The following is a 922,746-nucleotide window of genomic DNA, read 5'->3' on the forward strand; positions in this document are numbered from 1 at the left end:
TGACCTCAGTGGAGACACCGTCAAACGGCTTGTTGAAGTGCTCGGAAAAATACGAAAGAAAGTGTTCGACGAGCGTGGGAATATCCGCCTGCCTGTCGCGCAATGGCGGCAATGTCACAGGCATGACGTTGAGCCGATAATACAGATCCTCGCGGAACGCGCCCTGCCGGATGGACTCCAGCAGATTGACATTGGTGGCGGCGATGATGCGCACATCTGCCGAGTAGGTCCTGGATTCACCCACCCGTTCGTATTCCTTTTGCTCCAGAAAACGAAGCAGCTTCAATTGAAGCAAAGGAGAAATATCGCCTATTTCATCAAGAAACAGGGTGCCGCCCTGGGCTGCCTGAATACGGCCGACCTTGTCCCGAACGGCACCGGTAAAGGCGCCGCGAACATGACCGAACAGCTCGGACTCCAGCAGACTTTCCGACAGCGCGGAACAGTTGACCTTGATGAGCGGCTTGCCCGCCCTGGAACCGCCATAGTGCAGGGCCTCGGCCACCAGCTCCTTACCGGTACCGGATTCTCCAAGAATCAGAACAATGGAATCCAATGAGGAAAGCTGCTCCAGCAGCTGATACATGTCCTGCATGGCCGAACTGCTGCCAACGATCCCCCTGAACCCCTGCCGTTTTTGCAACTGCTTTTCCAGATCAACGATATGGGAAACGTCGCGAACGATGAGGACCGCCCCGATGTGCTGCTTGTCCTGATCGATGAGCGGTGAACAGTTGACCTCCACCATGCGTGCGCCCATGGCTGGCGTATCCAGCTCGATTTCGTATCCCCGAACCGCCTTGTTCGTCCTGAGGACCTGTTTGAGTACGCCCAGACACGGATTCCCCTCATCACCGACCAGCTCCTGCAGATCAAGGCCCCGCATGCGTCCCTTGTCGTAATCGAACAGCCGGGCGGCGGCACGGTTTGAAGCCATGATGATCAACGAATTATCCACTGTGAGAATGGCGTCCGGGATGGATTTGAAGGTGGCAATGAGGTTAAGTCGGTACTGCTCCTTTTCCATATTAGCCTTGTTAAGAGCCGTCTCCGCGGCCTTGCGCTCTGTCACGTCACGCCCAACGGCCTGAATCTCACTGACCTCCTGCCGCTCATTGAGCACAACCCTATGCGTCCAGTGAATCCAGCGTTCCTCCCCGTCACCACGAACAAGTTGAATCTCCATGTCGTAGACGGCATTCTTTGCTTCAGCCCGGGAGAGCCAACCTCTAAGGTCCCTTTTGTTCTTGGCACTCAGTCCGGCAAAAGAGTCTGTACCCAGAGCGTCATCCGCATCCTGCCCGAAGAATCGCGCATAGGTCTCGTTCACGAAGGTCAGCTTACCCTCAGGGCTATAGCGGTAAATCAGTTCGGTCTGGTCTTCGACCACGGCCCGATAGAGACGAGCGCCTTCGCGCAGCGCTTCCTCAACCACCTGACGCCGCGAAATATCCTGGGCATACATGATCCCCACCTCTCGCCCTGCGTCACTGAAATAGCTCAGGGAGAGCTCCACCGGAAACGATGATCCATCCTTGCGCCTGAAGTATTCGAAAGCGATCCGTTTGACCCCATTGCCAACGGCCTGCATGGTTCTGTCCGGGTAAACGACCAGCTCATACAGGGTCAGGCCCTGCATCTCTTCAAACGCATAGCCCGTGGCTCTGGATGCCGCGCCATTGGCTGTGATCAGCGCCCCGCTCTTTCGATCAATGAGCACGATCGGGTCCTGGGCACCGTCGAAAACACTCCGGTACTGTTTCTCGCTCTCAACCAGCCTGTTCTCGTCCTGTTCAAAGGAGGTCACATCCCGCATTCGAATCACAAAACCAACAAGCTCATCGTCCAGAGGTATGGGTTTAATGCGGACTTCAACATCGCCCATGGCCCGTTTTTCCTGAAACCGAAACGCCTTGCCGTTGGCTCTGACCTTGGCAATGCCCGCGGCATGCGTCTTGACCGATGGTCCCGAAAGAATGGACAAATAGGGCCTGCCGACCAATCGGACATGCTGGCTGTCAATAAAAGGAATAGGGTCGCCACCGGTGTCCATGACGATGGCATCACTGTCCAGCAGGAAGTATCCGCCGTCATCCGCCTCGAAAACGGTTGAAACGACACTGTTTGCACGAGCGATTTCTTTGGCCTGAACAGCCTGGGCAACAAGGAGCCTGCCGACGGCAACACCTTCTGCGGCTATCATTTCAAGTCGATTCCGATCTACGGGCAACTTAATGTAGGTCAGTGCACCGCTCTCCCTGACAGCGTCTACCGGGGCAGCGCAGGATTGCGCCACCACCAGGACAAAGGGGACAGCTTTTCCGTCAAAGGCGAACGTCCCGGAATCCCCGTTGAGCAGCGCTTCTGCCACAAAGACCAGATCCGTCTCCTGCCGGGCAAGAAAAGCCGAAGCCGAAGCCATGCTGGAAGCGGTCTCCACGCGATATCCCTTTGCAGAGAGAATATCCTGGATCACGGTGCGTATTGAATCGTCGCTGTCGACAACAAGAATGGTCGAATTCACCTCAGTTTTCTCCTGTTCCGTTCCATACATCAGTTGGGATATGAAAACCAGCCCCGCATATGGTGACAACCGATTTTACTACCCCTTTTTATCATTTGTGTGTATTGGGAGAAGTATGGGGGATACCTTTCCATTTTATAAGGAGGATATATGTCAACATTTACTGAAGCCGATCTGCCTCTGGATGTTCATCATGGTGAACTGATTTCCCTTGCCGACGGAACAACCGTTCGCTTCGAATCCAATGGGGAAGCCAAGGACATCATGGTCAACGACGGATTCAACGCGGCCTGTACCCTGTTCCCTGGCAACGACTTCACAGTCCAGACCAGCTCCGGCAACTACAAGGTCACCTGTGAATTCGGCGACTCAATGCATATTGAGAAAATCTAAACCCCGGCCGCGTTCGACTCCCAAAGGAGCTGAACGCGGCTCAACGGCACACGGAAGAGCCCTGTAAATAAAATCAGCCCCTTTACTTTTTCAAGCGAACAGGTAAATTAGCCTCGATAATCAAACCTAACCGTTCATACTGTCAGAGGTTTTCAGCTCTACCGACGACACAAAGAGAGAGAGAAAGGGTGAATATGGCCAAAATACTGATTGCCGAAGACGACAAAATCTCGCAACGAGTCGCAGTCAAAATTGTTGAAGAACTCGGACACATAGCCATTGTCAGCCCTCACGGCAAACACGCCTATGAGACCCTCATGTCCAATGACATTGACCTGCTCCTCACCGACATCATGATGCCGGAGATGGACGGCCAACAGCTTATCAAGACCCTTCGTGGCGATCTCAAGTTCATGGATCTGCCCATCATAATCATGTCGGCAGTCGTCGGGATTGGCGAAATATCCAACCTGCTCAAACTCGGCGCGACCCTGTTCACGGCCAAACCTCTCGACCGCAAGGAACTGCACGGCTACATTTCACGTTGCCTGGACGAATCCCCTCCCAATAATAAACACCACTGAGAGCTGCACCACCAAGGACACCATATGCGCGTACTTATTGCTCACAACAATTTTCCAGCTCAGTTCCGCCATATCGCCGAATTCCTCGGACACCGCAAAGATACCCAGGTAGTTTTTGCCACCAAGACTCTGCGTCGAGAGTGGCATATTCCCGGAATTACCAAGGCCGTCTTCACTCCTGCCAAAGCCGATACGGAACAGGTGCATCCACTTGCCCGCACTGTTGATGTCAACATCAGGGACGGCGCAGCCATGATCAAGCTTTGTCAGGAGCTGAAACGACGCGGTTTCATACCGGACGTGATCCTTGGGCACTCCGGCTGGGGGCAAACACTTTTTTTACGCGACGTTTTTCCGGACGCTCCCCTCATCAGCTATTTTGAATGGTACTACAACGCGGATAGCCCTGAGACCCTTTTTGACGGCAAGCCCCGGTCCGACCTTCGTCTTGCCCAGCTCAGAACCCGCAACACCCCGATCCTGCACGATCTCGTCTCCTGCGATATGGGCATCACCCCGACCGCATGGCAACGCGAACAATTTCCGCAGGAGTTCCAATCCAAGATCACTCCCATTCACGACGGCATCAACACCAAATACTTTGCCCCGCTTCCGGACGGCCCGCTGCCCATAAGCGAACTCAATCTGCCCAACACGGACCTGACCGGCGCCAAGGAGCTGGTGACCTACTGCTCGCGGGGGATGGAACCATACCGGGGATTCCCCCAGTTCTACGAATCACTCCCGGCCATCCTTGACGCCAGACCGGACTGCCACGTGCTTATCGTTGGCGAAGACAGGATCTGCTACAGCCCCCATCCACAAGAAGGCCAATGTCAGTCCTATGTGGAACTGATGAAGAGCAAGGTCGATCTGGACGAGAGCCGCGTCCACTTCACCGGCCCGCTGCCCTATGGCAAATACAAGCAGGTCCTGCACGCGTCATCGGCCCACGTGTATCTGACATGGCCCTTTGTGCTTTCCTGGTCCATGCTTGAAGCCATGTCCTGCGGGTGTCTGCTGGTGGCATCCGACACCGAGCCAGTGCGTGAGGTCATCCGCGACAATGAAAACGGCCTGCTCGTGGACTTCCATTCCCCGGAAAACATAGCCGCCACGACAATCGACGCTCTCAAACGCCAGGAAGAACTCACCCCCATCCGACAGAACGCACGGCAAACCATTCTGGACACCTATTGCCTGACCAAATGCCTGCCAGTGCATCTTAATTTTTTGATCCAGGCCGCCACAAACGGCCAGGAAAATTTCGTCAACCTTTAACATTTAATGGAAAGATCAATGAAACCGACTTTGAAGGCACTTCTGGCCCTCACACTTTTTACGCTGCTGACCGTCTCTTCCACGTTGGCAGCCGACCCCGAAAACACGCTGTACCTGGACCTGAAAGACGGGCAGGTGGTCATTGAACTCCGCCCGGATCTGGCCCCCAAACATGTGGCCCGGATTAAGGAACTGGTGCGCATGAATTTTTATGACGGCATCCTGTTCCACCGTGTCATCGACGGATTCATGGCCCAGACCGGTGACCCCACCGGCACAGGCAGAGGCGGTTCCGGCCAGAACCTGCCTGCCGAATTCTCCCAGGAGCCGTTTAATCGCGGCACAGTGGGCATGGCCCGTGCTCAAAGCCCGGACAGCGGAGACTCCCAGTTCTTTATCTGCTTTGCTCCGTCCCATTTTCTGGACGGCCAATACACTGTCTGGGGACAGGTCGTCAGCGGAATGGAGTTCGTGGACAAGATCAAGAAAGGCATCGGCCAGAGCGGCATGGTCAGTAATCCGGACAAGATCATCACCATGCGCGTGGCGGCTGACGTAGAATAACCTCACCATACCCAACAAAAAAAGGCGCACCGTATATGGCGCGCCTTTTTTTTATTGGTCTCGTTGCGTCTAGTTATCCAGATAGATAAAGCGCTTGATTTTCTGGGTAGGGGTTTTCTCGAACGGTTCGACCTGTTCGATAACCCGGATGATTTTGGCGAATGTGGAAACCTGGCTGTTCACCTTCTGCCGGATGTCCTCCAGTATTTCCTGCACCTTGACCCTTACTTCAGACTCGATCAGTTTTTTGGAAGAGAACAACTCATCCAGGGTTTCATAGTTGAGATGGATGCGGGCCACCACTTGTCCGTTGCGCTCGTACACCATGGATTCAAGCACATGGTCACAGGTGTTAATGATGGACTCCACCTCTTCAGGATAGATATTCTCACCACTGGGACCGATGATCACATTCTTGAGCCGTCCCTTGAGGAAAAGGCAGCCATCCACGATCTTGCCGAGATCGCCGGTCTTGAGCCAGCCGTCTTCGGTGAAGGTTTCCGCCGTATCCATGGGAGCCTTGTAATACTCCAGCATGATATTATCACCCTTTGCCAGCACTTCGCCCTCGCCCGTTTCCGGGTCCGGGTTATCTATCTTGATATGCACCCCGGGAATCTCCGGTCCGATACCACGCAAGGTTTGTTTACCCGGCTCGGTTCCGGCCAGAAGCGGAGCAGCTTCGGTCATGCCGTACCCGAGAGCATAGGGGAAATTGGCGTCCGTAAGGAACGATTCCACATCCGGGGCCAAAGGAGCGCCACCGATACACAGACACCGCAGCTCGCCACCAAAGGCCTCGATAAGCTTGGAGCCGGCCACCTGCGAGAGCTTGCGACGGGTCAGCCCGATTTTCATCAGTCCCCGTGTCATGTTCGACGAATTGAGCTTGCGCTTGATCCGATTCTTGTAAATTTTCTCGATGATAAGCGGTACCACATTCATGATAGTGGGCTTGATCTCCTGCATGGCTGGCAGCAACGTCCTCGGAGTCGGCGGTTTCTCAAGGTAATACACGGAACTGCCGCAATGGGTCGGAATAATGACGCCCAGCGAACACTCATAGGTATGTGCCATTGGGAGAACGGAGATGAAACGGTCCGTTTTGAGAACAGGGATGGCCCTGATACCGTTCTTGCAGTTGGACACCAGGTTCTTGTGGGTCAGCACCACGCCCTTGGAGTGCCCGGTTGTGCCGGACGTATACAGGATGGCGGCCACACTTTCCTCGGTCAGCTCAAAGCTCTTGTCACCCTTGCGATCAATGAACTTGCGCGCGGAATCACTGAGTTTATCCACCTGCTTTCTGGCCGTATCGCTGATCTTGTCCACTTTCTCCCGAGCCAGATCGCTGAGCTTTTCACGAGCGGCCTCACTGAACTGCTCCATGCGCCCCTTTGCCGCCTCGCCCAATTGCTCGAAACGGGCCCTGGCATGTTCAAGCGCCTCGGAATAGGGAGTCGCCGAACCTTCCTCGTTCTCAATGGAAAAATCGTTCATGACCATGATGGTCTTGAGCTTGGGAAAGGCGTCGTCATCCCCTTCGACCTTATGAAGGTATCGCTTGGACGAAACAACCAGCCTGGATTCGGAATGGCGCAGGATGTGGTGCACGGCACTGGGATGAAATTCCTGAAGGATGGGAACGACGATGGCGCCCATGGTGGTGATGGCAAAATACGTGATTGCCCAGTTGGGCATGTTCTCACTGATGATGGCAACCTTGTCACCAGGCTTGACGCCCAATCCCTGAAAGACCGTTTGCAGATCACTGACAAGCTTGGCGTATTCCGCATACGTAATCTTTTCACCGCCCACAATGCCAAGGGCAATCCTGTCCGCATGCTTTTCGATGGACGTATCGAAAAGTTCTTTTAACGTAGTGACTTGGTCGCTCACACACCCTCCCAGATGATAACGCACGATAGAAAAGCGCACCCCCCGTGCGCCCGTCAGGAATACCACGTTATAGAAACGGGTCAAGCATGTGATTTCGGAAACAGGTGGTTGGAAAACACCCTCGACCTACGCCACCGAACTCCGCTGATATGCAGGATTATTTCAGGGCTTCTTCCACCGCTGTCACGGCATGAATCCTACAGGTATCCAGTGTGGGGACATCCGTATCTCCCGGTCGAACCAACAAGCCGATCTCGGTGCAGCCGAGGATGACGGCCTGCGCGCCTTGTGCGGCCATGGCATCAAGGATGCGTAGGTATTCCGTGCGGGAACAGCTACACAACTCGCCCTTGCAGAGTTCATCGAAGATTACCCGGTCCACCAGTTTACGGTCCTCGGCTCCGGGCACGATGACTTCAAGCCCCTGCTCCTCCAACCGTTGAGTATAAAAATCGTCTTCCATGGTGAAGATGGTACCGAGCAGACCGACCTTGGCATACCCCTCTGTCCTGGCCACCTGTGCCGTGGCATCGGCGATATGCACCACCGGAACAGACACCGCGTCCGCAATCTGCGGAGCAACCTTGTGCATGGTGTTGGTGCCAATGACGATCATGTCCGCGCCCCCCTGCTCCAGAGTCCGGGCGGCATCGGCCAGATGGGCGGCTACAGCGTCCCAGTCCTCGTCGACCATGAAATCGCGCAACACCTGAAAATCAACACTGAACAGGAGAATCCTGGCTGAATGCAGCCCGCCGAGGCGCTCTTTGACCGCCTGATTCATCACCTGATAATAACCAACAGTGGATTCCCAGCTCATGCCGCCAAGCAAACCGATGGTCTTCATGTCCGCTCCTTACCCAAAGAAATACCGTCCAGCCGCAACCAGCCCCATACCAAGTGCCACAGTGCCAAAGAACGAGCGGATGCGCCAGGCCAGTAAAAAAGCCGGGATGGCTGCCCACAGGAAATAATTCTCCGACGAAAAATTGAAGGCTGCATCCTTGAGCAGCAGAGACGGAAAAAGCATGGCCGACAACACGGCCACCGGCACAAAGGAGAGCCAACGGATGACCGGCTCGGGCAACCGCTTCGAAGCCAACGCCACAAGGGGGAGCATGCGGGGAATATAGGTCACGGCCAGCATGCCGAGGATGGTGAGAAAAATTATTTCCTGGCCCATGTTTCCACTCCTGCACCAAAGGTTGCGCCGACCACGGTGGCGATGATCACACTCCATTGATCGGCCCCGGCCTGCACGAGCGCGATGGAGACGAATCCGGTGAATCCGGCCACAAGAATATGCAGCTTGTTCTTGGTCTGCATGACCAACAGGGCGATGAACATGGCCGGAAGCGCGTAGTCAATGCCCAGTGGCTCCACGTCGGGGATGGATGAACCCGCCATGAACCCTGCAAAGGAAGCCACGGCCCACGAGGCCTGCGCAATATAGTTGATGCCGAAACAGGTGGTCTTGTTCAGGTCGCCACGGGCAAACCGCGTCGAATGAACGGCAAAGGATTCGTCCGTGACCTGATAGGCAAACAGCGCAAGTTCCCACTTTTTCCATGTCTTGAGATTGGGAGCCAGAGACGCGCTCATGAGCAGATGACGCAGATTGACCACAAAGGTGGTGGCAATGATCGAGAGCGGGCTGACACCGACAGCGAACAACGCCACTGCGATAAGCTGGGCCGATCCGGCATAGACCAGAATCGACATGAGCACGGTGTTGAGCATGGAAAGCCCGGCCTGTTGAGCCAGAACGCCATAGGCCGCGCCCACGGGCAGGTACCCCATGACAATGGGCGCAACCTGTTTGAATGCGGACAACATGGGGGAGGCGGCTTCATCGCCTGTGAGCACATTGGAGGTCATGATAGTTTTCTCTTTGAGCGGTAGTCGGGTCATGGCCCGGTTAATCTGATCAATCCATATCTTGCAGTAAAGCGGAAAAACTGTAATCGGTACAGATACAGTTTTCATTTTTTTGAAGCATAACAGTTTTTTCCGAGGAATAGGATGATGGAGACCTACCGCTATCAGACCGTTGAAAAGCACATCATGACCATGATCCGGTCCGGCGCCTTGAGCCTTGGCAGCAAACTGCCGTCACTGCGCGCACTGGCCAACAACCTCGGTGTGTCCATCTCAACGGTGAATCAGGCGTACATGGAGCTTGAACGCAAGGCGATCATCGAATCCCGCCCCCGGTCCGGCTTTTTTGTCTGCCAAAAGTCCACCCGCCTGCCGCGCACCGAGACCGCGCCCACGCCCATGGAACAACCGCGCCCGGTAACCCGCATCGGCCTCATCCAGACCGTGCTGGAGTCCGTGGGTGCCGAAGACAGGGTCGCCCTGGATGTGGTAGCCCCGGGCCAGGATCTTTTCCCGCTCAAGGAGCTGGGTCGCATAACGGCCTCCATGGTCCGCTCCGAACCGGCCCGCGCCATGGGTTATGCCCCCATCCCCGGAGACTCTCGGCTCATCCATCAAATCGCCTACCGATCCATGGAACTGGGCATACCCGTAAGTCAGAACGACCCGCTCATCACTGCCGGGTGCATGGAGGCCCTCTACCTCTCTCTCCGGTCCGTGTGCCGCCGTGGCGATACAGTGCTAATCCAATCCCCCACCTATTATTGTTTCCTGCAACTGTTGGAAACGCTGGGTTTGAGAACAATAGAAGTGCCATCCGACCCTGAACACGGCGTGACCCCCGCCCGTTTGGACCACGCCCTGCGCACCTTTGATGTGGCGGCCTGTGTCCTCGCTCCCAACTTCAACAACCCGGATTCCAGCCTGACGCATGATAATGCCAAACAGGAGATCGTAACCATGCTGGCCGATCGGGATATCCCGCTCATTGAGGACGATGTCTCCACAGACCTCCACTTCGCTCCCAAACGACCGGGAACATACAAGCAGTTCGACAAAAAAGGGCTGGTTCTGCTTTGTTCTTCCTTCTCAAAGAGCATAGCGCCCGGATACCGGGTGGGCTGGATGCTGCCAGGCAGATTCCGGCAGAAAGCGCTTGAGATCAAGGCCACCACCAATGTCTCCACATCGGCTCCGGCACAGATGGCCATTGCCGAATTCCTGCGCCAGGGGCGCATGGAACGTCACCTGAAAAAACTGCGGACCGCCCTTGAGCACCAGATGGACACCATGCAACTCCACCTCGGCCGATTTTTCCCGGAGGGCACCAAGGTCACGCATCCGACCGGCGGCGCCGTGCTCTGGCTGGAGTTGCCCAAAACAGTGGATGCCGTGGAGCTGTTCTTCCAGGCCCGGGCCAAGAATATCGGTATCGCCCCCGGAGCCATCTTCTCCACCCAGGATAAATTCTCCAATTACATCCGGCTGACGTACGGCTCACCGTGGACCGACGAGGTAGAGAAAGGCGTGCGCACACTGGGCACTCTCGCTCATGGACTCTGCTGATCTTTTTGACTTTACCTTAGAGAAAGACAGGCGTAGTTTTCCGCTTCTGAGAGAAACACCATGCCTGAAATCGACCAGAAACAACGGACATACGGATTCATTGCCGCGCTGACAGCCTTTTTCCTGTGGGGGCTTCTGCCCATCTACTGGAAGTCGCTTCTCGTGGTGAACCCTTTTGAGATACTCTGTCACCGCATTGTCTGGTCATTGGCCTTCATCGCCGTTGTCCTGACCTTCATGAAAGGCTGGAGCGCGGCAATCGCGCCCATGAAGTCGGCAAAAAGCCTGGGCATTCTCATCCTGAGCAGTCTCATGATCGGCACCAACTGGCTGCTGTATATCTGGGCTGTGAACACCAACCATGTTCTGGAGACGAGCCTCGGCTATTACATCAACCCGCTGGTCAACGTGCTGCTCGGCTTCCTCTTTTTCAAGGAACGCCTCAAGCCACTGCAACTGGTCGCTATCGGACTGGCCGCTCTCGGTGTGGTCAACTCCGTGATCAGTTACGGCGAGCTGCCCTGGATATCCCTGGTCCTTGCTGTCAGCTTCGGCTTTTACGGGCTGCTGCGCAAGATTGCCGCCGTGGAGTCCCTGCCCGGCCTCTTTTTCGAGACACTGGTCCTCGCTCCCATCGCCCTGGGCTATATTATCAAGCTGCAAATGGAAGGGAGTTCGGCACTCTTCACGGTGTCGCCGCATATCGACTTCCTGCTCATCGGGGCCGGTGCCGCCACATCCATTCCGCTTATCGGCTTCGCCTATGGCGCACGCCGCCTGCAGCTCACCACTCTGGGGTTGCTGCAATACCTCGCGCCAACCATCGCCTTTTGTCTCGGGGTCTTCGTCTATCACGAGCCTTTCTCGGTCAGCCATCTGATCACCTTTGCCCTGATCTGGACAGGACTGGCCGTCTACACGGCCGATTCCCTGTGGACCATGCGCAAACACCGACGCCACACCTCCAGCTGATCCTTGCTCAAACCGCTCCTGCGTCGCATTGACACAACTCAAATCATCGTTTATCGTCGATCAACGATTAATACATCATGGAGCTTCTCATCAATGCACCAGCCAATAAAACCGCTTGACGAAACGTTTCTGGCGGATATCTGCAAGGCCTTATCCCATCCCGCACGCATCCGCATCCTCAAGCACCTCCTGGCTGAGGAAGGATGTATCTGTGGCCGCATCGTGGAGATCATGCCTCTGGCGCAGTCCACAGTCAGCCAGCATCTGAAGATCCTCAAGGAGACCGGACTGGTGCGTGGAGAAGTGGATGGACCGAAGACATGCTATTGCGTTGACCGGAAAAAACTCGCAAAATTCAACGGCCTCATGGAAAACCTGCTGGCCGATACCGATGCACAGGAAGTCGCATGAACGATTTTAAAACCCTCAAGGAACTCAATCTCGAACCACTGGAGATAATGGCTCCGGCCTTTCCTCCAGACCCGGCGGAAGACGACGCACCCTGTTGAGGACCTAAACCTGACCCCCGTGCCGGGGTCCACGAAAAACCCGGATATTCCATGGAGCCGTATGTCGACGGATTCGTTGACACGCCTGTCGGCTTCATTCCCCGCGTCCGCACATCGCTGCTCGCCAGCGACTGGCTCGGTGTGGCCGGAGCCAGGATCGGATTCACCCGCGCCAATTACAAGGTGGTGCCGGGGTTGTATTGCGTGGGCGACCCCACCCCGGACTCCCCTGTACTGGTCACATGCAACTACAAACTGACATTCGACGCGGTCCGTACGGAACTGAGCGATATCGACGCCTGGATTCTGGTGGTCGACACGCGTGGCATCAATGTGTGGTGTGCAGCGGGCAAGAATCTCTTTTCCACCCACGAGATCATCCTGAGCGTCAACGCGGCCCGTCTCGGAGAAGTGGTCGCCCATCGCAACCTCGTGCTGCCTCAACTGGGAGCCACTGGCGTGACCGCACACATGGTCAAAAAAGGATGCGGGTTCAAGGTCGAATACGGCCCGATCCGCGCCGAAGATCTCCCTGCGTATCTCGCCAACGGCAATCAGGCCGATCAGGACATGCGCATGGTGACCTTCCCGCTCAAGGAACGGGCCGTGCTTATCCCGGTGGAAATATTCCTGCTTTGGAAACTGCTGGCCTGGACCATACTGGCGGCCTTCCTGCTCTCCGGCATCGGCCCGGACATCTTCTCGCTGGCAGCAGCCTGGAGCCGGGGCACGGCCGCCATCACCGCCACCCTGTTCGGCATTCTGGCTGGCTGTGCCGTGGTCCCGCTCATGCTGAACCAGCTCCCGTGGCGTCAGTTCTGGCCCAAGGGCGTGCTCACAGGCGCAGTGGCAGGCCTTCTCTGTGTCATGTTCTTCGCAGGCTCACTCGGCTGGCTGGCGTCAATCGCCCTCGCCCTGTGGACCACCGCCGTGTCCTCCTATCTGGCCATGAACTTTACCGGCTCCACCCCATACACCTCACCGTCCGGCGTGGAAGCGGAGATGCGCAAAGGCCTTCCGCTCCAGGCAGGCGCAGCAACCCTGGGGATCATCGGATGGCTTATCGCCCCGTTCATTTGAGGACGCACTCAAGGAATTTGCTATGAAAGATTTCAGATATATAGATAACATCGCAACGCTCAAACTGGACGAAGCAACCTGTATCGGCTGCGGCATGTGTGCCGTGGTCTGCCCTCACCGGATTCTGGAGATGAGAGAAAAGAAGGCGGTCATTCTGGATTTCAACGCCTGCATGGAGTGTGGCGCGTGCGCCAAGAACTGCCCTGTGGAGGCGATTACCGTCACGCCCGGGGTGGGCTGCGCCTCCTACCTCATCTCTGTCTGGCTGTATCAGCTGACCGGCAAGGAGATGGACTCCGGCTGCTGCTAAGCCTTTTTCATCGCGGCCTTCTTCGTGAACGTCGCCCGTGAAGTCTGCACACGTTTGACCACGGCCCGGATTCCTTCCTTGGGCGTGGGGACCAATCCCTTGGGCAGGACCGGCGGTTTCTCCCCGCACGCCTCGTACACCTCGCGCATCTCCCGACAGGTGACACACCGATTGCACGGATACGCCTTTCCGGCCTTGTCATAGATGGGTGTCCGGCAATACCAGCTGGCCTCACGAAACGGTTTGGGCAACATCTGCCAGATTTCTGTCTTGTCCAGATCAATGACCGGATAAATGATGGTCGCCTCGGATTTGCTTGGTTCGATAATGGCGTTGAAAATATTCATGGCCCGCTCACTGCGCTTGAGCAGCATCTCCCCCCCTGTTTTCAGGTCGGTCCGAGTCCGTCCTCTGGCCACATGCACGATATCACGATCCCCGGCACAGATATTGGCGGCCATGAAATTGGCAATATCCATATCCCAGATCATGTCCCGCTTCATGAACGAATAATCATGCAGACAATGGGTGAAGGTAAACGGTCGGAATTTCTTCCCGGCAAACAGCTTCAGCGTTTGGTTCACGGCCTGTTTTTCGGCAGCGGCCCGCTTTTCACGATTGATCAGCTGCATATGATGTACACGTATTGCAAACGCCGCATACGCATCATCTGTGAGCAGCCGATAGAGAACCCCTACCGAGTCCACCCCCCCGGAGTACATGCACAATATTTTCTTTTTCATAATAGTCGGATATCATAATTTTGCGCAAACGGTCCATATCCACGGCTTGCCTCTCCCCGTGCTCTTCACCTATGCTACGCACACCAGTAACCACGGCAATTCCACAGGAGCAAAACCATGTCCGACGTCCCGATCAATGACTCAATTTTCATCATCTGGAGTTCTTCCGACCCCGAGGTCGCAGACAATCTGGCTTTCATGTACGCCCACAATTCTCTCAAAAGACTCTGGTGGGGCCGAGTCAGGCTGATCATCTGGGGGCCGTCCGCGCAACTGACCGCTGAAAACAGTCACATCCAATCAAGAATACGGGAAATGCTGGCAGACGGCGTTGAGGTATGGGCCTGCCGCGCCTGCGCAGAAAACTACGGCGTGGTCGACACACTGGAAACCCTTGGCGTCAACGTGGTCTACATTGGAGATCCAACAACCAAAATGATCAAGGAAGGATGGAAGAGCCTGACCTTTTAATACCCCCCGCCGCATGATATGGCTGAGGCAGTCACCCTTTTAGCAAGGAGAAAGCCATGACAATCGAGACACTGACAACCTTCTTCATGTGGTGTTCCATCATCAACGGCGGACTGCTCCTGTATGCGGTCGTCATCCAAATGGTCGCGCCTGACTTCATCTACACATTCCAAAGACGATTTTTTCCGATCAACCGGGAGACCTACGAAACAGTCTACTATGCCTTTCTCGGCGGCTACAAGCTGCTCTATCTGGTGTTCAACCTCGTCCCCTACATCGCCCTGCGAATCATGGAGTAGCGCTAGCGGACCAAGGGCAACCCGGAACGCTGCCAATCGACTATCCCGTTCTTGAGATGCCAGACGTGCGTAAAACCGAGACCGTCCATTTTACGGAGAGCATTGGAGCTGCGATTACCTGTACGACAATAGATGAAATACCGTTTTTCAGGGTCGAGTTTTTTCAATTCATCAACAAATGTCTTGGAATAAAAATCAATGTTGACAGCCCCTTCCAGATGCCCGTCAACGTACTCCGCAGGCGTGCGGATATCGATGATCTGCACGTCGTGCGCCACGCTCAGATTGGCCTGGGCCTCTTCTGCAGTCAAATTCACGAACCCTTCAGGTTGCGGCGAGCCAAGATTCAGATACAGGAACGCACTGGCAACCAACACAATGACCACGAGTATGAGGTATGGGGTTTTCATGGCCCAACCCTATATGAATGTACGCTTGCTCTTCAACAAAAAAAGCCGCGCCCACATTGTGGACGCGGCCTTGAGAGTCTTTTACGTCGATTAACCGAGCAGCTCGTTGACCTTCTTCATGATGGCAAAGGCATCGCCAACATACAGGACGTCACATTTTCCCTGTGCCCAGCCACAACCGGCGTCGGTGTTGATGGCACGGCGCTCGTTGATGAAACGCCAGCCCACGACGTGGGGTTCTTCACCGTGGCAACAGGTTGAAAGGCCCTTGGCATGTCGGGGTGTCGCACCGGTCTGACCGACCTGATGCATGTGCGTCAGAAAGGAAATCACCGCGCCGCCTTCGCCCGAGATATCCACCAGGGACTTGGATGAACCCAGCGAACTCTTGGTGGCAGACAGGAACCGCAGAATGGAATCCTCGGCCTCGGCCACATGGACCTCGCCATCAGCCTGCTTCTTGGTCCAGCCGGCACCGGTGACCAGAAGAATCTCGGCATCGGGACGAATGGTCTGCTCATCCTCGGACACGCAGATCATGCCCTCGGGGCGGGTACGCACACCGGAGATATCTGCGTCCACGGCAGTCACGTCTGCGCTGCCGGCACCACTGAACGCACCGGCGCAACCGGCATCCAGAGTCAGGACCCAGGGACGCTCGTCACGAGTAAAGGAGCCTTCCATACGCTGGCGATAAAACCACCGCTTGGCAACAGGTTTGCCATCCACGACATTGAGGCCGGACAAATGCGTGTCCACGCGGCCACCCAGACGAATGGCGAGGCCGGGAAGAGCACGGCTGTAGCGAGAAGTGGCCGGAGCCACGACAATCTCGGCGGAGCATGCCTTGGCAATGGCCTCGGCAGCAGCGATATCAGTCGAATACAGTCCTTCATTATACGCAGGACCGGTCACGGCAAAGAAAGTACCGCCACAGGCCGCAATGGAATCAGCGGCAGCAGCCACATCGGCACCGACCAGCCCAACGGCCAACTCAGCGCCCATGCCGTCGGCCAGCGCCTTGGCAGCGGTCAGGGTCTCCAGGGAAACCTTGGCAAGAGTACCGTCACATTCCGTATGTGCAAGAAATAATACTGTCATGTTCGTCTCCCCCTAGCCCTTGATCCATTCAACGATTTCCTGCGCCATCTCATCCACGGAAGCATCTTTGACGATACGGGTCTCGCGGCGTTGCTGCGGGACTTCCACGGAAGCGAAACTCAAGCTGGAACCGGACAGATCTGCGGGCTTGGCCTGCTGCAGGGCAGGCATATTTTTCTGCATGTTCTGCATGCCTATCTGGGGATTGTTCGGAGGCTCGGGCAGTTCTCCAGTGGCCCAGCCCATGACGGCGGGTGCGCCATCCACGACTGATTTCTGGTAAGAGCCGCCTTCCACACGCTCCAGGACTTCAATGGCACCGTCGTCGCCGACAGTGATCTTGTCCACACCCTGGAACTGTTCGGAGACACCCTGCATCTCACCGACCATCTGCATGACCGCGCCGGAGCCACGGGATGCGGACTGCCAGCCGCCAAAGAGCAGCAGCTTGGACTTGTCCAGCCCGGCGATGCCGTCAATGGTGTCGGACAAAACCTTTGCGGTCTCATAGCTGTCCTCAAAACCGGAAGAGGACCCATCGGCCACGACCAGTTGGAACGGGGCTTTCTGGGACACGGCCATCATGACCTGCTGGAGCTTGGCCTTGGGACCGAGGCTGACCAGCCAGACCTGACTTCCGGGATTCTTGGCGGCCAGATCAGCGGCCTCATAGAGTGCGTGACCGGCCCACGGGTCGAGCACGGCAGGCAGCATCATTTCATTTTGCAGGATCGGACCATTGGGACCGTCCTGGGGTGCGAGCGTCTGGAGCGGGTCCGGTACGATGGAACCGCAAACCACGATGTGGAATTCATTGCCCATTCATTATCTCCTTGATGTATTCGACGACACTCGTATTTCTCATGTCGCCAATTCGTTGGGCGTTGCGATATTTCGCCTCGCCCGTTTTCTTCAATCTCTATAAAAGAGCCGGCTTGGTCATATATCAATTCTCGGCAGAATGCAGCCCGCCGGAACCACCTCTGAACTTGACGTTGGTCCGTTCATTGTCGCGGGGGTTGGACTTGCTGCAGTTCCACATGCATGCGCCGCAGTGCACACATTTCTCCCGATCGAAAAGCGGTGTGCCACCCTCGGGATTGGTGTAAATGGCCTGACCGGAACACGCCTCGATACAAACCTTTTCACGACACCCTTTGCAAAAATCAGGATCGGCAAAAGTGACGTGGTCCGCATAGCCGGGATTGGCCTGCACCTTGCCGCCCATGAGCAGCGCGTCCTGATGTGACACCAGCAACGTGCCGTCCAGCGGAATCTCAGGCCAGCCCACGCGGTCCATGAGGGCGTCGTGCAGGCTGACACCGTTCTTGGCACATTCGGTACGGATCTTCTGAATCTCGCCCTCCTGAATGTAGCCTTTGTAATACTCTTCCACAGTGGGAATACGGTCCTGCGGCTTGAGCGCCTTGCCGGGCATATTAATCAATCCCTTGGTCAGGCCGGTCAAGCCCATGCCCATGAAACCGGGGATAACGCCCTTGGTAAACCCATCGCGGGATTTTTCTGCCACCTTGGCCTCTTCCTCCACCCAGGAGGCGCGGCGTTTGGCAACATAGGTCGCTTCAAGATTTTCCTTGGAAAACGCCTTGCCGTCCTTGAGCAATTCCAGCACGGACTCACCGAGCTGCACGCCCGTGGCCCACGCTTCGTCCACACCGGAACCAGTGAGCACGTTGGTGGAACCGGAGCCTTCGCCGATACGGGCAAAGCCATCGCCACACAGGAAAGGCTCGCCGCGCTTGCCGGACTCCTGCAAGGATTTTGCGCCCCAAGAACGCATGGTGCCACCCTGAAGCCGCTTCCACAAATAGGGGTGCATCATCCAGTGCTGCATGTAGCGGTATGCGGTGCGAACCGGGCTGTCGAACCATGACGGCACGAAAATGCCGAGCGAGGCCACATTGCCGGGATACACATAGAGGAAACCGAAAATTTCAGGTTCGGGATAGCCGATGGTGTGGAGCACGGTACCCGGCTCCCAGTCGCAGTCTTCCGGCAGGTCGACCACGCACTTCATACCCACGGCCCATTCGCGCTGATGGTTGCCCTCGGGCAGACCGAGTTCGCGGTCCAGATGCTGGCCCACTGGACCAACAGGACCATCCGCCACAACAGTGAGTGCGGCTTTCATATCCATGCCGGGCATGAAACCGGCACCGGGAGTGCCGTCTTTCTCTACACCCTGATCAACCATGCGCACGCCCTTGACGGCCTCGCCCTCCATGAGCGGTTCGGCAACCGGCGAGCCGGGCCAGATCTGCGCCATGCCGGTGCCCATCAGGTTGCCGCCAACCCACTGGTTGAGCTGGCCGATGGAAAAGATCATGCCGGGGTGTTTTTCGAGAAAAGCGGGGACATAGGGCAGTTCGTAGGCGTCATCCTCCATCCACTTGCCAAGAACGGTATCCGCCAGCTTGAACAGGCCGGGACGACGGCTGGCGCCGACCGGGTCCTTGAGAAACAGGATTTTCTCGTTGGTGACTTCGTGCGCCATGGGAATCTGGGAAAGATCGAGATCAGGGAAGCTGGCCTTGATGGCCCGGCCCTTGGTGACCACACCGGAAACACCAAAACCGATGTCATCGGCCCGCTCATAGCAAATGACCTGCGGGGGCATGCCCGGCATGGCCTTGCTCTCGGCCACAGGAGTGCCGTCCTCATTCATCAGGCCGCGGGTCAAGGTGGTCAGAAAGCCACCGGCAGCCGGTCCGAAACCGACACAGACGATATCGGTTTCCATCTCAGCGCGGGGAGTCTCGTCACTCATTATTGCCTCCGGGGATGGTAATACTCTCGGGAAATATGAAAAACGGGGAAGGAACGCTGTTCCTCCCCCGCATGGAATTGTTAACCAATGGGGTAATCCAGGGCCTCGGGGATCATGACATCCGCCATGGCCTTGCCTGCGCGATCCTTGGCCAGGCGGGAACCGGACATACACATGTCGATGGTCGCCTTGAGTTCGCGGAAACGGATGAGGTCTTCACGGGAACACTTGGACTGATCGCCGAGCGTACCGTCAGGAGCGCATTCGTCATTGGACTTGGACTCCGGCTCGCACTTCTCTGCAATGCCGCCATCCGGGGTCGGGCACATGCACAGGTTGTAACCATAGACCAGTTCGGTACAGATACGGGCCACTTCACCGGCAGCGCGGGCAGCCTGGACATGACACATGTCTTTGTAGAATCCGGTCAGGTCGTCGAGACCTTCGGCCAGCGTCGGAGACATGGGACCTTTCTCAATAAGCTCCATGACATCAGTGGCCAGGAAGTACGGTCCGAGCAGCCAACCCAGCGCATCGGCCATGGGGAAGGTCACGCCCTGCCGCTTGTTGTGATACAGCTTGCGGCCGTCGTCGTCCTTGGCGGTCTGGAGATGGCCGAGCGTCCACTGCCACAGCTCCATGGCCGCAGCGAGGACATAGCCGCCGAGACCGGGCACGTTCTTGCCCGCAGCACGCATCTGGCTGACCCAGTTGTCCATGATGTGCTGGAACACGTCACTGGTCATGGTCATGGTCAGATGACGACGCTGTACCGCTTCGGGGCCTTCATACGTGGCCTCAAGCTGGCAGTCGCTCCACTTCTGCATGAGGAAACCGGGGCAGTCTTCGGTGATGCCGTATCCGCCGACCAAAGCCACGGCTTCGCGCATCTTGTTGGCGCCTTCACCGGTGTTCCAGAGTTTCACGCCCGGATTGAGGACGCCGGCAAGGGCTTCCATGTAGGCGTATTTGGTCAGGGTGTCCGCATCCAGCTCCGCAAAGCGGGCCTGATCGCGCTGGGCTTCAGGGGTGTGCACGAGGTCGATGTATTCGCAGACCTGATCCTTGAGCTTGCGCAGGACGCCCATCTGCTTGCGCACAGAGGTCACGCCTTCTGCTTCGAAATGGGCTTCCTTGGCCTTTTCGATGGGATCGAACTGATCAGCCAGACGGGCAGCGGCAAAGGCCAGGGAGCACCCTGCTTCACCAGAGGCCCAGACATCAATAAGGCGCTGGAGTGCGTCTTCGTTGATCTGGAGTCCCTTGTCAAAACGGGGGGATCCTTCCTTGGCAGCGTCGCCGCCGCGGAAACGATTGCGATGGTATCTGACGACAGGCTCCACGGCCGAGAGCAGCTTGGCAGAGGTCATCAGGCCGACCGGGATACGGGTACGGTGGAAGACCGCGCCGATAATCTCGGAATGATTGTATTTGGGAACAATGACACCGTCGACCACGTCGTATCCGCCAATAATGCGAGAAGCGGGAACCTTGAGGTTCAACACGGGGTCGCGGGTGGAGGAAAGCTGGTGCACCATCTTGAGCGTGGGGGCTCCACGGTCAAACGTGCCTTCGTCGCCTTCTTCAAGGATGATCATGAACGTGCCCTTGATGCGATCGTCATTGGATTCGACGGCAGCAGTCACGAAGTTGGCAAAGTCCATGTTGGTGATGAAACGGCCACGCTTGTCGACCTGGAGCATGGGCTCGTCGCCTTCATTCCAGTCGGCCACGGTGGCCTTGCCGCACAGCACGCCGGTGTCCACGCCGATATACGGCAACGGTTCGGTCAATGCGAAAGCGCCACGCCAGATTTCGCGGTCATCACCGGGCTGGGGCGGCACACATTTGGACATATATTTGTCACGCTGCTCGGTGGTGCCCTTCTCGTGAATGGGTGCCAGCGCCAGGCAGGAAGCCAAAGAACTGGTGGCGGCACCGGCATCAACCCAGGCCAGCTCGAACGCGACCAGAGCCAGTGCGAGATTCTTGGGACCTTCGATAAAACCACCCTGATGGGGGTCCATGAAGAGCGCGGTCAGACCTGACTGGTCAAAAGCGGTCAGGAGTTCGCCTTTCTGCTCAGTCCATTCATGCGTATTGCGAGCGCCTTCGGCCACCAGTTTTGCAACCGTGGACCGGGCTATGGAACGCGCGGACTGGACCGACATCTGAAGGTCGAAACGTTCGGCAAAACGCCACATGATCTGGCGAACGTCATCTCCCGGAAGAGTACGCAGTGTATACATAATTTTTCTTTCCTGAAGTGTTGATTGATGCTGAAATTCATATTGATCAGTAATAGTCGGCGACGATAGGCCATTGTAATAAATGAGTCAAAGTGTTTTTGGGATTTAAACGAGTGTTTGGGCGCGGTTCCAGCACATTGTGTCTGCCATTTTCGGCCTGAAACCAGACACGAAAATCCTCAGCAGACACAACGGCGAGCCACCCCCATCAACTCCCTTTGACTTCATACCCAAATAACTGTAATAAAATAAGATCATCCAAAGGCGGCACTAAAAGAATGGGCTTACCACTGGCAAACATACGCACCATTGCGGCACGCATTCGAGAATTCCCGACACGGTCGGTGTTGAATAACACTCCAACCATCGACGGATTGACTCTGGAATTTATCGACTGGTGTACCCAATCCACCAGGGTGCTTCGCCCAGACGCCGCACCTTTTGCCGAAATAGTCCGCAGCCTTCATGCCATAGCAGACCGCAGTTCCGACATACGCACAGTCCAGCACTGTCTTCACGCCATGGTTCACTCAGGGCGGTTCGGCCGTATTCTCAGTTCCCGGTTCATCACCAGTAAATCGGTCCCTCTGCACAAACTGGACCTCGCTGTCAGCGCATGGCCTGCGCCGGATCGACTCGCACTGGCCCATGAAATGCTGCTGAATTATCCCGGCAATAATGACAGGGAAACCCTGATCTGGCTTGAAAGTCTGCTCCAACCGCTTGTGGCAAGCGATCCTGTAGAACTGGCTCCCTTTGTCGCCTCATTGGGAGAACGGGGTGAACCCCTGGCCTTCCCGGTCAAGCAAGCCCTCACGAACGGGTTGTTCGGCAAATGGGTAAATACGCGCATAGCCAATGGTACCAGCGGGCAGGAGCTTCAGGACCTCTGCCGCATCATCAACGCGCTCGGTGATGCACACTATGCAGAGATTTTGGCCAAATCCATAGAGACCAAACGCATCATACCAAACGCACGGGTTTTGCGGACGATTGCAGCGGTCGGCGAAGCGGGCAACAAGACCATCCTGACCATGCTCCTCAAACAGCTTTCCAACGCATCAAATGGTCTGGCCGGAGCGTGCCTGGATGCCATTATCGCCCAGGGGCACCATCAGGCCGGCAAGTTACTCGCTTCGGTCCGAACAAAGATGCCCGGCCTGAAACAGACAGCGATCGCGCGAAGCCCTCTGCTGGGCGATGTGGGCTATGCCCAGTACATTCGTTCGTTACCAGAAGAAGACAGAATGGACGCCCACCTGGAATCGCTGTCTATCCTCGAATTCATCGCACCGGACTTTACGCGCAACATCAGTCGCCATGACATTTGCAAAAGCAATTCCTCCCGTTCGTTCAAAAAAACGCAGCCCCACGCCGCTGCCGTTGAAAAGCAGAAAGCCACCACACCATCACAGGCCGGACTTCTCTCCCGCATTTTCAAGAATAAACCCAAAACACTGGAAGTCCTACTGCCGAAATTCCGCAACATACGCGACATGGAATTACCCGGTTCCAAGGTCATCGAGGACGATCTGGATGGTCGCGCCTTCGTCAACCTGAACCTGACCGCATCCCTTTTCAGCAAAACGACCTTCCTGCGCACCAAAATCAGTACAAGTACATTGACGGACACACGCTTCAACGACTGCGTCTGCACCGGGACGACATTTTCCGGTGTGGACTTCAGCGGTTCCACTTTTTCCAACATCCAGTTCACGAAATGTACCTTTACCGATTGCACATTCACCGATGCGACCCTGGCTGACAGTTCCTTTGATGAATGCAGACTGCGGGGGTGTTCATTCGGCGACACGGCAGTGCACGCCGTATCCATGAACATGACCGAGTTCACTTTGTCATCTCTGGCTGGATGCGCTTTCCACAACTGCCGTCTGCGCACCACACGATTCACGGCAATTGATTTTTCCTTCGCCGAGTTTGTATGCACCGATTTTCATGGAGTCGAGTTTCTGGAATCCGTGCTCCACGCCATCTACATCCGTGGTTGCACCATGCAAGGCGTTGAATTCCCCAAGAGCACGGTGACCCGCTCTATCGTCAAGAATTCCGACGTCTCCCATCCGCTACTCCTAGCCAACCGCATACGACAAATGACCTTGTTTGCCCGCGATGCCGAGGCCGGTGCTACTCCCAGGACAAAACAGACCGATCCGTTCCAGGCTCAGAAAACGCTGGCAATGTGGTCCCGCGAATTGACGTTCATGCGGCGAGAGCGACGCATGCTCGACAACAACCGCACGCGCCTCGCCCGGGCCATCCAGACCATGGACCGCGATCAGCACATCTTTCTTCGCATTCTCCCCCTCCTGCTGGACACTTCCATATTCGAGCACCGGTTCGGCCTTGAGGAGATCCCTTCATGTCGAGTCTGGGGGTATGAATCCTGTCTGACTCCGCTGGAACTTGCCCGGCGGTACTTCGACGCGCCCCTGCATCGGGATACGAGCCCGGATGTCCGCATTCTGGCGGTCTACGCAATGGGAAGCCTGGGTACCGTGGCACAAACGCCTCAATCAGACATCGACTGCTGGGTCTGCTACGACGGCGACCTGACCATCAATCAGGAAAAAGGCCTCAGACGAAAGCTGGAAGCACTGGGCCTGTGGGCGGAGAGCGAGTTCAGGTTGGAAGCGCACTTCTACCCTATGCGCATGGACGATGTGCGAGACAACCGGTTCCTGTCTGGCGATGAAGAAAGTTCCGGATCGGCCCAGGCTCTGCTCCTCAAGGAGGAATTTTATCGCACGGCCCTCAAGCTGGCCGGGAAAAATATCGCCTGGTGGATCGCTCCGGCAGGGACGAGCAAAAAAGGATATGAGAACTGCATCCATGCTTCCAGGCGATACCCCATGTCCGGTAAACCGCGCCTGGAGGATTTCGGTTATCTCGCCCCGGTGCCACCGGACGAATACTTCGGAGGCTCACTATGGCAGATTGTCAAAGCCATGCGCGCGCCGTTCAAGTCCGTGCTCAAACTCGGCCTGCTTGAGACATATGCCGCACCGGGAGCTTCAGCCCTGTCACTGTGTGACCGCATCAAGAAAAATCTCGTAAGCAACAGGCGAGGAAAGCTCGACACCGACCCGTATACGGCCCTGTTTTCCACCCTGCACACCTATTATCTGCGACGGAAACAGACCAATACGGCGGCCCTGCTCAAGGAATCATTCCGACTCAAGGCCAACCTGTCCGAGATACCGTTTTTCATGAACCTGCCCACACGGGCCGAGGACGACAGTCTCATCTCGGTGCTCTTCGGTTCAGGGTATGTGGAGCCGGATCGCATAACCGGGTCCAACCGGGCATGGCCTTTTGAAAAATCACTGATGATGGGAGCCAGCGTCCGTCAATATATGGTAGACACGTATCAGCGCATCCAATCCGGGCTGTCCACCAAAGGCGCAACCAAGGCACACATCAACTCGGAAGATTTGACCCGCATGGGCAGACGCATTGGCGCGAACTTTTCCAAAAAGAAGCACAAGGTCATGCGAGTGCCATTCATGGATGCCAAGGGGAGTACCTTTCCGATCCTGCATTTCTCCACGGTGAAATCCACGGGCAAGCCCACCATCTGGACCGTCCGCGGCGGCTCATCCATTGAAGCCAAACAGTCTGCCGAGGCCATGCAGATGCTCCACCGGACGCACGACCCGATCCACATCCTCTCCTGGCTTCTTGCCAACCGGATATATCATCCCAAGAGCCTGCTTCAGGCAGACAGGAGCATCGCTCCCATTTCAGTGGCAGACCTGCAAAAAGTCATGGCCACACTCCATGACTTCTTTCCCTTTGAACGCACATTTGAACGGGATATCAATGACGGCCTGAAATCGGAACGGATTACCCGGGCCTTTTTCATTCTCAACCTGACCAGTCCACACGATATCAACCGCATTGAAGAGGCCACCGTCATTTATGCGACCAACTGGGGAGAGATGTTCTGTCGTAGCTTTCAGCGTCCCGGCCAGATGCTTGAAGCCAACGCCACACAATTTCTGACCCAGAAACTGGATCAACCCATCACCGATGCAATAGCATTGGGGCTGTTCATCCCCAGAGGCTCCCAATGCAGAAGGATCAGCCTCGGATAACCCATGATCGCACACACTCCCACACCGCCCTATTATGCAGTCATTTTCACGTCTATGAGAACCATTCATGACGATGGATACAGTGACACCGCCAACCGCATGCTTGAACTCGCATCAACCATGCCCGGATTTCTCGGGGTAGAGTCTGCCCGCAAAGATGTCGGGATCACCGTCTCCTACTGGGACAGCCTGGAGGCCATCCGTGCGTGGAGGCAGCACCCCGACCATATCCACGCCCAAAATGAAGGGCGGGGAAAATGGTATGTATCCTTCACAACGCGCATCTGTCGTGTGGAGGCGGAAAGCTCATTTTTATGCCAATCAGCCAAAAAATAGCCACGATTCCGACAAATTCGATCAAAAAACCTTCATAAACAGCATCTATTCTCGCCCTGCTGTCGACATTACCTCATATATAGTCTATCCCCGCCTCGCGTGCTGATTGAATTTTATTCGCACTAGCCCTATTATTGCGGACTTTTTATCTGCCAAACTACATTTAGTGAAAGGACCCACTATGAGAAGACATATTGTATTCACCCTCTTATGCCTGGCGGCCATGACCTTGCTGGTCGACCCCGCTCTGGCTGCCGACTCGTCCAAAGCAGCGAACAACGCTGCGTCATTCGGCATGCTGACCCTGATTCCACCCATGATTGCCATCATCCTTGCCTTTGCAAGCAAGAACGTTGTCCTTTCGCTCTTTCTCGGAGTCTTCTCCGGCTGTTTCATGCTCGACCTCAAGGGAATAGACATCTACCACGCCTTTATTGCCGGATTCCTGCGCATGTCCACGGAGATTCTCGCCTCCCTGGCCGACACCTGGAATGCCGGTATCGTGCTTCAGGTCCTGGCTATCGGCGGTCTGATTGCGCTGGTCTCAAAAATGGGTGGTGCACAGGCGATTGCCGAAGCCCTGTCCAAATGGGCAAAAACTCCACGCTCCTCGCAGTTCGCCACCTGGCTCATGGGGTTGTTCATTTTCTTCGACGACTACGCCAACTCCCTCACCGTCGGTCCCATCATGCGCCCCGTCACGGACAAACTGCATGTATCCCGCGAAAAACTCGCGTTCATCATTGACGCGACCGCTGCCCCCATTGCAGGTATCGCGCTCATTTCCACCTGGGTCGCCTATGAAGTCGGCCTGATCCGGGACAGCTACCAGGTGATCGGCATACAGGCCAATGCGTATGGCGTGTTTGTCGAGACCATCCCGTTCCGCTTTTACAACATATTCATCCTTGTCTTCATCCTCTTCACCATCTGGTTCATGCGCGAATTCGGCCCCATGCACAAAGCGGAAGTCCGTGCCCGCACGACCGGAAAGGTTATTGGGGATGACGCCGTGCCCATGGCTGCCGAAGAATCCACCAGCCTGAAACCGGCAGCCCACGTTGTCCCATCCGTCTGGTCCGCGATCCTGCCCATCGGCACCTTGATCGTCGCGGCGTTCCTCGGTTTCTATTTCAACGGCTACAGTGCCATTGACGATGAAACGGTACTGGCCGCCATCAACGCGTCCCCACTCAGCTTCACCTCCATGCGCACGTGCTTCGGGGCCTCAGACGCTTCCGTGGTCCTGTTCCAGGCCGCTCTCATCGCCAGCCTGGTTGCCATCTTCATGGCCGTAATCAAGAAAGTCATGCCCATCAAGGATGCCATCGAAACATTTGTCACCGGCGTCAAATCCATGAACATCACAGCGGTCATCCTGCTGTTGGCGTGGTCCCTGTCCGGCATCATGAAAGAGCTCGGGACCGCCACATATCTGGTGTCCATTTTGTCCGACGCACTGCCCGCCTTCCTGCTGCCGACCATCATCTTCATCCTCGGCTCCATCATCTCGTTTGCGACCGGAACATCCTACGGCACCATGGGTATCCTCATGCCGCTGGCCATCCCCCTCTCCTTTGCCATGAACCCGGACCCGAACTTCGTTATCCTCAACGTGGGTTCAGTCCTCACCGGAGCCATCTTCGGTGACCACTGTTCTCCCATCTCGGATACCACCATCCTGTCCTCCATGGGGTCGAGCTGTGACCATATCGAACACGTCCGCACACAGCTCTTCTATGCCGTACCCGTTGCCCTTGTTTCCATCTTCGCCGGATACATTCCGGCAGGACTCGGCATGCCGGTCTATGTGACCCTGCCCATCGGCACGCTGGCTTGTGCCGCGCTGGTCCGCTTCATAGGCAAAAAGGTATAACTCAACTAACAGACACAAAAAAACCGCCCGCCCCAGTATACTGGGGCGGGCGGTTTTTTACATGAAAATTTAGAATCGGTAACAATAGTATTTCAGATCCACATCCATGAGCGGCACGGTGTCCGGCACCTGATCCAGCGTCACCTCCATGAAGCCGCTCTTTTCATAAAAACGATGTGCTGCGTGATAGACATCCACAGTGCCAAGATAGATCTCCCGGACACCCTTGGAACCTGCCCAGTCAAGCAACGTGGCCATGAGCGCTGCGGCAATTCCCCGTTCCTTGCCCCGATACGCCTTTTTCACAAACATCTTTCGCAGGGCGCAGACTCCGCCCCCCACGTCCTTGAGGGCGATGGTGCCAGCCAGCTCGCCATCTACGAAGGCCAACCAGAAACTCCCGGCACCCTGTTGATAGAAATACGGAATGTCACGCAGGTCAGGTTGCTTTTCAGCCGATGTAGCCACACCGAATTCATCAATCTGAATAGTCGTAATCAGATCAATGATCTCACTTGGATCGTGTTGATCGTATGGAACAATACGCATGGATCACACCATGCGCGTGGCGACCCAATCCAGCACCATGGCCGGATTCACGGGCACCTGCGTATTCAGGGCGTTCTGAGCCTCATCAAGAACAAGGCCCAGACGACGCAAAAAGACCGGATCATGCTGTTGAGCCAGCCTGACTGACAAGGGCGTAAGGCCGGACCCGGACAGGGTCTCACGCAACTCGCGCTGCATGCCGAGCACCACCTGCATGGCGAGGTCCTTGTTGACCGCCCCCTTGGTGGACGTCCGCTCGAACCAGCCCCGTTTGGTCTGCCAGAAAGTGACCAGAGCCGTGGTCCATTCGGATATCTCCGGCTCATTCTCCCGCTTGTCGGGCCATGCCAGAGTGACCACCCACGATCGGGACACCAGCGTCTCCAGCAACCGCTCGCGCTGCGGAGCGGCAAGGACAAAGACATTACCCGGCCGCGGCTCCTCAAGAGATTTGAGCAAGGCGTTTGCCGCCTCGGTCATGAACATCTGGGCCTCGGCAAAAATGGTCACACGATACCCGTCACCGTTGGGCGGCTGTCCCCAGGTGCTACGCAACTGGCGCACCGGTTCCACCTTGATCAGCCCTTCACGGCCATCAAAAAAGAGGAGATCGTTGAAGGCAAGATCCATGATCTGCTTGCAGGCCGGACATTGACCGCACGGGCCATGGTGCTTGGCGTGTCCGGACACGCAGTTGAGCCGCATGGCCCAATACAGAGAGAGAGCGACGCGGGATTCCGCATCGCCCCCTTCAATAACAATGGATTGTGGAGGGTCGTGCGCAATGGCATTGAGTCGTTGTACCGCATGCTCCTGCCCTGCCAGGGCGGCCAGCGGATCACCGTTCAATGTCATCGAGCTTCTCCCACTTAAAAGGTCTGTACCCGATCAGGGCCGACAGAGACGATACCGATCTTGACGCCGGTGATCTCTTCGATCCGCTTCAGGTATGCCACAGCGTTGGCAGGGAGTTCATCCCAGCTGCGAGCGGTGGTGATATCTTCATCCCAGCCAGGCATGGTCTCGTAGACCGGCGCGACATAGGCCATGCCGTTCTGCTCCTGCGGCGGGTAAGAGATGGTCTCGCCCTTGTACTCGTATGCGGTACAGAGCTTGATCTCCTTGAGGCCGGAAAGCACGTCGAGCTTGGTGATGGCCAGCTCGGTGGGACCATTGAGACGAGCGGACTCCCTGAGCACAACCAGATCGAGCCAGCCACAGCGACGCTTACGCCCGGTGGTAGCTCCGAATTCATGGCCTTGTGCCTGGAGGTAGTCTCCGTCGGCATCGAAAAGTTCCGTGGCAAACGGGCCGCTGCCCACACGGGTGGTGTACGCCTTGACGATGGCGATGATACGATCCAGCTCGCGAGGAGAACAGCCTGCGCCGGAAGCGGCATTGGCAGTCACCGTATTGGAGGAGGTCACGAACGGATACGTGCCATGATCAATATCCAGATGCGTGCCCTGTGCGCCTTCGAAAAGAACGACGTCGGCTTCCTGAATGGCAGAAGAGACATCGCCGAGGTATTCGACGAGACGTTCCGCAACGGGCAGGATTTCAGCATACACGGCTTCCGCGTCCATGGGCTCTGCGCCATACAGATGCTTGAAGAGAACGTTTTTCTCTTCGAGCGCCTTGGCAATCTTGCTCTTGAGCAGCGCCGGGTCGGTGAAATCACCTGCGCGGATACCGCACCGGTTCATCTTGTCTTCATAACAGGGACCGATGCCGCGACCGGTTGTACCGATCTTTCCGTCATCGGACTTGGACGTCTCGCGGGCCGAGTCCATGAGACGATGATACGGCATGATGATATGCGTCTTCTTGCTGATCATCATGCGTGAAGATGACACGTCGATGCCCTTGGCAGCGAGCTTGTCCAGTTCTTCGCAGAAGACCACGGGGTCCAGAACAACGCCGTTGCCGATAAGACATTTCTTGCCGGGGTGCAGTACACCTGAGGGGATCAGATGCAGGATGCACTGTTCTCCATCAACGACCAGGGTATGCCCTGCATTGTTGCCACCCTGAAAACGGACAATGGCGTCCGACTTTTCAGCCAGCATATCAACAATTTTACCTTTCCCTTCGTCTCCCCACTGGGAACCGAAAACCACTATATTGGACATTTAAAGCTCCTTGAAATGCCGGACAAAAACTCCCGGCGTCAATTACGCGCACAAACGGTTATCTTCCGTAAGTATAAACGGTGACATATGTCAACTTGAGATGAGCACCGATCATTTTGTTTTTTTCGGAGTCAGGGTGAGCAATTTGCCACGACGGTCCGGTTTTTCCGCCACACCGTCCTTGGCGTCCTCTTCACCCTCTTTGCCGTCTGGAACGGATGAAACCTTTTCCGGCACGGTCAGAGCGGCCAGATCGATTTCATGCGGAGCGTCATCTGGCATACGGGATTGCGCCCAATTGTAGTTGAATAACTGATTCTTGAGTCGGATGGACTGGATCAGGTTGAAAACCAGAACAGATTCCTCCCACCGCTTGGTGGGCTCGAAATGGCGAACCTTTTCAGCGTATTTATCCCATAAACTCATAAGAGAGGCTTCATCATAGGCGTTGATCTGTCTCGCCAACTTGAGAAGGGCCTTTTCCAAATAACTTTCTGACATTGATGTTCCTTGATTAATAAAAAAGCACATGCCGGGATTCTTTCCATACCAAACAATTCCACTACCCGCCAACATGAAATCTCACCTCCAAACGCACAAAAAAGGCCGCCCGAATCTTCGAGCGGCCTTGTTCGTGTCAATACAGGCTGGTTAGAACTTTTCGAACTCGTCGTCATCCATATCCATATCAATACTCTGCCCTAACCGCGGGTTCTCCGGCTGCAGCGGAGGTGCCGCAGGCGCGATGGGCTTGGCTGGCGGCCGAGTCACGACCTTTGTCGTGGTAGCGGACATATCGTCAACCTTGAAGAACTGCATGGAACTCTGCAACTGCACGGCCTGAGCTGACAGCTCTTCTGCGGTGGAGGCCACTTCCTCGGATGCAGAGGCATTTTCCTGGATGACCTTTTCCATTTCATGGATGGCCTTGTTGACCTGGGTCCCGCCTTCATTCTGCTCGTTGGTAGCAGCAGAAATCTCCTGCACCAGCTCAGCAGTCTTCTGGATATCCGGAACGATCTTCGACAACAGTTCACCCGCTTCTTCCGCAACCTTGACGCTTGAGGAGGACAGCTCGCTGATTTCGGAAGCGGAGGTACCACTTCGTTCGGCCAGCTTGCGAACCTCGGCTGCCACAACCGCGAATCCCTTGCCGTGTTCGCCGGCACGGGCGGCTTCGATGGCTGCGTTAAGTGCCAACAGGTTGGTCTGACGCGCGATGTCTTCAATGATGGTGATCTTTTCCGCGATCTGCTTCATGGCATCCACGGTCTTGGCCACGGCTTCGCCACCGGACTGGGTGTCAATGGCCGCCTTGTTGGTCATGCTGTTGGTTGTCTGGGCGTTGTCCGCGTTCTGTTCAATAGAGGAAGTCATCTGCTCCATGGAGGCGGAGACTTCTTCTACCGCAGAAGCCTGCTCCGTGGCTCCCTGAGACATCTGGATAGAGGAGGAAGAGAGTTCTTCACTGCCCGCAGCCACCTGCTCGGAGGCCATGCGCACTTCGCCCACGACCTGCTTGAGCGACTGGAGCATGTGGGCCATGGCGGATGTCACCATGCCGACCTCATCCTTGCTCCTGGAGACGATCTTCATACGAAGATCACCTTCCGCCATACGCTCGGCTACGTCGACGACTTCATACATCGGCTTGACCATACGCTCGATGACCCACCAGACTATGCCCATGAGAATGAGCATGGAGACCAGCGTCGGAATGAGAATCTGCCAACGAAGTGAAGCAACCTGAGCTTCTACATCATCTACATAAATACCGCTACCAATGACCCAGTTCCAGGGCTTGAAGAGCTTTACATATGAGACCTTGGGCACGGCCTTGTCACTGCCGGCCTTGGGCCAGGTGTAATGGACAAATCCATCACCCGTCGACTTGGCTACCTTGACGAATTCACGGAAAATATAGACATCGTTATCGTCCTTGAGGTCGGATAGATCCTTCCCGTTGAGTGCCGGCTTTGCGCCGTGAACAACAATGACCTGATGCATATCATTAATCCAGAAATACTCCTGTCCCTTATACCGGAAAACAGCGATTTCCTTCTTGGCCGCATCCTGTGCTTCCTCGACACTCACTGCGCCCGAAGCAGCCTGATCCGCCCAGTATTGGACGACGCTATACGCGACATCAACGACACTTTGGGTAGCGATCTTCTTCTCCTCCAGCAAGGAAGAGGAGACTACAGGTAGGAAGTAGCCTAAAAGTCCACCCAGAACCATCACTATGGCTGCCACAAAGAAACTAAGGATCTTGGTCCGCATCTTCCAATCACTAAATCCCAGTATCCTCATACCTCCCTCCAATGAGTGATATTTTTATTTCACTCGCTCTAATGATAGACACATTTACACAAGGGTGACTTTCATTATTTATAACATATCCCAATTCAACATCTTTTGGGAGTCTTTTCTCATTTTTGTAAAACATTTGATTGAATATATGCATGAACGTAAGCGATATTGCCCGCTATCGTAAGCTGTGCTATGACCGCGACCTCACGAGAACAACAGGGAGTTGAGCATATGAGTGATCTGAAAAAAATGTATACGACACTGCAGCAGGACCCTTTTCCTGCTGACATGAAATTGACCCTGGGCGACCAGGAACTGGTCTTCAAAAAGCGCACCTGGAAAATCGAATGTGAAACCAAGGGGTTGCGTTACGGTGAAAACCCGGACCAACCAGCCGCGCTGTATGAATTGGCCAAAGGCCAGCTTGAAGTGGGTGGCGTCAAGTTCATCGGCGAAGGCCAGGGACTGGTCTCGTCGTTGACCGAGGAACACATGCTCCAGGCGGGCAAACACCCCGGCAAGACCAACCTCACAGACGTTGATAATGCCCTGAATATTTTGCAGTACCTGTCTGCCAAGCCGGCAGCGCTGATCCTGAAGCACAACAACCCCTGCGGCGCGGCATGGACAGAAGAAGGCGTCTCCGAAGCCTTCCGTCGTGCTTTTGAGGCAGACCGGATCGCCGCATTTGGCGGTGCAGTGGTTGTCAACCGCACGCTCGACATGGCTTGTGCGGAACAGATCAGCAAGGTCTACGTCGAAGTCGTGGCAGCCCCTGATTTTGAGGCTGATGCCCTTGCACTCCTCAAGAAGAAAAAGAACCTGCGCATCCTCCAGATTCCCGGCATTGCCGACCTGGAGAGCCTTTCCCAAACCCCGTTCCTAGACATCAAGTCCCTGAGCGACGGCGGCATGGTGCTCCAGTTCTCTTTCCGCAACGCTATCCTGAAAGCCGACGATTTCATCCCGGCCACAGCAGAAAAGGACGGCAACAACTTCGTTGCACGCGCTCCAAGCAAACAGGAAGCAGACGATCTGCTCTTTGCCTGGGCCGTTGAAGCGGGAGTCACCTCCAACTCTGTCCTCTTTGTCCGCGATGGAGTGACCACTGCCACCGGCACCGGTGAACAGGATCGTGTCGGCTGCGTGCTTCTGGCTGTCACCAAGGCCTACATCAAATACGCTGACCTGCTGGCGTCCAAGGAACTGGGCATGTCTCTGTTCGAGCTCAAGCTCGCGGCCATCAAGGATGCGGAAATGAAAGCCAAGCTGGCAGACATTGAAAAGAGGACCGAGGAAGCTCGCGGCGGCCTGCCCGGCTCCGTGGTCGTCTCCGACGGTTTCTTCCCGTTCCGCGACGGCGTGGACCTGTGCATCGACCAGGGCGTGACCGCCATCGCACAGCCCGGAGGCTCCATTCGTGACAACGAAGTGATTACAGCCGTGAACGAGGCCAGCCCGCAGGTTGCCATGGTCTTCACCGGCCAGCGTTCCTTCAAGCACTAGTCAGGCATTCCGATTCCAAACAGACTTCGCCGGACACAGGTTCGGCGAAGCTTTTTGTTGCGAGGAATCAGTTGTCTTGTTTCTTGTTGAACACTATCTTCATGAGCAGGATGGAACACGCAAGAGTGAGCGTAATACTATTGGCGAGAATGATGGCCAGCGACTTGATCCTGATGCCGTAGACAAGCCAAAGACAGAGGCCAAAGGAAAAGAGGCCGTACATCTTTAATGAGATGTCTTTCACGGACTTGGTCTTCCATGTGTGCATGACCTGCGGCACAAACGAAGCGGTCGTACAACAGGCGGCAATGATACCTACGATTTCAATGAGGTCTATCTGCATAGGAATGACATACGCGCCTCCCCTTACACTGGCAAACATTTCATGATACGTACCCGATAATTGATGACACTGATGATAAAGAAGCAATAATGGCGAACATATCTACTCTCGGCACTTCTGTCCGACCCGGCACCGTGGTGGAATTCATGCATGGTGACCAACCCCAGCTTGCCTGGGTACTTGAAGAATTCTCCGGCAAACTCCGGCTGTTGACCATCAACAAACGCGAAATGAAACTTCCGGCCGTCCGGCTGCTCCCCTGGCAGGGACCTGCCGGCTCCCCCGATGTCTCCCGGCAGGACATACAGAATACCCTGAACCAGCATCAGGAGATCCGTGGAGAGATCCAGGCCGGACTTGATGTCATGGAGCTCTGGGACCTGGCGCAGGGGGAAGTGGAAGCCGCACCGCTCAGCTGGTTTGCCGGGCTCCTGTGGGAAGATCCCACCCCGGACCAGATTGCCGCCCTTGGCCGCGCCATGCTTCAGGCCAAAACACATTTCAAGTTCCGCCCTCCGAATTTCGAAGTCTGGTCCGCTGAAAAAGTGGAACTCAAGATGCAACAGAAGACAGAGGAAAAGGCACGCGAAGCCGTGACCTCTGCCGGACAGACCCTGCTCAAGGAGCTGTGGACTGCGTATAGCCAGGGTCGCAAGCCGCAACTGCCCGTCCTTGACGCAGACCTGAAAGCAAACCTGACCCGGATTCTCCGGCGCAAAGTGGGCGATACGTTGGACGAAAGTGAACGCAAGATATGGACGGCCATCTCCAAAGGGTTGCCAGACCTCCAACACCTCGCCCTGCTCCTGGCGCAGACATGGGGAGTCCTGCCCCTGCATCACAACTTCCATCTGGATGAAGCCGACTTTGCCTGGAAAAACGAGTGGTCAGAATCCTTTTCCAATGAAATCAATAAAATAAAAGATGCATTCTCCAATCAAACAGAAGGACCGGAGACAAATGAATTCGTCACAATAGACGCCATCACCACTCGTGACATCGACGACGCATTCCGTATCGTGAGTACAGACTCGGGATACACGCTCTCCATCGCCCTGGCGCGGCCCGACATCCACTGGGAATTCGGTTCTCCGCTGGACAGGGCCGTCATGTACCGCGCCACCAGCCTCTATCTGCCCGAAGGCACCAGCCACATGATGCCGGAAGAATTTGGCACAGGACTCTACAGTCTGATAGGCGGCGAGACTCGCCCGGCCATGATCGCGGACTTCCATCTGGATGAAAACGGCGTCCTCCTCTCGGTCACCCCGCGCATGGCCTGGATCAAGGTGTCGGCCAACATCACCTATGAGGATGCGGACGCTGCCATCAGGGACAAGACCGACGCAGCCATGGTGCTGGCCCATCAACTGGCTGAGAAGCTCATAGACCGCCGCATTGAATCCGGCGCCTGTGTCATCCGCAGACCGGAACCCGTGGTCACCGTTGAGGGCGAAGGTATGCAATCAAAGGTGGAGATCACCCTGAAGACGCCCACCCCCCGCTCCGAACTGGTCATCAGTGAGTTCATGATCCTGGCCAACTCCGGGCTGGCTCAATGGGCCGGAGAGAACGACATCCCGCTTCTGCACCGTACACAGGATATCGCCCTTCCTCAGGAGGCAGCGGGTATCTTCACCGAACCGGCAGACATCCTTCGCTCGGTCAAACTGCTGCTGCCGCCCACCCTTGAGACCAACCCCAAACGCCACGCAGCACTTGGTGTCCCGGCCTATGCGCCCATCACCTCACCGCTCCGGCGTTACACGGATTTCATCAATATGGCGCAAGTCTGTTCCTTTCTCAGCGATGGAACGCCCCGCCTGAACAAAGACGAACTCGATCAGCTCATCGTGCATCTGAATATGCGTATCCAGGCTGTGAGCACCGTCCAACGGTTCCGCCCCCGGTACTGGAAACTCGTCTACCTCGCCAAACAGCGGAAGCGCTATCAATCCGCGGTACTGGTCGAAGAAAACGGTCCCATGGCGGTGTTGGCCATGCCGCATCTCCAGGTGAATGTGCGCGCCCCCAAGAAAATGCTCGGCGACAAGCTCTACCCCGGCCAGCAGTTCCAGATCAATTTTCAACGCGTGGATCCGCTGACCAACGAAATCCGTATTGCTGAGGCCCTGGAGGAATAGCCCTCTTTCCTTATATGAATAAAATAGGTATCATCCCTCGGCACACAGCGTAATTTCAGGAGAAATATATATGTCATTGATAGTCTGGTTCGTACTCGCATACATTCTCGGTTCCATTCCCTTCGGTCTGGTTATTGCCAAAAGCATGTGCGGCCTTGATCCGCGCCTGGATGGCAGCAAAAACACTGGCGCCACCAATGTGGCCCGCCTGTGCGGCACAAAGTACGGTGTAGCCACCCTGGTGCTGGATGTTCTCAAAGGCCTCCTGCCCGTGGCTTTTGCCTCTGCATGGATTGATTCCGACATGGCACTGAGCATGGTCGCACTGGCAGCCATCCTCGGTCACGTCTTCTCCTGCTTCATGCACTTCAAGGGCGGCAAGGCCGTGGCCACCACAGTGGGTGCGTTCCTGGCGCTGGCCACCTGGCCCACCATCATTGCGGCGATCCTCTGCCTCCTGATGGTCTGGCTCACCGGCCATGTGTCCATGGGATCTCTGACACTGGCGCTGGCGCTGCCCGTCTGCATGCTCCTGTCCGGCAATATAGGCTACCTGCCCATGGCCCTCGTCGTCATGGTCATTCTCTTCTGGCGGCACAAGGACAACATCAAACGTCTCGCTCGCGGTGAAGAAAACCCCTGGATCAAAAAGGATTAACCGCCATGACAGGCGATTCTCCCAAGCGATACGCCGTCTACTCCATTCTGGCGTCACTCCTGACACTGGGGTTGAAGTTCGGTGCCTGGGCGATGACCGATTCTGTCGGGCTGCTGTCCGATGCCACCGAATCAGTGGTCAACCTGACAGCCGGAGTACTGGCGCTCATCTCCATCATCATTGCCATGCGCCCGGCCGACCAACATCATGCGTATGGGCACGGCAAGGTTGAATATTTCTCCAGCGGCACAGAGGGCGTCCTCATCATCGTCGCCGCCTTCGGCATCGCGTATGCCTCCATCAACCGTTTCTTTTCACCACAGCCGCTCAGCAACCTCGGGCTGGGCCTGATTCTCGCGCTCCTCTCATCCGTGGTCAATTTCGTCACCGCCAAGGTCATGCTCAACGCGGCCAAACGGTTTGACTCCATCACCCTCGAAGCCGACGCCAAGCACCTGCTCACCGATGTCTGGACTTCAGTGGGACTCGTCGCCGGGCTGGCCATCATCGTCCTGGTGCCGGAGTGGAGTCTCCTTGACCCGATCATTGCCGTGGCCATGGCCGTGAATATTGTTTTTACCGGTCTCGGACTGTTAAAACGATCTGTCAGCGGGCTCATGGACGATGCCCTGCCTGAAGAAGAAGTCAAGATCGTGGCCCGCTCCATCCGGCGTCATCAGGGAGAAAACGCGAGCTTCCACGGATTGCGCACCCGAAAAGCCGGTCAGACACGGTTCATCGACTTCCACCTTCTGGTCCCTGGCACCACTTCCGTGCAGACTTCACACGACCTGTGCGAGGCCATTGAGCATGACATCAAGTGCACGCTCGACAATGCGAAAGTGACCATCCATGTGGAGCCGCTGGAATGCTCCAAATCCTATGACGGGATGAAGGTAGGCGGCGTGTGCGCCGCGTATATCGACACGGAATGTGACGATCAGTAGCCCTGTTTCTCCCAGGGAATACTCGTCAGGATCGCGTCGACAACCGGCGCCAACGTAGGCCGTTTCACCGCCACTGCCGGGATACCCTCCGGGAAAACATTGTGCATGGCATCGCGCCCCTCGGCATCGAGCCTGTCCCACTTGTTGAGTACGAGTACGCCCGGGATGTCGCCCAAATCCATATCATTCAGGATCGTGCGCACAGCCCCCACCTGCTCCTCCACTTCGGGATGGGAGGCGTCACAGACGAGCACCAGTAGATCGGCGGAATCCAACTCTTCCAACGTGGCCCGAAAGGCTTCTTTCAAATCCGGCGGCAGACGGCGAATGAATCCAACCGTGTCGGTAAGGACGACCTCGCGCTCCTGTGGAAAGCGGATACGTCGGCTGGTGGGGTCCAAAGTGGCGAACAGTTTATCCTGAGCCAAGACTTTGGACTGGGTGAGCGTATTGAGCAGCGTGGATTTACCCGCGTTGGTGTAGCCCACCAGCGAGACAATGGGCAACCCGGCCTTGGCCCGACGTTCGCGTGTCTGGGTACGCCGCTTCCTGACCTGCTTGAGTTCGGCTTTCAGCCGCGTCAATCGGTCATTGGCCCGACGGCGATCGATCTCAAGCTTGGTTTCACCGGGACCTCTGCCGCCGATGCCACCCATGAGCCGGGACATGGCCCGGTTCTTTCCGACCAGTCGAGGCAGGGTATATTTGAGCTGGGCCATTTCGACCTGCAACTTGCCTGACTTGCTGGTGGCGTGTTGGGCAAAAATATCAAGAATGAGCTGGGTACGGTCAAGAATCTTGCGCTCGGTCACCTTGGCAAGGTTGCGAATCTGGGTAGGTGACAATTCCTGATCAAAGATGATGACAGAGGCATTGGCCTGCAGCGCGCGGACTTCCAGTTCGGCCAGCTTTCCCTTTCCCATGATGAACTTGGGGTTGTGCTTGCGCACCCGCTGGATCATGGTCCCGACACTCTCCAGCCCGGCCGTGTCCGCCAGTTCGCCCAGCTCCTCCAGGGAAAGTTCCTGCACAGGACGCGGAGTCTTGTCCACACTGACCAGCAACGCGCGGTTTTCATCAGACGAGGTTCCCTGCCCATCCAACTGCCGGTTGAATTCATCCTCCATCGCATCCACGATGGAGCCAAGATCAAGATCAAACCGATCCCAGCGCATGGGCTCAAAGACTTCGTAACTTTTGTCCTCCGGATTGGGAGGCAACAGATGCGCCGCCTGAACGACATCGGGAAATCCGTCGTGCACATTGAGCGCAACCACGGAATCAAGACGCAGGAAGACCATATCCATAAGGTCTTCCTGCGACAAAGATTCGTCGGAAAGGTGTGTGTGAAGAAGACGCAAACCACGCAATCGCCCAGAGGATAGCCGCTTGCGCGGCAGTTCCGGGATATAAATGGAGCGGTTGTCACCAACCAGCACCATATTGACCTTGCCCTGGCGGTCTATGAGTAAACCGAGCTGACGACCGGTCTCGGCGGACAGCTCCGCCATCTCGCGAGCCTGTTCATTGGTGTAACAGTCATCCGTGGGATACTGCCGTTGATACAGACGCGACAGCCGTTTTATCTGGCTCGGCTTCAACCCTTGCAGGTTGCCAATGGGCTTCTGGGCGATGACGTATCCCCTATGCGTCGTTTTCTGACAGGTATTTTGTAATCATGGCATCGTATTCACTGACAAGCTTGAATGTCAGCGCAGCCATTTCCTTACGGAATTCAAGGGAGATGCCGCCCTTCTCCTCAATCTCCTTCTGCACTACGGAGTAGTACTGGGGATCAGGGACCACGCAAATGGAGTGAAAGTTCTTGGCTGTGGCGCGCAGCATGGTCGGGCCACCGATGTCAATCTGCTCCACAGCGGCCTTCAAATCCAGCCCTTTGGCCACGGCATCTGCGAAGTTGTAGAGGTTGACACATATCAGATCGAAAGGCTCGATGCCGAAATCGCGCAGGGTCTCCATGTGTCCCTCGTCATCCTTGTCGGCCAGAATGCCGCCATGAATGTTGGGGTGCAGAGTCTTGACGCGACCACCCAGAATTTCGGGGAAATCGGTGACGTCGGACACGGAGGTGACAGGCAGTCCTGCTTCGGACAGCATTTTCTTGGTGCCACCGGTGGATACCAATTCACAACCATTGTCGATCAGAAATTTACCGAATTCGGCCAGACCGGATTTATCGGTAACGGAAAGAATCGCCTTTTTGACGGGCAACAGGTTCATAACGCACCTCTCTTGATGTTTTGAGAGTTGGTGCCAGATTTAGGGCAGGAAAGCAAGCAACAGAGGCACCTTAACACTGTTAAAAAACGAAATTGCAAAACATGATATACACCGTACTATTTCGACCGGAAAAGGATAAATGAATGAACTGGCGCATTTTCAGAATGATGTACAGCACATATGCAACATTCAACATGAAAGGACCTTCATGCATTCATCCCTGCAAACAGGTTCAAATCAATACAATAAATACGTGTTCCCTGAAAACATATGGCGCACATTCATCTGATACAGCCTCGTGTGCATATGAACAGAGGCACCGTACAGACCGTTCAGCAGAGTGGGAAGAAAAGACATGGGAATAGACAAGACCGCCGCACAGGTTTCCCATGCGAGGATGTGTATATTCAGCAATATACCGGAACAGACGATCCTGCAGGCGTCAAAGACGCACCCACAATTCACGTACCTCGGCAATCATGCGTTATGAACGGCCTGCCGCAATGGCTGGTTTCCCGCCCCGCCCATACTGAACAGGACGGGAAACCAACGGGGAGGGGAGACCGTAGTTTAGGACTGGATCTGCGCGAGCATTTCCTTGGCGGATTCGTTGTCCGGGGACATTTCGAGGATTGTCTCGAGCTGTTCACGGGCCGCGTCTCTTTGATCAAGAACCACGAGACATCCTGCCAGGGAGTAACGCACTTCCTGCTTACCCGGGTCGATTTCGAGGTATCCTTCAAGATACGGGACGATCTCTGCCACACGATCCAGTTCATGGCCGAGCCTGATCAGACTGAACAGGGCAACCATGTTTTCGGGGTTCAGCTTGACCGCTTCGACGAACATGGAAAACGCTGCTTCCTGTTCGCCGTTTTCCATGCGGATAAGCGCTATCCCGGAAAGACTCTTGTCGGTGGGCTCAATGTTGTGAGCTTTTTCATACATGACCATGGCATCGGCCAGATCACCGCGCTGAACAGCGACGGTAGCCAAGCCGAGATACGGGTCGGGGTGGATGCCATTGGAGCTGACGGCTTTCTTGTAATACTCTTCAGCCTTGTCCAGCTCACCCATGAACAGGTAGCACTCACCGAGTTCCTTGTTGATTTCGTAATCCAGATGACCACTCATAATTTTCCCCTCCATTTCTCCTTTACCCGGAGGGCCGGGTGAAAAAGTCTCCTTGGCCACACTTGGCCGACAAAAACCTAGCAATGCCCGTGCCAAACAATCCGGCAATACCACGAAACGCATGGCGGATTACGACACAACATTGTGATATACATAAGTTTTTAAAACACACACTCACTGAATGAACGCCAGACTACCACAACCTGATTTTGGCAATGCGGCATTTTCTGCCTTAACATTACATAAGGTAAATCCGCCTGCCCCCCCTCAAATGCGTCCACACATGGCAAAATGACGCCGGATTGCGTCTCAACATTTTTTATCCTTTATTTACAGAGTATTACACAAATGGAACGGGAGTTGCTAAACTCCATGCGTGTTTGACGGGAATACGACCCTGTCAGCAACAGAAAACAGAGAGATAATGTAGGAGGATCAAGGCATGCGAGGACTTTTTGAACGTCACATCCAATTGACAGGCAAGGTCATGGACCTGCGTCTGCAACGTCAAAATCTCGTCACGGCGAACATCGCCAATGTGAATACTCCTGGTTACAAGGCCCAGAGTCTTGAATTCGAAGAGAAGCTGCAAAGCGCCCTGAACCAGAATGCCCTGGGTAAAATGACCCGCACCGCATCCGACCACATGCCCACGGAATTCAGCACCGCCGGTTTTAAAGGGGATGGCCTGGAGGCATTCAAGGCCCGGGAGATTCATGGACAGGACTCTGTGAACCTGGACAAGGAAATGGCTGAGAATGCGAAAAACACCATGATGTACAACGCGCTCAGCTCGATTATCAAAAAGAATTTTCAAGGCATGACCAAAGTCATTCAGGAAGGGAGTAAATAAATGGACTTCATGACTGCAATGGACATCAGCTCGTCCGGCCTCAAGGCTCAAAGAGCACAGCTCAACGTCATTTCAATGAATATGGCGAATATTCGAACAACCAAGACTGCGGATGGCGGACCATACCAACGCAAGTCAGTATCTTTCGAATCCACGCCGGTGTACTCGCCGTTCGCGCAGGAAATGCACGATCAGCTCAACCGCGACCTTCATGGCGTCAAGGTCCTTGGCGTTACCGCAGACCAACGCCCTTTCAAGCAGGTTTACGAACCGCATCATCCGGATGCAAACGACCTGGGATATGTCACCTACCCCGATATCAACGTTGTCGAGGAAATGACCAACATGATGCAGGCCATGCGCGGCTATGAGGCCAATGTTCAAACCATTCAGGCCGCAAAGCGCATGTTCCAGAAAGCCCTGATGATAGGCAACGGTTAAAAAGGAGAAGAACCATGGTCGTCAAAAGTGTTGCAATAAACGCATACCAGCATGCCCTGAACGCCAACCGTCGAACGGCATTGGAAAAGCAGGTCTCCAACAAGCTGCAAAAGCCTCAGGAAGAGGCCCAGGGATTCACGGAGACACTTCAGCAGTCGCTGAAAGGCGTCAACGACATCCAGACCGAGAAAAAGCATATGATCGAAGAATTCGCATCAGGCAAATCGCAAAACGTCCATGAGCTCATGATCACCATGCAGAAAGCGGGACTGACCATGCAGATGACCGGCGCGGTACGCAGCAAGATCATGCAGTCCTACAAAGAAATAATGCAGATGCAGTTCTAGAGAACTCTGTCAGCCCAGTAATACACACACCTTTCAAGTTGCGGGAGAGAGAAGATGCCTCCGTTCGTCGAAGAATATTGGTCAAAAATCAGTGGACTCTGGTCCGAACGCACCGTGTCACAGCGTATCCTGATCGGTGGCCTGGCTGCTTCGGTCATCATCGCCTTTGCGCTCATGATCTATTGGATGAACAAACCCGATTACCGCGTCCTGATGACCAACCTCTACCCCGAGGACGCCTCGCGGGTCGTGGGCATGCTTCAGGCAGCCAAGGAAGACTACAAGCTGGAAAACGGCGGCAAGACCGTCCTGGTCCCGGCGAACCGTGTCTATGAACTGAGGCTCCAGGTGGCGGGCGAAGGCAACCTACACGGACAGGGTATCGGTTTCGAAATTTTTGACGACATTCAGATCGGCCAGACCGATTTTGTCCAGCACGTCAACTACCAGCGCGCTCTTCAGGGCGAACTGGCTCGCACCATCACGGAATTCCCCATGGTCGTAAAGACGCGCGTGCATTTGGTCATCCCGCAAAAATCCCTTTTCATCGAAGACCAGATCTCCCCGTCAGCTTCCATCGTCCTGCAACTCAAGGATGACGGCAAGCTTGAACCGAATGAGACTCAGGGTATCGTCAATCTCGTTTCCATGGCTGTCGAAGGCCTTGAGCCCGCATCCATCACAGTCACCGACATGAAGGGCCGCCCGCTCTACACCCCGGAAGACGAGAACAACGGTCTTTCCCTGTCAAATGCCCAGCAGCTCCACAAGGCGAGCGTCGAAGCCAAAATCCAGCGTCAGATTCTTGAACTCCTCGGCCCTGCTGTCGGCCCTGACAAGGTCATCGCCCGCGTCAACGCTGATCTCGATTTCAGCCAGCGCACCCTGCGCAACGAAACCTTTGACCCGGACGGCTCGGTTGTCCGATCCGAGACCCGGTCCGAAGAGACAACGGCCGGTGCCGCTTCTCTGGCTGGCGGCGAACCAGACGCCAACTTCCGCGGCGACGGATTTGCAGGCACCCGGACCACCCAGGACTCAACACGGGAATCCCGGACCACCAACTTTGAAATCAACAAGACTGAAGAATCCGTCGTGACCCCGGTTGGGGAGTTGAAACGTCTCACGGTTGCGGTTATCCTGGATGGCACATGGGAAACGAATCCGGACACCGGAGAATCCGTTTACACACCGCGTACGGCTCAGGAAATTGAACGCATAAGAAACCTGATTGAAAACGCCGTGGGGTTTGACTCCACGCGCGGGGACACCATCGAGGTTTCAAACATCTCCTTTGGCGAGCCTGAAATCTATGATGCGGACTCCGTCCTGCGGACCATGCTGGAATACGCTCAGCGTCTGGGCAAGCCGTTCCTCAACGGCATACTGATCTTTCTCTTCCTCATCCTGGTTGTGCGCCCGGTGGTCATGGCTCTTATCAGACCCCGTGTGGCAGAACAGGAGATCGAAGAGATGGCCGGTCTGCCCGGTGCCGAACGACTGGCTCTGGAAGAAGAAGAGATGGACGAAGAGGCTCTGGACGCATCACGACGCTTGGAAAATGCCAAGAACCATGCTGTTCAGTTGTCTGATGAAAATATTGACCAGGCCGTGCAACTGCTCAAGACCTGGCTGACTCAGGAGGCTTAGACCATGGCTGACTTCACCGGACCCCAGAAAACAGCCATCGTGCTCCTCGCTCTTGGCGAGAAGTTTACGGGGGAAGTGTTCAAGCGGATGGAGCGCAATGAGATTGCGGCCGTGTCCAAGGCCATGCTCGAAACCGACTCCGTGCCCAAGGAAGAGGTCCTCGAAGTGCTCAAGGAGTACAACGAAGCCCTTGTCTACGGTGCCGAGCTTCTGGTGGGTGGCCCGGAACAGGTCAAGCGTCTGCTGACCAAGTCTCTGGACGCGGAAACCGCCAAATACATCATGGACTCCCTGGACCTGGACACCGGCCCCACGCCCTTCCAGGAATTGGAGAACGTCAGCCCGCGCATCCTGGCCCAGATCTTGCGGAACGAACACCCGCAGACCCTGGCCCTCATTCTGGGACATCTGCATCCGGATCAGGCAGCCGAACTCATTCAAAACCTGCCCGCCGGCGTCCGCGCCGAAGTACTCATGCGCCTGGCCAAACTGGAAGCCGTTGCCGAAGAGATGCTTATGGAAGTCGACAAGGTTCTGCAGAGCCAGCTCATCGCCATGGGCGGCAAGGAAGGCAAAAAGGTCGGTGGTGTCAACTCCGTTGCTGAAATTCTCAACGCCGTGGACCGCAACACCGAGGAAGAGGTCCTCTCCGAAATCGAAGAGGAATCCACCCAGATGGCCGAGGACATCAGAAACCTCATGTTCGTTTTCGAAGACGTCAAATCCGTTGACGATGTCGCCATTCGCGAACTGCTCAAGGAGGTTTCCAACGAAGACCTCACCGTGGCGCTCAAGGGTGCCTCCGAAGACCTGCGCGACAAATTCTTCAAGAATCTGTCGGAACGTGCGTCTGCAATGATCAAGGAAGACCTGGAGATCATGCCGCCGAAGAAGCTTTCCGAAGTCGAAGCGGCGCAGCAGTCCATCGTCAAGACGGTCCGCCGTCTGGAAGACGAGGGCAAGATTGTCATCAGCAGAGGCGGCAGCGATGTCTTTATCTAGATTCGGTACACGCAACCCCAATCTCACGGGCAAGGTGGTCATGGGTATGACCACACCCGGCCCTGACGAGATGACCATTCAGGAGATTGAAGGCAAGCGCCAGATCATGTGGGACGACGCCACCAATGAGGAATACCTCAACAGGGTCAAGGACAAAGCCAAGGAAGCGGCCAAAGAGATCAAGCTCCTGGCAGAACTGGAAGCTGAAGCACTGAGGGCCACTGCACAACGCGAAGGATACGAAGCAGGATTGGTCCAGGCTCAAGAAGAACTGGATCAGCATGTGCAGGCCCTGACATCCCAGACCGAAGACCTGCTGGCCAAACTGGGAGCATCCGGCTCCTCCATTTTCGAAGCCCGCAGACAGGACATCATCAGTCTCATCCGCCTTGCCGTGGAGAAAACCCTGAAGGTAGAACTGGAAGAAAAACGCATGGCATCTCTGGAAGAGCTCATGCAGGAAGCGTTGGACCGCATTGAATCCCAACGTCAGCTTGACATCCGGTGTCATCCTGCTGACGTGGAGGGGCTGGAGGCGTACCTGTCCACCATTCAGGAGCGCACCCCCTCCCTGCAATACTGGAGCGTCAAAGGGGACGCCAGCATTGAATCCGGCGGCGTGATGGTCGAAGCTGCCGGAGGAAAGGTGGACAACACCATTGATACGCGCTGGAATGGCGTTGAACCTATTTTTGAACAATTGGCCGCCCAGATCACGGCAACTGACGAGGATTAGTCAATGAGCATGGAATCGAGGTTCGGCCTGCTCGAAGAACTGGACCCCTGCCAGACCTTCGGCAAGGTCACCAAGGTCGTCGGCCTCATCGCCGAAGGCCATGGGATCAAGGCTCCGCTCGGCTCCGTGTGTTATCTCATGCCCCCTGGCGGCGATCCCATCCCCGCAGAGGTCGTCGGTTTCAAGGACAGCGCCTGTCTGTTCATGCCCTACTCGGACATGCGCGGCATAGGCCCCGGCTCCCTCATTCAGAACGCGGCTACCCCGCCTCACATGCCTGTTGGACCGGAATTTCTGGGACGTGCCGTGGATGCCTTTGGCGATCCTCTTGACGGCAAGGGCCCCATTCACTCAGAAACATTTGTTCCCCTGCACCGCGAACCGCCGAACCCGCTGGAACGCCCCCGCATCAACGAACCGCTGGATGTCGGCATCCGCTCGGTCAACTCCCTGCTGACCCTTGGCAAAGGCCAGCGCGTAGGCATCATGGCCGGTTCAGGCGTGGGTAAATCCACAACACTCGGCATGATGGCCCGCTATACCAAAGCGGATATCAACGTCATTGCCCTGGTTGGCGAGCGTGGTAGAGAGGTAGTGGAATTCATGGAACGCGACCTCGGCCCCGAGGGAATGAAACGCTCCGTACTGGTGGTGGCCACATCGGACAAAAGCCCGCTCATTCGCATGCGCGCCGCCTATGCGGCAACGGCCATTGCTGAATATTTCCGTGACGAAGGCAAAGACGTCCTGCTCATGATGGACTCTGTCACCCGATTTGCCATGGCAGGTCGCGAGGTCGGTCTGGCTGCAGGCGAACCGCCCACACGCGGTGGGTACACCCCCAGTGTGTTTGCCCACCTGCCACAACTGCTGGAGCGCGCAGGCAAAAACATGAAAGGCTCCATTACCGGCATATACACGGTGCTGGTGGATGGTGATGATTTTACGGAACCCATTGCGGATTCCACCCGTTCCATTCTTGACGGTCACATAGTGCTGACCCGCGAACTGGCCGATCTCGGCCATTATCCGGCCATTGACGTGCTCAAGTCCATAAGCCGTCTTCGTTCCGACATCACGACAAACGAAGCACAAGCCAACGGTCGCAAACTGCTCAGACATATGGCGACATTCAAACGGGTCGAGGACATGGTCAATATCGGCGCCTATCAAAAGGGCGCCAACGCCGAAGTGGACAAGGCCATATCCATGGTCGGCCCCATCAACACGTTCCTGCGCCAGCTTGTGGCCGAACAGGTCACGCTGGACGAAGCGTTTGCAGCAATGAATGCACTTGTTGGAGAGCAGAAAAAAGAACAGCCCAAACAAGCTCAAGCGGCCCCTTCACCAGAGAACATCGGCGTCAGCATGGGTTAGAAGATACCGAGGAACTTGCCTTTGCTCGATCCGCTTTTGCTGCTGGAGCCACTATCATCCAACGCGTCTCCCACACTCTCGACCGCCCCTTTGACGCCGTCAAAGACACTCCCGGCAACATCGAGCACCATTCCGCCTAAGGCTTTGACATACTCGGTAATGGAAACCCAGTAGTACGGATTCTCCAATGTTCCGGTGACATGAATGGGCACCATCACCCCGATGAGATCGTCAGAGTCCTTGCCCCCCTGCCCCTCGGCCTGAGGTACGAGTTTGGCCTTGACCATGTAGTCGATCTCCCGCGTGGGCAGATAGACAGCACCGGCTCCGGTGGCACGCAGCCCTGGCGCCTTGACCTCCAGGTCCCTGTTTCTGACCACCCCTTTGCGGATGACACCGGTACCGGTAATGGCCCCGAACTTCGTGGAATCCGTTTTGGCCGCCTCCACCTTGCCGCCTTCTGACTTACGCTTATGCGTCTGTCGGGCCATTCGGGTGAGGTCGACACCGGGAAACACACCATCAGCCAGATGAAAATCGAATTTTCCATTCGTGTTGGAAAGTATATCGTACACTCGACTCCCAACACTGGAAGCCGCGAGTTTGAAATCAAGCATACCGGCCCGCTTTGAATTGCCGGTCATATCACGGGACAGGCCGCCCACATCGACTTTTTCGATGGTCGCAGTCATCCCGGATCGGGGAGTCGGTCCCTGTGCGTTGACAATGGAAGTACCGCGAATAACCCCGTCGTATGCATCCATGGACACTGATTTGAGACGAACTATGCCATCTTTTGCATCCAGTTTGGCGACAACATTTGTGACGTTCGCCTTGCCGATCGTCAGCTTTGCGACCCTGGCTTCCACGTCAAAGGCCAGGTTGCGGATCACATCAACAGGCAGGATCGTATCATCCTTCTCGCCATTTGCCGCCTTTTTCTTGGAGTTCCGCGTCGTGCCGGCATGTCCTGTCGGCAGATACCGATCAAGATCAAGCGTGCCCACGTCGATACGGGCAAAAACAAATGGCAGCGCCCCGGCCGCTTCTGCCCGCCCCTTGGCCACGATACGCGCATCGTCCGCATTGGCCTCCAGAGCATTCACGGTGAGCACTCCCGACTCATAGGCAAAATCCACCATGCCGTTCAACCGAGTCAATGCCTTGGGATCAGCTGTGGCCGGAAGTTCTTCTCCTAGGGCTGCCAGGGTCTTTTTGGCGTTGAACGGGTCAAGAGTGATGACCCCCGCCATTTTTTCAACACTCTTAGTAATCCCTTGCACAGTGGCGTCAGCGTGCACGGTGACCCCGTAAGAAGAAGCCTTCAGGCCCGAAACCTGGGCACGCTCCTCGTTAAAATTCAAGGTCAGAAATTTGAGATTCACACTCGCCTTCGTCTTTCCGCCAGGAATGACCTCACCCTCGGCATCGACCTTCAGCTTCATATCCATGTGGCTGTATTCGCGATTCTCCATGTCGATGGATGATTTCCCGGACAAGGAAATCGTCCCTTTGACGTTTGGGGCGGGACAGGCAAAAGCAAGATTAACATCCACGGGGAAGAGAGCGCCCTGCCGAACCTTGCCAGTGGAGACAGTGAGGCCGCTCAGCACAAAGGCCGTGTCAGTCATTCTGTCGTCCCACTGAAATCGGGCATCCGTAATGGAAACATCGCCGACCTCAAGGGAGAACGGCTCGATATCAAAGGGATCAGACTCGGAAGAAGTCTCTGGACTGCGACCAACAAGATCAGCCCAGTTGGTTGTCCCGTCTGCTTTGCGCGCCAATTTGAGGTCCAACTCGTCAAGTCGGAGATCTCCAAACTTGACCTTGCCGAACAACAGCGGGAACGTCTGGATAGTAACTCGACCGGAAGCAGTCGTGATCATAGGCTCAGGTCCGAAGCCTTCTGCGTTGCTGAGCGTCAAACCACCCAACTCGACACCAAAGCGTGGAAATACCAGGAGGTTGAGGTCTCCATCAAAAGTCAATGTCCGGCCCGTGGTATGCTCGACAGCCTGCGCGATACGGTCCTTGTATTCATTGAGATCAATGACAGTGACCATGACCACCAGGGCCAGAACGAACAGGAAGGCAAGCCCGCCTGCTCCAATCAAACTCCATTTGGCAACCTTACGCATCAGGATCTCCCATACTGACGATCAGCGATCACTTGGACAACAAGCGCTTAATCGCCAACAGTTCATCACGTACCTCAAGCAGTAATCCCCCCTGCTCACTGGTACGAAGTTTCCGTTTGGCACCGTCAATGGTCAACCCTTCATCATAGAGCAGCCGCTTGATTTCACGCAGCACTTCCATGTTTTCTTCTGTATACAACCGTTGCCCAGCGTCGGTGCGGATGGGATCGATCTCCTCGAATTCATCCTCCCAAAACCGCAGAGTATGCGTTTTCACGCCTATCTCACGGGCCGCCTGGCCAATTTTGTATCGCTTGAAGTCCAATAAATCATCCATCTCAGATATCTAACAAATCAGACGACAGGCTTCAATACGTTTACACGATTTCCACCGGATGGGACAAAAAAAGCCCCGCTCCTGAAGGAACGGGGCTTTTTTCATACATTACGGATAGATCTAAAAATGGATCGGCAGATTCTTTTCAAGGGCTTCAAGGATCTTCTTGTGCTCCTTGTCCACCTGCTTGTCCTTCAAGGTCTTGGTCGGTGAACGATAGGTCAGACGGAAAGAGATATTGCGCTCTTCATCCTGTCCCTCTGGCACAAATTCGGCCACCAGTTCGACAGATTCGAGGATCTTGATATTGGTATCCAGAATGGCTGTACGGATCACATCGGCGGTCAGAGTGGCCGGGCCAATGACCGTGATGTCACGGCGGCTTGACGGGTAGACAGGCAGCGGAGCGAATTCGATCTTGTGATTCTCCACCATGTCGCGCAACTGATCCAGATCAACGTCGGCCAGCCAGGCTGCCTTCTTTGCATAATAAAAATCAGCGATATCTCCCTTGACCTGCCCGATGAAACCGACAGGCGTCTCGTTGACGCTGACCTGCACGCAGGGTTCAAGGTAGGCGTGACCTTCCATCAGTGTGAATTCCGGCTGCTCAAGCTTGAGGGAATCCTCCACCAGATGCTCGATGAGTCCCTTGACGTCCAGATAGTCTGCATCGGCAACGCCCCACGGCCATTCATTGGCGTGACGAGGACCGTGCAACAGCATTGCCAGTCGAGTAAATTCGCGAGTCTCGGTCTCGGACTCCGCATCGGCCACGAACTTCTTGGCCACCTCGAAGATACGGACATGATTGTTGCCCTGTGCGAGGTTGTTCTTGAGCGTGTTGAGCAGTCCCGGAGCCAGATCGGTACGCATGACGTTCTGATCTTCAGACAACGGGTTGGCAATGAAGACGCGCCCTTCTTCCGGCAGATTGAGACGATCGAGATCATCGGAACCGACAAAGCTGTAGTTGATGGCTTCGCTCAAACCGACACCTGCGCCCCAGGTCTTGATGCGCTTGATGAAATCATACTCTGTGCCGGTGCTGACAGTGTCCAGCGACTTGGCAACCTTGGGCAGCACGGCGGGGATGCGGTCCAGTCCGTAGACGCGACCCACTTCCTCGTACAGATCCACTTCACGTTCCAGATCAAGGCGGTGGGAAGGTGTGGCAACGGTCCAGTTCTCCGGGTTGGCGTCATCGACGGTACACCCTTCGAGCGTAAACACTTTCTTGGCAAAATCCGTATCCAGATCCAGACCCAGCAGCGACATGCAGCGAGTGTGACGGTATCCATGGGAGCGATCCTGCCACGGCTGCGGCTCGGTCGAAGTCACGCCGGAGATGATCTTGCCTCCCGAGGTCTCAGCCATGAGCTGAGCCGCGCGGTCCTGACAGAAACGGGTCATCTGCTGGTCCACGCCACGCTCGAAACGGTAGGATGCGTCGGACGGCAACGCCAGACGGCGGGCGGTCTTGCGAACAGTACCCGCTCTGAAAACGGCGGCCTCAAGCAGCACACTGGTGGAGCCTGAATGCATCTCGGAGTTGGCGCCGCCCATGACGCCAGCCAGGGCGACAGGTTTTTTGCCATCCCAGATGAGCAGGTCATTGGCCGTCAGCGTCCGCTCCACATGATCCAGCGTGGTGAACTTCATGCCGTCGGTGGCCGGGGCCACGCGGATAGTGGCATCCTCGATCAGATCAAGGTCAAACGCATGCTGCGGCTGGCCCAGCTCGAACATGACATAGTTGGTCACGTCGACGATATTGGAAATGGGGCGTTGACCGAGTGCGAGCAATTTGAAGCGCATCCAGTCAGGAGATTTCTTTGTTTCCACACCCTTGATGATGCGGGCATGATAGGCCGGGCACAATGCGGGGTCATCAATGATGACCTTGATTTCGTCAGCGCAGTTACCGCCGGACTCAACCAGATTCAACTCCGGCATGGTCAGGGGCAGGTCAAACGCGAGGGCGGTCTCACGGGCAAACCCGAGGATGGAAAGACAATCAGCGCGGTTGGGGGTGATATCAAAATCAAAAACCGTGCGCTCAAGCCCAAGGGCGTCAACCAGTTTGTCACCGACAGCAAAGGACTCATCCAAAACCCAGATGCCTTCGTGGTCGTCCGACAGGCCGAGTTCCCGCTCGGAGCAGATCATGCCGAATGACTTGATCCCGCGGAGCTTGGCCTTCTTGATTTTCATCCCTTCGGGCATGGTCGTTCCGACCGTGGCGACCGGGACTTTCTGCCCCTTGCCCACGTTGGGTGCGCCGCACACGATGGTCAGGGTTTCAGGGCCACCCACATCCACGGTGCAGACCGAGAGCTTTTCGGCCTCGGGGTGCGGCTCGCACTCAACGACATGACCGACCACGATGTCCTTGATCCCCTCGAAAGGATCGTCGATCCCTTCCAGCTCAAGACCCAGCATGGTGAGCTTATCGCCCAGTACCTGGATATCTCCCTCGTAGGGGACGAACTCACGCAACCAATTCAAGCTAACTAACATTGCACTACCGTAAACGGTGAAAAGTTATGAAAAAGCGGTCCGGTCAGAACACACGGAACTGGCCGGACCGCGAGTAATCTTTATGCGAACTGTTCCAGGAATCGGACGTCGTTCTCAAAGAACATGCGCAGGTCACCGATGCCGTATTTCAGCATGGCGATACGTTCGATGCCCACACCAAAGGCAAAGCCGGTGTAAACTTCGGGGTCGTAGCCCACGGACTTGAAAACGTTCGGATCGACCATGCCACAGCCCAGAATCTCGACCCAACCGGTGCCCTTGCAGACACGACAGGTCTTGCCGTCGGTCTCACCTTTACCACCGCACAGGACGCAGGAGATATCGACCTCTGCGCTCGGCTCGGTAAACGGAAAGAAGCTGGGACGGAAGCGGACATCCGTCTTTGCACCGAAGATCTGGCGCACGAAAACGGTCAGGGTGCCGCGCAAATCTCCCATGGAAACCTGCTTATCGACCAGCAATCCCTCAATCTGATGAAACATGGGAGTGTGGGTCAAGTCGGAATCACGGCGATAGACCTTGCCGGGCGCAATGACGGCCACCGGAGGCTGCTGCTTGAGCATGGAACGGATCTGCATGCCCGAGGTATGCGTCCGCAGCACGATGTTCTCCGAAACATACAGGGTGTCCTGCATGTCACGGGCCGGGTGCTCGGGCGGAATATTCAGCGCCTCGAAGTTGTGCCAGTCATTCTCCACTTCCGGTCCGGCTGCGTGCGAAAAGCCAAGGCCTGTCAGCACGTTGCAGACTTCGTCCATAACCAGGGTCACCGGATGCAGAGAGCCTGCCCACGGTTTGCGGCCCGGCATGGAGGGATCGAATTTCGAGAGAGACAGGCTCGTCTCGGCAGCGCCGAGTTCGGCTTCCCAGGCATCAATCAGCGCAGTAATGTGCTGCTTAATCTCGTTGGCCTTCTTGCCGCCAGCGGGCTTGTCCGTATTATCGAGCTTGCCGAGCTGGCCCATGAGCCCCGCGAGCTTGCCCTTGCGACCCAGAAACTCGATGCGGAGTTCTTCCAATTCCTTTAACGAACAAGCCTGGCCCTTGCGAGATTCGCAATCCTGGGCCAGGCTGTCGAGTCCTTCCAGGAAGGACTTCAATTCATTACTCACAATTTAGCTCACTTTGGCTTTTGCGGCCTCTGCGATTTTGGCGAACACGGCAGGATCGCGCACGGCCATATCGGCCAGGACTTTGCGGTTCAGCTCAATGCCGGCCAGCTTAAGTCCATTCATCAAACGGCTGTAAGAAAGGCCGTTGAGGCGAGCGGCTGCGTTGATACGCATGATCCACAATTTGCGGAACTCACGTTTTTTGCGCTTGCGATCACGAAATGCATTACAAAGGGCTTTTTCTACACGCTCACGAGCGGTGCGGTACAAGCGGGAGCCTGCTCCACGGTAACCCTTGGCCATTTTCAGATATTTTTTGTGGCGCCTCTTGGCGGCGACACCGCGTTTAACTCTCATGGTTAAACCTCCATCTTTAACTACCTCCCGGGCCGGACGGACTCCCCCAGCGAGGCAAGATTCTAAATGTTATTGTACATAACGGGCATCTCGTCTGAACCGAACTGACGCTACGTGCGAACCAGGGCCATTCCCTGATTCTCTTTGAACGCGGCCAGCAGGCTTATTCAGGCGGATTGCTAGCCGTTGGGCAACTGACGACGAACAGCCTTCATGTTGGCGGAGTCCACGGTGGTGGACTGGCCCAGGCGACGCTTCCTTTTGGCATTCTTCTTGGTCAGAATGTGCCTCAGGTTTTTGCGGCGGCGCTTGAACTTGCCAGTTGCGGTCTTGGAGAACCGCTTGGCTGCTGCACGGCGAGTTTTAATCTTAGGCATAGTTATCCTCCTAGTAAGGGAACAGGTCCCTTCAGGTGTCTACTTTTTAACGGGAGCAAGCATCATCGTCATCGTCCGTCCTTCAGACATGGGCTTGCTCTCGACTTTTGCGATATCCTGTGTATCCTCCACGACCCTGTCGAGCATTCTCAGCCCGCGGTCCTTATGGACGATCTCACGGCCCCGGAAGAAGATGGTCACCTTGCAGCGATCTCCTCCACCGAGAAATTTAATAATCTTGCTGAGCTTGGTCTGGTAATCGTGCTCATCGGTTTTAGGTCGGAATTTGACTTCCTTGATCTTGATGACGGTCTGTTTCTTCTTCGCTTCCTGCAACTTTTTCTGCTGCTGGTACTTGAATTTACCGTAATCCATGATCTTGCAGACGGGCGGGTCGGCGTTCGGCGCGACCTCAACAAGGTCGAGTCCCTTATCGCGAGCGCGTTCAAGCGCGTCACGGGTTGCCAGGACTCCCAGCTGTTCTCCGTCCTCGTCCACTACCCGCACTTGGGGAATGCGGATTCTCTCGTTGCGCCGGACCTGGTCTTCTCGCCTCTGGTCTCGGTTGTAATTACCCCGAAAAGCTATAGCTCATGCCTCCTGCTTCGAAAGGAGCCTTCGCAGCATCCAAAATCAACTGCGCGGCTTCTTCCAATGAAACCAATCCGGGGTCTTCTCCGTCTCGTGAACGAATATTGACGCACCCGGCTTCCACCTCTGTATCACCGATTACCAACATATACGGGATTTTCTCAACCTGAGCTTCCCGAATCTTGAATCCAAGCTTCTCGTTGCGCGTATCCGCTTCGATACGAATACCTTTTGATGCAAACAACGCCTTGGCTTTCTTTACAAAATCAAGCTGAGCATCTGTCACGTTCAGCAAACGCGCCTGTACTGGAGCCATCCAGACAGGATACGCACCAGCACAATGCTCCGTCAAGACGCCGATGAAGCGTTCGATGGAGCCGAGCATGGCGCGATGGATCATGACGGGCCTGTGCCGTTCACCATCCTCGCCGACATATACTATGTCAAACCGCTCTGGCAAGGTGAAATCCACTTGAATTGTACCGCACTGCCAGGAACGTCCGATGGAATCGCGCAGATGAAAATCGATCTTGGGACCGTAAAAAGCACCGTCGCCTTCGTTGATCTGGTATTCCATGCCGGATTTTTCAAGCGCCTGACGCAGCCCTTCGGTGGCCACATCCCAGTCCTGATCAGAGCCGATGGACTTCTCCGGACGGGTGGACAGCTCCACGTCGAATTCATAGTCGAACAGTGCGTAGATGTCCTGATAAAATTTGATGAGATCGAGAATCTCTTCTTCCACCTGATCAGGGCGGCAGATGAGGTGCGCATCATCCTGTGTGAAGGACCGGACGCGCATGAGACCATGCAACACACCGGACTTCTCGTGACGATGCACCACGCCCAGCTCGAAATATCGCTGGGGCAGATCACGGTAGCTCATGATTTTCCGCTTGTAGATCATCATGTGCGCCAGGCAGTTCATGGGCTTGATGCCGTACGCCTGATCGTCGATCTCCGTGAAGTACATGTTCTCACGATAGTTCTCGTAGTGACCGGACTTCTCCCACATCTCGCGCTTCAGGATGAGCGGTCCCTGAACGAGATCGTATCCCCGCTTCAGGTGCTCCTTGCGCTCGAAGTCTTCGAGAATGGCACGCAGCAGCATGCCGCGAGGATGCCACAGAGACATGCCGGGGCCGACGTCTTCGTTGAAGGAGAACAGGTCAAGCTGCTTGCCGAGCTTGCGGTGATCACGCTTCTTGGCCTCTTCCAGGCGGAACAGGTACTTCTTGAGCGCCTTGGGGTCCTGCCAGGCAGTTCCGTAGATGCGCTGGAGCTGCTTCTTGTTCTCGTCACCGCGCCAGTATGCACCGGCCACGGACAACAGCTTGAACGCCTTGATCATGCCGGTACGGGCCACGTGCGGGCCGCGGCACAGATCAGCGAAGTCGCCGTGCGTGTATATGGAAAATTCATCGCCGCCCAGGTCGTCCATGATCTCGGGCTTGTAGTCTTCACCCTTTTCGGAGAAGAACTGCTTGGCCTCGTCAACGGACATGGTGGTACGGGAAAACTCTTTGTTCGCACCCACGGAGCTGAGCATCTCTTTTTCGATGGCTTCAAGATCTTCGGGCGTGAACGGACGTTCGTAATCGAAGTCGTAGTAAAATCCGTTCTCGATGGAGGGACCGATGGTCACCATGGCGGCCGGGAAAAGCTTCTTCACGGCTTCAGCCATGAGGTGGGCTGCGGAGTGACGGATAACACCCAGCCCCTCTTCGCTATCCGCGAAGACGGGCTCGATGGTAGTACACGTTCCGGAAACGGCAGTAGACAGATCAACAACGGTGTCTCCGCACTTGGCGGCCACGACCTTCTTGAACTGCTTCTTGGACAGGCCCTCGGCAAGGGCATCGGCACACACGGCGCCGTCGGCCAATTCGATCTGCTTTCCAGCAACGTCAACTTGCACTACTCAAACTCCTTATATGCCTGAAAAAATACAGGACCTTTAAAACGATGAAAGGGAGGCCTCTGAGGCCTCCCTTCCGGGGATGTTCTGGTAGGCGCGGAGGGATTTGAACCCACGACCCTTTGCACGTCAAGCAAATGCTCTCCCCCTGAGCTACGCGCCTTCTCGTCGAAGCGAGATGTGTAACTATATGTGGAGCGGTCTGATGTCAAGCGGCATGTGATATTTTTTTCATTTTTTTTCAAAGGTAATAAAGCTTAAATGGAAGCTGTTTGCACCAGAATCGACGGATATAAATGCATACCGCAGGTGAACGGAGAAACTCCCCGTGCTTCAAGCGTCCCCGCCAAGGCTTCTCCCGCCTCGCTCCACCGCCGAAAAAGCCACGCCTCCAGCCCTCCATTCACCACAGAAAAACGCTTACCCAATGGCCGCCAAAGCCTCCGACACCATCGCGCCCACAGTGATGTCATAAACATCGTCACCGCGAAAGGTCCGTATCTCGACGGCATCACCTGTGAGCGTCTCCAGCTTCTCCCGCGCGCCCTCTGCCTTAATCAGGCCGAGCACCCAGGCGGCATAGGCGCGGTTGTAGGCGTCCGGGTCATCCAGCCCGGCTATGAGGAAGCGCTCGCCATGCGCGACCAACTCAGGACGCGCCTCGGCCAAACGAGCCAGCCCCCAGTACACATCGCGACGCAATTCAGGGTGATCGAGAAAATTCCCGTCACAGTCGGCGTCACAGAAAATATATGAGACCAGAATCTTGTGAAACTCCTTGGCGATCTTCGCGTTCAAGGCCATGGCTTCGCCCATGAAATGCGGAATACCCCATCCGAGATTGCCGGACTCCTCGTTCATGAACCACATGAGCGTGCGCATGAGTACACGCGCCTTTTCCATGGAAGCCTCGGCCATGCGGTCCGCAGTCATCCCAAAGACTATGACTGAACGCCACCGCACGGCTTCGTCCTTGTCCAGCCGCAGGTTGAGCAGGGGCGGCACCAGGTCGCCAGGACGATATTCGGTCAGTTCTGCGAGGCGGTCCTGCCAGTTGTCGGCTGCCAGAATCTCACGGAGCTCCTTCTTGGTCTTGCGAAATCGGGACATACGCACTCCTTACAATAAAAAAAGGGGACTGTCACAAGACAGCCCCCTTAATATAAACATATTTTTCAGAGTCGCAAGTAGGAACGAATCCTATTTGTTGTTTTCCTCGACTTCCTTTTTGAACTCTTCAGGCACATCGAAACCGGACTCCTCCGCTTTGGCTATGCATTTGGCCGCATCTACCCAATTTTCGAAATGGGCATCCACGATGGCCTTGTTGTTCCATGCAGGCCCGAAATGGGAGTGCTTTTCAAGGATGACCTTGAGCATCTTGTCCGCTTCCTCGAACTCGCCCATGGCGATGAGCAGCGAAGACATGGTGGCCTGAGCCTGCGCAAACTCCGGGTCCAGCTTCAAGGCTTTTTTCAGCGCCTTGTGCGCCTTGTCCAGATCGCCCTGCTGCATGAGCACGAATCCGATGTTGCCCCAGGGCACAGAGAAGAACGGACGCTGCTGCGTGGCCTGGATGTTGTAGTTCAGACAGGACTCAAGGTCGTCACGCTGCAAGGCGATACCGCCGAGCTGCACGTACCCTTCTGCCATGCGCGGAGAATGCGCCACGGCATCGAGGAACTCACGCTCCGCTTCCTGAAAATCCCGGCGGGACAGATACGCCACACCCAGGTTGTAATGGGTGTTGCCGCAGGTGGGGTTCGCCACCAGCTTGGCTTTGAGATCGGCAATGTAATCATCAATATTGTCGAAGTTTTCCATGGCTATCTATCCCCTTAAGGCTCAATGTTATGTTTCTTGCAATGCTCTGCATACCACAGGCAAAAGTCATAAATAGGACGAATCTTTTCGAAATTCATGACCATCATGACGTTGAATTCATTTACCTGATCAATGTATTCCTGATTGGCGTGCTTGCCCGTCTCCCTGATGAAAAGCTGGCTAAGCTGTGCAGAGGTGTATCCGGTCTTGTCCTGACGGATGTCGATGGGATCGAAGGGAGCCGCGAACGGGTCCCAGTTTTCATACCCCATGCGGTCCACGAACTTGCGACGTCTGGGAGACATCTTGTCGTACATGAACCGCTTGCGGTCTGCGACATCCTTGTCAGAGTATTCTTCGTAATTCAGCGTCTTGGTCATTATTTCTTCCCGCCGCCCAGAACTATGGACTCGCCACAGCTCTCACAGGAGGACTTTGATTCAGTACAGGAAGCGCATGCTGCGGACTTGGGAGCTTCCTCTGCGTCAGGCGCAACAACTTCATGAGCGGGCTCCGCGCCAACGCCCAGTTCTCTTTCAAGATGCTCTTTGGGAATAACCAGTTTGGCCTCGCCGCCCACACCGAGATATTCCTCGTCGTAATCGGTGACAATGGCCATGGACAGGGGCAGCAGCATCTCGCCCAGCTCCTTGAAGCGGGAACCGATGCCTTTCTGCAGGTCGTTGCCGATCCCCAGAAGCTTGTCCAGTACGATATCCATATTCACTGTGGGATATTTCTCCCCGCCCTTGAATCCGGCCTTGTTGCAGGTATGCGCCTCGCCTCCGATGGAGGTAGGCACACCGTACAAACGGCAGGTGATGGGACGGTTCTCGTAAATGGAGCACAGGTCGTTTTCATCCAGCAGGGGACACCGGACACGCGCCCGGGCCACTTCCATGAGGATCTCATTGGTGGGCTGCCCTGCCTGGCTGGCCTTGAAGACCTTGCGCTTGAGCTTGTGAATCTGGCGATCGGCCGCGTCCGCTCTGCTCAGAATCTGGGAGCGTTCCAGACCGGAAAATTTTTCGTTGAACTTGGCATTGATATACATGCCTTCGACCAGAGTCACGTCAAACAGGGCATAACAGCAGTCGGAACAGCCTTTGCCACATTTGACCAGATCACCCATCTCGTTTTCAAATTTTTTGAAAACAGCGTCGACTTCAGCGACTACGGCTTCATAATTTTGGAAATATTCTGTGAAATCAAGCGCCATCTATATTGCTCCTCGTTCGGCCTGGAACAGCTGCCAGACCAAGGGGGTGTTGTTGCTCAGATCAATTAAGTCGTGATTCGAAACCGTCAACCGGTAGGGACGAGAAAAGTCGGCTTATGGAGCCGAGAGGATAAAAAAAGACGCCCGTAGGCGACAGTGATGCCTCTGGAGCATCCGGTAGCGAAAAAAACGGAACGGGAGCGACAAAGAACTGCCGCTCCCGAACCATTTCAGAATAAAGACTAGTTTTCTTCGATGGTGATAGCGTCGGATTCACAAACCTCAACGCAGGATTCACAACCAAGACATTCGTCTTCGTTCACTGCAACAGCTTTGCCGTCCTGCAGTTCGTAAACTTCAACGGGACAAACGTCTACACATTCGCCGTCGCCGGTGCACTTGTCGTTGTCAATAGTAATTGCGTAACCCATTTCTTCCTCCAGAAATAATTTGGGATGCCTGCTCAATGCAAGCCTGTTTTCGTGTGCCGTCCGCCTTAGTGGCCGAGATCCAACACACCTTTTCAATGTACGAATCCGACCGGTAAAGGCCGGGCACGAATTTGCTGATATATTCAAGCCAGCCCTGTGTCAAGACATGAAAACGCTTTTCATATTTTACTTAAATGCAAAGATACCCCAAGAAGGTTGTGGAACATCACGGACTCGTTTACTCTGCGGCTTCTGTCACAAGACTAATCTTATTTCATGAGGATACACATGTTCACCAATGAAGAACTGAAAAAATATGCTGAGACATTATGGTGGGGACTCTCCACCGCCCGGACCAACCCCTACGAACCGGGCGACTATGTTCTGCTGCGTTTTGATACCGACGCGCTGCCTCTGGCCGAAGTCATGTTCGACCTGCTCATTGAAAAAGGGCTCAACCCTGTTCCCAGACAAAACATGACCACGAAAATGGACCTGTCCTTCTACGGCAAAGGGTCCAAGGAACAGCGCACGGATATCCCGGCAGGAGACAAGGAGTTCATCGGCAACCTTAACGGCCTCATCTCACTCATTGCCCCGGCCTCGCTGACACACCTGCAGAACGTTGACCCAAAAAAGATCGGTGAAGCTGCGGTGGCCCGCAAATTCATGCGCGACATAATGGAAAAACGCGAACAGACCGGCGATTTCGGCTGGACCCTGTGCGTCTACCCCACCAAGGCGCTGGCAGAATCCGCAGGGCTTTCCATGAAAGACTTCAAAGAGCAGGTAGTCAAGGCATGCTTTCTGGATGCCGACAACCCGCCGGCAAAATGGGCCGAAATTTTCGACGAAGCCGAAAAGGTCAAGGCATGGCTCAACGGTCTGCCCATCGAGCATGTGCACATCAAATCCGAAAACACCGATCTCATCGTCGTGCCCGGCGAAGAGCGCCGCTGGCTTGGCGTGTCCGGTCACAACATCCCGTCGTTCGAGATTTTCCTTTCGCCGGACTGGCGCGGAACCGAAGGCATCTATTATGCCGACCAGCCGTCCTTCCGCTCCGGCAACTATGTGGAAGGGGTTCGCCTGACCTTTGAAAACGGCATCGCGGTCAAGACCGAGGCCAAGGTCGGCGACGAATTCGTTGCCAAACAACTCACGCTGGACGAAGGCGCCAATCGACTGGGCGAATTCTCCCTCACCGATCGTCGTTTCTCCGAAATCAGCGCGTTCATGGCCAACACCCTCTTTGACGAGAACTTCGGCGGCGATCAGGGCAACTGCCATGTGGCCGTGGGCGCATCGTATGCGGACACCTACGCAGGCGACCAGTCCACACTTGATGCCGAAAAGAAGAAGACCCTCGGTTTCAATGACTCGGCCCTTCACTGGGATCTGGTCAACACCGAACAGAAGACCGTCACCGCCACCCTGAAAGGCGGCGAGGAAGTTGTCATTTATACTGACGGCGAATTCCAATACGAGTAATCCGAACAGCGCATACAGAAGCCGGAGAACACTATGTCCGAACGCAATATATACCTTGAAACAATCCTCCCGGAAGAGGCTGTTTCGCTTGCCAAACACGCCCTGAAGCGGGAGCCGCTCATGGACACCGAGACCCTGCCCACGCACCTGGCTGCCGGGCGGGTCACGGTCGAGCCCATATATGCCCGCTATTCCTCGCCCACCTTCCACGCTGCGGCCATGGACGGCATTGCCGTGCTCTCGGCCTCAACATTTGCGGCCCGCGAAGATCAGCCGCTGGAGCTGAGCCACGGGGATGGTTTTCTGTTCGTGAACACCGGCAACCCACTGCCCGAGGGCATGGACGCGGTCATCATGATCGAAAATGTGGTGCAAAAGGACGAGGTCACTGTTCACATAGATTCTCCGGCGTTTCCCTGGCAGCACGTGCGCCGTATAGGCGAGGATATTGTCGCCACCGAACTGCTCATATCCCAGAACCGCGAGCTGACTCCGGCGGACATCGGCGCCCTGCTCTCAGCGGGTATTTACGAGATCAAGGTACGCGAGAAGGTCAGGGCCACGTTCCTGCCCACCGGCGATGAGGTCATGAATTTTCTGGACAAACCAGAGCCGAAGGCCGGACAGGTCATCGAATCCAACTCACAGGTTTTCAAGGCGTATGCCGATTCATGGGGTATTGAAGCCACATGGGCTGAACCAACCCCTGACGACGAGGACGCATTACGCGCAGCCGTCATGAAAGGGCTTGCAGACGGCAACCACATCGTCATCGTGGGCGCCGGCTCCAGCGCAGGCAGCAAGGACTACTCCAAGAAGGTCTTCAAATCCATCGGCACTGTGCTGGTTCACGGCATTTCCATCATGCCGGGCAAGCCCACACTGGTAGCCATTTCCGATGAGCGGAGCGGCTATCCGGGCCGTCTGCTGGTGGGAGCACCGGGCTATCCGGTCTCCGCCATCATCTGCCACGAAAAAATCCTCGGCCCCATCGCACACTGGCTCATGGGCAAAAGCGTGCCTGACCGCCGAGAGGTCGATATCACCCTGGCCCGCAAGACGCCTTCCAAGCCGGGCATGCGCGAGGCTATTCGCCTGGCAGCCGGTCGCATAGGCGACCGCATCATCGGCGCACCCATGGCGCGTGGGGCAGGCATGATCACGACCATGACCAAGGCACAGGCCGTGACCTTCATCCCCAGAGAATCCGAAGGCGTTGAGCAGGGCGAAACGGTCCGCGCCGAACTGATGGTGCCGGAGAGCGACCTTGATCGTGTCCTGATCCATGTAGGCAGTCACGACAACACGCTGGATTTACTTGCCAACGAACTCATGGGATTGGAAAAGAACCCGCTGCGTCTGGTGTCCAGCCACGCCGGTTCCATGGGGGGACTGACCGCGCTGAAAGCCGGGTCCGCCCTGTTTGCCGGCGCACACCTGTTTGACCCGGAAAGCGGTGATTTCAACTTCCCGTTCATTGACCGGTATCTGCCCAACATGGACGTGACCGTCATCAACCTGGCCATCAGGCATCAGGGATTGATCGTGGCCAAAGGCAACCCGCTGGACATACAGGGCGTGGACGACCTGACCCGTGAAGATGTCCTGTTCATCAACAGGCAACGAGGCGCAGGCACCCGCATTCTCCTTGATCACCACCTGAAACAGGCCGACATCAACCCCCGCGACGTGCAGGGATACGAGAATGAGGAATTCACACACATGGCCGTGGCCGTGAACGTGCTCACCGGGGCCGCTTCGTGTGGACTGGGCATCTATGCCGCAGCACAGGCTCTGGACATCGACTTCGTGCCTTTGGCTCATGAGCGGTATGATCTGGTTATCCCCACAAGTCACTTGCAGGAGGAACGAATCCAGACTCTGCTCGCAACCATCCGCTCGGATGAAGTCAAAACCAAGATCAGCACTCTCGGTGGATATGAAACGGATTTGACCGGTCAGGAGATGAAACCGGGTGTGGGATTGGGATAGGCTGACTACAAAAAGGTAGCCTTTACGCCCTCTTCCTTGAGGCGAACATCCTGCGCCTTGGGGCCGGTCTCTTCATCCACAACGGTAAAGGTAACAAGTTCGCCGGCTTCGAGCGTCTGGAATCCGTCTCGGATGATCTCTGTATAATGGACAAATATGTCCCTACCTTTCTCATCTGAGATGAAACCGAATCCCTTCTGCTCGTTGAACCAGGTCACTTCGCCTTTTTTACGCATTGCTTCCTCCGGATAAAGACAAATCTGGAAAAAGAATACCCGTTGACCGGGGTATTGGCAATGCGTGGAGCGCATTAAAAGTCATGGACCGCATCACACCTTATTCGCCTTGGGGACGCTCGTCTTCAGGGGCCTCGTCTTCGACAGATTCGCCGTCGAATCCTTCGCCCTCAATCTTTTTGGCCTCTTTGCGCTGCTTTTTTTCTTCTTTTTTCTTTTTCTTAGCCAATTCTTTCTGACGCTTTGCAAACTTGTAATTGGGCTTTGCCAATGCAAACTCCTTATTAAACGGTGTCCGTGTCTGAAAAACAGAGACGAAAAAACCCGCCTCTCCCTAAAGAGAGACGGGCACTCATTGCCAGCTTACGCTTTATGGCGAGAACTACCAGCGGGGGCGTTCTACACGGGGCTTAGCTTCGTTGACCTTGATATTGCGACCGCCGAAATCCTTGCCGTCCAGAGCTTCGATAGCTTCCAGAGCTGCGGAATCGTCGTCCATTTCAACAAAACCAAAACCACGGGGGCGGCCGGTTTCGCGATCTTCGATCAATTTGACAGTGGAAACCTGACCGTATGCTTCGAAAGCTGCACGGACTTCGTCTTCAGTAGAGGACCAGGGAAGGTTACCAACGTAAATGTTTTTAGCCATTATAAACTCCTAAAAATGAATGAGAACTGACGCTGTGCGCCAGAGTAAAAATAAAAGAAGCAGTGTACACGATGCGCACACTGCTCCTCGATATACCTGTTTCGTTTCAACCAGCACCGGCCAACATAAGGACCGCGCCCCTTGGGCACCGCTGGTACATTGAAAGGCACCATTTGCTATTTGTCGAAAAAAGTCAAGCCATTTTACGAATAAAAAACCAAATCATTTCAACGTTAATCAGTCTGAATACAAACTACCCCATTACCAGTGCCATTTCATATTCGTCTCGCGTACCGCAGAATCGCTGCCGCCCTTCCTCCAGAACAAGGACCCTATTCACAGCAGCAAACCGGTCCTCTACATGGTGTGTCACCAGAATAATGGGTATGCCCGAATCAGCCAGACTCTGCATGAGTCCCTGCATGAACACACGCGAAGACGCATCCAGCCCGGACAGCGGTTCGTCGAGCAAAAGCAGATCAGGTCCCGGAGCCATGGCCCGGGCCAGAAAGACGCGCCGTTGCTGTCCATAGGACATATGTCGGAGCCTGCGTGTTCCCAGATCGCCCAGACCGACTCGCTCCAACCATTGTGCGGCACCGATCTTTTCCTCGCTGGTGGGTTCATCAAGCATGCCCACAGACCCGCGATACCCGGACATAACCGTCTCTTCGGCCGTGACCTCCCAGCCAAGCTCTCTGGCATAGCTGGCCTGCAAATCAGGAGAGACAACGCCTATGCGCGGCCGGGCGCGATCCATGGTCACGCCGCCCAGCCTCTCGATGACGCCCACGCCGTCATCATCGGCATAAGGGGAGATTTCACTGACAATCAGCTTGAGCAGCGTTGACTTGCCCGCGCCATTATCACCCAGCACAGCCCAGTTTTCCCCAGGCAGCACCTGCCAGTTGATATCGTGCAGAATGCGCACGCCGTCCGTAACCACCGAGACGTGTCGCATCCGTAAAAGATACTCCATCTCCACAGGCGAGGTCGCAGGGATATCACAGGCCACGCGCTCCGGCGCAACGACCGACAACTCTTCCAGCGCCACATCCCGCTGCCCCGACACCGTGATCCGACCGTCCTTCAGCACCACGGCATTTCCAATGCAGTCCGGTATGTCACCGATTCTGTGCGCGGTATGAACCAGCGTGGTCCGATCCCCGGCCTTGTCCAGCAAGGAGAGGACCTCGGCACGGGAGAGAACATCCAGCCCGTCCAACGACTCGTCCAGCAGAAGAATGACAGGATTGGGCACCAACCCGCGAGCCAACAGCACCTTGCGCACCTGCCCGGTGGACATGGTCCCCATCTCGCTCTCGGCCAGATCATGTATTCCGAAAAGCTCGATGACTTCGTCCGCAGCCCGCTCCTGCTCGGCTGAGGGCACATCATAAAGGATAGGCGTGTCAAAGAATCCGGCCAGAATGACATTACGGCCCGATATGTGCGGGGTGTGGAGAAAATAAAAGTCCTGCATGTCTGCCGAAACCAGCCCGATGCGCTGTCGCAGACCAAGCACCGTGCGCTGGGGACCGTTACCGAAATCATAGACTCTCTGCCCTCCGCCGTCGGGCAGAATATCCCCGTGCAGCACCCGAAGGAACGTGGTCTTGCCTGCGCCGTTGCTCCCGGCCAGCGCCACATGCCGACCGGCCTCAAGGGTAAAGGAAAGCGGGCCGAGCAGACGTCTGCCGTCACGGGTTACAGAGACATTGGTAAGTGAAATCAGTGGTTGCATGTCGGCATTGTCTCCTTTCTCCGTCACGCTGGCAACCTCTTTGGGTTGTCAACAACTCCGCTCCGGCCTATGCTTTGTCCATGAGCACACGTGTCGCCATAGCACACATCCTCGAATACGAATCCACGCTGCTGCAACGAGCAACGCAATTGATTCTGGAAGAGTCGGGGCTGACCATCCATCCGGGCCAGACCGTGCTGGTCAAACCGAACCTGGTCAACGGCAGCAACGCCCGTCACTGCACCACTCATCCGCGGGTAGTGCAGGCCGCCTGCACCTGGCTGCTCGACCAAGGCGCCCGCGTGACCGTGGCCGACTCCCCCGCGTTCGGACCGGCCTCCTATGTTGCTCGCGCTTCGGGACTGGCTGACGCTCTTGGCGAGATCGGCCTCAAGGCGCAAAGCCTGAAACGGGCCACGCCGCTCACGCTCTCCCAGGGCGGCACCATCGGCCTGTCACAGGACGCGCTTGAGGCAGATCTCATCCTGAACATCCCCAAACTCAAGGTCCACTGTCAGATGACCATGAGCGGTGCGGTCAAAAACATGTTCGGTTGCGTGGTCGGCTTCCGCAAGGCGCTGGCGCACAACAGACTGGGACATAGCCATGAAGTTTTCCGCTCCATGCTCATGGATGTGTATGCGGCCCTGCCCCACACCCATCATCTCGTTGACGGCATCCACCCCCTGCACAAGGACGGCCCCATCAAAGGCGTTCCCTTTGAACTGGGATGGCTGGCGGCTTCCTCCAACGGCATCGCCATCGACACGGCCGCCTATGCGCTTCTGGGGCTGCGACCGCAACAGGTGCCCCTGTGGGACGAGGCCATGCAGCGAAACCTCATAGGAGCCGACCCGCGCGACCTCCTCTACCCTCTGGAGAAACCGGACCAGTTCGACACCACCGGTTTTGTGCTCTCCCCGGAACGGGAACTCGCCTTCACGCCATCCCGACTCATGACCGGCAGAATTCGCAGCCTACTGAAACATTTCAAAAAATAGTCCTCCCCTTGCGCAATGTCACCTTCAGTTGTATGGAGGGTCATGCTGAGACAGAGGTTCACCATCACCGGCCAAGTGCAGGGCGTCGGGTTCCGACCCTTTGTCTACCGCATCGCCCTGGACAACCACGTCACCGGTTCGGTCAACAACTCCTCGGACGGCGTGATCATCGAAGTGCAGGGCAGCCCTGAACAGGTCGCCTGTTTTTCCGATGACCTCACAGAGAAACTCCCGCCCCTGGCCCATGTGGTCACATTCGAAAGCGCAGAACTCGACCCGGTTGAGGATGAGACCGCATTCATCATCCTCAAATCAACCGGCGGAAAAGGCCATTCCGTACTCATCAGTGCGGACGTAGCCACCTGCGCCGACTGTCTGGCGGACATGAATGATCCGAACAACCGGCGCTACCGGTATCCCTTTACCAACTGCACCAACTGCGGGCCGCGCTACACCATCACCCGATCCATCCCCTATGATCGCCCCCAGACATCCATGGCCGAATTTCCGCTGTGCGATAAGTGTCGGGAGGAATACGAGAACCCATTGGATCGCCGGTTTCACGCCCAGCCCAACGCCTGTCCGATCTGCGGCCCCACAGTCTGGCTCACTGATGAAAACAACGCCACGATCGCACAGAACGACGACGCGCTGAACAGGCTTGCCAGTGATCTGGCCGCAGGAAAGCTGGCCGCAGTCAAAGGCCTCGGCGGGTTCCATCTGGTCTGTGACGCGACATCGGACACGGCCGTGGCCACCCTGCGCGCCCGCAAGCACAGGCCGGACAAGCCGCTGGCGGTCATGGTCCCGGATATGGAGACCGCGCGCCGCCTTGCAGAAATTGGCCTCAAAGAGGAAGAATGGCTGACCGGACTGCACCGACCCATTGTTCTGGCCGCCAAGCACTCGCCGTTCCCGCTGGCCGAGTTGGTCGCCCCTGACACCAACTTCATCGGCCTGATGCTGCCATACACCCCCCTGCATCACGTCCTGCTCAATCATTTCAAGGAGGCCGGTAACAATACGGTCCCTGCGCTGGTCATGACCTCCGGCAACATGAGTTCCGAACCGATCTGCCTGGACAACACCGAGGCTTTCGAACGCCTCGGCGGCATTGCCGACATTTTTCTCTTTCACGACCGGGACATTCTCATCCGCACCGATGATTCGGTCCTGCGCGTGAACAAGACCACGGAAGACCCGATCTTCATGCGCCGGGCACGCGGCTTTGTTCCGGCTCCGGTGTTCATCCCGCACACGGGACCGACCGTGCTCGGCACCGGCCCGGAGCTCAAGGCCACCCTGACGCTCACCAAGGGCGATCAGGCTTTCACCAGCCAGCACATCGGCAACATGTCCAATCTGGAGACCATGTATTTTTACAGGGAAATCCTCACTCACCTTCAGGATATCCTGCAGGTCAGGCCGGAACTCATCGTCCGCGACCTGCACCCGGACTACATGACCAGCACACTGGCAGAGGAGCTGGGCCGGGAGATGGACATTCCGGTGGCGACTCTGCAACACCACTACGCCCACATCCATGCGGTACTGGCCGAAAACAGACACACCGATCCGGTCATAGGTCTGGCTCTGGACGGAACCGGTTACGGCGAGGACGGAACCATCTGGGGCGGAGAATGCCTTCTGGTTGACCCCAAAGGTCTGGAGCACCAACGGCTGGCCCATTTCTCGCGTATCCGACTGCCCGGCGGCGAAGCAGCGGTCAAGGAGCCGTGGCGCATCGCTCAGGCCGCCCTGTGGGAGCTGGGTATCACGGAACCGACCCGCTATGTCTGGCCATGGCTCACGAATTTCGAACGGGAGAGCCACTTCCTGCCCCAATTGCTACACAAAGGCATCAACGCCCCCGCGACCTCCAGTTGCGGCAGGCTCTTTGACGGAGTGGCCGCACTCTGCGGTCTGGCCGAAACCATCTCCTATGAAGGACAGGCGGCCATCCGGCTGGAAAAAGTGCAGGACATGTCCGAAACCGGCGCATACCCCTGTCCGCTCAGGTCCGATGATCCGGTCTCGCTGAACACCCTCTCGCTGGTGGCCGGTGTGTTGGAAGATCTGGAGCACTCCGTGCCGGTGCCTGTCATCGCCCGCCGCTTTCACAACGGCCTGATCGCCGGACTGACGTACATGGCCTATTCCTTTTCCATGGTGCTGGACATTCACCATATCGCCCTGTCCGGCGGGGTCATGCAGAACCTGACCCTGGCAACCGAACTTCCACTGGCCCTCAAGGCCGCAGGTCTGCTACCATTGCTCCACAAGCAGCTCCCGCCCAATGACGGGTGCATCTCCCTGGGCCAGGCGGTCTGGGGACAAAGGAAACTGCAAATCGGAAGCTGAGGAGGATTTCATGCACAGGATGTTCGCACTGCTGACCACGCTCTGCATTGTGCTCGTCGCTGCGGCACCGCTCTCGGCAGCCCCCTGCACCCCGCTGGTCCTCTCCTCCGTCACCATCCGCGAAGAAACCCTGGGATTCACCGTTGACGCCGAGTATCCCGTGCTCTGTGTCCCGGAAGCCAATCGCACCATCCGAGACTGGGTGGGATTCTGCCTTTTTGATTTCAAGAAACTCGACCCCGAACACGACCTGTCGGATTTTCCGCACAAATATTCCCTGCATATGCACTATGCGGTTTGGCCTTCACAAGGTCACAGGTTCGTCTCGGTCAAACTGTCAGTCGCCGTTTACACCGGAGGCGCGCACTCCAACCATTGGCCCAAGACATGGGTTTTCGATCGGGAAAACGGACACGTTATTGAGCTGGGTGACGTGTTCACCGATCTGGAGTCGGGGCTGAACACCGTGTCCCGCCTTGTACGGCCCCCGCTCGTCAGCGCGCTCGGCGACATGTACCTGGAAGACATGCTGCAACCGGGCATTGAACCGATGGAAGACAACTTTCGCAATTTCATTTTCACCGAGGACGGGATGACATTCTTTTTCATGCCCTATCAGGTGGCCCCCTTTGCGGCAGGCGAACAGATCGTGACCATTCCCTATGAAAATATCGACAATCTGTTCAACGCCGAAACCAGACATGCGCTCGGACGTGAATAAATTCAGATTGATCCGCCAGCCTAAAAACGATAAGAATGCGGTAACTATCACCCTATCTCAGGAGCTATCATGGAACTTATCCGCATTATCATTTCCGTTCTCATTCCGCCCATCGGGGCATTCCTCAAAGTGGGCTTGAGCCTCCAGTTTTTCATCAACCTGTTGTTGACCATCTGTGGCTACTTCCCCGGACTGGTCCACGTCATCTGGTTGTTGGCCAGAAAAAAATAATGCCACAAAAAAAGGCCGGGACAAACCCGGCCTTTTTATTACTTCGTGCTGAGACGACTACTACAATGCCTTCAACGCCACTTCCAGCTTGGCGAGATAGGCAGCGAGCATGTCAGGGGTGATGTCCCCCATGTGACCTATGCGGATTATCTGCCGCATGCCTTCCTTTTCGAGCGCCGCGTTGAGCTTCCCGTAACCGGGGTCCATGAGGTACCCTTCCTTGCGCAACGCTTCCTTCACCCCGTTTTTGAGCTGAGCCTGCGTCACCCCTTCAGGGCAAACCACGGTTGTCAGCGTCGGGGAGCGGTACCCTTCGGGAACAAACATATCGAACCCGTCCAGTCCGGCAACCCACTCCTCAACCATACCCCGCATGGCAATATGACGGGCAAACCGGTTTTCTACGCCCTCTTCATTGACAATGTAATCCAACTGCACGGCCATCTGGTTGGCCAACGCACCGTTGGGAGTGGTCAGGGTCTGGTTCTTGCGGGCACAGACAAGCTGACGGGTGATGTCATGGGCATGGCCCTTGTTGGTCACCCAGGCGGCCTTTTCCTCGGCTTCCCTGGACACGAACCCGATACCGAATCCGGCAGGAAGAGCCAGGGATTTCTGGGTAGCGGTCACATAAATGGCCGCCCCTGAATTGGAAAGATCAAGATCAGCCCCGCCATAAATGGACACGCCATCCACCAGAGGCATGCCTCCGTGCTTGCGGATAAGGGCGCAGACCGCTTTCATGTCATTCACGACACCGGTCGACGTTTCGTTGTGAGTGAAGGAAACCACGTCCGGTTTCAACGCTTCAAGTCGGGCCTCCAGCACGGCAAGATCAATGGGCTGACCGTATTCGAACTTGAGGTTCTCCGCATTCTTCCCGTTGGCCACGGCGATTTCATAGTAATGATCCCCGAACGCACCAACCGACACATTGAGCAGCGTCTCGTCCTCGGCCACCAGTGAACGAATGGACGCTTCCATGGCCGATGAACCGGACCCGAGCACCAGAACAGGCTCATAATCGTCACCGGCTCCGGCCAGAATACGCAGATTCTCGCGGATGGGCTTGAACCTGAGTTCGTTTTCGGCATCACGATGACCAAATTCAGGCAACATGGCAGCCTGTTTGACTTCCTCACGAATATACGTGGGGCCGGTAATGAAAAGGGTGAGCTGGGCGAATTCCTGCAAACTCATGGCGAATATCCTCTCTGTATGGCAAAAATATCGAGGGTGAAAATGTCGTCGCTCAATATAACGGGGCCGGGGCAATGTCCAGACTCTGCCACGCCCTCTCCTCGACATAAAATATGAATAGCGATCCGGAGACAAAATATCAATTCAAATACAGCACCATACGACAAATTCAAGAATCATTATGAATACCGCTTCAAGCATGTACAACACTTGCTCATACATACTCAGTCTCTACAAAATGCAATCATAAAATGCAAAACAAACCATGTAGTTATACACTACTGCATTCAAAATAATGTCTATTAATTAGCCAGTCAATCATTTTTTACTGTTATTCTATCACTTTCAACAACATTTTTATGTACATAATTCGTCGTATATGGCAATGTGGCAGCACTTGGGAGAGTTCCTGCTCCCGATACGTGACATAGTGCGAGGTTAGAAGGACCACCACTCACGAGTAGTTGCCTGTGCTCAACCGTCTGAAGAGCATGTGCACCACTCAAACCAGGAGGTTCTGTCGGTATGACGACTGCTCTTCTCGTAATTATTGCTGTCATGTGGATTCCCGTTGCATTGCTCAACATCGGAAAAGGCGAAGCCAAAGGAACCGGCGCGGTTTCTGCTATCGTCGGTACCGTTGTGATTCTGGGAGCCATCCTTCAAGCCGCAGTATTTGGTGATGGCTTCACAGCAGGCCTGCTGTTCGCACACGGTATTCTTTACTGTTGTGTCGGGTACGCTCTGCTTGTCGGCCTTGAAGACCTGCGTTCCGTAGGCAATGTCAGCCTGGCTGTCGCACTTATTTCCGCCATCTATGCCGTGACCTTCTACATCGGCGGCCCGACCATGGCTGATGGTACCCAATTGGTCGCACCGAGCCTCTACCTCGCCATGGCCTGCGTCGGGTACACGGTCCTCACCCTGGAAGTCTGGATGGCTTTCTATGGCAAGCTCGCACCCAGCATTGTGGCCTGGTCCCTGCTTATCTGGGTTCCCATCGGACTGTGGATTCCCGCTTTTGATCTGATGATCGCGGGCAAGCTCCCCTTCTAGTCTTTTCTAAGACATTTACACTTAATACAGGTGCCTTCCGCCGGGGAGGGCACCTGTTTTGCTGTCGTACTCCCTTTTTTCATTCACATGAAATAGCTGTGGTAAACTCCGCCAGATCGACATTCCTTCGCCACTGGTCCATATCCAGCCCTTGCCAACCGGGTAAAAAGCCCTTATTCACTTTCTCTTCACCAAATTCCCTTGGAGTAATAAGACATGGCTCAGCTTGGACCACATATTTCCATTTCCGACGATCAGCTCATCACACGCGCCTTTGGCGTAGTAGACATGGAGCAGTATGCCGATTGGCCTGAAAGCGTGAAATTGCTGGCAGCAAATCTGGCTGCCGAACTTTTCCTCGTTCGTTATAATCCCTTCATCGACCCTGCTCTGGTCAAAAAGTCCGTGGACCGCAGACTGAATATGTCCAAGCCCATGCTGGACAAGGAGTTCGCCCAGATCCTGACCAAGGGCATCGAACTTTTCTGGGAACGGCACAACGCAGAATTGGCCTTCCGCGAATCCATAATCAACAGACTCAAGGCCTTCATGCCCGAGAACGGCATCGGAGACGAACCGCACTGCCGCGTCGAATCCGCCACCGACTCCACGGACCTGCGCATGGAACTGCCCATGCTCGTGCTCTTCCCCGAGAACGAGAAACAGATACAGGACATCGTCAAACTGGCCAACGAAATGCACTTCGGCATCATCCCCCGCGGCGGCGGCACCGGCGCCACCGGTGGCGCGATCCCGGCCGAGACCCGATGCGTCATCCTTTCGCTCTCCCGCTTCAAAAAGATTCTGGGCATCGACGCTGAAAACAGAATCCTCTCCGTGGAATCCGGCGTCATCACTCTGGACGCTATCCAGGCCGCGGCCAAGGAAGGATTGCTCTTCACCGTGGACCCGGCCTCCAAGGCCGCATCGTCCCTGGGAGGCAACATCGCCGAAAACGCCGGTGGTCCCTTCGCCTTTGAATACGGCACCACCATCGACAATATTTTGAGCTACCGAATGGTCCGCCCTGACGGTTCTCTCATTGAGGTTCGCCGCAAGGATCACCCCCGCCACAAGATTTACGATGTCGACGTAGCCATCTTCGAAATATTCGATGAAAATGGCAAACACATCGACTCCGTGACCCTCAACGGCGGCGATATCCGAGGCAAGGACCTTGGCAAGGACGTGTCCAACAAATATCTGGGCGGTCTGCCCGGTGTGCAGAAGGAAGGCACGGACGGCATCATCACCAACGCCCAGTTCATCTGCTATCCTGCGCTGAAACACGCCCGCGTTCTCTGTCTCGAATTCTTCGGCCGCTCCATGCACACGGCCATGCTCGTCATCAAGGACGTCGTCGCCCTGCGCGACACCATTCGCGAAGAAGGCGACTTGGTGAAGATCTCCGCGCTGGAGGAATTCGGCACCAAATACGTGCAGGCCATCGAATATCAGGCCAAGTCAACCCAATATGAAGGCCACCCCATTTCCGTACTCATTCTCCAGCTCGATTCCGATGATCTGGAAGCCCTTGAGGCGGCCTGCCAGACCATCGTGGCCCTGGCCCAACCTTTTGACGGCGTGGATATCTTTGCCGCGAAAGACGAAAAAGAGGCCGAACTCTTCTGGGAAGACCGGCACAAGCTCTCGGCCATTGCCCGCCGTACTTCCGGCTTCAAGATCAACGAGGACATCGTCATTCCCCTGGAAGTCATCCCGGATTTTTCGGACTTTCTGGAGAACCTGAACCTCATCTATCTGGCTAAAATCTACAAGACCTCCCTGGATCAGGTACTCACACTGAAAGGCGTGAACAGCGAGGACCCGGACATCAAGGAAGGCATGAGCCGCATTGCCGCCATCCTTGACGGCACCATGACAGCCAAGGATATTTCCGACTCCGAACAGGAAGTCCAGTGTCGCTATCTCTTCGTGAAGCTGCGCGACACCTATCCCAAGCTCGACCGCGAGATCAAAGCGATCTGGCAGGAGATGCAGCTCAAACGCATCGTCATCGCCAACCACATGCACGCAGGCGACGGCAACTGCCACGTCAATCTGCCGGTCAATTCCAACGACGCGGCCATGCTCGCCTCTGCGCATGAAGCGGCGGAAGTCGTCATGCGCAAGGTCTTGTCCATGGGCGGCGAGGTCTCTGGCGAACATGGCATCGGCATCACCAAGATCGCATTCCTGGGCGAAGACAAGATCAAGGCGCTGGCAGAATACAAGAAGATAATCGACCCGAACAACGTGCTCAACCCTGGCAAGCTTGTCTCCCGGACGCTGCCGAGTACACCGTTCACCTTCTCTTTCAATCGGCTCATCAAAGACCTCGACGCCACGGCGCTCAAGGACAAGGAAGCCCTCATGGGGCTGCTCAAGAATATCCAGACCTGCACCCGCTGCGGCAAATGCAAACAGGTCTGCCCCATGTACCAGCCGGCCTCCGGCCTCATGTATCACCCGCGCAATAAGAACATCGCGCTGGGAGCGCTCATCGAAGGCATCTACTACTCGCAGATACAGACCGGTGAACCCGCCCCCAAACTCATGAACGAGCTGCGCGCGCTCATGGATCACTGCACGGCCTGCGGCAAATGCCAGGCTGCCTGCCCGGTAAAGATCGATTCTGCCGGGTCTGCCCTGTCCATCCGCTCGTTCCTCGATTCCAAGGGCAAGTCGGGCCATCCGGTCAAACAGATCATCCTGCGCAACCTTGCCAAGAATCCGGCAGGAAATCTGCCTGTTACCGCCAAGATACTCTCTGTCGGTCAGTCCATTCAGGACAAGACCGTGGGCATGATACCGGCACGCTGGCTGTCCCGGATCAACTCTCCAATGATCACGAGCCGCACCCCGCATATCGACTTCAGGAATCTGGCCGAGGAACTGCACCTCGACACCGGCTCCGTTTTCAAGCACCCGACCGCTCGTCGCGACGATACCGTGCTCTATTTCCCGGGCTGTGGCGCTTCGCTCTTCTCCCGGTCCATAGGCATGGCCTCGGTCTATCTGTTGCTCAAATCCGGGGTCAACGTCGTCATGCCGGACAAGCACATGTGCTGCGGCTACCCGCTGCTCTCCTCCGGCTGTGAAGAGGCGTACAAGACCAACCGGCACCGCAATATTCAGGACTTCCTCGACCTGCTGGTCAAGACCGGCAAGGCGGGCCTCAAGGCGACCACGCTGCTCACCGCCTGCGGCACCTGCCGCGAATCGCTGGAGAGCTATGATTTCTCGGGCGAACTGGAAGAGCCGCTCAAACAGATGGACGTGGTCCAGTTCCTCATGGAACGACTGCCCAAGACCAGGCGGAACACGCCGGCGCTGTATCACGCGGCCTGTCACACCGAGTGGGTGGACGCTCCCAAGATGAAGGCGCCCGAGATATATCGTGCCACCCTGGCCGAACTCTCTGGCACCCAGGTGGACCTGTCCCCCGGCTGCTGCGGTGAATCCGGCCTTGGAGCCATGACCACCCCTGAAATCTACAACCTGCTCCGCGATCGCAAGCAGCAGCAGTTGGAACAGGACCTCGGCAATGACAAGCGCCGCCCCATCGTGGTCGGCTGCCCGTCCTGCAAGGTCGGAATCAAGCGCTCCATGCTCCAGATGAAACGGTCCAACCGGGTCATCCACACCGTGGAATATCTGGCCGAAGGCATTGGCGGCAGGAAGTGGAAGAAGGATTTGAAGGAACTGCTCAATCAGGTGGAACGCAAAGGCGCGTAGCCAGGGAAGACCAGACATGGATACAGATGGCGTCAAGAAACTGCTCGGCGAGAAGAACAACTTCGCTGCCCTTGTTGGCGTCGAAATCGTAGAGGTCGCTCCGGGAACGGCAACCTGCCGCATGGCTGTTCGAGACGAACTGTTGAACCCGTTCGGCACGGTCAATGCCGGGGCCATCTATACCCTGGCCGAGACCGCCTTTGGGGCCGCCGCCAACAGTCACGGCAACGTGGCTCTGGCCGTGAATCTGTCCATCGCCTATCTCAAACCCGGAAAAAGCGGCACCCTCACCGCCAGGGCGGAGGAGCTGTCTGCCGGAGGTCGAATGGCAACATACGCCGTCAAGGTCTACGACGACGCCGACAAACTCATCGCCGACATCCAGGCCATGGGCTATCGCATGAAGAAGCCGCTGGAGGACGTGTAGGTGCGCGCGCTGGGCATAGACTTCGGGCTGAAACGGGTGGGTCTCTCTGTCAGTGACCGCACCGGGACGCTGGTATCACCGCTCAAAACCATTGAACGGACAACCCGCAACGCCCTCTTTGACGAACTGATCGAAATCATTCACAATGAAGCCATTGAAGCCGTGGTGGTCGGCCTGCCTCTCTCCATGAGCGGCGAGGACACCCTGACCACACGCCAGGCCCGGAATTTCGCCGAAAGCCTGGGCCGGCGAACCGAACTGCCCATCCACATGATGGATGAACGACTGACATCGGCAGAGGCTGAAGAAGAACTCAACGCCACGGACATCCGCGGCAAAAAAAGAAAGATGGCTCTGGACAGTCAGGCCGCCGTCATCATCCTGCGCTCATGGCTCGAAAGCGAACAATCGTAATCTCACTGCTCACGGCAGTACTCCTCGCCGGTCTCGCCGCTGGCGGCTACCTGTGGTACAAGGCGTGGCAGGAAAAACAATTCCTGCTCACCGCCCCTGAAACCCCTGGCAGAGAGGTCGTGTTCCGTGTGGAACCAGGGCAGATTTTCACCACCATTGCCGCCAACCTGAAAAAAGCGGGCGTCATCACCAATACCCGCCGTTTCTATAGACTGGCCGTGCGCACAGGCAAAGGCGCCGCTGTACGGGCCGGAGAATTCATGCTCAATACCGGCTGGTTGCCCGAGCACGTGCTCCATGAGCTGACCACCTCTGCCGGGATCATGAAACGAGCATCCGTCCGCGAGGGACTGACATGGTGGCAAACCGCTGAGATCATCAACCAATCAGGCCTCGGTTCCTATGAAAATTTTGCCAAGGCGGTGGCAGACCCTGAACTTTTGGACAGATTTGGCATCAAGGCCAAGAATGCCGAGGGCTACCTTTTCCCCGAGACCTATCTCCTGACCCCACCCAAGGGGGATCAGTCGGCACACATGGCAGAGATCATGCTCAAGGAATTCTTCAAACATGCCGGACAGGTATGGCCTGATGGACTGCCTGAGTGGGATGAGCTGAACCAGACCGTGATCCTTGCCTCGATCATTGAGAAAGAAACCGGGGACGCTTCGGAGCGACAACGTATATCAGGCGTCTTCCACAACCGCCTCAAAAAGCGGATGCTCATTCAGTCCGACCCGACCATCATATACGGATTGGGCCCGGACTTTGACGGCAACATCCGTAAGCGTCACCTGCAGGACAAAAACAACCCGTACAATACATATGTTATCAGAGGGTTGCCCCCAGGTCCCATCTGTTCCCCCGGACTGGAATCGCTTCTTGCTGCCGTTCACCCCGAAGATCACCAGTACATTTTCTTCGTGGCCAAGGGGGACGGTTCCCACTACTTCAGCAGGACGCTCAGCGAACACAACGACGCGGTAAGAAAATATCAACTCAGGCGTAATCGAGAAACCTATAGGTCGACGCGGCAATAGAAGCTAACACCATTGCGTAACCTTTGATTTTGCTATAGATTATCCATATTCGAGATGCTGAATCGAGGAGAAAGATGCGTCTAACCTTCCGTTATGCCCTATTTATAGGCTTAATAGCCTGTCTTGTTTTTGCCCAGACCTGTCTGGCTCAAAGCACTGTCACGGTTCGCCGTGCCGCCTTTGATATCGGATCTGCCTCCATCAAATGCACTATTGCGGATGTGGACAAACAATCCGGGCGCATCGTCACTGTCCTTGAAACCCTGTCTGAAAAAGTCGATTTTGCCGAAGACATGGACCGTTCCTATGACTCCAACTTGAGCAGTGAAGTCATGGAACAGGGCATTATGGCTCTGGAACGAATGAAAGCCATTGCCATTAAACTGAATGCTCTGGAATATTCGGCCGCCGGTGGGGCCGTGTTCCGCTCTGCCAGAAACGGCAGGGCTTACTGTGTCCAGATCGCAGAGTCGGTCGGCATCCCCTGCCGCATCCTGTCCAAACAGCAGGCTGCCATGCTCAGTTACCATGCCGTCCAGCAGACCATGCAGCAACCGGACAACAATCTGGTGGTTTGGGATATCGGCGCGGAAAGCATGCAGATGACGACCCGCGAACAGACCGGAGACCTCATATTCTACATTGATCCCATGGCATCAATCTCATTCAAGAATGTGATCATCAAATTGATCCAGAAGAAGAATCCGACCACTGTCTCCACCCCCAACCCCATGCTCCCTGATGAAGTTGAAAAGGCCCGGACCTATATCCAGTCGCATGCCGTATTGTCAGTGCCCCAGCAGATCAGCTCGTGCCTGGGCCAACCGGAACAGTATGTAGTCGGGATCGGTGGCGTCCATTTCTATTCCGTCCCCGAAGTGTTGGGCATCAACAACAGCATGTACACCCGCGATCAGGTCGCAGAAGCGCTGCAGGAATGGACCGGAAAGTCGGATGAAGAATTCGAAAGTGAATACGCCAACACTCGTCTGACCAATCTTATTCTGGTGCTCGGATACATGGACGCATTGGGCATAGACGCTGTGCATCCCCTCAAGATCAATCAGGCGGATGGCCTGTTGACCGCTCCCGAATTCTGGTAATCAGCGAACCGCCATTCCAAATCGATCCGACCACGACTCCGAGCCGAAATCTGCCGGAAAATAATAGTACAACGCCCTGTACCGAATCCACTTGCGGTTGATTGGGCCAATGAACCGAGAGTCGTAGCTGGCCTCCCGGTTGTCACCCATGACAAAATATTCGTCTGACAGCAGGGTCTGCTGCGCCATGCTGTTTCTGCCCGGCTGCACATCGCTTTCAGAGTGACGCACATACGGTTCTTCCTGTGGCTGACCATTGATAAACACCACCTGATCCCTGATCTCAATGGTCTCTCCTGGCAGCCCGATAACCCGCTTGATGAAATCCACACCGTCATTTTCAGGAGACTGAAAGACAATGACGTCACCACGCTTGATCGCGCCCTCCGCCCCCAGCGCTTTTGCCAGAAAATGATCGCCCTTCCTCATGGTCGGCACCATCGACTCCGACGCACAGGTGTAGGCCTTGACAAAATAGGTTCTCACTCCCCAGCTTGAGGCCAGTCCCAACGCAAGACTGCACAGCAGAAAAACCGCATACACCAGCGGTCTGTTGCAGGCTTTGAGCGTGTATGCGGATTTTTCCTTTGCCGACCTGAATGCTTCGACAATCACGAAAAGATTGAATCCCGCCAATGCGGAGACACCGATAAGCAGCACAACAAACTGCTCCATGAACGCGAAGACGATGAGACCAAGGACAAACTCGAATAACAGGAAGCCGACACCTCTGCGCCAATGCCCATTATAGACCTGGCCCAGCCCCACGGCGACAAGGGAGAGCAAAGCGGCCAACCATGGCTTGCGAGCTACAGTGCTATCAGTCCGAACCGGTATTCCCTGCATTGTCCCGCCCATGAAAAGCCCTCCAGGCCTATTTATTCGATAATGCGTGCAGTTTCTCGCCGACCTTCAGGCCATGCCCCGTAAACATGGTCACGATGACTTCATCAGTGGCAGCCGACTGGGCATACAACGTCGCTCCGGCCACAATAGCGGCCGAGGTGGGTTCAATGCAATACCCCTTGCGTCCCATTGCCTTGAATGCGGCCAGAATCTCCTCTTCCGACACGGCCAGACAATGGCCGCCGCTTTCACGCAGGGCTTCGAGCATCTGCCCTCCACGCATGGGCTCAGCTATGGCTATCCCTTCTGCAAGCGTGGTTGCCGTTGACACGGCCTCGACCCGATCTGCCCCGTTGACGAACCCGGCGCATACCGGCGCACAATGGGCTGACTGAACCGCCACCAGTTTGGGGAGACGGTCAATGACGCCCAGAGATTTGAGCTCCGAGAATCCGAGATATGCCCCAAGAAGCAACGTTCCATTCCCTGCTGGCAAGATAACTGTGTCCGGCCTTTTCCAGCCGAGCTGCTCCACCACTTCGTAGGCAAAGGTCTTGGTCCCATGAAAGAAAAACGGGTTATACACATGACTGGCGTAGTATGTATCGCTGGCCGCCTCCATGCAGGCGTTGGCCGTATCCTCACGGCTCCCTGGCACCGGAACAAGATCCGCACCGTAGAGTTCGATCTGGCCCAGCTTGCCCGGCGAATTGTCGGCCGGAACGAAAATCCTGCAATGGATGCCAGCCTTGGCCGAATAGGCGGCGACCGCACACCCTGCGTTGCCGGAAGAATCCTCCACGACTTCAGTCACCCTCATGTGGGCGGCCACGGCCATCATGACCGCTGCGCCGCGATCCTTGTACGAACCGGTGGGGGACAGATACTCCTGCTTGACCTGCATCGTGTGTCCCCCGATCTCCACAGGGAGCATGGGAGTAAATCCTTCCCCCAGCGTCAGAGCGGCATCACTGGGCACAGGCAGCGCCTCCCAGTAGCGCCACATGGTGGCCGGGCGATTCCTGATGCTTCCCATATCAAGAGACGGCTTGAAATCAAGATCCAGCAGTCCTCCGCAATCGCAGAGCCAGCGCGGAGCATAGGCATCAAATCGAAGAGAACATTCGCGACAGACAAATTCCGGCATGGCTATCCCTCCACCGCAGCAATACAGTCTATTTCCACCAGAAAACCATAATGCAGCTCACGGGTGGGCACCACGGCCCGGGCGGGCTTGTGCGTACCGAAAAATGTCGCATAGACCGCATTCACCCGCCCCCACAGTTCGATATCGGAGATATAACAGGTACACTTGATGACCCGGTCCCGACCGGAGCCTGCGGCCTTGAGCACTCCCTCAATATTCCTGAGCGCCTGTTCGGTCTGCTCTTCAATCGTTCCGAGCCTTCGCTCACCAGTGGCCGGATCAACAGCCAACATGCCAGAAACATAGATCAGGCCGTTATGAACAATTCCCTGCGAATAATGCCCTGCAGGAGGAGCACACTCGGGCGTGGATATACTTTTCATTAATTACTCCTTGTGATGCATGCGGGACGGGCATGACAGCAAAAACAATCTTAGGCTGCCGGGATATAATCTCTCCCGAGGACATACCCTCGTTCCGCCAGAAACAGCGCGATTTCCTCACGTGCGCCTCGACTGGCGACATAGGGAATGCAAAACGCCTCGCCCGGAGCCGGGATATCATTGCGATCAACCACCTTCACGCCATTGACCACATGACCGATCTTGCGTGGGTCGATATCATAGTATGCCGCGAACTCAATTCCATGAGAGAGTAACATATCTGCACGCTTACGGGTAGTGCGACCTGAACCGAGGATATGCACAACGGAATGATGCGGATTATTGGCCGCAAGCCACCGGACCAGATATTCGGTCTTGATGCGGTAGAAGGCATCCACGTCATAGCGCGGGTGCGTTCGGGACAACCGGGTGGGCGGGTCATTCCAGAGCAACAGCTCCTCATCGACCTTGGCCATGCGCACCCCTGCCTCCAGCCAACGCAGGAGCAGATCGTAATCTTCGGGAAAATCTCCATCGCGGTAGGGACCATACGACTCCACACACTCCCGACGGAACATGATGGACGGGTTGGGCACCGGGAACTCCACGAAACGGTGCAGGTTGATCGCCTCCGGGGTGAGGACCGTGTTGGTCCAGTCCACATAATGGGCATATCCGGCACATTGCGCGCGGCACCCCCCAAAACGGACCCTGCAACCGACCAGCCCCACATCAGGCGTGCTGTCCAGCAACTGCGCCTGTGCGGCCAGACGATCAGGCATCGACTCGTCATCGGCGTCCATGCGGGCGATGTATTGACCGCGAGCAGCCTCAATACCGGCATTGGCAGCGGCAATGACGCCGCCGTGCTCTATGCTGAAAAAACGGATACGGGAATCCCGGCGCGCATACTCGGCCAGAACTCCCGCTGTGTCATCCGTACTGCCGTCATCAACGGCCACCACTTCGAAATCCGTACAGGTTTGCGCGAGCAGACTCGTTAACGCCCTGCCCACGGTCTCCGCGCAATTGTAGCACGGCATGGTCACGGATATCTTTGGAGCGGCCATGATTATGCCGCTGCCTTGGCCTTGCTTTCAGCCACGGCTTTCTTGATGCGACATACCGAGCATATCTCGGCACTGGTGGGTGAACCGCACTCGCTGCACGGGGCAAGCTCGGCTCCTATTTCCTCTTCAAGCCCGGCAAAGGCCGGTTTTCCTTTTTTCAGGAAGCCCTGATAAAATTGGAACTTCTGTCCGGGACTACGATGTTCCAGCTCCCCCCACAACTCCTTGTGATGGGTGAAGCTCGCGCCCGAGGCATAGGGACAGGGATCGGAGTGAATCTCAATACCTTTCAGGAAAGCGTAGTTGGCGGTCTCGAACTCGCTCAGACGAAAGAGCGGTTTGACCTTGCGCACAAACCCTTCGGAAGCGGGCAGAACCGGCCCCTGATCGGACAGATACGCCGTATCCCACCGCAGGGTATTGGCAAAAAGGCGGGCCACTTCGTCATCCAGGTTGTGTCCTGTAGCCAGTGCGTCGTAGCCACCTTCCCTGGCGATACGATTGAAGTGATGACGTTTCATCTTGCCGCACACCGCACAGACCGGACGGTTGACGTGCGCCTTAACGTCCGGGATGGGCAACCCCCACTTCTCCATCTCGAAGACTTCCAGATTGAGGCCGTGAAGGTCACAGAAGTCCTCCACTTTCTTGCGGGCCTTTTCCGATGAATTGGGGATGCCGAGGTCGATATGCAGACCGGTGACATCGTATCCCTGAAGATTCAGCTCGAACATCAGGGCCAGGGAATCCTTGCCGCCGGACAAGGCCACGAGGATACGCTCGTCACGGGTGAACATTTTCTCCCGGCGAATGGCAGTCTCAACCTGTTTGGTGAAAAAGAGCGGGTAACAATCCTTGCAGAAACCGGAGTGGTGACTGGGAAGGGCAACACAGGCCAACGCCTTGCAACGTGTACATTTCATGACAATACCCCCTATCCGGCCGAGGTGACTTTACGGACCATGAGGGTGTCACCATATTTGAGTTTTCGATCTGCGGTAAGCAGTTCGCCATCGCGAACAACGATGGCCATGGTGGACCGGAGCTGCAATTTATTCAGCACGGCAACAACCGAACGCGTGTTGTGCATCTCGATCTGCTCGCCGTCCGGTTCGAGGTTGACGGTAATCATCGATAATTCTCCTTTCCGCAGGCACTATGATGGCCAGCGGGTTGAGCGGACAGTACGCAGGTTGTCCCCCGGTTTCAAGCCCCTTGAACTGAGGGGGGATATATGAAAAAAGTAAGTTTAGACAGGTCTTAAGAGAAAAATAATATAATCTGCATGAAAAAACAAAACCCTGTTGACCCAAAAGAGTAATATCGCGTATGCTCAAGCTAGGGGATAATCCCAAGGAGGATTCCATGAGTCAGACCACTATTCTCGTCGTTGACGATGAAAAACACATTCGTATGCTCTATAGGGAAGAACTTGAAGCTGATGGGTATATTGTAGCCACTTCTGACGGCGAAGAAGATATTCTTGAAGTTGTCAAACGTGAAACACCCACAATAGTCATTCTGGACATCAAACTGGGAGTGAACCGTTCAGGACTGGATCTGCTTCAGGAAATTCGAGCCAAGGATGAGCATATTCCGGTCATTCTCTCCACCGCATACGACTCTTTTCAGCACGATATGAAATCCATCGCCGCAGACTACTATGTCGTCAAATCCGTTGACTTGACGGAACTCAAGGACAAGGTCCGCATGGCGTTGAACAAAGCCGGCACTTAGCAACACTCCATTCTCATACCCCTCTTGGTTTTGTGCCCCCCGTTGTGTGTGACGGGGGGCACCTCGGTTTGGCCCCCCAAAACCCTTGCCGCGTCACCCTTTAACATGGTAGCCGCACCTGATGTTCGATATATCATCATTGGAAATACAACGTTACCTGATCATGGCCCCCGGCCTGCTCATCGCTCTGGTGCTGCATGAAGTGGCCCATGGGTATGTGGCATATCTGCTCGGTGATCCCACGGCCAAATCACTGGGACGACTGACACTCAATCCGCTCAAACACCTGGACCCGCTGGGAACCCTGGCCTTCTTTTTCGTGCATTTCGGCTGGGCCAAACCCGTGCCGGTCAATCCCCGCTACTTCAAGGAGCCACGCAAAGGCATGATGCTGACAGGCATGGCCGGTCCCGCGACCAACTTCGCCCTGGCCGCGCTCTTTGCAGGCTGGTTTCACATTATGCAGAATTTTGGCGTGGACGGTCATTCCCCGCTCTACTCCGTTGCCTTCTACGGTGTGTTCATCAACCTGATCCTCGGCATTTTCAACCTGCTCCCCATTCCTCCACTGGACGGCAGCAACGTTGTGGCGTACTTTCTACCGCCGCAGGTGGCTTTCAAATACATGAGCCTCAGCCGTTACGGCTTCATGATCCTCATCGGCATCATTCTGCTCGGCAATTTCACGAATATCAGTCTGTTCGGAAAAATCATCATGCCCTTCGTCAGCTTCCTGGCGCGCATACTCGGCATGCCCATCTAACTTCAACGCAAAGTCAATTTCATCATGAGCGAAAAACAACGCATTGTTTCCGGCATGCGGCCCACAGGCCCTCTTCATCTTGGTCATTACTTCGGCGTCATCGCCAACTGGCTCAAGCTCCAGGAAGATTACAACTGTTTCTTCTTCGTGGCCGACTGGCACGCCCTGACCAGTGAATACGCCAACCCCACCCAGACCAAAGGATTTGTCCCCGGTCTGGTCAAGGACTGGGTTGCCGCCGGATTGGACCCGGAAAAGTGCAGCATCTTCCAACAATCCATGGTCAAGGAACATGCGGAACTGAGCCTGATCCTGTCCATGTACACGCCTCTGGGCTGGCTGGAACGGTGTCCGACCTACAAGGAACAGCGCACCCAGCTCGTGCAGAAGGAACTGAACACCCATGGCTTCCTCGGCTACCCGGTGCTCATGAGCGCCGATATTCTGATGTACAAGCCCTGCGCAGTCCCTGTGGGCAAGGACCAACTGCCGCACCTGGAGCTGACCCGCGAGATTGCCCGACGCTTCAACCACCTCAATGAGACCGAGCTGTTCCCCGAACCGGCGGACATGCTCACCGAGGAATGCAAGCTGCCCGGCCTCGACGGTCGCAAGATGTCCAAGAGCTATGGCAACTCCATCATGCTGTCCGAACCCATCGAAGAGATCATGCCCAAGGTGCGCAGCATGAAGACCGATGAAAACCGCATGCGCAAATCCGATCCGGGCGATCCCAAGATCTGCAACCTCTTCCCGTACCACAAGCTCTTGACCGATCCGGCCAGACTGCCCGAAATAGAGGCTGGCTGCCGCGACGCATCCTGGGGCTGTGTGGACTGCAAGAAGGTGCTGATGGAATCCCTGGAAAAATTCCTCGTTCCTCTGCACGAACGCCGGGCCGCCTGCACAGACGAACGTGTGCAGGAAATCCTGCACGCAGGAAACACCAAGGCCCGTGCCTTTGCGGAAAAGTCCATGGATGAAGTCCGTAAAACAATCAACTTCGACTTCTAGCTCAAAACCATATATACAGTGACGATTGCCGAAGAACTTCCGGCACCATCTAACATACAGGAGATTTTATGACTGCTCAGAAAGGCAGCACCGTCAAGGTTCACTACACCGGCACACTCAAAGCTGACGGTTCCCAATTCGACTCCAGCGAAGGCCGCGAGCCTCTGGAGTTCAAACTGGGCGAAGGCATGGTCATCGCCGGATTCGAAAAGGCCGTTATCGGCAAATCCGTAGGTGATTCCGTGACTGTGGAGATCCCGCCCGAGGAGGGCTACGGTGACCCCAACGATCAGTTGGTTTTTCAGGTTCGCAAGGAGCAACTGCCCCCCAACGTGGAACTGGAAGCCGGTATCATGCTGGAAATCCGCACCGAGGAGGGCCAGCCTGCCTATGTTCGCGTGACCGAGTTCGATGAGGAAATGGTCACTCTGGACGGCAACCACCCGCTGGCCGGTCAAACCCTTGTGTTTGATATCAAGGTCGTTGAAGTAGCTTAAATAGCTATACATCGATTAATTTATCCCGCCTCTTGCTGCATCGGCGAGAGGCGGGTTTTACTTATTGACGAGACGAGACATGAGCATTTCAGAACGTTGCTGCGGCATTACCCCCTTCCTGGTCATGGAACTCAATGAAAGGGCCGAAGAGATGGAACGCGAGGGTGACTCGGTCATCCGCATGTGCGTGGGCGAACCGGACTTTGATACCCCCAAATGCATCAATCGCGCTTCCTGTGAAGCTCTCGAAAAAGGGCAGACACATTACACCCACTCGCTGGGACTCAAGGAACTGCGTCAGGCTATCGCGGACGATCACAAGGCGCGCTACGACATTGACGTGGACCCGGCCAACATTGCGGTCACCCAGGGAACCAGCCCGGCCATGCTCGCCCTGTTCTCCACCATCCTCGAAGCAGGAGATCAGGTCATCACGTCTGACCCCTGTTATGCCTGCTATGACAACTTCATCACCTTTGCCGGAGCCAAACCGGTCAAGGTACCGGTCAGTGAAGACGACGCCTTCCAGTACCGCGTGTCCGCCATTCGTGAAGCACTGGAAGCCAATGACCGCATCAAGGCCATCCTCATCAACTCCCCGGCCAATCCCACAGGCACCCTGCTCTCGGCAGAACGCATGGACGCCATTGCCAAGCTCGCAGAAGAAAAGGACATCTGGGTTATCTCGGATGAGATTTACCACGGCCTGGTCTACGAAGGGAAAGAGCATTCCATTCTTGAATTCACGGACAAGGCATTCGTACTCAACGGATTTTCCAAACTCTATGCCATGACCGGCTGGCGACTGGGATACATGATCGCCCCGCCCCATTTCATGCGCACACTCCAGAACCTCTGCCAGAACTTCTTCATTTCCGCCAACACCATGGCGCAATGGGGCGGCATCGCGGCCCTCAAGGAATCCGCAGAGGACGTTGAACGCATGAAGACCATCTACAACAAGCGACGCGTCTACATGATCGACCGTCTCAAGAAGATGGGTTTTGCCATGAAGCATGAACCCACCGGCGCATTCTACGTGCTGGTGAACATGCGTCACCTTGCCGAAAAATTCGGCGGCAGCTCATTGAAGCTTGCGTATGACATCCTGGAAAAAGGCAAGGTCGCCCTGACCCCGGGCATTGATTTCGGAGAAGGGGCGGAAGGCTATATCCGCTTCTCCTATGCGACATCAATGGAGCACATCGAGGAAGGCATGAACCGGCTTGAAACCTACCTCGAACAATACGCCTGAACACGTTGAAACGTCTTGTAAAAGCGGGAGCATGGTGACCATGCTCCCGCTTTTTTTATAGCTGCTTCAACGCCTCGACCACCTTGGCTGGTTCAAGTCGTTTCGTATGGTCCACATCTGCAAAGTGACTGGCCACAGAGCCATCTGTTTTGATGATATATGTGGCAGTAACAGGCAGTTTGAACGAATCGTCACCGTATGAGGCCGGAATATCAATGCCGAAGCGGGCATATATCGGGCGTAATTTCTCGGGCAGAACAAAGGCCAAACCAAAGGATTCAGCCACCGTATTCCCCTTGTCAAACAGGATATCAAAGGGCAACGCGTCCTTTTCCGAAACCGACAGGGATTCATCCGGGACTTCCGGCGTTATGGCCACCAATTGTGCGCCGACGGCTTTGATCGCAGGGAGTTCCCGTTGTAGAGCGGCCAGCTCCAGATTGCAGTATGGACACCACCCGCCGCGGTAGAAGCTGAAAACAACCGGCCCGTCCTTGCAATATCCGGCCAATGTCCGCGCCTCTCCCTTATGATTGCGCAGAGTGAAGTCAGGAACCTGTTCCCCATCCTTGAGGGCCTGATCCCCGACACCCATGGCTTTCAGCTCCTGAGTGACTTGTTCCATGGTATTGAGGTCATCCGCAGACACCCTCTGCTTCTTTACTGCTTCGAACTTGGTAATCTGTGTATTAAGATCAGTCATTCAACATTCTCCTGAGCATGAACGTGCATCCGCGCACAGTACAGCATACACTTTTTTAGGAGAGATGAAAGAATGATATTATATTCATATAAGGTGTATCAGAATCGAACACAAAAGACGTGTGGGGCACAACACACAGTGTATTTCAGAGTATGTATTGCACATAATACAATAAACATGACTTATAAAACAGGAAATACGACAGACATACGACTTTCCAGACCAAGAAGCACACTCAAACCATAATATCCAGACCTTTGTATATCCCGCCTCCTGATCCGAGCAACAGCCCACCGCCTTGATACAAGGTGGAGATATCCATATTGGACGCATACCACAGAGACAGTGCCTCCACCTGAAGTGACTGTCCCATTTCACTCGGCGTCAGTCGATTTTCTGCTATATCAGCAAGTTTACCGAGCCTGAACGCTTCGCCGAATGTTTCTATACGGCTGGGGTTTGCGGTGAAATAGGCGTTGATCATGTCTTTGTCTCCATGCTCTCCAGCCACGGAGATACTCCCTGCCGTGTCATACATGAGCCGAAACGGTGCGGTTACTTTGACGCCGAGTTCAGCCAGATCATCACAGACGGCACGATTCCAGTCAGACTGCAATGCCGTATACTGCTCGACAATTTCCCGAAAGGAGACACTGCCAGCCGACCGTGAAGGCACGTTACTCAGAATTGACTGTATGAACTGACGAGTATTCGCATCCTGATTCTCGCCCGATTCATGACGGTTTTTTGACTGGTCAGCACCCAGAGAGAAGTCCACGTCCGACTGCGTGCGGCGGGACTGCTTGTATCCGTACCCTTGTACAGTATGATCAATAGGTTGTGTGGGCATGGCGACCTCCAGGCCATAGACAAAGACTCTCTATCCACACGTCTCCCCAACCCTGATACAGCACAAAACGTACCAGATGCATTGCACGGAACTGGAAACGATTGTATGCTTATATCAAACCGGGATAACCTCGAACGCCAAGGGAGTACCCCATGTCTTGCAAGCCACTGATCATCAAGGATGTCGATGTCTCCAGCATCTCCAACCGCAACAAGAGGCGCGTCGTCGAACTCATCCCTGTAATCATTGATGAATATTATCCTGACTTCATTTTCGAAGATCTGGACATACAGGATATTTTTGCTCTGTCGCTGAACCTTATCCCAGCCGCCTATGCCCAGACCGGTTCCATCATCATTTCCAACCGTATTTCCGACTACGAAATCAACAACAAGATCCGCATAGCCATAGAACGTGTATTGGACAACCCGACACGGGGCGGTAATTGAATTCCTCCCCACAACAACAATAAAAGGCGTGTCCCGATTGTTCGGAACACGCCTTTGTCTTTTTTATTGGGTACGGTATCAGAGTGAGGTATCGCCCTGCTTCCGCGGTTTTTCCATACCAATGACGAACATCAGCAAAGCCGGGATAACAAACACGGTGAACACCGTGGAAAGCGCCAGCCCGCCAAGGACAACCGCGCCCAGCCCTCGATACAACTCGGAACCGGGACCGGGAGCCACGGCCAGCGGCAGCATGCCGAAAACAGACGTGGTTGCGGACATGTAGATCGGTCTGAGGCGCGTCCGGGTCGCCTCAATGACCGCCTCTCTATGCTCCATGCCGTGTTCACGGATGTTCCCCAACGACTGATGGACGATAAGGATGGCGTTGTTCACGACCACGCCGATCAGGATGACAAACCCGAGCATGGTCAGAATATCCAGAGGCTGCTGCGCAATGAAGATATTCTCCAGCCACAATCCGAGGAATCCACCTGCACCGGCCAGCGGCACGGTAAACAGAATGATCAGCGGGTAGATGAAGTTCTCGAACAGCGCGGACATGAGCAGATAGGTGATGATGAGCGCCAGGATGAAGTTCCACTTCAACGCGTCGCGGGTCACGGTCAACTTGTCGGCCGCACCGGACAGGCGCACGGACACCCCTTCCATCAGACCGGTCTTCTGCACGCCGGGTATAAGCTGCTGCTCAATGACTTCCATGGCGCTCTGGAGCGGCATGTCAGTAGGCGGCGTGACCTGCAGGGTGATGGTACGTTTCCGCTCCAAATGGCGAATCTGGGTCACACCGTAGGTGTTTTCCATGTCGGCCAGAGAAGACAACGGCACGGCCCAGCCCTTGGGCGTTGCCACCAGTTGGGAATAAAGTTCCTCTGGAGTGGCCACATCCCTTGTGGACCCTTTGAGTACCAGATCGATTTTCTTTTTACCCTCTTCCTTGAAGTCACCGATGGTGCGACCATCCAGAATGACATCCAAGGCAGTGCCCAGGTCGGAAGAAGTCAGCCCCACGGCCTTGACGCGGTCACGATACGGATGAAACCGGACCTCGGGATAAAGCAGCTCAAGAGACGGAATCGGTCTGATCTGCGCCCCCTGAATGGCCTGGCTGGTCATGCCGAACATGGTCCCGGCGGCCGCCACCAGCTGATCCAGGTTTTCACCGGAGAAATCAACGTTGATGACACGGCCTTCACCCAGTCCCTGTTCAAAGATGGACGCCTGAAGCGACACCCCGAACATGCCGGGAATGGAGTTGAGAACACGCATGAACAGCGGGATCAGTCCGGAAGCATTCTGCTCTTCAGTGGAGATGGCGCCAAACAGGTTGATGGTCGGCGCAGACACGAAGAACATGCTTTCTATGCCGGGGATATCGCCCACACGCTTACCCATATACGGCTCAACCTCGTTAAAGACATGCTTACCGATGTCGAACCGTTCCTGATAGGAGAGTCCCGGCGGCGGGATCAGAATATTGAGCACCAGGTTACGGTTGCCCTGCGGCAGGTACTCCATCTTCGGAAACATGGTCACCACCATGAGCACGGACATCGCTGTCAGGCAGACAATCGTGACCAACCGATTCACCCAGTTGGCAAGGGACAACCGCAGGAGCGCGGTGATACCGTCAGCCATCTTGCCACCAATGGCGGTCAACGGCTTGAGCGCGGCCTTGGCAATGGACAGGCCAGCAGGTTTTCTGGGGCCGTCGGCAGCTTTTCGTTTACCTTGCTTACGCTCGGCAATGCCATAGAACTGATTGGCAAGCATGGGGATAACCAGGACGGACACGAAGAGAGACAGAGCGATGGCACAGGTCACGGCAATGGCGATGTCCTTGAACAACTGCCCGGCCTCCTGTTCCATGAAAACAACAGGCAGGAAGACTGCCACAGTGGTCAGCGTGGAGGCGAGCACTGCCCCCCACACTTCATTGGTTCCGTCATAGGCGGCCCTGAAGGCGGATTTACCCATATGTCGATGTCGGTCCACGTTTTCGAGCACGACAATGGCGTTATCCACCAACATACCCACGGCAAAGGAGATACCTGCCATGGACACGATGTTGAGGGACCGCCCCGCTGCCGCGAACATGATGAACGCGCCGATGATGGACACCGGGATACTGACGGCGACGATAATGGTGGAACTGAATGACTGGAGAAAAACGAACAGCACCACGATGGCCAGAATGGAACCGATGATGATATTGTTCTGCACCAGGTCGATGGCGCCGTTGATATACGGACGCTGATCATACACCCAGTTGAAATGAACGCCTTTTTCAGCCAGAGGACCGGCGTTGAGATCCTCAATAACCTTATGGACTTCATCGGTCATGGCCAGGACGTTGGTTCCCGGCTCCGGCTTGATGCCGACGACCATGCCGGTCTTTCCATTGTAGAGCATGGCGACCGTGGCTTTCTCGTTGCCGCGGGCCACAGTGGCGACATCGCCAAGGGTCACGCGGAACTGGCCGGACGACGAAATCACGACCGACTGAATATCTTCAGGGGTCTTGAACTCGGCTGGCGTACGAATACGGTAATCCCGGCGTCCCACGCCGAGGGTGCCTGCTGAAAGCGACACGTTTTCGCTTTTCAGGACGTCTATGAGTTCGGTGACGGTCAGGTTGTACGAGGCCAGCTTCACGGGATCGACGATGATATGCATCTCGTCTTCCCGCCCACCGCCTACGAACAGATCGGCCACGCCGTTCACGCGCTCGATATATTGTCGGATGTCGTTTTCAAAATAGGTCAGGTATGTGGTGATATCCTGATCGTTTCCCGGCAGCGTCTCCAGAATCAGCCAGATGACTGGAGACGTGGACGCGCCGGTGGCAGAAATGATGGGCCTGTCCACATCATCAGGATATTCAGGTACTTCGTCGAGCTTGTTGGAAACACGCAACAAGGCATTGTCGATCTCGGTACCGATCTCAAACTTCAGGGTCAGCTCCGAACGGGCGTTGTAGTTGGCGCTCTCCATCTGGGTCAGGCCGGGGATGCCCTTGAGCACCTTTTCCTGTTCCTCGACAACATCGCGCTCCATTTCGTAGGGCGTCGCGCCAGACCATGTTGTGGTGACGCTGATGACAGGCTCCGTCACGTTCGGCGAGAGCTGATACGGCAGGCTGAACAGGGCAACCAGGCCGAACATGGCGACCAGGATGACACCCACGAGCACGGCCACGGGTTTTCGTATGGCGGTTCCTATAATATCCATAAAAAACCTCTATTTCTTCTGAACCGGCTGTGCGGCCACAGGTTGATCGGGACGCAACCGCTCGTTCCCCTTGACCACGACGTCCATGCCTTCCTTGAGGACCTTGGACTTTACCCCGGCCTCCATGCCACGATACCCGACGACATAGACGGGCATGGGAGCGGCCTTGCCGTCGATCACGGCCCAGACAACCATCTGTCCGCGTGAGGAAATAATGGCATCACGAGGGACGATCAGCGTCGTGCCTCCCAACCCCTTGGGCAAAACAACGCGGGCTTCCATACCCTCAGCCAGTGAGCCATCGTTCTTCACACGAATCTTGACCGGGAACGTGCGGGTGGCCACATCGCCCTTGGGAATGGCCGCAAAGACCGTACCGGGGATTTCCTTGTCCGCAACCTTGATAGCGACCTTCAAACCGGGCTTGACCACGCCAAAAGCTTCGCGCGGGGCGTTGACCACCACATCGAACTCATCGTCACGGGCCACAACAGCCACGACTGTCCCGGTGGAGACCCACTCACCACGAAAGGCCTTACGCTCGAGCACCACACCGTCAAAGGGAGCACGGATGGTTTTCTTGGACCGCTCAACCTGCAACCGATTGAGAATGGCCTTGGCCGCAATGGTCCGCTTCTCGGCGGACAGGGCAGCCAGGCGCTTGGAATCGTACTCGCCCTCGGCCACGGTGCGGCTCTTGTACAAGGTCGTCGTCCGCTGGTTCTCTCTCTTGGCCAGTTCGTAATCGGCCTGCGCCTGATCCATCAACGCCTTGGCATTGGCAATGGACTGATTCAACAGGTCGAAGGAAAGCTGTACCAGCGGCTGCCCGCTTTTGACGCGCTGACCATCCTGCACGTTCAGGGTCACGAGCTTGCCTTCCACCTCTGCGGCGACATTGGATATCTCAGTAAAATACACCGTGCCGATAAACTCTGTCTGGGGAGCCATATCTCCGCTGGTGACCTTGTCCACCACCACAGGAGATGGCGGACGTTCACCGCCTTTCTGGGCCAGGGCCGGAGTTGCAATCACTGCAAGCAACGCTAAAACACAATAAAAAATGCGAAAACGTATCATAATAAACCCACTGTTTCCTTACAGCTTTTCCACACTTCAGACGAACATGAAAAGCCATGATCATGCAGGCTGTCCCTTGGACAGTCCCACAAAAAGACATCATCCCCTGTAGAGGTGTTACTTACAGACATCCAACTGACAGCCATGCCGATCGCTATCGGCCCGCCCCTTCCCCTCGACAGGCTTCATCCAGGGTCGGCTCCAGAATCTGCCACAGAACACGCTTGCATATTGCCAACTCTTCAGGATCAATTCCCCGAACCAGATTCGAATAATTTTCAAGAATGGTATCAACGGCTGGCTCCACCAGTTCGCGCCCTGCATCAGTGATAAAAATATGTTTGACCCGACGGTCTTCCTTACTTGCCTCGCGCCGGACCAGCCCCCGTTTTTCAAGGGCGACAACCAATCGGCTGACCCCGGTCTTCTCCTGAGACAGGACATTGCACAACCGCCCCTGGCTCAAACCGTCTACCTGGGCCAAGGGGATAAGAACACGGCACTGCTCTACGGTAATGTCCATGCCTTCGTCGATAAACCTGGTGGTCAGTTCATTAATAAAGAGCCTGGAAACTTTCCATGACAGAAAGCCCAGAGCCTCACGCGGATTCAGTTTGTCTACGGACATTCGAAAGTTGTATCTGCAACAAAGTTTTCGGTCAACCCATTTTTCGCCCTGACGGGTTGCATTAATAGGAGGATGGTTATACTGTTCCCGCCATGGAAAGATTCACCGCCGACCTCCACATCCATTCCCGTTTCTCCCGTGCGACGAGTAAGAAACTGACCATCCGGAACCTCGCAGCCTGGGGCCGACTCAAGGGACTCACGGTTTTGGGAACAGGAGACTTCACCCACCCTGAGTGGTTGGCGGAAATAGAAGAACAACTGCAGGATAACGGCAAAGGGTTGTTCACCCTGAAAAACCCCGGCGGCCTGGAAAACGAGATTCCCTCCTTTGACGGAACAATCCCCGGCCGCGTTCGTTTCATGCTCCAAACGGAGATCAGCTCCATTTATAAAAGAGGCGGCAAAGTGCGCAAGGTGCACAACCTTGTCTACATGCCGAATCTCGACGCGGTAAAACGATTCAACGAAAAGCTCGGCCAGGTGGGCAACCTCGCTTCGGATGGCCGCCCCATTCTGGGGCTCGACTCCCGAGACCTCATGGACATGGTGCTTGAATGCCACCCGCAGGCGTTCCTGGTCCCGGCCCATATCTGGACCCCCTGGTTCTCTCTGTTCGGCTCCAAATCCGGCTTTGATTCCATCCGAGAATGTTATGGCGACTATTCTGATGAGATCTTTGCCATGGAAACCGGCCTTTCCTCCGACCCGGAAATGAACTGGACCTGGAGCGAGTTGGACCGCATCAAGCTTATCTCAAACTCCGACGCCCACTCCGGGGAAAAACTGGGGCGCGAAGCCAATCTCTTCAGAGGCGAAATTTCATACGAAGGCATTTACCGGGCTTTGCGCAGCGAAGGGCTGGGCCACAAATTTCTCGGCACGGTGGAATTCTTCCCGGAGGAAGGCAAGTATCACCTTGACGGCCACCGCAAATGCGGCGTTGTACTGGACCCACACGAGACCATTGCCCGCGACGGCATCTGTCCGGTCTGCGGCAAGCCCGTAACCGTGGGCGTCTATAACCGGGTGCTTGAACTGGCCGACCGGCAGGAACCTGTCAAACCAGCCGGTGCCGCCAATTTCGTTTCCATGATTCCGCTCAAGGAGATCCTGTCCGAAGTGGTGGGAGTAGGACCGAACTCCAAGAAAGTAAACACGCTCTACATGAAACTCATCAAGGAATTCGGCAACGAAATGGATATCCTCCAGCGCGTCCCGCCCGAAGACCTGAACAAATACTCCTGTTATCTTGGCGAGGGACTGTCCCGCATGCGCGAAGGACAGGTCATTCGAAAATCCGGCTTTGACGGTGAATTCGGCGTCATCTCGGTTTTTTCGGAAAAAGAACGATCCCAGATCAAGAACGGAGGCACATTGGTGGCCATAGAACGCCCGGAGGCTCGACGGGATATCGGTGAAACAGCCTTGTCCTGCCCAACTTTTTCCAAACCCAAGACTGATGTACACCCCATCACTTACAATGCCGCCCAACGATCGGCCATTGACGCCGGCCCCGGCCCGGTTCTGGTTCTTGCAGGTCCCGGTACAGGTAAAACACAGACGCTCATGGGCCGCATAGATCGGCTCATCGACGAAAGCGTTCCCCCAAAGCGCATCCTGGCCCTGACCTTCACCCGCCGGGCTGCTCAGGAACTGCGTGAACGCATCCGTCAACTGCGCGGAGAAGACGCGGACACGCCGCAGGCCGGGACACTCCACTCCCTCTGCTTCGACTACTGGAAGCATGTCTACTCCGACACGCCGATCGTCCTGCCCGAAGCCGCTGCAAAAAAACTTTTCGCCGAGGTAAATCCCGAATTCGCGGGCAAGAACCTCGATCATTACTGGAACAAATACATCTTGGCACGCGAACAGCTTTCCGGGTTGCCCGACGATCTGGCCGAAGCACACATCAACTACGGCAACCAGAAAAACCACTGGGATCTGGTCGACTACACCGACCTGCTCGAATTCATGCTGGAGCAGTCCGATGCTCCCACGTTCCGCCTGCCCTACACCGATGTACTCGTGGATGAAGTGCAGGACCTCACTCCCCTGCAACTTGCTGCCATCAAAGGCATTGCCAAGAAAGACGGGACGGGCCTGTTCTGCATCGGCGACCCCAAACAGTCCATCTACGGATTCCGGGGTGCGGTTTCGGATGTGGAGAGCCGGCTCAAGGAACTGTGGAGCGACATGCAGCCCATCACCCTGACCGAGAACTACCGGTCCGGGCAGACGATTCTTGACTGTTCAGGCGCATTGTTCCCTGACGCTGACAAGCTCAACGCCAACCTCGACATCAAGGCCACGGTTCACCTCTTTGAGGGGCCGGACGGATTGCGCGAAGCGACCTGGATCAGCGACAAGATCAAAGGCCTCATCGGCGCCACCAGTCACTCCATCTCCGATCAGGAAGGCGGCGGCGAATTGGCACCCGGCGACATCGCCGTGCTGGTCCGTTTCAAGGCGCTCATCCCGGTCATCGAGAAAGCGCTCAAACGCGCTGGCATTCCGGTATCCACCCCTGAACTGGAAGGATTCTGGCAGGAACCCCGCGTGGCGAGCATTCTGAAAGCAGCGGAACAGTTCCTTGGAATGACCCTGGCCGATTCCGAAGACGTGATAAAACTGCCGGACCATATCCTGGCCAAAGGGCCTGTGGGATTGGCCGCCTACCTGAGCGAAACCCCGCCGTTCGATCAATTTTTCTGGGACAGTCGCCAGTTTAAGGAACTGAAAAAGGAATTTGACAACCGCGGCGGCTGGCAAGGACTGGTCAACTGGGTCTCCCTGCAATCGGAACTGGAACTGGTCCGCAAGTCCGTGGAAAAAGTCCAGATCATGACGCTGCATGCAGCCAAGGGCCTGGAGTACGATGCCGTATTCATGCCGGCCTGTGAAGAAGGTATTCTGCCGTTCGCGGGCATGGACCTGCTCACGGCCAAGGTCACGCTGACTCCGGGCCGGGGCCAACGGTTCGCAGAGGAACGCCGACTCATGTATGTCGGCATGACCCGCGCCAAACGGAATCTCTACATCAGCCGCGCGGATTCCCGACAACTCTATGGCAAGACCCTGAACCTGCCCCCGTCCAGATATTTACGGGAGCTGCCCAAATCCCTGCTGACCAAATCCACCCTGGCTGCCAAAAAAGTGACCAAGGAAAAACAGCTCGGTTTTTTTGATTAGGACAGCCGAGCCGTGCCACTCCGGCAATCCGGAGGGGGAGCGTATCGGCAGAGTCCTCTGCCAGTCATGTTTTTGGGAAAAGAAAGCAAGGTGGGCTACAGGATAAACCGATAGATTCCACGTTCGTACATCCGACAAACGTGACGCGCCGCCACCAGATTCACCCCAAACTGACGCAAACGACAGAACACATGAAGCGGATTCAATATATGCTGACACTGTTCTCGAAATGTCCTCATGGCTCTGTCCTTATCTATAGGGTTCATTCCTGACAATATTTTTGCAATAGCCATGCCCGGTAGCAATATGCCAACAATGCCTGACATTTCCAAATCCTCGCCTGATCGCAACAGGGAAAATTCTGCGCAGACTGTCCCCGTTTCCGTCGCTGATGTGCAAAAACGGATGGGCCTGGACTTTCCGTTCACCCTTGCCGCGCCATCCTTTGTGCTTCCAGCCGGTGTAGCGGAGAACAGCCTCTTTCTGGCGCAATATTTCCCGGAAATCGCGCTGCTTTTTTTCGAAGCAGACGCCTGTCTTGCGTATACCGAAGACGACCTGCCCCCTCATCTGTCCGAACTGGACTGCTCGTGGCACGTCCATATGCCGCTGGATTTTGACTGGTCACTGGGGCTGGATGTCATCTGGCGCAAGATTGAGGGGCTTATCGACAAGGCCGCCTTCCTTTCACCCAGAGCCTATGTGCTGCACCCGCCCACTGCACCGGACATGCTCCTGCCACTGGCAGCCAGATTGCGCGACAAGGGTGTGGCTCCGGCCAGCTTTCTGATCGAAAATATCCGAGGCCACAGCTTGACGCCCATTTGGGAGGAAATCCTGGCTGGTGGCTTCTCCACCTGCCTGGATATCGGCCATATTCTCGCGTATAGCCAACAGGACGTGCTGAATTTACCCCATTTATGGGAAACCGTGCGTATGTTGCATGTCTATGGCGAGGAAAAAAAAATGAAGCACTGGCCGCTGTCCCACCTCTCCGAGGAGGGCAAATCAACGTTGCGAACCCTGCTTGAGAATGCGCCTTCAGCCACGGTGACCCTTGAAGTCTTTAACCAAAATGGGCTTTTCGCATCCCTGAATCAACTCGGACAATGGATGTCCGAATGGAGCCATAAAAAATGATCATCCTGGTACTCGGAGGGAACAAGTCAGGCAAATCCGACTTCGCCCTTGATTTATTGGCTGACGCACCCGATCCGGGGGTGTTTATTGCTACAGGAAAGGCAAAAGATCTCGAATTCAGAGAGCAAATACGTCAACACCGCACAAATAGGGCCTCTGAAATTGAGGTAATCGAAGTTTCCGAAGACTTGCCACAGACGCTGAGACAGGATAAATTGCCGTTTCCATCCGTGCTTGTTGATAGCTTGGACTACTGGCTTTTCGCCTGTCGAGAAGCGGGCCAGGAGGCGGAAAAGTTACAAGAATTCATGGAAGTTCTTGAGAATTGGGGTGATGGCACCCTGATACTGGTCTCGTGTGAGACAGGACTTGGACCGCTGCCAGCCGGCAGTGCGGTTCGAGCTTTTGTGCGGAGCCTCGGCGCGCTCAATCAGCGCATCGCAGTTGTCGCTGACCAGGTCTTTCTGGTTGCGGCAGGGCTACCGTTAACCCTGAAACAGGGATAGTTTGTGGCACTTTTTCGACAGTTGGATGAACAGGTCGAGCAACTCCTCGAGCTCTTCAACAAAGACGACAACTGGCTTATAGCAATAAACGCGGACCCGGATGCCCTGGGTTCTGCACTCGCCCTAAGGCGAATGATGGCACGCAAGGTCAACGCCGTAGCAATTGCTCAGATCAATGAAATCAAACGACCGGACAACCTGTCCATGATCCGCTACTGCCGCATACCCACGCAGAAACTCATTCCCAATCTCGCGGCCCAGTACAACAAATTCGCTCTCATCGACTCTCAGCCCCATCACAATCCCGAGTTCAAGCCATTCGATTTTTCCGTAGTCATCGACCATCATCCCATTGCCCCGGACAATCCGGTGGAAGCGGATTTTGTGGACATTCGGCCCAAATACGGCTCTGTCTGCACCATGATGACCGAGTATCTCTACAACATGAAGATTCGCCCGGCAAAACTGCTGGCCACGGCGCTCATGTACGGTATCCGCTGCGACACCCGCACCTTTGAGCGCAAGTTCATTGATGCGGACATGGCCGCCTTCAAATACCTGAGCAAATATTCCGATTCAAAACTCATGAATCGCATCAGTCGCAGCGAGTTCCATCTCGACTGGATGCGCTATTTCTCCCGCGCTTTCTATAATCTGCGCCGCATCGGTCACGGCCTGTTCGCACATTGCGGCAACGTTGAAAACCCGGATATTCTGGTTATTGTCGCTGATTTCTTCACCCGTGTTCACAATGTCCCCTGGGTCGTTGTTTCCGGCACGTCGGACGAGAAGCTCGTCTGCATCCTGCGTGGAGACGGTCTCCGACGCGACATGGGTACCATGGCGCAAAAACTCATGGCCGGACTCGGCTCTGCCGGTGGCCACAAGCAGGCTGCCCGCGCCGAAGTGGAAATCGAAGAGCTCAATGGAGAAGACCCGGAAATCTTCATGCTCAAGCGCCTCGGGCGCATTTCCAAGCGCACCATACGCCGTATCTGACTCCGACAAAGCCAGCCATACAGACTGCTGCATGCTGTGATGAAACCGGCCCATGTGTACGCCAACTACTCTTTGGGCCAGTATTTTTTTGCGATCTGCATGCGCACGAAACAAAACACGTTAACCCATACAGTGAATATGAGTGGACCATGTCATTAAAAGAACGCCTCAATTTCGATACGGAACCTGTCTACCTCATTGACGGTACTGCCCTGCTCTACAGAGCATTCTACGCCCGCGCCGACTTGTCCCGTTCGGACGGTTTTCCGACCAATGCGATCAATACGGTCCTGCGCGTCCTCATGAACCTGCTCAAGGATGAAAACCCCACCCATGTGGCCTTCATGATGGACGGCAAAGGGCCAACGTTCCGCAATGAAAAATATGATCTGTACAAGGCAAATCGTCCGTCCATGCCCGAACCGCTGGCCCAGCAGATCGAACCGGTGCAGGAAGGGGTCAAACTCCTCGGCCTCAAGCTGCTGATCTCGGATGGTGTCGAGGCCGATGACTGCATCTGCGCACTGGCCAATCGTTACAAGAAAGACCGCCCGGTGATCATCATGGCTTCGGACAAGGACCTCAAGCAATGCCTTGACGACAATGTGGTCATGATCAGCCAGCATGGACGAAAGGAAACCATCTATACGCTGGACGGATTCCGTGAAAAAGAAGGCATGGAGCCTGACACGTGGCCGGATTTTCAGGCAATAATCGGTGACTCGGCCGATAACATCCCCGGCATTCCCAAGGTCGGCCCAGTGACCGCACGCAAGATTTTTGCCGAGACCGGCCCCACCCTGGAGGATGTACAAGAGAATTACACCCGCCTGCCGGACAAGCTGCGCGAGAAGATCGAGCCTGAATTGGAAAATATTTTCCTTTACCGCGAACTGACCCGCATGAAGACCGACTGCTGTGATCAGCCAGTGGAGGAATTCATCGTCAAGGATATCAATACCGACAAGTTGAGCGCATTCCTGGACGAATATGAGCTGCGCGGACTTCAGCGTAATATTCCCCGTCCGAAAAAGGCTGACACGCTCCCGGCAGCGGCAGCCACCGCAGCGAAAAGCAAGGCCGGTGGTGACGGCATGCTGTCACTTTTCGGCGACGCCCCGGCAGCAGAGAAGCCCGAGGCTCCCCTTGCCGTTACCGAAGCAGCAACTGCGGACGCCCTGCCCAGCCTGGCAGGTGAAGACGTGGGATTGACCTTTGAAGACGACACGTTTTTTGTCGGCCTGATGGACACGGAGTACCGCTACACCGGTCCCGTGCCCGATCTGGTCCGCGCCCTTGAGAACGCCAGCATCATCGCCACGCCGTCGGTGCAGGAGTTGCTTCGCGCCGACTCATCGTGGAATTATATTCTTTCATCCCAATGGTTTGATCTGAGTCTGGCCGCATACCTGCTGGACCCGGAATCCCGAAACTACACTTGGGCCCGCCTCAAACAGTCCATGTTTCAGGATGGTCGCCCGGAATTTGCCCAGCCCGCCAAAGACCTGCACCCGCACTCCAAAGGACTGGCCGCGCTGGCCTATATGCAGGGCATAAAGAATCAGGTGGAAGGCGCGGAATTGACCAGGCTCATGGTCGAGCTGGAAATCCCGCTCATCCCGGCGCTGGTGGAGATGGAAAAGGCCGGTATCGGTATTGATCTCACGGCATTCCAGGAATTTCTGGGCGATGTCAGCAGCCAGCTTGCCGAATTGACACGAACGATCATTGAACTCGCTGGCGAGGAGTTCAATATCCGCTCCAGCCAACAGTTGGCCGTTGTTCTGTTCGACAGGCTGGATATCAAGGCCGGTGGCAAGACCTCCACCGGGTTGCGCTCCACCGCCAACCAGGTGCTTGAAAAGATTCGCGACAAACACCCCATTGTGGAGGCGGTGCTCCAGTATCGCATGCTGGAAAAACTGCGCTCCACCTACCTTGAACCACTGCCCAAACTGGTGGATGCGGATTCACGGCTGCACACCCATTTCAATCAGCTTTCAACAGCCACGGGCCGCCTTTCCAGCTCGCGACCGAACCTGCAGAATATCCCGATTCGCGGTATACACGGCCCACGAATGCGCGGCTGTTTCTGTGCCGGAGAAGGCAACATGCTGGCCGCAGCAGACTACTCCCAGATCGAACTCAGGGTGCTGGCCCATTTCTCCAAGGACCCGGCTTTGCTGGATGCCTTCCGTAATGATGAAGATATCCACTCTCGCACCGCCGCTCTGCTCAACGACAAGGCCGTGGAAGACGTGACCACCGATGAGCGACGCGGAGCCAAGACCATCAACTTCGGTCTGATCTATGGCATGGGTGTGCAAAAGCTCGCCCGCGAACTCAAGATCAAACAAACCGAAGCCAAAGAATTCACGGAAACCTATTTTGAAAAGATGGCGACCCTCAAGGCCTACTACGAGACCATTGTGGAAGACGCGCAAACGCACGGCTTCGTGACCACTCTTGCCGGACGCCGCCGCCTGCTCCCGGAGCTGCACTCCCGCAACAACCAGCTCGCATCCCAGGCCAAACGCCAGGCCGTGAACACAGTCATTCAAGGCTCGGCAGCCGACATCATTAAAATGGCCATGGTCGCGGCCTACAAGGATCAGGAACTCAAAAAACTCGGCGCACAACTCATCCTGCAAGTACACGATGAACTCATAGTGGAAGCCCCGGCAAAGAACATAGAAGCCGCCGGAGCTCGACTCAAACAGATCATGCAGGACGTAGCCAAGCTGGATGTACCGCTCAAGGTAGATTTAGGAATAGGAAAGAATTGGGCTGAGGCGCATTAAATGAACAGTTAACCGGGAGGGAGCGAGGCGGACGACTGTTCGGGGAGCGGAGCCAGTCCGATCAGATTCCTGCTTGGGAAGGTTGTGCGGCAGCGACGGCTCTTTCTTCGTTTTTCCTTATGCCAAAAGACGTTTCTTTCCCCACAAAAAAGCCCCGATCAACGGGGCGGTGCTCTTAAGCCCATGGAGAAAAAGCCGCGTCCCTTCTAGGGTTGAGACATTCCCATGTACCGCTCTACTATCGCGTCAATGGTCCCATCCCTCTTCATCTGCAAAATAACCGCATCAAACTCCGACAGTCGTTTGGAAATCGCATACTGTTTGCTGATCAGCAGATGAAACGACATCGGGGCAAACGACACATCGGTCTGAACGATATCTTTCGACAACCCCGATTCCTCAATAAAAGACCAGGCGGCGACAGGCCATTCAATGGCGATGTCCCCGCGCTTGTTGGCAAGCATGCGCCACACATTCTTGAGGTATGGGGCGTGGTATGTCCTGATACCATGAGCAACGATATTCTGTTCATTCCAACCGTTGCCGACATACGTAACCACTGTCAAATCCAAATTCTTGATATCCTCCAGACTTTGAATAGCCTTGATTTGTTCAAGCTTGGGATGATCGGCACTGGTGAATATCGTCTGTTTTTTTATATAGAAGGGATGTTCATGAGTGTTGGCATATTGCAAGCGCTCCGGCGTGGGCACCGTAACCATGGCATGCGCCTCGCCGCTACGAACCTGCGCCTGACATCGCCCCCAAGGGAAGCTCTTCCAGTACGATTTCACCCCAATGCGAGACAAGCCCTCTGATACGATCTCATAAAAAAAACCAACCATATTCCCATCAGAATCACGTGAAAAAAACGGCCAGAAATCCGGGTAATCGATAACCAGTATTTTCCCGTCCGCATCAGCAGGCTCTTCCTCTCCTGCCAGGGCAGTATGAATCAACATGCTCGAACTCAGAAAGAGAACGATGATTATATTGGTACACACCACCAAAAGTCTTTGAAAAGCAATATAATTTCCCATCTGATTTTGTTTTAAACACTAAGTTTTAAACAGTCAACAATCTCCCAAGACGAAAAAAAGGCCACCCAAATTGGACGGCCTTTCATAGGCACATGTTTTCTGGTGGCTACGTATCGCCTCCGGCGTCCGGCTTGTCACCCTCTCTCGGGTTGGCCACTCCACTCCGCAACTTCGAGCCAAGCGCCGAACCAGCGCCTTGAATGGCGGTATACAACGCCGGTACCACCAGCACGCCGAGCAGGGTTGCCGCGATCATGCCACCGAACACCGAAGTGCCCAGAGCATGGCGGCTGGCCGAACCGGCCCCGGCTGCCCATACCAGCGGGATAACACCGAGGATAAAGGCGAACGAGGTCATCAGAATCGGCCGGAAACGCAGACTGGCGGCTGCCATGGCCGCTTCCCGCAAGTCCATGCCTTCGTCATGCTTTTCCTTGGCATATTCAACGATCATAATGGCGTTTTTGGCCGCCAGACCGATGAGCATGATCAACCCGATCTGCGCATAGACGTTGTTCTCCAGCCCGCGTATCCACTGCGAGGACATGGCACCAAAGATACCAAGCGGCACACAGAAGATAACCGCGAACGGTGTGGTCCAGCTCTCATACTGCGCTGCTAGAACCAGGAAGACCATGATGATGGCGAGCCCGAAGATCATCCCGGCTTCACCACCGGAGTTCTTCTCCTGATAGGCGATACCTGACCAGTCATAGCCATACCCCTGGGGCAGGCTCTTGCGAGCCAGAGCTTCCAGCGCGGCCATGGCCTGACCGGAGCTGTACCCTTCCGTCGGCGACATGGTTATCTCGACTGTGCGGTAGATATTATACCGCTGGACATATTCCGGCCCGGTAATCCGGTCGGAACGACTCAGTGTGGACAAAGGCACCATCTGATTGTCTGCCGAACGCATGTAGAACTGGTTCAGGTCTTCGATGCGCGTGCGGAACTGGGACTCGGCCTGAGCCATGACGCGATAGGTACGCCCGTACTTGTTGAAGTCATTGATATAATAGCCGCCCAGATAGGTCTGCAACGTCTGGAAGACGTCGTTGACCGGCACACCGAGCTTCTTGGCCTTTTCGCGGTCAATGCTCACATCATACTGAGGAACATGCGCGGAAAAGGTGGTAAACACATTACTGATTTCAGGCAATTTCTTGGCCTCGGCCATGAAGGAAGCGGACACTGCTGCCAACTCCTCAATGGAGCCGCCGGTCTTGTCCTGCAACTCAAACTGAAGGCCGCCTGTGGAACTCAGGCCACGGATGGGCGGCGGACCAAAGCCCACGACAATGGCTTCCTGAATACCCCAGAAAGCTTTCTGTGCCTTGGCCATTATGGCGTTTGACGTCAACTCGGGCGTGGTCCGCTCGGACCAGTCGTCCAGAACCACGAAGAATGCGGAGTTATATGAGGAATATGCACCGGTGAGCAGACTAAACCCGCCGAGGCTGACCAAGCTCCGAACGCCTTCGGCATCCTTGAAGTACGCCTCGACCTTTTTGGCCACTGCGTTGGAACGCTCAAGCGACGCGCCCTCAGGGAGCATGGCATTGACGATGAAGTAGCCCTGATCCTCATCAGGCACAAAGCCGGACGGCAGGATCTTGAACAGCCCCGCACACCCCACAACCACAATGAGCACCACGAGAATGCCCAAGACAGCCCGACGAACCAGTGCGCTCACGGCACTATTGTATCGCTTCGTTACCCATTCAAAGGTCACGTTGAACTTCTCAAAGAACCAGCCAAGCGGTCCACGGATGGGTGTGTACGGTCTGAGCAACAGGGCTGACAATGCCGGAGACAATGTCAGAGCGTTGATCGACGAGATGGCCACGGACACGGACAGCGTCAGCGCGAACTGCTTGTACAACTGACCGGTAATACCGCCCATAAACGCAACAGGAATGAACACGGCGATAAGCACCAGCGTACTGGCGATGACCGGACCGGTGACCTGTTTCATGGCGGCTTTGGTCGCCTCTTTGGGCGAAAGTCCCTCGTCATCGATGAAGCGCTGGGTGGCCTCGACCACAACAATGGCGTCATCGACCACGATGCCGATAGCCAACACCAGTCCGAAAAGAGTCAGGGTGTTGATGGAGAAGTCGAGCAACGGGAAAAGCGCAAACGTACCAATCAGCGAAACCGGTACACAGACCATGGGAATGATGGTCGTGCGCCAGTTCTGCAAAAAGATGAAGACCACTAAAAAGACGAGAACCAATGCCTCGATCAGAGTGACCATAACCTCGTCAATAGAGGAACTGACAAACAACGTTGTGTTGTAGGGGATTTGATATTTGACACCTTCAGGGAAGGACTGCGACAATTCGTCCATGGTCTTGTACACGGCATCAGCCACGTCCAGAGCGTTTGCACCCGGCAACTGATAAATGAGAATGGACGCGGTATCCTGGCCGTTCAGTCGGGCAAAGGTGAAATAGTTCTTGGCCCCCAATTCCACACGGGCCACATCCTGCACCTTGACAGAGCTGCCGTCTTCGTTGGCCTTGACGATTATATTGCCAAATTCCTCCGGTTCCGACAGACGCCCTTTGACTCGCAGGGACATCTGGAATTGCTGATCCTTGGGGGACGGAGGCATGCCGATCTGTCCGGCCGGAGCCTGAACGTTTTGTTCTTTCACGGCGTTGATGACATCAGTCACGGTCAAGCCGTACGCAGTCAGCTTATCCGGATTCAACCAAATGCGCATACCATAATCCTGATCGCCGAACAGGGAGACGTCGCCGACGCCCTGAATACGTTTGAGCGCATCATAGAGATTGATCTTTGCGTAGTTGTTGAGAAACAGCGTATTGTAAGCGGGATTATCCGAGGTCAGGTTGATGATCAGGACGATATCGGGCGACTGTTTGCGAACGCTGACACCGGTGTTCCTAACTTCCTGCGGAAGCTGCGGCGACGCCAGGTTCACGCGGTTCTGCACGTCCACGGTGGCCAGTTCGAGATCACGCCCCAGCTCAAAGGTGACCGTCAGGTTCATGGAACCGTCGTTGGCCGAAATCGAAGACATGTACATCATGTCCTGCGCGCCGTTGACCTGCTCCTCAATGGGAGTGGCCACGGATTCCATGACCGTCTGTGCATCCGCACCGGTATAGGTGGTGCTGACCCGGACCGATGGCGGCGCGATCTCTGGATACTGGGCAATGGGGAGAGCAAAAATGGACAACCCACCCACCAGCAGGATGATGATGGCCATCACCGAAGCAAAAATGGGTCTATCTATGAAAAAGCGGATCATGCCTTACTCCGCCTTGTCTTCAGCCGCTGGTGCGGCAGCCGGTGCTTCAGACTGTCCGTCAGCAGTCATGGGGACCACAATGGGTTTGATCTGCATGCCGGGGCGAACCCTGCGCACACCGTCAACGATGACCAGATCGCCCGCTTTCAATCCTTCTTTAATCACAATCATATTGTTGGTTTCAAAACCGATCTTCACGGGCTGGCTCTTGATGACACCGTCCTCATCGACCACATACAGGGATTTCATGCCCTGTGTATCCATGACGCCCACACTGGGGACAACCACGGCATCCTGACTTTCGGCGATCATCACCCGAATCTTGGCATACTGACCGGGACGGAGAATATTGTCCGGGTTCGCGAAAACCACACGAATACCAAGAGAACCGGTCTGCGGGTCAATGGTCGGATCAATCATATCGAAAGCGCCGGGCTGCTCATATTCACTACCATCGGAAAGAATCATCTTGATGGCTCGCCCTGCTTCCTTTGTTCTCTGATCGCGCACAGCACGGATATAATCTGTTTCACTGACGCTGAAACTGACATAAATGGGATCCTGGGAAGAGATGGTGGCAAGCAGCGTGTTTTCACCTTGTCCCACGAGGTTGCCGACGTCCACCTGTACCCGACTGATAAGGCCGTCGATGGGAGCATAAATTTTGGTATAGCCAAGCTGAATCCTGGCGTTCTCCATCTTGGCCTTACTGTCATTGAGCTGGGCCTGATACGTGGCCCGCTCGGTCTGATGGCTCTCGAACTCATCTCGACTGACAACGCCCTCATCAAAGAGTTTCTTGAAGCGTACGTAGTCCTTTTTCGACTTTGTCAGCAACGCGGAGTTGGATGCGACGACAGCCTGAGCCTGTTTCAAGTCTTCCTGGAACGGTTTGGGGTCAATGACAAAAAGCAGATCGCCTTTCTTGACCTGCCTGCCTTCCTCAAACTTCCGCTCCTGAAGGAACCCGGCTACGCGGGCGCGCACTTCAACAGACTCCTTGGCACTGACCTGGCCCACGAACTCGCCCCATTGAGGCATGTTACGCACTTCGGCCTTGATGACCTTCATGGGCACTGGATCCTGCGATGCCTTGGCCGCTTCTTTCTTTTCTTCACCGGAACAACCCAGTGCGCTTGACAGGACGAGCAACACCAAAGCCAGGAGACCAGCATACCGCAATCCGTTTTTCACCATAACGCGAGACCTTTATTAGAATAAATTTAAACGATTTCCAAATTATGCACTATTTCCAGATATCCTAGACTGAAAGCGAAATTATGTACACTATGATTTTAATAAGTAGGAATCTTTTTTGTCCGGCTGAGCCGTGTATATTGACTCTGTGGCATACAGCCCGTACTGAACGAGCAGTGACAACTGCATAAATCCGTATGGAGCGAACAAATGGCTGATAACACCTGTAAAGAAAATCCCATGCAGGGCATTCCCCTGGATATCAATTTCACGACATTCATATACTCACTTTCCTCCTCAGCCATGGTCGCTCTGGGCGAAGCCGCCGACCCGGGTACAGGACAGGTGGAAGTCCACCCCCAGCTGGCAAAGCACACCATTGATGTGCTCGGCATGCTCAAGGACAAGTTTGACAACGGCCTGGACGACAACGAAAAAAAACTGCTCTGCGACATAGTGTACAATCTACGCATGTCGTATGTGAATAAAATCAAGTAGGTTCATAAACATGTCCCACATAATCAAAGCCGGGCTGGTGGGTGTCACCGGCTACACCGGCATGGAATTGTCCCGGCTCATGACCCACCACTCCTCCATGGAGCTGGTGCGCGTCACCTCTCGCGCCGAAGCAGGCAAGAAGCTTGCCGACATCTATCCGTTCCTCCACCGGCTCCCGCTGGGCGAGCTGGTCATCACCCAGCCGGATCCCGCTGACCTGGCTGCCGAGTGTGATGTGGTCTTCCTGGCAGTACCGCACAAGACCGCCATGGGAATCGCCGCCGCTCTGCTCGCGGAAGGGGTGAAGGTCGTGGACCTGTCCGCCGACTTCCGCATCAATGACAAAACCACGTATGAAGAGTGGTACGATGTAGAGCATACCGAGCCCCAGCTTCTGAGCGAAGCCGTGTACGGCCTGCCGGAGCTGTATCTGGACCAGATCATGGGCGCACGCCTCATCGCCAACCCGGGATGTTACCCGACCTCTTCCATCCTCGGCCTGGCACCGGCCCTGTCCGGCGGATTCATTGCGACCGATGACATCGTCATTGACGCCAAGTCCGGGGCTTCCGGAGCCGGACGCGGAGCCAAAGTGGGCACACTCTTCTGTGAAGTGGCCGACAACTTTCGCGCATACAGCCTGCCGGCGCACCGCCATGCACCCGAAATCGAACAGGAGCTTTCCAAGCTCGGCGGCGCGAACATGACCATTTCATTCAATACGCACCTGCTGCCTATCGACCGTGGCATCCTGTCCACCATCTATACCAAGCTGAATACGAACATGGACCTCGACGCGGTCCACGCAGCTTACACCGAGTTCTACTCCGACAAGCCGTTGGTCCGTGTCCTGCCCAAAGGGCAACTGCCGGAAACCCGGTTTGTGCGTGGCACGGTCTTCTGCGATATCGGCGTGGTGGTCGACCCTCGGACAAACCGGCTGATCATTCTCTCGGCCATCGACAATCTGTGTCGTGGCGCATCTGGCCAGGCGCTCATGAACGCCAACCTGATCTGCGGCCTGGATATCGACGAAGGGCTGCCCATGGCCCCAATGATGCCCTAGACAATCGCCCTCTCCCGACAAAGATCAAGGCCACCAAACTGGTGGCCTTTTCTTTTTCTCAATAATGATTATTATGAAAGACAGTCTCAGAATTCAGACAATCTCAGAATAAACCGTAAATCAATGAGGGTACACAGCATGGAATTCAACGACATTCTCGACAACAGAAGAGCCATAAACTTCTTCGATCCTGAAAGGGACATCTCCGAGAGCACCCTTACAGCCATACTCGAAGACGCTGCCGAATCCCCGTCCAGCTTCAATCTGCAACCCTGGAAGGTCAAGATAATCCGCGACCCCAAACGCAAACAGGTGTTGCGCGCCTTGGCATTTGACCAGCCCAAGGTCACTGAAGCACCGGCAGTCCTGATCATACTCGCCGATCGTGATGGATGGAAAGAAGGCTGCGACACTCTGGAAAAGCATTTTGCCAAGGATCTGCAACCCGAACAACGGGACTGGTTCATCAGTACCACCAAGGCGCTGTACGGCAACAGCGAGGAAGCGAGCCAGGCGTTTGCCAACAAAAACGCAGGCCTGTTCGCCATGTCGATAATGTATGCCGCCACCCATCACGGGTTGCACACGCACCCCATGGACGGGTTCGATCATGAGGGCGTACGCAAGGAGTTCAACATCCCTGACAACTACTGGATTCCCATGCTCATCGCAGTGGGACACATGAAGCCAGGCAATGAAATCCAGCCCAAGGCGTGGCGTCAGTCCATTGAAGAGATTATTCTGGATTAATTTCCACAAGGCCGGTTGAACCCTTTGTTCAACCGGCCTTGTGCCTTTCCATTGACTACCCCAGCTTCAGACCATTGGGCACCTGTCTGTCCGGCACGGCCAGAACAACGCCGTCTGCACCGTAAAACCCGGTGACCAGACACTCCGACTTCACGGGACCGATCTGCTTGGAAGGAAAATTCACGACCCCGATCACCTGCTTACCCGCCAACTCTTCAAGAGCATAGACCTCGGTGATCTGGGCACTGGATTTGCGCACGCCGATTTCATCCCCGAAATCCACCCAGAGTTTGTAGGCCGGTACACGTGCTTCAGGAAATTCCTCGGCCTTCAAAATGGTTCCCACACGCAGTTCCACTTTTTCGAAATCGCCCCATCCTATCGTTTCCATGGATCGCTCCTCCACATTGTTCATCGTATTTTCCGTGCCTGAAGATCATGAGATCATGGCTGATTAGTTGCACTCCGACGTACCACCCGCATTAAGAGCAGTCCAGTGACCTCAGACAGAGAAAAGGGAACCCGAGGGTTCCCTTTTCAACTATGGTAGAGAGAGAGTGGCTTGAAACTACTTTCGGACGGCATATGCCGAACAGTTCCTGAGCAGCGCGACCAGCGCCAGGACACCCAGGACCATAACCAGCACCAGATGGACCCATTCGATAGTCAGAATTGCCATTGGATGCAGGGTCACTCCGGGCAGGTTACGGTAAACCCGCAATCCTCCGCTGACGACCAGACCGGCCACCACGCCAACGCGAGCCATACCGAGCGGTGTCAGAGAGAGCTGCCGGTTCCATCCTTTTATCCAGTTGACGACCACAAGGCCTACCACGAACAACAGCAGGGTTGCCAGCAGGTAGTGGAGCTTGTGCACCAGAAAGAAATCCCCGGTCCATGCAAGGCCCGGAACCATGGTCACATAATATCGCTTGGCCAGGGGCATCTGCATGAACCCGGTCAAGGTCAGGGACGCGACGGCCAGTATGAACAAACGGGAAATCCATGCGGAATACGGTCTAACTTGCATCGTCGCCTCCTTCTTCGGAGCCCGTGGAAAGCCGGGAGGCCAGGCCCAGGAACCCGGCAGCTATACCCGCGATCGGCGCAACCAACGTCGCCGTGGCCAGGTTGGTTTCATCCGCCATGACATCCTTGACCGCATCCATGTGCGGTTTGCCGGGGCCAAGCCCCTTTTTACGACCTTTGTTGGCCTTCTTGCCGACGCCCTTGCCGGAATCCTTGTCAATGACCTGATTGATCATCTCGAATGGAACCGGAGAAACATACAGGGTATTTGTCCCGCCGTTCTCCTCCAACCCGTAGATGAAACCGTCCATCTCGGCTGCAAGGGCCTTGGCCCTGGCCACGATCTCGTGGCGGGGCCCGATGGTCTGCACATCCTCGGGACACACAGCAATACAGGCAGGCAGTTCGCCTTTGTCCAGCAATTGATAGCACCGGTCACATTTGTACATGACGCCGTTGCCAGCGAGCCGGGGCATAAGGTTCAGGTACAGGCCGACCCCGGACTGCCGCTGGGGGATATGCCACGGGCAGACAGCCCGACACTTGGCTCCTCCCATACACAGCGCATCATTGATTTTCGTGATACCGGAAAGCTCCTTGTTGGCAGCGCCGAAAGGACACATGTTCGCACACGGCGGATTCTGACAATGCATACACCGCCGGGGTATATTGATGTCATAGTCCTCACCCTTGTACGTCACTTCGGCGTTCTGCAGGGAGAGCCAGTTGTATGGCGTCAAACGATCATCGACATCCCGCTTGTCCGACCAGTCTTCAGTCTTGGCCCGTTTGGCCGGCAGCATGTCCGGGTACGGCTTGACTGGTTCGGGAAACTTTGACGCATTCGATTCACGACATGCGTTGACGCACTCCCCACAGCCAATACACTTGGAAAGATCCAGCAGAGTCGCCAGTTCGCCTTCGGAAGAAGAAGGCACGCGCTCCTGAGCCGCCATTGCGCCGGTAGGAATGAGCATCCCCGCCCCGCCTACGCCCAACGCTTTCAGGAAACCGCGCCGACTGACAGCACCGACCTGTTTTTTATTCTTTGACATGATGCTTCACAACCTCGCATTGGTTTGTTCCACCATTTTTAAATCATGTTGTTACGACAACCAATATACCCTATAGGGGTATTATTTCTTTTGTCAAGAACCCAACCTCAAAGCAGCCAACCCCAAAAAAGGTATAGAGGGTCTCACTGCACATTTAGGAATAAAATACACCAACTTAATGTAATAACACCACTTTAAGCGTGGAAACCGTGCATACATTTGACAAACAGTGACCAATTGAGCTAGTAATCTCCCTTGAATTGATGAGCCTACTCTCACCAAAATACGATCTGTCGCTTAGGCTGACCTCACTCTGAAGGTCATCGACATCTGGCCCAAACAACCAAATTATATTCGTCATCCCGATCTCTTCGGGTGGCTCGCCTTTTGTTTTTTATTGAGGATTATATTATGAGCAAAGACTACCCTTTCTGCCCCGACAAGACCGCAACACTTACAATCGATGGTAAGTCCATCGAACTGCCTGTCCTCGTAGGCACAGAAAACGAACACGCCATTGATATCACTTCGCTCCGAACTGAAACAGGCTATATTACCTTTGATCCCGGATACGGAAACACAGGTTCCTGCACCAGTGATATCACCTTTGTCGATGGCGAAAACGGTATCCTGCGCTATCGCGGCTATCCTATCGAAGAGCTCGCAGCTCACGGCACTTTCATCGAAACAGCCTACCTGCTGATTTTCGGAGAACTGCCCACCCGTGCCGAACGTCAGGAATTTCGCGGCATCCTTGATGAGCAGGAACTCCTGCACGAAGATCTGCGCCACCACTTCGAAGGCTTCCCGTCCAACGGACACCCCATGGCCATTCTGTCCGCGGTCATCAACGCCCTTGGCTGCTACCATCCGGACCTGCTGGAAATCACCAATAAGGATGAATTCCTCCGCGCCGCGGCCAAGATCATCTCCAAGGTGCGCACCATCGCGGCGTGGTCCTATCGCAAGGCCCAGGGACTGCCTTTCATGTACCCGGACCCCAAGCTTTCATACTGCCGCAACTTCCTGCATATGATGCACTCCATCCCGCACAAGCACTTCGAGCCTACTGACGCACAGGTCCGCGCCCTGACGCTCTTCTTCCTGCTGCATGCCGACCATGAGCAAAACTGCTCCTGCTCCACCGTGCGCATGGTCCAGAGCACGGAAGCCAACCTGTTCGCCTCGGTCTCGGCCGGCATCTGCGCCCTGTGGGGCCGCCTGCACGGCGGAGCCAACGCCGGCGTGGTCCACATGCTTGAAAAAATCAGGGACGGAGAGACCTCCATCCCCGAGTACATCGAGCAGGTCAAACGCAAGGAAGTCAGGCTGATGGGATTTGGTCACCGCATCTACAAATCCTTTGATCCGCGCGCAAAAATACTGCGTGAGGCAGCCCACGACATGCTCAACTCCACAGGATACGATGATCCGCTGCTCGACATCGCCCTGGAGTTGGCCGAAGTGGCCTTGAACGACGAATACTTTACCGAACGCAAGCTCTACCCCAATGTCGACTTCTATTCGGGCATCATTCTGCGCGGGCTGGGTATCCCGGTGAACATGTTCCCGGTGATGTTCGCCATCGGCCGCATGCCCGGCTGGATCGCTCACTGGAACGAAACCAACACGGACGGCGTGACCAAAATTCACCGTCCCCGTCAGATCTACACCGGCAAGAAGCCGAGAAAGTACATCCCCGTGGACACTCGCCTGTAGGCAGCGACACGCACAAAAGCACATGCACGAACGCCCCTCGAAAAGGGGCGTTCGCTTTTACAACCATTTGAAATAGCAGTTTATCTGAACACACTCGTTCAAAACCAAACAACGCCGGGAGTACCATTTTCTGCTTGATACTCCCCGAAGGGAATTGTCCGCGCCCCGCTCTCGTCTGGCGGCAAGGACCGAACGCCCCTCCCTTTAACAACCCAATCGGCTTATACACCAACGCTTTACCTTGAACATGAGTCGGTGTAATGATTGCATCAGGAATTTCACGTTCAAAGGACACTTCACCATGAACACCACCCGGAAGATCAACAAGATCGCCTGTCTGGCTTCGGACACGGACAAAGGCCAGGAAGGGCTTGAGCTCCTGTCCGACCGCTACACTTTCGTCGATATCGAGGAAGCAGACGCTTTGGTAGCGCTGGGTGGTGACGGGTTCATTCTCCAGACCATCCATAACAACACGGACCGCGACCTGCCCATTTACGGCATGAACCGGGGGACCATCGGCTTCCTGCTCAACCAGTTCAACCCGGACAACCTGCTGGAGCGCCTCAACAAGGCCCGAAAGCAAACGCTCAACCCGCTGGTCATGGAGGCAACGACGGTCTGGGGCGAACGCCATACAGCCCTCGCCTTTAACGAAGTAGCCCTGTTGCGCTACTCCCAGCAGTCGGCCAATCTCCGTGTCCTGATCAATGGCAGGGAACGGCTGGACAATCTGGTCTGCGACGGCGTCATGGTCGCCACTCCGGCCGGGAGCACGGCCTACAATCTTTCGGCGCGTGGCCCCATCATACCGCTGGGAGCCAACGTGCTCGCGCTGACACCGGTCTGTCCGTTCCGTCCCCGCCGCTGGAACGGGGCGCTTCTGCCGCACTCGGCAGTTGTGGAGTTCGAGGTCCTTGGCGCGGATTATCGCCCAGTGGGGGCAACGGCTGATTCCTACGAAGTCCGCGACATCAAACATATTCTTGTCAAGGAAGACAAATCCAAATCCGTCTGTGTCCTCTTTGACCCGGACCACTCGCTGGAAGAACGCATTTTCAACGAACAATTCGTCCACTAGAAACGGGCCATTCCCTTGAGGCCATTGTACAATTGACGAATAAAAGTATACTGTGCCTCGATTTCAACCCGAATTTCATATTCCGACCCTCTTTACTATATTACTCATTTGGTCGGAATTCACATCATACATTGTAGGTAAAAATGGAAAACGAAAACCAAACCCCTGAGACAGGGACAGACGAGGCCAAACCGGAGACCCTGTTCCCGGAAATGGCCTTTGAAGACTTGTCCGATGCCATGCGGGCCGCCTGTGATCGCGCAGGCTGGGACAAACTGATGCCCGTACAGCAAAAAGCATTGCCGTATCTTATTCAGGGACAGGACGTCATGGTCCAGGCCCGGACCGGCTCCGGCAAAACCGGCGCATTCGTGCTGCCGCTCATTGAAAAACTCGATGCTTCCCGCCCGGCCTGTCAGGCCCTGATCATGGTCCCCACTCGCGAACTGGCCCAGCAGGTTGCTCAGGAAGCCACCATGCTGTCCGGCAAGGACGGCCTCAAGGTCGTGGCCGTTTATGGTGGCGTGGGCTACAAGGAACAGGTCGATGCCTTCCGCAACGGCGTTCACCTCGTTGTCGGCACCCCCGGGCGTATCCTGGACCACCTCATGCGCCGCAACCTTATCCTCGACGATCTCAAAGTATTGCTCTTTGACGAAGCCGACCGCATGCTCTCCGTCGGTTTCTACCCCGACATGGTGGAAGTAAAACGCTACCTGCCGCGCGATCTCGTGGGCGCGTTCATGTTCTCGGCCACCTTTCCCCCGTCCGTACTCCGGCTGGCGGAAGAATTCATGCACAAGCCTGAATTTTTGAACCTGTCCAGTGATGAAGAAAACATTTCATCCATCGCCCACCAGTTTGTGGAAGTGCAGGCCATGGGCAAGGAACGCAAACTCATCAAATTCATCGAGCTGGAAAACCCGGCATCCGCCATCATTTTCTGCAACACAAAGCGCAACGTTGAATTTACCGCCGCATTGCTCTCCCAGTTCGGGTTCGACGCCGAAGGACTGACGTCTGATCTAACCCAGAAGAAACGCGAAAAACTCATGGCCCAGATCAAGGCCGGCGAGTTGCGCTTCCTGGTTGCCACCGATGTGGCGGCGCGCGGCATCGACATTCCCGATCTCTCTCACGTCTTCATGATGGAGCCGCCGGAAGACCCGGAATCCTACGTGCACCGTGCCGGTCGCACAGGGCGCGCCGGAGCTTCGGGCACGGCCATCACCATGGTGGACGTCATCCAGAAGATGGAGTTGGAGCGTATCGCCTCCCGCTTCAAGATCACCTTTGAAGAAATCAAGGACCCCACTGAGGAAGATGTCACGGCCATTATCGAGGAGCGCCTCACAGCCATCCTTGAAAAACGGTTTCGCAAGCTGACCAATATCCAGAAGGAGCGGGTGTCCCGCTTCCTGCCTCTGGCCAAAAAGTATGCTGAAGATGAAGAAGCCCTGGCTCTGCTGGCCATGCTGCTGGACGACATTTACCAACCGACCCTGCACGGCAAACCGGACGAACCCCAACAAAAACAGGAACCGTCCAGACCAGCCAAACCTAAACAGATGGGTCGGGAACCACGTCAGGCGCCTAGCCGTACTTACCGTGAACGGCAGCCACAACGCAGCCCCAAACGCGAAGAACCGCGTCAGGAAAAACGTGAGCCCAAACGCGAGGAAACTCGGCAGCCACGGCAGGAAGAACGCCCGGCGGACAATAAGCCCCGCGACAACGCGCCCAAGCAGTCTGAAGGGGAGAGCAAGCCCAAGGCAAAAAGGCGCAGGCGACGGAGAAGAAGGAAACCCTCCGGCAGCTAGACCGTGACTAAAAATCTAATCCTCGGCCTGGCAGCAGGCTACCATTACGGTGATGTTCGCCCGTTTCTCGCCTCCCTCGACAGGGTGGCGTTTGCGGGCGATCTTGTGTTGTTTGTGTCCGACACGACCCGTGATCTGGACAAAATCACAGCACATGGCGCGACCATCACCCCGACAGAACGCACCGAGGTCCTGAAAGACATTCCCTATAACGGGCTCCGGTACTTCCTGTATACGGAATGGCTTGCCACATGCGGTCAAACCTACGATCGCATCCTTCTCGCCGATGTGCGCGACGTGATCTTCCAGCGTGAACCATTTTCATATCCCTGGCCGGACGGCATCAGCTGTACCCTTGAAGATGGGAGCGCAACCATAGGAAACTGCCCGCACAACAGTCATTGGGTCCAGGGGCATCTCGGCGACGACATGCTTGCCCGACTCGCAGACAGGCCCATATCCTGCTCCGGCACCACCGTTGCAGACCAGCCAGCCATGCTGGATTATCTTGAAAAGCAGACTGACAGCCTCAGGACATATGTCCCTGCGCACCGTATGGCCGGATATGATCAGGCCATCCACAACATGCTCATCCATACGGGTCGGCTCGACAATATGACTCTTTTCGACAACTCCGGCCCCATTCTCACCCTGGGACAAACCCAGGGTGAACCGGCCCAGGATGCCGAAGGATATATCCTCAACGATGTCGGCGAACAAGCGCACCTGGTACACCAGTATGATCGCAAACCAGCCTTGTTCAACGCCATACGGAAACAATTCGCGCACTGATCCGCTCTTCTTTCACAGGCCGTACACATCACGATAAAGCCCGGAAACACCTGTTCCCGGGCTTACATTTTCATCAGTATACGACCTGGCCCACCGAGTATGGTGCCCGCCGCCTTTCCTACCGCCCTCTAAGGGCAGCAAGAGGGGGCGAAGCCACAACACGAACATGGGTGTCAGCACCTATCGCCCCAGCATTATGCTGTCCATTAAACCTGAAAAAGGCGACAGCGGAACGCAGCAACTCACTCTGTCCAGCCAATTGCTGGCTTGTGGACGACATCTCCTCAGAAACGGACGCATTGGATTGGATGATCCGATCCAGCTGTTGAATCGAATCATTGATCTCTGAAGCGCCACTATTCTGTTCATTGCTCGCAGCAGCGATCTCATCCACAAGTTCAGCCGTCTGCTTGATATCAGGAATGATCTTGTCCAGCATTTCACCGGCTTTTTCCGCTATTGCAACGCTGGAAACAGACAGCTCGCTTATATCCGCCGCCGCATTGCCGCTATGCTCCGCGAGTTTACGCACCTCTGCCGCGACAACGGCGAATCCCTTGCCATGTTCACCGGCTCGTGCGGCTTCAATGGCCGCATTCAAAGCCAGCAGGTTGGTCTGTCGGGCAATATCTTCGATCACGCTGATCCTCTCGGCAATATCCTTCATGGCTTTCACGGTTTCCAAGACGGCAGCGCCACCAATTTCAGCGTCGTTTGCGACCTGTAACGCGATCTTCTGTGTCTGGGTCGCGTTTTCTGCATTCCGACGAATACTGCTCACTATCTGCTCCACACTGGAAGAAACCTCCTCAATATTAGCAGCCTGTGTATTGGCTCCTTCAGCCAACGTCTCAGACGTCACCGAAAGCTCATTGCTTCCTGAAGCCACTTCTTCGGTGGCTTGATTAATGGAGATCATGGTTTCCGCGAGTTTGCCCGTCATCATATTCAGCGCACGCGACATATCGCCCATCTCGTCCACTTTCTGCAGGCTCTTTTCAGGGATGGAAATATCCAGATCGCCTTCCGCGACCTTCTCGAGAATATCCACAGACGATTGTGTTGCCTTAGCAATAAGGCCAACGATAAAGAAAACGACACCGGCAACAGCCAGCAGCATCAACAATGTCCCGACAATTGCCGAATTTCTGATGGAGTCCAACGGACTCATCAACTCTCCGAGAGGCGCGGTGACAGCCACAATCCACCCCGCCTTTTCAGACTCGCCAAAAACCATGGTCTTCCATTGCTTTTGTTCTTCGAAATAGTATTTATATATCCCGTTCCGTTGTTTCAGCATGGCCTGGCCATAGCCGGATTTGCTGATATTGAGATCCATGACAAATTTCTTGTTGGGATGTCCGACAATAATTCCGGTAGAGTCAATGGCAAATGCATATCCATTTTTCCCGATCTTGATCGGAGACAGGATCATGTCATATAAATCATTGATACGAATAACAGCGAACAATACTCCGACGACAGCGCCGTTTGTTGCCCTGATCGGGGCAGAAGCGACAAAGATTGGGCTCCCTGTCGCTTTACTGATAAGTGGTTTTGATCGGCCCAGCTCCCCTCCCATCGCGGTTTTGAAATACCCTCGATCAAAGACATTGAGACTGGCATAGCTTGCAGGGCTGGCAGCCACCACTTGCCCATCCTGTCCCACAAGTGCAAGGGCTTCATACCAGGGAAAGTCATTCAAGGCATTTTCGGTGAAGACTGACACTCTGGCGACTGCTTGCGAATCTCCTTGAACAGCCTGGGCAAACTGTGCGTTACGACTCCAGTTGGACAGGTTGCCCACCATATTGTCGACCCAATCATCAACGGCTCTGACCGCTGCGCTCTGGTCTCGTTCAATTGAATGAATGATTTCATCCTCAATAATTTCGGAAGATTTCAAGTAGCTGAACACCTGTAGTACAGCGACTCCAAGTATAACAATCCCCAGTAATGGAATAATAAGCTGCCCTCTCAACTTTACTTTAAACAAAAGTACTCCCTCCGTTCAGCACGATTTTATCATGCAATCTTTTATAATGAGATCACCATAACTCTGATCGATGATTTAAACTTTTGTTTATAAATTGTACATAATAAACTCATTTCTGTATAATCTTCCTTTGACGCGATAATTTACAGTAAAAATCACCATACAATTATATTTTTACACAATTTTAAACGTTGAAATCGCATTTAATAGCAATTTATTTTGTAGCAATACATCTTATAGAAAAAATCTTTACAAACTAACAACAGTATTAAAAGTTATTATTTTAATCACATACCAAATACAGCATACTCGACCATCATAAGCAATGAGTAGAATACAAGAAATCTTAATTATATAGTTATCACAGCGCGACATACAAACCATTGCTTGCCACGTCGTAACGCCCACTCAATGAGACTCCATAACAGGTCGTAATACTGAACGTTAACACAACCGACTCCAACAACAGATTCTTTCTCTGGGCCACCTTTTCGATTCCGTTGCAAAGGGGCGACAGCAGCAAAAACGCCTCCTCCGATAAGTCACAGCCTCATTTTCTTAACAATTCTTAATATTTTTTATTCTAATTCTGCAGAAGGCTGGCCTGCTGCTTGCTGCCAACAGCGCATGGCTAGAGGCAGGCAATTCTTGCCGCTTTATCAACCTCCAACACAAAGGAGAGTAGTATGAGCATCTCAGCAATCGGCTCAGGGTCTGCTCTGGGACAGATGACAGGGCTATCCAGGAGCGAGAAACCAAGCTCGGATGACATTGCCGCGTCCATTTTCGAAAGGGATGACGCAGACGGTGACGGCCTGCTGAATCTCGATGAAACACCGCTGGATGAAGAGCGCTTCAATTCCATTGATACGGACGGTGACGGGTTCATCACTGCCAAGGAATTGACCGCTGACATTGAAGCAAACATGGCAGAAGGTATGCCTGTGGCACCTCCCGGCGCACAGGAACAGGCTGCGACGGCAACCGGTTCCGGTTCGGCAGACTCCTCCAGCAGCAGTGAAAACGAAGAGGAATACGACACGTATGATCTGAATGAAGATGGTGTTGTGACTCTCGACGAACTGCTTCAGGCATTCCAGAGTGGCGACTCCAGCCTCAAGTCCGTTTTCGAAAGCTTGGGTGATGGCGCCGTGTCCAGCATGACAACCCGCCTCGCCATGGAAGCGTATCAGGCGCAGATGGGCTAGCAGATGATTCGTCCCCGGTTTTCGACGCAATGGCGTCGAGACCGTACTTATCAGAGGGGGCATCTCCCTCAGGGACGAGAGAGATGCAGAGCTTTCACCGTCACATGTCGCTTGACTGCCATACAGCCGAAGGTCCACTTCTTTGGCTGTTTGTCGTTAGTCCCCACAGCCGAGCGCTAGTCCTCGCCCTGCATGCCGTGCATGTTTTCATCCAGCTTTGCCGCCAGATTTGCCAGATCATCCACGGAATGCGCCACAGTCTCCATGGATTCAGCGGTCTCACCGGCTATGAGATTAACCGAATCCACGGCCCGATTGATCTCCTCACTGGCGGAGGACTGTTCTTCGGAAGCAGTGGCAATGCTCTCCACCTGCGAGGCGGTGTCACGAGAACAATCCAGAATTTCCTGCAAGGATTTTCCAGCCTCATCGCACATCTCTGACACCTGCTCAATGCTCTGTACAGTCTCATCCGTGGCTTGAATACTCTTGTCCGAACTTCCCTGAATGGCAGAAATGAATTCAGAAACATTTTTCGTGGCATGCAGGGTCTTTTCCGCCAACTTGCGGATTTCGTCCGCTACAACGGAGAACCCTCTGCCCGCTTCGCCCGCTCTGGCCGCCTCGATGGCTGCGTTCAGGGCCAACAGGTTGGTCTGATCAGCTATGTCCGAGATGACCTGCATAATGGAAGAAATTCCCTGGCTATGCTTCCCCAGCGCGCCCATTTCCTTACGAAGATTTACCGCCTTTGAATTCACTTCATCCATGACCTGGATCATCTCGTTGACAAGACCTGATCCTGAACGAGCGATATCCTGTGTCTGCCGCGCTACCTCTGCCGCGCCTCCCGCATTTTTGGCAACCTCCAGAATCGTCTGGTTCATTTCCATCATCGCGGTCGCCACTTCTTCCACACGATCTCGCTGTTCTTGCATGCCCGTGCTGGAAACTGCGACTTCAGATCGAATTTTGTCGGAGGATCTAGCCACCTGCTCAGATATCTTGCTTGCTTCCTCAACGCCGTTGGCTATTCGCGTATTTTGTTCCGTTATATGGCGTTCTTTCAAAACGACGTTGGTGAAATCCATGATCGTGGTAAAGCCCCCCACAAGCTTACCCTGCAAATCATAAATGGGTGACGCAGCAACAGAAATATATTTGACCGTCCCCTTGCTCCCTGTCACCTCTGTCTTGGCAAAGAGCTTCTTATCCTCTTTCATACACCGCTCTGTCACGGTTTCCCGGTTGTCCCCATAGAAAAACATAGAGAAGTTGCTACCAATAAAGTCCTCAGGAACCCCGTCTTTTTCCAAAAGCTTGAGCGTGCTTTCATTGATCCATTTAATAGTGCCACAGAGTTCAACAACAACCATGGGGGTCATGATATTGTTGATCATGGCCTCACTGATTCCGATTTTGTGAACAAGAGCATCACGCAAACGATCTATTTTATCGGCGAGTTTAGGGTGCAGATTTTTTTTAAGGGATTCTTCTGAAGACGAAAAATCCATTTCAACGAGTTGACCTACCTGCTGCATTGCAGCAACACGTTCTTTATCACATTTGATTTGCTGCAAAAGAACAAAGCCCAGCAACAATACGATCGCCCCGACATGCAAGGCCACTCCAACTACACTACCTGAAAAGTACAAACCACAAGCAAGCAAAAGACCAACAACCACCAATCCTGCCACAATCTGTTTCGTCATCTGTATTTTCTCCTGAATAAACGCAACCCACTCTCATAAAAACATATTGGCAAATAAAAAAGCAAGCATAATCCATGCCTGACACAGAAAATACAGCAATTGGGGGACATTTAGCAATCGTAAAACCTGACCCAACAGTCGATGCGTGTCATATTGACTCACTTTTTGATTCAAAAAATCATCTTTTTTCACTAAAAATAAATTATATTAACATATTATCAATGTGTCATTTATGGACAGCACAAACGGCTTTCGGGTCAAAAAAGGACACTGCGAGGGCGAGCCGTACTCCATGCTCAAAAAAAAGGTGATTTGACGTAATTCTTTTCTCAAAACGATGCCTGAAGCGGTAAATTCGACCTCGCATTTTATGGAGTATTGCCGTTAATTGTATCATTTTTTGCACTTTTTACCGCCATATTGTTTCAGACTGGCATTGTCGCCTCTATTCTGTCATAAGGGCCGCATTGTTAATCAGCCATAGCGCGAAAAGGCTATGACCAGTAGCATTTCACACTGCAAGAACAAGGAGACAGAACAGATGCCTGTCCGACATATTCGCGGCATTTCCCTACGTCAGCTCACGGCATGTGCCGTGTTCGCGCTCGCCATTGCGGGCATGATGATGCTTCCGACACTTTCTTCTGATCACGAAACATGGTTGCCAGGCCCACAAGCCGCTCACGCAGCCACCGCGCCCCAGGAGCCTTTCGATTATGCCATCCTCAAAGGCAAGGCCCGCACTCTGGCTCAACAGCCCTACATCGACCACAAGGCCGACATCCCGAAAGCCGTAAAGGACATGACCTGGGATCAATACCAATCCATTCACTTTAACAACGACCATGCGCTATGGCGCAAAAAGGACTCAAGGTTCAGGGGCACCCTGTTCCACCTCGGCCTGTACTTCACGCAGCCCGTGGCATTTTATGAATTAAACAATGGACTGGCCAAAAGGATCGACTACGATCCCGGACTGTTCAAGTACGGGAAATCCCACATCGACCCGGAGAAGCTCCCGGCGGACCTCGGCTTTGCGGGCTTCCGTCTTCAGTTCAAACCGGACTGGGTCCGAGATGTTGTGGCGTTCCTCGGTGCGAGTTACTTCCGTGCAGTAGGCAAAGAAATGCAGTACGGGCTGTCCGCACGCGGTCTGGCCGTGGACACGGCCCTGCCCCGCCCGGAAGAGTTCCCGATGTTCACGGCGTTCTGGATGGAGCAGCCTAAACCCGGCAGCAATACGGCCACGGTGTACGCGCTTCTGGATTCACCCAGCATTACCGGCGCCTACCGGTTCGACATCACCCCGGGCGACACGCTGACCATGCGTGTCGATGCCGCCCTCTATCCGCGAAAAGCCATAGAGCGCCTTGGCATAGCCCCGCTCACCAGCATGTTCATGGTCGGCGAAAACGACCGCCGCATGGGCTATGATTGGCGTCCTGAAATCCATGACTCAGATGGACTGGCCATGCACACCGGCTCCGGTGAATGGATCTGGCGTCCCCTGAACAACCCCCGCACCTTGCGCTTCAACGCCTACACTGATGAAAACCCGAAGGCGTTCGGCCTGCTCCAACGAGATCAGAACTTCGATCACTATCAGGACGACGGCGTATACTATGACAAGCGCCCCGGTCTGTGGGTGATGCCTCGCGGCAACTGGGGCAAAGGCTCGGTGCAACTGGTGGAAATCCCCACTCTTGATGAAACCTTCGACAACATCGTGGCCTTCTGGAGCCCGGACAAGCCCATCGAACCCGGCCAGGAACTTCTCTACAGCTACGATCTGTTCTGGGGAACGGCCGCGCACGGCCCGAAGCAGCTCGCCCATGTGGCCGACACCTTCACGGGATTGGGCGGCGCTGTCGGCAAGCGGCGCGCACATTTCAGCAAACGTTTTGTTGTCGATTTCACCGGCGGCAAGCTTTCGCGGATAGGTGACGACGCCAGGGTTTCCGCTTCCATCATCACGACCGCAGGCACGATCGAAATGACCAGAATCGAACCGCTCCATTCAAGAAAGGGGTATCGGGTCCGCTTTGATCTCGTCCCGCCGGACACAAGCGAAAATCCCATCAACCTGCGTCTGTTCCTCAAGTCCGGCAAACAGACACTCTCCGAAACCTGGGTCTACCAATGGACTCCGCCTCCGGCAGACCAGCGCCAGCTCCACAACGCTGGCCACCTGCATTAAAAAAGCGGTAAAAAAGAACAAAAGGCACACCGTCATGATGACGGTGTGCCTTCCTGATTTCAACGCTTACAATTTTACCAAGAGACTCCCTCCGAATTATTTTTCGATCTGCGCAGCCACGATCAACCCCATTTGGTTTTCAGCGACCCTTTCACTCCGAACAGCGGTAAATCCATGTCGTGACAGAACGTCTGTAAGCCCTTCTTTTTCTATGACATGTGAAGGATATCCAGACAATCGTGTCATGGCCTCCAACGCGACATGGGACAGCAGATCCTCATACATCTCGTTTTGAGCATAGTGATGGGAAACAAACCAGCCGCCCGGTTTTAATGTCTCGGCGATCCTCTCGATAACACTCGAAAGGTCGTGTTTCATGACATATAATATGTGGGACATGACAACCACATCATATTGCGACTCCGGCAAACGGTCTTCTTTCAGATCAAACTCGATGGTTGAGATGCGCTCGCCAAATCCCAGTTTCTCGCAACGGGACTGGGCCAGAGGCAACACACCAGGCAAATCATAAATCACGCCTTTCATCTCCGGGTTCTGTTCCAAAACACCGAGGGTATACATACCGTGATTGCCCCCGATATCGCACATTGAAGTAAACCCGGTAAAATCGGGGAGTCTTCCAATATAATCCACCACAGCGGAGAGCCCGCCACTCATGGCATTCTGTGCAGTACCTTCAATGGCATCCATGGTACTCCAGTCTCCTTTCATGGACTGGACCTGCGCATCTTTACCCGCGAGCAAGTCAAGGATGGAGTCTTCGACCTTGGTATAAAAACTCGTGATCAAACGCATGCCGTCCGCTTGATACAGCGGGGCCGTGCTCACAAGATACTCGTTTGCCACAGGCGTATTTGCATAAACGCCCTCCGTACGCACCAGCAACCGGGCCGCGACCAGGACATCCAGGACCGGCTCAAGACGATCAGCGACAAGCTCCAGTCTTTTTGCCAGATCAAACGAAGTCATCCCTTTACCAACAAGGAAATCAAATACTTTCAGTTCAATAGCCGCCATGATCACCTTGTTCACAAACGACGCGACAGGGGCCTTGCGTATCGGTTCGAAATCAGTCTCAGGCTTGAAAATAAGCATATACACTCCTTGTGTTTAGCTGCTAAACAGATTGGGTAAAAAATTTTACTTCAAATAATTCCCCATCCATCCGTCCATTTCTTCGCTCAAACTACAGACCACTTGATATGAAGAGTCATCCAGATTCTGTAAAAATGCCATGAACTGCGCATCATGCTTTTGATGAAACTCCATATGCCGGGAATGCGCCACTCTGCCCAGTTCCGTGGCGCTGATAATGACGCGCGCACCGTTGTGCCGATCTTTTTCCTTGGTAAACAACCCTTTCTTGAGCAGTCGCCCGGTCAACTGGGAGACAGCACCCTTGGTCGTCCCCAGCTCCTGGGCAAGCTCCGTAACGCTGAACGGTCCCTGGGTTACAACAGTTGAAACCATGTGGATTTCAGCAGGAAACAAAGGATCACCAACGCCAAAATCAAACGGCATCTTGTCAATACGGGCATATTTTTCAAGAGCACGTCCCAGCGTTTTCAGGACCGGCAACACATCGTCAAATGATCTCATGCGCACTGTTTAGCAGCTAAACAAAATCAAGGTCAACTGTTTTTCATTTTTGACAGCCACTTGTTCGCAACTGCGGTTCCCTGCGATACAAAAGGGATTCCACAAAAAAAAGGCAGAGAAGAACACTTCCCGGCCTTTGCTCCGCAAGATGTACGATTGTCTTACTTCAACTCTCTATCGGCGTATTCAAAGTACTTCCCTTTCTTGACCGTGAATTCATGGTCAAAAAACGGCGATGAAATAAGAAATTCCGCAGACGAACGGTTGCTGGCCGTGGGGATATTATACAGCACGGCCAGACGCAACAGCGCCTTCACGTCGACATCATGCGGTTGAGGCTCCATGGGGTCCCAAAAGAAAAACAGAATATCAACCTCGCCGTCGGCAATGTGGGCACCAAGCTGCTGATCGCCGCCCAACGGTCCTGATTTCAATCTGGTGACATTGACGGGATGCGACGCATCTCCCGATTCCGCAGCGCGTTTTTCGAGCAGTGATTTGACCAGCCGTCCGGTTGTACCGGTAGCGATGAGGTGATGCTGGACCAGCATGCCTCGATTGCAATCGATGAAATCCAACAGCTCATCCTTGCAATTATCGTGAGCCACCACTGCAATATTTCTCGTTGTATCCATCATAACTCCAATCTGAAATGTACTATGCCGGTTACGCCGGACCACACATGAGCCGATTATGTGTCACGCCCGGCGAACACCGATAGCATGCGTCCTTCCATGACGAATGGCAACCCTCATGGTCACACAATACCCTGAGAATCTGCGGCAATGCAATGCAAGGGAAAAGGCTTGTCTGCATACACAGACAAGCCGTTCTTTATCGGGCGGAGGGAGCGGGTACATCCGTCTGTGGCAAAACGGGATCGTCTGGCTTGGAGAACCAGCCACGAGCATGCGTGAGAACATCCTCCAATATCATATACATGGCCGGCACCAGCAGCAACGTGATCGCGGTAGCGAACAGGATACCGAACCCAAGGGAGACTGCCATGGGAATGAGGAACTTGGCTTGACGCGAGGTCTCCAGAATCATGGGAGCCAACCCGCTGAAGGTGGTCAGGGTCGTAAGCAGGATGGGCCGGAACCGGGCGGTTCCCGCTTCCAGCAACGCATCGTGGGCGCACATGCCCTTGCGACGCATGATGTTGGTATAGTCGATGAAGACCAGAGAATCGTTCACCACGACACCGGACAGGGCCACGATGCCAAGCAGACTCATGAGTCCGATAGAGTAGCCCATGAAGACATGCCCCAAAACCGCGCCCACTGCGCCAAAGGGAATGCACGCCATGATGATCAGCGGCTGCACATAGCTCTTGAAGGGAATGGCGAGCAAGCCGTAAATACCCAGCATTGCCAGGAGTAACCCCGATATCATGCTGGCAGTGGACTCACTCATGTCCGCCTGCATGCCCTGCATGGAGCAGGACAGGCCGGGGTACTTCTGAACGAGTTCCGGTATGGCTTCCGACAACACGCTCTGCATGACCTGCGTGGCCTGATCACGGGGCGTCACATCCGCAGTCACGGACAAAACCCGACGACCGTCACAACGCTTGATAACCGTATAGGCGCGGCCTCGCTTGACGTTCACGACATCACGCAACAGGACTTCCTGGTCGCCCGGTGTCATGATCATGAGTTCATCAAGATTATACTCGGAAACACGCTCGTTTTCCGGGCGGCGAACAACCACTTTGACTTCATTGCGCCCACGCTGCTGCCGCAGGACCTCGGTGCCATAATAGGCAGCCCGAACCTGGCTGGCGACATCCTGCGCTGTCAGCCCAAGGCTCAAACCAGCCGGTGTAATGGTGAAATCAAGCTGTTGCTTGCCGGGTGAAAACCCATCGTCCACATCAGACACTCGCGGATAATCGCCCAGTATCTTGGCCAGATCATGCGCCGCAGACTCCAGGGTGGTGACATCGGAATGACTCAACTCGAACTCAAGCGCATCACCGGCACCGGGACCGCCCTTGTCCGAGGCAAAGGAGACGGCTTCCAGACCGGGCACCTCGCCCACTTCCCGTCGCCATTCCTGTACGAATTCATCCGTGGAAATGGGCCGAACATCACTCGGAGTGAGATAGACCTTGATCTTGACCACATGGCTGCCGGAGATATCCCGACCGGCGCCACCGATCTTCGTGTCCACACCTTCAACCAGCATGTCACCGCCATTGGCTTCCATGACCCGTGTGGCCGCCGCCAGAAAATGGTCTCGCACGGCCTTAGTTCTGCTGACGGCAGAGCCGTAGGGCAGCTCGACTTGCGCGTAGGCGTAATCGGACTCCACCTTGGGCATCATGGTAAACCCGAGCCGGCCGCTCAAGACATAGGCACAGGTGAGGGCCAACAGCCCCACTCCGATGGAAATCGTGAGATATCGCCAGGTGACACAGGCATCAAGGATCGGGCGGTACACACGCTGGATAAAGCGGAGCAACCCCTTTGCCACACGCTGCTGATAGTGCGCAACCCAGTCCATGATACGACTCTGCCGCCCTTCTTTCATATGCCCCAGATGGGCAGGCAGCACGAACAGACTCTCCACCAATGAAATGGCGAACACGCTGATGACCACCACGGGGATGGACCAGAACATCTTACCCATGACACCCGGAATGAATAACAGCGGCATAAAGGCCACCACATTGGTGAGCACGCTGAAAATGACGGGCATGGCAATGCTTCGTGCCCCTTCAATGGCCGCCTGGAGTGGCGGCATACCCTGTTCTCGCATGGTGAACACGTTCTCGCCCACCACAATGGCGTCATCAACCACGATACCCAGTGCAATGAGAAAGGCGAACATGGTGATCATGTTGATGCTCACACCCAACAGGGGCAGAATCAGGAAACATCCGAGAAAGGAAATGGGAATACCCATGGCAACCCAGAAGGCGAGCCTGGGGTCGAGGAACAGGGCCAGAAAAATGAATACCAGCGCCAACCCCATGTACCCGTTGCTCAAGAGGAGATCCATGCGCTGACCGTAGACCTCGGACATGTCATTCAAGACCTTGACCGAAACGCTTGAAGGCAACTGTTGCTGGAACGAAGCAAGGGTTTTCTTTACGGAATCAGAGACGGAAATAGGCGTCTGATCTCCAACGCGATAGACATCCACACGAATGGCCGGTTGCCCATTGTATGTGGTGACAATATCATCGTCCTTGAATCCATCGGTAATCGTGGCGATATCTTCGAGCAGCACCTGTGTGCCGTCACTCCCCGTCACAACAGGGATGCGGGCGAAGTCGCGCCCGTAATCACGGCGCTCCTTCATGCGCACGAGAATCTCACCGGACTCCGCCTTGATGCCGCCGCCGGGCATATCAATGGAGGCTTCTTCAAGTATGTCGGCCACACCCTGCAGGGTCAGGTTGTACGTACGCAGTTTTTCCTGTGATATTTCGATGGAAATCTGCAGATCACTGACCTCGCTGAGTTCCGCCTGCGTCACCCCGGAAGCGGCGATGATCTGCGAGCGCAACTGCTCGGCCAGTTCACGCAGAGTCACCCCCGACTCATTGCCCCAGAGCATGATCGAGAGCACCTGACGCTGATGGGAGACCTCGGAAATGACCGGGTCCTCGGCTTCTTCGGGAAAGGAGGTGATCCCGTCCACCTCGGTCTTGATGTCCTGGGTGAGCTTTTGCAGGTCTGCCCCTTCGAGCGCCTCGACAGTGATACTTCCACTTCCTTCGGAGGCAGAAGACGTGACCTCTTTCACCCCGTCCAATCCCTGTACGGCCTGTTCAACAGCGAGAACAATCCCCTGCTCCACCTCTTCCGGGCTTGCGCCGGGATAGGATATGGACACGGAGACCGTGTCTTCCGAGAACTCGGGGAAGACTTCCTGCTTGATCTGAAAAGCGAATATCAGTCCGCCCACCAACAGCAGGACCATCAGAAGGTTGGCGGCAACCGAGTTGCCCGCCATCCACGCTATGGGGCCTTTCGGTGTTCTGTATGATGCAGTACTCATTGAGCACCTCCATTCGTGACTTCACCGACGACTCCCGCCACTCCCTGCGCGCCTTCGGATGCGGACGCAGTGGAAGCCGAACGGAGCTTCATACCCTGTACAGGCGCGGACACTGTCGACGTTACAAGGGTTTCACCATCTGCCAGGCCATCGGCCAGAACGATGACCTCGTTCTCACGCCAGACCGAATTCACGGTACGGATATCCAATGTTCCGTCGCTACCGAGAATCCATACGCTCCCGTTCTCATGATAGGCGGAACGGGGGATGGTATAGACATTGTTCAGGGTGCCACCGTCAATCTGAACCGTGACATAGCTGTCAAGGAGCAACGGTTTGACATCGACACGCCCTTCAAGATTCAAGGGGTCCTTGACCGAGATAATCACGCGAGCCATGCGCCCTTCACTTTCAAGCGACGGCAACAGACGAACGACACGCCCTTCACGAACGGTCTTCCGCGTCCCGCTGCCACTGATGATGCGGGCAACAGATCCTTCCGCCTTGTCATTGACCGGAATGGAAATCCAATCCAGACGATCCACCGGAACCGAAGCCTCAACCCAGAATTCATCCGTGCCGACCAGCGTGGCCAATGTTTCCTGCTCTGACACGGCAGCCCCGACATCCGTGGACTTTGTCTCCACGGTAGAGGCAAACGGAGCGGTGATACGAGTGCGCTTCAAATTCAGTCTGGCCTGTTCAAGCGTGGCCATGGCCGCCTTCAGGTCAGCCTTGGCCTTTTCCAGATGAGGCTTGCGCAGAGCGAGTTCGGAGTCGGCCTCCGTCCCATTGGACGATCCCTTGAGCAGATTCCATTCGCGAGCAGAGACTTTCTGATACCCCTGCTCCAGCTTGAGGTCGTATTCCGCCGTGGTCACGTCGGCCTTGACCTCGCTCAGCGCCAATTCATAGTCCTCGGGATTGATGCGGAGGATTTCTTCGCCTTGAGCAAAGAATCCGCCCGGAACAAAGTTGGGACTGACGGTCTGCACTTCACCGGAGACCCTCGATTCCAACGAGATCTCACGGGCGGCGGTCACCGTACCCATGACCGGAACCCACACCTGATGATCACCCATGGAAATGCGCTGTGTATCCACCGTGGGATGAATGACGGCCTGCGGCCTTTTCCTGGCCTTGGGGGCGGTCGCCACCGTGGCGTATGCCCCTGCTGACGCCAGTATGATGATCACGACCGGCAGTATGATCTTGAAATTGAACAAGGCTCCTGCCCTGGTAAACAGAGTATTCATGTTATCCCTCGTTACTTGTGGGTGTGTCGGATGATGGTGTGTCGGCCACGGGAGGTTCCATGGAATCAGCCCACGTGCCGCCCAGAGCGCGGTGCAATGCCACGCGATACAGGAGCAGGTTGGTTTGCTCTTCGGCCATTGAAATTTCCAGTTCCTGTACGGAGAGCAGGGCGCTCAACACGGGCAGATAATCATCCAGTCCCTGTATATAGCGGCTGATAGCTTCGGACAGGCTGGTACGGGCCGCATCGAGTTGCAGGTTTCGGTCGTCCACATACTTCCTCTGCCACTTCTCCTGAACCAGCGCGTCTTCCACTTCCTTGAACGCGGTGTAGACCGTCTCCTTGTAGACAGACAGCCTCTCGTCAACGACACCACGCGCCTTTTCAACCTCGGCCTCGCGATACCCGCCATCAAATATGGGACCGACAATGGACGCGGCCAGGCCAAGCGCCCAGTTATTGAACACCGTAGCCAATTGGGTACCGGAATACGCACCGGTTCCGGTCAGGCTCAGGGAAGGCAGACGATCGGCCCTGGCGGCAGAGACCAGCCAGTCCGCCGAAGACAGATTCATACCAGCCGCGCGGATGTCCGGTCGGTTGGCGAGCAGATCGGCAGGCAGACCCAGACCAGGGAGTTCGCCCAGTTCGGGAAGCTCGGCGTCGCTGACCTCGATACTTCCTACAGGTTGTCCCATGAGCAGGGCCAGCTCATGCATGAGCAGTTGCTCCTCGGACTCGATGGGGGGCAGCAGCGCGGTCACCTGCGCCAGATTCTGCCGCTGCTGGTACACGTCCAATGCCGTTGATATGGAATTGCGAAATCGCAGTTCGATCAGCTCAAGATACGTCTTGTTGGCCTTGATCTGCTCCTGCACGATGCGCTTTTTCTTGCGCTGTGTCTGAATCTCCAGCCAATGCTCCACGACCTCGCCGGCCACTGTCATGGCAACGGTATGCAGGTCCTCCCGACTGGCAAGATAATCAAGGTCCCCTGAATTGGCATTGGCCTGAATACGGCCCCACAGGTCCACTTCATACCCGGCACTCAATCCGATGGAATGGTTTTCCGTCCGGGTTGTTTTCCTGGCGTCGCCGTCATGCTCCCGTGTGTGGGAGTAGTCGCCAGTCATATCCAGGGTCGGATATTTGTCCGCGCTCGCCTGTGTGGCGGATGCGCCCAGTTGCCGGAGGGTGGACCATGCCTGCTCAATATCGAAATTGGCGGCCAGGGCCTTCTCCACCATGGAATTGAGTTCCGCGTTGCCGAAATCCTTCCACCATTTCCCCGGATCAGGTTCGTCATCCGAATACATGGTAAAGGCGACCGGAAGCGGCGCCATCGGTTCAACCCTCGGTGTGGGTTTGAAGGGGGAGCAGCCACTCATGATGGTAATCAGGCATACCACCGTAACCGCAACCCGCCAGGGGGAATGTATATGAATCGTTTTCACTCTGTGCTCCACTCGTTTTTTGTATGGGTATGGTATAAAGAAAAGATGTCGTGAGAGTGTTTGGGGCATGATAAAAAATGTTATAAAATGTAAAAATCCGGTTGCGAGTCTTTTCTTCTCAACCCTTTTGTGAGTACGAAAACACCATGGAAACAACTGGTCCCATCCTGCTCATAGACGACGATGCGATGCTCCGGGAACTCGTGGTGGAATACCTTGAGGAATACGGCTTTACCGTCCACACCCTGCCCAACGGTCTGAAGGCGGTGGAAACGATACAGTCGATATCTCCCAGCACGGTTATTCTGGATGTCATGATGCCCGGCAAGGACGGCCTGGAAGTCCTCCGCGAAATCCGCACGGTCTCGACCGTTCCCGTGATCATGCTCACGGCCAAGGGCGAAGACACCGACCGCATTGTCGGTCTGGAACTCGGAGCGGACGACTATATGGCAAAGCCCTTTAATCCTCGCGAGTTGCTGGCGCGTATCAAGGCCGTGCTCAGACGATTTGAAACCGCCATGCACGAAGGAACCGGCAAAGCCGATTCCACAACCCTCTCCGCGGGCGGGCTGACCCTCAATATACCCAAACAGACACTGCTGGTGGATGACACCGAACTGGAACTGGCCCCCACTGAATTTCGTCTTCTCAAGGTGCTGATGTCCAACGTGGACAAGGCACTGACGCGCGACAACCTCATGGACTTGGTATGGGACAAGGATTTTTCCGCCTATGACCGCAGCATAGACGTGCACATCAGCAAGCTGCGCTCTCAGCTCAAGCTGTTTGAAAAACACGCCAAGCGGATCAAGACCGTCTGGGGAACCGGCTATATGTTCGTAGGTGAAGCATGAAGATAGGCGGCCTCTATTTTCGCATGCTACTGGCCTTCGTGGTGGTCCAACTGATAGCCATACTCACCATGTTCACCCTGGTCCACATAGGCAAGATTCGCCCGCCGTTCACCCAGAATGCAAAGGAACGGACCTATGCTGCCAAACGTCTGGTCGAGCATGAACTCGCCGGAGCCAAAGCGATCTCCCCCGACCTGAAAAGTACATTGAATTCCATGCTGCAAACGTTCGCCAGCGCTTTTCAGGGAAAGATATGGGTGACGAATCAATACGGAGACATCGTCAGCAGTTCCTTTCAAGGTCCTGTCCCCCTCACCGGGAATGAGACCATCGATGTGCAAGAAAAGACCTCCGATGGGGACACGCTCTACCTGATGGAACGCAACAACCACAAGAACATGTACCTTGTGGGAGCCATCCCGTTTCACAACGACACCCTGACCATCCATGTGCTGCATCAATGGAAGATGCACCGGGAAAAAGTCTGGTTTATGGAAGGGTTGCTGCTCATGTCCTTCATTGCGGCCCTGCTGCTCATCCCTGTCTCGCGAAAACTGGCACGCCCGCTCAATGCTTTGACGGATTCCGCCGAGCAGGTGGCGCGCGGCGATTTTTCCCCACGCGTCAACGTCACCGGATCAGGCGAAATATCCGTGCTCGCCAACGCATTCAATCACATGGCCGAAAATCTGGAAAGAATCGTCCAGGGAAGCCAGGAGCTCACAGCCAACCTTTCCCACGAACTCCGCAGTCCGCTTGCACGTATTCGTATTTCCCAGCAGATAATCATGGAACGGCTGGAATCGGGCAGAACCGACGGCACCCGTAAGCATGTGGAAAAGATGGAACGGGAGATCGACCATATGGATGGTTTGATCGACAAGATTCTCAAGCTCTCCAAGCTCGACATGCAGGAAACACCGCCCCATGACGACGTGGTGACCGTCAAAGACCTGATCGCCAAAACGGTCAACCGCCATCAGCCGCTCATAGATGACAAATCCATGCACGTGGTCCAGTCACACGCGGACGTCCCCCCGCTGCACTGTAACCGAGACAGCCTGCAGATTGCCCTCGACAATGTGCTGGTAAACGCCATCAAGTACAGCGCAGACAAGAGCACCATCACCGTCTCAACCGAGTTCGACGGGGAGGAAACAATCATCCGCGTGACCAATCCGTATCCCCCGCTGTCACCGGAAGAACGCGAGGCGATCTTCATCCCCTTCAAACGACTGGGCTATGACGAGCAGGACGGCAACGGTCTGGGGCTGGCTTTTGCCAAAAAGATCATCACGGAACATGGTGGAAGCATGCATGCAACCAGCCAGAACGACACGTTCTGCATGACCCTGCGCCTCAAGGCCTAGCCATCGACGCAATCTGCTCCAGCAGCCACCGCGTCCACAAGGCGTGCCCTTTGGCCGAGTAGTTGTCTGACAAGGGGTTCATGAAACCGTGGCCATAGGGAACCACATGGCAGGCGGTCTCGGGCAGGTCCTGAAGGACCTCGACCACACCTCCGACATCAAAATGCGCTTCATGACAAGGAAAAATCAATGTTACCGGAATATGAGGAATGCGCTGCATCATTGTGCGGATTGACGAGCCATAAAACCCGATGGCACCGACTGCCGGGCCGACCTTCGCTTCAGTAACCGCTGACCAGACCGCGCCAGCCCCTGCACTGAAACCCACCAGGCATACCGGGCCTGCTGCCCGCTCAAGCGCCTGCGCAACCCGCCGGGCATATTCGCCGTGACCACAGACCTCCTGATACCGGCTATACGCCTCTTCCTCACTGACAAAAGCAGGGTCGCTCCCCGCATACGGATCAATCACAGTGACCGTATGAGAACAGCGCTCCAATACGCGCACCATCTCATCCACGTGTGACGTCCGTCCCCATATCTCCGTAGCAAGAAGAATCTGCATAGCTGTCGGCTCAGACTCGACTCAGTCGAGTAGACGTGAAAGCCCCTAGTTGGAGGGTTGAATCAGGCGCATTCTTTCCGCGGCCCATGCCACGGCCTCGCGCGGTGAGACCCCTTCGTACAGCGTAGCGTTAAGCATGTCACCAATTACTCCCTCGGCTGATATCTGAGTCGCCTGCGGCATGAGCTGTCCATCGGAAAAACAAAAACATTTCAGCGAATCAAATCCCAACAGGATACTCTCCACCCGCTGTCTGGAGTAGTTTTGAAAAACCCCTTGAGGATCTCTGAAAAAGGTTTCGTGCATGGCGATATCTCGAAGCACCGGCATCATCCCGCCCGGGACCATGTGAAGCCACGAAATATAGGCGTCCTTTGTAAACAGAAATTTGACAAAACGCTCGGTCGCTTCTTCCCGCACGGCATCACCGGTTTTCATGAGTCCAAGGGCGTGAAGCACGCCGAAACTCGCCTTTTCCGTTCCTGTAATCGTTGAAACAAAGCCTGTGTTGGACGAAAGCTGATAATCGAAAGGCGCCCCTTTCAGCTCCTTGAAGTGTTCACCTGTCAGGGAGTCCCCGGCAATGGCGGGAATGGCCAGATCATCCATGATGAATGTCGAATAGAACATCATCGCCATTTTTCCCTGAAGATAATAATCCCTTCCCCGCCACGTCTGATGTCCCGGCGGAGTATATCTGGCCAGCTCGTTATAAAACGCCACCGTTTTCACAGTCTGTGGCGAATCGAAAACAACCGTCCCATCCCGTGTCACCTCTTTCACTCCCGCTGAAAGTGCGAGGTGGGTAAAGACCTGCTCGGCATACGCGTCGCCTTTTGTGCCGATCAAAATGCCATAGCGGCCCTGCTGCGGATCATGAAAGGCCCTGGCGGCCTTCAAAATATTTTCCCAGGTATCGGGAGGAGCCAGCCCGCGCTTCTCAAACCAGTCTTTTCGATACCAGATGCCTTGAACCCAGCCATTGAAAGGCACACCGCAATGCTCCCCATCAGCCAGTTGCAGCCGACGCAAGGTCCCGGCATAAAATCTCCCGCTGCCAATGGAATCGATACACTTCTCTGCGCCGGGACAGTTGACCCACCCCTGATTGCTCAGGGCGACAACCAGATTCGACGCACAGCCCACCAAATCCGGACACGAATCCGAGTTTCTGACCCTAGCCAGTTCCTCGGCCATACTGTTTTCTCCGACACCTCGGATTTTGACTATGATGTCAGGATTGAAAATCATGAACACATCGGCAAGGTATCGAACGACCGCCTGTCTGTCCTGACTTGTTTCAGTTGTCCAGAACGTAATGGAGGTAGCCGCAACCGAAGGAATCGGAATGAGCAACACGAGACACACAAGCAGCGTCTTCCAACGGATCAGAGTCTTAGGTTGTGACACGGTTCCCCCTATTTGACATCAAAACTCAACTCCCCACACCAGGCGGTATCCGGTGGAGTCACCGCATAGCTCTGCGCGAGTGTATGATATTTATCGACAAGGGAATCAGCCCCATAGAGGTCCAGCAGGGCAGAAAAAGCATCCACTGCACCGACAAAATTCCGTGCAAGGAACAGGTCCATCGCGCCCTCCCATTCCCGCACCTTATTCATGGATTCAACGTCCACGGCAAAGGGAGCGAAAACACCTGTGGCGCCATGCCGGGTTCCAAGGAGTTCATAGACTCCCATCTCCACCGACGATCCCTTGGGCACGACCTTTCCGGCAAAGCGAAACAGGAACCCTTCTCCAGCCGCCCGCATGGTCGATTCACTGACCAGAATGTCCGTTCCCATGTATTTGTTGAGCCCTTCAAGTCGAGAGGCGAGGTTCACCGCCGCACCCATGGCGGTGTAAGCCATGCGGTCCGATGAACCGATATTGCCGACAACAGCCTCACCGGTGTGTACGCCCATCCGCGTCAGGAACTCAGGCTTCCCATTCTCCCGACGTTTCTGGTTGAAAGCCGTCAACACATCCCTGCACTCCAGCGCTGTCAGGCAGGCATGAAAGGCATGCTCGTCATCAGCCACCGGCGCGTTCCAGAAAACCATGATGGCGTCGCCGATATATTTATCTATGGTCCCGCCATTATCCAGAATGGTCTCTCCCATATCCTTCAAATACTGCGTAATACCACCGGTCACCTGCTCCGGCGTCAACTGCTCCGAAATGGTGGTGAAGTCCTTGATGTCGCTGAACAGGAACGTCATCATCCTGCGGTCGCCACCCAGTGTCGGGACAATCTTGTTGACGATCATCGATTCCACCAGCGGCTTGGGGATATACCGTCCAAAGACATTCAGCGTTTCACGCATGGTCTCCGAGGCCTTGCCCAATTCACGTATTTCAAAAATATGCGAGCGCACCTTGATGGGGGTGTCCAACTTGAAGGCCTTGATCTCTTCAAGACTCTTGGTCAACTCATTCAGAGGACGGCTGATCCGCTTGGAGACGATATAAATAACGGGAAAAAACAAAAAGAGCATACCCAGGGAAACCAGAATTGTCCGCTTGCCAACATCGGCGATAGGACCGGTGAACGAAGACTCGGGGATCGCCATACCTATGAACAGTTCTTTGCCATAGCTTTTGGGAAGCGGTGTCACGGCAACCAGATGCGAGACGCCATCGACCATGAGAGACTTGTTTTGGAGCGATTTGTCGCTGTCTTTCATGAATTGCCGCATAAGCGCAGACAGGACCTTTGACCCGAGTGCGCCGACCTTGTTCCACTGTCCCGGTCGCCCATTATCCACGCCGATGCTGGTAACCAACCGATCCAGCTTCGGGTAGGCATACACATCACCGTTGGCACCGAAAATCATGATCTCGCTATCCTTGCCCACCAATTGCGATTTCAAGAACCGGGACAAATTGGACAAGGACAGATCCACGCCCACGACACCGTGAATCAACCCATCAAACCGACGCGATACGGTTATCCCCGGCTCTCCTGACAGGGAAAAGACATATACGTCACTGAGCGTGGCAATATTCGTTTCATCCGTGGACTTGAACCAGGGCCGGTTTCGCGGATCATATTCCACGTTCAGGGTCGTTGACGACCCTACGGTGACAAACCCCGCATCCAGAAACTTCCTCAACTCGTACCGCTGTCCGTCTGGCCGGTGACCGATGACTTGCGTATACCAGGCGGCTTGGCTCGGGATATTCAGACTTTTCTTCATGTTACCCCTGCCGTGCAAGGACGAGACGAGAAAAAAATCGCCATCTCCGAAACCGGTATAGATTGACGTAACATCTTTGTTTTGCTCAAGGAAATTGAAAAAAACATGTTCCAAAGGATGGGAGTGTATGGTAGCCTTTCTCTCTATGTTCGGAAAACTGACAGCGGTTGAAACCGTCCTGAAAGCCGTATCAAAAAGCACTTTCGTCTTGTCTGCGACCGAGTCCTCGACCTGAGACAGCAATTGATGCGCAGCGATTACGGCAGCATCGGTGTTGCTTTTGTAGCCATACCCGACAAGAATGGTAACGATCACCGACACGAGGATCGTAAAAACCATCAATATGTTCGCGTATAGAGGAAATATTATTTTCATACCGGGTCCCACTGCGTAAGTATGAGTTGAAATTGCGAGCGGGCAGCCTTCCACAACCAGTTGAAACTAAAACAGTATTAGTGCGTTAGCATATTTCACACCTCCAAAACAACCAGTCTTTTAAAAACAATACCATAGATCGCAAAGCCCCCCCTCTGTTCACCTGTTCGCGACCACACCGTCTGCTCAGGTATATTTTGACAAATCAGGGATGGTATCCAACATTGGTACAGACGGTGTTCGGTTTACCTTCCCAACAACTCTGCGTATGGGATGGACCGGCTCACTGGCCCCATTTCTGCACACAAACAGGACAAGAAAACATGGCTACATACAAGACTATCTGCCCATATGACTGCCCGACGACCTGTGGACTGCTGGCTGAGACCAGCGGCCACACAATAACCAAGGTCAAAGGCGACCCGGACGATCCTGTCACCCATGGTCTGATCTGCCACAAGATGCAGCGCTATGAGGAGTCCATTCATTCCCCGGAGCGCATCCTCACCCCCCTGAAACGGGCGGGCGACAAGGGCGCAGGCGCATTCACGCCCATTTCATGGGACGAAGCCGTGGACACGATCGTGACCCGTTGGAACCGGGCATTGGATGAATACGGCCCTGATTCGATCCTGCCGTTCTATTATTCAGGCGTCATGAGTCTCATCCATCGCAACTGCGGCGACGCACTGTTCAACAGAATGGGTGCCTGCTCACTGATAAAGACCCTGTGCGCGTCAGCCAAGGGAGCCGGGTACAAGGCCGTCATGGGCAAGACGGGCTGCCTCGACCCCAGAGAACTCGCTGACAGTGATTTCTACATTGTCTGGGGCAGCAACATGAAAGCCACCCGCCTGCACAGCATGGCGGATATCGTCAAGGCCAGAAAACGCGGCAAGCCCGTGGTACTCATCGAAGCCTGCGCCGCGGACATGGCGTCGTACAGCGATCAGGTCATCCTGGTCACGCCCGGCACGGACGGCGCGCTGGCACTGGCCATGATGCATGTGCTGCTGGAAGAGGGATTGGCCGACACCGATTTTCTGCGCAGAGAGACCGTCGGCTTTGACGATTTCGCGAAAACACTGGATGCGTATACCCCGGACTGGGCCGAAGGGATCACCGGGGTTCCGGCACAGACCATCATCGAGCTGAGCCGACAATACGCGGCCGCCAAAGCCCCAGCCATCATTCTGGGTAGCGGCAACACACGGTACGCCAACGGCGGCATGATCGCCCGACTGCTTACGATCCTATCGACGTTCACCGGAGCGTGGGGACGCCCTGGCGGGGGATTGTGCGGGTGCTCCACGGGAGACGGCCCCTATGTGGACATGGACCGCATCACCCGCCCGGACCTGCGGACCAACACGGCTCGTAAAGTGAACATCAATACCCTCGCCTCAGCCCTGAAAGACGCAGAGGGCGTGACACCGATTCGCTGTCTGCACGTCTATGCCAGCAACCCGGTGGGGTCGGTCGCCGACCAGCAGGGTATACGCCAGGGACTGCTGAACCCCGACCTTTTTACAGTCGTACATGAACGGTTCATGACCGATACGGCACGGTATGCCGACATCATCCTGCCCGCCACATTCTCGGTCGAACAGACAGACTGTTACAACTCCTACGGCTACTGTTCCTTTGGCTCGGCGCACAAAGTCATCCCCGCGCCCGGCGAATGCAAGAGCAACTGGAACATCTTCTGTCTGCTCGCCAAAGCCATGGGGTATGACGACGCCCACTTCGACCGAACCGAAGAGCATCTGCTGGAGGAATTGCTCAGCAACCCCATGTCCGGTCTGCAAGGGATACCGAAAAATCAACGGGAGACACTGAAAAACGGCGGAGTCATCACAACGCCGTTTGCCGATCATACCGACTGGAAAACACCCACCGGCAAGATAGAGATCGTCAACACAGCCCTGACGCCCACCATGCCCTGTTATCAGGAGAACGGAGGTGGCCATTACCCGCTCCGGCTCATCGCAGTCCCCAGCACCGAGACCTTGAATTCCATCTTTCTGGAACGCGACACACTCGTGGAACGGAGGGGCGAGATGACCCTGGCCATACACACGGAGGATGCGGCTCAGCGAGACATCGCGGACGGAGATTCGATCCTCGCATTCAACGACCTTGGCGAAGTCTCCTTCACCGCCCGTGTGACACCACTGGTCGCCAGGGGCGCGGTGGCTGCCGTGGGAGTCTTTGATTCCCGGCAATCGGCAAACGGCAACCTCGTCAACACCCTGCACCGCGAGCAGCTCTCGGATTTGGGCGAAGCCACCACCCTGAATGACCACACGGTGGACATCCGCAAGGCCTGACTCATCGGCTGTGCAGACTGCACACCGCATTAATTCAACCATCATGAGAAAGGCTTGGAAGGAAACACTTCCAAGCCTTTCGTGCTCGTGTTCGATTGAGAGGCTTTTTTCTACAACGACCTAGCGGAAGGCATGCCAGGCCCGGGTCGTGAGACCACGCACCCTGCACAGAAGAAATTCAAAAAGAAATGCGCCCGCAAGAACCACAAAAAAGGCCCAGCAGGCCGTCGGATTATCCATTGCGGACTGCCACAACAGCATCACCAATGCCACAATACAGACGAATCCACCGACCACCATCAGGGGACGGCTACCGCCAATGACAGGAGCCATTTTCGCCCCGGCCAGATTGACCGCGGCAAAGATGAGCAGAAAACCGGCACTGGCGATCATGGCAATGGATTGAAGATCAAGAGTATTGGCCATGCACAGGGACATCGCGCCAACGGTCAGCACTCCTGAAGGCTGGTTCCACACCTTGCGTTCCATGAACTCGGGCAACTCCTTGTCTTTTGCCAGGATCAATCCCAACCGCGCATTGCCATAGATGGTCGCGTTGATGGCGGAGAGTGTCGCGAGCATGGCCGCAATGCCGACAAGGGAAAAACCGAACTGACCGAGCGCGGGGCGAGCCGCCTCTGCCAACACATAGTCCTTTGAAGAAGCGATCAGACTTTCCGGGACCACGCCCACGGTCAGCACTGCCACGAGAATATACAGGGCCACCACAAGGCCTACGGAGACATAGAAGGCACGCGGCAGGTTCACGGTCGGATTACGAATATCCTCGGCCGCATTGGCGATGAGTTCGAACCCTTCATAGGCCACGAAAATGATCATGCCCGCAGGGACGACGGCGGACATGGGCGCCCACGTTGACACGGACAGCCGGGCCGGTTCCACATAGCTGGCACCGGATACGACGACCACAGCCAGCAGCACGAGCTTCACGACCACGATGAGCGTTTCGGATTTGCTGATCAGTTCGGCACCGAGCAGGTTGAGCAGCACGGGCACGATGATCGCCACGCTGACAAGCGCATGGTGCATGAGAGAGGACTGCATGCCGCTCGGCAAAAACGTTTCGGCATAGGACGCGAACGCCGTTGCATACAAAGACAAGGTAACCAGATAACTGAGCCACAGGAGAAAATTGAGTCCACCGGTGAGAGAGTCCAGACCGAACGCCTTGTCCAGAAACACCACCGTCCCGCCCTGGCTGGGAAACGCGACAGACAACTTCGCATAGGAATGGGCCGTCAGCAACGCAATGCACCCGGCAAGAGCAAACGCTATCGGGGTCGCTCCATGTGCCAGGGAAACCGCCTCACCCAACACGGCAAAGATGCCGCCGCCAACCATGCCGCCGATACCGATCGCAACGGCTCCGGGGAGACTTATTGCCCCTTGCGCTTCATCACTCACTCTCCGCTCCTTAGTTCCTTTCATTTCCACTCAAAACCACCCATATCCGTAGACAGGGTGGACGCGTTCACACATTCAGATAAGACGGAGTGTGCCTGTTGTCATCCTTTTACTAGGCTGATCGCTGAAATCGACAGAAACGAATTCTGTAAAAAGGAAGCGGGAAAAAGTGGCTTGGGCATCGAAGATGCCAGCGGCCCAAAGCCGCCTCACCACGGGCACCGTGCAGTGGGCACGGGCAGAGCAAGGGCCTGATTCGCTTCGCTGAGGACATGGGTCTGCATACCCGGCCGCGCATACCGTTTCACATCCCTCCTGACCAGAGAGGAAAAATGCATGGTGTCGTCCTCTGCAAACGGCATGTGGTATATCACCACGTCGCGGGGGCGAAATATCTCATTGATGATCTGCTGCCCCTGTTTGTTATTGTAGAAAATGGGGTTCACGAACGCGACATCCACGGTCACGTCCGTCAAGGCGGCGGCATAATACTCCGCAACATGATCGGCATCCCCGGTAAACAGGAGATTCATCCCTTTCACCGTCAGCAGGAAACAATCATTCCGAATGGTGGCATATTGAGGGCCCATATGGCGCGCGCCAATGGCGGTAACGATCACATCGTCAGCAAGCTCAAACCGTTGTTTTGTTCCCGGCTCCAGGCCCAATGTCCAATAGGGAATGGCGAGTTCTCGGACGCGGTCTAGCAGGAGCGCAAGGTTCGGGGACCCATCCGTTTCACTGGGAAGGAAGAGCCCTTTTACCGGCCTGTTGAGGATATGGCCCAATACATATTGCGGAGTAAAATGGTCAGGGTGTTCGTGCGTGAACAGGAGATAGTCAAGATGGGTAAAAGGGACAATCCCCTGACGCATGCGCTCCATATCGGCTTCGGAGACCCGGCTGAACGGGTGTCCGCCTTCATTATGGATGCCGTCCACGAGCAGCCCAACGCCGTCGCATTCGATACACACGCCGGCGTTGGCAACAAGAGTTATGCTGATATACTCGTTCACGCCTTCCACCCCACCCTGTTTGTCATGCCATCGACTCAAGACGTTCATATTCCTTTTGCGAACAACTGAACCTCGATCAGGATCAGGCATTCAGAGCCGCGAAGCTCTCGGCAGCATGATACGAGCTGCGCACCAGCGGCCCTGCCACGACCTGTTTGAATCCGAGCTTATTCCCGATATCTTCAAGTTTCTTGAAGGTATCCGGGTGGACATACTCAACCACCGGGTGGTGCTTGGGTGAGGGACGCAGATATTGACCAAGGGTCAGCGTCTTACACCCGACCTGCACCAGATCGTCCATGACCTCTATCACCTCGGTCAGGGTCTCGCCCAGGCCGAGCATCAGGCCGGACTTGGTGGTCGTATACTGATCCTGACACTCCATGAATACATTTCTCAGCAATTGCAGAGATTGTTGATACACAGCCCCCGGACGTACTGACGAATAAATGCGGGGAACCGTTTCCAGATTGTGATTGAGGACGTTCGGACGAGCCTTGATGACCTGCTTGAGCGGTTCTTCCTCTCCGCCGAAATCCGGAATAAGGACTTCAACCGTTGCCCCCGGATTTTTACTCTTGATGGCGTGAATGGTCGCGGCAAACTGCCCGGCGCCGCCGTCTGGGAGGTCATCCCGGGTCACGGAAGTGACGACCACATGCTTGAGGCCCAGCTGTTTGGCGGTCAGGCCGACCATGTCCGGCTCATTGAGATCCGGGCGGGCCGGATGCCCATGCGTCACGGCGCAAAACGTACAATTGCGCGTACACACATCCCCGAGGATCATGAATGTGCAGGTTTTATTGGCAAAGCATTCGCCGATATTCGGGCACTGTGCGCTCTCACAGACGGAATGGAGCTGACCTTTGCCGAGCAGCCCACGAATACGGTCCATATCTTGTGCGTTGGGGGCTGGAAGAACCAGCCAATCAGGCTTTTGCAAGGGAAGTCTCCTCTACGAGCTGTTCCAGTTCCACGGGACGCATGGCGATCTGGAAAATGTCTGAAAAATGCCTACGCATCTCACTGCGTACGTCATCAACCTTAATAGGACGTCCAAGAACCCTGGACATGGAGGTGACCCCGTGTGACGCGATGCCGCAGGGCACTATGAAGGAAAAGTGTTCAAGATCAGGACACACATTCAACGCGATACCGTGCATGGTGGTCCATTTGCGAACAGCGATCCCCATGGCCCCGATCTTGGAATCACCGACCCACACGCCCGGATAGTGGGCGTTACGCTCCGCTTCTATGCCGAACGCATGGACAGTCCGAATCATGACCTCTTCCATTTTCCGTGCGTACATCCGGATATCGCGTTGATCCCCCTGCAAGGACAAAATGGGGTAGCAGATGAGCTGACCAGGACCGTGGTAGGTGATGTCTCCCCCCCTGGACGTCTCGTGCACCGTGATGCCGTTCCGCTCCAGAACCTCAGTGTTCGCAAGGAGATTGTGCGTTCCGCCACTCCGGCCGATGGTGATGCACGGCGTATGCTCCAGCAGGATCACGACATCCGGGATTTCCCCTTGGTGTCGTCTCCTGTGCAGCGCTTCCTGCAACTGCGTCATCTCTGTATAATTGCGTCTGGAAAACTCCAGCCACACGCCGTTCGTATCGGGCATAGCGTCTCCGGTTATCATGATCGTCGTTAGGATTTTGGTAGTGTGAGTCTGTCTTTTATGAGCAACATATATGCCAGCGCAAAATAATGTGATACACAGAGAACTATCCTCTTGCCGCAAAAACGGACGGAGCGGATTTCGACGCCTGATGCTGCCGTTTTCACTGATTGCATTTTTTTGTTGACGGCCTATCATTTTTTCGTAAATAGTAACCAATACTAAATCTGACTTCACAATTAGGAGATACCATGAGTGAAAGAACTGGAGTAATTACTTTTCAGGGCAACCCGTTGACCCTGGTCGGTCCTGAGATCAAAGTCGGAGACACTGCCCCCGATTTTGCTGTTGCCGCCAATGACCTGTCCCCGGCCACACTGGCTGATTATGCGGGCAAGGTACTGATTATTGCCGCCGTGCCGTCCCTGGACACCCCGGTCTGCGATATGGAGACCCGCCGCTTCAACACCGAGGCCGCCTCTCTGGGCGATAACGTGAAAATCCTGACCGTGAGCATGGATCTGCCGTTTGCCCAGGCCCGCTGGTGCGGTGCTGCCGGAATCGAAGCCGTGCAAACCCTGTCCGACCATGCCGGAGCCTCTTTCGGTGAGAACTGGGGCACGCTCATCAAAGAGCTGCGCCTGCTGACTCGTGCCGTCTTTGTCGTCGGCAAAGACGGCAAGATCGAATACGTGGAATACCTGAAGGAAATCACCGAAGAGCCGGATTACGATGCCGCTCTCGGGGCAGTCAAAAAACTCATCGGATAGCGACTCTTCAGGAGAGCGCCCTGCTCAAGGGCAACTCCATCCCTGTCGCCGATTCTGTTCACCATCAGCCATGCCGGATCCCCTCGGCATGGCTGATATTGTTTGCCAACCTGAAATACCCGGTCCGGCACGCTGTTTTCTCGGCCACGCCCCCGAGCGCATATACTCTCCCATGCAGATGTGCTACTGCATAGACTCCGTCAACATCCACAAACGCACACCGCCGAGGGCCGACCATGCCGTTACGGGTCATAGAAATTGTTACACCAACCGCTGACAAGGAAGAGGTTGTCAAATCACTTGAAGACCATCGCCCAAAGGAGGGCTACGTTTTCTGGGCAACCCCCATTGCAGATGAAGACGCGCTCGCCTTTCGCATCATCCTCAACGTGCAGGAGTCAGAGGATGTGCTGGACAAACTGGAACACCTCTTTGCGTGGACCGAAAAATACCGGATCGTGGTCTATCCGGCGGAAGCCACCCTGCCTCGCCTGGACCCGCTCACACAAAAAAAGGAAGAGAAGGAAGAGGACACTCCCCCGGACGAGGATAAGAACAACGGGAAAAAAGACCGCATCAGCCGGGAAGAGCTGTACTCCGACATTCTGGATACGACTATTCTTTCAAAAAACTACCTTATCCTGATTCTGCTCTCTTCTATTGTCGCCATAATCGGACTTGAACGAGACAGCGTGGCTATCATCATCGGAGCCATGGTCCTGGCCCCGCTCCTGGGTCCCAATGTCGGATTGGCACTGGCGAGTACTCTGGGCGACTACACACTGGCACGGGAAGCCTCGAAAACACTCGTGATAGGGATCAGTCTCTGCTTTGCCCTTTCCGTTGCCGCCGGATTGGCCTTTGGCATGCCCGCCATGAACAATGAGCTGATGTTGAGAAATTCGATCACCTATTCCGACATGGTCCTGGCCTTCGTCTCCGGCGCGGCTGGCATCGTTTCTTTCACCATGGGGGTCCCGACCTCCCTTGTGGGCGTCATGGTGGCCCTGTCCCTGCTGCCGCCCCTCACGGCGAGCGGCCTGTTCCTCGGAGCAGGGCTGACCTCCGACGCACTGGGAGCCGGACTCCTCTTTCTGGCAAACATCATCTGTCTCAACCTTGCCGGTGTCGTCACCTTCCTGCTGCAGGGCATCCAACCCCTGTCGTGGCGGGAAAAGGAACAGGCCAAAGCCACAACCATCCGGGTCACCCTCCTGTGGAGCACATTGCTCACAGGGCTCATCCTCTTGTTATACTTCAAGATTGTCCTGTAGCTAGGGACAAGAAACAAAAGGCCCTTTCTGACCGACCGCAAAACAGAGGCGTCGGAAACGGCTTGAGTCATCTTAACGGGTAGCTTATGGATTGGATTAATTGCGGTTTCATTATATCTGTTGGTCAAACCAAAGTCGGCGAATATGTCAAATTTATGTGTGATCATAGTTAATTATCGCACTCCTGATGTTACAATAGCCTGCCTCGAATCATTGCTCCTCGCAGGAGAGCATCAGGCATTCTCCGGAAACAACCATGAGCTCAGCATCTGGCTCTGTGACAATGGGTCAAATGACGACTCCGTCTCGCGATTAACAGAATGGGCCAACAGGCGATTAGGGAAAGATGCCTGGCACTGTTTGGACGTAACGTCCGACAAAACCAATGCAGTCAATGGTGAGAGAAAAAAAATGGTCATGGTCCTCAGCGACCGGAATAGGGGATTCTCAGGAGGGAACAATCTGTGCCTGCGTCCCGCCCTTGAAACCAATCACTATGATTACTTTTTACTTGCCAATAGTGACATAGAATTCACGGAAGAAAGCCTCGGCATATTGATGAACGATGCTGCGTCTGATTCCAGTAAGGGGATATGGGGGTGTTCGATCGTCTATGGTGACACCCCCCAGAAAGTCCAGTGTGCTGGAGGATGGAAATATAACCCCCTGTTGACAACAGTGAAACCAGTCCTGGAAGGCACTGAGGTTACACGCCTGGTGGATGCGCCTCCCCAGCAGATGGATTATGTGTATGGCGCTTGCATGCTGGTCCGCTCTGAAGTCTTTCTAACTTGCGGTGTTTTGAATGAGGATCTTTTTCTGTATTATGAAGAGATAGACTTATGCCTGAGAGCTCGGCAAAAAGGATTCGATTTGGGCTGGAGCCGTGGAGCCATAGTTCGGCACGCCCACGCTTACACAACCCAAAAGCTGAAGCAAAGTCTCCGTGAATACCACGAAATGTGGGGAGTTTTGACAATCACGGGGAAGCACTACCCCTACCTGTTACCATGGGTATTACTGATACGGTGCACAGCCAAAACGGTTTTGCTTGCCGGACGCGGACGTTTCGGCCTTATTCCATGGATATACAGGGCAAGTGCTGACTATCTCTGGGGATGCACTGAAAAGGATACAGAACGAGTCAATACGTAAGCACTGCCAACGACTCAATACAAACAAGACCAACAAGTCCACTGACTTCGCGGTAAGAAGGCTGTTGCCCCCTCTCTCGCCTTATTCAAATAATTAGGCAGACTGGACGAAAAGTTTCTTCTTTATTATGAAGAACTTGATTTTACCTGCGGGCCAAGGCGCATGGGCATGCATTCTGGAGAAGACGGGACAACGTGCGGCATCGGGGCGACGCAACCACGGGAACAGTCACAAGTGCACTTCGCACGACCACGAGACTGGCCGTGTTCCATGAATCAGAATCGGTAGTCATGTGCCCACGCATACACCGACCGTTGCTTTTACCTTTGATTCTCGTTTTTCGGAGCTTGTGCAAAATGGCTGCATGGGCTTCAAATGGACAATAGGGCCTCTTGAGGTCAGCCATGAGGGCTTGTTGAACGGATTTTCGAGGAAGGAAAAAGACGGCATGACAATATCCGTGTTTATGGATTTACTGTTATTCAGGACCTTCGCAGGGTTGCGCAATGAAGTGTCCCATTACTACCTGAACTATCTGTGGTGGGTGTTCTCACCGCTTTCCACCATGCTGGTTTTTTATCTCGTCTTTGGCGTATTCCTGAATCAAGGAACCGAGAATTACGTGGGATTTCTGATCTGCGGCATCAGCAGCTGGCAATGGTTCGCCAATACGGTGAACAACTCGGCCAGCAGTATCAACAATGGACGCGGCCTCATGCTTCAGGTCAACATCCCCAAGATATTCTTCCCGGTGGAAGTGCTGCTCATGGACTCCTTCAAGCATGCATTCGTTGTATGTCTGCTGCTGATATTCCTGCTCATCTATCCAACACCGGTCAGCATCACCTGGATCGCCTTGCCGTTGCTCCTGGTCATACAGTTCATAACAAACGCCGCCTTTGCCCTGCTGGTGGCCATGGTGGTGCCGTTTGTGCCCGATCTGCGCTTCGTGGTGCAGACAGTGATTCAATTGGCTTTCTTTGGTTCGGGAGTCTTCTACTCAATCGACGAGGTGGTTCTGCCCAAACATCGAGCCATTATCTATGCGAACCCCATGGCAGGGCTGATCAAGAACTATCGTGACATACTCCTCGACGCACAGTGGCCGGATTGGAATTACCTTTTGTGGGTATTCTTGGGATCCTCGTGCCTGCTGGCCTGCTGCATACTGCTGATAACCCGTCTGAACCATGTCTATCCCAGGATTTGTCAACAGTGAGTAGCGCTATTCTTACATTGGATTCCGTGGATTACCGTTTCCGCGTCAGAAAGAAGGGCTTCAAATTCGTCAATTTTCAAGCTCTTGAAGACATCTGCCTGTCTCTGCACGAAGGAGAAACCCTGGGGGTGATCGGCGACAACGGGGCCGGAAAATCCACTCTGCTCAAAATAATCGCCGGCATCCTCATGCCGACCCGGGGCAAGGTGGTGCATCACCGAGAACTCTCCACATCGCTGCTGTCATTGCAAATCGGTTTCTCGCCACAATTGTCCGGCGTGGATAACGCCATCATGGGAGGGATGCTGGCAGGCTACAGTAGACGCGAGGCCCAGAGTCATCTGGAGGAAATCATCGAATTTTCCGAACTCGGAGAGCGCATTTACGATCCCTTGAAATCGTATTCCAGCGGCATGCAGGCGCGTCTTGGATTTGCCGTAGCCATGACCGTTGGGCCGGACATCCTGCTGGTAGACGAGGTCTTGGGTGTAGGGGACGCGGCCTTCCAGGCCAAGTCCATGGCGCGTATGCAGGAACGGATGATCTCCGGCCAGACCGTGGTCTTCGTATCCCACAGCGTACCGGTAGTGCGGCAGTTGTGTACTCGGGCAGTATGGTTGGACCAGGGCCGGGTTCACTTATCCGGGGATGTGGAAAAAGTACTGGAAGCCTATGTCGCAAAGGGCGGGGGGAATGCAACGAACAGCTGACAACGGGGGACGGGAGAAGTCTCAGGACTCGTCGTTCTCCGAAAACCAACCGAGGTCCGTGTGACTACACGAGGGAAGACGGCCGTGGTGGTGCTCAACTACAATGGCCTCAAGGTCAATGAAGCCTGCCTGAATTCTCTGCGTCAAGAAGGCACCCCTGGGGTGGAGGTGTTGTTCGTGGACAACGACTCCACAGACGGTTCCTTTGAAAAAGCACAACAAGAATATCCGGAATTTGTCCACCAGCAAAACGGAACAAATCTCTTTTTTGCCGGGGGTAACAATAGAGGACTGGAAACAGTTCTGTCCGGGGACACGGAGTTCATCTTCATTCTCAACAACGACACCGTCGTAGAGCCCGGCTGTATCGATCGTCTACAGACTTTCCTGGAGAGACACCCGGAGGTTGGTGCCTGCCAACCGCTGCTGTGCAGCATGGACAACCCTGAAAAAATAGCCTCCGGAGGGTGTCGCCTGGGTGGAGTTGGCAAGGCCTGGGACCACGCCTGCGGGCAGCCGCTGGAAACAGTGGGAGACAAGCCATACCAGGTGCTCGGCGTTACCGGTGGGGCCATGTTGGTGCGGACCTCAGTCCTGCGCTCCGTGGGGCTGTTTGACGAGTCCTTCCAAATGTATTTCGAGGATGTGGACCTGAGTTTGCGCATGCGCAACGCCGGCTGGGAATTGTATTGTGTCCCGACTGCTCGGGTGCTGCACAAGGGGTCGGCCTCCACGGTTGCGCTGGGCATGTGGCGACGCGCCTATTATTGCGAACGCAATTCATACCGGGTGATGCTCAACAACTTTCCCCCCGGACGGCTTGCCATGGGCTACGCTCGGGGAGTGCCCCTGGCCATAGTTGCCTCGGCATATAACATCCTGACCGGCAGATGGCGATATGGCTGGAGTATCCTCAAGGCTGTTTTGCTTGGCGTGTTGGACGGCATCGCCAGTCTGCCGCAAGTATGGCAGCAACGAAAACGCCCCTGCCGATTTGAAGAGCGTGTTGACTGGAAGGTGGGATACCCCCCCTGCCCGACCGAGCCAATGGAAGACACCCGGCCCACCGGACAGTGAGGGACCGTTCCAGAACGAGCCGAACAGGCAAGACTGGACGTGCGAACACTTCGGATCAAGTCCGCAGACGTTTGCCCCCCTTCATCGACATGCATGAGTAGCGGCTTTCGACGCTCGTAAGACAAAATATGCACGCACACTTTCGTCTCGTTGCGTGCCAGACATCTCTGCCGGACACCGTCAGCCAGCTGCGAAGACTTTACATTCCGTGTGTTTGTTGCAAGGATACCATCGACTATAAAATCAAGCTGATGTATATGGATACTTGCCGCCTGATAGAAAAAAAACACCTCACAAGCGCTCGATGACTGCGCATTGCTGCATAGGGAGTAATCATGGAAGCCGCACTACTATTCCCACCCCCATGGGCGCCTTGGGCTCCGCCCTATTCCATCGCGTTGCTTGCGGCGCAGGCAAAGGCCCGTGGACACCGGATCAACGTTTACGATCTCAATATCGACATGTACCGCCACGTGTCCGAGGAAGAACAGATTTATTGGAACGATGCTTATGTGAATAAGTGGGATTCCGAAGAGGCTGTGGCAACCATGTTTGAAAAACATGGGAACTATATCCGAAAATATGCCAAGCGGGTCGCATCGAGCCGAAATGCAATCATTGGAATCAGTGTCTCATCAGCCTCAAGCCTGTTTGCCATGGAAGTAGCTCGGCTCATTAAACATTACGATCCAGGGAAATACATTGTCTTTGGCGGTCCGGATTGCTTCCGGGCCGAAGAGTTCATCGGTATTTTACAGAAATCCGTGGCGGACGCCATCTGTACCGGAGAGGGAGACGTCGCCTGGGGCGAATTGCTCGACATGTTTGCGCGCGCTCCAGAAGCGATTGAATCAGTCAAAGGGTATGTCTTTCGCAAGGGACAGGATTTCGTGGACACGGGCGATCCTGATGTAATCAAAGATTTGGACAGCCTGGAATTGCCGGATTATTCTTTCTTCAAACTGAAGAAATACACAATTGGTGGACGCGCCTGCACAATGACCAGCAGAGGGTGCATCAACAAATGCGCCTATTGCAGTGAATCCCCGAACTTCAAGTTCTACCGAACACGTTCTGCAGAGAATATCGTTTCCGAGCTGCGCATGTTGGTGGACACTTTCCGGTCAAAAAAAAACCCTATCCCTTTCGTCAACTTCAGTGACTCACTGATCAACGGCAATATTCGCGTTCTTGAAGACCTGTGCGAGCGCATCATCGACAGTGGGTTGGATATCCGGTGGGGAGGCATGGCGTTGTTGCGCAAGGAAATGACGCCGCAATTACTCAAACTAATGAAAAAGGCCGGTTTTGTGGAGGTCATGTGGGGACTGGAGTCCGGCAGCCAGAGGGTGCTGGATCTGATGCAAAAGAAACGATTTTCCATTGCCCTTGCGGAAGAGATTATCTCCAATGCCTTTGACTTGGGCATTGATCAGTATGTAAATTTCATTGTCGGCTTTCCTGGGGAGACGGAAAGCATGTTCCTTGAGACCGCAGGGTTCGTGGTGCGGCATGCGCACAAATTCCAGAAAATCGGCTTGCCGATTATGGAAATAAGAAGAAATTCAAAAGTTTATGATTGCCCTGACGATTTTTCAATCCAGGATCCAACCGCGCAATTGGACTGGGTGACCAACGATGGGGTCAATACCTTTGCCCTACGGAAGGAACGCCGGGATTATCTCTCTCTTCTGGTGGAGTCGCGATTGTTCGATCAGGGGCGGTATTAGCGCAACTGCACAAAAACCTGACGCCTTTGCAGCCATGCTAGCATCTGGCGCTAACGGTCGTGGCCCATTTGCCACCATGCAAGGAAACCACCGTCCTCACGCGATGTGTCGAACGGGTCTGGAAAGCTGATCTGCAAATCCTTGCGATCCCGATAGAGTCTGCGCATGGCATTTTCTATTTTTTCCCCGTTGTCAAAGACGCTGTACGCCCACGGACAGCGGCCAAGCTGTTCCTGTCCGTGCCGCTCCAACTGGCGGGCGTACCAATCCCAAAGCTCGTTGACCACGGTGTTGGAGGAGGCATATTTGGCCAACATGGTGGCTCCGGCCCCAGAGTCGTATCCCGTAAAATGATAGAATCGAAGGGGACGTCCATCCACCAGGATGGTACCATCATCGCCCATGGCCACGTCCCGGTGAGCAAGGTTCCAGGTAGCCACGTTATAGTTGGATTTTCTGAGGATATGGAGCTGATCGAAAAAGACCGGAGCATGGTCGCACCACTTCTGATCGGTGAACAATCCTGAGGGGATGTCGTCATAGCAGAAGTGCAGCAGGCGTTCGTTCCACCATTGGATGAAATCCCGACCCTGCCCCGCATTTTTCACCGCAAAGAACCCAAGATTGAAAATGCCGTGTTTCAGGCTGCAAATCTCATTATCGATGATGGCCGGCAACTCTGTTTCGGGACAAAGCTGATGGGGAGTGAGGATGAGGGGGTGTGTATGCAGCAGATCGATCAGGTTATCCATGCTGTTGAATACCGCCGTGTCAGGATCAAGGTAGATCAGGAAATTCGGATTATGCTCCTCCAGAATACGCATCGCGGCCATCCCCTTTGTCGCGGTGCACAGTTCCACCACGCGATGCATGAATGCCCAGGACTGCCAATTTTCAACGCCGAGTTGGTCAAGTGTCAGCAGGGTGTCAAACGGTTCTTTCTCAAGGTCGAAAGGATCAATCGGAGTGTCGGAGAGAACCAGATCGAACTGCCAGTCCGGGTGATGAGCCTTGACGGATTCGGCCAGCACTCTTGCCTTTGGCAGATAGCAGTTATTGACCGAGGTAAAGCAGCGGATAGAGGATGTCATTGGGTAAGCCTCCCTGAGATGGGTATGGAGAAAGACCGGGTCGCCAGGAGGCATGGTCGGTTGTCTCTCAAAAGTCGTTGTCGACAGCCGTCGTAGAAAGCCCAACGCGAGACGTGCGATACAGAGCCTGTGGATTGTTTTCTGTCGGTTGCGTCCATGTATTCAAATAGATGTGGTTGAAGGCCTGCTTATCGAAAGCCTGCCCGGTGTAGGTTACTAGGACTCGGAGCGAGCCTCGTCATCTTTCTCCCTTTGGTCGGACAGCAACAATTCGGGCGTTCGGATAGTGAACTCCATACGCTTGGCGGCACTGTGTTCACGCCGGAAGCTGTCGAGATGAGCGAGCATTGTCTCTTCGTCCGCGAGAAAAGCGAACAACGCCTCCTCCGAATCGAAGACTTTTCCCCACCCCCACCGCTCAACGGCCCGGGCGATATTCCCACTTTGCTTGTGTGTCAGGATAAAGCAGCCTGCGGACACAGCCTCGTACATCACATAGGAAAATGTTTCGGGCCAGGTGGACCAGAGTATGACCATGTCGATGTCATGTTCACGCAGTGCCCTGACCATCGCTTCCGGATCGGCATGGGTGACGTTCACCTCCGCAAAGCGTTCTCGCCCATCCGACTTGCCGTTTCCAAGGTGAAAACAGTTGTAGCGGCTGGAGATGTCCGCATGCCGGTCTATGAAATTGCGCCAAGCCAGCCAGCCCTTCTTGGGCATGGGATAGCCGACATAGGCGATATTGGGCCGAAAGCGCGACTTGGCGACCGTATGGCGATTAGACTCCGTGTCGGGAATGTCGTGCAGGACCACGTGAGGGGTGATAGTGACCTGTTCCCTGTACTCTGGATATTCGGAACACCACAGTTCCTTCGAAGCCTCGGACGGGGTAAGGAAAACCGGCGAGAGATGCTGAAAGAATGTACGGAAACGGGGAAGCTCACGACGACGCAACTCTCCAAAGAGGCAGATAAGACAGGAATTGCTGTCAGGATGCGGAATGTCGCAATACACACGTTCGTTGCGCAAAAGGGTATACTGCGGACAGACCGTGAAAAAATCGTGTAGCCAGAAAATGACCGTGGTTTTGAGCATTGTTGATAATACTTCCACTGCGTCCAGATCCCAGCCGAGAAGATGCTGGATGATGACCCCACGACAATTGGCGCCCTGAATAGCCTTGAGGCCGAGTCCCAGGGAACTGAAATCCTGCGTGCTCATGGTGCCCATGGGTTTGCCGTTGAGATTGACCCCGACGGGCACCTCCTGCCCGGGGGATGAAACCGAGGCCAGGGGCGACAGGGGATACATGTGGAGATAGGCCACGCCCTTGTTGGTAAAGGCATTCTGTTCGTGGAGCATGTGGGCCTGCACTCCCCCGACGCTGACCGTATAGTTGTCGTGGCTGGTGACCACGACGAAATCATTGCCTCGCAATCGTTCACTCAGGCGGGACAGCACGGACTCGACCCCGTCCACCTGTACCTCCGGCTCGGGGGTACCCTGCAGGGGAGACTCGCATGAACCTGTTTCCCCGGTAGACAGGGATTGCGGACGCGGCAAACGCGATTCCGCCCTGCCCCAAAGCAGGTAATGCAGCAGCGGATTAATGCCCTTGCTTTCAACATCTGGATACATGCTTACGTAGAATCGAGGATCAAAGGACTCGCACGGACGGCGCAACTCCTTGTACCCATGCTGCATGAAATGCAGAAGCGGGTCCATTCCATCCCGCTCAACATCAGGATTGTTACGCAGGTAATAATCAGGGTCGAACAAGCCGGAATCCTTGACAAGAGCTGTGTCACGGCGAAGGCGCCAGTGCCGGACCCCCACGGCCCAGGAACTCGCCAGAAAAGAGTCGCCCCACCGCTTGAGCCTGCTCATGAGACTGGGTTTCCTTGACTGCAAGAGGTGCGCGACCAGCCCAGTCAAATCGGCATTGGCCTTGAGCATCCGGTCTTCGAAGGTTGCCTGCCGTTTGGAAACGCCGTCCAGTGCCGCAAGGACAGCAGTATCGCTCCCTTGTACGTCCTCGCGAATCCCTCGAATCTTTTCGCTCAACGCGTGATCCAGAGCGGAGACCCGCTCTCCAAACTCCTGGGAAGACAGACCGATATGATTGATGGTCGAGCAGAGTTCGCGTTGAGCTGAGAGCATGTCTTCCACGTGCTGCCTGTTCTCGTTGAATTCTTCAACTATCTTGCCGTACTGTTCCAGAATGTTGTGTTCCTGATCCGACATACGGAGTTGCCCTCCGGCTTCCGCGGTAACGGCAGAAAGGAGCCAGCGAATATCGAATTCAACGACCCACTGGCCACTGTCCATACCGCAGGATTCGGGCATGGGGATAGCAATATGCGCTTCCGGTGAGGTGGCACAGAACAGATCTCCAAACAAGGTTGGCGCGTAGGTCACTCCGGAGAAACTCGCGTGCTGCGTTATGGCTTCTTCATTCGGTAGTTGGAGAACAGTTTCGGCCCGGCCTTTTCCATCATAAAAACGGACGCGCAGGGAGCGCAGACTGAAGAAGGTCGGCTGTGTACAGGGGTCGATTCGCAGAGTAGGACCGAGCACACCATTGATCTCGGCACGAACCCTTTTTTGGACCGCGCATAACGGATAGGCCCAGGTTTGGGAATTCGTTTCGCTCATGGCATCCGATTCACCGGACCAGTAAAGTTTGACCCGTTCGGACTGTCCACTGAACATGATCCGGGCAATGTCGTCCAGACCATGTATGGCAACCACATCCTTGAATTCATGGATGATGTCCTGCGTTTTGGTGGCGGTATCGGGAACACCTATCACCGCGAACTCTCTGGCAAACTCCATGTCGGCGGTAGCACCTCGCCGGTTGTGATTGTCAGGCGTCCAGTATCGCGGAGAATGAAAAAAGCACTGATAATTCCAAGTATCAAGCAATGATGAAATTCGTTTCGCCTGCTCCAGCGTGTTACTTTCCACATAGATACATGGAGTATGTCGAGCGATGGTCGCCTCCGCCCCGCGCAGGATGTCCATCTCCATGCCCTCGCAATCCACCACCAGAAGTCGGCAGGACGCGATAGCATATGCATCCAACGGTTTGATATTCACTTCCCGGTCCGACGCACTGAAGGAGGAATGGCTGAGTGCTATGGCGCCAAAATTATTGGATGCATTATAGTCAAGCGGCTCAAGATAGGCGACTCCCTCGGCATTACCCAGGCCGACCTTGTGCAGAGTGACGTTGTCAGGAGTATTGTCGGCCACATTCAGGCGTAACAATTCATAAATTTCGGGTTGAGGCTCAAAGGCGAGGACACTGCCCTCCGGCCCCACAGCCTGCGCGTAAGCGATGGTCTGGACACCAATATTGGCACCCGCCAACACCACGCCGTCTCCCTTCTGCAACAATGCGGAACACAACCCGATTTCCTGTTGGGCCCATTCGCCATAGCGGCCCAGGCTGGGGCCGATCACCGTATCCGCGCTAAGGGTTTGAAGCTTGCCCCACCGGGTGGCAACGGCACAAGTGGCCGGTCGTACCGACTCCTCGTCTCCCTTTTTCGCTTTGTTGCTCATGCTAGTACGTTTGCTCATTGTGGGATTGTGCTCTTCGCATATTCTCCGGTATGTACGCCGCGTCATCACTCACAGGCTCGTGTGGAGAGTTTTGCATTTTCAGGGACGATACCCCGTTGCTACGGCGCCCCGGTCAGGACGTGGGCGGGGAGATTTGCTGGTACCTATGGATGGCATGTTCATTGACGCCAGCCACCCGCTTGTTGGTCGCTTGCACACAACAGATACGAAAAAGTCCAGACCAGCGTGGGAATAATGCCGCAAAAAGTGCAAGATTGCCAGACGAAAGTTGATCGCATGTGACGCAACCCCCGATAAAGATGTACAGTCTCCATGGAAACACCAGTTGCGTTTACTGAAAACCATGAGGCCGCCTTCCATTGTACTCACTTATACACAACGTACACCGATGCACTTCGGCCCCCCAGCACGTCTTCCCTTGAATATCGGGCGATCAGCGGCTGTTCTGCTCTATAAAGACAAGGAGCCTTTGGGTAAATCGGCCATCTTCAAAGAACAGATCCCTGATTGTCGTAAAGTGATTTCTCTCCTCCTGAATGTATAAATCTGCACTGTTCCCCGCCTGCTCTGCTGCGGTTTGGTACTCTCTGGCCTGCCGGATAAACTCTGAAGATTCATCAGCCCCGACAGAGACAAGCAGCGGCATGTCGCCTGCCGGAAGCTGAAACAAGGCGCTCTCCCGCAGAATACAATCGTGCGTTAGCCGGAGTGTTGGTTGCAGCCAGGAATAATACAAAGGGGATAGGTCGAATATGCCGCTTATTGGAACACCTGCTCGAATGGCTTCTTTCGACACACGATATTCCCCTTCCCAGTCCGTGGCCGCCAGCATGCCAACCTGTTGAGCACCGGCAGAATGTCTGCAAATAAAGATATTGCCGGAATCGCCATTGAATGTGTGGATATATTCATACACCCACGCAACAGCGGCCCGATTCTGATGCGTTATTATCGGCAGTACGACCGATGGGCAAAGCGAATAATTGGGAATAACGACAGTGAAACCGATAGCCACAAGCCCTTTGGCGACAAGGCTGAAATCGCGGCTGCTCATGCTTTTCCAATATCCGCCGTGAATAAAGATCACGACCGGTGCATCGGCTGATTCGGCGGGGAAAATATCCAGAGTTTCATCAACGTTATGCCCATAAGGGACATCCAGAGTACACTTCAACTCATTTCTGGTTGTCTCGTTTGCGTCAGAGTCAAACGCCATATAGGCATTCAAATCCGAAACCATTGAAACAGCGTTGTATTCCCGATCGATATCTTCAGCATTGGCAAATTCTCTGTAGACATTCATGCAAAAGCCTCTGATTCACCTATTATTTTCGATCCCCTTCAACCGGCGATATTGGTCCCATATCTGCTTTGATCGTGTTCCAAACGACAACCACGGAGGATAGAACGCCGACATGCGCGTTCATACTTTCGAACATGTTCCCTTTGAAGGCCCCGCCGCTCTGGAAGAATGGGCCTTTGTCAACGGCCACACCCTGACCAAAACCCCCGTGTATGCAAACACACGGCTGCCCGACCCGGACGACTTCGACGTCCTGATCGTTCTGGGCGAGCCGAAGAGCGTCCATGACGAGGCCGAACATCCTTGGTGTGCAGTTCATCTGGAAAACACTCTCCGCAGCATGGAACTACTGATGAATAATTGTAACAGCGAGATCGTAGACGCGCCGTTCGTGCAGGATGCGAAACATATGCGATTCCGGGTCAATGAATGCGAACAGCCGCGTCCGCTGCTCGACAACCTGCTGAACAACCACACAAAGGAGTAACCTCTGCGGCATCCCAAACGTGAATAAGGATAAGGCCACTGTGCGATAACGGCTAAGGAGCTGTACGACCATGCAACTCGGACTCTGGGCCGACAGCACCCCCTATGTGGTCACGGTGAATTTCAGTTACGCCGACACGCCGTCTATTTCCACCGCGCCATGTCCGGACACAAGAGGGATTGTATCCGTTTGAACGGTCTGGCCGCTCTTACCGCAGTGGTGGAAAGCGAGCTGATCCGGGATGAAGACGGCTGCGGGCGAGCCACTCTCCTGGAAAATACAGAGGACAAGGCCAGGGACCTATCGGCGGCTATCCGGAAAAGGTCACCATCACCAACAGACTGAAACGAAACGCCCGGTCCTTTTTTTTTCAAATCTTTGCTTTTTATTCACAGAGGAGTATGTTGGCGGCCACTCAAAGCTACTATAATGAATACTATCCTCTTAACAAATATTTCACGTTCAAACGACGAACCAAGGAGGCACCCCCATGGGTATTTGCAAGCAACTGGTAGAAAGCATGCAGGAGCAGGCAGAAGGCCGATTTTTGGAAAACCTGACCATTGGATTGGGATACACTGCCGTATATACTGATGATGGCGGCATCGGGGTTGCCTATACCCCCGACTCGAAAAAGGGAGAATGCTCGGTGCTGCCTCCCAATGAGGATTATGAAGGCAGGCCCGCATCCGAGGTATTGGACCTGCTCCTCTCGGGCAGGGATCTGCACCGGGCCATCGGGTTGGCGCTCATCAATGCCTTAAATCACGCCCAGGCCCAGAAGTTACCGGAAGACAGAGACAACTCGATTATGTTCGACACGCTGGGCATAGACCAAGGAACCAAAGTCGCCATGGTGGGCCACTTTGCTCCCATTGTTGCCCGTCTTCAGGAGAGGGGAGCCCAGGTGGAATTTGTCGACAGGGGCAAAGGATTGGGTGATGAGCTGCAGTTCTCGGAAAGGCTGGACTCCTGGGCTGAGGTCGCCATAGTGACCTCCACCAGCATCATCAATAATACGTTGGATGATCTGCTCACCAGCATGAGCAATGATGTGCGCGTGGCTTTGATGGGGCCTTCCACCCCATTGCTGAAAGCCCCGTTTCAAGAGAACGTACGTCTGCTCGCCGGCACCGTGCCCATGGATTCCGAGGCTACGCTCAGGGCTGTGCGGCAGGCCAAAGGCACGCCAGTAATCCAGAAGTTTTCCAAAAAAACACTTCTCGTACTGTAATACGCTTGTGCGTTTTTCCAGACCTGCCAAAAATGACAAACCATGCGGGAAAATGCCTGGAGATACGCTGTGTTATCAGAGTAGAATCGTTTGTGACCACACGGACTTCAGTCCCCGCACACTCCGGGGCTCGCTGAACCCCGATTTGCGCAGATGCAATTCTCAGGCTCTGCTTGTGACCAAAAAGTCTCTACTTTACACCAGCCCTGCCTTGCAGGGATTTTACCAAGTTTCTGTGAGGTGAATCACCTCACAGAAGAGACACGGCTACAGCGGCTTTTTGAAAGCGATTCGGCGGGAATTAGATGTACTGCCAGACTTTGTCGATTGTTGTTTCCATAACGGCAACAGCGCAAAGATCGCTACAGGCGATTCCAACGACCTCGGCCCGAAGCCTCCCCTCCCCCTGCTTTTTGTTGAAGGCGTCCATTACTGTAATGGCGTCACTGAGGGTGCGAGATTGTGGAGAGCTACCATCATGCGTCCGGGGGTGGTAGCCTATGTAAATTGTTTTACCCTTTTCCTGTTCTCTGTTCATATCCTGCGCTCGTTGATTTATGGTTGTTCTGTATTCGATCCTGTGGCTGGAGTCTGTGCCCCGACCCAAGGGATTGAATTTCAGTGATTTTCCGTAACCTACACGTAGTTGCGCCTACTGCGAAATCCACGTGAAATGGAGAAAATTGTAGACACACTGCCGTTTTGGATACCCCTGCGACATCCACATTCCTCTTGTTACATCCAAACAGATTATGCCTTTCTTGACATAGCTTAATCCGGCAATCAATAGAAAAGGGACTTCCCCCTATGAAAGAAAGGGGAAAGCAACAAAGCATAACCCTGAAATATCAACATGATTCGGAGTCACAGTCCGCACAATGCCACAGACCAAAAGTGTAGACTAACCATAACTATTCTACCGTATATTCCACGAAAAAAGGCTTAGAAGGAAAACCTTCCAAGCCTTTATAATCTTGGTGGAGCTACGCGGAATCGAACCCACGACCTCTTGAATGCCATGCAGGAGGACGATTGTGTAACGATTGAAATACTTTGACTTTTTATTATGAAATCAACAGGAAATCAGTGATGTTGGAGGTGTGTTGAATGCGTTTGGTTGACCGGATGGTTGACCATTTTTTTTTGCACCTGCTCAAATTATCCCTTCGACTTTATAGAAACGTTTGCATTGCAAGAACTAACAAGATATAAGTAGAACAACTTATAACCACTTACAACTCCTTGTCGAAGTCCATGAAGTCCCTTTTAACCAATCCGGGCATAAACACGGCAAACCGAGTTTCATCATTGACCAAAAGAACGGATTTTCTACGAAAGAATCTAAAGATATTGCCATGCCAGCCTTGTAGCCCACGTTTATCAGCGGGCTCTAGGATTTGTGCTGGCTTGATCTCGGCCAAAAGCTTCTGAGTACATCCAATATAAGGCATCTATGATCTCATCTCGTTGGGTGGTGAAGGGTTCCTCACTCTGGTAGCCACAATCGGGCTCAGGATCAACTCAGATAAATTCTCCAGGATGATGTGGTGGGTTATTCATTTAATAGGTATGGTGTACCTCTAATTCCTAACTCCAAACCCGAAATATAATTAGGGAGGTGTCCCCATAATTTCGCAAATCGAGCCTCGACGACAAGGCACTACCTCTTTCTCAAAAAGGTAGTGCCTTGCATGACTCATTACGAGGAGAGTGTTTCAATGGCCTTACCAGCCTGCTGGAGAGAAGAAACCACCCCTCCGGCATCTCCAATGGAGATCGCAGCAGCAAGATTGATTGCTGCAGCGGCAGCTGTCATTATTTCTTTGACGGTCTCCAGGTTTTTCGAAACCTCATTAAGTCTGGAGGTTGCCTTTTTAACCGATGGTACTAATGACCGAATCTCAGTGAATAGCTCAAACACTCCCAATGCTTCAATCCTTCGAGCTTTACGGCGCAGAGAACCAGCCTCGTTTCTCAAATCCTCTACCTCTTGTTCCTGCAAAGAATTCTCATTGTCATCACAAAATTGGTAAATTTTCTCTGCTTGCTCGATCAAGTCAGAAACTATTTTATCGGTGTCGTTGTTGGACATTTTGACCTCCTAAGCGTTTACTTATTCCACGACCTCAAAACTATCCCTTATCGTATATATATCAGTAACCAAAAGCCGAACTTCTGTAACCAGAGTTTCGACATCAAGATTACCACGCCAAGCAAGCTCCATCAGTGCCTCATGTGCGGCGATGATATTATCCATCTTTTGGGAATAACTAGCCAGAATAGCTCTTCGCTCTTTCAATTCTGATGCAAATTGCATCTGCCGTTCTTTTAGGAGCGTTGAAGCAACAACGTCCTTTTGCTTTTTGAGCATGTCATCAAAATAGATACTTGCTTCTTCCTCTTCCCTATCCAACAGTTTCTTATATCCATAGACGCTAACTGACCTTAATTGCATCATGAACTTCCTGATATCTTTTCCATCGTCAGCAAAAACCTTTTCGAGTTCGCTACGACGATAAGTATCGGAGGCCCACTTCATGACGATCTTAGCGGTTTCGTCGATGGCACTGGTAAATCCAGAGCCGAATTTACTATCTAGAGATGTACTCCCCTTCTTATTCAAAAGGCTGTTGAGACTGGATGTGCAATCTTTGATTTCATCATCGAAATTTATGGTCTCATCTTGAGTCAATTGCTGAAGGGCAATACCATAATATATTAGAATAAGGTGCATTTCGGAAAAAACTTTTCCGCTGTTCATCCATAATTGAGCAGTACCCAATTCTTCCTGATAACCTTCGTAGCCCCCCCCCCTTCACTCGGCACAGACATTTTATAGATATACATGACAGTACGATTGGGTGACTCCGAAAAATCCTCTGCAATCAACTGCACTTCGCTTTTAGTGTCAACAATCGCGTCTGCGTATACCTTCACGTTTGGAACTTTGACACATCCAACTATCCCAAGGACCAAAAAAAGCAGTAAAAAAATGCATTTTCCCAATTTCTTCATCGGCATAATTCCTCCTTTGTATGATTCATTTCTACTAATATAGGAATACTCATTATAGTTAGTATTATAAAAAACCATACTCTATAGGCATGTTTTCATGGGATTAGGGAGACAACACACCTATTATCCCAGATCCTGCTTCCATCCCCCCTGACATCATTTGTATATTCTTTTGTATATTCCACGAAAAAAGGCTTAGAAGAAAAACCTTCTAAGCCTTTGAAATCATTGGTGGAGCTGGAGGGAATCGAACCCACGACCTCTTGAATGCCATTCAAGCGCTCTCCCAACTGAGCTACAGCCCCACGCTGTTGGGACCGCCAAATTGCTCAATGATGCGACGATTGTCAATAAAAAAAACGAGCCTGACAGAAAAATAATATCGACTAAGGGTTCCGATTATCAGTAATGATATGTCCGGGATACCCCTCTTTCCCGCTTAAAATGGTGCAGCAGGGACAGTGGAGGGCCTGAAGATCGTTGTTCCGGACACGCTACTTGACGGTATATCCTCTGTTTCACGCCCCTCCCCAAGGCCAGAATGGTCTTCAATTGGACTGGAAGATTCACTCAACAACAACGCTTGGCGGTTGTACACTCTACCCGTTTTTTGTATGGGTATCCTAAGAGAATGAATCGGTCGATTCAGATTGGAGGAGAACACCAATGAAATGCATTCTGAAGTCATCGCTGTTGGTCACAGCGGCTCTCGCCCTTGTGGTCAGTGTGGCCCTGGCAGCGCAGATGCTGAGCATCCAGGTCAGATCCGGGCAGTTGCGGGACAAACCCGGCTATCTGAGCAAAGTCATATCCAAACTTTCCTATGGGGATCGTGTGGAGATGCTCAGCGAAAAGAACGATTGGCGCAAAGTCAAATCCCCCTCGGGTGCGGCCGGCTGGATGCACGTATCCGCGCTGTCCGAACAAGAGATTATCCTCAAGCCCACCAACAAGGATGTCGAAGCGGCAGCTGAGTCCGATGAGTTGGCATTGGCTGGCAAGGGGTTCAACAAACAGGTCGAAGATAAATACAAAAGCGAACAGAAACTGGATTACGCCACGGTGAACCAGATGGAAAAACTCACCGTATCACCGAACACGATCCAGAAATTCATGAAGGATGGCGGGCTTGCAGGAGAGGTCAAATGAAGCGCAGACATTTCCTTGCCTCTCTCGCGACTGTGGCTCCGGCTTTGTTGATTCCCGGCCTCGCACAGGCATTCGGCATCACGCTCGGGGATTTCGAGATTGACACGGATACTGTGGTTGATGCTTTGAAAAGCGGTAAAAAAATTGCGGCCGGGTTCAAGGACATCACCCCGGAACAGGAGTACTACATAGGTCGTTCCGTTTCCGCCTACATCCTGACAAAATACAAACCGCTGAAGCACAATAAAAGTCGGCAATATGTCAATGTCATGGGACAAACCCTGGCCATGGCTTCCGACCTCCCCGAGACCTTTGGCGGGTATCATTTTCTGGTTCTTGATTCAGATGAAATCAATGCATTGTCCGCGCCTGGCGGATTCGTCTTCGTGACCAAAGGCCTGCTGCAGTGCTGTACAACGGAAGACGCCATGGCAGCAGTGCTCGCGCACGAAATCGGCCATGTTCAGCGTCAACACGGCCTTCAGGCCATTCAAAAATCGCGCGTCAGCGACGGTGTGACCACGCTGGCCCTGACTGGTACATCCACCTTTTCAGGCGGCACTCTCAAAGAACTGACAACCACCTTTGACGGGACCATCAAGGACATCACGACCACCATGATCGACAGTGGCTACTCCCGCTCCTTTGAAGAAGAAGCGGACACGGATGCCGTGACCATCATGCAGCGGGTAGGGTACAATCCCAACTACATAGTCGACATGCTGTCCGTCATGAAATCCCGTATCAAACCTGATGGCCGGGGCTTTGCACGCACCCACCCCAGCCCCGATGATCGCATGAAGGTGGTGACTCAGGCCATCGGCCCGTACTGCAAGCCTAAACCGAACATGAACAGAGGAATGCGTTTTCTGCGGATGACCGGAGGAATGTGAGCATGTCCCGAGGGCTTAAGAAGGTAATGGCCGGTCTGATGGCCGGACTTCTGGGCGCGGCCCTGGCCATAGGGGCGCTCTCCCTGAACCTGCTTGAGTCTCTGGAAGCTGTGACCTTTGACCTGCGCGCACGAGTACTTTCCAGGCCGGGGATTTCCACGGACGACATACGCATAATCCTACTGGACCAGAAATCTCTGGATTGGTCCAAGGAGCAATTCGGCCTCGGCTGGCCGTGGCCCAGACAGGCCTATGTTCCACTGGTTGATTTCTGCCGGGAGGCCGGTGTGGCCGCTCTTGCCTTCGATGTGGTCTTCACCGAACCGTCTGTCTACGGTGTAAACGATGATGCGGCCCTGGCCGACGCGTTCAAAAAGATGGGCAGGGTCACCCTGGCTGCCGACTTTGCCCGCAAAGACGGCTCTGCGACCGCATGGCCGGACTACATCCCTGCCCCTTTATTCCCCCTTGCCGGTGACACGACCCTGTACACATCCCCTGTGGCCACCTTTCCGATCCAGGATCTGGCCGTGGGCATTACCGGGGTGGGCAACGTCAACGTCTCACCGGACGCGGACACCATCTATCGACGCATCCCGCTTTTGATCAAATTCGATGACCGCTATGCCCCTTCGCTGCCCCTTTCTGCCGCGCTCATGGCAGAACCCCTGAGTATCACCCTGGCCCCGACATCCGTGACCATCGGTTCCACCCCCATTCCCGTCACCAACAAGGGCGAAGCCATACTCAACTATAGAGGTAAAAATGCGTACAAGGCGTATAGCGCGGCCTCGATCATGGAAAGCGGCATGCGCATGGCCGATGGACAGGAATCCCTTGTTGATCTGAATGATTTCACGGGGAAATACGTTTTCTTCGGCTTCTCGGCCACAGGGCTCTTCGACCTGCGCCCCACTCCGCTCGGCGGCGTCTCTCCCGGTGTCCTGATCAATGCCACAGCTCTGGACAACATGCTCTCAGGCGACTTCATGTATCCCATGGAACTCCGGGTCGACATCCTCACCACCATACTCTTTGCCCTGCTCGCAGGACTCAGCGTCACCCTGTTCCGCAACCTCTGGCTCACCATAGCGGCCTCCGGCGTCACTCTCGCCCTGCCCGTGGGCTTTGCCATGGGCACCTATTACTATGGTATATGGTCCGGCATGGCCGTCCAGCTCGCCAGCTGTTTTACCGCGCTTTTCCTTGCCGGAGCCATCAAATATGCCACCGAAGGTCGCCAGAAGCGATTTATCAAATCCGCATTCAAACAGTATCTCAGCCCCAAGGTCATCGACCAGCTACTCGCAAATCCCGACAAGCTGACACTGGGAGGCGAGCGACGCGAATTGACCATTTTCTTCTCTGATCTCGAAGGGTTCACGTCCATCTCCGAAGGATTGAACCCGGAAGAACTGACCAGCGTACTCAACGATTACCTGACCGCCATGACCAACATTATCCAGAGTACGGGCGGCACGGTGGACAAGTATGAAGGCGACGCCATCATAGCCTTCTGGAATGCTCCAGTGGACCAGCCTGACCATGCATTGCGCGGCGTTTGTGCCGCGTTGGACTGCCAACAGAAACTGGCGGAGATGCGTCCCGAACTTTTCAAAAGGACCGGCAAGTCATTCCACATGCGCATAGGGCTGAACACAGGTCCAGCCGTAGTGGGCAATCTCGGCTCCCACGACCGATTCGACTACACCATGCTCGGCGATTCAGTGAATCTGGCAGCACGACTGGAGTCGGTGAACAAGCAGTTCGCAACCTACACGATGATCTCCAGAGCCACTCTGGAACAATTGCATGGCAAGGTGCCGGTCAGAGAACTCTCGTGTCTCCGGGTTGTCGGTAAGGATCAGGCGGTCGTCGTCTACGAACCCATGACGGAAAAGGACTACGAAGAGAAAAAGGAAGTGCTGCACATCTTCTCACGAGGTCTGGAGCATTTTTATGCCGGCGACTTTGAAAAAGGGAGGGAAACATTTGCCTCTATCGCCGAAAAAGACCCCGCCGCGAGCCGGTATGAAGCTAAGTGTCGGATGCTGGCAAAAAATCCCCCCTCCCTTTGGGACGGTGTCTGGAGCATGACAAGCAAATAGTCTCTCGCTTCTCCCTCTTTCTGTCTCCTGCCGTACCAGCGGTTTTCTACTGGTGGCCAGTCCACCACACAATATACTGACATAATCGAATATTACCCAATTCTAAAAACGCCTTTGCAGACAGCGAATGCGTGTTCAGCAGTGACCTTTCAGGGACACGAAATCACGCCTATCGTCTCGACCACGTACGGGACTCCACTTTTTGTAGTCTTTTTCAGGCGCAAAAAAAGCGAAAATACTTTTTCACTCACGGACAGTTATTTTTAACTCGATAATCCAGATAATTACGATCTGACATCGGTATAAAAAAACTGAGGATAACTTTTCTCTAGAAAAATACTTTTCAACAGTTATTTGTGTAAAACTTTGACTAATCAGATATAAACACTGAAAATCACGGCATTGAATTTCGCAGTCCTCCTCGACACTCCCTGTGCTCTCATTCCCGTTATCCACATACTAACAACCTGGATTAACAACTCTTTTTGCCGTTGACTAAAAACACGTAGATGAATATATTCTAGTGTAAGTTAACGAACTCGTTTTTTATATTGCTTAATATAACCTTTTCTGGAGGACACCATGGCTGACCCAAAGACCCCTACACTGCAAGTATCCCTTCCGGGATCGGGCAAGACAACGACGTATCAACTCGCAGCAGATACGCCTGTCAAGTTCGACTTCGACATAAGTGAGGCCTCTTTTGCAGGCGAAAACGGCAACCTTGTCATCACCCTTGAAGGCGGTGGCACTATTGTTCTTGAAGGATACCAGGATCTCGCCGAGTCTGGTGCCCTTCCCACGTTTGAACTCATGAACGGCGAGCTGGTAGCCGGCGACGTCTATCTCTTTGCTTTTCCCGACACACAGACAGCCGACGATGTTGAAACCGCAGCAGACGGTGCAACAGGCGGTTCCGGTGCAGGCGCATACTCTGACGATGCAGGCTCCCTGGGAGACGGCATTGACGCGTTAGGCGGCCAGGGCGACGCATATGCTCGCACAGCATTCAACACCCTTGACCCCACTGGAGGCAACCAGGCCCCCATTGCCAATGACGACTTCAACGAAGTCACCGAAGAAGGCGATCCGGACTTCAATATGGAAGAGCATGTCCAGTTCGTCGAAGGCGGCGAGTACCAGGGCGGTGAGTACCAGGGCGGTGAGTACCAGGGCGGTGAGAATACACACGAACCCTCTGGAGATTTCTTCCAGACCGACGATGACGGCTCCGGCTTTTTTGTGAATTACCCCAACCCTGAACAGACCAACGAGATCATCGAGGGCAACGTCATCCTGGGTGACGAGAACGGTGGCGTGGCTGACACGGACGTCGACCACAACATCGATCTCCTCAAGATGAGCACCATTGATTACGACGGCGTCGATCACAATGGCGAAAACCCCGGTGCTGAAGTTGTGCCCGAAGGCGGCAGCGTATCTGTTGAAGGCAAGTACGGGACTCTGACCATCAACTCCGATGGTTCATATACATATGAATTGGACCAAGCGCTCGCAGACGAACTGAATGAAGGCGACGTCTTTGATGAGGTCTTCAACTACAACATCGTCGACCCCGAAGGCGCTGTGAGCAACACCGCTCAATTGACTATTTCGGTCTTCGGTTCCAACGACATGCCCGTAGCGGTTGCCGATCACAACGTTACTGCAGTTGAAGTCGGTGACTCCTCAGCCTACGAACTGGCTGCTGATGTTGATGACGCCGAGCTCGGCTCCGTGACCATTCACGGTGGTGAAGGCGCAGTGTTCGCCCAGGGCGGCGAAGGTTATGACTACACCGAAAGCGATTTCACCACTGTCACCGGCAACGTCCTCGCGGGCGATGACATGGGCAGCGGCACGGATTACGATCCCGACTCCGGCGATCAGCCTGACGGCGTTTCCCTGTTTGTCATGGGCGTTTACTCGCATGGCACCTATGATATCGATATCGAAGAGCCCAACGAAGTCGGCGGCGAAGTCGCAGACGGCCAGACATACGACGTGGCCGAAGCCGCTGGCGCAGTTTCCGTCGACGGCCTTTACGGCACACTGACCATCCAGCCTGACGGCAGCTATACTTACGAACTCTATACGCCGGATTCAAACCCGGATCAGTACCCCAATCTCGATGAACTGAATTACGACAACCCCGGTACCGACCAGTTCACCTATGCAATCATGGATGACTCCGGCGCACTGGGCTACAGCTACCAGAATCTGACATTCACGGTAAACGGCGCCAACGACAAGCCCGTTGGCTACGCTGACGAGAATTCCATTGAGGAATTCGGCATCAAGAATGGTGACGGCGAAGGCACCGCCGCAATCGTTTCCGGCAACGTCATCACCGGCGAATCCGCAGGCGACGTGGCTGACGACGATGTGGACAACACCGAGATGTTCGTTCACTCGGTCATTTCCCAGAATGACAGCGGCACCCTGTACACATCTGACGGCGATCCCGACAATGTTGACTCCATGGACATCGAAGGCGAATACGGCACCCTGACCATCCACGCCGACGGTTCTTACGAATACGAACTGCACAACGACGCTGAGAATGTTCAGGCTCTGAACGAAGGCGACAATCCCACTGACGTCTTCACCTACACCCTGACCAACACATATGACGACGGCGTCTTCAGCGAGTCTGCAACCCTGACAATCAACGTCATCGGTTCCAACGACAACCCCGTTGCCGTGGCAGACACTAACGCCTTCACCGAATCCGTTGATGATGAAAGCGCGGCCATTGTGGAAGGCAACGTACTTGCCGGCGACGCCGACACCGGAGCCGGAGCCGACACGGACGTGGACAACGTTCTTGCAGACTTTGAAGTCACCGGCATCCAACAGACCGGTGGCGTGGAGCCCACTGACACCATGGGCTATGATTACGCCTTGCAAGGTCAGTTCGGCACTCTTTATATGAATGTAGATGGTACGTACAAGTACGTGGAAGATGCCAATGCCACAGACTATCTGAATAACGACGACGAGGTCGTCACTGATGTATTCAACTACACCATGACTGATGGTGAAGCGGTACACACAGGTTTCGATACCTCCACCCTGACCATTACCATTACCGGCGCCAATGACGCTCCGGTTGCTCATGCCGATACCAACGCCTTTACCGAATCCGTAAACGACGATCCGGCGGCTTCTGTCAGCGGCAACGTGCTCGCAGGTGACGACGTCACCGGAGCCGGAGCTGACACCGACGTGGACAATGTCCTTGCCGACTTCACCGTTACCGATGTTACCAGCAACAATACTGACAACGAGGCTGAGACCAACACCAACGGCTACGACTACGTCTTGAACGGCCAGTACGGCACGCTGTACCTGAATGCTGACGGCTCCTACGAATACGTGGAAGACCCTGACGCCACCGACCCCCTGAACGTAGGCGATGATCCGGTCACCGACACCTTCACTTACACCATGTCCGACAACCAGGACGGCGACCCCAAGACCGCATCCTCCACGCTGACCATCACCATCGACGGCACCAACGACGCAGCCATCATCACCGGCGACGACGCCGGCAGCATGACCGAAGATATGGATGTGACTGCCGCCGGTTTCCTGACCGACAGCGGACAGCTCTTCGCGTCTGACGTCGACAACACGGACAACCTGTTCCAGGAAGACGAGATTGTCGACGATCAGGGCGGCACGTTCACCATGAACGCTGACGGCACATGGTCGTATGAAATCAGCAACGCCAGCGTCCAGCACCTGGGCGAAATCGACGGCGTGAACGACGGCTTCACCAAGGACTTCACCGTCAAGTCCACCGATGGCACCGAACACACCGTGACCGTGGTGGTCAACGGCGAGAACGATGCCCCCCTGGCTGCGGACTTCACTGTCCAGGGTAACAACTTCGGCGAACCAATCGCCATCGACTTCGACGTGGCCCCCGTGACTGACGTTGAAGACGACTACAGCACAACTGACGACCTCGACACGTCCATACTCATCACCAGCCTGCCCGAAAGCGGCACGCTCTACTACGATGGCGTGGAAGTCACTGATACAGACATCCAGAATGGCACGACGTTCGAGGATCTCGACAACTTCACCTATGTTGGTGACGCTCCTGCAAGCCAGGGCCTTCTGCTTGGTTCCCGCATTGCGGAAGATGCCGGACTGGATACCTGGGGCGAGCGAGTAAACAAGTCCACCCGCGTCATGGAGTTCGACTCTGATGGCGACGGTACTCCCGATACAACTATCACTACCCATATCAACCAGGGAGCCCTCAAGGTCTTCCACGACCAAGCCGGTCACATTGACCACGGGCTTGCCAACAAGGACCACAGCGGCCTTGATGCCGGTGAGACTTTGACCATCGACTTCGGTGGCAAGGATGTCTCCTCTGCCGAAATCGGCTTTGGCGGGTTGGGCGGATACTTTGATGACAACTCTACTCAGGAAGCGTTTGCTACCTGGGAAGCCTATGACGATGGCGTGCTGGTTGCTTCAGGCACGGTCAATAACGAGACCATGACCTGGACCGTTGGCGACAATTCAGGAACCATTGACAACGGAGATGGCGACACCTTCCAGTCCCTGGTTCTCGACCAAAGCATCCTCGATGGCGCAGCCTTTGACCAAATCGTGTTCGGCACCACCGAAGACGATGCAAGAGACTGGAACGCCAACTGGGAACTGCAGTATGTGGATGTCGAGTTTGCTCAGTCGGACTCCTTCACGTACCGCCCTGTTGACAGCGAAGGCCTGGACAACGATGGCGATCCTTATGTGGTCACTATCGATGTGCTGCCCGGCGCACTCAACGAAGATCCGACCGCCGTTCTGGACGCAAAGACTGTCAATGAGCCGAATCTTGACGGCCTCGACTCCTCTGTAAGCGACAACGTACTGTACAATGATATCGATGCCGACAACACTCCCGGCGAAATGTCCGTAACCGAAGTCACCTTCGGCACCACCCATGTCGACTTCGTCAACGACAAGGTTTCCGGCGACGCAGTCATCAATCCCGATGGCACTGCGACCATCACTGGCGTACACGGCAACCTGGTCATCGGCTCCGACGGTGACTACACCTACACGGCCACCGATGAGACACTGCCCGAAGGCGCAACGCCTACCGAAACCTTCACCTACACCATGACTGACGGCGACACCGTGGACAACGACCCCGTTGCCCAGAGTGCTGACCTGGTCATCACCGTGAACGGCATCAACGATGCTCCGACCATCGAGGCCGCAGCTCAGGAAACACCGTTCGTGGAAGCTGGCGATGCAAGCGAACAGGATCTGTACGCAAGAGGCGACGTTGACTTCAATGATGTCGACCTCAACGATGAAATCGACATCTCCTCCGAATACAACGATGACATCAGATGGTCCGGTGGCGAGCTGAACTCTGATATGATTGCAGCACTGACCGGTGGCACCTTCACGGCAACAGCCACTGCCCAAGCCGCCCCTGGTTCCACAAGCTGGACCTACGACGCTCACAACTTGGACCTCGATTTCCTGGCCGAGGGCGAGTCCATTACATTCAGCTATAACATCAAGGCAACCGACAGCGCAGGCGCTACCGATTCCGATACTGTTACTATCACCATAAACGGTTCCAACGACGGTCCGGTTGCCATCGATGATCACTTCGGTGAAGGCGATGACACTGATCCCACCGTGGTGACCGTGCTCACTCAGGACGCTGTCAGCGATGTTCATTCCCTGAACCTTGCCGATCCCGATGGCGACGGGTCAGTGACCTTCTCCGCCTTCACTGGCGATCCGACCGCCGACATGACCACTTGGTCAGAGTCCGAACTCGGTTCTGAAAATCGTGGATCCTTCAGCGCCATCGGCGTTGCAGACAACAACAATCAGGAAGTCGATGGCGACGAGATCCTGCACCTGACCCTTGATAATGGTCCGGCTCAGTCCGTAACATTGACCTTCGAAGCCCTGTTTAACAACGCGAGTGAAACTGAAGGCGCCTTTGTTCAGGCTTACGACAGCGAAGGGAATGCTCTTGGCGATCCCATCTTTGTTCAAGCGACTGCTGACGGCAGACCAACAATCACTCTGGATGTCTTTGAGCAACAGTACGACCAGCCCATCGCTGAAATCGCACTGTACTCCGATGATAATCACCAGACCGACTTCCTCATCCACGGTGTGGAATACGAAACCATGGGCGAAGTGGATTACATCTTCTACGAAGACCAGAACGAAAGTGGGACCAACCCCATCGTCATCGAAGCAGACGACATCCTCGTTAATGACACTGATCCTGAAGGCGACGCTCTGCACATCGCAAGCGTTTCCGCAGTGCCCGGCGGCCACGGCACCCCTGTGCTTGTCACAGACACCAACGGCAATGTTACCGGCGTCCAATTCGACGCAGATCAGGACTTCTATGGCACCGCATCCTTCGAGTACACCGTTTCCGACGGCGACCTCACCGATACTGCGACGATAACTCTGTATATCCACCCGGTGAACGATGCGCCTGTGGCGGCGAATGACGTCAACTCCGGCCTTGAAGACGGCAGCGTCTCCGGTAACGTGATCGACGGCGACGCCAGCCATGTGGGCCAAGATACCGACGTGGACGGCGACAGCCTGTCCGTGACCAAGTTCACAGTTGATGGTACCGAGTACAACGCAGGCCAGACCGCAGAGCTTGACGGCGGCGACCTGGTCATCAACGGCGATGGCTCCTATACCTTCACTCCGGATGCCAACTGGAACGGCGATGTGCCCACCGCGACCTACACGATCACTGATCACAACGGTGGCACCGACTCTGCCGACCTCGACATCACCGTCACCCCGGTAGAAGACCCGACCAACATTACGGCTCATGACAACGGCTCCGTACTTGAAGACAACCCGACTGACCTTGTTGGAGACAACCTGGTCACCACCGGCAACGTGACCTTTGAGGACGCAGACGGCAATGGTGCCATGAGCACCACGCCCACCTGGCTCGGCGGCACGGATGAAGACGGCAACGCCCTCTCCGGTCCGATCGGCAGCTTCACCATGAACGCCGACGGCGAGTGGACCTTCACGGTGGACAACACCTCATCCACGGTCCAAAATCTGGATACCGATGAAAGCATCACTCAGAACTTCCAGGTGACCACTGCCGACGGTAATGATACCGAAACCATCACCGTGACCATCAATGGTGAGGACGACAACGCAGCTCCAGTAGCTGTCCCGGATCTGTATGACAACACTCCCGACAGCGACACCTTCGGCTTCAACGTTGTTACGGAAGGCGGCATCAACGTCTCCACCAACCCGTCGAACTACCTGCTGATCGTTGATACCTCCGGTTCCATGGAGCCCAACAGAATGACGGCGGCCAAGGATGCCCTGAAGGATATGCTTGAAGATCTGCAGGACAGCCTTGCTAAAGGCGTTTCCACCACTGTCGGTATCATCGACTTTGATTCCAATGTGGTCCAGGATACGTTCATTATCACCGGAACGGCTGGCGATGTGGACAGTGGCAGTGTCTCCGCCGGATACACTGACGCAATCGCATTCATCAATACCATGAAAGGATATGGAGTCAATGAAGGCACCAACTATACAGCGGCAATTGATGCCGGTATTGACTGGGTAAATGCTAACCCTGGTAACACACAAGCAGTCTTCATCTCAGACGGCAGCCCGAATGAAGGCGGAGGAGCTTGGAGGAGCGACAGTCAAGCCCTTGGAAATACTGATGGCGTTCATCTGACCGCTGTTGGCATTGACTATGCCAACGACAATCTGGTCATCATTGATGAAGACGATTCCCCGATAACCATCTCATCGGGTCAATTGGGCAGCCTGCTGTCTAATATAGTATCCCAGACTGTGACGCCAAACACCACGGCTTCCGGCAACGTGCTGGATAATGATTACGACACGGACAATGTTGCTCCGGTCGATGCAAACCATGGCCTTGTTGTCACGGAAGTGGCGCTCGGAGAAGATGCCGACACAGGCTTCATTGAACTCTCCGACACTACTGGCGACGACGCGGATACGGCAATCCTCACCGGCCAATACGGTACTCTGACCATTCACACGGATGGTTCCTATGAATACACACCTGACACGGCAGCAGCCGACGCCCTCAACGGCGGCGAGACTGAGACCGAGTCATTCACCTACACGGTCGCTGATAGCAACGGCGCGACTGACACGGCCACGGTCAGCTTCCTGATCAATGGCTCCAATGATGCACCGATTGCGATTGACGATAGCTACACCGGTATTGTTGTAGGCCACACTGATACGGATCTGGTGACAGACAACTTCAACCTCAGTGGAACGCCGACTACATACAGCGGCAATGGTATCTCGATCTCTACGAACAACGGCTATCTCGTCGATATAGATGGTGATTTGGGCGTTCATTGGGGATGGTTCGATCGTGACTCCATCAACAATGGAGACAAGGTCCGCATCGATGTAACTGACTCCCAGGGAACCGACGAAATGCAGATCAAGTTTACGACTGGTCATGATACTCACACCAATGACTATGCTGCATTCGATGGCAACGACGATGCAAAGATCAAGGTTCACTATGTTGGTGGTGGAAAGAAGACCTACAACATAGACTCGGACGATCTGGTAAATGGGACGTATACATTGACAGGAACCGCGAGCAAGAACATCGATTGGGTCGAGGTTGAGGCTCCTGGAGGCAATGACGACTTCACCATTGAATCCGTTACGATTGCAGCTTCAACCGCCACTCTCGACGACCTCGGCCCCAATGTCGCCAACGGCGAAGCCGTTGGCAACCTCCTGGACAACGACTGGGATGTGGACAATGGAGACAGCATCCATGTCACCGACATAGATGGAACAACCGTTGCCGACAATGGCGATACGACCATTGATGGTGACCACGGCACCCTGACTATCGATGCGGACGGTAACTGGTCCTACGACCTCGATGACGACTTGTCGTCTCTGACTTCCAGTACCACCGAGCACTTCGATTACACTGTGACTGACAGTCATGGCGCAACCGACACTGCAAGCCTCGATATCCCGCTCCATGTCGATCCCAACGTGGTTGATACTGCCCACGAAACCGATGTCAACGGCATAACTGAACACCTTATGTCCGGCACCTCCGGAGATGACCTGATCTACATCGCTGATGACGCCACCATGGTCTCACTGGACGATGGCGGTTCTGACACAGTGATCATTGATCCCAACTACATCGGTACCGCTGGCGGCGATGTGACCGTCACCGGATTCGAGGGAGACGACAGCCTGATCCTGAACGACCTTGACTCCATGTCGATCTCCATCCAGCAGAATGGCAGCGACACTGTGCTGACCATTGACGACGGCAACACTGCTACGAGTGACCCAAGTCTGACCATCACGCTGGAAAACTACAGTCTCCAGGGTGTTGAAGCTCATGACCTGCCGGCACATATGGATATCCACGGCGACAGCGAGTCTCTGGGAAGTCTGATTCAGGCAATCATTGATTCCCCTGAATATAACAACTAACAAACACACAACCCCGGACTCGGTCTCAGGACCGAGTCCGGGATATATTTCAAAGCGAGTTTTTAATCTCCTTGCAAAGGAGACCAATATGAATGATAATACAGCTATGACTGATTCCACCATGCTTGGCACATACACCTTGGATGGCCCCGTGCCTGTCGAACCTGAAATCGTCCTGAACAACTGTCAGGACACGGCCTTGCTGGGCCAACTCGTCTCCGTGTTTTCTGGAAACCCGGACATCAGGTTCTTTCTTGTTCAGGATGCAGACACTCTGGACATGAATGCAGATTTTCATTTTCTGAGAGATGGTGGAAACTGGGTTCTGGCCAACAACGACACGTTGGTCGATGTCCTTTTTGACGACGCGAGCTTCAATCCATCTGGGACCGAAGGGACATTCTCCCTGGTTCAGGATGTCAATGGCTCCTATCTCATTGACACGGGTATAGCCGATGCAGCCGCCATACCGCCCAGCGATCAACTCCTGGTTGACCTTGCTGATGACGGCCTGTTTGTGAATGACGAACATGTCCATGCCCACACCGATACCGATGCTGAACCCTTCTTCATTGACCCCTCGGTTCTGCAGCATGGTGAAAGTGAAATCGTTGTCTCCAACTTCCATATCGGAAGCGATGTCCTTGAACTGCCGGACGGCATGTCCATCAAGGACGTCATTGTTGATAATGACCATGACTTCACAGAATTGGTCATTGGCCAGAACGACACCGGCCATGATGATATCGTCGTCAAGCTGCTTGGCATTTCCCAGCCGGACCTCCCCATGCAGGACTATGGCATGAATTCTGAGCATGCGACTGATGACCTCATCAATCACATCATTCATTCCGGGCTGAATATGGATTAAATCTCCCGGGCTTGATCCGAATGAAAAAACACAAAATGAAAACCGCGCTTATGGCGCGGTTTTTTTGTGATTGTTGCAGTAAAACAACCATCTATATTCTGTGACTCAACAGGTTATCGTTCGCTTATGGCATCTTTAACCAGCTGAAATAATAGAATTCACGTCCATTTTCCGCAAAAGCCAAGGTTTCCTGACCTCACAGCGCCGTGCCAAAAAATGCACAAAAAAATAGTAGAATAATTGATTTAATACCACTCGTCTGTATTCTACCTTTAAAATTAATTAGATAGCTCATACAACAGGCAGCATTGAACAGGGGAAAACCCCAAATAAAAAAAGTGTTTTTTAACATCCAGCTGTTGAAAAGTTATACACTTTGCCACAACTAACTAAAACAGACGATAATTAGACCCCCTAGAAACAACTCGTTTACCACGGTCAAGCCATACTTTCCACATCATAAGTTGTCAGTATTATGAACATTTCGTATATTGACGATAAGAGCAATTCTATGTATACAATAGGATATCTCAAGAAGTACGTATTTTGGCATTGCCCATAAACAATTTCTGGAGGATAACACGATGGCTAGCTCCAAAACCCCAATGAAGATATCGCTTCCCGGTGCAGGGAAATCGACATCGTATTCACTGTTGGCAGACACCCCGGTAAAATTTGACTTCGACATTTCCGAAGCCGCTTTTAACGGAGCAAACGGAAACCTGGAAATTGCCATTGAGGGTGGCGGTACTGTCATCCTTGAAAACTATCAGACACTGGCAGAATCCGACTCTCTCCCCACTTTTGTATTGATGGACGGCGCAGAGGTAGCTGGTGACGTGTACCTTTTCGCGTTCTCGGAAGCAGACGCAACAGCCGAAGACCTTGAGACCGCTGCTGATGGCGCTACCGGTGGCTCCGGCGCTGGCGCCTATTCAGACGACGCAGGCACACTGGGCGATGGACTCGACGCCCTGGGTGGACAGGATGACGCATATGCATCCCGACTCCTTGCAGCCTCCCCTGACTCTCTCGGAAATAATCCTCCCGTCGCCAACGATGATTTTGCAGAAGTCACTGAACAAGGCGAGGTTGACCTTCATGTAGACCCGGAAGACAACACTTCCCATCTCTATCGCGTCGAGCCTGTCAGCACCTATTTCAGAGGACAAGGCGGAGAAGGCGGAGAGATGTACGATGGTGGAGAATATCAAGCCCGCCTTTTTGGCCTCCCCACTGGTGATGACTATGAGATCAGCCCTGATGGGGAAAGCGTCATCGTCAACAAGGACGACGCACCGTACATGACAATGTCCGCCGGATCCGCAGCAAACACAGGTAACGAACTCATTACGGACACCTATAACGGCATCGGCGTTGACAACAACAATGCCGCAGGCACCAACGGCGATTACGATCCTGCCATCAACAACAGCGATGTAGAGGAATGGATCGACATCGACTTCGAGGATCCGCAGGGCTACGTCCAGATCGTTCTCGGCGGTTTCAATGAATTCCGTGAAACAACCGACGAAGCCACCATCACGCTGTTCGATGCCGAGGGCAACGAAATCGAGACCGTTCACATGGGTCTGGAAGACGGCAACGTCTTCAGCTACACCCCCTCTGATCCGGGCGCAGGCCTGGTTTCCAGCATCCGCGTCTCTTCCGCAGGGGATGCCGACGACACAACCCCCAACAATTTCTACATTCAGTCCGTGACCTCCACTCCGGTCCCCGAAGGCGTGTTCTTCCCGACCAACGACAACGAAGTCGAAGGTGGCGGATGGATCCTCAACTACCCCGAAGGCGAACACTCCTTCCTGACAGCAGTCAACGCCGAAGGCAGCATCAACCTGCTCGACAACGACTTTGATGTTGACCACGACCACGCACTGTTGCGGATGAACACCATCGACTTTATCGGAGAGGAAACCGTCGGCCTCAACCCTGACGCCACCCTGATCGCCGGAAACGACGAGCCCGCTACCCTGGTCGACCAGACCACCGGCGTGGAGACCGAAGTCATGGGGCAGTACGGCACTCTGTATGTCAATGCACTCGGCGAATACAGATATGTCCTTGACCCAGACTTGGCAGACCATCTTGAAGAAGGACAGGTTGAAACCGAAGTATTCGACTACACCATCGTTGATCCAGAAGGCGCTGTATCCAACGTCGCCTCGCTGACCATTACGGTCTTTGGCACCAACGACTCTCCCGTGGCGCTTGCCGATCAGACCAACGAAGCTATTGAGGTTGGTGATTCCACAGACTACTTCCTCCCGGACGACTATCCCGGGACCAACTTTGATGGCGGTGAGGGAAAGAATACCGAAGGCGGAGAAGGCGGAGAAGGCGGCATGCACGACTACACCCAGATCGTTTCCGCCACCGGCAACGTGCTGCTCAACGACACGGATGTGGACGACCTCGATTATCAGGACTCCGACAACCCGGACACCCCTGATGTGGTTGAAGGCGAATTCTCCTCCCTGTTCGTGGTCGGCGTCTATTCCAACGAAAGCCACGAATACGACTGGCTGCAAGTGAACGAAGGGAACTCCGAAGCGAACTACACATTCCCTCCGGGTGACGACGGACAAATCTGGGACATCGCCCAGGTCGATCCGAAAGCTGAAATGACTATCGCAGGCAAGTATGGTCACCTGACCATCGGTGCTGACGGCGACTACACATACACCCCTGATATCAGCCCGGCCGTCGAAGTCCTGAACTACGACAACCCCGGCGAGGAATCGTTCACCTACGGCATCATGGATGATGGCGGCGCATTCAGCTACGCCACGATCACCTTTACCGTGAACGGCGCCAACGATGCCCCCATCGCCTACTCCAATGAAGCCTCTGTCACAGAGTATGGCAATGTCCACGCCATGGAAGAAATCCCTGAATCCGAGTACGGTGAAGGCACTGCCACCGGCAATGTGATCACTGATGAAAACAACGCAGGCCAGACTGACTATGATGTCGATAATGACGCCGCAGGCATCTTTGTTGAATCCATCTCTCATGATGGCAACACCGTAGCGGTTTACAACTATGATGCGGACGAAACCTTCCAGACCATCGACGGTGACTATGGTACCTTGAAAATCTGGGAAGACGGCCACTACGAATACGAACTGGACAACAGCAACCCTGAGGTCCAGGCCCTTAACGTCGACCTCGAAGGCGGTACTCCGGATACGCTGACCGAGACCTTCACCTATGTGACTACCAATGAGAATCAGGATGGTGTCAATAGCGAGCTCTCCTCTGAGTCCGACAATCCCTCTGTTCTGACTATCACCATCAATGGTACCAATGACGCGCCTGTGGCAATCGGTGACATGGATCACGGCATCATGCTGACCGAAGAATTCACCGAGACCGACGGAGCTTCCTACAGGACCATCGACTTCGGCGACACGACCCCGACCCATGATTACTGGTTGTTTGGCCTTGACTTCGGCGACGGCGACCCGACCTGGTGGGAGGAAGCGGCCAATCAGGGGGTGACCATATCGGCCCGCAACAACAGCGGGCTTGGTGAACACGTGACTCGCTCCCATGGTGGAATTGGAGTCGACACCCATGGTCCCTGGGACAGCTCTCAGGTTGGTTCCGGATCCTGGACTCATTGGACGGGAGGATGGAGTGGACACTGGGAAACCGAAACCTATAGAGAGGAGCTGGTCATTGACTTCGCGGACGGTCGCGGTGAGGTCACCATGAAACTGGGTCATCTTTTCGGCCGGGAGTCCGCGACGCTGACCGCATATGATGCGAACTGGAATGTGGTCGATACAGACACCGCAACCCGTCACAATTCCACGATCACGCTGGACCCGGCGGGCTCAGCAACTATCGCTCATGTCATCCTGACCCCCAATGGGAGGCACTCCGACTTCAACCTGCTGAGCCTCAAGTCTGAAGGGCCCAGCACCCAGGTTCGTGACGTCACCGCAGACGTTGCCAATGTCAGCGGCAATGTCCTGGCGAACGACTCTGATGTCGACGATGTGAACCTGAGCGCAGCCCTGGTGGGAAGCGCTGTAGGCCTCTACGGCTCCTTGGTACTCGATGCCGACGGTGACTACACGTACACTGTAGACGCCGACAAGATCGACAGCCTGCATGACTCCTACGTCGAGACTTTCCAATATGAAGTCGTCGACAGTCATGGCGCAAGCGAGACAGCCACTCTGCACATCCCGTTGCACTACGAGGCTCTCAATGAGGTCACCGGCACCACTGGTCACAACACCCTTACCGGAACCGTAAACGACGACATCATCGACGGCATGGCCGGAAATGACGTCATCAACAGCGGTCAAGGCGACGACGTCCTCATCGGTGGGGCGGGACACGACCAGCTCAACGGTGGCTCAGGAGACGACATGGTGTTCGGAGACGATGGCAACGACATCATCTATGCCAGTTCGGGCGACGACACCGTCACACTGGGCGAAGGCGCAGATATCATTATGATTGATCCCCAGTACATTGACGATGGTGGAGCGACTCTCCATGTCACCGACTTCAACGTGGCTGAGGGGGATTCCCTGCAACTGGCCGGCACCCTCACTTCAGGGACGACGAACGTGGAAGTCACCTCAAACAGCAATGACATCACGCTGACCTTCACCGATCTGAACCACGATGGCACTGCCACGAGCGATGACACCTTGTCGATCATACTGTCCGATGTCAATCCGGCTGCGCAATCCTATAGCGGCACTGTCGAAATCACGAACAGCGACGACATAAACTCGCTGATACAACAGATAATTGATTCACCGGACAACAATTAAAAGCAAGACTATAACAAAGGGCCCGGCATTGCGACCGGGTCCTTGTTATAGTTAAAGCCAAACCTCACCATATGAAAACATATATTTTATACCGTTATCTCAAATTGATAGAATAATTTACTCCGTTCATGACGCACACAGGAAATATCGACCAACCTTCTGTATTCTCACAAAAAACTCTAAAATTGAAAGCTGTCGGTTGAACCCTGAATCTTTTAGATATTTTTCTTTCGACCAGTTGACATATAATTATATATGCGGCTATAAGACTCTATAGTTAATGTGCGTCTATAAGACTCGTAGTTAAAAATCTAAACTTAAATCTGGTGACTAGTATGAAAAAACTTGTTCTCGCTACACTCATTTTTTCTTTAGTTCTTTCGGTGCCAGCCCTTGCTGCAACCGATGGTACTATGTCCCTCAAGGACAGCGTTGTTGCTGCGGTAAAACAGCATCCTCAAATCAAATCTCTGCTCTATAACAGAGACGCGGTTTCCAAAGCTCAACTGTCCGCTCTTGGTCGATTCTTCCCTTCACTTGATCTTGCAGGCGAACTCGGATGGCAGCAATACAGCAACGCCAACAACCGCGCCAACAGGACTGACGATGACACACGTACACCCACGGATGTCAGCGCAACGCTGACGCAAAACGTGTTTGACGGCTTTGATCGCTGGAACGACTACCAGCGTGAGGACGCTCGCATGACTTCCGCTGAAGGTCGTCTGGTCGACAACGTCGAAACCGTCGCCCTGGACGCAATCCGCGCCCATGTGGATGTTGTCCGCAACCGCAGGCTCGTCGCCCTGGCCGGTGAAAACATCACCGCTCACCAGGAACTGCTTGACTCCATTTCTGAACGCGTCGAAGGCGGCGCAGGCAACCGTGCTGATGAGATGCAGGCCAAGGGCCGCGTCGCACGCGCCGAAACCACCCTCGTCAACTACGTCGGCGAACTGCGCACCGCAGAAGCAGAATACACCCGCACTGTCGGCGCTACTCCCGAAGCTCTCGGCGATCCCGAGTACAATCCTGAATACATCCCGGGCACCGTTGAACAGATTCTCGAAACGACTCTCGACAACAATCCAAAAATTCATGTCTACAAAGCTGAAATCGAAGTTGCAGAACGCACCAAGAATCAGCTCATGTCCACCATGTACCCGAATGTCGATGTATACGCTCAGATTCGCCAGCGTGACGATTACGACGGCGTCGATTCCTGGGTCAACGACAAGAAGGTCATGCTGAGTGCCAGCTGGAACGTCTTCAACGGCGGAAGTGACTTCAACGATGTCCGTACCGCTGCTGCCCGTATCCGCGAAGCCAAGTCCAACCTTCAGGACACCACAGATGACCTGATCCGTCAGGTTGCCTCTGCCTGGGCCGAATACGAGTCCAGCATCGGTCAGATCGAGAAGTACCAGGAAGCTCTCCAGTACAGCTTGGAATCCTTGGACATGTACCTCATGCAGTTCAACGTTGGCCAGCGCTCCCTGCTGGACGTCCTTGACGCCACCAACGAAGTGTTCAGCAACAAGGTGCAGCTTGAGACTGCCACCAGCAACCGCAACTTCACTCTGTACAAGTTCCTCGCCCTTGAGGGTGAACTCATGAAGACTCTGGAAGTTGCCTCCAACACATACGAGGAAATTCCCGAAGAAGCTGAGATGGAACCTGCTGCTGCAGAAGCTCAGTAACCACAGTTCATAGCGAGAACATCCAAGGGGCGTGACCAACCGGTCGCGCCCCTTGTTTTAGTGAAAAATCATATACCTCCCGAGAGCACTCGTCACTGACGGAGGAGAACTGTGTGTTTCATATCGTTTACAATGAAGCACAAAAACACTCACTCACAGCTCCCCTTTCCCCCTACGACACCACCATTGCAGCAAGCTGCCTCAGAGACTTCTTGTTGAGCCCCCCCCCCCCGTTCATATGAAGTGCCGGCCAGTCTTGGCATGTATACACGCCCTCACCTTGCCCAACGCACTGGTAGCCGACTGACAATCGTATGCTCCCAATACATCCTCTTTCTTGAATCAGTCTGCTCGTATGAGTCGCAGACTACGCAACCATATATGGGGAAGCAGGATACATAGATACCCAAGAATTACACTGCTCTCCTACAAGCTGAGCAGGAAGTCTGGACTGTGAGAATATTCAGACTTCATGAGAAAGACCATACTGCTGCATAGAAAAAGGCCCCGGCGACATATATCGCCGGGGCCTTTGAAACCAGATGGAGGAAGGATTATTCCTTTGACCCGAGTAACTTTTCGCCAGAAGGCGTCTTGATGACATCGGCCAGGGCCGTAACAACGGTTGAATCGAACTTTGTCGATTCGCTCCCCAGGATATCCAGCGCCTGTCCCGGTTCCTTTGCTCCACGGTACGCCCTGGGGCGAATCATGGCGCAGAACACATTGAGAACCGACAAGATACGGGCGAGCATGATGGTGTCATCACCCTTAAGCTTCTTGGGATAGCCTGTGCCGTCCAGGCGTTCGTTCATCTGATAGATGGCCTTGAGCACGCCTTCAGCAATATCAATATCCTTGAGGATGCGGTAGGCATGTTCGACATGCTCTTCCATGGCTGCCATTTCCTCATCAGTAAGCTTGCCGGGCTTGGTCAGAATCTCATTGGGCACAAACATCTTGCCGATCTGAGACAAATTGGCCGCAGTTTCGATTTCAGCAATATCCATCTCGGACAAATGCATGGCCTTGGCCACTTCAACAGAGAGGCCAGCTAGCAGTTTGGTATGTCCGCCAAGATAAGGGTCAGCCGCTTCAATGGTTGAGCCGAGCGCTTCCATGGCAGACTTGATCAGCCGCTTGTTCTTCTCCTGGGCGGCCACGAATTCGGTGATGTCGCGGTACACTTCCACAACGCCCTGGCAGCCCCCCTCCGCGTCACAATACGGGGATTTCGATATCTGGAATTGATGCCGCTGAGAGCGAAGGAAGATCGGCTCGGAGATTGTCTCCTTGCGATTTTCACGAATGACCACTTCATCAATGGATTCCAGCCTCTTGGCGGTATCGAACCCGAAGACCGCCGCAGTATCCATACCAATAAGGTCTTCCTTGGACCGTCCTGCGGCCGTTGCAAAGGCGTCGTTGACATAGGTGTAGCGCCCCAACGCATCTTTCAATGTAATGAACTCATCAATATTGGCATTGATGGAATTGATAAACCGCTTCTGATCATCAATCTTATTTGCCAATGCCTCGAATTCTGTGGCAATGCGCTGACTCTGTACACCGGTCAAAATCCACCAGGCCAAACCGGCAACAAGGAATGCTGTAAGGATACCCAACCCAGCGACGATATAAACCGTGCGATTAAAATCAACAATGGGTTGCATGGCGGCATCATAATCAATTTCCTGAATCAGCCACCACTTGGGCCCGGATATGCGGACACCCAGCGAGTATACCTGCCGTTCATCGTTTTCGATGGAAGGACGCACACCAAAGTCGATATGTCCATTTTCACCGATTTCAGGTGCGACGGTAACCTCATGAAATCCCTCAGCGGTCCATGGAGTGGCTTCCCTGAAGACGTCCCCGCTCTGTTGCATGAGGCGCGTCTTCTCGCCCTTGGCCGACAGCGCGGTGTTGGCCAAAAGCTCCGTGATTTTACCGGACAACTGACGGGTCATCATCAACACACCCACAGCCCCCTCGGAAGGGATTTCGTCCGTGCCACCAACGGCATCCGGCGGATAGATAGGCACATACACGTCCATCTCCATGCCGCGAACCGTCTTTCGCAGATTCGAATACTGTGGTTTGTTCTGCTTGATTGCCGCCTGCGCCTCTGCAATCTGGCTCTCTTCCATGGGGGGCAGATGACCGTCCGTAGCGATGTACGCTTCGCCCCGCTTGCTCAGGATGCGTGCATTGATGAATCCGGCGTAGGTCGAAAACTCCCGCAGCATATTCTCCATCATGGGTAGCTGTTCGGCCAGGGAGGTATCGTTTTCCTCTCCGCCATCTTCACTATGAAGACTGCCGAACAGGACAGATAAATCCCCATCATAGTCCGCAATCTCAGCAGCATACAATCTAAAGAGATCGGACTTTATGAGCCTGTCTCCATGGTGAGACAAATTTGTGAGGAAGGTACTGATAACCTCAGCACGGCCATGGGTCAGAATCTGAAACCGTTTCTGCTGATTTTCCAGTACTCCGGCTTTCTTGTCGTTGACCGCTTTGTTGGCCAACAGCACAATGCCGATGGATATCACCAGAACAAAAGCCATGACAACGCCGATCTTGACGCCTTGCCCGGCTCCGCCAATGGACGTTGGGACCTCCGACGCGGGTTGTAAATGTTGTTCAGCCATAGTCAATTCTCCATCTGGTTTATGGTGTCGCTCCCCTTCCAGGCAGCGTTCCTTACTTCTTGGCCTTTTTGTATGTGGACTTCTTCTTGGGTGCCACATGCATCCACCTGTACTTCTCGTTCAGGGAATATTGCGGAATATAGTGTCTGTATTTCTTATGAGACAGGATCATGAGCGTCTGGTTGTCAAGGATGTAGACATCATCAGTGGCATACACGGCCAAAATGGCATGACCGATACCGCGAATGGCGTCTTTAACGGCGACTATACGCAACTGATCGCCTGTGAAACCGACCTCTTGAAGCGCATAAAATTTCGCGATGGAGTAATCTTCGCAGTCACCGGATTTTCTGAGAAATTCCCAAGGTGTGGCCCAATACTCGCTGACTCCCCAGTTCGCTTTGTCCAACCGATACGGCCACTTGTTGAAGAATTTGTTGACCGCCTTGAGGATTTCCTTCTCAGGCTTGCCTTTGAGTTGCGCCTTGAGAGAAAACCACCCTTTTTTTGAAGGGTGATTGGCTGTCGCCGCGTCCTTAAAGTAGCCTTTCCACGCCTTCATCTTCTGGACGACACGGGACCACTTGGGCAATTTCTTGGTACCCTTGAACTCCATGGTTCCCAGCAGGCGCACAGGCTTCTGCTTTTCCGCGGCAACACAGACATTTGCCCCGATTCCCAGGCACACAACGACACAGACCGCCATAATTGCGGTCTGTATCATAGAATGTCTGCCCCGGGATTCGGGCATGGAGCCTACCTCTCTCGCAGTGCGTTCTGCTTGGCTTTAAGAATCGGCTTGAGAAGATAGTCCAACACGGACTTTTCGCCGGTCAATACGTCCACACTTGCGGTCATACCGGGTATAATCGGCAGACGCTGACCACGGTAAAGCATGGCATTCTGCTGCGTACGAACCTTGACGATATAGAAGTTTTCCCCTCGCTCATCTTCAATGGTATCAGCGGATATCTGCTCCACAGACCCGACAAGCCCACCGTAAATGGAGAAATCATAGGCCGTCACCTTTACCATCGCCTTTTGCCCCGGATGGAGGAAGGCAATGTCGGAAGGCTTGATCCGCGCTTCAACAAGCAACGTATCATCCAGAGGGACAACCTCCATGATAATTTCACCAGGACGGATAACGCCACCCACGGTATTGATCATGATGTGCTTGACGATACCCCTGACAGGAGAGCGGACGTCGGTACGGGTGACGCGGTCACCGCCGGAGCTCAAATTTTCCATGATGGATTTCAGTTCCAAACGACGCGCATTGATTTCTTCCAATGCCAGACGGCTGACCTCCGCCCTGGCTTGCTCTATCCTTCCGCGCGCTTCCTTGGCCGCCCGTTTGACACGCGGGATACCCAGGGTGAGCGACTCGACATCACCTTTCAATTGGACAACCGTCTGTTCCAACCGGAGATAGTCCAACTCGGAATGAATATGTTTTTCGACCAGAGGCTTGGCGATATTACGCTGCTTTTCAGCCACTTCCAAACTCTGCTTGAGCTGCCGTCTCCTGCCGGCCATCTCGTTCACTTCCTGCTGCCTCTGTTGGTACTGATCCTCAAGCAGGCCGAGTTCGATATCCAGCTTACGCTTTTCAGCGCGGAAAATATTCAACTGATCTGCCACAAGTTGAGGAGATTCCTTCCGAAGCTCTTCATCAAAATCAGGCTCGTTCTTCCCTTCGGCCACAGCCACAAGACGGGCAATGGCGGCCCTGTGCTCAAGCGCCTTACTGTATGCATCCCGGTAATAGCTGGCTGCCTGTTCATTGCTCAGACGGCACAGAATATCATCCTTTTCCACGGTCTGACCTTCACGCACATACAATTCATTCAGGATACCACCTTCAAGGTTCTGAATTTCCTGAATACGCTGGGAAGGAACAACCCGACCAAAACCGCGTGTCACCTCGTCCAAGATGGCGAACTTGGCCCAAACAACGAAAAAGATGAGCAGAACCAAAATGGAGGTGGACATGAGGTAGGCGAACCCACGCCCCTTGCCATACATGGCCTGGTCCACTTCGCTCATGAACAGGAGCGTTTCTCTATCATGTTTATTATTCATCACGACCTCACAGGGAAACCTTGATTTTACCGGACTTGAGTCCATCCAGCACGGCCTGTTTCGGCCCATCCACAACGATCTTTCCCCGATCCATGATCACAAGCCTGTCCACGAGATCAAGCATGGAATGGCGATGGGTGATGACAATAAGGGTTTTGTCCTCAATATATTTTCTGAGCCGTTCCTTAAGTCGGAATTCAGACTGGTTGTCCATGTTGCTGGACGGCTCATCCATAATCAGGATTTCAGGGTCCGGCAAAATGGCACGAGCGATGGTCACTGCCTGGCGTTGCCCGCCTGACAAGGACGTACCGCGCTCGCCGACCATCATCCCGAATCCCGCGGGGTTGTCACGAACGAAATCATTGACCCCGGATATTTCGGCGGCAAAGTTGATGGATTGATCATCCGCCTCCGGCAGACCAAAGGCTATGTTATCCTTGAGTGTCCCATAAAAAAGAAGACTGTCCTGTGAGATATACCCTACCTTTCTTCGCAGATCGGCCACATCCATCTGGCGCAGGTCGATATCTCCAACCTGCACGGAGCCCTGCACGGGCTGGTAGAGACCGACACAGAGCTTGCCCAGCGTCGTCTTGCCCGCTCCGGTCCGCCCGACAATGCCGACCTTCTCACCTGGTTTGAGTTTCAGGTTGACCTCATTCAAGACGGCCTTGTCAGTACCGGGGTAACTGAAAGACACATCGGTCATGGTCAGCGAGGGTTCGATTGCGCCGTAATGGAAGGCTTCCTTGTCATCAGGCCGCTCACTGGGCATGCTCATGAGCATATCCAGCGCATTCAACGCCATACGCGACTGCTGATAACGAGAAAGCAGCCCTGCCACAGCACTCAGGGGAGCCATGGCCCGACCCGAGAGAATGTTGGCGGCGATGAGCCCACCAACGGTCAGCTCGCCTTCGGAAATAAGGAAAACACCGGTGATGACAACGGCCACGGAAACCATCTGCGTGATGAACACCGAGAAGGAAATCGAGATGTTGGCCATGACCTTGGCATGACTGTTTGACTGGGCGGACATGCCGACCACGTTTTCCCATCTCGCCTGGATACGCCCTTCGGCCATGGAGGTCTTGATGGTCTCCAGCCCCTGCACAATCTCGAACAGCAACGCGTTTTTCTGCGTTGTTTCCTTATAATGGTTTTCGATAATGTGCTGGAAGGGAATCTGAAGGAACAGCCCAACGAGTATGACCACCGGTACTGCGACAAAGATTGGATAGGCTATTGGCCCGCCAATAAAATAGATAACAAAAATGAATAGAACGAGGAATGGGAGGTCGATAAGGGCCACCAGAGACGAGGACCCGAAAAATTCCCTGAGCGATTCAAATTCACGGATATTGTTGGCCACTGCGCCCGCTGATTCGGGCATGTGGTCCAGCCGGGCGGACATGAGATGACTCATGATTTTTGAGCCGATGATGACATCCGCATTTCGTCCGGCCACGTCCACAAAGTAGCTTCGCAGATTTTTCAGAAGAAAATCAAACAGATAAGCTATAGCAATACCGATCGCCAACGCCCATAGGGTGTCCATGGCATTATTGGGTATGACCCGGTCATACACGTTCATGACAAAGAGCGGCGAAGCCACAATAATGATATTGGTCATGATGGACGCGCCGATCACATGCTTGTAGATGGGCCAGAACCGTCCGATAACCCCCCAGAACCACCGCTTGGTCTTGAGCAGCTTGAGCTCCGAGGCACGCTTGTCCAGCTTGGACTTACGATGGCAGAAAATAGCGTAGCTGGCGTATTCCTCTTCCAGCTTTTCCAGCGGAATTTCCTTTTCTTCCATTCCATGCCCCGGCAGGATCACCCGCGCCATATCCTTGTCCGTGTCCAAAAGAACACAGGCATTGCCGCCGCGAAGAAGCAGAATGCAGGGCAGGATCAGCCGCGTGATTCCACGAAGATCCTTACGATAGACGGTCCTGGCCGTGATGCCGATACGCTCTGCGGACCGTACGATGGAAGCCGCTGTGACAACGCCATCCTGCTGGGGAATGCCCGCCTTGAGTGTCGCCGAGGAGACCGGCTTGCCGAGCAGACGACTGATAATGGACAGGCAAATGACCAGAGGTGGCTGAAAATCGATATCCTTGGGAGAAAGCCGTTCATCGCTTTCCACTTTGGGGGCCGGCTGCTGAGGCATTTGACCAGGCATGGGCATCTGGCCGGGCTGAGGTTGCCCCGGTTGTGCCTGACCAGGTTGAGGATCATTCGGCCCGGATTGAGGCGGCTTGCTTCCCGGCGAGGACTCCGGCTTCCCGGGCTGCTCACTCTTGAGCGGTATGCCCTGCTTGTTTTGCTCCGCATTCTTCATGGGAGCAACCGGCTTGGTGTCCATTTTTGTCCGTGCACCGCCAAGAGGCGACTTGGTCGTCTTTCGTCCAGGCACAATCGGTGGACGAGCTTTTTCGGAGGAAGATTTGGGCGAAGCGTCCTTTGGCGTAACTTTCGAGCCCGGCTTTTGATCTGAAGACATAGATTTCACTTGTATTATGGGTAGTTCAAGAACTATAGGCCCCTGCAAAAGAGCAGGGGGGCGAGACCTTTTAGTATAGTTTTATACACTTTCCTTTAAAGCCACTTTTGTCAAGGTACAATTGGAACTATCCTTAGCTATCCTAAGATGTTTTGACCCTTGTAACGCAATAATCGATTATCGCTTCAACTCAATCTGAAACCGTCAGAAGGATTTTGCCTAACGCGCTGCCCCCCTTCCAATATCGATGTGCCTCGGCGATATCCCGAAACGAAAAAACCTGCTCGTCAATAAGTACCGCCAAAGCGCCTTCATCCACCAACGCGCTCATGTTGGTCAGCACCTCTCCGTGCAGTTCTCTTCCCTGCCCTGTGATCATGGGCAACAGCATGAACACCACATGCAGCGACAAGCTCCTGGCATGCATCAGACTGAGATCATGCGATGAACGGGTCGCCGTGGAAATCACCTGCCCGCCCAGAGCGGCGGCGGCAAAGGATTGATCAAGCACATTGCCGCCCACAGTATCAAAGATCACATCAAAACCATCTCCCCCCGTGCATTCGGCGACATACTCGGCCACGGCACTTTCGCGATAGTACACAGGCGTACCGCCCAGCGCCTCCACGACCGCGGCCTTGTCCGGCGAAGAAACCGTGGCAAAGACTTCCGCGCCTATATGAACTCCGAGTTGAACGGCCATGTGCCCGACCCCGCCAGCACCACCATGCACCAGGAGCATCTGCCCCCGCCTGATCGCGGCCTTGTCAAACAACCCCAGCCAGGCGGTGAGCACCACCAACGGCAGGGCAGCGGCATCCACAAGGTCCATGGTCTGGGGAGCAGGAGCGATAAGCCACTGATCCGCCACCATGTATTCAGCCAATGCGCCGGGTATTCCCTTGATACCCCCCGCACACCCGAAAACAGGATCGCCCACGCGAAATCGGGTCACGCCAGCGCCCACGGCTTCCACTGTGCCGGAGACATCCATACCGAGCACGGCAGGCAGGTCGGGAGCAAAAGCCAGCTCACCACCCAATTGAGTGATCTTATTGTCAATGGGATTAAAGCTTGATCCGGCGACCTTGATGCGCACCTCTCCCGGCCCTGGGACGGGAAGGACAATATCATGCTCCACAAACTGATATCCGGCTCCATATTCCTCAAGCACCATAGCTCTCATCGTACATACCTCCGTGATACTTTATAGTACCCGCTGGTCAATACAGTGTATAGTCCTGAATATGCCGATGGTGTGAAAATGGGTGGACCAAATCAAGCGGGTGGTCCATCATGCCCCATGGCCAAACAGCAGACACAACACACATTGAAGCAACCGCCGGTTCTCCCCATGACCCGGCAGGAAATGAACACACTGGGCTGGGATGAACTGGATGTCCTCCTCGTTACCGGCGACGGGTATGTGGATCACCCCTCGTTCGGTGCTGCGCTCCTTGGCCGCTGGCTGATACATCATGGCTTCCGCACAGGCGTGGCCGCCCAGCCCGCTTGGGACAAACCCGACGACGTCACACGCATGGGACGTCCCCGGCTGTTTGCCGGAGTCACGGCCGGCTCCCTCGATTCCATGCTTGCCCACTATACCGCATTTCGAAAAAAACGGTCGGACGACGCCTACACTCCCGGCGGCAAGGCCGGTGCCAGACCCAACCGCGCTTCCATGGCATACACCAACGTTGTGCAGCGCGCCTTTCCCGGTCTGCCGGTGATCCTCGGCGGCATCGAATCTTCCCTGAGACGCATCTCCCATTACGATTTCTGGTCTGACGCCGTGCGCCGTTCCATTCTGCTCGACTCCAAGGCCACGGCCATTACCTATGGCATGGCCGAGAACTCCATCGTCACACTGACCCGAACACTGGAGCGCATCCTCAACGAAACCGGCGAAATCAATATCAAGGCACTCAGGCCGCAGTTGGTCCACATCCCGGGCCTGGTCGTTGCCGGAAGCCGAAAAGATCTGCCCGAGGACGCCTCCATTCTGAAACTGCCCTCCCATGAAGCTATTGTCGCCGACCCCAAAAAGCTCATTGAAGCCACTGTTCTGCTGGAACGACAGGTCCATCAAAACAAGGATATGGTCATACAGGAAACCGCAGGCCGTCTGGTCATGATCACGCCGCCCGGTCCGCTACTCGATACCAAGGGACTGGACGAACTCGCAGGCTTGCCCTTTTCCCGATTGCCCCATCCCTCATACACTGAACGCATTCCAGCGGCCAATATGATTCAGACCAGCGTGACGACGCACCGGGGATGTTCCGGCGGCTGTTCTTTCTGCACCCTTGCCCTGCATCAGGGGCGGACCATACGCTCCCGCAGTAAAAAATCGATACTCGGTGAGATCAAGGCCATTACCCAAGTCAACGGATGGACAGGGTCCATCTCGGACGTGGGCGGCCCCAGTGCCAACATGTGGGGTGCCTACTGTGCGGACGACCAGTCCCGTTGCAAAAGGCCGAGCTGTCTGACGCCGCGCATCTGCAAGCACTACCGCGTAACCCAGCGGGATTTCGTAAACCTGCTCCGGGCGGTGCGCGAGGTGCCGTCGGTCAAACATGTGCGTGTGGCCTCGGGCTGGCGCATGGACCTCGGCCTGACAGACATGCAGGCGCTGGCCGGCCTGATTCGCGAGTTTGTGGGCGGTCAGGCCAAGGTCGCCCCCGAACATCAGGTGGACAAGGTGCTTGCCCTCATGCGTAAGCCGGGATTCGATACCTTTGAGAATTTTCTGCAATGCTTTGACCGTGAATCAAAGAAAGCGGGCAAAAAACAGTACGTTATCCCCTATCTCATGTCCGCTTTCCCGGGCTGTACCGAGGAAGACATGCACAGCCTGAGCTCGTGGCTGAAATCACAGGGCTGGAAACCGGAGCAGGTGCAATGCTTCATCCCTCTGCCCGGCACAGCCGCCGCTGCCATGTTTCACGCAGAGACCGACATGCAGGGCAACCCCATTCATGTTGCCAAGACCGATGCCCAACGTCTGCGCCAACACGCCATTCTCATGCCCGACACAGGCCGGCCGCCCAAAGGAAAAAAACAAGGCAGGCCCAAGAAGCACTCCGCCCCTGACAACAGGCCACGCAGACGCCGTAAATAGCGACACGCATCGACAACAATATTGCAGATATGTATATCCATTTTCGTAAAATAACATTTTTGTAATTTTTTGCGTTCCTTTTCGTATCAGACAATCCCGGCAAAGGCTGTATCTATCCCGTTTTTCACAAATGGCATCCTGTTTGCTTATGTCGGGTATGTCTTCTAATGTACATGGACTCAAACTCTCGGCCCTACTAGCCATATGCCAGGCCATCGACAAGGCTATCAACCTTGAATCAGCTTTGGACCGCGTACTCAAAATTCTGTCCGAGCAACTCTCGATGCAGCGGGCCACGGTCACGCTCTACGATCCGGAAACCGGACAACTTTCCATCAACGCCTCCTACGGCCTGACCGCCGAGGAAAAGCAGCGCGGCGTGTATCGACTTGACGAAGGCGTCACTGGGCGCATTTTTCAAACCGGCGAACCGTACTATGTACCCGACATCAACAAGGAACCGTTGTTTCTTGACAAAACAGGCTCCCGTGGAGTCGCTCGTGGGCACATCTCCTTTGTGGGGGTCCCCATCGTCCTGCACGGCGACCCCATCGGCGTACTTAATGTGGACCGCCTCTTCGAAGACGAGATCGAATTTGAAGAGGACATCGATTTCCTGAAAGTCGTGGCCACGCTCATCGGGCAGTTCATCAGCCTCAATGAGAAAATCATGGCCCGCGAGGCCGCACTGAAGCGGGAAAACACCTCGCTCAAATACCAGATTTCAAAAAAATCCAAGGGACCGTACATCGTGGGCCAGAGCTCGGCCATGGTGGAGGTCCAGCGCCAGATGGAGAAGGTGTCTCCCACGCGGGCAACAGTCCTCCTGCTGGGCGAATCAGGAGTGGGTAAAACGCTCATCGCCCGCATCATCCACGAATTGTCCGAGCGTCAGGGCTGCCCCTTCATCAAGGTCAACTGCGCATCCATCCCCGGCAACCTGCTGGAATCAGAGCTGTTCGGCCATGAGAAAGGCGCGTTTACCGGTGCCACCAACACCCGCCCGGGCCGCTTTGAAGAAGCGGACACCGGCACCATTCTTCTGGATGAAATCGGCGAGCTGCCCATGGCGCTCCAGGCCAAGCTGTTGCGCGTGTTGCAGGACAAGGAGCTGGAACGGCTCGGAAGCAACCGCACCCGCACCATCGATGTCCGCATTCTTGCCGCGACCAACCGGGACCTTGGCGATCTGGTGGAACACGGCAAGTTCCGCCTCGATCTCTACTATCGTCTCAACGTCTTTCCGGTTCGGGTTCCACCCCTCCGGGAACGCAAAGAGGACATCACCGGCCTGCTCAATCACTTCCTGCAGAAGATGGCTGACGACTATGGCCGCCACATCCACCTGACATCCACGGCCCTGGACGCCCTGATCCGATACGACTGGCCGGGCAATGTCCGCGAGATGCAGAACCTCATCGAGCGTCTGGTGATCATGTCCGACATGGACCGCATCAGTCTCGAATTCCTGAAATCCTACCTCTCCCCCGGACAGTCGCCTGTTGTTCAGGAGGCCATTCACATGTCAGAGGATACCCCTCGCCACACGTCGCTCAAGGAATTCGAACGCAACGAGGTCATGTCCGCCCTGGAGCGTAGCGGCTGGGTGCAGTACAAGGCTGCGGAGGCCCTCGGCCTCTCTGCCCGCCAGATGGGCTACCGGGTCAAGAAATACGGCCTTGAGTCAATGATAGCGGAAGGCCGTGCCAGACTCAGACGGATGAAAGAGGCACAAATGTAAATTTCGGCATACCTCCACCCCCTTATGGAACACCCCGTCACAACTCCTTGTGGCGGGGTGTTCCATGTTCAGAACGGCCAAAACAATTGGCGTTGAAAGAGCCATCTGTCTGTAATGCCGAATATCCCAAAACAAAAGCCCCGATCTCCATTGGGTGACCGGGGCTTTCTTTCTGATTGTCGATGCAGTTATTCTTCCATATGTGCCGCGAGGAACATCGACTTGGACAACGCATCAAAGAACTGCTGATAAATAACAGGATCCTCAATGGGTTCAATATTATAGGTCGCACTCGCCCGAACAGTGGTCTGCTCGGTCCCTCTCGGCCTTGTGACCACGGTCATCCGAACCCTGTATCCATTCAGCTTGGTGGCAGAGACCGACCCCAGTTCAAAAGAGGCCTTGTCCACGACAAAACCGAGATCCTGCAAAGTGGCAATAACGGTCTGCAGGGTTTGCTTTTTATCATCGGTATCGAAGTACCGGGTCTGCATGGCCCGTTTCTTCAACTGGGATTCTCCGCCGCTATCCAGAATGTTCTTTTGCGCGGTATTACATCCACCCAACATTGTGAGTAAAACGAGGAATATCAGGCTATATTTCTTCATATCTGGTTTGCCTCAAGAAAAAGAGATTTAGAGAGTTTTTCAAAAAACTCCTGATACACTTCCAGATCATTGATCTGTTCCTGCTTGTTGATTTGCCCCAATTTGTTGAAAATCACCCGCTGGAAGGTCACGCGAACAGCAGTCGAACCGGGTGTGTCCTTCACGGAAAGCAGTGTATCAAGGCCGTTTGCGAGAATGTCAGCCGTATCTTCAGCCATGGAACGTGCGATGCGCTCACATGCGTCCTTGGGAAATGTCTCCTGAAGCCCTTCGTAGAGCACCGTGAAGACCTTTGCCCGGACTTCCTCGATCCGTTCAGGGGAAAGATCCGTGTCTTCCGCTTCTCCGCCCTGATGCAACCCGCGCACCACCAGAGAAGCTTTGACCAGTTGGGTCGCGTCCGCCATGTTCACGGCATTGGGGTTGTTCCCCAGACCGCCAAGCAGAGCGAGCAGGAAGACCTGACCGCCATCGGTCGCGTCACGATTTTTAGAAGCAACGACAACACCAAGTTCGGTGGAAGTCTCATCAAGGTTGAAGCCCAGATCCTGCAGCACCGCGTTGGAAGCGAGCAGCACGGCCTCTTCATTGCCGGTCTCAAACTGCCTGGTCTGCATCTGCCTGTTTGCCATTGATTCCGGTGGCAGAAGCAATGCTTCCTTGGGAATCTTGGGAGCACAACCGAACATCAGTGCGGTCAGTGCCAGCACGAGAAATAAACGTTTCACCTATCCCCCCTAGAAACTGGACTGTCTGTAGACGAAGTCGCGAACCAGATTATTTTCGTCAAACTTGATGATGATGGTCAGAGTCCGCTGGGTTGTGCTCGAAGCGCCGGCAGAGCTGCTTGTACTACCGCCACCAGCAGCACCGCCAATGCCGCCAAAGACCAAACCGAGCACGCCCACGCCACCGGATGATTTGGAATACACCCGCTCGGTTGCGACTTTGTCATAGACCCAGGCTTCACGACGCTTGGAATCAGTGGTCACCATATTCGGTGATCCAAGCACACCCACAACATCGGCACTGGACATGCCGACGTGAATCTCTTTCTGCACAGTTCCCACAGTCAGCTTGTCACCACTGTCGTCCCGAACAGCTTCCCTGTGTTTGCTCGCCGATGCACAACCACCTACCATCAGCATCAACACCATCAGAAGCATTGCTCCATATCGCATGTTAACAACCTCTCAAGAATTTTGAATTCCACACAAAAAACAAACATATGCTCATGCTTGCACCTGCATCCCACTATGCCTTTCCGGGCATTTTGTCCATGAATTAATCTTCATCAACGACGTATAAAACATAGCAAAAAAGGCTCCACCTGCACATGCTGGTGGAGCCTCGTGTTTGACAGTAGACGGGGATTTACTCGGTCGGGCCCAGAGTCCGCACCGAAGCGATCTTTTCCCAGTCATAGTAGGTGTTGACGTTCAAGCCGCCCACAAGGCTGGTGACGCGGACGAATTCCTCGCCCAGGAAGAGGGTCGCAGACTCGTAGACTTCACCTTCGTTGACCTGTATTTTGACATCCTTGCGCAGCTTGCGGGACATGGTCCCCTGCACGGGTTTGGAGGCGTACTCGAATACTTTTTCCAATGTCGCTTTGTTCATTCTGTTCTCCTGTTCAAAGTGTTCCAGACTGGGGAGTTATACCAACTCGGGCACATGAAACGGATTGCAGCAGCAATGCCTCTTTGAGCGGCTTAGCCACAGCCCATTCCGCCACCGGTACAGGCGCTGCCGATACCGGTCCGGCGAACTTTCAGGGCATTGATATCGCCACCTTCAAAGACGAATCGCAGCGCATCCTCAATGAACCCGTCGACCACATGGGATTTGATACCGTGTTCTTCAAGCAGCATGCTCGGGGTCTCGCCTACAGCGGCGCAAAGCACGGCCCGGCAATCCTTCAGGACGGCGGCCAGTTCAGACCACCGCTTGGGGCCACAGCCCGCAGTCGGCGCCTTACGCTCTTCGATCAGACGGTACCCGCCGGTCTCGGACTCACCCCAGATCTGGAATGATTTGGCTTCGCCGAGGTGCTGATTGACAAGCAGGCCCTCGCGGGTGGCAACAGCCACATACGGCTGGGCCATTTCCGCTTCCAGAGGCTTCAACTTGGAGCACGCTCTGAGGGTGCCGCACAGGGCGACGGACTGATCATCTCCCAACAGACCGACAGCGTCGGCGCGACAGCGCTTGCAGTGGGTCATCTGTTCGATAAAGCCCTCGGCTTCCTTGCGCAGCGGCAGCACGGTCTCGCGCCCGGGCTCGGGAATTCCGGCAAACGGCGTGTCCGCAGTCGGCTTGAGCGGAATCATGTTCTGGATGTCCGCACCCAACGCGGAGCAGACCTTGGCCACCTCGACGATATGTTCATCATTGATGCCAGGGATAACGATGGAGTTTATTTTTACCGTGATGCCGCGCTCCTTGAGCCCCTTGATGGCCTTGAGCTGACGATCCAGCAGGATTTCTGCGCCCTTTTCACCGCGATACACCACGTTGCCGTCCTTGACCCAGGAGTAGATCTTGGCACCGATGGCCGGATCCACGGCGGAAATGGTGATGGTCACGTGCGACACGCCCAGCTCTGCGATATCGTCCAGATAGGGCAGGATGCCCATGCCGTTACTCGACAGACAGAACAACAGGTGCGGATGACGCTCGTTCAAGAGACGCATGGTCTCAAGCGTTTCAGCCGGATTGGCGAACGGGTCACCGGGACCGGCAATACCGGCCACGGTGATACGCGGCTCCTTTTCCAGGACCTTGTCCATATACTCGGCAGCCTGGAAAGGTTTGAGGACACCACTGGTCACGCCGGGGCGGGACTCGTTCACACAGTCGTATTTACGATTACAGTAGTTGCACTGAATGTTGCACTTGGGTGCCACGGGCAGATGCACGCGGCCGCAAGAGCCTGCAGTTTCCTTATTGAAACAGGGGTGCTTGGTGGTATCCTTAATCATGATAAACTCCTTGTTTGCCTCTGGCGGATGAAGAAAGGGGTTTTCCGCTTCTTCCAGCCCCGCTCCCTTTTCGAACCTTCTATCGTTACACGAAAAGCGAGGTGGCTCTTCTTATGATTTCAACATCTGACTGGTTACAGTTTTGTTGTGTGTTTCTAAATATATCCGTAGCCGATAGAACTATCAGCCTGCTTCTTTTCAATAACGGCGTTGACGATCGTGTCGAACAGATTGAGGGCACCCTTGTAACCGAGATGCAGCACCCGCTGACCACCGAAGCGATCATGGATGGGGAATCCCACACGGATGAGCGGAATGTTCCAGGCCTTGGCGTACCGATATCCCTTGGAGTGACCAATGAGCAGATCGGGACGCAGGGATTCGGCTTCCTCGGAAATGTCGTAAAAATCGACGCCTTCACGCACTTCCGGGGCCATGCGTGCCACGCCGTCGGTGACGGCAGCGATGGCATCTTCCATGCCCCGCTTGCGAGCACCGGAACCGGCCAGGACGACGTCCACACCGATCTCGGACAGGAAAGCACACAATCCGGTGACAAGGTCTTCCTCGCCGTAAACAACCGCACGCTTACCGAACACGTACTTGTGACCGTCCACATAGGCGTCGATCAGTCTGCCGCGTTCAAGCTCATACCGTTTCGGCATGGGGTTGCCGGAGATATCTTCCATGGTTTCAAAGAACCGATCGGATTCACGCAGGCCGATGGGCAGACCGATGCGGTGATTCTTCACGCCAAACGTCTTTTCAAGGGAAGTTCCCCCTGTCTGCGGAGGCAGGCAGCGACCGAACTCAATGGTGCCGCGAGCGCCGGACATTTCCTTGATCTCGGAAACGGGCGTCCCTCCGGAGGGAATCTTCACATAATCTTCCAGGGCCGGACCATCCAGTGTCTCGGAGATATCCGGCAGAATGGTGCCCTCGATGTCGAAATCACGGCAGATGTCATGGAGATGCCGGACATCTTCGCACGAGACCATGTTGGGCAGGATGTTCACCCGACCGGTATCTTCGGCCTTGGACACGCACAGCTGCTCCATGACGGAACGAACCGCGCCATGCCAGCCGTCGATGTGCGTCCCGCTGTAGCTGGGCGTGGAAACCTCCACCAGATCAGGCAGGTCGAGGTCGCCGAATTCGCTCTTGAACTCCTTGAGGTTCATGGGCACGTCGTCACCGATGGTCTCCGTGAGACAGGTGGTGGCGACACCGATGACGGCAGGCTCGTACTTCTTCATGACATTGAGCATGCCCTTCTTGAGGTTCGGGCCACCGCCGTAAATGGCGTTCTTTTCGCCGAGCGCAGAGGACGCGATGTCCACAGGCTCGCGGAAATGGGAAATGATATAGCGGCGCATATAGGTCGCGCAGCCCTGGGAACCGTGCAGGAACGGGATGGCCCCTTCGATACCCCGGAAGGCCAGGGATGCGCCAAGCGGCGTACACAGCTTGCAGGCATTGGTGGTAGAGACGAAATTGGGCTTCACCGTCTTCTTGGTCTTGACCTTACTCATTGACGGCCTCCTTCTTTTCAGCAGCGATACGATTGGCGCGACGCGGCACGAACTGCCACACCGGAGACATGGCCGAGGAGTGGATCTCGCGGGCAAAGTTCAGCATGCCCACGAACCCTTCCAGCGCTTCCTTGCGCTCATGGTTGTGGTCACAGAACCCAACACCGAGCTTGAAGGCAATGGGCCGTTCCTTGACCCCGCCCACAAAGACATCCACATCTTTTTCCTTGATGAAATGGGACAGCTCCAGCGGGTTGGCATCGTCAATAATGACTGTGCCGGGATCAGTGATCTGTTCCAGTTCCGCGTAATCTTCTGCGGTGCCGGTCTGCGAACCGACCATGACGCACTCCATGCCAAGGTGACGGAACGCCTTGACCAGGGAGAATGCCTTGAAGGAGCCGCCGACATACATGGCGACCTTCTTGCCTTCGAGGTCCTTGCGGTAGCGGGCCAGCTCGGGCATGAGCACTTCCAGCTCTTCCTTGACCAGCTTCTGGGTACGCTCGACAATGCCGGGGTCAATATCAGAGAAAAAGTCAGCCACCTTGTACAGGGAGTCGGCCATATCCTCGATGCCGAGGTAGGAAACACGCTCGTAGGGGATGCCGTATTCCTCTTCCATCATCTTGGCCAGATCGAGCGTGGCGCCACTGCACTGGACAAGGTTCAAGGCCGCGCCATGGCACTTGCCAATGTCTGCGACCCGACCATCGCCGGTCACGTTGGCAACAACCTGCACACCCATCTTTTCGAAGTACTCGCGGATGATCCAGATTTCGCCAGCGATGTTGAAATCACCGAAAATATTAATGGAAAGCGGTGAAATACCCTCTGTGGGCAACGTTCCGATAAGCCTGAACATGGCCTTGCATGCGGCCAGATATCCGGCACGCTTGCTGCCCTTGAAGCCCTCGGACATGACCGGCAGGACCGGGATGCCCTTCTTCTCGGTCATCTTGCGACACACGGCTTCCAGGTCGTCACCAATGATGCCGACGATACAGGTGGAATACACGAATGCGGCCTTGGGGCTGTGGCGATCAATGAGTTCGTCCAGCGCGGCTTCGAGCTTCTTTTCTCCACCAAAAATAACGTCGGTTTCCTGAAGGTCGGTGGAAAAGGAAAGTCTATGGAGTTCCGGGCCACTTGAGAGTGCCCCGCGTATATCCAGGGTATAGACCGCACAACCGATGGGGCCGTGCACCAGGTGCAGGGCGTCGGAAATAGGATACAGGACCACGCGGGAGCCGCAGAACACGCATGCCCGCTGGCTGACCGCACCCGCCAGGGATTCACGGTTACAGGCGATGTCGATGGCGCCCTCTCCGCTCCTGTGGATCTGATCCTTTCTTTCTTCAAGTATTGTTGTCTTACTCATTGTTCTTCCCCTAATGAGTTAAATCTTTCAGTCGGTTACAGTCTTATCTCGGACAATCATGCCGGAGTGTCTCCGGCGATACAGGACCTTGATCAGCAGAGCCAGGCACCCTGGTCCCGCCGTCCTTCATGGAAGGCAGTAGATTCCACTTGGACGGCGAGACCGCCATCAGCCATAGAAGTTGTCATATGTCCCAACCACAAGCCGACCACAGTCACGTCGGCAGCTTGAGCGGTCAGGACGCATCCCCGACCAGTGTTCAGCATCAATTCCTGACCACGCTGCAGGTGTGGGTCAGCGATGATTGCGGGATGAATGACCATGGCTTCAGGCATCGGTTACCCTCTCTCTTAGGCAGCCAAATATTCGGCGCAGGCTTCGCCCTCTTCGAGCGCGTCCAGAATTTCATCAATGGCCTCCTCGGAATCCACACCCTTGAACCACCAGTTCTCGGGCTGCACGACCATGATAGGACCGGATTCACACTGCTTGAGGCAGGAGGAAGCCACGACCAGGGCGTCAATGCCGCGGTCCAAAAGTTCTTCTTCGATGTATTGCAGAAAGCCGTCAGTCTGCTTGTGACAAATGCCTTTGGGGTCACCAGCGGCGCGGAAACTCTGACAACAGATGATCATTCTCTCGGGGATAGCCATTTTTCATTCTCCTTCTCTTTCGATTGATTGCAGGTGATCAAACCTATTTTTTACACTTCTTGCCTTTTTTCCCGCCGCCATAGATCGCATCCACAGTGGGTGCGATTTCCCCGTCCGTAATCAGAACGGACATACCTTTGCGGCTCAAAACTTCTCTTGGCTTGTCGCCCGCGCTGGCTGTGAGGATCACGCAGCAGTCATTCAACAGCTTGGCCAGCGTCTCCCAGCGCTTCCCACCGGAACCGGGTTCGGGCGCGTCGCGGGTTTCCAGCAAACAGGCCAAACCATCTTCGCGGGGACCATAAATAAGGATCTTGTGCGCATGGCCCAGGTGGAGATCCACGTCCATGCCCGAGGAACTGACCACGGCCACATTGGGGCGTTCCTTGGTCGGCACCGGCGTGGTGCATATGCTCTCATCACACTTGTCAGGGCGATCAAGGCCGACCAGACCATCTCCGCACTCGGTCCATGCAGGCATCAGCTCGATATGCTGGGCAGCACGGTCACGTACAGTCGCCAGCAGCTCCATGTCAGGAGAACTGTCTTCCTCTTCGGGCCAGTAAGGAACAACGGCCATGATGTCGGCTCCAAGGGTGGCCATGGTCGCGGCGACCTTTTCCACATGTCCGGCATTGATACCGGGGTAGACCGTGGTGTTGACCTTGACCGTGATCCCGGCATTCTTGAATGCCGTCACCGACTTGGCCTGCTCGTTCATGAGCAGCTTGGCCGCCTCGGGCAACGGCATGTTCTTGGTCGCGGGACGAATCCACGCATAAATTTTTTCGGCAATTTCGGGATCCACGGCGTCCACGAGAATCGTGACGTGGGAAAGCCCGAGAGCAGCCAGCTCTTCAGCATGCTCTGCACCGCTCAAACCGAGTGTGGTCAGGCACAGGGAAATATCGGGATGGCTTTCACGGACCATCTTGAGGGTACGCAGGGTTGCCTCGGGCGCAGCCAGCGGATCGCCGGGGCCGGTGATGCCGACGATGGAAATGGGCTTCTCCTGGGCAACGACATGGTTCAGCCAGTTGAGCGCTTCCTCAGGCATGATGGCAGGCTGATTCTTGCCGAGGCCGGCGAACTTGGTGCGAGCATGAGCACGGGGTGCCACGGGCAGGTGCAACCGGCCGACGGTCTGGCGAGAGGTCATCCCGAAACAGGGGTGGGACTGGTAGTGTGTGGTGGTCGGTGCCATGTGATTGCCTTTCTGGGGTTGGAGTAAGCCCGGAGTGGAGGGGGAAGCTCTCCACTCCGGACTGGGTATAATGCTACAGAACAAGCTCAAACGTCTGTTCGGGATCGTCCCTGTCCTTGCGGTCGAGGAACAACGTCAGGATCTTTTCGAGAAGCCTGAGTCCGCCCTTGTAGCCGACTGTCGGGAAGTACTGATGACCCTGCCGATCCAGGATGGGGAAGCCCCAGCGCAGGAACGGGATGTCTTCGTCGCGGGCAATGTACTTGCCGTAGGTATTACCAATAAGCAGATCAACGGATTCGTTCTTGATCCACTGATGCACGTCGAACATGTCGCCCTTGGCCTTGACCTTGACCTCGAAAGGCTGGCCTTCGCACAATTCCTTGATGCGAGCTTCGAACTTCTTGCCCGGGGTGCCGGTGACGACATAGACGGGCTGCATGTCCAGTGAAATCAGGAACTCGGTCATGGAGATGAGCTGATCCGGGTCGCCCCAGATGGCCACACGCTTACCGTAGAAGTACTGGTGCATGTCGGAGATCATATCCACGAGCTGGCCGCGTTCGACAGCAACGGAGTCGGGCACGGACACACCGGCAACGGTGCGCAGAACGTCGACAAAGCGGTCGGTGGCTGCCAGGCCGAACGGCATGTCCAGCACGGTGCAGGGAACCTTGCACTTGGAGTCGAGCCAACGGGCCGCGTCAGCAGAACACCACTCGCCCAGAGCCAGTGTACCGATGGCGTCACCGGAGGCTTTGAGTTCGGGGATGGTCACGCCGCCGTCGGGGAACATCTTGTATTCGCCGGTCAGGGGAGCATCGAGTACGCCGGAGGTATCCGGGAACAAGGTGATATCCACGCCGATCAGACCGGCAATGCGCTTGATCTCGGCCATATCGCAGGGTTCGACCCAACCAGGGATGATGTTGACCTTGCCGTTCTTCTTGCCGGACGGTTCAGCCAACTGGGCCATGGCTTTGACCATGTTGGAGAAACCGGTGACATGGGAGCCGACATAGCTCGGAGTCGGGGCGCCGATGACAGTCTTGCCTTCGGGGATCTTGCCTTCCTTCTGTGCCTTGTCGCGGATCTGGTTCAGGTCGTCACCGATGGTCTCGGACAGGCAGGTGGTGTGCACTGCGATGACGTCCGGTTCGTAAACGGTGAAGATGTTGTTTATGGCCTGTACCAGGTTGGCCTGGCCACCGAACACGGATGCACCCTCGGTAAAGGAGCTGGTGGCAGCGGAGATAGGCTCTTTGTAGTGCCTGGTCAGGGTAGAACGATGGTAGGCGCAGCAACCCTGCGAACCGTGGCTGTGCGGGAGGCATCCCTTGATGCCAAGCGCAGCGTACATGGCCCCAATGGGCTGGCACGTCTTGGCCGGGTTGATCATCAGCGCCTTGCGCTCTTTGACTTCTTTCGGTGTATGTCTGAGTAACATTTTCTTATTCCTTATCTCTTTCAATTTGTTCAAAAACCGAGCTGGCTAAGCGTAAACCGAGGACAGTCTGAATCGTATCTGGCATACGTGAGGGGTTGTGTCCTCGGTACAGCGACGCAGCCAGCGTGGATTTTTCAACACATTGATTATTCCCAAACGAACTTGCCTGTGAGTTCGGGACTCTCCTGCCAAGGAGCCTTCATGTAAGACCACACCTTGGAGTTAACGAGACGGTCGATTTCCTTGTAGAAATTGACTGCGCCCTTGAATCCTGCATAGGGGCCGCCGGAGTCGTAGCTGTGCAGCTGCTTCATGGGCACACCCAGCTTCTGAATGGAGAACTTTTCCTTGATACCGGCGCAGAAGATGTCCGGCTTGAGGAGTTCCACCAATTTCTCGGCTTCGTACTGGTTCAGGTCGTCGATGATGATGGACCCCTTATCCATGTCCGGATTCAGGCCGTCGTAGTGCTTGAACTCGTAACCGGCGTCTTCCAGAGCCTTGATTTCCTCAGGAGTCTTGCGCGGATTGTAAAGTTTCTCGTCGGCTACGACGGTGATCTCTTCAATGTTACGAGAATCGGCATCGACCTTGAGATCGGGAATGACCTGGCGTCCTTCGTAGTCATCACGGTGACCGAACTCGTAACCGGCGGAGATGGTTTTCATTCCCATTTCCTGGAACAGCTCGTTGTAGTGATGAGCGCGGGAGCCGCCGACAAACATCATGGCAGTCTTGCCATTGGTGCGGGTCTTGACGTCTTCGGACACGGCCAGAACTTCGGGCATTTCTTCGGCAATGACGGCTTCGACTCTGTCGATGAGCTTCTTGTCGCCAAAGTATTCAGCGATTTTGCGCAGGGACTTGGCCGTGGCTTCGGCACCAATGAAGTTCACCTTGATCCACGGGATGCCGTACTTGGTCTCAAGCATGTCAGCCACGTAGTTGATGGAACGGTGACACATGACACAGCTCAGATCGGCATGCTGGGCAGAGGCGAACTGATCGTATGAAGAGTTACCGGAGAAGGTGGCGATGTTGGTGATGCCGCACTTCTTGAACACGCGGTCGATTTCGAAACCGTCGCCGCCGATGTTGTATTCGCCGAGCAGGTTGATCTTGTATTCGCCTTCAGGGGCGACTTCATTCTCACCGACGAGGTGGGTGAAGACCTGGTTGTTGGCGATGTGGTGACCAGCGGACTGGGAAACGCCCTTGTATCCTTCACAGGAGAAGGCAAACACGTTGCAATCGCCGAACTGGGCTTTCATCTTCTTGGCAACGGCGTGGATGTCATCACCGATGAGGCCGACGGGACAGGTTGCGAACACCGCGATACCTTTGGGGTGGAAGAGGTCGTAGGCTTCCTGAATGGCAGCTTCGAGCTTCTTTTCGCCACCAAAAATGATGTCCTGATCCTGCATGTCGGTTGAGAAACAGTAAGGCATGTAGTTTTCGCCGTCAGTACCTGCGTCGGTCTGGTTACGACGGGTCAGCCATGCGTAGAAGCTACAGCCGATGGGGCCGTGAACCAGGTTCACGATGTCACGGGTCGGGCCCATGATAACGCCCTTACAACCGGCGTAGGTACAACCACGCATGGTGATGATGCCGGGGATGGTCCGAACGTTAGCCACAATCTCGGGAGCCGGTTCGGCCTCCGTGGCTTCGTTAATCATTATCTGCTTGGCACGCTTCCGGGCTACTTTGGGAGGATACTTCTTGAGAAGCTCTTCCTTGATGTCGGTAGCCGTGAACTGCACCACTTTTTTCGTCTTGGCCATGTATCTGGTCTCCTTACGCGGCGGTTAAGCGATGGCGCTTGCGCCGGTTTCAGAGGTTCTGACGCGAACTGCGTCGCCGATGGGAAGGATAAAAATCTTACCGTCTCCAGGCTTGCCGGTCTGATTGGCTGCGGTGATGGCTTCCACCACTTCTTCAACCAAGTCATCGGGGACCACTGCCGTTACCATGCGCTTGGGATACAACTTGCCTTTCTCTCCCAGGACTGCTGCGGCTTCTTCGTAGCCACTTTCAGCACCTTCGACGAGAGCGGCATTGACGAACCCTTTACCTCGGCCCTGTGCTTCGTGAGCGAAGAAGGCGTCCACGCCGGCTTCAGTCAGAGCAGCCTTGGTCTTGTTCATCATGTTCATGCGCACTACTGCGATGACTTCCTTCATTACGCGGCCTCCTCACTGGCTGCGGCGGTCTCTTGTACGCCGGAACTGATGGTGTAAACATCCTCGACATCAGTGACGAAGATCTTGCCATCGCCGAAAGCACCCTTGGTGCCGGAGCGGGCAGCGTCCATGATGGTTGCGATGACGTAATCTTTGTCTGCTGCGTTCACGACGCTCATGAGCATGGTCTTGGGGATTTCGTCGTAGGTAACCTCACCAATCTTGATGCCGCGCTGCTTACCGCGACCAGCAACAGAATATTTGGTGACAGCAGGAAAACCGTTGTCCATCAGAGCGGCCAGGACTTCATCCGCTTTCTCGGGCCGCACAATCGCTCTTACCATGATCATCATTTTAGCTCTCTCCTATCTTACTTAATTTACTAACTTTTGGTTAACTTAGCTACAGTTCGAAGGGTGTGTGAACCGAGCCGCCAAAGGAATATGCTTCCTCGCGGAGGGCTGGTGCACCGAGGGACCCCATGTGCACCTCCTTCGAATGGTGAGACTTAGACTGCTTCCAGGATGCCGTAATCGAGCAGGAGCTGTTCCAGATCTTCGATTTCGAGCGGGTTGGGGACAACAAACATTTCGTTTTCGTCAATGGCTTTGGCCAGTCCGCGGTATTCGGTGGCCTGCGGTACGGAGCCGTCCCATTCGATAACGGTTTTACGGTTGATCTCTGCGCGCTGAACGTCGTTGTCGCGGGGGACAAAGTAGATCATCTGGGTTCCCAGCTTGGCTGCCAGCTCAGTGATGAGATCAGCTTCACGGTCGGTGTTACGGGAGTTACAGATGAGACCGCCGAGACGGACACCACCGGACTCTGCGTACTTCATGATACCTTTGCAGATGTTGTTGGCTGCATACATGGCCATCATCTCGCCGGAGCAGACGATGTAGATTTCTTCGGCCTTGCCATCACGAATCGGCATGGCGAATCCGCCGCAGACAACGTCACCGAGAACGTCGTAGAAAGAGTAGTCCAGACCTTCGGACTCTTCGTAGGCACCAAGGGATTCCAGCATGTTGATGGAAGTGATGATACCGCGACCTGCACAACCGACTCCCGGTTCCGGGCCACCGGACTCGACGCACCAGGTGCCGCCGTAACCGGGCTTGCGGATATCATCCAGCTCAACGTCTTCACCTTCTTCGCGAAGGGTATCGAGCACGGATTTCTGGGCCAGGCCACCGAGCAGAAGACGGGTGGAGTCAGCCTTGGGGTCACAACCGACCACCATAACTTTACGACCCATTTCAGCCAGACCTGCAACAGTATTCTGTGTGGTGGTGGACTTGCCGATGCCGCCCTTTCCGTAAATAGCTACTTTCCTCATGATTTCTCCTCCATGGTTTTGTGTGCGTTGATGACTCTCCCTATGGCAAGGTGCGTGCCAAACTTTAATCGCTAGTTTTTATTTTATAAAACAAGACACTTACATAAAACTTAAAAATCATTATCACCTGACAATTTGTGTAGGTAACAACAGAATCTACAGACAAAAGTGTTGCAACCTACAAAAATGTAGGTGAAACCACAGGAGCGGCCTAATTGTTTTAATACAATTATTTAAGTATGTTATGTGAAAAACAAATTTTGGCACTGTTCATGCTCAATAGAAAGACAGAACAAGAGACACAACGCACTTGTCATACGAAGGATATAGATCATGCTCATCGACACAACACTCAGAGAAGGCGCACAGCTGTTCGGCGCATATTTCTCCATGGAGGCAAGAACACGGATCGTCACCTCCCTTATTCATATAGGAGTGGATGAAATCGAACTGGGCTGGATAGGCCAGGACGGCCTGGAAGAACTTTTGGCTCAGGTCCGCCCCTATCGTGGCCGGACACAACTTTCCGTGTGGTCACCCTGTCGCGAAGCGGATATCCGCAAGGCCTCCCTGCTCGGGGTCGACCGGGTGAACATCGGCGTCCCCATTTCCGACCTGCATATTGAAAAACGCCTTGGAACCGGCCGTGAGGGGCTTACCGAACGCCTGGCCCGCACCGTTCTCACAGCCGGTTTTCTCGGTATTGAGTACATCTCTGTCGGCCTGGAGGATGTCTCCAGAGCCGACAAGGATTTTGCCCTGAGCGCAGCCAAGCTGGCGCAGGACGTAGGAGCTTCCCGAGTCCGCCTGGCTGACTCATTGGGTATCCTCAACCCGCTGAATACCGCTGAACTGGTCCATTCTTTTGCAAAGGAACTTGATGTGGATCTGGCTGTTCACTGCCACGACGACTTCGGCATGGCCACAGGGAATGCGATCGCAGCCCTGTCCAGTGGTGCTGATTACGCTGATGCTTCCGTGCTGGGCATCGGGGAGCGTTCTGGCATTGCGGCCACAGAAGAAGTCGCGAGTTATCTCACCTTGAAGGAGGAGTCACATGCTTATGAAATTGAAGGCCTTCGAAACCTTTGTGGTTTCGTCTCTCAAGCTGCCGGGGTACCGATTCCCCGTACGAAGTCAATCGCGGGCGAGGATATTTTCGCTTGCGAATCAGGCCTCCACGCCCATGCCCTCAGCAAGTCGCCTGAACTTTTCGAACCGTACAACCCCGACCGCATCGGCGCAGACCGGGTGGTCGCGGTTGGCGGCAAGAGTGGGCGAGCGGCAGTCGTCAACGCCCTCGAAAGCAGCGGTCTTGACCCGAAAGACCAGGACATCCCGACCTTAGTTTCCGCTGTAAGAAAACTCGCCTGGGAGCTGGAACGTCCACTGACATCCCTGGAGTTATCTCGACTCATCAAAAATTAGGAGAGACGCCATGTTTAAGAAATGTTTGTATATTTTCCTTTGGATTTGCGCCATGGCAGGCCCGGCCAACACCACCGGTGTTGACTATGGACAGGGCAACCAGAAGGCTCAAACCAGTGTGGCGGCTTTAAAAATACTGACAGGCAACAACAGCGCACTCCCGGGATTGATTTATGCAACCCCAGTTGCCAGCCGCCCCTTCGGAAACGAATAATGGACACGACGGCTCTGCTGGTCACCGGCAAACTCGCTGGCGTGGTCACGCCGATCCTCCTGCTGCTGTGCATGCCGCTGGCCTACTGGCTGGCCAATACGCACACGGCAGGCAAGCGATACATCGAAGCAGCGTGTAACCTGCCGATGGTCCTGCCACCAACAGTGCTGGGCTTCGGCCTGCTCATGATCATGAGTCCGACCTCACCCATGGGTGCGGCCTGGAAAGAGCTGACAGGCTCTGCCCTGCCTTTCTCGTTCACCGGCTTGATGCTCGGCTCGCTCATTTATTCGCTCCCTTTTGGCGTGCTCCCCATGCGCGCGGCCTTTGAAAAGATCGATCCGGGCATGGTGGAAGCGGCCCGCTCTTCCGGCATGACCCATTTCCAAACCTTCAGGCACGTCATCCTGCCCAACGCCATGGGAGGCGTAACGGCCTCGGCAGCACTCATATTTGCCCATACGGTTGGCGAATTCGGCGTGGCCCTGATGATCGGAGGTTCCATTCCCGGCAAGACCAAAGTCGCCTCCATAGCCATTTTCGAATACACTGAAGCCCTTGAATACGGTCAGGCAGGTCTGCTCTGTTTCGTGCTCATGATCATCAGTTATCTCGCCCTGCTTTTCATCGGGCGGCAGGGAATGCCCATGTGTCGACGCAGTGACTCTCACGTTGATCATCAGTCTCCTATAGCCAACCATTGTCACCAGCCCCGCGCCCTGCGTGAGGTATAGGAAAGATCCCATGAAAAGCATCTCCACTCAATACGGCCCTCTGACTCCCCAGCACACTTCCGACGACCTTCGCCAACGCGAAATCCTGCCGGTTGAGTACTATCCCTCCGGCGCAATCAAATCGATCCCATTGGAAAAGCAGACGATCATTGAAACGCCTGTTGGAACCATTCCGTCCGAGCTGGTTTCCTTCCATGAGAACGGCGTCATCAACCGCATCTTTCCTCTGAACGGCAAGCTTTCCGGTTACTGGAGCCAGGAGGACGAGTTCGAGTTGGCCGAATCCATAACAATCCCAACACCAATTGGGCGGATTACAGCCAAACTGCTCAGCATAAGCTTTCATGAAAATAGTGCCATACGGAGCTTCACCCTCTGGCCTGGCGAAACAGTCTCCACTCCGACCGCCAAAGGCCCCATCGCCACACGGATCGGGGTCAGCTTCACCCCTGAAGGCGTCATCAGCTCTCTTGAACCGGCCAACCCGATATCAGTTCAGACTGTTGCCGGTGAAATCACCGCTTTTGATCCCGACGCCATCGGAGTCAATGGTGACTACAACTCCCTTGGATTCAACACGAACGAAGAGGTCATCCGAGTAACGACCACACTGACCAAGCTGACCGCTATCCACCCGGATGGGCGCACGTCCATATTTACGCCGGAATACCGCGAAAGCTGGTGTGGCGACACGGAAGAGGAAGTCGTGCCTATGATGGTAAGATTTTTAGATGATTCAGTGAAGGTTCAAACCAACCCGGATTTGCCAGCCGTGACCATACCGCGAAAAGGGGCTGCCTTTTTTACCGAACCGTATCTGCCCCAATTGGCGCAGCCGTTCGGTCAGCTCAAATGTTCCGTATAGGAAAAGACCAGAGGCGATCTACTCCAGCCCCTGTTCCATCATGTATTTGAACACGGTCTCCATGAACTTGCCGGAGACCACGTCCGGAAGGGCAAAGGTCGGCATGCCTACACTGGCCATGGACCCGGTGTAGGCAAGCCACATTTCCGAGGAAATCTTGTTCAAGGCAGGGGTGAGCATCTCGCCCCACAAGTCTCCATCCGCGCTTTGGTCCAGACCGAAAGCGCGGCATTGGAGCGGCCGATGCTCAAAAAGGAGGCAGCGCCCATCCTTGAGCAGAGGACAGACCGCACCGGCTTCGGACAGGCAGTATTCGCCACTTTCGTCTGTATCCGTCACTTCACCGTCAACCGCCTTGGCCGCCTTGCGTTCGGCCTGGGCGGTTTCCACGGCCCGCTCAATAACGACAAGCCGTTCTTCACCAGTCAACTCAAGGTTGATACGGTGGGAGATATGCACCGCTTCGGCCAGAGTCAGGCTCACCGGGGTGTGACAGCACTGGTCGTGGTCCTGACCGCAGGCCAAGCCGTCCGCGGCATGCACGTTTTCCTCCACACGGAGAACCAACTCCTGATAATCGTTGAAAAACGGCGATAAATCCACCAACCGCTTGAATTCAAGGGAAGGCTCTCGTACGGTCAACTGACCGGATTGTTTCCCGTATTTGCGAATAGTACGCCATTGAACAAAATTGGCGGGTTTGCTTTTGAGCTTTTTGAGCGCTTTGCCCGCCAACTTGTGGCCGAGACCGCGCCTGAGCAGGTAGGCGTTGAGCACCGTACCGGTGCGGCCAATACCGTGGCGACAGTGAATGAGCACCTTCTTGCCCAGATAAATGGCTTCGTCCAGCCACTCCAGCGTCTTCTCCAGCTCGATAAGGCCAGGGGCCTCCTCATCCTCAAGTGGCAGGTAGTGGACTTCGAATCCGGCGTCCTTTTCTATATCATGCAGATCACAAAATTCACCACACAGATTCAGGATGGCATCGACACCCTGCTCATGAATGGCCTTCAGCTGCGGATGACTCATGGGAGCATGCCCCACGCCAAGCTGATCCGTCACCCAGGTCACCGTATAGGCATACCCCACGTTTGTGTTCTCCTTCTTACCCATCATTGCGCTGCTCCGCTTCAGCAAGGAACTTCTCGACTTCGGCCACCACCTGCTCCTCGCTGTCCATCCGCATGTCCATCATGCGCGTCATGGCCATGAGATACCCAAGACGGACAAGCAGACGCCGGGTATCGTTCTCATTCAAGCGAGCACACTTGGCATCAATCATGTCCCCTCGGGTTTCCGTGGTGAATCCGTAGCCTTCAAGTACGAGTCGGATGAACTCCAACCGGAGCAATCGCTGATCAAAACCGGCCCCGCCACCCTTGAACCGGAAATTGATATAGTTTGCCGCCGGGTCCGGTCCGCAAATAGTATCGATAACCGAAAAATGGTAGCCGAACCGGATCATGAGATGCAGGTAATCCTCTGAAATAAGCCCATAGCTGGCCAACAATTTGGAATCAAAGCTGAAGATACCGCCCGAGACCTTATCGAATTCCTCCCAGTCCATATGAGTCAATTTGTCAGACCACTGCACCCGCTTGTCGGACAGACCGTACCAGAGCGCCCACATGGGCCGACATTTGATGTCCTGCGGCGACACGGTCTTGCCTGTTCCGGCGTTGGGAAAAAACCCTTCTCCAAGATCAAGGATGTACATGACCAGCGGGATGCTCGTCTCAAGACGCTTGGCCGCATGCATGCCCCGCCCCCGCTTGTCCATGACCGAGAACATCTCGTTGACCGACTTTTCATGACAGAAGCGCACCACGTCATGCAGGGACTTGCAGCCCATGGGCGTAAAATCCTCGGATTGAGGATCTGTCAGGTTGAGTTTCACGGCCAACGGCGCGACCTTGGTATACTGCTCGACAACCCGTTGCGATATGCGCTGTCCCTGCCGCGCACGGGTCATGATCGACTCCACGCATCCATCGTACACAGCGCCACCCGTTCCATCCACGGTCACAAGCTGCCCGGCTTCCAGAGGCATATTCAAGTCCCCCACCACCACCGGCACCCCGGACTCCCTGGCAACAGAGGCAAAATGACTGGCCCGGCTTCCGGTACCGGCGATAACGCCATTCATCTTGCTGATAAAGGTCAGCAACGAAGGCTGGAGGCGATTGGTGACGACCACCGCCCCCTCGGGAATCTTGGCGATACGCTCGCCTGACGAGGCAAAATAGATCTCACCACATCCCGCACCGGTAGAGGCCCGCTCCAGACCGTCCATGATCGGCTTGACCATGAGAGGAGGAGGCGCTGTTTCGGCCTCTTCGCGTTCACTTTGCAGTGGGCGACTTTGCAGAATGAACAACTCACCCGTGACGTCCTCGGCCCATTCAATATCCTGTGGCTCGCCAAATGATTTTTCCAGTTGCAGGGCCATCCGACCGAGCTTGACCAGCGTTTCTTCGGAAGGAAGGCCTCCGGTATCCGGGGAACACTCACTGTCGATCTGCGGCACGTCTTCACGAGTCAGGACAGCCTTGTCCGGCGAGATGGACCCATCCACCAGCTCGTGCCCCAGCCCACGCACACCGTAAACGCCGATGGCATTCTCTCCCCGACAGTCCGGGTCGCGGGAGTAGACGACACCTGCGGTCTCGGCATCGACCATGGGAATAACCAGCACGGCCATGGCTGTCTGACTGTCTGTCAGGCCGTTGGAAATACGATAGGCCACGGCACGGGGGCAGTACTTGCCTGACAAAACCCGTTTATACGATTCCAGAACGTCATTGGGCTGCACATTGAGTTCCGAGGCATACTGCCCCGCAAAAGAAATCTCACCATCTTCTGCCAACGCACTTGAACGCACGGCAATAAGGTCATCTCCGTCGATTATTTCACTGACGCCGAACCGAATGCCGCGCGCGATTTCATCGGGCACTTCTCCGGCCATGATCAATTCCTGCATCTCCGCCGTCAAACGAGCCAGCAGGTCCCTGTCGCCCACCACCATCTGACGAAGACGCCTGTCGATCTCTTCTGACAATCCATTGAAATCAATGAAATAATTATAGGCGTTCGCTGTAATGACAAATCCGGGAGGCGTTGGAACCTGCCCCTCGGTCTTGGCCAGCCCGAGGTTGCACGCCTTGCCCCCGGCCAGATGCGGAAAGGAAGCGGCCTCCTCCAACGACAAAATATAGGGCGGCCCGACTTCAGGCTGCTCCAGTTCCATGGCCATACGCACATAGAAATCGATTTTCCGAAAATATTCAGGCAGATCCATGAACTTGGTGGGATTCATCTCCACCAACTGGCCGGCCATGGTGTTCACGGCCTGAGAAAGTCGCTTGGTCATCCACACGGCTCGCTGCTTGTCAGCCAGCTTCTTTCCGTAAAACATCTCCTCAAGATCAGCGATCAATTCCAGAGCAATGGTGTCATGGGCCAACAGGGATTTGAATGCTTCATATTTACGCCGAAGCAAGGTTCCGGGAGCAAAAACCTGATAGGTCCAGTGCTTGAAGAGCTGTGTGAGATACATGTATATTCCTTGGCTAAACCATGAGTTGCGTCGTGTCGGTTATCCCTTTGGCATACTGCGTGCCAATCAGCTGCCCAGCACCTCGGCAACCTTGGTCTCCAGCTCTTCCTTGTTGATGGGCTTCACGCAATACTCCTCGGCACCCAGCCGCAGGGACTCCCTGGCCGTCTCCAGAGTGGGATATCCCGTGAGCATGATCGCTTTCATGTCCGGGTTGATCTTCTTGAGCTCCTCAAGGGCTTCAACCCCTGTCATCTTCTTGAGCTTGATATCCAGAATGGCCAGCTCGACAGCATGCTTCCCGGCATAGGTCAAGGCGTCTTCCTCTTCAGTGAAGTTGGCCACGGAATGCCCCTTGCGCTCAAGAATGCGCTTAACCAGCACGCCAGCATCGGATATATCGTCCAGTACAAGAATATTCGCCATTGTTACTCCTCTATTACTTCGTCCAATTCCTCTGTAGTATCTGAGCCGTGATCCAGGGGGAGTGTGACCTCAAAGATCGTCCCCTGCACCCGCTCTCCTTCAATCTCCGGAAAACCGAAGTCTTCGGGAACAGGACTCTCAACCTGAATCTCACCACCATGGTCCTCAATAATGCCAAACGAAACGGAAAGCCCCAGACCGGTTCCCTGCCCGACGGCTTTGGTCGAATAAAAAGGATCGAAAATCTTTTCCAAAGCATCTTGGGAAATGCCCTCGCCCGAATCCGCAACCCACACCGAGACAATACCTGCGGGCGAGTCCAGACGGGTACGGATGAGAATGGTCCCACCGTTCCCGTTCATGGCGTCGCGGGCATTGGTCAGCAGATTGATCCAGACCTGCTTGAGCTTTTCCGGGTCGCCGTAGATAACCGGGTACCGATCATCCATCTCGGTGAGGATCTCCACCTGATCCATCTCGAATGTATGCCGGACCAGGCTGACCGCTTCGAGCACGGAGTTGTTGAAACACATCTCTCGTTTGGCGGACTCTGTCTGGCGGGAAAACCCGAGCAGATCGGCCACGATCTTCTTGCACACCTTGGTCTGCTTTTCGATGACGATCAGGTCTTCATGAATCTGGGACCCGATCTCCACGTCTTCCTGCAGCAGTTGCGCATAACCGAGGATAATGCCGAGAGGGGTGTTGATTTCATGCGCCACGCCTCCGGCCATGAGCCCGAGAGATTCCATCTTCTGGGCCTGAATAAGCTGATTCTCGTACCCCTTGATATCCGTAATGTCACGGTCCGTGCGGAACAGCCCGACAATGGCCCCTTTCTCATTGAGGACAGGAATGCAGACGACATGGAACCAGCGCTTGACCCCATTGTCCATGATCTCCATCTGGGTATCGAGCCGCCGACCGAATTCCAGTATATCCCGCCCTGCCAAATGCCGTTCTTCGGCTTCGGCTTCGTTGAACAAATCAAAGTCCGTCTTGCCGCTGACCTCGGGCACGCTCAATCCCACGGACTGTGCAAAGCTCTTGTTGCAACCCTGATAGCGCATGGTCACGTCCACCAGTGAGACCCGGTCCGGGGTCACATCCAGAATGGTTCGCATGAGGTGCTGCTGCTCGCGCAGGTTGCCCTCAGCCTCACGCAATTCATCAATATGCATTTTAAGCGACATGGCCATGACATCGAAAGTTTCGGCCAGATCCTGAATCTCGTCACCGGCATTCTCACGGTACACGGAGCACAACCGGCAGGAATCGAGCCGACATTGAAAACTTCCCTCGTTGTCACAATCAGGACACATGGTCCCGGCGATATACCAGCATCGACGTCGTTTCTCGCCGTAAGCCGGGCATTCCGTGGTGGTACAATTCTGCATTTCCCAGCAGTGCACACCGCTCTCAGGCCCGGACTGGGTGTTCAGATTCCCTGTCAGCATCTCCTCTGCATGGGAACGAAGCTTGCCCAACCGGGCCGTAACCCTACGCGCAAAGATGGTTCCAAGGGACGTCGCCAGAATCAATGCACCGGCAAACAACCCGGCCATGAGCGTGATCTGCTGTTGCACCGTGCGCATGATTCGAACCTTGGAAAGGCCGATGCGAATGGTCCCCAACCTGCCGTCGGAGACCATGACCGGTGCGGCAAAATCATATATGCGTCGGGTCTGGTCAGCCAGGAGCTGGATATGCAGGGGCTCTCCCTCTGCAACCGTATTGACAGTCAGGAGGTCAGTGGGAAATCCCTGATGAAAGGTGTGGGTCAACACATGCCCGTTGGTGTCCTGCACAAAGGCATAGACGACGTCGTCCACTTCAACCAGATCGTCCACCATGTTCTTCAACCGCAGGAAATCACGGGCCAGGATGGAGTCAACGGCGCGGGAGGCCAGGCTCTCGGCCAGGGCCGCACCACGCATTTTTGATTCCTCGACCAGAGACCGGGCATTCATGGTGCCGACCATGGGCAACAAAAGCAGCGCCATGACGATCAAAATGGCCGACATGCCGACATTGAGCTTGGTGCGGAACCGCAGTCTTGGGAAGAGTCGCATATGTCCCACCTATTCCCTCAAGCCGAGCTTGTCAGCCAGTTCCCTGACCGGATCGTAATCCGCGTCTTTGGCAGGGATGATGCCCCGTATGCCCGCATTGCTCAAAATCGAATGGTGCGCCTTGTTGGTGTAATCAAGGGCGAACATGGCCTCGGCGATCAATGAAACCACCTTGGGATCAAGCCCCTTGCGCGAGGCATAGACCCAGCCGGGATAGGCGCGGGTTTCCGCCAACACACGGATGGCCCCCTGCGTGATTTTTCCGGCGACAACGTCCAACGTCCCCTTGCGGATGGTGCCGATGTCATAGGCTCCGACCTGAACAGCGAGCACGACCTTTTCCTGTTTGCCGCCAGGGCCGGGGGCAAAATCCACAGCCTTGAAATCTCCACGGGAAATGCCGTGGTCATAGAACAGGCCGAGCGGGAAGAGATACCCGCCTGCCGACCCCGGGTCCACGGCTATCCACCGTTTTCCCTTGCAGTCTTCGATCTTGCGTATGGATGTATTGTCCCGACGACAGATGATCTGTCCCCGAAAGTCAGGCTTGCCGGATGGCTCCACGATACGGGCAAACGCTGCTGCCCCCGCATCGGCCAGTTGCAGGTACACGGACGGGTTGGAATAGGAAATATCGATCTCTCCCCGTGCCACCATCTTGATGTGTTCATCAAAGGTGTCAGGAAAGATCTGCCTGAGCGGCAGACCGGTTGTCTGGCGCAGATATTCGATAAGCTGGCTGTGACGCTCGTATGAGGTCGTATGCGAGTACTGAGGCAGATAAGCGTAGGTGATCGCCTCCACCTGTCTGGGAGCGACCAGGGTATGCCGTTTGCTCAAATCGACCCGAATGGGGTCCTCGTCACCAGAGCACGCGGCCAGTGCCATGAGCAGCCCGACCAGCAGACAGCACACCAGAATTTTGGAACCAGCGACGATCAGCCGCATCTTCACATCTTTCATTGTCCGTACACTTTCCTTATGCCGTCCCTCATTGGCACCCTTTAAAGACAGTACAGTAAAACCTGATTCATTCCAATATGTCATATTCCTTGGCAACACACCCTATTGACAGTATGAATACTCATCGCGCACAACACGCCTCCAAGGAGATACTCAATGTCGACTACATATAAAATTCCCATGAGCAAGGCAGTCCTGACCTTTTTCCTGCTGATAGTGGCTGCTGTTGCGGCCGCAGTGGCCTGGAGCTTCAGGTCCGGGATCATGTGGACAGGCATCTGCCTGATCGCCGTCGCCGCACCGCTGGCCATTTTCTATTGGTACATGCTCTACATCACGCCCAAACGGGCATCCGTCACCGTTGCCGAAGAAGGTATCCTGCTGGCTGCCCCTCCCTTTGCCTCGGCGGTCATTCCCTGGGCATCCGTTGAAAAGGTCTTCCAGGTCGAAATGCGTACCGATGAAGCCTTCAAGATCAGCAAGACAAAGAAATTCATGACATTCGGCGGATATAAATCGGGCGTCGTGCTGGTCAAGGACGGCAAGGAAGCGGTCATTGTCGCCAATCGGTCAGACGTTCTCTGCATCCAGACAGCCGATCGATTCTATCTGCTCGGTCCCTCGGATATGCCGGGCTTCATGGAAGAGGTCGAGAAGCTCCGCCCCTAGACCGCCCTTTCACTTTCTCTATCAAAGAACAAAGCCGCCCCTTGAGGGCGGCTTTTATTGTGTTCGAAGAATCAGGAATTTTCCGGTATCGGAGTTTCGGTTTGCCGCTCTTCCTTTTCCTTGGCCAAATCCATGTAGGTCATCATCTCGTCGCCCGCTTCATTATCCAGCACCCGTTGTCGGATGGTACTGAAGAGCGGCAGCCACGGCTTGGCCACACTAAAGAGGTATCGTGTCAGGATATAGACCGGAATGAAGACGAATGAAGGCCCCACAGCCCCGATAAGCGGAACCATGAAATCCACTTCGCCAAAGCGGTAGTACAACCAGCCGATAGCGAACGGGACTACCCACAAAGAAGAAGCGAACAGCGCGATACGGGAAAAGAAATTTTTGCCAAAGGCGTCGTTGGCGATGGAGTTGCAGGCCTTCCACGCGATCTTGTTCTTGGCGCCGAGTGCCCTGACGGACAGATTGTGATGATCGACCATTTCACGGTTGATCGAAGCGAAATGTTTTTTGTTGGTGAAATAGACAGCGGCCATGCACAGCTCACCGATCACGGTGGTCACCACGCATATCCAGAGAAGACCGATGGCGAACCCTACATATGGATTATCTCCGAAGCGAAACGCCCAGATCATCCAGGGATCGAGAAATTCGTAAATCATGTGGCCGGTCATGGTCTATCCTGTTGTTTTTGTGGAGGCCGCCCACATCGGGCGGCCTCCGTTGTTGTTCTTGATGGCTCGCGACTTAGAAGGGGGGAACCAGGGAGTAACCCAGGAAGCCCTTGGAGGTGTAACGAACACCAACGTACACGGCCAGCGCGATGAAGATGTACTTCAGGACCTTGTCAGGGATGAACTTCGAAGTCTTGGGTCCGATGACGGAACCGATGACGATACCGATAAGTTCAGCGCCGATCAGGCCCCATGCGACCGGAGTCTGCTTGAGCAGCATGTAGGACATGATGGAGTTGCACATGCCGATGAAAACGGCCATGGCGGAGGTACCGGCGACCAGGTACATGGGCAGGCCTGCAACGGATGTCAGGAACGGCACCAGAAGGAAGCCGCCGCCAACACCGAGGAAGGAGGCCAGTGCTGCGATGATGAAACCACCGACAACAGGAATCAGCGGGTTGAAGTTGAATTCAACACCGAAGAAAGTGAATTCACAAGAAGTGGGGGTGAACTTCTGGACCTTGACGCCCATTTCAGCCAAGTCCACGTCGCCGCCTTCCTGCTGCTTCTTGACAGAGCTCTGGAAAGCTGCGGCAGCTTCCTTTGCAGCCTTTTTACCAGCCTGACCTTTGGGGGTGGTCTCATAGGTAAGGTAGCAACCCAGGAACAGGACAAAGAGGCCGAAGTAGCCGAGGTAGGCTTTCAGGTTGATCTTGCCGGCGGTGAGCCAGGGGACCAGCCAGGAACCGGCCACGGAACCGATGGCCAGCGCGATACCCAGAGGCAGCACCAGACGACCTGCCTTATAGTAGTTGAAAGAGGACAGTGCGGCGGAACAACCGACCAACCACTGGTTAGACACACGGATGGAGTCGGTGACGACCTTGTTCATCTGGGAGCCTTTACCAAAGGAGCTGGCGTAATCGCCCAGGCCGTAGATGGTGATGTGACCAACACCGGCCATGATGCCACCAAAGGCACCGACGGTAGAGAAAATCCAACCAACCCAGATCGCCCAGACAAGGCCGATCAGGATGTTGAGCTGCGGACCACCGGGGATTCCCAGATATCCAGGCTCACCAGTGGGTTTGGCTTCGGCAATGGCGTCTGCCAGACGATCGGCCATGGCAGGCTCAGCCATGACACACACGGCAGCCACCAGAGCCAGCATCAGAAGAGTTTTTTTGGAACGTAACACTGTTACCTCCTCCTCAAATTAAGTTAAAAACTGAAAAAATACCTTCACAGCCCCCAAAGCCGAGAAGTCATCACCAATATTTATTCCGGACGAACGAAACTCAGAGCATTCGCCGTACATCCGGTAACACACGCGGGATCAAGCCCGGCTTCCACACGATCAATGCAGAAATCACATTTCATGATCTTGCCGGTAGCTTCATTGAAAACGGGCACTGTCCAGGGACAGGCATCAATACAGGACTTGCAGCCGTCACATTTGTCCAGATCGACCAGCACCATGCCGTCAGCTTCGCGCTGATACATGGCGCCATTGGGACACGCAGGGACACACTCGGGTTTCTTGCAGTGTCTGCAGGTCTGGTATTTGAGCTTGGCCGAAGGCTTGCCGTCCTTGTCGGCGATGGGGCCTTCAGCAATCAGGCTGTTAAGAGACAACCCGATGGGCACTTTATTGCTCACTTTGCAGTGAACCAGGCAGGCATCGCAGGCAATACACCGTTTCTTGTCAAATTTAATTCTGTAAATGGCCATTTTTTCCACCTCTGCAAACTTGGTTTGGGCGCGCAGTTCCTTTGATATTTCACGGTTTGAAGAAAAATATGATTCCGGTCAATACTGCCCCCTTTTGTGACATATTTCCCAATTCATGTCGACACTCACGCGTTTTTTTGGGTAAACTTTAAAAAAAGTTTGTGATCAGTTTCACAAGCAGGGTTTTATTGCGATTGATTGTGCGCCCATTATAGGGTCCATTCTACGTAAAAAAGGTGCGCAGCCCATCCAGAATTTCTTTGTGAGTACCTGTTAAGGTGCCACACCAGGAGGAGATCATGAGTAAGGAATATGTAAACAGTATGTGCGGTATGTGCTCGGTGCGCTGCCCCATCAAGGTCGAAGTGGTTGACGGCAAGGCCGAATATATCCAGGGCGGTGCGCCGCTGAAAGGATCGCTGTGCCCCCGTGGCGCGGCCGGTACGGCCCTGAGCTATGACGACGAGCGTCCACAGTACCCCATGGTCCGCACCGGCAAACGCGGTGAAGGCAAATGGAAACAGGTTTCCTGGGACGAGGCACTGGACTATGTGGCCGATGAACTGACCCGTATTCAGGACACGTACGGCAAGGACTCGGTACTTTTCTCCGATCGCGGCGGCCCGTTCCGCGACTTCTATCGTGCCTTCCTGCGCGGCATCGGCACAGCCAATTACAACAACCACGATTCTGCATGCGCTCGCAACGTGCAGAACGCGGCGCTGTCCGTGTTCGGCTTCGGTCGCAAAGGCGTTTCCTACGACCTGAAAAACGCCAAGCATGTCATCCTGCAGCAGCGCAATCTCTTTGAAGCCATCAATGTGGCCGAGGTAAACAACCTTCTGGCAGGCATGGAAAACGGCTGCAAGCTTTCCGTCATCGACATCCGCGCCAACGTGCCTGCCACCAAGGCTGACAATTTCTATATGATCCGGCCCGGCACGGACTACGCCTTCAATCTCGCTGTTATCAATACCATTATTACAGAGGAGTTGTACGACAAGGACTTCGTGGCCAACTGGGTGGAAGACTTTGACACGCTCAAGGATTTCGTTCAGCAGTACACCCCTGAATGGGCGGCCGAAGAGACCGGCATCAGCGCCGACGCCATCCGCGACTTCTGTCATCAGCTTGCCGAAGCAGCGCCCAGCGTGTTGTGGCACCCAGGCTGGATGACGGCCCGGTACTCCGACTCCTTCTACATGACCCGAACCATCTACATCATCAACGCGCTCATGGGTGCCATTGGTGCAAAAGGTGGCCTGCCCTTCATGAACAAGCCGGGCGATGTCGGTGCCAAGGGCCTCAACTCCTTCATGAACCTCTATCCGAAACCGGAAGGCAAACGCGCCGACGGCATCGGCTGGATGGAAGGCCGCAAGCACTACGACGCCGGCCCCGGTCTGGTAAACCTCGCCTACGAGGCTGCGGTGGAAGAAAATCCGTACCCGGTCAAGGCGTACATCTGTCACCGCCATGACCCGCTCATGGCCTTCCCTGACAAGGACCACGTCCTGAAAATGTGGGAAAGCATCGAACTGCTGGTCGTGCCGACCTTCTCCTGGTCCGACACTGCCTGGAATGCGGACGTGGTGCTGCCCATCTCGCCCTACCTTGAGCGCGAAGACACCATCATGACCAAGAACGGTCCCAAGCCCGCTTTCCAGATCCGCAACCGTGCCATTGATCCGATCTATGACACCAAGGCCATCTGGGAAATCTACGCAGGCCTGGCCAAACGCATGGGCCTCGACAAGCTCGACTACGACAACATCGAAGACATCTGGAAATTCCAGCTCGAAGGCACTGGCGTGTCCCTCGAAGACTTCAAGAAGACCGGCATCGTGTCCCTGGCCTCCGATCCGCTGTACAAGCCGGTCAAGGAAGGTTCTTTCAAGACGCCGTCCGGCAAAGTGCAGATCATCGACGCCAAGCTCGAAGCAGACGGCCTGCCCTCACTCAAGCCCTACGAATCCCCGGAACGTCCGCCCAAGGACAAGTTCCGCATCACCTTCGGTCGTTGCGCCCTGCATACCCAGGGGCACACCGTGAACAACTCCCTGCTCTTTGAGCGCATGCCGGAGAACATTCTCTGGATCAATACAGCCAAAGCAGCGGAGCTGGACATCGCAACCGACGACTATGTCACCGTGGGCAGCAACGGATACGAAGCCAAGATCAAGGCTTTCGTCACCGACTTCGTCCACCCTGAATGCGTGTTCATGATCCACGGCTTCGGCCATACCCTGCCGTGCGAATCCCGCGCCAAGGGAATGGGTGCGGCAGACAACCTGCTCATGCCCAAAGGCATCAAGAAGTGGGACAAGGGCGGCGGCGCCGTTGCCATGCAGGAGCACTTCATCAGCGTCAGCAAAGCATAACAACTCTCTCACCCCCAATATTGAGAAGGCCAGCATCGCCCCCGATGCTGGCCTTCTCTTGTGCTATTTCAGAATGTCCTTAGCCCCCTCCCCCTCTCTCCTTCCCAAACTTGTTGATTGTGCCTTCGGCAAGGGCAAAGGACGGAGTTATGAGATGTGGTGAATATTTGGCTGTGAAAACCGAAAGACTGAGAATACCCGGTGTCCACTTGTAGTTTTGAACTTTCTACCTACGTATCGATTCTCTGCACACGCAAATAGACATCCCGGGCGGGCGTCTCAAAGCCCTTTCGCGATCCGCACACAATGTATTAATCCACTCTACGAATAGCCCCTTTTGTGTTTGTCTTGATAGACACTGCATCATTTTTTGTAGTATGATTACGTATGATAAAAAGAATCATTCTCGCCTGTCTGTTTTTCTTGGTATTCGTTCAGCCACTGGCAGCTCAAAATCATGAATTACTCAAAGTAATTGTGCTCTTTGACCGTCCCCTTTCGCCAGATACGTTTTTATACCGAGTATTGGATCTCGCCTTAAAAAACCAAAGCATTCACTATGACCTAAAAATTGAAGCAATCCAAACCTCACAGCCTCGCAGGGTGGAAATTGTCAGCGCTTCATCAAAAAACTACGTCATCGCTTTAGGGAGTGGGCACAAGCTTGAAGCACAGTTGCAGGCTGTATACGTCCCCATTCAACTCGGCCTTGGTCTTGGACAAAGGATAATTCTCACACGAATGGATCTGGTGGATGAACTTAAAAAAGTCAAAACTCTCGACGATCTATACGGATACGTATTTGGACAAGGATTGGGATGGACAGATGTGAAAATCATGAGGGATGCGAATCTTCAAGTTCTGGCGCTGGCAAAACCTACTAATATCCCGAAAATGATAATGCATGGAAGAGTTGATCTCTACCCTCGCGGTTTGTTCGAAATAGATTTGGAATACGCCCGCTACGCTCCGGACAACCCCGGACTCGTCATTGACGAGCATCTCGTTCTCTCCTATCCGCTTGCATCTTTTTTTTATGTACGTAAAGGAAATGACAAACTGTACAACGCATTAAAAAGTGGACTGGAAAAAGCATATGAGACAGGCCAGTTACAGGATTTAGTCATGACCGATCCAGTCTTAAGCAAAACGCTACGCAACATCCATCTCGACAAGCGGGTCAAGATTGAAATTCCTGTCAACAATGCAAGCGAAAACACACTAAACGCGTTGAAACGATTCCAGTTCATTCCAGAAAAACCGATCGGGCAGCCCGTTCGATAAAGCTCTAAAATAAAAGAGCAGGAAGCACACCGCTTCCTGCTCTTTTTTACTTGTATAACACCTACTTTTGCGGAATCCATTCAGCCAGTTTTTCGTCGAACATGGCCTTGATCTCATCGCGCCGTTCAGGGGTTTCGGCCTCGAAACGGAGCACCAGCACGGGCTGGGTGTTGGAGGCGCGGAGCAGCCCCCACCCGTCCGGGAAGACAGCGCGCACACCGTCAATGTCAATGGCATCGAACTTGGAACTGAAATAGTTCACCGCCTTTTGCACGACCTCGGCCTTCAGAGCCTCGGGACAATCCGCCCGAATCTCTGGAGTTGAATAGGTTGTGGGCCAGCTCTTGAGATGATCGCTCATGGTCTGATCGGATTTGGACACGATCTCCACGATTCTGAGAGCCGCATAGGTAGCGTCATCAAATCCATAGTAACGATCGGCAAAAAACATGTGCCCGGACATTTCGCCCGCAAACTTGGCGTCGATTTCACGCATGCGGGCCTTGATCAGCGAATGACCGGTCTTCCACATGACCGGGTTACCGCCGTGGGCCTTGATGTCCTCATACATGAGATGGGAGCACTTGACCTCGCCGATGATGGAAGCACCGGGGAAATCCTGCAAGATATCACGGGCATAAATAGCCACAAGTTGATCACCAAAGAGCAGCTCTCCCTTTTCCGTGACCACGCCGATACGGTCGCCGTCACCGTCCAGGCCAATACCGAGGTCAGCGTTCTCCTTGAGAACGGCCTCCTGCAAGAGGACCATATTTTTCTCGACAACCGGATCTGGATGATGATTGGGGAAATCGCCATCAGGGTCACAGAAGATACGCACGACTTCGGCCCCGGCCGCTTCCAGCGCATCGGCGGTCAGGTTGCCGCCCACGCCGTTGCCGCCGTCCACCACGACCTTAACAGGCCGGGCAATGGTCACGCCCTCCACCAGTTCCTTGATATACGCATCAAGAACCTCTTCATGCCGGACCGAACCATTTCCTGTGGGAAACGCCCCTTTTTCCATGACATCAAACACGGCCTGCACTTCCTCGGAATGAATGGTGCTGACACCCTGCCACACCTTGAATCCATTATATTCAGAAGGGTTGTGACTGGCGGTGATCATCACTCCAGCGGTCTCGCCAAATTTGGTGACCGCCCAATAAAAGGCCGGGGACGACACCTGCCCCACGGTGATGACATCCACTCCCGTTGAACAGATTCCCTTGGCAAGGGCCTCGGCATACCCGGGAGAAGAGTGACGGGCATCAAATCCAATGACCGCTGTCTTTGATCCATGTTGTTGAAAATAGGCGCCGCAGGCCTGGCCCAGACGCTCTACCCATTCTTCATCAAAATCGACATCTACCAGTCCTCGAATATCATACGTTCTGAATACTTCACGCGAAATAGGCTTCATATAGATTCCTCCCTGCCACATGAACCGGGCAGCTGTGTTTTCCTTTTCGGGCTTGCAGATAGCATCATGAGACAAAAAACAAAAGAATTATCAGATTTCTGCACATCACACAGATTCGACGCGCGATTGTCACACAAAACACATTGACACATCTGCATATGCGTATACATAATTTCTCCATGAAAACACTTGCCGAATGCCTCAAGGCACTATCAGACCCCACACGACTGCGGGTCATACGATTACTGGACCACGGAGAACTGTGCGTCTGTGACCTCATGGCAGGCCTGGATCTGCCCCAATCCAGAGTGTCACGCCATATGTCCTTCCTGAAAAACTCAAACTGGGTCAACAGCCAGCGCAAAGGGAAATGGGTATACTACTCTCTGGCGATCCCCCAGAAGGAAATTCAATCCCTCATACTCCACGTACTGCGACAAAACCTGCCCGCGCTTGACGAAGCCAAGCAGGATTATGCCCGGCTCACCAGTTATCTGGCAACCAAAGAAACCGACTCGTGCACTACCGAGTCGAAGTAAAGGACCCCTTCATGTCTGAATCAACCATCAAACGCCTTTCCTTTCTGGACCGCTACCTGACCCTGTGGATTTTCCTCGCCATGTTCATCGGCGTAGGGAGCGGCTATTTCTTTCCTGACATCAAGCTCGTCATAGACTCCTTCCAGGTCGGCACAACCAATATTCCCATCGCCATCGGCCTCATCCTCATGATGTACCCGCCCCTGGCCAAGGTGAAATATGAGCAGCTCGGTCAGGTCTTCCGCAATTACCGAGTCCTCGCCCTTTCCCTGGTGCAGAATTGGGTCATCGGCCCGGTGCTCATGTTCGGACTGGCCGTCACCTTTCTTTCCGGCCAACACGACTACATGGTCGGCCTGATCCTCATCGGCCTGGCCCGCTGTATCGCCATGGTCATCGTCTGGAACGACCTGGCCAGGGGCGACAGCGAATACTGCGCCGGACTAGTCGCATTCAATTCCATATTTCAGGTGCTGTTCTTTTCGGTATACGCCTATGTCTTCATCACCATACTGCCCGGCTGGTTCGGTCTGGAAGGTGTGGTTGTGGATATCTCCATGGGCCAGATAGCCGAATCCGTGTTCATCTATCTCGGCATCCCGTTCCTGGCAGGCATGGCCTCCCGTTTCATCGGACTCAAAACCAAGGGCAAGGAGTGGTACGAGACTGTCTTCATCCCGAAGATCAGCCCCCTGACACTCGTTTTTCTGCTCTTTACCATCTTCGTCATGTTCTCGCTCAAGGGCGACAAGGTCGTGGCCCTGCCCTTCGACGTCATCCGCATCGCCATCCCGCTGACCATCTACTTCCTGCTCATGTTCCTGGTCTCCTTCTACCTTTCCTGGAAAGCGGATGCCACCTATGAACAGGCGACCACCCTCAGTTTCACGGCGGCGTCAAACAACTTCGAGCTGGCCATCGCCGTTGCCATCGCGGTCTTCGGCATCGACTCCGGCGAAGCGTTCGCGGCTGTCATCGGCCCTCTGGTGGAAGTGCCGGTACTCATCGCCCTGGTCAACGTGGCCGTCTACTTCAAGAAAAAGTACTTCCCCTTTGCCAAGGAAACCGTCAACGGCGTCTGTCATGTCCGCTGCGAAATTTCTGAAGCAAAATAGGAGACTCCACCATGAACATTCTTTTTTTGTGCACAGGCAACTCCTGCCGCAGCCAAATGGCTGAGGGATGGGCCAACCACCTCAAGGCAGCGCACCTGACGGCCTATTCGGCAGGAGTCGAAACCCATGGATTGAATCCATACGCCGTCAAGGTCATGGCCGAGGCCGGTATCGACATATCTGGAAATAGTTCCAAACTTGTCACCGATCTGACAAGCAATGTGGAATTCGACTTTGTTATCACCGTTTGTGGGCACGCCAATGAGAACTGCCCCTATTTTCCGTCCCGATCAAAGGTGGTCCATGTCGGTTTCGACGACCCGCCGTCCCTTGCACAAGGGCTGACTGACGAAGAAGAGATACTGACACTCTACCGACGCGTCAGGGACGAAATCAAAACGTATGTGGAGACGCTCCCGGGAGCCCTGCATGACGCTTGATCAACGCTCAATAAAGGAGCATGGAAATGAAACTGCATATATTCAAATCCATACGACACTGGTCCCCCCTCAGTACATGGACCAGTTGCATCCAGGCCAACGAAGACGGTAACATCCGTTTCTCGTTCTTCGCCTGATTCCAGGCACCACTGTAAAACAACACGGCCCGCGGGAACAATCTCGCGGGCCGTGTTCATTCTATTCCATTTCCATAATAAAGGCCGCCTGCCAGAGCCGCTGTATCACCCCATTCCCATTCCCCATTGACCCATACCCCACAGCTATGACAATGTCTGAAAGAGTAGACAAGTGCCGAGTGATCAATGGTCTGAAGACGGCTTTCCCTGTCTGATCCTCACTTGAAAAATCATGTAACACTGATTGAATCGAGACAGCAGATGAATTATCTAAAGAAATTTTCCCCGATTATTGTCACCGTGCTCATGGCCCTGATCCCGCCCCCGGACGGATTGACCCCAAACGCCTGGTATTTTCTCAGCATATTTGTCGGTGTGGTCGTCGGTCTTATCATTGAACCGGTGCCCGCAGCCCTTGTGGGCTTGTTTGGCGTTGCCCTGGTAGCGGTCCTCGGTCTGGTCGATCCCAACCCGACGGCAAGCCGAAACTGGGCATTGTCAGGATTCTCCAACGGCGTAATCTGGCTCATCTTCGCGGCGTTCATGTTCGCCCTGGGCTATCAGAAAACCGGGCTGGGCAAACGCATCAGCCTGCTGCTGATCAGGTATCTCGGCAAAAGCACACTGGGGCTTGGCTATGCAGTGGCCTTCTCCGACCTCATCCTGGCCCCGTTCATGCCGTCCAACACGGCTCGCTCCGCAGGCACCATCTATCCTGTGGCGAGCAACATACCGCCCATGTTCGACTCCACCCCGGACAACGCACCGCGCAAGATAGGCGCCTACCTTGTCTGGGTCGGCATCGCCTCCACCTGCGTGACCAGCTCCATGTTCCTGACAGCACTGGCGCCGAACCTGCTGGCAGTGGACCTTATCCAGAAATCGTCGAATATATCCATCAGCTGGGGCCACTGGGCCAGCATCATGATACCAGCCATGCTCCCACTTTTTGTGCTTACACCATGGCTCGCCTACGTCATCTATCCTCCAACCCAGAAGACCTCGCCAGAGGCACCGCACTGGGCCGCCGAAGAATTGCGGAAAATGGGCCGCATATCCAGAAAGGAACTGATGATGCTCGGCTATGCTGTCGCGGCTCTCGTCTTCTGGGTTTTCGGCAAGCAGCTTGGCGTGAACAGCACCGTGGCCGCCATTTTCATCCTCGCGCTCATGATACTGACCGATGTCATCAACTGGGAAGACGTCATCACGAACAAGAGCGCGTGGAATGTATTTGTCTGGTTTGCCACGTTGGTCGCCATGGCCAGCGGGTTGAAAAAAACAGGTGTCCTGACCTGGCTCGGCGAGATGGTCGCTATCTACCTGCAGGGAATGCCTCCACTAACCGTGGCCGTCATGCTGGTGGTCATGTTCTTCCTGCTCCACTACTTCTTTGCCAGCACCACGGCGCACACCACGGCATTGCTGCCCCTGTTCATGGCCACCGGCGCATCGCTGCTGCCCGCCGCAATGCTGCCGCAGCTCGCACTGATGCTGGCCGCATCACTGGGACTCATGGGAATCATCACACCCTATGCCACCGGCCCATCCCCCATCTGGTATGGCGCGGGCTTCATCAGCCAGGCCCGTTGGTGGGCGCTCGGTGCCATTTTCGGAGGCCTCTATCTGGCGACAATGATCGGCTTGACCATCTTCGTCATCTAACGGTTATCAGGCCATCGACGATGGCCTATGAACGGACGTCGCGTCATGGCCACCATGTCAACGGTACACAAAAGGACCGTTCTTGTTCCCGGCCTTCTCACTTCGGCCACAGGATGGTCCTTTTCTTATGCCCAAGAGTCGGGTACATGAAAGCGCCAGTCCGGTTGACTCTCTCCCGGAACCGGAGGATCGAGACAGATGCAGAGAGCGCGTTCAACCCATACATGAATACAACTATGCATATCGCCTTCATCAATTCAACTCGCAGTTGGGGCGGGGTCAAGACATGGACCGTGGACTATGCCACGGAACTCGTCGCACGCGACCACGGCGTCACCGTCTTTGCCAGGCAGTCTGAGTTCATTGCCACACTCAAAGACCGGGGCATCGACGCCCGTCAGGCCAACTTCGGTTTTGATTTCAACCCCCTGACAATAGGCCGTTTCATTGCGGCGTTCCTCCGCACGCGACCGGATATAGTCATATGCAATATCAACAAGGACATGAACACAGCCGGGGTGGCGGCCAGACTGTTGGGCATCCCGGTGGTGCAGCGGGTGGGTATGCCCAGGGACATGGAATCCAATTCCAGAGTGACATTTCTCATCAAGCTGCTCAAACCCTGGTTTCTCTGCCCCAGCCATTCCGTGGCCAATGGTGTCCGCACACATCTCCCCTTTGTGCCTGAAGACAGAATCAAGGTCATCCACAACGCCAAAAAGCCGGTTGACGCAATACGCCCGGTTCAATCCGGCCCACTTCAGCTTATCTCCACCAGTCAGGTCAATAAGGACAAACATCACCAGAACGTGCTTGACGCCCTTGAGACGCTCCCTCCCGACTCCTTTCAGTACCATATTGTCGGCACAGGCAAGCTCGTGGAATCGCTTCGCGAACAGCATCGAAAGCTGGAGAAACGAGGAAGCCTTGTCTGGCATGGCTTCACCACGGACGTGCAGGCGCACCTGCGCAACGCCGACGTTTTTCTTCTTCCCTCCAATAGTGAGGGCATGCCCAATGCCCTGCTTGAGGCCATGGCCATGGGGTTGATCCCGGTCTCCAGAGATATTGGGGGCGTCTCTGAAATCTGGCCTGATTCACTGGCTCATCTCATGGTGCCGCCATCCGCGGGGCACGAAGAATTCCGCAATACTATTGACTCGCTCCTCAAGCTGGATAATGATGCGTTGAATGCATTAAAGGGACTCAGCTTGAATGCATGCCGGACCACTTTCAATCTGCCAACCAAAATCGACGAGTTCGAACGCTGGGTCGAGGACAACCTCCTCGGCAGATAACCGGATTGCAGACAAGGAACACAGATGAAACTCGACAAACAACTTCGCCGATTTCTCAACGGTAAAATTTTTTCTTCCGGATGCTACTTCAAACTCGCCGGTGACTTCTCGGAACGCAGTCGTCTGACGTACCTGGTTAATAAGGTCAAAGGGGCCAGAGTACTCCATATCGGCTGCGTGGATCACACGCCCGACAAGGTCAAACGCAAACTCGAACGAGGGGTCTGGCTGCACAAGCTGCTCATGGACAGCGCGAGTCTGTGTGCCGGGGTGGATATCAACGAGGAAGGCGTGAACTTCCTGACCGACGAAATGAAGCTGCCCGACATTTATTGGGGGGACATCCTCACCGACCTCATCCCCGGCATCAACGACAAGGACTGGGACTTCGTCGTGCTCGGAGAAATCCTGGAACACGTGGACGACCCTGTAAGCTTCATGAGAACCCTGCGCGGACGTCCCGGCCTGGAAAACGCCAAGTGTATCATCACCGTGCCCAACGCCTTCCACTACAAGAATTTCAAGAAGGCCCTGAAGCAGTATGAAGATATCAACTCCGATCACCGCTACTGGTTCACACCGTATACCTTATCCAAAGTCCTGGTCATGGCTGGTTGGGAAGTGGAAGATGTGCAGCTTACCCAGGATCGCCCTTTCGGGTTCTTCCCGCCCATCCCGTATTTTTTGCTCAAACGGTACCCCTTACTCCGAAGCAAAGTGGTCGCAATGGCCAAATCCCCTGCCGCTTAAACGCTGGAGGACGCCATGGATTCACCGATCAAGGAGTGTGAAGGGTAACTCAACTTCACCAAACAACTCTGGTGGTTGCACGACTTCTACCGGCATACCACCAGGGTCAGGGAGTTGGGGGAACAAAAGGCCAACGAACGGTTTTTTCGCAAGTACACGCTCATGCTGTTGCGCCCAAAAAAAACAAACGTCCAGGCACGATCGAAGAACTCATGGCCATCTTCAAACATGTCTGGAAGACGTGTTTCTTCGACGACATGTATATAAACCAACCGATCACGTATGAAGGGAATAAGGCGACCTGGATCGCCACAAACAGCCACGTCTTCGACTCCCTCTCCAGCGCAAACATGACCAAGGATTACTCCTGCGGGCAGGCCATCCGCAACGGTGTCATGAAGGCACCCAAGCTCCACAACACCCATTCCATTGAAGAGAGCCTCGTCAACGACGACAATCGATGCGTCATTAAGGTACTCTTTGATCCAGAGAAATAGCACCGTTCACCCCTGCAACAAAACGGCCCGAGAGTAAACACTCTCGGGCCGTTTTCAGTGATCCCAGTCATTCTTTTCCCGATCGGATTGACACTATATACACAGGTGTCTTACTCGGAGTATTGATCATTTTCACAGGTGGTTCATATATCCCATTCGTTTAGCTCCCCTAACTCACACAAGGAGAATGCCATGTTTGCCGTCATCGTAAAAGTGCAGATCAAACCGGAACACAGAGATGAATTCATCGAGGAAATGTTTGCCGACGGGCGAGGCTCAGTAGACAATGAACCTGATTGCCTGCTTTTCAATATAGTTGAAGATGGTGAAGACCCAAACAAACTTCACCTTTACGAAGTGTATAAAGACGCAGAGGCTTTCGAAAAGCATACGACAATGCCGCACTTCACCAAATGGGTTGAAGCCACAAAAGACTGGCTGGCCGCCCCGTTAGATATCTCCACAGGCTCTCATCTCTTCCCGGATGACGCCGTTTGGACAAAACAGGCATAAACAAGACCAAACAAAAACCTCTTCGGGTTCTACCGTATCATGCCACAACCCAAGGCTCAAACCGATCACGGTTTGAGCCTTTTTAGGGACCAAATTAGCTGTTTTCAGACCAATTAAACTTCGTGAATTGTTGAACAAGCGCGTTTTTAGAATACTACCAGTCAGGGGAAATACATCGCGAAATGAAAAAATAAATCAATTATATTATGCTATTACATGAATAAATTTTATTTCATATTTGTGCCAGCTTAAATAACACTTAGTGTTGACGCAGTTTATTACTGGTGCTAGTTTTATGCCCGTCTAAACACAATGACTAGTCCGCATTATACACGTACTCTATAGAGCGTATCAGTGGACTGTATCTGTCCGTTTACCGACATGCTCAAAATGGCATAATGCTCAACTCACACACTGAGCATACCGAGCATTGTTCGCATTGATCCATCTTGGATTATGCCTTTTTAAGCATAATGATAGCAACACTTTAACTGAAATAGACGTATTTTTGTAATTTTAAAGAGACCGAGAATGGAGCAATAGCCACATGAAAACCGTGCGCGTAGAAGAGGCTGTCGGCATGGTCCTGTGTCATGATATGACCAGGATCGTACCTGGCGAAACCAAAAGTCCTGCTTTCAAAAAAGGACACGTTATCGCCGAGGAAGACATCCCCACCTTGTTGGAAATCGGAAAAGAGCATGTCTACGTGCTCCATATGGAAAAAGGGACTGTGCACGAAAACGAGGCTGCACATCGCATAGCCAACGCTGCCGCCGGTCCGGGCATCACGCTCTCGGAAGTCTGTGAAGGCCGTATCAATTTCAAAGCCTCACCCGGTCTCCTCGACATCAATGTGGAAGCCCTCAATCGCATCAACTCCATTGAAGAGGTTGTTCTGGCCACCATGCATACCGGCCAGCAGGTCACTTCTCCCCAGAATGTCGCAGGAACCCGCGTGGTCCCTCTGGTCATCGACGAAAAGAAAATCGAACAGGTCGAAGCCATCTGTGCCGAGTACCCCTATGTGGTCGGCATCCGTGAGTTCAAACACCACAAGGTCGGTGTGGTAACCACGGGCAATGAGGTCTACACAGGCCGCATCAAGGACAAATTCGGTCCGGTTATCAAAAACAAATTTGCCAAGCTGGGGTCCACAGTCATGGACCAGCGGCTGACCTCGGACGACCCGTCCATGACCCGTGATGCCATTCTCGCCTTCATTGCCGAAGGTGCCGAGATGATCGTGGTCACCGGCGGCATGTCCGTGGACCCTGACGATCAGACGCCCACGGCCATCAGGGCCACTGGCGCCGAGGTCATCACCTATGGCTCTCCGACCTTCCCCGGCGTCATGTTCATGATTGCCGTGCTGGACGGAGTCCCCATCTTCGGTCTGCCCGGCTGCGTCATGTACTACCGGGCGTCCATATTTGATCTTGTGGTACCCCGCTTCCTTGCCGGGGAACACGTTACTCGTGAAGACATTGTGGCTATGGGTCACGGCGGTTTCTGCGCAACGTGCGACGTTTGCCGCTATCCCATTTGTCCCTTTGGAAAATAGTGTCCTTAGTAAGTAAGCCGGTGCTCCCCTCGCATTGGCTAGACAGTGAAATCAAAGGAGGAATACTGTCATGTTGAAACTCACACTCATGGTGAATGGCATAGCCAAACAGGTTATCTGCGAAGCAGATGATTCGCTGGCCACAGTGCTGCGCGAAAACCTGGGCCTGACCAGTGTCAAGGTTGGTTGTGGAACTGGTCAGTGCGGTAGCTGCAGTGTCATTATGAATGGCAAGCTGATCCGTTCCTGTTCCATGAAAATGACCCGTGTCAAAGAAGGCGCAGTCATCACCACCCTGGAAGGCATCGGTACCCCGGACAACCTGCACCCCATTCAGATGTCCTGGATTGCCAATGGTGGCGCACAGTGCGGCTTTTGCACACCCGGCTTCATCGTTTCCACCAAGGCTCTGATCGACTCCAACCCGAGCCCCTCCCGTGAAGACGTTCGCAACTGGTTCCAAAAATATCGCAACGCCTGCCGTTGCACCGGCTACAAGCAGTTGGTAGACTCCGTTCAGGATGCAGCCGCTGTCATGCGCGGAGAAAAGACCATGGACGAGCTGGCTTTCCAGATCCCCGAAGATGGTCGTATCTGGGGCACCAAGTACCCCCGCCCCACCGCAATTGCCAAGGTCACAGGTACTCTGGACTTTGGTGCTGACCTCGGTATCAAGATGCCTCAGGGCACCCTGAAACTCGCTCTTGTTCAGGCTGAAGTTTCCCACGCAAAGATTCTTTCCATCGACACAACCGAAGCCGAAGCAATGCCCGGCGTTGAAAAGGTCGTCACCTACAAGGACGTCAAGGGTAAGAACCGCATCACCGGTCTGATCACCTTCCCCACCAACAAGGGTGACGGTTGGGATCGTCCCATCCTGTGTGACGAGAAAGTCTTCCAGTATGGTGACGCTATTGCCATCGTCTGCGCAGACACCGACAAGAACGCCAAGGCCGCTGCCGCCAAGGTCAAAGTCGAACTGGAACGTCTGCCCGAATACATGAGCGCTCAGGCTGCCATGGCTGACGACGCTATCGAAATTCATCCGGGTACTCCCAACGTCTACTACGAGCAGAATGTCGCCAAGGGCGAAGACACCGCTCCGATCTTTGATTCCGCAGATGTCGTTGTCGAAGGTGACTACTTCACCACTCGTCAGCCGCACATGCCCATCGAACCGGACGTAGGTTTCGCTTTCATGGACGAAAACGGCAAGCTGAATATCCACTCCAAGTCCATTGGTCTGCATCTGCACATGTACATGATCGCTCCCGGTCTCGGCATGGAGCCTGAGAACATGATCATGGTGCAGAACCCCACCGGTGGTACCTTCGGTTACAAGTTCTCCCCGACCATGGAAGCCCTCGTCGGCGCAGCCTGCATGGCTACCGGCAAGCCCGTATTCCTGGCTTACGACTACCACCAGCAGCAGACCTACACCGGTAAGCGTTCTCCCCAGAACACCACCGTTCGTCTGGCCGCTGACAAAGACGGCAAGCTGCTCGGTATGGAAACCGACTGGACTGTCGACCACGGTCCCTACTCCGAATTCGGTGACCTCGTGACCCTGCGTGGCGCACAGTTCATCGGTTCCGGTTACACCATCGACAACATCCGCGGCACAGGCCGTACCGTTGCCACCAACCACTGCTGGGGCGCTGCCTTCCGCGGTTACGGTGGTCCTGAAGCCGAATTCCCCTCTGAAGTACTCATGGACGAATTGGCTGAAAAGCTCGGTATGGATCCGCTGGAACTCCGTTACAAGAACGTCTACCGCAAGGGTTCCACAACCCCCACCGGTTGCGATCCTGAAGTATACTCCCTGCCTGAGATGCTCGACAAACTGCGTCCCAAGTACGAAGAAGCCAAAAAGAAAGCCGAAGCTGCTTCCACTGCTGAAGTGAAGCGCGGCGTTGGCCTCGCTCTGGGCGTTTACGGTTCCGGCCTTGACGGCCCGGACACCGCTGAAGCCGATGTGCGTCTGAACGAAGACGGTACTGTCACCGTTCTGACCTGCTGGCACGATCACGGCCAGGGCGCTGACATGGGAACCCTGGGTACTGCCCACGAGGCTCTGCGGCCCCTGAACCTGGCTCCCGAGCAGATCAATCTGATCCTCAATGACACCAGCGTCTGCCCCAACGGCGGCCCCGCTGGCGGCTCCCGTTCTCAGGTTGTCATCGGTAACGCCATCAACAACGGCTGCGAGCAGCTGATGAATGCCATGCGCAAAGACGATGGCTCCTACCGCTCCTACCAGGAAATGGTTGACGGTGGCCTTGAGTTGACATTCCACGGCAAGTGGACCGCTCCGGCCAATGACTGCGACGAAAACGGCCAGGGTTCTCCCTTTGCCTGTTACATGTACGGCGTGTGCATGGCTGAAGTTGCAGTTGAGCTCGCCACCGGTAAAACCACTGTTGAAAAGGTCACCTTTGTCGCAGACATCGGTAAGATCAACAACAAGCTGGTTGTCGATGGCCAGATGTACGGCGGCATCGCCCAGGGTATCGGCCTGGCATTGTCCGAGGACTACGAAGACATCAAGAAGCACTCCACCATGAAGGGTGCAGGCTTCCCGTACATCAAGCAGATCCCGGACGACATGGAGCTGATCTACGTCGAGTCCGAGCGTCCCAACGGCCCTCACGGCGCATCCGGTGTTGGTGAAATCCCGCTGTGCATCCCGCACCCGGCCATCATCAACGCTATCTACAATGCTTGCGGCGTTCGCATCAAAGTGCTGCCCGCACTGCCTGAAAAGGTCCTTGCTGGACTCAAAGGCTAATTAAGCCAAACAACTATACTTGGCGGCCCGGATTCGGTCCGGGCCGCCATTTTACTTTTCGACTACCTGCGGGAGAGTTCCGATGGAACAGGCTGATCTGCGACACTGGGAAAACAAATGTGTGCAGGAAGAAGCGCCTCAGTGCACTGCATCCTGCCCCCTTCATGTTGATGTACGAACGTTTTGTTCGCTCATGGCCCAGCGCCGATGGGACAAAGCATGGACAATTCTTGCCAAGACGCTGCCACTACCAGGCGTACTGGCCCGACTCTGCAATGGACCATGCAAATCCCACTGTGTCCGCAAGGACGCCGGGGGCGCCATCGCCATGGACTCTCTGGAACGTTTCTGTGCGGACAACGCAAAGCCTGTTGCGCCACCTCGTCCGCTCCCCAACCGCAAAAAAACCGTGGCCGTCGTCGGCACCACGCTGACCGGTCTCTGCGCGGCCTGGGAAATGGCTCGCCGCGGTTTCGACGTCACCCTGATCAGCTCTGACATCGCCAATTCACTTGCCTACCTGCCCATAGACTCGCTCCCTGAAGGGACCGTTGAACGGGAACTGGCAAATCTCGAAAAACTCGGTGTTGTCGTCAATGACAAGGAGACCCTTTCTGCAAAGCTCATCACCTCGCTAATTGAAACCTACGACGCGGTCTTTCTGGACAGTGATGCAGCCCCAGCCCTGTCTACCGAATATGGTACACCGGACGATCTGACGTTCGGTACGCAGATAACCGGATTGTTTGTCAGCCCGAAAGGCGAGACCTCCGCCATTCTACAGGCTGCCTGCGGCAGACGCGCAGCCAATTCCATTGAACGCTTCACACAGGGTGTTTCCCTGGTATCCAATCGCGAACTGGAAGGCCCCTACCCCACACGGTTGTTCACCAGCCTGGAAGGCGTGGAAGTACAGGCGCCGCTCATTGACTCCGGCAACTGTACCGAGCTTGAGGCGCGCGATGAAGCCAAACGGTGTATCCAGTGTGAATGCATGGAGTGCGTCAAGCAATGCGAATACCTGAAGCACTTCAAGTCGTATCCCAAAATTTACGCCCGACAGATTTACAACAACGAATCCATCGTCATGGGGACACGTCAGGCCAACAGCATGATCAACTCCTGCATGTTGTGCGGATTGTGTGAAACCATCTGCCCCGAAGACTTTTCCATGGCCGATGTCTGTCTCGCGGCACGCCGAACCCTGGTGGAACAAGGCAACATGCCGCCCTCGGCCCACGACTTCGCCTTGCGCGACATGGCCTTTGCCAATGGCGAGAAATGCACCCTGGTCCGGCATGCCCCCGGTACAGACACCAGCGAATACCTGTTCTTCCCCGGTTGCCAACTGACGGCCTCCGATCCTGACGGCGTGGAACGCGCATATGCGGACCTCCGCGCCCGCATGGACAATGTCGGTCTCTTCCTGCACTGCTGCGGTGCACCGGCCAAATGGTCCGGCAGGGAAACGTTGACCAACTACGTCATGACCGAACTCAGAACCGGGTGGGAATCACTGGGCAAGCCCAAGATCATCGCAGCATGCCCGTCATGCATAAAGGAGCTCCGCGAAGGGTTGCCCGATGCCGAAATCCTCTCCCACTGGTCCATTCTGAGCGCTCTCGGAGTGCCTGAAACCGCCCTCAAGGCAACGGCCACATTTGCCATCAACGACCCCTGTGCCGCCCGGCACGACAAGGTTGTGCAGGACGATGTACGCGCTCTTCTGGACAAACTACAGGTCACGGTTGTGGAGCCTCCACTGACCGGCGAGACCACACAGTGCTGCGGCTATGGTGGCCTGCTTTCCGAAGCCAATCCGCAACTAGCAGACATTGTGACCAGACAACGGGCTGGGACAATGGACGAAGACATTGTCACCTACTGTGTCATGTGCCGCGACATGATGGCCAAAACCGGCAAGGGAGCCATACATATTTACGACCTCCTCTACCCGGAAACGGGCAATCGGGCAGACCGTGCCGCCCCGGGCTACTCCGCCCGTCGCGAAAACCGGGTCCACCTCAAGGAGGCACTCCTCTCCGGCGTCTGGCAGGATGCGGATGACATACCAGCCTTGCCCCATGAATCCGTTGTGGTTCAGTACACCGACAAAGCCGCCGCCATCATGGAGGAACGACGCATCCTGCACACCGACGTGCAAAAGGTCCTCTACGCAGCATCGCAGTCAGGCAAGCGATTCGTTCACTCCGAATCCGGCCATCTGCTGGCTTCGTTCAGACCGGTTGTCGTGACCTATTGGGTGGAATATGAACCCGTTGACGATGGATATCTGGTCCACAAGTCCTGGTCTCACCGCATGCATATCAAAGGAGCCAAAGCATGAGCGTCATAAGAGTCCCTGAAGCAGATGCCGCTGGCTGGGAATGTGCGTCCTGTGGCGAGAAACTGGTCACCAAAGTTGTCGAGCTGGTATACCTGGACGCCAAATTCGATGTTGAACTCCCCACGTGCAGCAAGTGCGGACAGGTCTTGATCACGGAGAACCTCGCACTCGGTAAAATGCAGCAAGTGGAGCGAATGCTGGAGGACAAGTAGCCGTGGTTGATACGCGTCCTTTATGGGAACAGCCCGTGCTGCAACAGGCCGCCGGAGACACGTTGCGCCCCGGCGGCTTCGACATCACCGACAGGGGGGCGGAACTGGCAGGAATTCTGCCGGGATGGCGCGTCCTTGATATCGGCTGCGGCCTTGGCGCGACTGTTGCCAGATTACGTTCCCGATACGGTGCCAACGCCTATGGCATCGACGCCTCAAGCGAACAACTGCAACGGGCTGAAGACAACACGTATCTCTTTGAAATGAGAGGTGATTCCCTACCCTTTTCCGCCGACTCGTTTAACGCTATCTTCGCTGAATGTGTCCTCTCCCTCATGCCGCATAAGGATACCGCGCTCGAACACTGGTATAGGGTGCTCAACCCTGGTGGTTTCCTCATTCTTTCCGACATTTTTTCCGACGGACACATCAGCGCGAATTCCAGCCCCTGCGCACAGGGAAGCATTCCGCTGGCCGACACGCGGACGCTGGTAGAAAAGGCCGGTTTCATCGTCCGTCAGGTTGAAGATCATTCACATCGACTCAAGGAACTGGCGGCCAAACTCATCTTCGCCGGTCATACGGGGGAGAGTTGTCGTTGTCAGAATGGAAAACCGGGATATTACTTACTGGTCGCACAAAAAGGAGGAGCATCACATGCTGGATGATGCCGGATTGAAAGTAATGGAGCTGGGTGGTAAAGGCTATTGCTGTACTCAGATCATGATCCTGTTGGCACTGGACGAGATGGGCAGAGAGAACCCTGATCTGGTCCGCTCTGCGGCCGGCCTGTGCAACGGGCTTGGAGACTGCTCTGGCCCATGCGGCGTACTCAGCGGCGCGGCCATGATTCTGGGGTTGTACAGCGGCAAAGGCTTGGACATGGAAGAGGCCGAAGAGTGTCTGCCGGTCATGCTCGAAGAACTCAGAGACTGGTTTACGGAAACAACCGCTGAATTTGGCGGCACAACCTGCACGGCCATCCTCGGTGGCGAATGCGGACAGCCCGACCCGATCCGTTGCGGTGGGCTGCTGTCAGCAGCCGTTGAACAGGTGCGCGAGATTCTGGTTGCCAACGAACTCGATCCCACTGAAGGTCGTGACGAATAATGTCCTCCCCCGCCCGTAGCGTCTGTCCCATATGCCTGGCACCGATCCCGGCCTCCCATGAGACCGTGGGGCAGGACACCTATCTGGTGAAAACCTGCCCTGAACATGGAGCGTTTCGCACCATCGTCTGGAGGGGCGCTCCTGATCATGCGGCATGGGCCCGGCCCAAGATTCCCTCCCGTCCCAAGACACCCTTCACCAAGCGGGAAAAAGGGTGCCCACAGGATTGCGGTCTGTGCGAAGGCCATGGGCAGCATACCTGCACCGCTGTTTTGGAAGTGACCTGGAGATGCGACCTTGGCTGCCCGGTCTGCTTTGCCTCGTCCGGCAAGAAAGCCCCTGCAGATCCCACGGTAGAAAAAATCGATTTCCTGCTGGAGCGCGTCATCCTCGCCTCCGGCCATTGCAACCTCCAGCTCTCAGGCGGCGAGCCCACGGCCCGACACGATCTGCCAGCCCTTGTTTCTCTGGCAAAAGAGAAAGGATTCCCCTTTGTCCAGCTCAACACCAATGGCATCAGGCTGGGCACTGACCGGAACTATGCGCAGACTTTGGCCCAGGCCGGACTGGATTCCGTATTTCTTCAGTTTGACGGCATAACCGATCAATCCTACATGGCCCTGCGGGGCCGCCCCCTGCTGGAAGAAAAGTTCGCAGCAGTACGTAACCTGGCTGAGGCCGGTATCGGCATCGTTCTGGTTCCAACCGTGGTGCCCGGCGTCAACGATCTGGGACTGGGCGACATCCTGCACTATGCCGCGCAGAATTCACCTGCCGTGCGTGGCGTCCATTTTCAACCGGTCAGCTACTTCGGTCGGTACCCGGAAGCGCCCGGTGATGACCAGCGCATCACCCTGCCCGATGTCATGCGGCGGCTGGAGGAACAGACCGACGGCATGGTCAAGGTCACGGACTTTCTGCCTCCCGGCTGTGAGCATTCCCACTGCTCTTTCCATGGCAACTATCTGGTCTCCGAAGACGGTTCGCTGCAACGACTGTCTGCAGGTGGTTCCTGTGGATGCGCGCCCCGCCCCGCCTCAGAAGGCGCGGACAAGGCCAAATCCTTTGTCCGTCAGCAGTGGGCGCCCCCGGCCGATGGCTTTGCAATCGAACAAATGGCGAAAAAGGACGACCTTGATGCCTTTATCGCTCGGGCGACCTCCCATAAATTGGCTGTATCCGGCATGGCTTTTCAGGACGCCTGGACACTGGACCTTGAGCGGTTGCAGGGGTGCTGCATACATGAAGTCTCACCGGACGGCAGGCTCATTCCATTTTGCGCATACAACCTGACAGCCATGAACGGCGAACCGCTGTATCGAGGCAAATGTCATGACAACGTTGAAGCTTGATACCTGTCTCATGCGCCGCATGGGCCTCCCCGAAGGCTCTACTCCACCGTCCTTTGAGGCGGTCCGCGGTTGGCAGGCAAGAACCTTGCGAGACCTTGTCGCTCACGCACAACAGCGCAGTCCTTTCTACGCCCGTCACTTCGACGGTGTCGAAGCGGACCAGATAAAGAACCTCGACGATTTCTCCCGCCTCCCGATGCTCACTGCGGACGATGTACGGCGCAAGCCAGAGGACATGCTCTGCGTTTCGCAGGACGAAATAACCCGCATCGTCACACTGCAAAGTTCCGGCACAACCGGCGAACCCAAGCGTATTTTCTATACCAGCGAGGATCTGGAAGCCACGGTGGATTATTTCCACTGGGGCATGAGCCATCTCGTGGGGCCGGGCGAGACAGCCTTTGTACTCATGCCGGGAGAACGTCCGGGCGGCGTAGGTCAACTGCTGATGCAGGCGCTTGAACGGGCTGGTGCCCGCGCCGTTGCGCACGGTGTCATGGAGGACAGCGAGGCCGCACTGGATCATCTCTTACAAGAAAACGGGACCTGTATCGTGGGACCGGCATCCCATGTGAATATGCTTGCCTGCGCCTGGCAGCGCCGCGGACTGCCCAAGGGACGCATCAAATCCGTGCTGCTCTGCTGGGACGCGACCCCGGACGCCGTGGTCCGACGCGTGACCGATGCCCTCGGCTGCCGAACATATCGCCACTGGGGCATGATTGAAACCGGTCTGGGTGGTGCCGTTGAATGCGCCCCCGGGGCAGGCATGCACCTGCGTGAAACCGATGTCTATCTGGAAATAATCGATCCGAAAACAGGAACCCCGATGCCAGACGGCGAATTTGGCGAGATGGTGGTTTCCACTCCCCTGAAGCGGGGAATGCCTCTTATCCGTTACCGCACAGGCGATCTGGGACGGATACTCCGGGGGCACTGTCCGTGCGGCACGCCCCTGCGTCGATTGGATGCAACTATTTGCAGAATTGGCGGCGGTACTCCCTTGCACACGGGCACGCTGGAACTCGGCGAATTGAACGAGGCGCTGTTCGCTCTTCCCGAAGTGGAAGATTTTGTTGCCTCTTACGGGGACGGCCTTCTTCGCCTGGAAATATGCAGCCCTGAAACAGACAGTGCAAAAAATGTCATGAAGACCCTTGCAACAATACCTGTTGTAAGGCTAAATACAAACGCAACTCAACTCAATATGGAAATCGTCATTCGCAACACCAGTGAACCCGCCATTCACGGTCTTGCCAAACGACAAATCATGCGAGTGAAAGGAAACTGATTCATGAAAGCGTTCGTCCGCTCCGTCTGCGAGCTTATTGAGAATGGTGAAACATTCACCCTCGCTTCGGTTGTTCACAGCACCGGTTCAACCCCCCGTTCGTCCGGTGCAAAAATGGCTGTACGTGCCGACGGGTCCATCTTCGGCACCATTGGTGGAGGGCTGGCCGAAGGCATGGCCTGCAAAGACGGCAAAGACATGATCGCACTCGGTGACGGCACCACCCGGTTCATGTTTGTGGACATGACGCAGGAGCTGGCCGCCAACTCCGACATGATCTGTGGCGGCGGGTTGTCCGTACTGCTGGAAGTCGTTGCTCCCGATGGTCCCTGCGCCCAGGCGTACAAGTCCATCGACACGCTGCTCCGCTCCGGCTCCAAATGCGTTCTGCTTTCAACCTACACCGGTGAAGACAAAGCCAGCGGTCATGTAATCGTCACTGCCGACGCAGTGGGCCCGGAAATGGTCATGACCGCCTTTAAAGAAGCCGCCCCCGTATTCAACAAGACCGATGCGGCCATGGCGCTTGCCGAGCCGTTCATTCCGCCCGCATCCGTCTATATTTACGGCGCGGGACACGTCTCCCTGTTCACGGCCAAGGTCACGGCCATGATCGGCATGCGTACCGTGGTGCTGGATGATCGGGAAGAATTTGCCAATACGGACCGGTTCCCTGATGTCGACGAAGTGCGCGTGATTGATTCCTTTGACGGATGTTGCAATAATATGCCCATCGATGAAAGCTCGTGCATCATCATTGTCACCCGAGGGCACCTCCACGACCGCAATGTTCTGGCCGAAGCACTCAGGACCAACGCGGGATACATCGGCATGATCGGCAGCAAAAAGAAACGCGATAAAATTTATGATTCCCTTCTGAATGACGGGTTCACTCAAAAAGATATCGACCGATGCTATTGCCCCATCGGGCTAAGCATCGGCGCAAGCACACCCGAGGAGATCGCAGTCTCCATCGGTGCGGAACTTATACAAGCACGATCAAGGTAAGGTTTATGACGAAACTGGCAGCGATTATTCCGGCTGCGGGGCTTTCCTCCCGCATGGGTGCTTTCAAGCCCTTGCTCCCGCTGGGCAACGGCACAGTCTTGTCGGAATGTATCTCAGCCTTTCGTGTCAACCACCTGAAACAAATCGTGCTGGTCACAGGCAAACGTGCCGGAGAAGTGGGGGCGGAAGTCCTCCAGACCGGCATCCAAATCGTCCATAATCCCAATTATACCGACGGCATGTTCTCATCGGTACAGACCGGCGTGGGCATGCTTGATGATGACATTGACGGATTTTTCATGCTGCCCGCGGACATGCCTTTGGTACGCTGTGAAACTGTCGGACGGCTCATGGACGAGTTCACCATGTTTCCCTCTTCCGTGGTCTACCCCCGTTTTCTCGGCGAACGCGGACACCCGCCGGTCATCCACAGAAAAATGATCCCGGAAATACTGGCCCATAACGGCACCGGCGGTCTGCGAAGCATATTGGAACGGTACGAAGACACGGCCCGCGATCTGGATGTGGCTGATTACGGCACCCTCCACGACCTTGACCATCCCGCCGACTACGGGCTGGCACGCGCCCTTGCCAAGAATCAGTATCCTACCAAGGATGAGTGCCTCCAGATCTGGAATGTGTATGACACCCCACAGGTCGTCAGACGCCACTGCATTGCTGTTTCCAAGGTCGGCGAAGCCATTTGCCGAAAGGTAAACGCCATGCGGAGCAACGGCTCGAAGCTCAATCGCGGTCTGGTGGTGGGCGCCGCTTTGGCCCACGACATCGGCAAAGGGTACAAACAGCACGAGCATGTCGGGGCGGAACGCTTGCATGATCACGGATTTCACGAAGCGGCCTATGTAATCGCAGCGCACACGGACCTCCATCTCTCCAGAAACCAGCCTTTGACCGAGCGGGAAATAGTCTTTCTTTCGGACAAGCTGGTTCGAGGCGTGGTTTTTTCTCCGCTGAAAGACCGCTACACAGCCAAAATGGCCAAGTACGGGCACGAACCGGAAGCCAAGAAAAACATACTCAACCGGCTGAGCAGAGCGCAGAATATTCTGGAACGCTTTGACAAGGAAACCGGGATATCAATGGAACAGCTCGCCCAAATGGTACTCTCATGATCCTGTTGGCGCGGCACGCCCAAACCGTTGGCGGTAAAGGCCGATGTATCGGCAGGACCGCACTCCCCCTCTCGGACATAGGCAAGGAGCAGGCCAAACACATGGCCGAGGCACTGGTTCACATTCCCCTGAGAAGGCTGTGCACCAGCCCCTCCCAACGGGCTCTGGACACCATTGCGCCGCTGGCGAGACGGCTCGACACCATGCCGGAAGTCCATCATCAGCTGGATGAAATAGACATGGGAGAATGGGACGGTGTCCCCTTTGACGACATACAGAAAGACTACCCGGAAGCCTATGCCAAACGCGGCATGGACTTCAGTGGATTTCAGCCGCCCAACGGCGAGAGCTTCAATCAGGTCGCGGAACGTGCCATGGCCGTGCTCAATGCCCTGGCGCAAGGTCCCCGCCCGGTGCTGGCCGTCACCCACGCAGGGGTTATCCGATCAGTCCTCTGCCGCCTGATGCAACACACGCTGGATGATCTGTTCAACTTCAAACCCGCTCACGCCTGCATGACCATCATCTGGCGTGGCCCGACCGGGTTGGAAATCATCGAAACCAATGTCGCCCCCGAAGATGTTGGGAGATATGTCAAATAAAAAGCGAACAGAGAACACCACCCCGTCTCCATTGAATTTTCTCCTGTTATGCGGAACGGTTTTTCTGATCGTCTGCAACGTGGCGGTCTATTTCAGCCTGCATGTCTACCTCCAGCGGATCGGATTTTCCGGCAGTCAGTCCGGGCTTGTCATCAGCCTGTATTCTCTGGCGGGAATGATACTCTACGGAACAATGAGCAGTCGGATCACCCCATCCAATGCCTTCCTGTCCATGACCATAGGTCTGATCGCGATGTTTCTGGGCGGGTGCGGCTACCTCTTTACCACGTCGCTGTGGGGATTGCTGGGGCTGCGCATCGTGCAGGGCATTGGCGGATTTTGCGTTTTTGCGCCATGCACGGTCCTGCTTGTCTCCATCATCCCCAAAGGCAAGGAAGGGTCGGCCTTCAGCCTGTACTCGGCAGCCCTGCTCCTCCCCTACTCAATCCTCCCAATTGTATCGGACGGCCTGAGCACTCTGGTCTCCAGTCCAACATGGCTCTATGCCGGGGCCGCCAGTTTGATGCTTCCAGCAGCCGCTTTCACACTCTGGCTCAAGGGTAATATTCATCTCTCACTCGACGGCAAATCGAGCAAAAAACGATTGGGGACCAGGGACTCCTTTGCCAACCTGAAACAGCCCACCATTCTGGCTGTCCTGGTGACAAACCTCTTCTACTTCATAATATTTACAGGGATCTTCTTTCTCTTTCAGGGCTTCGCACTCTCGCGTGGCATCGAAAACGCGGGCATCTTTTTCACGATCCAGACGGGAGTCATGATAGCCATTCGACTGGGGGCAAACCGCATCTTCGACACTCTGTCCCCCAAACTGCTGATCACTACAGCCATGGTACTCACCAGCGCAAGTCTGGGGTGCCTTGTTCTGCTCAACGGGAGCACCCTGCTCATACTGCTGGCGATCCTGTTCGGTCTCGGCATGGGGCTGTGCACCCCGCCACTCAATGCATTACTCTATCAGAGCGGCGATCCGCAATTCCGTGGGTTCAATGCCAACATGATGATCCTGACCATCCACGCCGGTTCCTTTCTGGGACCGCTGCTGGGAAGTCGCATGGTGGAAATCACAGGCTACACGACCTTTCTCCTGGCATCGGCACTCACAACGTTGGGCGTGGGAATCCTCTTCATGCTGCTGGCCCCCATACCCCGAGGACACTCCACCCGGCCCCGGTAAACACAGATCGAACAGACTTCTCCCCTATCCGAACAGTGCACGGTATCAGGGGATGGCAAGGGACTGCTGGCCGACGAACTCCGGGGTGACAAGAAGCTGTACGCCGTGTTCTCCGGAATCAAAATTCTGCTGACTATTCAACCCTTTTGGGATGTCCTGCAACAACGACTCTCCCCATGTGTGCTGAACGGCACTACCCCTGACATCTGAAAGATTGACCAGACTGGACATGGAAAAAAGCAATTGTATGCCTGCCCCCTCTCCCAGATGAATGGTCTCCTCCACTTCCTCGGCAAAAAGCAGCGCCCCATCCAGGGCAAACACCATGACCATGCCATGATACAGCCCACTTCCCTGCGAAAAATTGAGCTTCAGCAATGAACCGGTTCCTTCACGCGGCCCGATGCCGAACTGTTTCTCCGTCAGTTGGACATCCTCATAAAGCCAGACCATCCCCTCTCCCAAGCGCGAAATAGTGGTTGGTGGCCCCAATTCGGCGAGAACGTCCCAATAATAGGTCGAATGCGTGGTAAAATGCGCTGCATTTACGGGTTGGGGCGCTGTTGATTCCGACTGAATAATAGTGCAACCGCTCACAAACACGGTCAAAAGCAGCACACATGAAATCAGGATGCTACGGCTCTGCATACTCTATGGACTCCTGGCTCATGGAGTACGTGCGTAGCGCTCCTTTTTCATCAAAGAAAAATACGGCCCTGTCATAGGTTATCTTCTCATTGAGCGAATTGAAGAGGATCAAAATCACACCGCCGCCCTCTGTCTGCTCGGCAAGATAGTAGAAAACCGGACCGGCCTGAAGATTAATGATCTGCGAAGGAGGTCCGAGACTTTTGATGATGTCAGTCTGCGTTGTTTCGCCGGGAACAAGTTGCGACTGATCAATACTCCGCCACGTATTTTTCACTCCTCGCTGCCGGTGATAACTCGTACACGAAACAAGCAATACGAGTGCAACAACCGATGCGACTAATACTGAGAACACAGATCGAACGCACATGACAAGCGACTCCTTATTGATTCCATCCTAGCAGTTGTGACACTTCGCGTCAGAAATTGTCAATTTTCATTTAAAACGGTACACAGTCATGACGACTCAAGGCTGGCATTTGCAAAGGACACCCCCACGCGACATCCAAGGAAAAGGCTCTGGAAAACGCTGCGGGAACTCCCTGATATGGCACATGAAACCGGCTCTCGAATGGACGGCGTCGATCCTCTGAGTGAAAGGCATTGGAAATTCGAATTTGAATAACGCCACACCCATAACGTAAAAGATTGGAATTATGGAACAAAAAAATATATGTGCAAACCTTGAATCCAAATTGTAAAAAGCAGTGGCATCGCGTACTGTCGCGCCGCATAAACTGGCTAATAGATGAGATAAATTGTATCTCTTCTTCCCAGTCAACAGAGACGAACCCATCACGGGAAACGAGACGAAATTCAAAGAGCACCCTATCATGTACTCAAAAAACATATCATCCAAGCATATATCCCTGCACGCCCGCTACGTACTCTCCCTGGCAGCAGTCCTCTCCCTACTGACAATCCTTGGACCGCTGAGCATGACTGCCTCTGCACAGGACGAACCGCAGTCTCAACAGCAACCCCCACAGCAAACCGAAGAAACAGAAACGCCATTCAACCGTGAGATCCTGGTGGCCAAGGCGCTTGAGCTCAGCCTGTCCCCATTCGAAATCCCACAGGGACAAGTACCGCAACCTCTGCTGGATCTCAGCTATGACGCCTGGCGCGAAATACAGTATCGCCCAGAACGGGCACTCTGGAAAAAGGAAAGGCTGCCGTTTGAGATCCAACTCTTCCACCCAGGCATGATCTATGACCACCTGGTGGACATCAACATTGTCAAAGACGGACACTCCCACAGGGTGGCCTTTGACTCGACCATGTTCGACTACGGCAGCAACCACGCTGTGCCCGAGCAGATCCCCGACCACTTCGGTTTTGCAGGGTTCCGTATCCATGGTCCGATCAACACGCCAAAATATTTCGATGAAATCGCCGCATTTCTAGGGGCAAGCTACTTACGCGCCGTAGCAAAGGGCGGAGTCTACGGACTCTCTGCCCGAGGACTGGCCGTTGATACAGCCCAACCGGATGGTGAGGAGTTCCCCTATTTCCGGGAATACTGGATTGAAAAACCCACCAGACACAGCACAAACCTGACCGTCCACGCGCTGCTGGACAGCAGAAGCATGACCGGCGCCTATACCTTTGTCATCACAGGGGGCAAGACCACGACCATGGATGTCACGGCCACGCTTTTTCTGCGAAAATCCGTGTCGAAAATCGGCATAGCTCCATTGACCAGCATGTTTTTGTTCGGCGAAAACACCGACACCCGCAAGGTCCGGGATTTCCGCCCGGAAGTGCATGACTCCGACGGTCTGCTCATCAAGTTTGAGTCTCAGGAGTGGTTCTGGCACCCCCTGAACAATCCGGAGACCCTGCAAATAGACGCGTTCAAGGCGGACAACGTCCAGGGATTCGGGCTTATTCAGCGCGATCACGACTTTGAGCATTATCAGGATTTTGAAGCCAACTACGAACGCCGCCCCAGCCTGTGGGTCGAACCACGCGGCAATTGGGGCCGAGGTCACGTGGAGTTGATCAGCATTCCGACAAATCAGGATATCCACGACAATATCGTGGCCTTCTGGACTCCGGATGAACCGCTGCCAGAAGGGGTTCCGCAGACGTACGAATACCAGCTGCGCTGGTACAGCGGCCGCTTCACCCATCCGCCTCTGGGATATGTCGAATCCACCTGGGTCGGCGATTCTGAAGACGGTGGGAAGCAGTTTGCCATTGATTTCAACAGCAAGGCACTGGGGATGCTGAAAGAGAGCTCCCCTGTGTTGGGCATTGTCACCTGCGGCAAAGGAGCGGTAATAACCGACCAGAATGCACAAAAAAATATGCACACCGGCGGTTGGAGACTCACCTTTGTCATCCACCCCGACGAAAAACCGTCGGCTCTGGACAAGGTCCTCCTCAACCGCAAGCCTCCCGTCGATATTCGTGCTTTCCTGAAACTGAACGAGACAACACTGACGGAAACCTGGAACTATGCCTACCAGCCCTGAGACCCATACGGTCACAGACAGCGCACAGCGTGACAACACCGCCCGCTGTCTGCTTGCATACCTGGAACAGTTGCCCATGGAGATGGAGACGCGCCTGGAGTTGACGCTGGATGTGTTGCGGGAACTCCCCAGGGAAGCCACGCCCGAACAGGCGCTGGAAGCCCTGCTTTCCCGACTGCCGACACATGACCCAGAGGATTATCCGCCGAGTTCTCCGCCCATCACGCGAGAGCACATGCCCGCCCAGTATCTCGGTCGGCGACGCTCCGGCATCCCCGGCTTCGCCTCCCAGTGGGGCTGGCTGCTCATTGTCGGGCTGTTGCTGGCCCTGACCCTGTTGTTGCATATTTCCCAGTGAGCTTAGCGATGGATAACATGTCTACACCTTCCTGGCGAAGTGCCACCATCAGACGCCGTCTGGTACTGACCCTGCTCATCCTGATCCCGTCAGCACTGGCGAGCTCCTATGTCGGCTCCGTCCTTCCCAACAAAGGCTCCACGCCTCTGGAACTGGCGATCATCATCGTATACTCTGTCCTGTTCGCCTGGATATCGGTCGGATTCTGGACCGCCATTCTCGGGTGCTTCACGCTGCTGCGCCGCTACGACCGTTTTTCGGTCAGCCACGCGCTGTCCGAACCGCTGGAGCAGGACACAGCCGCCCGCACAGCCGTACTCTTTCCCATCTGCAACGAAGACACCCCGCGCGTCATGGCCGGGATCAAGACCACATACCTCTCCCTGCAACAGACACCGGGCGCGTCCCAGTTCGATATCCACATCCTGAGCGACTCAAGCGGTGCGGACAAATGGATGGAAGAAGAGGCAGCCTGGGCCGATCTGGTGGAAGAGCTCGGAGCACAAAACCGCATATTCTACCGCAACCGCAAGGTGAACCTTAAACGCAAGAGCGGCAACGTGGCCGACTTCTGTCGCCGACACGGCAAGGCATACACGTACATGGCCGTGTTCGACGCGGACAGCGTCATGAGCGGCGAAACGCTGAACGCCATGCTCCACATCATGGAGCGGCGCCCGAAGATAGGCATCCTGCAAACCGCACCAGCCTGTTTCGGCCACGACACACTGCTCGCCCGTCTGCAACAGTTCGCCAACCGTGTGTACGGCCCCATGTTCGCCGCAGGCCTGCATTTCTGGCAGTTGGGCGACGCCCAATACTGGGGCCACAACGCCTTTATCCGCATTGAACCGTTCATGCGCCATTGCGGATTGCCCAGACTCTCCGGCAAACCGCCCCTTGGTGGCGACATCCTCAGCCATGACTTTGTGGAAGCCGCCCTCATGCGCCGTGCCGGATGGGGCGTATGGCTGGCCTTTGACCTGCCCGGCAGTTGGGAGGAGTGTCCGCCTAACCTGCTGTCCGAACTCAAGCGGGACCGCCGCTGGTGTCAGGGGAACCTGCAACACCTGCGCCTGCTGTTCACTGAAGGCCTGTTTCCGGCCCACCGGGTCCTGTTCCTCAACGGCGCCATGAGCTATGCCTCGGCCCTGCTGTGGTTCACGTTTCTGATGCTTTCTTCCGGCGAAGCCGTGCTTCAGGCCATTGTCGGACCGAGTTATTTCGCGGCCACCCGCTCCCTGTTCCCGGCATGGCCCGTATGGCAGCCGCTGTGGGCGCTGGTCCTGCTGGCCACGACAGGTGTCCTGCTCTTCTTCCCCAAGCTCTTGAGCTATATGCTGATTGTCATCAAGACCCGGCGATCGCGCCTGTTCGGCGGGCCGTTCAGGCTCCTGCTGAGCATCTTCATCGAGGTTGTTTTCTCGGCCCTGCTGGCCCCCATCCGCATGCTTTTTCACAGCAAGTTCGTGTGCATCACCCTTCTGGGACGGCAGATAGGCTGGGGATCGCAACAGCGGGACGACCGCCCCACGACCTGGGGAGAGGCCATCCGGTTTCATGGTGGAGGCGCGTTGTTCGGGCTGCTTTGGGGCGGCGTTGTCTGGCTCTATTCACCCGATTTTTTCTGGTGGATAGCGCCCATTGTGGTGCCCATCATTTTTTCCATGCCGCTCTCCGTCATCACCAGCCATCATGGGCTGGGCCTCTGGTTGCGCAAAAAGAAACTGTTGCTCATCCCGGAAGAAGCCGCTCCGGAAAAAGAGATCAGGGATGTCACCCGATTCACCCGGGAAATGGAAGACACGCCCGTCCCCCTTGCCCTGCCGCGTGAGGCAGGATTCCTGCGCACCCTGCTCGACCCCAGAGTGAATGGTCTTCGACGCGCGCTGCTTGCCCGACGCGGCCAACACACCGGGAAAGTATCCAATGCCACCCTTGAACAGATTGAAGAGAAAATTCTGCAGACCGGACCGGCATCACTGTCTGTCAACGAAAAGCTGACCCTGCTTCGCGATGCGGGCCGACTCCGCAGGCTCCACACCATGGCGTGGACCAAGAATAACGGCTCGCTACGCGAACGGTGGATGAAGTGAGTATTTCCCCCAAATCGCTCCGAAACTCCCGCCTCAAATCAGGTCGGAACTTCGGACGGATTGACCGAAAACCACCACCCTGCACAGCCCAATCAACCAGACCGCCCCACCACTTTGGGAAGATCGCTCCCGACGCCCATGCAATTCTCTGCTTGAACCCGAGAGAATTGCCATGTAGGGACCGGCGTATGCACTGGTCACACCAAATGCCAAACGGCTTTATCTGGATTTTTCCCACTCGATTTCCGTGATCGTGACAGGACATCTGACACAAATGCCTTTTTCACACAGCGACATTGTCGTCTGTATACTTCATTTCTTTATTGATTGAGTCATAAACGTATTAAGGAGTTTTGACATGGCTATCCAAAGCCTGAATCCGGCTACAGGAGAAGTGCTCGCCACATTTGACGAATATACCCCTGAACAAACCAATGACATCCTGACATCCACTGCCACTGCATGGAAGACATGGCGCACGACAACGTTTGCCGAGCGTGCAGCCTGTTTGCAACGAGCAGCCACGCTGCTGCGTGAACAGAAAACCCGCCTTGCTGAAACAATCGCCCTTGAAATGGGAAAACCCATTCGTCAGGGCAGCGCAGAAGTGGAAAAGTGTGCCGCTGTCTGTGAATACTATGCGCAGGAAGGCGAAGCCATGCTTGCCCCGCAGCCGGTCGACGGGCCGGGCCGCAAGGCGTACATCACCTTCGAGCCACTGGGCACGGTCCTCACGGTCATGCCCTGGAACTACCCGCTCTGGCAGGTCTTCCGCATTGCCGCCCCCTCCCTCATGGCAGGCAACGGCGTGGTGCTCAAGCACGCCTCCAACGTTCCCCAGTGTGCCCTGGCCATCGAGCAGATCTTCAAGGATGCGGGCTGTCTCGAAAACATCTTTCGCACCCTGCTCATCGGAGCGCGTCAGGTGGAGGCCGTACTGGACCATCCGTCCGTGTTTGCCGTCAGCCTGACTGGCAGCGAATATGCCGGTCAAAAAGTCGCAGCCGCTGCCGGCGCACGCCTGAAAAAAACCGTCATGGAGCTGGGCGGCAGCGATCCTTTCATCGTGATGCCCGACGCGGACCTCGACGAAGCAGTCAAGGTCGCCACCCACTCCAGATGTGGCAACACGGGCCAGGCCTGCATCGCAGCCAAGCGTTTTATCGTCTTTGACACGGTCTATGATGCATTCGTGACCCGCCTTGAAGAGAGCATGTCCCGTCTTGTCATCGGCGACCCGCTGGACCAAGCCACGGACATGGGTCCCATGTCCTCGACAACGCTCCGCGCCGAATTGCAGGGCCAGATTGACCGTTGCGTTGAGGCTGGCGGAACCATCCGCATGGGAGGGGCCACCCCCAAAGGGCCCGGCGCCTACTATCCGCCCACCATCATTACCGATGTCCCACGCACCGCCGCCATCTGCCAGGAAGAATTTTTTGGTCCGGCAGCGCTGATTTTCAGCGTCTCGTCCGAGGAAGAGGCGCTGGCTCTGGCCAATGACACTCCCTTCGGCCTGGGCGGCTCCATCTGGTCTCAGGACGAGGAAAGCGCTCTGGCCATGACATCCGAAATCAGGACGGGCGGCGTCTTTGTGAACGGACTGGTTCGCAGCAGCCTGCACCTGCCGTTTGGCGGGGTGGGCAACTCCGGCTACGGTCGTGAGTTGGGAACCTACGGCATCCGCGAATTCACCAACGTCAAATCAGTCTGCGTCGGCTAAAAAAAACGGCTGGCACAGGAACAAGCCTGAACCGCCGCAAGACGCAATCCGATCATCACGGCAGCCCGGGGAGAATGAACTGACCATTCTTCTCGGGCTGCTTATTCAAAATACCGAAATTCTCTTCCCTCTCCCTGAGTGCAACTCTACTCACGGTTCAATGGTAAGGTGAGGAAAAAGGTGCTTCCTTGTCCCACCTCGGACTGAACACGAATTGTACCACCATAATGCTCCACGATCTGCTGTGAAATGGAAAGCCCGAGTCCTGACCCGTGCGTGCCTATATCCTTGCCCTCCTGCCCTTTGACCTGGTGGAACTTGGAAAACACCTTGGCAATATCATCGACCGGTATGCCCACTCCCGTGTCTTCAATCTGAATCTGTATGGCATCCGACTCCGTATCCGGCGCGGCACGCAGGGCGACATGCCCTTTGTGCGTAAATTTCACGGCATTATTGAGCAGATTGATAATCACCTGAGTCATGCGGTCGGGATCAATGGTCATATCCGGCAGGTCTTCAGGGACATCAAACACGAGATCCAGGCCGGGAGTCTCGACGAACAACCCGTTGACCGCATCAGCGGCCCCTTTGAGAATCCGTGTGGGAGAGACGCGCTGGTCATCCCAGTTCATGCGTCCTGCTTCAATCCGGACCAGATCAAGGAAGTCATTGACCAGCCGGGTCAACCGCTCCCCTTCATTGACGATGATATCAAGGTTATCACAGATGCGATCGCCCATCCTGTTCATCTTTTCATCCACACCGGACGTAGGCAGAAACACCTTACAAAAATCCCGGTGGATAAGCTTGGCAAAACCGAGCACGCTGGTCAGGGGAGTCCGTAATTCATGGGAGACCGATGAAAGGAAAGCCGTCTTGTTCTGGTCGACTTCCTGAAGGCGGCGATTGGCCTGTTCCAACTCCAGAGCCTTTTGTTCAAGCTCGCTGGTGCGGTCAGCCACCAACTGCTCCAGTTGCTGGTTCATGTTCGCCAGTTCGGCCTCGGCTCGTTTTCGCTTTGAAATATCAACGACAAATCCTTCGATCAGCTCCAGTTTTCCGCTGTCATCAAAGAGCCCACGACTGTTGATGACAATCCAGGTACGTGAACCGTCCTTGCGATAGACCTCCACTTCAAACCCCGAAACCATGCCGTGCGCCTCAAGAATCTCCAGCATCATGTCCCGACTTTCGGAGTGGACATACAGCTCATTGGAAATATTCCTCACACTGTTTATGAGTTCCTGCGGAGAGTCATACCCGGCGAGCACCGCCATGGCGGGATTGGCAGTCACAAACCGGCCGGCAGGCGTTGATTGGAAAATGCCCTCGACAGCGCTCTCAAACAGATTGCGATAGCGTTCCTGTGCCTCGGCCTCCTGCTCCTCGGCCCGTTGCTGCTCACGACGCCCCCTGGCCTCTCGCAGTTCCCGGCCAATGGCTGGAATCAATCGGGACCAGTTGCCTTTCCTCACATAGTCGCTGGCCCCGGATTTGAGAATCTCGACGGCATCCTCTTCCACCAGCACACCGGAGATGATGACAAACGGCACATCCAGCCCTCGCTCCCGAACGATACGCAAGGCTTCTCGTCCATCAAAGGAAGGCATATGGAAGTCGGACAGGACGATGTCCCAGGTCTCTTCGAGCAGGGCATTCTCAAGGGCGGCAGGCGTCTCCACAATACGATAGACCGGATCATAGCCCCCCTTTCTCAACTGACGCAGCGTGAGCAGGGCATCATCTTCAGAGTCCTCGATGATCAGAAGTCGTATCGGTATACCTACGTTTTTCTCCATTATACCTGCCCCAGGAAGAAGAACACCGTTGTCCCGGCATGCTGTACGGATTCGGCCCATATCCGTCCGCCGTGTCGGTTGATGATTCGTTTGGCTGTCGCCAACCCCACGCCGAGACCGGCATATTCCTCGTCGTCATGCATACGCTGAAATGCACCGAACAGCCGCTTCTCAGCATAGTTCATATCAAATCCCACGCCGTTGTCCCGTACATACAGGACCTGATCACCTGCACGGTCCATCTGCCCAACCTCGATGGCCGCATCCTGTACCCGGCTGGTAAACTTCCACGCATTGTCCAGAAGCTTTTCCAGTAGAAGACGCAACAATCGGAGATCGGCAACTACCATGATATCTTCCTCAACATTGAACCGAGGTACATGATTATCGTATCGGGTTGACACAACCCCCTCCACCTCGCGGACCAGCCTGGTGAAATCGACTTCACCCAACGCCATCTCTCCACGCGACTCCCGCGAAATCAGCAGCAGTCCGTCAATGTACTCATGTACTTTTCTGCCGCCACTGCGCACCCGTTCAAGATACTCTCTGCCGGTCGCATCCAGTTGGTCGCCATAATCCTCGACCACCGCCTGACTGAAACCGTCGATGGCCCTGAGCGGCGCACGAAGATCGTGAGAGATCGCGTACAGGAGCTGGTCAATCTCAATATTCAACTCGTCAATCTTTGATTGGCAGTCATCGGTTTTCATCCGCGCACCTCAAGCCTGTTCCGGCCCGGTATTGAGTACCAGCCAATACAGCCCCAACTGTTTGACCGCCTCGGTAAACTGGTCAAAATCAACAGGCTTGCGGATGTAGCTGTTTGCCCCCTTGCCATACCCGTCCAACAGGTCCTGCTGCTCCTTGGAAGAGGTCAGGATGATCACCGGCAACAGCCGTGTCCGGTCGTCGTCACGAATGGCCTTGAGCACCTCAAGCCCGTTTATCTTGGGCAGCTTGAGATCAAGCAGAATCATCTGCGGAGTGTCCGTCATGTCACGAAGGGCGTACTCTCCCTTGCAAAAAAGATAATCAAGGGCCTCGGCCCCGTCTTTGGCAACGACGATTGAATTCATGATCTTGTTTTTCTTGAACGCCCGCAACGTCAAGGCAACATCGTCAGGATTGTCTTCAACCAAAAGGATGGATCCAGATGCATCATTGAACATGCTCCCTGCTCCCTGTCTACAGTGTGAAAAAGAAGGCGGCACCTTCATCGACTCGCCCTTCGGCCTTGACCTCTCCGCCATGTTTCCGAACGACTCTTTCAACAATAGCCAATCCGATACCGGTCCCCTCAAATTCTTCCTTGGTGTGCAGCCGAGAAAACGGCAAGAACAGCTTGTTGGCGTACTGCATGTCAAACCCGGCCCCATTGTCGCGCACGACAAACCATTCTTTCCCTTCCATTTCTTCCACAGAAAACGAGATATGCGGTTCCTCTGTGTCCGCACTGAACTTCCAGGCATTACCGAGCAGATTCTCAAGGAGTAAACGGACAAGCCGAGGATCAGCCTCTGCTGTCAGTTTCGGCTGTATCTCCACATTCACATGCGGCCCGGCTCTGTGCAGTTCATGTGTCTCCTCGACGACATCAAGGACTATGTCGCTCATGTCCACGAGCTCTCGCTCAACCTCCAGAGCCGCCACACGGGACAGGGCAAGGATATCATCGATCACGTCGCCCATGCGCTGGCTCGCCTTGCGCACACGGTTCAAGAAATCAAGCCCTTCTGCATCAAGCCTGTCCGCATAGTCTTCGATCAGGGCCAGGCTGAATCCGTCAATGGCTCTGAGCGGAGCGCGCAAATCGTGGGAAACGGAATAGGAGAAGGCCTCCAGCTCCTTGTTGGCCGACTCCAGATCAATGGTCCGGGCCTTGACCCGCATTTCCAGATCCGTGGCCTGTTGTGAGAGCAGGCATTCTCGCTCCTTGTAGTAGTCCACGCGCCGTTTTAATTCACCGGGAGTCAGCTTCAGATCCGCCAGGATTTCAGCGTACATATTGGAAAGCCGCGCCCGCTCTTCTTCGGTATAGACGTCAGTGTCCATTATCGCGGTATGCGCTTCTGCCGCCCCCACCGTGCCGGACAACCTCTTTTCCACCTCTCCAAGCAGCTCGGCAAGTTCGGAAAGAGAAACCTTGCAGCACTCTGACAGCCCGACCCTCTGCACGCTTTTCACGAACATGTTTTCCGCATCTTCACTTTCCACATAATGTGTCAGGGTCTTGATGATGGCATGCGTTTTTGATGTGAGGTCAATGGTCGCATTGTCGGAATCATGCAGCGAAGGGGTTTCTGAAGCAAAAATATTGACGAAATCACGCGCCAGTTCAATGCCCGAGGCCCTGGCTTCACAGAGCATGGAGCCGGTCATGTACAACCCCACATTAAACAGCATGGTCCAGAACACGCTTTGACTGAGCGGGTCCATGGAGGTCATGCCGAACAGTGCCTCAGGTTTGAGAAAAGCCATATTGAACAGACCGAACTCGGTGATTTGTTGAAAGAACGGGATGTTCTGTGCAAAGGCTGGGACCACCAACGTGTAGAACCAGATGGCGTAGCCAGCCACCAGTCCGGCCTGTGCGCCAACCTTGTTGCCCCGCTCCCAAAAGATACCCCCGAGGATCGACGGGGCGAACTGCAAGGCGGCAGCAAACGAAATCATGCCCATATTGACCAGCATGAACGAATCGCCCACCGCTTCATTGAACCAGTACCCCGTGAGAATGACCAGTGTCACGCCGAACCACTTGAGCCGAAGCAAATGACGGCGCAATGGCCTCAAAAATTTCACGGCACTGAGGACTGGCAGGAGGATATGATTGGTGAGCATGGTCGAGAGAGTCATGGACGAAATCATGACCATGGAGACAGCGGCCGAAACACCCCCGATATAGACGAAAAGCGCCAGCCAGGGGCGGTTGTACCACATGGGCAGTCTGAGCACATAGGTGTCGGCCATGGTCTCGGCAAAGCCGACCCGCATGCCCTCCAGGGCAATAGGCACGACAAAAATGCTGATCAGCAGGACATAGAGGGGAAAGAGCCACATGGCTGTGGCGATGTGCCTTTCTTCGCTGTTTTCAATGACGGCCACATGAAACTGCCGCGGCAGAAACATGATGGCGGACATGGCCAGCAGCAGGTAGGTGGACCATGTGGAGTACGGAGTCTCCACTGAGCCGGACACTGTCACGATTTCGTCCACGGCAACACCCGCCGTACGCGCTGCTGAAAAAAGGTCCGCCACACCGTTGTGCGCGATATAGGTGATGAATATGCCGCACGCCAGAAAGGCGGTCAGCTTGACAATGGATTCCATGGCCACGGCAGTGACCATGCCCTGATGGCGCTCGGTGGGGTCAATTCGACGAACACCGAACATGATGGTGAACGTGATCATGAGGATAACGGCAATGGGTCCTATTTGTGACTGTACCCATGATATATTGGTACCGGAATCAGTGGCGATGATGCCGAATGTGGCGACAACCGATTTTATCTGTAACGCGATGTAGGGAGTGGAACCTGCCAAAGCCGCGCATGAAGCCAGCGCGGCCAGAGAGCTTGACCGGTCATAACGGGCCGAGATGAAATCCGCGATGGAGGTGATATGATACCGGTTCTTGATGCGTGTCATCCGGCGCATGATCTGCCACCACAGGATGATCGTCAGGGTCGGGCCAATGTATATTGTGGTGAACAGCATGCCTGAAGTCACGACCTTGCCCACGCTGCCATAATAGGTCCAGGAGGTGCAGAACACCGCCAACGACAATCCATAGACCAACGGACTGCCCGCGATCTTCCGGCTCAGTGCGGATTTCCCTTCAACCCATTGCGCCAACAGAAAAAGCAGACCGAAATACAACAGCAGGACGAGCAGGACGGTCAGTGGACTGAACATGCCTAGTCCCCCTGATCCCGTTCTTCATTCATATGAAAACACGCCCCCATGACAATCAGCAGGCAAACGATGACTGACCAGGCAACAATCACATACCCGAACAGACGCTCTGCCCCAGAATCCGAAGGCAGGGAAAGAAGAGGCCAACTGAAAAGCAGCAGTCCGACATGAAAAAGCAGGACAGCAAAACTTGACGTCTTGAAAAAATTGACAATCCGGTTCATGACCGCACTCCCCCTCGCCTCTCAATTCCATGTACACAGGTTGCTACTCATCGGGAATTTTCTTACTTACTAGCACCATAGCAGGTATTTATAGCAATTGCGACTCTTGAGCTCCATACTGTCGCTTCATTGTCCGTGATACACCGTTGCATGCAAACAGCTGTTTCCAACGCAACACACGCCCGATACCCACAGGAGGATCGTATCAGCCGGTGTACCGGCCTGTGCATCCCCCTCTTTGAAGCAATACGACAATAGGTCTTGTTACCGAGCAACTTATTATATAGAGACTGGCCATTGAATAATCCAAATAAAGGACTTGTCGTGTTTATCATATCGTTAACGTATATCTGCGATCTCAACAAAATTGACGCATTTCTCGATGAACACGTCAGTTTTCTCAAAAAGGAATATGAACGAGGCCACTTCATCGCCTCAGGGCGCAAGGTTCCCAGAACCGGAGGGATCATCCTGGCTCAGGTCGATTCCCTGGAGTCACTCAAAGCGATACTCGAATTGGATCCCTTTCACAGAGAGGGACTGGCCTCATATGACATACAGGAATTCATGCCGAGCATGACCGCCAAAGGGTTTGAGCGTCTCCTGGATTGACATGTAGAGGGTTCACCCTGCTGGCCATCCACGACTTCACTCACATCAAGATTCTCGACACCGTGGCCGGTTGGGAAGGCATCATCTGCGGCGGTCCCGCTGTCTATCTTGCCATGGCAGAAATGCTCAACGAACAATACGGCCGTACTGTTCTGCCCATAGGCTAAGACGCCACCCCGCACACATTCACCAACAAAGAAAGGACGGTAACCATGGTTACCGCCCTTTTGCGTCCGAATGCACACCGTTTCAGCCTCGGAGCCTCTGAACTGATCAGAAGCTGAACCCGAGCCGGGTGACAACCTGATAATCTTCGCCAAGTCCGTATCGGCTGTTGCGCTCCGGCGTCTCGGTATAGCCGTTGAGATCACGGTAGATGACCAAGGGAACACCCACAGACAAATGGCTGCTGTCGGTTATCTTCCAGTGCACTCCGGGAGTAATGTATATGGTATGACCGCCGGTGGCATTATCAGCGGAGTCATCGTACCAATGACGTTGCTGATCCACTCCGTTGAGCTCCAACTCCAGATCAAAATACCTGTTCAGCGCAAAGCCGTATCCAAGGTCATATTTGAACTGGTTGCCTTTGCGGGAATCATGCGATCCCTGCCCGGAGATGGTATACATCATGTGGGCGTCCAACCGGGAACGGCCGAAAATCTTGGTCGCACCCACCTCGAATTTCGGGTCCCACGAACCGGTGCCGAGCTGTCCGCCAGGGCCGATATACTTGTGAGCATTGGAATATGGCAGACCGTTTTCATGGTCCGCATCGCCGGTGGGCAGCTTGAGTCCCGCCCCCAACGCAAGGTTCAGCCAGTCACCGCTCCGCTGTGTCATCAGGGCATACCGGCCCATGACAACGACATCACCCAGACCTGTGACCGTATCCGTATCCCAGGGCTTAGCCAGATTGCCCGGTTTCCGTTTGACCTGCTTGTCCCAGAACGGCACCACGACACGCGCTTCAAAATTCTCGAACAGCCCCGCTTTTGCCGTGAGCTGCAAAGACTGATTCACCCGATCATATTTGCTGCCATAGCTGCCATTCATCTGCTCGCTTCCGTTGTACAGCGAATCCTTGTGTACATAGCGATATTTGACATTGGCCGCGATCTTCCCTTTGGGGAGCACCAGCCCGTTGGACATGTTGACCGGACTGATGCATTTGACCGGTTTTTTCTTCTTCACCTGCTCTGGCACAGCCTCTTTGTCCGTGTCTGATTCTGCATACGCCAGTTGCGCTCCCCCAAGCAGAACCAGCCATACACAGACAGTTACAACTCCCATAAATCGTTTCACAATCACCTCACTTGGTTCGCGTCCCCGCCCTCCTCTTCAAGGCAACGGGTCATTACGGTTTTGCACTTCAAAACCAGAACTGCGCATGAATCGTCTCATGCGACATTCACCAACACATTGAAAATATTGATATTTATCACAGGATCGTCAGACACCCTGTTCAGCTGTTCACTGCGGGACAAACCAAGTAAACGACCTTGCAAAACAGAGTTAACCAGCTAATAAGCCAGTATTTTATTTGTGCCAATCCAGTCACGCCTTTGTATGAAGGCGTGACATGCATCAAAGCTAGACCGGATAACAGACGACGCACGAGATATGCATAAAGGAAGGACGAGAATCGAAGGGCAACGCAAGGGGCTGGACCGCCTTTTCAGAGCCATATCGCCTTACTATACCTCAATCCCTACTCATTTGTTCAGCCATGAAGAAAAGGATGTGAGAAAGGTAAGACGCAATTCATCCACCTTATTTTACTTTAAAAAAAAATACTCCGATCTTTTTATTTCATCTTGTCGCAGTGCCAGAATGTTGGTATGAGCCCTCCCTGTGACATGCTTGCGTAAGCATAATAGATTATTAACATTATGCCTAATTAGGCATAATACATTTGGGATGACGGCTGATGTTGAAACTCATGAAAACGACCTACTCCCCGGGGGCAATGGGATAGGTCATACGCCGAGTTGCTGCTTATTTTTTGCTCACACACGAGGAAAGAGGATGAAAATCAAGAAACTGCTACTGTTGGTCGGACTGCTCACCCTGCTGTCCGCCACAACAGTACTCGCACAGGACACAACACCAGAAGAACAGGACCAGGCCGAATACACCCTCGGCGAAATCGTGGTCAAAGATTCGACCAGTAACCTTGAAAACTCCCTGTCGGTGACGGAAATCACTGCCGAGGAACTCAAAAACTCCGGCGCGCGGACCCTGGCTGATGCCTTCAAACTCGTGCCGGGCGTCACGACCCGCACGGCTGCGGACGGCACCTGCCGCATTGATATTCGCGGCATGCGCACCAGAAACGTCAAACTGCTGCTCAACGGTATCCCTTTTCAATCCGTTCTGGACGGCCAGTTTGACCCCGACACCATTCCGGTGGAGAACATCGCCCGCATCAAGATCACCCGGGGCGCCAGTTCCGTGCTGTATGGCAACGACGGCAACGCCGGTGTCATCGACATCATTACCAAGAAAGGCACCAAGGACTTCAAGGGCACGGCAGGTGTCATGGCCGCTCAGGGCGACCTCTACAAGGTGCAGAGCACCATTGCCGGCGGAAGTGACAAACTGGATTTCTATGCAGGCGCCAGCTACCTGACCCGTAACGGCTATCCCATGTCCTCTGATTACTCCGACAAGGACAACCAGCAGGATTCCGATCTGCGCAAGAACAGTGACCGCGAGCACGTCAACATCCTGGCCAACACCACCTACCAGGCCACGGAGAAGACCAGCTTCGGTGCCGTGATCAACGCCTTCCAGGGCGAGTACGGCAAACCGCAGTCCGCTCTTAGAAAGGTCGGCTCCGACCCGTTCACCAAAAAGGTCAAGTATGAGCGTGTGGAAGACTACAATGGGCTTGATCTGCAGTTGGCCATGAATCACGAATTCAACAAGACCGTGGACACGCGACTGATGGCCTACATCAGCCGCGAATACACTGAGACCGACCGCTACGACTCTGACAGTTTCAATTCCCAGAATGCAAAGGACTCCTTCCACAGCGAGGGAACCTCGACCACGTATGGCCTGAACAACCAGTGGGGCTACAGCACTGACTCCCTCGGTCGCTTTGTCCTGGCCGTGATGGGTGAACGGCAGAAGTGGCACGAAACCGGCTTCACTCAGCCTGCCGCTGGCGCTTTCGCCGATCTCGACACCAATGAGACCCTGAGCAACTATTCCGCCGCGTTGCAGGATGACCTGACCCCAATCGAGGATCTGGGAATCTCCCTCGGCTTCGGTCTCAACGGGCAGTCCCGCACCTCCAAGTCTACCGGCGCCTACACCTACACCGTGGCAGGTAACTACCAGCTTCTGGAAGGAACCAATCTGAAAGCGTCCCATGCCCGCAAGATTCGCACCCCCTCAATCCAGAACCTCTACGACTCGGATGCAGGCAACAAGGACCTGACCACTGAAATCACATGGCATTACGAGGTCGGATTCTCCCAGGCGCTGCCTTTGGCTTCCACTCTGGACTTCAACGTCTTCCGCATCGATGCTGAAAACTACATTGAAAAAGACACCAACGGCACCTATCAGAACAACGACAACTACCGCTTCCAGGGCGTTGAAACGACCCTGAGCAGCGCAGTGTATGAAGGACTGAACACCCAGATCGGATACACCTATCTGGACAGCCAGAACCTCTCCGACACTGCCGGTACCGACAGGTTGCAATACCGCCCCAGGCACAAGCTCACCGCCTCTGCCACCTATGTGGCTCCCACGCAAACCACGGTGTATGCCAGCATCCGCTACATTGCCGACCAGTGGGCCATGAACAATGACAACACCAAGCGCATGCCTGACTATTCCATCGTGGACATCAAGATCAGTCAGCAGATCATCGAGACGCTGTCTGCCTATGTCGGCGCCGACAACCTGCTTGATGAAAACTACTGCGAATCCTATGGATTCCCCAGACCGGGCCGGACCATATACACCGGACTGGACTACACGTTCTAACGGATCGGGAAACGGTCATAACCTTATGTCAGAACATCTCCGCATACGCGATCTGCACATACGGTTTGCCAACAGGTCGACCGCGATACTCTCGAATATATCCCTCTCGGTGGGGGCCGATGAATGCCATTGCATCGTCGGCCCGACCGGGAGCGGGAAATCCAGTCTCCTGCTCGCCGCAGCGGGGTTGCTCCCTGCCGAGTCGTGCTTCGGTTCGGTGGAACGGCTCTCGCCGTCCGGCGCGGTCTTCCAGAATCCCAGCACCCAGATTCTGTGTGATCACGTCGGTCCCGAGACCGCCTTCTCTCTGGAGAATGGCGCAGTACCCCCGGAACGCATGCCCGAGATGGTGCAGCACGCCCTTGCCGAGGCCGACCTGCCAGTCCCCACGCACACGACCACGGCCAGCCTGTCCATGGGCCGCCAATACCGGCTCGTACTGGCCGGTGCTCTGGTCACGAAACCGGGGCTGCTCCTCCTTGACGAACCGTGCGCGCAACTTGACCCTGACGGCTGCAAGGCGGTGGCCAAGGTCATTGACCGCGTCCGGGCGCGAGGGGGCGGCGTACTGTTGTGCGAGCACGAACCGGAGGCCCTGACCGACCGCATCACCCATTGGTGGAAACTGGACAACGGCACCCTCCTGCCCGCTGCCCCGCCCAACCATGCGCAGTCAATACACGTCCTGCCGCAGGAGACCGCCCGGCCCGACAACGCAACCGCCCCCCTCGCTCGCCTGAGCGACATCCATCTTGCCTTTGGGGACAAACAGATTTTTTCCGGTCTGGATGTGGCGATCCTGCCCGGCGAGGCCATACACATCGAAGGTAAAAACGGCAGCGGCAAATCCACGCTCATCCGTGTCATGACCGGCTTTCTGGCCCCGGACTCGGGCACGGCGACTCTGTTTGGCGAGCCGGTGTCTCCGGCGAATCTTCGCGGACGCGTCGGGTTGGTACTGCAAAACCCGGTCGGCCAGCTTTTCGAGGACACGACCGAGCAGGAACTGCTGTTTGCGGCCAAACGCAAAGGCCTGCCGCATGCACGGGACAGGGTCCGCCACATTGCCGAAGTGCTGGGCATCTCCTCCCTGCTGGACCGTGCGCCTCACCTGCTCAGCTACGGGCAGCAACGACTGGTCACACTGGGCGCATGCCTGACGCAGGAGCCGGAACTCCTGATACTGGACGACCCCTTTGCCGGTCTGGACATGACGGTCAGAACGCTGGTCCGCGACCTGCTGGATACAGAACGAAACGAACGGGGCATGGCCGTGATCATAACCGGGCACAACCCGCCCTCGCCTCTCCGCTTCACCGATTTTTACACGCACGAGTTGCGTTTTGCCGGAGGTCGCCTTGAATCTCTGGCCTGATGCAACCCGACGTCCCGCACGCTTCGCACCCCCGGCATGGCTCATGCTGGTGCTCTGCCCGCTGCTCTCGCTGCTGGCGGTGACCTGGCATGGACCGGCGTCCCTGCCCGTGCTGGCCGGAGCCGAAGGCGTCCTGCTCCTTCTGTCCCGCCCCGGCTCGAAACTGCTGCTGCGCATGGGCATCGCCTGTTTCTGGCAGATCGCTGTGGTCACAGGCCTCTATTGTCTCCGCTTCAGCGTGGACCAGTGGCAGAACGGTCTGGATGTGTCCCTGCGCCTGATCCTCGTTTTCATTCCGGGCATGCTCACCATACGGCTAGTGCCTCCGGCGGCCCTGGAACGCATTCTCTGCCGCATCCTTCCGGGCAACCTGCCGTTCGTGGCTTCCTGCTGCCTGCGGTTCTTTCCCATGCTGCTGGAACGCATCCGCATCATCCATGAAGCACAGGTACTTCGCGGCGCGCGCGTGTTGCCCAGGGAACTGCTCAACCCGCGAAACTGGCCCGACGCCGTGTCCTGTATCGCTCTGCCAGCCATAGTCCAGAGCATCGAGCTGGCAACAGAGATCGCGGACAGCGCCCGTATCCGCGGGTTCGACATGCGCACCAAACGCACCACATGGCCCTTGAACGAAGTACAACGGCATGCCGACGCCGACACCACCGCAAAGGACGCAAGCCAATGACGACACCGGCATCATCCACCACATTGCGCGACATCCTGCTTATCGGGTTCTGTGCCATCTTCATGCTGGTGGCAAAGATGGCCCTGCGCCTCAACCTTGGCATTCCGGGGCACGCCATGTTCTTCACGATCTTTTTCCTGATCCTGCCCCGCGCGGTGACCGGACTGCGGTTTGCCGCCACAGCCACCGGACTGGCCGCTGGGTTGGCATCCGTGCTTCTGGGCATGGGTAAAGGCGGCCCTCTGCTCCTGCTCAAATTTCTCTTCCCGTCCCTGTTCGTGGACGCGGCCTTCCTGCTCTTTCCCGGCTACGGAGGATCACTGATCTTCTGCGGCCTCGTCGGACTGGTCGCCGCGGCATCCCGCATCGCCGGGGTGATGGCCACGGATTATCTCGTCGGCATGGACACCGCAATCATCATGGCCCACGCCACGCTCAAGACAATAGGCGGCGCCCTGTTCGGCGCAGCCGGAGGCTTGGCCGTGGCTCCCATTATCCGCAAACTCAAGGCCCGGGGCATGATCTCCGTCGCCCCACATCACCGAGGTTGAACAATGCGCTATTATCTTTGTATTGACGACACAGACAACTTGGAAACCAAAGGCACGGGCTGGCTCGCCGAGCGCGCCTGCAACCAAATGACGGAACTGGGACTGGGCACATTCTCCCGCATCAGTCGCCATCAGCTCTTTGTGCACGACGACGTCCCCTACACCTCGCACAACAGCTCCATGTGCGTGGAAGTGCAGGAATGCCAAAACCCGGACACGATTATCCGGCACATGCAAACTTTTCTGGAAGAAAATGGCGCTCCAGGTTCAGACCCTGGGTTGTGTCTGGTGGGTGAAGACCTGTCCGAAGCGGCCCGTAAGCGGTTGATGCAGTTCGGCAGAGACGCAAAATGCACCGTGCTGAACAAGGGGCTGGCCTATGCCCTTGCCAGTGAACTCAATGTGCACCTGTCCGAACATGGCGGCACGGGCGACGGCGTTGTCGGCGCACTGGCCGGAGTCGGGCTGCGCATGGAAGGCCAGGACGGTCGTTACCGCGGTTGGTGGCATCTCGGCCCGGAGGGCATATCCATGGCCGCTGGCGAAGTGGCTCGAAAATGCGGTGCGTATCATGTACAGGACGAGGAAGGCACGCCGCTGGACAACGATGCTCCGATTCTGCTTCAGGAACGCATCAAACTGATTCGCAGAGACGGACGCCCTGTCCTGCTGGCCCAGCCCACGGGATCGAACGGTTCCATGCAACTGCTGCACAAGGACGCCCTGAAAATTTATTAATACGCGCCCTTGCGCCGCCATATGAACACCCACAAGGAGACTGTCCGTGATGTTACCCCTCCGCACCGCAACCGTGTTGCTCTGCCTGATCCTGACCTGTGCTGGGACCACGGTCACGGCAGCCGAATCCCCGGAAGACAGCGGGGTACAGGCCGGGTTTTCCAAGGTGGAAGCTGCGGCCCGCAAGGCTGGCGCGGCTGGAACCCGGGCTGAAAAATGGGCTCGTGAGCGGGAAGCCCTGCTCAATGAAGCCCGTCAGCTCCTCTTCGACACCGAGGCCACCCATTTTGCCGCCACCCGGCAGGAAGCCTACATCGCCCGAGAAGAAGCGGACATCCGGGAACTCTCGGACCGTCTGACCGAAGCCCTAGCGACCCGCAGCGGCCTGGAATCGGTCATGGAGGCGCTGTACGCAGATCTCGCCCGCGCTGTTGAGACGGGACTGCCCTTTGCCATGGACGAACGACAGACCCGGCTGGCCCTGGTTCGCCGCACTCTGGACGACCCCGACATCGCGCCCGGAGACAAGCTCGGCAGTCTGCTGGAAGCCCTGCGTATCGAGGCCGGGTACGGCCTCTCCATCGAAGCCGAAGACGCGATCATGTCCGTAAACGACACCCCCACGGCACTGACACTGTTGCGCGTGGGCGGACTGGCGCTGTTGCGACTGCCCGCATCCGGTGTCTGGGTTGAACGCTACAATCCGGCCACGCACCACTGGGATCGACTGGATGACCCCGGTTCACGCGAGCTGATCAAGACCGTACAGATCACCCGCAAGCGGCGTATCGCTGAGCTGGTCACCCTGCCTGTTGGCTCTCTGAAACAGCTGAAGTCCGCGACTCCCGCATCCTCGGAGGCCCAATGAGACGTATCGCCCCGCTCGCTCGCCTCTGTCTCTTTTTTGCCCTGACCCTGTGCGTACCCTCCGGGGCATGGGCCGCGGACGGTGACGCTCCTGCCGCGCTGTCCGATCTGGCCAGGGCCATGGACGCCCGGACACACGACGTCAACGCCCTCCTCGATCTGGACGCCGAACAGTTGCGCAGTCGCGTGGCGGCCCTGCGCGCGGCCCTGTCCGCCGAAGAGGCTCGTCTGGATACGGCCACGGCGAAGCTGAAAAAACTGCGCGCCCAAAAAGCGGCGTTGACCAGGGAATACGACGAGGCCGCTGCTGACATGCGCTCCGTTGAGGACACTGTTCGCACCAACACGGCCCAGACGCTGACCTTGCTGACCGACAGCGCCACCACCTCTTTGATCCCGTCACGGCTGCAACCATTGGAGGCACTGGCCGACTCCAGAGCCTTCCCCGGAATCCCGGCCATCACCACGCTCGGCGCACTGCTGCTGGACGAGATCCACTCCGGGGCAACAGCACAGGTGACCAAAAGCACATTCCTCGGCCCTGACGGGACCACGCGTTCAGGGCTCCTGCTGCGTGGCGGCGCGCTCTTCCTCGGGGCAACCGAGGACGGCAACGCCTTTCTGCTCACGCCCGGCTCCACCCCACCACAGGCCGTGGCGGTCACTCCGGGGCAGGCGCAGGACGAAATCCTGTCCTGGGTCGATGATGCCGGCATCCGGCTCCCGCTGGACCCGGCCCATGGCGCGGCGTTGTCCCTGCTCCAGGCAAGGCGGACACTGGCTGACTGGATGCAGGGCGGCGGCATGCTCCTGTGGCCCATTCTGGCGGCAGGATTCCTGGCGCTTCTGGTCATTGCCTACAAAGCCGCACGCCTGCTCAATGCCCGCCCAAGCCCCAAGGATTTTTCGCTGCAACTCGGATCGGCATGGGAGAGCGGAGGCTGGGACGCCGTTACCGGACTCCTCCATTCGCTGCCCCGTGTCCCGGCGGCCAGAGTCCTCCTGTGGGCCACGCCGGGGGGTGACGTTCCCCAGTGCGACAAACAACTTCAGGAAGGCTTTCTTTTCGAGATCAGGCGGCTGGAGAGCATGCTCGGATTCATTGCGGTCATGGCCGCCATCGCCCCGTTGCTCGGCCTGCTGGGCACAGTCACCGGCATGATCGATTCCTTTCAGGCCATCACCATATTCGGCACGGCCAACCCGCGCATCATGTCCAGCGGCATCTCCGAAGCGCTCATCACCACGCAGGCCGGGCTGGGCGTGGCCATCCCCGTGATCGTCATGCACCATTTTCTCAAGCAGCGCGTCCAGACCCTTGCCGGTGACATGGAACAACTGTGCGCGGCTCTGCTGGCCCTGCTGCCCTCAGACAGCGGAGACGCCCATGAGTGATCTGTTCAGACCGGTCATCGACTTTGCCTACGCCGGCGGCGTGACCATGATTCCCCTGCTCCTCTGCTGCACGGCCATGTGGTATTGCATCCTGCGCGCCTGGTTCGAGGTGCTGCCCACACCGGGCCACCACTCCCACGCCCAACTGGCCGACACCTTTGCCTGCCTCTGCTCCGGGCGTACACACACGGACGCGCGGCTGGCCGCCTGTCTGGCTGAAACCATCCACGCACACACGCGCCGTCGCCTGTCTGCCGCCGCCGTGTTTGCGGGTGTGGCCCCGCTCCTCGGACTGCTTGGCACGGTCACAGGCATGATCGACACCTTTGACTGCGTGGCCCGCTTCGGCATGGTCAACCCCAAGGCGCTTTCCACCGGCATCAGCCAGGCCATGATTTCCACCCAGACAGGGTTGGTGGTGGCGGTCCCCGGACTCATCGCCGTCTATTTCCTGCGCCGCCGCGCCCATCGGACACGAGAACGACTGGAACGCTTTGGCGTCTGTCTGGCCAATCCGGAGGGAGGGACAGCATGAGAACCCTGCGCCGCATCCAACGGGATGACCCCGTGGACATCAACCTCGCACCCATGGTCGACATGATTTTCATCCTGCTGATCTTCTTCATCGTGACAGCCAGTTTCGTGCACGAAAGTGGCGTGGAAGTACAACGCCCTGTGGCGCAATCCGCCACCAAATCCGCAGACACGGCCATGATCATCGGCGTCACCGCTGACGGCGCGATCTCACTGGAAGGCCAGCGACTGGATATCCGCGCCCTGCGCCCCCGCATGGAACGTTTTGTTGCCGAACGACCGGCCGGAACCGTTGTCGTGGTCGCTGACAGGGACTGCCCCACCGGCATAACCGTGCGCGTGCTGGACGCCTGCCGTATGGCCGGGGTGCGTTCAGTGAGCGTGGGAGCGCGCACAGTGGACGGCCCCCAATGACACTCTGGAAGGTGCCCACGGCTTTTCTGGGGGCGGTGGGCATAACCATTGCCTTCTGCCTGCTCATTCCCATGCTCGGCACCAACCGGGATGCCCCGCTCCGGCTGGAAGAGAACCCCGTACCAGTGGTGATCGTGCCCCCCGAGGTCAAACAGCGTATAGCGTCCGGGGGAGGCACCACCGCTTCCGTTGCCCCGGTTCACTCTCCATCAATTCCGGGCCTCCCACTTCCGGTCCCCACATTACCGGCAACCGGCGATGTCCCTCTTCCGGCCCTGTCAGGTCCGTCGGGGCTCTCGCTGGCCGCGCCTGCCGCGCCCACGGGCGGTATGTTTGAACCCGGCGCACCCGCCTTTGACAAACCGCCACAGGTACTGACCCGCCTTGATCCATATTACCCGCCTGCCGCACGCAGGACCGGCACTGAAGGACAGGTCCTCATCCGCGTACTGGTAGACGAAAATGGCCGGGTGGAGAGTGCAGACGTGATCCGGTCCGAACCGGCCGGGGTCTTTGATGCCGCGGCTATCAAGGCCGTTCGCGGCTGGAGGTTCTCCCCGGCGCAACGTGCGGGACAGCCCGTGGCCGTGCGTATCGACATCCCCATCAGCTTCAGGTTGGACTAACCATGACTCGCACGTCCATCCTGCTGACTCGGCCCCTGCACATCCTTCTGCTCTTTGGTGTGCTTGTGAGCATGCACTGCCCCGCATTGGCGGACACAACCGAGAGTGAACGGCTCACTCCGCGACAGTTCGCGGCTGTGGTTGACGCAAGAAATTTCATGGACACAGGGCAGCCGGACAAGGCTGTGCGCCGACTGCTCCCTCTGGCACAGGGAGAACGCCCCCCGCTCACCATCCTCAGCCATCTGGCCTGGGCACAGGCTGATGCCAGGGATACGGACGCGGCCATGCAAACGTATATGCGGGCATCCGCCCTCTATCCCGAGGACGCCAACACAGCCCGGAACCTCGGCATCATGCTTCTTGAAAAAGGCCGCCCCCACAAAGCCGCGGCCATTCTGGAACAGGCATACAACCTGCAACCAGAGGGAGCCAAGGAACCGGCCCTGCTGATGCAGGCCGCATCCGCGTTGGCCAGAGCCGACGCATTCGACCCCGCATTGCGTCTCATTGACCGAGCGGAACATACGGCAAAGACGGTGCCGGTCGTCTGGACCGCACTGGCGGTATATTGCTGCCTGCGACTCGACAGGACACACGATGCCCTGCGGTATTGTCATGCCTGCACCCACGCGCACCCGGAGAGCGTTCAGGCATGGACCATGTTGAGCCGGGTCCTTGTCAGGCGCAACGATCCTCTGGCGGCTGCCGCTGCATTGGAGACGGCACAATCGCTGGGCCGTTCTGACACGGATGCCGCGTCAATGGCGCATGCGCCCGACATTTCCGCCGAGCTGGCAAGTCTGTACGCCCGTGGCCATGCCTACGCCGAAGCGGCCAGGCTCCTGCCGCAGGACACGACTCCCCACGCCGCACTGCGTGCCGCGGAATTGTTCTACCTGTCACGTCAGAACACAGCCGCTCTCAAGGCGCTGGACACGGAGGCACGCCGGGCTGACAGGACAGCCAAGGGACGCCTCGGTTCCCTCCGAGCCGCCCTGCTGCGCGGACGCATCCTCATGGACATGCGACACGATGACGAGGCGGTCGCGTGCCTGTTGGCGGCAGCGACGCCATCCCCGGCTGACGCCACGGCAATCGAACATCGACTGCGGGGCGAGGCATTGCTGCTTGCCGGAGAAATCCGCTGGATGGAACGAGACTGGAACAGGGCCGCCCGCATATTCAGCACGCTGGCCATGGTGCCCGGATATGGCAATACCGGGACCTCGCTGGCAACCAGCATGCGCGCCCTGCTCCGCGAGGCAGCATTGACCATAGACGACCAGAAGGCCGCAGAATAGCAACTATTCCAAACGGCTATAGGGACACCACGCCCAACTCCAAAAAAAACTTTGAAAGAATATCCTCACGTTGATGAAGATCAATGCGCCCTGATTCCGTGACGAGTAGAACAACCCCATCCATGCAGGAGTTGTGCGGTCATACCCGATGCCCACGTCCTCTGAACGGACCATCTCCGCCAAACATCTAACGCTTTCAGAAAGGAAACGATCAATGAGTGCACAAAACATAGTCGTCATTGGCGGTTCAGCCGCCGGTCCCAAAGCCGCGGCCCGAGCCAAACGGTTGGATGCTACAGCGAATGTTACACTCCTGCAGAAAGCCCCGGAGCTGTCCATGGCTTCCTGCGGCTACCCCTACTACATCGGGGGAGAATTCGACGAACGCAACCAGTTGCTCGCCACCCCCACCGGCGTTGTCCGTGATGAAGCATTTTTCGCTGCCGCCAAGGGCGTGAACGCCCAGGTGAATACGGAAGTGACAACCATTGACCGGGACAATAAAACCGTGTCCTGCGTCAACACCGTCACCGGAGAAAAAGACACTGTACCCTACGACAAGCTTGTCCTCTGCACCGGCGCCACTCCCCGCCGTCCTCCCATTCCGGGCATCGAACTGGACGGGGTCCGGGCCTTGTCCGAAATGCGCGACGCCGACAAACTGCGCGAGCTGCGCGACACTGGCGAAGTCAAGGACGTGGTCATCGTGGGCGGCGGCCTGATCGGCATCGAAGTCTGCGAGGCCCTGGCCGAATCCGGCATGAACGTCAACGTGGTTGAAATGCTCTCCCAACTGCTCACCTTCCTTGACTGGGAAGTGGCCAAACTGGTTGAAAAGCATGTGAAGTCCAAAGGCATCACCGTGCACACGGAAAACGGCGTGTCCGAATTTCTGGGCGAAAACGGCAAACTCACCGGCGTCAAGTTGAACGACGGCTCTGTCGTCCCATGCGATCTGGTGGTGGTGTCCATCGGCGTTGTTCCCAATGCCACGCTGGCCAAAGAGGCCGGACTGGAGATCGGTGATTTCGGCGGCATTTCCGTGGACACGCACATGCGCACATCCGATCCGTCCATCTATGCGGCGGGCGACTGCGTGGAGATCCCCAACCGTATCACCGGCAAAAAGGCCTACGCCCCGTACGGCGACCTGGCCAACCTCGAAGCGCGCGTCGTGGCCGATAACATGATCCTGGGGGACACGGCTGTTTTCCCCGGCACCGTCAACAGCGGCATCTGCAAAGTCTTCAACCTGAGCGCAGGGTCCACCGGCCTGTCCGAAAAACGGGCCAAGGCCGAAGGGTTTGAGGTTGTCACCGCCACCAACGCCAGCCTGGACAAACCGGGTTTCATGGGTGCCAAGCTGCTCGTCTCCAAAATGGTGGCGGACGCCAAGACCGGCCGCATCCTCGGTTTCCAATGCGTCGGCCCCGGTGAGGTCAACAGGCAGGTCGCCGAAGCAGCCATGACAGTCATGAACGGCAACACCATCTTCGACATCGGCGTGGCCGATCTCCCCTATGCACCGCCGTTCTCCCTGGCCATCGACCATTTCATCACCACGGCCCACATTCTCGAAAACAAAAAGGCCGGACGCATGGCCGGTATCAGCAACGCCGATGTCAAGGAACGCATCGACGAAGGCACCGCACCGTTCATCCTCGACGTCCGTGCGCCCACTGAGTTCGAGGAAATGCGCCTCAATGTCGGCGAAACCCTGATCCCGCTGGGCACGCTTCGCAACTCTCTGGACAAGCTGCCGCAGGACAAGGACGCCGAGATCGTCACGTTCTGCAAGATCTCCATGCGCGGCTATGAAGCCCAGCGTGTGTTGGAAGCGCACGGCTGGACCAATGTAAAGGTTATGGAAGGCGGCATCATGGCATGGCCGTTCAAGGTTGAGTTCTAGACGTAGGACACCGACCTCGAACAGGGGCTCCGAATGCAGGCAATGAACATGGCACACCCACCTCTCCCCTGTGGGTGTTCCATGTTCTCTTCCACACTCTATACGGCCTGGGAGGGTCTCCTTCCAGGCCGTACCAATGCAGGCAACCTGAAGCGCTCGTCAGCCCACTTGCCGACTTTACGACTAATGCGTAGTGATAAAGGCATGATGCCGACTGGCCGTTTGGCCCTAACGTTCCGTCATCATACGTAGACATATCTACCTGAATGGGTTTGATTCCAGCGGACACCGCAGCCCTTCCCTGCTTGGAGACACGCTGTTCTCCCCGGCCAGACGCAGCCGCAGTATCATTCGACTTGCCTTGGAGGCCACTTCATGAACGAGCTGATTGCCCCGCATTTTCTGGACATACTCTGTCTGGCCATCTCCACGGGACTGTTCACTTTTTACCACCTGTATGTCTGGTGGAAACTCAAGACAAACCCCATTTATACACTGTACGGTGCAACGAAACTGGCGAAAACAGCCTGGGTCGTGAATGTCATGGAAGAAAAGAATGACCTTCTGGCAGTGCAGACGTTGCGCAACTCCACCATGGCCGCCACCTTTCTGGCCTCGACGTCAATTCTTCTTGCCGTAGGCCTGCTCACATTGTCCGGGCAGGGCGACGAATTGGGACAGACATGGCACGCGGTCAACATGTTCGGCTCCACGGCACAGAGCACCATGACGTTCAAACTCCTTGTCATCCTTGCCAATCTGTTCATCGCCTTCTTCAACTTTTCTTTCTCCATACGGTTGTTCAGCCATGTCGGATTCATCATCAACACCCCGCCGGAGGGAGGGAACTACGGCACGTCGTTCACGTTCGTCGCCATGCAACTGAATAAGGCAGGCAGTTACTTCCATATCGGTATGCGGGCATATTACTTTCTGATCCCCCTTATCTTCTGGCTGTTCGGTCCACTGCTCCTGGTCTTTTCAACGATCATAGTGGTCGTGCTGATCTCCCGCATAGAAAGAACGCCCAAAATGGATTGCGGATACCTGTCGGCCTTTTTCAAAAAGTCGTGCACGTTGCCTCCTGAATAACGAAATGTGAAGGGCTCCGCGCAAAAAAGGCCTGGAAGACGGTCTTCCAAGCCTCGCAAACCCACGGCATATCCTACTGATACAATTATAAAAATCAGTCGTATCCGCCGACGCGATCAGGCTGAGTCCTCGGCCTCCGACAGGACAAACTCCAGCACTTCCTTCAGCACATCCATTTCAACCGGCTTGGCCAGATATCCGTTCATGCCCGCTTCAAGGAACTTCTCCTTATCCCCGGTCATGGCATAGGCCGTTACTGCTATAATGGGAATATCCTTGTTCATTTCGCCTGCTTCCCCACGCCGAATGGCCTTTGTCGCTTCCACGCCATCAAGCACCGGCATCTGTACATCCATGAGAATGAGATCATAGGATTCGGCTTCCAGTTGTGTCAGCGCCTGTTGCCCATCCGTGACAGCCTGAACGTGGTGCCCCAGCATCTCGAACATTTTGGTCTCGACAATCTCGGAATTCTTGTCATCCTCGGCCAACAGTATCCTGAGCCCCCTTGAGACAAGAGGTTCTTCATCTGCCGGCGGAGTGTAGGCAAGAGGCTCGACAATTTGAAATGGCAGACAGAAGTGAAAGACCGTTCCCGCTCCCTCCTCACTCTCCACCGCCATGGTGCCTCCCATGAGGACAACCAGACGCTTGGTGATGGTCAGGCCAAGCCCAGCCCCCTGGTACCTGCGCTTGAAATCCGTCTCCCCCTGCACAAAAGGCGCAAACAGTTTATCCAGCAGGCTATCAGGGATACCGATCCCGGGGTCGGCAACCGAAAACAGCACATGATACTCGTCAGGTGTTCGCTGAGGCAGGGGATGGATATCAATGCTTATGGTCCCTGTGTCAGAGAATTTGATCGCATTGCCCACCAAATTGCTGAGAACCTGCTGAAGGCGCACGACATCTCCACTGAGCCTGTCCGGCATGTACGGAGGGATGGTAAGTTTCAACTCCAGTCCCTGTTCGTTCGCAGACGGGCCAAACAGCTGCACCACGCCGATGACGGCGTCATTGAAATCGAAAGGTTCCTTGAGAATACTCACCTTGCCCGCATCAATTCGGGACAAATCGAGGATATCCGTCAGGAGTCGGGTCAACCGCCCGCTGGACTGATACGCCGCATCAACATATTCCTTCTGCTCAACATCGAGCGGCGTTGCTCCCAGGAGGTGCAACATACCCATGATGCCATTCAGGGGAGTCCGAATCTCATGGCTCATGTTGGCCAGGAACTCCGATTTGGCCCGGTTTGCGGCGACCGCCTCTTCTATTGCCCTGTTGCGCTCAGTGACATCCAGCACACTCCCCTTGATGTGGAGAAGATCACCGTTCTCGTCATACTCCCCCTGAAATGTCGAATGGTAGTGCCCGACACTGCCATCCGGGCGGAGAAACCGCTGATCATAATGCCCCTGACCATGACTTGCAATGGCCCTGTCGAGCAATTCCTGTCCACGGACCTGTTCATTCGGCCAGGATGCCGAGAGAGCCAGAATCGAATCTATCTGCGGAGTGAACGTCTCGGAGTTCAACCCGAAAATTGTATACACTTCCTCGGACCACGTAACATCACCCGTCTTGACATCCCAGTCCCAGCGGCCCAAACCCGCCATACGCTGCACTTCCCTGAGATCTTCCTCCGCCTTTTTTCGGGCTGTGATATCTCTGGTTACAGTAAACATACAGGGGGTTTCGTCAACAACGGCCCCTGCAGCAGTAACCTCGGCATCATACTCGCTCCCGTCCTTGCGTCGATGTCGCGTCTCAAAAGAAAACTGTACTTCGCGGGACACTGGAAAATCGGTGAGAATATCCTCTTTGGAATAACGCGCTTCGAAATCCCAGGTGTGAAGCTGTACGACCTCTTCCTGAGTATAGCCGAGCATGTCAGCAAATTTCTGATTTGCTTCTACTATTCGATGTTCACTATCCATGATGGCAATACCGTCCAGGGAAATATTCATGAGCGCTTTTCTTCGGCCGGCCTCCAAAAGCAGTGCCTGCTCAGCGGCCTTGCGCTCCGTAATGTCAATATGGGTGCCAAGCATACGGGTGGCACTGCCTGACTCGTCCCAGCCCACACTTTTTCCCCGGGCAAAGATCCACCGCCAACTACCGTCCTTGGCGTGCATGCGAAACTCGATTTGAAACGGCTCACCAATTTCAAGGTGCGCCAGCACAACGCCCCGAGCCGTCTTAACATCGTCGGGGTGCAGCAACTGCTCCCAGGTGGCAAAGGTTTCCGGCAATTCATACGGGACATAACCAAGCATGGTGTACCAGCGGCTACTGAAATAAACTTTACCGGTCTTGATATCCCAATCCCAGATAGCGTCATTGACGGCATCCATGGCCAGAGCCAATCTGTCCTCACTTTTCCTCCGGCTTTCTATTTCACCAGCCAGAAGATACACATAGAACACACTCGCCCAACAGACCGGACCCATCATCTGAATGTAGTCTTCGGCTTCACTCAAATACGGTACAACGACTATCTGTTCCAGGATATTGGAAAAAGCATGAAAGGCGCACCAGATGATCAATCCTGCGATAACACTCTTGGCCCGAACTTTTCGCGCGGTTTTCCACCCTGCAAGAAGGACCCATGCCGCGATGAGGCACAGCACAACGGAAAGACCGTCCAGGAAGAGTACGGGAGTCATACGTTCTTCCTCTCCCGCTTGAAGGCCAACCACACCCAACAGGTCAAAAACAGCGTGCTGACGCAATAGAGCAGGTGCTCAAGAACATTCATGAAGTCAGACCAGAAAAATCCCTCCGCAATCGTCACCAATAGTCCGATATACAAGAGGAAATATCCTGTCACCAGCAGGTGAACCCGGGGAATCACTTTGAACTTGTCGCGGTAAATGAACAAGAACAACACCACGGGCAAACCGAAGAAAGCGGTTAATATTTCATTAGCCTGTACCATGCAGAGACACACCTCGGCGCGCCCCAAAAAGAACGCGACATTACTTAATCATACACTATATATTACAACCATTTATACTACTGCAAAATTAACGAAAAGACGCTAAAACAGAGAGAATTCAGAGTCTATAACCTACGCTCATCTTTGAAAAATAACAATTAGAGAAGTGAAGATATCTGCCTGATGATGCCGATAGACGCTACGGTCAATGCCTCGGACTCCATTGCCATGGGCAAACACCGTGTCTGACCACTACCGCATGAACGCGAAAAGGCTTGGAAGGATGTCCTTCCAAGCCTAACTCGCTTTGGTAGAATAGGAGGTGATTACTCCACACAAATCCATATGCCGGCAATGATCCCATTTGCAAGCTCACCGGGTTCCGGTATGCACTCAACCCGCTCCTGAACGCCATGACTGTCGAATAAGACGCTTCCCTGCCCTTCGCCAGTTGTATTCGTTGCGTACCTGCCGGGGTCATATGCAAAAGAATCAGTCTATCCGTATTACGGTCTGACGATAATCTTGATGTTCTCGTCCTTGTTGTTGATCAGCTCAACAAAGCCCTTCTCCACGATATCTTCCAGCTCAATCCTGCCGGTAATCATGGGTTCTGCCTTGAGCTGCCCATTGGCCAGCAATGCGGAAACGCCCTGAAAATCCTTCAAGGTGTAGGCAAGGGTGCCGATGACACGCTTATCCGTTCCACTCAGGCTGAAGAAGTTGAAGGAGCTGGGTTCTTCGAAAATACCGACGATAACCGCGCGTCCGGCATTCCTGAGAACGTCAACGGCCAGCGGGCCGGTGAACTTGTTGCCCACGCATTCGAACGAAACATCGGCACCGGAGCCATTGGTCAGAGTCTTGATCTCGGCTATGGCATCGCAATCCTTAGGATTGAGGACAATATCTGCCCCACATTCCTTGGCTTTCTCCGTGCGTGCGGTCGACATCTCCAACACGATGGTCTTACCGGCACCGGCTGCCTTGGCGGCCATGAGCGTTCCCAGGCCGATGGTGCCCGCGCCGATAATGACAACAGTCTCACCGAGGATGGAGCCAGCCTCGCGCACGGCCTTGAAACCTGTGGCCAAAGGTTCGATCAAAGCACCGGCTTCGGGAGACACGCCCTCGGGGAGGACATAACACAATTCGGCGGGAATATTGACGTATTTTGCAAATGCACCATCGTTATGCAGACCGGTGAAGGCCAGCTTTTCACAAACATTATAGCGACCATCCCGGCAGGTCACACATTCACCGCAATGCTGACAGGCATCCGGAGCGACAAAGTCCCCCTCTTTCACATTGGTGACCCCTTCGCCAACCGCAACCACGGTACCAGTGAACTCGTGACCAAGAATCACGCTTCCCTGTTTACCGGTCAGGGGATGGGGAGCATCCATGGGAATGAAGATGGGACCAGCAACAAATTCATGGAGGTCCGATCCGCAGATGCCACACCAGTCAACCTTGATTTTGACCCATCCGGGCTGTGGGGTCGGGGGAACGGGAACGGTCTCCACACGTACATCCTGCTGTCCATGCCAAACGGCGGCTTGCATTGTTTCGCTCATAGGATCCTCTCTTTGGTTTATGTTATCAGACTTCCTGATCGCAACTATTGAGATTGTGAATAACCCACCATAGACTGCACCAGTTGTGCCAAACCAAGGCCGGGAACACATGGACCACATAGCAGCCTACAAAACCAGGCATGTCATATCTGTCTGGATATTCAACTGTTTTTTATTCACACACTGATGGAATACATCGTGATGAGTGAACACCCGCCTTTCCCACTCCTGTCACCTGCAAAGTATCTACACCTGTTCAGATTTCGAGCAGGTCAAGCAAACCTGTTCAACTTCAGGACAACAGAGTGCTGCCCCCCCCCAGCCTGAAGCGGTGTGTTTCCCTACGAAAAAAGGCTCGGAAGGAAATCCTTCCGAGCCTGAACGGTCGTTGGTATGGAGCCTGGGTATTTCACTCCATGGCGTTCTCCGACAGACGCCGGAAAACAGTTGTCATTGTGGCTACAAGCCCTTTTTCACCATGTAGTCAACGAGGTCGGCCACCCGGCAGGAGTAGCCCCATTCGTTGTCGTACCAGGAGTAGATCTTGGCCAAATTACCGCTTTGAACCACGGTGAAGTCAGCCTCCACGATACTTGAATGCGGATTACCAATGTAGTCAGAGGACACCAGCGGCTCTTCGCTGTAGTCGAGGATTCCCTTCAGCGGACCGTGGGCCGCATCACGCAGCACGGCCTTGAGGCTCTCGGTGTCCGTGTCCTTTTCGAGCACGGCCACGAAATCCACCAGGGAGACCGTGGGGGTAGGCACACGCACGGAGTAGCCTTCGAAACGGCCCTGCATCTCGGGGATGACCAGTGCCACGGCTTTGGCGGCGCCGGTGGAGGTGGGGATCATGTTGCACGCAGCGGCCCGCGCCCGGCGCAGATCCTTGTGCGGCAGATCCAGAATACGTTGGTCGTTGGTATAGGCATGCACCGTCGTCATGACGCCCTTGCTGATTCCAAAGGCCTCATGCACCACCTTGACGACCGGCGCGAGGCAGTTCGTCGTACAGGAAGCGTTGGAGACGATGTGGTGCTGTGCCGGATCATAGAGGTGCTCGTTTACACCCATGACCAACGTGATGTCCTCTTCCTTGGCCGGAGCTGAGATAACGACTTTTTTCGCGCCGGCCTCGAGGTGCTGACCAGCGGTGGGGCCGGTGCGGAAAATACCGGTGGCCTCCACCACGATGTCAACGCCCATCTCTCCCCAGGGGATATGACGGGGGTCGCGCTCGGCAAAGTTGTGTACCGTAAAGTCATCGCCGACCCGGAAGATGTCCCCATCAACGGTGATGGGTACCGGCAGGCTGCGATAACAGGTGTCGTGACGCAACAGATGTGCGTTGGTTTCTATGTCAAACAGATCGTTGACCGCGACGACCTCAAGGGTGTCACGATGATATTCCCATATGGTCTTGAGCACTTGGCGACCGATGCGGCCGAAACCGTTGATGCCCACTTTTATTTTGGCCATGCTGTCCTCCCGAAGCGTTACTGACGCTCCTGATGCAGGTTCATGATGCTAGTCTTCAAACACGCGGTAGTTGAATTCGTCAGCCAACTCACTGGCACGTTTGAGCGCCTTGTACATTCGGGCATTTTCCAGAGCAAGGCCGGAAAGATTGGCTATGCACTGGAGGAAATCCAATTCTTCTTCGCTGAATTCGCGGACCTCTCCCGAGTAGACCCGCAGCACGCCGATGACTTTATCACGCGCGTTGAGCGGTACCACAACAAGGGAGACAAGCCCCTCTTCCGATGCTTCCTTGGGATACTGGAACCGGTCGTCCTCGCGCACGTCGGCAATGGTCACGACCTTGCCTTGCAGCACTTCCTGGTCCAGACGGCTCTTGTCCACCTTCACAGGTCCCTTGTGGGCATAGCGCTCACTGAGCCCATAGACGCCACCAGGTTTAAGCATGGTTTCGCGGGTATCAAGAACGCGGATAAAGCACCCTTTGGCCTCCATGGTGAGGGCTACCTCTTTGGCAATGGCCATCATTACTTCAGAGGGGTCCAGACTGGAGTTCACCGTCCGGGCTATATTATAGATTGTTTTGTAAAGCCGCTGGCTCATATCGTACCTGCCTTACTCATAGTTTCTTGAACAACTCCAAACCCCGCCAATCGAGGTTTGCATGAAAACCGAAATTTCGGTCATGTCTGCACAGATTAGGGCATCCACAAAAAAAATCAAAGAGAATCTGCAATAAATAATTGTGCTATGTAATTGTTGTAAAAAAACTCTCCTATAACCCGTTAAAAAAACCGGCGATCCGGTGAATTGCCGACAGTTGCGCAACGGTCGTTGCACGAAGTTTTCGGCTCTCGACGAGACCCTTTACTTACAAATCGAATGGAGACACAGTATGGCAGCACTGTTTTACCGCCCCCATTTACATTCTTCGAGAGGACCATGGAGATCAAAGAAATTCAACAAACGGACGTCTTCTACCAACGAGCACGCGACCTCCGCCACACCCTCTTTTTCAAGAAACACGACCTCCCCTTCAGCATCCTTGATGATGAAAAGGAAGTATGCAGCGCGCATGTCGTGATAGTGGAAGGTGATACGCTGATAGGGTACGGACGCCTGACCCGACTGGACAACACCACATACCAGATATCCCAGATGGTCATAGACCCGCGACACCAGTCTCAAGGCTACGGCACGATGTTGCTCAAGGCATTAATTGAGAGAGCAGTCGCCTCAAGCGCCCAGAAGATCACCCTGAATGCACGAACCACGGCAACACGACTCTACGCCAAACAGGGCTTTGTTTCCGAAGGCGAAACGTTCCCATCAAACACCACCGGCGTTGAACATGTGACGATGGCATATATACCTTAAATAGAGCGATGCCGGTGTCCCGTTCCCCATCCACCCGATTGCATGTACCTGTTTTTGTCTGCTCAGCAAAAAGAGGCTTGGAAGGAAATCTTCCAAGCCTCGTATGTCAAAGAAGCCCGTGGGCTTCGAGCGGAGGAGCTTCCAGTTAGATCTGGAGAGAGCGACTCTTGCTAGATAATTCCTTCCGGCATCTCTTTACCTGGCAGAATTACCGTTTCAACTTCTCCACTCTTCTTGATTATCTTGAATTCAACCACATATCCGCCATCCAAAAGCGCTTTGCTTTTGGGGAGCGTTTGGGTTGTATTCGATTGTATATGTGACAAGATGCGATCAAGGTCATCGGACAAGCTGACAGTCTTGATGTATTCTCGATAGTGATCCGGTGGACACCCTGGATACAAACGACTTATTTCTATTTCCTTGACGCTGACAGTCTGTGCCATGTTGCCATTATCCTTAAGGATTACTCTGGAGCGTTGCCAGTCATTGGCACGGAATCAACGACATGCTGATCCGTGATGACTTTTCCAGAACTCTACGCCAGCATAACGCGATCATGTCTTCTTTATCAAGCGACTGAGGTTGAACATCTGGAACTGCAGAGGATTCATATGACCTTCATAGGCAATCCAGAACGTACCGTCCTGGTTCGGGCCTGTACTTCTCCCCCAACTGTTTTTCAGCAGCCACGCACCCTTGCTGTCGCTCCAGCCAATGATCTGAACGGCATGCCCTCCCAGCGGATTACCACTTTCCTGTTGGTATACTGCGCCGAGTTGCCCTTCCTTCCAATAATCGTAGAAGTCCTCATAGACATCGTAACGAAAATAGCAGGGACCATGGTCAAGGAGAGACTTCTTCATTTCACTTGCGTTGTTGGGAACCGTGTAGAAGCCCTGGCCGAGATAGTCGATACCTTGCGCTTCGAAGTCCTGGCATTCCCGTGTCCTTTCTTCAGGGCATCGAGTGGAGGCATCGTAATAGATTACATTGTGTTCAAGCCATGGCTTGTTGTTTTGGTAGAAAAGCAAGGCTCTTCCATCGCCTCCGCAGCACCCCTTCATCGTCGTGTTGCATGACACAAGCTGTTGTTCGGAGATGTTATACAGCTGACCGTTGAACTTGAGTATTTTTGATTCCATTGTTCCGGCGGCGGCGAAAGCCCAACAAGAGCCACACGTTCCCTGGTCCTTGGGAGGGCTAACCAACCCGTAGTCTCTGGCGTCGTATTCAGATGTAGCCTGCTCCTCGAACAGGATGGCACTATCCAACTCCAGAGTCTCTATGGACACCATGAACTCGTTGTAGAAAGTTTCCTCGACAGCCTCATCGCCCAATCCATACTCTTCTGGCCTCAATATTTCGGTCATAATGATCTCCTTTGATTCTTTACGAACACGTCTCAACCTCGTTGCGTGTTGCTCCAAGATTGATATGCAACGTCCGACTCAATAGTGAGAGTGCGTTCATGAGTGGCTAAAAGCTGGAATTCCAGCTGGTACATTTATCGATTCTGCTTGCTCTTGTTTCCCTACTACACACCTCCTTGGTATGGAGTGCCATCCTGCCCTGAGGATATCCTCTGCAAACACCGCGTTTGCCTTGTAACTCGTCTATTCTGTGAATTGCCCTTTCGCCTCCGAAGACAACCCATGGGCAGCCGACTGTTTTGGCCAAACGTCCTGTACAGGGCTTTTTCACAGGAGTTCTTCTCTCCTAATCACACTTTCCGGTTGACGCACCAGCTTGTGCAAAGACGTACAAAACACTATTTTTTAAGGATATTTACACCGAATAAATATCAGAATGGAGATAAGCAGGAATGAACAGCGTGCTGTGTCGAACAGCGAGCCGCCCACTCAGTTTGTCCTCTTTTGTATCCCCATAAAAAAAGACCTAGAAGGCTTTCCTTCTAAGTCTTTTCAATCGAGGGCTGAACCTGGGGTGAAGCCCCCCATGTCTTCTTGAATGCGCTACTGGACCTCGGCTTTCAGAGCGACACACAATTGATCAGCGCATGAAGTGGATTTCATGCCGCAAGTGATGCCACTGAGTTTGCTGATAACATCGGCAATCTCCATCCCTTTCAGCAGGGTGGACAAGGCCTTGAGATTCCCTTCGCATCCACCGACAAAATCAATGTAGGCCAGCTTGCCGTCTTCAACCGCGTAACGGATACTCTTTGCACAGACCTTTTCCGGTACAAATGTGACAGCATCGCTGGGAGCGCCAACATTCATTAATGAGACTTTCATAACTATACTCACCTGGATTGCTTCTCTTTCGCAATCCTCTTGCTAAGAATTAATATTCTTTTCTTCGAGCGATACTGCCACCCAGTACACTGAACGTATTCTCGACGATAAAAATAGCTTCCGGATCAATATCAAACACCGCCTGCTCCAGAGAACGAAGCTGCAGGCTGTCCGTGATGGAAAAAACCATGTCGATACTGTCGCCGGTGTAGCCCCCTTTGCCAGGAAAAATGGTGGAATGCAACTTGCGCACTCAGGTGATGCTCTCTACCAGCTCTTCGCCCTTTCTCGTAAGAATACGGACCGCTTATCGCTGGTTGAACAAAGTGACCTGCCCCCTCGAAAGCTGGCCCACATCGAATGTTACGTGCATGGGCCACGAAGGAGGCAGGAAATGGCCATCAAGCGACACACCCCTGAACAAATTATTTTCAAACTCAGAGAAGCTGATGTTGCCTTGGCTCAAGGAGCACGAGTTGCTGATGTCTGCCGTCAATTGGGCATAACCGAGCAGACGTATTACCGCTGGCGCAAAGAGTACGGCGGCTTGAAGACGAGTCAGGCCAGGCAGCTTAAGTCGTTGAAGCGAGAGAACTCCAGACTTAAGAAACTCGTCGCTGATTTGAGTCTGGATAAGCAAATCCTTTCAGAGCCACTCAAGGGAAACTTCTAAACCCAGAACGTCGTCGCAAATGTGTAAATCATGTTCAGGTAGTTATCGAGAACTGGCGGCAGGAATACAATACGATCCGACCTCATAGCTCGCTGGGATACAAGCCGCCTGCGTCGGTCGCGCGGCTCCCCTAGGGGAACCCTAGGCTGGGGGCTGGAGAACCTCAGCAGAAAGAGTGCAGACTAACATAAGCCCGGAACATCAACAGGGGGCAGGGCATGGCTTTCAATACGTCAATGTTGTATGCCACTTCATTCTCCTATTGCTTTGTAATCCGATGCATAACTATCGATTCATCACGAATGGGCTTCTTGGGTCACGAAGCTCTATTGCTCTGAAAGGTTCAAGGGCTTCAACTCCTCCAAACACGTCTTGTATCCACGGAAGATGTTGTTTAATACCACCGCTCCGATACGGATCGTCAGTCATTTCGACCCAAATCCGATCAATTGAGAACCCTTCACCATGACTTAAGAACATTGAACCGCGGTAGACCCTCACCATTGAATTCCGGTCATTGGTGTCGAGAAAGGTCACTAAATTGGGGACAAGATCACGTGTAAGGTCATAGCGTCCTGAGATGAATGGTTTGTGTCTATCAGAATAATCAAATGGTTGCCCCGCAGCACGCCAAGGCAAAGTACGAAGAGTAAACAAACCATAATGGTCTCTGTAAAAACTAAGAAGAGCCACTAAATTTTTATCATCTCCGAGATCGCAATAAATCGCTTCGCCCTTTACCTTCGGCTGGCGAGTGAATGGGGGGAAGCTTGTGTTATTAAGTTGTACCATGCTTGTGCAGCTTTTAAGGCCGGTCGGCGTTTTTACATCTATTCCTATGTAGTAAGTGTCCGTAGCGGGGAAAATTGCACCTAATACACTGGCAGAAGCAACTATAAACAATAAAGCTACTGGTCCCGTCCAGACGAAGACAATGAATGGCTTCAGAACGCCGAATATGAGAAAACCTAATGAAAGGAGCAGACAAAAGGCATAAGCTGGAATGAAAAGATAATGAACTGGACCGGGCAGAGATGCGAATAAGAACAGCCAGGGGAATATCCAGATAAACAAGGAAGTGAAAAATACCGGATGTCTTTTTACAAAATCAGTGAGTATTTTTTTCATGGGATATGTGGCTATTTTACCAGAAAACTGGAGATATTTTACTCATTAAGGCTCTACAATTAGTGGACATCTTTAAACTTATCCTCCCCTCTTCCGCACATTTCGGGGTTTGTTCTGGCCATATAGCCCTCTGAGTCCTTGGACAAACGGCATCCCACCTATCCACCGACCAAACGACTTGTTGCTTTGAACTCATCAAATTTCACCTTTCACATAAAGATCAAGATGTAAAGTACCCGTATAATAGGTCCAACGCACAGTAGAGACTTCTGACACAAATTGCGTCCAGGAGTTTCACATGCGCAAATCAAGATTCACTGAGTACCAGATCGTCAGAATCCTCAATTCCGTGGAAGGACCAACAAGGACGTATGCCGTGAAAACGGCATCAGAATGCCACCTACTACAAATGGAAATCGAAATACGGGGGCATGGAGGCGTCCTACATCCAACGGATGAAGGATCTCGAAGCCGAAAATCGCAAACTCAAGAGATGTACGCCGACCTCAGCCTGGAAAACACTGCGCTCAAGGACATCATCGAAAAAAAGCTCTGAAGCCAGTTGAACGCAAGCAGTTCGTTTCGCACATGGTCACGAGCATGAGATGAGCATCCGTAAGGCGTGCGCCGGAGCTATTGCGCCTACAAGCCGCATCCTCGGGACGAGAGTGAATTGATCACTGCTTTGACTGAACTGGCCGAGAAGAAACCGAGATGGGGCTTCAGCAAGCTTTTTGCCTGACTTTGCAAGCCGGGCAAGCCGACACAAAACGCATACATCGAGCGCTTCAACAGGACCTATCGGGAGGAAGTGTTGGATTTATATATCTTCGACAGCTTGAGTGAAGTCCGCCAATGCACCGAGGAATCTATCAGAGAGTACAATGAGGAACGGCCTCACTCTTCACTGGGCAACCTGACGCCTGTGGAGTTTGCCATCCATTCCGGGCAATTGCCCGGAATGGATGGGCTGGAAAGACGCCGGGAACTCATACAAGCCCGGACCTAAAACGGGGGCATCTCCAACCGACCAGGAGGCTCTACTCGTAACTGGCCCTAAGATGGGGGACTTTACACCCCAAAGACCTGCTTTGGATAATGCTTCCGCCCCTGGATATAATCACCCTGAACGAGCTGGTTGAATCTTCGAAAGATGCTCCATCGAAGATGGTACCAATCTACTGCGACAAGATTTGAGTCTGCCCGTCTAATTGCGAGGCAAACTGGAGAACGGAATTGTTTCCACGAGCGTCATATTCGACTACTGTTCCAAGCATTTCCCGGAAACCTGTAGAAACAAGCGCAACCATTACAATCCATTTCGCTAATTTCATCATCCTTGAAGTTATATGAAGCTCATTCCGATCGGCTTTACTATTTGGGCTATTGCTTTTTCCCCTCTCCCGTCTTCTTTTTTGGGGCTTCGACCTGATGAACGCTATAGTGTCTGCCTTCGCCACCGACACCGCGACCACCATCATTGCCCACACTGCCTGCCTGAACACCCCCAAGTTGTCCAAGAGTCGGCCCACTACCAGTTCCCGCACGGGACATGCTCGATTGGATGGAGGACTCAACCTCTGCGGCAGCGCCCAGAACAGACTGTGCACAGGCAGGAGAAGTATAGATTATCAAGGTCAGAACAAAGGCCAATGTAAATGAGAAAATTGTCCTCGAAGACATATTATTTTACCTCCGCAATTTGCTGCTTTTTAAATTTTGCGAGCTGGATATGAATGGTTCTGTATGTGGTACCGATGGAGGAGGGAACCTGTTCCCAGGTTTCAATGGCGTTGGCTGTGTCGCCAAGTTTGGCATATGACAGTCCAAGGTACACATAAATCCAAGGATAATGTTTGGCCAGGTTCGGGTCGCCACCCTTGTCAGCCTGGATTTGCAAAGCCAGGTTGTACAGTGTGGTGGCGCGGGCATAGTCGCCCAAGGCGTAGGAGCATCGGGCTGATCCAATGAAATACTCCGTCTTGTTCGGAACGGCCTGCATCAACTCTTCTCCGCTCTCAAGAGCCTTTTGCCAATACTCCCTGGCTTCCTCAGGATGATTCCACCGTTCTTTCTGCAAAGCACGGTTAATGTCCCTGTGGAACTCCAACTTGGGCAATCCCCATGCGTGCGACATGGCCGTCATGCCGAAAAGAAGAGCGAATGTGATTACCATTAAACTTGTGATGCGTCTCATGATGCCCTCATATTTGATCGTGATAGAACTCAATTATGCCCCGAATTTTCAAACTTGTCGGAACACCCCCAGAGGCAGCTCCAGACAAACTTGAGCGGCCAAACAAACGAATGGTTCATTCCTTAAATGGTCAGGGGGGGCTTGTATGTCCGGGAAAACCCGGACATCAACATAAAAAAGATGAAGATGAGATGGAATTGGATAAGAAAATGAGCATACCCAGCGTTTGTTTCAGCCTAGGCACACTGTGAATTCCCAAGCTGTTAGACAAGCCTGTATTCTCGGAGGGCATATTTTCTGAGGGCTTTCATACCATCGAGTTCGAGTTTCACTTGTATTCTGGAATAATACGTTTCCACTGTTCGGATGCTTACGTCGAATCGCGCTGCTATCTCCGCATTGGTTTCGCCCTTTGCAAGAAGGACAAGCACTTCTCTTTCCCGTTCGCTGAACTGCGGGGGCTCGACCGGGACATCGCTCAGGCCACCATCGGTTTCAAGACTCGCTGCCACCCGGGGGCTAAAATACGTGCCACCACCGAGTATTGCCTGTATCGCTTCCAACAGAACGACCGAAGTCTCACATTTGGTAACAAAACCTTGCACGCCGCGATTCAGAGCCCGCTTCACGATTTTCGCGTTTCCATGCATGGAATAGATAAGAACCGGGATGTCTCTTGAGAGGAGGTCCTGAACACAATCCAGTCCGGATTCATCACCCAAGGAAATATCCACCAGGGCCAACGTCGGGCGAATGGGATCAAGCAACGCCATTAGTTCATCCCGGCATGACGCTTCACCGCAAACCGCATGGCGCCCCTTTGCGAGCAGCAAGCCGAGCCCTTCACGGACAGCCGGGTGATCATCCACAATGATTATGTTAGCAACGGTGCTCATATCTCATCCTCTCCATGATTCTTCTGAAGGCCCAAACCACAGGCAACCGAGCAGGAAACCATGGTCCCGCCGCCTTCGGATTCGTCAATATCCACAACCCGCAAATCGCCACCGATCATCATCGCCCGATGCGCCATGATGCTCATGCCCAACCCGCCTTTGGACCGGGCCGCCGCAGATATGCCAACACCATCATCACGAACCAAGAGAGTAGCCATACCGTCTCTAGAACAATCGAACGAGACCGTGATTCGTGTGGGGTTGGCGTGTTTAACGGCATTGGAAATCGCTTCCTGCGCAATGCGATAAAGCTGTGCCACCTGCATTTTCTGGCATATTTCGCAGAGTCTTTTATCATAAAAATCTATGGGAATACCGCTGGACCGAGAATACCGCTGAACCATGTCAGCTAATGACGGACCCGAGCCCGCAGCTTCCGACTCCAACGGCCAGATACCACAGGATAGGTCGTATGCCTGGACCACCAATTCATCCAGGATGGCAGAAAGCTGTTCCAATTCTTCCTTTCCCCTCTCCGGGTTTTGCACTACCTGCGATAGCGATGCACATCTCAAACAAGCTCCTGTCAACTGCTGGCAAATGCCATCGTGGAGATCGATGCTGATACGACGTCGCTCTTCTTCGCTGATGTTCACGATCTCCCGTTCCAATCTGCTGCGCTCGGCAACCTCCTTTTCGAGATTGACGTTTTTGTTTTCAAGATCCTCGGAAAGGTTCTCGACAGCGGCAAAGGAATTGGAAAAACGTTGGGCCAACGCCACGGCTTGGGACAAAACAAGCGCAAATAACCCCACCGGCAAAAGACTCATCACATGGGTACCGAAGATAAGATAATATATGTCGTGGGTTGAAGTGAGCCCGAGCAGGATTATGCCACAAAGAAGAATAAGGGAGCCGCTGTAACCTCGCCGGAAACAAACAAACAGCAGAAAGACAAAATATGCAGTAAAAAATACAGCCGTAAGCGCAAATAATTGAAGCGCCATCTGATAAACGACACCGGGCAGAAACAGAACGGTGAAGAGAAAAAGAAGCCCTCGTATGTCAACGATATATAGAAAAACTCGCCCAAACTCTTTCGGGAATAACGACCTGTAGAATCTGTAGAGTATGGAAGTCGAAGAGGCGTAGCAGATAATTGCTATCTTGCTCACGACGATGAATTTAAGCTCTGGGAAATAGGCCCTTATCAACCAGTCCGACGCATCATTGGAGGCAACAAGCATCGTCAAAACGATGCAATAAATACCGAAATACAGCGTGGAGATATCCTTCTTTCTCAATACGTAAAGGATGAAGTGGTACAATGCCATGATCAGCATGCAGCCCGCAAACAATAACCCCCAGCTCCGTGCATTCTCATGGGCCTGTTCCAGCACCCCCGGCTCAGCCAATACGATTGGGTTTTGCACCCCACCGCCGGGAAAGAAGTGGTTGGATATCTGCATTACCAGATCAACCGGCGTTCCATCGTTTGTGATCTTCGCCAGGACAAGCGACCGGTCCGGGACCTCCACCTCATCACTCCGTCCCACCACGCCGCTCGCAGCAAGCAGGGTCCCATTGGCCCAAATACGGTAAGCGGACCGGATCGAGAGCAGTCGCACTGTCAAATTATGAAGATCAGGGGGCAGCAGAACACGCAAGCGGAATGTTGCCTGCCCAGTGCCAGGCAAAGGCTGCCCATTCAAATCATACTTTTTCCAGTAACCGGGAAAAGTCAGATAACCGCTCTTTGCCGGTGCATTGCCGCCAATCGCAAAGTCCTTAGGAGTCAAAAGCTGATCCCAATAAAATTCCCACTCCCCATCAAAAGCGGCCAGGCCGTCCCGGGTCGGGTCCCAATCGGAAAGATCAAGCACGCCACGCTCGGCAACTGGCATGGCCTTTTCATTTTCGCGAGCTCCGACAAGACAGACAAAGGCCACCATGATAAGCAAAAGGAATCGAATGTTCTTCACAAAAAATAGCCCTTCATAGAACTGTTCGATCAGATGGAAAACAACAAACACTATAACACCAAGAAAGCCAGCTTGATCTTCTCAGGCTCTACTGAACAGCAACCAGAAACCCTATCATGAGGCGGGAACACTCTCTATAGAGGATCAAACCAACGATCATCCGATATCATTTGTATATTCTTTTGTATATTCCACAAAAAAAGGCTTAGAAGTGAAATCTTCTAAGCCTTTGATTTCATTGGTGTAGTTGAATGAAATCGAACCCGCAACCTCTTGAATGCCATACAGGAAGGCACGCGTGTAACATTTGAAATGCTTTGACTTTTAATTTTGAAGTCAACAGAAAACCAGTGATATTGGAGGCGTGTTGAAGGCGTTTGGTTGACCGGATGGTTGACCAAAATTGGGCCTGCTTACAGCCAAAAGTTGAACATTTAATGACTCACAACACACAATCAGGAGCGTATGATCTGTACATAGTTGAACACGGACATTTTTTTATTTTCGGATAGATATGACTCTTAGAAATCAACAAGGCCAAAATTGGTTCAACCCATGAAGCTATTTTCTCTTTCTCGCCGTCATATCCTTCCGCTGTTTTGCCTTCCGACATTTCAACATAAAGTCGAACAAAATAGCACAAGAAATCAGCCAGTTGAACCAAGCTCACATCTCTTGAGTCACAAAAGTACGGCACGTCAACAATTTGATCCAATCGTTCTTGCTTCTTTCCCTTCTTATAGAAAGAATCCGTCCATTCTGGAGGAGATTTTACGGCAGATAAAAAGCGAGCTTCTTCTCTCACTTCTTCATCAAACACCAAGACGGTGTTACCCTTGTTCTTCTTTTCGTTCTGATGAAACTTTTGCAATTGGAGACAAATATGCATTCCCATAAATTGCCACAAAGAATTTATGTCGCTTGAGAGCTCTTCGTTTTTGAAATTATCTGAAAACAAGTCCTTATCGACAACAGAATAGACTATCTTGTGCCCCCGATCCTTAATCCAAGAAAAAATTTCTCCGATAATCTCAGCCCTCTCTTTTCCTGGAACCCCTCTCCAAATGCCATTACCACGATAAAAATCCCTAGTATGCAATTCCTGCATTGGTTTTTTTGCTTTATCGGATAATCCTAGCAACAATTTTTCCCACTCATTTTTCGTCCTACGCATACGATATGAATCAACGATGACTCCTAGCATTACAGCAATAGGTTCATCACCTGTCCCGCTTTCATCTAAATAGCAAAACTTCATCATGACCTTCTCGGTAATAAACAACTTAAAGTAGACAACCCTATAACACCAACACAGGGAACGTTCAACCTACGTTTGACCAATGCTAGCAACTAAAAACAAGAAAAGATTAAACTTAACCCCTCCCCCGCCTCAAACATCCTCCAACACAGTTCATACACAACTTTAATCAGCTATATTAAACATTTTGGTCATCAAATGGTCACCACCAAAAGAAAAAGGACCGCATAGCCTATCAAGCTAACCGATCATTTTTCTTCGGAAATTTAAGTGATGGAGCTGGAGGGAATCAAACCCACGACCTCTTGAATGCCATTCTTGAGGGCATTCAACCAACACCTCAATATAACACTTTAAATAAACGGGACTTAATCATCGCCAAGCCTATTCGAAACACGCTGTAGCATGATGTGCGGAAGGCGCGGAATGTCGTCGTTTTTGCATGGCGTAGTGGGAAAAGCGGACACATAGCGGACATCGACTTGAATTTCGAGCCTAACTCTTATTGTGTTGATAATAATTCGCGACAGTTGACAGTTCCTCACAGAATCATGCAATACTTGGCTATAACACCATCTTCACCAAGCAAGGAGAGGACTTATGAACGCAGCAACACAGGGACGTATTCGGTTTAGGAATGAGGCTCTCAAGGTCACCGAGTTCGGCTTTACCTTACGGGATGCCCTGCTTGAGGTTAAGGGAGTTGTCCAGGTCCAGGTCAATAAACGGATCGGGTCCATTCTTATTCTGTTCGATAATACGAAAATTTCCGCCGAAAAAGTGTTGAGTAAAATCGCCGACGCACTTGGCGTTGATCTGACCAAAGTGAAAAGCGGCATGAATGATGTCCACAAGGCGCTAACGGGCATGAAAGGTCGCCGCTATGTCAAGCGCGGCATGCTTGCGTCCATGGCTACTTTGCTGGGCATAGTGTACTTCTCGGAGAAGTGGCATGTCGCGGCTGGTGTAGCCTTTGTCCATCTCATCGCTCTCCATCTCTACCAAAACAAAAAGACACTGATGAGATAGCTGACCAGTCCCTCCTCGCCGGAAACCGGGAAGACTCCTTCCATGGATTGTCTGAATGTCGTCAGCCTGCTTTATGGATGGGCGTGCCGAGCGAGGCAAAGATTAGACAAAGATTAGGTCATGACAAATGACCCAATCCGAATTCGAGCGCATTACAGACCAGCACACCGCAGAGGGAAAGCAATACCCCCCCTGCCCCGAAGCACTCGTATGAAGCTGTTGCGACGTACGCTCTTCTTCAAGCGACAGGTAGACGTCCTGACGCACTTTTTTCATTGATCCCCCTTTGATAAAGGTTCGGCCATCAAAGGAGGTGTCCACTGGGTGGAGGGCACGTTCCAGAACGAACACTTCCAGTTACGATTCCTGAAAAAAAAGAAAAAGCCGACCCCTTTTAGTGGTCGGCTCATCATGCTTCGACAGAATTGAATTGGTCAGGGTTCATCTTCCAGGACCTCTTCTATTTCTTCTTCCAGTTCTTGGAGCAACGCTCCTTTTTGGCCTCTCCGATTGCCCCTTTTCCTTTCTGGTTCATCTTCCAAAGCCTCCAAGACAAGCCCAGAAAAGAGATCGCTCTGCCCTTTGCCGCTGCCGCGCATACCGAGGACCGACAAGGCGGCTATACCAGCTCCACCACCGCTCCCCCCGCCAGCAAAAGTGCTGATGGCTGCCACGCCGCCAAACAACATAGACTGCTTCACGACATCAATCACGGCCTCCTGGTGGGAGACTTCGCCGTTTTTGTATCGCTTCCACATTTTGTAACCAGATATACCGACTCCGACGAGGGCACCCAGTCCAGCAGCGGCCCATGGATTCTTTGGTAGAAGATTCTTCATGGTTTCACCTTATCAATTCCTTGTAACATTGCAAATACCCGCCCATGATTATTGCTCCGGCAGCATGGGGCGCATGCTGTAGGCGCATGTCAGGACCGTTCCCGAATTATGCAGCAACGCCAGCACTGCTGGAGTTATGAAGCCAAAGATACCCAAGCCTATGAACAAGGTGTTGCTGGCCACAATGAACTTGTAGTTGCGCCGGATACGCTTCATGACCAGCCCTGAGATGGACATGGAATCAATAAGGGAATCGAGGCGTTCGCTGGTCAGCATGACGTCGCACGTCTCCTGGGCGATGTCGGCTCCATGCTTCATGGATACGCCGACGTGGGCGTGGCTGAGGGCTGCGGAATCATTGATGCCGTCGCCGACCATGGCCACGGTGTAGCCTTCGGCGCGCAGGGTATCCACCAGCTCGGTTTTGTCATTGGGAAGGACCTGAGCGTAGAACTCCTCGATGTCAAGTTCGCTGGCAACAGTCCGCGCTGAGGCCTCTCCATCTCCTGTCAACATGATGATACGCCTCATCCCCATGTTCTCCAGTCGCCTGATAAATCGGTACGCGGAATCCCTGACGGGGTCCTCCAGGGCGATGACCCCGGCCAATTCGTTGTCCACAGCCATATACAAAGTAGAATGCCCCGTATCCGTGCAACGCTTGATCTGAGCATCGGCAACATCAAGGTCAATCCCTTCATCCTCGTGGACGAAATGCCTGCTGCCGAGGATCATTCGCTTCCCGCCAAGGGTTGTGGATATACCGTGGGCAAGAATGTACTCAATCTCGGCATGGCGTTCATCATGGATAAGCCCCTCTTCATCTGCCTTGCGAACGACTGCATCTGCAACGGGATGGGGGAAATGCTCTTCCATGCAGGCGGCATTGCGAAGAATGAACTCGCGAGAGTAACCGTTGACCGGACAGACATCGACCACCTCCGGGATGGCACGAGTCAGTGTGCCGGTCTTATCCAGCACAATAGCGTCGACCTTGGAAAGTTGTTCGATACACTTGCCGCCCTTGATGAGCGCACCGAAATAGGCCGACTCCAGCATGGCGGAACGAACCGCGAGCGGCGTGGACAACTTTATGGCGCAGGAATAGTCCGCCATGAGCACTGCGGCCGCCTGCATCCAGTTGCGGGTAATGACGAAGATAACGCCGGAAAGGACGAAGGAGAAGGGAACGATCTTGTCCGCAAGCTGGATGGCCTGGCCATGAATCTCCGCCTTCATGGCTTCGGAATCGGATATTACCTGCGCGATCTTGGCGAACCGGGTCTCGTCGCCAACACCTTCGGTGAGGATGACAATCTTACCCTCTTCGACCACGGTACCGGCAAACACCTCTTTGCCGATGCCTCGTTTGACGGAAAGAGGCTCCCCTGTCATGGACGACTGGTTAACCATTGCCGTGCCATCAGCGACCACGCCGTCCACCGAAATGCGAGCGCCAGCGCGAACCACGACGAGGTCACCCACTGCAACATTCTCCTGTGGGATTTGAACCTCTTCACCCTTGCGAAGCACCCACACCGGCTTTCCATCACCGGCAAACAGCGATGCCAAATCTTTACGGGACTTCTCGCGAGTCCAGTCTTCCAAAGTTTCGCTGATGTCCAGCAGGAGATGGATGGTGCCAGCCGTACTGAAGTCGCGCATGGCCAGCGCCGCGCCGATGGCGGCGCCATCAAGCACTGCCACGTTGAGCTTGCGTTGGAAGAGGTTGCGAATACCCTCGAATATCAATGGGGCGACATTGAAGGCTGTCCAGTAGGGACGCAACCTCATGGGCATCAAAAGACGCGTGGTGTAAAAGTTGAAAACCTTTTTGGCAACGATCCAGAAAGGATTCTCCAGTTCAGCAGGCTCGTATATGCCCGGCGCATGGGCTGGCAGGGTGCAGGCAAGCTCGTCACCAAGGGCAGCACTGCGGCAATCCGACAACTCCGGCAGCAAAGGGATAGCCAAGGCATTAGCCACAACCTCTTCGACGCGCTCAGTAAGCATGCGATCAGGAACAAAGCGAACAAGCGCCCTGCCGGAACGTTCGCTGTAACTGAATTCGAGGTCGACTGCGTCATCGCCAAAATCAGCCAATATCCGTTCCTGCACATGCAGGACTTCCTGTCCTGAGTCGACTTCGAATCGAATTCTACCAGGTATGCTTCGGACAATACTCATGCACCAACCATGATCCCATGCTTGTGATTTCTCATTTCACCAAACGGTCCGCTGAAAGCAGACCATCGTCGCAGTTAGGAGGAAGTGGAATTCTTCCCTGCTCCAGTCTCGACAACAACTTTCTTTTCTGGTGCGGCTTTCTTGGCCGCAGGCTTCTTCGTCGGCGTCTTCTTGGGTGCAGCCTTCTTGGGTGCGGCCTTTTTGGGTGCGGCCTTCTTTTTGGGTGCGGCCTTCTTTTTGGGGGCAGCCTTCTTTTTGGGGGCAGCCTTCTTTTTCGGAGCCGACTTGGCTTCCTTTGCAGCTGCTGCCGCGGCAGCGGCCTTCTCCTCGTGCATGTACTTGGCCTCGGCGAGGTAGTCCTCTACATCTTCCTTGATTGTCTCGACGGTGCAGAGCAGCTTTTCTGTCAGCCCGTGTCCGCCCTGAACCAGACTTTGAAGAAGATTCTCACCCTTGCCTTCCTTGACCAATGCGGTACCTGCTGCACCCAGCGCTGCACCCGCAATAAGGTATGCCAATCTATTCACAGCCATAATCCCACCCTCCTAAATGTCCTTGGCCGGATCCATTTGCTCAGCCATTTCGGTTACCGTTTTCTCAAAAAAATTCTGTCCCAATTCAGCCGCATCGCCCATGAATTCCTTCAACTCATCAGGATGCTTGACAGCCATGTACCCGACGGCTCCCGCGGCAGCACCGACAGCGATCAGCAACAGTTTTTCCGTCAATTTGTCCATATTCCACATACTCCTTGTGGTAGTAGAGAGTTACGCACTACCACAGTATGGATTTTTTAAAAATTATAGGGAATTATTTTTTATCACCCGCGAACACGGGCAGCGGAGAGACGCCGAAGGGGAGCACCAAGGGAAGCGACAAGGAACCCATGACACACTGCACGTCCAAGCCCCAAACCGAGATAACTGCAGCCCAAGACACCTGCCAGGGACAAAAGCACGCATCCAGTCTGAAGGAAGGACTTATTGGGGCCTCTGGGAGCGTGCTCCTGCTCCGGTTTGATGGGTGTTCTATGATTTATGATAGACTTTCTATTGGATGTTTTTTCCGAAGGCATTAAATCACCGTGTCTTGCATTTATTTACGCCTGGGGCACGCGAAATCATTTTCCGCATCGTTTTCAGCGCATGATGGAATCGACTCTATTGAAAACGATTCTCACAGTCAACATCAAAGCACACCAAAATGGTATGTTTTTGTATCATGCTTCAAAAAATTTTGGACACAGGGGGGTTATACGTAAAGAATACCGTGCAGTTCTTTAACGATTTCTGCTGCGCGGTCATCATTATCGGTAGTGACGAGCTCTTCTAAGAGAGATGGCGAAACCCGCTCGGCATCGTACTCTATGAGTAGAGTCCGGGATAAGATATTCAGCTTGGTTTCGGTGACGGCATCCGGCATCTCAGGCGGGGATTGAGCCAAAGCCAATGCTTCCGGTTTTTCCATGATGGCAAGGGCAAACTTGATCCGAATACGTCCCGGAAGGCTATGCTTGATGGATAGATACTTTCTCAGTGATGCTATCGTCGCGAAGTCCATTGTGTTTCCTCTCGTTGGAATGATACATCAGGCTGTCTTCTCATGCAATCAAACGATTGGCTATGCCTTCCCGCTACAATCGAAACAAACACCATAAAGGTACATGCGATGTCTTGTCAGGGTGAACCCATACTGCTCGGCAATGTCAGCCTGCCTATTCTCGATGGCACCATCGAATATTTCGATGTTTTTCTGACAACGAATGCATACGAGATGGTCATGATGATCATGTCCATAAGCGTGTTCATAGAGAGCTCCCCCCTCCCCCACGTCAATGCTGTCGGCCAGCCCGGAATCGACCAGAAGCTTGAGAGTTCTATAGACGGTTGCCTGGCCAACCTCAGGAGCCCTCTCTTTGACGCGGGCATACAATCGCTCGGCAGAGAAATGCCCTTCAGTTTCAAGGAATGTTTCGACAATAACTTTTCGCTGCGGAGTCATACACAAGTTGTTGTCTTTGAGAAACTCTATGAAAACTTGTTCTGCTGATTTCGACATAACTACTATATATTGCTTTGATGTTGATTAAAACCCAACTGCGGAAAGAAAGCGGGCTGAAGCAACCCCTGCGGCTATCTTGTTCCTAGTATTTTCAGTCAGTTCCAAATGTTCGACAATCTCAACCGGCGCGCTGTCGTTGGCACAGGCCAACACCAACTCGAAATCCTGACGTAACCGGGTAAAGGCAACTTCAATATCTTTGAAACGGCTCCCCTGCGATCTCCAGGGCAAAGTGATCTTCCCCGAGTTCATGACCTGCTTGTGCGAAGGCGTCATCAGCGAATACCAATCAAGCGCCTCCCCAGCCCTTTCATCTTCATCGGGATAACAAAAGGAGCGCCATGAGGACGGCGGTTTCGGCAAGGCATTATCGATGACCACCTGCGGCACAGCGAGATCGATCTCAAACGGTTCAAGCTCGATTTCATACGTCAAAACCGGGCGGTGATTGCCGCGCTTCTTGTGAATTGACCACTGTATATTCATTACATCGCTCCTATTGTACTTCGAGCACATCCCCAAAAGGCGGCACTTTCCGGCCGCCCCCGATCTGTGCCCATAACACCGGATATTCCGGCTCTTTCTCGGGATAATGGATGCACTCCATATCCGTTAGGTAGACCAGGCAGACCGGCGTGATGTTTTCCCGCTCCACCCATGAAAAAACAGGGCGGTAATCGGTTCCGCCGCCGCCTTCTGGCCGAATCTCAAGCGGCAAGTCGTTACGGTCGAAAGAGTCGAAGCCGCTGACCTGACTGTCGCAGTATACAACGTGGATGGTCGTATCAAACGACTCCAGAATGCCGGACAACTCCGCACCGAACTGGTTCATCTCCGCCTCACTGATGCTGCCGGAGGTGTCGAGGGCTATAACAACTTCCGGCAGCTTCTGGTGTGACAAGGACGGCAACACGACGTCCATGTGAAGAAATCGTTTGTTGGGAGGGGTCCAACTATAGTCGTCACGAGCCCTATCACAAATAAAACGGGCCAGATACTCTTGCCAGTCGATCTTGGGATACAGAACTTCGCCAATCAGCCGTTCCAATCCGCCGGGCAAATCGCCCATGTCGCGGGCCTGCTGCGCTGCCTGGGCCAGTGCCAGCGCCCATTCCTCGTCATTCCCGGACTCCTCCGCACCAGCTCCCTGCTCGCTTTGGCCGGAGTCACGGACTTCACCGCTCCCGCCAGGGTCGCCGAACTGCTCGCTGCCTTCTTGCCCTTCTTGCTCGCCGGTGTGGGTGTCGTTGATTTCACCATCGCCGCCAGACTCACCACCTGCCGACTGCTCGCCATCGCACGAATCTTCGCCGTCCCTGGCCTCACCGGGCAAACCGTCCCACTCTGTATCGCCATCAGACTCACCCTGCTCATCAGAAAAAGAAGGACGATCTTCATCGTCATGCTCTTCCTTGATTCTGAAATATATTTCATCGGCAGTGAGGGCATGGTACTTCGGATTGTCAAAATACTTTGGCGGCAGTTCTATTCCTGCCTTGAGCAGAATCCAGTTAATGGCATGATCGCAGGCGACATTCCACAATTGCGGATCGCGTCCCTTACGGCGGGTGTGATGCTGACAGGCCGGGTGCATCACGGTATGAGCCATGAGCCCCCGAACCTGCACATCGGTCAATCCATTCACATAGCCGGGATTGTAGGCAAGCCGCCTGCCGTCGGTCCACGCAGTGGCGCAACAGGTGTCTTCGGTCGGCTCCATGCGCAGGCACAGCGAACCGAAGAACGGATGTTCAAGAAGTAGGCTTGTCCGTGCCTTGATTATTTTCTGCTTTGCAGCGTCCATGAGCATTATAGCAAGACAGTGGAATTGGCCGTCGCCCAATGCGAAAAGGCTGGGGATTCCACTACGCCTCGGTGGTTTTTCACGGCATCTCTGACAAGGAGGACGCCGAACTCAGAGGGCAGTCGGGATGCGTACGTGACGATACTATCCGCAGTCTCCTCCCCGGCCATTTTCGCCAGGGCCTCGCACAAAGCGTACAAGGTCGCGGGTTCCTCGGGTACATTTGCGGTACTGGGATGGTTGATGACAGCATCCGGATCGGGCAATTGCTTGAACATCCGAGAAAACCCGGCGAACTCAGCTGCCGCGCCAGGACCAACTGTCCCTTTTAGCAGACTCAGTTCAAGTTCTTGGTCAGTTTCCATAGCGACTATACCGGCTGCGAACTCCCATGATCTGGGCGAAGGGAACGCTTTCTCATTTTTCTTGGGGTCAAAATTGTGCAAAAGATTAGGTCTGAAACGTATGAATGCCCTGACTTCCTCATGCAGATCTTTCTCTTCTGCCCAGGTCAGCCACGACTCGACATCAACGGCAAAATCGAGATGCACGAAACGGTTGGCAAGGGCGGAAGGCATGCGATGTGTCACGGCACGATCGCTTTCACGGTTGCCTGCGGCGATGACGGTCCACCCTTTCGGCAAAGTGTACTCTCCGACCTTTCGGTCAAGGACGAGCTGATAGCAAGCAGCTTGCACCAGCGGTGGGGCAGCGTTGAGTTCATCGAGGAAAAGAACTCCCTCTCCTTCAGTAGGTAGAAAAGAAGGAGGAGCCCAATGCGCCACGCCTTCCTTGACTGAGGGCAAGCCTCGAAGATCCACCGGATCAAGCAATACGGCGCGAACATCGGTTAATTCGACACCAAGATCATGAGCGACCTGTGCTACGACCTGGCTCTTCCCGACTCCGGGAGGCCCCCATATGAAGACGGGCTGCTTAAGCGGAATAAGAGTTTTCAAGGACAGTTTGATTTGATCAGGTTTCATTGTTCCTCACATGAAATGCACAACCCACGTGCATCCTGTCGGTCTGTTTGTTGTTAGGAGTAAATTAAGTACCCTTTCAAATGCCGCCATTGAGCAAACGGATATCACTGCAACGGTAGCCATCTTTTTCACTTCTCGTTGAACTGTGCGACGAGATTTGGCCGCTGTCGTACCTGTAAGAATAATGACGCAACCGACATCCTTGATCGAGTCGACAAAAGACACTTCTTCTCCAGAGAACAATTTAAGCAGCACACCTTCGCGTTTTGCTTCATTGACATATAACTTCTTGTTCTAACGACTTTCCCGACAAGAGCTGCGCACATGGGCCCCCCTCTTTTGTTGATATTGAAAGTCGTTTTCATCAACTACATGTCTCTTATTTGCCTGTCAACAACAAATTGCAGCCTGTATTAGTATGAATAAAAGAGTTGACTAACCCCCACTCCATTTACAGGAAACTCTCTTGATACCGACAGCTTATGCCAAATGTTATGGAGAATTTTTTATGGAATATAGCCAAGAGATAAAAGCCTTAGCGAAACAGTTTCAGTCAATTCTGAACGAACTCTTGGACTTAAAAAGCAAATTGCCAATCAATCTACAAAAATTGAATCGGCAATTGACCTAGCTAAAAAGAAAACCTCTGATTACGAAGCTGAAGCACAAACGTCTGCTCATGATGCGGCTTCACTTCAAGGGAAAGTACAAGCAGCAAACCAGCGAGTTCTCAAACTTGAATCCGATGCCAAAGGGCTACTCAAAGCGGTTGAGTCTACAAGGGACTCGGCTTCAACAGCCTGACCTGCCCTACTCGTTTGTACCACCTGTAATGTTAGTGCTCTTCCCTTGGTGTTTGGAGGGCTGGCTCCACTCTCCCCCCGGGGGGAAAGTGACCTCTGGCGCAGGTGGCTTGTATTCCAGAGCACTATGAGGCCTGAAGGTATTATAGAGCTTCCCTGAGCGTTGTGAAAATTTCTCCATTAAGCAGCTCGTCACGCAATTTACCATTGAAACTTTCGTTGTACCCGTTCTCCCATGGACTTACAGGTTCGATAAACAAAGTCTTTACTCCAACGCGCCCCAGCCATTTCCTCACGGCCTTAGCCGTGAACTCCGGCCATTGTCTGACCGGATGTGATCCGGTGCTCCTCGCTCAACGAACTGTCTGCTCAAGCGGTAAAGCACATCTTCCGACTTGAGTCTTCTGGCTACCGGGATTGCAAGGCATTCACGAGTGAATTCATCAATCACCGTCAACATGCGAAAAGCTTTGCCATCATGAGTTCTTCCCATGACGAAGTCATAGGCCCAAACATGATTCGGCCAGCATGGACGGAGGCGAATGGAGGAGCCGTCTGCAAGCCATAGCCGTTTACGTTTCGGTTGCTTTTGCGGGACTTGCAGCCCCTCACGACGCCAAATGCGCTCCAGCCTTGTGTGGCGGGCTTTCCGCCACTGGCAGGTCATCTTCTGGCTAACAGAAGAAGTCCGACCTGCTTTGCTCTGGGGCACTGCCCCGAACTTATAACGGAAGGAGCATTCCATGCGAAAATCCAACAGCCTCAACTATGGTGTGAACCGGGCAACCTTGTCCGGGAACAAACCAAAACAGTACCGAATCAGCCAAAACGCCCGACACTTCGCCAAGGTCTTGCGCCAGACAGGAATGGGTGCCCGCAAGTGGACCAGGGTAACTAAAAAACATTTTCAACGCCCATCAAAAATAATATAGCTCCACTCACTTTAGAAGCTGCTCACACCATCTATCAACCGCAACATGTCCCTCTCAGCAAAGACACAGCCATCAATATCTTTGCCGCTATAGGGTGTCTCGTTGAGTAAACCCGTAATCCATTGAATCTCACTCCGAGTCCTCGGCAAATGGCCAAGACGATTTTTCAGCATATACTCCATGTTGAACTTCATGTCGTTCATCGTTCCAAGCACACTTCGGCTATGGGTCTTGCCATAAGAGAACGGGGCAAGCAGCAACTTGGCTTGAGCTATTTGTGCTGATGTTGCTCCAATGCCCAGAAGAGCTATCTCGAAGTGCTTGATGAACACCTTGTCAAAGTTCATGAAGTCCTTCTTGACCAATCCGGGCATGAATACGGCAAACCGAGTTTCATCATTAACCAATAGAACGGATTTTCTACGGAAGAATCTGAAGATGTTGCCATGCCAACCTTGTAGCCCACGTTGACTGGAAGACTCTAGGATTTGTTCTGGTTTGATCTCACTTAATAGCTTCTGGGTGCATCCGATGTAAGGCATCTATGATCTCATCTCGTTGTGTGATGAAGGATTCCTCACTCAGATAGCCACAATCGGACTTAGGATCAACTTAGATGGATATTCTAGGATGATGTGGTGGGTTATTCATTAAATTGGTATGGTGTACCCCTAATTCCAATACCCATATATACTCCGTGGCCAATTATTAGTCATCTTCTGGTTCATTTTGAAGGTCGTTCAAGTTATCAATAAGAGTCTGGTATTCCTGCCTATAATTATCAACCCTAATCTCGGCAATTGGAGGTCTGAAGATTAAGCCACGACCACTCCCAGACTTTCTTCCATCAGGCAAAGTAGTGGTCCATATTAATGGGACAACTGAATTCAACATTTCCCTTGCTGCATCTAAGTTTTGCGGATCGTTAACACAGTACCGGAAAGAACCTAATACAATGTCCATTGCTGAGTTCGCATGACTAGCCTCAACACAAGTAGCACTGAATAATTTGATCCTATCAAGCACTCGATTTCCATCAGGAAGTTGTAAGCCGGTACAGAACTTCTCTCCTAAATATTTCCACTGTCCCATACATGGCAGGTTATCTATGACACAAATCCCATCATCACCTACTATATTCAAATACTTGTTATACCTTCCAATTACGTAATCAGCAGCCCATTTTACATGACGGTCTTGATCCTGATTTCTAATAATCGCATGAAGTATAATATGAACGATAAACTTACATTCTAACTCGTTGCATAAAGCAATTACCTGACGCTTAGCATCCGTGCATGCTTCGATAGCAACTTGTTCTGGGCGCGCGTTTGTATCAAACTTAAGAACATCTGTAGAATTGTAACCAGCCTCTTGCCTGATATGCTTAATACCATCATCTAGATCACTGACGGCATCAACAGGCATCACTAGCCCGCCGTAAATAAAGAATTTATTCCTAGTACTTGGTCTTCTGTTCGTTTCATCTGTGAGCATAATATGCATAACGATTCTCCAATGAATGCATGAATAGTTATACCAAGCCACATACACCGTCAACATGGTGTCTAATTCTGGCCCAATAGGTATACCCTAATGTCCTCAGGAAAATGCACGGACATTTAAGTTGACATTTCCCCCTTTCGGGCACAGGGGTGCTATCATCTTGGAATTAGGGGGACACCATACCTAATTCCCTATCCCCAAAACAAATCACCATCCACCCTGATTTCATTTGTATATTCTTTTGTATATTCCACGAAAAAAGGCTTAGAAGGAAAACCTTCTAAGTCTTTGATATCATTGCTGGAGCTGGAGGGATTCGAACCCACAACCTCTTGAATGCCATTCTTGAGGGCATTCAACCAACACCTCAATATAACACTTTAAATAAACGGGACTTATTCATCGCCAAGCCTATTCGAAACACGGTGTAGCATGATGTGCGGAAGGCGCGGAATGTCGTCGTTTTTGCATGGCGTCGTGGGAAAAGCGGACACATAACGGACACGGAAAGGAATAGCCATACAACAAAGATCTCACAAATCGAACAACGCATGAGACTTGTCCTTGACACTTACTGATTACGTAGAAACCCAAATGAGTTTGGAGCAAAAGCTTTCTTTAGCTGATTTTATAGATTTTTTTTAAATCTGACGCTGTCAGTATCTCCCAGAGTCCTCCGAATACATTCATGTCTTAACTCATATTTTTAGGGTGAAACAACTTCTGTCTTAAAGTAGCTCCGGATATCCGAGCCACTTAATGGGGGCGTTACGGCTGGCTGTTTACAAAATGCACCGTTCGGTTATCCAGTTCACACCCTGGTTCATCATACGGATTGTTGGGGGCTTGACGAAATGGTTAAGTTGCTTTATCTTATTCTCATGAGCCTGACACAAGACGCAAAACACCTTATATACGAACGGTTGCGTAGAATCGTTGACAAGCATGTCCGTGTCGATGAACAGCCATTTTCCTTGAGTGACTCCGTCAAGCTATCCCCTCGTGAGGTCAGGGCCATCGAGTTCCTGGGGCAGAGCGACACGGTGAACGTAACCAACGTGGCGACCCATTTTCACTTTACCAAAAGTGCCGCTTCCCAGTTGATAAACAGGCTCGTGAAGCGCGACCTGGTCAACAAGGAGGTCGCGCCCAACAGCGACAAGGAATACCGTCTTACACTGACGGCCGACGGGGAAGCGGCGAGACAGCTCATCGCCGACATGAACCAGAGTCGGCTGGATATGTTTCTGGAGGCAATCCACGACTTTTCGGACAAGGAGACAACCGCCACGGCCAATGTGCTGGGCGCGCTCGAAAAGCTGGTAGACCGGCGGCTGCGCCAGTTTAAATAATTTTTTTCCGCCAATAGTTAATCAACTTAACTTTTTTGAGGTCCCAATGACTATGAGCCAGAATGATTTGAATACGCCAACTGTTCCGCCAAATTTTTATTCTATGGAAAACAGTTCGCTGCGTGATTCGCTGTATGAGACGGTCATCCACGAAGACCGCATGGCCTGCCTGCTCCGCGTGGGGGAGTTCCATGGCCATCTCTGTCCCGGTATAGCCCTTGGCATAATGTCCACGCTCACCGGACTCCGGGAGATGGGAATCCTCCATGCCGTAAACAACGGTATGGAGGATATGCTGGCGATCGTTGAGACGAACGCCTGCTTCACCGACGGGGTCCAGTACATTTCAGGCTGCACCCTGGGCAACAATGCCCTCATTTACCGTGATTTCGGCAAAACGGCGGTCACTTTCGCACTGCGCAGCCGCTCCCTGGCAGTTCGAGTCAGGGTGACGTCCGAGTATGCGCGTGTCATAGCCGAGGGCTCGCCCGACTTCTTCCCGCTGATGGAGAAAGTCGTCAGGGACCGGTCCGGTTCCGGGGAAGACGAGGCCGCCTTCATGAGGGCGGGCAGACAAGCCGCTGTCTATCTGATCAACCAAACTGCCGACAGATTTCTTTCCACCGCGATCGTGGAGCCCCTGCTCCCGCCCTACGCGCCCATCACCGAGACCCTGGTCTGCTCTGCCTGCGGCGAACCATTCATGGCAACCAAAGGGGTGTCAGCGGACGGCAAAATTCTTTGCCGTGCTTGTGCAGGACATGCGCACCCACAGGTCGAGGGCGGTGGAATCCTGTCCGTCCCCCCTGCTGACGAGGGACGGGCATCGAATTTCCGCGCCCAATTGATTAAGTAGATTAACCATTTTCCACGCTTGTATTGGCAAAAGGCAATTCCCGGTCCACTTCGAGAAGGGAAGACAACTACCTGCAAGGAGGGAGTACGAATGCAAACTATTGGAATTGACATCGGATACACGTCGGTCAAAACCGTTATCCTGGACGCCTCCGGCGGAGTCGTCCACACCTCCTATACCCTACACAAGGGGCACGGGATTCGCGAACTGGCACGGCTCGTCAGGGAGATTCTGCGTCAGCCGGAAACGGCGGGCATCACTTATGGCGCGGTCACGGGCAGCGGGGCTTCGCTGCTGTCGAAATTCGGAGACTTCCATCAGGTCAACGAGGTCGCGGCTCTGGTGGAAGGCGCGTTGTTCCTGGATGGATCCAGCTCTTCAATCCTGGAAATGGGGGGCCAGACAGCCAAGTACATAACCGGATTCTCGCCGGAGGACAAAAGCAACGTCCAGGTTTCCATGACGTCGAACTGCTCCGCCGGGACCGGCTCGTTCCTTGAGGAGCAGGTCTCAAGGCTCGGGGTGGGCATAGAGGAATATTCAGAACTGGCTGCCAATGCGGCCAGCGTCCCCCGCATTGCCGGACGATGCAGCGTTTTTGCCAAGACGGACATAACCCACCATCAGCAGGAAGGAGTTCCGGTGGCCGACATCCTGGCCGGATTGGCCCATGCCGTGGTCAGGAATTACCGCGGCGCGGTCATGCGGGGCCTTCCCAGGACGCCGCCGTTTTTCTTTGCCGGTGGCGTAGCCCGCAACCGAACCATCCGGGAAGCCATGAAGACCGTGCTCGGCTTCGACGAGGACCAACTGCACGTCCATGAACACGCCGACAAAGCCGCAGCCTTCGGGGCGGCTCTGCTGGCCGCGGAACAACGGCTTCCCCTGGACCTGATCGCAGTCGTCGGCATCAAGGACAAGGCCGGGGCCGCTGGCCTGCACAGGCAGGATGCGGTGAGGCTGGAGCCTCTACTGGGGTTCGGCAAGGGCGATGCCGAGGGCAAACACGACTGCCCACGGCCCCATGCCGCCGCAAAGCCCGTGGACGCATGGCTGGGCATAGACGTGGGATCCACCAGCACCAACGTTGTACTCTCGGACGGAGACGACCATATCCTCCAACATCTCTACCTCCGGACCGCAGGTGATCCCAATCGAGCTGTCCGTTCCGCGTTGCAGCAAATGATTCAGATTATCAATGGCAACATCCGGGTGGCCGGAGTCGGTGTTACGGGTTCCGGAAGGCACATGATCGGAAGACTGGTAGGCGCGGACCTCGTTCGGGACGAGATCACGGCCCAGGCCCGCGCGGCCGTAGCCATGGATCCCGAAGTGGACACCATCTTTGAAATCGGGGGCCAGGACTCGAAATTCATCGCCTTGAAAAATGGCGTGGTTACGGATTTTCAGATGAATAAAATATGCGCGGCCGGAACAGGTTCGTTCATTGAGGAACAGGCAAAAAAACTGGGCCTCACCCTTGATGAGATTGGCCCCAATGCCCTAGCTGCTTCATCACCCATAAGCCTGGGCGAACGCTGCACGGTGTTCATGGAAAGCAGCATCGCCGCCCACTTGTCGCAAGGCGCAGACATTGCCGAACTGGCTGCGGGCCTGTGCTATTCAATCGTCAAAAACTACTTGAACCGGGTGGTCAGCAACAAACGCGTTGGACGCAAGGTATTCCTGCAAGGTGGCGTGGCGCACAATCAGGGCGTGGTCAACGCCTTCCGCTCCGTGACAGGAAAGAAAGTCATGGTACCTCCGTTCTTCAGCGTTACCGGGGCATACGGGGCGGCCATCCTGACCCGCGAGACCATGGCGGCGGAGCACCGTTCGGATACAGTCTTCAAGGGCTTTTACCCGCCGGATATTCCGCGCGCCAACTCCTCGGCGGCCGTGCCGTCACCGACGGGATCAGCCTTCAACAAGGAGCTCCAGGCGTTCATTTTCCGGGATTACGACCCGACCATAGACCCTTCGCGCAAGACCGTTGGCATTCCCAGAGCGCTATTCACCTTCGGGATGTTCCCCATGTTCTATCCATTCTTCAAAGCCCTGGGCTGCAATGTAATCTTGTCCGAACCCACGTCCGAAAAGACCGTCCGTCTTGCCCAGGAATACTCCCTGGACGAGACCTGCTACCCCGTCAAGCTGATCAACGGCCATGCCGCGGAGCTGGTCGAAAAGGGGGTGGACTTCCTGTTCTTCCCGGACCTGTACACCGTGTCTCACCCCGGTTCCCTCTCCAGGCAGAACTATGGCTGCCCCTACATGCAAGCCGCCTTCAAGATCATCAACAAGGCCATGGACCTGAAGTCCAAAGGCATCAAGCTGCTGGCACCGACCATCGCCTTCAACCAGGGCAAGAAATTCATGCATAAGGTCTTCATGGATATGGGCTGGGAGGTGGGCGGCAACAAGGAACAGACCATGCTGGCCCTCACAACGGCCATGCAATCGTTCAAGGATTTTGAAGCCCGCATGGAAAAGCGCGGCAAGGACCTCAAGGACCTGGTCCCAGGACGCAAAACGTTTGTGCTGATCTCGAAAATATACGGTGTGGCCGATCCAGTGCTCAACCTCGGCATACCGGACAAGCTGGCTGAAATGGGCTATCAGACCCTGCCCTTCTACGCCCTGCCGGAAGTCGGCATCTTTGACCAAAACCCCAACATGTATTGGCCCTTTGGCCAGCACATTCTTGAAGCGGCCAAGCAGGTAGCGGCCCACCCCGACCTGCATGCTATTTTCCTGACGCACCACGGTTGCGGACCGGATACGGTGACCGCGCACTATTTCAGGGAGATCATGGGGGACAAGCCGTACCTGACCATTGAAGTGGACGAGCACTCCTCCGGCGTGGGCGTCATCACCAGGGTGGAGGCTTTCGTCAACAGCCTGGAGCGCCAGGGAGCTGGAAAGGCCCCCGCACGGGAGTCCAAGACAAAGCCGGTTGCCATCTCCAGCAGCATCAAGAGACGAGACGGCACGCTCCTGCTGCCCAACCTCTACCCCTACTCCCAACTGTTTGCGGAATCCATGCGCAGGCGAGGGCATGATGTCACGCTCTTCAACGCGAGCACCATGGCCTCGGTGGATTTCGGCCGACGGCACACGGTGACCAACGAATACTTTTCGCTGGTGGCCCTGCTGGGAGACATGCTGCACACCCTGCGGCTTCCGCACATATTGCCCAACCGGTCCACGGTCGTGCTGCCGCAAAACGAGGGGGCGGAAGTGGACGGCCAGTACGCACGGTTCCTCCGCGCGAAACTGGATGAAACCGGATACGACGGCGTCGGGATCTGCGCCCCTTTCCTTGAAGACCTGCTTGACATGGACAGGGATCACCTAGACTCGATATTCCTCTGCCTCGTGGCGGGCGATCTCGTCATGCTCACTCCCCCCGCACACCGAAAGTACGTCCTGGAAACAATCCTGGAAAACGAACGAAACGGGAACCTTGACCGCTGCCTACTGACCTCTATCGCCCGACACATTCATACCTGGAATGCAACGCCGGATACAGGCAAACGCGTGTTCGTCCTGGGTGAACCGCTGGTCATGTTCAACGATTTCCTCAATGACGGAACCTTCAAGCGCATGGAGGCAAACGGGCACCGGGTGGTCCTTGCCCCGCTGAGCGAATACCTCTGGAGCTTCTGGCGCGACCATCTGGCCCTGGACAATGGCCTGAACCGAAAAAACCGCAGCTGCCGCCTGTGCGATTTACAACGACTCATCCGGATCATCAGCGAGGAGCTCGGCCCGCAAACCCACTTCGCTCCAGATCTCGAATCACTCATGCTCGAAGCGGACCGGGGACTCGGATATTATACCGGAGCCTTCGGTCGCTACCGTAGCGTCAAGGCTGGGAGTCTCCCTCCCGGACCGGACGGCATCATCTCCGTCTCCTCGATGTATGAAAACACCGGAATCTCGCTGGAAATTCTTCGGAACGGATCGGATGGAGGCCTCCCACACCTCCACCTGACCTTTGACGGCAACCCCAACGCCAATGACCGGATCAAGACGGAATCGTTCCTCCACTATCTGTGAACCCACCGTCCCCGGACTCGGTAAAAATTCCAACCAAAGGAATCATATGCTGAACGTTCTCAACATTTACGCGTCGCTCAACGGTCAGACCAGAAAGGTCAGCCGCGAGATAGAACGGGCCTGCGCCGAACAGGGGTGCACGGTCACTTCCCTTGATGTCGCAGGGCAAGAGCACCCCTACGACCTCCTGGCCCCGAACCTCACCTTCATCGGGTCGGGCGTGTACACATGGCTACCCGGCAAGCCCATGCTCCAGTGGATCGACAGGCAGTTGAAACACGCCAGGGAGCATGAACTGATCAAACCCGGCTCCCCCCGCCTGCCCGGCAGATTCGCCTGCGCCTACTGCACCTATGCCGGCCCCCATACAGGAGAGGCCGAGGCGATCCCCGCCCTCAAGTATATGGAGCAGCTCTTCGACCATCTGGGCATACCCGTGGTCGCCGAATGGACCATTCCGGGAGCGTTCATCCCGAAGAAAATGCGTTTCATGAACGTCCTGGGGCGGCTGGGAGACATCAGCGACAGGCCCAACGCGCACGACCTGAGCGAGATTCGCGAAAAAGTCCGCGGGCTCGTCCTGTCGCTCGAGGCCGCCATGGCCGGACTGAAATAGACGCGCCGCGAAAACAATAGAGAGGAGGAGCAATGCCATCCGTAGACAAACGCCAATCCGCCTTTGGGCAACGAACAGAGCATTCCGGCTGCCCTTATGCCCGGGCCTTGCAGCGCCGCAGGTTCAAGCGGACCATGCAACGTGAGGTCATCTGGGATGTGCTCTGCCGTACCGAAGGGCATCCTACCCCGGACGACCTGTTCGCGGAGACCATCAACCTCGGACACAAACTGAGCATGGCAACGATCTACCGCACGCTGAGGCTGTTTAGGCAGAACGGCCTTGTCCGCAGGGTGGAATTCGGCGACGGGCAAAGCCGTTACGAACAGCTGAGGGACGCCGCGCAGCACCTGCACCTTGTCTGCGACAGATGCGGACGCACCCTTGATGTGGCCGATCCGGCGGTAATCGATCGCTACCGGGAGTTGGCGGACACCTATGCCTTTCGCATACACCAGCAGGCGACCTGCCTCTACGGCATTTGTGACGCATGCAGGAAAAAAGCAATGACGAACTTGAGGGAGAATCATCATGACTGAGTCCAGGAAACAGTGCAAAGGAAGCGGCCGAACCTCCGGCGGACACGGCCCGAGCAGTTTTTGGCTGCAAGAACCGCAATCGGTCTTCGACCACTTGGCCCTGCAAAAGGGAATGGTCTTCGTGGACGCTGGTTGCGGAGCTGGGGACTACACCCTGCATGCTTCAGCCATTCTCGGAAGCGGCGGGGTCGTCATCGCCCTGGACCAGGCCAGGCAGTCCGTTGAGTGGCTGAATTCCCGGACGCCAGAGCCCGGCAAGGCGCCGATCACAGCTCTTGCCTGCGACATAACCGAGCCATTGCCCCTGCAAAGCGGAATTGCCGACGCGGCCATGCTCGGGACGGTGCTGCACATCCGGCAGGTCCGCGACGGCGCCGCCGTGCTCTTCTCCGAGATGCGGCGGATTCTACGGCCCGGAGGCGTTCTGGCCGTGCTGGAGTGCAAAAAGGAGGAGGCTGATTTCGGCCCACCGCTTCACTCCCGCCTGTCCCCTGACGACGTGGCCGAGCTGGTGGCGCCGCAGGGATTCAAAAAGGAATCCGATCTGCTCTTGGAGCATACGAATCTGACCTGCTTCAGGGCCGGATAGGCTGTTGGCCCAATAGCCGGAGAAACGCACAGTCTTTTTTTTTGCACAGAATGTTAAAAAGATTAACTAAAAATCCCTATGGGACAGATGAGGGACCAGTATGACCATTAAACGCCTTATTGCCGTGGCTGCCGCCATATTGCTGGTGCTTTGCGCCGGTGCCGGGGGCCTCTCCTTTTTCGTTTCAGCCCCCCCGGAGGATGTTGCGGCGTTGAACAAATCGGCGTTCGCTTCGATCGAGGATTCCATAAGCGCACCCGTCATGCGTCCCATTCCCACGGCTGTTGCCGAGCTTGTCGGGAATGGCCGTTCCCGAATATTTCCCGGCAAAGTCCGGGGCAACCGGCGCGCCGAACTGTCGTTTTCAGTTGGAGGCAAACTGGTGGCACTCAATGCCCAGGAAGGGAGCCGTGTTCAAAAAGGGCAGGAGTTGGCCCGGCTGGACCAGCGGGACTTCATCAACGAACGGGACGCAGCCAGGGCCAGGTTCAAACAGGCAAAGCGTAATCTGACCAAATTCCGCAGCCTCCATAAGCAACGGGTGGTGACGCAGACGCAGTTCGACGATATCCGGACCGCCTATGACATTGCCCGCGCCGACCTGCAAATCGAACAAAAAGCACTGGAAGATACAGTCCTGCGCGCTCCGTTCGACGGCGTAGTCGTCAATCGGCACATTGAAAACTTCGGCTCTATCAAAAAAGAGGAAGCAATTCTCTCCCTACAGGACATATCAGGTATCGAGGTGGTCATCCAGGTCCCGGAGCGCCTTTTGGCGCGTGACGGAACGGACGGACTGACTCAGTTACAGGTCAACTTTGACGCCGATCCGCACGGGGATCGCTGGTTCAAAGCCTTGATACATGAATATAGCATTGAGTCGGACAAAACGACCCGAACTTATGACGTTGTCGTTGCATTGGCGGCACCCGAAGACCTGAAGGTGTTTCCGGGAATGACAGCATCCGTGCGCGCTCTTATCGACAAGAAAAACGGCTCGTCTGAAAAGCGTGGCGCAGCAATCACTCGGATTCCGGTCGAAGCCATTTGGAACGGGATCGACGGAAAGGCGTATGTCTGGGTGATCTCCCTACAGGGGGGCCACCCCGAAAAACGGAAGGTTGAAATAGGAGCGCTGCGAGGGGATTGCGCCGAGGTGGTTAACGGACTGGAGCCGGGATCGCATGTGGCGATCGCAGGCGTCCAATCATTACAAGAAAACGCCCTTGTCCGGCCTCAGGCCGAAGGGAAGGAAGGGTTGGACGGATGAATCTGGCCGGATATTCAATGCGGCACAAGGCCGTCATGCTGGTTCTGATGAGCCTGGTTGTCCTTGGCGGAGTTTTTTCCTACGGCAGGCTCGGGAGGCTGGAAGATCCCGAGTTCACAATCAAGGAAGCCGTCATCGCCACGCAGTATCCCGGCGCGACGGCCGCCCAGGTGGAGATCGAAGTGACCGAACCGCTGGAGACGGCGGCGCAGCAGCTCAAGCAGCTCAAGGAAGTGCGGTCCATATCCAGACCGGGCCTCTCCATCGTCTTTGCCGAGATTCAGGAGACCTACGACAAGGAGACGCTACCCCAGGTGTGGGACGAGCTGCGCAGAAAGATCGAGCAGGCCTCGGGCTCTCTTCCTCCCGGATGTGGAATGCCGTTCGTCAATGACGACTTCGGCGACGTGTATGGCGTGTTGCTTGCGTTGACCGGAGAGGGATACTCACAGCATGAACTCCGGAAAATAGCGGAAGACCTGCGCAGAGAACTGCTGCTGTGCGACGATGTCGGCCGCATAGACTTCTGGGGGTTGCCGGACGAGGTCGTGCATGTGGATATTGATCGTTCCAAGCTGGTGCAGCTCGGCTTCCCCCCCGAAACCATCTTCAACGCCATTCAACAGAGAAATGAAATCAAAAAATCCGGAAAAGTGGCGGCCGGAAGCGAGGACGTCCGTTTCCGGGTGACCGGAGACTATACCGATGTCGACGATCTGGCCGAGCAGCTCATCCAGGGCGGGCCGAACAACAGCATGTTACGCTTCGGGGATATCGCCACCATTGAACGGGGATATCGGGACCCGCCCGACACGGTCATGCGCTGGAACGGTAAACCCGCCGTCGGCATCGGCATCTCAACCGTGTCCGGGGGGGACGTCATCGCAATGGGGGATTCCATCAACTTGAAATTGAAAGAGTTGGAGAAAAGAATCCCCTACGGAGTCACGCTGCATACCATCGCCCATCAATCGGAGACGGTAAAGGAGTCGGTGCGAGGGTTCGAACTCAATCTCGCGTCCGCCGTGGCCATCGTTATCGTCCTGCTGATGATCTTCATGGGACGACGCGAAGGGTGCATTATAGGCGTGGTCCTGCTGCTCACCATACTCGCGACCTTCATCTGCATGTACGCCATGGACATCACCCTGCAGCGCATTTCCCTGGGAGCCCTGGTCATCGCCCTTGGAATGCTGGTGGACAACGCCATCGTCATCGCCGAGGGGATCGCCATCAAGATACGAGGAGGGATGGATGCGACCTCGGCAGCCGAACGCACCGTTCAAGAATCCCAGTGGCCACTGCTCGGAGCCACAGGCATCGCCATCTTGGCTTTTGCGGCCATCACCCTGTCCAAGGACATGACCGGCGAATGGCTGAAGAGCCTGTTTCAGGTAATCTGCCTGTCGCTCAGCCTGAGCTGGGTATTCGCCGTGACCGTCACACCGTACCTGTGCGCCACATACCTCAAGGGCAAGGACGGAGAAACGGGACAAGAGCATACAAAATTCATCAAAGGATACCGGCATATTGTCGGGAAATGCATCGACCACCGGTGGCTGACGTTGGCCTTGGTCATGACCACCCTGATGATCGCAATGTGGGGGTTCCGATTTGTCAGACAGGACTTCATGCCCGACATGAACCGTTCGCAAATGACGCTGGATGTCTGGATGCCGGAAGGATCACTCATATCCCGCACCACCGACGAACTGGCAGAAATCGACGCCTACGTCCGGTCCCTGGACGGCGTGGAGGACGTGGCCATGTTCGTGGGTCAGGGACCGTTGCGCTTCCTGCTGACCTATGAACCGCAAATGCCGGACAGCGCCTATGGGCAACTCATCATCAGCGTGGACGATTATACCAGGATACCGAGTTTGCGCGCCCACCTAACGGGCTATCTGGAGACGCGCCACCCGAGAGTCATCTCCAGCGTCGACGCCTTCAAGCTCGGTCCCGGCGGCGGCGCGGTGGTCGCGCGGCTGAGCGGGCCGGATGCCAACGAACTCCGGGAATTGGCCCTGAAGGTCAAGATGGTGATGTGGGAGAACGAAAATACGCGAAGCGTGCGAACCGATTGGGGAGAGCCAGTGAAGGTCCTTTCCGTGAAGATGGCCGAGGAACGAGCCAGGGAGCTCGGCGTCTCCCGGACCGAGGTTTCCCAGGCCCTGAACATGAACTTTTCAGGAGGCACTGCCGGGATGTACCGCCAGGACGACGACCTCCTGCCCATCGTCTTGCGGCCGCCGCGCGAGCAGCGTAGCGGCATCGAAAATGTCGACAATGTCCACGTCTGGAGCAAAACGCAAAAACGCTGGATACCACTTGGGCAGGTGACCGACGGCAACGCCGTCCGCTGGGAAGTTCCGGTCATCCATCGCCTGAACCGGATGCGCGTCCTTCGCGTTTTTGCCAAGCAGAGGACAGGCACGACAGACGGCCTCCTCCGACAGTTGAAGGACCCCATAGAGCGCATCGCCCTGCCCGAAGGCTATACGCTGGAATGGGGTGGCGAGCACGAGGAGCAGGTCGAGGCCAACACCAAGCTCATGGCCAACGTGCCAATCGCGTTTACCGCCATGTTTCTTATCTCGGTCATGCTCTTCAACACCCTGCGCCATCCGGTGATCATCTTCCTCGGGCTGCCGTTGGCCAACATCGGCGTCGTCGCCGGGATGCTTATAGCGAACAAGCCGTTTGGATTCATGGCCATGCTGGGCTTTCTCAGCCTGTCCGGCATGCTGATCAAAAACGAAATTGTGCTGCTCGATCAAATCAACATAGAAAGGAACAAGGGCAAAAAGGATTTCCCCGCCGTCATAGACGCGGCGGCCAGCCGTGTGCGCCCGGTGAGCATGGCCGCGTTCACAACGGTTCTGGGCATGATGCCGCTGCTCTGGGACGCCTTTTTCGCTCCCATGGCGGTCACTATCATGGGCGGCCTGACGTTCGCGACCTTCTTGACCCTGGTGGTCGTTCCGATGCTCTACTGCACGATCTTCGGAGTCCACCGAATTGAGCGGACACGCAAGTTCAGGAGGCTCCGCCTTCCATTCCGCAGGGTTGGTAGGAGTAACGTCCAAACTTTGACTCCGCCTAATGACTGACGGGAGCAAGAAAGGAGTGGATTCACTTTATCGGACCACTGAGCGGCGTTTTTAGAGTGAACAGCATAACGAGCTACGCCGTCTTGCGAGGCCAACCCAGAGGGGGGTACCCCTGCCCCCCTCCTGCCCAAGTTACTTTCCATCAACCCGATTTCTTTTGTATATTCCACTAAAAAAGGCTTAGAAGGAAAACCTTCTAAGCCGTTATAATCTTGGTGGAGCTGGAGAGAATCGAACCCACGACCTCTTGAATGCCATTCAAGGGCATCTTCGTCACAAAAACCACGTTAACCACCTATAATAAAGACGAGTATTCGCTTTGCTTCACCTGATGAGTCACATAACAATTCCTATCCGTGACTTGATATTTTGCGCACCCAGAGTTCATCGCTCTCTAAAAGATTGCACTAAAGAAAGGTAAATGGGTTTCATAAAGTAGCCAATAAGCGTCTTTTCACCTGTTTTAATGTCGGCCTGCACAGTCATTCCAGGAAGAATCAGGTGCTTCGTAGTCCCGCTTTCCAGATGCTTGGATTCAAGAGTAACGATTCCTTTGTAGTAAACCCTTCCTTTTGCATCAATAATCGTGGTCGGAGAAATATCCGTAAGCGTCCCCTTCATACCGCCATACCTGGCGTAATCATATGCAGTGAGCTTAACTGTTACAGATTGACCTTCTTGGATATGCCCCACGTCACGAGATGAGATTTGAACTTCCGCAACAAGCGACTCCCCCATTGGAACCAACTCAAGGACCGTTTCTCCCGGTTTTATAACTTCGCCGGACGAGTTGATCTGAAGGTTGTGTACAACGCCATCTTCCGGAGCTTTAATGGAGAGTTGAAACACATCCATTTCATAGCGTTTGACCACCTCCAGGACTTCCGATGATTCGGCCTCAATCGTTGCGAGTTCCGCCATCCAGTTCTCAAGAGCATCTTCTTTCAGTTTTACGAGCCGATTTTTACTTTCCGTTAACTTCTCACGGACCTGAATACGACGAACAGGGATCTGATTAAGATACTCCTGAACCTGTAGGAACTGACGCTTGATACCAAAAAACTCTGTCTTACCAATCAGTTCTCGCTTGAACAAGGATTCGTAAGTTTCATACTCCTCCTTCATCAATTGATACTGCTGGCGAAGAGTTTTCTCTCGGTTTTTGAGTTCCTTAAGCTCTGCCTCATATTGATTGATCTGGTTATTCAGGATGGCGCGTGTCACTTCCATTGATTGCATTTTCTGCCCATGAAGCCGTGTTTGCTGACCTGCCAACTCAGCATACTTTGGATCAACATTTGAATAATCCGGCTTTCTTCCATCAATGAGAGCCTGCAATCGCTCCTTGCGCAAAATCAATGATGCATTCCGAACCAAGTGCTGATCCAGATTAGAGACTGAAATTGTCGGGTCCATTATGATGAGATCCTGTCCTCTTTTTACAGCCTCCCCTTCACGCACGAGTATATCCAAGATAACTCCACCATCTTCACTCTGAACTTTTTTCACATGCCCCGAAGGGATAATCTTGCCAGAAGTCATCGCGACTTCATCTATTTGGGTGATGGATGCCCAGGTAATGAATGCGGCGATAACCAATGTCAGAGTCAGAATGACATATCGGATCAAACGCGGAACGCCAGTCTCTTCCAAAAGCAGCGCCTGAGAAAGGTGCATTGATTTGCGTCTGTCGATGCGAATTTTGTTGGTAGGGCTCATACTATGATCCTTCTCAGCATTTATATTCTTCGGGGAGATCGGGCAGGATATCTTTCGGTGCGCCAAATTTACGCACACGGCCCTTTTCCATCCAAAGAATCTTGTCTGCGACAGAGAGATAAGCCGCATGGTTGGTGACGGTGACAATTGTTGCATTACCGCGCAACTCCTCCAACATATCAAGGAAGACATCACGCTCATCAAAATTCGGGCGCTCCATGGCTTCATCCAGAAGCAACAAAGGAACTGAACGGACCAATGTCCGAGCCAGATTGAGTTTCTTCAGAAACGCCACTGGCATCATTTTCATCTGGTAATCCCCTATGCGGGTATGGATGCCTTCGGGTAGAGCTTCCACTTCATCAAGAACTCCGGCACGAAGACAGGCATCTATCAACTCTCCTTCTGGTGCCATAGGATTGATAAGGCGTAGATTCTGGGCAATGGTTCCATAAAAGAATTGCGGGGTCTGCGGCGCGTAGCCCACAGACCTGCGTAAGGTAAGCGGGTCCATTTGACGTAAGCTTATATTGCTCAAAGTGATACGACCGGCTTGAGGACGATACAATCCCATGAGAAGTTTGAGGATTGTGGATTTGCCCGCACCATCGTGTCCTGCAATAGCGAGCACCTCTCCATGCTTCACGGAGAAAGAGACACCAAGCAATGCGGGATAAGCATCAGACATATAACGAATGGAAACCTGAGAAAACGCGAGATCACCACGCAACTCTCTATTTAAAGTAAGTTGTGACTCTGTAAGCTGTTCGATATCCAAGGCCATAAGACGATCAATCTGTTTGACGGACTTGTTGATCCGCTCCACCTGAAGCATAACCACGAAGCCCGACCGCAGGGGAGCCAGGATGCGCCAAATCAATATCATGCAGGCCACCAAGGCACCCATGGTCATCTCATTGTTGATAACCCCAGTCACTGACATGGCCATGGTTGAGACGCCCGCCCCCATGATCAAAGTGTTGGTCAGAGCATTGATTTGTGAAGCGAGTTGGCTTGAATGATAGGCATTGGCCGCACATTCTGCGGAAAGCTGGCGATACCGATTCTCCCACATCACCGGGGTACTGGTCAGTTTGATGGCGCGCATTTTTGTAAGCATTTCCATCACCAGCTCCTGACGTGCCGAACCGGACTTCGCCATCATTTCATTGGAATTCTTAACCAGCGGCAGATAGATAGCTGCCAGAACAGCAAAAAGCAGAATTGCGATGAGTGGTACCATAATGACCGTCCCACCAAGAAACCACATGGCAGCAATCAAAATGATGATAAAAGGTATTTCCAACAATGCAACGAAGGCCTGCCCCGAAAAGAAATCACGCACAGTATCAAAATCTTTAATACGAGATGCCTGGGAGCCAATAGAGGCTGATTCGGTATAGGCTGGTGGCATGTAAAGGATGCGCCGAAAAACTTCATTGCCCACGATGTTCCCCAGCCGTGCTCCAATAAAACTCAAGATACCGGAGCGAATAAGCCGCAACCCGAAATCGCTAAGGATAAAGACAAGAACGCCGACAACAATATACGCCAGAGTAATATTGTTCTCAAAAAACGGCATCTGGTCATATATGGTCATAACAAACAAGGGCAGGGTCAGAGCAAGGAGACTCAGTAAAAAAGAGATAAACAAGCTCTGTTGCAACGGTTTTGTGAAGCGCCGAATGACCTTGCTGAACCACTTGGTCTGTTTGCGGTGCAACGAATGACCTCTCGTGTCCACTTGAGCAAAGAAAAATGCCGTCCCCTTGCGAGAGTCCGGGCTGATCTCGTTGTAAGATTCAGTGTCTGCATCAAATACGAGAATGGTGTTGCCATCGCCCTTGGACAGCACCATGGCTTTCCCTTCGTCGTCGATGAACAAGCAAGGGAACATGCGCACATCAAGATGATTGAGACGGATGTCCATGGACCGACTGCCAAATTTAAGATTTGCCATGACATTGAGCAAGTCGGACAGATCGACAACATCCATGAGATGGGGCATTGCTTCGGCCAAATGCACATCACTGCCACGCCAGCCCAAAGCATCCAGCAAGGGAGGGATGCAGGGTGCAAGGCCGCCTGGCAGCCGAAATTCAGTAGAGACTGACGGTTGTACCATCACTTAACCAGCCGCATATTATCATTTTTGCCCAGAACAAACGTCTTGTAATCAACAACATTGATATGATTAACCCACCAGTCCAAAATAGAGAGTTTGAGACCGGAGACCATCTGCAGACGTCCCCTCTTAAAATCGCTGTAATGGTCTTCGATCATGCCGAGAAACATGGCATGTTGCTCAAGATGCTCTTGGAGCATGGGACTTTCCATCTTGCGCATGATCCGTTTTTCACGGTTGAAATGAATCTCAGCATAATCAAGCAAGTGTTCAAATATTTCCGCGCCCCGATGCAGATTGTCGAATGAAACATCACGGTTATTCAATGCCTGAATGATTAGATTAAGATCGAGCGCGTATTGGGTGAACTTACGATGGTCTTCGTCCACGGCATGAATACCTATGGTCTGAACAATACCCGAGACATCTCCCCATATTCTGGCGGACTGGAGCACCCACCGAGTCCAGGCGAGTTCGTGTTTGGAGTCATCCTTGCTCTTGGTTAAAAGCATTGCTGCGCCTCCATTTCTATCAACTTTCCGTCTACCAGACGATAAATACCATCAGCCATAGAGAGGATCTTCGGATTCGCCGTAGCCATGACTATGGTGCAATTACCTTTCAGTTTTTCCAACAGCCAAAAGAAGAGCTGCTCACTCTCGCTATCCATCGCATCATTGATTTTGTCGAAGAGCATGATACGTGGCCGGATAGTCAGAGCACGCGCCAGACAAATGCGCTGAATAACGCCCGTTGGCAGGAATTCATAAAGCCGATTACCCACCTGAGTTTCATAGCCCAATGGGAGTTCGGAGAGGGCGTCATCAAGTTGGAGCAGACCTGCAGCATCCATGGCCGCATTCCTATGCGCACTGTTGAAGAGCGTCAGATTATCGATAATTGTGCCATTGAAAAGAGTTCCCTGCTGGGGAATGTACTCCACCCGTCCCTTAAAATCATTATGGCAAATTTCAGACAAATCTAAATCGTCAACAAACACCCGGCCAGCATCAGGTGGCAGCATCCCATAGAGGAGATTCAGTAAAGTAGTGGTTCCACTCGCCCCCTGGGCATAAAGACAAATCATCTGGCCCGGCTCAACTCTCAAGCTAAGGCCATCCGCTACCTTTCTGGAATTATTATTATACTGGAAAGTGACATCTCTCAGTTCCACTGATCCATCAATTTCATTGGGCAAACATTGAGCTGTTGGGTCCGATTCTTCCCGAAGATCCGCAATCCCCTTGATCTGTCCTTTGGCAATGAGGACATCTGCGTGTTTCACCCAAAAAGAGGCCAAGCTTCGAAAAGGAGAAAAGAATCGACCACTGAGCAATGTGCAAGCCGCCAAACTACCAAGGGTGAGGGTACCACCTATAACAAGACTCCCGCCCACAAACAGAACTCCAAAAAGAATAATCTGGGAGAACATGTTTCCAAGACTCAACGGAAGATTGCCCACTAAAATGACATCATAATCGTTCTTGGACGCTTCAGCTTCCAACCGTTCGTGGCGGCGGAGCATGGACTCTTCAAGAGTGATGGATTTGATAGTGTGAATGCCGCCCAAGGACTCCACGAGAAAATTGTAACGCCTGTCGGCAATCTGCTTTTGTTTTAGACGCTTACGGCTATACCGGCTCCTTATCATTCCAACAACTACAAGGAAAAACAAGGTCGCACCGCTCACGAAAACCGCCACCTGCCAACCGCCAAGAAAAGTAATGACCGCCAGAAAAATCAATGCAAAAGGAAGGTCCAGAATAAGCTGAAACGCCTGCCCCGCGTAAAAGGTTTTGAGGGCATTAACCGCACGCAGACGATCAAGATGCACACCAGCACCGTCTCCTTCAAAATCCTCAAGGTTGCAATTGAGCCACCGGGCTACGCACGCGTGTGCCAAAGAGTGTTCGAAGCGAGCGGAAATCCAGTTGGAAATTGTTGAGCGGCATAGCCGAAGTATGGATTCGAGAATCAAAGCGCAGAAAAACCCCACCGCCAACCAGAGCAGGGTTGATGTGGCTTTGGTCGGCACAATACGGTCATAAACCTGCATCAACATAATGGGGAGTGCCAATGAAAGGATATTGATGCTCACAGAAGCAAGCAAAAGATCCACCGAACTGTTTAAAAAGAGCGGCATGGAGCCGATATCCCGCAGTAGGCTTCTTGATCGTTTGAAATAGGATAAATCCATTGTAGTCCCGTAGATGCTTAAATTGCCTTAAAGGCAAAAGAGATTAAAACGACTTATTGAAGAACGTCTACTTCACATTAGCAGACGCAATTCCAATGTAATCCTACCAATCGCTTTGATCGGAAAAGTCTTCGACATCGTTATCAAACGCTTCGAGACCATCATCGCCATGGTCGCCATCATCTTCATCCTTCCCTTTACCCTTTCCCTGACCTTTGCCACCACTGGAATCGGGTTCGGATTCAACGGTTTCAGCCCATCCATTTTCACTTATGAAGTCTCCACCGGGGACATCATCACCACCTTCCGTGGCTTCCGTCCATCCTCCTGAAGGAGCCGCCCCCTCTTCTACGTCGAAAAGGAAGAAATCCGTTTCAAGAGCGTCTCCACCATCGACCGTCCGCTCATCGTAATGAGGTTGATCTTCGGTAACTCCTGGAGGCGCGTCGTCAATGCCATTGCCAAGCCCCATGTTGGCTCCATCGCCCCCATATCCCTGCCCTTGACCGCCAGTATCGGAAATATCACCGGAACCCTGATCACCAGCTTTGCCGGAATCGGGACCTTCCTCTACCTGTCCAAAACGATTGCCGGGCTTTCCGCCGCCATCGCCGCGACCACCGGAATCCTCATCACCATCACTTCCCTGGCCCTTATTGCCGCCTTCTATCTCCTCAGAGTTATCTGCCCCTTCAGTCCGCTCATCATAATGCGGATGGTCTTCGGTAACCCCGGAAGGTGCATCATCAACGCCATTACCAAGCCCCATGTTGGCTCCATCGCCCCCATGCTCCTGACCCTGATCGCCAGTTTCGGAAACATCATCGGAATCCTGATCGCCAGCTTTACCGGAGTCAGGGCCTTCCTCTACCTGTCCAAAACGATTGCCGGGCTTTCCGTCACCATCACCAGTTCCCGGTTCAGGCTCGGGTGTCGGTTCAGGCTCGGGCTCGGGTGTCGGTTCAGGCTCGGGCTCGGGTGTCGGTTCAGGCTCGGGCTCGGGTGTCGGTTCAGGCTCGGGCTCGGGTGTCGGTTCAGGCTCGGGCTCGGGTGTCGGTTCAGGCTCGGGCTCGGGTGTCGGTTCAGGCTCGGGCTCGGGTGTCGGTTCAGGCTCGGGCTCGGGTGTCGGTTCAGGCTCGGGCTCGGGTGTCGGTTCAGGCTCGGGCTCGGGTGTCGGTTCAGGCTCGGGCTCGGGTGTCGGTTCAGGCTCGGGCTCGGGTGTCGGTTCAGGCTCGGGCTCGGGTGTCGGTTCAGGCTCGGGCTCGGGTGTCGGTTCAGGCTCGGGCTCGGGTGTCGGTTCAGGCTCGGGCTCGGGTGTCGGTTCAGGCTCGGGCTCGGGTGTCGGTTCAGGCTCGGGCTCGGGTGTCGGTTCAGGCTCGGGCTCGGGTGTCGGTTCAGGCTCGGGCTCGGGTGTCGGTTCAGGCTCGGGCTCGGGTGTCGGTTCAGGCTCGGGCTCGGGTGTCGGTTCAGGCTCGGGCTCGGGTGTCGGTTCAGGCTCGGGCTCGGGTGTCGGTTCAGGCTCGGGCTCGGGTGTCGGTTCAGGCTCGGGCTCGGGTGTCGGTTCAGGCTCGGGCTCGGGTGTCGGTTCAGGCTCGGGCTCGGGTGTCGGTTCAGGCTCGGGCTCGGGTGTCGGTTCAGGCTCGGGCTCGGGTGTCGGTTCAGGCTCGGGCTCGGGTGTCGGTTCAGGCTCGGGCTCGGGTGTCGGTTCAGGCTCGGGCTCGGGTGTCGGTTCAGGCTCGGGCTCGGGTGTCGGTTCAGGCTCGGGCTCGGGTGTCGGTTCAGGCTCGGGCTCGGGTGTCGGTTCAGGCTCGGGCTCGGGTGTCGGTTCAGGCTCGGGCTCGGGTGTCGGTTCAGGCTCGGGCTCGGGTGTCGGTTCAGGCTCGGGCTCGGGTGTCGGTTCAGGCTCGGGCTCGGGTGTCGGTTCAGGCTCGGGCTCGGGTGTCGGTTCAGGCTCGGGCTCGGGTGTCGGTTCAGGCTCGGGCTCGGGTGTCGGTTCAGGCTCGGGCTCGGGTGTCGGTTCAGGCTCGGGCTCGGGTGTCGGTTCAGGCTCGGGCTCGGGTGTCGGTTCAGGCTCGGGCTCGGGTGTCGGTTCAGGCTCGACCGCTGGCGCGGTTACGCCCTCTTCAAAGGAGGGCGTTTGAATTCCTTCAGAAGCAAGATCGCTCTGCTGTAACAATACTGACTCTGTTGCCGTACCAGTATCAGCTAGACTTTGCCCAGATTCTGAAGCCGGAGTAGCAGAAATATCGGAAGCTAATTCTTGGGAATTCTCATCCTGCTGATTTGCTCGACCCTCGGCTCGTCTAGTAACTCTAGAGGATGCATTAGCAGCACCGACTCTTTCAGTTGGGGCTATATCGCCAGCACTGACAGAAATTCCAGACAAAGGCACAGTCTCCACATCATAGACTGCTCCCACTTGGCTACTAGAATCTTTTTCTTCGCTCTGCGGTGAGCCCAATCGAGCATTTGTATCCAAATCAGATTCATCTTGTCCGGAAACAATGCTTCTGTCCGTAGCGGCACCCCTTTGCCTTCTAGGCTCAGCAAGTAAGGTCCCGGCAATATCAGACGCATCGAGGGATTGCCCCTCAACAGCTTCAACACCAGCCTGCTCTTCAGCCGAAAAATCTCGATTATCGGCCTCCTGCAACACCGTCATCTCATCGAGTTCTTGTTGTTCCTGATCAACGCCCTTTTCATCAGCCATATTATTTCCCCCAAAACGCACTTTAGGGTTTACTCAACAATTAAAGCCAGTTGTAAAAACAATTACCCCACAATTCAAAGTATTACCATTATTAAAACCTTTAGGATATTACGACAATCTTAATAGTATGATACTTCACACGGGAATTTAGAACAATATAAACTATAACTACATTAACTAACCGTAATGACGAATTTCCTCGAAGCCCTCGCCTCTCCTGACATCGCACCCGTAGCGGAAAACCTCCACCAAGCACTGATGGCGGCTCGGTATTCCTACCTCGAAGCGGCAAGATAAAACGTCATTCAGGACAACCTAGCCGCTCAGTATGAAGACCCAAAAGCTATGGCTTCGAAAAAAAGGAACACATAGCGGACATATTCTCAAAAACAGCTCTTCAGACACGAAAAAAGGATTCCAAGTATACACTTGAAATCCTTGTTTTTCTTGTGGTGAAGCTGAGGGAAATCGAACCCTCGGCCTCTTGAATGCCATTTTTGCAGGTTGTAGAGCATCTTCAGATCGTTTCGTTCAAGGAAGTGTACTGAATAATCGCAAAGCCGTGTCATCATCTCCAGCGACCTGCTGCCATGCGGACCTCGACTTCTTCATGCCCTACGTAATGGGAGAGAACAAACCATCCCTGGATGCACACCGTCGAGAGAATCAGCTCAAAGAAGTGCCTAGCACTGTCAGCCTTAACCACTGATCCTTACGTTCTGCACAGGGGTTTTACTCTGCCCACGGCGACAAGAGCTATAAGCCCGTACACCCCCATGACCGAAAGAATTGCCAACTCCCAAACGGTGGGGTTCCCCCTGAAACGTTTCCGCACAAACAACCAGTATGTCACAAGGCACAGGAATATACCGCTCAACGTCCACATAGGATGAGATGAAACCACCTTGAAATGAAATGGCTTGAACTTGCTAAATCGACTAGTTGATTCCAATTCAAAAGGAAAAAGTAAAGCAGCCAGACGCTCACGCATTGCCAAAGGAGATAGATCAATCATTTGACCAAATTGGCTCACAGGATCCCAATTCCCATCCAAAGCAGTGAGCAACACCTGATTTTGCGTTCGCTGCTGCACAACCCTATGAGTAAGAGTAGCTAACAGCATCACCGAATCGACATCAGGATTATAGTCCAACAGAGGTAAGTCAATTAACTCATAGTCATCACAGGAGATCAAAAACATGTTTGTGGCTGTGACCACAACTGCATAAAACTCCTTTCGGGGGTGTTCAACCACTGTAATATGGCGAACAGGTGCCTGGAATTGTTTCCCGGTGTTCACGCACAGAGGCTGTCCCTTGACCATCATCAAATGAAAGAGTGTGTTCGTACTATCCAGTAAAAAATATCCCCAATCAAAAGGTTTTCGTGCATCCGGGTTTCCTCCGGCAATGCGTGCAGGAAATACGAATCCTGATTCCAACATGGCTGCTGTGAACAGCTCTGACTTCGCCTTATCAAGAGAATTGTCTGCACATCCATAAAACTCAATGCCGTCCTTCAGCAAAAACATATCTGATGGATACTCAAGATGTGCCCCTTCCGGGCTGGACTCCAGCATCATATACATCTCAAATTTGGGCGCGTTTATATCGCGAGGAGAGATGCGTACAAACTGTAACTCACGAGCTGCTATACTTGGATCAACCTTCACTCTGCCCACACGGGACGGGAACTCCCCCCATTTTACCAAATCAGCACGATACAGAAACGGCAGGGAACGCCGAAATTCGCGCGCGCTGAGTATATTTCCATACTCATCCCTATGTTGTTTGCCTTGTTGCATCACGAACCGTTCCAACAGTGGACTGTAGTAGATACCTGGAGGACGGACCTTCACACTTGTGGCCTTTATAAAAAGACCAGGCAGGGTCATGGACAGCCCCAGAACAATAACCAAGACTGCGGAAAACCGGGCCACACTTACCATGACACCCCCTGTTTGAAACGATATGCCGAAACTTCAATGGGCAGTATCCATAAAAGACAGGCCAGTGCATAGTAGATCAGACTGTATTCGAACGCCCCCTGTGAGGCCGAAGATATGAGCTCTTGCACGAACAGGATGGAGACAAAGCCATGCATGAACTTGTGGGGCCATGCTGGATCCATAATCACCAACACAGTACCCAAGTAGGCAGGAAAACCAGCCATGAACCACGGCGCACAGGTAAACACCACACATCGCACAGCCTGAAACGGCATATAATGACCAACGATCAAAGCAAGTCCAATGGCGCCAATCACACACACGACCCCAGTGCAGGCCAGACCGATGCCCACCATAAAGTACAGAGCTCTCCGCCTTGGAACCGGCAGATGAAACAAAAGCCGCAATCGTTTCCCCGAACATTCCGGGATAAACTGAAACAAAGCAAACCACATCGCCGCAAACACCGGCACATATCTCAGATCGTTATAAAAAATCTTGTCCGCAACAGCCACGTCGATCCAGAGCATGGTCGGCCCAATGATCTCATTGACGTGCCTGAACGAAATGAAAATTGAAGCCAAAGCCCCTAGCACCACGATGAGTGGAACCCAAAAGACACGGCGCAACTTCAGCCACTCCTTGTATGCCAATGCAGTGTACATTGTATTTCTCGCTTGAATATCGCCTTTCGGCCTGATTATCCTAAAGGTCAATATTTACCAGTAATACCGATAAACGCATCTTCAAAATCCATGAAAACCTCTTCCAGTCCCTGCACCGGGATGCCCAAAGACGACAGGTATGAATCCATCTCTGTCTTGACACAATACCCGAAGACACTGACTGATGAGCGCCCCTGCTCCAAAGCGACCACAGGTCCTTCAACACTCAGTTTGTCCAGTGGCACAGACGCAGGTAAACGAAACTGTCGGAATGACTCCAGGAAAGTCTCTTTATGTCCTTCCACGAGGACCCTGCCATGCTGAATAATGATCATTCTATCAATAATCTTATCCAGATCCTGCACTACATGGGAGGTTAACAGCACGGTTGTCCCTTGCTCTCGCACGTATTCCTGCAAAAAATCCAAAAAGAGACGGCGATACCCAACATCCAGCCCCATGGAGTAGTCGTCCAGAATCATCAAAGCCGGCTTTTGCGCCATGATGAGGCCGAGTACGACTTGTGAGCGTTGTCCACATGACATGCGAGAGATTCGCCGGTCATGCGGCACATCAAGTCGACTCACGAGATCATAAAAAACATCCCGCTCCCATTTGGGATAAAAACGGGAATGAAATCGCTCGATCTCATTGATACCCATGAAGTCGTATTGGATAAATTGCTCATGTAACAACCCAATGTTCTGGCGGACTTCCGGGCTGATGCCGTGGCTGGGCAATCCCAGCACACGGCATTCGCCGGACAAGGGTTGAAGGAACCCCATTAGAATATTGATTGTCGTGGTTTTGCCTGCGCCATTTTTTCCCAACAAACCAAAAATGCCGCCCTGTTCAATATCAAAACTCAGACCATCCAGCACGACCTTGTCGCCATAGCTATGCCGTAGGTCGCGGCATGTTATCATCTGTCTCATCGCTATCCTCTAGAAGGTATATGTAGAACCAACCCAAAGCTGTCGTCCTGCGCATCGATTACCGTCACTGTCGATGACCGCAGTCTCGTCAAAAACGTTATCCACGACAAAATCCAGCTGCATGGCCTGGGAGTTATGGGCGAACACTTCGTAGACAATCTTCCAATCCCAAATGATGGATTCACTGAGAGTTGAATCTTCGTACTTGTAATATTTCTCTCCCCCAACGGTCTCAGTTCCCTTGACGGAAATTGTGTCCATTTCACTTTGATAGCGGGTTACACTCGTAAATTTCAACTTATCGAAAAAAGTCCCTTCATAGATAAAAGTTCCGACCCAAGGCCGATTATAGTTTGCGGCGGGGAGTTCACTTCGATCTATAAGCTTACCGTTGTAATAGACTTTGTCATAATTAATGGTCGATGAAGACCCGTCATTTTTCTCGTCGCTATAATCGCTGAAGTTGGTTTGCTGATCGGAATATGTGGCCCCAAGTGAGAAGTGGTGGTTATCGACTGTTTTCTCCAAAAGAAGAGTATAGCCCCAATACTTGGTTTCACCGTCATTGGTCAGAGTTTTGAAGTATTCTGACCCTATTTTCTGGGATTGTGTCGCAAACTGATTGCGTGCCTGGCGTTTTACATAATTCAAAGAAGCATCCACTCCCAGGAATTCCGTACTCACACCGACGGCGACTTCGTCAGAATACGGCGTATTCAAGCCATCCAAAGAATAATCGGTATGCGAAGAATTGTACTCGGCCCAACTGCTCAAATTGCCACCGGCATCAATTGTTCGACTGTAGTAACGAAGAGGTACAGTCGACCTCAGGGCGTACCCAAGCAAGTTGGTACCATAGTATCGATTCATACCAGCAGTGAACACCAACCCGCTATCGCCCAGCACGTCATATTCAGCGGCAAAACGCGGTGCCACATTGATATTCTCCATCAAATCATCATAATCAACTCGTGCCCCCGGCCGGAAAGTCACCCGCCCCCAATTCAACTCATCCTGAAGATAATAACCAAGGGAATGATAGTGTGCTGATCGGATTTGACTGGCGGAGGAACTCTTTCTGGACGCGTATTGCTCGTTGGCAATTATCCCCCCTTCCCCATTGTCCTGGACATTACTAGAGGTCTTGGAACTAAAATACGATGAAACATCGTCCAGCCTCTCATACCGCCCTCCCACGTATTCATAGGAAGTCCCCAAACTGAAAACATGGGTCAACGGACCAGAAGCGACCGGCACGGACTCGTAATCCATCAGAAAGCTCAGGTCCCGTTCACGCCGATATGAATCGCCAAACCCTCCTTCCTTTGCCGTCGTGGCACTGGAACCCCACTGCGTCGAAGTTGTTCCGCCCCCTTTTGTCCAGTTAAACGTTTCGCTTGCTTCACTCTCTCGTTCCAATTCAGTCTCAGCAAAGGCGGCTGTCAGGGTATAGGTGCCCTCCTTGGCTTCGTGTTCATAAAGCAAAGCGATTTTTTTGGAGGGATTGACAATGTCATATCCAGAATCCTTCATTTCATTAACAAACTTCTGAGCCTCATACTCTGACAGGGTCACACTGAAATCCAGGCTGTTTTTGGAATCAATATCAACCGCCAATTTCCCAAAAATGGTTTGATTGGTTTTGTACTGATCCTTCAAACCCTCCATATACCTTAGTGGAATAACAGAATTTGTAATGTCGTAGGAAAGCATCACACCCGCTTTATGGTTCAATGGTATATCGATATAAGAGGAGACAAGGTTCTTGGTGAATTTTGGATTACCATTGCTGTCAGATGAGGAATCTTCAAATTTTTCCCTGTCAGCAGGACGATGATTTGCCCAGGTGTCACGGGTGTGCATCCATGAGACCTTACCACCAAAGACATCAGCAGGTTTGCGGGTTTTCGCATCCACGACGCCACCAACAAAGTTTCCATACTTGGCGGGAACATTACTGCTGTAGACCGTAATTGAATCCAATAAATCCGTATTCAAAAAAGAATTCTCAGCCTCCCCACCCAAAGTGGTATTCGAACCAACATCATCGATTCCCGACGGATCGATACGGTTGTTATTGGAAATCCCGTCTATACTGAAATTATTCTCATAATATTTACCACCCGAAATAGATATTTTCGGAGGCACGATGCTGCCACCACTCATGGAAGACCTGGATGCATCATCAAACTGTACATTGGGCATTCCCTTGAGAGCTTCCGTAATGCTACCAGAAGAGTTGGGCATTCGCTCCAACTCTTGCTGACTGAGTTCAGCCTTACCATTCTGGTTTTTGTCTGCCTCCACCTCCACTTCTTCCAGATGAAGCACCTTATCTTCATCAATTTTCGTTTTCTTCTCTTTGTCTTTCAAATCATCCAAAGCATCCACAGCATGAGCAGGACCGGACAGTAAGAGTGCCACAATAGCCCACCCCAACAAAAAAACACCCCATCTTGTATTTCGAACTTTAACCATGAGTCCCTCCTAGACTTTCGTCTCACACGCCAGCGAAAACGAAAGTCATTATCATTTCAATATTTTAAAAAAAGATGGCCTAAGCCATCCTTTTAATTCTTGTTTTAGTCGGTTCTATAAATCCGAAGGCAAAACTGTAAAGAGTGCAGCATTATCCAACATCAGGTATTTACGAGCCAGAACAGTCATATCCTGCGCGCTTACAGATTCAATAATTCTGGCCGCAGAGGCTGCACGCTCAAAGCCATCCGGATGAACACGCGCCGTGGTGTAGAGTAAAGAATTCCAGTACCCTAACCGATTCACCACCTTCTTCTGCAAAGCCAAAGACTGCCTTACGACACGATTCAGCTCTTCAGCAGTAACACCGGAATCGGTCAGATCCTTCATGATTTTCCGAATTTCTTTCTCCACAACCTCTGTGTTACCAACCTCGGTCTCCACTTGAACCCCCAAATAGCCATACCCTTTGTAGAGAACAGAATTCTTCAATATCGCTCTAGGCGAATAGGAGACACCTAACCGCTCTCGAAGATTCACCCGCAGTCGATCAGCCAAAACCCGTCGCAAAAGACGAAGCTTCACTTGTTCAACGTATACAGCATGTCCCCCCGAAACGTTCTCACCGGAATCGATATACGGCACCGGAACAGCCAGCAACACACCAGCTTGAGACGACTCATGTTTAATATGAGCGGTCTCACTTTGCCCAACAGGAAAGTGCAACTTCACAGGATCACCATCTGCCGCCTTCCATTCAGGCAATGTGCCAAAGAATCGGCCAGCCAAATTTTCCATGACATCGGGCTCAAAATCACCGACCGCGCACAGAAAGAGAGGGCCTTGCCTAAAGGCACTACTGATATAATTCCGCACATCTTTCAGGGAGAACGTCTCAACCTCCGCATAATCAAGGTCAGCAAAATGCCCTGCTCCTTCAGCCAAAAATCGCTTCCCCTTCATGGACAGCACCCCGGAACTTGTGTTGGCCTGCTGAGAATTATCGTTTTTGACCTGAGTCAATGCAGCGTCATACTGATTCTGCCGCACCACAGGGTTCAGCAATGCAGTTCGCAAAAGATGAAATGCCATATCAAGGTCACTTCGCAAACAGGAGACATAGAGACCCAGGCCCATGGACTGAGCCTTCCAGGAGAAATCAATACTCCTTCCAGCCAACACCTGGGACTGCTGCAACGAAGTCAACCTGCCGACACCACTATTCCGAAGCACTTTGAGAACAAATCGAGCCAAAGCCTGCTCCTTGTCGCTCATGAGCGCAGTCCCACGGCCGAAACTGAGATTGAGGAACACTTTATCCTTTTCAACAGAAGTGTTTTTCATGAATAACGAGAATCCGTTAGAAAACTCTGTCCGCTGATAACAATACGGCTTAGTCAAGCTTATTTCCTCAAACCGCTCAACTGACTGCCCTGAATAAGAGGGGACTTTGAGATAGGGAAACGAGACTTCATCTTCAGCTTTCCACGCGACAACCGGATCTTTGGAAGCAGCTGTCCACACGGCTGATAACTCCGCTTCGGGTTCAACCTTGGCGTCCAACTCCACACCGGACAGTCCTACCATTCGATTACCGGAATCCCATGCATCACGAAAAGTCGCATTGACTTCATTGAGGGTCAGTTCGGACAGCATAGGCAAGAACAACTCATAGGTCTGACTCGGAGATTGATAGACCCTGTCCTGATTGAGGCAGGCCACAATTTCTTGGGCAATGTCAGCACTGTCACGTGCGGTCTCCTTCTTGAGAGACTGTTTGAAATAATTGCCGTAAAATTTCTTGGCCCGCTGCAACTCAACCGAGGTGAAGCCATGATCAAGGGCACGGCGTAATTCATTTTCCACCAAATGAACCGCCTGTTTCCATTGACCTTCACGTGGGATGGCAATGATTCGAGCATTGTCAAAGAGGCTGAAAGTTCTCCCGATGCGACTCATAGCCTTGATGCAAGGAGAGCCTTCACGGTCAACGAGTGTCATAAGCCGAGCCTGAAGCATGCGCACGGCAAGCTGCCCTTTAATCAAGGTACGTTGCACAGCCAACGAATCATGCTCATATTTGCGAGGATGCAAGGCTTCGACCGAGACCATGCCCGAAGCATCCGGCCTACGGTCATAATAGAAATGCACGCCTTTGAGAGAAGCATCTCCCCAGGCAGGTACTTCCGGGCGAACACCACGAGCCTTTGCCGAAGAGAAAACAGCTTTTACCTCGGCTTCGAGCGCTTGCACGTCAAAATCACCGACAACCACCAAAACAGCTAATTCCGGACGGTACCAGCTGTCATAAAAACCCCGCAGCAACTTGGCGTTCGCACCTTTGATCACCGACTCAACACCAATGGTCGGATTCACAAAACGGGTACCTGGTAAAAGAAAATTCAACCTCCGTAGGGAAGCGCGAAAGCGTTCTGTATCGCGTGCGATTTTTTCCTCCAAAATCACCCCACGCTCATTGGAGACCTCCTGCTCGGAAATACTTGCTCCACCCAGGAAATCACTCAGAACCACCAGTCCTTGATGCAGAACGTCAGCATCCGAAGTTGGTACTTGCAATTTGTATACGGTTTCCTGCGTTGAGGTGTGCGCATTGGCATCGGAGCCGAACCTCATCCCCACGGACTGAAAATATTTTATCAGCTCTCCCGGAGGAAAATGTCGGGAGCCGTTAAACACCATATGCTCCATGTAGTGGGCAATTCCGGCCTGGGCGTCCGTCTCCATGAGAGACCCGACCTGCATATCCAGATACAGCGCCGCCCTTCCTTTGGGAGCCCCATGACGGAGCAACACATACCGAAAACCGTTCTCAAGACGCCCGAACACGGCATCAGGGTTGGGACGCAGTGAACTATGTTCATGCGGCCAGGAGCCATCCAACCACCATGCTTCAGGGGGTACGGTTCCTCGGGCAAATGCGGGAGAACTGCAAGTCATGGTTACAAGTGCACACAACATCACCCACAGAACAAACTGGGACTGCATCGTCCTGGAAAAAATCAAACGTTTTTTACATACTGAATACATCATTAACCTCGTCTGTACTCGAATAAATTGAGCAGGGTGGAGACAGTTATCCTACTAAATTGGGAAACAATCTGAAAATCGTCAAAAGTACCTAGCAACGCTCCCCTCTCTCTGTCAATAACGATTTTCATTTTCAACAGGAAAACACTCATTACCTGCTATAGTAATTAAGTATTATACTAGGAGCTCCTTTATATTTTATAAAAAAAACTCTCACTCAATATCTTGACACTGATTTTCATTTTCAATAATGTGCCTCGACTTAACGACCCAATAAACATCAAACACACGAAACAAATGACAACACTCAGACACATTCTATTCTGCCTTGGTTGGCTTCTCTACTGTACCCCAGCTTTCGCAGGCTCCCAGCAGGTTCTGTTTATAGACACCCTGCCGCGACAGTTTCAAATACCCTCACATTTTGCATACGCCGACCCGAATGCCCTCAAAGGGGGGTCTCTCCGGCTGTCCGCTTCAGGAAGTTTTGACAGCTTCAATCCGTATATTCCATATGGCGTGCAGGCTGCCGGTGTGTCTTTGACCACCGGTACGTTAACGGCAGCATCCCGCGACAATCCGTTCGTTCAATATCCGTATGTGGCTGAAAAGTTTGAAATAGCCAAAGATAACGGGTGGATTATCTTTCATATCAACCCCAAGGCATGTTTTTACGATGGCCATCCGGTTTCCGCCGATGATCTGGTGTTTACGTTCAACACTCTGATGACCGAGGGCACCCCTCGATACAAACAGTACTACAAGGCCGTTGACCACATTGAGAAAGTCAATCCGCTTGCCGTAAAATTCGTCTTTAAAGAGAAGAACAACCGCGAACTACCTGTGATTGTAGGACAATTGCCGGTCCTCCCTGCCCACTGGTGGAAAGATCGTGATTTCACCAAAGCGTCACTCGAGCCGCCCTTGGGATGTGGTCCATACAGAATAAAAAGTTTCCGGACAGGCTATACCGTTGAACTTGAGCGCGTGAAAAAGTGGTGGGGAAAAGACCTCACAATCAGCAAAGGACGATATAACTTCGACTCGGTCATCTACAATTACTACCGGGATCGCACCGTTGCAGGTGAAGCTTTTCGCGCTGGAGAATTCGACTTCATCGTGGAAAATACGGCAAAAAACTGGGTACACGATTATACTGGCCCAGCCTTCAACCAAGGACTCATCAACCGCCTTGAGCTCAAGCACTCCCGAAACGCAGGCATGCCCGGTTTCTACTTTAATACGGACCGGCCCCTGTTTGCCGACCGTCATGTCCGGCAGGCTCTGGCTCTGGTTTTTGATTTCGAATGGACCAACAAGACCCTATTCTACGGGCAATACACACGTTGCAACAGTTTCTTTTCCAATTCAGAACTCGCCTCCACCGGCCTTCCCACAGAACAGGAAGCAGCGCTACTCTTGCCATGGAAAACACACCTTCCTCCGGAACTTTTTACTTCCGCATTCGTCACTCCCAAGAGTAATGGAACCGGTCGAATTCGCACTCGTCTTCAAAAGGCACTCTCCCTGTTGAAAAAGGCTGGTTGGCAACTCAAGGATGGCGTCCTGAGTAATGCGTCCGGTACCCCGTTCACTTTTGAACTCCTTCTGCGTTCAGGCAGCCTGGAACGTGTAGCGCTGCCGTTTCGGCACAATCTCAAACGACTGGGGATCACCATGGATATCACCATGGCAGACACGACCAGATATATTCGGCGCACCCGTGACCATGACTATGATATGATTTATGCAACAATCCCTCAGTCTGACCATCCCGGCAATGAACAACGCAACTACTGGGCCTCGACATCAGCAAACACCCCCGGATCACGTAACTGGGCCGGAGTATCCAGCCCGGCAGTTGATGACCTTATAAACAAACTCATTGGCGCACAAAACAAGCTGGAACTGCTCACAGCCACCCACGCTCTGGATCGCGCTTTGCTCTGGAACTATTATGTGATCCCCGGATGGTACTCCCCTGTGGACAGACTCGCGTACTGGGATAAATTCGGCATTCCCCAAACACGCCCCAAACGTGGAGTTGATATCTTCAGTTGGTGGGTTGATCCGACCAAAGATCAGCGCATCCAAAACAGCGCATACCGATCTGGGGATGCAGGCCGATGACCACCTATCTGCTGCAACGACTCAGCTATATGATTCCAACCCTACTCGGTATCATGGCTCTCAATTTTTTCATCATTCAAGCCGCTCCAGGTGGACCAGTTGATCAATTCATAGCCAAACTATCAGGTGAAGGCGACATGGTCATGGAGCGTATTACGGGCCAAAGTTCCGAAGTCAACGCAAACCCCGCTCTTGATGAAGGAGTCCTCTCCTCTTCACACAACATCTCCCCGGAACTCCTGCGTGAAATTAAAAAACTTTACGGTTTTGACAAGCCCATCTGGGAACGGTTCACCATCATGTTGAAGGAATACGCAACATTCGACTTCGGCAATAGCTTTTTCAAGGGACGCTCTGTCGTGGGGTTGCTTCAGGACAGCCTGCCCGTGTCCATGTCTCTCGGTATATGGAGCACGCTGGTCATTTATCTGATCTCCATCCCTCTGGGCATTCGCAAGGCCATACGCCATGGCTCTCGTTTCGACGCAGCGACTGGGATTGCCGTGGTGGTGGGCAACGCCATCCCGGTCTTTCTCTTCGCCATTCTGCTCATCATGTTGTTTGCCGGTGGGAATTATCTCAAATGGTTCCCCCTGCGCGGCCTGGTATCGCCAAATTTTGAAACACTCTCCTTCTTGGGGAAAATAACAGATTACTTCAGGCATATGGCTCTTCCTATCACGGCCATGGTCATCGGCGGATTCGCCACTTTGACCATGCTCACCAAAAATTCTTTTTTGGACGAGATTGGCAAACTGTATGTAGTAGCAGCCCGAGCCAAAGGCTTGACCGAGAAAAAAGTCCTCTACGGTCACGTATTCCGCAATGCCATGCTCATAGTGATCTCCGGCTTTCCCTCCGCGTTCATCCACATGTTTTTTACAGGATCACTTTTGGTTGAAGTCATCTTTTCTCTCAATGGCCTAGGGCTTCTGGGCTTTGAAGCCGCCATGCAACGAGACTACCCGGTCATGTTTGGCACACTGTATATTTTCACTCTTATGGGGCTGTTCACCAAGATTCTGAGTGATCTGACATATACATTCGTCGACCCCAGAATCGACTTCGACCATCAGGAAGCACTACATGGCTAGATTCTCCCCTCTCACCATACGTCGGCTCCGTTCTTTTCGTAATAACCGTCGAGGATGGTGGTCACTGATCATCTTCACCGCCTTACTCATACTGTCGTTTGGCGCGAATATCATAGCCAACGACAAGCCACTTCTGGTCCGCTATCAGAAGGCCTTCTACGTACCAGTAATCTTTGACTACCCCGAGACCACTTTCGACGGCGACTTCGAAACCCCGACAGATTACCTCGATCCCTACATCACGAAAAAGATTCATGCCGACGGCTGGATTGTATGGCCACTTATTCGATTCGCGGATAGCACCATTGATTACGATCTCCCGGTGCCGGCACCGGCACCACCAAGCCTGCGACACCCTTTGGGCACAGACGATCAAGGACGCGATCTTATTGCACGTCTACTATACGGGTTCCGTATTTCAGTCTGCTTTGGGCTTGTTCTCACTCTTTTCAGTACTGTTGGAGGCATACTCGCAGGTGCAGTACAGGGATATTACGGCGGTCGCATTGACATGTTCGGTCAACGGTTCATGGAAATCTGGTCAGGCCTCCCTGTCCTTTATCTGCTTATCATCCTTTCAAACATGCTGCGCCCAGGATTTTGGTGGTTGCTTGGCATCATGCTACTCTTCAGCTGGATGTCATTGGTCGGTGTAGTCCGAGCCGAATTCCTCCGTGGCCGAAAGCTCGACTATGTCCGCGCAGCGCAGACAATGGGAGTACGCGACCGAAGCATCATGTTTCGCCACATTTTGCCCAATGCCATGGTCGCAGCTCTGACCTTTTTGCCATTCGTCCTCAACGGGGCAATCACCACGCTGACCTCTCTGGATTTTCTCGGATTCGGCATGCCACCTGGATCGCCGTCCCTTGGCGAGCTTCTTGCCCAGGGCAAGGCCAATCTCCATGCTCCATGGATTGGGCTCTCCGCATTTATCATTTTGTCCCTTACCCTCACCATACTCGTATTCATCGGCGAAGCCGCACGCGATGCAATGGACCCCAACAGGAATGCTGCATGACCACTCCAATATTAAACATACACGACCTGACCGTCACTTTTGGTAACCAACCGGTAGTGAACAATGTTTCCTTCAGAATCAATCCGGGGGAAACCCTGGCCCTGGTTGGAGAATCCGGCTCCGGCAAATCCATAACAGCTCGTGCTGTCATAAACCTGCTCCCGCCGGACGCCAAAGTACTGTCGGGCACCATAAGTCTCAATGGAACCGATGTTTTCAACGCTTCGCCTCAAAGAATGTGCGACCTCCGAGGACACGGAGCAGCAATGATCTTCCAGGAGCCACGGCCCAGCCTCAACCCTCTCCATACCGTAGAAAAACAGATCGGAGAGACTTTACTGCTGCATAGGGGACTGACTGGAAAAACAGCTCGCAATCGTACTTTGGAACTTCTGGACTTGGTAGGCATCGATTCTCCACGACAAAAAATGTCAGCCTATCCCCACGAACTGTCTGGAGGACAATGCCAACGAGTCATGATCGCCTCGGCACTGGCAGGAAAGCCAAAATTGCTCATCGCAGACGAACCGACAACGGCCTTGGATGTCACTGTCCAACGCCAGATTCTCGACCTGATGACCTCTCTTACCCACAAGCTCAATATGGCCACTCTCCTCATCAGCCACGATCTCAGACTTGTACGGCGGTATGCCCAAAACATGTGCGTCATGCATCAAGGCCATTTGGTAGAACAAGGACCCACACAACAGGTGTTTACTTCTCCCGGCAATGAAAACACGCGAATGCTGCTGGATGTTGACCACAACCTGAGCCCCGTAAATGTGTATTCAGACAAACAACTGCTCCGCGCGGAAAATGTAAAGGTCTGGTTCCCGATTAAAAAAGGGCTCCTGCGACGCTCCAAAAATCACGTCAAAGCAGTGGATGGGGTTTCGCTCAGTCTCAACAAAGGTGAGTGCCTTGGCATTGTGGGGGAATCAGGCTCGGGTAAAACGACCCTTGGACTGGCATTGCTCCGCATGGTTCCCGCTACTGGGCAGATAAACTTGGGTAATACGCGAATCGACAGACTTAACGGAGAAAAACTTCGTCTCCTTCGAAGGCGCATCCAAATTGTTTTTCAGGATCCTTTCGGCTCCATGAACCCACGCATGAGCGTGGAACAAATCGTGTCCGAAGGGTTGTCCACTCATTATGATCTGTCCAGGAGAGAGCGGGATCACAAAGTGGATGAAGCGTTGAAAGAAGTAGGGTTGTCGCCAGACATGCGTGACCGCTATCCTCATGAATTCTCCGGCGGACAACGGCAACGCATCGCAATTGCCCGCGCCCTCATACTCCGCCCCGAGTGCATTATTCTGGATGAGCCAACTTCATCGTTGGATCGAACCGTACAATTCCGCATTATTGAACTATTGCGAAATCTGCAGGCAAAAAAGGGACTTTCCTTTGTCTTCATCACTCACGACCTCCACCTGACTCGCACATTCTGCCACAGAGTCCTGGTCATGCGAGAAGGGCGAATAGTGGAGTCTGGCCCCACCAAAGGAGTCTTCGAGATGCCCAAAAAACACTACACTCAAGCGCTACTGAAGGCTGCTGATCTTTCACAGACAGAACAGTACCTCCCAAAAAAGGAACACACTGCATGAAATACAAACACTATTTAAACAACGGCCCAATGCCAGTCATGCCGCTCTTGGCTCTTTTGGTATTCCTGTGTGCCACACCCCATGCACACGCGAACCAAACTGACGCCCAAAAGATAATGGACCAAACCATCACCGTAGAAACTAATGCTCAAGAAAGACAAGCTCAATGGGTTAGCAAACGAGCGGCAATACTGGATGAAATACGTCAGCTCAAGAACGAAAATCTCTGGCTTTCTTTTCAAGAAAAGAAATACTCCAGATACGTCTCTGCCATGGAAGGAAAAATCGAAGAACTGCAACGGATCAAAACAGAATTGGAGCGTCTTGAGCAGGATTTGGAACCTCTGCTCTACGAATTGGTAGACAAATTTACAAAGCAGGTATTCAACGACCTCCCATTCCTTAAGGATGAAAGGAATCGACGCATTACATTTTTGAACAAGACACTTGATGATCACACTCTTTCCAACGGCGAAAAACTGCGCCGAGTGCTGGAGGCAATGGAAGTCGAAACCGCCTACGGCCGCAGCACAGAGCTATTCGAGACACGCGTCCAACTTGACGGGGAAGAAACGGAAGTAACGGTTCTTCGCGCCGGACGACTCGGCCTCTATTGCTTAACACCCAATCGCGCCACGGCTGGGAAATACGATCCGCAAACGAAAGAGTACGTCACCATTCAATCAGACTTCGTTCAACCGCTCATACAACTTGAAACCATGATCAAACACAAACGATTCACCAATTTTGTATTCCTGCCAGTAAAGGAGACCCGCTAATGCGCCTGTTCCTTATACTTTTTAGCTTACTGATCTTTACAACGCCTCTGCTGGCGGCCCCATCCAACTCGCCCTCTCCAAAAACGACATCAGAGAGCAACCAGTGGCGACAGACTGTAGGCGAAATCAAAGAACTCCATGAAGCCACCCAAGCTGACGCCCAAGTCACGATCCAGTCCATTACACAAGAACAAAACCTCCTGACCAAGGAGCTCCTGGACTTAAAAGCGGAAAAAAGACGACGCGATCAAAATTACCACGCTCTGACTCAAAAATTCAACTCGCTGGTCGAACAGAAGCACGAGTTGGACAAGACTCTGGAGAGCCAACAGGACTCTATGCGCCTCATTGAAGGCACCGTACGCACCTCGGCAAAGCAATTTCAAAAACGCGCCATGAACAGCCCGGTAACGGCAGAACGGCCTGATAGATTGACCAATCTTGCGCAGCTCCTTGACTCAGTCCATTTTCCAGGACTGGAATCCATCAAGACCCTCACGGACATGTGGTTCCACGAGCTGGTCGCATCCGGAGAAGTGATAACCCATGAATCCAGGTGTGTGGCTCCAGATGGCAGTCAGAGACAGGGAATCGTGACCAGATTGGGAACCTTGGGCGCCCTGTTCAAGGATATGGACGGCAATGCAGCATTTTTACGCCCTAATGCTGGAGGCCACTTGGAAATGGTATCAGGCGATTTCGACAATGTAGTAAGCAAGGCCGATCAGTTCCTCTCCGGCGAACAAACGGACGCTCCCATTGATTTCTCTGGTGGAGAGGTCTTCAAGCGTTTTGATGGACAATCCGGAATACTGACTACGCTCATGAACGGAGGCATGCTAATCTGGCCCATCCTGCTGGTTGGATTGATTGGTTTTCTCCTTTCGGGAGAGCGATTCCTGAGACTGGCCAGTATTCACACCTGCCCGGATTGCAAGATGGACAGGGCCATGGAATGGGCGAGCAAAGGCAATTTGAAACAATGCGCTGACTGCCTGGGCCCCAAGGGGAACACCCCCACTTGCAGAGTCATTTCCCATGTGGTGTTGCACTCCGGCAGCACATTGGTGAGCATGGAAAAAGGACTGCAAGAGGCCATCCTTCAGGAGCTTCCCAAACTGGAACGCTTTCTACCTACCATCAACATTTTGGCAGCGGTAGCCCCGCTCCTGGGACTGCTTGGTACAGTCACGGGCATGATTGGCACCTTTCAAGTCATCACTATCTTCGGAACCGGAGATGCACGCATGATGTCCGGCGGTATCTCCGAGGCATTGATCACGACTCAACTTGGTTTGGCCGTGGCTATCCCCCTCACCCTGATGCACCATTTCCTTGAACGTAAAGTGGACCGCATGGTCGCGGACATGGAAGAAAAAGGAACGACTCTAGTAGCCAGAATTATTTCGTCGGAAAAAGGAGAACACGTATGTTCGACCAGTTATCCAAACAGCTGATGCAGGGTGGCAGCATCATGTTGCCCATAGGATTCCTGGCCCTCGCTCTATGGTGGCTCGTATTTCTCAAAGCATGGGAAATATGGGTACTCAATCATGCTGAAAATAAATCCGACATGCTCCATGTCCACGAAACCCAAGGATGGCAAAATGCGCTGTCGAAAGAGTATCTCACATCCCGATCAGGTAATGAGGAACTGGATGTAGAACTGGCGCGGGTGTTGGTGGATCGCCACGCAGGCTACGTGGAAAAAGGTATTACCACCATCATGGTACTTGCAGCAACAGCCCCCCTACTGGGACTTTTGGGCACCGTGTCGGGCATGGTTGATACCTTTGATGTCATAGCCCAGTTCGGAACAGGTAACGCCAAGGGTCTTGCTTCAGGCATATCTCAGGCACTCGTAACGACTCAGAGTGGGCTCATCGTTGCCGTTCCCGGCATGATGGCAGGAGGATTTCTCTATCGAAAAGCCAACAAACTCAGAAGGCGCATGGAACTCTTTCTCAGCAGAATGGAACGCATGATCACCAATAAGGAGGCGCAGGCATGAGTGCTTATTCCCCGTATCGCAAAAAGCGAAATGCCGACTCAAGCATTAACATGACACCGCTTATCGACATGGTTTTCATCCTGCTCATTTTTTTCATTGTCACCACCAGCTTTGTCAAAGAATCTGGCGTTGATATTCAACGCCCCTCGGCAAATACAGCCGAAAACAAGGAAAATGTCAGCGTTGTTGTGGGCATAGACTCCACGGGTACAGTGTGGCTGGACGGCAAGACAATTGATATTCGTTCGGTACGCTCATGGATGGAAAATTTTGTAGCAGAGACTCCGGAGGGCGTGGTTGTCGTAGCCGCAGATACCAAAACGGAAAGTGGTCTGCTTATCAATGTACTGGACGCCTGTCGCGAGGCTGGTGTCAACAATGTGAGCGTCGCGGCAAGGAAACCGCAATGACCCTGCAAGCCATCCAACGGCATTTGGCATCCGGCACTGCAGCCCTCGGCGTAACCCTGTTTTTGTTTATGCTGCCTCTTCTCATGTCCGGACTCAAGGATGCCCCGCCCCCATCCCTTGAGCATGGCGCAATCCGTCTCTCCAGCACTCCCTCTCCAAAGCCTCCTTCGGAACAGGACAATCAGGAAACTTTTGAGCAATCTCCCCCTGAGCCTCTCAAGAATTTTGCTCCACCGACACAGGACATGCAGATAACCCCCGAGGCTCCTGCTGCCAATATCGATCTGCCGGATGCACAATTCTCCATCAATCCGCAGCTTGCTACAGACATGAATCTGCCCGCTCCAGCATCCGTTCTGGGCATGTCCGCTCCGGCAACCTTGTCAGGGGGCGGATCTCTCAAAATTGGGGAACTGGACAACACTCCGGCATTGCTTTTTTCACCCAGCCCACAATATCCGCATGAAGCCCGGCGAAGACATATAGAGACCACCATTACAGCAGAACTGTACGTAGACAAAAATGGCAATGTTACCCTTGTTAAAATTATCAAAAACGAACACTCGCATCTTTTTGAAGCCACAGTGCGCAAAGCCCTGCTTCGCTGGCGATTCAAACCTGGAACCAAAGATGGCAGCGCTGTTAAGTGGACCGCAAGGGTTCCCATCAAATTCAATGAGAGGTAGCTCATGCGTTCGCTTGTTTTCATCATAGCCTTGTTGCTCCTGCCTGGTCTCGCATTTGGAGACAACGCTCTCTCACGGCCCATGACTGAACAGACCAGAAGCAAGCTGCAAAAGGCCTATTCATGCATAAAAAACAACCAGCCCGAATGCGCACGTACCATCCTCAGCAGATACATGGAAAACTCGACTCGGCCGCACCCATTCGGAATTTTGCTATACGGTTCCCTGCTCATGGAGCAAAACCAATTACAAGAAGCAGCACAAATTCTGGAAAGAGGCTATGCAGATTTTCCACAATGCAGACAAATCGTACACAATCTGGCCGTTGTCCGATATGAACAAAAGGAATTTACCAAGGCAGGAGAGCTCTTTCTCAAAAGCTGTCTGTTGACCAAAAAACCAGCCCACAACACCCGATATCAGGCAGCTACTTGTTTTTTTCAAGCAAAGAAATATGCTCAGGCATATGATGTGACAAAACCTCTCCTGGGGCTGAAAACCGTCAAACCAGACTGGGTGCGGCTGGCGGCCCACAGCCTGATCCTGCTCAAACGCTGGCCAGAAGCAGAGCGCACCCTGATACACTTTCTGAGGCGTTCTCCGACTGAGCACGCCTACTGGAAGCTACTGGCCAATATCCGCATGCAGCGCAAGCACTACAAAAAAGCGGCGGCGGCATTGGAAATAGCCTATCGCATCGCTCAGCCCACCGCTCTGGAGCGGCGCACGCTTTCCCAACTCTATCTCTATATAAATGCGCCACTCCTGGCTGCTCATGCTCTGGAGGGCAGCTTTACACATACCCCTTCACCCAAAGTCTGCGATCAACTGGCCCAAGCATATCTCACAGCTGGACGCACGAAACAGGCTCTAGATATGCTGGACAAAGCCATGGCTCTAGAAAAAACTCCCGAGCGTTCGCTCATCAAGGGCAGGATTCTCTATGCCAAGCGTCGATACCCAGAAGCCATCGCAGCTTTGCGCCAAGCCGTGCAACTCAATGACAAAACAGGACTAGCAAACTATTTACTCGGCATGATTTTCTGGGAACAGAAGCAGTGGGATGAAGCCCGGCATTGGTTCCAAAGTGCTGAAAAATTCAAGCACCATGCGCGACACGCTACACGCGCAATCAACGCTATCAACGCCATGGAAGAAAGCTCTCGCCAAAGTAACCTGCCCTTTGATGCAAGTTGACAAAGCACAAAGAATAGCATGCTCGCCTCCCCATCCGTATTCCCGGCATGACAGTGTCTGTTTCGCCTTGAGCTCTCCCGCTCCGGTTGGGTGACTCTTTAAGCGCGGCTTAATGAATCTTGAAGACAGAGGATATCCTGTCGAGAACGCCCTGCACCTTGGAGATAGCCACCCCGTAGTTGGTAATGGGAACCCCCCGAAGATGACATTCGCGCATGCGGTGGAGCATCTCCCGCCTGTTGATCATGCAACCGCCGCAATGGACAGCCAAGGCGAACTCCTCAAAATCTTCCGGAAAATCATGGCCGGAGTACATGGTGAACTCCAATCTTTTTCCCGTGTACAGGGTGAGCCAGCGCGGGATTTTCACTCGCCCGATATCGTCTGCGACAGAGTGATGCGAACACGCTTCGCACATCAGGACCTTGTCGCCGTCTTTCAAGCCGTCAATGGCTTTCGCTCCCTGTAAAAAAATACGCAGGTCCCCCTTGAGACGAGCGAACAGCGTGGAAAAGGTGGTCAAGGGGATGTGTTCGGGAACATCGGCGACCACTTTCAACACCACCTGGGAGTCGGTCACCACCAACGCCGGGTCCTTTTTCAATTGATCAAGGGCCTCGGTCAGCTCCCTTTCCTTGACGACCATTCCCAGGGCATCGTTGTCCAGCACGTCCCGCAACACCTGAACCTGGGGCAGGATAAGCCTTCCCTTGGGTGCGCCGAGATCCACGGGCACGACGCACAAGACCGTATCCCCCTCGGAGACAAGATCGCCCACCAACACGGGTTCCTCTCTGAATTCACGGGGAGCGGCTTCCACCAGGCTCCGTTTGAGTGCTGCCATCCCGCGGCCGTTGAGAGCGCACACCTCCAGATAGGACAACCGCAAAGACCGGCAGTAGGTGAGACTCTCCTCCGAAGGAGGAACAAGGTCCGTTTTGTTGAAGACCACGAGGACCGGTATTTCCATCTTCCATAACTTATCCAGAATGGCCAGTTCCGGCTCGCCCACCCCCTCCTCGCCCACGACGAGCAAGGCTATATCCGTGCGATAAAGGACTTGATGCGAGGCCTTCACGCGCAACGCTCCCAATTTGCCCGGGTCATCTAGTCCAGCCGTATCGTAGAACGTGACCGGGCCGAGCGGGAGCAGTTCATAATGCTTGGCCACGGGGTCTGTCGTGGTGCCCGGACAATCCGCCACGATGGCGATGTTCTGCCCGATCAAGGCGTTCATGAGAGAAGACTTTCCCACATTACGCCTTCCCACGAGGGCAATGACCATGCGGTCTCCTTTAGGAGTGTTGTTGGGCATTTTTATTCTCCTGAAATTATGCACAATAGGCAGGGGAGACGCCCCGTGCCGATGAAGGATGATAACCGGCTTCCCGCAGCCGCTGCTGCAACCGGCGGATGGTATTCACGACCGGGACAGAAGAGTCGTTCTTGCCTGGATATAAAAAGTATTCGCCCCTGACGGACTCCGGGGTGACAGAAGGCATGACGACGTTGGCCCCGACGGATAGGCCGAGTTCTCGCCCTTTCGGAGTCAGGGCGTCCAAGGCGCTGGTGGCTGGAATATTGGCCTTGGGATTCAACACACGCAGCAAGGCGGTCGCTCGCAGGGACTCCTCAAGGGAACCGGCAGCACTATCGCCCAAAGGCGTTTGTGGATGGGGAACAAAAGGGCCTACCGCGATCATGTCCAGCGAAAGCTGGCTCAACGCCAACAAATCGTTTGCCAGAATTTCCGGGGTCATGCCCGGAAGCCCCGTGATAAGGCCGGACCCCGTCTCATAGCCCAACCGTTGGAGAAGCCGCACCTTCCCCAACCGCGTCCTGCCGGTCTGGCCGGGGCGGCAGTGCCGATGCACCCCGGCATGAAACGTCTCCATTTTCAGCAGGTAGCGGTCCGCGCCACAGTCGCGCCAATACCGGTAGTCATCCTCGCCATGCTCACCAAGACAAAGTGTCACGGCGACATCTCCCAACCGCTTGATTTTCGAGATAATCCTTCCGACACGGCGGATATCCAACGCGCTCTCTTCCCCGGATTGCAAGACGACCGTGCCCATGCCCATCCGCACCGCACAGTCCGCTGCCTGGACGATGGCCTGGCAATCCATGGAATATCGCGGCAGGTGCGCATTGCCCTTGCGCAGCCCGCAATATCGGCAATTCTTTCGGCAGTGGTTGCTGAACTCCACCACGCCCCGTTGAAACACCTCGCGGCCAAAGACGCCGTCCCGAACCTCCTGGGCCTCGGCAAAAAGCGCCGAGGCATCCGGGGCTCGAAGCAACGCCACGACCTCACGCAACCGTTTTGGCATCGAGTCTCTTCCCCCTTTCAAGGGCCTGGGCACACTCCGCAATGATGCGAAAGGCAGCACGCTCTTCCCGTGCTGTTTTTTCCGGCACACGGCCTGTCCGGGCCATGGCAAACAGCGCCTCAACCGGGACATCCGCAACACACCAAAAGCCATCCGGGGTAAGGACCGGGGAGTGGGCGAAGTGACCAAAATACACACTGTCATCAACGATGAGCGCGGGCAGAGACGGCCTGAACGGCATTTCGATCAACTCGACCCGGTCGCCAAACAAGGACTGAAGCTCGTGCAGAAAATGGCGCGAAGCGGCGAGTTCTTTCTCAATGACCTCGACACCGGCCTGCGGCCGCAGAAGCCCCATGACCTCCCTTGTCCACGCATCATCCGACAGGAGCGGCAGACAACACGCCATGAGAGAAGTCCCGCCACAACGGGACAGGGCCGTTTCCAGTCCCTGACGCACCGATTCGTTGGCAGCGAAATTGCCATAGGGCGGCGCGTAGAGAATGATGCGCCTGCGCGCCCCCCCGAACACTTCACCCAACCGCAGAGCTTCAATACCGGCAAAGATCATGTGTCCTCTCCGGCCCCATCCATCACGGCGTAGGTGTCCTCGGAAAAACCGAGCTGCCGCATCCTGTCCGGGAGAAAAAGCGCTTCCACGGCCTCCACGCCCAGCCCCAGTTCCCCGGCAGCCGCTTGCGCCACGGAAAGTCCTTCCTTTCGGGCACGCCGGGCGATCCGCTCGGCCTTTTCATACCCTATGGCCGGTACCAGGACCGTGGCCAGGGCACCCCCTCGGCGCACATTGAACGCACACCGCTCCACATCCGGCTCCGCTGTCTCCAGACACGAGCGATGTAGCAGCGGAACCGCATTGTTGAGCAAATGCAAAGACTCCAAAAGGGTCTGTGCCATCAGGGGCATAAACTGGTTCAGCTCCAGGTTGCCCAGCGAGGCGACCTGCCCCGCCAGCCCGTCGTTTGCCATGACACGCAACGCGGCTTGCGACACAGCTTCGGGCACCACGGGATTGACCTTGCCGGGCATGATGGTGGACCCCGTCTGCAACGGCGCGATGCGCAACTCCCCAATGCCCGCGTCCGGGCCGCTTCCGAGCAACCGCACGTCGCTGCTTATCTTGAAAAGGTTGGCAGCACAGACTTTGAGCATGGCGGAAACTTCCACCAGACTGTCCGCATTCTGGGTCGCGTCGACCAGATTCTCAGCCCGCGCCACCTTCAAGCCGGTGATGCGCCGCAGTTCGTCGGTCACGCGAAAGATATATTCACGCGGGGCCCCCAGGCCGGTCCCCACGGCAGTGCCGCCGAGATTGACCGTCTTGATCCGCTCTCGGCACTTGAAGACCCGCCAGCGATCACGAGCGAACGCCTCGGCCCATGCGCCGAACGTCATTCCCACAGTCATGGGAACGGCGTCCTGCAACTGGGTACGGGCCAGACGGAGGACCGAGTTGAACTCCTGTTCCTTGAGTTGCAGGGTCTCCTGCAACTCGGTCACGGATTGCTCCAACCGCGTCAACTCATGGAGCGCCGCCACCCGTAATGCCGTGGGGAACGTATCATTGGTGGATTGATGCAGGTTCAGGTGATGCAACGGATGCACGGCATACGATCCGTAGGCATGGCCCAGCAATTCTCCTGCCCGGTTAGCCAGGACCTCGTTCATGTTCATGTTGGCCGAGGTTCCGGCCCCGCCCTGGAACGCGTCCACCGTGACGTGATCATGGTGAACGCCGCGCATCATCTCGCAACAGGCTGTTTCCACGGCCCGAGCCACATCCGAGTGCAAGTAGCCGAGCTCCGCATTGGTCCTGGCGCAGGCCAGCTTGACCTCGGCGTACGCCCGGATGAACACGGCGGGGAGGCGTTGCCCCGAAAGCGGGAAATTGACCATGGCCCGCGCCGTGTGCGCACCGTACAGGGCCAAGGACGGCACTTCGATACTGCCGAGCGCATCCTGTTCAATTCGAAATGAAGTCTCCATTGTTATCTCCGGGAACAAGGACGAGAGCCGTCCGGCTAAAAATAAAGATCCCGCTCGCCCTGCTCAATGCGGGACAAACGCTCCATCAGGACCTGCCGCCCCTTTTCCGGTCCGTTGGCCACCTCCGCACGGACAAAGGGCTCAGCCAACTCCCGCGTCGCATGGCTCGCGTAATCCTGCAGGTATTCATTGAAAGTGAGGAGCGCATTGGGACGGCAGAACTCCTGAATAAATCCGTTCTTGGCCAGCTTCATGAACTCCTCCCCGGTCCGGCCCAGGCGATAGCAGGCGGTGCACCATGAGGGGATGTATCCGTGCTGCACGATTTCCCGGATGACCTCGTCCAGACTGCGGTTGTCGCCCACACAGAACTGCTGCACGTCCGGACGGTCGTACTCAGGATCGGTATAAGCACCGGGATAGGTGCGAGACCCGGCACTAAGCTGCGATACGCCGAGATCAAGCAGTTCCCGCCGCATGGCACGACCCTCCCGGGTGCTCAGGATGAGGCCCGTGAAGGGAACCGCCAGACGGAGCACGGCCACCAGTCGCTTGAACTGTGCATCCGTGAGCGCATGGGGCGGATTGAAAGCGAGTTCCGCATTGAGCGCCGGTTCCAGACGGGGGAAAGACAGCGTATGCGGTCCCACGCCGAACCGACTTTCCAGTTCCGCGGCATGAGCAAGCAGGGCGATGGTATCAAAACGGTAGTCGTAAAGACCGAGCAACGCCCCCATGCCTACATCGTCAATGCCCGCTTCCATGGCCCGGTGCATGGCGTGCAACCTCCACAGGAAATGTTTCTTGTGCCCGGTGGGATGCAGGTCGGCATAGGTCTTAGTGTGATAGGTTTCCTGAAAACACTGGTAGGTCCCGATACCTACTTCATGCAGCGTGCGGAATCCCTCGACGTCCAATGGCGCGCAGTTGATGTTCACCCGCCGGATTTCACCACTCTTTTCGGAGACAGTCTCGTACACCGTACGAACGGTCTCGGCGATCCAGTCCGCGCCGAATTTTGGGTGCTCACCGTACACCAGAAGCAGCCGCTTGTGCCCCAGGTCTTCCAGAACGGCCACCTCCCGTTTAAGCTCTTCCGAAGTGAGTGTCCGCCGGATCAGCTCGGTGTTGGTCTCCTTGAAACCACAATAGACGCAACGGTTGCTGCACTCGTTGGTGACGTAGAGAGGCGCGAAAAGGACGATGCGGTTACCGTAAATGGCGTGCTTGATCCTGCGGGCTGCATCGGCGATAGCCTCGTTCAGTTCCGGGTCCTCGACCTGCAACAGACAGGCCGCCTCGGCCAGATCAAGCCCCTTGGCTTCCCCTGCCTTGTCAAGGATGTCCCGGATCCGAACCGGGTCCTGGACGGCGTTGCGGTTGACGATATCCCATATGGCTTCTTCGTCGATAAAATTATCCAGTTCGCTTGTATCCAATTTCATTTCCAGACTCCATGTAGAATAAAGAGTGACTGTCCACCTCTTTTGAAGAGGCAGATTAACTAGCTAAATATATTGAAAATACCCGCAAAGAGATTCCCGGGCGGGAGACCGATTCCGGCACGACCGGAGTGCTACGTCCAGATCATTGCGTTTCCGACTCGTTGTTCGTTCTGGCGGCAAGCCGATAATACAGCATGCGAATGGAGATCCCGAGCTGAGCTGCGGCTTGGGTCTTGTTGCCTCCGCTCGCGGTCAGGGCCGCGTCTATCTCCGCTTCCGTGGGCCGATATTTTTTTCGGCCTTGCCGTAAAGGCGGAGCGGCCGACGGGGTGGGGATGGTCACCTCCTCCCGGTCGTCCAACGCACCCCTGAGGTGTTCCGGACGCAAGGCGGTCCCGTCGTACATGACGGAAATCCACTCCAGGGTATTTTTCAACTCCCGCACATTGCCAGGCCAGGGATGGGCCAGGAGTTCCCGGGCCACCTCCGGGGATATCTCAGCGAATCCCTTGCCGCGTTTCTTGGCAAAGGTCACGAGAAAGGACTGCGCCAACGGAACAATGTCATCGGGGCGTTCGCGCAGGGGCGGAACAAGAATGCTGCCGACCCTCAGCCGGTAGTAAAGGTCCTTGCGGAAAAGCCCCTGCTCAATGCGCTCTCCCAAGTTGATATTCGTGGCGGCGATGATGCGAACATCCGTCTTGATACTCTGAAGCCCGCCTACCCGGTAGTAGGTCCGCCCTTCGATGACCCGCAGGAGTTTTGCCTGCAGCTCCACGGGAATCTCGCCGATCTCATCGAGAAAAAGGGTGCCCCCTTTGGCGAGATCAATTTTGCCCCGGGCTCCGCGGGAGGCGCCGCCGGTAAACGCGCCCGGCTCGTAGCCGAACAACTCACTCTCGAACAGCGAAGGCGGCAGGGCAGCGCAATTGATGGCCACGAACGGCAGCGAGGAAGCGTCCGTCCCATAATGAATAATCTTGGCGACGATCTCCTTGCCGACCCCGGTTTCCCCCTGGATCAACACCGGCAGGTCCCGGTCCTCGTGATACCGCTTGGCATGAGAGACTACGCGCCACATGGCGTCGGAAAAAATTCCGATGTTGTCCAATCCGGCCTGCTTCTCCAGCAACTCCCGCAGGCGCGCCAGTTCGGCCCTATAGTCGTTAGTGGCCTCGGCCACGACCTCGTCAAACTTCCGGGTCAAGCGATCGTTTTCGGACAGCAGGGACTGATGCTCGGCAACCCGTTGCAGGATCGCCTTGAGTTCGTCCAGGTTGATGGGCTTGGTGAGGTAATCATACGCACCGGCCCTGAGCGCGCCGATGGCCAGTTCCAGGTCGGCGTGACCCGTGTACAAAACAACGTCGGGCAGCCGTGGCCCAGACAGTCGCTTGATCTCCCGGACAAGCTCGATGCCGGTCTTGCCCGGCATCTGGATGTCGGACAACACCATGTCGAAATCGTGATTTTGGCACAACCGCAAGGCGCTGTCCGCGTCCGGGCAGGGCGTTACCGCCTGCCCCAACAGGGTCAGATATTCCGCAAGGGATTCGCGGGTGGCCGCATCATCGTCTACCAGCAGGATACGCACGTCCCTCACTCCCCTGCCCCGCCCGCCGCAGGCAGCAGCACCTCGATCAAGGCACCGCCCTCAGGCCGGTTTATGGCCGTCACCGAACCACCCGCCGCCTGGACTATGGTTTCCACGATGGACAATCCAAGCCCCATGGAGGTTCCCGATGACTTGGTGGAAAAAAACGGTTCGAACATCTTGGCGGTCATCTCCCTGGCAAAGCCTGGCCCGTTGTCGGCCACAGTCAATTCCACCGAACCCGGGGTGGTGCCCAACACTTCCACCCGAATCTCCTTCTGGTCCAGTTTGACCTCGTCCATAGCCTGCATGGCGTTGGCCACCAGATTGGCGACGAGCTCCTCGAAACGAATGCAGGAGCCGTTGACGGGCGGCAGATCGGCATCGATATGCAGATCGACCCCAATATCCCTTGCGGCCAGTTGCGCACCAACCAGGGACAGGGCAGATCGCACGGCATCACCGAGATCACAGGTCTTGGAATCGACTTTTTGATTCTGTCGCAGATGCTCCCGCAGATGGTTGACGATGGCGTCCGCCCGGTCGACCTGGGCGGCGATGTCGCGCAGGATACGGGCGAGATCCTCCCCGGGCGAATCGGCCCGCTCGGCAAGCAGCTGGGCCGACGCGGTCAGTATGCGGAGGGCATTCAGGGGCTGATTTATTTCGTGTGCGATACCGCCGCCGATCACGGCCAGGGTCGTCACCCGGCTGGCCTTTTCCATTGCCATTCGAGCTTCGGCAAGGGTCGTTTCCGCCTCCCGCTGGGCAGTGATGTCCCGCCCCACGGACTGATACTCGACGACATTCCCGAACTCATCGAAAATGCCCCGGGTCACGTACTGCACAAAGCGCAGCCTCCCATCGGCATCCACATAGCGCGGTTCCGTGACGATTTCAGGTTTCTCGGGAGAAATGGATAAAACCTGCTCCACAATCGAATCGCATTCTTCCGGATCAAGCAAGTCCCTGAAATTCGATCCAAGCAACGCTTCGGACTCCATGCCATAAAAACGACAAAAAGCACCGTTGACAAATGTCAGCTTGCCGTCCGGCCGAAAACGGCGAATCAACTCCGTCTGGTGCTCAACCACTGCTTGGTAAATGGAATCGGCGGAAGTCATTGTTTCAATATACATCTATCTGCGTCCAAAGGCTACCTGAAGGGCGCTGTTGCGGCGTCTGCCGCCGGAAATCCCCTGAAGCTCGGCCTCGCCCAAAATCCGCAGGGCTCCGGCGGGACACACGGCCACGCAGGCGGGACCTTCTTCCCGCCCGACGCAAAGGTCGCACTTGTAGGCCAACAACCGCTCCTCGCTGCCTGGAAGCCGTCCCACCCGCATGGCCCCTACCGGGCAGACGGCCATGCAGGTCTTGCAGCCGAAACAACGCTCCGCAAGTACGCGCACAGTCTGCCCTTCATGGACAATGGCCCCGGCGGGACACACGGCCAGACACGGGGCATCCTCGCACTGACGGCACTGAATGGGCGCCGTGACCTCAGCCTCGTGCACCACGTTGATACGCGGGACGAACGGCAGATCCCGCTCACCGGCCTGCCCCAGATCCTCCGCCATGTGGGCGTCGACGCAGGCGATCTCACAAGCCCGGCAGCCAATGCAGCGTGCAGGGTCCGACAAAACGAAAGTATGCATTACTCCTGCCTCCCGGCGTCCTCACCGTATCGGGTATGGAGCAACAGGTGGGAACGATGTCCCAACGGTTTTTCCAGGTAGTTTTCATAGAGCGCCATCACCGAGGTATTCTTGTGCGAGGCTCTGACAGGCAACGCCTTGTCGTGTTGGTGCAGGCTTTGACGACGGCGGGCGATGGCATCGGCCACATCCACGCCCGGTAGCAGCTTGGGCTGTCCGCCACCCGCCACGCAGCCACCGGTACAACACATGACCTCCATGAATTCGAAGTCCGCCTGCCCCTGACGAACGTCCTCCAGCAGGCGCGTGGCATGGTCCAATCCCGACACGATCACCGCCTGAACGGTGCGGCCCGCCACTTCCACAGAAGCCCGGAAAACACCTTCGTCGGCCCTTTCGAAAACCACGCCGCTTTCGTCCACATCCTTGCCCGTGGTCACCGCAATGGCGGTGCGCAACGCGGCTTCCATGACACCGCCGGAAGCGCCGAATATGGTGCCTGCCCCGGAATAGAGCCCCAAGGGAATATCGAACGGCTCTTCTGGCAGCGCCTCCAAACAAATGCCCTTTTCCTTGAGCATGACGGCCAACTCGGTCACGGTGAGGACAGCGTCCACGTCAGATATCCCGTCCGTGGCCATCTCGGGACGGTCGGCTTCCCTTTTTTTGGCCGTACACGGCATCACCGCAACACTCGCGATCTCTGCGGCCCCCTTTCCCGCCATGTCCGCGCCATAGGTCTTGAAAAGCGCTCCGGCCATCTGCTGCGGCGATTTGCAACTGGAAAGATGAGGAATCAAATCAGGCCATGCCGTTTCCACATAGCGCACCCAACCGGGGCAACAGGAAGTAAACATGGGGAGTTCTCCATCGGAGTTGATGCGATCCAACAACTCCGAAGACTCCTCCATGATGGTCACATCAGCGGCAAAAACGGTGTCATAGACGTAATCAAAGCCCAATCGACGCAGGGAGGCCGCGAGTTGGCCGGGAGTCAGCGTACCGGGGGCCATGCCGAATTCCTCGGCGATGGAGGCCCGCACTGCCGGAGCACACTGGACCATGGAAACCCGAGCGGGGTCGTCCAACATGGCCGCAACTCGTCCCCGATCCACCCTGAAATGGGCGGCAAACAGCGGAGTGGGATCGTCCGGTTCCAGCCCACGCTCACGGCGCAACGCGGGAAGGCATTCGGCATTCTCGTCGAATGGCGACATAAAAGCCGAACAGGTCAGCACGCACTGGCCGCACATCACACAACGTGCCGTGTCGATGGCCTGCGGCTCATGCAGTTTCCCGACCACCGCGTTGACCGGACAGACTTCGGCGCACCGGCGGCAGCCGGTGCACAATTGAGGATCAATGGAAACAATTGGGGAAGACATGGGCATTACAACTCCTCGCAGGTCCGGCTCAACGCCAGGGCGGCTTCAAGATTGCGGCGACGTTTGATCCCCACGGGATCAATCAAGGACAGCGCCTGTTCCGGGCAGGCTTCGACACAGGCTGGGCCCGACTCGCGCCCCTGGCAAAGGTCGCATTTGCTGGCCAGCAGGGCCGGCTCCACCGCCGCAACATCCGGGTTCAAAGGGTCCACCACCCGGCGCACGGCAGGTTTTCCATCTTTCCAGACCTGGGCCATTTCCATGGCACCCACCGGACAGACGGCCAGACATGTCTTGCATCCGACGCAGCGGTCCTCGACGACCTGGACGCCCGACTCTGTGCGAAGGATGGCACCATTGGGACAGACCTCAGCACAAGGCGCGTCCTCGCAATGACGGCAGCCAATGGGAATACGGACATTTCCGGCGCGGGTCAGATACAACCGGGGGGACAGGGGGCCATGCAGGCTTCCCACGGACACTCCGCCCGCCAGATGGGCCGCGGAACAAGCCAGTTCGCAGGCTCGACAGCCGATGCATCCGGCCGCGGTAACAAGAATGAAGGGACTTAGGCGATCGTGCATGGTGCAGGCTCCTCTTTCCATATTGAAGTCACTTTTCGAGCGGGATCAGTGAGTTTACGAACGGCCACGGCGCACATCTTGAGCTGCGGCGTGTCGGTCACCGGGTCGGCGGCCGAGATGGTCAGGAGATTGGCCGGGGATTCGGAGAAGTGGAAGGTCATGAAGACCAACCCCGGACGGACCCGGCGGGTCACCCATGCCCGGGCCTTGACGGCCCCCCGGCGGGAACGGACCTCTATCAGGGCACCGTCGGCAATACCGTACGCCGCAGCATCCGCAGGATGGATCTCCACCCGCTCTTCGGGCCAGGTTCCAACCAGGCCGAAACAACGTCCGGTCATGGTCGAGGTATGGTAATGGGCCACCACACGTCCGGTGGTGAGGATCAGGGGATAGTTGACATCCGGCGGTTCGGCGGCCTCCCTGTGGGAGAGCGGCACGAACTTGCCCGGTCCACGCATGCACCGGCCCACATGCAGAATGGGCGTCCCAGGATGCGTTTCGTCCGGGCAGGGCCATTGCAGCCCCCCGGCCTCCAGCCGCTCGTAGGTAATACCGGTGTGGGTGGGCATGAGCCCACGCATCTCGTCGAACACGTCCGAAGCGCTCGCGTACTGCGCTGGTTTGCCGAGCCGGACCAGCAAATCAGCCAGAATCTCCCAGTCGGGACGGCTCTCTCCCACAGGCGGCACGGCCCGGCGCACACGCTGGACCCGTCTTTCAGTGCTGGTGAACGTCCCGTCCTTTTCCGCAAAGCTGGCTCCGGGCAAGACCACGTCGGCGAGCTGTGCCGTTTCCGTCAGGAAAAGATCCTGGACCACCAGAAAATCCACATGATGCAGACAATGTTCGACGTGCGTGATGTCCGGATCGCTGCGCATGGGATTTTCACCGAAAACGAACAACCCCTTGAGCCGATCCTCTTCGATGGCCGTCAACATTCTGGGAATGGTTAGGCCCGACTTCGCGGGAAGACGGGTGCCCCAGGCACCCTCAAACACGGCGCGAACCGTCTCGTCCGTCACGGAACGATAGCCGGTCAGCACGTTGGGCAAGGCGCCCATATCGCAGGAGCCCTGCACGTTGTTCTGTCCACGCAGGGGATTCACTCCGGTCTTGGGCCGTCCGATATTGCCGGTCAACAAGGCCAGATTGGAGACGGCCAGGACGTTGTTGGTGCCAAAAGTGAACTGGGTGACGCCCATTGTGTAATAGAAGGCGGTATTAGCTGATTCTCCGATGCAGTGCGCCGCTGCTCGGATGGTCTCGGCAGGAACTTCCGTCAAGGTGGAAACGGTGTCCAGATCGAATGCCGCCAGATTTTCCCGAAAGGCTTCGTATCCTTCCGTGACGGAAGCCAGGGCAGCTTCATCCACCAACCCCGCGTCCAGGAGGTGTCTGGCGATGCCCGAAAGCAGTGCGGTGTCGGTGCCGGGGCGCAGCCGCAGCCAGACATCGGCATTACGGGCAAGGTCGATTTCACGGGGATCAATGACGACCAGACGAGTGCCGTTGCGCTTTGCCTCCATCATACCCAAACCGATAATCGGATGGCAGGCGGTAGTGTTGGAGCCAATGACGCACACGCAATCCCCCTGCCCCATATCCCAGAGTTCCCGAATGGAGTTGGTCATGGAACCGCTTCCCAGAGAGGTGGCCAGCCCGGCCACGGTGGGAGCGTGTCAGAGACGGGCGCAGTGATCGATATTGTTGGTGCCGATCCCTGCGCGAAAGAGTTTCTGGAAAAGATAATTTTCTTCGTTGGTGCAGCGGGCGCTGCTGAAGCCGCCAAGAGCGTCCGGACCATGCGTGGCCGCGATTTCGGCAAACCGCTCCGAGACCAGCCCGAGGGCTTCATCCCACGAAACCGGCACCAACTCCCCGCGCTTGCGAACCAGGGGACTTTTCAGCCGATCTGCATGATGAACGAAATCGAAGCCGAACCGCCCTTTGGAACAGAGGGCGCCCTGATTCACCGAGGGCTCAGGTCCGGGGGAAACACTGACAATGCGGTCGCCGTCCACGTTCAGAGACAAGGCGCAACCGACGCCGCAATAAGGACAGGTGGTGGAGATGTGTTGCATGCCCCAACTAAAGCAGAAGGCGTGCCAATCTGAGAAGAGCCTTTCAATTTTTTTTCTTATTTAATATAAAGTAGTTACAAACACAGGCTCCCAATTGTCTGCAATAAGAATACTGCAATTGCATGCAACAACACCTGCAATCGGCAAAATTGCATGCAATACCGTTTCTTTCCTCCATCACCTGCTTCGCACCATGTCCACCTCTGATCCTCATTCCGTAACCACAAGCCTGAATCTCGCATTACCACCCAGACAACAAGGTATCCCTCACCAAGCTTCGGGAAGACTTGAATCAACCACTCAGGGAAAAAGAAGACAGGCAGACTCCAAAAAAAAGTGCGTTAAAACCAAACGCGGCAACCCGCTGTTTGATAAGGCGATCCGCTCCATCCTTTTCATTCTCGATGATATCGACGCCGCGGGCATTGAGGAGTATCTTACCTCCCGTGCCAGCCGCACCTGGGCCGAGTCCGACATGGAACAGACCGGTAAAACCTGGCGCGAAAATTTGGGAAAGAGTACTCCATCTACCGGGAACGGGGGAAACGACCTCTCCCCCGCCTCCAGCCACAGCAAAGCAGGCCGAACACAACGAGATTAACCATGTCTTATCCTGAAGGATTCTTGAAAAACCGGTCGTCTTACGAGCCCGGAAAATATGCGATCATCACCACCGAGGGCCGCGTCATCAACCTCATCCCGGGCATCACGGGATGCGCCCTGTCCATCCTGGCTTCACCCAAGCTTGGAGCCAATTTCGTACAGCTGGAGGGCACGGTCTCCACTGAAGGGAAGACCACCATGCCCTATGGCCAGGCCGAAAACATAGAAACGTTCCTCTTCGTCATGGACGGCAAAGGGTCCCTGGACGTCACCGTGGACGGCCAAACCGAAACCTTGAGCGCCGGGGGCTACATCTATTCCCCGCCCGGCATGGGCATCGACTTCGCCTCCAAGGGAGACGCCCCGGTGACCATTCTCCTTTACAAACAGCGGTTCATCCCCCACCCGGATCCGGCCATGAAACACCCCTGGAAGGTCAGCGGAGCCATCCACAATCTTGAAGAGGGGTTGTATGACCAGATGGAAAACGTCTTTGTCCGCGACCTGCTGCCCGTGAACGAGGCCTTTGACATGAACTTCCACACCCTCGCCTTCCTGCCCGGCGGCTGCCACCCCTTTGTGGAGACCCATGTGCAGGAGCACGGCATGTACATCTATCAGGGCCAGGGGCTCTACCTGCTGGACGAAAAATGGCTGCCAGTCGAATCCGGCGACTTCATCTGGATCGCCCCGTTCTGCAAGCAGGCCTGCTACGGCACCGGCCTGAAACGCATGGAATACATCTATTCCAAGGACTGCCATCGGGATGAAAGTATCTAACTTACGCGCACCATAAAAAAATGTCACGATCTCTTGAATGCCATGCATGAAGACACATGCATAACCTTTGAAATACTTTGACTTTTTATTTTGAAGTCAACAGAAAATCAGTGATGTTGGATATGTGTTGAAGGCGTTTGGTTGACCGGATGGTTGACCGAAAAATGAGCTATTTGGGGCTAATAATCGTCCATTTTGAAAGATCGGATGGAACACCAGAGTCAGGATTCTCTTCTACCCCAGCTGGACCTATCACCAACCCACAACTCGGACAAAATACCTCTGAAGCGACTTGGGCGCACTCCTCCCGAGAAGCCGCTTCCATCAGCTTCTCATTACCATTTATCAGTGCATACCCCGTCCGCCATGAAACTATTCTCAAGTATTCAAAATTCCATTGGTAAGAGTATACCGCCCCACTCCACGCCACCTCTTCATAAGGTAAAAGGTAGTCGGGGATTTCTGGAAGTGAGATTGGTGCTCCTTTGGGAGGGATTAAACCTCCGACAGGGCTCCTATTCGGGCTAGAATCAGTAGACAAAGGCCACCTATTAAAATCCATCTTCACTATGTAGTTCTTTAGTTGTTCTGAAAGAGGATTGTTTGATTCAGGATGTTCAATAAGTTGGGGGGTGGTACTTCGCTTTAGCCCACTGAAGACTTCAAACGTGGAAAAAGACGGAGCGATCAAAGCAGCGGAAACATAATCGGCACCGTCTAGAAAGGAGAGAGCAGCTTCCTCCTTTGTCACCTCTCCTGGTCCGTGCATATGACCATATTGTCGACATCTATCAGTGCCGAGACAAACAACGAGCGGCCCTTCAATCCCCGCTTTCTTAGCCTGATCTTCCTTTTTCCATAATTTTCTTCGAATAGGGTGCTTTGAAAATCGATCGATATACCCGTTTACCTCTACCCGTCTAAATGTTGCTTCAATCCACACCCACTTTTCATCATAAAACTGCAAACGAAAGTCTGGCCCCCCCCCATTTTCCCCTTCTGGCTCATAATCAACATTGGCAATCTGAAGCGCGGCGTCTAGCACAATTAACTCCCAGACCATAGCCAACCATTGTTCTCTTTGAACAAGCTTTTGTCGAAGCGACAACAAAGGTTGACCCAACTTCTTTTCGCACCGATCTAACAAGTGAAGTATTTGTTCAGAAGAAAGCATAGAGCTTTAAATATAACACACTCAAACAAATCTCAAATCAAACTGAAAACCGCTTGACTAAAATCCAAGTGCTCTTCCACTTTCCGCCAAAGCACCAGAGACCTCCCCACCCATCCCCAAATTTCGCGCAAAAACACACAATCCTGAGCGTTTACAAAACTCCTGCTGAACACTCCCCCAAACTCCCAAAACGGGCAGGAGGAGCGAAATTATCACACCCCGAAAAATCGCCTCTAAGCACTGGCTAAAACCAATCCCACCTCATACATCCTCAAACACAGTTCATACACTCCTTTAATCAGTAATCTCAAACACTTTGGTCAACAACCTGTTGACCAATTGGTTCACCACAAACAGAAAAAGGACCGACTAGCCTATCAAGCTAAACGGTCCTTTTTCTTCGGAAATTTAAGTGGTGGAGCTGGAGGGAATTGAACCCACGACCTCTTGAATGCCATGCAAAGGGGGCTTTTACAGGCAACGTCCCACTAAATCAGCTATAAAAATGAAATTCATCTTGTATAATGAGATGTTGCATTATGTGCAGGCGTAACCACATGAGCTACCAGAGAAAAGTGCTCCCTTTTTTGCCGAAAACATTCAGCTCAAAGCACTCCCGACAAGAGCGCTTGGCCACGCCGTAGCATACATGCAGCGGCAGGAGATGTTCCTCGCGGGGGTGGCAGTATCGAGCGTGAGGTGCGGACTCCCAACTGAGCAGTCGGCCCGCTCTCGTCTTTTCGTCAAGCTCCTTGTCTGCGCATGTCTCTATGAGCCATCGCTCGAACGCTTCGTTCCAACGTCTTGTTTCCGAGGTTTCGGGAGCAAAAAAAGCGTTCATATTGTGAAAGGAGAATCCCGACCCGAGGATGAGCAGATTTTCGTGCTCGACTGCGGCCAGGGCTTCACCGAGGGCGATGTGAGTGGCTGGGGCGAGATCTTTAACAAGCGACACCTGCACGCAAGGGATATCCGCCTCAGGGTACATAATCTTGAGCGGTATAAACAGGCCATGGTCAAAGCCGCGTTCGTTGTCTAAGCGGCTTTCGATGCCTCCCGCTGCCAGGGTCTCATGAATGGACTGGGCGAGGGATGAATGTCCCTTGGCCGGGTAAACAATCTCATAGGCTTCTTCGGGGAAGCCATAGTAGTCATACAAGAGCGGCGGATTGCCGTTGGCCGTTATTGAGGGTACCCCCTCCTCCCAGTGCGCGCTGACGACGATGATAGCGGAGGGCTTTTTTATCCTGGCCTTCAACAGCTTCAGATTCTCCACCATTTCCTCGTGCCGTCCGTCACCCAGAATGGGCATGGGACCGGCGCCGTGCGAGATGTACAGGACTGTGTGTTCGTTTTTTTGCGTGCTCATGAGTATTCTTCTCTTTGCGCGGTCGGGCTAGTCGCTTTTGAGCTGCGCCTGTTCGGCCAGTTTGATGGCAAGCCCCCGCAATTCTTCGCCTCCTTCCAGTTTTTCCAGAAAGCGTGCAGGGATGCCTGAGAGACCGACCTGGGCTCCCACAAGGGTACCGGTCAAAATAGCGCGACCCTGATTCTGTCCACCGCCGTTAATGGCGTGGAGCACCGCCGACTCGAAGTCATTCTTGAATCGGGACGAGAGATAATACGCTGCAGGCAGCATATGGTAAATAGCGCAAGACATCCCGTAGACAAGTGAAACTTTCCATGCGGGCTCGATTTTGATGTCCGGATCAGTAGCGGCCATGGCCATATTCCCCGGAGAAAGCAGAGCATCAGGAGAGGCGAAACGACCCGCGCGAGGAGGGTCCGGGTCGCCGGGCTGGGGAGGCTTGAGCCCTTCTCTGGTGACGGCGTGAAATGGAAGGGTGCCGTCCTTCACCAGATTCATCAGTTTCTCGGAAATGTCGGGTTCAAGACTGTTCCCCTGGATAAGCATGGCAAGTACTGAGGAGTATGCTACTGTCATTGATAGAACGACGTCGTCGAACTGGGTCAGCACCGCATTGCTGCTGACGGCATTGGCCAAGAGGTTAGGGGTCAGGGCGTAGCGAACCCCGATGGCAAGGGTACGTTCAATGGCCTCTGTCGTGTCGGCGTGGCCGGCTATCTCACCCCAGGGAAGTTTCTGTTCAACTCGTTTCCTCCATGCGGCACGGATGGATTGGCTGGTGTATCCTCCCGGACCGGAAGCAGGCTCACCATTGAGGAGCGGAAAAAGCTCTGTGTCCATCCGCCGGCAGAAGTCCGCTTCATCATAGGAGCCGCTATCCACCAGAGAGCGAACCATAAGCCTGAGAATAATGCCAGACTGGGAGAGTTGTCCCGCTTTCAAGCCTTCATGATACCGTCCCGGTTTCGGGTCGGTGTAGTCGTTCACCCACCCACCATAATCCTGTCGCAGTTCGTTCAGGTCGTAATACCAGTGAGGCCCTACTCCTAGGGCGTCGCCAATCCAGGCACCCATGATAGCCCCGGCTGCACGATCCATTATATTCTTATCCATCACGGTGTACTCCTGATCACGTCGGTTGATACGTCTTCTCGGCATGAATTTCGGGACTGTTTCCAATCATCCTATCATACTCTGTAGAACGGGAAAAGGGAGGTAGCCTCGGCTCTTCGAAACTCTGGGCGGCGTTTTTGGGCGGATAGTTTATTGGAAGTTTCAACAGAGTGCCTCCCATACCATTTGTAAATACCACAAAAAAAGGTCTAGAAGGAAAACCTTCTAAGCCTTTATAATCATTGGTGGAGCTGGAGAGGATCGAACCCACGAACTCTTGAATGCCATTAATGACGCGGTCTACGAACACGATCAGCAGACGTAAGTATTGTATAATTTAGTAAGGTGTCCCTCAAACGCTGAAATCGAAATAGGACAGCCTCATTTGATGGCCTTAATAGGCCAGTTCAAACATCAGCTTGGCGCCGGTATCACCAGCATTATCAGACGACATGGTGTGCGTTGCATCAAGCTCGCAGCTTATGACGCTGTCTGCGCTTGTGAACTTCAGCCCGGCTCCGAAGACCTGCCCACCGTCGGCATCCAGGTTGGAGTTCACGAAAGGAGCCAGAGTGCCCATCTGGTTGCCGTCATCGCCATTCAAGGCGAAGTTGTAGGCGAGAAGTCCTTTGATGGTGTATTCGGAGTAGTCATCTCTGCAAAACTGGCGTTCACCTTCGATCACGCCGGACAATCCGGTTTCGCCGGATAGGACCCGCAAACCACCACCGAGATTAAGCGCATTGCTGTCATCGTTGATTTCATCGACAAAGTCATGAATGTAATCGGCCTTGACGAAAGGTTGCAAGGTCACCCCCTGTGCATTGAAGCTGTAGGCGACTTCAACTCCGGGTTTGATCTGGCTGGTGTCAGCAGTGGACTCGCCGACACGGGTTCCATCGCTTTCGGTAAAGGAATCAAGCGTTTTTTTCGACAACAGGTAACCAAGTCTCGCAGTCAACTCCAGAGGAATGGAGTCGGACGGCTGCATCCTGTACTCGCCTTCCAGTGCCGTATACCACATGTCACTGTCGGTGTTTCCAGTGACAGTGGAGTTCCGCTTGCGGTCAACATCACCAAAACTATACCCTGCAATAAACGAAATCAGTGCGCCATCGACAGGTTCGTACATGACATAGGGTGAGAAGTTCCAACTCTGTTCTTCATACTTGCCGGAGTTGTAGCTGGTCGTAATATCTGTATCAGTGTAGCCGACAGAAAGACCGGCAATGACTTTTTCATGAAAACGGTAGTCTGCACCGAGGCTGTAGCCCCACACATTACCATTGTACCGTCTGTCATCCCCGCCCTTGTTGAAATCGTTATCGGCAGACGTAAAAGACGCATGCCCCCAAATGGTGAAAGGGTCACTTGTAAGGATACCACGTCGCTGTTCTATGCCGGAGACGCCGCCATCAGCCGCCGCAGCCACACTTTGTGACGTATTGAAGGTGGCGAACTGCGCCAGTTCCTTGATGGACATTTCTCTGGCTTCATGCTGCTCGCCCCTTTGATAAAGAGAACCTTTATTGAATGATGACACCAAATTCCTACCTCGCCCTTCCTGCGGCGGAGCACCAAAAGAGGCCGTTGCGGTCCGGGACATGATGTTGCCCGTTATGACGGAAGTTTGTCCTCTGGAGGCAGAGGCAACGGTGTTGGAAAAAGCATCGGCATTATCAGCAGCACTGGCAGGATTTGGCTCAGCCACGGCTATTGATATGCGCGCGTTCCCGCCAGCTGTTGAAACAATAAACGTAAATACACCAGTCGATGGAACAGTCAGCGTGAGCACGGCAGGAAACGAGTTCGAAATTTGAGAAACATTGCCAGCACCGCTCATCAAAGAAGCGGCAGCGCTCGTTGCCCCAACAGGATTGTCGACGGTAACAGTAATTATTTCCCCTGCATCGAAGAGGTTAACAGTATGATAGAAATTTCCAACAGAACTATGACCGTTAATATTTGTCGCTCCCGCAGACAAAGCCATGGCAATGCCAGGCGCACCCCAGAGGGCTAAAGACAGACCAACAGACAACACGGAACGCAATAGGGACATAGACATCGATTCTCTCCAAGGCTGACCAATTGGGTTGCAATGCATAAATCATCCAAATTGTCGGCACGCATGATCTCATTTTCGCGTCGAAGAAACCTCCACTAAATAGCCGAGCAGAATATCAGCGCTGCTGCGACTTCGGCTGAGTATCGGCCGACAGAAGTATTCCTAAATACTTGGAGAATTTTTGTCTGTCCGGGAAAACCCGGACAAGCGTATTGCAGTGGTGATTAATTACCGAGAGACGAATCAAAGGGCGAGTGGGTTTACAGCAAGGCAACACATTAAGTTTAAAGTCCAAGGAGGTTTGAGAGGTGAGCCCACTTTGTTGGACCACTGAGCGGCGTTTTTAAGGTGGACAGTTTACAGAAAGACCGAGCCGAGTGCCCCTCAATATCCACCCGATTTCGTTTGTATATTCCACTAAAAAAGGCTTAGAAGGAAAACCTTCTAAGCCTTTATAATCATTGGTGGAGCTGGAGGGAATCGAACCCACGACCTCTTGAATGCCATTCAAGCGCACAACTTGTAGTTGTTTGGAATATTTATCTTTTTCAGAGAGGAATATACATCGAGAGTATATTTGCGGGCAAAAGGTATATTTTTTGTATATTCTTGGGAGGTATAGAAATGGAATCTATTTGACCTCCCAAGGCCCTACTCTACAGGGCCAGCTTGTTCTCAGACCGGAGACAATCAGATATCCAGAACTTGACCAATGCCTGTCTGGAGATACCGAGCCGTCCAGCCTTCTCGTCCATTTCCTTGACCATCCATACCGGGAAATCAACATTCACACGTTTGATCTCACGCTTGTAGGTTTCAGAATCGGAGACGCTTCTCTCGAAGTTGTCCTTGGACTTCATACACCACCTCACTAGTTTTCATAGAACGGACGAACAAAGACAGCCGTCGTCCTCGTTGGAATTCCCATGAGGGTATCCAACGTGTAGGGGGATGGCTAGGACTTTGCCCTTAAATACTGATATTCTTGATGAAATGGTATACTTCACATCTCAAAAGTACACCATTTACGACTGAAACGTCTTATTTGAACTCAATTTCGGCCAGCACTTGAGCATGATCAGACTGTTTATGATCTCCCACCCCATCCCCGTTTAAGTGATCACCATGCACAGCAAAATCGACCACACGGCCCACATGATTGCGATTTTTGAGATTAAAGGCATTGGACATAAAAATATAATCCAAAGTACCACCACGGCCCATATGATAATGAGTCGGCGGCCTTACCCCACCCTCTTGATTGGGGGCCATGAAAAATGCATCGTATAGCTTATTAGAATAAGCAGCCCTTTTAGCCTCCATAGGCAAATCGCCATACGGGACACCAGCAATCGAATAAACACGCCCCTTGTAGGAAAGAGCTTCTATAGGAATGGACTCCTCATCGTCGTTGAGATCACCCATGACAACAATAGGGAGATTGTCGGTGTCACCCAAAACACGTGTGACTTCATGATACAAAGCCGAAGCTTCCGCTCCACGTTGTAGCAGAGAAGCTGCTTGTCCGCGAGAGGTTGCTCGCATACATTCACGCACTTTGACTTGCCAAGACGTATCGTCTCCAAACGTTGGCTCCATAACCATCGGCCTCTTAGATTTGAGATGAGCAACATAAACAGTGACAGCTAGGCCATCTGCAATCTCAATCTCTGCCCTAAGAGGAACCCGGCTGAAATTAAATTCATCCGGTACAGGCAAATCATGTTGAATCGTGGATGCGACTTCAACTGGCCCCACATTAGCAATGGGATGCTTTGAAGCAAGAGCCACCACAGGCCTTACGAAAATGCCAGTGATTTCATCACTCATCACAGGGGTATCCACTGTCGCGAAATACGGATAGCCAATAGTAGCCATAAGTTCTTTGAGGCTCTCTTGGCTAAAAACCTCCTGAAAGCCCACCACGTCTGCACCCAACGCTACAACTTGTCTCTTGATCCAAGTGTTTTTGGACTCCCAATCTGCAAGGGTATAGAAATTGTCCTTATCATACCAACAACTAGGGGGTTCAACATATTGGTATAAATTGAAAGTAGCGCAGCGAAACTTCATGATAAAACTCCTCATTGAAAACAAACGTAACGAGTTGCCAACATCTGAAAAACATAGTCACTACAAACATTACCACAACGACAAACAATTATCACCTAAAAGATATACGACATGTATTAGCAAGCCGCCCACTTGATAGGGTCTCGTCATCGTCCATTGTCCAACTTGCCTCAATTATACAACTAGTGATATAGACAGCGGTGAGTCACATGATCACAAACATGAAAGAAAAACCTACCGATAACTGAGAATTATGAATGAATATTCGTAGTATGCTTTGGCCGCTACAAATCGTTACCAACCTATTTCCCAGAAATGGTGGGGTTAACATCAAGCTCGTTACTGGTATCGTGTTCTTTTCGATATGCCAGTTGATTGCTCTCGTCGTCGCAACCCACCATGAGGGGACCTTTTCTCTGCCAGGTGTAGGAAAAGGATTAATGGAGCATGAAGGTGTATGGGCAATAGTAATCACAGATCCTCTGCTTCTCATCAGCACAGGCTATGCCTATGCGTTATTCAGGAAATGCATGAGAACACTCCCGATCAAAAATCCTGGCAGTAAGGGAACGATAAAAAAAACATTATTTCAAAGCAAACTGTCCCATTTGCTCATGAAGGAAGCGGGAGGGCAGCTTATATATGCCTTGCTTGTTGTTGTAGGTCTTTTTGCCTTTGCGAATAACATCGTACAGACATGTAACCCAGCTATATACTATGGGAATGACGTCTTTGATTCTTCAAAGTATGTGTACGGATTTATAACAAATAAGTTCAACCTGTTTGTTTCATGGACTATTGTTTATCCAATCGTAGCATATTTTTGTCTTACGATGTCAGCCAGCATCTATTTAATCTTGAAAAAACTTAGAGACAGCGGGCAGTTGGTTGCTGAAATGCATCATCCTGACAAGTGTTTCGGGTATTCTCAAATTGGAACTTTGAATCTGGTTCTCATGCTTCCCTTTTTCTTGACGTATAATGTAATGTTTTTCCTGGCTGACACTCATGAGAGCGCATACCTGTCTCTACTTATACCTCTGGTAGGGATGACTGCGGTTTTTATTGGAATAAGCTACATGACCCTCTATCCTCTTGCCGCATTCATTCGGGAGGAATGCGCGAAACAAGCGGGCGTTGTTCAAGGCCATCTTAGGAATGCCATGGAAAAGGGAACGAAACCCAGAATCCGAGTAGTGCTTGATTCCATGTACCTCTCGATGATGCATGGAACCCCTTACACAAAAAATGCACGAAGTCTTATAACAGCCCTCAGGATTGCAACTCTTACCATGACTGCTTACAGGACGTTTATTATTCAAGCACAAACCTGATTTGTCCGGCTAAGCCGATTCCTCCAGAGATAGCCGCAAAACTGCCGCATACGAGACCAACAATCATTAGCCATCCCGTGCCGTGTCCGATCATGGCAGAGATGTCATTGACTATGACAATCAAAAACCATAGTCGAATCCAAAACGCATGCAACAAGGAATAGACTCGCAATTTTTTTAATTCACTTTCAATATCTTTCGACACCACCCGAAGCGAATACATTGCAATCTCTCGCACGATAAGCAGCCAGCATAGGGTGGTTGATGCCGGATATTCACGCTGAATAACAAGCAGGAAAGCAACGTAGAAAGCCTTATCTCCCAGCCCGTCCAACATATAGCCAAGTCTGCTTGTACACCCTGAGGCCCGTGCAATTTTACCGTCTGCGATATCAGTAATAAGGGCTAATGCCACAACCGCCAAGGCATAGGTCAATAATCTTGGGTTATGTGGTTGATACAGCAAGATAAGGAGCAGTCCGAGCGGGATACGGCTAATCGATAAGGCGTTAGGCAGCCACTGACACTTTTCATTCATAATTCTCAGTTATCGATAACTATCACCTTGCTCTGTCCATAGCGTGGGTGCTATAGACTTCCTTATTTTGGTAAACGCTAGTGACATCTCTAAACCCATCGATAATTGGAAATTATGGAACAGTCATTTTTGCAGAACACAGTTCTCCCCAACTTGCCCTTTGTCGACAGGGAAGAGCATTTGGGTAGAATTGTTCATATACTGGAAGACGATTCAGCGTCAGCACTTCGCATCGCCTTGATGGATGGCAAAGGAGGTGTCGGGAAGACGGAAATTCTTGATCGGGCTGCCGCGGCTGTTTCTGATAAATGCTTAGTCGTATGGCTATCTGCTGCTCAGCACACAGGAAGCCACAAATCGATGATAGAAACCGCACTCGATGCCATATTGAACACTTTGGACAAGACATCAAAGCTCGGCAAGGCTGAGCACAAGAAGCAATCCGTGGTTGATTTCTTGACCGGCCTTGTTCCAGCGATGAAGACCGATGCAGAAGAACTGATCGATTTCGCACCCAAGACAACTATTGGCACTGTTCAATCATTTATTGGCTCTGCCGCCAAGTATTTCGATTTCGAAGGGCTCACACCAAGAGCTTGTTTAAATAGGCTACTGCACAACATATGGAAATCAGGAATCAAAACAACATTCATAGTTGACGATCTACACGAGCTCACACGGCTTGAGGGACAACAACTCATCAACTTTTTCAATGCTCTGGAGGGGGTTCAGGAACAAAAACAGAATTGGACCGTGTTTATGACTTCACACCCGATTGGTGATCATATGTCAAACGCGAATGCTCTGTCGGTATTTTGGCCGTTTCGCAACCGTTGGCCGTTTGAATTTTGGACGATCAAAGGCCTAGAAGATCACCATATGGTCAAATTGGCAGGACTCTATATTGAGAATGATGAAGTTTCTGCCCCCGTTCTCGGTGTATCGGATGGTAATCCCCGTCGATTCATGGAAACTATCCAAAAACTCGCATTACGCGACCAATGCTCGGTCCACAACGAACGCGTGTTTTTACGAGGCGAAATAAACGATATAGTTGTGCTTGATAACACATTCGAAAGGATTCTTGCCGAAGATACTCTCATGCGTCATCTCTGTGGTGCCTTGGCGATTGGAGCGGAAAAGGTACCGTTACAAGTGCTTTGCAAGGTTGCAGAAGACGTTGGGAAAAGTCAACCTGAATACCTGGAACACATAGAGAGGCTTAAGGATCTATCTTACTTCATTATTTGTGAAAATGATCTCGGGGATATGTGTTACAGGTTGTTGGATGACAACAAAAAGATGATTGTGAATGCTGTGCTGGAAGAATTTCCGGTAAGTCTTTTCCAAATTCACAGGGCTCTGGTGGATGGCTATTTTCAATGTTTTTCTGACGACGACTTGGTCACGATGAAAGCCATGGGAGAGCCAGCGGTTCCAATGGCTGACGAGGTTATTTCAAAACCCAGCACCGGTTATTTCATCCAGGCCAGTCTGCATGCCACTGCATCAAACTACCCGAATTCACATTATCTTACCGTTGCTTCTTTACGAATTCTTGACCATTTTTCGCGATATTCTGAGCTGATTAGCCACTATAGCGACACAGGAGAAAGTATAAGAAGTCTGTTTGGCGAAAAAAATGAATTGACTCTGTGCGTTCAATCTCTTCTTTGCAAGGCACACTACCATCTTGGAAACTTCGACAATTGTGTAAAGTCACTCACATGCGCGCAATTGGAACAGATTGAGCAATCTGAGTATCTATTCTATTACGCGATGTCGATTGTCATAGCGAAGAAAGATCCTGATCCGATAAAAAAGAATTCTCAGATAATGCAACGCATTACATCAAATTGTTTCAAAGATAAGACATGGGAACCGCAGATCGTAGCAGCATATGCCTTCTCTTTTCAAGAATACGGGCGGCATACGAAGTCGGTGTTCATTTATTCAAAGTATTACCTCAAATCATGGTTCACACGTAATGACCGCGGATGGCATACCTTTGCTATGATGTCTCCGCTATTCTTACCAGTCTCCGTCGCACGTATTGCATGCCGCTCAGCGCACGACTTTTTTGTTGGCATTGGCAATATGCGTTTAGCAGGTATGGCTCTCCACAACTTGGGATATTGTGAACTCCGGGCCTTGAATTTTGACAAGGCCTATAGAATTTTCGACGAATCAGATAGAATCTTAAGCGCAAATGCAGAAGAGGAGGCTGGGTTTGCCAAAATCAACAAGGCCTTCATCCACTTGCTGAGTGGGGAAGCACAAGAAGCAAAGCGGCTCAGTTATGATGCTTTGAAACACTTTCAATCTCCGTTTTACATTTCCGCCGCCCGTGTCAATCTCTCTATTGCTGACTGGCAACTGGGCACGAAAGATGCGCTTGATCATTTGGATAAAATACCCAAGACAGATGGGTTGATGAAAGATCCGAACCAGCGATGGCGCATCGCTTTCAATCGCGCTTTTATTCACCTGAATACAGAGGGAATTACACCTGATCAGACAATGGTGGATAATTATTATTCACAGATCGAAAAATGCCGTTCAATTATAGGGATGACTGATTTTTGGAATAATATGATGGCGCAACTGGCACTAAAACACCCCGACATCAGGTGGCCAAAGCTCCCTCAACAAAAGAGTAATAAATGGTCGTTTATTAACACAGACCTTGCCCCTTTTCGCGCAAGCACCCTATGTTTTGGTCACGCTTGACTTTGGCCGTATATCCGCCCAAGGAAGGCCGCAACAAATTCGGTTTGTAACTTGTTTGGCTTTTTGAACCATTCGGTATTAATCGCTGTGGGAATTGAGCCTGCAGAAACATCGAGCCCAGGCTGACCATTGCACTCGATAAAATAAACATCTCCTGTCTTTTCACATACTCTAAAATCAAATCGCGCATAGTCCCGTACCCTAAAGGCGTTGGCAAGCTTCCAGGTGATTTCCTCTATGGACTGAACGAGGTTCTCAGAAAGTGAGGCACAAGCCAATCTCCAACAAAGATTGTAAATGCGTTTCATTTTTTTACGATTGGAGGACAGTATGAAATCGGGCGGGAGTTGGGTATTATCACTTCTTGTGAGAACAAGGGGAATAATATGGCCAGAACCCTTTTTCCCAACAATGAATACGGTCACTTCAGTTCCGGAAACAAACTGCTCGACTATAACACCATCGGGGAATTGCTTTAGCATTTTGGCAATATACTCATGCCCCTCGTGGGGGCCTAGCACTTTTGCGCTAATGCCCACACTGGTGCATCCAAAGTTCGGTTTCACAATCATGGGATATAGATTGTCATGAAACCGCATATGTTTTTTGGGTGATTCCTCACTCAGCAACACCCCTTTGGGAGCCTTGACGCCAACATGTTCGGCAATCACTTTACTAAGTGACTTGTCACGCAAAACCAGCAACGTTTGTGGATCTGAGCCGGAATAGGGGACTCTGAGCATGTCCAAAAGTATCGCAGCTTGGCCTGCCCGAAAAGTGGCATGAGTCCCTGTGCTCAGGTTGATGACGGCGGAATAGGGAAAGGGCGTTAACTTTTCTATATATTGGGCGAGTTGTCTGGTGTCTCCATGGATGTCTACTTGGAAACCTTGCTCTGACAACTCCTTTGCAATCAGGGAGATAGTGGCTTTGGAATACCGTTCAACAAGGAGTTCTTTATAAACGGGGTCTGCCAACAGCGTGGGGCTTCCCAAGACAGTTTTATAGCTATCCAGTCTTTCATCTGTCACAATCAGGATTTTGCTCATGCCCCACTCCAGAGATTACACGCCACCACGACGGTGCCCCTCCATAGGAGGCCAGAGATACTGTGCGAGCTTTTTCGAGTGTCCTGGCATCAAGATACCTCCGGTTTGGCCACCAGGGAGATCATTTCTGTTGTATTGAAATAGAAATCAGGCCGGGCCAGTATATATTGTGGAGATTTCGGATCAAAGAGCTCACACCATATTTTCAAATCCTCGGCAGGACAGTATCCGTCGGCCTTCTCCGCACACCAGAGGGCTTTCATTTGCACGTACTCCAAGCTCCACTTGCATAAAGGCTGAGTTTTTTGCGTTACAAAAGTATGAGTTGTTACGGGACCGAGTGAAAGTTGTGTAAGCAGGCCGTGCATTTTGCGCCCAAGGTAGTTGTCAAAATTTCGCTGCTGCTGAAGGTTCTTTGCCATACCGTGCATTACGGAGAGCAAAACGGTAGAAGTGACAGGGTGGTACAAGGACATAGTATTATCAAAGGTGCGTATGCTTAATCTCCCTCCTGGGCGAACAACTCGCATATGCTCCTGTATGGCTTTCGGAAGTTCTTCTTTTGAAAGGTAGTTGTATGCATTTCCGCAGATCACAGTATCAAAGGAATTGTCTTCAAAAGGCAGGCTCCTCATATCTGCAACACGAAAATTGACGCGTTTTTGTGCAATCAAGTCAGCATGACTCTCTTGTGCATACCTGATCAGCTCAGAATCAATATCCACCCCGGAAACGTGGCCATGTGGACCAACCTGTTCAACCAGCAACTCCGTCCAAAAGCCCGGACCACAAGCAACATCAAGAACGGTATCGCCTTGCTTGGCCCCATGGATTTCAACCATTTTTTTTCGCTCGATCAATTTTGATTTATGATGAGCAGCTAACCAGTGAAGCGACGTAAGAGGAAGGTCTTGAAGGCCTTGAGTTTTATTGTTCATAGAACATAATTTCCAATTATCGATGGGTCTCCTGCAGCTTCAATCGCCCTCTTGGATGCCTCCTCCCCAAAGCTTCCCGCTGGGCTGACAAGCTCACATGCGTATAAATCTCCGTCACAGCCAATGAACTATGACCAAGCAAGGTCTGGATATTGCGGATGTCCACCCCATTCTCTAGCAGGAGCGTGGCTATGGTGTGCCGAAACATGTGTGGTGTGGCGTCTTCCGGTATGCAAGCTCGTTTCTGGTACTTCTTAATGATCTGACGGACGGATTGGTCTGAAAGCGGATGTTTGTCTCGGTTCAGGAAAAACGCTAACTCAGGCTCTAGGAACTCTTCGTAACAATGCCTATAATCTTTCAGTGCTTGAAGGCTCGCTTGGTCACATAAGGGGATAACCCTTTCTCGTTTCCCCTTTCCCATTACCAAAATATGTCGGTGCTTGAGATCGACATCAACGACCCGCAACTGACAAAGCTCTGAAACCCTCACTCCCGTTGAGAACAGCGTTTCAAGCACTGCGATATCCCTTGTGGCCTCCTGATAGCCTCTGGAGGCAACCGAAGCTTCGTTCCTATAGGAATATGCACACTGCAAGAGCTTGGTCACAGAAGACACGGACAAAGTTCGTGGGAGGCTCTTGGCTCGCTCAAGACGAAGCCTGAGTTTTCTGAATGGCGAGGCTTCAATAAATTCTTCCTGCTCCAGAAATGTGAAAAATGATTTCAGGGTGGCAAGTTTCCGTTTGATGCTGCGGGGCTTGTACTGCGCGTCAAGCCAGCCCAAGTATTCCCGGATGACATGCTTGTCGATGTCAGTGACAACTAGGTCGGTCTGTTGCTTTTTCTGAAACTGGTTCAGGTCGAGCTTGTAGGCGGTCATGGTTAGTTTGGTGAGTCCTCTTTCGAGGCGGCAGTGGCGGAGAAATACGTCAGCAGCATCAGACAAATTCATTGAAACCCTCTCTTGTTATGGTGGACAGAACAGGAGAGGGTTTTGGCCTAAAAAGCCAAGCATGTCACACGGCTACAATAAGGACACTAGATATAGAATAAGCGCGTCTACTTAATCAACTTCGGTTTGCGTGCAATGGCGTTGCGCTTCTCACCTTCGATCTCATGGTAATAAACACCCATGATCATTCGGAGGGAGGAATGCCCAAGCAAATTAGCCACAGCCTTGGCGTCTGCACCGTTTGTGATAGCCTCAGACGTGAACAAGTGTCTGATGGTGTACATGCACACGGACTTGTCCAGTCCAGCACGTTTCTTAGCTGACCTGAAAGCCGACCTCACGCCTTTGACGCTCTTTCCCTTGTACTCTAATCAGATAATTCGTTTGGGCCTCGGAACGCTTGATTCTGAGACGCTCCTTGAACTCATCTGTGACGGGTATGATCCTGTCGCTCGATTTGGTCTTTGTACCACGGACACGAATCGTGTTGCGTTCCCAATCGATGTCCTTCCACATCAAACCGAAAAGCTCACTTGGTCCAGGACGCGCACCCAACTCCCACATGATATCCAGAGTCCACTGAAGATGTGGCGGGGACACTTTGTAGAGTTTGCGGAAGTCCGTTAGGGTTAAATGTTCCAAGTTCCTCGGCTTCTCCGGCTGCTTCATTTCAGACCACCACTTTTTCATGGGGTTCTTGTCAATGTACTCCATCCTCACGCCGAAGTTGAAGATGATGTTTAAGTAGTCCATATAACGATTTCGGGTTGCCACGGCATTGTCGGCATACAGGGCATGAGCTTGCAGGAAATCCTTAGGCCTCAATTGAGAAATCGGCTTGCTATCGAGGATCGGATGCCAGTCGTTATTGACCTTTGCGGCGATGAAACGAAGGTAGTCAAGGGAACGGCCTTTCGCTTTCTCCTGCGCGACATACTCTTTGGCTAGGTCGGTGAGGTTCATTTCATCACGATGGATGGACCTCTTCTCGACTTTGCTCTTTTTGATGTCATAATCAAAAAGTTTGGCAGCTTTCTTATCCTCTGCGCCCTTGCCGAAGTATTTTTTGACGGGGCTTTTCCTGCCCGGAATCCTGTATTGGCAATACCAACTGCCCGTCTTCTTCACCTGCCCTACGCTCATACCGTCACCGGGGAGTAATCCGATCTCTTACGCGGCTTCACGGCAACAAACTCCGAAGGCGAAGCCATGAACTCATCAAGGACTGACTTTTTGTACATGGTCCTGTTGGGACCGTACTTGGGCAAATCATAATCCCTGATAAGCTTGGAGAAGCTTCTCGGATTCTGGAAGCCACAGTAAAAAGCGGCATTCTTGAGATTTAGGTATTCTGGCTCAAGCTGAGACAACGCTAAAAAATGGCATTGAACTGTATCGTCCCTTGGTAGAAAGCAAACCACAGACGGTCACCTCTGAAATGGAAAATTTCCTAGAGCACATCATGAAGATCAACGAGAGAAAGGTGGTCCCCACCTATTTCCCGCAGCTTGATGAGTATCTCAACGGTGGCTTGGTCGAAAAAACATTGTCGGTATTGATAGCCAAAACGCACCGGAAGCAAAACAGCCACCATGTTGAATATGGCGTATCGTCAATCCATGCAGGGACACAACGTCCTGTTTGTCACGCTTGAGGACAGTAAAGAAGCGTGCATGTTCAAGCAGATCGCATTGATGAGCGACATCACCCTGAACACACTCCAATCCGTCAGACCTGACAGCAAAACCGACGAACTCAAAGGGTACATGCCAACTTTCAAGGAACAACTTGAAAAGATGGGCAACTTCTGGATCGTTGATAAAAGTGAAAAGGAATTTCGCGTCAGCGACCTTCGAGCAGTTATCAACGAAATCGGTGTCGAAAACCTTGATGCTATCTACGTAGATTACATTGGTAAGATCATGCCATCTTTGGGCATGAAAACAGCCACCATGTATGAAGGCTCCAAGGAAGTTGCCGCCAGCTTGCGAAGACTTGCCATGGAAACGGCCATTCCCATGGTGACTGCGGCCCAGATCAACCGAGGTGGCATGAAGAAGGAAATTGACGACTTGGACATGGACTCCATCAGTGAATCCGTAGCCATCGTCCACTCGGCTGACCTAGCTATCATCCTGGCTAATCACGACGATACTGCCAGGGACTACTTGAATGAAAGGTTATACAAGATCGTCAAGAATAGAATTGCCGGAAAACATGGTTTTTGTAGCAGTTTCTATTGGGACCTCGGCACGTTGAAAATCTTCGACAAAACAGAAATCCATGAATGGATAGATTATGCCAAGAAAACTGGTGACAATCGAGACTGGCTTGATGGTAACCCGAATCAAGGTAAAACTACCGAAATTAAAAAACAGAACTCTCCTAATGAGGGAGAAATCGACAACATTATAACCGAGGCAAAAAAATATGCTTAATGAAAAAGATCGAGAATTACAGAGGCAAATGTACCGGGGTTAACCCCCAAACCGCATCAAACGGCGGCGGGGATAATAATGGCCCTAAGAACAAAAAAGGGACAACTCCTCCTGGAAAAAAGAAGCAAAACGGTTACACATACACCCGTTTGTACAACCACATTTACGATGCCATTGAACCTCGAAAATTCAGTGGTGCTCAGTATGCAGTCTTCATGTACATATACCGTCAGACCATTGGCTACCAAGGTCGCTCCATCATCTTCAAAACGGTGGATGTAGCCTATAAGACCAAGTATGAACCAAGGACCATCGACATGGCCTACAAGTCGCTCCTCGATGACAAAATCATCAAGACTGTTGACGGCAAGAAAAAAGGCGTCCAGATCAACTTCATGAAAAGTGAATGGACACCCATCGAAGAGTAAAACCGTCTAACCAAAGCCCGGAGGCCACAACCCTTCGGGCATTTTCATACCCTACTTCTGAGACTTAACTTTGATAGCTAGTGACAAATACGACCCCATATTGCTGGCATCAAGACTCCCCAACAAAAGGCACATCATAGCCATTACGTGATTAACTCGTTGAGCATCACCATCGGCCTGTCCGATAGCTCTGAATGATCTTTCGAGCTTTGGTCAACACAGTTTGTGAAGACTTGCCGCTCTTATCAGCCAGCAAGTCAAAAAATTCCACATCATCCACTTCGGGCAGTCCATTTTCACCATCAAGGTATTTCAGCATGATCTCGTTAGGCATGTTTCCTCCTCGTTCCAAAAGATAAAAGCATCCCTTGGTAGCCGATCTATTTATATGACCAGATACAAAGGAATGATCACGAGGGCCACACGAGCCACATTTTTAGTGAATTATTGATAAACTGGATCAACCGAGAAGACCGCCTGAGATATCAAGCGGCCTCGACCTTGAGTTCATCCGAGAGAACTATATGAGAGCAGGAATATACAACTCTCAATAGCTGTATACTATTAATAGCGATAGGTAGTTAGATCTACCTCAAAACATCCGACACGAGCCGATGAACAAGACGGACCTCGGCATCTTCAGCCTTATCAAGCATTCCACCTATATCCTTAATAAGATCAGAGCGATCTTCCATATGAGCATTGTCGAGAAGGCTACCGATGGTCACATCAAGGGCCACGGTAATCTTTTCGAGCTTCTCAACGGACACGTTGCCTTCCCCGCGCTCGACCTCACCAAGATATTTGCCGCTGATACCGACACGTTCAGCAAGCTTATCTTGTGAGAGATTCTGAGCCGTCCTCAATTCTCGAATACGTTTTCCAAGTCTGACCTTAAGTGCGGACATAGCCACCTCCAATTCATAAGTATAGGTGGCAAACGAACGAACTAAACCCTTTATAAGTATTTACAAGTTCTTTTTCACAACATATAAGTAATCAAACTCGACAATTGGACACACAAAGCTCATTGAACGAGCGAGACCACGATCTCAAACTGAAAAGGAGAAAGCATGTCTGTCAGCAAGGAAGAATTCGTCAAGATTATGGAGCAACGTATCGAATCCGATCCAAACCAACTCAATATTCCCAATGCTCAGTTGGTGAAGTTTGTTAATGACTTCGTTGATACAGAAGGCAGCAAATTTCTGGACTACGGACTCATCAATTGGGCTATCGGTATCCTTTTTTGGGGTGTACCAATGATATTCAGAAGCAAACTGTACCCCAAAGCCATTGTCCACGAACTGGATCATGGCAAAGCTATCGACCTCGACAAGCTGTACGCAGCCTGTTCCGAGTGGATTGATATAGACATCAACAACGAGATACCACTCCTTTTCCATAAGATTGGTACTTTAAGTCCGAGTTGCGTCTTACTCACCAACACGACCCTCTACTACAACATGCCGAAATCGAAGAAATCTGGGGATGCCAGACAGCCCTCAATGGGTAAAATCGACATTGCTGACATCACCCAATTCGACACCAAGCCGCACTCCATCATGGACATGATTACCATCATCGTGAACGGCAATGAGATTGGAGCATTCAATTGCAAAAAAGCTCATAACAGATCGGCAAACAACCTCAGAAAAATGCTCCAATCCATCATCATGAAGAAGAACAGCCTTATCGGATAGGTCGTCATGAAGACAGCAATCACTCTTCTTGTCTGCCTGTGCATACTCGGATGTACAGGTGGGCAAGAGGACTCACCACGACTGAAGTACTTCGACGATGTACGATGGAGTTGGTCACCAGAGACAACCGTTTTCGAACTGGACAAGCAAGAGTACTGCACAGCCTATCCCGACCACACCCACAGCACCCGACTTCAAGTCTTCAATGCTTTCGTGGACCAACTCAAGACGGATGGCTGCGGTAAGGTGCAAGGAATCCTCTGGAATCCATTGCCTTTCTTTTCCTATATGGAATGGAAAAACGATCAACTCCTCTCAAAGTACCAAGCAATGTACTGGCAAATCATCGAAGGTCACAGGATAGCAGACGGAGACAAAGTCACGAGGAGTATGGAGGCAATATGGCAACTCTGGAATGACTCCGTTTCGAATTCCAGCACCCTTCAAAAGATCAATCAGAACATCATCGTCTTTGACAAAGTCTATGCCGTTCCCAAAGCCGACGACTCGATCATCAAGCGGGAGTTCTTCTACTCACCTTTCTACGAGAAGACCTACGACAAGGACGACACCCTTGTTGCTCACTGTGCCACCATCGACATCAATCTGTGGCCCAAAGTGCTTACCGAGATTCAAGCCGAGTACGTTGAAGGGAAATCGAACACATGGATAAACGGAGATTACTATCTAGTAGCTTCCGTTGGTCCCGAAATTCGGTTATGGAACATCAATCTCCAAAGACTGAATATCTATCTGGAAACGTTAGCTGAAAAGCTTGCTGAATCACGAACTACGGAGTGACGACATGAAGCTGAAACGACTTACCTACTTGCTGGCTTTCTCTTGCATCCTTCTGGCAACCACGGCTTTTGCTGGCAACTACCACATGGCTGACACTGAGTATGGTCAAATTGAGTATGCCACGTTTCAGGGTGACAACGATGGAGCCATCATTTTCATCCACGGCAATGCTGACAAGAAAAAGCACCAGACACGGATCATAGCGGAAGACAGCACAGGTTATGGCATTGCAAAGAGAATCAATGAACAGACCGGGAAAACCGTCATTGCCATAGCACGCCCCGGATTCGGCAACTCCTTTGGAAAGAAGCCCGGTGATAACGTCACTGTTGAAACATGCAAGAACAAGCACGTTGACGCCTGTGTTGAAGGACTCACCAACATCATTAGCACCAACGGTTTGACCAACATTACCATTCTCGGCTTCTCCAAAGCAATGGTAGTGCTGTAGCCCCATTTGCGGGAATGGCTTCTTGGTTACATCTTCATAAATCTTAGGCAGTCTATCCTCGATCTCATGCTTTTCTACCAACCATATTCGACGGATTTCACGAAGTTCTTCATCGGAAATCAGCCTAATATGGCTATAGCCCAGAGGTGCATCCTTTCGAAGCTTCTTCTCTGTTTTAAGCAGCTCTCTTAAAAAAATCTCACGCTGACTTTGCAGGTAGGGGCCATGAATGGGGTTGCCTTTGTAGAATTGAATATTACCCTTCATACGTCTAAAATCTCGCATCTTCTTGTCATCTTTGACAGTTAGATGCTTACGATAATCCAATAATGGCTGGAGCCAGGCTTTGTCAGGAGCATTGGCAACCATATTTTCAAGAGAACTATCGCGCGTGACTAGAGTACATGTCCAGCAACCAAAACGGCTCTTGCCACAACTCGGAGTTTCTTCTTTTAACTCAACGATCATGGGACACTCTCTGTCTTCAGTGGCGTCTTTGTACAGTTCCACCAATTCTGAATTACTGAGGCCCCAAGGGTTGTCTTTGTCGTCAAGGAAGGCCCAGACGTCATCATCTGTCCAGTCTTCAAGAGGAGTGTATATGAGACAATTATCTACGTGCTTATTAGGGCTAAGACGTTCTCTAAGACGGTGCTTTTCATGCCGCTCCATATTCGCTTTACGTCTCTGACTCTCGTGCTTTCTCGTTCCAATCGCTAGGATCGTCTCACCATACTGATTAGCTATTTCCGAAATGAATTTATTCGAGGGATCAATCTTCAGTCGCTCAGTGCACCAACGGAATTTTGCCCAAGGCCGTGGGTAGCCTCTACCAATCAGATTGACCCAAAAGCTATTCTTCTTGTCAGGATGAAGAAGGTGAGCCTCGAAAGGCATGTCCTTTTCTTTGGCATTGTCATTGATGAGTTTAAGAGAGTTGCCGACCCATACTGATACAGCTGGGTTTTCGACAAGGGTATCGGTGCTGATTACGTGCACTTTTTTGCTATTTCTGATCTCACTTGGCAACTGCTCAAGAGCTAACCAAATGAGCTGAAGGACGGCTGTAGAGTCCTTGCCCCCACTATAACCAATCACCCAAGGATGGAGGTCTTCTTGAAAAAGACTCTGCACCTCTTCATAAAGGTGCTCGATATACTCTTGATAGCCATCATCGCCTTCGAGATTGAAGGCTGAATAGACTTTATGTTTGCTGTCGCTCATTTATGATCCCTATATAGCAATCGCCTACAACGGAGAGAGGCCTTCAATTGCAAAGAAGACAAGCAGTTAGACGATGTTCAATTCAGAGACGGAATACTACTGGAAATCGTGAGCACTGGCAATCAACCGAATACTAAAGCTAAGGCATTGTCTTTTTGAGTACACAGCTTGTCCAACACGTGTCACCACGCTTGAAAGTATCCCCACTCTGAGCCTTGGTCAGAACTAATTCATCATGGTTCTGGCCAACAATTCTCTCCAGCCTATCGATTGCGGGCAGCCATGATCTTCTTAAAATCAACCGGTTCTACAGAATCATACAAACAGTCCATATCATCAAAATAGAAATGATCTCCCCCCACTGCCTTTCTGTAAACATACACAGGCGGAGTTGTCTTACTTTTACTACAGCCAAACGGACAAACCCATAGCTCTGTGTCATCAAACAAGTAAGCCGAATACCCTAGGCCATGATTCAAAGTATAGACTTTAAATCTCTCCCGGCTTTCTTCCTCGATTCCGAGATAGATTTTCTCACACAAAATACCATCTATACATGTGGTTATTCTTTGAGCCACTTGCTCTCTATCATAGCCCTCGAATTTTTCACCACAAGCATCTACAAATTTACTATCTGGATTGATTACAATGAGATCAAGCGACATATTCGCATTAATCATTTTGATTATTTTTTCGTAATTCACCTTAAAAAAATCATGATTATGTATGCATAAAATTGTGCATTTCTTTGCGATTTCCATCCTATCAACTATAGCATTCTGACTCCAATAGGAAATTATCTCAGCAAGACCTGCATGAACAATCGAATCATGCTTTTCCTTGATTCTAAAAATCTTAAATATTGCTGACTCCAAAGTCTGCATGAATTGTTTTTTTAAGAACAGCTCATTAACGAACCCATAAGCAGAACTAAATATCAAGATAGAGGCAAACCCTGACAGAATGACCGACACGGTTCCTTTGAAATAACAATGACCGAGGAGCAATAGCAGCACTCCAACAAACAATAAGACTAATGCAGAAACCACAATCGTACTGTCATGGGTGAAATCCAATTTATATACTGACTTTTTTCTCTCACTATCAGCCATTTAATCCCTCCTCTCGTTAATATACTTCAACTAGCAAAATGTATTTCAAATACGTAACCTAACCTGGTTATCAATAGAAACAATAAACTATATCTAAATCACTCAAGCATTGACAACGTTAATTAAGAAGCACATATTTTATAAAGCATACTTCAACAAGCTTACCATATAAGCCCAATAATACTTTGGGAGGAAAGGAAGGATGGTGGAGCTAGGGCAAAAGGCGGCGATCCAACGATCCTAGCAGAAGTGATGCGAGCGGTTAGATGCCCAGTTCTTTTACATCTACCGAGAGAATCTACATGGATTCTATTACCCGCACTGAGCCTCCAGCGAAACCGACTGGACAAAGAGAAGAAGCGGAGCCAAGGCTATGAGAGCTCGGCAGAGAAGGCCTGGCTAGAAGATGGTAGCAAGATCTCAAGAAGGAGATGCAGAAATGCAAATCCCAATTGACTTGATCTATGCTATTTCAGCTTTGATCACCGCAGTCTCAGGCCTCTTGGGAAGCGTTTCACTCATACTCAAAGAGTACCGACTCTTGAGACGTGAGACGAAGCCCAAGCAATCAGAATAACTTGTACCAAGGAAGCATCTTCACAGAGGATGCTTCCTTCTTTTTTGGTTTGTATATTCTTTTGTATATTCCACAAAAAAAGGCTTAGAAGGAAAACCTTCTAAGCCTTTATAATCATTGGTGGAGCTGGAGGGAATCGAACCCACGACCTCTTGAATGCCATTCAAGCGCTCTCCCAACTGAGCTACAGCCCCACGTAGTTGGGTGGTGCGTAATTATCCAAGCGCGAGACTGTTGTCAACTGAAAATATGTAGAGAGCCGATGGACTTGCGCATTGATTGATGGGCGGTCTTGCAGTAAAGAATGGGGACTGCTGAAAATATCAAGGATGTTTAATGGCCCAAGTTCTGAAACGGATTCTGATCAAGCTCCTCTGGGTGGGCGTGGTGTTTCTTGGCATCACGGTCATCAGTTTCTGGGTCATTCATCTGGCCCCCGGTTCCCCGACCGACCTCCAGACCACATTGAATCCCGAAGTCGGGCAAGAGGCCCGCGCTCAGCTCGAAGAACTCTACGGGCTGGACCAGCCGCTCCACACCCAATACATCAACTGGCTGCAACGACTCGTCAAACTCGACTTCGGCCAATCCATGTCCGGCGACCACCGCCCGGTCTGGGACAAGATCAAGGAGCGGCTGCCGCTGACATTCGGCATGAACGTGGCCTCCATGGTCCTGACCCTGCTCATAGCCGTGCCCATTGGCGTGGCCGCAGCCTGGTGGCGTGGTGGCACATTCGACAAGCTCTCCACTGTCGTCGTGTTCATCGGCTTTGCCATGCCCGGTTTCTGGCTGGCACTGCTGCTCATGCTCTGGCTCGGCATTGCCTGGCCTATCCTGCCCATATCCGGCCTGACCTCCATGGGGTATGACGCCATGAGCGGACCGGAAAAGGCATGGGACCTCATCAGACATCTCATTCTGCCGGTGTTCATTTACACATCAGGCTCCTGGGCAGGCATGTCCCGATTCATGCGCTCGTCCATGCTGGAGGTCTTGCGGCAGGATTTCATCATGACCGCCCGGGCCAAGGGATTGTCCAGCCGTGTGGTGCTGTTCAAGCACGCCCTGCGTAACGCGCTCATGCCGGTTATCACCATCCTTGGCCTGTCCGTGCCGACCCTCATCGGCGGCTCGGTGATCATCGAATCCATATTCGCCCTACCCGGCCTGGGGCAACTTTTCTATCAGGCGGTCATGTCCCGCGACTACCCGCTCATCATGGGCTCACTGGTCCTTGGCGCGATACTGACACTTATCGGCAACCTGCTGGCCGACGTCGGCTACGGGCTGGCTGATCCACGCATCCGAGTGGGACAGGGGAGGAACCGATGAAAGCCAGGCCCCTGAAACGCATCTCTCCATGGTCGCGCCATGCCCTGCTCATTGTCGGCACACTCATTGTAGGCATCATGTCGCTGGCTGCTGTTTTTGCGCCGCTGATTGCGCCCTTTGATCCCAACTTCATCAACGTGGACACCCTGCTCCTGCCACCGTCTCTCGATCACCTCATGGGCACGGATGCCCTTGGCCGGGATGTCTTCTCGCGCATTCTTTACGGTGGTCGCGTATCGCTCTGGGTCGGCTTTGTGGCGGTGGGCATCGCCACCTCCATAGGACTGGTCCTCGGCCTGATCTCCGGCTACTTTGGCCGCGTTGTCGATGAAGTGATCATGCGGTTCGTGGATATCATGCTCTGTTTCCCCTCGTTTTTCCTGATTCTGGCGGTAATCGCCTTTCTGGAACCCAGCCTGACCAACATCATGATCGTCATCGGCCTGACCGGCTGGATGGGCGTCGCACGTCTGGTGCGCGCAGAAACCCTGACCATCCGGGAACGGGACTATGTCATGGCTGCCCGGGCAGCAGGAGCCGGATCGGCCCGCATCATTTTCCGCCACATCATGCCCAACGCCATCAGCCCGGTACTCGTCTCCGCCACCCTCGGTGTGGCCGGCGCCATCCTCACGGAATCCTCCCTCTCCTTTCTTGGCCTTGGCGTACAACCGCCCGACGCCTCCTGGGGCAACATCCTCATGGAAGGCAAGGAAGTCCTTGGAATCGCATGGTGGCTGTCGGTCTTCCCCGGTCTGGCCATCCTGTTCACCGTGCTGGGCTACAACCTGCTGGGTGAGGCGCTCAGGGACCTGCTCGACCCGAGGCTGAAGCAATGATCGCCATACGGCCGGCAACCGCGGAAGACCAGCGCGTCATCCGGGACATCATTCTGCAATCCCTGCTGGCAAGTTATGCCCATTTCCTGCCCGCCTCATTCATCGACAAGACCATCGAGAACGACCGCGCCGGAGAGATCGCCCGTAACGACGGCATACGTTTTGCCATCGCCGAACAGGAAGCCGTCCCTGCGGGCGTCATGCTGCTCAAGGAAAACTACGTCGACCATCTCTGGACTCACCCGAATTTCATGGGCCAGGGCGTGGGCAGCGCCCTGCTTGACCACGCCGCGCAGGTCGCTGCCAAAGCTGGACACGACCGCCTGACACTGGACTGCTTTGAAAAAAACGTGACTGCCCTCGCCTTTTACAGAGCCAGGGGATTCGCTCTCGAAAAGACCTACGAGGCCAAAATACTCCCAGGCGAAAACGCCTGTTTTCTCGTCAAAGACCTCAGGGGCTGAAGCCATGATCAGACCGCTGGTTTACCCCCTCTTTTTCTTACTTTTTGCCGCAGTTGCGGTTCCCCTTGCCAACGCTGGTCAGACCTTGCCCGACACAGTGGTCCTTTCGCCGCAGGTTCTGCACGCCACGAAACAACGCGTGCTTAAACGTGATCCGGCGGTGCGGCCAGCCTACGAACAATTCATGTGGGAAGCCGAGCAGGCGGTAAAGGCCCCGATCGAGTCGCCGACTTTCAAGGGAAAAACCGGACCGAGCAGAGACAACCATGATTACTGGTCCATCTCGCCCTATTGGTGGCCCGATCCCAAGAAACAAGATGGGCTGCCCTTCATCCGCAGGGATGGCCAACGGAACCCGGAGACGGCGTCCGACACCTATGACCGCACGCGCCTCAACCGCATGAGCAAAAACGCCCTCACGCTGGCTCTGGCCTATTACCTCACCGGCAATGAAGTGTATGCGACCAGGGCGACCGCCCTCATCAAGGCGTGGTGTGTGGACCCGGCCACGAAGGCCAACCCGAATATGCGCTACGCGCAGGCCCGCCCCGGCATATCCGACGGCCAGCCAACGGGTATCATCGAAACGCGCGACCTTATCCTGGTAGTGGACGCGGTGCGACTGCTTGAGCATTCACGCGCATGGGGCAAGGCAGACACCCGCAAAGTTGAAACATGGTTCTCCCACTATACCGACTGGCTCATGCACAGTGAATTTGGCCGCAAGGAAGCCGGTTCTCCCAACAACCACGGGACATGGTTCGATGCGCAGGTCGCTGTTTTCGCCTATTTCACCGGCGACAAAAAGCTGGCCAACACCGTGGTCGGCACCACGCCCACGCGCCGTATCGTGCGCCAGATCATGCCAGACGGGTCCATGCCGCTGGAACTGGAACGCACCCGATCGCGCCAGTATACCTTTTTCAATCTGGAAGCCTTCTTTGTTCTGGCCGCTGTCGGGGAACGCCTGGGCGTTGATCTCTGGAACTGGAAAGACCCGGTTGGCCCTTCCATCAGGCAGGCGCTGGACTTTGCGGCCTCCGGCATCGACCCGAGCCAGGAGTGGCCACACGGCCGGACCGGAGCGTTCAATCCCTATGTCCATGTTCCTCTTTTCCGGCGGGCCGCTGTGGTGTACAAGGACAAACGGTACATTGATTTTCTGAAGACACTGCCCGCTGATCGATTGACGCGGGACCGTTCCTTCCTCTTTTATTAGGCTGGTATGCATGCTTGAATTGTTGAGAATCCGAAACCTCGCACTGATCGAAGACGTTGAACTGGAGTTCGCTCCCGGTCTCAATGCGCTCACTGGCGAGACCGGCGCAGGTAAATCCTTCATCATGCGCGCCGTGGACTTTCTCATGGGAGAACGCATGGACAAGAAGCTGGTCCGTCCCGGTCGCGACAAGGCGACCGTGGAAGCCCTCTTTGTCCTGCCTGAAGGTGAAACCGTGATTAGGCGTGAGCTTTCTGCCGAGACCGGACGAAGCCGGGTCTACGTCAACGACACTCTCTCATCCCAGCCCACCATCCGGGACATGAGCACCAGACTGATCATTCACACCTCCCAGCACGGACAACAGAAGCTGTTGTCCCCGGCCTTTCAGTCAGAGATTCTCGACTCCTTTGTTCCTGACGCGTCACTGCTCGAAACCCGCAGGGAGCAGTTGGCCGTGCTCAACGATGTGCTGGAGCGCAAACGGAACCTCACAGAAAAATTCAAGGATATTGAAAAACAGCGTGATTTTCTCGAATTCCAGAAAAAGGAAATCGAAGCCGTCAATCCCCAGCCCAACGAAGAGGACGAGCTGGAAGAGACCCGCAAAGTGATCAAGGATCGGGAGCGGGCGGGCGAATGTCTGCAAAACGCCCTCGATATCCTGCACGGCGAGATCGGCATGCTGGACAATATGACCCTGCTCACCCGCGAGATGGAGATCATCGCCCGGCTCTTTCCCGGGTTCGAGGAGGACCGCGAAGCCATCGAAGAGTTGCGCATGCGGCTCCACGACCTCGACTCCAGACTCCGGCGCGGTCCCAACGAAGACAGAGACGAAGAGTCCATGTCCCTGGATGATATTGAGGCTCGGCTCTTCGAGCTGGCCAAGCTCAAACGAAAACTCCGGCGCGGTCTGGACCAGATCGTGGAGATGAAGGCCGAGATAGATGAAAGCCTCTCCTTCCTCGACGCAGCTGCGCTGGACATGAAGAATCTCACCCGGGAAGAAGACGCGGCCGCCCAGGCCTTGCAGGCGACCCTCGCCACCCTGAATGCCGCCCGAAAAAAAGCGGCCAAGGAGCTGTCCATCCGCATTGTGGATGAATTGCTGGACCTCGGCTTCTCCGAACACATCAAGGTGCATTTCGAATTCGATGCACGCGAGTTGTATCCCGGCTGTGAAGATCAGCGGGGCCGACTCATGTGGGTGCCCAACCCGGGCCAGCCAGCCCAGCCGCTGGACAAGATCGCCTCCGGCGGTGAGCTCTCCAGATTCCTGCTCGCGCTGGTCACCATGCGCGGGAACAAAACCGAAAATAAAGACGCGCTGCCGTCGCTCATATTTGATGAAGTCGACGCTGGAATTGGGGGCTTGACACTGAACTCGGTTGGGGACAAACTCCGCGCCCTTGCCGACCGCCAGCAGATGTTGCTCATCACCCACTGGCCACAGCTCGCAGGCAAGGCAGACCGCCATTTTCTCATCATGAAGGAAGTCGTGGACGGAGAGACCTACACCCGATGCGACCGTCTGGAATCAGGAGACATCAAGGCAGAACTCTCCCGCATGGCAGGCGGCGGCGAACAAGGCGAGGCCCTGGCCGAGAAGTTGGTGAGGTAATAAAGCTTCAACCCCACTCCCTCTCGCCCTCCTAAACTTTTAGTGGCGCGTTATGCGCGGGGAATAGCAATGACCCTCTTCATCTCTCTGTACATAAAACTCTTTTTCCTGCTTACGCCCTTCTTTGTGCTCACGGTTTTCCTTTCGCTGACAGAAAATATCGATGTGCCAAAGCAACGGAAACTGGCCGTGCGCACCACCATCGCCGTATTGGTAATCGCCCTGACCCTCTATTTTGCAGGCAACCCCATCTTCGCCACACTCGGCATCACCCTGGATGGTTTCCGTATTGGCGCAGGAGCGTTGCTCTTCCTGTCCGCGGTCTCCCTGCTGTCAGGCAAGAAACAACGGCCCGAGCTGGATGACGATGATGCGGATGTTGCCGTAGTACCGCTGGCCATCCCCATTACCGTGGGACCGGCATCTATCGGTACCTTGCTGATTCTTGGTGCGGAACTGGGCGGAGCCTCCCAGAAGATCATGGGAGCAGGCGCACTGATCGCCGCCTGTCTTACCGTGGGGTTGCTGCTTTTCTCGGCTTCCGCCGTGCAGCGCTTCATCGGCCGCATGGGCCTGTCCGTACTGACCAAGATTACCGGGCTGGTCCTCTCGGCCATGTCTGCCCAGATCGTGTTCACAGGGATACGGAATTTCCTCCACTAACGACCAGTCAGAGAGGCCACCGGTCTCGGCCATCCTCATAATGATCAGGCAATAACAGACGTCTTTGCCCTTTACACGCCCCCGTGCCTGCCGTAAAAAAGTGGGCACTATGAAACCCACCGAACACCCTTTCGAACAGACATATTCCATTCGATCATACGAACCTCGCACTGACGGTCGCGTGTCCATCGCCTCAATTTGCAACTACATGCAGGACATCGCTTCCGTGCATGCCGACTCCCTTGGTTTTGGCTATGAGGCACTGCAACAGAGCGGTCATTTCTGGATTCTGGCCCGTCTCCACGTCATGATGGACCGTCTGCCGGGATACAGCGAAAAGGCGACCCTCAAGACATGGCCCTCGGCCAACGAACGACTGGTGGCCATGCGCGACTTTCTCATCAATGATCAGGAAAAACGCATCGGTCATGCTACTTCTTCCTGGGTTGCCATGAACCTGGAGACCCACCGCCCGGACCGCCCCGAAGAAGTACTCAATGGACGACATATACCGGAACGGGAACGGGCACTCATCTTCCCCACCAAGGCAATCACCCGTCTCAAGGAAGCGAATCACACCACGGACCTGAAGGCGCGACGGGCAGACATAGACATCAACGGACACGTCAACAACGTACGCTATGTGGAGTTCTGCATGGAAGCCGTTCCGCACTCCTGGACCCAGTCGAACCGCTGCATGGGCATCGATATCCAGTTCAGAACCGAGTCCTTTGCCGGAGACGAATACAGCGCAGGCTGCACCGAATCGGAGCAGGACAACGGCATGGACACCTTTCTCCACAGCCTGACCCGTGTCTCGGACAACAAGGAAATCGTCCGCATGCGATCATGGTGGAAGCGGTCATGACACATGATATCACCATCCGGCTCGACTGCGACGGCGTGGACTGGACCAAGGCTGCTGAAATCTTTGAGAGAGCGCCACTGGGCACGCGTGAGCCGAACCAATTGGCGCGGACCTTTGCCAACAGTGACCTTGTCTGCTTTGCCTGGGACGATGAAACGCTCGTGGGCCTGGGGCGCGCCCTGAGTGACGGCGAAAAGCAATCCGTTGTATACGACCTGTGTATCCTCCCGGAATATCAAGGACAAAAAATCGGATCGATCATGATGGAAGTCATTCTTGAGACGCTCACGACACCCAACGTGGTCTTGTGGGCAGTGCCGGGCAAGGAACCGTTCTATGCCCGATTCGGTTTCAACCCCATGCGTACAGCCATGGCCCTGTTTGAAAATCCGGATTCTTCGGCTGAAAAAGGATACATTGACATCTGATCATTTGTTGCCACAACATACCGGTTTGTGTATAGTTCCTCATGCCTAATATCCTGTTCATCCGCCTCATATTATTCCTTCTCTCCGCTCTGTTCTTCGTAGGCATCCCTTCCGGCGCCCACGCAAAACAATTTTCCCACCTGACGGTCATTCAAGACAACGCATACCGCCCCTATTCCTACCTGGATGAAAACAATGAACCACAAGGGTATCTCATCGATTTCTGGGACCATTTCGGCAAAGTAAACGGTGTGGAGATCTCGTTCAAACTCGGCACATGGCAACAGGGGCTGGATAAGATACAAAACGGTGAAGGAGATATCCATGGCGGGCTGTTCTACTCTGAGGAACGGGATGCCTTTCTCGATTTTGGCAACGCGATATGCTCACTGAGCACCATTCTCTACATCAGCAACACTGCGACCATGGAAGAAGCGGCCACCTGCCCGGTAGGGGTCGTCAAAGGCGGCTACACAGAGTATTTCATGAGGACGACACGCCCCACCCGGACCGCTTACACCTACCCGTCACTGGACCAAACAGTCCAGGCGGCTGCAAATGGTGAACTGCTCGCTTTTCTGGCCGACCAGCCCACGGCTTTCTACGCCATGTCACGCTATGGAATACAGGACACCTTTACCGCGGGGGAGCGGCTCTACACAAAGTCCCTGCAGGTCGCCGTAAAAAACGGCAACAAGGAACTGCTTGACTTCATAACGCAGGGATGGAGAAAAATGGACAGGCAGCATCTGAACTATATTCACAAGAAATGGTTCATGGACGCCGAGACTGGCCCTGACTGGCTGCTCACAACAACGCTTATAGGCGCCATCCTCGTCTTTTTCGGCATAGCCATCAGCCTGTTCCACCACCACTCAGACTATTTCAACAGAAACTAGCTCCTCCAGAAACCACTGCATGGGAGCGGGGACTCGATCAACAACTCTCCGCCCTGTCCTCTTCACCTTCGAGTATGATGACCGCTAGGATCTTGGCCAGAACCGTCTCGTACCTGGTCGGTTCTTCTGTCAGGGACAAGGCGGCCTCTGTTATGCCCCGAGGACCACGGTATGGCCGCTCGCCTATCATGGCCGAGAAAGAATCAGCCAGCGCGCACACCCTGCCCGCAAGGGAGATACCCTTGCCGACTCGACGCTCTGGGTACCCGGAACCATCAAGCCGCTCGTGATGCTGGCTCATGCATTCAATAATGACCGGCGTATCGACCTTGAGCCTCTTCAACATGTTCAGACCGGCATCAATGTGTTTCTGAATGGATTCCCTGTCACGACGCACCAGATACTGTTCCTTATCCTTGATGAATCGTGGAACCATGGTCATTCCCAGATCATGTAGAATAAACCCCAAGGCAAAATTGACAAGATCGTTTCGTTCGAACCTGCCATTGGTGACCTTGGCATATATTGCCAGACCGATGAACATGGTGTTCACGGAATGCACGGCCAGATTGTACTCCCTGTCCAGCGTCCGTGTCAGGAATGCCAACCGGGCCGGATCCGTCCATATGTATTCAGCCAGAATCGAGATGTCCTTGACCAGATCCTTGTAGGCCGCCTCCTGGGGTTGATCAAAAAACGTCTCCACCCTGTTGCGAAAAGCAAGAAACAGGATTTCAGCGACTTCCACAGGCGTGAACCCCTCTTCCACCAGCAAGAGCCCGAGTTGTTTGCTCAGATGCTCTGCATAGACCAGATAGTCGTCACGCAGCAGATAGAGCTGGCCCTCCAAGGCAAAGTCCGCCACTTCGCCCTGTCCCTTGAGGGACAGACGCTCTCTGGCCTTGTGGTATTTCTTGACCTGCCCCACCTTCGTATCAAAGACGTAGAGATCGACCGGAGGCCTGAATTTGGGAAAGGTTTCGAGAATATTGGGACTTATCTGCAAATATGTTTCGCCAAAAGATTCGTCCGTCCGCGTATCCGACATGAGAAGCAACACCTTTGGTTGATTGAGTTATTGTCGAAGAGAATACGCGCCTTGCCCACTTTTTGGAACAGGAAATATAGCAACCGCAACAAGAAAGGGGTCCGCCGTACACGGCGAACCCCTTGAATGTTATTGAGACAACAGTAAATGTTCTATTACTTGCTCTTGCCTTTGCCACCGGCATTATTGCCCTTGCCACCGGCATTGTTGCCCTTGCCGGAATTGCTCTTGCCGGGGGCGGAGGAGGACTTGCTGGACTTGGAGCCGCTCTTGGCGGTCTTGGAAGTCTTGCTCAGGCCGATGGCCTTGCCATTGCCGCTGGACACGCCAGGAGTCTTGGACACTCCATTCTTGATATCACGCCCAGTGGTCTTGGTCTTGCCCGCCTTGGCGGAAACAGAGGCCATTGTCATGCCAGCGCCCTTTGCGGCGACCTTGGCGCGCTCACGATGCTGCTTCATGTGTCCCAGTCCGACTGTACTCGGATGGACACCCAGCTCCTGAGCGATCTCACCCCAACCCATTCCGTCATCACGCATGGCGGCAATGCTCTCGACACTCACGGAAGAGGCGTTGGAGACGGCAGTGTCAGCGTCCTCCTGTGCGGCAGCCAGCGCATCCTGCGCTGCGGTCAGTGCATCCTGCGCTGCGGCTGCAGCATCGGGATCTTCGTCCGCATCAATCGCGTCCAGCGCACCCTGTGCGGCTGTAACGGCATCCTCGGCGTCAGCCACGGCCTGTTCGGCATCGGCCACAGCCTCAGCACTTGCTTCAGCAGCGGCTGATGCCAGTGCGTCTGCTTTGGCAGCTTGCGCGGGATTACTGAAAACAGGGCCGTCGTCTTCAGCAGCAACAGGATCGGTAACAGTGTCGTCCGGGGCCGGATCTATCTGTGCAATAACCACCGAAGTGGAAAGAATCATAGTCATCAATACAAGAATCAACCAGAATGACATGCGTTTTATAAACGTAAACATGGTTTATCTCCGTTATGTAATTAATTACCGAACTTCGGTAATAAATTTAACTGATTCATCGAGGGAATACTTCACATCCCCCATATCGATTGTCTCAGCAATTTTAAACCAGCTCAAAGGCAGCCTGGAGCGTTGTATGCCTGGATTCGCGTTCAGCATGTAGTCGCGGATGACTTCTGCCCGTTCCTTGGCAAGAGCGGCATTGCCCTTGACAAAAGGCACTATGTGCAGCGTCAGTTCCTTGTTGACCGTCATCATTGCACTGATCAGATGCAGCGATACCTTGCTGTCGTTTTCCAGAACACTGGTACCCGGTTTGAACGCCATGCTTTTCAGCGTCACATTCCGTTTACCTATTATGAAGTTGCGGTAGTCGAAATTCCCACGCAGATTGAGTTGTGCCGTGGCTTCCATAGCCAGGCTCCCGTCAGGGTAATACTCCAGGAACTTCTTCCATGCCGCAATTGCATCATCTGTTCGCCCGAGCCCGTTCAGGGCCATCGCCTTGTTGTACAAGGCTTCGGGATTATACGGATCCAATCTGAGAACCGTCGTATACTGTGCCAGGGCCTTGACCCATTCACCCCGATCTATGTAGCCATGACCGAGATACAGATTGGCAGAAATATGGTTCGGGTCGAGTCGCAACGCCTTTTCGTAGGCGGCCTTCTCCCGATCGAAATCAAGCATTGCCCAGTATGCCACTCCGGTCCAGAAGACGTAATCGGCATTTTCAGGGTCAAGCTTCACGGCCTTCTCAAGGTACGGCAGGGCTTCCTTCGGTTTATCCAAAGCCAACGTATACCGCCCGACATAATAGGCTGCCGATGCATCTTCAGGGTGTTCCCGCATCTGCTCGCCAATAACCCTGACGCCTTCTTCATACTTCTCCTGTTCAAGATAGTATGGACCCATTACTTTGGCACATCCGGCTACTGCCAGAACAACTACAACCAGCAACATTGCTGAAAATACTTTCACCCAAGGACTCCCTTTTGGTTTTCCGGATCAACCCGTCCTCAATACCATATACCTTTTTCACACACGCAAGGTCACAATATAAAAATCACTCGGCCCCGGTATTTCCCGTCAGACTTCTACTGGTAAAACCGAGCTTGGTCGAAACATCGCTCAACACGCCACAGTCTCTCAGCGCTTCTGTCGCCGCCGCGGCTATGGACTCGTCCGAAACGCCACGCTGTCTGGCGATGACCACAAGGCGGACAAAATACCGCCACTGGGACTCAATGCCTCCGGATTCGAAGCCGGCAGCGAGCATGGATCGAACCAGATCGTATCTGAAATCAATCTGTCCAAGATAGGAGAGCATCTCTGCCCCGACAAGAAAGGACTCCGGGGCCTGCCCTGAGAATTCTTCCACATAGGCAGTGACATCCTGACGGGGAACACCTCTGGACAACCCCTCGCCGACCACGATGAGCAGCGGTGCGGGAACAGGCTTCACATGGGCGGCAAGAAGGGATCTGGCAAAGTCATAATCGTCGACTTTCTTGTTCAGGACACGGACGATCAACGGGACCGCCACATGTTTGACCAATCCTTCAGCCAGCTTGTCTTCCAAAGGGGCAAGGGGAAGTTTCTTGTCACACGCGGTGAGCAACGGAAGGAGCAGGCTTACGCCAGCGTCCTTGTCCATGTCCCCTTCCTTGATCATGGTTCTCACATGATCAAGAACATCGGGGGCCACGCCACAATCCCTGGCACGACTGTTCATGTCTGCCAATGATTCCGTCGCTCCCACGACTGAGGATGTGCCTGCAACGATGAACAGGCTCAAAAGAAGAACCAGAAATAATTTATAGTACATGTTCCCTTTCAACATTCACAAAGACGATGGAATTCCTGTTGCCAAAGCCATCATCCATACTCAACGGCGCACCCGGATCGGGCACCAGCTTTTCCCCGTTCACAAGGAAAAGATATTCATGGTCTCCCTGAGGCAGCTCGGCTTCAAGCACCCATGCCTCGTCTGCCGGACTGTACCACATGACGGACCGCTCTGCACTCCAACCGTTGAAAGACCCGATGACGGCCACTGAAGAGGCCTGTCTGGCCGCATCGTTCAAGACGAAACGGACAGTACTCAACTGGATATGATTTTCAGGCACAGGCCCATCCATTTTAACCACGGTCAGGATCAGCAGGGCCATGGCTATGGTCAAGGCCGGTATGGCTTCCAGAGGTCTGACCTTGATGGCATGAGGCCGCATCATCCACACACGAACCCGTGTCCAGAGAGTCGCGCGTCGGGGTTCAAGCCGACTCATAACCTGCTGGGTAAGGCCCTCTGGCACGGCGGTTTCAGGCGCACGCCGAATATCTTCAATAATGGCTTTTTCCGTAAGGATTTTATTAGTTTCTTCAGTCATCATTACCCTCGTCAAATTGGTGGCGGATCATATCCAGCCCCCTGCTTACGCGCATCTTTGCGCCACTGACGGAAATCTCCAACGAAGTCGCTATCTCCTGCATTGAAAACTCGTATTTGTATCTAAGCATCAACGCTTCCCTATACTTTGTAGGCAGGGCCAGTACCATTTCAAAGGCTTTGCCCCCATCCAAACGATTTTCAATCGCCTTATGCGTGTCCTGGCCATCTCCTGGAGGAACCATGACTGACGCATCTTCCATGAAAACATGTTTATCGCGACCATTGCTGCGAAGCCAGTCGCGGGCCACATTCAGTGCAATCGAATATAACCATGGGAAAAACCGTTTTCCCAATTTAAATGAATCCAGTTTTTCATAGGCCTTTACAAAGGCTTCCTGTGAAAGATCGGCGGCAATGTCTCCATCACTCACCATGCGCAACATGAGATTAAACACCGGTCCCTTGTACTCACGCACCAAGAGACCAAATGCCTGGGTGTCCCCCAGAAGCACATCTTTCACAATTTCCGTTTCCCGTTTATCTCTCATTTACCCTTTCCAAACGGTCCTTTTTCTGGACCAAAACTCAATCTGCACCAATATATACTCTAATTTCCATCAAAAGGTCACATGACTTGCCCACATTGCACACGTAGGCTAAAAAGAGGCTTGCATCATGAAGGAGCATAGCACATGAACAACCATGAGAATACCATTCTCGACGCCATTTTCAACCGTCGCTCCATCCGGAAGTTCACGGATGAGCCGGTCACGCGAGACGAGATTCACACCATTCTGGATGCGGGTCGATGGGCCCCAAGCGGCCTGAACAACCAACCCTGGCGTTTCATGGTTATCACACGTGACACGTTGCGTCATGCCGATTTGGCAGAATGCACCAAATACGCCCATATCGTCCGTCAGTCTGCGGCCTGCATCTGCATCCTGCTCGACAAAACAGCCATGTACAGTGAGATGAAAGACCATCAGGGCGCCGGGGCCTGTACCCAGAACATGCTGCTCGCTGCCCACGCGCTGGGCCTGGGCGCGGTCTGGCTGGGCGAAATCGTCAATGACCAGAAAAAAACATTGGACGTACTTGGTCAATCCCCTGATACATACGAACTCCAGGTTGTCATCGCCCTGGGCCGCCCCGATCAGCAAGGCAGCTCCAACCGAAAAGACCTGTCCGAACTCATGCTGGAGGACTTTTAATGACCATCAAGACCTTTGCTCTGGGCCCGCTCCAGACCAACTGCTACGTGCTCTCTAACGATAGACAGGCCGTGGCTGTCGATCCGGGGGGTGACCCCGCTGCCGTGCTCGACTATCTCAAGGAAAACGGCCTGACCCTGACCCATATCCTGATCACGCACATGCATTTCGATCACACGGCCGGGAACAAGGCGTTGTCCGAGGCGACCGGCGCACCCGTGCTGTGCAACAAGGGGGACGCCCCCCTGCTCGACACGTGGCTCGGCAAAGGCGGCGACATGGGCCTTCCCGTTCTCGATCCCTATGAATGGGAGAATCTGGAACCGGGAGAAACCGAGTTCATCGGCCTGCCCTGCACCATTTTCTATACGCCGGGACACTCCGAAGGCAGTCTGACCTTTTATTTCCCTGATGCACAGACCGCCTTTGTCGGCGACCTCATCTTCTACCGCTCCATCGGGCGCACGGATTTTCCGGGCGGCAACCTCGATATACTCAAAAACTCGGTGCAGACCCATATTTTCACCCTGCCGGAGGACACCACTCTCCTGTCCGGCCATGGTCCGGAGACCTCGGTGGGTGACGAAAAGAATCACAACCCCTTTTTCGGAGGATTTTGATGGCCGATCCCGTCATCATAGATATTCGCGACAAGTGTTGAGGCGTAGGCATGGAGGTAGGTTGGTATCTCCGCTTCGCCAGGACAGACCGCATCGAGGCCCTGGTGTCCATCAAGGCCGGTGCTCAGGTGCGCCATGAGGTCCACACTTTCCCTGATTGGCATTTCGAGTTCGAAGAACATGACGATCACGTTCGGGCCATCATGACCCGCAAGCAACCCGTCTACGACAAGGAGTCCGTGTGAACAAAGCCATCGTATTCGCCTGCAGCCATCGGCGGGGCGGCAACTCGGACCGGGCTGCCCGACTCCTGGCCCAAGGAATAACCGAGGCAGGCGGCGAAGCCGAAGTCCTGTATGTCCGCAACCGCGAAATCATGCATTGCCTGGCCTGTGGATACTGCGACAAGGCAAACAAGGTTCAGGGGCAACGGCGCTGTGTACTCGGGGCCAAAGACGAGGCATGGGACCTGTTCCAGCACTTTTTCTCCTCCCCCTGCATCCTTTTTGCGTCACCCGTCTATTTCTATCATCTCCCGTCGAGGTTCAAGACCTGGATCGACCGGGGGCAACAATACTGGCAGGCCCGTCTGGACAAGGAGCCTTGGATAGCCTCCCTGCCCAAACGCACGGCGCACGCGGTGCTGGTGGCCGGACAGCCTTCAGGAGACAAACTCTTTGAGGGAGCGCGCCTGACCATCAAGTACTTTGTCCAGAATTTCAACATGGACCTGGCCGACCCGCTGGTCTTCCGTGGAATAGATGACCGCAACGACCTGAAGGGACAGGAAACCTTTGAAGCGCAGGTCGTTGAGTTGGGTAAACAGGCCTGGGCTTCCTCCAGCTGATTCGATGCTCCACTTCTTTCAGTCCTGCGCGCACAAACTTGGATTGTCCGCCACACGGTGCCCTGTGTGCACATCCGTCATGCCAGACGCTTCCGAAAGCGTGTGCTCGGCATGCGCCCGGGAGATTGCCCCCCGCACCGGCGGCTACTGCCCTGCCTGCGGGACCGTGTCCGGGATTGCGGACGCGCCCCCGACCCAGTGCCCCGATTGCCGTCACTCTCCACCCCCATGGGACACGCTCATGTTCCACGGCATATACGAAGGCCTGCTCCGAGAACTTGTCATCAACTATAAATTCACAGGAAATATAGGGCAATCAACGCTTTTGGGGACCATGGTCTGCGAGACGTTTGCTCGCGCCCACGCACGGATTCCCGACTGCATCGTGCCTGTGCCGCTGCACACACGGAGGTTGCAAAAAAGAGGATTCAATCAAAGCTTGGAGTTATCGCGTTTGTTGAGTAGAAAGATCAACCGTCCGCTGCTGAGCCACGGATTGCACAGGGTGAGAAACACCCCGCCACAGACACGGCTCGGGCATCGGGAGCGACAGGAGAACATCAGGGATGCCTTTGTCGCGGACCGGGAACTAATCGAAGGGAAGAACATCCTGCTGGTGGACGACGTCTTCACCACAGGAGCAACCCTGTCTGAATGTGCCATCACATTGCGACGGGCCGGCGCTTCCGGAACAGACGTGCTCGTACTGGCGCGAGCAGTGCAGGACTAGACGCATAAAGCATGAGAGCTCTGCCGCGAGCTGTACTCATAAGGGCAGCAGAACCACCCTCTATCCACGAACGCGGAATCGCCTGACACAGCGCTGCTAGAAACGATATTTGAAATGCCAGTTGAAGAAGACCAGATCGAACGGCTCGTCAGACTCGAATTCCTTATAAAAATAGAGTTTCTTGTCCATATCCTTTCCACGGACCTGAAGAGGAATGCGTTTGACTACCTCGCGGTCCTTGGCAAGTACAAGGTACAAGCGTGTATCAGTAATCCTACCAAATGTTTCGAAATTTGTATTGCCTTGAATGACATAGGAACCGGGCTTAACCTGGTCCAGGCAGAAATTGAAACGAACAGGCCCCCCCTTGTTGCTTTTCTGCACCACGGTTTGGACATTGCTACAGGGCAGCTCTCCAGTGGGAATACCCTTCCCTGCACACCCTGCGAGCACAAAAGAAATCACAATCACAAAAAAGAACATCTTCAAACTTTGCACAATGATACCTCATGATTAAATTTGTGGGAATATACACAGGCCCCCCTCCTTTCACAAATTGAAAATCTATTTTTGCAGACCGTCATGTATTGATATTCCACTAAATAAAAGGATCAGCTTGCCCCGGTCAGGAAAAATCTTTAAAAAAGACGAATCGGGACTTGACTTCAACAGGGGGTGCGGCTAGGTTGCCTCCTCTTACGAATTGGAGGTTTTTATTATGTTTGCTATCATTGAGACCGGCGGAAAACAGTACCGCGTTGAAGAAGGTCTTGAACTTAATGTAGATTTGCTCAAGGCCGATGCGGGTAACAACCTCAGCATCGATTCCGTTCTCCTGGTCGAGAAAGACGGCGATACCAAGATTGGTGTTCCGTATGTCGAAGGTGCCAAGGTTGAATGCGAAGTTCTCGGTCACATCCGTGGCGAAAAGATCGTCGTCTTCCACAAGCTGCCTAAAAAGGACGCTCGCAAGACGCAGGGTCACCGCCAGGATTACACCCAACTTAAAGTCAAGTCCATCACGGCCTAGCGGTCAGGAAGGGAGGATAACATGGCTCATAAGAAAGCTGGTGGTAGTTCCAGAAACGGTCGCGACAGCGCCGGACAAAGACGTGGCGTGAAGATTTTCGGTGGTCAGGAAGTCGTAGCAGGCAACATCCTTGTTCGTCAGCTCGGCACCAAGTTCCACGCAGGCGAAGGCGTTGGCATCGGCAAGGATTACACCTTGTTTGCTCTGCGCGACGGCGTCGTCAAATACGAGAAGTACACTCGCAAGAAAGTCGTCAAGACTCGCGTGCTCGTACTGCCCTCCGAGGCCTAGTACTCGTCAAAAAGCAATTTCACCGGGCAGGGAGCGTTTCCGACGCTCTCTGCCCGTTTTGCTGTTTTCCTGCCGCAGACAAAGCGGCTGAGGTATTGATATGCGATTCGTAGATGAAGCGACCATCAAGGTATCGTCCGGCAAGGGCGGCAACGGCTGTGCAAGTCTCAGGCGTGAAGCCAACGTGCCCAAAGGCGGACCGGACGGCGGGGACGGCGGCAAAGGCGGCGACCTCATCTTCCGTGGTTCTTCACGTCTCATGACCCTGTACGATTTTCGTCTGAAGCGCATGTATGGCGCCAAGAACGGTCAGCAGGGAATGGGCCGCGACCGCTACGGCAAGGCTGCTGACGACCTGATCATCGATCTGCCCGTGGGCACCCTCGTCTATGAAGTCACCGAGGAAGAAGACGGCACGACCCATGAAAAGCTCATTGCCGACCTGGTGGAAGACGGCACCGCGATCACCATCTGCGAAGGCGGCAGAGGCGGACGTGGCAACCTGCATTTCAAATCCTCGACCAACCGGACTCCTCGTTATGCCGAGCCCGGCTTTCCCGGCGAGGAAAAGAAAATTCGCCTGGAGCTGAAGATTCTGGCCGATGTCGGTCTGCTGGGCCTCCCCTCTGCGGGCAAGTCCACATTCATTTCCAAAATTTCCGCTGCCCGCCCCAAGATCGCGGCCTATCCGTTCACCACGCTTGTGCCGAATCTCGGCGTCATCGAGGACGACGACTACAACCGCATGGTCATTGCCGACATCCCCGGCCTTATCGAAGGCGCTTCCGAGGGACGCGGCCTGGGCATCACCTTCCTCAAGCATGTGGAGCGCACCCGTTTTCTCGTGCACATTCTCGCTGTGGAAGACCTGAACCGTGAGGATCCCCTGGACGGCTATGAAATGCTGAACCAGGAACTCCGCGAATACAACGCTGAAATAGCTGAAAAAACGCAGATCAAGGTCATCAACAAGATTGATACGCTCTCGGATGAGGAGCTGGAAGAATTGAAAGCCACTGTCGCAGCCACAGGCGAAAAGGTGTTCTTCATCTCCGCCCTGCGCGGTGACGGTCTGGACGAGTTACTCGCAGAGATGTGGCACCAACTCTCCCTGCTTGAGATGCAGCCCGACGAGATCGAAGAGAATTAATTCTCCAGGCCGTTTCTATGATGGAAACGAATTCTGTTATCATACGATCTGTCTGATTGCCCTTCATTCAAAGACGATATAGTCCCGTAGAGTTCCCCAAGGCTCTCTTCCATTTCTGTAGAAAAACCCCGTGCCGCAGCATGGTTGTCAGCATCGGCTCCAGTGATCTCACCGGCACCGTTGATGACTGTGGTATCTTCGTGACCAGCAATACCCTGCACGTATGTAGAGGTGGTACGCAACTGATCCGGCCCATCCATTTTCACATCCACCCATTCTTTCGCATCAACAGACTCATGCGATACAGTTTTACCGTTCTCAAACACTTCTCGCTCATGACTCGATTCACGCAAGAGTCCCGGCGCGTCATTCTCGGTCAGGGCCCCACCTTTACGGAAGAGCTGACGGCGCTCCTTCTGCCGAAAAGAACTTTCCTTTGCCCCCTCGGTATCTTTCTGACGCATGACAAGCTCTCCGTCCTTGTACAACTCGTCAGTCCATGAAATTTCATAGGGCTTGTCCCCTTCTCCATAATCAGCAATCTTTTTTGCGGAGCTGTAGTTCGAGTCATTGATATGGTCAGCTACACCATCCAAAAATTGATCTGCCTCACTCCCGCTTGTAAGCAGCTTGCTACCAAGGAGTCCTACGGCTGTCTGCTGTCCCGCACCAAGATATTCCGCATCGCTCATTCCCAACATTTCAACAATACCAGCACGCCCTTCAAGGAAAGACGTGCCTGTCTCTTCTTCTACCATGGAGCCGTGGCTTCGCTTCACCAGTTCGCCCTTGTTGTACCAGGAGACATCAACAGACTGCTCCTGCTTACCGTCCGTCGAGGCCGCCTCATCCCGTTTGCGATCATCGAACCGTGCATCGCGAATCAACTCACCCTCGCTGTCGTAATCCTTGATCTGCACGATCAGATTTGACTCGTGTTTCATTTCTCGCGTACTTCGTTTCGGCATTCCGCCCACATCGTCATATGAGCGATTGGACTGCTGCGTGAAACGCCCCTCCTGTTCCACTGTGACTTCACGGGACAACTGCATGTTTTCGCCGTACTCCTTGAGCTCGGCAAAGTAATCCACAATATGCTTTTCAGAGGTCACACCACCGATAAGGTTATCCGCGTTCAGGTCCACTGCTTCAGCTCCCTGACTCATCAGGTTTTTTATAAAGATCAAGGCTCCCGTGTCCGGACGCTTACTATTCTTGGTCTGCAACAACATACTGTCATGCATCTCATACGTAAGCTGTCCATTCTCAAAATTTTGAATATCCCGAGTCATCACGGCCGAGGTCATGCCATTCTTGGTTTCACCTTCAGCGAGCTCCGTATGAATAGACTGGATCACCCGACCGGATGCATCATAGAATTCCGTATCCAAGATAGCCCCACTCTCACTGATGACACCGGTCACCGACTTGACAATCTCCCCATTTTTGAACTCTTCGATGGTCAAAGAGTCTCCGTCAATAGAGACTTTCTGTATATTACCGTTTTTGAGCGTAGAGGTTCCTTCCTTCAAATCCGAAGAGAGGCTCCAGTATGTCCCAGCCTCTTCATCCATACGACGATTGGCTTCACGAACCGCATTCAGGGATGTCTGATCGGCCTGAGCACGGCGAAACGCTTCATCGCTGATATGGACAACGTCCTGCTGCGAAGGAGGAGATATCTCCGTTTTCTTTTCTGAACGGGAAGCGGAGGAAGCAATTTGTAGTGAGGAAGAATATGCAGGATTGATGGCGTCCATGATGTATTCACCTTGAAAATGAGAAGTATCTCTGAAGACAGAAACGATTGCCACACTATGCCCATATCGGCATAACACCGGATTTCTTTACCCCTGAATATCGATTCATACATTATTCATTGCCCCTCTCTGGGATCAAGTCACTTCTTGCCACCTCCCCCCGGAGTGCTGTACTGTGCGCCCCATGATAAATCGTGAATCTCTGCTCACCGATATCCACCGTGTGGTGGTCAAGGTTGGAAGCGCAGTTATCACCACGGGAGACGGGCTGAATCATGCCGCCATCAACCAGCTGGCGGATCAGCTCGCGGCCCTGCGTGAGCAAGGTATGGAAATCGTTCTGGTCTCTTCCGGCGCCGTGGCTGCCGGACGCCAACGCATTTTCGAGCGCACCAGCAAGAAGAGCAAAAAATATACGGATATGGCTTCCCGCCAGGCAGCTTCGGCCATCGGCCAGGGACGACTCATGCACGACTATGACGAGGCCTTTGCCCGTCATGGTCTGGTCACCGCCCAGGTCCTGCTGACCCGTAACGGTCTCAAGGTCCGCGAACGTTTTCTCAACGCCCGCAACACCATGGAAAGACTCCTTGAGTGGGGCGTCATTCCCATTGTCAACGAGAACGACACGGTCTCCACTCGTGAGCTGGAGTTTGGTGACAACGACACACTCGGCGCCATGTGCATCGGACTTATCGGTGCGGATTTGTTCGTCAACCTGACATCGGCCGACGGTGTGTTCGACAAGAACCCGGACAATCACCCGGATGCCAAGGCCATGCCGACCATAGAAAAAATCGACGCCATGGATATCGAAACCATGTGCGACGGCACCACCTCTGTCGGCACCGGCGGCATGTACTCCAAATTGCGGGCAGCCCGACGGGCATCCCAGCTCGGCGTGCCCACGTTCATCGTATCCGGCAAGGGTGATTTCGACTTCATGACCGCCCTGCGCAGCACGGACAGAGGGACGCTGGTCATTCCCCGGGAGCATGCCGTTTCCAGCAAAAAATTCTGGCTCGCCTATCATGACGACCCGGCAGGGTCCATTGTCGTTGACAAGGGCGCGGCCGAAGCCCTGATGAGCAAGGGAAAATCCCTGCTCCCCATCGGCATAGCCAAGGTGGACGGTTGTTTTGATCAGGGAGCACTTGTCTTCATCAAGACACTGGACGGCGACGAACTCGGCGTCGGACTGACCAACTTTTCTTCGGATGAACTGTGCCGCATCAAGGGTAAACGTACCGGTGACCTTGATTCAATAATAGGCCACCAGACCTCCAACGAGGCCATTCACCGGGATAATATGCTGCTGGATGCGGCCATATAATGCGCAAACTCTATCTCGACAAGAATCTTCAGTATGTCTTCGCCGTCACCTTGATAGCCATTCTCGGTGTCTCTTCCATCATTCCTGCCTTGCCGGGCATCATTGAGGGACTTAACTTCACTCCGGCAACCATCGGGCTGACCATCGCGGTTTTCACCCTGCCCGGCGTCCTGCTCGCTCCAGTGGTGGGCATCCTGGCGGATCGTATAGGTCGCAAGATCATCCTGGTCCCATCGCTCATCATTTTCGGCATCTTCGGATTCAGCTGTTTTTTCGCTCAATCCATGACGCAACTGCTGGTTCTGCGATTTCTCCAAGGTATCGGAGCCGCGCCCCTTGGCGTCCTTTACGGCACCATCATTGGCGACCTCTACCAAGGCAAAGAACGCGCACAGGCCATGGGGTACAACGCCTCCGTCCTGTCCATGGGCACAGCCGGTTTTCCTGCGCTGGGCGGTTTTCTGGCCATGCTCGGCTGGAACTGGCCCTTCCTCCTGCCCCTGCTGGCCATCCCCCTCGGCCTGTCCATCATCAAGGGCATGGATTCTCCTGAACCCCAGAGCAAGGGCAGTCTCAAGGACTACCTCAAGGAAGCCTTAGACCAAATGAAAACACGACAGGCTCTGGCTCTTTTTGCCACAACCTGGCTCACCTTCATGATCCTCTACGGCCCTATCGTCACTTATGTACCCATCCTGCTGAGTCATAAATTTCAGGCTTCGCCCGCTTCCATCGGCATCGTCTTTCTGGTGGCATCAGGCTTCGCCGGGCTGGCCGCCTTCCAACTGGGCAGACTGGCCAATGTCTTCGGGCAGAAGATATTGCTGTCTGCCGCAGCCGTGCTCTATGGAGCGTCCATGCTTCTCATGCCCGAAGCACCGGGTCTGTGGAGCACCATCCCCCCGGTCATCTGCTTCGGCCTGGCCCAGGGCCTGAACATCCCCACCACCATGACCATGCTGACAACCATCGCTCCCATGGAACAACGCGGCGCATTCATGGCCGCAAACGGGCTGCTTCTGCGTCTGGCGCAAACCGTCGCGCCCCTGTTCATGGGGCTTATCTATGCCGTGCTCGGCATGACCGCCGTGTTCTGGAGTGGATTCCTTTTTGCCGTGGCGATTCTGATCCTTGCCATTTTCTACATACAGAATCCCAAAGCTGAATAGCGCCCCCTAATCCTGCGGGCGAAACACGCCGATAAGAAAGACAACCAAGGTGGTTGTCATGACTCGTTTACGTTCGCGATTACAACACAGGCTCAACCCGCTGCATATCTATTGCAGGCTGCGCACACTGGGCCTGACCCACAGCGTTGCCACAGCCATGAGCCGGTACTACGAACACATCCTCTATCGTCGTATGTTAGCCTGATGCCGACCTATCGCCTCTGACGCCACACGCGCAGCAGGCTACTGATTTCGATACATATTGATGAAATTATCCAGTGAGTTGCGCTGCCGTTCCATGTGCAAGACCCAGGCGTCCAGAATTTCCAACCCCTCCTGCGTGATGGAATAGACCCGCTTGGCCGGACCATCTCCTTCCGCATCCCACCGGGATTCGACCAATCCTTCATCATCCATCTGACGCAGATGCCGATAGATCATGCCAGGAGGCGCTTCATCACGCATGAATCCGTACTCCGCAATAGCCTGAATCAGCTGATATCCATAGGATTCTCCCCCTTTCAACGCCATGAGCAGAGAGGGCTGAACATATCTTTGCGGCTTGCTGCCACCAACTTTTTTTGACATTTCTGCAATGTCCTTCTTGACTATAGGTTCTTAAAGGATATATATGTTACAGACACAAGGGTTCATAAAGGCACAACGCCAAAGGAGATGAACATGAAGATATTTGTACGCGAACGTCGCAGGTCTGGCAAAGGCGAAAAAAAGCCCCGTTACCGTGTTGTCGGTGTTCAGGGGAGCGATCTCAAACTTTACGCCAAGCGCGTGCGCAAGTGCGAGCTTGACGAGATTGTGAAGCATACAGGTGCTGATGTCGTGCTGCTTGAGCGCGATGGAAAGGGTGACGCATCCGGTAGGTAGAGCAGTCTCATCCCAAATGAAAGGCCGGAAACACTATGTGTTTCCGGCCTTTTACGTTTACTGCCAGTTAGTCTTTATAAATAATGGTACCCACATGTTCGCCCCTGAGCGCGGCATGCAGATGTTCAGGATGACGCAAAACGTCGATAATCTGGAACGACTTCAACGTCTTGGCGTTCTTGAGGAAGGTCAGGACGGGGCGTTCCACGATGAGGTCTTCAAGGTCCATCTCGATCAGTTCGTCAACATGAATCTTGTCGAAAAACTTCATGGTATCGCGATCGCCCTTCTTCGGGTCATTCTCATACATACCCTTTTCGTCCTTCAAATAAATGAGGGACTTGGCACCGATGTTCTCGGCCAGCAGACAGGCACCGGAATCGGTGCGGTGAGGCGGAATGGAACCCAGCTCTGCCGGATGTTCGAAGAACCCATAAGGCGGGATACCGGTCGTGATGGGCAGGTAGCCCAGCTGGCAGTACATATGCAACTGCTCCAGATGATCACCGTGACCGATCATGGCACCACCGTGCTTGGCCAAAAGCACTGAAAGCATCTCGGCGTTCTGAGCCGAAACCTTATCGCCGAGCTTGGACAGGACACCGGTCGGCATACCGAGATCGATACCGATATTATAGACGTGGCGGGCACGCGTGCCACCACCACACATGAGCAGAATCTTGTGCTCTTCCTTGGCTTTGACCAACTCCTCCAGAATGGGAAACAGCGCCTTGGCACCACGATCCATTATGGACTGGCCGCCAATCTTGAGCACATGCACATCAGGCTGCATGCGGAAATAGTTCTCCGACTCCGTCTTCGCAAGCAATCCCTTGGCCACAAGGGATTCACCCAGCAACGGTGTATCGATGTGCAACCGGCCCTTCTCACCCTCTTCCTTGATAAGCTTACCCATGTAGATCCTCCGGGGAATTAGTTACTTGTTTGAGATTGATACTGTACGCGGCTGATCAAAAAAAACAAGTGGATGATAACAGATTGAAACTATGCTCATCAGAGCCGGATACAACGGCTAAATGGAAATCTTCCCTTTCCGCAACAGGTAGGCAAGGCAGATACCCACACCGAATGCCCAGGCCAGGTTGGCGGCCAAAGTGATGCCGAGCATGATGACAACGACAAAAAGATCCGACCGCGACTCCACATCCTGCAGCGTCAACGCCAGCTGTGAACCAGAGAAGAAGAGCAGCACACCCAGCACGCCCATGGGCAGCAGGTGCAGCACATTGACCGAGTCTGTTCCAAGAAATACCGCCAGCGCCACAAACAACCCACCGATGATCCAGTTCGATCCCGATGTACGTGCGCCAAAGGCATAGTGCGCGGCCAGACCGCCCGCTCCGTGACAGACCGGCATGCCGCCGACCAGCGAACCAAAGACGTTGGCCGCCCCCATGGAGATGCACAGGGCGCGGTCCGTGACCCGGCGGCTTTCATTACCGAAATATTCGAAGCTCAGGTCCCTGTTCGCAATGACCGCGTTCCCCATGGTCATGGGAATCTGCGGCGCCACCAACGCCAACAAAGCATAGGTGAAGTCCATTCCGGTCGGCATACCGAACGGCAGGACCCCAGGCAGGTGTATACCCACTGCAACGGAGGTCAACTCACGCCAGGCCCCCAGACATGCGCCGACAACGGCACCGCACACGACGACCACCAATCCAGCGGGATATTTACGGTTATTCAACAAAAACAGAGTGGCGGCGCCAAAACAGACGCCGGTCACGATGGACATGGGAACCGGACCAATGGACTGCACTGCCAGAAAAGGCTCGACCGCCCCGCGCACGACCTGAAAGGCATTGGTACCGGCAATAAGGGACGCGCCCTTGGTAAGCAGCAGAACGCCCGTGGCCATTTGCACGCCCCGGATGACAGCTCTGGGCACGACTCTGGCCACAATTGTAACCAGGCCGGTTGCGCCGAGGAATAGCAGGAAAGCGGCCAGCAGCATACCGGACGCGGTAATAACCCCGGGAGACAGGGCCATGGCAATGCCATAGGCAGAGACGACCTTCATGGGCTGCACGGCAATAGGCACCCGAAAATAGGAACCGGCCACAATATACATGAGCCCCACAGTCAGGAACACACCGGTGGGCGACAAACCGTTGATCATAATCATGCCGAAGGCCAGCGGCAGTAGTGTCCCCAGATCCCCAACGGAACCGGCCCATTCCATTCTGTCAAAACTGATTTTCATGGCAACTCTATTGTAGTGCAGGTATTAACTAATCAATAGTTACAGACTCTCCATATATTAAGCAACCACGGGTTGTTGACTTACGCCCACCTTTGAACGACAATCGTCACCCAATCAGGAATAATGCCGGTTTCAGGAGAAATCATGAAAAAAGAGTCCATCAGCAAGCGCGATATGAAGCGGTATCAGCTTCAGGCCAAATCCATCATAGAAACGCTGCCGTATATCACTGAATTCTATGGCAAGACCATTGTCATCAAATACGGCGGCAACGCCATGATCGACGATGACCTGAAGCATGCATTTGCGCTCAACATCATTCTGCTGAAATATATCGGCATCAATGTCGTGGTCGTCCACGGCGGAGGGCCGCAAATCGGCAAGATGCTCGACGCACTGAATATTCAATCCCACTTCCGCCAAGGGTATCGCGTCACCGACGACGCGACCATGGACGTGGTGGAGATGGTCCTCGTGGGCAAGGTGAACAAGGAGATCGTCAACCTGATCAACCTGCACGGCGGCGAGGCGGTCGGCCTGTCGGGCAAGGACGGCAAGCTCATCAGTGCCGAGCCCAAGGAGCTGGCCATTGAAAAAGATGATGCACCGCCCGAGATTATCGACCTCGGCAAGGTCGGCGAGGTGACTGCGGTCAACACCAAGCTCCTCCACTCCCTGCTGGATGACGGTTTCATCCCTGTCATCGCCCCTGTCGGCGTTGACGACGATGGCAACACCTACAATATCAACGCCGATTCCGTGGCCGGAGCCGTGGCAACCGCCATGGGCGCAAAGCGCCTCTACCTGCTCACCGACGTGCCTGGCCTGCTTGATGGAGACGGCGAACTCATCTCCTCCCTGACTGCCAAGGAGGCCTTTGAAGCCATCAGCACCGGCGTGGTCACAGGCGGCATGATCCCCAAGATCAAATGCTGCCTCGAAGCCGTTGCCGGGGTGGAGAAATCCGCCATCATCGACGGTCGGGTGGAGAACTGCATTCTCCTTGAGCTCTTCACCAAGTCCGGTATCGGTACCGAAATCATTTACTAGGTTGTCACCAATGAATCATGGCTTTTTCACCATCATCAGTCGCGAAGAGTTCGTTGCATTCCTCGCCGAGTTCCCGCAGCTCCCACCGGAAAAAGTGAACCTGGCACACGCCTCTGGACGCATATTGGCGGAAAGCCTCACAGCCGACCACGACTGGCCGCTCCTCGACCGCTCCTGCATGGACGGTTTTGCGGTCAATGCGCGGGACATCTTCGGTGCCACCGAGACCAACCCCGGCTATCTGGAATGTACGGCGACCCTGCCCATCGACCAGATGCCCGCAGTCATCGTCAACCCGGGAGACTGCGCCCGCATCTCAACCGGAGGGGTCCTGCCCGAAGGCGCAGACGCCGTGGTCATGGTTGAGCACACGCACTCCATGGAGGGCGAGGATGACCTCGGCACCATCGAGATTCGCAAGAGCGCCGCTCCGGGCGAAAATGTCATGCAGCGCGGTGAAGACGCACAGAAAGGCAAGGAGGCGTTGGCCCCCGGCACCACGATCCGTCCACAGGAAGTCGGACTGGCGGCGGCCCTCGGCTTTGAAGAAATTTCCGTTTCCAGACAGCCCCGAGTAGGCATCCTGTCCACAGGGGACGAACTCATTGAGGTAAACCGGACACCCAGTCCTGGTCAGGTACGCGATGTGAACTCGTACACCCTGGCCGCGCTGGTTGAACAGGCTCACGGCGTCCCGACCCGATACGGTATCATCAAGGATGATCTGAACAGCCTGTCCACCGCTCTGGAAAAGGCTATACAGGAAAACGACCTCGTGCTCCTGTCAGGCGGCAGCTCTATCGGTGTCCGCGACCTCACGGTACAGGCCATCGAGACCATGACCGACGCACAGATCCTGGCTCATGGGGTTTCCCTGAGTCCGGGCAAGCCGACCATCCTCGCCAGCGTGGGCGGGAAGCCGGTGCTCGGCCTGCCGGGGCAGGTGACCTCGGCGCTGGTGGTCATGCACGTCCTCATTCTGCCGTTGATCCGCCACCTTCAGGGTGATGCCACTACATTTCTTGACACCAGACGGCCTCTGCGCAAGGCAGAGCTGGCACGCAACGTGGCCTCCAAGCCGGGCCGGGAAGATTATGTACGCATCAGGCTGGAAGAAAGGGAGGACCAACTCCCCCTCGCTCATCCCGTACTCGGTAAATCCGGGTTGCTCAGAACCATCGTCCAGGCGCAAGGCCTGGCCCGCATTCCAGTCGATTCAGAGGGACTCTACGAAGGCGAACTGGTTGATATCTGGATGATATAATAGTCTTATATCATTGATCTTTAATTAAAAATCGCCCTCGCCTTCAAGTTCGACGATCAGCCACCCTTCATCGCCCTTCATCAGCGTGAAGACCGAGTCTTCCTCCATGTTCTGATCAATGTCGGCAACCTTGATGCGATAGGAGCCGAACACCCGGATCTCAGCCACATCCTTCTGGATGAAAACCGTCTCGAAACCGAGGCCGGAGGTATCCACCTCTGCGGTCTTCAGAATGGAATAGGTGCCGCGTTGCCGTTGCATCTCCTTGAACACTTCATACTGAAAGTCATGCTTGTCCCGAACATGTGGCGCAAAAAGCAGATGGTAATCATCTGCCATGGTCGTCTGCTTCACATAGAACTGCTTGAGCAGGCTCACCATCTCGTCAGGTACCGGTTCTGCCTCCACGGCAGGAGGTTGATTCGGGATGTAGAGCGGCTCCTGCCCCCCGTTCACATCATCTGACCGGGGCGTAAGATCAAGATAGAGCTTGATCTCTGACACCGCCAGCTTGATCTTGGCCACGGACGCGCCTTCGGGAAAGACCTCATCCACAACGATCCTGATGGATTTGGTGGGCTTGGGAATACAGTTGATTTTCTGCTCACCAGACTCATCGCGCAACCAGAAAGGGGACTCCGTACCATCGGAATAAATAATATGCCCGGAACGGATACGCCGAAACTTCTCGAACTGTCCTTCCCCCTGATGCCCGTTATAGATGCCGAGATTGCCCACACGCAACGGTACGGCAAAACGCAATTCGATCCACTGACCGACGCCGGATGAGATGCCGCCGCCAGCCCATGCCGTGGTCGGATCTCCATCCATGAGATGATCTGCCGTGTATTGAAACTTGAGGTCCACCTTGAAGCTGGACACGGTGACATTCACATCCATCGCTCTGGCCGGGGATGCCAAAAACAAGACTAAAAGAAGGCATGAGAGTACTCTGTTGCAATGCATGCCGGACTCATAGCACAAGAGCCACGCACAGTCCCAACAAAAAAGAGGAGCCAAAAGGCTCCTCTTCAAGAGTATCAATAGTTCACTCGGGAACCACTGTCGTTCAACAGTTTAATAGCGGTAGTGATCCGGCTTGAAAGGACCTTCCACTTCCACACCGATGTAGTCGGCCTGTTCCTTGGTCAGTTTTTCCAGATTCACGCCGAGACGTGCGAGGTGCAGACGGGCAACTTCCTCGTCCAGCTTCTTGGGCAGGATCATGACAGTCGGCTCGTAGTCGTTCTTGGCGAGGTCGAGCTGAGCCAGAACCTGGTTGGTGAAGGAGTTGGACATGACGAAGCTCGGGTGACCGGTGGCGCAACCGAGGTTGACCAGGCGACCTTCGGCCAGAACGATGAGGGCTTTGCCGGAAGGCAGGATCCACTTGTCGACCTGGGGTTTGACTTCTTTTTTGATGCACTTGGGGTTGCCCTCAAGGTGCAGCATCTCGATTTCGGAATCGAAGTGACCGATATTGCAAAGAATGGCCTCGTCTTTCATGGCATCCATGTGTGCGCCGGTGACAACGTGGTAATTGCCGGTGCAGGTGACAAAGACATCGCCTCGGGAAGCGGCATCGTCCATGGTGGTGACTTCAAAGCCTTCCATGGCGGCCTGCAACGCGCAGATGGGATCAATTTCAGTGACCAGGACGCGAGCGCCGAAGCCGCGCATGGACTGAGCGCAGCCCTTGCCCACATCGCCGTAACCGATAACGACCACGACCTTGCCCGCGATCATGACATCGGTGGCACGCTTGATGCCGTCTGCCAGAGATTCACGGCAGCCGTAGAGGTTGTCGAATTTGGACTTGGTCACGGAGTCGTTGACGTTGATGGCCGGGAAAAGCAGGTCGCCGTTACGCTGCATCTCGTAGAGACGGTGCACGCCGGTGGTGGTTTCCTCGGACACGCCGCGGATGACCTTGGCGATCTTGGTCCACTTCTGCGGGTCGGCAGCGTAGGAAGCCTCCAGACGGTCCATGACGATCTGAAATTCCTGAACGTCGTGCTTCTGGCCCAGCAGGCTGGGGTCCTTTTCGCACTTCACACCCTGATGAACCAGCAATGTGGCGTCGCCGCCATCGTCGACGATGAGGTCAGGACCGGAACCATCAGGCCAGGTCAAAGCCTGCTCGGTGCACCACCAGAACTCTTCCAGGGTTTCACCCTTCCAGGCAAAGACCTTGGACATGCCGGACTCGGCGATGGCTGCGGCGGCGTGATCCTGGGTAGAAAAGATATTGCAGGAAGCCCAACGGAGGTCTGCACCCAACTCATACAGGCACTTGATGAGCATCGCGGTCTGAATGGTCATGTGCAGGGAGCCCATGATCTTGAGGCCCTTGAGCGGCTTCTCCTCACCGTACTTCTCAATGAGAGACATGAGGCCGGGCATCTCGCGCTCGGACAGCTGCATCTCCATCAGGCCCCACTCGGCCAGGGACATGTCAGCGACCTTGTTGTCGCACTTCGGATCGACAGGCATAACGTTTTTAGACATTCTTTCCTCCAAATAAGGTATTGTTTATTTATTGTTTTTCGGCCTCGTAGAGAACGACGACAAGACCCATGTTGACTTTGAATTCAGTGACAGCATTGACGGTGAAGCGGGCGCGCTCCAGCCAACCAAGCATTTTTTCCTGCGGAATACCGAGCCTCCGGTCACCATATTCGCTACGCATGAGTTCATTCTCGTGCATGTCGAATTCGGCAATTATCAAACGCCCCCCGATCTTGAGCACACGGCCCGCCTCGCGGAGGGCATCCAAAGGTCTGGGAAGGTGATGCAACACCAAGGAAATAACAGTACAGTCTGCTTCCCAGTCGCGCAGGGGCAGGTGGGTCAGATCACCAATACGCAGGCTCATGCTCGCGTTATCGGAGAACCGCTCCTCGGCCAGTTCGAGCATCTTGGGCGAGTTGTCCACACCAATGACCTGCTTGGACGATTTGGCCATGATCTCCAGCATGTCGCCGGGACCGCACCCAATGTCGGCAGCGCAATCGCATTCGGGCAGTCGAGTCTGTATTTCACGACCCAGATCGAGATCTCCCAGCACCTCGGCAGTCATGCGATCCCACTCGGGTGCAATATCATCGAAGAACTGGCGGGTGGCTGCGGTTCGCTCCCGAATAACCTTCTCGGCCCGATTCCGATCCCGGACCAGATCGAATTCCGCATCCATGAGCGAAGTAATACCGTCGAGGAAGATGCGGCCATGCCCTTCTTCGCTCGCCCGGTAAAACGCCCACAACCCTTCACGCCGCACATCAACCAGCCCGGACTCGGACAGAATCTTGAGATGACGCGAAATGCGAGACTGTCCCATCTCCATGACCTGCACGATTTCACCCACATTCAACTCATATTCGAGCAGAACATTAACCAGTCGCGCCCGTGTCTCATCGGACAGTGCTTTACAATATTTAATTATTTCCATGCTTTATATCCTATATCAGTATATCTTGATATAAGGGATGAGTTTTATCTACATGAACCAGAGTGGGGGGTCAAGTCTTGAGAGAACAAGGAATCATTGCACTTGAACGAGTCCTATTCTATGGAAGGCACTTCAATTCAAAAAGGAGACATTATGCATTCACTCACCAAACTCGCACTTTTTCTCGCATTGGCCACCCTTTCACTCGCCGGTTGCCAAGCCGCTACCCAGAACATACCCGTATCCAGCAACCCCAGCGGCGCACTGGTTTACGCTGACGGACAGGAAAGTGGCACCACTCCCTGCTCTGTTGAGCTGGAAAAGACACAGGCTCATATTCTGACGTTGAAGAAAGAGGGCTACCAGCAGGCTGATGTACAAATTTCCCAGAAATATGACACTGGCGCTGTGGCCCGTGACGCAACACAGTCCGGCATGCAAAGCTCGTCCATGGGCAGTTCCATCGAAGGGTCCATTGCAGGCGCGCTCATTACCACCGAAGAAGACGAGGAAAGCGGCGCAGCCTATGTACTGACCCCCAGCTCCGTTGTCGTCACCCTTGTCCCCATTGGCCAGACCGCCCCTGCGGCTGGTGCGACTGCCCAACCTCAGGGCGCCACGGTAAAGACAACCGACCCAGCCACCATTGATTCTGCAATAAAAGAAGACCCGGAAGGTGTGGCCGAGGATGTCCTGAAAGAAGCCGCAGTCGCTGCCCCCACCATTGGCACCGAAAAAGAAATCTCTCACGATTCCCACTCCTCCACGCACATGAACAGCGACGGCTCCATGGAAACGAAATCGTCTTCAAGCTCGGTGAGCGTGGGTGTTCACGTCAATCCCGTGGAAGCGGGCTTGGGCGCCATTGAACTGCTCGAAGACCTTGAAAAACACGAAACCAAGAAGACAGACGAGACAACCGACGCCACAAAATAGCGCACACGTTCCTAGCATACTCAGGGCTGACACACAGTTATCATGTGTGCCAGCCCTTTTTTCTGCTTTTCATCAACACCGTAGCGGCATGTTCGACCCAACCTTGGTGCGACCCTCGCACCGGGTATCTGATGCCTGCATTCGATACTCCTTGCCCTGTGCAGTCGAACTTGCGAAGGTGGAAAAAGGAAAACCGCCACCCCATTGGCATAGCAACCGCCGATGGCTTGCCAAACCAATAGGTGCTACGAGGTAATCATGAATACAAAACTCGCCCCCATATACAGTATACTAGTCTGCCTGCTCCTGCTCGCGGCCTGCGGTCCACCCAAGCAGAAGATTCCGGTCTCCAGCGACCCCATCGGCGCCATGGTCTATGCAGACGGCGTCAAGACAGGCCCCACCCCGACCATCGTCAAATTCGACAAGCAGCGTGATCACCTCATCACCATCATAAAAGATGGGTACGAGCAGGAAGAAATCATTATCAGACGACAGTTCAAGCCGGACAAGGCCATCCGTGACGGCATCATCTCCGGCATCATCAAGGGGGGCGATCCCAAGGATGTGGCCGGCGCAACGGCCAAGGAAGTGGATGATCAGGAACGAAGCGGAGAAGCGTATGAGCTGACGCCCTCCATCGTCACCATCAAGCTCCGCCCGGTGGGCCAGGGTATCTAGATGGCATACTACAGACGCACATACAGCAAGCCTGGACGCAGGGGCAGAACCATACGGGTGGGTGACGCCCTGCCGCGATTCATCTCCAACATGGACAAGACCGGCGGACACGCGCTGGTCAAGCTCTGGCGGGCCTGGGACGATCTCATGGGCGAGATGGCGCACATGGTCCGCCCACTGGGTCACCGTGGCACCAAAATCATTCTGGCAGCTGAAGACCCCATCATCATGCAGGAAGCCCAATTCCTGTCAGAACAACTGCTGAAGACAATAAATGATTTTTTAGGCGAAGAAGTCTTTGACAAGGTGGTATTCGAACTGCTAAACGGCAGAGTTCCTTTGGACGGAGAGATTCGGCCGGAGGCTCCAGAGCCTCCGAGGAAACTTAAAAAGCCTAAAAATTTAGGCGATTTAAATGACAAACTGGACCCGGACTCACCTATTGGTAGGTGCTATCGGGCGTATCGGCGAATGTTTGAAGACAGTTAGTCTCATTCTCGCCTCAGTGACATTTTAAGGAGTACACCATGAGTGAAGAAGCAAAAGAAATTTCCTTTGACGAGCTTGGCCTGACCAAGCCCCTTGAGAAAATGACCGCCAAGGAGCTGCGTGCTCTGTGCGTGGCCAAACTGCCCATGATCACCGGCGCATCCGGCAAGGACAAGACCGAGCTGGTTCAGGAGATCAAGGACGCCTTCGGCATCGTCGAAGAACAGGCTGTTTCCCCCTACAAGAAGCAGATCGCTGAAATCAAAAAAGAAATCAGAGAGCTGCGGGTCAAGAAAGAGACTGTTACCGAGCGCGACAAGCGTGATTACCTGCGCCGCAAAATCAACAAGTTGAAGAAGCGTACCCGCAAACTCGCCCGCGCAATCTAAATAATGCAAAAAAGAAGTTGACATTCAAGGGCCTAGCCCTTAAATCATCTTCTCGCTGCTGGGCTGTCGTTCAATTGGCAGGACGACGGGTTCTGGCTCCGTTAATCAAGGTTCGAGTCCTTGCAGCCCAGCCAAATATATTGCGTCCCCATCGTCTAGTCTGGTCCAGGACGGCGGCCTTTCACGCCGTTAACAGGGGTTCAAATCCCCTTGGGGACGCCATATTTGAAAAGTCCAGTGAGGCAGTTACGAGAGTAACTGCCTCTTTTTTTTGTGCCCGGCACCGCCCCGCACAAGTATCTCATGTTCTCTCCCCCCATCCATACACAAGACAGATTCTCACTTCACTTTTTATACAATACCCTATAGGGGTATATTACGTATGTTATTAAGAAGGGCTATATATTGACGTGTTCGCTGAAAAAGCGTTCTATCTGAATATCTGACCACATTCTCACACAATGCAAACAAGGAGCATTTATGCCGCTTGTTCAACTTCAAGGCATTTCCAAATCCTATACCATGGGTGAAGTGGAAATACCGGCCCTGCGGGACATCACCCTCGACATCGACAAGGGGAATCTGGTGACCTTTGTAGGACCGTCCGGCAGTGGAAAGACCACGCTTCTCAACATCATCGGCTGTATGGACAAGCCCACGACCGGGGCTTCCTATGTTGATTCCACCCGGACAGATACGCTGAACCGCAAACAGGCGGCCCAGTTTCGGGGAGAGCATCTCGGGTTCATCTTTCAGTCCTTCAACCTGATCCCGGTGCTCTCCGTCTTTGAAAACGTGGAATACCCGCTGATCATGATCAAGAAACAGTCGGTCGCCGCACGAAAGGAGCAGGTCATGCGCCTGCTCGACGCCGTGGGCATGACGGATCAGGCAGACAAACGCCCTGACCAGATCTCTGGCGGTCAGAAACAGCGTGTGGCCGTGGCCCGCGCGCTGGTCACCAATCCCCGCATGGTTTTGGCGGACGAACCCACCGCCAACCTCGACAAGCAGACCGCACTGAACATCCTCAAGCTCATGCAGGACATGCGCAACGAATACGGGACCACGTTCATCTTTTCCACGCACGATCCCCGCATCGTGGAACACGCCGACGTGATCCACGGCATCGAGGACGGTCGGCTCGTTGACCACACCGCATTCCTCGAAGGAGGGGCCTCCAATGGGTAACATCTTCAAGATCGCCCTGCGCAACCTCACCCGATACAAACGCCGGACCATGCTGACCTCGCTGCTCATCATCATCGGCGTCTGCATGGTGGTGCTCTTTTCCGGTCTGGCCGGTTCCTTCAAGAACATGATGATCGGCATCATCACGGATTCATCGCTGGGCCATATTCAGGTCCACAAGAAAGGCTATGTCTCCTCCATCGACACCCTGCCGCTGAACATGAACCTCAAGCCCAAGGCATACCAGAAACTGGAAGCCGTGCTTCTGAACCAGAAAGGCATTGAGGCGTATGCGCCCCGCATCAAGTTCGGCTCCATGCTGAGCAACTATGCGGAATCGACCTCTGTCCGCATCAGCGCCATTGCTCCTGACAAGGAACGAAAGGTCTGTACGGCGCTCCACACCCGTCTGAAGGCTGAACATGATCCTGCCACGCCTCTGCTCAAACAGGGCGAAGTGATTATTCCCGAACGGATCGCCCGGGCCATGAAGATCGAACCCGGCGCACCCGTCGTGCTGGTTGCCACCAACAAGGATGGTTCGGTCAATGGCATGGAGTTTGTTGTCGCAGGCCTGATCGAGGATATCCTCGGCCCCGGTGGCAAGGATGCGTATATGCACATCGACGACGCCCGCAAGCTGCTGCGCACAAAGGGCGCAGAAGTCACCGAGATCGTTTTGCGAGCCAAACCCGGCGTCCCCCTGAAAAAAGTCGTCATGGGCCTCAGGAAGGACCTTGAGGGCTTCCTGAACAAGAAGGGCAAGCCCGCCTTCGAGGTGCACACATGGGAAAAACTCTCGCCATTCTCCAACATAGCCGGGATGATCGATCTCATGATCATTACGGTGAAAATCATCATGATCGCGATCGTGCTCATCAGCGTTCTCAACGTCATGCTCATGTCCGTGTTCGAACGCATCCGGGAAATCGGCACCATCGCGGCCATGGGCACGCTGCCCTCCAAGATCCTGGCCCTGTTCGTGGCCGAAGGCTTCCTGCTCGGCCTGCTCGGCACCATCGCCGGTCTGGTTCTGGGCCTGGGCGGCCTGCTCATCGTCAAGGCCATGGAGATCAGCTTCACCTTCGGTCGCATGCCCGGCCTGATGCTCCGCCCTGAAATCAATGTCTCGGAACTCCTGATCATCGGCGCCATTGTCCTGTTCGCCTCGGCCCTGGCAGCCTTGCAGCCAGCCTGGAAAGCGAGCAAAATGGAACCCGTGGACGCCCTCGGCCATGTTTAAGCAACAAGGATACACGCAATGAAACGATTTCTCATACTGCCCCTGCTCTGTCTGGTCGCGCTGGTGTCCGGCGCGTACGCCATGGATCCCAACGAGCTGCTGACAACCGTGGACCGCAACCTCAACCCGCAAAGTTACGAATCCTACCGCAAACTCATCAACATAGAGCCGGACGGCAGCAAGCGGGAGTATGTCCTCTACACCATCAAGAAAGGGCAGGACAAAGTCGCCTCGGTCTTTTTGCAGCCATCCAGCGACAAGGGCCGCGCCACCCTGCGCCTGGGGGAAAACATGTGGCTGAACATCCCCAACGTGGGCAAGCCCGTGCGCATCACCAGCCTCCAGTCCGTGACCGGCGGCATCTTCAACAACGCAGACATCATGCGGCTGGACTTCAGCACCGAATACTCGGCAGAAAGCAGCGAGGACGTGGAAGGCGGCGTGCTCCTCCACCTGAAAGCCAGGACAGATGATGTCGCGTATGACCGACTGGAAATGATCGTGGATACCAAGAACAACGTGCCCACCGAAATCAAATGCTTGGCCAGCTCCGGCATGCTCATCAAGACACTGACCTTCAAGAAGCTCCGGGAATTCGAAGGCGGCAGGGTCCGTCCCGCTGTCATGGAGACCGTCAGCCCGCTCAACAAGGGCTACAAATCCATCATGATCTTTGCCAAAGTCCGCTCCCGCGAGTTTGACGACGAAATCTTCACCCTCAACTATCTGCCCAAGATCGATTCGCTGAGGAAATAGGGTGACACCAGCGCCCGCACCATATGCATTTCTGAAAAGGGCGGCCCTGGTCGCCCTTTTCCTGCTTCCGCTCATATGCTCCAACGGGTGGGCGCAGGAGGAGGAATACGACCTCGATTTCGACATCCCCGATGCGGAAGCAGAGGACGACAGCGGCTTTGACATATGGGGACAGGCCGAGTTGCGGACCATTGCCCGATTTCTCGATGAAGACGCCGCCCTCTACAAACAGAAATTCTTCAATAAGCATCAGGAAAACCCGGCCATGGAGTTCCGTTTTCAGATCAAACCGGAAATTTCATGGGAAAAAGGCGATATCGGAGCCTATGTCCGCCCCCGCCTGGAGATTGCCTGGAGCCAAATGGTTTCCGGTCAAAGCGCTCAGCTGGACGAGCCCTCCGAACAGTTCTTCAAAGGCGACAACAACTGGGCCGGTCAGGTAATGGCCGAGGAGATGCTCCTCCAGTGGCACCCATCGCCGAGTCTCTCCTTTGAAGGCGGCAAGAAGGTGCTGAAATGGGGCAAGGGGTATGCCTGGAACCCGGTGTCCTTCATCAGTCGCCCCAAGGACGTCAACGACCCGGACCGCAGCCGTGAAGGGTATTACCTCGGCTGGGCAGACATGATCACCAGTCTGGACGGCCCGATCACCACCCTGGCCTTTTCGCCCGTGGTGTCCATGGTCAGCGACAACATCAACGAGGAGCTGGCGCGTGGCGATTCCACACTCATCGGCGGCAAGTTCTACATGCTCGCCTATGACACTGATTTCGATGTCATGTTCATGGCCGGAGACAACTACGACACCCGCCTTGGCCTCGATTTTGCCACCAATCTGGCAGAGAACCTCGCCATCCACGGCGAGCTCGGCATGCGCATGGGGTATCGCAAGCAGCTCATCGACTCAGCCGGAAGCATCACGGAAAGGAATTACAACGCCGTGAACCTCCTGCTCGGCGCACGGTATCTCACCGAGACCGACACCACCTATTTCGTGGAATACTACCATAACGGCGAAGGATACTCGCCCCTGGAGATGCGCCGGTACTATTCGCTCATCGAGGAAGGATACGAGGCATACACAACCACCGGGTCCGGGAACCTGCTCAGGCAAAGCAACAAGGTCGCGTCCGAATACAATGCCAGCAGCGCCGGTCGCGATTACCTTTATCTGCGGGTGTCGCAAAAAGAGCCCTTCGACATCCTCTATCTGACGCCCACCTTGACCACCATCATCAATCTCGGTGACGGCAGCTTCACCCTCAACCCCGAAGTATCCTATCTGATGACCCCGACTTTGGAGCTGAAACCGCGCCTGACAATCCCCATTGGCCCGTCCCAGTCGGAATTCGGCGAAAAAGTCAATAAATGCACCGCAGAGCTACGCTTTACCTACTTCTATTAGCGCAATAAAAAAGGGCAAAAAACCCGCACCATCGACCCGGTCCGGAAAAAAACCGAATCCAGACTGCGAAAGTTCTTGCCAGCCTCAAATATTTGTGTAAAACACGCCCTTCACGGACACAAGCTGACCAGCACGTCCGTTTCGATATATGCGTCCCCATCGTCTAGTCTGGTCCAGGACGGCGGCCTTTCACGCCGTTAACAGGGGTTCAAATCCCCTTGGGGACGCCACGGAAAAACAAGGCCTTGCGCACACCGCGTAAGGCCTTTTCCTTTTTGGTTGAAAACAATCACCTCAAGAACACGAATGCCCTGAAGAGCAATCTCTTCAGGGCGTTTATATTCACAGCACCCGTAAGGACGAACTCCACAGAGCTTCACCCTATTCTCCATGAAAAGAGGCTGGTCGACATCCTTAAAATGACATATGAAGAGGCAACCAGAGCAGTCTTCCCGATTCGCCCTTACTCCCTATCAATGGCGAGACACTTCAAAAGAGGAGAAGTGAATACTCATGCAACCCACTTCCCTGTCCCCAACCATCATCGTCAAAAACGTGGAAAAGGCCAAAGCGTTCTATGCCGAACATTTTGGGGCAACGACCACCTTTGATTGCGGATGGTACGTCAATCTCGAACTCGGTGCCGGTGGGCCAACACTGCAATTCATGCAGCCCCAATCCCCCAACCAGCCGGAGTATCAGGGCGGCCTCACCTATAACATCAGACTGGAATCAACCGAACGAGTGGACAGCGAGCACAACCGAATGAACGAAGCCGGGCTCCCCATCGTCATGCCTCTGGAAGATCACCCATGGGGCGACAGAGGATTCTGCACCCTCGATCCCTACGGTGTTGCGTTGTACATTTATGCGGACACCGAACCGAGCGAAGAATTCAGGCAATATTATGTGTAATACGCCGTAGAGACGGCTCTACTCAGTCACGTTCACCGCTTCCCACACATTCACTTCGGGAACACCGACCACACGTTCGGCAGCGACATGCCGCATGGCTGCGATATGGGGCAGTCTTACTCACCGCTGCCCAAAGGCGAAGCAGGATGTTCCTCCCCCAAAACAACACGCCGTCTGGGAAGACAGTCGGGATACTGCGCCTGCACAAAAGAGATAAGCCCCTCACGCAACAGACACCGCAAGTCCCAGGCCTTTGAAGCGTCAGGGGAACTCGCAAGAACTCTGACCGTCATGTTCTCTGCGCCGGCGTCAGTGACCTGAAGCACGCATGTTTTTCCATCCCACAAGGTGGTAGCCGACTCGCATATCCGTTGCGCCTCGTGTCGCAACGGCGCAAGCGGCGTATTATAGTCCAGATGCAGAAATACGCTTCCGGTAATATCGGCATTTTTTCTGGTCCAGTTCTGAAATGGTTTTTCAAGGAAATAGGACACCGGCACTATAAGACGCCGCTGATCCCATATTTTTACGACAACATAAGTGAATGTAATTTCCTCAACCCGCCCCCATTCTCCTTCCACGATGACAACATCGTCCAGATTGATGGGATGGGAAAAGGCGATCTGAATCCCTGCTATCATCGAACCAAAGGTTTTTTGTGCGGAGATGCCAAGTATGATGCTCAACACACCGGCCGAGGCAAGCAGGGTAGTACCAAGCACCCGAAACGAATCGAACTGCATAAGGATACCGGAAACAGCAGCAATCCAGACTATGACTGTAACTATTTTTTGAAGGATGCGGATTTTCGTGTGCATGCGTCTGGCGAGCAGATTATCCTCCACCTCCACGTCATACTTCCACCGTATGGTGTTCACAATAATCGACAGAAAAAGCGAAACGCCCCAGGCGCCGATAGCCACCCAGGTAACACCGACAAGCTTGACAAGGGTCTCCACAGCATCGGCATCGAAATCGGCTATAGGCCATACCAATGTGATGAAAAAGCACATGGCCGAAACAAGGATCAGGACATATGCCTGCCTCTTTATGGAACTCGTCAACGTTGCCCACAGTTCGCCCCACCCACCTCGATTTCCCTTGATCCATCGAAGAAAGACGAACAGTCCCCCGAGAATCAAAATCGACAGGAAAATCCGTACCAACCAACTTATCCAAACGTCATGTTGCATATCGCCTCCTCATTTAACCATGCTGTAAACGAAATGATCATGTCATACATATACACGAAGACACTGTTCGAATTGAGGCATTGATCTGATGAGAACAGTCCCGTGCTCACCGGCTGTTCACAGGAAGTACCGGCCCGGCAGGGCTTGAAGCTCAATGTCCTACGACCCTCCTGCCCATAAACGACACAGACCCTTGCCGTATCCATACAGGCTTTGGAAAAAAAATCACAGAAGACATGGAGCTTCTGTTGTCCCGTTCCTTTGCGGAAACCGGTGACACTGCCCCGCTCTCTTCACCTATAGACTAAGGCCATACTCAAGCGAGCATGTACCTCTTTCTGCACAAATGAAGGCGTAATGCACACGTTCTGTTGTGCGTGGTCCACGCAAAGACCAAACGATTTCACTATCCTCCTCAGGAGACTGAACCAACTGCTGTTTGCAAAACAAACCGTCCTACTCAGTCACATCCACCGCTTCCCACACATTCACTTCGGAAACACCGGCCACAAGTTCGGCAGTGGCATCGCGCATGGCTTCGATATGCGGCGTTTTGGCATGCACGGCCAGATGCGCCGGGCTTTCCCATATTTCATAGAAAAGAAATGCGTTGCCATACTCCGACTTATGCAGATCATACCGGATGCAGCCGTCTTCGGCCCGAACAGGAGCGAGAACCTTAACCAGTTCAGCCTCCAAAGCGGCCTCGCATCCTTCCTTGGCCATGACTGTGGCAGATACATATGTCAATCCCATAGCATACTCCTTAAAATGGTTTGTTTTACGTTCATACAAAGAAACGCTATCGTACTCTCATGCATCAAACAACTGGAGTTTATATGCCTGAAACGATCAATCTTGCTGACAAATTCGCCCTGTTCTCAGAACAATGGTCGCCCAAACTCATTGGCCGGGTAAATGACACGGACATCAAGATCGTCAAGATCGAAGGAGAATTCCTCTGGCATTCCCACCAGAATGAAGACGAGATGTTCTTTGTCATCAACGGTAAAATGCGCATGCAGTTCCGCGACAGAGAAGTCGAGGTCAACCCCGGAGAGTGTATCATCGTCCCGCGCGGCGTAGAGCACATGCCTGTGGCTGAAACCGAAACCCAGATCATGGTGATCGAACCGGCTGGCACAGTGAATACAGGCGGAGAGGCATCCGATCGAACCAGAGCCCCCCAGCCGATCTGATAATCACACTTATTGTGTAACCCATCCTGCCACCTGTACGATTGAGTATGTGTAACAGAACTTGTCAACCGGGCACCGCCTCTGGGAGGAGAGCGGGAGCGGCTCGGGTGACGGTTGCACGCACGTTCACGGCCAAGGAGATTGGTTATGGCGATACGTTCGGAAACTTCAAGTCCGGGCATGCAGATGGGAAGCATGCGGCCTCGCGGCCGACACCCAGGCAACCGCCTCGTACAACACCGACCAGGTGCGTCTTGATTCGTTTGATCTCGCAGTCAAGGCTGTCACCTTCTCCCCCGCCCTGATTCTGAGAAGGAGTCCGATCTCCCCACGGGGCGCGACCAGGTGCGGCCCAACCTAAGTGCTGTTACGCTTTTTCGGGTTATGATACACACGGGCATGAGGCGCCGGAGCCCGAAAACGAGACGACTGAGGAAATAAGGCTCGAATGGCCGAACATTTGGATGACACCGACGTCATCAGCCGAGTGCTGGATGGCAACAGTAACGCGTTCGCCTTGTTGGTGGAGCGTCATGAATGTCACGTGACCAAAATAGTAGCCGCCCATGTTCCGGGAGATCAGGTCAGGGAAATCGCGCATGAAGCCTTTATCAGAGCGTACACATCCCTGTCCGGCTACAAGCCGCTCAAGCCTTTTCAAAACTGGCTGACCACCATTGCCCTGCGCTGCTGCCACGATTACTGGCGGGTGCAGTATCGGAGAAAGGAATCTCTGGTCTGCGACATGAGCGAGGACGGACAGAACTGGCTTGATTCAGTGATGAGCGTCAGTTCCACCGAGGCATTTGAAGCCATGGTCAACCAGCAGGAGGCCAGACAGGTCCTCGACCTGATTCTGACCCAACTTTCGCCCATGGACAGGATGGTCCTGACCCTGACCTATCTCGAAGAGCATACGGTCAAGGAAACGGCGGCAATGCTCGATATCAGCGTTCCCAACGTCAAGGTGCGCGCCTTTCGGGCCAAACGGAAACTGAAAATCTTCTTGAAACGGCATGGCATCCAAGGAGGGCTGCATGAATCGTAACGAGAACAACACCATCAGGGACATTTTCAAAAGTGTCCACGCTCAGCGAAACGACTTTGCGCCCTCTCCCCAGTGGCGACGCAGCGTCATGATGGATGTATCCAGCATGGACATCGTCGACGATATGGAGACATTCAATGACCTCGCCCCCAGATTCACACTGGCGGCCACGGCGATCCTGGTTGTCACACTGGCGATAGGGCTCTGGACCATCCCCGGCCTCTTCAAAGAGATACAGATGGCCTATACATCCATGGCACTTGATGCCACCTCGAACCTCTGGGCATTTTTGTAAGGCGGTAACACCATGAAAAAATGGAAAATTTGGGCCGCTGTAGTCTCGGTGTTCACTGCCGGCGTCCTCGTTGGAGCCGTGGGCCTCGGCGTGACCCTCAGATACCACATGGCTCCCCCGAAAAGCCGCGCTGAATTCCAGGCCAGAATCAGTGAGGAGCTCATGGAACGTATTGTAAAACACGTTCGGCCGGATCCTTCTGCCATTCCGGACATCAAAGCCGTGATCCTGCAGACCATGGCTGAACTGCAAGCCCTCAGGGGTGAAATCGAACCTCGCCACAAAGCAATTATCGAGACAGGCAATGCGCGCATCAAAGCGCTCCTGTCCACCGAACAGCAGGCACGATTCGATAAAATAACCGAAGATATCAAGAAAGGCAGATTCAGCCTGTTCAGGCCACCGCCACCACCGCCCTTTTAAGGCCGGACGGTAAGCACGCTAATCGCAAAGCGGACCATCTCCAGCCTTGAGGCCGACCAGATAGGCGGCTGCCGCATCGATCTTGTCAACCGGAAAATCAGCTCCATTGCTGTTCATCCGTTTGATGGTCGAGACCCAGGCCGCCTCATCTTGCTTATCAAGCTTTTGGCAGATGTATTTGGTCAAATGACAGGCCGAACAATTCTCATCCAGCTCCTGCCCCAAATCCGAGGCCGTTCCCATACCCATGGCCAGCAAAATCACACCAGCCCCCATCGCCGCCGTCACAATCGCCTTCATCACCTTCATAATCCCCCCAAAAACAATATAATTAAGCATGTTATCGTTCAGAACACAAAACATATAAGAGTGTGAAGCATACGACAATTCAACTACTGTGTACACAGCTTAGTGCAAGCAAAGGGATACGAACCGCCCAGCACACGCAAAAAAACCATGCGCAGAGCAATCACGCCAACAGGCTGGCACGGATATATTCAGCGTTCCCTATTGCAGACCGACAACAAAGTTGCTACTTCTTATCTCCTTGCAAACAGCAAGAAAAATCAGGGCCATCGCGTACCCATAAAACGCAAAGCCCCAAGCTCTTTACAACTCCCACGTCAATTAAGGCGTGTGATACGATTTACGAAACACGCCCACTGCAAATCGCTTGAGAAAATCTAAATCAACGCGAACACGCCCCTACAAAGGCAAAACAGTGAGTGTACGTTCGTAACAACTATCCCGGAAGCGTTTCGTCACCGGTGTGGCGCTTGGTCTTCAAAACCAATGTTGGGCAGTGATGTCCTGGGCAGGTTCGACTCCTGTACGCTTCCGCCATTTTTCATTATCTTGAAGTGTCCCAACAGTATTCACAACAAAGTCATGGTAGCCTTGTCGAGTTGCACCCCTTGGCAGCCCTCCGCCTTTCACTCATTTTCAAATAGCCAAGCAGCCTGGGCAACAAGCTCCGCGTACGCCGGGTCACTCATCAATTCCTCCACAAAACCTGCCCCCGTTCTTCCCATCGCTTTGTTGGCTCTTCTTTTGCTTGCCGGAAAACCGACAAAGACTTGCTCTTTCGCTTGCTTCTTCCACTTAGATATCCGGTTGGTGTGAACACCATACTTGCTGGCCAGTTCGGAAAGCGTGAGTTCTCCGGACAGTGCACCCAGGGCAACACGGGCTTGAACTCAGCAGCAAATCGCCTTCTCTTCTTGGACATCGGAAAGCCTCCTTTGGCCATCACATATCCACCTTAAACCGTGCTCCAGTTTCTTGGCCCCACTTCTCAGTGGCAAATTTACTCAAGTCAATATAAAAAAATAACATCAAAGGACGGTAATCAGGTATAGCATGATGGCAATAAGGTATCCCGAAAGGGGGGAGGGGGGCAATGAGCTTTCGATGGAAGATAGCATCCTTGAATATTTTAATAATCATTCTATTGTTTGGTGTAGTAGGAGGCGCAAAAGCTCAAAATCTTACTATTTTTGTAGACACCTGGCCTCCATACAACTTTGAGGAAGATGATAAGATCGTCGGGATTTGCACCGAGTTGATAGAAGCTTCGCTGCAAAAGGCTAATGTGCAATACAAACTTGTAGTGTATCCTTTTAAGCGAGCCTTAATTACTGTGCAGAAAACCCCCAACACTATGTTCTTTACAGTGGCACGTATTCCACAACGTGAAGATATGTTCGCATGGATTGGTCCCCTCCACTCTAGAAAAGTATCTCTTTTCAAATTAAAAGATCGAACCGATATACAATTTAATGATATAGAAGACATTAAAAAGTATCGCACAGGTGTCCTTTTGGGGGGATCCGTTGAAACTCTTTTAATCGCAAAGGGTTTTCATAAGGGAAATTACCACTCAATTCATAAATCGTCGCAATTATTAAAAATGTTACTTGAAAAACGACTTGACCTTATCCCCGGAGACCCTTTGGATTTGGCCTATCAAATTAAGAGCTTGGGACACAAATATTCGGAGCTTGAAATTGTATATCTTCTATCTGAAGAAGGCGGTTATTACATGGTAGCAAACAAAGATACTTCTGATGAGATTATCGTAAAGATTCAAAAGGCGTTAGAGTTGATATTGGCAACAGGTACCAAAGATCGAATTTTACAGAAGTATATGGAGTAAGTCTGGTTTAAGGAAGGCCGTTTTCAACGGGGCATGCTGACTCTATAACTTACGGGCTTATGTCATCTGCACTCATCCTGCTGAGGTTGCCCAGATCCCTCCTAACGCCTGAAGTCGCCCCCCTTGCATTTGGCCCATTTTTGGACCATTTTGACCAAAATTCAATGTTTTCCGGCACGGCAAAGTTCGGATCATTTCGCTGAAATAACGTTGGATTTTCTGGTTAATCAAAAATAAATATTGGACAGTGATGACCTGGACAGGTTCGACTCCTGTACGCTTCCGTCTATCGACCATAAGGGCCTGCTGTGCTGGCCTTTTTCATGTTCGCAAGCGACGATCATGGTGTTGGTTACTGCACAGTTTCACCCGGTTGCATTGTAAGTACGTCCTCTCACACGCTGAATTCAACGGACAAAATCAACATACATTCCCCATATGGACACACTTGATTTATACTTCCAATTTGATACCGTCAGTGCCATGAAATACATCTTCCTCCTCGTTCTCGTCTGTTTGGGAACGCTGTGCATACTCGTATTGAATTCCAGAAGGCCCCCTGAGAATCTTGGGGTAAACAATGGCAGACTCGCGCTTTGCCCCAAAAGCAGGAACTGTGTTTCCTCTCAGGCGGACAATGAGCTCTCGTATATCAAACCGCTGGCAATGACCGGCGATGCCAATGAGGTCATGAACCGTTTGCGAACCATCATTGAAAAAATGGATGGAGCGGTTGTGATCGAGTCCACCGAGGGGACATACCTTCGGGCGGAGTTCACAAGTAGCTTCTGGAAATTCAAGGATGATCTCGAATGCCTCTACGATGAAGGAGAAGGACGGGTTGATGTCCGCTCAGCCTCACGCATTGGCTACTACGATTTTAACGTCAATCGAAATCGGCTGGAAAGACTGCGTGCCATGATAGCCGGTTCCGATGGCTAAGCATTCAATTGCCCGACAACGATGGCCTGAACAAAATTCCGGTCACCTACCCACCATTGCCAAAAACAAAGCCTCTCATATGGAGAGGCTTTTCGTATATGAATGAGTAGCACCTGAACAACCGGCACGTCAGTCATCACCGGGTCACGGGGCTTCTGGTCCTTCTGAAAATCAAAGAGAAACAAACCCCTTCTCTGATAACAACTGAAGGATAACCTGTGCGGCCTCGTTCGGCGTCAACTTGGTCGTGTCGATCCTGAGTTCCGGATTTTCCGGCTCGATATAGGGATCATCCACCCCGGTCAGCCCTTTGATGATGCCCGCTCTCGCCTTGGCATAGATGCCTTTTCTATCCCGCTGTTCACAGATTTCCAGCGGTGTGCTGACATGGATTTCGATAAACCCGCCATGTTCCTCTATGGCCCCCCGAACGATGCGTCTTGATTCGGGATACGGCGCGATGGGTGCGCAGACAGCCACCCCGCCATTCTTGACTATCTCACTGGCGACAAAGCCGATACGGGTCACGTTCAGATTTCTGTGCGCTTTACTGAAATTCAATTCACTGGACAAATTGGAGCGCACATAGTCCCCGTCCAGCAAGGTCACAGGGCGGGAATTCATCTCCAACAATTTGACATACAGCACTTTTGCCATAGTCGACTTGCCCGCACCGGAAAGGCCGGTAAAAAAGAGTGTGAACCCCTGTTTCGAGCGGGGCTTGTACTTCTTCTTGAGTTCCTTGATAATCCCGGGAAACGACATCCAGTCCGGTACCGTCTTTTCCCGGACGAGCAGATCGACGATGGCATGATGATCATTGATGCAGAACCCGCCCTCATGCGTTGAACGATACGCGCCGTTATCCTCGTTGAGCGCCATGCACCGTTCGGCAATGGGCTTGATGCCGATGACATCCTGCTGCTCGGACAACCAGCCGAGTTCGGTCTGAAATTCCGCGGACAGGGTTTCGTGCTTGCGTTGCCGGGTGTCGGAATCCCACACGAGGATGTGCGTACACCCATAGTTTCTGTTCACAATGGCGCGCAGCAGCGCATCCCGCGGCCCCATCTTGCGCTCAAACCAGGGAATGAGATTCAAGGCAACCGTATCGCCCTGGAACGTCCCCATGAACTCCTTGAAACAACGAACCAGAGTAAAGTGATCAATGCTGGAGTACATTGATGGCGGCATCAGGGGCAGAAGCAGGAGGCTGGCGTTTTCTTCCGCGGCAATCTCCTTGAGCATGGCCCGATCGGCTTGGTGCAACGGTCTCCCCGCCTGCACGCCGATGACCTTCTTCAGGCCCTTTTGCTCAAAAGACGCGCTCAGTTCTTCGGGAGTCAATCGGATATCCAGAAAATCGTAATGCTGAGGAAAGGCGAGCCCTTCCAACGCGCCCCCGACATACCAGGGATGCTCAAGCTCGCACTGGCAGACACTCAGGTCTTCAGTATGTGCGTCATCTCCCCATATGGCAGCGGCCTCTCTGGCACGATCCGGCTGCCACACGTCGCCAACGGTCAGCACCGCCAACATGAATCCTTCGGCATCACGCACGGCAACTCGCTCGCCCCTGTTCAGGCTCTTGGCAAACCCTTCCTCCACCTCAAGACAAATGGGAAGCGGCCACATGGTACCGTCGGTCAACCGCATGGATTCAAGCACACTGTCATAATCTTCCCGGCACATATACCCGGTTAAAGGATAGTAGGCCCTGCTCAACAGCATTTCCAGATCACACAGTTGCCGTGGAGTCAGCGAGACGGATTTGAACTCGGTGGCTTCTGCCTTGAGTTGCTCTCCCCGTTTGGAATCAGCAAGGAGGTTCTTGACGGTCGAAGGGGTAGAATTATCGGAGTAGAACATGGCTCAGGCGTCTTTACTCATAATATTAGTGTCAAATAGTGAAAGAAAAGCCGTAGACACAGATCAAACAGCTCTGATGGACAACGGGAGAACTCGCTGCCGGTTGACCCTGTTCCGCAAAAAACCGTATTGAGATTACGCTGTTAACGTAATTTCATCAACTGCATACTGTCACAGTCAAAGAAAGGCGCGTCATTATCTGTAGCGAAGATGCGCAACAGGAAGTAACGGCTGCACAGAAAAAACGCAAGAACCGGCTGAAATGTCGCCCCAGAAGAGACCGAATTCCCTCTCAAGTACAAAAGAATCCGACCGACACATGTCGACCGGATGCAATGGAGAACCTGGGTTGCAAACGGAAGCTATTGCGCAGCAGCATCACCAAACCATTGGGTGACATCGCTGCGCCACTGGTCGTCAGCTCCGCCGAGGACCAGAAAAAACGGATTCAGGATGCTCTCCTTGCCGTTGTATCCCAATGCCACGCCGCTGCCTTCGACAATGACGCCGCCAGCTTCGGTGACCACGCAATGGGCGGCCGCGGTATCCCATTCGCTTGTCAGCCCGAGCCGGGGATAGATGTCTGCGGTGCCGTCCGCCACGGCACACAGCTTCAGGGAGCTGCCCATGGGGACAAGCTCGGGATCACTGAGATGCGACATGAATTGTTTGATGGCGTCACTTTGATGAGAACGACTGCCCACGATTTTCAGCCCGGCGTAGTCCATGGGCTGTGAGGCATGAATGCGTTCAGGGGCACCATCACCCTTTTGACAAAGCGCTCCGTTGCCTTCCGCCGCGAACCAGCAGATATCAAGCACAGGGGCATACACGATACCCATGACCGAAACGCCCTCTCTGATTAATGCGATATTGACTGTGAACTCACCGTTTCTATTAACGAATTCTTTGGTTCCATCCAGAGGATCAATGAGCCAGTACTCTGTCCATTCCTTCCGGGTGCTCCAGGGAATGTCGGTTGACTCTTCCGAAAGAACCGGGGTGTCGGGGAAAAGGGCCTCCAGCCGCGCAACAATGTGCTCGTGCGATGCTTTGTCCGCCTCTGTCAGCGGGCTCTGGTCTGCCTTGTAGTCCACTTCGAAATCGGTGTCATAAATCTGCATGATCCGTTCGCCGGCTTCCACCGCAATCGGAACAATATCTTTCAGGACTTCGGATTCAATCAAGGAAAGATGCTCCTTTGTATGATGGGGCAACACGTCAGCACCCCTGGCGAAATATATTCAATTGACCGGGGCAGAAAAAGGCCGCTTCGGGAAGACTCCAGCGAACGCGCCTTCTCAACGGGCGTAACCCTATATTCCATGGCTGCATCTCGTCAAAGTGAAAATTCGCCAGCCATATTTAGACGAACAAAAAATGAGCGAAACGCACCTCTCCACCGATTTGGTAGGTTTTTTTGACGTCTTTCCTAACTGATCAAAAAACGTTGTCACACCTTTCACAAACACCCCTTTTGAGAACGATTTTCAAAAAACACACTCAAATGGTTCCTCTTTTATATTAGTAAGTTAATTATAAAATAATAACAATTATCATAATTCGATTTTTCCTTGACGAGAGACTGGTTTCTAACATACCGGCCCAGTATGGATTAAAAACCTCGTGAGCCGGTAGGTATTTTAACCTACCCAACAGGGAGGAGTTTGATTCACGTTTTTTGCGCAGGACCGGAGTCCGCGCTTGGGGGCCGAATCTGGGACCACGGTAAGGTCCCGACGAACGGATCGAAAGATCGGTTCATTGCCATCAACGCATTTTGAGGAAAGGGATCGACACATGGCAAACGGTAAACGGATGCTGCGAATGACTGTCATCGCGATTGCGCTGGTCGGCGTGCTGGGTTTCCAATTGGAAGCCATGGGCATGCTCGACTCGGTCGGCGACACCGCCGGTCGACCGGACGTTATCATGATTGACACCATCGCCCAACTAGAGGAACTCGAACAGTCTGCGGCCGTGTTCATGCACGACGCACACACCAAGGCCCTGAAAGATCAGGGCATGAGCTGCGAGTCCTGTCACAAGACAGACGCAAAGGGCACCATGGCCCTGACGTTCAATCGGGTGGAAGGTGAAAACCAGCCCGAGCTGAGCGCTTCCGAGCTCAAAGACATTTATCACAACGGCTGCATCTCCTGTCACGTCAAGACCGCTGACAAGGGTTTCAAGACTGGTCCCATGGTGGGCGAATGTCGCAGCTGTCACCAGGCCGCACCTGAAGTGCAGGCCGATCGCTTCGAAGCGGGCATGGACAACGCGCTCCACTTCACTCACTGGGATTCCAAGATCATCCCGGCAGACGCTGGTGAACAAACCAACTGTGGTTCCTGCCACAAGAAAAAAGGTGAAGAAGACGGCTGGCGCTTTGCTGCGGCCAATGCAGGCAAAAGCACCCAGGAGATCTTCCACAACCAGTGCGTCACCTGCCACCAGACTCTCATCGAAAAGAAAGCTGAACGCTCCGGCCCTGTCCAGTGTGCCGGCTGTCACGGTGAAAAAGAAGTGGCCGCCCGCAAAATGGAAGAAGGCAAGAGCCTGAAAACCATGGGCGCCCTGCCCCGTCTGCCGCGCAAGCAGCCCGACGCCGTCCTGATGATGGCCAAAGTCGAAGAGGGCGCAGCCCCCGAGAAAGCGACCGGCATGGCTCCGGTGGCCTTCAATCACAAATTCCATGAAGGCGTTGTGGACACCTGTACCGCCTGTCACGTGGATGGCGTGAACGCACCACTCGACACCAGCTACGAGGCCATGCATGACCTCACATCCGAAAGCTCCTGCATCGGCTGTCACGCCAAGGCCCAGGAAAAGCCCCAGTGCGCAGGCTGTCACGAACAGCGTCCCGCAGCCAAGGCCACTTCCGACGCCTCCTGCGTGACCTGCCACAACGCAGGCGTCAACGCGGCCGACACCGTCAAGCTGATGGCTTCCGCCTCCAAGGAAGAAAAGGCTGCCGAAGCCGCTCTGCTCATCGCAGCACGCCCGGCAACCCAGGCCATGGTCGCTGTCGAGGATATCCCCGAGTTCGTGAACATTGGAGCCATCTCCAAGAAGTTCGAGCCCAGCAAGATGCCTCACCGCAAGATCATCCTCTCCATGGTAAAAGGCATGGAAGACAGCCCCCTGGCTGCCACCTTCCACGCCGCACCTGAAGCCGTCTGCGCAGGGTGTCATCACAACAGCCCGGCATCCATCACTCCGCCCAAGTGCGCGAGCTGCCATGCCGATCCCTTTGTCACTGACGGCAAACCGGGACTCAAGGCTGCCTACCATGGCCAGTGCATGACCTGTCACACCGAAATGAAGCTCGATAAGCCCGCTGCCACTAATTGCGTTGCGTGCCACGAGAAGAAAGCCAACTAACCGGAGGAGTAAACGATGTTACGTAGAACATTCCTCGGATTGTTGGGCGCCGCAGGCGCGAGCGTCGCGCTTCCCGTGTCGGCCAAGGCCGGAGGTAAATCCTTCGGTCCCCACCCCGACACCCTGGGCGTGCTCTTTGACGCAACCCGCTGCATCGGCTGCCGCAAATGCGAGCTGGCCTGCAACGAAGTCAATGAACTGCCAGCACCCGACAAAAAGTTCGACGATCTGTCCGTATTGGACACCAAGCGTCGGACCGATGAAAAAACCCTGACCGTTGTCAATAAATATGAAAGCAGCAAAGGCTCCGTATTCCGCAAGATGCAGTGCAACCACTGCCTCGAACCGGCCTGTGCCTCTGCCTGCTTTGTCAAGGCCTTCAAAAAGGAACATAACGGGCCGGTCAGCTACGACGCATCCGTATGCGTCGGCTGTCGCTACTGTATGGTAGCCTGCCCGTTCGAAATCCCAGCCTATGAATACGATGAACCTCTGACTCCCCGGGTCATGAAGTGTACCATGTGCGCTCCCCGTCTGGCAGAGGGCAAGCTCCCCGGCTGTGTGGAGCGCTGTCCCAAGGAGGCCCTGACCTTTGGCCTGCGCAAGGATCTCATCAAGATCGCCCGCGCCCGCATCACCACCTACCCCGACCGCTATGTGGATCACATCTACGGCGAGACCGAGATGGGCGGCACCAGCTGGATGTATATCTCCGGTGTGCCCTTCTCCGAAATCGGCATGCGCGAAGACCTCGGCACCAAGTCCGCTCCCGAGCTGACAGCCGGTGCCCTGGCTGCCGTGCCCATCGTTGTTGGTATGTGGCCCGTGCTGCTCGGTGGTATCTACGCTGTCAGCAAACGCAAGGACAAGATCGCCAACGATGAACGCGTGGCTGCCGTCAAGGACGCCCTGACTCGCGCCGGTGAAGAAGCCGAGAAGAAGCTGCACGACGAGCTCTCCAAGGCCGACGTCGCCAACCAGCGCCGCATCGAAGTCGAGGTCAAGAAGGCCGTTGAAGAGGCTCTCGCTCCCAAAGAAGAGGAAGCCGAAACCAACGAGGAGGAGTCCTAAATGTCTGTCGACACCACTGCGGTCGAGAAGAAATCGCTCTTCACACCGTTCAATATCATAGCTACGATCATTCTCATTGCCGGTGCCATCGTCACGGTAATGCGTTTCACCGGCGGCCTCGGAGCCGTCACCAATCTTGACCAGAACAACCCGTGGGGCATCTGGATCGGTTTCGATCTGATGTGCGGCGTCGCCCTGGCAGCTGGTGGATACACCACCTCCGCCGCCTGCTACGTGTTTGGTCTCAAAAAGTACCATTCCGCTGTTCGCCCGGCCATTCTGACCGCCTTCCTGGGCTATGCCCTGGTGGTCTTTGCTCTGCATTACGATGTAGGCCAGCCGTGGCGACTGACATACCCCCTCTTCGTCCAGAACGGGACAACCTCCCTGTTGTTCGAAGTGGGTCTTTGCGTGTTCCTGTACCTGACCGTGCTGTTCATCGAATTCACACCGGCCCTTTTCGAATGGCTCGGCATGACGAAGATCCGCAACATCGTGGTCAAGCTGACCCTGGCCCTCACCATCATGGGTGTGGTCCTGTCGACCCTGCACCAGTCCTCCCTGGGCGCGCTGTTCACCATCGCCCCCTCGAAGCTGCATCCGCTCTGGTACTCGCAGTACCTGCCGGTCTTCTTCTTCGTGTCGAGTATCTGTGCCGGTCTGTCCATGGTCATCTTCGAAGGAACGCTCTCACACAAACCCATGCATCACTTGATGGATGAGGAGTACCTGAACAACCACGATGGTCTTATTCTTGGTTTCGGAAAGGCCGCTTCCCTCGTACTGTTCGGGTACTTCTCCATCAAGGTGATCGGCCTGGCATACGACAACAACTGGCACTACCTGACCACCGGCTACGGCGCGTGGTATCTGGTTGAAATGCTCGGTTTCGTGGCCCTGCCTTCCTTCCTCTACGCCATCGGCGTTCGGGACAAGAATATCACGGTTATCAAATGGGCCGCAGGGCTGACCGTCCTCGGCATTATCGTCAACCGATTCAACATCTCCATGGTTGCCTTTAACTACCAGCTGCCCTCCGCAGAACGGTACTGGCCGAGCTGGGGCGAGATCACCATCTCCCTGTTCGTGGTCACCATCGGCGTACTTGTCTTCCGGTTCATCAGCACCAGGATGCCCATTTTCCATGAGCATCCCGATTACAAGGAAGAACACTAGGAGGTTGCAACATGGAATTCTTCAGTCTGCAGGAATATTACACCCACACCAAAGGCATCGTCTATCTCATCATGGGCGGTATTCTGGTGGCGGTGACGCTGTACTGGCAGTTCCTCATGGGTGGAAACAAGAAGGACGACTAGGCTTCATCGCCTGCGTTCATCAATCAACGATATGACAATCAAGGAGAAGCGGAAATGTACGATTTCCTGACAGGGCCTATGCTCTGGGTGACGTTTCTCGTCAGCTTTGGCGGCCTGCTTGTACGCGCCGTGATGTATGTCAGGGGCCTCAACTGGCAGCTCGACAGAGTGGCTTACCGCCCCAACATGAAATACGGCCTGCGTGGTGGAATCATTTCCATCCTGGCTTTCATAATCCCGTTCAGGGCCCGACTGTGGCGTGTGCGCCCCGGTTTCACATTAATATTCTTTGCCTTCCACATCGGGCTGCTCGTCACTCCGATCCTGCTGGAAGCGCATAACGTGATGCTCAAGGAAGCGTTCGGAATCAGCCTGCCCACCCTGCCCACCGGCGTGGCGGACGTGCTGGCCTGGACCTGCCTTGTGGGTGGCCTGTTCATGGTCCTCCGCAGGATCGCCTTCCCGGAAGTGCGCATCATCACGACCTTCTACGATTACCTGCTGATCGCCATCACTGTTGCACCGTTCATCACCGGGCTCATCGCCCGTTATGAAATGGGTGACTACAACTTCTGGCTGATGGCTCATATCATCACCGGAGAAATCTGGCTTTTGAGCCTGCCCTTCACCAAGCTCAGCCACGCCATCCTGTTCTTCATGTCCCGCATGCAGCTGGGCATGGACTACGGCATCAAGCGCGGCGGCATGAAGGGCTCGGACATGGCCTGGTAACGGGCAGTTAAAGGAGAAGCACTATGCCTGAAGGACAATTCTGCAATAAGACGCCTATTACCACCGATGAGCAGCTCAAAGCCACGCTCAACGACAAAGGCGGCAAGCAATACTACGAAGAAATGAACCACCTGGATGTGGATTCAGAGAAATTGTGGGGAGCCATACAGAAGACCATGAAGTCCAGGATCAAAACCTGGCTGGAAATCTGCGCTCACTGCGGCCTCTGCGCCGAATCCTGCTTCCTCTACCAGGTCAACGGACGCGTTCCCGAACAGGTCCCTTCCTATAAGATTCAGGCCACCCTTGGCCAGATCGTCAAGAAGAAGGGCAAGGTCGACAACGAGTTCATGCAGATGTGCATGGAGACCGCATGGTCCAAATGCACCTGCTGCAACCGTTGCGGCATGTACTGTCCGCACGGCATCGACATGGGTATCATGTTCGGTTACCTGCGCGGCCTGCTCTACTCCCAGGGGTTCGTCCCGTGGGAACTCAAGATCGGTTCCGGCATGCACCGCGTGTACCGCGCCCAGATGGACGTCACCATGGAAGACTGGGTCGAGACATGCGAATGGATGGCCGAGGAAACCGAGGAAGAGTGGCCGGGACTTGAGATCCCCGTGGACAAGGTCGGCGCGGACATCATGTACACCTGCAACGCCCGCGAACCCAAGCACTACCCGGAAGACATCGCCGAAGCGGCCATCCTCTTCCATGTGGCCGGCGAAAACTGGACCGTGCCCTCCGAGGGTTGGGAGCAGACCTCCCTGTCCATGTTCGCCGGAGACTGGGAATGCTGCAAGGACAACGTCCAGAACGTTTACGACGCCATCGAGCGCCTGAAGCCCAAACGGGCCACGGGCACCGAGTGCGGCCACGCACACCGTGCCACCGTTATCGAAGGTCCTTACTGGACCGGTCGCCCTGACGGTCAGCCGCCTGTCCCGTTCCTCCACTATGTGGAGTGGCTGGCAGAAGCGCTGCGCACCGGCAAACTCAAGATTGATCCTTCAAAGCGGATCAAGGAGCCGGTCACCCTGCAGGATTCCTGCAACTACGTGCGCAACCAGGGTCTCAAGGACATCACCCGAGAGATCATCAGCTATATAGTCGAACCGGGCTACTTCGTTGAAATGGCACCGACCAAGGAGCACAACTACTGCTGCGGCGGTGGTGGCGGTTTCAACGGCATCGGCAAATACCGCGAACAGCGCAACATGGCCCTTCGCAAGAAGATGGATCAGATCCTCGATACGGGCTGCAAGCTCGTCATCGCGCCGTGTCACAACTGCTGGGACGCCATCCGCGACCTTGAAGAAGAATATGAAATCGGCATCCGCTGGTCCTTCCTCAAGCCGCTGGTCATCAAGATGCTGGATGTTCCCGAGCATCTGCTGCCCAAAGATGAATAGTCTGAGCACAAGTAACCAAAGGACTAGGTGAAATATGTTCAAAAAGATTCTGTTGGCAACCAGCGGTGCTCCGTCCACCTTCGGCGCAGCCCGTGTGGCCTTCGACATGGCAAAACGCTATGGCGCCGAGGTTCTGGTCTTCAACGTCATGGGTGTGCCCACCAAGGCCTTCTCGCAGGAGGTCAACGATGTCCGCACCGGTGAGAAGATCGAGATCGATGACGAATACCAGAGCTGGGTCGAAGAAGAGCTGAAGTCCACGTTCGAAAAACAGATCGAATCCGTGGAATTCTCCAAGATCATCACGACCACAGGTGTGCCTCACCGTGAAATCCTCCGCGCCGCTCGCGCCGAGGACGTGGACCTGATCGTCATGGGCGCAAGCTCCGGCGATTCCAGCGCCTACCGCAAGGGCTATCCCGGTTCCACCCTGCAGAAAGTGGCCAAGGCCGCCCGCTGCCCGGTGATGACCGTCCACCGCGAGACCGCATCCTACTGGGGCGGATTCTCCAATATCGTCTTTGCCACCGACTTCTCCAAGCAGGCAGAAAACGCGTTCAAGTTCGCCCTGGCTTCGGCCAAGGAGCTGAACGCCGACCTGACCGTTCTGCACGCTCTGGATATCAGCGGCAAACTGCTCGACCAGAACGCCATCGAAGACAAGCTCATCGAAACCCGCAGCCGCATTCGCAGCAGCTATGACTTCGGTGACTTCAAGAACTACGATGTGGAAGTCTGGGAAGGCGTGCCGTACGTAGAGATCGTCAAAATGGCCCGTGAGCGGAGTGCCGACCTCATCGTCATGGCGCACCACTCCCACGAGCTGGACCCGGAAAAGGCCCGCATCGGCTCCACCATGGAGCAGGTCATCCTGCGCGCCGGTTGCCCGGTGGTCAGCGTGAGCAAGCCTGACAAGGTCTAACAAAAGTAAAAAGCGTCCGGCCCTCGGTTGGGCCGGACGCCATAAATATTAAAGCCGCAGCCGACCTTTGGCGGGAGCGACTGCGGCAATGTCAAGAATCACGAATGATTCATGCGTACCAGGAGAAGTATTATGTCAAAGAAGATTCTGATTGTCGACGACGACCAAGAAATCCGTTCTTACCTGTCCGAACTGCTCGGCGACAACGGTTATGAAACCGTGACGGCCAATGATGGAGCTGAAGCTGTTGAGATTGCCAAGGCCGAAAAGCCTGATCTCATCACTCTGGACCTGGAGATGCCCAACGAATGGGGTCCCCGTTTCTATCGCAAGATCAGCCAGGATGAAACTCTCAAGCGAACTCCGGTCGTGGTTATCAGCGGACTGGCCTCGATCAAATACGCTATTCCCAAAGCAATCGCAAGTCTTACCAAGCCTTTTGAGCCTGCTCAACTGCTGAAAATCGTCAAAGACGCCATCGGCTAGTTCTGCTTTCCAAGGCTACCTGTTCCGGTTCGCGTGTGGGCCATGCGCGGACCGGATTTTGGGGCTTGAACAAGTGGACAGGTTAAGTATAGGTTTATGACGCGGGGAGCACCTCCCCGACACCTTGAGAACCAGGTAGAGCACATGCCAAAGAAAATCATGGTGGTGGACGACGACCCGGATATCGTCGATTACCTCGTCAATGTATTTGAAGACCATAACTACGAGACCTGCCGCGCTTCAGACGGCGTGTCCGCCTTTGATGTCGCACTGACGGAAAAGCCGGACCTTATTACCCTGGACATCGAAATGCCCCACGAGTGGGGACCCAGGTTTTACCGTCGACTGACAAATGAAGATGAATTCAAGGATATCCCGGTGATTGTCATCAGCGGACTTTCCGGAATTCATCTGGCCATCAGACGGGCAGTGGCGACGATAAAGAAGCCCTTTGACCCGACTGATGTGATCCAGATAGTGCGTGAAGCTCTCGGCGAGTAGCCGAGACAAATCAGGCGGCAATGCGCCGTCCACCAGAGAGAACTGAATGCTGGGCCGTGCAGGCGGTTCCGGGGGTATGATGGACTTCAGGAAGTTGATGCTCGTTGACGACGAAGAAGGTGTTCGTCGATTTGTGGGGCTCTCTCTCGAAGAGCTGGGGTATAAGGTCGAGACCGCGGAAAACGGTCAGGTCGCCCTGGAGCTTTTTGACGAGTTCCGGCCCGACGTTGTTTTCACGGACATCAAGATGCCCGTCATGGACGGCATAGAACTGCTCAAAAACATCAAGAAGCGCTCTCCCGATACCGAGGTGATCATGATCACCGGCCATGGCGACATGGACCTGGCCATCGAGTCGCTCAAATACGACGCCTCGGACTTCATCACGAAGCCCATCAACAACGACGTCCTCGAATTTTCCCTTGATCGCGCCAAAGAGCGCCTGACCATGAAACTCCAGCTCAAGGAATACACCGAAAACCTTGAGAACCTCGTGGAAGAAAAGACCCAACGCATTGTCCAGCTTGAGCGGCAGAATGCGGCATCCCATGTGGTTGCAGGCCTGTCAAACGCCCTGTCCGACGCGGCCCAGTCCGTGGAGACCGGCGGCGGCCTGTTCAATGAGCTGCCCTGTCTCGTCTCCATCCACAGCCAGTATCTCGAAATCATTTCGCACAACACGCTGTTCGAAGAACGACTCGGCAACATGGTGGGCGCCAACAGCTTCGATATTTACTCCGACCGCGACTCCGGCGGCAACGCCTGCCCGGTCCAGCAGACCTTTGCCACTGGCAAGGGGCAGCGAAGCAAGGAGACCTTCATCGGCAAAAACGGTGAAGAAATCCCGGTCACGGTCTACACCGCCCCCATTCCGGGCAACGACGGCGATGTGGAACTGGTCCTCGACATCTCCGTGGACATGACCGAACTGCAACGCCTCAAGGATGAGTTGCTGACCACACAATACAAGTATCAGCGCCTCTTTGACGAAGCCCCCTGCTACATCACGGTGCAGAATCCAGATCTTTCCATTGCCGAAGCCAACCGCCGCTTTGTGGAGGACTTTGGCGAGGCGGCAGGCAAGCCCTGCTTTGCCTATTACAAGCACCGCGACGAGCAGTGTTCGAACTGTCTCATAGAGAAGACCTTCAAGGACGGGCAGTCGCGCCAGCGGGAGACCGTTGTCACCACCCTGGCCGGAGAGCAGAAAAACATGCTGGTCCAGAGCGCTCCCATCCACGATGCCTCGGGCACCATTGTCCAGGCCATGGAGATGTCCACGGACATCACCGAAATACGGCGTCTGCAGGATCACCTGACCTCTCTCGGCATCATGCTCGGCTCCATGTCCCATGGCGTGAAAGGCATGCTCACCTCACTGGACGGCGGTATCTACCGCCTTGAGTCCGGCCTGCAAAAAAAGGACAGCGTGCGCGTCGAGGCTGCCACCAAGACGCTGAAGTCCATGATTGGCCGGGTCAAGAAAATGGTACTGGACATCCTGTACTACGCCAAATCCCGCGAACTGGAGACAGACGCCGTGGATGCCACCCAATTCCTGCTCGACACAGCGGATATCGCCGCCGCCAAAGCGGATGCAGCCTGTGTTGAATTTGTCCGCGACATCCCCGAAGGACTCGGCACACTGCATGTGGACACGGCGGCCATGTCTGCGGCACTCATCAACTTTCTGGAAAACGGCGTGGATGCCAGCGACCGCAAAAAGGACGGGAAGGTTGAACTCTCCGCTCAGCGCAAGGGCACGGATCTGGTCATCACCATCGAAGACAACGGCATGGGCATGGACCCGGAGACACGAGACAAGATATTCACCCTGTTCTTTTCTTCCAAAGGCAAGAGAGGCACGGGAATCGGCCTGTTCATCTCCAACCAGACCATAGAGCAGCACGGCGGCACCATCGAGGTCGACTCAACCCCGGCTCAGGGCTCGACGTTTGTCATCACCCTGCCCGAAAAACCCGGCCAGGTCGCGGCCTGATTCATCCGAAACGTTCCCCGGGCGCACCATTGGATTGTCCGGCCTTTTTTGCTATGCTGTGGAGATAAAACACTCCACAATCCATTCCCCCGGGGATACAGAATATGAAACTCACCACTCGCAGCCGTTACGGCACAAGATTGCTTCTGGATATAGCCCTGCATTCCATCGAAGACGCCCCTGTGCCCAGTAAAGACACTGCCGAACGCGAAGGCCTTTCCCTCAAATACCTGGAAAAGCTGATTAAAATGCTCAAACAGGAGGGGTACGTCAAAGGCAAGCGCGGCCCCAATGGCGGCAATGTCCTGACCAGGGAACCAGCCGACATTTCCATAGGAGAGGTGGCCCGCATACTGGACGGCGAAGATCAGGTGCTCGAATGCGACTGTGACCCTTCCACCTGCACCCGGGCAGCGGTCTGTCTGAAACGTTCCATATGGGATGACGCTTCCATGGCCATGTACAAGATGCTCGACTCGTATTCCCTGGCAGATCTGATGAAAGACGCTCGTCTGTGTCCGCAAAAACCACTCGCGGACGATTAGCCGTCCCTGACCTCAACACCGCATGAGGGGAGCCGCATGCTGTTCAAGAGACTGCGCGAAAGCCTGATTGCCAAGATGATCCTCACCGCCGGTGTCACCCTGACCCTGTGCGTGATCATGTGGACCGGATTCAACTTCTATTATTTCGAAAAAAACGTGGTCTCCAGCGTCAAGTCGGACATCGAGATGGTATCCGACACCATCCTGCTCGCCCTGCACTACGCCATGATGCTCGACTCCGAAGAAGACATCAAAGAGAACATCAACAACATTTCCAGGCAGGAGGAGATCGAGAATATCCGCGTCTACAACAAGCAGGGACGCATCGTATTCTCCAGCAAGACGGACGAGATCGGTACGGTCATCCAAATGGAGACCCCTTCCTGCTGGACCTGCCACCAGTATACGCCACCGCCTCCCAACCTGCCGCTTGCCAAGCGAACCCGCATGGTGGAAAGCGCTGACGGCCGCCAGCTCATGGCCATCATGACGCCCATTTCCAATGCAGAGGGATGTTCCCCCGGCCCCTGCCATGTCCACTCCAACGACGAGCAGGTCCTCGGCCTTCTGGACGTGACCGTGAGCATGGAAAAGAAAAACGCCATCATCTCCATGTTCGAACGGGTCAACGTGGCCATCTCCGTGGTGGTCTTCATCGCCACGTTCCTGGCCCTGTTCGCCTTTGCCTACAAATTCATTTTCCGCCCCATCAAGCGGTTCATCAGTGCCACCAAGGGGGTCCAGGGAGGCGATGAGTTCCCGACCATTGATATCGAACAGGTGGATGAGATCGGCACCCTCGGCGAAGCCTTCAACATGATGGGCCAGCGGGTCAGCGAGAAACATCGCCAGCTCATGGAGCAGCGCGAGGAGTTCCGTAATCTCTTTGACAACGTCCCCTGTCTGGTCTCGGTCGTGGACACCGACTACCGTGTCATCAGACACAACAACGCCTACGAGAAGCACTTCGGTCTCCCCATGGGCAAGCGCTGCTGGCAGATCAACAAGGGACGACTGGAAAAATGCGAGATCTGCCCGGTGGACCGCACCCTTGAAGACGGCAGGCCCCATATGTCGGAGGAATCCGGCCTGTCCAAGGAAGGCAGGCCCATCCACTGGATCGTGTACACCTCGCCCGTGCGCAACAAGGACGGCAAGGTCGTGGCCGCCATGGAAATGATGATCGACATCACCCGCAGAAAGGAGCTTGAATCCAAGCTGGCCGCGTCCGAGCATCGTTATCATGCCATCTTCGACTCCATCCCCAACGCGGTCTTTGTCCTCGACAAGGAGACCTTGATCATCCTCAACTGCAATGAATCCGCCGTGGATATCTACGGGTGGCCTCAAGAGGAGCTGCGCGGCCTTTCCTTCATGAATTTCTTCCGCGAGGAGGAAGTCCTGGATTGGGAGACGCCCATGCGCACGTGGCCGGAAATAGAACTCTGCACGCATGTGACCAAATCGGGAGAGCCGATTTTCGTGTTCATGCGCATCTCCCCGGCGCGATTCGACGAGCAGGACACGCTCATCGTCACCTGCACTGACGTAACCAAAAAGATGGAAGCGGAACAACAGCTCATCCAGGCGTCCAAAATGACCACGCTGGGTGAAATGAGCACTGGCGTTGCCCACGAGCTGAACCAGCCATTGACCATCCTGAAGGCTATTTCCAACCTGCTGGCCAAAAAGGTCTCCACCAACAAGACCCTGGAACCGGAGATCATGGAAGAAATGGCCGAAGGCATCTCCACCCATGTGGACCGGGCCGCAAAGATCATCGAGCACATGCGCGAATTCGGGCGCAAGGCCGATCTGAAGACCATGCCGGTCCAGATCAACGACGTGTTGGAACGCGGGTTTGAATTTTTCAGCCAGCAGCTCGAAGTGCACAATATCAAGGTCGTCTGGGAATTGGAGCATAACCTCCCCATGATCATGGCCGACTCCAACCGGTTGGAACAGGTGGTCATCAACCTGCTGCTCAATGCCCGTGACGCCATCGAGGAGAAATGGAACGGCCAGGGGTTGATGGCGGACAAACGCATCCACCTCACCTCGTTCAGACAAGACGAGCGCGTCTGTTTCCGTGTCTGCGATACCGGCTCCGGTATCCCCAAACCCATCAGGGAACGCCTCTTCGAACCCTTCTTTACCACCAAGAACGTGGGCAAGGGCACCGGGCTGGGACTGTCCATCTCGTACGGCATCGTGGGAGACTACGGCGGCGACATCAAGGCGCGATCCTGGGAAGGCGACGGAGCATGTTTTGAAATATGCTTCCCCATCGCCGAGTGCGAATTGTAATCAGCCCCACGACAGCAAATCCAATATGACACGACAGAAGTGCAGACTTCTGTCGTGTTTTTTTTTGCACCACACTCCGATCGAATTAAAAACCTCATAAAAATAAAGCAAAGCATACTGTCTTTTTCTATGGTTTGTAGTAAGTGAGAAGTACTTTCCTTTTCAGGTGGGGGCTATACCTGAAAAAGGGAAACACCGACCAGGAGGAGGTATGAAGCGAAAAACCAAGTCTATCTTATTGGTTTTATGCGGCATCGTGATCGCGTTTCCGCTCTTCAGCATGACCTATTACACCATGGTCAGGACTTCGACCCCGGAGTTCTGCGGCTCCTGTCATGAAATCAGGCCGGCAGTCATGGCGTGGAAGATGTCATCGCACGTCAACAACGGGCAAGGGTTTGTGGCTGACTGTATGGACTGCCATCTGCCCGCTCCCCATGACACGTTTGACTTCTTCTTTGCCAAGTCCGCACACGGGCTCAAGGATGTCGTCTCTCACTTCACCGGGGGAGCCGAAGCGTATGATCGTACGATCATGAAAGAACGCATCTGGGTATCAATGAAGAACGACCAGTGCTTGAAATGTCACCGCAACATCCTGCATATGCCGGACAAACGCGGGGCCATGCTTGCGCACCGAAGAGTGCTCTTCAACCAGGGTGGCGATGAATATCGCTGCACAGATTGTCACAGACATCTTGTTCACAATGACAGACAGACATTTGATTACAAGCAGTACAAGGCTCCCTATCGGGCCAACGGACTGCGCAATCTGGGTATCTAGGAGGACAGCGTATGTATCGTAAATTGACTCTCATCCTGTTCACGGCACTTGCTCTCACCACATTCCTTGCGATGTCGGCCAGTGCACAGAACTTCCCCAAACAACGAGAACTTCGCATGGACCGCGCCATCCCGCCCCAGGGCAAGGCCTGCATAGAATGTCACAAACAGGAAACCCCAGGTATTTTTGCTGACTGGGCAATGAGCCGCCACGCATCCGCGGGCATCACCTGCCTCGACTGTCACCAGGCCCAGCCCGGCGACAAGGACATCAGCGTCGACCATGAACAATACTACTCCAAGGGCAACATGCCCATGGGTGAAAAACAGTACTTCGTCCCCATAGCCTCTCCGGTCACTCCCAAGGATTGCTCCCGCTGCCATCCCGACGAAGCAAAGTCGTATGCAAAGAGCAAGCACGCCAACACCATCGAGATCATGTGGAAGCTCGATCCGTGGCTGAACAAGGGCATGAACTCCGACAATGAGCGCAAGACCGGCTGTTTCTACTGTCACGGTACGGTTCTGGAGATGAAAGACGGCAAGCTCGATCCGGCCACATGGCCCAATGTCGGTGTTGGCCGCGTCAACCTTGATGACTCATTGGGCAGCTGTACCAGTTGTCACACCCGTCACCGCTTCTCCGTCATGGAAGCACGCAAGCCCGAGACCTGCGGCCAGTGCCACCTTGGTCCTGACCACCCGCAAATCGAGATCTTCACCGAATCCAAACACGGCGACATCTACAACGCCTTCAAGCATGAGTACAACTTCGACTCCGCCCCTGGCGCGTGGACTCCCGGCGTGGACTATCGCGCACCGACCTGCGCCTCCTGCCACATGTCCGGTTCAGGCAATCAGCCCACCACCCATGACGTGACCGAACGTCTATCCTGGGAAACCCAGGCACCGCTCACGGTCCGGCCGCAGGACTTCAAGCCCTTCCCGTCAGGAACTGAGTGGAGCGTTGAACGCGACAAGATGAAAGACATCTGCCGCCAGTGCCATGGCAAGGTTTGGGTCGATGACTTCTATACCCAGCTCGACACCTCTGTCGAAGAGTATAACGAAGTCTACTTCAAGCCGGCCAAGCAGATGCTCGGCGAGCTGTATGAAAAGGGTCTGCTCGACAAGACAACCTACTTTGACGAAGGGCTGGAAGTCGAGTTCTACGAACTATGGCACCACGAAGGACGCCGCGCCCGCATGGGTACGGCCATGATGGCTCCCGACTACGCATGGTGGCATGGATTCTACGAATGCAAGAACCGTTTCAACAAGTTTATGGAAGAAGCACGGCATCTTATCGAGACCAACACAAAGGCTTACAAGTATCCCGATTTCCCCAATACGGGCGGCGATACGAAACGGCCTGAAAAAATCTTCGGCAAGAAGTAGCGTCAATAAACAGGCAAAAACACCAAGGGAGGGCGCGCATGGAGGCGACCTCCCTTTCACCATTCAAAACCTGTAAAAGGACACGATCATGACCCTTTGGAATTGGCTCATACCAGGTCATAATGGGTAAAACCCCCATTGACCTAACCCGCGTTTCACGTATCATAAATACTCGCCTTGAAAAGGGGGAATGAACACCCTTGACCCATTGATCGTTCAATCCCCTTTCAGGGCCAAAAGGATACACCATGCACAAAACAGGAATCGGCCTTACAACCCATTTTGCCTCGCCGGAAAGAGACACCAGGGAAACCATTGAAAAACTCGTAATGCAATTGCGGGAGGAACCCACACTGGGCTGGTTCAACGCGCTTCCCATGAGCATGGCCATTATCAATGAGCACCGCCAGATAATCCACTGCAACACAGAGTTCAAGGACCTTGCCCAAAAAGAGGACGTCATGGACATAATCGGACTGCGGCCAGGAGAAGCACTGAACTGTATCAATGCCAGAGCAGTCAAGGCGGGCTGCGGCTGTTCAAATTTCTGTAATGTCTGCGGTGCGGCCCAGGCTATCATCAAGAGTCTCAACGGCCATGCCGACTGTCAGGAATGCCGCCTTGTGCGTCTGGAAAATGGAACTGAAGTCCCTCTGGATTTACAGGTATTTACACAACCCATGCAATTCAATGGGCACCCCCTCATACTGGTCTTCATCATGGACATCAGTCATGAGCTCAGGCTGCGCTATCTCAACAGGACGTTTCATCATAGTCTCATAAACGGCGTTGGGGGCATTGCCACCCTGACGGAAATTATCGAATCCGATCCTGTGGATTCCGACCTCTTTCCCTTGCTCATCGAGTCTTCCCAGCGCACCTTGCGCGACGTGCTCTACCACCGGGATGTAGAAGCTGCCGAACATAATCGACTGACAGCCAAAATGGAAACCATCGAGGCCGAACCGTATTTCAAACAGATAGCCATGGATGAGTGCATTCAACGCAACACCCAGGACAGCTGTGTCGATATTTCCGTCACCACAAAAACCATCATCTCAGACAAACGCCTTCTGGGCCATGTCGTGCACAACATGCTGAGCAACGCCCTGGAAGCCTGGCACGAGAAAACAGGCACGATCACGCTTTCCTGCTCTGATTCAACCGATGGCAGAACTGTTATCACCGTGACCAACCCCGGCGTCATACCGGAAAACATCCAGAAGCAGATGTTCAAGCGATACGTCTCCACAAAGTCGAGAGATCGCGGTCTTGGAACCTACGTCATGAAGCTTCTTACGACAGGATACCTGGGTGGCGAAATCGCCTTTACTTCTGAAAACAATGTAACGTCTTTCACGGTTACGCTTCCCGCCGCATCTGCGGAAAGGTCTGCATAGTGACTTTACCCGATCTGAAAAAAGAACTTGAAATCGCCCGGACGCGATTGGCAAAGCTGGAAACGGAAAATGAAGTGGCCGAATGTGCCATGGACATGACCCTTGAAAAGCTCATTTTCGAAAACATTCCAGGCGGAATGGCCGTCATCGGTCTTGATGGCAGCATTCTGGTGCCCAACAGTGAAGCCTCCCAGATCATCGGGTATACCACAGAGGAAATAGTCAAGCTCAACGCATCCAGTATCATCTGCAACAGACAGGACCTCCTCACCCTGCTGAAACAACTCAAACAAGGAAAAATAATCTCCGGATATCCGCTCATGTTACGGTGCAAGGACAACTCGACCATATGGACCAGTTTCAGCGCCAAACCCATTGAGTACGGCGGATCAAAAGCAGCGCTGATCACATTCACGGACATCACCAAGCACAAGCAGGCACTCAAAGAACTGGAACTGGACGAGATTCGTTTCGAGATGCTCTACACCATTTCGGGCATGATCCATAAGCCTGAAAAGGATATCCTGAATTTCGCACTGGACGCCATCGTCAAAGTGACTGACAGCGAATTCGGCTACATCTTCCACCTGAACGAAGATGAAACTGAACTGTCTCTGCACGCCTGGTCCACAGATGCACTGAGGCAATGCAAAATAAAATCAATGCCTCGTGTGTTCAAAATCGAGGACACAGGACTTTGGGGCAATGCTGTCAGACAAAGAAAACCGATCATAACCAATGATTATATGGCGTGTCCGAACAAGAGAGGCCACCCAGAAGGCCATGTCCCGATCATCAGGCATATGAATATTCCCGTATTCGAGGGGAAACGCATCACCTTTGTGGCCGGCGTGGGCAACAAGGACACGGAATACACCAAAGAGGATATCCGCCAACTTGATCTGGTCATGGATGGCACCACAAGCGTTCTGCACAGAAAGCGGGCCATCACAGCCATGGAAAAGGCGCACGACCGGCTGGAAGAACGAGTCCAGGACAGAACAGCCAAGCTGCAAAAAGCCAACGAGGATTTTGCGCGCCTGACAACCAAACTGATCAAGCAGGACAAAGAGCGTGAGCTGGCCAAAAAAACACTGATCCGTTACGAACGTATCATCTCTTCATCGCCGGACCTCATTTCCCTGATTGATCAGGAGCATCGGTTCGTCATGGTCAACGACGCCTACGAAAAAGCCTTTGGGATCAAACAGGAAGCGATCATCGGGCACTCTATTCACGGCATACTTGAGGACACTGTCCTTGATGAACGATTACATAAAAACGTGGACAAGACGTTCAACGGTGAAGTCATCAAAGTGGAAACATGGGTGAACTTCCCCACACTGGGCAAACGGTTCATGGCCGTGTTTTACCATCCGGTTTCCATTGAGGAAGGGATAATAGAATTCGTCTCTATCGAAGCCCGGGACATGACAGATCTCAAGACCAAGGAGGAAGCGCTTCGGGAGGCGGCAGAGAGACTCGACCTCGCAACCGATGCAGGCAACATAGGCATCTGGGAATGGGACCTGTTGGACGACGACACGATATGGGATAACAAAATGCATGAACTCTACAAGGTCACCCCCGGCGAGTTCGATTCCATTTATGATGCCTGGAGAACACGGCTCCACGAGGAGGACCTCCCCGAAATCGAGCGCGAGCTGGCCGATTGCATTGCAGAAAAGAAACGGTTCGACACCGAATTCAGGATCGTCTGGCCCGACGGCTCCGTTCGTTTCATCCGCGCTGCGGCGTCGCTACGAATCAACGAAGATGGCGTTCCTTTTTCCATGACCGGCGTCAACTGGGATGTCACGGATCGCCGCACCATGGAAATAGAACTGCGCCGACTCGCCTCCACCGATCCCCTGACCGGCGCCAGCAACCGCCGTCATTTCATGGACCGTCTTCAGGCGGAATTTGAACGGTGCAAGCGGTACTCCACCCCCATGGTTCTGCTCTCCATCGACATCGATCATTTCAAAAAAATCAACGACAGCTTCGGTCACCCGGATGGAGATGAAGTTCTCAAGGATCTCGTTCAACGGTGCAAGGCCACTCTGCGTACCACAGATGTTTTCGGCCGTGTGGGCGGTGAAGAGTTTCTGGCCGCGCTCACCCAGACCAGCAACATCGCGGGAGAACGCACGGCAGAAAGGCTCCGCTCCATCATCGAATCCAATCCGGTTTCCGTGCATGGCAATCAGATTCCCTACACCATCAGTATCGGCCTGACCGGCATACTCGATGAAGACAGCTCCATCGAACCGCTTCTCAAACGCGCGGACGAAGCACTCTACAAAGCGAAAAACAATGGACGCAACAGGGTCGAAAAACACTGATTTTCCCCATTGCCCTTGACGAGAATACGCTCACTGAATATCTTGCAAATAAGATTGATTATCACATAGAACCAACGAGGTCAGCCATGGCACCCCATTTCAAGCGCGATAAAGACGATGACTGGTTCCTGCCCAAGGACGTTCAGGACCAACTCACCAAAACCTTCAAGGACCTCAAGGATGACGTGATACTTGAGGTCTTTACCCAGCCCGGAGTCAACGACGAATTTTCCGACTATACGGTCAAGTTCTGTACTGATCTGGCCCGACTGACAGACAAGATCACTGTGCGCGAGTTTGCAATCCCCTCGGCCAGAGCCGACGAGCTCGGGGTCACGGCCTCGCCGACCCTGTGCATCAACCCGGATGAATACCACATCCGCTTCCTTGGCGCGCCCCTTGGCGAGGAAGGCAAGGCGTTCATTACCGCCATCATGCTCGTCTCTCTCAAGATGAGCGCATTGTCCGAGACCTCTGCCCCCATCATCGAGGCACTACACGACAAACGACTGATTCAGGTATTTGTCTCGCCCACGTGCCCATACTGCCCCGGGCAAGCGATGAACGCCATCAAATGCGCCATTGCCAAGCCTGATCTGGTTACGGCCGAATGCATCGAAATGAACGAAAACCCCGAACTCACGGAGCACTATAACGTCGGCAGCGTTCCGCACACCGTTATCAACGAAGGCGCGCACGAGGCCCTCGGCCTCCTGCCCGAAGAGCGCTTCGCGGTGGAGCTGGTGTATCTCAAATCCGCCGAGGAGCTGCTCAAGGAAGGTGCTCTGCCCGGTCAGGAAGGAGACAAAGCCCCCAAGGGGTTCGGCACCATCGAACCCGGCGAAGTGGACCTGGTCATCATCGGCGCAGGCCCGGCCGGTCTGACAGCCGGTATCTATGCCGTTCGCGCCGGTCTCAAGGCCGTGGTGCTGGAAAAAAGCATTATCGGCGGCCAGGTGGCACTCACCCCCGTTGTGGAGAACTACCCCGGTTTTGCCACCGTACCGGGCAAGCAGCTCATGGACATCATGAGCGAGCACGCCCGCGAATACGTCCCTGTCCATGAAGGCGAGGGGGTGGAGTCCATTGAGATGGGCGACATCGAAAACGATGAAACCATCACCGTGACCACCACGCGCGGCGTCTACTCCACAAAAGCGATCATCCTTGTCACCGGGGCCAGTTACCGCAAGCTCGGTGCCAAGGGCGAAGACACCTATTTCGGACGCGGCATCAACTACTGCGCTTCCTGTGACGGCTACCTGTATAAAGGCAAATCCGTGGCCATCATCGGCGGCGGCAATACCGCCCTGACCGACGCCCTCCACCTCAAGAACCTTGGCGTGGAGGTGACGCTCATCCACCGCCGCGACACCTTCCGCGCCCAGCAGCCGCTTGTGGACTCGGTCGAGCGCGAAGGCATCGCGGTCCTCTGGGACACGGTGGTCGATGAAATACAGGGCAATGACCAGCGCGTGACCAATCTCAAAATACGCAACCTCAAGACCAAAGCTGTCACCGACCTGCCAGTGGACGGTGCGTTCGTGGCCATCGGCCAGGAACCTGCCACGGAGCTGGCCCTCTCCATGGGCGTGGAACTCAAGCCCGACGGCTTCGTCAAGGTCGGCCCGGACATGCGGACCAACGTTCCCCGCGTCTACGCCGCTGGCGACCTTGTCGGCGGCCTGCAACAGATCGTCACCGCCATAGGTGAAGGCTCCATAGCGGCCATGTCCGCCTTCGAAGATATCGCACATCCTTATTGGAAATAAGCACATCCCCGACTGGATGACGGGGAGGAAGCACCTTCTTCAACAGGTGAATTCCTCTCCGTCTTCAGGCCATCATCCCCCTTTTTACGAGACCATGCAGTCCCTCTATGCAGGGGCCAAGACAGGGCGGCAACAGGCTGTCAGGCAGCCTTTCATTCCCTTTGCGCAGCACCGATGACCCCACTGCCGGAACCCTCGGATATCCACTTTGATATCGCCTTTGCTTGACACTATTCTTGGGGGCGTGCTAGCTCTGAAACTCTTGAGTGACTATCGGTCACTTTTTGACCGCGAGTCACAATGCGACCGAAAGTCATTCAGCATTCATATTCTAACAGAAAAAGTGTAACATGGCGAAAAAACAACAGGAAAAATCACAACAAACCATGAACGAGCTCATGGCTTCGGCCATTGAATTGTTCGGTTCAAAAGGGTTTTCCTCCACTTCCGTAGCCGAAATCACCGACAATGCAGGGTACGCCAAAGGCAGCTTTTACCGTCACTGGAATTCCAAGGACGAACTGTTTCTCCAGATCGTTGAGCAGAAGTTCAAGCAGTACCGCGCCACCCGTCATGACAGGATACGCGAGGCCGAGAATCTGGAGCAGGCCATGCACATCATCTGGGATTTTCTGGAGACCATCGTGTCCGACAAGGACTGGTCTGCCATCTTCCTAGAATTCACGGTCTATTCCGCTACCAACGAATCCCTGCGCAAGATCTTGAACCAGTCCGACTACCGCCTGTCCAACAAGGTGTTTGCCGATCTGGTCCGCGACCACCTGGAGACGGATTTTCCGCCGGAAAAAATCGGCGCGCTGAACACGGCGTTATTCGAAGGCTACCTCATTCACAGCGCGCTGGGCACGCAGGTGCTCTCCTTTACCGATGTGCGCAAAACCGCCGTCGCCATGGCCCTGCACAATGGAACCAGACAGGACTGAGCCGAATCACGTCCTGTTCCCTATATCAATTTCAATCAAGCGAGAACGAACATGAAAAAACACCTACTCACACTAGCCGCACTGTTTCTGCTGACTCTGGGGCTATCCTCAATGGCCAGCGCCGAATCCGTCCGCCTCTCCTACTCCAGTTTTTTCCCGCCCACCCACATCCAGTCCAGACTGGCCGAGCAGTGGTGCAATGAAGTGGAACTGCGCACGGGCAAGGATGTCATCATCGACTTCTACCCCGGTAGCACTCTGACCAAGGCAAAACAAACCTACGACGGCGTGGTCGAAGGCATCTCCGACATCGGACAATCCGCACTGGCCTACTCGCGCGGCCGGTTCCCGGTCATGGCCGCCGTCGACCTGCCCATGGGCTACCAGACCGGCGTCCAGGCCACTCGCGTTGCCAACGCGGTGTACACCGAGTTCAACCCCGCAGAATTCAATGATGTAAAAGTCCTGTACTTCCACGCCCACGGTCCCGGCCTGCTCTTCACCACGGAAAAACCGGTCAAGACCATGGCAGACCTCAAGGGCCTGAAAATCCGCTCCACCGGCAACTCCGCAAAGCTGATCAAGGCCCTGGGCGGCACGCCTGTGGCACAGCCCATGCCCTCCGCATACCAGTCCCTGCAAAAGGGCGTGGTAGACGGTTCCGTTCACCCCATGGAGTCCAACAAAGGCTGGAAGCTGGGCGAAGTGGTCAGGCACTGCACCATGACCGTCCCGGTCGGCTACACCACCACCTTCTTCGTGGTCATCAACAAGGACAAATGGGACGAGATCTCTCCCAAGAGCCAGGAAATCATCGAGCAGATCAACAAGGAATGGTCCGTCAAGCACGGCCAGGCCTGGGATGAATCCGACAAGGTCGGCAAGGAATTCCTGCAGAAGCAGGGTGGCGACTTCACCGAACTCGATGCCGCCGAAGCCGCCAAGTGGGTTGAAGCCGCACAGCCTGTCCTCGAAGCGTATGAGCAGGGCGAAGGCAAGAAAGTGGACGGCAAGAAAGTGGTCGAATTCATCAAGGCTGAAATGACAAAAAGTCCATAGGGGACTTGCCCCTGTGCGTCATGCGGCGTGACAGGGGCATTGTATATATGGGTGGGGCTGGCGGCCCCTCCTCGGAACACAGTACTCTTTCGGAGGGAACATGAGAAAACTTCTGGCAACAATTCTGGTCGCAGCCGTTATCTGCGTCGCTCTGCCCACCCTGGGCCAGGCCGAAACCAAACTGACCTACTCCAACTTCTTCCCACCCACCAACCACCAGTCAAAACTGGCTGAAGAGTGGTGCAAGGAAGTGGAGAAGCGGACCGGCGGCAAGGTCGTTGTGGAATACTACCCCGGCGGCACACTGACCAAGGCCAAACAATGCTATGACGGTGTTGTCGAAGGCATGTCCGACATCGGCATGTCCTGTCTCGCTTACTCCCGTGGCCGCTTCCCGGTCATGGCCGCCGTAGACCTCCCTCTGGGATACAAGACCGCAGCCCAGGCAACACACACCGCCAACGCCGTGTACGAACACTTCAAACCGGCAGAGCTGTCCGACGTCGAGGTCATGTACTTCAACGGACACGGTCCCGGGCTGCTCTTCACGGTCAACAAACCGATCACGACTCTGGAAGACATCAAGGGTGAAAAAATCCGTGCAACCGGCAACTCCGCAAAGCTTGTGGCTGCGCTGGGCGGCACCCCCGTGGCCAAGCCCATGCCGGAGAACTACCAGCTCCTGCAAAAAGGCGTGGTGGACGGCAGTATGCACCCCATTGAGTCCAACAAGTCCTTCAAGCTGGGTGAAGTCTGCAAGTTCGGCACCGACTCCTTTGACGTTGCCTACACCACGGTCTTCTTCATCGTCATGAACAAGGACAAGTGGGCATCCATTGATCCCGCTTCCCAGCAGATCATCCGCGAGATCAATAAAGAATGGGCGGAAAAGCACGCTGCCGCCTGGGACGAAGCCGACACCAACGGCCGCCAGTTCTTCTTGGACCAGGGAGGCAAGATCGTCGAACTCACCCCTGAAGAATCCGCCAAATGGGTCAAGGCCGCACAGCCTGTTCTGGACAGTTATGTCGCTGACACCTCCAAGAAGGGCCTTGACGGCAAGGCAGTCCTGGAGTTCACTCAGTCCACCCTGAAATAACATTGAAATTGAAGCAGGGCAGGCAGTACCGCCTGCCCTGCTTTTGTCACAAGGATCAGTAGAAATGGAAAAACGGAAAAAGGGCATCCTCGGCATGACCGAGAAGACCATGCGGATAATCGCCGCGTGCAGCCTGTTTGCCATGGCCCTCATGACCGGCGCTGATGTCGCCATGCGAGGGCTTTTCAACACCCCCATTTTCGGATGCGAAGAGATCGTCTCCATCCTCGGCGTCATAGCCGTTGGATTCGCCCTGCCCTACACCCATTTTCAACGCAGCCATATCGGTGTGGAAATTTTTGTTCGCAAACTTTCAAAAGGCCCCCGCCGCATACTCAAGTTCATGACGAACCTGTGTACGCTCTTTCTGGTGGGCGTCATCACCTGGCGCATGTTCCTCTATGCGCAGACGCTGGGTGAATCAGGCGAAGTCTCCATGAATCTGGAACTTCCCGAATACCTCGTTGTCTATGTGCTTTCCTTCGGCTTTTCCATATACGCCCTTTGTCTCGCTAAAGACATCGTCAAATTTTTCACCGGAAACGAGGCGTAATATGGACCCGACCACTGCCGGAATCATCGGCATCACCCTCATGGTTCTTCTGTTCATGACCCGCATGCCTGTCGCGTTCGTCATGATGCTCGTGGGTTTCATCGGCTTCTCGCTCCTGACCTCTTGGAAAGGCGGCCTGAACCTCATGTCGCGTAATGTCTACGACTCCTTTGCGGCCTATGAGCTGTCCACCATCCCGCTGTTCATTCTCATGGGGCAGATCGCCTTCAACTGCGGTATTTCAAAACGACTCTACAACACGGCCTATCATTTCCTGGGGGACATACGAGGCGGCCTGGCCATGGCCACGGTCTCGGCCTGCACCGCGTTCGGCGCGGTGTGCGGGTCCAGCCCGGCCACGGCAGCAACCATGTCCACCGTGGGCATCCCGGAAATGAAACGCTACGGCTACGCCAACTCCCTGGCCACCGCATCCGTGGCCTCAGGTGGCGGACTGGGCATGATCATGCCCCCTTCCGTGGTACTCATCATCTATGGCGTGCTGACGGAGCAATCCATCGGCGCATTATTCGTGTCCGGCATCTTCCCCGCCCTGCTCCTGACCGCCCTGTTCATCATCGGTATCTACATTCAATGCCGCCTGAACCCGGCGCTCGGTCCCAAGGGGGATTCCTTCACCTGGAAGGAAAAGCTCAAATCCACGATCAACCTCATTGATACGCTGATCATCTTCGTGCTGGTCATCGGCGGTATCTTCAAGGGCTGGTTTACCCCCACGGAAGCGGCCTCCATCGGCGTCATCGGCGTGCTCACCCTGGCTGTCATAAAACGGCAGCTCTCGTGGCAGGCGTTCGTCAACTCTCTGTACGAGACCCTGCGCACGTCCTGCATGGTGCTTGTGCTCATCGCGGGTGCGGTGGTCTTCGGCAAGTTCCTGGCCGTGACGCGTATCCCCTTTGATCTGGCAAACGCGGTCGGATCTATGGACCTGCCCCCGTTCGCCATCATGGCCGCCATCATCGCCATCTACTTCATCGGCGGCTGTTTCATGGATTCACTGGCACTGATCATGCTGACCATTCCGGTCTTTTTCCCGGTAGTCACAAACATGGGGTACGACCCCATCTGGTTCGGCATCATCATCGTGCTGGTCACGGAGATGGGCGTCATCACACCGCCCGTGGGCATCAACGTGTACGTGGTCTACGGAATGTGCCAGAAGATAGCGCCGGATGTAACGCTGGAAGACGTGTTCAAAGGGATCATGCCCTTCATGTTGTCCATCATCATCGGCATCGCCCTGCTCTTCATCTTCCCGCAGATCATCCTGTTCCTGCCCGGTCTGATGTACTAGCGCACAGCCACACACAAAAAACCAAGGCCCCGGAATCCGTTCCGGGGCCTCTTTTTTGATAACAACATATCAATCGGACAGGGTGACCATCCGGCAAATCAATGACTTGTTTTGACAAAACCATATTCCTTGATCAGCGTCGCATACATGCCGTTTTGCCTTATGGCATCCAGACCGGCATTAAACTGGCCGCGCAAGGAATCACTCCGAAACGACAGATGCCTGGGGGCAGGGGGAAAGACAGGAAAAAACACCACCTGCTGCTCCATGCCCAACGCAGCAGCCTGTTGTGAATTCTCCAGATACTGGCGCCAATAGAGAAAAATCCGTTTGTCCGCGATCACCACATCGACCCGTTTGCTATAGAGCAGTCGAACCTGTAGCGCCTGGTCCGCAATTTCAGAGTAGTTTGCATTGGTCGCTGCCATGGCTGCATACTCCGGGCCGAGGTATTTACTGGCGTTGTTGAATCCGAGAACCCGCAGTTTTTTCAGATCGTCGATCTGTATGATGCGAACGTCTCTGTCTGCCAGGGCAATGGCATAGTTATGGTATTTGAGCGTGACCTCCGAATCAAAGGCAACAACGGCGGCTTCCGATTTCACGTCATAGGCGACGTTCGCGGCAATGGCATCGACCCGCCCTTCGTTCAGGGCAAGAGGCAGTCGCAGATTGGGCAGGTAAGAGAACTCGACATCATGCCCCACGGCTTTGAACGCCTCTCTGATGATCTCTACCTCAAGACCGCTCTGCGTCTCCCTGATCACATACGGAGGCATGGAATACCCCACCCCGACGAGTACTGTTTCAGCACGGCACGGCGGAACAATCAGCAATATTGGCAACATGGCCAGGAGCACTATGCTAAGTTTATTTTTCTGCAACACAGACTCTCTATAGACAAACATGCCAGTATCTCCAACCTGCAAGAAAAAATAATAACATGTTCAGAAAAAATCAGGCCCCGGCAAGTCTCCGGATTCGTTCCGCGTTGAGCCGCCCGTCGATATATTGAGCTAGCGCGGCAACCGCCTGATCCGAAGTGCGGAACGTACACAAACCCGCTTCCTTCAACCGATCCACCAACGGATCATACAACCGCCCTCCGTCAACAACCCCGATGACCGGGGTATCCAGACCAGGGAGAAGCTCCTCAAGCAGGTTCGTGATGGATCGCTCGTCATCCAACTGAAATTCGGCGTGCTCCGGGTCGGCCAACGTGCGCATGACCGGCGACAGCGGGTCCAACCCGACCACCACGGCATCCACGCTGTTGCCCTCAGCCAGGATACGGACAGCGTCCGCGTGTACCTGATCGTTTGCGCCGGGCGTGATATCCAGCGGATTCGTCACAGTGACCAGCGAAGCCAGCCGGTTCTTCTCACACAACGAGGCGAGGCGGTCCTTTGTCTCTTTCGAGAGCGGTGCCAGCTCCATGGAATAATCATCGGACTGGATGGAGTCGGCCATGCCCACGGCCTCGAACCCCGCCCCGGAAACCGCGGCCAGACGATTGCCGAGGATGGTCTTGTCGTGCAGCCGCTCGGCCAGCATGAACAGGTTCTCGAACTGGGTGAACGACTGGGCCACCACAGCTCCGGCCTGGCGCACACAGGACTCGCAGACCACGTAATCACCGGCGAGCGAGGCCGTATGTCCGCTGGTGGCGGTCTTGCCCTCCGGGGTCCGTCCGGCCTTGTAGAAAATCACTTCCTTGCCTTTGAGCACGGCCTGACGCACGCCCTTGCAGAAGTCCAGACCGTCCATGTCATTGAACCCTTCCGCATACACCGCGAGCACGTCCACCTCGTCACTGTCGGCAAAATAGGTCACCAGATCACCCAGCGTCAGATCGGTCTGGTTGCCCACGGAGATCATATAGGCCGGGTCCAGAATGGGACACTGCGAGAGACGGGTGAGCATGAACGCACCGGATTGCGAAATGAACGCTGCACGGTGATGCCTGCCGGACGAGAACTTCGGCAGCTTCTCCTCGGGGATGAACCATGTATCATAGGCTCCCGGTCTGGAGACCACCCCCATGCAGTTGCCGCCCAGAAAGACGGGCCCGCCCCCCAGATCATGCGCGGCATTGATCTTTTTGATGACTGTTCGTGCGCGCTCCTCGCTCTCTGCGGTCTCACCCAGTCCACCGGGAATGAGCATGACCGACTCGGCACAGTCAAGATCGATGAGATCGTCGACCAGAGCCGGAACCTGCCCTGCACCCACCGCGACCACGAAAAGATCAAGCTTTCTGTCCAGCGCGGACAGACTGTCCACGCACCGCACACCGTCGATTGCATCCACACCAGGACGAATAATGACGCACTCCTCCTTGTCAAAGCCTGCCTTGAGCACGTTATTCAGGATGATACGACCGAAATTCATACGCGAAGACGATACCCCCACGATTCCCATGGAGCTGGGATGCAGCAGCCTGTCGATCTTCTCCACAGGACGGGTTGCCGGCAATGCGTCGGGCTTGGAGAAACGACACATGCCATCCAGCGGCACCATGAGGTAATCCGCATAGGCAAAGGGGTTGATCTCCAGCTCCTCGATGATGAACGGCGCGTCAGGGTTGTCCGGTGAATACTGGTTGGCCATGTCAATAAAGGAGGTGAAACATTCGATAAGTTGCTCGTCAGTGACGATGCGCCGCTGGCCGCGCGTCAACCCGGCCAGCTTCTTGTAGGACAGGGTCTTGCGAAACAGCTCGAAAAACGTCTCGCCATCTGTCAGGGACGTGGACGAGGCCACCACGGCCTGCCCCTTGCGAAACCGCTCTGCATACAGCTCGGTATCGGTGCCGCCCAACCCGGCGCCGAGGATCATGCCGAACTCGCGGGTCCGGCGAATGCCCACGATCAGTTCATTGCCGAAAGCCTGGGAATCCGGCTGCATGAATTCGACCAGGAGGACGCCCCGGATATCCCGGGAGATGGCCGTGATCAGGCTCTCGCCGGTCAGTCCGGCGTACGGACCGGCACTGTCGCCGCCTCGCCGCTCGATCATGTCCGCACTTCGTTCCGGCACTTCGTACAACATGCGCCGCCAGGCCGAACGGATCTTGTCCGGGGTGTTCTCCACCACACGAACGCCCCCCACTTCGGTTTTGTGGATGATTGTCGGCGACACGATCTTGAGGACGACCTTGTCGCCGGTCATGCCGGAGATGGTCTCGTCGGCGATACGCGCGCCCCGTTCCAGCAGGATCGCACGGGGCGGTGTCTCGGCCCCGGATTGACGCAACAGATCGTACACTTCGTATTCAAACAGGGTGTCGCGCCCTTCGGCATGGGCCTGCTTGAACAATGTGGTGATGGCCGTGAAATCGATGGAGACTTCCACGGAGCCGAAAGCGTGACAGTTGGTGGACATGCGTTTCTCTCTTGAACGGGTTTACAACCAGGTAACAGACGGTTCCGGACGGGGCGGAATCGCTGTGTACCGACGCGCGGGATGACCGAGCATCAACGCACCATAGACGGTACAGTCATCAGGCACACCCAACACGCTGTCAAAGGTCGATTCCAGTGACGCGGCAGCCATCACATAGCCGCACCAGCAAGCCCCAAGGCCTGCAGCCGAAGCCGCCAGCTCCAGATAGGTGGTGGCGATGACGCCGTCCTGCAGAGGGGTGACGCCCTGTTTGGGACCATAGGCCACGGCCAACACCGGAGCATGACGGCAGATCATATCCTGCCCGTTGTCAAAGGCACGGACGATCCCTGCCAGATGGAGTTTTGCCGCCACAGGAGATTCGGCCTCCACCTCGCCCCGCATCCATTCAGCCGTTGCAGAGGCAATGGTCGCCACGGCCTCAGGCGTTGCGGCTACGGCCCAGCGAGTGGGGCGGGCGTTATGCCCTGACGGCGCGAATTCGGCCACCTTGATCAGCGAGGCTATCTGTTCCCGATCCACGGGCTTGTCCTTGAATGAACGCACGGAACGGCGGCCAGTGAGAAACTGCTCGGCCTGCGCGAAAGAGACTTTCAGGGCTTTGTCCTGTCGAACGGCAGACACAGGAAAACGGGCAAGCTCAATGGCGTCCGTGGGGCACACGGCGACACAGTGGCCGCACTCCAGGCAGTAGGCCTGTTTCTTTTCATGGGGGACAGGCAGGGCGCCTTTTTCAAAGACAATACAACCAGCCGGACAGTCGGCGGCGCACAATCCGTCCTTATTGCATTTGTCGGGATTTATAGTGAAAAGCGGCATAAAAGCTCCTTTGTGTGGCGTGCAGGGTAGTCTCTACACACTCAATATATACAATACCGGGAAAGTTACGTGACCAGAGCAACGGGGTCAACGCCGTCCAGATATAGGGAGTTTTTTGCCCCTCGCTATACCCTCCTTGCACGCTTTTCCCCTCTCATGTATATGTAATAGATGCTCAACCTCCTATCAACTTTTACAATCCTCGCTTTTTTGCTCATCTCAGGGTCGGCCATGGCGCAGGAAGTCGTCGTTGCCGTGGACCATTTCCCGCCCTGGAAAATCATCGATGAAGAAAAGATCAGCGGGATAGATATCGAGCTTGTCCAAGCCCTGCTCGCAGAGGTTGGAATGACCCCCAAGTTGTTCCCCTGCCCGTGGTCACGCGCCTTGAGCATGATGAAAACAGGGCAAGCCGACATGATCAGCGGGATACTCAAACGCCCTGAGCGCGAAAAAACCATGATCTTCATTGCCCCTCCCTATAAAACCAAATCACGCAAAGCCTTTTACATACGCACAGGCACACGAGACATTGTCAGTTATGAAGACCTGAGCAACCTGACTATCGGGGTGCAACACGACGCCATTTATTTCGACCGATTTGATACGGATCAAAGCCTGAGAAAAGCCCCCGTACATGAGGACAAGCTCAACTTCAAAATGCTCGCCGCAGGTAGAGTGGACACGGTGATCATCACTGAAAGCATCGGAGACTACCTTGTCGCGGACCTTGGCTTGAACTCCCGGATAACCAAGGCGACCTACTGCCACGACAAGGCCGTCCCGGTCTATTTCGCCGTATCGAGAAAGTCCCCGTTGGCCGCTCGGGTCAAGGAACTCTCGGAGGCGGCTCAACGTCTCTCGGAATCGGGAGTATTCGACAGGATCATCGCGGACTATTTCACACAGCTGAAGACAGACCAGCCCCCTTCTCAATAAGGAAACAACTTCGGGACAGACCGACATCGGAGCGTTGACCACTCATCCGATTTCCCGTATTTCCAGTGCCACGGACAGCGTCCGTCACAAGACAACGACACGGAGACCCGCAGGGTCAATCATATACAACGAGGTTTTTTCATGAGCGCCAAGCCTGATACCCCGGAACGGGGCAAAGATTTCATCCGACAGATCATCGATGCTGACAACGCGAGCGGCAAATACAAGGGACGTGTCCAAACCAGGTTTCCCCCGGAACCCAACGGATACCTGCACATAGGCCACGCCAAATCAATCTGCCTGAATTTCGGCGTTGCCAGAGACTATGACGGCATCTGCAAGTTGCGCTTCGACGACACCAACCCGGTCAAGGAGGACGTCGAGTACGTGGACTCCATCCGGGAAGACGTCTCATGGCTCGGTTTCCAGTGGGAAGCCAACCCGTTCGCTTCCGATTATTTCGAAAAGCTCTATTTCATCGCCGAGCTGCTCATCAAGATGGGCAAGGCATATGTGGACCACCAGTCCGCCGACGAAATCCGCGAGAACCGGGGCACGCTCAAGGAACCCGGCATCAACTCTCCCTACCGCGACCGCACCGTGGAAGAGAACCTTACGTTGTTCCGTGCCATGCGCTCCGGCGACCTGGCTGACGGCGAATGCATTCTGCGCGGCAAGATAGACATGGCCGCGCCCAATGTCATGCTCCGTGATCCGGCCCTGTACCGCATCAAGCATGCCGACCATCACCGTACCGGCGACACATGGTGCATCTACCCCATGTACGATTTTGCCCACGGCCTGTCCGATGCCATCGAGGGCGTGACGCACTCCATCTGCACCCTGGAATTCGAAAACAACCGTCCCCTGTACGACTGGTGCGTGGACACCCTCATGGACGGCCTCAAACAGCCTGAACTGTTCGGTGAAAACAGCGCGATCTACGAAGACCTGGCCGCACGACCCGGTCTGAAAGACCGCCCCTGGCAGTACGAATTCGCCCGCCTGAACATCACTGGCACCGTGCTCTCCAAGCGCAAACTCATCCAGTTGGTGCAGGAAGGCCACGTATCGGGCTGGGACGATCCCCGCATGCCCACCATTTCCGGTTTCCGCAGGCGTGGCTTCACCCCGGAATCCATCCGCGACTTCTGCGACCGCATCGGCGTTGCCAAGGCGGATTCAACGGTTGAATACGCCCTGCTTGAGGCGTGCGTCCGCGAAGACCTCAACAAACGCGCTCCCCGCTATATGGGCGTCATGGACCCGGTCAAACTGGTCATCGAGAACTACCCCGAAGATCAGGTGGATGAGTTCGATGTGGCGCTCAGCCCCGAAGATGATTCCTACGGCACCCGCAAAGTGCCGTTTACCAGGGAGCTGTGGATAGAACGCTCCGACTTCATGGAAGATCCGCCCAAGAAATTCTTCCGCATGGGGCCGGGCCGCGAAGTACGACTGCGCGCCGCATATTACGTCTTGTGCACCGGTTACGACACCGACGCAGAGGGCAATGTCACGGAAATCCGCGCCACCTACGACCCTGAAACCAAGGGCGGATGGCTGGAAGGTGGACGCAAGGTCAAAGGAACCATGCACTGGGTCTCTGCCACCCACGGTCTCAAAGCCGAGGTGCGCAACTACACCAGCCTCTTCTCCGTGGATAACCCCGGTGCTCCCGAAGAAGGCAAAACCTTTGTGGACTACGTTGACCCCGACTCACTGGAAGTCCTGCCCGAATGCTACGTTGAACCGGCGCTGGCCGACATGGAGCCGGGCGTGAACTTCCAGTTCGAGCGCACCGGCTATTACTGCTCGGACAACAAGGACCACAAGCCCGGTAAAACCATGGTCTTCAACCGCACCACCACCCTGCGTGACAGCTGGGCCAAGATTCAGAAGAAATTGGAAAAATAGCGTACCGCGCTGACAACTCCATACAAACAATCCCCGGCAGCCTGCAGCTGCCGGGGATTTTCATTTTCGGGAAGAGCCCCTGAAGTCTGAGGCTTCAGCAATGCCGGGGGATACGACCGCTACGCGGCAACCGGCTGCACCCGCTCACGAAGGGCGGCGACCAGTATGTAGACTATCGGAGTATCAAGTGCCGCGATCAGCAACTTCACCAACCATTGACCGAAGATGACCTCTCCCACCGGGAACACGCCATAAAAGGCAACAGTGACAAAGATGGATGAATCTATGAGCTGGGAAACCATGGTGGAAAGATTATTGCGCAGCCACAAAAAACGGCCATTCATGCGGCGTTTCAGCAGATGGAACAGCCAGATGTCATGCTTCTGGCTAACGATATATGCCAGCAGGGACGCGACCACGATGCGCGGCGTGTTCCCCACAACACCGGCGAATGCGTCCTGATTCTGCCAGAAAGACGCGGCAGGCCAATAGACAGCCAGCCACGCAAGAGCGGTGATGAAGATGAGAGTGACAAACCCGCAGGTCACGGCTTCATTTGCCAATTCCTTGCCCCAAACCTCGCTGATGACATCCGAGACAACAAAGGTTAGGGAGTACGCCAGAACCCCGGCGGGAACGGTCAGGCCGAAGATGGTAATGATTTTGCTCGAAATGAGCGCAGCCACAACGAGCCCGCCGATAAACAGGCTGATGAGCAAGGCATATGCCTTGCGTTCCAGATTTTCCATTTTTTCTTCCTTGGATTGAACTGTCCAAATGTGGTGGTACAAACCTGTCGCTTGGGGGAAAAACTGTCCCCGGCGACACCTCAGTTGAGCAGCACTTGCCATCAGCACATGGAAAAGTCAAAATTTCCCTCGATACCCGTGACGCATGAAGGAGCAATCCATGTCAAAGAGCCAAGATAAAACCAGCCACCTGCAAACCCTCGGTGCGGGTGGACAGACCACATACCAGATGGATTCGCCGAATCCCGGCATCCTCGAAGCCTTCCCGAACAACTATCCGGGCAGGCCCTATGTCGTGTCCATCTCCTTTCCAGAATACACCTCGCTCTGCCCCATGACCGGCCAGCCGGATTTCGGAACCATTGCCATGGAATACATCCCCGATCAGAAAATCGTGGAATCCAAGAGCTTCAAGCTCTACATGTTCGCCTACCGCAACCACCAATCCTTCATGGAGACATTGGCCAACAAGATGCTCGATGATTTCGTTGAAGTGCTTGATCCGCTCTGGTGCCGCGTCAAGGGACTCTTCGCACCGCGCGGCGCCACGGACCTGCATGTTTTTGCGGAATACTACAAACAGGATTCCTCCCAATATGAGCAGGTAAAAGGGATAGTGTCCGAGTGGAAACAGGAAGTAGGCAAACACTCCGCCTGAGGCCTCCAGCACGGCACACGAACTAGGTGGATCGTGCCCAAGACGCCAGCAATGCCTGCTCTCCCCCTATGAGCCGAGAGAGGGAGAGCAGGCCTCGTCCAGCCCATGACCCGCTGTCATAAAGCCGAAATCACAGGGCGAATCTCGCTTACATATAAATATAAAGCCGAAAGACGATTTATTCATTTTTTGCGCTTGACACTGATTGCACAATCAATCTATACATTGATCAACAAGTTGATTGCACAATCAATCGATAGCAGAAAGGGAACCGAATCATGTCGAAAAAGGAAGCAATACTCAGAGCCGCCCAGGAGGCCTTTGGCCAGCTGGGGTTCACCGCCGCCACCGTCAAGGACGTGGCCGGTCGCGCTGATGTTTCCTTTGGATTGGTTTCCCATTACTTCGGCAGCAAGCAGGAGCTCTTCCTTGCAGCGGGCTTTGACATGGCGGACAGCCTCATCACCCGACTGACCGAAGCCACGGCAGAACCCGCAGACGGGTTGGAACTCGTCCGCAGGTATATGGTCTCATATTTCGAGTTTACCGAGGAACACCGGAACCGCTTTCCGATCCTCCTCAGGTGCTCCCCTTTCAGCCACATAGAAGTCGGTGTCAACGGCAAGAAAGTGGCCGAAAAATTCAGCATCTTCATTGAAGGGCTGAAACGCTGCGTGACAATTGGCATTGAAGACGGCTCGATCCGCTCCCTCCCGGTGGAGGTGACCGCGTTGATCATCTACGGCAATATTGTCGGTTCGGTTCGCACCAGCCTCCTGACTCCGTATGAGTCCGACGGCATATTTGCGGAGACCATCAACCATGTCATGCGCAGCCTTGAAAACAGCCCTGGCCAGGAAGGCTGATAAAAATCTGGCACAACAACGGCACTGAATAGTTCACTGTCTTTACAAAAGTTATCAAGAGGATTTCAATATGTTCACTAATCTTACTGCCTCCAGAATCATGGAAATCGTTCTCGGCAGCCGCGCATGGCTGACATACATCGATTCCTGGAAGTCCTGGTCCCAGGACTGGAATCGCGATCAAAATTCCTAGAACACCGAACGGATCACCTCCTAAGGCACCAGATTGGACCGCAACCCACACCTGATAGCCTGAAAGATACGATTCGGAACCCGGTTCGCCGGGACCTAAAGGGAGCTGCCATTGGCAGCTCCCCTTTTTTTGTGCACGAATAACCACGATGAAACCCGATCAGTATAGGTTGAGCTGGTTCCAGAGAAAACGCCGCACATCCTCAGCCGTCCACTTGGGAACGTTCTCTCATCTTTTGCCTGCCTCCTGAGCAGCGTGCATCACCATTTTATTGTGTAGCGCGCCACTGTCGCATGCGACATAATCGTCGCATGCGACAACATAAAGTGTCGCATGCGACGCCTTTGCGACAAGATACCGTAATAATACCAAACCAATACACTCGTTATAACCATTAGAATCATTAGATTTAATCCATTACTTTCATCTTTGGCACGCTGGTTGCTCATAGCCAATCTAAATACCAAGGGTGACGACCTCACAGTGACAACAACCAACAAACTCTTGCGGGAGGGCAATGATGTTTGAAAAGAACGTAACCAAAGTGGTTCAGGACTGCATTCTCGACAGCGGCATTCAAGCGAAGCTCGTTGCTGAAAAGATCAACAAGCCGTATTCAACCCTGATGCGCGAGATCAACCCCTTCGACGTCAGCGCCAAACTCGGTGCCGAGACCCTGCTTGAAATTATGAAGGTGACCCATGACATTCGTCCGCTCCAGTACATGGCTTCGGAGATGGGCTTCTCGCTAGATAGTGCAAACGCGTAACTCGCCGCGTTCACGAATTTTTAAGGCCGGATTGGTATCCGGCCTTTTTTTTTGCCCCTTGCCTGCCCGAGGTGTAAGGAAAATGCCACGCGTTCTTGCCAAGATCGGCCGAACACCATATGAACTCAAGAGGTGATACATTCTTTCAAAAAAACGACCGCCACATGACACGAAACCACATGCATGGGCTGATCAGAGCCCACTCCATCAGCCGCCGGGCCTCGCTCGTACAGCTCGGAATCACTGCATTCATCGTGCTCTGCTTTTCCTGCGCCATAATCCTGTTCACGGCATATCGGCTCAATGTGCAATTGGAAGAGCAAACTGACAGAATCTGTGCACTGGCTGAAACCAGCCTAGCCTCTGCTGTCTGGCAGATCGACCAGTCCTCAGCCAGAGACTTTATCGATGCTGTTTTCCGTGACGAAACCGTTGTCTTCGCGCAAGTCACTACCGGGCGTGAGATCATGGCCTCGAAATCCCGGGCACAGTACGCCGGGATGCCGTTCAAGGCATTCACCAGGGAGCATGTTTTCATCACCAAGGATATACCCATCCGTAAAAACGGCGACTGGATCGGCTCATTCAGACTGGTGGTGTCGACCGAAGCCAACAACACCGAAGTATGGATATATTCCTGTGCGATACTTGGCTTTGCACTGTTGCTCATCATGGCCATATCTCAGACAACCATTCGCTTTACGCAAAAAATATTTTTTGCGCCACTGGCAAGATTGGAAGAATCAGCCGCACTCATTGCCGATGGCGATCTGGATGCTCCCATCGACACATCCGCGCCGAATGAGCTGGGGAGTCTGGCCCGGGCCATTGACGATATGCGGGAGTCGGTCCGCCACCTTATCCAGGACCTGCAGGGGGCAAATACAAAGCTCCAGAAATATCAGGATATTCTGGAATCCAGGGTCAGGGAACGCACCGAGGAGCTCAATGCCAAGAACACGTCCCTGAACAACGCACTGGAAGAGGTGCGCAAATCCAAAAAAGCCGCAGACATCGCCAACCTCGCCAAGAGCAGCTTCCTGGCCTCCATGAGCCATGAAATCAGAACCCCCATGAACGCCATCCTGGGCATGGCCGATGTGCTGTGGGAAACCGAGTTGACCGAGGACCAAAAGGAATATGTCGACGTGTTTCGGACAGCTGGCGAAGCACTGCTTGAAATCCTCAACGATGTCCTTGACTTGTCCAAGATAGAAGCGGGCTACATGGAGTTGGAAGGAACATGGTTCTCCCTGAACGAGATACTGGACAAGACCTGCGCTCTCGTAGACGCCCAAGTCTATCAGAAACAGTTGACGCTTTCCTGCGAAGTGTCCAACGGCATTCCAGACAAACTCCACGGAGACCCGGCACGACTCAGGCAAATACTCGTCAACCTCCTCGGCAATGCCGTCAAGTTTACCGAAAAAGGCAGCGTCTCATTGACCGTTGAGAAAATGCCCAACCCCGGAGACGAAGTACTGCTCCAATTTTCCGTGGCCGACACCGGCATGGGCATCCCGGGCCAGAAGCTGACCACCATCTTCGACGCGTTCACGCAGGCCGACAACTCCACCACCCGAAAGTTCGGCGGCACCGGTCTCGGGCTGGCCATCAGCAGAAAGCTGGCCCAACTCATGGGCGGACGTATCTGGGCCGAATCCACTCCCGGCAAAGGGAGCACCTTTCATTTCACGGCCCGATTCAAGGGCGACTCTGAAGCTGCCCCCGTACCGACAGCATTTCCCACCGCCAACAAAGAGCTCCCGCAGCTTCCCACGGCCAACATCCTCATGTTCGAGGATTCCAACTACAACGCCTTTGTCATTCAGACATATCTCAAGGACACTTCCTGTTCGATAACCGTGGTTGAAAACGGACGGGACGGCGTTGAAGCCTTCAAGAACGGCACGTGGGATCTTGTCCTCATGGATATCCAGATGCCCATCATGAACGGCTATGAGGCCACCCGGACCATACGGGAATGGGAACAGAAAAACGGCGTTGCACAGGTCCCCATCATTGCCATGACAGCATACACCTTAAACGAAGAAGCCAAGCAATGTCTTTCGGCAGGAGCCAATCACCATCTGCCCAAGCCGGTGAAAAAAAGCGCGCTTTTTGACGCTATTCGCAGGTTTGCAGGCACGACACCTTCAAGTGAGGAGTAGAATCATGTCTGACATCAATCTGATTTGGTGCCATGGCTCTCTGGGAGAACCCTGGGGAACCAAGAGCAAGGCCCTGGCTGAAACATCGGCTCAGTTGGGTCTGACCATGGAAGCCCCGGACTTTCGGGAAACCGAGGACCCTGATCTGCGTGTGCAATGGCTGCTGGACCTGCTTGAAGAAAAAACCGGCCCCACCATCCTTGCCGGCTCAAGCATGGGCGGATACGTTGCCACGGCAGCAGCCAAGCATGCGAATGTGCTGGGCTTGTTCCTGCTGGCTCCGGCCTTCTATTTCCCCGGCTACGACATACACGTCTTCACGAAGCTGCCGCCCGTCATCACCGTGGTCCATGGTTGGGATGACGATGTCGTGCCTGTTGAACACGCAATCCGCTTTGCCAAAGGGCACAAGGCGGACCTGCACATTTTTGATGATAACCACCGCCTGCAAAACAGCACCGGTACATTGTGTACCCTCTTCTCAAGCTTCCTGACTTCGATCACTGCATAAGGCGCTAAACATGACGAAACGTCCACTCGGGTTTACGGCATTCCTGCTCTTTCTCATCGCGCTCACCGTTGGCACACTCCCGGCCCAGGCCGCAGAAAGGGACAAGGCGCGGATTGTGCTGCAATGGCTGCCACAGGCCCAGTTCAGTGGATTTTACATGGCGCAGGACAAGGGGTTCTACGCAGAGGCAGGCATCGACCTGACCATTATCTCCGGCGGGCCGGACGTCATGGCCAGTGACTATCTCAAGGAAGGCAAGGCGGAATTCGCCACCATGTTTCTGACAACCGGATTGCAGAAGCATGAGACCATGCCCATAGTCAACATAGGGCAGTTCGTTCAGCGTTCCGCCCTCATGCTCATTGCCAAGAAGTCTTCCGGCATCACATCGTTTGCGGACCTGGATGGCCGGAAAGTCGGCCTGTGGGCCAATGAATTCGAAATACAGCCCCGGGCCTTTTTCCATCAGAAAAACATGAACGTTACTGTCGTACCCCAGACGTCCTCGCTGGATCTCTTCCTGCGAGGGGGCGTGGATGCCGCCTCAGGCATGTGGTACAACGAGTACCATACGCTATACTCATATGGTCTGGACGAAGACGAGCTGGTCCCGCTCTTTTTCAGCGACGTGGGCCTCAACTTTCCCGAGGACGGCATCTACTGTCTGCAAAAAACGGTCACCACCGATCCATCCCTGTGCAGACGACTGGTCGAGGCAACGGTTCGCGGCTGGAAATATGCTTTCGCCCACAAGGAGGAAGCGCTCCAGAGCGTCATGCGCCGTATGCGTGAAGCCAACGTCCCCACAAACACCCCCCATCAACGATGGATGCTCGCCAGAATGGAGGACATCATCGCCCCTGCCAACGACTCAACCATGGGCATGTTGCGCTGGGTTGACTATGACAGGGTTCGCAAGACCCTCCTCAAGGAAGGTTTTCTGAAAGAAGGCCCGCCCTTCGGCGATTTCTACAAGGGAAAAATTCGATGAAACAGCGCCGCCCCATAGCATTCAAGCTCACCCTCTCCATCCTGTGTTGCGCCTTCATCATCGTGGCCGCCATTGTCGGGTATAACTACACCTACTCGAAACAGGCCCTGCTCAAGCAGACTGAAGAGAACTCCCGACTCCTGGCCCAATCCACAACGGCCCGCATTGACGCCTTCCTCGCCAGCGTTCAACAAGTTGCCGAACACATGGCCATCTCACTTGCAGATGAATCCATGCCCGAAAAAGACCTTCTGGCCCTCAGTCGAAATATCCTGGCCCACAATCCCGAGGTGTATGGCATTGCCGTGGCCTTTGAGCCTAAAACCATAAAGCCGGAACAACGCTATTACGCGCCCTACCATTTCAGGTCCAACGGGCGCATCGCGCAGACCATGCTCGGCGATGCAAACTACCGGTATTTCTACATGGATTGGTACCAAATCCCCAAGGAGATGGGCACCCCCATCTGGACCGAACCCTATTTTGACGAAGGTGGCGGCGGTGTTGTCATGGCAACCTATGCCGTCCCCTTTTACCGAAACGTCGATGGAAAAACGATCTTTGCCGGTGTTGTCACGGCAGACATCTCTCTGGAACGACTCAGGGAGATGGTCTCCGGCATCCGCATCTTTGACAGCGGCTTTGCCTTCCTGCTCTCGCACCATGGCACATTCATCTCCCACCCCGACAAGTCGATGATCATGAACCAGACCATCTTCTCCCTGGCCGAAGAACGCGGCTCCAGCCGCATGCGGGAACTCGGCAAGCAAATGCTAAATGGCGAATCGGCTTTTATTTCAATCGGTTCCAGCTACTCAGGAGAAGATTCGTTCCTCTTCAGCAAGGGGCTCGAACACGGCGGCTGGGCCATCGGCATCCTGTTTCCCAAAGGCGAGATGCTGGCCGAAATGGAGCAACTGTCCAAGGTCATGACCCTTATCGGACTGGCCGGATTCTTCATCCTGGCCCTGGTGACCATAGCCATAGCCCGTCGCATCACCCACCCCCTGCGCAACCTCTCTGCCTCGGCGCGTGTGATCGCCTCCGGGAATCTCGACACCACGCTGCCGGAGACCAGCAACGACGAAGTGGGTGATCTGGCGGCGTCCCTCGAATACATGAAAGGCTCCCTCAAGGAGTATATCGCCAATCTGACCGACACCACAGCGGCCAAGGAGCGTATCGAATCCGAACTGCGCATTGCCCGCGACATTCAAATGGGCATCCTGCCCAAGCTCTTCCCAGCCTTCCCGGAACGCAAGGAATTCGAAGTCTTTGCCTCCATTGAACCGGCAAAGGAAGTGGGCGGAGACCTCTACGATTTCTTTTTTATTGACGACGATCATTTCTGTTTTCTGGTGGGTGATGTCTCGGGCAAAGGGGTGCCTGCGGCCTTCTTCATGGCCGTGACCAAGACCCTGCTCAAGGTCGTGGCCGAAAAGGGGCTCGATCCCGGCGAAGTCCTGACCAAGGTCAACGCGGACCTCGCCGCAGACAACGAGTCCTGCATGTTCGTCACGCTTTTCCTGGCGATCATGAACATCCATACGGGCGAGACCCGCTTTGCCAATGCCGGGCACAACCCGCCCATCTACATGCCTTCCGGCAAGAAACCGGAATGGATACCGCCTTTTGGCGAGCCAGTGGCCGGCATCATGGACACCATGGAATATTCCACCAAGACCATGACCATGCACCCCGGCGACATCATGTTCATCTATACTGACGGCGTCACCGAAGCCATGGACCCGGATAAACACATCTACTCGGATGATCGACTCATGAACCTTTTGGAATCCATGGACACCCCCACCGCTCCCAAGGTGGTCGGTGACATCGCAGAGTCCATCACGGTCTTTGCCAAGGGCGCCGAACAGTCAGACGACATCACCATGCTCGCCATGCAATTCATGGGAAATACAAAGAAGTGAGCTGATTCCGTCCGATTTCAATCAAAAAAAGTGCCTCAAGAGAAATTGTTATAAATTGTTAAATTTATAGTATAAAATAAAAAGACTCAGCATTCGGACCAGCGTTTTTTGTACAAACTTGCTATTTTCGTTGACGCAAAAAACCAAAATGGAGTAACTTCCAGCATAAGGCAGAAAATTCTACTTTATGGGGGGAACCATGTTCGAGAAGAATCTGACAAAAAAAATGCAAGATGTCGTTTTAGAAGGGCGTATTCCGGCCAAAGAAGTCTCACGATCGATCAAGAAGCCGTATTCAACGCTGCTTCGTGAATTGAATCCGTTTGATTCGCATGCAAAGCTCGGTGCCGAGACCATGTTCGAGATTTGCCGTGTGACGCACAACGTCGCCATTCTCGAGTTCATGGCCCATGAAATGGGCTACACCCTCATGCCGGTAGAAGGCGCGAAGCCCAAAAAAAACAAGACGAAAACCACCAAACTTCAGCTCGCACAAACCGCTACCATGTAGCGCCGAATGCTGATATCGTCGACAGGACGGAGTGTGGGCAACCATGCTCCGATTTTGGGTTGTATGAAATCCTGCATATCGTGCCCTTTCATTTTGACTTCCTGCAACGATTGGTTTCTACTATCCTGATAATTCAACGTTCCCAAGGAGGAAGGGTATGTCCCAAGACACATTCAAAAAAGCTCTCGCCGTCGGTCGTCCGCCGAACGTCGTTCAAAACTTCCCCGGCTCCCAGGCCCTGCTGGTCAGCGGCAAGGTCATTGACCGCGCCATGACCGCCAAAGGCGGTGCCATGACCATCGCTGCCAACGGCCGTAATATTTTCATTATAGAAGGCGCCCTCAAGGCCGCCCAGCGCGCCAACGCAGCGATCATCATCGAAATCGCCCGGTCGGAAGCCACATACTGTCCGACAACGCTGTGGAACATCGCCCGCAGGATTGACTACCTCTGCAACAAGCTCGGCATCACCATTCCGGTAGCCGTTCATGCAGACCATTATTTCATGAAAAAATGGGATGACGTGGCCGTTGCCAAAGCGGAAATCCCTTCCCTGTTCGAAACAGGCGTGACCTCCATCGCCATCGACGCATCACACATGACCGACGATCTCAACCTGCTCGCCAACATCGAAGTCTCTCCATCCATCCCTTCCTGGGCTGGCTACGAGACCGAAATCGGCGAGATCAAAGGCGCGTTCGGTCTGTCCAGCCCGTTGGAAGCCAAGTTCCTGTGCCAGGGACTCAACGCCCACGGCCTGTGCCCGGACTGGATCGCCCTGAACAACGGCACCACCCACGGCATCGAAGCATCAGGCGAAGGCATCCAGGTGGAACTGACCGCTGATATTCACAAGGCTCTGGAACCCTACGGCACCTCCGGCGCACAGCACGGCACCTCTGGCAACGACTCCGACCGTCTGCGCGCCATCGCCGCACAGACCGCCACCACCAAGGCCAACGTGGCCACTGCGCTGCAAATGATCGGTTGGGGCGTGAAGGTCAACGACTTCGGCAACGCCATCATGGACGGCGATCACTTCGCCAAGGTCCCGGGTGAAGGCGTGGACGACGCGCTGTGGGACGAAATGGTCGCTTACGCCGATGCCAACAACATCAAGGGCGGCGACTACAAGAAGCTCAACCTGGTCTTCGAACGCCGCTGGCAGGGACAATCCCAGGCCGTGCAACAGCGCATGGCCCAGGGTGTGGAAGAATTCGTCTACGACCTGCTGGTCAACGTGTTCAACGCCCAGGACACCGCTCCCATCGCCTACGACCTCATCCTCGAAGCCGGTTCCTACGATCTCGGCCTCAAGAAGGAAAAGTTCGAGGACGCTGCCGAGTGGACCGAAGAAAAAATCAAAGCCATGGCCGCCGAGATCGACACGGACAAGGGGCCAGCCGGCGACTTTGACGATTAGAGGCGGCTTGCGATAGCGGCGCATCTGCACATTTTTCGGGCACTCTTCAATCCTCACCGTAGCTAGGCTACGCCTCCGGTTGAAGAGCACCCGAGAAAATGCACAGCTACACCACTCTCACAAGCCTCACGGCTCGTATTGGAAAAATTAAGAAAGCCCCCTGCCTAACGGCAGGGGGCTTTCTTATATATTTGTAAGTCCGGCATCCTTTTGCATAGGGCAAATTAGATAAATCATTATATTATGAACCTACTGCTGATAGTCAGATCGTTACTGCCTAGTCTGGGCATACGGCTTGGTTTGGGATATAGAGTGGACATCGACCACGCCACCAAAAAGGAGAAGCCGTTGAACGTTGATAATATTATTGAAGGACTCATCATCGGGCTTGGCCTTGCAGTCATTCTTTGCCTGTTTAGAGCGGTCCGAATTGTTTTGATTGCAGTTGTCAAAAGTCCATACACTCTCGTCTGTTGGTTGAAGGGTAGAGCCATTGAATGGGAGTATGGAGAATTTGACCCCACACTTGGTAAATATCCCAACAAACGGAAAGCCGGATGGTTTAAGCGACACGGTATCTACATCAAAAAGTGATTTCATCTTTCACCCACTTCTTTTGAAATCTACGTTTACGCTGCCATCGGAATTGACAATTCATCCGGCAGAGGAGCATGTGTAATTGAAATCCAATATCTAATTAGTATGACGCGAATGGAGACAGCATGTTCGATGAGAATAAAAGCACCGACCCAAAGAAGGAAAAGATTGAATCCTCGATAGAGCATATGAAGGAAAATCCCTTCATAACTCTCCCGCTTCAGGCGTACAAAACACGTCGAAACATGCTTCTTGTCGCAAGCATTTGTCTCTTTCAAGCTTGCTATGGGCAACTCGGTGGCATGTTTACCGTATTTGGCAACACTCTGACTTTCCCCAAAATCCATTTTAACTTTCTTTTGATCTGCATAAGTGCTTATTTTATTAGTTACTTTGTCATGCTGTGCTGGCCTGCCAAAATGGAATGGCAATTGCGATGCACAGGAATCTCTTCCATGTTTTGGGATGACACCCCGAAAAAGATTACAGCTTACCAGGTGATAGATAGTATTAGAGAGAGCGGGAAACCTGAAGAAAAGGCACTGCAAGAGCTTCTGGATCGGCTCGCTGCTTTTGAAGCAACCTTTTGGGACCATCAAAAAGCTTGTTGGCGTAGTTTCCACATTTGGGAGTTTGGAGGCCCTTTGCTTCTGAGCCTCTCTGGCACTCTGGGGCTGCTTGGTCGAATTGTATTCGATCTCTTTTTGCGGTGTCCGGCAGTTCGTTAAATTCATTGGAGTCTACCTACTATCAATAGTACGCACCAATCCAGCCAACAAAAAAAAGACCCCGCCGAAAATCGGCGAGGCCTATATATTTCTTTCTAGCCGTGAGGCTTGTGAGAGTGGTGTAGCTGTGCATTTTCTCGGGTGCTCTTCAACCGGAGGCGTAGCCTAGCTACGGTGAGGATTGAAGAGTACCCGCTATACCTGAGGCATAAGATCTTGTACGGCTCGAAGACTCGCCTACAATTCACTTAAAATGTGCAGATGCGCCGCTATCGCAAGCCGCCGCTAAACATTAAACAGGAAGTGGACTACATCGCCATCCTTCATGACGTAGTCCTTGCCTTCGACTTTGAGGACGCCCTCGGAACGGCATTTGGATTCTGAGCCGAACTTCACGTAATTATCGTAGCTGATGACCTCGGCGCGAATGAAACCGCGCTCGAAATCGGTGTGAATGACACCGGCTGCCTGCGGGGCCTTGTCGCCGTCGTGGATGGTCCAGGCGCGGACTTCCTTCACACCGGCAGTGAAATAGCTGATCAGGCCCAGCGAGTGGAAGCCGGTACGGATGATCTGATGCAGGCCGGATTCCTCAATGCCGTAGGATTCGAGAAATTCCTTTTGCTCTTCCTCGTCGAGACCGACCAGTTCTTCTTCCATCTTGGCGGAAATCTTGACGAACTCGGCGCCACGTTCAGCGGCCAGCGCCTTGACTGACGCCACATACTCGTTGTCTTCGGCCACACCGTCTTCATCGACATTGGCGCAATAGATGACGTTCTTGGCCGTGATCAGATGCAGCTCGGCAAGCAGGTCACCAAGCGCCTTGTGCTCACCGGGGAACGTGCTGGCAGGCTGCCCTTCGTTCATGTGGGCGATGAGTTGCTTGGCCACCTCGATCTTCGGAGCCAGGGTCTTGTCGCCCTTGAGTTGCTTTTCCATGCGCTCCAAACGATTGTCCAGAACCTGAACATCAGCGAGGATCAGTTCGGTTTCGATCACCTCGATGTCGCGGATCGGGTCCACCGAGTTGGACACGTGGATGACGTCGTCATCATCAAAGCAACGGACCACGTGCAGAATAGCCTGTGTCTCACGGATATTGCCCAGAAATTTATTGCCAAGTCCTTCGCCCTTGCTGGCACCGGCCACCAGACCGGCGATATCCACGAAATCGACCGTGGAACTCTGCACCCGTTGGGGTTTGACCAGATCGGACAACACTTCAAGGCGGCTGTCCGGCACCGGCACCACAGCCTTGTTCGGCTCAATGGTACAGAATGCATAGTTGGCACTCTCGGCGTTTTGCGCCTTGGTGAGTGCATTGAACAAAGTGGATTTGCCGACATTGGGCAGGCCGACGATACCTATACTGAGTGACATGGCAGCTCCTGAAAAAAAATGAATTGCCGGAAAAGAACGTCTCCAGCGCGAGCACTCACTACATCTCTTCCCGGAATCATGCAAGCTTCTCCCGCTCGCACTCAAAATTCACCCCGAAAAGGCGTGTAGTCAGGGCCAACCACCATCCGCGCAAGGTGTGGCACAACCAGTCCGACCCAGCCTATGATGCCATTGATAGAGACAGCACTGGCAGTGATGACAGTCACGGCCACCACCACGCCTAGACGTAATCTGCCAGCCTCCACGCCCAATGCCCGGGCCTCTTCATCGCGCCCCTCTCCGCCGGTAATGCAACGCATATCAGATCAAAAAAAATGAGGAAGAAAAGGCTGTTAGTGGACCTTTTCTCCCTCATCGAACTGTCCCGATGCGAGGCGCTCATTCAAGAGGAGCGTCACAATTTACTGTCTACGAATCACTGTATTGGCCGCCTGGCTTCCACGGTCATGCCGGGCTTGAGATCATACTCCTTGCCGAAGATTTCAACCGGCACGATCTTGTCGCCCGTATGGTAGGCGGTCATGTTCACCCGGTCTGCCTCGATAACCAGATCAAACCAGATGGAGCGCCAGATAAAGCTCAGTTTCATCTCGCCCCAATGGGGAGGTAAATCCGGGTCCACCTTCATCGGCATGGAGGACAGGTTCAACCCGGCGAAGTCCTGTTTAAGGACCTCCAGGGTTCCTGCCATGACACCGGTGTGCACGCCCTCGACAGTGGTGCCGCCTTGGGTGTCATTGATATCTGACTCCATGGCCTCCATGAACCAATCCCATGATATTTCACTGGAGTAGATGTACTTGGAAATAACCGCATGTACAACCTTGGACAATGTTGAGCCATGGGATGTCCGCTTCTCGTAGAAGTCGTAGTTGGCCTCCAGCAACGACAGCGGATTGTCCACGTTGTGTCCCAACTGAGTCAGAATGCGAGCCACTTCGTCCGGCTCCAACAGGTACCAGGTCATGAGCGTGTCCGCCTGCTTGGCGACCTTGTAATGATCCGGATTGTCTCCTTCGGCCTTGAGAATCCGATCCATGCGGTGGATGGAATAGAACCGCTTGCGATACCCGTCCCAATCCAGCTCATCCAGATCCATATAGCCGTCAAACTGACTGATGATCCCGTCTTCGTTCATGATCACGTTGAGTTTGGTCGTCATTTCCCGCCACTTGAAGATTTCCTCTTCTGTCAAACCGATCTTGGCCACAACCTGCGCGCGCACCTTGGGCGGCAACTCGTCAAGAATGGCGAGCGATTTTTCGAGCAGCCAGACCACCATTATATTGGTGTAGGCATTGTCGCGCACTCCCGGTTCCTCTGATCCGGGCAGCGCCTCATGGAATTCATCCGGCCCCATTATGCCATCTATGTGATACTTGTCAGTAGCCTCTTCATAGGTCGCGATACCGCCCCAGAACCGGGCAATATCAAGCATCAACTCCGCCCCGTAGTCCCGCAGGAAACGTTTGTCTCCAGTCCAGGAGACGTAGCGCCAGGCATTGACGAACACAGCGATGGAGACATGCCGTTGGCGGCGGGACAGATCCGGTCCCCAATTGTCGGCATCGGGGTTGTAATGGACTTCCTGGGTCTCCTCGGAACCATCATCCGCTGTCTGCCAGGGATACATGGCCCCGATATACCCGTTCTCCCGGGCATATTCACGCGCGGCATCCAACCGGTTGTACCGATACATGAGCAGCGCCTTGGAAATTTCCGGAAAGTTCGTGTCAAAAAACGGCTGGATATACACTTCATCCCAGAAGATATGGCCGCGGTAGGCCTCGCCGTGCAGACCGCGCGCAGGCATGCCCGCATCCCGATTGACATTGTGCGGGCTGGCCGTAACCAGCAGGTGATAGATATGCAGTCGCAGTACGCGCTGGACGAACCGATCGCCAGTGACGCGGATGTCCGCCTTCTGCCACAGGGCCTTCCAGTTCTTGGCATGCGGGCCATGCACCCCCTTGAAGGTACGCATGTTTTTCAGACCGTCCAGGCACATTTCCTTGAGATCGCCGGGTTCCCTGTCAAGGGAGGTGCGCACATAGACGAACTTTTCAATGGAATAGCGATGGTTCTCTTTGACATTGACCTGCATTTCTTCGGAGATCTTGGCCCTGTCCCGAACATAGTCCTTTCGGACGGTGAGCATCTTGCCGTCTTCCTCAACCTTGGTCTTGGACGTCATGACGATCTGGTAGCGGGAATGGGAGGTCTCCACATGCAGGAAGAAGCCGTCTCCGGCCTTGCCACCGGCCACCTGATTCAGATGATGGGTATTCAGACTGGCATAGCGAGCCACGCCGTCATTGCTCACATTGCCGTCAATGGAAGAACGGATGGTCAACCGGGCTGAATAGTTGAGTGGCGTATAGTTGATCTTCATCGCCAATTGGTGCGGGTCAGCCATGGAAGCCACCCTTCGTGACGAAATACGGGTGATGCGCCCGACCTGATCCTTGACGACCAGGTACCGCTCCATGACGCCTTCACGCATGTTCAGCCTGTGACTATAGCTCAACATCTCCATGGATAACGGGCTGGTAAAATCACCAGTCCCGATCTTGAATTCAACAGGCAACCAGTTGGGGCAGTTGACAAAATCATTATTCCATATTTCACGTCCCTGGACCATGCTCGGAGTCTTGTTGAACACTCCGGAGATATAGGTGCCGGGGTTGAAATAGTACGAGGAGCACTCGCACTCATAAGCTCCCCGCGTCCCGAGATAGCCATTGCCCACGGTGGTCAGCGTCTCACGCAACTTTTCATCACCAGGATCAAAGCCGTTGTAACTGAGATACCACTCATCCGTGGCCATGCCGGTCTCAAACCATTCAAGGAGATCGAATACGGATATTTCACCGAGATCGGAGACAACCTTGTCCGCGCCGAACCGCTTCAGCATCTCGCCCGGCGTGTTTCTGGCCACTCCCAGCGTCAAACCGAAGTTCCCCATGCAACCGGCCTGCACGCCTGAAATAGCGTCCTCCACGACCACGCATTCGCCCGGTGATAACCCCAGATTCTTCGCCGCTGCCACAAAAATGTCTGGCTCTGGCTTGCCCTTGAGTTCCAGTTCTGCAGACACCACGCCATCCACCTGCGTCTCAAACATATCCTCCAGCCCGGCCAGCTTGACCACCAAAGAACAATTGCGGCTGGAGGTCGCCAGACCGACCCGGATACCCTGGCTTTTAAGGTCCTTGACGAGTTGGACGGAAGAGGCAAAGACCTCCGGCCCCTGCTCCTTGAGAATATCCTGAAAAAGTTCGTTCTTCCTGTTACCGATGCCGCAGACCGAGTCAAAACCCGGTTCGCAATCAGGCGAGCCGACTGGCAACCGGATATTTCTCGACTTGAGAAAGCTCATGACGCCTTCAAAACGCGGTTTGCCGTCCACGTAGTTATGGTAATCGGCAGTGCGGTCAAAAGGCTCGAACGAGATATTCGCGTTCTCGCTGTGAATCTTCAAAAATTCGTTGAAAGCCGTCTCCCATGCCTCTGCATGGACGCGAGCGGTTCGAGTAATGACACCATCAAGGTCAAAGATAACGCCTTTGAGTGTGATTGCTGACACGAAGAACTCCTTGAATACGGTATGCCAGGCTACAGAGTGCCCAGAATGGTTACCAGCATATCAGGTTCGGGTACGATCAACGCAGAGTGCGTAAGCCCGTTTATACGAGTTGCCAGTTCAGTATTTTCAGTAACGTAAATGGCCCTGGTGTCAGGAGCCAGCTCCAGGGCGGCTTCCAACATGGGAACATCGGACCCGGTGTCGCCGCAGATGAGGTGCGGCCCCCGGAACATCTGAAGGTCCAATTCATCATTGAGATATTTTACCCCGTCCCCCTTGTCGAAATCCTTGAGCCCTTCTCCCGCCGTTTCAACGGTGAGAATGATTTCCACATCCAGGCCGGTATCTTCCATGCGGAAATTCAGCCCATCCGGGTCAAGCTCTGCCACCAGTGCTTCCAAGGTCTTCAAAAACGCCTTGGATTCGGCTTCATCAATGGACTTGCCGATGTCCTGCCGGGCAACGGTGGATTGGCCGAACTTGAATTGCAGGCCGGAGCCGATGAGCGTGAACTTTTCGTATTCGGCCCCGCTCGTCAGATCACCCAGTCGCTTGTTAAGTAATTCAATGGCCTCCTGTTTCTGCGGTGTAATGCTCAGACGACGAACGCGGCCCTCCAGGTCCAGGCACTCCCGTCCCTTGGAAGCCGCATAGTAGATTTCACCCTCCGGGTTGACGCTGATCTCAATAAGCCCGTCCAATGGGGCCGAGGTCAGAATCACCGGCCGTTTCGCCTTGTTCAGGGCAAAACGGGTCAGAAAAACCGCATTGTAAATGGACTGAATCGAGGTAAGGTATCGAGCGCAATAGTTGTTGATGGTCCCGTCACGATCAGTGATAAACCCGTTCACATCCAATCCATTGAGCAACTCATGTCCGGCTCGAACGTGCTCCTCAAAGTTCGGATGCAGGTCGGAGAGCAGATCGAGGAACGTCTCCTCTCCTTCCTCCAGATAGAAGATATCCTTCCTCAATTCGTTGATCTCGTAATCCATATCAAGAGAGATGGTCCTCTCGCCATCCAGCGACAGGACCTTTTTCCCCTCGGACTCCGATACATCTTCGAGCGTGTCCAACCCGTTCTGTAACGAGGCAACGCTCCGTTCAGGTACTGCGTCACCATTGATGATGGCATTGACCGCATTGAAGCGAACAGCGCGTGTGGCCGCCATGAGCGCATAAAAACCTTTGAGTGTCTTCAGTTCATTTCGTTCGATTTCGACCATGATGTGCACCTCTAATATGTGATCCTGACGGTGTAGGTGATGACCTTGGGCACGCTTGTGAGACCGGAGATGTTAAACGCGATGGTGGAACCATCCACCTTGGAATACGGCACGTCTGCCTTGATCACTTCCCAGTCGCCGGGGAAGGAGTCGAGCAACTTCAGGTCCTGCGGCTTGGCGTTGCCATTGGTGGCAGTGATTTCCCAGGTCATGGTAAACGCATTCTTGCCGATCTTTTCATAGTTCTTCTGAACACGCTCCACATTCACGTCAAAGGAACGGCCGAGAACCAGACGGACCTCTTTTCCTTCTGCCTTGTGCCCCACGGCGACTTCACCTGCCAGCAGGTTGTTGCCATCGGACGTGGGCATGAAGACACGGACCAGCCCCTCGGGCATGGGAACTCCCAACCCGTTCTGCTTGGTGTTAGTGAAGATGAGCGCCGATTCCACAGGCTGTTTCATCTCACCGCGTCGTACTGACGGGCCACTGCTGAAACGGCTGGTCAGCTCCTGGGATACTGCCACAGCCGGAGCAGAGAAAAGGCCAACCTGCTTGGTGCCGTTGGCAGGCAGGGAGATTGCGCGGTCGATCGCATAGACATGATATTGAGAAAAGGATTCCTCGGAAGCAGGAGCCGGAACAGCGTCCATGTCCATGGATTCCATGGCCATGACAGGCGCATTGCGCGTCATCCTCTTGCCCAAGGCGCGACTGACCTCACCGGCCACAAGACGAACGTCAGCCGATTTGAACATCTTTCCCGAAGTATTGGTTACCGTGGCCCACGCATCAATGGCGGCACGGGCACCATCCTTGTCCACAGTCATTGTATAGTCGGCCCGCCAATTGAGCCCACCCATGAGATAGCTCAACGAGACGCCTTTCGTCCCCTTGTCCGCGCTGTCCGTGGTCAAGGTCAGGGTCGGCTCCGCGTTCAATCCTTTGGGCAGTTCCGGCAAAAGAATGGCGTCATAGTCACCGACATAGACTTCCTTTCCGGTGATAAAGACAGGACCATCCTGATTGGAAACCAGCGTGGCCTTGCGCAGGATGCGCGCATTGGCATCCGAAGGATCGGGAAGAATAACCGTCAACTCCTTGCCCACGTAGGCGTCCAGCAGATTTCTGACAGTTATGGGCGTATAGCTGTACGCTATATCATTGACTGTCATGCCTTGCGCAAAAGCCCGAATAGAGGTGGGGTCCAGGGTTTCGGGAACATCGGTAAAGACCACAGCCGCCGCGCCTTTGGGCAGGGTGACCACACGCGTCTCCCGGACCTGTGCACGGCCCGAATTATATACGGCTATAAACGCACCACTTCCAGCAGCAAAAGAAGGAAGCGGAAGGAGTGAGAGAGCAAAGAGAAAGAGCATCAGGGCAGCAGAAAATTTGAACCGAAACATCGGACCTCCGAATATAGATGGGGCTGAACAACACAGCTCGTTATCAGTACTTACCGTTCAAGGTACACCGCACCAAATTTTTTTGCAAAATAATAACACAGATTATTACATCATTTTTACAGTCGAATGCAAAAAAACGGATCAGGCCGAAAAGTAACGGCTGACAACGGAAGATATGGACGCAAATACCCGCCCATATTACTGAAAATAGGGGGTCGCAAAAAGTATAGATCTTTGCTAAAGAATCTGTAGTCATGAAAATTCTCTTAATTAACGACCTCATCGCCAATGTGGAGATTATATCCGACACCCTGAAAGCTGCCGGATATAATGATCTATTTTCAGTATCTACGCTGGATCAGGCCTTGAAATACATAGGTACTTCTCTCGACTCTGACACACCGGTGGATCTGATACTGCTTGACCTGGATATTCATGACACGAATGGCATTGGCGCCCTGCTGACGATCAAATCGCACCGCACATTTGAAGATATTCCGATAATCGCTCTCACGGCAAACAAGGAATCCGGCATCCTGGACCGGGCGTTTGCCGCCGGGGCCTCCGACTACATAGTCACCCCCATCTGCCCCATCGAACTGAGGGCGCGTGTCCGTTCCGCTCTGCAACTCCGCCGGGAAATGCTCAAGCGGATGTTCCGTGAACAAGAGCTGGAACATCTGGCCCGGCGTCTGGAACGCATGACCAATCTCGACGGCCTGACCGGCATCGCCAACAGGCGCTGCTTTGATGACACACTGGTTCGCGAGTGGGTGCGCAATGGCCGGGACGACAGGCCCATCGGGCTGCTCATGATCGACATTGATCACTTCAAAAAATACAACGACTCACTCGGGCACGTCGTGGGCGACACCTGTCTCTGCTCCGTTGCCAGGGCAATCCAGGCAGCCACCCACCGGCCGGGCGATCTCGTGGCCCGATACGGCGGCGAAGAGTTCGCCATCATTCTGCCCAACACCGATTACGAAGGAGCCTGCTCCGTTGCCGAGGCCATCCATACAAACCTCGCCAAATGCAACCTGCATCACCCCTGCTCGCATGAAACCGAATCGGTAACCGTGTCCATCGGCGTTTCCTCTGGCGTCCCGAACTGCAGCAATTCGCCGGAACACCTGCTCAAAGCCGCGGACAACGCTCTCTATCTCGCCAAACAATCAGGCCGCAACCGAACAAAATCCGTCAACCTCCCCCGCACCAAGGATATTCGCCAGTAAATGTCATCAACCGGATGACTACAGAAAGCACGCTTTCGTTCTCCATTTCCTGACCGACCACAGATTTTTTTTCATCTCAGCCATTCAGTTGCAAAGCCCAAGGCAAAAGCAGAACCGCCGCGCATTCCGATACGCAAGGGCCTGCTTACGCAATAGCAATGCGGCAGATGAACGACTGAGGGCAAAAAACAAGGGCCATGCGCTCCAGGGAGTGCGCATGGCCCTTGCCAACAGGGATGGGTGGACTGAAACCCTCAAGGATAGGGTGTCCGCCCGGAACAATTATCTCAGGAAATGTATGGAGAGGTAGGTCCCGCAACAGGGGCAGACCTTGACTGGAGAAACGACCGTGGAATCATCCACGATAACTGGCTCCCAGGGAAGAAAGCCATCAAGGGTATACTGCACCATCAACTTGTGACCACACTTGCAAAAACGTTCCTGCATGACTCTCTCCTTAGTATACGGGCGCCGCAGCGCAGTTGTTATTCTTTTAGCCCCAACGTGACTCTTTGATAAACAACTCAGCCTGTTTTTGTCAACTATTTTTTTACACTTTGTATCACTTTGATCTACAATCTGTCCTTTAATAAAAATAAATCAATCATATCAAGAACAAACAAAACCCCCGCACCGTGTACACGGTACGGGGGTTTTGTTTGTCTACAATATGCAATGATCAGCGATACTCTCTCGAAGCCCACAAGACCTGGCCTATGACCCGGACATTGTTCAGCTCGTCGCCCGAAAGATGGATAGGCGAATAATCCACGTTGTCGCTACGCAGTACCAATGTACCGGGCAGCCGTTCAACCCGTTTCACCATAACCGTGTCTTCCACGCCAACGGCATAAATGCCGCCGGAAAGCACATCGGATCGGGACTGATCGATAAGTACCAGATCCCCTTCCTTGATCTCGGGTTCCATGGAATTTCCTATGACTTCCATGAGCACCATATTGGCTGGATTACCGCGTCGGTTCAGCCAATCCGAACGAAAGGAGTAATAACCTTCCACCAGCCCTTCTGTCTCAAAGGACCCGCCACCGGCACACAGCCGAGCGCGCACTTTGGGGACTTCTTCATAGCAGGCCCCCTCTTCCACTGCAGCAGCTATGGCTGCTTCCGGCCGAGGAAACCCCTTGCCCTGTTCCAACCAGAGCGGGTTCAGTCCGAACCGCGCCGACAGGTCGAGAATCCACCGTGCAGGTACGGAATCCTTGCGCTTGGCAAGTGACACCGCGGCCCGGCCGACATCCAGCTCACGGGCAAGCTGGGATTGATTTTTGATTTCCGTCTCTGAACAAAGCCTCTCGAAAAAAGACTCGAATCCGTTACTCATTGTTGCGCCTTAGTTAATATAGTGTTGCTCTATGGAAAAAATGTTTACTAAGATTTAACTATTATGTCAACAATCGAATACATTTTTCTCCTCTCTTTGTTCACCGCACGGCAGGCAAACAGCGTGTATGTGCGCTTGCACCAAACAACACGCGCGCACAATGCACCCATACATCAGGGAGAAAACGGCGTGGAATCCTAGATCAAGTCCTTGTAATCCATGGCAGCGGCCACCACGGATTTGAGACTGAAGTTGAGTTCAAGCCGTTCAAGTGACGCTTCATCGAGCACGACCTCAACAGCCTGCCCAAGAGAAAACGCCCGGCCCGTGCGCTCGCCAACCAGCATCTCGCGCTGTGACCAGTAGGTGTAATAGTCATCGTCCATTGTGGACAATCGGACCAATCCCTCGGCCATGACTTCCTTGAGTTCCACATAGAATCCAAAGTCCGTGATATGCGAGATTACACCGTTGAACGACTCGCCCACATGGTCACGCATGAAGAGCACGGTCACGCGCTTGAGGATTTCGCGTTCGGCGTCCATGGCCACACGTTCGCGCCCAGAGATATGCCCCGCGACATTCTGGAGTTTTTTCTGCCCAGGCAACGGCATGGCCGTCGTCTCTTCGCCTTCAAGGGCAATGGCGGCCTTGACCAACCGATGGACCACAAGGTCGGCGTACCGGCGGATGGGTGACGTAAAGTGCGCGTACTCCTCGCTCGCAAGCCCGAAGTGCCCTTCGTTCTCCGGCGAGTATTTTGCCTGCTTCATGGACCTGAGCAGCATGCGGTTGACCACATACTCCTTGTCCGTGCCACGCATGGAGGCCACCAGCATTTGCAGCTTCTTGGGTGTAATCTCCTTGGGCATGACAATGGATTTATCCGTCTTGGACAACAGCCGGAACATATTCTTGAGCTTTTCCTCATCCGCAGGCGGATGGATACGGAAGAGACAGGGCAGGTCACGCTCGATGAGGTAATGCGCCACGGCCTCGTTGGCGGCGATCATAAACTCCTCAATGAGCTGATGGGCAAAATTGCGCTGACGAGGCCGGATATCCGTGGCCTCGCCGCTGGCATTGAAAAATATCTCCGGTTCCGGCAGGTCGAAATCAAGCGATCCGCGCTTGGAGCGAAGCTTGTTGATTTTTCGCGCCAGTTCTTCAGCCAGCTCCAGCATGGGCAGCAGCGGTTCCAGTTCTTTTCTGACGGCCTCATCCTTATCGATAATAGCCGCTTTGACCTGGGTATACGTCAATCGTGCGTGGCTCTCGATAACCGCCGGAAACAGCGTTGCCGATCGGGTGAGACCGGCCTCGTCCGTGTCCATGCGCACCACCATGGTCAACCGTTTGACCTGGGGATTGAGCGAACACAACCCATTGGAAAGCCGCTCCGGGAACATGGGTTCCACAGACCGTGGGAAATAGTACGAATTACCGCGCTCCAAGGCTTCCTTGTCCAGCGGGGTCCCCTCATTCACATAGTGCGCCACATCGGCAATGGCGACCCAGAGGCGGTATCCTTTGGGCAGACGTTCCACCAGAATGGCGTCATCGAAATCCCGGGCCGTGGCCCCGTCGATGGTCACGAACTGCTTGGCACACAAATCTTTTCGACCTTTGAAATCCTTTTCGGACGGCTCCGAAGGCAATCCCTCGGCCTGACCGGCCGATCCGGACGGAAAACGTGTACGGATATTGTGATTCGATTTGACCATGGCCTCCTGCACAGCCACGTCTGTCTCGGCTCCGAGTACCTCCGTGATCTCCCCTTCCCACATGGTCGGGTCGATCTTTTCACCGGGCGCGCACATGACGATATCGCCCACCGTGATCGCAAGCGAAGCCTCCTTGAGCGAGGCGATAATGCCGAACCCGAGGCGAGGGTCACTAGGCCGACACAGCCAGTCGCCGCCAGTCATGCGCTTGATGATCTTGGCGGGCAGTTCCTTGCGGCCACGCTCCAGCACCCGAATAATTCGGCCCTCGGCGTTACGACCGGCCTTGGGTTCGCCGAACACGGACACAACGACCTTGTCTCCATGCCATGCGCCTCCCAGATCGCGCTGATTGACAAAAACATCTCTGCGCCGGGCGTCTTCGGGCACCACAAAGCCAAATCCCTGACGCTGAATCTCCAGCCGTCCGGTGATACAGTGCATGGCGTCCGCCAGGCCATACCCTCTGCGAATACGAATGAGCTTGCCCTGCCGGACCAGCTCCTTGAGCATATCCTTGACGTTGCGCTTGTCGTTTTTCTTGAGCTGAAGCTGACGGATCACTTCTGCGCGCGACAACGGCCGCTGCACTTCCTTGAACAACTTGAGCAAAGCGCTCGGAGCAAGGGGCGGCTTGGAAGGCCTGGGTTGCTTGCGTTTATTTTTTGCCATCATCCGGCTCCTGTAATTCCGTCATTTCGCCCGCTCGCCGGGCCTGTAAATCCGCTTCATACTCCACCCGGTCCGCACGCCTGAGATCGAAGGCACCGTACCTGCGGCCCCACCAGGTCTCAAAGGTCGTGTCCTTGGCGATGGTCGACGGCCCGAAGTCCACACGCAGATTGAACTGCCAGAACTCTTCGGTACACATGGGACCCAACTTGACCGCATCCTTGGGCGTACACAAAATCCTTTTGCAGCCCAGCTTTCTGGCCCTGTCGAGCATGTTCATGACGTTATACTTGGTATATGTATGGTGATCCTTGAAAATCATGTGATCCACAGGTGAATACCCGAAATAGGCCTTGGCCGTGCGCTGGACCTGCTCAGGATCGCCCACACCGGTGACCAGCAGATAGCTTTCCGTGGCAAACCCGAGGGCGGTCTGCCCGTCAACCACGCGCCGTACCCCGGTGGGCTGGATCTGAAACGTGAACAGCGGTTTGTGCAAATGTCCCAGCCGCTCCTCGATGAACGGCTCGAGTCGTTCAAACCCCCTGGGACCGGTCTTGATCATGAAGGCATCGGCACGAGCCAGGGCAGCCTTGGGTTCACGCCAGGACCCCGCGGGAACAACCCGGTTCCACTCTCCGATGAGATCATCGGGCTTGAGAAGCACCAGATTGAGATGCCGCTTTACGGCCATGTGCTGAAATCCGTCGTCGAGAATAAGCAGATCCGGTTGAAATTTCTTGATGGCCATCTTTCCGGCGCGGGTCCGGTTCGGGTCCACAACAATATGTGCCTTCAGGTGATCCCGTGCCAACATCAACGGCTCGTCACCGGCTTCCTCGGCCAATGCCTCGGGATGCACCTCGTACGGAAGAGAGACCGCCTTGGAACGATAACCGCGAGTAAGCAGCACCGCCTGCACCCCATTGGTCTCGGCCCAACCAAGCAGCCAACCGGCCACAGGCGTCTTGCCGGTGCCGCCCCAGCCAATGTTGCCCACGGACACCGTCAGTACGGGCGGCTCCCAACTCGGCATCAGCCCACGATTGAACAGCTTCTCGCGCACGCGCATGCCAGCCCCGTACACCCAGGAAAAGGGTTTGAGCACAGGGGTGAGCGAGCGTTGCATCTCGGTTACGACATCAGACATGGGCCTCCAAGGGTATCAAGCATCCTGAGTATATACGTTGCTCCTCCCAACGTGGCAAGGCGCAAGAAGAGGGGGGGAGGAGGCTTGAAGCCGCCTTTGGCTGCGATAATTGGGTGATTTCGCCTCCGGCGGGCAAGGACTCGCGCCCTTGCATCCCTTTTGTGCACCTGCGGTGCGGGTTGGCTTTTTCCCTTGCTACTCATAAAATAGTCTTCCCCATGCAATATCGCACCATAGGTGCCAAACAGGATTCCAAAGGACATGTCCTTTGGCCGCCGGAGGCGAAATCATCCGACAAATCGCCGCCAAAGGCGGCTTCCACCCTGATCTAAAAAAAAGGGCCGCACCCGACAAACGAGTGCGGCCCTGATGATGCGTGTGAACCGGTTATCTGCGGCTGCCCATGAGGCGCAGCAGCATGAGGAACAGGTTGATGAAATCAAGATACAGGGTCAGGGCGCCCAGGATGGAGCCGCGCCTGATGGCTGTGGCATCACCCAGAGGGACATTCTCGCCCATGGTCTTGAGCTTCTGCGTGTCATACGCTGTGAGGCCCAGGAAGATGATCACGCCGATAACGGAGATGGCAAAGGACATGGCCGAGCTTTGCAGGAACATGTTGACGACCATGGCGATGATGATGCCGATCAGCCCCATGAAGAGTAGACTGCCCCAGCTCGTGAGGTCCTTCTTGGTGATCATGCCGTAGGCGGACATGGCACCAAACATGCCTGCGGTACAGACAAAGGTCGCGGCCACGGATTCAGCCGTATACATCAGCAGAATGGGCGTCAGGGTCAGCCCGTTCATGGCGCTGTAGACCAGGAACAAGCCTGTGGCCATGCTGGCGCTCATGGTCCCGATCCGTGCGCCCAGATAGAAGACAATACCGAGTTCGGCGAACATCAGTATCCAGACAAGGCTGGAAATGCCGATGGAGCCGTCTGCCCGAAAAGAAAAGACAAGCTGCTGCAAAGCCGGGGTAGTGGCAGTCAGAAATGCGATGACAGCGGTCAGCCCCAGGCCTGCGCTCATCCAGCCATAGACACCACGCATAAACGCATTAACCAGCTCGGCCTTGGCCGTGCCTGAACGTTGCATGCTGGGATATTGAGCCATTGTTATTCCTCCAAATGGATTTCGTATAAAAAGATCGGGATACTCCCGACATAGAGTCTATCTAAGCAGCTTTGCACTCCATGGCAAGGGGCTGCACACTTTTGCACAAGGATTATTGCTACCGAATGCCGTGCAGCCTTTCCGCCTCCTCCACCGTGACCGTAGTCAGCCCGATGGGAGCCAGGGTAAATCCGGCCAGCTTGAGATGCTGCCAGCCCCAGGGGATGCCGATGATGGTCACGAAACAACCGAGCGCCGCCATGATATGGCCCAGACAGAGCCACCAGCCCGCAAAGACGAACCAGATGATATTGCCCACCACGCCCCAGTCCGAAGTGCCCGCATCCTTTTCGCCGGTAATCAGATCACGCCTGACAAGGGTGCGCCCAAAGGGAAGCAGGGAGAACCGGGCAATGACAAACGCACTGCGCGCCCACGGGATGCCGATAATGGTGATGGCCAGCAAGCACCCTGCAAACAACCACCCAAGGGCCATGACCAGCCCCCCGATGATCCACCAGATAAGATTGCCGAGAATAGACAACATGGTCGCTCCTTTACGTTGGGAATTTCGTACGGTGTTCGCCTATCTTGGCCCCAACGTCAATATTGAAGAGCCGTTTTTTTTCTTCTCGCTCCCCACAAGGAGCATGCCGCCGACGATGGCGGTGAACGGCGCGACAGTGACCAGCCCGAAGCTGCCGACCAGCGTCTTGAGGACCTCGGCGGCCACATAGATGAAATTGAAGGTGGAATCGAGCGGTATACCCTGAGCCATGAAGGCCATCAGCAACGTCATATACCCGCCGGAATAGGCCAGAAGCAGCGTGGTGGTCATGGTGCCGACCACGGCACGCCCCACTCGGATGCCGGACCAGACCGCTTCCACACGAGATATCCCCGGCTTCTTGTGCACCACCTCGCTCATGGCCGAGGCCACATCCATGGCCAGATCCATGACCGCGCCGGACGACGCCAGAAACACTCCCGCCATGAAGATACGGGTCAGGTTGAGATGCCCGTACCCGGAATAGAGCAGGGTCTCGGCAAAGGGCATGACCGCCCCGTGGACGTGAAATTTGTTGGTGAAGTAGACACCCAGTGCACAGCTGGAAACCACACCGAGGAAGGCTCCGAGAAAGGCTGTCAGCCCTGTTCGGTTGATACCCGCCACCAGAAAGATGATACCGGCACACAACAGCGCGACAACACTGAGCGCCAGCCAGACCGGGTCCATGCCCTTGAGCAGGAGCGGCACCAGCACCTTCCACATGGTCATGCCCGTAAAGACAAACGACAGCAGGGCCTTGAATCCGGTAAGCCCTCCAAACAGCAGCAGCAATGTCGTGAACAGGCCGAGCAGGAAAAGCTCCAGCCCGAGCCGGTAGTGGGCCTGCGGATTGACGTAGATGACCTTGCCACTCGCATCCAGCGTCAGGATGACATAGACCTTGTCACCCTGCTGAAAAATCTTGTCCCGATCCAACTGCCCCAGCAATTGATTGTTGCCGGTGAATTCCTGTCCTTTGAACGGACCATCCAACACCTTGAGCGTGACCGCCTGCTCCCCGGCTCGGATCATGCCCAGATTCTGGATATTCCCGTTATCCACGGACACCACAGTCCCGCTGCAACGTACCGCGTCATTGTCCTTGTTCTTCTCAAATCCGGTGGGAAGGAAATACAACGCCCCGGTCACAACGATAAAAAACGCGACGAGCAGCCAATCGCGATAACTCTTGCTGGATAATTTCATGATGTCCTTGAAAAAAACGGGCGAGCCTGCATCCGGCTCGCCCGCAATGATCTCTGTAGTGTTTAGTTGGTAGCCATCTGTTCCATGGAGGAGTCGACAAACTGCGCCTTGGCGGGCAGGCCCATGGCTCCCATGATCTTGGTTGCCACGTCCTTGTTGTCATAGCTGCCGTTAAAGGTCAGGGCAGACACGCCGATGGCGGAGGTGGACACGGGCACGCCGGTGTGCTTGTAGGACGTCCAGCCCAGACCGGCCTTCTGATTGAGCACGTGAGTCAACGTGACGGACAAAGGATCATAGCTGCCGTACAGCAGGTACTCGGAGCCCTTGACCTTGTCGCCGCTCATGGAACGCTCGAACGCAGTCTTGATATCAGCGGCCTGATAGTCGGCCAGAACCATGGGGTCTTTCTTGGCGTCACCGTCAAACTTCAAGCCAAAGGCGGCGGTGATGATGGGCTTCATGGCAGCAAAGTCACCGCCCTTCTTCTTGAAATCGACCAGGGTTTCATCGGTGAACTTCTGAAACGAGACATTCTGGGTATTCAGGATATCGTAGTTAGAGCCATACTTGGTACCAGCGAAACCAAGGGTCAGGCCGCCACACTCATGGTCACCGGTGACCACGATAAGGGTCTCCTTGGGGTGCTTCTCATAGAATGCGAGGGCCTCTTTCACGGCATCGTCAAAAGCGAGCGTGTTCTTGATGGCCGCTGCGGCGTCATTGGCGTGGCATGCCCAGTCGATCTTGCCACCTTCGACCATGAGGAAAAACCCCTTGTCGTTATCCAGCATTTCAATGGCCTTGGCAGTGAACTCGGGCAGGGTGATGTCCTTGCTGCTCATGTCCATGACATAGGGAAGCGCCTTGCCGTCCTGCAGCCAGGCGTTCCAGGCGAGAACCTTGCCGTCACCCGGCTTCAGCGCCATGAACGCATCCTTGTTGTCGATGATCTTGTAGCCATTGGCCTTGGCCTTTTCCAGGGCGTCGCCCATGGGATCCTCGGACTTTTTGCCGGAAGGGTCTTTCAACCCGCCGCCGGCAAAGAAGTCGAAACCGGATGCGGCCAGCGCGTGGTCGATTTCGTGGTACATGTTGCGCGTCTTGACGTGCGCATAAAAAGCGGCGGGTGTGGCATGGTCAAGGGATACGGAAGAGACGATACCGACCTTCATACCGTGTTCCTTAGCCATTTCAGCCACGGTCTTGACCGGCTTGAAATTCGGATCCATGCCGATGTAGTTGATGTTGGTCTTGACGCCGGAAGCCAGAGCCGTGGCCGAAGCGGCGGAACCGGTGATAAACCGGTTTGCGGCAAAGGTTGTGGTCAAGCCCTGTGCAGGCATGGCGTCGATGGCCAGCTTCTTGCCGAGGTAGGCGGAACTGGCGGCACGCTGAGGCAGGCCCATGCCGTCACCGATAAAGAAAAAAACATATTTTGCGCCCTTGGCGTGCGCGTTCCCTACAGTAGCACCCACCATGAACATCATGGCGAGCATGAACATAAGCCCATATTTTGCTGATTTTTTTGCCAATTTCATCGAATTTGCCCTCCTGGAGCTCCTGAGTTTTAGGTTGACTCCCTACCTACGCCTTCAAGGTGACATAATTGCGTTTGAAGGCGTCGGTTGTGTCACAACAGGGCGGCAGCTATGTCACAAATGCACCGCAGAGGGGAATGGTTCCAGGTGGTACAAACGTAAAAAAACAAGCGTCACTCCCTGCATGGGTGGTGACGCTTGCTAAAACAAACTCGATTGATTTTGGTGTAATCAGACGCTAGGCCATGAAGTCGTGCGCCCAGCGCAACAGGTTGATACCGATGAGGAGTGCGCCCTCCAGACGGGAAACCCGCCATCCGGTACGCAACAGCACGAGCACCAGCCCGACCATGCCCACAAGGATGAACAGACCGGAGGAAGCCTCGGGAGAGACAGGAAGCGGCTTGAGCAGACAGGTCAGCCCGAGTACGCCCGCGAAGTTGAAGAAGTCCGATCCGATGAGGTTGCCGAGCAGCATCTCGTTCTTGCCTTTGACCGAAGCAGCCAGACAGGTGACCAGTTCCGGCAGGCTGGTTCCGGCGGCAACAATGGTCACACCGATCACCCATGAGGAGACACCAAGCTCCGTGGCAATGGACGTGGCTGCGGAAACCATGAGGTGCCCGCCAAGGGCAATGGCCACGAACCCGCCGACCAGCAGGAGCGCGTCCAGCCAGGAGGCGGTCTTTCCCTTCAACTCCTCCAGTTCCTCTTCCCCCACACTCTCTCGGTTCATGCCGAGATACCCCAGATAAGCAATGAGCAGGATCATGAGCGCGCCGCCGAACAGCCGTCCCAGCTCGCCCGTATAGGACACGGCCAGTATGGCCGCGGTGGTCAGAAACAGGAGCACCCCGTCACGGTAAACGATGGTCTTGTTGGACTGAAGCGGTTTGATCATGGCCATGAGGCCGAGGATGAAACCGAGGTTGAAAATATTGGACCCCACGACATTGGACAGCGAAATATCATTGTGCCCACGGAGCGCTGCATTGATGGTCACCAGAAACTCCGGAGCGGAGGTGCCGAGCGCCACGATGGTCAGGCCGATGACAAGCTCGGAAACATTGAACCTGCGGGCGATGAGGGCGGCGGATGTCACGATCCAGTTGGCACCGAACCACAACAACAACGCGGACGCACAGAAAGTGAGGATATCAAGAGTCATTGTGAACCTTTATATCATGGACACGTTTGGTGCAAGCGAGGCCTCACGTTCAGCCTTGGCCTTTTTCCATTCTTTCACGAGTTCGGGTTTGGGTTCGGCCCAGGGCAACAGATTCTCGCGGGTGGGCACGACTTCGATGATGTCCGTTTCGCCCCCGCGCGTCACCGTGACCCGGATCTTCTCACCAGTGGTTTCACAGTGCTTGCGCGCCTTGCCGGAATAGGAGGCGACAAGGGCCGCGGCATCGAGAATGGAGGCACTTTCCCAATCCCCTTCCACTGGACGACAGACGGCAAGTGGACCGGGGAAACCGGCCAGCTTGAGCACGTAATCCGTGGGTTCCACACAGGCTGCGATCTGGTCGTTGTCTTCGGCAGTCCGGCCAAAGGTCAACCAGTGCGCACCGGCCCAGTATTGCCGTCCGGCGCGGGCCAGAGAAAAATCACTGGGCGAAGGACGATGCCTATACGTGAGCAGTTTGACAAACCGGGCCGCGCCGGTCGCCTCGGTTAGGCAGCAACCGCCTGCCGGAGTGGGAATCTCCGTGAATCCGTAGTGCTCGGCCAGCGCCATTTGCGGCTTGCGGCCACGCCCGGCCCAGTCGTGAAGCCTGTCCCGATCCACCAAACCGGACTCTTCCATGGGAGTGGGATTGAGATTCTTTGCCGACAGGGGGCGCAGCAGAATATCACGGACCCGCGCCCGTTTGGAAATGAGATTGAGAGCATCAGGCCGCTGGCTCATGGGACGCTGCCCGACCACTTCGCCCGAGATGAGAAAGGTGGCTCCGTATTCCGGGAGCAGCTCCACGGCACGGGAGAGCATGGTGATCTTGCAGTCGATGCACGGGTTGAGCCATTTGCCGAACCCCTGCGAGGGGCCGTCGAGCATCATGTCCACGAATTTCTGTCGTACATCCACAGCCACCACTTCAATACCGTAATGCTCCCGCCAAAACGGGATACGGTCCTGATGGCCGAAGAAAGGGGTCACAAAGTGCAGGCCAAGGACGTGCAGCCCCTGATCCATGACTGTCCGCATGGCCAGAATGGAGTCCAGACCGCCGGACAGCAGCGCGAGTGCGTCATAGTGTTTTCGTTCCGTCATGGGCGGTCAATTATGGTAGATCCTCTCCAAGGGCAAGGTATTTACGCCCCGTGGAACAATTCTGGCCGGAGATCTCTTCTGTTTCTGACCGATGAGCGTTTCGAGTTCCTGATTGAACCGAGTCAGAAAGGGTTCGGCTTTCCACCCTCTTTGGACAAAATATTCCCGAGAAATAGGCGCGTTGAAATACCGGACGGCACCGACTGGTCGAGGACAGGCGGACACATTGTCGAATCGGGGAGCGTATCGTGTCTTGAGATACTCACCTAGACGACGCTCGCAAATGAACATGTCGGTGCGCCCTACCTGCACCATCTCGAAGTGGCGCACCTCGGGGTTCACATTGGCGACCATATTCACGTCGAAGAGTCTGCTTTCCACGGCCTTGTCCCATGCCGGTCCATAGATATAGCCATTGGACACCCCGATGCGTTTTCCCTTGAGATCCTCAACGCGCTCCCAGCATGCCGAACTGGAAGAGTCGAGCTTCCACAGCACGGACTGCACCTGATACATCGGCGCGGAGAAATGCAGGTAGGCCTGTCGTTCTTCGGTTATTGAACAGGGGAGCATAATCGGTATCTGTCCGAGTTTCAGGGATTCCAGACACCGCGTAATGGGCATGATGACAAATTTCGGTTCAAATCCCATGGCCCGCAGTATGGAGCGCATGGCTTCCACGGTCTCGCCCGTGAACTCTCCCGAATCACTGATGTATGACGCCGGGGGATAGATGAAAGCAGCGACATCAATGATTTTCCGTTTTTTCGTCGCTGGAAACGGGACAGTACAATCAGGCAGTGCGCTTTGGGCAACGGCTGACCCGATCATGAATCCCAAAGCGAGAATGACTGACAACAGGCATGACAGGATGTTCGATCTCGATCGCATATGACTCCGCACAGGTTTTCGACTTTGATCGCAAGGTATCCCATTCGCGACAACAGGGTCAATTATTCTCTGCTGAAACAGAAAGAAGCCTTTCTCGCACCCCCTCTGCCACTGCGCGAATTCCTCGCCGGGACACGTCCGTTTTACCATATAATATGAGTGTTGCCCGCAGGAGAGGTATCTGGTATCCAAACGTGTTGCTCGATTGTTGCCGCCTGTGAATCCTGGAGGACAAGTACATGGCACGAAAAGCTGTTGATCCCGAAACCCTGCGCAAAGAGGCGCTTGGCACAGCTCTGACTACTATTGAACGCAAGTTCGGCAAAGGCTCGATCATGCGTATGGACGGCGAAGCGTCACACTCCATCCCCGCCATTCCCACCGGCTCCATCGGTCTGGACATGGCGCTTGGAATCGGTGGTGTGCCGCGCGGTCGCGTTATAGAAATTTACGGCCCGGAGTCTTCGGGTAAGACGACCCTTGCCCTGCACATCATTGCAGAAGCCCAGAAGGCAGGCGGCAATGCCGCATTCGTGGATGCCGAGCACGCGCTCGACCCCGGATATGCCAAAAGGCTCGGCGTCAAAACCGACGACCTGCTCATCTCTCAGCCAGACTACGGCGAACAGGCTCTGGAGATCTCTGATCTGCTGGTGCGCTCCGGTGCACTGGACGTTATCGTCATCGACTCCGTTGCCGCCCTCATCCCACAGGCCGAGCTCGAAGGACAGATGGGCGAGACACAGGTTGGCGGCCAGGCCAGGCTCATGTCGCATGCGCTCAGAAAACTGACCGGCACCATCCACAAATCCAACTGCGTGGTCATCTTCATCAACCAGATCCGCATGAAGATCGGCATGACCGGCTACGGTAACCCAGAGACCACCTCGGGTGGTAACGCGCTCAAGTTCTATGCGTCCTGCCGACTCGACATCCGCCGTATCCAGACGCTGAAGGACAAGGACGAAGCATACGGCATCCGTGCCCGCATCAAGGTCGTCAAGAACAAGGTCGCTCCGCCCTTCAGGCAGGCCCTTGTGGACGTCCTCTACGGCCAGGGTATTTCCCGCATGGGCGAGATCATCGACATGGGCGTGGAGCATGGCATCATCGAAAAATCCGGCTCCTGGTTCGCCTTTGGTTCGGAAAAACTCGGCCAGGGCAAGGAGAATGTCCGCGCCCTGTTGCAGGACAACCCGGACATCGCCCAGGCAATCGAAGACAAATTGATGACCCATCTTGGTTATACAAATGGCATCAAGGACGAAGAAGTCGGGGACGCCGGCGAATAAACTGTTTTTAGCCCGGATAAAGCGCCTCGGGGAATAATCCTGAGGCGCTTTTGTCTGGAGATTATCATTTTTTGGAGATTTTTTTACGATGAAAGCTGCTGAAATCCGTCAACGGTTCCTGGAATATTTCGAAAAGAACAGTCATTCCATAGTGGAGTCCTCGCCTTTGACTCCCAAGGATGACCCGACCCTGCTCTTTACCAACGCGGGCATGGTCCAGTTCAAGAAACTCTTTCTGGGACAGGAAAAACGTGACTACGTCCGGGCCACCACCAGTCAGAAATGCCTGCGCGTAGGCGGCAAGCACAACGACCTGGAAAATGTGGGCCGCACCGCTCGCCACCACACCTTCTTCGAAATGCTCGGCAACTTCTCCTTTGGGGACTACTTCAAGGAAGACGCCATCAAGTTCTGCTGGGAGTTCCTGACCGAAGAACTGAAGCTGGACAAGGAGCGTCTCTATATTACTATTTATAAGGACGACGACGAAGCAGGCGAGCTGTGGAAGAAGGTTGCCGGAGTCCCCTCCGAACGTATTTTCAAACTGGGCGAGAAGGACAATTTTTGGTCCATGGGCGACACCGGCCCCTGCGGTCCCTGCTCCGAAGTCCACTTCGACCAGGGCGAGGAAGTCGGCTGCGGCCCCAACTGCGGCATCGGCAAATGTGACTGCGACCGCTACCTGGAAATCTGGAACCTCGTGTTCATGCAGTACGATCAGGCCGAGGACGGCACCCGCACCGACCTGCCCCGTCCTTCCATTGATACTGGCATGGGCCTTGAGCGCATCGCTGCCGTGGCACAGGGTGTGGCCTCCAACTACGAGACCGACCTGTTCCAGTCCATCATCCAGTATACCGCTGATCTGGCTGGCGTGAAATACCGCGAGTCCGAAGAGATCGACACCGCACTCCAGGTCATCGCCGACCACTCCCGCGCCATCGCTTTCCTCATTCCCGACCAGGTGCTCCCGTCCAACGAGGGCCGTGGCTACATCCTGCGCCGCCTCATCCGTCGCGCCTACCGCTTCGGCAAACTCATGGGCCTCGAAGGTTCCTTCCTCTGGAAGACCGCCTCCAAGGTCGTTGAGGACATGGGGTCCCACTACGCAGAGCTGGAAGAGACCAAACAGTTCATGATCGAAGTGGTTCAGGGCGAGGAAGAAGGCTTTGCCAAGACCCTGGACAAAGGCCTTGAAATGCTCGAACTGGAACTCGCCGAACTCAAGAAGGCCGGCAAGGCTATCGTTCCCGGCGAGACCACCTTCAAGCTCTACGACACATACGGATTCCCCATCGACATCGTGCGCGACATCGCTGAGCAGCACGGCCTGGATGTGGATGAAAACGAATTCGACAAATTCATGCAGGAGCAGAAGACCCGCTCCAAAGCTGCCTGGAAAGGCTCCGGCGAAAAAGACGTGGCCTCGGTTTTCCAGACCCTTCTGGAGCAGGACGTCACCTCCGAATTCTCCGGGTACGAGACCATGGCCGATCAATCCGAGGTCACCTATGTGCTGACCCTGGACGGCGAGGTCGTGGACGCGCTGGCCGAAGGCACCACCGGTTGGCTGGTCGCGGCCACCACGCCCTTCTATGGCGAATCCGGCGGACAGATGGGCGACACCGGCTCCATTGCCGCCAGCAACGGCAAGGCCGACGTCCTCGACACGGTCAAGCCCTCACAAAATCTCACGGCACACAAGGTCCTGATCACCGAAGGTGCGCTCAAGGCAGGTGACGCCGTTTTCCTGAACGTGGATCGCGGTCAGCGTCTGGCAACCCAGCGCAACCACACGGTCACCCACCTGCTTCACGCAGCACTCCAAAAAGTGTTGGGCGATCACGCCAAGCAGGCCGGTTCGCTGGTCGGCCCGGATCGTCTGCGTTTCGACTTCACCCACATCAAGGGTCTCTCCCCGGAAGAACTCGCCGAGGTGGAAGCCATCGTGAACCAGAACGTGCTCGACGCCATCCCCGTGGACCGCACCGTCATGTCCATCAAGGAAGCACAGGCCAAGGGCGCAACCGCCCTGTTCGGCGAGAAATACGGCGACACCGTCTCCGTCATCGAGGTTCCGGGCGTGTCCATGGAATTCTGCGGCGGCACCCATCTGGAGAACACCGGCATCGCCGGATCGTTCGTCATCATCAGCGAAGCCGGCGTGGCCGCGGGCATTCGTCGTATAGAGGCCGCCACCGGCGGCAACGCGGTCGCCTACCTCAACGAACGACGCGCAGCCGCTGCCGAGGCCGGAGCCATGCTCAAGGCCCAGCCTGCCGAACTGCCCAAGAAAATCAAAGACCTCCAGAAGCAGGTCAAGGACATGGCCAAGGAGATGAAATCTCTCCAGGCCAAGCTCGCCTCCGGCGCAGGCCGCGACATGATGAGCGAAATGGAAGAGATCAACGGCGTCAAGGTACTGGCCGTACAGCTTGAGGCCCCGAACATGGGCGTCATGCTCGAACAGATGGACGCCCTGCGCTCCAAGATCGATTCCGGCATCATCTGCCTGGTGGCCGGTCATGGCGAAGACAAGGTCTCCGTGGCCCTGGCCGTGACCAAGGACCTCCATGACCGCTTCAAGGCCGGCGACCTGATCAAGGCCGTGGCCGGTGAAGTCGGCGGAAGCGGCGGTGGCCGCCCCGACCTGGCCCGTGCCGGTGGTTCCAATCCGGCAGGCATCCCCAACGCCATAGCCAAAATCAAGGAACTGGTCGCAGGCTAACGCACGGACGACTCCCTAAAAAAACAATCCCCCCGCACCAATCGGTACGGGGGGATTTCTCTTTCATGCCTGTTGGTAGAGACTGTTCAATGGTTCTCGATCCCCTGCCCATCGCCGACGGTGTGGCCTCCCCACGACGATGGCCCTAGTCGTCATCCCCTTCCATGTCGGCGGCGACTTCGGCCAGCCGCTCGGGGATGTTGATGCCCTGCGGACATTTCTTGAGACACTCGCCGCAGCCCACGCACTGGGAGGCCAGACCGGGTTTGCCGCCAAGGATGCCGCCATTGAAGACCTTGTAGAATCGGCTGGCCGACGGGTCCTTGAACGTATGCTTGGAATTATAGGTCTCGAAACAGGTGGGGATGTTGACCCCCACCGGACACGGCACGCAATACTGGCAACCGGTGCACGGCACCATCATCACCCGACGAAACTCGGCGGCGGCCTCTTCCACCAGCGCGACCTCGGCTTGCGTCAGGGAATCGGCTTCAGCCGCTGAAGCGATACGCAGGTTCTCGTCGATGTGTTCGGTGTTGTTCATGCCCGAAAGGACAACGGTCACTTCGGGCTGGTTCCAGAGCCAGCGGAACCCCCACTCGGCAGGGGTGCGTTTGGTTTCGGCCTTGTCCCAGATATCCTTGACCGAGGGCGGAGGCGTTTTGCCCAGATTCCCCCCGCGCAGTGGTTCCATGATCATCACGGCCATGTCCTTTGAGGCCGCGTACTGCAGCCCGGGGGTGCCAGCCTGGTTGCCGGTATCAAGATAGTTGTACTGAATCTGGCAAAAGGTCCAATCGTACCCGTCCACAATGGTGGAGAAGTCTTCGGTCGCTCCGTGGAAGGAGAACCCGGCATTGCGGATTTTACCACTCGCAAGGGCAGTATCCAAAAAGGTCTGCACACCCTTGGCCTGGAGCTTTTCCCAGGAGGGACCGCTCAGGGCATGAATAAGGTAATAGTCGATGTAATCCGTACGCAGCCGCTCAAGCTGATCATCGAGCAGCCGAAGCATGTGGTCGCTGTCTTCGGTCAGCCAGTGCGGCAACTTGGTGGCAAGCTTGATTTGGTCACGGATCCCGTTGCGTTCGATGACTCTGCCGATGAAAAGCTCGCTCTTGCCTTCATGGTACGGATAGGCGGTGTCAAAATAATTGATGCCCTTTGCCAGCCCGTCCAGCACCTGTTGCTCGGCCAAAGCCTCATCGATCTCGTCGCCGTCCGTGGGCAGACGCATGAGTCCATAGCCCAAGGCGGAAAGCATCTCGCCGTTTTTCGATACTTTTCTATACTGCATATGAAAACCCTTTTGCATTGAATGGTTATTTCCTGTTCTTGAAACGCGGAGGCGCACGTATCCCCTGCTCCACCGGCTTCTCATCATATTGAATGATCGTTCAATCTTATTCAAAAAAAAATTTAAAGCCGAATAGCCTCCCAAAGCGACTCCACCACACGCTCGACCACTTCATCCGTCAGTTCCAACTGGCCGGTCTTCTGCCGCTGCACCAAGGCGCTGGGGACATCCACGGCAAAGGCACCGAGCACGGCCGGGGGCAGATCCTTGATAATCCGCTCCTCTTTGGCTCGATCGTAGAGTGTCGACACGGGACGATAATAGCTCGCTCCCCGCGCCTGCACCTCCGGGGTGAAGTACGGTGAATACATGAACTGGGTCATGAACCCGGTCACTTCGGGATTGTTCAGAAAAAATAGGATCATCTTACCCCAAAGCTGACGAATCTGCGTCCGCAACGGGCTGTCAGGATCATGGTTCTCCAACTGGGCCGCGACAACGCGCTGTTTCAGCTCCAGATACAACTCGGTGATGAGTTCATCCTTGTTCTTGAAGTAGTGATAGATGATTCCCGCGCTGACCCCTGCCCGCGCCGCGACCTTGGATATGGACGTGCCATGAAACCCGTTATCGGAAACGAGTGACAGGGTCGCCAGCAGAATGGCCGTTTTCTTGTCGTCTACCTTCGTCATATTTTTACCGCCACAAGATTGAACGATCATTCAACCTTTCACACCTGCACCCGTGTGTCAATGCTCATCCGAAGAGGTCCTGTACCCAAGAGACAGGGCATAAAAAGCTTGTGCAGCATTGGGTTTTCATGTAGGTACCTTTTCCCAGTCGTGACCACCGGCGTTGTTTGGGCACTCCCCGTTACACCCGCCTGAACGCGTTATGTTGTTGGAATAACGACTGATAATACAGAAATTGCCTGGCCGACACGTGGGCTCGAAGCCCAAGATCGTCGTGTCGGCAGATGTTTGCTTTTTTTTAAGGAGCTTTTTATGAAGACATATAGCCCGAAGCCGGAAGACGCGAACCGCGAATGGTTCATCGTCGACGCCACGGACAAGATTCTGGGTCGCCTCTGCACCGAGATCACCACACGTCTGCGCGGCAAGCACAAGCCTGAATTCGCCCCCCACATGGACATGGGCGACTTCGTGATTGTCATTAACGCCGACAAGATCAAAGTGACCGGTCAGAAACTCGACAAAAAAATGTACTACAAGCACACCAACCATCCCGGCGGCCTGAAAGAGAAGACTCTGCGTCAGATGTTGGAAATCAAGCCTGAAAATGTCATCACTGCCGCAGTGAAAGGCATGCTGCCCAAGAACAAGATCGCAGCCGCTCAGCTCAAGAAGCTGAAGGTCTACGCAGGTTCCGAGCATCCGCACGCAGCCCAGGCACCCAAAACTTTGGATATTTAATCGGGGATTATCATGAGCGATTTCACTTACTCTACTGGTAAACGTAAGAACGCCATCTCCCGTACCCGTCTCTACGCTGGTACCGGGCAGATCACCGTCAACGGTCGTCCTTTCGAGGATTACTTCCCCCGCAAGACCCTGCAGATGGTCGTGCAGCAGCCCCTGAAGCTGGTCAAGATGCTCGATAAGTTCGACATCAAGGCCAACTGCTCCGGCGGCGGCGTGTCCGGTCAGGCCGAGGCTCTGCGCCACGGCATTTCCCGCGCCCTCTGCGAGATCGACCCTGAACTCCGCGCCGTTCTGAAGCCCGCCGGTCTCCTGACCCGCGATGCTCGTAAGAAAGAGCGTAAAAAGTACGGTCTCCGCGGCGCACGCGCCAGCTTCCAGTTCTCCAAGCGTTAAGCCGCTTACCTGGAACACAGACTCTACAAGGTCGGTACCCATTGGGTGCCGACCTTTTCACGTTGGCCAATATGCATCGCCTCATTCGATGCTGCTACGCACGGTGCCCATTCGTCCTGGGCCACAGTGCCTTGCAACGTTGCTCCCTCGCACACGACACTGCGTGAGCATCCGTTGGTGGATGCCCCCCCCGGGGAGAACCGTCTCCTCTGGACAGACGAGCCAACGCCCCAATCAAAAAAGGCCGGCGCCCTTGTGGGTGCCGGCCTTTTTGGTTGGTGGTATAGGGATTAATCTTCGAGGATATAGTCGATGGTGGTGACCACACGGACCCGCTTGACCTCTGGGGTATACTGGTCGCGATCCTGCAGACTGAAATAGCCTTGGGTGGCGCGACGGATGGTGCCGACATGGGAACCTGAATCCTCGGCAAACTGCTTGGCCGCGCTGCGGGCGTTGCGCGTGGCCTCGGCGATCATGTCCGGCTTGATCTCATTGAGACCGGTAAAGGCGAAGGTGGGCTGAAATTCATAGTTCTGCACCAGCATGACTCCCTGTGAGACCAGGTTGCCTGCCATGGACATGGCCTTCTTGACGGTGGCGATATCCTTGGAACGTACGGTCAGGACTGCCTGCGCCTGATAGCGCTGGGCAACATGTTGATCCGGACGATACAACTGATTGTCCTGAATGCGGGGAGCGGCATCCATAATCTCGGCTGATCCGAGCCCCTGCTGTTCAAGAAAGGCGATGATCTGTTTACGGGACTGCTTGATCCCGGCATCGACTTCGACAAGCGTATTGCCCCCTGCGCTGAAACTGATGGGCCACATGGCAAGGTCTGCCGGAACTTCACGCTCGGCCAGACCCTTGACCGTCACATAACGGTCCATGGCCTTGAAATCCACCAGGGCGTTCCCGAGTATCCAGCAACCGCCAATGAGACCGATAGCCAGAACAATGGCTGCGGGTAACGGCCAGACAGTACATTTATTTTCCACGGCGTCTCTCCTTTGTGCCATATCATCTATACATATCATCTATACATATCATCTATATGGATGACAGCCATAACACATGCAACATGTAAAATCCAGCCAGTCCTATTTCCTATGAATATGATATGTTTCCCGCCCTGCCTCATGACAATCAATACGGGACGGCTTGCCGGTCTTACTCCTGTTGTGATCGGGCATTTCCTTGAGAACATGGACCTTTGGAGGGTGCGCCCCCTTGTCCTTGAGTTGCAGGACAGGGGCTGCCGGAATCCTGCGCCGGATCACGGCCTTGGGACGGTGCCCCTTGCGACCGATTATCCTGACGGAAGTCACACCATATATGAGGCGATCAGGTTCATACCGAATGACCCGCTCCAGCTCCGCACTCATGGGTGTCATGGAAGTAATACGACCGCCGTTTTCGCTGATCGTCACATACACCCTGTTTCCCGTATGCGGATAAAAATAGGTCGCGCCGCCGACCATGACATTGGCCCGCTGTGCCCGAGTATCTAACGACAGGCAGGAGCCGGTGAAAATTCTCGGAGTTCCGCCAGTGAGCGCGTATTCCAGCCTGAACGTGGCAACCTTGGATGTGGCCCGCGGACCGACATGGCCGACATCCACATTGACGATAGTGGCGATGGCCTTGATGCGGGAATGGCGTGACGCCTGGGCATAGGTTTCAGGAGGCATGAGCGCCTGCGCGCTCCCGACAGCCAGACAAACCAGTGTCAGCAGTGTCCCGATCATGATTGCCGAACAATACAACCGAGTGCATTTATTTGATTCTGTGTGCATCAATTCGTCTCCAAAGCTTGCAGTAAAACACGCATAAAGCCATGTTTTCAACAGGTTAAAAGGCCATCATGGTCGATCGCCCCGACACTCCCCCTGTAATCTGCAAACCCTGTTCCCAAAGCCCCGGAGCTTGCCGAGTCTCAGCATCCCTGCTCCGCATGCGCAGCCTTTTGCTGCATTATTGCGCGCTCTTGTGATCGGCATAATCGTATTTCAATGAATACTTTCTTGCCCAAATGTGTATTTTTCCATTAGGGTGCTCTAATTATGTCATCCAAAAAGAAACCACAGCCAAAGATGTTATTTGCCAACTCGGATGGTGAGATATTCGACCACCCGGACTTGCTGCTCATGGTAAGGCGAGGGGACGAATACGGCCTGCCGAGGCCGGACGAGATCACGCCCCTGCCTGCTGAAAGCGAATTTTTCATGCTTCCAGGCCGTCATGCCATGGGCTACAGCCAGGAGAACGGACAGGTTGAGGTCATGGAAGAACTCGCAGTGGCCGCTTTTTCCAGCCCCGGCTACACCGTCACCGGTGTTGCGGCGTACGAATCCGACGAAGACGCTCCTGTGCTCCCCCTCCTTTCCTATGGTGCCATTGGCTATGCCGAAGGCAAGTTCTGGGTTTGCGCCAAGAAAGTGGACAGTGACAAGCGGCAGGTATTCAAACATATCCCGCCCGACCGCGTCGAGGCTGGCGCCCACAAACTCATAGCCGAAATGCCGGAAAACAGGCTGGTCAATCACCTGGCCGGGTGCGCCCTGACCAGCGGATGCCCGGCGGCGAAGAACCTGGCCTTGGGTCGCTTCGAGTGCCCGCTGCCGACAGCCAGAACCTGCAACGCCCGTTGTATCGGCTGCATTTCGGAACAACCGGACGACTCCGCCTTTCCGTCTCCCCAGTGCCGTATCGCGTTCACGCCTACCGTGAACGAAATCGTGGAGGTCATGCGCCGCCATGAATCCCGCGAACGCCACCCTATTTTTTCCTTTGGTCAGGGATGTGAGGGAGAACCTCTCACCGAAACGGAGCTTATCTGCGACGCGGTCAAGGAATACCGCTCAGACGGCGGCACAGGGACGATCAACGTCAACACCAACGCGTCCAAGCCCGGTGTCATGCCCGCCCTGAAAGTGGCTGGCGTCAACTCCATCCGTGTGAGCATGAACTCTGCCCGCCCGGATGTGTACGCGGCTTATTACAGACCCAAGGGGTATTCGTTTGAAGATGTGCGCGAGGCCATTTGCAAAGCCCATGAGGTCGGCCTGTTCATCTCGCTGAACCTGTTCTATTTCCCTGGCATCACGGATACCGAAGAGGAACTCAGCGCCCTTATCGAGCTGGGAGAAACAGGCAGATACGATCTCATCCAGCTGCGCAACCTCAACCTCGACCCGGAGCTGTATCTTCAGCTCCTGAAACCCTTTGGCCATTCACCGAGCATGGGCTTCATGAACTTCAAGAAACGCCTGAGCAAGGCCCTGCCCTGGATCAAATACGGGTATTTCAATCCCTATCTCGGATAACAACGACACAAAAAAGCCGCCTCAGGGCGAGCCGTTCAGCAAAGGTGTGGACTTTCAACATTCTTATACCATGAATCCCCCGCCCCGTAGGGGTTGGGGGATTCTGTATTCCCAGCAAGATTTCTTGCCAGAAAAAAATGCATCATATCTTTTAGATAGATGCGCGCCGACTCATGCTAGCCATACTTAAAACTGAACACATGATTTTATATGCGCTAAAAGCGCCAAGAATGTTTTTTTATCTGCATAGTTATTCAAACGATCACTCACGACTATGGTGGTTTCTAGGGCTTCAATGTCACTGATAGCATTACTCAGCGTTTCGTGCAGTTCATTCAAGTCCATACCAGTAGCTGCGGAGACGATGGCATTTGGATAGAAATCAAACGCATCAAAGCCACAACATTCAGCTACGCAATGCTGTTCCAAGGCTTCCCAAAGTGGAAATAATTTTACCAATAAAGAATCAACTTGGACTGCCTCGCCTTGCCGATCTGCCAGGTCAATGAATTCTATCCAACTGGATTCGCCAATAGGTATGTCATCTTTATTCATTATTAAACTCATTTAGAACTAAGCGGGTCAGGATATTACAATAACTGGAAACAACTGTCACTTTAGGCGGTTCGACATAGTAACAAAAGCCCACACCTATGCTGAACGCCTTGGCCTCAGGGCGGCTTTTTTTTATAATGAACGCATTGATTTCAATTGGGTCGGATACCCTTCAACTTCCCAATTGTGCCACCCGCCCTTGAGAGCGTAGACATGGGAGAACCCGGCTTTGATCAACTGCAACGCCACACTGGCGCTGGTGTGCTCCTCGTTTCAGGCACAGTAAAGAACAATGGTCTTGTCCCTGGGCAGCTCTGCAGACCAGACCCTTGCCGTATACGGAGACCGGCGCAGGGCGTTCCTGATCATGACCTCACTCGTGTTCCAGTCACCCTCACGACGGACATCAATGATAATGACTTCCGGCGAATCCAGTTTGGTCAGCAGTTCGGCTGCCTCCATGCGGGGCACTGTATCCTCGGCCACGGCGTGTATCGCACAGGCCAGTATGAACAAACCACACAGGAGCACCGCCGCCATTCTTTTCTTCATGCAGGCCTCCTTATCGATCGTTGACAAACGCCGGACAGGATTCTCTGCACAAGTGAAAACCCCATCCATACCAACAGTAGATCAAAAAGAGGCGCAGTCCTCAAGAAAAAACCCACCACAGCGCCCTGAAAAGGCCGTGGTGGGTGATGAAAACGTGGTGAATCTTTTTTTGTTAGGGGAAGGTGATTTCCACCTGCTCGCCTGTGCCTTCACGTTTGCTGATCTCGCCGATGCGATAGGCGTCCACATCTTCGCGGGCGTCGAGCATTTCCAAGGCTTTGTCAGCGTTTTCGCCATCCACGATAAGGATATAGCCAACGCCGCAGTTGAAGATCTGAAGCATTTCCGGCCAGGAGAGCTTGCCCTGCGTCTTGAGCCAGTCGAAAATGGGCAGCATGGCCCAGGAGCCGAACTGGATATCCGCCTTGACGTCGTCAGGCAGGACACGCGGGATATTGTCGTAGAACCCGCCGCCAGTGACATGGACCATGCCCTTGATGGTCATGGCTTCCATGAGTTCCAGCACGGGTTTGACGTAGAGTTTGGTCGGCTTGATGAGGACTTCGGCCACGGTCTCGTCCGTACCGGGGAAGGTGTCATCCTGTTGCAGACCGGACTCGCCGAGAATCTTGCGAATGAGCGACCAGCCATTGGAGTGCGCCCCGGAGGCACCCAGCCCGATAAGTACGTCGCCAGCCGAAATATCCTTGCCGGTAACCATCTTGGGAGTGTCCACCATACCTACGGCGAACCCGGAGAGGTCATACTCGCCGTCCGGGTAGAAGCCGGGCATCTCGGCGGTCTCTCCGCCAAGCAGGGCACAGGCGGACTGACGGCATCCTTCGCAGACACCGGACACGACCTGCTCGGCCACGCCGCTCTCCAGCTTGCCGGTGGCAAAGTAATCAAGAAAAAACAGTGGGGTTGCGCCCTGAACCAGAACGTCATTGACGGACATGGCCACCAGATCAATACCCACGGTGTCATGTTTGTCGAACATGAAGGCGAGCTTGAGCTTGGTACCCACGCCATCGGCGCCTGCCACGAGCATGGGGGCTTCCATGCCAGCGATTTCGGGCTTGAACAATCCGCCGAATCCGCCGATCTCCGTTGCCACACCGGGCGTGAAGGTGGATTTGACCATATTCTTGATGCGGCTGACAAACTCATTGCCTGCTTCGATATTCACACCGGCTGCGGTGTATGCCTGGGAACGTTTGGCGCTGTCGCTCATGTAACTCTCCATGAAGTGCGTTTGTGATGGAAGGTTTATAGATGGTTGATCGTCGGAGTTCAAGGACCAAATGCACGGTCCGGCAATTGCATTGCCAACTCACGGATTGATGGGTATATTCATACAGTAAAAAAACAGATTTGCCATGGAGGAAACCATGCGCCATTTCAACATCATAGCTCTTATCGGGACCCTTGTCCTTTTTTTGACAGTAGCTCCCGGCCTGGCTGGAAACAAATTCAAGAATGAGGATACAGCCAAAAATCGCCAGGATAATGTGTTCGGCACGGAACAGGATGAAACCACCGGCACCACCACCCTTGAAAAAAATGAACAAGGTGATACTATCCTGAAGCACAAGGGTGCTGAAAAGGAGGAAGTCGACTGGTATGAAAAAATGGACGGCACATTGGGAAAACAATTGGATATCAATGTAGACTCCAACGATTACCACACACCCTGACAAAGCTCACACGCTGTTTCTGAACACCATGCCTTTCAAGAGGTTCTGACATGCATGAAGCGAGACTTTGGAAGTCCATAGGCCGCGACATTGTCGCATGCCGTCTGTGTAATCATTATTGCGCCATCAAATCCGGCCGTTGCGGAAAGTGCGGCGTACGCGAAAACCGCAACGGCACCCTCTACACACTGAATTACGAAAAAGTCGCGGCCATGAACCTCGACCCTATTGAAAAAAAACCACTCTACCATTTCCAGCCCGGTACCAAGACATTCTCCTTTGCCACCATGGGCTGCAACATGAGTTGCTCGTTCTGTCAGAACTGGTCGCTCTCCCAGTCTCCACTGGACGGCGATGCCATCAAGGGCCAACCCCTCTCCCCGGAGCAACTGGTCAGTGAAGCCCTCAGGCTCGACGCGGATTCAATTGCCTACACATACTCGGAACCGACTGTTTTCTTTGAACTCATGCAGGACACGGCCAAACTGGCAAAAGAACACGGTCTCAAAAACATCATGGTTTCCAACGGGTTCATGTCCACCGAATGCCTGGAGGAACTGGCCAATCTCATTGACGCCATCAACGTGGACCTCAAATGTTTTACGCCGGAGTTCTACCATCAGATTTCAGGAGGCCGTCTGGAACCGGTCCTGGATAACCTCAAAAGAATAAAGCACGACCTCAAATGGTGGTTGGAAGTGACGACTCTGCTCATCCCCGGAAAAAACGACTCCCCGGAAGAACTGGACCAGCTCACGGATTTCCTGGCCAACGAGGTCGGCACCGACACACCGTGGCATATCTCCCGTTTTCACCCGAACTACCGCATGACCGATGCCCCGCCGACCTCGGGGGATTCATTGGACATGGCCTACAACATGGGTAAATCCAAGGGACTGCAATACGTCTACATAGGTAATATGCCTGGCCTGGACCGACAGAACACCCTCTGCCCCGGTTGCGGAGAACTCCTCATCGAGCGCAGCGGGTTCGGCATGACCAAATCAAACCTGCACAACGGCAAATGTACCAAGTGCGGCCACACGATCCCCGGTGTGGACATGGGCTAACCAGGCGCATGGTCCGGCACGAGCCCCCACTGCCAGACACCAGGCGGCCATTCCCCTTTGTGTCCGCCTGCTGCCGGTATGCGCTCTGCCGTTCCGACAACCGATCAGCGCACAACAAAAAAGCAGATCGAGCGCATTGCTCGATCTGCTTATTGCTTTTCTGGTCGGGGCGAAGAGATTTGAACTCCCGGCATCAATGCCGCAGGCCGTCCACAAAGCAGGCTATGCTACAAACCCGCGCAATACATGTCATATTTGTGGAAGCAGTTTTAAATTTGATTCGGGTCTTGAATCAGTAATTAGTATCTAGTGTAACAGTCTGGTGTAACACTTTCAAGCTTGGATAAGGTTGGTGGTCGAGTCCACGAAAAGCCCATCCCCGAAGGAATGAGCCAAACAACAAATCCAATTGGAGTTAATCGGAAATTTTCCTGAGTTCTGCAATAACCTCTGCCGTTGTCATGGGTGGATTATCGGGTGCCTCAAGTGCCTTAGTGAAATCGCCGTCACTATTGAAACCACTATTTGCCCTGAATTGCATGTAATCCCGCAAGCTCGCCACATCGTCTGAAATATCCATGAGTTTCCTAAGTGATTGGAGCCGAGCATATGACGCACCCTTTTGATAAAATGATTGGAATTTCGATTCAAAATCATCGTTAGTGATATCGAGGAGGTCCAAGCAATTCGCTATGGGCAACCCAACGAAGCCAAAATCAAAGGCCACTTGCTCTTGTTCGTTCATGTTAAGTTCTTCAATTAATTTACTCATCTTCTGCCTCTAATTGCCTGATCTTCTCTTTGATTTCGGCCATTTTGTGATTCATGACCAGCAGGGTGATAACGGTGGACGGGTCCCGGTACTCCTCAAGGGCCTCACGTACCCACATCGGTACTTTAATCTTCATTTCTGTATATTCCATTATATCTTAACCTCGTAGTATTTTGATTTTTTTTGGGGTTCTTGGAGTGCGTCCTTCAAGACAAGATCGCTGACGTACTGCGACATGTTCGGATACTGGCGAAGAATTTTGTAAACCTCTTGACTGACCGAGATGTGCAGGCGTTTCTTTTCCATTATTTCGCCTCCTGCGCGTGGTAGAGGTCCGAAAGTGTCTGCTGACGTTGGTTTTTGATTGAAGCCATTGCCCCTGAAAGATCGTGTTGTGCAATATACCCGTGGACTCCATTCCCGTACTGGTGCCGAGTGATTATCCATTCCTTGGGCTTGCACTCGATTTCTAGAAAGCACTGCTCATGAGGACTTTGAAGAATCACGTGGTTCCCGAACTCGCTTCGAATGGTCGTGTCCCTGCCTAGCTGTATGTCGTAGTACTCTTTGTCGGAGATACTGCGGGTCTTGCGCCAATCGTAAGAACCTTGTTGCTTGTAGTAGAGGTTGCTCCATTCCACTTTCCAATCACCGACCTTTCTGCCTTTGTCGTTTATTACATTGCCTGATTGTTGCATTGTATTTGTCCTTATTCCTGATTTTATTGTTATTTATACTTATAAATAAGGAAAACGTGGGAATAGACACACATACTGACCCACAAGTGAGGAATATGGATATGAAAATAGAACAGGCTTTGGAGAGACTAGGGAAAATGTTTGATGCTGTACGCCGTGGTGAAAATGGCTTTCGTGAATACCTTGAGAAGAACCCCACGTCTGCGGATGGCTCCGATGGACCGTTTATGAAATTCGTTCAGACCGGGGATATTGAGAAAGGAAAGTTCCGATATAACTGGGACGATTAGGTTAGAAATCTAGCGGTAAATTTTTTATCATTGCTGCTAGTCCCAATATGAGCCGTGATCGGTTCAGGATTGCTTGTAGGGCGATTTTGAGCGAGCTGCGGCTCTTTGTTTGCTGTAGTAGGCACAATTCTTCTGTGTTGATTCTGAAAAGGAAAAGCCCCCGACTAGCGAGGGCAAAGGAGTGTCTGACCCACTACAAGAAAAATGGGTCGAACTTTTTGAATCTATTAGTATTTATATAACTGGTTAACTTACTTTGATTCGTGCGAATCGTCCCGCCTCACGTAGATCATCGGTATCTAGGACCGGGAATTTTTCGTCACCATGCCCGCCCTTAATATTAGTTTGCGCCCACTCATGCCCAAGGTAGGCCGCTGGGTTGATGCCACGTCTCACTTCTTCGGAAATCTTTTTGTTCTCGGCCTGAACGTCTTTGTTCTGGTTAGCCTGGTTGTACACCTCATGGGAAAAACCAAGGCGGCAACCGATTTTTTTTCTGATATGTTCGGATAGCATCTCAAGGGTGGACGGCTCAGTGGCTGCGTGCCTTGGAAAAATTACGCAATCATGAATCTGGTATACTTCGTCGATACCCTTGCTTCTAAGGAAGCGAATCATTTCAATCCTGATCTGGCGTTCAACTGCTTCATAGATGCGGAACATTGTACGGTCTTTTCTGCTTCGACCTCTGCCGCCTTTAATACGCTTGCTATCACCGAGTTTGATCACCTCATCAATCATTTCTGGCAAGTCACGAAGGAGGAGGGTGCCAATACGGAAATTCGGGTTTTCGTTGGTTGTACGATCGTACCATCTATCAAGCAATATCTTCCTGACAAGATTGCATTCTTTGGATAATTTATTAGCAAGGATTCGGGCCATTTTTTTTGTCTTTGGTGGCTTATCCTTACAATATTTTCGAATCACATTGCTACCGGGAGCAACCGTGAGCTGCAAGATGATGAGCTTGGCATCAACTATGTCAACGTTGAAAGTCTTGGCGAACAACGCGCGAACTTTGTTCTTCTCCATACTCGTCCCGGTGAGCTTGTGGAGCATAGGAAGGTCTTTCCTGATTTTATCGTAGTCCGGTTCATACCACTTTTTTCGGCTGTCCAAGGATATCAGCCACAGGAAGGTGGATTGCATGGCGGCGTTGATATCTACCTCGATGTAATCCGCGAATACACGTTTACGCATAACGCGCTTGAGTTGTCCCACAACGGTATAATCGCGCCCGATTTCGTTTAGTCCATGCTCCCAGCCAGAGCTAATGAAATTCTTGAAGTAAAAAAAATCTTCGTCTTGATATATGACTTGTCGAATAAGATATATAACCTGAAAATTATGGAACTTATTGAATAGAAAGACTTCCTTTCTGAAAATTTTCCTGTTTATCCTGAGATGCATAGCTGAATTAAATTCAAAATCGCTAGGAACCGCAGGGATGGTGTAATCTGCCTCGTTTATGTGGTGTATCCTTGTTTTTGAGAATCCACATGCCCGTAGAAGGTTCCGGTTCGCCATGGCAAGGATGATAATCAAGTCAAGATGGAAGCGATACCAACGACAATACCCATTTTTTTCTTTCCCCCATGCGTTGTTAGCGTGATAGGTGCTGCCTTCATCTTCGGCTTCATCCAAGAAGTACGAGAAGTACTTCCCGATTTTGTTCTGTTTAAAATTCGCTAGGAGTTTATATTTGATGTGATAGGTATACCCTGTCAAGCCGAAACCTGTGGTGTTCTTAGGATTCCTATATGCAAAATCTAAAATGTTGTTAAGTTGCCGAATAAATCCATTGAGATTTCGCTTTGTGATATTCTGTTTCAACCAGGGATCACCTTTGATTTTTCCCCCTATGAATTCTTTTACTGCCTCTGCCATGCACTTACCGTAGTAAGTACTTTCGTATTTCTTGTATTGTTTATCTCTCATACATTTATTTATAAAGTTAGACACTTCAATATAACTATAAATGGGCATTTTGAAGGACTTTTTTAAAATAAATGCATTTTTTATTAAGTTAGACACATAATAGGGTAAAAATATACAAATCTTACATTCTCAACTAGTTCAGAAATTTCAGATAACAGTTGATTCAGGTAATTCAGAAATCCAGATAACAGAAAATTCAGAAGTAAATCTCTTCCAAAAAAAAATTGACCCTATGATTTTCGTGTAACGATAAATCAGGGTTCTTTTTTTTGAGGAGGAAGAGATTTACTTTAGAAAATCATAAAATTAATGAACTACTATTTGAGCCAAATAATAAATTGAGTTGTGATATAGTGTTAACACTAGTTAAAATACTGACACTATCATGCATTGATATTCATTTTTCATTGAATTCTATTGATAAATACTAGTAAAAAGGAGAATTCAAAACAAAATGAATTATTTAACTACAGTTGACGCAGCTGATAGATACTACCAAATTATACCACAGCATTACAGAATCACTCACGGCGTGAAGTTCTTTTCACCGCACATCCTCACTCACTTCCACGTTTTAACACACCGGAACAGTATCACGGACCTCGATACCCTTATGCATGACCTTGAGGCACTTCAAGACAAGCCAACTTTAGCCGTTGTCAGAGGCACGCTGAGAGGGACCCAAGAGGAAGCCGATAGTGTCGGACTCAGCACCCTACAGGACACCCCACAGAATTGGATATGCGTCCCGATAGATGGCCTTGATATCCCCAGAGCACTTTCCGAACTTCCTTCATATGAAATTGCCCGGAACCTAGTAGACAATCATTTCCCAGAGGAATTCCACCATGCCCGCTTCATTCTTCAACACCGAGGATTGGCTGGCTATGACTTCGACTGGTCCGAATTTCACGCGAATCTGTTCTTCTGGAACGAAACACCGATCACATCCCGTGAAGTACTCAGATACTTCGACAAGAACACCCCTATGTATGGAATCGACCCCTTGCACAAGCCTATCGTGAAGCTAGAGGAAATCGGTCACCACATAAGAATCATCACCGCTAACCCGGAATACGAAGATATTAACAACCCGGACCTTGCAGAGCCTCTTTATCCCGAACTTGACCCTGTTCTTGCCCGTGGAGAGAAGCGCGTCCAGATGATCGAAGGCACCAAGGCCCATATCAATCTAGATATCCCCGAAATCGAATACGACAATGAATTTTTCCGTTCCCGCGTTTTCAAAAAAGCCCTGTATGCTAAGTCCAAAGGAACCCTGAATCACTATGACTTAAAGGAAATGGGGTATGCTCTTCGGAACTTGGGTTTAGGAGTAGAGTCGGTAAGGTTCACTCTCAACAAATGCGGTCACCCAAAATCAGCATTTACTAACAAAGACCTACGGGCAATATACGGGGACCCCGACCCACGCCCAGAACTCGGAAAGGACACTCTCCTCAAATTCGCCGGAATCATATAACGAAGAAACCCACCCAGCTTATGGCCAGGTGGGTCTTTTCTTGTCTCTATGGTCAAATCGACTAAAACGATACCTTCACACGTTGAACCGTCTTCGTGCTACAGCCTAACTTCCGAGAAATTGCGGCTTGGCTCATACCTTCATCAAGCATCCCCTTGATTGTATCCTTGTCGAAGCTCGCCTTCCTCCCTGCGTACTTCTCAGGATTATCCCGCTTGGCCTTCGCTATCCCGGCTGCTTGGCGTTCCTTGCGAAGATTCGTTTCAAATTCAGCGAAAACACCCAACAGTTGCAGGAAAGCCGTACCCGTTGAAGTGCTGGTGTCAATTTTCTGGTCCAAAATCTCCAAGTGCGCTCCCTTGGTCTTCAAGAGGTCCACGATCTTCAGGAGGTCGTGCATGTCACGGGCCAGCCTATCCAGTTTCCAGACTACCAGTTTATCGCCTTCCTCGACACTCTCCAAAAGTAAGTCCAGCTTGTCCCGGCCTTTCATGGAAGTACCACTGACCTTTTCCGAGCGAATCACAGCATTGGGGTAAGCCTTTCTAATTGCCTCCTCCTGCATGGTTGCATCTTGGTCCAGAGTGGAAACACGGCAGTATGCGAAAATAGTGGACATGGACTTACTCCTTTTTGTCTATGTGGACATTACGGTTTAAACCATAACGACTGACTTGGACAACTGCAAGCAGAAAAACCCTATTGTCCAGAAAATGTCCACTCCCCAACAGGGTATACCCTATTGTCCACAGTGGGCAGAAATAAAGGAAGAGCAAGCTGTTACTGCCTTGTAATGTCGAGGATCGTTTAGGTCTGGGTTGGTAGAAAAGTTAGATCGAATCGTCTTAGGTACATAAGGAGAGGCAATGAGGGAAAAGAGTCCCATTCAATAACGTACACACTCTCTCACAAATAATTATCATTTTTCCAAGAAACAACAGAGAGCAAAGGCCATCACCTAGTCTTAACCATCTTAATGTACTGATCTTTTCCAACGACTCTACTTTCTTCTTTCTTAATTTCACTGGGAGTCATGTATTCTTCAAACAGTTCTAACTGGTGTTTCTGAGCACGGACTGATCGTTTGTAATCCCTTGAAACCCTAATCTTCTTATTATTCACGTTGACTCCAGTGACCAGTTTCCCATTCATTGGAGTGAAGAGTTCTTCTTTTCCTTCATTCAGCTTCAGCCCAAATGATTCTACTATTTCTTTGGCTTTGAGCATGAATTCTTCAGGAATAACTCTACCTGAAAAAGTAAGATCATCAATGAATCGTGTGTAAACTACATTATGAGCATCTGAAAGGTTACCCAGTCTTACATCTAAAGGCTGACACAGAATATTGGCTAATACAGGACTTGTTGGAGACCCTGTTGGTAGTTTGTATTTGTATGTTGTCAGCTTGGACAGCACACCTGCGACAGGAGGAGAGCACTGCAATTGTTGAATAAACAGCTCATAAATACGTCTTGAAGAAATAGAAGGGAAGAAGGAGCTAAAGTCCAAGCAATAAACAAAGGGAGCAGCCGCATGTTGCTTTGCATTATCTACGTGGCATCTTTTCTTTACTGCCCCATAAGCTGCGGGATGTAACTCAAATTTACTTAAATGCCTCAGAATTGCAGATTGAATCCTGCGCAATGGAGCAGACGGCACGGAAAGGACTCTGGCAGAACCATCTTTCTTTGTGATTTCCTTCTTCCTATAAAAGCTAGGAATACTTTCACAAACTTCATTCAAATGGTCGAGGGAATAGCCAAGGATTCTGGCTAATGAGTTCGGACTTTTAAGTCCAATTAAAGGGCAAACTTCATCATGCGGCGTCACAAGAAATTGTTTCCATTTCATAAGTGATTATTGAAAACATATTCTTCTGAAGCTTAATAAAGTCTCCTCGTTCTTTGTCTGAAAGTTCTACAGGAACTTCACTTGCTACAATGTAAATCAACTCTTTCGAAACTCCTATCAATACAGCAAGAGCTTCTATGAGCTTTGCACTCATTGTCTTCTTACCACTCTCTACGAGAGATAAGTAGTTCTGAGAGATACCCAAGCAACCTGCCATGTAACCTTGAGAAAGGCCTTGGCTTGCCCGAATAGTTTTAATCAATTTGCCGATCGTCATATGTAATCCTAGTAGGTTATTGTCAGGGCTTGGCAGTCTTCCATCATCATACTTTCTTAGAGCATAAGTCCGAGAACTTCATGGAATCTATTCCAGAGTTCCGGCCCCCAACGAAGAGATCCACGTAACACCGCCCAATAGAACGATGCCTTTGCCCACCATTTCTTCTTTTTCAGAAGTGGTAAGACCGTTTTTTCCATTTCGTCAGATGAAACGAGTTCATCCGTAATTCTTAAGGTGATTTTCCGCTTACGCACTAATCCACAAAGGATGTGATGCGATTCCTCGATCAATTCGAGTTGCTTCTTCTTCTCTACAATTTCTTTATTCATTTGATACCCTACTTCACATGGTTCCCCATGCAGTTTAATGGTTGTACGGCCCGTTAACATTCACTCTTTGCTCTAAGACTGCTGCCACCATGAAGTGCTATCGCCTCAGCGCATACGATCACTACGTCGTCGCAGTCAGTGCGAGTCGTTTAGCTTTCATTGTTCGCGTGGGGGCGACAATTCCACCTTATCGGTGGCGACCATGTGGTCACAAACCTGACCGAAGCCAGGGCGGTCTTTCAACCGGAACGGGACTTATGCACCATGAATAAATAATTGATGCCTTAAGACGGATTTCAAAGAGCTATTGACTGGCGTATCGCCAGCTGTTGAATACACAATAACCAATTCATACTAAAAGTCAAGACTTTTCCAACTATTAGTTGTAATAATCACTAATTTGATCAAAGTTTTCATACTTTATAAGTCTGGATTACTAATTTAATGTTAAATAACAGACAGTAAGACACAACAAATAACTGAGTATGAGAAACACAAGATAGAAATCTATCCCCTTAGCCTTGTCCCTTGATACATGAAGTGGTACATATTGTGGCACAGAACGTTGATACCAATTTGATTAAAAGCTGCATCTACAAGATGTTATAAAAGTAGACAGGTGAAAACTGGTCTCCCACCCTCTCCGCCGTTTTATAGCCAATCAGCCCCTTATATCCCAATCATGGCCGTGCAGGAAACTGTCCGGCTTTTTTTCATGTGGTCCTCGACTCAAGATAAATACAGATAAAGACCACAAGGAGAAACGATATGTTCAGACAATCGCCAAATTACAAAGAAGATCTTTCTATGCTTCTTACCGAACAGACAGCCCCGGAAGGATACGACCACCACGAATGGTTCAACCTAGATAAGCCCAAAGCCCCCAATCCAACCGAATATTGCAAAACGGTATTAAATGAATTGAAAAAGAAGCTCGGATAACTTCACAACAAAGATAAGCCTTGTAGGAACTACAGGGCTTTTTTTTATCCAAAAATAAAATGTAAAAAAGTGTTCTCAGAATACAATTTTGAGCGAATTGGAACACTCCATATGTATAAATAATATTACAATGCCAAAAGAAAAGAAACTGAAATCAAGTATTACATTTACTAAGGATAATTATGAATATGCTAAGAGCACCGGAAATATTTCAGGGTATGTAAACGAGCTAATTCAAGCCGATAGAACAACCGGGATTTTTATCCGAAACGCTTTCAAAGAAGTTATTGCAAAAAAACTAAAAGAAAAAATTATGGAGAACTTACAAGATGTTTTTAAATCACATAGAAAAAACTAACAAACCAATTCCATCTGTTACCGATAAAGTAGCGGATTCTGCCGTTGATGAAACACGCCGTGAACGAATCAAAGAGAAGATCAAGCTTCGCAATCTTGTACGTGAGTATCACGAGGCCGAAGGCGAGGAGAAAGAGCAGGCTTTTCAAATCCTACGGGACCATCTTTTAATAACACCAGACGCGCCAGACGTAACCGAGGAAGTTCTTACTTCGGACATTTCAGCCGCCGTTGTACGTATCCGAGCTGATGACGATAAGATTAACAATTTCTGGAAACGCCAAATGAAGAAAAGCAAGGACTCCGACAACCCAAACGATGCACTGATTTACGATATAGCTGATATTTCTCTTAAGCTTCGCCAGACACATTTAGAACTGCTTGAAGAGATGAACCTGCACCCCAAACAAGCCGAACAAATGGTTCTCAGAATGTCAGTATTGGCTTACTTTAAGCTCCTAGAAAAGCATCTATAAGATTTTAAAATGATTCCATTTTATTAATGGCAGAGTGATCTCCTCACTCAATGTAAAAAGAAGTCTCCCTTTTTTTTGAAAAAAAATATTGGGGAGGCTTCGCCTTTTTGCGGCTACAAGATCAGCATGAACAGCTCTATCTCCTCCACCCCATTTGGCCTAAGCCTTCACCCGCTCTTCGGCCTTTCGACTGAATTCATCACACGACTATCCTAATCCGATTTTAGCCAAGTCACTGTGTAGTAATGCTCGTTGATAATGTTCTTCGTTAGCAGACAGCCATTTCGCAGATGGTTTAAACAACTTGCTATAGTCGATAATTAAACAGGCAATTACAAAACGGACCATTTTCAAAGGTAAGCCGCACATTTGCCGTTGAGCAACGATATCGTTATGCGATGTATAGATTTGGCATACTGCGGTTCTACCAGAATGGGCATGCTCACAGAAAAATTTATATGTGTACTTAAACCCATTTGACAGCTCCGAAGCAACAATCAAGTCATTCCATTGTGGTCGTACCCCATGATTCTGTTTCAGCCTCTTCAGATAACTATCCCGCTTTCCCGCAGACATTCTTTTCCATTCAGCACTTCGCTTGATCTTCCTCATTAGTTCTTGATTGTGCGTCTTCTCAGCGGCCATCACCGGATCGTTTTCATCTTTCAAAGAAGAAAACTTCAACCTCAGATTTGACCCGGTTAGCCTCCACGAAAGATAGGTAAGGTTGCGTTCTGAAATCGATTTCGGCGAAATAAATAGCCAGAAAAAAACCAAATAGGTCTCAATACTAGACCGAGCGAGAGCAATTATTGACGAATAATCACAAAAAGAGAGCGACAAACCATCAAGCTCTATTAAATCCGTAGATTGAAAGATTTTATTCATTGATACAGCATGATTGAGGAGTTTAATTGAAAGGAAATGTGCATCATTATACATTCCGTATAACCCTGTACCTTGCCCTCTGTTAGCCTCAATTACTCCAGCCAACGTTTTGTTAATTTGACTAAACGACCGCACTAGATTGTCCATATAACTATCCATTCAATGCCTCTCTTTCATGATGCTACTGGATAATAGGCCACGACCAAATCGACCATTACCGTCTGAGCTTATTCCGCAATGCAAAAGCGAATAAAGCGGCCAACAATGGCATAACCAATCGTGTTACACCTATAAGAATGGTTTCAGCCCAACCAGCAACAGGCTTGAAGGGAATGGACGAGTATTTGAAAAGCAACGAATTCATGACCAGCGTTCTAAAGACATGGCCAGCATTGGCAAGAGCATTGTCTGCTGTGAGACTTAGCCCTTGAATGACCATGCCTTCGTCGTTCTGGATTCCTCCAAATCCTAAAAGACACCAAGTCAGCACAAACACCAACAGAAAGCTCATAAGCGCCCAATTGTGCTTTTCCCCGTATCCGCTTAATCGCCAGTACCACCACGTTGCATTGTAAAGCCTACTGAAAAGAAAGTGACGAATCTTCATTTTCAACAAATAAACCGATGAAATCAGAGTGTTGCTTGATCCGTTGTTTAGCTCTTTAAACCTAGTGTATGCTTGCTTGTCTCTCGATCTGTACTTGGCCCGTTGAGCTTCCCTTTCCAAAAAGTGCCACTCAGAATATTTGACCCTATCCGCACTGTCTTCCGCTGCCTTTTTCATGGAACGAAAAATGTTTTCCCTTTGAAGAAAATATGCGTGATCAGCATCTTTTTCTAAGAAATCAAACAGGCGAAATTCTGTTCCTGAAAAAGAAACATGGTTAAAACTTGGCACACCATGCATTTTAATTGAGTTAGGCTTTGCAACTTCACACGAGGTAAAAACAGAATGTCTATGAAAATGAACCTTTGAGAAATCGGCACCTTTTAAAAATAACGATCCAGAAAAATCTAAGCCGCGAGTTATAGCCTTAGAAAAATAGAAATGCCCTTCAAATATCTTATTTTGTAAATCTAACTTATTTTCAAAACACGCTCCGTGAAAATTTATTGCAGGAAGGTAGGTAAAATCAGGAAAGACAAAACGACTATGAAAAAATGCCCCACTGAGGTTACATACTTTCTTCTGTTCGACTGCTTCTTCAATTTTATCACGAACCAGCTGATTCAAGCGATCACTAGCCTTATCGACCCTGTCTTTTAAAGCAGGATCATTGAAACCACCAATTTCGTCATCGCCTTTTTTACCTTTATTGTTGTTCCTTTGATGAAAGAGGCATAGACCCCTGCCATCATTTTGGACTTCAACAATTTCTTCATCTGTTTCCCACTCGAATTCATCACATCTATAGCAACGCATCACGACCTCTTTAGCCTGTAGATATAGGGTGTAAGGTATAGGATAGGAGGGACTTGAGCAAGCAACGTAAAAACGGATTCTATCGGCGTAGTCAGCTACACAATGTCCACAGCATCTTTACTGGCCATCCTCAAAGAATCGTCAATCAAATGCGCGTGCTCTTTCAGTACAGGTGTTTCAAGTTTAATGCCCCATATTGAATCCGCTTCATAGCCTCATTGAGTACCCCCAATTCATAGCCGCTGCCATATCTAGCCGCCATGCCTCTCTCCCTATGGCCCTGAATGGCATCCATGACTTCTTTGGGGACACCAGAAGCTCGACATGCATCCTCAAAACAATGCCGAAAACTATGGAAACAATTCTTCCCGTGCTTCACCCCAACAACTTTAAAGAACCGCTGGAAGTGCGCTGAAGCATTCTTTGACCAATACCCTTCACTACTCATCTTCAGGTCAGGGAAGAATCTTTCTTGGCCCTCGGCTCTGAGTCTCTTAACATACATCTTGAAGCCGAGTCGGAACAACTCTGCATGAACGGGTATCTGCCTTTCAGAGTGGGCGGTCTTGAGGCTCATATCCTCCCGGTTGGCGTGGATGTCAAAGAAGGTAATCCCCTGCTTTTCCCGCACGTCCTCGGTGTAAAGCTGGCACATCTCACCCAGCCTCATACCAGTGAACAGACCGATCAGGGGAATCCAGTAGCGATACGAATCTCTCAATGAGTATGTGCCGGGATTCCTCCAGCCTTTGTACGACCTACAGCCAGTGAAGGTGGGAGCCTTGAAAATGATGTTTAGTTCCTCTGTGGTGAATGGGTCACGGTCCTTTTTTGGGTTTACTTTGATCTTGTACGCCATTCCATCCAATGGATTCGACGGTTCCTCATCGTAGTTCCTGCTTATCCATTTCCAAAGAGCCGAGGCTCCAATAATGTACTTGTTCACATTGGCCCTCGACATAAGCTCTAAACCCATGGATTCAGCTGCTTGGGGTATGTTTTGAACTGAAAACCCCTTCAATTCTTTGAATTTATCAACGTTCTTAGGGAATTTTGACATGACATCCCTGAACTTCCTACCATCGGCCTTGGTGTACTGATCAATAGGCCTGTCTCCCACAATGGTTATGAAGCGATCAGTCCAAGCCTGGTTCTGGTCGGTTGTACGTTTTGTCCATCCACCTTCAATGGCTTTCATCTTGAACCACTCATCGCGGACCTTAGAAAGCAATGGTGAACGTGTTTCAGGCTTGGCTACTGTGGTGTCACCGATTATATTCTTAGTCTTAAGAGCTGGTTCACCTTTAAGCATACGACGATGGGCTTCAAATTTTTCATCCACTTTCACGGCAGCAATACGAAGCAACCTCAATGCCTTATCGTAGTCCTTTGTCATGAGAGAGAATGTTTCTTCCGTCTTGGGGTAGGTTCCCTTGATATCAACAGGGATTTTGGCACGGTGATAGTAAGTTGCGCCACGGCGAAAAAGTCGAGTTTGTCCAGCCATTATTACGACCTCGGTGTAACAGTTTGGTGTAACAAGGCCACAAAAAAAGGCCTTGAACCTTAGTAAGTTACTAAGAATCAAGACCTAAATTTTTCCTGGTCGGGGCGAAGAGATTTGAACTCCCGGCATCCTGCTCCCAAAGCAGGCGCGCTACCAGACTGCGCCACGCCCCGTCAGATTCGTGAGGATTCTCACTGGCAGCGATACTTTCGTACTTCGCCGCCGAAGGGATGAATTACCTACTGCAAAAGACTCGCCTTAGCAAGTGCCGTGTCACGTTCAATGCAATATCTTTGTTCCCGGCTGAACCACAGGCGTCTCTGCAACCCATGTCCCCAGGCACCCCATCGATCTCGACACACATTGTTATTGATGAAATGCGATCACATGCACATATTCTCAGAAACGACTTGTGTTTTTATAAATAGTAATTATTATCGCTTCAGTCGTGAGAGCACAGTCGTCAATCCGCCATGTAACGAATTAAACGGAGACTGCCGTGGCTGCAGCAAAAAACAGGATGTGAACGGCCCGGCCCCGCTCTTGTGGGCAGAGCCTGGGAGGAATGGAACGTCGAACAGGCTTTCGAGGAGAAATAAATGACGACGACCCAGCCCTCAGGCATATGACTGGAGGGCCTTTGTATGAACAACAGGAGGAATCATGAATTGTCTTTACGCCTTTAACGGCGAACTTATGTGTTTTGTCCACGTCCTGCTCAATGCCTTGGACATGAAGGAAAAAGGAACGGAAGCCGTTATCGTGCTCGAGGGCGCTTCCGTCAAGCTCATCCCCATGCTCGAAGACAAGGACAACCCGTTTTCACCCCTGTACTTCAAAGCCAAGGAAGCCGGACTCATTGACGGCGCATGCAAGGCGTGCTCTGCCAAGCTCGGCGTGCTCGACGCGGTCAAGGAAGCGGGCATCACCCTGTTGGACGACATGGCAGGCCACCCTTCCATCGACGCATACCAAAAAAGAGGATATACGGTTATTACTTTCTAAATCAGTATATTCATGTCGATTTATAGAACCACGGAGAATAATCTCCGTGGTTTCGCAGTTTAGAGCTCTGGACATTCAGTGGAGAATCACCTAAGCCAGAACCGTTTTAGGGAAGCAACCGGGACCGCTATGCAAACGTCAATGTGTACCGATCCTGATTACGGCAGCGCAGACTCTCAACCTCGGCTCTGCCTTTTTTACCCGTCTCTGACGGGAGACTCGCAACTTTCATAGGTGATACACAATGGCTCAACGTGAACAATGGGGTTCCCGTGCCGGCTTCGTGCTGGCCGCGGTTGGCTCCGCTATCGGTCTGGGAAATATCTGGCGTTTTCCGTACATGGCATATGAGAACGGCGGCGGCGCCTTCCTCATTCCCTACATCTTCGCCCTGCTTACCGCAGGTATTCCCTTCATGATTCTCGAATTCGGCATGGGCCACAAATTCCGTGGCTCCGCGCCCAAAGTCTTCCGCTCCCTCAACGCCAAATGGGAATGGATAGGCTGGATGCAGGTCGTGGTGGCGCTGGTCATTTCCATATACTATGTGGCTGTCATCGGCTGGACCATCAACTATACCGGCTTCGCCTTCAGCCAGGCATGGGGCAGTGACCCGAAAGGGTTCTTCTTTGGGGATTACCTCGGTCTGACCGGCTCTCCCTTTGAGCTGGGCGGCATCCGTCTGCCCATCCTGGCCGCCTGTACCCTGGCCTGGGGCATCACATGGCTCGCCATCACCTCCGGGGTGCGCAAAGGGATCGAACGCGCATGCAAGGTCCTGATCCCCCTGCTCTTCGTCCTCGTGCTGGTACTCATCGCCCGTGTAGTCACCCTGCCTGGCGCCATGACAGGCCTGAACTTCCTGTTTCAACCCGATTTCAGCAAACTCCTGGACTTCTCTGTTTGGGCTGACGCTTATGGCCAGATATTCTTCTCACTGTCCATCGGCTTCTCCATCATGCTGGCCTACTCCAGCTACCTGCCCAAGGACTCGGATATCAACAACAACGCGGCCATCACCGTATTCATCAACTGCGGCTTCTCCATGCTCGCAGGCGTCATGATCTTCTCCGTGCTGGGCAACATGGCCCATGCTACCGGTCAGGCGGTTTCCGATGTTGCAGGCGCAGGCGTCGGCCTGGCTTTCGTCACCATTCCGGCAGCCATCAACACCATGCCTGCTCCTATCTTCGTGGGGACGCTCTTCTTCCTCTGCCTGACCATGGCCGGTATCAGCTCCCACATCTCCATCGTGGAAGCGGTCAGCTCCGCCTTTATCGACAAATTCGAATGGAGCCGCAAAAAAACCGCCAGCCTGGTCTGTGCCTTCGGATTCGCCATGACCCTCATCTTCACCACCGGCGGCGGCCTGCTCATCCTTGATATCGTGGATCATTTCATCAACAACCTGTGCATCCTCGGACTGGCACTGGTCGAAATCAGCCTCATGAGCTACATTGTCGGCCTTAATGAAATCAAGACCCACGTCAATGCCACCTCGGATTTCTCTGTGGGCACTGCCTGGAAGGTCTTCCTCATGCTCGTAACCGTGGCCATCCTCGGCTACACCTTTGTCATGAATATCATCACAGACTACGGCACCCCCTACGGAGGCTACTCCACTCAGGATCTGATCTCCCTTGGCTGGTCGATCCTGCCTGTGGCCTTTATCCTTTCCCTGGTCCTGAACAAGCGACAGGCTGCACGCAGCTTTGCCCGCATCAAATAGGAGACAGTATGTCCACATTCGCAATCATCATGATGATCCTCGGCCTTGGTGTGACCTGGGGCGGCGCTGCATTTTGCATCCGTCTGGCCATACAGAAACAAGGCCGCTAGACCGCATACCATCACTCACAAAAAAGGGGCGACATCATACTGATGTCGCCCCTTTTTCATAGTCAACAACCATTTTCCCAACAGGATTATTGACATACTTTTCAAATGAATTGTACATTTGAGCCTGCTCTGGCACAAAAGGGTCTCTTTTGTGCGTATTGACGCTTCCCCCTTTTCATAAGCTCCGTAGTTTTACTGGATTCACCTTTATTCAGTCGGGGAAACACCATGCCAATGACCAGAGCCTTGCTTTACTACCTTGTCTACTTTTCGATTTTCACCATTCTCGCCGTAACCCTGTGAAAACCATTAGAAGAATTGGGAGTACCAAATCAGGACCTGCCAATCCTTCTTTCCTGGATGATGACAATTATTTTCATGATAATGACCTTGATCCTCACCGTCATTGCCCCTGAAAAACCATTTGCCTTTACCAGTAAAGCCCGTCGATTAACACATTTCTGCGTATATGTTGGCCTATTTACCCTGTTGGCCTGCATTCTCCCCATCTTCCCAGCCAAGAAAAATCTGGATTATACCTGGGCAGCTGGCTTGGCACCACTCGCCCTCTTTCCTTTGATGGTTCAATCCATACGCCCTCCGATCAAACTGATTGCCATCCCCAAGTCGCGCGACAGTCGATGGCGGCACCTCAAATACAGCGGCATATACTCCCTCGTTTTGCTCCTTTTAGGCATAGCAGTAGCCGCCTATGCCATGACCATCGGACCAAAGCGTATTGATTCAGCTAATTTTACTGTGCTTATATATGCCACTGCGGCTATTCTTTACGGAGTTCATTTGATCCTGCTCCACCGAATCATCGTGATCAAGCCACACTCTCGGTTTGACGCAATGCCTGCTATGGCCCGCTACAAAAGGCTGGCTGCCTATATCATTACCTATGCTGCCATCGACATACTTGGACCCTGGATTATTTCGGAATACTGGCAGTGGCAGTCTGACATTTTTGCCAATTGCTCTCTAGCCATCGTTATTACCTTCTTTTTCTGTGCGGCATATGGGACTGATGGGACGCCGTTCAAGGGCGTAACCATCTTCTCAGGACCGATTCAGGCACATAAAGAGGGGGCGAATAGCTCAATCAGACGCCGTCTCAAGGAGATTCACGCGAATACTGAAGTATAGTTGGCCGGACATTCAGGGGGAAAAAAATCAGATATACCTGTACATCACCATGAAGTGACACGCGCTGCCGCCAATGACGAACAGATGAAAAATCTCATGAAACCCAAAATGACCGGGAAGCGGGTTGGGCCATTTGATCGCATAGATAACCGCACCTATGGAGTAACTCAGTCCGCCAGCCACCAGCCAGCCAAGGGCCGGACCTGGTAGAGACAGATAGAGCGGATAGGCACCCACCAGGATCAGCCACCCCATGCCGAGATAGATACCCGTGGAAAGCCAACGCGGTGCGGTCAGCCAAAAAACTTTCATGACGATGCCTGACAGGGCCAGCCCCCAGATGACACCAAAGATGGACCAGCCCCATGGGCCACGCAGGGGGATGAGACAAATGGGGGTGTAGGTGGCTGCGATATAGAAGAAGATCATGGAGTGATCCACTCGTCGCAGAAAACGCACCTTGTCCTCGGAGACCGGTAGCCAGTGGTAAAGCGTGCTGGCCGTGTACAGCAGCACCATGCCCCCGCCAAAAATGGAAAAGGTCACGATATGCCACGGCATGGCCGGACTGACCGAACGCAGAATCAACAGGACCGTACCGAAAATGGCCAGCGCCGCTGCTATACAATGAGTCAGTCCGCTCATGGGATCACGAAGGGAAATGGCCACAGATGCTCCACGGTAAAAGATACACCGATCATACAGGATACACCAGTCCACAGGGATAAACAAGCGTTTCACCCCCTCCAGGATCAACAACAGCGCACGCTGATCAGGGCCGGGTACGCCCCAATGGAGTCGGGACAAAATGGCCGCAGGTTGCTGTGTCGCTCAGCAGGTCTGCCAGTGTGAACGTATTCAACCGATCATACATGGCGTCCGCAGCTTCCTGCCACAACCTGCGGGTGAGGCAGACATCAAGGCGGTCACAATCCTTTTCATCACTGCGGCATTCCACCAGGGAATCGTCGCCTTCCAGGGCGTACACGACCCGTCCAATGGATATCTCCTCTGGAGGAACAGCCAGTGAGTGCCCGCCGTGGGGCCCCCGTTTGGAAGTGACAAACCCGATATCTTTCAACTTGCGGATGAGCTTTTCCAGATACTTTGCGGAAACGCCCTGTCGATCTGCAATATCATGAATGCGGACAGGTCCTTCCTGACAATGCTGTGCAATGTCGATCATCATTCGTGTGCCGTAACGGCTTCGTGTGGTCAGTTTCATATGAACCTCTTGATTCATCTCTATGTTGTATGCGTGACCGCCTCTTCCACGACAAGGCGGTCGTTCAGAAAAAATTCTTCAGCATCCCGAAGTAACCAAGGACAACAACAATTTTGGCAAGTACAGCCCACGCCTTTTGACCTTGATACCATTGGAACTACGCCAGATGGCAACGGAAATGAAGATCCAATAGACAAGACTCAACAGAAGAAAGAACAGTATGCTCAGTGCGGTCAATCTGTTTTGGGCAACAACAACGCTCAACAACAGTATGATAACATTCAAAAAAAACAGTACCGACGACCCCATAAATCCAATAGGTTTGAGCCAACGGGAACTCACCGCGCCATAGAGCCTTGATCTTGTCTATTTTACCTCCGACGCATAATTCACCTACTTTTCATAGGAGAATTATCATAAAAAAAAGGGCGCGACAACAATTCACGCCCTTAAAAGTCTGATTTAGGGCAAATTACTTTCCCTGACGCCGCCCTTTCATGTATGCGGCGACACCGAACAAACCGATAATCCAACCTATTCCGCCGATAATCTCAGTCATTGAAGGCCCGGCATCGTGCATCTCGGCAAGCATGCGCTTCACTGGCTCCAACTCCCGATGCACGATCTTCTCCACTTCAGAGGAGCCAACAGAAGACGTCACGGCTGTCGGTTGGACAGCGGCAGGGTCTTTTGCCGAGGCCGCTGGGGCCGTATCAGTACCATACTCCGCATACTTGACGACCCACTCTGCCTGATGACCGGTACCGGCCTTGAGCAGCAGACGCAGATCCATGTGATTCGCATGGGCCGCCTCGGGAATTTCGAAATCAAATCGTCCCTGCTGATTGGTAGAACCGCTGAGCAACAGGGTGCCTGTGGCAACGTCATAGACCTCGACGATCCCGTCGTACACGCGCTTGCTCTTGCTGTACCCGCTGTCCGTGACCACGGTGTTGCCTTCGACATAGGCGAAAATATTTACTTTATGCGCTTCGGATACCGCTGCCAGAAACAGGGTGACGGCCATTGCCAGACAAATGGAAAGAATCAGACGTTTCATGCAGCAAGCACCTCCGGCTTGACTTTGGCGAGAAATCCATACGCGAACCCGGTAATAACCCCCTCAACAACCATGATGGGCAGGTGGGCGTAAAACAAAACCTTGGCGGCATTCACAAAGGCATCTCCAGACAGTGCCAACGCACTGGCTGTAAGGACTGTACTGAGTAACATGGCCAAAAAACCGCAGGAGAAGGCAGCAATAAACTTGCTCCCGGTCCCCTTTGCGAGCATGGGCCGAAATAGATAAAAACAGATCACCGCAGGTGCGGCCATGGTGAAACAATTGAGTCCCAGCACGGTCAATCCCCCAAACTGGAACAACACGGCCTGGAGCGTCAGCGCCACCAGAATGGACGGGAACGCGCCCCACCCGAGGATCACGCCGAGCAGGCCGCCGAGGATTAGATGACCGTTGGCCGGTCCGATGGGCACATGGATAAGTGAGGCGACAAAAAAGGCGGCTGACAATATGGCCACTGACATGAGCTCGTCATAGTCGATTTTCTTGAGCCCGATGGCAGTTCCAGCCACGGTCAGAGCCGCTCCTCCCAGGAGCACGGGTCCGGACAAGACCCCTTCTGATATATGCATTTATTCCTGCTTTTTCTGTATGTCGCGCCACGAGAACGAGTGCGATTACAGGGCGTTTTTAAGTCGTGTTAACATTTTCAAATCCGTATACACCCTGTGACAGCATTTTTCAAGGGGTGTTCACTGTTCTGAACGCTATCCGCCCCGGTTGCCAACACCCTGTATTTTCGGCACTGTTGGGAGCCTACAAACATCCAATGGGAGCACGCATGTCCGTTATCATTCGCAAGAGCCTTCTGGAGCTTATATTTTCCGGCGCATTCATGAAGCGGTGGAACGACAAGCTGCGGCCCATGGAGCTGGTGGAAGTGGACAAGCAGGGACACAAGATGATTGTGGCCTGGCTGCTTTTCCTGCTCAACTCCCACGATCTGGACGTGGCCCGAAAGCGCGCCCTGGGCGAAGCGATCATCGAAGGCGGTATCTATGACTATCTTTTCAGACTGGTCATCACGGACATCAAGCCGCCGGTGTTTTATCGCATCAAGGAAAACCCCGAAGACTACAAGACACTGTCCAAGTGGGTGCTTGATCAGCTCCGCCCCCGGATCATGCCGTTGGGTGAAGAGTTCATGGAAGGGATGAACGAGTATCTCATGCAGCCCGAAGACAAGGGGCTTGCCCGCCGCATCCTCAAGGCGGCTCACCTGTATGCCAGCTATTCCGAATTCAAGCTGCTCAAGTCCATCAATACCATGGACCATGAACTGATCGAGATCGAAGAAAGTTTCATCTCCCGTCTGGAAAGCCTCCGCGACCTTGAAGGCGTCTCTGCACTGTTGAATGAAGATAGCAACGTCCTCGGCGGATTCGCGCGCATGTGCGGTCGGCTCCGGTTCCAGAAGCGCTGGTCGCAAACACCGCGTGTGCCCGAGACCTCCGTCCTTGGACACATGTTCATCGTGGCCACCTATTCCTGGTTTTTCAGCATGGAAGTTGGGGCGTGCCGCGCTCGACGCCAGAACAATTTTTTCTGCGGACTCTTTCACGACCTGCCCGAGCTGCTCACCCGAGATATCATCTCGCCGGTCAAAGGCGCATCACAGGAGATCGGCGATCTGATACATGAGTATGAAAACCGCGAATTGCTGCGCGTGGTACTGACCCCGCTCAAGGATGGTGGCTATACGGATATCGCGGCCAGGCTGGAGTATCTGCTCGGACTTGAGGTGGGCAGCGAGTTCAAGGCCACGGTCGTGCATAACGGCATCATCAAGGAAGCCAGCGACAGGCAACTTGCCGGGGAATACAATCAGGACTCCCTCGACCCCAAGGACGGTCCGTTGCTCAAGGTCGCGGATTCACTCGCAGCCTATATCGAAGCCCATACCGCGCTCAAGAACGGCATCTCATCCGACCAGCTCCATCACGCTCTCTATCGTATCCAGCAGAATTACAACAAGAAACCGGTCATCGCAGGAGTGCAGGTGAGCGCCCTGCTCGCGGATTTCGGATAAAAATTTTTATTTGTATATAGATCTATGAATTGATACTTTTAAAAAAAAGAAGGTAGCAATTTCGGCATTACCACATGAAATTCTGGAGAAGGCTGTGGTTTCCAAACATTTAATTATGGTTATCGTATTGGTGTTGATCTGTACGACGACGCCTGCCTTTCCCAGGGATGAAATACTGCTTCCTTTGGGAGCTTCTCCTACCGACCAGCGCAACATCTATCCTGTCAGGGTACTCAAGAAGGCACTTGATGCCACTCTTGACACGGATGGTCCATATTCGATCACTTATGCATCGCTCCGAATGACACGAAATCGTGCGTTGTCAGAACTGGAAGAAGGAAAGACGCTCACCGTCTATCCAGCGGCAACACGGGCAGAATGGGAAGCAAATGCGATTCCTGTTCGCATTCCCTTCATGAAAGGTCTCTTGGGGTATCGCCTCCTTCTTGTCCATAGAGACCGCTTGCCATATTTAGGCAACGTGAAGGATATTGAGCATCTGAAAAAGTTCAGGGCCGGGGGAGGGACCCAGTGGACGACAACAGCCATCCTGAACAAAGCAGGGTTCAATGTTATTACCAGCTCGCATTATGATGGACTCTTCGGGATGCTCGCATCTCACCGTTTTGAGATATTCCCTCGCGGAATAAATGAAATATATCTAGAGCTTAAAGAAAACAAAAAAAAGTACCCCGAACTTCGGGTCGAACCCACACTTGCACTCTATTTCCCCACTCCAAGCTACTTCTTTATTTCGCCCAAACACCCTGAACTTGCGGACCGTATCAGGCGAGGAATGGAGATTCTGCTCAAAACAGGCGTCCTCGATCAACTGTTCGAAAGGGAATTCAACACTGTAATAGCACAAGCCAACCTCAAAAGCAGACGCATCCTGACGATCCCCAACCCGATGCTCCCCAAAGAAACACCGCTTGATCAGCCAGAACTCTGGTTTATCCCCTGACAGGCCCGTCCCCAAAACCACATACCCACCGCAACCCTGAGGCGGGCACCACGCTATTTTTTGACCAGCAACGCCACTGTTTCGATATGGTGCGTATGCGGGAACATGTCCACAGCCCGAACGCGGGTGAGTTCGTATTTCTCGGACAACCGTTTGATGTCGCGGGCCAGCGTTGCCGGATCACAGGACACGGCGATGATTTTAGCCGGAGCGAGCCGGAGCAGCGCCTTGGCCGTGTTCTCGTGCATGCCGGACCTCGGCGGATCCACAACAAGCACGTCCGGCTTGGGCAGAGATTTCAGGTTGGCCGTTGCGTCCAGAGTTCCGGCCACGAATTCACAGTTGGTCAGATCATTGAGCTTGGCCGAACTCCACGCCTTGGCCACGGATTCTTCGCTGATCTCATAACCGACCACGCGCTTGACCTTGTCAGCCAGGAACACGCCGATGGCGCCGGAACCACAGTACAGGTCCAGCACGGTTTCTGAGCCGGAGAACTCGCCGAACTCGACCACAGTGCCGAACAGCTCGCCAGCGGCAGCGGTGTTGGTCTGGAAAAATCCGTTGGGAGAGACATGGTACCGCGCCTCACGATCACCGTGTGCAACCATCTCCTCCACCACCTTGGAGCCGAGACGAAACTCGACATACTCGCCAATGGCCAGCGTGCTGCGCTTGCTGCGTGAAGAATGGGTGAAGCAGGTCAGCTCGGGAAAACGATCCACCAAGGCCGCGCCAAGCGTTTCGACCTGCGGGTATTTCCGCCTGTCAGCTGAAGTAATGATATGCACCAGCACTTCGCCAAGGGACGTGCGGCGAATGACCAGATGACGCCAGAAACCGTTTTCGGTCTTGGGGTCATACGCGGCAACACCGGACTCGCGACAGAAATCCCGGACAGCCTTGAGCACGTCGATGTCGCGGCTGGAGCAGAGGTGACATTCCTCGATATCGAGTACAGGTGCCAACCCCTTTTCTCCGGCAGGCAGCTGTGCGCGCAGGCCGAGATGCAGGGAGCCGTCACGCCGCTCAAAGGCGAACTCCATTTTATTGCGGTAATTCCACTGCGCCGGAGACGCGAGCGGAGCATCCATGGCGACATCCACGCCGCCGATGCGATTCAGGGAGCTTTGCACCTGAGCCGCTTTCTGCGCAAGCTGCTCGGAATATTCGAGGTCCTGCATGGCACACCCGCCGCACTCTCCGTAATGGGCGCACCGGGGGTCCACGCGATGGGACGAAGGAGTAACCACGGACTCGACCACGCCTTCGGCAAACCGTTTCTTGGCACGAACGATTCGGGCGGACACGATGTCGCCGGGCAATCCGCCCGCCACAAACACGGCCATCCCCTCCACGCGGGCCACACCGCGACCGCCAACGGCCAGAGATTCAATGGTGCATTCGATGATGTCGTCTTTCTTCAAGGGCATGGGTACTCCGATATGTTGTATTGCATAGCTGTTCTGAATGTTTTATGCGCCGGGCGCAAGGAAAAGTCTGCCCGTAGCGTGTTTCCACCATACGTGAAGACTAAACGTTTTCCGCAGCTGTGCCGCGATTGATCATTCAGGGCAGGGAGGCGGTTTGACACGGATTCCTTCGCTTGTCTATGAGATATGTCATGATCGACAAGGCCACCGCACTGGAAACCGTTCTCCGCAAGCTCAAAAAGCTACCCGTGGGACACGCCATCGACCTGCGCACATACAAACGCAACAGATCCGTCGTCATCAAACACGTAGCCCAGGATGCATTTGATGTGATGGAACACGGATTTCATGAAGAACGCTTTCAGGTTCCCCTGTCCGCAATGAAGAAGCTCCTGAAAAGTCTCTTGAAAAGGGAATTTCCCCGCTCAACGAAAATCCGCCTTTACGACCTTGGCGAGACCGAAACAGACATCCGTATCGCGAGAAAAAAAATATGATGTTGCAACTTCTCGCACATACTGCCCATACTCTCGGTCACGACCTGCAACCAACAACAGAGAGCGCACACAGATGATCGACGCAGCCTCCGCACTGACAACCATATTGACCAAAACCAAAAAACTGACCGTGGACACCGGCCTTGAACTGCTCACCTACAAACGGGATCGCGGCCTGCGCATCTGGTACAATGGCAAGGATATGTACACCATCAAGGAATTCGGTTTTGAGTACAATGTCATTGAAACGAACTTCAACGACCTGAAAAAGTTGATCAAGACCCTGCTCAAGCGGGAGTTCCCCCGTTCAAAGAAGATTCGGGTTCGCGAAATCCAGGGCTGGGACTAGGTGCGCGGCGGCTTGTATTCGATCAGCTTCATGGTGAAATGACCCACCGCAACCTTTGAACGGACCTTGACCGGAATGCGCCGTTCGTCTGCCGAAAACCAGACAAGCAGCTCGGCGTCATCGCTCTTCTTGAACACGCCGGAAAGATGCTTGATGTCGAGGCGCACCCTGTACGCTTCAATGTCGCCTATGCCGGTATCCACATTTTCCTTTTTCTCGACAACGGCTTCGCTCACCACGGAGACCTTGCCATCGGTCACGTTGGACTTGAACTTCATGCCCACATACAGCGGTTGCTTGCGAAATGCGAACAGGATGGACATGGGATCGAACACTTCATCGGGCTGGTCGATGACATGCTGCAACTTGCCCCGCGCCCATCGCTTGGTCTGATTGTTGTCCGTATCAAAAAGCAGATCGACCTTCTTGTGGTACGACCCTTCATTCTGATCTTTCTTGTACCGCAGAGAGTGTGTGACATCCATGTTGGTCCATGCCTCAAGAACATCCCGGACCTTGTAGAAATTATCCACCCATGGCGCGGTCTTGGCCTTGGCCCAGAAGTAGCGCGCAGGCACACCGTTCATATCAGTGTCCGCCTTGACCTTGAGCTGCGCATATCCGGCGAAAAACATGGTCCAATGAATTTCATATCTCATTTGTTCGCCCGGTCCGAAGGGAAAGCTTTCCTTGGCATGGACAGGCGTCACAACAACGATGCAGAGAATGGCAAGCGCCATCAGTATTGATTTGTTCATGCTTCCATGGTTGCACATTATATGCCCAAGTCAAGAAAAGAGATGCATACTCCCTTTCTGGGACACTCTATCACACTGTCATTTCAGATAGATAGAGCGTTGAACTCACCGCATGTCGTTGCATGACCTCAAGGAGAAATATCGCAGTTCGAGTTGTTATGGACAAAAAATTACTCTATGGATACGAGTAATTGCACAAGATGTCCTGACACACACCCCTTTTGAAGGAGATAGCCATATGATGCTCAGAAAACGCGCCTGGGACATGATGCGCGACGAATTCCCCACCGTTCAAGAAGACGCCAGCCTGGCCGAGACAATCCGGGTCATGCGCGAAGCCATGGTGGAAGCACCTGATTCCCAAGTCGTCGTTGTTTTGAACAAAAGCGGCAAACTGGCAGGCACAATAAATCTGTGGAAGCTGTTCAAGGCGGTCAAGAAGTCCGTACTCAAGGACGAAAATCTCCTGTCCAACGCCGGAGTTGACTGGGATCAGCAGTTCGCCAATGCCTGCCTCATCTGCACCCAGATGCGGCTGGAGGATTCACTCATGAAGAATCCCCCCATCCTCAAGCCCAACGACCCCATTCTGGTGGTCCTGGACATCTTCCTCAAATCCCGACGCGACTGGGCGCTGGTCATGGAAGGCGAAAAAGTCATGGGCGTGGTCTACGTCACGGACGTCTACAGAGAAATGACCCGCGACATGGTTCAGATCTTCAAATAGCCGTATAGAAAAACACGTTCGCCGCATTCAACTGTACGGAACTAAAGGGCTTTCGAACATGGCCGGTGCGGTGGTTTACCGCAAAAGCAGCCGACAGCCCCCCTCTCTAAGGCTTCATTTTGAGATCCATCATCAACAGCATCTGCAGGGCCTTGGTGATCTCGCGGTCATACTTGGCGTCCTGCGTCAACTCCATGGCTGCCTGCACCATCCCCTTGCCCTTGGCATAGGGACGATTGGAGATCATGGCGCAAAAGGAATCGGCCACGGCGCACAGGCGACCCGGGAATTCCTGCTTGATGGATTTGAGCGGATAGCCGGACCCGTTGCACCGTTCGTGATGCTCTGTGACGCATTGCTCCATCTCGGCAAACCGAAGCCCGAGCTTGTTCAGCATCTCGAATCCGACCTTGGTGTGACTATTGATCTTGTTCCGTTCCTCACCGGTCAGGGGTTTATCCTTGGTACGAATGAAAACAGGCACCTTGGCCATCCCCAGATCGTGGATGAACAGACCGGCCACCAAATTATCGAACGTCTTGCGTTTGATGGTGTCCTGAAAGTTTTTTTCCTTTATCTTGCCCAGCAACGCGACACCCAGAAAACCGGTATTCACCGAATGATTTTCCAGAGAATGCTCAGTGTGCAGACGCCTGACCAAAGCCCTTGCGCGACGAATGTCCTCGTAGAGATATTCGGTCAGGACCATCAAATCCACCCACAGTTTTTCAAACACACCCTTGACCGGCTGCTCGAAAAACTCTGCCAACCGACGGGTCAAGGCCTGGGTGAAAATATCCGCGATTTCCTTTTCCTTGAGGTTCTTGTCCACCAGAACGAGGTCAAGCTGAAAGCTGATATGCTTGACATAGACGGGATGATCCTCGCGAGAAACAAAAACCATCCCATCCTGCGTCATCTCCAAAAGCTCGGCGACCTGTTCATTGGTCAGCCGCCCGCCCACCTTGTAATAGGGCATGATACGAGCCACATCTTCCTTGAACCGGAAGATATTGAGCGGCGGGCGATATTTGTTGAAGCTACCGAGGATATCAGTGCTTATCTGGTAGTATTCCTCGTTGAGACCGTCCGGGATATCATGCTTCTGGGATGAACTCATTAACTCGCTACTTTCTTTAATTTTTCATACAGTTTGACCACGTTCGTCTGAGTCACGGACTTGCCCTTGATGGGCTGACCCGCCGTGATGATGACGATGTCCCCCTCATCAAAGGCGGGAGACTGCCGGACGAACACTTCGGCCCGTTCCTGATGGTCATCGATTACATCCAGTGGTTTGGCAGGAATAACCCCCAAAGAGAGATTTGTGAAGTGCCGCACTGTGGAATCCGAACTCAGGGCATAAATCGACTGTGCCGGACGACAGGATGACAGGATGCGCGACGTCGCGCCAGAGGTGGAATGACAAACGATGGCCTTGGCGTCCGTCTTGCCTGCCAGCATGGCCGCAGCGTGGGCCAGGAAGGTGGACGGGTGCTCCTTGACGCCATCCACAGAGATATTGACCATGCCGGATTCAACCATGTACGCCTCAATCTCGTAAGCGATCTTACGCATGAACTTCACCGCTTCGCCGGGATACCGTCCCACAGCCGTCTCTTCACTGAGCATGACGCAGTCCGCACCGTCCAAAATGGCGTTGGCCACGTCCGTGGTCTCGGCGCGGGTCGCCATGGGTGAGTTGACCATGGAAAGCAGCATCTGGGTTGCCACGATGACCGGCTTGCCCAGCCTGTTGCATGCCTTGATGATACGCTTCTGGGCTGCGGGCAGTTCGGCCAGATCAAGCTCAAGACCGAGGTCGCCGCGTGCCACCATGATGCCGTCGGCCTCTGTCAGGATTTCGTCCAGGCATTCCAACGCGGCCGTGCGCTCTATCTTGGCGATAATGGGCACGCGCCTGCCGTACTGAATCATCTCGGCGCGCAGGTTGCAGATATCTTCGGGCTTCTGGACAAAACTCATGGCCACCACATCGACCCCGAGGTCCATGCCGATGGCCAGATCCGCCTTGTCCTTTTCGGTAAGCGGAGCCAGCGGAGTCTTCATACCCGGGAAGGTAATGCCTTTCCGGGGCGGGCAGATACCCGCGTTGGTGGCTTCCAGACGAATGAGCTGCGGCTCCTCGATCTCGACCACTCTGAACCGGATGACACCGTCACCCAGCGCCACGGGATCACCGACCTTCACGCCTTCGAACATCTCCGGGATATCCAGGCAGATGAACGGCGCTCCGTCGTCCTTGTATTTATCGGATGAACCAAGCATGACCTCGTCACCCTTGTTGACCTCAAACGTGCCGAGCCCGACATCACAGGTACGGATCTTGGGTCCGGAGAGGTCCTGCAACACGGTCAGGGTCAGCTCGGTCTCCTCCTCAAGCCTGCGGATAATCTCCACCATTTTGGCGAAAAATTCACGCCCACCATGGGAAAAATTGAGCCTGAAAATCTTTGCCCCGGACTCAACCAACTCCTTGACCGCTTCATAGCTGTCCGTTCCTGGTCCCAGCGTGGCAATAATCTTGATATGCCTGTCCATAAAAGCCTCCTGGCTGACGGCGTGTATTGGGAAACAACAATCTTTTCCCTGGCTGATGATCTTTATAGTTTGATTTTAATGCACTTTTCCAAAGCACACATCAACAGGTTAGGATCAACTCTAGGCTCCTGACCCAAAAAAATCAATTACACTCCCCTTTTTTTTATCAAACAAAACCGTGACGACGGTTGACTTTCCCTTGTTTTTCAAGCACAGGTGGGAAGAAGTGGAATTTAGTGTAAAAAAGTGTAAATAAGTGGTAGCACAAAACCATACCGAGGAAGAACATGCTGTTTTTTGGCCATGCACACAGAAGCCTTGACGATAAGGGGCGGCTCATTTTGCCCCCCGAGTTCAGGGATGTCATCCGGGAGAACGTCCCGGAAGGCTATGTGGTGCTGACCATTTACGGCAACCAGGTCATCGGCATTACTCCTTCTCAATGGGACCATGCTGTCAAGGAATTCATGAGCGTCAAGGCACCGGACAACGATTTGGAAGAAGAGATGCTTCTCTTTTTCTCCTGCTACACCAAAGCTCCCGTCAGCAAACAGGGCCGCATCGCCATTCCCGCGGACCTGCGCAAGAGCGGTGGCCTGGAAGGCAACGTAACAGTACTGGGTGCCGGACGTAAATTTGTAATCCGTCCCGAAGATGGTTTTGACAATCTGCTCAACAGAAAACGGGATATCTCGCGTCAGTTGGCCGAGAACAATCTCGATCTGAAGATATAGCCATGGCTGATACCACTATCAACCCGGCCGATCTACACGCAACAGTTCTTTTACATGAAGTGGTTGAGTGGCTGAGACCCAAACCAGGCGGTCGGTATATGGACGGCACGCTGGGCATGGGCGGTCACAGCCTGCAGATACTCAAAACTGCGGGAGACAAGGCCGAGCTTTTGGGGCTTGACCGAGATGAAGAGGCTTTGGCGCTGGCAAGGAAGCGCCTCGTGGAGTTCGAAGACAGGATTCACCTGTTCCACACCCCCTTCTCCCGGTTTGAGGAGGCTCTGGATGAAATCGGTTGGGATTTGATAGACGGCGCGGTCCTCGACCTCGGCGTCTCATCCATGCAGCTGGACGTTGCTGAAAGAGGATTCAGCTTCATCCATGACGGTCCGCTGGACATGCGCATGGACCCGGATTCCACCACTTCGGCCGAAGAATTGGTGAACACGCTGAAACACGGTGATCTGGCGCGGATCATCAGAGTCTACGGAGAAGATCCGTTGGCCGGAAAAATCGCGTCAGCGATATTGAAAGCACGGGAAAAGGAAGCAATCACGAGAACGCTTCAACTGGCCGAGATAGTGAGATTGGCCTACCCGCCCAAGATGCGGCACACAGCGCGGAATCATCCGGCGACCCGCACCTTCCAGGGGCTTCGTATCGCAGTCAACAGGGAAACTGAGGAACTTGAATATTACCTTAAAACCATTGTCGGACGCCTTAAACCCGGCGCCAGAGTAGCTATCATTTCGTTTCATTCCCTGGAGGACAGGGCCGTGAAACACGCATTTCGGGATGCCGCCAAGGGGTGCAAATGCCCCCCGCATCAACTCCACTGCACCTGCGGCGGCAGGCCTGAAATGAAAGTGCTGACGAAAAAGCCGCTCATGGCCGGTGAGGCTGAAAGGGAAGCGAACCCCCGCGCACGGAGTGCCAAGCTCAGAGTCGCGGAAAAACTCGCCCCAGACGGAGAAGAAGCATGAGCAAGACCGACAAAACGCTCCTTTGGATGACACTGTCCCTGCTGGGGATAGCGCTCACTCTTGGTCTGGGAGCCGTGTGGTTGAGCATCGAGCGCATGGATCTGGCATATGACCTGCGCAAGATGGAGGAGAGCCTTGGCCAGAAAGAGGATCTGGCCACGAAACTGACGGTTGAGAGGAACAACCTGGTTTCGCCATACAGGCTCAAAAAACTCGCAGGCCAGCTCGGTCTGGGAGTGGCTGCGCCGGGTCAGATACGGCGGATAGCCAAGCAATAGCAGCGCGTTTTGCCATAGACGCGCCGCCATAAGTGGGAAACAGGGAATACTTGATGGCACAGGACACGAAAGGGCGCACAGATCACAGCACGATCAAAATAGGGTTTGTAATGGCCCTGTTTGGTCTTGCTTTGGGTGGTCTGTGGTTCCGCGCCGGATGGGTGCAAATCCATGAAGGCGAAAAATTGGCCGCAAAGGCCGACAGGCAGAGCCACGTAACCGAATACAAGTTCGGCGAGCGCGGCCGTATTCTCGATCGCAACGGTCAGATGCTTGCAACGTCCATCGAGTCCAAATCCGTCTGCGCCCATCCCTACAAGATCACCAATGTGGATGTGGCCGCGGATATGCTCTCCCGCGAGCTGGGCATTCGCCGCACCACAATCTACAAGAAGCTCAAGTCCAAAAGAAATTTCGTCTGGATCAAACGGCAGGTCACGGACCGCGAGTCCTCTGCCGTGCTCAAATCCAAACTCCCCGGCGTGGTCCTGACCAGTGAATATCACCGCATTTACCCCAATGAACATCTTGCAGGACAAATCCTCGGCTTCGTGGACATCGACGGCAAAGGTCGCGAAGGCATCGAGCGGATCTACAACGACCGCCTCAAACCGAGCGAAGCCAAGTTCGTGGTCCAGCGCGACCGCAAGAACGGCCGCTACACCCTCGACATCTCAAGACAGGACGTGGACATCAACGGTCAGGACATACGGCTGACCATCGACATCCAGATCCAGCACGCCGCGGAACAGGCTCTGGCCAAATCCATTGCCAAATACGACGCCCGCTCCGGCATTGTGCTCGTTGTCGATGTTTCAACCGGCGACATTCTGGCCATGGCCAACCAGCCCTTCTTCAACCCGAACACGGTTCGCTCTTCCAAGGCCTACCAGCGCAGACTGCGTGCCCTGACCGATTCCTACGAGCCGGGTTCAACATTGAAGCCGATCCTGTTCGCTGCCGCCCTTGAAGAGAAAGTCATCGAACCGGACACGCTTATCAACTGCGAAAACGGCCGCTGGCATGTCGCCCGCAGGCTCATCCGCGACACCCACCCGGAGCAATGGCTGCCCGCAAACAAGGTGCTGCGGTACTCCTCCAACATCGGTTCAGCCAAGATCGGCATGGAACTCGGTGCAGAGCGCTATTACTCCTATCTGGCCAAACTCGGTTTTGGCGAAAAGACCAATATCGGCCTCCCCGGCGAGTCCTCCGGCATCATGCGGCCTGCCGCACGATGGACGTCCGTTGATCTCGCGGCCATCAGCTTCGGACAGGGCATCGGCGCCACAGCCCTGCAAATGGCCAAGGCATTTCTCTGTATCGCCAATCAGGGCGCAACGCGCGAACTCAATCTGGTCAAATCACCAAAGGCCGAACGCAAGAACGTCTCGGTACAGGTTTTCAGTCCCGAAACCACGGCCAAGGTCCTGTCCATGATGAAGGACGTGGTTCACGAAGACGGCACAGGACGCAGCGCGCGCATCGAAGGCATCACCATGGCGGGCAAGACCGGCACCGCACAGAAAGCCTCTCCCAAGGGCGGCTACGGCGATCAATATCTTTCCTCCTTCGTCGCCCTGGTCCCGGCCGACAACCCCGAGCTGATGGTCATCACCATGATCGACGAACCGCAGAAGGCCAACTACGGCTCCATGGTGGCGGCACCGGTCTGCCGCGAGGTGACCGTGCGCACGCTGGCCTACCACGGCAAGCTCTCCGAAACACTTGTGGCGGATGATGCCGAAATCGTGCCCATGGATGAGATCGTGGAAAGCGCCAAGTCGGATATCGGCCCGGCGCAGGTACAGGCCGTCATCGACACGGACCGTGTTCCGAACATCGCTGGCATGCCCGTCCGAAGGGCACTCGAAGTTTTAGTGAAAATGGGAATTGTCCCTGTGCTCAAAGGCACGGGAATGACGGTCAAACGGCAGAAACCCGCGGCGGGTACACCCTGGCCGGAAGACCAAACTTCGGAGGGAGAGGATGATGTTTTTATTCTCTGGCTCTCATAGCGGCAAGGAAGAGGAAACCGGCGTCATGGAATTTGAAACCCTGCTTACCAAAGCGAAAAAGGGACTGGTGGTACGCACCGATTCACGCAAAATCCAGAAAGGGGAATGCTTTGTTGCCATGCCCGGCACGGCTGTGCGCGGCATCGACTACATCCCCAGCGCACTGGACAACGGCGCGAAGTACATAGTTGCCCCCAAAGCGGCCCGTGATCTGGTCGCCCCTGTGGTCGAGAACAAGGCCGTGGCCGTGTACCACGACAACCCGGCCATCGCTCTGGGCGAGTTGGCCCGCGCCTACTTCCAGGTGGAACAGCGGGACATCAAGCTGGTGGGCATCACCGGCACGAACGGCAAGACCACAACGTCGTATATCCTTGAACACCTGCTCACCACCGCGGGCCTGAAGGTAGGCGTCCTCGGCACGGTCAGTTATCGCTGGCCGGGCTTTGAAATGGACGCCCCGCTGACCACGCCCGACTGTTGGATGATCCACGAACTCCTCTTCAACATGAAGAAGGCGGACGTGGACGTGGTCATCATGGAAGTCTCCTCCCACGCACTGGATCAGTATCGTGTGGCCGGACTCGACTTTCACGCAGGCATTTTCACCAATCTCACCCAGGATCATCTGGACTACCACGGCACCATGGAAGACTACTTCCGGGCCAAATCAATGCTTTTCAAGGACTACCCGCTGCCCCGCAAGGCCAACGTGCTCAACTTCAACGATCCCTATGGCCGCCGCCTTCTGGCCGAAGTCGAAGACGGCATAGGCTACGGCATCGGCGACACCAATCTGGTGGAGCAGGAAGTGGGCAACAAGCCCCTCCTTCAGGGACGCATACTCTCCATGACCGGACAGGGCATGGAGATCGAGACCTCGTTCAAGGGCAAGAGTTGGCTGATCAAATCGCCGCTCATAGGCGCGTTCAACGCCATGAACCTGCTGGCCGCACAGGCCGTCGGCCTGCACCTCGGCCTGAACTGCAAGGACATGCGCAAACTGTCCACATTCGCCGGGGTACCCGGCAGGCTGGAGCGGGTCATAAACGACCGCGACCTCGATATTTTCGTGGATTATGCCCACACGCCCGATGCCCTTATCAACGTGCAGAAATCGCTCAAGGAGCTTGACTTCAACCGCTTGATAACGGTGTTCGGCTGCGGCGGAGACCGCGACAAGACCAAACGCCCACTCATGGCCGAGGCGGCCGCCAAGTATGCGGATGTGGCTGTCCTCACTTCGGACAACCCGCGCAGCGAACAGCCCGAGGCGATCATGGCAGACGCCCGCCCCGGCCTGACCGGCGCGGCCCGCATCATCGAACACCCGGACCGGCAGACCGCCATCAATCTGGCTGTCATGGAAATGCAGCCCGGCGACGCCCTGCTCATCGCGGGCAAGGGCCACGAAGACTATCAGGTCATCGGCTCCGAAACCATTCACTTCTCCGACAAGGAAGCGGCCATGAAGGCCATAAAGGAAAAATATTCGTGATTCTGACCCTGGCTGACGCAGCACGGTGCTTTGGCGCCCTGGCCGAAGAAGGCTACGACAAGACCGTCATCAACTCGGTGCAAACCGACTCGCGCACCGTGACCAAAGACGATCTCTTCGTCTGCATCAGCGGCGACAACTACGACGGGCATGAATTTGCTGCACAGGCCGCCAAATCCGGCGCTGCCGCCATCATCGCATCCCGCATGCTGGACGATGTGGACGCCCCTGTCATCATGGTCAGGGACACCCTCAAGGCGCTGGGCAAGCTTGCCGCCTGCTGGCGGGACATGTGCGGGGCCAGACTCGTCGCCGTCACCGGCACGGCCGGCAAGACCACGGTCAAGGAGATGCTCTACGCCGTGTGTTCGCAAAAGTTCAGCGTTGCCAAGAACTATCGCAATTTCAACAATCAGATCGGACTGCCCATGTCCATGCTCAAGGCCACCGACGAACAGGAACTGTGGATCATGGAGCTGGGCATTTCACATCAGGGCGACATGGAAGAGCTGGCCCCGGTTGCCAGCCCGGACATCGCCGTGATCACCAACGTGGGCCCCGGTCATCTGGAAGGACTCGGCGACGAGGCAGGCGTGGCACAGGCCAAGACCGTTCTGCTCAAATATCTGCGCCAGTCCGGTTCGGCCATCATCAGTCGGGATTACCCGCTGCTCTGGGACGCGGCCCGCGAAATCGTGGACGCCCCCACAGCATTCTCAACTCAAGGTCATCGTGACACCTCCTATGTTGCCTCGTTCCTCGGCGGGGCCGAAGTCGAAGGGTGGGGACGCTTCGACCTTCGGACCCCCGAGGGCGAGGGTGAACTGATCGCTCCGTTCTGCGGCGAACACTACGCCGAGAACCTGGCCTGCGTGGCCGCGGTCGCCCATGAACTGGGCCTGAGCCGGGAGGATGTCATCAACGGTTTGAAGACGCTCGAAGCGGACACCCAGCGGTTCTGCTGCAAGGTAGGCGGAGACGTCACGGTCATCGACGACACGTACAATGCCAACCCGCTGTCCATGCGTCGCTCCATTGCCACGGCACGGGAGCTGGCAGGCGACACGCCGCTGGTCCTCGTGCTGGCCGACATGCGCGAACTGGGACGTGAGACCGTCATGCGCCATGAAGAGCTGGGGACGATCATCAGGGAAGCGGCACCCTCTGCGGTGTTCTACAAAGGTGACCACCGACAGGATGTCGCAAAGGGGTATGGCGGAGACATCACGCAGCTGACCACCCCCGATGAATTCATAACCCGGTGGAACGAACTGGGGATCGACCGGGGCGTGGTCCTGGTCAAGGGGTCGCGTTCACTGAAGATGGAAGAATACGCCAACATCCTTTGTCGTAAGGTCAAAGCGGGAATGCAAGGAGACAACCAGTGATTTACAATTTCCTCGTTCCACTCAGTCAGGACGTAGGCCTGTTCAACGTCTTCCGCTACATCACTTTCCGTTCGGTGTGGGCGCTGCTGACCGCGTTGATCATCTCCATCCTGTTCGGCCCGGCAATGATCCGCTGGCTGACCCGCATCAAATGCGGCCAGTATATCCGTGAAGACGGCCCGCAGCATCAGGCCAAACAGGGCACCCCCACCATGGGCGGACTGATGATCCTGTTGAGTGTGGGTGTCTCCACCCTGCTCTGGGCAGACCTGACTAATATTTATGTCTGGCTGACACTCCTGGTCTACGCGGGATTCAGCGCCATCGGCTTTGCCGACGACTACATCAAGGTCATCAAGAAGCAGAATCAGGGACTCTCGGCCAAGGCCAAATTTGCCATGCAGTGTCTGGTCACGGCAGTGGCCATCGCCATGCTCATCAACCAGCCCGCCTATTCCACCCAGCTATCCGTGCCGTTTTTCAAAAACTTCAGCCCGGACCTCGGCTGGTTCTATCTGCCCTTTGCCATGGTGGTCATGGTGGGCGCATCCAACGCGGTGAACCTGACCGACGGGCTGGACGGGCTGGCGATCGGCCCCATGGTGGTTGCCATGGCCTGTTTCGCCCTCTTCATTTACGTGTCCGGCCACGCGGCCATGGCCAACTACCTTCAGGTGCAGAACATCCAGGGCATCGGCGAGGTCACGGTCTTCTGCGGAGCCATGGTCGGCGCAGGGCTCGGCTTCCTCTGGTTTAACGCGCACCCGGCACAGGTCTTCATGGGCGATGTCGGTTCACTGGGACTTGGCGGCGCACTCGGCTTCGTGGCCGTGCTGGCCAAACAGGAGCTGCTGCTCACAATCGTGGGCGGCGTGTTCGTGTTCGAGACCCTCTCGGTCATCCTGCAGGTGGGCTATTTCAAACTCACGGGCGGCAAACGCATTTTCAAGATGGCCCCGCTCCATCACCACTTCGAACTCAAAGGCATCCCGGAATCCAAGATCATCGTTCGTTTCTGGATTCTCTCCATACTCATGGCCCTGATGGCCCTTTCCACATTGAAACTGAGGTAGAAAGTGAACCGTACCGTCCGCAACTTCATCGACCAAGCCATCCTCACGGACAAGCAATCCGTGGTCGTGGGCACAGGCAAGTCAGGCCTGGCCGCTGCCCGTCTGCTCCATGCAGTGGGTGCGCAGGTGCGCGTTGTGGATCGCAATGAGGACGTCAACGAAGATATCCTCGGCGAGCTCAAGGGCAAGGTCACGCTCATCAAGGGCGAACATCGCAAGGAACACTTTGCCGATGCGGACATCGTGGTCTTCTCTCCCGGCGTACCGGTCAAGAAACTCGCCTCGGTGCTGGACGGCATCCCGGCAAGCAAGCTGGTGTCCGAGCTGGAATTCGCGTCCTGGTTCATCGAAGCCCCGGTGCTGGCCGTAACCGGCTCGAACGGCAAGACCACCACCGTGAGCATGATCGCTGCAATCCTGGAGCAGGCAGAACGCCGCATCTTCACCGGCGGCAACATCGGCGTGCCCCTGTGCGAATACCTGCTGGACATGGAACCGGCTGAGATCATCGTGCTCGAAGTCTCCAGCTTCCAGCTCCAGAACTGCCGCCTGTTCAAGCCGCATGTGGCCCTGTTCCTCAATTTCGCGGCCAACCACCTCGACTACCATGAAGACATGGACGAATACCTCGACGCCAAGCTGGCCCTGTTCAGCCAGATGACCGGCGAGGACACGGCGCTCATGCACGAAAGCCTGCGCGAGATGCTGGAAAACCGCCCCTTCACCAACGCCCATGTAGAGTGGTTTGGCGCCAACGAAACCTTTGAAGCGCCCAATCTGCTGGGCACGCACAACCGGGCCAATATCGAAGCCGCATGGCAGGCGGTGAAGCGGTTCGGCGTGACCGAAGAACAGGCTGGCGAGACCATCCGGAATTTCAAGCCCCTGCCCCACCGCATCGAGCCTGTGGCCGAAAAATTCGGCGTACTCTATGTCAACGACTCCAAGGCAACCACACTGGACGCGGCCCTGGCTGCCGTTCACTCCTTTGATCGTCCGGTGCGCCTGCTCATGGGCGGCGTGTGGAAGGGCGGCGATGTGGACGCGTTTGCCAAGGCCATCAAGGGAGCCGTTGTTTCCGTCGGACTGTTCGGAGGCTCCCGCGAAATACTCGAACCGGCCCTGGAAGAACACTGTGCCGTATTCTGGGATGAAACACTGGAAGACGCCGTGAAACGCCAGACCAATCTTTCCGACATCAACGACGTGATCCTGCTCGCCCCGGCCACGTCCAGTTTCGACCAGTATAATAACATGGCTGAACGCGGTAACGATTTCAAACGTGTGGTGGAGGGACTCCATGAGTAGTCTCAATTCAAATACGTCAAGCGCCGTCAGAGGCAGCATTGATCCCTGGCTGCTCACCGCTACCCTGCTGCTCGGTGGTTTCGGTTTGATCATGGTCCTGTCCGCTTCCGGCATCATGGCCGAATACAAGCATGCGGACAAATTCTACTTCTTCAAGCGCCAGCTCATCTACACCGGTGTGGGGCTGGCCGCCATGATCGCCTGCATGCAGATTCCCCGTCGCTTCTTCTATTCCATGACCTATGTCTGGATTCTGACGGCCATCGTCCTGCTCGGCCTGTGCTCCACTCCGCTGGGTACGTCCGTCAACGGTGCCAGCCGCTGGCTCAAGTTCGGCCCGGTCAACTTCCAGCCCCTGGAGTTCGCCAAGGTGGCGCTGGTCTTCTACCTCGCCTATTTCTTTTCCAGAAAGCAGGACCTCGTACAGACCTTTTCCGTGGGATTCCTGCCCCCCATTCTGGTGACAGGTGTGCTCGGCGGTCTGCTTCTGCTCCAGCCCGACTTCGGCGGCGCGGTCATCATGTCCGGCATTCTCTTTTTCATGTGCCTGGTGGGCGGCACCCGGTTCATCTATCTGCTAACTTCTCTGGTCCTGGCCGCGGGGTCCGGGTACATGCTCATCGCGTCTTCGCCCTACAGAATGAAACGCTGGACCGCCTTCCTCAATCCGCATGAACTGGCGCAGAACGAGGGCTACCAGCTCGTTCAGTCCCTGTATGCCTTTGGCAAGGGTTCCATTTTCGGCACCGGCATCGGCGCGGGCCAGTCCAAGCTCCTCTTTCTGCCCGAAGCGCACAACGACTTCATCATGGCCGTGGTGGGCGAGGAACTCGGCTTTGTCGGCATGTCGCTCTTCTTTTTCACCATCGGATTTTTCATGTGGCGCTCCTTCCGCATCGCCCAGAAGCTGGAAGACCTGCAGGACCGTTTCACCGCGTTCGGCATCACCTGCATCGTGGGGCTCGGCATGGTCCTCAACTTGGCTGTCGTGCTCGGCGCTGTCCCGCCCAAGGGCGTGGCCATGCCGTTCATCAGCTACGGCGGCTCCAGCCTGACCGCGTCATTCATCTGCGCCGGTATTCTGCTCAACCTTTCCCGGAGGGTGAAGACATGACCCTGAATCGCGTCGTCATCACCACCGGCGGTACGGGTGGGCACATCTTCCCGGCGCTGGCCGTGGCCACAGAGCTGGTTCTGCGCAACAAGGGCGTGGACGTCCTCTTTGTCGGCGGCCCCGGTCCTGAGGGCGACATGGCCCGCAAGTTCGGCCTGCGGTTCGTGGAACTTCCGGCCAGCGGCATCATGGGCCGCGGCATCCCCGGCATTCTGTCCGCCATAGGCTGGGTCGGCACGGCTGTGCCCAGAGCCATTGCCACCATCTGGCGGTTCAAGCCGGAAGTGGTCATCGGCTTCGGCGGATACGCAGGGTTCTGCCCTGTTCTGGCTGCATGGATGCTGGGCAAGCCCACGGCCGTGCATGAGCAGAACTCCGTACCGGGTGTGACCAACAAGGTGCTCGGCAATCTGGTCAAACGAATTTTTCTCAGTTTCCGGGACAACACCGTGGCCTTCCCGGTGTCCAAAACCACGCTCACCGGCAATCCGGTGCGTCTGGATATTTTCAAGGCCGCCGAACGCCGCCAGAGCCGCATCACCGGCAAGCGCGTACTGGTGCTGGGCGGCAGCCAGGGTGCCAAGCCCATCAACGACGCCATCATCGAAGGGTTGCCCAAACTCATGGAAGCCGGTGTCACGCTGGTGCATCAGGCCGGCAAGGCCGACTACACCCGAGTCAGGGCCGCCTACGAGGCAGCCGGTGCGGACTCGGCCCAGGTACACGAATTTATCGAGGATATGGGGACCGAATACGCCTCCTGCGATCTGGCCATCTGCCGATCCGGGGCGACCACGGTCTTCGAAATAGCGGCAGCAGGGGTCCCGGCCATTTTCGTGCCATTTCCCCATGCCACACACGACCATCAAACCATGAATGCCACAGCCATGTCGGACCTCGGCGCGGCCAAGCTCATCCCCCAGTCGGTACTGACCGGGGATATGCTGGCCCACGCCGCATGCAGGCTTCTCGACGATGAGAAGCGCTTGAAAGATATGGAAGAAGCGGCCCGCCAGTTCGCCAAGCCGAACGCGGCCGCAGATATAGTATCGGGGCTGGAAAGTCTCGTGACGCAAGGCAGAGGAGTATAGAAATGGCAGCAGCACAAGGACCGTATCTCACCGTTGGCGGCGAGGCATGTCCCGCAATGCGGGCACGGGTAAACAACATCCACATGGTGGGTATAGGCGGCTCCGGCATGAACGGTATCGCCGAGGTGCTCATCAACATGGGCTTCTACATCACAGGCTCGGACCTGTCCGCGTCTGCCGCAGTGCGGCGACTGGAAAAACTGGGAGCCAATGTTTTCATCGGTCACGGCGCAGACAACGTGGGCCGGGCGGATGTGCTCATCAAATCCACAGCGATCCCGGACAAGAACCCGGAGCTGGTGGAAGCCCGCGAACGCGGTATTCCCATCATCCCTCGCGCCGAAATGCTGGCCGAACTCATGCGCCTGCGCACCGGCATCGCGGTTGCCGGAACCCATGGCAAGACCACCACGACGTCGCTCATGGCAACGATTTTCACTGAAGCGGGGCTGGACCCCACCGTCATCATCGGCGGCAAGCTCAACACATACGGCGCCAACGCGCGGCTGGGCGAAGGGGATTACCTCATTGCCGAAGCCGACGAATCCGACGGCTCGTTCCTGCGCCTGTCGCCCATCATCACCGTGGTCACCAACGTGGACAAGGACCACATGGATTTCTACGACAATCAGGACGCCATTGATCTCTCCTTCATCCGGTTCATGAACTCCATTCCCTTCTACGGCATGAACGTGGTCTGCGGCGATGACGAAGGTGTCAAGCGCCTCCTGCCGCTCATCAAACGCCCGTGCATGACCTACGGCCTTGAGAAGCACAACAAGCTCCGCGGCGAAATCATCTCGTCCCATCTCCGCACCCTGTTCAAGGTCTATCTGGAAGAAGAGGAATGGGGCGAAGTCACCGTGGCCCAGCCCGGCACGCACAACGTGCTGAACGCCCTGGCCTGCATAGGCGTGGCGCTGGAAGCCGGACTGGAAAAAAAGGATATCATCAACGGACTGGGCAACTTCGGTGGCGTGGGACGCCGCTTCGAACGCAAGGGCGAACGCAAGGGTGTCATGGTCGTGGACGACTACGGCCACCATCCTGCCGAAATCGTGGCCAACCTCAAGACCGCCCGAGAGTGCTACCCGGACAGACGTCTGGTGGTGGCCTTCCAGCCACACCGTTTCTCCCGGACACAGGCCCTGTTCGGGGAATTCTGTCAGGCATTCACGGACGCCGATCTGCTCCTGCTCACGGAAATCTATCCGGCCAGCGAGTCACCCATTCCGGGCGTCTCCGGCCTCTCGCTGGCGCAGGGCATCAAGCAGGTATCCGAGACCAAAGTACAATTTTACCCGGACTTCGATGCCTTGGAAAAACGACTCAAGGACACACTGAAACCCGGCGACCTCTTCATCACCCAGGGAGCCGGCTCCATATGGCAGATCGGTGAACGTTGGCTTGAACAGGAAGAAGACCAGGACACACAGACACCTGAACCCGCGATGGAAGAAAACGAGGAATAAAGGTCTATCATGAGTCTCGAATTTATCACCAATCCGTCCCTTTCGGAACGCACCTCCCTCAAACTCGGCGGCAACGCTGAAGTTGAAGTGATCGTGCGTGAGAAACAGGATCTTGACGAACTCGGTGATTTTCTCATGACCGAAACCCTGCGTCCGTTTGTCATCGGCGAAGGGACCAACCTGCTCGCCCCGGACGGCCAGCTTGATCTGGCGCTCATTCGCGTGGCGACCCCTCCCGGTCCCCAGCGGGTGGAGAAAATCAACGACGCCCTCATCGTCCGCTGCGGCGCGAGTCAGCGCCTGTCGGGCCTGTTGGGCTGGGCGCAGATGGCCGGCCTCTCGGGTCTGGAAGGCCTCACCGGCATCCCCGGCTCCGTGGGCGGTTCCGTGGCCATGAACGCCGGTTCATACGGCACCGAGATGAGCAACCTCGTGACGCGCATACGCCTCTGGTCCCCGGGCCAGGGTCTTATCTGGCTCGACCACGACCAATGCGATTTCGGCTACCGCCATTTCGCGCCCAAACAGGGGATAGGCAAATGCCTGGTCTGGCAGGTTGAGCTCAAGCTGACCGAATCCAACCCCAAGGCCGTACGCAAGGCCATGCAGGACAATTACAACAAGAAAAAGGCCACCCAGCCGGTAACGGCGCGGTCTGCCGGATGCGTGTTCAAAAACCCTGAAGGCCAGTCCGCCGGCATTCTGCTGGATCAGGCAGGCATGAAGGGCGTGCGCCTCGGCGGCGTGGGATTTTCCGACATACACGCCAACTTTCTGGTCAACCTTGACAACGGCACCAGCGCAGACGCGCTCGTCCTTATCGAACAGGGTCGGGAAGCGGTCAAAGAGAAATTCGACATCACCCTCGACACGGAGGTCATCATACTGTGAGCACCTTGACCATGGATAAACAAAGCCGCTTGTCGCTCGGCAACAAAAAGAAAAAACGCGCCAACAGCTTCAAGCGTACCAAGAAGACCACGCTGTCCAGCTACAAACGGAAATCGCCGCGCAGCCTGACCGGAATAGGACAGATCATCGTGCGGACCATCATGACGCTGCTGCTGCTTTCCTTTGTTGCGGCGCTCAGTGTCGGCATGCTCTACGGCTATCGCTATATCACGTCGAATCCCTATTTCAATCTCACCGAGATTCACGTTTCCGGCAACACCCGCCTTTCCTACAGCGATGTATTGAGCAACGCGGATGTGGCCCTGGGCCTCAACAGCATAGACATGAACGTGGGAGAAGTGGAAAGCCGGTTGTCAACCAACCCGTGGATACAGTCCGTGACCGTACGCCGGGAGCTGCCCAACAGGTTGCGCATCGGCATTGTGGAAAAGGTCCCGGCCTTCTGGATTCGTCAGGGAGACGGTCTCTATTTCGCCGATGCCAACGGCAAGGTTATCGCCCCCATGCATCCTGGCGAGATAGCCTCTCTGCCCGTACTGAGTGTGGCTGACAACCTGAACGACAGCCAGCAGGTACTGACCGGCATCCTGCAGAAAATGGCCAAAAAGCAGACGCCGTTCACCCAGAATCAGGCCGCATGGATCAAGCTCACCAGCGCCCACGAACTGGAAATATATCTGGACGGCCACGCCGGTGGCCAGGGGCTGACCGTCAAGCTCTCCATGGACCGCTGGGAAGTGCAGCTTGAACGGCTCAAAGTGGTCTGGCGCGACCTCATGCGTAGAAACGAATTTGACAAGGCAAGCATCATCGCGGCCAGCGGTGACAAGATATGGATAAAGAGGCGTCCGGTTCCTGCAAAGGGCTAGTCGCATCAAGATATTACTCAGGGAACAACAGAGGAGACACTATGGCTAGAAATGATTTAATCGTGGGACTCGACGTAGGCACCACAAAAATTTGCACCGTTGTGGGCGAGGCCAGTGAAAACGGCGTCGACATCATCGGTATCGGCACGTCCCCTTCGACCGGCCTGCGACGCGGCGTGGTCGTGAACATCGAGAAGACGGTCCAGTGCATCAAGAAATCACTGGAAGACGCGGAACTCATGGCCGGTTGTGACATCCGCACCGTCTATGCAGGCATCGCCGGTTCCCACATTCAGGGCTTCAACTCACACGGCGTCATCGCGGTCAAGGGCGGCGAAGTCACCCAGCGCGACGTGGACCGTGTCATCGAGGCAGCCAAGGCCATTGCCATCCCCATGGACCGGGAAGTGCTGCACACCCTGCCCCAGGAATTTATTGTGGATGACCAGCGCGGCATCGTCGACCCGCTGGGCATGGCCGGGGTTCGCCTGGAAGTGAAAGTCCACATCGTAACCGGCGCGGTCACGTCCGCACAGAATATCATCCGCTCCTGCAACCGCTCCGGGCTTGATGTCTCCAACATCGTGCTCGAATCGCTGGCCAGCAGCAAAGCCGTTCTCTCGCCCGAGGAGCGGGAAATCGGTGTGGCTCTGGTTGATATCGGCGGCGGCACAACGGATATCGCGGTCTTTTCCAAGGACTCCATCAAGCACACATCCGTACTGGCTCTCGGCGGTCACAACCTGACCAACGACATTGCCTACGGTTTGCGTACCCCCATGATGTCCGCCGAAAAGATCAAGATGGACTACGGCTGCGCCATGGCCGATCTCGTCACCAGTGAGGAGATCATCGAGGTCCCCAGTGTGGGTGGCCGCGAATCCCGCAAGATGAGCAAACGGGTGCTGGCGGAAATCTGCGAGCCTCGTTGTGAGGAAATCCTGGCCCTGGTGGATCAGGAGCTCATCAAGTCCGGTTTCAAGAACATGATCGCGGCAGGCGTTGTGCTCACCGGTGGTACGGTCATGATTGACGGCATGCAGGAGCTGGCCGAGCAGATTTTCGATCTGCCTGTCCGCATCGGCATTCCCGAAGAAGGCATCGGCGGACTGGCCGCAGAGGTCAGAAGCCCCAAATACGCAACCGCTGTCGGCCTGCTGCTCCACGGAGCTGAGGAAGAAGGCCTGCAGCACGTTCGTCCCTTCAAAATCCGCGACGATTCCGGCTTCGACCGCATCGTCACGCGCATGAAGAAGTGGTTCACGGACATCGCCTAGGAATGAGTTTCGAGGATACAGGGAAACCAATAAACAGGGAAAAAACTGAGGAGAAAGACACAATGGAATACTTTGAAATCGAACATGAAAATAACGCCAAGATCAAGGTCGTAGGCTGCGGTGGTGGCGGCGGTAATGCTGTCAACAACATGATCCAATCCGCGCTCAAGGGCGTAAAGTTCATCGTTGCAAATACGGATAACCAGGACATCCACAAGTCCCTGGCCGAACACAAGATCCAGATCGGCGAGAAGCTGACCAAGGGGCTGGGCGCAGGCGCCAACCCTGAGATCGGCCGCTCTGCCGCCATGGAATCCGTGGACCAGATTCGCGAGGCACTCGAAGGTGCGGACATGGTCTTCATCACCGCCGGCATGGGCGGCGGCACCGGCACCGGTTCCGCTCCTGTCGTGGCCGAGGTTGCCAAGGAAATGGGCGCACTCACCGTCGGCGTTGTCACCAAACCTTTCTACTTTGAAGGCAAGCGTCGTTTGCAGCAGGCTGACGAAGGCGCCCGCGCGCTCGGCGAAGTGGTCGACTCCATGATCACCATCCCCAACGACCGTCTTCTCCAGTTGGCCGCAAAAAAGGCCTCCTTCTCCGACATGCTCAAAAAGGCCGACGAAGTGCTCTACTACGCGGTCAAGGGTATTGCCGACCTGATCACGGTCCACGGCCTGATCAACCTTGACTTCGCAGACGTCAAGGCCGCCATGTCCAGCTCCGGCATGGCCCTCATGGGCACCGGCATCGCCTCGGGCGAGTCCCGCGCCAAGGAAGCCGCCATGAAGGCGATCACCTCCCCGCTGCTGGAGGACGTCTCCATCGAGGGAGCCAAGGGCGTGCTCATCAACATCACCTGCGGCCCGGACATGCTCATCGACGAGGTCTCCGAAGCCGCTGACATCATTTACAAGGAAGCGCACGACGACGCCGAGATCTTCTTCGGTACCGTGTTCGACCCCGACGCTGGCGACGAGATGCGCATCACCGTCATCGCCACCGGCATTGAGAACTCCGTGGAAGAGGCCGAGCCGGTCCTGAGCAAGGCGGAACAGCAGAAGATGCTGCTGCTCAAACGCCCCCAGGGCATGTCTGCACCGCAGGCACAGCCCAAACGCGCAGGGCACCAGCAAGTCATCAACACCGACCGCAACATTCCGGCATACCTGCGCAAGCAGGGCGGCGAACTGAACACGACCGAGACTCCGGCCATGCAGCGCAGCCAGCGCGCCGTTGCCGGTCCGGGCGAAGACGACTTCATCTTTGATGAAGGCGACCTCGAAGTCCCGGCGTTCATTCGCAGAAATGTCGACTAGTTCACGAGATGAAGCGCGAGACTGAATCAGCTTCATCCCTGATCCGTGGAGACGAGACATGACCGGCACGCAGCCGCTTCATATCTCCGACAAGCATGACGTGCGTCCGACGCACGCCAGAAACTGACCTGAATAAAGAGAGTCATGCATTGAAAATAGAGCGCGTAAGAGGATGCTGCCATCGGTAAGCGAACCCTGTATCATGGCGTGTCGGAGCCAACAGCTCCCGACTTCGGTGGACGGTTGCCTGTGGCACTGACCGTCCCCGGAGGTGACAAGGCCGCCATATCCGCCCTTGGTTGGCAAGCCGTCTTTCGGACGCTTACCGAGGAACCCGGCCTGGCCGTTGAACGTGTCTTCCCGGACAAGCTGGGATTAACCGATGGCACCGACCCTAGAACGCGCGAATCAAATAGCCCATTATCCTCATTCCCTGTAATCGCCTGGAGCATCACGTTCGAGGAGGACTTCCTCAGCCTTCCTCGAACGCTCCAGGCAGCGGGCGTTCCGCTACTTGCGGCGGAACGCCCTTCTCTTCCCCTTGTCATGGTAGGCGGCCCTATCGCCTTTCTGAACCCGGCTCCCATCGCGCCCTTTGTGGACATGTTCTGGGTTGGCGAGGCGGACGACAATTTTCTCCGGCTGTTCGAAACCCTGAAGCAGCTCGTCTTTGACGGCAAAGACAAGGAAACAATCCTCGACGCCATCAAGGACATGCCCGGCGTCTATGTCCCGGGCCGCTCGAAAACACCTGTCAAACGGGTGGTCTCCGGCAGAACCGGCCCACTCAACGACCCCGCATTTTCCTGCTTCATTTCCGGGCGCGCCGCCTTTCGCGACACCCTGCTCCTCGAAGTCAACCGCGGCTGTCCCTATGGTTGCCGATTCTGCGCTGCCGGGTATATCTATCGCCCTCCCCGCCACGCAAAACTGGATGAACTCAAACGCATCGTCGAAATCGCTGACCCGCCCAAGGTGGGGCTGGTCGGCACCGCCCTCACGGACTGGCCCGAGCTGCTCCCCTTCCTCAAATGGCTGCATGGCAAAAAAAAGAAATTTTCGCTGTCCTCCATGCGCGCAGACGGGATCACCGAAGAGCTGCTGGTCTATCTGCGCGAACGCGGCATTCGCACCGTGACCCTCGCCCTTGAAGGAGCCAGCGAGCGACTCCGACGCATGATGAGCAAGAAGCTGGACCCCAAGGATTTCCTGAACGCGGTCAGGCTCTGTGCCCGCTACGGCGTCAACCACCTCAAGCTCTACCTCATTGCGGGCTGGCCCGGCGAAACAGATGAAGACTATGAGGAACTGACTGAATTTCTGGCCGAAATCGTGCGCATCCGCAGCAAAGAACCCGGCGGCAAGAAGAAACAATTCATGCGCATCACCATCGGGATCAGCTCGCTGGTGCCCAAGCCGTTCACTCCCTTTCAGTGGGCACCCATGATGGACGAACGATCCCTGACCGCGCGCATGAAGCAGCTCACCAACATGGTCAAGCCGTACAAGGGCGTGACCCTGCAACATGATTCCCCGTTTCAGGCCCGGCTCCAGGGGTTGCTGGCACGAGGCGGCGAAGAGTTGGCCGAGTTCATTCTGTTGGCAGCGGAACATGGCGGCTGGAAAAAGGCACTCAAACGATGGGACGGCGACCCGGCAGCGTTTCTTGACCACGAACGCGGCGAAGACGAAGTCTTTCCGTGGGAAGTGGTGGACATTGGCGTCAAACGCGATTTTCTCTGGAAGGAATGGCTCAAGGCCAAAGAAGCGCAAGTCACCCCCGGCTGCCCGGGCATCGAGTGCAGTAAATGCCGCAAATGCGGCATGGAAAACGTCTAATTTTTATCCGACAGTGTGCGCCGCTTTTTTCTGGAACGGCCCGTGGTCAGGAGCAGGACTATCAGGCCTCCCACCAGGCTCGCTCCACCCAACACAACATGGCCCTGCCACCACCCTGTCTGTATTTCCTGATCAATGAACCACTTGTTGACAATGGCTCGTCGTTCACTCGCGGATACCCGCGCCATTCCCAGCTTGACCAACTCCATCAGGTCGGTCCGTTCCTTCTGCACTCCACCCAACAGATCGCCGACATACACTGTTTCGCAGATATTAAACGCGTTTTCGACACCAAGGTCCCGACCGATCAGTACGACTGCTGACATGTCATCAATCGCCGCCTGTATGGTTCCGGCATCAAGCGCCTTGAGCAGGCTTGTACTGCATGAAAACGGGGTCACTTCTCCGGCAACAGAATAATTCCGTGCGTAGTCAATATCGACGGTCCCGGTAACGCCTCCCCAACGGAGAGAGGGCAGGTCTGATTCGCAGGAGACACCACTCCGTACCACTATGACACTCGACCCCTGATATACAGGGCCGGTGAAAGCGAATATCTTGGCGCGTTCATCCGTAGCGTACAGCCCGCAGTGGAGATCACATTCTCCATTGATGACCAGCCTGAGTGAATCGTTCCACTCAGCCAGCTTGAAGCTGACAGGAACACCGGTTTTCTCTGACCATTTTTCCCAATAATCAACGAGGAAGCCAGCCGGACGCCCGTCACTTCCTTTAAATGAGTAAGGTCTCCAGTTTGCAGTAGCCGCAATGGTGATGCCTGTTTCCGTGTAATCCGCACCAGCGAAGACGTACTCTGCCAACAGCAGAATTACGAAGAAACTCGCTCCTATTGCACAGAAGAAACGACAGCAGGATCCAGGCATATGCATACTTCTTGTTTTCACCATCACGGTTGCCAGCGCACAGAGGAATATCTGTTAACAAATATTTTATCACATGACTACATATCATTCGTACAACAACACCATTTTTGTTCAATTATTTCCATAAACAAACCAAGAGGTTACACGTTGGGAAAAAAACACTGGACTTTTTTGTATCCGGCACCCTAACAATCCAAGCGCACTCCCCTGGCGGACTGCACTGTCTCGTCATTCTTCTCTTTAATATGGCTGCCGCTCCCACCTGCTACTCTGGGCCTGACGGCGTGCCGCACTACAGACCACGCCTCTGTAAAGGATTGATACATATTCATGGAAAACCTGCAAAAAAAGTACGGATTCTGGACCGCGACCGCCATGGTCATCGGTATCACCATCGGTTCGGGCGTATTCTTCAAGGCCGACAACGTGCTCAAGGCCTCGGGTGGAAGCCTGCCAACCGCCCTGACAGCCTGGCTCATCGGTGCCGCGATCATGATCGTCACAGCCTATGTTTTTTCACTGATAGCCACGCGCATCGAACGCGTGAACGGCGTGGTCGATTATTTCGAGCAGGCCTATGGTCCCAAGGCCGGCTATATGGTCGCCTGGTTCATGACCTTTATCTACCTGACCACCCTTGTCGCGGTGCTGGCCTGGGTCTCGGCAAACTACACCGTCGGGCTGCTCGGCCTGGAAAGCGGCGTCTGGCCCATCGCGTTCATCTACATGACCGGTTTGTTTCTGCTCAACTACTTCTCCCCGATTCTGGCGGGCAAATGGCAGGTCACATCAACAGTGATCAAGCTTATCCCGCTGGCCCTTGTGGCGGTCGTCGGCTCCATTGCAGGACTGAAAAGCGGCATGACCATACAGAACTTCACACAGACGGCGCAGACCGTAGCCACGGAAGGCGGAGGACTGGCCGTAGCCACACTGGCGACAGCCTTTGCCTATGAGGGCTGGATTATCGCCACGGTCATCAACGCGGAACTGAAAGACGCCAAACGGACGCTGCCCAAGGCGCTGGTGACCGGCACAATGGCGATCGCAGTCATCTACATGCTGTACTATCTCGGCATTTCGGGCGTCCTGACCAACGAAGACGTCATCAAGGCCGGGGATGCCGCCCCGGTCCAGGTTATCTCCCTGATCTTCAACAACCTGGGCGGCACGCTGTTGACGCTGTTTGTCATCATCTCCTGCCTCGGCACCCTCAACGGCCTGATCATGGGTTCGGCTCGCGGCATGTACTCCATCGCCTCACGCGGCATGGGCCCCCGACCGGAAATATTCAGCAAGGTCAATCCGCGAACCAACGCCACAACCAACTCCGCGCTGATCGGCTATGTGATCTCCTGCATCTGGCTGGTGGTCTGGTACGGCAACTTCCACGGTTGGTGGGGGCAATTCATGGATATCTCGGAGCTGCCCATAGCATTCCTCTATGTCATATACATCTCCATCTACTTCTGGGTCATGAAGACCTTTACGGACCTGTCTCCGGTCAATCGTTTCCTGTGCCCTTTTCTAGCCGGTTGCGGCTCCCTCTACATCATATGGGGCGCAGTCCAGAAAGACATGTTCATCCATTTTCTGCTCATTTCGGCTCTTATTCTGGCCGCCGGACGGGCACTGATGAATAACTCGAAACGAGAACTCACACAGGACCATTCACCAAACTGATCCGGCCCTGAAATGGAGCCGCACTCTTTTACCTCTCCCTCCTCGGAGGAGGAGCATTCTCTGTACGGCTGACATAAGAAAAGGCCCGCGCCAGCTTGAGCTGACGCGGGCCTTCATATGTACTCTATAGTGCGCTACCAGGCGAAGATCGGGAATTCGCGGGCGAACTCTTCGACTTCTTCGGAGATAGCCTTGAGTGTCTTGTCATCGTTCATGTTGTTGAGTGCGGCGACAATGGCTTCTGCGACCACGATCATGTCTTCTTCGATCATGCCTCGGGTAGTCAGCGCCGGAGTGCCGAGACGCACGCCAGAGGTCTGGAACGGGGACTTGGTCTCGAACGGGATGGTGTTCTTGTTGGCAGTGATGCCGGCCTTGTCCAGAGCGATCTGGGCGTCCTTGCCGGTGTAGTCCTTGTCAGACAGATCCATGAGCATCATGTGGTTGTCGGTGCCACCGGACACGAGCTTGTACCCAGCCTCGATCAGGGAAGTGGACAGCACCTTGGCGTTCTTGACGACCTGCTGCTGGTACTCGACGAAGCCGGGCGACAGCGCTTCGCCAAAGGCCACGGCCTTGGAGGCGATGACGTGCATGAGCGGTCCGCCCTGAATGCCGGGGAAGATGTTGGAGTTCAGCTCCTGGCCCAGATCCTCGGAAGCGAGGATCATGCCGCCACGAGGACCGCGCAGAGTCTTGTGCGTGGTGGTCGTGGTGTAGTGGGCGTGCTCGATGCAGGACGGATGCTCACCAGCGGCGATGAGACCGGCGATGTGCGCCATGTCGACCATGAGCTTGGCACCGACTTCATCGGCAATGGCGCGGAAGCGGGCAAAGTCGATGACACGCGGATAGGCGGAAGCGCCGGCAATGATCATGGTCGGCTTGTGCTCTTTGGCAAGGGCTTCAACTTCATCGTAATCGATGGTCTGGGTTTCCTTGGACACACCATAGTGGACCATGTTGAACAACTTGCCGGAGAAGTTCACCGGGGAGCCGTGGGTCAGGTGCCCACCGTGGGAAAGGTCCATGCCGAGCACGGTGTCACCGGGCTGGCAGGCGGCGAAATAGACAGCCATGTTTGCCTGGGATCCGGAGTGCGGCTGCACGTTGGCATAGGCAGCGCCAAACAGTTCCATGGCGCGATCACGGGCGAGGTCTTCGACCACATCCACATGTTCGCAGCCACCGTACCACCGTTTGCCGGGGTACCCTTCCGCGTACTTGTGGGTCATGACCGACCCCTGTGCCTGGCGCACGGCCGTGGACACGAAATTTTCACTGGCGATCAGTTCCAGTTTGGAGACCTGACGGTCTACTTCTTCAATAATAGCCTTGGCTACATCCGGGTCTTGGATAAGCAGTTCTTCCATGGTGATATCCTCATGGTAAAAAGGTGGATTCGAATGGCTTCCCAGCCCCTACAGGCACCCAGCGGGTTGTAACGTGCCCGACAGAAATCAACTTTTTCATCGATCCCGGCCAGGTACTTCCACCGATACGTGTGGGGTGGAGATCCGTCCATATATCAAAAAAGGGAGACCGTTCGGCCTCCCTTGTTAACGCTACTTAACCGGAGAACCGCTTGAACAGGACACAGGCATTGGTTCCGCCGAAGCCGAATGAGTTGCTGAGCGCATATTCGGCCTGCTTTTCTCGCGGCCCGTCTGCGCACACATCCAGGTCACATTCCGGGTCCGGGTTATCCCGGTTGACCGTGCCGGGGATCACACCCTCGGATAGAGTCTTGACCGCGAACACGGATTCAACACCACCCGCTGCGCCGAGCAGATGCCCGATCTGGGATTTGTTGGCGCAGATGTCGATGTTGTAGGCATGGTCGCCAAAGACCTTCTTGATGGCCCGCGTCTCACACAAATCATTGAGATAGGTGGAAGTACCGTGAGCATTGATGTGATCAACCGCACTCGGGTCGATCTTCGCTTCGCGCAGGGCAGCCATCATGGCGTAGGCCATGCCGGAGCCGTCCTCGGGCGGAGCAGTCATGTGATAGGCATCTCCGGACGCACCGTAACCGACCACTTCGGCCAGGATTTCGGCACCACGCGCCTTGGCGTGTTCCAGAGATTCCAGGAGCAGGAGACCACACCCCTCACCCATGATGAACCCGGTGCGGTCCTTGTCAAATGGGCGGGACGCGAGTTCCGGCTCATCGTTGCGCACGGACAACGCCTTCATGGCATTGAACCCGGCAACCGCAAGTTTGGAAATAGTGGACTCCGCACCGCCACAAATCATGGCGTCCACGCGGCCCATGGCAATATCGGTATAGGCCGTGCCTACGCCGTGCGTACCAGAGGCACAAGCCGTGGTTGTGCAAACGTTCGGCCCCATGGCACCCGCTTCAATGGACACCTGACCGGCAGCCATGTTGGCGATGAGAATGGGTATGAAGAACGGAGAAATACGACTGGGGCCTTTTTTCAGCAGCTTGGTATGGCAGTCCTCAATGGTCTGCAGGCCACCAAGTCCGACGCCGATAACGGTGCCGACCCTGTCGCGTTCGGATTCGGGAATAGTCCATCCGGCTTGATCAAAGAGCATCCTGGTCGCGGCCACTGCATACTGAGTGAACGTTTCCATGCGACGCGCTTCTTTCTTGCCGATGTAGACGGTGGGATCAAAATCCTTGACCTCACCGGCAATCTTCGTCTGAAAGTCCGTGGTGTCGAACTTGGTAATGTGTCCTATGCCGGACTTTCCGGCCAGGAGGTTCTGCCAGCTGGTTTCCACGTCATTTCCAAGAGGAGTGACTGCGGCTACGCTGGTAACAACGACCCTGTTCATAATACCTGCCGTGTCTTGATGTAATGAAAAAGGAGCGTCTTACACCCAACAATGCATAAGACGCTCACATATATACTTTTTCAAAAAAGTCGAACTAAACAGCCTTCTCGATGTGAGAGATGGCATCGCCGACTTTGAGAATTTTCTGCGCCTGTTCATCGTCGATTTCCAGGTCGAACTCTTCTTCCATGGCCATGATCAGTTCGGTCAGGTCCAAGGAATCTGCGCCCAGATCTTCAACAAATGCTGCGCCTTCAACGACTTCGTCTTCGGATACACCCAGCTGATCGACAATAATTGCTTTAACTTGTGCTGCTACGTCGGACATGATTTCCTCCACTATCAAATTGTTTTCTTGACTTACATGTACATGCCGCCGTTCACTCCCAGAACCTGGCCGGTAATATACCCGGCTCCGGGTCCAGCCAGGAAGGAGACAGCGGCTGCGATATCCTCGGACTGCCCGAGGGATTTTAACGGAATTTGTGCGAGCATGGCTTCAACGACTTTTTCAGACAGTTCGTCGGTCATGTCGGTTTCAATGAAGCCGGGTGCCACGGCATTGACCGTGATCCCGCGTCCGGCCAGTTCTCGGGCGGCTGACTTGGTCAGACCGATGAGACCGGCCTTGGCCGAACAATAGTTGGCCTGGCCTGCGTTCCCCATCTGTCCGACAATGGACGTGATGTTGATGATACGGCCGGAACGCTGCCTGCCCATGATCTTGGAAGCTTCCTTGAGGAAGGTGAAACAGCCGGTCAGGTTGATGGAAATGACCTTGTCCCAGTCGTCGTCCTTCATGCGCATCATCAGGCCGTCACGGGTGATCCCCGCGTTGTTGACGAGAACATCCAGGGAAACCTTGCCCTTGATCTCTTCCTTGAAGAAGGTGGCCACGGCTGCACGGTCACCGGAATCAAGCTGAAAGGCCCTGGCTTTACCGCCCGCACCCTGAATGGTTTTCACCACTTCCTCGGCAGCCTCGGGACGGCTGACGTAGGTCAGGCAAATTTCAAAACCATCTGCTGCCAATGTCTCGGCAATGGTGCGACCGATGCCACGGGAACCGCCCGTGACCAGTGCGACTTTTGAAAGATCGCTCATGGAGTAACCTCGTTGTATTCTCGTTGATCAGGGTCCAATATACCAATTGGTCCCGGACTGCAAATTCATGGATGCATTGTCACCAAAAAATCTATTCCCCATCTGCCCGAAAAAAGCAAACAAACAAACGTTTTAATATCTAGAACTGAATGAGGGCCGAACCCCAGGTAAACCCGCCGCCGAAAGTGGGGATGAGCACAAGGTCGCCCTTGTTGACAAACCCTGTTTCCAGCGCTTCTGACAAGGCCACCGGGACCGATGCCGCAGAGGTGTTTCCGTAGCGGGCTATGTTGGTGAAAATTCGTTCTTCAGGAATATCGAAACGGCGACCAACCGCGTCGATGATACGAAGATTTGCCTGATGCGGAATGAGTACATTGACGTCGGCCTTGGTGAGACCGTTACGCTCAAGGATGCTCTCGCACATGTCGGTCATGTTGCGCACGGCGTGCTTGAACACTTCACGCCCTTTGAACTCGACAAAATATTCAGGACCGATCGCTTCACCCAGCTTGTAGGAATATGCGGACCCGCCACCGTTGACCGTGAGCAGGTCGCCCAGTGAACCATCGGCAGCCAGCATGACGTCAACAACATGAGGACCGTCGGCGGTATCGCCAGAGGTCATCACGGTCGCACCCGCAGCATCGCCGAAAAGCACACAGGTAGCCCGGTCTTCCCAGTTCATGCGCCGGGAAACGACCTCACTGGTAACCACCAGGATCTTGGAATCCGGCTCCAGGCACAGGTAACCGCGGGCAGACTGCAAGGCATACAGGTACCCGGAACAGGCAGCCTGTACATCAAGACACATCTGCCCCTTGATGCCGAGTTTTTCCTGAATGCGACACGCTGTTGAAGGAATCATTGAGTCAGGAGTGAATGTACCACAGATGATATGGGTGAGTTCTTCAGGCTTGATGCCTGCCTGAGCCAGCGCTTTTTGAGCTGCTTCATACCCCATGTCAGAGGTACACTCGTCATCAGCGGCAATATGCCGTTCCTTGATACCTGTTCGAGAGGTAATCCACTCGTCCGAAGTATCGACAATTTTTTCGAGATCGGCATTGGTCAAGACCTTTTCAGGCGCATAGTGACCGAAACCGCGGAGGATGAAATTCATCATGGGTGGGTGTGTATGCCAATGGGCTGGTGTGGTCAAGCCGTGCACGAATTTGCACAACCTGGGTTTATGAACGGAAAGAGTCTACGCTGCTGATTTTGTGTCCTTGTTTGTCAGCCCTTTATGAGCGGCCAGACCTTCAGCCAGATGTGCAGTCGCGTTATTTCGATAGGAGGTTGCAGCCATGCGGATGCAGTTGGTCACGGCCAGCTCATTGGATTTGCCATGCGTTACAATGACAATATCCTTGAGTCCCAGCAATGGCGCCCCGCCGTATTCGGCGTAATCCGTCACTTTCTTGAACCGCTTGAACGCGCGGATGGAAAGCAACGTGCCCAATTTGGAAATCCAGCTCGATTTCAGCTCTTCCTTGAGAATGCGACCAAGTGACGTGGCCAATCCTTCGGACAATTTGAGAGCCACATTGCCCACAAACCCGTCACAGACGACGATATCCACTTCACCAGTAAAGATATCGCGGCCTTCGACGTTGCCGATAAAACGAAGCTGGGAGGCCTTGAGCAGGTCAAACGCATCGCGCACGGTAGCGTTGCCCTTACCCTCTTCCTCGCCGATGGACAAAATGCCCACGGACGGGTCCTTGACGCCCAGAACATACCGGGCAAGGACGTCGGCCATGAGGCCGAACTGAAAGAGATGCTGGGGCTTGGAGTCCACATTGGCGCCCACGTCAATGAGCACCACGGGATTCTTCTCCGTGGGCAAAATGCCAGCCAGCGCCGGACGCTGCACGCCACGGATACGGCCAATGGTGAACATGCCACAGGCAACGGTTGCGCCGGAGTTACCCGCCGAAACCACGCCATGGGCTTCACCCTGCTTTACCATGCGGCAAGCAACCTGGATGGACGAATCCTTCTTGCGCCTCAGTGCGTCCGCCGGCTTGTCATCCATCTCCACAACCTGTGAAGCGTGGACGACCTGGATATCCAGTCCGTCGGCATCGCACTTGGCAAGTTCCGCGTTGACACGCTCTTCGTCACCGACAAGGGCAATAGCAATCCCCTCGCGTGCGGCATCAACCGCAGCGGGAACAACCACACTGGGGCCGAAATCGCCCCCCATAGCATCCACGGCAATGCGTGGAGCCGAAGTTGTGTCGATGCTATGCATCGTCGCTGCTGACTACCTGGCGTCCCTTGTAGGAACCACAGACGGCACAAGCGCGATGAGGAAGATTGGGCTCACCGCATTCGCAGTAAACGATATTGGGAACTGCCACATGATCGTGGGAACGACGCATACCCTTACGGGACCGGGAAGTCTTTTTCTTGGGGACTGCCATGATGTATACCTCTTATTATTAAAGTCGTTAATTCAACCCGCCGGATGATCAAGTCACCCAGGCAAGGGGCGTTACTTTATCTTCAAGTTGCGGAAAACCGCAAGCCTTTCGTCGCCCTCTTCCTGCTCACATTCGCATTTTTGCGTATTAAGGTCCTTGCCGCACCCCGCGCAAATCCCCTTGCATCCCTCGGAACACAACGGTTTGAACGGCAATGTCAATGCAAATTCCTCCCACAGGATGGCACCTATATTCAGCTGAAGCTGCCCGTTCTCCTCACGGATACGGGGCTCTTCGTCGTCGCCCTCTTCAGGAAGCTGCTCATAGGTGTCAAAGGTGACATCGATATCATATTCAAACAGACCGGTACACCGATCACACGCCATGGACACGCTCCCTTTCAGGGAACCCTGCACAAGCGCACCATTGTCAGACTGGGGCAGAATGGTATATTCCGCAACCAGATCTTTTGCAGGACGAAGCTTCAGCTTGAACTCGTTCCACCCCTTCTTCCAGAAAGCCTGGTCGTCAAAGGTGAAGGCGCGTCCTTCTGTAGCAATATCACTGATCGGTAACCATAATTCAAACATAATATTCTCCCGTGCCAGGGGGCATGCCCCTTGCGGCAACCGAAGCTTCCTATATGGGAACAATTTCATCTGTCAAGGAAAAAAACTCTTGCCATTTGCATGAAGGCTCGGTAATGAATCACTCCCGCTGCCTGGGGAAGCTACCAATCACAGGCAACAAGCAATAAAGAAAGTTTAACAATTTCATTTGAATACATTAGGAGGTCGCAATGTCTCAGGTTTGCGATATTTGTGGAAAGGGCCCTCAGAGCGGCAACAATGTCAGCCACTCCCACATCAAGACCAAGCGTCGTTTCATGCCCAACCTGCAGAAGGTGCGCCATCAGCTCGAATCCGGTCAGGTTGTCAGCATCAAGGCCTGCACCCGCTGCATCCGTAACGGTGCTGTTACCAAGCCCGTTGCGCAGAAAAAAGCAGACTAAGTCCGCTTAGACATTTCAGCTACAAAAGCTATGCTGCCATCGACCATATGTCGGTGGCAGCTTTTTTGCGTCATGAGAACAGGGCACCCCGTCCCGCTCCGCACACGCTCTTCCTCCCTTCTGCCGCCCGAAGTACTGTCCCTCTTTATATGGTATACAACCGCTTTTTTTTGACGACAGCCTCAGACTGCACACATTTTCCCCGCCACCACAGATTCTGTGCAGATTTCGTGCAAATCATTTCATGAGCATTATGCAAACCTATGCACAATTGCACATGTTTAAATTCGTCAAAAAAAGTCAACACACCGGAATCATTACAAAATACTTCTGGCACGGTCTATGCTCTATCTTCAATCAACAGCGTGGAGATAGAGAATGGATATCGTCGGCACAGTTGGGAATTGGTGCATCGGCACAGGTTCTTTCCATGGCGGCGGACATGGAGTCTGGCAAATTTAGATGCCATTTCAATTCGGCGGCATATTCCAACCGCTCATCATCAGGCTGATTATATATTTTACGGTACGCATGTTCCGAAAAAACCGCCACTGTCACGGGAGCGGAGTCACCAGCCGATATCCTCCGGCGTCGATACGCAGCCGGAGCGATTGACAAAAAACCTACCGGCCGCATGAAAAGCGAGATTCATGAGGCCACAAAAGTAGGAACGCTCCCCTCCAGAACAGCCCCCGCCCGAGTCCCGGCGGGGGCTGTCTTATTTTGTATTCCTTTTATTGAGAGGGCGGATTCGCTTTGCGAATCCGTAATTCATTGGTGCGTTGCCCTATGGGGCACCTACCGCGAGAGGTCTTTCCCAATTCAATGAAACTGTTTTTTACGATGTGCGCGCTACGCGGTGAGAATGCTATCCCAAATTATTCATACGTTTTTCGCCTTTACGGCGACCTGCTTTTTGCGAAGCGGCAAAAAGGAGGCAAAAAGCGCTTTGTTGTCTGTGAGCGAGGAAGCGCACCCAAGAGCCTGTAGGCGACTTCACTGCCCGACAGGATGTCTATGATGATCAGACTCGGTCGGGCTGCGCTGCGTCGCCCGCGACAGGCTCTAAGGTTCGCTTCCGATTGCCCGTCGTTAAGGGAGATGCTCTTTTGATGTGGACGGCGTGGATTTCAGGCTGTCGGCAACTTAGTGGGCATCCTTTGATCTCGCCTGCAATCAGCTCAGATCGCCCTAGCTTAGCCCTGTTTGCAAGGCCTAGAAGCTGACAACGAAAGGACGGCGGCTCCGGTCAGGCAATACGAATGCAGCCACTCGCCCCGGCAAGTCACGGAAAGGGAGGTCCTCTACTTTTCCCGGCATGGAGCCGTCCCGAGTTGATCAGCTTCTCGCCGACAAACCTCGGGCGGGTACGCTAGTGCAAGGAGCTTTTTGCGTCTCTTTTTGCTCCTCAAAAAGAGACCGCCGCCCGCGAAGGGCATGGAAGGCCTTTGGGGCGCATGCCCCAAAAAACTGGCTCTCGCTCCAAAGGAGCGTGCCTTTCATTCTTCAAAACACAAGCATGAACTTACAACCATCGACTACCAACTGAACAGCATTGAAAATCGCATAAAAAAAAGCCGCTCATAAGAGCGGCTTTTTCATCTATCACAAAGAGATGGTCTAGTTGAACGTGGTTCCGATGCGTCCAAGACGAATATCCGTCAACGACCCCCAGGACCAGTAAATGACCAGAGCCTTGCCCACGATCTTCGAACGCTTGACCGTGCCCCAGAAACGGGAATCATGGGAACCTTCGCGGTTGTCGCCCATGCAGAAGTATTCGCCCTCGGGAATCTTGACCGGACCGAAATCGTCGCGCACCGGGCGTCTGTCCGCCTTGGTGTGACGGGTATACGGTTCCTCAATGGGCTGGCCGTTGATGTAGACCACCTTATTACGGATTTCCAGGGTCTCGCCGGGCAGACCGATGACGCGTTTGATGAAGTCAACGCTCTCATCATTGGGGTACTTGAACACGATAATATCGCCGCGTTCGGGATCGCCGACCTTGGCCAGCACCTTGCCGTCAGTGGTGTCGAGCCAGATGGTGGATGGCAGACGCACGTCATAGGCAAACTTGGTCACCAGCAGGTGATCGCCGATCTGGAGGGTCTCCAGCATGGAGCCGGAGGGAATCTTGAAGGCCTGGACGATAAAGGCACGAATGATAAAGGCGAGTATCAATGCGACCACGACTGCCTCAACAGTGTCGCGGAAGGATTTCATGGAACTATGAGTCATTAGGATGTCCTAGAGTATATGCAGGCGATTAGTCTTCGTCGGCTTTGAGTACAGACAGGAAAGCTTCCTGCGGAATTTCAACGTTGCCCATGCGGCGCATACGTTTCTTACCCTCTTTCTGCTTTTCCAACAATTTACGTTTACGCGTGATATCGCCGCCGTAACATTTGGCGGTGACGTCCTTGCGGAACGGCGCATTGCGTTCCTTTGCCACAATCTTGTTGCCGATGGCGGCCTGAATGACCACCTCGAACATCTGACGTGGGATGCTTCGCTTGAGCTTGAGCGCCAGTGAGCGGCCTATGCGGGCGGCGTTCTCGCGATGCACGATGCAGGAGAATGCGTCCACAGGGTCGCCGTTGATCAGGATATCAAGGCGGACAAGATCAGCTTCGCGGTAGTCGATGACTTCGTAATCAAGGCTCGCATACCCCTTGGTGGAGGACTTGAGCTTGTCGAAGAAGTCATACATGACCTCGGCAAACGGAATCTCATAGGTGATGACCACCCGTTTCTCGGTCAGGTAGGCCATGTCCTTCTGAATGCCGCGTTTCTCCTCGCACAAGGCGAGCACCGCGCCGACGAATTCATTGGGAACATGCACTTCCAGCCGCACGAACGGCTCACGGATGCTGCCGATATTTGACGGGTCCGGCAACTTGCTCGGATTGTCGATGGTCAGGATCTCGCCCTTGATATCCGACACCTCATAGATGACGGACGGGGCCGTGGTGATGAGCTTGGCCTCAAACTCACGCTCCAGCCGCTCCTGAATGATCTCGATGTGCAGCAGGCCGAGAAAACCGCAACGGAAGCCGAAGCCCAAAGCCTGAGACGTTTCCGGCTCGTAGCTGAATGCCGCGTCGTTGAGCTGGAGTTTTTCCAGCGCGGCCTTGAGGGTTTCGTATTCCGACGGCTCCACGGGATAGAGACCCGAGAAGACCATGGGCTTGACCGGCTTGAAGCCGGGATACGGCTCTGTGACCGGGTTCGCGGCCAGAGTGATGGTGTCACCCACGGGCGCATCGCCCAGTTCCTTCATGGACGCACACAGAAATCCGACCTCGCCCGGCCCCATGGCCTTGATATCCACGGCCTCGGGCATGAACGCACCCACGCGGGTGACTTCGAATTCCTTGCCCGTGGAGAATATCTTGATGCGATTGCCCTTCTTGAGCGTACCGTCAAGAATGCGGAACAGCACCACAACGCCCTGATACGAGTCGTACCAGGAATCGAAGATCAGCGCTTTGAGCGGTGCATCCGGGTCGCCCTCGGGCGGCGGCAGCAGATTGATGACCGCGTCGAGGACTTCCTGCACGTTCTTGCCGGTCTTGGCCGAAACCATGATCGGGTTGGAGCAGTCCAGGCCAATGACCTCTTCGATCTCTCTGGAGATCATGTCCGGGTCGGCGCTGGGCAGGTCGATCTTGTTCAGGACAGGCACGACCTCAAGGTCGTTATCCATGGCCAGATAGACGTTTGCCAACGTCTGGGCCTCGACACCCTGGGTGGAGTCAACCACCAGCAGCGCGCCCTCGCAGGCGGACAGCGACCGCGAAACTTCATAGCTGAAGTCCACATGGCCGGGTGTATCAATGAGGTTCAAAATATATTTCTGGCCGTCGGTATCGGTGTATGGAATGCGCACGGTCTGCGCCTTGATGGTGATACCGCGCTCCCGCTCCAGATCCATTTTATCCAGATACTGTTCTTTTCTCTCACGATCGCCGACCATGCCGGTGATTTCGAGAATGCGGTCCGCCAACGTCGACTTGCCGTGGTCGATGTGGGCGATGATGCTGAAATTGCGTATTTTATCGATCTTGCTCATATTTTCTTTTTGCTAGCGGCTATTACAGCCGGACACAGGATAAGACCCCCGCAATCGGGCGTTTCGGAACAGTCTTCTACGGCATTTGGAGTTGGTTGTCTAATATAGTTATAGGTGGCGGCTTGCGATAGCGGCCTAGGCGCTTCGAGCAGCGCGGCCTCGAAGAGTTGAGGGAGAAGAGTGAGATGGAAGCCGCCTTTGGCGGCGGGATTGTCTGGGATGCGGCTTCGCCGAGATTCGTCGCTGGCGCGACTCCGGCTTTTTTTCTTGCCCTCCCGGCGGGGTCCGTTTTTTTGTTGGGGCAAAAAAAGGGACAAAAAAAAACCCCTTTCCGAGCGCCGCCGCCTCACTCCCAAAAGCAAGAATCTGATCGATTTCGCCTCCGCTCCACGAAACAGTCGCCAAAGAGGCTCCCGGTTTCGAAGAACCGCTCCGACAAAATCGTCAGCTTCTAAGCTTTGGGGGGGATGGCTAGCAATTTACACAGTTAAGCATTATCACCCAATTTTATAAATCAACTCCTCGTGATAATAGACAGAAATGGGCCCATCTTCAGACACTTTTAAAGCGTTACCAAAAACAGATCCTGCGCATACTGCTGTAGACCGACCTCCACCGCCAGCATTTTTGCATCCAGCAGACTTTGAGGCCAAAGAAGTGTCAACGATTACTGAAAAATCTATAATCCCCTCGAAATCATTTGTAAAAATCGTCATACCATCCGTCGTGAGTATTCTAAACAATTCACCTGTCTCGCATAAACGATCAATAGAGGCCACAACGATACCACTTTCAACGGCCTGTAACATCTCCTTATCCTTCGAAACATGCCCAACCAGCATTTCTTTAAAGCCTGGCTCATCATCATTCTCAGCAAATAATGCTGCAGTACCTTTCCTTATTTTTGATAATGAATAGAAAATACGCCATGGATCAACAACGCCCTTATCTAATCTTTCAATTATTGACCTGTTGACTGATTCAGTATCAATAAAATACCAACGTCCTTTTCTAAACAAAATTCTAAATTTATCATCGTAAAATATCTCAATATCTGAAGAGCTTGTTATACCAATGTAAAAGTGAACATCATCAAGCTCTTTAATAAGAAACTCAATTCTTGCTCCAGACAATCTCTCAAACACATTAAATTCATCATGTAATATATTTACATACCCGTGAATGTTAAGGCCTGCATCACAACAATAAAACGATTCTACACCATCAACATATCTGAAAAAAGCTGTATCACTTAATATTTTTTGAGTAAGGTGAACACTACTATCAAATGCAACTTTTTCGTACCTCATTTTATTAATTTGGGAATCTCCGGCGTTAAAGCACTTACCTTTCCTAACAACCATTCCTGTTTTGACTTGTTCTCCTTCATATCTCTCAAAACTCAATCTTTTAAAATGCTGAATCAATGTATGAATATTAAGGAACTGACTCCTTGATATTGCAATATAACGAGAAATTGCTATATCGAACACAGAGGCCATAATAGATGTTTGTAAATATTGGTGTGCAACACCTCTTGAGCCAATTTTTTTATCTAAACTTACAAAGCTATCGAGAACTATCTTTGCAAATTTTTTTTCGTCTCTAGTAAAGTCTATCCCCCTTTCAAATAGAAGAACCTCTCCATTCCATTTTATTGCCCACTGCCCATCACTTCTAGGAAGAGGTTTATCCCATTTTTTATGTACTGAAATTTTTTTTGCAACCAAGAGCTATTTTCAATTCGTCTAGAATATACAAGAACGCAGTTGTAGACATTGACATTTCCTTTTCGACAATATTGCTGAATAAATATTCACTTCTTAATATCATCAAAAAAGCTATTGATCAATGACTTAGCCTTCCCCACCCATTTAAGAAGTTCCAGAGGAGGTAAAATGATCTTCAACGCAGAAAACCGATTCGACAACCGACTTTTTGCGAAGCAACAAACCCTCTTGATGTATCACGCGGGAATTTTCACCATAGAAACGCCTCATGGACAGCGTATGCTGCCGTATGTAATTTCGCTCAAATCGTACAAACTTAGCCCTGTTTGCAAGGCTTAGAAGCTGACAACGAGAGGGCGGCGGCTCCGGTCAGATGATACGGATGCTTTTTCTCAACCCGGCGGGTTGCGGAGAGAGAGGCCTCTACTTTTCCCGGCGTGGAGCCGTCCCGAGTTGATCAGCTTCTTGCCGTCAAACCTCGGGCGGTCGCGCTAGAAAGCCGCATTTTTTTGGTTCTTTTTTGGGGCGGCTCAGCCAAAAAAGAACCCCGCCGGGAGGGCAAAAAAAAAGCTGGAGTCGCGCCAGCGACGAATCTTGCCTTTATTCTTCATTCTTCATTCTTCCTTTTCTCTTCCCCTCTTCAAAAAAACAGATAAACTAGACTCCCCCCTCCCTTATGCCTTAGTGACTTGAAATGTTCAGACAAAAAGAATGGCCCTTCATAGGCTCCTCCGGCACAACCTACACCTTCACCATATACCCCAAGAGTGCTGAACTGCCCGACGCAGGCGGCATCATCCTGCTCGCCTACACCCACCCGCGCGGGCACCGCGCCGGATATCAGGCCAACATCCTGCATATCGGGCATGGCGTGGACCTGAGCGCGCCCCTCGACCAGCAGGCGAACCTTGAATGCGCGGCCTCCGAATGCTGGAACTGCACATATGCGCTCATCGAACCTGACGAAAAAGCGCGCGTGGCGTGTGTCCACGATCTCCTGCAAAACCATATGCCTCCCTGCCAATCCAAGGGCGGACGCCTCGATCAACCCCCTGATTGAAGCGGACGTTTCCACGCCACATAATTGACATCTTTGTCATTCGTTTTTTGGTTTTCCTTGGCCGCAAAACCCGATAGAAAGGGTAAATGACCTCATACGATTTCAAAATGAAAACCCGCGCACTGACATTCGGCGTTCCCTGGAATGTCGCGCTGCTCACCTGCGGCTCGTTTCTCATCGCCTTTGCCATCAAGGCCGTGGCCGTGCCGCACGGCCTGCTTACCGGGGGAATGTCCGGTATCGCCCTGCTCTGCTATTACGCATTCGGCGGGCTGACCACGGGCCAGTGGTATCTGGTGCTCAACCTGCCCGTGTTCGTGCTCGGCTGGGTCTTTGTGAGCAAGCGATTCTTTTTCTACTCGCTCTACGGCATGTTCATCACCTCGGTCTTTATCGACATCATCCCGTGGACGGTGCCGATCAAGGATATCTGGCTGGCGGTGATCACCGGCGGCGGGCTGATGGGCGCGGGCGTGGGCATGGCCCTGCGATCGCTCGGCTCCACGGGCGGGTCGGACATACTGGCCGTCATCCTCAAAGAAAAATTCAACATGTCGCTGGGGGCCTTCGAGTTCTGGTTCAACATGATCGGATTCGTGGCCGGTTTCATCTATCTGGACATGAACATCGTGCTGTACTCCATTGCCATGACCTTTATCATCGCCATCGGCATCGAGTACGTGCTCGGCATGTTCTCGGAGCGAAAGATGGTCATGATCATCTCGGATCATCAGGCTGCCATCAACGCGGCCATCCTCACGGACCTGGACCGGGGCGTGACCATCCTTGATGCGACCGGCGGATACACCGGCGACCCCAAAAAGGTCATCATGACCATGATCTCTTCCATGCAGCTCAAGGAGTTGGAGGAGTTGGTCTACACCATCGACCCAGAGGCGTTTTTCATCATGGGCTCGGGCTTCCACGTTCAGGGCCAGGGATTCTCCAACAGGAAGGTCTACTAGATGCTCTCCGCTTTCAAGAAAGAGACGCCAGCATCCCGCACCATCGGACTCATCACTGATTTCGGCCTCCACGACCCCTATGTGGGCCAGATGAAAGGCGTCTTTGCCAAGAAGGCCCCTGTCTGCAATGTCATAGACATCTCCCACGACGTGGAGCCCTACAACGTGGCGCAGGCCGGATTCTTTTTGGCCGCCAGCTACGAACATTTTCCCAAGGACGCGGTCATTCTGGCCGTGGTCGACCCCGGCGTGGGCACGGACCGCAAGATCGCCTGCCTCGAAGTCGGCGACCGCCTGCTGGTGGCCCCGGACAACGGCCTCCTTGCCCTGGCGCTCAAGTATGCCTGGGACAATGTCCGCTGCTTTGATCTCTCCCGCGCCATGGACGCGCCAAAGAAGATCTCCCACACCTTTCATGGCCGGGACGTGTTTGCGCCTCTGGCCGCATGGCTCGCTCTGGGCGGCAAGCCGGAGTCTCTGGGCGAGGAAATGCCGGCGGAGGAGCTGGTATCCCTGCCCTGGGCCCATCCGAACGTGACCCCCAATCGGGCGCGCGGCCATGTGCTGCACATCGACCGGTTCGGCAACTGCGTGCTCAACCTCGAAGGGGGCTGCCTGGGCAATCACGAGACCATCCGCATGGTGTCCCCGGCCGGTGGCATCCTTGCCTATGTCAAATCCTACGCGGCCATGCCCGAAGGCGAACCCGGTCTGCTCGAAGGCAGTCAGGGATTCCTTGAAATCGCCGTCAACCAACGCTCTGCGGCCAAACGCTTCGGCCTGTCCATGGGCGACGCAATAGAACTCTCCTGGGAGGGGTGATGCTTTTTTTCGACACACTCGGCTTTCTGACCCGTCTGGCCCCGGCCCGAGTCATCTCTGAGGAAGACATGAACAAGTGCATGCGCTACATGGCCCCGGTCGGAGCGCTGCTCGGCGCGGTGGTGGTGCTCCCCTTTGCCCTCGGCCTGCTCAATACCGCACCGTGGGTGCAGGCATGGCTCATGGTCGGCCTGTCCATCATCCTGACGCGGGGGCTGCATCTGGACGGTCTGGCCGACATCTGTGACGCGGTCACCACCCACACCGATCCGACCCTGTTCTGGAAGGTGGTCAAGGACAGCCGGTCCGGCGCGTTCGGCGTCATCGGCCTGATCATGGCTCTGGGCGGCGAGGTCATTCTGTTTCACGAAATGGCGCGGGTGGAAGCGTATCCGGCCATCATCTGGGCGTTCATTCTCGGACGCAGCGGCGCGGTCTGGCTCGGCTATCATGTGCGCCATCTGGTGCGCTCCGGCCTGGGCAAACTCTACATCGACGGCGCCACTCTGGGCGTGGCACTGGCCACCGCGCTATTCTCTTTTGTTGCAGGCATCGTGCTGGTCGGGCTGACCGGCGCCATAGCCGGAACCATCGTTGTGTCGCTGGCGTTGCTTGCCCTGTACAGATTGGCCGTCAAGGTCGAGGGAGCCAACGGCGATTTCCTGGGCTGCGCGGTCATAGTCGGCGAGATCGCCGCCGGTATCGGTTTTGTCCTCACCATGTAGTTGGCGGAAACGTCGAACAAAACGCATGGCGTAGAGACAGGTAGTCCGTCTGTACAGACATCAGGTTATTCGGATTCGTGCATTGTCTTGCGACGGGTTCTATACGCGTCCACAACAAACACAAGCGACACGAGCTGCTGCACCATGAGAATGTAATACTGCTGGATTCCCATCAGGGTCGAACAGCTGACATTCCCCAGCATCAGCCAGAAATATCCCTGGATATTGTCCTTTGCCATGAGGTAGGTGCCCAGCAGGAATCCGGCCGCGATGCACAGTTCAAGGACTTGCTTGAACGTACTGATGCCCCCGAATTCAAAAAAGCTCAGCCCTAATCCGATAACGACAGAAAAGCGGGCGAGATGATCAAGCCACTTGGGCTCATGCCCATGTCCACGCAAGGCGATGATCAAACCGATGATCATGGCCGGAGCGCCGCCTGACTCCACTGCCGCGGCAATCCAGTTGTGTTCGGTAACAAAGACGGTGACCCAGGCAGGAAGCCCGATCAGATAAACACCCCACGACCATAGACGCCAGTGACGATTTCCCCGGGAAGTCGTGCTGCGCTCGGCCTGAGAAAAGCACACCTTGTTAAGGAGATAGGATATGCCACCCCATATCTGGAGGAATAATTCCATCTGGAAATCCTTGCATCGTGTTTACCGCCCTGCCGCTGAAGATGAGCGATACGCCCACCAGATGTAACCGGCGCCAAACACGATCATGGGCACGCACAGGATCTGCCCCATGGACATCCAGTTCAGCGCAACGAAACCAAGCTGGGCGTCCGGCTCGCGGGCGAACTCCACCAGAAAACGGAAAACACCGTACCCGAGCAGGAACAACGCGCCGACACATCCCTTGGGACGCGGCTTGGCCGAATACCACCACACGATGATGAACAGGGCGAGGCCCTCCAGAGCGGCTTCATAGAGCTGGGACGGGTGACGAGGCAATCCTCCGGCGCCGGGGAACGGCATGGCCCAGGGAAGATCGGTGTAGCGCCCCCAGAGTTCGGCATTGATGAAGTTGCCGATACGACCGAAGAAGAGGCCGGGCGGCACCAGTGGGGAGATGAAATCACCGACTTCGGGGAAACTCATGTTGTTGGCACGGCCAAAGAGCCAGATGGCGAACAGCACACCGAGACAGCCTCCATGAAAGGACATGCCGCCTTCCCAGACCGCGAATATTTTCATGGGGTTGGCGAAATAAAAACTCGTATTGTAGAACAGGCAGTACCCGAGGCGTCCACCCAGCACCACGCCGAGGATGGCCCAGGTGATGAAGTCATCCATGAGCTTGGGGGTGAACTTGTTCCACGGCTTGGAGGCACGGTATCTGCCCAGCAGCCAGCCCGAAACAATGCCGAAAACATACATCATGCCGTACCATCGCAGATGGAGCGGGCCGATGGAAAAGATAACCGGATTAAATTGAGGATATGCAAGCATGCAGTCGATCTCCGTGAGTGCAGTGCGTTCTTTGTTTTCTTGAAAAATTCTGGTAGAGTGCGCAGTGCATAACGTGTCTTTTTTTACACTTCCTCGTCAACCATAAAGCGCAGTGCCATGGAAAAGTTACAGGAACTCGATATTCTGGAAATGCCCCTGGAGGGGCTGGCCGCCTATTGGCTGTCCATCAAGAAGATTACGGACGCCAAAAAAAGTCGCGCCATTCTTGACGAAGAGATCGCCAACACCATGGAGCCGTATATCCTGCATCTGCTGGAAACGGTTTTCTCGCCGCTAGACGTGCCGCTGGTCAGAAGGCTCACCGAGGCCAAACGCGACCTTATTCTTGATGAATATCGAACCAAGATCGACCTGATGCGGCTGGCCATTTATGCCATCGCCTCTGGCGAGAATCCGCGTATCACGCTGGTGCGCATGGACTCCAAGTTCGCCCACCCGCTCATGACCGAGGACCGCGCCTTTGACATGGCCACCGCCATGTTCGACGCCATCAAGCCCAAAGGCGTGGACAGGGACACCCTGCTTTCGGTCGACCACAAGCTGCAAACGGACCGCCTGCTGGTCAAACTGCTCTTTTTCGTCATGTTTGCGCGCCGCGAAGGCAAGGAAAATCTCCAGACATTTATTCCACATATGGGTTCCCGCTTCTTTTCCGAAGGCATCTCTTTGGCCATCGACAAATTCGATGCGGACTTCGTGACCTACCATCTGGAAGGAATCCGGGACCGCGTCCTGATCGATACCGGACGCAAAATGGATATGGCCATGGAAATGGCGCTGGGCATCAGAAACAAATTGGCGTATGATGATATTTTCCGAATTGCCAGGGCATACATGCCCTGAAAACGAGGGTACAAATGAAGAAAACCATAATTTGCACACTGACCGTCATCCTCCTTCTGGTCGCTGCCGGGGGAGCCATGGCCGGGGCGAACACCCGGGTCGGAGACAAGAACTTCGAACGCGCCTGGCGCCTCTTCACGTCCAAACAGGGGGACAAGGCCAACGATTTTTTCAAAAAAGCCGCTGACAGCTATGGGCTGGCTTTGCAGGCTGATCCGCCCAACCGAACCGCGCTTTTCCCCTCCTCCCTGCTCAAGGCCGGTATCTCTTTCTATTATGCAGGGCGGTACAAGGAATGCCTCGACGCCATGGAAATGGCCCACCGCAAGGAAGAAAAGAAGGCATGGGAAGCGAGCCTGTACATGGCGCTGTCCTACGCGCGGCTGGACAACCGGGAAAAGACCATTGAGACCCTGGAGCAATTCAATGAAACGATGTCGTCCCAACGCCGGATCACTGCCGCGACCATTGCCCAACTGCAGAAGCTTGACAAAAACGAGACGACTCTTGAAGAAACCGCCGCAGTTCTTGAACACGCAACCATGCGCCAATTCGTAGAGAACACGACTCGAAACACGTCGCCTCGAAACATTTTTCCGGCCAAAGAACAATGTGGCGGGGGATACTGGTGGCGTCAGAACGCGTCTCCATGCTCCTCACTGCACTTTCGTTGGGATTAACCTGGTGTCAAAACGCGCCCTCTCCACCTAAGGCTTGACGAATCCGCATCAATATACCACGATCGCGCAACTTTTAACGAAAATGACACCGCATTAATGACCACGGACACGTTAGACATACCAGCAGAGCACCTAAGGGCCTTCTCCAAAGACGAGATCAACGCCATGCCTCTTCGTCGCTACGAGGGGAATATCAAGCTAATTCGCAACCAGAAAGAGTTGGAAGCGGCTCTGCCTGATCTGACGGACGAATCCTTGCTCGGTTTCGACACCGAGACCCGCCCCGTCTTCAAGAAGGGAAAGAAGCCCGGCCCCCCAGCCATCCTGCAGCTCGCCACCGCAACCTGTGTCTACGTCTGTCAGATCTATGCCGTGGGCCTCAAAGAAGGCCTGTGCAACATCCTGGCCGACAAACAAACCACTAAAACCGGCGTAGCCGTGCGTGATGACATCCTTGGCCTGCAACGCCATGCCAAATTCAAACCCAGCGGTTTCATTGATCTTTCCACCATCACTGCCCAGGCCAAAATGCAGACCCATGGTCTCCGCAACATGGCCGCCAACCTGCTCGGATTCCGCATTTCCAAATCAGCCCAATGTTCTAACTGGGCCAAGGAAAAACTCACCACCCAGCAGATCAACTACGCCGCCACCGACGCCTGGGTCAGCCGCGAGTTATATATGGCCCTGGACAAACTGGGTCTGATTTCCTACTAACTTCTGCCGCCACGCCCCTCCTCTCGCGTCACTTTGTTGACGTTTTTTTCTGTATGTCTTCGGCGACTCGAATACTCTTCTCCTATGATTTCTGAGACTTGTCTCTCGACTCAGCACCCGCATCAGAACAGCGCTTCGGCATGACTATTGCTAGAGTGTGGATTGGAATTTTATTCCGTACTTCACTGATATGGAGGTTAGGGTGAAATACTTACAAAATATCAAACAACTCAATGGATTGGCTAACCAAGTGTACGCATCTGCCAACGTCGGACAGGTGGACTCGTTTCCGGAAAATATCACAGTAGCCGTCTCTAATCGCTGCAACTATCGCTGTATAATGTGTATGGAGTGGCGGCGCGAGACAGACAACGATCTGCCACCCGAAACCATTGAAAAGCTGGGCGATATTCTGCCTTTCGTAAAAACGCTTTACGTGACCGGTGGCGAGCCTCTCATGTACCCCCATCTCGACATGCTCTTCGAAACCGCACTCAAAGCCGGTTGTAGCCTAACCATGGTGACAAACGGAGTTTTGCTCACTGACAAGAATATTGCAAAAATTCTGAATTTCGGACTCTTCAGGGTCAAGTTCAGCCTGGATGCAGCGACCCAGAAGACCTATGCCAAAATCAGGGGCGGCAACCTGCAAAAAGTCCTCATGAACATCAAGAAACTGGCTCAGGCCAAAATCGCCCATGGTATAAATTGGCCCATGCTTGAGGTCGGCTTTGTAGCCATGCGTTCCAATATCATGGAACTGCCCAAGTTCGTATCCATGGCCGCAGGTGTGGGCATCAATCACATCAACGTGTCATACGGTGTAGCCCATGTAGAAGAAATGATCCCCGAATCTTTGTATTTCATGCAAGACGAAGCAGACCAAATCATGCTCGCCGCCAAGGATATGGCCGACCACATCGGCATAAGCCTGACCCTGCCCAATCAGTTGTTTAAAGATGCCAAACACGCTGTCACCCCGGTGGACCAAGCGCCCCCTGCAATCTGCGAAGACCCATGGCGCTCGACATTCATCTGGCCTGACGGCCGCATGTCCATGTGTTGCGGCGGTGGCGGCAACACCGGCAACCTGAACAACGGCGAATTCATGGACGAGTGGAACAACAAGGCGCGTGTGGGGGCCAGGAAACTCATCAACACCCCCCATCCCCCTGCCCAGTGCAAGTCCTGCCGTACCACCCGCCAAAACCCGAACCTGACCTCATCGCTGTTCTCCGGAAAGGTCATGGACGCAGCACAAAATTTTATTGATTCCGGAGAAATACCGACCCCATGCTTGGACGCGAGCCCAGCCATTCACGTGGATTAGGAGTATATTATGGACGCCAGATACTACCCAAACATCAAGCAAATGAATTCTATCTTCAATGAAGAGTTGGCCAAAGGCAATGTCCCCACCTCCATCTGCTTCCCCGAGGAAGTGACTATCACCACGACCCTGCGGTGTAATTATCGATGCACAATGTGCTACCAGAAACACTTCGACAAGGATATAGACCCAAAGGTTTACGAACAACTGGAGCCGATTCTTCCCTTTGTGGACCGGTTGCAGATTTTCGGTGGCGAACCTCTCATGTACTCGCACATCACAGATATCTACGAACAAGCCCACCGCAATCAATGTAAAATCACCATGATTTCCAATGGCTCACTGCTCACGGATTCCATGTGCGAGGCCATTGTAAAAAACAGTGTCTTCCACATCAAATTCAGTATTGATGGAGGCAGTCAGGAGACGTATAAAAAAATTCGGGGCGGCAATTTCTTCAAGGTCATGAAAGGTATCGCCAACATCACCCAAAACAAAATCAAATACGATTCCCCTTTCCCGGACATGCATTTCAACTTCCTCCAGATGCGTTCGAACATGGCAGAACTGCCTCAACTCATCTCCATGGCCAGCGACATCGGCGTCTCATCCATCAACGTCTTCTACCCATCCTGCCACACTAAAGAACTGATTGAGGAGTCTGTTTTCTTCTGCCAGGAAGAGAGCGACAGATGGTTGCGTCGATCCCGGACCATTGCCGCTCAACTCGGCGTTAACCTGCGCCTGCCACCGCTTTTCTCCGAAGGCCCGACCGACCAGAGCGGAACAAATAACCGGTTCTGTTCGGACCCATGGACCAAGCTGTTGATCGACCTGGACGGCACTGCCAATCTATGCTGCGGAGGACCGACCAACATCGGTAATCTGCTTGATCAGAGCTTTGATGAACTGTGGAATTGTGAAAAGGCTCAGAAAATCCGAGCCACGGTGAACACTCCCAACGAACCTGCATACTGCCGCAATTGCAGAGTACGCAAACCAATTCCCACGGAAATAGATCTGCACATCAGGAACAAGCAATTACAAGAATACGCCTTGAAGCGATTCGGCATGAGGGCAACTTCTGCCGCCGAATAACGCCGATCAAAACAGAAAGGTATCAATCTCGACCGCTCGCGCCAAACTCCTTGAGAAGCGCGAGTGTTTCTTTTGCCAGTTGATTGATGACGGAAGGGGTGGCCTTACATTGCTCAAAATTCTGCACCAATCCGGTGAGCATGTCCGGTGAAAAATTGTCCGGGTACTCCGAAAGCACAGTACGCATTATTTTTACCCACCGTTCTGGATCTGCCGACTGTGAAGCAATAAAGGCATGCTCATACAACCGAGCACATTCTTTCGGCCCGCACACGGCTTCGCCCAGAGGTTTGGAATCAAAGAGCACGGCCAACGTTTCATCTACAGCCCATGGATTGGCATACAGCCTCGTTTTCATGCCTACACCAGGAATCATTTTTCCATTGAGATATGGCAGGATAAAACAATACGCCTGAGACATCATGTATGACAGCCGGGGGAGATTCTGATGAAAACGCCCGGATTCAAGTTCAATGATAACCGGCTTGTTTGAGAACATGACGTTGCAAAAAGCCGAGCCTTCTTCCCCGGCAATGACTTCAGCACCCGCAACCATGGCCACCTGCTCGCCAAAGGAATGCTCCTGTGGATGGATGATCTCAAAGCCATGACCTGCAAACAGAGCCTCTATTTGGGCGGCGTTGATCAGGTTGCGTCCTTTGAACCGACTTCGGCTCAAGAAAATTCGTTTGGGCGTCTGAGCAGACGTATCAATAAAAGCGTCCCTGATCCGGTCGGCGATTGCAACGTATTCGGGGTGATACCCTTGCGTGTACCAGTTGAGTGCCGTAGGGCAGATGACATCGTCAAAAACCGTATCTTCAGTAATAAAATGAATCTGGGACCGATCAATGCCGAACAGGTTCATTATGGACTCCACAAACCGAGTGGAACGGGTGTCAGTGTCCCATGCTGCGATGGAAGCAGGGGTAGCATGAAAGACGTATTTCACATCCCTGCCGCGCAGTTCATCACTCAACCAGAAACGGGAAACAACCTCTGAAAGGAAATGACCGAAATACGGCATGAGCATGCCGAGATACACGCAGGCCCCGCCCATCCTGACCGGATTGACGTATTCGTAGGGAAGCCGGGAGGAATCCTCCGAACGCTGAAGCAGATCGTGGAGTAGCCGCCCTTCACTGGAATGAATATACATAATTTCAGGCCAACGTCCGGGGCGACGTACCAGCGGAGACATGACAGCGTTGTAAAGCCGGTACACCCGTCGAGGCGGGGAGAAGAATTTGCCTCTGGTATTCTTGCAGACGGTGCTAGCAAAAAGACTTGTAGGAACATTGGAAAAAAAACGGTCGGAATCAATGGGAACGTATTTCCCTTTTTCCAGCTCCACCACTACACCTTCCCCGGTGCGGTCAACGCGGTTCAGCAGGCTCTGAATATCCGGCAAGTTTTCGATCATGTCTATTAGCACCGCTCGAAGCAGGTTAGGCAACAGCCTTGAGAGCGGCCTTGCGTGCCATAAGTCTGCGGATAATCTCGTGCTCGTCCGGCTCAACGATGTCCATAAAGGTCTGCTTGCCAGAATCGTACACGGAAAAGTCCGCTTCAAGAATTTCCTGATGGAAGACCGGATCGAACCGTTGTTCAGGATCAGACGGCCACAGCACACCCATGCCACAATCAGAATTAACCACAAACTTCTCTACGCCGGGGTGATATGTATTGAGGTCGAGCATGATCTTCCAGACATCGCCGTTCCAAATGTAACTATCACGATCTCGGGCTGCCTCCTCCTCCTTTTCGGGAAGGAGGTCGTGCGCAATGACGAACCCGCCGGGGTTGAGGATATTGAAGGCGTTCAGAACATCCTTGATGGCTTGCTCATAAAGATGCAAGCCATCTACGAAAATGACGTCAAAAGTCTCCGTATTATCAGCAAAAAACGGATCGCTCTCCAAAGTGAACATCCTCACGCCATTCATTCCGGCACGGTACCGGTCCTCCAGCTCTGCCAGCCGCGGAGCCGGATCAACACCGGTTCTATTGGACGCAATAACACTGCTGAGGGTCTGGCCTTTGGAAATGCCAATCTCCAGATAGTCCTTGGCCCTGACGTGGGCGCAAATAAGGTTAATCAATTCGGCGCGAGTCATGGGATTCTCCACATTAAAGTTATATTATATCAAATAATTATTTACGCATTAAACCCCACTTACACACAAGCGAGCCGTCAAGCGCACAAGAAAATTGACACCGATGGAGCATTAGATACAATTTATGTACCATTTCCACTATGCTACACCGCAAGGAGACGGCATGTTCGGCCCGAACCCCACCCTTGACGCGCCCTACACAGTCCAAAGGAGCTAACCGTGTCACCACAACGCATTGCCTGGATAGGCGGCTATTACTTCAAACAGCACTATGCCCGCGATCTCGGCTATGACGTGATCAACATGCCCATCACCGAACCGGTGACTATTACCTGGGACGACATCGTCGCCCGCTGTGATGGCGAGCCGGACATGGTACTTTATGCCGACCGCAGTGTTCCACCACCGCTCATCGGCGTGGAATCATACCCCTGCCCCACGCTCTTCTATGCCATCGATTCCCACATCCACTCGTGGTACCCCATGTACGCCCAGGGATTCGACCGGGTAGCCGTCAGTCTGCGTGACCATATGCCCCGCTTCCGCCAGCGTCTTCAGGGCGATCAGGTCTTCTGGCTGCCGCCGTATCCCCTCCGCGAGGAGACACCGCCCGCCACCCCTCCGGCAAAAATATGGGACGTGCTCTTCGTGGGCAATGTGGACCGGGAAACCACCCCCATACGCTACGGATTTCTCAAGGAGCTCAAGGCGCGCCTCCCCAATCTCGAAGTCCGCAAGGGCGCATTCTCCGAGTTGTTCCCGCAGGCCAGGATCGTGCTCAACTTTGCCGAACGGGGCGACCTCAATTTCCGAGTCTTCGAAGCGCTGGCCACAGGCGCGTGTCTGCTCACCCCGGAGGTCAAGCACGGCCAATCCCTGCTGTTCGAGGATGGCAGGCATCTGGTCACCTACCCTCAGGACGACATGGACGCCTTGGTGGACATTGCCTGTGCCTTGCTGGCCGATGACGCCCGCCGTGAAGCCATCGCGCAAGCCGGCCACGCCGAGATCAATGCCAGGCATCGCTCGCGCCACCGCATCTCCACCATTCTGGACGCACTGGACTCCGTCACCGAGGACGAAGTCGCGGCACGACTCAAGCATGCCGCGGCAATCCACGCTCAGTATCTGAAAGTGATCTACCTGCATCTGGCCGAAGCCCATCCCGGAACCCGGTTGGGCGAAAGGTATCTGAAAGCGGCCCTGAATAAGGGCTAATACTCGCCAGAGAAATCCGGCAGTTTCCGATTCTTCTTGCGATCGCTGACCTTCTTTTTCCGATCCAACCGTTTGCGCTTGGCCGATTTGGGGACCTTGGTGGCCTTACGGGGAATAACCGGTTCCACCGCCCACCGCATAAGCTCGATGAAGCGCTCTATGGCAGCGTCCTTGTTGGATTTCTGACTACGGAATTTCTGACTGGTCACCTGAAACACGCCGCGGGAATTGATGCGACGCCGCAATTTTCCTTTGATCGCGACCTTTTGTAACTCCGTGAGGCTGGGGGACGTATCCACATTGAAAAGCAGGGTCACCCGTGTGTCAGCCGTATTCACATGCTGACCGCCCGGCCCGGAGCTGCGGCTGGTGATGAAGCGTATCTCGTCATACGGAATGCATATTTTGTCTGTAATGCGCAACATGGGAGCTGGTATGCCACGTCTGAAAAGCGCTTGCAACGTCTTACTCATTGACACACGGCCCGTTTTCTCTACAATCCGCCTCACTAAAACACGAGGTACCCACTATGAGTAATGAATGTCCCTGCGGGTCTGGACTGGACCACACCCAGTGCTGCACCCCATATATTTCCGGTGAAAAACCGGCCCCCACAGCCGAAGCGCTCATGCGTTCCCGCTACTCCGCCTATGTCTTTCAGGAGCTTGATTATCTGAAGGCAACCCTGGCCCCCGAAGCAATGGACGGCCACGACGACCAGTCCGTGCGCGAATGGAGCGAGTCTGCCGAATGGCTGGGCCTGACCATCCACGACACCTGGGCCGGGCAGGAAGGCGACGAAGCCGGTATCGTGGAATTCTCCGCTTCCTATGCCATTGACGGCGAAGCGCAGACTCACCGCGAACGGAGCGAATTCAAGAACGACAACGGCAAATGGCTGTACGTTGACGGGCATATGGTCTCCGGCCCGCCCATCAAAAAGGAAAAGAAGATCGGCCGCAACGAGCCCTGCCCCTGCGGGTCCGGCAAAAAATACAAGAAGTGCTGCGGAAGATAGAAAGTTCCGACGGCTTTCTTTCCACAACATTTGCCCCGAACCTGATTCAAGAAAAAGCGCACCGTGCTGATGCATGGCGCGCTTTTGTATGAGCAGTCTCTCCCTCTCTGCACCAAAATGGTGCGCGGGGAAGCCTTATTTACAGAGATTTTTGACCGTTTTTTTGATCCCGGTCACATCTATACCGAGCATGCTCCGCAATTCCTTCTGCGTGCCGTGCTCGATAAACTCGTCCGGGATACCGAGGTGTTGAACCTTTTTGCCCTGGAGCGCATCGGCGTCGTTCAACAGTTCCAGGATAGCGGAACCGAAGCCGCCCATGCGAGCGTTTTCTTCCACCAGTACGATCCTGTCAAACCTGCCAGCCAGTTCCAGCAACTGCTTTTTGGGCAGCGGTTTGACGAACCGGGTATTGAAGACAGCCACTTCAAGCCCGGATTCCTCCAGCTCCATGGCCGCTTCCAGAGCGGGATACACGCGGGAGCCGAGAGTAATGACAACGGCATCCTTACCGTCACGGATCAGCTCGCCCTTACCGATGGCGATCTTGCGGGGGGAAGCGGAAACAGAGGCTCCCACGCCGGTACCACGCGGATACCGCATGGCGCACGGCCCGTCATAGGCAAAGGCCGTGACCATCATCTGCGCCAGCTCAGCTTCGTCCTTGGGGGCCATGATGACCAAGTTCGGGATATGCCGGAGATAACTCAGGTCATACACGCCATGATGCGTGGCCCCGTCCTCGCCCACCAGCCCACCGCGGTCCAGAAATAAATTCACGTTGAGATTCTGCAGACAGACATCATGCACAATCTGATCATAGGCCCGCTGCATGAAGGTCGAATAAATGGCCACCGCGGGTTTGAACCCCTGAGTCGCCAGCCCCGCCGCAAAGGTGACGGCGTGTTGCTCGCAAATCCCCACGTCCACGAAACGGTCAGAATGATTCTGACGAAAACATTCGGTCCCGGTGCCCTCAGGCATGGCCGCGGTGATGGCCATGATGGTCTCGTCCTTGTCCGCGAGGGAACACAGGGTGGCCCCGAAGACCTCGGTATAGGACGGCAGACCGTTCCCGGTATATTTCCGCGCCAGCCCGGTTTCGGGCGTAAACTTGCCCACTCCGTGAAAATGGGACGGATCGCTTTCCGCGGGTTCGTAGCCCTTGCCCTTTGTGGTCATGACATGCACGAGCACAGGTTTATCGAGTTTCTTCACTTCCTCGAAAACCTTGACCAAGGTGGCGGTGTCATGTCCGTCAATGGGACCTACATAGGTGAAATGAAACGCCTCGAACAGAATGCCCGGCGTAAAAAACGACTTCACGGAATCGCCGTATCGCTTGGCATATCCGGCCAGATCGTCACCGATCTTGGGAATGGTGCCCAGCAGCCCTTCCACGTCTGACTTGAGGCGCTGCAAAAACGGCGAGGTCATCTTGCGCGAAAGAAACTGGGAGAGTGCGCCCACGTTTCGGGAGATGGACATCTCATTATCATTGAGGACCACAACCATTTTGCGACCCAGATCGCCTGCCTGGTTCAGGCCCTCGAAAGCGAGCCCTGCCGTGAGCGATCCGTCGCCGATAACGGCCACCACTTCATGATCTTCGCCCTTGAGGTCTCGGGCCATGGCCATGCCGAGCGCGGCGGAAATGGAGGTGGAGGAATGACCCACGCCAAAATGATCATAGGAGGACTCGGCCATGCGCGGGAACCCGCTCATTCCGCCCTTCTGACGCAATGTCGAAAAATCGTCCAGCCGCCCGGTGAGCAACTTGTGGGCATAGGCCTGATGGCCCACATCCCAAACAAGCTTGTCCTTTTCCAGATCAAAGGATCGAAACAGGGCGAGGGTCAGCTCGACGACACCAAGAGAGGGCGCGAGGTGGCCGCCCCGGTTGGAGACCTGGCTGATGATGATATCGCGCAACTCCTGGGCAAGGACGTCCAGTTGGTCGCCTTCCAGGTCACGCACATCGCCGGGCTTATGTATTTGAGACAGCACGACTGTCTTCTTTGGATCTTTAATCATAGGCCGAAAATTCTATGCCAATCAGTAGACCCTGTCCACTATGTATCGCGACAACTGCCACAAGAATTCCTGCTCGCTCCCGTAATAGCCGGAAAGGTACTGAAGGGCTGTGTCTATATACTCTGCGGCCAGCTTTTTGCTCTTCTCCAACCCCATGAGCGACGGGTAGGTGGATTTGCCCATGGCCTCGTCACTTCCGGCAGGCTTGCCCAGCGTTTCAGTGTCACTGATCACGTCGAGAACATCGTCCACGATCTGGAAGGCCACGCCGATGGATTTGCCGAACTCGCGGGCATGCTCGATGTCCTCGTCTCCGGCACCGGCCAGGATCGCCCCGCATTCACAGGCGGCGGTAATGAGTGCGCCGGTCTTCATGGCATGCATCTCGCGCAGCTCCTCCAGCGGCACGTCGTCCCGCCCCGTGAACTCCATGTCCACGGCCTGACCGCCGACCATGCCCCCGGCTCCGGCAGCGGTGGCCAGCACATATATGGCGCGTAGTACGCGATCGGCGGGCAATCCCTTGACGATGGAGGCGGCGCTCATGAGGCCGAACGCCTCGGTGAGCAGCCCGTCGCCAGCCAGGATGGCCGTGGCCTCGTCAAACTGCTTGTGATTGGAGGGTTTGCCGCGGCGCAGATCATCGTCATCCATGGCAGGCAGATCGTCATGAACGAGCGAGTATGTGTGGATGCACTCCAGTGACGCCGCAAAAGGCATGACCTTGTCCGTTATATCCGTATCCTGCGGATGCAGCAGAGACGCCCAGGACAGGACCAGCACGGGCCGCAACCGTTTGCCGCCGGCCAGCAATGAATATTCCATGGACTGCTGCAATCGTGCGGGTATTCCCCGATCATGCAGACAGTGTGTCAGGTACGCTTCCACGTCCTGAGCGCGCTTGGCGAGTTGTTCCTTGATGGTCATGCAGACTCCGATTCATCGGCAAGGGCGTCCAGCGCGTCGAACTCTTTGACAAGCCCGTCAGACACTATCTTGACCTCATGTCGGGCGTTCTCCAGCTGTTTGCCGCACGACTTAACCAGCTCCAGCCCCTCTTTATACAGGGCCACGCCGTCTTCCAGGGGAAGGTCTCCGCTTTCCAGCTTCTCGACCACATCCTTGAGCCGCTCCAACCTACTTTCAAATGTATCTTTCGCCACAGGGACCTCCGGCAGCTAAATTAATCAATAACGTATTATTTAAATATGTTGTCAACAGAGCTTTCGAATAAAACCTCTGGATCAACCACCCCGCCAAGGACAAAGACGGCCAGGTGCAGATGGGCACCGGTCACACGGCCCGTGGCCCCGGAAAGACCGACCCGCTGTCCGGGTTGCACCACGTCCCCTTTACCGACCAGAATTCTGGACAGATGGTCGTACATGGAAAACAGCCCGTTCCCGTGATCGATCAGGACAGCGTTGCCAGCATAGTAGAAGTGGTCTGTAAGAACAACTCTCCCTGCGGCAATGGAATGCAGGGGTGTCCCTTTCCAGGCCCGAAAGTCCAGCCCGGTATGACGACTCTTGGTGTGCCCGTTGAAAACACGGTACAAACCGAAACGGCTGAGCATCTTGCCTTTGGTCGGAAGCACAAAAGGCAGATCCCAAAACCGTTCAGGCGTGACCTGATTCAGAGCTGCAAGGATCTGCGCGCGCTCCGCCTTGATGCGATCCAGCACCTCTGCTGGCGGGTCAACCATCTTGGGCGCAACCCGCAGCGTCTCCTTCCCCCAGACAGACTCGACCACCTTGATGTTCCGCGAGAAGTGATAGGTATGCCCCCAGATATCGACGGTAACCTTGAGCGGATACGTCCCCAGATCCTTGCGCAGGCCGATACCGAGCATGAGGAGGGCTTCCGACTTTTCGCCAGGCCGTGTCACCGTCGGGCGGACGGTCTTCTCATTCCACTCCACCTGCACGTTTTCCAGCGGATACCAGGAGACGATGCGCAACAGAAACGGTTTGCCCACCCCGACCTGTTCCGGGACGAGCAACTCCACCCGATCCCCGGCAAGGGCAGAACCTGCCATCAGCAGACACAGCATGACCCCGAGCAGGTGTACACGCAACACGTTGTTCATTATCTTCATTTATTTGAGCAACGCGTCTGTGTCAGCGGCAAAAAGGGGTGCAGGATCAACCAGCTCGCCCAGCACCGACACCGAGAAATGCAAGTGCGGACCGGTGGCACGCCCGGACATGCCGGACAGGCCGATGGTCTGCCCGCGCTGCACCTTGTCCCCCTCTTTGACGGTGGGCTTTGACAGGTGGAAATACAAGGTCACCACACCGTTGCCGTGATCGATATAGACCGAATTACCGGCATAGTAGTGGTCACCCACCAGAATGACGATGCCATCGGCAGCCGCCTTGACCGGATTGCCCATGGGGGATCGCAGGTCGTTGCCACGATGCGGATTCTTGGGCTTGCCGTTGAGGATGCGCTGCAAGCCGTACTCGCTACTGACATCGCCATCAACCGGACGCAACAGGGGCAACCGCCACATACGCACGGGCGACACCGTGTTCTTGGCCGCCGTGGTCTGTTCGCGCTCGGCCTTGATACGGTCATAGAAATCTTCGGACGGGGTCACCATGTCCTCGGGCAACGTCAGCTCCTGCTTGGGATACTTCTTTGAGGTCAGCTGGATGTCTCGACGAAATGTACTGTCCTTGCCGTCAATGGTGGCAATAACCGCCAGCTCCTTTTTGCCCGGCTTGACGTCAAGGACATCACTGCCGAGCATGACCAGAGCCACGTGCCGATTATTCCAGACTGAAATGGACGGCACCACTTCCTTGCCCATCCAATGGACGGACACGGACTCAAGAGGCTGATCAGAGGTCAATCGGACAAGAAACGGCTGCCCCACACCCGCACGGCTCGGTGCGGCCAGAATAAGCGCGGACCCGGCATTGGCGGCCGGTTTGTCCTCGGCCTCGACGGCTGTCTCGGCATTGGCGGCATTGGCATCCTTGGGCAGGATCAGCCCGATGCCGTCGCCCTCTTCCAGCCCGAAATCCTGGGCAGTCACGGAAACGGGAACCAGCGGCAGGGTCAGTGTGATCATCATGAACAGGAACAGAAAAAACCGTTTCATCTCAACCTCTATGCGTCATGTTTGCGTTCTTTGGAAACCGTGGCAGCAACATGCCCGTGTTTCACTCTGATATCAAGGGCATCCCCTTCCGCCACCTGCTTCGGGTCGCGCAAAAAGGAACCGTCCCCTTTGAGTTGTACCAATGCGTAGCCACGCTCAAGCGGGCCTTCTGGATCAAGCCCTTTGAGAGCGGCCTGCGCAAGTTCAAACGCCCGCACCTTGTCTGCGTGCGTGCGCTCCATCCCCTGCTCCAACCGCCTCGCCATGATCCCAAGATCGCTGACCGCGTCCTCCAGCTCATCCGGCCCGAACGCCCTTTCCATGCGATGCATCAGAGTGGACAGAGTCCTGCCCTCCACATCCACCCGCCCCACACCAAAGGCTCTGTTCAAGCGCTTGGACGTGCGGACCGTTTCGCCGACAGCCTCGTAATAATGGTCAAGCCCCGCGCCCTGCAATCGGGACATGAGCGAGGAGAACATATCTTCCATCCGTTCCAGCCGACGCTCGGGCGACAGCCACACAAGCGCCTTGCGCAAATGCTCGAAATGCGTGTTCTTGCCCTGCAGCCAGTTGGCATATGCCCGGCCAAGGTGCATATCAAGGACATCCAGTCCCTGAGCCAGAACCTCACGTCGGGGCCATATCTCCTGTGCCGTATGGCTCGGCGTGGCCGCCCGTTTATCCGCCACGAAATCCGCGATGGACATGTCCGGCTCATGTCCCACGCCCGTGATCACAGGCAGACGCGCCCGAAAAATGGCATCGGCCACCGGCTCGGTATTGAAGGCCCACAGGTCCTCCAGCGAACCGCCGCCACGGATGAGCACGATGACCTCGGCCCAGTCGTCCGCGTCCACCTGATCGAGCGCCGCCGCGATCTGCTCCGATGCGCGGTCACCCTGCACCAGTGTCGGATAAATACGGATTTCCGATCCGGTTCCGCGGGTGTCGGCAATACGCAGAAAATCCCGGATGGCCGCTCCTGAACGGGACGTGACCACTGCCACCCGCTTTGGGTCGCGGGGCAGCGCGATCTTGCGGTCCTCATCAAAATAGCCCTTCTCTGCCAGCTTCTTCTTGAGCGCCTCAAAGGCCACGGCAAGGTCGCCCACGCCCTGATCCTGCACCAACTCGGCCACCAGTTGATACTGGCCACGCGGTTCATACACATTCAGCCGTCCGGCGCAGAGCACTTCCATGCCGTCCTCGATGCCGCTGCCGGTCAACGCGGTGGCTCCGTGCTCTTCCTCGATTTCGCCGGTGAGCGGGTTGACCCGTTCCCCGCCCTGATCAACGGGCCGTGCAGACTTCTGCGATGATTTGAACCAGACCACGGACAAGGCCGCGTCCCCGTCAGTGAGCGTGAAATACACATGCCCACTGGCCGGACGAGCCAGGTTGGACACCTCGCCACGCACCCAGACAAACGGAAATTCCGCTTCCAGCAGATTTTTGACCGAACGAGTCAGTTCACTGACAGTAAGAATATTGGACAACTATTGCCTTCCCCAGCCCCATCCCTCTCCTGTGCTCAACGGCTTGTCAGGCCGTCCGCGCCAGCAAAAAAAAAGAGAGAGAGGCGAGCTATATTAATTCATACGTATTGAAGCTGGTCAAACAGCTACTTTGTCGCCACAGCCGCACCAGCGCCAATCATGATAGAGCCTGCGGTTCGGTTGAGGACCTTCCACATTCTGGTGGAGCGGACAGCGTTGCGACCTCTGGCGGCCAGCCATGCATAGCCTATGGGAACCGAAACGATGATCGGCACGATAATGGAAATCACCAACAGGATATCCGTGCCGGTCAACGCGGACATGTCCACGAAACCGGGCAGGAATCCGCAATAAAATGCGATGGCCTTGGGATTCCCCAGGGTCACGCAGAAACCGGCCAGATAGCTGCGACCGGCTCTGGCCGGGGCCTGACAGTCTCCGGCCTGCTGAACAGGCGGTTTGGCCAGCCAGCACTTCACGCCCAGGTAGATGAGATAGGCAGCGCCGGCCCATTTGAGAATGACAAAATACGAACCTATCTGCGAAGCCACCCAGCCCATGCCGAACAGGGCCGTGAGCAGGTAGATGACATCACCCGAGGCCAGGCCGCAGGAAAAAGCGGCACCAGCCTTGAAGCCACGAGCCAGGGACTGGGCCACCACCGCGGAAATGCCCGGTCCGGGGATCAGGGCAAAAATAAATGTGGCCAGTGCCAGTGCAATTCCACTTTCAAGCGTCATCGTTCATCTCCTGTTCTTTGCTATACAACGGGCAACGTACCACCCCCCTCTTCGAGGTTCAACCGGAAAGCCCACATGGGACGGACCAGCAGGGGATCACTGTTTGACTGACCATCCGCAGTGACTACATTAGCAAAAGCCCGAAGAACCATCCCCCGTGACAAAAAGACGAATTCAGCAATTTTGTCCAAGTTTTCCCCTGAAGATTCGACTATCTTCAACAGACAGGACAGCGAGAGAAGTATGACAACAGCACAGCAGAACACCTTTCAATTTGCGAAGGCAGAGAGTGATGTCGATATCACGGTTCTCAATGCTGTCATGGCAGATTTCTCCTACGCCAACCATGCGCATGAAGACTTTGCGCTGGGAGTGACGCGTGAGGGTATTCAGGAGTTTTCCTGCAACGGCAGCCAGTTCCGCAGTGCTCCCGGCAACATCATTCTGTTCAACCCCGGCGACGTGCACAACGGCCACCCCGGAAATGAGGACGCACTGAAATACACAATGCTCTACCTTGATCCGAACCACCTCCTGTCGCTTGTCGGCTGCGCCTCTGAAACGGGAAGGAAACCATTTCGGATCGGGGAAAATCATTTTGAGGACAGGATGCTCCGACCCCTGATCATGGACATGGCCCAACTGGTGGCCGGAACAGCGCACACGCTCCTTGAATATGATCACCTCCTCTACGAAATAGCCAAACGACTGGCGCAGAGAATGGGCGTCTTCGCCCCTGATGCCTGGAAAGACACAAAAGACACCCTGTTGCTGAAGGTACGGGATCACATCCATGACCACATCAGCGAGGACATCTCGATTGACGACCTCAGTCAGGTGGCCAGCATCTCGAAATACCACTTCATTCGTCTCTTCCGCAGCCAATTCGGGTTGACCCCGCACAGGTATATTCTCATCCACAGGATCAACCGGGCCAGAGAGGCCCTCGACTCGGGAATAGCCCCCTCCACCCTGGCACAGGAACTGGGGTTCTTTGACGCGAGCCACATGAACCGTCACTTCAAAAGGGCATACGGCGTCACGCCCAAACAGTATCAACGGCAGTTGACAAAATAAGGACACCACATGCTCGGCATACTGCTCTATTGTGTAGGCGTAATGTATACGCCCGGCCCTGTGAACATTCTCAGTCTCAACAGCGGGATGCAACACAGACTGTCCGCACATTTCCCGTTCTGTCTGGGCGTAGGCGCTGCCCTCTGTTTCTGGTTTCTCCTTATCGGCTATGCTGGCGGCGCGATCATCAGCGAACAGGTGATGCCTTTCATCACGGCTTTCGGCGTCATGTTCATCCTGTACCTCGCCTACAAGATCATCTCGGCGGATGTCGACACGAACCAGAGCGAAAACAGCGCGTGCCACTTCACTTTCAAGGACGGCCTGCTCATGCAGTTGCTGAATCCGAAATCATTTCTGGTCGTCCTGCCTGTGACAACAGTGCAGTTTCCGGCTGCGAACATTGAGGGGAGCGGCATTGCGATCTGGTCCATGGGGTTGGGCCTTCTCGGTTTCGGCGCGCCGCTCGCGTACGCGGCCTTCGGCGCGACCGTCACCAGCCGCATGAGCAGCACTGCCTGCTTCAAATACTTCAATATAATCATGGGGGTGATGCTGGTGGCTGTTGCCATGGACATGGTCTATCATCACATCTATCTCGCCATATGATCGTTCTCGGATATTGCTGCAAAAAAAGCCCGGCGCAGTGACTGCGCCGGGCTTTTTTTATGAATATGAATACTGAGCCTAGGCTATTTCAAGACCCCAGTTGTTCCAGATTTCCTTGCGCCATGCGGTAAAGGCTTCGGCAAAACCGTCCAGCGGCAGCTCGATCTTTTCGCCGGTCTTGCGATCCTTGGCCTCGATGATGCCGTTTTTGAGTCCCTTGCCGCCCAAGACCAACTGCATGGGGTAGCCGATGAGGTCGGCCTCGGCGAATTTGACGCCAGGACGTTCCTTGCGGTCGTCATAGGCCGCGTCAACACCGAGCTTCATGATCTCGCCATACAGCTCTTCAGCCTTGTCAGCCACATCCTGATCCTTGCCGCCCAGGGAGATCAGACAGACCTCGAAGGGAGCGATGGAGGGCGGGAAACAGCAGCCGTTCTCATCATTGTTCTGTTCGATGGCAGAGGCCACGATACGGGACACGCCGATACCGTAGCAACCCATGACCATAGGCTTGGACTTGCCGTTCTCGTCAAGGAACGTGGCTTCCATCTTCTCGGAATACTTGAGGCCGAGTTTGAACACATGGCCCACTTCGATGCCTCTGGTGAACTCGATCTTGCCACCGCACTCGGGGCAGGGATCGGTTTCCTCGATGACACGCAGATCAGCGTAGCGTTCGATGGTGCAGTCGCGCTCCAGGGCCAGATGCAGCACATGGGTGTCGCTCTTGTTGGCACCGGCCACCCAGTCGGTGGACATGGTCAGCTCGCGATCGGCATAGATGGGCACGTTCGTGTCCAACCCGGCGGGACCGGCAAAACCGACAGGCGCGTTGGTCAGCTCCCTGACCAGTGCTTCGTCTGCCATTTCGATCTCGTTGCCGCCCACGATGTTGCGCAGCTTGATGTCATTGAGTTCGCGGTCACCGCGCACCAGAGCGGCCACAGGCTCGCCGTCCACCACGAGGAGCAGCGTCTTGACCAGCTTGTCAGCGGTGATGTCGAGGAAGGAACAGACCTCCTCCACGGTATGCACGCCGGGAGTGGCCACTTCTTCCATGGCGGGCACAGCGGATTCGTCGACCTCGGGCTTGGCCTCGGGCAACTTGACCCGCGCCTTCTCAAGGTTTGCGCCGAACTCGCAGGAGAGACAGGAGGCAATGGTGTCCTCGCCGGTATCGGCCAGGACCATGAACTCGTGGGAGAAATCGCCACCGATGGCACCGGAGTCCGCCTGCACAGGCTTGAAACGGAGACCGATGCGGGAGAACGCGGCCCTGTAGGCTTCGAACATCTCCCAGTAGGATTTCTCTGCGCCGTCCTCGTCCTTGTCAAAGGAGTAGGCGTCTTTCATGATAAATTCACGTCCGCGCATGAGGCCGAAACGGGGCCGGATTTCATCACGGAACTTGGTCTGAATCTGATAAAGATTCACGGGCAACTGCTTGTAGGACTTGATCTCGCCACGAACCAGATCGGTAATGACCTCTTCGTGGGTGGGGCCGAGGCAGTAGTCGCGGCCATGACGGTCCTTCACGCGCAGCAGTTCCTTGCCGTAGTAATCCCAGCGTCCGGTTTCCACCCACAGATCAGCGGGCTGGACCATGGGCAGAAGCACTTCCATTGCCCCGGCGCGGTCCATCTCCTCGCGAACGATGGCGGCCACCTTGTTGATGGAGCGGAGGCCGAGCGGGAGATAATTGTAGATGCCGCTTGTCAGCTTGCGGATCATGCCCGCACGCATCAGCAATTTATGGGAGACCACATCGGCGTCAGCCGGATCTTCTTTCAGGGTCGGAATGTAGTAACGGGAAAGACGCATGTATCACTGTCTCCTTTCTTCGAGGAATCGATTAATTTCTTGCATGAATTCGGGCAGAAGATTGTCGTTGCCCTTGACCTTGCGAACGACTTCGCCCTTGCGGAAGATGATGCCCAGATCGCGGCCACCGGCGATGCCGATATCTGCTTCCTTTGCTTCGCCGGGCCCATTGACCACACAGCCCATGACAGCCACGGTAAAGACCTCTTCCACGCCTCTCAGCGCCTCTTCCACCTTCTCTGCCAGCTCGATGAGCGCGATCTCGGTACGTCCACAGGTTGGGCAGGATATAATCTCCGGGCCGCGTTCGCGCAAGCCCAAAGATCGGAGGATTTCATATGCCACGCCGATTTCAGCCACCGGGTCGTGGGTCAGGGAGACGCGCAGAGTGTCGCCGATCCCTTCGTACAGCAAAATGCCGAGTCCCACGGCAGACTTGACCGCGCCGCGCACCAGTGTCCCGGCTTCGGTGATGCCGATGTGCAGCGGATAGTCCACCTTCTCGCTCATGAGCCGGTAGGCCTTGATCGTGTTCAGGACAGACGAGGTCTTGAGTGAAATCTTGATATCGTGGAAGCCGCGCTTTTCCAGCATGGCGATATGCCGCAACCCGGACTCGACCATGGCCTCGGGCGTGGGACCGCCAAACTGACGGAGCAAATCCTTTTCCAATGAGCCGCCGTTGACGCCGATGCGAATGGGCGTCCCGTACCCCATGGCCGCCCGGACCACGGTGTCCACCTTCTGCTCGTCACCTATATTGCCGGGGTTGATGCGCAGCCCCTCAAACCCGGCCTCCAGCGCGGCCAGTGCGAGCCGGTAGTCGAAATGGATATCCGCAATGAGCGGCACCGAGGACTGTTCCCTGATGTCGGCAAGGACGGCTGCGGCCTTTTCATCGGGCACCGCCAGGCGCACCATCTCGCACCCGGCGTCAGCCAGACGGTTGATCTGCGAGACGGTCTCGAAGACGTCACGGGTGTCGGTGTTGCACATGGACTGAACGCGAACAGGGTTGTCCCCGCCCACGCCGACATCGCCAAGATTCACTGTGCTGGTTTGCTTGCGTTCCATAAGGAGTGGCACGTTACGCAATTTCCCGGGGCAAGCCAAGCGTGCCATGCTTCCGGCAAAAAATGTGCTGCATGACGCAGCCGGGACTTCACCGCCGGGACGAATTTGAAAAGCATGAAGAATACAAAATCATGAGGAGCTGCGGTGTTGACAGATTGTATCGAGACAACCATTTGTATTTGGTGTATAAATTTCAATTGCCCATCTTAAAGTCATGGTATGGGCCAAGTGGTCACCCATCTCGCTTTAAATAATAATGGTGAACCATAAGTCTTCTATTTATTATTCAATAAATAATTAACAACGGAGCTTGAACCATGAAACTCAATGTTCGCACAAAGATTCTCCTTTCATTTGCTGGCTCCCTGTTACTGTTATGTGCAGCGATCCTATCTGTCAGCCTGACCTCAATCTACAGAGACTCGGTCAATTACAGTATGACGTCTGCCGCAGGGCAGTTGAAGCATATTGACGGCACAATCTCCATGTATATGCAGGAAACGCTGAACAACACGGTCATGATGGCAGATGATCCACGCGTCAGAAGAGTCGATGAGATCCTGACCAACTATCTCGATCCCAACGGGAGCTACACGACCACGGACCCTGTACCGGGAGATGATCTCGGACGGGAAATACGCGGATTCTACCAGATGATTCTGGCCTCCCACCCAAGCTACAAGGATTGCTACATCGGCACCAGCAACGGTGGATTCATCATCGGCGGCGATGACCCGCTCCCGGCAGGCTACGACCCGCGCAAACGCCCCTGGTACAAGACCGCCGCGGCCGCCCCTGACAGGCCGACCATTTCCAAGGCGTACATTTCCACCACCAACGAACCCATGGTCAGTACTGGCAAGGCAGTAAAGGGAAGCACAGGCATCCTTGGCGTTGCGGCCATGGATCTTTCACTGTCACAGCTGACCAAACTCATCGAGCAGGTCAAACTGGGCGAAACCGGCTACGTCATCATGGTTCAGGACGACGGCGTCATCATCGCTGACCCCCGTCATCCTGACAATAACTTCAAGAATGTCAGCGAGCTGCCCGACAAGCTCTATGCCAAGGCCTTTGCCATGCAGAAAGGAGCGATAGAAGGTCCCATCAACGACATCGACGTCATGGCCGTTGTGCACACCTCGCCGGTCCTCAAGTGGAAATTCATCGCCTTTACCCATGTTTCCGAAATCATGGCCCCGGTGTGGTCCAACGCCATAAGCGCGACACTGCTTTCGCTTCTGGCGCTCCTCATCATCGCCGTGATCATGTGGTTCTACATGAACGGATTGCTCATCAAGCCTCTCAGTGAAATCGTCGGCGTCCTGCAACTGGCATCCGGCGGTGATTATACCGCTCGTGTCAAAGCGGATCGCAAGGATGATATCGGTGAGATATTCACCGCCCTCAACACCATGTCCGAAAAACTGTCAGCCGTAGTCGGTCAGGTCGTGGACGGCAGCTCCCATGTGGCCTCAGGTAGCGAGGAGCTGTCCGGCACCTCGCAGTCCCTGTCTCAGGGAGCGACACAACAGGCTTCCGCCCTCGAAGAGGTCTCGTCCTCCATGGAAGAAATGGCCGCGAACATCCGCGCCAACGCCGAAAACGCCAAGCAGACGGAAACCATCGCCGCCCATGCGTCGGAAAACGCCCATATCGGCGGCACCGCGGTCAAGGAAACAGTCAAGGCCATGCAGGAGATCGCCGAAAAGATCTCCATTATCGAAGAAATTGCACGCCAGACCAACCTGCTCGCCCTGAACGCAGCCATTGAGGCCGCACGGGCTGGTGAACACGGCAAGGGGTTTGCCGTGGTTGCCGCAGAAGTTCGCAAGCTGGCAGAGCGAAGCGGACAGTCCGCAGCAGAGATCAGCGAGCTTTCATCCAACAGTGTGGAAGTAGCCGTCAAGGCGGGCGACCTCCTGGGCGCGATGGTCCCGGATATTGAGAAGACCGCAGAACTCATTCAGGAAATATCGGTGGCAAGCAACGAACAGAACACCGGTGCCGAACAGATCAACTCGGCCCTGCAACAGCTTGACCATGTGGTTCAGCAAAACGCCGCCGCATCTGAAGAAATGGCTTCGACATCGACCGATCTGGCCAACCAGGCTCACGGACTGCAGCAGATCATCTCCTTCTTCAAGGTCAACAACAGCGGCTCGCGCATGCCGACAATGCCCACCAAAACCACCCGGGTGGCCCCGGCGCAACCCGCAAAACCGTTGCCACAGGCAAAGCCGACCCCTGCGCCTGACGCAGACGGCGTGGCCCTCTCTCTGGATGACGGAGACGATGGAGACTTCGAACGCTTCTAGACAGAACGACACTGTACGCACTTCTGGTGACGGCGGCTCCATTGAGGGCGGCCGTCACCTTTTTTTGCCCACCGAAACCACACCGACTCAGGGCGAGCAATGCCGGAAAATCGGCACGTGGAAGACGGCCTACTGAGCCAGATAGGTCAGGGAGGCTCCCACAGTGATCAGGATCACCCCGACCAGCCGGGGCAGCGTGATGGCTTCCCGCAGGACCACCCAGCCCAGCCCGACACCCACCACGAGGCTGACCTGACGCAACGCCCCCACATAGGTCACCTTGGTCAGGTTGAGCGCCATGAGCATGAGCACATACGACAACGTGTTCAACACGGACACGGAGAGAATGCTCCATCTGTTTTTGGCCCACTCCCGTTGCACCTCTGCCCTATCAAGTCGCCGCAGTGATGGCAGGAAATAGACGCAGGAGGCCAGCGTATAGCAGTACATGTAAATAAATGGGTGAATATGCCGAACGGCCTCCTTGCCCCACAGGGTGTACAACGCCACCGTAAAGGCGGCCACGACCGCAAAGAGCAGGCCGAGGTTCAGCTTAACCCCGCTGCCGAACAGCGCTGACCGGCTAAAGCTCTTCAGTTGAACGACCAGCACACCAGCGGTCACGGTGATGACCGAGGCCCAGCCGACGACATCTATGCGCTCCCCAAAGAACAGGAACGCCAAAAATGGCAGGAACAAGGTGCTGGAACGCGAAATGGGGTAGGCGATGGAGAGATCCAGCCGCTTGTAGCTGTTGGCAAGGCAGAAATAATTCAGGACAGAAAGCAGGGTACCGACACCGGCGAACCACAGGGAGACCGGATCAAGTCCCCATTTGAATACGGCCACGCCAAAAGGAAGTGCGTAGATGACCGGTTCGGCCAACTTGCTCAACCCGAGAAAGGCGTCCTTGTTGTCCGCTCGCTTGAACAGAAAATTCCAATAGCCATGCGCTGTGGCTGACAACAGGACGAGGATGAAGGGAAGTTCCTGCATGGCGTTTAAAAGTAACCAAGGCTGGTCAATGTATCGAGCATCGCTTCCTTGGATTGACTGCGTCCCTCCCGCTCAGAAGCACCCTCGCCGGGCTTCCGGGTGCACGGCTGGCACCCCAACGACCGGTATCCCTGATCATACAACATGCAATGCGGCAGGTCGAACCGGGCATGAAAGGCCCAGATATCGCTCTCGGTCCAGTCCAGAATGGGGTTGACCATGGTATGCGGCGGTTCCTCCCGCACCTCGAAAGGCATACGCCCTGCCCTGTCCGGGTGCTCATCCCGACGAATGCCGGTCAGCAAATGAGAGGCACCGGTTGCGCTGATCGCCGCCTTGAGAGGCTCCACCTTCAGCTCACGGCAGCATGTCAGCGGATTCCGAGCCAAAGGGTACCCATCCAGGTCCACGGCCGGACAGGCGATGTGCAGATCAATGCTCCACTCCTCTTTGAGTCGATCACGAAAGGTCAGAATCTCCGGAAATTTGCACCCTGTGTCCAGATTAATGGCGCGAACAGGGCCAAGACCATGGTGATCGAGGAGCGCCTTCCAGATGAACAGGACCACGGTGGAATCCTTGCCGCCGGTCCAGGCGACACGCACCCCCTTCGGATCAACCTCGTCAAGCAGTTCTTGCAGCGCGCCTTCGGTATGGCGTATACACTCTTCCAGCGTCTTCATATCAATCCACATCCACGTCTTTATAATTGCCCAAAACCCCGCAACCTGCGATAGGACATTTCATGAGCAAGGAAAAAATGCAAATAATCGACCAGTTGATTTTGGCCAAGGACACCTGTGTCCTTGCAACATCCGATGGCATCAAGCCACATACGTCGCTGATGATCTATTTTGTTGATCACGCCACCATGAAGTTCTATTTCCTGTCGGGCAAGGATTCCCGAAAACACAAGAATCTCAAAAAATGTCCGCACGTAAGCCTTCTCATCGACCGTCGGGACGAAGACGTGGCCTTGACCATTGAAGGAGTGTATTCACCCATCAAGCGCAAACAGACTGTTGAGGCCATCACCAAGCTCTACCTCATGAAGCATCCTGACATGAAGGAATTCGCCGACCATCCTGAAACGGAACTTATCCGTATCGAAGGAAAACACGCAATGCTCGTCCAGGGTCATTCGGATATTTTTTCAACAAAATTAAAAAATTCCTAAAAAATTGCTTGACGGATCACGCCCCCGGGCATAAACAGACTCTTCACTTTGCGCGCCCGTGGCTCAGCTGGATAGAGCATTCGGCTACGAACCGAAAGGTCGCACGTTCGAATCGTGCCGGGCGCACCACGCAGGTTAAGCCCCGATCAGAAATTTCTGATCGGGGCTTTTTCTTTAGTATGGCTGTGATTCCAGCGGGTTGACTGCAAACAAAAACCGCGCCTCATGCGCTGACAACACCGCTGAAGTTCCTTTGAGTAGAGACTAAAGTGTGCTACCTGTCTAAATCATGAAATGCCCGAAATGCAGCAAATCAGTTTCGAATCTGGCAAAACACTGCCCACAGTGCGGAACCCGGTTCATTCGTCAAAGTGACAAACTGGCCAGCAAGATGGCTCTGTCCGGCAGACTGACCACCCTCTGCGGTGGCGGACTGATTTTTCTGGGCGTCCTGGCCTTCCTGTATGGCAGCGGCCTTGGCGGCACCATCCTGCTCGGCATCGGCGTGCTGCTCGCGCTCACAGGCCTGATCAAGCGGTAACACACCACAACCCCCTCTCAGATCACGCAGAACGGCCCGAGAAGCGTCCGAAGGGCTATTCCCCGACGAACTTGCGCAGAACGATTTCGGCCGGGCACCAGCCCGTTATGGACGATTGGAAAAGATTCAGTCCGACGAACGCGGTCAACCAGTACCAGTTGGGTGAATGGAAATGTGCCAGCCCAAGGCTGACGAGAATGAAGGAACCGGCCATACCGCGAATGATGCGCTCTATCTTCATACAGACCTCCACCGGATAAACCGGCATCGCAGAAGTGCGTTATTCAGTTCAGAGACGGTACAGAAGCACGTGCAAGACTGCCGGCGGTAAAGGTCATGGACCCAAGCTCGCCGAACGTCGTGGCCTGCCGTACTGTCAGCTCCAGAGGAGCTTCAAAATCCACGGAAAAAGGCTGTCCCGCTTCCAGGGGCATGTTTCCGGCCGTGGCCACCAGCTTGTCAGCCGGGCCATTGGACCAAGCTGCCTCGAACACATACCGGCCCTTGGGCAGACGATAACTGCCACCGGATGTCCACGGAATCAACAGGGACTGTCCCCGCTCGTCAGCCAACCGCAGGGCGTGCACGGTACGCGGGGCAATATCCACATAAAATGTTGCGGCAGGGATGCCCGGCGTTTCGCGAACGACCCGAAATCGAGTGGCGCCCGAACGATCGGAGTCGAGAGAATATTTGCTGATGAAGTTGCCGGGATCGAGGATGATCTCCCACCCGAGGTCCTGGCCGTTGTTGGCCCACGGGATCGCCACGAACCCCTTGAAATTCACAATCTCTTCGCCCTTGCTGCCCCATATTCCTTCAAGGATGAGCTGGTCACCCAGCACCGTGTTCAACACTTCTCCTTCGCGTACGAACACCGGGTTGCCATTGAGCCAGCAGACGAAAACAGGCTTGCCGTCACCGGGCGATTCAGGCTGTGCGCCTGTCCAGTGGACCCCGGTCTTGGCGACACGTTTTCCGTCGGAGCGAAGTTCCAGCTCCGCAAAGGGCGTCAGGGCCATACGACGGGCCTGAATCAGATTGACACCCTTGCGATCCGAAGCGAACAGCGCCAACTCGGGCGCAAACTCGCGCGGACCAGTGGACACCTGTTCCACGGCCAATGTGGCTCCGGGCGCGAGATTGATGATGCTGGAATCGGTCAGCAGACGACCGTTGACCCGCACCTTGACCCCTCTGTGGGCGTACAGACGCACATCCTCATCCGTGAACTCGGGCGGCGTCACCGACACACCCAGCCGTTGCAGGAGCATGATGGTGGCCGCGAGCTGTTGGTGTACCTTCCAGCCTATCTGTCGGATGGACTTGCTGACCTCCACGGCCATGGCCGGAATGCCATGTTCGGACAGGGCATAGCAGGTCAGGGATTTGCGCATCTCAGGGTAGTCGGTGCCCTGATCAAAGGTCTTGGTATTGAAAAGCTTGAACTGGTAATCCCGAGAGTGAATCTTGCCGTTGAGCTCATTCAGCACGGAGTTGACGGTATGGGCCAGATCGATTTTGTCGAAAACCAGGGTGTCCACGATGATGGACTGCCCGTACCGATTGGGGTTGCGCAGATTGTCCACATAGGTCGGGTTGTAGAAACCGCTTCCCTCATGGAGATGAATAAAGGCGTCGGACTGGGCCAGCAGAAACCGAATGACCCGCGCCACGCGGTCTTCGTAAAACCGATTGTAGTTCTGGTCGAAGCGGCGATTCATATCCACATTGATCTGCCGTTTGCGCAGATTGATGGACGGAACATTGGCACGGGGCAGTATGATGATGTTGCCACGGGTAACCTTGGCCTGGGTCAACAGCTGGGCCGTAATGAAACCGGAAGTCTCATCGCCCTGAATACCGCCCTGCACCATGATGGTCGGCCCGGGCAGCTCGCCCTGAAGATAGACGACCTTCAGCGGATACTGGGTACCGGAAAAGAAGGAATGCTCCCACGACCCGGCAAGGGCCGGAGAGGCACAGAAAAGAAGACTCAGGCTAAGAGCTGAAAATATGATAAAAAGGGTATGTTTCCGCAAAGATGACATTGCCGTCCTTCCCCTTAATCTCCAACCGCAACCCGAAAAAATCCTTTTTCCCCATGCCGTCAGGGAGAAGGAAGGAGGTCTGGATGCGTTTGAAGCGTTGAATTTGGAATGACAGATCGTTCTTATCGGCACTGATCTCCATGGCCTTTCCTTCCTTTGTCACAAAGGAAAGGTCGGCCTGCCCGCCCATGGGCTTGGTCGCCTGGAGATTGTTGAGCTCGAAAGACAGGGTAAACTTGCGGTTGACGAGTTTGGCCTGGAGATTTTCCACTCCCACCTGACGGGTGTCCACACGCACGAAAACCTTGTTCAAATCGATTTCTACCGGAACGTCCTGCTGTTCCACCTCGGTTGAAGCCGCCGAAAGCAACGATTGCAATTCAGTGGGGTCGTAGGATTCGAGAATTTTCTCCATATTACCCAACCGTTCCAACCGGACCTCGGCATCCACAAGACGCTGTTCCAAGTCTTTGTTCTCTGTCTGAAGCGTCGTGTTCACGTTGAACCCGCGCACACCCATGTAGATGCCGCCGGCAGCACACAGAAAGAGAAAAACCTGAGTAAAAACAAAGACGCGAAGCCAAAACGGGCTGACACGATATCGGGTCACATCCCGATCATCACGCATGAATAGAACGCTATATTTTGAATCGCTCATCTACCCCGTCTCCACTGCTCACTGCCGATTTTCCACTTGTCACCATCTGGAGTCAGAACCATGGTTTTTCGTCCCACATCGCTATATCCACCAGCATTTTCAAACACCTGAACAAACGCTACCCGGAGCCCCTGAGGATGCAGAGTCACCTGCAAGTCATCAATCTCAACCGTAACAGGTGCAGTCTTAGCCCACAATGTCTTTTTGTAATTAGCAATGCTAGTTAGCCCCTTCCTGTTCCCCTGTACAGCCTGGGAGTCATAAAAGGCGGTGTAGCTGTCCAGGTCGGTAGCCAGCCATGCGGCCCGCCATTCATCAACCAGCGCTCTGGCCTCTTTCGATTTGATGGCCAGATATTTCTCTTCCATGGTTTCGGTGGCCGGGGCGAATTCACGGCCAACGATACGCCACTGGCCGGATGCATCCTGTTGCCAGTAGAACCGTTTACCTGTCGTGGAGACATGCCCCAGAGTGCGGTAGAACTGATCGAACCAGGTCACCCAGTAACCAGGGCCGGGAATGGCGCGGAAGTTATCCACCATGACATGAATCCATGGTTTGGAGGCAAAGAGTCCCTGTTTGTGTGCCACGAAACCGGCGAAGCTCCGCCCCTCGGACACGGTCATCATCTCCGCATTGTAGTGACTGAAGAATTTTTCGTCCCGGTGCTCCCAGTCGGAAGCCCACGCCGCAAGCTCTTTGGACAGGACCTGGGCGGTCACTTCGCTTTCCCCCGGCTCCTTGGACCAGGCCAGGTCCGAGGCGATGACCACGGGCGTGCCGTAGGTCAGGTCGGTGACCATGTCCTGCATGTCCGGCACCTTGAGCGCCACGCAGCCGAGCGTATCGCGGGGCACGAACTTCTTGCCCCGACCATGCAACCAGATACCGCCGCCGGTCTTGCCGTGAATGCGGTCAATAGGGTTGGGGTAATTCAGGGAATACGCAATGTTGCCGTAGAGATCCCAGTCGAGCGTCCGATCAATACGGTGCCCCACGAAATAGATTCCCTCCGGGGTGCGCAGGTCACCTTCGATGGACTTGTCGCCCACCATCTGCCCCGTGGTGCAGGGGAATCGCCGAACCTCACGCAACGGGGATTTATGCTCCAGCATGATGATCTGCTGAGAAGCCTTGTCCACGGCAATGATCCGGTCGGGACCATAGGTATGCGATGAGAGTGTCGGCGCCCAGCCGTCAGCCAAGGCCGCACCTGCGGTCATCAAGAGTATCAGAACTAAAAAGACTATACGCATGACAGAGCTGTATCCACTCCTCGCTTGACGAACCCTGAACCCGACACGCCCCCCCCCGGCGAGCCTACCTATTTGCCTGCGGCCAAAAGCTCCTGACGGGTGAAAATGGAACTGAGCTCAAGCCCGGCTTCCTTCAACTTTTCACGTCCGCCCTCTTCTCGATCCAGCACAGCCAGTACGCCCACGATCTCCAGGCCTGCATCCCGCACGCGCTGGGCTGCCGTGATCAGCGTACCACCTGTTGTGCACACGTCCTCAAGCAGAACGACCTTGTCCCCATCACTGAAGTTGGCCAACCCTTCAAGATACTGATCGGTTCCGTGTCCCTTGGACTTCTTGCGAATGATGAATCCCGGCAAAGGCCGCCCTTCCAGGTGGGACACAACGGTCACCGCCGTGATCAGGGGGTCTGCGCCAAGGGTCATACCGCCCACGCCGTGCACATCAAATTCCTTGAGCATCTCGAAGAAAAGACGCCCGATGAGGTAGCCGCCTTCGGCATGCAAAGCGGTCTGCTTGCAGTCGAAGTAATATTCACTTTTCTTGCCGGAAGTCAGTGTAAAATCTCCCTCTTTGTACGAGAGGTTCAGGAGAAGTCTGGCAAGTTTTGTTTTCAATTCCATCATGTCTATTTATCCTCGAAGACCCGGCTGAAGACAACTTCCTCGTATCGTGTGTAATACGAGGGGTCGAAAGCTTCGTCAAGGTCGTTATTTTTAACGTGTTTGTTTACTTCGGCATCCACACGGATTTCGTCCTCGAACTGGATGCGCTCCTTCCAGCATTTCATGGCGACTTTCTGCACCATCTCATAGGCTTCCTGGCGCTTGAGGCCGGTGTTGATGAGTTTGTTCAACACCCGCTGAGAGTAGAAAAGCCCAAAAGAACTCAGGAGGTTACGCTGAATGACATCTTCCTTGACCACCAGCCGTTCCAGCACGCCGGACAAGCGGCTGAGCATGTAGTCGATCAGAGCAGTGGTGTCGGGCATGATCACGCGTTCCACGGAAGAATGCGAAATATCACGCTCGTGCCACAGGGCCTGATTCTCCATGGCGGCCAGGGAATTTCCGCGGATGACGCGGGACAGGCCGCACAGATTTTCTGCGGAAATGGGGTTCTTCTTGTGCGGCATGGCCGAAGAGCCTTTCTGCCCCTTGGTGAAGCCTTCTTCCACTTCGGAAACTTCGGTCCGCTGCAGATGCCTGAGTTCGAGAGCGATACGCTCGACACCACCGGCCAGAATGGCCAGGGCCGAGAAGAACTGGGCATAGCGGTCGCGCTGGACGATCTGGGTGGAGTGGGGATCGGCTTTCAGACCGAGGATGGCACAGGTGCGCTCTTCCAGCTCCGGAGAAAGGTGGGCAAAGGTGCCGACCGCGCCGGAGAGTTTGCCCACGCGAATGGCTTCGCGAGCCGCGTCGAACCGTTCCTTATGACGCAGGAACTCGGCGTAGAAGCCGGTAAATTTGAGACCATAGGTGGTCGGCTCGGCGTGAATGCCATGGGTCCGCCCCATGCAGAGAAGCCCTTTGTGCTTGAAGGCCAGATCCTTGAGCACACCGAGGATGCGGTCAATACCCTGGGCCACGATATCGGCGGCTCGGGTCAATAACACGCCGTTGGCAGTGTCCACGATATCGGAAGAAGTACACCCGAGGTGAATGTAACGGGAACTGGGACCGACTTTTTCTTCCACTGCGGAAAGAAAGGCGATGACGTCGTGCTTGGTGGTCTCCTCGATTTCGAGGATGCGGTCCAGTTCGAAGTCCGCTTTTTCGTGGATTTCGTCACAGGCGTCCTGAGGCACTTCGCCCAGTTCGGTCCATGCTTTGGTCACGGCCAGTTCGACTTCCAGCCAAACCCGGAACTTGTTTTCCAGGGTCCACAACTCTCTCATCTCGGGACGGGAATACCGTTCAAGCATTATCTCTCTCACTTATGTTAATGTGCTGCATGGGGTATGGGCATAGTAGGGCAATGCGCCATGAAAACTCAAGGGGGGATATATCACAAAAAAAGGCAGCCGGTTGCTGCCTTTTTTCGCGTACTTTCTTAAGACGCGGAGCCTGCGCTTGAGGTGTCCGACTGTGCAGGACACTTGGATGCAGGAGCCGAGTCGGCCTTGGCCGAACTCTCACCGCCGCTTTCAGCAGGCTTTTGCGCTTCGCCGGGAGTACTCCCGCTCTTTGCTCCACCATATCCGTCGGCATACCAGCCCCCCCCCTTCAAATGAAAGGAAGAATGGGAGATGAGCCGTTTGGACTCACTCCCGCACTCGGGACATTCCATACTCTGTTCTTCAAAACCGGACTGCCATTCCTCGAAAATGGTCTGACAGGCCTGACATTGATACTCGTAAATGGGCATGACGGGAAACTCTCTTGATGCAAAGGAAAAACTGTTCAAAGTCGTCAACTGCAAGGCGCAAGAAAAATCCAAGGCCGACGCGTGTAATGCCACACGAGGATTTGGATTTCTTGCATCGCCACAGAAGGCGTGCTCAGGACAATGTGCTAAGCCTTGGCGGCTTTGGCTTCCTTGATTGCAGCCTTGATAGCTTTTTTGCGACGATGACGCTTGCGGTCGAGTTCTTTCATACGCTCATGTTTCTTGTGACGTGCCATATTGGTCTCCTTGATATTTCAGCCCGGTAAGGGCTTTTCTTTCTTGCGAGCCGCACTTCATATACCAATAGCGACCCACTTGTAAAGCGCAAAGGAGGCGGTTTTTCCTTGACTCAACCCGGCTTCATGTCCATATTCCCACCTCACCAAGACACTCACCAGACAAGGAAATGCATAATGATCAGAAGCGTCAGTATCAAGAATGCGGTCAAGGATGCCCTGGAAATCTTCCAGTTCGATCAGTGGATCAGATTTTATTTCGTTCAGGAAAAAGACAATGAACTGTTCGTCGATATCCCGAACGAAGTCATGGACACTATCAAGGAAAAAACGCCTGGACTGCACCCCTTTGCCGATCTGGTGAACAACGCGGTCACCGATTACAAACGCTCCCAGGACAATGTCTGCTCCTTCATCGCCGCCCGGCTGGACGGCCAGAAGTACGAAGCGACCATCCTGCCCCAGGTGTTCGACAACGCCACCTTCAAGGTGGAAATGTACATCTTCAACGTCTGGCTCAAGATGCACGAACAGCATCTGGACGAAGAATCCATGACCTTTGATGATTGGATGGAAATGTACGAAGGCTGGAACTCTCTGGAAGAAGTGGCCGAATACCGTTCCAAGCTGCTCGAAAGCGGAACCGATCCGCAGGTCCCGACCTGCAACACCGCTCAGTAGTTCTGCACAACGCACGCAAAAAGCCCCCGCGACCACTCAGGTTGCGGGGGCTTTTTGCGTTGGCCGGACAAGCCGACACGCTTACTTCTTCTTTTTCTTCTTTTTCTTGACGTCCTTCACCTTGCCGCCCTCACCCTTGATGACGATGATACGCTTTGACCCTTTGTCCGGGCTGGAGGCCACGAGCAAAGTCCCGCCCGGGCTGTGGTGCTCCACGGCCTGGGCCGGTGTCAGAATCAAGAGTGTGAGGACTATCGCCAATGCCAGTATCTTCACTCGGGGCCTCCGCTTCTGCTGAAGCAAGGGACGTGCCTAAAGCCAACCCACTGTCCCGCCTCATTATCCGTTTACCGCATGGGACAGTGTGCACCAAAAAATGCGCACCGAAACAAAAGTTTCCCATACGGTTCAAACATATCCGCGCCCTGCGCCACGTGTCAACGTGCATCAATACCGGATACGATCATCCAGATACAGGGTGAGCACCGCCTCATCGATGGCCTGCCGGGCGTGTTCGTCCGCCGGTTTCACATAACCCACGAACGTCAGCATGCCTTTGCGCGTGTAGACGACATAGGTCAGACACCGCAGCAGCTCCCCGTTTCGGATCACTTCGGTCTCAAGACGCAGCGTCTTTTTTTCCTCGAAATACCGGGCGCTCTTCAAGGTTGTGCGGGTGGAATCTGCAGGATCGTGTTTGGCAACCATTCTGTGCAGCGACCGGACCAGAAAGCTGTTGAAATTGGAGATGTCCGCGGCCTGCATCTTGCGGCCGTCCTTGACCTCCACAAGCAGGCTGCACCGCTGGTCTTCGGCAGCGCTGACATACCCGGCTTCCCACGAAGTGTCGTCTCCCTGAACAGGCATCGTACAGGTGTGCTTGGCCCAGTCCAGATACTTCGACGAAGCCTCCGCCCAACTCGGCGGCAACCAGATCGTATACCCTATGTCTTCGTTATAATAAAATGAAGAAGCCCACGAAGAGGTGAACAACACCAAAGACCCCAAAAGGGTGACAAGGAAAAAAAGCGGACGCATGAAAACCTCGACTTCACGGCTGTGAAGCGGTCAGAGCAGATTTCCCTCATACCTCGGGCGAGCAAAAATGGCAACCGCCAACAAGTTGCCGCACACACCTTTCTCTCACTTCCCCCAAAGCTGCGCGGCCTTTTTTGATCAAACGGCGCCGCCACCGCAGACACCCACACGAGTACAAAAAAACCCCGCATTGAAACGCGCCTTTTCCCCACTTGTGACATACGACCGATCAAAGTGTTTTATCCTCTTCCCACAAGCTCTTTTTTGTCATATATTATATACAACCGGAGAAAAAAAGAGACGGAGGTCTACAATGAAGAGTTTCACCTGCATCATCGAAGGAAAGGTCACCGGCGGCAACTTCCAATCATGGGTTCTCGATGCAGCGACCCAACTCGAGCTCAAGGGATGGGTACGCAACATCGCCAACAACAAGGCTGAAATACTGGTACAGGGGACTGAGGAGGCATTCGGCACGCTTCAGGCCCGGCTTGAAGCAGAAGCTCCCGTACCGGACATGCGGCCCGTGAAGGCTTCGGTCATAGACTATGACAAGGAACATGATCACTTTGAAATCCGGGGCTAATATTCGCCCGAGCACTTTCCGTTGCCTGGCTGCCTGTTCACCAGAATAGGCGGTCAGGCAACACTTGCGTCGGGCCATGCACAACATTGCTCTGTTTCACCGAATGAATTATGAGGAGTGTCATGCCCAAGGTCCGCCAACTCACCATCGCCACCAAACTCATGATCTGGGCGAGCGCGTTGATCATTGTCTTTTTCGCCACCTCAACCTACCTCTTCAAGCAGGTCCGCCAGGACGCCGAAATCTCGAACCGTCTGGTCAATGTCCACCATGACCTGGATTCCGCCATTCAGCGCATGCTGGAGCGGCTGTATTCGGTACAGGACAATATCCGCCGCTACCGCCTGCTGGGCGGGGATGAACAGGCCGTGGATTTCATTGTCGAGGACCTGACCCGCTTCGGTGAAATTCTGAATGAAACATTGAAAAAACACCCGGACCACACTGAAGAGTGGAAGACGCTGACCGCGGAATACGAAATCACTCTGGACCCCGGCGAAACCACGGACGACAACCTGACCCCCAACGCCACGGTTCGGGAGTGGACGGATATTCTGGAACAATCCCTGTTCGACAATGTTGCTGACACCGAAATGGTGTTGACCGAACTCCATATGGCCGGGAAGCGGGCTTCGGATATCGGCCTGTACGGGCTGATTTTCTGCCTGCTCATAGGCATACTGGGCAGCCTGGGGCTTGCCTGGTCCCTCAACCGATCCCTCTCGGAAGTACAAAAAGGTATCCGTGAGCTCGGCACCGGAGCGCCTCCACGCGATGTCCGCATCCTCTCCAAGGATGAACTGGGCGAACTCGCCCTGGCCTTCAACGCCATGGCCGCCCGACTCCGACGCGAGGAGCGCATGCGTGCCGATTTCATCGCCATGCTCTCGCATGAAATCCGCACCCCGCTGACATCTGTTCGGGAATCCGTGGACCTTATCGAATCCGGCGCATTCGGCGAGGTCAATGAAAAGCAACGCAAGTTCCTGCGCATCGCGGAAAAGGAATCCGCCCGGCTCTCGAACCTGCTGACCCGCCTGCTCACGGTTTCCCGCATGGAATCACAGGAACTGGTGCTCTCCATGCAACCGCTGGACGGGCAGCACCTTGTCGCCTCAACCCTGGAACGGCTGACCCCGGCGGCACAGGCCAAGGACATCACCCTGACCTCCGAACTGAGCACGCCCTTCACCCTTGAGGCAGACCAGGAGCACATTCGTCAGGTACTCATCAACCTGGTGGGCAATGCCATCAAGTTTTCCCCGGAAAACACGACTGTCACCGTCACCGGAGCGACGACCCCGGACAACGCGACCTTCTGCGTTCGGGACAACGGTCCCGGCATCGCCGAAGACGAGCAGAAGCGTGTGTTCCACAAATACTACCGAGAGCCGGAGGTACGGGACAGCGTGGACGGCGCGGGCCTCGGCCTGGCCATCTCCAAACGCATCGTCCTCGCCCATGGCGGCCGCATCTGGGTCGACAGCGTCCCCGGCAACGGCGCGACGTTCTGTTTTACCCTGCCCATCAAGCCTTCAAAGGATACCGCATGACCACAAAGCTCGATATACCCACCATACTGGTGGTGGATGATGACGAAAACATTCTCCAGGTGCTGGAAGCACGACTGCTCTCCTCCGGCCTGAACCCTCTGCTGGCGGACCGGGCTGAAACAGCGCTGGAGATGCTGGCCGGAGAACAGGTGGACTGCATTGTCTCCGACGTGAAAATGCCCGGCATGGGGGGGCACGGTCTGCTCAAGGAAGTGCTGGCCAACTGGTCGCATATACCCATCATCATGCTCACGGCCCACGGCACCATCCCCGATGCCGTGGACTCCATCCAGGCCGGAGCGGCCGGGTATGTGACAAAACCGTTTGACGGCAAAGAGCTGGTGCGAAAAATTCGCAGCGTGCTGGAAGAGTGGCAGGAACCGACGCCCTCCAAACCACAGGCGACCTCTCCGGCCACGACAAAGACCTCGGACACAGCGCCTCTCTCTTCGAACAACGGCCTGTTGGGCGGCGTGGCTCCGTCCATGGCCCGATTCATGGAACTCCTGAACAGGGTCGCCAAATCCACGGTCACGGTCCTGCTGTTCGGTGAGTCCGGAACCGGCAAGGAAAAAGCAGCCCGCATCCTCCATGACGCCAGCCCTCGTGCCGACGGCTCCTGCGTCATCGTTGATTGCGGCTCAACACAACCGACTCTGTTGGAAAGCGAGCTGTTCGGGCACATCAAGGGATCCTTCACCCACGCGGTCAAAGACAAGAAGGGCCTCATAGAGGAAGCTGACGGCGGTACCCTGTTCCTTGACGAGATCGGCAATATTTCACCGGACATGCAGACCAGACTGCTGCGCTTTCTTCAGGAGGGCACCATCCGCAGGGTCGGCGACAACACGGAGCGCTCTATCGCGTGCCGGGTCATCGCAGCAACCAATGCCGACCTGCCCCGCATGGTGGCGGACGGCGAGTTCCGCGAAGACCTCTACTACCGGCTCAAGGTGGTCACCCTCACCATCCCGCCGCTCAGGGAACGCGCAGAAGACATCCCGGTCCTGGCCGAAGGATTCCTGACCGAGCTCTGTGCGGCCCAGGACCGCCCGACAGCCCGTCTCACGGACGCGGCCATGAAACGGCTCATGACCCATCCCTGGCCCGGCAACGTGCGCGAGCTGCGCAACACGCTTGAGGCAGCGCTGGTATTCTGCCAGGGCGACGTCATCGACGCAGACGACCTCCAGATCGAAGCGTTGCCCGCCGGTTCAACCCTGTCGCAGGGGGCGAGCCTCTCGCTGGAGGACAACGAACGGGAAACGATCGTTCGCGCCCTCAAGGCCTCCGGCGGAATAAAAAAGGACGCCGCCGACCAGCTTGGCATCAGCCGTCGCGCCATCCATTACAAAATCAAGAAATACGGCATCGGAGAATCTGACATCTAACCCTTTATTATTTTATTTTGCCGCTATCACAGGCTTGCGCCATCCAAATGTATTGGTATATATAAACAGATCCACAAAGCCAAACAATGTGATGATTCTGGAGAGACATGAGCGACACAAATATTCTGCTTGAATCCGGCACCAACGAGCTGGAAATCGTCGAGTTTTATCTTGACGAATCCCGACCAAGCGGCAACTACCGGGGCTACTACGGGATCAACGTGGCCAAGGTGCTGGAAATTATCCAGATGCCCAGCCTGACCGAGATGCCGGAAGCGGCACACCCGGCCGTACTCGGCGCCTTCAATCTGCGCAACGAAATCATTCCGCTCATTGATCTGGCCATGTGGCTGAACAAGGACCGGGCCGACAGTGAAGCACCCAAGGTCATCGTCACCGAGTTCAATCGCACCAAATCCGCCTTTCTGGTCTCCGGCGTCACCCGCATCCACCGTATCGGCTGGCAGGAAGTGGAAGCACCCACCAAATATGTCTCTTCCCTGACGGTCAATTCCATCACTGGTGTGGTCAAGTTCACCGATCGCATCATCTTCATTCTCGACATGGAAAAAATCTGCATGGAGCTGAACCCCAACGCTGTGCAGCTGGAAGAACCCGACATCACGACCCCGGACGGGATCGCCCAAAAGGAATATCGCATCCTTCTGGCCGACGACTCCTCCATGGCCCGCAACATGATTGCCGGCATCCTGACCAAGGCGGGATTCATTGTTCACGCCGAAGAAAACGGACAATTCGCGTGGAACCACCTCATGCGGCTCAAACGGAAGGCCGAAGAATCGGGGCAACCACTGTCCCGTTTCATAAACCTGATCGTCTCCGATATTGAGATGCCGTCCATGGACGGCCACTCCCTGACCAGACAGATCAAGGAAGACCCGGAATTGCGTCATTTGCCGATAATCCTCTGCTCCTCCATCATCACCGAGACCCTGCACCACAAGGGTATCGCCGTGGGTGCCGACGACCAGATTTCCAAGGCTGAGCTCAGCGAATTGGTCAACCGCGCCTGCAAGCTCCTGGGAGACAGTGCATGCGAAACCGCATGAGAACCAACCCATGAGCCTTAAAATCGCTAAAAAATATTTTGCGTATGTGGCAAAGCAATTCCCGGTCATGTGCGCATCCGGTGCTTTTCCCATGCTGCCGCCCGTAACGGACTCCTCCAAGTGGATGGACAGATTGGATGATCTCTCGCAAAAAGGGATCGCCAAACACGTTGCCACACTGACTCAATACAAAGAGAGCTTCCTGAATTCTGCGGCCAAGGCCGCCTCTCCCGAGGCCGAAGCACAGGCGCAAGCGCTAGCCCTGAGCGCCGGCGGCGCCATCGCGGAGCTTGATCAGATCCGCGCTTGGGAAAAGATGCCCGAGCTTTACCTGAGTGTGGCTTTCACCGGCCTTGAACAGGCTGCGGACCTCCCTGCCAAAAACGACAAGGTTCTTCAGAAACGCTTCATGAAACGCCTCAGGGAGATTCCCGGCCTGCTGGAACAGGGTACCAACAATGTTGAAGCCATCAGTTCGTCCAGTCGAGCCACGTCCCAGACCATGATCCGGGATTGCGCCCGCTACCTGACCAACCTTGGCAACAGTGACCTCGGACAGGTGGGCAAAACCCCCAGATTTCTTGCCGACGCACTGGCCGCGCTCAAGGAGTACGACCGCTTCGTCACGACCAGACCTGAAGTCATGGATAATCAGGGGCCGTCTTTTGCCTATCTGGCAGAGCACGTCTACGGCACGGACAAATCTCCCGAACAGATTCTGGCCATTGCCGAAGAAGAGTGGGACTGCCGTCTGGCTTCGCTCGCCTGGTTTGAATCCGAAATCGGACAAGGCAAAGGCTGGCGTGAGCTGTACGACGAATATGCAGGGCCGGTCATTGACGACATGGAAGCGCTGGATGTTGTCATCCGGGAAATCCATCGCCTCCGCAATTTCGTGCTGGAGACCGCCCTGCCCGGCGTGTTTACCAATACCGGGCTGCGAATTGAGCCACAACCCCTGCACATGGCCTCGACCCTGCGCCCCATCCACCACGATCCGGCTCTGGGCGCCTGGGAGAACGAGCCGTCACGGTGTTATGCCTCCCCACAAATTTTTTCCGGGCGCGGCTTCCGGGACAACCCGATGCAACTGGCCAGAGCCCGTAAGGAATTCCCCTTTTCCGTGGCCAGCCAGACCTACCCGGGGCGGCACCTGCTGGATTCCCAGCGCCGGAGTCTCGGTGACTCCCCGCTCTCACAGGTGACCAACCCGCTGTTCATGGCCGGTTGGTTGGCTTTTGCCGAAAATCTGCTGGAGGAACTCGGCTACCTGGAATTTCCGCTGGATCGACTGGTCCACCACAAGCGGGGACTCGCTCGCGCCGGGCTGGCCATGGTCGACGCCGGACTGGCCACTGAAACCATGGATCAGCAGCGGTGCATGTCCATTCTCAAGACCGCGGGGTACTCCACCACCGAAGCCCTGAACCACATCTTGAGCATTCGGCTCGCACCGGCTGAACGGGCCATGCCCATCCTCGGGTTGCACGAGATAACCTCGCTCCGAAAGGCGTCCAGAATGGATCTTGGCCCATTCTGTACCGCTCTGTTCGCAGGGGGTCAGCTCCCGTTCCACCAGATCAGACGGCACATGGGATTCTAACGAACTGTTTAGTGAAGATAAGGTGTCTACAGACTTGCGCACTCGGAGAGTTCCGAGAGATGTGAGATGCGAGTAACCTTGACTCGTTCGGACAACGCTTCGATGTACTCAAGGTTTTCCAGAAAGAATGTGGCAAGGTCGACGTCCAGTTTGCCTTCCTCGACTTCCAGATTGAGGATTTTCACTGCCTCGGAACGGGTGAAAGCCGGTTTGTAGTGCCGGTCCTGGGTCACGGCATCATAGATATCCACGATTGCCATCATCCGACTCTGAATCAATATTTCATCACCACGCAATTGGTCCGGATACCCGGAGCCATCCATACGTTCATGGTGCTGACGAATGATGGTCAACATATTGGAATAATTCTCGTGCATGGGGATGTGCTGCAGAATACGTTCACTCTCTGCCGGGTGGCGTTGAATCTCCCTGCGCTCATCCTGCGTCAGATTGCCGTATGTGAGCAGCAGATGCTCCAGCTCCTCTTCATACAGCAGGGGGATATCGTTTTCGCTGCCATGCAAAACCTGCTTGCCCAGCGACTTGATGAACAGCAGGTCTTCCTCGCTCGGTGTCATGGCCTTGTTAACGGCAGTCACCCGTTCAAAGGCCTGAACCCAGTCAAAGTCCCCGAACTCTCCCATGAGCTGGAAGCGGGCGCGCACGACATCAAGGCGCGGCTTTGACAAACGGGTATTCTTGGTCAGAACCTCTTCCTTGATACCGATCTTTCCGACGTCATGCAGAATACCCGCATAGTAGATTTCCCGCAGGTCTTCGTTGGAGAACATCCTGTCTTCATGGCCGCCATTCTCGTTCATGGCCTGAGCAAACGCCACCCCCAGATGGGCGACCCGTTCGGAATGACCAGCAGTATACGGGTCCCGTGAATCAATGGCCTCGGCCAAAGCCTGCAAAATAGCATTCATGAGCCGTTGCACGCCTTCGAAGTTGAAGGCGTTGCTAACGGAAAGTCCGGCCACCGAAGCCAGGGTCGTCAGGTTACGAAGATGCGCGGCCTCAAACACGCCCGTGTTTTCCGAAGCCAGCACAAGGACACCTTCGCACCGGTTGGGCGAAATGATCGGGACGATTGCCAGGGAACCCATCCCACGCACGCCATCGCTCCACCGAGGGTCCCGGCTCAGGTTGTTGACGATCTCCCCTTTACCTGAGCTGGCCACGGCATGAAACAGGTTGCTGGAGGCCATTGCCCGCAGATTGACACTGAGAGGGAAACCGAACTGAGCTGCCAACTGATAATTCATACTGGTTGGATCCATAAGAAATATCATGCCCAACTCACCGGGATAATTCTCCAACCGGCATTCATCAATAAGAGCATTGACCACGTCCCGCATGTGCAGCGACGTGTTGATTTTGGGAACGGAACGGTGAAGAAGGGCCAACTCTCGATACTTGGACAGCGCTTCGTCGGCCAAGGAGCGTCTGGCCCGCTCCATATCGATGAGTTCCTGAATGGAATAAACCACGAAACCGAGCAATCTTTCACACTCGTTTCTGTCTACCGAATCGCACCCAGGCTGCATCCGGACACTCAAAAGTCCAGAGTGGATTTCATCAAAATAGATAGGGGAAGAAATGACACCGGGATCGTCTTCGCCGAATCCTTCAAAGGACTCGGCTCCTTCCACAATGACAACCTCACCCTCGTAACTGATGGCTAAAGGACATTTTCCACCAACCAGCACATGGGCCTTGCGCAAAAAATTTCTGAGTACGCCAGGGCGTATATACTTTTTAAGAGGCGTCATAAAGGATACCGTCTGACCTAATATCCAATTCACAGATCAAGCAATTCCTTGGAGACCCGCAGAATTTCGTCTGGATCAAAAGGCTTGGTCATATACATCATCGCGCCGAGCTCCAGTCCCTGCTTACGGTCAACCTCCTGCCCCTTGGCGGTGAGCAATATGATTTTGACATCATCAAGAGTGGTATCTTCCTTGACGATACGACACACTTCGTAGCCGTTCATCTTGGGCATCATGATATCCAGAAAAACAAGATCTGGCCGTTTTTCACGAATGAATTCCAACCCTTCTTCACCATCCGAGGCCGTGAACAAATCCACTTCAAACTCATCTTCAAGCTCTTCCAAGGTCTGCTCAAGCAACATCTTGATATGGACCTCGTCATCGACAATGAGGATTTTCTTGGCCATTATATACTCCTTTACAGGATCATTTTGTTCTTTTTGCGCCTGTTATCTTAGTCTTTTAATGCGAACTATGCCATAAAACACGCTCTCTGCGCAATCGCAATAATACCTTGTGAGAGTATAATTATTTACTAAAATGCAGACAAAACCGCCGCCGGAAAGTCCGGCCTGCCTGTTCATATTTTAAAGTATACCCGCACCCTCGGCAATGAAAATGAATATAACGACAGTTGGCCCCCTGTCCAGAATGATATGAAAAAGCATTCAATCCGATACCGGACAGACACAAAACAGCGCACAAGCCCCGGCCTGAAGACAAGCTTATACGCATTCTTATGCCACAGCATGACAATCCGCCACAACAAGATAAATATTTTCATTCAATACAGCAGGTTAAGAGACAGACAGGTGCCCCTGCCTCCGCGACAAAGCAAGCAATTCTCCCTATGACGGCACCCCCTTTCCATGCTTGCAATGGACTGCCATGTCTAGTAATTCATCTACCGCACAATGCAGCATCGAAACACGTCGATCGCCTGCTGTGCCCAAACTGAAAACATCCATCAGGAGAACGTGACCGCCATGTGTGGAATCGCCAGTTTCTTAAGTAATAAAAATTGGTTGGAAATACCGGATAACACCTGGATCAAGGACCTGAACGCCTCGCTCAACGACGTGGCCGACGGAACGGACCTGCTCCGGGCCGCACCAGCCCTGCAGACGTTGACAGACAGGTTCTACGATCTCATGACCTTTGGCCTGCACATGCAGTTGGTCGCCGAACCTGAAACCCTGACCGCGCTCTCTTCTGTCCGCGACACCATTCGGAACCTGCGCAACGCCGCCGCTGTCAAGCTGGAGCAAGGCCCGCGCACGGACGAGCTGGAAGCCCTGCGCGAATCCCTGGACGACTATCTTTGGCAGATCGACAAGGAAGTGCTCCAGAACGTGGACCGCACGCTGGCCATCATGCCCGCCGAACTGGCCGAAAATCATGCCGCGCGTGACCGCCATTTTCTGGCCTGGGGCACCGAGCAGATCCTCGAATCCATCGACAAGCTCGAAGTGCGGGGCCGCGACTCCGCCGGTGTGGCCGTGGCCTTTATCCTGCCCAAGGGCAAAGACCCTGAACTCGCCCTGACCAAGACACAGAAAGACGAGCTCGACATCCGTTCCTCCATCGACAACGCAGACACCCGACAGGTGTTGGTACGCAAGCTGCCCGATGGCCGCATAGCCTGCCGGTTCCTCTACAAAGTGGCGCAACTGGTCGGCCAACTGGGCGACAACGGCAGCGCACTGCGCAATTTCATCGTTGCCGACGAGCTGCTCTGGTCCATGGCCGAAGGACTCGAGACCCTGAACATCATCGCCCACACACGCTGGGCCAGCAACGGCATCATCTCCGTTCCCAACTGCCACCCGGTAGACGGTCTTGTTGAAGGCGACATGTCCACCGGTCTGGAAAAGACCATGTTTGTGCTCAACGGTGACGTGGACAACTACCGCACACTGGTTGAGGAGACCGTCATCTCCAAAGGGGCGCACATCCCGTCAGCCATTTCCACGGACGCCAAGATTCTGCCCGTGCTCTTCCACCTGGGCGTGGGCGAAGAAGGCGACGCCGAAACCCGGTTCCGCAGCGTCCTCAAACGATGCGAAGGCTCACTGGCCGTGGTCATGCAGAACCTGTCCGATTTCGACTCCCAGTTCCTGGCACAGAAAGGATCGGGCCAGTCCTTTTACATCGGACTGACTCAGGACGGCTGGCTGGTGGCGTCCGAAGCCTATGGCATGGCCGCTCGCGCCCGGTCTTCCTACCCCATCGCCGTGCACCGGCAGGGCGGCGTGTCCGTGGTCCTGCGCGACTCGGACCCGGCAGGCAGCGTGCCTGTTGCCCGCTACCTCGACACAGGCGAAGGCGTGGAGCTGAAAGAAGAAAAGATCGAAATTTTCTCCAGAGATATCTTCCGGGGCAAGTACACCCACTACATCGAAAAAGAAATTCATGAGGCATCCGAGTCCGTGCGCAACACCCTGCACGGCAAGTACCTCAAGAAAAACGACATCATCGAGTTCCTGCCCGAAGGGTTCGGCAACGGCCCCGCATTGGTCGACCGGTTCCAGAACGCGAACATGCCCATCAAGCGCATCATCTGCGTGGGACAGGGCACTGCTGCCGTGGCCGCCATGGCCGTGGCGCAGCTGCTCCGGCGTTCGCTGGCCGGGACCTCGCTCATCATTGAATCGTATACCGGGTCCGAACTTATCGGTTTTCTGGGCGACGAACGCATGGACGACGTTTTCCTGATCCCGGTATCCCAGTCCGGCACCACCACGGACACCAACCGCGTGGTGGACCTGTGCCGCGACCGTGGCGCGTGGGTCAACTGCATCGTCAACCGGCGCAACTCCCCGCTGGTCCAGAAATCCGATTCCTATATCTACACCTCCAATGGGCGCGACGTGGAAATGGCTGTGGCCTCCACCAAGGCGTTCTATTCGCAGATAGCGGCTGGCAAACTCCTCTCCCTGTGGCTGGCTGACGTGCTCTTCACCATGGACAGTGCTGCCATCCTCACCGAAATCAAGGCCCTTGAGACATTGCCCGATGCCATCGACCGCGTACTGGAGACCAAGGAAGCCATCGGTGAAGTCGCCAAGAAATACGCCCCCATTCATCGCTATTGGGCGCTGGTCGGCAATGGCGCCAACTGCATCGCGGCCCAGGAAGTGCGTATCAAGCTGTCCGAACTCTGCTACAAATCCATCCCCTGCGATGTGACCGAAGACAAGAAACACATCGACCTCTCCACTGAGCCGCTGACGCTGGTCATGGCCTCTGATCTGCCTGAAATGGTGGTCATGGACACGGTGAAGGAAGCGACCATCTTCAAAGCGCACAACGGTTCGCCCATTGTTTTCTGCGCCGAGGATGAGACCCGCTTCGATGGCGTAGCCGAAGCGACCATCAAGGTCCCCCGCGTGGGCGGCGGCCTCGATTTCGTACTGGAAACAGTCGCGGGACACTGGTGGGGCGTAATGGCCGCCAAAGCCATAGACGCTCATGCCGAGCCGTTCCGCAAGGCCCGCGTCCTCATCGGAAAAATGATCGACGGCAGTGCCGACTGGGACAGGAATACCCTGCTGGTCGCGCTCAACAAGTGCAACGAACGCATTGCAGCAGGCGCCACCGACTCGGCCCTGCCCGCTCGGGTTGCCGCGGCACTGGCCAACTACATGCTCTGGCTGATCAACCAATCCTCAGACATCTGTGTCACCGAAGCACGGCTGGCCGACATCCTCACGGTCCTGAACAAGGCCATTGAAGAAATGACCCGCCCCATCGACACCATCCGTCACCAGGCCAAGACCGTCACGGTCGGCATCAGCCGCCCGCAGCAGTAACTCTTTTTGTGGGAGAACAATAAAGTTGTTAACTACACAATAAAGTCGTTAACAGCACAATAAAGTTGTTAACAAAAGCCGCTCCGGTTGCTATAAAGATGGCAAACTAGGAGCGGCTTTTTATGGCCAAGCGATATTCCCATTCCGAAGTGACCTTCCAGCGATGGCTGAGGGAAGGCCGTGGCAGCGGCAGGCAAGACAAGTATAAACCTTGGCTGACGATACGGGACCTCCCTTCCCAAGGTCGATCCCATCGTGTCTTCGGTCACAAGGCACTACGAACCCACCATCTCTTCTCGGATCTCGAACTTGCCGTCTTTCTTCTCTTGGAATGGCAAAAAGATGTTACCGAGATCAGAGAACAATTCCCGCTTCAAATAGAACTTACCCGCGAGATCGCCGAAACACTCGGCATCCCCCACCCGGCAATGTCCGGCGTGCCCCAGTACATGTCGTCGGATTTCCTCGTTGACACCTCCCGCCCCGATGAGCCCAGATTTGCCTTGCAGGCGAAATATTCCAGCGAGCTTCAAAAGCCTCGCGTGATTGAAAAGTTGGAGTTGGAGCGCAGATACTGGGAGCACAAGGGAGTCCCGTGGCGGCTTATCACGGAAAAAGAAATCCCGTCCACCGTGGTTGCCAACATCAAATGGCTCTACCCCGCTCAACGGGACGACATCTCTGAACTCGACCTCGCACTCAGGACGGACTTCTACAGTCATCATTTCGCCCAAAGCAAAGCGACCACGCTCATCGATCTGGCCAAGTCCCTGGATGTCGCATACACCCTATCCCCCGGTGAATCCCTGCGTGAAATCAGACAACTGCTGGCCTTGCGTTGTTTCCTCTTCGACATCCACATTGCCTACCGCAAGCTTGCGCCCATAGAGCTAATTGTCGCCGAAGATACAGCCATGCAGGAGATGCTCCATGTTCAGGGTTAATGAAGTCCTCAAATATGACGAGAGGCTATTCCGTGTCCTTTCGGTGCTCGGGACGCAGCTGGTTTGGATAGACATGGAAGCCCCCAATGCCTTCCCGTCATTGGTTAGTGCCGATGACCTGATGAATGCAATCGATGACGAGACCCTTTTCCGGGCGAAAGACCCATATGCGGAACTCGCCATGGAAATGCCCGAACAAGGAAGCACCGCTCAAATCAAGCGGGACAATAATTATGCCTTGGTTCGGAGGGTTGCCGACGACCCTGAATACTATGACCGTAAAACACTAACCGTTCGAATTAAAGATGTCCTGGCCACCGGAAAAATCTCAAAACCTTACCTCTACAAATTGCTCCGAAGGTATTGGCAAAGAGGGCAAACTCCCAATGCCATGCTTCCAGATTACAAAAATTCCGGCGGGAAAGGTAAAAAGCGTTTAGCGCCCAACAAAAAACTCGGACGACCGCGTAAATTCACGCCCGGAATCGGGGCAATCATTGATGCACAGTCTGAGCGCCTTTTTAGAATAGCCATCGACAAGTACCTGCTTAGAGACAAGGGTTGTAGCTTCCCCTATGCGCACAGGCGATTCAAAGACCTATACGAGCAGTACTTCCCGGACATTAAGGAATGGGAGATGCCGACACGCAGGCAGATGCAGCACTTTTATCAAAGAGAGTACCAATTACCCGAAACGCTGAGGAAGCGGACAAGCAGCATTGAATACAACAAGGATGTCAGGCCGATGTCTTCTACAGCCAACGTGGATGCTCTCGGACCTGGCTCAAGATATGAAATTGATGCGACCATAGCCGACATTTACCTGGTTTCGGACAGCGACAGGCGAAATATAGTCGGGCGGCCAGTCGTCTACTTCGTCATCGACGTCTTTAGCCGCATGATCACCGGCCTCTATGTCGGGTTCGAAAATGCTTCCTACCCAGCAGCACTCCAGGCGCTCGTTATGTCCATGACCGACAAGATCCAGTTCTGCAAAGAATACGGTTTCGAGATCACGGAAGAAGAATGGCCCACTGTCGGATTGCCGGACGCCATATTGGCCGACAGGGGGGAATTGCTGGGACACCAGATCGAATCGCTGGAAGCATGTTTTTCGGTCAGGATAGAAAACACACCTCCATATCGAGGTGACGCCAAAGGCATTGTCGAGCGGAACTTCCGGACGATCCAGGCCGAATTCAAACCATTTGCGCCCGGCGTTGTCGAGAAGACTCTCATAAAGAAGCGCGGTGGACGAGACTACCGGCTGGACGCCAAACTCACCGTACGAGATTTCAAGGAGATTATCATATCCTCCGTGCTAATGCATAACCTCTACGACGTGCTGGAGAAATACGACCGCGATTCCGATATGCCGGCAGATTTGGTCATGACCCCGCTTTTGCTATGGAATTGGGGCATCCAAAACCGCACAGGTCGGCTGAGAACCGCCTCGGAAGAGGCAATCCGCATCAGCCTGATGCCGAGAACGAAAGCTACCGTATCCGAACTGGGAGTATCTGTCTTTGGCGTTCACTACACTTCTAGGGAAATCATCAAACACGGCTGGCTCCATAGGGCCAAGGGGGTGCGCAGACCGGTTGGATTGCAAGCGGCATACGATCCGTCTTCAGCCGACACAATCTACCTGTTCCCGTCACAAAACAGCGGTGATTACTGGCAGTGCAACTTGGCGCAACGTTCACGGGAATTTGCCGGGGCCTCCTTCTGGGATGTCTGGCAAATCAAGGATAAGCAGAAAAAAGTCACTGCCCAAAGTCGGTTAGAAATGGAAACGCAAAAGCGAAAGCACGAACGCTTCATTGCGGGCAAAATCAAAGAAGCCGAGGAACGGGCTCCGGATACGGATGGCATGAACAATGCCAAGAGAATCGGCAGCATTCGCAGCAATAAGGAACAGGAGAAGCGACGGGAAAGAAGCCCCTTGATCAGCAAGTCGCCCCAACGGAACTCATCGACAGGTGCCAAAGTGACACCCCTCCATGGCAATGACATTGAAAGCGGCGAGTACCCCGACTTCATTGATGAACTTTTCGGAGACGAGGAGAACTAAATGGCACTCCCACTTAACATGGTAAAAGCGGTATATCAGGAATCGGCTATCGCTCAATATCGAGGAAATCCTTTTATCGAGGCCCTGCCGCCGACTCTTTCCTTGAAGCAGGTCAGGGCTGGCCTGACCGGTTCTGTCCAGTATGACCTCAAAGACATTTTTGCTGAAGGGCGAGACAGAGCGCATATGATTGCCTCGTTGCTCGATGATTTCTTTCAGCCGCTCGCTCTGCATGTACAACTCGAAGCGAAGTTATCAATAATGATAAGAAAGGGATACGTTGGAAGAAACCTAGAAGACGGTTCGCTCAATGCCCATATGCAAAACGGGTATGAGCGCATTATGACCGGCGACCTAGACGTCTTTCCTTTCCATCAGGTAAAATCAACGGCTTCGAGTTCGTTGCTGATCGGCTGCTCAGGAAGCGGAAAAAGCACATCGTTGGACAGAATCCTTTCGACGTATCCGCAAGTCATTTTCCATGAGAACCACAATTTTACCCAAGTCGTTCATCTCAAGGTGGATTGCCCGCACGACGGCTCTCTGAAAAGCCTGTGTATTCATTTCTTCAGAGCCTTGGACCGTGTTCTGCATACGGATTATGAGACCAAGTACGTCAAAAAAGGGCATGGGATCGAGACTCTTTTAGCCCAGATGAGCCAGGTGGCAAACGCGCATGCAATTGGAGTGCTCGTCATAGACGAAATCCAGCACCTCAGTCGAAAACGTTCCGGCGGCGTAGAGAAAATGCTCAATTTTTTCGTCACGCTTGTGAACACCATTGGCTTACCTGTCATATTTGTGGGAACGCCCAAGGCAAGACCTATTTTTGAAAAGGATTTGCGTTCCGGCCGACGAGGCGCCGGCTTCGGTTCTCTTCTCTGGGAACCGATGAAGCCTCCAACTCAGATTATAGATTCTACAACAGCCACGAGTAGGATAACCGAATGGAAAGCCTTTACGGACAAGTTGTGGACCTACCAATGGCTCCAGAAAAGGGATGAAGTGCTGACGGATGATGTTCGTGACTGTTGGTATGATTTGTCCCAGGGTGTTCTTGATATTGTCGTCAAATTGTTCGTCCTGGCCCAACTCAGGGCAATCGTGACGGGTGTAGAAAGGATTACGATCAACATCTTGAATAAAGTATATGAAGACGAATTAAAGCCGGTACACCCGATGCTGGCCGCCCTCCGATCCAGTGATCCTGAACGGATTGCGGAATTTTCGGACTTGATGGTCCCTGACATCGACAACAAATTGCTGACGCTTACAGCCGCCATAAAGCCACCGCCATCAATGGCCGCCACCTCTGATCCGTACCAAGGGAATTCTAACGCCCTACGCCTACACAGCTTGCTGATAAGCATGGACTTTGACAGCGAAGTAATCGTTCCGCTCGTGAGAAGTGTTGTCGAAGAACATCCGGACCTCACCACAAAGGATTTGGTATCAATAGCGCTGAAGTGGTATGAATCTGACAAAAGGCCTCAGAAGACAAGGCCGAAAACCAAGTCTGTCCCTCAAAAAGGCTGGCACACGTTGGAATCAGACGACTTACGATTCATGTACTCCCAAGCTGACAAGAAATCTCTTCATGCGCATTTAAGCAAAAACTCTGTAATATTCAATTTGGAGGACTGGCTGAACAAAACAGGGTAGCGATATGCTCAACTTCCCCGTGCCGTATCCGGACGAACTCCTCTATAGCGTTGTGGCACGGGCAGGAGTCCATTTCGGAATAACAAGCCCCAAGCAGCTTCTTGATACAATCTTCGGTGATAGAAAAGTCGTGGCCACGGTTGATCTGCCCTCCCACATAGATGCTATCTCCAAACAGTACCCGGATTCATTGGGATTTACTGCTAACACGTTGATTTATAAGCACACCTTTTTCCCGCTTTACGCTCCCTTCATACCGGAAGAAAGAAGACTCGCAACTCTTGATTGGATGACATACCGGGCCAAAGGGGCCGTTCATGTCGGATTGGGAATTACGACGTCTCGGATTCGCCAGCCGGAGTACCTCCGGGTATGCCCCCAATGTCTAGAAGAGCAACTCTCAGAGCATGGAGAGCTCTACTGGCTACGTCAATGGCAGGTTCCGGGTTGCAGCCATTGTCTCAAGCACGGCGACCTGTGCGATACACAGTACAGACTGCATAATTACCACAGACATGCCTATGTGGCCCTAACCCCAACCATGATGTGCTTACCATCCAACTCGAACAGTCCTCCCAATGGGAAACGAATAGAGAGGCGAGTGAAAGAACTTCTTAATCTGCCGCCTGCACGATCGCCCAGCCTTGAGCAATGGAGCCTCTTTTACAAACAAACTGCTCATGCAGCCGACATCACCAGAAAAAGCAAAGTCATCTACGATCTCCTCAAGCACAAAGTCCTCTCTTCCTGGACATCCCAACACCTTGCCCAATTAGGTATTCCCATCACCGACAACAAGTCCAACTGGTTACGCCTTTTCATGCGAAAACACAGGAAGTCACACAGCTTCCTGCAACACATCGTAATCTTGGAAACACTGCTGGGAGCGGAGTGGAATTTTAAAGATGTGATTTCTCAAGCTCGAAAGCAAATCGCCCAAAACCTTCCGGTGGCCTATTTCCCATCGAAGAACATTTCGCAATCTGTTTTGCATGCCAAACGAAAGGCATGGCTTGAGATGGTTAAAGGACAAGGAACCAGGAAATCCCGAAAAACAGGAGGCGATTCAGTCTACACCTGGCTTTACAGAAATGATCGAAACTGGCTAAATGCCATCAACAATAAATATAGAAGAACAACACGTTCGGAGAACCGACGAGTCGATTGGAATGAGCGTGACAGGTTAATTCTTGAGCGCCTCAAGGCGATAAAGCGTGAGCATGCCAATATACTGGAAGGTCCGCGTCGGAGCTCAAGTTGGTACCTGGCTCAATCCGGGTGCCGACATCTTTCTCGCAAGCTCGGGAAAATGCCGCTCTCGGCTGCTTTTTTGAAAGGCAACAGCGAAGATGTTGCCAGTTGCCAAATAAGGAGAGTCATTCGAGCCATGGTAAACTATGACTCACATTTAGGAGAAATTCCCTATTGGGAATTGCTACGGTTATCCGGCCTGAGCGAACAAAGGATGTATGAGCGGACCAGACAATTCCTGCACTACCTCGGATGGGCGAAATGAATGATTATCGATTCAAAAAATTTGATGACGATGTGAAAATTCTGGGGATTGGCTCATTGTTCAGACGGCATTCCGGAAACAAATGGAACGTCAATCTTCAACTCACTCCTAGGCAAGACAACAGCTACCTGAGCCTCTCCAATGCCCCTATTCTCGCGAGAAGGCGCATAATTAATCCAACCACAGAATTCTCGAAGCCAGGGTACAACCAACGAATAAAGATCACAGATACGCGAAAGTGGCTCGTCAAAAGAATTGGAGAATGTCCAATCACAGGATTTCAGAAGAAGTTGGATGCTGGCCAGTTCTGTTTTGTTTTTGAAAACTATGACGGCAGGACAATATTCCTCCCGCAATTTGAGTTGGCTCGAACTCTGTTTTTTCACGGCAAGTATCTCTCCAAGACGGCAATCGAATCGGATTGTTTGAGAAGCGAGTTCGACGTTTTCGTGGACCATACGCAAAATTGTGCGACCATTCGAGTCATGCCTTCTGCCGGTTATGCCGTATCTCATTTGAATGAGCCAAAATCGCAAAACTACCTGTCTTGGGTCCTGTTGGATGCTGATGCCCGTAAATCCTATGAAAGCATATGCAAATTCCAACGATTATACGGGAAGAATGCGCCAAGCTATCGAAGATGGACCTTCCAGTTCGAACCGCCACCCCTGGAAAATGTCTTCCTACAAGCCCATGGAGTGTTTGATAAAGAAGTGAACTGTTTTTTCGCTTGGGAGATTGACGCCATCAGAGGCGTCCCCAATGCGATGCCGGAAGAAATATATATTGAGCATCCAAAATTTGAGCACTCCATTCCAGGAAGCGGACAAGTAGTCCATCCTGCCTGCAATGGCGAGACGTCTGCGCTAGTTATCCATGATGACATTGCCGCCAACGCCAATACCACTCCAATCCAAATGGAGGCCGACAGCGTAGCCGTCGTGTTCAAGAAGGCCTTCCACGTAAAGAGGGTAGCCTCCAAGGACAGAAAGAGGCCAACTTCAACTCAGGGAGACGAGAGTGGTAACAAAGTGATTTCGGTCAGCACGGAAGAAGGAATTGCCGATCACGGCCTGCCTTCGGCAGACTGGAACACCTTAAACGACGAAACAGATTACAGCCGGTTCTTCGAAAACAAATTTGAGTGCTTCCTGGACATGGTGCGAGTTCTTATCAGAACGTATGGATGCGTCTTTGTCGAAAAAAGGATTGTCCCGCTCCCCAAAGTGGGGAGGTGCAAGAAACACCTGCTGTCAACAACCGGTGAAGCGAGAAGCATAGCAGAGGTTAGCCTGAGAGTTGGAGGCAGGATTGTGCACCTGCTCGAAGTAGACACTTCAGATGCCGACAAAGCCATTTCCACTCAGGTTCTCGTAGTGAGGGATTTGAGAAGGTGGAAAGCAGACTTTGAGGTCTTGAAGCGAGAACTCATTCAAGATTCCCTCAACTGGCCAAAGAAGTATCTCTGTGACCTGTGTGGAAAGGAACGCCATTGTGGCGTCAATCATCCCCAGGCCCCCAAAGGAAGTAGAGGTGTCCTCGACCCTGAATCTATCGCTGGCTGGGCTGCTAGGGTTTATGGGTGGATGCAATCTCTGTAGAACACAGAGATTGTTTCTTCATAAAATATTTATATGTTGTGACAACAAAATCATATTTGTCTTCACTAAAAGTCGCATGATCTAAATGGACAGACATACTCTTGAACAACGTAGCCGTAATATGGCCAACGTAAAAAACAAGGACACAAATCTTGAAAAAACGGTGCGCTCTTTACTGCATGCAGCAGGCTACCGTTTCCGACTCCACAGAAAGGACCTGCCAGGTTCACCAGACATAGTATTGCCCAAATATAACACAGTTATCTTTGTGCACGGTTGTTATTGGCATCGTCACCAAGGATGCCGCTATGCATCAAAACAAACTGTTTTGGCTGGCAAAGTTTGATGCGAACGTAAAGCGTGATAAAAACGCAGAAAAAGCGCTTATAGAAACGGGATGGAAGGTTATAGTCGAGTGGGGATGCGAAACCCAAAAGCGTTACTAAAACGGGGAGATCTCCAAAAGGGCCGGAAACTCTCATAGCGCCGGGCACTAAAAAGGGGAGACCTCCAGAAGTAATGGGATGGCCCCGTTCCTTACGTTTGAGCTTGCACTCAATGTACAAGCTTGGTGGCAGCCTAGGCTGACCCCGATGAAAAGCCAAAGAGCTCATCAAAGGGGCGGGTCCAGCCCATTACTTCTATTTGACGATTCAAACAACATATTGTAACTTAATAAAATCACACAACGGGAACAACACATTGTTTTAACTGATCAAAATGGAGAACTCGTGCCACAAATAGCTCTTGTAACTGGGGCAAGTAAAGGGATAGGGGCTGCGATTGCCATTAAACTTGCCGAAGATGGGTTCGATATCTGGTTAAATTATCGCAATGACACTTCAGGGGCGCAGGCCGTTTCCAGTCACATTACTAACATTGGACGCAAATGTACCCTGCTCCAATTTGATGTTAGCAACCCTGACGATGTTGAGGATTCGCTCGCTCCTATGCTCGACAAGGATATCCCGTTCGCTCTGGTTAACAATGCTGGGCTGACTCGTGACGGACTAATGATGCTCATGAGTTCCAAGGATTGGGAAAAAGTGCTCCAAGTGAACCTGACAGGGTTCTTCAACGTCACCAAGCCCGTGGTCACACGGATGCTGCGAAAACGGCAAGGACGTATTGTCAACGTGGCTTCAACTTCTGGCGAAACAGGAGTGCCGGGGCAAACAAATTACTCCGCGGCCAAGGCCGGTCTTATTGGCGCCACACGCTCATTGGCCCTTGAAGTTGCCAAACGGAATATTCTCGTCAACGCTGTGGCCCCCGGATTCATCCAAACATCCATGCTTGACGAACTCCCCTTGGAAGACATCATTCCACGTATTCCGCTGGGCCGAGTAGGCACCCCCCAAGAAGTAGCCAATGCTGTCTCTTTCCTTTGTTCGCCTATGGCAACGTACATCACTGGACAAACTCTTTCCATCAACGGTGGCATCTACACCTAGCCCGGAACACATATGCACGAAGTAGTAATCACAGGCATCGGCATCATCTCCGTCCTAGGCAACTCCATCGAGAGCGTCTCTACGGCGTTGTATCGGGGACAATCCGGAGTCATCATCGATGAAGAACGGATTGGTCTTGGCTTTGAAAGCCCCCTTACTGGTGCGATAACCGACTTTGCCCCCAGTTCAAGCCTGACCCGCAAGCAACGAAAAACCATGACAGACCACGCTGTTCAGGCTCACGCAGCAGCCATGGAAGCTCTGGAAATGTCAGGTCTGCAACCCGAAGAGTGGCAGAACGATCAGACCGGAATAATCTTCGGGTGTGATTCAAGTTGCCTTGCGCCTCTGGAACATGTTCGCCTGCTCAAGGAACGTGGTGAGACAGCCCTCATCGGCAGTGGAGGGGTTTTCCGGTCAATGACATCAAATGTCACCATGAATCTCAACACCCTGCTCAAGACGCAGGGTGCCTCCTGGTCCTTGAGTTCTGCCTGCTCCAGCGGAGGCCATGCCGTAGGGCAAGGGGCGGTGCTGATCGCTTCGGGCCAACAGGAACGCATCATCTGCGGCGGTGCACAAGAAATCAACTGGCAGTCCATGTGCAGTTTTGACGGCCTGGGAGCATTCGCCTCCGTGGGCAATTCCCCGGAAAAAGCCTGCCGCCCCTTTGACAAGGACCGCACAGGTCTCGTCCCAAGCGGCGGAGCTGCCGTGGTGATTCTGGAACGACGCGACCTGGCAGTAAAAAGGAACGCGACCATTCTGGGCACGCTGTGTGGATATGGTTTTTCTTCTGATGGCGAACACCTCTCCGTGCCAAGCAAGACAGGGCTTTCCAGGGCCGGTGAAATGGCCCTGAACAACAGTTCACTGATCCCCGGCGACATTGACTATGTTTGCGCCCACGCCACGGCAACCCCGGCTGGAGACATTGCCGAGGCCACGAATCTAAAAAATCTGTTCGCCGATCATTCACCGGTCATCTCATCACTAAAATCAATGACCGGCCATGAACTCTGGATGTCGGGCGCGAGCCAGGTTGTCTACACGACACTCATGGCGCAAAAGGGATTCATCGCCCCCAACATCAATCTGGAGACACTCACGCCAGAGGCTGAAGGGCTGAACATCACCCCAAAAACCATTGAACGCCCCCCGAAAAAAGTGTTGTGCAACTCAGCCGGTTTTGGCGGCACCAACTCCTGCCTCGTTTTAAGCTACTGATGACACACTACGATCACATAGTCGCTGGCGGAGGCATTGCCGGAATGACTACCGCTCTGCTTCTGGCCAAAAGTGGGGCAAAAGTTGCGCTGGTGGAAAAATTTCCCCTTCTGTCACCTACGGTTCGCGGTTACAGCAAGAATGGTGTCCACTTCGACACCGGGCTCCACTACCTCGGCGGGCTGGGCGACGGGGACCCGCTCGATATCTATTTCAAGCATCTGGACATCATCTCCCTCATCAAAAAAAAGCCATACAATCCTGGCGGCTACGATTTGTTCAGTGTAGAAACAAGCCAAAACGAATACGAAATCCCCAGTGGTTTTGATGAATTAAAAAAACGACTCACAGACTATTTCCCTAATGAAGCCGATGCAATTGCCCAATTTTCCGAGGCCATACAAAGCACTCTGGCAGCCTCGCCATTCCTCAATTTTGACATGAAATTCAGCCTAGAAGCAGCCCTCCACGAGGACGGACAAACCCTCAAGGAATTCCTTGATTACCTCACAGACAATGAAGAACTCAAAGCCCTGTTAAGCTACCAGACTCTGCTCTACGGCTCGTCACCAGATGAAGCATTGTTGACCACACATGCTCTCGTAGCAGGCTCATACACGCTCTCGACTCATACTCTCGAAAACGGCGGGCTTGCCTTGGTAAAAGCGTATGAAACGCGGCTGAAAGAACTGAATGTGGATGTGATGTGCAACGCCGCAGTCACGCACATTGAGATCGACGAGTCCCGATCAGTTACTGGCGTCAGCTTGTCCAATGGGAAAGAATTCTCTACTAGGTCTTGTATCTGGACAGCACATCCTCGCGGCCTTGTCGATGCAACCCCGGACAACGCATTTCGTCCAGCTTTCAAAAAACGGCTGCTCACACTTGAAGATACGGATTCAGCGCTCATCCTGTTCGGTGTCAGCGAAACTCCCTTGCCGGAATTGGAAGGGCGCAACCTCATTCTTTGGCCGGGACAGGATTTTGCAGATAACCTCAAAGGGTTGCTGCCCCCTGAGGAGAGCATCATATATATTTCCGCAGCCGAAGACACTCGATCGGGCAAGACCACGCTCACGGCGATCATGCCCCAGAATTTCAAAACATACGCTTCATGGGCAGATTCGCGGCACAACAACCGCCCCAAAGAATATGAATATCACAAACGCTCCATACTCGCCGTATTTGAAGAAGAAATATTTCGCCGAATCCCGACCTTTCGCAATTTGGTCACCTTTGTTGACGGCGCGACCCCGCTGACCATCAAGGATTTTTGCGCCACCCCGACTGGCAGTTTATACGGGCTACGCCATTCAGTGAACCAATTCAACCCGGCCCCTGTGACCAAGATGACAGGGCTGACTCTAGCTGGACAAGGAATCGTCGCGCCCGGCATTTTGGGTGCGGTTGTCTCTGCGTACCTGACCTGTGGCATCATATTGGGACACGAACCTTTGCACAAAGAATTGAGGCAACACACATGAGACGAGTCGTCATAACGGGCATGGGAGCTCTCTCCCCTTACGGAGAAGGGCTGGAAGCATTCTTCAAGGGACTGGAATCCGGCGAAAGCTGCATTCGCTCCATGCCCGAACTTCTCGAAGTATCAGGTCTAACACCGTCTATTGCGGGACAAGTTCCCACATACAATGCCAAGGCCATCCCCCGCAAATTCCGACGGACCATGTCCCCTATGTCCATCTTCGCAGTTCTCGCTGCCACCGAAGCAATTGCCATGGCCGAACTGGACGATACAACCCTGGAAAACGGTCGGACCGGGCTTGTGGTTGGCTCAACTGTAGGCAGTGTCCAAGCACTCCAGTCAATCTTCACCCATTATTTGGACGGAAAGAGTGTTGATGGGGTTAAATCGACTGAATTTTTCAAGATAATGAACCATAGCTGTGCCACAAACATCGCCCAATTCTTTGGGGTCCGAGGACGAGTCCTCGCGCCATCTGCTGCTTGCTCAACTGGCTGCCAGACCATTGGTATCGCCATGGAAACAATCGCCATGGGTAAACAGGATGTGATGCTGTGCGGCGGTGCCGATGAGCTCCACCCCCTGACCGTCGGAACCTTTGATATCCTCCAGGCAGCCTCAACAGGATACAACGTCCACCCCACAGAAACGCCCCGCCCATTCGATAAAGACCGAGATGGCATTGTCTGTTCCGAAGGCGCAGGTATTGTAGTGCTCGAATCACTTGATCACGCCAAGGCTCGCAACGCCCCCATCTTGGCCGAACTCATCGGATTTGCCACCACCTCTGACCCCTCCAATCCGGCCAGTCCCAGTGCCAGCGCGATCGCGCAATGCATGGAATTGGCTTTGGACGAAGCGGGCACAGTTCCAGAGGATGTTGACTACGTCAACGCGCACGCCACAGGGACTGATCTGGGGGACATTGCTGAAAGCCAGGCAATAGCCTCGCTCATGGGCAAAATCCCTGCTGTCAGCAGTCTCAAAGGGTACATGGGACACACCATGGCAGCCAGTGGCGCACTGGAAACCATAGCCACCCTTTATATGCTGAAAAACGGGCTTGTGTTCCCGACACGAAATTTGCTACACGTCTCTCCTGGCTGTGAAGGCGTCAACCATATTACAGCCAAAACGCACCGTTCCATCTCAATCGCGCTGAAAAACAACTTCGCTCTGGGCGGCATCAATACATCCCTTGTTATACGGAGATACAATGACTGATTCGGAAATAACCGCAGTAGTCGATAAATTGCTTATCGAAGAGTTCGAACTTGAGCCGGACCAACTAAAACCAGAAGCTCTATTTAAAGATGATCTTGATCTCGACAGCCTTGACGCAGTCGACATGGTCATCATCCTGGAACAAGAATTCAAATTCAAAGTCAAAAAAGATACAGCCTTCAGGGCTATCCGATCACTGGGTGATTTACACGCATATGTACTTCAGAAAAAAAGCGAAATGTAAGCAACTTAAGGGCTGATTCTTTTTCGGCTCCCCCTCACCATCCATGAAAATTCTGCACACTATATGGATCAATTTCGGAATCTATGCCGGAATGATCCTGTGGACTCTTGCAGGACTAATCCTCTCGCTCCCGACTTTTTTGATATTCAAATATATCAAATCTCTTTCCACGGCTGAAGCAGCCAGGATGCTGGTCTGGATATACGGTCGCGTCTGGGTGTGGATCGTCTCCCTTTTTATCACTGTGCGGTTGAGCGCTTATGAAATTCCCTCACCCTGCGTCCTGGTCGCGAACCACTCATCGATATTCGACTCCTATTTTGTAGGCGGACAGCCATTGTGGAACGTATGCTGGGTCATCGCCGACTGGCCGTTTTCCATCCCTTTCTATCGCCCCTTCATGCACGCGGCAAAATATGTACGCGCGAACCAGGCCGAACCAGGATCTGTGGTGAAGCAATCCGTGAACGCCATTGCCAACGGCGGTTCTATGTTTTTTTATCCAGAAGGAACCAGGACCTCGACAGGCGAATTGGGACGCTTTCACTCTGGACCATTCCAAGTCGCGATCAAAGCAGGGGTCCCTATTATTCCCATTTGTATTTATGGAACTTTCGAACTCATGCCTAGAGGGGCCAGGTTCCTCAGTCCTGCCACCATCAATATCCACTTGCTTCCACCCGTATATCCAGATAAATCTACTGAGCTATCTACTGGACACACTGCCATGAAAAAAGACGTGAAAGCACTCATGCTCCACGCGCTGGAAGAAATGAAGAAACAACCCCCAATTTCTGCTTAGGAGTGATAATGAAAAAAGTCAGAACCGTCCTGCTTTTCGCAACACTTGCGGCTATTCTGCTGTTGACCGCCTGCCGTACGGCCTCCGTCTACAATGTTAACAATGCTGCAATCCCGTCAGGTCAGGAAAAGCCTCTAACCATGGCCCAAATCGAAAAAGCCATTGTCCTGGCCGGTTCCGACCTCGGTTGGGTCATGCAGGCAGACAAGCCTGGGCATATTATCGGCACTCTGAACGTTCGCTCCCATATGGCCGCTGTGGATGTAACTTATGATGAGAATAGCTACAGCATCAATTACAAAAACAGCACCAACTTGAAATATACGGGCAGCACCATTCACAGCCAGTACAACAACTGGGTAAAGTATCTGTCCCAAGCTATCGATTCGCAAATCTCTGCCGCCAAATACCAATAAAACCATGGAGGGGGGAGCCAACGCTCCCCCTCTTCTTTTCAGAGGATTCCACATGACCGGGAACAAATGCTGGGGCAGCCCTTTCACGGACGATGAAATCGACGAGGCCAATAAAAACGGCCGACTTCTGACAATGGAGCTTGAACTGAGTCGAGCCTGCAACCTCAATTGCATATATTGCTATGCGGACTCCGGTCTCCCTCTGGATAACGAACTTTCATACGAAGAAATCGTTGATACCCTTGATCAAGGCATCGCCCTGGGCGCCCGCAAGATCATAGTCCTCGGCGGCGGAGAACCCATGGTTTATCCCCGGATCATGGACGTGCTCCAAGCCATCCACGAACGTGGATGTGAAATCGAATTGTTCACCAACGGCATTCTCCTGACACAGGAGATTGTCGAAAAGTTCAAAGAATTCAAAGTGAATCCTGTCATCAAATGCAACAGTCTCAAACCTGATGTGCAGGACCATCTCGCCGGGAAAAAAGGGGCGTTCGAGGGTATTCGCAAAGGGTTTCAACTGTTACTCGACGCCGGTTATCCGAGCAACGGGCTTACCTTGGGTGCTCAGACCATCATCTGCCAGGCAAATTATACCGAGCTGCCCGAAATATGGAGATACCTCCGCAATCGGGATATCATCCCCTATTTCGAGGTCATCACCGAACAGGGACGGGCCAAAACACATGGTTCTCTGGCCGTCCAACCCAAGCAGCTCCAGCCATTGTTTGAAGAGCTGTCTGCCATCGACCAGAATGAATTCGGTGTGGAGTGGAAGCCCAAACCTCCCGTGGCCGCCTTCACCTGTCGCCGCCATCTCTTCTCCTGCACCCTGACCACGACAGGCAACATCATCCCCTGTCCCGGCGTTGACGCCCCGGCTGGTAATATTCGCAGACATAAACTTGCAGACATCCTCGCAACTGCAACGATTTTCAAAGAACTTCGCGATATCCGCCAGACCATCAAGGGGGATTGCAAAGAGTGTGAACTGTCCAGTGAGTGCTATGGTTGTCGAGGTATGGCGTATCATCATACTGGCGATTATCTCGCATCAGACCCTCTCTGCTGGCGTAACAAGAGCGTGGTGTTCCATGAAACTACCGATTGCCAGTCATAAAGTCATTCCACACAGGGATTCCATGCTGCTCATAGATACCCTGACAGCATCCGACCAAGGTGCTGGCACGGTGGAAACCGTCCTGTCGGCAATATCCGTGGCGGCCAATGCGGACCAGACTCTGTCTCCACTTATTCACGTAGAACTCATGGCCCAGGCCTATGCCGCAGTCAAAGGATGGGAGATCATGCAAGCCGGCCTGGACTTCCCTATTGGGTTTCTCGTTGGTGTCCAGAAGTTCACCCTGCATAACCACGCCCGCGCCGGAGAACACCTCACCATCGATGTGACCACAGCTGGGGAGTTCGAAGGTTTTGCCATTGTCGAGGGAACCGTTTCCTGCGGCGAAACCGCCATCGCCAGCGGAAAAATCAAACTGTGGGTTCCGCAGGAGGACGCATGACCAAGCGATATCTACTCGCGGCTCTCTTCCTAGTCCTGCCCTTCATGGCAGGGACCAACGTATCTCATGCCGCCGATTTCCTTATGGACCTCAAAGCCAAAGCGGAAAAAGTCACCTCTATCCAAAGTCGATTCACTCAGGAAAAACACTTGTCCATGTTCGATGAAGTGCTCATTTCTGAAGGGAGCTTCGCCTTTCAACGTCCCTCCAGCCTTCGATGGGAATACACCACGCCTTTCAAGGCAGGGTTTCTGCTGACCGGCAACACGGGTATCGAATGGGATGAGGCGGCTCAAACAAAAAGGGAATTTTCACTCAAATCATCGCCCATTATGGCCATGGTCGCGCAACAGATAATGGCCTGGACCACTTTTGATATTGCGTGGCTCAAAAGCCGCTATGATATCACGCGAACCGGGACGGCTCCGACGATCCTTGACCTCCGCCCCAAAGGAGAAGGGGCCAGGAAAATGCTGACCCGTATCATCATCCGCTTCGCGCAGGATGACACCACCATTGATTCATTGGAACTGCGTGAAGTCGATGAGGACTTCACTCGGATCACCTTCATGGATCGGGCCATCAATACCCCACTGTCTGACACACTTTTCACCTCTGTCCAATGATTCCGGGTACTCCTTTCCATACAATTTACGTTTTCTTCGCAACCAAACGGCGCGTTCTCTATTCCTGTACCGCCGGGTTTCTTGTCCTCTGCCTCGGACTCCTCCTCCTAACTCCTATCAGTGCAGACATCAAAACCATGATTCCGCGTGGAGAGGGCGGCATCCTTGTCCGCGATCTGGAGAGCCTCACTCGATCCGGTCTGGGAAATATCATTTTCATCTCGGTCCACACCACAGACAGAACCAACCGGGACAACCTCATAGCCGGGGCCGATTCCCTGACCCAGACCCTATCATCAGCGGGTTTCACCTTCACGAGCCAAGCTTCCATACGGCCGGACAAGGTTATCGCCTTCCTTCTCGACAACGCTCCGAACTTAATGACGCAGGAGGACCTGTCACGCCTTAACTCGCTCCTCACGCCCGAAAGCATCCGCACCAACCTGGAAAAGGCTCTGCGGACCCTCAACTCTCCGCAGAGTATGGGAATGAAAAAAATCATCCGACGCGACCCATTGGACCTGCGCACCATTTTGCTGCCCCGGCTCAAGGCATTCTCTTCCCTCTCCCATGCCAGGGTGCTTGACGATCATATCTTCAGTCCAGATGGAACCGCCATTCTCCTCACGGCCAAATCACCCATTCCTCTCACGGACACCGAAGGTTCGGCCAGACTGCTCAAGACCTTCGAAGACGCGACAAAGGATCTCCCAAGCGGGGTCAAGGCTGACATGATCAGCGGCCATGTCCACTCAAACGCCAACGCCGTCACTATCCAAAACGACCTTACGACTATTTCCTGTGTAGCGACTCTGGCCATGGGCCTGCTCTTTATCTTCTTTTTCCGCACTTGCCATGCCCTCGGCGTCTTCCTGACACCACTCATTTCCATGTCCGTCGGTCTCGGTGGACTTGCCCTGTTTGAAAAAAGCGTATCGGCCATCGTCATCGGCTTTGGTGCCGTCATCATCGGCATTTCCATCGACTTTGCCATGCACGTCTATTTCAGCGTGATTCGCCACTCCAGTACCCCTGGCAAGGGTGTGGACAGTGTGGCAAAACCCATTTTTTTCTGCGCACTCACATCCTGCGCCGCATTTGGAGCTTTATTCCTTTCAGGTATGCCGGGTATGCGTCAACTGGCCCTCTTTTCCATCGTCGGGCTGCTGGCATCAGCGATATTCTCCTTTGTCGTTCTCCCTCACCTCAGCAGAAAAGGGTTATCTCGCCCGCCACTCACACTCAAAAAACTCCACGGTAAACAGCACCCAATTTTCGTCCTCTGCCTCGCGTGCCTCTTTGTCGGAACATGCCTCTGGTACGGCACTTCCGTTACCCTTGACCCTGACCTACGGAGCATTGAATACGTTCCGGAGACAGTCCGGATCACGGAAAAGCAGTTCAATGAGACCTGGGGAGACGTCCGCAACAAAGCCCTTGTCTTTACCCAGGGGACAGAGCTGGCAACAACACTCAGTCAAAACGAACAACTATACTCGACCCTTAAAACCAATTTCCCCCAAATTTCTGTTGCCAGTCTGACTCCGATTCTTCCAGCCTTTACCACTCAGGCCGAGAATCGCGCCCGTTGGAATGACTTTTGGACAGACGCACAGAGGCAGTCAGTCGTCGAGAGCTTGCAAGCAAGCGCCAGGGAACTCGGTTTTTCATCCAAGGCTTTCGCCCCATTCATCCGATCCCTTTCCCACACGCCGACACAAGTGACACCCGAGAGACTGGACACGGCCAGCCTTGCCCTCCTGCGCAACATCTTCCTGCCTGACCTTTCGGCCGGCGATCCTACCCTGGTGACTTATCTCCCGGATTCCGCGAATATCCGCAGCTTCTTCACCCCGAAGCGGGAAACCAACCTCGGAGTCCGCCTCGTTTCTACCAGTCGCTTCAAAACGCTTCTTGAAACGACCATGAAGAACGACATTGAACTCTTCATCACTGTCTCCGGCATCGCAGTATTGGTGCTGACTTTTCTCTTGTTCCGCAATATCCGCCGAGCAAGCATAGCCCTTCTTCCGGCCATAGCCGGTGTCGCAGCCGTCATTGGGGGGCTGGGCTATTCTGGGACCCCGCTCAACCTTTTTCACATCACAGCCCTGCCCCTGATCATTGGCCTCGGAGCCGACTATGGAATTTTCCTTGTATCAAGCGAAAGCCAGTCCCTTGAACAGGATACGATCTTGGCTGTCATCGTATCCGGCCTGACTACCCTGGCCGGGTTCGGCGTACTGGCCTTGGCCCGCCACCCGTCCCTTAATGCCCTCGGCACCATGGTCTTGCTCGGTGTAGGAACAGCCCTTTTCGTGGCCTTGTTCATGGTCCCGCACCTGCTCAGGAAACAGTCATGATACGAACTCTTCTTCTCATCATTGTGTTGTGTACCGCCGCTTGTGCAACAACAGTTGAACCTGTGCTCCAGCCATGCCAGCCAGCCATTGAATTACCCCAACAGTGGTTCAACAGCGGCAAGACAGTGCGTCTGCGGCATGCAGGGGCCATCACGATCGGTGATACTGTCATCCCCATAAACGGTTTCATGGAACTCGACACGCGACACCACACAGCCAAAGTCGTCATTTTGACCGGGTTTGGCATAAAACTCGCGAGCCTGAAAGTGGGCCCAGACTCAGCGCAGGTCCTTGGTACAAGCCCCATTGCAGATCAAATCCCACACTTTATGGATCAATGCATCCTCTCTATAAGACGCATGTTTCTGGCGGATTTCTACCAGGCTGAGGATCGATGCGCATACACGGACGGTTACCTTGAATTCACAGGCCCGAGGCGGAACGGTGTCCTCCGCTCTGTCGTTGACCAACACCCCGGCTTCGTGAGGAAAAAAATCTTCGAATCCACGGAAGAAAACTGGACTGTGAACTATGGTGACGCCGTCGTCGTAGACGACGTAAGATTACCAGGGCAAACTTCATTCGTCAGCAACGACAAAAAGTACTCCGTGACCCTAAAACTCAAAACCCCGGACATGCCATGAGTGCATTGGAAGACACCATACGTAAAGCTGGAAAACCCGTTCTGATCGGCGAAGATGGATTCACAAAGGATTTCACTTTCGATAAAGATTTCATTGGGTTTGACGGGCATTTCCCTGGCAACCCCATCTTGCCAGCCGTGGTGCAGCTCATGGCTGGGTCAATGGCAGCCACCGAAGCCATTGACGCCACAACCGGAAAGCAAGTGACGCCCGTTGGCGCAGGCCGGGCAAAATTCCTCAAGCAGATCGCACCAGGTGACCTCTTGAAGGTCACAGGTAAGCTGAAGTCTAAAAAAGACGAGACGATCGCCGTCATATCGATTCTCGTCAGCGGTGAAACCGCAGCAACATTCCACATCACCCTGGGCGGAGGCCTTTGATGAGCAAAAAACCGTATTTCAAATCGCCGGAGAATGCCCCGGCTCCCCTGCGCTCCATTACGCAACGCCCCGTTCGATTCGAAGAAGTAGACCCGTTGGCCATTGTCTGGCACGGTCGGTATCCCAGCTACTTCGAAGATGGCCGCATTCACCTGGGAGACCAGCATGGCCTTGGCTATCTCGACTTCAAAAGACATGAAGTAGCCGCGCCCATCAAACAAATGTATTTCGACTACATCCTGCCTCTGTCTTATGGTGATACCGCTCATATCGAGACCTTTCTGCACTATACTGAAGCTGCACGGCTCAACTATGAATTCATCATCCGCAATAGCGCCGGAGACATCACCACAACTGGATACACAGTCCAGCTCTTCATGACCTTTGATCATGAGTTACTCATAACTCCGCCCGACTTCTATCAGAAAATTCTAGAACGCTGGAAGAACGGGAAATTGTAATGGCTCGACTCCTGCTCATTTCCACCAACATCACGGTGGAACCATATCTCGTATACCCATTGGGCATGTCCGTGATTGCTGCTGCCCTGCAAAACAGTGGACATGTCGTTCGCCAATTTGACTTTCTGGCCGAGGGTGAAAGCATGGACGCCCTGGAGCAGACCCTCGCTGAATTCAAGCCGGACATGACTGGCATCTCCCTGCGAAATATCGACAATGTGGACTCCTTCACTTCGCACGAGAACTGGTACCTCGAACATGTACGAACCATTACGGCTTTTCTCAAAATACGAGGCCAGACAGTTATAGTGGGTGGCCCAGGCTTCTCCCTGATGCCCGAAACCATCATTGAATATCTCGGCGCAGACCACGGTGTGGTGGGCGAAGGCGAACGCAAAATGGTCCAACTGGTCAAGATGCTCGAAGCGGGCGAAACCCCAAGTAGACTGCTCAAACCAGAGCAGGGATTGGTCAGTTCGGAAATGTGCACCCCAGCTTGGGATACGAACATTCTCAATTTTTATATTGACCACAGTGGCATCGCAAATATCCAGACCAAGCGAGGGTGCGAAAACCGCTGCTCATACTGTTCATACCCCTCCATTGAAGGCGGCAAACTCCGACTCAGGGAACCGGATGAAGTCGTGGACGAAGTGGAAAGGCTGCATCTCAAACACGGAGCTGAATTCATCTTTTTCACAGACTCCGTATTCAACGACAGCCAGAATCATTACCTGGAAGTTGCCGAACTGTTGGCCCGCAAGAACCTCGCGCTCAAATGGAGTGCATTCTTCCAGCCCACTCCCATTAGCCGAGGCGAACTCAAACTTCTCAAAAGGGCCGGTTTATCGGCCATGGAGGTCGGGACTGACGCCTCCACGGACGAAACATTATCAGCCATGAACAAGCCATTTCTTTTTGAAGGGGTTCGTGCCTTTAACGAAGCATGTGTTTCGGAACATATCCCCTGCGCTCACTTCGTCATCTTCGGTGGCCCAGGAGAAACACCAGCCACTGTTTGCCAGGGCATCGACAATTTGAATTCTCTTGAGAGTTGTGTGGTCTTCCCTTTTTCAGGCATCCGCCTCTACAAGGGGACCCCGCTTTACGCACAGGCCAAAAAAGAAGGAACCGTGCCTACAGCGCAGGAACTGCTCAAGCCGTATTACTATTTTTCCCCAAACATCGACCAGGCCTGGATGAACGAAGAACTCACCAAAGGATTCCTTGGACGCAGGGACCGGATATTCCCGCCTGCCGATGCACAAGACCGAATGGACGTCTTGCACCGATTTGGATACCGGGGACTGCTCTGGGACACCCTCGTCACTTTTGCTGACACCCACAAGCCCAAACAGGCGAGAGCAAAGGTGAGTCAATGACAAACACTCTCATCGTCATACCAGTGTACAACCACGGTGCCACGTTGCGCCAAGTGGTCAAGGACTGCCTTGCCATCCACCCAGAAGTGCTCGTGGTCGATGACGGTTGCACGGACGGCGGCATTGAGACCATTCAGGACCTCCCTGTGGAGGTGATCCGGCATACAGCCAACGCAGGCAAGGGGGAGGCGATACTCACAGCCGTAGTCGAGGCCAAACGCCTCGGTAAGAGCCACATAATCACCATGGACGCCGATGGACAACACTATGCCTCCGACATCCCCGCCTTTCTCGAAAAAATCCGGAACAATCCCCGCGCTGTAGCCGTTGGTGCGCGGCTGTTCACAGGCCCCAACATCCCGAAATCCTCACGATTCGGTCGCGCATTTTCCAATTTTTGGCTTCGGGTGCAAACCGGATGCAAGATCTCTGACGTCCAGTGCGGATTCCGAGCGTATCCAGTGGTCATCTTCGATGCCATTAAACTCTACGAACGCAAATTCGCCTTTGAGGTGGAAGTCCTGGTCAAGGCCGCCTGGGCTGGTTATCCGCTCGAAAACGTCAATATCAGCGTCCACTATCCCGATCCGGCCAAACGCATATCCCATTTCAATTTTCTCAAGGATAATGTGGATATTTCGCTGCTCAACACGCGGTTGACCGCCCGCAGTTTCCTGCCTCTGCCTCACCGCCAGTACACCGAAGACACCGAGGGCAAGGTCTCGGCCATCCACCCCATGAAGTCTTTGCGCTTACTGTTAAAGAAGGAGAAAACACCCTCTGCTCTCGCCATGGCAGCCGGACTCGGGATGCTTCTGGGTGCGCTCCCGCTCATCGCCATGCATAGCATCTCGATCATCTTCATTCTGGGCTACCTGAAACTGAACAAGATCACTGGGCTGGCCGTCAGCCAACTCTGTATGCCACCATTTGTCCCTGCGCTCTGTATAGAAGCAGGATATTTCATGCGCCACGGACACTTCCTCACTGAGATTTCCATGCAGACCCTGGGCTATGAAATTTTCGACCGACTCTTTGAGTATGTGCTTGGCTCACTTGTCATCGCGCCCCTGTTGGCGGTTATCATGGGGCTCCTCGTGTACATGCTGGCCTGGATCGTCAAAGTTCAACTCAACAAAACCGGGTGATGACTCTGCATGACAGACGACACAAAAAAAGACATACCCTGGTCAAGCCAAAGTGTAGCCTCCCAATTTGCCCATTCCTTGTTTTATCAGGCGATCCGATTGGCAGGCCGTCCCCTGGCCTATTGCATGCTCTTCTTTGTGGTGCCCTTCTACACCCTGCGTCCAAATATCCGCCGCCGTTCAGCTGAATATCGCCGTCGCAGATTCGGAGACAGGGGGGCCCTCGGCCAGTTTGTTGATTGCTTCAAACTGCATATGGAATTCGGCAAGATGCTCGTGGACCGTGCGGTTATGGGCATACTCGGCCAGTTTTCTCTCGATGCATCCCCCGAAGATTTCCAGACTCTTGTCGACCTCGCGGCCCAAGGGCGCGGTCTCATATTGATCACCGGGCACGTCGGGTGCTGGCAGCTCGGCATGTCAGTCCTCAACAAGATCGATGGCCCCAAAGCCATCGTCATGTACAACAACCGCAAGGATGTGGACAAACACTACTACGAGCATGACGATGGAAACGAGCATCCAGGGTTTTCCATTATCGATCCACGCTCTGCCATGGGCGGCACACTGGAAATGATGACCGTCCTCAAACAGGCTGGGCTCCTCTGCATCATGGGCGACCGAAGCTTCGGCAGCACCAAAAACGTCGTTGATGTGGACTTCATGGGTGGCACTATCCCTCTCCCCATAAGCGCATACAAACTCGCTTCCAACCTCAATGTCCCCATCGTCGTGACTTTCTCGCACCGCACCGGTGCTGGGTATGGACGAATCTGGATTTCAAGGGTAATTGATGTCCCCGAGAACATGGGGAGAAATGCCCAGATATATCAACCCTACGCTCAATGCTTTGCCAAAGGGCTGGAGGAATTCACCGAACACCACCCCTGGCAATTCTACAATTTTTACAACATGTGGGAAAAAGAAGAATAACAAATGGATTTAAAAGAACAAATCAAAGCGACTTTGGTAAAAGAACTCGACCTGATAGATATAAACCCTGCTGAAATTGATGACGAGGCCCCCCTGTTCGGCGATGAAGGATTGGGCCTGGACTCTCTGGACGCGGTGGAAATAGTTGTGCTGATACACAAATTTTTCAAGGCTGAAATCCAAGACATGGAACAGGGCCAAAAGGCGCTCCAGTCGATCAATTCACTCACCGCTTTCATTCAGGAAAATCAGTAACAATGCCTCAGGCGGGAGCGTCCATCATCGGGGTCGGGTGCATATGCGCAGCCGGAGAGACCATTGACCATTGTATCGAGTCCATGTTCCGAGGAGAAGGGGCCCCCAGTGCTCCGACTCACTTCTCGTGTGAGCATCCTGTCTCCTACCCTGTCTTTGAAGTACCAGATACAGCACTCGCCGACTCGAACACATATGTCAGTCGCTCGGTCCAACTCCTTGAACGTGCTTTCGCCGACGCCTTGACTGGTGCACACCTCTCATCACACGACCTCGCGCCCTTTAATGTTGGCGTGTGCATAGGCACTTCAGTAGGGGCATCGCTGAACTTCATTGATTTCTATAGAGAGAGAAAACAGGGGAAGACACCGGATCTTGAGCCTATTCACCGCTATCTCACAAGCAATCCGTCACAATATCTTGCCCGCAAATATGGTTTCAACGGCCCCCATCAAACGGTGGTGAATGCCTGCTCTTCGGGTGCAGACGCCATCGGTATTGGTGCGGCCTGGGTTCGCCATGGCCTCTGTGACATCGTGGTGACAGGAGGTACCGACGAACTCAGCCCCATATCTTATAACGGATTTGTCCGCCTCATGATCAGTAGCCCGGAGGCATGTAAACCCTTCGATGCGCACCGCAAGGGGCTCAATCTCGGAGAAGGGGCTGGCGTACTCATACTCGCCACCGATAAAACCGCCAAAGCACTCTCCTGCGCTCAACGAGGTATGCTTTTGGGATACGGAACCTGTGGCGATGCACACCATCTCACCGCCCCCCACCCAGAAGCGCGTGGACTCAACATGGCTTTGGACGCGGCCCTCGGCCAAGCACATCTGGATGCCTCCCAAATCGATTGCATCAATGTCCACGGTACTGGTACTCCGGCCAATGACACTGTGGAAGGGGTGGTCCTTGCTCAGCGGTTTCCAGACACTCCATTTTCCGCCACCAAAGGATTCACCGGCCATACTCTCGGCGCAGCTGGTGCCATCGAGGCAGCCTTTACGCTGGCGTGTATGGAACGGGGTGAACTCCCACCAAGCAAAGGGCATGCCGAAACCGACCCTGCCATCGGTCGCAGTCCGGTCAAGACGAGGACACAACTTTCAGCCAACTATGGCCTTTCCCAATCACTGGCCTTTGGCGGCAATAATTCAGTCCTCATCATTCAGGGAGGGCCTCGCTCATGAAAATGTCCCTTCTCGGAATGGGCCTCTCCACCCAGCTGGGCGGTATAGCAGAACTAAGGGCGGTAATAAACGACCAACTGCCCCGATCATCCGAAGCGCGACCTGCCAACACCGAAGATCTGATCAACTACCTCCCTCCCCGGAAATTGCGGCGTATAGACCACTTCACCCGCATGGGGTTGCTCGCGGCTCACCGAACCTTGGAGGATGCAAACCAACTGGCACCACTCCCAGACGACATGGGTATCATCATAAGCTCGGGATACGGCCCGTCCGAAACCACATTCGACTTTCTGGACTCCATCATAGACGACGGCGCGCACCTTGCCTCGCCCCTCTCTTTCTCTCACTCGGTCCACAACATACCCGCAGGCGTCCTTTCAATGATGCTTGGGCGGCCCTGCCCACAAACAACCATCTGCCAGCTCAATGAACCGGTCATTGCCGGATTGAGGACAGCCGCTCTCTGGCTGATGGAGCAAAGGGTTACGACTGTCCTTTTCGGCGCCATGGATGAATCCACACAGCTTTTGATCGAAAATGGAGAACGGCTCGCACAAGAAAGGGGGCACCCCGCCAGACAGGTTGGTGAAGGATGTGCTTTCTTTCTGCTAACCAAAGCCGCCCCTTCCACCATCCAGGTAGAACTCAACACAGCGGAACCAATGGCCCAGGACGCATTCTCTATGGCCCCGCTCTGGGGCGATATCCCGGTTGTCGCAGCGTTCGACATGGTCGCGGCCACATTGTTGGTCAGAAACGGTGCCCCGGCCACATTGTGCCGGGATGGCTCCGCAACCATCCGAGTCTCGAAGGCATAGTATGGACGCTCTTTCACTGACCGCCAGCGATATTCAGGAGATGCTCTCCAGTTTACTTATGGCACAGCTCTCGTACGATTCTCGTATGCAGTTTGCCAAAGGCGCGAGCCTTCCCGCTCATTTTGTACCCTCCCCTGACACGATCCCGGACTTCGACTCTGCCCTCAAGACCATCGGCGCCATGTTTCATGCGCCTCAGCTTGACAACACAGACACAGCTTCGCTTGCAGAACTGACCAATGCACTCTTTGAGCATTGGCGAGACAACGGAGATAAGATCACCTTTTTCACCTCTGGCAGTACCGGTGCCCCCAAGCCCTCAACTCATGATTATGATCTTCACGTTCAGGAAACGATTGCCCTTGCCGAGATTTTTCGAGACCGAAAACGCATTGTCAGCTATGTGCCCAGACATCACATTTACGGATTCCTCTTTTCCATCCTGCTCCCCAAGGTAATGGGAGTCGAAGTGCGCTGGGAAGCCCCCCAGCCCTTTCCGGGCATGACCTCGTCCCTGAGAGATGGCGACCTCATCGTGGCCTTCCCTCTGCTCTGGGAAAAACTGACGGAGATGCACGCCACATTCGGCCATGGCTTGCACGGAGCGACCTCAACCGGCCCTTGTTCGGCGCAAGTGATCACCTCGCTCAAAGCACATGGCCTCGACCGGATGTACGAGATCTACGGGTCTTCGGAAACAGGGGGTATTGGCTACCGGACTTCCCCGCAGGACAATTACACTTTGCTCCCGCACTGGAAGAAAACCGACAGCGATTCTGTCCTGCTCCGTCCTCATTCCGATGAGGATCTGCACCGCTATGAGTTACAAGACCTCCTGAAATGGCAAAAGGATACATTCATTCCCGAACGGCGAACCGACAATGCCGTGCAGGTGGCGGGCATAAACGTGTACCCGTCCAGAGTCCGTGCAGCGCTTCTGGAGCACCCGGATGTGGATGACTGCGCCGTCCGGCTTATGCGGCCGGACGAAGGGCAGCGCCTCAAGATCTTTATTGTATTGGCAAAGAATGCACAGGAAGACATGGATGCCTCGCTCCGTAAATGGGCTAAAGAACGCCTATCCCCACACGAACAGCCCATGATCTGGACCTTTGGCCCAAAGCTCCCTGTGAATAGCCTCGGCAAACAAACTGACTGGTAGCCACAGACTTTTCATGCAGCCACGACTCATGTATAGTCATCCCAACAATATCTTATGGAGAATCTAACATGAAAAAGATACTTGTCTTGCTAGTTGCCATCACTCTCCTCTGTTCCGCCTTGGGCTGCGCCAAGATAGGCGAAGCGACTGGAAAAACCGTTAAAGAGATCAAGGAACTCCCAGGAGAGTTTAAAGATGGATACGACAAAGGACGCAATTCTGAGGATGATGGAAAGAAATAATCCCCATCACAATCGTCCTGATAAATGCATATCTCTTTGTGAATCCGAGGTTTGAGTATGTAAACCTGCCCAGAGGTTAACTCGCTGCCCGTGGTCCAGAGATGTGGGCATGTTTAGGCAGGTCTCCATTAAACTTATCCCCGCCTCAGGTCGACAGCTAGCTTCGTGGTCCAAAGGGCCGAGATATCTCCTTTCATCTCAATTTTTGACCAAAAACCGCAATGGCTGTATCGTCTACTTCCAAGGAGAGATCATGCCCGTGCTCGACAACTGGCGTTTGCTCAAGACACCTAATGGGGATTCGTTCCTCGCTGGAACATGTACAGGCCATCCAAGTATACAAGATGGTCCGATTATTACCAATGGGGTGAACCCGACTCAGTGCTTGGAACACGCCGTTGTGATCTCACAATCTGGAACAGAATATAGACTTGGGGAAAAGATGCCACCGGATGAAAATCCTGAATTCGCTTTTGCTTTGCTTATGCAGAGAGCCTTAAATCGGCTTTATCAAGCAGGGCAGCCATTATCCAAAGAAGACTTGGAAAAACTAGGAGAGTTAGTCGGCAAAGTGGTTCGCGGTGAAGAAGTTGGCAATACGTTTTAATCAACCCTTTTGAAAAACCTTTAAACATTTTTGACGCCTCAACGCGGAGTCATGTCTCGAAGACTAGTTAACAACTTTATTGTTAAGAAAATTTATCAGAAGGGAGCGTCGCAATCACACAGTTAAGAACTTTATTGTTCAGCTACTAAATATCAGCCATGGAAAACAACAACATCGGGGCATTTTAGTTAACAACTTTATTGTTCTCCCACACTTTTGTAGCGTGACAATAAAGTTGTTAACATGACAATACAGTCGTTAACGACACAATAAAGTTGTTAACGACACAATAAAGTTGTTAACAAAAGCCGCTTCTGGTGATCCTGAAAATGGAAACAACCAGGAGCGGCTTTATTCATGGCTAAAAAGAGGTACTCCCATTCGGAGACAACGTTTCAACGGTGGGTCTAGGAAGGACGCGATTCCAGCAGGGAGCGCGACTACAAGCCATGGCTGACAGTAAGAGATGTCCCTTCCAAGGGACGGTTTCGCTGGAAAAAACTCACGCTGTCGGTGGGCCTATTTCACGGGAGCAGATCAATGGTGACCCACCCCCAGTTTATGTACCGGGCTTATGTTAGTCTGCACTCCAACTGCTGAGGTTGTCCAGCCCTCAGCATAGCTCCCCCTAGGGGGGGGCGACCGGCGCAGGTCATTGGTTGACCACTTCAGCTGCGACAATTTAGCCTTTTCAAAAAGCCCCCCCATTGATATTGCTTGTTCCGACGAGGTCGAGGAACGACTGGCCGCTGGAGCCAGCCGGCTCAAGCCCGATGATTGGAAGTCGGGCGAACAGCTCTGGCTTGTTGATCTTGTTGCGCCGTTCGGTGGGGGTGAAGATATTTTGAAAGAGCTTCGCGAGAATGTGCTCAAGGGGCAGAAGATTAAAACGGTGCAGATGGTTCCTGGTGGGAATGGGATGACTGCTGTTGGTGGTGATTGGTGATGTGCCCCCCGAAAGTTCAAAACAACAGAAAAATCAGGCCGCCTCTTCGGGAATCTGGTCTTAATTGAAAAATTAACCTTTTCCATAATTAGTAAGGGAGTATACTACTTTATGCCCATTAATAGTAGTTCGTCGTCTATTAAGATGCCGCCGTTTTCTTCTTTTTCTCTGGACATGCGGACCTTGTTTTCAACGACAACAATAGCTTATCTCTATTTTGTGCAACTACCTGAACTGCTCTACATAGTACATTCGATGACACAAGGAGTCGATTCAAATACAAATGCAGCCGTATTTAGCATGGGACTAATTTTGATTTCATTCATTTTAAACCTATGCTCTTCTTTGTTTACTTATAAATATCGTAAAATGTACTTGCTAGGTTTTTTTGGATGGATAATTGTATCTATAAAAACTAGTTGTACCATTTTTTTTCATGTCTATCATATTTTATTTACACAAATAATAGATGATGTTTTTTTATTAATTCTATCTGTTTTCATGTTTTTATTAGCGATTAAATTGTTTAAAAGTGGTTCTGTGTAGTTGTTCATACAAATAGACCAATGTATTATTACATTTTGAGGTTTTGTTTTTATCATGACTTTAATTCAACATATTAAACAAGACTATGATATCAAGACATTTTACATCTCTGTAACGATGGTTTTTATCATAGGCGTACAAATACAAAATGTATCAGATAGGTTGTTCTTTCTGTCGATAGCATTACCAGTTAACTTTAGTCCATTCGGGCTAGACGACGTTGTTTTGGTTTTTACTTTTTGGAATATCGTCTTTTCATTTCTGTCGATTGTTTTCAATATTGTTTCAATAGCACTTACATTCACAGGTCGGACTTGGTGGGTCCTAGGGGGAGTGGGATGGATAATCCCTCTATTGTTGCAGGCTGGGTATGGTTGTATTTGGCACTTATCAAATCTAACCGCTAAATATAGTTTTTATGACTGCATAGCAATTTTGGGTGGTTTTTTGATGCTTATATTTATTTGTACCAAAGGTAGGGCAAAATGAGTGGAGATTCTAACTCAATTTGGGATAAGCTCGCGGATGTGATAGGAAAAATTGCACAATCCCCAGGGAGGAATACTGCTGCTGATCTTGCTGCGGATCAGCGCGAGAAAACCATGGCACTGGCTAGAGAAGAGAAGTAGGTCCACTTTGTTGGACCGCTGAGCAGCGTTTTTATGGTGGACAGTCCCGCCGCACAACAATGATCATCTGTTAGCAACTTTATTGTTCGCCCACAGTTGTTTGGCAGGTACTAAAAACCGCTTCTGGCTTGTTGATCTTGTTGCGCCGTTCGGTGGGGGTGAAGATATTTTGAAAGAGCTTCGCGAGAATGTATTCAAAGGGCAGAAAATCAAAACTGTGCAACTTGCGCCTGATGGAAGTGGAATGACTGTTGTTAAATTGTAATAAAAATAAATTGTAAGCAGAATCAGTATCATATTACAAAATACATAGAGATGGATCAAGAATGAAAAAGATAAAAATTTTAATTTTACTGTTGGTATGTTTTTCATCCATGTTAGCAACCACTGGATATTGCGAAGACATAATTATTGATAACTTTGGACGCGATCCAGCATCTTTACTAAACAAAATGAATGCAACATATGTCAATGACACTACCTTTAAAGAAATAGTATCTAAAGATGGTATTTATTTCCTCCTCTTTTGTAGCACCAAAAAAAACCGTGAATTACATGGTCTTGCCACAGTAATATACACAATTTACAAAAAATTCGGTCCAGTCAACATTGTTGTATACCCAATAGATAGAGATATTTCAGAAAAAAAACGCCAATTAATAATGGCTAAATACCAGCTAAAACATCTTCCAACCGCTGGTATAGTTAAAATAGACTCTTTAAACGGGAATACTATCATGAGTATCGTTGGAGGCCCACAAACTATCAAATCAAGCATTCATCTGTATCATGATATCATCGAAGAGCAACTATTTCCTCTTAAGGAGGCAAAATAATGGGTAGCTTAGGCGGTAATTACTGCCCCTCCCCCCATCCTTTGGACCACTGAGCAGCGTTATTAAGGTGGACAGTCCCGCCGCACAAACTATGATCACCTGTTAACAACTTTATTGTTTGACACCTGATTTTCCACTGCGAAAAATGTGGGATTCCGCCCCCTCTCAGTTAACAACTTTATTGTTCGCCCACAGTTGTTTGGCAGGTAATAAAAACCGCTTCTGGCTTGTTGATCTTGTTGCGCCGTTCGGTGGGGGTGAAGATATTTTGAAAGAGCTTCGCGAAAACGTGTTCAAAGGGCAGAAGGTCAAGACCGTGCAACCGGCACAGGACGGCAGCGGCATGGCTGTTGTGGAGTGGTAAAAAGTGCAGACAGGTGTGGCATAAACTATCAACCTCTGGGCTCTATCCATTAATGGGTTTAAAAATAGTATTTACTCCCTTTTCCTTTTTAAGCACACCTCTTTGAAGTTTAACATAAGCTGTATTAAAAAAGGTATTTATTTTTATGTCACCATGGATCATGACGATAATAATGATCATGTATTTGGTCGGCCTTAGTAAAACTTATGAAAAGGCCGGATATGAAGCCTATGATATGCTTCTGCCTTATAGGTATATGGATATCGCAGGGCTGCCCAAAATGGCCTGTTTAATAATGTTTCTGCCTTTTGTTAACATTCTGTTTTTTATTTATATTTTTAACCGAGTTGGTATTCGTTTTGGCTTGAGTAAATGGCTGTCAATTTTTTTGTCCGTGTTTCCATTTGTCCTTGTATGTCTAACTGGCTTTATGAAGGCCAAAAAATACGACGGATAGTATATGTCTAAATATGATGCTTTTGGTGGGTATGTTGCGGGTATAGGTGGAGGTATTTACGCAGATAGAGAAAAAAAGGAGAAGAGGAAGCTTGGCAGCTATAAAGCTACTTGATGCTTATATACGGTGGTCTAAATTGAATGGCGCTGTAGATATATGTATTCATGTTACTTCAGGCGTCAATTTAACAAGGACTGACCGTTTTTTAAGGAAATGTGGATTTAGACAGACCGGCGGTAACTACGCACTAGGATAGGGATTCATTAATAGCGATCAATATTGAGGTAAACCATGACTCCAACACACACTCGATTGCTTTGGTGTAAACTCCAATTCTCAATTGTAATTCTTGTTCTTTGCGTAAATGTAGCTTTCGCAGGCCAATATGAAGATGCCTGTAGGCATATGGCTGCTGGCGAATATGCTGAAGCATATAGAATATATCATTCACTGTCACTCGATGGCGATACAAACGCCCAATTTAATTTAGGAATGATGGCTCTGGGGAGTCTTGTCGGGAATATCAGAAAAGAAAGTGCCGTCTTTTGGCTTAAATTAGCAGCAGACAGTGGGCACTATCACGCTCAATATGTGCTTAGTAGATTATACGATAGAGGTGTTGGAACTCCAGTTAATAAACAAGCCGCGAATGAATATCGTGGATTGGCGGCCGAGGGCAAGGACCCAACAGCTTTGTACGACCTCGGAATGGCCTATATACTCGGGGCTGGGCTACCGCAGGATGAAGTGAAAGGTGTTGGGTATATAAAGGAATCTGCGAATCTTGGATCTCCTTATTCAATACTTCAATTGGCACTTTTTTACAAAAATGGAGTGTACGTAACAAAAGACATTTCCAAATATCGAAAATTGATCAAGAGTATCGAAATGTTCGATATCGAAGGTGTCAATGATGAAATCAGGGCAATAGAACGTGAGGGGAACTAATGGCAGGTTTCTCATTCAAAGAAACCCAGTCGGGCCTTTTTGACCCTGTCAACGACACTCATAAGGTAAACCAAAGGGCAATTGTGAGGTGCTCGCGAGTATTACCAATACACTCCAAGAGCATAGTGCTTTCTCCTTTTGGCTTTGCAATTTTAAGGGGTAATTGTACCGTCACTATGGACTTCAAATTTAAAGTCCATCCGCTTTCCTGTTTTTGGATCAAACACGTAATGTATCACTGACTTCTTGCCAGCCTTGAATCTAACAAGAAAAGGCCCAATTGTACCGGGCCTAATGGTCTTAAATGTATAGTAATGTATATAAGCTTACGGCAGGTTTCAAATGATCTAACTAATGCAGCAATAATAAGAGAGAACAGACACTCCCTTATCAAGGTATTTCTTTTGTTCTAAAGAGCAATAATGTTTGGCTCATAATCGTCAAAACACTTTTTAATCAATCCCTCGTAATCAAATATTCCATCCTTGTTAACAAAATCATCAGAATAATAGATATATTCCATGTAGTTTGGGTCGGGTATAATTTTATCCAAAATGGACAAGATATAATCCGACCTTTCTTCTGTAGGCAAAGGCTCGCTTAACAACTCAGATAAAAGAAACAAGGCTGAGGCCCTATTCAAATCAGCATCACTCATAACACACTACTTATTTAAATGGTTATAAGGAGTTCGAATTACAATGTTATTCATATCATACACGCCACCACCATTTTGCAATTCCTTGATATGATATGACCTAGCTCATATCGTTTTATTTTACCAATTTCACCGAGAATCAACACAAAATGAGGATTATCATAATTCGCGTGCTACTAGTTCAATGAGCTTCCTAAAAGGGCTTTAGACCTCACAGCTAAAGAGCGATCGGCTTATAATCAAAACCTTTCTCTACCACCCTATCAATATCTAGAATATCTTCCTCATAAAATTCCGAAGAATGAAAGATATAGTCGCTAAAAGCCGGGTCAGGAACTAAATCGCTGACCACCTTCCACACGACGCTGTCCTCTTCCTCTGTCAACTTCATAGTAAAAAAACCGAGCAACAAAGCTTTAACTAGTATTTTTTTTCTCTAACTGTCATCACTTTTTACCTTTGATATGATTTAATGGTGTTTTTATATATTATTCATATCATACACACTGCCCCCATACTGTAACTCCTCCATATGGTCTAGCTCGTACTGGACACGGCTACCAATTTGTTGGGTCTCGTGAGCATAAGGTGCCTTTCCAGATTTCATCAGCGTAACGTTAGAAGGAGAAAACTGCTTACTCAAAACAGGGTCAGCTGCTACTTCTTGCCAAAACGCCTTCCTGAACTTATTGAAATCTGAAAATTCTCTTCCATTCAACTTTTCGGCTATTTGAGCAGGGACTTTACCGGCATTGCCTGCGGTTCCTTTAAGCCAAGTTTGTCCCTCGATTATTCTGGGCAGATCACTGCCGTGCGAAGCTGCACCTGGGACCAATCTACGGGCAGAGAGCGAACCTTCCCAGCCTGGCAGTTCTGGTAGATTCGTCTTACCCGCACCGCTGCCTGGGACATTGATTTCATCCATCCTCTTGGCAACGAGCGTTTCCAGTTCGTCGCTACTCTTGAGGCCTTCGAAGTCAAAATGCGCCAGTGCATCTTGCTGGTCCGGTATTCGCCAATGAGCTTTTTTGGGGAGCTTGCTAAATGCCTCATCTGCATGATTGACCATCCATTTTATCGCACTGTCGGGCAGCAATTTCAGTACGACATCCAGACCCTATTGTCGTCTCAGCAGCTACAGAGAATGGGGATGTCTGTCGGGACCGCCACAGGCCCCCTTTCAGTGAGCGTGCACATCCTGCAATTCCATGACCACGACTTTGGCGGTTGTGATGTCAGATTGGGACAAAGAAAAATCACGACACGCTGGCTGTCAGAAAAATATTGATTTATCGTATATTGAAACCTCTTCCCCATTATTGCCTGGCCGAACCAGAGTATCAGGGGCACAGGCCAAAACGCTGGGGGACTTTTATCCAGTCTTATAGACAACTATCAAGGGCTATTGTACGATTACAAATCATGTATGAAGATGGGGGCTTTATGGATTCTAAGAGGTTAATTTTAATTCTCTTTTTCTTGTTTCTACCAAAACAGGTGATTGCAGAACAAATCAATATGCAGGTCATCATCTACCCTCCTCTCGCATACGAGGAAAATGGTGAACTCAAAGGCGTCGCCCCTGAAGTTGTGAAAGCAATCCAAGCCATTGTTGGCGACTCCAATCCGATCAAGGCCGCGCCTTGGCTTCGTGCTTATGAAGCGACCAAGGACGAATCCATGCAGGCCCTTTTTGCCATTGTTCGCATCCCCAAACGCGAAAAACTCTTCAAATGGGTCGGCCCTATCTTTGAAGAAGGTGATTATTTCTTTAAAAGAAAAGGTGAGCCGATTGTGCTGCACTCTCTGGATGACGCCAAAAAAGTTGAGCGCATCGCTGTTCGAAAGGATGGCTATACACATCAGACACTCACGGCCAATGGATTCACCAATCTGGACATCAGCCCTTCATATGAATCCAGCTACAGAAAACTCGACGAAGGCAGGGTTGACCTCGTTCTCATGGGTGAGCGGACATACTATTACATGCTGAAAGATGCCGGGCTTGATCCGACAAAATTCGAACGGACCAACATCCGGTTTGCCGAGTCCGGCGCCTGGCTCGCATTTTCACGAGATATACCGGATGAGACCATCGCCAAATGGCAGCGAGCCTTGGACAGCCTCAAAGTGGACGGCAGTTTTGATGCGATCATGGAGCACAACTTCCGACACTAGTACCATGCCTTGGGCGGGATTCCAGGCCCCCACGTGCTCACGGCTAATGAATCGCTCGTACCAGGAAGGCTTTCGAGAATGAGCAGCACCAACTCCAATCAGACACTGTCCCCCGTTGTTATCCCATTGAGACACATGTGGCCCTCTTTGTAAGAAGCAGGCTATATTTCAGGAGAATTCATATGCAAATGACCGTAACGACCCCGGCCCTGCTTTTCCCTGCCATTTCACTGTTCATGCTGGCCTTCACCAATCGATTCCTGTCCTTGGGTGGACGCATACGCAGCCTGCACGACCAGTACCGTGAATCCATGGACGATTCCGTCCGTGCTCAGATCGAGAATCTCCGCCGACGCGTATACATGATCCGACACATGCAGGGATATGGCGTCATGGCCATGCTGAGCTGCATTTTTTCCATGGTCTGCATTTCCCTGGATCAATACATGGCTGGTCAGATCCTGTTTGGAGCCAGTCTTATTTTCCTGATCATATCCCTTGTCGTCTCGTTCATGGAAATCCGTATCTCCGTGAATGCTCTCGATATTCTGCTCAACGACATGAAGGCCAACCAGCCACAAAAAAAGACCCCGACCAAATGATCGGAGCCTTGAAAAATTCTTGTTGCGCGCCCTAGATATACAGGGTCTGAAAATTCTGATTCACATCCGGGAACCTTGTAAACTCCTCATATTCACGAGCAGCCTTGTGCATGTAGGAGACCATCTGCCCCACCAGATCACTTCGTTTCACCTTCCGGCTCCAGGACTTGACCTCGCAATCGCCAGGCGTTTCCAACGCCATGGACCACGTCATTTCCGTTTTATCGGTTATGTTGTCTGCGCCGCCCTTGGCATCCAGATGCAGATTGACCTTGGTGAAGGTGCCTCTATGTGCCGCCACAGCCCTGTTGATGGAAGCGATTTCCTTTTGAGAAAGCTTCAACTGCTCCAGGGAAACCGTCCCGCGAACCAACACCAAACCGGAAAGCCCTCGGGAAGAACTCCCGGATTTGAAAAAGTCTGTTTTAAATAAAACAGCGGCAGACAACACAAGAACAAAAGCCGTTATAATGGAGATTGTGACTGCCTTGGTATTTCGCGCTTTTTTTACGCTCATTGAACCGCACCCGTGTAACAATATTTCAACGCCACCGAGAAGCATGACCTTGCATGCCTGTACTATTCTGAGTAACCCTAAAGAAAAATTGTTGTCAACGTATTCCCCAACATAAACAACCGAGAATAGTTACTTAATTATATTTTACGTACTATCCTGCACAAACTGCCTCCAAGCCGTACTCATTCTTATTAGTTGTGCATATTATCCCGATACGGTACAATAGAATGACATGCGGAATAACAACAGAACACAATATCGAATCTCGGTAGATCAACTACAGCCAGGGGTTTTCATCCGACTGGAAAAAACCAACTGGTTTGACCACCCTTTTCTGTTCAGCCATTTCAAGATCAAGGACGCAGAGCAGATCAAGCTCATAAAAAACCTTGGTATTACGCATGTCCTCTGCCTTCCAGAAAAATGCGACGTCCTGCCCCTGAGTCCCGCAAAAGCGAAAAAGGCCAAGGTTATTGAGCCGGACAAGGCGCTCTCACAGGAAATTATTGACCACTTATGGGATATCAAGAGAGAGCGTACCCGTCGACTTAAAGAGAAGAAAAATCATATAGCCCTGTGTGAAGAGCGATTCTTAACCTGCATCAAGACCTTTGACTCAATCCTGGCTGGCGTTCTCGGCGGCACTCTCGAATCCGTTGAACAAGCCTCTGCCTTTGTGGATCGTCTGACCACTTATTTTGTGGAGGATCGTGAATCCACCCTCCACCTCATGAATGTCAAGGCCAAGGAGGAGGCGACCTATTCCCATTCCATGAATGTGGCCATTCTCTCCATGATCGTGGGCAAGGAGTCGGGATTATCTCCCGGCGAAATGCACGCGCTCGGCCTTGGGGCGCTTTTCCATGACATCGGCAAAGAACGTATCGACAAAAAGATTCTCAAGAAGCGCGGCGCACTGACCCGCCCGGAGCAGGATATTATGGAGCAACACCCTGCTTTCGGCGCAGGATTGTTGGCCGAGATCCACCTGTTCCCGCAAGCAGTGACCCGCATCGTGGCCCAGCATCACGAACGGATGGATGGTTCCGGCTATCCCGAAAAACTCGCAGACGATCAGATCGACAAGCTTGCCCGCATCGTGGCCGTGGCAAATGGCTACGACAACCATTGCAATCATGCCGATCCCCTGGAGTCACTCACGCCCTACCTGGCGCTCTCATACATGTTCGGGCAGCAGAAACACCTCTACGACGTGGAAGTGCTCGCCATGTTCATCCGTTGCCTGGGCGTCTATCCTCCCGGCACCGTGGTGGAGCTGTCCAACGGCGCCATCGGCATGGTCATGGCCGTGAATCCCAAGAACCAGCTCAATCCGAGCGTGGTCCTGTATGATCCCGACGTCCCCAAGAAGGAAGCGCTCATCGTTGATCTGGCGGACGAGCCGGACCTGAGAGTGGAAAAATCCATCCGTCTGGCGCAACTGCCGAAAGAGGTGCACGACTACCTCTCACCACGGGCACGGATCACCTATTACGTGGACCCCACAGGGCAATAACCCCTTCCCCTGTTTCGGCGCAGCCTGTTCCCCGCTGTTGACGCGCTGCCAGCCGCCTTTCACACTCAAGTATATAGCAAAAAAAAGCCGCCCCTCGGGCGACCAGCGAACTCCATTGACAACTCGTTGTTTGAAAAAACCAGAGTTATACTTCAACACCTTGTTTCTTATATTCATTGAGTTTGTTCCTGAGGGTACGAACGGAAATCCCGAGCAGCTCCGCCGCACGGGTACGATTCCCGGTGGTCTCCTCAAGACTCTTGAGAATGAGCCGCTTCTCCATCTCGTGAAGCGGCATGACCGACAACGCTTCATCCGGTGAAGACGGTGCCGCGGCCTCGCTCGCGGCCTGCTGATCAGCGTCGACCTGACCGAGATCATCGGGGGTCCACTGCTCATCGCCCATGAGAAAATGCCTGGTCTGTATAGGGCCTTCCCCGGCCAGCAGCACGGCACGCTCCATGAGGTTCTGGAGCTCGCGCACATTGCCCGGCCAGCCGTAGGACATGAGCCAATCCTTGACATCCTCGGCAAAGGCGAGCTGTCCCAGTCCATAGGTAGCTGTAAATTTGTTGGTGAAGTATTCAGCCAGCAGAAGGACGTCGTCTCCACGCTCCTTGAGCGGCGGCAGAGCAAGCGGAATCACATTGAGACGATAAAACAGATCCTGTCGGAACTTGCCCTCGTTCACCGTGGTCTCGATATCCCTGTTGGTGGTGGCCAGCACACGCACATCGATCTTGACTGTTTCCACTCCGCCCACACGGTCGAACTCGGACTCCTGAAGCACGCGCAACAGTTTGGCCTGAAGCCCCAGGTCCATCTCCGTGATTTCATCAAGAAGAATAGTGCCGCCGTCAGCCAGCTCGAACTTGCCGAGCTTGCGATTAATGGCACCGGTAAACGCGCCTTTTTCATGACCGAACAATTCCGATTCCAGCAGATGTTCCGGCAGGGCCGCGCAGTTGATTGCGACAAAGGGTTTGTCCGTCCGATTCGAATTATGATGCAGGTAACGGGCGAACATCTCCTTACCTGTGCCGGATTCGCCGGAGATTAGTACCGTCGCCTTGCTGCCAGCCACCTGGCGAGCCAGGGCGAGCACTCGCAGCACGGCGTTATGACGGCCGATGATCCGAAATTTCCCATGAGAAGACGGTGAAGGCACAGCTGTTTTGACCACAGCGGGTTCCGGTTCGACAGCCGGTTCCGGCACGTCTTCGGGGATGAGCAATTTGATCTTCTCCCAGATGAGCGGCTCGATCCAGTAATCGCGGGCACCAAGCTCAAGGAACTCCGTGGCCGCCTCGGCATTGCCGGACCCGGAAAAAATCACCACCGGAGGAAAGCCTTCAATGGTCTGCGCCTTCTGGAGAAAGGCCTTGGCATCAAACCCCTGAAGTTCGGGACGGCAAAAGATAAGACAGGGATTCGACTTCTTGATGAACCCGAGCGCACCCATGAGGTTGTCGGCCAGCCCGGCCTGTAGCCCGGCTTGCTGCAAGGTGGGAAATATCCCGGTGACGGACTGGGGTTCCGCGATGAAAAGTACTGTTTTAGCCGACATGATCTCTTCTATTAACGGTAAGTTGGATTGTTTACAAGGGGTTCGCACATTCAGGGGCGTGCTCCAGTGCACGCCAAACACTCACCAGTCCAATTTCAAAACATCAAATCGCCTCAGACGGCCCACCGAAGATCAATAAATATTTCTTAACATAATGAAATACTTGATTGTAATAATTGAGTGCAACCTTTGACACAATCCGTTCAGTCCACCGACTGGAAAAAACCCGTGATGATCCTCCTTGCTACGGAACAGCTTCCTTTCTTGCCCTGCTTCACCCCATCTGCTACTTCTCGATTGCTTAACCGCAAATGAGAAAATAATGATCAAAACATCCATACCAGTCCTCTGTTACCACAACGTTTCTGACGTTGACGGCCATACCCCGGAACGCTTTTGCGAGCACCTGGACGCCATTGTCGCTGCCGGGTACTCAACCATTTCCTCACGGGATCTGCTGGCCGTTACCCGTGGCCAGATAAAAGCCCCCGGAAAATCCGTGGTCCTCACCTTTGACGACGGCCACCTCTCCAACTGGCTGACCGTGGTTCCGGAACTGGAGAAACGGGGCATGACAGGCACCTTTTTCGTGCTCACGGATTTTACCGTGCCGGGCACAGTGCGCACCTTTGAGACCGCTCCGGCCCTGACCACCATGCCGCAAGCCTTCAAGGACGCACATCTGAACGGTGATTTTTCCCAATTCATCAACGAAGCTGAAATCAAGGCCATGCTCGACAAGGGGATGGAGATTTTTTCACACGGTTGCCGCCACAGGGGAGCGTTCATCGACCTGAAGCCGCTCCAGCCCATGGGCAAGGGCGCCCATTGGGGCGCATGGTCCATCTATCCGGGATTCAAGGAAGACTGGCCCACATTCAAGGTCTCCAGCGGGTATGTGTATGACGGATTTGAACCCGTTCTTGATGGGCTGGACAAACCCCGTTTCTTCAAACGATCCACCGAAGACCGGCTCGCGTTCTGCCGCAAGGATTTCAAGAAAAGCCTTGAGCGCATCCGCAAACTGAACGGCTATGACGAGCAGGTATTCTGCTGGCCCTGGGGCAACTTTGACAAAGCCGCCGAGGACGAACTGAAAGCGGCCGGCTATGTCGGTGCGTTCACGCTGGAACGGTGGGCCAACACCAAAGGCACAGACCCGTTCCGCCTCAACCGCATCGGCGTGGGCAAAAACAAGACCGGAAAATGGGTACAGTCCCGACTGAAAATGTACGGCACCAGCTTGTCTGCCAAACTTTTTTTCAAGCTGCACACCAAACGGCCAGAGGTGCGTGCCGTGCTCTACACCACGGACTCCACAAAGGTCTCGGGCGGCAGTCGCCAGATGATCAACAACATCAAGGCCATGGCAGCCATGGGGCTCAAGGTGTATGCAGTGATCACGCCGGACACGCCCATCAATGGAGCACTGGACGGCGTGGACGTGACCATCATCCACTGTGACTATTTCAAGGAATACAAACGCGCTGGCAAATTCCTCAAAGGTATCATCGAACAGCACGGGATCAATGTCGTGCACACCTTCCACAACAGGGCATACAAAATGGGTGTGCTGGCCCGGCTCATGGGAGCGAAGTTCAAGCTGTTCATCAACCGAGGTGTCATCTCCCGGCCCAACGCCATCTTTTTCCTGTGGACCGCCCTGTCCCACGGCGTCATTGCCAACTCCCGCCAGTGCGCCGAGGTCATGCGCCGATACTGGGTCAGCAAAAAACGGCTGAACGTGGTCTACAACGCCTATGCCGGACCTGACCACGGCGACCCGAAACCGCGCAAAAAGCGTGGTACCCGCTTCATCTACATAGGCAACACCGTAGACATCAAAGGGTTTGACGTTTTTTTGGATGCCGCGGCCAAACTGTGTGACACAGGATGTCGTGACATCGAATTCGTGGCCGTGGGCGTGCCTGAAGACCGACTGGAACGGTTTGCCGACAACCTGACTCCCGCTGTCCGTGAACGGTTGAAAATCGCCGGCGTCATCCCGCATGAGCAGGTCCTTGAGGAACTCAGATTTGCCGATGTACAGGTGGTCTCTTCACGCAAGGAGAGCCTGCCCAACGCCCTGCTTGAAGGCTTTGACCTGGGGGTGCCCGGGGTCTGCACCCGCGTGGGCGGCATCCCGGAGATTATCCACGACAACATTACCGGTTTTCTCTGCGAATCCGAGGACTCAACCTGTCTGGCCGAAAAAATGCGCTTCATGGCAGAGAATCCAACCACACGTTTTGCCTTGGGCGCCAACGGACGAGCCGTGGTCCGCACCCTGCTGACCCCGGAAGCCAAAGGATACAATCTCATGCGCGTCTATATGGGCGAACAGCTGAATTCCCCTCTGCCTCTGGAAGCCATCGCTCAGACCGTGGAAATCGAGGAGCAACCCCATGGACAGTGCCAACACTGATTCACTGAGTGCCGCCTGGCGCGCCCTGCCTGAAGGACTCAAGACCAAACTGCGCCTGGGCTTCACAGGCAAATCCCACCTGCTCGACATTGCGGGCTGGTGCCTGCGCTCGGGAAACCTCGCCCTGAACCCCATCGCCAACAACGCCATTGAAACCGCGGTCAGAGAGAACCCACTGGACGGGGCCATGGCCGCCGAGCTCCTTGCCCTTGCGCCAATCCGCACTCTACTCAACCCCGACATAGTCACCCGGCTGACCTCGCTGTCCACGAACTGGCGCATCCCTGCTGACCTGGAGGACTACCGACACCATCTGGCCACCCGAGATTTTGCGGCCATCAAGACGTACATCACCCAGGCGGTGGCTGACGATCCCGACAATCTCTATTGGATGGAACAGGCCACGACTATCGGATGCATAGATAACGACATTGAATTTTGTACCGAATCCTTAAATAAAAACACCGCCAACGGTGTCGAAAAAAATATTTCCGACACAGAAACAACCGTGACCGCGTTGTTTACACCGCAAGCCACCCCGAAAGCACAGGCTTTAATGAATGCAGTAGCAGCGACTCCCTGGAACATACATCTCGCTTTACGCGCTTATGACACATTGAAAGGTATCTGCAATAAGCGGGCGGCTCTGCCCGGCACAACCGCCATCCTGCTCTATTCATGGAACAAGGCGGCTGAACTGGACGCGACCCTGGCTTCGCTACTGGAATCCGACCTTGGCAACGCCTCGATTTTTGTCCTGAACAACGGCTCAACAGACGGCACAGCAGACATGCTCGACAAGTGGAGCGAGCGCTTTGCGTCCGAACTCGGTGCAGCGCGTTTCACCGTGATCACGTTGCCGGTCAACATCGGTGCGGCAGCGGCCCGCAACTGGCTCATGCATCTGGAGGCAGTGCAGACACACGATTTCATCTGTTATCTTGATGACGATGTGGAATTGCCCGTCGATTGGCTGCCTCGTCTGGGCGCGGCTGTGGACGAATATCCTGAAGCAGGCGTATGGGGCTGCAAGGTGGTTGACCACGCCAATACGGTGCTCATGCAAAGCGCGGACACCCATCTGCTGGCCGCCCCGGAACCGACCATGGACCTCGGCCGCGCGGCCCCCAACCCATTCAGGTTGTCTGATCTTCATATTCAGACCCTGGATTCCGGACTGTTCGACTTCATGCGCCCCTGCGCCTCGGTCACGGGATGCTGTCACCTGTTCCGCACGACCACTTTGCTGGAAAGCGGCGACTTTGCCCTCCAGCTTTCACCCTCGCAATACGACGACATGGAGCACGACCTGCGGCTCTGTGAAGCAGAGCTTTTCCCTGTCTATCAAGGGCATCTGACCGTGCATCACAAAAAACGCAGCGGCGCGGCGTCACGGACCTCCATGCAGGAAGAAGGTAATGCGCTTGGCAACAAGTACAAAATGCAGACGATGCATGAGGCGGGGGATATCGCTGCTGCCATGCAGGCAGAACAACAGCTTTTGGAGGGGGATATCCTGCGAAAGCTGGCGTTTTTGGATGAATGGGGTACTGCCTGATTTTTTTAAGCACGCGCCTGCAGCGCGAGAGCCAATTTTTGGGGCATGCGCCCCAAAGGCTTTCCCTGCCCTTCGCGGGCGGCGGTCTCTTTTTGAGGAACAAAAAGAGACGCAAAAAGCTCCTTGCACGAACTTGCCCGCCCACGGTTTGATGACAAGAAGCTGATCAACTCGGGACGGCTCCATGCTGGAGTAATAAAAGGAATGCCCTCTCCGAAATCCGCCGGGGTGAGTTGGTGTATTCGTATCCCCTAACCGGAGCCGCCGTCCTTTCGTTGTCAGCTTCTAAGCCTTTCAAACAGGGCTAAGCTAGGACGAATTGAGCAGAGCCAATTCGGAATCCAAGGCTGTCCATAAGGCTACCGACAACCTATAATCCAAGCCTCACACACCAACAACGCAGGCTCTTACAGCGACGAGCAATCGGAGGCAAACCTTAGAGCCTGTCTCGGGCGACGCAACGCAGCCCGACCGAGTTTGCGTCGCAGACAATCTGTCGGGCAGTGCAGTCGCCTACAGGCTCTTAGGTGCGCTTCTTCGATCACACACAACAAAAGCGTTTTTTGCCTCCTTTTTGCCGCTTCGCAAAAAGCAGGTCGCCGTAAAGGCGAAACCTTTGAAATAAATTAGGATTGCCCCCCCACCGCGCAGCGCGCAATACATTAAAAAGCACATTCCCAAAAAAGAAGGCGCACCCTGACAAACAGGGTGCGCCTTCTTCAAATGTCTTTAAAGACCGTGCGTCAGCACATCTACCCAACTTTCGGCGGATCAGGCAGCTCCAACATGGGAGCAATAACCTTTTCCATGGCCTTGCCGGTGATCGTATCCCGATGCACTTTCATGAAGGGGAATCCTTCGTCACCGGAGGTGGCAACCTCAGGATCAAGCGGAATGCGTCCGAGGAACCGGACCCCGGCTTCCTTGGCCAGCTCTTCTCCACCGCCGGACTTGAAAATATCATGCACGGCGCCGCAATCAGGACAGACAAAGCCGGACATATTCTCGACAATGCCGAGTACGCGGTTGCCCACTTCTCCGACAAAGGACACGGAGCGACGAACATCATCAACAGCCACACCCTGCGGGGTGGTGACAATGACGCCCATGGCCGTGGGTCCGAGAGTCTGCAGAGTGGACAGCGGTTCGTCGCCGGTTCCGGGAGGACAATCAACCACCAGATAATCGAGTTCGCCCCACATGACGTCCTGCACAAACTGCTTGATCAGGCCGATCTTGACCGGACCGCGCCAGATGACTGCCTGACGATCGTCCGGCAACAGGAAACCCAGGGACATGACAGAAAGATTTTTGGACCAGGGAACCGGTTCCATGATCTCATCACCGATGTGCGGCTGTTTCCCCTTGAGGGAAAGCAGACGGGGCACGCTGGGCCCATGAACATCCACATCCAGCAGACCGACCTTCTTGCCGGCCAGAGACAGGGCCACGGCAATATTGGTGGCTACTGTGGACTTGCCAACGCCGCCCTTGCCGGACATAACCACGATCTTGTGTTTGATGCGGCCAAGGGTCTTTTGCAGTTTGATCTCTTCGGGATTATCGCAACCATTTGCGCTGCTGCAGCTTCCGTCAGGCGCAGCTGATGCGCAACCAGAACAATCACTCATAATACTCTCCTGAATAGAACGGCCATGGCCGTTTTTAACATATCTGTTGTCTACCCCAAGCCCGCAATCAAAGAACCGGACTCCGGGCGGTCAGACAGAGATAACCACAGTGCGGGAAAAGTCAAATGGATGCGCCGGGCATAACCAGATCCGACAATGAATCATGTAAAAAACCATCAAGGATTTGATCTGCCGAACCGGTAAGCCAGGGCAAAACCGTCACCCCTCCCCTTTCGAGAAGCCAGCGAGTCTGATTGCAAATAGCTCCGCACAAGAAAAAGGCTACCCCGCAGGCCAATATGGCGGATGTCCTGTCCATAGGGTCCTTTGAGGGAAGGGATAGGAGGCCTGCGGGGTAAAATTTAGTATCACGTAGTTCAAACAGCTTGTACTCGTCCGCGTTTTCACACACAGACGCCAACCGGTCCTGGTAACACGCCAGGCAAATCAGCTCGGCGGAATCATGCATCGTAACATCTCTCCATATCCGGCAAGGACCCATGCCGGTTGACTCATAAGGTAGCACAGAACGTGCCAACAATTTTAATCAATAATTAAAGGATGTTATATTTTCATCAGAAAAGAAATGACGAATTATTCGCCCACAAGAACAGATGGAAGACGAATTATTCGCCTGTTTCTAGAGCAGCCAATAAACGACGGAGGGTGTCCTTGGTGATGCCGAGATCGCGGCAGGCAGCCATCTTTTTCCCGTTATTGCGCTCAACGGCATGGTGCGCGGCCCTACTTTTGATCTCATCCATGGACCCGCGCAGGGGGTCTGGGCCTGATGCACGCGCCAGGTCCGACTGGAGATACTCCGGCAAATGCTCAACCTGAATGAAGTCACCGGGACACAAGATGAAGGCGTATTCGAGGATATTTTCCAATTCCCGCACATTGCCGGGGAAATCATGGTGCATGAGCACATGCAGCGTGTCTTCGCTCACGCCCTGAATGGATTTCCCCTGAATGGCGTTGAACTCCTCAAGGAAGTGATTGATGAGCAGCGGCAGATCTTCCTGCCGCTGAGACAATGGAGGCAGCGTCAGGGTGACCACGTTGAGGCGGTAGAACAAATCCTGACGGAAGGAGCCGTCGGCCACGGCCTGTTCCAGATCCTTGTTGGTTGCCGCCACCACACGCACATCGGCATGCACAGCCTCCACGCCACCAAGCGGCTCGTACATCTTGTCCTGAAGAAAACGAAGCAATTTGACCTGCAGATTGCCTGGCATGTCGCCGATTTCGTCCAGAAAAACCGTGCCGCCGTCCGCCATCTGGAACCGACCGGGTTTGTCTGACCGGGCATCGGTAAACGCCCCTTTCTTATATCCGAAAAGCTCGGACTCAAGCAGGGTGTCGGGCAACGCCCCGCAGTTGACGGCCACAAACGGACCGTCCCGGCGCGGGCTCAGGTTGTGAATGGCGCGGGCAAACAGCTCCTTGCCGGTACCGGACTCGCCCAACAGGAGCGTTGTGGCCTCGGAGTCGCTGATGCGCGGCAGAATACGAAAGATTTTTTCCAGACCGGCACTGCGGCCCACGATATTCTCGAACCGGTAGATATCCTTGGCCTGCTGCCGCATGGCGTGAATGTCGGTCAGATCGCGGAAGGTCTCCACCCCACCGACCACATTGCCGTCTTTGTCCTTGAGCGTGGAAGCTGAAATGGAGATGGGCAATGTCGTACCATCGGAACGGACGATGAAGATGGACTTGTTGACGATACGCCCGTCCTTTTCAATGCAATTGCCCACGGCGCAGTTGCCGTCGCACAGCGAAGAGCGGAACACGTCCCAGCACTTGCGGCCCACAGCTTCATCCACGGGGATTCCGGTGATCCGCTGGGCCGCCTCGTTGAAATAGGTCACGTTCCACTCGTTATCCACGGTGAACAATCCGTCGGCAATGGAGGAAAACACGTCCTCAAGGGGGAGATCGGCTGGAAATGGCATGCGCCCACACTACGCCACGTCGCCCCCGCTGCCAAGAACTTTGGGCGAATTATTCGCCCACCAAAAAAAGCGCCCCAACCTGATCCAGGTCGGAGCGCGTAACAGACGCAAACGAGATTTTTTTTACAGCTTTTCAGCACGCTTGGCGCGGAGCCAGCGATACCACTCGTCCATGTTTTCGCCAGTGCGGGCGGAGATGGGCATGACTTCGATGTCCGCATTGAGTTTTTTCGCGTGATTCTTGGCTTTATTCAGATCAAAATCCACGTAGGGGAGCAGGTCCACCTTGTTCAGCAGCATGACTGCGGAAATATGGAACATGAAGGGATATTTCTCGGGTTTGTCATCGCCCTCGGCCACGGACAGGAGCGTGACCTTGTAGTCTTCACCCACGTTGAACTCGGCCGGGCAGACCAGGTTGCCCACATTTTCCACAAACAGAATATCCAGACCGTCCGTGTCGATGGCCTTGAGGGCGTCCATGACCATGCCGGAATCGAGATGGCAGCCGCCTTCCGTATTGATCTGCACGGCCTGTGCGCCGGTGGCAGCCACACGCTGTGCGTCGTTGTCGGTCTGCAGGTCCCCCTCGATAACGGCCATCTTGAACTCGTCACGCAGATCGGTGAGTGTCCGCTCAAGGAGCGTGGTCTTGCCTGCGCCAGGGGAACTCATGAGGTTCAGACACAGGATTTTCTTGACCCGAAATTTATTTTGCAACTCTTCAGCCAGACGGTCATTTGCTTCCAGCACATTGCGAACGATTGTCACTTCCTTGGACATATTCTTCACTCCTCAAAAATTGGGCTCTTCCGTCGAATAGCCTAGCCGACTTCGATGGAGTCAACGAGCAACTCCTTTCCTTCCAACACATCGTGTCCGATAATCGCTTCGCATTTGGGGCACGGCATGTACTTGGTGTCCTCTGGCATGAAGGACTCGCCGCACTCGCCGCAGGCGACCTTGATAGGGACTTCCACCACTTCCAATTCAGCTCCGTCGAACTCTCCGCCGGGGATAAGCGTCTCCCAGGCAAAGGTCAGGGAAGCCGTAACCACTCCGGCCAAAGCGCCGTTTTTCAGGGTCACTTTCTTGAGCTTCTGGCCTTCATACTTAACCATTTCCTCGCGCAAAATACCGAGGATGGATTGAACGATTGACATTTCATGCATGGAGGTCAGCACTACCCCTTTTTCAATGCAGGGGCAAGGGGTGGCGGCAGCTTCTCATGCCCAGCTTCAGAGCTGAACCCAAGGCAATATGGGCGCGCAAAACGCAAAAGGGAAAAACAGATATTTTTCGGAGGTGAATGTGTTGACAGAACCCGTCCGGCTCTTTAATGATTTCTCAACTTGTTCTCAGGGCGGGGTGGAAATCCCCACCGGCGGTGATCTGTTCAACAGAAAGCCCGCGAGCGCCTCTCGCTGTTGAGAGGGTCAGCAGACCCGGTGTGATTCCGGGGCCGACGGTAACAGTCCGGAAGGAAGAGAATAAGACAGTTTCCACTCGCGCCCGAGCGATCCTCGCCCGGACTTCGCGCGTCATGACGTGTGCAACTGCACGCGCCAGACTGTCTATGCGCCCTGATTCATTCATACTCTTTACAGGAGATTCATGATGAATCAGCCCCTACTCAAACAGTTCGGTGGCCCCATTTCACGGGTCGAACACGCTCTCGCGGCACTCCGCAAAGGTCAGGGAATCCTGGTCACGGACAATGCTGACCGCGAAAACGAAGGTGATCTCATCTTCGCCGCAGAGACCCTCACCAATGAACAGATGGCCATGCTCATTCGCGAATGCAGCGGCATTGTCTGCCTCTGCCTGACCGACGAGAAGATTCAACAGCTCGGCCTGCCCATGATGGTTGAGGAAAACAACTCCCAGTACCAGACCGCGTTCACGGTGACCATCGAGGCCGCCGAAGGTGTGACCACCGGCGTTTCCGCAGCCGACCGCGTGGCCACCATCAAGGCAGCCATTGCCCCGGACGCCAAGCCGTCCGATCTGGCCAGCCCCGGTCATGTCTTCCCGCTCCGGGCCCGTCCCAACGGCGTTCTGGAACGCGGCGGGCACACCGAAGCGACCGTGGACCTGACCCGTCTGGCCGGACTGAAGCCATGCGGCGTACTCTGCGAAGTGACCAACCCCGACGGCACCATGGCCCGCATGCACGACATCGTCCGTTTTGCCAGAAAGCACGAGCTGACGGTCTGCACGGTGCAGGACATCATCGCCTACCGCGAGCACCTGGGCGACACCAAGGCAGACAAGGTCGCCCCTGTGGACGCGACCATCCTGCAGAAATCGAGCATCACCCTCCCGGCCGGAGCTCTGGCTTCATAACCCCGCAAGCGTGTCAGGTCGCTCCAAACCTGACAAACAAAAATACATAGCTTCTCCAAGGCCCCGTTACTCCTAGCGGGGCCTTTTTTTGCATCCTTTTGCGCTGTTTCCTCCTTTTTACACCACCACGAGGGCTCATTTGGGCAACTTACCGCGTTGTCGCCCCCCCCAACCACAGACGAATCGACAACGGAAGTCCCCAAGCCCTCGGCCCTGCTCCCATCCAAAGAAGACCGACACAGGCTTTCCACACGCTCACCACTGCAAAACCCATTGACAACACCCCCCAATAGGTAGTGAACTGACCGTCCGAATTTCACATATTGAGGAGTAATTCCATGCGTAGTAAGAAAATGACTGGTGGATTGGAGAAGGCCCCGCACCGTTCGCTGTTGTATGCGTCCGGGTTGTCTAAAGAAGAAATGGACAGACCGTTGATCGGTGTATGTAACGCCCAGAACGATATCATCCCCGGTCATGTCCATCTGGATACCATTGCCGAAGCCGTCAAGACCGGTATTCGCATTGCTGGCGGAACCCCCATGGAATTCCCGGCCATCGGCGTGTGTGATGGTCTGGCCATGAACCACGAAGGCATGAAGATGTCGCTGCCCAGCCGCGAAATCATCGCCGACTCCGTTGAGATCATGGCGACCGCCCACCCCTTTGACGCCATCGTCTGCATCCCCAACTGCGACAAGATCGTACCGGGCATGCTCATGGCCATCCTGCGTCTCAACATCCCCGCAGTCATCATTTCCGGCGGCCCCATGCTGGCCGGACGCAAGAAAACTGCCGACCTGATCAATGTCTTCGAAGGCGTGGGCAAGGTCAAGGCTGGCACCATGACCGAAGACGAACTCGAAAATTTCGCCCAGACCGCCTGTCCCACATGCGGGTCCTGCGCCGGTATGTTCACGGCCAACTCCATGAACTGTCTGTCCGAGTCCATCGGCCTGGCCCTGCCCGGCAACGGCACCATCCCGGCGGTTATGTCCGCCCGTGTGCGCCTGGCCAAACAGGCAGGCATGCAGGTCATGGAGATGCTCGAAAAAGACATCAAGCCACGCGACATCGTGACCGAGAAATCCGTGCACAACGCCGTGACCATGGATATGGCGCTGGGGTGTTCCACCAACACCACCCTGCACCTGCCCGCACTGTTCGCCGAAGCCGGTCTGGACCTCTCCCTTGAGATGTTCAACGAGATCAGCAAGAAAACGCCGAACCTGTGCAAGCTGTCCCCGGCAGGCCCCCACTACATGGAAGACCTGCAGGAAGCGGGCGGCATCCCCGGCGTCATGAGCGAGCTGGTCAAACGCGACCTGCTGAACCTCGACGTCATGACCGTCACCGGCAAGACCCTAGGGGAGAACCTCAAGGACCTTGACGCCAAGGTGACCAACAATGACATCGTCCGTCCCATCGACAAGCCATACTCGGAAGAAGGCGGCATCGCCATCCTGTACGGCAACATCGCGCCGGAAGGCTGCTGCGTAAAGCAGTCTGCCGTGGCGCCCGAGATGATGAAGAGCACCGGAACCGCCAAGGTTTTCAACTCCGAGGAAGAAGGCATCGAAGCCATCCTCGGCGGCAAGATCGTGTCCGGCGACGTGGTCGTGATCCTGTATGAAGGCCCCAAAGGCGGCCCGGGCATGCGCGAAATGCTCTCGCCCACCTCGGCCATCTCCGGCATGGGCCTGGGCGAATCCGTTGCCCTGCTCACGGATGGCCGGTTCTCCGGCGGCACCCGTGGCGCGGCCATCGGACACATCTCGCCCGAAGCCGCTGCCGGCGGTCCGTGCGGCCTGATCAGAAATGGCGACACCCTCGAGATCGACATCCCGGCCCGTTCCATCAATCTGGTGGTTGACGATGCCGAGCTTGAGGAACGCAAGAAAAACCACACCCCGGTGGTCAAGGAAATCAAATCCCCGTTCCTGCGTCGTTACGCCAAACTGGTTACCTCGGCCTCCCGTGGCGCTGTGTACGAAAAATAATTCACAGGCAATCACAAAAAATACAGGCCGGTCAGGATATCCTGACCGGCCTTTTTTCATGGTAAAAAATTAGTCTGGGAGAGGGCAGTGGCGCATTGCCGCAGAATAAACAGACGTATCCCCTGCAATCCCGCCTGACACCCAAGGTGTGCCCAAATTGGTACCTTGGCGCGGGTAGACTTTACAGCGACTTACTCACGCCAGGGGAGACGCACATCATACGGGATATCCTGCCCCGGCTGCCATTTGGAAAAAATGACCGCAAAGGTACCGTCTCTCTGCATTTCGGCAAAGGCCGCCTTCCACGCCGTGACAGTCTGCGGATCACTTTCCTTGTTGATAGCCAGATAAAGGTCCATCTCCTTGATCACGTGGACGACCTCAAGGTCGGCGATATCGACCCCGGCACGTTCAGCGGTCTCGACAATGCCGATAGGCGTAGCGGCCAACAGGTCGATTCTGCCACGATTAAGCTTGCGATAATTGAGGACATTACTGGTGCTGCGATCAAGATTCAAAAAACCGTTCCGCAGCAGAAACCGGTCACGCGCATCATCGATATAGGTGCCGATGGACCGGACCTTCTTGGCGTCATCCAGAGAATTGATGACAATCCCCGATCCCTTTCTGGCAACCAGAATCCATTGCAGCCGAACAAATGGACCTATCCAGTGAAAATGCTGCTCTCGCTCTTCCGTGCGGGTGGTGGAAAACAGTGCGGTGTTCGGCGTGACCAGAACAGTCTCATACGCCCTGGCCCAGGGGAGAGGCTCAATCTCATTGGTCGATCCCACACGGGCCATGATCTCCTGTACAATCTCCACGCCCCAACCTGTCAGAACGTCATCCTGATACATGGCCGAACGACCCGTAAGCTCGCAATACACATTGAGGTCCTCGGCAGAAGCGGGAGTGGCCCAGGTCACCATGAGAACCGAAAAGAGTAGAAGCAACGCGCCTCTACACCGGCTGTATATGAAATGTACTACGTCCATCATGGCAAATTGATAGCACAATCTTTTTCCAACGGCATGCACAATTTGGGCGGGAAATCCGATTGAAACGAGAAAGGCTCCCTTTCGGGAGCCTGTTATTTTCTCGGTGCAAATAAAAGGAAGATGCTTTCTTTATAGCATTCGCCGTGCCAAACTTTTTCATCCGCATAATTTATTTATAAAAACACATTATTCCAAGATGTTACAAACGCAAACAAGAGGAGGTAATTCCCTAACCAACATGCCGTTTCAGTACAATTTTTTACACTCTGCCCGACAATCCCCTGTGTTGGGACAATTTTTTATACTCACAAAAAAAGGGCTGCTTGAAAGCAGCCCTTGAACATCTTCTGAAACGAGGAACTAGGCGTAGCGTTTCATGGCCTGCACGAAACCGTCCTTGGAACGCAGGATCACATCCTCGCCAATGCAGAAGGCGAGCCGGAAGTAACCGGGGCAGCCGAAGCCGGAACCGGGTACAGCCAGAATCTTCTCTTCCTGAAGGGTGGCGCAGAACTTGACGTCGTCTCCGCCCGGAGCCTTGGGGAAAAAGTAGAATGCGCCGCCGGGCATGGTGTATTCAAATCCCGCGTTGTCGAGCACGCTGGCCATGGCCTTGCGGCGGGTATCATAGATGCCCACATCAACGGTGCTGCCAAGCGCTTTGGCGAGCAGCTTCTGGGCCAGAGCCGGGGCATTGACAAAACCAAGGATACGATTGGCCAGGATGATGCCGCCGACCAGCGCCTCCTTGCCCTCGATGGCCGGGTTGACCAGCGCATAGCCCACACGTTCGCCGGCCATGCTGAGGTTCTTGGAAAAGGAAGAGCAGACCACGGAGTACGTATAGACATCGAGTATGCTCGGCACTTCCGCCCCGTCAAAAGCGAGGAACCGATAAGGTTCGTCCGACACAATCAGGATAGGCCTGTCACGGCCTTCATTGTGTCTGGTCAGGATGGCGGCCAGTCCGTCGAGCTGTTCCCGTGTGTAGATGGCACCGGTCGGGTTGTTGGGGGAGTTGATGAGCACCACCCGGGTTCTGTCCGTAATGGCTGCGTCCATGGCCTCAAGGTCCAGCTCAAACGTCAGCTCCTTGGCCGGAACCGTGACCAGTTTGGCCGCATGGTTCTCGCAGTAGAACCCATATTCGACGAAATAAGGGGACGGGACCATGACTTCATCGCCCGGTTCAAGCACGGCACGAAAGACCGAGTTCAAGGCGCCGGCGGCACCGCAGGTGATGACCAGTGAATCCGCAGGAACATCCACGCCCTGCTCCTTGGAGACCTCTTCGGCCAACCGCTGGCGCACGTCCGGGTACCCGAAGTTGGGCATATACCCCATGAAGAACGGGGTATCAGCCTGCTCGGCCAGCTCTGCCAATGCATCCTTGATGCTCGAAGGCGGCGGCAGGTCAGGATTGCCGATACTGAAGTCGCAGACCGCGTCTTCACCAAACTTCTTTTTCATGGCGAGGCCTTCCTCGAACATCTTGCGAATCCATGAAGAACATTCCATATACCCGGCTATCTGAGGCGAAATCAATTGCATGCGTGACTCCTTATTGTCATGTGAAGCGATCACTGTACGGCAAACAGTTTTCACCCGCAACACAATGCGAACACGAGGCGAATCAACAAACTTTCACTGGGAATGGGTACAAAACAAGAAGGCCCCCTTTCGGGAGCCTGTTATCTTTCTTGTGTGCAAATAAAAGGAAGATGCTTTCTTTATAGCATTCGCCGTGCCAAACTTTTTGCATCACGCAACTTTATTTTTTATTCATGTAATTACAACATTTTACAAACGACAACAAAGGAGACAATTCGTCCTTCATCCCTGCTCAAAAAGTACAACTTTTTAAACTATCCCCAAGAAACTCCCCCCTCGGAACAGTTTTTTATACTCACCGCTGGCACCAAAAAAAAGCTCTGACGGGAACCGCCAGAGCCTTGCTGCGAACATGGTTACTGCGTCAGCCCCTGAGGCCAGGCGTAGTAGAATCCCGCCTTGGGCGGCATGATGAAACCGGCATCCACACCCAGCAGGCTGGGCGAAGGCGGATTGGCCATATCCATGGTATTGTAGGGGTTGTCGTTGGGATAGCGATCTCGACGGTAGACTATCACCTTGGAGTCTGCCGGCAACCCTGACAGGGATCGCGCCTTGGCAAAGGCATCCTGTACATAACCGATCTGATCGATAAGCCCTATCTCCTTGGCCTGACTGGCCGTGAATACACGGGCGGTCTTCACGACAGCCATCTGATCATCGGCAAGAACGCGATGCTTTTGGACCAGCGTATAAAAACGGTTTGCCATGTCGTCGATTATGGCCTGGAAAAGAGCGGCTTCCTCTGGTGTGGCCGGTTTGAACGGCGACCCCATATCCTTGTCCTCGCCGGATTTGGAAACCTCCACGCCCACACCGACCTTGTCCAGCAGAGCATGGACCTTTGGCCGCATGAAGATCACGCCCACTGACCCGGTAATGGTCGTGGGATGTGCCAGAATCCAGTCTGCGGGCAGAGCCGCGTAATAGCCGCCGGACGCCGCCACGTCGAACATGGCCACAACAACGGGCTTGTCTGTCCGTTCCTTGAAGTCCAGAATCTCATGATACAGGATATCCGAAGCCGTGGTGGTGCCGCCGGGAGAATCAATGGCGATGACCACGCCCTTTACCGCATCATCCTCCTCGGCCAGCTTCAGCGTGCTGACCACTTCCTGCACCTGACTCGCCGTGGACCGGAACATGCCCTGTTTGGGCTGGGACGCGAGGAACCCCCGCAGTTGAATCAGGGCGATTTTCCCTTCTCCTTCTCCCTCAACCACATATTCCTTGAGTGGATCAGTTGTGGTTGAACCAAACATTTTGATCTTGGGCGCACAGCCCGGCAGGACAAGAAGCACCAAAGACAGGATGAGAAACGGACGAATATTCATGAGTACCTCCAGAATTCATAGTATGATTGCCCATACTAGCGGGTTGGAAGGATGATGCCAAGGTATTCCCCGACGTATCAACTCACTCTCTTTAATACCGCTTTCTCATTGGAGACAAGCTTTTCAATAAAGGACGCAGATTGTCGAAAGACTTCCACCACTCTGGGATCAAACTGCGTGCCGGAGCATCGGGTAATCTCCTCAACCACCTTCTGATAATTCTTGGCAGATCGATAGGGACGGTTCTGCAACATGGCTGAAACAGTGTCCGCAACCGCAATGATACGCGCACCCAGCGGTATCTGGGTCCCAAACAGTCTTTTGGGATATCCTTTGCCGTCATATCGCTCATGATGGTGCAGAACCATCTCCACAACGCCAATATTGTCAAGTGCAGTGACCGGCTTGAGAATATCCGCACCAGCCTGAGGGTGCTTCTGTATGGCCGCCCATTCGGACGGCGTCAACGAGCCCCGTTTCTTGAGTACCAGATCTGGTACACCGATCTTGCCGATATCATGCAGATGTCCGGCAACGTGGATGATGTCAGCCTCACGTTTCGTCAACCCCATGGCCACGGCCAAAAAACATGAGATCTCAGCCACGTCATCCGAATGTTTGGAGGTATAGGGGTCCTTGGCGTCGATTGCGTTCCCCAAAGACTCGGCGAACTGATGCAACACCGTGGTTACGAACTGGGCTGATCCGATGCACTCCCTTGAAGAGCCCGTCAGCGTTGGCGAAGCTGACGGGCGTTTCATTGATGATTTCATTGCTAGGCGGCCTTGCTTTCCAGGGTCGACTCCAGACGGGTCAGGTTGCGAACAATGGCTTTATGCAAAACGTTTCCATCGCCCGCACCCTCCACAGCGAAATTGGCAGCCAGACGGAAGCAGGCCAACGCCTCTTCGATGTTGCCGGAACCCTGATGAACCAGGCCGATATTATTACGCACCTTGGCCTCGTGCAGAGGCATATCCATGGATTTGGCCAATCTGTCTGCCTGGATCAACTGAAACAGCGCGTCATCGCTTCTTCCATCATTGAATGCCTTCATGCCTTCCCGGTTCAACATGCCAAGCTGGTGTAACTGACTCATATTCGACTCCTTTGTTTACGTTGATGTGACACCGGCCTCGCCCAAGGGCGGACCGGCAACTACATCGAACGCAACCGGAGTCGGAACGGGTGACTGCGTTGTCTTGTGTTTCGTGTATCAACATGGGAGCACTATATTGAGAGTGAATTTCAATATCAAGTAGTTTTTTCACTTTTTTTGCTGAGCCCTGAACCCGTTGGAACCACGCAACAAAACACAACTTGCTCTATACAGAGGGATAGACGCTCTCCTGCATTGGCTGCAAAAAGCCCCCTGCACACTTGGTGTGCAGGGGGCTGTATACGCAACAATGAAGGAAAAGTTACCGAGCGATCATGGCGCGCAGGTTCTCGGCGCAGTTCTCGGTGTCGTGTCCCATTTTATCCAGACAATCGATGAAATGAATGAGCTGGTAGATATCCTTGAAGTCGATATCCTTGTCATACACCTTCTTTTGCAGGTCATTCTTGAGCTTGCGAACATTGTCGCGCTCGGCACGGACCTTGCGGAAGCACTCCTTGGTCCCTTCGCGGTCCAGGGATTCGCCATGGAGCAGCCCGATGGTGGACTTGAGCGCCGGGCCAAGCAGGACCGTGCAGCGAGCCACGCCGTCGAGCAGGTAGATCAGATCCTTCTGCACGTCGTCAGGGACAGTGACCTTGCGCATGGCCAGCCAGTGCAGGGCGTCCTGGGCGGAGTCCAGAATATTGTCCTGGCTCTTGGTGTAGGAAAGGAACAGCGATTTCTCCACAGCCATGAACAGCCCCTTGGGCAAGTGGTTGCGGATATTACGTTTGATGGAGTCAGCGTGATTTTCGATTTCATCGACAGCGCGTGTCAGTTCCTCAAACTCGCGGCACACGCCGCCGGAGACATAGCACTCCAGGGAATCATCAATCGCCGCTATGCACTCGGCGATTTTGTCATAGTGTTCGACCAGCCCGTCCATGGGGGAGCGGCTGGCAACCAGTCCGAAAAATGGAATACGAATAGACATATAAATGACCTCTTGAGAAAAGGGTTTCTTTTTAAATTGGACAGCCTAGCTGTAACACAACCACTTCAACAGCACAAAGATAACGATACTGGTCAATGCCGCGATGGGCACAGTCGCTATCCAGTAGGCCACAATCCGGAACAAAACCCGGAAGTCGACCGCGTGGAAACCACGAGCCAGGCCGACACCGACAACACCGCCAACCGCAGCGTGCGTGGTGGAAACGGGCAGTCCGAGATTGGAGGCGACCAATACAGTGGAGGCCGCGCCAAAGTCAACGGCAAAGCCACGGGTATTGGTCAGTGTGGTGATCTTTGTCCCCACGGTTGCCATGACCTTGTGTCCGAGCAGCGCGATACCAACGGCGATGCCCAGGCCGCCCAGCACGAGCATGGGCCAGGGCACGGCAGCCTTGGCAAGCAGCTGATGTTCCTTGGCAATGAGGTAGATGGCCGCCACCGGACCGATGGCATTGGCAACGTCGTTGGCTCCCTGAGACAGGGCCACGTAACACGAAGTACCCACCTGCATCTTGCGGAAGAGCAGCTCCACGCCTTCCGCGCCTTCCTCTTCATTGAGCACCATCTTGTTCACGAAATACCGTGCGATGAGCCAGGCAATGAAGGACATGCAGGCGGCTACACCCAGGGACCCGGCCCAATGCAGGTGCAGCGACTTTCCGGCCGGCGTCTTGTACAGGAAGGAAAGTGAAATCATGGACAGGGTGATGGCCACCCAGATGGGTGCCCACTTCTTTGCCTGTTCGATGAAGTGTCGCTTGAACAGGATATATTTCCTGATATGCGAGAAAATAAAATAGGCAATACCCGCAGCAAAAAAAGGCGAAATGACCCAGGAAAGGACAATACCGCCCATCTTGAGCCAGTTGACCACGTCAGGGCCGCCCGCGATCAGACCAAAGCCGGTGATGGCACCGACGATTGAGTGCGTTGACGAGACCGGTAGCGACGTGAGCGTTGCCACAAGCACCCATAACCCCGCAGCCAGCAGGGCTGCGAACATACCGATCATGAGGAGCTTGGGGTCACCAATTGCGTCCGGGTTGATAATCCCTTTACTGATGGTTGCCGTCACATGTGAGCCGAGAAAGACCGCCCCGACGAAGTTCAGTATTCCGGCGATGAATACGGCCTGTTTGACCGTGATCGCTCGTGCGCCAACAGCCGAAGCCATGGAGTTGGCCACGTCGTTGGCTCCCAGGTTGAAGGCCATGAGGAAGCCCGCTCCCAGAGACATGTATAAGAACAGATCGTAGATATCCATTGTATTGCCCCTCTTTCGAGGGAGTTGGTTAGATGTTCGTCACAACCGATTCTTCCGGTTTATTCAGACGGAAACAGAACCGCGCTCCGCGCGTCCCTTCACCGTATCCGTCATGCCAGATCTCCCCGCCAAAGTTCTTTACTATTCGCCGGCATATTGCAAGGCCGAGACCTGCGCTGCCGGAACCGTCGATGGTGTTCTCGTCCACGCGATAAAACCGTTCAAAGACCTTGGTGGAGTGCTCCCGCGAGATACCGGGGCCCTGGTCTTCCACGCTGAACACGATGGACTCTCCATCATCCTCTGCGCTGACGGTGATGACACCGCCCACAGGACTGTACTTGACCGCATTGTTGAGCAGGTTGTGGAAGACATGCAGCAACCCGTCTGTTTCACCCATGACCATCATTTCGTCTTCAGGGGTATGCATGGAGAAAGTAATCGACCGCTCCTCTGCCCAGGGGATCAGATCGCCCACGGCGCGAGAAAGCTGCACCCGCCCGGACAGGGGAGCCAGCTCAAGGGATTTGCCCATCTGCTCGGACTTGGCCAACGCGAGCATGGACGAAATGACCTTGTCCATGTGATCCGCGCTCTTGAGCACGGTATCCAGAAAACCGCGCGCATCCTCCAGCTTGGCCGGAGGGTTGTCGATAAGCGTCTCGGTGTACCCCTTGATTGATGTCAGGGGCGTCCTGAGCTGATGCGAAGCGTTGGCCACGAAATCCTTGAGCCCCTCTTCGCTCCGCTTCATTTCCGTTATATCATGGAACACGACCACCAGCTTGCGCACCCCCTTCTGATCGAAATAGGGGACGCCGCTCACTTCAACGGTACGTGAATCCATAAGGTCAAGCTGAATGGATTGACCCGCCGGTTTCGGGTCGGCCATGATGGAGTCCACCAATTCCTGAAGCTCGTACCGGCGAGACACCTCTATAGGCGTACGGCCCACGGAAGAAGACGGCATATTGAACATGTTGTCCAACGCGCCGTTGAAAGATTCGATCCGCCCCTGGGCGTCAACAGTCATCACGCCTTCGCGCATGCCGTCGAACACGGCCTGGAGCTGCCCTTTCTGGTCCTGAACCAATTGAACCGATCGCTCAATGGACTGCGCCATGGCGTTAACCGACTGGGCCAGGGGTTTGAACTCGCCTCCGGGCAGCACCCGCAGGCGCATGGCATAATCTCCGTTACCGATGGAGCGGGCCAGTTCGGAAAAAGCCCGTATCTCACGCCCCATATTGTTGGACATGAGCCAACTGAGCAAAGCGGCACAGACCAGCGTAATCAGGAATATCCACAGAAAATTGACACGAAGGGAGTCAAGGCGCTGGCTGACCTCGGAAGAGGAGACGGCCATTCGCACCACCCCGGCAGGGACCCCGGAAGCTGCTTCCACCCGGGACGCCACATACAGCATGTCCTTGCGCAGTGTGTCGGAATAGCGAACGTTCGATCCCCACCCTCTGTGCAACGCAGCGACGACTTCCGGTCGACCGCTATGGTCGTCGAGAGAAGAGACATTACTGTAATGGACATCCGAGTCAGCGATGACACGGCCGTCTACTATATAGGTAATACGCGAGCCGAGTCGCAATCCCAGGGCATCGACCCATTCTGCAAACTCTTTCTCGCTCTGGAAGGTCGTGTGATCCTGGATGAGCCACTTTATGGACTCGATCTCACGATGGGACCGTTTCTCGGTATCCGTGACCAGTTCATCTCCCACAATGGATGTGGAATAGAAAAATATCACACCAACGACCGTGAGGAGAATCCCCCACGTCCATAAAAGGATACGCATTTGAAAAGAACCAAGTCTCATTCCTCTACCCTCTTTGCACAGCGGCGACTTACAGTTGATCAACGAATGAACATAGCTCTTTCGCCGAGCGCGTGCGCTGTGTAACACAACCGTAACCAAATTGTAACGACAACCATTGTTACGGTTGTGTTACAAAACAAAATAATCAGCTTAACACCTTGATATTTTGAATTTTTTATACATAAACAGAAGAGAAAGCCCCCTCTGAACCACCCTTCTATCGCCTTCCTGAACGCACGTCTGTCACCTTTCAATCACGGCTGAAACCTGAAAACCATAATAATATCAAAGGCCGCGCGCCCTCCTGCCATGCATCGAAAATCGTACTGTTTTATCTCTGTCCAGCCGTATTGCCAGCGCACACAAAGAAACAGCCCCTCGCAGAATCATTCTACAGAGGGGCCGGATTTTTTTGATGGGTAACTCGACTGATGCGTACCTGTACTCGGGTTAGAATCCCCGCATGCACTCCATGAGATACACGGAGACTTCGATGCGGCAGACACCGTTCTCCTCAAAGGTACGCACATTGTTCTCCGGAATCAGCGCCATGTCTTCGGCCACGTTGAGCCATTTGCCCTCAAGCCATTTGGGGGACACGCCGTTCTCTTCCATTTCCTTCAAGGTGTAGCTCTCGGCCACGACCCATTCGTCATCTTGAACTGCAGGCATACAGGATCTCCTTCAAATTAAATATATTCTCGCTGGTTCATTCCCAGCAGACAAAAAACTTCATAACTGATGGAGCCCCACCACCCGGCCATCTCCTCGGGCGTGATGGTCTCAGGCCCGGGTCCGCCCAGCAGATAGGCTTCATCTCCAGGGGCAACGCCCTTTCCTTCACCCATAAGCGCAGTTACGTCAACCGCTGTCATCTGCATGCAGACCCGCCCTCGGATGGGGACTCGTGTGCCATGAATGAGCATCTCGCCCGTGTTGGACAGGCTGCGGCTGTAGTTGTCAGCATAGCCCACCCCAATGACGGCCACCACGGAATCCGCTTCCGCAGTATAGGTCCACCCGTAGCTGATGGACTCCCCTTTCTTCAATGGGTGCACCTGCATCACCGGCGCGACCACATCCATGGCCGGTTTCAGCTCCCGCCCCAGCGCTTCCAGCGAAGTGCCGCAGAAGGGATTGCCGCCGTACAGGGTGATGCCCTGACGCAGGGAACTCAGACGGCACTGTTCAAAGGCCAGGGCTCCGGCAGAGTTGGCAAGGTTCGCCTCCACCTCGAATCCGGCCTCGGCCAGCCCGTCGATAACGGTTTGAAATTGTGCGTGCTGCCCTTCCACATCAACTTCCCGCCCCGGCGTGTCAGCCGAAGCCAGATGAGAACTGATCATGACCGGTGTCAGCTTGGAGCCGGAGAGAATCTCGATAACCTGCGGCAACTCTTCCGGCAGAAACCCGAGTCGGCGCATTCCGGTGTCAAACTTGAGTCCGATGGCAAGCGGCCCATTGGTTTCGGCGGTCGCAACCAATCGACGCAACTGATCAAAATGGGAGACCGCGGCCAGAATTTCATGCTCCCACAAGAGGGCGTCATCTGCCGCATCAATGGGACCGAGCAACGCAAGGATCCGCTTGTCGCATCCGCCCTGCCGCAACGCGGCCGCCTCATGCACGAACCCCACGGCAAAGGTGTCAACGCCTTCGCTCTCCAGCGCACGGCTGACTTCAAGGAGACCATGACCATAGGCATCGGATTTGATGACTGGAATGACCCGATCATGCAGGCGCGTATAGGTCCTGTAGTTGTGACGGAGGTTGTCCAAATGGACCCGGACACGCAATTTATTGTATTCTATCATTATTTTCTCTTAAACATTTTTTCGAGATCAGCAGAGTTCCACCGCAGGACAACAGGACGACCGTGTGGGCAGAACTCCCGTTCCGGGGTCATGAGCCATGTTTCAAGCAGGGCCAGCGCCTCATCCACAGCCAGCGGCTGATTGGCCTTGATGGCGGTCTTGCAGGACATCATGGTCCACAGATCATCCAGCCCCCGGGCCTTTTCAGCCAGAGCATCAGCCAGATATTCCCTGGCTTTGCCCGTATCCAATGTAGGAGGAATGCCCCGTACCAATGCCTTGGACGGCCCATCCATCTCGACAATGAATCCCATGGAGCGCAGGTCTTCGTTGATATCCTGCAACACATCCGCTTCGCTGGGATGCAGATTCATTTCAAGGGGCATGGCCAGCGGCTGGGAGTCGCCTTTGGTGCGCGCGTCCCGCATGGCCGCCAGAATAACCCGCTCATGGGCGGCGTGCTGGTCCACCAGCACCAGAGAATCACCTTCCCGCAACACAAGATAGGTATCCGAGATCTGTCCAAGATAGGTATAGCCGCTTCCGGCAAGGGGGGCCGCCCTGGTGGAATCCAGACCGGACCGCATCATGCCTGAGGAGGCTGCGCCAGGTTCACGGGCCATGCCTGCCGATGGAGGCAGGGGCAGCTCCAGGTCCCTGGGCGGAACGTACTCCGATTTGAACTCGCGGTACGTGGAAAATTTCGGTGCAGACTCCATGGGATCGGGTCTGTGGCTGTACTTCACCGGTTCCCCGGACGGTGCCGGGTGAACGGGACGCTCGGTCAACGGCGGGCCAGAGTGCGGACGATCGCCCACGAAGCCGCCGGCCAGTTCCATGCCGGGCTGACTCAAGGCCTGCATCACCCCGCCCCGGATGGCGGAAAAGACCTGCTTCTCATCAATGAAACGCACTTCCAGCTTGGCCGGATGCACGTTTACGTCCACCTCTTCCCGAGGCAGTTCGAGAAACAACACAATCTGCGGATATTCCCGCGACAGGAGCATGCCCTTGTAGGCCTGACGCACGGCGGACAGCATGAGCTTATCCTGCACAGGACGGCCATTGACGAACAACAGGATGCGGTTGCCCCGGCCCTGAGCAGTGCCCGGAGAACCGGCCACGCCATGGACGCGATACCCGTTCCGTTCGAAATCAAAGGGGGAAAGTCCCTGGCACACAGCCGGAGGCCAGAACGCGGCCAGCCGTGCCGAAAGTGCCTGATCAGCCGGAAGGCGAAAGGCTTCGCGCCCGCCCATGGTCAGGGAAAAGCCGGTCCCGAGATGGGCCAGACTGGTCCGCATGAGCGTTTCCTGACAACGCCGATTTTCAGTGGATTCGGTCTTGAGAAATTTGAGCCGTGCCGGAGTGTTGGCAAAAAGATCACGGATTTCCACCCGCGTCCCTGCGGCCAGGGCCGCAGGCCCCTGGTCGGCCACAGTTCCAGCGTGCACTTCGATAAAGGCGGCCTCGGCAGCCCCGGCGGCACAGGATGTCATGGTAAAACGGGAGACCGACGCGATGGACGGCAACGCCTCACCCCGGAACCCGAAGGAACCGATGGCGGACAGATCCTTGAAATCTCGAATCTTGCTGGTGGCATGTCTGGTAACGGCCAGCTCAAGCTGGTGCGGCTGAATGCCGGCCCCGTTGTCCTGCACCACCATCAGTGAACGTCCACCCTGCTCGATGGTCACATCCACGCGGGTCGCCCCGGCATCAAGGGAGTTCTCGACCAGCTCCTTGATCACGCTGGCAGGCCGTTCCACAACCTCGCCCGCTGCAATCTGGTTCTTCAACCCTGCTGGCAGAACACGTATTTCAGCTGTCTGGGTCATACTAGAAACTCAACAGGTCGAATCCGACTTCGTACCGATTGTCGCTGGGCTTCTGCGTAAAGGAAAAATAGAGCGAATAGCACTCGGCCGCCCAGCTCAGTTTAAGGGTGCGCTCCAGATCTCTTTCAGACTCGAAGTCATGACGGTACTTGGCAGCGAGGGTCAATGAATCGGTCATCTCCCATTCGGCGCCAAGACGAACGATGGACATACGGTCGGTCCGGGCACGCAGATACTCGTCTATGCGCTCCTGAAAATCATATCCCACGGTAAACGAACCCAGTCCATCCTTGTGCAGCCTGACAGATGTCTCACTCTGGGTCATATCTCCAAGATAGGGAGAGAACCAGTTCCGGGTCAACAGATCAATCCAGTTTTCCGGCTTGATTTTCAGCTCGGCCATGACATCGGAGAACGGACGCCGTTTGTACGTGGAGAGGTCATCCTTGCGTTCAGCCTCAAACACATCATAGGACTGCTCCACGCGGAACATGAGAAAATCGAGATAGTCGCTGACGACCCGAGCCGAAGGCGCTTCGTCCTCACCCGGTGCAAGGGACACCCGATCACGGCGTCTATCCAGCACGTTGGTCAGGGAGTACGTAATCCTGTTATCCCCTTCCAGGCGGTCTTTCGAATCAAAATACGGCAGCGAAGACTGGCCTGTTATTCTCGGCGTATACCGATATTGCACACGGGGAACCACCGAATGTTTGAGCCGTGTCCAGCGGGATGTTCCGGCCAACCCAGGCTCGGCCGACAGGTCGTCTCCCGTGTTGAAGACTTTGGACATCTCCGAAAAAGCGGTCAATCCACCGGCCCAGGTCGTGCGGCTCTGATAGCCGTCCTTGATCTTGTTGGTGTCGACCACCTGCGTCCTGCCGCCGGTGTCTATATATGAAATGTCACCGGTTTTTTCATGCGAAGTGAGATTGTAGGAAGTATGGTCTGCAGAAAGTGACGGGATCAGGGTCACCATGGATGTCTTGATGGGCATCTTCAGCTCAGGCACTGCCCGGAAACGGTGCCCTGCGTTGCCGTATTCCCTGTGGAAATAACTGTATTCGGTGTCAAACGAACCTTCCAGCCCAAGGCCGAGCAGGGACTGCTGAAAGGCGAACCCGCTGATCTGCGGCAACGTCTGGACTGTCGGGTCCTCGCTCGACGTACCGTTCTTGTTGCGATAGGCGAGGTTCTGATCATACTGGGCCAATCCCACCAGGCCGAATCTGTTCCAGCTGCGGCTGATGTATGCCGTGTTCAACCGTTCCAGAGAGTCCTTGTTTTCGATATCGCGGCCAAAGGCGTCGAGAAAATCGTCTCTGGTCCGATCAAATCCGGTGGGGCCATCCTGAAAATCACGCAGATAGTTCTGGTCGGAGACCACGTCCAGGTCGAGCTTGACCTGCCATTTCGGGCTGCCGAGCCAGCCATCGTATTTACTTCTGATCCACCAACGATCACGATTGGACCGGGTCAACCCGTCACTGTCGTAATCATCCCACTCGTCGCTTTCCTTGGTGGCCCGGACAGCGTCCTGCATGAAATCCGCCTTCCACAACCCTTTGGTGGAGGCGTCCTCAGCGTGTCTGAACTCCACGCCCTGCATGTAGCCACGCTTGCTCATGTAATTCTGATAAAATGTCGCGTCCATCTCGTCGTTGATGACCCAGTAATACGGCTGGTTCACCTGAAGGCCGAGCTTCTTGCTGGAAGACACGTATGGCATCAGAAAACCACTTTGCCGCTTTTTCTTGCCGGGCAGGGCCATGTACGGCCAGTAGAAAACCGGGATGTCCTTGATACGAAATGCGGAACGATAGAGATGCACCCGTCCGTCCAGGGTCACGTCGCCCTCTTCCGTGGTCACGGACCAGGCGGGTTTCTCGCCTGAACAGGATGTGACCTTGGCATTCTTGAACGTATACGTGTCGCCCTGCGTCTTGCCCACGCGCTCGGCTTCCACATAGACATGGGGTTTGGCCATGAACAGTTTCCCGTTCTTGAGCCAGCCGGTCATGGTGTTCAGGTCGAACTCGCCTTCGTCGGCCTGAATAAAGTCGCTCCCCCAGTTGGCGCGGATATTTCCCTTGAGGAACACCCAGCCCGTGGACTGATAATAGCGGGCAAAGTCGGCCCGAAGCTGATCTTCTCCCAGGCTCAGGGAGCAGTTGCCGAACGCTTCGATATATTCGCTGGTATGGTCGCCCACCACCCGGTCGGCCGAAAAGACCCACTCGTTCATCTCGGGTGTCTTGACCGGAGCATCCGGCACGTATTTTCTGACCGTGTTCACCTCTGCCGACTTACCGACAAGCGTCCACGGCAGGCACAGCACCAGGATGACAAGCATCCCGGCCAGAATCGATATGCGCGACCTTTTCTTCAATGAAATCCCTACACCCTACCTGGACATCAGGTACGAATTGTCCTTGTTGAGATAATTCTGCACGTAGTCTTTGGCCCCATCTTCCAGACTCGTCATTTTTACGTCACATCCCACGGACTTGAGCTTATCCATGTCTGCCTGTGTAAAATATTGATATTTATCACGAATCGACTCAGGCATGGGGATATACTCAATAACAGGCTCCTTTTCAAGTGCGGCAAATACTGCATTTGCCAAATCATTCCAGGTTCTTGCACTTCCCGTACCGATATTGAAAATACCCCCGGTATCAGGATTGTCCAGGAACCAGGCCATAATATCCACGCAATCCTTGATGTAGACAAAGTCCCGTTTCTGCCCACCGTGCGGATATTCGTCGCGGTAGGATTTGAACAGTTTGAGCTGGCCGGTTTCCAGAATCTGCTTGTGCGCCTTGCAGATGACCGACTTCATGTCGTCCTTATGATATTCATTGGGGCCGAACACGTTGAAAAATTTGAGGCTGACAATCTGATCGAGGATACCGGAATCCTTGGCCCAGATATCAAAGAGCTGCTTTGAATACCCGTACATGTTCAGGGGACGAAGCCTGTCAATGCCCTCATGATCGTCGTTGAACCCATATTCACCATTCCCATAGGTGGCGGCAGAAGAGGCGTTGATAAATCGGGCATCGTGTTTCATGCAGAAACGGCAGACATATTGTGTGTAGCGGTAGTTGTTCTCCATGAGAAAGTCCGCATCAAGCTCCGTGGTGGAAGAACAGGCACCCATATGGATGACAGCTTCGGTCTCGAACGGGTCATCGCCTTCAAGAATAAACTTGAGAAACTGGTCCCGATGCAGATAATCCTGATATCGCAAACCAACCAGATTATTCCACTTTTCACTGGAAGAAAGATTGTCCACGATCAGAATATCTTCAATTCCCAACTGATTGAGCTTCCAAACCATGGCGCTCCCGATAAAGCCCGCGCCGCCGGTGACTATATACATACTTGCTCCTTGCTGCCCTGATAACTGATGATCTAAACTATTTTTTATACTGTGTTACAGGCCGGGACGCAACCTGAACGTCTTCACTTTCTCCTTTTGATTTAAGCGTTTTTCCTATATTTTTCTCAGAACCCTCTTGCACCAACCACTCCAGTTGCGTATATTGGGCAAACATGCAGCAAAAGGGCTGCATGAAAATTCAGGAAACCACCTCCAAAGGAGTAATATCATGAGACAATCGAGGAAACTGCTTCTGTTAACACTGACCGCTGTCATGGCCCTCTCCTTTGCGTTTGCCTCCACGGCAAGCGCCAAAAAGGTCAAAAGAGTCGACAACTTCATCATCCTGCTGGACCATTCCGGTTCCATGGCGATGAAATACAGCGACTCCAAGGTCAAGAAAATCAACATGGCCGTGAACAACATCCAAGCCATGGATAAAGCCGTTCCTGCGGAACTGGGCTACAACTCCGGCATGTTTGCTTTCGCACCCTTTGCCGAGCTGACCGCTCCCGGCGCCTATGCTCCGAACGCTCTCACTCAGAGCGTCGATGGCCTCGAAACCGAATACGAAATTTTCAACCGGAGAACACCCCTGGGTGGCGGCGTTGCTGATATCGACCCGACCATCGGTTCCATGTCCGGCAAGACCGCTCTGATCATCCTGACTGACGGTGAATCCAACACCGGTGCCGATCCGCTGGCTGCCGCTCAGGCCCTGCACGATCAGTACGGTGACAATCTGTGTGTTCACATCATCAGCTACGCAGACACTGCCGCCGGTGAACAGACCATCAAACAGATGCGCTCCATCTTCCCCTGCTCCGTTGCAGCCACGTCCGAATCCCTGATGGAAGCCGGTGCCATGGATGCATACGCCAGCAAGGTCTTCTACGAAGAAGTCGCAGACGCTCAGGCCCCCGCACCTGCTCCGGTCGTGACGCCTGCAGCTCCCGAAGTCGTATCCTTCAACCTGAACTTCGGCTTTGACAAGTACGAGATCCTGGACGACATGGTCCCCGTACTGGAACAGGCCAAGATGATTCTGGAAGAAACCCCCTCCGCCACCTTCGTGGTTGCCGGTTACACCGACTCCACCGGAGCCGACACCTACAACCAGGGTCTGTCCGAACGCCGCGCCAACTCCGTGGTCGAATGGTTGACCAAGAACGGCGTCTCCGCTTCCCGTCTGGAAGCAGTGGGCTACGGCGAAACCAATCCCAAGTTCGACAACGGCACCAAGGAAGGCCGCAAGCTGAACCGCAGGGTTGAAATTCGCACCAAGTAACGTTATGGTACTCAAGGTTGGGCGGCACTGCCGCCCAACCTACTGCTCTGGTTAAAGGAACCACACCATGATGAAATTCATACTCCCTGCCGTCTTGGCGGCTTTTTTGATCGGGGCTTTTTTTGCGCCCATAGCCTGGGCCGGTCCCTCCACAGATGTGGCCTCTGCCGCACCGGGCAATGCGAATGCGCCTGTCACCAGCAAGAACATGCCTGCCTATCTGGATGAAGACCTGGCCAGCAAGCATGCCAACTTCTCCAAATTTGCCCGGATCAGGGTCAACTCCCTGAACCTCAATCACGGCATGTCCAAAACCCGCATGCAGATTGTCAAACAGGCCGACGGGACATACAAGGCGCGTTATCACGTCATCGACTCTAATACCGTCGTCCCCAAAGTCCGCCGCTCCAGCTCCAAATCCGTTCCTTATGTAGCTGTCCTCAAATTTCAAGAGGTCATCATGGAAGCAGTGGGCGAATCTCCGGAGGCGTGTCGCAAAGGCACATTCTCTCCGGTTCAGATTATCCCCAACCGCCAGATTTTCAGCTACAAAAAAGGCAGCTGGAAATAACTCACAGGCATCGCACTTTCAGCAGACCAACTGGTCTGCTCTTTTCGCATGCTCAAGCCACGGAGCCACTCCTATGGATGGGAAAACCCGCAAAAACATTCGCCCAGGCCAGCGCGTCAATATCGTCCTCAAAAAAGATCAGCGCAGCGGTCGCCTGACAGAAGGTATCGTAGCCAAACTCCTGACCAAATCCCCTACTCACCCCCACGGCATCAAGGTCCGGCTTGAAGATGGACAGGTTGGGCGAGTCAAGGAAATCCTGGACACCCAGGAGGCATAGGCATGCGCATCTGGGTAGACGCGGACGCCTGTCCCAATGTCGTCAAGGAAATCATATTCAAAGCCGCAGCACGGTGTGAGGTCAGAGTCACACTGGTCGCCAATATCCCGCTCAGAGTACCGACCTCACCGCTGTTCGACTCCATTGTCGTGAGCGAAGGATTTGACGAAGCGGACAAGGAAATCGCCCGACAGGTGCAACCCGGCGATCTGGTCATCACCGCAGACATCCCACTGGCTGACGCCATCGTGGCCAAAGGCGCAACCGGTCTCAACCCCCGTGGCGAATTGTACACGGAAGAAAACATCAAGGGCCTCCTGCGCATGCGCAACCTCATGGAAGAACTCCGCTCCGGCGACATGGTCCACGGCGGGCCTCCACCGTTCGGCCCCAAGGACAAACAGGGGTTCACCAATCAATTGGACAAATTCCTGACACGCAACGCCAAAAAGCCTGCTCTCAAATAAAAGAGCAGGCTTTTTTTTGAGTGAAACGCTGAACTCTGTAGGGAAAATCAGATCTTGATGCTGCCTTGCGGCGGGAAGATTGGGTGATTTCGCCTCCGGCGGCCAAAGGACATGTCCTTTGGAATCCTTGTCGGCACCTTCGGTGCGGAGTTGATAGATTGTGGTTTCGGCGTATTTGCAATGGGACAACTTGTCGTAGAATATGAACAGGTAAGTATAACGACTCACTTTACACCGGAGGTGTACAGATGAGATGCAAGGGTGCGAACCCTTGCCCGCCGGAGACGAAATCACCCGACAAATCCGCCGCATGGCGGCATCAAGCCCTCTTTCCCAATAGAACGACAGACTGATCGCATGAATCCATGGTCACACGTTGCTGAATTCGCGCACATGCTGTATGTGAAAATCAAGACCTCAACCCCGGCGCGTTCCATCGCAAAGGCGGATACGCCCTCAGCACAAAGAGAAGCCTGTCATGATACACTATTGGCCACTCAAGAGACTGGATACGAAGACCCGAAAGCGGACTGTTGCCGGGCTGGAGAGAATCCGAAAACTGGTGGCGGACGTCATGCCTCCGCGCACCCTCCGGTCCACGCTGGTTCTGGGCACCTGGAACATACGGAATTTCGACGACAATCGGTTCGGCGATGGCCCGCGTATGGAGGAGTCGCTGTATTACATTGCCGAAGTCATCTCCGCATTCGACATCATCGCAATCCAGGAGATCTGTCGGGACATGACACCGTTAAAAAAGGTCATGCGCCTCCTCGGAACCAGCTATGATTATATCGTGACCGACGTGACCGAAGGGCGGAGCGGCAACATCGAACGGCTCGGCTTCATCTACAATACGGACAAGGTCCGGTTCAGAAACGTTGCTGGTGAAATCGTCCTGCCGTGGAAGGATCAAATCAGTGACGTAACAAAGAAACGCCAATTTGCCCGAACCCCGTTTTCCTGTGCCTTTCAGTCGGGCTGGTTCCGCTTCATCTTCTCCACGGTGCACATATATTACGGCAAGCAATCCAAAAATTCGGAAGAATACAAACGGCGAGTCAGTGAAATAAACTCTGTGGCCCGCTTCCTCGCCAACCGGGCAAAAAGCGAAAAGGACAACCACATCCTCGTGGGCGACTTCAATATTGATAAAAAAAGTGATCCCTCAGGAAATGCTCTGGCAAAACAGGGATTTGAAACCACACAAAACATCATCGGCAGCAACTCGAAAAAGAACAAATTCTACGATCAGATTTCGTGGATTCCCAGAGACAATGCCGTACAACGGATTGATTCTGACCGCAGTGAAGGGACACTGGATGTTTTCAGCGCTGTTTTGCAGGAAACACAAAAGGATTTCAAATCGTATTCCCCGTTTGTGATCGCTTCTCTTGAAAAGAAACTGACCAAGGCACGAGCAGAATTGACCGCAGCAAAAAAGAAGAACAAACCCACCAAAAAGAAACAGCAAGCGGTGGATAAATGGAAAACAATGCTGGCCGACCCCGATCAGCAATTCGAGTACTATGTCGATAAATGGCGCACCTTCCAGATGAGCGACCACCTGCCGCTGTGGGTGGAGCTAGATGTCGACTTCAGCGCCGAATACCTGACCTCGCTCAAGGACGGGACCTTCACACCGCTCTCGGAATAACACTAGCTCAACAAGAATCAGGACAGCGGCCCACGCTCCTCATCCGTAAAAGGAAAAGGCCCATCCCCTGAAAGGGGGGTGGGCCTTATGTATTCACTTACACCAGAGCGGTGCGGAAGGAGCTATTCAGCGAGTTTCGCCTTGATGGCAGCGGCAATGGCCTTGCCTTGGTCAAAGCACTGGCTCAGCGTGTCGTGGTCAGGCACATGCTTGACTTTGACCGGCTCGACCAGCTCCATGTTCATGTCTTCAATCCACTGGGTGAGTACCTTTACGCACTCACCGGACCAGCCAAAGGAACCGATGGCGGACCCGATCTTGTTCTGGGGACGCAGACCCTTCATGTAGGTCAGCATATCCGCCATGAGCGGCAGGATACCGTTATTGTGCGTCGGAGAACCGAGGATGACGGCAGCGGAGTCAAAGACTTCGAGCATGACATCGGAGTGGTGGTTGTTCTTCATGCACATGAGGCGAACGGATACACCCTCTTCAGCCAGACCGGAAGCAACGGCCTTGGCCATCTTCTCGGTGGAATGCCACATGGTGTCATACACGATGACAGCTTTGTTCTTGGGCTTCTGCTCGGCGTATTCCTGATATTTCTTGAAGGCCCAGGCACAATCCTCGCCACGGAACATGAGGCCGTGGTCCGGGCAGACCGTGTCGATATCCAGATTCATTTCTTCCAGCGCTTTCAAGGTCTTGATAACAACCGGGGAGTAAGGCAGCACGATGTTGGCGTAGTAGTTGCGCATAAGCTCTTCGAGCTTGGAGCGATCCACTTCGTCAGCAAAACGCTCGGAGGTGGCCCAGTTCTGACCAAAGGCGTCGTTGGTGAAAGCGATCTTGTCTTCCGGGCAGTAGGTCAGCATGGCGTCCGGCCAGTGCAGCATACGGGTCTCGACAAAGGTGAGGTTGCGCTTGCCGATGTTGATGTTGGTACCGGTGGGCACGACCTCGACAGGCCAATCCTTGTAATGGAAATGCGCCATCATGGCTTTCTGCCCCATGGGGGAAGTGTAAATCTTCTCGGGCTGGTATTTCTCTACGGCCAGAGCCAGGCAGCCGGCATGGTCAGGTTCCAGGTGGTTGATGACAAAGTAGTCGATCTTGCGATCACCCAGCACATTGGCGATGTTGCACTTGAGGGTGCCCCAGAACTCTTCGGCCACGGTGTCGATAAGCGTTACCTTCTCGTCAACGATGAGGTAGTTGTTGTAGGTGGTGCCCATGTGGGACTTGGAATATCCATGGAAGTTGCGGCGGTTCCAGTCCACCGAACCAATCCAGTATATATCGTCTTTAATAGCCAGTGGTTTCATATCTCTCTCCACATTGAAAGGTCAGTCTGTTGACAAAAAAGAAGCGCGAACTCAATGTGCGCGCTTCCAACCCACGCGGTGGGTCACATAAAAGTCTAATCTTCCGGGACGAATGCGTCTTTGGTCGCACCGCAGATCGGGCAGGCCCAATCGTCAGGAAGATCTTCGAAGCTGGTCCCGGCAGGGATGTTGGATTCGGAATCACCCTGTTCAGGGTCGTAAACATAGCCGCAGATTTCGCACACATATTTTTGCATGGACTCTCTCTCCTTTTGGTCGGATATTTTTGCAGCACTCGCCGCTGCTGTCAACTTTACAGGGTCTGTCTCAACCGACAATTCACAGTCTGCCTTGGTTGATCCAGGGCCCATAAGCGGACGGAAACAATTCTTGGTACCCCCACAAATCGGGCACCGCCAATCGTCTGAAAGATCTTCAAACTTCGTTCCTTTGGGAATCTTGCCCTTACGGTCTCCCTTATCGGGATTGTAAATAAATCCGCAGTTTACCGTCTGGCACTGATACATTTCTTCAGGTAATGCCATTGCTTCCTCCCAAAGGATATTGATGAAATATCGTTCTCTCCTGCCCCAAAAATCCAGGGACGGAGACGGGGTGGGCCAAGCAGCCCACCCACTCTTTTAGCGTATCAATAAGCAAGAGCTGTGCAGTTTTTTCGCGGCTCATTGTGCGAACTGAACCATTAACGGCCTCATGAAACGTCACGTCAAGCCGGGAAACCGGATCGCTCTGCTGAACGAAACTTATTTTGCAGCCCAGAGGCCGTGGAGATTACAGTATGCACGGCAGGTGATATCACCGGTCAAGCCACATGCGCAGAACTCGGCTTCAGGGGCGTCGCCGGGTTTCAGAGCCTTGTAGAAACCTGTGTCGCCGACCATGACTTCGATCCACTCGATGTAGTGTTTCTCTTCCATGGGATGAGCCACTTCACCGACCTTGACGGTAATCTTGTCGCCATCCTTGGTCAGCACGGGAACGTGCTTCTCAACGGCTGCATCAACGGTGTTTTCGACCATCAGGACCATGTCTTCGCCACAACAGACCAGATCGCCTCCGCCTTCATGGATAGCCATGACAATATTACCACACGCATTACACTTGTACACTTCGCCCAATTTGATTGCCATTTCAGGATCTCCTTTTATTGATTTTACCAGTTGGTGTCTTTCATTTCGAAATGAGCCTGGGGGTGATCACAGGCCGGGCACTTATCCGGTGCGGTCGCTCCTGTATGATTATACCCGCAGTTCTGACAGCGCCAGACTATTTCGGAATCCTTCTTGAAAACTTTACCGTCTTCGATGTTGGCGATAAACGCCTTGTACCGCTCTTCATGGTAGGCTTCAGCAATGGCGATGTTCTCCATGGCAGCAGCGATGACCGGGAACCCTTCCTCGCGAGCAACTTTGGCAAACGAGGGGTACATGTCTTCATGCTCTTCCTTCTCGCCCGCAGCTGCGGCGTACAGATTTTCGAGCGTCGTGCCAATTTTGCCAGCAGGGTACGAAGCCGTTATTTCAGCATCGCCACCTTCAAGAAATTTGAACAAACGCTTGGCGTGTTCTTTTTCGTGGTTGGCCGTCTCCTCAAAAATCTTGGAAATCTGAACATACCCTTCTTTCTTCGCGACACTGGCGAAGTAGGCATACCGGTTACGAGCCTGGGATTCACCGGCAAAAGCGGTCAGGATATTCTTTTCAGTCTGCGTTCCTTTCAGGGACATTACGTAAATCCTCCTTGTTCTAGCTGAATAAACAGTCCTCAGGATTGTTATTCTATACACTAAACAGATATGGTTGTCGTTTTTTCGTGTGGCGATATTGTAAAATTATAATCAAAAAAATTAATTCACAAGGTCAGCCACTTATGCTCAATCTGAGAACTATTACTAATTAGCTGAGCTTGAACTGTCAAGGACAAATGGCGAATTTTTCTCATTTTACACAAAAAAAACCGATCCTATTATATATAGGACCGGTCTTGTTTGCTGCAATAAGCAGTTGTTCGATTTCTCGGATTACTGCTGCTTGGCCTGGCACTGCGGACAGATGCCTACAAACTCCACGTTTGTATTCAAAACCTTGTATCCATGCGTAGCAGACTGCGGAATTTCGGGAACCGAAATGTCGCACTCCACATCGACCACAGCCGTACACACGGCGCAGCGAATATGGGGATGCGGCTCAGGAAAACCATCGAACCGCTTCTGCTCACCAGGACCGCCCAGCTTGAGAACCAACCCCTTTGACGAAAGGAATTCAAGATTGCGGTACACAGTACCGAGACTGATACGGGGAATTATCTTCCGGACCATATCATACACTTCGTCAGCCGTAGGATGACTCTTAACTTTCTGTAATTCTTCAAGAATGACTTTTCTCTGTTTGGAAAGTCGAAAGCCCATTTCATGTGTCATGGGATATCCTCCACAAATATTTAATAACTATTCCTACCTGCTCATGGCAAATGTGTCAAACCCAATTATTTACGGGTTGTTGCGGCTTGCCATGCCCTACTCACGGCATACTAACGGTGTTAAATATTTTATCATTCAACATATCTATACAATTCACTTGTGCCATCTGCCGCATAGACGCAAAAAAAGATCCGACTGTATGTCGGATCTTTTTTTGCGTCATGAATTTAATTTCTGAACTTGGAAACAAGCCCAGCCAGGTTGGATGCCATTTCAGAAACTTCCTGAATCCCTCTATTGGATTCTCGGATACCGGAAAGGACATCCTGAGACAGCGTGTTGATCTGCGTCACCCGGTTGTTGATCTCATCGGAGGTGGCGGATTGTTCCTCTGCGGCAGCAGCGATTCCATTGACCATGTCCGAGATGGAATTGGAATGATCCACGACTTCTTCCAACACGCCTCCAGCTTCCTGAGCCATGCCTGAGGTGTTCAGGACGCGCTCCTTGGCTGTGTCCATTTCCTGGACAACATCCGAAGTGGACTGCTGAATGAGCGAGATGGCACCTTCGACTTCCTTGGTGGCATCCATGGTTTTTTCCGCCAGTTTGCGCACTTCGTCGGCAACAACCGCAAACCCTCGCCCAGCCTCTCCGGCACGCGCCGCTTCAATGGCCGCGTTGAGCGCAAGCAGGTTGGTCTGGTCTGCAATATCATTGATAACAGCCATGACCTTGCCGATATTCTCTGCCCGGCTGGACAGAGACGCCAGGGCTTCGGCCAGATTCTCGGTAATCGCGGCCACCGAGTTGATTTCGCCAACCGTCTTGCCGACAACCTTGCCCCCTTCCGCTGCGACAGCATTGGCTCTCGCAGCCGCCTGCGCGGTTTCAGAAGCATTTTTGGCGACTTCGAGCACGGTAGCGTTCATCTCTTCCATGGCCGTGGCCACCTGGCTTGTCTGATCAGCAGTCGTGTCCACGCCTCGGGCAAGCTGTTCCATATGCTTGGTCAAGGCATCCGAAGCCACGTTGAGGCTGTTGGCAACCTCAGTGACCTCATTGGCCACTTCCAGCAGATTCTGCTGCTGCTGTTCAATATTCTTCTTGTCCTCTTCCTCACGGGTCAGGTCGATCAGGACGCAGATGACTCCCACGGTTTCACCGTCAGCATCCTTGAGAGGAGAGGCCTCATACATGAGTGGATAGGTCGTGCCGTCGGCCCGATGGTAGTTGAAGTGTCCCGAGGTCGCTTCTCCCGAGGCAAGCACGTCCCCGGCATTGCAGCTCCCCTCTTCTTCATCTCCATCGTCACAGGTGAATATCTCCTGTACGAGCCTGCCCGAGACTTCGTCTTCGGACAAACCGAGAATGGTCTGCAAAGGCGGATTGATAAACTGGAACTGCAAGGTATCGTCCGTAACGAACAACGGCACCACGATACCGGAAAGGACACTCTGATTGTATTGGAGCTGATCCTTGATCTGATCCACCATATCGGTAAGATATCCGGCAAGGCTGGCCATTTCATCCTGGCCCTTGACCGAGAAATTCGCGTCAAGATCACCCTTGGAGACCTCTTCTGCCGTAGCAGCGATGGAGGTGATAGGTTTGACCACAGACAAGCGCATGAAGACAATCAACGCTGCCAGCAGCGCTACCACGCCCAATACGGAAATACCTGCCGACCGCAACTGATTGTCCTCAAGGGCGGCAAACTGCGGACCAACATCAACCGCCACGACCATCGCCCCCAGTATTTCATGCGATCTGCCATGACAGTGATAACAAAACGGATTGTTTTTGATAGTCTTGACCTCGGCAAAATGCCGCTGGCCATCAATCTCCATCAAGTCACCTTCCGCAATATTCTCGACGAGACTCTTCCTGACCAGATCGGGCAGCCCTTCTTCGTTGCGCACATCGAAGATCATTCTGCGTACCGCGGACGAATCAGTGGAGTACGTTATCTCACCTTTGTAATCGATCAGATACACCTTGGTATCCGGGTACCGTTCCGCCATTTGCAGGAACTTGATATCCGTGCCTTCATTATCCCCCACACTCATGGGGTCTTCTATGGCGATGTACAGCATGTCGGCAACACGGGCGGCCGCACTCTCCACCTCGGACATCGTGTGCTCGTAGGTTGAAAAGGACGTATAGAGGAACAACCCTGCAAACGCGATGACGGTCAGCAGGGACGACAGCAAGGCAACTTTGACACCGAGAGATTTTCTGATGAAATTCATAGGCCCCCTAATGTGCCCCGCCGTAAAGCAGCGGCTTAAAGTCAAAGGCTTCCACCCTGTCCGGGTTGTGGCAACCAGTACAGTCTTCCAGATCGAGGTCTCCCTTGATCAGGTCCGTGTCCCCTTCTGATTCCACATGGTCATACCCCGGTCCGTGGCAGACTTCACAGCCTGCTTCGCCCATTTCAGGAGTCTTGGCAAAACTGACAAACCCGCCAGGCTGACCAAAACCGGTCATATGGCAGGCGTAACACTCGGCCAGTTCCTCTGTGGTGAGATCTGACGCCATGATTTTCACGGATTCGCCAGAATGCGCTTTCTTGGAAAATTTTTTGAAGTTTTGGAATTCCTGCTCATGGCATTCAGCGCACGCAGCAGAGCCGACGAATCGACCGGACGTTGTTCGTCCGGTTTTCGTCAGTCCGAAAGCCAGGATGGCCATAGCACTAAAAAGTATGAGACACCCTTTCAACCAAACCGCGTTCCTCGACATGAACAACCCCCATCACGGTATCGACAGACGGCAGAGAAATGAGTCACATGGCCGACACACTCGACCATTGATGTAAGTACAAGAAAAATTACATAAATGTTTTTTTCTATCAGGTAAAGTAGTTGGAGATTTTTTTATGACTTGGTAAGCATATTTACCAATCAAGAGTCGATTTGAAGGCTGTTGTCAGCCCTTCGACGTCCTGCTCCAACACGTTCATATCGGCATATTTCGCGACAAGTTGACCCTCGGCTTTCACTTCGCCGATCAAACCGAATATCTGGCCGGCAAAGAGGGCCTCGAAAGCGTCCTTGTCAGCAGGGGCGACAGAGACCACAAACCGGCTGGCAGACTCGGAGTAGAGTACGCCGGTCAGGTTCATATCACCGCATGTGGGCACTGCTGAAAGGTCAATATCAGCGCCCAGGCGGCCGCCAATGCACATTTCAGCCAGAGCCACGCCAAGTCCGCCGTCAGAGCAATCGTGACAGGCGGTGATGAGTCCGTCCTGAGCGGCGGCGAACACGGTTTCATACCGAGTCTTGGCAGACACGAGGTCGACCTGCGGTACGTTCGGATTCTCGAACCCGAGCTGCTGGGCGACTTCGGAACCACCCAGTTCCGCTCTGGTCTGACCCAGGACATACACCAGATCGCCCGCTTTCTTGAAGTCGGAGGTCATGCACTTGTTGACGTCAGGGATGACGCCAATAACGGAAAACAACACGGTGGGCGGAATGGATATCTTCTGCCCGCCGCCCTTGTAGTCGTTCTTCATGGAGTCCTTGCCGGACACACACGGCACACCGAAACCGAGGCAGTAGTGTGCCAGGGCCTGGTTGGCGCGAACCAACTGGGCCAGTTTGTACTGACCGTCGGGGGTTGTCTCGGATTCAACCGGGTCGCACCAGCAGAAATTGTCACAACCGGCCATGTAGTTGACGTCGCCGCCAACAGCCACCGCGTTACGGATGCCTTCGTCAATGGCATTGGCCATCATCCAGTAGGTATCGTAGTCGGAGAACTGCGGGCAGATACCGTGGGAAATGACCAGTCCCTTGTCAGAGCCGTATTCAGGGCGGATCACACCGGCATCGGACGGCCCGTCCGCCTTGACGCCCACCATGGGTTTTATGGCCGATCTGCCCTGCACCTCGTGATCATACTGGCGGACCACATACTCCTTGGAGCAGATATTGAGACGACCCAGCATATCCGCGAGCAGACCGTTCTGATCTTCAGGAACCGGAATGAGGTCAGTCTTGAATTCAGGCCGTTTCCACGTGGCGGTCAGCTCCATCTGGGGCACGCCGTTGTGGAGGAAGTCCATATCCAGACAGGTGACGATCTTGTCGCCGTAGCGCACCAGATACTTGCCCGAATCAGTGAACACGCCCAGCGCGGTGGACTCCACGTCCATCTCCTCACTGAGTGCCATGAACTGGTCCAGCTTTTCAGGCGGGACCGCCATTGTCATGCGTTCCTGGGCTTCAGAAATAAGGATTTCCCATGGTTTCAGGCCATCGTACTTGAGCGGAGCCTTGGCCAGGTCCATATCGAACCCGCCGCTGTCTTCGGCCATCTCGCCCACAGAGGAAGAAAGCCCTCCGGCGCCGTTGTCGGTGATGGCGTTGTACAGGCCGAGGTCACGGGCACGCATGAGAAAATCGTACATCTTGCGCTGGGTGATGGGGTCACCGATCTGGACCGCCGTGGCCGGGCTGCCTTCGTGCAGCTCTTCGGACGAGAATGTCGCACCGTGGATGCCGTCGGCACCGATACGACCGCCGGACATGACGATGACGTCTCCGACCAAGGCGCATTTCTCGTGGGACGGTTTACCGGCAACCAGCACCGGCATGGTGCCGATGGTACCGCAGTAGACCAGCGGCTTGCCCAGATACCGTTCGTCAAAAACAATGGACCCGTTCACCGTGGGGATGCCGGACTTGTTGCCGCCATGCTCCACGCCTTCACGAACGCCTTCGAACACGCGACGCGGGTGCAGCAGTCGCGGCGGCAGCTCGCCCTCGTAAAAGGGATCGGCAAAGCAGAACACGTCGGTATTGCACAACAGGTTCGCGCCGATGCCGGTGCCCATGGGGTCGCGGTTGACGCCCACGATACCGGTCAGCGCTCCGCCGTACGGGTCCAGTGCGCTGGGAGAGTTGTGCGTCTCCATCTTCACGCAGACATTGATGGCATCGGAAAAAGTGATGACGCCCGCATTGTCCTTGAACACGGAGAGGCAGTAATCGCCGTCTTCGCGAGTGGCGGCATTGCGCTCACGAATCTGCTTGGTGGAACCCTGAATAAAGGTCTTGTACAGGCTGGAAAACTCAGAAGTCTTACCGGTCTCGGTGTTTTCATAGGTAATCTTCGCGCTGAAAATCTTGTGCTTGCAGTGCTCGGACCAGGTCTGCGCAAGGACTTCGATCTCGGCGTCTGTGGGGTCGCCTGCCAGACCAATCCTTTCGCGCTCGGCGATGACTGCCGGGTCTGCATAGTAATCACGGACATCGTGCATTTCCCTGAGAGAGAGAGCCAGGGTATTGGCACGGGAGAAGTCCACCATTTCCGCATCCGTCATGGAAGACAGCGGAATGATATTCACTTCGTCGGAGGATTCGCCGGTGACGCGCGCGGCCTTGGCTTCAAAGCCGGGATCGGTCTTCCACGTGTCAGCGGACTTGTACTCGTAGCGCTGGATAAGTTCGTTGGCGAGCAGATCCTTGCAGATATGCTGCACATCGGCCTCACCCATGTCGGCCACAATCAGGTACTGCTTGGCGGTATAGACCTTGACGTCTTCAAGGGCCGCCTTGTCCAGCCCAAGCACCACACCCAACGTTTCCTTGGCGGTGCGCCCTTCGTTGTCGGTCACGCCGGGACGGAACCCGACCTCGACAATCCAGTCGAAATCGCGGGCCAGAGGCTCAAGCGACACCTCATGCAGGACGGGGTCGTGCAGGGCGGCCCGTTCGAGCACGCTGTCCACCTGCTCCTGCGTCACGCCCTCCAGAGTGAAGACATTGACGATACGCAGGTCTTTGACCTCCATACCGAGCTCGCTCTTAATCTTGCGGGCAACTCGTTCACCCAAGACGTCACGAACGTGTTCCTTCAATCCAACAAGCACACGGCACAACATGATTCTCTCTCCTGTAGGCGGTTGCAGCCTCCACGGCTCCAACACGACCTTTCATTATGTAAAAGCGAAAAGGCCGGTCACCCCGCATGGGATACCGGCCAAAAATTATTTCGTTCTGGTCAACACAAAGTCTGCGGCCTGTTTGAGCACTTCCAGCTCTTCTCCGGGCTGGAATCCGCTCAGGCATGCCTTGGCCTTTTCAACGTAGACCGCGGCCTCGTCACGGGTCTTTTCCGAATACCGACCTTCACGCACCAGAGTGAGCACCTCACTGAGCTGGGTCTCGGTGAACGACTTCTCCTTGAGCGCCTCCAGCAGCACGTCGACCCCGGCCTTGTCCCCCTCTTCCATAAGTAGGATAAGCGGCAGCGTGACCTTGCCTTCCTTGAGATCGCCGCCTTCCGGCTTGCCGGTCTCACTGGTGGGCGAAGCGTAGTCCAGGGCGTCATCCACCAATTGAAAAGCGATGCCGAGATTCAGACCGAACTCACCGGCAGCGTCTTCCTGCTCCGGAGTGGCCCCGGCCAGGGCGGCCCCGCACCGACAGGCGCACTCGATGAGCCGGGCGGTCTTGCCGATGATGATGTCCATGTAAATTTTGCGGTCCAACGACGGGTTCTTGGAAAAGCTGATCTCTTCGATCTCCCCCTCGGCGGTCTCCATGATGCCCTTTGCGAGTAGCCATGAAAGGCGGGCAATGCCGTAGCGGGCTCCCATCTCGTTGGCGAGGGCGAGCAGTGCGTCACCGGCCAGGATGGTTTCTGTGCGTCCAAAGACAATATGAGCGGCTTCCTTGCCCCGCCTGAGTTCGGCGTCATCAAGATAGTCGTCATGCAGAAGGGTCGCTGAATGCAACAACTCCAGAGAGCAGGCGATGGCGTGAAAATCGTCTTTTTCGTAGCCGAGCGCGCGGGCAAAAAGCAAGGTCAGCATGGGGCGGATGCGCTTGCCGCCCGAACCGATAATGTGCTTTGCCACGTCTTTGACAAGGCCATTCAACTGGTCGGATTCCTTGTCAAGAAATCCATTGATGGCGGGTAGTTCCCGTTGGAAATAGCGTAAAAGTTGGTCCATATTGATGTACTATGTCAGGTTGCAGGTTGTGGGGCAAGCCCCGTACTATTCGGCAAAAAGCATTTGAACGGCGGCCTCAAGTCCCCTGAGTGCCCCTTTCAAATCCCAATCGACAGAATCACGTGAGCCGACCACGTTGGAGAGCGTCCGCAATTGCAGGAACGGCAACCCCATCTGTCTGGCCGCATAGGCGAGACCAAACCCTTCCATATTTTCCATGTCCCCGTTACAGATGACCTTGAGCCAGCCAGCGCGGGTAAAAGTGCCGGTCACGCTGGACACGGAGACGCTGGAAGCACGCAGCCATGTCTTACCAAGCTTCAGCCCCATGGCCTCGGCGTCATTGACAGGGTTGAGCTTGACCCGGTTCCAGATGACCGTGCCGTCGATCTCGCCCTGAGCAAAGCCGATGCCCTTGGGGTCGACACGACCTTCATCATCCAGCAGTCCGTACTCGGGCCAGGTCTCCTGCCATGCGTAACAGGTTGAAAGCAATGGAAATTCTTCTTCGTTATACGCTCCGGCAATGCCCACGTTCACGACGCCGGAGATATCCTCTCGGGCCAACAGCCGCCCGGCCGCCATGGACGCATTGATCAGTCCCACGCCGGTTACGGCCAGCAGCAGGGGCTTCCCCTGAAAGACGAACTCCACGGCCTCGCCCTGCTCCACTCTGGGAGCGTGCGGGAACGCGGATTTCATTTCCTTGGCCGTGGCTGTTACAACAAGTATCATGCCCGCCTCCTATAAACGCCAATAGGCGACGTTATTCGCTTCCAGTTCTGCGCGGTCGAAGAATCCCTTCACGTCTATGACCAACGTGGCATCGGGATTGACAAACCAGCTCTTCAACTCCGCCACCGGGATTGACGCATACTGCTCGTGCGACACCGCCAGAATCAGGGCGTCCAGATTCCGCAACTCTTCGAGAGCGCAGAGCTCGACGCCAAGCTCCTCTCGCGCTTCGTCGTAGTCCGCTTCCGCGTCATGAACCAGAACATCCAGGCCGTACTCGTTCAGTTCCTCGATGATGTCCACCACACGGGTGTTGCGCAGATCCGGGACGTTTTCCTTGAAGGTCACGCCGAGCACGCCGACACGCGCCCCTTTGATCTTGCAGTCATTCTGGATGAGCCGCTTGACCGTGGACTCGGCGATGAACTTGCCCATGCCGTCGTTGATTTCACGACCGGCCAGAATGACATGCGGGTGAAAGCCCATGGCTTCCGCCTTGAAAGTCAGATAATACGGGTCCACACCGATGCAGTGGCCACCCACCAGCCCCGGCCTGAACGGCAGGAAATTCCATTTGGTCCCGGCAGCGGCGAGCACGTCCATGGTGTCGATGCCCATGGTGTCGAAAATCAGGGCCAGCTCATTCATGAGCGCGATATTCAGGTCACGTTGGGTATTTTCGATGACCTTGGCCGCCTCTGCGGTCTTGATGTCCGGGGCGCGGTGGATACCCGCCTTGATGATGGTGCCGTACACCTGTTCCAGTAGCTTGCCCGAGGCATCGTCCTGTCCGGCCACCACCTTGGTGATGGTCTCCAGACGATGCACCTTGTCACCGGGGTTGATGCGCTCGGGGGAATACCCCACCCAGAAGTCCACACCACACTTGAGGCCCGACTCCTTCTCAAGAATGGGCACGCAGATGTCCTCGGTCAGTCCGGGGTAGACCGTGGATTCGTACACCACGACACTGCCCGGCTGCAGGTGCTTGCCCACCGAAGCGCTGGCTCCGGTCACGGGTCGCAGGTCCGGGGACCGAAATTCATCAATGGGAGTGGGCACGGCGACCAGAATGAGCCGGGTCTTTGCCAGCTCGGACAGATCGGCGCTGTATGTCAGGTCGATGTCTTCACTCACAGTGGAAAAATCCACTTCATTGGTGCGATCGATGCGCTGCCCGAGTTCTTCCACCCGCCTGGCCGACACATCCACGCCCACAACAGAAAAATATCGGGCCAGAGAGACCGCCAGCGGCAGCCCCACATAGCCGAGACCGACCACGCCAATGGCCTCATCCTTAGACTTCAGTGCTTCAAAAGTTATCATACTCATATATAGTGCTCCATTCACCCGTTCGGGTGGACACCAATCGCTGTTTGCGGCACTCTGTACCCCATGAACATCAACTGGTCGCTGCTTATCATAGCCACGGGTCTTGCGCTCGTATTCGAAGGCATCCCCTATTTCCTGATGGCCGAACGCATGCCGAAGCTCCTGCTTCGTCTCGCCACACAGCCACCGCGATTCTTACGCTTTATCGGACTGGCCGCAATTATACTTGGCCTGCTCGTCATCTCTTTTGGTCGCTCGTTGAACCTGTGACCACTCGCCCGCCTTGATGGAAGCCTGCTTTAACCGGCGTCCTTAAGGGGCTTCTGCGCCACATGCAGATACACGATGCCAGACATCATCGGCACGTTGTATACCCGCTCGAAGCCTGCATCGAGCAATTCCGAGCCCAATGCCCGCTCATTCGGAAATGATTTGATGGTCTCCGCCAGATACCGGTACGCACCGGGGTCGCCGGATATACGGTCTCCGATAAATGGCAGCATCTTGTCCAGATAAAAATTATACAACCCCTTCCATACCCGCTTCGAACCGGAGCCGAACTCCAGAATACAAAGCCGGGCGCCCGGCTTGAGCACCCGGAAGAACTCGGCGTAGGCGTCCTGCCGCGGCAGGATGTTGCGGATACCGAACGCGATGGTGGCCGCAGACATGCTCTCGTCCGGTAGCGGCAACGCGCGGCCATCGGCCTGGACCGGAAAAATGCTGTCCTCGCGCCCTTTCCTGAGCTTCTTGGCCTTGCCGTTCTCCAGCATGGGCAGGGCAAAATCCAATGCCGCCACCCGGCACTCTGGGTATTGACGTAATAGCTCCACCGATACATCCATGGTCCCGGCGGCCAGATCAAGCACCATACCACCCGACTCAGGGCGTGCAGCCTTGGCCAGGCGATAGCGCCAGTAAATATCCAGCCCCCCTGACAGGGCGTGGTTGAGAAAATCATACCATCCGGCGATACGGCCGAACATGTCGGCAACCCGTTTGCCATGCTCGTCGTGCGTGTCGGCCCCGGTGTGGGAATCGCATTCCGGTTTCACCATTTATTCGGCCTTGTCGTCCTGTTGAGCTTCGCCCGCCCCGTCTCCGGCAGTCACTCCGGTGATGGTGCGCATGACATCCTTGTAAATGACGTCAAAGTGCTGTCCGAAATTTGAAGGGGAAATGCGACCGACTTCGATGAATTTGATGACCACTTCCTTGGCCACCTGCAATGCCTGCTTATCGTATTTATCCAAACCAACCTCCCAGTAAAAAAGGAAAAAACCGCCCGGTGGGAAATGGCCTTGACCAACATAGTCAGGGTAGCCGGGCGGGAAAAAAGAAAGAAACCGAAAAGCCCCTTTCTTTTTGGGGGTTCAGTAGCATGCAAGCGGTCGGTCCGTCGAGTGCTTTTACACGGCCACAAAGGCTGGAACCAAGACGGATTCGATATGCAGCCGAAACCATATAATCGAGGGAAAACACGGGCCGCCTTTCGTGAAAACCACTGCGCCGCATTCACTGGACACCCACCCCCAACCAAGGAATGAAGCCCCCCCCTCGACGCGCCCACCCCGCGCCCCAACACTTGCATTCCTGAGCAACCCTTGCTAATTGAACATCAATGCAATCTCTAGAATTTCTCAAGAAAAAGCGGCCCTCGACATTCGGCCGGAGTGTGCGTCTGGTGCTCATGGCCCTGGTCATGTGCATGATCGTCCCCTCCCCGGCGCTCCCGGAAACCATCGGCACCGTGGACACCGTGTTCCACCTGTTCTCCCGCGATGACGACATCATAGTGGAGGCCTTTGACGACCCGGATATTCCCGGCGTGACCTGCTACCTGAGCCGGGCACGCAAGGGCGGCGTCAAAGGCATGATCGGTGTGGCCGAAGACCCGTCGGATGCCTCCATCGAATGTATCAAGACCGGCCCCATAGAGGTCCCCGAGTATGTCAGAAGTGGCAAAGCCGATGGCAAGCGGGTGTTCAAGAAAGGCACGTCCCTGATCTTCAAGTCCATGCAGGTGGTCCGCTTCTATGACCAGAAGCGGGATGTCATCATCTACATGGTCTACAGCGACAGAGTCGTTGAGGGATCGCCCAAGAACAGCATCACCTGCATCAATGTCAAATAACGCTTAGGGGGAGCAATGAGCCAAGACGAAATAACAAGACTGGTCAATGATGTTATGTCAGACCCGACCATGGCGGCCGAGGCAATGAGCATCGGTGACCAAGCGGCCATGGAGGCCTATATCACCAGCAAAGGGTATGACCTGACCGAGGAAGAAATGACCCAGGTATGGGCCATGGCAACCCAGTTCATGACAGGATAAATCAGCCTATAGACGACCAGAACCACCGGCCCCCTGTCTCACGACAGAAAAAGGACCGAAAAGCGGGTGCACTGTGTGCGCCCGTTTTTTTGCGTAAGGGAATGGCTAGAATTTCCAGAGAACGCGAGCCACGCCACCCCAGGTATTATCGAGTCGATGGCTGGACTTGTAACTGCCTGTGGAGTTGTACAGCTTGTACTTGCGGTCATAGTGATATTCCGGGCCAATGGACATGGTCAGATTATCCGAGGCCTTGTAATCCATATAGACCCCGACCTTGGAGCGGACCAGACTGAGATACCCGTTCCTGTAAATAGGATTCTGCGAGGAGAGGCGATAGGTTTTGCTGGCCCCGGAAAAGGCGAAGCTGAATCCGATGTTATCGCTGCCATCAAGCGCGTCTTCACGAAAGCCAAGGGCTTGCAGAGTACTGCGCAGAGCGCGATGGGATGTGGCCACGGCAATGCCGAACTCGGTTTCTCCGAACAGGTCCTTGTTCAACGCGGACAGGGCGATGGTCTTGGCCGACACCCCCAGCATCCAGCCATTCCAGAGGTCATAGGCCACGCCGCCGTCAAAACCGAGGCCCACGGCACCGGGGAATTCATCCTCAAAAGACGATGTCATTTCGCCATTGACCCAATACCGCCAGTTATCGCCCAGCTTTTCGTTGAGGAACCGCGCCCGCAGGGTAACGTCCTGCAACACGTTCCACGGCGCATGAGAGCTGTCCGAGTTCAAGGTTCTGGAGACCGCCCCCGTGTCGAGCCAGGAGAAATTGGAAAGCACATACGAAAGCCTGAAGATGGAATAATCCGCCGCCAGTGAGGCCCGAGTCACACTCACACTGCCCAGTCCGTTCGAGAAATCCGCTTCGCCCACATACCCGAAGGCCGCCTCCAATTGAAGATCCTTGCTCACTTTGGTTGGCGCTGTCAGCAAAAAGTCCGGTTCCGTGTTCATGGTTGGCGTGGATGGCCCAGCCATGGCCTGAACAGCCAGAACAAGCACGAAGCTGTATATAACGAAGAGTCGGACGATCATGCGATCTCTTACTACGTTTACCCCCCGATTCTTGCAACCCTTTCACCGCTATAGACAAAAAAAAGGGGAGCGACATCCACTCCCCTTCAGATCATTCTGCACCATCCGATCTAACCGAAAAACTCCATGTTCTTCGGAAACGGTGCCTCGCTCGCTTTCATGGCGCGGCCCAGCCAATCGATGGTCTTGGCCAGACTCTGCATGTTCTCAATACCTTCGGGATCATTTTCGACATCCTTCTTGTCCAGGCCACGTCCGATATTCCAGTAGATGGAGCCAGGGACGATCATCTGGGACATGAGGTACATGTGATTGATGGTGTCAAACACATGGACCGCGCCGCCACGACGCACGGCGACCACAGCAGCCCCTATCTTGCCGGCAAAGGCCCGATCATTGGCCAGCGAAACCATGCCCGACCGATCCAGCAAGGCCTTGGTCTCGGCGCTGACATCGGCGAAGTAGGTGGGTGAGCCGATGACGATGGCATCCGCTTCCAGCATATTCGCAAAGACCTCATTAAACTTGTCGTTGTCCACGACACATTTGCCGTCCTTGTTTTCCCAGCATTTGGTGCACGCCATACAACCACGAATCTTTTTGCCGCCAAGCTGGACAAAATCCGTTTCCCAGCCTGCACCGTCCAGCACGGTCTCCATTTTCCTGAGCATGGTCTCGGTATTGCCGCCAGGGCGCGGGCTGCCATTGATAAGCACTGCTTTCATGATATTCTCCTTAAGTATGAACTTTCGTCTTAGACACAATGAACGCGATTCCAATACGGCTTCAGCCGTTTGACTTGACAGGAAGCTACGCAAGCTGAGACCATAATAAAAACAAAACATATTATGGATTGGTATTATAATTCTTATAGGAGAAGCCGGTGATCAACCTCGAATGGCTCCGCACGTTCAAAACCATATATGAAAAAGGAAGCATGACGGCCGCGGCCGAGGCGTTGTTCATCTCTCAGCCCGGTGTGAGCCTGCACCTCAGCTCCCTGGAAGACCATGTGGGCCACAAACTGTTTGAACGAAGACCGCGCAAGATCCTCCCCACGGAGCGGGGCAAGCTGCTGTATAATACGGTGGTGGACCCGGTGAACCGACTGCTGGCAGCCGAAAAGAACTTCCAGAAATCCACGCGCGAGGACACGCCTTCCGTGACTGTGGGCATGTGCTTCGAAGCCTTTCGGATGGCACTGGAGAAACATCTCCCGAGTCTTGATTTCAACTTGATCATGGAGTTCGGCGATTATCGGGAACTGCTCGAAAAGATGACCAAGGGGATCGTTGATCTGGTGGTGACCCCGCACAGAATAGAAAGCAAAGACATCACATACCGTCCGTTCTCACAGGAGAACATCGTGCTGCTCGCAGGCAAAGACACGGACCTCGCTTCATTCGACACGGCCTTGGAAGGAGGCAAAAAGACACTCCTCGCCTGGCTCAATGAACAACGGTGGTACGGCCTCACCGGCGACAACGAGCACCTGCGTCGGTTCTGGCAGCGGAATTTCGAGTCTTACCCGGATTTCAGGCCGAACTACATTGTGCCCAATATCCACTCCATCGTTGCCAGCCTGTCCAGAGGACCGGGACTGGGCGTTGTCCCGGATTTCCTGTGCCTGGAAAAGATCCGGCGCGGCGAACTGACTCTCCTCTGGCCCGGGTATACACCTCTGGTCAACACCCTCTCCATCGCCCGGCGCAAGGACGAACGCTACCCGTCCCAACTGGACCGAATCGAACAGCTCCTGATCACCGAGATGCCGCCCTACAAGGGATGAGCATTCGCCTTCCTTCATTGCCCGCACATAAAAAAGCCCGGTCCGACAGACGTCGAACCGGGCTTTCGTTTATCACTGTTATCTGATCAGGCGCCGCAACACTTCTTGTATTTCTTGCCGCTGCCACAGGGACAGGGGGCGTTGCGGGAGATCTTGGGGTCTTTCTTGACCGGTGCGGCTTTCTTCTGCTCCTGTGCGGACTCGTGGTCGGTGTACTCCAGGTCGTCAGACCCTTCGTGCTTAAACTCCTCGTCCTTGACTTCGGCCTCGATGCGCAGGTGGGAGAAGGCGCGCAGGGCGTTCTCCTTGAGGGTGTAAATCAGCTCGGAGAACAGCTCGAACCCCTCGCGCTTGTACTCCTGCTTGGGATCGCGCTGACCATAGCCGCGCAGGCCGATACCATCGCGCAGGTGGTCCATGTTGAGCAGGTGCTCCTTCCAATTGCGGTCCAGGGCATCGAGCATGAAATAACGCAGGATTTCCTGATAATGCTCGCCGGTGGAGGCCCGCAGATAGCCAAAAATTTCATCGACCCAGGCAATCGCCTGATCCATGGTGGGCAGCTCGCCGTTGTTCCATTCCTCAAACCGCTCGAAGTTGAAGACTTCCTCCAGCCGAGCACGGGTGGAGTCCACGGTCTCCTGATCCGGGTCCTTCATGTCCAGAGCCGGCTCAAGGGAGCTTTCGAGAAGATCGACAGCATATTCATGGGCCAGACTGTCCACGGTCTCGGACTTCATGAGGTCGTGGCGCAGGCCGTAGATGGCCTCGCGCTGCTGGTTCATGACATCGTCATATTCCAGGAGCTGTTTACGAATTTCGTAGTGGTGGCCCTCGACGCGGGTCTGGGATTTTTCAATGGCGTTACTGACCATCTTGTTTTCAATGGCCATGCCGTCTTCCAGACCGAGCTTCTCCATGATGCCCTTGAGTCGGTCGGAACCGAACAGGCGCATGAGATCATCGTCCAGCGCCAGATAGAAACGGGAGGAACCCGGATCGCCCTGACGGCCTGCACGGCCTCGAAGCTGGTTGTCGATGCGCCGTGACTCGTGGCGTTCCGTGCCGATGATGTGCAGACCACCGGCCTCAAGTGCGCCCTCGCCGAGCTTGATGTCGGTACCACGTCCAGCCATGTTGGTGGCGATGGTGACCTTGGTCAAATGGCCCGCTTCAAGCACGATTTCAGCTTCCCGTTCATGCTGCTTTGCGTTGAGCACGCTGTGGGGCACCTTGCGTTTCTTGAGCAGATTGGAGAGCAGTTCGGATTTTTCGATGGAGACCGTGCCGACCAGCGTGGGCTGGCCGCGCCGGTAGCAATCCTCGATGTCCTCTGCAATGGCCAGATACTTCTGCTCCTGGGTCTTGTAGATGGCATCGGGATGATCCTTGCGCACCATGCCTCGATGGGTGGGGATGACCACGACTTCGAGGTTGTATATCTGGCCGAATTCCACGGCCTCGGTATCAGCCGTACCGGTCATGCCGGCCAGCTTGTCATACATGCGGAAATAGTTCTGGAAGGTGATGGACGCCAGCGTCTGGTTTTCGGCCTCGACCTTGACGTTCTCCTTGGCCTCGATGGCCTGATGCAGCCCGTCGGACAGGCGGCGGCCCGGCATGAGCCGACCGGTAAACTCATCGACCAGCACGACCTGGTTATCCTTGACGATGTATTCCACGTCATTGATGAAGCAGTAATGCGCCTTGATCGCCTGAAGCACATGGTGCTGCAACGCGATATGCTGCGGATCGAACAGGTTGTCGATGTCGAGCAGTTCTTCGATCTTTTCCACACCGGCGTCGGTCAGGGTAATGGCCTTGGTCTTTTCGTCCAGCACGAAATCACCGTCGGGAATGGCATCCTTGTCTTCGGGGTCCGTGGGCGTGGATTTGTCGAGCTTGGGTACGATGGCGTCGATGCGCCTGTACAGGCCGGAGGATTTTTCGCCCGGACCGGAAATAATGAGCGGGGTCCGCGCCTCGTCAATGAGGATGGAGTCAACCTCATCAACTATGGCAAAATTGAGCGGCCGCTGAACCAACTGCTCCTTGTAGAACTTCATGTTGTCACGCAGATAGTCAAAACCGAACTCGTTGTTGGTTCCGTACGTGATGTCAGCGGCGTAGGCGGCCTGACGTTCCTGGTCAGTGATGCCGTGCACGATGATGCCCACGGAAAGACCGAGGAAATTGTAGAGCTGGCCCATCCACTCGGCGTCACGGGTAGCCAGGTAATCGTTGACAGTGATGACATGCACGCCCTTGCCGGACAGCGCATTGAGCACAACGGCCAGGGTGGCGACCAGAGTTTTACCTTCACCGGTCTTCATCTCGGCGATCTTGCCCTGATGCAGCACATATCCGCCGATGAGCTGCACATCGAAGTGGCGCATGGACGGATCAAAGCACCGCTTGCCCGCTTCGCGCACCAGCGCGAAACACTCGGGCAGCAGATCATCCAGCGTCTTGTCGCCGACGGCTACCTGCTCTTTCCACGTATTGATCTTGGTGGGAAAATCGGCATCGGAAAGCGCTTCCATCTCGGGTTCGAGAGCGTTGATCTCCGCAATGACGGGTTTGAGTTTCTTGAGATATCGGTCGTTCTTTGAACCGAAAATATATTTGAGCATGTAAACGGTCTCCCGGGGGTCTATTGCTATCGGAATGTGTCACTGTCAGACACTGTAGAGCATCATATGGTCGGAATTCGCATTGTCAACGCATCAGACATGCGAAAACGCGGTTTTCACCGACACAAGGCGGGATACCATAAACAAGGCCACCCGTAAAAGGGTGGCCTTGATGGTTTCGTAACAGGATTGTCACATAGAAAGACTTACTCTGTCCCTCCTGGTGCTGTCTCCGCATACGGACCGACATCGGTCTGCGGGGCGCTTTGATCGGACTCTGGAGCCATGGCAGGCTCGGGACCGGCGGAGTTGCTTTCATACCGCAACCGCAGCCGTTCATACCATACAGGGATAGACACCACCATGATACCGTAACCCCATAAGGTCACCACCGCAGCACCCACGCTTAAAATGACAGCCATAACACCGAAAGATTCTCCACCTAAGAGGAAAGCGGGAGCTGTCATAAGCCCTGCAACAAGAGCAATGACCAACACCAGCAGGAAGTACCATCCGATCATACGCCACGTATGTCCCCTGGTCATGGCCCACGCCTCTTTAAGGCTGACCACATGCCCTACGGCCGCGCCGGGAATCATGACACTCAAGCGCAACATCAATCCCGTTAGCAGGAATAAAAACACCGGCAAGTAAACCAGCATGACCAATACGAACTGTAGGTTTATTTCACCACTAGCAGGGGACAACGTGGTGACAAAAAGAATGATCGGCGCCAACAACACCAACTCGACCACCAGCAGGGTGACAAACAATATAAAACCGCGCACAAAAACCCGCCACATGGTCCTTAGGAATCTCTCCGGGAGGAGTCTCCCTGCGCCCCGCATATGGGTGATGGCCAGATGGTTGAGCAGTGTGGCCACGAACAACGAAAAAAGGATCATGGCAACAAGGCTCACAAGACCAAACACAACCGCCTTCACTAAAACATCTGCCCCCAGATTGGCAGGATCAGACATTGGAGCAAAACCAACCAACGATCCGAACTGGAGCACGGTCAACACGACAAAAAGCAACAAAATAAGTCCAAGAAAGGACCACTTTCTAGCCCAGAAGATGGCACAGGCCTCTTTGATGACAGCTATGGGAGAAATCTTGTCTGACATGGTGAACCTCGCTTTTTCTATTTGTGAGTTAGGGGTGTGAATGACTTCGGCGACTGATGCCGGATCGGTTTCGGGAACAACTTGAAAGCTGACAGTGTATCGCTCGCGTAGGTCTTCGTAGAGAACAGCCAAATACGTGTTCATCCACAAGCATAGTGCAGCCGAAATACCATTGCTCACCAAGGTAAACAGCAGAGGCGGATTGCCGAGGTCAAAATTGAACATCGCCCCGCACGCGATTTCAACGCCAATGGGCAGTCCCACTCCTAGAGCCAATATAAGCGTCAGCTTGACGGAATACCCATTGGTCATATGCCATGAATCAGTCAGACCATAGGTATCGCCGACAGCCGCAGAAAACAGTGCCATAACCCATCGCCCAACCAGGAACACCGCCAGCAGCGCCCCCGGAATCATCAACAGGAAAAACGGGGCGCCAACCGATTCGAGCACAACCCCGGAAGACAAATCCATGGTTAAGGCAAGCCAGATCCCCGGGAGAAGGAGTCCTACTGCAAAAGCTGCTCCGACAATAAGAGAAATCGCCAGGGTATAGAGAAAATATCTGACAACTCCCCACAACGGGGAGTCCGGGAAAAAGGAGGTCTGGCTCCGCAGGGAAGCGACGGTGAAGTTGCTAAGGGATATGTCCCCGATAAAATACAGGAAATAACTGATCAGAACAAAAACGACCGCTCTTGAGGATACGTCGCCGGTCTCTCTGCCCAGAAGGTTTGAATCGATCCATAGCCCCAAGAAAAAGAACAAAAAGGCATACAACCCAAAAAGGCCCTTTCGTGATGTCAGAAGGAGATTCGTTTTACTGATCGCCTGAACAAAGGACGCCTTTTCCACTCCGCTTTCCTCTTATTCTATGAGTTCCAACCAATGACCGACCCTAACTCCATGAGGAGCCGTGGCCTTGAGCTGGCCGATGCAGGCCGAGCATCCTGTGACCACCACTGATGCGCCTGCAAGGGTGTCCCAGCAGGCGGCGTTGACAGGTTCGGTCAGGTCGGCTGCCCCCAGCCGCATGACCCCGCCAAAACCGCAGCATTCCCTGTCTGTAGCCATTTCAATTATGCCATTTAAAGCATAATGCAAAAAAAGGCCAGCCCTATCCACCCCCGTTGCATGGCAGGGATGATGGTACCCAAGGCGTTCATGTATCGGCGTCGATATCACACATTCGGTATCAAATATAATTTCAGACAAGGGAAGAAGGGAATTCCCCCACTCAGCCTGTTCCTCGTCAGAAGCAAAACACGCTATGTACCCTTCCAGTCCCGCCTTGCAGGAGGCGCAGACGGTCACCACACGCGGTTTACCGGCGTTGCGCCACACCGCCACATTGTGTTCGGCCATGGAGCGGGATACGTCCGCAAACCCGGCAGATTGCAGCCCGCTGCCGCAACATTTGAACTCGCCGGGCAGCACATCCACACCCAGACCGTCCAGCAGTTTGAGGGCGGTCATGAGCCAGCGGCTCTGCACATAGGTAGCCGTACACCCCGCGAACAGCAGCATATTCTCGCCCCGGACCGTATCAGGAAAGGACGCGATTTTCAGAAACGGCGTCAATCCCGGCCCGCCCTTGAGGCCGGACAGCATCTTGAGCATGGGGCCGAATCTTTCTGTATGAAACTGTTTGGGGATAAGTCTGGCCGCCGTGGAACCAGGGGACCAGAGTTCGCGGGCGCGCACCAGCCATGTCTTCCACAGCCATTTTTTGAAATCGGGATGTGCCTGCCGCAACCCTGCCACCAACATGGGAACATCCACGCCCTGCGAACAGACCGCGCGGCATCGCCCGCACCCCAGACAGAGTCCAGCCAGTTTCTCGACACGGGCTTCCGACAACAGGTCCGGGTCCTCGACCAGCACGCGGCACAGGTCAGCCTTGGCGCGGGGGCCGAGTTCCTCCCGGCCCGTGGCCCGCAGCAACGGGCAGACCTCCATGCACTTGCCGCACAGGATGCACTCACCGGCCATGGACTACCACCCCTTGCCAGGATTCATGATGGAGTTGGGGTCAAACACCGCCTTGATGTCAGCCATAAGCTGCATCTCGTCCGCGGAAAGCTGCTCGCCCACAAAAGAAGCCTTGGACAGCCCGGTTCCGTGTTCGCCGGAGATGGTGCCGCCCAGCTCCAGCGCCAGCCGGAAGAGCGCCTCCTTGATCACATGGGCGGTTTCCACCTCGCCCTGCACCGAGGCGTCGTGCATGATATTGGTGTGAATGTTACCATCGCCCAGATGGCCGTAACAGAGAACGGGCAGACCGTGCGTGCGGCCCAACTCCTGGGCGGACTCAACCAGCCGGAGCACCTGACTGCGCGGCACGGAAAGATCTTCGGACACCTTGTTCGGCTTCAGTTTGTAGGAGCCGGGGGAGATGCCCCGCCGCACGTCCCAGATAGCTTCTTCGGCTGCGCCAACGCCCACTTCCACGGACACGGGCCGTACCGTCTTGAGCGCGGCCACCAACCTGCGGACCTCGGCATCGACGCCTTCCTGCGTGCCGTCCAGCTTGAACAACAACGCGCCCTTTGCCTCGGGAGCCACTGGGATATCCCCGGACAGGCGCACCACCGAGAGCACGGTCTCGTCCATGAACTCGCAGGCCGACGGAAGCAGCCCCGCATGGAACACGGCCATGGCCCCGTCCATGCAGGATGCGAGATCGGCAAAGCCCACCAGCACGGAAGCCGCGGCTTCAGGGAGCGGAATGAGCTTGACCGTGACCTCGGAGATCAGGCCGAGTTTGCCATTGGAGCCGACAAAGAGTCGTTTCAGGTCCAGCCCGACCACATCCTTATGAGAACGTCCCCCCATATTGAGCACTCTGCCGCCGGGCAGCACGGCCTCAAGCCCAAGCACCCAGTCACGGGTCACGCCATACTTGACGGCCCGCAACCCACCCGCGCAGGTGGCGATGTTGCCGCCCACAGTGGAGGTCTTCACACTGGCCGGGTCCGGCGGATAGAAAAGCTTCTGTCGTGCGCACGCTGCCTGCAGATCAGCCGTGACCACGCCCGGCTGAAGCACGGCCACGAAATCCCGGTCATCGATGTCCAGAATGGCGTTCATGCGCAACAGGGAGACCACCACCCCGCCGTGGACCGGCACGGCGCTGCCCACCTGATTGGTGGCACGCGCCCGCCCGGTGACAGGCATGCGTTCCGCATCCGCCCAGCGGAGCAGCTCGACCAGATGTTCTCGGTTCTCAGGACGGACAACAGCCAACGGCATGGTCCGTTCTCGTCCGGCATCCACGGAAAATATATTCATTGCTTCGGGCGTGAGCAGACACCCGTCTCCCGGAAAGAGGTCGGTCAAAAAGGCCGTATGGGCCGAGGTCAGGCTGTGTGGGTATGGCATGGCGGAAACGGTACGAGCGCAGGACTGCCATGTCAATGAAGGGACTGTGTTTTCCAGACACGACGCGCTTTCCTCACAATGCGATATTACCGTAAAATTAGTCTCCTTGACTTTTGTCACAATAAAATTCAAACACGAAAATCAATCAACATGTTTACATTGACATAATAAACGTATGCACTCCATTTTTCGAACAATACTCCTTGCCGCATGCATCCTGTCCTGTCTGCCAGCCTATGCGGGCGCGGAAGCGCCGGTACGCGTGACGCTCATCACCCCTGCCATCCCTGCGACCAATCTCTTCTGGAACCAGCTGTGCGGCTTCGCAAGAACTGCGGCAAAGGACCTGCACATGGACCTGACCATCATCGAGTGCAGAAACAGAATCGAAGTTGAAGACAACGCCCGCAGGATACTCTCGGGTGACAACAAACCGGACTGCCTCATGTTCGTCTTCCAGGCCTCGCACAGTGAGAGCGTCCTCCGGATGGCCGATGCAGCGGGCGTCAAAGTAGTACTCTTCAACGCGGACATCTCTCCTAGCGCACGCAAGGTGATCGGTTGCCCGGGAAAACCGCATAGCAGCTGGATCGCTCATCTTTCGCCTGATGAGGAAACAGCCGGCCAATTACTGGCAGAACGTCTTCTCCGCGAGGCCAAGACACTGGGACTGACCGGATCAGAAGGAAAGTATCACCTCATCGGTCTTGGCGGCGGCCTTGAAACCACGGTTTCCAACACCCGAAAGGCAGGACTGACAAAAACAGTCGAACACTGCAAACAAACCCGCATCGACCGTTTTCTCCTGACCTACTGGGAATATGAAACAGCCAGGATTAAAACCGAATCCCTCCTCGAACTCTACCCGGACGCACGGATATATTGGACAGTCAGCGATACCACCGCCCTCGGAGCCATCGAGGCCATAAAGAAAAAGGGACTGAAGCCCGGAACCGATATCGTGATCGGCGGAGTGGACTGGACCAGGCAAGGCATCAACGCCGTCAGAAAGGGCGAACTGGTTGCTTCGACAGGCGGCCACTTCATGGAAGGAGGCTGGGCAATGGTGCTGATCTATGACTATTTCCATGGACACTATTTCCATGATCTCGGCACCATGTTCCCCATACAGATGCAGCTCATAGACAAATCAAACTGTGCCAGATACATGCCCATCCTGCGCAAAGAGAACTGGAACAAGATCGACTTCAAGCAGTTCACCAGAACACACAACCCACGACTCAAGAAATACGACTTCAGCCCGGAGGCCGTGGTCAATCAACTTGCAGGGAAGCTGTAGGGAAGCGGCCTGACAACCCGCCGCCCCTGTGCTAATACCTCTCTTCATGGGGTTTATCACAAAACTACTGCCCGCCGGGTGGACCGGAACGCTCGGAGATCTGGGTGAAGACGCCGCTGCCCGCTATCTCGAAACCAAGGGGTTTCGCATACTGGACCGCAACTGGCGCTTCCATCAGTGGGAGCTGGATCTCATCTGCAAAGACCGGGACACCCTCGTGTTCGTGGAAGTGAAAACCCGCAAGGCCAACTCCATGGCGACCCCGGGGGACGCTCTCACCCGGAAGAAACAGGCCCGACTCGTCAAGGCGGCCAGCCACTACCTGACAAGGAAAGACCTGTGGGACACCCCCTGCCGTTTCGACCTGGCCGGCGTCATTGACAACGGGACCTCCATGGACGTGGAACATATTGAAAACGCATTTGACCTCACCGGAATGAATATATGACCGACACAGGTACACTCTGGGTGGTGGCCACCCCTCTGGGCAACACGGACGACCTGTCGCCCCGCGCCCGCGACATCCTGACCGAAGCCGACGTCATCCTGGCCGAGGACACTCGCCGCGCCGGGCTGCTCTTCAAACGGCTCGGGCTGGAACGACATGGACGATTGATCTCCTTTTTCGAACATAACGAAGACAAGCGACTGCCCAGGGTGCTCGAACTCCTGGAAGAGGGTACCGAAGTCGCCCTCATCTCCGACGCAGGCACCCCGCTTCTGTCCGACCCCGGCTTCACACTGGTCCGGGCCTGCCGGGACCACGGCTTCACCGTGTCCCCCGTTCCCGGCCCCAGCGCACCGGTGGTCGCCCTGTCCGCCAGCGGCCTGCCTCCCCTGCCCTACACATTTCTCGGCTTCCTCCCGCGCAAGAAAAGCCAGACCGAAAAACTGCTCGCCGCCCACGGCCAGACAGGTGCCACGCTCGTTTTCTTCGAACGCAAATCCAGACTCGCAACAACCCTTGCAATCGCCCATGAAGCCCTGGGAGACCGGGAGTTCTGTGTGGCCCGGGAGCTGACCAAGGAGTATGAAGAGTTCATCCGCGGCGACCTCGGTTCACTGGGCGCGATGGACCTTGAACTGCGCGGCGAGTTGACGGTAATCATCGGTCCTGCAGGAGAATCCGGCGACACCACGGAAGACGCCATACAACAACTGGTTGAAGAGGAATCCCTGGCAGGCGGCAAGCCCAAGGAGATCGCCCGGCGCGTGGCCGACCGCGCCAACGGCTGGACCTCCAAGGAAGTTTACGCCGTCATGCGCAAATAAAATATCGCCACTTTTACGGGCTGTCCGGGCCCCTCCGGTATACCCGCATGCTCCCTTGATTCGAGCGGGAAAGTGCAAAAAACGACCTGTGTTGACTTCTGATAACACCTGTCACAAGTTGGCGCGGCCTGCACGCCCGGACCATGACGGACCACGAACGCCAGGGCACGCATTCACTACAACGAGACCATTTCAGAGACATCCAATGAGCTTGAAAGAACTACACCGCAAAGTCCTTGAAGGACGCACTCTCTACGATGCCGACATCAGGTACATCGTGCACCTGCCTGACGATCGTCTCCCGGAGCTGCTCCAGTATGCGCACGCCATCAGGATGACGCATTTCAACACCACCATCGGACTGTGCGCCATCATCAACGCCAAATCCGGCACCTGCTCCGAAGACTGCTCGTTCTGCGCCCAGTCGGGCCATCACAACACGCACAGCCCGGAGTATCCGCTCATTTCAGCCGACGAAATACAGACGGCCGCCCGCAGGGCCCAAAGCCATGGCGTGACCCGCTTCGGCATCGTCGCCAGCGGCAAGCTGGTTGGGGACAAGGATCTGCACGGCTTTGCCCAGAGCATCCAAAAAGTCGCGGAGCTTGGTATGCACCCCGACCTGTCGCCGGGCACCCTTGATGTGGGCCAATTAAAAACATTGGAAAAGGCGGGATTGAAGGGCTATCATCACAATCTGGAAACATCGGCGTCCTTTTTCCCCCGCATGTGCTCCACGCATGCCTATGAAGAGGATGTGGCCGCTGTCAGGTCAGGCATTGAAGCCGGACTGTATGTCTGCTCCGGCGGCATATTCGGCATAGGCGAATCATGGGAGGATCGGATCGAGCTGGCCCTGCTGCTCAGGGAATTGGGCGTACAGTCCATCCCCATAAATTTCCTGCACCCCATTCCCGGAACGCCTCTTGAAAACCGGGAGGTGTTGACACCGGCAGAGGCCCTCAAGGTCGTTGCCCTGTATCGCTTCCTCCTGCCTGACCGCGCATTGCGCATCTGTGGTGGCCGCGTGACGGTGTTCGGCAATACGCGAAAGCACGAGTTGCTCGCCTCCGGTGCCAACGGACTGATGGTCGGCGATTACCTGACCACCAAAGGAGGCTGCGTTGCCTCCGATCTGGACGAAATAAACAAAGCCGGTCTGACCCCGGCGGCAGGGTAGGACTATATGACCACCAATTCACTGACCGATCTGCACAGGCTTGTCTGGACCGCGCTCCTGGCCGCCCTCATCGGCGCCGGAGCCTACCTCATCATCCCCATCGGGCCGGTGCCGGTCTCCATGCAGCCGTTCTTCATTTTTCTCGCAGGCTATGCACTCGGTCCCAAACACGGGGCGCTGGCCGTGGCGCTCTACCTGCTGGCCGGGACCGTCGGCCTGCCTGTTTTCTCTGGCGGCAAATCAGGGCTGGGCCATCTCCTCGGCCCTACCGGCGGCTATCTGTTCGGTTTCGTGCTGTCAGCCTGGCTGTGCGGCCTAGCCCGCAAAGCCGACCAGACCATCCCGTGGATTGCCGGGCTGCTGTATGGTTGCGCCGCGCTGATTGTCGCCTATGGTGTCGGTGTCATCTGGCTCAAGTTCACCCTCTCCCTTGAATGGTACAAGGCTGTGACCATCGGCGTACTCCCGTTCATACCCTGGGACGCCATCAAGATCGTGGTCGCTCTGGTCTGTGGCCGCCACCTCATGAAATTCAGTTTTCTTCCGGGCCAGAGATAGGATACACAAAGGGTCCCACACGCAGCGCGGCGGCGGAAACTGGACAGTCAGAAGACTGTATGCTTTGATGCGATCCCGTTCCTGTTCATTACATTAGTAAGGAAAAAAAATGCATAAGACCTCTTTGGCCGACCTTCATCAGCTTGTCTGGACCGCACTCATGGCCGCCCTCATCGGCGCCGGTGCATATATTTATGTTCCTATCGGACCGGTTCCCGTGTCCATGCAGACCTTTTTCGTCACCCTGGCCGGGTTCGTACTCGGTCCCAAACGGGGCATGCTGGCCGTGGGCCTTTACCTGCTGGCCGGAACCATTGGCCTGCCCGTCTTTGCCGGCGGCACATCCGGCCTGGGTCACCTCCTCGGTCCCACCGGCGGTTTTCTCATCGGCTTCATGCTCTCGGCCATGATCTGCGGCATCGCCCGCAAACAGAACGAAGGCGTGACCTGGGTTCGAGGCATCATCTTCGGCCTGCTCGGCATGGTCGCCCTGTTCGTCGTGGGCGCAGGCTGGCTGAAGTTCTCTCTGGACTTCACATGGATGAAGAGCTGGTCCGTGGCCGTGGCTCCGTTCCTCGTGTGGGGAGCCATCAAGACCGCAGCAGCCCTGGCGACATGCCGGTATCTGACCAAGTTCAACCTTCTACCGGTCCACGCCTAACAGGACAAGGACTCCATGGTGGATAGAGTGCTCCCGCCCATGCGGCCCGACTCCAGGTCAATGGCCTTTGTGCGCAGTTTCCTGCGCTGCTATATGGTGGGAGCGGGTTTCAACACCCGTGGCATGCAGAACATCGGCCTCATGTACGCCATGCAGCCGGGTCTCTATGCCATCCATGACGACCCCAAGGAGCTCAAGGCGGCCCTGAAGCGGTACGCCAGCCACTACCAGTCGCATCCTTTCTGGACGCCCTGTCTGGTCGGCATCCTGTTGAATGTGGAGACGTCCATCGCAGGCGGCCATTTTCCGCCCAAAATGCTGGCCAAGGTCAGGGACACGACCACCTACACCCTCTCAGCCATCGGGGACTCGGTCTTTGCCGGCAGCCTGCTTATCTTCTGGGCGTTGGCGACCATCTGTCTGCTGCTGAGCGGGTACGGCATAGCCGCATTCGTTCTCGGGGCGTGCTGCATGCTGAGCCTTCAGGTGTTCCGTGCGCTCACCTTTATCGGCGGGACAAAGTACGGATTTCAGTTTTTGCAAAAGCTGAAAAAATGGGACCTCATCAACTGGGGACGCCGGGTCAAGTATGCCAACGCCGGGCTCATGCTCTGGCTTTGGACGCTCATCTGGCCACGCCCCTACACCGTTTGGGAGCTGCTTCTGGGAACGACGGCGCTCATGATTTTTGCCCGCTTCGTGCGCACAGGGTTTCTCTCGCGCGTACTGGCGGTGGCGGTTTTTCTGGTAATGATCACGTTCTATCCCTTGTTTGAGGAAGTGATCAGACAGGCTTTTAACTTGTGATTTTCGTTTCAATCAGCCATATACTATGGTTTGAAGAAGCAGGTTCATATATGACGGAAGAAACTACGACATCCACATCAGCCGCTGGCCATTACCTGTCCAGACAGGTGATCGTGGCCAGCGAAAACGGATTACACGCACGACCTGCCGGAAGGCTGGCCCAGGAGGCGCAGTCCTTCGAGGCAAGCATCTCCATCGTCTCTGACGAACAGGTAGTGGATGCCAAATCCATTCTCGACGTGCTGACACTGGCTGCCGGCCCTGGCCACATTCTTGAATTGCGGGCCACGGGCACAGATGCCGAAGAGGCTCTCAACCGTTTGTCGGAACTGTTTAAAAACAAATTCGAAGAGGCATAGATGGCTGACGCGATCGTTTCAGGTATTTCGGTTGCCACAGGTATCGCCATTGGCAAGGCGTATTTCGTCAACCGCAATCATATGGCCCGCCTGCCGCGGCAGACTGTGGCCTCTGATCTGGTGCCGGAAGAAATCAAACATCTGCACAAAGCGTTCGCCACCGTGGAGGCCGAACTCACGGCCATCCGCGCCCAGGTACCCGAAGAGCTGAAAAGCCACGCTTCCCTCATCGACACCCACCTGATGATGCTCAAGGACCCCAAACTGTCCGGGGCTGCGGAAGGATACATCAAATCCCTGGGCCTCAATGCCGCCTGGGCGCTGGAAAAAGCCGTCTCCGATCAGGAGCGGGCCTTTGGCGCCATCAAGGACCCGTATATTCGCGAGCGCATGCAGGACATCCGCGTGGTGGCCGACAAGGTCCAGACCAAACTCATGGGTGTGGACAATGACATCACCGCCATCGAAGGCAGAGCCATCATCATGGCGCATGACCTGACCCCGGCGGACACCGTCGAGTTGCAGGTAAACAAGATCATGGCCTTTGCTACCGTGCGCGGCGGCAAGACCTCCCACACTGGCATCATGGCCCGCTCTCTGGCCATTCCCGCGCTGGTCGGCGTGGACAAGCTGGAAGACGCGGTCCACGATGGCGATCTGGTGATCATCGACGGCCTGTCCGGCAAGATCATCGTCAATCCCAGCGAAACCGAGCTTGCCGACTACACCGAACGGGCCGCAGCATTCGAGTCCTATACCCGCAAGATCAAACGCCAGTGCAACCTCCCGGCAGAGACCTTTGACGGCTCCCGCGTTCAGGTGCTGTCCAATATCGAACTGGTGGAAGAAGTGGCCGCGGTCATCGACAACGGCGGCGAAGGCGTCGGGCTCTACCGCACCGAGTACGCCTACCTCAACCGCACTGATCTGCCCACCGAAGACGAACTGACAGACAAATACATCGACCTGGCCGCCATCATGGCACCGCGCAAGGTCGTCTTTCGCACGTTGGATCTGGGCAGCGACAAGTTCATCTCGACTTTTGGCGAACTCAACGAAACCAACCCGGCCATGGGGTTGCGGGCCATCCGCTTCTGCCTGAAGAATCCCCAGCTTTTCAAGGTGCAGCTCCGAGCCATCCTGCGCGCCTCGGCCTATGGCAACGTGTCCATGATGTTTCCCATGATTTCCGGCGTCAAGGAAGTCCGGCAGGCCAAGGCGTGGCTTGCACAGGCCAAGGCAGAGCTGCGGCGCGAGGGACTGGACTACGATCCCAACATGCCCATCGGCACCATGATCGAACTGCCTGCCGCCGTGATGATCGCCGAATACCTGGCCCACGAGGTGGATTTCTTCTCCATCGGCACCAACGACCTCATCCAGTACTCCATCGGCGTGGACCGCACCAACCATCATGTGTCGTACCTGTACCAGCCGCTCCACCCGGCCACACTGCGCGCCATCAAAATGGTTGTTGACGCCGCCCATCAGGCAGGCATAGAAGTGTCCCTCTGCGGCGAAGTGGCGTCCGACCCGTTTTGCGTGCCAATCCTGCTCGGCATGGGCATTGATTCGCTCTCCATGACGCCACAAGCCATTCCCGGCATCAAACGGATCATTCGGCAGACCAACATGCATGACTGCCGCAAGCTCCTCAAGGACGTCCTGCAATGCCGCACGGTCAGCCGCATCAACAACTTGGTGATGGATAATATTTTCAAACACTTTCCAGAGGAAGTAAGCTTTTTCTCCTCTCTTCTGGAAAACGACGAACTGCCTTCCTAGGCACTCCACATGGGCAAGAAAAAAAAGAAATCCAAGGTCACTCCAAACACCATCGGTACCAACAAACAGGCCCGACGGTTGTATGAAATACTCGAAACCTTTGAAGCGGGCATTTCCCTGGTGGGCAGTGAAGTCAAATCCCTGCGCGGCGGACATGTCTCGTTCAAGGACGGCTATGTACAGTTCCGCGACAACTCCGCCTTTCTGGTGGGGGTGCACATCGCGCCTTACGACAAGACCGGCCTGTACGACCAGCATGACCCGGAACGGCCCAGACGCCTGCTCCTGCACAAGGCGGAGATCACGGTACTCAAAGACAAGACGGAACAGAAAGGGTTGAGCGTAATCCCCATGAAGATGTATTTCAGCCGGGGCAAGGTCAAAGTCCTGCTCGGACTGGGACGTGGTAAAAACGTCCACTCCAAGAAGCAGGACCTCAAGGCCAAAGATATAGCCCGAGACACCGCTCGGCAACTGGCCTCGTATAAATAGCCTAAGCTCGAATGCGAACACCAAAAAGGCCGCTCCTCAGGGAGCGGCCTTTTACATGCACTTGTTTTCTGTTCGGAGACGACCTCACCTAAACGGTTGTCTTCGGCCCCCTCTGTGTCATCCGCTGAACTCGCGTCTTCACTTTCACAAGTCCGGCACGAGTCGTCTGCCGCCATGTGGGCCGCTCTCCGGCACCGGTGCCGCCCACCCTGCTGACGCTCCCGGCCTGGCTTGCCACAGACTGAATGACCTGAGGTACCAACCGTTCGGAAAAGCCCGCGAGAAAGCTCCAAAACATCATCTTCGCCATGTCCTGCCCAGATGCCGGACTGGTCTTCTGCAAAAAATTCGGTATGTCAATTGCCCGGTCGTGGATGAATTCCGGAATGTAAAACTTGGGAAAGATGTCGAGATCCATAATCTCCGTCAAAAAGAGGACATACAGCACCAACGCAAAAATGCCGCCGAACAGCGGTATTATGAGGACCGACGCCCAGGACTTGGAAAGGAGATCCAGCTCATCGTCATCAATGCTCGTCAGCCGTTGCTGAATACTCACGAACCCGCCCAGTATGCCGCAGCCAAAGACCACGGCTGTGATCAGTATCCCCTTGTTGAACAGCATGCCTCCCAGAAAGAGGAGCGCCGTACCGGCAAGCGCCCCCCCGGAACAGAGAAGCAGTTGCCGTGAGATGAGCATGATCTTCCGTCTGCGTTCTTTCATGATATCCTTCCTTCGGCTCTGTCGGGATAAAAGAGCCACGTATATGCGATACGGTATACCACGCCACACAATCTAAAACAAGCTGACGTCTAACGCAGGGGAATAACGGAGAGATCAGAACAGACTGGCCTGTTCCTGCTTTTTTTCTTCGGGTTTGACACCACCAAAAGTGAGGCGGTGCATTTTGCATGGGCCGAGTGTTTTGACGGCCTCCATGTGCGCCTTGGTGCCGTAGCCCATGTGCTTGGAAATCCCGTAACCGGGATACCGTTTGGCGAGCTTGACCATCAGGCGGTCACGAAAGGTCTTGGCCATGATTGAGGCCGCTGAGATGGCCGGAATCTTGCCGTCGCCCTGAATAACGAATTCTTGCGGGATATGCAGCTTCAAGGCATACGGCGGGATGGTCTTGTTGCCATCGATCTGAAGGAATTTCGGCTGAACATTGAGATGCCGCACGGCACGCCCCATGGCCCTGAAGGTGGCCTGAAGGATGTTGATCTCGTCGATCTCCGGTGCCCATGATACGCCGATGGTCCAAGCCACGGCCTGCTCGCGGATAAGGTCGTAGAGAACTTCCCGTTTGGCGGCAGTGAGCTTCTTGGAGTCCGTCAGCCCCGGCAGATCGTACTCGACAGGCAGGATGCACGCCCCGGCCACCACAGGCCCGGCCAGACAGCCGCGCCCGGCTTCGTCCACGCCCGCTATCTCGGTGGGCGCATACCCGCTCTGATCATACAATGTAACCTGACTCATCCGATTCCTCCGCGCCTCTTCTGCCTCAAAACCGAAAAAATAGCCACAGGGACACACCCCGAGTTTTACGAACGAAGCAAGAACGGCGGCATGCCCGAAAGGAAGAGGAGCATACAAATAGCTGGTTACGCGTAACCCCAACCACAAAAGCCCGAAGTGTCAGAAGACACTCCGGGCATATACTCACAAAGGATTCAGGATATTTTTGGAGAAGTGGTGAGATGTGCCGATGCGAACGAAACTCAGGACCGCCGCGTATTCCCATACGCAAGGGTCTGCATTTCGAGAGCAGCGGTGCAGATCGCCGCTTGTCACGAGGCACAAACCACAAAAGCCCGAAGTGTCAGAAGACACTCCGGGCGTATACTCACAAAGGATTTGAGAATTTTTTGGAGAAGGGGTGAGATGTGCCGATGCGAACGAAATTCAGGACCGCCGCGTATTCCCATACGCAAGGGTCTGTGTTTCGAGAGCAGCGGTGCAGATCGCCGCTTATCCGAAAAATTATTCCCAGATCTGCTTGGACTTGATGCGTGCAGCCTTACCACGCAGTTCGCGCAGGTAATAGATGCGGCTACGACGAACTTTACCTTCGGAAACCACTTCGACGCGGTCGATGAAGGGGGAGTTCATGGGGAACACACGCTCAACGCCGATACCGTCGGAAATCTTGCGAACGGTAAAGGTGGAGTTGGTGGTGCCACGACGACGACGAAGAACTGCGCCCTGGAAGACCTGGATACGCTCTTTTTCGCCCTCAATAATACGGTAGTGAACCTTGACGGTGTCACCGGCCTTGAACTGGGGCATATCCAAACGGATGTGTTCGGATTCAATTTTCTTGATGATGTCCATGATAATCTCCTAAATTCTTAATACTCATCCGCGACAAGTCGATCCACAATAATTGCAACCGCACTTCGTACCGACAGATGGTTGTAGTCATCCAAATACCTGACAGGTCTCAACACGCCGTCCGTTTTGGAGAGGACTTCTTCAGCCAAACCGTGTCCAGTTCCAAAAATCAATAAAACCGGAGAGTTGGCCAGCCAGCTTTGCACGTCCCCGTAGGTCAATGCAGGCTCAGCATTCTTGCGACGATCCAGCCGTGCTGAAGTAGCCGCGAGGCGGGGACATTGCCCTGTTTGCGCCTCGATGTCAAGAACTGCAGCCTCAATATCGTCAAAAACCTTTACCTTTGAAAACGCCTCCGCCCGGTCCGGATTCGCCAGACTGCCTGCCCCCTGTTTCCAGTGGGTCAGGATCGTGTCGGCCATGGCCTTCTGGTCTTCGATGGGGGTGGTGGCGTAGAATCCGCCAAGACCATAACTGCGAGCCACGCGCGCCATGTCGTGCAGGTCGAGGTTGGTCACGGACACGGCCACTTTCTCACCGAACTTGTTGACCACCGGATAATGGCAGAGCGCGATATACAGGTTGCGGCCCAGCCGGGTGCGCGGCAGGGTGCGCAGAAAATCGATATCCTCCACCGTGAGGCTCGCCTCGGGCAGCATGTCCGGCCGATCATTCAGGGTAGCTGTCAGAGAGCACTCCCGCCGCCATGTGGCGATCTTGCCATGGTCGCCGCTCCTGAGCACCGCGGGCACCTTCAGCCCCTCGTGAGCGTCCGGGCGGGTGTAATGCGGATACTCCAGCAGTCCGGCAGAGAACGACTCCTCTTCGCCAGAGTCCTCATGCCCCATGAAGCCGGGCAACAGCCGCGCCACGGACTCGACAAGACAGACCGCACCGGCCTCACCGCCGTTGAGCACGAAATCGCCCACAGAGACAAGCTCAATGGGGTAGAGATCGAGCAGGCGCTCGTCTATGCCTTCGTACCGGCCACAGATGAGGGTGATGTCTTCTTCGGCGCTCAGCGCACGCGCTCTGGCCTGCGTGAGTGGCTTGCCGCGTGGCGAGAGCATCATAATGCGCCCGGGGGAGTCGATGGAGTCAAGCGCCTTGATCATGGGGTCGAGTTTGAGCAGCATGCCGGGACCGCCGCCAAAGGGACGGTCGTCCACGGACTTGTGCACCCCGCCAGCGAACTGCCGGACGTCCACATGATCAAGAGAGACCAGCCCGGTTTCCACGGCCTTGCCCATGAGTCCGCTCGAAAGGGGCGACTCGAAATACTGCGGAAAGATGGAGACAAGGTGAAAATTCATAGTGTCCTATCTCACAATGCGCGTGTGCAGCCGCATTGATGGTTACTCGCGTCCCGATTCTTCCATGGCTGGTTTCTCATCCGGGAACTTATCCGAACAGAGCATGCCGCCAGCGCCCCAGTTACTCTTTTTGACATCTTCAAGGATGACATAGATCGAATCCACATCACAGCCGGTAATGCGCGCTGTTTCCCTGGACAGGACCTCGACCAACTCCCGCTTCTGGTCCGTGGTTCGTCCTTCAAACATCTCTACTTTTATTACGGGCATTTTTTATCATCCCCTTGACAGCTTTGCTCCGAAGACTTCCACGTGCGCCGAACACGCGCCCCGGACGTTCAGAATCGGGTCACTCGGTCTTTGGCTCTCCGCCTTTATTCCGGCGGGGCTTTTTTTTGGACGTTCGCCGTTTCGCCTTCTTTTTCTTGGGCGGCTCGGGATTCAGGTAGAGATCAAGCAACCCCTCGGGGGGTTCGATGACAATGATCTCATTGTCCAGATCGATATCGACCACGAACTCGGGCACGGCAGGCAGAAGGATTTCGGTCTTGGCCGCGTTCTCGATAACCCAGATATCCTGTTCGCCGGTCTCATAGAATCCCTTGAGCACACCGACTTCGGTGTCATCCGCCAGGACCACGCGGCATCCGATCATCTGATAGAAGTAATGCTCGCCCTCTTCGAGTTCGGGCAGATCTTCCTCGCGCACCAGCACAGACCGGCCACGCAGCAGCTCTGCCTGGTCACGATCGGTCACACCCTTGACGGTAAGCAGGATAAGTCCCTTGTGCTCACGCCAGGAGGTGACAGTAATGGGTTTGGGGGATTTTTTGTCTTCCTGAAGATACAGGGCAGGAGCATCGCCGAAAATGGACGGGGAGTCTGCATAACTCTTTATGCAGAACTCCCCTCGAATTCCGTGCGGTTTTACCACCCCGCCCAGGGAGATATACCCAGTGACGGACTGTTTCATAAGGCTCGACCTGTTGGAGCTACTCGAGAATCTCCAAAACGGAGCGCTTGTGAGCCTTGGTGGAGGCAGCTCCCAACAAGGTGCGCATGGCGCGGGCCGTGCGGCCCTGCTTTCCAATCACCTTGCCAAGATCTTCCTTGGCCACTTTCAGCTCAATCACCGAGGTCTGTTCTCCCTCGACTTCAGAAACGTGCACTTCGTCCGGGTTGTCCACCAGGGACTTGGCAATGTACTCAATCATCTCTTTCAGCATGACGTCACCTCCGTGCGAGCGCGTCGTCGCGCGCTGTGTACTATAACTGCCAATCGGAGACCGGACAGAGCAGGAGTGTCCTTGCGGTCACCCTGCACAAAGAAGCGCTGACGCTACTTGCCGGCCTTTTTCAGCAGGGAACGGACAGTGTTGCTGGGCTCGGCGCCCTTTGCCAACCACTGTTCGATCTTTTCCATGTCAAGTTTGATGTCGTTAGGCTCGACCATCGGGTTGTAGTGACCCAGGAACTCAACAGGACGTCCATCACGACGGGTAGCGGAATCAAGAGCTACCACGCGGTAGAAGGGACGCTTTTTGGAACCCATACGGGTCAGTCTGATTTTCATAGCCATAATACTTATTCTCCCAATAGTTAATTAATACGTTTTTGCCCAGTCAATGGCAAGTTAATATGATTCAAAGGTCAATGACCTTGATTGCCTACTTCTTTTTCTTCTTTTTCTTATTCTTCTTGTTCAATTTTTTCTTTTTGCGCGCCTTCAGGGTCTTTTTGGACAAGGCTCTTTTGCCGGAGTCATCCTCACCCATGCCGGGCATTCCAGGCATACCGGGCATTCCGGGCATGCCAGGCATACCGCCCAGAGCATCCATGTCAGGCATACCGCCCTTGCCGGCGAGGCCGGAGAGCTTGCCGAGCAATCCCTTCTTCTTGCCTTTGCCACCGCCGCCCATCATGGACTGCATGACCGTGCTCATCTGCTTGAAGTTCTTGATGAGTACGTTGACATCGGCGACCTTGACGCCCGAACCCTTGGCAATGCGCTCCTTGCGGCTGGCATTGATGAGCTTGGGCTGACGGCGCTCCTGCATGGTCATGGAGGAAATGATCGCTTCGGTGCGCTTCATTTCATCTTCGGGCATGGCGTTGTCGCCCATCTGCTTCATGATGTTGCCCATACCGGGAATCATCTTGAGCAGCCCTTCCATGGAGCCAAGCTTCTTGAGCTTTTTCATGTGACCAAGGAAGTCCTCGAAATCGAACTCCGCCTTGGCCATCTTTTCGGCCATGGCCTTGGCCTCATCCTCATTGATTTCGGACTGCGCCTTTTCAATGAGGGTCATCATGTCGCCCATACCAAGGATGCGCGACGCGATGCGGTCAGGGTGGAAAAGTTCCAGTTCGGAGAGCTTTTCCCCTACACCCACGAATTTAACGGACTGACCTGTCACCGTCTTGATGGACAGGGCGGCACCGCCACGGGCGTCACCATCCATCTTGGTCAAAACAACACCGGTGATGCCGAGCTTCTCATTGAAGGTCTCGGCAACGGTCACGGCGTCCTGACCTGTCATGGCATCTGCCACGAACAAAATTTCCTGCGGGGCACACTCGTTCTTGATGTTCTCAAGCTCATCCATCAAGACTTCGTCGATAGCCAGTCGACCCGCTGTATCAAAGAGAACAAGATCACAGCCCAATTCTTCGGCCTTGACCAGCGCATCCTTGCAGATATCCACCGGATTCATATCCGTGGTGGACGGATACACAGGGCAGTCAAGCTGCTTGGCCAGCGTGTTCAACTGGTCAATAGCGGCCGGGCGATACACGTCGGCCGGAACCAGATACGGCTTCCTGGCGTGCTGCTTGCGCATGAAGAGCGCGATCTTGCCCGAGCTGGTGGTCTTACCCGATCCCTGAAGACCGACCATCATCAGTTTCAGCGGCTTGGCCTTGAGGTCCAGCCCCTGCTGTTCACCACCCAGAAGCTCGATCAGCTCCTCGTTGACGATCTTGATGAAATGCTGTCCGGGCTCGAGACCCTTGAGCACCTCGTCGCCCATGGCGCGTTCCTTGACCTGGTCAACAAACTGCTTGACCACCTTGAAGTTGACGTCAGCTTCGAGAAGCGCAAGGCGCACCTCTCTCAGACCCTCCTTGATGTTGTTTTCATCAAGGGTCTTTTTGCCACCCAACTTGGAAAAGGTGGAGCTCAGTCTCTCTTGCAGGCTCTCGAACAACTGCCTATCTCCCGGGATTATCTCGTTTTATTAATTTTACCCACGCGCAAAACTCCCGTCCAGCGCGGGCAAAGAGGGGGTTTGGTAAGCCAGATAAGAAAGATAGTCAAGGCCGACGAGGCCCGGCATCACCGCAGGGAGCCCTGTTTTCGCGGTACGCAAGCGGCCTGATCAAGCAACTCCGGTCCATCATTTGCGACCGAATTGACCGCCACGCGCACCGCCTCCCGAAACATGGGTTTGTGGAACACGGTTTCACTCAGTGTACCAGGGCGCTACGCGTCCGGCATGGAACATGCCAAAGACCTCTTCCAAGCATTTTTTGGGGATACCTTGGCAAACCGTCCGCACATGGCTCATCCATATACTCAATGAAATGAGAAGGCCAGCACACCATGAACGAGCGACTGAAACTCAGGGGCTTTTCGTTGCAACCAGCCGTCTTTTGTGCGAATAATCTCTACCATATGCGAAACACCTCGGATTCTGGATTTTCCCATGTGGCCTTCACCCACTTCGTGCCCTCGTTTTTCACGGGCATCATACTGCTGTACCTGTGGAACAGTATTCTGAACATGAGCATCATCGTCGAACTGTCCAAGGGCGTACTGAGCATGGACGATTTCGTGGTGTCGAGCTGCAACGGCGTACTCACGGCCTGTGTGGTGGTGCTTTTTCACATCATGCGCAACCGCAGCAGGGCGCGCAAAGACGCCCGGTCGCACACTCCCGCGCAAACACGCATGCTGGTCAACGCGGCCATTGTCGGGTTCGCGGGCGGCGCACTGGATGTCCTTCTCATGCTGCACGTGCTGGGAATCATGGGCATGACACTCATCGTGGTTGTCATTCTCGGCGGACATATCCGCGTCTTCATCAACAAGATCCCACGCATGCTCACCCCCGGCAACACGGCCTCCTGGAGCGATGTCTCGGAGATGGCACGCATTTACATGACCATGCTGGCCGGGTTCACCCTGGTCAACGCCACACTGGACGGCGCACACATGCTGATCGGCTCCACGCCCCCCTTTGGCTTCGCGGTCAACAACAGCGACATTTTCCTCAATTCCCTCTACTTCACGGTCGTCACCATGACCACGCTGGGCTTCGGCGATATCGTACCCAATACATGGGACGGCAAACTCCTGCTCATCTTTCAGTGTCTGGTCGGATACGTCATGTTCGCGCTCATGGTAGGCATCATCACCCGGGGCGTAATCCCGGGCAAGAACAGCAAAGGATAGCCCATGTTCATTGACCCCCTTGCCATATTCCTGATCTTCTGTTGCGGGTATCTGATCAGCCGCGTGGGCCTGCCGCCGATGATCGGCTATCTGGTGGCCGGATTCGCCCTGTCCACCCAGGGTTATGTCTCTGGGCCGGCCATACGCGAAATCGCCGACATCGGCGTGACCATCCTGCTTTTCACCATCGGTCTCAAGCTGCGCGTCCGCAGTCTGTTCAAGCCCGAAGTCTGGGCCGGGGCAAGCCTGCACATGCTCACGACCGTTCTCCTGTTCACCGGAGGACTCATGGGACTGGCCGGAGCAGGGCTCTCCATCTTTGCCCATCTCGATCTGACCACAGCCGCACTCATCGCCTTTGCCCTGAGCTTCTCGTCCACGGTCTTTGCCGTCAAAATCCTCGATGAATCAGGGCGCGCGGCCTCCCTCAGCGGTCGGACCGCCATCGGCGTCCTCATCGTACAGGACATCTTTGCGGTGTTGTTTCTCGCCTTTTCCACGGGCAAGGTTCCCACCCTGTGGGCCGTCGCCGTACTGGCGGCCCTGCCTGTCGCCCGGTGGCTGTTCATGCGCATACTCAATCGCATCGGGCACGGTGAATTGCAGGTGCTGTTCGGCTTTTTCCTCGCCTTTGTCGCCGGGGCATGGGCCTTCGACATCGTGGGCATGAAGGCCGATCTGGGCGCGCTCATCATGGGCATGCTGCTGGCGCCCCACGCCCGGGCCAACGATCTTGCCAAGTCGCTCTATTCCATTAAAGACTTTTTGCTGGTGGGCTTCTTCCTCGAAATAGGGCTGGCCGGACTGCCGAGCATGGAGACTCTGGGCGTGGCGCTCCTCCTTGTCCTTGCAATTCCGGTGAAAACCTTTCTGTTCTTCCTTGTTTTCACCCGGTTCAGGCTCAAGGCCCGCACCAGCTTCACCACCGCCCATCTGCTGGGCAACTACAGTGAGTTCGGACTGATCGTGGGCGGTCTGGCCGTGACCAACGGCTGGCTCAGTCAGCAATGGCTGCTGGCCATTGCCATCGCCCTCTCCGTCTCCTTTGTCATCGCCTCGCCACTGAACAAGAGCATAGACACGATCATCCTCTGGGCAAAAAACGCTCTCAAAAGGTTCGAAACCAGAGAACGCCATCCTGACGAAGAACCCTATGAGGCCGGGGAATGGCAGATTATCGTGATCGGAATGGGCAGGGTCGGCACAGGGGCCTATGACTATTTCAACGAACGCTTCGGCGCTGTCACGCTGGGGTTGGACTTTGACGCAGAGATGGTGGATCGCCATCTGGAAAACGGCCGACAGGTCCTGCTGTGCGATGTCACGGACCCGGACTTCTGGCACAAGCTGCCAACCAAGGGGCACATGGTCAAACTGGTCGTACTGACCATGCCGAATCTTGAATCACAGCTCTTTGTGGTGGAGCAGATCAAGAAGCGAGGCTACCCCGGCGATATCGCTGCCATGGCAAAGTACGACGATGAAGTCGAAATCCTTAAGGAAGCCGGGGTGGACACGTCCTTCAATGTCTTTGCCGAAGCCGGCATCGGTCTCGGGTCCCACATCTGTCGAGAGCGGGAAGGGCTGGATATCCTGTCCCTCAAGGCTGAAGAAGAAAGCTGAACAGCGTCACCCGTCCCCTGTTCGAAGCACAGCCAAAGCCCAGCGGGGCTATGGTCGAGGACTATATCTTTTCAAGCATTGTCGAATAGATATTCCTGATCATGTCCTTGGGCATAGTGCTGTCCCAGTGCCCGGTCATCCTGGCCAACCCCCAGACGAGCAACAATGTTGCGACACAGCCTATGCCTATGGTCAGCCACGGGATGCGTTTCCTGCCATTGAGGGAAAAACCGAGACAGTCGTCAATCGGACACACGCCCACACATTCGCCGCACCCGATACACTCAGGGGAACGCACAACCTTTTTGGTCTGTACCGTAATGCCCGCAGGACATGCCTTTGCGCATTTGCCACAGTCGATACAGGTGGTCGTATTCCGTCTGATACAGGATGGCCCGGCCCAGGAAAACAGGCCGAGCAACGCGCCGTAAGGGCAGAGGTAGCGGCACCAGAAATTGCGGATCACCACATTCAGGACAACGAGTACGCCGATGGCCAGCAGGGACAGCAGGGTCGGTTTCATGAAAAAATGCAGCATCTTCGCATCGGACACGAGATTGAACGGACTGGAGATGAATGACTCCAACGAGCGTGTATCCATTGAAAATATGGCAAACAGGAACCCGCCGAGCAACAGATACTTGAGCCCTGTCAGCGGCAGGTCGATCAGTTTTGGCGGGATGACGCCCAGTCCCATTCTGCGCCCCAGCCGTTCAAGCAGCCCGGACAGGAACCCCACCGGACAGATGTAGCCGCAGAACCCCTTGCGAAACAGAAAGGCCATGAGCAGCACGGCAATAAAAATGGCCAACCCCGCCGGGTGCACGGAATCCCATTGTCCGGTTGTGAGCAGGCGACGCAGCCCCAACAGTGCGCTGATGGGGAGAAACCCTTCCACAGCCCCGGGCTTGGGGGTAAACACCTCGGTGGTGCCGACCGCCCAGGCGAGAAAGGCCACAAAACGCAGCCCAACATAGATACAGAAAAGGGTGAAAACAGCCTGAACGGCAAGACGAAAACGAGTGGGCGTGATGGAAGTATTCATGGTTTTCCTAGCAGGGTTTGCACCTGCCCTACGCCATGATTGAAGGAGTGGCAACCGATTGCACAGCTTGCACTTCGACGGGAATCACCGATAGCAGGCAACTGTCCTGTGTGTGCCTGCCGCCGGCAGGAGCGCCATGCAAGAAACAATGTTTGAGGCTGCCATTATTGCATTTTTCCCTATGTATTATACCCGCATTCCGGGCATCTTATCCTGAACTGCTCCAAACGACACTGCCTGCGGAACATTTTTTCTTGACAATATGAACCTGAGTTCATATTTGTATTTTAAGTAACAGGAGGAAACGATGAAGATGTTTTTCAAAAACCGCCCCGGACACATTTGCTCCTGGCGCAGTCAGTGGACTTTGAACAACCCCATTCGACTTTTATTGCATCCGCCCGACACAATATTGGCGCCGTTCGTCAAGCCGGGTATGACCGTGATAGACACTGGCTGCGGAACAGGCGCTTTCACCATCCCCATGGCGCATATGGTCGGAGAAACAGGAAAAGTTCTCGCCGTAGAGTTGCAGGCGGAAGCCTTGGCACGGATAGAAGAAAAAGCTGAAAGGACGGGATTGACCAGAAGAATCGAGACATGGAAGTGTGAAGCGGAGGATATCGGCCCCCTCCCCTCGGCCGACTTTGCCTTGTCATTCTATATGGCTCACGAAGTGCCTGATATCCAAGTCTATTTCACCCGCATGGCAGAATGCGTCAAACCGGGTGGCCTGCTTCTGCTGGCCGAACCTCCGATACATGTATCCCAAAAAGCCTTCAAAAGAGAGGTTCACACTGCACTCGATGTCGGGTTTGCGCTGGAGACGGCCCCTCCCATACGATTCAGCCATGCAGCAATGCTGAAGCGGACTTGATGATCAACCCCAAGACAGGTATCTTCACGTCGGAGAAAACAATGAGTCATGAAAAGAAGATACGCATTCCCCAGCAGACCCGGAGCATAGAGAAAAAAAGCCGCATTGTGGACGCGGCCATGAAACTATTCAGCGAAAAGGGGTTTCAAAAAACCAACGCCAAGGAGATCGCCTCGGAAGCCCACGTCTCGGTCGGCACCTTCTACGCCTATTATACAGACAAAAAAGCTCTGCTCCTCGACATTCTGAAAAGGCACATAACCACTGTGGATCAAACGATTTTCCATAAACTGAATGCATCCATGCAGACGGGCATCTCAGGCAGGGAAATCATGCGACGCATCGTTACGGAAGCACACAAGACGCACCACCATCCTCCGGAACTGCTGCGCACCCTCCTTGCCATGCGCTATACGGATACGGACATAGCTCGACTTTCCGAGACCCAAAATGAAGCACTGATCAACAAACTCGCCACCTTCTTTGAAAGTATACAAAGCAAGCTGCGCATCACAGACATGTCAGCCGCAGCCCGAGTCGTATCCAATGCATTCGAAGAGACGATGCACTCTGTCGCTGTCTTTGATTCCAAGATTGAACAGGAGCGACTCTTTGATGCCCTGACCGACATGACCGCAACCTACCTGTTCAAAGACCCGGACTGCCCGCTCTAATCAACGGACTCCTCGCGCAGCCAGCGACGCCTACTCCGCGCATTCCACGCACAACTCGGTCTCGGGCATGGCCTTCAACCGCGCAATGGGGATGGGGTCGCCGCACTCCACGCACAGGCCGAAATCCTCGTCCTCGTCCACCCGCTTGAGGGCCTCCTTGAGCCGGACCAGCCGGACCTTGGACTTGGACAGCTGTGCCTCGACAACGGACTGGTTGACGATGTTGTCCATGCGCGAGATGCGCCCGATGGCATTATCCGGCGCCACAGGCTTGAGGCGTGCCTTGAGCCGGGGAATCTCCGCCTTCAACGACTCGATCTCTTCGGCAGCGTATTGTTTGAACGCCAGCTTCTGCTTGTCTGTCATGCCAGCTTCCGCAGTCGATCCATGGCGTCCTGAAGGATGGGCATCTCCTTGGCAAAGCAGAACCGGACCATGGTTTCACCCACCGGGCCACCGTAAAAGGCCGAGCCGGGCACACAGGCCACACCGGTCTTTTCGAGCAGATACAGCGCACTTTCCTTGGCGGTCCTGCCGGGCAGACCTGTCACGTCGGCCAGCGTGTAATAGGCGCCCTTGGGAACATGCGGGGTAAGCCCTATATCACGCAGGGTGTCGCAAAACAGGTCGCGCTTCATCTGATGATCGTCGGACACGCCCTGATAGTATTCGGAGCCGAGCTGTTCCATCCCCTTTGCCGCGCCTATCTGGAGCGGGGAAGCGGCGCAGACGTACACCAGATCGTTGAAATGGCCCATGGGCAACGCCCACTCGGGGTCACAGATGGCATACCCCAACCGCCAGCCGGTGATGGCAAAGACCTTGGACAGGCCGGACATGGTGATCGTGCGCCGGGCCATGCCGGGCAGCGTGGCCGGAGAAATATGGGTCAGCCCATCGTAGACAAAATGCTCGTAGATCTCGTCGGTGAACACAAAGATGTCGTGCGCCTGGGCAAAGTCGGCGATGAGCGTCAGCTCCTCCCTGTCAAAGACCTTGCCTGCCGGATTGGACGGCGTGTTCAGAATGATGGCGCGGGTCTTTGCGGTGACGGCTTTTTCAAGGTCTTCGGCACAGAATTCCCAGTTGGGCGGTTCCAGGGTGACATAGACCGGCTTGATGCCAAGCGAGGCCATGGTCACGATGTGGTAGCCATAGTACGGCTCGAAAACGATAACCTCGTCCCCTTCGTCGAGCAGTGCCAGACAGGCCGCGTAAAACGCGCCGGTGGCTCCAGCCGAGACCATGACCTGACGCTCCGGGTCCACATCCATCCCCGTGTATTTCTTTTGTTTGTCGGCAATGGCCTGACGCAGGCGCGGCAATCCGTCAAACCGGGTATAAATGTTGTAGCCGTCCGCCATGGCCTCGTTCGCGCCGTCCATGACAACCTGTGGCACGGGCAGATCGCACACGCCCTGGGCCAGATTGACACCGCCCACCCTGGCACATTCCAGAGTCATGTTGCGGATTTCAGACTGGGCTACCAGCGGTCTTCGCTTGCTCACTTTCAATGACATGAGTACTCTCTATGCTGTAATCTCAATTTTTTTATACGAAGGCGCACTATATATGACTTCATTACGGAATAAAACCCTCGTACTCTCAGGTGCATCCTCGGGCATTGGCGCGGCCCTGGCCGTGGAGCTGGCAAAGGAAGGCGTCAACCTCGTCCTGGGCGCACGCACGGAATCCAAACTGCTCGCCACGCGCGATGCCTGCCGCAAACTCGGGGTCAAAGCGGAATGTCTGGCCGGCGATGTTTCATCGTCCAACGTAGCGCAGGAGCTGGTCCAGATCGCCGACGTTCTCGGTCGCTTCCACGGATTCATCCACGCGGCAGGAGTGCTCGCGCCCGGCCCCTTTGTCTGGGAGCTTACCAAAACCCGATTCCGAGAGGTCATGGATTCTTCGGTCAGCGGAGCACACCAGCTTATCCGCCACGCCACGCCCATCCTGCTCGACCACGGGCAAGGGTTGGCGATCTTTTTCGGGTCCGGTGCGGCCGACCGCGCCCAGCCCGGCATCGGCGCGTATTGCGCGGCCAAAGCCGCCGAAGAACATCTGGCCCGACAGCTGGCCGCAGAAGCACCGGAAATCACCACGATCATCTGGAGACCGGGTGTCGTGGAAACCCGCATGCAATCGGATGCGCGCCAATCCAAAGGCGGCGGAGCCGAACAACTCAAAAAGGTTTTCAATCCCTGGAAAGAGGACGGCATTCTCCTGACGCCCCAGCAATCTGCGCGCGGACTGGTGGACTTTCTGCTGGACGAACCGGAGAAGTATCACGGCAAGGTGGCGGATATCAGGGAGCTGTAGGCGCAGGTTGACGAAAACACCCCTCTTCCCTATATGCTGGGACGAGATATCCCCTTCAACCCTTTAAAGGAGCTGCAATGAAAAAACTCACCTGTGCACTCTGTGTGCTGTTTCTGCTCGGTCTGCTCACCGCCTGTGGCGACGAAGTGGCCGACGATCCCAATCTCTCCGAAGAAGCCAAGGCCCTGGTCGAAGAAGTGGGCGGTCCTTTTTCCGAATCCGAATTCGAAAAATTCATGGCTGATCTCCCAGAAATCCCCAATATCACTGTTGAAAGCCGGAAGAACATGGGCGAAGTCAGTGGTGAAGCGCTGTCTGCCCAGATCTTGAGCGCCGTTGAAGAACAGGGCTGGGAAAAAGAGCGGTTCATGTATATCTACAGCCACGCCATGACCATGATGGGCATGCAGCAGATGGAAACCATGAACACGCAGATGCAGGCCCAGATGGAAGACATGCCTGAAGAACAGAAAAAAATGATGGAACAGATGTTAGCCCAGCAGATGGGCGGCCAGATGGAAGCCTACAAAGCCGAAGTGGACAAACAGATCCCCGCCTCGGAACAGGCCATCATCATGGATAATATGGATGACCTCTGCACGGCATTCGGCGTCCAGAAGCAGTAGCCATACATGATTGACATTCTCGCCATGTGGGGGTTGACGCCCGCGCGGCCGCGCACGGACATTCTCCTGCCCGGCAGCCCGGAACGGTGCGTCACCCGCATGGCTGTCGAAGACACGACCGGCCGGGTGTGGATGCTGGAGAAGCTCCTCCCCGGCCAGTTTGACAGACGCGAACGGATCGGTCGTACCCTGCTCGCCCTTGAGCAGGCAGGGCTGCCGGTCCCGGCCTATCTCCCGGACACGAACGGCCACTTCGTGGTCGAGCAGGACGAAGCCCACTACCAACTCTCACCGTTCGTCTCCGGCGACCTGCTGCCCCAACCGGAGTATATTGAGGACGCCGAACGTGGAGCCGGTCTGGGCGATTTCGTCTGCGCCCTGCACACTGCGGGTGCCGATATCCATGCCTTCGATGCGACCCCTGACTTCATCCTCGAAGAGTATGTCAACGAGCTCATGGGCACTATCGCCCTGCGCCGCCCGGAGGTGAACGCGACACTGCTGCCGGTTCTGCCCGTACTGGCGCCGCTTTTCACGGCATGGCCGACCCTGCCCCGCGCCCTCAGTCAGGGCGACCTGCATCCGCTGAACGTCATCTGGCAGGGACGCTCCGTGGGCGCGGTCATCGACTGGGAGTTCGCCGGTCTGCGCCCGGCGCTGTTTGACGTGGCCAACTGTCTCGGCTGTGTGGGCATTGAAGATCCCACCGCGCTGGTACGCGGTTTCAGCCTTGGCCTGCTACGCTCTCTCAAGGATTCAGGATGTCTGGAATTGACGAATTTCTCGCTCCTGCCCGAGCTGATCCTCGGCCTCCGCTTTGCCTGGATGTCCGAATGGCTCAGGCGAGGAGACACGGAGATGGCCGAGATCGAACTGCGCTACATGCGCCTGCTGACCAATTCCATCGACACCCTGTTACCGGCCTGGACACAAGCCCTGGGAGCATAATGCCCTTTGACAACACCTATGCGCGGTTGCCGCATCATTTCTATCAGAAAATCGCGCCGACTCCCGTGGCCGCCCCCCAACTCATTCGACTGAACACCCCGCTCGCACAGACGCTTGAACTCGACCTGCCGGAAACCGATCAGGCCCTGGCCGCGCTTTTTTCCGGCAACACCCTGCTGGACGGCATGGAACCGCTTGCACAGGCCTACGCGGGCCATCAATTCGGCCACTTCGTCCCGCAACTCGGCGATGGCCGCGCCCTGCTCCTCGGTGAAGCGGTCACTGGAGAGGGACACCGTTTCGATATTCAGCTCAAAGGCTCGGGCCGCACCCGATTCTCGCGGGGCGGAGACGGACGCTCTCCCCTCGGCCCGGTCATCAGGGAATACGTGGTCTCCGAGGCCATGCACGCGCTGGGCATCCCCACAACCCGCGCCCTGGCCATGGTCACCACGGGCGAGACTGTTCATCGAGAGACACCGCTGCCCGGTGCGGTCATGACCCGGGTGGCGTCCAGCTTTCTTCGCGTGGGCACCTTTGAATATTTTGCGGCGCGGAATAATGTCGACGCCCTCAGACAACTGGCTGAGTACGCCATTCAACGGCATTACCCCGAGGCAGCAGAGGCTGACAATCCCTATGCCGCGTTCTTTGAGGCGGTCTGCGCAGCGCAGGCAAAGCTGGTGGCGCAATGGATGTGCGTGGGGTTTATCCACGGTGTCATGAACACGGACAACACCACCATTTCCGGCGAGACCATCGACTTCGGGCCGTGCGCATTCATGGACAGCTACAACCCGGCGCAGGTGTTCAGCTCAATCGACCAGCAGGGACGCTACGCATTCAATCAGCAACCGCTCGTTGTGCAATGGAACATGGGCTGTCTGGGCGGCTGCCTCGTGCCACTGCTCAGTCAGGACGAGACAGAGGCCAATGCCATTGGCGAACAGATTCTCGGCACCCTGACACCCCGCTTCGCCGAACAGTACCGGAAAGGACTCTGCGCCAAGGTCGGCCTACACACGGCGACAGACAGCGATTTCGCGTTGACCAGGGAGCTGCTCTCGCTCATGCATCAGGACCATGTCGACTTCACGGTTGCCTTCCGCACATTATGCGACTGCGAGGACAGGGCCGACAGCTTTACGTCGCTCTTCGACGCTCGCGAGGCGATCGCCGCCTGGGTCGAGGAATGGCGGTCACGCCTCAAGGCGCAGGGAAACAACAAGGCCGAGCGCAGACACGCCATGCGCGCCGTGAATCCGGCATTCATTCCGCGCAACCACCGTATCGAGGAAGCCATAAGGGCCGCAGAGGACACAGGCGATTTCGCACTCACCCACCGGCTCATCGAAATTCTGAGCAACCCGTTTGCCGATCAACCGGAAAACAGTGCGTACCAGGAACCGCCGCAACCATCACAACGAGTACATCAAACCTTTTGCGGGACCTGATTGCGCGAAGGAAAACGGCGGAATCGAGCCACGATACGACCAAACGATTCAGGGGACAGTTTTCCCCAAAAAAAAGAGCCGACCACATGGTCGGCTCTTTGATGTATTGCGTTTTCTACAGACTAACCGAGTTCGGAAGCCAGTGCCGCGATCTCTTCACGGATGATGCGGGCCGCTTCCGCCGGTACCATGCGGGCTATTTCTTCCCGCAACAGGGATTCCAGCTCTTCCACTCGTGCTTCCAGGCTGGCGACCTTGTCCTGCAACTCCGCGATGTCGGGAACGGACTCGGTGCGGCAATCCACAAGCAGCTCTTCCACGCCAACGTCTTCAGACACATCGTGCCCAGCGTCGGGAGGCATGATCTCGGATGTCAGCGTCTCTTCAAGAGAGGTGTCCACCTCCATATCCGACAAGTCCAGAGGCTCGAAATCTTCGGCTTCGGCACCCTCGCCATCCATGACGTCGGTCACATCCACTTCAACCGTGTCCAGCAGACTGTCGACATCATCAATACCATCGTCATCAAGCTGATCCAGACCGGTCAGCTCTGCGTCGACGGCTTCGGTCTCCACGCCATCCGAGAGAGCGTCTTCAAAGACCGCCTCTTCGGCATCAGGGGGTACTGCGGCTTCACTCTTGCCATCAAAGATATTGCCCGAAACCACTGCTGTCGCGGCCTTGGGTTCATCCATGATCGATTCGATCTCATGATCTGCCACAGCATCCTCAACCGGTACTTCCGGAGCGGGTTCCTCGGCCAAGGCGGCATCAATCAAATCTTCAGGTTCAGGGGAAATTTCATCTGATTCAGGGACCGGCTCCAATTCAAGCTCAGGCTCAGCTTCCAGCTCGACTTCCGGTTCTGCTTCAGGTTCTGGTACCAGCTCCAACTCCGGTTCCGCTTCCGACTCAGGCACCAGTTCGACTTCCGGCTCCGGTGCAGACTCAGGCTCGGATTCAGGTGCCGCAGGTTCCTCAACAGCCTCCTCTTCAAGGAGATCATCGAGATTCATGATATCGTCGTCATCTTCGGCAACTGCGGCTTCTTCGACAAGATCATCCAGTTCAATGGCGTCTTCATCCGCCTGCGGCTCAACGTCCGGTTCGACGTCATTCTCTTCAGCGATATCATTCACCAGGGCTTCGATGTCAGGGAGATCCGCTTCCGGAGCCTCAGCAGCCGGACTCTCCTCCACCACATCCTCAAGCACCATGACTTCTTCTTCGGGTTCAGGGGCGGCCTCTTCAGCAACGTCTTCCAGAACCATGGGCGCTTCTTCCTCCGCCACCTCTTCCACAACGTCGTCAAGAAGGATCAGCTCGTCGTCATCGTCGCTGTCGGCGATTTCATCCAGAACGATCAGATCTTCATCAACGTCATCGACTTCGGGGGCCACTTCATCAAGCACTATGGGTTCTTCGTCGCCACTGTTCGCACCATCCTCTTCCAGGTCGTCAGAAAAGAGATCTTCGAGCTCCTGCTCGAAATCGGCATCAACAGATTCGGGATCAAGGCCTTCATGTTCTGTCATAGCACCATTTAATACGTCAGCGACGTCGACTTTATCATCAGTGGGGGGCGGGGGAGCCGGGGTCATGTTGTTACCTCCGGGAAGGTTGAAAAAAAGGGGGAGCTGTCCTAAACAGCCCCCCCTAAAATTACCCGAGCGTATTAACCCTTGGGGTGGCAGTCCTTACAACCAACGGGGGCTGCTTTGCCTGCTTTCTTTTCAGCTTTGTGACAGCCGAGGCAGGAAGCCTTGGCTTTCTTGCTGTGGAAGGCCTGGTAGAAACCCTTGGGGTCTTTCTTGGCGGCTTTGGAAGCGTCCATGTGACAGCCTTCAACGGCACAACCGCTGATGGCGTCTTTGCTCTCAGCCTTGTGGTGACAGACCATACAGTCCATACCCATATCGACGTGAGCCTTGTGCGGGAAAGCGACCGGAGTCTTTGTTGCCTTGGCACCTTCGGGAACGGTCAAGGTCATGTTGTCCGGAGCTGCGTTGCCAGCGATAACTGCGGGCAGTGCAAAGACACATACCAAAGCAGCAACCATCAGGCTGATGATCAGAATTTTTTTCATTTACCTTCTTCCTCCTGTTGCATAAAAAAATACAATTTCACACTCTCTACTTATGCGGGATAAATAATCATCCTCCCCCTGTCAAGCGGGGGATGCCATCGTAGACCCTCGCTTTTACCTGAAAAACCACCTTAAAGGCAAGGGGCTTTTAACTCCTTTTTGTCAACGGCTCATAAAGAGTACTTTTGATGGTATCCACGGGGCGTCAGCATGCGTCCGCCCACAATGCGCGTAGCGGAATTACCAACAATAAGAACCGTTTGCATGTCAACACCTTCAACATCAACGCTATCCAGCGTGGTCGTCAGCACGGCCTGACCGTTGCGATACGCCTTACCGACCACGCCAACAGGGGTCTTGGGATCACGAAATTCCTGTATGATTTCAAGTGCTTTTTGTAAATGATCACTGCGTCTTTTCGAGCGGGGATTATAAATGGCAATGACGAAATCCGCATCTGCGGCATTGTGAAGCCGCTTTTCTATCATCTCCCACGGCGTCAGCAGGTCGCTCAGGCTGACCGAGGCGAAATCATGCATGAGCGGCGCGCCCAGAAGCGCGGAAGCGGCATTGAATGCAGCCACCCCCGGCACCACTTCAAACGGGACCGCATCCAGCAGGCCCTGGGCCTCCAGAATTTCGAGCAACAGCCCGGCCATGGCATAAATGCCGGCGTCCCCGGAGCAGACCATGACGGTCTTTTTGCCGTCCCGGGCTGTCTTGACCGCGGCCCGAGCCCGGTCCACTTCGCCCATCATGCCGGTGGAAACAACCTCCTTGTCCACAAGAAGCGTCTCCGGCACCAGTTCGATATATCCTTTGTATCCGGCCACCACGTCGGCATCCATCAGAGCCTGACGGGCTGCGGGGGTCAGCAGAGTTTCACTGCCTGGACCAAGGCTGACAGCTTTAAGCACGGCGACTCCGGGCAATGGCCAGGGTTACAGTGTCGGTCTTTTCCTTGGTCACGATCAGTTTGCCGCCATGCGCGGCCAGCAGGGCGGAAGCCTCGGCCACACTAGGGACACCCATGTGCGCCTGCACCTTGTCAGAGGGAGTGGGCACATCAATGGCGGTGAGCTGGGCCGTGGAATAAAAAACCGGTGACACGCCAAACTCAAAGGCGGCTTCCAGCAACCCGGCCTCATTGCGCTTGGCTTCCACGGAACCGACCGAAGCGATGGACTCCATGGCAAAGCCACGTTTGCCGAAGACATCGCCCACATGATCGAGAATCTCGTACACGGAAACATCCCGTCGGCAGCCTATGCCGAGGTGCAACACCCTGGGATGCAGAGACAAGGCTCCCTCAGGACAGTCGCTGTGCCACGAGACCCATATTCCCGGACGGGAACTGTCCCAGTCATCGGCCCCGGCAACGGAATCGAAATTCGAATGCCAGGCCAGACCGAGCCAGTCTTCAGGGTCGTACAACTGCACGGGCTGCCCCTCCAGCAAGGCCATGTTGACGTCCTTGACCCGCTCGATGTTGCCGATGCCCAGCCCTTTGCTCTTGGCCAGCATATCGACGGAGAGCACCCCGGCGGAGTCCGTGGCCGTGGTAATGACAGCCTGCCCTCCCACGGCGCGCGCGGCGTCCGCGGCCAGTTCGTTGGCACCGCCCAGATGTCCCGACAGCAGGCTGACCGCAAACAGACCGCCCTGATCCAGACAGATCACGGCCGGGTCGGTCTCCTTGCTCTGGAGATGCGGCGCGATGCACCGCACGGTTATACCGGCGGCAGCCACGAAAATATGACTGTCAAAGGCGTTGAAGGTGGCGGCGACGAGATCGCGCAACGAATCGAAGGGCGTGACATTCTCGGCCTCAAGACGCCGGGAGGCATATATGGTCCCACCCAGTTTCGAGGCAAGACGCCGGGCAAGGTTCACCCCCTGAGAAGTCAGGGCGTATATGGCAATTTTAGAATTTGGCATAGACATTGTTTATCAGTTCAGAGCGTTTACGAAAAGGAAAAGTTGGCACATGAGTGACATTTATAAACAATATATACCCGCTTGCCTGCACCGGACACAAAAAAGGCCGGGATGCGTTTCCTGCATCCCGGCCCACTTTCTGTTTTAGCGGACTACAGTCTAAAAAGTGACATTCCGGGCGGCTTCAAGTGTTTTCTCGAAGTCTTCGTCCGTGTGAGCAAACGAGGTGAATGCGCACTCGAAACCGGCAGGGGCCAGATAAACGCCCTGGGCTAGCATCTGCTGCCAGTAGGTGGCGTATGCTGCCGCGTCGCACTGACCGGACTCGACCATGCTGGTCACGGGCTTGTCCGAAAAATACATGGTAAAGGCCGAGCCGACCTGGGCAAGATAGACAGACTGCCCCTTGCCCGCGATAATGGCGGTCAATTCTTCCGCCAGCGCCTTGGTCCGTGCCTCCTGAGCTGCGTAGTCGCACTCCTGAAGACGCTGCAAGGTGGCCAGCCCTGCGGCCATGGCAACGGGGTTGCCGGACAGGGTTCCGGCCTGGAACACACCGCCGACCGGGGCCATGTGCTCCATGATCTCGCGTTTGCCGCCGTAACAGCCCACCGGAAAACCACCGCCGATGATCTTGCCCAGCGTGGTCAGGTCAGGGGTGATGCCGTACCGTTCCTGCGCACCGCCGAGAGCGAGACGGAAGCCGGTGATGACTTCGTCGAAAATCAGCACTGCGCCGTATTCGGTACACAGATCGCGCAGTCCCTGGAGGAAGCCCTCCTTGGGCAGGACGAGTCCCATGTTTCCGGCTGCTGGCTCCACGATAATGCAGGCGATCTCGTCGCCGGATTCCTTGAAATGCGCCTTGACCGCATCCAGATCATTGTATTGGGCGAGCAGGGTATGCTGCACCACTTCCTCGGGCACCCCCGGCGTGCCGGGCGTCACGCCTGCGGCAGAACCGGCGGCAGCCAGAAAGGCATCGGCGTGACCATGGTAGTTGCCGATGAATTTCACGAATTTATTGCGGCCGGTGTAACCACGGGCCAGACGCAGGGCCGACATGGTGGCTTCGGTGCCGGAGGAGACCATGCGCATCATTTCCATGGAAGGGATGAGCTTGTTGATCTCTTCGGCCAGAGCGACCTCGCCGAAACAGGGAGCGCCATAGGAGGACCCCATATCCACGGCCTTGTGCGCGGCCTCGGTGACGACAGGGTCCTGATGTCCCAGAATCATGGGGCCCCAGGAGAAAACGTAGTCGATGTACTGCCGCCCTTCCACGTCCCACATGTACGCGCCTTCAGCCCTGTCGATGAAGACCGGCTCTGAGTTCACGTACTTGCACGCACGCAGGGGGGAGTTCACGCCGCCGGGCATGAGGGTCTGGGCCTTTGCGTAGAGAGTCTTGGAGTCCATAATGAGTACCTATTTGAAATAGACCATGGAGGTCTTCTTGAGTTCCTTGAGAGAGCGCAGCACACAGTTGTCGTCGATGCCGACGGCGGCTTCCAGCTCGGCCACGACTTCTTCCGCATGTCCGGGCCGCTCGCCGTGGATCATGGTATAGAAATTATAGGTCCACTCCGGGTAGGTGCGCCGGATGTAGCAGTGGGAAATTTCGGGGCGGGCCGCAAACAGCTCGCCGACCTCTTCGCTCCGTTCGGGCGGCACGCGCCAGGCAACCATGGCGTTGTGGCCGTAGCCCGCCTTCTGGTGTCTGAGTGTCGCGCCGAAACGACGAATGATCTTGCGTTCCTTGAGGTCTGCCAGAAGATTGATGACTTCCTGCTCGGTCGTCCCCACTTCCTCCGCGATGGACTTGAAGGGCTGTGCGGTATCCGGCAGATCCGTACCTGCCAGGGCCAATATTTTTTCTTCGGTCTCGGTAAATTGAATAGCCATGGGAGGGTCTATACCCCCCGTGGACCCCGGATGCAACACTTTGCGCACGTGAAAACACCACCTGGACGCCCCGCAAACACCCCGCCCCGATCTGTCCTCCCCTTGGACCGCAGGTCAACCAGAGCTTGCCACGAACTACATGCGCACGTATGGTTTTAAACCGGACCATGAACGATAAGGAGAATATGCATGAAAGTAGCAGTGCTGGGCGCGGGAGCCTGGGGGACCACATTGGCCAACATGCTGGCCAAAAACGGGGTGGAAACAGTGCTCTGGGCACGCGAAGCGGAAGTCGCCGACGAGATCCGCGCCACCCGCGAAAACAAGACCTTTCTGCCGGGCTTTACCCTCTCGGACAAGCTCGACGTCGAATCCGATCCGGCAATCGCCTTTGCCGGTGTAGACTATTTTCTGCTGGTCATCCCCAGCCAGTTCATCCGCCCTGCGCTCGAAAGCTTCAAGGACGTCCTGCCGGACAACCCGGTCATCGTCTGCGCATCCAAGGGTATTGAACTCAACTCCCTGCTCCCCATGTCCAAGGTCGTGGCCGAAGCGCTTGAGGGCAAACGCCCCCGCTACGCATCCATGTCCGGGCCTTCGTTTGCCGCCGAAGTCTCTGCGGACATGCCCACATCGGTGGCGCTGGGCTGCGAAGACCACGAACTCGGCCGCGAGTTGCAGGAAGCGTTCTCCAACCCGTATTTCCGTGTCTACTACACGCCCGATTATCGGGGTGTGGAGCTGGGCGGCGCGGTCAAGAACGTCATCGCCATTGCCGCGGGCATGGCTGACGGACTGCAGTTCGGACACGACGCACGGGCTGCGCTCATTACGCGAGGACTGGCCGAGCTGAGCCGTCTCGGCATGGCCATGGGCGGTCAGGAGCGCACCTTCATGGGACTGTCCGGCATGGGCGATCTGGTGTTGACCTGTACCGGAGACCTGTCGCGCAACCGACAGGTGGGCCTCAGGCTCGGCCAGGGAGCCAAGCTCGATGAAATCATCGGCGAAATGAAGGCCGTGGCCGAGGGTGTCAAGACGACCAAGGCCCTCCACGATCTGGCCAAAAAACTCAACGTAGACCTGCCTATCACCGAGGAGGTCTACGCCATCCTGTACGAAGACAAAGACCCGGCCACAGCGACCAGAGACCTCATGAGCCGTGACCTCAAAGACGAATAACATCGGAGTGACCATGCGCCAACTCATCCTCTCCCTCTGCCTCGCCATCGGACTCGCCGCCGCCCTTCTCCTGACCGGCTGCTCCAAACCGTGGACACACCCGAACTATTCCGGGGCTGCAGAAGACAGACAATTCAAGATCGACTCCCTGGACTGCGAAGTGATCGCGGGCAAGGAGTTCCCCATAGAAAAGCGCAAGCAGAACGCTCGTTTTTTTGAGTGCATGGCCGCCAAGGGTTGGGACTACCACCCTGACGGCCAAGGGTACCAATTTCAAACCAAGCCCCGCTAACCGGGCAAGGCTGGCATGCAGGATCGACCCGTTCTCGTTCTCGGCTCCACAGGATATGTGGGTGGCCGATTAGTCCATCTCCTTCTGGAAGGGGGCTATACCGTGCGCGCAGCAGGCCGGAGCGTCGACAAGATCAAGGCACGCTCCTGGGGCGACAAGGTCGAGGCCGTACAGGCAGACATGCACGACCTCGACAGCCTGCAACGGGCCGCCGAAGGGTGCGACGCCGCCTTTTATCTGGTCCATTCCATGGGCGCGCCCAGCAGGGATTTCGCCGCGCAGGAACGGGACGCGGCCTACAACATGATCCAGGCCGCGCAGAGCACCGGCCTCAAGCGCATCATCTATCTCGGCGGTCTGGGCGAGGATCATGAAGATCAGCCCTTGTCCAAGCATCTCAAGTCGCGCGCCGAAGTGGGCCGTATCCTCAAGCTGGGATCGGCCAAGGTCACCATCCTGCGCGCCGCCCAGATCATCGGCTCCGGTTCCTCTTCCTTTGAGCTGATACGCTACCTGGCCGACAGACTGCCGGTCATGATCACCCCCAAGTGGGTGCGCACACGGACGCAGCCCATTTCCATACGCAATGTCCTCGGCTACCTCATGGGCTGTCTTGAAAATGAGGCCACAGCTGGACAGACGTTGGATATCGGCGGCCCGGACATTCTTTCCTACGAAGAGTTGTTTCAACTCTATGCCGAGGTGGCCGGACTGAAAAAGCGCCACCTCTTCCCCATGCCCCTGATTTCTCCCCGACTCTCCTCGTTCTGGGTGTCCATGATCACCCCGGTGCCCATGGCCCTGTCCCGCTCCCTCATCGAAGGGTTACGCAATGAAGTGATCTGTCGGAATAACCATATTCGCGACCTTGTACCGCAGGAGCTTGTTCCCTGCTCCGAGGCCATCCGACGCGCATTGGTCAAGACTGAAGACCATTCGGTTGAGACGTGCCTCTTTGACTCGGGCCGCACATGTATGCCCGAATGGGCCACTGCAGGCGACCCCGGTTATGCAGGCGGCACTCAGTTCCAGATGGGATATTCCGCACGCCTTCAGGGCGATCCTGTCAGTGTCTGGAATGTGGTGCAGCGCATCGGCGGCGAACAGGGCTGGTATTTCGGTGATCCTCTCTGGCGACTGCGGGGGTTCATCGACCGGCTGCTGGCCGGTCCCGGCATGCGGCGCAGTGACGCCAATCGTCCGGGCTCTCCCCAGGTTGGCGACGCGCTGGATTTCTGGCGTGTGTTGGCCGCAGACGAAGGACGACGACTGCTTCTGCTGGCAGAAATGCGCCTGCCCGGCGAGGCGCTGCTGGAATTTTCCCTGGACACCCAGTGGGAAAACGCCGTGGACCTGACCATGACCGCCAAGTTCCTGCCCAAGGGGTTGTTCGGTCTGCTCTACTGGTATGCCATGTACCCTTTTCACCTGATTCTGTTCTCCAACATGATCAAGAACATCTCCGACTTGGCGGGCACCCATCTCTATGAACCGCCCCGAAGGATACGCTGAATATATGACCAAGCAATTACGGACCGGAAGGACAACCGGCACATGCGCTGCGGCCGCGGCCATGGCCGGAACCACTGTCCTGTTGACCGGCACATTCCCCACAGAGGTCAAAGTCCCGCTGCCACCCGGCGGCTCTCTGATCGTCCCCATAGAACGCATTGAAAACGATGGTGACACCGTGCGCGTCACGGTCCTGAAGGACGGAGGCGATGACCCGGATGCCACGCACGAATGTGAAATCCAGGCCGTGGTCGTCCTTGATAACCAGACCGCGACTCCGCTGACGATCTCTGTTGACGGCGGCGTGGGCGTCGGTCGGGTCACCCTGCCCGGACTGCCTGTGCCTGTGGGTGAGGCGGCCATCAACCCGGAACCGCTCAAGCAGATAGAACAGGCGGTGCGAAGCTGCGCTCAGTCCATGGAGACCGGACACATTGCCGTCCTGGTGGAAGTCCCCGAAGGCGAACACATCGCCCAAAAGACCATGAACTCCCGACTGGGCATCATCGGCGGCATCTCCATCCTCGGTACGCAGGGCGTGGTCAAGCCGTTCTCCCACGACTCGTGGAAGGCGACCATCGAAAAGGGGCTGGATGTGGCCCGCGCCCAGGGATTGACGCACATCGTCTTCACCACGGGCCGTCGATCCGAACGCTTCTATCAGAGAACCCATCCGGGGCTGCCGGATTTCGCGTTCATCCAGGTCGCCGATTTTTTCGAGTTCGCCATGCAGGCCGCGGCCGAGCGGGGGTTCACTCATGTCTCGTGGTCCGTCTTCTTCGGCAAGCTGGTCAAGCAGGCGCAAGGGCTGCGATATACCCACGCCAAAACCCACGCCGTGGATTTCGGCAGACTGGCGGACTGGTGCGCGGAAGTGGGCGTTCGGGCCTGTTACATGGAAGACATTCGGTCCGCCAACACCGCTGTGCAGGTCCTCGGATTGCTGACAGGAGAGCCGGAACGCGCGCTCCTCATTCAATTACTCCTAAAGCAGGCAACCAAAGCAGCCGATCAGTTTGCAGGAGGAACGTGTTCGGTCGCGTACACGGTATTCGATTTCGAAGGACACAAACTGGCGGAATCCGAGACCGACTAGCAAACAAACAAAACCACAGCGCATGACACTACTTTCCATCGTTGTCCCCAATCATGATTATGGTCGGTTCGCTGATCGTTTTTTTGGCTCCATTGCCGCGCAATCACTGCCGCTTGATGCAGTGGAGGTGCTCTTCATCGACGACGGCAGCACTGACGACTCCGTGGAAAAAGCCCGCCAGTGGTCAAAACGACTTTCCTGTCACCACTTTGCCATCGAAGCCGTAGACAGAATCGGCAGGCCCGGCGCCGTGCGGAACCTCGGCCTGTCCCGCGCCACCGGCGAGTACCTGATCAGCCTGGACCCGGACGACACCCTGCACCCGGATTTTCTCGCCACCTGCATCGCCACCCTGGACGCAAATCCCGATATCCACCTCGTCTACACTGACTACGTTGAGCATACCGGTGAGACCTCCCGCGAGGTGCGCCTGCCAAAGTTCAACCAGGGCCACCTGCGCATGCAAAACACCCTGCCCCCGGTCGCGCTCTATCGAAGGGAAATATGGGACGCCGGGGTACGGTATCGGGAAAACACCGACTACGAGGACTGGGATTTCTGGGTCCAATGCCTGATGACCGGTGCTCGCTTCCACCACATTCCCGTGCCCCGCTACAACTATCAGCTGCACGGCGACAACTTTTCCAATCAGGCACAGAAAAACGACGGACTGGCCAAGGCGCTGATCGTGCTGAACAACCCGGCCTTCTTTCACCCGCTGGTCCGGGAATGGGCAGATGGGTACATGCGTGGCAGACTCCACTCACAGGCCTTTCAACGCGGCCACATACCGACCCCGGACGATGTCCGGGCACTGCTGCGAACCGTGGAAGACACGGTGCTCCAAGCGTCGACATCATAGATTCCAAACAGAAAAGGCTGCGTGAACCCACGCAGCCTTTTCTGTTTGTGTCTTCTTTGAAACCTATTGCTGTTCCGCCTGAAACGCTTCCCAGTCTGCCAGGAATGCGGCCAGCCCCTTATCTGTCAGCGGGTGCTGCATGAGCTGCATGATGGTGGCATAGGGCAGGGTAATGACATCCGCGCCGATGAGGCCGGACTCGATGACGTGCATGGGATGGCGCACCGAGGCCACGAGGATTTTGGTATTGAACGCATAGTTGTCGAACAGGGTGCGCATCTGGTCCACGGCCTCCATGCCGGACTGCCCCAGCCCGTCAAGCCTGCCCACGAACGGGGAGACATAGGTGGCCCCAAGCTTGGCGGCCAGCAGGGCCTGCGACGGAGAAAACACCAATGTGACATTGGTCTTGATCTCGCGTTCGGTCAGTTCCTTGAGCGCCTTGAGGCCTTCGGGAATCATGGGAATCTTGACCACGACATTGGGACCGAAGGAAACAAGATCCTTGGCTTCCTTGATCATTTCCTCGTGCGTGGTGCCAATGACTTCAAGGGAAACCGGACCGTCCACGGCGTCGCAGATAAGCGATGCCTGTTCGCGCCAGTCTCCGCCTTCGCGGGACATCAACGTCGGGTTGGTGGTCACACCGTCAAGCAGTCCGAGATCGTTGACTTCCCGGATTTGGTCAAGATTGGCTGTATCGAGAAAAAATTCCATATATCCTCCTTATATAGGGGCACATTCAAGGCCCATGAGTCTGTTCATACATCGTTCTCATAGCACAAAACGATCAGAGGGCAAACAATCGCCTTATCTTGATTTTCTTCGTATTCCCCTTCCCCACACGCAGGCTTTTGTTTACATTGTTCCGCATGGAAGCCGTCCGCATCATCGGGCTCGCGCCCGGCTCACTTGATATTACTGCAAAGGCCAAGGAAGCTCTGGCCGCCGCACATTTGGTTGTGGGCGGCAAACGACTGCTCGCAGCCTGCCCTGCCATGCTCCTTCACAAGGAAGCGGAGACACTGCCGATCACCGCTCCGCTGTCAGAAGTCGTCAACACCATCAGGAACGCCATGATCACTGGCCGACGCACAGTGGTTCTGGCCGATGGCGACCCGCTCTTTTTCGGCATTGCCAAACGGTTGAGCGAAGATCTCGGCCGTGAGAATATCGTGGTGGAACCGAATATTTCCACCGTGCAACTGGCCGCCGCCCGACTGAAGTTGCCGTGGCAGGAAATGGATTTCGTCTCCCTGCATGGCCGCGACGATTTTTCGCCGCTGTACTCCGCGCTGGTCAGGGCCGACCTCATCGCGGTTTTCACCGATGCCGTCAATTCGCCTGCCGAAGTGGCACGGGCATTGCTCGAACGCGGGGCCGACTGCTTTGCCATGACCGTGCTGGAGGACCTCGGCGCGCCAAACGAACGCATCAGGCCGCTGGCCCTGCCCGAAACCTGGGGCATGGAATTCGCGCCGCTGAATCTGGTCATTCTGGAACGGCTCTATCCACCGGAGATCGAGCTGACCCTCGGCATACCGGACCATTTTTACCTGCATCAGAAAAATCTCATCACCAAGCTGCCCGTGCGTGCCGCCGGGCTGGCTCATCTCAACGTGGAGCCTGGCTCCACTGTCTGGGACCTGGGCGCAGGCTGCGGTTCCGTCTCCATCGAGGCGTCCCATCTGGCCCGTTGCGGCCGGGTCTTTGCTGTTGAACGCAACAAGACCCGCGCGGCCATGATCCGCGAGAACATCCGCCGCACCGGCGCATGGCTGGTGGACACGGTGCTTGGCTCACTGCCTGAGGCGCTTGAGGGGCTGCCCGCACCGGACCGCATCTTCATCGGCGGCGGACTGGGTGGCGACTCCAATCAGGAAACCTCCCTGTTGCAGACCGCCTGCGACCGCCTCAAGCCGCGCGGCAAGATCGTGGTTCATTGCATATTGCTGGATTCCCTGCACATGGCCAAGGACCACTTCAAGAAACTCGGCTGGCATTTCGGCGTCACCCAGCTCCAGGCATCGGCAACGGATTCGCTGGCCGGCGACCTGCGCTTCAAGGCGCAGAATCCCGTCTTCGTACTCTGGGCCGAAAAACCCTAGGCTGTCATGACCGCATCCAGTCGTCCCTCCCCTCTCCGCGCTCTGTGGTCCTGGGCGTTGTACGACTGGGCCAACTCGGGCTTTGCCGCTCTGGTGCAGACCTTTGTCTTTGCCGCCTATTTTGCCAAGGCCGTCGCGGAAAACGAGACCCTGGGAATCGCCCAGTGGGGCAACATGATGGGCGTGGCCGGACTGATCATCGGCATAGGCGGCCCGGTGCTTGGTGCCGTTGCCGACCGGTCAGGACGCCGCAAACCCTGGCTCGGCCTGTTCACCGTCATCTGCATCACGGCCACCGCCTCCCTCTGGTTCGTCAAGCCGGATATTTCCTTTGTCTGGCTCGCCCTGCTGCTGGCAGGGATCGGCACGGTGGGCAGCGAATATTCCATGATTTTCTACAATGCCATGCTCCCGGATCTGGCTGAACCAAAGGTCATAGGCCGCTGGTCCGGCTGGGGCTGGGGACTGGGGTATGCGGGCGGACTCGTTCTGCTCATCATTGCCCTCTACGGATTCGTGCAGCCGCCGGGCTGGTTCGGCGTGCCGCACGATGAGGCCATGCATATCAGGGCGGTCATGCCGATCACGGCGGCCTGGTATGCGCTCTTCTGCCTGCCGCTCTTCCTGTTCTCACCGGACACGACATCCACGCCCACTCCGCTCTTGCAGGCCATCAAGGAAGCCATGGGCCAGCTCCGCAACTCGTTGCGGGAAGTGCGCCGGTACAAGGCCATCGCCCTCTTCCTGTTGGCGCGCATGCTGTACAATGACGGGCTGACCACCATGTTCGCCTTTGGCGGCATCTATGCTGCCGCGACCTTTGGCATGAGTTCCAGCGAGGTCATCATCTTCGGCATCGGCCTCAACATCACCGCCGGGCTGGGCGCCGCCGCCTTTGCCTGGCTCGATGACCGCCTCGGCCCGCGCAAGACCATCCTGGCCTCCCTGCTGGGACTGATCATCCCCGGCGTGGCCATCCTTCTGGTCACTGATAAAACCCTGTTCTGGATTTTCGGGCTGGGCATTGGTATATTCGTGGGACCGGTCCAGGCATCCAGCCGATCCTACCTGGCCCATGCCGCGCCAAAAGAACTGCGTACGGAGATGTTCGGCCTGTTCGCCCTGAGCGGCAAGCTGACCTCATTCATGGGACCGTTTCTGGTTGGAGGGCTGACCCTGCTCTCAGGCAGCCAGCGCATAGGCATGGCCGCGGTAGTGGGGTTGTTCGTGCTCGGGCTGATCGGTATGCTGTTCGTCCCAGCTCAACTGAAAAACAATTGAGGAGCCGTCATGTCCGACTTTCGTTTTGCCCTGACAGATGAAGAAAAGACCTACCTAAAGGATCTGGTAGTACAGTCCATCTCTGTTGGCCTGAAACTCTCGGAGGGCCCTACCGAGCCGCCCGAACCGCCCACGGAGACACTCCGCGAAAGCCTTGGCGCGTTCGTCACCCTCAAACTTGGCGGCGAACTGCGCGGCTGTATCGGCAATGTGCAGGGGACAGAGGAACTCTACCAGACCATCTGGAACATGGCCCGGCATGCGGCCTTCAAGGACCCCCGCTTTCCCCCGCTGCACAAGAACGAATTCGATGCCGTCGAGTACGAAATTTCCATATTGAGTCCTCTGGAAACCTGCCCGGACACAAAGCTGGTGGAAGTGGGGCGCCATGGGCTGATCATGTCCAGAGGGGCGCAGAGTGGTCTGCTCCTGCCCCAGGTCCCGGTGGAGTGGAACTGGGACCGCGAGACCTTCCTGGCCCAGACCTGTGTCAAGGCAGGCCTGCCCAGGGACGCGTGGAAAGACCCGGAAACCACCATCCTCTGGTTTGAAGCCGTGGTTTTTTAAAACAAAACAGTGCACGCCCGTTTGCCACAAAAACGAGGTTTTCCCCTATCGACATAAACGGTTGTTGTCAGGTATGGTTATTCAATATCAATTACAGGCCGACCGCATAGAGAAGTGCAGTCTGTATTTTTTGACCTTTGAACCATAACTTCGTGCACTCTATGTCTGAACACATCGACACCAAGAAAACATCTTCAGGCGTTATCTCAAAGAACGCAGAAGCCACAGCCATCGCTCCTGACGCCCAGGTAGCGAAAATTCCAGGTGTCAATCTCAATGTCGCGCTGAGCAAGGAAGTGGTCATTCGCGTCCTTGGCGTTGATCAGTCATACAAGGGCAAAATCGTTGGCTATGATGCCTACGAGTATATCATCGCGGCAGTCCGCCTCCCCTCGAAAATCCGGAAGAAGCTCGCCTTTGGCGGCGAAATCATTGTCAAATACATTCTTGAGGGTACTGTATACGGGTTCAAAACCTCTGTTCATAACGCCGTCTCATCGCCCACATCCCTCATCTTTTTTGACTACCCGAGTGTCATAGAAAAGATTGAACTGCGTCGCGAATCACGCATTGACGTCAATCTCAACGGCGAAGTGCATGCCAATGACGGAGAACATGACTGCATTATCCTCAACGTCAGCGAAACCGGGTGCAAGCTCTCCGTCCGCGCCAGTTCCAGAGACCCCATTTCGAACATCAAGGTGGAAGACACCGTGATGGTGGTCATCGACTTCGGTGTGGAAGGCGCTCTGAAACTCCCCATCGCCGTACGCAACATCAAACGAGGCAAGGGCATCCTCACCTTGGGAGCCATGTTCATCGACATCAACCCCAATGAAGAGGAAGTGATCAACAAATACCTGGAAAGAGTCAGGAGACTCACACGTTAACCCTCTGGATGACGGCATGATCAAGAAAATTTCCATAGATGAACTCAAACCGGGCATGGAGGTTGTGCAGCTCGCTTCAGACCTCTGGAAACACCTGCCCTACATGTACACCGAGCCCGGCGTCATCGAATCCGAAGAGGTCGTGGCCAGGCTCCGCAAGGAAGGCTATCAGCAGGTCTTTGTGGAGGTGCCCGACGTATCCGGTCTGTCGGACGAGGAAAGGCTCGACATGCTTATCGTCGACAGGGACATCATGCCTCTTGAAAAAGAGCGCACCCCCTTTGACGAGGCCATGCCCCAGTCCCAGGTCACCTATGAAAACGCCATGAAGCTGGCAATACAGATCGTCAATGATGCCAAACTGGGACGCAAGATGGATGTGGGAGCTGCCATGGAAACAGCCAGCGCCATTGTCGATGCCGCCATTTCCAACCCTGATACGCTGGTCTGCCTGTCAAAGCTCTCTTCCTTTGACAACTACACCTACACGCATTCCATCAACGTGGCGGCCATTGCCGTGGTCTTCGGCGAATTCATCGGCATGGAGCGCGACGAACTGACCCTCCTCGGACTGGCGGGCATGATGCACGATGTGGGCAAGACCTCCGTACCGGCCAAGATCATCAATAAACCAGATCGGCTCACCAAGCTGGAATGCACCGAAGTGAAGCGGCACCCGGGCTACGGCTGCACAATTCTGGAGCAAACAACCGATATTCCGAAGAAAGTCATTGAAGCCGTCATGTTCCATCACGAACGGTTCAACGGCTCGGGCTATCCCAGCGGATTGATCAGAAAAGAGATTCCAGCCAATGCCCGCATTCTCGGCATGGCCGATGTCTACGACGCCCTGACCTCGGACCGCTGCTACAAGCAGGCCATCCAGCCCAACAAGGCATTGGGCATCATGTACGGCATGCGCGATCAGGACTTCGACCCCATGGAAATCCAGCTCTTCATCAAATGTCTGGGCATATTCCCCTCAGGCAGTTTTGTGCGCCTGAATACCGGCGACTACGCCCTGGTCTTCGAGACCGACGCCCGCACCCCGCTGTTCCCGAAAATCAAAATCGTCATGGACCGGAAAATGCGGCCCATACGCATGCAGGAAGTGAATCTGGCAACCCAGTCCGAAGAGGATACCCCCATCGAGATTCTGGAGTGTGCCGACCCTTCAGCATATCGAAAGACCCTCATGACCTATTTGTCCCCAAACTAACACCGCCACATGTGCCGAGAATAACCACCTTACCGCTACCGGAGACATTTCATGTTCGACACTGAACTGTGGGTTGGGATTATAGCCCTAACAGCCCTGCTTTACGGCTTTAAATGGTTTATTACGAAACAACGCAGCGTCAAAGTCTACCGCATCAGCCCCCAGTCCCTGCAACGTTCCAAGACGGTCATCATGGCAGTCCTCCCTCTGGTGGAAGATGAAAGTACTGCTCCACTGGACGAGGCACTACTGCGTTACTCCAAAGACGATATCAAGAGTGCGGCCAAGATCATGGCCTATTATTTCTGGCGCAAGAAACGGTACGCGGAGCTGACGCGCATCAAGAACTGTTTTGTCGCCATCTCCCGTTTTCAGAATAAAAATCTGGACCTGGAGAGCCAGAAGCGCAGGGTTGCGCGCGAACGCAAGCAGCTCGGCAGGGAGCTGGACCACTACATGACGCACTCCCCCTTCAACGCCTCCCGACGGCGCTAGGGGGTTTTCGCCTCACGCATCCGGGCAAATCGCTCCTTGAGCTTGCCTAGTATGTGATCATATCCCTCATAGGTGTGCGGAATCATGCAGTTGGTGCAGTCCTTGACCCCGGACTCCAGCATTTCGTACCGGCCGCCACACTCCTCGAAAAAATACAGCGGACAATAGCAGAAAAGGCAGTTAAACTGCTCCGGCCTGCTGGTCTTGTGGCACGGGAAATATTTACATGCATGGTTGTTGAAGAAGCGAAAACTGTTTTCCATATCTACCTGAACTGTACCTGTTTGACAGGTTCATCGCACTCGTCGTCCTCGGGAAACTCCGCAAAGGGAAAAGGGCGTTTATTGATATTGAGCGTGGAATACCGCATGATCCGGTAGCCATACTGCGAAAGATTGTTACAAAAAATCCTGAGCGGCTCACTCCGCTTCTTGGTCACAAACAAGTAACCGAACTGAAAAAGGACTGACAACTGGATAATGAGTCCTGTCACCTCAAAAAAAATCATGCAGACCAAAGTGACCACGAACCGTTTCAGGATGGCCATTCTGTCCGACGTCGTTGCTCTGGTTTCACTCGCCATGGTCGCCTCCGCGTATAGTTGGGGATCAAAAAAACAACCATACACCATACCCACCACCTGCGGCAACTCAGGCGAATCTTGAAACACACAGCCCCTCTCCCTGCTCCCCTCAGCCACACAAGCAGAGAGAAGAATAGACACGACAGGGCACACCGGATATCTTTGAGCATGTCATAGCAGGCAGAACACAGCTCAACAACCCCTACCTTCTTCTCCAGCGTGTCTTTCTTCCACTCCGTATCACTTTTTCTCGACGTGTTTGATGATCTGGATTATTTTTGCCTGATCAGATAGACAACTTGATCAGTTTACGAAGAACCGATTCACCTGAACCAACAACTTCACCAAGGATATTGACATGAAACGCATACTGGCAATCACGGCTCTGTTTCTTATGATCTCAAGCGTAGCAATGGCTGAAAACAACGCGACTCCTGAAAGCATGGCAGAGGCTGGCTTTGAACTCATGATGAAAGGCGAGTACGTCAAAACGGCTGATACTTGGTTCGATTCTTTTGATCCCAGCCAGATGGACCCAGACAGGATTGAAGTTGCCAAACGGCAGTTCGTAGCTCAGATGCCGATGGTCGGGAAATGCAGCCGATATGATTTGGCTGTCCGGAAAGACTACGGGAAGTCCGTGGTCAAGTTGAAGTATATCGTCTTCACCGAGAAGACACCTCTCTTCTTCACGTTCTTATACTGCAAACCTGATCAAGAGTGGACTGCTCTGAATATCAACTTCAGTGACGAGTATACTGATTTAGACGAGTAGAACGCTACGCTTCCAGCCACTTCACCCATAATTTGCGGGTGCGAGGGCCGTCGAATTCACAGAAATAGATTTTCTGCCATGTACCAAGCTGGATGTTGCCGCCCTCGACAATGACCATCTGTTCACAGCCGAACAGGGAAGACTTGATGTGCGCATCCGAGTTGCCCTCGGCGTGGTGGTAGTCACCACGGTGCGGTACGAGCTTGCGCATGTTCACAAGGATGTCTCGCACCACGTCCGGGTCGGCACCCTCGTTGATGGTCACCGCGCCGGTGGTGTGCGGACAGTATAGCAGGAGAGCCCCGTCACTCCAGCCGTTCGCATGAACGAGCTTGCGCACGGCCCCGGTGATATCGAGCATCTCTTCATGATCGTGGGTTTGTACTTGTACTGTCTCCATGGTCCACTCCCTATTTGCGATACATATGCTTGAAAGTATCGTCGTATAAAAGCGATTTCGCCTGCCCCGCGTCCGCTTCACTCTGTCCCGGCAGAATCAGGAACACGGTCTGGCGCGTGAAATCATTGCTGCGGGCACTTGCGGCCAGCGAACCGAGTTCGGTCTCCACCACTTTTTCCTCGGGCCACCCAACGCGATAGGCCATGACCACCAGGGTCGTTTTAGCCAGCCCACCGGCCAGCAGTGCCGCCTGCACGCCCTCGGGGTCGCCTGCCGACAGGTAGATGCACATGGCCGAACCATGCGCTGCCAGTGCGCGCAGGCCCTCTGTTTCGGGCACGGGCGTCTTCCCGGCAATCCGGGTGAATATGAGCGTCTGGGTGACTTCGGGCACGGTGTAGGATTTCGCGGCAGCAGCGGCAGCGGCAAAACCGGCGGTCACGCCCGGCACCACGGCATATGCCACGCCGTCGCGGTCCAACAGCGCCATCTGTTCGCGGATGGCACCATACAGCGAAGGGTCGCCGGTATGCACACGCACCACCGCTCCCCCCGCTTTCACGGTCTCCATCATCAGCGCATGGGTCTCTTCAAGATTGAGCGGGGCGGAGTCAGCCACCCTGGCGCCCTCTTTGGCGCAGGCCACGACTTCCGGCGGCACCAGCGATCCGGCGTAGAGCACGAGGTCCGCCTCGGCGATGAGCCGCTGTCCCTTGACGGTCAGCAGCTCTGGATCACCCGGACCGGCACCGATGAAATATACCTGTGTCATCAGATCACCTTGCACATGAAGCCGGGGTTTTCACGCAGGCCGTTGACCGCAATGAGCGCGCAGGCCTCGGCATCCGAAGCGGCGTTGTGATGATTGAGGGTAATGCCGAGATACTCACACACGCTGGGCAGTTTGTTCGAGGCCAGCTCCCAGGTCTTGCGCGAAAGCTGCACCGTGCACAGAAACGGTTGTTCAGGCGGCATCGTTCCTGCCTCGCGACAGCAGGTGTGGAGCACGGATTTATCAAACGCCGCGTTGTGGGCCACAATGAAATCCGCTCCTTCGAACAGCGGCTCGAACTCCGGCCACAACTCGCCGAAATTCGGTTCATCGCACACGTCATACCAATGGATGCCATGCACGCGCACACAAAACGGATTGAATTTTTTTCTGGGCGGGCGAATGAGGCGATATTCACGAGCCACGATCTCACCCTTGTCCACCACCACGACACCCAATGCACAGGCAGAATCCCGCTTGGGGTCGGCAGTCTCGAAATCTATGGCAACAAAACGAACGTCATTCAGGGAGGGAGTGGACATGATGGATTAAAACCCCTTTTCCAGTGGAGGCCAGACCAGCGCGTTGGTTGCAGGTTGAATATCCGCGCAGGGCTGGTCGGCAACAGGTGTATCAGCCGGTTTCAAGCGCACAAACCGCCCGTCGATCTCCAGCCTTCCGTCAGCCAGCCATTGCAGGGACTGAGGGAAAATACGGTGCTCCAGCTTCAGGATGCGGGAACCAAGCGCGTCACCGCCCTCGCCCGGCTGGCAGGGCACGGCGGCCTGGATGATGATGGGACCATGGTCCATCTGTTCATCTACGAAATGCACGGTCGCCCCTGAAATTTTCACGCCATAATCAGCGGCATCGCCCTGGCCGCACACACCGGTAAAGCTGGGTAGCAGGGCAGGATGGATGTTGATGACCCGATTCACGAAGGCTCCCAGAAAAACCGAGGTAACGATGCGCATGAACCCGGCCATGACAACGGCCCCGTCTTTGTCCACACCGGCCTCGTTGATGGCCTGCACCATGGCTGTGTCAAACGCCTCGCGGGAATCGTAGTCCGTATGCAGAAGCACCTTGGTCGCAATACCATGCTTCCTGGCGCGCTCAAGTCCGTAGGCGTCAGATTTATTGGAAACGACCAGCTTGATTTCAGCGTCGAGTGCGCCATCTTCTATACGATCGATAATGGATTGAAGATTGGACCCGCTCCCGGAAACGAGAACAGCTATTGGCAGTGGCATTGAGGCTCCTTGAATGGGAAAAAATAGCGGGGTTATGTTCCCCGCTCACGAACTTGGCTCAAACCGGCTGTTTTTTCAAGGACTGAGTTATCAGGCTCTGCGCATAAAAAACACAACAGGCTTTATTCATGACATTTTTAATCAGACAGAAACACCTCCCTTCCAAAAGAGACCAATCATGCCTGCTCGCATTGCCGACACGGCATGGTTGACAGCTCCATGCACTCCCGGCCCGATGCTGCGCCATGACACGCTCAAAAGAAATGTTGATTCATGCCTGTATATTTGTCATAAGTTTATCCGAACAAAACCCGTACATAGCAGATAATTCATGTTTTTTCCTACACGCATCGCCCTGCTCCTCACTCTGCTCATCCTGACCGCTTCCGTACAGGCTCACGCGCTGACCGTGATCACGGAAAACAATCCGCCCTTCAGTTTCACGGCCAACTACCAGCCAACAGGTATTGCGACCGACATCTTTCTGATCATGGCGCGGCGATCCGGCATCAAGATGGACCGATCCGACATTCAGATATGGCCCTGGGCCCGAGGATACAAAGAGATACAGGAAAACGACTCGGTCATCCTGTTCCCCATGGCCAAAACCGATTCACGCAAGGATCTCTTCCAATGGATCGGCCCGATCATGCCGAGCAAAAGCTGCATGATCGCACGAGCGCACAGCGGATTCCAAATAAATGACCTCAAACGTGACACCGACGAACTCCGCATCGGCACGATACGCGACAGCGCTTCGGAACAATTCGTGCTCAAAAACGGCCTGGACCTGAACCGTCTCCAACGGGTGCACAGCATCAAACTCAATATCAAAAAGCTCATTGAAGGGCGCATAGATGCCATGCTGCTGTTGGAAGCCACCCTGCTCTACACCATTCAGGATATGGGGCTGACTTCGGACGAATTCGAAGTCGTGAACACGCTCTTCTCATCCCAACTCTACTTTGCCGCAAGCAAAGACATGAACCCGGATCTGGTACGGAAACTCCAGCATTCTCTGGATGAGCTGCGCCAGGAAAACACGGTTGACACCATCATCGAAGATTACCTGCATTAATTCCCCTGCCATACAAAAAGGCCTCAACCGAGCGGTCGAGGCCTTCATATCTCTCGTGTTTCAGACGCCGTCTATTCGGCTTCCTTGATCAACGCTCCCACCAGACCGGGAATGGTATACTCTTCCGGCTCGATGTCTGCGGCAAAGCCGAACTTCGACAGGGTCTCGGAGGTTACCGGGCCGATGGATGCGATCTTCACGTCCGGGTATTGCTTCAAGGTGTCAGGAGACACCAGGTCAAAGAAATTCTCCACAGTGGAGGAAGAGGTAAAGGTCACATACTGAATGTCACCCTTCTCAAGGCTCGCTTCGATCTCGTCGCCGGAAGCCTGAACCAGCTTGGTTTCGTAGACCGGCAGGACCGTGACGTTGCACCCGGCAGCCTTGAGTTCCCTGGGCAGGACCTCGCGGGCGACCTTGGCACGGGGGATGAGCACATCTGCGCCCTGAATCTCCAGCTCCAGCAGTCCCTTGACCACATGCTCGGCCACATATTTCTCGGGCACGAAGTCAGGCTCGATGCCGCGTGCGCGGATTTCGTCCGCCGTGGCCGGGCCAATGGCCGCCACCTGCATGCCGCAGAAGATACGGGAATCAAGACCGATCTCGGCCAACTGTTCCCAGAAGAATTTCACGCCGTTGACCGAGGTGAAGATCACCCACTGATACCGGGCAAGCTGCAAGATAGCGGTCTCGACCGCGCTGTAGTCGTTCAGCGGCTCCACCGAGATCGTGGGGAACTCGTGAACACACGCGCCGTGCCCCTGAAGGACCTTGACCAGCCCGGAAGCCTGTTCGCGAGCGCGGGTCACCACGACACCCTGTCCGAGCATCGGTTTCTTCTCGAACCAGGCGAGCTTGTCGTGCAGGCCGCACACGCCGCCAACCACGATGATGGACGGCGCTTTCCAGTCGCGCTCCCTGGCTTCGTCAGCCACGTTCTCCAGCGTGGAGACAAAGGAGGTCTGGTTGCACCGGGTGCCCCAACGAACCAGCGCCACCGGGGTATCGGCAGGCCGACCGTTCTTCATCAGGTTCTCGGCGATCATGGGCAGGTTGCCCACGCCCATATAGAAAACCAGCGTGGAATTGGACTGGCCGTAGACTTCCCAGTTGTTGCCGGATTCGGTCTTGGTCGGGTCCTCATGGCCGGTAATGAAACAGACAGAAGTGGTGTGATCGCGATGGGTGACCGGGATACCTGCATAGGCCGGGGCCGCCACGCCAGCGGTGATGCCGGGCACGACCTCGAAGTCGATACCGGCCTCGACCAGCTCCTCGCCCTCTTCGCCGCCACGGCCAAAGACATAGGGATCGCCGCCTTTCAGACGACAGATAACCTTGCCGCTCCGGGCCTTCTCCACGATCAGGTCGTTGATCTTGTCCTGAGGCAGGGTGTGGTCTCCGCCCTTCTTGCCCACATACAGGATCTCGCACTCCGGCTTACACCACTTCAAGAAGTCGGCATTGGCCAGATAGTCATAGATCATGATGTCGCAGGTCTCGATGATCTCCTTGGCACGGAGAGTCAACATTCCGGGATCACCCGGACCAGCACCAACTAAAAATACGTTCGCCATGTTTATTGCCTCCGGCGGCTGGGGAAGGGGAGCGGGCAACCCTCTGAAAAGGGCTATCCGCTCCTCTTCCCCAGACCCCATCCCCTCTCCCTTCCCAAACTCCGTGTCGCACATCGCGAGTTCGGGTGGTGGGTGAAGAGTCTGTTTTTTATTCGAACGGCGCGCTGTGCACCGTCATTCCACTTATCCCATCACGCTTTCAAGGCGTTCCTTGAGCTGGACGAGTTTGGTCTTTTCTTCTTCCATTTCAGCGAGCTTTTTCTTTTCGCCTTCAACGACCGCTTCAGGGGCGTTGTTCACGAAACCGGGATTGCCCAGCTTGCCGGCCACGCCCTTCATGGTCTTTTCGAGCTTGCCGATGTTCTTGTCCAGACGGGCAAGCTCGGACTCGAAGTCGACCACGCCTTCCAGCGGAACCGAAATCTCGTTGCCCTGCACCACGGCTGCGCCCGAGGCCTTGGGCGCGACCACGTCAGGCCCGATGGACACGGTGTTCACACGGGCCAGAGACTGGATCAGGTTCATGTTGTTTTCGAGCACGGTCCTGTCAGCGTCGGACACTGTCTTGATGAGCAGGTCGAGCTTCTTGGCCGGTTCGATGAGCAGCTCCGTGCGGATATTGCGGGTGCCGGAGACCACGCCCATGAAGAGCTCCATCTCCTTGACCACGTCCGGGTTCAGGCATTCATCGCGCATGTCCGGGAACGGCAGGGTCGCGATATCGTCGGGGCGATCATCGCCGGCAGGACGGGGCAGCACGGACCAGATCTCCTGCGTGATGAACGGCGTCACCGGGTGAAGCAGAACCATGGTCTCGGACAGGACCGTCCACAGCACCTTCTGGGTGGCGGCCTTGGCTGTCTCGTCCTCGCCATACAGGGCGGGCTTGATCATCTCCAGATACCAGTCGCAGAACTCGCTCCAGATGAACTTGTAGAGCGTCTGGGCGATCTCGTTGAATTTGTATTCCTCGGTGGCTTCGGCCAGGGATTTCTTGACCTCTTCCAGACGATGCAGAATCCACTGGTTGGCCAGTCCGTCTGCGTCCTTGAGGTCAACCGCCGGGATCTCGTCCGGCAGGTTCATCATGGCAAAGCGGGTGGCGTTCCAGATCTTGTTCATGAAATGCTTGTACCCTTCGATGCGCTGCTCGCTGAGCTTGATGTCGCGGCCCATGGCGGCGAAGCTCGTCAGGGTGAACCGCAGGGCGTCTGCGCCGTACTTGCCGATCATGTCCAGCGGATCAATGACGTTGCCCGTGGACTTGGACATCTTCTTGCCCTTCTCGTCACGGACCAGCGCGTGGATATAGACGTGCTTGAACGGCACTTCGCCCTTGAACTGCAGCCCCATCATCATCATGCGGGCGACCCAGAAAAAGAGGATGTCAAAGCCGGTCACCAGACAGGACGTCGGGTAGTACTTGGCCAGCTCCTTGGTGTCGTCGGGCCAGCCCAGCGTGGAGAACGGCCAGAGCGCGGAGGAGAACCAGGTGTCAAGGACGTCCTCGTCCCGTTCGATCTTGGCGGAACCGCACTTGGAACAGTGCGTGGGATCGTCGATGGTCACGGTCAGCTCGCCGCACTCCTCGCAGGTCCACGCCGGGATACGGTGTCCCCACCAGATCTGACGGGAGATACACCAGTCGCGGATTTCGTCCAGCCAGGCGTAATAGGTCTTGGTCCAGTGCTCCGGAAAAATCTGGGTATCGGCCGGGACAGCGGCACGGGCCTTCTCGGCCAGGGGCTTCATGGACACAAACCACTGAGTGGAAACGTGCGGCTCGATGGTGGATTTGCAACGATAACAGACGCCCACGGAATGTTCGTGGTCAGCGACTTCCACCACACGGCCCTCGGCTTCGAGGTCGGCCATGACGGCCTTGCGGGCCTCAAGCACGCTCATGCCCTGATATTTCTCCGGGGCGTTCTCGTTGACCACGCCGTCTTCGTCGAGGACGGTAATAATTTCGAGGTTGTGCTTGCGACCGAGCTCCCAGTCGTTCATGTCGTGAGCCGGGGTGACCTTGAGGCAACCGGTTCCGAACTCGATGTCGACATAGGTATCGCCGATAATGGGCAGCTCCTTGCCGACCAGCGGCAGGATGGCGGTCTTGCCGATGAGGTGGTTGAAACGCTCGTCCTCGGGGTTCACGGCAATGGCGGTATCGGCCAGCATGGTCTCCGGGCGGGTGGTGGCGATGGTCAGATCACCGGACCCGTCGGACAGGGAATATTTGATATGGTGCAGATGACCGGGCTTGTTCTCGTGCTCGACTTCGTCGTCGGCCAGTGCGGTGTGGCAGCGGTTGCACCAGTTGATGATGTAATCGCCCTTGTAGATCAGCCCCTCTTCAAAAAGCTTCACGAACACTTCGCGCACAGCCTTGGCACGCTGCTCGTCAAAGGTGAAGCACTCACGGGTCCAGTCAACGGATGCGCCCATGCGGCGAATCTGGCTCAGGATGTGGTCGCCCTTTTCCTTCTTCCAATCCCAAACGCGATCAATGAACTTTTCGCGGCCAAGGTCGTGGCGGGTGAGGCCCTCTTCCTTGAGCTGGCGCTCCACCACGTTCTGGGTGGCGATGCCTGCATGGTCGGTGCCGGGCACCCACAGGACATTCTTGCCCTGCTGTCTGTTGAAACGACAGAGGATATCCTGAAGGGTCAGGTTCAGGGCATGGCCCATGTGCAGAACGCCGGTGACGTTGGGCGGCGGGATGACGATGGAGTACGAATCGCCAGGACCATCAGGGTCAGGCGAAAAGGTCTTGTTTTCTTCCCAGTGGTTTTCCCACTTTTCTTCCACATCCCACGGTTCGTAGGCTTTTGCGAGTTCTTTCCGAGCCATTTGTTTTGCCTCCGGCGGCCGGGGAAGGGGAGAGGGAAATCCAGTGTGTCGGTTTTCCCTCTCCCCTTCCCCAGACCCCATCCCTGCTTCCTTCCTGAACTTCTTTTCACGCTTTGCAAGTCCGGAAAAAAGCGAGGTGTCTGATTTATTTACTCAAAAGGTGTCCGTAAACACCATATTTTCATCTCATAATTCTTGCAGTTGCACGCTCTGCTTGATAGCGTCGGCATACCCTTGTCAAGAGAGCCGAATATGTCAAGCATACATATATATTGGGACGAATCACATTTCTGGGGCCTGCTGGTCACCCGAGCCCTATCGGCATGGGGAATCCGCCACCGTCTGGTGCGAGGGTCAGAAATAGCCGATGGCGCGCTCTCTGGCAAGCTCGGCGAGCCGCCCGCAGTCCTTATCGTCCCCGGTGGACGGGCCAAAGGCAAAGCGGATCGGCTGGGCGTCAAGGGAATGGATGCCATCTGCGACTTCGTGCATGACGGCGGCACGTATATCGGATTCTGCGGCGGTGCCGGACTGGCCCTGTCCGGCCGGTATGGGCTGGGCCTCTCGCCCTGGACCCGCAAGGGATACAAGAACCGCCTTCACCACTTTCTGTCAGGCCATGTCGAGGCACGGCTGAACACGGCTGACCCGCTGGTCCCCGACGACATGGATCACGGTCTGCTCCCGGTCTGGTGGCCCGGTCGATTCGACGCCAATGACGATTCTGTCACCGTCCTGGCCCGCTACGGCAAACCCGGCCCGGATTTCTGGGTGGCCGACCTCAACCTCGCCACCCTGCCCGAAGGCACCATGACCGACTGGGAAAATCTCTACGGGGTGAGCCTGAACCCCGATTTCATGGAAGGGCTGCCCTGCGTGGCGGCCAATGACTTCGGCTCCGGCAAGGTCATTTTGAGTTACGCCCATCTGGAAACCCCGGCCTCCGCGCACGCCAACCACCTGCTCGGCCACATCCTGAGTGAAATCCTCGGCTCGACAGTGGGCGACGCTCCGGTCCCTGCCTGGGATGTCGCAGCCCGCCCGGTACACTGGGAAGACCCGGAACTCATGGCCGCACGGACCGCTATGGAAAAGATCGTCACCACAGGCTCGGAGCATTTTCTGCTTTTCTGGCGCAATCCATGGCTGCTGGGCTGGCGGCGAGGCATTCCCGGCGCTGGCATCAACTCCCTCTACTCGCTCATCTGCGAGTCCCTGACCATCCAGCCCGACGATGACACTCGCGCATTCTGGGACGAAAAACGCGACCGGTTCCGGGTACTCATGGAGCTGCTGGTGGGCGGCCTGACGGGCTATCTGCTGGCCGAACGCCTTTCCATGACCGTATTCCACTCTGACCCCGGCGCCGTCTCCAAGGAAGGCCTTCGGGAACAACGCCGCGCGCTCTTCGGCCTGCCGCCCGAGCCGGGGGGCATCTTCGCCGATCTCTCCGCGCTTCTGGAAGAATTGTACTGGCGTCTCTCCAGAACATCGTAGCTTTTCTTATCGTTGCCGTTTTTTTCTTATATTTGCCTTGTCTGGGGCTCCTGTGGTAAATATCAAGTTGGTCAAGTGTGCCGTGTGGAGCAAAAGCTGTATTGTTTTTTTCCTCCCGTGGCGAACCCATGTACCAAGGTGACTGGCAACAAATGACGGATGACAAAACTTTAAGCGACACCCCGGACGCAGTTTTTCGATTTTCACTGTCCGCAGACGGCATGAAACTCGGCGTCAACCGGTACTTCCCACCCAATGGGGGGAAAGGCCCCAGTGTTGGGCTTATCAAAGCCCAGGTTGCAGCGGCGGGCGTACAGTTTCCCGTGGACGAGGACGCGGCACAGCGTGTTGTGGACGCCATCGAAGAAGGACGCGAATTCACCGGCATAGCGCTGGTCCACGGCATCCCGGCCAAGGAGCCGCGGGACGCATCCCTCACAGCCCTGGGCGACCTCGAATATCCGGTTTTCCCCAACGACCAATTCGCCCGTTTCCGCCCAGCCCAAAAGGCGGAAAACGGCCAGACGATCAACGGCAAAGAGATCAAGCCCAAAGGGAACTTCGTGCCTGAAGAATTAACCGTTGAGGTCGGCGATAATGTAACCTGGGATGCGGTCTCCGAATCCTATGTCTCCACAGTCTGGGGCATTGCGCGCCTGAAAGACGACGTGATCTGCGTGGACCAGATTCCCTATATCACCGAAGATGAAGTCTCTGTCAGGGGCAACCTGCATCACAAGGATTTTCGCGGCACCCCTATCACCCCTGCCCGGGTGGACAAGGAAATGCGCGACATGGGCGTGCTCATCGATATGGACATGGATCTCATGGACGCCAAGCTCAAGCAGGCCAAGGAGCTGGATATCCCGCTGCTCGACCAGGTCTTTGTTGAAGGAGCGCACCCTGTTCCGGGCCGCGACGGCTGGTTGGAATACCTCGTGGCCACCCGCGAGGACGCCGGCATCGAAGACGACTCCGGTCGGCTGGATTTCCGAAATCGGGGCGCCTATCCCATGGTGGAAATCGACCAGATCATCGGACGCCTTCACCTCCCCACGCCGGGCGAAGGCGGTATTGATATTTACGGCAAGACAATTCCGGCGCATGGCGGCAAGGATCTGGTCATTCATCTGGGCGAAAACGTCACGCTTCTGGACGACAAGATCACCTATCAGTCCAAGGCCAAAGGCGTGGTGGTCATGGACAGAGGCGTGCTCTCGGTCACAGACTGCCTGATCATACACGGCAACGTGGATCTTGAATCAGGGAATGTGAAAGTTGAGGAGGGCTCGGTAAAGGTCAAAGGCTCCATCCAGGCAGGATTTTCCGTTTCCGCGCCCAAACACGTTATCGTGGAAGGGTCCATCGAGTCCGCAACCGTTCATGCCGGCGGTCTGGTGGAGGTAGCCGGCGGCATCCTCATGCCTGAAGGCGGCCAGGTGACCTGCGGCGGCGACGTCATTGCCAACTTCGCCACCAACGCCAATATCAAGGCCGATGGCGATGTCTTCATTGCCAATGAAGTCCAGAATTCCATCATCCAGACCAAAGGCCGACTCTATGCGTCATCAGGCAAGGGCATCATCATTGGTGGCGGCATCATCACCGGGAAAGGCCTGGAAGCCAACGAGCTTGGCTCGGAACTGGGTGTGGCAACCCGTGTCGGCGTATTGATCAATGACGAAGAAGACGAAAAACTACACCTTGAACGGGCCAAAGTGGTCAAGGCGATCAAGAAGGTTGATGACGCGCTGGGGACAGAGCCGCCCGAAGTCATCCTCATGCGCACGCCCGAGGCCAAAAAAGCAGCCGTGGCCGAAGTCCTCAAGCACCGGTCCACACTGCTACAGCGGCGCAAGGTCCTCTCCGAACAGATCAATCAGTTGAACCTGACCCGTCAAAAGGAGCTGGAAGGGGTGACCATCTCGGCAAAACGGTTTCTCCATCCCGGCATCAGCGTTCGGTTTGGCAAGAAAGTTTTTGAGATACAAAAACGAATGGAAGCCAGCGTCCTGTACTGGGACCCCACCAACCGCAAGATCGCCATCAAATAGCCCTGAAGCTATTCCGGGTAATCCACGCGCACCAGCGTCAACCCCTGTGGCGGCACCGTTGCCGGGGCCTGCGTACGGTCCTTTGAGTCCAAAATACGTTTGACATCTTCCGGCGTCATCCTGCCGCGCCCACAGGCCACAAGGCATCCCATCAGGTTGCGCACCATCTGCTTCAGGAACCCGTTGGCCGTGAACCGCCAGACCGACTCATATTCGGTACCCCCCGGATGGCGGGAAATCTCCATGAGGTTCCTGACCGAGGTCTTGAGGACCGTCCCCATATTCTGAAAAGCGGAGAAATCATGCTCACCCACCAGAACGCGGGCAGCCTCTTCCATGGGAACGAAATCAACAGCTCCGCACTGCCAGACATACCGGCTGCGCTGCGGCAGACAGAACTCCCGCTTATGCCAGAGGGTGTACTCGTAGGTCTTGATGCTGTGGGAATAGCGGACATGAAAATCATTGGGGACAATGGCACAGTCCACCACCCGGATATCGGGCGGAAGCAGTGAGTTCAACCCCCGCTGCCACTGGATGCCATGGCGATCATTGGCACAGTCGAAATGCACTGCCAGCCCGAGGGCGTGCACCCCGGCATCCGTCCGGCCGGAACCGTGCACGCGGGGCGCCGTACCAAGAATCTTGGCCAGCGCCTTTTCCAGCTCGGCCTGTACGGTAGGACCGTTGGGCTGAATCTGCCAGCCGCAATATTCCGTGCCGTCATAGGCCAGTATGAGCTTGATACGAATCATCGGAGCCTCACGGACTACTCTGCGGAGTCTACCAACTCTGAGGACAGCGAATCCAGCGTCGAGCTGTACGGGAACCGCACGAGCACCTCGGCCTCGGTGGAGACATCCTTGAGCACCAGCGCCTGGCACAACAGGTTCTCCGGACCGGACGTCTGCTCGCAGGCAGACTCGGCGTTCTCCAGAAAACCCATGCCGTCGGGCCGGGGGATGACCACGGTCTTCCCCTTGGTCACGAACCCCATGGGCGGTATGACAAACACGGTCACCTTGGTGGAAACGACAAAAATGATTCCGGCAACAATCAGTAATAACAAAAACTTTTTCATGGAAAAGGCTCCTACAACAGCAGTGCGAATCCGCGTTGAATAGCAGACATCAACGCATTGGACAATTCAATGAGGCGGTCGGCAGTCACGGCATAGACCACGCCCACCAGGGCGATGGAGAGGCTGCGCGTCACCTGATTATACAGGATCAGCTTGAACGCCATGCGCGCCTTGAAAATGCCTGCATAGTAGGGGAACTGATGCCGAAATGCGCGCATGGGCGACGACAGGACATTGCCGAGCATAAGCGCGAGCACCACCTGTGTTTCGGTCAGGCTGGTATCCGTCAACATGGCACCGGCTGCGGCCAGCCCGGCGGTGAATTCCGATGCCATGTGGAACGCCACGATACCGAGGGCCTCGGGCGGCAGAAAGGAAAAGAATGAAACCGACCCTGCCATATATTCCTGCAACCACATAAAGGCTCCGGCCTGCTTAAGAAAAAAGAACAGGGTGTAAATGGGACAGGTCAGATACAACACCTTGGGCAGGCGCTTGGCAAATCGCTTCCAGGCCTTTTTCAACACTGAAGATCGGTCCCGCTTCTTCTCCATTTCCTCCAGCTCGCAGGGCAGGCACCCGTCAGGGCGGGGCGGCAGCAGAAACTTGCCCGAAAAGACGATAACCATTGTACGCAGGATGGAAGCAAAAGCCGTCAGCCCGACGTACACTCCGGCAGCACTGCCGACAAACGGCCAGGCTATGAAGAAAATCGTCGGCAAGTGCAGAAAATATGTGGGCAACGAGTTGAACAGGTTGGAGAGGATCAGTTCCCTGTCCGAGATCCTGCCCGATTCATGCGCCTCGGCAAGCATGGTGTTTGCCGACACCCCCGAGAAAAAGGCCATGGTAAAGCTGGCCCCGGACACATCCTGCAACCGGGCGCGACGGGCCAGCGGAGCAGCCAGCTTGGCGGCATAGCGCGTCCAGTGGAGGGACTCGATGAGAATGCCGACGAGCAACCCGACCGAGATGAAAAAGGTCAGCCGGATAAGCGGCCAAAAAAGCCCGCTCCAGAGAACGGGCCAGGAGAAATCGAATTCCATCTATTTTTTCTTTGCCTTGACCTTGATCTTGCGGACCTGAGCCAACTGATCATCAGGCATGTAGAAGGTGTTCTTGTCGCCAGGGAACGTGGTACGCCGTACATCATCGCAATACCGCTCAAGGGCGGTCACGGCCTCTTCGCCCAGTTCCGCGAAACGGCGCACGAACTTGGGCGTAAACCGATCGAACATGCCGAGCACGTCATGATACACGAGCACCTGGCCGTCAGTGACATTGCCAGCGCCGATACCGATGGTCGGGATGCTCACCGACTCGGTAATGAGCTGGGCGGATTCCACCGGGATAGCTTCAAGCACAACGCAAAATGCGCCCGCCGCTTCCACGGCCTGCGCGTCCTCAATGAGCGCGCGGGTGGCCTCGGCAGACTTTCCCTGGGCCTTGAATCCGCCAAACCGGGCCACATGCTGGGGGGTGAGCCCCACATGCGCCATCACGGGAATGCCCGCATCCGTCATGGCCTTGATCTGTGGCGCCACAGGCACGCCGCCCTCCAGTTTGACCGCCTTGGCATGGCCTTCGGCGATGAGTCGGCCACTGTTTTTCAGGGCCAGCTCCACAGTGGCAAAGGACATGAACGGCAAGTCCGCGACAACCAGTGCCCGCTTCACGCCCCGACTGGTGGCCCGTGTATGATGGACCATCTCGTCCACGGTCACGGACAGGGTATCCTCATGCCCCAACACGACCATGGCCAGAGAATCGCCCACCAGAACCAGATCGACACCGGCTTTGTCAGCGATCATCCCTGACGAATAGTCATAGGCAGTCATGCAGCAGATTTTCTCGCCGCCCTTCATTGCCTGAATGGTGGGTGCGGTCACGGTCACGGTCTTTTTCTTGGAAGTCTTGTCTGTAGTGCTCATGGCCGGGAGAGTATGACTGCAAACGGTCCGAGTCAAGGAGAGTCAGAAGAGGAATACACCTCTGGTAAAAGGAATGAACCGGAGACACGCCTCCACGAAAAAAGGGCGACCGGAGTCACTCCGATCGCCCTTTTGGGATGTACTTGTAATGCAACTACATGACAGTAAGGTTCTGCAGCACCCAGATAACCCGACCGATCGTGCGGGAATCCATCTCGGAAGCCTTGACCTCAAGGTCGGAATATTTGTCGTTGTCAGCTTTCAGCAGGAAGGTTTCTCCCTGATGATAGACCCGACGGATGGTCAAACCCTGATGCGGGAAATAGACCGCACACAAATCGCCGTCAGGATGCTCTTTCTGATCCCGATCAATACCGACAAAGGCACCGCGTGCAATAACCGGCTCCATGCTGGAGGAATCGGCTTTCACCACCAACAGCTTGGGGCGGCAAAAGGACTCCGGCACGGAAAGCTCTTCAATGGACTTGGCTTCCCATGTATCGGCTTCCTTGTCGGCGCCTGCCATGGTGGACACAGGCATGACACGACCGCGGGAATTCATGCGACCGTAGGGGGCGGGTGTCTCACGCAGCAGCGTATCTGCCGGGACTTTGCCCTTGTCTGCATCAATATACACCGGCTCCACGCCTTCAGACAACCAGTCTGGGTCAAGTCCATGGCTGCGGTACAGTTTCAGGAACCAGTCTGCAGGGATAGAACAACGACGTTTGGCATCTGAAATACTTGACTGACGGACATCCAGTACTTCTGCAAGCTGGACCTGAGTCCGTGCACCGGTCGCTTTTTTGATTCGCTCAAGGGCTTCTTCAAACCACTTAAGCTGCGCTTCATCACACCGTCTTTTCTTCTTGGGCATATAAGCTCCTTATCACAATATGACAGATATCGACATGGTGTATCAACCTCAGATACACAAATCAATAGTTTAGACTTTGTAGACTCTTCTAAGTAATTTTCCCGTCTGCAAACACACGTATGACCGCTGTATTTATTGCGCTTAGGAAAAACTCCCGTTGAACTTGGGAAAATCTCCCGCTCTTGTCAAGTTTTTTGGAGTTCCGATCTTGTCCCAAAAGAAACGGGTGCAGTCAACTAGAATGACCGCACCCGACAGGTGTTCAAATGCACAAGTGAAGGCTACTGCATATAATCCAGGAACGGACTCTTAGGAGTCAGGATGAAACGGGAGTTCGCATCAAACCCCTTTCGGTATGCTTCCAGGCTTCTGGTAAAGGCGTAGAACTCGGGAGATTGGCCCAGGGCGTCAGCGTAGATCTTGGTGGCCAGGCCGTCGCCTTCACCACGCACGATCTCTGCCTGCTTGTTCGCATCGGCAAGGATGATGCTCCGCTCCTTGTCAGCCGTGGCAATGAGCCTGGCCGAGGCTTCACGCCCTTCCGACCGGTATTGCTTGGCCTGACGTTCACGTTCGGCCTTCATGCGGCCGAAGATGGAACGTTCGTTCTCGGCAGGCAGATCCGTGCGCTTGATGCGCACGTCGATCACTTCAATGCCATAGGACGCGAGCAGCTCGGCTGACCGAGTCGTCACGGCCCCCATGATTTCCTTGCGTTTGTGGGACACCACTTCAATGAGGGTGTAGCGACCGAGGGCCACGCGGAGCTGGGAACGAACGATATCGTCCAGCCGTGCGCGAGCGCCCTGGATGGTGCGGACCTTGGTATAGAAGGTCAATGGGTCCACAATGCGCCATTTGGTATAGGAATCCACTTCCATGTATTTTTTGTCAGTGGTGGTAATTTCTTCAGGGTTGGCGTCAAAGTCCAGAATACGAGCGTCAAAGAAAACGACATTCTGGACAAGGGGCAACTTGAAGTGCAGGCCGGGGCCGAGCTCTTTGCTACCCACCGGACGACCAAGTTGGATGACGATGGCCTTCTGGGTCTGATCCACTGTGAAGGCGGCCGAGGCCAGGACAAACAGTCCGATGACCACTGCGATGAGAAGGACTATGGTTCTTTTTTTCATTATATCACCTGCCTTATTGCTGAGCCTTGGGAGCGCGTTTGGGCAGCTTCTCCAAAGGCAGGTATGGCACGGATTTCTTGAGAGCGTCGTCGGACATGATCAGCTTCTCCACTTCGGGATTGGCAAAAATCTGCTCCATGGTTTCGATGTAGAGACGACGGCGGGTAATATCCTTGGCCTTGTTGTACTCTGCCAGCACGGACAGGAACCGGGCGGCGTCACCCTCGGCCTTGCGGACCTTGGCTTCACGGTAGGCCTGCGCCGCATTGACGATGCGGGCCGCCTCTCCACGAGCCTTGGGCAGAATGTCGCGCTGGTAGGCTTCGGCCTCGTTGATGAAACGGGACTTATCCTCCCGGGCGCTGGCGACATCCTTGAATGCATCTATGACGTCATCCGGTGGATGAACGTTCTGCATCTGTACGGCCACCACGGACAGGCCGGTCTCGTATTTGTCCAGAATCTCCTGCATGAGTATTCTGGTCTCGACCTGAATCTCCTGCTTGCCAGTGGTCAATGCCGCGTCGATCTTGCCCTTGCCGATGATCTCGCGCATGGCGGCCTCGCCCGCGTGGGCCAGGGTCTGCTCGGGATCATTGACATTGAACAGATAGTTCTCGGCATCCTTGATCATATACTGGACAATAAACTGCACGGACAAGATGTTTTCATCACCGGTGAGCATCAGGGACTCTTCCTTGACCTCACGGCTCGCACCCTGCTGAAAATTCTGAGTACGCGCTCTTCCGACTGATCTGAAACCGAATTCGATACGCCGGATCTGCGTCACCTTGGGGGTGAGAACGCTTTGCACCGGAAACGGAATATGGTAATTCGGACCCGCAGTGGTGATGCGGAGGAATTGTCCGAACTGCTTGACCACGCCCACTTCGTCGGGTTCCACAATGTAGAAACCGCTGGCGATCCAGAGTAAGAAAATGAGTGGAATGATGAGTTTCCAACCAGGCAGTTTGAACTTTTTGAACTTGTCAAACTGATCCTGAAAGTCATCAAAGCTCGGTGGCTTGCCACCGGGACGCCCCTGTTGCTGCTTTTGTAATTTTTCCCAGTCCCAATTCATAATGGATTAAGTAGGCACAATGATCGGACAGGTCAAGGAAAGTCGGATGAAAATCATATCATCGTACCCCGCTCATGCTCTGATGCGCCACCCCGGCGGCCGATAGCCATGTGCGGCAACCCATATTTTACCGGATTATTCCGCCGTTTCCGGGCGTTCGTGCTGCGCAGCAAGGTACAGGTCAGAGGCCGCTGCAAAGGGTGCGGATACTGCTGTCAGGATATCATGCTCAAGGACAAGGGGCGATGGTTGCGGACCAACAGGCAATTCAAGGCGCTGGTCAAATCCAACCCGGAACACGCCCGCTTCACGCCTGTCGGACGCGATGAGTATGGTTTCATGATCTTCACCTGCAAAAAACTTGGCCCGGACAATCTTTGCTCTTCCTATGACGACCGGCCCGAGTTATGTAGAAATTACCCGTCCGATTCCCTATACTATCAGGGCGACTGTCTCCAGTCCGCGTGCGGGTACTCGTTCAAGGATATCTCCTTCCGGGATGTCCTCATGCGCAACAGGCGGAGCCGCATACCAAAATTCTCGCAAGTGCTCCGCAAGGAAATCGAACAGGACAAGAAACGGACACGATGAAAAAACTCATATTCATTCTTATCGCGGTGCTCATTACTGGTGGTGGCATCTGGTATTTCAAAGGGACGCAATCCGCTGGAAAAATCAAAGTGCTCAAGACCACTACGATCCAGCGCGGCTCCGTGACCCGTGTGCTGGAGGCCACCGGCATCGTCAAGGCGCAGGTGGGCGCACAGGTCAAGATCGGCGCGCAGGCCACCGGCGTGCTTGAATCCGTTCCCGTCAAAGTGGGCGACCACGTCAACAAGGGCGACCTCATCGCACAGATCGACGCACGGGAACTCCGCGCCCGCATCAGCGAGGCACAGGCCAATCTGGATCAGGCACAGGCCAAGCTCCGGTACATGCAAAAGAATCTGCCGCGCCAGCGCGCACTGGTGCAAAAGCATCTCGCCGCTCAGGACACGCTCGATGTCGCCATGCAGGATGCGGACATGGCGCGCCACGCCGTGGCCTCGTCCAAGGCGATAATGCGCACCCTCCAGGTCCAACTCACCTACACCAAGATATACTCGCCCATTACCGGCGTGGTCTCGCAGGTGGCGGCTCAGGAAGGCGAAACCATCGTCTCCGGCCTGTCCGTGTCCAACCTCATCACGGTGCTGGACCCCACCAAGCTCGAAATGTGGATATACATAGACGAAACCGATGTGGGCCGCGTGCAGGAGGGACTGCCGGTGCGCTATACGGTTGACGCCTACCGCGACAGAATCTTTGAAGGCGTGGTGGCCCGCATCTACCCCGAGCCGGAGATCCGTGACAACATCGTCTACTACCGCACTCTGGTTAAAGTGACCGAGGATCAATCGGAATATCTGCGGCCTGAAATGACCACACAGTGCAAAATCATCGTCGAAACCAAAGACGATGTCCTGACCGTTCCCAACACCGCCCTGAAATGGGTCAGGGACCGACAGGTCTGTTTCGTCGTCGGTCCCGATCCCAAAGTCGAGCCGACCGAAGTGCTGCCCACACTCGGACTCGTCGGACTTGAATCGTCCGAAGTGCTCGAAGGGTTGTCCGAGGGCGACACCGTGGCCACGCAGCTGGTTCTCCCCGGCGCCAAGGTCGGCAAGAAGGGAATCTAAGCATGACCGAACCAGCCATCTCCATGACCGATATCACCCGAACATTCCTGCAACAGGCGGAAAGAGACGGTGACGCCGACGCAGGCATCAAAGTGCTCAAAGGCATCACACTCGATGCGGCCCAGGGAGAATTCATTGCCCTGCAAGGCACGTCCGGGTCAGGCAAGTCCACCCTGCTGCACATCATCGGCCTTCTTGATCGTCCCTCGACCGGCACATACAGACTGCTCGGCCAGGACGCATCCACCCTTGATGACGACCACCAGTCCGACCTGCGCAACCTCTCCCTCGGGTTCGTGTTCCAGTCATTTTATCTGATCCCCTACGCGACCGCTCTGGAGAACGTCATCCTGCCCGGGCTGTATTCCGGCAAACCACGCAATGAACTTGTCAGCAGGGCCGAACACCTCATGGAGCAGGTCGGGCTGTCCGACCGCATGCATTTCAAACCCTCGCGATTATCCGGCGGTCAGCAGCAGCGCGTGGCCATGGCCCGTGCCCTGCTCAACGAGCCAAAGATCATCCTGGCCGATGAACCGACCGGCCAGCTCGACTCCACGACGTCCACCGAAATAATGAAACTGTTTCACACCGTGCACGATTCCGGCACCACCATCGTACTCGTCACCCACGACGAACAGGTGGCTCGTGAAGCCGGACGTATCATCAAACTGCACGACGGAAAGATTGTCGAAGATACCATACGGTAAAAGGAAGCACGCCTCCGGCGGCCCAAGAACCTCTTGGTGCCGTTACGCGGGAGGAGACAGCGGTCAACACGCTTACAAGTAGATAAACCATACCGCCCCCTCATGAACCACACCCGCGAAGCGCGAGACACTGTTGAGGAAAAGGATGAAATGGGGGGCTGGGGGCACACACAATGTTCCGATTGATACCACGCATAATAAGTATGGGATTTGAGGCTGTCTGGGCCTTCAAGTTGCGTACGCTGTTCGTGGTGCTCGGTGTGGCCTTCGGCATCGCCAGTCTGACGCTTATCATCACGGCCGTTGACGGGGCCAACAGAAAAGCAATGGAGATCGTTGAATTTTTCGGACCGGACGCCGCCCTGGTGTTCGGCGGCAATTTCAAGAAACGTGCAGTGGGCATGCGCACCCTGACCCTGAGCCGAGAGGATGCCCGACGCATCAAGGACTCGCTGCCGGGCGCTTATCAGGTCATCCCCATGCGCATGAAATCAGGACAGACCGTCAAGGTTGGCAACAAAAATGCCCAGGATGTGGCCATCATCGGAGCGACCGCAGACTATGCTTCGGCCTGGAACTGGCCTCTGGCCGAGGGGCGGGACATCTCTGCCGAAGACGATCAGATAGGAGCCAAGGTCGCCCTTCTCGGCGACAAGCCCGCCGAAGAACTGTTCGGTGAAGAGTCGCCCGTGGGCAAAGTCGTTTACATTTCCGGCATCCCATTTCAGGTGGTGGGCAGACTGACCCTGCGCGGATTCACCGGCGGAGGTGGCGGGGACATCGACAACCGCATCATCATCCCGCTCTCCACGCTGGTGCAGCGCTACAACATGGATCGCAAATATTTCCGTGCCCTGCGTGTGAAATTCCTTGAAGTGGACTACATGGACGCCCACACCGAGAACCTGCGCTCCCTTTTGCGGCACATGCACAACCTGCCGCCTGAGGCAGACGACGATTTCTCCATTCTCACCGCTGATGAAGTGCTCAAGTTCCTGGCCATGTTCAAAGGCGGCCTGACCATCTTTCTGGGCGTGACCGCAGGCATCTCCATGCTGGTGGGCGGGTTCGTGCTGGCCAATCTTTTTTCCATTTCCGTGTCGGAGCGAGCCGAAGAAATCGGCTTGAAAAAGGCCATGGGCGCACGCAAATCGGCAATCATGGGCCAATTTCTCGTCGAAGCCTGCGCCCTGACTGCGCTGGGCGGCGTGCTCGGGCTCTTCCTCGGACTGGGGCTTGGGCAGTTCCTCTCACGACTGGATATCCTGACCATCCAATTCTCATGGAAGGCATTTTTCATGTCACTGGCCGGTTCGCAGGCCATCGGTCTGATCTTTGGCCTCAAACCCGCCAAACAGGCTGCGGACCTCGACCCCATCCAGGCACTACGGGGCGACGGCTAACCTTCCGGGCTTGCACGAAAACCATTGGCACGCTACTAATTCGACATGCGCATCACAATCCCGAAGGTACATGGCAACTCGCCCAAGGAAAAAGTACTCCGCACCCTGGCACTGATATTGGTGTTCGGTGCCGTGATCTGGGCCTTTACCGAAAACAACAAACATGTGGTCGAGGTTCTCAACCAGCAGAGCGCGGTCTATGACGAGACCGGCACACTGGACAAGGAACAGAAGAGCTTCATCGCCTCAATTACCAGAACATTCAGGGACAAATACGGCATGGATTGTCAAATACAGGTCTACGTCGGCGATTTCGTGGTGCCGGACCTGGATTCCAAGACCATTTACATAGGATTTGCCCCCTCCATCAACGAGGTGGAACTCAGATTCCCGCCGCTCATGCGCACGGCCTTTGGCACCGAATTCATCGACATGCTGAAGACCACCATCCTGCTCCCCTCCTTCAGGGACGACACCTGGCCCATGGCTATTCACGAAGTCCTGATGGAAATCACCAGCAAATTTGAAGAACTACAACAAGGAGAGAGCGCCAGTGAGTGAGCGCGTCACCATGTACACCGATGGCTCCTGCCTGGGTAACCCCGGTCCCGGAGGCTACGGTGCGGTCCTGATTTTTGGAGAATACAAAGGCGAAACCGCCAAGAATTACAAGGAATTCTCTCAAGGATACAAACGAACAACCAATAACCGCATGGAACTTCTGGCCGTGATTGTCGGTCTGGGCGCCTTGAAACGGCCCTGCGCCGTGTCGCTGTGGACCGATTCCAAGTATGTGCAGCAGGCCATTACACAGGGATGGCTCAAGAACTGGCAGAAAAACGGCTGGAAAACCGCTGCCAAAAAACCGGTCAAGAACCAGGATCTCTGGCGCAAACTCATGCCGCTCATCGAAGAGCACGACGTCACCTTCAACTGGGTGAAAGGCCACAGCGGCCACATGTTCAACGAACGGGTGGACGATCTGGCGAGAGATGCTGCCAGCGGCAGTGGCCTTCTCGAAGACAAAGGCATGGAGTAAGGAGAGGGGCGCTTCGAGCAGCACGCCTTATAAGAAGATACGGAAGGCCGCCCAAGGGGCGGCTTTTTTTGTTTCTATTGAAGGAAGCGCACCTTCGGCGCGAGAGGCACTCTTGGGTGCGTGCCGCACCCAAATTGTTCCATGCCCTTCGCGGGCGGCGGTCTCTTTTTGGGGAGCAAAAAGAGACGCAAAAAGCTCCTTACGCTAGTTTTCCCGCCCACGGTTTGACGGCAAGAAGCTGATCAACTCGGGACGGCTCCATGCTGGGAAAAGTAATGGGAATACCTCTCCGTTCCCCACTGGGGTGAGTGAGTGCATTCGTATTGCCTTACCGGAGCCGCCGTCCTTTCGTTGTCAGCTTCTAAGCCTTGCAAACAGGGCTAAGCTAGGGCGGATCGCGCGCTATTGCATTCGGCATCAGAGGCGGCCCAACAAGTTACCGACAACCTCAAATCCACATCTCACACACCAAAAGTGCACCCTCTTCAACGACGGGCAATCGGAAGCGGACCTTAGAGCCTGTTTCGGGCGACGCAACGCAGCCCGACCGAGTCTGCATCGCAGACAATCTGTCGGGCAGTGCAGTCGCCTACAGGCTCTTGGGTTCGCTTCTTCGATCACAGACAAAAAAGCGTTTTTTGCCTCCTTTTTGCCGCTTCGCAAAAAGCAGGTCGCCGTAAAGGCGAAAACAATTTAATAAATTTGGATTGGACTTTCACCGCGTAGCGCGCAAAACCACAAAACAAAACGCATCTATCCCGCAATACCAGAATAGACCGTCCCACAAGTACTTTTGGCAAACAACAATTACCTATCATTTGCCATTGCCGCGGCAGCCTGCATTGTAATGCAGACTGCCGCTTGCCATAAAAAATTAACGAACCACCGAAAGCAACCCGTTGATCGCTGCCATGACGGATTGTTCCTTGATTTCCTGACGTGTGCCTTCGAAGCTATAACTTTTTGCACGAGTACCACCAGGCCAGGTCCAGGCCATCCAGACTGTGCCCACAGGTTTTTCAGGCGTGCCGCCCCCAGGGCCGGCTATGCCGGAGATAGCCACGGACACGTTTGCGCCGATAGCCTTGATCACGCCCTCAGCCATCGCCTTGACAACTGGTTCGGAAACCGCGCCATGCTTTTCCAGAACCATAGGATCCACGCCAAGCAGTTTGCTTTTGACCTCGTAGGCATAGGCTACGACCGAGCCTGCGTACCATTGAGAGCTGCCGGGGCAGTCCGTGAGAATGCTTGAGAGCAACCCGCCGGTGCAGGATTCAGCGGTTGCCAGCATGTTTTCTTCCACGCTCAGGCATTCACCAAGTTCGGCTACGGCCCGTGAAATAAGATAGGTGTCCATGTATTCCTCCGACTGCTCTTCTACAAAATACCTTAATGGGTTGCAATAACCATAAAGACGTTTGTACTGTGTCCGTAGGAGAATCCATGGTCACATCCCCATCCGAGCTTTTTGATCTGGCCTTGAAACGGCATCGCCAGCCGTGGAACTGGACCCTGCAATTCGCGGGGATCATGTTGCTGGGGCTGACCCTTGCCGCACACAGCTATCTTCTGCTCGCGGCGTCCATGATCCTGTTCGGAGCCGGTTTTTATGAATTGCACATGCCGGAACCATCGGAGAACCTCTGGTTTCGGTTCGTATCCGGCGGCATCCAGTGGGAAAAGAACTGGGTTGCCACTCCATGGACATTCGGCAAGATCTTCAAATGCTGCGTTACGCTGGCCTTGCTCGCCGTAACCGTCTGGGCATTGGTGGTGCGTGAGATAGGGACCATTGGGCTGCTCATCGGATTCCTGGCTCTGGCCCGTGTGGTGGTGGAGAACAGGGACAGCGGCGTGGAGCCATGAGCAAACGTAAAATCATGGATGGACACACTCGTTGATGATACTTATTTATTCATAGTAAACAACTTTCGGAGGAAACCATATGAGCGACGACAGCAATTCCTGCAAGCAATGGCTGAATGAAGTCAACTGGGACATGATTCACGAAGATGCCGTTACATTGTATCTTGAATGGGGCAACAACAACTACCGCGATGCCATGCGCTCACCGGTAACCACCAGCGGCGAGTATTCCATCTATTTCGCCATCGACACCTGGGAAGAACCCAGGGTGGTTCTGATGAAGATGGACAACTACGGGTCCACCATCCTGTGCGCCAAAAAGGTGCCGGACGCCCTGGCAAAAGAACTGCTCGACGACATCAAGGGGATCAAGGGCATCCTTGAACTGACGCCGTCCATCAAGGAATGGCTCATGAAGGAACTGGACGCCTAACTCGGTGTTACGCCAGGAACGGCGCGTTCTCCCTTGTCATTCCGGTTGAGGGTTCGATCTTTCTCGTCAAAACATAGAAAAATACGAAAAGGCCGCTTCAAATGAAGCGGCCTTTTTTTGTGGGGTGTGCAAAGAATGGACAGGAATAAAATAAGTGCAAACAAAGACACATCACTTGTGCAATTGACGACACATTGCACATCGGTTGCAGGTTCAACAAAATTTCAACATATTGAAATAACAGGATTAGATGTTTGGCACGCTCTATGCTTTATGCAGACCATGATTGATGTTGTCACTGTCACTCTCATCATCCTGGGCGTCGCGTTGTTGCGACGCTCCCTCCTCACCGTCCCGGACGTCGCCCCCGGCGTCCGGGTAGACGGTGAAGAATTCGGCATAATGGCCCCGGTTCCGGTATTCTCCAGAGCGCAAACCCCCATATTGCTCAGGAAGAAACGGACCAGATAAGGGCCTTAAGCATAGACCATACCTCTCTTGAAACACCGTTTTCAACCTAGAAACCCCCTCCTCGAATGCAGACCTCTAACCCCTCTAAAAGGGCCGCGAAAGCGGCCCTTTTACTTTGATTTGTGTAACAAGCTGCACCTTTTCTTTGCGCACTACTTGTCATGAACCATGGGCGAGGGTATGGTTTATCCAATTATCGGTCTCACAGGGACGTAAAGGGTAGCCATGAGCGAAGCACATTTCCCGAACGAAGTCGACGATCTGGATCACCTGGATCTGAATGATGACGAACGAATAGACTATGTTGTCAGTCGCATAGAGGCTAAACTCCTTGATTACGACGGCTACAATTTTTCCATGCGCCAAATCCGCGCACTGAATATCTTCTTTGAGCTGGCTCAGGAACTGCGGGATCGGGAGATGTTCTATGCCGTCTGCATGGCCATACCACGCGCCCTGCTCAGACTTGAATCCTCCATCTACATTCTGGAAGATGATGACACCTTTTCCCTGGCCGGATGTACGACCGGCCATTGCGACAAATCGGTCACACGGACCTGGGATGACCAGTTTACCGACAAGCTGGTCATCTCGGACAACCAGATGTTCATCCCCATTCAGGGCAACCCGGAATACAACGACAAGCTCCCCTTCCGACCGCCGCACAACATCATTGGCAACTTCGTCCTGCATCCCTGCAACAACCTTGAGGGACATGCGCGCCTGTTTTTGGAAAAGTATGTCAATCGCGTGGGTTTCCAACTGCATCACCGCATGGTCGGTGCGCGGAACCGTGAGCACATCGCTTTCATCAAATCCATGGTGCAGGATATCGGCCATAACGTCATCGTGCCGAACATGTACTTCAAGCTCTATTTCATTAGGTTGAAGAGACAGATTGAGCAGCTCCATCAATCCACGGCCAGCGTGCTCAGCATCCTGAATCAAAGCTCGCAGAAGGAAAGCGTGACCGAGGGGAACAAGCTGGCCCGGATAGCGTCATCCATCGAGACGCAGTATCAGGAAATTTACAGCCATTACGAATCCACATCCATGTTTCTGGAGACGCTGCTCCGTCGGCGTCACTTCGAGGAAGGGCGGTATGTCCTGGACAAGCGGGAGGTCAACCTGCGTACGGCGATCATGGAACCGCTGGTGGAACGATTCCACAAGCGGTTCAAGGAACGCAGGATCACCATCAACTTCGCGCTAGGCGGTGCACCGGATCAGATGGTCCGCCTGATAATAGACAGAGGGCTGATTTCCCAGGTCTTTGACAACCTGTTTTCCAACGCCCTTAAATACACTGAAACCGTGACCCTGGACGATGGCCGGCGAGGCAAATTCGTCTCGTATGGCTGGAAGATCATCAAGGATTATTTTGGCAATGAAAAGCCCGGCATCCGTTTGTGGGTCACATCCACAGGCCGTCCGCTCGACCTTGAAGATCCCATGGAAGTCTTCAAGCCGGGGTTTCGCGCCGACAACGTGGCCCGGGAATCCGGCACGGGCCGAGGGTTGTATTTCGTTCGTCAGGTAGTGGAACTCCACAACGGTCAGGTGGGCTATTCGCACTCGGAAAACAGCAACCAGTTTTATCTCATCCTGCCGTTCGAGCAGGAAATAGCGGGATAGCGCGCTCCGAAACCGGTTGTTCTCGCGAAAAACGGATAATAGCGAAAAATGGCGAGCAGGAAATTCCGACTACTCGGCTGTCGCTGTCTGCGCCAACATCCGTCGATAATACGACAGACAGAGACAGGTCATGGGCAGCGCGATGAGCAGGCCGAGAAAACCCAGCAGTTTGCCCCAGACAGACAGGGACAACAGGATGAGCCACGGCGAAAGCCCAAGGCTCTCCCCCTGAATTTTCGGTACGAGAAAGACCTCCTGAATCGTCTGGACAATAGCCATGACAGCCACCACCAGCCCGACGCCGATCCAGACGGACTCGCCAGCCTCAAGAGAGTCCAGAGCCGCCAGCAGTACGGCCGGAACCATGCCCACAGCACCGAGGTAAGGGGCGATGTTCAGTATGCCGATAATCATGCCGAGTACGATGCCCAGAGGAAGGTCGATGAGGGTAAAGCCTATGGACATGAGAACGCCCACAATGAGCGCGATGGAAATCTGACCACGAAAATAGAGACTCATGGTTTTTTCGAACTCGCCGAGGAAGCCGGTCACGGAGTCGCGGATTCCGGCAGGCAGGTATTCCTGCCAATTCTCCTTAATCTTGCCGAAGTCAGCCAGCAGAAAAACGAGATACAGAATGATGATGCCCAGACCGAGGAAGCCTGCCAGGAAGCTTGCCGTCCCCTGGGCCAGCCCTTTGACGCCGGGGATTATGGTGTCCAGAAAGGATTGAGCCGCGTCAGCCGCTCCTGTCGAGGAAAAGAGGTCGCGTACTTCCTGCTGGGAGGCGATGTTGCGCAGCCACTGCCAGACATCCGGCGGCAGATGCTTCGAGACCTTGGTCGCAAACTCGGCGTTGTTAACCAGCTCGGACAACACACGGCCCATATGGGTCAGCTCGGTAGCCATCATGGGCACAATCACCATGAACACCCCCACGATGAACGCTACAAGACCGATCAGGGTCACGGCGACTGCAATGCCACGGCTTTTGACATATTTCTGGATAAAACAGGTCAGCGGATTGAGCAGATATGCCACGAGCAGGGCCACCACAAAGGGTATCAGCACATTGGAGAGAAAACCCAGAAGCCAGATAAGGCCGAGAAAGAACCCGACCCCAAGGAGCAAGCGGACCACGGAGTCCAGCGTGTACGGCTTGTCGGAAGTAAACATGAATCCTCCTGCAGGAGATGAAATGTCATCCTTCCCTACCAGTCCGGCTGCATTTATTCAATGTTCCTCATACGCTCTTTAACGATATACAGGTATTTGCACATGGTTTCGGGGCACGAAACAGCGTTGCGTGCGAGCGTATGGTGCGGGCGCGGAAAAAAGGGAAGCGAACGTCGAAGGCCGGGAACGTGTTCCGCTGAACGGACTTCGACTACACGACCTCGCGGTCACGAACGCCGATGAGATAGAGGATGGTGTCCAGACCAAGGGTGGAGATGGACTGACGCGCACCCTTCTTGACCTTGGGCTTTGCATGGAAGGCGATACCAAGCCCGGCCAGGTTGAGCATGGGCAGATCGTTGGCGCCGTCACCCACGGCAATGACCTGTTGCAGCGAAATTTTTTCAATATCTGCGATGGATTGAAGCAGCTCCGCTTTCTTGTTGGCGTCCACGATATCGCCGACGGCCTTGCCTGTGAGTTTGCCGTCGATGATCTCCAGCTCATTGGCGTAGACATAATCAACGCCGAATTTTTCCTGAAGGATGTGGCCGAAGTAGGTGAATCCGCCGGACAGGATGGCGATCTTGTATCCCACGTTCTTGAGGTTGGTGATGAGCTTTTCCGCCCCCTCGGTCATGGGCAACCGGTCGGCGACTGTCTGGAGAACGGATTCGTCCAGCCCTTCAAGGAGTGACAACCGTTTCTTGAGCGACTGCTTGAAATCAAGCTCGCCGCGCATGGCCGCCTCGGTGATGGCCGCCACTTCATCGCCCACGCCCGCTTCCTTGGCCAGCTCGTCGATGACTTCTGCCTGGATGAGGGTGGAGTCCATGTCAAACGCGACCAGACGGCGGTTGCGGCGAAAGATGTTGTCTTCCTGAAAGGCGATGTCCACCATGAGGTCGGCGGATATTTCCAGGAACCGGGAGCGAATATCCGCGATGTCCCGAGGCGTGCCGCGCACGGTGAACTCCACGCAGCCGCGTGAACATTCATAGTCGTTGCAATCAAGAGGCACACGCCCGGAGAGCCTGTGGATGGTGTCGATGTTCATGCCGGATTCGGCGATGACTTCGGTGATGGCCGAGATCTGCCGAGATGACACGGACCGCGCCAGCAGAGTGATGATGTAGCGCGCCTTGTTGGCGTCCCCTACCCACGAGGAGTATTCCTCTTCATTGAGCGGGTGGAGCTTCATGGTCACGCCCAGTTCATGGGCCTTGAACAGCAGGTCTTTCAGAACCGGCTGGGAATTGGACGGGAGTCTGATCAGAATGCCCAAGGTCAGAAAATTATGAATGACCACCTGGCCGATGTCGAGCACGTCCACATCATACCCGGCCAACACTTCAGACAACTCCGCAGTCAGCCCGGGCCTGTCGCCACCAGTCACATGTATCAATATGATCTTTTCCATGAGTATTCTTCTCTCCCGTTCGAACTCAGGCGGACCTTCTCATATATCGGCCTGGTCGTAAATGGTGTGGGGACGACAAAAAAGCCCAAACCGGTTACAGGTTCGGGCTCTTAAATAGCAATAGGATTGACCGGACGAGTCTGCCCTATTTCTTTTCTTTTTTTTCGGCTTTTGCTTCACGAATGGATGCAGTGCCTCTGGTCAGCGAACGGAGGTGACACTGGTTGACCAGTTCCACTTCGCGCAGCTTCTCTGCAGTGAATGCAACGTATTTGATGCCTCTGTCTTCAATGACCAATTCGTACATACTTTTCCCTCTTTACGCTTCTGTATCGTCAGATCCGGTCTTGGCGACGTCGGATTCGGTTGTCTCGGGTTGGGCGGGTTTGCCCCCAAAGTTAGCGGACACCACTTTGGTTTTTCCAACGACAGCGCTAGAGCCGGTCATGGAGACCGCACCTTCAAGCACCGCGCCCTTTTCCACCACCAGGGATGGTGATGTCAGGCTGCCGTTGAGAACGCTCGTCTTTTCCAGCACAGCGTGTTCCTTGACGTACACATCGCCGCGGATTTCGCCGCAGGAGGTCAGTCGGCCCACATGGACCGTTCCCTCGATGAAGGCCTTGCGTCCGAGAACCAGATCGCCATCAGTGGAGATCTCACCCTCGAAACGTCCGTCAATGCGAACCGTGCCAACAAAATCAAGTTTGCCTCTATATTCAGTGCCCACGCCCAGAAAGGCGTTCAGCTCGGAGTGATCAGAATTTTTCTTTGAAAACATACCCATGGTAGACCTCACAGTTAATTGGGAAACGGTATCTCCCCCGCCACCCGAAAACCATTCAAAATAGCAAAAGGACTTTTCCTATACCCTCACCTTCCTTTGATTGCCACTTTTTTTTGCCCCGAATTTCAGGAGGAACATGGAAGAAACCCGCTGCAAACCTGCAATTTATGCGAACTTCTAATTGTCCATTATGCCAGTTGGTTGTACATTTTCTGAAAAGTGGGTACCCTTTGAAAGGACAAAGTTGGACGGGAAAGTCTTTGCCCGCAGTCAGACACGGGAGAAGGGAGAGGCATGACTACAAGCATTCAGAATATAAAATCCTATCATAAAGGCCGTTCCATCTATAAAGAAGGACAGAACGGAACCGTCGCCTACATGATCCAGAAAGGCTCGGTCACGTTGTATAAGACCGTGAACGGCAAGAGGATCCTTGTTGATACCCTCGGTCGGGGCGAGATCTTCGGCGAGATGTCCGTGCTGAGCAAAACAGAACGCATGGAAAGTGCCGAAGCCGCGGAATACTGCGATCTCATGGTACTGACAGAGCAGGTCATTCAGGCCATGGTCGCCAAATGCCCAAAAACCATCCAGCATCTGACCAAGCTGCTGATAAAGCGCGTGCGCAAGGCCGGAGATGTGAACCCCAACCGCACGCACAAGAATTCCTTTCTATCCATCTGTCGTATTCTCGAAATGACCCATCGCTGTCATGTCTCCATGCGGGCCGCAGAGGCCAAGCGTATCCGGGGTCACAAGTTCGGCATCGCCATCACCGAGTTTTCCAAACAGGTCAAGGATATCCTGCTGGTCTCACAGCTTGAAATCGACCAGACCCTGGACCAGTTGGCCGCCCTCAAGATTGTCACCCTGACAACCCAGGGATCGGGCAAGGCGTTCTCCGAGCGCTACGTCAAGGTCAATGACATGGAGAATTTCTTTCAGGTGGCGGCCAATCTGCACAAGGAGTTGTCCAAGTCGGACGCCCTGGAGCCGGAGCTGGAATACATCGACATCCATGATTTTGCCGACGAGGTCGAAGCCCAGAGCGAAATTCTCTACAAGAAGATGGCCAACATGGAGATCCCTGACACCCTGTTTTTCTTCCACAAGAGTTCGGCGCTCGCCTGGGCCGGAGACCAGCCCGAAGAGTTCTTCAAGCGGGTAAAGCGCAAGAAAAAGAAGATCGCCGACCTCGAAGACGTCAACGACATCGTGTTCGTGGACAACGCCACCTGCAAGGACGTGTTCGCCAAGCTCGGGTACTACAAGCTCGGTGTGCTCCTCGCCATAGCCGAACAGGAAGCCCGGCAAAAGATCATCGGCAACCTGTCCAAGAAAATCGCCACCATCGTGCAGGATGAGGCCAAGGAACGGGGAACCCCCGACTCCACCGAGGCCGAGGATGTCTCTGATGAGCTCATCGAACTGATCAAGGTCACCAAAGGGGTTTCCATCTAATGAATATCGCCACCATCTTCGGGATTATCGCCGGTATCTTTGTCCTCTGCGCGGCCACCTTCGCGGCCACGGATTCGGTTCAGGTCTTCCTGAACGGTCCGGGTCTCGCCATCGTACTCGGCGGAACCATCGCGGCCACGTTCATCTGCTATCCCCTACGGGAGGTCATGCGCGTCATGGGGCTGTTCGTGTCCGCTTTCCGGGCCGAGGAGCTGCCCATCGGCGATTACATTCGGGATATCGTCACCATCTCCAAGACAGTGAGCAAGAAGGGCGAAGAGCATCTGGAAAAATCGCTCAAGTCCATGGAAAACGAATTTCTGCGCGACGGGCTGCAGATGCTGCTGGACGGCTACTCCAAACAGGAGCTGGAGGAAATCCTCAACAACCGCATCCAGCAGTATCACGAACAGGAGTCCAATGCCGCCGGCATCTATCGGACCATGGCCGCCCTGTCTCCCGCCTTCGGCATCATCGGTACGCTCATCGGCCTGATCGCCATGATGCAGACCATGGGCGACGACATCACCCGCATCGGCCCGGCCATGGCCACGGCCCTGACCACCACCCTGTACGGCGCGCTGTTCGCCAACATGATCTATACGCCCATTGCCACCAAGGTCGAACGGCGTGTGGAGGAGCGCACCATCCTGATGTGCGTTATCCGCGACGGTATCCTGTTCATCAAGGACAAGACGCCCGCGCCTATCGTCATGGACAAGCTCAAGGGGTACCTACCCCCGAGCAAGTGGTCTTCCATCGGCGCCAGATAGGACTGACACATGCAGTTCAACGGCAAATTCATTCCCAAGCGCAAGACACCCGCGCCTGACGGCGGCTGGCAGTTGACCCTGGCGGACATGATGACGCTCATTCTCTGCTTTTTCGTCATCATGCTGGCTGTGTCCAAGATCGACCCCAACCGCTATGAAGCCGTGTCCGATATCATGGCCGAAGCCATGAAGGGCAAGGCCGCGCCCAGTAAAAGGGCAAGCGAACCCGTGCAGGCTGTGGTGGAGAAAAAGCAGAAGAATCTTTTTGAACTGCAATTGGAGCTGGCCAAGCTCATCGGCCGAGAATCCGAGGCCGTGCGATTGAAGTTGCGGCCCGATGCCGTGGCCATCAATCTGCAAGGCGGGGTGTTCTTCAAGCTCGGCAGTGCAGACCTGACCGTTGAGGCCGTGACCATCCTCGACAAGCTGGCCAAGCCGCTCACAGACGCACACTACAAGCTGACCATCGAAGGCCACTCCGACAACCTCGCCATCAAGTCGGCCCAGTTTCCGTCCAACTGGGAGCTGTCCAGTGCCCGCGCTTCCAGCGTGGCCCGGTTCTTTATCGCTCAGGGATTCCCCAAGGGGGACATACGGGTCATGGGATTGGCCGACACCGAGCCGTTGGCCCCCAACACGGACAAGGCAGGGAACAACATCCCGACCAATCAGGCCAAAAATCGTCGGGTGATCATTCTGGTCCGGCCGATTTCAGGACGTTAATCCTGATCAACGACCTTGCCCATGCTGAGGATCTTTTCCATGGCAAAGCCATTCGCCTCATAAAACCGGATGACGTCCACATTGGACTCGCGAACCTGCAGGTTGATTTTGAAGCAACCGCGTTTTGTGAGTGCGTTCTCGGCATGGTGCAGGAGCATTGACCCGATGCCATGTTTGCGCTGATCAGGATGCACGGCCAATGAGTAAATCCATCCTCGGTGGCCGTCGTATCCGGCCATGATCGTTCCGATAACCGTGTCGTTCTCAACGGCCACGAAAAAGAGATCGTCCACCGCTCGCTTCCGGTCTATGGCGAATGCCGGATCATTATACGATGCCAGGGGATCAAAGACCATCTTCCACAGGTCAATCACCGCCTGCCGGTGGACCGCGTTGTCAAAGGGGAGGATAAGTGTATCGTTGGTATCCATAGAGGGAGTGTGCCCCGGCAGCATTTGTCCTGTCCAGTGGTTCATTGCTTGACGCGCATTCACTCCTCTCATAGATTCACACCATGAAACGAAGCGAAATCAATGCACTGATTGCCGATGCCAAGGAATTCTATGAATCCTTCCTGTTCAAGCTCCCACCGTGGGCCTTTTGGGGGCCTGACGACTGGAAAGGCACTGGAGATTCCGAGGTCGTCCGCAACCAGCTCGGCTGGGACTTGACGGATTATGGCGCTGGCGACTTTGAAAAGCGCGGTCTGATTCTGTTTACCATCCGCAACGGCAACCTGGCTGCCGGGGACAAGAAGCAGTACGCTGAAAAGATCATGATTGTCCGCGAGAACCAGATCTGCCCCATGCATTTCCATTGGTCCAAGACCGAGGACATCATCAACCGGGGCGGAGGCAATCTCGTCATCGAGCTGTATGGCTCCACTCCTGATGAGGAGTTGGGCAAGGAGCCGATCACCGTCATAGTGGATGGGTTTGCGCGCACGGTGGAGCCCGGCGGCACGGTAGTCTTGACGCCCGGTGAATCAATTTTCCTTGAGCAAGGGATGTACCACCGCTTCTACGGTGAACCCGGCAAGGGGAAGGTGCTGGTCGGCGAGGTGTCGTCAGTGAATGATGATAATACTGACAACCGGTTTCATAAAGAGCAGGCGCGGTTCCCCGACATTGAGGAGGATGAAGCTCCGCTTCACCTGTTGTGTACGGATTACCCGAAATATATTTAAGCTTTTCCATGTAAGAAGGCCGCCTGAGAGATCTGGCGGCCTTCTTTTTGTGGTGATGTTTTTTTTGTGGTTTTGCGCGCTACGCGGTGAGAGTCCAATCCAAATTTATTAAATTGTTATCGCCTTTACGGCGACCTGCTTTTTGCGAAGCGGCAAAAAGGAGGCAAAAAACGCTTTTTGTCTGTGAGCGAGGAAGAGTCCCCAAAGCCTGTAGGCGACTGCACTGCCCGACAGATTGTCTGCGATGCAGACTCGGTCGGGCTGCGTTGCGTCGCCCGAAACAGGCTCTAAGGTCCGCTTCCGATTGTTCGTCGTTGAAGGGGGTGCGCCATTGGTGTGGGAGGTTTAGATTTGAGGCTGTCGACACCCTGTTGGGCAACCTTAGATACCGACTACAATCTGCTCAAGTCGCCCTAGATTAGCCCTGTTTGCAAGGGCTTAGAAGCTGACAACGAAAGGACGACGGCTCTGGTAAGGCAATACGAATGCACTCACTCACCCCAGCGGGGAACGGAGAGGTATTCCCATTACTTTTCCCAGCATGGAGCCGTCCCGAGTTGATCAGCTTCTTGCCGTCAAACCGTGGGCGGGCAAACTAGCGCAAGGAGCTTTTTGCGTCTCTTTTTGCTCCTCAAAAAGAGACCGCCGCCCGCGAAGGGCATGGAATGCTTTGGGTGGCGTCTGTCACCCAACAATGGCTCTCGCTCCAAAGGTGCATGGAAGTACGCAGTACTGACTCTTCCCCTCTCCCCAAAAAAAAGAAAAAGGCCACCCCCGATGGGTGGCCCTCCCCTTCTACCCCTACACTATAGTGGCAAAACTGCTAAAAGAGACTCACACTACCCTTTAAACAGTCTATATCCCCGTCAGGACGTTGCCTACTTTGGTAAGAGCTTTCAGTAATATTTCGTCATCCACGGCATAGGAAAAGCGGATGCATTTGTCATCACCAAAGGCTGAACCGGGCACAAGTGCCACGCCAGCCTCTTCTAAAATCTTGGTGCACATACTCGCTGAATCCGGTGCTTCTTCAGTGTAAAACTGATCAAGAACCGGAAAAAGATAGAACGCTCCGTCCGGCTTCGGACAGAGTGCACCCCAACTTGTAATAATATCATACGCTAAATCGCGGCGACGCACAAAGGATTCTTTCATTTTGTCTACAATTTCCCACGGACCGGTGAGTGCAGCCACTGCCGCTTTCTGCGTAATGGAGTTGATATTGGAGGTACTTTGCCCCTGAATCTTGACCATTGCCTTGACCAGATCAGCGTGTGCCAGCGCGTAACCGACACGCCATCCGGTCATGCAGAACGACTTGGACAACGCGCCAACAATGGCGATTGATTCGGGATGCGCTTCCCATTTTTTGGCCAGGGAAACCGGCGAGAACGGCGCGTAGACCAGACGATCATACACTTCATCCGAAATAACGAAAATGTCATTCTTGATGGCCCAGTCCGCGATGGCGTCGAGCTGTTCCTGGGTATAGCAACAGCCGGTCGGATTAGACGGTGAATTCAGGATGAGCACTTTGGTTTTGGCAGTACGGACCGCTTCAAGCCCTTCCACCGTGACGAGGTACTCCTCCTCTGCCGTGGTCGGAACAAACACGGACACACCGTCGGCCAGCTGAACCATGGCCGGATAGCTGACCCAGTAGGGAGACGGAATGAGCACTTCATCACCCGGATTTACCAGGGCCATGAGCAGGTTGTAGAGCACCTGCTTGCCGCCGTTACAGATAATGGCATTCTCGGGAGCTGTCTTGGCTCCGTAAAAATGGGTATAATAGTCAGCCACACCCTTGCGCAGTTCGGGGATGCCGGGAACCGGCGTGTACCGGGTAAACCCCTCGTCAAGTGCGACCTTGGCCGCTTCACAGACATGTTTAGGGGTGCCATAGTCGGGCTGGCCGACAGCAAGACTGATGATCTCGCGTCCCTGATCACGCAGCTCCTGGGCCTTGGTATTCACCGCCAGGGTAGCCGATGGCTTGATCCGGGACAGACGATCGGAAATTCGCATTGAAGGACTCTCTTGGTTTATGATATTGCAGGACCGCTAAAAATGCCAATAGACTAAAAAAAAACAGACGTAAATCCTGATTTTACCCAAACGGGAAAAAAGTTGCCAGATGTGTTGACCTGTCTATAGATTCATAGTTCAGACAAAGGGGCATGAAGACCACTTAGAAGGAGTGAAAACATGCCTGAATATCACGAAGATCACCTGACGGTGAGTATGACCATGCAGCTGGATCATCCGGCTGCAATCATCTGGCCCCTGCTCTGCCCTGTACGCGAATACAACTGGATCGAAGATTGGCAATGCGACCTTCTTCATTCCATCTCAGGAGTCAATGAACTGGGCTGCGTGTTCCGTACGGCTTTCCCCACCGAAGGTGGCCCGGAAGTCTGGCTGACCAGCCGATTCGAACCGTATGAATATCTTGAGTTCGTCCGCACCAATGACCAAAGGATTATCCACTACACGGTACAAATCAAAGAGAGCCACGGCAGCACCACATTACTCTGGACTCAACATGTTACCGCATTGAACTCGGACGGCCATATCTACCTGGAGGACAAACCTCAAAGGTTCGCCACCCAGATGAAAGTACTGGAAACCATGCTCGATCACTATCTGAAAACAGGCGCCATGCTTCGAGCGCAGAGACTTGGCCTCATGGAGAAAATATAGAGACATGTTCACCATAGGAAGACTGGCTCAAAAACACGGACTGTCGCGCTCCACTCTGTTATATTATGACCGCATCGGCCTGCTTCGGCCTGGCGGGCACATGAAAGGGGAGTATAGACAGTATTCGACAAACGACGATAAACGCTTGCGCCGCATCTGCGAATACAGACGAGCCGGGATCAGCCTGAAGGAAATAGGGCGCATGCTCGATGCGACCGCTGACAGCGATGTGGCCGATGCGCTGGAGAACCGTCTTGCCCAACTGAATGAGGAGATGACCGCGCTCAAGGAACAACAGGCGGTGGTGGCCGGTCTCCTCGGGCGGGCCGACCTGCTCGGCACACACGACCACATGGACAAGGCGACATGGGTTGCGCTCCTGTCCGCGGCAGGCTTTTCCGAAGCGGACATGCGGCGCTGGCACATCCAGTTCGAACGGAGCGCCCCGGACAGGCATGTGGAATTTCTGCGCCACCTGCATATCCCGGAAGGAGAAATCAGTGCCATACGAGCCATGGCGGCAGCGCCTCACGCGATACTCAACATCAACAAGGAATCAGGTAAATTCATGGAAATGTTTTTCAAAATATACGAAGGGTTAAACAGGGAAGGTCCCGGCAGTTTCGAGATGACCAAACGCGCCTACGACCTGTGCACGGGACTGCCGGACACCCCGGAGATACTGGAGCTGGGCTGCGGTACGGGCGGAGCCACCATCCCCCTGGCGCAGATATCCGGCGGCATTGTAACTGCCACTGAAATCTACCACCCTTTCCTGGAGCAGATGATAGAACGGGCCAAGGACGCGGGTGTGGAAGATCGCGTCATCGCCGCTGTCATGGACATGGCGGACATTCAGGCCGAACCGGAATCATTTGACCTCATCTGGTGCGAAGGCGCGGCCTATATCATGGGCGTGGACTCGGCTCTGGAGCAATGGAAGCACTATCTCAAACCAGGGGGCTGCCTGTGCCTGACCGATGCGGTCTGGCTCACGGACTCCGCGCCTGAAGAGGTGGTCGAGTTCTGGGCCAAAGGGTATCCGGCCATGCGCACGGCCGAGGCCAACATCAAGGCTGCGGAAGCACAGGGCTACACCTCTCTCGGCCACTTTACCATCGACTCTCAGTGCTGGGTGGATTTTTATGATGACGTCCAACGCCGTCTGGGGGAAGCGGAAAAACTCTATGGAGACGACCCTGACGGCCGCGCCATCATTGATATGTCCCACGTAGAAAACAGACTGTATCGCAACTATCCCGATATGGTCGGATACGAATTCCACGTCCTCAAAAAATAAACGCCCACTCCCCCGTTCCGGCCCGCATATTCAGTGTGCGGGCCTTTTCTTTTCCTGCCCTTGAATTGACAAGACACAGACCCGCCCCGCTCAACCCTGCGGCATATTTTGATTCACCCAGCACTAAATACCCTGACATCCCGCATCATGCACGACCAACAATATAATTATTGTATTTTGCTTCCATAATCCGCTTTTTCTGGTTATTATTGAGCCAATATTCAAACGTCTGTTTAAAAACACAATAGCCTCGTATCGCGAAAAGGTCTCGCTCATGCACAAGGATCTCAGGGCAAAACTGACCATCTGCATACCGACCGCGCTTGCGCTGACGCTCGTTCTCGGACTCAGCGCCTTTGCTGTCTATCGCTCCAGCGTGAACCATGCCCTCTCCCTGGCAAAGAGTCGGGATTTGAATACCGTGCATTCCGTGACGGAGTTGATGCAGTATGAGTTCGAGGACATGATCGCCGACATACGGCTCCTCGCACAAATGCAGGAATCCCAGCAGGTGTTCACCAGCAGCCTGACAGCTAACCTCGCAAAGAATCTGCTCTACTTTTCCCTGGACAAAAAATCCTATGACATCATCCACTATCTGAACTCCACCGGCATGGAAATCTTCCGAATCGACTATCATGGAGGCACACCCAAAGTGGTGGACAAACATAAATTGGAAAACAAGAGCACCTACACCTACTTCAAGCACTCTCAAAAACTCCATGTGGGGGAGGTGTATATCTCTCCGCTTATGCTTGATACGGAATCATCCCGAAGCACATCCCGGCCAAAACCCATCATCCACCTGGCGGCACCGCTTTTCGCGGAAGACGGCGGTCGCTACGGCGTGATCATGCTCAACTTTTTTGGAAACCACCTGCGCCGCATCATGAAAACAGACGGGCGTGAAACAAACCCCATGCTGCTCAATGACGAAGGCTACTGGCTGCGGTCAGACAAAACCGAAGACGAATGGGGCTTCATGCATGCGGGGAGGGAAGAGATAACCTTCCGATCGCGTTTCCCTGCTGAATGGGAACGCATCAAGCCCGTGGGGAAAGGACAATTCCATACCGCAAACGGCCTGTTCACCTATGCCACCTTTGATCCGGGAGAGCTTATTGCCGACCTGGCGGGAATCAAGGTGCGCAGTGATGCCGGACGATGGACCATCTTGACGCATGTCCCTGAAACCATCCTCATGGCGGAACCGAATGACTATTTCATCAAGATATTAACGGTAACCATTCCGCTTGGATGCATCCTCATGCTCAGCGCCTATTTCATCTGCCAGTTTCGTCAGAAATCCAAAAAAGCGCAGCTTGACATCATTGAACAGCACGCTTCATATGCTCGCTTTGTTCCCAGGGAGTTCCTCCACCTTCTCGGCAAAGGACGATACAGGGACGTCACACTGGACAACCATGCCACCAGGGAGATGACGGTCCTCTTCAGCGACATCCGCTCCTACACGAAACTTTCTGAGAGCATGACGCATCTGGAAGTCATCCAGTTCCTCAACAAATACTTTGTCACGGTGAACACGCCCATCACCAAAAACAAGGGCTTTATCGACAGTTTTCACGGCGACGCCCTGATGGCTCTCTTTGAAGACAACGCGACAGAAGGCGCTGTAAAAGCTGCCATCGGCATGCAGCACTGCATAAACGAACTCAACAAGGAGCGGTTCGCGCAGGGTGAGCAGCCTGTGGCAGCGGGTATTGGTCTTCATCATGGAGAGCTGACTCTGGGGGCGCTCGGGACCGACAAACGCATGCAGGCCACGGTCATCGGTGACGTTGTCAACCTGTCTGCCCGCATCGAATCCCTGACCAAAAGCTTTGGCGTCAAAATCGTCATCTCCGACAGTGTCTATGACAAACTCACCACGCCAGAGACCTTCAACCTCCGCGAGATCGACACGGTCCGCGTCAAAGGGAAGCAGGTCCCGGTCGTGCTTTACGAAGTATTCGATACCGACCCCGAGGAACTCATCGTTCAAAAAAAGGCGATCCTCCCGCTTTTCTCGCAGGGATTGACGCTCTACAAACAGGGCGGTTTCGAAAAAGCGGCAGAGATCTTCAGTCAATGTATGCAAGCATGCCCAGAAGACACCATCAGCCCCATCTTTTTCACACGTTGCAAAACCATGGCTCGTATACCACCCGGAGACGGATGGACCGGCATAAGCACTATCTAATTGTATTTCAAAGGAGTTGGCCCCATGGCATTTATCGATTTTACGCAAAAGAACATGATCAACATTCCTGAGATTGATGACCAGCATCGCAATTTGTTCGCGATCCTCAACAAAATGCACGCCGCCACCAGCGAAGGGATGGAACAGTCCGCCATCGTGGAAATTTTCAACGACCTCATCAGGTACACCGTGGAGCATTTCGAAACCGAAGAAATCCAGATGAAACAATACGACTATCCGAAATATGCCGCCCACAAAAAGGAGCACGACGATCTCACCAACCAGGCGATTGAACTCCAGAAACTGTTTTACGACGGCAGTGCGACCGTCACCTTCGAGCTGCTCGATTTTCTGCACCAATGGTTGAATGATCACACCATGGGGACAGATACGGAGATGGGCGAATTCCTCTGTGAACAACAATGATGTATACGTTCGCCCTGCATCCGAAAGCACTGTTTCACCAACAGGCATCCCGTCCGACACGATTTCCTGAGCCGGACGGGATGCCTGTTTTCCCCTGTCAGAAAGCACAGGCGGTGCCCCCTGACCCCACAAAAATGAAATAAGAGCGGTTCCTAGATAGACTTGACAACCCGTCAGACCACAGCCCCCAACGGCTCCCGCTTTTTTTGTACGAATCGCATTTTGGACTGGCGTTTTTTCCCCTCTTTCTGTACTCTAGAAAATCTCTAACGCCATCGGATTCAACTGGCGTTTTTTCCATATAAACTCTAATATTTCAAGCGATTACTAAAAGGTCCTTCTATGCCCAAACTCAAAATGCCCGCCAACCTTCCCGACCCGATCATCAATGAAAACGCCAAGATAGTTTTGAACAGGCGGTATCAGAGAAAGGACACTGAAGGGGTTGTGTACGAGACAACCAAAGAACTGTTCTGGAGGGTCGCGTCCGCAATTGCCGAAGAAGAATCGAAATACAAAAAGTCTTCCATCAAGACCGCCGATCTCGCCCGCGAATTTTATGACCTGATGACCTCATACAATTTCCTGCCCAACTCCCCGACATTGATGAACGCCGGTACTGACATCGGCCAGTTGGCAGCCTGTTTCGTCCTGCCCGTGGAAGACGACATAGAGGGTATCTTCGACGCCGTGAAGCACGCGGCCATGATCCACAAATCCGGCGGCGGCACCGGGTTCTCGTTCTCCCGCCTGCGCGCCAAGGATTCCGTGGTCGGTTCCACCGGCGGCGTGGCATCCGGTCCCCTTTCCTTCCTCAAGATTTTCAACTGCGCCACCGAGCAGATCAAGCAGGGCGGCACCCGACGCGGCGCCAACATGGGCATCCTGCGCGTCGATCATCCGGACATCATGGACTTCATCAAGGCCAAAGAACGCGACGGCGAGTTGAACAACTTCAACCTGTCCATCGGCCTGACCGAATCCTTCATGCAGGCCGTGGAAAAGAAAGCGGACTTTGACCTCATCGCCCCCAATACCGGCGAACCGGTCGGCTCCCTCAACGCTCGCGACGTCTTCAACATCCTGGTCCAGAAGGCCTGGGAATCCGGCGATCCGGGCATCGTGTTTCTGGACCGCATCAACCGCGACAATCCCACGCCGCAGCTCGGCGAGATGGAATCCACCAACCCCTGCGGCGAGCAGCCTCTGCTGCCCTACGAAGCCTGCAACCTCGGCTCCATCAACCTCGGCAAATGCTTTGCCAAGGGCACAAACGGCAAGGACTCGGAGATCAACTGGGACGAACTCAAGCGCATCATCCACCTGGCTGTCCGCTTCCTGGACAACGTCATCGACGCCTCCCAGTACCCCCTGCCGCAGATCACCGAAACCGTTGAAATGAACCGCAAGATCGGTCTCGGCGTCATGGGCTGGGCAGACCTGCTCTATCAGCTTAAAATACCCTACAACTCCCAGACCGCCGTGGACATGGGCGAACGTGTCATGAAGTTCGTGCAAGACGAGGCCCGCTCCGCATCCAAGACCCTGGCAGCCGAACGCGGCCACTTCCCGACCTATGTCGAATCCATCTTCGGCGAGGCGAACCTCGGCCCCTATCGCAACGCCACCACCACGACCATCGCGCCCACCGGCACCCTGTCCATCATCGCGGGCTGCTCCTCCGGCGTTGAACCGCTTTTCGCGCTCTCCTTTGTGCGCAACGTCATGGACAACGACAAGCTTGTGGAGACCAACCCGTTCTTCGAGGACGCCGTCAAGGAAGCAGACGCCTACTCCGGCAGCCTCATGGAAGAGATCGCCAAGGTCGGCACCATCAAGAAGATGAAGCACCTGCCCGAGGAGCTGCGCTCCGTGTTCGTGACCTCCATGGATGTCGAACCCATCTGGCATCTCAAGATGCAGGCCGCCTTCCAGAAGCACACGGACAACGCCGTGTCCAAGACCGTCAACCTGCCGGCCAACGCCACCAAGGAAGACATCTGGGACATCTACTGGAAAGCCTACGAATATGGCTGCAAGGGCGTCACGGTCTATCGCGACGGCTCCAAGACCTCCCAGGTCCTCTGCACCGGCGACGGCGACAAGAAGAAAGACGCAGCCAACGCTGCCGCCACTTCCGTGGTCAAGAATCGTCCGGACGTCATCTACGGGTTCACCCAGAAGATTTCCACCGGTCTCGGCATGCTATTCCTGACCGTCAACGAGATGGACGGCAAGCCCTTTGAAGTGTTCGCCACCATCGGCAAATCCGGCGGATCCATCACCGCAAAGGCCGAAGCCATCGGCCGCCTCGTGTCCCTGGCCCTGCGCTCCGGCGTGGAAGTCCGCGAGATCGTGGAACAGCTCAAGGGCATCGGCGGCGAGAATCCCAAATTCATGAAAAAGCACCTGGTCAAATCCATCCCGGATGCCATCGCCCATGTCTTCGAGTCCCGCTACCTGAGCGGCGACCGCGTGGACGCGGCCGTTGCCTCGCTCAACAAGGAACTCTGCCCCGACTGCGGCGAGCCGCTCGTCTTCGAGGAAGGCTGCCACATGTGCAAGTCCTGCGCGTACACCAAGTGCGGCGGCTAACCTAAGGCCACCGACTCCCACGGCAGGGGCGCACGGCCAAAAGCCCTCTGCTTCCTGTCACTGATCAGACAAGACAAATCCCTGATTCACACCGTGTGCATCAGGGATTTTTCGTCTTTCGCCCACGGGGAGGGCCGATTCAGTGACACCACGCTTTACAGCCGTGCGTTTCCTTCGTAGTGTTCAATGATGGAGGACTCTTCATGAGCATGCTTTACGGAACAATGAACAGGCGGCGGTGTGTACAGACCATCCTCATGCTGGGAGCCGGTTTACTCTCAGGGGTGGGCATGCCCACGCCAACCATGGCACAGCAACAGTCCCGGGTTGTCATCGTCAAGACGGAAAACCGGAAAGTGGGCATCAAACGCGCCATGGCAGAATTCGACCTGGCGGGGTTCAAGGGCATGCCCGTGGCCATCAAGGCCAACTACAACAGCGCGGACCCGTTTCCGGCGTCCACGCACCCGGACACCCTCAAGGCCATGACCCAGGGGCTCAAGGCTGCCGGAGCCGGCCCCATGACGCTCGTCGAACGCAGCGGTATGGGCGACACGGCGCAGGTGCTGGAAACAATGCAGGCCATGGACGTGGCCAAGGAGGTCGGGTTCAACGTCGTCATCATGGACGATCTCCGAAAAGAGGATTTCATCCGCTACTCCCCGCCCGGCTCGCACTGGAAAAACGGATTTCTGCTTGAACGGCATTTCGTGGAGGCCATCCGCGTGGTCCAGACCTGCTGCCTCAAGACCCACCAGTATGGCGGGCATTTCACGCTTTCCCTCAAGAATGCGGTCGGCGCCATCGCCAAGATCGACCCGGAAACCGGCTACAACTATATGAATGAGCTGCACAACTCCCCCATGCAGCGCACCCTCGTCGCAGAAATAAGCAAAGTGTATCGAAACGACCTCATCATCATGGACGGGCTGGAGGCGTTCGTCGATGGCGGGCCGCACAAGGGCACCAAAGTCAAGCCAGGCGTGATCATTGTCAGCACCGACCCTGTTGCCGTGGACGCGGTGGGCGTCGCCATACTCAGGATGTACGGCACCACGCCAGAGGTCTCCAGAGGCAGCGTCTTTGATCAGGAGCAGATCAAGCGCGCCGCAGAGCTGGGCATTGGCGCACGGCGGGCCAGCGACATCCAGCTCGTGCCCATAGGGAGTGATGCGCAGGAATTCGCTGACAGAGTGCAGGCCGAACTGAACTAGGCCAACACCTTGAACTCTTCAGTGCTCGGCCTGAACTCGCTCTTGATATAGCCCCACTCCACCAGTCGCCTGTAGGCGTGCTTGGCCTGGTTGCCGGACCGCACCTTTTGCAGGAACTGATAGTACTTCCTGGCGGCCTCGTCGCGCTTGCCCATGCCTTCCAGCGAATATCCCTGAAAGAAGAGGCCATACGGATTACCGGGCATTGCCTTGCCATAGGCTTCGAAGCTGTCATAGGCCTGAGTAAATTTCTTGGCATTGACCAGAAGGACACCACTGACCTGATTGGCCTGGGCCTCTTCAGGGTAGACCCGCTTGGCCTCCATGGCATACGGCAGGGCCTGGTCATACTTTTCCTGCGCTATCAGCACCTTGGACATAAGCAGAAGCGCAGTATAATCATGCGGAGCCTTTTGCAGGGCCTGCCCCATTTTCTCCTCGGCTTCCGCATATTTCTTCTTGCTGCCGAATTTTTCCGCCTCCTGCATGTCCTCAATGGCCGGACCGAGCTTGCGCAGCTCTGCCGTGTTGTCCATGTACCGTTCGTGATAGACTTTGTATTCCTTGGCGCCGATGTACCGTTCCTTGATGGCCTTGCGGGCATTTGTCAGTCGCTCCGAACTCATGGGGTGGGTGGCGAACATGACCTCCAGCGCGCTCGGTTCACGCTCATGCTGAGTGTTGAGCATCTCCATGAGGCCGACCATGCCGTCCGGATTGTATTTGGCATTGGTCATGTATTCCAGACCGAGGCCGTCGGCCTGCCGTTCGTCATCGCGGCTGTAGGAAGCCAGAAGCAGACCGGCGCCCAGACCACCGATTCCACCGGCCAATGCGCCCCAACCGCCGCCGTATTTTGCGCCGACCACGGCTCCGCCGATACCGGCCAGAGTACCGATGACCGTCTGCGAACTCATGCGCGATGCCGTGTGACGGGCGTTGACGTGCCCGATTTCGTGCCCGAGCAAAGCGGCCAGTTCAGCTTCGTTGTCGATCTGAAGCATGATGCCGCGCGTGCAGGCGACAGTCCCGCCGGGAAAGGCGTAGGCATTGACATAGTTGGCGTTGACCGGATTGAAGGAATACGGCATCTGCGGCCGGTGCGAGGTGTCGGACAACCTCTTGCCGATGCCTGCCACATACGTGTTCAATGCGGCATCCTGCGTCCGTCCATAGTCATTGGACAATTGTTGCGGCGAGGCTTTCTTGTCCATCTGGATTTCCTCTTCCTCGCTGACCAGCATGAACTGGCTCTGCCCTGTGACCGGGTTTTTGGCGCAGCCACCCAGAGCCACGGCCAGCCCGGCCATGCCGCCCGCCTTGATGAATTCGCGGCGGCTCCATTTCCTGATTATATGCAAACGTTCCATGAAATTCTCCTGTGCTTATGGAAGCAATACAGCAAACAGGGGTTCTTGTTCAAGTATGTGCAGTACAGATTGACAGCCGCCCAAGTGTGCAACATACTTCCTTTAACACAACAACTTACCGACATTTTTGTAGGACAAATATGAAAAAATTTCTGATCATCAAGACAGGCGGCGCATTGGAGCCTGTGCCAGGGAAAGAGGGTGATTTCGAGCACTGGACTGCTGAAGGCATGGGCCTCGAACTTGATGATTGTCTGTGCGTGGACGTGCAAAAGGATGAACCTTTGCCCTCCCCCGACGATATCCTCGGCGCGGTCATCACAGGCTCCCACGAAATGGTCACGGATGACACCCCATGGATTCACACCACCGCCGCGTGGGTACGCGAAACCCTGACCGCAGGCACCCCTATGCTGGGGATATGTTTCGGCCACCAGCTCATGGCCGATGCGCTTGGAGGCAAGGCAGGGTACCACCCCAAGGGGTTGGAAATCGGCACAGTGCCTGTCACCCTGACGGAAGATGGCGCGGCCGACCCGCTGCTGGGCGGACTCGCTCCCGGTTTTTCGGCTCATGTCACTCACTCCCAGACCGCGCTGAAGTTACCGCATGAGGCCGTTCTGCTCGCGACCAGCGCACACGATGCCCACCAATCCTTCAGGGTCGGTCCCCACGCCTGGGGTGTGCAGTTTCACCCGGAATTTGATGCCGCGGCCTTGCTTGATGAGGTGGATCAACTCAGCGAAACAATCACCGAAAAAGGCGGGGATGCGGCTGCCGTACGCGCATCCATTTACGAGACACCGGAGTCAACGTCATTGCTGGTGAAATTCGTGGAGTATTGCCGGAACCGGTGATCAGTTTTTCGGTGCGGAGTCGGTCTTGTCCTGGACGCAGAATCTTTCGCCCCAACGGTCCTCTTCCCATAATTCCCGCAGGGCCTTTTCCAACAGCGGAACAAGGTGCGCGTTTTTCTCGTTCACATAGTGATAGAGAGGCTCACAGAAAACCAGTGGTTTCAGTTTGCGAAGGTGGTGTCTCCGGTTTTCCTCTTTCCGGAGTACAGCCTCAATGCTGAGCGTGTTTCCCAGCACCATGTCCACTCGCTTTTCAACCAACATGCCGAAGAGCTGATAGTAATCACCAACTATTTCAGCACTATGTCCGTCCAATTCATTTTTTGACCACTGCACCCCAAAGATCGCGCCTACCCGGACGGTATCCAGCAATTCCTCGCTGTAACGCGTGAGGGGGGAGTCTTCCATCACATAGGCCGCTCCGATCAGGTCAATCAGCTTGACCTTAACACGGTGGAGACTGGGGTATTTGTTTTCCAGGCCCGCAATGCGTCCGGCTTCACCGTCCACGGTGCCATCGACAACGGAGTGGATGGACCGTTTGTGGGGCATGGGAACGAACTCCACGGCCAGTCCGGCCCGCTCATATACGTCCTTGATCCTCTGCTGGGCAAGGACATGAATTTCGGCCTCTGGAGAATAGCTGATACGGTATGTCTTTTGGGCGGCGCAGGGTGCTCCCATGCACAACAGCAGTGCCAACGCCAGAAGAGAAAGGGGTAAGCCTTTCCATTTTCTGAAGTTGCCTGTCCGTCCACCTCGGGACGACTGAAATGACATGAAAGATACTTGTGTCATTATGTGTATTCATACGCCAAAAGGTACGTTATGGCAAAAAATATTACGGGCCGACCGATCAAACCATCACGACTTGCCGAACCACGTCCGCCCGCGTAGTATTATACTATGCTGAAACAATTTTTTCTTCCCCTGGCCGTGGCCGGACTGGTCATCCTCCTGGGCATGGCGATGAGCCAGCCCAACCGACTATTCTGGCATAGCCTGGAAGTGACGGTCACAGCCTACAATTCCACCCGAGCCCAGACCGATTCCACCCCGAACCGGGCGGCCTGGAACAACCGTCTCAAGCCCGGCATGAAAGTCATAGCGGTCTCCCGCGACCTCATCTCCGAGGGCCTGACCAACCAGACCGAAGTCTACATTGAAGGATTCGACGAACCCTATGTAGTGATGGACAAGATGAATAGCCGGTTTAAACGCCGCATCGACATCTATTTCGGCAAAGACGTGCAGGCGGCCCGCGAATTCGGAGAGCAGAAGGCTGTTATTTATTGGAGATAGGAGTCGTCGCTGACGCGACTCCAACTTTTTTTATTGCCCTCCCGGCGGGGTTCTTTTTTGGCTGAACCGCCCCAAAAAAGAACCAAAAAAACTCGCTTTCCTAGCTTATCCGCCTCCCCACTTTCGCTAAGAATCTGATCAGATCGGGCTGCTCCCGCATCAAGTTAAGCGCTAACACACTCTGCCGTGATGCGAATGAGCCGCAGCTTCCGATCTGTCAGCTTCTAAACGAAAGAGGGGCTAATGGCTGGGGGGGGGGTACGTTTATTCGCATAGCTGGTTTCCCCCATTAGGTTTTTTACTGGGTGGCATGATCGGCCATCGCCTGTATCTACTTGTTCAATGGTACTGTTTTGATTTCATCACCTCTGGACGACCTTCACCAGCTGTGTCCAAGAAGCTAAGAGTTAAAACTAACGACTTGCGCATCTGGTGAGTTACGGTCCAGTCCGTGGCTAGAGGGCATTAGAAGCAATTCTCGGACACCTCAGTACTATTTCTCTCCCCCCCTCCCCCGCCCGACAACGCGAAAGCCCGATGTTCTCACATCGGGCTTTCGCGTTATGAAACATCCCGTCGCAGACGGGCAATGGGATTCTCAAGGCCCTCGGCCTTGAGCGGGTCCAGGGCAGCGCCCTGGTCTCTCCGAAGGAGCGCCCCTGCGAGGCCGCCGGAGACCCCCCTCTAGGTTAAGAACTTGCCGGTCACACTGTCGGGGTTGGCGATGATATCTTCGGGCGTCCCGCTGGCGACTATCTGGCCGCCATGCTCGCCTCCGCCGGGCCCGAGATCAAGCACGTGATCCGAGGCCATAATGACGTCTGTGTTGTGCTCGATGACAATGACGGTGGCGTTCTTGTCGACCAATGCGTGCAGCACGCGGATGAGCTTGCCGACCTCGTGCATGTGCAGACCGGTGGTCGGCTCATCAAGAATATAGAGCGCGCCGGGCAGACTGCGCTTGCCAAGTTCACGGGATATTTTGATACGCTGGGCCTCACCGCCCGAGAGCGTGGTGGCTGGCTGGCCGAGCTGGAGATATTCAAGCCCGACCTGGGCGAGCACGTCGAGCTTGCGCATGAGCGGCGGATGGTTGGCAAAGAACTCGCGGGCCTGCCGCACGGTCATGGCGAGTACATCGGCGATATTCTTGCCTTTGTATTCCACTTCAAGCGTCTGGGAATTGTAGCGCTTGCCCTTGCAGGCTTCACAGGTCACGTAGACATCCGGGAGGAAATGCATTTCAACGCGGATTTGCCCGTCGCCCTTGCACGCTTCACAGCGCCCGCCCTTGACATTGAAAGAGAACCTTCCCGGCTGATACCCGCGCTTGCGGGCCTCCTTGGACCCGGCAAAGATCTTGCGGATTTCATCAAAAATCTTGGTGTAAGTGGCCGGGTTGGATCGCGGTGTGCGGCCAATGGGCGACTGGTCGATGGAGATGACTTTCTCGATCTTGTCGAGTCCGTCTATGCCGCCGATCTTGCCGGGGTTGTTGGCCTTTTGCCCACGATGCAACAGCAAGTGCTTGTACATGGAATCCACGACAAGCGAGGACTTGCCGGACCCGGACACGCCGGTTACGCAGGTCATGACCCCCAATGGAATTTCCACGTCGAGATTCTTGAGATTGTTGGTCTCGACCTGCCGGATGGTGACGGCATCCTTGGCCGTGCGGCGAGTTTCCGGCGGCGCGATGAACATGTCGCCGCGCAGGTACTTGCCGGTCAGGGAATCAGCCTTGAGCAACTTGTCGACAGGCCCCTGAAACACGATTTCCCCGCCGAGCCAGCCGGAACTTGGGCCGATTTCAATGACGTGATCCGCCTCGCGAATGGTCGGCTCGTCATGCTCGACCACGAGCACGGTGTTGCCCCGCGCCTGCAGGGAGCGGAGGGTATCCAGAAGCCGCTGATTGTCACGGGGATGCAGTCCGATGGACGGTTCGTCGAGCACATAGGTCACGCCCACCAGCCCGGACCCGAGCTGTGAGGCGAGACGAATGCGCTGGGCCTCACCGCCGGAGAGAGTGCCCATGTTCCGGCCAAGGGAGAGATATTCGAGACCGACATTGACCATGAACCCGAGTCGGTGGGTCAGTTCCTTGAGCAACGGCTCGGAGATCAGGGTGTCGGCGCCGGAGAAATCGAGTGCGTTGAGCCAGTCGAGCGCCCGCTGAATGGACATGGACGCGAACTCATGCATGTTCTTGTCGCCCACGCGCACGGCCAGCGCCTCGGGCTTAAGGCGTGCGCCTTCACAGTCCGGGCACGGACGGGACTGCTGGAATCGGGCGGACCAGTGATCCCATACTCCGGACTGAAGCTGACCATATTCAAGGATAGGCACTACGCCCTGCCAATTGGATTGCGGGCAGCCGTAGAAGAGGGCGTCCCATGCCTCGTCGGAAAATTGCTCAAGCGGAGTGTCCATGGTGAAACCGTGGTGTTCACCCAGCTTCTTGAGTTTCGGCCCGTATTGCCGCTGGCGGGTGGCGTTCTTCCAAGGAATGACACCGCCGTTGTTCAGGGTAAGGCCCTTGTTGGGCGAGATGAGGTCCGGCTCGAAATACTCCACGGACCCGATGCCGTTACAGGTCGGGCAGGCGCCTTGCGGCGAGTTGAAGGAGAAAAGCTGCGGGGAAAGGCGCGGCATGGAAATCTTGCACGACGGACAGGTGGAGAGCGTGGACATGACAATGTCGCCGGGAGTATCGCCGCCCACCACGCTTACGATGAGCCGCTCGTCACCCAACCCCAGGGCCAGCTCCACGGAATCGCCCAGCCGTTTTTTGATGCCGTCCTTGAGGACCAGCCGGTCCACCACCAGATCAATGGTGTGCTTCTTGTGCTTTTCCAGTTCCGGCACCTCATCCAGCGTATACATGGTGCCGCCTATGCGCACACGCACGAACCCGTCTTTCTTGAGCTTGGCAAAGAGATCCTTGTGCGTGCCTTTCTGGTGTTCCACCAGTGGCGCGAGCAGCATGAACTTGGTGCCGGTCTCCATGCCGAGAATGGTGTTGACGATCTCGTCCGTGGTCTGGGCCTCGATGGGCTTGCCGCACTTGGGACAGTAGAACTTGCCAAGCCGGGCAAAGAAGACGCGCAGGAAGTCGTAAATCTCGGTAACCGTCCCCACGGTGGAACGCGGGTTGCGGGTGGCTGTCTGCTGCTCCAGGGAGATGGCCGGGGAAAGCCCCTCGACCTTGTCCACGTCCGGCTTGTCCATCTGAGGCAGGAACTGACGGGCGTAGGCGGAGAGCGACTCCACATAGCGGCGCTGGCCTTCGGCATAAACGATGTCAAAGGCAAGCGTGGACTTGCCCGACCCGGACGGACCACACACGACAACAAGCTCGTCGCGGGGGATATCAAGGGTCAGGTCTTTCAGATTGTGGTGCCGGGCACCTTCTATATGAATCGAATTTTTATCTGCGGTTTTGGTCATCCACGGAGAGTAATCATTCTTAGTTGCAAGGCAAGACGTAAAGGGAAAAATGATGGCGACAATCCAGACAGGTCACCTTCCATATCCGCCACAGTCCATTCCGGACACGGTATTCCCGCCATAAAAAAACAACGCCTGTCTGTGCGACAGCACAGGGCTCAGGGTTTACAGGTCCTCATTCACAGAGTATATCTACTGGATAGACAAAGCCAAACCTGTCGCGAGGCAGGGACGGAAAGCCACGGGCCCCCAGGGGGAAGCCGGGTTACCACAGCACCTCAGAAGCCCCTCATGGGCCTCTACCTGCTCGGGCAACCTGCATTCCATCAAGGAGGAATCATGGGTAGCACAGCACCGGCCGGCAACGGCAACAACACAAAGAAGCAGGTCACCTTGTTCAAGGTCTCTCCATATATGGTCATCCCATCTCGCGTGGGCGGCTTTTCGCTCTATCTGAAACAGGACAACAGGGTTGTATTGTACGCAGAACGCGGCGAACTTTTCACAGAAGAACACAAGGCCAGACTGGCCATGCTGGATGTGGATTACCTCTACATTGAGGGCACGGACTACAGCCAGTACATGAGCTATCTTCAGGAGAATATCCTGGAGCTGCTGAACGACGAATCCATCCCGGTGAAGGAACGCGCGCGGGTCTGGCATGACGCCACGGTCTCACTGGCCAAGGAGGCTTTTGACACCAGCCTGCCCGCCCCCATAGACAAGCGCCAGTTCAAGCGCATCCAGTCGCTCATCTCCAATTCGCTCAAATTTCTGGCCCGCGAGGATGCGCTCAAGGAGATGGCCCGGTTCATCAAGGACGGTGACGAACTGTTCAAGCACGGCATCGCGGTCATGGTGCTGACCATCACCACCCTGGGCACTATCGTAAAGGACAATTCCGACCTGATGGTCGCTGTGGGCCTGGGCGCCATTTTCCACGATATCGGCAAGCTGGAGCTGCCACCGGAGCTGTTCCGCAAACGCTTTGACACGTTGAGCCGCAGGGATCAGGACCTCATCAAGTCGCACCCCGCCCTTGGGGTCGGGTTGTGCTCGTCGCTGCCGCTGCCGCAGGAGACATTGCAATGTATTCTGTTCCACCACGAACGCGAAGACGGCCTGGGGTATCCTTCCGGCTCCACGGGCAGCATGCTGCCGACCTATGTGAAGATACTCTCTATATGTAATGAGTATGATAACCTCACACGCGGTGTTGATGGACGGAAAAAGACGCCTTTTGAGGCTTTGACGCATATCAAATCCATGCGCAGTTCGTATGATCAGGAGATGTTGAAGCGGCTTATCGCCATTTTGGCAAAGGCAAATTTGACGTAGTTCTTGTGTCTGCCTTTTTTAGAAGAAGATACAGAGCAGGTCGACAAAAGGTCGACCTGCTCTTTTTGTTGAAAATGGAGTTCTAGTAAGGTTGTTGGTTGTGTGCGCTACGCGGTGGATATGTGCTCTTTATGGTTTGCGCGCTACGCGGTGAGAGTTCAATCTAAATTTATTTAATAGATTTCGCCTTTACGGCGACCTGCTTTTTGCGAAGCGGCAAAAAGGAGGCAAAAAACGCTTTTTGGGGTGTGAGCGAGGAAGCGTACCCAAGAGCCTGTAGGCGACTGCACTGCCCGACAGGATGTCTGCGACGCAAACTCGGTCGGGCTACGCTGCGTCGCCCGGGACAGGCTCTAAGGTTCGCTTCCGATTGCCCATCGTTGAAGAAAATGCACTTTTGGTGTGGGAGGCGTAGATTTTTAGGCTGTCGGCAACCTATTGGGCAACCAGAGATACCGAATGCAGTCTGCTCAATTCGCTCTAGCTTAGCCCTGTTTGCAAGGCTTAGAAGCTGACAACGAAGGGACGGCGGCTCCGGTAAGGTGATAAGAATGCACCAACTCACCCCGGCGAATCACGAAAAGGACTGCCTTTTATTACTCTGGCCTGGAGCCGTCCCGAGTTGATCAGATTCTTGCCGTCAAACCTTGGGCGGGCAAACTAGCGCAAGGAGCTTTTTGCGTCTCTTTTTGCTCCCCAAAAAGAGACCGCCGCCCGCGAAGGGCATGGAACAAGTTGGGTGCGGCACGCACCCAAGAGTGACTCTCGCTCCGCAGGAGCGCATCTTCCACTCTTCATGGCCGCCAAAAGCGGCATTCCTTTACTCTTAAAGGCCTGCTGCTCGAAGCACTCCCCCTCCCCCCTTTGGGTGACAAACCGACCCTCAATACGATACACTTTTAAGATCATGCAACCATGGATTCTCCACATCGACATGGACGCCTTTTTCGCGTCCGTGGAACAACTCGACAACCCCGAACTGCGCGGCAAACCCGTGGCAGTGGGCGGCACTTCCGATCGAAGTGTGGTCTCTGCCGCCAGCTACGAAGTACGCAAGTTCGGCGTGCGTTCGGCCATGTCCGTGGTCAAGGCGCGCCAGCTCTGCCCGGATATCATCCTGGTTCCGGGACGCATGAAGCGATACAAGGAGATTTCCCGCATGGCCATGGGTGTGCTGGCCGAGTTCTCACCCACCATCGAACAGGCAAGCGTGGATGAAGCCTATCTGGATGGCACCGGACTGGAGCGGCTGTTCGGTCCCATTGATGCGGTCTGCCACCGCATCAAGACACGCATGGAGGAGGTCACCGGCCTGACCTGCTCCGTGGGCGCGGCTCCGGTTCGCTTTCTGGCCAAGATCGCTTCGGACATGGACAAACCAAACGGCGTCTACATCATTCGCCATGAACAGATACACGATTTCCTCCAAGCGCTGCCCGTAAAGAAAATCCCTGGCGTGGGCAAAAAACTGCTGGAAATACTGCACCGGCTGGGTGTGCAGACCTGCGGGGATATTCTGCAACGGGATCGCGAATACTGGCAGGAACGCCTGGGCAAATATGGCGGCGCACTCCATGACCGTGCGCGCGGCATTGACCCGAACCTCGTGACCCCGTCCGAACAGGCAAAGAGTTGTAGCGCCGAGAACACGTTTCACGAGGACACAACGGACCGCGTAGTGCTCAAGAAATGGCTGCTGGCGCAATCCGAACGGGTCGGCGAAGACCTGCGTCGACACGGATACAAGGGCCGCACCGTGACGTTGAAAGTGAAATATGCGGACTTCAAACAGATCACCCGCTCACGAAGTCTGGATGGCCGCACCGACAATACGACACGTATTTTTGAAACTGCCTGCGATCTTCTACAAAAGCTTGAGTTACGCCGTGCCGTGCGCCTCATCGGAGTCGGTGTCTCCAACTTCACAGCACGCACCAGACAGGTGAATTTATTTGAGGAAGAGCCGCATGCAGTGGAAGCCACCAGCGAGCTGGACAAGGCTGTGGACGCGGTCCGTCAGAAATTCGGCGGCAAAGCCGTGGCCAGGGCCGAACTCATTGAGTTCAAGAAAAGCCCCAACAATTCAGATAAATAGTACCGCTTTGTGCATTATTTCGTTCACCCTTGCCAAACCTGATGAACATTACTACATAGTACCTGAAGGGAAAATACAATAACCTATAACCCACGAGTTTAACTCAACTATTGAAACACATGAAAAACAATAATATCAATATATTGTCCGCTTTAAATCTCATGGCGACAGTCTTTTTGAGCCTGTGTGTCCTGTCTGTTCTTTGTGTTGTACCTGCCCAGGCTGAAGACGAAGAAGTCAAGGGACTCATGGAGGTCAACCTGTCGGTCAAGCCTGACCCGCTGGCTCCTACCGTGGAGAAAAGCATTGACCACCTGTACGCCGTGCTCCAGAAAAAAGGGCCTGCCTTTGACATGGCCCAGATTCAGGACATGCTTGATTTTGTCATGGATACCCCCGGTGACCCCAAGGACATAGAACCCGCCAAGCGATTCGGGGGCAAGGGAATTTGCCTGCGCCGTCAGGTCTCCACCGACCTGGAACGTATCCTCCGCTTCTTCTACAACCCCGAAATTCCGAATTTCCTCTTGTGCCCCGCTGTGCTGGCGCAGTCCGGCTGGCGTGAAGGCAGTGAATTCCTGGCCCGCGACAAGGGCATGTGGGAAGAGCTGGACAATCTGGCCACCCCGATCATTGTCCGCGGCAAGGAATATGAAATGACCGCTCCGGACTCTTTTGCCGAAGCCTATTACCTCTATGACCTGAACCGCCTGATGATCCTGTGCACTTACCGCGACAAGCGGATACTGATTTCAGTGACCGAGCAGGCGGACAAATCCGATGTGGGCCGCAAGGGCGCCATTCTCAACGATCAGGAGTGGGATTACTTCTACTCCGGCATTCCCGGCTTGAACAAGGGCATGATCGGCTGGATGGACACCTTTACCTATGCCTCCGGTTCGGTGCAGGTCTATGTCGAGGATTTGACCGGCGCTCCCACCACAACGGTCTTTCTGTTCAAGTGGCTCAAGGCCGGTTGGGCTGGATTGAACGTGGTCAAGCGGAGCCATATCTATGACGGCACCCTGCGGTACGCACGGAGTTTCGCCAAGGTCATGGAGTCCACCAACCTGACCCCCGACATGGTGGCAACCGCCATGAAGGAAGTGGCTCAACTGACGGAAGCCGACATGGAAAAACTCATGAAAGAGTACTCCGTCAATTTCGAAGCACGATTCAAGAGCAACCCGAAGCTCGAAACAAATGACTACGCAGAGATTATTGAGAATGGCGATTATTTGAATGTGCTTGATAACAAGTCTCGCCGATCCCTGCTCGCACTGGAAAAACTGAAGAGCCTGCTCGGCATGGAAACCCTGGTCAGTGTCGGCTCCGCGCCCGTACCGGTGCAGGCCGTAACGGAAGTGCCTGTCGAGGAAGATGTGGAAAAGGTTGTCGTCCCGCTGGAAACAGCGAAAGACGCCGGTATCCAGAGCGAAATCATCCCGGAGGGCTAATCACTGGCAAGATTCCGCAATGCACGGTATACAGACGGCGTGACGAGATTTCGTCACGCCGTTTTATTTTTTCCAAGGAGAATCCCATGCTGGTAAGTGCTACTGATGCGAAATTTCTGTTCTGCCCGTTGCTGAAAACCCATGATGACAAAATGAAAATGTGTCAGGTGTCCATGTGTATGATGTGGCGCTGGACCGATGAAGCCAAGGAACTCGGCTACTGTGGGCTGGCCGGCAACCCGCTCCAGATGACAAAATAGGCTGGCACTTTTAACCGGGAACATGCATGTCCAAGCGTTTTGATTTCAAACTCGACAAGGTGCTCGACTACCGTGAGCAGCTTGAAGAACAGGCAAAAGCCGCACTAACCCAGGCAAAGGCCGCACGCGATGCCCAGGCCGAGGTCGTGAACGACCTGAAGGATTGTCTGGCCGCGCACATGCACAAGGAAGAGCGCTCTCGAAGCAGCTCCAACGACATGTGGCTGTGGCGGCAGTACAAGGAAGCCCTGGAGCAGGACATCTCCGTTGCTCATATGGATTTGAATAGTTTGGAACTTAAATTGCAACGGTGCCGTACACAGGCCGTGGAACGCTCCAAGGAGAAGAAGCTCCTGGAGAAGCTCAAACAAACGCAAGCCAAGAAGCATCATGAAGAAGAAAGCGCCCGCGAAGAGAAAGAAAACGACGAAATGGCAACGCTTCGGTACGAATCTCAAGATTTCTAGAATCCTTGTCAGCCTCGTCTTTCTGGCCCTGCTCAAGCTCACTGTGTTCGGCATGCTCAGTGTCGATTCCCTGACGCTCAAGATGGCCAACGCCGTCTTGCCTGACGGTTTTCCGAGCACAGCCGTGGCAGCGGATGACGCCGAACCCACCACTCCCATCGCGGACAAGGCCGACTCCGAGGCCAACCGTGCTGCCGAGGCCGAAGCCGAAGCCGACAAGGCCACGCCTCCCCGTACCGAGCAGGATCTGCCCGATGAGTGGAAGGCCCTCAAACGCAAGGAAGAGGAACTGGCCATCAAGGAGCGCAATCTCAAGGAAATGGAAGCGGCCATCAACGCCGAATCCGTCAAGGTGCAAAAGCTTCACGGCGAGATCAAGCAGATGCTCGACGAGGCCAAACAGATCAAGGACAAGCGCGTCAAGCAGCTGGTTGACATGCTCTCCAACACCAAGGCCAAAAAGGCCGCTGAAATTCTCCAATCCATGGATGAAGACCTGGCCGTCAAGGTGCTGTCCGGCATGCGTGGCCGTCAGGCTGGCGAACTGCTCTCTTTTGTGGAAGCCAAAAAGGCGGCCAAACTGTCCGAGGCGCTCACCAAATTACAGATTCCGTTTAATAACGGCAACTAACAGCCAGTACACTAACGATTTACACAGGGCGGTTCCATTGGGAGCCGCCCTTTTTCATGCCGTACATAGCCGAGGCGTTGAGGCGCCGGCAACCTTTCACGAACAATTCTTGCGTTCGGGTGCGCAATTTGCGCGCAATCCGTGTGAGTAAAAATCAAAAATTCAAATATATCAATCAACTTTTCTTCGGCATGCTCGTTGCTCATGTCATAGCATGAACACACGGCCACCGGCTCCTTCATTTGGATATGACCGGGACTGGCCAAAGGAGGAGAAACATATGAGGACTCTTATCGCTTTATTGTTGACGGTTGCTCTTATGGCAGGATGTCAGACCACCAAGGCGCAAAACACCGCTGCACTCGGCTCACTGGCCGGAGCCACGGTAGGCGCATTGACCTTCAAGAACAAGATCTCCGGCGCGGCCATCGGTGCCGGCGCAGGCTTGCTGGTCGGCTATATTGTCGGCAACGAAATGGAAAAGATGGATTCCTATGACCGGAGCCAGGTCTCCAACACACTGGAAACCGTACCTTCGGGCCAGACCCGTCAGTGGACCAACCCGGACACCCGCATGCAGTACCAGGCAGTGCCTGAACCGCCCCGCCAGGACCCGCACAGCGGCCGCATTGAACGCGACGTGACCCTGCGCGCCCGCATGGCAAACGGCGAGATGGAGACCGTCTACGCCAAGGCCTACAGGCAGCCCGACGGCTCCTGGCAGCTGGTCCAGTAGATCACTGCCATAAAGACCGCACAAAAAAGCCGCAGTCGACTGCGGCTTTTTTGTGCGGTCTGCCTGCCGCTCTATGGACGCACGACAAACTTCGCATACAGGGAGTACCCCACATTCGCCACCAGCGGGGGAAAGAACATCACCTTGATCATATGGATGATATCGCGGGTGGACATCCCCCCATACGGTTTGAAAATAACGACATACACCAGAACCACGGCCATCCAGAAGAGTGAGCCGACGATCCAGGCACGCGTGGCCATGGAAAGCCCATCCCACCACGAGACACTTTCCCCTTCGGGCCGGACCTCCCTGGCTCTGGCCTCGGCGTTCCTGGCTGCCACGGCAGCGAATTCCTCGGCAGCCCGGCCCCGTTCCTCCTTTGCCGAGATCTCTTCCGTCTGCATCTCGGCCCAGCGATGACGCGCATAGATCGCGTTGATGATCCAGAGGACCGGATTGAACAGAAGAATGGTCCCCACGATCCAGGCCCACCGTTTGCGACGGATAATGAAAAAAAACGGTACAGCGCACAAAATGAACAATGCGGCCAGGACCACGGCCTTGGTTTCGCCTGTCAGGACCAGTGCCGTGGCCACCAGAGCCAGAAGGCCGTAACCCATCACGCCCATGGCCCCAAGGTAATAGCCCCACCTGTAAACACGCACATGCGGCATCCGCAGGTGTAACGCTCTATTCCATGACAAGGCGATCGGGGTCGCGATTATCATGCAGACACACAGGATTGCCAGACCGATTATGCGTTCACTGTTCATGAAGGAACGCCTCCTTGCATTCGTTGTGATGTGGATTGCGGTTCAGGAAGGGAGTGCCACAGACGAAACTGCCCGGATCACGACCGGGAAAACAAACTGGTCGCGGATCTAGGGACATGCCCGCCTTTGCGACGCTGCCAGTACAGGAGGATGCAGGCGCCCAGCATGCAGACGTCACGAATAAACGCCTCCAGCGGTCCAACAGGATCGTTGGTCGTTGAGCGCGGTGTGCCGAAGCAACCGCAATCCGCTTCCAGCCCAATATGCAGCGCATAGAGCAGGATACACATGAACCCCAACAACTGTACCACAAGCACCCCCAACGCCCCCTTGATATCAAGCACCACACACAATCCGGTGATAACCTCGATGAGCGGAATGACATAGGCCAGGATGGTGGACATACGCCAGGTGACCACCCCGTAGAGGTTGATGGTCATGGCAAAGCCCCCCGGATTGGTGAGCTTGATGACGCCGGCGTATATGAACAGCACACCCATGATCAGCCTGATCGCGAAATATGCGTGTTTGCCGGTTAGAAAATCGTACATATTGTTCCTTCCTTGAATCACGGTGCCAGACCATAAGGGGTTATTTCGGTCAGTGCAAATACAGAGAACGTGGTGCCAGATGCTGCACCTTTGGTGTGAAATTTTTTTCTCTACCAAAAGTCTAGAAAAAATCAAGAATATCAACCACAACCAGTCACTGCCTTGATCAACTTCTTAAAAAATCTTTAATATTAAGTGGATAAAGATATTTTTTTCTTGAATTAACCGTATATATTCTGTACTCCAATGAAGAACAACAAGGTCTGTACGTTGTCAAAGGGGGAATGTATGAGTGGTAAAAAAGTGCTTTCCGTGGCTGAGATCGCCCGCGAATTGGATTTGCCCGAATCCACGGTCCATTATTGGAAAAACCGGTTCGCCCAGCATCTGCCCAGCATTGGGCGCGGTCGCCAGAAACGGTTCAAACCCGAAGCCATTGAAATTTTCAGCACCATCTCCCGCCTGCTCAAGGAAGGACATACCGCCCGCGACGTCATGGACCAGCTTTCCCACAACTACCCTCTGCAGGCAGACGCCATCCCTGCCACGTTGCAAAACGACACGCCTCTGGTCGCCCCCTCTGACGCCATGGAGCCAGCCATGAAAATGGCTGCGGCCATCGGGCTGGAAATCGCCAAGTCAGTCGGCGAAGGCATACGCAGCGTACTCCAGCCAGAAGGCGGGACCGCTCCCGATGTTTCCGATATCCGGCAGGGGCTGGAAGACGCTGCCGAGCGCATCACGATCTCCGCAGCCGAGACAGAGGCGCTCAAGAACGAAAACCAGGTGCTCAAGGATAAACTGGCTGTCATGGAGGCGGAAATGGTCCGTCTGCGCAAGGATCGCCGGGAAATGGAAAAGTACCTCCTTGACAAGATCAAATCTGTGTCTACTTAAACCTCGTTCAGAGGTTTGATCCCTTCCGAACACTCTCGCTTACATATTGTCCCGCCGGTTCAGCCCCCACAGGCTGAACCGGCGGGCGTTCATATCATCTCACATGGAGGTATTGTAATGGGTAAAAAAACCACCCACAAGTTCAAGGCTGAAGTCAGCCAGTTGCTCGATATCCTGGTCCATTCCCTGTATACCAACAAAGAAATTTTCCTGCGCGAGCTCGTTTCCAACGCATCCGATGCACTGGAAAAGGTCCGCTTCAAGGCACAGAGTGACGGTGCGGACGACATCGCCCCGGAGATCCGTATCTCTGCAGATCCCGAAACCAAGACCGTGACCATCACCGACACCGGCATCGGCATGACCCGCGACGAGCTCATGCGCAACATCGGCACCATCGCCCATTCCGGCACGGCCGAGCTGGCCCGTCTGGCCGAAGAAGGCAAGGAATCCCTCGACGCCCTTATCGGTCGCTTCGGCGTCGGGTTCTATTCCGTCTACATGGTGGCGGACGAAGTTTCCGTAACCACCCGCAGTATCGAGGAAGACGCCAAGACCATGGTCTGGACCTCTGACGGGCGCACGGACTACAAGCTGCAGGAGCTAGACGACGACCGGCCCCATGGCACTGAGATCGTGGTCTCCCTCAAGGAAGATCTGGCCGACCAGTTCACCAACGAGGCGCACCTCAAGACCATCATCAACAAGCACTCCAATTTTATCAGCTTCCCCATTCTGGTGGGCGACAAGCGCGTCAACACCATTCAGGCCCTGTGGCGCGAACCCAAGTTCCAGATCACGTCCGAACAGTACGCCGAGTTCTACAAGTTCCTGACCTACGACTCCGAGGACCCGTTTGACACCCTGCACACCTCGGTGGACGCGCCGGTCCAGTTCAATGCCCTCATGTTCGTTCCGCCGTCCGGGGATGATCCCTTTGGCATGGGTCGCGAAAACCGGGGCCTTGACCTGTACGTGCGCCGCGTGCTCATCGAAAAACAGAACAAGAACCTGCTCCCCGAATATCTCGGCTTCATGAAGGGCGTGGTCGACACTGAAGACCTGCCCCTGAATATTTCCCGCGAGACCCTGCAGGACAACATCCTCATGCGCAAGATCAGCTCCACGCTGGTCAAACAGGTCTATAACCACCTCGAAAAGCTCTCCAAGGATGATGCGGATCGCTATAACGAATTCTGGCGCATCCACGGCGAACTGTTCAAGGCAGGCTACATGGACTTCCTGAACAAGGACAAGTTCGGCAAGCTGGTGCGTTTCAACTCCTCGGCATCCGACGACGCCAAAGGGTTGACCTCCTTTGCCGAGTATATCTCCCGCGCCAGGGAAGAGCAGAAGGAAATCTACTACGCATACGGTCCGAGCCGCGAAGCGCTCGGCCTGTCCCCGCACCTCGAAGTCTTCCGCAAGAAAGGCATCGAAGTGCTCTACCTCTTCGAGCCCATCGACGAATTCGTCATGGACTCCCTGCGCGAATTCGACGGCTACACGCTGGTTGCAGCGGAACACGCCGATGTCTCCAAGCTCGACCAGTTCGAGTCCCTGGAAAAAGAGGAGAAGCCCGAAGCCCTCAATGAAGAGCAGCAGTCCACGCTGGACAAACTCATTGCCCGCTTCAAGGACGTGCTCGGCGAATCCGTCACCGAGGTCAAGGCTTCCTCGCGGTTGTCCGAATCCCCGGTCTGCCTGGCCAACCCGGACGGACAGTTCACCTCTTCCATGGACAAGATCATGCGTGTCATGCACAAGGATCACTCCATCCCCGCCAAAGTGCTGGAGGTCAACCCCGACCATCCGCTCGTCCGCAACATGCTGACCATTCTGGAGAAAGACGAAAACGATCCGTTTATCGATCAGGCCGCAAACCAGCTCTTCGAGTCCGCCCTGCTGCTTGAAGGTTACCTCACCGACCCCCACGCCCTGGTGGGCCGGGTGCAGGACCTGCTGACCAAATCCAGCGGCTGGTACGTGGAAACCAACAAATAACCTTCTCCCAAAGATACATGCAAAGGCTCCGAACAGGTTGATACCTGTTCGGAGCCTTTTTTTATCCCCATTCCCCTCTCAGGGCTGCCAATCCGTGCCTAAATGAGTTTCTACTGTCTATATAAGTATTTTTGGAATATGTATAAAGCTAATGAGAGGGAATTTATGACCCACTCTGTAAAGAAGGAGACGGCATGTTACGGAACTTCGGCATCAAAACCCGCATTCTCGCGCTACTTATTCTGCTCATTCTTTCAACGAGCCTGGCCAGTGGAGGGTTCTGGTGGGGTATGATAAACCTCTCTTCCACCGGAACCTCCAGAGCGGAAGAAGCCATGCTGGACGGCTACAAACGGACATTACAATATACGGTTCAAACAATGGTCACCAAAGCCAGCGCTGCGCTGGCCCTCTCCGAAGCCACGGGTGACGCGCGTTGGAATGTGCTCCAATCCGAAATTCAGAAAGTCCGCTTCGGCCAGTCCGGCTATTTTTTCGGCTACAGAACCGACGGCACCTGCATAGCCCACGGCGTAAAGCCATCCATGATCGGACAGATGCGTTTGAACAACAAGGATGTAAAAGGGTCGATGTATATAAAAGAGATGATGAAGAAGGCCCGCGACGGCGGCGGATTCGTCACCTACTGGTTTCCCAAGCCTGGTGAAAAAGAGCCTTCTCCCAAGCTCTCATACGTCCAGTTGGTGCCTGGCACCTCGGACCTCCTGCTGGCTACCGGCGTATATATCGATGAGATCGACAACAAGAAGGCAGCCATCGAAGAAGACCTGAACAGCTTCACGCGCACACTGGTTATGTGGATCGGAATCGCCATTCTCATCGGCCTGGCCGTAGTGGTCGTTCCGCTGTGCCTGCTCATAGCGAAGTCCATTGTCATGCCGCTCGCCAAGTGTGTCGATTTCGCCAAGGAAATCGCAAAAGGTGACCTGAACCATACCCTTGATGACAACAGCAGGGATGAATTCGGCCAGCTTTCCGTTGCCATGGATGATATGCTTACTCAGCTCAAGAGTGTCGTTGTCAACGTCCAGTCCTCCAGTGCCAGTGTGGCTGGTGGTGGCATGGAACTGACCAGTGCGGCTGAAAGCCTGTCCAAGGGCGCGTCCAATCAGGCTGCCAGCGTGGAAGAAGTGGCCTCATCCATGGAAGAAATGACTTCCAACATCCAGCAGAGCGCCCAGAATTCCCGTCAGACTGAAGGTATTGCCCTCAAGGCAGCTCAGGATGTGGAAAAGGGCGGGACAGCCGTGTCCTCCACCGTGGAATCCATGAAGCAGATCGCAGAAAAGATCTCCATTGTCGAAGATATCGCCCGTCAGACCAACCTGCTCGCTCTGAACGCGGCCATTGAAGCGGCGCGTGCCGGTGAACATGGCAAGGGATTTGCGGTGGTTGCAGCTGAAGTGCGGAAGCTGGCCGAACGAAGCGGTCAGGCTGCAGGAGAGATATCCGAGCTGTCCGCTTCCAGCGTCCGAGTGGCGGAAGAGGCGGGCGAAATGCTTGCCCATATGGTCCCGGACATCAAGCGGACTGCCGAACTTATTCAGGAGATCACCGCCGCCTCCAATGAACAGGATGCCGGAGCCTCCCAAATTAACAGCGCGATTCAGGAACTGGACCGTGTGGTGCAGCAGAACGCCTCTGCCTCGGAGGAAGTGGCCTCCACGTCAGAAAGCCTGGCTGCCGAGGCTCAGCAACTGCAACGGGCTGTAAGCTTCTTCCGCGTTAACGATGACAAGGTGGCGCATACCCCACAGTCGCTGCCTGAAGGGGATGACGGTTTCGATCGATTCTAGCCATATCCCCATGATTGACAAAGCCCCCGAACAACGCAGAGTCCGGGGGCTTTGTTTCGCGAAAAAACAGGTAGATCAGTATCCCAGCCCGAGCAGCTTTCGGCACAGATTTGTGGCATAGTGATCCGTCATGCCGGAGATGTAGTCCACAATGGTCATCATGACCTTGTACTGGCAATGGCTGTCTTCACCGGAGATATCGTCCATGGCCTCGGGGCCTATGAGCGCCTTGATCTTGTCGTTGAGACCGGACTGCCTGGCGTGACAGAACTTATCGACATCAGCCATGGTCTGGTCCAGCAGACGCCCCAGGGCATTCTGTGCGCCCAACTCCAATGTCGCCTTGCGACGTGAGAGAAACAGGGTGCCTTTTGTCTGCTCGTACACGTCATGAATCGTCCGGCAGATGCCGGTCACGGATTTCTCCATGAGGCTGGATTTCACGTCAAAAGTGCCGGTCATGATCTCATCGTAGTAGACCTCGAACAGGGCCGCGGCCTCCTGGGTGGCTTCACTGATGAGTTTGGCCCGGAGCACGCTGTTCCGCTGCCTGAAATGGGCCTCCGGGAGCCACGCATAGCGTCCACTGGAATCCAGGCCGAGCGCCCTGGCAAAACGATCATACATGAACTGCTCGTCCAGAATCCCCATCTCGGTGCCGTCCTCGATGTCGATGATGCGATAGCAGATGTCATCGGCGGCTTCGGTCAGGTAGGCCAACGGCGGGCGCGAGTACCGACCGTCAAGGCGAATCAGGCCGAGCGTGTCCGCCACCTTCTCCATGGCCTCGGCCTCGGTCTGAAAATAGCTGAACTTGTCCTTTGCGGCCTTGAACGAAGGCCAGGGATATTTGAGCAACGCACCGATCACTGCATAGGTGGGGCTCATGCCGATCCGCTGAAATCCGGTGCTGAGCAGAATCCGCACGGCCATGGCATTGCCATCGAACCGCGTGAAATCAGCCTCGTACTCCGGCCCGATATGCCGAAAGATGTCGTGTTTGGACTTGAACCAGTCCTTGATGGCCTCTTCGCCGCTATGCCCGAACGGCGGGTTGCCAATATCATGCGCCAGACAGGCGGCCTGCACCGCTTCGCCCACGTCCGTCGGCTGCAACGCCTCTGGCAATTCGCCCTTTTCCTCCAGATAGACTCCGATCAGCTCGCCCAGACTCTTGCCCACCGAAGCGACTTCCAGGCTGTGCGTCAAACGTGAATGGATGTGGTCATTCTCATTGAGAGGATGCACCTGTGTCTTGCGGGCCAGCCGCCGAAAATGGTCACTGAAAATGATACGGTCGATATCTTTCTGAAACGGGCTGCGAATCCCCGTATTTCCATCGTTCCGACCATACCGGGATGTCTCAAGCAACCTGGACCAGTCCATACGCAACACATCGGAGGCCATGCATAATCCTCAAGAAGGTGAAAGGGTTCATACTTATTTCGCCAATACTCACCCATAACGCCCACAGGGTCAACACCGTTCCATTCCCCACGTCACCCCTCTTAACGACTATGAAAGCGGCAGCAACAAAACGACATGCCACGCTCCCAGGACACCGCCACCTCCCCGATCACAGGAGGCTTGGGACAGTGGGCCGAAAACGAGAAAGCCCGGATTTCTCCGGGCTTTCTCGTTTTCGGCCTACAGCGTTGGATCCATGGCCGAGGTCAACAACCTCGCAATATCCATGACGTCAGGCTCGTAGCTGCCGGCAGTCACCTCGGCCTTGAGCCGGGCGATACGCTGGGCGCGCTCCTCCTGTTCCTCCCTGTGAAGGCGGTCCGACTGCGTGGCTTCGAAATCCTCGAAGACCTTGTCGGTCTCAATATCTGCCACACGGTCAGCGCGGCTCTCGTCATAACCCTTCATTAACCCCTCCCTGGGTTATTGAAGTCAGTGGGAAGGTGTCTCACTTCCTTCCCGGGATTCTCCCCTCACCCCGCTGCGACAGCCATTGCCAGCATCCATGCGGACAACTTCTCTCGCAACCAGCAGGATGGTTGCTGCGTATGCCTGTCACACGGACAGGCTCGCGGTTGATATTCTTATCGGACAATCCGGGTGGAATACTTAGGGGTGGCAGTCACTTTTCTATATATTCTTTTATTCAATAATCTTGACATATTACAGTTTCGTATTTTCAACGATAAAAGCCCCTGAAACCGACTTTTGCGGCCCTATTCAAGGCTTTGCGCTCCACAGACAATGACAAGTGATGACAAAACGGTGTATGGACTGGGCATGGCAAAAAGCATGCACACGATCTGCCTCATCGACGCCCCTCCGCAGCTTGTGGACGCGTTCAGAATGACTGGCTCCACAATCCTGACTCTCGCCGCCTCGCCCTTGCCTTTTTTCGATCTCCCGAAGGCGCTTGAAGAGCATGACTGTACCCCAGACCTCGTCCTTCAGGTCGAACGCCTGGGGGTGCGCTCCCTGCTCACCGGGTTGGACGCGGTGGACTGTCCCCTGCTCTTCTGGTGTATCGACCCCCACCTCAACGGCCATTGGCATGACAGCTATGCCCGTCTCTTCGATCTCGTATGCTCCACGCAGAAAGCGTGGATTCCGAAAATCGCGGGCCGGGGCGCACGCGATGTGCGCTGGCTGCCGTGGTTCGGGCAGGAGCAGGAGTGGATGCCGTGGGAAGAGCGCGAACATGGACTGACTTTTGTGGGGCGGATAACGGATCAGCGCCCTGCCCGCAAATGGATGGTGGAATTTTTACAGGAGCGCGCCGCGGCCTTTAATCCGGCCATCCGGGACGCCGTACCGTTTCCCAAAATGATGGAGCTGTACCGCAACTCCCGCATAATCCCCAATGAATCCATTTTCGGCGAAGTGAATTTCAGGCTGTTTGAGGGCGCATCGTGCGGCTGCATGGTGCTCGGCCAGACCATCGGCAGCGAACAGGAAGAGCTTTTCGAGCCGGGCCGGGAGATGGATACGTACAGCCACATTGCCGAGCTGGGCGAAAAACTGGCCCTGTACCTGTCCAATGACCGCTTGACCCGAACCATGGCCAAGGCCGCCCATGCCCGTGTGCGCGCCGAGCACCTACCGGAGCACCGCATGCAGCGCATTGTGGACTATGCCAAAAACGCCAACCGCAATCGGGCCACAGGCGGTGAAGCCGCCAAATGGACCGCGCTCTCCGTATGCAGTCTGTGGGAGGCGGGACAGTTCGCCAGCTCGGTCAAGGAAGTGCTCGACCTGTTGGACGGGGTAGAAAAGGATGGAGAGGTCGCCGCGGCCACACTCCGAGTACAGGCAATGGCCGAAATGCACCCACTGCTGAAGACGAACACCAGGGCGCTCCTGGCCGCAAAGCAATACGAGACCGTGCCCGAACTCAATCTGGCCGCGTCCATGGCCGCGCTCAGGGTCGACCATTTTGATGGGGCAAAGGCCTTCTGGTATCGCCACCTTGAAGCGTCAGAAAAGCGAGCCGCACCACCGAACGACCGCAAGACCCTGCTCACACTCTGGGCGACAGACCTGCAACGGCGGGGCATGCTTGTTCGGCCCGGGTTCAACTTTGATCCCGCACGCCATCTCCCCATGACCGCGGCCGAGTGCCTGCTCGCCATTCTGGCGGACGAGCCGGAGGATATTCCCACCCTGCGGATGCTCGACACCATCCTGCAACCGGTGATGGGCACGGAACAGGCTCGTGTGGGGTTTCTCTCCATACTGACTCTGCATCAACGGGACGAGTGGCGTCTGGCACTGGAAATAGCTCTGGCGAACCTGCGCTCATATCGCCTTGAATCCGGACTTGAGGAGTTGCAGGTGGCGCATGAGATTGCACGGCGTCAGGGGCAGGAAAACGCCTTCCTTCGCGTCCTCAAAGGACGCGACCCCTCCGGTCTGCTGATCAGGAAGATCACACAGAAAACATCTTAGAGTTCTTGTATGGTTTGCAGTTGATCGTCGGTCAGATCAATGAACATGAGGCCCATGGCTGTCGCGCCGCTTTCCGGGTCCTGCAGGGTCCAGCGTACGCTGGAAAAAATCGGCCTCGCACCTGTCAGCCCGTCAATACGCAGGTGGACAAACTGCTCCTCAGGAAAAACATCGCTCAACACAAGATGGCATCCGCCCTGCGAGACATCCATGACCGCCCCTGAAACGGGACAGGTTATGATGGGGTCGTTTTCAACGGCCAGGCAACAGGCAAGGTCAACGTCCTTGCGTTCATGACTCCGGCTGCGTTTTCCCATGGCCTCGAACAGATTGTCGAAGAAGCTCTTCTTGTCATCAAGATAGGCCACAAATCCATGCCTGGGGTTAAGCTTTGTCCGCAGGATGGGAAACACTCCGGCATAATTGAACAAGGTATTCCGGTCGTCTCGCGAGGCGTGCATGACTTTGTCCACTTCCAGTATCAGCCCGGCCATATGCGTGGCCTTGAGATGGGACAGCATGACCTTGATGGACTTCACAAACACGGCCTTGGTGCCCTCCGGATATATCTCGTCACCATAGGTCTTTGGTGTGTCCGTAAGTATGAACAGGGTACAGATTTCAGCCATCTTGAACAGTCCTTTTGAGTCAGCCAGACAATGGGGTTTCTACTGTCATACCGCGTGCGTGACTTTCCGTCCAGCCGGTTATAATTTTCAGTTACTTGTGGTCGTGACCACGCTGATTGTCACACTGCCGTCATGATGTGGGGGACGTGTTCAGGCAATTTGTTTCTAGACTTTTTCTCGAATAATCGACATAGTTTTGTCAGTAGTTGGGAACCTTATCGGAGGTGAAGATGAAATTGATTCGCTGATTCCGGCAACGGAGACACAGTTGTTTATGAACCTTGAGAATCAACATCAAACCCACGGACGGGGGATTATGGCCCAGAAGCACTTTGTCCTCGACACCAACGTCCTCATTGAAAACCCGAAATGTATCACTGCCCTGAGAAACGGGGTGGAAAACCAGGTATATATTCCATATACCGTCCTGACAGAACTCGACGGCCTCAAAAAAGACCCGCGCATAGGACACATCGTATCCCAGGCTGTGCGCGCCATCCTGCAAGACGAACACGTCCACATCTTCCCGCCCGATTTCGCGCTTACCCTCACGGATGACGTGATGGATGATCGCATCCTGAAAGAGATTCTCCACATGGGGCATGAAGATGCGGCGCTCATCACCAATGACCGCATCCTCAAGATCAAGGCCGGATGCTATGGCATTCCGTGCGAGGAATATCGGGACTCCGACCCGTTCCGGTCCGAGTCCCAACGCTATACCGGCTTTGTGGACGAGCAGGATGATCCGGTACACAACTGCTTCAAATGGGAAAACGGCACTCCGGTTTTCCATGGTCCCAACGGACCGAAAGAAATCGGTTACACCAACGAGATATGGGGCGTTAAACCAAGAAGCGTCTACCAGAACCTCGCCTTTGAGCTGATGCTCTGCGAGGGCATTGACCTCGTGTCCATTCAGTCCGAGGCGGGATACGGAAAGACCTTCCTCTCCCTGGCCGCCGCGCTCTATCTGATGCTGGAACGCAAGGACAACCCCTACCGCAAAATCTATCTGGTCAAGCCGGTGGTGGAGATCGGAGCCAAGATGGGCTACCTGCCCGGCGATATCGAGGAGAAAATGCTGCCTTACATCAAGTATGTGCAGGACCTCCTCATCAAGCTGCATGATATCAGGCCAGCCAATCGGGTCTTCGCGGATGTGACCAACGATTCATTCAAATTCAATCCGAAAAAATTCGAGATTCAACCCGTGGCCTTTCTACGCGGCATGAACATCGAGAATGCCGTGGTCATCGTGGATGAAATGCAGAACCTGTCTCGCGGTGAAACCCGCGCCCTGCTTACCCGCATGGGCGAAGGCGTCAAATGTATCTGTCTGGGCGACACGCGTCAGGTGGATAATCCATACCTCAACGAGTCAAATAACGGTCTGAACTGGACAGTACGCAAGCTCAAGGGCTATAAGAATTATGCGCACATGGTTCTCAAGGGCGACCGCTCTCGCGGTCCCATTACGGACATCGTGCTCAAATCCAAACTGTAACCATTCCTTCTGCGCCGGGTATTCAGCCCGGCGCAGAAGAGCCATGGAGTAAATGGTGTTCAGGCATACTTCTCTACCGCTTCTGGCGATTTCCTTTTTGCTCCTCTTGGTTACGGTTGCTCCCGCTCAGCAACCGACTCTGTCCGAGCCTTTGCAGACTGCGACATTCCCCTCGCTGGAATCGGCCATCCGCATCACGGGACCACTGGAATTCTGCAACGAGCCTGTCCCGCTCCACCTGACCGATGTACGGGAACGACTGGAAAAGGAGCTGCTGCTCATGCTCTGGGATCGTGCCCAGGTCATCCTCTGGCTCAAACGCACCGGCCGGTATTTTCCGTACATAGAGAGCATGCTCCGGGCAGAGGACATGCCGGACGACCTCAAGTTCATCGCAGTCATCGAGTCCGCGCTCAAACCGCATGCCGGGTCCAACAAAGGCGCGCGGGGAGTCTGGCAGTTCATCCCGTCCACCGGGCGGAATTATGGCCTGACCGTAAACAGGAATATCGACGAACGACGCAGTTTCTACTTTTCCACCAAGGCGGCTGCGACCTATTTTCAGGAATTGCACGACCTGTTCGGGTCATGGACCATGGCCAGTGCGGCCTACAACATGGGAGAACACGGCCTGGAGGCGCAGGTTGAAAAGCAGGAGGTCAAGGACTACTACCGACTGCATCTGCCGCGAGAAACCCAACGCTATGTACTGCGAGCCGTGGCAGCAAAGCTCATCCTCTCCGATCCGGCCAGATACGGATTTGATCTGCGGCCCGAAGATTATTACAAACCGCTGGCTTTCGACCGGATCAAACTCTCGGTCAAATACCCCACTCCGTTGACTATCGTGGCCAAGGCCGCCAACACCTACTACAAGACCATCAAGGATCTCAATCCGCAGTTGTTGTGCGAGGTCATTCCCAAAGGCGAACACCTCATTTTTCTGCCCAAAGGCGCGGCCGCCAACTTTGCCCAGAGGTATCACCCGCTGATTGCCAAATATCGCAAATCCATCAAGCCAGAGACCTACATTGTCAAGCGAGGGGATTCACTCACAGCCATTGCGCGCATTCACGACATGTCGCTGTTGCAACTGTGCAAGCTGAACAAATTGACGACCAAATCGAATATTCACCCAGGCCAGAAACTCCGGGTCACTCGATAGCATGGCACGGCTTCACGCAGAAGCCGCGCTACAATGAACAGCCCCCAAAGGAAAAAGGCCGCCCATATGGGCGGCCTTTCGTATTGATTGCAGAGCATGCCGTTGCACACAGCCTCGCGTGACTAATCTCCGAGATACGCCTTTCTGATGTCAGGATTACTCAAGAGCTTGTCGGCGTCATCTTCCATGACCACGGTGCCGGTTTCAAGCACATAGCCTCTCTGGGCGGCCTGCAGGGCCAGGTTGGCGTTCTGTTCCACCAGAACGACTGTGACCCCCTGTTTGTTGATCATCTTGATGATGTCGAAGATCTGCTTCACCAGCAGCGGCGCCAGTCCCATGGACGGCTCATCCAGCAGCAACACCTTGGGACGGCTCATGAGCGCACGGCCCATGGCCAGCATCTGCTGTTCGCCGCCGGACAGGGTGCCGCCTAGCTGTTTGCGCCGCTCACGCAGTTTAGGGAAAAGTTCGAACACGCGCTCGATGTCATCCTTCATGCCGCTGGCGTCATTTCGGAAGAACGCGCCCATGTCCAGATTTTCCAGCACGGTCAGCCGGGGGAAGATGCGCCGCCCTTCCGGCACCTGACACAACCCCATGGTCGGCAGGATCTCCGAACCGATGTTGTTGATGCGGTTGCCCTTGTACATGATGTCACCTTCAACCGCCTTGACGATATTGCAGATGGTCATCAACGTGGTGGACTTTCCCGCTCCGTTGGCACCGATGATGGAAACGATCTCGCCCTCGAACACCTTGATGGAGATGCCTTTGAGCGCCTGGATGCGGCCATAGGCCGACACCACGTTTTTCAATTCGAGGATAGGTGTAGCAGACATTATTCGGCCTCCTCGGAACGACGGCCAACCCGTTTCGCGGGCCAGATACCAGCGGGCCGGATAAGCATCATCAAGGTCATGACGCCACCAAAGACGAGCATGCGATAAAGTTCCAGTTCGCGAAAGACCTCAGGCAGAGCCACCAGGGCCAGAACACCGAGAATGACGCCGGGGATGGACCCCATGCCGCCGAGAACGACCATGGCGAGTACCATGGCGGATTCCAGGAAGGAGAAGGATTCAGGGCCGACGAACTTCATGCGCGCGGCAAAGAAGGCTCCGGCGAAACCGGCAAAGGTCGCGCCCATGGCGTAGGCCAGCAGCTTCAGGAGAAAGGTGTTCACGCCCATGAGCTCGGCCGCGGTCTCGTCCTCGCGGATGGCCTCCCAGGCACGTCCGATACGTGAATAGTTGAGGCGGTAGACCGACAGGATCGTGACAATGGCAATGGCCAGTATCACATAATACATTGACCACAGAGGCTTGAAGCCAAAGCCGAACAGATCGGGCCGGGGGATGGACAGGATGCCGTTAGGACCGTTGGTCAGGCTCATCCAGTTGTTCAGGATGAGACGGACGATCTCACCGAATCCCAGAGTGACGATGGCGAGATAATCACCACGCATGCGGAGCGTCGGGTAGCCGACGATGCTGCCCGCAATGGCGGCCGTGACCCCTGCGATGGGCAGACACAGCCAGAACGACAGGCCGAAATGAAGACTCATGAGCGCATAGGTATACGCACCGACTCCGTAGAAAGCGATATAGCCGAGGTCAAGAAGACCGGCCAGGCCGACCACAATATTGAGGCCGAGTCCAAGACAAATGTAGATAAGCACCGAAATGGCGACATCATGCGCGTACCGGCCCGTAACCAGAGGAAAGACAATGGCCACGCCAAGGACGATGGACAACAGAATCCAACGCGGTGTCCTGGCATACAGGGCCTGCAGCCCGCCCGAAGCGGATTTCACAGGATCGCCGACAGCATCGATGTAGCCCGCTTCCTTGACCTGATAAAAAAACATCACAAAAACCGCGGCCACAGCCACGTAGCCAAAGACCTTGAAGGTCGTGCCGAATTCCAACCCGTCGGGCTGGATGCCGAGCATCGGCCAGAGGAGGATCAGGAACCAGACAAGACCGACCCCGCAGGCCAGCCATAATTTTTTAGACTCGTGTATCGTCAACGTTCTCTCCCATGATGCCGGTGGGCTTGAAGTACAGCACACCAATCAAGATGATGAAGGCGAACACGTCTTTATACTCGCCAGAAATATAGCCGGCGGCAAAGATCTCGACCATGCCGATGATCAGTCCGCCCACGAGTGCACCGGTGATATTGCCGATCCCGCCGAGCACGGCAGCGGCAAAGGCCTTGATGCCGGGCACAAAGCCCATGGAATAGCTGACCGAGCCGTAATACAGTCCCACCATGATGCCGGCTGCGGCTGCCAGGGCCGCGCCGATGGCGAAAGTGATGGCAATGATGCGGTTGGAATTGATACCCACCAACGCGGACATGACCTTGTCCTGTGACGTGGCGCGCATGGCCCGACCGATACGAGTCTTGAAGACCAGTAAATTGAGTCCGAGCAGCAACAGCACGGTCAGACTTACAATAAACATCTGCATGTAAGACACGGAAATCAGGCCCCACTCCACTCCGCCGGAAGTGATCTCAGTGGGATAGGCCTTGTCATACACACCCTGGGTGAGCATGAGGCCGTTTTGCAGAAAAATGGACATACCCAGCGCCGAAAGCAGCGCGGCCAGGCGGGAGGCCTGACGCAGGGGCTTGTAGGCGAGTTGTTCCACGGCCATGGCGAGCAGGGCGCAATATCCCATGGCGAGAACCAGCGAGATACCCAGACAGGCATAGGGATGCAGCCCTTGCGCGGACAGATAGGAAATCAGGATCACACCCATATACCCACCGGCAGCAAAGAACTCACCGTGCGCAAAGTTGATGAGCTGAATGATGCCGTAGACCATGGTGTAGCCCAGCGCAATGAGAGCGTAAACGCCTCCGAGCGTGATGCCGTTGATCAATTGTTGGAAGAAAAATTCAAAGTCCATGGGGTTCCAGTGCCGGGACCCCGCATGCGCAGGGTCCCGGAATGTTTAAAGCGTGTTGAAGCTTAGTATTTTTCGCCGGTAAGGGAGTTCCAGTACGGGACGAACTTGCCGTCAGTAATCTTGTACACGGTATAGTTGGAACCGGAATCACCGTTCTCCTGATACTTGACCTGCTTGGAAGCACCGGTGAAGTCGATCTTCAGCAGTGCTTCGCGAACCTTGGCAGGATCGGAGGTACCGGCTTCCTTGACGGCCATCAGGTATGCTGTGGCGGAGTCAAAGGCGTAAGCGGAATAAGCGCCAGGCTCATTGCCGGTCTTTTCCTTGTACTTGGACAGGAATTCCTTGTACTTGGGCGCATCCTTGTCAATGGCACCAAAGGTACAATACATGCCCTCGGAATCACTCTTGGCGATTTCCATGAGCTGGGGATGGTAGACAGCGTCCTGACCCATCAGGATAGCGTCGATGCCCATGCGCTTAGCCTGAATGACCATGAGCGCACCGGTAGCGGAGTTCTGCAGGGAGATGTAGAAGAGATCCGGGTTGGCGGATTTCACCTTGGTCAGCACGGCAGAGTAATCCTTGTCGCCCTGGTTGACGTGGTCATGCTCGAGGACTTCGATGCCGACGGCTTTGGCAGCAGTGGCGACGCCTTCGGCCAGCCCCTGGGAATACGTGGTCTTGTCATCGACGATGAAGATGGTCTTCACATCTTCGACTTCTTTCATGAACTTGACAGCAGCCGGAGCCTGGTGGTCATCACGACCGCAGGTGCGGAACATGTATGGCAGGCCGCGTTCGGTAACCTTGGGGGAAGTAGAGGCAGGAGTCAGCATAATGATGTTCTCTTCTGCCAAAGTCTCGGAAGACGGGATGGTGGAGCTGGAGCAGTAGGCACCCACAACTGCGCTGACTTGATCGTTGATCAGCTTGTTGGCGGCGGCAACTGCCTGCTTGGGATCACAAGCGGTGTCCTGAGGAATGACTTCGATATTGGTGAATCCTTCAATACCACCGGCTTCCTTGAAAACTTCAACGGCAATCTCGGCGCCCTGACGGATATCATTACCGTCAGCGGCATACGGACCGGTCAGAGGGGACATGGTACCGACTTTAAGTACCTTCTCGCCTGCTTTCTCTTCGCCGCAGCCGGCCAGGAACAGGCCCAGAGCGGCCAGGGCCACTGCAAGCACGATTAAACGTTTCATAAAGACTCTCTCCATTGTTGCGGTTTCTGCCAGCCTCTCTTACTGGCCCAAATATGCCTCAATAACTTCAGGGTTGCGCTGGATTTCTTCAGGCAACCCTTCCGCGATCATTACTCCGTGATCAAGCACCACGATCCGCGTACAGATACCCATGACAACTTTCATGTCATGCTCCACCATCAGCACGTTGATACCCAAATCTGTGATGTGTCCGATGGAGTCCATCAGATCCTTGGATTCAGCCGGGTTCAACCCGGCGGCGGGTTCATCCAACAGAATGGTCTGCGGCTCACTGGCCAGGGCGCGGGCTATTTCGAGCCGCCGCTGATGGCCATAGGGCAGGTTGGATGCCACCTCATCGGTAATATCGCCAAGGCCCATGAATTCGAGTGCCTTCTGCGATTTTTCGATGATACGCTCTTCCTCGCGTTTTTGGCTCGGGCTGCGCAAAATGGCTCCGAGCACCCCGGTCTTGGACCGGCTGTGCTGCGCAACCATGCAATTCTCGAGCGCTGTCATATTCTGGAAAAGACGGATGTTCTGGAAAGTGCGGGCTACGCCCATGGACAGCACCTGATAAGGGCGCAGTCCGGTGATGGTAGTGCCATCATAAGAAACAGATCCACTAGAAGCTTTATAAACACCGGTAATTACGTTGAAAACCGTTGTTTTGCCCGCTCCATTGGGTCCGATCAGCCCGATGACTTCCCCCTCTCCTATGGAGAAGCTAACGTCAGTCAAAGCCTGCAACCCACCGAAGCGAACGCATATGTCGTCAAGGATAAGATTTGCCATAAGCACCCGATAAAAAAGTAAAAACGCTTGTCATTATTAGCAACGAAGATCCTGCCATCGAGGGAGTACATCTATTAAGGACATACTTTATATGACAGGTTAGGCTTTACTAACCCATTTGCACAAAAAAGTCTAACGGACGTTGTTTTAAACGATAATCAGATCAAAATTTCACATTATCATAAAAATGCAGAATGTTCTTCGTATTTTTTTCGTCTACAAACAGGCAAACGAGACATTTATTGTGTTTTTACATACAATGCCGTCTAACGCATTGGTTGGACCAATGCTTTTCTTATACATTAAGTTGGTGTAGTTGTCTCCAACCGACACATAACATTTCAGGAGTAAATCAATGCATAAGACCGTATTCATTACCGGAGCCACTGCCGGATTCGGCAAGGCCATGGCAGAACGGTACGCTCATGAGGGATGGAATCTTGTCCTCACAGGTCGCAGGCAGGAACGACTGGATGAGCTTGAAAAGGAATTGGCACCGGCCAAGGTGCACACCCTCTGTTTCGACGTGCGAGACAAACAGGCATGTCAGGAAGCTGTCAGCTCACTGCCCGAAGCATTCGCCTCAATCGATGTTCTCGTAAACAACGCCGGGCTTGCACTCGGTCTCGATCCCGCCCAGAGCAGTGACCTGAGCGACTGGGAGACCATGATCGACACGAATATCAAGGGGCTCATGTACATGACCCGCGCCATCCTGCCCGGCATGGTCGAGCGCGACAAAGGGCACATCGTCAACCTCGGTTCCGTGGCCGGCACTTACCCCTATCCCGGCGGCAACTGCTACGGAGGCACCAAGGCCTTTGTAAACCACTTCTCCAAAAACCTGCTTGCCGACCTGCTCGGCACCAGGATACGCGTTACCAACATAGAGCCCGGCCTGTGCGAAACCGAATTCTCCGTCATCCGCTTCAAAGGCGACAAGGCGTCCGCAAACAAGGTCTATGAAGGAACACAGCCCATCGTGGCCGAAGATATCGCTGAGATCGTCTACTGGACCACCACCCTGCCCCCGCACGTCAATATCAACTCACTCGAAGTCATGCCCGTAGATCAGGCATTCAGCCCCTTCGCTATTAATAGAAGATAAGTTCGCCTCCGGCGGCCAGAGGGGGAACCTTTCGAGAAAGGTTCCCCCTCTGGACTCCCTCTCCAAAGCTTTTTAGCGCCGCCTTCGGCGGGAGAGTATCAACACGTTGCAGTTGAAGTGTATTTGGCCGGAGGGAACAACGGCGCACCATGTTGATACATGATAGGCGTCCTCTCTGACTCAACTCTCGTTCACCCTGTGTTCTTCACAAAAAGGAACGATTGGTATGCCAAAGGCACACAACATCAACTCGCTCTACGCCCACTTAAGACTTGGGAGAGTGGAAAAAGGCGCATTCCCGAAAGAAGACCGTTGTGCCCTTTTCGATGCACAACGGTCTTCTTTCAGATTCGTACTTATATCCCACAAACTTGCGCCAGGGAGATGATTAAACCCTTGATTTGACCCCGGAGAGACCGGTGGAGCCTGCACTCTTGATCGATGTGACCAGTGCATTTTGCTGGAGCATCTGCAAGCCCGGATTGCCTGCCATGTTCATCTGGGCGGAGTCTCCGAAGAGTTGCTCCATATCCTGGCTCAGGGATTGAGCATATACATCCTGCTCGGTATCCAATTCAATTTTTCGCTGCTCAGCTTCTTTTTTTGCGGATTCAACCAAATTCTCGGTCATCGGCATTCCAGAGATTTTACCGATCTCCTGCTGAATAGCCTTGAGTTGCGACTTCTGCCCAGAACTCAGTTCTCCATCTGCCTGGGACGCGATCTGCTGTGCCTGAGACTTCAAACTCTCAATTCGACTCCGATCCTCCTGCGACTCTTGCCCTGGAAAAGGAAGGCCAGCCGATTGCTCCTGCTGTTTTTTCTCCTCTTCCCGTTCGGCAATAGAGCGAAATGTGCGATCACTCCCCTCGTTCGAAACCCTATCCGTCGTTGTTTGCCTCACGAGCCCCATTGAGGACGTAAATAAATCCATTGAAACATTCATACTTGCTCCCTAGGTAAATATTTCCTCCATTGGTTTTCAAGCAAAAATCAGTCCAGAAACACCATCCACTCCTACGACATAATTATTCTATCCTCCCCGGTTACAGGAGGCTTGGGAGAGTGGGTCAGCTGTGCATTTATAGTGAATGTAGCCGAATCTTCGAACCGTACTATACTATATTAATGCCCTCGTGCGATCGGGCGTAACCCGACCGGAGGCGTAGCCTAGCTACGGTGAGGATCGGCCAAGCCCGAAAAAGGTGCAGATGGCCCGCTATCGCAAGCCGCGTCACACCCAGAATAAAAAAAGACCCCACACCGAAAAGGCGCGGGGTCTTATTTTTAAGCGGTAATCCGGGTCTACCAGGTATCGCCACCGAATGCGTCACCACCGAGGCCGAAATCGGCTTCGGGTTCGCCGCCAACGGTCGGGCCGTCGGCCATGCCGCCATCAGCGGCAGGAGCAGCGCCGTCACCGGCAACACCGGCAACCACGACGCCCTGACTCTTGACCTTGTCGACTTCCGCCATCAGGTCAGTGAGCTTCTTGGACATCTCGTCGAGCTTAGTAGAAGCGACGGAGACCTTGTTCTCGCCAGCAGCGTTCTGAGCTTCGATGGTCTTGACCTGTGCCTCGAGCGGGCTGATCTTGGCTTCGAGCTCTGCTTTCTCGGCGGTCAGCTTTTCAACCTCAGCCTGGAGAGCAGCTTTGTCTGCTTTGAGAGCGGCCATGATGTCGAGGACAGCCTGAGCGCGGGTAGCCTCGCCTTCGGGCAGGGCTTCTATTTTGACCTGGTTGCCGAGAGCGGAAATGTCGCCTTCAGCATATGCGGTCAGTTTGGGTTCTTGTTCGTAGATCCAAGCCTTGGACAGTGCCTGTGCCACAGGGGCAATATCAGCGTCCACGGTCTCGGCCTGAGTGATGTAAGCCAGCATATCGAGCTGAGCCTGATCCGCAGCTTCGCCGCGAAGGACAGACACGAAAGCGTTCATGGGGAAAACCTTAGCTTCAGCCATTTGATGCCTCCTTAATTAAGTAAGCTTCTTTTGTATATTCACCAAGGCGACTATTTGTCAGCGCCCATGGGGATACGACCAATTTTCTTGGCGTAAGACAATGCCACAGTACGGTAAACCAGGTGACCCAACTTGGACCACGGCAGGTAGGCGAGCATCATGAAGACCGCAATCAGGTGCACGTAGTACACGGGGTAGGCGAGCAGAGCCAAGCCCAGGATGCGGAAGACGAATGCGCCCAGACCGGTCAGGAAGATAGTCCAGACCAGAGTGATCAGGTACCAGTCATACCAGCTGGAAGACTGCTTGGCCTGATCGAGGTTCACGCGACGTTTGGTCAACGCGATGAGACCGTAGACACCCAGGCCCGCGCCAACAAAGGCGAGGAGCTTGATGGGGTGGTACAGCGGCATCGGAGTATGACCGATGGCGGCAACGATGCCACCCAGGCCGTGAATACCCAGAGTATTCAGGAGCCATCCGCCCCAGTGACCGGTAGCGACAACGCCAGTGACGACCATCAGGCAGATGAAACCGAACATGAGCATCTTGTGACCGCCTGCGCGTTTCACATCAAGCTCATCGGAGTGATCATCGTTGCAGTCATTGAACTGAGTGTGTTGCAGAATCTCATACTTGACCGTATCGATCAGGCAGGAGCAGAAGCACGGCTCTTCTTTACGACCAACAATGAAGGTCTTGGGCTGGCCATCAAAGGCTTTCAGCATATTGCGAACGCCTGCGTAGAAGCCCCACACCATGAACAGGAAGACGATCATGAAGATCGGGTCAATGGTGTAATCGCCGGGGAACAGGCCGCCGAATGCGATCTGTCCGCCCTCTTTGACGGCTACCCAGTGATGTTCGACAAACTCGAACCGGGGCAGGAAGGAACCGAGTCTCGTTGCCTGCAGGACCCAAATAATCGCATACAGAATGCCCGGAACCAGAGCCAGAGGCAGCATGCCGCTGGAGCTGGACATCAGCTTACCGATGATCGGCAGCGGAGCCAAATTGCGATAGGCCATGTTGCGCAGAGCGGACAACAGGTCGCCCGGTTTTGCGCCACGGGGGCAGAGATCGGAACAGGTGCCGCAGTTGTGGCACAGCCAGATATCAATATCGTTAACCAGGCGGTCCTTGAGTCCCCACTGAGCCCAGACCATCTCTTTACGAGGGTACGGGTTGTCATCGGGAGACAGCGGACACACGACAGAGCATGTGGCGCACTGGTAGCATTTTTTCAGAGAGTCGCCGCCGACGGCCTGCAACTCTTTCACGAACTTAAGGTCCGGTTGTACCTTGACGGTATTAGACATGCCGTACCTCCTAGTAACCCTTGAACGGGTTGGGGCCGAAGTTGGTGGTGATATTCTCAACGAACTCGTCGATCATGGCCGGAACCTGATCGTACATATCGATGGAAACCTCGTACTGCTCAACACGTTCAGGCTCGACACCGAGACGTCCGAGGGACTCAGCGATGTTTTCCTTACGACGGTTACACAGTTCGGAACCCTTGACGAAGTGGCACTGATAGTCATCGCCGTATTTGCAGCCGAGCATCATCACGCCGTCAACACCCTTGGACATTGCATCAGCAACCCAGATGGCGTTGACCGAACCGAGACAACGGACGGGAATGAAGCGGACATACGGAGACCAGGACTTGCCGCGCATGGCAGCCATGTCCAGAGCCGGGTAGGCATCGTTCTCGCAACACAGGACGATGATGCGCGGGCCACCTTCTTCCAGGGTATCGGGAACTTTGACTTCCTTGATGGCCTGACCGATCTGGGAGATGCCGTAGTTGGAGAAGGAGATGACACGTTCCGGACAGGCCCCCATGCAGGTACCGCAACGGCGGCAACGCGTGGGGTTCGGAAGCGGCGTACCCTTCTCGTCATCATCCAGAGCGCCGAACGGGCATTCCTCGGTGCAACGTTTACACTGCGTACAGCGCATGAAGTTGAACTCGGGGAAGCTCAGGTCACCGGAGCGGGGGTGTACGGACATACCGCGGTTGGCGGATTCGATACACTGGATTGCCTTCAAGGCAGCACCGGCTGCATCCTCTGCTGCGAGGCCAAGGCCCATGGGCTGACGCACACAACCAGCGGCGTAAACACCGGTACGGCGGGTCTCGTAGGGGAAGCAGATGTAGTTGGAATCAGCGAACCCGTCGAACAGCTCGAGGTCGGGGAATGCCGGACCCTGGCGGTAGACGAAGTTCATGGTCGGCTCAGCAGCAGTGGTCGGAACCACGGCGGTCGGGACGACAACCAGGTCGGCGGCCAGTTCAATGTCAGCGCCGAGCAAGGTGTTTTTGGCAGTGATGACTGCGGAAGAACCGACCTGGGAAACACCTGTGACGGTACCCTTGGTCAGCATGATGCCCGGATCGTCCTGAGCTGCCTGATAGTACTTCTCGTTAATGCCGGGGACCATCATGTGATCGTAAATCACATAGGCCGTGGCATCGGGAGCAAGCTCACGCACGTAGTTGGCATGCTTCAGAGCGACCAGCGAAGTCAACTCGGAAGAGTATGCCAGATGCTTGGCGGATTCCTTGTCGGAGTAATCAAAGACTTCACATTCATCTTCTTCAGTGGACGACTCGCCGCACGGCAGCTCTTCTTCGCACGCCTCGCCACATTCGCCGTACACCACATCCTTGGTCAGGAGAGACGTATCGACAATGAAGGCCACGGAAGACGGGGTCTTTCCGTCAGGAGTCTTGATGCCGTCGCCTGCTGCCATTGCTTCAAACTCGGCAGAGGTAACGACGTTCTTGACGGTGCCGTATCCCAGAGGAGCCAGGAACTTGGTCTTGCCGGGGACAAAACCGGTGGACATGACGACCGCGCCGATTTCGTATTCAGTACCGGCGATAGTGGCCTTGTACTGAGCAGGTGCACCAGCCAGAGCCTCAATCGTGGCACCGGTGATGACCTGAATCTTATCATTGGCTTCCACCTTGGCAATAAGGTCCGCTACGTCGATCTGCTGTTCGCGATCGGAGAAGGGAGCGCCAAGAGGGAAGGATTTATACATGGTAGCAGCCTTACCACCCAGCGTATCGGCCTTTTCGACCAGGACCACGGGGTAGCCCAAGCTGGCAGCATTCAGCGCTGCATTCAGACCGGCCCAACCACCACCTACAACCAAAACGGTTTTGAAGGCTTCCGGGAATTCCGGTTCGGGAATCTTGCTGTTGAACATCTTGATGATGCCCATGTTGACGTAGTCCTTGGCAATGACTTCCATCTGGCCAGGGAACTGCGGGTCTTCCTGGTAGGACCACACGCACTGCTCACGCAGAGACACGCGTTCCACCTGGACTTTCTCGCCGAACTTGAACACGTCCCACTTGGCGCGGGGCGTACAGGCGCAGCAAACCACGCCATCCAGTCCATGTTCAGCAATATCGGCCTCGATCATGGCCTTGCCTTCCGGGCTACAGAGAACCGGGTTGGACTTGGCCACGGTAACATAGGAGGAGTGTTTGCCGTTGGCAGAGAACTCGGCCAGGGCGTCAACATCGAGATTATCCCCGATGTCGCAACCTCCACAAATATAAACTCCAAGCTTTTCAGCCATTGGTTACCTCCCTACCACGGTTTGAATCGCTTTCATCGCGGCAGCTGTGCCGGACTGGGCGCTCTTCATGACATCAAAAGGCTGCTTGGCACAACCAGCAGCAATGATGCCTTCGCCGTCAATGACGAAACCGTCAGCGTCCTTGGCGCCAGCCGGGACGTCGAGACCAGCGCAGCTGGGCTCCATGCCGGTGGCCAGAACAACCATGTCGAACGTCTCTTCGGACTTGATGCCCGTCAAAGCGTTCTCAACGGTGACGATGGGGTTGCCTTGGGCGTCTTCGACGATGCCGGCGACCTTGCCCTTCACCAGGCTGAGCTTTTCGTCATTCTCGGTGATGGACTTGAACTTGTCGTAACGACCGGGGGTGCGCAGATCAATGTAATAGATCGTTGCAGCGGCATCGGAACGTTCCCGGACGTAGCGGACATGCTTCAGAGAAGCCATACAGCAAATGTAGGAACAGTAGTTCAGGTGATTCTGGTCACGGGACCCCGCACACTGGACAAAAGCGATCTTCTTGGGCTCTGCGCCGTCGGAAGGACGTTGAATCTTGCCGTTGGTGGGGCCGCTCGGTGCGCACAGACGCTCGAACTGCATGTTGGTGACCACGTTCTTAAGAGCGCCGCCACCCAGGTTGGTCAGGTTGGAAACATCATACGGCTTCCAGCCAGTGGCCACGACAATGGCGCCTACGGCCAGGTCGATGGTCTTGGGTGCATCTTCCAGATCAACTGCGCCGTACGGGCAGGAAGCCTTGATGGCAGCCAGCTCGGATTCGGATGCGTTTTCTGCATCCACGACGTAGCGCATGGGGAACATGAACGGATGGGTCTTGTATGCCAGACCACGAGAGCCGGTGCCGAAATCAAATTCGGAAGAGATCTGCGTGCCGGTGGCTTTCTCACAATCGCCACAGGCAGTACACTTTTCATTCACGTAGCGAGGACGCTGCGTGATCTTGACGTCATAATTTCCGGCAGTGCCAGAAACAGACGCAACGTCAGCCATGGTAATGACTTTGACGTTGGGGTTGTTCTTAATCCGCTGGAACTGAATCTCTAGCCCGCAGGACGGGGGGCACAGCTTTGGAAAATACTGATTCAGCTGTGCGACCCTGCCACCCAGGTAGGGATTCGTTTCAACTATGTAAACCTCGTAGCCGAGTTCGGCGGCTTCGAGGGCGGCGGTGATTCCTGCGAATCCTCCACCTACAACGAGAATACTGTTGTTCGACATTCTCTTAACTCCTCCCGAATAAAGTTGAGGCTCAAGCCAACAAAATGGCCTAAACCCGGACCGGGAGCCCGTTCCCGGCCCGGATTCAGACCATTTTAGCCCCGGATAACTAGAAGTGTCCGCGGGCCGGGGGCCCGCGGACACGGGGTGATCATTACCTAAGCTTAGGCGTCGGGGATGATCTTAACGTAAGGCTTCTTGAAGACAGTAGTCACGCCAGTGGCGGGATCGTACTTGGAGTTACAGAAGCACTTCCATTTGGAGTCATCCAGGCCCATGAAGTCGCCGCGGTAGTAGAAGCCCGGGTAACGGGATTCTTCGCGGAACTCGATGTGCTGCATGTGCAGACGGACGGTCCAGAGGCGGTGGAACTGTTCCCAGCAGCGCATCAGTTCGTGGAGGTCACGAGCTGCGAGCTTCTTGGAATCTTCTTCCATCATGCCGAGCAGCCAGAAACCGGTGTTCAGCAGAGCCTTGGAGGTCATGTACAGGGTAGCAACACCACCACCGTATTCATCGGTGCACTTAACGAGGCGCATCATGAAGTTGTGGGGAGTGATGTAAGCGGGGTTGACAACAGGATCGGTGGAACCGCCCTTGTTCTCTTCGTATGTGTACCAGGGCTGGTAGATCTCTTTGGCGAGGTCAGCAGCGTTTTCTTTCAGGGAAGGCTTGAAGTCCTTGTGGTCAACAACCCAACGGACCATCTGCTTACCGACGATGCGGCCTTCAGCATGGGAACCGGAGGAGAACTTGTGACCGGAAGCGCCAACACCATCAGCACAGGTCCAGAGGCCGTTGACGGTGGTCATACGGTTGTAGACCTTACCGTTGTCAGCTTTGACCTTGTAGGACTCGGGAACCCATTCTTCGTCGGGACCGGAACACCAGATGCCGCAGCAACCGGAGTGGGAACCGAGGAGGTAAGGCTCGGTGGGCATGATCTCGGAACCGCGGTCTTCAGGAGCGCAGTTGGTAGCAGCCCAGAGGTTGGCCTGGCCAACACACATGTCGAGGAAGTCTTCCCAAGCCTCAGACTCGAGGTGCTTCCATTCGGGACCGGACAGGTCGCCGCCGACGGTGTTCAGCAGGGCAGTCTTGGTGTCCATGAAGATCGGGCCGCGGCCTTCACGCATTTCACGGAGCATCATGTGGTTACGCAGGCAGGTGGGGATAACGTGACCCTTGGCGTAGCCGCGATCCTCGTAAGGCTTCAGCATAGCACGGTTGGTCTCGCAGTAATCTTCACCTTTGTAGTTGGTAGCTTTGGCCTTGAAGAGAAGGAACCATGCGCCGACCGGACCGTAACCGTCTTTGAAACGGGCGGGGACGAAGCGGTTTTCCATCATGGTCATTTCGCCGCCAACCTGGGCAACCATGGTGTAGGTGGAACCAGCGTTCCATACCGGGTACCATGCACGACCCATACCCTCACCAGTGGAGCGGGGGCGGTAAACGTTAACAGCACCACCACAAGCGACAACAGCAGCGTTGCACTTGTACAGGTAAACTTTGTTCTCACGAGTGGAGAAACCAACAGCACCAGCGATGCGGTTGGGCTCGTTGGCGTCCAGCAGCATCTTAACGATGAACACACGCTCAACGTAGCGGTCTTCGCCAATGGCGTTCTTTGCAGCTTCAGCAACGATGCACTTGTAGGACTCACCGTTGATCATGATCTGCCAACGACCGGAACGAACCGGAGCGTCGCCGTTACGGATGGCCAGGCCTTCAGCCTTAGCTTTGGCGCCGTCGAGGTTCTTGCCGTCTTTCTTGACCCAAACGGGGAGACCCCATTCTTCGAAGAGGTGAACGGAATCATCAACGTGGCGGCCGAGGTCGAAGATCAAGTCTTCACGAACGATGCCCATGAGGTCAGTACGAACCATGCGGACGTAATCGTCAACATCGTTGTCACCGCAGTAGGTGTTAATGGCAGACAGGCCCTGTGCAACAGCACCACCACGTTCGATGGCAGCTTTGTCGACGAGCTCGAGGGTGATGGAAGGATCAACTTTCTCGATCCAACGCATAGCTTCAAAAGCTGCACCACAGTTACCCATGCCGCCGCCGACCATCAGAATATCAACGTCTTTCTCGATGATTTCCGGCTCGGCGAGAGCAACACCTTTGGAAGCTTCTTTGCTGGGAAGCAGAGGCATAATATTACTCCTAGTATTTAACGTAATTCAAGTAGTCTAAAAGACAAACAACGCAAACCGGTACTAGACCAGGCTGGCGTAATCTTCCATCTTCCACTCTTTCTTCAGGTCAGCTTCAGTAATAGAAGCCTCTTCCATAGCAGTTGCGATCGGGGCGACGAGCTCGGTCTCGGTGAACAGCAGTTCGTTGTCGAGATCGGTCGGCTCGGGCTTGCCTTCGAAAGGCTTGATGGAACCTTCAGGAGTGGTACGGATGGGGAACTTGAAGCGTTTCACGCTACCGTTACGGAATTTAATGGTCCACATGATGTCTTCAGCGGAACGCATCGGGATGGAAGTACCACCCATGGGTGCGAAGTCAGCATACGGACGAGCTTCGATTGCGCCCTGAGGGCAAATCTTTACGCAGGAGTAACACTCCCAACATGCGGAAGGTTCCTGGTTGTATGCCTTCATTTCATCAGCATCCAGGATCATCAGATCGTTCGGGCAAATGTACATGCAGGCAGTCTTTTCTCCGCCTTTACAGCCGTCACATTTTTCCGGGTTAACAAAAGTCGGCATAACTTCTCCTCCTAAATAGGGTTTTATTATTCACAAGAACCGACATCCTCTACCTAAACAAAAATACGTCACCCCTTTTTCCGGGGCGGAAGTTGGGAATTAGCAAGAGGGAACATCCTTGTCAACGTGAAAGTGAATTTTTTAACAAGCGTATTCCATCCCACTTGGGTTGATTTTGAGCAAATAGGCGATAAACGTATGTCCGGCCTCAATTTACGCCCAAAACCCTCTATCCAGCGCAATGTGGACTTTCCCATAAAAACCACTCAAGTTTTTAGTGTAAATAAATGACCATTAGCAAGCCTTTTTTATGATCTTTACCCAATAATAACATTTTTTGTGTAAACGCTTGTATTATTTCAATAATTAAATGAAGTGCAGCCTATGTTTCTCTAGACTTTTTTACGAGATTTTCTATGACTCGAAACCGTCACTATTACAATACAAGAGTGTAACCACTCCGCCGGAAAAAACGCTTGACACGACTTTCACAAACGTACAATAAGGGCAGACCCTTTAATTGGGAAACAATCATGGACGTCGGGCGTAAAATATTCGCACACCATGTATTAAGGCAATGGTTTCATTGACAAAAACTATTTTTAGGAGGCTTAAATGTCCAACCTCGTAGCACCTCACGGTGGAAAAGGTCTCGTCTGCTGCCTGCTCGAAGGCGCAGAGCTCGAAGCTGAAGTTAAAAAAGCTGAAGGTCTGAAGACCCTCGAAATTTCTGACCGCGCCAAGGGCGATATCATCATGATGGGTATCGGCGGCTTCTCTCCGCTGAGCGGCTTCATGACCCAGGCTGACTGGAAGGGCGTCTGCGCCGACTTCCTGATGGCCGACGGCACCTTCTGGCCCATCCCCATCACTCTTGACACCAACGACGAAGATGTCGCTGTTGGTGACGAAGTCGCTCTGAAAGCCGCTGATGGTACCGTTTACGCTACCATGGCCGTCGAAGAAAAGTACGAGATGACTGAAGCCGACAAGAAGTGGGAATGCGAACAGGTCTACAAAGGCGAAGGCGAAGAGTCCGCTGACGATGTCTTCTGGAAGATCGCCATGGAAGATCATCCGGGCGTCCAGATGGTTATGGCTCAGGGCAAGTACAACCTGGCCGGCCCCGTCAAAGTCCTCTCCGAGGGCGACTACGCTGCTCGTTTCCCCGGTGTCTACCTGACCCCCGCCCAGATCCGTGCCGAGATGGAAAAACGTGGCTGGTCCAACGTTGCCGCTCTGCAGCTGCGTAACCCCATGCACCGCTCCCACGAATTCCTGGCCAAGATCGCTGTTGAAGTTTGCGACGGCGTCGTCATTCACTCCCTGATCGGTAACCTGAAGCCGGGCGACATCCCGGGTGACGTCCGCATCGAGTGCATCCAGATCCTCATCGACAACTACTTCGTTCCCGAGAACGTCATCAACGCCGGTTACCCCCTGGACATGCGTTATGCTGGTCCCCGTGAAGGTCTCATCCACGCTACCTTCCGTCAGAACTACGGCATCAACAACATGCTCATCGGTCGTGACCACGCTGGCGTCGGCGACTTCTACGGTCTGTTCGAAGCTCAGGACATCTTCAAGAAGATCCCTTACCAGGATGGTTGCACCGCCGAGCCCGGAAAGGCCCTGCTCTGCAAGAACATGAACATCGACTGGACCTTCTACTGCTACAAGTGCGACGGCATGGCTTCCATGCGTACGTGCCCCCATACCAAGGAAGACCGCGTCATCCTGTCCGGTACCAAGCTGCGTAAGGCCCTTTCCGAAGGCGCCGAAGTCGTCGACCACTTTGGTCGTGACGAAGTCCTCGTGCGTCTGCGCGAGTACTACGCATCCCTGACCGAAAAGGTCGAGGTCAAGATGCAGAAAGCTGCTTCCGGCGCAGACATGTAGTTCTGTCCGGTCGCTCTTTAGCTGACCATTCCAAGGGGGCCGACCGATGTAGGCCCCCTTTTTCATGCCCAATCTCAATTGTTTCATCCGACAAGAATCCGCAAGCCATGTTTATAATCTATGGAATCCGGAGCAAAGAGCACCCGGTTCAGTATACCCACAACGTCTACTGCGACAACTGCGGCCATACAAACCACACGGCTCAGGCCTTCACAAAATACGCACATCTTTTCTGGATCCCCTTTTTCATCACCTCCCGCCCCATCCTGCTGACCTGCGACAACTGCGATCACATCATGGACAAGCGAGAGCTTTCCAAAGAGGACAAGAAGCGCGTCAATCAAGCCTTTTTCACCCCATTGAACACACTGCCCTTCTTTTTAGGGGTGGGATTGCTCCTGCTCGCTGCCTTTCTTTATCACCTCGACAATCAGGAGATACGGCAAAAAGAACTGGCAATGCTTGATCAGCCCCAGGTTAATGACATTTATATTGCTGATTATTCTAAGCTTTTTAACGGGATCGACTTTGAAGGATACAACTTTGGCGCGTTAAAAATCACATCACTCCAAGAGGACGGGATTTCATTCGCAGTCTCCATAACGTCATACAGAAGCGATTACGGCGTGGAACGAAAACTTCGGGAGGGATTTCCCGATCCAGACTCTTTCGTAGACGATGAAATCCTCATCCCCTATGACGACGTCAGAAAACTCTACAATTCCGGCACGTTCTCTGGCATCCACAGGGAAAAAGCCGATAATCCCTAGTCGCTCGGAGCATATCCTTCACTCCGCGCCGCCGACAGGCGGCTTCAAAACCTGACCTACAACGCCTTGGAATTACGCTTAAAAAAAAGCCTCCCGAAGGAGGCCTTGTGTGTTGGTATTTGGTTTGTGCTACTGCTTGAGGTGCCAGACTCCCTGGTCGTCGCGCCAGGCCTTGGCCATGATCTCCTGACCCTCTTCGCTCTTGATGGTCACGTCGCGGTAAATCTTGTTCTCCGAGACATAAGGCGGAGTGGGAGTCGCTGTGTATGAGCGCCCCGTGTCTGGGTTGGTCCACTGCGCAGGCTCGTTGGAACGTCCCTGCTCCAGAGTCTGTTGGACCTTTTGCTCGTCAGCCTTGTCCCATTCGTTACCGACAATGTAGCCCATAAGCGTACCGACACCTGCGCCGACCGCAGCGCCGAGCAACTTGTCGTTAAAGGTCAGCGCGCCGATGGTGGCACCGGCCAGGCCGCCGACAGCGGCTCCTTGTTGCGCCCTGTTGTTGGCGCAGCCGTATGCAACCATCATGAAACAAATCAACAGCAGGGGAATCAGTATTTTTCGCATGGTTTTCCTCCATGGTTTCTCGAGGAGTGAAACACGAACACGTCACTGTTGCCCATCCCTTTGCCTCCTCAGCAAACCGGAATTGGCTGCCCCCAATATACCCCAATCCTTCGGTCTTGTCCTCCCTGATACGCAAACGCATCGTCTCCTTTGTAAAATTCAAGAAAATCTTGAGCTTCCAAAAAAACACACGCAAACATCTTGCCTCCACCACTGATTTCATGCAGGGATGTTGATCTATGAACGAAAGATCCCGGGCAATGATTCTCATGGCTGTCACGGCACTCATCTGGAGTTCCGGAGGCCTAGCCATCAAGCTGGTGGACATAAATCCCATGGCCATCACGGGGTTCCGGAGCATGCTGGCGGCCCTGACGCTGGGCGTTCTCTTCCGCCGCCGACTCCACTTCTGTTTTTCGCCCATCCAATGGGGTGCGGCCATGGGATATGCCGGGTTGCTCATTACCAATGTGGTCGCCACCAAGCTGACGACCTCGGCCAATGCCATTTTGCTGGCCTATACCGCGCCGGTCTATGTGGCCATGCTTGCGCCGTGGTTGCTCAAGGAAAAGACGCGGCGCAGCGATTGGGTGTTCATCAGCGTGACCGTGGGTGGCATGACCCTCTTTTTTCTCGACAAACTCTCACCCTCCGGCCTGTGGGGCAACATCATCGCCATTGGCACAGGCTTTTCCTATGCCATATTCACCCTGTGCATGCGGGCGCAGAAGGACGCTTCGCCCGTGGAATCGGTCATCATGGGCCATGTAATCACGGCTCTGTGCGGCCTGCCGTTCATGTTCGATGCCATGCCCGATTTCGAAAGCTGGACCGGGCTGATCTATCTCGGCATCTTTCAACAGGGCATCTCCCTGGCGCTGTATACCTGGGCGATCAAACGACTTGGCGCGCTGGAAGCCATCCTCATCATGATGCTGGAGCCGATCTTCAATCCCCTCTTCGTGGCCATCGGCTACGGCGAACTGCCCGGCCTGTGGGCCGTGATCGGCGGACTCGTCGTCATGGGTGCAGTCACGCTACGCGGAGCCATGGGCGCATTGCGAAAAGCGTGATGGGAAGCCGCCTTTCGGCGGATTTGATCAGGTGATTTCGCCCCCGGCGGCCAAAGGACATGTCCTTTGGAATCCTTTTTTTTCCTTCGGAGCGGTATAATAACAATATTCTTCCCGCCTTCCTTACAGCGATTCAAAGTTTCAACCCTCTCTTTTTTTAACCAACAAAAAAACACACGCCCGCCCCCACATCGCCGAAGGCCCAACAAAAAGTTTAGGAAAAGGAGGGGATGGGGGTCTGGGGGAAGGGGAGGAAAAAGCCCTTTTCAAAGGGTTTTTCCTCCCCTTCCCCCAGCCGCCGGAGGCCACCCCCACACTACTGCTTGCATATCGCGGAATTTCGCGCTAGGAAGGCCAATCCCTTTTTTGAAGGGAAACCATATCATTTATAAGGAAGACGGAAAGACAATGATCAAGATCCGCAAAGACGACGACAGGCGTGGTGCCTCCAATGGCCAGCGCAAAGACGACACACGTAGCGATTCCCGTTACGATGACAAGCGTAGCACTCCCCGCTACAATGACAACCGAGGCGACTCCCGCAGGGACAACAGCCGCGGTGACTCCCGAACCAACTCCCGCAATGACGATCGGCCGAGCAGACCTCGCCGAGACGAAAGCCGTGGCCCGCGCAAATTCGAAAAGCGCGAAGGCCCTCGTGGCGCTGGTCCTCGTGGCGGCAGACGCCCTGGCGGCCGGGACTTCTTCGGCAACAAGCCCGAGCGCGCTCCCATCAGCGATGAAGATTACGTGGCCAAGGCTGACGTGGTCGCCGGACACCGCTTCACTGATATTTCCGACATCGACAACCAGGTGCTGAATCTGCTGGAAAAGCGTGCGTTTCTCATCCGCAAGGAAGGCGCATGGCGCAAATCCAGACAAAAATCCCTGGTCGATCCCAAACTGGAGAAACTGCTCCGAGGGTCTTTTGACGCCAAGGCGAGCGAGCTCGGCCTGGATGCCAAGCTGACCAAATCGCTGTTCACCCTGCTCAACCAGTTCTCCCTGGCTGATGTCCGCAAAAAATTCGAAGGCGACGGCTACAAGCTCGCCCCGCGTGTCGAGCCGCTTTCAGCCAGCATCTCCGGCCCACGCTCCTTCCGCTACACACGCATGATGCTGGCCATGGCTGCCAGCGCAGGCGCTCCGGCCAAGCTGGCCCCGGTGACCATGAACGCGCCCAACAAGGATCTGGCCAAGGCTCTCAAGCAGGCCAAGTCCCCCATCCACTGGGATGACGACTACATCAAAAACGAAGGCGGCCGGACCCTCCATTTCGAAGGCAACATGATTTTTGTCGGCGAAGACCCGTTCAACTTCTACATGCTGCTCTGTTTTGCACTCGGCCACGCCGGTCGCTGCAAATTCACCGGCAAACCCGCCCTCCAGCTCATGGACATCGCCAGCCTCAACAGAGTACTGCCCCGTCTGGGTGCTCGGATGGTGCCCATCAATCCGAACAACCCCGGCCTGCCCGCCCGTCTCGAATGCGGAGGCGCCATGGACGAAGCCGTGACCCTGCCCGGCGGCACTGATCCCGATTTCGCGGCGGCCCTGACCCTGGCTGCCTGGTCTTTCCCCGGCGGCCTGACCATCAACGGTCTGACCAAGGAAGCCCGTGTCCGTGTGGCCGAGGCCGTTGAAGTGCTCAACGACTGCGGCATCACTGCGGAGCTGAAAAAGGATTCCGTCACCATTTCCGACGGTATTCCCACCATCGAGCCCACTCCGACATTGCCGTTGTCAGTGAAATTCAATAGCCTGCTCATGGCCCTGCCGATCATGTCCGGCGGCAGCCTGAACATCCAGGGGTCCTGGCCCAGGAACGAGACCACTGACCGGATCGTTCAGGAGCTGACCAACCTTGGTCTCAGGATTGACATAGCCACCGAAAATATTGTCGTATCCAAAGAGGGCGACGTACCTGAAAACGGCACCATCACCCTTGGCGAAATTCCCGATCTCCAGCCCCTGGCCCTGGCCCTGGGACTCCGATTGGGCAACGCCACATTAACCGGCACATTTGACGGGACCATCACCGAATTGCTTGACCGCATGAGCGCGCTGTACGAAGAAACCGAGGACGGTCTCGTACTCAAGCCCGGCACCAAGCGTTGGGACGGCACGTGGTACAGCCCGGACCCGATCTGGTCCATGGGATGTGCCCTTTCCGCCTATGTCGTTCCCGGCATCCTGCTGGAGAACCACGGCGAAGTGACCGCCACATGGCCCGAATTCTGGAACTTCTACAACTCCCTGCCCACCGGCAAGATGAAACCCAAACCGGTACGCGAGAAGAAAGATGACACAAGAAAACGCATCAAAATCAGATAAACGACTCAGCGACGACATCCCGACCCTGGAGGCCGAGGTGGTCACGCTGACCAAGGAACTCGAAGACACCGTGGTGGCCATACGCACGTTCATGGAAGCCGAAGACCCGAGAAACGGCATTTACCACCACGAGGAAATATTCCGATTGCAGCAGGATAAACTGCGACTGGATGTGGAGATCAAATTCCGCACCAACAAGATCAACCGGATCAATCTCGGCATTGACGAGACAGGACCCTCGGAAGGCGTGAAAAACGGCTTCCTGTTCTGATCGGTTGTACAGGGAACGTCTATGATTGCGGATGGAAACGGCTGTTTTCATCCGCATCGTCTACCCCCTCCCTGCCACGTTGGGATAGAGTGAGATAATAAGGATAGTACCGCATCTGACCGTGAACGGACCGGAAATGAGAGCCCCGGAGACACCCCGCACGCAGGTGATTTGAGAGAGACCCTTTTGACTTGAACAGGAGAAAGCATGGGCAAGAGCATCACCCACAAGATCATTGAGAAGCACCTTGTTTCCGGCGAGATGGTCGCCGGACAGGAAGTCGGTCTGCGCATCGACCAGACACTGACCCAGGACGCCACCGGCACCATGGCATGGCTGCAGTTCGAAGCCATCGGCATCGGCGAAGTCCGCACGGACCTGTCTGTCAGCTACGTGGACCACAACACCCTGCAGATGGGATTCCGCAACCCTGACGACCATCGCTATCTCCGCACCGTCGCCGCCAAATCCGGCGCAGTCTTTTCCCCGGCCGGCACCGGCATCTGCCACCAGCTGCACCTTGAGAACTTTGCCAAGCCCGGCGCGACCCTCATCGGCTCCGACTCCCACACCCCCACCGCAGGCGGCATCGGCTCCATGGCCATGGGCGCAGGTGGCCTGTCCGTGGCACTGGCCATGGCCGGTGAAGCGTATTTCATCCCCATGCCCAAAGTCGTCAAGGTCGAGCTGACCGGCGAGCTGACCGGCTGGGCCGCAGGCAAGGACGTCATCCTTGAGCTGCTCCGTCGCCTGACCGTCAAGGGCGGGGTGGGCAAGGTCTTTGAATACGCCGGTCCCGGCGTAGCCGCACTGTCCGTGCCAGACCGCGCCACCATCACCAACATGGGTGCCGAGCTGGGTGCCACCACCTCCATCTTCCCGTCTGACGACAAGACTAAATTCTTCCTGGAGAAAATGGGCCGTGGCGAAGACTTTGTCGAACTGATCGCCGATGCCGACGCCGAATACGACGAAGTCATCGAGATCAACCTGTCCGAGCTGGAACCGCTGGTCGCCCAGCCCCACATGCCCGACCAGGTGTGCAAGGTCAAAGAACTGGCCGGCAAAAAGATCGACCAGTGTGCCATCGGCTCCTGCACCAACTCATCCTATTCCGACCTCAAGAACACCGCGCAGATTCTGAGCGGCAAAATGACACCGGCAGAGACCGATCTGATGATCTCCCCCGGCTCCAAGCAGGTCATGAAGATGCTCGCCCGCGAAGGCCTCATCGAACCGCTGCTGGATGCAGGCGCCCGTCTGCTGGAATGTTCCTGCGGCCCGTGCATCGGCATGGGTGGCTCCCCGGTTTCCGCCGGTGTGTCCGTCCGCACCTTCAACCGCAACTTCGAAGGCCGCTCCGGCACACAGGACGGTCAGGTCTATCTGGCCAGCGCCCAGACCGCTGCACGCCTCGCGCTTGACGGCGAGTTCACCGATCCCGCCACCTGGGGTCCGGCTCCCGAGCGCGTGGAACTGCCCGAAGATGTCCCGTCCATCCGCGACCTGTTCGTCTTCCCTCCGGCCGACAAGAGCGCTGTCGAGATCCTGCGCGGCCCCAACATCGTGGCCCTGGAAGACTTCGACAAACTGTCCGACACCGTGGAAGCCAAGGTGCTGCTCAAGGTGGAAGATAACATCACCACCGACCACATCCTGCCTGCCGGTGCCGAAATTACCGCCCTGCGGTCCAATATTCCGGCCATCAGCCAGTATATCTTCAGCCGTGTGGACGAAGGCTTTGTCGGTCGCATGAAAGAACACGGCACCGGCGTCATTCTGGGCGGCGACAACTACGGCCAGGGTTCCAGCCGCGAACACGCAGCACTCGGCCCCCGTCATCTCGGCGTCAAGGCCGTCATCGTCAAGTCCCTGGCCCGCATTCACCGCGCCAATCTGGTCAACTTCGGCATCCTGCCCCTGTTGCTGGTAGACCCCGCCGACTACGACGCGTTGTCCGAAGGTGATGATCTGATCATCCCGGCCAACGCCATGACCCCCGGCGGCACCATTGACATCACGACCGGCTCAGGCAAGAGTGTCACTGTCACAAATGATTTGACCAAAAAGGAACTGGAGATTATCCAGTCAGGTGGCCTCCTCAACGCTGTGCGTGAAGGTCAGGCATAACCTTGGAATAAATTCCGCGCCCTCGCATGAGGGCGCGGATTGAATTACAGAGCTATTGGAGCGCAAATGTTAGAAATCATGCGTGAGAACGCATCGGGTTGGATCGTCAAGATCCTGTTCGCCGTCATCATCGTTGTCTTTGTTTTTGCCTTTGGTATGTCCGGGCTGACCAATTCCGGGGATCCGGTCATGGCCTCCGTGGACGGCAAGACCATCACACGGGCCGAATTTCAGTTGGCCTACAACCGCGCCACCGAGATCGTCAGGCAGTCCAACCCGCAGGTCACCCAGGCCCAGCTCAGGAGCACCCAGTTCAAACAGCTCGTCATGAGCAACCTGATGGACGAAATTCTCCTGCTCAATGAAGCTGATAAACTCGGCGTCTCCGCTTCAGACGATGAAGTTGTCGCCGGTATTTCCGCCCAATCCATGTTCAAGAATGCCGATGGCAAGTTTGATCCCAACATCTATCAGGGCAGACTGCGCCAGCTCCGCATGACACCGGCTGAGTATGAAGCGGACTTCAAGAAGGAACTGATGATGGACAAGGTCAGGCAGCTCGCGGTTCGCCCCGCAGAGGTGACCGAGGCTCAGGCCCGCCATCTCTTCAACTGGCTCGGCGAACAGGTGCGCATGGACTTCATCGAAGTGGCTCCCAATGACTTTATTGACACGGTGACTGTCAGCGAAGACGAAATCAAGACGTTCTTCGATGCCAACACCGAACGCTTCACGGCCCCCGCGCAGGTCACGCTCCGTTACCTCACGTTCACCCCCGAAGCCCTGGCCAAAAACGAAACGGTCACGGATGAGGAGATCGCCAGCTACTACGAAGCCAACAAGGCTTCCATGGAGCAGAAGGAGCAGGTCCGCGCCCGTCACATCCTGGTCATGTCCAAGGACAGCGACCCCGAAGAAGTGCAGGCCGCCGCTGCCAAGAAGATTGAAAAAGTATTGAAAAAGGCCCAGGCCGGTGAAGATTTCGCCGCTCTGGCCAAGGAATATTCCGAAGGCCCCTCCGGCCCCAACGGTGGCGAGCTTGGATGGTTCGCTCGCGGCGCCATGGTGCCCGACTTCGAGGCCGTCGCCTTTGCCACCAAGAAAGGCGAAATATCCGGTCTGGTCAAAACCCGTTTCGGCTGGCACATCATCAAGGTCGAAGACCACAAGGATGCCAAGCTCAGGACACTGGACGAGGCCAAAGACGAGATCAGGCAGGAGATCGCTCAGGAAAAGGCGGCCGAACAGGTCACTGAACTGCTGGATCAGTCCATGGATCGCCTCGTTTCCGGCATGAGCATCAGTGACATCGCCACCGAGTTGAAGCTGACCGTAGAGACCAGCGAGCCCATGCCCGCGGCCTTCCTGGGCCAGATTCTCGGCATCGCTCCCGAAGTCGTCACAGTGCTGGAAGAACTGCCCGCAGGCACGGCGCAGCAGACCCCCGTGGCCATCAACGGCGGCTACATTCTCGCAGAGAAGGTCGAGGACATTGCTCCGGCCCTCATCGAGCTGGACAAGGCCAAGCCGACCATCATCAAGATTCTCAAGGAACAGAAAGCAACCGAAAAGGCCAAGGCCAAGGCTGAGTCGATCCTCGCCGCCCTGACCGGTTCTGACGCAGCCAAAGTTGCCAAGACATATGCGGCCCGCATCATGACTTCCGAGTCCTTTGATCGCCAGGGCAACATCCCGGCGCTCGGCGCAAGTCAGGAACTGACAACCGCCCTGTTCAACGCCAAGGATGACGCATGGCTGCCCACGGTATACGCCCTGTCCTCCGGCATGGTCGTGGCTCGCCTGAACGAGCGCATCCCGGCCTCTGACGCCACATGGGCAGAACAGAAGGCTACCTGGATGGAACAGGTCAGCCGTGGATATAGCCAGGAAATGCTGGCAGCCTACATGGAAGAGCTGAACAAGAACGCCACCAAAGAGATCGCGCGTCCCGACCTGCTCCAGTAAGTCACAGACACACCACAAGGCCCGCTCGGTACTACCGAGCGGGCCTTGTTCATTTCTGCAGTATCAGTGAAATGCCATTGGTTAGAGGCTTCCACTCACTCCATGGAGGTATCACCTCTTCTTCCTGTATTTCTTTATTTCCCTTGCAAACAGGGCAACATCCCTCCAGCGTTCCTTTTCCACTCTATCCGCACTTTTATGTTGTCTCTCCGAGAGGTACGCCAGCTCCCGTTTCATCTTGTGATAGCTTTCAAGGCGATCCTGCGAAAGCTCGCCACCGGCAACAGCCTCCAGGACACGGCAGCCGCACTCCTGCGTATGCGTGCAGTCGGAGAAGCGGCATTCCCGGGCAAGCATTTCAATTTCTGCCAAGGCGGAACCAGATCATTCTGTTGTCTACGCATTACCCATTGGCGGCAACGGCGAACACAATCTCCAATGATCTTATAGACATACTATCTCCTTACAACACATCAACTGAACAACAAAAACGGTATGCAGCACGGACGTACATCCTGTCAACATCCCGCCACTGAAAAGACCGCCCGAAACCGCCGTGATCAGGGCATGGTCATCAAAGCGTAAAACCCTTCCGACTCATGCCCATGCATGGTCTGGAACACGGTCTCCTCGAACACCTTGACGTCGAAATCGAAAAACAGGGCTTCCATGTGGTTGATGTCATGGTGCCGCACCACCCCGCCGTCAGGCAGATCGAAGATGCCATAAATGCCATACCGTTCCTTGCCGGCCTTGTACCGATCCAGATTGTGCTTGTCCCGGTTCAGCAGGAAATCGGTCATGTAGAGCACGCCTCCCGGCTTGAGTACGCGCCGCATCTCGATGAGCGTCTCAGCCTGGGTCTTTGTCTCGATCATGCAGGTGAAGACGCCGAGCATGATCGCGGCATCAAAGGAATTATCGGCATACGGCATGGAGCCGCCGGGGTAGGCCATGAGGTTCAGGTCGGGATGTTCCGCTCGACCACGCTCAATCAGGGTGGAAGAAAAATCGAGACCGGTAAGATTGGTATACCCGGCGTCACGCAACTCGGCCATGCTCCGGCCATAGCCGCACCCGAAATCAAGAATCCGGGCGTCCTTGGAGACATATTTCCCGAAGACATCCAACTCCAAAGGCGTGGTAAAGGTCTTGTCCACGCACTTCTCCGTCCAGTATGTTCGTTGATCGTCGATATCCATATTTCAAGCCATGTATGTTTTGCCCAGGTGGAAGTACCTAAAGGGTCAGTCGCACATTATAGAGATTGCGCCCACGCTGCACACGCATGAGCACGGTTTTCTGCAATCGGTTGCGCAGGAAGGCGTTCAGCAGATCAATGCCGGAATTCAGCCGCCTGTTCCCGATTTGATGAATGACGTCACCAGTCTGCAGGCCGAGTTTGGCTGCCGCCGATCCCGGAACGATGGTCGTCACCTTGGCACCGGAACCCTTCTTCTGGTCAGCCAGCTCGAATCCCCAGCGGGCGCGAACCAGATCAAGAGCCATGCGTTTGTCCAACACCTGAGGCTTCAAGGCATACCGTTTCTGCTTCCCTTCACGCAAGATGTTCAGGGTCAGCGATTCCGACTGGGTCACATTGAAGAGTTTGGTGAGATATTCGTCCTTGTTGGTCACTACCTGACCGTTGATTGCCAGCACGATATCTGCGGCCTTGAGGCCCGCCCTCTCGGCCGGAGTGTCCGGGTAGACCTCGGAGATGAGCATGCCCTTGAGATTTTTCAGGCTGAAGTAGCGGGCGGCCGCCTGATCGATATCCTGACCGAACAGGCCGAGCCAGATGGGAGAGACGTGGCCGGTATCAAGCAGCTCCCGAACAACAAATTTGGCCTTGTTGATGGGAATGGCAAACCCGATGCCTTCGGCCCGGGCGTCAATGGCGGTATTGATACCGATGAGTTCTCCGTTGATGTTCAGCAGCGGCCCGCCGGAGTTGCCGGGGTTGATGGCCGCGTCGGTCTGGATGAAGCTGCCATACGCGCCCTGGTTGGTCTTCATGGGCCGATTCAAGGCCGAGACCACGCCGGTGGTCACTGTATTGGAAAACCCAAAGGGATTGCCGATGGCAATGACGGTCTCGCCGATATAGATATCGCTGGAATCCCCCATGTTCACTTCCGGCAGATTGGACGCCTTGTCCAGCTTCAGCACCGCCAGATCGAAATCCGTATCCGAACCGACCAGCTCCGCACGAAAATCGCGTCCATCCTTGAGGCGCACGGTGATAACCCCGCCGGAAGCGACCACATGGGCGTTGGTCAGGACCAGCGCCTTCCTGCCGTCGATGATAACCCCGGAACCAAGGTTCTGGGACTCCCGGGGCCTGTTGTTGTAAAATTCCTTGAAAAACTGATCAAAGAACGGATCGCCAAACGGAGTACGCCCCCCGCCCTGCACCTTTTTGGTGACCGTGATGTTGACAACCGAGGGGCTGACCATCTCCACGGCCTCTACCACCGGAGTGCGGCGATGATCCGCGTGGGCCAGACCGGCTGTCAGGAGAAAAACGAGTGCACTGAATACGAGAAATCTTTTGATCATTCTATCTGCCTTCCGCCATGGCCCGAAGCCTGGCTATGCGATCTTCGATGGGGGGATGCGTTGCAAACAGGGAAGTCGCCCGCCTTCCGCTGAACGGATTGACGATGAACATGTTTTCCGTGGCAGGGTTGCCCTTGAGCGGAATCTGGTGCGCGGCCGCGTCGAGCTTGGAGAGCGCCCCTGCCAGAAAGAGGGGATTCTGCGACAGGTGCGCGCCCGTGGCGTCGGCCAGGTATTCACGGGACCGAGAGATGGCCATCTGGATCAATCCGGCTGCCAGCGGAGCCAGCAAGGCCATGACCAATGCGGCAAACGGACTGCCGCCTTCATCGTCATCGCCACCCAGACCGCCGAAGATGGCGGTGAACTGGAGTATGTTGGCTATGAACACAATGGCACCGGCCAGCACGGCCGCAATGGACTGGATGAGTATATCCCGATTGGCGATGTGCCCCAACTCGTGGGCGAGCACGCCCTTGAGTTCGTCAGGGGTGAGCATGGAGACGATACCCCGCGTGACCGCCACAACCGCGTTATCCGGATTGCGGCCCGTGGCAAAGGCGTTGGGGGCGTCCTGGGGAATCAGGAAAATGCGCGGCTTGGGGATATTGGCGGCAGCCGCCATTTCTTCCACCACCCGGTGAATATGCGGCGCGTCGCCCGGCGAAAGCGGGCTGGCCTTGTACATCTTGAGTACGATGGTATCGGAATACCAGTAACTGCCCAGATTCATGAGCATGGCAAAACCGAATGCCAGAAAGAGTCCGGCACGACCGCCCATGGCTCCGCCGATCAGCATGAGCAGACCTGTGAGTAGTCCGAGTAGCAAAACAGTCTTTATCTGACTGGTCATGTCAACAGTGTCCTCCGATAATCACGATATCGTGTTGAGAACAATAGATAGGAATTTCGAAGAAAAGGTCAAGGAGAGAATCAAGGCGATCCTGCGCCGTACTCCCATCACACACGCCTTGCCTGTCAATCATGAGGGTACGTCCGAAGTGGCTCCCGGCTTCAATAGCGGGCCTTGATGGCAGCAAAAGTGCCGTCCTCTTTCATCGACTGAACAGCCGCACTGAACTGATCGGCCAGCTTCTGGCTCTCGGGACCGTGGATGCGGGAAAAGAACAGATAGAGTGGCTCCCGGCTCAATGTATACAGGACTTCAACATCATCCAACTCACCGGACTTTTTGAGTAAGTGCTGACTCACCTCCTGGCTGGCCAAGATGACATCCACTCTCTTGTTCTGCAGCATGTCGATCAGTTGCGTCATGGATTTTGCAAAGATTTTTTTCAATCCCACCATGTCATCAAACTCTTTGCCGTACGCATAGTCCCTGACAACGCCGATGCGCAGAGAGTGCAGCTCGTCCAGAGACTTGATGCTTTTCCTGCTGTTTTTGAGCGCCAGGACCACATTGGTCTCTGCGGCCAACGGACTGTCAGGAAAGATAGCGATTTTCTCTCGCTCCGGGGTTTTGAACCCGGATGAGAGGGCGAGTATCTCGCCTGTTTTCAGCTGATACAGTCCCCGTTTCCAGGGTCTTGGTTCAAAAGAGGGTGTCACCCCCATGCGCCTGAACGCCTCACGGGCAAGGTCAATATTGATTCCTTTGACCTCACTGTGCTCGACATATTCATATGGAGGGTAGTCCTCGAAAACCACGAGCAGATCATGGGCCTTTCCGGAAAACGGCACCAGAACTCCCCACGTCAGGACAAGGCTGAAAACAAGATAATAACCGAATCTCATTGAGTAAAGATACCTGCACCGCTCCCTAAGAGCAAGCAACAAGTCAACAGCCCAAAATAATGCGACAGACCGCGCAAAAGCGTCACCTTGATCGAAAAAAAACAATTATGAATTGCTCGAAGATGAAAATCATATTAATAAGGAAAACAATCTCCAACCGTTGTACCAATCCGTGAGGGCGGCAATGCGAACCAGCCAAGATGAAAACATTGATGTAAAGAACACTGAAATTCCGATCGTCGGACCTGCCAAAATTCAGAATCCGTCCGCATGCGGGCAGTTCGTAAATGAAGACGACGCCGTACTGGTGAACATTTCCCGCCGTAATGTAGACGGCTCCGGAAAAAGCAAAAAGCACCCGAAGCATGTCTTTTTCGAGCCGGCAGGACCGCGCGAAAAGATTTACTATGATCCCAGCAAGACCAAATGCGCGGTGGTCACCTGCGGCGGGCTCTGCCCCGGCTTGAATGACGTCATCCGGGCCATCGTCATGACTCTGCATCACGGCTATCATGTACCGTCTGTGGTGGGCATCCAGTACGGTCTGGCCGGATTCGTGCCGGAGCAGGGATATGACGTCGTGGACCTGACGCCTGACTATGTCTCGCGCATTCATGAATTCGGCGGCACTGTGCTCGGCAGTTCACGCGGTCCCCAGGACCTGGAAGTCATCGTGGACGCCCTGGAACGCATGAATATTTCCATCCTCTTCATGATCGGCGGCGACGGGACCATGCGGGCCGCCTCCAGAGTGGCCGAGGAGATTCACAAGCGGGGACTGTCCATTTCCATCGTCGGACTGCCCAAGACCATTGACAACGATATCAATTTCGCCTCGCCCTCCTTTGGCTTCGATACCTCCGTGGAAACTGCGGGTATCGCCATCAAGGGCGCGCACATCGAAGCCACGGGCGCTCCCTGGGGAATCGGACTGGTCAAGGTCATGGGCCGGGATGCCGGGTACATCGCGGCACAGAGCGCCCTCTCGTGCCAGGAAGTCAACTTCTGCCTCATCCCTGAAAGCCCCTTTGACCTCCACGGCGAGAACGGATTTCTGGCTGTACTGGACAAACGCATGAAAAAACGGGGCAACGCCGTTATTGTCGTGGCCGAAGGAGCCGGGCAGGAGCTGCTCGAAGAGTCCGGCAAGACAGACGCCTCGGGCAACGTCAAGCTGGCTGATTTCGCCACACTGCTCAAAGACGAGATACTCAGCTATTTCAGAGCGAAAGATATAGAACCGACGCTGAAATTCATCGACCCGAGTTATATCATCCGTTCCGTTCCGGCCAATGCCAATGACCGCATCTACTGTTCGTTTCTCGGCATTTACGCGGTCCACGCAGGCATGACAGGGCGCACTGGGTTTGTCGTCTCCCGCTGGAATGGACGCTATGTGCATATTCCCATGGACCTGGTCACCAAAGGCAAAAAACGAATAAACACGCAGTCCAACTACTGGAGAGCTGTCCTTGAGTCCACAGGGCAGCCCATGAGCATGAAGAACAGGTAAAAGGAAATGATTATTATTCTTGATTTGTTCTCAAGTCAGGTGTAGGTTCCTCGGAATGTTGAGTATTTATTGAAAGAGGCTAAGGTTTTCTCAAGCAATATCCGCAAGGGGGTTTGTATGGATGTGCTGATGCTTTCCAGGCTGCAATTTGCTGCAGCCACCATGTTCCACTTCATCTTCGTCCCACTGACGCTGGGACTTTCCATACTCATCGCGTATATGGAAACTAAGTACGTCCGTACCGGCGATGAAGTATATCTCAAAATGGCAAAATTCTGGGGTAAAATTTTCCTGGTCAATTTCGCCCTCGGTGTCGTTACCGGCATCACCCTGGAGTTCCAATTCGGAACCAACTGGTCCAGATATTCCGCCTATGTGGGCGATATTTTCGGTTCGCTGCTGGCCATTGAAGCAACGGCTGCATTCTTTTTGGAATCCACCTTCATCGGTGTCTGGCACTTCGGTTGGGACAAGCTCTCACCCAAGGCCCACGCCACAGTGGCATGGCTGGTTGCAGGCGCATCCAACCTGTCCGCAGTCTGGATTCTCATCGCCAACGGCTTCATGCAGGACCCCAAGGGATATGTTCTCCGCAACGGTCGGGCAGAACTGAATGACTTTATTGCAGTCATTACCAATAAATGGGCATGGTTGGAATTCTTCCATCAGATCCCGGCAGCACTCACTCTTGCCGGCTTCTTCGTCATGGGCATCTCCGCATGGCACCTGCTCAGGAAGAGCGAGACGGATTTCTTCAAGAAGTCTTTCAACATCGGCGTGACCGTCGCTCTGGTCTTCTGCATCGTCACTGCAGTTGAAGGCCACTTCCACGGTAACAACATGTCCCTCAAGCAGCCGGCCAAACTGGCTGCCATGGAATCCCACTGGGTAACACAGACCAACGCCCCCATGTACCTGCTCATCGTTCCCGGTGAAGACGGCAACTTGGTGGAAGCGCTGCCCATTCCCGGTGCACTCAGCTTCCTGGCGTACAATGATTTTAACGCCGAAGTGAAAGGGTTGAACGATATTCCCAAGGAAGATCGTCCGCCTATCACCATCACGTTCCTGGCATTCAGGACAATGGTCGGTCTTGGCACCCTGTTTATTCTTCTTGCCGGTTTTGGCTGGCTCAAGCGCGCCAAACTGGAACAATACCCGCTGTATCTCAAGATACTGCCCTACTGCATCCCCCTCCCCTACATTGCCATGTGGGCGGGTTGGACTTTGGCTGAGGTCGGACGTCAGCCGTGGATCGTATACGGACTCATGCGTACGTCCGATGCGGTCTCACCCGTTGGCGCAGGCGAGGTCAGCTTTTCGCTGGTGCTCATGTGCCTGCTCTACACCCTGCTCGGCGCTGCCGGTATCTGGCTGATGATCAAGCTGGCCAAGAAAGGCCCCGAAGACAACAGCCCAATCCAGGTTTAGACCTGCAAGAGAATAAGGAGATTATCTAATGAATAACTTCATGGAAATTGGTTCCTTGCACTACTACCTGGCGATGATCTGGTTCGTCCTCTGGGGTGTGCTGTGGGCCGTCTATTTCATTCTGGACGGATTTGATCTGGGTGTGGGCACTCTGCTGCCTGTTCTGGCCAAGAACGAGGCGGAAAAACGCGCCATGCTCAATTCCACCGGTCCCTTCTGGGACGGCAACGAAGTCTGGCTGATCAGTGCCGGCGGTGTCACCTTTGCCGCCTTCCCGTATGCCTACGCGCAGATGTTCAGCGGACTGTATACCGCCCTCATGCTGCTGCTGTTCACGCTCATCGTGCGCGGCGTTTCCTTCGAGTTCCGCTCCAAGGTGGAAAGCGACACATGGAAAAAGATCTGGGACACCGCCCACGCGGTCTGTTCCTTCCTGCCCGCCCTGCTGTTGGGCGTGGCCTTTGGTAACATCTTCCAGGGTATCCCCCTGAATGAAGTCGGATTCTCCCAGGCCGGACTGTTCGGTCTGCTGAACCCCTACGGCATTGCTGGTGGTATCCTGTTCGTGACCATCTTCCTGATGCATGGCGCGCTGTGGCTCTGCATCCGCGCCACCGGCGACCTGCACGCCCGTGCAGAGCTCCTGGCCACCAAACTGTGGCCCGGCGTTGTGGTCCTGACAGTCCTGTTCCTGGCTTATTCCTCCGTAACAACCAAGTTGTTCAACAACTATCTGGTCTACCCGGCACTCTTTGTCATCCTGCTGCTTCCCGTGGTCGGTCTGGTGCTCATGCGCACCTACCTCGGCGCCAAGAAGTACTGGATGGCCTGGGGAGCATCCTGTCTGTATATCGGCGGCACCGCCCTGTTCGGCGTGGTGGGCATCTTCCCGGCCATCATCCCGTCCAATCCCAACCCGGCCAACAGCCTGACCATCATGAACTCCGCGTCCAGCGTGCTGACCCTCGAAATCATGCTCGGTGTGGCCCTGGTGTTCGTGCCCATCGTCATCGGCTACCAGTTCTGGGTGTACAAGACCTTTGCTACTCCCATTACCGAAAACGACATCCACTACTAAGAAGATAAAGACCAAAGCCCCCTGCATCGATGATGCAGGGGGCTTTCTCATGGGTAATCTTCACTGGCATCATTCGAGGCTTGGGAGGATGGGTCAGATGTGCATTTATAGTGAATTGTTGGCAAGTCTTCGAGCCGTACAAGATCTAATACCCTTGGGCGATCGGGCGCAGCCCGACCGGAGGCGTGGCCCGGCTACGGTGATGGATCGGACAAGACCAAAAAATGTGCAGATGGCCCGCTCTCCCAAGCCGATACTCCGGCCCACAAAAAAAACGCCCCCATAAAGGGAGCGCCTTGTTTTTGTTGCCTTTTGGCCGGACTACTTCAAAGCGACATAGCGCTCGGCTATGATATCGAAGTAGGAGCGGGATGAGACATCTGCCCATGCGCCCCACTGTTTCTGGAACTTGTCAAAGGAGGCAGCGACCCTGGTTGCCAGCGAAGACTTGGCGGCTTCTTCGGCAATGACCTCGCGGGCCATGACGCGCAGATCAGCCAGAACCTTTTCCGGGAAACGCTTGAGCTGCACATTGTGCTTGGTGACCAGTTCTTCCAGAGCCGCACCGTTATGGGCCTCGAACTCACACAGGGATTCCTGGTTGGTCTCGGCAGCGGCGACCTTGAGGATGGCCTGGAGATGCTTGGGCAGGGCCATGAACTTGTCTTTGTTGAACATGGCGTCCAGACAGGTTCCCGGCTCATGCCATCCTGGATAGTAGTAGTATTTCGCAGTCTGGTAGAAGCCCATGCGCAGGTCATGGAGCGGCCCGACCCATTCTGTTGCGTCGATGATGCCGCGTTCCAGCGAAGTAAAAATCTCACCGCCGGCAAGCAGGACAACAATACCGCCAGCCTTGGCGATCACTTTGCCGCCCAGACCGGGGATACGTATCTTGAGACCTTCGAAGTCCTTGATGTCGTTGATTTCCTTGTTGAACCAGCCACCCATCTGGACACCGGTGTTGCCCATGGGGCGACCAATCAGGTTGAACTGGCCATACACTTCGTCCCATAGGTCAAGGCCACCGCCGGAGTAAAACCAGGCATTAAGGCCCTGGGCAGACAGTCCGAAAGGCACTGCCGAAAACCACTGGCACGCGGCATCCATGCCAGCCCAATAATAGGCTGAGCCGGAACCGCACTCTGCCGTACCGGAAGAAACAGCGTCAAATACGCCCAGGCCAGGGACCAACTCATTGGCCGCGTAGACCTGAATCTTCATCTGGCCGTCAGAAAGCAACTCGACCTTTTCGGCAAAGGACTCTGCGCCGGTTTGCAGGATGGACAACTTGGGTGGCCAGGTTGTGACCATTTTCCAAATGATTGTTTTTTTGACCTGAGCCGGGGCGGCTCCCTGATTGGCGGGTTTGTCCTCGCCATTGCAGCCAGCGAGCAGGGCAGTGCCACCGGCAAGACCGGCAATGGCAGCTTTACTCAGAAAATCACGTCGTTTCATCATTCCTCCAGGGGAGACGTTGCATGGGCCGTCCAGGGGGCCGTCGATGGACCGCATTTGCTTCTATAGCTTTAAAAAAATGCATTATTTCAGAAAGAATAGCAAGCGCTCCTCCGGTATACATGACTCTCTCCGCCACAAACAAACCAGCGACACAAGGCATAAGAAAAGGCCCCCGCCATGGAGCGGGGGCCTTTCACTATTGAATTTTGAATAAGAAAGCCTAGCTGAGCAGATCCTTGTTGCCTTCGACCAGATCGGTCACAACACCCGGATCGGCCAGGGTCGAGGTATCACCGAACTCGTCGCTGCCTTCAACAATCTTGCGCAAGACACGGCGCATGATCTTGCCGGAGCGGGTCTTTGGCAGCCCATCGGCGAACTGAATGAACTCAGGCGTGGCAATGGGGCCGATCTCCTTGCGCACCCAGATCTTCAATGCCTTGAGCAGGTCGTCGTCAGGCTCAACGCCGGATTTCAGCGTGACATAGGCGTAGATGGTCTCACCTTTCACATCGTGCGGCATGCCGACAACTGCGGCCTCTGCCACGTCGGGATGGGCAACCAGTGCGGATTCGACCTCGGCAGTGCCCATGCGGTGACCGGACACATTGATGACATCATCCAGACGCCCCATGATCCAGAAGTACCCGTCATCGTCCATGCGGGCACCGTCACCGGCCTCGTATGCGCCGGGGAAACCGGCAAAATACGTGGATTTGTAGCGATCAGGGTTGCCCCAGACATTGCGGAGCATACCGGGCCACGGCTTGTCCACGATCAGATGTCCGCCCTCGTTGGCATCGGCAACACTGCCGTCACGGCGCACGATCTTGGCGGAAATACCAGGCAAGGCCTTGGTGGCGGAGCCGGGCTTGAGCGGAGTGGCATACGGCAGCGCGGAAATCATGATACCGCCAGTCTCGGTCTGCCACCAGGTATCCACGATGGGCAGCTTACCGCCACCGACATTGTTGTGATACCACAGCCACGCTTCGGGGTTAATGGGCTCACCCACCGAACCAAGCACACGCAGTGAGGAAAGGTCATAATTCTTGACCCATTCCTCGCCTTCACGCATGAGCGCGCGAATGACCGTGGGCGCGGTGTAGAAAATATTGACCTTGAACTTGTCCACGATCTGCCAGAAACGGTCTGGCCTGGGATAGCTCGGAACGCCCTCGAACATGACCGAGGTGGCACCCAGCGTCAGCGGCCCATATACAATATATGAATGACCGGTGATCCAGCCGACGTCAGCAGTACACCAGTAGACATCGTCATCTTTCACGTCAAAGACACACTGTGTAGTGTGCGCCGCATACAGCAGGTACCCGGCGGTGGTGTGCAGCACGCCCTTGGGCTTGCCAGTGGAGCCAGAGGTATACAGGATGAACAACGGATCTTCAGCTTCCATCTCCTCGAACGGACAATCGGAGGTGATATCCTCGGCATTGACTTCTTCGTGCCACCAGGAGTCACGGCCCTCGACCATATTGATCTCATTGCCGCCGCGCTTGACCACGATACACTGTTCGATGGTCGGGCAGTCTTTCAACGCCTCGTCAGCATTACCCTTGAGCGGAATGGTCTTGCCTGCGCGCAGGACAGCATCGGCCGTGATCAGTACCCGGGCCTGACAATCGTCGATGCGGGACTGGAGCGCGATGGAGGAAAATCCGGCGAAGACGATGGAGTGCAGTGCGCCCAAACGGGTGCAGGCCAGCATGGCGATGGCCAGCTCGGGGATCATGGGCATATAGATGGCCACACGATCACCGCGTTTGACGCCCTTTTTCTTGAGCACGTTGGCGAACCGGCAGACTTCGGTATGCAGCATCTGGTAGGTATAGACCTTGACGTCCTCTTCGGGTTCGCCCTGCCAGATGAGTGCAGCCTTGTTGCGACGACCATCGGTCAGATGACGATCCAGGCAGTTGTAAGAGACGTTGGTCTTGCCGCCGGAAAACCACTTGAACTCGGGTTTGTCATAGTCGGCTTCAAGGACGGAATCGAAATCGGAAAACCAGGTCAGCAGCTCCTTGGCCCGATCCCCCCAGTATCCGTCGGGATCATTCAGCGCCTTTTCGTTGGCCGCGTCATACGCTTCCATATTCTGAATCCAGGCCTGGCCCTGCTTGGAAGCATCGGGTTCAAAGATCTGCCCTTCCTTTTGCAGGCTTTCGATTTTCTTCTCTTCGCTCATCTGGTGTACTCCTGATCTATGCGTTGTTTTCTCAGTGTCCTGAAAATGGACCGCAACATTCTGAAATGTGATGGTCAGCGCGCAGTGCCGCGACTGACTAGATATCATTTATAGGAACCAAAACACAACCGCGCCCTTTTTTAGGTAAACGGTTTAAAATCACCCGGTGAACGGCAACGCGCCGGGTGAACGCAGGCATATTGAGGAGTAAACGGCTACATTCCACCACTCACGGCCCGCACAAAGAACCGGCATGTTCTGTCCTGCCACCAGACAAATCCCATTTCGGCGTCGGCATACCAGGCAGCGGTAAAGGCTTTGGTATCCGCAGACCAGAGACGTGACTTGCGCGGGTCGAACGCCGACTCCAGACAGAACTCGCCCGGCTCGGTGTTCCCGGTAAACAGGGTGGTCAGTTCATCGACCGTGGGCAGTCGCCAGTCCGTGCGGCCGCCATGCGCGTGCCTGTTGAACCGCGCCACATAGGCGCAGGCTCGGTCCCAGGTCAGCGGATACCGTGCGCCGTCCTGTTCCCACACAAGCCCTGTCGCGCTGTCAAAGACCGTGCCGTCCCCGCGCTTTCTGAACTCACCCGCTCCATATTCCTTTGGCCGCCAGAGCACATCAAGATCAAAGGCCGCACGCGCTGCATGCAGCCCCACCTTGATCGGCTCGGCACGCGGCACCCAGTCCCGGGCGTGGCGCTCCGGCTCGTCGAGCATGACACAGGTGGCGTCCTTCCGTTCAATCCAGGCCGCCTCCAGCCGGTCCATTGCGTCGATCATGGATTGGCAATCCTGAAAACGGTCGTCCGGTTCCGAGGCCAGCGCGCGGTCAAAAAAGGCATCCCATGTACAATCGAGATCCGCATGTATGGCGCAGATGGACTGGCGATCCGCCCGCTCATCCGGGAGCTGACCGGTAAGCATGCGAAAGAGGGTCACACCCACGGAAAAGACATCGGATCGGGCATCGGCCGCTTCGGGGTCCGCCTCCTGTTCCGGTGCGGTGTAGTAGGGCGACCCCACCACCATTCCCTTGTGCCCCTGGCTCTGCTCGCCACGAAGTTTGCTCAGGCCGAAATCAATAAGTTTGACCCGCCCCGGGCCGCCCTCGTCCTCGGCGAGCATCACGTTGAACGGTTTGACGTCACGATGAATGATCCCTTCAAAGTGGAGCCGGTCCAGCCCGGCCAGCATCTCGCGGGCGATGTGCAGAGAGGCTTCCACCCCAAGCCTCCGGGATGGTTGTTCGACCTCATAGGTCTCCCCCATGAGCGCACCGAGATTGCCGCAATAATACTCCATGGCAAAATGGGGCGGTGTGACATCGTCGCCACGCCCCACATCCAGGATACCCGCCACATTGACATGACTGATGGAAGCCATGGTGGTCGCCTCTTTGAAGAACATCTCCTTCAGAACGGCCGCCCCCATGATATCTTCCATTATTTCAGCAGGATCAAGAACCTTGAGCGCCACAATCCGCCCGGTCACAGGCATGGCCGCCTTGTAGACCGCCCCCATGCCGCCACGGCCCAACAGCCCACGTATTGCGTAACGTCCTATATGCATACGGTGGATGATAGCGCATGGTCGGGCATCCCGTCCACACTCCTCGCGCCGGTCCCTCCCGCTTTGTTGACTCCAGAGGCCATATTAGTCATACAGAGAAAGAACGTAAAAGGTGGACAATTTGCATACTTTGCCAACCATGCGTGATGCCATTTTCGGATGGTGTCGCAATCCATTCGGGAAACTCACACTGCTCATTCTCGGCCTGCTCTGCATGGCCACATTCGGCTATTGGTTTTTCGAATATTACCCGGTCGGAGACGCAAAGGATATCTTTGGTGCGCTCTGGTGGGCGGTGGTCACCCTGACAACCGTGGGCTATGGCGACATGGTCCCGACCACCATCGGCGGGAAAGTCATGGGACTGATCGTCATGATCTGCGGCATCGGCCTGGTATCCACGTTGACAGGTAACCTGGCTTCCATGCTCGTGGAACACAAAGCCAGAAAGCGTAAGGGGTTACTCACGGTGAAACTGACAAACCATGTCATCATCGTCGGCTGGAACGATTTTGGCCCGGAACTGGTCGCGGCCCTGCGCGACAACGGCGTGCTCATGAACGACAAGGACACCAACCTTGTACTGGTCAACGGACTTGCCGCGGACGAACGCGAAGCCGTGGCCTTTCAACTGGACCTGGGCGACCGTCTCCACTTTGTCTGGGGTACCATCACTCAGGAGTCGGTGCTCCTCAAGGCTCGACCGGACCGCGCTCAGGTGGTCTACCTGCTCTCCCAGCACACAGCCCAATCCGCCAAGGACGCCGATCACGAGACCCTGTATGCTGCCCTGGCCTTGCGAGAACTCGCGCCGCAAGTCCCACTCTACGGCGAAGTGGCCCTCCCGGAAAACCGCAAGCACCTGCTTCGCGCCGGGGTCAATGAAATCATCGTCCACGGTCAACTGACCAGCGTGGTCCTCGGCCTCATGGGCGCGAATCCCTCCATGTGGACCCTGCTTCAGGAACTCATCGGCATGCGCGGCAACAACCATATCAAGTTCAAGACATTGACCTCGGCAGAAAAACCCCTGCTCTGGGGCGACCTCATGACCCAGTTTCGCGCAGACGGAAGGCTGCCTCTGGCGTTATGCAAGGTGTCCAAACAACTTTCACTGGAAGATGTGCTCGACGACGGCTCCGCACTGGATCAATTCATATTGGAGCTGTTCGAATCATCCGGCCAGGAAACGAATATCGGCGACACCGGCCCGCGCGTGCTGACCAATCCACCGGACACGGAACCGCTCCGCGACTTTGACGCGGTACTGTTCCTCAACCCCAGGGAGGCACGATGAAACTCGGTGATGTGATTTTTGACGATATTCCCCTGTTCCACGGTCTGCCCGCAACCGCCCAGGACAAGATCCGGGATATCTTTGACATCCACCCCGTAGACGCAGGGGAAAACCTGATCACCGAAGGGGAAGAGGGGGATGAAATGTTCATCCTCGTCAAAGGGCGTGTACGAATCACCAAATCCATGCTCATGCCGGGTATGAATCTTCCCATTCTGGAAGTGGACAACCAGCGCAAGGTCCTGGCCACCATGGACCACGCCAACCACCCCATCTTCGGCGAGATTGCACTCATAGACCACGAAACCCGGTCCGCCACCATTCTGGTCCTGGAGCCGTCCTTCTTTCTGAGAACCAATCGAGCCAGATTCTTTGAGCTGGTGGAACGTGAACCCATCATCGGCAACATCCTGCTCATGGCACTGACCAAACGCATGGCTACCACCATCCGCAAATCAAACCGGGAACTCATCAAGCTGTCCACAGCCCTGGCCCTGGCCCTCAGCCGGTACAACAAGCCATAGAGAGGAATACGGTCTGGACAAAAGGAACCAAGCATGATGGCAAAGATAGCGATTATCCTTACCCCTCATTTCGCTGACTGGGAATACGCCCTCATTGCCGGGACGGGCCGCCCGTTCTACGGACTTGATGTACAATTTTTTACCCCTGCCCCCGGAGAACTCCAGTCGCTGGGCGGGCTCACCGTGCGGGTTCCACAGGGGCTGGAAGCGATGAATCAATGGGCACCGGAGGTGGTGGTTGTCATCGGAGGCACCCTATGGGAATCCGAAGATGCGCCCGACATTGGAGAAGTACTGCGAGCCCATCATGCGCGCGGTGCCGTTGTTGCGGGTATCTGCGGCGGCACACTCGCCCTTGCCCGAGCCGGGATGCTCGATGCAATACCGCACACATCCAATGAGGCCGAATATCTCACGTTGAACGCACAGGAATACACCGGGGCAGAGCATTTTTGCCCAAGCGCCACAGCGGTTTCGACCGATCGCGTGATCACCGCCCCCGGAGTCGCGCCCGTCTCATTCACAGCGGCCATTTTCGAAAGTATCGGACTGGACCAGAACACTGTGCTGCAATTCAAAAACATGTTGGCCGCAGAGCACAACTAACCACTGTTGCGACGAGTCGCACACAGCCTGTGTGGCCAGAGGGTGCACACAGCCTCCCTCGTTGAAAGTACCGGGAAACTTTTCCAACAAACTATTATTTTTGATTTCTTCAAAGAATTCAGATGCTCAAATATACTTCGAAGCCCACTCTCCGTTTCATTTTCCATATTTCAAGGCTCTTGCACTCTGGTCAGTGAGACGGTATGTGTTTAGACTAACTCTAGATAAAAATGTGTTTATGCACGTATACGAGGGGGTATCCCATGAAAAGGACTCTGTTTTTTCTGGCTGTGTTGACGGCCACTCTTTTTGTTATGAGCGGGTGCATGAGAAAATCCATTTCATCTGCGCCTCCGGCAAGACGTCCTGCGAGCCAGCAACCGGCAAAGCCCGCGCCGAAACCGATTATCGACGAAGCTCCTCTGACCGGCGACAACGAACCCTTGGATACCGCGGCACCGGATGCTGACGAAAAGCCCATGGCCGACGTGGGTGGTGATGATCTGGGCGACGACCTGGCTGACGACACGATGGACAGTACCGAGACCCCGGTTGAAGAAGCCGCTCCGGTCGCAAAAACCGACGCGGTCAAGGAACCGGGAATCGCCACCACCCCGGATGAGCTGCCCGACCCTGCGCCGATCATTGACTCTACCCCCGTGGCCGAACCGGCCATGAAGGACCAGGCCAAGGAGGCCGTGACACCGCCACAAACGACGCCTGCCCAAACAGCTCCTGCACCGGTTGTAACAACGCCCGAAGCCGCGGCTCCGGTCATGGTCGACCCGGAAAACGAAGTGGTGGACCTTGAAGATCCTGTGGTGCTGGATAATCCTGTTGCCACAACCGCAGGCGACTACTATGTGCAGGTGGGCGCATTTTCCGACGTTGAAAACGCCACCCGCATTCTGGAGCAGCTCCGCACGGACGGCTACGCAGGAGCCAGAATGGTCAAGACCGAAACCGGCCTCTACCGCGTACAGGCCGGTGCCTTTGTCAACGCCGACGAAGCAGATACCGCACTGGAAACCCTCAAGGGCGCGTTCCCCGGCAGCCGTGTCGTCAAAGCGGAATAATCACCGAACAGAGAACAAGCCAAAGGGCCGGATGATACTATCATCCGGCCCTTTTCATTCAAATGGCTGACGTACTGTCAGTATGCTGACCCCGCAAACGGATACCCGCCACAGCAACCATTTCTGGCCGCCAGGCGCGCAAACAACACACTGATCCTTACCCCGTCACTAAGGACACATGGCAGTCTCCTGCGATGCGGCCAACGACTTAGGACGGGTTCAGTTCTGCACGGAATTTGCGGGAAAGACGGAAGACAACCACTTTGCGCGGCGGCAGAGTGATGGACTGTGTCGTCTGGGGATTGCGTCCCTTGCGTGCCCGCTTGTCATATGCTTCGAATTTGCCGAAGCCCGAGATAAGAAGTGCGTGGTCCTTCTTCACAGCAGTCTTCATGATTTCAAGAATGGTTTCCACCAGATCCTTGATTTCGGCGCGGTTCTTGTCGGTGCGCTCGTAGACATAGTCCACGATTCCGGCTTTAGTGAGGGTGCTCATTGATCGCCTCCAAAAAAGGTTACCAGGAAAATTACTCCATGAGGTTCGCGATCTTGGCCGCGAGCCTCCCCATCTCATCAGGGTCATCGTATCCGGTCTGAGGCCAGAGCCGCAGTCCGTCATCCGCAAACCGAGGAATAAGATGGTAATGCGCGTGATGGACTTCCTGACCGGCGGCCTCATAATTATTCTGCATGAGGTTTAATCCGTCGGCTCCGGTGACTTCCATGATCGCCTTGCCCACCTGGGACAAGACCTGAAACAGATCGCCACCCAACTCCACTGGGATGTCCATGAGTGTGGGATAGTGCCCTTTTGGCAAAACCAGGGCGTGTCCCGCATTCACAGGCGCGATGTCCAAAAAAGCCAAACAGGTATCCGACTCGAAAACCCTGGCACAGGGAATATCCCCGGCCACGATTTTGCAAAATATGCACTCGGAATCTGTTGGTACCATACGCTTCTCCCCCCTGTCCGAGCTGGTTTCCGCACGCTACATGCCTACGAAAAAACGGCGCACAGACAGAGAATTTTCGATAGTTACCTGTGTTTATAACCGGGAAGTTCAGTTAAATCAAGTCTGTTCGTTATTTTTCTGGAAAACCACGCGCCCCAAGGGCTGCCGCGAAGTCTAGAAATCTTCTTGAAAATCGGCTGGTTGACACACTTTTTATGTTGCAAACAATGATTTGAAAAATAAACCATTTGATATCAATGTGTTAGAGACAGCAAAAAGTATACACATGGCATTACAGGAGGTTAGGAGAGGACAATCAGGAGCCGGAAACAACACGGGCGGGGACACCCACGGCAACAGCCCCTTCCGGTATGTCCCTGATAACGGCTGCCCCGGCACCGACCACGGCACGTTTGCCAATGATTCTACCGGGAATGACATTGGCGCCAATGCCCACAAGCGCAGCTTCAGCGACCGTGACGTTGCCGGCAAGGGCCGCGTTCGGCGCAATGTGCGCATGGGGACCGACATTGCTGTCGTGATCCACGACGCTGCCGGTATTGAGTATGGTGTTGTCCATGATCCGGCTACCGGTGTTCACGATGGAGCCAGCACTGATCATGCACCCTTTGCCCACCACGACGTCAGCAGCGATGATGGCCGAAGGATGCACGGCGGCGACCAGATTCTCCCCTGCCGCGCAGAGTTGCTCGAAGAGGCGCTGCCGCAGGGCGTTGTCCCCGATGGCCACAACCACGCCGTCGTGCTCGATGGAATCCAGGCTTCCATCGTCACCGAGGATGGACAGACCTAACGGGCCGGGAGTACCGGCTTCACCGTCGCCGGAGACAAAACCAAGCGGATTCATGCCGTCCATGGCCAGCAGAATATCCGCCACCACACGGGCGTGCCCGCCGCTGCCGATAATCACTATATTCATTTCTTCTCCCATGCTGTCCCAACTTCTACGCGGTTTGTTTTTTTTCTGTCAACAGCGGGGAACACGGACAACTTGACCACCCCACTCTTGCACGATATTCCCAAGTCACGTTTCAAACACGAGCACAAGCGGACAGCCGAGATGCGCCGCGCTGCACATAAGGAGAGACCAATGACCAAGACAGGTATACTTTTCCCCGGACAGGGATCACAGGAAAAAGGCATGGGCAAAGACATTGCCGAAGCCGATTCCGCCGCACTGGATCTGTGGAAGCTTGCCGAGAAGGAATCCGGCCTGCCCCTGCGCGAAATCTACTGGGACGGCGAGGCCGCGGACATGGCCGACACCCGCGCCCTCCAACCCGCCCTCACCGTGGTCAACCTGACCCTCTGGCTGACTGTGAAGGACAAACTTTCTCCGGCCGCAACCGCCGGGCACTCCCTGGGCGAATTCGCCTCTCTGGGCGCAGCCGGCGCACTCAGCCTGGAAGACACTGTCAAGGCTGTCACCCTGCGCGGCAAACTCATGGCCGAATCCGGCGGCGCGGGACACGGCATGGCCGCCGTGGTCAAGTTGAAGCAGGATCAGGTGGAAGCAATCGTGGACACCGCCGCGTCCTCCTCGGGCAAGGAACTCAAAATCGCCAACTACAACACCCCGGCGCAGTTCGTCATCAGTGGCGAGCAGGAAGCGCTGGACGCAGCCGAAGCGCTGGTCAAGGAAGCCAAGGGCCGCGCCATCCGACTGGCCGTCTCCGGCGCCTTTCACTCCCCGCTCATCCAGGAGGCCGCCGACGAGTTCAGCGCGTTTCTGGGCGGCCTGACATGGAACGCTCCGGCCTTCCCCATTCACCACAACGCCACCGCCATGCCGCAGCCCGACCCGGCACAGATCATGTCCACCATGCAGAGCCAGATGACCTCCAGCGTACTCTGGATTCAGACCATGCAGGCCATGTTCGCCACCGGCATCCGCAATTTCGTCGAAGTCGGCCCCAAGGGCGTGCTCTTCAAGATGCTCAAGGCCAACCTCGGGTCCATGGACGAAAAATGGACCGGGATGAACATCGGCGACCTGGAACAGGCCAAGGAACTCTAAACCATGAAAAGCTACGGCATCATAGGCTGGCCACTGGGCCACACCATGAGTCCGACCCTGCACAACTGGGGGTTCGAAGCGTGTGGCATCGACGCGAATTATGCAGCATGGCCGGTCTCGCAGGACGACCTGTCCTCCTTTATGGGGCAGGTGCGCGCCCGGCCCATCTCCGGGCTTTCCGTGACCATCCCGCACAAGCAAGCCATCATGGAGCATCTGGACAGGATATCGGAACGCGCCACCACGGTCGGTGCGGTCAACACCCTGTACTGGGACGAGGACCAGCTGTGCGGCGAGAACACCGATGTCATCGGCATTGTCGCTCCGCTCACCAACCTGGACACCCTCCCGGCAACGGCACTGGTGCTCGGCGCAGGAGGCGCGGCACGGGCCGCCCTGGCCGGATTCAAGGAGCTGGGCATCCCCGGTATCGCCATTGCCAACCGGACCCATGCCAAGGCCGTGGCCCTGAGCGAAGAATTTGCCGTGGAATGCGTTGCGTGGGAAGACCGCATGGACCAGTCGTGGGCGCTGCTCTGCAACACGACCCCGCTGGGCATGTCCGGTGCCATGGAAGACGCCACCCCATGGGATGGCGACCGGTTCGCTCCGGCGACCATCGCCTATGACATCGTATACAATCCGCTGGAGACCCGTTTCCTGCGGGAGGCCCGTGCGGCCGGCTGCACAACCATCTCCGGGCTGGAGATGTTCCTACATCAGGGGCTGGCCCAGTTCCGGCTGTGGACCGGCACCGACATGGATGAATCCGGGGCACGCACACTGCTCCTCAATACGCTAACTGCATAAGGTGAATACAATGAAGAAAATAACCAGACTCATGGTGACGGCGATGGCTGTCTGCGCCCTGTTCTTGGGCATCTTTTCCACGACTTCGGCCCAGGCAAGTAAGGCAAACCCGGTTGTGGTCATGGAGACCACCATGGGACGCATCATCATTATGCTCTCCCCCAAGGACGCACCCAAGACCGTAGAGAATTTCCTCAGGTACGTTGAAGACGGCTATTACAACAACACCGTCTTTCACCGGGTTATCATTGAAAAAAAGAAGACCAACGATGAAAAGGATACGAGCATGAATATCGTTCAGGGCGGCGGGTACACTTTCCCCCTGCGCCTGAAGCCGACCAGGGCTCCCATTGTCAACGAAGCAGGGCGCTCCCTGCAGAACAAACGGGGCACCATCTCCATGGCCAGAACCGATAATCCCGACTCGGCAACCAGCCAGTTCTTCTTCAATGTGCAGGACAACCCCGTGCTGGACCAGAAGTCCTCCGGTTCACAGACCGGCGCGGCCCTCTTCTCCTCCACCACCAAGCCCGGATACTGCGCCTTTGGCAAGGTCATCCGCGGCATGGACGTGGTTGACAAGATCCAACAGGTCAAGACCGCCCGCTCCGGCCGTATGGAAGATGTGCCAGCCACGCCCATCTACATAAAGAAGGCATACGTGGCAAAATAAGAGACTCAACCCACAAAAAAGGGCGGCAGGACATATATCCTGCCGCCCTTTATTCATTGTATTGTCAGCCTACAGGTCGTGACTCACGCCGCAGGTCTTGATCACGACTCGTCCGGTGTCCAGATGCAGGAACATGGTCCTCGGTATCACGCCACCCAATTCGCTGGCCGCCAATTTCACCTGGCTTCGATCCATGAGTTCCAGCAATTCGTCAATATTCTTCTGGCCGATGTCAAAGGCGCCGTCACCGCGCATATCCGCGCCCCCGGCAGCCTTGAAAATCAACCTGTCCCTGTCCGCGCCCGCACGGAGCAATTCCTTGACCATCCGCGGCACACCTGCGCTCACGAATTTGTAGGGGCTTTCCCCTTCGTGCAGCACGACCGAACCGGGTCTGGACAACAGGCAATGGATCAACCCACCCACCTGGGCCTGTGGGTCATACGCCGTGACCCCCACACAGGACCCCAGGGAATAAGTCACCAGGATCTTGTCGGGGTCCGTGGATATTTTCATGTCGGAAATACCGACGACGATAAGGTTATCCATGTTCATATCTTACCTACAATCAACAGGATCGGGAGCATCCCGAGTCAAAACAATTTCGCATCATATGCTCATACATCTGGGGAGTAAAGCGATGGTTACCGTTGTCTTGTCATTCCCTGCGTTCTATTGAATACTTGCCGAATGAAACGACACAATTCCATAGCGGTTCTTTCGGATATTCATGGCAACAGCCTTGCCCTTGAAGCGGTGCTGAATGACGTAGCCCATCGGAAATGCGCCACTCTTTTCAATCTGGGCGATATCTTCTACGGCCCGCTCGACCCCGCTGGGACATGGGATATGCTCAACCGTCTGCACATCCCGACCATCCTCGGCAATCAGGACCGTGTTCTTCTGGAGGGCGGCCCGGAATGGGAAGCGAACCCCACCTTTACGCGCACACGGGATGCCATCGGGCCGGACGGACTGAACTGGCTCGCCTCTCTGCCCCCCTCGCTCACGGGAACGCCAGACACCAGGGACATCCTGCTCTGTCACGGCACTCCGGGCAACGACACGCGCTACCTGCTGGAAGCCGTGACCACAGGCGTACCCGTCCAGCGACCATGTGAGGCCATACTGGAGGACGTGCTCCCGCAAGCTGCGGGCTGTTCTCTGGTGCTGGCGGGACACAGCCACCACCCGGGACAGGTCGTGTGCGACGGCATCACGGTGGTCAATCCCGGCAGCGTGGGCCTGCCTGCCTATGATGACGACACCCCGCCGCACAGCATGGCAGCGGGGTCGCCCCATGCGCAATATGCAGTGCTGACGCCATCCGCATCAGGCTGGGAATGTGATTTTATCTCGGTGGAATATGACTGGAAAGCAGCGGCAGTCTTGGCCCGCCAGAACGACCGCGAGGATTGGGCGCAGTGGCTGTCCACGGGAATGGCATAAGGCGTCAGGTATTCCTTCCCATTCTCTGCATTCTTTTCTGGACTTTTTTTAGATTTTTCTGAAAAATACGTCCAGCCTGTACGTTTCGGACACATGCCTGCTTTGCATCTGTCGAAACGAAACCGCTACACTCGGTTTGAACTATATGAAGCTGACCACTGCCGCACACCTCCGTATATGGACCTTCACGTCGTTGCTCGTCGTGACGGCACTTTGCGTCTGCTCAACAAGCGCCCTTGCCATCTCGGCCAAATCCTACTTCACTGTCGGGCATTCGGAATTTCACGCCCTGCTCAAAAACAGCAAGAAGGCCAAATACCGCTCCAACTGGGCAAAGGTGGAAAAACCCTTTGCCCGTTGCCTCAAAGCCGACCCGGACGGCCCCTTTGCGCCCAAGGCGCTCTACTACATAGGGAGAGTCCACGAAGAGACCGGAGCACGGAGTGGACTCAAATCCGATTTCCGCAAAGCCGTGGACTACTTCGGCCGCGTGATCGCCCGGTATCCCCGCCATGCCTGGGCCGACGACTGCCTCTATCATCGCGCCGGAGTCTATGCCGCCCGACTCAAGGAAACCACCGCCGCACGGCTGGACCTGGCTACGATCATCGTGGATTATCCGCGCTCGGACATGCGAGACAAGGCAAAAACCCGCCTGAAACAATTGGGCAAATACAATTGGGCCATCGCCAAAGTCTCCAAAAAATCCGGCGGAAAATCCCTGAATGACGTGGCCGCTGCCGCGACCCAGAAAAGCACCAAACCGACAACCTCGAAAAAAACCACCTCCACCAGGGCAAAAGATCCGTCCGGCGTCGCTCATCTGGACAATGTCCGGTTTACCTCCAGCGATGAATACACCCGCGTGGTGCTGGAACTGGATGACAAGGTCAAATTTCGCTACCAGGTGCTCGCCCCCAACAAGAAGGTCAACCGACCCCACCGGCTGTACCTCGACCTGCAAAACGCCCGTCTCGGCCATGACGTAACCAAGGCCACCAATGTCTCCGACGGCATCCTGCGCTCCATCCGCACGGGCCAGTACTCCACGGACACCACCCGCGTGGTCCTCGATTTTCTTGCCATGCAGGAATACAAGGTCTTTCCCCTTGAAAACCCGTATCGCATCGTCATCGACGTATACGCTCCTGACGCTTCCGCCCCTTCAAACACCGTTGTCGCAAGCGCTCCGGCCACCAGGCAGACCACGGCAAATTCATCGTACCGCCCGCCCAACGGCAGCAAGAAGATGGCCGGGGACCTGTTGGAACAGCTCGGGCTGACGGTCAAGACGATCATGCTCGACGCCGGTCATGGCGGCAAGGATCCCGGCGCGGTTGCCAACGGCCTGCGCGAAAAGGACATCAATCTCCGTTTTGTCAAAATACTCGGTAAAAAACTGCAGGCCAAGGGGTTCAACGTGGTCTACACGCGAACCACCGACGTCTTTATTCCGCTGGATAAACGCACGTCCATGGCCAACGCCAGAAAAGCCGACCTCTTCCTCTCCGTCCATTGCAATGCCAATCGCAACAAAAAGGTCAACGGACTGGAGACCTACAGTCTGAACCTGGCCAAGACCGACGCAGCCGTGCGCATTGCCGCCCGTGAAAACGCCGTGGACCCGCGCGCCATTTCCGACCTGCAATTCATCCTGACCGATCTCATGGTCAACTCCAAGATCAAGGAATCCCGCGATCTGGCCAAGGATGTCCAGTTGCAGACCCTCACCCGTGTGCGCAAGAAATGGAAACTCACCAGCAAAGGCACCCGCGAGGCCCCCTTCTATGTGCTCATGGGCGCCCGCATGCCCTCTGTACTGGTGGAACTCGGCTACATCACCAACCGGACCGAGTCGAGCAGACTCAAGTCCAACAAGTACCTCGACTATCTGGCCAGTGGTATTGTGGAAGGCGTGTTGGCCTACAAGGGCAAGATAGAACGCTACGCCATGAAGTAGATCAGACCCCATTCCGTCATTTCAAAAAAAGGCTCCCTGCATCGGCAGGGAGCCTTTTTTTCGTTCGCGCTCATCAGGATTTGTCGGACAGTAACCGGAAACGGCCACACGCCTCCCTGTCAACACAGGGGCATTGATACATCCGCCAGTGACGACCGCTTCTAAAAATTATTCCAACCCCCGCTCATCCAGCCAGGCGTTGGCACGGGCGGCGGCCTCATCCATCTGCTCGCGGGTCATGTCCTTAACGATGGCCATGAGGTAGGCATTTCCCTTCTGGTTGCCTCGTGTACCGGCGATGGCGAACCACTTGCACGCCTCCACTAGGTCCGGCTTGCCGCCCACCCCCTGCATGAGCATCTCGCCCAACGTGACCTGGGCTTCGAGGTGGCCCTGATTTGCGGCCTTTTCAAACCACATCTTTCCGGCAGCCAGGTCCTTGGCAACCATCGTCCCGGTGAGGGAGAGCAGGCCCATGCTGAACTGACTCTGGGCGTCCCCGCTCTCGGCGGCCCTGTTGGTCCAGAGCAGAAAACGGGAGGCGTCGCGCTCCACGCCGAGCCCCCTGCCATAGGCATAGGCGAGAAAGGCCTGTGCCTGCGGCTGATTCCTATCCGCAGCGGCCTGAATGAGCGCCAGCCCTTTTTCCGTATTCTGTTCAACGAAATGCCCTTCGAGATAGAAACGACCAAGGGTGTTCTGGGCATCAGGGTAGTCCTGTTCAGCGGATTTCTTCAGCCAGAACACGCTCTGATCGAAACTCTGATCAAGCGGGTTCCCTTCATAATACATGCGAGCCAATTCCATCTGCGCGGCGGCATCGCCGCTGTAGGCAGCCTCTTTGGTCTGATAACCGAGTTCCGGCTGGGCCAGTCCGAAAGCAACAAGAAAAATGAAAGCAGCGGCAAGGGGAGCAAGAAGATATTTCAACATACGAAACAGGACCTCTCTGTAAGTGGGAGTGTTACCGGAGAACCATTTCCATTTTTGCCCGAACCGACAAGGGTGTTATAATCGGTTTTTACCAATCGATAGGCAGCTTGACCTTCTGCCCGGCCTTGTTGGTGAACAAGACATGCCCATGCTCCCGACCATAGAGATAGACATCGCGGGTGACAGCCACGTCCTGCTGACAATATTCGGTGATCAGGTCCAGCCTACCCTCCTGCCACCATTTGAGGGCCTGCAACCCGTCTGCGGACTTGCCCACGTTCAGGGTTGCCGAGGCAATGTTGTCCAGCTTCAGCCGGTACCCTAGGCGGTTGTTGACCTCCATGAGCAGATCGAGATTGGACAGCCCCCGAAAATTGAACGGGTGCAGCCCGCCAAGGACGGCGTAGTCGAATTTGACGTGATTGAACCCGATGACCAGATCGAACTGTTTGAGATGCGCGACCAGCTCGTCAATCTGGTCCTGTTCATAATCGTGCATGGCGTCATCATCGGAGTCGTAGACGCAGGCAATGGACACGCCCATACGGTCGGCGCGGTTCCAGCCACCCACCTCATCGGCGGAGTACCGGGTTTCAATGTCAATAACGCCATACCGATTGGGGGCGGGCTTCTTCATGTCGATGCCGGGTAACATATTCACATCTATATCCTTTGGTTCAATGGATTTCGGATCGCCGGAGCGGATGGCCTCCAGCACGAACTGCGCGGCCCGCTTGTCGATGGGCCGGTTTCCTGAGCCGCATTTGGGCGAGTGCACACAGGATGGACACCCTAACTCACAGGGACAGGACTCAATCGTCCGCAGGGTCGTCTCCACCAACTCGTCCGCTTTTTCAAAGGCCTGCCGGGTCAATCCGGCCCCTCCCGGCATGCCATCATAAATGAAGACCGCCGGACCTTCCACCTGTGGATGCATGGGCGTGGAAATGCCCCCCAGATCATTCCGGTCGGTCATGACCAGCAGGGGCAGCATGCCGATGGCCGCGTGTTCAAAGGCGTGGATGCCGCCCATGAAATGCATAAATTCCTCTTCGCACCGCCGCCGGATATCGTGCCCCACCTCAAACCAGATGGACTCGGTCTCGAACACCAGCGGGGGCAGATCAAGCGGCACGATGCCGAGCAGTTTGCCGCCGCGCACAGCCCGTTTCTCGTATCCGGTAATCTGTTCGGTGACCTTGACCCGGCCAAAATACACGCGGGTGCCGAAACTCGCCTTCTGCCCCAGCACCTCCAATATCTCCGTGTCCTTGTTGCCACGCGGCTTGGTATAATAGCCCACGCGATTTCTCTGGACATGGACTGCCCCGCCGCCAAGATCGAGGTCCGTAACCACATACGTCTGTCCCCGGTGCAAATATACAGCGCCCGGATGCGCCTCGCGGAACGCCCGGTGTTCATCAATGGTGCCGATGACCAGCGCCTTGTCCCGCCCGGACGAGTTGTCCTCGATATGCAGCTGTTTGCCTGCTCCGCGCAGGTCCACGTCCCGATGAGGGCGCTTGCGGTGCGACACCACCTCGCTCGGGTGTCCGGCAAGGTCCGGCTCGACTTCATAGAGCTGCCCAAGAGCGACCAGCTGGTCCACCCGGAGACCCACTTCCTCCTCTCGCAGAAACGTCTCGCCCCGCCGCAGGGTCAACTCGGTAGCCGCGCAAACAAGATGACGATCCATGATAACGGGATTGTGCGGGTTGAGCATGGCCGATTCCGGCGGGCGGGCAAAAAAATCGTCCGGGTTGCGCATGAAATACTGATCCAGGGCGTCTTCCTGTGCGATGAGCGCCACGGCAGAGTCCCGCTGGCTGCGCCCCACACGGCCACCCCGTTGCAGGGTCGCCATGATGGAGCCGGGATACCCCACCATGATGCACACATCCAGGCCGCCGATGTCGATACCAAGCTCCAGAGCCGATGTGGAAATGACCGCCAGCAGATCGCCGTCCGCCATTCTCGTCTCGATCTCCCGCCGCTCTTCCGGCAGAAATCCGGCGCGGTAGGCTGAAATCTTCCCCTTGAACTGCCCGCTGCGCTCAGTGGCCCACATGGAAATGAGTTCCGTCATCTTGCGCGATTGGCAGTATACGATAGTCCGCAACCCGCGGGAAAGCGCGGCCTGCAGCAACTGAATGGCGGCCTGTGACGGGCTGCCGTCCGGGTTGAGAAAGACCATGTGCCGTCCGCCCCGGGCCGCACCCGATGCAAGGATGGGGTGGACGTCCAACCCGGTGAGCATGGTGCACAGCTGGGCCGGGTTGCCGATGGTGGCCGAGCAGAACACAAAGGTCGGGTCGGCCCCGTAGTACCGGCAGAGTCGCTGCAAGCGCCGGAAGACCATGGCCATATGCCCACCCATGACGCCGCGATAGGTGTGCACCTCGTCCACCACGATGTGGGTCAGCCCGGACAGAAACTCGGCCCAGCTCGCGTGGTGGGGGAGCATGGAGAGGTGGACCATCTCCGGGTTGCTCATGATGACATTGGGCGGCGTGTTGCGGATTTTCTTGCGGAAATGGGGCGTGGTGTCCCCGTCATAAATGGCAGCCGTAGGGCGATTGTCATCACCTACGCCCAGTGGGAGCAGCGCGGCCAGCTCGTTGAATCCCTTGAGCTGATCCTGTGCCAGCGCCTTGAGCGGAAAGAGATACAGCGCCTTGGCCTCTGGATCGGCCAGGCACCGCTCCATGACAGGCAGGTTATAGGTCAACGTCTTGCCCGATGCCGTGGGCGTCGCCACCACCACATGCCGCCCGGCACGGACGTAATCCGCTGCCTCGGCCTGATGGTTGTACAGCTGGTCTATACCCATGAGAGCAAGGGCGTGACGGATGGACTCGGGCCAGGAACGGCGAGGGTCGCCAAACTGCGGCCCGGCCCCTTCAATGGTCCGGTGATGAGCGATCTGATGGGCCATGCGCTCCGAATCGAGCATGGCTCTGACGTATTCGAGAACAGGACTTTCCACGGCGCGATGGTAGTACGGAGGCGACCCCGAAGCAAGGCGTTAAATTTACTTGCCATGCAGTGGAGTTAACCGCATAATGATACAGGAAAATACCCACTTGCCATGGAGTATCGCATGACAAAGCAGTTTCGAATAGACGAACATCTTGATGTCCTGATCAATCTGGCTCGGGACGCTGAAGCCCGCAACATCACTACTGCGAAACATTCGGAGCGGGTCGCCCTGGTAGCACGCGGTATTGCCCGTGAACTCGGCCTCACCGGCAGTGCACTGGATCGGATGCTGCTCATGGGCCGACTGCACAATATCGGCATCGTCGGCGTGCGCGACAGTGTTCTGCTCAAGACCGATGCGCTTACGGATGCGGAATTCAAGCACATCCAGTCCCACACCACCCGCGGGGCAGAGCTGCTGGCTCCCATCCCCAGCCTGAGCGATGTAGCCGAGGTCTGTCTGAGCCACCACGAGCGGTGGAACGGCACCGGCTATCCCAACGGCATCAAGGGAGAGGAAATCCCCTACAACGCCCGCATAATTGCCGTGGCCGATGTCTTTGTCGCCATCAAGTCAGAACGCCCCCATCGCGACTCCATGCCCCGCCAGGTCGCCGCAGATATCATTGAAGAAGAAAAGGGCACCCTGCTGTGTCCCGAATGCGTGGAAGCCTTTGGTCGGTGGTTCTCGGAAACCGGCGGCAAGATAGACCTGCCTGAAAGGGTGTAGGATTTTCTAGGAACGCGGTTGCAGCGTGAGAAATGCCACCTCTCGCGGACAATTGAAGCGAAAAGGCATCACGGACAGGCCAAGTCCCCTGCTGATATACATGGCTGTGTCATCAACACGGTACAGCCCCTCGGAATATTTTGGAAAAACCCCCTGATTGGGTGCGATGAGGCTGCCCACAAACGGCAGTCGCACCTGACCGCCATGGGTATGGCCTGACAGGACGAGGTCAACACCCCGGCTGACATAGTGCGCAATCTGCTCGGGGTGATGCGCCAGGAGCACCACTGTCTCCCCTTCAGGGATACCCCGCAGGCCCGCATCCAGACCAGCCGCGCCAAACCTCCCCCACTCGCCCACACCGGCCAGCGCCATGCTGGCGTCCTCGCGCGCAAGCGTGACATGCCGGTTATCCAGAACGTGGACGCCACGCTGCTCAAGACGTCCCTCTATGCCTCGGTGCAGTGAATTCGTGTCATGATTACCGGTGACATAATAGGTTGGAGCGATCCCGGGCAACTGGTCGCACAGGGTCAGAAACGGCTCTTCCCGGCGTTCCTTGCCATTGACCATATCGCCGGTCATGACCACGATATCAGGCCTGCCCTCGCGAATGATTGCGAGCAGATCCGACTGCTTATGTCCGAACTCGGCCAGATGCAGGTCGGTAAGATGACAGATGGTATACCCGGCAAAGGGCGTGGGGAGCGCGCGCAACCCGATGGTGCGCCGAGTCACCTCAAGCGCATATGTGGCATGGAAGCCATAAGGGACCAAAGCCGCCCCGGCAGCCAACATGAGAAAAGTCCTGCGGGAAATCCGTGGCATGAGGTTACGCTCTGACGGAAATGAACCGACTGAAATCCTCGACCAGCGTGGACTTCAAAGCCACCACTCCCGCTTCATCCATGCGTGCGAAAACAAAGGCAAAAACAGGGTAAGCCGTATAGTCGATCCTGCGTAGCTCGGCCACATCCTCGAACATGCCGCAGAACCCGTCATAGTCGATGGAGTCGATGCGGTTCCGATCCACACCAGAGGGCACATCACCGATGACCATGACCGTGGCCGCGTCTTCGCGCCCCTTCAGGATGGTGTCCCAGTCCGGGCGCAGATCCTTGAAATACTGCTCGTAGGGATTGAACCCCCAGGCGTAGTAGGTGATGTCCGCCACGCACCAGCCGGCAAACCGCAACGGGTTGGCCTCAATGGGGACGATCTCGCCCGCATCGGTCACACGGACCTCGATATGAGTGGCAAAATCACGGAACCCGCACGCCTTGCCGACCTTGTCCACGTACGCGGAAAACGGACCGAGCCAGTCCCGGATAATCCGGGCCGATGTATAATAGAGCCGGTCGGAAATATCGTCGTCGGACATGAAGTGGTGGTGCATGATATTGGTGATCACCGCCTCGCCATCGCCGTTGTAGTAGACGTCGATGGCGTATTCCTCACCTTCGATCCCCGCCTCCACAATGAACTCGCCAGCATTGACCACGGCCTCGGGATATTCGGCGTTCATGGCCTCACGCTCTTGCTCAATGGCGCGAACCACCTCGGGCCACTGCCCATGATCGTCCACCACATGCACGCCTAGGCTGAAGAAGCCCCGTGCAGGTTTGACGATAAACGGGCAGGTGAAGCCGGACACGTCCAGATCGGCCAGTTCGTCGAACAGGGCCCGTCTGAACAGATAGTCCGGGTGGATGGAGGCCACAGTTTCACGAAACAACGCCTTGTCCTTGCAGATGTCGATCTGCCGGGCCAGATCGGGCTGGCATCCGCACTTCATGACATGCTCCAGCGCGTTCTCGGAATTGGCAAGCACCCGCTCGCCACGCCCCATCCGGCTGGAAAATTCAATGGCATCCACAAAGTCGAGACCGGCATCACCGGCCAGATTTCGGGCGGAGTCCGTCTCCAGCACCGACTGGCCAAGGTCCTTCACACTCTGCTTCAAAAAATCGGACACATAGGGAGCGTCTAACAGAATCATGAGTTCTACTTACCTGCCAGGCCGTATTTTTTAAGTTTATACTGGAGATTGGACTTGGACAGACCCAGCATTTCAGCGGCCTTGACCTGCACGAACTCGTTCCTGACCAGAGCGCGCTTGACCAGCGCACCCTCGATCTTGTCCATGGTATCGGCCAGATTGAGCTTGGCCGGCAACAGGTCCACCGCAGACTTGAACTGGGCCTCCTCGTCCTTGATCTCGGGAGGCAGGTCGTCTGCGTCAATGGTCTCGGAGCGGGACAGCACCGTGCAGCGTTCCACCACGTTTTCGAGCTGGCGGACATTGCCCGGCCATTCGTACGCCGACAGATAATCCATGGCTGCCGTGGAAAAGCCCGAAATGGAGACCTCGTTTTCCTTGGAATATTTTTCCAGAAAATGTGCGGCCAGCAGCGGGATATCCTCGCGCCGCTCGCGCAGGGGCGGCATAAAGATGGAAACCACGTTGAGACGATAGAACAGATCTTCGCGGAACTCGCCCTTGGACACGGCCTCCTGCAAATTCTTGTTGGTGGCGGCCACGATGCGGATGTCCACGTCAAAGGTCTCGGCACCGCCGACCCGCTCGATCTGATGCTCCTGCAACACGCGCAGGAGCTTGACCTGAAGCTCAGGGCTCAACTCACCGATTTCGTCCAGAAAGAGCGTGCCCTTGTTGGCCTGCTCAAAGCGCCCCTTGCGCATGGCTGTTGCGCCGGTAAAAGAGCCTTTTTCATGACCGAACAGTTCGGACTCCAGCACGCCGGAGTTGAGCGCCATGCAGTTGACCGTGACAAACGGCGCCTCGCGACGGGGCGAAGAACTGTGGATGGAACGGGCGATGAGTTCCTTGCCGGTACCGGACTCTCCGAGAATGAGAACCGTGGACTTGCTCGGCGCGGCGCGGTCCACCATGTCCATGACCTGCTGCATGCCCTTGCCACGAGCAATGATGTTGTCCTTGGAGTAGCGATCGCGGATTTCCCGTTTCAGCCGAATGTTTTCCTGCTGGGTGGCCGCATACTGTTCGGCCTTGGACACGGACAGGAGCAGCTCCTCGTTGGCAAAGGGCTTGGTGATGTAGTCGAACGCGCCGATACGCATGGCCTCGACCGCCGCCTCGATGGACCCGAACGCGGTCATGATCAGGACCGGGATATGCGGATACGTCTTCTTGCAATGTTCCAAGACGTCCTGCCCCGTAAGGCCGGGCATTTTCATATCGGTCAGAACCATGTCCACCTCGGAATCTTCGAGGTAGGCCAGCCCCATTTCAGGGTCGGAAAGGGTGGTGACGTCATACCCCTCATCCTCCAGAATGGACTGGATGATAAGCAGGTAGTTTTTTTCGTCGTCAAGAACGAGTATATGGGCAGGCATTTTTTCTCCGCACTGGATGTTTCATTGATATCGCTCCCTACGATAAATCAAGACGGCCTGAAAACCAAGCAGGGATATAGGTCTTTCCTGCTGGATTGTCCGACCTGCAAATGCTACGGTATACTAATGATCGAAACCGACAAGAATGCGGTACGCGCACGACTGCTTGAACAGCGACAGACCTTGACCCAGGAACAGATTCGCGCGGCCAGTCTACAGGCTGTGGAACTCATCCGCACCCTGTTCGAATGGAAGAATGCCACCGAAGCGCTTATGTACTGGCCCATCAAGGGCGAAGTGGATCTGCGCCCGCTGGTGGCCGAGCTCTGGCAGCGCGAATGCCGGGTGCTCATGCCCCGGTGTCGACCGGACCAGCAGGGCATCATGGACCTTGCCTGCGCCGCTTGCGAATCGGACCTCATACCCGGAGAATATTCCGTCATGGTCCCTGACAGCAACACCTGCCCGGCCGTCAATGAGTGCAACCCGCAGATCGCGCTCATCCCCGGTGTGGGGTATGACCGCAAGGGCAACCGTATCGGCTTCGGCGGCGGTTACTATGATCGCCTTCTGGCCAAGGAAAGCATGCGTGACACGCTGGTGGTGGGCGTGGGCTACGACTTCCAACTCATCGACCACATCCCCACCCAGCCATGGGACAAACCCGTGGACGTGGTCTGCACGGAAAAGGAATTATGGCGGCCATAGCGTTCTTCCCCTTCAAATTTATCGATATCCCCGGCGTGGGGTGCGCCTTCACTTCCCGCCGCGGCGGCGTCTCGGAACCACCTCATGATTCGGCCAACATCTCCTTTGACGTCGGCGACGACACCACAGCCGTGGCCGCCAATCGACGGGCCATCCACGACAGACTAGGACTGACCGGCTGGTGCGAACTGAATCAGATTCATGGCGATGTCATCCATTGCGATCCCGCGCCGCATGCCCCGGAAGAACACGCCTCCCTGGACGGCGACGGCATGACCTGCGCCACCCCGGGCCATGGATTGGTCATCAAGACCGCAGACTGCCAGCCCATCCTGCTGGCCCACCGCTCCGGCAAATTCGTGGCCGGTCTGCACGCTGGCTGGCGCGGCAACAAGATCAATTTCCCCGGCAATGGCGTGCGCCGGTTCTGCGAACAATACGACCTCGACCCAGCAGACGTCTGTGCCGTGCGCGGCCCGAGCCTCAGCCCCGAGGCAGCGGAATTCGTCAACTTCGACACGGACTTCGGGCCGGATTTCAAGCATTATTTCAACCCGGCCACACAGACCGTGGACCTGTGGCAGATCACCCGCGACCAGCTCATGGATGCCGGGGTGCCCGAATCCCAGATATTCGGCATGAACCTCTGCACCAAAGGCCTGGACGACACCTTCTTTTCCTACCGCAAGGCGTACGCTTCACCCACAAAGGACACCGGACGGCAGTGCGGGATCATCTGGATCAAGGAATAGCTGCATGGGCCTGTTCATCAAACTCATTATCCTTCTCGGGCTGATCTTTCTGATCGTCAGCCAGTTCACCCGGTCCAAGACGCAACGAGTACAGCGACGCGACAAGCTGACCAACATCCTGCTGGTCCTTGTCATCGCCATGCTCGGACTTGCCATTCTGTCCAATTTTCTGACCCGTTAAGGCCATGATACGGCCTGACTTCCCCCACATCCCCTGGCATGACAGGGACCACCCGTCTTCCAGACGCGCTCCGCGCATACTGGGTATCAACCCGTGGATCACCGACTTTGCGGCCTTCAATGTCTGGTCGCGTCCGGTCGGCCTGCTTGCCTGTCTCGACATGCTGCGTGGAGCAGGGGCGTCCGTTGCCCTCATGGACTGTCTGGACCCCACGTGGAATGACGTAAAATGGCCCAAGCCCGGCAAATACGGCACTGGCCACTATCCCAAGGAAACGCTCGCCACTCCCGCCCCCCTCGCGTTCATGGACCGGAGATTTTCCTGCTACGGGTTGCCGCGCGAGATGGTCAGGGAGGCGCTCACCGCCCTTGAGCCCAAACCCGACGCGGTCATGGTCTCGACCATCATGACCTACTGGTATCCAGGCGCGTTGGATATCCTTGATATCGTGGCCGAGTTATGGCCGGATGTACCGCGTTTTCTGGGTGGAACCTACGCCACCCTGTGCGGCGAGCACGCACGGACGCACGCGAACGCCCACCTCACCCAGGGACCGCTTGAGTGGCCAGACAACTGGACTGCCTTCTGGAAAACCATCGGATTCGACACCCCGCCACTCCCGGAAAACGCCGGGCTGTCACTGGCAACCGACCTGTATGAACAGCCTGCCTATTCTGTCATTCTCGGCTCACGCGGGTGTCCCTTTTCCTGTGAATACTGCGCCAGTCATGCGCTGTACCCAGCCTTCAATCAAGGTATGTCCAGCGACATCCTGAACGGCATTCAATCAGAGTATGATCGCGGTGTGCGGAACTTCGCCTTTTATGATGACGCCCTGCTCATCAAGCCCGACCGCTGGCTCTGGCCCGTGCTCGATGCCATTGTAGACCGGTCGCTTGATCTGCGGCTGCACACCCCCAACGCCATGCATGTCCGGCATCTCACCCAGACGGTCTGTCACCGTCTCAAGGATGCGGGATTGCACACCGTCCGACTCGGACTGGAGACAACGGATTTCGACAACCGCAATGATGTCAAACTGACCCGCGAACAATGGGAAGCCGGAGCGAACAATCTGCTGGAGGCGGGCTTCGATCTCGACGACATCGGCGTGTATATCCTGTTTGGCCTGCCCGGCCAGGATCTCGACAATGTGGAACAGGCGGTCGACCATGTGCGTGCATTCGGATTCAGGCCGCATCTGGCCCATTACACGCCCATTCCCGGCAGCCCCATGTTTGATGCCGCGTGTGCGGCCAGCCCGTATCCGCTGGCTGACGAGCCGTTATATCAAAATAATTCCATCTGGCCCTGCGTACCGGGTGGGTTCAGTTGGGATGAAGCGAAGCGATGGAAATGTTTGCTGCAAGGCAAACGGTAATTTGACGGATGCTTCGAGCAGCAGGCCTTTAAGAATAAAGGAATGCCGCTTTTTGGCGGCTATGAAGAGTGGAAGATGCGCTCCTTTGGAGCGAGAGCCACTCTTGGGTGCGTGCCGCCCTCAATTTGTTCCATGCCCTTCGCGGGCGGCGGTCTCTTTTTGAGGAGCAAAAAGAGACGCAAAAAGCTCCTTGCACTAGTTTCCCGCCCGAGGTTTGACGGCAAGAACCTGAGCAACTCGGGACGGCTCCATGCCGTGAAAAGTAAGGGGCAACTCTCACCATAAACTGCCGGGCCAAGTTGGTGCATTCGTACCGCCTGACCGGAGCCGCCGTCCTTTCGTTGTCAGTTTCTAAGCCTTGCAAACAGGACTAAGCTAGGAAGATTGGAGCAAACGACATTCGGCATCCAAGACTGTCCGATAGGTTACCGACAGCCTAAAACTCTACAAAATAAATCGCCTACAACGACGGACAATCGGAAGCGGACCTTAGAGCCTGTCCCGGGCGACGCAGCGCAGCTCGACCGAGTTTGCGTTGCAGACAATCTGTCGGGCAGTGAAGTCGCCTACAGGCTCTTGGGTCACTTCCTCGATCACACACAAAAAAGCGCTTTTTGCCTCCTTTTTGCCGCTTCGCAAAAAGCAGGTCACCGTAAAGGCGAAAACTATTCAATAAATTTCGATTGAACTCTCACCGCGTAGCGCGCATACCCTGAAAAACAAAAGGCACGCGCAGCGTTACTAGGCCAGCTGCTCGAAGCGCTCCTTACACCCTCTGACAAAAGCACGCGCAACCTCAGGATGACTCCCGAAATGAAGGTGCACATACGAGCCCAGAGTGTTCTCGATCTGGAACCCCTCAGGCGCATCGATGACCCCTTTTCTACCGGTCATGGCATACACGGACAGCAATGATTGCACGCCCGGTTCATCCTGAATGGCGGAGTAATGAAATTCATGCCCACGGACCATGATCCCGGCAGCGCCCAGAATGGTATCCGCCTGTGTGGTTATCTCTCGATACCCCAGAGCGCGGAACCGCTCGGACATCTCCGCCCGCACCGGATACACTCCAGCCATGGCATACCGTCCACGACCGGTGACAATGTCATTCATGAGATACATGAACCCGCCACATTCGGCATAGACCGGCCTGCCGGACTCGCAGAACTCCTTGATCTCACGCCGCAGCTTGTTGTTCTGGCCCAATTCAAAGGCGTATAATTCAGGATAGCCGCCGCCGAGATAGAGACCGTCCAGATGCTCGGGCAACCGATGATCATTGATGGGAGAAAACTCGACAATCCGTGCACCGGCCTCTCGCAGAAGGCGCAGATTCTCTTCGTAGTAGAAACAGAAGGCGTTATCCCGCGCCAGACCGATGGTCACATCCGGGAGTTGGGGAACCGGCTCGAAAGACGGCACCACCAGCGTCTCTGGCAGCACGTCCAGCAGACTGTCCAGATCAAGGCCGGTCTCGACCCAATCCGCCAACCGCTGATAGCGTGACATATCCGGTCCCTGCTGGTCCGGCGTGACCAGCCCGAGGTGGCGAGAGGGGGTGGCGATGGCCCCGTCGCGGCCGAGACAGCCGAGTACCGGGATATCAGGCAACAGAGTCATGGCCTCCCGGAGCAGGTCCGCATGGGATTCGCTGCCCACACGGTTGAAAATGACCCCGGCGATATTCACCTCTGGATCAAAATGGGCATACCCTGAAACCAGCGCAGCGGCAGAGCGGGCCATGGACCGGGCGTCCACCACCAGAATCACGGGCAGGCCGAGAGTCTTGGCCATCTGCCCGGTTGAGCCATGGTCTTCGGTGCCGGAAATACCATCAAAAAGCCCCATGACGCCTTCTATGACCGCGACGTCGCAGGAGGCTCCATATCGATTGAAAATACCGAGGTTCGTTGATGCATCAAGCATCCACCCATCCAGATTATGGCTGGGAATAGGGGTGTCGTTGCGGGCGCAGGCCAGAGCATGGTGGCCGGGATCAATGAAATCCGGACCGCATTTGAAGGGCTGGACACGGATATCCCGACGTGAGAGAGCCGCCATCAACCCAAGGGAGATGGAAGTCTTGCCGCAGCCGCTATTGGTACCGGCAACAATGAACGCCTTGATATTTGCCATACAGTCTCCCGCGAAACCGAACCGTTATACAAGCCCTTTCTTTGTCAGATAGGCGAGCATCTTCATCCCCTCTGGGTGCTTCGGATTGAGTTCCAAACATTTGGAAACCGCTTCCCCGCACCGCGCCCAGTCCTGACGATCGAACTGCGCTCGCGCCAGATTGAACCACAGATTTTCATCCGTATCGCTCAATTCAAGGGCGCGCTTGTAATAATCCACGGCCTGGCCGCTGAGTTTCTTCTTGCGCAAGGCAATACCATATTCATTGAACAAATGCTTGTGGTCATCCTGAAAAGCGGAATCAATCTTGATAATACGATCAAAGACTTTTTTGGCCTTTTCCTCTTCATCCCGCTCAAGCAGACAAAGCCCGATACCGAAGTTGGCCCGAACATTCTGCTCATCAAGGTTGAGCGCATTGGCGTATTCGTATTCAGCGGTGAAGCTCTCACCCCGTTTGCGGAACTTGTCGCCCCGGGCCACGGATTTCTGCACCATCCGCAGATTGCCAATGACCTCTTTGAAAAGTTGCGGCATGGGCAGGTAGTCGGACAACAACGTATCCTTGGAGACCTGCTCCACCTCGCCAAACGGCACATGCTTATTGTTCAAGCCCTGAAGATTGATCATTCCATCTTCGTCTTCCCTGGCGTAGTAGAGTGCCGTCTGCTTGACCCGTCGGGCCGTGGTGCCGGTACCGATCTTGGCCATGCGTTCAATGGAAAAAACACCTTCAATAAGCCCTTCTGCGTTCATAATCATAATCCATTTCTCACTTTACTGGGACCCCGACCATATGCCCGGGTGATACTCTACACTGTAAACGGTTTGACCCCTGAAAAAGTATACCGCCATCTCCCACCGAAGCCGGACCATGCTTCCATACACCCGACATGGCCCCATCGCTTCGATATTCGAAGTTCAAACGATAGCAGTCTTGCCCACAACCAACAAGTACGGGAAGCTTATAAATACGAATATGAGAGGAGAAAACGGGGTGGTGAAGTACCGTTCACCACAGTGTGATGGGAGGTGTCGAGTCTAATTGTCGAGACGCATGTCAGCCAGCAACGTATCCACCTGTTCAACAGTCAAAGGCTTGTGGAAGAAATAGCCCTGAACGAACTGACATCCTTCACCCTCGAGAAAGTCGAGCTGGGCTTTTGTTTCCACACCTTCGGCCACGATCGTGAGGCCCATGGATTCACCCAGGGAGAAGACTGTGCGCACAATGGCCTGACTGTCCGTGTCTGTTTCCACCTCGATGATAAAGCTGCGGTCGACCTTGACCACGTCGATGGGAAACCGCTGGAGATAGGAAAGGGAGGAATAGCCTGTACCGAAATCATCAATGCAGACCGATACGCCAAGCCCTTTGAGCTGCTGCAACATATCCTCTGCCACAGAGGGGTTGTCCATGAGCGCGGACTCCGTGATCTCGATCTTGAGCGAAGCCGGGTCCAGTCCGGCGTCATCAATGGCGCGCCCCACCTGACTGACGAGCATGGACTGCCCGAAATTCCGCCCTGAGATATTCACGTTCACAGTAAGGTCGGCGCCGGAATCAACGCCAAGAGCATGTTGCCACAGTTTTATCTGGGTACACGCCTCTTCCAGCACCAGATTGTCAATGGCGTAGACAAGGCCGGTGTCCTCGGCCAGGGAAATAAAATCATTGGGACCGATGATGCCGTGCTCAGGATGCCGCCAGCGGACCAGGGCTTCAAAGCCGCTCACCCTGCGCTTGGTGATATCCATGATGGGTTGATAGAACACTTCGAATTCACGCAGATCAACGGCGCGCCTGAGGTCTGTTTCCAACTCCATGAGCTGCAATGCCTGATCGTGCATCTTCCTGTTGAACACCTTGAAACGGGACTTGCCGAGCTCCTTGGCCCGGTACATGGCTGTATCCGCGTCCCGAAGCAATGCCTCGGGGCGGTCATAGCCGTCGGTCTTGAGCACGATACCGAGGGAGGCCGAAGTGAAGACCTCATTGCCTCCGATGGAAAACGGCTGGCGAACACCCTCAAGGATACGTCTGGCAATGGTGATGGCATCCTTGGGCGCAGAGATGTCTTCCTGTAATATGGCAAACTCGTCTCCGCCGAACCGGGCAATGGTGTCCGTGCTCCGGCCACAGTTTTCCAGCACGCGTGCCACGCCGCGCAACAGCTCGTCACCGGCCTCGTGGCCCAGCGAGTCGTTGACCACCTTGAAACGATCCAGGTCCATGTACAATACCGAAAAAAGATGCCTGCCCCGACGGCCGCGCTCCATGGCCATCCGCAGATGGTCCAGAAACAGCGCACGGTTGGGCAGTCCGGTGAGCGGGTCATGAAATGCCTGCCGCTTGAGCTGGTCTTCGGCCTTCTTGCGCATGGTGATGTCTTCCACAGACCCTTCGAAACAGAGTACGTTGCCATCCTTGTCCATGATCTTGCGCACATTCTCGCTGATCCAGATGATTCTGCCATCCCGCTTGCGCACCTTGGACACGAAATTCTTGATCTCATCCATACGCTCGAACCGATTGAGCAGGTCCTTGCGCCTGTTGGGGTCAACATACATCTGCGTCCCGATATCATAGATCGAGCTCATGAGTTCTTCAGGCGTCTTGTAACCGAGAATTCGGGCCAGAGCCGGGTTGGTGTCCTGAAAACGGCCGCCGAGGGAAGATTGATAAATACCCTCTACCGCATTCTCGAAAATGGTGCGGTACTTGGTCTCCGCCTTACGCAAGGCATCACCGATGACCTTTCTCTCGGCGATCTCGATCTTGAGCTGGGTGTTTGTGCGCATGAGCTCGGACGTCCGCTCATCAACCTTTTCCTTGAGCGCATCGCGCGCTTCCTTCAGCTCATGAGTCTTTTGCTGGACCCGGTCCTCCAGACTGGTCACGAGTTCGGATATCTGTCCGGTCATGGCCGCCATGGCCCTGGCGAGCTGCCCCACCTCGTCGTTGGATGTAATCTCCGGCACATCACAGAAGTCTTTGACCGCGACCCGGCCCGCGTATTGCGAAAGCGCGGTCAACGGTTTGGAAATATTCAGGATAAAAAGGAAAAGGAGCAGGGAGCTGATCAGGAACAAGGCCAGCATAACGATCTGCTGCTCGACCAGGGATTCGTGGATATTCCGATTGATGACCGCCATATCCATGCCGATATGAACAAATCCGGCCAACCCGCTGAGGATGGGGCTCGACACATGCAGATACTGTTTGTCCCCCAGGGAGACCTCCCGCATCATGTGCTCCGAGGCCTGAACCCGAATATTGGTATCACTGACGATCTGTCGGATTTTCTCCGGTACAAAAGGCACAAAGGTGTGGGCCAGAAGCTGTCCGTCCTCATCCGTGACCACCACATAGGACACCGCCGCGATATCGAGGTAATGATCAATACGGGCCTGCACCCCTCCGGCATCCTGTCCGAGAATGGTGGCAATATCGGACTCGGCAATGGAACGGGCCAGGGCGAGCGCCTTGGATTCATATTCCCGAGACATCTCCCGCCGCAACCGGGAGCCAAAGGTGTACGAGGTGACCACCGCAATCATGCCGAAGAGCACGACCATGAACAGGAGCGGTTTTATGAAAAGTTTCGGAGCCCTCATTGGCGCCACTGCTCCCAATCGGTCACAGGCTGGAAGGAACCATCCTTCACGGTCGTGAAATAGATGGCATTGAGCCCTTGATACTTGTCGCCAAAGGAAACTGTCTCACCGATGCCCATATCAAAATGCGTAATGGACCGCATGACCTCCGGGATACGGTCCCGCCGTGGGTCATCGGCCATACGCTTGATCACTTCACCCAGCAGGAGGCCGTTCAGGAATCCTTCAAAACTGACATAGCTGAATTTGCGGGGGATGTAGCCCTCGCCCGGGGATATCGGCTGGCCGGTGTATCCCTCCAACACCTTCTGATACAAGCGGACTCCGGGCAGGCTCAGATCGGTATAACTCGGGACAACCTGAGAATTGATCAGATTCACGCTGTAATCCTTGCCGTCCCGTATGCCTGCGGCCTTGAGCAAATCAAGAGTCTTGTCGGAATCGGCAAAAGAAATACCAGCAAGGAGATCAGCATACCCCACATTCCGCACATCTCTGATAAACGCACTTTGCGAGGCATAGGTGCCGATAATGATAATGGCATCCGGTTCAGCTTCGACAATATGTCGCGCCTCATCCGTGAAATCCTGAGCAGAGGATGCGCCTCGCCGGTAGGAGGCCTCGGACACGATGGCAAGCTCATGTTTCTTGAGCGCCCGCCTGATGCCATCCCAGCCATTGCGCCCGTAAGCGTCGGATTGATAGAACACTCCGATACGGGTTCGACCGATCTTCACCAACTGGTCAACAAGTCCGGCGGTTTCTTCGTAGTAGGAAGCGCGCGCGGTATAGATGTATTTTCCGTACGGCTCTGATCGCAACGGCTGCGCGCCGGTAAAGGGAAAGAGCAGGAAAATATTCTGATTTTCAAATTTCTGGAGCAGCGGCAGGATGTGTGTGGTGGTAGGGGTACCCACGTAGGAGAAAAGCGCAAAGACATTGTCCTGGGTGATAAAACGGACGGTATTTTGAAAACACGGAGCCGGATTGTACCCATCATTGGCAGGCGTCACCTTGATGGTCCAGCCATCTGCTCCACCCTGCGCATTGAAATATTCCAGATAGGCCATAAGCCCACGATAAAATTCAATACCGAGTTCACTGTTGGCGCCAGTAAAGGCGGCAGACATGCCGAACACCAACTCGCGCTCGCTGTCAGCCCTGACCAAACGCCCCGCAAACCCCAGGCAGACGACCAGCAGGCACACTGTCATCCAAAGTTTTGTCACCCTCATTTTATACACCAGTAATTCATGCCATTCATAGGGGAAAAGTG

845 protein-coding genes, 9 tRNA genes, 5 pseudogenes and 2 riboswitches (1 of these 861 running past the window's edge) are annotated in these 922,746 nt (G+C 54.7%); of the genes and pseudogenes, 447 read left to right on the forward strand and 412 right to left on the reverse strand.

What is annotated here, in order from left to right:
* On the reverse strand, positions 1 to 2,524 hold the 5' portion of the coding sequence (locus tag SRBAKS_RS05510) for a sigma 54-interacting transcriptional regulator (protein WP_229594577.1). Its footprint begins 338 nt before the window's first position; 2,524 of the gene's 2,862 nt are visible here — the first part of the coding sequence; it begins with the start codon at positions 2,522 to 2,524; its stop codon lies beyond the left edge, outside the window.
* 150 nt (positions 2,525 to 2,674) lie between these two features.
* Here SRBAKS_RS05510 and SRBAKS_RS05515 point away from each other — a divergent pair, with 150 nt between their 5' ends.
* The 4 genes from SRBAKS_RS05515 to SRBAKS_RS05530 all read left to right on the forward strand — a co-directional run bounded on the left by SRBAKS_RS05515 (position 2,675) and on the right by SRBAKS_RS05530 (position 5,346).
* Complete coding sequence (locus SRBAKS_RS05515) at positions 2,675 to 2,917, forward strand: hypothetical protein (protein ID WP_229594579.1); 243 nt, start codon at positions 2,675 to 2,677, stop codon at positions 2,915 to 2,917.
* A 194-nt stretch (positions 2,918 to 3,111) separates the two neighbouring features.
* Entirely contained in the window at positions 3,112 to 3,501 is a 390-nt protein-coding gene (locus tag SRBAKS_RS05520; RefSeq protein WP_229594581.1) for a response regulator, read from the forward strand.
* 24 nt (positions 3,502 to 3,525) lie between these two features.
* Positions 3,526 to 4,782, forward strand: a complete 1,257-nt coding sequence (locus SRBAKS_RS05525; RefSeq protein ID WP_229594583.1) for a glycosyltransferase — start codon at positions 3,526 to 3,528, stop codon at positions 4,780 to 4,782.
* 18 nt (positions 4,783 to 4,800) lie between these two features.
* Entirely contained in the window at positions 4,801 to 5,346 is a 546-nt protein-coding gene (locus SRBAKS_RS05530) for a peptidylprolyl isomerase (protein ID WP_229594594.1), read from the forward strand.
* Between the two features lie 69 nt (positions 5,347 to 5,415).
* On the opposite strand, the gene SRBAKS_RS05535 is transcribed toward SRBAKS_RS05530, so the two are convergent.
* The 4 genes from SRBAKS_RS05535 to SRBAKS_RS05550 all read right to left on the reverse strand — a co-directional run bounded on the left by SRBAKS_RS05535 (position 5,416) and on the right by SRBAKS_RS05550 (position 9,123).
* Entirely contained in the window at positions 5,416 to 7,245 is a 1,830-nt protein-coding gene (locus SRBAKS_RS05535; protein ID WP_229594596.1) for an AMP-binding protein, read from the reverse strand.
* A 157-nt stretch (positions 7,246 to 7,402) separates the two neighbouring features.
* Positions 7,403 to 8,092, reverse strand: a complete 690-nt coding sequence (locus tag SRBAKS_RS05540; RefSeq protein WP_229594598.1) for an aspartate/glutamate racemase family protein — start codon at positions 8,090 to 8,092, stop codon at positions 7,403 to 7,405.
* A gap of 9 nt (positions 8,093 to 8,101) precedes the next feature.
* Positions 8,102 to 8,428 carry an AzlD domain-containing protein gene (locus SRBAKS_RS05545; RefSeq protein ID WP_229594600.1) on the reverse strand — a complete coding sequence of 109 codons (327 nt, stop codon included), beginning with the start codon at positions 8,426 to 8,428 and terminating at the stop codon, positions 8,102 to 8,104.
* Positions 8,413 to 9,123 carry an AzlC family ABC transporter permease gene (locus tag SRBAKS_RS05550; protein ID WP_229594602.1) on the reverse strand — a complete coding sequence of 237 codons (711 nt, stop codon included), beginning with the start codon at positions 9,121 to 9,123 and terminating at the stop codon, positions 8,413 to 8,415. The genes SRBAKS_RS05545 and SRBAKS_RS05550 overlap by 16 nt, the downstream gene beginning before the upstream one ends.
* 147 nt (positions 9,124 to 9,270) lie before the next feature.
* Here SRBAKS_RS05550 and SRBAKS_RS05555 point away from each other — a divergent pair, with 147 nt between their 5' ends.
* The 5 genes from SRBAKS_RS05555 to hgcB all read left to right on the forward strand — a co-directional run bounded on the left by SRBAKS_RS05555 (position 9,271) and on the right by hgcB (position 13,560).
* Entirely contained in the window at positions 9,271 to 10,689 is a 1,419-nt protein-coding gene (locus SRBAKS_RS05555) for an aminotransferase-like domain-containing protein (RefSeq protein WP_229596918.1), read from the forward strand.
* 60 nt (positions 10,690 to 10,749) lie between these two features.
* Entirely contained in the window at positions 10,750 to 11,661 is a 912-nt protein-coding gene (gene rarD / locus SRBAKS_RS05560) for an EamA family transporter RarD (protein WP_229594604.1), read from the forward strand.
* A gap of 93 nt (positions 11,662 to 11,754) precedes the next feature.
* Complete coding sequence (locus SRBAKS_RS05565) at positions 11,755 to 12,072, forward strand: ArsR/SmtB family transcription factor (protein ID WP_229594606.1); 318 nt, start codon at positions 11,755 to 11,757, stop codon at positions 12,070 to 12,072.
* Positions 12,069 to 13,250, forward strand: coding sequence for a mercury methylation corrinoid protein HgcA (gene hgcA / locus SRBAKS_RS05570; protein WP_264175418.1), 1,182 nt, complete (start codon positions 12,069 to 12,071; stop codon positions 13,248 to 13,250). The genes SRBAKS_RS05565 and hgcA overlap by 4 nt, the downstream gene beginning before the upstream one ends.
* Positions 13,251 to 13,272: 22 nt before the next feature.
* On the forward strand, positions 13,273 to 13,560 hold the full coding sequence (gene hgcB, locus SRBAKS_RS05575; RefSeq protein ID WP_229594619.1) for a mercury methylation ferredoxin HgcB: 288 nt from the start codon (positions 13,273 to 13,275) through the stop codon (positions 13,558 to 13,560).
* Here the strand turns inward: hgcB and SRBAKS_RS05580 are convergent.
* On the reverse strand, positions 13,557 to 14,303 hold the full coding sequence (locus SRBAKS_RS05580; protein WP_229594621.1) for an adenine nucleotide alpha hydrolase family protein: 747 nt from the start codon (positions 14,301 to 14,303) through the stop codon (positions 13,557 to 13,559). The genes hgcB and SRBAKS_RS05580 overlap by 4 nt on opposite strands.
* 117 nt (positions 14,304 to 14,420) lie before the next feature.
* Between SRBAKS_RS05580 and SRBAKS_RS05585 the strand changes: the two genes are divergently transcribed.
* Together SRBAKS_RS05585 and SRBAKS_RS05590 are read left to right on the forward strand one after the other, a co-directional pair.
* Positions 14,421 to 14,774, forward strand: coding sequence for a DsrE family protein (locus SRBAKS_RS05585; protein WP_229594623.1), 354 nt, complete (start codon positions 14,421 to 14,423; stop codon positions 14,772 to 14,774).
* Between the two features lie 56 nt (positions 14,775 to 14,830).
* On the forward strand, positions 14,831 to 15,073 hold the full coding sequence (locus SRBAKS_RS05590; RefSeq protein ID WP_229594626.1) for a DUF6868 family protein: 243 nt from the start codon (positions 14,831 to 14,833) through the stop codon (positions 15,071 to 15,073).
* Positions 15,074 to 15,075: 2 nt separating this feature from the next.
* On the opposite strand, the gene SRBAKS_RS05595 is transcribed toward SRBAKS_RS05590, so the two are convergent.
* From SRBAKS_RS05595 to SRBAKS_RS05615, 5 genes are all read right to left on the reverse strand, one after another.
* The gene (locus SRBAKS_RS05595; RefSeq protein ID WP_229594628.1) at positions 15,076 to 15,483 is read right to left on the reverse strand and encodes a rhodanese-like domain-containing protein; all 408 of its coding nucleotides are present in this window, start codon (positions 15,481 to 15,483) and stop codon (positions 15,076 to 15,078) included.
* A 90-nt stretch (positions 15,484 to 15,573) separates the two neighbouring features.
* Positions 15,574 to 16,584 carry an electron transfer flavoprotein subunit alpha gene (locus SRBAKS_RS05600; protein WP_229594630.1) on the reverse strand — a complete coding sequence of 337 codons (1,011 nt, stop codon included), beginning with the start codon at positions 16,582 to 16,584 and terminating at the stop codon, positions 15,574 to 15,576.
* Between the two features lie 12 nt (positions 16,585 to 16,596).
* Positions 16,597 to 17,406: an electron transfer flavoprotein subunit beta/FixA family protein gene (locus tag SRBAKS_RS05605; protein WP_229594632.1), complete on the reverse strand. Its 810-nt coding sequence runs from the start codon at positions 17,404 to 17,406 to the stop codon at positions 16,597 to 16,599.
* Positions 17,407 to 17,530: 124 nt separating this feature from the next.
* On the reverse strand, positions 17,531 to 19,372 hold the full coding sequence (locus SRBAKS_RS05610; protein WP_229594644.1) for a 4Fe-4S ferredoxin: 1,842 nt from the start codon (positions 19,370 to 19,372) through the stop codon (positions 17,531 to 17,533).
* Between the two features lie 80 nt (positions 19,373 to 19,452).
* Positions 19,453 to 21,621, reverse strand: a complete 2,169-nt coding sequence (locus tag SRBAKS_RS05615; protein ID WP_229594646.1) for an acyl-CoA dehydrogenase family protein — start codon at positions 21,619 to 21,621, stop codon at positions 19,453 to 19,455.
* 278 nt (positions 21,622 to 21,899) lie between these two features.
* Here SRBAKS_RS05615 and SRBAKS_RS05620 point away from each other — a divergent pair, with 278 nt between their 5' ends.
* The 3 genes from SRBAKS_RS05620 to SRBAKS_RS05630 all read left to right on the forward strand — a co-directional run bounded on the left by SRBAKS_RS05620 (position 21,900) and on the right by SRBAKS_RS05630 (position 27,948).
* Positions 21,900 to 25,736 (forward strand): class I adenylate cyclase domain-containing protein, encoded by a 3,837-nt coding sequence (locus tag SRBAKS_RS05620; protein WP_229594648.1) that lies wholly within the window; start codon positions 21,900 to 21,902, stop codon positions 25,734 to 25,736.
* Between the two features lie 3 nt (positions 25,737 to 25,739).
* Complete coding sequence (locus SRBAKS_RS05625) at positions 25,740 to 26,072, forward strand: antibiotic biosynthesis monooxygenase family protein (RefSeq protein ID WP_229594650.1); 333 nt, start codon at positions 25,740 to 25,742, stop codon at positions 26,070 to 26,072.
* Positions 26,073 to 26,253: 181 nt separating this feature from the next.
* A complete protein-coding gene (locus tag SRBAKS_RS05630) occupies positions 26,254 to 27,948 on the forward strand; it encodes a Na+/H+ antiporter NhaC family protein (RefSeq protein WP_229594652.1) in 1,695 nt (564 codons plus the stop codon).
* 69 nt (positions 27,949 to 28,017) lie between these two features.
* Here the strand turns inward: SRBAKS_RS05630 and SRBAKS_RS05635 are convergent, their stop codons facing one another.
* From SRBAKS_RS05635 to SRBAKS_RS05655, 5 genes are all read right to left on the reverse strand, one after another.
* Positions 28,018 to 28,497 carry a GNAT family N-acetyltransferase gene (locus SRBAKS_RS05635; RefSeq protein WP_229594654.1) on the reverse strand — a complete coding sequence of 160 codons (480 nt, stop codon included), beginning with the start codon at positions 28,495 to 28,497 and terminating at the stop codon, positions 28,018 to 28,020.
* Between the two features lie 3 nt (positions 28,498 to 28,500).
* Positions 28,501 to 29,352 (reverse strand): DNA polymerase III subunit delta', encoded by an 852-nt coding sequence (locus tag SRBAKS_RS05640; protein ID WP_229594656.1) that lies wholly within the window; start codon positions 29,350 to 29,352, stop codon positions 28,501 to 28,503.
* Positions 29,353 to 29,366: 14 nt separating this feature from the next.
* The gene (locus SRBAKS_RS05645) at positions 29,367 to 30,629 is read right to left on the reverse strand and encodes an adenylosuccinate synthase (protein WP_229594658.1); all 1,263 of its coding nucleotides are present in this window, start codon (positions 30,627 to 30,629) and stop codon (positions 29,367 to 29,369) included.
* Between the two features lie 111 nt (positions 30,630 to 30,740).
* Positions 30,741 to 31,130 carry a hypothetical protein gene (locus SRBAKS_RS05650; protein ID WP_229594660.1) on the reverse strand — a complete coding sequence of 130 codons (390 nt, stop codon included), beginning with the start codon at positions 31,128 to 31,130 and terminating at the stop codon, positions 30,741 to 30,743.
* 150 nt (positions 31,131 to 31,280) lie between these two features.
* Positions 31,281 to 32,939: a methyl-accepting chemotaxis protein gene (locus tag SRBAKS_RS05655; RefSeq protein ID WP_229594662.1), complete on the reverse strand. Its 1,659-nt coding sequence runs from the start codon at positions 32,937 to 32,939 to the stop codon at positions 31,281 to 31,283.
* 231 nt (positions 32,940 to 33,170) lie between these two features.
* On the opposite strand from SRBAKS_RS05655, the gene SRBAKS_RS05660 reads away from it, so the two are divergent.
* Positions 33,171 to 34,445 carry an IMP cyclohydrolase gene (locus SRBAKS_RS05660; RefSeq protein WP_229594671.1) on the forward strand — a complete coding sequence of 425 codons (1,275 nt, stop codon included), beginning with the start codon at positions 33,171 to 33,173 and terminating at the stop codon, positions 34,443 to 34,445.
* A 67-nt stretch (positions 34,446 to 34,512) separates the two neighbouring features.
* Here SRBAKS_RS05660 and SRBAKS_RS05665 read toward each other — a convergent pair whose 3' ends face one another.
* Positions 34,513 to 34,788: a SemiSWEET family sugar transporter gene (locus SRBAKS_RS05665; RefSeq protein WP_229594673.1), complete on the reverse strand. Its 276-nt coding sequence runs from the start codon at positions 34,786 to 34,788 to the stop codon at positions 34,513 to 34,515.
* 89 nt (positions 34,789 to 34,877) lie between these two features.
* On the opposite strand from SRBAKS_RS05665, the gene SRBAKS_RS05670 reads away from it, so the two are divergent.
* The 3 genes from SRBAKS_RS05670 (at position 34,878) to SRBAKS_RS05680 (ending at position 38,537) form a co-directional block, all read left to right on the forward strand.
* Complete coding sequence (locus SRBAKS_RS05670; protein WP_229594675.1) at positions 34,878 to 36,932, forward strand: ribonuclease catalytic domain-containing protein; 2,055 nt, start codon at positions 34,878 to 34,880, stop codon at positions 36,930 to 36,932.
* A 70-nt stretch (positions 36,933 to 37,002) separates the two neighbouring features.
* Complete coding sequence (gene plsY, locus SRBAKS_RS05675; RefSeq protein ID WP_229594677.1) at positions 37,003 to 37,590, forward strand: glycerol-3-phosphate 1-O-acyltransferase PlsY; 588 nt, start codon at positions 37,003 to 37,005, stop codon at positions 37,588 to 37,590.
* A gap of 5 nt (positions 37,591 to 37,595) precedes the next feature.
* The gene (locus tag SRBAKS_RS05680) at positions 37,596 to 38,537 is read left to right on the forward strand and encodes a cation diffusion facilitator family transporter (RefSeq protein WP_229594686.1); all 942 of its coding nucleotides are present in this window, start codon (positions 37,596 to 37,598) and stop codon (positions 38,535 to 38,537) included.
* On the opposite strand, the gene hflX is transcribed toward SRBAKS_RS05680, so the two are convergent.
* From hflX to SRBAKS_RS05695, 3 genes are all read right to left on the reverse strand, one after another.
* A complete protein-coding gene (gene hflX / locus SRBAKS_RS05685; RefSeq protein ID WP_229594717.1) occupies positions 38,531 to 40,138 on the reverse strand; it encodes a GTPase HflX in 1,608 nt (535 codons plus the stop codon). The two genes, SRBAKS_RS05680 and hflX, sit on opposite strands and share 7 nt — an antisense overlap.
* Positions 40,139 to 40,181: 43 nt before the next feature.
* Positions 40,182 to 40,778, reverse strand: coding sequence for an IMP cyclohydrolase (locus tag SRBAKS_RS05690; RefSeq protein WP_229594719.1), 597 nt, complete (start codon positions 40,776 to 40,778; stop codon positions 40,182 to 40,184).
* Positions 40,779 to 41,348: 570 nt separating this feature from the next.
* Positions 41,349 to 41,912 carry a tetratricopeptide repeat protein gene (locus SRBAKS_RS05695; RefSeq protein WP_229594721.1) on the reverse strand — a complete coding sequence of 188 codons (564 nt, stop codon included), beginning with the start codon at positions 41,910 to 41,912 and terminating at the stop codon, positions 41,349 to 41,351.
* 442 nt (positions 41,913 to 42,354) lie between these two features.
* Between SRBAKS_RS05695 and flgB the strand changes: the two genes are divergently transcribed.
* From flgB to SRBAKS_RS05730, 7 genes are read left to right on the forward strand one after another with little or no spacing between them, the layout of a single operon-like run.
* Positions 42,355 to 42,765, forward strand: coding sequence for a flagellar basal body rod protein FlgB (flgB, locus tag SRBAKS_RS05700; RefSeq protein ID WP_229594724.1), 411 nt, complete (start codon positions 42,355 to 42,357; stop codon positions 42,763 to 42,765).
* A complete protein-coding gene (flgC, locus tag SRBAKS_RS05705; RefSeq protein WP_229594726.1) occupies positions 42,766 to 43,206 on the forward strand; it encodes a flagellar basal body rod protein FlgC in 441 nt (146 codons plus the stop codon).
* A 14-nt stretch (positions 43,207 to 43,220) separates the two neighbouring features.
* Entirely contained in the window at positions 43,221 to 43,553 is a 333-nt protein-coding gene (gene fliE, locus SRBAKS_RS05710; protein WP_229594728.1) for a flagellar hook-basal body complex protein FliE, read from the forward strand.
* Positions 43,554 to 43,607: 54 nt separating this feature from the next.
* Entirely contained in the window at positions 43,608 to 45,203 is a 1,596-nt protein-coding gene (gene fliF, locus SRBAKS_RS05715; protein ID WP_229594730.1) for a flagellar basal-body MS-ring/collar protein FliF, read from the forward strand.
* 3 nt (positions 45,204 to 45,206) lie between these two features.
* Positions 45,207 to 46,205 carry a flagellar motor switch protein FliG gene (gene fliG / locus SRBAKS_RS05720; RefSeq protein WP_229594732.1) on the forward strand — a complete coding sequence of 333 codons (999 nt, stop codon included), beginning with the start codon at positions 45,207 to 45,209 and terminating at the stop codon, positions 46,203 to 46,205.
* Positions 46,192 to 46,941: a FliH/SctL family protein gene (locus SRBAKS_RS05725; protein ID WP_229594734.1), complete on the forward strand. Its 750-nt coding sequence runs from the start codon at positions 46,192 to 46,194 to the stop codon at positions 46,939 to 46,941. Before fliG ends, SRBAKS_RS05725 begins: the two co-directional genes overlap by 14 nt.
* A 3-nt stretch (positions 46,942 to 46,944) precedes the next feature.
* Complete coding sequence (locus tag SRBAKS_RS05730) at positions 46,945 to 48,318, forward strand: FliI/YscN family ATPase (RefSeq protein ID WP_229594736.1); 1,374 nt, start codon at positions 46,945 to 46,947, stop codon at positions 48,316 to 48,318.
* Here the strand turns inward: SRBAKS_RS05730 and SRBAKS_RS05735 are convergent.
* The 14 genes from SRBAKS_RS05735 to SRBAKS_RS05800 all read right to left on the reverse strand — a co-directional run bounded on the left by SRBAKS_RS05735 (position 48,315) and on the right by SRBAKS_RS05800 (position 61,166).
* Entirely contained in the window at positions 48,315 to 50,459 is a 2,145-nt protein-coding gene (locus SRBAKS_RS05735) for an AsmA family protein (RefSeq protein WP_229594738.1), read from the reverse strand. The genes SRBAKS_RS05730 and SRBAKS_RS05735 overlap by 4 nt on opposite strands.
* Positions 50,460 to 50,487: 28 nt before the next feature.
* On the reverse strand, positions 50,488 to 50,796 hold the full coding sequence (locus tag SRBAKS_RS05740; RefSeq protein WP_229594740.1) for a MerR family transcriptional regulator: 309 nt from the start codon (positions 50,794 to 50,796) through the stop codon (positions 50,488 to 50,490).
* Between the two features lie 120 nt (positions 50,797 to 50,916).
* Positions 50,917 to 53,316 carry a phenylalanine--tRNA ligase subunit beta gene (pheT, locus tag SRBAKS_RS05745; protein WP_229594742.1) on the reverse strand — a complete coding sequence of 800 codons (2,400 nt, stop codon included), beginning with the start codon at positions 53,314 to 53,316 and terminating at the stop codon, positions 50,917 to 50,919.
* An 80-nt stretch (positions 53,317 to 53,396) separates the two neighbouring features.
* Positions 53,397 to 54,449, reverse strand: a complete 1,053-nt coding sequence (gene pheS / locus SRBAKS_RS05750) for a phenylalanine--tRNA ligase subunit alpha (protein ID WP_283816532.1) — start codon at positions 54,447 to 54,449, stop codon at positions 53,397 to 53,399.
* A 3-nt stretch (positions 54,450 to 54,452) separates the two neighbouring features.
* A complete protein-coding gene (rplT, locus tag SRBAKS_RS05755; protein WP_229594753.1) occupies positions 54,453 to 54,806 on the reverse strand; it encodes a 50S ribosomal protein L20 in 354 nt (117 codons plus the stop codon).
* A gap of 179 nt (positions 54,807 to 54,985) precedes the next feature.
* Positions 54,986 to 55,183 carry a 50S ribosomal protein L35 gene (rpmI, locus tag SRBAKS_RS05760; RefSeq protein WP_229594756.1) on the reverse strand — a complete coding sequence of 66 codons (198 nt, stop codon included), beginning with the start codon at positions 55,181 to 55,183 and terminating at the stop codon, positions 54,986 to 54,988.
* Positions 55,184 to 55,222: 39 nt separating this feature from the next.
* Positions 55,223 to 55,771: a translation initiation factor IF-3 gene (infC, locus tag SRBAKS_RS05765; RefSeq protein ID WP_229596922.1), complete on the reverse strand. Its 549-nt coding sequence runs from the start codon at positions 55,769 to 55,771 to the stop codon at positions 55,223 to 55,225.
* Entirely contained in the window at positions 55,755 to 57,692 is a 1,938-nt protein-coding gene (gene thrS / locus SRBAKS_RS05770; protein ID WP_229594758.1) for a threonine--tRNA ligase, read from the reverse strand. Before thrS ends, infC begins: the two co-directional genes overlap by 17 nt.
* A gap of 88 nt (positions 57,693 to 57,780) precedes the next feature.
* Positions 57,781 to 57,855: transfer RNA gene (locus SRBAKS_RS05775), tRNA-Val, on the reverse strand.
* A gap of 257 nt (positions 57,856 to 58,112) precedes the next feature.
* Positions 58,113 to 58,802: a DVU0298 family protein gene (locus SRBAKS_RS05780; RefSeq protein WP_229594760.1), complete on the reverse strand. Its 690-nt coding sequence runs from the start codon at positions 58,800 to 58,802 to the stop codon at positions 58,113 to 58,115.
* Positions 58,803 to 58,892: 90 nt separating this feature from the next.
* Positions 58,893 to 59,516: a tetratricopeptide repeat protein gene (locus tag SRBAKS_RS05785; protein ID WP_229594762.1), complete on the reverse strand. Its 624-nt coding sequence runs from the start codon at positions 59,514 to 59,516 to the stop codon at positions 58,893 to 58,895.
* 14 nt (positions 59,517 to 59,530) lie between these two features.
* The gene (locus tag SRBAKS_RS05790) at positions 59,531 to 59,896 is read right to left on the reverse strand and encodes a hypothetical protein (RefSeq protein WP_229594764.1); all 366 of its coding nucleotides are present in this window, start codon (positions 59,894 to 59,896) and stop codon (positions 59,531 to 59,533) included.
* A complete protein-coding gene (locus SRBAKS_RS05795; protein WP_229594766.1) occupies positions 59,896 to 60,735 on the reverse strand; it encodes a YkgJ family cysteine cluster protein in 840 nt (279 codons plus the stop codon). The genes SRBAKS_RS05790 and SRBAKS_RS05795 overlap by 1 nt, the downstream gene beginning before the upstream one ends.
* 242 nt (positions 60,736 to 60,977) lie before the next feature.
* On the reverse strand, positions 60,978 to 61,166 hold the full coding sequence (locus tag SRBAKS_RS05800; RefSeq protein WP_015416371.1) for a ferredoxin: 189 nt from the start codon (positions 61,164 to 61,166) through the stop codon (positions 60,978 to 60,980).
* Positions 61,167 to 61,454: 288 nt separating this feature from the next.
* On the opposite strand from SRBAKS_RS05800, the gene SRBAKS_RS05805 reads away from it, so the two are divergent.
* Positions 61,455 to 62,657: an aminopeptidase gene (locus SRBAKS_RS05805; RefSeq protein ID WP_229594768.1), complete on the forward strand. Its 1,203-nt coding sequence runs from the start codon at positions 61,455 to 61,457 to the stop codon at positions 62,655 to 62,657.
* Between the two features lie 33 nt (positions 62,658 to 62,690).
* Positions 62,691 to 64,649: a molybdopterin biosynthesis protein gene (locus SRBAKS_RS05810; RefSeq protein WP_229594770.1), complete on the forward strand. Its 1,959-nt coding sequence runs from the start codon at positions 62,691 to 62,693 to the stop codon at positions 64,647 to 64,649.
* A gap of 5 nt (positions 64,650 to 64,654) precedes the next feature.
* On the opposite strand, the gene SRBAKS_RS05815 is transcribed toward SRBAKS_RS05810, so the two are convergent.
* From SRBAKS_RS05815 to SRBAKS_RS05830, 4 genes are all read right to left on the reverse strand, one after another.
* Complete coding sequence (locus SRBAKS_RS05815) at positions 64,655 to 64,885, reverse strand: cold-shock protein (RefSeq protein WP_229594772.1); 231 nt, start codon at positions 64,883 to 64,885, stop codon at positions 64,655 to 64,657.
* A gap of 100 nt (positions 64,886 to 64,985) precedes the next feature.
* Entirely contained in the window at positions 64,986 to 65,156 is a 171-nt protein-coding gene (locus SRBAKS_RS05820) for a hypothetical protein (protein WP_229594782.1), read from the reverse strand.
* A gap of 111 nt (positions 65,157 to 65,267) precedes the next feature.
* Positions 65,268 to 65,534, reverse strand: a complete 267-nt coding sequence (gene rbp, locus SRBAKS_RS05825; RefSeq protein WP_229594784.1) for an RNA-binding regulator — start codon at positions 65,532 to 65,534, stop codon at positions 65,268 to 65,270.
* A 253-nt stretch (positions 65,535 to 65,787) separates the two neighbouring features.
* Entirely contained in the window at positions 65,788 to 67,278 is a 1,491-nt protein-coding gene (locus tag SRBAKS_RS05830; protein WP_229594795.1) for an ABC transporter ATP-binding protein, read from the reverse strand.
* A gap of 80 nt (positions 67,279 to 67,358) precedes the next feature.
* On the opposite strand from SRBAKS_RS05830, the gene SRBAKS_RS05835 reads away from it, so the two are divergent.
* The 4 genes from SRBAKS_RS05835 to SRBAKS_RS05850 all read left to right on the forward strand — a co-directional run bounded on the left by SRBAKS_RS05835 (position 67,359) and on the right by SRBAKS_RS05850 (position 71,592).
* Positions 67,359 to 68,279, forward strand: coding sequence for a DUF362 domain-containing protein (locus SRBAKS_RS05835; RefSeq protein WP_229594797.1), 921 nt, complete (start codon positions 67,359 to 67,361; stop codon positions 68,277 to 68,279).
* Positions 68,280 to 68,321: 42 nt separating this feature from the next.
* Positions 68,322 to 70,640, forward strand: coding sequence for a carbamoyltransferase HypF (gene hypF / locus SRBAKS_RS05840; RefSeq protein WP_229594799.1), 2,319 nt, complete (start codon positions 68,322 to 68,324; stop codon positions 70,638 to 70,640).
* Between the two features lie 10 nt (positions 70,641 to 70,650).
* A complete protein-coding gene (locus tag SRBAKS_RS05845) occupies positions 70,651 to 71,361 on the forward strand; it encodes a DUF3298 and DUF4163 domain-containing protein (RefSeq protein WP_229594801.1) in 711 nt (236 codons plus the stop codon).
* Positions 71,362 to 71,430: 69 nt separating this feature from the next.
* Positions 71,431 to 71,592 (forward strand): YqaE/Pmp3 family membrane protein, encoded by a 162-nt coding sequence (locus SRBAKS_RS05850; protein ID WP_229594811.1) that lies wholly within the window; start codon positions 71,431 to 71,433, stop codon positions 71,590 to 71,592.
* 60 nt (positions 71,593 to 71,652) lie between these two features.
* Here the strand turns inward: SRBAKS_RS05850 and SRBAKS_RS05855 are convergent, their stop codons facing one another.
* Positions 71,653 to 72,792 (reverse strand): pyridoxal-phosphate-dependent aminotransferase family protein, encoded by a 1,140-nt coding sequence (locus SRBAKS_RS05855; protein ID WP_229594813.1) that lies wholly within the window; start codon positions 72,790 to 72,792, stop codon positions 71,653 to 71,655.
* A 525-nt stretch (positions 72,793 to 73,317) separates the two neighbouring features.
* Here SRBAKS_RS05855 and SRBAKS_RS05860 point away from each other — a divergent pair.
* The 6 genes from SRBAKS_RS05860 (at position 73,318) to SRBAKS_RS05885 (ending at position 80,570) form a co-directional block, all read left to right on the forward strand.
* The gene (locus SRBAKS_RS05860; protein WP_229594815.1) at positions 73,318 to 73,848 is read left to right on the forward strand and encodes a transporter; all 531 of its coding nucleotides are present in this window, start codon (positions 73,318 to 73,320) and stop codon (positions 73,846 to 73,848) included.
* Positions 73,849 to 74,064: 216 nt separating this feature from the next.
* Positions 74,065 to 77,586, forward strand: a complete 3,522-nt coding sequence (locus SRBAKS_RS05865; RefSeq protein WP_229594817.1) for an FAD-binding and (Fe-S)-binding domain-containing protein — start codon at positions 74,065 to 74,067, stop codon at positions 77,584 to 77,586.
* Positions 77,587 to 77,602: 16 nt separating this feature from the next.
* Positions 77,603 to 78,013, forward strand: a complete 411-nt coding sequence (locus tag SRBAKS_RS05870) for a PaaI family thioesterase (RefSeq protein ID WP_229594819.1) — start codon at positions 77,603 to 77,605, stop codon at positions 78,011 to 78,013.
* The gene (ruvX, locus tag SRBAKS_RS05875) at positions 78,014 to 78,427 is read left to right on the forward strand and encodes a Holliday junction resolvase RuvX (protein ID WP_229594841.1); all 414 of its coding nucleotides are present in this window, start codon (positions 78,014 to 78,016) and stop codon (positions 78,425 to 78,427) included. It begins immediately after the preceding gene.
* A complete protein-coding gene (gene mltG, locus SRBAKS_RS05880) occupies positions 78,403 to 79,467 on the forward strand; it encodes an endolytic transglycosylase MltG (protein ID WP_229594843.1) in 1,065 nt (354 codons plus the stop codon). Before ruvX ends, mltG begins: the two co-directional genes overlap by 25 nt.
* Before the next feature lie 74 nt (positions 79,468 to 79,541).
* Complete coding sequence (locus tag SRBAKS_RS05885; RefSeq protein WP_229594845.1) at positions 79,542 to 80,570, forward strand: Ppx/GppA phosphatase family protein; 1,029 nt, start codon at positions 79,542 to 79,544, stop codon at positions 80,568 to 80,570.
* Here SRBAKS_RS05885 and lepB (SRBAKS_RS05890) read toward each other — a convergent pair whose 3' ends face one another.
* The 6 genes from lepB (SRBAKS_RS05890) to SRBAKS_RS05915 are packed head-to-tail and all read right to left on the reverse strand — an operon-like array spanning position 80,571 to position 85,148.
* Positions 80,571 to 81,428, reverse strand: a complete 858-nt coding sequence (gene lepB / locus SRBAKS_RS05890) for a signal peptidase I (RefSeq protein WP_229594847.1) — start codon at positions 81,426 to 81,428, stop codon at positions 80,571 to 80,573.
* Between the two features lie 16 nt (positions 81,429 to 81,444).
* On the reverse strand, positions 81,445 to 82,563 hold the full coding sequence (locus tag SRBAKS_RS05895; protein WP_229594849.1) for a threonine synthase: 1,119 nt from the start codon (positions 82,561 to 82,563) through the stop codon (positions 81,445 to 81,447).
* Between the two features lie 2 nt (positions 82,564 to 82,565).
* The gene (locus tag SRBAKS_RS05900) at positions 82,566 to 82,946 is read right to left on the reverse strand and encodes a RidA family protein (RefSeq protein WP_229594860.1); all 381 of its coding nucleotides are present in this window, start codon (positions 82,944 to 82,946) and stop codon (positions 82,566 to 82,568) included.
* Positions 82,947 to 82,996: 50 nt separating this feature from the next.
* Entirely contained in the window at positions 82,997 to 84,016 is a 1,020-nt protein-coding gene (locus SRBAKS_RS05905) for a glycosyltransferase family 2 protein (RefSeq protein WP_229594862.1), read from the reverse strand.
* Positions 84,017 to 84,018: 2 nt separating this feature from the next.
* Positions 84,019 to 84,939, reverse strand: coding sequence for a TIGR00269 family protein (locus SRBAKS_RS05910; protein ID WP_229594864.1), 921 nt, complete (start codon positions 84,937 to 84,939; stop codon positions 84,019 to 84,021).
* 11 nt (positions 84,940 to 84,950) lie between these two features.
* On the reverse strand, positions 84,951 to 85,148 hold the full coding sequence (locus SRBAKS_RS05915; RefSeq protein ID WP_229594875.1) for a ubiquitin family protein: 198 nt from the start codon (positions 85,146 to 85,148) through the stop codon (positions 84,951 to 84,953).
* A 233-nt stretch (positions 85,149 to 85,381) separates the two neighbouring features.
* On the opposite strand from SRBAKS_RS05915, the gene SRBAKS_RS05920 reads away from it, so the two are divergent.
* The 5 genes from SRBAKS_RS05920 (at position 85,382) to SRBAKS_RS05940 (ending at position 89,282) form a co-directional block, all read left to right on the forward strand.
* Positions 85,382 to 85,753 carry a response regulator gene (locus SRBAKS_RS05920; RefSeq protein ID WP_229594877.1) on the forward strand — a complete coding sequence of 124 codons (372 nt, stop codon included), beginning with the start codon at positions 85,382 to 85,384 and terminating at the stop codon, positions 85,751 to 85,753.
* A 121-nt stretch (positions 85,754 to 85,874) separates the two neighbouring features.
* The gene (locus SRBAKS_RS05925) at positions 85,875 to 86,516 is read left to right on the forward strand and encodes a site-2 protease family protein (RefSeq protein ID WP_229594879.1); all 642 of its coding nucleotides are present in this window, start codon (positions 85,875 to 85,877) and stop codon (positions 86,514 to 86,516) included.
* Between the two features lie 24 nt (positions 86,517 to 86,540).
* Entirely contained in the window at positions 86,541 to 87,530 is a 990-nt protein-coding gene (gene trpS, locus SRBAKS_RS05930) for a tryptophan--tRNA ligase (RefSeq protein ID WP_229594881.1), read from the forward strand.
* Between the two features lie 68 nt (positions 87,531 to 87,598).
* On the forward strand, positions 87,599 to 88,027 hold the full coding sequence (locus SRBAKS_RS05935) for an FKBP-type peptidyl-prolyl cis-trans isomerase (protein WP_229594893.1): 429 nt from the start codon (positions 87,599 to 87,601) through the stop codon (positions 88,025 to 88,027).
* A gap of 79 nt (positions 88,028 to 88,106) precedes the next feature.
* Positions 88,107 to 89,282 carry a pyridoxal phosphate-dependent aminotransferase gene (locus SRBAKS_RS05940; protein WP_229594912.1) on the forward strand — a complete coding sequence of 392 codons (1,176 nt, stop codon included), beginning with the start codon at positions 88,107 to 88,109 and terminating at the stop codon, positions 89,280 to 89,282.
* 55 nt (positions 89,283 to 89,337) lie between these two features.
* Here SRBAKS_RS05940 and SRBAKS_RS05945 read toward each other — a convergent pair whose 3' ends face one another.
* Positions 89,338 to 89,985 (reverse strand): peroxiredoxin-like family protein, encoded by a 648-nt coding sequence (locus SRBAKS_RS05945; RefSeq protein ID WP_229594914.1) that lies wholly within the window; start codon positions 89,983 to 89,985, stop codon positions 89,338 to 89,340.
* 235 nt (positions 89,986 to 90,220) lie between these two features.
* Entirely contained in the window at positions 90,221 to 90,835 is a 615-nt protein-coding gene (locus SRBAKS_RS05950) for a hypothetical protein (protein ID WP_229594916.1), read from the reverse strand.
* A gap of 152 nt (positions 90,836 to 90,987) precedes the next feature.
* Between SRBAKS_RS05950 and SRBAKS_RS05955 the strand changes: the two genes are divergently transcribed.
* The gene (locus SRBAKS_RS05955) at positions 90,988 to 91,284 is read left to right on the forward strand and encodes a late competence development ComFB family protein (RefSeq protein ID WP_229594918.1); all 297 of its coding nucleotides are present in this window, start codon (positions 90,988 to 90,990) and stop codon (positions 91,282 to 91,284) included.
* Positions 91,285 to 91,362: 78 nt separating this feature from the next.
* Here the strand turns inward: SRBAKS_RS05955 and SRBAKS_RS05960 are convergent, their stop codons facing one another.
* The 3 genes from SRBAKS_RS05960 to SRBAKS_RS05970 form a co-directional block, all read right to left on the reverse strand.
* The gene (locus tag SRBAKS_RS05960) at positions 91,363 to 94,536 is read right to left on the reverse strand and encodes an efflux RND transporter permease subunit (protein ID WP_229594920.1); all 3,174 of its coding nucleotides are present in this window, start codon (positions 94,534 to 94,536) and stop codon (positions 91,363 to 91,365) included.
* 9 nt (positions 94,537 to 94,545) lie between these two features.
* Positions 94,546 to 95,616, reverse strand: a complete 1,071-nt coding sequence (locus tag SRBAKS_RS05965; RefSeq protein WP_229594922.1) for an efflux RND transporter periplasmic adaptor subunit — start codon at positions 95,614 to 95,616, stop codon at positions 94,546 to 94,548.
* Between the two features lie 154 nt (positions 95,617 to 95,770).
* Positions 95,771 to 96,244 carry a MarR family winged helix-turn-helix transcriptional regulator gene (locus tag SRBAKS_RS05970; RefSeq protein WP_229594925.1) on the reverse strand — a complete coding sequence of 158 codons (474 nt, stop codon included), beginning with the start codon at positions 96,242 to 96,244 and terminating at the stop codon, positions 95,771 to 95,773.
* 92 nt (positions 96,245 to 96,336) lie between these two features.
* Between SRBAKS_RS05970 and SRBAKS_RS05975 the strand changes: the two genes are divergently transcribed.
* From SRBAKS_RS05975 to polA, 5 genes are all read left to right on the forward strand, one after another.
* Positions 96,337 to 99,438, forward strand: coding sequence for a UvrD-helicase domain-containing protein (locus SRBAKS_RS05975; RefSeq protein WP_229594927.1), 3,102 nt, complete (start codon positions 96,337 to 96,339; stop codon positions 99,436 to 99,438).
* A gap of 315 nt (positions 99,439 to 99,753) precedes the next feature.
* Positions 99,754 to 100,578: a cobamide remodeling phosphodiesterase CbiR gene (gene cbiR / locus SRBAKS_RS05980; RefSeq protein ID WP_229594937.1), complete on the forward strand. Its 825-nt coding sequence runs from the start codon at positions 99,754 to 99,756 to the stop codon at positions 100,576 to 100,578.
* Positions 100,575 to 101,084 (forward strand): bifunctional adenosylcobinamide kinase/adenosylcobinamide-phosphate guanylyltransferase, encoded by a 510-nt coding sequence (locus tag SRBAKS_RS05985; protein WP_229594939.1) that lies wholly within the window; start codon positions 100,575 to 100,577, stop codon positions 101,082 to 101,084. The genes cbiR and SRBAKS_RS05985 overlap by 4 nt, the downstream gene beginning before the upstream one ends.
* A gap of 3 nt (positions 101,085 to 101,087) precedes the next feature.
* Positions 101,088 to 102,083 carry a DHH family phosphoesterase gene (locus tag SRBAKS_RS05990; RefSeq protein ID WP_229594941.1) on the forward strand — a complete coding sequence of 332 codons (996 nt, stop codon included), beginning with the start codon at positions 101,088 to 101,090 and terminating at the stop codon, positions 102,081 to 102,083.
* A 149-nt stretch (positions 102,084 to 102,232) separates the two neighbouring features.
* Positions 102,233 to 104,884 carry a DNA polymerase I gene (polA, locus tag SRBAKS_RS05995; RefSeq protein WP_229594943.1) on the forward strand — a complete coding sequence of 884 codons (2,652 nt, stop codon included), beginning with the start codon at positions 102,233 to 102,235 and terminating at the stop codon, positions 104,882 to 104,884.
* 206 nt (positions 104,885 to 105,090) lie between these two features.
* Here polA and SRBAKS_RS06000 read toward each other — a convergent pair whose 3' ends face one another.
* The 3 genes from SRBAKS_RS06000 to SRBAKS_RS06010 all read right to left on the reverse strand — a co-directional run bounded on the left by SRBAKS_RS06000 (position 105,091) and on the right by SRBAKS_RS06010 (position 110,401).
* Positions 105,091 to 105,846 carry a substrate-binding periplasmic protein gene (locus SRBAKS_RS06000; RefSeq protein ID WP_229594952.1) on the reverse strand — a complete coding sequence of 252 codons (756 nt, stop codon included), beginning with the start codon at positions 105,844 to 105,846 and terminating at the stop codon, positions 105,091 to 105,093.
* 184 nt (positions 105,847 to 106,030) lie between these two features.
* Positions 106,031 to 109,204 carry an efflux RND transporter permease subunit gene (locus tag SRBAKS_RS06005; RefSeq protein ID WP_229594953.1) on the reverse strand — a complete coding sequence of 1,058 codons (3,174 nt, stop codon included), beginning with the start codon at positions 109,202 to 109,204 and terminating at the stop codon, positions 106,031 to 106,033.
* 3 nt (positions 109,205 to 109,207) lie between these two features.
* The gene (locus tag SRBAKS_RS06010) at positions 109,208 to 110,401 is read right to left on the reverse strand and encodes an efflux RND transporter periplasmic adaptor subunit (protein WP_229594954.1); all 1,194 of its coding nucleotides are present in this window, start codon (positions 110,399 to 110,401) and stop codon (positions 109,208 to 109,210) included.
* 210 nt (positions 110,402 to 110,611) lie between these two features.
* Here SRBAKS_RS06010 and SRBAKS_RS06015 point away from each other — a divergent pair, with 210 nt between their 5' ends.
* From SRBAKS_RS06015 to SRBAKS_RS06025, 3 genes are all read left to right on the forward strand, one after another.
* Positions 110,612 to 110,899, forward strand: coding sequence for a DUF1844 domain-containing protein (locus tag SRBAKS_RS06015; RefSeq protein ID WP_229594955.1), 288 nt, complete (start codon positions 110,612 to 110,614; stop codon positions 110,897 to 110,899).
* Between the two features lie 10 nt (positions 110,900 to 110,909).
* Positions 110,910 to 111,965 carry an N-acetyl-gamma-glutamyl-phosphate reductase gene (argC, locus tag SRBAKS_RS06020; protein ID WP_229594956.1) on the forward strand — a complete coding sequence of 352 codons (1,056 nt, stop codon included), beginning with the start codon at positions 110,910 to 110,912 and terminating at the stop codon, positions 111,963 to 111,965.
* Positions 111,966 to 112,103: 138 nt separating this feature from the next.
* The gene (locus tag SRBAKS_RS06025) at positions 112,104 to 112,715 is read left to right on the forward strand and encodes a nitroreductase family protein (protein ID WP_229594957.1); all 612 of its coding nucleotides are present in this window, start codon (positions 112,104 to 112,106) and stop codon (positions 112,713 to 112,715) included.
* A gap of 55 nt (positions 112,716 to 112,770) precedes the next feature.
* Here the strand turns inward: SRBAKS_RS06025 and SRBAKS_RS06030 are convergent, their stop codons facing one another.
* The 3 genes from SRBAKS_RS06030 to SRBAKS_RS06040 form a co-directional block, all read right to left on the reverse strand.
* The gene (locus SRBAKS_RS06030) at positions 112,771 to 113,106 is read right to left on the reverse strand and encodes a tRNA-binding protein (RefSeq protein WP_229594958.1); all 336 of its coding nucleotides are present in this window, start codon (positions 113,104 to 113,106) and stop codon (positions 112,771 to 112,773) included.
* A 177-nt stretch (positions 113,107 to 113,283) separates the two neighbouring features.
* The gene (locus SRBAKS_RS06035; RefSeq protein ID WP_229594960.1) at positions 113,284 to 113,745 is read right to left on the reverse strand and encodes a 4Fe-4S ferredoxin; all 462 of its coding nucleotides are present in this window, start codon (positions 113,743 to 113,745) and stop codon (positions 113,284 to 113,286) included.
* Positions 113,735 to 114,799 carry a 4Fe-4S dicluster domain-containing protein gene (locus SRBAKS_RS06040; protein WP_229594962.1) on the reverse strand — a complete coding sequence of 355 codons (1,065 nt, stop codon included), beginning with the start codon at positions 114,797 to 114,799 and terminating at the stop codon, positions 113,735 to 113,737. Before SRBAKS_RS06040 ends, SRBAKS_RS06035 begins: the two co-directional genes overlap by 11 nt.
* Before the next feature lie 411 nt (positions 114,800 to 115,210).
* Between SRBAKS_RS06040 and SRBAKS_RS06045 the strand changes: the two genes are divergently transcribed.
* The 4 genes from SRBAKS_RS06045 (at position 115,211) to SRBAKS_RS06060 (ending at position 120,211) form a co-directional block, all read left to right on the forward strand.
* A complete protein-coding gene (locus SRBAKS_RS06045) occupies positions 115,211 to 116,518 on the forward strand; it encodes a citrate synthase (RefSeq protein ID WP_229594979.1) in 1,308 nt (435 codons plus the stop codon).
* A 301-nt stretch (positions 116,519 to 116,819) separates the two neighbouring features.
* Positions 116,820 to 117,599 carry an NAD kinase gene (locus tag SRBAKS_RS06050; RefSeq protein ID WP_229594986.1) on the forward strand — a complete coding sequence of 260 codons (780 nt, stop codon included), beginning with the start codon at positions 116,820 to 116,822 and terminating at the stop codon, positions 117,597 to 117,599.
* Positions 117,600 to 117,742: 143 nt separating this feature from the next.
* The gene (locus SRBAKS_RS06055; protein WP_229594988.1) at positions 117,743 to 119,419 is read left to right on the forward strand and encodes a DEAD/DEAH box helicase; all 1,677 of its coding nucleotides are present in this window, start codon (positions 117,743 to 117,745) and stop codon (positions 119,417 to 119,419) included.
* A 3-nt stretch (positions 119,420 to 119,422) separates the two neighbouring features.
* Positions 119,423 to 120,211: a hypothetical protein gene (locus SRBAKS_RS06060; RefSeq protein WP_229594990.1), complete on the forward strand. Its 789-nt coding sequence runs from the start codon at positions 119,423 to 119,425 to the stop codon at positions 120,209 to 120,211.
* A 118-nt stretch (positions 120,212 to 120,329) separates the two neighbouring features.
* Here SRBAKS_RS06060 and SRBAKS_RS06065 read toward each other — a convergent pair whose 3' ends face one another.
* Positions 120,330 to 122,207: a methyl-accepting chemotaxis protein gene (locus tag SRBAKS_RS06065; RefSeq protein ID WP_229594992.1), complete on the reverse strand. Its 1,878-nt coding sequence runs from the start codon at positions 122,205 to 122,207 to the stop codon at positions 120,330 to 120,332.
* A 686-nt stretch (positions 122,208 to 122,893) separates the two neighbouring features.
* On the opposite strand from SRBAKS_RS06065, the gene SRBAKS_RS06070 reads away from it, so the two are divergent.
* A complete protein-coding gene (locus SRBAKS_RS06070) occupies positions 122,894 to 123,415 on the forward strand; it encodes an EF-hand domain-containing protein (protein ID WP_229594994.1) in 522 nt (173 codons plus the stop codon).
* Positions 123,416 to 123,591: 176 nt separating this feature from the next.
* Here the strand turns inward: SRBAKS_RS06070 and SRBAKS_RS06075 are convergent, their stop codons facing one another.
* Entirely contained in the window at positions 123,592 to 125,127 is a 1,536-nt protein-coding gene (locus SRBAKS_RS06075; RefSeq protein ID WP_229594996.1) for a methyl-accepting chemotaxis protein, read from the reverse strand.
* Positions 125,128 to 125,623: 496 nt separating this feature from the next.
* On the opposite strand from SRBAKS_RS06075, the gene SRBAKS_RS06080 reads away from it, so the two are divergent.
* Entirely contained in the window at positions 125,624 to 127,324 is a 1,701-nt protein-coding gene (locus tag SRBAKS_RS06080; protein WP_229594998.1) for an OpgD/OpgG family glucan biosynthesis protein, read from the forward strand.
* Between the two features lie 96 nt (positions 127,325 to 127,420).
* Here the strand turns inward: SRBAKS_RS06080 and SRBAKS_RS06085 are convergent, their stop codons facing one another.
* The 6 genes from SRBAKS_RS06085 to SRBAKS_RS06110 form a co-directional block, all read right to left on the reverse strand.
* Positions 127,421 to 128,440, reverse strand: coding sequence for an acetylserotonin O-methyltransferase (locus tag SRBAKS_RS06085; RefSeq protein WP_229595000.1), 1,020 nt, complete (start codon positions 128,438 to 128,440; stop codon positions 127,421 to 127,423).
* A gap of 45 nt (positions 128,441 to 128,485) precedes the next feature.
* Positions 128,486 to 128,944 (reverse strand): MarR family transcriptional regulator, encoded by a 459-nt coding sequence (locus SRBAKS_RS06090; protein WP_229595011.1) that lies wholly within the window; start codon positions 128,942 to 128,944, stop codon positions 128,486 to 128,488.
* Positions 128,945 to 129,105: 161 nt separating this feature from the next.
* Positions 129,106 to 129,579, reverse strand: a complete 474-nt coding sequence (locus tag SRBAKS_RS06095) for a methylglyoxal synthase (protein ID WP_229595013.1) — start codon at positions 129,577 to 129,579, stop codon at positions 129,106 to 129,108.
* A gap of 199 nt (positions 129,580 to 129,778) precedes the next feature.
* On the reverse strand, positions 129,779 to 132,955 hold the full coding sequence (locus SRBAKS_RS06100) for an efflux RND transporter permease subunit (RefSeq protein WP_229595015.1): 3,177 nt from the start codon (positions 132,953 to 132,955) through the stop codon (positions 129,779 to 129,781).
* Complete coding sequence (locus tag SRBAKS_RS06105; protein ID WP_229595027.1) at positions 132,952 to 134,211, reverse strand: efflux RND transporter periplasmic adaptor subunit; 1,260 nt, start codon at positions 134,209 to 134,211, stop codon at positions 132,952 to 132,954. Before SRBAKS_RS06105 ends, SRBAKS_RS06100 begins: the two co-directional genes overlap by 4 nt.
* Before the next feature lies 1 nt (position 134,212).
* Positions 134,213 to 135,601, reverse strand: a complete 1,389-nt coding sequence (locus tag SRBAKS_RS06110; protein WP_430709102.1) for an efflux transporter outer membrane subunit — start codon at positions 135,599 to 135,601, stop codon at positions 134,213 to 134,215.
* A gap of 212 nt (positions 135,602 to 135,813) precedes the next feature.
* On the opposite strand from SRBAKS_RS06110, the gene SRBAKS_RS06115 reads away from it, so the two are divergent.
* On the forward strand, positions 135,814 to 136,524 hold the full coding sequence (locus SRBAKS_RS06115; protein WP_229595031.1) for a response regulator: 711 nt from the start codon (positions 135,814 to 135,816) through the stop codon (positions 136,522 to 136,524).
* On the forward strand, positions 136,521 to 137,894 hold the full coding sequence (locus tag SRBAKS_RS06120) for a HAMP domain-containing sensor histidine kinase (RefSeq protein ID WP_229595033.1): 1,374 nt from the start codon (positions 136,521 to 136,523) through the stop codon (positions 137,892 to 137,894). Before SRBAKS_RS06115 ends, SRBAKS_RS06120 begins: the two co-directional genes overlap by 4 nt.
* On the opposite strand, the gene SRBAKS_RS06125 is transcribed toward SRBAKS_RS06120, so the two are convergent.
* From SRBAKS_RS06125 to SRBAKS_RS06135, 3 genes are read right to left on the reverse strand one after another with little or no spacing between them, the layout of a single operon-like run.
* Complete coding sequence (locus SRBAKS_RS06125) at positions 137,884 to 138,459, reverse strand: dienelactone hydrolase family protein (RefSeq protein ID WP_229595035.1); 576 nt, start codon at positions 138,457 to 138,459, stop codon at positions 137,884 to 137,886. The genes SRBAKS_RS06120 and SRBAKS_RS06125 overlap by 11 nt on opposite strands.
* A gap of 45 nt (positions 138,460 to 138,504) precedes the next feature.
* On the reverse strand, positions 138,505 to 139,869 hold the full coding sequence (locus tag SRBAKS_RS06130; protein ID WP_229595045.1) for an ABC transporter substrate-binding protein: 1,365 nt from the start codon (positions 139,867 to 139,869) through the stop codon (positions 138,505 to 138,507).
* A gap of 8 nt (positions 139,870 to 139,877) precedes the next feature.
* A complete protein-coding gene (locus SRBAKS_RS06135) occupies positions 139,878 to 141,998 on the reverse strand; it encodes an adenylate/guanylate cyclase domain-containing protein (RefSeq protein ID WP_229595047.1) in 2,121 nt (706 codons plus the stop codon).
* Positions 141,999 to 142,357: 359 nt separating this feature from the next.
* Between SRBAKS_RS06135 and SRBAKS_RS06140 the strand changes: the two genes are divergently transcribed.
* Positions 142,358 to 144,364: a molybdopterin-containing oxidoreductase family protein gene (locus SRBAKS_RS06140; RefSeq protein ID WP_229595049.1), complete on the forward strand. Its 2,007-nt coding sequence runs from the start codon at positions 142,358 to 142,360 to the stop codon at positions 144,362 to 144,364.
* Between the two features lie 120 nt (positions 144,365 to 144,484).
* Here SRBAKS_RS06140 and SRBAKS_RS06145 read toward each other — a convergent pair whose 3' ends face one another.
* From SRBAKS_RS06145 to lipB, 4 genes are all read right to left on the reverse strand, one after another.
* Positions 144,485 to 145,789 (reverse strand): APC family permease, encoded by a 1,305-nt coding sequence (locus SRBAKS_RS06145; RefSeq protein WP_229595060.1) that lies wholly within the window; start codon positions 145,787 to 145,789, stop codon positions 144,485 to 144,487.
* Positions 145,790 to 145,998: 209 nt separating this feature from the next.
* Positions 145,999 to 146,853, reverse strand: a complete 855-nt coding sequence (locus SRBAKS_RS06150) for an MBL fold metallo-hydrolase (protein WP_229595071.1) — start codon at positions 146,851 to 146,853, stop codon at positions 145,999 to 146,001.
* Between the two features lie 34 nt (positions 146,854 to 146,887).
* Positions 146,888 to 147,700, reverse strand: a complete 813-nt coding sequence (gene lipA, locus SRBAKS_RS06155; protein WP_430709104.1) for a lipoyl synthase — start codon at positions 147,698 to 147,700, stop codon at positions 146,888 to 146,890.
* Positions 147,701 to 147,734: 34 nt separating this feature from the next.
* Positions 147,735 to 148,433 (reverse strand): lipoyl(octanoyl) transferase LipB, encoded by a 699-nt coding sequence (gene lipB, locus SRBAKS_RS06160; protein WP_229595084.1) that lies wholly within the window; start codon positions 148,431 to 148,433, stop codon positions 147,735 to 147,737.
* A 248-nt stretch (positions 148,434 to 148,681) separates the two neighbouring features.
* Here lipB and tpx point away from each other — a divergent pair, with 248 nt between their 5' ends.
* From tpx to SRBAKS_RS06195, 7 genes are all read left to right on the forward strand, one after another.
* Entirely contained in the window at positions 148,682 to 149,200 is a 519-nt protein-coding gene (gene tpx / locus SRBAKS_RS06165) for a thiol peroxidase (protein WP_229595086.1), read from the forward strand.
* A 236-nt stretch (positions 149,201 to 149,436) separates the two neighbouring features.
* The gene (locus tag SRBAKS_RS06170; protein ID WP_229595088.1) at positions 149,437 to 150,474 is read left to right on the forward strand and encodes a TIGR00341 family protein; all 1,038 of its coding nucleotides are present in this window, start codon (positions 149,437 to 149,439) and stop codon (positions 150,472 to 150,474) included.
* 144 nt (positions 150,475 to 150,618) lie between these two features.
* Positions 150,619 to 151,629 carry a glycosyltransferase gene (locus SRBAKS_RS06175; protein WP_229595099.1) on the forward strand — a complete coding sequence of 337 codons (1,011 nt, stop codon included), beginning with the start codon at positions 150,619 to 150,621 and terminating at the stop codon, positions 151,627 to 151,629.
* Between the two features lie 448 nt (positions 151,630 to 152,077).
* Positions 152,078 to 152,848, forward strand: a complete 771-nt coding sequence (locus SRBAKS_RS06180; protein WP_229595110.1) for an ABC transporter permease — start codon at positions 152,078 to 152,080, stop codon at positions 152,846 to 152,848.
* The gene (locus tag SRBAKS_RS06185; RefSeq protein WP_229595121.1) at positions 152,845 to 153,558 is read left to right on the forward strand and encodes an ABC transporter ATP-binding protein; all 714 of its coding nucleotides are present in this window, start codon (positions 152,845 to 152,847) and stop codon (positions 153,556 to 153,558) included. Before SRBAKS_RS06180 ends, SRBAKS_RS06185 begins: the two co-directional genes overlap by 4 nt.
* A 60-nt stretch (positions 153,559 to 153,618) precedes the next feature.
* Positions 153,619 to 154,635 carry a glycosyltransferase family 2 protein gene (locus tag SRBAKS_RS06190; RefSeq protein WP_229595123.1) on the forward strand — a complete coding sequence of 339 codons (1,017 nt, stop codon included), beginning with the start codon at positions 153,619 to 153,621 and terminating at the stop codon, positions 154,633 to 154,635.
* Between the two features lie 335 nt (positions 154,636 to 154,970).
* Positions 154,971 to 156,365, forward strand: a complete 1,395-nt coding sequence (locus tag SRBAKS_RS06195) for a B12-binding domain-containing radical SAM protein (protein WP_229595125.1) — start codon at positions 154,971 to 154,973, stop codon at positions 156,363 to 156,365.
* 50 nt (positions 156,366 to 156,415) lie between these two features.
* Here SRBAKS_RS06195 and SRBAKS_RS06200 read toward each other — a convergent pair whose 3' ends face one another.
* From SRBAKS_RS06200 to SRBAKS_RS06210, 3 genes are all read right to left on the reverse strand, one after another.
* Positions 156,416 to 157,456 (reverse strand): hypothetical protein, encoded by a 1,041-nt coding sequence (locus tag SRBAKS_RS06200; protein ID WP_229595127.1) that lies wholly within the window; start codon positions 157,454 to 157,456, stop codon positions 156,416 to 156,418.
* Positions 157,457 to 157,672: 216 nt separating this feature from the next.
* Positions 157,673 to 161,044 carry an FkbM family methyltransferase gene (locus SRBAKS_RS06205; RefSeq protein ID WP_229595129.1) on the reverse strand — a complete coding sequence of 1,124 codons (3,372 nt, stop codon included), beginning with the start codon at positions 161,042 to 161,044 and terminating at the stop codon, positions 157,673 to 157,675.
* 436 nt (positions 161,045 to 161,480) lie between these two features.
* Positions 161,481 to 162,350 (reverse strand): alpha/beta hydrolase, encoded by an 870-nt coding sequence (locus SRBAKS_RS06210; RefSeq protein WP_229595131.1) that lies wholly within the window; start codon positions 162,348 to 162,350, stop codon positions 161,481 to 161,483.
* Between the two features lie 112 nt (positions 162,351 to 162,462).
* Here SRBAKS_RS06210 and SRBAKS_RS06215 point away from each other — a divergent pair, with 112 nt between their 5' ends.
* Both SRBAKS_RS06215 and SRBAKS_RS06220 read left to right on the forward strand, forming a co-directional pair.
* On the forward strand, positions 162,463 to 162,837 hold the full coding sequence (locus tag SRBAKS_RS06215; protein ID WP_229595133.1) for a hypothetical protein: 375 nt from the start codon (positions 162,463 to 162,465) through the stop codon (positions 162,835 to 162,837).
* Between the two features lie 490 nt (positions 162,838 to 163,327).
* The gene (locus SRBAKS_RS06220) at positions 163,328 to 164,071 is read left to right on the forward strand and encodes a DUF364 domain-containing protein (protein WP_229595135.1); all 744 of its coding nucleotides are present in this window, start codon (positions 163,328 to 163,330) and stop codon (positions 164,069 to 164,071) included.
* A gap of 301 nt (positions 164,072 to 164,372) precedes the next feature.
* Here the strand turns inward: SRBAKS_RS06220 and SRBAKS_RS06225 are convergent, their stop codons facing one another.
* The 5 genes from SRBAKS_RS06225 to SRBAKS_RS06245 form a co-directional block, all read right to left on the reverse strand.
* Positions 164,373 to 164,609, reverse strand: coding sequence for a hypothetical protein (locus SRBAKS_RS06225; RefSeq protein ID WP_229595137.1), 237 nt, complete (start codon positions 164,607 to 164,609; stop codon positions 164,373 to 164,375).
* Between the two features lie 694 nt (positions 164,610 to 165,303).
* A complete protein-coding gene (locus tag SRBAKS_RS06230; RefSeq protein WP_229595139.1) occupies positions 165,304 to 165,522 on the reverse strand; it encodes a DUF6933 domain-containing protein in 219 nt (72 codons plus the stop codon).
* 248 nt (positions 165,523 to 165,770) lie between these two features.
* On the reverse strand, positions 165,771 to 166,163 hold the full coding sequence (locus SRBAKS_RS06235) for a hypothetical protein (protein WP_229595140.1): 393 nt from the start codon (positions 166,161 to 166,163) through the stop codon (positions 165,771 to 165,773).
* 21 nt (positions 166,164 to 166,184) lie between these two features.
* Positions 166,185 to 166,853, reverse strand: a complete 669-nt coding sequence (locus SRBAKS_RS06240; protein ID WP_229595142.1) for a hypothetical protein — start codon at positions 166,851 to 166,853, stop codon at positions 166,185 to 166,187.
* Positions 166,854 to 167,315: 462 nt separating this feature from the next.
* Positions 167,316 to 167,391 (reverse strand) — tRNA-Ala (locus SRBAKS_RS06245).
* A 361-nt stretch (positions 167,392 to 167,752) separates the two neighbouring features.
* Here SRBAKS_RS06245 and SRBAKS_RS06250 point away from each other — a divergent pair.
* From SRBAKS_RS06250 to SRBAKS_RS06280, 7 genes are all read left to right on the forward strand, one after another.
* A complete protein-coding gene (locus SRBAKS_RS06250; RefSeq protein WP_229595144.1) occupies positions 167,753 to 168,235 on the forward strand; it encodes an SH3 domain-containing protein in 483 nt (160 codons plus the stop codon).
* A complete protein-coding gene (locus SRBAKS_RS06255) occupies positions 168,232 to 169,128 on the forward strand; it encodes a M48 family metalloprotease (RefSeq protein ID WP_229595146.1) in 897 nt (298 codons plus the stop codon). The genes SRBAKS_RS06250 and SRBAKS_RS06255 overlap by 4 nt, the downstream gene beginning before the upstream one ends.
* Before the next feature lie 2 nt (positions 169,129 to 169,130).
* Entirely contained in the window at positions 169,131 to 171,236 is a 2,106-nt protein-coding gene (locus tag SRBAKS_RS06260) for a CHASE2 domain-containing protein (RefSeq protein WP_229595148.1), read from the forward strand.
* A 582-nt stretch (positions 171,237 to 171,818) separates the two neighbouring features.
* A complete protein-coding gene (locus tag SRBAKS_RS06265; protein WP_229595150.1) occupies positions 171,819 to 180,776 on the forward strand; it encodes a VCBS domain-containing protein in 8,958 nt (2,985 codons plus the stop codon).
* An 88-nt stretch (positions 180,777 to 180,864) separates the two neighbouring features.
* A complete protein-coding gene (locus SRBAKS_RS06270) occupies positions 180,865 to 181,647 on the forward strand; it encodes a hypothetical protein (protein WP_229595152.1) in 783 nt (260 codons plus the stop codon).
* Positions 181,648 to 182,231: 584 nt separating this feature from the next.
* Positions 182,232 to 186,464, forward strand: a complete 4,233-nt coding sequence (locus SRBAKS_RS06275; protein ID WP_229595154.1) for a VCBS domain-containing protein — start codon at positions 182,232 to 182,234, stop codon at positions 186,462 to 186,464.
* A 335-nt stretch (positions 186,465 to 186,799) separates the two neighbouring features.
* Positions 186,800 to 188,164: a TolC family outer membrane protein gene (locus SRBAKS_RS06280; RefSeq protein ID WP_229595156.1), complete on the forward strand. Its 1,365-nt coding sequence runs from the start codon at positions 186,800 to 186,802 to the stop codon at positions 188,162 to 188,164.
* Positions 188,165 to 188,718: 554 nt separating this feature from the next.
* Here SRBAKS_RS06280 and SRBAKS_RS06285 read toward each other — a convergent pair.
* The 5 genes from SRBAKS_RS06285 to SRBAKS_RS06305 all read right to left on the reverse strand — a co-directional run bounded on the left by SRBAKS_RS06285 (position 188,719) and on the right by SRBAKS_RS06305 (position 196,607).
* Positions 188,719 to 190,821, reverse strand: coding sequence for an HD domain-containing phosphohydrolase (locus SRBAKS_RS06285; RefSeq protein WP_229595158.1), 2,103 nt, complete (start codon positions 190,819 to 190,821; stop codon positions 188,719 to 188,721).
* Between the two features lie 52 nt (positions 190,822 to 190,873).
* The gene (locus SRBAKS_RS06290; RefSeq protein WP_229595160.1) at positions 190,874 to 191,545 is read right to left on the reverse strand and encodes a transglutaminase-like cysteine peptidase; all 672 of its coding nucleotides are present in this window, start codon (positions 191,543 to 191,545) and stop codon (positions 190,874 to 190,876) included.
* Positions 191,546 to 191,577: 32 nt separating this feature from the next.
* On the reverse strand, positions 191,578 to 192,906 hold the full coding sequence (locus tag SRBAKS_RS06295; protein WP_229595162.1) for an HlyD family type I secretion periplasmic adaptor subunit: 1,329 nt from the start codon (positions 192,904 to 192,906) through the stop codon (positions 191,578 to 191,580).
* Between the two features lie 7 nt (positions 192,907 to 192,913).
* Complete coding sequence (locus SRBAKS_RS06300; protein WP_430709106.1) at positions 192,914 to 195,106, reverse strand: type I secretion system permease/ATPase; 2,193 nt, start codon at positions 195,104 to 195,106, stop codon at positions 192,914 to 192,916.
* Between the two features lie 505 nt (positions 195,107 to 195,611).
* Complete coding sequence (locus SRBAKS_RS06305) at positions 195,612 to 196,607, reverse strand: zinc-dependent alcohol dehydrogenase family protein (protein ID WP_229595184.1); 996 nt, start codon at positions 196,605 to 196,607, stop codon at positions 195,612 to 195,614.
* 117 nt (positions 196,608 to 196,724) lie between these two features.
* Here SRBAKS_RS06305 and SRBAKS_RS06310 point away from each other — a divergent pair, with 117 nt between their 5' ends.
* The gene (locus tag SRBAKS_RS06310; protein WP_229596924.1) at positions 196,725 to 198,548 is read left to right on the forward strand and encodes a YgiQ family radical SAM protein; all 1,824 of its coding nucleotides are present in this window, start codon (positions 196,725 to 196,727) and stop codon (positions 198,546 to 198,548) included.
* A gap of 157 nt (positions 198,549 to 198,705) precedes the next feature.
* On the forward strand, positions 198,706 to 200,289 hold the full coding sequence (locus SRBAKS_RS06315) for a sigma 54-interacting transcriptional regulator (protein ID WP_229595194.1): 1,584 nt from the start codon (positions 198,706 to 198,708) through the stop codon (positions 200,287 to 200,289).
* Between the two features lie 188 nt (positions 200,290 to 200,477).
* Here the strand turns inward: SRBAKS_RS06315 and SRBAKS_RS06320 are convergent, their stop codons facing one another.
* From SRBAKS_RS06320 to nifH, 14 genes are all read right to left on the reverse strand, one after another.
* The gene (locus SRBAKS_RS06320; protein WP_229595196.1) at positions 200,478 to 200,897 is read right to left on the reverse strand and encodes a hypothetical protein; all 420 of its coding nucleotides are present in this window, start codon (positions 200,895 to 200,897) and stop codon (positions 200,478 to 200,480) included.
* Positions 200,894 to 201,625, reverse strand: a complete 732-nt coding sequence (locus SRBAKS_RS06325) for a hypothetical protein (RefSeq protein WP_229595198.1) — start codon at positions 201,623 to 201,625, stop codon at positions 200,894 to 200,896. Before SRBAKS_RS06325 ends, SRBAKS_RS06320 begins: the two co-directional genes overlap by 4 nt.
* Positions 201,626 to 201,634: 9 nt before the next feature.
* A complete protein-coding gene (locus SRBAKS_RS06330; RefSeq protein WP_229595201.1) occupies positions 201,635 to 202,078 on the reverse strand; it encodes a hypothetical protein in 444 nt (147 codons plus the stop codon).
* Between the two features lie 193 nt (positions 202,079 to 202,271).
* A complete protein-coding gene (locus tag SRBAKS_RS06335) occupies positions 202,272 to 202,517 on the reverse strand; it encodes a hypothetical protein (protein WP_229595203.1) in 246 nt (81 codons plus the stop codon).
* A 92-nt stretch (positions 202,518 to 202,609) separates the two neighbouring features.
* A complete protein-coding gene (locus SRBAKS_RS06340; protein ID WP_229595213.1) occupies positions 202,610 to 203,878 on the reverse strand; it encodes a radical SAM protein in 1,269 nt (422 codons plus the stop codon).
* Positions 203,879 to 204,033: 155 nt separating this feature from the next.
* Positions 204,034 to 205,410 (reverse strand): nitrogenase component 1, encoded by a 1,377-nt coding sequence (locus SRBAKS_RS06345; protein WP_229595215.1) that lies wholly within the window; start codon positions 205,408 to 205,410, stop codon positions 204,034 to 204,036.
* Positions 205,403 to 206,791, reverse strand: a complete 1,389-nt coding sequence (gene nifE, locus SRBAKS_RS06350; protein ID WP_229595217.1) for a nitrogenase iron-molybdenum cofactor biosynthesis protein NifE — start codon at positions 206,789 to 206,791, stop codon at positions 205,403 to 205,405. The genes SRBAKS_RS06345 and nifE overlap by 8 nt, the downstream gene beginning before the upstream one ends.
* A gap of 350 nt (positions 206,792 to 207,141) precedes the next feature.
* Positions 207,142 to 207,444, reverse strand: a complete 303-nt coding sequence (locus SRBAKS_RS06355; protein WP_229595222.1) for a (2Fe-2S) ferredoxin domain-containing protein — start codon at positions 207,442 to 207,444, stop codon at positions 207,142 to 207,144.
* 43 nt (positions 207,445 to 207,487) lie between these two features.
* Complete coding sequence (locus SRBAKS_RS06360; RefSeq protein WP_229595252.1) at positions 207,488 to 208,648, reverse strand: radical SAM protein; 1,161 nt, start codon at positions 208,646 to 208,648, stop codon at positions 207,488 to 207,490.
* Positions 208,649 to 208,721: 73 nt separating this feature from the next.
* The gene (gene nifK, locus SRBAKS_RS06365; RefSeq protein WP_229595254.1) at positions 208,722 to 210,095 is read right to left on the reverse strand and encodes a nitrogenase molybdenum-iron protein subunit beta; all 1,374 of its coding nucleotides are present in this window, start codon (positions 210,093 to 210,095) and stop codon (positions 208,722 to 208,724) included.
* A 146-nt stretch (positions 210,096 to 210,241) separates the two neighbouring features.
* Positions 210,242 to 211,879, reverse strand: coding sequence for a nitrogenase molybdenum-iron protein alpha chain (gene nifD, locus SRBAKS_RS06370; protein ID WP_229595256.1), 1,638 nt, complete (start codon positions 211,877 to 211,879; stop codon positions 210,242 to 210,244).
* A gap of 24 nt (positions 211,880 to 211,903) precedes the next feature.
* Positions 211,904 to 212,278, reverse strand: coding sequence for a P-II family nitrogen regulator (locus SRBAKS_RS06375; RefSeq protein ID WP_229595259.1), 375 nt, complete (start codon positions 212,276 to 212,278; stop codon positions 211,904 to 211,906).
* Positions 212,278 to 212,631, reverse strand: a complete 354-nt coding sequence (locus tag SRBAKS_RS06380) for a P-II family nitrogen regulator (protein WP_229595263.1) — start codon at positions 212,629 to 212,631, stop codon at positions 212,278 to 212,280. Before SRBAKS_RS06380 ends, SRBAKS_RS06375 begins: the two co-directional genes overlap by 1 nt.
* A gap of 155 nt (positions 212,632 to 212,786) precedes the next feature.
* The gene (nifH, locus tag SRBAKS_RS06385; RefSeq protein WP_229595264.1) at positions 212,787 to 213,617 is read right to left on the reverse strand and encodes a nitrogenase iron protein; all 831 of its coding nucleotides are present in this window, start codon (positions 213,615 to 213,617) and stop codon (positions 212,787 to 212,789) included.
* A 333-nt stretch (positions 213,618 to 213,950) separates the two neighbouring features.
* Here nifH and SRBAKS_RS06390 point away from each other — a divergent pair, with 333 nt between their 5' ends.
* From SRBAKS_RS06390 to SRBAKS_RS06405, 4 genes are read left to right on the forward strand one after another with little or no spacing between them, the layout of a single operon-like run.
* Positions 213,951 to 215,045 (forward strand): LeuA family protein, encoded by a 1,095-nt coding sequence (locus SRBAKS_RS06390; RefSeq protein WP_229595266.1) that lies wholly within the window; start codon positions 213,951 to 213,953, stop codon positions 215,043 to 215,045.
* Positions 215,046 to 215,055: 10 nt separating this feature from the next.
* A complete protein-coding gene (locus SRBAKS_RS06395; protein ID WP_229595268.1) occupies positions 215,056 to 215,259 on the forward strand; it encodes a hypothetical protein in 204 nt (67 codons plus the stop codon).
* Positions 215,259 to 215,993, forward strand: coding sequence for a molybdate ABC transporter permease subunit (gene modB, locus SRBAKS_RS06400; RefSeq protein WP_229595276.1), 735 nt, complete (start codon positions 215,259 to 215,261; stop codon positions 215,991 to 215,993). The genes SRBAKS_RS06395 and modB overlap by 1 nt, the downstream gene beginning before the upstream one ends.
* Positions 215,994 to 216,003: 10 nt before the next feature.
* Complete coding sequence (locus SRBAKS_RS06405; RefSeq protein WP_229595278.1) at positions 216,004 to 216,858, forward strand: hypothetical protein; 855 nt, start codon at positions 216,004 to 216,006, stop codon at positions 216,856 to 216,858.
* Between the two features lie 18 nt (positions 216,859 to 216,876).
* Here SRBAKS_RS06405 and SRBAKS_RS06410 read toward each other — a convergent pair whose 3' ends face one another.
* From SRBAKS_RS06410 to SRBAKS_RS06430, 5 genes are all read right to left on the reverse strand, one after another.
* The gene (locus SRBAKS_RS06410) at positions 216,877 to 217,974 is read right to left on the reverse strand and encodes a phosphatase domain-containing putative toxin (protein ID WP_229595281.1); all 1,098 of its coding nucleotides are present in this window, start codon (positions 217,972 to 217,974) and stop codon (positions 216,877 to 216,879) included.
* On the reverse strand, positions 217,964 to 220,414 hold the full coding sequence (locus SRBAKS_RS06415) for a PEP/pyruvate-binding domain-containing protein (RefSeq protein ID WP_229595286.1): 2,451 nt from the start codon (positions 220,412 to 220,414) through the stop codon (positions 217,964 to 217,966). Before SRBAKS_RS06415 ends, SRBAKS_RS06410 begins: the two co-directional genes overlap by 11 nt.
* Positions 220,415 to 220,480: 66 nt before the next feature.
* Positions 220,481 to 220,840, reverse strand: a complete 360-nt coding sequence (locus tag SRBAKS_RS06420; RefSeq protein WP_229595288.1) for a response regulator — start codon at positions 220,838 to 220,840, stop codon at positions 220,481 to 220,483.
* A 2-nt stretch (positions 220,841 to 220,842) separates the two neighbouring features.
* On the reverse strand, positions 220,843 to 222,912 hold the full coding sequence (locus SRBAKS_RS06425; protein WP_229595294.1) for an ATP-binding protein: 2,070 nt from the start codon (positions 222,910 to 222,912) through the stop codon (positions 220,843 to 220,845).
* Between the two features lie 9 nt (positions 222,913 to 222,921).
* A complete protein-coding gene (locus SRBAKS_RS06430) occupies positions 222,922 to 223,875 on the reverse strand; it encodes a phosphate/phosphite/phosphonate ABC transporter substrate-binding protein (RefSeq protein WP_229595313.1) in 954 nt (317 codons plus the stop codon).
* 156 nt (positions 223,876 to 224,031) lie between these two features.
* Here SRBAKS_RS06430 and SRBAKS_RS06435 point away from each other — a divergent pair, with 156 nt between their 5' ends.
* Positions 224,032 to 224,544, forward strand: a complete 513-nt coding sequence (locus tag SRBAKS_RS06435; RefSeq protein WP_229595315.1) for a PH domain-containing protein — start codon at positions 224,032 to 224,034, stop codon at positions 224,542 to 224,544.
* 71 nt (positions 224,545 to 224,615) lie between these two features.
* Here the strand turns inward: SRBAKS_RS06435 and SRBAKS_RS06440 are convergent, their stop codons facing one another.
* The 3 genes from SRBAKS_RS06440 to SRBAKS_RS06450 all read right to left on the reverse strand — a co-directional run bounded on the left by SRBAKS_RS06440 (position 224,616) and on the right by SRBAKS_RS06450 (position 226,961).
* Positions 224,616 to 225,227: a hypothetical protein gene (locus SRBAKS_RS06440; protein ID WP_229595317.1), complete on the reverse strand. Its 612-nt coding sequence runs from the start codon at positions 225,225 to 225,227 to the stop codon at positions 224,616 to 224,618.
* 73 nt (positions 225,228 to 225,300) lie between these two features.
* Entirely contained in the window at positions 225,301 to 226,428 is a 1,128-nt protein-coding gene (locus SRBAKS_RS06445; protein WP_229595319.1) for a sulfite exporter TauE/SafE family protein, read from the reverse strand.
* Between the two features lie 80 nt (positions 226,429 to 226,508).
* Positions 226,509 to 226,961 (reverse strand): 4Fe-4S dicluster domain-containing protein, encoded by a 453-nt coding sequence (locus SRBAKS_RS06450; RefSeq protein ID WP_229595321.1) that lies wholly within the window; start codon positions 226,959 to 226,961, stop codon positions 226,509 to 226,511.
* A 299-nt stretch (positions 226,962 to 227,260) separates the two neighbouring features.
* Between SRBAKS_RS06450 and SRBAKS_RS06455 the strand changes: the two genes are divergently transcribed.
* Positions 227,261 to 229,342: a molybdopterin-containing oxidoreductase family protein gene (locus tag SRBAKS_RS06455; RefSeq protein ID WP_229595331.1), complete on the forward strand. Its 2,082-nt coding sequence runs from the start codon at positions 227,261 to 227,263 to the stop codon at positions 229,340 to 229,342.
* A 387-nt stretch (positions 229,343 to 229,729) separates the two neighbouring features.
* Positions 229,730 to 230,626 carry a transporter substrate-binding domain-containing protein gene (locus tag SRBAKS_RS06460; RefSeq protein ID WP_229595333.1) on the forward strand — a complete coding sequence of 299 codons (897 nt, stop codon included), beginning with the start codon at positions 229,730 to 229,732 and terminating at the stop codon, positions 230,624 to 230,626.
* Between the two features lie 61 nt (positions 230,627 to 230,687).
* Here SRBAKS_RS06460 and SRBAKS_RS06465 read toward each other — a convergent pair whose 3' ends face one another.
* On the reverse strand, positions 230,688 to 232,049 hold the full coding sequence (locus SRBAKS_RS06465; protein WP_229595338.1) for a phosphomannomutase/phosphoglucomutase: 1,362 nt from the start codon (positions 232,047 to 232,049) through the stop codon (positions 230,688 to 230,690).
* Between the two features lie 158 nt (positions 232,050 to 232,207).
* On the opposite strand from SRBAKS_RS06465, the gene SRBAKS_RS06470 reads away from it, so the two are divergent.
* The 20 genes from SRBAKS_RS06470 (at position 232,208) to SRBAKS_RS06565 (ending at position 253,608) form a co-directional block, all read left to right on the forward strand.
* Complete coding sequence (locus SRBAKS_RS06470) at positions 232,208 to 232,588, forward strand: ArsR/SmtB family transcription factor (protein WP_430708962.1); 381 nt, start codon at positions 232,208 to 232,210, stop codon at positions 232,586 to 232,588.
* 11 nt (positions 232,589 to 232,599) lie between these two features.
* Positions 232,600 to 233,703, forward strand: a complete 1,104-nt coding sequence (arsB, locus tag SRBAKS_RS06475) for an ACR3 family arsenite efflux transporter (RefSeq protein ID WP_229595339.1) — start codon at positions 232,600 to 232,602, stop codon at positions 233,701 to 233,703.
* Positions 233,704 to 233,714: 11 nt separating this feature from the next.
* Entirely contained in the window at positions 233,715 to 234,143 is a 429-nt protein-coding gene (locus SRBAKS_RS06480) for an arsenate reductase ArsC (protein ID WP_229595340.1), read from the forward strand.
* A gap of 398 nt (positions 234,144 to 234,541) precedes the next feature.
* Positions 234,542 to 235,945, forward strand: a complete 1,404-nt coding sequence (locus SRBAKS_RS06485) for an anion permease (protein WP_229595341.1) — start codon at positions 234,542 to 234,544, stop codon at positions 235,943 to 235,945.
* A gap of 146 nt (positions 235,946 to 236,091) precedes the next feature.
* Positions 236,092 to 237,243 (forward strand): glycosyltransferase, encoded by a 1,152-nt coding sequence (locus SRBAKS_RS06490; protein WP_229595345.1) that lies wholly within the window; start codon positions 236,092 to 236,094, stop codon positions 237,241 to 237,243.
* 24 nt (positions 237,244 to 237,267) lie between these two features.
* The gene (locus tag SRBAKS_RS06495; RefSeq protein WP_229595347.1) at positions 237,268 to 237,993 is read left to right on the forward strand and encodes a methyltransferase domain-containing protein; all 726 of its coding nucleotides are present in this window, start codon (positions 237,268 to 237,270) and stop codon (positions 237,991 to 237,993) included.
* Positions 237,994 to 238,205: 212 nt separating this feature from the next.
* Positions 238,206 to 238,490, forward strand: a complete 285-nt coding sequence (locus tag SRBAKS_RS06500) for a hypothetical protein (RefSeq protein ID WP_229595348.1) — start codon at positions 238,206 to 238,208, stop codon at positions 238,488 to 238,490.
* A 192-nt stretch (positions 238,491 to 238,682) separates the two neighbouring features.
* On the forward strand, positions 238,683 to 239,003 hold the full coding sequence (locus SRBAKS_RS06505) for a putative quinol monooxygenase (protein ID WP_229595349.1): 321 nt from the start codon (positions 238,683 to 238,685) through the stop codon (positions 239,001 to 239,003).
* Between the two features lie 547 nt (positions 239,004 to 239,550).
* Positions 239,551 to 240,567, forward strand: a complete 1,017-nt coding sequence (locus tag SRBAKS_RS06510; protein WP_229595351.1) for a molybdopterin-binding protein — start codon at positions 239,551 to 239,553, stop codon at positions 240,565 to 240,567.
* Positions 240,568 to 240,637: 70 nt separating this feature from the next.
* Positions 240,638 to 243,355, forward strand: coding sequence for a molybdopterin-dependent aldehyde oxidoreductase (locus tag SRBAKS_RS06515; protein ID WP_229595355.1), 2,718 nt, complete (start codon positions 240,638 to 240,640; stop codon positions 243,353 to 243,355).
* An 82-nt stretch (positions 243,356 to 243,437) separates the two neighbouring features.
* Positions 243,438 to 245,702, forward strand: a complete 2,265-nt coding sequence (locus tag SRBAKS_RS06520; RefSeq protein WP_229595359.1) for a pyridine nucleotide-disulfide oxidoreductase/dicluster-binding protein — start codon at positions 243,438 to 243,440, stop codon at positions 245,700 to 245,702.
* Positions 245,699 to 245,914 (forward strand): DVU_1557 family redox protein, encoded by a 216-nt coding sequence (locus tag SRBAKS_RS06525; RefSeq protein ID WP_229595360.1) that lies wholly within the window; start codon positions 245,699 to 245,701, stop codon positions 245,912 to 245,914. Before SRBAKS_RS06520 ends, SRBAKS_RS06525 begins: the two co-directional genes overlap by 4 nt.
* 2 nt (positions 245,915 to 245,916) lie before the next feature.
* Positions 245,917 to 246,582, forward strand: a complete 666-nt coding sequence (trsM, locus tag SRBAKS_RS06530; protein ID WP_229595361.1) for a DVU_1556 family methyltransferase — start codon at positions 245,917 to 245,919, stop codon at positions 246,580 to 246,582.
* Complete coding sequence (locus tag SRBAKS_RS06535) at positions 246,572 to 247,024, forward strand: DVU_1555 family C-GCAxxG-C-C protein (RefSeq protein ID WP_229595363.1); 453 nt, start codon at positions 246,572 to 246,574, stop codon at positions 247,022 to 247,024. The genes trsM and SRBAKS_RS06535 overlap by 11 nt, the downstream gene beginning before the upstream one ends.
* Positions 247,024 to 248,376, forward strand: coding sequence for a radical SAM (seleno)protein TrsS (trsS, locus tag SRBAKS_RS06540; protein WP_229595367.1), 1,353 nt, complete (start codon positions 247,024 to 247,026; stop codon positions 248,374 to 248,376). Before SRBAKS_RS06535 ends, trsS begins: the two co-directional genes overlap by 1 nt.
* Entirely contained in the window at positions 248,357 to 249,667 is a 1,311-nt protein-coding gene (locus tag SRBAKS_RS06545; RefSeq protein WP_229595369.1) for a DVU_1553 family AMP-dependent CoA ligase, read from the forward strand. Before trsS ends, SRBAKS_RS06545 begins: the two co-directional genes overlap by 20 nt.
* Before the next feature lie 3 nt (positions 249,668 to 249,670).
* Positions 249,671 to 250,675: an XdhC family aldehyde oxidoreductase maturation factor gene (locus tag SRBAKS_RS06550; protein ID WP_229595371.1), complete on the forward strand. Its 1,005-nt coding sequence runs from the start codon at positions 249,671 to 249,673 to the stop codon at positions 250,673 to 250,675.
* 5 nt (positions 250,676 to 250,680) lie between these two features.
* Complete coding sequence (locus SRBAKS_RS06555) at positions 250,681 to 251,808, forward strand: DVU_1551 family NTP transferase (RefSeq protein WP_229595373.1); 1,128 nt, start codon at positions 250,681 to 250,683, stop codon at positions 251,806 to 251,808.
* Positions 251,805 to 252,410: a histidine phosphatase family protein gene (locus tag SRBAKS_RS06560; protein ID WP_229595375.1), complete on the forward strand. Its 606-nt coding sequence runs from the start codon at positions 251,805 to 251,807 to the stop codon at positions 252,408 to 252,410. Before SRBAKS_RS06555 ends, SRBAKS_RS06560 begins: the two co-directional genes overlap by 4 nt.
* The gene (locus tag SRBAKS_RS06565) at positions 252,400 to 253,608 is read left to right on the forward strand and encodes an MFS transporter (protein ID WP_229595376.1); all 1,209 of its coding nucleotides are present in this window, start codon (positions 252,400 to 252,402) and stop codon (positions 253,606 to 253,608) included. Before SRBAKS_RS06560 ends, SRBAKS_RS06565 begins: the two co-directional genes overlap by 11 nt.
* A 45-nt stretch (positions 253,609 to 253,653) precedes the next feature.
* Here the strand turns inward: SRBAKS_RS06565 and SRBAKS_RS06570 are convergent, their stop codons facing one another.
* Positions 253,654 to 254,061 carry a hypothetical protein gene (locus tag SRBAKS_RS06570; RefSeq protein WP_229595377.1) on the reverse strand — a complete coding sequence of 136 codons (408 nt, stop codon included), beginning with the start codon at positions 254,059 to 254,061 and terminating at the stop codon, positions 253,654 to 253,656.
* A gap of 181 nt (positions 254,062 to 254,242) precedes the next feature.
* Positions 254,243 to 254,533 carry a hypothetical protein gene (locus tag SRBAKS_RS06575; RefSeq protein WP_229595378.1) on the reverse strand — a complete coding sequence of 97 codons (291 nt, stop codon included), beginning with the start codon at positions 254,531 to 254,533 and terminating at the stop codon, positions 254,243 to 254,245.
* Positions 254,534 to 255,089: 556 nt separating this feature from the next.
* Here SRBAKS_RS06575 and SRBAKS_RS06580 point away from each other — a divergent pair.
* The 4 genes from SRBAKS_RS06580 (at position 255,090) to SRBAKS_RS06595 (ending at position 260,913) form a co-directional block, all read left to right on the forward strand.
* A complete protein-coding gene (locus tag SRBAKS_RS06580) occupies positions 255,090 to 256,736 on the forward strand; it encodes an OpgD/OpgG family glucan biosynthesis protein (protein ID WP_229595379.1) in 1,647 nt (548 codons plus the stop codon).
* Positions 256,720 to 257,094, forward strand: coding sequence for a hypothetical protein (locus tag SRBAKS_RS06585; protein ID WP_229595380.1), 375 nt, complete (start codon positions 256,720 to 256,722; stop codon positions 257,092 to 257,094). The genes SRBAKS_RS06580 and SRBAKS_RS06585 overlap by 17 nt, the downstream gene beginning before the upstream one ends.
* Positions 257,095 to 257,111: 17 nt before the next feature.
* The gene (mdoH, locus tag SRBAKS_RS06590; protein ID WP_229595382.1) at positions 257,112 to 259,190 is read left to right on the forward strand and encodes a glucans biosynthesis glucosyltransferase MdoH; all 2,079 of its coding nucleotides are present in this window, start codon (positions 257,112 to 257,114) and stop codon (positions 259,188 to 259,190) included.
* Between the two features lie 358 nt (positions 259,191 to 259,548).
* A complete protein-coding gene (locus tag SRBAKS_RS06595; protein WP_229595384.1) occupies positions 259,549 to 260,913 on the forward strand; it encodes an NAD-dependent succinate-semialdehyde dehydrogenase in 1,365 nt (454 codons plus the stop codon).
* 146 nt (positions 260,914 to 261,059) lie between these two features.
* On the opposite strand, the gene SRBAKS_RS06600 is transcribed toward SRBAKS_RS06595, so the two are convergent.
* Genes SRBAKS_RS06600 through SRBAKS_RS06620 form a run of 5 tightly spaced genes read right to left on the reverse strand, consistent with a single transcriptional unit; the run spans position 261,060 to position 266,857 of the window.
* A complete protein-coding gene (locus SRBAKS_RS06600) occupies positions 261,060 to 262,715 on the reverse strand; it encodes a sensor histidine kinase (protein WP_229595386.1) in 1,656 nt (551 codons plus the stop codon).
* Positions 262,715 to 263,428 (reverse strand): sensor histidine kinase, encoded by a 714-nt coding sequence (locus SRBAKS_RS06605; protein ID WP_229595388.1) that lies wholly within the window; start codon positions 263,426 to 263,428, stop codon positions 262,715 to 262,717. Before SRBAKS_RS06605 ends, SRBAKS_RS06600 begins: the two co-directional genes overlap by 1 nt.
* A gap of 9 nt (positions 263,429 to 263,437) precedes the next feature.
* A complete protein-coding gene (locus tag SRBAKS_RS06610; RefSeq protein WP_229595389.1) occupies positions 263,438 to 263,887 on the reverse strand; it encodes a response regulator in 450 nt (149 codons plus the stop codon).
* Between the two features lie 16 nt (positions 263,888 to 263,903).
* Positions 263,904 to 266,633, reverse strand: coding sequence for an ATP-binding protein (locus tag SRBAKS_RS06615; protein ID WP_229595390.1), 2,730 nt, complete (start codon positions 266,631 to 266,633; stop codon positions 263,904 to 263,906).
* Positions 266,634 to 266,635: 2 nt separating this feature from the next.
* Positions 266,636 to 266,857 carry a hypothetical protein gene (locus SRBAKS_RS06620; RefSeq protein WP_229595393.1) on the reverse strand — a complete coding sequence of 74 codons (222 nt, stop codon included), beginning with the start codon at positions 266,855 to 266,857 and terminating at the stop codon, positions 266,636 to 266,638.
* Between the two features lie 324 nt (positions 266,858 to 267,181).
* Here SRBAKS_RS06620 and SRBAKS_RS06625 point away from each other — a divergent pair, with 324 nt between their 5' ends.
* Both SRBAKS_RS06625 and SRBAKS_RS06630 read left to right on the forward strand, forming a co-directional pair.
* On the forward strand, positions 267,182 to 267,469 hold the full coding sequence (locus tag SRBAKS_RS06625) for a YciI family protein (RefSeq protein WP_229595399.1): 288 nt from the start codon (positions 267,182 to 267,184) through the stop codon (positions 267,467 to 267,469).
* A complete protein-coding gene (locus SRBAKS_RS06630) occupies positions 267,466 to 267,636 on the forward strand; it encodes an acetate uptake transporter (RefSeq protein WP_347339459.1) in 171 nt (56 codons plus the stop codon). The genes SRBAKS_RS06625 and SRBAKS_RS06630 overlap by 4 nt, the downstream gene beginning before the upstream one ends.
* Positions 267,637 to 267,742: 106 nt before the next feature.
* Here SRBAKS_RS06630 and SRBAKS_RS06635 read toward each other — a convergent pair whose 3' ends face one another.
* Positions 267,743 to 268,774, reverse strand: a complete 1,032-nt coding sequence (locus tag SRBAKS_RS06635; RefSeq protein ID WP_229595400.1) for a transporter — start codon at positions 268,772 to 268,774, stop codon at positions 267,743 to 267,745.
* Between the two features lie 723 nt (positions 268,775 to 269,497).
* Between SRBAKS_RS06635 and SRBAKS_RS06640 the strand changes: the two genes are divergently transcribed.
* The 13 genes from SRBAKS_RS06640 (at position 269,498) to SRBAKS_RS06700 (ending at position 282,964) form a co-directional block, all read left to right on the forward strand.
* Positions 269,498 to 271,474 carry a TonB-dependent receptor plug domain-containing protein gene (locus SRBAKS_RS06640; RefSeq protein WP_229595401.1) on the forward strand — a complete coding sequence of 659 codons (1,977 nt, stop codon included), beginning with the start codon at positions 269,498 to 269,500 and terminating at the stop codon, positions 271,472 to 271,474.
* A gap of 25 nt (positions 271,475 to 271,499) precedes the next feature.
* Complete coding sequence (locus tag SRBAKS_RS06645) at positions 271,500 to 272,849, forward strand: ABC transporter ATP-binding protein (RefSeq protein WP_229595403.1); 1,350 nt, start codon at positions 271,500 to 271,502, stop codon at positions 272,847 to 272,849.
* Positions 272,833 to 273,534: an energy-coupling factor transporter transmembrane component T family protein gene (locus tag SRBAKS_RS06650; RefSeq protein WP_229595406.1), complete on the forward strand. Its 702-nt coding sequence runs from the start codon at positions 272,833 to 272,835 to the stop codon at positions 273,532 to 273,534. The genes SRBAKS_RS06645 and SRBAKS_RS06650 overlap by 17 nt, the downstream gene beginning before the upstream one ends.
* Positions 273,531 to 274,085 carry a hypothetical protein gene (locus SRBAKS_RS06655; RefSeq protein WP_229595408.1) on the forward strand — a complete coding sequence of 185 codons (555 nt, stop codon included), beginning with the start codon at positions 273,531 to 273,533 and terminating at the stop codon, positions 274,083 to 274,085. The genes SRBAKS_RS06650 and SRBAKS_RS06655 overlap by 4 nt, the downstream gene beginning before the upstream one ends.
* Before the next feature lie 3 nt (positions 274,086 to 274,088).
* Positions 274,089 to 274,823 carry a hypothetical protein gene (locus tag SRBAKS_RS06660; RefSeq protein WP_229595410.1) on the forward strand — a complete coding sequence of 245 codons (735 nt, stop codon included), beginning with the start codon at positions 274,089 to 274,091 and terminating at the stop codon, positions 274,821 to 274,823.
* Positions 274,824 to 274,872: 49 nt separating this feature from the next.
* On the forward strand, positions 274,873 to 275,691 hold the full coding sequence (locus SRBAKS_RS06665) for a DUF3450 family protein (RefSeq protein ID WP_229596928.1): 819 nt from the start codon (positions 274,873 to 274,875) through the stop codon (positions 275,689 to 275,691).
* Entirely contained in the window at positions 275,688 to 277,085 is a 1,398-nt protein-coding gene (locus tag SRBAKS_RS06670) for a MotA/TolQ/ExbB proton channel family protein (protein ID WP_229595412.1), read from the forward strand. The genes SRBAKS_RS06665 and SRBAKS_RS06670 overlap by 4 nt, the downstream gene beginning before the upstream one ends.
* Positions 277,078 to 277,620: a MotA/TolQ/ExbB proton channel family protein gene (locus SRBAKS_RS06675; protein WP_229595420.1), complete on the forward strand. Its 543-nt coding sequence runs from the start codon at positions 277,078 to 277,080 to the stop codon at positions 277,618 to 277,620. Before SRBAKS_RS06670 ends, SRBAKS_RS06675 begins: the two co-directional genes overlap by 8 nt.
* Complete coding sequence (locus SRBAKS_RS06680) at positions 277,617 to 278,033, forward strand: ExbD/TolR family protein (protein WP_229595421.1); 417 nt, start codon at positions 277,617 to 277,619, stop codon at positions 278,031 to 278,033. The genes SRBAKS_RS06675 and SRBAKS_RS06680 overlap by 4 nt, the downstream gene beginning before the upstream one ends.
* Entirely contained in the window at positions 278,030 to 278,659 is a 630-nt protein-coding gene (locus SRBAKS_RS06685; RefSeq protein WP_229595422.1) for an energy transducer TonB, read from the forward strand. Before SRBAKS_RS06680 ends, SRBAKS_RS06685 begins: the two co-directional genes overlap by 4 nt.
* A 2-nt stretch (positions 278,660 to 278,661) precedes the next feature.
* Positions 278,662 to 279,963, forward strand: coding sequence for a tetratricopeptide repeat protein (locus SRBAKS_RS06690; protein ID WP_229595423.1), 1,302 nt, complete (start codon positions 278,662 to 278,664; stop codon positions 279,961 to 279,963).
* Positions 279,964 to 280,177: 214 nt separating this feature from the next.
* A complete protein-coding gene (locus SRBAKS_RS06695; protein ID WP_229595424.1) occupies positions 280,178 to 281,872 on the forward strand; it encodes an FAD-dependent oxidoreductase in 1,695 nt (564 codons plus the stop codon).
* Positions 281,873 to 282,247: 375 nt separating this feature from the next.
* Positions 282,248 to 282,964, forward strand: a complete 717-nt coding sequence (locus tag SRBAKS_RS06700) for a DUF599 domain-containing protein (protein WP_229595425.1) — start codon at positions 282,248 to 282,250, stop codon at positions 282,962 to 282,964.
* A gap of 116 nt (positions 282,965 to 283,080) precedes the next feature.
* Here SRBAKS_RS06700 and SRBAKS_RS06705 read toward each other — a convergent pair whose 3' ends face one another.
* The 5 genes from SRBAKS_RS06705 to SRBAKS_RS06725 all read right to left on the reverse strand — a co-directional run bounded on the left by SRBAKS_RS06705 (position 283,081) and on the right by SRBAKS_RS06725 (position 289,564).
* Entirely contained in the window at positions 283,081 to 285,633 is a 2,553-nt protein-coding gene (locus SRBAKS_RS06705; RefSeq protein ID WP_229595426.1) for a PAS domain S-box protein, read from the reverse strand.
* Positions 285,630 to 285,905, reverse strand: coding sequence for a hypothetical protein (locus SRBAKS_RS06710; RefSeq protein WP_229595427.1), 276 nt, complete (start codon positions 285,903 to 285,905; stop codon positions 285,630 to 285,632). The genes SRBAKS_RS06705 and SRBAKS_RS06710 overlap by 4 nt, the downstream gene beginning before the upstream one ends.
* 506 nt (positions 285,906 to 286,411) lie before the next feature.
* Positions 286,412 to 287,482 (reverse strand): 2,3-butanediol dehydrogenase, encoded by a 1,071-nt coding sequence (locus SRBAKS_RS06715; protein WP_229595429.1) that lies wholly within the window; start codon positions 287,480 to 287,482, stop codon positions 286,412 to 286,414.
* Between the two features lie 459 nt (positions 287,483 to 287,941).
* Positions 287,942 to 288,961 (reverse strand): type I glyceraldehyde-3-phosphate dehydrogenase, encoded by a 1,020-nt coding sequence (gene gap, locus SRBAKS_RS06720; protein WP_229595431.1) that lies wholly within the window; start codon positions 288,959 to 288,961, stop codon positions 287,942 to 287,944.
* Positions 288,962 to 289,009: 48 nt separating this feature from the next.
* Positions 289,010 to 289,564 (reverse strand): GAF domain-containing protein, encoded by a 555-nt coding sequence (locus SRBAKS_RS06725; RefSeq protein ID WP_229595434.1) that lies wholly within the window; start codon positions 289,562 to 289,564, stop codon positions 289,010 to 289,012.
* 339 nt (positions 289,565 to 289,903) lie between these two features.
* Between SRBAKS_RS06725 and SRBAKS_RS06730 the strand changes: the two genes are divergently transcribed.
* The gene (locus tag SRBAKS_RS06730) at positions 289,904 to 290,338 is read left to right on the forward strand and encodes a GNAT family N-acetyltransferase (protein ID WP_229595435.1); all 435 of its coding nucleotides are present in this window, start codon (positions 289,904 to 289,906) and stop codon (positions 290,336 to 290,338) included.
* A gap of 170 nt (positions 290,339 to 290,508) precedes the next feature.
* Here SRBAKS_RS06730 and SRBAKS_RS06735 read toward each other — a convergent pair whose 3' ends face one another.
* The 4 genes from SRBAKS_RS06735 to SRBAKS_RS06750 form a co-directional block, all read right to left on the reverse strand.
* The gene (locus SRBAKS_RS06735) at positions 290,509 to 290,784 is read right to left on the reverse strand and encodes a hypothetical protein (protein ID WP_229595437.1); all 276 of its coding nucleotides are present in this window, start codon (positions 290,782 to 290,784) and stop codon (positions 290,509 to 290,511) included.
* A 111-nt stretch (positions 290,785 to 290,895) separates the two neighbouring features.
* A complete protein-coding gene (locus tag SRBAKS_RS06740; RefSeq protein ID WP_229595438.1) occupies positions 290,896 to 291,711 on the reverse strand; it encodes a C1 family peptidase in 816 nt (271 codons plus the stop codon).
* 603 nt (positions 291,712 to 292,314) lie between these two features.
* Positions 292,315 to 292,596, reverse strand: coding sequence for a TIGR03905 family TSCPD domain-containing protein (locus SRBAKS_RS06745; RefSeq protein WP_229595440.1), 282 nt, complete (start codon positions 292,594 to 292,596; stop codon positions 292,315 to 292,317).
* Positions 292,597 to 292,645: 49 nt separating this feature from the next.
* Positions 292,646 to 292,849 (reverse strand): DUF2179 domain-containing protein, encoded by a 204-nt coding sequence (locus SRBAKS_RS06750; RefSeq protein ID WP_229595442.1) that lies wholly within the window; start codon positions 292,847 to 292,849, stop codon positions 292,646 to 292,648.
* Positions 292,850 to 292,990: 141 nt separating this feature from the next.
* Between SRBAKS_RS06750 and SRBAKS_RS06755 the strand changes: the two genes are divergently transcribed.
* Positions 292,991 to 293,269, forward strand: a complete 279-nt coding sequence (locus SRBAKS_RS06755) for a transposase (RefSeq protein ID WP_430708983.1) — start codon at positions 292,991 to 292,993, stop codon at positions 293,267 to 293,269.
* A gap of 44 nt (positions 293,270 to 293,313) precedes the next feature.
* Positions 293,314 to 293,403: an integrase core domain-containing protein gene (locus SRBAKS_RS17930; RefSeq protein ID WP_430709108.1), complete on the forward strand. Its 90-nt coding sequence runs from the start codon at positions 293,314 to 293,316 to the stop codon at positions 293,401 to 293,403.
* A gap of 151 nt (positions 293,404 to 293,554) precedes the next feature.
* Here SRBAKS_RS17930 and SRBAKS_RS06760 read toward each other — a convergent pair whose 3' ends face one another.
* Positions 293,555 to 294,397 carry a hypothetical protein gene (locus SRBAKS_RS06760; protein WP_229595443.1) on the reverse strand — a complete coding sequence of 281 codons (843 nt, stop codon included), beginning with the start codon at positions 294,395 to 294,397 and terminating at the stop codon, positions 293,555 to 293,557.
* 298 nt (positions 294,398 to 294,695) lie between these two features.
* Here SRBAKS_RS06760 and SRBAKS_RS06765 point away from each other — a divergent pair.
* Positions 294,696 to 295,406 (forward strand): annotated as a pseudogene (locus SRBAKS_RS06765) (integrase core domain-containing protein).
* A gap of 374 nt (positions 295,407 to 295,780) precedes the next feature.
* On the opposite strand, the gene SRBAKS_RS06770 reads toward SRBAKS_RS06765, so the two are convergent.
* The 5 genes from SRBAKS_RS06770 to SRBAKS_RS06790 form a co-directional block, all read right to left on the reverse strand.
* Positions 295,781 to 296,080: a hypothetical protein gene (locus SRBAKS_RS06770; RefSeq protein WP_229595444.1), complete on the reverse strand. Its 300-nt coding sequence runs from the start codon at positions 296,078 to 296,080 to the stop codon at positions 295,781 to 295,783.
* A gap of 1 nt (position 296,081) precedes the next feature.
* Complete coding sequence (locus SRBAKS_RS06775) at positions 296,082 to 296,594, reverse strand: tetratricopeptide repeat protein (RefSeq protein WP_229595445.1); 513 nt, start codon at positions 296,592 to 296,594, stop codon at positions 296,082 to 296,084.
* A gap of 263 nt (positions 296,595 to 296,857) precedes the next feature.
* Positions 296,858 to 297,490: a response regulator transcription factor gene (locus SRBAKS_RS06780; protein ID WP_229595446.1), complete on the reverse strand. Its 633-nt coding sequence runs from the start codon at positions 297,488 to 297,490 to the stop codon at positions 296,858 to 296,860.
* A complete protein-coding gene (locus tag SRBAKS_RS06785) occupies positions 297,487 to 299,523 on the reverse strand; it encodes a sensor histidine kinase (protein ID WP_229595447.1) in 2,037 nt (678 codons plus the stop codon). The genes SRBAKS_RS06780 and SRBAKS_RS06785 overlap by 4 nt, the downstream gene beginning before the upstream one ends.
* Positions 299,524 to 299,914: 391 nt before the next feature.
* Positions 299,915 to 300,733 carry a DUF3800 domain-containing protein gene (locus tag SRBAKS_RS06790; protein ID WP_229595448.1) on the reverse strand — a complete coding sequence of 273 codons (819 nt, stop codon included), beginning with the start codon at positions 300,731 to 300,733 and terminating at the stop codon, positions 299,915 to 299,917.
* Between the two features lie 597 nt (positions 300,734 to 301,330).
* On the opposite strand from SRBAKS_RS06790, the gene SRBAKS_RS06795 reads away from it, so the two are divergent.
* Positions 301,331 to 301,759, forward strand: a complete 429-nt coding sequence (locus SRBAKS_RS06795; protein WP_229595449.1) for an HMA2 domain-containing protein — start codon at positions 301,331 to 301,333, stop codon at positions 301,757 to 301,759.
* Between the two features lie 434 nt (positions 301,760 to 302,193).
* Here SRBAKS_RS06795 and SRBAKS_RS06800 read toward each other — a convergent pair whose 3' ends face one another.
* The 10 genes and pseudogenes from SRBAKS_RS06800 to SRBAKS_RS06845 form a co-directional block, all read right to left on the reverse strand.
* On the reverse strand, positions 302,194 to 302,598 hold the full coding sequence (locus tag SRBAKS_RS06800; protein WP_229595450.1) for a magnetosome protein MamC family protein: 405 nt from the start codon (positions 302,596 to 302,598) through the stop codon (positions 302,194 to 302,196).
* A 48-nt stretch (positions 302,599 to 302,646) separates the two neighbouring features.
* Positions 302,647 to 304,785, reverse strand: a complete 2,139-nt coding sequence (locus SRBAKS_RS06805; RefSeq protein ID WP_229595453.1) for a heavy metal translocating P-type ATPase — start codon at positions 304,783 to 304,785, stop codon at positions 302,647 to 302,649.
* A gap of 74 nt (positions 304,786 to 304,859) precedes the next feature.
* Entirely contained in the window at positions 304,860 to 305,318 is a 459-nt protein-coding gene (locus SRBAKS_RS06810) for a hypothetical protein (protein ID WP_229595454.1), read from the reverse strand.
* Positions 305,319 to 305,330: 12 nt separating this feature from the next.
* Entirely contained in the window at positions 305,331 to 305,522 is a 192-nt protein-coding gene (locus tag SRBAKS_RS06815; RefSeq protein ID WP_229595460.1) for a hypothetical protein, read from the reverse strand.
* Between the two features lie 514 nt (positions 305,523 to 306,036).
* Positions 306,037 to 306,345, reverse strand: a complete 309-nt coding sequence (locus SRBAKS_RS06820) for an HMA2 domain-containing protein (RefSeq protein ID WP_229595462.1) — start codon at positions 306,343 to 306,345, stop codon at positions 306,037 to 306,039.
* A gap of 60 nt (positions 306,346 to 306,405) precedes the next feature.
* The gene (locus SRBAKS_RS06825; protein ID WP_229595464.1) at positions 306,406 to 306,843 is read right to left on the reverse strand and encodes a Fur family transcriptional regulator; all 438 of its coding nucleotides are present in this window, start codon (positions 306,841 to 306,843) and stop codon (positions 306,406 to 306,408) included.
* A gap of 27 nt (positions 306,844 to 306,870) precedes the next feature.
* Positions 306,871 to 307,332 carry a hypothetical protein gene (locus SRBAKS_RS06830; protein ID WP_229595466.1) on the reverse strand — a complete coding sequence of 154 codons (462 nt, stop codon included), beginning with the start codon at positions 307,330 to 307,332 and terminating at the stop codon, positions 306,871 to 306,873.
* 10 nt (positions 307,333 to 307,342) lie between these two features.
* Complete coding sequence (locus SRBAKS_RS06835) at positions 307,343 to 308,650, reverse strand: vWA domain-containing protein (RefSeq protein WP_229595468.1); 1,308 nt, start codon at positions 308,648 to 308,650, stop codon at positions 307,343 to 307,345.
* A gap of 5 nt (positions 308,651 to 308,655) precedes the next feature.
* Positions 308,656 to 309,636, reverse strand: a complete 981-nt coding sequence (locus SRBAKS_RS06840) for an AAA family ATPase (protein WP_229595477.1) — start codon at positions 309,634 to 309,636, stop codon at positions 308,656 to 308,658.
* Positions 309,637 to 310,446: 810 nt separating this feature from the next.
* A pseudogene (locus SRBAKS_RS06845) lies at positions 310,447 to 311,073 on the reverse strand (DDE-type integrase/transposase/recombinase); the annotation flags it as partial.
* Positions 311,074 to 311,182: 109 nt separating this feature from the next.
* Here SRBAKS_RS06845 and SRBAKS_RS06850 point away from each other — a divergent pair.
* Complete coding sequence (locus tag SRBAKS_RS06850) at positions 311,183 to 311,371, forward strand: hypothetical protein (RefSeq protein ID WP_229597035.1); 189 nt, start codon at positions 311,183 to 311,185, stop codon at positions 311,369 to 311,371.
* A gap of 11 nt (positions 311,372 to 311,382) precedes the next feature.
* Here the strand turns inward: SRBAKS_RS06850 and SRBAKS_RS06855 are convergent, their stop codons facing one another.
* Together SRBAKS_RS06855 and SRBAKS_RS06860 are read right to left on the reverse strand one after the other, a co-directional pair.
* Complete coding sequence (locus SRBAKS_RS06855; RefSeq protein ID WP_229595478.1) at positions 311,383 to 311,913, reverse strand: DUF6933 domain-containing protein; 531 nt, start codon at positions 311,911 to 311,913, stop codon at positions 311,383 to 311,385.
* A 166-nt stretch (positions 311,914 to 312,079) separates the two neighbouring features.
* On the reverse strand, positions 312,080 to 312,877 hold the full coding sequence (locus SRBAKS_RS06860) for a hypothetical protein (RefSeq protein ID WP_229595479.1): 798 nt from the start codon (positions 312,875 to 312,877) through the stop codon (positions 312,080 to 312,082).
* A gap of 854 nt (positions 312,878 to 313,731) precedes the next feature.
* On the opposite strand from SRBAKS_RS06860, the gene SRBAKS_RS06865 reads away from it, so the two are divergent.
* The 8 genes from SRBAKS_RS06865 to SRBAKS_RS06900 all read left to right on the forward strand — a co-directional run bounded on the left by SRBAKS_RS06865 (position 313,732) and on the right by SRBAKS_RS06900 (position 325,271).
* The gene (locus SRBAKS_RS06865; RefSeq protein ID WP_229595480.1) at positions 313,732 to 314,229 is read left to right on the forward strand and encodes a MarR family winged helix-turn-helix transcriptional regulator; all 498 of its coding nucleotides are present in this window, start codon (positions 313,732 to 313,734) and stop codon (positions 314,227 to 314,229) included.
* A gap of 46 nt (positions 314,230 to 314,275) precedes the next feature.
* Positions 314,276 to 315,085 carry an FmdE family protein gene (locus SRBAKS_RS06870; protein WP_229595481.1) on the forward strand — a complete coding sequence of 270 codons (810 nt, stop codon included), beginning with the start codon at positions 314,276 to 314,278 and terminating at the stop codon, positions 315,083 to 315,085.
* Positions 315,086 to 315,175: 90 nt separating this feature from the next.
* Positions 315,176 to 319,147 (forward strand): acyl-CoA dehydratase activase, encoded by a 3,972-nt coding sequence (locus SRBAKS_RS06875; protein ID WP_229595482.1) that lies wholly within the window; start codon positions 315,176 to 315,178, stop codon positions 319,145 to 319,147.
* Between the two features lie 46 nt (positions 319,148 to 319,193).
* On the forward strand, positions 319,194 to 319,763 hold the full coding sequence (locus SRBAKS_RS06880) for a flavodoxin domain-containing protein (protein WP_229595483.1): 570 nt from the start codon (positions 319,194 to 319,196) through the stop codon (positions 319,761 to 319,763).
* A gap of 32 nt (positions 319,764 to 319,795) precedes the next feature.
* Complete coding sequence (locus tag SRBAKS_RS06885; RefSeq protein WP_229595484.1) at positions 319,796 to 320,302, forward strand: Fur family transcriptional regulator; 507 nt, start codon at positions 319,796 to 319,798, stop codon at positions 320,300 to 320,302.
* A complete protein-coding gene (locus SRBAKS_RS06890) occupies positions 320,295 to 320,891 on the forward strand; it encodes a class I SAM-dependent methyltransferase (RefSeq protein WP_229595486.1) in 597 nt (198 codons plus the stop codon). The genes SRBAKS_RS06885 and SRBAKS_RS06890 overlap by 8 nt, the downstream gene beginning before the upstream one ends.
* A gap of 100 nt (positions 320,892 to 320,991) precedes the next feature.
* A complete protein-coding gene (locus SRBAKS_RS06895) occupies positions 320,992 to 322,161 on the forward strand; it encodes an efflux RND transporter periplasmic adaptor subunit (RefSeq protein WP_229595488.1) in 1,170 nt (389 codons plus the stop codon).
* Positions 322,158 to 325,271 carry an efflux RND transporter permease subunit gene (locus tag SRBAKS_RS06900; RefSeq protein WP_229595490.1) on the forward strand — a complete coding sequence of 1,038 codons (3,114 nt, stop codon included), beginning with the start codon at positions 322,158 to 322,160 and terminating at the stop codon, positions 325,269 to 325,271. The genes SRBAKS_RS06895 and SRBAKS_RS06900 overlap by 4 nt, the downstream gene beginning before the upstream one ends.
* Before the next feature lie 384 nt (positions 325,272 to 325,655).
* On the opposite strand, the gene SRBAKS_RS06905 is transcribed toward SRBAKS_RS06900, so the two are convergent.
* Genes SRBAKS_RS06905 through SRBAKS_RS06920 form a run of 4 tightly spaced genes read right to left on the reverse strand, consistent with a single transcriptional unit; the run spans position 325,656 to position 331,312 of the window.
* Positions 325,656 to 326,990 carry an HlyD family type I secretion periplasmic adaptor subunit gene (locus SRBAKS_RS06905; RefSeq protein ID WP_229595492.1) on the reverse strand — a complete coding sequence of 445 codons (1,335 nt, stop codon included), beginning with the start codon at positions 326,988 to 326,990 and terminating at the stop codon, positions 325,656 to 325,658.
* 13 nt (positions 326,991 to 327,003) lie between these two features.
* Positions 327,004 to 329,115 (reverse strand): peptidase domain-containing ABC transporter, encoded by a 2,112-nt coding sequence (locus SRBAKS_RS06910; RefSeq protein ID WP_229595493.1) that lies wholly within the window; start codon positions 329,113 to 329,115, stop codon positions 327,004 to 327,006.
* Positions 329,115 to 329,627, reverse strand: a complete 513-nt coding sequence (locus tag SRBAKS_RS06915; protein ID WP_229595494.1) for a bacteriohemerythrin — start codon at positions 329,625 to 329,627, stop codon at positions 329,115 to 329,117. Before SRBAKS_RS06915 ends, SRBAKS_RS06910 begins: the two co-directional genes overlap by 1 nt.
* Positions 329,618 to 331,312, reverse strand: a complete 1,695-nt coding sequence (locus SRBAKS_RS06920; protein ID WP_229595495.1) for a peptidase domain-containing ABC transporter — start codon at positions 331,310 to 331,312, stop codon at positions 329,618 to 329,620. The genes SRBAKS_RS06915 and SRBAKS_RS06920 overlap by 10 nt, the downstream gene beginning before the upstream one ends.
* Before the next feature lie 115 nt (positions 331,313 to 331,427).
* Here SRBAKS_RS06920 and SRBAKS_RS06925 point away from each other — a divergent pair, with 115 nt between their 5' ends.
* Complete coding sequence (locus tag SRBAKS_RS06925; protein WP_229595497.1) at positions 331,428 to 331,643, forward strand: hypothetical protein; 216 nt, start codon at positions 331,428 to 331,430, stop codon at positions 331,641 to 331,643.
* 81 nt (positions 331,644 to 331,724) lie between these two features.
* On the forward strand, positions 331,725 to 333,485 hold the full coding sequence (locus tag SRBAKS_RS06930; protein WP_229595499.1) for a hypothetical protein: 1,761 nt from the start codon (positions 331,725 to 331,727) through the stop codon (positions 333,483 to 333,485).
* 1,249 nt (positions 333,486 to 334,734) lie between these two features.
* Here the strand turns inward: SRBAKS_RS06930 and SRBAKS_RS06935 are convergent.
* From SRBAKS_RS06935 to SRBAKS_RS06955, 5 genes are all read right to left on the reverse strand, one after another.
* Positions 334,735 to 335,970 carry a DUF4857 domain-containing protein gene (locus SRBAKS_RS06935; protein WP_229595501.1) on the reverse strand — a complete coding sequence of 412 codons (1,236 nt, stop codon included), beginning with the start codon at positions 335,968 to 335,970 and terminating at the stop codon, positions 334,735 to 334,737.
* On the reverse strand, positions 335,964 to 336,635 hold the full coding sequence (locus tag SRBAKS_RS06940) for a hypothetical protein (protein ID WP_229595503.1): 672 nt from the start codon (positions 336,633 to 336,635) through the stop codon (positions 335,964 to 335,966). Before SRBAKS_RS06940 ends, SRBAKS_RS06935 begins: the two co-directional genes overlap by 7 nt.
* A 47-nt stretch (positions 336,636 to 336,682) precedes the next feature.
* Positions 336,683 to 337,570, reverse strand: coding sequence for an ABC transporter ATP-binding protein (locus SRBAKS_RS06945; RefSeq protein WP_229595505.1), 888 nt, complete (start codon positions 337,568 to 337,570; stop codon positions 336,683 to 336,685).
* 9 nt (positions 337,571 to 337,579) lie between these two features.
* Entirely contained in the window at positions 337,580 to 340,048 is a 2,469-nt protein-coding gene (locus tag SRBAKS_RS06950) for a TonB-dependent receptor plug domain-containing protein (RefSeq protein WP_229595507.1), read from the reverse strand.
* 114 nt (positions 340,049 to 340,162) lie between these two features.
* A complete protein-coding gene (locus tag SRBAKS_RS06955; RefSeq protein WP_229595509.1) occupies positions 340,163 to 343,099 on the reverse strand; it encodes a M16 family metallopeptidase in 2,937 nt (978 codons plus the stop codon).
* A 294-nt stretch (positions 343,100 to 343,393) separates the two neighbouring features.
* Here SRBAKS_RS06955 and SRBAKS_RS06960 point away from each other — a divergent pair, with 294 nt between their 5' ends.
* The 10 genes from SRBAKS_RS06960 to SRBAKS_RS07005 all read left to right on the forward strand — a co-directional run bounded on the left by SRBAKS_RS06960 (position 343,394) and on the right by SRBAKS_RS07005 (position 354,037).
* Entirely contained in the window at positions 343,394 to 345,226 is a 1,833-nt protein-coding gene (locus SRBAKS_RS06960) for an extracellular solute-binding protein (RefSeq protein ID WP_229595510.1), read from the forward strand.
* The gene (locus tag SRBAKS_RS06965) at positions 345,223 to 346,320 is read left to right on the forward strand and encodes a microcin C ABC transporter permease YejB (protein ID WP_229595512.1); all 1,098 of its coding nucleotides are present in this window, start codon (positions 345,223 to 345,225) and stop codon (positions 346,318 to 346,320) included. The genes SRBAKS_RS06960 and SRBAKS_RS06965 overlap by 4 nt, the downstream gene beginning before the upstream one ends.
* The gene (locus SRBAKS_RS06970) at positions 346,313 to 347,341 is read left to right on the forward strand and encodes an ABC transporter permease (RefSeq protein WP_229595513.1); all 1,029 of its coding nucleotides are present in this window, start codon (positions 346,313 to 346,315) and stop codon (positions 347,339 to 347,341) included. Before SRBAKS_RS06965 ends, SRBAKS_RS06970 begins: the two co-directional genes overlap by 8 nt.
* Positions 347,338 to 348,954: an ABC transporter ATP-binding protein gene (locus SRBAKS_RS06975; protein WP_229595514.1), complete on the forward strand. Its 1,617-nt coding sequence runs from the start codon at positions 347,338 to 347,340 to the stop codon at positions 348,952 to 348,954. Before SRBAKS_RS06970 ends, SRBAKS_RS06975 begins: the two co-directional genes overlap by 4 nt.
* Positions 348,951 to 349,733 carry a DUF3450 domain-containing protein gene (locus tag SRBAKS_RS06980; RefSeq protein WP_229595515.1) on the forward strand — a complete coding sequence of 261 codons (783 nt, stop codon included), beginning with the start codon at positions 348,951 to 348,953 and terminating at the stop codon, positions 349,731 to 349,733. The genes SRBAKS_RS06975 and SRBAKS_RS06980 overlap by 4 nt, the downstream gene beginning before the upstream one ends.
* Complete coding sequence (locus SRBAKS_RS06985; RefSeq protein WP_229595516.1) at positions 349,733 to 351,190, forward strand: DUF3450 family protein; 1,458 nt, start codon at positions 349,733 to 349,735, stop codon at positions 351,188 to 351,190. The genes SRBAKS_RS06980 and SRBAKS_RS06985 overlap by 1 nt, the downstream gene beginning before the upstream one ends.
* On the forward strand, positions 351,163 to 351,744 hold the full coding sequence (locus SRBAKS_RS06990; protein WP_229595517.1) for a MotA/TolQ/ExbB proton channel family protein: 582 nt from the start codon (positions 351,163 to 351,165) through the stop codon (positions 351,742 to 351,744). Before SRBAKS_RS06985 ends, SRBAKS_RS06990 begins: the two co-directional genes overlap by 28 nt.
* Positions 351,741 to 352,154 carry an ExbD/TolR family protein gene (locus SRBAKS_RS06995; protein ID WP_229595518.1) on the forward strand — a complete coding sequence of 138 codons (414 nt, stop codon included), beginning with the start codon at positions 351,741 to 351,743 and terminating at the stop codon, positions 352,152 to 352,154. The genes SRBAKS_RS06990 and SRBAKS_RS06995 overlap by 4 nt, the downstream gene beginning before the upstream one ends.
* The gene (locus tag SRBAKS_RS07000; protein ID WP_229595519.1) at positions 352,151 to 352,840 is read left to right on the forward strand and encodes an energy transducer TonB; all 690 of its coding nucleotides are present in this window, start codon (positions 352,151 to 352,153) and stop codon (positions 352,838 to 352,840) included. Before SRBAKS_RS06995 ends, SRBAKS_RS07000 begins: the two co-directional genes overlap by 4 nt.
* Positions 352,841 to 352,921: 81 nt before the next feature.
* Positions 352,922 to 354,037 carry a tetratricopeptide repeat protein gene (locus tag SRBAKS_RS07005; protein WP_229595521.1) on the forward strand — a complete coding sequence of 372 codons (1,116 nt, stop codon included), beginning with the start codon at positions 352,922 to 352,924 and terminating at the stop codon, positions 354,035 to 354,037.
* A 109-nt stretch (positions 354,038 to 354,146) separates the two neighbouring features.
* Here SRBAKS_RS07005 and hydF read toward each other — a convergent pair whose 3' ends face one another.
* The 12 genes and pseudogenes from hydF to fdhF form a co-directional block, all read right to left on the reverse strand.
* Positions 354,147 to 355,352: a [FeFe] hydrogenase H-cluster maturation GTPase HydF gene (gene hydF / locus SRBAKS_RS07010; RefSeq protein ID WP_229595525.1), complete on the reverse strand. Its 1,206-nt coding sequence runs from the start codon at positions 355,350 to 355,352 to the stop codon at positions 354,147 to 354,149.
* A gap of 16 nt (positions 355,353 to 355,368) precedes the next feature.
* Positions 355,369 to 356,367, reverse strand: a complete 999-nt coding sequence (hydE, locus tag SRBAKS_RS07015; RefSeq protein WP_229595527.1) for a [FeFe] hydrogenase H-cluster radical SAM maturase HydE — start codon at positions 356,365 to 356,367, stop codon at positions 355,369 to 355,371.
* The gene (locus SRBAKS_RS07020; protein ID WP_229595529.1) at positions 356,348 to 356,938 is read right to left on the reverse strand and encodes a hypothetical protein; all 591 of its coding nucleotides are present in this window, start codon (positions 356,936 to 356,938) and stop codon (positions 356,348 to 356,350) included. Before SRBAKS_RS07020 ends, hydE begins: the two co-directional genes overlap by 20 nt.
* Positions 356,935 to 358,371 (reverse strand): aspartate ammonia-lyase, encoded by a 1,437-nt coding sequence (locus SRBAKS_RS07025; protein WP_229595531.1) that lies wholly within the window; start codon positions 358,369 to 358,371, stop codon positions 356,935 to 356,937. Before SRBAKS_RS07025 ends, SRBAKS_RS07020 begins: the two co-directional genes overlap by 4 nt.
* Positions 358,372 to 358,406: 35 nt before the next feature.
* Positions 358,407 to 359,816 (reverse strand): [FeFe] hydrogenase H-cluster radical SAM maturase HydG, encoded by a 1,410-nt coding sequence (gene hydG, locus SRBAKS_RS07030; protein WP_229595533.1) that lies wholly within the window; start codon positions 359,814 to 359,816, stop codon positions 358,407 to 358,409.
* A 142-nt stretch (positions 359,817 to 359,958) separates the two neighbouring features.
* Positions 359,959 to 361,410 carry a sigma-54-dependent transcriptional regulator gene (locus SRBAKS_RS07035; RefSeq protein ID WP_229595539.1) on the reverse strand — a complete coding sequence of 484 codons (1,452 nt, stop codon included), beginning with the start codon at positions 361,408 to 361,410 and terminating at the stop codon, positions 359,959 to 359,961.
* Between the two features lie 5 nt (positions 361,411 to 361,415).
* Positions 361,416 to 362,549 carry a PAS domain-containing sensor histidine kinase gene (locus tag SRBAKS_RS07040; RefSeq protein ID WP_229595540.1) on the reverse strand — a complete coding sequence of 378 codons (1,134 nt, stop codon included), beginning with the start codon at positions 362,547 to 362,549 and terminating at the stop codon, positions 361,416 to 361,418.
* Positions 362,550 to 363,065 (reverse strand): 4Fe-4S dicluster domain-containing protein, encoded by a 516-nt coding sequence (locus SRBAKS_RS07045; RefSeq protein WP_229595542.1) that lies wholly within the window; start codon positions 363,063 to 363,065, stop codon positions 362,550 to 362,552.
* A gap of 26 nt (positions 363,066 to 363,091) precedes the next feature.
* Positions 363,092 to 363,316: pseudogene (locus tag SRBAKS_RS17935) on the reverse strand (iron hydrogenase small subunit); the annotation flags it as partial.
* Positions 363,296 to 364,456: pseudogene (locus SRBAKS_RS07055) on the reverse strand ([Fe-Fe] hydrogenase large subunit C-terminal domain-containing protein); the annotation flags it as partial. The pseudogenes SRBAKS_RS07055 and SRBAKS_RS17935, both read right to left, overlap by 21 nt.
* Positions 364,456 to 365,034: a 4Fe-4S dicluster domain-containing protein gene (locus SRBAKS_RS07060; protein WP_229595544.1), complete on the reverse strand. Its 579-nt coding sequence runs from the start codon at positions 365,032 to 365,034 to the stop codon at positions 364,456 to 364,458. The pseudogene SRBAKS_RS07055 and the gene SRBAKS_RS07060, both read right to left, overlap by 1 nt.
* The gene (gene fdhF, locus SRBAKS_RS07065) at positions 365,019 to 367,118 is read right to left on the reverse strand and encodes a formate dehydrogenase subunit alpha (RefSeq protein WP_229595546.1); all 2,100 of its coding nucleotides are present in this window, start codon (positions 367,116 to 367,118) and stop codon (positions 365,019 to 365,021) included. The genes SRBAKS_RS07060 and fdhF overlap by 16 nt, the downstream gene beginning before the upstream one ends.
* Before the next feature lie 94 nt (positions 367,119 to 367,212).
* On the opposite strand from fdhF, the gene SRBAKS_RS07070 reads away from it, so the two are divergent.
* Both SRBAKS_RS07070 and allE read left to right on the forward strand, forming a co-directional pair.
* Positions 367,213 to 367,719 (forward strand): hypothetical protein, encoded by a 507-nt coding sequence (locus SRBAKS_RS07070; RefSeq protein WP_229595548.1) that lies wholly within the window; start codon positions 367,213 to 367,215, stop codon positions 367,717 to 367,719.
* Positions 367,720 to 367,721: 2 nt separating this feature from the next.
* On the forward strand, positions 367,722 to 368,501 hold the full coding sequence (gene allE / locus SRBAKS_RS07075) for a (S)-ureidoglycine aminohydrolase (protein WP_229595549.1): 780 nt from the start codon (positions 367,722 to 367,724) through the stop codon (positions 368,499 to 368,501).
* A 169-nt stretch (positions 368,502 to 368,670) separates the two neighbouring features.
* On the opposite strand, the gene SRBAKS_RS07080 is transcribed toward allE, so the two are convergent.
* The 4 genes from SRBAKS_RS07080 to SRBAKS_RS07095 all read right to left on the reverse strand — a co-directional run bounded on the left by SRBAKS_RS07080 (position 368,671) and on the right by SRBAKS_RS07095 (position 373,640).
* Positions 368,671 to 369,675 carry a hypothetical protein gene (locus SRBAKS_RS07080; protein WP_229595550.1) on the reverse strand — a complete coding sequence of 335 codons (1,005 nt, stop codon included), beginning with the start codon at positions 369,673 to 369,675 and terminating at the stop codon, positions 368,671 to 368,673.
* A gap of 562 nt (positions 369,676 to 370,237) precedes the next feature.
* Positions 370,238 to 371,044 (reverse strand): DODA-type extradiol aromatic ring-opening family dioxygenase, encoded by an 807-nt coding sequence (locus tag SRBAKS_RS07085; RefSeq protein WP_229595551.1) that lies wholly within the window; start codon positions 371,042 to 371,044, stop codon positions 370,238 to 370,240.
* A gap of 27 nt (positions 371,045 to 371,071) precedes the next feature.
* Positions 371,072 to 372,157: an ADP-ribosylglycohydrolase family protein gene (locus tag SRBAKS_RS07090; protein ID WP_229595552.1), complete on the reverse strand. Its 1,086-nt coding sequence runs from the start codon at positions 372,155 to 372,157 to the stop codon at positions 371,072 to 371,074.
* Between the two features lie 394 nt (positions 372,158 to 372,551).
* Positions 372,552 to 373,640: an autotransporter outer membrane beta-barrel domain-containing protein gene (locus SRBAKS_RS07095; protein ID WP_229595553.1), complete on the reverse strand. Its 1,089-nt coding sequence runs from the start codon at positions 373,638 to 373,640 to the stop codon at positions 372,552 to 372,554.
* A gap of 46 nt (positions 373,641 to 373,686) precedes the next feature.
* Between SRBAKS_RS07095 and SRBAKS_RS07100 the strand changes: the two genes are divergently transcribed.
* Positions 373,687 to 373,977, forward strand: a complete 291-nt coding sequence (locus tag SRBAKS_RS07100; RefSeq protein ID WP_229595554.1) for a hypothetical protein — start codon at positions 373,687 to 373,689, stop codon at positions 373,975 to 373,977.
* Positions 373,978 to 374,878: 901 nt separating this feature from the next.
* Here SRBAKS_RS07100 and brnA read toward each other — a convergent pair.
* Positions 374,879 to 375,082, reverse strand: a complete 204-nt coding sequence (gene brnA, locus SRBAKS_RS07105; protein WP_229595556.1) for a type II toxin-antitoxin system BrnA family antitoxin — start codon at positions 375,080 to 375,082, stop codon at positions 374,879 to 374,881.
* A 181-nt stretch (positions 375,083 to 375,263) separates the two neighbouring features.
* Complete coding sequence (locus SRBAKS_RS07110) at positions 375,264 to 376,295, reverse strand: endonuclease/exonuclease/phosphatase family protein (protein ID WP_229595562.1); 1,032 nt, start codon at positions 376,293 to 376,295, stop codon at positions 375,264 to 375,266.
* A 257-nt stretch (positions 376,296 to 376,552) separates the two neighbouring features.
* Here SRBAKS_RS07110 and SRBAKS_RS07115 point away from each other — a divergent pair, with 257 nt between their 5' ends.
* Positions 376,553 to 377,629: a hypothetical protein gene (locus tag SRBAKS_RS07115; RefSeq protein WP_229595564.1), complete on the forward strand. Its 1,077-nt coding sequence runs from the start codon at positions 376,553 to 376,555 to the stop codon at positions 377,627 to 377,629.
* Here the strand turns inward: SRBAKS_RS07115 and SRBAKS_RS07120 are convergent.
* Positions 377,610 to 378,167, reverse strand: a complete 558-nt coding sequence (locus SRBAKS_RS07120) for a CDP-alcohol phosphatidyltransferase family protein (protein WP_229595566.1) — start codon at positions 378,165 to 378,167, stop codon at positions 377,610 to 377,612. The two genes, SRBAKS_RS07115 and SRBAKS_RS07120, sit on opposite strands and share 20 nt — an antisense overlap.
* A 114-nt stretch (positions 378,168 to 378,281) precedes the next feature.
* Between SRBAKS_RS07120 and SRBAKS_RS07125 the strand changes: the two genes are divergently transcribed.
* Positions 378,282 to 380,897, forward strand: a complete 2,616-nt coding sequence (locus tag SRBAKS_RS07125) for a tetratricopeptide repeat protein (RefSeq protein WP_229595568.1) — start codon at positions 378,282 to 378,284, stop codon at positions 380,895 to 380,897.
* Here SRBAKS_RS07125 and SRBAKS_RS07130 read toward each other — a convergent pair.
* From SRBAKS_RS07130 to SRBAKS_RS07145, 5 genes are all read right to left on the reverse strand, one after another.
* Entirely contained in the window at positions 380,888 to 381,946 is a 1,059-nt protein-coding gene (locus tag SRBAKS_RS07130; RefSeq protein ID WP_229595570.1) for a D-alanine--D-alanine ligase family protein, read from the reverse strand. The two genes, SRBAKS_RS07125 and SRBAKS_RS07130, sit on opposite strands and share 10 nt — an antisense overlap.
* 89 nt (positions 381,947 to 382,035) lie before the next feature.
* Positions 382,036 to 382,884, reverse strand: coding sequence for a class I SAM-dependent methyltransferase (locus tag SRBAKS_RS07135; RefSeq protein ID WP_229595572.1), 849 nt, complete (start codon positions 382,882 to 382,884; stop codon positions 382,036 to 382,038).
* Between the two features lie 16 nt (positions 382,885 to 382,900).
* Positions 382,901 to 383,839 carry a tyrosine-type recombinase/integrase gene (locus tag SRBAKS_RS07140; RefSeq protein WP_229595574.1) on the reverse strand — a complete coding sequence of 313 codons (939 nt, stop codon included), beginning with the start codon at positions 383,837 to 383,839 and terminating at the stop codon, positions 382,901 to 382,903.
* A gap of 107 nt (positions 383,840 to 383,946) precedes the next feature.
* A complete protein-coding gene (locus SRBAKS_RS17940; protein ID WP_430709005.1) occupies positions 383,947 to 384,180 on the reverse strand; it encodes a tyrosine-type recombinase/integrase in 234 nt (77 codons plus the stop codon).
* Positions 384,155 to 384,982 carry a tyrosine-type recombinase/integrase gene (locus SRBAKS_RS07145; protein ID WP_229595577.1) on the reverse strand — a complete coding sequence of 276 codons (828 nt, stop codon included), beginning with the start codon at positions 384,980 to 384,982 and terminating at the stop codon, positions 384,155 to 384,157. The genes SRBAKS_RS17940 and SRBAKS_RS07145 overlap by 26 nt, the downstream gene beginning before the upstream one ends.
* A 319-nt stretch (positions 384,983 to 385,301) precedes the next feature.
* Here SRBAKS_RS07145 and SRBAKS_RS07150 point away from each other — a divergent pair, with 319 nt between their 5' ends.
* The 3 genes from SRBAKS_RS07150 to SRBAKS_RS07160 are packed head-to-tail and all read left to right on the forward strand — an operon-like array spanning position 385,302 to position 386,705.
* The gene (locus tag SRBAKS_RS07150; RefSeq protein WP_229597037.1) at positions 385,302 to 385,493 is read left to right on the forward strand and encodes a hypothetical protein; all 192 of its coding nucleotides are present in this window, start codon (positions 385,302 to 385,304) and stop codon (positions 385,491 to 385,493) included.
* Positions 385,459 to 386,277, forward strand: coding sequence for a DnaB-like helicase C-terminal domain-containing protein (locus SRBAKS_RS07155; RefSeq protein ID WP_229596929.1), 819 nt, complete (start codon positions 385,459 to 385,461; stop codon positions 386,275 to 386,277). Before SRBAKS_RS07150 ends, SRBAKS_RS07155 begins: the two co-directional genes overlap by 35 nt.
* Positions 386,277 to 386,705 carry a replication protein gene (locus SRBAKS_RS07160; RefSeq protein ID WP_229595578.1) on the forward strand — a complete coding sequence of 143 codons (429 nt, stop codon included), beginning with the start codon at positions 386,277 to 386,279 and terminating at the stop codon, positions 386,703 to 386,705. Before SRBAKS_RS07155 ends, SRBAKS_RS07160 begins: the two co-directional genes overlap by 1 nt.
* A gap of 166 nt (positions 386,706 to 386,871) precedes the next feature.
* Here the strand turns inward: SRBAKS_RS07160 and SRBAKS_RS07165 are convergent, their stop codons facing one another.
* A complete protein-coding gene (locus tag SRBAKS_RS07165; protein WP_229595579.1) occupies positions 386,872 to 387,039 on the reverse strand; it encodes a hypothetical protein in 168 nt (55 codons plus the stop codon).
* Between the two features lie 253 nt (positions 387,040 to 387,292).
* A complete protein-coding gene (locus SRBAKS_RS07170; RefSeq protein ID WP_229595580.1) occupies positions 387,293 to 387,613 on the reverse strand; it encodes a helix-turn-helix domain-containing protein in 321 nt (106 codons plus the stop codon).
* Between the two features lie 165 nt (positions 387,614 to 387,778).
* Here SRBAKS_RS07170 and SRBAKS_RS07175 point away from each other — a divergent pair, with 165 nt between their 5' ends.
* Both SRBAKS_RS07175 and SRBAKS_RS07180 read left to right on the forward strand, forming a co-directional pair.
* A complete protein-coding gene (locus SRBAKS_RS07175; RefSeq protein WP_229595581.1) occupies positions 387,779 to 388,408 on the forward strand; it encodes a hypothetical protein in 630 nt (209 codons plus the stop codon).
* Between the two features lie 6 nt (positions 388,409 to 388,414).
* The gene (locus tag SRBAKS_RS07180) at positions 388,415 to 389,209 is read left to right on the forward strand and encodes a hypothetical protein (protein WP_229595582.1); all 795 of its coding nucleotides are present in this window, start codon (positions 388,415 to 388,417) and stop codon (positions 389,207 to 389,209) included.
* Here SRBAKS_RS07180 and dndC read toward each other — a convergent pair.
* From dndC to SRBAKS_RS07195, 3 genes are all read right to left on the reverse strand, one after another.
* Positions 389,199 to 390,884 (reverse strand): DNA phosphorothioation system sulfurtransferase DndC, encoded by a 1,686-nt coding sequence (dndC, locus tag SRBAKS_RS07185; protein WP_229595583.1) that lies wholly within the window; start codon positions 390,882 to 390,884, stop codon positions 389,199 to 389,201. The genes SRBAKS_RS07180 and dndC overlap by 11 nt on opposite strands.
* A gap of 263 nt (positions 390,885 to 391,147) precedes the next feature.
* Complete coding sequence (locus SRBAKS_RS07190) at positions 391,148 to 391,996, reverse strand: hypothetical protein (RefSeq protein WP_229595584.1); 849 nt, start codon at positions 391,994 to 391,996, stop codon at positions 391,148 to 391,150.
* Positions 391,997 to 392,691: 695 nt separating this feature from the next.
* Positions 392,692 to 392,767, reverse strand: a tRNA-Ala gene (locus SRBAKS_RS07195).
* A 142-nt stretch (positions 392,768 to 392,909) separates the two neighbouring features.
* On the opposite strand from SRBAKS_RS07195, the gene SRBAKS_RS07200 reads away from it, so the two are divergent.
* The 9 genes from SRBAKS_RS07200 to SRBAKS_RS07240 all read left to right on the forward strand — a co-directional run bounded on the left by SRBAKS_RS07200 (position 392,910) and on the right by SRBAKS_RS07240 (position 400,912).
* Entirely contained in the window at positions 392,910 to 393,908 is a 999-nt protein-coding gene (locus SRBAKS_RS07200) for an ABC transporter permease (protein WP_229595585.1), read from the forward strand.
* A complete protein-coding gene (locus SRBAKS_RS07205) occupies positions 393,905 to 394,747 on the forward strand; it encodes an ABC transporter permease (RefSeq protein WP_229595588.1) in 843 nt (280 codons plus the stop codon). The genes SRBAKS_RS07200 and SRBAKS_RS07205 overlap by 4 nt, the downstream gene beginning before the upstream one ends.
* On the forward strand, positions 394,744 to 395,211 hold the full coding sequence (locus SRBAKS_RS07210; protein ID WP_229595589.1) for a GNAT family N-acetyltransferase: 468 nt from the start codon (positions 394,744 to 394,746) through the stop codon (positions 395,209 to 395,211). Before SRBAKS_RS07205 ends, SRBAKS_RS07210 begins: the two co-directional genes overlap by 4 nt.
* A 4-nt stretch (positions 395,212 to 395,215) precedes the next feature.
* A complete protein-coding gene (locus SRBAKS_RS07215) occupies positions 395,216 to 396,430 on the forward strand; it encodes an alginate lyase family protein (RefSeq protein ID WP_229595591.1) in 1,215 nt (404 codons plus the stop codon).
* A 10-nt stretch (positions 396,431 to 396,440) separates the two neighbouring features.
* A complete protein-coding gene (locus SRBAKS_RS07220; protein ID WP_229595593.1) occupies positions 396,441 to 398,054 on the forward strand; it encodes a DNA repair protein RecN in 1,614 nt (537 codons plus the stop codon).
* 69 nt (positions 398,055 to 398,123) lie between these two features.
* Positions 398,124 to 398,717, forward strand: coding sequence for a MarC family protein (locus SRBAKS_RS07225; RefSeq protein ID WP_229595595.1), 594 nt, complete (start codon positions 398,124 to 398,126; stop codon positions 398,715 to 398,717).
* Between the two features lie 109 nt (positions 398,718 to 398,826).
* Positions 398,827 to 399,585: an acyl-[acyl-carrier-protein] thioesterase gene (locus SRBAKS_RS07230; RefSeq protein ID WP_229595597.1), complete on the forward strand. Its 759-nt coding sequence runs from the start codon at positions 398,827 to 398,829 to the stop codon at positions 399,583 to 399,585.
* Complete coding sequence (locus tag SRBAKS_RS07235) at positions 399,582 to 400,013, forward strand: GNAT family N-acetyltransferase (RefSeq protein ID WP_229595599.1); 432 nt, start codon at positions 399,582 to 399,584, stop codon at positions 400,011 to 400,013. The genes SRBAKS_RS07230 and SRBAKS_RS07235 overlap by 4 nt, the downstream gene beginning before the upstream one ends.
* A gap of 41 nt (positions 400,014 to 400,054) precedes the next feature.
* Positions 400,055 to 400,912 carry a transporter substrate-binding domain-containing protein gene (locus SRBAKS_RS07240; RefSeq protein ID WP_229595602.1) on the forward strand — a complete coding sequence of 286 codons (858 nt, stop codon included), beginning with the start codon at positions 400,055 to 400,057 and terminating at the stop codon, positions 400,910 to 400,912.
* A gap of 37 nt (positions 400,913 to 400,949) precedes the next feature.
* Here the strand turns inward: SRBAKS_RS07240 and SRBAKS_RS07245 are convergent, their stop codons facing one another.
* From SRBAKS_RS07245 to SRBAKS_RS07270, 6 genes are all read right to left on the reverse strand, one after another.
* A complete protein-coding gene (locus tag SRBAKS_RS07245; RefSeq protein ID WP_229595604.1) occupies positions 400,950 to 401,960 on the reverse strand; it encodes an HD-GYP domain-containing protein in 1,011 nt (336 codons plus the stop codon).
* 155 nt (positions 401,961 to 402,115) lie between these two features.
* On the reverse strand, positions 402,116 to 402,937 hold the full coding sequence (locus tag SRBAKS_RS07250) for a helix-turn-helix domain-containing protein (RefSeq protein WP_229595606.1): 822 nt from the start codon (positions 402,935 to 402,937) through the stop codon (positions 402,116 to 402,118).
* Between the two features lie 24 nt (positions 402,938 to 402,961).
* Entirely contained in the window at positions 402,962 to 403,918 is a 957-nt protein-coding gene (locus SRBAKS_RS07255) for a tetratricopeptide repeat protein (protein ID WP_229595608.1), read from the reverse strand.
* A gap of 85 nt (positions 403,919 to 404,003) precedes the next feature.
* Positions 404,004 to 404,765, reverse strand: a complete 762-nt coding sequence (locus tag SRBAKS_RS07260) for a hypothetical protein (protein WP_229595610.1) — start codon at positions 404,763 to 404,765, stop codon at positions 404,004 to 404,006.
* On the reverse strand, positions 404,755 to 405,327 hold the full coding sequence (locus SRBAKS_RS07265) for a glycogen-binding domain-containing protein (RefSeq protein ID WP_229595611.1): 573 nt from the start codon (positions 405,325 to 405,327) through the stop codon (positions 404,755 to 404,757). The genes SRBAKS_RS07260 and SRBAKS_RS07265 overlap by 11 nt, the downstream gene beginning before the upstream one ends.
* Positions 405,320 to 405,877 carry an RNA polymerase sigma factor gene (locus SRBAKS_RS07270; protein ID WP_229595612.1) on the reverse strand — a complete coding sequence of 186 codons (558 nt, stop codon included), beginning with the start codon at positions 405,875 to 405,877 and terminating at the stop codon, positions 405,320 to 405,322. Before SRBAKS_RS07270 ends, SRBAKS_RS07265 begins: the two co-directional genes overlap by 8 nt.
* 144 nt (positions 405,878 to 406,021) lie before the next feature.
* Here SRBAKS_RS07270 and SRBAKS_RS07275 point away from each other — a divergent pair, with 144 nt between their 5' ends.
* The 5 genes from SRBAKS_RS07275 to SRBAKS_RS07295 all read left to right on the forward strand — a co-directional run bounded on the left by SRBAKS_RS07275 (position 406,022) and on the right by SRBAKS_RS07295 (position 408,740).
* Entirely contained in the window at positions 406,022 to 406,543 is a 522-nt protein-coding gene (locus SRBAKS_RS07275; RefSeq protein WP_229595613.1) for a nitroreductase family protein, read from the forward strand.
* The gene (locus SRBAKS_RS07280; protein ID WP_229595614.1) at positions 406,543 to 407,163 is read left to right on the forward strand and encodes an MBL fold metallo-hydrolase; all 621 of its coding nucleotides are present in this window, start codon (positions 406,543 to 406,545) and stop codon (positions 407,161 to 407,163) included. The genes SRBAKS_RS07275 and SRBAKS_RS07280 overlap by 1 nt, the downstream gene beginning before the upstream one ends.
* A 50-nt stretch (positions 407,164 to 407,213) precedes the next feature.
* Positions 407,214 to 407,408: a hypothetical protein gene (locus SRBAKS_RS07285; RefSeq protein WP_229595619.1), complete on the forward strand. Its 195-nt coding sequence runs from the start codon at positions 407,214 to 407,216 to the stop codon at positions 407,406 to 407,408.
* Entirely contained in the window at positions 407,405 to 408,010 is a 606-nt protein-coding gene (locus tag SRBAKS_RS07290; protein ID WP_229595621.1) for a flavodoxin family protein, read from the forward strand. The genes SRBAKS_RS07285 and SRBAKS_RS07290 overlap by 4 nt, the downstream gene beginning before the upstream one ends.
* Before the next feature lie 79 nt (positions 408,011 to 408,089).
* Positions 408,090 to 408,740: a ComF family protein gene (locus SRBAKS_RS07295; RefSeq protein ID WP_229595623.1), complete on the forward strand. Its 651-nt coding sequence runs from the start codon at positions 408,090 to 408,092 to the stop codon at positions 408,738 to 408,740.
* Between the two features lie 96 nt (positions 408,741 to 408,836).
* Here the strand turns inward: SRBAKS_RS07295 and SRBAKS_RS07300 are convergent, their stop codons facing one another.
* Complete coding sequence (locus tag SRBAKS_RS07300) at positions 408,837 to 409,238, reverse strand: hypothetical protein (protein ID WP_229595625.1); 402 nt, start codon at positions 409,236 to 409,238, stop codon at positions 408,837 to 408,839.
* A 220-nt stretch (positions 409,239 to 409,458) separates the two neighbouring features.
* On the opposite strand from SRBAKS_RS07300, the gene rplU reads away from it, so the two are divergent.
* The 3 genes from rplU to obgE all read left to right on the forward strand — a co-directional run bounded on the left by rplU (position 409,459) and on the right by obgE (position 411,211).
* The gene (gene rplU, locus SRBAKS_RS07305; RefSeq protein WP_229595630.1) at positions 409,459 to 409,770 is read left to right on the forward strand and encodes a 50S ribosomal protein L21; all 312 of its coding nucleotides are present in this window, start codon (positions 409,459 to 409,461) and stop codon (positions 409,768 to 409,770) included.
* Between the two features lie 21 nt (positions 409,771 to 409,791).
* The gene (gene rpmA, locus SRBAKS_RS07310; RefSeq protein WP_229595631.1) at positions 409,792 to 410,061 is read left to right on the forward strand and encodes a 50S ribosomal protein L27; all 270 of its coding nucleotides are present in this window, start codon (positions 409,792 to 409,794) and stop codon (positions 410,059 to 410,061) included.
* A gap of 100 nt (positions 410,062 to 410,161) precedes the next feature.
* Positions 410,162 to 411,211 (forward strand): GTPase ObgE, encoded by a 1,050-nt coding sequence (obgE, locus tag SRBAKS_RS07315; protein WP_229595635.1) that lies wholly within the window; start codon positions 410,162 to 410,164, stop codon positions 411,209 to 411,211.
* Here the strand turns inward: obgE and SRBAKS_RS07320 are convergent.
* Positions 411,208 to 412,971 carry a hypothetical protein gene (locus SRBAKS_RS07320; RefSeq protein ID WP_229595638.1) on the reverse strand — a complete coding sequence of 588 codons (1,764 nt, stop codon included), beginning with the start codon at positions 412,969 to 412,971 and terminating at the stop codon, positions 411,208 to 411,210. The two genes, obgE and SRBAKS_RS07320, sit on opposite strands and share 4 nt — an antisense overlap.
* A gap of 184 nt (positions 412,972 to 413,155) precedes the next feature.
* Between SRBAKS_RS07320 and proB the strand changes: the two genes are divergently transcribed.
* The 3 genes from proB to SRBAKS_RS07335 are packed head-to-tail and all read left to right on the forward strand — an operon-like array spanning position 413,156 to position 415,678.
* Positions 413,156 to 414,304 (forward strand): glutamate 5-kinase, encoded by a 1,149-nt coding sequence (gene proB, locus SRBAKS_RS07325; RefSeq protein ID WP_229595640.1) that lies wholly within the window; start codon positions 413,156 to 413,158, stop codon positions 414,302 to 414,304.
* The gene (locus SRBAKS_RS07330; RefSeq protein WP_229595642.1) at positions 414,304 to 415,473 is read left to right on the forward strand and encodes an MFS transporter; all 1,170 of its coding nucleotides are present in this window, start codon (positions 414,304 to 414,306) and stop codon (positions 415,471 to 415,473) included. The genes proB and SRBAKS_RS07330 overlap by 1 nt, the downstream gene beginning before the upstream one ends.
* Positions 415,474 to 415,531: 58 nt before the next feature.
* Entirely contained in the window at positions 415,532 to 415,678 is a 147-nt protein-coding gene (locus tag SRBAKS_RS07335; protein ID WP_229595643.1) for a hypothetical protein, read from the forward strand.
* Positions 415,679 to 415,716: 38 nt separating this feature from the next.
* On the opposite strand, the gene SRBAKS_RS07340 is transcribed toward SRBAKS_RS07335, so the two are convergent.
* Positions 415,717 to 416,061, reverse strand: a complete 345-nt coding sequence (locus SRBAKS_RS07340) for a PadR family transcriptional regulator (RefSeq protein ID WP_229595644.1) — start codon at positions 416,059 to 416,061, stop codon at positions 415,717 to 415,719.
* Positions 416,062 to 416,154: 93 nt separating this feature from the next.
* Between SRBAKS_RS07340 and SRBAKS_RS07345 the strand changes: the two genes are divergently transcribed.
* Positions 416,155 to 416,358: a hypothetical protein gene (locus SRBAKS_RS07345; RefSeq protein WP_229595645.1), complete on the forward strand. Its 204-nt coding sequence runs from the start codon at positions 416,155 to 416,157 to the stop codon at positions 416,356 to 416,358.
* A gap of 67 nt (positions 416,359 to 416,425) precedes the next feature.
* Here the strand turns inward: SRBAKS_RS07345 and SRBAKS_RS07350 are convergent, their stop codons facing one another.
* Together SRBAKS_RS07350 and SRBAKS_RS07355 are read right to left on the reverse strand one after the other, a co-directional pair.
* On the reverse strand, positions 416,426 to 417,274 hold the full coding sequence (locus SRBAKS_RS07350) for an amino acid kinase family protein (RefSeq protein WP_229595646.1): 849 nt from the start codon (positions 417,272 to 417,274) through the stop codon (positions 416,426 to 416,428).
* A gap of 117 nt (positions 417,275 to 417,391) precedes the next feature.
* Positions 417,392 to 418,585, reverse strand: coding sequence for a putative sulfate/molybdate transporter (locus tag SRBAKS_RS07355; RefSeq protein WP_229595647.1), 1,194 nt, complete (start codon positions 418,583 to 418,585; stop codon positions 417,392 to 417,394).
* Positions 418,586 to 418,759: 174 nt separating this feature from the next.
* Between SRBAKS_RS07355 and argB the strand changes: the two genes are divergently transcribed.
* Together argB and SRBAKS_RS07365 are read left to right on the forward strand one after the other, a co-directional pair.
* Positions 418,760 to 419,635 carry an acetylglutamate kinase gene (argB, locus tag SRBAKS_RS07360; protein ID WP_430709110.1) on the forward strand — a complete coding sequence of 292 codons (876 nt, stop codon included), beginning with the start codon at positions 418,760 to 418,762 and terminating at the stop codon, positions 419,633 to 419,635.
* Positions 419,636 to 419,645: 10 nt separating this feature from the next.
* Positions 419,646 to 420,899 (forward strand): molybdopterin molybdotransferase MoeA, encoded by a 1,254-nt coding sequence (locus SRBAKS_RS07365; protein WP_229595649.1) that lies wholly within the window; start codon positions 419,646 to 419,648, stop codon positions 420,897 to 420,899.
* Positions 420,900 to 420,923: 24 nt separating this feature from the next.
* Here the strand turns inward: SRBAKS_RS07365 and SRBAKS_RS07370 are convergent, their stop codons facing one another.
* From SRBAKS_RS07370 to SRBAKS_RS07380, 3 genes are all read right to left on the reverse strand, one after another.
* Positions 420,924 to 421,865 (reverse strand): NADase-type glycan-binding domain-containing protein, encoded by a 942-nt coding sequence (locus SRBAKS_RS07370; RefSeq protein ID WP_229595651.1) that lies wholly within the window; start codon positions 421,863 to 421,865, stop codon positions 420,924 to 420,926.
* 111 nt (positions 421,866 to 421,976) lie between these two features.
* Positions 421,977 to 423,407, reverse strand: a complete 1,431-nt coding sequence (gene ahcY / locus SRBAKS_RS07375) for an adenosylhomocysteinase (protein WP_229595653.1) — start codon at positions 423,405 to 423,407, stop codon at positions 421,977 to 421,979.
* Between the two features lie 28 nt (positions 423,408 to 423,435).
* A complete protein-coding gene (locus tag SRBAKS_RS07380) occupies positions 423,436 to 424,347 on the reverse strand; it encodes an ArsR/SmtB family transcription factor (protein WP_229595654.1) in 912 nt (303 codons plus the stop codon).
* A 153-nt stretch (positions 424,348 to 424,500) separates the two neighbouring features.
* Here SRBAKS_RS07380 and SRBAKS_RS07385 point away from each other — a divergent pair, with 153 nt between their 5' ends.
* The 12 genes from SRBAKS_RS07385 (at position 424,501) to SRBAKS_RS07440 (ending at position 432,352) form a co-directional block, all read left to right on the forward strand.
* Positions 424,501 to 425,283 carry a PEGA domain-containing protein gene (locus tag SRBAKS_RS07385; RefSeq protein WP_229595656.1) on the forward strand — a complete coding sequence of 261 codons (783 nt, stop codon included), beginning with the start codon at positions 424,501 to 424,503 and terminating at the stop codon, positions 425,281 to 425,283.
* A gap of 258 nt (positions 425,284 to 425,541) precedes the next feature.
* Positions 425,542 to 425,964 carry a PEGA domain-containing protein gene (locus SRBAKS_RS07390; RefSeq protein WP_229595658.1) on the forward strand — a complete coding sequence of 141 codons (423 nt, stop codon included), beginning with the start codon at positions 425,542 to 425,544 and terminating at the stop codon, positions 425,962 to 425,964.
* Positions 425,965 to 426,453, forward strand: a complete 489-nt coding sequence (locus tag SRBAKS_RS07395) for a DciA family protein (RefSeq protein WP_229595666.1) — start codon at positions 425,965 to 425,967, stop codon at positions 426,451 to 426,453.
* A gap of 38 nt (positions 426,454 to 426,491) precedes the next feature.
* Positions 426,492 to 426,842 (forward strand): hypothetical protein, encoded by a 351-nt coding sequence (locus SRBAKS_RS07400; RefSeq protein ID WP_229595668.1) that lies wholly within the window; start codon positions 426,492 to 426,494, stop codon positions 426,840 to 426,842.
* A 59-nt stretch (positions 426,843 to 426,901) separates the two neighbouring features.
* Positions 426,902 to 426,976 (forward strand) — tRNA-Gln (locus tag SRBAKS_RS07405).
* A gap of 10 nt (positions 426,977 to 426,986) precedes the next feature.
* Positions 426,987 to 427,064, forward strand: a tRNA-Glu gene (locus SRBAKS_RS07410).
* A 258-nt stretch (positions 427,065 to 427,322) separates the two neighbouring features.
* Positions 427,323 to 428,033, forward strand: a complete 711-nt coding sequence (locus SRBAKS_RS07415) for an ABC transporter ATP-binding protein (RefSeq protein WP_229595670.1) — start codon at positions 427,323 to 427,325, stop codon at positions 428,031 to 428,033.
* Positions 428,026 to 429,276: an ABC transporter permease gene (locus SRBAKS_RS07420; RefSeq protein WP_229595674.1), complete on the forward strand. Its 1,251-nt coding sequence runs from the start codon at positions 428,026 to 428,028 to the stop codon at positions 429,274 to 429,276. Before SRBAKS_RS07415 ends, SRBAKS_RS07420 begins: the two co-directional genes overlap by 8 nt.
* Before the next feature lie 18 nt (positions 429,277 to 429,294).
* A complete protein-coding gene (locus SRBAKS_RS07425) occupies positions 429,295 to 430,032 on the forward strand; it encodes an outer membrane lipoprotein-sorting protein (protein WP_229595676.1) in 738 nt (245 codons plus the stop codon).
* Position 430,033: 1 nt separating this feature from the next.
* Positions 430,034 to 431,437: a hypothetical protein gene (locus tag SRBAKS_RS07430; protein ID WP_229595678.1), complete on the forward strand. Its 1,404-nt coding sequence runs from the start codon at positions 430,034 to 430,036 to the stop codon at positions 431,435 to 431,437.
* A 152-nt stretch (positions 431,438 to 431,589) separates the two neighbouring features.
* A tRNA-Glu gene (locus tag SRBAKS_RS07435) sits at positions 431,590 to 431,667 on the forward strand.
* A 283-nt stretch (positions 431,668 to 431,950) separates the two neighbouring features.
* On the forward strand, positions 431,951 to 432,352 hold the full coding sequence (locus SRBAKS_RS07440; protein WP_229595680.1) for a VOC family protein: 402 nt from the start codon (positions 431,951 to 431,953) through the stop codon (positions 432,350 to 432,352).
* Positions 432,353 to 432,468: 116 nt separating this feature from the next.
* Here the strand turns inward: SRBAKS_RS07440 and SRBAKS_RS07445 are convergent, their stop codons facing one another.
* Together SRBAKS_RS07445 and SRBAKS_RS07450 are read right to left on the reverse strand one after the other, a co-directional pair.
* Complete coding sequence (locus tag SRBAKS_RS07445) at positions 432,469 to 433,545, reverse strand: mechanosensitive ion channel family protein (RefSeq protein WP_229595682.1); 1,077 nt, start codon at positions 433,543 to 433,545, stop codon at positions 432,469 to 432,471.
* A gap of 456 nt (positions 433,546 to 434,001) precedes the next feature.
* Positions 434,002 to 434,301 (reverse strand): putative quinol monooxygenase, encoded by a 300-nt coding sequence (locus SRBAKS_RS07450; RefSeq protein WP_229595684.1) that lies wholly within the window; start codon positions 434,299 to 434,301, stop codon positions 434,002 to 434,004.
* Positions 434,302 to 434,384: 83 nt separating this feature from the next.
* Here SRBAKS_RS07450 and SRBAKS_RS07455 point away from each other — a divergent pair, with 83 nt between their 5' ends.
* From SRBAKS_RS07455 to SRBAKS_RS07470, 4 genes are all read left to right on the forward strand, one after another.
* The gene (locus SRBAKS_RS07455) at positions 434,385 to 434,744 is read left to right on the forward strand and encodes a cupin domain-containing protein (protein ID WP_229595686.1); all 360 of its coding nucleotides are present in this window, start codon (positions 434,385 to 434,387) and stop codon (positions 434,742 to 434,744) included.
* A gap of 448 nt (positions 434,745 to 435,192) precedes the next feature.
* On the forward strand, positions 435,193 to 435,792 hold the full coding sequence (locus SRBAKS_RS07460; protein ID WP_229595688.1) for an RNA polymerase sigma factor: 600 nt from the start codon (positions 435,193 to 435,195) through the stop codon (positions 435,790 to 435,792).
* The gene (locus SRBAKS_RS07465; protein WP_229595690.1) at positions 435,782 to 436,087 is read left to right on the forward strand and encodes a hypothetical protein; all 306 of its coding nucleotides are present in this window, start codon (positions 435,782 to 435,784) and stop codon (positions 436,085 to 436,087) included. Before SRBAKS_RS07460 ends, SRBAKS_RS07465 begins: the two co-directional genes overlap by 11 nt.
* A gap of 12 nt (positions 436,088 to 436,099) precedes the next feature.
* Complete coding sequence (locus tag SRBAKS_RS07470; protein ID WP_229595691.1) at positions 436,100 to 436,510, forward strand: hypothetical protein; 411 nt, start codon at positions 436,100 to 436,102, stop codon at positions 436,508 to 436,510.
* Between the two features lie 18 nt (positions 436,511 to 436,528).
* Here the strand turns inward: SRBAKS_RS07470 and SRBAKS_RS07475 are convergent, their stop codons facing one another.
* Positions 436,529 to 436,849: a hypothetical protein gene (locus SRBAKS_RS07475; RefSeq protein ID WP_229595692.1), complete on the reverse strand. Its 321-nt coding sequence runs from the start codon at positions 436,847 to 436,849 to the stop codon at positions 436,529 to 436,531.
* A 410-nt stretch (positions 436,850 to 437,259) separates the two neighbouring features.
* Here SRBAKS_RS07475 and SRBAKS_RS07480 point away from each other — a divergent pair.
* The 3 genes from SRBAKS_RS07480 (at position 437,260) to SRBAKS_RS07495 (ending at position 439,607) form a co-directional block, all read left to right on the forward strand.
* Positions 437,260 to 437,353 (forward strand) — tRNA-Sec (locus SRBAKS_RS07480).
* Between the two features lie 556 nt (positions 437,354 to 437,909).
* Complete coding sequence (locus tag SRBAKS_RS07490; protein WP_229595694.1) at positions 437,910 to 438,665, forward strand: substrate-binding periplasmic protein; 756 nt, start codon at positions 437,910 to 437,912, stop codon at positions 438,663 to 438,665.
* Positions 438,666 to 439,148: 483 nt separating this feature from the next.
* Positions 439,149 to 439,607, forward strand: a complete 459-nt coding sequence (locus tag SRBAKS_RS07495) for a DUF1499 domain-containing protein (protein ID WP_229595695.1) — start codon at positions 439,149 to 439,151, stop codon at positions 439,605 to 439,607.
* A 171-nt stretch (positions 439,608 to 439,778) separates the two neighbouring features.
* On the opposite strand, the gene cysC is transcribed toward SRBAKS_RS07495, so the two are convergent.
* Positions 439,779 to 441,476, reverse strand: coding sequence for an adenylyl-sulfate kinase (gene cysC / locus SRBAKS_RS07500; RefSeq protein WP_229595696.1), 1,698 nt, complete (start codon positions 441,474 to 441,476; stop codon positions 439,779 to 439,781).
* A gap of 362 nt (positions 441,477 to 441,838) precedes the next feature.
* Positions 441,839 to 442,663, reverse strand: a complete 825-nt coding sequence (cysQ, locus tag SRBAKS_RS07505; RefSeq protein ID WP_229595698.1) for a 3'(2'),5'-bisphosphate nucleotidase CysQ — start codon at positions 442,661 to 442,663, stop codon at positions 441,839 to 441,841.
* Positions 442,664 to 443,276: 613 nt separating this feature from the next.
* Here cysQ and hmcA point away from each other — a divergent pair.
* From hmcA to SRBAKS_RS07615, 22 genes are all read left to right on the forward strand, one after another.
* A complete protein-coding gene (gene hmcA / locus SRBAKS_RS07510; protein ID WP_229595707.1) occupies positions 443,277 to 444,860 on the forward strand; it encodes a sulfate respiration complex hexadecaheme cytochrome HmcA in 1,584 nt (527 codons plus the stop codon).
* Between the two features lie 15 nt (positions 444,861 to 444,875).
* On the forward strand, positions 444,876 to 445,931 hold the full coding sequence (gene hmcB / locus SRBAKS_RS07515; protein WP_229595708.1) for a sulfate respiration complex iron-sulfur protein HmcB: 1,056 nt from the start codon (positions 444,876 to 444,878) through the stop codon (positions 445,929 to 445,931).
* Entirely contained in the window at positions 445,932 to 447,107 is a 1,176-nt protein-coding gene (gene hmcC, locus SRBAKS_RS07520; RefSeq protein ID WP_229595709.1) for a sulfate respiration complex protein HmcC, read from the forward strand.
* An 11-nt stretch (positions 447,108 to 447,118) separates the two neighbouring features.
* Positions 447,119 to 447,250, forward strand: a complete 132-nt coding sequence (gene hmcD / locus SRBAKS_RS07525; protein WP_229595711.1) for a sulfate respiration complex protein HmcD — start codon at positions 447,119 to 447,121, stop codon at positions 447,248 to 447,250.
* Between the two features lie 54 nt (positions 447,251 to 447,304).
* Complete coding sequence (gene hmcE, locus SRBAKS_RS07530) at positions 447,305 to 447,982, forward strand: sulfate respiration complex protein HmcE (protein ID WP_229595713.1); 678 nt, start codon at positions 447,305 to 447,307, stop codon at positions 447,980 to 447,982.
* 23 nt (positions 447,983 to 448,005) lie between these two features.
* Complete coding sequence (gene hmcF / locus SRBAKS_RS07535; protein ID WP_229595715.1) at positions 448,006 to 449,397, forward strand: sulfate respiration complex iron-sulfur protein HmcF; 1,392 nt, start codon at positions 448,006 to 448,008, stop codon at positions 449,395 to 449,397.
* A 34-nt stretch (positions 449,398 to 449,431) separates the two neighbouring features.
* Positions 449,432 to 450,319 carry a universal stress protein gene (locus SRBAKS_RS07540; protein WP_229595724.1) on the forward strand — a complete coding sequence of 296 codons (888 nt, stop codon included), beginning with the start codon at positions 449,432 to 449,434 and terminating at the stop codon, positions 450,317 to 450,319.
* A 132-nt stretch (positions 450,320 to 450,451) separates the two neighbouring features.
* Positions 450,452 to 450,805, forward strand: a complete 354-nt coding sequence (gene divK / locus SRBAKS_RS07545) for a DVU0259 family response regulator domain-containing protein (RefSeq protein WP_229595727.1) — start codon at positions 450,452 to 450,454, stop codon at positions 450,803 to 450,805.
* Between the two features lie 144 nt (positions 450,806 to 450,949).
* Positions 450,950 to 451,306, forward strand: coding sequence for a DVU0259 family response regulator domain-containing protein (gene divK, locus SRBAKS_RS07550; RefSeq protein WP_229595729.1), 357 nt, complete (start codon positions 450,950 to 450,952; stop codon positions 451,304 to 451,306).
* A 46-nt stretch (positions 451,307 to 451,352) separates the two neighbouring features.
* Entirely contained in the window at positions 451,353 to 453,305 is a 1,953-nt protein-coding gene (locus tag SRBAKS_RS07555; protein WP_229595734.1) for a response regulator, read from the forward strand.
* Positions 453,306 to 453,409: 104 nt separating this feature from the next.
* Positions 453,410 to 453,850, forward strand: coding sequence for an RrF2 family transcriptional regulator (locus SRBAKS_RS07560; RefSeq protein WP_229595738.1), 441 nt, complete (start codon positions 453,410 to 453,412; stop codon positions 453,848 to 453,850).
* 36 nt (positions 453,851 to 453,886) lie between these two features.
* Positions 453,887 to 456,157, forward strand: coding sequence for a PAS domain-containing protein (locus SRBAKS_RS07565; RefSeq protein ID WP_229595741.1), 2,271 nt, complete (start codon positions 453,887 to 453,889; stop codon positions 456,155 to 456,157).
* Positions 456,158 to 456,368: 211 nt separating this feature from the next.
* A complete protein-coding gene (locus tag SRBAKS_RS07570) occupies positions 456,369 to 456,941 on the forward strand; it encodes a NapC/NirT family cytochrome c (protein ID WP_229595744.1) in 573 nt (190 codons plus the stop codon).
* Between the two features lie 11 nt (positions 456,942 to 456,952).
* Positions 456,953 to 458,338: a multiheme c-type cytochrome gene (locus SRBAKS_RS07575; RefSeq protein WP_229595746.1), complete on the forward strand. Its 1,386-nt coding sequence runs from the start codon at positions 456,953 to 456,955 to the stop codon at positions 458,336 to 458,338.
* A 248-nt stretch (positions 458,339 to 458,586) separates the two neighbouring features.
* Positions 458,587 to 459,738: a sensor histidine kinase gene (locus SRBAKS_RS07580; protein ID WP_229595750.1), complete on the forward strand. Its 1,152-nt coding sequence runs from the start codon at positions 458,587 to 458,589 to the stop codon at positions 459,736 to 459,738.
* Complete coding sequence (locus SRBAKS_RS07585; RefSeq protein WP_229595752.1) at positions 459,738 to 462,083, forward strand: diguanylate cyclase; 2,346 nt, start codon at positions 459,738 to 459,740, stop codon at positions 462,081 to 462,083. The genes SRBAKS_RS07580 and SRBAKS_RS07585 overlap by 1 nt, the downstream gene beginning before the upstream one ends.
* An 86-nt stretch (positions 462,084 to 462,169) precedes the next feature.
* The gene (locus SRBAKS_RS07590; protein WP_229595754.1) at positions 462,170 to 463,855 is read left to right on the forward strand and encodes an FAD-dependent oxidoreductase; all 1,686 of its coding nucleotides are present in this window, start codon (positions 462,170 to 462,172) and stop codon (positions 463,853 to 463,855) included.
* Positions 463,856 to 464,205: 350 nt separating this feature from the next.
* Positions 464,206 to 464,799, forward strand: a complete 594-nt coding sequence (locus tag SRBAKS_RS07595; RefSeq protein WP_229595756.1) for a TetR/AcrR family transcriptional regulator — start codon at positions 464,206 to 464,208, stop codon at positions 464,797 to 464,799.
* A gap of 51 nt (positions 464,800 to 464,850) precedes the next feature.
* Complete coding sequence (locus SRBAKS_RS07600; RefSeq protein ID WP_229595758.1) at positions 464,851 to 465,858, forward strand: TRAP transporter substrate-binding protein; 1,008 nt, start codon at positions 464,851 to 464,853, stop codon at positions 465,856 to 465,858.
* Between the two features lie 100 nt (positions 465,859 to 465,958).
* The gene (locus SRBAKS_RS07605; RefSeq protein WP_229595759.1) at positions 465,959 to 466,957 is read left to right on the forward strand and encodes a TRAP transporter substrate-binding protein; all 999 of its coding nucleotides are present in this window, start codon (positions 465,959 to 465,961) and stop codon (positions 466,955 to 466,957) included.
* 64 nt (positions 466,958 to 467,021) lie between these two features.
* Complete coding sequence (locus SRBAKS_RS07610; protein WP_229595760.1) at positions 467,022 to 467,510, forward strand: TRAP transporter small permease; 489 nt, start codon at positions 467,022 to 467,024, stop codon at positions 467,508 to 467,510.
* A 1-nt stretch (position 467,511) separates the two neighbouring features.
* Positions 467,512 to 468,825, forward strand: a complete 1,314-nt coding sequence (locus SRBAKS_RS07615) for a TRAP transporter large permease (protein ID WP_229595761.1) — start codon at positions 467,512 to 467,514, stop codon at positions 468,823 to 468,825.
* A gap of 98 nt (positions 468,826 to 468,923) precedes the next feature.
* Here SRBAKS_RS07615 and SRBAKS_RS07620 read toward each other — a convergent pair whose 3' ends face one another.
* The 3 genes from SRBAKS_RS07620 to SRBAKS_RS07630 are packed head-to-tail and all read right to left on the reverse strand — an operon-like array spanning position 468,924 to position 473,049.
* Complete coding sequence (locus tag SRBAKS_RS07620; RefSeq protein WP_229595763.1) at positions 468,924 to 469,733, reverse strand: substrate-binding periplasmic protein; 810 nt, start codon at positions 469,731 to 469,733, stop codon at positions 468,924 to 468,926.
* A 49-nt stretch (positions 469,734 to 469,782) separates the two neighbouring features.
* Positions 469,783 to 472,209, reverse strand: coding sequence for an acetate--CoA ligase family protein (locus SRBAKS_RS07625; RefSeq protein ID WP_229595764.1), 2,427 nt, complete (start codon positions 472,207 to 472,209; stop codon positions 469,783 to 469,785).
* A 21-nt stretch (positions 472,210 to 472,230) separates the two neighbouring features.
* Positions 472,231 to 473,049: a nitroreductase family protein gene (locus SRBAKS_RS07630; RefSeq protein WP_229595765.1), complete on the reverse strand. Its 819-nt coding sequence runs from the start codon at positions 473,047 to 473,049 to the stop codon at positions 472,231 to 472,233.
* A gap of 231 nt (positions 473,050 to 473,280) precedes the next feature.
* Between SRBAKS_RS07630 and SRBAKS_RS07635 the strand changes: the two genes are divergently transcribed.
* Entirely contained in the window at positions 473,281 to 473,988 is a 708-nt protein-coding gene (locus SRBAKS_RS07635) for a substrate-binding periplasmic protein (protein ID WP_229595769.1), read from the forward strand.
* Between the two features lie 141 nt (positions 473,989 to 474,129).
* A complete protein-coding gene (locus SRBAKS_RS07640) occupies positions 474,130 to 475,905 on the forward strand; it encodes a glutamine--tRNA ligase/YqeY domain fusion protein (protein ID WP_229595771.1) in 1,776 nt (591 codons plus the stop codon).
* A gap of 119 nt (positions 475,906 to 476,024) precedes the next feature.
* Here SRBAKS_RS07640 and SRBAKS_RS07645 read toward each other — a convergent pair whose 3' ends face one another.
* Complete coding sequence (locus SRBAKS_RS07645) at positions 476,025 to 476,654, reverse strand: queuosine precursor transporter (protein WP_229595773.1); 630 nt, start codon at positions 476,652 to 476,654, stop codon at positions 476,025 to 476,027.
* Positions 476,655 to 476,814: 160 nt separating this feature from the next.
* Between SRBAKS_RS07645 and queF the strand changes: the two genes are divergently transcribed.
* The 12 genes from queF (at position 476,815) to SRBAKS_RS07700 (ending at position 488,003) form a co-directional block, all read left to right on the forward strand.
* Positions 476,815 to 477,312, forward strand: coding sequence for a preQ(1) synthase (gene queF / locus SRBAKS_RS07650; protein ID WP_229595775.1), 498 nt, complete (start codon positions 476,815 to 476,817; stop codon positions 477,310 to 477,312).
* 278 nt (positions 477,313 to 477,590) lie between these two features.
* Positions 477,591 to 478,178 (forward strand): TetR/AcrR family transcriptional regulator, encoded by a 588-nt coding sequence (locus SRBAKS_RS07655; protein WP_229595777.1) that lies wholly within the window; start codon positions 477,591 to 477,593, stop codon positions 478,176 to 478,178.
* Positions 478,179 to 478,248: 70 nt separating this feature from the next.
* Complete coding sequence (locus tag SRBAKS_RS17840) at positions 478,249 to 478,371, forward strand: hypothetical protein (protein ID WP_283816541.1); 123 nt, start codon at positions 478,249 to 478,251, stop codon at positions 478,369 to 478,371.
* 520 nt (positions 478,372 to 478,891) lie between these two features.
* Positions 478,892 to 479,140: a phage regulatory CII family protein gene (locus SRBAKS_RS07660; RefSeq protein ID WP_430709111.1), complete on the forward strand. Its 249-nt coding sequence runs from the start codon at positions 478,892 to 478,894 to the stop codon at positions 479,138 to 479,140.
* A 164-nt stretch (positions 479,141 to 479,304) separates the two neighbouring features.
* Positions 479,305 to 481,311, forward strand: a complete 2,007-nt coding sequence (locus SRBAKS_RS07665) for an ATP-binding protein (protein WP_229595784.1) — start codon at positions 479,305 to 479,307, stop codon at positions 481,309 to 481,311.
* Between the two features lie 4 nt (positions 481,312 to 481,315).
* Positions 481,316 to 481,822, forward strand: a complete 507-nt coding sequence (locus tag SRBAKS_RS07670) for an alpha/beta hydrolase (protein WP_229595785.1) — start codon at positions 481,316 to 481,318, stop codon at positions 481,820 to 481,822.
* Between the two features lie 10 nt (positions 481,823 to 481,832).
* On the forward strand, positions 481,833 to 482,813 hold the full coding sequence (locus tag SRBAKS_RS07675) for an ABC transporter substrate-binding protein (protein ID WP_229595787.1): 981 nt from the start codon (positions 481,833 to 481,835) through the stop codon (positions 482,811 to 482,813).
* Entirely contained in the window at positions 482,810 to 484,744 is a 1,935-nt protein-coding gene (locus SRBAKS_RS07680; protein ID WP_229595789.1) for a SpoIIE family protein phosphatase, read from the forward strand. Before SRBAKS_RS07675 ends, SRBAKS_RS07680 begins: the two co-directional genes overlap by 4 nt.
* A gap of 199 nt (positions 484,745 to 484,943) precedes the next feature.
* A complete protein-coding gene (locus tag SRBAKS_RS07685; RefSeq protein WP_229595793.1) occupies positions 484,944 to 485,255 on the forward strand; it encodes a phage regulatory CII family protein in 312 nt (103 codons plus the stop codon).
* 157 nt (positions 485,256 to 485,412) lie between these two features.
* Positions 485,413 to 486,678 carry a class II fructose-bisphosphate aldolase gene (locus SRBAKS_RS07690; RefSeq protein ID WP_229595795.1) on the forward strand — a complete coding sequence of 422 codons (1,266 nt, stop codon included), beginning with the start codon at positions 485,413 to 485,415 and terminating at the stop codon, positions 486,676 to 486,678.
* Positions 486,679 to 486,990: 312 nt separating this feature from the next.
* The gene (locus tag SRBAKS_RS07695) at positions 486,991 to 487,272 is read left to right on the forward strand and encodes a hypothetical protein (protein ID WP_229595797.1); all 282 of its coding nucleotides are present in this window, start codon (positions 486,991 to 486,993) and stop codon (positions 487,270 to 487,272) included.
* Between the two features lie 128 nt (positions 487,273 to 487,400).
* Positions 487,401 to 488,003 (forward strand): hypothetical protein, encoded by a 603-nt coding sequence (locus SRBAKS_RS07700; protein WP_229595799.1) that lies wholly within the window; start codon positions 487,401 to 487,403, stop codon positions 488,001 to 488,003.
* Between the two features lie 285 nt (positions 488,004 to 488,288).
* On the opposite strand, the gene ychF is transcribed toward SRBAKS_RS07700, so the two are convergent.
* The 5 genes from ychF to SRBAKS_RS07725 form a co-directional block, all read right to left on the reverse strand.
* Positions 488,289 to 489,386, reverse strand: a complete 1,098-nt coding sequence (gene ychF, locus SRBAKS_RS07705) for a redox-regulated ATPase YchF (protein ID WP_229595805.1) — start codon at positions 489,384 to 489,386, stop codon at positions 488,289 to 488,291.
* A 101-nt stretch (positions 489,387 to 489,487) separates the two neighbouring features.
* Positions 489,488 to 489,706 (reverse strand): iron chelate uptake ABC transporter family permease subunit, encoded by a 219-nt coding sequence (locus SRBAKS_RS07710; protein ID WP_229595806.1) that lies wholly within the window; start codon positions 489,704 to 489,706, stop codon positions 489,488 to 489,490.
* 116 nt (positions 489,707 to 489,822) lie between these two features.
* Complete coding sequence (locus tag SRBAKS_RS07715) at positions 489,823 to 492,993, reverse strand: beta-phosphoglucomutase family hydrolase (RefSeq protein WP_229595808.1); 3,171 nt, start codon at positions 492,991 to 492,993, stop codon at positions 489,823 to 489,825.
* A gap of 29 nt (positions 492,994 to 493,022) precedes the next feature.
* The gene (locus tag SRBAKS_RS07720) at positions 493,023 to 494,219 is read right to left on the reverse strand and encodes a trehalose 6-phosphate synthase (protein ID WP_229595809.1); all 1,197 of its coding nucleotides are present in this window, start codon (positions 494,217 to 494,219) and stop codon (positions 493,023 to 493,025) included.
* 11 nt (positions 494,220 to 494,230) lie between these two features.
* Positions 494,231 to 495,628 carry a DUF4139 domain-containing protein gene (locus SRBAKS_RS07725; protein WP_229595811.1) on the reverse strand — a complete coding sequence of 466 codons (1,398 nt, stop codon included), beginning with the start codon at positions 495,626 to 495,628 and terminating at the stop codon, positions 494,231 to 494,233.
* Between the two features lie 254 nt (positions 495,629 to 495,882).
* Here SRBAKS_RS07725 and SRBAKS_RS07730 point away from each other — a divergent pair, with 254 nt between their 5' ends.
* Positions 495,883 to 496,863, forward strand: a complete 981-nt coding sequence (locus SRBAKS_RS07730) for a GGDEF domain-containing response regulator (protein ID WP_229595813.1) — start codon at positions 495,883 to 495,885, stop codon at positions 496,861 to 496,863.
* 282 nt (positions 496,864 to 497,145) lie between these two features.
* Here SRBAKS_RS07730 and SRBAKS_RS07735 read toward each other — a convergent pair whose 3' ends face one another.
* From SRBAKS_RS07735 to SRBAKS_RS07785, 11 genes are all read right to left on the reverse strand, one after another.
* A complete protein-coding gene (locus SRBAKS_RS07735) occupies positions 497,146 to 497,310 on the reverse strand; it encodes a hypothetical protein (RefSeq protein WP_229595815.1) in 165 nt (54 codons plus the stop codon).
* A gap of 232 nt (positions 497,311 to 497,542) precedes the next feature.
* Positions 497,543 to 498,205 carry a LexA family transcriptional regulator gene (locus tag SRBAKS_RS07740; RefSeq protein WP_229595817.1) on the reverse strand — a complete coding sequence of 221 codons (663 nt, stop codon included), beginning with the start codon at positions 498,203 to 498,205 and terminating at the stop codon, positions 497,543 to 497,545.
* A gap of 197 nt (positions 498,206 to 498,402) precedes the next feature.
* On the reverse strand, positions 498,403 to 500,601 hold the full coding sequence (gene rnr / locus SRBAKS_RS07745) for a ribonuclease R (RefSeq protein WP_229595819.1): 2,199 nt from the start codon (positions 500,599 to 500,601) through the stop codon (positions 498,403 to 498,405).
* Positions 500,588 to 501,751, reverse strand: coding sequence for a tetraacyldisaccharide 4'-kinase (gene lpxK / locus SRBAKS_RS07750; RefSeq protein ID WP_229595820.1), 1,164 nt, complete (start codon positions 501,749 to 501,751; stop codon positions 500,588 to 500,590). Before lpxK ends, rnr begins: the two co-directional genes overlap by 14 nt.
* 387 nt (positions 501,752 to 502,138) lie before the next feature.
* Positions 502,139 to 502,870, reverse strand: a complete 732-nt coding sequence (locus SRBAKS_RS07755; protein WP_229595821.1) for a Bax inhibitor-1/YccA family protein — start codon at positions 502,868 to 502,870, stop codon at positions 502,139 to 502,141.
* 118 nt (positions 502,871 to 502,988) lie between these two features.
* The gene (locus tag SRBAKS_RS07760; RefSeq protein ID WP_229595822.1) at positions 502,989 to 503,417 is read right to left on the reverse strand and encodes a YccF domain-containing protein; all 429 of its coding nucleotides are present in this window, start codon (positions 503,415 to 503,417) and stop codon (positions 502,989 to 502,991) included.
* Positions 503,418 to 503,456: 39 nt separating this feature from the next.
* Positions 503,457 to 504,626: a YibE/F family protein gene (locus tag SRBAKS_RS07765; protein WP_229595823.1), complete on the reverse strand. Its 1,170-nt coding sequence runs from the start codon at positions 504,624 to 504,626 to the stop codon at positions 503,457 to 503,459.
* 62 nt (positions 504,627 to 504,688) lie between these two features.
* Positions 504,689 to 506,167: an alkaline phosphatase gene (locus SRBAKS_RS07770; protein WP_229595824.1), complete on the reverse strand. Its 1,479-nt coding sequence runs from the start codon at positions 506,165 to 506,167 to the stop codon at positions 504,689 to 504,691.
* A gap of 238 nt (positions 506,168 to 506,405) precedes the next feature.
* Positions 506,406 to 507,335 carry a calcium/sodium antiporter gene (locus tag SRBAKS_RS07775; protein ID WP_229595827.1) on the reverse strand — a complete coding sequence of 310 codons (930 nt, stop codon included), beginning with the start codon at positions 507,333 to 507,335 and terminating at the stop codon, positions 506,406 to 506,408.
* A 9-nt stretch (positions 507,336 to 507,344) separates the two neighbouring features.
* Positions 507,345 to 508,442 carry an adenine nucleotide alpha hydrolase family protein gene (locus SRBAKS_RS07780; RefSeq protein ID WP_229595829.1) on the reverse strand — a complete coding sequence of 366 codons (1,098 nt, stop codon included), beginning with the start codon at positions 508,440 to 508,442 and terminating at the stop codon, positions 507,345 to 507,347.
* 6 nt (positions 508,443 to 508,448) lie between these two features.
* Positions 508,449 to 509,333 (reverse strand): substrate-binding periplasmic protein, encoded by an 885-nt coding sequence (locus tag SRBAKS_RS07785; RefSeq protein WP_229595831.1) that lies wholly within the window; start codon positions 509,331 to 509,333, stop codon positions 508,449 to 508,451.
* Between the two features lie 239 nt (positions 509,334 to 509,572).
* On the opposite strand from SRBAKS_RS07785, the gene recA reads away from it, so the two are divergent.
* On the forward strand, positions 509,573 to 510,625 hold the full coding sequence (gene recA / locus SRBAKS_RS07790; protein WP_229595835.1) for a recombinase RecA: 1,053 nt from the start codon (positions 509,573 to 509,575) through the stop codon (positions 510,623 to 510,625).
* An 88-nt stretch (positions 510,626 to 510,713) separates the two neighbouring features.
* Entirely contained in the window at positions 510,714 to 513,353 is a 2,640-nt protein-coding gene (alaS, locus tag SRBAKS_RS07795; protein ID WP_229595836.1) for an alanine--tRNA ligase, read from the forward strand.
* Between the two features lie 145 nt (positions 513,354 to 513,498).
* Here alaS and SRBAKS_RS07800 read toward each other — a convergent pair whose 3' ends face one another.
* Both SRBAKS_RS07800 and SRBAKS_RS07805 read right to left on the reverse strand, forming a co-directional pair.
* Positions 513,499 to 514,650 carry an aldo/keto reductase gene (locus tag SRBAKS_RS07800; RefSeq protein WP_229595837.1) on the reverse strand — a complete coding sequence of 384 codons (1,152 nt, stop codon included), beginning with the start codon at positions 514,648 to 514,650 and terminating at the stop codon, positions 513,499 to 513,501.
* A gap of 122 nt (positions 514,651 to 514,772) precedes the next feature.
* Positions 514,773 to 515,342 (reverse strand): TetR/AcrR family transcriptional regulator, encoded by a 570-nt coding sequence (locus tag SRBAKS_RS07805; protein ID WP_229595838.1) that lies wholly within the window; start codon positions 515,340 to 515,342, stop codon positions 514,773 to 514,775.
* A gap of 312 nt (positions 515,343 to 515,654) precedes the next feature.
* Between SRBAKS_RS07805 and rplM the strand changes: the two genes are divergently transcribed.
* Together rplM and rpsI are read left to right on the forward strand one after the other, a co-directional pair.
* Positions 515,655 to 516,083, forward strand: coding sequence for a 50S ribosomal protein L13 (gene rplM / locus SRBAKS_RS07810; protein ID WP_229595839.1), 429 nt, complete (start codon positions 515,655 to 515,657; stop codon positions 516,081 to 516,083).
* A gap of 12 nt (positions 516,084 to 516,095) precedes the next feature.
* Positions 516,096 to 516,485 (forward strand): 30S ribosomal protein S9, encoded by a 390-nt coding sequence (gene rpsI / locus SRBAKS_RS07815; RefSeq protein WP_163809102.1) that lies wholly within the window; start codon positions 516,096 to 516,098, stop codon positions 516,483 to 516,485.
* A 290-nt stretch (positions 516,486 to 516,775) separates the two neighbouring features.
* On the opposite strand, the gene SRBAKS_RS07820 is transcribed toward rpsI, so the two are convergent.
* Complete coding sequence (locus SRBAKS_RS07820; protein WP_229595840.1) at positions 516,776 to 517,486, reverse strand: SIMPL domain-containing protein; 711 nt, start codon at positions 517,484 to 517,486, stop codon at positions 516,776 to 516,778.
* Between the two features lie 102 nt (positions 517,487 to 517,588).
* On the reverse strand, positions 517,589 to 518,284 hold the full coding sequence (locus SRBAKS_RS07825; protein WP_229595841.1) for a hypothetical protein: 696 nt from the start codon (positions 518,282 to 518,284) through the stop codon (positions 517,589 to 517,591).
* A gap of 267 nt (positions 518,285 to 518,551) precedes the next feature.
* Between SRBAKS_RS07825 and SRBAKS_RS07830 the strand changes: the two genes are divergently transcribed.
* Positions 518,552 to 519,814 carry a radical SAM family protein gene (locus SRBAKS_RS07830; protein ID WP_229595844.1) on the forward strand — a complete coding sequence of 421 codons (1,263 nt, stop codon included), beginning with the start codon at positions 518,552 to 518,554 and terminating at the stop codon, positions 519,812 to 519,814.
* A 186-nt stretch (positions 519,815 to 520,000) separates the two neighbouring features.
* On the opposite strand, the gene SRBAKS_RS07835 is transcribed toward SRBAKS_RS07830, so the two are convergent.
* The 3 genes from SRBAKS_RS07835 to purM form a co-directional block, all read right to left on the reverse strand.
* Positions 520,001 to 520,369 carry a DUF6331 family protein gene (locus SRBAKS_RS07835; protein ID WP_229595845.1) on the reverse strand — a complete coding sequence of 123 codons (369 nt, stop codon included), beginning with the start codon at positions 520,367 to 520,369 and terminating at the stop codon, positions 520,001 to 520,003.
* Positions 520,370 to 520,501: 132 nt separating this feature from the next.
* A complete protein-coding gene (locus SRBAKS_RS07840) occupies positions 520,502 to 520,921 on the reverse strand; it encodes a rhodanese-related (seleno)protein (protein WP_263577186.1) in 420 nt (139 codons plus the stop codon).
* A gap of 172 nt (positions 520,922 to 521,093) precedes the next feature.
* Positions 521,094 to 522,155 (reverse strand): phosphoribosylformylglycinamidine cyclo-ligase, encoded by a 1,062-nt coding sequence (purM, locus tag SRBAKS_RS07845; RefSeq protein WP_229595849.1) that lies wholly within the window; start codon positions 522,153 to 522,155, stop codon positions 521,094 to 521,096.
* Between the two features lie 157 nt (positions 522,156 to 522,312).
* Between purM and SRBAKS_RS07850 the strand changes: the two genes are divergently transcribed.
* A complete protein-coding gene (locus tag SRBAKS_RS07850; RefSeq protein ID WP_229595851.1) occupies positions 522,313 to 522,618 on the forward strand; it encodes a hypothetical protein in 306 nt (101 codons plus the stop codon).
* A 50-nt stretch (positions 522,619 to 522,668) separates the two neighbouring features.
* A complete protein-coding gene (gene amrS / locus SRBAKS_RS07855; RefSeq protein WP_229595853.1) occupies positions 522,669 to 523,688 on the forward strand; it encodes an AmmeMemoRadiSam system radical SAM enzyme in 1,020 nt (339 codons plus the stop codon).
* Positions 523,689 to 524,103: 415 nt separating this feature from the next.
* Here the strand turns inward: amrS and SRBAKS_RS07860 are convergent, their stop codons facing one another.
* The 4 genes from SRBAKS_RS07860 to SRBAKS_RS07875 are packed head-to-tail and all read right to left on the reverse strand — an operon-like array spanning position 524,104 to position 525,158.
* A complete protein-coding gene (locus SRBAKS_RS07860; RefSeq protein ID WP_229595855.1) occupies positions 524,104 to 524,460 on the reverse strand; it encodes a hypothetical protein in 357 nt (118 codons plus the stop codon).
* Positions 524,453 to 524,596 carry a hypothetical protein gene (locus tag SRBAKS_RS07865; RefSeq protein ID WP_229595857.1) on the reverse strand — a complete coding sequence of 48 codons (144 nt, stop codon included), beginning with the start codon at positions 524,594 to 524,596 and terminating at the stop codon, positions 524,453 to 524,455. The genes SRBAKS_RS07860 and SRBAKS_RS07865 overlap by 8 nt, the downstream gene beginning before the upstream one ends.
* A 14-nt stretch (positions 524,597 to 524,610) precedes the next feature.
* The gene (locus SRBAKS_RS07870) at positions 524,611 to 524,766 is read right to left on the reverse strand and encodes a hypothetical protein (RefSeq protein ID WP_229595859.1); all 156 of its coding nucleotides are present in this window, start codon (positions 524,764 to 524,766) and stop codon (positions 524,611 to 524,613) included.
* Positions 524,766 to 525,158, reverse strand: coding sequence for a hypothetical protein (locus SRBAKS_RS07875; RefSeq protein WP_229595860.1), 393 nt, complete (start codon positions 525,156 to 525,158; stop codon positions 524,766 to 524,768). Before SRBAKS_RS07875 ends, SRBAKS_RS07870 begins: the two co-directional genes overlap by 1 nt.
* 101 nt (positions 525,159 to 525,259) lie before the next feature.
* Between SRBAKS_RS07875 and SRBAKS_RS07880 the strand changes: the two genes are divergently transcribed.
* Positions 525,260 to 525,448: a hypothetical protein gene (locus tag SRBAKS_RS07880; protein ID WP_229595865.1), complete on the forward strand. Its 189-nt coding sequence runs from the start codon at positions 525,260 to 525,262 to the stop codon at positions 525,446 to 525,448.
* 246 nt (positions 525,449 to 525,694) lie between these two features.
* Here SRBAKS_RS07880 and SRBAKS_RS07885 read toward each other — a convergent pair whose 3' ends face one another.
* Positions 525,695 to 527,335 (reverse strand): hypothetical protein, encoded by a 1,641-nt coding sequence (locus SRBAKS_RS07885; RefSeq protein WP_229595867.1) that lies wholly within the window; start codon positions 527,333 to 527,335, stop codon positions 525,695 to 525,697.
* 505 nt (positions 527,336 to 527,840) lie between these two features.
* Here SRBAKS_RS07885 and SRBAKS_RS07890 point away from each other — a divergent pair.
* The gene (locus SRBAKS_RS07890; RefSeq protein ID WP_229595868.1) at positions 527,841 to 528,869 is read left to right on the forward strand and encodes a hypothetical protein; all 1,029 of its coding nucleotides are present in this window, start codon (positions 527,841 to 527,843) and stop codon (positions 528,867 to 528,869) included.
* A 61-nt stretch (positions 528,870 to 528,930) separates the two neighbouring features.
* Here the strand turns inward: SRBAKS_RS07890 and SRBAKS_RS07895 are convergent, their stop codons facing one another.
* The 4 genes from SRBAKS_RS07895 to SRBAKS_RS07910 all read right to left on the reverse strand — a co-directional run bounded on the left by SRBAKS_RS07895 (position 528,931) and on the right by SRBAKS_RS07910 (position 531,329).
* Entirely contained in the window at positions 528,931 to 529,488 is a 558-nt protein-coding gene (locus tag SRBAKS_RS07895; RefSeq protein ID WP_229595870.1) for a recombinase family protein, read from the reverse strand.
* Between the two features lie 335 nt (positions 529,489 to 529,823).
* Positions 529,824 to 530,720: a reverse transcriptase family protein gene (locus SRBAKS_RS07900; RefSeq protein WP_229595872.1), complete on the reverse strand. Its 897-nt coding sequence runs from the start codon at positions 530,718 to 530,720 to the stop codon at positions 529,824 to 529,826.
* On the reverse strand, positions 530,686 to 530,997 hold the full coding sequence (locus SRBAKS_RS07905; RefSeq protein ID WP_229595874.1) for a helix-turn-helix domain-containing protein: 312 nt from the start codon (positions 530,995 to 530,997) through the stop codon (positions 530,686 to 530,688). Before SRBAKS_RS07905 ends, SRBAKS_RS07900 begins: the two co-directional genes overlap by 35 nt.
* A 56-nt stretch (positions 530,998 to 531,053) precedes the next feature.
* On the reverse strand, positions 531,054 to 531,329 hold the full coding sequence (locus SRBAKS_RS07910; protein WP_229595876.1) for a hypothetical protein: 276 nt from the start codon (positions 531,327 to 531,329) through the stop codon (positions 531,054 to 531,056).
* A 768-nt stretch (positions 531,330 to 532,097) separates the two neighbouring features.
* On the opposite strand from SRBAKS_RS07910, the gene SRBAKS_RS07915 reads away from it, so the two are divergent.
* The 3 genes from SRBAKS_RS07915 to SRBAKS_RS07925 all read left to right on the forward strand — a co-directional run bounded on the left by SRBAKS_RS07915 (position 532,098) and on the right by SRBAKS_RS07925 (position 533,104).
* Entirely contained in the window at positions 532,098 to 532,271 is a 174-nt protein-coding gene (locus SRBAKS_RS07915; protein ID WP_229595879.1) for a hypothetical protein, read from the forward strand.
* An 88-nt stretch (positions 532,272 to 532,359) separates the two neighbouring features.
* Positions 532,360 to 532,629 (forward strand): hypothetical protein, encoded by a 270-nt coding sequence (locus tag SRBAKS_RS07920; RefSeq protein ID WP_229595881.1) that lies wholly within the window; start codon positions 532,360 to 532,362, stop codon positions 532,627 to 532,629.
* On the forward strand, positions 532,601 to 533,104 hold the full coding sequence (locus SRBAKS_RS07925) for a hypothetical protein (protein WP_229595882.1): 504 nt from the start codon (positions 532,601 to 532,603) through the stop codon (positions 533,102 to 533,104). The genes SRBAKS_RS07920 and SRBAKS_RS07925 overlap by 29 nt, the downstream gene beginning before the upstream one ends.
* Before the next feature lie 207 nt (positions 533,105 to 533,311).
* Here SRBAKS_RS07925 and SRBAKS_RS07930 read toward each other — a convergent pair whose 3' ends face one another.
* The 4 genes from SRBAKS_RS07930 to SRBAKS_RS07945 all read right to left on the reverse strand — a co-directional run bounded on the left by SRBAKS_RS07930 (position 533,312) and on the right by SRBAKS_RS07945 (position 537,095).
* Positions 533,312 to 534,151 carry a DUF5677 domain-containing protein gene (locus tag SRBAKS_RS07930; protein ID WP_229595883.1) on the reverse strand — a complete coding sequence of 280 codons (840 nt, stop codon included), beginning with the start codon at positions 534,149 to 534,151 and terminating at the stop codon, positions 533,312 to 533,314.
* A 55-nt stretch (positions 534,152 to 534,206) separates the two neighbouring features.
* On the reverse strand, positions 534,207 to 535,415 hold the full coding sequence (locus SRBAKS_RS07935) for a hypothetical protein (RefSeq protein ID WP_229595884.1): 1,209 nt from the start codon (positions 535,413 to 535,415) through the stop codon (positions 534,207 to 534,209).
* A 163-nt stretch (positions 535,416 to 535,578) separates the two neighbouring features.
* Positions 535,579 to 536,922, reverse strand: coding sequence for a site-specific integrase (locus tag SRBAKS_RS07940; protein ID WP_347339463.1), 1,344 nt, complete (start codon positions 536,920 to 536,922; stop codon positions 535,579 to 535,581).
* A gap of 96 nt (positions 536,923 to 537,018) precedes the next feature.
* Positions 537,019 to 537,095: transfer RNA gene (locus SRBAKS_RS07945), tRNA-Pro, on the reverse strand.
* A 490-nt stretch (positions 537,096 to 537,585) separates the two neighbouring features.
* On the opposite strand from SRBAKS_RS07945, the gene SRBAKS_RS07950 reads away from it, so the two are divergent.
* The 4 genes from SRBAKS_RS07950 to SRBAKS_RS07965 all read left to right on the forward strand — a co-directional run bounded on the left by SRBAKS_RS07950 (position 537,586) and on the right by SRBAKS_RS07965 (position 540,915).
* A complete protein-coding gene (locus SRBAKS_RS07950; protein ID WP_229595890.1) occupies positions 537,586 to 537,927 on the forward strand; it encodes a cytoplasmic protein in 342 nt (113 codons plus the stop codon).
* 244 nt (positions 537,928 to 538,171) lie between these two features.
* Positions 538,172 to 539,656 (forward strand): sodium-dependent transporter, encoded by a 1,485-nt coding sequence (locus SRBAKS_RS07955; protein ID WP_229595891.1) that lies wholly within the window; start codon positions 538,172 to 538,174, stop codon positions 539,654 to 539,656.
* An 8-nt stretch (positions 539,657 to 539,664) separates the two neighbouring features.
* Positions 539,665 to 539,766, forward strand: coding sequence for a MetS family NSS transporter small subunit (locus tag SRBAKS_RS07960; RefSeq protein ID WP_229595892.1), 102 nt, complete (start codon positions 539,665 to 539,667; stop codon positions 539,764 to 539,766).
* Between the two features lie 318 nt (positions 539,767 to 540,084).
* Positions 540,085 to 540,915, forward strand: coding sequence for a hypothetical protein (locus SRBAKS_RS07965; RefSeq protein ID WP_229595893.1), 831 nt, complete (start codon positions 540,085 to 540,087; stop codon positions 540,913 to 540,915).
* A gap of 27 nt (positions 540,916 to 540,942) precedes the next feature.
* Here SRBAKS_RS07965 and trhA read toward each other — a convergent pair whose 3' ends face one another.
* From trhA to cbiM, 4 genes are all read right to left on the reverse strand, one after another.
* Positions 540,943 to 541,584 carry a PAQR family membrane homeostasis protein TrhA gene (trhA, locus tag SRBAKS_RS07970; RefSeq protein WP_229595895.1) on the reverse strand — a complete coding sequence of 214 codons (642 nt, stop codon included), beginning with the start codon at positions 541,582 to 541,584 and terminating at the stop codon, positions 540,943 to 540,945.
* A 103-nt stretch (positions 541,585 to 541,687) separates the two neighbouring features.
* On the reverse strand, positions 541,688 to 542,140 hold the full coding sequence (locus SRBAKS_RS07975) for an RrF2 family transcriptional regulator (protein WP_229595897.1): 453 nt from the start codon (positions 542,138 to 542,140) through the stop codon (positions 541,688 to 541,690).
* A gap of 472 nt (positions 542,141 to 542,612) precedes the next feature.
* Positions 542,613 to 543,200: a hypothetical protein gene (locus tag SRBAKS_RS07980; RefSeq protein WP_229595899.1), complete on the reverse strand. Its 588-nt coding sequence runs from the start codon at positions 543,198 to 543,200 to the stop codon at positions 542,613 to 542,615.
* The gene (gene cbiM / locus SRBAKS_RS07985) at positions 543,197 to 543,793 is read right to left on the reverse strand and encodes a cobalt transporter CbiM (protein ID WP_229595901.1); all 597 of its coding nucleotides are present in this window, start codon (positions 543,791 to 543,793) and stop codon (positions 543,197 to 543,199) included. Before cbiM ends, SRBAKS_RS07980 begins: the two co-directional genes overlap by 4 nt.
* Positions 543,794 to 544,002: 209 nt before the next feature.
* On the opposite strand from cbiM, the gene SRBAKS_RS07990 reads away from it, so the two are divergent.
* Both SRBAKS_RS07990 and SRBAKS_RS07995 read left to right on the forward strand, forming a co-directional pair.
* Positions 544,003 to 545,250, forward strand: coding sequence for an HD domain-containing protein (locus tag SRBAKS_RS07990; protein ID WP_229595903.1), 1,248 nt, complete (start codon positions 544,003 to 544,005; stop codon positions 545,248 to 545,250).
* Between the two features lie 94 nt (positions 545,251 to 545,344).
* Positions 545,345 to 546,214 (forward strand): type 2 periplasmic-binding domain-containing protein, encoded by an 870-nt coding sequence (locus tag SRBAKS_RS07995; RefSeq protein ID WP_229595905.1) that lies wholly within the window; start codon positions 545,345 to 545,347, stop codon positions 546,212 to 546,214.
* 53 nt (positions 546,215 to 546,267) lie between these two features.
* Here SRBAKS_RS07995 and rlmD read toward each other — a convergent pair whose 3' ends face one another.
* Positions 546,268 to 547,647, reverse strand: a complete 1,380-nt coding sequence (gene rlmD / locus SRBAKS_RS08000) for a 23S rRNA (uracil(1939)-C(5))-methyltransferase RlmD (protein ID WP_229595907.1) — start codon at positions 547,645 to 547,647, stop codon at positions 546,268 to 546,270.
* Between the two features lie 191 nt (positions 547,648 to 547,838).
* On the opposite strand from rlmD, the gene SRBAKS_RS08005 reads away from it, so the two are divergent.
* Both SRBAKS_RS08005 and SRBAKS_RS08010 read left to right on the forward strand, forming a co-directional pair.
* Positions 547,839 to 548,144, forward strand: a complete 306-nt coding sequence (locus tag SRBAKS_RS08005; protein ID WP_229595909.1) for a hypothetical protein — start codon at positions 547,839 to 547,841, stop codon at positions 548,142 to 548,144.
* 73 nt (positions 548,145 to 548,217) lie between these two features.
* On the forward strand, positions 548,218 to 548,493 hold the full coding sequence (locus SRBAKS_RS08010; RefSeq protein WP_229595911.1) for a hypothetical protein: 276 nt from the start codon (positions 548,218 to 548,220) through the stop codon (positions 548,491 to 548,493).
* Here the strand turns inward: SRBAKS_RS08010 and SRBAKS_RS08015 are convergent.
* A complete protein-coding gene (locus tag SRBAKS_RS08015) occupies positions 548,490 to 549,251 on the reverse strand; it encodes a DUF3108 domain-containing protein (protein ID WP_229595916.1) in 762 nt (253 codons plus the stop codon). The genes SRBAKS_RS08010 and SRBAKS_RS08015 overlap by 4 nt on opposite strands.
* Before the next feature lie 238 nt (positions 549,252 to 549,489).
* Between SRBAKS_RS08015 and SRBAKS_RS08020 the strand changes: the two genes are divergently transcribed.
* Entirely contained in the window at positions 549,490 to 549,978 is a 489-nt protein-coding gene (locus SRBAKS_RS08020; protein ID WP_229595919.1) for a CBS domain-containing protein, read from the forward strand.
* 106 nt (positions 549,979 to 550,084) lie between these two features.
* Here SRBAKS_RS08020 and SRBAKS_RS08025 read toward each other — a convergent pair whose 3' ends face one another.
* The gene (locus SRBAKS_RS08025; protein WP_229595920.1) at positions 550,085 to 551,098 is read right to left on the reverse strand and encodes an HD-GYP domain-containing protein; all 1,014 of its coding nucleotides are present in this window, start codon (positions 551,096 to 551,098) and stop codon (positions 550,085 to 550,087) included.
* The gene (gene pyk / locus SRBAKS_RS08030) at positions 551,098 to 552,540 is read right to left on the reverse strand and encodes a pyruvate kinase (protein ID WP_229595921.1); all 1,443 of its coding nucleotides are present in this window, start codon (positions 552,538 to 552,540) and stop codon (positions 551,098 to 551,100) included. Before pyk ends, SRBAKS_RS08025 begins: the two co-directional genes overlap by 1 nt.
* A 287-nt stretch (positions 552,541 to 552,827) precedes the next feature.
* On the opposite strand from pyk, the gene SRBAKS_RS08035 reads away from it, so the two are divergent.
* The 16 genes from SRBAKS_RS08035 (at position 552,828) to SRBAKS_RS08110 (ending at position 571,713) form a co-directional block, all read left to right on the forward strand.
* Complete coding sequence (locus SRBAKS_RS08035; protein WP_229595922.1) at positions 552,828 to 553,274, forward strand: division/cell wall cluster transcriptional repressor MraZ; 447 nt, start codon at positions 552,828 to 552,830, stop codon at positions 553,272 to 553,274.
* Between the two features lie 2 nt (positions 553,275 to 553,276).
* On the forward strand, positions 553,277 to 554,257 hold the full coding sequence (gene rsmH / locus SRBAKS_RS08040; protein ID WP_229595923.1) for a 16S rRNA (cytosine(1402)-N(4))-methyltransferase RsmH: 981 nt from the start codon (positions 553,277 to 553,279) through the stop codon (positions 554,255 to 554,257).
* Positions 554,254 to 554,535, forward strand: coding sequence for a hypothetical protein (locus SRBAKS_RS08045; RefSeq protein ID WP_229595924.1), 282 nt, complete (start codon positions 554,254 to 554,256; stop codon positions 554,533 to 554,535). The genes rsmH and SRBAKS_RS08045 overlap by 4 nt, the downstream gene beginning before the upstream one ends.
* Positions 554,536 to 554,588: 53 nt before the next feature.
* Complete coding sequence (locus tag SRBAKS_RS08050; RefSeq protein WP_229595925.1) at positions 554,589 to 556,553, forward strand: penicillin-binding transpeptidase domain-containing protein; 1,965 nt, start codon at positions 554,589 to 554,591, stop codon at positions 556,551 to 556,553.
* On the forward strand, positions 556,528 to 558,051 hold the full coding sequence (locus tag SRBAKS_RS08055) for a UDP-N-acetylmuramoyl-L-alanyl-D-glutamate--2,6-diaminopimelate ligase (RefSeq protein WP_229596933.1): 1,524 nt from the start codon (positions 556,528 to 556,530) through the stop codon (positions 558,049 to 558,051). The genes SRBAKS_RS08050 and SRBAKS_RS08055 overlap by 26 nt, the downstream gene beginning before the upstream one ends.
* The gene (locus SRBAKS_RS08060; RefSeq protein WP_229595927.1) at positions 558,048 to 559,439 is read left to right on the forward strand and encodes a UDP-N-acetylmuramoyl-tripeptide--D-alanyl-D-alanine ligase; all 1,392 of its coding nucleotides are present in this window, start codon (positions 558,048 to 558,050) and stop codon (positions 559,437 to 559,439) included. Before SRBAKS_RS08055 ends, SRBAKS_RS08060 begins: the two co-directional genes overlap by 4 nt.
* On the forward strand, positions 559,436 to 560,512 hold the full coding sequence (gene mraY / locus SRBAKS_RS08065; protein ID WP_229595928.1) for a phospho-N-acetylmuramoyl-pentapeptide-transferase: 1,077 nt from the start codon (positions 559,436 to 559,438) through the stop codon (positions 560,510 to 560,512). The genes SRBAKS_RS08060 and mraY overlap by 4 nt, the downstream gene beginning before the upstream one ends.
* 3 nt (positions 560,513 to 560,515) lie before the next feature.
* Positions 560,516 to 561,820, forward strand: a complete 1,305-nt coding sequence (gene murD / locus SRBAKS_RS08070) for a UDP-N-acetylmuramoyl-L-alanine--D-glutamate ligase (RefSeq protein WP_229595934.1) — start codon at positions 560,516 to 560,518, stop codon at positions 561,818 to 561,820.
* Entirely contained in the window at positions 561,813 to 562,934 is a 1,122-nt protein-coding gene (gene ftsW, locus SRBAKS_RS08075) for a putative lipid II flippase FtsW (protein WP_229595936.1), read from the forward strand. The genes murD and ftsW overlap by 8 nt, the downstream gene beginning before the upstream one ends.
* Positions 562,931 to 564,025 carry an undecaprenyldiphospho-muramoylpentapeptide beta-N-acetylglucosaminyltransferase gene (gene murG / locus SRBAKS_RS08080; protein WP_229595938.1) on the forward strand — a complete coding sequence of 365 codons (1,095 nt, stop codon included), beginning with the start codon at positions 562,931 to 562,933 and terminating at the stop codon, positions 564,023 to 564,025. Before ftsW ends, murG begins: the two co-directional genes overlap by 4 nt.
* Positions 564,026 to 564,081: 56 nt before the next feature.
* Positions 564,082 to 565,497 carry a UDP-N-acetylmuramate--L-alanine ligase gene (gene murC / locus SRBAKS_RS08085; protein WP_430709113.1) on the forward strand — a complete coding sequence of 472 codons (1,416 nt, stop codon included), beginning with the start codon at positions 564,082 to 564,084 and terminating at the stop codon, positions 565,495 to 565,497.
* Positions 565,498 to 565,506: 9 nt separating this feature from the next.
* Positions 565,507 to 566,388: a UDP-N-acetylmuramate dehydrogenase gene (gene murB, locus SRBAKS_RS08090; RefSeq protein ID WP_229595944.1), complete on the forward strand. Its 882-nt coding sequence runs from the start codon at positions 565,507 to 565,509 to the stop codon at positions 566,386 to 566,388.
* Positions 566,385 to 567,278: a cell division protein FtsQ/DivIB gene (locus SRBAKS_RS08095; RefSeq protein WP_229595947.1), complete on the forward strand. Its 894-nt coding sequence runs from the start codon at positions 566,385 to 566,387 to the stop codon at positions 567,276 to 567,278. The genes murB and SRBAKS_RS08095 overlap by 4 nt, the downstream gene beginning before the upstream one ends.
* Before the next feature lie 41 nt (positions 567,279 to 567,319).
* A complete protein-coding gene (ftsA, locus tag SRBAKS_RS08100; RefSeq protein ID WP_229595949.1) occupies positions 567,320 to 568,555 on the forward strand; it encodes a cell division protein FtsA in 1,236 nt (411 codons plus the stop codon).
* 62 nt (positions 568,556 to 568,617) lie between these two features.
* The gene (ftsZ, locus tag SRBAKS_RS08105) at positions 568,618 to 569,874 is read left to right on the forward strand and encodes a cell division protein FtsZ (protein WP_229595954.1); all 1,257 of its coding nucleotides are present in this window, start codon (positions 568,618 to 568,620) and stop codon (positions 569,872 to 569,874) included.
* A 207-nt stretch (positions 569,875 to 570,081) separates the two neighbouring features.
* Positions 570,082 to 571,713 (forward strand): radical SAM protein, encoded by a 1,632-nt coding sequence (locus SRBAKS_RS08110; protein ID WP_229595976.1) that lies wholly within the window; start codon positions 570,082 to 570,084, stop codon positions 571,711 to 571,713.
* Here the strand turns inward: SRBAKS_RS08110 and SRBAKS_RS08115 are convergent.
* Positions 571,710 to 572,603 carry a transporter substrate-binding domain-containing protein gene (locus SRBAKS_RS08115; protein WP_229595978.1) on the reverse strand — a complete coding sequence of 298 codons (894 nt, stop codon included), beginning with the start codon at positions 572,601 to 572,603 and terminating at the stop codon, positions 571,710 to 571,712. The genes SRBAKS_RS08110 and SRBAKS_RS08115 overlap by 4 nt on opposite strands.
* A 324-nt stretch (positions 572,604 to 572,927) precedes the next feature.
* Between SRBAKS_RS08115 and SRBAKS_RS08120 the strand changes: the two genes are divergently transcribed.
* Entirely contained in the window at positions 572,928 to 574,280 is a 1,353-nt protein-coding gene (locus SRBAKS_RS08120; RefSeq protein WP_229595980.1) for an APC family permease, read from the forward strand.
* A 134-nt stretch (positions 574,281 to 574,414) separates the two neighbouring features.
* Here SRBAKS_RS08120 and glyA read toward each other — a convergent pair whose 3' ends face one another.
* The 8 genes from glyA to SRBAKS_RS08160 form a co-directional block, all read right to left on the reverse strand.
* The gene (gene glyA / locus SRBAKS_RS08125; protein ID WP_229595991.1) at positions 574,415 to 575,653 is read right to left on the reverse strand and encodes a serine hydroxymethyltransferase; all 1,239 of its coding nucleotides are present in this window, start codon (positions 575,651 to 575,653) and stop codon (positions 574,415 to 574,417) included.
* Positions 575,654 to 575,849: 196 nt separating this feature from the next.
* Positions 575,850 to 577,088 carry a beta-ketoacyl-ACP synthase II gene (fabF, locus tag SRBAKS_RS08130; protein WP_229596003.1) on the reverse strand — a complete coding sequence of 413 codons (1,239 nt, stop codon included), beginning with the start codon at positions 577,086 to 577,088 and terminating at the stop codon, positions 575,850 to 575,852.
* Between the two features lie 94 nt (positions 577,089 to 577,182).
* On the reverse strand, positions 577,183 to 577,416 hold the full coding sequence (locus SRBAKS_RS08135) for an acyl carrier protein (protein ID WP_229596009.1): 234 nt from the start codon (positions 577,414 to 577,416) through the stop codon (positions 577,183 to 577,185).
* Positions 577,417 to 577,448: 32 nt separating this feature from the next.
* A complete protein-coding gene (gene fabG, locus SRBAKS_RS08140; protein ID WP_229596011.1) occupies positions 577,449 to 578,192 on the reverse strand; it encodes a 3-oxoacyl-[acyl-carrier-protein] reductase in 744 nt (247 codons plus the stop codon).
* Between the two features lie 139 nt (positions 578,193 to 578,331).
* A complete protein-coding gene (locus SRBAKS_RS08145; RefSeq protein WP_229596020.1) occupies positions 578,332 to 579,318 on the reverse strand; it encodes a beta-ketoacyl-ACP synthase III in 987 nt (328 codons plus the stop codon).
* 81 nt (positions 579,319 to 579,399) lie between these two features.
* Positions 579,400 to 580,449 carry a phosphate acyltransferase PlsX gene (plsX, locus tag SRBAKS_RS08150; RefSeq protein WP_229596030.1) on the reverse strand — a complete coding sequence of 350 codons (1,050 nt, stop codon included), beginning with the start codon at positions 580,447 to 580,449 and terminating at the stop codon, positions 579,400 to 579,402.
* Complete coding sequence (rpmF, locus tag SRBAKS_RS08155; protein WP_229596032.1) at positions 580,442 to 580,621, reverse strand: 50S ribosomal protein L32; 180 nt, start codon at positions 580,619 to 580,621, stop codon at positions 580,442 to 580,444. The genes plsX and rpmF overlap by 8 nt, the downstream gene beginning before the upstream one ends.
* A 71-nt stretch (positions 580,622 to 580,692) precedes the next feature.
* Complete coding sequence (locus tag SRBAKS_RS08160) at positions 580,693 to 581,211, reverse strand: YceD family protein (protein ID WP_229596034.1); 519 nt, start codon at positions 581,209 to 581,211, stop codon at positions 580,693 to 580,695.
* A gap of 209 nt (positions 581,212 to 581,420) precedes the next feature.
* On the opposite strand from SRBAKS_RS08160, the gene rpmB reads away from it, so the two are divergent.
* On the forward strand, positions 581,421 to 581,633 hold the full coding sequence (gene rpmB / locus SRBAKS_RS08165; protein ID WP_229596036.1) for a 50S ribosomal protein L28: 213 nt from the start codon (positions 581,421 to 581,423) through the stop codon (positions 581,631 to 581,633).
* Between the two features lie 1,620 nt (positions 581,634 to 583,253).
* Here the strand turns inward: rpmB and lepB (SRBAKS_RS08170) are convergent.
* The 3 genes from lepB (SRBAKS_RS08170) to SRBAKS_RS08180 all read right to left on the reverse strand — a co-directional run bounded on the left by lepB (SRBAKS_RS08170) (position 583,254) and on the right by SRBAKS_RS08180 (position 587,438).
* Entirely contained in the window at positions 583,254 to 583,874 is a 621-nt protein-coding gene (lepB, locus tag SRBAKS_RS08170; protein WP_229596038.1) for a signal peptidase I, read from the reverse strand.
* Between the two features lie 28 nt (positions 583,875 to 583,902).
* Positions 583,903 to 585,708 (reverse strand): translation elongation factor 4, encoded by a 1,806-nt coding sequence (gene lepA / locus SRBAKS_RS08175; protein ID WP_229596049.1) that lies wholly within the window; start codon positions 585,706 to 585,708, stop codon positions 583,903 to 583,905.
* Positions 585,709 to 586,205: 497 nt separating this feature from the next.
* A complete protein-coding gene (locus tag SRBAKS_RS08180) occupies positions 586,206 to 587,438 on the reverse strand; it encodes a hypothetical protein (protein WP_229596051.1) in 1,233 nt (410 codons plus the stop codon).
* A gap of 694 nt (positions 587,439 to 588,132) precedes the next feature.
* Here SRBAKS_RS08180 and SRBAKS_RS08185 point away from each other — a divergent pair.
* The 4 genes from SRBAKS_RS08185 (at position 588,133) to SRBAKS_RS08200 (ending at position 591,010) form a co-directional block, all read left to right on the forward strand.
* Positions 588,133 to 588,498 carry a hypothetical protein gene (locus tag SRBAKS_RS08185; RefSeq protein WP_229596055.1) on the forward strand — a complete coding sequence of 122 codons (366 nt, stop codon included), beginning with the start codon at positions 588,133 to 588,135 and terminating at the stop codon, positions 588,496 to 588,498.
* A gap of 86 nt (positions 588,499 to 588,584) precedes the next feature.
* The gene (locus SRBAKS_RS08190) at positions 588,585 to 589,463 is read left to right on the forward strand and encodes a YitT family protein (protein ID WP_229596059.1); all 879 of its coding nucleotides are present in this window, start codon (positions 588,585 to 588,587) and stop codon (positions 589,461 to 589,463) included.
* Complete coding sequence (locus SRBAKS_RS08195; RefSeq protein WP_229596072.1) at positions 589,464 to 590,285, forward strand: SAM hydrolase/SAM-dependent halogenase family protein; 822 nt, start codon at positions 589,464 to 589,466, stop codon at positions 590,283 to 590,285.
* A complete protein-coding gene (locus tag SRBAKS_RS08200; protein WP_229596074.1) occupies positions 590,285 to 591,010 on the forward strand; it encodes an adenosylcobinamide-GDP ribazoletransferase in 726 nt (241 codons plus the stop codon). The genes SRBAKS_RS08195 and SRBAKS_RS08200 overlap by 1 nt, the downstream gene beginning before the upstream one ends.
* 65 nt (positions 591,011 to 591,075) lie before the next feature.
* Here SRBAKS_RS08200 and SRBAKS_RS08205 read toward each other — a convergent pair whose 3' ends face one another.
* Positions 591,076 to 591,651 (reverse strand): nicotinamide mononucleotide transporter, encoded by a 576-nt coding sequence (locus tag SRBAKS_RS08205; protein WP_229596076.1) that lies wholly within the window; start codon positions 591,649 to 591,651, stop codon positions 591,076 to 591,078.
* 21 nt (positions 591,652 to 591,672) lie between these two features.
* Positions 591,673 to 592,467 (reverse strand): prolipoprotein diacylglyceryl transferase, encoded by a 795-nt coding sequence (gene lgt / locus SRBAKS_RS08210; RefSeq protein ID WP_229596078.1) that lies wholly within the window; start codon positions 592,465 to 592,467, stop codon positions 591,673 to 591,675.
* Between the two features lie 117 nt (positions 592,468 to 592,584).
* On the opposite strand from lgt, the gene SRBAKS_RS08215 reads away from it, so the two are divergent.
* From SRBAKS_RS08215 to SRBAKS_RS08235, 5 genes are all read left to right on the forward strand, one after another.
* Positions 592,585 to 593,331, forward strand: a complete 747-nt coding sequence (locus SRBAKS_RS08215; RefSeq protein WP_229596080.1) for a hypothetical protein — start codon at positions 592,585 to 592,587, stop codon at positions 593,329 to 593,331.
* Positions 593,332 to 593,345: 14 nt separating this feature from the next.
* Positions 593,346 to 594,011: a tetratricopeptide repeat protein gene (locus SRBAKS_RS08220; protein ID WP_229596095.1), complete on the forward strand. Its 666-nt coding sequence runs from the start codon at positions 593,346 to 593,348 to the stop codon at positions 594,009 to 594,011.
* A gap of 165 nt (positions 594,012 to 594,176) precedes the next feature.
* Entirely contained in the window at positions 594,177 to 594,728 is a 552-nt protein-coding gene (locus SRBAKS_RS08225; protein WP_229596097.1) for a 3'-5' exonuclease, read from the forward strand.
* Positions 594,729 to 594,930: 202 nt separating this feature from the next.
* Complete coding sequence (locus SRBAKS_RS08230; RefSeq protein WP_229596160.1) at positions 594,931 to 596,058, forward strand: radical SAM protein; 1,128 nt, start codon at positions 594,931 to 594,933, stop codon at positions 596,056 to 596,058.
* A gap of 9 nt (positions 596,059 to 596,067) precedes the next feature.
* Positions 596,068 to 597,156, forward strand: coding sequence for a radical SAM protein (locus tag SRBAKS_RS08235; RefSeq protein WP_229596162.1), 1,089 nt, complete (start codon positions 596,068 to 596,070; stop codon positions 597,154 to 597,156).
* 22 nt (positions 597,157 to 597,178) lie between these two features.
* Here the strand turns inward: SRBAKS_RS08235 and SRBAKS_RS08240 are convergent, their stop codons facing one another.
* Positions 597,179 to 598,579 (reverse strand): glycosyltransferase family 61 protein, encoded by a 1,401-nt coding sequence (locus SRBAKS_RS08240; protein ID WP_229596164.1) that lies wholly within the window; start codon positions 598,577 to 598,579, stop codon positions 597,179 to 597,181.
* Positions 598,580 to 598,604: 25 nt separating this feature from the next.
* Positions 598,605 to 599,273, reverse strand: coding sequence for a class I SAM-dependent methyltransferase (locus SRBAKS_RS08245; protein ID WP_229596166.1), 669 nt, complete (start codon positions 599,271 to 599,273; stop codon positions 598,605 to 598,607).
* A gap of 219 nt (positions 599,274 to 599,492) precedes the next feature.
* On the opposite strand from SRBAKS_RS08245, the gene SRBAKS_RS08250 reads away from it, so the two are divergent.
* Positions 599,493 to 600,491, forward strand: a complete 999-nt coding sequence (locus tag SRBAKS_RS08250) for a glycosyltransferase family protein (RefSeq protein WP_229596168.1) — start codon at positions 599,493 to 599,495, stop codon at positions 600,489 to 600,491.
* Here the strand turns inward: SRBAKS_RS08250 and arfB are convergent.
* Entirely contained in the window at positions 600,488 to 600,964 is a 477-nt protein-coding gene (arfB, locus tag SRBAKS_RS08255; protein WP_229596170.1) for an alternative ribosome rescue aminoacyl-tRNA hydrolase ArfB, read from the reverse strand. The genes SRBAKS_RS08250 and arfB overlap by 4 nt on opposite strands.
* A gap of 56 nt (positions 600,965 to 601,020) precedes the next feature.
* On the opposite strand from arfB, the gene SRBAKS_RS08260 reads away from it, so the two are divergent.
* On the forward strand, positions 601,021 to 601,509 hold the full coding sequence (locus SRBAKS_RS08260) for a YchJ family protein (RefSeq protein WP_229596172.1): 489 nt from the start codon (positions 601,021 to 601,023) through the stop codon (positions 601,507 to 601,509).
* Positions 601,510 to 601,644: 135 nt separating this feature from the next.
* Here SRBAKS_RS08260 and dxs read toward each other — a convergent pair whose 3' ends face one another.
* The 8 genes from dxs to SRBAKS_RS08300 all read right to left on the reverse strand — a co-directional run bounded on the left by dxs (position 601,645) and on the right by SRBAKS_RS08300 (position 609,082).
* Entirely contained in the window at positions 601,645 to 603,543 is a 1,899-nt protein-coding gene (gene dxs / locus SRBAKS_RS08265; protein ID WP_229596174.1) for a 1-deoxy-D-xylulose-5-phosphate synthase, read from the reverse strand.
* 21 nt (positions 603,544 to 603,564) lie between these two features.
* Positions 603,565 to 604,470: a polyprenyl synthetase family protein gene (locus SRBAKS_RS08270; protein ID WP_229596176.1), complete on the reverse strand. Its 906-nt coding sequence runs from the start codon at positions 604,468 to 604,470 to the stop codon at positions 603,565 to 603,567.
* A complete protein-coding gene (xseB, locus tag SRBAKS_RS08275; protein ID WP_229596178.1) occupies positions 604,467 to 604,706 on the reverse strand; it encodes an exodeoxyribonuclease VII small subunit in 240 nt (79 codons plus the stop codon). Before xseB ends, SRBAKS_RS08270 begins: the two co-directional genes overlap by 4 nt.
* A gap of 35 nt (positions 604,707 to 604,741) precedes the next feature.
* Positions 604,742 to 605,632, reverse strand: coding sequence for a M23 family metallopeptidase (locus SRBAKS_RS08280; protein ID WP_229596180.1), 891 nt, complete (start codon positions 605,630 to 605,632; stop codon positions 604,742 to 604,744).
* Between the two features lie 9 nt (positions 605,633 to 605,641).
* Positions 605,642 to 606,652 carry a M23 family metallopeptidase gene (locus SRBAKS_RS08285; protein ID WP_229596182.1) on the reverse strand — a complete coding sequence of 337 codons (1,011 nt, stop codon included), beginning with the start codon at positions 606,650 to 606,652 and terminating at the stop codon, positions 605,642 to 605,644.
* 8 nt (positions 606,653 to 606,660) lie between these two features.
* On the reverse strand, positions 606,661 to 608,151 hold the full coding sequence (gene xseA / locus SRBAKS_RS08290) for an exodeoxyribonuclease VII large subunit (RefSeq protein ID WP_229596184.1): 1,491 nt from the start codon (positions 608,149 to 608,151) through the stop codon (positions 606,661 to 606,663).
* 125 nt (positions 608,152 to 608,276) lie between these two features.
* Positions 608,277 to 608,891 (reverse strand): LysE family translocator, encoded by a 615-nt coding sequence (locus SRBAKS_RS08295; protein ID WP_229596186.1) that lies wholly within the window; start codon positions 608,889 to 608,891, stop codon positions 608,277 to 608,279.
* A 20-nt stretch (positions 608,892 to 608,911) separates the two neighbouring features.
* Positions 608,912 to 609,082, reverse strand: coding sequence for a hypothetical protein (locus tag SRBAKS_RS08300; RefSeq protein WP_229596188.1), 171 nt, complete (start codon positions 609,080 to 609,082; stop codon positions 608,912 to 608,914).
* A 52-nt stretch (positions 609,083 to 609,134) separates the two neighbouring features.
* On the opposite strand from SRBAKS_RS08300, the gene SRBAKS_RS08305 reads away from it, so the two are divergent.
* On the forward strand, positions 609,135 to 609,968 hold the full coding sequence (locus tag SRBAKS_RS08305) for an AraC family transcriptional regulator (protein WP_229596197.1): 834 nt from the start codon (positions 609,135 to 609,137) through the stop codon (positions 609,966 to 609,968).
* Between the two features lie 9 nt (positions 609,969 to 609,977).
* Complete coding sequence (locus SRBAKS_RS08310) at positions 609,978 to 610,577, forward strand: LysE family translocator (protein WP_229596199.1); 600 nt, start codon at positions 609,978 to 609,980, stop codon at positions 610,575 to 610,577.
* A 78-nt stretch (positions 610,578 to 610,655) separates the two neighbouring features.
* On the opposite strand, the gene SRBAKS_RS08315 is transcribed toward SRBAKS_RS08310, so the two are convergent.
* Entirely contained in the window at positions 610,656 to 612,401 is a 1,746-nt protein-coding gene (locus SRBAKS_RS08315; protein WP_229596211.1) for a proline--tRNA ligase, read from the reverse strand.
* Positions 612,402 to 612,404: 3 nt separating this feature from the next.
* Positions 612,405 to 613,475, reverse strand: a complete 1,071-nt coding sequence (ispG, locus tag SRBAKS_RS08320; RefSeq protein WP_229596213.1) for a flavodoxin-dependent (E)-4-hydroxy-3-methylbut-2-enyl-diphosphate synthase — start codon at positions 613,473 to 613,475, stop codon at positions 612,405 to 612,407.
* A 317-nt stretch (positions 613,476 to 613,792) separates the two neighbouring features.
* On the opposite strand from ispG, the gene SRBAKS_RS08325 reads away from it, so the two are divergent.
* Positions 613,793 to 615,793 (forward strand): methyl-accepting chemotaxis protein, encoded by a 2,001-nt coding sequence (locus SRBAKS_RS08325; protein ID WP_229596215.1) that lies wholly within the window; start codon positions 613,793 to 613,795, stop codon positions 615,791 to 615,793.
* Positions 615,794 to 615,922: 129 nt separating this feature from the next.
* Here SRBAKS_RS08325 and SRBAKS_RS08330 read toward each other — a convergent pair whose 3' ends face one another.
* Positions 615,923 to 616,789 (reverse strand): EamA family transporter, encoded by an 867-nt coding sequence (locus SRBAKS_RS08330; RefSeq protein WP_229596229.1) that lies wholly within the window; start codon positions 616,787 to 616,789, stop codon positions 615,923 to 615,925.
* A gap of 5 nt (positions 616,790 to 616,794) precedes the next feature.
* On the reverse strand, positions 616,795 to 617,472 hold the full coding sequence (locus SRBAKS_RS08335; RefSeq protein ID WP_229596231.1) for a phosphoadenosine phosphosulfate reductase family protein: 678 nt from the start codon (positions 617,470 to 617,472) through the stop codon (positions 616,795 to 616,797).
* A 62-nt stretch (positions 617,473 to 617,534) separates the two neighbouring features.
* Between SRBAKS_RS08335 and SRBAKS_RS08340 the strand changes: the two genes are divergently transcribed.
* The 3 genes from SRBAKS_RS08340 (at position 617,535) to SRBAKS_RS08350 (ending at position 618,507) form a co-directional block, all read left to right on the forward strand.
* Positions 617,535 to 617,966 (forward strand): pyridoxamine 5'-phosphate oxidase family protein, encoded by a 432-nt coding sequence (locus SRBAKS_RS08340; protein WP_229596233.1) that lies wholly within the window; start codon positions 617,535 to 617,537, stop codon positions 617,964 to 617,966.
* Between the two features lie 52 nt (positions 617,967 to 618,018).
* Positions 618,019 to 618,095, forward strand: a tRNA-Arg gene (locus tag SRBAKS_RS08345).
* A 160-nt stretch (positions 618,096 to 618,255) separates the two neighbouring features.
* The gene (locus tag SRBAKS_RS08350; protein WP_229596235.1) at positions 618,256 to 618,507 is read left to right on the forward strand and encodes a hypothetical protein; all 252 of its coding nucleotides are present in this window, start codon (positions 618,256 to 618,258) and stop codon (positions 618,505 to 618,507) included.
* Between the two features lie 55 nt (positions 618,508 to 618,562).
* Here the strand turns inward: SRBAKS_RS08350 and SRBAKS_RS08355 are convergent, their stop codons facing one another.
* From SRBAKS_RS08355 to SRBAKS_RS08385, 7 genes are all read right to left on the reverse strand, one after another.
* Positions 618,563 to 618,748 (reverse strand): YgaP family membrane protein, encoded by a 186-nt coding sequence (locus tag SRBAKS_RS08355; protein WP_229596237.1) that lies wholly within the window; start codon positions 618,746 to 618,748, stop codon positions 618,563 to 618,565.
* 43 nt (positions 618,749 to 618,791) lie between these two features.
* Positions 618,792 to 620,558: a M14/M99 family metallopeptidase gene (locus tag SRBAKS_RS08360; RefSeq protein ID WP_229596240.1), complete on the reverse strand. Its 1,767-nt coding sequence runs from the start codon at positions 620,556 to 620,558 to the stop codon at positions 618,792 to 618,794.
* Positions 620,509 to 621,216 carry a hypothetical protein gene (locus SRBAKS_RS08365; RefSeq protein WP_229596242.1) on the reverse strand — a complete coding sequence of 236 codons (708 nt, stop codon included), beginning with the start codon at positions 621,214 to 621,216 and terminating at the stop codon, positions 620,509 to 620,511. The genes SRBAKS_RS08360 and SRBAKS_RS08365 overlap by 50 nt, the downstream gene beginning before the upstream one ends.
* A complete protein-coding gene (locus tag SRBAKS_RS08370) occupies positions 621,213 to 622,472 on the reverse strand; it encodes a L,D-transpeptidase family protein (protein ID WP_229596251.1) in 1,260 nt (419 codons plus the stop codon). The genes SRBAKS_RS08365 and SRBAKS_RS08370 overlap by 4 nt, the downstream gene beginning before the upstream one ends.
* A 68-nt stretch (positions 622,473 to 622,540) precedes the next feature.
* Complete coding sequence (gene pyrE, locus SRBAKS_RS08375) at positions 622,541 to 623,098, reverse strand: orotate phosphoribosyltransferase (protein WP_229596253.1); 558 nt, start codon at positions 623,096 to 623,098, stop codon at positions 622,541 to 622,543.
* Positions 623,099 to 623,100: 2 nt separating this feature from the next.
* Positions 623,101 to 624,399 carry an adenylosuccinate lyase gene (gene purB, locus SRBAKS_RS08380; protein WP_229596255.1) on the reverse strand — a complete coding sequence of 433 codons (1,299 nt, stop codon included), beginning with the start codon at positions 624,397 to 624,399 and terminating at the stop codon, positions 623,101 to 623,103.
* A 128-nt stretch (positions 624,400 to 624,527) separates the two neighbouring features.
* A complete protein-coding gene (locus SRBAKS_RS08385; RefSeq protein WP_229596257.1) occupies positions 624,528 to 624,842 on the reverse strand; it encodes an FmdB family zinc ribbon protein in 315 nt (104 codons plus the stop codon).
* Positions 624,843 to 625,276: 434 nt separating this feature from the next.
* Between SRBAKS_RS08385 and SRBAKS_RS08390 the strand changes: the two genes are divergently transcribed.
* Complete coding sequence (locus SRBAKS_RS08390; RefSeq protein WP_229596259.1) at positions 625,277 to 625,780, forward strand: hypothetical protein; 504 nt, start codon at positions 625,277 to 625,279, stop codon at positions 625,778 to 625,780.
* 81 nt (positions 625,781 to 625,861) lie between these two features.
* Here SRBAKS_RS08390 and SRBAKS_RS08395 read toward each other — a convergent pair whose 3' ends face one another.
* Both SRBAKS_RS08395 and SRBAKS_RS08400 read right to left on the reverse strand, forming a co-directional pair.
* Positions 625,862 to 626,056: a hypothetical protein gene (locus SRBAKS_RS08395; RefSeq protein WP_229596269.1), complete on the reverse strand. Its 195-nt coding sequence runs from the start codon at positions 626,054 to 626,056 to the stop codon at positions 625,862 to 625,864.
* Positions 626,057 to 626,227: 171 nt separating this feature from the next.
* The gene (locus SRBAKS_RS08400; RefSeq protein ID WP_229596271.1) at positions 626,228 to 626,818 is read right to left on the reverse strand and encodes a hypothetical protein; all 591 of its coding nucleotides are present in this window, start codon (positions 626,816 to 626,818) and stop codon (positions 626,228 to 626,230) included.
* Between the two features lie 313 nt (positions 626,819 to 627,131).
* Between SRBAKS_RS08400 and SRBAKS_RS08405 the strand changes: the two genes are divergently transcribed.
* The 5 genes from SRBAKS_RS08405 to SRBAKS_RS08425 all read left to right on the forward strand — a co-directional run bounded on the left by SRBAKS_RS08405 (position 627,132) and on the right by SRBAKS_RS08425 (position 633,021).
* Positions 627,132 to 627,404, forward strand: coding sequence for an acylphosphatase (locus SRBAKS_RS08405; protein WP_229596273.1), 273 nt, complete (start codon positions 627,132 to 627,134; stop codon positions 627,402 to 627,404).
* A 122-nt stretch (positions 627,405 to 627,526) separates the two neighbouring features.
* The gene (locus tag SRBAKS_RS08410; RefSeq protein WP_229596275.1) at positions 627,527 to 628,957 is read left to right on the forward strand and encodes a HAMP domain-containing sensor histidine kinase; all 1,431 of its coding nucleotides are present in this window, start codon (positions 627,527 to 627,529) and stop codon (positions 628,955 to 628,957) included.
* Positions 628,954 to 630,348: a sigma-54-dependent transcriptional regulator gene (locus SRBAKS_RS08415; protein WP_229596277.1), complete on the forward strand. Its 1,395-nt coding sequence runs from the start codon at positions 628,954 to 628,956 to the stop codon at positions 630,346 to 630,348. Before SRBAKS_RS08410 ends, SRBAKS_RS08415 begins: the two co-directional genes overlap by 4 nt.
* A gap of 107 nt (positions 630,349 to 630,455) precedes the next feature.
* On the forward strand, positions 630,456 to 631,418 hold the full coding sequence (locus SRBAKS_RS08420) for a chemotaxis protein (protein ID WP_229596299.1): 963 nt from the start codon (positions 630,456 to 630,458) through the stop codon (positions 631,416 to 631,418).
* A 10-nt stretch (positions 631,419 to 631,428) separates the two neighbouring features.
* Positions 631,429 to 633,021 (forward strand): DUF885 family protein, encoded by a 1,593-nt coding sequence (locus tag SRBAKS_RS08425; RefSeq protein ID WP_229596303.1) that lies wholly within the window; start codon positions 631,429 to 631,431, stop codon positions 633,019 to 633,021.
* 26 nt (positions 633,022 to 633,047) lie between these two features.
* Here SRBAKS_RS08425 and SRBAKS_RS08430 read toward each other — a convergent pair whose 3' ends face one another.
* Entirely contained in the window at positions 633,048 to 634,796 is a 1,749-nt protein-coding gene (locus tag SRBAKS_RS08430; RefSeq protein WP_229596315.1) for an HD domain-containing phosphohydrolase, read from the reverse strand.
* A 29-nt stretch (positions 634,797 to 634,825) separates the two neighbouring features.
* The gene (locus SRBAKS_RS08435; RefSeq protein ID WP_229596324.1) at positions 634,826 to 635,206 is read right to left on the reverse strand and encodes a response regulator transcription factor; all 381 of its coding nucleotides are present in this window, start codon (positions 635,204 to 635,206) and stop codon (positions 634,826 to 634,828) included.
* 579 nt (positions 635,207 to 635,785) lie between these two features.
* Here SRBAKS_RS08435 and SRBAKS_RS08440 point away from each other — a divergent pair.
* The 37 genes from SRBAKS_RS08440 to SRBAKS_RS08615 all read left to right on the forward strand — a co-directional run bounded on the left by SRBAKS_RS08440 (position 635,786) and on the right by SRBAKS_RS08615 (position 671,730).
* A complete protein-coding gene (locus tag SRBAKS_RS08440) occupies positions 635,786 to 638,611 on the forward strand; it encodes an SIS domain-containing protein (protein ID WP_229596935.1) in 2,826 nt (941 codons plus the stop codon).
* Between the two features lie 122 nt (positions 638,612 to 638,733).
* Complete coding sequence (locus SRBAKS_RS08445; RefSeq protein WP_229596326.1) at positions 638,734 to 639,555, forward strand: TnsA endonuclease N-terminal domain-containing protein; 822 nt, start codon at positions 638,734 to 638,736, stop codon at positions 639,553 to 639,555.
* On the forward strand, positions 639,542 to 641,629 hold the full coding sequence (locus SRBAKS_RS08450; RefSeq protein ID WP_229596328.1) for a transposase family protein: 2,088 nt from the start codon (positions 639,542 to 639,544) through the stop codon (positions 641,627 to 641,629). The genes SRBAKS_RS08445 and SRBAKS_RS08450 overlap by 14 nt, the downstream gene beginning before the upstream one ends.
* Positions 641,630 to 643,291, forward strand: a complete 1,662-nt coding sequence (locus tag SRBAKS_RS08455) for an AAA family ATPase (protein WP_229596330.1) — start codon at positions 641,630 to 641,632, stop codon at positions 643,289 to 643,291.
* 4 nt (positions 643,292 to 643,295) lie between these two features.
* Entirely contained in the window at positions 643,296 to 644,807 is a 1,512-nt protein-coding gene (locus tag SRBAKS_RS08460) for a TnsD family Tn7-like transposition protein (protein ID WP_229596332.1), read from the forward strand.
* Entirely contained in the window at positions 644,804 to 646,408 is a 1,605-nt protein-coding gene (locus SRBAKS_RS08465) for a Tn7-like element transposition protein TnsE (RefSeq protein ID WP_229596334.1), read from the forward strand. Before SRBAKS_RS08460 ends, SRBAKS_RS08465 begins: the two co-directional genes overlap by 4 nt.
* 121 nt (positions 646,409 to 646,529) lie before the next feature.
* Positions 646,530 to 646,754: a very short patch repair endonuclease gene (locus SRBAKS_RS17895; RefSeq protein ID WP_229596336.1), complete on the forward strand. Its 225-nt coding sequence runs from the start codon at positions 646,530 to 646,532 to the stop codon at positions 646,752 to 646,754.
* Positions 646,717 to 646,854 (forward strand): hypothetical protein, encoded by a 138-nt coding sequence (locus SRBAKS_RS08475; protein WP_229597039.1) that lies wholly within the window; start codon positions 646,717 to 646,719, stop codon positions 646,852 to 646,854. Before SRBAKS_RS17895 ends, SRBAKS_RS08475 begins: the two co-directional genes overlap by 38 nt.
* A 285-nt stretch (positions 646,855 to 647,139) precedes the next feature.
* Positions 647,140 to 647,862, forward strand: coding sequence for a 3-oxoacyl-ACP reductase FabG (gene fabG, locus SRBAKS_RS08480; RefSeq protein ID WP_229596338.1), 723 nt, complete (start codon positions 647,140 to 647,142; stop codon positions 647,860 to 647,862).
* A gap of 12 nt (positions 647,863 to 647,874) precedes the next feature.
* Positions 647,875 to 649,089 (forward strand): beta-ketoacyl-[acyl-carrier-protein] synthase family protein, encoded by a 1,215-nt coding sequence (locus tag SRBAKS_RS08485; RefSeq protein ID WP_229596349.1) that lies wholly within the window; start codon positions 647,875 to 647,877, stop codon positions 649,087 to 649,089.
* Entirely contained in the window at positions 649,089 to 650,576 is a 1,488-nt protein-coding gene (locus SRBAKS_RS08490; RefSeq protein WP_283816547.1) for a phytoene desaturase family protein, read from the forward strand. Before SRBAKS_RS08485 ends, SRBAKS_RS08490 begins: the two co-directional genes overlap by 1 nt.
* Positions 650,573 to 651,799, forward strand: coding sequence for a beta-ketoacyl-[acyl-carrier-protein] synthase family protein (locus tag SRBAKS_RS08495; protein ID WP_229596370.1), 1,227 nt, complete (start codon positions 650,573 to 650,575; stop codon positions 651,797 to 651,799). Before SRBAKS_RS08490 ends, SRBAKS_RS08495 begins: the two co-directional genes overlap by 4 nt.
* Positions 651,792 to 652,043 carry a phosphopantetheine-binding protein gene (locus SRBAKS_RS08500; protein WP_229596372.1) on the forward strand — a complete coding sequence of 84 codons (252 nt, stop codon included), beginning with the start codon at positions 651,792 to 651,794 and terminating at the stop codon, positions 652,041 to 652,043. Before SRBAKS_RS08495 ends, SRBAKS_RS08500 begins: the two co-directional genes overlap by 8 nt.
* Before the next feature lie 43 nt (positions 652,044 to 652,086).
* On the forward strand, positions 652,087 to 652,845 hold the full coding sequence (locus SRBAKS_RS08505; RefSeq protein ID WP_229596374.1) for a lysophospholipid acyltransferase family protein: 759 nt from the start codon (positions 652,087 to 652,089) through the stop codon (positions 652,843 to 652,845).
* Between the two features lie 8 nt (positions 652,846 to 652,853).
* Positions 652,854 to 653,261: a hypothetical protein gene (locus SRBAKS_RS08510; RefSeq protein ID WP_229596376.1), complete on the forward strand. Its 408-nt coding sequence runs from the start codon at positions 652,854 to 652,856 to the stop codon at positions 653,259 to 653,261.
* Between the two features lie 52 nt (positions 653,262 to 653,313).
* Positions 653,314 to 654,384: a radical SAM/SPASM domain-containing protein gene (locus SRBAKS_RS08515; protein WP_229596378.1), complete on the forward strand. Its 1,071-nt coding sequence runs from the start codon at positions 653,314 to 653,316 to the stop codon at positions 654,382 to 654,384.
* Positions 654,359 to 654,787 carry a hotdog family protein gene (locus SRBAKS_RS08520; protein WP_229596380.1) on the forward strand — a complete coding sequence of 143 codons (429 nt, stop codon included), beginning with the start codon at positions 654,359 to 654,361 and terminating at the stop codon, positions 654,785 to 654,787. The genes SRBAKS_RS08515 and SRBAKS_RS08520 overlap by 26 nt, the downstream gene beginning before the upstream one ends.
* Positions 654,784 to 655,413, forward strand: coding sequence for a LolA family protein (locus SRBAKS_RS08525; RefSeq protein ID WP_229596382.1), 630 nt, complete (start codon positions 654,784 to 654,786; stop codon positions 655,411 to 655,413). The genes SRBAKS_RS08520 and SRBAKS_RS08525 overlap by 4 nt, the downstream gene beginning before the upstream one ends.
* A 137-nt stretch (positions 655,414 to 655,550) precedes the next feature.
* Complete coding sequence (locus SRBAKS_RS08530; RefSeq protein WP_229596384.1) at positions 655,551 to 657,776, forward strand: MMPL family transporter; 2,226 nt, start codon at positions 655,551 to 655,553, stop codon at positions 657,774 to 657,776.
* On the forward strand, positions 657,773 to 658,420 hold the full coding sequence (locus tag SRBAKS_RS08535) for a hypothetical protein (protein WP_229596386.1): 648 nt from the start codon (positions 657,773 to 657,775) through the stop codon (positions 658,418 to 658,420). The genes SRBAKS_RS08530 and SRBAKS_RS08535 overlap by 4 nt, the downstream gene beginning before the upstream one ends.
* Positions 658,417 to 658,800, forward strand: coding sequence for a 3-hydroxyacyl-ACP dehydratase FabZ family protein (locus SRBAKS_RS08540; protein ID WP_229596388.1), 384 nt, complete (start codon positions 658,417 to 658,419; stop codon positions 658,798 to 658,800). Before SRBAKS_RS08535 ends, SRBAKS_RS08540 begins: the two co-directional genes overlap by 4 nt.
* Complete coding sequence (locus SRBAKS_RS08545) at positions 658,800 to 659,261, forward strand: acyl-CoA thioesterase (protein ID WP_229596390.1); 462 nt, start codon at positions 658,800 to 658,802, stop codon at positions 659,259 to 659,261. Before SRBAKS_RS08540 ends, SRBAKS_RS08545 begins: the two co-directional genes overlap by 1 nt.
* On the forward strand, positions 659,261 to 660,643 hold the full coding sequence (locus SRBAKS_RS08550) for a lipid biosynthesis B12-binding/radical SAM protein (RefSeq protein WP_229596392.1): 1,383 nt from the start codon (positions 659,261 to 659,263) through the stop codon (positions 660,641 to 660,643). Before SRBAKS_RS08545 ends, SRBAKS_RS08550 begins: the two co-directional genes overlap by 1 nt.
* Positions 660,640 to 661,791: a DUF2062 domain-containing protein gene (locus SRBAKS_RS08555; RefSeq protein WP_229596395.1), complete on the forward strand. Its 1,152-nt coding sequence runs from the start codon at positions 660,640 to 660,642 to the stop codon at positions 661,789 to 661,791. Before SRBAKS_RS08550 ends, SRBAKS_RS08555 begins: the two co-directional genes overlap by 4 nt.
* A 99-nt stretch (positions 661,792 to 661,890) precedes the next feature.
* A complete protein-coding gene (locus SRBAKS_RS08560; protein WP_229596397.1) occupies positions 661,891 to 662,724 on the forward strand; it encodes a lysophospholipid acyltransferase family protein in 834 nt (277 codons plus the stop codon).
* Between the two features lie 3 nt (positions 662,725 to 662,727).
* Complete coding sequence (locus tag SRBAKS_RS08565) at positions 662,728 to 662,979, forward strand: phosphopantetheine-binding protein (RefSeq protein ID WP_229596408.1); 252 nt, start codon at positions 662,728 to 662,730, stop codon at positions 662,977 to 662,979.
* 2 nt (positions 662,980 to 662,981) lie between these two features.
* On the forward strand, positions 662,982 to 664,172 hold the full coding sequence (locus SRBAKS_RS08570) for a beta-ketoacyl-[acyl-carrier-protein] synthase family protein (RefSeq protein ID WP_229596411.1): 1,191 nt from the start codon (positions 662,982 to 662,984) through the stop codon (positions 664,170 to 664,172).
* Positions 664,169 to 664,993 (forward strand): beta-ketoacyl synthase chain length factor, encoded by an 825-nt coding sequence (locus tag SRBAKS_RS08575; protein ID WP_229596420.1) that lies wholly within the window; start codon positions 664,169 to 664,171, stop codon positions 664,991 to 664,993. The genes SRBAKS_RS08570 and SRBAKS_RS08575 overlap by 4 nt, the downstream gene beginning before the upstream one ends.
* Before the next feature lies 1 nt (position 664,994).
* Entirely contained in the window at positions 664,995 to 666,155 is a 1,161-nt protein-coding gene (locus SRBAKS_RS08580; RefSeq protein WP_229596422.1) for an AMP-binding protein, read from the forward strand.
* 68 nt (positions 666,156 to 666,223) lie between these two features.
* Complete coding sequence (locus tag SRBAKS_RS08585) at positions 666,224 to 666,397, forward strand: hypothetical protein (RefSeq protein ID WP_229596424.1); 174 nt, start codon at positions 666,224 to 666,226, stop codon at positions 666,395 to 666,397.
* Between the two features lie 253 nt (positions 666,398 to 666,650).
* The gene (locus SRBAKS_RS08590) at positions 666,651 to 667,004 is read left to right on the forward strand and encodes a hypothetical protein (RefSeq protein WP_229596426.1); all 354 of its coding nucleotides are present in this window, start codon (positions 666,651 to 666,653) and stop codon (positions 667,002 to 667,004) included.
* A 655-nt stretch (positions 667,005 to 667,659) separates the two neighbouring features.
* Positions 667,660 to 667,950: a toxin-activating lysine-acyltransferase gene (locus tag SRBAKS_RS08595; RefSeq protein WP_229596427.1), complete on the forward strand. Its 291-nt coding sequence runs from the start codon at positions 667,660 to 667,662 to the stop codon at positions 667,948 to 667,950.
* Positions 667,951 to 669,225: 1,275 nt separating this feature from the next.
* On the forward strand, positions 669,226 to 669,390 hold the full coding sequence (locus tag SRBAKS_RS17845) for a toxin-activating lysine-acyltransferase (RefSeq protein ID WP_283816558.1): 165 nt from the start codon (positions 669,226 to 669,228) through the stop codon (positions 669,388 to 669,390).
* A 61-nt stretch (positions 669,391 to 669,451) separates the two neighbouring features.
* Positions 669,452 to 669,961, forward strand: coding sequence for a hypothetical protein (locus tag SRBAKS_RS08605; protein ID WP_229596445.1), 510 nt, complete (start codon positions 669,452 to 669,454; stop codon positions 669,959 to 669,961).
* A gap of 199 nt (positions 669,962 to 670,160) precedes the next feature.
* Entirely contained in the window at positions 670,161 to 670,325 is a 165-nt protein-coding gene (locus SRBAKS_RS08610; protein WP_229596447.1) for a toxin-activating lysine-acyltransferase, read from the forward strand.
* Positions 670,326 to 670,581: 256 nt separating this feature from the next.
* Positions 670,582 to 670,782 (forward strand): DUF5684 domain-containing protein, encoded by a 201-nt coding sequence (locus tag SRBAKS_RS17945; RefSeq protein WP_430709115.1) that lies wholly within the window; start codon positions 670,582 to 670,584, stop codon positions 670,780 to 670,782.
* 291 nt (positions 670,783 to 671,073) lie between these two features.
* Complete coding sequence (locus tag SRBAKS_RS08615; protein ID WP_229596449.1) at positions 671,074 to 671,730, forward strand: tetratricopeptide repeat protein; 657 nt, start codon at positions 671,074 to 671,076, stop codon at positions 671,728 to 671,730.
* Positions 671,731 to 672,139: 409 nt separating this feature from the next.
* Here SRBAKS_RS08615 and SRBAKS_RS08620 read toward each other — a convergent pair whose 3' ends face one another.
* Both SRBAKS_RS08620 and SRBAKS_RS08625 read right to left on the reverse strand, forming a co-directional pair.
* Positions 672,140 to 672,388: a hypothetical protein gene (locus SRBAKS_RS08620; RefSeq protein WP_229596451.1), complete on the reverse strand. Its 249-nt coding sequence runs from the start codon at positions 672,386 to 672,388 to the stop codon at positions 672,140 to 672,142.
* Positions 672,389 to 672,869: 481 nt separating this feature from the next.
* A complete protein-coding gene (locus tag SRBAKS_RS08625; protein WP_229596453.1) occupies positions 672,870 to 673,457 on the reverse strand; it encodes a hypothetical protein in 588 nt (195 codons plus the stop codon).
* Positions 673,458 to 673,906: 449 nt separating this feature from the next.
* Between SRBAKS_RS08625 and SRBAKS_RS08630 the strand changes: the two genes are divergently transcribed.
* On the forward strand, positions 673,907 to 674,566 hold the full coding sequence (locus tag SRBAKS_RS08630; RefSeq protein ID WP_229596455.1) for a substrate-binding periplasmic protein: 660 nt from the start codon (positions 673,907 to 673,909) through the stop codon (positions 674,564 to 674,566).
* A 182-nt stretch (positions 674,567 to 674,748) separates the two neighbouring features.
* Positions 674,749 to 675,168, forward strand: a complete 420-nt coding sequence (locus SRBAKS_RS08635; RefSeq protein ID WP_229596457.1) for a DUF2721 domain-containing protein — start codon at positions 674,749 to 674,751, stop codon at positions 675,166 to 675,168.
* A gap of 31 nt (positions 675,169 to 675,199) precedes the next feature.
* Here the strand turns inward: SRBAKS_RS08635 and SRBAKS_RS08640 are convergent, their stop codons facing one another.
* Positions 675,200 to 675,685 (reverse strand): hypothetical protein, encoded by a 486-nt coding sequence (locus SRBAKS_RS08640; protein ID WP_229596459.1) that lies wholly within the window; start codon positions 675,683 to 675,685, stop codon positions 675,200 to 675,202.
* 232 nt (positions 675,686 to 675,917) lie between these two features.
* Between SRBAKS_RS08640 and SRBAKS_RS08645 the strand changes: the two genes are divergently transcribed.
* A complete protein-coding gene (locus tag SRBAKS_RS08645; protein WP_229596461.1) occupies positions 675,918 to 677,201 on the forward strand; it encodes a cyclic di-GMP phosphodiesterase in 1,284 nt (427 codons plus the stop codon).
* A 145-nt stretch (positions 677,202 to 677,346) separates the two neighbouring features.
* Here the strand turns inward: SRBAKS_RS08645 and SRBAKS_RS08650 are convergent, their stop codons facing one another.
* On the reverse strand, positions 677,347 to 678,768 hold the full coding sequence (locus SRBAKS_RS08650) for a sigma-54 dependent transcriptional regulator (protein WP_229596463.1): 1,422 nt from the start codon (positions 678,766 to 678,768) through the stop codon (positions 677,347 to 677,349).
* A 322-nt stretch (positions 678,769 to 679,090) separates the two neighbouring features.
* Between SRBAKS_RS08650 and SRBAKS_RS08655 the strand changes: the two genes are divergently transcribed.
* Both SRBAKS_RS08655 and SRBAKS_RS08660 read left to right on the forward strand, forming a co-directional pair.
* Positions 679,091 to 681,193, forward strand: a complete 2,103-nt coding sequence (locus SRBAKS_RS08655) for a glycosyltransferase (protein ID WP_229596465.1) — start codon at positions 679,091 to 679,093, stop codon at positions 681,191 to 681,193.
* On the forward strand, positions 681,174 to 682,751 hold the full coding sequence (locus SRBAKS_RS08660) for a glycosyltransferase family 2 protein (protein ID WP_229596474.1): 1,578 nt from the start codon (positions 681,174 to 681,176) through the stop codon (positions 682,749 to 682,751). Before SRBAKS_RS08655 ends, SRBAKS_RS08660 begins: the two co-directional genes overlap by 20 nt.
* A 752-nt stretch (positions 682,752 to 683,503) precedes the next feature.
* Here SRBAKS_RS08660 and SRBAKS_RS08665 read toward each other — a convergent pair.
* From SRBAKS_RS08665 to SRBAKS_RS08680, 4 genes are all read right to left on the reverse strand, one after another.
* Positions 683,504 to 684,382 carry an Mrp/NBP35 family ATP-binding protein gene (locus tag SRBAKS_RS08665; RefSeq protein WP_229596484.1) on the reverse strand — a complete coding sequence of 293 codons (879 nt, stop codon included), beginning with the start codon at positions 684,380 to 684,382 and terminating at the stop codon, positions 683,504 to 683,506.
* 626 nt (positions 684,383 to 685,008) lie between these two features.
* The gene (locus SRBAKS_RS08670; protein ID WP_229596496.1) at positions 685,009 to 686,340 is read right to left on the reverse strand and encodes a sigma-54 interaction domain-containing protein; all 1,332 of its coding nucleotides are present in this window, start codon (positions 686,338 to 686,340) and stop codon (positions 685,009 to 685,011) included.
* Positions 686,341 to 686,463: 123 nt separating this feature from the next.
* Positions 686,464 to 687,123 (reverse strand): hydrogenase nickel incorporation protein HypB, encoded by a 660-nt coding sequence (hypB, locus tag SRBAKS_RS08675; protein WP_229596499.1) that lies wholly within the window; start codon positions 687,121 to 687,123, stop codon positions 686,464 to 686,466.
* A 41-nt stretch (positions 687,124 to 687,164) separates the two neighbouring features.
* Positions 687,165 to 687,512: a hydrogenase maturation nickel metallochaperone HypA/HybF gene (locus SRBAKS_RS08680; RefSeq protein ID WP_229596501.1), complete on the reverse strand. Its 348-nt coding sequence runs from the start codon at positions 687,510 to 687,512 to the stop codon at positions 687,165 to 687,167.
* A 178-nt stretch (positions 687,513 to 687,690) separates the two neighbouring features.
* Positions 687,691 to 687,836, forward strand: a riboswitch (FMN riboswitch).
* Positions 687,837 to 687,957: 121 nt separating this feature from the next.
* Between SRBAKS_RS08680 and ribB the strand changes: the two genes are divergently transcribed.
* Both ribB and ilvD read left to right on the forward strand, forming a co-directional pair.
* Positions 687,958 to 688,686, forward strand: a complete 729-nt coding sequence (gene ribB / locus SRBAKS_RS08685) for a 3,4-dihydroxy-2-butanone-4-phosphate synthase (RefSeq protein WP_229596939.1) — start codon at positions 687,958 to 687,960, stop codon at positions 688,684 to 688,686.
* 338 nt (positions 688,687 to 689,024) lie between these two features.
* Positions 689,025 to 690,686 (forward strand): dihydroxy-acid dehydratase, encoded by a 1,662-nt coding sequence (ilvD, locus tag SRBAKS_RS08690; RefSeq protein WP_229596512.1) that lies wholly within the window; start codon positions 689,025 to 689,027, stop codon positions 690,684 to 690,686.
* A gap of 191 nt (positions 690,687 to 690,877) precedes the next feature.
* On the opposite strand, the gene SRBAKS_RS08695 is transcribed toward ilvD, so the two are convergent.
* From SRBAKS_RS08695 to rfaD, 13 genes are all read right to left on the reverse strand, one after another.
* Entirely contained in the window at positions 690,878 to 691,684 is an 807-nt protein-coding gene (locus SRBAKS_RS08695) for a substrate-binding periplasmic protein (RefSeq protein ID WP_229596514.1), read from the reverse strand.
* Between the two features lie 360 nt (positions 691,685 to 692,044).
* Positions 692,045 to 693,235, reverse strand: a complete 1,191-nt coding sequence (locus SRBAKS_RS08700) for a pyridoxal phosphate-dependent aminotransferase (protein WP_229596516.1) — start codon at positions 693,233 to 693,235, stop codon at positions 692,045 to 692,047.
* A 416-nt stretch (positions 693,236 to 693,651) separates the two neighbouring features.
* Entirely contained in the window at positions 693,652 to 694,629 is a 978-nt protein-coding gene (sppA, locus tag SRBAKS_RS08705; protein ID WP_229596518.1) for a signal peptide peptidase SppA, read from the reverse strand.
* A gap of 77 nt (positions 694,630 to 694,706) precedes the next feature.
* The gene (locus SRBAKS_RS08710) at positions 694,707 to 695,390 is read right to left on the reverse strand and encodes an HD-GYP domain-containing protein (protein WP_229596528.1); all 684 of its coding nucleotides are present in this window, start codon (positions 695,388 to 695,390) and stop codon (positions 694,707 to 694,709) included.
* 14 nt (positions 695,391 to 695,404) lie between these two features.
* On the reverse strand, positions 695,405 to 695,728 hold the full coding sequence (locus tag SRBAKS_RS08715) for a tetratricopeptide repeat protein (protein ID WP_229596530.1): 324 nt from the start codon (positions 695,726 to 695,728) through the stop codon (positions 695,405 to 695,407).
* A gap of 322 nt (positions 695,729 to 696,050) precedes the next feature.
* On the reverse strand, positions 696,051 to 696,725 hold the full coding sequence (locus SRBAKS_RS08720) for a DUF47 domain-containing protein (RefSeq protein WP_229596532.1): 675 nt from the start codon (positions 696,723 to 696,725) through the stop codon (positions 696,051 to 696,053).
* A gap of 45 nt (positions 696,726 to 696,770) precedes the next feature.
* Positions 696,771 to 698,009, reverse strand: coding sequence for an inorganic phosphate transporter (locus SRBAKS_RS08725; RefSeq protein WP_229596534.1), 1,239 nt, complete (start codon positions 698,007 to 698,009; stop codon positions 696,771 to 696,773).
* 28 nt (positions 698,010 to 698,037) lie between these two features.
* Positions 698,038 to 699,819 (reverse strand): HAMP domain-containing sensor histidine kinase, encoded by a 1,782-nt coding sequence (locus SRBAKS_RS08730; protein ID WP_229596536.1) that lies wholly within the window; start codon positions 699,817 to 699,819, stop codon positions 698,038 to 698,040.
* A gap of 471 nt (positions 699,820 to 700,290) precedes the next feature.
* Positions 700,291 to 700,512, reverse strand: a complete 222-nt coding sequence (locus SRBAKS_RS08735) for a hypothetical protein (protein WP_229596546.1) — start codon at positions 700,510 to 700,512, stop codon at positions 700,291 to 700,293.
* Positions 700,513 to 700,529: 17 nt separating this feature from the next.
* A complete protein-coding gene (alr, locus tag SRBAKS_RS08740) occupies positions 700,530 to 701,654 on the reverse strand; it encodes an alanine racemase (protein WP_229596548.1) in 1,125 nt (374 codons plus the stop codon).
* The gene (gene mutL, locus SRBAKS_RS08745) at positions 701,654 to 703,492 is read right to left on the reverse strand and encodes a DNA mismatch repair endonuclease MutL (protein ID WP_229596561.1); all 1,839 of its coding nucleotides are present in this window, start codon (positions 703,490 to 703,492) and stop codon (positions 701,654 to 701,656) included. Before mutL ends, alr begins: the two co-directional genes overlap by 1 nt.
* Before the next feature lies 1 nt (position 703,493).
* Positions 703,494 to 705,881 carry an LPS-assembly protein LptD gene (locus SRBAKS_RS08750; protein WP_229596570.1) on the reverse strand — a complete coding sequence of 796 codons (2,388 nt, stop codon included), beginning with the start codon at positions 705,879 to 705,881 and terminating at the stop codon, positions 703,494 to 703,496.
* 15 nt (positions 705,882 to 705,896) lie between these two features.
* Positions 705,897 to 706,877, reverse strand: coding sequence for an ADP-glyceromanno-heptose 6-epimerase (gene rfaD, locus SRBAKS_RS08755; RefSeq protein WP_229596579.1), 981 nt, complete (start codon positions 706,875 to 706,877; stop codon positions 705,897 to 705,899).
* 229 nt (positions 706,878 to 707,106) lie between these two features.
* Between rfaD and SRBAKS_RS08760 the strand changes: the two genes are divergently transcribed.
* The 5 genes from SRBAKS_RS08760 to SRBAKS_RS08780 all read left to right on the forward strand — a co-directional run bounded on the left by SRBAKS_RS08760 (position 707,107) and on the right by SRBAKS_RS08780 (position 711,140).
* Positions 707,107 to 708,165 (forward strand): OmpA family protein, encoded by a 1,059-nt coding sequence (locus SRBAKS_RS08760; protein ID WP_229596581.1) that lies wholly within the window; start codon positions 707,107 to 707,109, stop codon positions 708,163 to 708,165.
* 67 nt (positions 708,166 to 708,232) lie between these two features.
* Entirely contained in the window at positions 708,233 to 708,736 is a 504-nt protein-coding gene (locus SRBAKS_RS08765; RefSeq protein WP_229596583.1) for a hypothetical protein, read from the forward strand.
* A gap of 73 nt (positions 708,737 to 708,809) precedes the next feature.
* Positions 708,810 to 709,016, forward strand: coding sequence for a YwbE family protein (locus SRBAKS_RS08770; RefSeq protein ID WP_229596602.1), 207 nt, complete (start codon positions 708,810 to 708,812; stop codon positions 709,014 to 709,016).
* A 2-nt stretch (positions 709,017 to 709,018) separates the two neighbouring features.
* The gene (locus SRBAKS_RS08775; RefSeq protein ID WP_229596604.1) at positions 709,019 to 709,483 is read left to right on the forward strand and encodes a YaiI/YqxD family protein; all 465 of its coding nucleotides are present in this window, start codon (positions 709,019 to 709,021) and stop codon (positions 709,481 to 709,483) included.
* Between the two features lie 478 nt (positions 709,484 to 709,961).
* On the forward strand, positions 709,962 to 711,140 hold the full coding sequence (locus SRBAKS_RS08780; protein ID WP_229596614.1) for an endonuclease/exonuclease/phosphatase family protein: 1,179 nt from the start codon (positions 709,962 to 709,964) through the stop codon (positions 711,138 to 711,140).
* A 122-nt stretch (positions 711,141 to 711,262) separates the two neighbouring features.
* On the opposite strand, the gene SRBAKS_RS08785 is transcribed toward SRBAKS_RS08780, so the two are convergent.
* The 12 genes and pseudogenes from SRBAKS_RS08785 to SRBAKS_RS08840 all read right to left on the reverse strand — a co-directional run bounded on the left by SRBAKS_RS08785 (position 711,263) and on the right by SRBAKS_RS08840 (position 723,942).
* Positions 711,263 to 712,465 (reverse strand): FprA family A-type flavoprotein, encoded by a 1,203-nt coding sequence (locus SRBAKS_RS08785; RefSeq protein ID WP_229596625.1) that lies wholly within the window; start codon positions 712,463 to 712,465, stop codon positions 711,263 to 711,265.
* A gap of 95 nt (positions 712,466 to 712,560) precedes the next feature.
* Positions 712,561 to 712,722: a rubredoxin gene (gene rd / locus SRBAKS_RS08790; protein WP_229596941.1), complete on the reverse strand. Its 162-nt coding sequence runs from the start codon at positions 712,720 to 712,722 to the stop codon at positions 712,561 to 712,563.
* Between the two features lie 81 nt (positions 712,723 to 712,803).
* A pseudogene (locus SRBAKS_RS17850) lies at positions 712,804 to 713,010 on the reverse strand (rubredoxin); the annotation flags it as partial.
* A 219-nt stretch (positions 713,011 to 713,229) separates the two neighbouring features.
* Positions 713,230 to 713,616 (reverse strand): desulfoferrodoxin, encoded by a 387-nt coding sequence (locus tag SRBAKS_RS08800; protein WP_229596635.1) that lies wholly within the window; start codon positions 713,614 to 713,616, stop codon positions 713,230 to 713,232.
* 23 nt (positions 713,617 to 713,639) lie between these two features.
* A complete protein-coding gene (rbr, locus tag SRBAKS_RS08805) occupies positions 713,640 to 714,212 on the reverse strand; it encodes a rubrerythrin (RefSeq protein ID WP_229596645.1) in 573 nt (190 codons plus the stop codon).
* Between the two features lie 294 nt (positions 714,213 to 714,506).
* Positions 714,507 to 714,905, reverse strand: coding sequence for a Fur family transcriptional regulator (locus SRBAKS_RS08810; protein ID WP_229596654.1), 399 nt, complete (start codon positions 714,903 to 714,905; stop codon positions 714,507 to 714,509).
* Positions 714,906 to 715,132: 227 nt separating this feature from the next.
* A complete protein-coding gene (locus SRBAKS_RS08815) occupies positions 715,133 to 717,157 on the reverse strand; it encodes a methyl-accepting chemotaxis protein (protein ID WP_229596656.1) in 2,025 nt (674 codons plus the stop codon).
* A gap of 7 nt (positions 717,158 to 717,164) precedes the next feature.
* Positions 717,165 to 717,650 (reverse strand): cytochrome c family protein, encoded by a 486-nt coding sequence (locus SRBAKS_RS08820; protein WP_229596658.1) that lies wholly within the window; start codon positions 717,648 to 717,650, stop codon positions 717,165 to 717,167.
* Positions 717,651 to 717,804: 154 nt separating this feature from the next.
* Entirely contained in the window at positions 717,805 to 720,801 is a 2,997-nt protein-coding gene (locus tag SRBAKS_RS08825; protein WP_229596660.1) for a phosphoribosylformylglycinamidine synthase subunit PurS, read from the reverse strand.
* Between the two features lie 105 nt (positions 720,802 to 720,906).
* Complete coding sequence (locus SRBAKS_RS08830) at positions 720,907 to 721,875, reverse strand: polyprenyl synthetase family protein (RefSeq protein WP_229596662.1); 969 nt, start codon at positions 721,873 to 721,875, stop codon at positions 720,907 to 720,909.
* A 45-nt stretch (positions 721,876 to 721,920) separates the two neighbouring features.
* Complete coding sequence (gene mqnB / locus SRBAKS_RS08835; protein WP_229596664.1) at positions 721,921 to 722,610, reverse strand: futalosine hydrolase; 690 nt, start codon at positions 722,608 to 722,610, stop codon at positions 721,921 to 721,923.
* A 9-nt stretch (positions 722,611 to 722,619) separates the two neighbouring features.
* Positions 722,620 to 723,942 carry a nucleotide sugar dehydrogenase gene (locus SRBAKS_RS08840; RefSeq protein ID WP_229596666.1) on the reverse strand — a complete coding sequence of 441 codons (1,323 nt, stop codon included), beginning with the start codon at positions 723,940 to 723,942 and terminating at the stop codon, positions 722,620 to 722,622.
* A gap of 63 nt (positions 723,943 to 724,005) precedes the next feature.
* Here SRBAKS_RS08840 and SRBAKS_RS08845 point away from each other — a divergent pair, with 63 nt between their 5' ends.
* Positions 724,006 to 724,212, forward strand: a complete 207-nt coding sequence (locus tag SRBAKS_RS08845) for a DUF2065 domain-containing protein (RefSeq protein ID WP_229596668.1) — start codon at positions 724,006 to 724,008, stop codon at positions 724,210 to 724,212.
* Between the two features lie 29 nt (positions 724,213 to 724,241).
* On the opposite strand, the gene SRBAKS_RS08850 is transcribed toward SRBAKS_RS08845, so the two are convergent.
* Together SRBAKS_RS08850 and SRBAKS_RS08855 are read right to left on the reverse strand one after the other, a co-directional pair.
* A complete protein-coding gene (locus tag SRBAKS_RS08850) occupies positions 724,242 to 725,000 on the reverse strand; it encodes a ubiquinone/menaquinone biosynthesis methyltransferase (RefSeq protein ID WP_229596670.1) in 759 nt (252 codons plus the stop codon).
* On the reverse strand, positions 725,001 to 725,195 hold the full coding sequence (locus SRBAKS_RS08855; RefSeq protein ID WP_229596672.1) for a hypothetical protein: 195 nt from the start codon (positions 725,193 to 725,195) through the stop codon (positions 725,001 to 725,003).
* Positions 725,196 to 725,563: 368 nt separating this feature from the next.
* Between SRBAKS_RS08855 and SRBAKS_RS08860 the strand changes: the two genes are divergently transcribed.
* Both SRBAKS_RS08860 and SRBAKS_RS08865 read left to right on the forward strand, forming a co-directional pair.
* On the forward strand, positions 725,564 to 726,076 hold the full coding sequence (locus tag SRBAKS_RS08860) for a CreA family protein (RefSeq protein ID WP_229596674.1): 513 nt from the start codon (positions 725,564 to 725,566) through the stop codon (positions 726,074 to 726,076).
* A gap of 15 nt (positions 726,077 to 726,091) precedes the next feature.
* Positions 726,092 to 726,277: a Nif11-like leader peptide family natural product precursor gene (locus SRBAKS_RS08865; RefSeq protein WP_229596692.1), complete on the forward strand. Its 186-nt coding sequence runs from the start codon at positions 726,092 to 726,094 to the stop codon at positions 726,275 to 726,277.
* A 105-nt stretch (positions 726,278 to 726,382) separates the two neighbouring features.
* Here the strand turns inward: SRBAKS_RS08865 and SRBAKS_RS08870 are convergent, their stop codons facing one another.
* On the reverse strand, positions 726,383 to 727,321 hold the full coding sequence (locus SRBAKS_RS08870; RefSeq protein ID WP_229596713.1) for a hypothetical protein: 939 nt from the start codon (positions 727,319 to 727,321) through the stop codon (positions 726,383 to 726,385).
* Positions 727,322 to 727,431: 110 nt separating this feature from the next.
* Positions 727,432 to 728,046: a flavodoxin family protein gene (locus SRBAKS_RS08875; protein WP_229596715.1), complete on the reverse strand. Its 615-nt coding sequence runs from the start codon at positions 728,044 to 728,046 to the stop codon at positions 727,432 to 727,434.
* Positions 728,047 to 728,204: 158 nt separating this feature from the next.
* On the opposite strand from SRBAKS_RS08875, the gene SRBAKS_RS08880 reads away from it, so the two are divergent.
* On the forward strand, positions 728,205 to 729,110 hold the full coding sequence (locus SRBAKS_RS08880; RefSeq protein WP_229596717.1) for a LysR family transcriptional regulator: 906 nt from the start codon (positions 728,205 to 728,207) through the stop codon (positions 729,108 to 729,110).
* Positions 729,111 to 729,196: 86 nt separating this feature from the next.
* Here the strand turns inward: SRBAKS_RS08880 and secA are convergent, their stop codons facing one another.
* From secA to SRBAKS_RS08900, 4 genes are all read right to left on the reverse strand, one after another.
* Complete coding sequence (secA, locus tag SRBAKS_RS08885; protein WP_229596771.1) at positions 729,197 to 731,743, reverse strand: preprotein translocase subunit SecA; 2,547 nt, start codon at positions 731,741 to 731,743, stop codon at positions 729,197 to 729,199.
* 206 nt (positions 731,744 to 731,949) lie between these two features.
* Entirely contained in the window at positions 731,950 to 733,725 is a 1,776-nt protein-coding gene (locus SRBAKS_RS08890) for a hypothetical protein (protein WP_229596773.1), read from the reverse strand.
* 12 nt (positions 733,726 to 733,737) lie between these two features.
* Complete coding sequence (locus tag SRBAKS_RS08895) at positions 733,738 to 734,862, reverse strand: (Fe-S)-binding protein (RefSeq protein WP_229596775.1); 1,125 nt, start codon at positions 734,860 to 734,862, stop codon at positions 733,738 to 733,740.
* A 3-nt stretch (positions 734,863 to 734,865) separates the two neighbouring features.
* Positions 734,866 to 736,251 carry an FAD-binding oxidoreductase gene (locus tag SRBAKS_RS08900; RefSeq protein ID WP_229596785.1) on the reverse strand — a complete coding sequence of 462 codons (1,386 nt, stop codon included), beginning with the start codon at positions 736,249 to 736,251 and terminating at the stop codon, positions 734,866 to 734,868.
* A gap of 175 nt (positions 736,252 to 736,426) precedes the next feature.
* On the opposite strand from SRBAKS_RS08900, the gene SRBAKS_RS08905 reads away from it, so the two are divergent.
* From SRBAKS_RS08905 to smpB, 10 genes are all read left to right on the forward strand, one after another.
* Positions 736,427 to 737,551, forward strand: a complete 1,125-nt coding sequence (locus tag SRBAKS_RS08905) for an ABC transporter substrate-binding protein (protein WP_229596787.1) — start codon at positions 736,427 to 736,429, stop codon at positions 737,549 to 737,551.
* A gap of 46 nt (positions 737,552 to 737,597) precedes the next feature.
* A complete protein-coding gene (locus tag SRBAKS_RS08910; RefSeq protein WP_229596789.1) occupies positions 737,598 to 737,999 on the forward strand; it encodes a YraN family protein in 402 nt (133 codons plus the stop codon).
* Positions 737,996 to 738,823, forward strand: coding sequence for a 16S rRNA (cytidine(1402)-2'-O)-methyltransferase (gene rsmI, locus SRBAKS_RS08915; protein ID WP_229596791.1), 828 nt, complete (start codon positions 737,996 to 737,998; stop codon positions 738,821 to 738,823). Before SRBAKS_RS08910 ends, rsmI begins: the two co-directional genes overlap by 4 nt.
* A 205-nt stretch (positions 738,824 to 739,028) precedes the next feature.
* Positions 739,029 to 740,003 (forward strand): biotin synthase BioB, encoded by a 975-nt coding sequence (gene bioB / locus SRBAKS_RS08920; RefSeq protein WP_229596793.1) that lies wholly within the window; start codon positions 739,029 to 739,031, stop codon positions 740,001 to 740,003.
* Positions 740,004 to 740,009: 6 nt separating this feature from the next.
* A complete protein-coding gene (locus tag SRBAKS_RS08925) occupies positions 740,010 to 740,561 on the forward strand; it encodes a biotin transporter BioY (protein WP_229596795.1) in 552 nt (183 codons plus the stop codon).
* Between the two features lie 109 nt (positions 740,562 to 740,670).
* The gene (locus SRBAKS_RS08930) at positions 740,671 to 741,222 is read left to right on the forward strand and encodes a biotin transporter BioY (protein WP_229596805.1); all 552 of its coding nucleotides are present in this window, start codon (positions 740,671 to 740,673) and stop codon (positions 741,220 to 741,222) included.
* Positions 741,223 to 741,237: 15 nt separating this feature from the next.
* Positions 741,238 to 742,029 carry a PTS system mannose/fructose/sorbose family transporter subunit IID gene (locus SRBAKS_RS08935; protein ID WP_229596807.1) on the forward strand — a complete coding sequence of 264 codons (792 nt, stop codon included), beginning with the start codon at positions 741,238 to 741,240 and terminating at the stop codon, positions 742,027 to 742,029.
* A gap of 50 nt (positions 742,030 to 742,079) precedes the next feature.
* Entirely contained in the window at positions 742,080 to 742,388 is a 309-nt protein-coding gene (locus SRBAKS_RS08940; RefSeq protein WP_229596809.1) for an HPr family phosphocarrier protein, read from the forward strand.
* Positions 742,389 to 744,173 carry a phosphoenolpyruvate--protein phosphotransferase gene (ptsP, locus tag SRBAKS_RS08945; RefSeq protein WP_229596811.1) on the forward strand — a complete coding sequence of 595 codons (1,785 nt, stop codon included), beginning with the start codon at positions 742,389 to 742,391 and terminating at the stop codon, positions 744,171 to 744,173. It begins immediately after the preceding gene.
* 9 nt (positions 744,174 to 744,182) lie between these two features.
* On the forward strand, positions 744,183 to 744,665 hold the full coding sequence (gene smpB / locus SRBAKS_RS08950) for an SsrA-binding protein SmpB (protein WP_229596814.1): 483 nt from the start codon (positions 744,183 to 744,185) through the stop codon (positions 744,663 to 744,665).
* 88 nt (positions 744,666 to 744,753) lie between these two features.
* Here the strand turns inward: smpB and SRBAKS_RS08955 are convergent, their stop codons facing one another.
* From SRBAKS_RS08955 to ffh, 9 genes are all read right to left on the reverse strand, one after another.
* The gene (locus SRBAKS_RS08955; protein ID WP_229596816.1) at positions 744,754 to 745,389 is read right to left on the reverse strand and encodes a hypothetical protein; all 636 of its coding nucleotides are present in this window, start codon (positions 745,387 to 745,389) and stop codon (positions 744,754 to 744,756) included.
* 114 nt (positions 745,390 to 745,503) lie between these two features.
* Positions 745,504 to 746,145 carry a ribonuclease HII gene (rnhB, locus tag SRBAKS_RS08960; RefSeq protein WP_229596818.1) on the reverse strand — a complete coding sequence of 214 codons (642 nt, stop codon included), beginning with the start codon at positions 746,143 to 746,145 and terminating at the stop codon, positions 745,504 to 745,506.
* 504 nt (positions 746,146 to 746,649) lie between these two features.
* Positions 746,650 to 747,000: a 50S ribosomal protein L19 gene (gene rplS, locus SRBAKS_RS08965; protein WP_229596820.1), complete on the reverse strand. Its 351-nt coding sequence runs from the start codon at positions 746,998 to 747,000 to the stop codon at positions 746,650 to 746,652.
* A 17-nt stretch (positions 747,001 to 747,017) separates the two neighbouring features.
* Positions 747,018 to 748,313, reverse strand: a complete 1,296-nt coding sequence (gene trmD, locus SRBAKS_RS08970) for a tRNA (guanosine(37)-N1)-methyltransferase TrmD (RefSeq protein ID WP_229596822.1) — start codon at positions 748,311 to 748,313, stop codon at positions 747,018 to 747,020.
* Between the two features lie 42 nt (positions 748,314 to 748,355).
* Positions 748,356 to 748,583, reverse strand: coding sequence for a 4-oxalocrotonate tautomerase (locus SRBAKS_RS08975; protein WP_229596824.1), 228 nt, complete (start codon positions 748,581 to 748,583; stop codon positions 748,356 to 748,358).
* Positions 748,584 to 748,662: 79 nt separating this feature from the next.
* Positions 748,663 to 749,286: a ribosome maturation factor RimM gene (gene rimM / locus SRBAKS_RS08980; protein ID WP_229596826.1), complete on the reverse strand. Its 624-nt coding sequence runs from the start codon at positions 749,284 to 749,286 to the stop codon at positions 748,663 to 748,665.
* A gap of 19 nt (positions 749,287 to 749,305) precedes the next feature.
* The gene (locus SRBAKS_RS08985) at positions 749,306 to 749,539 is read right to left on the reverse strand and encodes a KH domain-containing protein (protein ID WP_229596828.1); all 234 of its coding nucleotides are present in this window, start codon (positions 749,537 to 749,539) and stop codon (positions 749,306 to 749,308) included.
* A 113-nt stretch (positions 749,540 to 749,652) separates the two neighbouring features.
* Complete coding sequence (rpsP, locus tag SRBAKS_RS08990; RefSeq protein ID WP_229596830.1) at positions 749,653 to 749,892, reverse strand: 30S ribosomal protein S16; 240 nt, start codon at positions 749,890 to 749,892, stop codon at positions 749,653 to 749,655.
* An 88-nt stretch (positions 749,893 to 749,980) separates the two neighbouring features.
* On the reverse strand, positions 749,981 to 751,519 hold the full coding sequence (ffh, locus tag SRBAKS_RS08995; RefSeq protein WP_229596841.1) for a signal recognition particle protein: 1,539 nt from the start codon (positions 751,517 to 751,519) through the stop codon (positions 749,981 to 749,983).
* 395 nt (positions 751,520 to 751,914) lie between these two features.
* Between ffh and SRBAKS_RS09000 the strand changes: the two genes are divergently transcribed.
* Positions 751,915 to 752,766, forward strand: coding sequence for a potassium channel family protein (locus SRBAKS_RS09000; RefSeq protein ID WP_229596843.1), 852 nt, complete (start codon positions 751,915 to 751,917; stop codon positions 752,764 to 752,766).
* A 3-nt stretch (positions 752,767 to 752,769) separates the two neighbouring features.
* The gene (locus tag SRBAKS_RS09005) at positions 752,770 to 754,389 is read left to right on the forward strand and encodes a cation:proton antiporter family protein (protein WP_229596845.1); all 1,620 of its coding nucleotides are present in this window, start codon (positions 752,770 to 752,772) and stop codon (positions 754,387 to 754,389) included.
* Positions 754,390 to 754,450: 61 nt separating this feature from the next.
* On the opposite strand, the gene SRBAKS_RS09010 is transcribed toward SRBAKS_RS09005, so the two are convergent.
* Positions 754,451 to 755,434 (reverse strand): 4Fe-4S binding protein, encoded by a 984-nt coding sequence (locus SRBAKS_RS09010; protein WP_229596847.1) that lies wholly within the window; start codon positions 755,432 to 755,434, stop codon positions 754,451 to 754,453.
* Positions 755,435 to 755,741: 307 nt separating this feature from the next.
* Here SRBAKS_RS09010 and SRBAKS_RS09015 point away from each other — a divergent pair, with 307 nt between their 5' ends.
* A complete protein-coding gene (locus tag SRBAKS_RS09015) occupies positions 755,742 to 756,311 on the forward strand; it encodes an SAM-dependent methyltransferase (protein ID WP_229596849.1) in 570 nt (189 codons plus the stop codon).
* Positions 756,312 to 756,352: 41 nt separating this feature from the next.
* Positions 756,353 to 756,985: a TetR/AcrR family transcriptional regulator gene (locus SRBAKS_RS17855; RefSeq protein WP_283816550.1), complete on the forward strand. Its 633-nt coding sequence runs from the start codon at positions 756,353 to 756,355 to the stop codon at positions 756,983 to 756,985.
* A 30-nt stretch (positions 756,986 to 757,015) separates the two neighbouring features.
* Here SRBAKS_RS17855 and SRBAKS_RS09030 read toward each other — a convergent pair whose 3' ends face one another.
* Together SRBAKS_RS09030 and SRBAKS_RS09035 are read right to left on the reverse strand one after the other, a co-directional pair.
* Positions 757,016 to 757,351: a TraR/DksA family transcriptional regulator gene (locus SRBAKS_RS09030; RefSeq protein ID WP_229596851.1), complete on the reverse strand. Its 336-nt coding sequence runs from the start codon at positions 757,349 to 757,351 to the stop codon at positions 757,016 to 757,018.
* Positions 757,348 to 758,505 (reverse strand): pyridoxal phosphate-dependent aminotransferase, encoded by a 1,158-nt coding sequence (locus tag SRBAKS_RS09035; RefSeq protein WP_229596853.1) that lies wholly within the window; start codon positions 758,503 to 758,505, stop codon positions 757,348 to 757,350. The genes SRBAKS_RS09030 and SRBAKS_RS09035 overlap by 4 nt, the downstream gene beginning before the upstream one ends.
* Positions 758,506 to 758,557: 52 nt before the next feature.
* Here SRBAKS_RS09035 and SRBAKS_RS09040 point away from each other — a divergent pair, with 52 nt between their 5' ends.
* From SRBAKS_RS09040 to SRBAKS_RS09055, 4 genes are all read left to right on the forward strand, one after another.
* Positions 758,558 to 759,307 (forward strand): SDR family NAD(P)-dependent oxidoreductase, encoded by a 750-nt coding sequence (locus tag SRBAKS_RS09040; RefSeq protein ID WP_229596855.1) that lies wholly within the window; start codon positions 758,558 to 758,560, stop codon positions 759,305 to 759,307.
* Positions 759,308 to 759,384: 77 nt separating this feature from the next.
* Positions 759,385 to 759,933 (forward strand): hypothetical protein, encoded by a 549-nt coding sequence (locus SRBAKS_RS09045; RefSeq protein ID WP_229596857.1) that lies wholly within the window; start codon positions 759,385 to 759,387, stop codon positions 759,931 to 759,933.
* A gap of 6 nt (positions 759,934 to 759,939) precedes the next feature.
* The gene (locus tag SRBAKS_RS09050; RefSeq protein WP_229596859.1) at positions 759,940 to 760,881 is read left to right on the forward strand and encodes a phosphotransferase; all 942 of its coding nucleotides are present in this window, start codon (positions 759,940 to 759,942) and stop codon (positions 760,879 to 760,881) included.
* Positions 760,881 to 762,335 (forward strand): protein adenylyltransferase SelO, encoded by a 1,455-nt coding sequence (locus SRBAKS_RS09055; protein WP_229596861.1) that lies wholly within the window; start codon positions 760,881 to 760,883, stop codon positions 762,333 to 762,335. Before SRBAKS_RS09050 ends, SRBAKS_RS09055 begins: the two co-directional genes overlap by 1 nt.
* Positions 762,336 to 762,457: 122 nt before the next feature.
* Here the strand turns inward: SRBAKS_RS09055 and SRBAKS_RS09060 are convergent, their stop codons facing one another.
* From SRBAKS_RS09060 to ahbB, 6 genes are all read right to left on the reverse strand, one after another.
* Complete coding sequence (locus tag SRBAKS_RS09060) at positions 762,458 to 763,870, reverse strand: hypothetical protein (RefSeq protein WP_229596863.1); 1,413 nt, start codon at positions 763,868 to 763,870, stop codon at positions 762,458 to 762,460.
* A 140-nt stretch (positions 763,871 to 764,010) separates the two neighbouring features.
* Positions 764,011 to 764,421 (reverse strand): cytochrome c3 family protein, encoded by a 411-nt coding sequence (locus SRBAKS_RS09065; RefSeq protein ID WP_229596865.1) that lies wholly within the window; start codon positions 764,419 to 764,421, stop codon positions 764,011 to 764,013.
* 170 nt (positions 764,422 to 764,591) lie between these two features.
* Positions 764,592 to 765,338: a precorrin-3B C(17)-methyltransferase gene (gene cobJ, locus SRBAKS_RS09070; protein WP_229596867.1), complete on the reverse strand. Its 747-nt coding sequence runs from the start codon at positions 765,336 to 765,338 to the stop codon at positions 764,592 to 764,594.
* On the reverse strand, positions 765,331 to 766,359 hold the full coding sequence (locus SRBAKS_RS09075; protein WP_229596869.1) for a cobalt-precorrin 5A hydrolase: 1,029 nt from the start codon (positions 766,357 to 766,359) through the stop codon (positions 765,331 to 765,333). Before SRBAKS_RS09075 ends, cobJ begins: the two co-directional genes overlap by 8 nt.
* 159 nt (positions 766,360 to 766,518) lie before the next feature.
* A complete protein-coding gene (gene hemL / locus SRBAKS_RS09080) occupies positions 766,519 to 767,778 on the reverse strand; it encodes a glutamate-1-semialdehyde 2,1-aminomutase (RefSeq protein WP_229596871.1) in 1,260 nt (419 codons plus the stop codon).
* Between the two features lie 9 nt (positions 767,779 to 767,787).
* On the reverse strand, positions 767,788 to 768,264 hold the full coding sequence (ahbB, locus tag SRBAKS_RS09085; RefSeq protein WP_229590545.1) for a siroheme decarboxylase subunit beta: 477 nt from the start codon (positions 768,262 to 768,264) through the stop codon (positions 767,788 to 767,790).
* A gap of 189 nt (positions 768,265 to 768,453) precedes the next feature.
* Here ahbB and SRBAKS_RS09090 point away from each other — a divergent pair, with 189 nt between their 5' ends.
* From SRBAKS_RS09090 to SRBAKS_RS09110, 5 genes are read left to right on the forward strand one after another with little or no spacing between them, the layout of a single operon-like run.
* Entirely contained in the window at positions 768,454 to 769,446 is a 993-nt protein-coding gene (locus SRBAKS_RS09090) for an NAD(P)H-dependent glycerol-3-phosphate dehydrogenase (RefSeq protein WP_229590546.1), read from the forward strand.
* A gap of 13 nt (positions 769,447 to 769,459) precedes the next feature.
* Entirely contained in the window at positions 769,460 to 769,738 is a 279-nt protein-coding gene (locus tag SRBAKS_RS09095) for a hypothetical protein (RefSeq protein ID WP_229590547.1), read from the forward strand.
* A gap of 15 nt (positions 769,739 to 769,753) precedes the next feature.
* Positions 769,754 to 771,250 carry an SDR family oxidoreductase gene (locus tag SRBAKS_RS09100; RefSeq protein ID WP_229590548.1) on the forward strand — a complete coding sequence of 499 codons (1,497 nt, stop codon included), beginning with the start codon at positions 769,754 to 769,756 and terminating at the stop codon, positions 771,248 to 771,250.
* Positions 771,251 to 771,254: 4 nt separating this feature from the next.
* Positions 771,255 to 772,346, forward strand: a complete 1,092-nt coding sequence (cbiD, locus tag SRBAKS_RS09105) for a cobalt-precorrin-5B (C(1))-methyltransferase CbiD (RefSeq protein WP_229590549.1) — start codon at positions 771,255 to 771,257, stop codon at positions 772,344 to 772,346.
* Between the two features lie 22 nt (positions 772,347 to 772,368).
* On the forward strand, positions 772,369 to 773,208 hold the full coding sequence (locus SRBAKS_RS09110; RefSeq protein ID WP_229590550.1) for a glycosyltransferase family 2 protein: 840 nt from the start codon (positions 772,369 to 772,371) through the stop codon (positions 773,206 to 773,208).
* Positions 773,209 to 773,271: 63 nt separating this feature from the next.
* Here the strand turns inward: SRBAKS_RS09110 and fsa are convergent, their stop codons facing one another.
* Complete coding sequence (fsa, locus tag SRBAKS_RS09115; RefSeq protein WP_229590551.1) at positions 773,272 to 773,925, reverse strand: fructose-6-phosphate aldolase; 654 nt, start codon at positions 773,923 to 773,925, stop codon at positions 773,272 to 773,274.
* A gap of 137 nt (positions 773,926 to 774,062) precedes the next feature.
* Here fsa and cbiE point away from each other — a divergent pair, with 137 nt between their 5' ends.
* The 6 genes from cbiE (at position 774,063) to SRBAKS_RS09145 (ending at position 779,768) form a co-directional block, all read left to right on the forward strand.
* Positions 774,063 to 775,316, forward strand: coding sequence for a precorrin-6y C5,15-methyltransferase (decarboxylating) subunit CbiE (cbiE, locus tag SRBAKS_RS09120; protein WP_347339426.1), 1,254 nt, complete (start codon positions 774,063 to 774,065; stop codon positions 775,314 to 775,316).
* A gap of 6 nt (positions 775,317 to 775,322) precedes the next feature.
* The gene (locus tag SRBAKS_RS09125) at positions 775,323 to 776,597 is read left to right on the forward strand and encodes an MFS transporter (RefSeq protein ID WP_229590552.1); all 1,275 of its coding nucleotides are present in this window, start codon (positions 775,323 to 775,325) and stop codon (positions 776,595 to 776,597) included.
* A 9-nt stretch (positions 776,598 to 776,606) separates the two neighbouring features.
* Entirely contained in the window at positions 776,607 to 777,164 is a 558-nt protein-coding gene (amrA, locus tag SRBAKS_RS09130; protein ID WP_229590553.1) for an AmmeMemoRadiSam system protein A, read from the forward strand.
* A gap of 161 nt (positions 777,165 to 777,325) precedes the next feature.
* A complete protein-coding gene (locus tag SRBAKS_RS09135; protein WP_229590554.1) occupies positions 777,326 to 778,054 on the forward strand; it encodes a flagellar brake protein in 729 nt (242 codons plus the stop codon).
* Between the two features lie 16 nt (positions 778,055 to 778,070).
* Positions 778,071 to 779,273, forward strand: a complete 1,203-nt coding sequence (locus tag SRBAKS_RS09140; RefSeq protein ID WP_229590555.1) for an HD-GYP domain-containing protein — start codon at positions 778,071 to 778,073, stop codon at positions 779,271 to 779,273.
* Positions 779,274 to 779,324: 51 nt separating this feature from the next.
* Positions 779,325 to 779,768: a hypothetical protein gene (locus SRBAKS_RS09145; RefSeq protein ID WP_229590556.1), complete on the forward strand. Its 444-nt coding sequence runs from the start codon at positions 779,325 to 779,327 to the stop codon at positions 779,766 to 779,768.
* Here SRBAKS_RS09145 and SRBAKS_RS09150 read toward each other — a convergent pair.
* The gene (locus tag SRBAKS_RS09150) at positions 779,765 to 780,031 is read right to left on the reverse strand and encodes a cysteine-rich small domain-containing protein (protein ID WP_229590557.1); all 267 of its coding nucleotides are present in this window, start codon (positions 780,029 to 780,031) and stop codon (positions 779,765 to 779,767) included. The genes SRBAKS_RS09145 and SRBAKS_RS09150 overlap by 4 nt on opposite strands.
* 2 nt (positions 780,032 to 780,033) lie before the next feature.
* On the reverse strand, positions 780,034 to 780,351 hold the full coding sequence (locus tag SRBAKS_RS09155; protein WP_229590558.1) for a DUF4389 domain-containing protein: 318 nt from the start codon (positions 780,349 to 780,351) through the stop codon (positions 780,034 to 780,036).
* Positions 780,352 to 780,709: 358 nt separating this feature from the next.
* Here SRBAKS_RS09155 and SRBAKS_RS09160 point away from each other — a divergent pair, with 358 nt between their 5' ends.
* Positions 780,710 to 781,126 carry a hypothetical protein gene (locus tag SRBAKS_RS09160; RefSeq protein ID WP_229590559.1) on the forward strand — a complete coding sequence of 139 codons (417 nt, stop codon included), beginning with the start codon at positions 780,710 to 780,712 and terminating at the stop codon, positions 781,124 to 781,126.
* Between the two features lie 4 nt (positions 781,127 to 781,130).
* On the opposite strand, the gene SRBAKS_RS09165 is transcribed toward SRBAKS_RS09160, so the two are convergent.
* From SRBAKS_RS09165 to purN, 4 genes are read right to left on the reverse strand one after another with little or no spacing between them, the layout of a single operon-like run.
* Complete coding sequence (locus SRBAKS_RS09165) at positions 781,131 to 781,526, reverse strand: secondary thiamine-phosphate synthase enzyme YjbQ (protein WP_229590560.1); 396 nt, start codon at positions 781,524 to 781,526, stop codon at positions 781,131 to 781,133.
* Positions 781,527 to 781,536: 10 nt separating this feature from the next.
* Positions 781,537 to 782,298 (reverse strand): precorrin-4 C(11)-methyltransferase, encoded by a 762-nt coding sequence (gene cobM / locus SRBAKS_RS09170; RefSeq protein ID WP_229590561.1) that lies wholly within the window; start codon positions 782,296 to 782,298, stop codon positions 781,537 to 781,539.
* The gene (locus tag SRBAKS_RS09175) at positions 782,298 to 782,840 is read right to left on the reverse strand and encodes a 3'-5' exonuclease (RefSeq protein WP_229590562.1); all 543 of its coding nucleotides are present in this window, start codon (positions 782,838 to 782,840) and stop codon (positions 782,298 to 782,300) included. Before SRBAKS_RS09175 ends, cobM begins: the two co-directional genes overlap by 1 nt.
* Before the next feature lie 6 nt (positions 782,841 to 782,846).
* Positions 782,847 to 783,551, reverse strand: a complete 705-nt coding sequence (purN, locus tag SRBAKS_RS09180; protein ID WP_229590563.1) for a phosphoribosylglycinamide formyltransferase — start codon at positions 783,549 to 783,551, stop codon at positions 782,847 to 782,849.
* Positions 783,552 to 783,882: 331 nt separating this feature from the next.
* Between purN and SRBAKS_RS09185 the strand changes: the two genes are divergently transcribed.
* Positions 783,883 to 784,629: a substrate-binding periplasmic protein gene (locus SRBAKS_RS09185; protein WP_229590564.1), complete on the forward strand. Its 747-nt coding sequence runs from the start codon at positions 783,883 to 783,885 to the stop codon at positions 784,627 to 784,629.
* Positions 784,630 to 784,700: 71 nt separating this feature from the next.
* On the opposite strand, the gene cobA is transcribed toward SRBAKS_RS09185, so the two are convergent.
* Both cobA and SRBAKS_RS09195 read right to left on the reverse strand, forming a co-directional pair.
* On the reverse strand, positions 784,701 to 786,209 hold the full coding sequence (gene cobA / locus SRBAKS_RS09190; RefSeq protein WP_229590565.1) for a uroporphyrinogen-III C-methyltransferase: 1,509 nt from the start codon (positions 786,207 to 786,209) through the stop codon (positions 784,701 to 784,703).
* Positions 786,210 to 786,392: 183 nt separating this feature from the next.
* Positions 786,393 to 789,059, reverse strand: coding sequence for a valine--tRNA ligase (locus SRBAKS_RS09195; RefSeq protein ID WP_229590574.1), 2,667 nt, complete (start codon positions 789,057 to 789,059; stop codon positions 786,393 to 786,395).
* Between the two features lie 252 nt (positions 789,060 to 789,311).
* On the opposite strand from SRBAKS_RS09195, the gene SRBAKS_RS09200 reads away from it, so the two are divergent.
* Positions 789,312 to 790,556: a BPL-N domain-containing protein gene (locus SRBAKS_RS09200; protein ID WP_229590576.1), complete on the forward strand. Its 1,245-nt coding sequence runs from the start codon at positions 789,312 to 789,314 to the stop codon at positions 790,554 to 790,556.
* A gap of 152 nt (positions 790,557 to 790,708) precedes the next feature.
* A complete protein-coding gene (locus SRBAKS_RS09205; RefSeq protein WP_229590577.1) occupies positions 790,709 to 792,610 on the forward strand; it encodes a FapA family protein in 1,902 nt (633 codons plus the stop codon).
* Positions 792,611 to 792,618: 8 nt separating this feature from the next.
* On the opposite strand, the gene truA is transcribed toward SRBAKS_RS09205, so the two are convergent.
* The 7 genes from truA to hflK all read right to left on the reverse strand — a co-directional run bounded on the left by truA (position 792,619) and on the right by hflK (position 798,713).
* The gene (gene truA, locus SRBAKS_RS09210; protein WP_229590578.1) at positions 792,619 to 793,365 is read right to left on the reverse strand and encodes a tRNA pseudouridine(38-40) synthase TruA; all 747 of its coding nucleotides are present in this window, start codon (positions 793,363 to 793,365) and stop codon (positions 792,619 to 792,621) included.
* Between the two features lie 14 nt (positions 793,366 to 793,379).
* Entirely contained in the window at positions 793,380 to 793,691 is a 312-nt protein-coding gene (locus SRBAKS_RS09215; RefSeq protein WP_229590579.1) for a hypothetical protein, read from the reverse strand.
* 11 nt (positions 793,692 to 793,702) lie between these two features.
* Entirely contained in the window at positions 793,703 to 794,737 is a 1,035-nt protein-coding gene (locus tag SRBAKS_RS09220) for a hypothetical protein (RefSeq protein WP_229590580.1), read from the reverse strand.
* Positions 794,738 to 795,622, reverse strand: a complete 885-nt coding sequence (panB, locus tag SRBAKS_RS09225; RefSeq protein ID WP_229590581.1) for a 3-methyl-2-oxobutanoate hydroxymethyltransferase — start codon at positions 795,620 to 795,622, stop codon at positions 794,738 to 794,740. It abuts the gene before it with no gap.
* A 154-nt stretch (positions 795,623 to 795,776) separates the two neighbouring features.
* Positions 795,777 to 796,499 (reverse strand): LexA family transcriptional regulator, encoded by a 723-nt coding sequence (locus tag SRBAKS_RS09230; protein WP_229590582.1) that lies wholly within the window; start codon positions 796,497 to 796,499, stop codon positions 795,777 to 795,779.
* A 281-nt stretch (positions 796,500 to 796,780) separates the two neighbouring features.
* Positions 796,781 to 797,632 carry a protease modulator HflC gene (gene hflC, locus SRBAKS_RS09235; RefSeq protein WP_229590583.1) on the reverse strand — a complete coding sequence of 284 codons (852 nt, stop codon included), beginning with the start codon at positions 797,630 to 797,632 and terminating at the stop codon, positions 796,781 to 796,783.
* A gap of 13 nt (positions 797,633 to 797,645) precedes the next feature.
* On the reverse strand, positions 797,646 to 798,713 hold the full coding sequence (gene hflK, locus SRBAKS_RS09240) for an FtsH protease activity modulator HflK (RefSeq protein WP_229590584.1): 1,068 nt from the start codon (positions 798,711 to 798,713) through the stop codon (positions 797,646 to 797,648).
* A gap of 108 nt (positions 798,714 to 798,821) precedes the next feature.
* Here hflK and SRBAKS_RS09245 point away from each other — a divergent pair, with 108 nt between their 5' ends.
* The 6 genes from SRBAKS_RS09245 (at position 798,822) to rnhA (ending at position 803,544) form a co-directional block, all read left to right on the forward strand.
* Positions 798,822 to 799,304, forward strand: coding sequence for a YkgJ family cysteine cluster protein (locus SRBAKS_RS09245; RefSeq protein ID WP_229590585.1), 483 nt, complete (start codon positions 798,822 to 798,824; stop codon positions 799,302 to 799,304).
* Complete coding sequence (locus tag SRBAKS_RS09250) at positions 799,301 to 800,392, forward strand: efflux RND transporter periplasmic adaptor subunit (RefSeq protein ID WP_229590586.1); 1,092 nt, start codon at positions 799,301 to 799,303, stop codon at positions 800,390 to 800,392. The genes SRBAKS_RS09245 and SRBAKS_RS09250 overlap by 4 nt, the downstream gene beginning before the upstream one ends.
* A 2-nt stretch (positions 800,393 to 800,394) precedes the next feature.
* On the forward strand, positions 800,395 to 801,102 hold the full coding sequence (locus SRBAKS_RS09255; protein WP_229590587.1) for an ABC transporter ATP-binding protein: 708 nt from the start codon (positions 800,395 to 800,397) through the stop codon (positions 801,100 to 801,102).
* Positions 801,103 to 801,305: 203 nt separating this feature from the next.
* Positions 801,306 to 802,505, forward strand: a complete 1,200-nt coding sequence (locus tag SRBAKS_RS09260) for an ABC transporter permease (protein WP_430708848.1) — start codon at positions 801,306 to 801,308, stop codon at positions 802,503 to 802,505.
* A gap of 45 nt (positions 802,506 to 802,550) precedes the next feature.
* Complete coding sequence (locus SRBAKS_RS09265) at positions 802,551 to 803,066, forward strand: hypothetical protein (protein ID WP_229590589.1); 516 nt, start codon at positions 802,551 to 802,553, stop codon at positions 803,064 to 803,066.
* Positions 803,059 to 803,544 carry a ribonuclease HI gene (gene rnhA / locus SRBAKS_RS09270; RefSeq protein WP_229590590.1) on the forward strand — a complete coding sequence of 162 codons (486 nt, stop codon included), beginning with the start codon at positions 803,059 to 803,061 and terminating at the stop codon, positions 803,542 to 803,544. The genes SRBAKS_RS09265 and rnhA overlap by 8 nt, the downstream gene beginning before the upstream one ends.
* 874 nt (positions 803,545 to 804,418) lie before the next feature.
* Here rnhA and SRBAKS_RS09275 read toward each other — a convergent pair.
* Entirely contained in the window at positions 804,419 to 804,904 is a 486-nt protein-coding gene (locus tag SRBAKS_RS09275; protein ID WP_229590591.1) for a CinA family protein, read from the reverse strand.
* A gap of 86 nt (positions 804,905 to 804,990) precedes the next feature.
* Here SRBAKS_RS09275 and SRBAKS_RS09280 point away from each other — a divergent pair, with 86 nt between their 5' ends.
* From SRBAKS_RS09280 to SRBAKS_RS09295, 4 genes are all read left to right on the forward strand, one after another.
* Entirely contained in the window at positions 804,991 to 805,413 is a 423-nt protein-coding gene (locus tag SRBAKS_RS09280; RefSeq protein ID WP_229590592.1) for a hypothetical protein, read from the forward strand.
* A gap of 79 nt (positions 805,414 to 805,492) precedes the next feature.
* Positions 805,493 to 805,846: a DVU0772 family protein gene (locus SRBAKS_RS09285; protein WP_229590593.1), complete on the forward strand. Its 354-nt coding sequence runs from the start codon at positions 805,493 to 805,495 to the stop codon at positions 805,844 to 805,846.
* A 282-nt stretch (positions 805,847 to 806,128) separates the two neighbouring features.
* Positions 806,129 to 806,317 (forward strand): hypothetical protein, encoded by a 189-nt coding sequence (locus SRBAKS_RS09290; protein ID WP_229590594.1) that lies wholly within the window; start codon positions 806,129 to 806,131, stop codon positions 806,315 to 806,317.
* Between the two features lie 225 nt (positions 806,318 to 806,542).
* Positions 806,543 to 807,952: a sensor histidine kinase gene (locus SRBAKS_RS09295; RefSeq protein ID WP_229590595.1), complete on the forward strand. Its 1,410-nt coding sequence runs from the start codon at positions 806,543 to 806,545 to the stop codon at positions 807,950 to 807,952.
* A gap of 69 nt (positions 807,953 to 808,021) precedes the next feature.
* On the opposite strand, the gene SRBAKS_RS09300 is transcribed toward SRBAKS_RS09295, so the two are convergent.
* From SRBAKS_RS09300 to SRBAKS_RS09315, 4 genes are all read right to left on the reverse strand, one after another.
* Positions 808,022 to 809,128: an AI-2E family transporter gene (locus SRBAKS_RS09300; protein WP_229590596.1), complete on the reverse strand. Its 1,107-nt coding sequence runs from the start codon at positions 809,126 to 809,128 to the stop codon at positions 808,022 to 808,024.
* A gap of 211 nt (positions 809,129 to 809,339) precedes the next feature.
* The gene (serB, locus tag SRBAKS_RS09305; RefSeq protein ID WP_229590597.1) at positions 809,340 to 810,548 is read right to left on the reverse strand and encodes a phosphoserine phosphatase SerB; all 1,209 of its coding nucleotides are present in this window, start codon (positions 810,546 to 810,548) and stop codon (positions 809,340 to 809,342) included.
* A 145-nt stretch (positions 810,549 to 810,693) separates the two neighbouring features.
* Positions 810,694 to 810,855, reverse strand: a complete 162-nt coding sequence (locus SRBAKS_RS09310) for a hypothetical protein (protein ID WP_229590598.1) — start codon at positions 810,853 to 810,855, stop codon at positions 810,694 to 810,696.
* A 12-nt stretch (positions 810,856 to 810,867) separates the two neighbouring features.
* Positions 810,868 to 811,335, reverse strand: coding sequence for a bactofilin family protein (locus SRBAKS_RS09315; protein WP_229590599.1), 468 nt, complete (start codon positions 811,333 to 811,335; stop codon positions 810,868 to 810,870).
* 294 nt (positions 811,336 to 811,629) lie between these two features.
* Between SRBAKS_RS09315 and SRBAKS_RS09320 the strand changes: the two genes are divergently transcribed.
* From SRBAKS_RS09320 to SRBAKS_RS09330, 3 genes are read left to right on the forward strand one after another with little or no spacing between them, the layout of a single operon-like run.
* Complete coding sequence (locus tag SRBAKS_RS09320) at positions 811,630 to 812,796, forward strand: cyclic nucleotide-binding domain-containing protein (RefSeq protein ID WP_229590600.1); 1,167 nt, start codon at positions 811,630 to 811,632, stop codon at positions 812,794 to 812,796.
* Positions 812,796 to 813,569 carry a motility protein A gene (locus SRBAKS_RS09325; protein WP_229590601.1) on the forward strand — a complete coding sequence of 258 codons (774 nt, stop codon included), beginning with the start codon at positions 812,796 to 812,798 and terminating at the stop codon, positions 813,567 to 813,569. The genes SRBAKS_RS09320 and SRBAKS_RS09325 overlap by 1 nt, the downstream gene beginning before the upstream one ends.
* 9 nt (positions 813,570 to 813,578) lie before the next feature.
* Positions 813,579 to 814,292, forward strand: a complete 714-nt coding sequence (locus tag SRBAKS_RS09330) for an OmpA/MotB family protein (RefSeq protein ID WP_229590602.1) — start codon at positions 813,579 to 813,581, stop codon at positions 814,290 to 814,292.
* Here SRBAKS_RS09330 and SRBAKS_RS09335 read toward each other — a convergent pair.
* The gene (locus SRBAKS_RS09335) at positions 814,289 to 814,723 is read right to left on the reverse strand and encodes a GNAT family acetyltransferase (RefSeq protein WP_229590603.1); all 435 of its coding nucleotides are present in this window, start codon (positions 814,721 to 814,723) and stop codon (positions 814,289 to 814,291) included. The genes SRBAKS_RS09330 and SRBAKS_RS09335 overlap by 4 nt on opposite strands.
* An 83-nt stretch (positions 814,724 to 814,806) precedes the next feature.
* Here SRBAKS_RS09335 and SRBAKS_RS09340 point away from each other — a divergent pair, with 83 nt between their 5' ends.
* Positions 814,807 to 815,478: a D-lyxose/D-mannose family sugar isomerase gene (locus tag SRBAKS_RS09340; protein WP_229590604.1), complete on the forward strand. Its 672-nt coding sequence runs from the start codon at positions 814,807 to 814,809 to the stop codon at positions 815,476 to 815,478.
* An 855-nt stretch (positions 815,479 to 816,333) separates the two neighbouring features.
* Here SRBAKS_RS09340 and SRBAKS_RS09345 read toward each other — a convergent pair.
* Positions 816,334 to 817,506 carry a pyridoxal phosphate-dependent aminotransferase gene (locus SRBAKS_RS09345; protein WP_229590605.1) on the reverse strand — a complete coding sequence of 391 codons (1,173 nt, stop codon included), beginning with the start codon at positions 817,504 to 817,506 and terminating at the stop codon, positions 816,334 to 816,336.
* Positions 817,507 to 817,686: 180 nt separating this feature from the next.
* Between SRBAKS_RS09345 and SRBAKS_RS09350 the strand changes: the two genes are divergently transcribed.
* The 6 genes from SRBAKS_RS09350 to SRBAKS_RS09375 all read left to right on the forward strand — a co-directional run bounded on the left by SRBAKS_RS09350 (position 817,687) and on the right by SRBAKS_RS09375 (position 825,916).
* Positions 817,687 to 818,181 (forward strand): hypothetical protein, encoded by a 495-nt coding sequence (locus tag SRBAKS_RS09350; protein ID WP_229590606.1) that lies wholly within the window; start codon positions 817,687 to 817,689, stop codon positions 818,179 to 818,181.
* A gap of 4 nt (positions 818,182 to 818,185) precedes the next feature.
* Positions 818,186 to 819,481, forward strand: coding sequence for a MerR family transcriptional regulator (locus SRBAKS_RS09355; protein ID WP_229590607.1), 1,296 nt, complete (start codon positions 818,186 to 818,188; stop codon positions 819,479 to 819,481).
* Between the two features lie 274 nt (positions 819,482 to 819,755).
* Positions 819,756 to 821,681, forward strand: coding sequence for an adenylate/guanylate cyclase domain-containing protein (locus SRBAKS_RS09360; RefSeq protein ID WP_229590608.1), 1,926 nt, complete (start codon positions 819,756 to 819,758; stop codon positions 821,679 to 821,681).
* Between the two features lie 24 nt (positions 821,682 to 821,705).
* Positions 821,706 to 822,107: a bacteriohemerythrin gene (locus SRBAKS_RS09365; RefSeq protein WP_229590609.1), complete on the forward strand. Its 402-nt coding sequence runs from the start codon at positions 821,706 to 821,708 to the stop codon at positions 822,105 to 822,107.
* Between the two features lie 342 nt (positions 822,108 to 822,449).
* Positions 822,450 to 824,702 carry a vitamin B12-dependent ribonucleotide reductase gene (locus tag SRBAKS_RS09370; RefSeq protein WP_229590610.1) on the forward strand — a complete coding sequence of 751 codons (2,253 nt, stop codon included), beginning with the start codon at positions 822,450 to 822,452 and terminating at the stop codon, positions 824,700 to 824,702.
* Between the two features lie 203 nt (positions 824,703 to 824,905).
* The gene (locus SRBAKS_RS09375; protein ID WP_229590611.1) at positions 824,906 to 825,916 is read left to right on the forward strand and encodes a DUF362 domain-containing protein; all 1,011 of its coding nucleotides are present in this window, start codon (positions 824,906 to 824,908) and stop codon (positions 825,914 to 825,916) included.
* Here the strand turns inward: SRBAKS_RS09375 and SRBAKS_RS09380 are convergent.
* A complete protein-coding gene (locus SRBAKS_RS09380) occupies positions 825,913 to 827,286 on the reverse strand; it encodes a M48 family metalloprotease (RefSeq protein ID WP_229590612.1) in 1,374 nt (457 codons plus the stop codon). The two genes, SRBAKS_RS09375 and SRBAKS_RS09380, sit on opposite strands and share 4 nt — an antisense overlap.
* Positions 827,287 to 827,426: 140 nt before the next feature.
* Here SRBAKS_RS09380 and SRBAKS_RS09385 point away from each other — a divergent pair, with 140 nt between their 5' ends.
* On the forward strand, positions 827,427 to 828,143 hold the full coding sequence (locus SRBAKS_RS09385; RefSeq protein WP_229590613.1) for a glutamine amidotransferase: 717 nt from the start codon (positions 827,427 to 827,429) through the stop codon (positions 828,141 to 828,143).
* On the opposite strand, the gene SRBAKS_RS09390 is transcribed toward SRBAKS_RS09385, so the two are convergent.
* The gene (locus SRBAKS_RS09390) at positions 828,144 to 828,941 is read right to left on the reverse strand and encodes a substrate-binding periplasmic protein (RefSeq protein ID WP_229590614.1); all 798 of its coding nucleotides are present in this window, start codon (positions 828,939 to 828,941) and stop codon (positions 828,144 to 828,146) included.
* Between the two features lie 108 nt (positions 828,942 to 829,049).
* Here SRBAKS_RS09390 and SRBAKS_RS09395 point away from each other — a divergent pair, with 108 nt between their 5' ends.
* Complete coding sequence (locus SRBAKS_RS09395) at positions 829,050 to 829,445, forward strand: 3D domain-containing protein (RefSeq protein WP_229590615.1); 396 nt, start codon at positions 829,050 to 829,052, stop codon at positions 829,443 to 829,445.
* A 684-nt stretch (positions 829,446 to 830,129) separates the two neighbouring features.
* Here SRBAKS_RS09395 and uvrA read toward each other — a convergent pair.
* On the reverse strand, positions 830,130 to 832,895 hold the full coding sequence (gene uvrA, locus SRBAKS_RS09400; RefSeq protein ID WP_229590616.1) for an excinuclease ABC subunit UvrA: 2,766 nt from the start codon (positions 832,893 to 832,895) through the stop codon (positions 830,130 to 830,132).
* Between the two features lie 198 nt (positions 832,896 to 833,093).
* A riboswitch (cyclic di-GMP riboswitch) is annotated at positions 833,094 to 833,168 on the forward strand.
* A 66-nt stretch (positions 833,169 to 833,234) separates the two neighbouring features.
* Between uvrA and SRBAKS_RS09405 the strand changes: the two genes are divergently transcribed.
* From SRBAKS_RS09405 to SRBAKS_RS09435, 7 genes are all read left to right on the forward strand, one after another.
* On the forward strand, positions 833,235 to 834,233 hold the full coding sequence (locus tag SRBAKS_RS09405) for an HD-GYP domain-containing protein (RefSeq protein ID WP_229590617.1): 999 nt from the start codon (positions 833,235 to 833,237) through the stop codon (positions 834,231 to 834,233).
* A gap of 907 nt (positions 834,234 to 835,140) precedes the next feature.
* Positions 835,141 to 836,328, forward strand: a complete 1,188-nt coding sequence (locus tag SRBAKS_RS09410) for a DNA polymerase IV (RefSeq protein WP_229590618.1) — start codon at positions 835,141 to 835,143, stop codon at positions 836,326 to 836,328.
* Positions 836,329 to 836,447: 119 nt separating this feature from the next.
* Entirely contained in the window at positions 836,448 to 837,785 is a 1,338-nt protein-coding gene (locus SRBAKS_RS09415; protein WP_229590619.1) for a hypothetical protein, read from the forward strand.
* Between the two features lie 86 nt (positions 837,786 to 837,871).
* Positions 837,872 to 838,045, forward strand: coding sequence for a hypothetical protein (locus SRBAKS_RS09420; RefSeq protein WP_229590620.1), 174 nt, complete (start codon positions 837,872 to 837,874; stop codon positions 838,043 to 838,045).
* 26 nt (positions 838,046 to 838,071) lie between these two features.
* Entirely contained in the window at positions 838,072 to 838,512 is a 441-nt protein-coding gene (fliJ, locus tag SRBAKS_RS09425) for a flagellar export protein FliJ (RefSeq protein WP_229590621.1), read from the forward strand.
* Complete coding sequence (locus tag SRBAKS_RS09430; protein ID WP_229590622.1) at positions 838,436 to 839,143, forward strand: MotE family protein; 708 nt, start codon at positions 838,436 to 838,438, stop codon at positions 839,141 to 839,143. The genes fliJ and SRBAKS_RS09430 overlap by 77 nt, the downstream gene beginning before the upstream one ends.
* Positions 839,144 to 839,423: 280 nt before the next feature.
* Positions 839,424 to 839,879, forward strand: a complete 456-nt coding sequence (locus SRBAKS_RS09435) for an RT0821/Lpp0805 family surface protein (RefSeq protein WP_229590623.1) — start codon at positions 839,424 to 839,426, stop codon at positions 839,877 to 839,879.
* 71 nt (positions 839,880 to 839,950) lie between these two features.
* On the opposite strand, the gene SRBAKS_RS09440 is transcribed toward SRBAKS_RS09435, so the two are convergent.
* Together SRBAKS_RS09440 and SRBAKS_RS09445 are read right to left on the reverse strand one after the other, a co-directional pair.
* A complete protein-coding gene (locus SRBAKS_RS09440) occupies positions 839,951 to 840,655 on the reverse strand; it encodes a hypothetical protein (protein ID WP_229590624.1) in 705 nt (234 codons plus the stop codon).
* 77 nt (positions 840,656 to 840,732) lie between these two features.
* Entirely contained in the window at positions 840,733 to 841,206 is a 474-nt protein-coding gene (locus SRBAKS_RS09445; protein WP_229590625.1) for a DoxX family protein, read from the reverse strand.
* 288 nt (positions 841,207 to 841,494) lie between these two features.
* Between SRBAKS_RS09445 and SRBAKS_RS09450 the strand changes: the two genes are divergently transcribed.
* The 3 genes from SRBAKS_RS09450 (at position 841,495) to SRBAKS_RS09460 (ending at position 845,924) form a co-directional block, all read left to right on the forward strand.
* On the forward strand, positions 841,495 to 842,103 hold the full coding sequence (locus SRBAKS_RS09450; RefSeq protein WP_229590626.1) for a MerR family transcriptional regulator: 609 nt from the start codon (positions 841,495 to 841,497) through the stop codon (positions 842,101 to 842,103).
* 117 nt (positions 842,104 to 842,220) lie between these two features.
* Positions 842,221 to 844,107, forward strand: a complete 1,887-nt coding sequence (gene htpG / locus SRBAKS_RS09455; protein ID WP_229590627.1) for a molecular chaperone HtpG — start codon at positions 842,221 to 842,223, stop codon at positions 844,105 to 844,107.
* Between the two features lie 194 nt (positions 844,108 to 844,301).
* Positions 844,302 to 845,924, forward strand: coding sequence for a methyl-accepting chemotaxis protein (locus SRBAKS_RS09460; protein WP_229590628.1), 1,623 nt, complete (start codon positions 844,302 to 844,304; stop codon positions 845,922 to 845,924).
* Between the two features lie 75 nt (positions 845,925 to 845,999).
* Here the strand turns inward: SRBAKS_RS09460 and dgt are convergent, their stop codons facing one another.
* Together dgt and SRBAKS_RS09470 are read right to left on the reverse strand one after the other, a co-directional pair.
* The gene (dgt, locus tag SRBAKS_RS09465) at positions 846,000 to 847,331 is read right to left on the reverse strand and encodes a dGTP triphosphohydrolase (RefSeq protein ID WP_229590629.1); all 1,332 of its coding nucleotides are present in this window, start codon (positions 847,329 to 847,331) and stop codon (positions 846,000 to 846,002) included.
* 240 nt (positions 847,332 to 847,571) lie between these two features.
* Positions 847,572 to 847,799: a flagellar biosynthesis anti-sigma factor FlgM gene (locus SRBAKS_RS09470; RefSeq protein WP_229590630.1), complete on the reverse strand. Its 228-nt coding sequence runs from the start codon at positions 847,797 to 847,799 to the stop codon at positions 847,572 to 847,574.
* A gap of 372 nt (positions 847,800 to 848,171) precedes the next feature.
* On the opposite strand from SRBAKS_RS09470, the gene SRBAKS_RS09475 reads away from it, so the two are divergent.
* Positions 848,172 to 849,836, forward strand: coding sequence for a glycosyltransferase family protein (locus tag SRBAKS_RS09475; RefSeq protein WP_229590631.1), 1,665 nt, complete (start codon positions 848,172 to 848,174; stop codon positions 849,834 to 849,836).
* Here the strand turns inward: SRBAKS_RS09475 and SRBAKS_RS09480 are convergent.
* Entirely contained in the window at positions 849,833 to 850,465 is a 633-nt protein-coding gene (locus tag SRBAKS_RS09480) for a PilZ domain-containing protein (RefSeq protein WP_229590632.1), read from the reverse strand. The genes SRBAKS_RS09475 and SRBAKS_RS09480 overlap by 4 nt on opposite strands.
* 316 nt (positions 850,466 to 850,781) lie before the next feature.
* Here SRBAKS_RS09480 and SRBAKS_RS09485 point away from each other — a divergent pair, with 316 nt between their 5' ends.
* Together SRBAKS_RS09485 and SRBAKS_RS09490 are read left to right on the forward strand one after the other, a co-directional pair.
* Positions 850,782 to 851,972: a PhoH family protein gene (locus tag SRBAKS_RS09485; protein WP_229590633.1), complete on the forward strand. Its 1,191-nt coding sequence runs from the start codon at positions 850,782 to 850,784 to the stop codon at positions 851,970 to 851,972.
* Positions 851,973 to 852,069: 97 nt separating this feature from the next.
* Positions 852,070 to 853,137, forward strand: coding sequence for a lytic transglycosylase domain-containing protein (locus SRBAKS_RS09490; RefSeq protein ID WP_229590634.1), 1,068 nt, complete (start codon positions 852,070 to 852,072; stop codon positions 853,135 to 853,137).
* Between the two features lie 122 nt (positions 853,138 to 853,259).
* On the opposite strand, the gene SRBAKS_RS09495 is transcribed toward SRBAKS_RS09490, so the two are convergent.
* From SRBAKS_RS09495 to SRBAKS_RS09515, 5 genes are all read right to left on the reverse strand, one after another.
* A complete protein-coding gene (locus SRBAKS_RS09495) occupies positions 853,260 to 853,979 on the reverse strand; it encodes an ABC transporter ATP-binding protein (RefSeq protein ID WP_229590635.1) in 720 nt (239 codons plus the stop codon).
* The gene (locus SRBAKS_RS09500) at positions 853,979 to 855,169 is read right to left on the reverse strand and encodes an ABC transporter permease subunit (RefSeq protein ID WP_229590636.1); all 1,191 of its coding nucleotides are present in this window, start codon (positions 855,167 to 855,169) and stop codon (positions 853,979 to 853,981) included. The genes SRBAKS_RS09495 and SRBAKS_RS09500 overlap by 1 nt, the downstream gene beginning before the upstream one ends.
* On the reverse strand, positions 855,150 to 856,058 hold the full coding sequence (locus SRBAKS_RS09505) for a branched-chain amino acid ABC transporter permease (RefSeq protein ID WP_229590637.1): 909 nt from the start codon (positions 856,056 to 856,058) through the stop codon (positions 855,150 to 855,152). The genes SRBAKS_RS09500 and SRBAKS_RS09505 overlap by 20 nt, the downstream gene beginning before the upstream one ends.
* Before the next feature lie 62 nt (positions 856,059 to 856,120).
* Entirely contained in the window at positions 856,121 to 857,269 is a 1,149-nt protein-coding gene (locus tag SRBAKS_RS09510; protein WP_229590638.1) for a branched-chain amino acid ABC transporter substrate-binding protein, read from the reverse strand.
* Positions 857,270 to 857,308: 39 nt separating this feature from the next.
* Positions 857,309 to 858,064 carry an ABC transporter ATP-binding protein gene (locus SRBAKS_RS09515; protein ID WP_229590639.1) on the reverse strand — a complete coding sequence of 252 codons (756 nt, stop codon included), beginning with the start codon at positions 858,062 to 858,064 and terminating at the stop codon, positions 857,309 to 857,311.
* A 355-nt stretch (positions 858,065 to 858,419) separates the two neighbouring features.
* Here SRBAKS_RS09515 and SRBAKS_RS09520 point away from each other — a divergent pair, with 355 nt between their 5' ends.
* Positions 858,420 to 859,172 (forward strand): SDR family oxidoreductase, encoded by a 753-nt coding sequence (locus SRBAKS_RS09520; RefSeq protein WP_229590640.1) that lies wholly within the window; start codon positions 858,420 to 858,422, stop codon positions 859,170 to 859,172.
* A gap of 388 nt (positions 859,173 to 859,560) precedes the next feature.
* On the opposite strand, the gene SRBAKS_RS09525 is transcribed toward SRBAKS_RS09520, so the two are convergent.
* From SRBAKS_RS09525 to aprB, 7 genes are all read right to left on the reverse strand, one after another.
* Positions 859,561 to 860,118, reverse strand: a complete 558-nt coding sequence (locus SRBAKS_RS09525) for a hypothetical protein (protein ID WP_229590641.1) — start codon at positions 860,116 to 860,118, stop codon at positions 859,561 to 859,563.
* 359 nt (positions 860,119 to 860,477) lie between these two features.
* Positions 860,478 to 861,134: a hypothetical protein gene (locus tag SRBAKS_RS09530; RefSeq protein ID WP_229590642.1), complete on the reverse strand. Its 657-nt coding sequence runs from the start codon at positions 861,132 to 861,134 to the stop codon at positions 860,478 to 860,480.
* Positions 861,135 to 861,184: 50 nt separating this feature from the next.
* Positions 861,185 to 862,453: a quinone-interacting membrane-bound oxidoreductase complex subunit QmoC gene (gene qmoC / locus SRBAKS_RS09535; RefSeq protein WP_229590643.1), complete on the reverse strand. Its 1,269-nt coding sequence runs from the start codon at positions 862,451 to 862,453 to the stop codon at positions 861,185 to 861,187.
* A gap of 10 nt (positions 862,454 to 862,463) precedes the next feature.
* On the reverse strand, positions 862,464 to 864,734 hold the full coding sequence (locus SRBAKS_RS09540; protein ID WP_229590644.1) for a hydrogenase iron-sulfur subunit: 2,271 nt from the start codon (positions 864,732 to 864,734) through the stop codon (positions 862,464 to 862,466).
* Positions 864,735 to 864,737: 3 nt separating this feature from the next.
* Entirely contained in the window at positions 864,738 to 866,117 is a 1,380-nt protein-coding gene (locus tag SRBAKS_RS09545) for a CoB--CoM heterodisulfide reductase iron-sulfur subunit A family protein (RefSeq protein ID WP_283816445.1), read from the reverse strand.
* 20 nt (positions 866,118 to 866,137) lie between these two features.
* On the reverse strand, positions 866,138 to 868,135 hold the full coding sequence (gene aprA / locus SRBAKS_RS09550; protein WP_229590646.1) for an adenylyl-sulfate reductase subunit alpha: 1,998 nt from the start codon (positions 868,133 to 868,135) through the stop codon (positions 866,138 to 866,140).
* Between the two features lie 63 nt (positions 868,136 to 868,198).
* The gene (aprB, locus tag SRBAKS_RS09555; RefSeq protein WP_229590647.1) at positions 868,199 to 868,699 is read right to left on the reverse strand and encodes an adenylyl-sulfate reductase subunit beta; all 501 of its coding nucleotides are present in this window, start codon (positions 868,697 to 868,699) and stop codon (positions 868,199 to 868,201) included.
* A gap of 615 nt (positions 868,700 to 869,314) precedes the next feature.
* Here aprB and sat point away from each other — a divergent pair.
* Together sat and SRBAKS_RS09565 are read left to right on the forward strand one after the other, a co-directional pair.
* The gene (sat, locus tag SRBAKS_RS09560; RefSeq protein ID WP_229590648.1) at positions 869,315 to 870,598 is read left to right on the forward strand and encodes a sulfate adenylyltransferase; all 1,284 of its coding nucleotides are present in this window, start codon (positions 869,315 to 869,317) and stop codon (positions 870,596 to 870,598) included.
* 107 nt (positions 870,599 to 870,705) lie between these two features.
* Positions 870,706 to 871,368 carry a hypothetical protein gene (locus tag SRBAKS_RS09565; protein WP_229590649.1) on the forward strand — a complete coding sequence of 221 codons (663 nt, stop codon included), beginning with the start codon at positions 870,706 to 870,708 and terminating at the stop codon, positions 871,366 to 871,368.
* Positions 871,369 to 871,497: 129 nt separating this feature from the next.
* Here the strand turns inward: SRBAKS_RS09565 and SRBAKS_RS09570 are convergent, their stop codons facing one another.
* On the reverse strand, positions 871,498 to 871,935 hold the full coding sequence (locus tag SRBAKS_RS09570; RefSeq protein ID WP_229590650.1) for an RT0821/Lpp0805 family surface protein: 438 nt from the start codon (positions 871,933 to 871,935) through the stop codon (positions 871,498 to 871,500).
* A 239-nt stretch (positions 871,936 to 872,174) separates the two neighbouring features.
* On the opposite strand from SRBAKS_RS09570, the gene SRBAKS_RS09575 reads away from it, so the two are divergent.
* The 5 genes from SRBAKS_RS09575 to SRBAKS_RS09595 all read left to right on the forward strand — a co-directional run bounded on the left by SRBAKS_RS09575 (position 872,175) and on the right by SRBAKS_RS09595 (position 879,708).
* A complete protein-coding gene (locus SRBAKS_RS09575) occupies positions 872,175 to 873,008 on the forward strand; it encodes a DMT family transporter (RefSeq protein WP_229590651.1) in 834 nt (277 codons plus the stop codon).
* 408 nt (positions 873,009 to 873,416) lie between these two features.
* Positions 873,417 to 875,342, forward strand: coding sequence for a chorismate mutase (locus tag SRBAKS_RS09580; protein WP_229590652.1), 1,926 nt, complete (start codon positions 873,417 to 873,419; stop codon positions 875,340 to 875,342).
* Complete coding sequence (locus SRBAKS_RS09585; protein ID WP_229590653.1) at positions 875,311 to 875,613, forward strand: hypothetical protein; 303 nt, start codon at positions 875,311 to 875,313, stop codon at positions 875,611 to 875,613. The genes SRBAKS_RS09580 and SRBAKS_RS09585 overlap by 32 nt, the downstream gene beginning before the upstream one ends.
* Before the next feature lie 207 nt (positions 875,614 to 875,820).
* Positions 875,821 to 877,743, forward strand: a complete 1,923-nt coding sequence (locus SRBAKS_RS09590) for an aconitate hydratase (RefSeq protein WP_229590654.1) — start codon at positions 875,821 to 875,823, stop codon at positions 877,741 to 877,743.
* A gap of 66 nt (positions 877,744 to 877,809) precedes the next feature.
* Positions 877,810 to 879,708, forward strand: coding sequence for a SurA N-terminal domain-containing protein (locus tag SRBAKS_RS09595; RefSeq protein WP_229590655.1), 1,899 nt, complete (start codon positions 877,810 to 877,812; stop codon positions 879,706 to 879,708).
* A gap of 111 nt (positions 879,709 to 879,819) precedes the next feature.
* On the opposite strand, the gene SRBAKS_RS09600 is transcribed toward SRBAKS_RS09595, so the two are convergent.
* The 5 genes from SRBAKS_RS09600 to SRBAKS_RS09620 all read right to left on the reverse strand — a co-directional run bounded on the left by SRBAKS_RS09600 (position 879,820) and on the right by SRBAKS_RS09620 (position 884,025).
* Positions 879,820 to 880,080 carry a ribosome small subunit-dependent GTPase A gene (locus SRBAKS_RS09600; RefSeq protein ID WP_229590656.1) on the reverse strand — a complete coding sequence of 87 codons (261 nt, stop codon included), beginning with the start codon at positions 880,078 to 880,080 and terminating at the stop codon, positions 879,820 to 879,822.
* Positions 880,081 to 880,268: 188 nt separating this feature from the next.
* A complete protein-coding gene (locus tag SRBAKS_RS09605; protein WP_229590657.1) occupies positions 880,269 to 880,910 on the reverse strand; it encodes a class I SAM-dependent methyltransferase in 642 nt (213 codons plus the stop codon).
* A 37-nt stretch (positions 880,911 to 880,947) separates the two neighbouring features.
* Positions 880,948 to 882,270, reverse strand: coding sequence for a trypsin-like peptidase domain-containing protein (locus SRBAKS_RS09610; protein WP_229590658.1), 1,323 nt, complete (start codon positions 882,268 to 882,270; stop codon positions 880,948 to 880,950).
* A gap of 1 nt (position 882,271) precedes the next feature.
* Complete coding sequence (locus tag SRBAKS_RS09615) at positions 882,272 to 883,123, reverse strand: zinc metalloprotease HtpX (protein ID WP_229590659.1); 852 nt, start codon at positions 883,121 to 883,123, stop codon at positions 882,272 to 882,274.
* A gap of 161 nt (positions 883,124 to 883,284) precedes the next feature.
* Positions 883,285 to 884,025 carry a substrate-binding periplasmic protein gene (locus tag SRBAKS_RS09620; RefSeq protein ID WP_229590660.1) on the reverse strand — a complete coding sequence of 247 codons (741 nt, stop codon included), beginning with the start codon at positions 884,023 to 884,025 and terminating at the stop codon, positions 883,285 to 883,287.
* Positions 884,026 to 884,209: 184 nt separating this feature from the next.
* On the opposite strand from SRBAKS_RS09620, the gene SRBAKS_RS09625 reads away from it, so the two are divergent.
* The 3 genes from SRBAKS_RS09625 to cydB all read left to right on the forward strand — a co-directional run bounded on the left by SRBAKS_RS09625 (position 884,210) and on the right by cydB (position 888,047).
* On the forward strand, positions 884,210 to 885,538 hold the full coding sequence (locus SRBAKS_RS09625) for an ATP-dependent 6-phosphofructokinase (protein WP_229590661.1): 1,329 nt from the start codon (positions 884,210 to 884,212) through the stop codon (positions 885,536 to 885,538).
* A 117-nt stretch (positions 885,539 to 885,655) separates the two neighbouring features.
* A complete protein-coding gene (locus SRBAKS_RS09630) occupies positions 885,656 to 886,969 on the forward strand; it encodes a cytochrome ubiquinol oxidase subunit I (protein ID WP_229590662.1) in 1,314 nt (437 codons plus the stop codon).
* A 28-nt stretch (positions 886,970 to 886,997) separates the two neighbouring features.
* A complete protein-coding gene (gene cydB / locus SRBAKS_RS09635; protein ID WP_229590663.1) occupies positions 886,998 to 888,047 on the forward strand; it encodes a cytochrome d ubiquinol oxidase subunit II in 1,050 nt (349 codons plus the stop codon).
* A 321-nt stretch (positions 888,048 to 888,368) separates the two neighbouring features.
* Here the strand turns inward: cydB and SRBAKS_RS09640 are convergent, their stop codons facing one another.
* The 3 genes from SRBAKS_RS09640 to SRBAKS_RS09650 form a co-directional block, all read right to left on the reverse strand.
* Positions 888,369 to 889,505 carry a TRAP transporter substrate-binding protein gene (locus SRBAKS_RS09640; RefSeq protein ID WP_229590664.1) on the reverse strand — a complete coding sequence of 379 codons (1,137 nt, stop codon included), beginning with the start codon at positions 889,503 to 889,505 and terminating at the stop codon, positions 888,369 to 888,371.
* A gap of 223 nt (positions 889,506 to 889,728) precedes the next feature.
* Positions 889,729 to 891,711, reverse strand: a complete 1,983-nt coding sequence (acs, locus tag SRBAKS_RS09645) for an acetate--CoA ligase (RefSeq protein WP_229590665.1) — start codon at positions 891,709 to 891,711, stop codon at positions 889,729 to 889,731.
* Between the two features lie 215 nt (positions 891,712 to 891,926).
* Positions 891,927 to 893,285 carry a protein kinase domain-containing protein gene (locus tag SRBAKS_RS09650; protein WP_229590666.1) on the reverse strand — a complete coding sequence of 453 codons (1,359 nt, stop codon included), beginning with the start codon at positions 893,283 to 893,285 and terminating at the stop codon, positions 891,927 to 891,929.
* 121 nt (positions 893,286 to 893,406) lie between these two features.
* Between SRBAKS_RS09650 and SRBAKS_RS09655 the strand changes: the two genes are divergently transcribed.
* The 4 genes from SRBAKS_RS09655 (at position 893,407) to SRBAKS_RS09670 (ending at position 896,788) form a co-directional block, all read left to right on the forward strand.
* Positions 893,407 to 894,582, forward strand: coding sequence for a potassium channel family protein (locus SRBAKS_RS09655; RefSeq protein WP_229590667.1), 1,176 nt, complete (start codon positions 893,407 to 893,409; stop codon positions 894,580 to 894,582).
* The gene (locus SRBAKS_RS09660) at positions 894,579 to 895,106 is read left to right on the forward strand and encodes a Crp/Fnr family transcriptional regulator (RefSeq protein WP_229590668.1); all 528 of its coding nucleotides are present in this window, start codon (positions 894,579 to 894,581) and stop codon (positions 895,104 to 895,106) included. The genes SRBAKS_RS09655 and SRBAKS_RS09660 overlap by 4 nt, the downstream gene beginning before the upstream one ends.
* 33 nt (positions 895,107 to 895,139) lie before the next feature.
* Positions 895,140 to 895,712: a DJ-1/PfpI family protein gene (locus tag SRBAKS_RS09665; RefSeq protein ID WP_229590669.1), complete on the forward strand. Its 573-nt coding sequence runs from the start codon at positions 895,140 to 895,142 to the stop codon at positions 895,710 to 895,712.
* A 326-nt stretch (positions 895,713 to 896,038) separates the two neighbouring features.
* Positions 896,039 to 896,788, forward strand: a complete 750-nt coding sequence (locus SRBAKS_RS09670) for an SPOR domain-containing protein (RefSeq protein ID WP_229590670.1) — start codon at positions 896,039 to 896,041, stop codon at positions 896,786 to 896,788.
* A 208-nt stretch (positions 896,789 to 896,996) separates the two neighbouring features.
* Here the strand turns inward: SRBAKS_RS09670 and SRBAKS_RS09675 are convergent, their stop codons facing one another.
* The 3 genes from SRBAKS_RS09675 to SRBAKS_RS09685 form a co-directional block, all read right to left on the reverse strand.
* On the reverse strand, positions 896,997 to 897,284 hold the full coding sequence (locus tag SRBAKS_RS09675; RefSeq protein WP_229590671.1) for an integration host factor subunit alpha: 288 nt from the start codon (positions 897,282 to 897,284) through the stop codon (positions 896,997 to 896,999).
* 31 nt (positions 897,285 to 897,315) lie between these two features.
* The gene (locus SRBAKS_RS09680) at positions 897,316 to 897,741 is read right to left on the reverse strand and encodes an HIT family protein (protein ID WP_229590672.1); all 426 of its coding nucleotides are present in this window, start codon (positions 897,739 to 897,741) and stop codon (positions 897,316 to 897,318) included.
* 316 nt (positions 897,742 to 898,057) lie between these two features.
* Complete coding sequence (locus SRBAKS_RS09685) at positions 898,058 to 898,681, reverse strand: acetyltransferase (RefSeq protein WP_229590673.1); 624 nt, start codon at positions 898,679 to 898,681, stop codon at positions 898,058 to 898,060.
* A 171-nt stretch (positions 898,682 to 898,852) separates the two neighbouring features.
* Here SRBAKS_RS09685 and SRBAKS_RS09690 point away from each other — a divergent pair, with 171 nt between their 5' ends.
* Complete coding sequence (locus tag SRBAKS_RS09690; protein ID WP_229590674.1) at positions 898,853 to 899,779, forward strand: ACP S-malonyltransferase; 927 nt, start codon at positions 898,853 to 898,855, stop codon at positions 899,777 to 899,779.
* A gap of 3 nt (positions 899,780 to 899,782) precedes the next feature.
* Positions 899,783 to 900,589, forward strand: coding sequence for a shikimate dehydrogenase (gene aroE / locus SRBAKS_RS09695; RefSeq protein ID WP_229590675.1), 807 nt, complete (start codon positions 899,783 to 899,785; stop codon positions 900,587 to 900,589).
* Here aroE and SRBAKS_RS09700 read toward each other — a convergent pair.
* Complete coding sequence (locus SRBAKS_RS09700; RefSeq protein WP_229590676.1) at positions 900,578 to 900,739, reverse strand: hypothetical protein; 162 nt, start codon at positions 900,737 to 900,739, stop codon at positions 900,578 to 900,580. The genes aroE and SRBAKS_RS09700 overlap by 12 nt on opposite strands.
* Between SRBAKS_RS09700 and SRBAKS_RS09705 the strand changes: the two genes are divergently transcribed.
* Positions 900,723 to 901,262 (forward strand): peptidylprolyl isomerase, encoded by a 540-nt coding sequence (locus SRBAKS_RS09705; protein WP_229590677.1) that lies wholly within the window; start codon positions 900,723 to 900,725, stop codon positions 901,260 to 901,262. The two genes, SRBAKS_RS09700 and SRBAKS_RS09705, sit on opposite strands and share 17 nt — an antisense overlap.
* A gap of 69 nt (positions 901,263 to 901,331) precedes the next feature.
* On the opposite strand, the gene SRBAKS_RS09710 is transcribed toward SRBAKS_RS09705, so the two are convergent.
* On the reverse strand, positions 901,332 to 901,811 hold the full coding sequence (locus SRBAKS_RS09710; RefSeq protein WP_229590678.1) for a chemotaxis protein CheD: 480 nt from the start codon (positions 901,809 to 901,811) through the stop codon (positions 901,332 to 901,334).
* 141 nt (positions 901,812 to 901,952) lie between these two features.
* On the opposite strand from SRBAKS_RS09710, the gene SRBAKS_RS09715 reads away from it, so the two are divergent.
* Positions 901,953 to 902,711 carry a metallophosphoesterase family protein gene (locus SRBAKS_RS09715; RefSeq protein ID WP_229590679.1) on the forward strand — a complete coding sequence of 253 codons (759 nt, stop codon included), beginning with the start codon at positions 901,953 to 901,955 and terminating at the stop codon, positions 902,709 to 902,711.
* A gap of 145 nt (positions 902,712 to 902,856) precedes the next feature.
* The gene (locus tag SRBAKS_RS09720) at positions 902,857 to 904,671 is read left to right on the forward strand and encodes an N-acetylmuramoyl-L-alanine amidase (RefSeq protein WP_229590680.1); all 1,815 of its coding nucleotides are present in this window, start codon (positions 902,857 to 902,859) and stop codon (positions 904,669 to 904,671) included.
* A gap of 168 nt (positions 904,672 to 904,839) precedes the next feature.
* On the opposite strand, the gene SRBAKS_RS09725 is transcribed toward SRBAKS_RS09720, so the two are convergent.
* On the reverse strand, positions 904,840 to 905,604 hold the full coding sequence (locus SRBAKS_RS09725; protein WP_229590681.1) for a tetratricopeptide repeat protein: 765 nt from the start codon (positions 905,602 to 905,604) through the stop codon (positions 904,840 to 904,842).
* Between the two features lie 88 nt (positions 905,605 to 905,692).
* A complete protein-coding gene (locus tag SRBAKS_RS09730) occupies positions 905,693 to 908,557 on the reverse strand; it encodes a DEAD/DEAH box helicase (RefSeq protein ID WP_430709120.1) in 2,865 nt (954 codons plus the stop codon).
* Between the two features lie 147 nt (positions 908,558 to 908,704).
* On the opposite strand from SRBAKS_RS09730, the gene SRBAKS_RS09735 reads away from it, so the two are divergent.
* Complete coding sequence (locus SRBAKS_RS09735; RefSeq protein WP_229590683.1) at positions 908,705 to 909,313, forward strand: HD-GYP domain-containing protein; 609 nt, start codon at positions 908,705 to 908,707, stop codon at positions 909,311 to 909,313.
* Between the two features lie 6 nt (positions 909,314 to 909,319).
* On the opposite strand, the gene SRBAKS_RS09740 is transcribed toward SRBAKS_RS09735, so the two are convergent.
* From SRBAKS_RS09740 to SRBAKS_RS09750, 3 genes are read right to left on the reverse strand one after another with little or no spacing between them, the layout of a single operon-like run.
* Complete coding sequence (locus tag SRBAKS_RS09740) at positions 909,320 to 910,141, reverse strand: metallophosphoesterase (RefSeq protein ID WP_229590684.1); 822 nt, start codon at positions 910,139 to 910,141, stop codon at positions 909,320 to 909,322.
* 4 nt (positions 910,142 to 910,145) lie between these two features.
* Positions 910,146 to 911,312: an ATP-grasp domain-containing protein gene (locus SRBAKS_RS09745; protein ID WP_229590685.1), complete on the reverse strand. Its 1,167-nt coding sequence runs from the start codon at positions 911,310 to 911,312 to the stop codon at positions 910,146 to 910,148.
* A 5-nt stretch (positions 911,313 to 911,317) separates the two neighbouring features.
* A complete protein-coding gene (locus tag SRBAKS_RS09750) occupies positions 911,318 to 912,691 on the reverse strand; it encodes a sigma-54-dependent transcriptional regulator (protein ID WP_229590686.1) in 1,374 nt (457 codons plus the stop codon).
* A 126-nt stretch (positions 912,692 to 912,817) separates the two neighbouring features.
* Here SRBAKS_RS09750 and SRBAKS_RS09755 point away from each other — a divergent pair, with 126 nt between their 5' ends.
* Genes SRBAKS_RS09755 through SRBAKS_RS09770 form a run of 4 tightly spaced genes read left to right on the forward strand, consistent with a single transcriptional unit; the run spans position 912,818 to position 915,713 of the window.
* Entirely contained in the window at positions 912,818 to 913,399 is a 582-nt protein-coding gene (locus SRBAKS_RS09755) for a 5-formyltetrahydrofolate cyclo-ligase (protein ID WP_229590687.1), read from the forward strand.
* On the forward strand, positions 913,387 to 914,151 hold the full coding sequence (locus SRBAKS_RS09760) for a purine nucleoside phosphorylase YfiH/LACC1 family protein (RefSeq protein ID WP_229590688.1): 765 nt from the start codon (positions 913,387 to 913,389) through the stop codon (positions 914,149 to 914,151). Before SRBAKS_RS09755 ends, SRBAKS_RS09760 begins: the two co-directional genes overlap by 13 nt.
* Positions 914,152 to 914,155: 4 nt before the next feature.
* Positions 914,156 to 914,332: a hypothetical protein gene (locus SRBAKS_RS09765; protein WP_229590689.1), complete on the forward strand. Its 177-nt coding sequence runs from the start codon at positions 914,156 to 914,158 to the stop codon at positions 914,330 to 914,332.
* Between the two features lie 4 nt (positions 914,333 to 914,336).
* The gene (locus SRBAKS_RS09770; protein ID WP_229590690.1) at positions 914,337 to 915,713 is read left to right on the forward strand and encodes a B12-binding domain-containing radical SAM protein; all 1,377 of its coding nucleotides are present in this window, start codon (positions 914,337 to 914,339) and stop codon (positions 915,711 to 915,713) included.
* A 741-nt stretch (positions 915,714 to 916,454) separates the two neighbouring features.
* Here the strand turns inward: SRBAKS_RS09770 and SRBAKS_RS09775 are convergent.
* The 4 genes from SRBAKS_RS09775 to SRBAKS_RS09790 form a co-directional block, all read right to left on the reverse strand.
* On the reverse strand, positions 916,455 to 917,852 hold the full coding sequence (locus SRBAKS_RS09775) for a cobyrinic acid a,c-diamide synthase CobB (protein WP_229590691.1): 1,398 nt from the start codon (positions 917,850 to 917,852) through the stop codon (positions 916,455 to 916,457).
* A gap of 24 nt (positions 917,853 to 917,876) precedes the next feature.
* On the reverse strand, positions 917,877 to 918,614 hold the full coding sequence (locus SRBAKS_RS09780; RefSeq protein ID WP_229590692.1) for a hypothetical protein: 738 nt from the start codon (positions 918,612 to 918,614) through the stop codon (positions 917,877 to 917,879).
* A 279-nt stretch (positions 918,615 to 918,893) separates the two neighbouring features.
* Entirely contained in the window at positions 918,894 to 921,470 is a 2,577-nt protein-coding gene (locus SRBAKS_RS09785; RefSeq protein ID WP_229590693.1) for an EAL domain-containing protein, read from the reverse strand.
* Positions 921,467 to 922,684: an ABC transporter substrate-binding protein gene (locus SRBAKS_RS09790; RefSeq protein WP_229590694.1), complete on the reverse strand. Its 1,218-nt coding sequence runs from the start codon at positions 922,682 to 922,684 to the stop codon at positions 921,467 to 921,469. The genes SRBAKS_RS09785 and SRBAKS_RS09790 overlap by 4 nt, the downstream gene beginning before the upstream one ends.
* Positions 922,685 to 922,746: the final 62 nt, after the last annotated feature.

Origin of the sequence: Pseudodesulfovibrio sediminis (assembly GCF_020886695.1) — a bacterium.
Classification (GTDB): Bacteria; Desulfobacterota; Desulfovibrionia; order Desulfovibrionales; family Desulfovibrionaceae; genus Pseudodesulfovibrio; species Pseudodesulfovibrio sediminis.

Bases quoted from the DNA above. Each gene is read 5' to 3' on its own strand.
- SRBAKS_RS06075 (WP_229594996.1), bottom strand. From the start codon at position 125,127: ATGACGAAACAGATTGTGGCAGGATTGGTGGTTGTTGGTCTTTTGCTT.
- SRBAKS_RS09090 (WP_229590546.1), top strand. From the start codon at position 768,454: ATGAAAGTAGCAGTGCTGGGCGCGGGAGCCTGGGGGACCACATTGGCC.
- SRBAKS_RS08495 (WP_229596370.1), top strand. From the start codon at position 650,573: ATGAGACGAGTCGTCATAACGGGCATGGGAGCTCTCTCCCCTTACGGA.
- SRBAKS_RS06880 (WP_229595483.1), top strand. From the start codon at position 319,194: ATGCTGAACGTTCTCAACATTTACGCGTCGCTCAACGGTCAGACCAGA.
- SRBAKS_RS09395 (WP_229590615.1), top strand. From the start codon at position 829,050: ATGCTGAAACAATTTTTTCTTCCCCTGGCCGTGGCCGGACTGGTCATC.
- SRBAKS_RS06010 (WP_229594954.1), bottom strand. From the start codon at position 110,401: ATGGTGAAAAACGGATTGCGGTATGCTGGTCTCCTGGCTTTGGTGTTG.
- divK (WP_229595727.1), top strand. From the start codon at position 450,452: ATGTCAAAGAAGATTCTGATTGTCGACGACGACCAAGAAATCCGTTCT.
- rpmI (WP_229594756.1), bottom strand. From the start codon at position 55,183: ATGCCTAAGATTAAAACTCGCCGTGCAGCAGCCAAGCGGTTCTCCAAG.
- SRBAKS_RS08055 (WP_229596933.1), top strand. From the start codon at position 556,528: ATGTTTTTATTCTCTGGCTCTCATAGCGGCAAGGAAGAGGAAACCGGC.
- SRBAKS_RS06865 (WP_229595480.1), top strand. From the start codon at position 313,732: ATGGTTAAGTTGCTTTATCTTATTCTCATGAGCCTGACACAAGACGCA.
- SRBAKS_RS06390 (WP_229595266.1), top strand. From the start codon at position 213,951: ATGCTCATCGACACAACACTCAGAGAAGGCGCACAGCTGTTCGGCGCA.
- SRBAKS_RS09125 (WP_229590552.1), top strand. From the start codon at position 775,323: ATGACCGCATCCAGTCGTCCCTCCCCTCTCCGCGCTCTGTGGTCCTGG.
- SRBAKS_RS08360 (WP_229596240.1), bottom strand. From the start codon at position 620,558: ATGTCATCTTTGCGGAAACATACCCTTTTTATCATATTTTCAGCTCTT.
- SRBAKS_RS07415 (WP_229595670.1), top strand. From the start codon at position 427,323: ATGCCGCTTGTTCAACTTCAAGGCATTTCCAAATCCTATACCATGGGT.
- SRBAKS_RS07740 (WP_229595817.1), bottom strand. From the start codon at position 498,205: ATGAGTAACGGATTCGAGTCTTTTTTCGAGAGGCTTTGTTCAGAGACG.
- ftsZ (WP_229595954.1), top strand. From the start codon at position 568,618: ATGGAATACTTTGAAATCGAACATGAAAATAACGCCAAGATCAAGGTC.
- SRBAKS_RS06225 (WP_229595137.1), bottom strand. From the start codon at position 164,609: ATGAACAGAGAACAGGAAAAGGGTAAAACAATTTACATAGGCTACCAC.
- SRBAKS_RS07090 (WP_229595552.1), bottom strand. From the start codon at position 372,157: ATGGATAAGAATATAATGGATCGTGCAGCCGGGGCTATCATGGGTGCC.
- SRBAKS_RS05925 (WP_229594879.1), top strand. From the start codon at position 85,875: ATGTTCGATATATCATCATTGGAAATACAACGTTACCTGATCATGGCC.
- SRBAKS_RS07150 (WP_229597037.1), top strand. From the start codon at position 385,302: ATGAAGATCAACGAGAGAAAGGTGGTCCCCACCTATTTCCCGCAGCTT.
- SRBAKS_RS06100 (WP_229595015.1), bottom strand. From the start codon at position 132,955: ATGAGTACTGCATCATACAGAACACCGAAAGGCCCCATAGCGTGGATG.
- SRBAKS_RS08200 (WP_229596074.1), top strand. From the start codon at position 590,285: ATGCTTTTTTTCGACACACTCGGCTTTCTGACCCGTCTGGCCCCGGCC.
- htpG (WP_229590627.1), top strand. From the start codon at position 842,221: ATGGGTAAAAAAACCACCCACAAGTTCAAGGCTGAAGTCAGCCAGTTG.
- SRBAKS_RS07170 (WP_229595580.1), bottom strand. From the start codon at position 387,613: ATGTCCGCACTTAAGGTCAGACTTGGAAAACGTATTCGAGAATTGAGG.
- lepB (WP_229594847.1), bottom strand. From the start codon at position 81,428: ATGGGCGGGACAATGCAGGGAATACCGGTTCGGACTGATAGCACTGTA.
- bioB (WP_229596793.1), top strand. From the start codon at position 739,029: ATGAGCTTGAAAGAACTACACCGCAAAGTCCTTGAAGGACGCACTCTC.
- mltG (WP_229594843.1), top strand. From the start codon at position 78,403: ATGGCTCGAAAGCGAACAATCGTAATCTCACTGCTCACGGCAGTACTC.
- SRBAKS_RS06700 (WP_229595425.1), top strand. From the start codon at position 282,248: ATGAACGAGCTGATTGCCCCGCATTTTCTGGACATACTCTGTCTGGCC.
- SRBAKS_RS09230 (WP_229590582.1), bottom strand. From the start codon at position 796,499: ATGCCCAAGAAGAAAAGACGGTGTGATGAAGCGCAGCTTAAGTGGTTT.
- SRBAKS_RS09050 (WP_229596859.1), top strand. From the start codon at position 759,940: ATGATTGACATTCTCGCCATGTGGGGGTTGACGCCCGCGCGGCCGCGC.
- SRBAKS_RS06725 (WP_229595434.1), bottom strand. From the start codon at position 289,564: ATGAGCCAGCGGCTTTACAAAACAATCTATAATATAGCCCGGACGGTG.
- obgE (WP_229595635.1), top strand. From the start codon at position 410,162: ATGCGATTCGTAGATGAAGCGACCATCAAGGTATCGTCCGGCAAGGGC.
- cobA (WP_229590565.1), bottom strand. From the start codon at position 786,209: ATGGCGAACGTATTTTTAGTTGGTGCTGGTCCGGGTGATCCCGGAATG.
- SRBAKS_RS06580 (WP_229595379.1), top strand. From the start codon at position 255,090: ATGTACTCAAAAAACATATCATCCAAGCATATATCCCTGCACGCCCGC.
- SRBAKS_RS05805 (WP_229594768.1), top strand. From the start codon at position 61,455: ATGTTCACCAATGAAGAACTGAAAAAATATGCTGAGACATTATGGTGG.
- SRBAKS_RS08010 (WP_229595911.1), top strand. From the start codon at position 548,218: ATGATCGACGCAGCCTCCGCACTGACAACCATATTGACCAAAACCAAA.
- SRBAKS_RS07320 (WP_229595638.1), bottom strand. From the start codon at position 412,971: ATGGACGCCATCAATCCTGCATATTCTTCCTCACTACAAATTGCTTCC.
- polA (WP_229594943.1), top strand. From the start codon at position 102,233: ATGTCATTAAAAGAACGCCTCAATTTCGATACGGAACCTGTCTACCTC.
- SRBAKS_RS07040 (WP_229595540.1), bottom strand. From the start codon at position 362,549: ATGTATATTGAAACAATGACTTCCGCCGATTCCATTTACCAAGCAGTG.
- SRBAKS_RS09650 (WP_229590666.1), bottom strand. From the start codon at position 893,285: ATGCATATAGGACGTTACGCAATACGTGGGCTGTTGGGCCGTGGCGGC.
- SRBAKS_RS09625 (WP_229590661.1), top strand. From the start codon at position 884,210: ATGCGAACCAGCCAAGATGAAAACATTGATGTAAAGAACACTGAAATT.
- SRBAKS_RS09675 (WP_229590671.1), bottom strand. From the start codon at position 897,284: ATGAGCACCCTCACTAAAGCCGGAATCGTGGACTATGTCTACGAGCGC.
- SRBAKS_RS08620 (WP_229596451.1), bottom strand. From the start codon at position 672,388: ATGAGTGATGCTGATTTGAATAGGGCCTCAGCCTTGTTTCTTTTATCT.
- SRBAKS_RS06115 (WP_229595031.1), top strand. From the start codon at position 135,814: ATGGAAACAACTGGTCCCATCCTGCTCATAGACGACGATGCGATGCTC.
- SRBAKS_RS06730 (WP_229595435.1), top strand. From the start codon at position 289,904: ATGGAGATCAAAGAAATTCAACAAACGGACGTCTTCTACCAACGAGCA.
- SRBAKS_RS08645 (WP_229596461.1), top strand. From the start codon at position 675,918: ATGCGGAATAACAACAGAACACAATATCGAATCTCGGTAGATCAACTA.
- SRBAKS_RS08515 (WP_229596378.1), top strand. From the start codon at position 653,314: ATGACCGGGAACAAATGCTGGGGCAGCCCTTTCACGGACGATGAAATC.
- queF (WP_229595775.1), top strand. From the start codon at position 476,815: ATGTCAAAGAGCCAAGATAAAACCAGCCACCTGCAAACCCTCGGTGCG.
- nifD (WP_229595256.1), bottom strand. From the start codon at position 211,879: ATGGCCAAGACGAAAAAAGTGGTGCAGTTCACGGCTACCGACATCAAG.
- rpsP (WP_229596830.1), bottom strand. From the start codon at position 749,892: ATGGCTATGAAAATCAGACTGACCCGTATGGGTTCCAAAAAGCGTCCC.
- SRBAKS_RS06555 (WP_229595373.1), top strand. From the start codon at position 250,681: ATGACGAAACTGGCAGCGATTATTCCGGCTGCGGGGCTTTCCTCCCGC.
- SRBAKS_RS07685 (WP_229595793.1), top strand. From the start codon at position 484,944: ATGTTCGAGAAGAATCTGACAAAAAAAATGCAAGATGTCGTTTTAGAA.
- hypB (WP_229596499.1), bottom strand. From the start codon at position 687,123: ATGTCCAAGGAAGTGACAATCGTTCGCAATGTGCTGGAAGCAAATGAC.
- SRBAKS_RS09530 (WP_229590642.1), bottom strand. From the start codon at position 861,134: ATGGCTGAAGCTAAGGTTTTCCCCATGAACGCTTTCGTGTCTGTCCTT.
- SRBAKS_RS08780 (WP_229596614.1), top strand. From the start codon at position 709,962: ATGATACACTATTGGCCACTCAAGAGACTGGATACGAAGACCCGAAAG.
- SRBAKS_RS06310 (WP_229596924.1), top strand. From the start codon at position 196,725: ATGGCCAAACAGCAGACACAACACACATTGAAGCAACCGCCGGTTCTC.
- SRBAKS_RS07365 (WP_229595649.1), top strand. From the start codon at position 419,646: ATGAATCATGGCTTTTTCACCATCATCAGTCGCGAAGAGTTCGTTGCA.
- fliE (WP_229594728.1), top strand. From the start codon at position 43,221: ATGGTCGTCAAAAGTGTTGCAATAAACGCATACCAGCATGCCCTGAAC.
- SRBAKS_RS05525 (WP_229594583.1), top strand. From the start codon at position 3,526: ATGCGCGTACTTATTGCTCACAACAATTTTCCAGCTCAGTTCCGCCAT.
- SRBAKS_RS06150 (WP_229595071.1), bottom strand. From the start codon at position 146,853: ATGAACGTCTTGAGTCGATGGCATGACAAACAGGGTGGGGTGGAAGGC.
- SRBAKS_RS06940 (WP_229595503.1), bottom strand. From the start codon at position 336,635: ATGTACACTGCATTGGCATACAAGGAGTGGCTGAAGTTGCGCCGTGTC.
- SRBAKS_RS06560 (WP_229595375.1), top strand. From the start codon at position 251,805: ATGATCCTGTTGGCGCGGCACGCCCAAACCGTTGGCGGTAAAGGCCGA.
- SRBAKS_RS08870 (WP_229596713.1), bottom strand. From the start codon at position 727,321: ATGATCGTCCGACTCTTCGTTATATACAGCTTCGTGCTTGTTCTGGCT.
- modB (WP_229595276.1), top strand. From the start codon at position 215,259: ATGGACACGACGGCTCTGCTGGTCACCGGCAAACTCGCTGGCGTGGTC.
- SRBAKS_RS08900 (WP_229596785.1), bottom strand. From the start codon at position 736,251: ATGCCATACCCACACAGCCTGACCTCGGCCCATACGGCCTTTTTGACC.
- SRBAKS_RS09705 (WP_229590677.1), top strand. From the start codon at position 900,723: ATGGGACGCATCATCATTATGCTCTCCCCCAAGGACGCACCCAAGACC.
- pyrE (WP_229596253.1), bottom strand. From the start codon at position 623,098: ATGATGGAATTGAAAACAAAACTTGCCAGACTTCTCCTGAACCTCTCG.
- SRBAKS_RS08710 (WP_229596528.1), bottom strand. From the start codon at position 695,390: ATGAAACGCCCGTCAGCTTCGCCAACGCTGACGGGCTCTTCAAGGGAG.
- SRBAKS_RS05680 (WP_229594686.1), top strand. From the start codon at position 37,596: ATGACAGGCGATTCTCCCAAGCGATACGCCGTCTACTCCATTCTGGCG.
- purM (WP_229595849.1), bottom strand. From the start codon at position 522,155: ATGAGCGACAGCGCCAAACGTTCCCAGGCATACACCGCAGCCGGTGTG.
- SRBAKS_RS06055 (WP_229594988.1), top strand. From the start codon at position 117,743: ATGGAAAACGAAAACCAAACCCCTGAGACAGGGACAGACGAGGCCAAA.
- SRBAKS_RS08525 (WP_229596382.1), top strand. From the start codon at position 654,784: ATGACCAAGCGATATCTACTCGCGGCTCTCTTCCTAGTCCTGCCCTTC.
- rnr (WP_229595819.1), bottom strand. From the start codon at position 500,601: ATGGCAAAAAATAAACGCAAGCAACCCAGGCCTTCCAAGCCGCCCCTT.
- SRBAKS_RS06485 (WP_229595341.1), top strand. From the start codon at position 234,542: ATGAATTATCTAAAGAAATTTTCCCCGATTATTGTCACCGTGCTCATG.
- SRBAKS_RS07135 (WP_229595572.1), bottom strand. From the start codon at position 382,884: ATGAACAATAAAACTCAAGGCCTTCAAGACCTTCCTCTTACGTCGCTT.
- SRBAKS_RS06960 (WP_229595510.1), top strand. From the start codon at position 343,394: ATGACAACACTCAGACACATTCTATTCTGCCTTGGTTGGCTTCTCTAC.
- SRBAKS_RS09430 (WP_229590622.1), top strand. From the start codon at position 838,436: ATGAAGAAGAAAGCGCCCGCGAAGAGAAAGAAAACGACGAAATGGCAA.
- SRBAKS_RS09380 (WP_229590612.1), bottom strand. From the start codon at position 827,286: ATGGAACGTTTGCATATAATCAGGAAATGGAGCCGCCGCGAATTCATC.
- SRBAKS_RS08810 (WP_229596654.1), bottom strand. From the start codon at position 714,905: ATGACACATGAAATGGGCTTTCGACTTTCCAAACAGAGAAAAGTCATT.
- SRBAKS_RS06840 (WP_229595477.1), bottom strand. From the start codon at position 309,636: ATGAAACCTGATCAAATCAAACTGTCCTTGAAAACTCTTATTCCGCTT.
- SRBAKS_RS05865 (WP_229594817.1), top strand. From the start codon at position 74,065: ATGGCTCAGCTTGGACCACATATTTCCATTTCCGACGATCAGCTCATC.
- SRBAKS_RS06355 (WP_229595222.1), bottom strand. From the start codon at position 207,444: ATGGCTATCCCCGAGAGAATGATCATCTGTTGTCAGAGTTTCCGCGCC.
- SRBAKS_RS07725 (WP_229595811.1), bottom strand. From the start codon at position 495,628: ATGTTTCGGTTCAAATTTTCTGCTGCCCTGATGCTCTTTCTCTTTGCT.
- SRBAKS_RS07240 (WP_229595602.1), top strand. From the start codon at position 400,055: ATGCCTAATATCCTGTTCATCCGCCTCATATTATTCCTTCTCTCCGCT.
- SRBAKS_RS07595 (WP_229595756.1), top strand. From the start codon at position 464,206: ATGGCGAAAAAACAACAGGAAAAATCACAACAAACCATGAACGAGCTC.
- SRBAKS_RS09055 (WP_229596861.1), top strand. From the start codon at position 760,881: ATGCCCTTTGACAACACCTATGCGCGGTTGCCGCATCATTTCTATCAG.
- SRBAKS_RS07775 (WP_229595827.1), bottom strand. From the start codon at position 507,335: ATGACTCTTGATATCCTCACTTTCTGTGCGTCCGCGTTGTTGTTGTGG.
- SRBAKS_RS06080 (WP_229594998.1), top strand. From the start codon at position 125,624: ATGACCAGTAGCATTTCACACTGCAAGAACAAGGAGACAGAACAGATG.
- SRBAKS_RS06695 (WP_229595424.1), top strand. From the start codon at position 280,178: ATGAGTGCACAAAACATAGTCGTCATTGGCGGTTCAGCCGCCGGTCCC.
- SRBAKS_RS07270 (WP_229595612.1), bottom strand. From the start codon at position 405,877: ATGAGAGATAAACGGGAAACGGAAATTGTGAAAGATGTGCTTCTGGGG.
- SRBAKS_RS09685 (WP_229590673.1), bottom strand. From the start codon at position 898,681: ATGAATATAGTGATTATCGGCAGCGGCGGGCACGCCCGTGTGGTGGCG.
- SRBAKS_RS08655 (WP_229596465.1), top strand. From the start codon at position 679,091: ATGATCAAAACATCCATACCAGTCCTCTGTTACCACAACGTTTCTGAC.
- panB (WP_229590581.1), bottom strand. From the start codon at position 795,622: ATGAGCACTACAGACAAGACTTCCAAGAAAAAGACCGTGACCGTGACC.
- SRBAKS_RS09220 (WP_229590580.1), bottom strand. From the start codon at position 794,737: ATGGAATTCGATTTCTCCTGGCCCGTTCTCTGGAGCGGGCTTTTTTGG.
- SRBAKS_RS07165 (WP_229595579.1), bottom strand. From the start codon at position 387,039: ATGCCTAACGAGATCATGCTGAAATACCTTGATGGTGAAAATGGACTG.
- SRBAKS_RS05655 (WP_229594662.1), bottom strand. From the start codon at position 32,939: ATGAGGATACTGGGATTTAGTGATTGGAAGATGCGGACCAAGATCCTT.
- SRBAKS_RS07915 (WP_229595879.1), top strand. From the start codon at position 532,098: ATGTTCAGACAATCGCCAAATTACAAAGAAGATCTTTCTATGCTTCTT.
- fabG (WP_229596011.1), bottom strand. From the start codon at position 578,192: ATGAGCGATCTTTCAAAAGTCGCACTGGTCACGGGCGGTTCCCGTGGC.
- SRBAKS_RS08005 (WP_229595909.1), top strand. From the start codon at position 547,839: ATGATCGACAAGGCCACCGCACTGGAAACCGTTCTCCGCAAGCTCAAA.
- SRBAKS_RS06675 (WP_229595420.1), top strand. From the start codon at position 277,078: ATGAGTGATCTGTTCAGACCGGTCATCGACTTTGCCTACGCCGGCGGC.
- SRBAKS_RS05620 (WP_229594648.1), top strand. From the start codon at position 21,900: ATGGGCTTACCACTGGCAAACATACGCACCATTGCGGCACGCATTCGA.
- SRBAKS_RS06850 (WP_229597035.1), top strand. From the start codon at position 311,183: ATGCGAAAATCCAACAGCCTCAACTATGGTGTGAACCGGGCAACCTTG.
- SRBAKS_RS09605 (WP_229590657.1), bottom strand. From the start codon at position 880,910: ATGGATATCGACGATCAACGAACATACTGGACGGAGAAGTGCGTGGAC.
- SRBAKS_RS09665 (WP_229590669.1), top strand. From the start codon at position 895,140: ATGATGGCAAAGATAGCGATTATCCTTACCCCTCATTTCGCTGACTGG.
- SRBAKS_RS09690 (WP_229590674.1), top strand. From the start codon at position 898,853: ATGACCAAGACAGGTATACTTTTCCCCGGACAGGGATCACAGGAAAAA.
- hflC (WP_229590583.1), bottom strand. From the start codon at position 797,632: ATGAAAAAAAGAACCATAGTCCTTCTCATCGCAGTGGTCATCGGACTG.
- SRBAKS_RS08340 (WP_229596233.1), top strand. From the start codon at position 617,535: ATGAGCAAGGAAAAAATGCAAATAATCGACCAGTTGATTTTGGCCAAG.
- SRBAKS_RS06260 (WP_229595148.1), top strand. From the start codon at position 169,131: ATGTCCCGAGGGCTTAAGAAGGTAATGGCCGGTCTGATGGCCGGACTT.
- SRBAKS_RS05935 (WP_229594893.1), top strand. From the start codon at position 87,599: ATGACTGCTCAGAAAGGCAGCACCGTCAAGGTTCACTACACCGGCACA.
- SRBAKS_RS06415 (WP_229595286.1), bottom strand. From the start codon at position 220,414: ATGTATCTCACACAGCTCTTCAAGCACTGGACCTATCAGGTTTTTGCT.
- SRBAKS_RS07335 (WP_229595643.1), top strand. From the start codon at position 415,532: ATGACTCGTTTACGTTCGCGATTACAACACAGGCTCAACCCGCTGCAT.
- hmcF (WP_229595715.1), top strand. From the start codon at position 448,006: ATGCCTGAAGGACAATTCTGCAATAAGACGCCTATTACCACCGATGAG.
- cbiD (WP_229590549.1), top strand. From the start codon at position 771,255: ATGACCAAGCAATTACGGACCGGAAGGACAACCGGCACATGCGCTGCG.
- glyA (WP_229595991.1), bottom strand. From the start codon at position 575,653: ATGGAAGAACTGCTTATCCAAGACCCGGATGTAGCCAAGGCTATTATT.
- secA (WP_229596771.1), bottom strand. From the start codon at position 731,743: ATGCTCAAATATATTTTCGGTTCAAAGAACGACCGATATCTCAAGAAA.
- SRBAKS_RS06070 (WP_229594994.1), top strand. From the start codon at position 122,894: ATGAGCATCTCAGCAATCGGCTCAGGGTCTGCTCTGGGACAGATGACA.
- lpxK (WP_229595820.1), bottom strand. From the start codon at position 501,751: ATGTCTGATGTCGTAACCGAGATGCAACGCTCGCTCACCCCTGTGCTC.
- SRBAKS_RS08665 (WP_229596484.1), bottom strand. From the start codon at position 684,382: ATGAGTGATTGTTCTGGTTGCGCATCAGCTGCGCCTGACGGAAGCTGC.
- SRBAKS_RS05900 (WP_229594860.1), bottom strand. From the start codon at position 82,946: ATGAAAAGTATATCCACGCCCGAGTGTGCTCCTCCTGCAGGGCATTAT.
- SRBAKS_RS07145 (WP_229595577.1), bottom strand. From the start codon at position 384,982: ATGAGCGTAGGGCAGGTGAAGAAGACGGGCAGTTGGTATTGCCAATAC.
- hflK (WP_229590584.1), bottom strand. From the start codon at position 798,713: ATGAATTGGGACTGGGAAAAATTACAAAAGCAGCAACAGGGGCGTCCC.
- SRBAKS_RS07235 (WP_229595599.1), top strand. From the start codon at position 399,582: ATGACACATGATATCACCATCCGGCTCGACTGCGACGGCGTGGACTGG.
- SRBAKS_RS09275 (WP_229590591.1), bottom strand. From the start codon at position 804,904: ATGGACACCTATCTTATTTCACGGGCCGTAGCCGAACTTGGTGAATGC.
- SRBAKS_RS07720 (WP_229595809.1), bottom strand. From the start codon at position 494,219: ATGGTCGAAATCGAACGAAATGAACTGAAGACACTCAAAGGTTTTTAT.
- SRBAKS_RS07910 (WP_229595876.1), bottom strand. From the start codon at position 531,329: ATGAATAAAGAAATTGTAGAGAAGAAGAAGCAACTCGAATTGATCGAG.
- SRBAKS_RS09460 (WP_229590628.1), top strand. From the start codon at position 844,302: ATGTTACGGAACTTCGGCATCAAAACCCGCATTCTCGCGCTACTTATT.
- SRBAKS_RS06470 (WP_430708962.1), top strand. From the start codon at position 232,208: ATGCGTATACATAATTTCTCCATGAAAACACTTGCCGAATGCCTCAAG.
- SRBAKS_RS09470 (WP_229590630.1), bottom strand. From the start codon at position 847,799: ATGAAGGGTTATGACGAGAGCCGCGCTGACCGTGTGGCAGATATTGAG.
- SRBAKS_RS07560 (WP_229595738.1), top strand. From the start codon at position 453,410: ATGAAACTCACCACTCGCAGCCGTTACGGCACAAGATTGCTTCTGGAT.
- sat (WP_229590648.1), top strand. From the start codon at position 869,315: ATGTCCAACCTCGTAGCACCTCACGGTGGAAAAGGTCTCGTCTGCTGC.
- tpx (WP_229595086.1), top strand. From the start codon at position 148,682: ATGAGTGAAAGAACTGGAGTAATTACTTTTCAGGGCAACCCGTTGACC.
- fliG (WP_229594732.1), top strand. From the start codon at position 45,207: ATGGCTGACTTCACCGGACCCCAGAAAACAGCCATCGTGCTCCTCGCT.
- SRBAKS_RS09300 (WP_229590596.1), bottom strand. From the start codon at position 809,128: ATGTTTACTTCCGACAAGCCGTACACGCTGGACTCCGTGGTCCGCTTG.
- rlmD (WP_229595907.1), bottom strand. From the start codon at position 547,647: ATGCCCTTGAAGAAAGACGACATCATCGAATGCACCATTGAATCTCTG.
- SRBAKS_RS06090 (WP_229595011.1), bottom strand. From the start codon at position 128,944: ATGAGATCATTTGACGATGTGTTGCCGGTCCTGAAAACGCTGGGACGT.
- SRBAKS_RS06910 (WP_229595493.1), bottom strand. From the start codon at position 329,115: ATGGTACAACCGTCAGTCTCTACTGAATTTCGGCTGCCAGGCGGCCTT.
- SRBAKS_RS06620 (WP_229595393.1), bottom strand. From the start codon at position 266,857: ATGAACCGGATTGTCAATTTTTTCAAGACGTCAAGTTTTGCTGTCCTG.
- SRBAKS_RS09330 (WP_229590602.1), top strand. From the start codon at position 813,579: ATGCAGTTCAACGGCAAATTCATTCCCAAGCGCAAGACACCCGCGCCT.
- SRBAKS_RS08475 (WP_229597039.1), top strand. From the start codon at position 646,717: ATGCATCAAAACAAACTGTTTTGGCTGGCAAAGTTTGATGCGAACGTA.
- SRBAKS_RS09720 (WP_229590680.1), top strand. From the start codon at position 902,857: ATGAAGCTGACCACTGCCGCACACCTCCGTATATGGACCTTCACGTCG.
- rplM (WP_229595839.1), top strand. From the start codon at position 515,655: ATGAAGACATATAGCCCGAAGCCGGAAGACGCGAACCGCGAATGGTTC.
- SRBAKS_RS06210 (WP_229595131.1), bottom strand. From the start codon at position 162,350: ATGAATGTCTACAGAGAATTTGCCAATGCTGAAGATATCGATCGGGAA.
- SRBAKS_RS07355 (WP_229595647.1), bottom strand. From the start codon at position 418,585: ATGAAAATCAGTTTTGACAGAATGGAATGGGCCGGTTCCGTTGGGGAT.
- SRBAKS_RS08185 (WP_229596055.1), top strand. From the start codon at position 588,133: ATGTTCAGACAAAAAGAATGGCCCTTCATAGGCTCCTCCGGCACAACC.
- SRBAKS_RS06520 (WP_229595359.1), top strand. From the start codon at position 243,438: ATGGAACAGGCTGATCTGCGACACTGGGAAAACAAATGTGTGCAGGAA.
- rimM (WP_229596826.1), bottom strand. From the start codon at position 749,286: ATGAAACAGTCCGTCACTGGGTATATCTCCCTGGGCGGGGTGGTAAAA.
- SRBAKS_RS05565 (WP_229594606.1), top strand. From the start codon at position 11,755: ATGCACCAGCCAATAAAACCGCTTGACGAAACGTTTCTGGCGGATATC.
- SRBAKS_RS07175 (WP_229595581.1), top strand. From the start codon at position 387,779: ATGTCTGTCAGCAAGGAAGAATTCGTCAAGATTATGGAGCAACGTATC.
- SRBAKS_RS08305 (WP_229596197.1), top strand. From the start codon at position 609,135: ATGACAACAGCACAGCAGAACACCTTTCAATTTGCGAAGGCAGAGAGT.
- SRBAKS_RS09200 (WP_229590576.1), top strand. From the start codon at position 789,312: ATGTCAAGCATACATATATATTGGGACGAATCACATTTCTGGGGCCTG.
- SRBAKS_RS07200 (WP_229595585.1), top strand. From the start codon at position 392,910: ATGGCCCAAGTTCTGAAACGGATTCTGATCAAGCTCCTCTGGGTGGGC.
- SRBAKS_RS07680 (WP_229595789.1), top strand. From the start codon at position 482,810: ATGAAACAGCGCCGCCCCATAGCATTCAAGCTCACCCTCTCCATCCTG.
- SRBAKS_RS07350 (WP_229595646.1), bottom strand. From the start codon at position 417,274: ATGGGTAAGCTTATCAAGGAAGAGGGTGAGAAGGGCCGGTTGCACATC.
- SRBAKS_RS06335 (WP_229595203.1), bottom strand. From the start codon at position 202,517: ATGAACAAAGCGACATTGGAAAAAGTATTCGAGTACGCCTCCAAACCC.
- SRBAKS_RS08390 (WP_229596259.1), top strand. From the start codon at position 625,277: ATGATCAGAAGCGTCAGTATCAAGAATGCGGTCAAGGATGCCCTGGAA.
- SRBAKS_RS08545 (WP_229596390.1), top strand. From the start codon at position 658,800: ATGAGCAAAAAACCGTATTTCAAATCGCCGGAGAATGCCCCGGCTCCC.
- lepA (WP_229596049.1), bottom strand. From the start codon at position 585,708: ATGAGCAAGATCGATAAAATACGCAATTTCAGCATCATCGCCCACATC.
- SRBAKS_RS06815 (WP_229595460.1), bottom strand. From the start codon at position 305,522: ATGGACAAATTGACGGAAAAACTGTTGCTGATCGCTGTCGGTGCTGCC.
- SRBAKS_RS07860 (WP_229595855.1), bottom strand. From the start codon at position 524,460: ATGAGTAAATTAATTGAAGAACTTAACATGAACGAACAAGAGCAAGTG.
- SRBAKS_RS06550 (WP_229595371.1), top strand. From the start codon at position 249,671: ATGAAAGCGTTCGTCCGCTCCGTCTGCGAGCTTATTGAGAATGGTGAA.
- SRBAKS_RS08580 (WP_229596422.1), top strand. From the start codon at position 664,995: ATGGACGCTCTTTCACTGACCGCCAGCGATATTCAGGAGATGCTCTCC.
- ilvD (WP_229596512.1), top strand. From the start codon at position 689,025: ATGCGTAGTAAGAAAATGACTGGTGGATTGGAGAAGGCCCCGCACCGT.
- SRBAKS_RS09790 (WP_229590694.1), bottom strand. From the start codon at position 922,684: ATGACAGTGTGCCTGCTGGTCGTCTGCCTGGGGTTTGCGGGGCGTTTG.
- SRBAKS_RS17840 (WP_283816541.1), top strand. From the start codon at position 478,249: ATGTTCACTAATCTTACTGCCTCCAGAATCATGGAAATCGTTCTCGGC.
- SRBAKS_RS06375 (WP_229595259.1), bottom strand. From the start codon at position 212,278: ATGAAGGAAGTCATCGCAGTAGTGCGCATGAACATGATGAACAAGACC.
- SRBAKS_RS09140 (WP_229590555.1), top strand. From the start codon at position 778,071: ATGATCAAGAAAATTTCCATAGATGAACTCAAACCGGGCATGGAGGTT.
- SRBAKS_RS07225 (WP_229595595.1), top strand. From the start codon at position 398,124: ATGACCCTCTTCATCTCTCTGTACATAAAACTCTTTTTCCTGCTTACG.
- SRBAKS_RS06995 (WP_229595518.1), top strand. From the start codon at position 351,741: ATGAGTGCTTATTCCCCGTATCGCAAAAAGCGAAATGCCGACTCAAGC.
- SRBAKS_RS05855 (WP_229594813.1), bottom strand. From the start codon at position 72,792: ATGAGTTTGCAGGAATTCGCCCAGCTCACCCTTTTCATTACCGGCCCC.
- SRBAKS_RS09440 (WP_229590624.1), bottom strand. From the start codon at position 840,655: ATGAACAGTGAACGCATAATCGGTCTGGCAATCCTGTGTGTCTGCATG.
- SRBAKS_RS06340 (WP_229595213.1), bottom strand. From the start codon at position 203,878: ATGATTAAGGATACCACCAAGCACCCCTGTTTCAATAAGGAAACTGCA.
- SRBAKS_RS06965 (WP_229595512.1), top strand. From the start codon at position 345,223: ATGACCACCTATCTGCTGCAACGACTCAGCTATATGATTCCAACCCTA.
- SRBAKS_RS05515 (WP_229594579.1), top strand. From the start codon at position 2,675: ATGTCAACATTTACTGAAGCCGATCTGCCTCTGGATGTTCATCATGGT.
- SRBAKS_RS09320 (WP_229590600.1), top strand. From the start codon at position 811,630: ATGACTACAAGCATTCAGAATATAAAATCCTATCATAAAGGCCGTTCC.
- lipA (WP_430709104.1), bottom strand. From the start codon at position 147,700: ATGGACCGTATTCGTGGGCTGCTCGGCAAAGGTCAGCTCCATTCCGTC.
- SRBAKS_RS09750 (WP_229590686.1), bottom strand. From the start codon at position 912,691: ATGCCTGCCCATATACTCGTTCTTGACGACGAAAAAAACTACCTGCTT.
- SRBAKS_RS09485 (WP_229590633.1), top strand. From the start codon at position 850,782: ATGGCCCAGAAGCACTTTGTCCTCGACACCAACGTCCTCATTGAAAAC.
- SRBAKS_RS07370 (WP_229595651.1), bottom strand. From the start codon at position 421,865: ATGCATTGCAACAGAGTACTCTCATGCCTTCTTTTAGTCTTGTTTTTG.
- SRBAKS_RS08310 (WP_229596199.1), top strand. From the start codon at position 609,978: ATGCTCGGCATACTGCTCTATTGTGTAGGCGTAATGTATACGCCCGGC.
- SRBAKS_RS07340 (WP_229595644.1), bottom strand. From the start codon at position 416,061: ATGTCAAAAAAAGTTGGTGGCAGCAAGCCGCAAAGATATGTTCAGCCC.
- SRBAKS_RS09260 (WP_430708848.1), top strand. From the start codon at position 801,306: ATGGGATTTGAGGCTGTCTGGGCCTTCAAGTTGCGTACGCTGTTCGTG.
- SRBAKS_RS06050 (WP_229594986.1), top strand. From the start codon at position 116,820: ATGAACACCACCCGGAAGATCAACAAGATCGCCTGTCTGGCTTCGGAC.
- SRBAKS_RS06270 (WP_229595152.1), top strand. From the start codon at position 180,865: ATGAATGATAATACAGCTATGACTGATTCCACCATGCTTGGCACATAC.
- dndC (WP_229595583.1), bottom strand. From the start codon at position 390,884: ATGAGCGACAGCAAACATAAAGTCTATTCAGCCTTCAATCTCGAAGGC.
- SRBAKS_RS09435 (WP_229590623.1), top strand. From the start codon at position 839,424: ATGAGGACTCTTATCGCTTTATTGTTGACGGTTGCTCTTATGGCAGGA.
- SRBAKS_RS09515 (WP_229590639.1), bottom strand. From the start codon at position 858,064: ATGGCAAATCTTATCCTTGACGACATATGCGTTCGCTTCGGTGGGTTG.
- ptsP (WP_229596811.1), top strand. From the start codon at position 742,389: ATGGCTGACGCGATCGTTTCAGGTATTTCGGTTGCCACAGGTATCGCC.
- fliF (WP_229594730.1), top strand. From the start codon at position 43,608: ATGCCTCCGTTCGTCGAAGAATATTGGTCAAAAATCAGTGGACTCTGG.
- SRBAKS_RS05695 (WP_229594721.1), bottom strand. From the start codon at position 41,912: ATGAGTGGTCATCTGGATTACGAAATCAACAAGGAACTCGGTGAGTGC.
- SRBAKS_RS06835 (WP_229595468.1), bottom strand. From the start codon at position 308,650: ATGGACGCTGCAAAGCAGAAAATAATCAAGGCACGGACAAGCCTACTT.
- SRBAKS_RS08205 (WP_229596076.1), bottom strand. From the start codon at position 591,651: ATGGAATTATTCCTCCAGATATGGGGTGGCATATCCTATCTCCTTAAC.
- SRBAKS_RS05960 (WP_229594920.1), bottom strand. From the start codon at position 94,536: ATGGATATTATAGGAACCGCCATACGAAAACCCGTGGCCGTGCTCGTG.
- SRBAKS_RS07600 (WP_229595758.1), top strand. From the start codon at position 464,851: ATGAAAAAACACCTACTCACACTAGCCGCACTGTTTCTGCTGACTCTG.
- hydE (WP_229595527.1), bottom strand. From the start codon at position 356,367: ATGCCAAAACGGTTGCGTGAGGTCGTGGCGTTGCTTCGAGCCCCGGAT.
- SRBAKS_RS07625 (WP_229595764.1), bottom strand. From the start codon at position 472,209: ATGTCCACCAACTGTCACGCTTTCGGCTCCGTGGAAGTCTCCATCGAT.
- rpsI (WP_163809102.1), top strand. From the start codon at position 516,096: ATGAGCGATTTCACTTACTCTACTGGTAAACGTAAGAACGCCATCTCC.
- SRBAKS_RS06515 (WP_229595355.1), top strand. From the start codon at position 240,638: ATGTTGAAACTCACACTCATGGTGAATGGCATAGCCAAACAGGTTATC.
- SRBAKS_RS07005 (WP_229595521.1), top strand. From the start codon at position 352,922: ATGACTGAACAGACCAGAAGCAAGCTGCAAAAGGCCTATTCATGCATA.
- SRBAKS_RS08520 (WP_229596380.1), top strand. From the start codon at position 654,359: ATGAAACTACCGATTGCCAGTCATAAAGTCATTCCACACAGGGATTCC.
- SRBAKS_RS08815 (WP_229596656.1), bottom strand. From the start codon at position 717,157: ATGAATTTCATCAGAAAATCTCTCGGTGTCAAAGTTGCCTTGCTGTCG.
- SRBAKS_RS09100 (WP_229590548.1), top strand. From the start codon at position 769,754: ATGCAGGATCGACCCGTTCTCGTTCTCGGCTCCACAGGATATGTGGGT.
- SRBAKS_RS07900 (WP_229595872.1), bottom strand. From the start codon at position 530,720: ATGAAATGGAAACAATTTCTTGTGACGCCGCATGATGAAGTTTGCCCT.
- SRBAKS_RS05885 (WP_229594845.1), top strand. From the start codon at position 79,542: ATGCGTCTAACCTTCCGTTATGCCCTATTTATAGGCTTAATAGCCTGT.
- SRBAKS_RS08565 (WP_229596408.1), top strand. From the start codon at position 662,728: ATGGATTTAAAAGAACAAATCAAAGCGACTTTGGTAAAAGAACTCGAC.
- SRBAKS_RS08700 (WP_229596516.1), bottom strand. From the start codon at position 693,235: ATGCAATTGATTTCGCCTCAGATAGCCGGGTATATGGAATGTTCTTCA.
- SRBAKS_RS06710 (WP_229595427.1), bottom strand. From the start codon at position 285,905: ATGGTACAGGCTAATGAAATATTAACCGCTTTCTTCGGTTTGCCCGTG.
- hmcD (WP_229595711.1), top strand. From the start codon at position 447,119: ATGGAATTCTTCAGTCTGCAGGAATATTACACCCACACCAAAGGCATC.
- SRBAKS_RS09010 (WP_229596847.1), bottom strand. From the start codon at position 755,434: ATGAATACTTCCATCACGCCCACTCGTTTTCGTCTTGCCGTTCAGGCT.
- SRBAKS_RS07450 (WP_229595684.1), bottom strand. From the start codon at position 434,301: ATGGGATTGACATATGTATCTGCCACAGTCATGGCCAAGGAAGGATGC.
- SRBAKS_RS05690 (WP_229594719.1), bottom strand. From the start codon at position 40,778: ATGAACCTGTTGCCCGTCAAAAAGGCGATTCTTTCCGTTACCGATAAA.
- SRBAKS_RS05665 (WP_229594673.1), bottom strand. From the start codon at position 34,788: ATGCAGATAGACCTCATTGAAATCGTAGGTATCATTGCCGCCTGTTGT.
- SRBAKS_RS08365 (WP_229596242.1), bottom strand. From the start codon at position 621,216: ATGAGCGATTCAAAATATAGCGTTCTATTCATGCGTGATGATCGGGAT.
- SRBAKS_RS09340 (WP_229590604.1), top strand. From the start codon at position 814,807: ATGAAACGAAGCGAAATCAATGCACTGATTGCCGATGCCAAGGAATTC.
- SRBAKS_RS09630 (WP_229590662.1), top strand. From the start codon at position 885,656: ATGGATGTGCTGATGCTTTCCAGGCTGCAATTTGCTGCAGCCACCATG.
- aprA (WP_229590646.1), bottom strand. From the start codon at position 868,135: ATGCCTCTGCTTCCCAGCAAAGAAGCTTCCAAAGGTGTTGCTCTCGCC.
- SRBAKS_RS09145 (WP_229590556.1), top strand. From the start codon at position 779,325: ATGTTCGACACTGAACTGTGGGTTGGGATTATAGCCCTAACAGCCCTG.
- SRBAKS_RS06295 (WP_229595162.1), bottom strand. From the start codon at position 192,906: ATGAATAATAAACATGATAGAGAAACGCTCCTGTTCATGAGCGAAGTG.
- SRBAKS_RS07210 (WP_229595589.1), top strand. From the start codon at position 394,744: ATGATCGCCATACGGCCGGCAACCGCGGAAGACCAGCGCGTCATCCGG.
- SRBAKS_RS08015 (WP_229595916.1), bottom strand. From the start codon at position 549,251: ATGAACAAATCAATACTGATGGCGCTTGCCATTCTCTGCATCGTTGTT.
- aroE (WP_229590675.1), top strand. From the start codon at position 899,783: ATGAAAAGCTACGGCATCATAGGCTGGCCACTGGGCCACACCATGAGT.
- SRBAKS_RS08280 (WP_229596180.1), bottom strand. From the start codon at position 605,632: ATGAACAACGTGTTGCGTGTACACCTGCTCGGGGTCATGCTGTGTCTG.
- SRBAKS_RS08350 (WP_229596235.1), top strand. From the start codon at position 618,256: ATGAAATGCCCGAAATGCAGCAAATCAGTTTCGAATCTGGCAAAACAC.
- SRBAKS_RS07830 (WP_229595844.1), top strand. From the start codon at position 518,552: ATGTCATCCAAAAAGAAACCACAGCCAAAGATGTTATTTGCCAACTCG.
- SRBAKS_RS08615 (WP_229596449.1), top strand. From the start codon at position 671,074: ATGACTCCAACACACACTCGATTGCTTTGGTGTAAACTCCAATTCTCA.
- SRBAKS_RS06645 (WP_229595403.1), top strand. From the start codon at position 271,500: ATGTCAGAACATCTCCGCATACGCGATCTGCACATACGGTTTGCCAAC.
- SRBAKS_RS09405 (WP_229590617.1), top strand. From the start codon at position 833,235: ATGGGTAGCACAGCACCGGCCGGCAACGGCAACAACACAAAGAAGCAG.
- SRBAKS_RS05540 (WP_229594598.1), bottom strand. From the start codon at position 8,092: ATGAAGACCATCGGTTTGCTTGGCGGCATGAGCTGGGAATCCACTGTT.
- SRBAKS_RS09095 (WP_229590547.1), top strand. From the start codon at position 769,460: ATGCGCCAACTCATCCTCTCCCTCTGCCTCGCCATCGGACTCGCCGCC.
- SRBAKS_RS09060 (WP_229596863.1), bottom strand. From the start codon at position 763,870: ATGACAGAACATGAAGGCCTTGATCCCGAATCTGTTGATGCCGATTTC.
- SRBAKS_RS07700 (WP_229595799.1), top strand. From the start codon at position 487,401: ATGTTCGATGAGAATAAAAGCACCGACCCAAAGAAGGAAAAGATTGAA.
- cydB (WP_229590663.1), top strand. From the start codon at position 886,998: ATGAATAACTTCATGGAAATTGGTTCCTTGCACTACTACCTGGCGATG.
- SRBAKS_RS09160 (WP_229590559.1), top strand. From the start codon at position 780,710: ATGAAACGCATACTGGCAATCACGGCTCTGTTTCTTATGATCTCAAGC.
- SRBAKS_RS07655 (WP_229595777.1), top strand. From the start codon at position 477,591: ATGTCGAAAAAGGAAGCAATACTCAGAGCCGCCCAGGAGGCCTTTGGC.
- SRBAKS_RS06820 (WP_229595462.1), bottom strand. From the start codon at position 306,345: ATGGACTTCGCGACGATAGCATCACTGAGAAAGTATCTATCCATCAAG.
- SRBAKS_RS06195 (WP_229595125.1), top strand. From the start codon at position 154,971: ATGGAAGCCGCACTACTATTCCCACCCCCATGGGCGCCTTGGGCTCCG.
- ahcY (WP_229595653.1), bottom strand. From the start codon at position 423,407: ATGTCTAAAAACGTTATGCCTGTCGATCCGAAGTGCGACAACAAGGTC.
- SRBAKS_RS06430 (WP_229595313.1), bottom strand. From the start codon at position 223,875: ATGAAAGATGTGAAGATGCGGCTGATCGTCGCTGGTTCCAAAATTCTG.
- SRBAKS_RS06140 (WP_229595049.1), top strand. From the start codon at position 142,358: ATGGCTACATACAAGACTATCTGCCCATATGACTGCCCGACGACCTGT.
- SRBAKS_RS09370 (WP_229590610.1), top strand. From the start codon at position 822,450: ATGCCCAAACTCAAAATGCCCGCCAACCTTCCCGACCCGATCATCAAT.
- SRBAKS_RS05950 (WP_229594916.1), bottom strand. From the start codon at position 90,835: ATGCCCACACAACCTATTGATCATACTGTACAAGGGTACGGATACAAG.
- SRBAKS_RS09780 (WP_229590692.1), bottom strand. From the start codon at position 918,614: ATGATTATGAACGCAGAAGGGCTTATTGAAGGTGTTTTTTCCATTGAA.
- SRBAKS_RS06380 (WP_229595263.1), bottom strand. From the start codon at position 212,631: ATGATGATCATGGTAAGAGCGATTGTGCGGCCCGAGAAAGCGGATGAA.
- SRBAKS_RS05600 (WP_229594630.1), bottom strand. From the start codon at position 16,584: ATGACAGTATTATTTCTTGCACATACGGAATGTGACGGTACTCTTGCC.
- SRBAKS_RS06290 (WP_229595160.1), bottom strand. From the start codon at position 191,545: ATGATACAGACCGCAATTATGGCGGTCTGTGTCGTTGTGTGCCTGGGA.
- SRBAKS_RS06045 (WP_229594979.1), top strand. From the start codon at position 115,211: ATGAGCAAAGACTACCCTTTCTGCCCCGACAAGACCGCAACACTTACA.
- SRBAKS_RS05895 (WP_229594849.1), bottom strand. From the start codon at position 82,563: ATGCCGGAATTTGTCTGTCGCGAATGTTCTCTTCGATTTGATGCCTAT.
- SRBAKS_RS07215 (WP_229595591.1), top strand. From the start codon at position 395,216: ATGATCAGACCGCTGGTTTACCCCCTCTTTTTCTTACTTTTTGCCGCA.
- SRBAKS_RS08715 (WP_229596530.1), bottom strand. From the start codon at position 695,728: ATGAGTCAGTTACACCAGCTTGGCATGTTGAACCGGGAAGGCATGAAG.
- SRBAKS_RS06135 (WP_229595047.1), bottom strand. From the start codon at position 141,998: ATGGTTTTTACGATCCTCGTGTCGGTGATCGTTACCATTCTTGTCGGG.
- SRBAKS_RS07960 (WP_229595892.1), top strand. From the start codon at position 539,665: ATGTCCACATTCGCAATCATCATGATGATCCTCGGCCTTGGTGTGACC.
- SRBAKS_RS05790 (WP_229594764.1), bottom strand. From the start codon at position 59,896: ATGACCAAGACGCTGAATTACGAAGAATACTCTGACAAGGATGTCGCA.
- SRBAKS_RS05635 (WP_229594654.1), bottom strand. From the start codon at position 28,497: ATGCGTATTGTTCCATACGATCAACACGATCCAAGTGAGATCATTGAT.
- SRBAKS_RS07565 (WP_229595741.1), top strand. From the start codon at position 453,887: ATGCTGTTCAAGAGACTGCGCGAAAGCCTGATTGCCAAGATGATCCTC.
- SRBAKS_RS09495 (WP_229590635.1), bottom strand. From the start codon at position 853,979: ATGTCTGCTACACCTATCCTCGAATTGAAAAACGTGGTGTCGGCCTAT.
- SRBAKS_RS08245 (WP_229596166.1), bottom strand. From the start codon at position 599,273: ATGACTCGCGCCGAATTGATTAACCTTATTTGCGCCCACGTCAGGGCC.
- SRBAKS_RS08455 (WP_229596330.1), top strand. From the start codon at position 641,630: ATGGCACTCCCACTTAACATGGTAAAAGCGGTATATCAGGAATCGGCT.
- rbr (WP_229596645.1), bottom strand. From the start codon at position 714,212: ATGTCCCTGAAAGGAACGCAGACTGAAAAGAATATCCTGACCGCTTTT.
- SRBAKS_RS06745 (WP_229595440.1), bottom strand. From the start codon at position 292,596: ATGAAAGTCTCATTAATGAATGTTGGCGCTCCCAGCGATGCTGTCACA.
- murB (WP_229595944.1), top strand. From the start codon at position 565,507: ATGAGTCTCGAATTTATCACCAATCCGTCCCTTTCGGAACGCACCTCC.
- hmcA (WP_229595707.1), top strand. From the start codon at position 443,277: ATGGCAAACGGTAAACGGATGCTGCGAATGACTGTCATCGCGATTGCG.
- SRBAKS_RS07060 (WP_229595544.1), bottom strand. From the start codon at position 365,034: ATGCACGATCGCCTAAGTCCCTTCATTCTTGTTACCGCGGCCGGATGC.
- SRBAKS_RS07380 (WP_229595654.1), bottom strand. From the start codon at position 424,347: ATGGAAATAATTAAATATTGTAAAGCACTGTCCGATGAGACACGGGCG.
- SRBAKS_RS08955 (WP_229596816.1), bottom strand. From the start codon at position 745,389: ATGAAAGAACGCAGACGGAAGATCATGCTCATCTCACGGCAACTGCTT.
- SRBAKS_RS08630 (WP_229596455.1), top strand. From the start codon at position 673,907: ATGCAGGTCATCATCTACCCTCCTCTCGCATACGAGGAAAATGGTGAA.
- SRBAKS_RS07850 (WP_229595851.1), top strand. From the start codon at position 522,313: ATGCGCCATTTCAACATCATAGCTCTTATCGGGACCCTTGTCCTTTTT.
- SRBAKS_RS05940 (WP_229594912.1), top strand. From the start codon at position 88,107: ATGAGCATTTCAGAACGTTGCTGCGGCATTACCCCCTTCCTGGTCATG.
- rpmA (WP_229595631.1), top strand. From the start codon at position 409,792: ATGGCTCATAAGAAAGCTGGTGGTAGTTCCAGAAACGGTCGCGACAGC.
- SRBAKS_RS06230 (WP_229595139.1), bottom strand. From the start codon at position 165,522: ATGCCTTATATTGGATGTACTCAGAAGCTTTTGGCCGAGATCAAGCCA.
- SRBAKS_RS06805 (WP_229595453.1), bottom strand. From the start codon at position 304,785: ATGAGTATTGTCCGAAGCATACCTGGTAGAATTCGATTCGAAGTCGAC.
- SRBAKS_RS06715 (WP_229595429.1), bottom strand. From the start codon at position 287,482: ATGAGCGAAACAATGCAAGCCGCCGTTTGGCATGGACAGCAGGATGTA.
- SRBAKS_RS06095 (WP_229595013.1), bottom strand. From the start codon at position 129,579: ATGGATACAACGAGAAATATTGCAGTGGTGGCTCACGATAATTGCAAG.
- SRBAKS_RS09590 (WP_229590654.1), top strand. From the start codon at position 875,821: ATGGGCAAGAGCATCACCCACAAGATCATTGAGAAGCACCTTGTTTCC.
- SRBAKS_RS07285 (WP_229595619.1), top strand. From the start codon at position 407,214: ATGGAGGTAGGTTGGTATCTCCGCTTCGCCAGGACAGACCGCATCGAG.
- SRBAKS_RS09410 (WP_229590618.1), top strand. From the start codon at position 835,141: ATGCAACCATGGATTCTCCACATCGACATGGACGCCTTTTTCGCGTCC.
- SRBAKS_RS08635 (WP_229596457.1), top strand. From the start codon at position 674,749: ATGCAAATGACCGTAACGACCCCGGCCCTGCTTTTCCCTGCCATTTCA.
- SRBAKS_RS07605 (WP_229595759.1), top strand. From the start codon at position 465,959: ATGAGAAAACTTCTGGCAACAATTCTGGTCGCAGCCGTTATCTGCGTC.
- SRBAKS_RS07590 (WP_229595754.1), top strand. From the start codon at position 462,170: ATGGCACCCCATTTCAAGCGCGATAAAGACGATGACTGGTTCCTGCCC.
- pheT (WP_229594742.1), bottom strand. From the start codon at position 53,316: ATGTTAGTTAGCTTGAATTGGTTGCGTGAGTTCGTCCCCTACGAGGGA.
- SRBAKS_RS07925 (WP_229595882.1), top strand. From the start codon at position 532,601: ATGTTTTTAAATCACATAGAAAAAACTAACAAACCAATTCCATCTGTT.
- SRBAKS_RS07555 (WP_229595734.1), top strand. From the start codon at position 451,353: ATGCTGGGCCGTGCAGGCGGTTCCGGGGGTATGATGGACTTCAGGAAG.
- SRBAKS_RS09000 (WP_229596843.1), top strand. From the start codon at position 751,915: ATGAACGAGCGACTGAAACTCAGGGGCTTTTCGTTGCAACCAGCCGTC.
- SRBAKS_RS09265 (WP_229590589.1), top strand. From the start codon at position 802,551: ATGCGCATCACAATCCCGAAGGTACATGGCAACTCGCCCAAGGAAAAA.
- SRBAKS_RS08830 (WP_229596662.1), bottom strand. From the start codon at position 721,875: ATGGACCAACTTTTACGCTATTTCCAACGGGAACTACCCGCCATCAAT.
- SRBAKS_RS08490 (WP_283816547.1), top strand. From the start codon at position 649,089: ATGACACACTACGATCACATAGTCGCTGGCGGAGGCATTGCCGGAATG.
- SRBAKS_RS06345 (WP_229595215.1), bottom strand. From the start codon at position 205,410: ATGAGTAAGGTCAAGACCAAGAAGACGGTGAAGCCCAATTTCGTCTCT.
- SRBAKS_RS09290 (WP_229590594.1), top strand. From the start codon at position 806,129: ATGATTGATGTTGTCACTGTCACTCTCATCATCCTGGGCGTCGCGTTG.
- SRBAKS_RS08770 (WP_229596602.1), top strand. From the start codon at position 708,810: ATGGATGGGAAAACCCGCAAAAACATTCGCCCAGGCCAGCGCGTCAAT.
- SRBAKS_RS06615 (WP_229595390.1), bottom strand. From the start codon at position 266,633: ATGTTCAGTCCACTGACCGTCCTGCTCGTCCTGCTGTTGTATTTCGGT.
- SRBAKS_RS06300 (WP_430709106.1), bottom strand. From the start codon at position 195,106: ATGCCCATGCCTGGTCAAATGCCTCAGCAGCCGGCCCCCAAAGTGGAA.
- SRBAKS_RS05985 (WP_229594939.1), top strand. From the start codon at position 100,575: ATGATCATCCTGGTACTCGGAGGGAACAAGTCAGGCAAATCCGACTTC.
- SRBAKS_RS06595 (WP_229595384.1), top strand. From the start codon at position 259,549: ATGGCTATCCAAAGCCTGAATCCGGCTACAGGAGAAGTGCTCGCCACA.
- SRBAKS_RS08895 (WP_229596775.1), bottom strand. From the start codon at position 734,862: ATGGCCGGTGAGTGCATCCTGTGCGGCAAGTGCATGGAGGTCTGCCCG.
- SRBAKS_RS07400 (WP_229595668.1), top strand. From the start codon at position 426,492: ATGAGTGAAGAAGCAAAAGAAATTTCCTTTGACGAGCTTGGCCTGACC.
- SRBAKS_RS09215 (WP_229590579.1), bottom strand. From the start codon at position 793,691: ATGAAAAAGTTTTTGTTATTACTGATTGTTGCCGGAATCATTTTTGTC.
- SRBAKS_RS07785 (WP_229595831.1), bottom strand. From the start codon at position 509,333: ATGCGATCGAGATCGAACATCCTGTCATGCCTGTTGTCAGTCATTCTC.
- SRBAKS_RS09310 (WP_229590598.1), bottom strand. From the start codon at position 810,855: ATGTACGAATTGGTCATTGAAGACAGAGGCATCAAATACGTTGCATTC.
- SRBAKS_RS07770 (WP_229595824.1), bottom strand. From the start codon at position 506,167: ATGAAATTGGCAAAAAAATCAGCAAAATATGGGCTTATGTTCATGCTC.
- SRBAKS_RS06755 (WP_430708983.1), top strand. From the start codon at position 292,991: ATGGCCATCAAGCGACACACCCCTGAACAAATTATTTTCAAACTCAGA.
- SRBAKS_RS08765 (WP_229596583.1), top strand. From the start codon at position 708,233: ATGATGAAATTCATACTCCCTGCCGTCTTGGCGGCTTTTTTGATCGGG.
- SRBAKS_RS08845 (WP_229596668.1), top strand. From the start codon at position 724,006: ATGAACATCAACTGGTCGCTGCTTATCATAGCCACGGGTCTTGCGCTC.
- SRBAKS_RS07620 (WP_229595763.1), bottom strand. From the start codon at position 469,733: ATGTTTGTCTATAGAGAGTCTGTGTTGCAGAAAAATAAACTTAGCATA.
- SRBAKS_RS09075 (WP_229596869.1), bottom strand. From the start codon at position 766,359: ATGCCAAATTCTAAAATTGCCATATACGCCCTGACTTCTCAGGGGGTG.
- gap (WP_229595431.1), bottom strand. From the start codon at position 288,961: ATGGCCAAAATAAAAGTGGGCATCAACGGTTTCGGCCGCATCGGTCGC.
- acs (WP_229590665.1), bottom strand. From the start codon at position 891,711: ATGAGCGAAGAGAAGAAAATCGAAAGCCTGCAAAAGGAAGGGCAGATC.
- SRBAKS_RS06205 (WP_229595129.1), bottom strand. From the start codon at position 161,044: ATGAGCAAACGTACTAGCATGAGCAACAAAGCGAAAAAGGGAGACGAG.
- SRBAKS_RS08925 (WP_229596795.1), top strand. From the start codon at position 740,010: ATGACCACCAATTCACTGACCGATCTGCACAGGCTTGTCTGGACCGCG.
- SRBAKS_RS09335 (WP_229590603.1), bottom strand. From the start codon at position 814,723: ATGGATACCAACGATACACTTATCCTCCCCTTTGACAACGCGGTCCAC.
- SRBAKS_RS09785 (WP_229590693.1), bottom strand. From the start codon at position 921,470: ATGAGGGCTCCGAAACTTTTCATAAAACCGCTCCTGTTCATGGTCGTG.
- SRBAKS_RS09735 (WP_229590683.1), top strand. From the start codon at position 908,705: ATGACAAAGCAGTTTCGAATAGACGAACATCTTGATGTCCTGATCAAT.
- SRBAKS_RS07665 (WP_229595784.1), top strand. From the start codon at position 479,305: ATGACACGAAACCACATGCATGGGCTGATCAGAGCCCACTCCATCAGC.
- SRBAKS_RS06395 (WP_229595268.1), top strand. From the start codon at position 215,056: ATGTTTAAGAAATGTTTGTATATTTTCCTTTGGATTTGCGCCATGGCA.
- serB (WP_229590597.1), bottom strand. From the start codon at position 810,548: ATGGAAAAGATCATATTGATACATGTGACTGGTGGCGACAGGCCCGGG.
- lepB (WP_229596038.1), bottom strand. From the start codon at position 583,874: ATGACTCATAGTTCCATGAAATCCTTCCGCGACACTGTTGAGGCAGTC.
- SRBAKS_RS08910 (WP_229596789.1), top strand. From the start codon at position 737,598: ATGGGGTTTATCACAAAACTACTGCCCGCCGGGTGGACCGGAACGCTC.
- SRBAKS_RS08435 (WP_229596324.1), bottom strand. From the start codon at position 635,206: ATGGCCAAGAAAATCCTCATTGTCGATGACGAGGTCCATATCAAGATG.
- SRBAKS_RS07470 (WP_229595691.1), top strand. From the start codon at position 436,100: ATGAAAAAATGGAAAATTTGGGCCGCTGTAGTCTCGGTGTTCACTGCC.
- SRBAKS_RS06480 (WP_229595340.1), top strand. From the start codon at position 233,715: ATGAACATTCTTTTTTTGTGCACAGGCAACTCCTGCCGCAGCCAAATG.
- SRBAKS_RS07115 (WP_229595564.1), top strand. From the start codon at position 376,553: ATGAATATTCGTAGTATGCTTTGGCCGCTACAAATCGTTACCAACCTA.
- amrS (WP_229595853.1), top strand. From the start codon at position 522,669: ATGCATGAAGCGAGACTTTGGAAGTCCATAGGCCGCGACATTGTCGCA.
- SRBAKS_RS09640 (WP_229590664.1), bottom strand. From the start codon at position 889,505: ATGAAACGACGTGATTTTCTGAGTAAAGCTGCCATTGCCGGTCTTGCC.
- SRBAKS_RS08650 (WP_229596463.1), bottom strand. From the start codon at position 678,768: ATGTCGGCTAAAACAGTACTTTTCATCGCGGAACCCCAGTCCGTCACC.
- SRBAKS_RS06980 (WP_229595515.1), top strand. From the start codon at position 348,951: ATGAAATACAAACACTATTTAAACAACGGCCCAATGCCAGTCATGCCG.
- SRBAKS_RS08975 (WP_229596824.1), bottom strand. From the start codon at position 748,583: ATGCCCGTAATAAAAGTAGAGATGTTTGAAGGACGAACCACGGACCAG.
- proB (WP_229595640.1), top strand. From the start codon at position 413,156: ATGATAAATCGTGAATCTCTGCTCACCGATATCCACCGTGTGGTGGTC.
- SRBAKS_RS08875 (WP_229596715.1), bottom strand. From the start codon at position 728,046: ATGAAAGCAGTGCTTATCAATGGCAGCCCGCGCCCTGGCGGCAATACC.
- hmcE (WP_229595713.1), top strand. From the start codon at position 447,305: ATGTACGATTTCCTGACAGGGCCTATGCTCTGGGTGACGTTTCTCGTC.
- SRBAKS_RS08720 (WP_229596532.1), bottom strand. From the start codon at position 696,725: ATGTCTATTCGTATTCCATTTTTCGGACTGGTTGCCAGCCGCTCCCCC.
- SRBAKS_RS06770 (WP_229595444.1), bottom strand. From the start codon at position 296,080: ATGTCTTCGAGGACAATTTTCTCATTTACATTGGCCTTTGTTCTGACC.
- ahbB (WP_229590545.1), bottom strand. From the start codon at position 768,264: ATGGCTATTCAATTTACCGAGACCGAAGAAAAAATATTGGCCCTGGCA.
- SRBAKS_RS05640 (WP_229594656.1), bottom strand. From the start codon at position 29,352: ATGACATTGAACGGTGATCCGCTGGCCGCCCTGGCAGGGCAGGAGCAT.
- rbp (WP_229594784.1), bottom strand. From the start codon at position 65,534: ATGGCTAAAAACATTTACGTTGGTAACCTTCCCTGGTCCTCTACTGAA.
- SRBAKS_RS06525 (WP_229595360.1), top strand. From the start codon at position 245,699: ATGAGCGTCATAAGAGTCCCTGAAGCAGATGCCGCTGGCTGGGAATGT.
- SRBAKS_RS08535 (WP_229596386.1), top strand. From the start codon at position 657,773: ATGATACGAACTCTTCTTCTCATCATTGTGTTGTGTACCGCCGCTTGT.
- SRBAKS_RS05520 (WP_229594581.1), top strand. From the start codon at position 3,112: ATGGCCAAAATACTGATTGCCGAAGACGACAAAATCTCGCAACGAGTC.
- mqnB (WP_229596664.1), bottom strand. From the start codon at position 722,610: ATGATACTTGTTGTAACAGCCACGGCCAAGGAAATGAAATCCGCGTTC.
- SRBAKS_RS06285 (WP_229595158.1), bottom strand. From the start codon at position 190,821: ATGGCTGAACAACATTTACAACCCGCGTCGGAGGTCCCAACGTCCATT.
- rplU (WP_229595630.1), top strand. From the start codon at position 409,459: ATGTTTGCTATCATTGAGACCGGCGGAAAACAGTACCGCGTTGAAGAA.
- ychF (WP_229595805.1), bottom strand. From the start codon at position 489,386: ATGTCACTCAGTATAGGTATCGTCGGCCTGCCCAATGTCGGCAAATCC.
- ribB (WP_229596939.1), top strand. From the start codon at position 687,958: ATGAATCAGCCCCTACTCAAACAGTTCGGTGGCCCCATTTCACGGGTC.
- fsa (WP_229590551.1), bottom strand. From the start codon at position 773,925: ATGGAATTTTTTCTCGATACAGCCAATCTTGACCAAATCCGGGAAGTC.
- SRBAKS_RS09285 (WP_229590593.1), top strand. From the start codon at position 805,493: ATGAGCGACGACAGCAATTCCTGCAAGCAATGGCTGAATGAAGTCAAC.
- SRBAKS_RS06895 (WP_229595488.1), top strand. From the start codon at position 320,992: ATGACCATTAAACGCCTTATTGCCGTGGCTGCCGCCATATTGCTGGTG.
- plsY (WP_229594677.1), top strand. From the start codon at position 37,003: ATGTCATTGATAGTCTGGTTCGTACTCGCATACATTCTCGGTTCCATT.
- hemL (WP_229596871.1), bottom strand. From the start codon at position 767,778: ATGGACTCCAAGACTCTCTACGCAAAGGCCCAGACCCTCATGCCCGGC.
- truA (WP_229590578.1), bottom strand. From the start codon at position 793,365: ATGATTCGTATCAAGCTCATACTGGCCTATGACGGCACGGAATATTGC.
- SRBAKS_RS05970 (WP_229594925.1), bottom strand. From the start codon at position 96,244: ATGTCCGTAGACAAACTGAATCCGCGTGAGGCTCTGGGCTTTCTGTCA.
- SRBAKS_RS05905 (WP_229594862.1), bottom strand. From the start codon at position 84,016: ATGGCCGCTCCAAAGATATCCGTGACCATGCCGTGCTACAATTGCGCG.
- SRBAKS_RS08315 (WP_229596211.1), bottom strand. From the start codon at position 612,401: ATGCGTCTTTCCCGTTACTACATTCCGACCCTGAAAGAAGATCCGGCT.
- SRBAKS_RS06565 (WP_229595376.1), top strand. From the start codon at position 252,400: ATGTCAAATAAAAAGCGAACAGAGAACACCACCCCGTCTCCATTGAAT.
- SRBAKS_RS07610 (WP_229595760.1), top strand. From the start codon at position 467,022: ATGGAAAAACGGAAAAAGGGCATCCTCGGCATGACCGAGAAGACCATG.
- SRBAKS_RS08295 (WP_229596186.1), bottom strand. From the start codon at position 608,891: ATGACGCTTGAAAGTGGAATTGCACTGGCACTGGCCACATTTATTTTT.
- recA (WP_229595835.1), top strand. From the start codon at position 509,573: ATGGCACGAAAAGCTGTTGATCCCGAAACCCTGCGCAAAGAGGCGCTT.
- fliJ (WP_229590621.1), top strand. From the start codon at position 838,072: ATGTCCAAGCGTTTTGATTTCAAACTCGACAAGGTGCTCGACTACCGT.
- mdoH (WP_229595382.1), top strand. From the start codon at position 257,112: ATGTCTACACCTTCCTGGCGAAGTGCCACCATCAGACGCCGTCTGGTA.
- SRBAKS_RS08450 (WP_229596328.1), top strand. From the start codon at position 639,542: ATGTTCAGGGTTAATGAAGTCCTCAAATATGACGAGAGGCTATTCCGT.
- argB (WP_430709110.1), top strand. From the start codon at position 418,760: ATGAAGCGGTATCAGCTTCAGGCCAAATCCATCATAGAAACGCTGCCG.
- SRBAKS_RS08625 (WP_229596453.1), bottom strand. From the start codon at position 673,457: ATGGTCAATCATGCAGATGAGGCATTTAGCAAGCTCCCCAAAAAAGCT.
- SRBAKS_RS07980 (WP_229595899.1), bottom strand. From the start codon at position 543,200: ATGAAACGTCTGATTCTTTCCATTTGTCTGGCAATGGCCGTCACCCTG.
- SRBAKS_RS07940 (WP_347339463.1), bottom strand. From the start codon at position 536,922: ATGGCTGGACAAACTCGACTTTTTCGCCGTGGCGCAACTTACTATCAC.
- SRBAKS_RS07780 (WP_229595829.1), bottom strand. From the start codon at position 508,442: ATGACGGAACGAAAACACTATGACGCACTCGCGCTGCTGTCCGGCGGT.
- SRBAKS_RS06455 (WP_229595331.1), top strand. From the start codon at position 227,261: ATGAGTAAGGAATATGTAAACAGTATGTGCGGTATGTGCTCGGTGCGC.
- SRBAKS_RS06035 (WP_229594960.1), bottom strand. From the start codon at position 113,745: ATGCAAGTTAGACCGTATTCCGCATGGATTTCCCGTTTGTTCATACTG.
- pyk (WP_229595921.1), bottom strand. From the start codon at position 552,540: ATGGACAGGCATATCAAGATTATTGCCACGCTGGGACCAGGAACGGAC.
- SRBAKS_RS08530 (WP_229596384.1), top strand. From the start codon at position 655,551: ATGATTCCGCGTGGAGAGGGCGGCATCCTTGTCCGCGATCTGGAGAGC.
- allE (WP_229595549.1), top strand. From the start codon at position 367,722: ATGTCTTATCCTGAAGGATTCTTGAAAAACCGGTCGTCTTACGAGCCC.
- mutL (WP_229596561.1), bottom strand. From the start codon at position 703,492: ATGACCCAGACAGCTGAAATACGTGTTCTGCCAGCAGGGTTGAAGAAC.
- flgC (WP_229594726.1), top strand. From the start codon at position 42,766: ATGGACTTCATGACTGCAATGGACATCAGCTCGTCCGGCCTCAAGGCT.
- SRBAKS_RS06255 (WP_229595146.1), top strand. From the start codon at position 168,232: ATGAAGCGCAGACATTTCCTTGCCTCTCTCGCGACTGTGGCTCCGGCT.
- SRBAKS_RS05555 (WP_229596918.1), top strand. From the start codon at position 9,271: ATGGAGACCTACCGCTATCAGACCGTTGAAAAGCACATCATGACCATG.
- SRBAKS_RS06220 (WP_229595135.1), top strand. From the start codon at position 163,328: ATGGGTATTTGCAAGCAACTGGTAGAAAGCATGCAGGAGCAGGCAGAA.
- SRBAKS_RS08145 (WP_229596020.1), bottom strand. From the start codon at position 579,318: ATGATGAATTTCATCCTCCGCGGTTTCGGTCACTATGCGCCTGAAAAG.
- SRBAKS_RS07330 (WP_229595642.1), top strand. From the start codon at position 414,304: ATGCGCAAACTCTATCTCGACAAGAATCTTCAGTATGTCTTCGCCGTC.
- SRBAKS_RS07905 (WP_229595874.1), bottom strand. From the start codon at position 530,997: ATGACGATCGGCAAATTGATTAAAACTATTCGGGCAAGCCAAGGCCTT.
- aprB (WP_229590647.1), bottom strand. From the start codon at position 868,699: ATGCCGACTTTTGTTAACCCGGAAAAATGTGACGGCTGTAAAGGCGGA.
- SRBAKS_RS09505 (WP_229590637.1), bottom strand. From the start codon at position 856,058: ATGGACTTTGAATTTTTCTTCCAACAATTGATCAACGGCATCACGCTC.
- SRBAKS_RS06945 (WP_229595505.1), bottom strand. From the start codon at position 337,570: ATGAGACAGATGATAACATGCCGCGACCTACGGCATAGCTATGGCGAC.
- SRBAKS_RS07425 (WP_229595676.1), top strand. From the start codon at position 429,295: ATGAAACGATTTCTCATACTGCCCCTGCTCTGTCTGGTCGCGCTGGTG.
- ispG (WP_229596213.1), bottom strand. From the start codon at position 613,475: ATGGAACGCAAGCAAACCAGCACAGTGAATCTTGGCGATGTCGGCGTG.
- SRBAKS_RS05530 (WP_229594594.1), top strand. From the start codon at position 4,801: ATGAAACCGACTTTGAAGGCACTTCTGGCCCTCACACTTTTTACGCTG.
- flgB (WP_229594724.1), top strand. From the start codon at position 42,355: ATGCGAGGACTTTTTGAACGTCACATCCAATTGACAGGCAAGGTCATG.
- SRBAKS_RS08865 (WP_229596692.1), top strand. From the start codon at position 726,092: ATGAGCCAAGACGAAATAACAAGACTGGTCAATGATGTTATGTCAGAC.
- SRBAKS_RS08550 (WP_229596392.1), top strand. From the start codon at position 659,261: ATGGCTCGACTCCTGCTCATTTCCACCAACATCACGGTGGAACCATAT.
- SRBAKS_RS06780 (WP_229595446.1), bottom strand. From the start codon at position 297,490: ATGAGCACCGTTGCTAACATAATCATTGTGGATGATCACCCGGCTGTC.
- SRBAKS_RS07865 (WP_229595857.1), bottom strand. From the start codon at position 524,596: ATGAAGATTAAAGTACCGATGTGGGTACGTGAGGCCCTTGAGGAGTAC.
- SRBAKS_RS08120 (WP_229595980.1), top strand. From the start codon at position 572,928: ATGGAAAACCTGCAAAAAAAGTACGGATTCTGGACCGCGACCGCCATG.
- SRBAKS_RS17855 (WP_283816550.1), top strand. From the start codon at position 756,353: ATGAGTCATGAAAAGAAGATACGCATTCCCCAGCAGACCCGGAGCATA.
- SRBAKS_RS06425 (WP_229595294.1), bottom strand. From the start codon at position 222,912: ATGCGACTCTTCCCAAGACTGCGGTTCCGCACCAAGCTCAATGTCGGC.
- SRBAKS_RS05830 (WP_229594795.1), bottom strand. From the start codon at position 67,278: ATGCAACCACTGATTTCACTTACCAATGTCTCTGTAACCCGTGACGGC.
- hypF (WP_229594799.1), top strand. From the start codon at position 68,322: ATGCTGAGACAGAGGTTCACCATCACCGGCCAAGTGCAGGGCGTCGGG.
- SRBAKS_RS06405 (WP_229595278.1), top strand. From the start codon at position 216,004: ATGAAAAGCATCTCCACTCAATACGGCCCTCTGACTCCCCAGCACACT.
- SRBAKS_RS09570 (WP_229590650.1), bottom strand. From the start codon at position 871,935: ATGCGAAAAATACTGATTCCCCTGCTGTTGATTTGTTTCATGATGGTT.
- SRBAKS_RS05850 (WP_229594811.1), top strand. From the start codon at position 71,431: ATGGAACTTATCCGCATTATCATTTCCGTTCTCATTCCGCCCATCGGG.
- SRBAKS_RS08025 (WP_229595920.1), bottom strand. From the start codon at position 551,098: ATGAGTTCATCCCAGAAGCATGATATCCCGGACGGTCTCAACGAGGAA.
- SRBAKS_RS05580 (WP_229594621.1), bottom strand. From the start codon at position 14,303: ATGAAAAAGAAAATATTGTGCATGTACTCCGGGGGGGTGGACTCGGTA.
- hmcB (WP_229595708.1), top strand. From the start codon at position 444,876: ATGTTACGTAGAACATTCCTCGGATTGTTGGGCGCCGCAGGCGCGAGC.
- ftsW (WP_229595936.1), top strand. From the start codon at position 561,813: ATGAGTAGTCTCAATTCAAATACGTCAAGCGCCGTCAGAGGCAGCATT.
- SRBAKS_RS07490 (WP_229595694.1), top strand. From the start codon at position 437,910: ATGAGCTTTCGATGGAAGATAGCATCCTTGAATATTTTAATAATCATT.
- rd (WP_229596941.1), bottom strand. From the start codon at position 712,722: ATGCAAAAATATGTGTGCGAAATCTGCGGCTATGTTTACGACCCTGAA.
- SRBAKS_RS06855 (WP_229595478.1), bottom strand. From the start codon at position 311,913: ATGCCTTACATCGGATGCACCCAGAAGCTATTAAGTGAGATCAAACCA.
- SRBAKS_RS05915 (WP_229594875.1), bottom strand. From the start codon at position 85,148: ATGATTACCGTCAACCTCGAACCGGACGGCGAGCAGATCGAGATGCAC.
- SRBAKS_RS07455 (WP_229595686.1), top strand. From the start codon at position 434,385: ATGCCTGAAACGATCAATCTTGCTGACAAATTCGCCCTGTTCTCAGAA.
- SRBAKS_RS08440 (WP_229596935.1), top strand. From the start codon at position 635,786: ATGTGTGGAATCGCCAGTTTCTTAAGTAATAAAAATTGGTTGGAAATA.
- SRBAKS_RS08115 (WP_229595978.1), bottom strand. From the start codon at position 572,603: ATGCATATGCCTGGATCCTGCTGTCGTTTCTTCTGTGCAATAGGAGCG.
- SRBAKS_RS06025 (WP_229594957.1), top strand. From the start codon at position 112,104: ATGGAATTCAACGACATTCTCGACAACAGAAGAGCCATAAACTTCTTC.
- SRBAKS_RS06915 (WP_229595494.1), bottom strand. From the start codon at position 329,627: ATGCTTTTAACCAAGAGCAAGGATGACTCCAAACACGAACTCGCCTGG.
- SRBAKS_RS09250 (WP_229590586.1), top strand. From the start codon at position 799,301: ATGAAAAAACTCATATTCATTCTTATCGCGGTGCTCATTACTGGTGGT.
- SRBAKS_RS06320 (WP_229595196.1), bottom strand. From the start codon at position 200,897: ATGAAGAAATATAGCCTGATATTCCTCGTTTTACTCACAATGTTGGGT.
- SRBAKS_RS07800 (WP_229595837.1), bottom strand. From the start codon at position 514,650: ATGCAGTATAGAAAAGTATCGAAAAACGGCGAGATGCTTTCCGCCTTG.
- SRBAKS_RS17945 (WP_430709115.1), top strand. From the start codon at position 670,582: ATGGATATCGCAGGGCTGCCCAAAATGGCCTGTTTAATAATGTTTCTG.
- uvrA (WP_229590616.1), bottom strand. From the start codon at position 832,895: ATGACCAAAACCGCAGATAAAAATTCGATTCATATAGAAGGTGCCCGG.
- SRBAKS_RS05735 (WP_229594738.1), bottom strand. From the start codon at position 50,459: ATGCGTAAGGTTGCCAAATGGAGTTTGATTGGAGCAGGCGGGCTTGCC.
- hmcC (WP_229595709.1), top strand. From the start codon at position 445,932: ATGTCTGTCGACACCACTGCGGTCGAGAAGAAATCGCTCTTCACACCG.
- SRBAKS_RS05610 (WP_229594644.1), bottom strand. From the start codon at position 19,372: ATGAGTGACGAGACTCCCCGCGCTGAGATGGAAACCGATATCGTCTGT.
- SRBAKS_RS09520 (WP_229590640.1), top strand. From the start codon at position 858,420: ATGCATAAGACCGTATTCATTACCGGAGCCACTGCCGGATTCGGCAAG.
- SRBAKS_RS07735 (WP_229595815.1), bottom strand. From the start codon at position 497,310: ATGCAGGAACGTTTTTGCAAGTGTGGTCACAAGTTGATGGTGCAGTAT.
- SRBAKS_RS06490 (WP_229595345.1), top strand. From the start codon at position 236,092: ATGAAAGCGCCAGTCCGGTTGACTCTCTCCCGGAACCGGAGGATCGAG.
- SRBAKS_RS09710 (WP_229590678.1), bottom strand. From the start codon at position 901,811: ATGGATAACCTTATCGTCGTCGGTATTTCCGACATGAAAATATCCACG.
- SRBAKS_RS08735 (WP_229596546.1), bottom strand. From the start codon at position 700,512: ATGCCTGCAGTTCAAGATGACGAATGGGTCGTGGCCGAGAGCTACACC.
- rpmB (WP_229596036.1), top strand. From the start codon at position 581,421: ATGTCTCAGGTTTGCGATATTTGTGGAAAGGGCCCTCAGAGCGGCAAC.
- SRBAKS_RS06120 (WP_229595033.1), top strand. From the start codon at position 136,521: ATGAAGATAGGCGGCCTCTATTTTCGCATGCTACTGGCCTTCGTGGTG.
- SRBAKS_RS06005 (WP_229594953.1), bottom strand. From the start codon at position 109,204: ATGATCCGCTTTTTCATAGATAGACCCATTTTTGCTTCGGTGATGGCC.
- SRBAKS_RS08460 (WP_229596332.1), top strand. From the start codon at position 643,296: ATGCTCAACTTCCCCGTGCCGTATCCGGACGAACTCCTCTATAGCGTT.
- murG (WP_229595938.1), top strand. From the start codon at position 562,931: ATGACCCTGAATCGCGTCGTCATCACCACCGGCGGTACGGGTGGGCAC.
- SRBAKS_RS06740 (WP_229595438.1), bottom strand. From the start codon at position 291,711: ATGACCGAAATATTGAGGCCAGAAGAGTATGGATTGGGCGATGAGGCT.
- SRBAKS_RS07260 (WP_229595610.1), bottom strand. From the start codon at position 404,765: ATGTACTATAAATTATTTCTGGTTCTTCTTTTGAGCCTGTTCATCGTT.
- SRBAKS_RS07160 (WP_229595578.1), top strand. From the start codon at position 386,277: ATGAAAAAGATCGAGAATTACAGAGGCAAATGTACCGGGGTTAACCCC.
- SRBAKS_RS06250 (WP_229595144.1), top strand. From the start codon at position 167,753: ATGAAATGCATTCTGAAGTCATCGCTGTTGGTCACAGCGGCTCTCGCC.
- hgcB (WP_229594619.1), top strand. From the start codon at position 13,273: ATGAAAGATTTCAGATATATAGATAACATCGCAACGCTCAAACTGGAC.
- amrA (WP_229590553.1), top strand. From the start codon at position 776,607: ATGTCCGACTTTCGTTTTGCCCTGACAGATGAAGAAAAGACCTACCTA.
- SRBAKS_RS05795 (WP_229594766.1), bottom strand. From the start codon at position 60,735: ATGGCGCTTGATTTCACAGAATATTTCCAAAATTATGAAGCCGTAGTC.
- SRBAKS_RS09110 (WP_229590550.1), top strand. From the start codon at position 772,369: ATGACACTACTTTCCATCGTTGTCCCCAATCATGATTATGGTCGGTTC.
- SRBAKS_RS17895 (WP_229596336.1), top strand. From the start codon at position 646,530: ATGGCCAACGTAAAAAACAAGGACACAAATCTTGAAAAAACGGTGCGC.
- SRBAKS_RS07190 (WP_229595584.1), bottom strand. From the start codon at position 391,996: ATGGCTGATAGTGAGAGAAAAAAGTCAGTATATAAATTGGATTTCACC.
- SRBAKS_RS08660 (WP_229596474.1), top strand. From the start codon at position 681,174: ATGGACAGTGCCAACACTGATTCACTGAGTGCCGCCTGGCGCGCCCTG.
- SRBAKS_RS06955 (WP_229595509.1), bottom strand. From the start codon at position 343,099: ATGATGTATTCAGTATGTAAAAAACGTTTGATTTTTTCCAGGACGATG.
- lgt (WP_229596078.1), bottom strand. From the start codon at position 592,467: ATGCTTGCATATCCTCAATTTAATCCGGTTATCTTTTCCATCGGCCCG.
- SRBAKS_RS08355 (WP_229596237.1), bottom strand. From the start codon at position 618,748: ATGAAGATAGAGCGCATCATTCGCGGTATGGCCGGTTCCTTCATTCTC.
- SRBAKS_RS07990 (WP_229595903.1), top strand. From the start codon at position 544,003: ATGTCCGTTATCATTCGCAAGAGCCTTCTGGAGCTTATATTTTCCGGC.
- SRBAKS_RS07140 (WP_229595574.1), bottom strand. From the start codon at position 383,839: ATGAATTTGTCTGATGCTGCTGACGTATTTCTCCGCCACTGCCGCCTC.
- SRBAKS_RS09755 (WP_229590687.1), top strand. From the start codon at position 912,818: ATGATCGAAACCGACAAGAATGCGGTACGCGCACGACTGCTTGAACAG.
- SRBAKS_RS08225 (WP_229596097.1), top strand. From the start codon at position 594,177: ATGCCTCTTCGTCGCTACGAGGGGAATATCAAGCTAATTCGCAACCAG.
- smpB (WP_229596814.1), top strand. From the start codon at position 744,183: ATGGGCAAGAAAAAAAAGAAATCCAAGGTCACTCCAAACACCATCGGT.
- SRBAKS_RS06640 (WP_229595401.1), top strand. From the start codon at position 269,498: ATGAAAATCAAGAAACTGCTACTGTTGGTCGGACTGCTCACCCTGCTG.
- SRBAKS_RS06875 (WP_229595482.1), top strand. From the start codon at position 315,176: ATGCAAACTATTGGAATTGACATCGGATACACGTCGGTCAAAACCGTT.
- SRBAKS_RS05625 (WP_229594650.1), top strand. From the start codon at position 25,740: ATGATCGCACACACTCCCACACCGCCCTATTATGCAGTCATTTTCACG.
- SRBAKS_RS06200 (WP_229595127.1), bottom strand. From the start codon at position 157,456: ATGACATCCTCTATCCGCTGCTTTACCTCGGTCAATAACTGCTATCTG.
- SRBAKS_RS06420 (WP_229595288.1), bottom strand. From the start codon at position 220,840: ATGGCGAATATTCTTGTACTGGACGATATATCCGATGCTGGCGTGCTG.
- SRBAKS_RS08570 (WP_229596411.1), top strand. From the start codon at position 662,982: ATGCCTCAGGCGGGAGCGTCCATCATCGGGGTCGGGTGCATATGCGCA.
- SRBAKS_RS06265 (WP_229595150.1), top strand. From the start codon at position 171,819: ATGGCTGACCCAAAGACCCCTACACTGCAAGTATCCCTTCCGGGATCG.
- SRBAKS_RS07390 (WP_229595658.1), top strand. From the start codon at position 425,542: ATGAATACAAAACTCGCCCCCATATACAGTATACTAGTCTGCCTGCTC.
- SRBAKS_RS06975 (WP_229595514.1), top strand. From the start codon at position 347,338: ATGACCACTCCAATATTAAACATACACGACCTGACCGTCACTTTTGGT.
- purN (WP_229590563.1), bottom strand. From the start codon at position 783,551: ATGCCACTGCCAATAGCTGTTCTCGTTTCCGGGAGCGGGTCCAATCTT.
- SRBAKS_RS09450 (WP_229590626.1), top strand. From the start codon at position 841,495: ATGAGTGGTAAAAAAGTGCTTTCCGTGGCTGAGATCGCCCGCGAATTG.
- SRBAKS_RS09325 (WP_229590601.1), top strand. From the start codon at position 812,796: ATGAATATCGCCACCATCTTCGGGATTATCGCCGGTATCTTTGTCCTC.
- SRBAKS_RS05740 (WP_229594740.1), bottom strand. From the start codon at position 50,796: ATGGATGATTTATTGGACTTCAAGCGATACAAAATTGGCCAGGCGGCC.
- SRBAKS_RS08445 (WP_229596326.1), top strand. From the start codon at position 638,734: ATGGCCAAGCGATATTCCCATTCCGAAGTGACCTTCCAGCGATGGCTG.
- SRBAKS_RS07275 (WP_229595613.1), top strand. From the start codon at position 406,022: ATGAACAACCATGAGAATACCATTCTCGACGCCATTTTCAACCGTCGC.
- SRBAKS_RS08400 (WP_229596271.1), bottom strand. From the start codon at position 626,818: ATGCGTCCGCTTTTTTTCCTTGTCACCCTTTTGGGGTCTTTGGTGTTG.
- SRBAKS_RS06510 (WP_229595351.1), top strand. From the start codon at position 239,551: ATGAAAACCGTGCGCGTAGAAGAGGCTGTCGGCATGGTCCTGTGTCAT.
- SRBAKS_RS09510 (WP_229590638.1), bottom strand. From the start codon at position 857,269: ATGAAACGTTTAATCGTGCTTGCAGTGGCCCTGGCCGCTCTGGGCCTG.
- SRBAKS_RS08215 (WP_229596080.1), top strand. From the start codon at position 592,585: ATGGAAAAGTTACAGGAACTCGATATTCTGGAAATGCCCCTGGAGGGG.
- SRBAKS_RS07675 (WP_229595787.1), top strand. From the start codon at position 481,833: ATGACGAAACGTCCACTCGGGTTTACGGCATTCCTGCTCTTTCTCATC.
- SRBAKS_RS05910 (WP_229594864.1), bottom strand. From the start codon at position 84,939: ATGAAATGTACACGTTGCAAGGCGTTGGCCTGTGTTGCCCTTCCCAGT.
- SRBAKS_RS06215 (WP_229595133.1), top strand. From the start codon at position 162,463: ATGCGCGTTCATACTTTCGAACATGTTCCCTTTGAAGGCCCCGCCGCT.
- SRBAKS_RS09065 (WP_229596865.1), bottom strand. From the start codon at position 764,421: ATGAAAAAAATTCTGATCATCAGCCTGATGGTTGCTGCTTTGGTATGT.
- SRBAKS_RS08940 (WP_229596809.1), top strand. From the start codon at position 742,080: ATGACGGAAGAAACTACGACATCCACATCAGCCGCTGGCCATTACCTG.
- SRBAKS_RS06040 (WP_229594962.1), bottom strand. From the start codon at position 114,799: ATGTCAAAGAATAAAAAACAGGTCGGTGCTGTCAGTCGGCGCGGTTTC.
- SRBAKS_RS05615 (WP_229594646.1), bottom strand. From the start codon at position 21,621: ATGTATACACTGCGTACTCTTCCGGGAGATGACGTTCGCCAGATCATG.
- rsmI (WP_229596791.1), top strand. From the start codon at position 737,996: ATGACCGACACAGGTACACTCTGGGTGGTGGCCACCCCTCTGGGCAAC.
- SRBAKS_RS09350 (WP_229590606.1), top strand. From the start codon at position 817,687: ATGCCTGAATATCACGAAGATCACCTGACGGTGAGTATGACCATGCAG.
- SRBAKS_RS06885 (WP_229595484.1), top strand. From the start codon at position 319,796: ATGCCATCCGTAGACAAACGCCAATCCGCCTTTGGGCAACGAACAGAG.
- SRBAKS_RS07955 (WP_229595891.1), top strand. From the start codon at position 538,172: ATGGCTCAACGTGAACAATGGGGTTCCCGTGCCGGCTTCGTGCTGGCC.
- SRBAKS_RS08590 (WP_229596426.1), top strand. From the start codon at position 666,651: ATGCCCGTGCTCGACAACTGGCGTTTGCTCAAGACACCTAATGGGGAT.
- SRBAKS_RS05645 (WP_229594658.1), bottom strand. From the start codon at position 30,629: ATGTCCAATATAGTGGTTTTCGGTTCCCAGTGGGGAGACGAAGGGAAA.
- SRBAKS_RS08985 (WP_229596828.1), bottom strand. From the start codon at position 749,539: ATGCTGAAAGAGATGATTGAGTACATTGCCAAGTCCCTGGTGGACAAC.
- SRBAKS_RS09345 (WP_229590605.1), bottom strand. From the start codon at position 817,506: ATGCGAATTTCCGATCGTCTGTCCCGGATCAAGCCATCGGCTACCCTG.
- SRBAKS_RS06990 (WP_229595517.1), top strand. From the start codon at position 351,163: ATGTTCGACCAGTTATCCAAACAGCTGATGCAGGGTGGCAGCATCATG.
- SRBAKS_RS08190 (WP_229596059.1), top strand. From the start codon at position 588,585: ATGACCTCATACGATTTCAAAATGAAAACCCGCGCACTGACATTCGGC.
- SRBAKS_RS09165 (WP_229590560.1), bottom strand. From the start codon at position 781,526: ATGGAGACAGTACAAGTACAAACCCACGATCATGAAGAGATGCTCGAT.
- SRBAKS_RS08820 (WP_229596658.1), bottom strand. From the start codon at position 717,650: ATGTCGAGGAACGCGGTTTGGTTGAAAGGGTGTCTCATACTTTTTAGT.
- SRBAKS_RS06825 (WP_229595464.1), bottom strand. From the start codon at position 306,843: ATGTCGAAATCAGCAGAACAAGTTTTCATAGAGTTTCTCAAAGACAAC.
- rfaD (WP_229596579.1), bottom strand. From the start codon at position 706,877: ATGTATATAGTCACCGGCGGCGCGGGCTTTATCGGGAGCGCCATGGTT.
- SRBAKS_RS07475 (WP_229595692.1), bottom strand. From the start codon at position 436,849: ATGCTTAATTATATTGTTTTTGGGGGGATTATGAAGGTGATGAAGGCG.
- SRBAKS_RS09770 (WP_229590690.1), top strand. From the start codon at position 914,337: ATGATACGGCCTGACTTCCCCCACATCCCCTGGCATGACAGGGACCAC.
- SRBAKS_RS07540 (WP_229595724.1), top strand. From the start codon at position 449,432: ATGTTCAAAAAGATTCTGTTGGCAACCAGCGGTGCTCCGTCCACCTTC.
- SRBAKS_RS08640 (WP_229596459.1), bottom strand. From the start codon at position 675,685: ATGAGCGTAAAAAAAGCGCGAAATACCAAGGCAGTCACAATCTCCATT.
- SRBAKS_RS08860 (WP_229596674.1), top strand. From the start codon at position 725,564: ATGCAATCTCTAGAATTTCTCAAGAAAAAGCGGCCCTCGACATTCGGC.
- SRBAKS_RS07895 (WP_229595870.1), bottom strand. From the start codon at position 529,488: ATGTCCACTATTTTCGCATACTGCCGTGTTTCCACTCTGGACCAAGAT.
- SRBAKS_RS08465 (WP_229596334.1), top strand. From the start codon at position 644,804: ATGAATGATTATCGATTCAAAAAATTTGATGACGATGTGAAAATTCTG.
- SRBAKS_RS07710 (WP_229595806.1), bottom strand. From the start codon at position 489,706: ATGCGTTGCATTACCGGCGGAGAGGGGCGCGATGAAGAGGCCCGGGCA.
- SRBAKS_RS09740 (WP_229590684.1), bottom strand. From the start codon at position 910,141: ATGCCACGGATTTCCCGCAGGACTTTTCTCATGTTGGCTGCCGGGGCG.
- SRBAKS_RS07495 (WP_229595695.1), top strand. From the start codon at position 439,149: ATGAAATACATCTTCCTCCTCGTTCTCGTCTGTTTGGGAACGCTGTGC.
- SRBAKS_RS08935 (WP_229596807.1), top strand. From the start codon at position 741,238: ATGGTGGATAGAGTGCTCCCGCCCATGCGGCCCGACTCCAGGTCAATG.
- SRBAKS_RS07440 (WP_229595680.1), top strand. From the start codon at position 431,951: ATGCAACCCACTTCCCTGTCCCCAACCATCATCGTCAAAAACGTGGAA.
- SRBAKS_RS08695 (WP_229596514.1), bottom strand. From the start codon at position 691,684: ATGATGGACGTAGTACATTTCATATACAGCCGGTGTAGAGGCGCGTTG.
- SRBAKS_RS08540 (WP_229596388.1), top strand. From the start codon at position 658,417: ATGAGTGCATTGGAAGACACCATACGTAAAGCTGGAAAACCCGTTCTG.
- alaS (WP_229595836.1), top strand. From the start codon at position 510,714: ATGAAAGCTGCTGAAATCCGTCAACGGTTCCTGGAATATTTCGAAAAG.
- SRBAKS_RS08840 (WP_229596666.1), bottom strand. From the start codon at position 723,942: ATGAGTATGATAACTTTTGAAGCACTGAAGTCTAAGGATGAGGCCATT.
- SRBAKS_RS07420 (WP_229595674.1), top strand. From the start codon at position 428,026: ATGGGTAACATCTTCAAGATCGCCCTGCGCAACCTCACCCGATACAAA.
- SRBAKS_RS07935 (WP_229595884.1), bottom strand. From the start codon at position 535,415: ATGCGTTGCTATAGATGTGATGAATTCGAGTGGGAAACAGATGAAGAA.
- SRBAKS_RS07975 (WP_229595897.1), bottom strand. From the start codon at position 542,140: ATGAAACTGACCACACGAAGCCGTTACGGCACACGAATGATGATCGAC.
- SRBAKS_RS09580 (WP_229590652.1), top strand. From the start codon at position 873,417: ATGATCAAGATCCGCAAAGACGACGACAGGCGTGGTGCCTCCAATGGC.
- SRBAKS_RS06085 (WP_229595000.1), bottom strand. From the start codon at position 128,440: ATGCTTATTTTCAAGCCTGAGACTGATTTCGAACCGATACGCAAGGCC.
- SRBAKS_RS06775 (WP_229595445.1), bottom strand. From the start codon at position 296,594: ATGAGACGCATCACAAGTTTAATGGTAATCACATTCGCTCTTCTTTTC.
- SRBAKS_RS06235 (WP_229595140.1), bottom strand. From the start codon at position 166,163: ATGTCCAACAACGACACCGATAAAATAGTTTCTGACTTGATCGAGCAA.
- SRBAKS_RS09725 (WP_229590681.1), bottom strand. From the start codon at position 905,604: ATGTTGAAATATCTTCTTGCTCCCCTTGCCGCTGCTTTCATTTTTCTT.
- SRBAKS_RS07630 (WP_229595765.1), bottom strand. From the start codon at position 473,049: ATGCCGCTTTTCACTATAAATCCCGACAAATGCAATAAGGACGGATTG.
- SRBAKS_RS08335 (WP_229596231.1), bottom strand. From the start codon at position 617,472: ATGAAGACGCTGGAAGAGTGTATACGCCATACCGAAGGCGCGCTGCAA.
- SRBAKS_RS07805 (WP_229595838.1), bottom strand. From the start codon at position 515,342: ATGACGAAGGTAGACGACAAGAAAACGGCCATTCTGCTGGCGACCCTG.
- hydG (WP_229595533.1), bottom strand. From the start codon at position 359,816: ATGAAATTGGATACAAGCGAACTGGATAATTTTATCGACGAAGAAGCC.
- SRBAKS_RS09760 (WP_229590688.1), top strand. From the start codon at position 913,387: ATGGCGGCCATAGCGTTCTTCCCCTTCAAATTTATCGATATCCCCGGC.
- SRBAKS_RS05630 (WP_229594652.1), top strand. From the start codon at position 26,254: ATGAGAAGACATATTGTATTCACCCTCTTATGCCTGGCGGCCATGACC.
- SRBAKS_RS06450 (WP_229595321.1), bottom strand. From the start codon at position 226,961: ATGGCCATTTACAGAATTAAATTTGACAAGAAACGGTGTATTGCCTGC.
- SRBAKS_RS09150 (WP_229590557.1), bottom strand. From the start codon at position 780,031: ATGGAAAACAGTTTTCGCTTCTTCAACAACCATGCATGTAAATATTTC.
- SRBAKS_RS09420 (WP_229590620.1), top strand. From the start codon at position 837,872: ATGCTGGTAAGTGCTACTGATGCGAAATTTCTGTTCTGCCCGTTGCTG.
- SRBAKS_RS07730 (WP_229595813.1), top strand. From the start codon at position 495,883: ATGAAAATTCTCTTAATTAACGACCTCATCGCCAATGTGGAGATTATA.
- SRBAKS_RS09765 (WP_229590689.1), top strand. From the start codon at position 914,156: ATGGGCCTGTTCATCAAACTCATTATCCTTCTCGGGCTGATCTTTCTG.
- SRBAKS_RS06970 (WP_229595513.1), top strand. From the start codon at position 346,313: ATGGCTAGATTCTCCCCTCTCACCATACGTCGGCTCCGTTCTTTTCGT.
- SRBAKS_RS08330 (WP_229596229.1), bottom strand. From the start codon at position 616,789: ATGCAGGAACTTCCCTTCATCCTCGTCCTGTTGTCAGCCACAGCGCAT.
- SRBAKS_RS06175 (WP_229595099.1), top strand. From the start codon at position 150,619: ATGTCAAATTTATGTGTGATCATAGTTAATTATCGCACTCCTGATGTT.
- SRBAKS_RS08575 (WP_229596420.1), top strand. From the start codon at position 664,169: ATGAAAATGTCCCTTCTCGGAATGGGCCTCTCCACCCAGCTGGGCGGT.
- SRBAKS_RS09715 (WP_229590679.1), top strand. From the start codon at position 901,953: ATGAAACGACACAATTCCATAGCGGTTCTTTCGGATATTCATGGCAAC.
- rsmH (WP_229595923.1), top strand. From the start codon at position 553,277: ATGGCTGATACCACTATCAACCCGGCCGATCTACACGCAACAGTTCTT.
- SRBAKS_RS07640 (WP_229595771.1), top strand. From the start codon at position 474,130: ATGAGCGCCAAGCCTGATACCCCGGAACGGGGCAAAGATTTCATCCGA.
- SRBAKS_RS06030 (WP_229594958.1), bottom strand. From the start codon at position 113,106: ATGGAAACGATAGGATGGGGCGATTTCGAAAAAGTGGAACTGCGTGTG.
- SRBAKS_RS09315 (WP_229590599.1), bottom strand. From the start codon at position 811,335: ATGGGTATGTTTTCAAAGAAAAATTCTGATCACTCCGAGCTGAACGCC.
- SRBAKS_RS05670 (WP_229594675.1), top strand. From the start codon at position 34,878: ATGGCGAACATATCTACTCTCGGCACTTCTGTCCGACCCGGCACCGTG.
- SRBAKS_RS09255 (WP_229590587.1), top strand. From the start codon at position 800,395: ATGACCGAACCAGCCATCTCCATGACCGATATCACCCGAACATTCCTG.
- SRBAKS_RS08425 (WP_229596303.1), top strand. From the start codon at position 631,429: ATGAGCCTTAAAATCGCTAAAAAATATTTTGCGTATGTGGCAAAGCAA.
- SRBAKS_RS07125 (WP_229595568.1), top strand. From the start codon at position 378,282: ATGGAACAGTCATTTTTGCAGAACACAGTTCTCCCCAACTTGCCCTTT.
- SRBAKS_RS09045 (WP_229596857.1), top strand. From the start codon at position 759,385: ATGAAAAAACTCACCTGTGCACTCTGTGTGCTGTTTCTGCTCGGTCTG.
- SRBAKS_RS09280 (WP_229590592.1), top strand. From the start codon at position 804,991: ATGGTCACATCCCCATCCGAGCTTTTTGATCTGGCCTTGAAACGGCAT.
- SRBAKS_RS07245 (WP_229595604.1), bottom strand. From the start codon at position 401,960: ATGTCGGATACGCGGACGGACGAATCTTTTGGCGAAACATATTTGCAG.
- SRBAKS_RS05785 (WP_229594762.1), bottom strand. From the start codon at position 59,516: ATGGAAAACTTCGACAATATTGATGATTACATTGCCGATCTCAAAGCC.
- SRBAKS_RS08680 (WP_229596501.1), bottom strand. From the start codon at position 687,512: ATGCATGAAATGTCAATCGTTCAATCCATCCTCGGTATTTTGCGCGAG.
- SRBAKS_RS09565 (WP_229590649.1), top strand. From the start codon at position 870,706: ATGTTTATAATCTATGGAATCCGGAGCAAAGAGCACCCGGTTCAGTAT.
- SRBAKS_RS09365 (WP_229590609.1), top strand. From the start codon at position 821,706: ATGGCATTTATCGATTTTACGCAAAAGAACATGATCAACATTCCTGAG.
- SRBAKS_RS06315 (WP_229595194.1), top strand. From the start codon at position 198,706: ATGTCTTCTAATGTACATGGACTCAAACTCTCGGCCCTACTAGCCATA.
- SRBAKS_RS05800 (WP_015416371.1), bottom strand. From the start codon at position 61,166: ATGGGTTACGCAATTACTATTGACAACGACAAGTGCACCGGCGACGGC.
- SRBAKS_RS09385 (WP_229590613.1), top strand. From the start codon at position 827,427: ATGAAAAAATTTCTGATCATCAAGACAGGCGGCGCATTGGAGCCTGTG.
- SRBAKS_RS07760 (WP_229595822.1), bottom strand. From the start codon at position 503,417: ATGTTGTCTATTCTCGGCAATCTTATCTGGTGGATCATCGGGGGGCTG.
- SRBAKS_RS07345 (WP_229595645.1), top strand. From the start codon at position 416,155: ATGAAGATATTTGTACGCGAACGTCGCAGGTCTGGCAAAGGCGAAAAA.
- SRBAKS_RS08235 (WP_229596162.1), top strand. From the start codon at position 596,068: ATGGACGCCAGATACTACCCAAACATCAAGCAAATGAATTCTATCTTC.
- SRBAKS_RS07575 (WP_229595746.1), top strand. From the start codon at position 456,953: ATGTATCGTAAATTGACTCTCATCCTGTTCACGGCACTTGCTCTCACC.
- cobM (WP_229590561.1), bottom strand. From the start codon at position 782,298: ATGACACAGGTATATTTCATCGGTGCCGGTCCGGGTGATCCAGAGCTG.
- SRBAKS_RS06735 (WP_229595437.1), bottom strand. From the start codon at position 290,784: ATGGCACAGACTGTCAGCGTCAAGGAAATAGAAATAAGTCGTTTGTAT.
- SRBAKS_RS09620 (WP_229590660.1), bottom strand. From the start codon at position 884,025: ATGAGATTCGGTTATTATCTTGTTTTCAGCCTTGTCCTGACGTGGGGA.
- SRBAKS_RS07950 (WP_229595890.1), top strand. From the start codon at position 537,586: ATGAATTGTCTTTACGCCTTTAACGGCGAACTTATGTGTTTTGTCCAC.
- SRBAKS_RS06435 (WP_229595315.1), top strand. From the start codon at position 224,032: ATGTCGACTACATATAAAATTCCCATGAGCAAGGCAGTCCTGACCTTT.
- SRBAKS_RS09175 (WP_229590562.1), bottom strand. From the start codon at position 782,840: ATGTCCACTCCCTCCCTGAATGACGTTCGTTTTGTTGCCATAGATTTC.
- SRBAKS_RS09295 (WP_229590595.1), top strand. From the start codon at position 806,543: ATGAGCGAAGCACATTTCCCGAACGAAGTCGACGATCTGGATCACCTG.
- SRBAKS_RS07130 (WP_229595570.1), bottom strand. From the start codon at position 381,946: ATGAGCAAAATCCTGATTGTGACAGATGAAAGACTGGATAGCTATAAA.
- ftsA (WP_229595949.1), top strand. From the start codon at position 567,320: ATGGCTAGAAATGATTTAATCGTGGGACTCGACGTAGGCACCACAAAA.
- SRBAKS_RS07385 (WP_229595656.1), top strand. From the start codon at position 424,501: ATGCATTCACTCACCAAACTCGCACTTTTTCTCGCATTGGCCACCCTT.
- SRBAKS_RS06705 (WP_229595426.1), bottom strand. From the start codon at position 285,633: ATGACTCCCGTACTCTTCCTGGACGGTCTTTCCGTTGTGCTGTGCCTC.
- SRBAKS_RS07765 (WP_229595823.1), bottom strand. From the start codon at position 504,626: ATGAAATTATCCAGCAAGAGTTATCGCGATTGGCTGCTCGTCGCGTTT.
- SRBAKS_RS05835 (WP_229594797.1), top strand. From the start codon at position 67,359: ATGAGCACACGTGTCGCCATAGCACACATCCTCGAATACGAATCCACG.
- SRBAKS_RS06935 (WP_229595501.1), bottom strand. From the start codon at position 335,970: ATGGTAAGTGTGGCCCGGTTTTCCGCAGTCTTGGTTATTGTTCTGGGG.
- SRBAKS_RS08405 (WP_229596273.1), top strand. From the start codon at position 627,132: ATGAAGAGTTTCACCTGCATCATCGAAGGAAAGGTCACCGGCGGCAAC.
- plsX (WP_229596030.1), bottom strand. From the start codon at position 580,449: ATGCATAGCATCGACACAACTTCGGCTCCACGCATTGCCGTGGATGCT.
- SRBAKS_RS05815 (WP_229594772.1), bottom strand. From the start codon at position 64,885: ATGCGTAAAAAAGGCGAAGTGACCTGGTTCAACGAGCAGAAGGGATTC.
- SRBAKS_RS08510 (WP_229596376.1), top strand. From the start codon at position 652,854: ATGAAAAAAGTCAGAACCGTCCTGCTTTTCGCAACACTTGCGGCTATT.
- SRBAKS_RS08385 (WP_229596257.1), bottom strand. From the start codon at position 624,842: ATGCCCATTTACGAGTATCAATGTCAGGCCTGTCAGACCATTTTCGAG.
- SRBAKS_RS09610 (WP_229590658.1), bottom strand. From the start codon at position 882,270: ATGATCAAAAGATTTCTCGTATTCAGTGCACTCGTTTTTCTCCTGACA.
- SRBAKS_RS09575 (WP_229590651.1), top strand. From the start codon at position 872,175: ATGAACGAAAGATCCCGGGCAATGATTCTCATGGCTGTCACGGCACTC.
- SRBAKS_RS06125 (WP_229595035.1), bottom strand. From the start codon at position 138,459: ATGCAGATTCTTCTTGCTACGGAGATATGGGGACGGACGTCACACGTG.
- SRBAKS_RS09185 (WP_229590564.1), top strand. From the start codon at position 783,883: ATGTTTTTTCCTACACGCATCGCCCTGCTCCTCACTCTGCTCATCCTG.
- SRBAKS_RS07120 (WP_229595566.1), bottom strand. From the start codon at position 378,167: ATGAATGAAAAGTGTCAGTGGCTGCCTAACGCCTTATCGATTAGCCGT.
- SRBAKS_RS07570 (WP_229595744.1), top strand. From the start codon at position 456,369: ATGAAGCGAAAAACCAAGTCTATCTTATTGGTTTTATGCGGCATCGTG.
- SRBAKS_RS07465 (WP_229595690.1), top strand. From the start codon at position 435,782: ATGAATCGTAACGAGAACAACACCATCAGGGACATTTTCAAAAGTGTC.
- SRBAKS_RS09205 (WP_229590577.1), top strand. From the start codon at position 790,709: ATGACGGATGACAAAACTTTAAGCGACACCCCGGACGCAGTTTTTCGA.
- divK (WP_229595729.1), top strand. From the start codon at position 450,950: ATGCCAAAGAAAATCATGGTGGTGGACGACGACCCGGATATCGTCGAT.
- SRBAKS_RS08505 (WP_229596374.1), top strand. From the start codon at position 652,087: ATGAAAATTCTGCACACTATATGGATCAATTTCGGAATCTATGCCGGA.
- SRBAKS_RS06105 (WP_229595027.1), bottom strand. From the start codon at position 134,211: ATGAATACTCTGTTTACCAGGGCAGGAGCCTTGTTCAATTTCAAGATC.
- SRBAKS_RS08725 (WP_229596534.1), bottom strand. From the start codon at position 698,009: ATGGATATCTACGATCTGTTCTTATACATGTCTCTGGGAGCGGGCTTC.
- SRBAKS_RS08485 (WP_229596349.1), top strand. From the start codon at position 647,875: ATGCACGAAGTAGTAATCACAGGCATCGGCATCATCTCCGTCCTAGGC.
- SRBAKS_RS09360 (WP_229590608.1), top strand. From the start codon at position 819,756: ATGCACAAGGATCTCAGGGCAAAACTGACCATCTGCATACCGACCGCG.
- arsB (WP_229595339.1), top strand. From the start codon at position 232,600: ATGTCTGAATCAACCATCAAACGCCTTTCCTTTCTGGACCGCTACCTG.
- SRBAKS_RS08050 (WP_229595925.1), top strand. From the start codon at position 554,589: ATGGCACAGGACACGAAAGGGCGCACAGATCACAGCACGATCAAAATA.
- SRBAKS_RS07885 (WP_229595867.1), bottom strand. From the start codon at position 527,335: ATGGCAGAGGCAGTAAAAGAATTCATAGGGGGAAAAATCAAAGGTGAT.
- qmoC (WP_229590643.1), bottom strand. From the start codon at position 862,453: ATGTCTAATACCGTCAAGGTACAACCGGACCTTAAGTTCGTGAAAGAG.
- SRBAKS_RS06860 (WP_229595479.1), bottom strand. From the start codon at position 312,877: ATGCATATTATGCTCACAGATGAAACGAACAGAAGACCAAGTACTAGG.
- SRBAKS_RS05660 (WP_229594671.1), top strand. From the start codon at position 33,171: ATGAGTGATCTGAAAAAAATGTATACGACACTGCAGCAGGACCCTTTT.
- SRBAKS_RS08035 (WP_229595922.1), top strand. From the start codon at position 552,828: ATGCTGTTTTTTGGCCATGCACACAGAAGCCTTGACGATAAGGGGCGG.
- SRBAKS_RS08370 (WP_229596251.1), bottom strand. From the start codon at position 622,472: ATGCGTATAGTCTTTTTAGTTCTGATACTCTTGATGACCGCAGGTGCG.
- SRBAKS_RS09445 (WP_229590625.1), bottom strand. From the start codon at position 841,206: ATGTACGATTTTCTAACCGGCAAACACGCATATTTCGCGATCAGGCTG.
- SRBAKS_RS08825 (WP_229596660.1), bottom strand. From the start codon at position 720,801: ATGTTGTGCCGTGTGCTTGTTGGATTGAAGGAACACGTTCGTGACGTC.
- SRBAKS_RS06000 (WP_229594952.1), bottom strand. From the start codon at position 105,846: ATGTTGATTCATACTGCCCTGGCAGGAGAGGAAGAGCCTGCTGATGCG.
- SRBAKS_RS07890 (WP_229595868.1), top strand. From the start codon at position 527,841: ATGAATTATTTAACTACAGTTGACGCAGCTGATAGATACTACCAAATT.
- SRBAKS_RS05605 (WP_229594632.1), bottom strand. From the start codon at position 17,406: ATGGGCAATGAATTCCACATCGTGGTTTGCGGTTCCATCGTACCGGAC.
- SRBAKS_RS05955 (WP_229594918.1), top strand. From the start codon at position 90,988: ATGTCTTGCAAGCCACTGATCATCAAGGATGTCGATGTCTCCAGCATC.
- dxs (WP_229596174.1), bottom strand. From the start codon at position 603,543: ATGATTAAAGATCCAAAGAAGACAGTCGTGCTGTCTCAAATACATAAG.
- SRBAKS_RS07690 (WP_229595795.1), top strand. From the start codon at position 485,413: ATGTCCCAAGACACATTCAAAAAAGCTCTCGCCGTCGGTCGTCCGCCG.
- SRBAKS_RS08555 (WP_229596395.1), top strand. From the start codon at position 660,640: ATGACAAACACTCTCATCGTCATACCAGTGTACAACCACGGTGCCACG.
- SRBAKS_RS06900 (WP_229595490.1), top strand. From the start codon at position 322,158: ATGAATCTGGCCGGATATTCAATGCGGCACAAGGCCGTCATGCTGGTT.
- SRBAKS_RS05860 (WP_229594815.1), top strand. From the start codon at position 73,318: ATGACGACTGCTCTTCTCGTAATTATTGCTGTCATGTGGATTCCCGTT.
- SRBAKS_RS05585 (WP_229594623.1), top strand. From the start codon at position 14,421: ATGTCCGACGTCCCGATCAATGACTCAATTTTCATCATCTGGAGTTCT.
- SRBAKS_RS06685 (WP_229595422.1), top strand. From the start codon at position 278,030: ATGACACTCTGGAAGGTGCCCACGGCTTTTCTGGGGGCGGTGGGCATA.
- SRBAKS_RS06505 (WP_229595349.1), top strand. From the start codon at position 238,683: ATGTTTGCCGTCATCGTAAAAGTGCAGATCAAACCGGAACACAGAGAT.
- SRBAKS_RS07220 (WP_229595593.1), top strand. From the start codon at position 396,441: ATGCTTGAATTGTTGAGAATCCGAAACCTCGCACTGATCGAAGACGTT.
- SRBAKS_RS07875 (WP_229595860.1), bottom strand. From the start codon at position 525,158: ATGCAACAATCAGGCAATGTAATAAACGACAAAGGCAGAAAGGTCGGT.
- SRBAKS_RS06605 (WP_229595388.1), bottom strand. From the start codon at position 263,428: ATGAAAACCGATGACTGCCAATCAAAGATTGACGAGTTGAATATTGAG.
- SRBAKS_RS06570 (WP_229595377.1), bottom strand. From the start codon at position 254,061: ATGGTCTGGCTTTATGAGGATGTCCAACTGACGGAGAAACAGTTCGGC.
- SRBAKS_RS07670 (WP_229595785.1), top strand. From the start codon at position 481,316: ATGTCTGACATCAATCTGATTTGGTGCCATGGCTCTCTGGGAGAACCC.
- SRBAKS_RS08270 (WP_229596176.1), bottom strand. From the start codon at position 604,470: ATGACCATCAAGGAACAACTCGCCAAGCGCGCTCAGGACGTGGAAGCG.
- SRBAKS_RS07880 (WP_229595865.1), top strand. From the start codon at position 525,260: ATGAAAATAGAACAGGCTTTGGAGAGACTAGGGAAAATGTTTGATGCT.
- SRBAKS_RS06985 (WP_229595516.1), top strand. From the start codon at position 349,733: ATGCGCCTGTTCCTTATACTTTTTAGCTTACTGATCTTTACAACGCCT.
- SRBAKS_RS07265 (WP_229595611.1), bottom strand. From the start codon at position 405,327: ATGACTGAAGAAACTAATAAAATCCTTACGGAAAAAGCCATTATTGAA.
- SRBAKS_RS09030 (WP_229596851.1), bottom strand. From the start codon at position 757,351: ATGACAGACAAGCAGAAGCTGGCGTTCAAACAATACGCTGCCGAAGAG.
- SRBAKS_RS06690 (WP_229595423.1), top strand. From the start codon at position 278,662: ATGACTCGCACGTCCATCCTGCTGACTCGGCCCCTGCACATCCTTCTG.
- SRBAKS_RS07230 (WP_229595597.1), top strand. From the start codon at position 398,827: ATGAAACCCACCGAACACCCTTTCGAACAGACATATTCCATTCGATCA.
- SRBAKS_RS09195 (WP_229590574.1), bottom strand. From the start codon at position 789,059: ATGGCTCGGAAAGAACTCGCAAAAGCCTACGAACCGTGGGATGTGGAA.
- SRBAKS_RS07045 (WP_229595542.1), bottom strand. From the start codon at position 363,065: ATGCATACTTTCGTTTTGTCGGACCCTGCACGCTGCATTGGCTGCCGG.
- trsS (WP_229595367.1), top strand. From the start codon at position 247,024: ATGTCCTCCCCCGCCCGTAGCGTCTGTCCCATATGCCTGGCACCGATC.
- SRBAKS_RS08260 (WP_229596172.1), top strand. From the start codon at position 601,021: ATGAGTAATGAATGTCCCTGCGGGTCTGGACTGGACCACACCCAGTGC.
- SRBAKS_RS06465 (WP_229595338.1), bottom strand. From the start codon at position 232,049: ATGAAGCCTATTTCGCGTGAAGTATTCAGAACGTATGATATTCGAGGA.
- SRBAKS_RS06795 (WP_229595449.1), top strand. From the start codon at position 301,331: ATGAACGCAGCAACACAGGGACGTATTCGGTTTAGGAATGAGGCTCTC.
- SRBAKS_RS08045 (WP_229595924.1), top strand. From the start codon at position 554,254: ATGAGCAAGACCGACAAAACGCTCCTTTGGATGACACTGTCCCTGCTG.
- SRBAKS_RS06305 (WP_229595184.1), bottom strand. From the start codon at position 196,607: ATGAGAGCTATGGTGCTTGAGGAATATGGAGCCGGATATCAGTTTGTG.
- SRBAKS_RS06440 (WP_229595317.1), bottom strand. From the start codon at position 225,227: ATGACCGGCCACATGATTTACGAATTTCTCGATCCCTGGATGATCTGG.
- SRBAKS_RS07635 (WP_229595769.1), top strand. From the start codon at position 473,281: ATGGCGCAGGAAGTCGTCGTTGCCGTGGACCATTTCCCGCCCTGGAAA.
- SRBAKS_RS06015 (WP_229594955.1), top strand. From the start codon at position 110,612: ATGGCTGATAACACCTGTAAAGAAAATCCCATGCAGGGCATTCCCCTG.
- SRBAKS_RS08020 (WP_229595919.1), top strand. From the start codon at position 549,490: ATGATGCTCAGAAAACGCGCCTGGGACATGATGCGCGACGAATTCCCC.
- SRBAKS_RS07020 (WP_229595529.1), bottom strand. From the start codon at position 356,938: ATGATCTTTGCCGGTATTGAAGCTCTGCGGTTGGGTGAAGTGTTCGGG.
- SRBAKS_RS06905 (WP_229595492.1), bottom strand. From the start codon at position 326,990: ATGAGCCCTACCAACAAAATTCGCATCGACAGACGCAAATCAATGCAC.
- SRBAKS_RS08605 (WP_229596445.1), top strand. From the start codon at position 669,452: ATGAAAAAGATAAAAATTTTAATTTTACTGTTGGTATGTTTTTCATCC.
- SRBAKS_RS08430 (WP_229596315.1), bottom strand. From the start codon at position 634,796: ATGACGCCTCTTAAAAAGTATATACGCCCTGGCGTACTCAGAAATTTT.
- SRBAKS_RS05730 (WP_229594736.1), top strand. From the start codon at position 46,945: ATGAGCATGGAATCGAGGTTCGGCCTGCTCGAAGAACTGGACCCCTGC.
- SRBAKS_RS07250 (WP_229595606.1), bottom strand. From the start codon at position 402,937: ATGTTTACGTTTATAAAACGCATGTCATTCTGGTTGATTCTTGTATTG.
- SRBAKS_RS09015 (WP_229596849.1), top strand. From the start codon at position 755,742: ATGAAGATGTTTTTCAAAAACCGCCCCGGACACATTTGCTCCTGGCGC.
- SRBAKS_RS07660 (WP_430709111.1), top strand. From the start codon at position 478,892: ATGTTTGAAAAGAACGTAACCAAAGTGGTTCAGGACTGCATTCTCGAC.
- SRBAKS_RS07000 (WP_229595519.1), top strand. From the start codon at position 352,151: ATGACCCTGCAAGCCATCCAACGGCATTTGGCATCCGGCACTGCAGCC.
- SRBAKS_RS07280 (WP_229595614.1), top strand. From the start codon at position 406,543: ATGACCATCAAGACCTTTGCTCTGGGCCCGCTCCAGACCAACTGCTAC.
- lipB (WP_229595084.1), bottom strand. From the start codon at position 148,433: ATGCCCGATACGAACGGCGTGTGGCTGGAGTTTTCCAGACGCAATTAT.
- SRBAKS_RS06460 (WP_229595333.1), top strand. From the start codon at position 229,730: ATGATAAAAAGAATCATTCTCGCCTGTCTGTTTTTCTTGGTATTCGTT.
- SRBAKS_RS05595 (WP_229594628.1), bottom strand. From the start codon at position 15,483: ATGAAAACCCCATACCTCATACTCGTGGTCATTGTGTTGGTTGCCAGT.
- SRBAKS_RS09035 (WP_229596853.1), bottom strand. From the start codon at position 758,505: ATGTCATTGAAAGTGAGCAAGCGAAGACCGCTGGTAGCCCAGTCTGAA.
- purB (WP_229596255.1), bottom strand. From the start codon at position 624,399: ATGCTTGAACGGTATTCCCGTCCCGAGATGAGAGAGTTGTGGACCCTG.
- SRBAKS_RS09475 (WP_229590631.1), top strand. From the start codon at position 848,172: ATGGCAAAAAGCATGCACACGATCTGCCTCATCGACGCCCCTCCGCAG.
- SRBAKS_RS08500 (WP_229596372.1), top strand. From the start codon at position 651,792: ATGACTGATTCGGAAATAACCGCAGTAGTCGATAAATTGCTTATCGAA.
- SRBAKS_RS07095 (WP_229595553.1), bottom strand. From the start codon at position 373,640: ATGTCCATCAAGGAACTGGCGCAGTTCGCCACCTTCAATACGTCACAA.
- SRBAKS_RS05965 (WP_229594922.1), bottom strand. From the start codon at position 95,616: ATGATACGTTTTCGCATTTTTTATTGTGTTTTAGCGTTGCTTGCAGTG.
- nifK (WP_229595254.1), bottom strand. From the start codon at position 210,095: ATGTTACTCAGACATACACCGAAAGAAGTCAAAGAGCGCAAGGCGCTG.
- murC (WP_430709113.1), top strand. From the start codon at position 564,082: ATGCGGGCACGGGTAAACAACATCCACATGGTGGGTATAGGCGGCTCC.
- rnhB (WP_229596818.1), bottom strand. From the start codon at position 746,145: ATGAGTCAGGTTACATTGTATGATCAGAGCGGGTATGCGCCCACCGAG.
- SRBAKS_RS09525 (WP_229590641.1), bottom strand. From the start codon at position 860,118: ATGAATGTTTCAATGGATTTATTTACGTCCTCAATGGGGCTCGTGAGG.
- SRBAKS_RS06545 (WP_229595369.1), top strand. From the start codon at position 248,357: ATGACAACGTTGAAGCTTGATACCTGTCTCATGCGCCGCATGGGCCTC.
- SRBAKS_RS09155 (WP_229590558.1), bottom strand. From the start codon at position 780,351: ATGGCGAGTGAAACCAGAGCAACGACGTCGGACAGAATGGCCATCCTG.
- SRBAKS_RS08410 (WP_229596275.1), top strand. From the start codon at position 627,527: ATGCCCAAGGTCCGCCAACTCACCATCGCCACCAAACTCATGATCTGG.
- SRBAKS_RS07395 (WP_229595666.1), top strand. From the start codon at position 425,965: ATGGCATACTACAGACGCACATACAGCAAGCCTGGACGCAGGGGCAGA.
- SRBAKS_RS05780 (WP_229594760.1), bottom strand. From the start codon at position 58,802: ATGTCCCGATTTCGCAAGACCAAGAAGGAGCTCCGTGAGATTCTGGCA.
- SRBAKS_RS06670 (WP_229595412.1), top strand. From the start codon at position 275,688: ATGAGACGTATCGCCCCGCTCGCTCGCCTCTGTCTCTTTTTTGCCCTG.
- SRBAKS_RS09415 (WP_229590619.1), top strand. From the start codon at position 836,448: ATGAAAAACAATAATATCAATATATTGTCCGCTTTAAATCTCATGGCG.
- SRBAKS_RS09700 (WP_229590676.1), bottom strand. From the start codon at position 900,739: ATGATGATGCGTCCCATGGTGGTCTCCATGACCACAACCGGGTTTGCC.
- rpmF (WP_229596032.1), bottom strand. From the start codon at position 580,621: ATGGCAGTCCCCAAGAAAAAGACTTCCCGGTCCCGTAAGGGTATGCGT.
- SRBAKS_RS06760 (WP_229595443.1), bottom strand. From the start codon at position 294,397: ATGAAAAAAATACTCACTGATTTTGTAAAAAGACATCCGGTATTTTTC.
- SRBAKS_RS05725 (WP_229594734.1), top strand. From the start codon at position 46,192: ATGTCTTTATCTAGATTCGGTACACGCAACCCCAATCTCACGGGCAAG.
- SRBAKS_RS07180 (WP_229595582.1), top strand. From the start codon at position 388,415: ATGAAGACAGCAATCACTCTTCTTGTCTGCCTGTGCATACTCGGATGT.
- SRBAKS_RS05810 (WP_229594770.1), top strand. From the start codon at position 62,691: ATGTCCGAACGCAATATATACCTTGAAACAATCCTCCCGGAAGAGGCT.
- SRBAKS_RS07615 (WP_229595761.1), top strand. From the start codon at position 467,512: ATGGACCCGACCACTGCCGGAATCATCGGCATCACCCTCATGGTTCTT.
- SRBAKS_RS06655 (WP_229595408.1), top strand. From the start codon at position 273,531: ATGACGACACCGGCATCATCCACCACATTGCGCGACATCCTGCTTATC.
- argC (WP_229594956.1), top strand. From the start codon at position 110,910: ATGTCCCACATAATCAAAGCCGGGCTGGTGGGTGTCACCGGCTACACC.
- SRBAKS_RS08775 (WP_229596604.1), top strand. From the start codon at position 709,019: ATGCGCATCTGGGTAGACGCGGACGCCTGTCCCAATGTCGTCAAGGAA.
- SRBAKS_RS08730 (WP_229596536.1), bottom strand. From the start codon at position 699,819: ATGCGTATCCTTTTATGGACGTGGGGGATTCTCCTCACGGTCGTTGGT.
- SRBAKS_RS07460 (WP_229595688.1), top strand. From the start codon at position 435,193: ATGGCCGAACATTTGGATGACACCGACGTCATCAGCCGAGTGCTGGAT.
- SRBAKS_RS09745 (WP_229590685.1), bottom strand. From the start codon at position 911,312: ATGATTCTGTTAGACGCTCCCTATGTGTCCGATTTTTTGAAGCAGAGT.
- SRBAKS_RS08240 (WP_229596164.1), bottom strand. From the start codon at position 598,579: ATGATCGAAAACTTGCCGGATATTCAGAGCCTGCTGAACCGCGTTGAC.
- SRBAKS_RS06810 (WP_229595454.1), bottom strand. From the start codon at position 305,318: ATGGCTGTGAATAGATTGGCATACCTTATTGCGGGTGCAGCGCTGGGT.
- SRBAKS_RS06610 (WP_229595389.1), bottom strand. From the start codon at position 263,887: ATGTTCAATGATGCATCTGGATCCATCCTTTTGGTTGAAGACAATCCT.
- SRBAKS_RS09040 (WP_229596855.1), top strand. From the start codon at position 758,558: ATGACTTCATTACGGAATAAAACCCTCGTACTCTCAGGTGCATCCTCG.
- SRBAKS_RS08785 (WP_229596625.1), bottom strand. From the start codon at position 712,465: ATGAAACCACTGGCTATTAAAGACGATATATACTGGATTGGTTCGGTG.
- SRBAKS_RS07025 (WP_229595531.1), bottom strand. From the start codon at position 358,371: ATGGAGACTTCATTTCGAATTGAACAGGATGCGCTCGGCAGTATCGAA.
- SRBAKS_RS09595 (WP_229590655.1), top strand. From the start codon at position 877,810: ATGTTAGAAATCATGCGTGAGAACGCATCGGGTTGGATCGTCAAGATC.
- SRBAKS_RS09480 (WP_229590632.1), bottom strand. From the start codon at position 850,465: ATGGCTGAAATCTGTACCCTGTTCATACTTACGGACACACCAAAGACC.
- SRBAKS_RS06600 (WP_229595386.1), bottom strand. From the start codon at position 262,715: ATGGAGAAAAACGTAGGTATACCGATACGACTTCTGATCATCGAGGAC.
- SRBAKS_RS09540 (WP_229590644.1), bottom strand. From the start codon at position 864,734: ATGGCTGAAAAGCTTGGAGTTTATATTTGTGGAGGTTGCGACATCGGG.
- SRBAKS_RS05975 (WP_229594927.1), top strand. From the start codon at position 96,337: ATGGAAAGATTCACCGCCGACCTCCACATCCATTCCCGTTTCTCCCGT.
- SRBAKS_RS07080 (WP_229595550.1), bottom strand. From the start codon at position 369,675: ATGCTTTCTTCTGAACAAATACTTCACTTGTTAGATCGGTGCGAAAAG.
- SRBAKS_RS09375 (WP_229590611.1), top strand. From the start codon at position 824,906: ATGAGCATGCTTTACGGAACAATGAACAGGCGGCGGTGTGTACAGACC.
- SRBAKS_RS07580 (WP_229595750.1), top strand. From the start codon at position 458,587: ATGCACAAAACAGGAATCGGCCTTACAACCCATTTTGCCTCGCCGGAA.
- SRBAKS_RS06950 (WP_229595507.1), bottom strand. From the start codon at position 340,048: ATGGTTAAAGTTCGAAATACAAGATGGGGTGTTTTTTTGTTGGGGTGG.
- SRBAKS_RS08670 (WP_229596496.1), bottom strand. From the start codon at position 686,340: ATGCCATTTCCAGCCGATCTCCCCCTTGAGGACGTGTTTTCCTCCATT.
- SRBAKS_RS06495 (WP_229595347.1), top strand. From the start codon at position 237,268: ATGAAACTCGACAAACAACTTCGCCGATTTCTCAACGGTAAAATTTTT.
- sppA (WP_229596518.1), bottom strand. From the start codon at position 694,629: ATGAATATTCGTCCGTTTCTCATCCTGTCTTTGGTGCTTCTTGTCCTG.
- SRBAKS_RS06790 (WP_229595448.1), bottom strand. From the start codon at position 300,733: ATGATGAAGTTTTGCTATTTAGATGAAAGCGGGACAGGTGATGAACCT.
- nifH (WP_229595264.1), bottom strand. From the start codon at position 213,617: ATGAGGAAAGTAGCTATTTACGGAAAGGGCGGCATCGGCAAGTCCACC.
- SRBAKS_RS05870 (WP_229594819.1), top strand. From the start codon at position 77,603: ATGGATACAGATGGCGTCAAGAAACTGCTCGGCGAGAAGAACAACTTC.
- SRBAKS_RS06330 (WP_229595201.1), bottom strand. From the start codon at position 202,078: ATGCGATATGGAGCAATGCTTCTGATGGTGTTGATGCTGATGGTAGGT.
- SRBAKS_RS06800 (WP_229595450.1), bottom strand. From the start codon at position 302,598: ATGAAGAATCTTCTACCAAAGAATCCATGGGCCGCTGCTGGACTGGGT.
- SRBAKS_RS08195 (WP_229596072.1), top strand. From the start codon at position 589,464: ATGCTCTCCGCTTTCAAGAAAGAGACGCCAGCATCCCGCACCATCGGA.
- SRBAKS_RS08930 (WP_229596805.1), top strand. From the start codon at position 740,671: ATGCATAAGACCTCTTTGGCCGACCTTCATCAGCTTGTCTGGACCGCA.
- SRBAKS_RS07110 (WP_229595562.1), bottom strand. From the start codon at position 376,295: ATGAAGTTTCGCTGCGCTACTTTCAATTTATACCAATATGTTGAACCC.
- SRBAKS_RS06680 (WP_229595421.1), top strand. From the start codon at position 277,617: ATGAGAACCCTGCGCCGCATCCAACGGGATGACCCCGTGGACATCAAC.
- SRBAKS_RS06920 (WP_229595495.1), bottom strand. From the start codon at position 331,312: ATGGATTTATCCTATTTCAAACGATCAAGAAGCCTACTGCGGGATATC.
- SRBAKS_RS07645 (WP_229595773.1), bottom strand. From the start codon at position 476,654: ATGGAAAATCTGGAACGCAAGGCATATGCCTTGCTCATCAGCCTGTTT.
- dgt (WP_229590629.1), bottom strand. From the start codon at position 847,331: ATGGCCTCCGATGTGTTGCGTATGGACTGGTCCAGGTTGCTTGAGACA.
- SRBAKS_RS07295 (WP_229595623.1), top strand. From the start codon at position 408,090: ATGCCAGACGCTTCCGAAAGCGTGTGCTCGGCATGCGCCCGGGAGATT.
- SRBAKS_RS08285 (WP_229596182.1), bottom strand. From the start codon at position 606,652: ATGAAACGGTTTTTTCTGTTCCTGTTCATGATGATCACACTGACCCTG.
- SRBAKS_RS06180 (WP_229595110.1), top strand. From the start codon at position 152,078: ATGACAATATCCGTGTTTATGGATTTACTGTTATTCAGGACCTTCGCA.
- SRBAKS_RS08800 (WP_229596635.1), bottom strand. From the start codon at position 713,616: ATGGCAATCAAATTGGGCGAAGTGTACAAGTGTAATGCGTGTGGTAAT.
- SRBAKS_RS08420 (WP_229596299.1), top strand. From the start codon at position 630,456: ATGAGCGACACAAATATTCTGCTTGAATCCGGCACCAACGAGCTGGAA.
- SRBAKS_RS07755 (WP_229595821.1), bottom strand. From the start codon at position 502,870: ATGGCTCAATATCCCAGCATGCAACGTTCAGGCACGGCCAAGGCCGAG.
- SRBAKS_RS09670 (WP_229590670.1), top strand. From the start codon at position 896,039: ATGAGAAAATCCATTTCATCTGCGCCTCCGGCAAGACGTCCTGCGAGC.
- trpS (WP_229594881.1), top strand. From the start codon at position 86,541: ATGAGCGAAAAACAACGCATTGTTTCCGGCATGCGGCCCACAGGCCCT.
- SRBAKS_RS09615 (WP_229590659.1), bottom strand. From the start codon at position 883,123: ATGACCAGTCAGATAAAGACTGTTTTGCTACTCGGACTACTCACAGGT.
- SRBAKS_RS08220 (WP_229596095.1), top strand. From the start codon at position 593,346: ATGAAGAAAACCATAATTTGCACACTGACCGTCATCCTCCTTCTGGTC.
- SRBAKS_RS08160 (WP_229596034.1), bottom strand. From the start codon at position 581,211: ATGTTTGAATTATGGTTACCGATCAGTGATATTGCTACAGAAGGACGC.
- SRBAKS_RS09680 (WP_229590672.1), bottom strand. From the start codon at position 897,741: ATGGTACCAACAGATTCCGAGTGCATATTTTGCAAAATCGTGGCCGGG.
- trmD (WP_229596822.1), bottom strand. From the start codon at position 748,313: ATGAATTTTCACCTTGTCTCCATCTTTCCGCAGTATTTCGAGTCGCCC.
- SRBAKS_RS05650 (WP_229594660.1), bottom strand. From the start codon at position 31,130: ATGTCAGAAAGTTATTTGGAAAAGGCCCTTCTCAAGTTGGCGAGACAG.
- SRBAKS_RS07445 (WP_229595682.1), bottom strand. From the start codon at position 433,545: ATGCAACATGACGTTTGGATAAGTTGGTTGGTACGGATTTTCCTGTCG.
- rplT (WP_229594753.1), bottom strand. From the start codon at position 54,806: ATGAGAGTTAAACGCGGTGTCGCCGCCAAGAGGCGCCACAAAAAATAT.
- brnA (WP_229595556.1), bottom strand. From the start codon at position 375,082: ATGAAGTCCAAGGACAACTTCGAGAGAAGCGTCTCCGATTCTGAAACC.
- SRBAKS_RS05590 (WP_229594626.1), top strand. From the start codon at position 14,831: ATGACAATCGAGACACTGACAACCTTCTTCATGTGGTGTTCCATCATC.
- SRBAKS_RS07870 (WP_229595859.1), bottom strand. From the start codon at position 524,766: ATGGAAAAGAAACGCCTGCACATCTCGGTCAGTCAAGAGGTTTACAAA.
- SRBAKS_RS06535 (WP_229595363.1), top strand. From the start codon at position 246,572: ATGCTGGATGATGCCGGATTGAAAGTAATGGAGCTGGGTGGTAAAGGC.
- SRBAKS_RS07835 (WP_229595845.1), bottom strand. From the start codon at position 520,369: ATGAATAAAGATGACATACCTATTGGCGAATCCAGTTGGATAGAATTC.
- SRBAKS_RS09390 (WP_229590614.1), bottom strand. From the start codon at position 828,941: ATGACACAAGTATCTTTCATGTCATTTCAGTCGTCCCGAGGTGGACGG.
- SRBAKS_RS08850 (WP_229596670.1), bottom strand. From the start codon at position 725,000: ATGGTGAAACCGGAATGCGATTCCCACACCGGGGCCGACACGCACGAC.
- SRBAKS_RS06870 (WP_229595481.1), top strand. From the start codon at position 314,276: ATGACTATGAGCCAGAATGATTTGAATACGCCAACTGTTCCGCCAAAT.
- arfB (WP_229596170.1), bottom strand. From the start codon at position 600,964: ATGAGTAAGACGTTGCAAGCGCTTTTCAGACGTGGCATACCAGCTCCC.
- SRBAKS_RS06110 (WP_430709102.1), bottom strand. From the start codon at position 135,601: ATGAGTGGCTGCTCCCCCTTCAAACCCACACCGAGGGTTGAACCGATG.
- SRBAKS_RS06280 (WP_229595156.1), top strand. From the start codon at position 186,800: ATGAAAAAACTTGTTCTCGCTACACTCATTTTTTCTTTAGTTCTTTCG.
- SRBAKS_RS06830 (WP_229595466.1), bottom strand. From the start codon at position 307,332: ATGAATATACAGTGGTCAATTCACAAGAAGCGCGGCAATCACCGCCCG.
- SRBAKS_RS07155 (WP_229596929.1), top strand. From the start codon at position 385,459: ATGCAGGGACACAACGTCCTGTTTGTCACGCTTGAGGACAGTAAAGAA.
- SRBAKS_RS07085 (WP_229595551.1), bottom strand. From the start codon at position 371,044: ATGAGCACGCAAAAAAACGAACACACAGTCCTGTACATCTCGCACGGC.
- nifE (WP_229595217.1), bottom strand. From the start codon at position 206,791: ATGAGTAAGACAACAATACTTGAAGAAAGAAAGGATCAGATCCACAGG.
- SRBAKS_RS07930 (WP_229595883.1), bottom strand. From the start codon at position 534,151: ATGGATAGTTATATGGACAATCTAGTGCGGTCGTTTAGTCAAATTAAC.
- SRBAKS_RS08585 (WP_229596424.1), top strand. From the start codon at position 666,224: ATGAAAAAGATACTTGTCTTGCTAGTTGCCATCACTCTCCTCTGTTCC.
- SRBAKS_RS06585 (WP_229595380.1), top strand. From the start codon at position 256,720: ATGCCTACCAGCCCTGAGACCCATACGGTCACAGACAGCGCACAGCGT.
- SRBAKS_RS09245 (WP_229590585.1), top strand. From the start codon at position 798,822: ATGTGCGGCAACCCATATTTTACCGGATTATTCCGCCGTTTCCGGGCG.
- SRBAKS_RS09775 (WP_229590691.1), bottom strand. From the start codon at position 917,852: ATGGCAAATATCAAGGCGTTCATTGTTGCCGGTACCAATAGCGGCTGC.
- cbiM (WP_229595901.1), bottom strand. From the start codon at position 543,793: ATGCATATATCAGAAGGGGTCTTGTCCGGACCCGTGCTCCTGGGAGGA.
- SRBAKS_RS05845 (WP_229594801.1), top strand. From the start codon at position 70,651: ATGCACAGGATGTTCGCACTGCTGACCACGCTCTGCATTGTGCTCGTC.
- SRBAKS_RS06500 (WP_229595348.1), top strand. From the start codon at position 238,206: ATGGCCATCTTCAAACATGTCTGGAAGACGTGTTTCTTCGACGACATG.
- SRBAKS_RS08325 (WP_229596215.1), top strand. From the start codon at position 613,793: ATGAAACTCAATGTTCGCACAAAGATTCTCCTTTCATTTGCTGGCTCC.
- cysC (WP_229595696.1), bottom strand. From the start codon at position 441,476: ATGTTCTACTCCGATAATTCTACCCCTTCGACCGTCAAGAACCTCCTT.
- SRBAKS_RS09585 (WP_229590653.1), top strand. From the start codon at position 875,311: ATGACACAAGAAAACGCATCAAAATCAGATAAACGACTCAGCGACGAC.
- hydF (WP_229595525.1), bottom strand. From the start codon at position 355,352: ATGCCCAACAACACTCCTAAAGGAGACCGCATGGTCATTGCCCTCGTG.
- rarD (WP_229594604.1), top strand. From the start codon at position 10,750: ATGCCTGAAATCGACCAGAAACAACGGACATACGGATTCATTGCCGCG.
- SRBAKS_RS05920 (WP_229594877.1), top strand. From the start codon at position 85,382: ATGAGTCAGACCACTATTCTCGTCGTTGACGATGAAAAACACATTCGT.
- SRBAKS_RS08135 (WP_229596009.1), bottom strand. From the start codon at position 577,416: ATGTCCGACGTAGCAGCACAAGTTAAAGCAATTATTGTCGATCAGCTG.
- SRBAKS_RS09135 (WP_229590554.1), top strand. From the start codon at position 777,326: ATGTCTGAACACATCGACACCAAGAAAACATCTTCAGGCGTTATCTCA.
- SRBAKS_RS08905 (WP_229596787.1), top strand. From the start codon at position 736,427: ATGCACTCCATTTTTCGAACAATACTCCTTGCCGCATGCATCCTGTCC.
- SRBAKS_RS06170 (WP_229595088.1), top strand. From the start codon at position 149,437: ATGCCGTTACGGGTCATAGAAATTGTTACACCAACCGCTGACAAGGAA.
- SRBAKS_RS08415 (WP_229596277.1), top strand. From the start codon at position 628,954: ATGACCACAAAGCTCGATATACCCACCATACTGGTGGTGGATGATGAC.
- SRBAKS_RS06890 (WP_229595486.1), top strand. From the start codon at position 320,295: ATGACTGAGTCCAGGAAACAGTGCAAAGGAAGCGGCCGAACCTCCGGC.
- SRBAKS_RS08760 (WP_229596581.1), top strand. From the start codon at position 707,107: ATGAGACAATCGAGGAAACTGCTTCTGTTAACACTGACCGCTGTCATG.
- alr (WP_229596548.1), bottom strand. From the start codon at position 701,654: ATGATAGAATACAATAAATTGCGTGTCCGGGTCCATTTGGACAACCTC.
- SRBAKS_RS09730 (WP_430709120.1), bottom strand. From the start codon at position 908,557: ATGCTCGATTCGGAGCGCATGGCCCATCAGATCGCTCATCACCGGACC.
- SRBAKS_RS09005 (WP_229596845.1), top strand. From the start codon at position 752,770: ATGTTCATTGACCCCCTTGCCATATTCCTGATCTTCTGTTGCGGGTAT.
- SRBAKS_RS05945 (WP_229594914.1), bottom strand. From the start codon at position 89,985: ATGACTGATCTTAATACACAGATTACCAAGTTCGAAGCAGTAAAGAAG.
- SRBAKS_RS05550 (WP_229594602.1), bottom strand. From the start codon at position 9,123: ATGACCTCCAATGTGCTCACAGGCGATGAAGCCGCCTCCCCCATGTTG.
- SRBAKS_RS07825 (WP_229595841.1), bottom strand. From the start codon at position 518,284: ATGCACACAGAATCAAATAAATGCACTCGGTTGTATTGTTCGGCAATC.
- fabF (WP_229596003.1), bottom strand. From the start codon at position 577,088: ATGAACAGGGTCGTTGTTACCAGCGTAGCCGCAGTCACTCCTCTTGGA.
- SRBAKS_RS06410 (WP_229595281.1), bottom strand. From the start codon at position 217,974: ATGATGGGTAAGAAGGAGAACACAAACGTGGGGTATGCCTATACGGTG.
- SRBAKS_RS05545 (WP_229594600.1), bottom strand. From the start codon at position 8,428: ATGGGCCAGGAAATAATTTTTCTCACCATCCTCGGCATGCTGGCCGTG.
- SRBAKS_RS09355 (WP_229590607.1), top strand. From the start codon at position 818,186: ATGTTCACCATAGGAAGACTGGCTCAAAAACACGGACTGTCGCGCTCC.
- SRBAKS_RS06275 (WP_229595154.1), top strand. From the start codon at position 182,232: ATGGCTAGCTCCAAAACCCCAATGAAGATATCGCTTCCCGGTGCAGGG.
- rplS (WP_229596820.1), bottom strand. From the start codon at position 747,000: ATGGACATCATCAAGAAAATTGAATCCGAACACATCCGTTTGGATATG.
- SRBAKS_RS07205 (WP_229595588.1), top strand. From the start codon at position 393,905: ATGAAAGCCAGGCCCCTGAAACGCATCTCTCCATGGTCGCGCCATGCC.
- SRBAKS_RS06360 (WP_229595252.1), bottom strand. From the start codon at position 208,648: ATGGCACCGACCACCACACACTACCAGTCCCACCCCTGTTTCGGGATG.
- SRBAKS_RS09660 (WP_229590668.1), top strand. From the start codon at position 894,579: ATGAAACTCGGTGATGTGATTTTTGACGATATTCCCCTGTTCCACGGT.
- SRBAKS_RS06660 (WP_229595410.1), top strand. From the start codon at position 274,089: ATGCGCTATTATCTTTGTATTGACGACACAGACAACTTGGAAACCAAA.
- cbiR (WP_229594937.1), top strand. From the start codon at position 99,754: ATGCCTGACATTTCCAAATCCTCGCCTGATCGCAACAGGGAAAATTCT.
- SRBAKS_RS06665 (WP_229596928.1), top strand. From the start codon at position 274,873: ATGTTACCCCTCCGCACCGCAACCGTGTTGCTCTGCCTGATCCTGACC.
- SRBAKS_RS06930 (WP_229595499.1), top strand. From the start codon at position 331,725: ATGAGGTTGATCTTCGGTAACTCCTGGAGGCGCGTCGTCAATGCCATT.